The organism is Vibrio glycogenivorans (genome assembly GCF_051660965.1).
In the GTDB taxonomy this organism is placed as follows: domain Bacteria; phylum Pseudomonadota; class Gammaproteobacteria; order Enterobacterales; family Vibrionaceae; genus Vibrio.
In genome coordinates this window covers 57,672-980,417 of the sequence record NZ_JBPVIS010000001.1, presented here as the reverse complement: position 1 = coordinate 980,417, position 922,746 = coordinate 57,672, and the positions used below count along the sequence as shown (strand labels likewise).

Sequence of the window (922,746 nt, the reverse complement as noted above, 5' to 3'; positions counted from 1 at the left end):
GCGCCGTAAACATGTTGAGGCAGGGGTGCGCGAGTTGATGCAACTTGGCTCGAACACGCGTATCTCGACTATCTACGAGTGTGAGGCGGTCGGGTTTGATAGTCAGCCATTTTATAATTTGGTGGTTGGCTTAGAAACCTCACTCTCTCTTAATGAACTTACGAGTAGACTTCGCGAGATAGAGATCAAGTGGGGGCGTCCAAGCGATGCGCAGAAAAACCAAGCGCGCACCTTAGATCTGGATATCTTATTGTTTGGTGAAACCGTCGCAGAGAACCCTCAGCTTCCTCGTGATGATATTTATAAGTTTGCCTTTGTGATCCAGCCTTTGGTTGAGTTGTGTCCCGGGCGGGTTATTCCCGGTGGTGGTCAAACTGTCAAACAGTTATGGCAAGCTAGTCGTTCCCTTTTAACCCAACCACTGACCAAGGTGGCGCCTTGGTTTTCAATCCAACAATAAAAAGAGAGTACAATGACGTATTTTGAGGCATTAGTCTTAGCACTAATTCAAGGCTTAACGGAGTTCCTGCCTATTTCCAGTTCGGCTCACCTGATTCTTCCCTCTGCCCTTTTAGGCTGGGATGACCAAGGTCTTGCATTCGATGTGGCTGTGCACGTGGGCACCCTAGCGGCGGTGATGATCTATTTTAGAAAAGAGGTCGTGACCCTGTTTTCTGCTTTTGTCGGTTCTATTTTCAAGGGTGAGCGTGGCAAAGAGGTCACCTTGGCCTGGATGATCATTCTTGCCACCATTCCTGCCTGTATTTTCGGTCTACTCATGAAAGACTTCATCGAGGTGTACCTGCGCAGCGCTTGGGTGATTGCTGTGACCACTATCGTGTTTGGCTTGCTGTTGTGGTATGTCGATCGCCGTGCCCCGCAGCAGATGGATGAGTACCAAGTTGGCTGGAAGAAAGCGCTATACCTTGGCCTAGCGCAGGCTGTTGCTCTGATCCCAGGCACCTCACGCTCAGGTATCACGATTACCGCAGCCCTGCATCTTGGTTTTACCCGCGAAGCGGCAGCGCGTTTTTCATTTCTGATGTCGATCCCGATTATCCTGCTTGCGGGTGCTTACCTAAGCCTAAAGCTGGTCACCAGTGGAGAGCCGATCCACATGGGTCACCTTGGAACTGGGCTTGCGGTCTCATTTGTTAGTGCTTATTTGTGTATACACTACTTCTTGAAGCTAATATCTCGTATGGGTATGACGCCATTTGTGCTCTATCGTTTGGCACTTGGCATCGGTTTATTTACGTTCTTGATGATGGGCTAACGATATGCGCATATTGGCCTTGATGCTGCTCGTTGTTGTCGGCTGGCTACAGTATCTATTGTGGTTTGGCAAAAATGGCGTGGCAGATCTGACTAGCACACAAAATGAGCTTGCGGCTCAGCAGCAGGTGAATCAAAATCTGCGCGAGCGCAACGACGAAATGTTTGCTGAGATAGACGACTTGCGTCAAGGCCTTGATGCCATTGAGGAGCGTGCCCGGCATGAGCTAGGCATGGTCAAGGATGGCGAGACTTTCTACCGAATCATCGGTGAGGACACACAACCCTAACAAAAGGCATTCAATGCAAACCATCTACGCGATTATACCTGCCGCTGGTGTAGGGAGTCGTATGCAAGCGGACAAACCTAAGCAGTATTTGTCACTCCAAGGAAAAACCATCCTCGAACATACTGCCGAACGCTTTCTTCAGCGTGACGACATAAAACAGGTGATCATCGCCACCTCTCAAGACGATCCCTATTTCCCGCAATTACCCTTGGCGCGTCATCCAAAGGTGACACGTGTTGAGGGTGGGTCAGAGCGGGCTGATACTGTGCTCTCGGCGCTGAACTATATCGCCGAGCATGAGAGCCAGCCGTGTTGGGTGATGGTGCATGATGCCGCGCGGCCATGCCTTGTGCAGGCGGATATAGATGCGCTGAAAAAGACGGCACTTAATCACCCTGTCGGGGCGATACTGGCATCACCTGTGCGTGATACCATGAAACGCGGCAATCAAGACCACAACATTGACCGCACGGTTGAGCGTGACAACTTATGGCACGCCCTCACACCACAGATGTTTCCTGTCGATACCCTTAAAGACAGTCTTGAGCAAGCGCTAGACCAAGGTTTTCAAGTCACGGATGAGGCATCTGCGCTTGAGTTTGCAGGACAAGCGCCGGGGCTACAGCCTGGGCGTGGTGACAATATTAAAATTACTCGACCAGAGGATCTAGCACTGGCCGAGTTCTATCTAATCAAGAGTAAGGAGCCTTTATCATGAGAATAGGTCATGGTTTTGATGTGCATAAATTTGGTGGTGAAGGCCCGGTTATCATTGGTGGCGTTGCTATCCCTTACGAGCAAGGGCTGATTGCCCACTCTGATGGTGATGTCGCCTTACATGCCCTGTGTGATGCCCTGCTTGGCGCGATTGCAGCAGGGGATATTGGTCGCCATTTTCCCGATACCGATGACAAGTGGAAAGGCGCCAACAGCCGAGATTTACTTAAAGATGTGTATCAACGCGTCAAAGCGCAGGGCTACCAGTTGGGCAATGCCGATGTGACCATAATGGCGCAAGCGCCGAAGATGGCCCCGCATATCGATGACATGTGTCAGGCGATTGCCGAGGATCTCGAAACGGACGTCAGCAATATTAACGTCAAAGCCACCACGACAGAGCGACTGGGGTTCACCGGTCGCAAAGAGGGAATCGCGACGGAAGCGGTGGTTTTGCTTATTAAACAGGAGCTGTGAACGTGACTGATATTCTTGAACAATTTGCCTATGCTAATGGCAAGCCACAGGCCAAGGCGAAGATCAAGGCGCAAGCCAGTGATTTTGTCGTGGTTGAAGATCTTGGCTTTGAATTCACTGGCGATGGTGAGCACCTGATGGTGCGGATCCAGAAAACCGGTGAAAATACGGCTTTTGTGGCCAACGAACTGGCAAAAGCGTGCGGTGTTGCCTCGAAAGCGGTCAGCTGGGCAGGCCTTAAAGATCGCCACGCCGTCACCGAGCAGTGGCTAAGTGTGCACCTGCCGGGTAAACACACCCCGGACTTCAGCGCCTTCTTGGCTCAATATCCAAGCATTAAAATTTTGGCCACCGCTCGTCATAACAAAAAGTTACGCCCGGGAGATTTGGTAGGGAACCATTTTGAATTGCGCTTGACTGAAGTAACAGAGCTGGAAGAGGTACTGACTCGTTTAGAGCGGGTTAAGCAGTTTGGGGTGCCTAATTACTTTGGTGCGCAGCGTTTTGGACGTGAGGGCAATAACCTCAATGAGGCGAGACGCTGGGGGCGAGAAAACGTTCGCACTCGCAACCAGAATAAGCGCAGCCTGTATTTATCGGCGGCGCGCTCGTGGATATTCAACCGCGTGGTGTCTGCGCGTATCGAGCAAGAGTTATTTGACCAAGTTATCGAGGGCGATATCGTCACGACCGAGCAGGGCGTCTCAGCACCCGTTACATCCGAGCAATTGGGTGAATTGAATCAGGCCTTGAAGGCTGGCGAGCTGTTCGTGACCGCGCTGATGGCGGGGGACAATCAATTACCGACGCAGGCTCAGGCACTCGCCTTAGAGCAGCCAGTCGTTGATGACGAGCAAGATTTGATGGCGTTGATCCGCGGCAACCGCATGCGACAAGAGCGACGTTCAATCGCGCTGAAACCAAAAGATCTTGCCTGGCAGGTGGAATCGGACAATATCACCCTATCCTTTAGTTTAGAGGCTGGCGCGTTTGCGACGTCAATTGTTCGTGAGCTGGTGGAAGAGATCCCTGTTGAGCGAGTGTACGAGTCAAATTCATGAAGATCCTACTGAGTAATGATGACGGGGTGCATGCAGAGGGCATCCATCAATTAGCCGATGCACTGCGAGACATTGCTGATATCACCATTGTTGCCCCGGATCGCAACCGCTCGGGTGCCTCTAACTCGCTCACGCTAGAGCAGCCGTTGAGAGTGAATGAGATCGCACCACGAGTGTTTTCCGTTCAGGGGACACCAACCGATTGTGTGCATTTTGCTCTTAATGAGCTGATGAAAGACGATCTACCGGATCTGGTGCTATCGGGGATTAATCACGGTGCGAACCTCGGTGATGATGTACTGTATTCAGGTACGGTGGCTGCGGCGATGGAAGGGCATTTTCTCGGTGTTCAGTCGATTGCTTTTTCACTCGTAGGTAGTCAACACTTTGAACAAGCAGCGAAAGTCGCTCGCAGATTGGTGCAGCAGCATTTAGCCCAGCCGATCCCGACCAACCGCTTGCTCAATGTCAACATACCTGATATCAAGAGTGACAAGCTAGAGATTACCATCACCCGCTTGGGTGCAAGGCATCATGCCGAGAATATGATCAAGCAGACCGACCCTCGTGGTCATGAGATCTATTGGTTAGGCCCTCCGGGTAAAGAGCAGGATGCTGGTGAAGGAACAGACTTTCATGCGATAGAGCATGGCTATGTGTCGGTCACCCCGCTACAGGTTGACTTGACAGCCCATGAGTCGCTTCGCGCAATGAATGAGTGGTTAAAGGAAAAGAGTGAATGACGAACCCGCAAGCGGATAAATTAGTGTCGTTTTTGATTGCGAATGGCATTCGCAATCAGGCGGTGCTCAATGCCATCTATTGTTTGCCGCGTGAAAATTTTGTCTCTCAGGCGATGGTTCACCAAGCCTACGACAACAATGCCCTGCCAATTGGTCAGGGGCAGACCATTTCTCAGCCCTACATCGTGGCTAAAATGACTGAGCTTCTGGAGCTCAAATACGACAGTAAGGTGTTAGAGATTGGTACCGGTTCCGGCTATCAAACCGCAGTGCTGGCGCAGTTGGTTGAGCACGTCTATTCCGTTGAGCGTATCAAGGCACTGCAATGGGCTGCCAAGCGCCGTCTGAAGCAGTTAGACTTCTATAATGTCTCAACCAAGCATGCTGATGGCTGGCAAGGGTGGTCAGCAAAAGGCCCGTTTGATGCGATTATCGTCACCGCTGCGGCGCAAAATGTGCCGCAGGCGCTGCTCGATCAATTAGCCGACGGTGGTGTGATGGTTATCCCGGTTGGCTCTGATGAGCAGCAGTTGCTGCGCATTCGCCGAGAGGGGGGTGATTATCATTCAGAGGTGATCGAATTGGTCCGTTTTGTGCCACTAATCCCTGGGGATGTCGCCTAGTGATGGTCTCTTCTTGGCGTCGTTATCTGTTTGCTTCAATCTTGGTGCTGGGGGGATGCGCTGCGACCTCGCCTGCGCCTGTCTCAGGTTTGAGCAAATACGAAAATAGCCAGAGGGGAAGTTACCGCGGCAGTTTTTATGAGGTGCAGAAGGGAGACACTCTCTACTATATCGCCTACATTACCGATAAAGATGTTAAAGAAATTATACAAAACAACCGTTTGAAGGAGCCGTACACCATTTTTCCTGGGCAAAGATTGCGCCTTTGGGGACGCTCATATCAGGCGCCGGTGTACGGTCAAGCGCCGCAGCCCACCCAGCCAAGTGTAAGCCAAACGTCTAATAAACCAGTCGTTGCAGCCGCTCCAGTTGTTGCTAAAGCCCCGCCACCTAAGGAGAGTAATAACTCTAAAACTGTTACTCCACCCGCTAAATCTGAGCCTAAACCGCAGGTTGCGACCCCTGTGCCACAAAAGCAGGTTGATCAATCGAAATCAAAAGAGTATGTTGGGGCTAGGAGTCAACAAACTGTTAACAAAAGCAGTCAAAACTCTCAACCAGCGAACGGCAAAGTGGCCACTTGGCTGTGGCCAACAAAAGGTAGGGTAATTAAAAACTTTTCTGCAGGAAACCAAGGCAATAAAGGGATAGATATTGCTGGACAGCGAGGGCAAGCAATCGTGTCTACTGCAGATGGTAGCGTGGTTTACTCAGGCAGTGCCCTGAGAGGGTATGGCAACCTAGTTATCGTCAAGCACAATGATGATTATCTAAGCGCTTATGCTCATAATGACAAGCTACTGGTTAACGAAGGTCAAAGTATCAAAGCCGGCCAGCAAATCGCTACCATGGGTAGCTCTGGCACCGACAGTGTTCGATTACACTTTGAGATTCGTTACCAAGGAAAGTCGGTTAACCCTAAAAAATATTTGCCGTGATAACTATTTACTCTCAACCGAATTTACTCTCACCCGAGTAGATGACTTTGAACTGAGCAAACTGTGACATTTTAGGTAGTAATGTCTGTGTGCTCGCCAGGGGAGGCGCTTATGAGTATCAGTAACACAGCAGCAAAAGTTGAAGACTTCGAGTTAGATGCAGAGCTAGAGTCCACTCTAGAACAAGATGTAGAAGAATCGACACCCGAAACCGTCGGCAAAGAATCCCCTCGAGAGGAGTTTGAGGCCTCATCGAAAAGCCTAGATGCAACCCAACTGTATCTTAGTGAGATCGGCTTTTCGCCACTGCTAACTGCCGAAGAAGAGGTGTTGTACGCACGCCGAGCCCTGCGCGGTGATGAGGCAGCCCGCAAACGTATGATTGAGAGTAACCTGCGTTTGGTGGTTAAGATTTCTCGTCGTTACAGTAATCGTGGATTGGCACTGCTCGATTTGATTGAAGAGGGCAACCTTGGCCTGATCCGCGCGGTAGAGAAATTTGACCCTGAGCGTGGCTTCCGTTTCTCGACTTATGCGACTTGGTGGATCCGCCAAACCATCGAGCGCGCCCTGATGAACCAAACCCGCACTATCCGCTTACCTATTCACGTGGTCAAAGAGCTTAACGTTTACCTACGTACCGCTCGAGAGCTATCACAAAAGCTCGACCACGAGCCCACCGCTGAAGAGATTGCCAATCAATTGGACAAGCCTGTGGGTGATGTGAGCAAGATGTTGCGCCTTAACGAACGTGTCAGCTCAGTCGATACTCCGATTGGCGGTGACGGTGATAAGGCCCTACTGGATATCATTCCTGATGCGGTTCACGCCGACCCTGGTGTCTCCACTCAAGACGATGACATCAAACACTCGCTGCTTGACTGGCTTGATGAGCTTAATCCTAAACAGAAAGAGGTTTTGGCCCGCCGTTTTGGTTTACTTGGCTATGAGCCATCGACCCTTGAGGAGGTAGGCCGCGAGATCAGCCTAACCCGCGAGCGCGTTCGCCAAATCCAAGTCGAGGGACTACGACGCCTGCGCGAGATCCTCATCAAGCAGGGACTTAATATGGAAAACTTGTTCAGTTTTGATGATGAACAGTAAAAAAACAGGGGCGGGGGACGGGTTTCACTTCGTTCCGAGGTGCGAGGAGTTCACCGCTTGTGACCATCTCACCGCACCTCCTAGAACTTTACTCGGCCCCGAGCTTAAGCTCGGGGCTTAACCTACAATTCTTTTTGAAACGTGAGAATGCTTTTTGAAACGTGAGAATGCTACCACGTGACATAAACTCCTCGAACCCCGCAGGGCAAAGCCCGTACCCGCACCTCGCTCCTTTGTTTAAACTCGCCCCTTTGTTTTAAAGTAGTTGCTTCAAACGATACAAAGCTTCCAACGCCTGACGAGGAGTTAAGTCGTCAGGGTCGATCGCGGCAACGGCTTCTTCGATTTCGCTTGGCTCAGGGATTAGGCTCAGTTGAACTTCTGCTTTCGGCTCGCTGGCTTGGCTTGAAGTGTTGTTGCTTGCGCCAGTGTTTATCGACAGCTGCTCAAGTTGGGTAAGCTTTGCGCGCGCATTTTTTATCACGGTTTTTGGTACACCCGCTAATCCTGCTACGGCTAGGCCGTAGGACTTGCTCGCTGCGCCTTCTTGAACCGCGTGCATAAAGGCGATGCTGTCACCATGCTCAACTGCGTCGAGGTGTACGTTCGCTAGGGTGTCGATCTGCTCTGGTAGCTCTGTCAGCTCAAAGTAGTGGGTAGCGAACAGGGTCAGGGCGCCAATTTTCTTCGCCAGCCATTCAGCTGTTGCCCAAGCCAGAGATAAGCCGTCATAGGTGCTAGTGCCGCGCCCAATCTCATCCATCAAGACCAGGCTGCGATTGGTCGAGTTGTGCAGAATATTAGCGGTTTCGGTCATCTCAACCATAAAGGTCGAGCGGCCTGAGGCCAGATCGTCTGACGCGCCGATACGAGTGAAGATGCGATCAATCGAGCCAATCTGCGCCGCTTCAGCAGGAACAAAGGAGCCAATGTGCGCCATCAAAGCGATCAGCGCCGTTTGGCGCATGTAGGTGGACTTACCCCCCATATTTGGCCCGGTGATGATCAGCATACGGCGTGAATCATTGAGGCTAATCGGGTTGGCGATAAACGGCTCATCCATGACTTGCTCGACCACTGGATGACGGCCACCCTGAATTTGAATGCCAGGCTCTTCACTGAGCTGCGGACGGCAGTAATCAAGCGCATCGGCACGCTCAGCTAGGTTTTGCAGAATATCGAGCTGCGACAGAGCTGAGGCAAGGTTTTGCATCTGCTCAAGTTTGGGTAGTAGCAGGTCGAACAGCTCTTCCCAGAGCTTTTTCTCCAGCGCCAGTGCCTTAGACTTGGAGTTAAGGACTTTATCCTCATGCTCTTTGAGCTCTGGAATGATGTAGCGCTCAGCATTTTTTAGGGTTTGACGGCGCACGTAATGTGGTGGTACTAGATGGCTTTGACCACGGCTGACCTGAATGAAGAAGCCGTGCACATTGTTGTAGCCAACTTTTAGCGTATCAATGCCGTGACGCTCGCGCTCATCTTGCTCGAGCTTATCAAGGTACTCCGTCGCCCCATCAGCCAGATCGCGCCATTCATCGAGCTCGGCATTATAGCCTGAGGCTATTACGCCGCCATCGCGGATCACCACTGGTGGATTTTCTTTGATCGCATGCTCAAGTAGCTCGCAGGTTTCATCCATAGGCGCACTGAACTGAGCCAATTGTTTTAGGTAGGGGTGTTCAACCGCCTCTAAATGCGTTTGCAGCTCTGGAAGTTGCTGCAGCGCTTGGCGCAGGCGAGCCAAATCACGTGGTCTGGCGCTGCGCAGCGCTAGGCGGGCAAGAATACGCTCGATATCACCAATCTGCTTGAGCACGGGCTGCAGATCAGTAAACAGTGCCTGATCTTTAAACTCGCTGATGGCATCAAGACGCTGATTTAGCGTATCGAGATTGCGCATCGGTTGGTGCAGCCAGCGTTTAAGCATTCGGCTACCCATAGGCGTTGCCGTGCAATCGAGCACTTCTGCCAGGGTGTTATCAATGCCACCGGACAGGTTATGGGTGATCTCAAGGTTGCGGCGCGTGGCGGCATCCATGATCACATTATGGTCTTGGCGATCGAGGGTAAGCGAGCGGATATGCGGCAGTGCGGTGCGCTGGGTGTCTTTCACGTACTGGATCAAACAGCCGGCAGCACATAGCCCCAGGTTGGCATGTTCGACACCAAAACCAATCAGATCACGGGTGCCAAATTGCTGATTGAGCTGCTGGCGAGCAGTGTCGAGCTCAAACTCCCAGATTGGACGGCGGCGGTTACCATTGCGGCTACTCATCAAATGTACCGGCTCAAAGTCTTCCGGAAACAGCAGCTCACGTGGAGAGGTGCGCTGCAGCTCAGCGCTCATTGCCTCTTCACTCTCAGGCTCGATAAGCTGGAAGCGCCCAGAGGTCACATCAAGAGTGGCGTAACCAAAGCGACCGTTTTGATGATAAATTGCCGCAATCAGGTTATCGATACGCTCAGAGAGTAAGGCTTCATCCGTGACGGTACCTGGCGTGACAATACGCACGACTTTGCGCTCAACTGGGCCCTTGCTGGTGGCAGGGTCGCCAATCTGCTCACAGATAGCGACAGATTCACCAAGTTGAACCAGTTTAGCCAGATAGCCCTCAACCGCATGGAAGGGTACACCCGCCATTGGAATTGGTTCACCGCCAGATGAGCCACGCTTGGTCAGCGAGATATCCAGTAGTTGTGAGGCGCGCTTGGCATCATCGTAGAAAAGCTCATAAAAATCGCCCATACGGTAAAACAGCAGGATCTCGGGATTCTCTGCTTTGAGCTTGAGATACTGCTGCATCATCGGGGTGTGTTTAGGTTGTGCTTTCACTACGCTTGCCTTTGGTTCATTTTTCTCGCCGCTAAGGATACGCCAATCCTAGAACAGCGAAAAGGCTTTCTCGCTAAACTATCGACGGCCACAGTGTACATACTGAACGAGGAACTGAAGCCTTATTCGCGTCACTTTGGCCACTTGTGCTATGTTGCTTGCAACACACCTGTACACGGAGACGTCATGCCATCATTAAACGAATTAAGCGAGCAGCTGGGACAACGCTTAGCCGAGCAAGATCATGTTTTGACCAGTGCTGAATCCTGCACTGGAGGAGGAATCGCAACGGCAATCACGGATATTGCAGGCAGTTCGGCTTGGTTTGATCGCGCATTTATCACCTACAGTAATGAGGCAAAGGTTGAAATGCTGGGGGTGAGTAACCAGACATTGCGCGAACATGGGGCGGTCAGTGAGCCTGTTGTGCTTGAGATGGTTAAGGGCGCACTGCAACGTTCGAATGCCACGGTTGCTGTGTCTGTCAGTGGGATTGCTGGGCCGGGTGGTGGCAGCGAACACAAGCCGGTTGGCACGGTATGCTTCGCATTTGCCTGCCGTGATGGCTGGTTAGAGGCACAGACCTGTTATTTTGCGGGCGATCGCAGCCACGTCAGAGCGCAAGCAATCGAATATTCACTGAGTAGGATATTTGACTACCTGGATCGCAATTAAAAAGCTGCGGCAAATTTTTTTCCTATCCAGGTATGGACACTGTATGAATCAACAGTATAATAACTGACAAATAACGCAGGGTTGCAACACCCTTGTGTCGAACTAATATCGTATTCATCAGAGTAGATGAGTTTTTGGAGAAAGAGATGGACGAGAACAAACAGAAAGCGCTCGCCGCTGCGCTAGGTCAGATTGAAAAGCAATTCGGTAAAGGCTCAATCATGCGCCTAGGTGACAACCGCGCAATGGACGTTGAGACAATTTCTACTGGCTCACTCTCTCTGGATATTGCTCTTGGTGCGGGTGGCCTACCTATGGGTCGTATCGTTGAGATCTATGGTCCAGAATCTTCAGGTAAAACCACTCTAACTCTTGAGCTGATTGCTGCGGCTCAGCGCGAAGGCAAGACCTGTGCCTTTATCGATGCAGAGCACGCGCTGGATCCTGTCTATGCGAAGAAGCTGGGTGTTGATATTGATGCACTACTGGTTTCTCAGCCAGATACCGGTGAGCAGGCGCTTGAGATCTGTGACGCACTAGCACGCTCAGGTGCGATTGACGTTATGGTCGTCGACTCGGTAGCGGCACTGACACCGAAAGCGGAAATCGAAGGTGAGATGGGTGATAGCCACATGGGTCTGCAGGCTCGTATGCTGTCACAAGCGATGCGTAAGCTGACGGGTAACCTAAAGCAGTCTAACTGTATGTGTATCTTCATCAACCAAATCCGTATGAAGATCGGTGTGATGTTCGGGAACCCAGAAACCACCACAGGTGGTAACGCACTGAAGTTCTACGCTTCTGTTCGTCTTGATATCCGCCGTACTGGCTCAATCAAAGAAGGCGATGAGGTTGTTGGTAACGAAACCCGTATCAAGGTTGTGAAGAACAAGATTGCTGCGCCATTTAAGCAAGCGGAAACACAAATCATGTACGGTGCAGGTTTCAACCGTGAGGGTGAGCTGATTGACCTTGGCGTGAAGAACAAGCTAGTTGAAAAAGCGGGCGCTTGGTACAGCTACAACGGTGACAAGATTGGTCAGGGTAAAGCCAACGCATGTAAGTTTATGCGTGAGAACCCAGAGGCAGCACAGCAGCTTGATAGCAAACTGCGTGAAATGCTGCTCGTACCGGCTCAGCCTGAAGAGCCAGAAACCGGTGAAATGCCAAAAGAAGAAGAGCTATAATCTCTTCTCGACTGATTCTAGAGCCTCGCATTATGCGGGGCTTTTGCTTATCTGACGTTTACCCTATTGCTTAGTATCGACACTTATATTTATGTATCAACGCTCTACACCACCGGCGCTGTCGGTTAAAGAATCCGCCATTCAATTGCTTAGCCGCCGTGACCATGGTGAGTATGAATTGGCGCAAAAGCTCAAGCTTAAAGGCTATCCGGATGACGAAATCAGCCAAGCGATCGCTTTTTGCCTTGAGCATCGCTATCTAGATGATCTGCGCTATGCCAAAAGCCAAGTGCGCCAGCATATCTATAAGGGCCACGGGGCTCGCCGGATTAGCCAAGAGCTTAAGCAAAAACGCGTCGATGAGGATGTGATTGAGGTGGCGCTTGAGGAAGAGGGCTGTGATTGGTTTGAGCTGGCGCGCACCACGGCAGAGAAGAAGTTCGCCGGTAAAAAAGCCGAGGACCAAAAGCAATACGCCAAGCAGGTTCGTTTTCTTCAGTACCGCGGCTTTAGCTTTGAGCAGATCCAGTACGCCCTGCAAGAGCTTTAAGCCTCTAGCATCCATGCCCCGCTTGGGTATACAATACCCAAAATTTTATCTCGACTATTTTCAGGAAGAGCTGCATGTACATGAGCACAGACGAGGTTCGTAACGCGTTCCTTAAGTTCTTTGAAGGCAAAGAACACCAAATCGTAGAAAGTTCATCGTTGGTTCCGCATAACGACCCAACCCTGCTATTCACTAACGCAGGTATGAACCAGTTTAAAGATTGCTTCTTGGGCGCCGAAAAGCGTGCCTACACACGAGCAACTACGGCTCAGCGTTGTGTACGTGCTGGTGGTAAGCATAACGACCTTGAGAACGTTGGCTTTACCGCTCGTCACCATACCTTCTTCGAGATGCTGGGTAACTTCAGCTTTGGTGACTACTTCAAAGAGGACGCGATTGCGTTTGCTTGGGAGTTCCTGACAGAGGTTCTGCAACTGCCAAAAGATCGTCTATTGGTAACTGTATATGAAACCGATGACGAAGCGTTTGACATCTGGAACAAGAAGGTCGGCGTACCGGCTGACAAGATTGTTCGCATTGGTGACAAGCCAGGCGGCAAAGCTTACGAGTCAGATAACTTCTGGACTATGGGCGATACGGGTCCATGTGGTCCATGTACTGAAATCTTCTACGATCACGGTGAGCACATCTGGGGTGGCCGTCCTGGCACACCAGAAGAGGATGGCGATCGCTTTATCGAGATCTGGAACAACGTATTTATGCAGTTCAACCGTCATGCCGACGGCACGATGGAGCCACTACCTAAGCCTGCAGTAGACACAGGTATGGGTATTGAGCGTATCTCTGCCATCATGCAGGGCGTGCACTCAAACTACGAAATCGATGTATTCCAAAAGCTGATCAAAGCAGCGGCAGACACGATCGGCTATGACGACCTATCGAACCAGTCACTGCGCGTGATTGCAGACCACATCCGTTCATGTTCATTCCTTATCGTTGATGGCGTTATGCCTTCAAACGAAGGTCGTGGCTACGTGCTACGCCGTATCATTCGTCGTGCCGTTCGCCATGGTAACAAGCTGGGCGCGAAAGGCGTGTTCTTCCACAAATTGGTCGGTGTTCTGGCTGAGGTGATGGGCACCGCTGGCGATGAGCTTAAGAAGCAGCAAGCCATGGTAGAAAAAGTGCTGCGTATCGAAGAAGAGAACTTCGGTCGCACGCTCGAGCGCGGTATGGCAATCCTTAATGAAGCGCTAGATAGCCTTGACGGCAAGGTGCTGGATGGTGAGACGGTATTTAAACTGTACGACACCTACGGCTTCCCAGCGGACTTGACCAACGATGTTGCACGTGAGCGTGACTTTGCTATCGATGAAGCAGGTTTTGAGAAAGCGATGGAAGAGCAGCGTCAGCGCGCGCGTGAAGCGGGTCAATTTGGTACCGACTACAACGCGACTATCAAAGCGGATACTGAGACTGAGTTCTGTGGCTATGCAGGCACAGCAGGTCGCAGCAATGTTGCTGAGATCTTTGTTGACGGTGAGGCAGCTGAGTCACTTTCTGCAGGCGAGAAAGCGATCATCATTCTTGGTGAGACACCGTTCTACGCTGAATCTGGTGGTCAGTGTGGTGATGCTGGTGTACTGAAAACCGATTCTGGCCTGTTCCAGGTTGAAGATACACAAAAGCTAGGCAATGCGATTGCGCACCATGGCATTCTTGCTGAGGGTGTGGTTGCTAAGGGTGACGAGGTTGAGGCAACAGTCGATGCTGAGCGTCGCGCGTCTATCTCGCTAAACCACTCTGCAACTCACCTGTTGCACGCAGCGCTACGCCAAGTTCTTGGTGAGCACGTGACTCAGAAAGGCTCACTGGTTAAGCCTGAAAACTTGCGTTTTGACTTCTCGCACCTTGAGGCGGTAACGCCAGCGGAGCTGAAGGAAGTTGAGCGTTTGGTCAATGCACAAGTGCGTCGTAACCATGTGATCGAAACCAACATCATGGATATTGAAGCGGCCAAGCAGAAGGGTGCCATGGCACTGTTCGGCGAAAAATACGATGACGAAGTACGCGTTCTATCGATGGGCGAGTTCTCAACCGAATTGTGTGGTGGTATCCACGCTGACAATACCGGTGATATTGGCTTGTTTAAGATCACCTCAGAAGGCGGCATTGCTGCCGGCGTTCGTCGTATTGAAGCGGTCACTGCAGATGCGGCGCTAGATGCGATTGAAGCGGCGCAAGACAAGGTTGAGCAGAAGCTGGCTGAATCAGCTAAGAAGACCAAGTCACTTGAGAAAGAGATCCAACAACTGAAAGACAAGATGGCGGCGGCAGAGAGTGCCAACATCATGGACAAGGTGGAAGAGATCGCCGGTATCAAAGTACTGATCGCGGGTCTTGAGGGCGCAGACAGCAAAAACCTGCGCACCATGATGGATGACACCAAAAACCGTATCGGTAGCGGCGTGATCTTGATTGCTAACGTAGCGAATGACAAAGTTGGTTTGATTGCGGGCGTGACTAAAGATCTGACTGGTAAAGTCAAGGCGGGCGAGCTGGTTAACATGGTTGCTCAGCAAGTCGGTGGTAAAGGTGGCGGCCGTCCTGACATGGCTCAAGCCGGTGGTACAGACGTGGCCGCGCTTCCAGAAGCATTAAAATCTGCTAGATCTTGGCTAGAAGAGCGTTTATAACGCCTTTTATCAATAAAAATTGATTTTTTAGCTGTAACCAAGTGGTTTTCTTGGCGTATAATCCGCCACCGTTAAACCACTTGGTTTTTTTGTTTAATTTTATCGGGCGCTTGAAGAGCCGTTTGAGGATGTCGAACCGACATTACCAATCGCGTTCTCAGGCGCCTTGATACGAATGAGACGAAATGTCTCGGGAAGGTGAAGACTGGTGAAAAAATCCCTAATCGTGCAGAAGTTTGGTGGCACCTCAATGGGCTCAATTGAGCGCATTCATACCGTTGCCAAGCACATCATTCGAGCGAAAGATGATGGTAATCGAGTTGTGGCTGTGGTTTCGGCCATGTCAGGCGAAACTAACCGCTTAGTTGGGCTAGCCCAGCAAGTAGATAGCGTGCCAAACGCCAGAGAACTCGATGTGTTGCTCTCCGCAGGTGAGCAGGTGTCTATGGCACTGTTGGCGATGACATTAAATAAGCTAGGCTATAAAGCGCGTTCAATGACGGGCGGCCAAGCGAATATCATTACTGATGGGCAGCATAACGATGCCACGATAAAGCAAATTGATACTGAGAAACTTGAAGCGCTGCTTGACGATGATTACATCGTTATTGTGGCTGGGTTTCAGGGCATCAATGAAAATGGGGATATCACCACACTCGGTCGCGGTGGCTCAGACACCAGCGCGGTTGCACTGGCCAGTGCGCTGTTCGCGAACGAGTGCCAGATCTTTACCGATGTTGATGGCGTGTATAGCTGTGATCCTCGGGTGGTCAAAACAGCCCAGCGTTTGGATGTTGTTGATTTTCCTTCAATGGAAGAAATGGCACGAAAAGGCGCAAAGGTGCTACATTTACCTTCAGTACAGACTGCGTGGAAGAATCAAGTTCCTCTGCGCGTGCTGTCGACCTTTGAGCTTAATCAGGGCAGCCTGATCAAGGGTGAGAAGTGTCAGCAAGCCATCTGTGGTGTGGCGATCCAACGCGATCTGGCCCTTGTTTCTGTGCAGCCTGACGCGGTGGAATCGGTAAAAAAACACTGTCAGATGATGGGTGTGTCCGTTTGGGATGTGGTCAATGACGCCGATGTGTTGATAAAAAGTGATTGTTTAGCAAAATTGCAACAGTCTTGCGACAGTAAGCTGTTGGATAATAAACAGGTAGGCCAGCTGACCGTAGTGGGCACTATCGCTGAACAAATCGCCGAGCATGCGCTGGAGTTGCTGTCAGCCGCGCAGATTGATGTAGTTCATGTTTCTGCTGCTAATCAGTCACTTAATCTGATTATGTTACCAGATTGTGTCGACAAAGCTGCAAACATACTGCATGATTCATATATTACATCGGCGGAAGCTGTGGATTTTCATCCGAAAAAGGCGTTTCTGGGGTAATGGGCGGTTCTCCCGCCATCAATATTTGTTAAACAATAAAGCCTTATAGCTAAAGAGATGACTCAAGGAGCATAGAATGCTAATTTTGACCCGCCGTGTTGGCGAAACTCTAATGATCGGTGATGAAGTAACTGTGACTGTTTTGGGTGTTAAAGGTAACCAAGTACGTATTGGTGTTAACGCTCCAAAAGAAGTCTCGGTACACCGTGAAGAAATCTACATGCGAATTCAAGCTGAAAAAGGCAATGGCAACGTTGCTCCGAGCAGCTACTAATTTGCACCAGGAAAGTCAGCGAGAAGCTGGCTTTTTTGTTATTTACGCTCAATAAAGTCTATTTTTTGAGTGGTTTGGTTAAATTGCCAACGCTTAGACGTTTTTTTCCAAATTTTATCCATAAAGTGTTTGACTTAATTTTGGAAAATCGTAATATGTGCCTCCGCAAGACGGTGAGGTGGCCGAGAGGCTGAAGGCGCTCCCCTGCTAAGGGAGTATACGGTTTGTAGCCGTATCGAGGGTTCGAATCCCTCCTTCACCGCCATTCTTGCACCGCTTCTTTTGAAGCAACAGCGCGTCCTTAGCTCAGCTGGATAGAGTACCTGGCTACGAACCAGGCGGTCGGAGGTTCGAATCCTCCAGGACGCGCCACTTTCCTTCCTTTTGGAAGGCAAGAATCTTTTGAAGGCAAGAAGCTTTCTTTAGAAATATACGACGGTGAGGTGGCCGAGAGGCTGAAGGCGCTCCCCTGCTAAGGGAGTATACGGTTTGTAGCCGTATCGAGGGTTCGAATCCCTCCCTCACCGCCATTTATTTCACATGGAATGTTGACCTAGAGTCAATTTTTTTGTTTCAAAAGAAAATAAGTGTGACACAAATCACACTGCAGCGCGTCCTTAGCTCAGCTGGATAGAGTACCTGGCTACGAACCAGGCGGTCGGAGGTTCGAATCCTCCAGGACGCGCCACTTTTTTCGGTCTTAGACCTTGGATTGAACTACAATGTTCAGTACTAAATTTTGCGCGTCCTTAGCTCAGCTGGATAGAGTACCTGGCTACGAACCAGGCGGTCGGAGGTTCGAATCCTCCAGGACGCGCCACTCTTTAGGTCTTTAGACCTTGTATTGACTCTGTTTGTATAACTAAGTTGATACTAAACCTTGCGCGTCCTTAGCTCAGCTGGATAGAGTACCTGGCTACGAACCAGGCGGTCGGAGGTTCGAATCCTCCAGGACGCGCCACTCTTTAGGTCTTAGACCTTGTATTGACGATGTTTATATAACTAAGTTGACACTAAACCCCGTGCGTCCTTAGCTCAGCTGGATAGAGTACCTGGCTACGAACCAGGCGGTCGGAGGTTCGAATCCTCCAGGACGCGCCACTTTACAAAGCCTCGCTTCATGCGAGGCTTTTTTGTATCTGCTCGCCAGCTATCTCTCCGCAATCTAAGCCTTATTTGATGTATTTGTATCCTTTCTAAGACAAACGATTAAGTTTGGTCTGCAGGTTGCAGAACTCACTTTTCCCGCCTAAACCTTAAATACAGTCAATAGCTAAGGAAAACTAAATGTTAAGGAAGACACTGGTTGCTTACGCCCTAGGTTTGAGTTTTGCTGCCCCGATAGTTTTTGCTGAAGAGGGTGATGGATCTACAGCGCAACGGGCACAGAATGTAGTAGATGTCATTGAACGTCCAGGTGTTTTGACACCAAGAGGTAAATGGTCATTTGATACCTCATTTAGTTACTCGCAAAATTCGGCAAATCGCGTCTCTGTTGTGGGCTACACGGTTCTACCATCACTTTTGGTTGGTTTGATTGAAGTCAGTGATTCCGATCGAACAACCATGACCCTTGGTTTTACGGGCCGTTACGGGATTACTAATGCCACTGAGATTGAGGTTCGGGTTCCCTATGTGTATCGTAATGATCAGATAGATAGTCGCAGTATCAATGATGGCTCAGAGGACTCTGAGAGCTTTTCGCTTGATGGTGGAGGCATGGGGGACATTGAGTTTGCCGTGCGTCATCAGTTCAATTTTGACTCGGCACCTTACTGGGTAGGTGGGCTGAGAGTGAAGTCAGACAGTGGTCGTTCTCCCTATGAAATTGATCTTGATGATGATAACAACTTCACAGAGGCACCAACGGGATCCGGTTTTTGGAGTGTTGAACCGAACATTTCAATGATTTACCCTTCAGACCCAGCCGTCTTGTATGCAAACCTCAGCTACATCTATAACTTTGAGGATGAAAAGCGTGTCGGCGATCGTAACGACGATATTCAACTTGGGGATACCATCTCGATTGGTGGGGGCATCGGTTTTGCTGTTAACCCAAGACTCTCATTCTCGCTAGGTTTGAGCCACCGAACCATTTTCAAAAGCCAAGTTAACGGCTCTACAGCACCAGATGCGAAAGTCTTGCAATTGGACTATTTCAATTTCGGCGTCAACTACAAAATCAATGAGCGCACCTCAATCAATGTTGGCGGCCAAGCCGGTTTGACTGAAGATGCGCCCGATTTTCAACTGACCATTCGCGTCCCATTTAACATGTAGTGGATTGCTGTTGAGCTAATGAAGATGGTTGAGCAGGGCGTCATTCAGTTGTTGGTTAGCCCTGATTCTCCTAATCGTATTGTCGGCTTGAACATCAATATCCACAATGGTGTTCAGCCCTAGTATGCTGTCATCCATAGTGTTTTGAATGACATTAATAAGGTTTGCATTAAGAGTCTCTGTATTGAGTGTTGTGACAAGAGGTGCTGTTGGACTTGTATCCGACGGTGCAGCTGCAATATTGGCTGGTGTAGCGTTCGCTGGCGCTGTGGTTGCCCCCCCACTTGTGACAACACTGCCAACCGAACTATCACCCGAGTCATCGCCCAAATCATCAGTCACTGTTTGGCTAGATGGCGCAGTAATACCCTCGACAAAATTACCTTCCCCTACTTGGACAATATTTACCACGCCTTGATCGAGCAGAGGTGGCAATGGCGCTGCTGCTTGTGCTTGCTCAATCGCGTTGGTCGCAGTCAGAATACCGTTTTCTATCATAAGATTGGCTATCGAGGCGCTGTAGACAAGCTCACCATTGATCGCCGTTGTCACACTTAGACCAATATTAATCACGTAGTCATCGGCTAGTTGAAAGCCGCCGCGATACTGATCAAGCTGTTCCACTGACATGGGTTCAAACTCGTCCATGGCAATGAAACTATCAGCGCCGCTAGACTGCACCGGTAGGGCGCAGCAAAAAGTTGCTAGCATTGTGAAAGGGATCATCAGCCGATCTCCTTGTTAATATTCTCCCGTTGCCGGAAGAGTGATACTGAAAATGCCTAAAGAGTCTCTCGATACTCCGGAGCTCAAAGGCGATGCGGTGTAAACTGCAAACTGATCGTCGTTGATAAAGCCAGAACGTCCCGCGTCGGCTTCATTTTTTATAAGCAAGACAACCCCTTGATAGAACTCTTTAAAACGCTCATGTGACATGACTAGGGTGCCACGTGAGGGATCGCCAAGGATCACCGAGTGCTGGTTGATGCCTTTAATTACTACAAAGTGCATGTAGCCATCAAAGTTGACCAGGGTAATACCCGGTACGCCTACGCTCTGGATTTTTTCTAAATCGATTTGGAAGCCATCAGCGCGAAAGCCTTTCTTCTCTAAATAGGATTTCATATCCAACAAAGAGAACCCTTGTTGCTTAATCTTTTCTTTATCGCCGTACTCGTACATCGACTTAAAGATGTCTTCCTCGGTGACGGGCGAGTCGTAGTGAAATGTAAGTAATGAGGCGAGAGCGGCTGAGCCACAACTAAAGTCGTAAATCTGACGAAATACATCGCCAAAAACGATCTCTTTGTAGCTTTTCACCGGAACGGAGTAGTGCCCTCGGTTTGGCAGATATTCTAAAGAATTGGCTGATGCTGCAGCCAGCAACATCAGCCAAGTTAGTTTTTTCATAACGTTTCTTCAATTAGTTACTTGAGTGTCACGTTAACAACGGTTGCGTTCTGGATCAGAACATTATTACCGGTGTTCTGGATAACGCTTGAAATACCAGAACTGTCTGTAAACGCCCCGGAAGTAAGATAGTTATTCCCGGTTACAGTGTTTAGAGCCTCGTTACCTGCGACAAAGCCATCGATGTCTGAAGTGGCCGAGATGAGGTCAAGCTCGATCTCTACGAGCTGACCTCCTCTGGCTTCATCCATTGCTTCTAGGCTGATTTCATCAGTTAACGAGATCTCATCGGCGCTTGCAGAGAGGGCAACAACCATACCCATGATGCAAAGTGCCAGACGCATCTTACGCTCCTATCCGATTACTCATCGGTAAAAATGTTGGCGTTAGTAGCAACGTTTTGTTGGATAAGTGTGTTACCACCAGCGCTTTGAGCGACAGTTGTAATACCTGATGAACCACTTAGACCGCTTAGGTCATTGCTGTTCGCCACGTTCACACCACTACAGCAGCTACCGCCAGTGTTGTTGATACTATTACCGTGCACACTACCTAGCGCTGATGCGCTTGCTGTTACCATGTCAACATCAAGGTCAATGGTGTTGAAGCTGTCATAGTAGCTATCATCATCTGAGTGAGTCATAGTCACATCATCGTCACTGTAAGAAGTGGTGGTCGTGTCATCATCACTTGATGTGTAAGTGTACGTGTCGTCATCACTAGTTTGCGTGATGTCGTCGTCGCTTGACTTAGTCACATCGTCATCAGAGTAGGTGTACGTATCATCATCACTAGTTTGAGTAATATCATCATCACTTGACTTAGTGACATCGTCATCAGAGTAGTTTGATGTATAGGTGTCGTCATCACTAGTCATAGTGATATCGTCATCACTGGTCTTAGTCTTGGTCACGTCATCGTCAGAGTAATTGGCAACATAACTGTCGTCGTCACTGCTCTGAGTAATGTCGTCATCAGACGATGAGTAATTCGAGCTGTAGCTGTCGTCATCGCTTGATGTGGTTTTGGTCACATCGTCGTCAGATGAAGAGTAGTTCGAGCTGTAACTATCGTCGTCACTGGTGGTTGTCTTGGTCACGTCATCATCGGTGTACACAGTGTAGTCATCATCGCTAGATGAAGTTTTAGTGACATCGTCGTCAGATGAAGAGTAGGTTGAGCTGTAGCTATCATCATCAGTTGATAGGGTGTAATCATCGTCGCTCGATGTCGTCTTAGTGACATCATCGTCAGATGAAGAGTAGGTTGAGCTGTAGCTATCGTCATCGCTCGACCATGAGTAGTCATCGTCACTTGATGTCGTCTTAGTCACATCATCGTCAGACGAAGAGTACGTTGAGCTGTAGCTGTCGTCGTCTGTTGATGAGTATGTCGACGTGTCGTCATCACTTGACCAGCTGTAATCATCATCACTAGAGCTAGTCGTTGTCTTAGTCACGTCATCGTCAGTTGACGAGTAAGTGCTGCTATATGCATCGTCGTCAGATGTATACGTGGTTGTGGTTGTATCATCATCCGTTGTAGTTTCGTTGAAACTGCTGCTGTAGCTGTCATCATCAGTCGACGTTGGTGAAGCTGCTGGGGTTGTTGCTAACGCACCGCCGGCGAAGAAAATTGCTGAAATTGCAATCGCAAGGCCTGTCTTATGAAATCTCATGGTGATTACTCCGTATTCCTAGTATTCCTATTAGAAAAATTACTGCGTATACACTTTTCACTTTTCAATTTTGTTCCCGAGCCATGGGAAGCAATCGAATTATAGGTAAGCTCGCTATGTGAGCCATCTCATACTTGAGAATGGTTCTGGGCGGTTGGGTGTTACTACTTGGGCATAGGTTGCGTGGGGTAAAAAAACTCACTTTTTACAGCTGCTTATTTAGATTGGAGACACTTTGGCTGTTCCAAGTATGAAACTTGAGATGATTAAAGGCTGAATAAGTATGTATTTTCGTGGTGCAATAACAAGCTCCCAATGAGAGCTTAGTTGGTGAAGTAATACAGTTGATAAAATAATCAACATATAAAACAGAATGTTAAAATATTACAGGCATGAAGCGGTGTAGTACCTAAGCGGAAATATATTATTCATTTGGCTTAGAAGCGGAGATTTAACTTTGCTCGTGAACTCAGCCTTAACTGCTATATTTCTGATATTGAATTTCGAGAGGTTCTTGATTCTAGTGAAAGTAGTACTGAGGCAACTAGGATGCTTGGTAAATCGTCATTGAAGTGGTGGTACTATGGGAATGAAACACGTTCTTCTGTTAGCAGAGAACAACCTACAATCGAACTTAATAGAAAAGCAATTGCTCTCCATATCTAACTTGGATGTGCAGACATGCTTGCCTCAAGAGGCTATCTATCAAAGTCATAACTTACCCGTTGATTTGGTGTTAATCGACTTCAACTTTCTCCAACAGCTTGACCAACAAGAAGTCGCGCCAGACTTCGATCTGTTTGGGTGGTCGTTGATGGTGCTGAACGTACCAGATGACAAGGTGTATAAAGAGCTGCTGCGCTGGAAGTTTCTCAAAGGAATACTGATGAGCAGCGCGTCGATAAAGCACATTACCGACGGCGTGGAATACATCTTCGATGGTGGCTTGTGGTTACCACGCTCTTATCTCGAGACACTTCTCAGCACCTACCGGCACTCCGGGGTCGCGGCGGATCGTCAGCTAGACATCTTGACCAGCCGAGAGCGGCAGGTACTAGAGCTGCTTGCTTACGGCATTTCTAACCAGCAAATTGCCTCGAGATTATACTTATCCGAAAGCACGATAAAGAGCCACATCTACAAGCTGTACAAGAAGCTCGATGTGCACTCGCGTCACGATGCAATCAAAATGGTGCGCATGAATGCCGGGCTAACAGGGTCTTAGGTTCGGGGAGCGGGTTTCGCTTCGCTCCGAGGTGCGAGGAAGTTGCTACACGCGGTAAACTCCTCGCACCCCGCAGGGCTTTGCCCGTACTCGAACCTCGCACCTGTTCTTTACCGTATGCAGTACATTCCTCGCTCCTCGTAGGGCTATGCCCGTCCCCGAACCCCGCCCCTTTTTTTAGGGGTTTTTTCAGACATCCCACCTCTATCACGCTTTCTTGTGTGGCAAAAACTTAGTTATTGAATTCGCTATCATTGTTTGATATTGGTTTGTAAATCTTTTTGGTATCTTTGGTGTTGCACGGAAACTTTGTCTAAACAAAATTGACAAAACATCACCATTCGAGATAATTCTATGTCACTCTACGCTGGCGAGGATGCCTATTTGAGAGTGCTGCTGTCAGGATGACAATGAAGGGAAGTACTATGACAACTATTGGAAGCCAACTGCTGGATGCTGCGACACTCATGATGACTGGGATGGCGGTTGTGTTCATCTTTCTCACTATTCTCGTGTACCTAGTGAAGCTCATGTCCAAGCTGGTGCCAAGCGATCTGCCACCAGAGACCACTCCCGCTATCAAGCATAGCGCGACCAAATCCGCTCACACAGTCGACCCTAAAGTGGTGGCTGCGATCTCGGCTGCGATTCACCAACATCGTGCGGCCACGGCGAAATAGATTTCAAGCATTTAAATTAAAAGGAGTTAATAAGTATGTCGAAACCACTTTCGATTACTGATGTGGTGCTGCGTGACGCCCATCAATCGCTATTTGCGACGCGTATGCGCCTTGAGGATATGCTGCCAATCGCAGCCGAGCTGGATAAGGTCGGCTATTGGTCTCTCGAGACTTGGGGCGGCGCGACGTTTGACTCGTGTATCCGCTTCCTAGGTGAAGATCCTTGGGAGCGACTAAAAGCGCTCAAGCAAGCGATGCCGAACACGCCAATGCAGATGCTTCTGCGTGGCCAGAACCTGCTTGGTTACCGTCACTATGCTGATGATGTGGTTGAGAAGTTTGTTGAGCGTGCCCATGCCAATGGTATGGATGTTTTTCGTATCTTTGATGCAATGAACGATGTGCGTAACTTCCAAACCGCGGTCAAAGCAGCGGTTGATGTCGGCGCCCACGCGCAAGGCACGCTGTCATACACCACCAGCCCAGTTCACAATAGCGAGACTTGGGTTGATCTCGCCAAGCGCCTTGAGGATCTTGGTTGTCACTCACTGTGTATCAAAGACATGTCTGGTCTACTCAAGCCTTATGAGGCAGAGGAGTTGATCACTCGCATCAAGGCCTCGTGCGATGTGCCGCTAGCACTACACAGTCACGCGACAACCGGTCTATCAACGGCGACGGCAGTGAAAGCGGTGGAAGCAGGGGTCGATATCCTCGATACCGCTATCTCATCAATGAGCTGCACTTATGGCCACACGCCAACAGAAACCGTGGTCGCCATGCTGCAAGGCACAGAGCGCGATACCAACCTTAAACTTGATCAACTTGAGTCGATTGCCAGCTACTTCCGCACCGTGCGTAAGAAGTACGCTAAGTTTGAAGGTCAACTTAAAGGCGTTGATTCTCGCATCCTGATTGCCCAAGTACCGGGCGGGATGTTAACTAACATGGAAGGCCAGCTCAAAGAGCAAGGTGCAGCTGATCGTATTGACGAAGTACTTGAGGAAATCCCACGCGTACGTCAAGACCTTGGCTACATTCCGCTGGTAACTCCAACCTCACAGATCGTGGGTACTCAGGCGGTGATTAATGTCTTAACCGGTGAGCGCTACAAGTCGATCACCAAGGAAACCGCGGGTGTCCTTAAGGGTGAGTATGGCGCAGCGCCAGCAGAGGTGAACGCCGAGCTACAAGCGAAAGTGCTAGACGGCGCTGAGCCGATCACTTGTCGTCCGGCTGATTTGCTGGTGGCGGAGATGGATACTCTAACGGCCGATCTACTCGAAAAAGCCAAGCAAGAGTCTATCTCACTGGCTGACGATGCGGTTGATGATGTGCTCACTTACGCACTCTTCCCACAAGTGGGTCTGAAGTTCCTGAAAAACCGAAATAACCCAGATGCTTTCGAGCCAGCACCAACGGCAGAAGCGGCGGCTCCAGTGGCTGCGCCAGTACCAGCGGCGGGCGGTATCGAGAGCTACAGCGTGAAAGTGGATGGCCAAGTTTATGATGTTGAGGTGGGCCCACAGGGTCAGCTGAAGTCTGTAACACCAGCTGCATCGACTGCGGCCCCCGCAGCACCGACAGCTCCAGCCGCTGCTGCGACCGCGGAAGCGGTTCCTGCGCCTTTGGCTGGCAATATCTTTAAGGTAAATGTGCAAGCCGGTGCTCAAGTTGCTGAAGGCGATGTGTTGTTGATCCTCGAAGCGATGAAGATGGAGACTGAGGTTCGTGCAGCGCGTGGCGGTGTGGTGCAAGATCTTCACGTTAAAGAGGGTGACTCTGTGACGGTGGGTGCGCCACTGGTTAGCTTAGTGTAAGGAAGAATCATGGAAGGATTATTGATTCTTTGGTCAAGGACGGGCATCTCCAACTTTGAGTGGGGCCAACTGGCGATGATTGCGGTTGGCTGTGGCTTGTTGTTTTTGGCCATTCGCAAAGGGTTTGAGCCCTTACTGCTGTTGCCAATCGGCTTTGGCGCCATCCTAGCGAATATCCCCAATGCCGGTTTTACCGAACCTGGCGGGCTGTTGTACTACGTCTACTACATCGGTATAGAATCAGGTGTGTTCCCACTGCTGATCTTTATGGGTGTTGGGGCAATGACGGACTTTGGGGCGCTGATTGCTAACCCCAAAACCCTCTGGCTTGGTGCGGCGGCGCAGTTTGGTATCTTTGCTACCCTGTTTGGCGCGATCTTACTCAACTTTGTGCCTGGCATGGAGTTTAGCATGCAGGACGCGTCTTCGATTGCCATTATCGGTGGTGCAGATGGCCCAACTGCTATCTTCCTCGCGAGTAAGTTATCACCGGATCTGCTCGGCGCAATTGCGGTTGCCGCCTATAGCTACATGGCATTGGTGCCGATCATTCAGCCGCCAATCATGAAAGCACTCACCAACAAAGAAGAACGCCAGATCAAGATGGCACAGCTGCGTCATGTGAGTAAGGGCGAGAAGATCTTATTCCCACTGGCTGTGTTGGTGATGACGATCCTCTTCTTGCCATCGGCGACACCTTTAGTCGGGATGTTCTGCCTGGGTAACTTGATGCGTGAAGCTGGTGTGGTGGATCGCTTGTCAAAAACCGCCCAGAATGAGCTGATCAACATTGTGACGATCTTCTTGGGTCTAGGTGTAGGCTCTAAGTTGCAGGCAGACCAGTTCCTCAATGTTTCGACGCTGGGTATTCTGGCGCTGGGTGCCGTTGCGTTTAGTATTGGTACTGGCACTGGCGTGTTGATGGCAAAAATGCTTAACCGCTTCTCAAAAGAAGACATCAACCCTTTGATTGGTGCTGCGGGTGTCTCTGCCGTTCCGATGGCGGCGCGGGTCGTCAATAAGGTGGGCTTGGATGCCAATCCGCAAAACTTCTTGCTAATGCATGCGATGGGACCGAATGTCGCTGGTGTGCTTGGTTCTGCGGTTGCAGCGGGTATCTTATTAGCGCTGGTAGGCTAACGGTTATCGAGCAAAAACAAGTTAACCATCAGTATTTTGTCAAAGTTCGTTAACCGAGCGCACAGTGAAACAAAATTGAGATATAGTCCATGGGGTGCGCAATGCACCCCATTTTTTTGTTATTACTCGATACTTTTTCACACTAGACTCGTTTATGACCGACTTTTTCTCTACCTTGTTTTCTGATGTTGCGCTTTGGTTTTCAGACTCCGCGCTTTGGGTGCTGTTTGTTACGGGATTTTTGAGTGCGACTTTGTTACCGGGCGGTTCGGAAGCGGGCTTAATCGCGACGCTCGCGCTTGATAGCTTTAGTCCAGCCTGGATCATTACCGTTGCCACCATTGGCAATACACTTGGTGGCATGACCAACTATTTCATCGGTCTGTGGCTGCCAAATCGAACTGAGTCAGAAAAACATGGTCATAAGGCCATGGCCTACTTAAAAAAATACGGTTATTGGTCGCTTTTATTCAGCTGGCTACCGGTGATCGGCGATCCACTCTGCCTCGCAGCAGGGTGGCTTAGAATGAATATATGGCTCACAACATTGTTAGTTTTTATCGGTAAAGCAGCACGTTACTGTGTTCTCACCGCTGTTTTTTATGGATTTTTCTGAGGGGAAACTATGCGTATTCTCGACAAGCGCGCCCTATGGGTGGGCTTAGCCTCTATCGCGACGCTGGTGGGTTGCAGTCAAACAGAGCCATTGGCCGTTCCGAGCAACGATTTGCCAGCGGGTGTGACGTTATTGGATGAGTCACAGCCAGCGCTTAATAATGCCGATGTCATGATCCCTTATGCCAAGTATCAGCTTGAAAATGGTCTGACCGTCATTTTATCCCCTGATCATTCCGATCCTCTCGTGCATGTTGATGTGACCTATCACGTTGGCTCTGCGCGTGAAGAGGTGGGAAAATCGGGTTTTGCCCACTTCTTTGAGCACATGATGTTTCAAGGCAGTCAGCATGTCGGTGATCAAGAGCATTTTCGCATTGTGACTGAAGCGGGGGGCTCACTCAATGGCACCACCAACCGTGATCGCACCAACTACTATCAAACGGTGCCCTCAAATCAGTTGGAGAAAATCCTTTGGCTAGAGGCGGATCGCATGGGCTTTTTACTCGAGGCGGTCTCTCAGCGTAAGTTTGAGATCCAACGTGACACGGTTAAAAATGAGCGTGCTCAGAATTATGATAACCGTCCCTATGGCTTGATCTGGGAGCGTATGGGAGAGGCTCTGTATCCAGAAGGGCACCCGTACTCCTGGCAGACCATCGGCTACGTTGAAGATCTTGACCGTGTTGATGTGAACGATCTTAAGGCGTTTTTCTTGCGCTGGTATGGACCGAATAATGCGGTGATCACCATCGGTGGCGATATCGATAGTAAACAGACGCTAGAGTGGATCAAGAAGTACTTTGGCTCCATTCCACGTGGTCCAGAGGTTGAAAATGCCGAAAAGCAGCCGGTGAGCCTGAGTAAAAGTCGCTATATCACACTTGAAGATCGTATTCAGCAACCAATGCTGGTCGTCGGTTGGCCTACGCAATACCGCGATTCTGAGCAGCAGGTGAACCTTGATATGCTTGCCAGTGCGCTTGGCAGTGGTGCCAACAGTGAGTTCTATCAAAAGCTGGTTAAGACTCGAAAGGCGGTGGATGCTGGTGCATTTCACGATTGTGCTGAACTCGCGTGTACCTTCTATATCTACGCCATGGCGCCATCGGGTGAGCAAGGACAACTCGATGTGCTTTACCAAGAGCTGATGCAGGTGATGGATGACTTTGGCCGCAATGGTGTACAAGAGCAGCGTCTTGAGCAGATCATCGGTCAAGCGGAAGCCAGTGCCGTATTCGCTCTGCAGAGTGTGCGCGGCAAGGTAACGCGCTTGGCGTCGAATCAGACTTTTTATGACCAACCCGATCGTATTCAATTAGATCTAGACCGATTGAGAAGCGCGAATAAGCAAGATATCGATAATGCTTTCACACAGTTTATTGAGCAAAAGCCTTATGTTGCCCTGAGTGTGGTGCCGCGTGGCCAAACGGAGAGGGCGGTGAGAGAGGCTACGTTTGTGACGCCACCTCGCACACTACCTGATTATGTCAAGGTGGATGAGACCAGCCTGAATTATCGCACTGTCACTGATAACTTTGATCGCAGTGTGGTACCACCGCTCTCTGGTGCGGTGTCTGCGCAGTTGCCCAAGTTATACAGCTTTTACTTTGATAATGGTATTGAGGTGCTCAGCACAGCCAATACTGAGACGCCAACCACGGCGATACAACTGTACATTCCGGCCGGTGAGCGCCAAGTGCCGCGTGGAAAAGAGGGGCTGGCTAGTCTAACGGCCTCGATGATGCAAGAGGGTAGCCAAGATCGCTCTATTGAGGAGATAAAAGCAGAGTTGGATAAACTTGGCAGTGCGATATCGGTATCACCAAGTCGCTATTCAACAGTCGTGTCTATCTCCTCACTGACAGCCAACCTGGATAGAACGTTAGAGATCATTCAAGAGGTGCTGTACCGCCCCGCGTTTGCTGAACAAGACTTTGAGCGCCTAAAGCAGCAAATGTTAGAAGGACTGGTTTATCAGCAGCAGAAGCCAACCTGGATGGCATCACAAGCCACTCGCCAGGTGCTATATGGTGAATCGATCTTTGCCCGCTCGGGGGATGGCAGTTTTGAGTCAGTCAACAGCATAACGCTAGAAGACGTCAAACGGTTCTATCGCCGCCACTACACGCCCCATGGAACCCAAATCGTGGTGGTTTCTGACTTGCAACCTAAACAGGTAGAACGCAGCCTGGAAGGCCTAAAAAGCTGGCAGGGAGACGTCGCACCTTTGATTCAACCTGAGGTGCTTGCCCCGCTGGGGGAGCAGGCTATTTATCTCGTCGATAAACCTAATGCCCCACAGAGTATTATCCGTTTTGTTCGTCGAGGTCTGCCATACGATGCGACAGGAGAGGTTTACCGAGCCTCGTTGGCGAACTTTAACTTAGCGGGTAACTTTAATAGTCGATTAAACCTTAACTTACGTGAGGATAAGGGCTATACCTATGGTGCGAATGGATATTTTGCTGCGAATCGCGAGACCGGCGCAGTAGTTTTTAGCACTCAGGTGCGCGGGGATAGCACAATTGCGTCTATACTCGAGATTCAGAGCGAGCTGGAAAAGTACAGTCGCGAAGGAATGACGGATCAAGAGCTTGAGTTTATGCGTTTGGCGGTTGGGCAACAGGATGCGTTGAAGTACGAAACCCCATCGCAAAAAGCCAACTTGCTTAGTTCGATTTTGATTTATGGATTGGATGAGGATTACCTCAAGCAGCGTAATGAGATAGTCGATACCATCACTAAAGAAGAGCTTAATCAGTTGGCGGCAAAGTGGTTTGCGCCGCAAGATTACCAGATCATCGTTGTTGGTGAGGCTGAGCAATTGAGAGGCGATCTTGAGGCACTAAATATTCCCGTGGTCGAGCTTGAAATCCGTCACTAACATACCAATATACAGGTGAAATATGCCTTCTCTGAGTGTTATAACACTAAGCACAGAGAAGGCGGGTTCTGATTGTTGTGCTAGCAGGCTTAATGGCGCTGGCACCTCTCCAATATAAGTGAACGTGTTTTGACTAATTTTGTTGCCCGCTTGGAGCGAATTGCCGAGCACACCCAAGTATTCAATGACTACACTCGCGGTGTTGAGCGTGAGACGCTGCGCTACCAAGAAGATGGATCTTTGGCACAAAGCCCTCATCCTTCATCACTTGGTTCTTCCTACTCAAACCAATGGATCACCACTGATTTTGCTGAGTCACTGCTGGAGTTTATTACCCCGGTGAGTCACTCTGTCGATGAACTATTGGCGCAGTTAAAGGATATCCATCATTTTACTCAAACCAAGCTTGGTGATGAGTCGATGTGGCCTCTCTCGATGCCATGTTATGTTTCTGATGAACAAGATATTCAGCTGGCTCAGTACGGCAGCTCGAACTCCGGGCGAATGAAAACGCTCTACCGAGAGGGGCTTAAGCGCCGCTATGGCAGTCTGATGCAGGTGATCTCTGGTGTTCACTTTAACTTCTCTTTCCCGGATAGTTTCTGGGATGCATTGCACGGTGAGCAAAGTGAAGAGTTGCGTCAAAAGACTAAGTCTGACAGCTACTTTGCGATGATCCGTAACTACTATCGCTTTGGCTGGTTGATCCCTTATTTCTTCGGTGCATCGCCTGCGCTATGTTCCTCTTTCATTGGTGGTCGTGATACGGAGCTACCGTTTGAAAATATCAATGAGACATTGTATTTACCACACGCAACCTCATTGCGTTTGAGCGATCTTGGCTACACCAATAGTGCGCAGAGTGTGCTGAGAATCGGTTTTAATGGCTTAGATCAGTACCTGGATGGACTGAATAATGCCATCCGCACTCCTTCGGACGAGTTTGCCCAGATTGGGGTTAAAGTTGATGGTGAGTACCGTCAGCTCAATAGCAATGTGCTGCAAATTGAGAATGAGCTGTACGCACCGATCAGGCCTAAGCGTGTTGCCCAAAGCGGCGAGAAACCTTCAGAGGCACTCGCGCGTGCGGGTGTGGAATATATCGAGGTGCGTTCACTCGACGTCAACCCATTTAGCAGCGTTGGTATCAGCGACGAGCAGATTCGATTCCTAGACCTGTTCTTGACCTGGACGGCACTGACTGATTCAGCACCGATGGACGATTGTGAGCTGACCTGTTGGCGCGAGAACTGGAATAAGGTCATCACCCACGGTCGCCAGAAAGGCCTAGAGTTAACCATCGGCTGCCATGGCGAGGTTCTGACCTTGCAAGAGTGGGCTAAGCGTGTATTTATCGAGTTGCGTGAAATCGCCAAAGTGATGGATAAAGCCAAGGGTGATAATGCCTACCAAGCGGTGTGCGATAAGCTAACCAATTGGATTGATAATCCAGAGCTGACCATTTCAGGTCAACTTCTGGCAGAGATAAAGCAGCGCGGTGGCGTGGGTGAGGTGGGCCGTGAGCTCGGTCAGCGCTTTAAACAGCAGCACCTTGCACACCAGTACCTTCATTATTCACAAGCTGAGATGGAAGCGGAAGTCGAGCGCTCTATCGCGGCACAAAAACAGGTTGAGCAGCAAGACAGCCTCGACTTCGATGCGTTTCTGGAGCAGTACTTCGACTACCTAAAATAGGAACAGGGATGAAACCAAGTTGTATCGGTAAGGGATTACTCGTTTTCCTACCCGCGGTGTTACTGGTGGGGTGTGCTACACCACCACCCTCAAATCAAAACAATCTATGCGACATTTTTCGCGAGCATCCAAGTTGGTATAAAGACGCGGTTGCGATGGAGGAGAAATGGGGCACGCCAATCAATATCGCCATGGCGTTTGTTAAGCAAGAGAGCAGCTTTCGCCACGATGCGCGCCCGCCGAAAAAGTACGTCTTGGGCTTTATTCCATGGGGACGTGTCAGTAGTGCTTATGGTTATGCGCAGGCACAAGACCCTGCGTGGTCGGATTTTCAGGCTGCCACGCGCAATGGTGGCTCACGGACCAATTTTGGCGATGCCATGATGTTTATTGGCTGGTACACCCATGAGACCCGCCGTCAGCTGGGCATATCGCTGTGGGACCCGTATAATCAATATCTGGCCTACCACGAAGGGCGTGGTGGCTATCAACGCAAAACCTATCAAGCGAAGCCTTCGTTAATTACGGTTGCGAGGCGCGTTGAACAACAAGCCAAGGACTATGGGTGGCAACTTAAGCAGTGCCGCCAAGAGCTAGAAGATAAGCGCCGCCGCTGGTGGTTCTTCTAGGGGACAATGACAGGATAATCAGTGAGAGAAAAACGATGCCTTTACTAGACAGCTTTACCGTTGACCACACTCGTATGAATGCGCCAGCTGTGCGCGTTGCTAAAACCATGCAAACGCCGAAGGGCGACACCATTACTGTGTTTGATTTGCGCTTTACCGCCCCGAACAAAGACATTCTCTCTGAGCAGGGTATTCACACTCTTGAGCACCTGTATGCGGGCTTTATGCGCAATCACCTCAACGGTGACAGTGTTGAGATCATCGATATCTCACCAATGGGCTGCCGCACCGGTTTCTACATGAGCTTGATTGGCACCCCTGGTGAAGAGCAAGTGGTCGCCGCTTGGACTGCGGCAATGGAAGATGTGCTGAAAGTAGAAAGCCAGGACAAGATCCCAGAGCTCAACGAATACCAATGTGGCACCGCCGCCATGCACTCACTAGACGACGCCAAAGCCATTGCAAAAACCATCCTAGATTCAGGCATTAGCGTCAACAAAAACGACGAGCTGGCCCTTCCAGCCGCTATGCTCCAAGAGCTCAAAGTAAACTAACTTCGTTCAGGGTGCGAGGAGCGGGTTACACTTCGTTCCGAGTAGCGAGGATAACGCCACGCGCGTTTAACTCCTCGCTCTCCCGCAGTATAGCGTCTTCGATTCTCGTCTCTGCTTTTCCTCGCTCCCCGTAGCGCAGCGCCCTCGAACCCCGCCCCCTTTTTTTATGAGGCTTTTTGCTGCGCCTTAGGCGGATAGACCTTAACGAGTTTGATCTTATTCTCATCGACCTCGATGATTTCCATCAACATGCCTGATACGCGCACGCTGACTTGACTGCGTGGGATGTCTTCTAGGTGCTCGAGGATCAGACCGTTCAGGGTACGCGGGCCGTCGGTGGGTAGTGCCCACTTGAGGCCTTTGTTGATATCACGGATGTTGGCGCTGCCCTCAATCATAAAGCTGCCATCGGTTTGTGGGGTGATCTCGTCAGACAGGCTCGGTGCGATTGAGGTGGTGAACTCGCCGACGATCTCTTCAAGAATATCCTCTAGGGTAATCAGACCGACAATATCACCATACTCATCTACCACTAGACCAATGCGCTCTTTGTTTCTTTGGAACTTAAGCAGTTGAACATTAAGTGGTGTGCCCTCTGGAATAAAGTAGATCTCATCGGCTGAGCGCAGTAGGGTCTCTTTATTGAACTCATTTTTCTCGAGCATTAAGCGATACGCTTGGCGCAGGCTCAGCATGCCGACCACCTCATCGATCTGATCGCGATACAGCACGATACGTCCATGTGGAGAGTGAGTGAGCTGACGCACAATCGATTTCCAGTCATCGTTGATATCGATACCGGTGATCTCGTTACGTGGGATCATCAGGTCGTTGACCGTAACATGCTCAAGATCGAGGATCGAAACCAGCATATCTTGGTGGCGACTTGGGATCATACTCCCTGCTTCCGCGACCACAGTGCGCAGCTCATCGGTGCTGAGGTGATCCTCAACCGTGTGTGAGGCATTAAAGCCGAGTAGGCGGATAAAGCCATTGGTAATAAAGTTGACCAAGATCACCAGAGGTGAAAGCAGCTTCATCAATACCATCAGTACAATAGAGCTGGCGTAAGAGACACGCTCAGGATGAATTGCCGCGACCGTTTTTGGGGTCACTTCGGCAAACACTAACACGACTATGGTCAAGGAGCCGGTGGCAATCGCCACACCGTAGTCACCATACAGGCGCATACCGATAATGGTGGCAATCGCAGAGGCGAGGATATTGACCAGGTTATTGCCAATCAGGATCAAGCCAATCAGGCGATCGGGGCGATTGAGAAGCTTTTCAACGCGTTTGGCACCCTTGTGCCCTGATTTTGCTAAGTGTCTCAGACGGTAACGGTTGAGAGACATCATCCCTGTCTCTGAACCGGAGAAGTATCCGGATATAACAATGAGGCCGGCGAGGATGGCGAACAAAAAGCCAGTCGATATGTCGTCCAATGGTTAGGGTATCCTTTGTTTTGATTAATCTAATTTATGTTTGAGCACAGCGTGAGTGTCAAGTGAAAGTTTTTGTGCCGTTAAGACAGGATGATCTCTTTGACAAAGCGGCTGCCGAAATAGGCCAGAGTCAGTAGACCAGCCCCCACTAAGGCAAACCAGGTGACCTTTTTGCCCCGCCAGCCGCGTTGGTAGTGTCCCCACAGCACCACGACGTAAACTACCCAGGCAATCAAAGACAAAATCGCTTTGTGCGCCTTGCCTTGGGCAAACATATCGTAGACGAACCCATAGCCAGTGAGCAGGGTGGCCGTGAGGAGCACCGTACCAATGACAATGATACGAAACAGTTGACGCTCAACGAGCATTAAAGGGGGCAGGTTGGGGTTAATCGCCAGTGCCTTTTTCTGCTTCAGCTTCTCATCCAACCAAGCCAGTTGCAGCGCATACAGTGCCCCGATAGTCAGGGTCGAATAAGCGAATAGCGCCAGCGAGATATGGATTAATAGCTTGGGCGTGTGCTCAAGGTGGGTGATAAAGGCACCGGGAATAAAGGCAGAGGTCAGCAGGTTGATGATGGCAAACCCGTAAGCCACTGGAAGCAAAAACCACACCCGCATCTTGAGCATGGCGCCAGTCAGCACCACACTTATGATAAAACTGATCAAGGTAGCCACATTGAGAATGCGCAGGTTCTGGCCTGAGTCGGCTAAGATCAGGTCACCGATAAGCCACCCATGTAAAATCAGCGCCAGAACAGCACTGATAAATACTGTTTTAGACCGGATGCCCGTTTGCTGGAGCAAGCCCGGTATGATGGTGGCAATGGCTGCGCCGTAGCACAGTGCGGCAGCAACAGCGATAATTTGATCCATGGTGGTAAGACAGTTCTCTGCGTCATTGAGTAACAACACCCGCTTAAAACGGGGCGCGAATTGTCGTTATTATAACCTGCATCAATGCGTGGGGCTATCAGCAATCTGCTTGATTATTGAGTGATTTGGGTAGTGATCACCCTGCAAAGCTGTGAAGCTTGAGTTGGCTAATGTATACTCGCTGCAATGATCGCACAAAAGCGAAGAGAGAAAGATGTTTGATAATTTAACGGATCGTTTATCCAAGACGCTGAAAAACCTCAGTGGCAAAGGTCGACTGACCGAAGACAATATAAAGGACACCCTGCGTGAAGTGCGCATGGCGTTGCTTGAGGCGGACGTTGCGCTGCCGGTTGTTCGTGACTTCATCAAGCGCGTCAAAGAAGGTGCGGTAGGTGTTGAGGTTTCTAAATCTCTGACCCCTGGTCAAGAGTTCATTAAGATTGTTCAGCGTGAGCTGGAAGCGGTGATGGGGGAGTCGAATGAGGCTCTTAACCTTGCGGCGCAGCCACCGGCGGTGATCTTGATGGCGGGTTTGCAAGGTGCGGGTAAAACCACCAGTGTCGGCAAACTGTCTAAGCTACTTAAAGAGCGCGACAAGAAAAAAGTCCTAGTCGTCTCTGCTGACGTGTATCGCCCTGCGGCGATCAAGCAGCTTGAAACGCTAGCGAGTGATATTGGCGTTGATTTCTTCCCATCGACGGCGGATCAAAAGCCGATTGATATCGCTAACGCGGCTATCGATCACGCCAAGAAGAAATTCTATGACGTGCTGATCGTCGATACCGCCGGTCGCTTAGCGATCGACGAAGACATGATGGCAGAGATCAAAGATCTTCATAGCGCTATCACCCCAGTTGAGACGCTGTTTGTAGTCGATGCCATGACAGGCCAAGATGCGGCGAATACTGCCAAGGCGTTTGGCGATACGCTGCCACTCACCGGTGTGATCCTGACCAAGGTCGATGGTGATGCGCGTGGTGGTGCGGCGCTGTCGGTGCGTCATATCACAGGTAAGCCAATCAAGTTCCTTGGTGTGGGTGAGAAGACTGACGCTCTAGAGCCGTTCCACCCAGATCGTATCGCATCGCGCATTCTTGGTATGGGTGATGTGCTGTCGCTTATCGAAGATCTGCAGCGTAACGTTGACCAAGATAAAGCTGAAAAACTGGCGAAGAAGTTCAAAGAGAAGAAAGGCTTTGACCTTGAGGACTTTCGCGAGCAGCTCGGTCAGATGCAAAACATGGGCGGCATGATGGGCATGATGGATAAGCTGCCGGGCATGGGTAACCTGCCAGACAATGTCAAAGACCAAGTTGATGACAAGATGTTTAAGCAGATGGAAGCCATCATCAACTCGATGACGATGAAAGAGCGTCAGCGCCCAGAGATCATCAAAGGCTCACGTAAGAAGCGTATTGCCGCGGGTTCTGGTACCCAAGTGCAAGACGTGAACCGCCTTCTCAAGCAATTCACTCAGATGCAGAAGATGATGAAGAAGATGCAGAAGGGTGGCATGAAAGGTATGATGCGCAACATGCAAGGTATGATGGGCGGCATGGGCGGAGGCGGCGGCTTCAACCCCTTTGGTCGTTAATTGAGCATAACGCTCAATTCATCATATTTAGTTTCAAGGTGTTAGCTGACTCACAGTTTGGCCGTAGGGCGAATGTTGGTGAAAAAGTAGCTAAACACCTTGCATTGGTCGGGAATAAGAGTAAAATTCCCGAGCTTTAATTTGGCACGAGACCCCAACCTGTTCAGTTTTTTGAGCAGAATTTGGGGTTAATTTTATTTTTGAGAAAGCAAAGAGGACGACATGGTAACCATTCGTTTGGCACGTCACGGCGCTAAGAAGCGTCCATTTTATCAAATCGTAGTAGCGGACAGCCGCAATGCTGCAACTGGCCGTTTCATCGAGAAAGTTGGTTTCTTCAACCCAACTGCTAAAGGTCAAGAAGAAGGTCTACGTCTAGACCTAGATCGCGTTAACCACTGGGTTGGTCAAGGCGCATCTGTATCTGACCGCGTAGCTAAGCTAGTTAAAGACGCTCAAAAAGCGGCTTAATTGAACAGCTTAAAATCGATGGAAGGTAAAGAAACTATGAGCAAGCAAGACGAAAAAATTGTTGTAGGCAAGTTTGGTGCTACCTATGGCATTCGCGGCTGGCTTAAGGTTTTCTCTTTCACAGATGATTCTGAAAGTATTTTTGATTACGCCCCTTGGTACATTAACCAAAAGGGTAAGTGGGTCGAGTGCAAAGTAGAAAGCTGGAAGCGCCATAACAAAGGTATGGTGGCAAAGCTGGAAGGTCTAGATGTTCGTGAAGACGCGCACCTACTGACTAACTTTGAAATCGCTATTGACCCGGCAACCCTGCCTGAACTGTCAGAAGATGAATTCTACTGGCGTGAATTGTTCGGTATGCAAGTGGTGACCACAAAAGGCTACGACCTTGGTGTTGTAACCGACATGTTGGAAACCGGCTCGAACGATGTTTTGGTAGTTAAAGCCAATCTAAAAGATGCTTTTGGACAAAAGGAACGGTTAATCCCGTACCTTGAAGAGCAAGTGATCATCAAAGTTGATCGCGAAGCTCAACGGATCGAAGTTGACTGGGATCCTGGATTCTAACTCCAAGTAATAAGGCGATTGAGCATGTGGGTTGGCGTAATTAGCCTGTTTCCTGAAATGTTCCGCAGTGTTACTGACTATGGAGTAACAGGTCAAGCGGTTAAAAAAGGTCTCTTATCGATTGAGACATGGAATCCTCGCGATTTCACTCACGATAAGCATCGCACTGTCGATGACAGACCTTACGGTGGTGGACCGGGTATGCTAATGATGGTACAGCCTTTGCGCGACGCCATTCACGCTGCCAAACAGGCCGCACCGGGTAAGACGAAGGTAATCTACCTGTCACCTCAAGGTCGTAAACTCGACCAACAGGGTGTCGAAGAGCTGGCAACCAATGAGAATTTGCTTCTGATTTGTGGCCGTTATGAAGGGGTAGATGAGCGCATCATTCAATCTGAGGTTGACGAAGAATGGTCAATCGGTGATTTTGTGATGACGGGTGGTGAAATCCCCGCCATGACGTTGATTGATTCCGTGTCCAGGTTTGTACCTGATGTACTGGGAGATTTCGCGTCAGCAGAAGAGGACTCTTTTGCAAATGGTTTGTTGGATTGTCCCCATTACACGCGTCCTGAAGTGTTGGATGGACAGGAAGTACCGGCGGTACTGAAGTCTGGCAATCACAAGGACATTCGTCGCTGGCGATTAAAGCAATCGCTAGGCCGTACTTGGCTAAGAAGACCAGAGCTCCTGGAAAACCTAGCTCTGACTGACGAACAGGAACAATTGTTGGTTGAGTTCGTGAAAGAACATCGAGCTCGTTAAAGCAGCCAGCAACCTATTTAAATTAGTATCAGTTTATTCTAGGAATTTAAAAAATGAGTAACATCATCAAAGCTCTTGAGCAAGAGCAAATGAAACAAGACCTACCTACATTCGCACCTGGTGACACTGTAGTAGTTCAAGTTAAAGTAAAAGAAGGTGACCGTGAGCGTCTACAGGCGTTCGAAGGCGTTGTAATCGCAATCCGTAACCGTGGCCTTCACTCAGCATTCACAGTTCGTAAGATCTCGAACGGTGAAGGTGTTGAGCGTACGTTCCAAACTCACTCTCCAATGGTTGATAGCATTGAAGTTAAACGCCGCGGTGCAGTACGTCGTGCCAAACTGTACTACCTACGTGAGCGTTCTGGTAAGTCAGCTCGTATTAAAGAGAAACTTGCTAAGAAGTAATGCTATTAATAGCGTTCTCATAGAAACGGAGACCTTCGGGTCTCCGTTTTTTTTTTTTGCCGTTTTAGCGGCAAAAAAACAGGGGCGGGTAACGAGTACGCTACGCTTCGAGGAAATCAAGGTACGAGTAACGAGGACACTTCGTTTCGAGGAACGAGGTGTTCAGAGGTTGTGGTAATTTAATTGCCTAAAAAAGTATCATTACCATCGTTGTGACCTTACTGAGATTGTAGACACCTAGGTGCTTTTTATAATGGGAGTGCCGAATCTACTCAGTGTGACTCAATACTCGTTCCCCGTAGGGCGTTAGCCCGTCCCCGAACCTCGCTACTTAATAAGGGTCTTCCGACCACCCATCCGCATCCGACATATCCGGCGCGCCTGGAATACTGTTTTCTTCATCCGCCCATTCGCCAAAGTCGATCATCTGGCACTGCTTGCTGCAAAATGGGCGGTGAGGGCTTTGCTCGCCCCATACGACATCCTTGCCGCATTGTGGGCAAGGGACGACGGTGGTTTTCTTGGTCATAACTAACTCTGTGGTGATGGTGAACTCTTTATAAGCTTAGCTACAAACAGCCAGCTCAAAGGTAATGTTTTGGTTGACGGCTTGGCCGGTGCGAAAGTCGAGGAACTTGATCGCGAAGCGGTTCTTGTGACCTGAGATCATTGGGTAGGCGCCGTAATGGATTGGGATATTCAGGCGCAGGATATTGGCTTCCTCGGCATCGCTCTGGAAAAAGCCATTGGTCGCCAGTTGCTCGCGAAAGTGCCCGGTCTCGCGGGTGAGCTTTAGCCACAAGTGTAGGGCATCTTTTAACGGCTCTAGGCTCTTCAGCCAGCGCTGAACATCGCCTTGTTTGTTGTCATTATCGAGGTGTAACCAATGGTGCAGTGCCGGTAGGTCAAAACAGCATGCGCCACCAGGGAGATTGAAGCGCTGGCGAATGGTGCTTAAGAAGCGGTCTTCTTTGAGTGAGTGACCAAAGCGCTCAGCCGAGAGAAGGCTTGAGTGGACAATATCGATATCGGTGAGGATGGTGCGCAGGATCTCTTGATTGACCCCCTCGATATTAAGCCAACTTTTGTAGGCCTGACGCTGCTTCTCGATATCTTTCGCCAGCTCGCTTTTTAGCTGGATTTGGTCGAAGATCTCGAGCAAATCAAACAGTGAGCGAAAGAACAACAGATGCTGATCACGCATGTCTAAACACGACGAAGAGTTCAAAGTATTGAGCAAGGATTCCACTCGCAGGTAGATGCGGGTCTTTTCATTCAGTGGGTGTTCAAACTTTGATGTACTCATTCATTCGCCTTCGTTTCAACCGTGCGTTACAACTTCCCTTGCTGGCTGATTGTAGTAAGTTCGACAAACCGAGTATGCAGCTTCTCGACTTGCGGTAATAAACTGTTGGGATTGCTATTATTTTTAATGATCTCGTCGGCAATAGCCAGTCTTTCTTGTCGATTTGCTTGAGAGTTGACAATGTTAAGCGCTTGTTCACGCGAGACGCCATCGCGAGCCATGGTTCTTTGCAATTGAGTCTCTTGATCCACATCAACCACCAGCACACAATCTGCCATTGATTGCAGCCCGCCCTCCACCATCAATGGGATAACCAAGAGGACATAATCTGACTGCGCCTTGGTTATCTGATACGCCATTTCTTGGCGGATCAATGGGTGCAGGGTCTGGTCGAGCCAGGCCTTTTGCTCTGCCGAGGAAAACACTATCTCGCGCAACTGGCGACGATCCAGTGTGCCATCTGCGTGTAGGATTTTATCCCCAAATCGAGCGACAATCGCTGCCAGTCCTTGGGTATTTGGCTCAACAACTTGGCGCGCAATAATGTCGGCGTCAATGATATCGATATTAAAGTGTTGATGAAAGAGATCAGCAACGGTGGTTTTACCACTGGCGATACCGCCAGTGAGTCCAACAACAAATGGCATACAGTTACCTTGTAAGAAACGACCAGTACAGAGAGAGAATGTCATCGCCCCACAGCATAGTGATCCAACCGGCAATAGCCAGATAGGGACCAAAGGGGAAGGCTTTTTCGATGCCTTGTTTACTCAGGCGCAACTGGATCACGCCGAACACAACCCCAACCATAGAGGAGAACAAAATGATCATCGGCAGGGCTTGCCAGCCGAGCCAGGCACCCAATGCGGCGAGAAGCTTAAAGTCTCCATAGCCCATCCCTTCTTTGCCTGTCAGCAGCTTAAATGCCCAATAGAGGCTCCATAGTGATAAATAGCCCGCCATGGCGCCTATGATGCTATCGGTTAAACTGACTGGACTGATAGCAAGAAGGGAGAGTGTAATCCCACCCCACATCAGGGGCAGGGTCAGTTGGTCAGGCAGCAGCATCGTATCCAAGTCGATAAAGGTCAGTGCGATCAGGACAAAGGTCAGAGCAAGGGCGGCCAGGGTGTAGTAGCTAAAGCCCATGTGCTGAGCAACCAAGTACGCGCTCAATGCCGATAGCAGCTCTATCAGTGGGTAACGCACACTGATGCTCGCTTGGCAGTGGTGGCATCGCCCACGCAGCAGTAGCCAGCTGATCACTGGGATATTATCCACTATCCGAATGCGAGTTTGACATTTGGGACACGTCGAGTGGGGCTTGCTGAGTGTGAGCTCTTCAGTGGGTGGCGTGATCTTGTATTCAGGAAAATAGTCAGCGCACTCTCGGCGCCAGTCGAGCTCCATCATTTTCGGCAGCCGATAGATGACCACATTGAGAAAGCTGCCGACGATTAGGCCAAACACAGTGGCAAAAACCACGAACAACCACGGATGATAGATAAACACGTCCATAAATGCGCTCAAAATAAAAAGGGGGATCCACAAGTCAAATCTTCACTTGCTCTACCAAAAGCTCACTCTAGAGCCGTCACTATCCTAGCACATTCATAAGGTTAAATATGGGTAAATACATTGCCAAGATTAATCCACCAATCAGCCCGCCCAAACCTAAAATGATCACTGGCTCTATCACCTTGCCAAGGCTATCGACGCGCTCCTCAACCTCGGTTTGATATAACGATGCACAACGATTAAGCATCTCTTCAAGCTGCCCTGATTGCTCACCCACCATCACCATCTGTACCATTTGCTCCGGGATCGCGCCGCTGGTACGCATGGCTGTGTGCAGGGCTATGCCACCGCGGATGTCCAGATAGATCTGTGTGATTGCCTGATGATGATAGGCATTGCCTGAGGTTGCCGCGCTGTTTTGTATCGCGCTGACAATCGGAACCCCAGCCTTGATAGTGGTGGCAAGAGTGCGACTGAACCTAGCCATCGCTGCCTTGAGTAAGATTGAGCCTATGACAGGTGTCTTGAGTATGCCTTTCCAGGTGATGATCTGCACACGTTGGCTGCGCCTGATCCAGTGCCTTATTCCCCAGCTTGCTCCAGCAAGGGTAAGCAATAGTATGAGTGCGTACTGCTGAGTCCACTGTGATAGCTGGATCACCGACTGGGTAAACCAAGGCAGCTGACCACCAAAGCCACGTAACATCGACTCAAATTGGGGGATAACCATAGCGAGCATAAGATAGGTTACCCCCAATGCGGTGATGATGATCATCCCGGGATAGATCAGCGCCTTAGTCACCTGTGTTTTTAATTGCTTACTCCTTTCTCGATAGTCTGCCAGACTTAACATCACCTCCTCGAGCGATCCGGAGTATTCACCACTGGCGATCAAATCAATATACAAATTATCAAACAGCGTACTACTGGCACGCATCGCGCTGGAGAGTGGGGTGCCAGATTCGATAGCAGCTGCGATCTGGCTGATAATCAGGCTGACTTCTCGCTTGCGATAACTGGCGGCGATCAGTTTTAGGGCTGTCACGATCGGTACGCCCGTCTGTAACATCACCGCAAGTTGACGGGTCAGTTGGGTAATATCGGATGCGGTCGCACGATGTGAATATTGTACCCAGAAAGGCGCTCTTCGCTTGCTCAATTTAGTGGTCACAATCTGCTGGCTTTTAAGCCAATCAATCACGTCGCTCGCGCTTGAGGTTACCCGATGACCTGAGCGTGGTTTACCCATCGCATCAATGCCTTGCCAACGATAACGACTCAGGCGCATGAGCATCCTACCTTTAATAAAGAAGGGTTAGAGAAAGAGAACCCGTTGCAGCTCTTCAAAGCTGGTGAGCCCTTGACGCAGTTTATCGATGCCGGCTTGTTTGAGTGGCATCATTCCCTCAGAGATCGCAATAGATTCCAGCTCGATACTACTTGCCCCCTTAAGCAGAGCCTCGGCGAGAGAGGCCGAGAAACTCATCACCTCGTAGATACCCACGCGGCCACGGTAGCCATGAATGCACTCACTACAGCCTTGATGATTGGCTTGATAGATTCCTTCAACCTCAATGACCCCAATTGCTTCAAGACCTGGGGTAATCGATTGAGGTTGCTTGCAGTGTTGACACAGGCGACGAGCCAGTCGCTGGGCAATGAGCAGGCTCAGTGAAGAGGCAAGATTCGCCGCATTAACTCCCATATTGCCCAGGCGAGTGAGTGTTTCTGCTGCTGAGTTGGTGTGCAGGGTTGAGAGCACTAGGTGACCAGTGTGCGCTGCTTTAATCGCGATCTCGGCCGTCTCAATATCGCGGATCTCACCCACCATAATAATGTCTGGGTCTTGACGTAAAAACGCGCGCAGGGCCTCGGCGAAATCAAAGCCTATTTTGGGGCGCACTTGGACTTGATTGATCCCCTCTAGGCGTATTTCAACCGGATCCTCCGCCGTTGAGATGTTGACCATCGAGGTATTGAGGTGCTTAAGCCCAGTATACATAGACACGCTCTTACCACTACCGGTTGGGCCGGTCATGAGGATCAGGCCCTGTGGCTTCGCTAGGGCCGCGAGGTAGCGCTGCTTTTGGTCTTGGGTGTAACCGAGTTTGTTGATATCTAGGCTGGTGGCACGATTGTCGAGTAGGCGCAAGACGATCTTCTCGCCCCAGAGCGTCGGTAAGCTGGAGATACGCAAATCTATCGAAACACTCTCACTTAACCGCAATTTAAGGCGGCCATCTTGCGGCAAGCGTCGCTCAGCAATATTCAGCTGCGCCATGGCCTTGAGGCGCGCTGACAGGCGCTGGCTAAGTTGCACTGACGGCTGCTGGACTTCGGTCAAGATACCGTCGCAACGCAGCCGAATTCGATAAGTGCTCTCATAGGGCTCGAAGTGAATATCGGAGGCCTGTTTAGCCACGGCATCAAGTAACACTTGATTGATGTATTGACTGATCGGCGAGTTATCGAGCTGGGTATCATCGCTGGCATCTTGCTCTTGCTTAGTCAACTCCACCATTTCAGATAATGCCTTGTGATTGACTGGGGCTGAGGTCGTGACTTGAGTCTCGTGCACTTGCCCGAACAAATGGCGGGTCATGGTCTTAATCTCAGCGTAATTTGCCAGCACCCACTCGACCTTAAGGCCTGTCGCGAAACCAAACTCACTCTCCGCCTCCCCACAACAAGGGTCAGCCGCTGCCAAAACCAGTTTGGTGTCGTTATGGCTAACTGGGAGACACTGATAACGCATCACCAACTCTTTAAGGCCAAATGAGCAGCACAACTTAGCGACAGGAGCTTGTTGCAGCTCAACCACCTCAAGGTGAAACAAACGCTGTAGGTGGCTACACAACTGCTGAGCACTAAATATATCAAGCGCCATCAGGGCCTCAACCATGCACACCTGATGATGAGAGGCGAAGGCCAACAAGCTTTGCTCTTGCTCGCGAGTCAGCAGCTTCGCTTGGCGCAAAATAGCGCAGAGATTACTGGCCATAGCTTAACAGTTACTCGGAACGGCTTCTTCGGGAACATTGGTTGCGGTGCATTGCCAACCTTGGCCGTCGGTGCGCTTTAACGTTAGTATTCCCTCATCAGCCATGGAGCCAGAGGTAAAACTAAACTGCAGGGTATTGGTTTCAGGGATACTCACTGTCCCCAAGGTACTTGAGGCAGAGGAGATACCAATTTCGCTAAATACAGTTGCCTGATCATCGGCATCGAAATCCCCATTTTGTAGGATATAGAGCTCGGCTGGCGTGACAGTCGCATTGAGTGTCGCCAAGGCCGCTGAAGCCTCACTTTTGGTTACGTAGCCTTTATACATCGGCAGCGCAATCGCCGAAAGGGCACCAATAATCGCCACCACTATCATCAGCTCAATCAAAGTAAAACCACGGTTCTTAGATGGGGCTATTACGCCTTTTTTTAGCTGTTGCTGCATACTGACTCCGAGTAAATTAGAAGCGGAGTAGCAAGACTAGAAAAGGGATAAGACAATCGCCCGACAGAACAGATAGACCACGCGAGTCAGATTGAGCTAATGATGGTAAGAATTGAGAACCAGAGTGAGAGACTGCGAGCGATTTCACATATGAGAGTCGAGAGGCGAGAATCGAGAGGCGAGAGGTTTGACGCACGCGGTTAATACCCCGCACCTCGGAACGAAGTGAAACCCGCGCCTCGTACCCTAAAGAGAGAGGCGAGAATCAGGAGGCGAGAAAATCAACGTGCGTGGTTGACTCCTCGCACCTCGGAACGAAGTGTACCCCGCCCCTCGAACCTTTATTTCTCGAACCTTTATTGAAAGCGCATGGAGAGGTCCATCGCTTTGAGGTGTTTGGTCAGCGCGCCAACCGAAATATAGTCCACACCCGTTTCGGCAAATTCGCGGATGGTTTCTAGCGTGACATTACCTGAGTTTTCTAGTGCTGCACGCCCGGCATTGATTGCGACGGCTTCGCGCATCATGTCGGTGGTAAAGTTATCCAGCATGATGATATCGGCGCCAGCATCGATGGCCTCACGCAACTCATCAAGGCTCTCGGTTTCCACTTCCACAGGTTTGCTTGGGGCAAGCGCTTTAGCTGTCTCAATCGCTTGACGAATACCACCACAGGCAATGATGTGGTTTTCTTTGATCAGGTAAGCATCAAATACACCAATGCGGTGGTTGTAGCCACCTCCGCATGCCACGGCGTATTTCAGCGCGCTACGCAGGCCTGGGATGGTTTTACGTGTATCGAGCAGACGGCACTCTGTACCTTCTAGTTGAGCCGCATACTCTGCAGTCGTTGTCGCGCAGCCTGATAGCGTTTGAATAAAGTTCATCGCATTGCGCTCGCCAGTAAGCAGGATGCGTGCAGGTCCGGTTAGGGTGCATAGGGTTTGGTTAGGAATCACCTTGTCGCCATCTTGCACGTGCCAATCGATAGAGACCTCACCACCAAGTTGCTTAAACACCTCATCAGCCCAAGCCTGGCCACAGAAAATACCGTGCTCGCGGGTAATGATGGTGGCAACACTCACGGTATCAGCCGGGATCAGGTTTGCAGTAATGTCCACATTCACATCCAGTGTGCCACCTAAATCTTCACGCAGGGTATCGGCGACCGCTCGGTTGATCTCTTGTGGAAGTTGTTGCTTTAGGTATTCAAGGCGCTCTTGGCTATTGTGTGTGTTTTTCATTGCAAATCTTTATCGTGTGAGACTGTGCGCTGAATGATACGCCGAGCAGGCAAAAAATTCAGCAGATAAATACCGAAAATTTTTCGCGCACGGTAAACTTGGCAAGTGGAAGAGAAAGACTGAGATTGGGGAGCAAGATGATCGATAAGCAAGGCTGGTATCAAGGGGCACGCCATGTCCCCTCAAATCACTGTGACCTGCGCAGCGATGAGCAAGATATCTCGCTGTTAGTGATGCATAACATCAGTTTACCCCCGGGACAATTTGGCGGTCCCTACATTGAGCAGTTTTTTACTGGTAGGCTCGATGCTACTCAGCACCCTTTCTTCGCGCAGATAGCGGCAATGCGCGTATCTGCACACTGCCTGATACGCCGTGATGGAGAGGTTGTGCAGTTTGTCTCTTTCCTCCAGCGAGCCTGGCATGCCGGTCAGTCTTGCTTTGCTGGGCGAGAGAAATGCAATGATTACTCGATTGGCATCGAGCTCGAGGGGAGTGATTACATTGCTTATACCCAGGCACAGTATCAAGCGCTGGCCACGTTAACTCAAGCCTTGATGAGGCGCTTTCCCCAAATTGAGCCGACGCGGATCACTGGTCATCAATACATTGCACCGATGCGCAAAACCGACCCAGGGTTGGTTTTCGACTGGCGAGGGTTTCGCGCTATGTTGGGCAAACAGTCCGTGAGCAAATAATCGCTGAGCAGTGACTCGCTGCTGGGTGCAGGTTAGAGGCTATCTTGATATTCAATCAGGATCTGTTCCATCCAGGCGGCGATGCGTTCATCACTGAGTTCGTACTGTGAATCTTCATCAAGCGCGAGGCCGACAAACTGGCTGCCATCTTCAGTCAGTGCCTTCGAGGCATCAAATTGATAACCCTCAACAGGCCAATAACCAATGACCTTAGCCCCACCTAGCTTAACCTGGTCGTGAAGTAAGCCCATGGCATCAAGAAACCACTCGCCATAGCCTTCTTGATCGCCCAGACCAAACAGTGCAACGGTTTTACCGGCGAGTGAGACATCGCCAATTTGCTCCCATATCGCACTCCAATCTTCTTGGATTTCACCGAAATCCCAAGTGGAAATGCCTAAGATCAGCAGGTCATAGTCCAGCATCTGTGACAGCGGGGTATCTTTAACATTGTGCAGTTCAACCAAGTCTTCACCAAGGATAACCCGCATCTTTTCTGCGGCCATTTCGGTGTAGCAAGTGGTTGAGCCGTAAAACAAACCTATTTTCATTTATTACTTTCACGTTGTTATGATTTGACAGCATCTAAGCATACATTTTTATAGCATTCAAACCGACTCTCGCTTAACCTGTCGCTAAACGATACCCAAGTTAATCTGAGGCCTGTTACCAAGCTGATTGACTTGGCGTACAGCCAAGACGCTGATTGGAAGATTTAGCCTGACTAAGCAAAGCCGTACGTGGTGTCACAACTAAGCAATTCGGAGAACAATGTGACTGAACAAGATAGCGCTATGATGCAGGAAGAGGACTTTGCGACTGTGGAGCGATTCCTCGATGCGATGTGGATGGAGCGTGGCCTGTCAGAGAATACGCTCGCCTCTTATCGCACCGACTTAATCAAGCTCTTACAATGGATGAATGAGCGCAACTTTCGTTTAAGTTTCATTAGCTTGTCGGGATTGCAGGAGTACCAAGGTTGGCTGACGGATAAAGATTACAAGCAATCGTCCCGAGCCAGAATGATCTCGGCAATCCGGCGACTGTTTCAGTATCTACATCGTGAGAAGATGCGCAGTGACGACCCTTCCGCGCTGCTCGTCAGTCCTAAGCTGCCGTCGCGCTTACCCAAAGATTTGTCGGAAGAGCAGGTCGATGCCCTTCTCGAGGCTCCTGATCCCAATGATGCGCTAGAGTTAAGGGACAAGGCGATGCTCGAGCTGCTTTATGCGACCGGCCTGCGCGTGACAGAGTTGGTCAGTTTGACCATGGAGAACATCAGTCTGCGTCAGGGCGTGGTGCGGGTCGTGGGTAAGGGCGGTAAAGAGCGCTTGGTGCCGATGGGAGAAAATGCCGTTGATTGGATTGAAACTTTTATGGCCCAAGGCCGGTCTGAGTTGTTAGGCGAGCAGACCTCGGATGTGGTGTTTCCTAGTCGCCGAGCAAAACAGATGACGCGTCAAACGTTTTGGCATCGGATCAAACACTATGCCGTTCGCGCGCAGATTGACACGGATAAGTTGTCGCCGCACGTATTACGCCATGCATTTGCAACCCACCTGCTGAACTATGGTGCAGACTTAAGGGTCGTACAGATGCTACTAGGTCATAGCGACTTATCCACCACACAAATATACACGCACGTGGCAACAGAAAGGCTCAAGCAAATCCATCATGAGCATCACCCTCGAGCGTAATTTTGATTCAATAATTAGGAATGTAACTATGCGTTTATTACGCCCTTTATCTTTTTTATCCATCGCGCTTTTAGTGGCGGCCTGTAATGCTGAAGAATCCGTCAACGAGACTGCGTCAGCGACTCAACCTGCAGCGGTTGCCGCTGCTGATTTTGACCGCCAAGCTCTGATCGACAAGTTTACTCAATTGCGCCTGCAAGTCCTGGATGTAGTGGCGTCGGATATCGATGGCATGGTGGAAATCCAGACCAGCAGTGGCGTGCTGTTTAGCTCGCTTGATGGGGAGTTTTTTATCGCAGGCACCTTGTATGGCTATGATGCGCAAGGTAACGTTGAGGATGTGATTGCCAAGCGTCAACAGCCGCTTAATGCTGAGTTGATCGAGCAATACACCGACAGCATGATTGAGTTTAAGGCGGACAACGAGAAGCATGTGATGACTGTCTTTACCGATATCACCTGTGGCTACTGCGTGAAGTTGCATGAAGAGATGAGCGACTACAACGATCTTGGTATCACCGTACGCTATTTGGCATACCCTCGTCAGGGGCCGACCGGTCAGGTCGCTGAGCAAATGGCACAGATTTGGTGTGCAGATGACCAGCAAGCGGCGATGCGTGATGGTAAACTTACGCGCAAGTTCCCAGCCAAGACAGACAACTTCGAACAGTGTTTAGCGACAGTACAAGACAATTTTGCTCTTGGTCGCCAACTGGGTATCAACGGCACACCAGCAATGTTTACTACCAAAGGTGAACAGATTGGTGGCTACGTACCAGCCGCTGCACTGTTGCAACAACTTGAACAATGATCAACCTTGAATAAACACCGACACTGAACGATAACCGACAAAGATAAGCCCCGTACTATGATAGAGATACAACGTCGACCTGAGGTCGATATTAGCCAACTGCCAGATAACATCGATCCATTACTAAGACGTTTGTATTTGGCGCGGGGCATTGCTAGCGAGCATCAATTGGTCAAGACCGTGCAAGGTTTGCACACCTATCGAGACCTGCACGGTATCGAGCACGCGGTGGCCTTGCTGTTTGAAGCGATACGAGAAAATAAACGCATTATTGTCGTTGGTGATTTCGATGCGGATGGGGCAACCAGCAGCGCGTTGTCGGTGCTTGCATTGAGAATGCTGGGTTCAAGCAACGTTGATTATCTGGTGCCAAACCGCTTTGAGGATGGCTATGGCTTGAGCCCTGAGGTCGTTGATCAGGTGCTTGAGCTCAATGCAGACCTGATCATGACCGTTGATAATGGTGTGTCCTCGATTGAAGGGGTGCGCTACGCCAAGCAAAATGGGCTGCAGGTACTGGTCACTGACCATCACCTTCCCGGGCATGTGCTGCCTGAGGTCGATGCGATGGTTAACCCGAACCTTAACGAATGTGCGTTCCCGTCAAAGGCGCTCGCTGGGGTCGGAGTGGCTTTCTACCTGATGATGGCGTTGTGTGTGCATATGCGGCAGTCTGGTTGGTTTACCCAGCAAAATGTTGCAGAGCCCAAGTTGATGGAGCTGATTGACCTGGTTGCGCTTGGGACGGTGGCGGACGTGGTGCCGCTTGATGACAACAACCGCATCTTAGTCCATCAAGGCTTGCAGCGCATTCGTGCGGGCAAGGCGAGACCGGGTATTCAGGCATTGATTGACGTGGCCAAGCGCGATGCGCGCAAGCTGGTGGCGGCCGATTTTGGTTTTGCGCTCGGTCCACGTATCAACGCCGCTGGACGCTTGGACGATATGTCGTTTGGGGTTGAGCTTTTGATGTCGAACAACATTCATGCCGCGCGCCGAATGGCCAGTGAATTGGATGGCCTCAATCAGACCCGCAAGGAGATCGAGGCGGGAATGAAACAGGAGGCGATGGCATTTTGCGAGCGTCTTCAGTTCGGTAAAGACAGTGAACTGCCGTATGGTCTGGTGTTGTTTCAGCGCGACTGGCACCAAGGCGTGATTGGTATCTTGGCCTCTCGGATCAAAGAGCAGTTTCATCGTCCTGTGATTGCGTTTGCCGATGGTGGTGATGGGATGATCAAAGGCTCGTGTCGCTCGATCCCGGGGCTGCATATGCGTGACACGCTCGATCGCATTGATACCCAAAATCCAGGCCTGATTGTCAAATTTGGTGGCCATGCCATGGCTGCGGGTCTGACCATTGCCGAGGAAAACTATGATCAATTTGCTCAGTTGTTTGATCAGGCGGTGAAGCAGGATATCGATGAGGCCGCACTGAAAGGCATCGTACTCTCTGATGGTGAACTGCAGCCAGAGCAATATTCGATGCAGACTGCCGAGCTTATCCGCGCTGGTGGCCCTTGGGGCCAAGCGTTCCCTGAGCCGTTATTCGATGGTGAGTTTAAGGTACTGCACCAAAAGCTGGTCGGCGAAAAACACCTAAAATTGATGGTTGAGCCACTGTTTAAAGGTCATACCACAAACATTATGCTTGATGCGATTGCCTTCAATGTCGACCTGCGGCGCTGGCCTGATGCCTCAACAACGCGCGTACGTCTTGCTTATCGCCTAGATATCAACGAGTTTCGTGGTAACTCCTCGTTGCAACTCATGGTTGAGCACATCGAGCCTATCTAGTATTTCGTTATCATCTAGCCATGCACTAGTCATGCAATGTGATCTACAGCACACTTTGTGGGTCATATTGTATGACAAATCTATGAATCTCTTAGTTTCATTTGTATATTTACACACCAAGTAGCGCGTGTGTGAATACTTCATCACTCATTTTCACCTCTCTCGTGCACTTTATTAACACTCTCAAAATACATTTTTCTGATAATTTTCAACTGTCATTAATATTTTCTTAACCACCTTGCTATACGGTTGTGCGATAAATGTTATCAGGCTGTAGTCCTGGATCTCATTCCATGACCTGAATCAATTTTTCACTAGACAAGTTCAAATGTCCTGTGTTAATTTTTTGGTCAGATTCAATTGGTAATACCAATTAACCTTGATGGCAGAGATACAGGACGATGGCTTACCAAAGGATTCGACAGCCGAAGCTCTCCGATGTGATTGAGCAAGAAATAGAGCGGCTGATAGTAGAAGGCACGCTGGCTCCGGGTCAGCAGTTGCCACCCGAGCGCGAGCTTGCGAAGCAATTTGATGTATCTCGCCCATCAATCAGAGAAGCGATTCAGCGCCTTGAGGCCAAGCAGCTTCTTACCCGCCGTCAGGGTGGGGGGACATTTGTCAGTGAGTCGATTGGCAAGAGCTTTTCCAATCCACTGCTCGACTTGTTAGCAAACCATCCCGAAACACAACTGGATTTACTTGAAACACGACATGCAATGGAAGGCATTGCCGCCTATTTTGCCGCCCTGCGTGGCACCAAAGAAGACTTCCAACGCATCGAGCTTAGCCAAGTCGTGATTCAGCAAGAGCAACAAAGTGGTGATATCCGCGCCGAATCAGCGGCCGTGATGCAATTTTTGATCGCCCTGACTGAGGCCGCCCACAATGTGGTGCTGCTGCATGTGGTGCGCAGCCTTGCTCCCCTGCTCGAACAAAATATTTTACAAAATTTAGAACTATTACACCGCCGCAGCGAAGTGGTGGAGAAAGTAAGTAAACACCGAGCCAATATCGTGAAGGCGATAGTTTCGGGTCAGCCTGAGAAGGCGCGCGAAATGTCACATTCACACTTGGCTTATATCGAAGAAACGCTGCTGGATCTCAACCGTGAAGAGTCTCGTCGAGAGCGCTCTTTGCGTCGGATTCAGCGGGGAAATGAGTCGTGATTGACTCGTAACCAGTTTAAGTAGATCCAACCAACAAAAGGATAGATCGCCATGTCTGACATGAAGCATGACGTAGACGCACTAGAGACTCAAGAATGGCTACAAGCACTAGAGTCTGTAGTTCGTGAAGAGGGTGTAGAGCGTGCTCAATTCTTACTCGAGCAAGTTCTGGATAAAGCACGTTTAGATGGTGTCGATATGCCAACCGGCATCACGACCAACTACATCAACACCATCCCAGCCGACCAAGAGCCAGCTTACCCTGGCGATACCACGCTTGAACGCCGTATTCGCGCGATCATTCGCTGGAATGCAGTGATGATTGTTCTGCGTGCGTCGAAAAAAGATCTGGAACTCGGTGGTCACATGGCCTCATTCCAATCTTCAGCCGCTTTCTACGAAACATGTTTCAACCACTTCTTCCGTGCACCTAACGACAAAGACGGTGGCGATCTGGTTTACTACCAAGGTCATATCTCTCCAGGTATCTACGCGCGTGCCTTCGTTGAAGGTCGCCTAACTGCTGACCAGCTCGATAACTTCCGTCAAGAAGTCGATGGCAAGGGTATCCCTTCTTACCCGCACCCGAAATTGATGCCTGAATTCTGGCAGTTCCCAACGGTTTCTATGGGTCTTGGCCCTATCTCTGCGATCTACCAAGCCCGCTTCCTAAAATACCTCGATGGCCGTGGCTTGAAAGACACCACCGAGCAGCGGGTATACGCTTTCTTGGGTGATGGTGAGATGGATGAGCCAGAATCTCGCGGCGCTATCTCGTTCGCTGCACGTGAGAAGCTCGACAACCTATGCTTCTTAATCAACTGTAACCTGCAGCGCCTAGATGGCCCAGTAATGGGTAACGGTAAGATCATCCAAGAGCTTGAAGGCCTGTTTAAAGGTGCTGGCTGGAACGTGGTTAAGGTTATCTGGGGTCACAATTGGGATGCACTACTGGCGAAAGACACCACAGGCAAACTGCTGCAACTGATGAACGAAACAGTTGATGGCGACTACCAGACGTTTAAGTCAAAAGATGGCGCTTACGTGCGTGAGCACTTCTTTGGTAAGTACCCAGAAACTGCAGCCCTGGTTTCAGATATGACCGATGAGCAGATCTTCGACCTGCAGCGTGGTGGACACGACTCTTCGAAGCTGTACGCAGCGTACAAAAACGCAGAGCAAACCAAAGATCGTCCAACCGTTATTCTAGCCAAGACAGTCAAAGGTTACGGCATGGGTGAAGCGGCGGAAGGTAAGAACATCGCGCACCAAGTGAAGAAAATGGATATGACTCACGTACTTCACCTGCGTGATCGCCTGGGTCTGCAAGATATCCTGACCGATGAAGCGGTCAAAGAGCTACCGTATCTGACGCTAGAGGAAGGCTCAAAAGAGCACGAGTACCTGCACGCGCGCCGTCAGGCTCTGAAAGGTTACACGCCTCAGCGTCTGCCTAAGTTTACTCAAGAGTTCATCACTCCAGAAGTGGATGAGTTTAAGCCTCTTCTAGAAGAGCAGAAGCGTGATATCTCTACGACGATGGCGTTTGTTCGTGCGCTTAACGTGCTGCTGAAGAACAAAAACATTGGCGAGAACATTGTGCCAATCATCGCAGATGAAGCGCGTACCTTTGGTATGGAAGGTCTGTTCCGTCAAATCGGTATCTACAACCCACACGGTCAGAACTACACCCCACAAGATCGCGATATCGTTTCTTACTACAAAGAGGCGACCTCAGGTCAGGTACTTCAAGAGGGTATCAACGAGCTAGGCGCAATGTCATCTTGGGTTGCAGCGGCGACGTCATACTCGACCAACGACCTACCGATGATCCCATTCTACATCTACTACTCAATGTTCGGCTTCCAACGTGTTGGCGATATGGCATGGATGGCGGGTGACCAACAAGCGCGCGGCTTCCTACTGGGCGCAACCGCAGGTCGTACCACACTGAACGGTGAAGGCCTACAGCACGAAGATGGTCACTCACACATCATGGCGGGCACAGTACCTAACTGTATCTCTTACGACCCGACATTTGCTTACGAAGTGGCAGTGATCATGCAAGACGGTATTCGCCGCATGTACGGTGAAGATCAAGAAAACGTGTTCTACTACCTGACACTGATGAACGAGAACTACGCGATGCCAGCGATGCCAGAGGGCGCTGAAGAGGGCATTCGCAAGGGTATCTACAAGCTTGAGACCTACACCGGCGCGAAAGGCAAGGTTCAGCTTATGAGCTCAGGCACCATCATGAACGAAGTGCGCAAAGCGGCGCAGATCCTGAGTGATGATTACGGTATTGCTTCAGACGTTTACTCAGTGACGTCTTTCAACGAAGTGACTCGTGATGGTCAAGCGGCGGAGCGTTTCAACATGCTACACCCAGAAGCCGAGGCACAAGTGCCTTACATTGCACAAGTGATGGGCACAGAGCCTGCGATTGCGGCGACGGATTACATGAAGAACTACGCCGAGCAGGTACGTGCGTTTATCCCGGCTGAATCGTTCAAGGTACTGGGCACGGATGGCTTCGGTCGCTCAGACAGCCGTGAGAATCTACGTCGTCACTTCGAAGTCAACGCAGGTTACGTCGTGGTTGCAGCGCTGACTGAACTGGCGAAACGCGGCGAGATTGAGAAGTCTGTGATCAGTGAAGCGATCAAGAAATTCGACATCGACACTGAAAAAACAAACCCACTATACGCATAACACTGGCGCTTAATTAGAAGGAAGATTAGCAATGGCAATCGAGATTAATGTACCTGACATCGGTGCGGATGAGGTTGAAGTCACAGAGATCCTCGTTAGTGTTGGCGACAAGGTGGAAGAAGAGCAATCACTGATCACCGTTGAAGGCGATAAAGCCTCAATGGAAGTGCCAGCGTCTCAAGCGGGCATCGTTAAAGAGATCAAAGTGTCTGAGGGCGACACGGTTTCAACCGGCTCTCTGATCATGATCTTTGAACAAGAGGGCGCTGCCGCAGCGGTGCCTGCTCCAGCAGTAGAGGCGGCTCCAGCAGCAGCCCCTGCCGCGGCAGCAGAGCTAAAAGAAGTTCACGTACCAGATATTGGCGGAGATGAAGTTGAAGTGACTGAAATCATGGTCGCTGTGGGTGATAGCATCGAAGAAGAGCAGTCACTGATCACAGTGGAAGGTGACAAGGCTTCAATGGAAGTACCTGCTCCATTTGCTGGTGTGCTTAAAGAGATCAAAGTTGCGGCGGGCGACACGGTTTCAACTGGGTCACTGATCATGGTGTTTGAAACGGCTGGCTCTGGCGCGGCACCTGCCCCTGCAGCAGCGGCTCCAGCACCAGCGGCCCCGGCGGTTGCAGCGGCTCAGGATGTCAATGTACCGGACATCGGCGGTGATGAGGTTGAAGTGACTGAGATCATGGTCGCGGTGGGTGACACTATCGAGGAAGAGCAGTCTCTTATCACAGTTGAAGGCGACAAGGCCTCAATGGAAGTACCGGCACCATTTGCTGGTGCGGTGAAAGAGATCAAAGTCGCTGAAGGCGATAAGGTTTCAACTGGCTCATTGATCATGGTGTTTGAGACGGTTGGCGCAGCGCCAGCTGCTGTGGCTGCCACAGCAATGGCTGCCACAGCAGCACCGGCAGCTTCGGCCCCAGCCGCATCTGCACCCGCAGCGAAGGCAGAGTCTGCCCCAGCTGCCGCGGGTGACTTCCAAGAAAACCACGAGTACGCTCATGCCTCACCAGTAGTTCGTCGCCTAGCGCGTGAATTTGGTGTCAACCTGTCGAAGGTTAAAGGCACGGGTCGTAAGAGCCGCATCCTCAAAGAAGACGTGCAGAACTACGTCAAAGAGGCGCTTAAGCGTCTTGAATCGGGTGCAGCAGCGTCTGGTAAGGGTGATGGTAGTGCGCTTGGTCTGCTGCCTTGGCCAAAAGTGGACTTCAGCAAGTTTGGTGAGACGGAAACTCAGCCGCTGTCACGCATCAAGAAGATCTCAGGTGCCAACCTGCACCGTAACTGGGTGATGATCCCACACGTTACCCAATGGGATAACGCAGATATCACTGAGCTAGAGAAATTCCGTAAAGAGCAAAATGCGATTGAAGCGAAGAAAGACTCTGGCATGAAGATCACGCCGTTGGTGTTCATTATGAAAGCCGTGGCGAAAGCGCTTGAGGCGTTCCCTGCGTTCAACTCTTCACTATCAGAAGACGGCGAGAGCTTAATCCTGAAGAAATACGTTAACGTCGGTATCGCGGTCGATACGCCAAATGGCCTAGTGGTACCTGTGTTTAAAGACGTTAACAAGAAGGGTATCTACGAGCTTTCTGAAGAGCTAATGGCGGTATCGAAGAAGGCACGTGCTGGTAAGCTGACCGCAGCAGATATGCAAGGCGGCTGTTTCACCATCTCAAGCCTAGGTGGCATTGGCGGTACGGCATTTACGCCTATCGTTAATGCGCCAGAGGTGGGTATCCTTGGGGTATCGAAGTCTGAGATGAAACCGGTGTGGAATGGCAAAGAGTTTGAGCCGCGTCTGCAACTGCCACTGTCGCTGTCTTACGATCACCGCGTGATCGATGGAGCGGAAGGTGCACGTTTCATTAGCTTCCTAAATGGTGCTCTATCTGATATTCGTCGCTTGGTTCTGTAACCTGCGGCATACTTGAGAGGCGGCAGTCGCCGCCTCGATTAAATTAAAAAAGGCGAGAAAAGCCAAACATTTGTCGCCTAGCTCACAGGCTATGTTGATTTACTTTTCACACCATTAACATCTCGATAAACTATTGCTTGGTATGAAAAATATTTAGAACGACTCGGTCTAAAGATAACAATCAACCCTCACTAAGCCTGTTAGGGATAATGACTACAAGAGGTCAAAATGAGCAAAGAAATTAAAGCCCAAGTTGTTGTACTAGGTTCTGGTCCTGCTGGTTACTCTGCAGCGTTCCGTTGTGCCGACCTAGGTCTAGAAACGGTTCTCGTTGAGCGTTACAGCACGCTGGGTGGTGTGTGTCTCAACGTGGGCTGTATCCCATCAAAAGCATTACTGCACGTATCTAAGGTAATCGAAGAAGCTAAGGCGATGGCCGATCACGGCGTGGTCTTCGGTAAGCCGCAAACGGATATCGAAAAGATCCGCATCTGGAAAGATAAGGTGGTAGATCAGTTGACTGGCGGCCTAAATGGCATGGCCAAGATGCGTAAAGTCACTGTGGTGAATGGTTACGGCAAGTTCACCGGACCGAACACGCTTGCTGTGGAAGGCGAGGGTGAAACCACTGTAGTAAACTTTGATAATGCCATCGTTGCGGCAGGTTCGCGTCCAATTCAACTGCCATTTATCCCGCATGAAGACCCACGTATTTGGGACTCGACGGATGCACTTGAGCTACGTGAAGTACCACAGAAGCTGCTGATCATGGGCGGTGGTATCATCGGTCTTGAGATGGGTACGGTTTATCACTCTCTGGGCTCAAAAGTGGACGTGGTTGAGATGTTCGACCAGGTGATTCCTGCGGCAGACAAAGACATCGTTAAGGTCTACACCAAGCGCATCAAGGATAAGTTTAACTTGATGCTAGAGACCAAGGTGACGGCAGTTGAAGCTAAGCAAGATGGTATCTACGTGTCTATGGAAGGCAAGAAGGCACCGGCTGACGCTGAGCGTTATGATGCGGTTTTGGTTGCCATCGGTCGCGTACCTAACGGTAAGCTGCTTGATGCTGAGAAAGCGGGTCTTGAGGTTGATGAGCGTGGCTTTATCAATGTGGATAAGCAAATGCGCACTAACGTACCGCACATCTTCGCGATTGGCGATATCGTTGGTCAGCCAATGCTGGCGCACAAAGGCGTGCATGAAGGTCACGTCGCGGCTGAGGTGATCTCAGGTAAGAAGCACTACTTCGATCCGAAAGTGATCCCATCGATTGCCTACACCGAGCCTGAGGTGGCTTGGGTTGGTAAGACCGAGAAAGAAGCTAAGGCTGAGGGTATTAACTACGAGGTGGCCTCTTTCCCTTGGGCGGCATCAGGGCGTGCAATCGCTTCTGATTGCTCAGACGGTATGACTAAGCTTATCTTCGATAAAGAGAGTCATCGCGTGATTGGTGGCGCGGTTGTCGGCACCAACGGTGGTGAGCTACTAGGTGAGATTGGCCTTGCGATTGAGATGGGCTGTGATGCAGAAGATATCGCACTGACGATTCACGCTCACCCAACACTGCACGAGTCGGTAGGCTTGGCAGCGGAAGTCTTCGAAGGTTCGATCACTGATTTGCCAAATAAAAAGGCGGTTAAGCGCAAATAATTGCCTCTAGCTCCAGAAAGTAAAATGCCGCTGAAGTATTCAGCGGCATTTTTTGTTTCTATCAGCTTCAAGTTATTGGGCTGGAAAAACCCAAATCACTATTTGTAGATGCAGAGCATTCTTAGATAGTTATCGGTCAAAGTATCCAGACACTCACCTTCTTCAGCACGGTTAGCCTGCAGGAAGAGCGAGTACATCATACCGTGGAACAGGGAAGCGATATGGCGAGGTTCGTGCTCATCGCACACCTCTTGACGCTCAATCGCCGCCTTGAACATGTTCTCTAGCAGCTTAAGGTTAGTCTGATTGCTCGATAGGAACAGCGGCCACACATCACTGCGTGTTGATGCGCTCCATTCGAACCAAACTTTGAGCCAACTGCAGTCCTCTTTAACCAATTGAATGATTGAATTGGCGATGCAGTTGAGATTTTCTTTGATTGGTCTGTCTAGGTCGATGCAATCGGAAAGAAAGTTAGAATACTTGTATTCGATGAACTGAAGCACATCGTCGACTAAGTCTTCGCGAGTTGGGAAGTAATTGAAAACTGTTGCAACAGAAACATTGGCGATTTCTGCGATATCTGCGTGGCCGCCACGGCCAATCCCACGACTGGCAAACACTTCCATCGAGATCTCCATCAGCTGCTCACGACGTTTTTGTGGTGATAAGCGAGTTCTAGGTCTAGATTTAGGTTTGTCCGGTGTGCCAAATTCGGGCTTTTGAGTAGATGAGTCCATAGTATAAATACCTTGCCTAAGTAACGTTTATGCACGCCGGTTATTATTTATGTGGTATCAACGTGCGGTGCAGCGATGAGCAGCCTCCCATGAAGGGTAGAGACTCATATTATTTTTATAATTAGTCCCACTAAGTGTACTGATGCATATCTGTTGGGTCAATAACATACAAATCGGACGTGTGCTACTTAGGTAAGAATCGACGCAAAAATAACGTAGGCAGATGGTTTACTGGTGACATCGGCTATGGCATCGCCTTTGTCGATGATAGAATAGCGAAGTTTTTTCAGATAACGAGATGATTATGAAACATAAAGTAGAGATCATGATCACTGAACAAGAGGTTCAGGATCGCATTCGCGTATTAGGTAAGGAGATCACTCAACACTATCAGGGTAGTGAAGACCTGGTGTTAGTTGGCCTTTTGCGCGGCTCATTTGTGTTTATGGCTGACCTCGCGCGTGCGATTGAGCTCACCCATCAAGTCGATTTTATGACTGCGTCGAGCTACGGCAATGCAATGGAAAGCTCTCGTGATGTGAAAATTTTGAAAGACCTTGATGATGACATCAAGGGCAAAGATGTGCTCTTAGTAGAAGATATCATCGACACGGGTAATACCCTCAACAAGGTCAAAGAGATCTTGTCCTTGCGTGAGCCAAAGTCGATTCGTATTTGCACCCTGCTCGATAAGCCTTCACGTCGTGAGGTTGAGGTGCCGGTTGACTGGATCGGTTTCTCTATCCCTGACGAGTTTGTGGTTGGCGTAGGCATTGATTATGCGCAGAAATACCGTCACTTGCCTTATATTGGTCGCGTTATCCCACTCTAAGCGCACCAGTTTAGTGTTGACTAGCCCACCTTAATGGTGGGCTTTTTGATCTGTGTCTCAGGATTTGGATGCTGATTGGCGCTTTTATGGTCGTTTTTTATTAAAATCAATTGCTTGTACATTATCTTGTTATGGCCTTTTTGGTGATGTGTAAGACAAGCAAAATAACAGTTTAGGATAAGAGGAACATGGATAAAGAAGTGTGTGTAAATCCACTGGGCTTTAAAGGGCAAGGCAGAGAGTTTTTTGGTATTTGGATCGTTAATATTCTGCTTTCGATAGTGACACTAGGTATTTACTCTGCGTGGGCAAAAGTACGTACCAAGCGTTACTTTTACGGCAATACTTTTGTTGCGGGGGACAGTTTTGAGTATCACGCGACACCAATGCAGATTTTACGCGGACGCCTGATTGCTGTGGGGCTGATGATCGTGCTTTTGCTCGGAAATGTGCTTTTCCCTGTGCTAAGTGGACTACTTGTGTTGCTTTTTTATATTGCACTGCCTTGGTTGTTGTGGAGCAGTATCAGGTTTAACGCTGCGATGACCAGCTATCGCAATGTCCGCTTTGCTTTTACTGCTTCGCTCAAGGACGCCTATAAAGTGATGTTTGGTAGAGGGTTCATCGCACTACTTGCCATACTTGGTTTTATGTTTTTGATGATACTAACGGTCGAGTTTATGGCGGGCGCATTTATACCGCTAACTATCGTTGCAGTTGTTGGGAGCCCTGCACTGTATGCTTGGGTGCTGGCAGGTGTTTATCGCTATTTCGCCAATGGTTATAGCTATGGTGACTGGCGAGCTAGCGCGCAAGTAGAGAATGGGTTCTTTGTGCGAACTTTTTATAAAGTGGCGGTATTGGGCGTGATAGCGGCATTGGTGGGTGTTACTTTTGCTTATATTCCAATGTTTAACATGACTGGGAATCCCATTGTGATGGTCGCAAGCTCTTACTTGGGTACTCTGACGGTTATGATTATCCTAACCGCTTACCTAAAGGTTCGTACTCGCAACTATATATTTTCTCGTTTGGTCGTGGAGCAGAACGATAGCCAAGAGAGTCCCCTCTCAAGTTGTGATGCACAAACTCAAGAGACAGAAAGCAAATCGAATAAATTTGGGCTCGATTCTACTTTCACAGTGCCTAGTTATTGCAAACTGGTGGTGACAAACTTCCTATTGCAACTGTTTTCTCTGGGTATCGCACGCCCATGGGTCATGGTGCGTACGGCCCGCTATACCACAGAAAATACCGTGGTACTGGGCGATATGAGCCAGCTTGTTGCCAGTGACATCAATGCTCAACCCAAGTCCGCAGTAACCGATGAGGTTTCACAAGCCTTCGATGTTGACTTTGGACTAGGTTGATAATGTTGGTTAATGGAACTGCGTTCCCACCCAAATCATCGGAGCGATACGCTGCCCAATTAGATCTCGCGCAAAAAGAACAAGTTTGCATGATTGTAGATGGGGAGCGATTTATTTCTGCTAGAGAGCAGCTTAATATAAGTGCCCAAGTAGGTAATTTACCGATCCGATTTCAGCTGCCCAACGGTTGGGTATTTGTTGCTGAGCGCAGCGCTAGCCTCGACCAGTGGTTAAACGATAGCCGTCCGGGCTGGCTGGAGCGCGCCGAGTCTAACCTTGTAGCGTGGCTTGTGGCGAGCCTAGCCTGTGTTGCGTTGCTTCTCGCCAGTTATTGGTATCTGCTACCGTGGGTGACCCAGCAAGTGACTCAGGCGGTTCCCGATAGTGTTGTCGTCCAACTCGGCGAGCAAGTATTTGAAAGTCTGGACTCACACTGGCAGCCCAGTCAAATAGCACCGCAAGAACAAGACGCTATCCGCGCTCGTGTCAAAAACCATATTGATCAGTTGGGCGAACTTCGTTATCCGATTGAGTTGGAGTTTCGCGCTTCGGGGGGAGAGGCCAATGCGTTTGCGCTGCCCGGTGGCAAACTGGTGCTGCTTGATGGCTTAGTTGCAATGGCCGAGACACCAGAGCAATTAGACAGCGTGATCCTCCACGAGCTTGGTCATGTTCATCATCAGCACATGATGAACCGTGTCGTGCGCAGCAGTATCCTCTCGGTTGCGGTGGCGCTAATCACCGGAGAAAGCTCTGGGATCATCGATAACCTCACCGGCATGGGTGTGTTTTTACTTAACAGCGGCTATTCACGCGAAGCGGAAATGGAGGCAGACCACTATGCCAAGCAGGCGATGCAGCTAATATATGGAACAAGCGAGCCAATGGCTGAGATGTTTGAGCATCTATCAGAAAGTCATACTCATGATGTGCCGAAATGGTTAAGTACTCACCCGGAAATGCAACAGCGAATCGAAAAGGCGAGAAGCGAGAAACGAGAGTCGAGAAACGAGGAGTAGCCGCAACCACCTCTCGCCTCTCGTAGCAACGCGATCTCGTTTCTCGCCTCTTCCCGAAGGGAATAAAAAAAGGCAGCGGAAACGCTGCCTTTTTAGCTTTTTCAACTTTTGCGATTAAAGCGCCGCAATCGTAGTCTTTTGCTCTTCAAGCTTAGTCAGGGTCTCTTTGTAGCCCTCAAGCTTCTCACGCTCTTTGGCAACAACCGCTTCTGGTGCTTTCGCTACGAAGCCTTGGTTACCTAGCTTGCCTTCGATACGCTTGATCTCACCGTGGGTCTTCTTGATCTCACCGTCAAGACGAGCCAACTCGGCGTCTTTGTCAATCAGGCCTGCCATTGGGATCATCAGCTCAGACTTCGCTACTAGCGCGGTTGCGCAGGCTGGAGTCTCTTCGCCCGCTTCAAGAATGCGCACAGACTCAAGCTTAGCTAGAGAAACCAGCACTTGCTTGTTCGCTTCTAGGCGAGCTGCGTCTTTCTCATCAGCCGCTTTCAGCATCACCTCTAGAGGCTTACCTGGGTTGATGTCGTACTCAGCACGCAGGTTACGGATGCTAGAGATAAAGGTCTTAACCCACTCGATATCATCCAGTGCATCTTGGTTGAAGTTCGCGTCGTCGTACTGAGGCAGAGCCTGTAGCATGATGGTGTCGCCTTCAACGCCGTCAACCAGCGGCTTGATGCTTTGCCAGATAGTCTCGGTGATGTATGGGATCACTGGGTGAGCCAGGCGTAGCGTCTTTTCAAGCACAGTGATTAGCGTACGACGAGTACCGCGTTGCTGGGCTTCGTTACCTTTCCAAAGAACCGGTTTAGTCAGCTCTAGGTACCAGTCACAGAATTGGTTCCAGATGAACTCATAAATTGTGTTCGCAGCCATATCAAGACGGAAGTTATCAATGTGACCATTGAACTCTTTCGCTGCCAGCTCGAACTGAGACTCGATCCACTTGTCTGCTAGTGAGAATTCAATCTCACCTTCACCAAAGCCACAATCTTGCTCCTCGGTGTTCATCAGTACGTAGCGACTTGCGTTCCATAGCTTGTTACAGAAGTTACGGTAACCCTCAAGGCGCTTCATATCCCAGTTGATATCGCGGCCTGTCGATGCCATCGCAGCCAGGGTAAAGCGCAGTGCGTCAGTGCCGTATGGTTCAATACCGTTTTCAAACGTTTTACGCGTGTTCTTCTCAATCTTCTTCGCTAGCTGAGGCTGCATCATGTTGCCAGTGCGCTTCTCAACCAGAGACTCAAGATCGATACCGTCAATCATGTCGATTGGGTCAAGTACGTTACCCTTAGACTTCGACATCTTGTCGCCGTTCTCGTCACGGATAAGGCCGGTGACGTAAACGGTCTTAAATGGTACTTGTGGCTTGCCGTCGTCATCTTTACAGAAGTGCATGGTCATCATGATCATGCGAGCAACCCAGAAGAAGATGATGTCGAAACCGGTGACCAGCACATCTGATGGGTGGAAGGTCTTTAGATCATCCGTGTTTTCTGGCCAGCCCTGCGTGCCGAAGGTCCAAAGCGCAGAAGAGAACCAGGTATCAAGTACGTCATCGTCTTGGCGCAGAACCACAACCGGTGCTAGACCATTCTTCTCACGAACTTCTTCTTCAGTGCGGCCAACGTACACGTTACCGTCGTTGTCATACCATGCCGGGATGCGGTGACCCCACCAAAGCTGACGAGAGATACACCAGTCTTGAATGTCACGCATCCAAGAGAAGTACATGTTTTCGTATTGCTTAGGTACAAATTGGATCTCACCGTCTTCAACCGCTTTGGTCGCCGTTTCAGCAAGCGGCGCTGTACGCACGTACCATTGGTCGGTAAGCATTGGTTCGATAACCACGCCGCCACGGTCACCGTAAGGCACCGTTAGGTCGTGATCTTTGATTTCTTCTAGAAGACCTAGCTCATCAAATTCTGCCACGATCGCTTTACGCGCAGCAAAACGCTCTAGGCCTTGGTATTTTTCAGGTAGGTCAGTTGAGTAAACATCACTTGGCTCACCGTTGGTAGTGAACACTTCGGCCGCAGCGCGAATGTTCGCGTCAAAGGTCAGGATGTTGATCATCGGCAGGTTGTTACGCTTACCTACTTCGTAGTCGTTGAAATCGTGCGCAGGCGTGATCTTCACACAACCTGTGCCTTTCTCCATATCCGCGTGCTCATCGCCAACGATTGGGATGCGGCGGTTAACGATAGGCAGAACCAGCTCTTTACCGATCAGATCTTTGTAGCGTGGATCTTCAGGGTTTACAGCAACGCCAGTATCACCCAGCATGGTCTCTGGACGCGTGGTTGCAACCACGATGTAGTCTTTGCCTTCCGCTGTCTTAACGCCATCGGCTAGTGGGTAGCGGAAGTGCCACATGTGGCCTTTCTTGTCTTTGTTCTCAACTTCTAGGTCTGAGATCGCCGTGTGCAGCTTTGGATCCCAGTTAACTAGGCGCTTACCACGGTAGATAAGGTCATCTTCGTAGAGGCGCACGAACACTTCTTGTACGGCATTAGATAGGCCGTCATCCATAGTGAAACGCTCACGATCCCAGTCTACTGATGCACCAAGGCGACGAAGCTGTTTAGTAATGGTGCCACCAGACTCGCCCTTCCATTCCCAGATTTTGTCGATAAAGGCATCACGACCGTAATCGTGCTTAGTTTTGCCTTCTTCTGCTGCGATCTTGCGCTCAACAACCATTTGAGTTGCGATACCTGCGTGGTCAGTACCCACCTGCCAAAGGGTGTTCTTGCCCTTCATACGCTCAGCACGGATCAGGGTGTCCATGATCGTATCTTGGAACGCGTGGCCCATGTGTAGGCTACCAGTGACGTTCGGTGGCGGGATCATGATGCTGTATGATTCTTTCGTCGTGTCACCGTGTGGCTTAAAGTAGCCTTTTTCTTCCCAAGCCTGGTATAGGGCTTGTTCAATTGAAGTTGGGTTGTATGTCTTTTCCATAGCGCTCTTTTAATGGATACGTTGATGGTTAATGCGAAGTCAATCTTTATAAGTGAGGGATCTTGGTGAAGATCGCCTTATGTATAAGGATTGACCGTTACTGATATTCGATATCGATAGTTTGCAGCTGATAGCCGCTCTGACGGTAGATTTTATATCTTTCTCTCGCCAGTTGCTTGGCTTTTTCTTCGCAAGGGACGAAGTCTACCACTTCGGCAAACTTGTGCGCAAAGGTTGTGTTATTTTCCGCCAAATTAATTACCAATTGGCGATTCCACAAGGGCTTGACCCCAGGGTAACCAATCTCGATGCTGGTGCCGTACTTTGGTCCTTCCCCGACTAAGTTGTGGGCAATAAACTCACTCGGCTCGACCTGCCAAAAAAGCTCCGCCAGTGATTCCGCTTGCGCCTTATCATGCCCATTGATATAGACCTTAGCACCTTGCTTGGCAAAGTGCTGAGCAAGAAACACGCTGTAAGCAAGCAGGCCCGGCATTTTGGCTTGGTCACTGTCTGGCTTAATGATGTAGAAGGTCGCGGTTGCCATGGTTTGCTTGTTCCCCAAAAAGAAAAAAGGGCCTTGCGGCCCTTTTAAAAATCAGAATCTTACTCTTCTGTTTCTTGGCCACTGCGATTAAGCAGGAATTGGACAAGCATTGAGACCGGACGGCCTGTCGAGCCTTTGGCTGCGCCTGATTTCCAAGCCGTGCCTGCAATATCAATGTGGGCCCAGTTATACTTTTTGGCAAATTTAGCCAAGAAGCAGCCCGCTGTGATGGTACCCGCTGGGCGGCCACCGATGTTCTGCATATCGGCAAATGGGCTCTTGAGCTGCTCGTGGTACTCGTCCGCCATCGGCAGGCGCCACGCGCGATCGCTGGCTTGTTCTGAAGCGTTAACCAGCTCGTGCGCCAGTGGGTTGTGATTCGACAGCACGCCACTGATGTGGTGGCCAAGGGCAATCACACAAGCGCCGGTTAATGTCGCGACATCCACCACACAGTCTGGCTCAAAGCGCTCTGCGTAGGTGAGGGCATCACACAGAACCAAGCGACCCTCAGCATCGGTATTAAGCACCTCAACCGTTTGACCTGACATCGTGGTCAGGATGTCACCTGGGCGGTAAGCATTGCTGCCTGGCATGTTCTCACAGCCGGCCAGTACGCCAATTACGTTGATCGGGAGGTTGAGTTTCGCTAGTGCCTTCATCGCACCGAATACTGAAGCGGCGCCACACATGTCATACTTCATCTCATCCATGCCTTCGCCAGGCTTGAGAGAGATACCACCTGAGTCAAAGGTCAGGCCTTTACCGATCAGTACGATAGGCTTGGAGTCAGACTCTGGGCTACCTTGATACTCGATCACCGACATCATCGATTCATTCTTCGAGCCACGACCGACGGCAAGGTATGAGGTCATACCGAGTTTTTCCATCTCTTCCTCGCCAATCACTTTGGTTGTGACCGACTCATAGTCGTCGGCTAAACGACGGGCCTGAGAGGCAAGGTAAGCAGGATTGGCGATATTTGGTGGCATATTGCCGAGATCTTTCGACGCCTTAACACCAGACGAGATAGCTAAACCGTGGTTAATGGCTTTTTCACCCAGATTCAGCTCACGGCGGGTTGGCACGTTAAACACCAATTTACGCAGTGGGCGACGAGTTTCAGGCTTTTGGCTCTTAAACTGGTCAAAGGTGTACAGGCCATCTTTGGTTGCTTCGACGGCTTGACGCACTTTCCAATAGGTGTCGCGCCCTTTGACGTGCAGCTCGGTCAAGAAACACACAGCTTCCATCGAACCAGTTTCGTTGAGGGTGTTGATGGTCTTTTGAATGATCTCTTTGTATTGACGCTCACCCAACTCGCGCTCTTTGCCGCACCCAACCAGCAGAACGCGCTCTGAGAGCACACCCGGTACTTGATGCAGCAGTAGCATCTGACCCGGTTTTCCTTCTAGATCTCCGCGGCGCAGTAGTGAGCTGATGTAGCCGTCACTGATTTTATCAAGTTGCTCGGCAACTGGAGAAAGTCGGCGCGGCTCAAACACGCCAACGACGATACAGGCGCTGCGTTGCTTCTCCGGACTACCACTTTTTACACTGAACTCCATGCGTACTCCTACATCCTAAAGACAAATAGTGCTAAATGTTAGATAATGACGATTCTTTTTCACCTGCGTATTTGCTTTGGCGAAGTTGAACCTCTATTTAACATTGAGACAAAATAGATAAAATTAAAAGGTTCATCCAGAAATTATAGTTATTCGACCAAAAAAACAAGTTTTGTATAGGTAATTTCAGCGTGATTATTGTTCGATATTTGATCCGGGAAACACTGAAAAGCCAATTTGCTATCTTCTTTGTTCTGTTTTTAGTGTTTTTCAGCCAGAGTTTTATTCAAGTTTTGGCCGATGCCTCCGATGGGGATGTGCCAGCACGAATGATCCTGTCTATTGTGGGCTTAAACATGCCTGCGATGGGCTTACTGATGCTGCCACTCAGTCTGTATATCGGTATCTTGCTGACCTTTGGCCGCTTGTATGCAGAGAGTGAGATCACGGTGATGAATGCCACCGGGATCGGCAATAAGTTTCTCGTGCGGGCGTCGCTGTATCTTGCGGTGATTACCGGCACGCTTGCTGCCTTCAATGCGCTGTGGTTAGCCCCATGGGCACTGGATAAAGAGGCCAGAATGCTCGAAGAGTTTGCCGCTGAGAACAGCGTGGAGCTGCTTAAAAAAGGGCATTTCCAGCGCACTCCGGATGGCTCTTCGGTGGTGTTTATCGATGATATTCAAGGTCAGGAGCTGCAGAGTGTGTTTGTGGCTCAGCTGCGACCGAAAGACTCTATCTTACCGAGCGTGATGTTCTCTAAATCTGGCTTAGTCCAGGAGACCAGTGATGGCCGCCAAGTGATCAATATGTACGACGGAACACGCTACGAGGGCCTGCCCACGCGTGTTGACTATCAGATCACCCACTTTGAGCAGTACGCTGGCGTGATTGGTCAGCGTGAGGTCAAGCGGCGCGATCGAAAATGGGTCGCGATGCCAACGCTTGATCTGATCGAGAACCCGCATCCACGAGCGCAAGGGGAGCTCCATTGGCGTATCGCTTTGGTGGTGTGTATCCCGCTGCTGACCATGCTGGTGGTGCCGCTATCCGCGGTTAACCCACGTCAGGGGCGCTTTGCCAAAATGGGGCCGGCTATCTTGATCTACCTGGCGTACTTTTTGTCCATCAGTGCCACCAAATCTGCGATTGAGGATGGACGGATTGCTAGTGAAATTGGTATGTGGCCGATCCACTTTGCCTTGCTAATCGCGGCGATCAGTGCCAACAGTTTTGACAGTGTTTTCGCGCGTAAGATTAAAGATAGATTAAGACAGAAAAGGATAGCCAAGGCTCGTGTTTAAGTTAATAGATTGGTATATCGGTCGCACCATCATTGTCACGTCTTCGATGGTGCTGGCGACGTTTGTGGGTCTGTCAGGGATCATTAAATTCGTCGACCAAGTGCGACGCGTTGGTGATGGTAACTACGACCTATTGCAGGCCCTGTTGTACGTGCTGCTCAGCTCACTGCGTGACATTGAGATGTTTTTTCCTATGGCGGCGCTACTTGGCGCGCTGATTGGTCTAGGTGCGTTGGCAGCGAGCTCAGAGTTGGTGGTGATGCAAGCGGCAGGTGTGTCCAAGCTCAACATTGGGGTGTCGGTGTTGAAAACCGCGGTACCACTCATGATTGGTGTTACCTTGATTGGTGAGTGGGGGGCACCTCAGGCGCAGGTGATGGCGCGTGATATGCGCGCCGCGGCTCTGTCTGGTGGTAAGATCCTTTCTGTGCGTACTGGTGTGTGGGCGCGTGACGCTAATGATTTTATTTTCATTGCCAAGGTAGAGGACGAGTACCTCTATGGTGTGAATGTATGGCGCTTTGATAACCAGCGCGACTTAGAAAAAGTGATATTTACCGAGCAAGCGCAGTTTGTCGATAATAATGTCTGGCAGATGCAAGAGGCGGTGGTGACTAGCTTTAGCGATGGGGTGGAAATCTCCAAACAGCAGGTCGACAACTTCGAGTGGCGTACCTCACTTGAGCCAGATAAATTGGCGGTGGTGAACGTGAAACCTGAAGAGTTACCCATTAGTGGTTTGTGGGACTACGTCCAATATCTCGAGGCTTCTGAGCAAGATCCGTCGCGCTATCAGTTGGCACTGTGGCGTAAACTCACTCAGCCGTTCTCAATTGCGGTGATGATGTTGATGGCGCTGTCGTTTGTCTTTGGTCCGCTGCGTAGCGTGACGATGGGGGCCCGAATTTTATCTGGAGTCGTCGCCGGTTTTGCTTTCTACATATCGAGTGAATTTTTTGGGCCATTAAGCCTAGTGTACGGTTTCTCTCCGGCTATTGGCGCGATAGCACCTAGCGTGGTGTTCTTAGTGGTGGCAGTGGCACTATTGCGACGCAATCTCTAGGGCGAGTCCAAATCTCAAGTCATTTCAACAAAAAAGGAAGGCATTCGCCTTCCTTTTTTAATGATTACTTTAATATGCCGGTGTTGAGGATTTTTTCCATCGCGGCAGGGTAGTTCCTGTCGAGACTGGCATTATCTCTGCAGCGCACACCAAGGTCTTTCAGCACGCCATCGCCAATGCCGTACACCACGCCATGGATCTCGATCTCCTGTCCACGCTCCCAAGCCGATTGTAGAATCGTCGAATTACCTAGGTTGTAGACTTGCTCAGCCACGTTGATCTCACACAGCTTGTCACCCCATTGCTCACGAGGCAGCTTTTCTAGAGAAGATTTGTGGGTGCGATACAGGTCGCGGATGTGCAGCAGCCAGTTGTTGATCAACCCCAGTTGTGGGTTGTCGATCGCCGCATTAACGCCACCACAGCCGTAGTGACCACAAACGATGATGTGTTTGACTTTGAGCACGTCTACCGCGTACTGCACAACTGACAAGCAGTTGAGGTCGGTGTGAACAACTTGGTTAGCCACATTACGATGAACAAACAGTTCACCAGAGTACAACCCAGTAAGGCGCTCTGCTGGAACACGACTGTCTGAACAACCAATCCATAGAAAGCCGGGGCTCTGTCCCTCTTCAAGCTTGGTAAAATACTCTGGAGTCTCGGCCTTAATCGACTCGGACCACTTGGAGTTGTTGTCAAATAACTCTTTAATCTCAGGCATCTTGCTTGTTAACCCTTTACATAAAACTGGCCCCACTATACACAATCTCCTCAATGGCTTCCTCATTTAATCGTTTGCGTCACACTGTTCAGAGGTCTCACTAGCCACGATCAGCTCCAATTCGGTCATGTCAATATAACTAAGTCGCTGTCGAACCTTACTTTCTGTTATTGATGTTTACCGGTAATTCACCGACCATCTTTCGGGCGGGATAAGTCATTGATATCACCTCGGCATCAGATTAATAGAGATGGAGCTATGTAATGGAGATGGGGCGATTTAAGGATATGAGTCTGGGAGGCGATCTGTTCGGTGGTGTTACTACTGCGATCATTTCACTTCCCTTAGCATTAGCATTTGGTGTTGCCTCGGGAGCAGGCGCAGAGGCTGGGCTGTGGGGGGCAATCTTAGTTGGCTTGTTTGCATCGTTATTTGGTGGCTCAAGCACGCTGATTTCCGAGCCAACCGGCCCAATGACGGTGATCATGACAGCAGTATTGACTAGCATGATGGCCAAATACCCAGAGGCCGGAGTCACCATGACGTTTACCGTTGTGATGATGGCTGGGGCATTTCAGTTCTTGCTTGGCACCCTTAGACTCGGTAAATACGTTACTCTGATGCCCTACAGTGTGGTGTCCGGTTTTATGTCCGGCATTGGCGTAATCCTGATCATCATGCAGTTGGCCCCGCTGCTAGGTCATGCAGCACCGCCGGGAGGGGTAACTGGGGTGTTGTCTGCTCTTCCAGAGCTTTTAAAAACCTTAGACTTTAGCGAGCTGCTGCTCGGTTTGTTGACGCTCGCTATTTTGTTCTTTTTTCCGCAGAAATATCGTAAATACGTTCCCGCTCAGCTCGTTGCCCTGGTCGTGGTGAGTGTGTTCTCGGTGGTGATGTTTGATTCGCAGTCTATCCGCCGTATTGGGGAGATCTCAGCAGGTCTACCCTCTGTGGTTATCCCCTATATTAGCCCTGCAATGTTCACTGAGATGGTGATTGATGCTTTGGTATTAGGCACCCTTGGTTGTATTGATACCTTGCTGACAGCGGTCATTGGCGATTCGCTAACACGCAAAGAGCATAACTCGGATAAAGAGTTACGTGGACAGGGTATTGCCAATATGATCTCGGGCCTGTTTGGCGCACTACCGGGTGCCGGGGCAACCATGGGAACCGTCACCAATATTCAGGTGGGAGCACGCTCTCCTCTCTCCGGCGTGATCCGAGCGTTGGTGCTTGTTCTCGTTGTACTTGTTGCTGGGGGGCTGACAGAGCCAATCCCTATGGCGGTATTGGCGGGTATCGCCGTTTATGTTGGCTTTAATATTCTTGACTGGAGCTTTATTCAACGTGCTCACAAGGTCAGCTATCCGGCGATGGCGATAATGTACGGGGTGATGTTGCTTACGGTATTTGTCGACTTGATTGTTGCTGTGGGGCTTGGGGTGTTTATTTCTAACATCATCATTATCGAGCGCCTGAGTCGCGAACAAGCTAGGCAGGTTAAAGCGATTAGCGATGCCGATCAAGATGATGTTCCGCTGAGTGCAAGTGAGCGTGAATTACTCGATAGGGCGGCGGGGAAAGTTCTGTTTTTCTATCTGTCTGGTCCAATGATATTTAGTGTGTCGAAAGCTATCTCTCGCCAACACTCTTCTATCAGTGATTACCAGGCGATGATCCTTGATTTGACTGATGTGCCAATGATCGATGTCACCGTAGGGCTGGCACTCGAGAATGCGATCAAAGATGCACAGGATGCGTGTTGTGAGGTCTTTTTGCTCTGCCCAAATGAGCAAACGCGCCAGCAGTTAGAGAAGTTTCATGTTGTGGATTTGGTGCCAGTTGAGAATTTTTACCAGCTTAGGTACCAAGCGCTAGAGGCGGCACTGCAAAGTGTTACAGGCTATGAGCGCCCTACAGTGGTGAGTGACGTAAAACCAGAACACTAGCTGCAGCGTTGGTGAGGTAAAGGGCGCGGCACAACTACAATTTATATTTCGAAAAATATAGAAATATAAATTGTAGTTGTGATTGTTCGGCGATAGACTGTGCGCATTGCTAGCGACTGCCGTGTTTGCTAGCGCTTTCCATATAGACAATGAAGAATAGCTATGTACGCGTTAGAAATTGAAAACCTGCGTAAGACCTACGCGGGTGGCTTTGAGGCGCTAAAAGGGATCAGCCTTAAAGTGCAAAAGGGCGATTTTTACGCCCTGCTTGGCCCAAATGGAGCGGGCAAGTCGACCTCGATTGGGGTGGTGTCGTCTTTGGTCAACAAAACCTCGGGTAAGGTTAAGGTCTTTGGCTTTGATATCGATACGGATCTGGAGCTTGCTAAGCAGAACCTAGGTTTGGTACCTCAAGAGTTTAACTTTAACCAGTTTGAAACCGTTGAGCAGATCGTACTGCAGCAAGCGGGTTACTACGGTGTGCCGCGCGACGTGGCTAAGCAGCGAGCGCAAAAGTATCTGACCAAGCTGGATTTGTGGGAGAAGCGCGCTGAGCGAGCACGCAATTTGTCGGGCGGAATGAAACGCCGCTTGATGATCGCGCGCGCCTTGATGCACGAGCCGAAACTGCTGATCTTAGATGAGCCAACGGCTGGGGTTGATATCGAACTTCGCCGCTCAATGTGGGAGTTCTTGAAGGAGATTAATCAGTCTCAAGGGATCACGATTATCTTGACCACTCACTACCTTGAAGAGGCTGAGATGCTGTGTCGCAATATCGGCATCATCAACCGTGGTGAGTTGATTGAAAACACCAGCATGAAGGATCTGCTGAGTAAGCTGCACGTTGAGACCTTCATTCTTGACCTGGCTGAGGGCTCAGCTGCGCCAACCCTTAGCGGTGTCAATAGCCAACATTTCGTCAATGGCTCACTTGAGATCGAGATTGAGAAGACCCAAGGCCTCAACGATATCTTTAGCCAGCTTTCAGAGCAGGGGATTCAAGTGCTATCGATGCGCAACAAGGCCAACCGCCTTGAAGAGCTGTTTGTGACCATCGTGCGCGAGCAGTCTGGCGCTAACTCTGGCTCGGTTAAGTAAGGATTTATTATGTATCAACTGTACTGGACGGCATTTAAAAGCCTGCTGACCAAAGAGATCAATCGTTTTACCCGCATCTGGGTGCAAACCTTGGTGCCACCTGCGATCACTATGACGCTCTACTTCATCATTTTTGGTAGCCTGATTGGCTCAAGAATTGGTGAGATGGGCGGCTTTAGCTACATGGAGTACATCGTTCCTGGCCTGATTATGATGTCGGTGATCACCAACTCATACTCGAATGTCGCCTCGTCGTTCTTTAGTGCTAAGTTTCAGAAGAACATTGAAGAGCTATTGGTTGCGCCGGTGCCAAACTATGTGATCATCGCTGGCTTTGTGATGGGCGGTGTGACGCGCGGCCTGCTGGTGGGGGCGATTGTGACCTTAGTATCGCTGCTGTTTGTTGACCTTCAGGTACAAAACTGGGGCATTATTATTGCGACGGTGTTTATGACCTCGGTGGTGTTCTCGCTCGGCGGCTTGATTAACGCGGTATTTGCTAAGACCTTCGACGATATCTCGATTATCCCCACCTTTGTCCTGACGCCGCTGACCTATCTTGGCGGGGTATTCTACTCCATCAGTCTGCTGCCAGATTTTTGGCAAGGGGTGTCACAGGTCAACCCAATTGTCTACATGGTGAACGCGTTCCGCTACGGCTTCCTTGGCGTATCTGATGTCGGGATCGTGACCTCATTCGGCGTGCTGAGTGTGTTTGTTCTCGCCCTATACGGCGTGGCGCATCATTTGGTGAGTAAGGGGATTGGGCTACGCTCTTAACCGTCACAAAGCCATTATCATCAAAAAAGGTCAGCTTAAGCTGACCTTTTTACTATCTGTCACCCAAGCACTTTAGGCGCTTAGTCTACTGCAGAGTTTGATGTTTCGGCTTCCACATCGTCTTTTTCGGTTGCCAGGTCGATGGTTTGATTATCAATCAAACGCACATTGCCAAGGAAGGCCGACATCAGGATCACCGCTTGATTTGACTCTGGCGTAACCGCTTGTAGGGTGCGCGCGTCGCGAATGAAGATTTCATCTGGATTAAGACCGGCAGCACGCAGCTGATCATTGGCATCTTCAATCACAGACGCGTAATCATCACGTCCACCACGCACAGCACTGCTGATCCAGCGCATGGTGCGGGCCAAAACAGGCGCACGCTGGCGCTCATCGATGGTCAGCAGATTATTGCGTGAGCTCATCGCGAGACCATCCATCTCACGCACGGTCGCAACGCCAATAATCTCAATATCCATTGCCAAGTCTTCAACCATCTTGCGGATCACCGCTAGCTGTTGAAAGTCTTTCTCACCAAAGCATGCCACGTCAGGCTGAACAATATTGAACAACTTAGTGACCACGGTTGCCACGCCACGGAAGTGACCTGGTCTTGAGGCCCCCTCAAGCATGGTCGACAGTCCAGGGACCTCAACCGAGGTATGAGAGTCGAGCCCTTGTGGGTACATCATCTCAGGCGTTGGAGTGAACACCACCTCGACCGCTTCTGCTGATAACTTCTCAAGATCAGCGTCCATGGTACGAGGGTAGTTGGCTAAGTCGTCGGCACGGTCAAACTGCATTGGGTTGACAAAAATACTCACCACGACCACATCCGCGTGCTCGCGAGCCTTGCGTACCAGTGTTAGGTGGCCGTCGTGCAGGTTGCCCATGGTGGGAACAAACGCCACTTTACGTCCTTCACGCTTGTAAAGCTTGATCTGTTCGCGCAGTAACGCAATATCATCAAATGACTGCATGCTGGTTCCTCTAAGCTATTGTGTGCGCAGCATCCGGGAAGCTCCCTGCTTCCACTTCTTGGATGTATTTTGCAACGGCTTGGCGCATATCGCCAGTCTCTGCTAGGTAGTTCTTTGAGAACTTCGGCATATAATTGGCAGAAATGCCAAACATGTCATGCATCACTAGGATCTGACCATCGGTGCCATTACCGGCACCAATGCCAATCACAGGCACATCCAGGACCTCGGTGATGCGCGCCGCCAGATCCGCTGGGACACATTCTAGTAGGACAATTTGCGCGCCCGCTTCTTGCAGTGCAAGAGCATCACGCACCATACGGTCAGCCTTGTCTTGCTCGCGGCCCTGCACCTTGTAGCCACCAAAGATATTGACTGACTGAGGGGTGAGACCGAGGTGCGCACACACAGGGACGGCGCGCTCAGTGAGCATTTTCACGGTATCCACCAACCAGTCACCGCCCTCAAGCTTGACCATGTTGGCACCGGCACGCATCAGCTTACCTGCGCTCTCACACGCTTGCTCAGGGGTTGCGTAGCTCATAAACGGCATATCGGCCATCAGTAGGCTATTTGGGCTGCCAGCGCGCACACAGCGCGTGTGGTAGGCGATATCATCGACAGTCACGGGTAGGGTGTCGTTTTGACCCTGGAGAACCATGCCCAGAGAGTCACCGACCAATAGTACTGGCATTTCTTGGCTTTCAAAAAGTTGCGCAAAGCTCGCGTCGTAAGCGGTAGAGCTGGCAAATTTACGACCTTCGTGTTTCCACTTCATCAGGTCGTTGATATTGATTTTTTTCATGATTTTTCCTTACTAGGATCTGGCTATGATTGCCAAACATCGAGCCCGTTTTTGTCAACCTGGTTGAGAAGGTCAGAGAGCTCGCTCCCATCAGGGAGTGTTAAATTTGGTGCGATTTCTGCGAGCGGATAGAGGACAAATTCTCTCACTTTCATCCCATAATGGGGGATGGTGAGGCGCTCGGAATCTATCACCTCATTGCCGTAAAGAATCAAGTCGAGATCTAGGGTTCTTGGTCCCCAGCGTTCATCCTTACGGACACGCCCTTGCTCAAGCTCAATCGCTTGGGTGCAATCGAGCAGCTCAAGGGGCGTTAATTCGGTGCGGATCTCAGCCACCGCATTGATGTAGTCCGGCTGATCCTGAGGTCCCATCGGGGAGCTCGAGTAGAGCTGAGAGCTACAGATAAACTGAGATTTTGGCAGTGTCTTTAATGCTTCGATGGCTCGCTGTGCCTGTTCGACCGGTTGCGCCATGTTACTGCCAATGGCGATGTACACGGTGATCATGACTGCGGCTTACTCTTCTTGCTTCGGCTGCGACGGCGGCGCGGAGACTTGCCCGTCCCTTTCTCATCGAGATCGGCAACCATCGCTTGGCGCATGGTGCGCCCAGCAGTTTGGAATTTTGCCCACCAGTCAGCCAGCTGTTTGGTTTCGCCCTGTTCAATCTCGCCACGCATCTCTAAGAAGTCGAAGCCGGCGCGGAACTTGTTTAGCTCCATCAGGCGGAACGCGCGTTTGCCCGTGCGACGCGGCAGGCGCAGCTGCAGCTGCCAGATCTCGCGAATGGTGGCGGTGTGGCGACGTGGGATCGCGGTGCTGCGCACCTGCTCATCCAGCACGACATTACCCGCTTCCATGATCGCGTCGTACTCGGTCATCTTACGCGTGGCAACAAACTCATCAGCGAGCGCTTTGACTGGGTACCACAAGATGGCGGCAAACATAAACGCAGGGTTGATACGCTTACCTTCATCGTGACGCAGGTCGGTTGAGTCCAAAGACAGGTCAAGCATCTGTTCGGTCAGCGACTCGTAGTCTTCAGTGAAGTGCTCGGCCACGCGTGGGAACAGCTGCTGGAACAGGTTGTATTCACGCATCAGGTGGTAGGTCTCAAGACCAAAGCCTGACTGAAGCATCTTGAGGGACTCTTCGTACAGGCGCGCGGCTGGGATATCGCGCAGCAGCGGAGCTAAGTACTCAATCGGTTCTGCCGTGTCTTCTTCGATATCAAAGTCGAGCTTAACCGCAAAGCGGATTGCGCGCAGCATGCGCACTGGGTCTTCACGATAACGCGTCTCAGGGTCGCCAATCAGACGTACTAGCTTATCTTCCAAGTCTTCTACACCACCGGCGTAGTCATGGATGCTGTAGTCTTCGATGCTGTAGTACATCGCATTGATGCTGAAGTCACGGCGCTCGGCATCTTGGTCGATGGTGCCGTAGACGTTATCGCGCAGCAGAAGTCCGGCGTCAGACTTTTGTGAGATATTCTTGCTGGTCTCTTGGTGATGACCACGGAACGTCGCCACCTCGATAATATCGCGGCCAAACATAATGTGAGCCAGACGGAAGCGACGGCCGATTAGTCGGCAGTTACGAAACAGCGCCTTGATCTGCTCTGGCGTGGCGTTGGTTGCAATATCGAAGTCTTTCGGTTGGCCACCAAGCAGGAGATCGCGTACCCCGCCACCGACAAGAAAGGCTTGAAAACCTGCCCCATTGAGTCGGTAAAGGACTTTTAGCGCGTTATCACTGATCTGTTTGCGCGAAATATTGTGCTGCTCACGCGCAATAATATTTAGCGACAGTTCTGGATATATCATCGATGTTTGGTCGTTTATGTTCATGAAGTTTCGATATTTTGTGTGTATTTTACGGCGGCAATCTTGAATGCAGCGCACAATTTGCGGCTAATAATAGCCTAGACCGAGCCATTTGAGAATCTTGGCGTGATCTCGGTGCTCTCTGGCAGTTGGCTTACATGCCAGTGGCGCACGCCCCAAGCGATGATTTCTTCTATCGTACCGTGGCTCAATGACGGTTCGATGGCAAAGCCCAAACACGCCATGGCATCGAGCAGAGTCGCCTTGGTATCGAGCGCATCAATCGCCGGTGCATGGTTCTGTTTTGACAGTTTATTGCCATTGCTATCCAGTGCCAAAGGCAGGTGGAGATAGCTGATCACAGGCTGATTGAGCTGATGGTAGAGCGACATCTGTCGCCCGGTTGGCTCAATCAGGTCGGCACCGCGTACCACCTCGGTGACCCCTTGGTCGATATCATCGAGCACAACGGCAAGATTGTAAGCATACAAGCCATCACGACGACGGATAATGAAATCCTCAGCGGCCAGTGCGCTTGGCAGTTGGATACGGCCGTGCTTTAGGTCGTTAAACTCGGTGACTGGCTGTTGAACATGCAGTCTAACAGAGCAGTCAGTTGAGTCACTGATTTGCAACGGTCTACAGTGCCCGTCATAAAAACCACCCATGGCTTTGATTTGCTTGCGGGTGCAGCGGCAGTAGTAAGCCTCGCCTGAGTCCAACCACTTATCTATTTGTGCCTGATAGAGCCCATGACGCTGGCTCTGATACACTACCTCACCGTCCCAGCCAAGCTGATAGGCCTCGAGTGTGCGTAAGATAGAGTCAGCGGCGCCGGGCTGCTCGCGTGGTGGGTCGAGATCTTCGATTCGCACCAGCCACTGCCCCATTGAAGACTTGGCTTGAAAATAGCTGCCGAGCGCGGCAATCAAAGAACCAAAGTGCAGCGGTCCTGATGGTGAGGGCGCAAAGCGGCCGATGTAGTGACTCATGCCTTATCCTAGCCTTCTAAAACAACCTTTCTAAAAACAACAAAAGGGAGCCTAAGCTCCCTTGTGATAATCAGTCGAGACCAATTAACCCTGCATTTGACGCTCTTTGATCTCTGCAAGTGTTTTGCAGTCGATACAAAGATCAGCGGTCGGACGTGCCTCAAGACGACGGATACCGATTTCGATACCACAAGACTCACAAAAGCCGAAATCGTCTTCTTCGATTTTGGTTAGGGTCTTTTCAATCTTCTTGATTAGGCGACGTTCACGGTCGCGGTTACGTAGCTCTAGACTGAACTCCTCTTCCTGAGATGCACGGTCCACGGGATCTGGGAAGTTGGCCGCTTCGTCCTGCATATGGTGAACGGTACGGTCTACTTCTTGATGTAACTGGTCGCGCCAAGCTTTCAAAATTGCTTCAAAGTGAGCCATTTGCTCCGGTGACATATACTCTTCACCTGGCTTTTCTTGGTACGGCTCAACTCCAGCAATAGCTAGGATGCCTAGCGCTTTTTTCTTAGATTCTGGCATACAGCATCTCCTAATAACACCTAGCCAACTGTTTCCTACAGTTGGTATAAGGCGGGTATCTATAGCAGAAAGCAGCAAGTGTGGCAAACGATCCGGGACAAACTGTCTATCTATGTGAACACGATGGCATTTTTATGGCCCAGTGTGTACAAATTGTACAGCGTTTTGTAATTGGATCTCTCGCTGAGTAAGTACTGCTTTATAGCACAGTACTTCGACACCTGCTGAATGTGCTTGTTTCAACAATTGATGATATTTGGCGTCTATATGGTGGGCAGCAGCGACTTTTTCAATCCCTGAATGCAAAATAGTGAACAATAAAACTGCCCTTTGCCCTGATTGTGCGACCTCTTGCAGCTCACGCAGATGTTTTTGACCGCGTGTGGTGACCGCATCGGGGAAGTAGCCCTGCCCAGGGTCTTGTGCGTCAAGCAGAGTGACACTCTTGACCTCGATGTAGCAAGAGGGGCGCTGATTATCCTCGAGTAATATGTCAATTTTACTACTCTCTTGGCCGTATTTTACCTCAGTGCGCAGCGACTCGTAGCCCTGAAGCTCGGCGATGGTACCGTTTTGAATCGCCTCAACGGCCAGCTGGTTGGCGCGAATGGTGTTGATCGCAATCATATCGCCGTTGGGCTTTTCGGTCAGCTCCCAACTATTGGGGTATTTACGCTTGGGGTTGTCGGAGGTGGAGTACCATACGGTATCACCAGGCTCGGCGCAGCCAGTCATGGCGCCCGTGTTGGCGCAGTGGATGGTACGCACTGAGCCATCGGCAAGGGTGATGTCGGCCAAAAAGCGCTTGTAGCGCTTAATCAATGTCGCCGATTCAAGGGGAGTATCAAATTTCATAATCGGTGCTGAATTCAAAGGTGGTTGAGCATTACGCCAGCCCGGTCTTCGCAAGGTCCCGTTTTTCGCAAGGTTATAGTTCTCACAAGGTTATAGTTCTCACAAGGTCTTGGTAAGGTCTTAGCAAGAGAGCTGCATCCGTGCTGACTTAGAGTTAGAATATCGGCAAACATTACATCACAGGAATCGTGAGTTGTCACAACTACCTATCATCTCTGTTCTGCCGCAACTGCTTGAGGCGGTAAAGCAATCTGCCCAAGTGATCCTCAAAGCGGCCCCTGGTGCCGGTAAGTCCACCTACTTTCCCCTTAAGTTGCTAGAGCAGCACCAAGGCAGTGGTAAGATCATCATGCTCGAGCCTCGGCGTCTTGCGGCGAAAAGCATTGCCAGCTACCTCGCGGCGCAGTGTGGCCAGAAAGTCGGTGAGCAGATTGGCTATCGGATCCGAGGAGAGAACAAGGTCAGTCGTGATACCCGGCTTGAGATTGTCACCGAGGGGATCCTAACGCGGATGATTCAGTCGGACCCTGAGCTGACGGGTGTGGATGTGATTGTGTTCGATGAGTTTCACGAGCGCAGTCTACACGCTGATACGGCGCTGGCGCTCAGTCTTGAGATCCAGTCGGCGCTGCGTGATGACCTAACTTTAGTGGTTATGTCGGCAACGCTTGATGACGAAGCGCTGCAAACGCTCCTGCCCGATGCGCGCTATATTGAGTCGCAAGGGCGCGCTTATCCCGTCGAGCATCGCTATCGACCACTGACCGCCAATGAGCGTCTGACCAACGTGATGAGCGCTCAGATCCAGCAGTTGATGACTAACCAGTCAGGCTCGCTGTTGGCCTTTTTGCCAGGCGTCGCGGCCATTAAACAGGTGGAAAATCAGCTGCGTGAGTCCGGCCAGCTAAGCCAAGATATCGACGTGTTGCCACTTTATGGCGCCTTGGACTTCAAACAGCAGCAACAAGCGATTGCTCCCTCAAACAACGGGCGGCGCAAAGTGGTGCTGGCAACCAATATCGCGGAAACCTCGTTGACGATTGAGGGCATTCGCATGGTAGTGGACTCAGGTCAAGAGCGAGTCGCGCGCTTTGACCTCACCACTGGGATCACTCGTCTGGAAGAGGTACGTATCGCTCAATCGTCTGCACAGCAACGCAGTGGCCGCGCTGGACGGTTGGAGCCAGGTGTGTGCGTGCGCCTCTACTCCGAGACGCAGATGGCCTCGCAGCCTCTAGTGCCATCACCCGATATCCTCCACTCCGATCTAGCCCCTCTGGCGATGGAGTTGCTCAATTGGGGAACGCAAGACCCGAGTGATCTGTTGTGGCTCGATACCCCAGCACCAGCAGCAATGAATCAGGCATACGACCTATTAACATCGCTTGGGCTGATTGATGCGCAGCGGCGTCTGACCTCGATGGGTAAGCAGGCTTATCAACTGGGGCTAGAGCCTCGTTTGGCGAGTATGCTGCTGCAAGCCAAAGCTCAGTCAGCTGAGTTGCTTAATGAGGCGATTGTTGCGGCGGCGTTGACGGAAGAGCCGGAGCGTAATGTGGTTGACCTTGGCCATTCGCTGCATCGCTATCAATCGGGGCGTCACGACAGACAATCGCTGCTCAAGCGGCGTATTGACAGTCTGGCGCGTAAGCTCGACACAACAATCAACCCTAATCAGTTGACGGAGGCAGGCTTGGCGCTGGCACTGGCGCATGCTTACCCTGATCGCATCGCGCAAAAGCGTCGCCGCGATGGGCAGGAATACCGCCTCGCCAATGGACATGGCGGTCAGGTGTACGATCCCACGTTGTTTGCTGAGCCAGGGTATGTTGTGGCTGTGGATCTAATGCGCACCAGTGGCCAGGCGAGTGTGATCCAATTAGCCTGTCGCCTCGAAATGGATGAACTCGAGGCACTCGCTCCCCAGTTAATGACCGTTAGGGAACAGGTTGACTGGAGTGAGAGCAAGGGGCGTCTTGTTGCCGAGCGACGCACGTATCTAGGCAAGTTGATTATACGAACAGAAGCTCTGCCTGAGCCTGATAAGAGTCAAATGGCTCAGGCACTCCTTAGCTACGTGCAACGTAAAGGGCTTGGGGTACTCAATTGGAATAAAACGGTTGAGCAGCTTCACCAGCGGATATTATGCGCGGTGGATTGGCTGCCGGAGCAAGCATGGCCTGCTATGGATAAGCCCTCACTCATAAACGAGGTTGAGCAGTGGCTGATGCCTTATCTAAATGGTATTAATAGCGTTAAGCAGCTGGCACAAGTCGATATCCAAGCCGCCTTGCTGGCGCGCCTTGGTTGGCCACTGGATCAGCAGCTCAATGAGTGGCTACCAGAGAAAATTATTTTACCCACGGGGCGTGCTCAGTCGTTATATTATCAGCAAGGACAGGAGCCGATGCTCTCGGTGAGAATGCAGGAGATGTTTGGTGAGCCGCAATCGCCAACGGTGGCGCAGGGGCGAGTGCCGGTAGTGATTGAACTGCTATCGCCCGCACAACGACCTCTGCAGATCACCAAAGACCTAGCCGGTTTTTGGGCTGGCTCCTACAAAGAGGTGCAAAAAGAGATGAAGGGACGCTACCCCAAGCATGTGTGGCCAGATAATCCTGCTGCGCACCAAGCGACCACCAAGACCAAGCGTCAATTGGGGAAATAAAAGACGAGAATCATGAGCGAATCGAATAAAAAACCGCCTGCAAAGCGCCGCACATCGGCCGCGAAGAAAACGCCAGCCAAGGCCAAGCCCGCAAAACGGACCACTTCGCGCACCAAGCCTGTTGGTAAGCGAGGCAGCAAGCGCAACTGGCTCGGTTCATTGTGGTCTCTGTTTTGGAAGGGCTCATTGGCCTTGGTAGCCGTTTTGGCTGTGGTGGGGATCTATCTAGATACCCTAGTGCGACAAAAGTTTGAAGGGCAGTTGTTTGATTTGCCGACCGTGGTGTATGCACGCGTCTTAACCCTGACACCGGGCCAAGAGTTTGGCATTCAAGAGATGCGCAATGAGCTCGATGTGCTCAATTATCGAAAGGTCGCCACGCCGAGGTATCCCGGAGAGTACTCATCCTCATCGACACGAATCGAGCTGATACGGCGTGGCTTTGAGTTCACCGATGGCAAAGAGGGTGAGCGCCATGTGATGCTGCATTTTAACGACTCACAGTTGGAGCGCATCCAATCACTCGATCGCGGTCGTGATCTTGGCTATCTGCATATTGACCCTAAGCTGCTTGGTATGCTGGAAAATAACGTCGATGAGCAGCGACTGTATCTCAAGCGAAACCAGTTCCCGGATATTATGGTTGATGCCTTGTTAGTCACAGAAGACCGCCACTTCTATCAGCACGACGGTGTGTCTCCCATCGCCATTGTGCGGGCATTCTTGGCCAATATTAAGGCGGGGCGCACGGTGCAAGGGGGGAGTACCCTGACGCAACAATTGGCGAAAAACCTGTTTCTCTCCAGCGATCGCACCTTGTGGCGCAAGCTTCGCGAGGCGTATATCGCCATCTTACTTGACTATCGCTACGATAAAGACCAAATCCTAGAGGCGTATCTTAACGAGGTCTATATTGGTCAAAGTGGTGGCCAGGCCGTGCATGGATTTGGTCTTGCCTCTCGATTGTATTTCGGCAAACCTCTCCAAGAGCTGCGCATCGATCAATTGGCGCTGCTGGTTGGGATGGTCAAAGGGCCATCTTACTACAATCCAATTCGCTTCCCTGAGCGTGCCAGACAGCGCCGCGATTTGGTGCTGCGCCTAATGATGCAAAATCACCAGTTAACCCCGAGCGAATATGAACAGGCGGTCGGTCGATCACTGGATATTCAGGATAATCCACGCGTCGCGAGTCGCCAGCCAGCCTACTTTCAACAGGTGAATCGCGAGTTAAGCGAAAAGGTCGGCAGCGCATTTCGCTCTGGTGTTGGGCTGCGAGTCTTTACCTCGCTTGACCCGGTCTCACAAACCAAACTTGAGAAAGCAATTGCGACTAAGGTCCCTGAGCTTGAGCGCGTTGGTGGCGATGGGCTTGAGGGAGCAGCGATCGCCGTCGATCGTCAAACGGGCGAGATCCGCGCTATGGTGGGTGGCAAGCGCACCGGCTATGATGGCTTTAATCGTGCGCTCAACGCCAGTCGTCAAATTGGCTCATTGGCCAAGCCTGCGGTGTATCTCGCTGCCCTGTCCCAGCCCTCTGAGTACCAGTTATCGACCACGCTTGAGGATAAGCCTATTACCTTGCGTGGTAATCAGGGTAATGAGTGGAGCCCGAGAAACTACGATCGCCAGTTCCGTGGTGAGGTGCCGCTTTACGAGGCGTTGTCTAAGTCACTCAATGTGCCCACCGTACAGCTTGGAATGAAGCTTGGCCTGCCTAAAGTGATTGATACGTTTGAAAAGCTTGGGGTTGATCGCGATGAGATCCGTGAGGTGCCCTCGATGCTGCTTGGCTCGTTTACCCTTACGCCATATCAAGTTGCCCAGATGTACCAAACCCTGACCAATAGTGGGCGTATCGCTCCGTTGTCAGCCCTACGCTCGGTAGTGGATAACGATGGGCGGGTACTGTTTGATTCGCTGCCACGCGTCTCCAAAGCCGTGCCTGAGCAGGCGGCGTGGCTGACCACCTACGCAATGAAACATGGTGTGGTTAGTGGTACTGGTCGTTTTCTTCATTCTCAATTCGCGTGGGCGCAACTGGCGGGTAAAACCGGCACCAGTAACGATACGCGCGATAGTTGGTTTGTTGGGGTAGACGGGCGAGAAGTGACCACGGTTTGGCTGGGTAGAGATGATAACTTGCCGACCAACCTTACCGGCTCGAGTGGTGCTCTGCGTGTGTATGCTCACTATTTGGACGATCGAGTGCCACAAAGGTTGGTTTTGCCCTGGCCTCAAAAGCTCTCAACGGTTGGGTTCAGCCGTGAAAAGAACGGCGCACTAGCGTACAACTGCCGCAGTGAGTTCAAGCTGCCGGTATGGGATCCGGAGGGACGATTTAAGCAAGGTTGCGAATCGAATCCAATTGGGTGGTTGAAAGGGCTATTTTCCCGCTAGAATGTAATTTGCCATTTAATCACATACATAGGAAAGATATGTTTCGACGCCTGCTGCTCAGTTGTTCTCTGATAAGCGCTTCAAGCCTGGCTTTTGCCTCATCAAATGTGCCTGATACAACCACAGATACGGCACAAGCACGGCCGAAAATAGCCCTAGTGCTTGCCGGTGGTGGTGCAAAAGGGGCGGCCCATATTGGGGTATTGAAAGCACTTGAGGAGATGCAGATCCCGATCGACTACATCACAGGCACCAGCATGGGCGCCTTTGTCGGCGGCCTCTATTCGACAGGAATGTCGGCAGATGAAATCGAGAGCTTTATCTACAGTGTCGATTGGAATGGCGGCTATCGCGATCGAATCGAGCGCAGTGAGCGGCATATTCGCGATAAAGAGCATGAGGACAGATACACCATCAATCCACAGATGGGCATTGGCTGGGGTGAGTTTCGTGCTCGCCGCGGTATAGTTCAGGGGCAGGGCATGCTCAAACTGTTGCGAGAGACCACGGGTAACGTGGCCAAGCTTGACTCGTTTGATGAACTGGCGATCCCATATCGCTCGGTGGCAAGCGATATTGTCGAGCTAGAGCCTGTCGTGATCGATGATGGCTTTTTGGTCGATGCTATGATGGCCAGTATGTCGGTGCCTGGTGCTCTGCCGCCCTATGAGGTGGATGGGCGGCTGCTGGTGGATGGTGGCGTGACCAATAATATGCCAGTAGATGTGGCTTATGAGATGGGCGCCGATATTGTCATTGCCGTTGACATTAGCAGTGATTATAAGGACCTCGATGAGTTTACTAACTTATTCACGGTTGCTGATCAGCTCTCGAATTATATGGTACGCCGCAGTACCAAAGAGCAGAAGGCGCTGATGCGAGAAGATGATATCTTCCTGCGTCCTGAGGTGGGCGATATGCAAACCACCGAGTTTGAGCGCATGCCACATGCCTTCAATAAGGGGTATCTCATCGCTCAGGATCAACGTGAGCAGTTGCAGGCGCTGTCTGTTTCTGGTGAAGAGTTTCAGGCTTATATCGATCTTAAACAGGCAAGAAGAGCCGAGCTTGCCTTTGGTCATCAGTTGACGATAGACCAAATTGAACTCAACAATGATTCACACTTTAGTGATGAGGTGATCAATAGCCGACTTAAGATCCCGCAAGGAGAAGCGATCAGCTTTGAGCAGCTTGAGGAGAGTGTCGATAGTCTATATGCCTTAGATCGTTTTGAGCTGATCTCCTACGAGTATGAACAGCGCGATCAGGAGAACGTGCTGCAAATCGACGTGCGCGAGAAGAAGTGGGGTCCTAACTACCTGCGCTTGCGTTTCTTCCTCGAAGATGATTTTGACACCACCAGCCAGTACGCGTTGGGGGCCTCGGTCAATTTTACTGATATAAACCGTCATGGTGCTGAGCTTACCACCAGCGTAGAGATGGGGACCGATAAGCTCGCCGCAGCGAGTTTTTATAGCCCGCTAACCTCGAGTCTGAACTGGTTTACAACAGCCGATGTCACCTATACAGAGCAGCAGCGAAATATGCCGATCGATGTTGATACTGATAGTATTCCAGACCCTGGCCTTGATGCAGTTGATGACTTTGTTCCTGTCACCTATCGCTCGTTGGAAACAGAGCTTGCACTGGGTTTTCAAGGGGAGTTGTGGCGCCGTTTTAAAGCCGGTGGTCGCTATACGGTAGGTCGCACCGATTTCACTACATTAGGCTCGGCGGGAAAAGTTGAATTCGATCGGGTCGGAGCGTTTGTTAACTTTCGACTCGATACCCTCGACAGTCTCGCGCTGCCAACGCGTGGTTACTATTTCGATATAGAGTACCTGTACTCGATCGATTCACTTGAGCCACGCAGCAGCTTTGATTTTATTGAACGTGTTAAAAATGATGAGGTGCAAGAGTTCTCGGTTGAGATGATCGGGGCCCACAGCCACAAGCGCCATACCATAGTCGGTAATCTTGACTACGGCGTTGTGCATAACGCGAAGGGAGAATTTCCTGTCGTGCCGAAAGAGTTGGGTGGCTTTTTGAAGCTATCAGGTATCCCACGTAATAGCCTGATTGGCAATAACTTAGTCTATGGCAGTGTGGTGTATCGTTATCGCTGGTTTGACAACGATTTTGGTATGTTTAAATCGCCGGTTTACCTTGGTGGGTCATTAGAGTACGGGGGAGTGTGGAACGATACCGATTTAGAGTTCTACAACGCAGATCTCTACGGCGCTGGGTCTATATTTGCAGGGGTCGACTCGCCAATTGGACCGATTATGTTTGCTTATGGTCGCACCGAACAAAATAGGGATTCCGTATACCTGATCATCGGCACTTCATTTAAGTAAACGGTCAAAAAAACTGCACCTTTGCCACAACTTGCTATGTTGGTCAAGCTGATGAGATTTTAATTTTGCGTTAAATTTGCTATCTTACGTCCCACAGTTTGGCCTCTTCGACGCTGTTCATCCAAATTTTGCAGTGACCACAATCGATTTGAATGAGCCAAAGGCGATGGAGAAGCCAAGTTTTCCAAGGATGTCCACTCCTATTCTAACTATAAGGATGGACCGCAATGAGAGGAAATAGTCGTGCTTGAAGCCTACCGTAAACACGTCGCAGAGCGTGCTTCTGAAGGAGTTGTCCCTAAACCATTAGACGCTGAGCAAGTGGCGGCACTTGTTGAGTTGCTAAAGACTCCACCCGCAGGTGAAGAAGAGTTTATTCTTGACCTACTTGAGAATCGTATCCCCCCAGGTGTTGATGAAGCCGCTTATGTGAAAGCTGGGTTCCTCACTGCTGTCACTAAAGGTGAGGTCGAATCACCCCTAGTAAGCCGCGAAAAAGCCGCCAAATTACTTGGCACCATGCAGGGCGGTTACAACATTGAGCCTCTGATCAGCCTGCTCGATGACAGCGAGCTTGCGCCGATTGCCGCTGAAGCCTTGTCGCATACTCTGCTGATGTTCGATGCATTCTACGATGTTGAAGAGAAAGCCAAAGCAGGTAACGCGCTGGCTAAGCAGGTGATCCAATCTTGGGCAGATGCCGAGTGGTTCCTATCTAAGCCAGAGCTGGCAGAAAAAGTTACCCTAACCGTATTTAAAGTCACTGGTGAAACCAACACCGATGATCTCTCTCCAGCCCCTGATGCTTGGTCGCGTCCAGATATCCCGGTGCACGCTCTAGCGATGCTGAAAAACGCTCGTGAGGGCATCAACCCTGATAAGCCGGGCGAAATCGGCCCAATCCAGCAGATTGAAGAGCTGAAAACCAAGGGTCACCAACTGGTTTATGTTGGCGATGTAGTCGGTACTGGCTCATCACGTAAATCGGCGACTAACTCTGTGTTGTGGTTTATGGGTCAAGATATCCCATGCGTGCCGAATAAGCGCGGTGGCGGCTATGTCTTAGGCGGTAAGATTGCCCCGATCTTTTTCAATACCATGGAAGACGCGGGCGCGCTGCCAATCGAGGTTGACGTGACTAAGCTCAATATGGGTGATGTGATTGACGTCTACCCGTACGAAGGCAAGGTATGTAACCAAGAGACAGGCGCCGTACTGGCTGAGTTCTCCTTAAAGACGGATGTACTGATTGATGAGGTACGTGCTGGTGGTCGTATTCCACTGATCATTGGCCGTGGCTTGACCGATAAAGCGCGTCAATCGCTTGGCCTTGAGCCATCGGACGTATTCCGCAAGCCAGGTGAGGTTGCTGACTCTGGCAAAGGCTTTACACTGGCGCAAAAAATGGTCGGTAAAGCGTGTGGCGTTACTGGTATTCGCCCAGGCACTTACTGTGAGCCGAAAATGACCACCGTTGGCTCGCAAGACACCACCGGCCCTATGACCCGCGATGAGCTAAAAGATTTGGCTTGTCTTGGTTTCTCTGCTGATTTGGTGATGCAGTCGTTCTGTCACACCTCGGCCTATCCGAAACCGGTTGATGTGAATACTCACCACACCCTGCCAGATTTCATTAAGAATCGTGGCGGCGTCTCGCTACGCCCAGGTGATGGTGTTATCCACTCTTGGCTAAACCGCATGTTGCTGCCTGATACGGTAGGTACGGGCGGTGACTCGCATACTCGTTTCCCATTGGGAATTTCTTTCCCTGCTGGCTCTGGTCTTGTCGCCTTTGCGGCGGCAACGGGCGTTATGCCTTTGGATATGCCTGAGTCTATCTTGGTGCGCTTCAAAGGTGAGATGCAGCCAGGGATCACGCTACGTGACCTTGTGCATGCCATCCCTTATTACGGCATCAAGCAAGGCCTACTAACGGTAGAGAAAGCCGGTAAGATCAACGAGTTCTCGGGTCGCGTACTAGAGATTGAGGGCGTTGAGCACCTTACTGTTGAGCAAGCCTTTGAGCTATCAGATGCCTCGGCTGAGCGCTCGGCAGCGGGTTGTACCGTGAAGCTTTCACAGGCCTCTATCGAAGAGTACCTCAACTCGAACATTACCATGCTTAAGTGGATGATTGCTGAAGGCTACGGCGATCGCCGTACCATCGAGCGCCGCATCGTCGCGATGCAAGAGTGGTTGGACAAACCTGAGCTGATGGAAGCTGATAGCGATGCGGAATACGCGCACGTGATTGAGATTGATCTAGCGGAGATCAAAGAGCCAATTCTTTGTGCGCCGAATGATCCAGACGATGCACGTCTGCTATCTGAGGTGCAAGGCACCCAGATTGATGAGGTCTTTATTGGCTCGTGTATGACCAACATTGGTCACTTCCGCGCGGCAGGTAAACTGCTCGATAACTTTACCGGTCAACTCGATACACGCCTATGGGTGGCGCCGCCAACTAAGATGGACCGCGATCAGCTTACCGAAGAGGGCTACTACGGTATCTTTGGCCGCGCTGGGGTACGCATTGAAACTCCAGGCTGTTCACTGTGTATGGGTAACCAAGCTCGCGTGGCAGAGAAGTCGACGGTGATGTCTACCTCAACACGTAACTTCCCGAACCGACTCGGTACGGGCGCGAACGTGTACCTATCTTCAGCAGAGCTGGCCGCCGTCGGCGCTATCATGGGACGCATTCCTACTCTTGAAGAGTATCTAGAATACGCTCAGCAACTGGATGCAACTGCCGCCGACACGTACCGCTACCTAAACTTCCACACGATGGAGCAGTACACGAAGCGTGCTGAGGAAGTGATCTTCCAAGAACCGGCTTAAGCCCAGAGGCGAGATCGCTGCGCTGCGAGAGGCGAGAAGCGAGTGTTTTATTTCGCGCTATGAGTCTCTCGCTCCCCTGTAGGTTAACGCTTGCCCTTATTCCGAGCCCCTTTTTTGAGGGGCTCGGTCGTTTTATTTTCTGAGGACTTCTCGCCTCTCGCCTCTCGATTCTCGCCTCTTCATTTCAATGAATAAAGCGCAGCCACATTGCGCGCTGTTAGCTCAATGTTCTGTGCCGCCTCTGCTAGCGCGGTGGGGAGGTCGACGGCGGCGTTGACTACGGCGAAGACGGCGTCGATGCCGTGTCGGTGGACAACGGCGCAGTCGCTGGCTAGGCAGCCGGCGATGCCGATGACGGGGAGGTCGTATTTCTTGGCAGTGCGCGCTACGCCTATGGGGGTTTTGCCGTGGATGGTTTGGCTGTCGATGCGGCCCTCACCGGTGATCACCAAGTCGGCATCGGCGATGACCTGATCAAGGTTGACAGCATCCATGACGATGTTGATGCCTGGGCGAAGCTCAGCACCGAGTAGGCCAACTAGGGCGGCGCCGAGGCCACCAGCCGCACCTGCGCCTGGCATGTTGATGACATCGCGATTAAGTTGGGTTTTCATCAGCTCGGCGTAGTGGGCGAGGTTGCTATCAAGCTCAGCGACCATCTCTGGCGTGGCGCCTTTCTGTGGGCCGAATACCTGTGAGGCACCTTTAGGGCCACATAGCGGGTTGTCGACATCACATGCGACTTCTAGGCGAACCTGGCTCAGGCGAGGATCTAGGTCGGTTAAGTCGATGTTGGCGAGATTTGCCAACTCGCCGCCACCAAAGCCCAGTGCTTGTCCGTGCTTGTCGAGCATGCGAATACCGAGCGCTTGAGCCATCCCTAGACCACCATCATTGGTGGCGCTGCCGCCAATGCCGATAATGATATGCTCAACGCCTTTATCTAGCACCGCTTTGATCAGCTCACCGGTACCGAAGGTAGTGGTTTTAAGTGGGTTACGCTTATCAGGCTCAACCAAGTGCAAGCCTGAAGCGGCGGCCATCTCAATAATGGCCGTCTTACCATCGCCGAGCAGACCGTAAAACCCTTCGACCTCTTGACCTAAAGGACCCGTCACTGGATGGGTGATGATGCGACCACCTGTGGCATCCACCAAGGATTGGACAGTACCCTCACCCCCATCAGCCATGGGCAGTTTGATGTATTCAGCCTGCGGAAAAACCTGTCTAAACCCGGCTTCAATCGCTTGAGCAACGCCCATAGCAGTGAGACTTTCTTTGTACGAATCTGGAGCAATTACAATTTTCATTTCAATACCTTAAGACGTTAAACAAACAAACCAAATACACCAAACATCATCACAGAGACAAAGGCGATCATCAGACCCACCGCCGACTCATAAGGAATCAGCTTGAGGCGCTCGCGGATATCCATGTGCACCGCACCACCAGTGGCATGAAAGAAGCTGCCGTGTGGCATATGGTCTAGCACCGTCGCACCCGAGTGGATCATTGCAGCACCGGCCAGGGCGGGTACGCCGAGCTCGAGAATAGTGTGGCTAAACACGCTGGCAGCAACCGCTGTTCCTGCGGTGGTTGAGGCTGTCGCGAGTGACATCATCGCGCCAGAGATAGGCGCAAGCAGGAATGACGGCAAGCCAGAGGCGGTTAAAAGATCAATTAGGCCATCTTTGAGTGCTGAATTGGCGACGATGCCCGCCAGCGTACCCGTGCCCAGTAGCATGACGGCAACAGGCGCCATGCGGTTAAGACCGGCAACGGCAAAATGATTGCTGTCTTTGAAACGGCCCATTACTACTGCGCCAAGCAGGCCACCCAGTGGTAGAGCGATCAGGGGATCGACATTGATCCCTGCGATTGGACGCAGGGCCAGCAGGGCAATAGCCACCAATGGAGCGACGATCGCCGCGCCAAATGCGGGTAATTGGCTGTGGTCAACGCTAACCACTTCTGACTCAGCCACTTTGTTACCCTTGTTCACGAGGCGCTTAGCAATCACGTAAGCCAAGAACATGCCGCAAAGGCCCGGGATCACGCCAGCTGCCATGACCGAGGTCAGCGGGACATCGAACGCATCTGCAGCAGCGATGGCATTTGGGTTAGGTGACATCACGTTGCCGGCTTTGCCCCCGCCAACCATCGCTAACAGGATGGCGGTTTTTGACAAGTCTGCACGGCGGGCAATCGCCAGTGCAATCGGCGAGACGGTGATCACTGCAACATCAACAAACACGCCAACAGCGGTAAGGATCATGGTTGCTAGCGCTAAAGCGAGTAGGGCGCGAGTCTCGCCGACTTTCTTGACAATCGTTTCCGCAATCGAAGTCGCGGCGCCAGACTCAATCAGCACACCCGCTAGCACACCAGCGGCAAGGATACGCAACACGGCCGTCACAATACCTTGTGCACCACCAATCATGAGTGCAACGGTGTCGGTCAGTGATATCCCACCAACAATACCGCCAATCAGGGCACCTATGATCATGCCATAAGCGGGTGGGACTTTTTTCAGGATAAGGGCGATAGCAACAACCAGTGCTGAGAGCGCGCCAAGGGTAGAGACTTCGATCATGTTCTATTTTCCGGGTAAAGCGAGTAATGATTTTTCGCCAAATATAGGGTTAGACGCGCAGTGAGTCTTTAGTCGAGCGGACAAATAAACATCGGTTGAGAGGGGTAATATTTGTGCATTTGCACAATTTTAACGGCTCCAATGGAATAAATTGATGGCGATATAAAGCTGAATCATATCATCTATATTGTTGATATTTAATGAAGTGATCTGATTTGTCTTCTCGAGGCGATAGCGCAGGGTGTTACGGTGAATATGCAGCTTTTCACAAGTGAGAGATGAGTCGCAATTTTGCTTAAAATAAGTCTTGAGGGTCTTAATCAGCACGCCTTTGGTGTCTTGATTTTTGAGCAATAGATAAGGGGCCTCTAGCTGCTCACGTCGCCACGAGTCATCAAGCAAACTACTCATGATCACGGGTAGGCGATGATCTTGGTAGAAAAACACCTCTCCTGGTCGATTGGCCACGCTATCAAGCGTGAGTTGTGCGGTGTCATACGAGCGAGCGAGGCCCGATAAGCCGGCAAAGTGGTCGCCAAAGGCCATTTTTATCTTAAAGCTTGCCTCTTTTTTGACTCGCTTTAATAATTGATTAATCCTTTTACTCTCAGCTTGGCGAGACCATCCGTCAGCGGTGAGGCTAATTGGTTTAAGCACGACGACTTCATGATTGGACACCGATAAGATCCCAACCAGGTTGTCTCGCTCAGGGTACTCGAGCAGATGAACCAGTTGCTGAAGGTTTTCCAGCGTTGGTGCTTGATTGCCACTTGGAAGCACTTTGACGACCGCCGCAATACGTGGCTGGCTGAGATCTAGGTCGAGGCGCTGTGCAATGGCCTTGAGCTGAAGCTCATTAAGGCTGCTGCCACGGATCAGTTGCAAGACGAGTTCTTCGCGATGGCGCTTGTTCCATTCTACCTGTGACATTAAGGCGGCTTGCTCAATGATGAGCTCTGCGGTCATTTTGACCAATTCACCAAAATGATGCACCTGCTCAAGGGTACCAGAGATACCGATCGCGCCAATCACCTGTTGGTCAAACAGGATGGGTAAGTTGATCCCTGGCTTAACGCCTTTAAGCCGCTCTGCGGTGGCTTCATCAATCTCAACCACTCGAGATTCAGTGATGGCAAGCACTGCACCCTCGTGCTTCTGGTGTAGACGGATTGGATCGCTTGAGCCAATGATGCGGCCTTGGTTATCCATCACGTTGATCGCATGCGGGATAATCTTCATGGTTCGCTCGACAATCTGGCGTGCAATCAATTCGTTAAGTTGCATTAGTGGCTCCAAATAGTAAAGTTGGCGCAATCATGGCACTAGCATAGCTAGAGCAATTCGATCGTCAATCCAAACCAGTGGTACAATAGCACGTAATTCCCCACAGATAATCTCATCAAGCTCAGGTTGATTTATGGATTTTGAATTTAAAAAGAACACCTTACTCGGAACCTACACGGTTTACTGCAGCATGGGTCACGAAGCCATTGCCCAGTGGGTTGAATCTGAATTAGGCACAGATATCAGTGCTATCGACAGCTACTTGGCGCAAATCGACCAGGCTCGCGTAAATCCGTTCCAAGAGGTGCGCTCCTTAGGGCAGGGCTACAGCCTATCCATCTATGACCATGAGGTGACCATCAAGGCCCATACCGTGTCAGACGACAGTGACGCTTGGCAAGACGAGGAGCTGAGCACTTATTCCGATGAGACTGAGTCGATGTGTGGCCTGGATGATTTTGAATCCCTGCTGATCCAGTGGCGAGAGTTTATCGACTAGCTTGCACCGTTATGGTGAGTTGTTAACGCTTTGCTTCATTTTTGTGAGTCTGGCGCACCAATATGGTGCGCCTTTTTTGTGCGTGAAATCACGAATATATATTAAGTTGTTGATTTTATTGAATTTATAAAAGTTGGCACGTAGTTTGGATTAGTAGAGTCACACCAGACTTAAGATGTTTTCGGAGAGGAAGCGATGAAACTAATCAATGCGATTGTTAAACCATTTAAATTAGACGACGTGCGTGAAGCACTTGCTGATGTAGGTATCGAAGGGATGACGGTATCTGAAGTAAAAGGCTTTGGTCGTCAAAAAGGCCACACGGAGCTGTACCGTGGCGCAGAATACCAGGTGGATTTCCTACCTAAAGTAAAACTAGAAATTGCCACTCAAGCAGAGAACGTTGACCGCGTTATTGAAGCGATCACTAAGGCCGCGCACACAGGTAAAATTGGCGACGGTAAAATCTTCGTTTATGACCTAAGCCAAGCGGTTCGTATCCGTACCGGTGAAATGGACACAGAAGCATTATAACAATTCAAAGGATTGGAGAATAATTATGGAACTTTCAGTAACAGTAGCTGAATTACGTTACGCACTAGATACCTTTTTCTTCCTCATCTCAGGTGCGTTGGTGATGTGGATGGCAGCAGGCTTTGCCATGCTAGAAGCGGGTCTTGTCCGCTCTAAAAACACCACCGAAATCTTGACTAAAAACTTCTGTCTATACGCTATCGCTTGTACGATGTTCTTGCTTGTGGGTTACCACATCATGTACGTCGACAATGGTGAGGGCGGTTGGCTACCATCGATTGGCGGCCTAATCGGCGAGCAAGCAGCGGATGCTGACCACTCGCTAGAGTCAGACTTCTTCTTCCAAGTAGTGTTTGTAGCGACAGCAATGTCTGTTGTTTCAGGCGCGGTTGCTGAGCGCATGAAGCTGTGGTCTTTCCTTATCTTCGCTGTGGTACTAACGGGCTTTATCTACCCAATGGAGGGTTACTGGACTTGGGGCGGCGGTTTCCTAGCTGAAGCTGGATTTAGTGACTTCGCAGGCTCAGGTATTGTCCACATGGCGGGCGCTGCAGCGGCATTGTCTGGTGTGCTTCTACTTGGTGCTCGTAAAGGTAAATACGGTAAGAAAGGCGAAATCTTCCCAATTCCTGGTTCAAACATGCCACTTGCAACACTGGGTACGTTTATCCTTTGGCTAGGTTGGTTCGGCTTTAACGGCGGCTCTCAGCTAATGGTTTCTGATTTCGAGAACGCGACAGCGGTTGGTCAAATCTTCCTAAACACTAACGCAGCAGCAGCAGCTGGTGCAATTGCGGCGCTACTAGTCTGTAAGACGACTTGGGGCAAAGCTGACCTGACTATGATTCTTAACGGCGCGCTAGCGGGCTTGGTAGCAATCACGGCAGATCCACTATCACCATCGCCACTAGCAGCATGTAGTGTTGGTGCGGTAGCCGGTGCACTGGTTGTATTCAGCATCATCGGTCTAGACAAGATTAAGATTGACGATCCAGTGGGCGCTATCTCAGTTCACGGTGTGTGTGGCTTCTTCGGTCTAATGGTTGTGCCACTAAGCAATGCAGACACTACCTTCGGTGCTCAGCTTCTTGGTGCAGTGGTTATCTTCGGCTGGGTATTCGCGGCAAGTATGGTGGTTTGGGGTATCCTGAAAGCGACTATCGGTATCCGCGTCAGCGAAGAAGAAGAGCTAGAGGGTATGGACATGCACGACTGTGGTGTTGGTGCTTACCCAGAGTTTGTTACGGTGAAATAACCGCTAACAACAAACAAAGCTATACCAAGCAGCCCCCCACTTATAGTGGGGGGCTTTTTTTTTTGCGTAATAACTTTTTCTTTCAACATTGAAAAACGACATTGGCAATCTATACTATAAATCTAATTGATAAGTATTATCATTTGCCTGTAACTGCTCAGATAATGGATGACTAATGATGAAAAGACTGCTTACACTCACCTCGCTTGTTTCGACCTTAATTACCCCGAGCATAATGGCTGCCGAAGAGGTCAATGTGTATTCCTATCGTCAGCCCTTCTTGGTTGAGCCAATGTTTGATGAATTTACCAAGCAAACAGGAATTAAGGTTAACGTGATGTTTGCCAAGCAAGGGATGGCAGAAAAGTTGGAACAGGAGGGAGAGTATAGCCCGGCGGATGTTCTACTTACAGTCGATATCAGTCGCTTGGCAGAGCTGGCGGATAAGGAGGTTGTTCAGCCCGTTGAAAGTGAGGTCATCAGCGCTAATGTTCCCGCACAGTATCGTGATGATGAAAATGAATGGTTTGCACTGACATTGCGCACACGTAATGTGTATTCATCACGCGATCGAGTTGGCAAGCTAGGCGAAGCCTTTAATTACGCTGATCTAGCTGATCCGAAATACAAGGGGAAGATATGTACTCGCCCCGGTAAACACCCATACAACGTGTCCTTGGTGTCGGCGATGATTGCCCACCACGGCGAGGCAGAGACCAAGCAATGGTTAGAGGGGGTGAAAGCAAACCTGGCCCGCAAACCGCAAGGGAATGACCGAGCCCAAGTCAAGGCAATACGTGAGGGGCTGTGCGATGTCTCACTAGGTAACAGTTATTATCTGGGTAAAATGTACACTGATGAGGAGCAAAAGGCCTGGGCTGAGGCGGTGTATATTAATTTCCCTAACCAAGAGACCGAAGGAACACACGTCAATATCTCAGGCATGGCGATGGCGAAATACGCTCCTCACCCTGAAAACGCCCTGAAATTGATGGAGTTTTTGACCAGCGATAAAGCGCAAAAGATGTATGCAGAAGTTAATTTTGAGTATCCAGTCAAAGAGGGAGTATCTCGCTCTGAGATGGTTCAATCTTGGGGAGATTTTAAGCCAGACACTATCACTTTAGATGATATCGCTACCTATCACTCTGCCGCCGTTCGTTTACTCGATGAGGTGAAGTTTGACCTTTAGATGAGTGATCAAACTGTTGCGGTAACGAGGGGTTTGAATGGGAGTTTTTGTACTCAAAGAATGAACTCTAGGTCCCTGATGTGGAAAACCAGCAGCTTGGCTTGTGCCTTGCTGCTGGTTTTGCCTATTCTCGCCATTTTTTTCACTGCAGCAGGTGATGCGGACGATGTTTTTGCCCACTTAATGCTAACGGTGATGCCAACGTATGTCGTTAATACGCTGGTATTGGTTGGCGGAGTGATGTTTTTATCACTCCTGTTGGGTATCCCCTCCGCTTGGCTGATGGCCATGTGCCGAGTGCCAGGCGCGGGCGTATTGCAGTGGGCGCTGGTTTTACCCCTAGCAATGCCAGGTTACATCGTTGGTTATATCTTTACCGACTGGTTCGATTTTGCCGGGCCAGTACAGATTATGCTGCGCGATATGACTGGTTGGGGGCCGGGGGAATATTGGTTCCCTGATATTCGTACCTTAGCCGGGGCAACCTGGGTGTTGTCCCTAGTGTTGTATCCGTATGTCTACCTGCTGGCCCGAGCAGCCTTTATGGAGCAAAACGTCTCGCTGCTGCAGTCGGCGCGGCTTTTAAAATGCTCGACTTGGGAGAGCTTCGTGCGCATTTCACTGCCACTGGCGCGCCCTTCGATTGCCGTGGGTTTGTCACTGGTTGCGATGGAGACGATAGGTGACTTTGGTACGGTGAACTATTTCTCTGTCAGTACGTTGACTACGGCGGTTTATGATACTTGGCTTGGTTATTCAAGCCTGTCAGCTGCCGCCAAAATCTCAGCGGTCATGCTGGTGTTTGTGGTGGTGCTGCTCAGTGCCGAGCGCTATAGCCGACGTCGACAAAAGCTGTTCCAAACCACCTTTAGCAGTCATGAAGATGTTCGCTATGAGCTGCACGGCTGGAAAAAATGGCTCGCGGCGGCTTGGTGTTGGGGGCTGGTGACAATTGCGTTTATTCTGCCACTCGGCCAGTTGATCAAATACGCGATGGCCTACTTTGAGCAGAGCTGGACCAGTCAGTTTAAGGAATACGCAATCAACAGCCTGCAGGTATCCATCAGTGCCGCAGTGATCGCAACGGCGGTGGCTATCGTGGTGAACTTTAACCATCGACTCAAAGCCAGTCGCTCCAACGTGGCGGCAATGCGCTTGTCATCAATGGGTTATGCAGTGCCTGGCACAGTGCTCGCCATTGGTATTCTAGTGCCGGTGATTGCGCTTGACCACTTAGTCAACGATATCGCTCGTTGGATGGAGTGGGGCAGACCCGGGCTAATTTTCTCAGGCTCAATGTTCGCGATCGTGTTTGCCATGGTCGTGCGCTTCTCGGCGGTGGCGATTGGCAGTATTGAGAGTAGCCTAAGCAAGGTTTCTCCGTCGCTAGATATGGCGTCACGTACCATGGGCTGCGATTCAAACCGGATGCTGTGGCGTGTGCATTTGCCGTTGATCCGCCGCGGTGCATTAATTGCAGGCTTACTGGTCTTTATCGAAGCGATGAAAGAGCTCAATGCGGCGCTGTTGTTGCGCCCGTTTAACTTTGAAACGCTGGCGACCTATGTGTACAACTTTGCCTCTGATGAACAGCTTGAGTTGGCGGCGATGCCTGCTGTGCTGCTGGTGTTGGTCGGCTTGATCCCCTTGATTGTTATTAACCGCTCGCTTGAGCACTCTCACTAATTGTTTGGAGCATCGACTATGAGCTGCGCACTTTCTGTTCAAAATCTTACCTGCCAGTACGATGACCAAACCGTGTTGGATACCCTGTCGCTTGAAGTGGCGCACGGCGAGATCGTCTGCCTGCTTGGCGCGAGTGGTTGTGGTAAAACCACGCTGCTTAAGTCGATCGCTGGGCTGATCCCACTAAAATCCGGCCAGATGAGTCTCAATTGCATGCTGATCGATGATGGCGAGCACTGGATACCGCCTGAGCAGCGTAATATCGGCATGATCTTCCAAGATTATGCGTTGTTCCCGCACCTAACTGTGGCGGAGAACATTGCGTTTGGCCTGCGTGATATGGATAAATCTGCCAAACAAGCCAAGGTGAAAGAGATGCTCTCACTGGTGCATCTTGAGCCATATGGCGATCGCTACCCACACCAACTCTCTGGTGGTCAGCAACAACGCGTGGCAATCGCTCGCGCGCTGGCGTACAAGCCTGATCTGCTGCTACTCGATGAGCCGTTCTCGAACATCGATACCCAAGTGCGCCACGAGCTGATTGGTGAAATTCGTCGCCTGTTTAAAGAGCAGGGCGTGACGGCGATTTTCGTTACCCACTCGCGTGAAGAGGCGTTCGCCTTTGCCGACAAGATGGCGGTGATGAACCAGGGCGTGATCGAGCAGTATGGCACGGCGTCAGAGCTGTACTTTGAGCCTTCAAGCAAGTTCGTCGCTGACTTCCTAGGTGGAGGCAGCTACCTTAAAGCGACTCGAGTCAGTGAGGACACTTTTGAGACCAGCCTTGGCATCATTGAGGCGAAAGCACAAGACAAGATAGAGTCGGGCAGCGATTGTGAGCTACTTCTTCGTCCGCAACATATCGTGATCAACGCATCAGATGAGAGCAAGATCACCGTGCTCGAGCAGCAGTTTATGGGCGACCACTGCCGCTATGTTATCGATATCGATGACCACCGTCTTCTGGCAACCTCACCGCAGCCGCTGCAGCGTGGGCAGGCCGTCAGTGTTGAAGTGGATACGCAAGGGATTTTAGCGTACAGATAGGGGCGAGGTGCGGGGACGGGCTTTGCCCTTCGGGGAGCGAGGAGTTTATCGCGCTCGGAAAATGACTCGTGTCTCGTGCACAAAAAAGCCCAGCTAATATGCTGGGCAACAGGTTTCCACCTACAGGAACGGACTTTAAAGCGGACTATGACAAAGACAAAAATTGTTTGAATTGTGCGATGGTTTGTTCAGCGGTTTCACGGTCTGGCATTTCGGCGAAGATGCGTAGGAGGGGTTCGGTGCCGGAGAAGCGGGCGATTATCCAGCCGCCGTTGGTGAAGTAGACCTTGGCGCCATCTTCATAGCTGACCCGCTCGATTGACTGCTCGAAATTTGGCAGGGCTTTTTCGACGTAGAGCTTATCGAACAGTGCTTGCTTCTCTTCTGGCTGAAACTGGCAATCACCCTCTGCCATATAGGCGTAGCCATAGCGCTGATAGATCTCCTCCAATAGCTCAGAGAGCTTCTTGCCTGTCACTGAGAGCATCTCTACCAGCAGGCTTGAGGCAAACACGCCGTCTTTGCCCTTGATATGGCCGCGAATGGTTAGGCCCCCGGAGCTTTCACCGCCAATTAATGAGTCGTCTTGCTCCATCTGGGCACTGATGTGCTTGAAGCCTACTGGTACCTCAAAGCATTTTTCGCCGTGATCGGCAGCGATCTTATCTAATAGGTGTGTGGTGGCGAGATTACGTACCACCGAGCCAGTCCAGCCTTTGTACTTGAGCAGGTAGTAGTAGAGCAGCATTAGTACCTCATTGGGATGGATAAAATGGCCCTTTTCATCGATGATGCCGAGTCGGTCGGCATCGCCATCGGTGCCAATGCCAAGATCATAGCCTTCACTTGCGACCAGGTGTTTCAGGCGATACAGGGTCGCCGCGCTGGGTGAGGGCATCAGGCCACCAAAGCCCGGGTTCTTGCCATCATTGATCACATCGACATCACAGCGGCCGTTGATCAACACGGTCTGCAGTGCGTTTTTTGCCACTCCAAACATAGGGTCGATAAGCACTCTCAGATTGGCCGCTTTGATCGCCTCAATATCAATAAAAGCAATGATCGAATCGACGAACTCATTCATTGGGTTGATGGGTTCAATCCATCCCTGCTCGACTGCCTGCTCAAAGCCGATTGAGCGTACATCCGTTTGAGTCAGATGCTCAATCTGCTGCTCGATTTTCTGCGTGATCACCTCATCGGCATCGCGCCCGCCCTCAATAAACACCTTGATGCCGTTGTAATCGGCCGGGTTGTGTGAGGCGGTAATGCAGGCTGAATAGGCGCAGTTCATCTGCTTGGCTTTAAACATTACCACGGGCGTTGGGATAAATTTATCGATAAAGCTGACCTTAATCTGGTTCGCCGCCAGTACTTGGGCAAACCATTTACCTGCTTTGTCAGAGAGAAAGCGCCGATCATAGCCGATGACAAAGCCGCGCTCGGCCACTTGTTCATGGTTAACAATATTGGCGACGGCCTGCGCCACGAGTTCGACGTTATCGCGGGTAAACTCTTCACCAATAAACGCGCGCCAACCACCCGTTCCAAATTTAATCATGGTTATATCCTTATGTTAGAGCGGCAGGGCCGCTCTTTATTACCTAGCCAAGTGTCACGACGACTTGATTGACGCTGCCCGGCGCAAAGATAGGCACGCAACCACTGATGCTATCGCCATTGACAGTGATTGAGGCCACCCCTTTGCTCATGCATAGTGGGTTGAGCACCGTGATCTGATAGGTGGCGCCGCGCCATTGACGGGTAATGCTAAACTCCGGCCAATCGGTTGGAATACAAGGGTCAATCGTCAGGCCATCAAAGCCAGTTCGCACCCCTAAGATATAGTTGGTGACGGCATAATATGCCCAGCCCGATGTGCCTGTTAGCCAAGGGTGATTAGCTCGTCCATGGTCTTGGTGATCGCGCCCCATCACAAACTGCACATATGAGTAGGGCTCGGCGATACGCGTCTCTATCTGATCATTTTGGTTATACGGATTGAGGGCATCGTAGAACTTCATCGCGCGATCGCCGCGCCCGAGTTTCGCCTCGGCAACCCAGGCCCAAGGATTGGGGTGGGAGAAGATCGCGCCGTTCTCTTTGACCCCTTGATAGACTCGGGTCACAAAGCCGATATCGTCATTAGGTGTGGCAAAAGAGGGGGCATTAAGGTGCAGGCCATACTCACAGAAGAGGTGCTCATCCACCGCATCCATCGCTTGCTCGCCGCGCTGCTGACTAACCGCGCCAGAGACGACCGCAAGAGTGTTGGACTCGAGGTGCACGCGCCCCTCTTGCTGCTCTGCTGTCCCTATCTTGTCTCCGTTCTTAGTCAGTCCGCGGATATACCACTGCCCCTCGCTATCCCACAGATGTTTCTCACAAGCTTGCTGAACGGTTTGCGCCATTTGCGTATATTTCTCTACATCTTCGTTTCGGCCGAGGTAGCTGGCTAGCTCGATAAAGGCGTCGAGCGCCCAGTAGTGAAGGAAAGAGACCATGGCTGACTCTCCGCCACCAAGGTTTAGACAATCATTCCAGTCGGCGCGCAGACCCTTGCAGATCCCGGTTTGGCCCACATGCTCAGCCGAGAAATCGAGCGCGGCTTTCATATGCTGATACACGCTTGCCTCACCGCCATCAGCATAAGGGATCACAAGGTCGATAAAGTCCTCTTCACCGGTCTCTTTGATGTACTGACAAATCGTCGGCACTAGCCATAGATGGTCATCTGAGCAGGTGTCATCGATGCCATGGATCTTGTCTTCATCGGATGGTGTAGGGACCACGGTGGGCGATTTAGATGGACTTACATCAGCATTGTCTGGGTCAAACCAATCTGGGTCGAACAGGTGTAGGCCATAGCCCGCTCTAACCTGTCCGCGCAGCAGGTCGACGATGCGCTTGCGGGTCATCTGTGGGTTGGAGTGCGGCACTGAAATCGCATCCTGAGCGGTATCACGATAGCCAAGCCCGGTGCGACCGCCAACCTCAATAAAGGAGGCAAAGCGCGACCAGACCACACAGGTCTCGGCTTGATAGAGCGTCCAAGCGTTGATCATGGTATCAAGACCAGGGTTGGGAGAGCTGACTTGAAACTTATCGCAGCGCTCTTCCCAGTGCTGCTTGATGGCGGAAAAATCGCGGTCAACTTGCGCAGGGTCTTGATACTTCGCTCGCAGGCGCTCACCGTTGCCTTGACCGATACCAAGCACCAGTGCAAAACGAACCTCTTCACCGGGCTCTAAGGTAAATTGCTTGTGCAGCGAACCACACTGGTTATAGCAAGTTTGCGCACTGTTCGAGCACTGCCCCCGCTCAACGGCAATCGGATTGGCCTCATCGCGATAAAGACCGAGGAAGCTATCGCGCTGACCATCATACGAGTCCGGTGAGAAGCTAGAGGCGAGGTAATAAAAGCCCTCGTGTGGGTCGGTGTTGTAGTACAAGTCGTATTCGATAACGCCATCGCGATAACTGGTCCCGGCCGAGTAGAGTGACATTTGGTGGTTTTGGTTATCCGATTGGATATGACTAAATGAGAACTCAACAAAGGAGAACGCGCTGATCACTCGTGCTCGGTCAGAGGTGTTTTTGATCACCACATCCCACACCTCGGCATCTTCGCCTTTGGGTACAAATAGGGTTTTGCTAGCATGGATGCCGTTGTAGTCACACTGAAACTTGGAATAAGACAGGCCATGGCGAACCTCATAATTGGCCTCATCTAAGCTTTTGGCTACCGGTTGCCAAGAGATGCTCCAGTAATCGCCACTCTCATCATCGCGCAGGTAAACATAGTGACCGGGGCGGTCAAAGCTGGCATTGGGGCGAAACTTGGTGACCCGGTTGTACTCAGGGGAGTTGTAAAACGAGTAACCGCCCGCGTTGTGTGAGATAACCGTGCAGAACTTTTCGGTGCCGAGGTAATTGGTCCAGGGCGCCGGGACATCCGGTCTGGTGATCACATACTCGCGATGGTGATTGTCGAAGTAGCCGTATTTCATGGTTATATCCTTTTCAACTCGCTGCTTTGCAGCGTTAAATCTGAGATTGATTCGCGCCCGTGCGGGCGAATAATGTGGTCAATAAACTTGTCATCGAGTGCCTAGGGCGATTGCGACACGCCTTTCGCCTCACTTGCCTGACAGCTGATTGCAAGTAGATACCATGCGGCGTGCGGTATCCATTGTTCGCCCCAGCGCCAGTTTTGCAGAGCGTCTTCACACTGAGGTCTAGGATTAAAAGCGATATCCGTTTCGTCGCTAAAACCGGCTGTAATGCCATTACAGATCCCGCCCTTCGCGTTGAAGAAGCCTTGGCTTGGCAGGTAGTCGGGATTGTTGTAACCATGTCCATCGAGCATGCAGATATCGAATGGATTAAGCCCGACAATCCAGTCCAAGCAGCGCTGGGCGTAGGTCTTAAGCTCAAGGCTGAACCTCTGGTTGGTTAGGTGTGGGCCTGCCATCCAAGCCATTGCGGCAAGGGAGGCTAGGCGGGCGTTCTCACCTTGCCACCAATACTCGCTCTCGTTGTTGTGCGGAATAAAAAACGCATCCTGTTTGGGCTGGTCAGTGGCTTTAATATACTGGCGCGGATAGCCAAATGGGTTCGTCACCATAGTGCTGATATCGAGCTCAAACTGACACGCTTGAGTGATGGTGCGGCGCACTTTTTGCGCCAGAGTGGATTCACTATCAAGGGATAGGTATTCACACAGCGCGATTACCGGCATGCCGGCCTCACTGGCGTGATAATAGGGGCGGGAGCCATCATGGTTGGCTGACCAGAAGTGGCGAAAGCGCATGTCAGATTGTTGGCGCAGCATTAATTGCTGCGCCCATTGCTGCGCCTCTCCCAGGTAGTAATCCTTACCACTGGCTTGATACAGCGCGACGCTGGCCAGCAGCGCGCAGTACTCATCAATGATGTTCTCAGTGCCATCGTTGAGGTAGTCGCGATTGTGGTGCGTGAGGTGACGATAGCCCCGCTCAGCCGCCACGAGATAATCGTCATGGCTAAACTCGCCGCTCAGTCTCAATCGGGCTGCCAAGGCAAGGGCAGCAATCGTTACCCCACCACCTTGACGAAAAGCGGCTTGGTAATCAGCCGATTTCTCTCCCGCTTGGCCTGCGTAGCTGCAGATCTCACGTTGTTCGGTTTGCTTACTCCAGCGGTCAAAAACCGTGGTAAAGAAAAAACCGTCCGGATGCTGCATCCGCATCAGAAAGTCACAGCCGTGCAGGGCTTCGTCACACAGGCGCGAGCGCAGCATTGGGGTCAGCTCATCACGCTGCTCAAGCAGGGTCAGTGACTTGAGCATATTCCACACCACCATCGGAGTCTGCTGTGGGTTGAGGTAGTTGGCATAAGAGAGGTGGCTAAGGTATTTACTCACATCGCCACTGGCGTCATACCAGCCGCCCCGCACGTCATAGAACTCTTCACTTTTTCGTAGTGGCACTTGATGATCATTTCGCTCAAATTCACCACTGCAGCGCTGGGATTTAAAGTAGTGCAGCAGGTCGGAAAACGTGCGTCGATACAGCGGCTTTTGCTCAATACAAAACGGGTGAGAGCGGCAGTCACCATGCTGCAAATAGTAACGGCCAGGCTGACGAAAGGCAGAAAAATCAACGGTATAAAAATAGCCCTGATGCCAGTTATCACAGCGCTCACCAAGCCCTACGGTGAGCTGATGTTGCACTTGATGAGTTCGAGCGCAGTGCAGCGTCACCTGATTGGATGCGAGACTAGGCTGCTTAGCCATCAAAACCGCGTGTTTCGGCGCTGTCTCATCGTAGCCAATATGATTGACCAATAATTGCATTCCCATTCTCCTTCTCCAGGTACAACAGGGAGGGGGGAGCCTCCCAAACAGAGATTAATCTTGATACAGATAGCAGCGCACAAAGTGGTTGGCTGACAGCTGCGTCACTTCAGGCAGTTGCTCGCGGCAGCGGGCGGAGGCGTGGGTGCAGCGACCAGCAAAGGGGCAGCCAACCGATTGTGGTGTCCACAAAGGGATCTCGCCCTTGTTGCCCTCGAGCTTGTGGTGGATAGACTTGCTGGGGTCGGGGACGGCAGAAACCAAAAGTTTAGTGTAAGGGTGCTGAGGGTCATGGATGATCGCTTCCGTATCACCCCATTCCACCATATGCCCGACGTACATCACCGCCAGGTCCTCGGCGATATAGCGGGCAGTGGCGATGTCGTGAGTGATGTACAAAAGCGACATCTGCTTTTCAAACTTCATCTCCTCCATCAGATTAAGCACCCCGGCGCGAATCGAGACATCGAGCATCGAGGTCGGTTCATCGGCAAGCACCACTTCCGCGCCCACTGCGATGTTGCGCGCTAGGTTGACCCGTTGACGCTGACCACCAGAAAGCTGGTGGGGGTATTTGGCCGCGGTCTCCTTGGGCGGGATCAGCCCGACTTGCTCTAGGAGATCATACACCCGCTCCTCAAGCTCTTTTTTGTTGCCCTTGCTGACCTTTTTGTGGATCAGCAAGGGCCGAGCGATATGGTGGAAGATGGTGTGGGTTGGGTTGAGTGAGCCAAACGGGTCTTGCCAAACCATCTGCACACCTTCTCGGTAATGCATCAGGTCACGCTTGGACTGGATCGATTGGATATCGCGTCCTTTGTACTCAATCGCGCCGCTAGAGGGGGCGTACATCTTGGCGATCATTTTCGCCGTGGTAGACTTGCCCGAGCCCGACTCGCCGACCACTGAAAGACCGCGACTTTTGTACATCTTGAACGACACGTCATTGATGGCGCGCATCATAGGCTGATTGAGTGCATTGCTGTTGATTGGGAAGTCTTTGACAAGGTTTTTCCCCTCGACCAGCAGTTGTCCTAATGGTGTATTCATACTTCTCTCCTAGACTCGGGCTTGAGTAATTGGCTCGCCGTAAAGGTGGCAGTTAGATAGGCGGCCAGGCTCAATCTGGCGCAGATGGGTAGCAACGCGAGTACAAGCCTCTTGGACGCGGTCACAGCGCGCTTGGAAGCGACAGCCTGGCGGGATTTCCAGCAGATTGAGCGGGTTGCCTGGAATGCCGGCCAGCTTGGTTTTGGGCCCAGTCAGGGGGGGGAAGGAGCTACCTAGCCCTTTGGTATAGGGGTGATAAGGGCTCTCGAGGATCTGTTTTGACGGCGCGACCTCAATCAACTCACCGGAGTACATGATGCCGATGCGATCGGAGAACTCGACCATCAAAGACAGATCATGGGTGATGAACAGGATAGAGAAGCCAAACTCCTGTTTAAGCGCGTAGATCTTTTGCAGGATCTCTCGCTGTACTACTACATCGAGCGCGGTCGTCGGCTCATCCATTATGATCATCTTTGGATTGAGCGCCAGTGCAATTGCGATCACCAAGCGCTGGCGCATTCCGCCGGAGAATTGGTGCGGGTAGTCATTAAGGCGACTTGGGTGAATATCGACAATCTCCAGCAGCCCCTCTGCACGGCGCTTGGCCTGCTCTCGGGTCATGCTGGTGTGGCGCATGATCACATCGCAAAACTGCTCTTCCATGGTCAGCACCGGGTTTAGGGCGTTCATGGCGCTCTGGAACACCATCGACATCTCACTCCAGCGAAACGCCTGCATGCGCTCGTCGCTGTATTGCAGGATATCTTCTCCATTAAATAGCACCTCTCCGCCGGAGATAAACGCCGGTGGCTTATGCAGGCGCATCAGTGAAAAGGCAACAGTGGACTTACCACAGCCAGATTCGCCCGCAAGGCCAAACACCTCCCCCTGACCAATGTCAAAGCTGACGTTGTTACACGCGCGCACGTCACCGGCATCGGTAATGTAGTCCACGCAGAGGTTACGAATAGAAATCAATGGCTTGGTCATGACTACTTCTCTCCACTAAGAATGGCGGTTGGTGGGGTTGGCTCGGGAGCACGCTCGGCTTTATCGCGCTTGGCGAGCTTTTTCCAGCGTTTCATGCCCTTGTGCGAGCGCAGTTGTGGGTTGGCAATCTCATCGACCGCAAAGTTGAGCAGCGCAAGGCCAGTGACTAGCAAGGTTAGTGCGATACACGGCGCGAGTAGCTCCCACCAAGCACCAATCAGCATCGATGATGAGGTTTGCACGTTGTAGAGCATGATGCCCCAACTGATGGTGTTAGGGTCGCCAAGACCGAGGAAGGACAGCGTCGCCTCCATCATGACCGCGTACATGACTGATCCAATAAAGCTCGCACCGACAATCGAGATCAGGTTAGGCAAGATCTCGACAAAGATGATCCGCCAGGAAGACTCACCCAGCACCTCGGCCGCCTTAACAAACTCTTTTTCACGCAGGGCCAAGGTTTGTGAGCGAATAACCCGTGCGCCCCAGGCCCAGGACATAAAGCCAATCACTAGAGTAATCGTCAGCGGTCCGGCCTCGCCAATAAAGGCGGCGACGACAAACAGCAGAGGATACTGCGGGATCACCAGCATGATGTTCATCGCCGCGGTGAGCACATCATCGACCCGTCCGCCGAAATACCCGGCAGAGACGCCGATGATGGTGGCCAGGATGCACACCGTGATCCCGGCGCCAAAGCCGACCGCGAGGGAGACGCGCGCGCCATGCGCCACTTGTGACCAGACATCACGCCCCATGCGAGTGGTACCAAGCACGTGCTCTGCGTCTTTTGACATCGCCAGCGTGCGACGGTCAGTGGCGAGGTTTTCTGCCACCCAACCGTCTGGGTTATTTTGCGCAGCCTTAACCACAAAACCAGGATACTCGTGGGGCTTACCCGTGCGCTTGTCAGGCACGTGTTGGGTCAGATAGGGCGCAAACAGGGCGATAAAAATAAAGGCAGCGAGAATGATCACCCCGGTTAATGCCATTGGATTGCGCCAGATAAGTTTCGCGAAGTCTTTCATGATTATTTACCTCCCTTGCGTAGGCGAGGGTCGAGCACGACGTAAAGCATGTCGGCGACGAGGTTAAAGAACAGCATAAACAGGGTCATGATCAGCAGTTGTCCTTGCAGCACTTGGTAATCACGCGCGTTGATCGCGTTAAACAGTACCGAGCCAAGGCCTGGGTAGTTGAAGATGATCTCGATGATCAGTTGGCCCCCAATCGCCATGCCAAGGGACATTGATAGCGCGGTCACGCTGGGTAGCAGGGCATTGCGCGCGGCGTAGTTGAACACGACGCGGTTCTCACTCAGCCCCTTGCCTTTGGCCATGGTGATGTAGTCTTCGGCCAACAGGTTGATCATGTTGTTGCGCATGTTGACGAGAAAGCCGCCAATCTGAACCACTGAGGCACAGAACAGAGGCAGCACCGCGTGGTAAGCGACATCCTTGATAAACGCCCAACTGGTCCAGTCGGGCACGTTGCCGGCGGTGTAGGCGTAGCCAGTTGGAAACCATTTGAGGCCAATGGCGAAGGTAAATAGGGCCAGCATGGCGATGACCACCTGAGGAACGGCTTGCAGGATCAGCATCCCTGGGGTGACGAAAGCGTCGTATTTACTACCGCGCTTCCAAGCGGCAAAGATGCCAAGGATTGAGCCAATCGAGAAAGACAGTACCACCGCACTGCCGGCCAAAAACAGTGACCAGCCGAAGGCGCTGCTCAGCAGTTTATTCACTGATAGGGGGTAGAACTGAATCGAGGTACCCAGCTCCCAGCTGAGGATGTTCTTCATATAAGTGAAGTACTGAACTAGCAGCCCTCCATCGACAAAGCCAAGTAGCTCTTTCATTGCGGCAATCCGCTCTGGAGTGACCTGCACTGTGGTATGAGCAAACATCATGGTGACGGGATCGCCCGGCATTGCTCGTGGAATAATAAAGTTCAATGTTGCGGCTACCAAGAGCGCAATCAAATAGAAGGTTAATCGTCGTAAAAAATAGCCCATAACTCACACCTTACTTAACCAAATATCGCCTGTTTCTGGAGTCAGGCCTCCTTGGGTTTTGCTTGTCGCGAGCGAAATTGGGCGCGAGCAAACCCCTGACGCAAAGCGCCACTGAAAATACACAGGAGAGGGTTGAAAGGCGGCGCCCAAGGGACGCCGCAATACAGGGTTACTTAACTGGTTTTAGGTCCAGCACATGCAGAAGACGCTCAGGGATACCGGCCCAGATATTCGGACGGCCCTTAGGATTTTCTTCATTCCACCAGCCGGTAAAGCGCGTGGTGTTGTATTGGTACATGTAGGCGCCAGAGAGCACAGGGATGGTGACCTGATCTTGGGCGATAAGCTTTTGAATGCCATGGGCAATCTCTAACTGCTCACCCTTATCAGCCGTCTTGTAGAAACTGTCGAGCAAGCCATCAAGTTGGGCATTTTGATAGAAGTGCATCGCGAAGCGCGGCATCCCATCGCCCGATTGCAGCGCCGAGTTGTAAGCACTGTTCCAGTAAGTGTATGGGTCAGCGCCGTGGAAGTAGTTGGTGTAGGCAACATCGTAGGTGCCTTCGAGCATCGATTGGTTGTAGACCGAGAAGTCTGGCGTACGCGCTCTGGCGCGGATACCGACCTCTTGTAACTGCTCCACCGCCAGTTGGACTGTGTTGTTAAAGTCGGTCCAGCCGTTTGGTGATTGGATCAGTAGCTCAAAGCGTTTGCCCGATGGAGTCTCTACATAGCCATCATTATTGGTATCTTTAAAGCCAGCTTGCTTAAGAAGGGCCTTGGCACCGTCTTCATCGTAGTTATTGAATTTCTGATATTTCTTGTGCGTCGCTTCATCTGACCAGGTCTCAAACGCATAGCCTAGACCCGAGGCAAAGTCGTTGACCGTGCCACCGCCGTAGAAGGCGATATCAATAATGGTTTGACGGTCAAGTGCCATCGAGAAGGCGCGGCGGAAGTCGACATTGGTCAGCGCTTCGCGTTTGGCTTCATCTGGATTTTTAAAGTTGACCACGAACGCCTGCGTGCCTGCTGGTGGGTACCAATATTGATGATTTGGGCTCGCTGCTGCGTAGGTACGGTCAATATCAGGGACAAACGAGGAGCTCCAGTCCATTTCGCTATTGATGATCTTACCCAGGAACTGGTCGTTGTTGGCGATCTGCGGCACGCGCAAGCAGTCAACTTCTAGGTTGTCATTGTCCCAGTAGTTTGGATTACGACACTGAATATACAGCTGTGGGGTAAAGGTATCGACCACGGTAAAGGGACCTGAGCCAACTGGGTCCTCATTGGTGAAGGTAGCTGGGTCGTCAATCTTGCTCCACACGTGGGCTGGGACAACGGGCACCTTGGCAATTTCGTAAGGAACATTGGAGTTCGCCTCGGTTAGGCTAAAGCGCACTTGGTGCTCATTAAGCTTTTGGACACCAGTAACCCACGCGTTAATTCCGCTCTGATCGAGCTCTGGTTTGTCTTTGACCAAGTTGAATGAGAATACCACATCGTCAGCCGTGAAGGCTTGACCATCCGACCATTTGACCCCTTGGCGAATATCAAAGGTGACGGACATCAGGTCATCCGACATGGTGAAGTTCTCTGCCAGGCGAAAGACCGGCTTGTTGCCGTGCATCTCGTTAAACACCACTAGTGGTTCATACATAAAGTCGGTAGTGGTGTGCAGGTTGGTCGCCCCTAGGTAAGGGTTAAAGTTGCGCACAAAGGTGTTGTACTCTTTGGGGTGCACCGTCAACTCGCTGCGATCTGTCGCTGCGGCGAAGGCTGAAAATCCAGTGGTTGCGGTCGCGATAATCGCGGTTGCCAGAGCTGTTCTTTTTATAAGCATAGCTGTTCCTTACTATTCGCTTCTGTTTCACTATATGGAATTAAACGTGGAATAAAACGCAGCCAATTTACTGCGCATTCTAAGCTCTACCTCGTGGCTTGCTGCCTCTAAATAACCGCTAAAAAGCAGCGCCTCGAGTGGCCTGTAGACCTCAGTTAGGGTTAAGAAAACACCGATTTAACCGGATTAGCAATGTGATTTCCCGTCAAAAACGTAAAAACGACTAAACGATCCGTCAAAAACGTCAAAACCGCGCCAATAGAGCGAAATTGGCTCGCTAGAAAGGCAGTGACTTGAGTCATGTTTTTATACTGAATCGAATTCATAAGTAAGTATTCACTATCTACAAATGCTCTGTTTGTTCTGGTTGGTTTAGGGCTTGGTGTTTCATGGTGATCCAGTTCACCAGACATTTTAATAGATACTTTCTGCCGTGAAATTTATCTCGTTACTTTGTTGTGATTCGACTCTCAAATCACCAAGTTAATGGTCATTCATGGATTGTTTAGACTGAGAAATAGGGTTGAATAGCCTATTTTTTAATGATGAGAAGATGGTTATTTGATTGGATAAATTAAGTGGTGTTGGATAAGACACAAGCGGCTTAAGATGAGAGGCGAGAATTGAGAGGCGTGAAGCGAGAATATAAACACACGTGGTGAACCCCTCGCTCCCCGGAACGAAGTGAAACCCGCTCCTCGCCCCCTTTGTTTATGTAGTGATTAAGTTTTTCAGCTTGTCCCGCAAACCCTGAATATGCAGCCTCTCCGGCGTTTCCCCCGCGCCTTCATGGGCAAGAATAAACTCCAGTGAGCTCAGTACCGTACGCCAGCGTGGCGACTTAGGCAGTGTTTCCACACGCAGATACTTGTCCAACGTGCGCGTTTGCAGAGTGCTGCGGTCGAGATAGACGCGCCACAAGCCACTCTCTTCGGCAAAGCTAAACTTGCTCCTGCCCGTCGTCTCCTCCCAGTACTGCAAACCGCAATTCATCGCCTCTACCAAGGTTTCACGCATCGCCTCTTGCTGCGACTTGGCGCAGGTCTTGGCTTTTTGTGACAACTCATCAAACTCACTGCCAAGGTGCTGCAGCTGCGCAAGCTTGTCTCGATCGCCCTCAAAGGCATAGCTCGACAGTGCCTCTAGGGCGGATTCTAGGTTTTGTACTCGACTGGTGCCAAGGGTGGCACCCAAATCAAAGATATACATCCGACGAAGTCCACTGCCAGGGGCGAGGGTGAGTATCTCGCTGGCGATGGTTTGCTGGGCCTCACCGACCCGAACCTTTACCTGACCACAGAAGCGTGGCTGCTCGGGCTCAAGGTATTCGCAGTCGACAAATTCACTGATGAACGAGCGTAGCAGTTGCTCCTGAGGGCGCCTTAGCAAGCGCGCCGCGGCAAGGTTGGCATACTTTATCTTTAGGTCATCGTGCACACAGACAATTGCCTCAGGCGCACAATCCAGTTGTTCAAGCAGTCGCTGCTGGGTATCGAGCAGGTTAGCTTCCGCTTCGAGGCGCTGCTTTAGCTCTTGTTGCAACTGATGATTTTCCTCGCGGCGCAGTTCAGCGTTGCTGGCCTGCAGGTGAGCGCGGATCCGAGCGGCTAACTCAGGCTTATTAAACGGCTTAGACAGGAAGTCATTGGCACCAGATGAAAACCCTTTGATCTTGTCTTCGGCTTGATTGAGGGCGGTAAGCATAATGATTGGTAGCTCGGCGTGATCGAATCGCTCACGCAAGTGGCGGCAGACTTGATAGCCATTCATTTCGGGCATCATCACATCGAGCAAGACAAGATCGGGCTGCTGACGCTTGATCTGCTCAAGCGCCTGCTGACCATCATAGGCCGTCGTGACTTGATAGCCTTCAAGGCGAAGAAAACTCTCTAATACTCGCACATTAACCGGCTCATCATCGGCAATCAGGATCTTGGCGCCGTTTGGATTCACCGGCAATTGCCCAAGCGTCTCCTCGCCAAGCTCGATCGGCATCGGAACCTCAAAGTGAGGTTGAACGGCGGCGGTACTGGATTGCTCTATCTGGGTTTTGCTTGCCGCTGGAAGGGTAAAACTCATGGTCGTACCCAGCATAGGTTGGCTGCTGACATACAGCGCCCCATGCATCAACTCTACCAGTTGACGGCTAATGGATAACCCAAGCCCTGCTCCCTGACGGTAGCCCGCTGCCCCTTTGCCAGCTTGAATTAAGGGCTCGAAGATATGCTCAAGCTGCTCAGTAGGGATGCCTTGGCCTGTATCGACAATCTGAATGCGGATTTGATCGTCGATTTGGCTGGTGGAGATAACAATCTTCCCCTCACTGGTGTACTTAATCGCATTGCCAATCAGGTTGTATAACACCTGCTCGATACGTTGTGGGTCAGCGTAGACCCAGAGGTTTTCTTCTACTTGATTGATGATCCGAATTGGCTTGTTACCCAGCAAGTGATGGGAGAGCTCGAGGACCAGCCGAGTGGCACTGGCGATGTTGACAGCATTTGGGTGGATATCCAGACTGCCATAGCGCATCTTGTGGTAGTCGAGCAGATCATCCACCAAGTTAGTCAGGCGCTGACCACTGCTGACAATAATATCCAGTTGGTAGCGGTGTTCGGCTGAAATGGGTCCGCTGGCTCCAGCGATCAAGGCCTCGGCGATCCCAACCATGCCGTGCAAGGGGGTACGAAGCTCATGTGAGGTGGTGGCAAGAAACTCGTCTTTGAGCTTGTTGGCGATCTGCAGCTCGTCATTTTGCTTTTGGATCAGGGCAAGGTTGTCCTCGAGCGCCTGGTTTTGGTTGTTTATCAACTGGATCTTATCGCGAATAGAGCGACGCATGCGCTCAAAGCTCACCGCTAGGCGGCCAACCTCGTCTTTGCGCTCGAGATGATTAATCGCTTGTTCAAGATCGCCTGCTGAAGCTTTTTCTGCCGCCCAAGTTAATTTGAGCAGTGGCGCAGTGATAAAGTTAGATAGGTAGTGAGAGGCGACAATCACCAACACCAGCGCAATCAGCATGGTAACAACAAACACCTTTATCAGCTGATGAACGCGCGCAAAGGCTTTGCCCTCTGCAACCTCGGTGACAATGGCCCAGTGCAAACCTGCCACCTCGATGGGGGCATAAGCAGCAAGGATTTTTTGCTCGAGAGCATTGCGATAGCTGCCGACCTGTTTATCACCCAGCAGTGCGTGCTCGATAACCTCTCGGCTAAGCTCAATATCGCGACTCTCAAGCGTGATAACCCGGCTTTGATAGTCATGGCCGACCAAGAGGGTGGTGACTTTTTCGTCTTGGTTATGTGGTGCTATTAGCTCGGAGAGCGCCTGATTAGGCAGGCGGAATAGAGCGTAACTATGTAGGTAGCCCTGCTGAATAATCGGCGCGCCAAACCAAGCGTAGGTGGCGCCGTCTTGTTGGCTAAAATCAGACAGTACAATCGGGGTGGCATCTTTGTTGACATGCTGAGCCTCGCTGACCTGTTGCGTAAGTTGTGCAAAGGTTCTCCCTAAGCTATCGAGCTGAAAGGCCCCCGTTTGCAGGTTGGTCCCAAAATAGTCATGTTTATAGATGGAGTAGGTGACGTTACCCTCGAGATCGACTAGGAGAATATCGTCAAAATCGGAGCGTTCTAGCAGCTCTAGAAACCCCCAGTGGTAACGCTTGTGCAGCAGCCGGTAACGTTCTGAGCCATTAAACAGCGGTGACTGAGGGAGGATGCGCGTCTTAAGTTCATCGCCCGAGCCAGGAATATAGCGATTCTGCGCCTGCTCTCTGGCCTGTTCAATCGACAAACCTAAGCTTTGAAACGCATTGACCAAACCATAAAAGCGCCCACCACTGGCGTAAGCCAGCTCAGAACGGACAAATCCCAGTACTTCTGCCTGTCTAGCCTCAATGTAATCAATTGTTTGTTGTTTTTTTGCGTCTCGAATTGAAACCAGGTGCGAGGTGCTCTGCTCACGCAAGTCACTACTGTGTGAGTGAAGAAAGAAGAGGGCAATCCCAGTTAATGGGGTAATACTTAACACCAAAAAAGCGATCATCAAGGTGTGCTGAAGCCGCTTGAATTTTGTCTTAGAATACAACTCAAACATAAATTTGCCTATTTATCAGTTGCTTGAGGTGGAGGTGCTGTGAGTGTTATCGCTGTTTGACATCAAAAGTCAGCGACCAATCGACCATCCTTGAGGTGCGCAGCCGTTTCATCGGATAAGATCAGCATTGGGGAAAGTGCTGGTTTAACCGCTGCCGATAAACGTAAATACGCCGTTATTTTGACAAAATTAACAAGTTTTTTTTCTTAAGCAAGTAAGTCGAACGGAAAGCGTGTTGAACAGCAAAATTTTTCTAAAACAAAAATTAAAGGGTGCGGGATGAAGGGTGCGGGGTACGAGTTACACTTCGTTCCGAGGAGCGGGTAACAAGACGCGTGCGTTGAACACCTCGCCCCTCGAAGGGCTATGCCCGTACTCGATCCTCGCCCCTTCGCGCTAAGCGCGGCGGGAGCGAGTAAAAAGACGCACGCGTTGAACGCCTCGCACCTCGGAGGGCTGTGCCCGAGCTCGATCCCCGCCCCTTTGCGTTTAGCGCGGCGGGAGCGAGTAAAAAGACGCGCGCGTTGAACGCCTCGCGCCTCGAAGGGCTGTGCCCGTACTCGTTCCTCGCCCCCTCGCGCTACGCGCGGCGGGCGTGATAAATCGCGAACTTGGTGGTTTTGGCAGGGGTATCGCAGTGGCCAAAAGCGGTTTCGATAATTGGGATGTATTTTAAGAAGCTGTTGGCGACGACGAACATCTCGCCATGAGGCTTGAGGTATTTGGGTGCCTCTGCAAGCAGGGTTTCGGTGGCGCTGTAGCTGGTATCGAGACCTGAGTGAAACGGTGGGTTGGTGACTAGGTAATCCAGTCCTGCATCGATGTCGCTGAACACGTCAGAAGCAAATACATGACCTTTGAGTTTATTGGCTGCCAGTGTGGCTTGGCTTGATGCAATCGCTAAGGCACTAATATCACACATCTGAAGGTTAATTTCTGGGTTGAGTTTTGCCATCACAGCGCCAAGCACGCCTGCGCCGCAGCCAAAGTCGAGTACGCGACCTTGCAGTTTAGGCAGGTTATCGAGCAGCAAGCGGCTGCCAATATCGAACTCACCATGGCTAAACACACCCGGCAGGCTGTGGATCTCAAGTGTTTGGTCGGCGTAGGCTACAGAGTACTGCTTAAACCAATCTGCCAGATCAAACGGCTCAGGTGTCTCTGTGCATTGTCCCCAGTAGAAAGAGCAGCGGCGCGCTGAGTCATACTTAGTGATTCGCCCATAAGAGGTAAACATTTTCTCAACGCTTTTCACTCCAGAGCGGTTTTCACCCACGACAACGATCTCAGTGTCTTTACCCAGTTTGGCCATTAACATGCGCAGCAAAAACTCTGCCTCGGCTTTGGCTTTAGGCCAGTAGAGCAGCACCATATCAGCTGGGGTTTCCATGCTGAGTTCAGCAGCAAATTGGCTTTTGATCGATGGGTAATTTTGTATTTGTCGATAGTAGCCGTAGTGAGTAGTGAACACGCTGACTGACTCACAGTGTTTTTGCAGCTCGACCGGGAAAAGATCTTCAATCTCTCCCGCGACCAAGACGTGTTTACCAGCAAAATACTCAAGTTGACGCTCAGCTACCTGGCTTGGGGCAATATAAGCAGACATACAAAATCCATCAAAAGTGAAAAGGCGCGCGATTGTCTCATAACCAGGCGCCCGCTTGAAGTCGGGTTAGTTATTATCTTGGTAATCGAGGAAGCTTTTGAACTCCTCTTCGTAGATATTAAACAAGGTAATGGTGATAGCAAAAATTAGTGGGCCGTAAATTAGGCCAATCAAGCCAAACAAATGGATACCACCGAGGAGCGAAAAGAAGATCATCAGGGTATTCATTCCCGCGCTACCCTGCATAAGCAGTGGGCGCAGGATGTTATCAATTGAGCCGACAATCGCGATACTCCAGATGGCAAGGAATGCGGCCCAGCCAACCTCTCCTGTTAGGAACAGATAAGCGGTGGCTGGTATCCAGATCAGTGCCGTTCCGACTACAGGAATAAACGAGGCAAAGCCCATCATGGTGCCCCAGAATAATCCCGGAAAGCCGGCGAGCCACATACCGATACCGCCAGCAAAACCCTGCGCAATCGCAGTGAGAAATGAGCCCATTACCGCTGATTTAGAGACCTGCTCTATCTCATCGAGCAGCTTGTCTTCTTGGCTGCGTGAGAAGGGCAGGATATGGCGCATTACGCTGATGATCTTGTCGTGATCACGCAGCAAAAAGAACAATACAAACAACATCAAAAAGAACGACACCAAGAAGTTGGTCGCATCACCAAGCACTTTGGCGCTGATGCTCACCAGCCCCGTGCCGAGCGTCGAGGCAGATTGCGCGGCTCTTTGGGCAATTTGTTGTGGGTCGATATCGTCAAAAGGCAGGTAGCTGTTGACAAAGTCGAGCCCTGTCCCGACCCAAGGATGATTCAGTATTTCTTCGATCCCCCCCTGAGTCACCCATTGATAGGCATTTTGTGAAAAGCTTGAGCCTTGCTGAATAATCGCGCCAAACACAAACAGTAGGGGAATCACGATAATAAAGGTCAGCACAATGCATGACAGCAGCGCAGCAAGGTTAGGTGATTTAGGCATCTTGCGCTCAAACCACTCGTGCATCGGAAACATCAAGAGCGAGATGATAAAGGCCATCACAATAGAGTTGATATAAGGCGCAATCAACAAGTAACAGGCAATCGCAGCAGCAATCAGGGCAACGATTAAAACTCGATGACTCGAGGTGATCTTAACTTTTTCACTCATACCAGGGTCTCTACCGTGTCGGCTATGGGTTTCAGGGCTTTGTTTATAATGGATGTAAAACAGTAGGTTATCAACATAAAACAAAGGGGCGAGGAGCGGGGACGGGCGTTGCCCTACGGGGTTCGAGGAAGAGCAGAGGCGGGAATCGAGGAAATTACCGCGCGCTGCGGATTTCTCGCATATTGTTAGGGGTAGGGCTCGAGGACGGGCTTTGCCCTACGGGGTTCGAGTAAGAGCAGAGGCGAGAAGCGAGGAAATTACCGCGCGCTGCGGATTTCTCGCATATTGTTAGGGGCGGGGTTCGAGGACGGGCTTTGCCCTACGGGGAGCGAGGAAGAGCAGAGACGGGCTATGCCCTGCGGGGTACGAGGAGTCTTTCACGAGTATTGAACTCCTCGCTCCTCGGAACGAAGTGTAACCCGCTCCTCGCCCCCTAAAACCGCGTGCGGTGAGTTTATTCCGCGAGTGCAGCGAAGCAGCGATCAGCGGCATCGAGCGTGTTTTGGATTTGTTCTTCACCGTGCGCGAGAGAAGTGAAGCTGGCTTCGAATGCGGATGGGGCTAGGTAGACGCCCTCTTCTAGCATGAGGTGGAAGAAGCGCTTGAAGCGTTCGATGTCGCACTTGGTGACGTCTTCGTAGCAGGTGATCTCGGTTTGGTCGGTGAAGAAGAAGCCGAACATGCCGCCGACTTGGTTTACCAGTAGCGGGATACCGTGCTTGTCGGCGCTGGCTTTAAAGCCATCGGCTAGCTGCTTGGTGATCTCGGCTAGGCGCTCTTCGTTGCCCGCTTTACGCAGCAGAGACAGAGAGGCAAGGCCTGCAGCCATCGCGACTGGGTTACCAGATAGGGTACCTGCTTGGTAAACTGGGCCGGTTGGGGCGATGTACTGCATGACGTCTTTACGGCCACCAAAGGCGCCGACTGGCATGCCGCCGCCGATGACTTTACCTAGAGTAGTGAGGTCTGGCTTGATGTTGTAGTGTGCTTGTGCGCCGCCCAGTGCCACGCGGAAGCCTGTCATCACCTCATCAAAAATCAGCAGCGCGCCTTCTTGGTCACAGATTTCACGCAAGCCCTCGTGGAAGCCCGCGATAGGTGGAATACAGTTCATATTGCCCGCGACTGGCTCGACGATAATACAGGCGATTTCACCAGGGTTAGCACTAAATAGCTCGCGCACAGACTCAAGGTCATTAAAAGTTGCGGTCAGGGTATGTTTAGCAAAATCCGCTGGCACACCCGGTGAGCTTGGCTGGCCAAGGGTAAGTGCGCCTGAGCCGGCTTTGACAAGCAGGCTGTCGGCGTGACCATGGTAGCAGCCCTCGAACTTGATGATCTTGTCGCGACCAGTAAAACCACGCGCAAGACGAATCGCACTCATGGTGGCCTCGGTGCCCGAGCTCACCATGCGCACCTGCTCCATTGAAGGCACCAACTCACTCACTAGCTCCGCCATCTCAATCTCGGTCGCGGTTGGGGCGCCAAAACTCAGGCCACGTTGCGCCGCTTCAATCACAGCATCGCGGATCGCTGGGTGGTTGTGGCCAAGGATCATCGGACCCCAAGAGCCGACATAGTCGATGTAGGCTTTGTCATCAGCATCAAAAATCAGTGGGCCATCGGCGCGCTCAATAAAGATAGGTGAGCCCCCAACGCCATTGAAAGCGCGTACGGGTGAATTTACGCCGCCAGGAATGGTTTGCTGAGCTTTTTGATACAATTGTGCTGATTTGGTCATTCGACAATCCTCTTGTTATTTTTACGGGACCAACTGGCAAGCATTGTACCCCGTCACACATTCAAGTAACAGGTTTCCTCGGCTCATCGCGGCGTAATACTTGAATGGTTCACTCAGGTATTAGATAATCTCGCCAAACTATAAACCTAAGATCGCGTTGTTATCTCAAGTGCTTAGATACTAAGCTTATGTAAAACAACGAGATTGTCTCTATGGGAGAGTATTTGTGAGCGAAGTAAGTATTCCATTGTCGTTTTCTGAAGCGGCAGCAACACGAGTAAAAACGCTGATCGCTGAGGAAGAGAACCCAGCGCTGAAACTGCGCGTGTACATCACCGGTGGCGGTTGCAGCGGTTTCCAATACGGCTTTACCTTTGATGAGGATGTGAACGAGGGCGATACCACGATTGAAAACTGTGGTGTGACGCTTGTGGTTGACCCGATGAGCCTGCAGTACCTAGTTGGTGGTGTGGTGGATTACACCGAAGGGCTTGAAGGCTCGCGTTTCTTCGTCGATAACCCAAATGCCACCACGACCTGTGGTTGTGGTGCGTCATTTAGCGTATAACATCACTACATATAGACCTCATGTGATGTAGCAGTTGGTGTGAGCCAACTGCATCAGCTTACGTAAGTGTGAACAAGGAACTTGGTACGAAATGTACCTGTTCGCACGTAAGTTAAAAAAATAAAAAGGATTTTGTATGTCAAACCTCCCCTATGCTGGCTTGGGGAGACTAGGCTCGGCGATCACTCAGCGTCCTTGGCTAATCTCTCTTTTTCTTCTTGTCTCGCTTGGTCTGTGGCTGATGATGGGACCTGCGCAAGCAGACAATGACCCTAATCGCCAATCCGACCAACAAGTGCCGCTTGCCAAAGTGGTCTATCAAACCTTTCGTGCCGAAAACACCTTTAAGAGTATTGACCTTTATGGCCGCACTGCGCCGAATAAAGCCGCCAACCTTGGTGCTGAGTTTGCCGGGAAAATTGATCAGCTGGCGATAAAAAAAGGCGATAGAGTCAGCAAAGGTCAGGTGGTGGCCACAATAGATAAGGGTGACCTTGATATCCAGATGGCACGCGCACAAGCCATGCTCAAGGTGCGCAACAAGGAGTTCAACGCCGCGCAGTCGCTTAAAAATCGCGGCTTACAGGGTGAGGTGGCGTTTGCCACAGCAGAGGCCTCGCTAGCGGAAGCCAAGGCGATGGTCAGCGCCGTGCGTCTTGCGCTGCGTAATACCCAAGTGATCGCTCCGTTCAGCGGCATCATCGACACCTTACATATCGAGCAAGGCGACTATGTCGCGGTAGGTGACCCCATTGCCCACCTGATTGACCTCGAGAAAGTGGTGATTGAGGCGGATGTCAGTGAGCGACATGTACAAAGCCTCGAACTAGGACAAAATGCCGCTATCCGCTTTATCCAAGGCGACAGCGCAACAGGCGTAGTGCGCTATATCTCGCGCGTGTCTTCCCCTGCGACCAATACCTTCCCAATTGAAATCGAAATAGACAACCCAGAGCAGCGCATTCCAGCCGGGATTAGCTCTGAGGTGACGCTGGCGCTCAGAGAGATTATGGCGGTCAAAATTACCCCAGCGATGTTGGCGCTTGATGAGTCCGGCGACCTTGGTGTGAAAACGTTAGTCGATGAACAGGTTCACTTTGTGCCAATTCAACTAGTCAAAGCCGAGCAAGATGGAGTGTGGCTAGCAGGGCTCGGTGATGAGGTGGATATCATCACTACAGGGCAGGGTTTTGTGCGTGATGGCGATCAGGTGATCGCGACACGCGCAAACAATCAAGCAAGCCAATAGGGGGGCAGCGATGTGGTCTATCATTGATGCGGCGCTGTCGCGCTCGCGCACCATGTTAACGCTGTTGGTGCTGATCCTTATTGCGGGCACGCTCACCTATATCACGATTCCTAAAGAGTCGAGTCCAGATATTACCATCCCAATCATTTATGTTTCCGTCGGGCATCAGGGCATCTCGCCAATCGATGCCGAGCGATTGTTAGTCAGACCGATAGAGCAGGAGCTGCGCTCGATTGAGGGCGTCAAAGAGATGACCTCGACCGCCGCGGAGGGGCACGCCTCAGTGATGCTTGAATTTAGTGTCGGCGTTGATTTGGCCAAGGCAATGGCAGATGTGCGTGATGCAGTCGATCAAGCCAAGCCAAAATTACCTAGCGATAGTGATGAACCCACCGTCAATGAGGTGACTTTGGCCTCAGAAGAGCCGGTGCTGTCGGTGGTGCTCTACGGTACCGTTCCAGAGCGCACGATTGTGCAGATTGCGCGTCAACTGCGAGATCGTCTGGAGAGTTATCGTCAGATCCTTGAGGTGGATATCGCGGGGGATCGTGAGGACATCGTCGAGATCATCGTTGATCCGCTGTTGATGGAGAGCTATAACCTTGATCAGCAAAGTATCTTTAATCTGGTTGCGTTGAATAACAGGGTTGTGGCAGCGGGCTTTGTTGATACGGGTTATGGGCGCTTTTCCGTCAAAGTTCCCTCAGTGTTCTCCACCTTGCAAGACGTGCTTGAGCTTCCAGTCAAAGTGGATGGGCGCCAGGTGATCACCGTTGGTGATGTGGCCACGGTGCGCCGAGCCTTTCGTGACCCAGACTCCTTTGCGCGCATGGATGGCAAATCGGCGGTGGTGCTAGAGGTGAAAAAGCGTGCTGGCGAGAACATCATCGATACCGTTGCTCTAGTAAAGGCCGTTATGGAGGCGGCGCAGCAGCGTGAAGACTGGCCAAGTAACCTACTGGTAAAATACACCGGCGATCAATCCAAAGACGTGCAGATGATGCTCAATGATCTGCAGAACAATGTGTTATCAGCCGTGATTCTGGTGGTGATCGTGATCATCGCCATCTTGGGTGTGCGCACGGCTTTATTGGTAGGGATCTCAATTCCGGGCTCATTTTTAACTGGGTTATTAGTCCTATCGGTGTTTGGTTTGACGGTCAATATTATCGTGTTGTTTGCGCTGATTATGGCGGTTGGCATGCTGGTGGATGGGGCGATAGTGGTCACCGAGTTTGCAGACCGACGTATGCAGGAGGGCACACCTCGCAAGCAGGCGTATCGCGATGCGGCTAGGCGCATGGCATGGCCAATTACGGCATCGACCGCCACCACATTGGCTGCCTTTGCCCCCTTATTGTTTTGGCCTGATGTCACTGGTGAGTTTATGAAGTACTTACCGCTGACCTTAATTGCCACCTTGTCTGCCTCTCTAGTTATGGCGATGCTGTTTGTACCCGTGTTGGGGGGCTTGATCGGTAAGCCACAACATGTCAGTGAGGCCAACCGGATAAAAATGGTCGCCCTGCATGAAGGGGATTTCTCTAAAGCGACCGGGATAACCAAGCTCTACTATCACACCCTGGCGATCGCGATTCGCTATCCACTCAAGATCTTATTAGCTGCAATACTAATGGCTGTCGGGGTTGGGTTTGCTTACAGCAAGGCAGGGCTAGGTGCAGAGTTCTTCCCGGAAGTCGATCCGCCTCATTTTACGGTCAAGGTGCGCTCGTATGGGGACCTGTCCATCTATGAGAAAGACAGCATTATGCTAGAGATTGAGCAGGTCGTGCTTAATCACGATGAGTTCGACAGTATCTACACTCGCACCGGCGGTGATAACGAGATTGGTCAAATTCAGATCACGCCAGTCGATTGGCAGTATCGACGTTCAATTAAGACCATTATCGACGAGCTTGAGCAGCAGACTGCCAATTTTTCTGGCGTAGAGATTGAGTTTAAGTTCCCTGATGCCGGGCCACCGGTAGAGCATGATCTGGTGATTGAAATGACCTCCAGTGAGCCGTCGGTGCTCGATGGCGCCGCTAAGCAAGTGCGCGTTTGGGCCGATGGCAATGCGGCGCTGACCAATATCAGTGACTCATCGAGTAAGCCGGGCATTGATTGGCAAATTGATATCAAGCGCGATGACGCGGCTCGCTTTGCCGCCGATGCAACTCTAGTGGGTAACACAGTTCAATTTGTTACCAACGGACTTAAGATTGGTGAGTATTTGCCAGATGATGCCAGTGAAGAGGTGGATATCTTGGTGCGCTACCCTTCGAGTAAGCGAGATATCGGCCGCTTCGATGAGTTGCGAGTGAAAACGGCAACGGGCCTAGTTCCTATTACTAACTTCGCCCAAATCACCCCCGACCACAAGCAAGATACCATCACTCGAATTGATGGCGAGCGGGTGATCAATATCCAAGCGGATATGCGCGAAGGGTATAACCTAGCGCTCGAGCTACCAAAGATAGAGCAAGCGCTCAGCGCACTGCCATTACCAGCAGAAGTAGAGTTTAAGATCCGAGGTCAAAATGAGGAGCAAGAGAACTCCTCGGCCTTCCTGCAAAGTGCATTTATCGTGGCGCTCGCTGTAATGGCACTGATCCTTATCACTCAGTTCAATAGCTTCTATCAAGCGCTGCTGATCTTGAGCGCGGTGTTGTTTTCCACTGTTGGGGTGTTCGCCGGACTACTGATCTTCCAAAAACCCTTTGGTGTCATCATGTCAGGGATTGGCGTGATTGCCCTAGCGGGGATCGTGGTGAACAACAATATCGTTTTGATTGATACCTATAACCAGCTGCTCAAGCGTGGTTTAAGCAAGCATGAGGCTATCTTGCGCACCGGTGTGCAGCGTTTGCGCCCAGTATTGCTCACCACGGTCACCACCATCTTAGGCTTAATGCCGATGGTGCTGGAGATGAACGTCGATCTGATCAATCAGAAAGTAGAATTCGGCGCACCAAGCACGCAGTGGTGGTCGCAGCTCGCGACCGCCGTCGCAGGTGGGTTGGCGTTCGCGACCGTATTGACGCTGGTGCTCACCCCTTGCTTGTTGATGCTTGGGCGTGGTCAAAGTAAAGATGACAGTGCCAATCAGGATAACTCGACTCGAGAGGCATCCGTTCGCGATATTACCCAGCGGCCGCTGCAACGCCAAGATAACAAGGCAAGCTAATTAGCCACCATTAAATCGCTATAACGACTCAGTGTTGTCAGGTGGGTCGTTGCGTTAGCGATAAACTGACTCTTGGCTTGCCCTTTGAGCGAGGGAGATAGGGGCAAGTCAACCGTGCGCGGATTTTTGTGCACGCCATTGACCAAAAACTCGTAGTGCAGGTGTGGTCCAGTGACGCGGCCGGTGCCGCCTAGCGTGCCGATGGTTTGCCCCTGCTTAACCCGCTGACCAGTTTTGACACTGCGCTTGGTCAGGTGGAGGTACTTAGTCATATAGGTGCGGGTGTGGCGGATAAACACATAGTGGCCGTTGAACTTGTTGTAGCCAGACTTTTCTACTACCCCATCGCCAGCAGCCCAGATTGGGGTGCCGACGGGCGCAGCGTAGTCTGTGCCGTTGTGTGGTACCACGCGGCCCGTCACAGGGTGGCGACGTACTGGATTAAAGTTGGAGGTGACGCGGCGAAAATCCAGCGGAGCGCGCAAAAAGGCTTTTTTCATCGCCCGGCCATTTTGGTCAAAGTACTCGCCGCTGCGCTCATCAAGGATGGCGATAAAGGTTTGTCCCTGGTTGCGAAATGAGGCGGCGATGATTTGGCCGGTTGACACCACTTCTCCTTCCACCAGTTGCTCTTGATAGAGCAGTTCAAAGTGATCCCCCTTGCGAATATCCAGAGCAAAGTCGATATCCCAACTGAAGATGCCCGCGAGCGCCATGATCTGGTTGGCCGTGAGGCCGGCCGACATCCCTGCATTCCAGAAGTTGGAGTGAATGGTCGCTTGCGCGTAGTTGTACTGGGTGATGACTGGCTTTTTGGCCAGTTGCGATTCGAATCCATCCGCAGCGCGGGTAACGACAAAGGTCTCTGTCGCACTGCGTGGGCGGCGCAACTCAATCAGGTCACCATCATCATCAAACCCAAACTCAAGCGTATCGCCCGGCATGAGGCGTGAGAGTTGGCGCTCGATATCTGAGCTGGTGGAGGTTAATTGGTAGAGTAGCCGTGAAGAGAGGTTGAGACGCTTAAATAAGATAGCGGCACTCTCGCCATTGCCGACTTGGTGTTTTTGCCAATTGAGGGAGGCATCACTGGGAAGCGTGATAGTGGGGGCGAGCCTGCGCAGGTTTATTTCAACTGGATATAGCTGACCCACTTTATAGTGGTTGTCAAAATGAGCCAGCGTGTGCGGCTCGGGCAGAAAAAACGCCGCAAAGGCCATCAGTGCGAGTGATAGCCCAATCAGGATTCGGTGCAGCCAAGGCAGACGCTTAAATATTGACAATATCATCGGCGCGATTCGCTTATTGGTTGTTTTTTTGCTCTAGGATCAGTCTAACTGGTTTCAATTGTAGCGGCGATTAAAGTACACTGTCGGACTATTAAATTTTCCGAATATGTGTGGGAGCGAACAAGAATGGCGAGCATTGAAGCTGCACTGGCTGAGATTACGCGCGGTGTTGATGAACTGATTCCAGAAGAAGAACTGATTGCGAAACTAAAAGAGGGTCGTCCTCTGCGCATCAAACTGGGCGCTGATCCAACGGCACCCGACATCCACCTGGGTCACACGGTTATCCTGAACAAGCTGCGTACTTTCCAACAGCTAGGTCATGACGTGACGTTTTTGATTGGTGACTTCACCGGTATGGTGGGTGACCCAACGGGTAAGAATACCACGCGTCCACCACTGACTCGCGAAGACGTACTGCGTAACGCTGAGACGTATAAAGAGCAGGTATTCAAGATCCTAGATCCTGCCAAGACTAAGATTCAATTCAACTCTGAGTGGCTATCTGAGCTCGGTGCCGAGGGCATGATCCGCCTAGCCGCGAACCAAACGGTTGCTCGCATGCTAGAGCGTGATGACTTTAAAAAGCGCTACACCACAGGCCAGCCAATCGCTATCCACGAGTTTATGTACCCACTGCTACAAGGCTATGACTCAGTGGCAATGGAAACCGACGTTGAGCTTGGCGGTACTGACCAGAAGTTCAACCTGCTGATGGGTCGTGAGCTGCAAAAAGCACACGGTCAAAAGCCGCAGGTTATCCTGACTATGCCACTGCTGGTTGGTCTTGATGGCGTGAAGAAAATGTCGAAGTCGGCGCACAACTACATTGGTGTTAGCGAAGCGCCAAGCGAGATGTTCGGTAAGATCATGTCGATCTCTGATGATCTGATGTGGAGCTACTACGACCTACTATCATTCCGTCCTCTAGAAGAGATTGCTGAGTTTAAAGCAGGCGTTGAAGCGGGTAAAAACCCACGCGACGTAAAAGTACTGCTGGCTAAAGAGATCATCGCACGCTTCCACTCAGAAGCAGACGCAGAAGCGGCTGAGCAAGAGTTCGTTAACCGTTTTGCTAAAAACCAGATCCCAGATGAAATGGCTGAGTTCAGCTTTGAAGCTGGCCTTCCGGTAAGTAACCTGCTTAAAGAAGCGGGTCTGTGTTCATCAACATCGGAAGCGATGCGTATGGTGAAACAGGGCGCGGCGAAGATCGATGGTGAAAAAGTGGTTGATGCCAAGTTTACCCCTCAAGCGGGCACGTTTGTGTTCCAAGTCGGCAAACGTAAATTTGCGCGCATCACAATTCAATAATGCCCTCAGGGTGCAATAGTTGATGGGTGGGTCAGGATGGAAACATTTTGACCCACTTTTTTTTCCCCTGAAGGGGAGGGGCGAGATGCGAGGTCGCTTCGCTGCGAGAGGCGAGGAGTATGTCGTGTGTGTTTGCCTCCTCGAACCTCACTAGTCCCAGAACTAAAGGGGATAGCGTGAATTGTACTTAGTCATGTGAGTTTAGTTTAGCCACGATCACTAGACTCCTCGAACCCCGTAGGGCTCCGCCCGTCCCCGCACCTCGCCCCCTTTGTGCTTCCTGATATTTGAAAAATATCATGATCTGTCTCACAAATGTTGTTATACTCCGCCGCGCTGCAATCGTTGCAGTACTTTTGGAGATAACTATGAACAATACCGACCATCCTCCTAGTATGAAGGGAGAAGAATAATCCGCTTCGGTATTGGCGATCTCTGTCTCTACCTTGCGGTAGAGAATCGACTTTTCTAAAGAGCTCACTTTCTTAAAGAACTTACTTTCTCAAAGAACGAGCAGCTCTAACAACTTCTTGAAACGTTCCTCTCTTATTTTTCTCCTGTTTATCTAGATTCGAGATATTCTGCAGTCGCAGCGCGAGTGTTGCGTGGCTGTGTGTGTCTTTGATGGTCGTTACCTGTTGCCAATCGGGAGATTCGCCATGACGGTAATGAGCAATACTACTTTGGAACAAGCGCCACGTTATTCTCGTGAAGAGATCGGGGCGGCACGGAATGCATTTTTACAGTACAACCAGGATAAGCAGGTTGAGCTGTTGACTGTGATGCCAATGGAAGAGGCAGTGGCGATTTTGCACTACTGCTCACTGGGGCATGTACAAGATTTGATTAACCAACTCGATATCGATGGTCACGATAAGCTGGCGCGTCACTTTGCGCACCACTTGGGTTTGATCCACTCGGAAGTTGAGCCGGCCAACACCTATCTATCGACCTCGGTGTTTGGTCACTTTAAGCAGCGTATTGGTTGGATTGTGGCGCTGGCGCTGCTGGGTATCGTGTCGGGTTTGATTATCGCCCAATATGAAGACACCTTGAGTCAATTGGTGCTACTGGCTATCTATATGCCGGTCATCGCGGCAGCGGGTGGTAACACAGGTACTCAGGCGGCCACTCTAGTGATCAGGGCACTTGCCACCGGTGAGCTGAAAAAGCGCCAGTGGGTTGAGGTGCTGTGGAAAGAGAGTCGAGTGGCTATCTGCATTGCGGCGGTGATTGCGCTGGTGATTGTAGGCCGTATCTTAGTGTTTAGCGATAGCAGCTCAACCGGCGGCTTTGATCTCAATACCATTGCGCTAGCGATTGCGGTTGCCCTGTTTATTCAGGTGACGATTTCGACCATCTTGGGTGGTTTGCTACCGATTTTGGCGCGTGCGTTTAAGCTTGACCCCGCAGTACTGGTGAGCCCAGTACTCGCATCCATCGTTGATATTTCAGGCATGTGGATCTACTTCACCGTGGTGAACTACTTCTTGGGCATTGCCTGAGAAAACTCAACCACTTGCTGATAAAACTCAGTCTCAAATAGCGTAATTGGTGCGATGGTAGCTATACCATCGCGCTTTTTCATTGGGTGGTAATCAGCAACAAACTGAACAAATAGAGTTTGCGGCTTACCTTGCTGATCCAAACCAAACCCCGCCATATTATAAGTGCCGTATACCGAGCCACTTTTAGCAATAATGTTACCCTTCACTGGCGCCTTGCGCATGCTGCGGCGGTACTGCAAAGTCCCAGACTCACCTGCAGTAGGCATCAAGCCGATTAAGCCCAAGCTTTCTTCCTGTTGCCAAATGTAGCGTAGCACCTTAGCCATATCTTCACTTGTCAGCAGATTATTGCGCGAGAGACCAGAACCATCCGCTAAGCGAGCATGGCTTAGGTCAATGCCGCTGTGCTCAAACACCACTTGTTTGATGGCTTCTGTCCCATTAGTAAACGTGCCTGCCGTTTTATATATGGTATGACCGAGGGTTTTGGTTAGGTTATCCGCAATCAGGTTATTGGAGCTTTTGAGCATCTTGGCCAGCAGTTGATCGAGTTCGACGGAAGTATGCTGCGCAAGCGGCTGACCATATTGGAAATCGGGCTTAGCACCGACGCGGATATGCCCTTTAAAGGCGATGTTGTGTTGGATAAGCAGTTGTTCAAGCACCAGCGAGACATACTGCGCCGTGTTTTGCACCGCAAAGCGCAGGGGTAGCGGCTTATCTCTGGCCACTAGGCAGCCATCAAGGTGATAGTGGTTATTGTCATCTGGTGTGAGCTCTAGCGTGCAGTGCGTTTCTTGCTGTACTTGTGTTGACACTGTGGTTGCGCGGGTGGTGGCGATGATTGGCTGGTGCTGGGGAACAAACACCCGCGTTGAGCCGTTTTGATTGGTGTAGATCGAGGCTTGGATGCAGTTTTTATCTAGTGAGATAGCACTTGATGGCGCACTGTAGCAGACGCCAAGGATGTCCCATGGCCAGCCAACGGCGCGCTCGTAGCCATCGAACACACTGTTATCGAGCCAGATATCGCCTTCAATAGTCGTGATGCCCTGCGCTTTGGCTTGAGTTAATAAATAGTTTAGATGCTCGCGCCTAAGTAGTGGATCGCCACTAAAGCGGACAATCAGATCGTCTTGATGCTGATAAAGCTCGGTAGCGAAGCTGAAGTCTTTGGGCAGAGTAAGCTTGGCAGCAAGTGCTGTGACCAATTTAAGGGTGCTAGCAGGAGGGAATAGTTGTTGGTTGTTACCCAGTGTTTGCTTTGGGTCAGGCACACTTAATGATTCGATCTGAGTAGTGACGCGACTGCCGTAGGGGAGTGTGCTAGTGATGCCCTGAGCGTCAACGATAGTTGAAGTAAACAAAACAGCCAAGAGCAAAACTTGGCGAGAAAAATAAGCAAGCGATCGTATCATCGGAGTCGGTCCATGACGTAAGGTTAGTGCTTGTTTATCTTAGCGTGTTTTGCCAAGCGATGTGATGTTTGTGCAAAAAAATAAAGAGGCTGAGCATCAGCCCAGCCTCCTTTAACCGGAATGCTTTACTAGCTTAGAAGGTGTACTTCATACCGAAACGCAGCGTGTCTTCATCTGCGGCCTTGTTATCAATATTGTTGTATAGATAAGCAAGGTATGCGTTAACGTTGCTTGTAAAGGCATAATCACCTGTGACTTCAAAGAAATCACTTTGGTCAACGTCGTCAACTTCAGTTTTTTGGTAAGCGCCCAGAAGGGTGAAGCCGTTACCAAAGTTATAGCTTGCGGCGAATTCCATACCGTCGAATTCAGCTTCGCTTGCGCTATCGTCACCTGTTGTGTAAGTCGCTGCAACGTAAAGACCATCAAGGGTATAGCTGATACCACCGATAAAGGCCTCTGGTGATACATCTGGGCCATTGTCGCCACCCGAGTAGCCAAGACCCAATGCTAGACCCATTGGCAGAGTATAGATTGCAGCAACGCCGTAACCGTCTTCATCGTCTGCTTCACCGAGAACTAAACTCGCCTTGACTTCTAATGCGTCAAACTGGCCTGCATATAGAATGGTGTTGTTGACTTGCTCGTTACCGAAGTTGGTAAACTCTTTTTGCGCACCAGTAAACGTGGTGACATCAGACATTTGTGAGATGATAACCGCGGCAGTATCTTGGCGACCAAACGATACGGCACCGAAATCACCCTTTAAGCCAGCAAATAGATAACGTTGAGTAAATGGGTTGTCTCCATCGTCATCATCATCAGCTTCACCGATGGAGTTATCATTGCTAGAGTAGACACCTTGTTCGGCCTCGTAGAAACCGAATGCAGAAAGATTATTGCTAATTTCAGTAGAGCCACCTAAGTTGAGGCGGAAGCGGCTTTTGTTCGCCATAGTGCCGTCGATTTCTGAACCACCAGTACCTATAAAGTCACCTCGGAATTCCGCACGCCCACCAACTTTAAGCTCAGTACCATCGTTGTCATACACGGTAGCGGCGTTTGCGCCGGTAGCCACTGCAGCAGCTGCCACTGCTAATGCGATCACATTTTTTTTCATCTTATTAGTCCTAATTTATTGTCCATAAATCATTGTCGTTATTTTTGCGAAGCGAGGGTTACCTCCTCCCGCGCGAACCATCTTGTGATTAAATTTCAACCAGTTCAAGGGGGTTGTGTCACGTTTGTAGGTTTCTTATTGCGAAATTGTGATCTGTGCTGCGTAAATATTGTGCTTCGGTTGATAAATTGCTGATTAGTTCTTATGAATCAGTTACTTAATGACATATTTTTTTTAAGGGGATTATAAATTTATTGTCCAAGTCACTGATATTTCGAGGTTTAATCTTGGTTTTAGTGCGGGCAAAAAAGTGCTACAGATGAACTTTTCCATCATTTGGCTGTCCCGTTTGAGAGAGAAAGCTCAATCCTGTCGCCAAAGGGCCGTCAAAGGGCAAGGCGACTGCACAAGTCGTGATTCAACGCGCAGAATGATCAATTTAGATGATTTACAGCGCGAGTTTGTTTACACTCAACACATCATCCAAGTTCTATCCACTTCCTGATCATCTGATTGGGCGGTGTTTTTTTGTCCAAAGACATCTTTGGCATAGGGGTAAAAATAATGGAAAAGGTTCCAATGACTGTTCGTGGTGCGGATCTTCTGCGCCAAGAGCTTGATCGCCTACTTAAACTGCGCCCACAAATTTCTGAAGCAATCGCAGAAGCGCGTGAACTCGGCGACTTGAAAGAGAACGCTGAATACCACGCTGCACGTGAAGAGCAGGGGATCTGTGAAGCGCAGATCCGTGACATCGAATATAAGCTGTCTGTGGCGCAAATCATTGATGTGACGCAAATGGACAACAACGGTAAGGTTATCTTTGGTTCAACCGTTACCTTGATCGATATCGATACTGACGAAGAGAAGACTTACCAGATCGTTGGTGACGACGAGGCGGATATCAAAGCGGGTCGTATCTCAGTAAGCTCACCGATTGCTCGCGGCCTTGTGGGTAAGATGGAAGGTGATGAAGTGACGATTACCACGCCAGGTGGTGCGAAAGACTTCGAGATTGATAGCGTCGAATACCTGTAAACACAGGTTCGAGGAGCGGGGGCGGGCATAGCCCTACGGGGTTCGAGGAGTATTATGCACTCTGGTTGTCCCGTGAATAAAGCTTGCTTCGCACAACGTCTTGAAAATTTGGTACAAAAAAGGTCGCCTTGGGCGACCTTTTTTTTGCTCTGCGACTTGAGTAATTTGATTACTTGCGCGGCAGCTCGATTTTACGCTCTTCGGTTTGGCGGTACAGTACCAGTGTTTTACCGATAGTCTGTACTTTCTCGCCGCCGGTTTCACGCACGATAGCATCGATGATCAGGTTCTTTGTCTCACGGTCTTCCGATGCGACTTTTACCTTGATCAACTCGTGGTGGTTGAGAGCAATTTCAATTTCCGCTAGAACAGCCTCTGTCAGTCCATTTGCGCCAAGTAGCACAACTGGTTTTAGAGAGTGTGCTAGGCCTTTTAGATGCTGCTTTTGTTTAGTGCTTAGGTTCATTACGCGGCCAATTTTCTTTAGTCTTAGGGTTGAAAAGCGGTATTTTAACGCCATCTATGGTGGAAGACTATAATTTATTGACCCAATCCTCATTGCGCTTAAGGTTGTGGCGCCCACTTTTAGCAAATAAATAATTGGTTTTTTTACCATAATTGCATAGTTAGACTATCATGTTAGTTAATGACCCTGTCAATAACTGCGCTGCTTCTCCAACCTAGAGTGTGAGGATTGGACTGTTGATACAATCGCTCCGTTTGGTGCCTTACTGGGAATAGAATGAGTAAACAAAAGCACTCGGCCAGCTCTGGTCGCTGGTTGAAGGAACACTTCGATGACAAGTACGCGAATGAAGCACGCAAAAAGGGTTACCGTTCGCGCGCGTACTTCAAGATGGAAGAGATCCAAACAAAAGACAAGCTGCTTAAACCCGGCATGACGGTGGTGGACCTTGGCGCTGCGCCTGGGGGATGGTCACAATATGCTGCTAAAATTGTCGGTGATGCGGGACAGATCATTGCGTGTGATTTGCTGCCGATGGACCCAATAGCAGGCGTGAGTTTCCTTCAGGGCGATTTTCGTGACGATGCCGTACTTGAGGCTCTGCTAGAAAGAATCCAACCGTCGATGGTTGACGTAGTAATGTCTGATATGGCTCCCAATATTGCGGGTAACAACTCGGTCGATCAGCCCAGAGCGATGTACTTGGTAGAGTTAGCGCTGGATATGTGTCGACAAGTTCTAGCCACTAATGGTAGCTTTGTTGTTAAGGTCTTCCAGGGAGAGGGCTTTGACCAGTACGTAAAGGAAATACGTGAGATGTTTAAAACCGTTAAGGTGCGAAAACCAGATTCATCACGAGCACGTTCTCGTGAAGTATTTATTGTAGCCACCGGTTACAAAGGCTAACTATTTTGCCCTTGCTGGCGAGAGTTAACACTATAGCTACAGCCAATAAACTGTAGTACCCTACCTTTAATTACAATTAGTTATCGAGAGGCTGACACCTTGAGTGACATGGCAAAAAATTTAATTCTGTGGCTAGTAATCGCTGTCGTACTAATGACGGTTTTCCAGAGCTTTGGCCCTGGAGACGGCAATAGCAGAACAGTAGACTACACCGCGTTTGTACAGGATGTTGGCCAAGGCCAGATTCAGGAAGCAACCTTTAAAGACAGTGAAATTACCTTTACGCGTAGAGGTAATGGCACTCGCTTTGTAACTTACATGCCAGTGTATGACCAAAAACTGCTGGATGATTTGATTAACCAAAACGTGAAAGTTCAGGGCACCCCACCTGAAGAGCAAAGCCTGCTTGGCTCGATTTTCATCTCTTGGTTCCCAATGATCTTGTTGATCGGTGTGTGGATTTTCTTCATGCGTCAGATGCAAGGCGGTGGTGGCAAAGGCGCGATGTCGTTCGGTAAGAGCAAGGCGCGCATGATGAGCGAAGAGCAAATCAAAACCACCTTTAGCGACGTTGCTGGTTGTGACGAAGCGAAAGAAGACGTGAAGGAGCTGGTGGATTACCTGCGTGACCCAAGCCGTTTCCAAAAGCTGGGTGGTAAGATTCCAACCGGCGTATTGATGGTTGGTCCTCCAGGTACTGGTAAAACGTTACTTGCAAAAGCGATTGCGGGTGAAGCGAAAGTTCCATTCTTTACTATCTCAGGCTCAGACTTCGTTGAAATGTTCGTTGGTGTCGGTGCATCTCGTGTGCGTGACATGTTCGAGCAGGCGAAGAAAGCTGCACCTTGTATCATCTTTATCGATGAAATCGATGCCGTAGGTCGTCAGCGTGGCGCGGGTGTTGGTGGTGGTCACGATGAGCGTGAGCAAACCCTAAACCAAATGCTGGTTGAGATGGATGGTTTCGAGGGTAACGAAGGTATCATCGTTATCGCGGCAACCAACCGTCCTGACGTGCTTGACCCTGCACTACTGCGTCCAGGTCGTTTTGACCGTCAAGTCGTGGTTGGTCTGCCTGATGTGCGCGGACGTGAGCAAATCCTTAAAGTACACATGCGTAAAGTACCACTGGCTGGTGACGTTGAGCCATCTTTGATTGCGCGTGGTACACCGGGTTTCTCAGGTGCGGACTTAGCAAACTTAGTTAACGAAGCGGCACTGTTTGCAGCGCGCGGTAACAAGCGCAATGTCTCTATGGTCGAGTTTGAACTGGCGAAAGACAAAATCATGATGGGTGCAGAGCGCCGCTCTATGGTGATGTCAGAAGAGACCAAAGAGTCAACTGCCTACCACGAAGCGGGACACGCGATTGTCGGCCGCCTGGTGCCTGAGCATGATCCTGTGTACAAGGTGTCTATCATCCCACGCGGTCGTGCACTGGGTGTGACCATGTATCTGCCGGAGCAAGATCGTGTGAGCATGTCTCGCCAGCACCTAGAGTCGATGATCTCGAGTCTTTATGGTGGTCGTCTAGCAGAAGAGCTGATCTACGGTTCTGACAAGGTCTCAACGGGTGCTTCGAACGATATCGAGCGAGCAACTGATATTGCGCGTAAGATGGTCACTCAGTGGGGCTTCTCGGATAAACTTGGTCCACTGCTCTACGCAGAAGAAGAGGGCGAGGTTTTCCTTGGCCGCAGCGTGACCCAGACCAAGCATATGTCAGATGACACCGCTAAGCTGATTGACAACGAAATCCGTCAAATCATTGATCGCAACTACGACCGAGCGAAGCAAATCCTAGAAGACAACATGGATATCATGCACTCGATGAAAGATGCGTTGATGAAGTATGAGACCATCGATGCGGGTCAGATTGATGATCTGATGGATCGTAAAGACGACATCCGCGAGCCTGCTGGTTGGGGTGATCAAGCGAAAGCGCAGTCTGAGGCACCTGCACAAGCTGCAGAAGCGAAACCTGCTGAGCAAGCTCAGCCAGAGAGTAAGCCTGAAGCGAAGCCAACCCAAGAGCCGTCAAGCGACCAAGATGCTGACTAACGCTCATTGAGTTAACTCACAATCAAACCCCGACATGCTCGGGGTTTTTGTCTATTTAGCGATTATGTTTATTCAATCCAAACACAAAACACTCGATTTATCCTCACCCCGAGTCATGGGTATCCTCAATGTCACGCCTGATTCTTTCTCTGACGGTGGTCAATACAACTCACTAGAGTCAGCATTAGCACAAACCAAGGCAATGATTGACGCGGGTGTCAGTATCATTGATATTGGTGGCGAGTCTACTCGCCCAGGTGCACCTGATGTGATGCTTGAGGAAGAGCTGGCTCGGGTGATCCCAGCGATTAAAGCAATCCGCCAATCTTACCCAGATATTTGGATCTCCATCGATACCAGCAAGGCTGAGGTGATGCGCCAAGCACTTGAGAGTGGTGCAGACCTGATCAATGATGTTCGCGCCCTGCAAGAGCCCGGTGCGCTGGCTGTTGCTGCTGAGTATCAGGTCCCTGTATGCCTTATGCATATGCAGGGTCAGCCGCGCACTATGCAGCATAACCCGGAATATCATGATTTACTGCAGGACGTCAGCGAATTCCTGAACGAGCGCGTCGCTGCGTGTGAGCAAGCCGGTCTTGGTAAAGATAAGCTGATCTTAGACCCAGGCTTTGGCTTTGGTAAGACGCTTGAGCACAACTATCAGCTGTTAGACCAACTGGAGTGTTTCCATCAGTTGGGCCTACCTCTTTTGGCGGGGATGTCGAGAAAGTCGATGATTTTTAAGCTGCTCGATAAAGCACCGGTACAAAGCGTCAATGGCAGCGTGGTGTGCGCGACCATTGCTGCGATGAAAGGCGCGCAGATCATTCGCGTGCACGATGTTGAGGAAACGGTAGAGGCGATGAAGATTGTCACTATGCTAAAACAGGCCAGAAATTCAGAGCGTTAGACTTAAGCTTGTCGTAAGTCTGCGCCGATAATAATACACAACGATTAACAACGAAGGTTATTACTATGTCTAATACACGACGTTATTTTGGCACCGATGGTGTGCGTGGTAAGGTAGGTCAGTACCCAATCACGCCAGATTTTGTCCTAAAACTTGGCTGGGCTGCAGGTCGCGTCCTCGCCAAGCAGGGCACCAAGAAGGTCATTATTGGTAAAGATACGCGTATCTCTGGCTATATGCTGGAGTCTGCGTTGGAAGCCGGTCTTGCGGCTGCGGGTCTGAAAGCAACCTTCACCGGTCCAATGCCAACCCCTGCGGTTGCCTACCTGACCCAAACTTTCCGCGCGGAAGCGGGGATTGTGATTTCAGCCTCACACAACCCGTTTTACGACAACGGCATTAAGTTCTTCTCGGCTGAGGGCACCAAGCTACCAGACGAGGTTGAGTTGGCGATTGAGGCGGAACTCGATAAAGAGATCGAGTGTGTGGAGTCTTCACTGCTGGGTAAGGCCACACGTCTGAATGACGCGGCTGGCCGCTATATTGAATTTTGTAAGAGCACCTTCCCGCACGCCCTGAGCCTAAAAGGCCTTAAGATTGTGGTCGACTGTGCGCATGGTGCGACTTACCATATCGCTCCGTCGGTCTTCTCTGAGCTGGGTGCAGAAGTGATTGCGATGGGTGTTGAGCCAAACGGCACCAACATCAATCACGAGGTCGGAGCGACCGATGTGCGCGCTCTGCAGCAGCGTGTTGTTGCTGAGCAGGCGGACCTTGGCCTTGCCTTTGATGGGGATGGCGACCGTATCATGATGGTTGATCACCTAGGTAACAAGATTGACGGTGACCAAATTGCCTACATCATTGCCCGTGATGCGCTGCGTCGTGGTGAGCTGAAAGGCGGTGTGGTTGGCACACTGATGACCAATCTGGGTATGGAAAATGGCCTTAAACAGCTCGGTATCCCATTTGCGCGCGCCGCGGTCGGCGATCGCTACGTGATGGAGCAACTGCTTGAGCGCGGCTGGAAGATTGGTGCTGAGAACTCAGGCCACGTTATCTTGCTTGATAAGGTGACCACAGGCGATGCGATTGTGGCCGCGCTGCAGGTACTGGCCTCTGTCGTCGGCAGTCACATGACGCTTAACGAGCTGTCTCAAGGCATGACGCTATACCCTCAAGTACTGGAAAACGTCCGCTTTGCTGGTGACTCAAACCCACTCGAGGCGCAAGCAGTCCAAAGTGCCACTGAAGAGGTTGAGGCGCAACTTGGTGACAAAGGTCGAGTGTTGCTGCGCAAGTCTGGCACTGAGCCTTTGATCCGTGTAATGGTCGAGGGTGAGGATGCAGAGTTGGTACAAGCAAGCGCAACTAAGATTGCCGACGCTGTTCGAGCAAGTTGCTAATTTTTAGCTATATTCTATCGACGTTAGGCTGAAAATAGGTCTTAACGTCGATATTTTGAGCACTTGACGGCGGTATTGCACTTTTTTGTGAAATATCGCTTGTCAGGGTATGACGGTTCGGCTAGTATTGGCTCCGCCTCCAGAGAGGAGGGTGCTTGTTTGACGCTGGTGTTCATGATGAACTCAAAGCGTATTTAGCTGAACAATTTAGACATAGGTGGAAAATATGTTTCAGGTTCTACTTGTGATTTATCTGTTGGCGGCGCTTGGTGTCATTGGCCTTGTGTTGATTCAACAAGGTAAAGGCGCAGATATGGGAGCTTCTTTCGGCTCTGGTGCTTCAAACACTGTTTTTGGTGCATCGGGATCAGGTAACTTCCTAACTCGAATGACTGCATTATTTGCAACTGTATTCTTTGTGATTAGCTTGGTTCTAGGCAATATGTCAACGCATAAGCCTGAATCTAACTGGATTGACCCAACGCAAGGTCAAGTTATCCAGCAAGCTGATGACAGTGCGAATGACATCCCTGCTGAAAGCGGCGACGAAATTCCACAATAATTGAAGCTTTAATTAGCTTTGTGCCGAGATGGTGAAATTGGTAGACACGCTAGCATGAGGTGCTAGTGCCTTTGGTGTGAGGGTTCGAGTCCCTCTCTCGGCACCATTTTTTACAAACTTGTAAACTGAGTATATAATGCTCGGCAAGTCGGACGCGGGGTGGAGCAGCTTGGTAGCTCGTCGGGCTCATAACCCGAAGGTCGTCGGTTCAAATCCGGCCCCCGCAACCAAATCTTAATTGAGTGACACGCCAGTTAAGATATTGCAAGTTTGGCAGTGCGCGTCACTGCAGATTGGGTCATACTCAATCTATCAGGGTCCAGCAACAAAAAACCCCGACTTTCGGGGTTTTTTGTTATCTGAATTTTGTAAATTCGGATAATGCATGGAATTTAAATTGGGCTCTTATGCCCTTTTTTTGTTTCTGGAGTACGTCTAAATGACAGGTTTAGAGCGACAACTTACTGAAATGCTTGAAGCGCCAGTGGAAGCTTCAGGCTATGAACTGGTTGGCATCGAGTTTATTCGTGCGGGCCAACACTCAACACTGCGCATCTTTATTGACCACGAGAATGGCATCAATGTTGACGATTGCGCGGAAGTTAGCCACCAAGTGAGTGCAGTATTGGATGTTGAAGATCCTATTTCTGTCGCTTATAGCTTAGAGGTGTCTTCTCCAGGACTAGAAAGACCGCTATTTAAAGCGGCTCACTATGAACAGTTTATTGGTCACGAGGTAAATCTTGTCTTGAAGATGGCCGTGGGCAACCGCCGTAAGTGGAAAGGCACGATCCACGCTGTGGATGGCGAGACCATCACGGTAGCTGTTGAAGGACAGAATGAAGAGTTTGTTTTGAGTAACATCTCAAAAGCCAACCTTATCCCGAAATTTTAGTTCTCCTAGAGAAATTGAGCTTAAGAGGCTAGATAAATGAGCAAAGAAATTTTAGCGGTAGTTGAAGCGGTTTCTAACGAGAAAGCGGTACCTCGTGAGCGCATCTTTGAAGCGCTGGAGATCGCACTTGCGACTTCTACTAAGAAAAAATACGAAATCGAAATCGAAGTTCGCGTTGAGATCGATCGTAAAACCGGTGAATTCGAAACTTTCCGTCGTTGGGAAGTGGTTGAAGAAGTTGAAAACCCAACCCGTGAGATCTCGTTTGAAGCGGCACGCTTTGAAGATGAGAACATCGAACTGGGTGAGTTCATCGAAGATGACATCGAGTCAGTAACCTTTGACCGTATTACCACTCAAACTGCCAAGCAAGTGATCGTACAAAAAGTACGTGAAGCTGAGCGCGCGCAGATCGTTGAGCAGTTCATCGACAACGAAGGTGAACTAGTAACGGGCGTGGTTAAGAAAGTTAACCGCGACACCGTGATCCTAGACCTAGGTAACAACGCAGAAGCGGTTATCCTACGTGACGATCAACTGCCACGTGAAAACTTCCGTCCAGGTGACCGAGTACGTGGTCTACTTTACCGCGTTGCACCAGAAGCGCGTGGCTTCCAGTTGTTTATCACTCGCTCTAAGCCTGAAATGCTGGCTGAGCTATTCCGCGTTGAAGTCCCTGAGATTGGTGAAGAGCTGATTGAACTAAAAGGTGCTGCCCGCGATCCTGGTTCTCGTGCTAAAATCGCGGTGAAAACCAACGACAAGCGCATTGACCCTGTGGGTGCGTGTGTTGGTATGCGTGGTGCCCGTGTTCAAGCTGTTTCTGGCGAACTGGGTGGCGAACGTATCGATATCGTACTTTGGGATGATAACCCAGCGCAATTTGTTATCAATGCAATGGCACCAGCGGACGTGGCATCGATCATCGTCGATGAAGATGCAAACTCAATGGATATCGCGGTTGAAGCCGATAACCTTGCTCAAGCTATCGGTCGCAGCGGTCAGAACGTACGTCTAGCTTCACAACTAACGGGTTGGACGCTAAACGTAATGACGGTTGAAGACCTGCAGAAGAAGCACCAAGAAGAGTCTCAAGCGTCGATCGACAACTTTATGAAGCACCTAGACATCGAGCAAGATTTTGCTGAGATGCTGGTGGAAGAAGGTTTCTCAACACTTGAAGAAGTAGCGTACGTTCCTGTAAACGAACTGCTTGAAGTAGAAGGCCTAGACGAAGACCTCGTTGAAGAGCTACGTAGCCGTGCGAAAGATGCACTGACGACACTAGCACTTGCACAAGAAGAGTCTTTTGACGGTCTAGAGCCAGCAGACGATCTATTGGGCCTTGAAGGCCTTGAGCGCGAAATGGCGTTCAAACTAGCTGCAAAAGGTGTGGTTACTCTAGAAGATCTCGCTGACCAAGGTATTGACGATTTAGAAGGTATTGAAGGCCTAACCGAAGAGCGTGCGGGCGAGCTAATCATGGCTGCGCGTAACATCTGTTGGTTCGGCGAAGAAGCATAATTTCAGCGAGGAGGGAGCTACATGACAGAAGTCACAGTAAAGGCCTTAAGTGAAGAGATTGGTACGCCAGTTGAACGCTTAGTAGAGCAACTTGCTGATGCAGGAATGAAAAAAACGGACACGGACACTGTTTCAGAAGATGAGAAGCAACAACTGCTTACTCACCTTAAGCGTGAACACGGTGATACGTCGGGTGAAGCTCAACCAACTCGTTTGACTCTACAACGCAAAAAGCGTAGTACACTAAGTGTTAATGCTGGTGGTGGTAAGAGTAAGGATGTTCAGGTTGAAGTGCGCAAGAAGCGCACCTACGTTAAACGTAGCTCCATCGAAGATGAAGCGAAGCGCGCCGCGGAAGAAGAAGCGAAGCGCCTAGCGGAAGAAACGGCAAAACGCGAGGCTGAAGAGCTAGCCAAGCGCGAAGCTGAAGAAAAAGCAAAACGTGAAGCTGAAGAAAAAGCCAAGCGTGAAGCAGACGAAAAAGCGAAACGTGACGCAGAAGAAAAAGCCAAACGTGACGCAGAAGAGAAGGCGAAGCGCCAAGCAGTAGAATCTGCGAAGCCATCGTCGGAAGATAAATTGAAGCAAGAAGCAGCGCAAAAAGAAGCCGATGAGCTAAAACGACGTCAGGAAGAAGAAGCTCAACGTAAAGCTGAAGAGGAAAGTCAGCGCCAGCTTGAAGAAGCACGCGAAATGGCAGAGAAGAACAAAGAGCGTTGGTCTGCAGAAGAAAAGAAAAAGGGTAGTATGGAAAATACAGATTACCATGTAACAACTTCGGCCTACGCTCGTGAAGCTGAAGATGAAGCTGATCGCCGTGAAGAAGGTGGTTCTCGTCGTAAGAAGAAGAAGAAAGCAACTTCTAACGACCAGAACCGTAATGCACGTGGCGCGCGCGGTGGCCGTAAAGGCAAACTAGCGAAACCAGCAAAACCTGCTTCAATGCAGCACGGTTTTGACAAGTCAGCCACAGTAGCGAAATCTGACGTTGTTATCGGCGAGACAGTCGTTGTTTCTGAGCTTGCTAACAAGATGTCGGTTAAAGCGACAGAAGTTATCAAAGTGATGATGAAGATGGGTGCAATGGCAACCATCAACCAAGTGATTGACCAAGAAACTGCTCAACTTGTAGCGGAAGAAATGGGCCATAAGGTGATTCTGCGTAAAGAGAACGAGCTTGAAGAAGCGGTTCTATCTGATCGTGATAACGATGCAGAAGTATCACCTCGTGCACCGGTTGTTACCATCATGGGTCACGTTGACCACGGTAAGACCTCAACACTGGACTACATTCGTCGTACACACGTTGCTTCAGGCGAAGCGGGTGGTATTACCCAGCACATTGGTGCATACCACGTAGAAACGGATAACGGCATGATCACCTTCCTGGATACTCCAGGACACGCGGCCTTTACAGCAATGCGTGCTCGTGGTGCACAAGCAACGGATATCGTTGTTCTTGTGGTTGCAGCGGACGATGGCGTGATGCCACAAACGGTTGAAGCAATCCAGCACGCGAAAGCGGCAGAGGTTCCTCTAATCGTTGCGGTAAACAAGATCGATAAAGAAGATGCGAACCCAGATAACGTTAAGAACGAGCTTGCTCAGTACGACGTTATTCCTGAGGAGTGGGGCGGTGAGAACATGTTTGTTCACATCTCTGCGAAGCAGGGTACTAACATCGATGGTCTACTAGAAGCTATCCTACTTCAGTCTGAGGTTCTTGAGCTGACGGCTGTGAAAGAAGGTATGGCATCTGGCGTTGTGGTTGAGTCACGTCTTGATAAAGGCCGTGGTCCAGTGGCAACCGTACTGGTTCAATCAGGTACGCTGAACAAGGGCGACATCGTTCTTTGTGGTCAAGAATACGGCCGCGTTCGTGCAATGCGCGACGAGCTAGGTAAAGAGATCACAGAAGCCGGTCCATCTATCCCAGTTGAGATCCTAGGTCTTTCTGGTGTACCTGCATCGGGTGACGAAGCGACGGTTGTACGTGATGAGCGTAAAGCGCGTGAAGTAGCCAACTACCGTGCTGGTAAGTTCCGTGAAGTTAAGCTAGCGCGTCAGCAGAAATCTAAACTAGAGAACATGTTCTCTAACATGGCTGCAGGCGAAGTTGCTGAACTAAACGTGGTACTGAAAGCGGACGTACAGGGTTCTGTGGAAGCGATTGCAGACTCACTACTGAAACTGTCAACTGACGAAGTGAAAGTGAACATCGTTGGTTCTGGTGTTGGTGGTATCACTGAGACTGATGCCGTACTGGCTGAGGCGTCTAACGCTATCATCCTTGGCTTTAACGTTCGTGCTGATGCATCTGCTCGTCGTGCGATTGAAGCTGCAAGCGTTGATCTACGTTACTACTCAATCATCTACCAGCTAATCGACGAAGTGAAACAAGCGATGGGCGGTATGCTTGCACCAGAATTCAAGCAAGAGATCATTGGTCTTGCTGAAGTTCGTGACGTGTTCAAGTCGCCTAAACTTGGTGCAATCGCAGGTTGTATGGTTACTGAAGGTCTGATTAAGCGTAACAACCCAATTCGCGTTCTACGTGATAACGTGGTTATCTACGAAGGTGAACTTGAGTCACTACGTCGCTTTAAAGATGACGTTCAAGAAGTTAAGAACGGCTACGAGTGTGGTATCGGCGTTAAGAACTACAATGATGTTCGCGTTGGTGACCAGATCGAAGTCTTCGAGATTGTCGAAGTTAAACGTACTCTGGACTAATTGACAAAAATTACTAATGTTATCTTGTTAGATACTTAGTGATTGGTTGTTGAATACACCATGGGGGGCTGGTATTTACCATCCCCCCATTCTTGCTAATTGAGAGTAATAAAAATTTATGTCTAAAGAATTTAGCCGCACGCAGCGTGTTGCACAGCAGCTGCAAAAAGAATTGGCGTTGATCCTACAGCGCGAGGTGCGTGATTCTCGCCTTGGTATGGTGACGATTTCTGACGTTGAGGTTTCTCGTGACCTAGCATATGCCAAAGTGTTTGTGACCTTCCTGTGCGTCGGTGAGCAAACGCCTGAGTCTTGCCTAGAAGCGCTGCGTGAGCACGAAGTGCACATCCGCATGATGCTGGGTAAGCGCATCCGTCTACGCCTAACGCCTGAAGTGCGTTTCTTCTACGACAGCACCTTGGTTGACGGCATGCGCATGTCTAACCTTGTGTCTGAGATCGTCAACGAAGACAAGCGTAAGATTGAAGAAGCGGGTCGTGGCAATGATGACGAGGCTTCATCAGGAGAAGAGAGCTAATGGCACGTCGTCGTAAAGGTCGTCCAGTCAACGGGGTGATCCTACTGGATAAGCCAACGGGCATTTCATCGAACGACGCGCTGCAGAAAGTAAAGCGTATCTATTTTGCTGAAAAAGCCGGTCACACAGGCGCACTTGACCCGCTTGCGACGGGCATGCTGCCAATCTGTTTGGGTGAAGCGACCAAGTTTTCTCAGTTCCTATTGGACTCAGATAAGCGCTACCGCGTGATCGCTAAGCTTGGTGAGCGCACCAATACCTCAGACTCTGATGGTGAAGTGGTTGAGACGCGTCCTATCGATGTCGACCTGGCTAAGCTTGAAGCGTGCATCGATAAGTTCCGTGGTGAATCGGACCAAGTACCGTCAATGTTCTCGGCACTTAAGTATCAAGGTAAGCCTCTCTACGAGTACGCTCGTCAAGGTATTGAGGTTCCGCGTGAAGCGCGCAAGATCACTGTGTATGAGATCATCTTACACCGCTTTGAGGGCGATGAGGTTGAAATGGAAGTGCACTGCTCTAAGGGCACTTACATCCGCACTATCGTCGATGATCTTGGTGAGATGCTTGGCTGTGGCGCACACGTGACTATGCTGCGTCGTACTGCCGTTGCTAAGTACCCATACGAGAGCATGGTGACCCTTGAGCAACTCAACGAGCTGCTTGAGCAGGCACACCGCGAAGATAAAGCGCCACGTGAGCTGCTTGATCCTCTGCTATTACCAATGGATACCGCAGTTCAGGACTTACCTGAAGTCAACTTGGTTCCTGAGTTAGTGGATATGGTCCAACACGGTCAGCCGGTACAAGTCTTTGGCGCACCAGAGGGGCCGTTGCGTCTGACTGGTGGTGAGGGTGAGAACAAGCTGTTTGTCGGTGTGGGTGAACTCAACGACGATGGTAAGGTTGCACCTAAACGCCTGGTTGTCTACCGCGACCAATAGTTTATCGCGATCAATAGAGCCAGACTCTAATAACAAAACCCGAAGCTTGGCTTCGGGTTTTGTTTTATCGGCTAAGTAAATCCGCCTCGCTCAGTCTGCTGCGCAGCTGCTCAGCACGTTTGCGGTTGACGCCAAAATCGGAGTGTCCAACCCGTGATTCGGAGCGGACTATCAGGTTTTGACCGTCAATTTTAAGCTCTAAGTCATCGACAAAGCGCATGATCCGTGAGGTGCACTCGATGCGCAGGTAATCTGCCGCTTTATCAGCGCGCTTAGCGCCAGGAAGAGTAACAGCAACTTCTTCCACTTGTTCTAATGTCACTCCTTGTTTGAGTGTAAATGGCTCAAGAGTGAACTTTTCTCGCTCATCAATGGTCGAGACACAATTGGGCTTGTCACCACACGGCTGCGCTGTGCGATCGGTCATCTGTTCTACTCCTTGGCTGCATGCGGTCAGCGCGAGTAGACTCAGCGCTACAAAAACCGTTTTAATCATACCAGCATCCTATGGTTCTAACCCAGTTGGGTTATTGCTTGATAAAGATTAGATCTCGAGATAGTCGAGGATCCCTTCGGCGGCTTTTCTGCCCTCATCGATTGCGGTCACGACCAAGTCTGAGCCGCGCACGGCATCACCGCCAGCGAAGATTTTCGCATTGGTGGTTTGATATTGAAACTGTTGATTTTTCGGCGCTTTAATTCGGCCCCACTGATCGATCTCGACATCATACGGCTCAAGCCAAGCCATTTGGTGGGGTTGAAAGCCAAACGCCATAATCACCGCATCGGCCTCCAGCACATGCTCACTGCCCGTGACAGGTTCCGGTCGTCGGCGTCCTGCTTGGTCGGGCTCTCCTAACGCGGTTTTGACCACTCTTACGCCACTGACCTGCCCCTGCGCATCAACCTCAATGCCGACGGGTTGCAGGTTAAATAAGAAGTTCACGCCCTCTTCACGCGCATTTTTGACCTCGCGCCTTGAGCCGGGCATATTTTCTTCATCACGACGATAGGCGCAGGTCACCTTCGCCGCGCTTTGGCGTATTGAGGTGCGCACACAGTCCATCGCGGTATCACCACCCCCTAACACCACCACACGTTTTCCTGCCATATCGATAAAGGGCTTATCATGAGCCATTTCCATGACCTTGTAGGTGTTAGATACCAAAAATGGCAGGGCATCATACACGCCTTTGGCATCTTCATTATCAAGGTTTGCGCGCATATTCTTATAGGTACCCACACCAATAAACACCGCATCATACTCGTCGATAAGTTGCTGCATTGCTACGTCTTTACCGACTTCGACATTGAGGCGAAACTCAACCCCCATCTCGGTAAAGATCTTGCGCCGATGCTGCATCACGGACTTTTCAAGCTTGAATGAGGGGATGCCAAACGTGAGAAGACCACCGATCTCTGGGTAGCGGTCAAACACCACGGGTTTGACCCCATTACGCACTAAGATATCGGCTGCGGCCAGTCCTGCTGGGCCTGCGCCAATCACGGCAACTCTTTTATCGGTCCATTCCACCTTGGACATGTCGGGCTTCCAGCCCATTTCGAAGGCCTTATCGGTAATGTATTTCTCAACATTACCTATCGTCACGGCACCAAAATCCGCATTGAGTGTACACGAGCCTTCACACAGGCGGTCTTGCGGGCAGACACGACCACACACTTCAGGCAGGCTGTTGGTTTGGTGGGAAAGCTCTGCCGCCTCGATAATCCTTCCTTCATTGGCAAGCTTTAACCATTGGGGGATATAGTTGTGCACTGGGCACTTCCATTCACAATAAGGATTGCCGCAGTCCAAGCAGCGATCGGCTTGTGCGGTGGCTTGCTGCTTGGTAAACGGTTCATAAATCTCAACAAACTCAATCTTACGGATATTGAGCGGCTTTTTTGCTGGGTCAACGCGCTTAACGTCAATAAACTGATACACGTTCTGGCTCATTGCTCTTATCCTCCTTGATTACTGGGCTTGTACGCGCAGCTCAGCAGCGCTGCGACTCTGATGACCAAGTAAGGTGCGCAGGTCAGCAGCTTTAGGTTTGACTAGGTAGAAGCGTGGGATCCAGGCATCGAAGTTAGCCAGAATACTCTCCGCATGCACAGACCCGGTCTCATCAAGGTGCTCTGCAATCAGTCCGCGCAGGTGTTCTTGATGGATATACAGGTCAGACAGTGCCACGGCTTCCACCGATTCGTGATTCACTCGGCCAGTAAAATCATCGTTTTCATCCAGTACATAAGCAAAACCGCCGGTCATCCCTGCGCCAAAGTTGACCCCAGTTGCACCCAAAATAGCGATGATGCCACCGGTCATATACTCACAAGCGTTGTCCCCAGCGCCCTCTATCACCGCAATGGTGCCTGAGTTGCGCACGCCAAAGCGCTCACCGGCTGTGCCTGCTGCAAACAGCTTTCCGCCAGTCGCACCATACAAGCAGGTATTGCCGATGATCGAGGCCTGGTTACAGCGAAAAGCGGTACCTAGATGAGGCTTGATAACGATCTTACCTCCAGCCATACCCTTACCGACATAGTCATTGGCATCGCCGGTGAGATAGAGCTCTACGCCACCGGCGTTCCATACCCCGAGAGACTGGCCAGCAGTGCCATCAAGGTGAATTTTGATTGGACTCGCTGCTAATCCTTGATTGCCATAACGCTTGGCAACCTCTCCGGACAGGCGAGCGCCTACTGAGCGGTCGGTATTACGAACCTGATAAAAAAGGCTTATCGCTTGCTGATGTTCAAGCGCTGAGTAAGCATCGTCGACGATGGTTTGGTTAAGCGCGGCTTTATCGAAGGGCGCGTTTGGTTCTGTCCAGTACATCGGCTGCCCAGTTGGCGAGTGCGGCGTTTCTAAGATACCACTGAGATCAAGTTTGGTTTGCTTAGCCGTGATCCCATCGACGACCTCAAGCAAGTCGGTGCGACCAATCAGGTCGGTGAGCTTCTCAACACCGAGCATGGCTAGTAGCTCACGCACCTCGTCAGCAAGGCCGGTGAAGTAATTAACTACCATCTCAGGCAGCCCTTTAAAATACTCTTTGCGCAGGGTTTCATCTTGAGTGGCAACGCCAGTGGCGCAGTTATTAAGATGACAGATACGCAGGAACTTACAGCCCATCGCCACCATAGGCGCTGTGCCAAAGCCAAAACTCTCCGCGCCGAGAATCGCTGCCTTGACCACGTCGAGCCCCGTTTTCAGGCCACCATCAACCTGCAAACGGATCTTATGTCGCAGACCATTGCTGACCAACGCCTGCTGGGTTTCCGCAAGACCAAGCTCCCATGGGCTACCAGCGTATTTGACCGAGGTCAGTGGGCTAGCAGCGGTACCACCGTCATAACCAGATATGGTGATCAGGTCGGCATACGCCTTAGCCACACCAGTGGCAATGGTGCCCACCCCTGGCTCTGAAACCAGTTTGACGGAGACCAGTGCATTGGGGTTGACCTGCTTGAGGTCAAAGATCAGCTGGGCGAGATCCTCTATCGAGTAGATGTCGTGGTGTGGCGGCGGAGAAATCAACGTCACGCCTTGCACTGAATAGCGCAGTTTGGCGATTTCGGCGGTCACCTTGTGACCAGGGAGTTGGCCGCCCTCACCGGGTTTAGCCCCTTGTGCGACCTTAATTTGCAATACATCTGCGTTGGATAGGTAGTGTGGTGTAACACCAAAACGGCCCGAGGCTACCTGCTTGATGCGCGAGTTACGCTCTGTACCAAAGCGGCGTGGGTCCTCGCCACCTTCACCTGAGTTGGAGTAGCCACCGAGGCGGTTCATTGCGATCGCCAGCGCCTCATGAGCCTCTGGGCTGAGAGCACCAATCGACATTGCCGCCGAGTCAAAGCGCTTGCACAGCTCGCTGTTGGCTTCGATCTTATCGAGGGTGAGGGGCGTCTGGGCGGGCTTTAGCTTAAACATGTCACGCAGCATGGCAATCGGGCGCTGATTGACCTGCTTGGCAAAGCGCTGATAATCGCTCTCTTGCCCGGATTTGACGGCAGTCTGCAGCGTGCCGACCACATCGGGGTTGTAGGCATGAAACTCACCGCCATGGACGTATTTGAGTAGACCACCGTGTTCGACGGGCTTGCGTTTAGCCCATGCACGGCGCGCTAGGTTATGCAGGTCTTGCTCAAAATCAACAAAATCAGCCCCCTCGATGCGGGTCGCGACGCCATTAAAGCACAAATCAACCACGTTTTGACTAAGGCCTACCGCCTCAAATAATTGTGAGCACCGATACGAGGCGACGGTAGAGATGCCCATTTTGGACATGATCTTAAACAGCCCTTTATTGATCCCGGCTTGGTAGTTGAGCATCACCTCACGATAGCTTTTATTTAGAGCACCATTGTCGATGGCCTTACCCAGCGCTTCATAGGCGAGGTAGGGGTAGATAGCGGTCGCGCCAAAGCCGAGCAGCACGGCAAAATGGTGCGGATCACGAGCGGCTGCTGTCTCAACCACAATGTTGGCATCGCAGCGTAGGCTCGCCTCAGTAAGGCGGCGCTGCACAGCACCCACCGCCATTGCGGCAGGGATAGGCAATTTGCCTTTGACCAGGGCTCTGTCAGACAGGACCACGAGTACCGTGCCGTCACGCACCACCTGTTCCGCTTTATCACACAGCGAGATGATCGCCTCTTCGAGGGTGCTCTCTTGCGGGTCAAAGTTAATGTCTAGAATCGTATTGCGATAGTGCTCATCACCGAGCTCGAGCAGTTGCTGCATATCTGAAAACAGCAGCACCGGCGAGCTAAAGGTCACGCGGTGAGCATGGCCGTCGGTTTCGCAGAACACATTCATCTCTTGGCCAATGCTACTGGCGAGCGACATCACGTGTTTCTCGCGCAGTGGGTCGATAGGCGGATTCGTCACCTGAGCGAATTTCTGCCTAAAGTAATCGGTGATCAAGCGCTCTTTTGACGACAGCACCGCCATCGGTGTGTCATCCCCCATTGAGCCGGTGGCCTCTTGACCGAGGTCACCCAGTACGCGCACTACCTGATCCAGCTCTTCATTGGTCATGGCAAACTGCTTTTGATAGGTGCTTAGCAGGTTATCATCAAAGCTGCGGGTACCGACCTGCTCATCTGGGAGCTCAGTGAGAGGGGTTAGGGTCTGGACATTGCTTTGCATCCACTCGCGGTAGGGATGGCGCGATTTGAGATCATTGTCTATCTCAGATGAGTTCCATAACTTGGCTTCTTTGGTGTCGATAACCAACAGCTCGCCCGGTCCAACGCGCCCCTTATGAGAGACCTCATCAGGTGCATAATCCCAAATCCCAACCTCGGAGGCGAGGGTGATCAAGTTATCCTTGGTGATCACATAACGTGCTGGGCGCAGCCCGTTGCGATCAAGATTACACGCGGCGTAGCGTCCATCAGAGAGCACGATACCTGCGGGGCCATCCCATGGCTCCATGTGTTTGGAGTTAAAGTCGTAGAAGGCGCGCAGGTCTTGGTCCATGTCGGGGTGGTTTTGCCAGGCTGGTGGCACGAGCATGCGCATCGCGCGAAAGATATCCATTCCCCCGGCAAGAAACAGGTCGAGCATATTGTCTAGGCTCGAGGAGTCAGAGCCGACCTCGTTAACGAAGGGGGCGGCAGTTTGCAAGTCGGGTAGCAGCGGCGAGGCAAACTTGTAAGCACGGGCTCGTGCCCACTGGCGGTTGCCCTCTATGGTGTTGATTTCACCATTGTGCGCCAGATAGCGAAACGGCTGAGCCAGCGGCCAACGCGGCTGGGTATTGGTTGAAAAGCGCTGGTGGAATAGGCAGATAGCCGACTCCATCCGCAAATCAGCAAGGTCGAGATAAAATCTTGGCAGGTCGGCGGGCATGCATAAGCCTTTGTAAACCACCACCTGAGTCGACAGACTACAGATATAAAACTCATCATCGTCATTGATTTGTTTTTCGATTCGGCGCCGGGCAATGTACAGGCGCCGCTCGACGTCTTTCTCTCGCCATCCGGCGGGGGCTGAGATAAACACCTGCTGGATACTCGGCATCGAAGCCAGGGCGATGGGGCCAAGCACCTCTGAATTGATTGGTACTTCTCGCCAGCCCGAGATGGTCAACGTCTCTTGAGCGAGCTCTTTGTTGATAATATCGCGCGCCGACTGGGCCTTGATTGGGTCTTGACTGAGGAACACCATGCCAACGGCGTATTGCTTGGCAAGATGAAAGCCGAGCTCTTCGGCGACTAAGCGCAGATAGGTATCGGGCTTTTGTAGCAGCAAACCGCAACCATCGCCGGTTTTACCATCGGCGGCAATCCCACCCCGGTGGGTCATGCGATCCAGTGCGGATATCGCGGTGCGCACTAGCTTATGGCTGGTTTCACCCTGCATGTGCGCAATGAGGCCAAAGCCACAGTTGTCTTTCTCTAATGAAGGGTCATATAACGCCATAGCAAACTCTCCCTGTGCCATCTGCTTCCGTGTCTTATTTTTTGCTCTTGAGACAAGTTTAGCTGCCAAGCGCATTTTTGTTATTAGGCGACAAACTGCATACGTACCTTCTAGTACGACGGAGGTAGATGGATCATTCTTCAAACAAATTCACCACTTAGGGCGCTTTTGATTGTAAGTATAATGTTGCCATCTCTGGCGTGAATTTAACAAATTATATGGGCGATCTGAAAAGATCAAGCTTTAGATTGGCTGATTCGACGTGCTGCTTTAGAAAAGAGACGTAAAAAAGACCAGCCAAAATGGCTGGTCAAATTTAAAAAGGAAGGAAATTGAAAGTTACACAGACAGCATCAGCGAGTCTGCTTTTGCTTCTAGATTGGTGCCACCCATAAGGTACTCATCCACCGCACGAGCACATTCACGACCTTCATTGATACAACGCACAACCAGTGACTGACCGGTGCGCATATCACCTGCGGCAAACACACCTGCTTGGTTAGTTTGGAAGTCTTGGGTTGCGACATTGCCGCGCTCATCAAGCTTGATATCCAATTGTGCAAGCACGCCGGTTGGCTCTGGGTGTAAGAAGCCCATGGCCAAGAACGCCATATCACAAGGGATCACGCGCTCAGAGTTCGCCACCTCTTCAAAGCCCGGGCGTTCACCCGGCTTGGCGTCTTGCCACACGATGTCAGCAATACGCAGACCAGTAACTTCCCCCTGATCGTTACCGATAAACTCCTTGGTTAGGATGTTCCAGTGACGCTCACAGCCTTCCTCGTGCGAGGTAGTCGTCTTCATGATCATTGGGTATTGTGGCCATGGCATGTTTGCCGGGCGCTTCTCCGGCGGTACTGGCATGATCTCAACCTGAGTGATGCTCGCCGCTTTATGGCGGTTTGAGGTACCAACACAGTCTGAGCCAGTGTCACCACCACCAATCACCACCACATGCTTATCTTTGGCATGGATCTCTTCACCTTTCAGGTCCATGTCATTGGCACGGCGGTTGTTTTGCGCCAAGAAATCCATCGCAAAATGCACGCCTTTAAGCTCACGACCCGGTACAGGCAGATCGCGCGGCACGGTTGAGCCACCAGTCAGCAGCACCACATCAAACTCTTGACGCAGTTGCTGTGCATTAACTTCAACGCCAACGTGTTGGTTTACTTTGAACTCCACTCCGGCCTCAGCCATCAGGTCGACCTTGCGATCAATGATGTCCATACCCAGTTTAAAGTCAGGGATACCAAAGCGCAGCAGGCCTCCGACCTTCTCATCACGCTCAAACACGGTCACAGAGTGACCGGCGCTGTTAAGCTGCTCTGCCGCCGCTAGACCTGCAGGGCCCGAGCCGATGATCGCCACGGTTTTACCCGTGCGCGAGCGTGGCGTTTTTGGCTTAGCGTAGCCTTCACGATAGGCTGTTTCGACAATCGTCTTCTCGATATTACAGATGGTGATTGGGTCTTGGTTAATCCCCAAAACACACGCGCTCTCACACGGCGATGGACACACACGACCGGTAAACTCAGGGAAGTTGTTGGTCGAGCTGAGGATATTCCACGCCTCTTCCCAACTGTCACGATACACCGCATCGTTAAACTCAGGGATGATGTTACCAATCGGACAACCGCTGTGACAGAACGGCACACCACAGTCCATACAACGTGAGGCCTGAGTGTTGATCTTGTCACCAAACTCCTCGTTAAGGACAAACTCTTTGTTGTTCTCGATACGAACCTCAGGAGCGAGCTTACCTGGCAGCTCGCGACCATGTTCTAAAAATCCAGTAGGCTTACCCATTATACGGCCTCCGCTTCTGCTGCTTGCTCTTCCTGTGCCTTGCGCTTTTGCAGTACTGCTTTGTAATCGCGTGGCATGACTTTCACCATGGTCGCTAGGCTGGCTTCAAAGTTGTCTAGGAACGACTGAGCCACTTCACTTCCTGTGAATTCGACCTGCTTGGTGAGCATCTCTTTGAGTAGTTGACGATCTTCCTCTTCGATCGGGTCAAGGTCGACAAGTTCAGGGTTCAGCTTGGTTTCAAAGTCACCAGACTTGTCCCATACGTACGCGACGCCGCCGCTCATACCCGCTGCAAAGTTGCGACCTGTTGAGCCAAGGATCACCGCGACACCACCGGTCATGTATTCACAGCCGTGGTCACCCACGCCTTCAACCACAACTTTCGCGCCTGAGTTACGCACACAGAAGCGCTCGCCAGCCATACCACGGATGTAAGACTCACCCGATGTTGCGCCGTAGAAACACACGTTACCAACCACGATGTTGTCTTCAGCAACGATGGTTGATTTCGCGTCAGGGTAGAGCACCAAGGTACCGCCTGATAGGCCTTTACCCCAGTAGTCGTTCGCATCACCCTCAACCTCAAACTTGACGCCTTTCGCTAAGAAAGCACCAAACGATTGACCAGCAGAGCCGGTGAACTTAACGTTCATTGGCTGCGGCAGACCTTGGTCTTTGTAGACCTTGGAGATCTCATTCGACAGCATGGTACCTGCTGAGCGGTCCGTGTTGATGATTGGGAACTCAGCGTTGACCGCTTCACCCTTCTCAAGCGCAGGAATCGCCGCTTGAATCAACTGACGGTCAAGAACCTGCTCTAGGTTGTGGTTTTGTTCCGTCTGGTTGTAGACGCCATCTTCTTCACGCGCCTGCTCGATGTGTAGCACTGGCGTTAGGTCGAGGTTCTTGTATTTCCAGTGGTTAACGTCGTCACGAACTTTAAGTTTGTGCGATTGACCGACCATCTCATCAATGGTGCGGAAACCAAGCTCAGCCATGATCTCACGCAGACCTTCTGCAAGGTATTGGAAGAAGGTCACCACATCTTCTACGCGGCCATCAAAGCGCTCACGCAGGGTTTTGTTCTGGGTTGCGATACCAACAGGACAGGTGTTCTTATGACACTTACGCATCATGATACAGCCTTCAACTACAAGCGCTGCAGTTGCGACGCCCCATTCCTCAGCGCCAAGTAGCGTTGCGACGGCAAGGTCACGTGGCGTTTTCATCTGACCATCAGATTGCACCACGATACGGTTACGCAGGCCGTTTTTCAGCAGCGTTTGGTGCGTTTCCGCCAAACCAAGCTCCCACGGCAGACCCGTGTGGCGAATCGATGACATAGGTGAAGCACCTGTACCACCGTCAAAGCCAGCGATCAGAACTACGTCTGCTTTGGCTTTGGCAACACCCGAAGCAATCGTACCGACGCCCGCTTCCGAAACCAGTTTGACATTAACGCGACCATCGCGGTTGGCGTTCTTCAGATCAAAGATCAGCTGCGCCAAATCCTCGATCGAGTAGATATCGTGGTGTGGCGGTGGCGAAATCAGACCAACCCCTGGTGTTGAGTGACGTGTCGCACCGATCCAGTCATCGACTTTATCACCTGGCAATTGACCGCCTTCACCTGGCTTAGCGCCTTGCGCCATCTTGATCTGAATCTCATCAGAGTTAGTTAGGTAGTAAGAGGTTACCCCGAAGCGACCTGAGGCCACCTGTTTGATCGCAGAGCGCTCCCAATCACCGTTTTCTTTACGCTCGAAACGCGTTGGATCTTCACCACCTTCACCCGAGTTAGATTTCGCGCCAATGCGGTTCATCGCCACGGCTAGGGTTGAGTGCGCCTCGTACGAGATCGAACCAAATGACATTGCACCAGTCGCAAAGCGCTTAAGGATGCTCTCGATAGGCTCGACTTCCTCTAGTGGGACAGAGCCAGCTGGGTTTTTGACAAAATCAAGCTGGCTGCGCAGGGTCGCTGCGTTATCGCCTTGGTCATCGACCGCTTTGGCGTACTGCTTAAACTGAGCAAAGTCTTTGTTGCGAGTTGACTCTTGCAGCAGTGAGATGGTCTCTGGGTTGAACAGGTGTTTCTCACCACGCTGTTTCCACTGGTATACGCCGCCGACATCCAGTACTTGGACCGGGATCTCGCGAGTTGGGTAGCCGATACGATGACGAACCAGTACTTCTTTGGCGATATCGTCGATAGTCAGACCTTGAATACGCGATACGGTGCCGGTGAAGTATTTGTCGACGACAGACTTGCTGATACCCAACGCCTCGAAGATCTGCGCGCCGTGGTACGACTGCAGGGTCGAGATACCCATTTTGGAGAAGATCTTCAATAGACCGCCGTTGATGGCTTTGCGGTAGTTATCAAATAGCTCGCGGATGCTGGCTTCAGGATCAAGCTTCTTAATGCGCTGCAGCTCAACCATGCTCTCGATCACTAGGTATGGGTTAACCGCATTTGCGCCGTAACCAACCAGAGTCGCGAAGTGGTGCGTTTCACGCGCATCACCCGTCTCAACCACGATGTCACACTTAGCACGTAGACCCTTGCGGATCAGGTGGTGGTGCACAGCGCCCACCGCCAGCATCGCTGGGATGGCTGCGTGGTTTGAGTTCACTGCGCGGTCTGTCAGGATGATGATTGAATAACCATCAACCACAGCGTCTTCAGCGTATTGACAGATACGCTTTAGCGCACGCTCAAGCTTGCCTTGGTCTTCGCTCGCTTGGAACACGATATCCAGCGTTTTCGCTTGCAGGTGCTCGTTATCGATCGCACGTAGCTTCTCAAGCTCAGAGTTAGCCAGAACTGGCGACTCTAGCTCGACTTTTTGACAGTGCTCTGGCGATTCTGCCAGTAGGTTCTGATCCTTACCGAGGTAAGTATTCAGCGACATTACCATGCGCTCACGGATCGGGTCGATCGGTGGGTTGGTCACCTGGGCGAACAACTGTTTGAAGTAGTTGGATAGGTGCTGAGATTGATGCGAAAGCACCGCTAGCGGCCAGTCGGCACCCATGGCAGACAGAGGCTCTTTCGCGTCTTTCGCCATTGGGATAATGATCTCGTTGATTTCTTCAGAGCTGACGCCAAACGCCTGCTGTTTGTGCAGCAGTTTTTCCGCCGATGGTTGGCTGAACTGGTTGCTCGCATCTGGCAGCTTTTTCAGGCTCAATAGGTTTTCTTTAACCCATTTCTCGTAAGGCTGAGCGTTGGCGATGCCGTCTTTGACTTCTTCATCAGAGATGATGCGGCCTTGCTCTAGGTCAGCAACGAAGATACGGCCTGGCTGTAGACGACCACGGAACTCAACATTCTCAGGCTCAATCTCAACCACGCCAGACTCAGAGGCCATGACCAGGAAGTCATCTTTGGTCACTGTGTAGCGCGATGGGCGCAGGCCATTACGGTCAAGCGTTGCACCAACCTGTACACCGTCAGTGAAACACACCGATGCTGGGCCATCCCATGGTTCCATCACATTGGCGTGGTACTGGTAGAACGCACGACGAGTTGGGTCCATGTTTTTGTTTTCTTGCCACGCCTCAGGGATCATCATCATCAACGCATGTGGCAGGCTGCGACCAGAAAGAACTAGGAGCTCTAGTGCCATATCGAAGTTAGATGAATCCGAGCTGCCCTCTTGACAGATCGGCAATAGCATATCGATCTCAGCCTGAGTAAACAGGTCTGATTCAATGATCGCCTCACGCGCCTTCATCCAGTTCAGGTTACCGCGTACGGTGTTGATCTCACCGTTGTGGGCAATATAACGGAAAGGCTGTGCTAGGCGCCATTTCGGGAAGGTGTTAGTCGAGAAGCGCGAGTGAACCAGCGCTAGCGCCGTAACCATGGTTGGGTTTTGCAGGTCAAGGAAGTACTGCGGTACTTGCTCAGTGGTTAGCTGACCTTTATACACCAAGGTTTTGTATGACATTGAGTTGATGTAGAAGTCATCCCCAATGTTCGACACGCTCTCTAGACAGACGCGTACGGTGTAGTTACGCAGCACATATAGCTTGCGCTCAAGCTCTTCAGGTGTGATGCCAGGGCCGCCTGAGACAAACACATGCTCAAACTGAGGCTCAGTGCTAAGAGGATCGGCACCAATCATTGAGTTGTCGGTTGGCAGTACGCGATAGCCGATCACATCCAGCTCAAGGCGTTTGGCGTTGCGCTCTAAAATGTCACGACACTGTGCGCGTTTGTGCTCGTCTTTCGGGAACAGCACGACGCCCACGCCGTATTTATCGAAAGAAGGCAGCTTGATACCAAGCTTGACCGCTTCTTCGAGGAGGAATTCATGGGGTTTTTGCAGGAGTATGCCTGCGCCATCACCCGAGCATGGATCGCAGCCTTGACCGCCACGGTGCTCCATGCGAGCAAGCATATCCAATGCCTGTGTTACGACGTCATGTGATTTACGGTTCTTGAGGTGAGCAACAAAACCGATACCACAGGCGTCATGCTCCAGCTCAGGAGTATACAGACCCTGTGTATTTTGCTCTCTATCTACCATAGATACATCCTTCCAATTTAATTGCAGACGCACTCAGCCAAACGTTTGTTCCGCGCGAGGGCGCGAAATAGGGACGCTAGGTCGCTTTGTGAGGTGTCTATTCCTTTCTAATAATGATTCCCAGCCACCATGCTGGTGGCCTGATTCCATTCTGTCACTCGCAGGAAATGTGTTGCGAGAAAAACAATCCTTGGAGATATTGCGCAGTTATTTTTCACTTTATAGTGATTTATATAGGTGGGTTGCAATACCATCCGAACATTTCGTCACTTAATCTGGTGTGTCAATCTACTAGATCATCAGAAACGTGTAAGTATCCTACAATTTTGCACCACAGTTTGGCAATCGAAAACCATACTGGTGCAGAGAAAAATTGTCATAAAAATGCCGCATATCGTTTAACAGACAATTAACAACCGAGAAAGACACATAGGCCGAGGGTTTTGTTGTCCTCAACTATCCTCATTTCCCTCAACTGGTGGTATTATGCGCGACCTTCGTTAACACGGATGTAATTTACTTTCATTGAACGAAGCCAGCACGACTAACAGGTGAGATGATGCAACTACATGAACTGGTCAACACAATTGGACAAGACTTGCAGCGCCGCTACGGTGAGAAGGTCCATAAGCTAACCCTGCATGGCGGTTTTAGCTGTCCAAACCGAGACGGCACCATAGGCCGCGGTGGCTGTACCTTCTGTAATGTTGCCTCATTTGCTGATGAAGCCACTCAGCAAAAATCGATTCAGCTCCAGCTGCAAGACCGCGCCGGTGAGGTCAAGCGCGCGAAAAAGTACCTTGCGTACTTCCAAGCCTATACCAACACCTATGCTGAGGTACAAGTCCTCAAGAATATGTATGAGGAAGCGATCTCTTCTGCCGATATCGTCGGCCTATGTGTCGGTACGCGCCCGGACTGTGTGCCGGATGCCGTACTTGAGCTTCTTGCGGGTTATGTTGAGCAAGGTTATGAGATCTGGCTTGAGCTGGGTTTGCAAACCGCCAACAACGATACCCTTAAGCGCATCAATCGCGGCCACGACTTTGAGTGCTACGTTGAGATGACCCAAAAAGCGCGTGCACTAGGGATTAAGGTCTGTACCCACTTGATCGTTGGTCTACCCAAAGAGACCCATCAAGACAACATCGAGACCATGGGTAAAGTGCTAGAGGTGGGCACCGATGGTATCAAGCTTCACGGCTTACATATTGTTGAGGGCAGTACCATGGCCAAGGCCTGGCGTGCAGGGCGCCTCGATGCGCCAGAGCTTGAGACCTACGTCGAGACCGCTTCAGAGATGATCCGTATGACGCCGCCGGAAGTGGTGTTCCATCGCGTCTCTTCTTCGGCAAGACGCCCGACACTGCTTTCGCCACTGTGGTGCGAAAACCGCTGGTTGGCGATGACCGAAATTGGCCGCTCATTGGATAAGTTAGGTGCTCAGGGCAGCCTAGTCGGACAGCCATTTGTTTATCAGCCACCGGCGTAACACGAAACTTTAACGAAACCATTGAACCTGCTAGGTAGGGTGATACCCTTATTAAACTGCATTCAGGTTTGGAGTCGTTAATGAAGCAAATCAAAGGCCTTGCCCAGTTCTACGTTGACCTGTTGGTCAAGCTGGGTATCGTGCGCTTCTCTATGCTGCTCGCCATCGCCTTAGTGGCGCTGGCGGTGGTGGTTCAAGTGGGTATTACCCTCGCTTTTGAGGGAAGTGTTGATGACCTTGATATCGTCCGCTCAGTCTTCTTTGGCCTACTGGTCACGCCGTGGGCGGTGTATTTCTTATCGGTGGTAGTCGATCAACTCGAAGAGTCACGTCAGCGACTGGCCAAGATGGTCTCCAAGCTGCGTGATATGCGTAATCGTGACCAAGAGCTCAACTACCAATTGCAGCAAAATATCGCCAAGCTTAACCAACAGATTGAAGAGCGGGTCAAAGCCGAAGAAGCGCGTGAAGAGGCGATGCTCGACCTTGAGAATGAGGTTTATCATCGCGAGAAGACCCAGCTAGAGCTTGCCGAGCGTACCGCGCTGCTGCGCTCATTCATCGATACCTCACCTGACCTTATCTACTACCGCAACGCCGAAGGGCTTTTTTCTGGCTGTAACCGGGCCATGGAAGAACTGCTTGGGCGCACTGAGCGCGAATTAGTTGGACTAACACCGTGGGATGTCTACGACGAAGAGACCGCAGAAACCATTGTCACCACTGACCAGCAGGTGTTCTCCGAGAATCAATCCGTGACCTATGAGCAGTGGCTTGAGTACCCCGATGGTCGCAAGGCCTACTTTGAGCTGCGCAAGGTTCCGTTTTACAGTAAAAATGGTCGCCACCTTGGGCTGGTCGGCTTTGGGCGTGACATTACCGAGCGCAAGCGTTATGAGGAATCCCTTGAGCAGGCCAGTCGCGATAAGACCACCTTTATCTCCACCATCAGCCATGAGCTGCGTACCCCCCTCAATGGCATCGTTGGCTTGAGTCGAATGTTGCTCGATACCCAGTTGGACAAAGAGCAGCGCAAGCACCTGCAAACGATTAATGTTAGTGCGATAACCCTAGGAAACATCTTCAACGATATCATAGACATGGATAAATTTGACCGCAGCAAGCTTGAGCTGTTGCCTGCACCAGTCAATTTTGAGGATCTGGTGGTTGAGATTGAGAACATCGCCGCGCTGATGGCCGAGCAGAAAGGCCTGCGCTTTAACCTAGAGCGCTTGAGTGACTTGCCAAGCATGATCGAGGTTGATGGCACTCGCCTGCGCCAAGTGCTGTGGAATTTGATCAGTAACGCAATGAAGTTTACTAAAGAGGGCGGGGTAGTGATGAGCGTCAGTGCCGCGCTGCAGGCTGAGCGCGCCCAGATCACGATTGAGATTGAAGACACCGGGATTGGCATCCCAGAGTCCGAGCTCGAAAAGATCTTTGCTATGTACTATCAGGTCAAAAGTGGTGAACACAATCTGCACGCCGTGGGCACCGGCATTGGACTGGCGGTATCTAAGCTTCTGATCAATATGATGAACGGAGATATCACCGCCTCGAGTGAAGAGGGTTTTGGTAGTGTGTTTACCATTGACATCGATGTACCGCTGGCAGACGCTACCGCTGAGATGCAACTGGCAGAGTATCAGCAGTGCAGCCTAAACATCTTTATGGTGGAAGATATCGAGCTGAATGTCACCGTGGCGCGCTCACTGCTCGAAAGTCTTGGTCACTCGGTTAGTGTGGCAATGACGGGTGAGGAGGCGTTAAACCGTTTTGAGCCTGACGTCTATGACCTTGCCCTTTTGGATATCCAGTTGCCCGACATGACAGGCTTTGAGGTGGCGCAGCGGCTGCGTGAGCGCTACACCAATCTGCCACCTTTAGTCGCGCTGACGGCGAATGTGATTAAAGATAAGACGGAATACCTTGACCAAGGCCTCGACAACGCCATCAGTAAGCCGCTTTCGGTGAAGGCAATCTCAAAAGTGATCGGCAAGATCTGTTGTGATCAAGGCTGTGGGAATGCAACGCTGGGTAAGGCTGGCGGCGGGGACGCCCAAGCCGTTCAGGTCCCAAGTAGTGAGCCTGAGCCATCGAGCAATAAGGTCATCTCTGCTGAGAAGTACCAGCAAATGCTCGATATCGAGATGCTGACATCCTACATTGATATAGTCGGCACAGCGCCGGTGCTCGATAATGTCGCTGTGTTTGAGCAGAGTATGCCAGCGTACATTGAGATTTTAGACTCCAACATGATGGCCAAAGATAAGGCCGGAATCGTGTCGGAGGCACACAAAATCAAAGGGGCGGCGGGCTCAATCGGGCTCAAGTATATCCAAAGTGTGGCGCAAAAGGCGCAATCGCCGGACTACCCTGCCTGGTCAGAGAACATTGATGATTGGGTCAATGAGATAAAATCACAGTATGTCGCGAACATCGAGATACTCAAGCAGTGGCTGCAAGAGAGGGACGCACAATGAATCGAATGCTAGTACCCATCCTAGTGAGTATTGCTATGCTTGGCTGTCAATCGATGCCCAACTCGCCGTTTTCTAAGTCAGTTGAGTATCACTGGTCAGTCACACTCAACAGTGTATTGTGGTTCAATATGATGCCGGCACTTGGCGATACCCCAGAGTTGCGTCTTCATGGGGCGTTGACACTGATTAATATTGATGGATTCAGCGCAGCAATGGAGGTTATTGAGGTTGAACTGCATCAAAACGGAGAGAAGTATCAGATCAATGCTGAACAATACGAGCTTCGCGCCCACTCACAAAACCAATGGGAGGTAGCGTTTAACCTCCCCATCCCTCTTGATGATCGCCGACCTGTCGACGTCTTGGTGAAGGTTTCAGAGCAAGGGAAAACGTTTTGGGTGGTTGAGGAGGATGTTGGGGTTGATGTCGTCTATTAAACACAGGTTCGAGGTTCGAGGACGGGCGTTGCCCTACGAGGAGCGAGGGGCTTAACGAGCGTGAAAGACTCCTCGTAACTCGGAACGCAGTGTAACCCGCACCTCGCCCCTGCAAGCATAAAAAAAGCCACACATTTGTGCGGCTTTTTTTATGCTTGCGTCGGTTAGTCTTCCAACTCACCACAGAAACGGTAACCCTCACCGTGAATAGTGGCGATGATTTCAGGGGTGCCTGATACCGATTCGAAGTGTTTACGGATGCGACGGATGGTGACGTCTACTGTGCGATCGTGCGGCTTAAGCTCACGGCCGGTCATCTTCTTCAGTAGGTCAGCACGCGTTTGGATTTTGCCTGGGTTCTCACAGAAGTGCAGTAGGGCGCGGAACTCAGAGCGAGGAAGCTTGTAGCTCTCGCCTGCTGGGCTTACTAGTGAGCGGCTGTTGATGTCCAGCGTCCAGCCGTTGAAGCTGTACTTCTCAACCACACGCTTCTCTTCCGGCGCAGCGGCAGCGTTCATTGAACGGCTTAGCAGGTTGCGTGCACGGATAGTCAGTTCACGTGGGTTGAATGGTTTAGTGATGTAGTCATCCGCGCCAATCTCAAGGCCAAGGATCTTATCGACTTCATTATCACGACCGGTTAAGAACATAAGTGCGATGTTGGCTTGCTCGCGAAGCTCGCGCGCAAGAAGAAGGCCGTTCTTACCAGGAAGGTTGATGTCCATGATGACTAGGTTGACGCGTTGTGCTGAAAGCACTTGGTGCATCTCTTCACCATCGCTGGCTTCGAAAACAGCATATCCCTCTGCTTCAAAAATGCTCTTTAACGTGTTGCGAGTTACTTGCTCGTCTTCAACGATAAGAATCTGCGGAGTCTGCATTGGCGGTTCCTAAACTTGTAAAAATAAATGCTAAATATGAAACTCAAGCAACTGATCAACATGCGAGCTACCAATTGCTAATAATAAACCAAAGTCGTTAAAAAATCAGGGGCTTTGGCAATCCGCCATCCGTGGAGCCATTCTATTATGCAGATACAATCGCTTATACGATCATACCTACTAGATTTTGATGAGCGGATTCTATAGATTTAACAGCATTCTAACAATAGTTTGATGTTAAATTCCTGCTTTTTTTTGATTTGTGTCAATAGTAAACGGTTCAGCAATATCAATCAAAAATAGGTCAGGCTATAAAGAGTGGTAACTGATATGACCAAGCCGCTACAAAATGAGTATACGCAGGTGCGTTTCGAGCTCAGTACACAAGAGTATCAGCGTTGGCGTCATTTATCGTTTGTTATTGTGACAGCATGGAACCCTGGAAGCTTGCGCTTGTCACAACAAGAGAATGGAAAAAGAAATGCAGCGCTTGAAACAGACTTGGAGTCTGTTTTTTCACATAAGCTGTTGGTTGGTAACGAAAACTTTTCGTGGTCTGAATGGTCTTACCTGGCTAGGTTAGACATAAAAGACGGATTAAAACTGGCCAAAAAGTATCAACAAAATGCGATTTATTGGGTGGAAAATGAGCAGGTTTTCCTGGTGTATTGCCAGGATAAACAACCGATAGCGATAGGCCATCTGGGCTCTTTTTTACGCCAGAAAAGGATTCAAAATTAACTCATGGAGGATATATGCAAGATATTACACCAGATATCTGTGACCACTATTCAGAGCAGGTAAAGCTGATTGATCTGCCTCTGCAGAACTATGGGCGAAGGACTGCATTTTGGGGTGAAGTTGTAACAGTTTGTTGCTATCACGATAACTCCAAGGTGCGAGAGGTATTATCTCAACCAGGTCAAGGCAAGGTGTTGTTTGTTGACGGTAATGGTTCTTGCCAGAAAGCGTTGCTCGGCGATCAGTTGGCTATTTTGGCGATTGAGAATGGCTGGGAAGGGATCATCGTCTATGGTGCGATACGCGATGTTGCCGCATTGTCTGAGATGGATCTCGGTGTCAAAGCCCTAGCGGCCTGTCCTTTCAAGACTGAAAAACGTGGGCTTGGTAAGGTTAACGTCACCCTAACAATGCAGAATTACATGGTTCAGCCCGGTGACTATATCTATGCGGATTGGAACGGCACTCTACTATGCGATCAAGCTCTCGATCTGGATAGTGTTTTGAGTAACTAACATTATTTGGTGAGGTTTGGGGGGAGTGTTTAGAATGGCAAGCGTGTGTTAAAGGTTGAACACACCTAAAAGCGGAACCCCAAACCGAACTCAACCCCGCCTTGAAGGTCTTGATAATCAAGCGTGGCATGGATATCAAGATTTTCATTGAGGCGTAAGCGGCTGGTCAGCTCAGCTGAGAGTGTGGTTTCCGCTTCATCGTCATCAATTTGCTCGTAGTCTTTAAAGGTATGCAGCGTACCGTGAATCGATAAGCGCTCGGTGACACTATAGCCAACACCACTGAGAAGACTATTGTCCCCGTCATGAAGGCGCGCCCCAATATAGACATCAAAATTGTCAAACACACTGTAGGCGTAGCCACTGTCGATGCTCATGGTTTGATAGGCAGAGGCGCTGGTGTAGCTTGAGACAAACAGCTTGTGCGACGAGACCGCTTTTTGATTGGGTAGCTGAGGCAGATTACTGGCAGACACGCCCGTGCTGACACAGACAGTAACAATGCACAGTAATGGCATAAACTTACGCATTGTTATCCTCCTTAAAACCAGCTCCTTAGCCAGACTAGTAAAGCACAGTTTCAGCGGTGCGACTATGCAAAGCACAAATTTATCCCTCCTTTAGGTGAATTTTTCGTGCTGGCTCAAATTTTAGTCAGAATATGTTTCTATTCCGTTACTTAAGTCACGGGTAGTTGACGGGCTGCAGTGTATTTGCCTCATTTGCTTTAACTAAGTTAAGTAGGGTTAATTGATTGTTTGTGTAAATTAACGATTGACTTACCTATCAAAAATACGGTACTCATAGATACAGTTCACTGAAATATTGAAGAAATAGCTGTTATGTTTGCGCCACGCACTGTAATCACCACAACCACGATTATTACCGACATGACCACTGTTGGGGCGGGCTGCTGAACGAAATAAATTTCAAAAAAAGGCCTGTATCCCCAGCGGAACAGGCCTTTTTTTATAACCAAATTTGACCATTGGGAGTGAAGGGATGCGAGTTTTAAAATTTGGGGGCTCATCGTTAGCCGATGCTGATCGATTTTTGCGTGCAGCAGATATCATCGCCAATAATGCCCAGCAAGAAGAGGTGGCCGTGGTGCTCTCTGCGCCGGGAAAAACCACCAATAAGTTGGTTGCGGTGATCGACGCTGCGCTGGCTGGTGGTGAGGTAGATCAGCAGATCAATGATCTAGAAGCTGGGTTGTTCGAGTTGTGTGAGCAGGTACAAGCGGGCGTGGGGCAACTCGATACGCAAGGTTTTACCAGCCAAGTGAGAGACTCTATGGAGAATCTGCGTCAGTTTGTACACGGAATTGCTCTGCTGGGAATGTGCCCAGATAACGTCAATGCTCGAATTATCTCTAAGGGTGAGCGCGCCTCAGTCGAGCTGATGAAAGCTGTGTTAGAGGCCAAAGGCCAACCAGCTAGTTTGATTGACCCGGTGAAATACCTGCGTGCCCAAGGCCCTGCGCTAGAGGCAATGGTCGACGTCGAGACCTCATCGCACAACTTCTTCACTCACCCATTGCCGGTTGAGCACGTTAAGATCATGCCAGGCTTTACAGCAGGTAATGATCAAGGCGAGCTAGTGACACTGGGGCGTAACGGCTCTGACTACTCTGCTGCGGTTCTGGCTGCCTGTCTGCGCGCTGAGTGCTGCGAAATCTGGACGGATGTCGATGGGGTGTACAATTGTGACCCTCGCTTGGTCGAAGATGCACGCCTACTTAAATCGCTTAGCTATCAAGAAGCAATGGAGCTTTCTTACTTTGGCGCCTCGGTGTTGCACCCAAAAACCATCGCGCCTATCGCACAATTTCACATCCCATGCTTGATTAAGAACAGCTTTAATCCTCAAGGTGCTGGCACGCTGATCGGTCAAGACACCGGTGAGGACAACCTATCGATTAAAGGCATCACTACGCTGGATAACTTGGTGATGGTCAATGTTTCTGGTCCAGGTATGAAGGGCATGGTCGGCATGGCCAGTCGCGTCTTTGGCGCGATGTCTTCAGCAGGCGTCTCGATTGTCCTTATAACTCAGTCTTCATCGGAATACAGTATCAGCTTCTGTATTGAATCGGGCGACCGAGTGAAAGCGGAGATGGCGCTGAGTGAGCACTTTGAGCTTGAGTTAAAAGATGGCTTGCTTGAGCAGGTTGAGTTTATTGACGACCTTGCGATTGTCACTCTGGTTGGTGATGGCATGCGTACCTCACGCGGTGTTGCCTCGCAGTTCTTCTCTTCTCTAGCTGAGGTGAACGTGAATATCGTTGCGATAGCTCAAGGCTCATCTGAGCGCGCTATCTCGGCGGTGATCCCTGAAGATAAAAAATCAGAGGCGATCAAGGCGTGTCACGAAAACCTATTTAACTCGAAACATTTCCTCGATGTCTTTGTTGTTGGTGTCGGCGGCGTTGGTGGTGAGCTGGTGGATCAGATCCAGCGTCAGCAGAACAAACTGGCCGAAAAGGGAATCGTGATCCGAGTGTGTGGCCTTGCCAACAGCAAAGGGCTGCTTCTTGATGGTGACGGGCTGCCGCTTGAGAGCTGGCGCGACCGCATGCGCGATGTGTCTGAGCGATTCTCAGTGGCGAGCCTTGCCGCGCACGTGCAACGCAACCACATTATCAACCCAGTACTGGTTGACTGTACCTCGAGTGAAGAGATCGCCAACCAATACGCCGATTTCCTCGCCGCAGGCTTCCACGTGGTGACACCAAACAAGAAAGCCAACACCGCGAGCATGGCTTACTATCACCAGCTGCGTGATGTGGCGCGTAACTCTCGTCGCAAGCTGATGTATGAGACCACTGTTGGTGCAGGTCTTCCTGTGATTGAGAACTTGCAGAACCTAATCGCGGCGGGCGATGAGCTTGAGAAATTCAACGGCATCTTGTCAGGTTCACTGTCATACATCTTTGGTAAGCTTGATGAAGGCATGACGCTGAGTGAAGCGACCAATATCGCCAAAGAGAATGGCTTTACTGAACCTGATCCACGCGATGATCTATCGGGCATGGATGTCGCGCGTAAGCTTTTGATCCTGGCACGTGAAGCGGGTATGAACCTTGAGCTTGAAGACGTGGTTGTCGATCAGGCGCTGCCACCGGGCTTTGATGATTCTGGCTCAGTGGATGAGTTTATGGCGCGCCTACCACAAGCGGATGAGTACTTCCGTGAGTTGTCGGCACAAGCGGCCGAGCAGGGTAAAGTGCTGCGCTATGTGGGTGAGATCCTCGACGGTCAGTGCAAGGTTCGCATTGCATCGGTCGATGAGAATGACCCGATGTTTAAGATCAAAGACGGTGAGAATGCATTGGCGTTCTATAGTCGCTACTATCAGCCGATTCCACTGGTGCTGCGCGGTTACGGTGCGGGTACTGAGGTGACTGCAGCGGGTGTGTTCTCGGATGTGATGCGCACCCTTGGCTGGAAATTAGGAGTATAAGCATGAGTCATGGACTAGATGTTACTGTTTATGCCCCGGCATCGATTGGCAACGTGAGTGTTGGCTTTGATGTGCTAGGGGCGGCGGTGTCGCCAATGGATGGGCAGCTTTTGGGCGATTGCGTTAAGGTCACTCGGGGGGTGGAGCCATTTTCTCTGCGTTGTGTAGGACGGTTTGTCGATAAACTGCCTCAAGACCCAGAGCAAAACATTGTGTTTAACTGCTGGCAGGTGTTTGCGCGTGAGCTGGAAAAAAAGCGCATCGACCTGCTTGCGGTTGATATGACCCTTGAAAAGAACATGCCAATTGGCTCGGGTTTGGGTTCTAGTGCTTGTTCGATTGTGGCTGCGCTGGATGCACTCAACCGCTTTCATGGTCAGCCGCTCAACGAGATGGAGCTGCTTGCCCTGATGGGTGAGATGGAAGGTCAGATCTCTGGCGGCGTGCATTATGATAATGTAGCACCCTGCTATCTTGGCGGCTTACAACTGATGCTTGAAGAGCTGGGCATTATAAGCCAGTCAGTACCCTGCTTTGAGGAGTGGTACTGGGTAATGGCATACCCAGGCATCAAGGTCTCGACGGCTGAGGCACGCTCGATATTGCCATCTCAGTATCGACGCCAAGATGTCATTGCTCATGGCCGTCACCTTGCTGGCTTTATTCATGCCTGTCATTCCGGGCAAGATGAGCTGGCAGCGAAGATGATTAAAGATGTGATTGCTGAGCCGTATCGAGAAAAACTCTTGCCAGGGTTTGCCAAAGCGCGGCAATATGCAGCAAGCGCGGGTGCCTTGGCGACCGGAATATCAGGCAGTGGCCCGACTCTGTTCAGTATCTGTAAAGAGCAGGATGTGGCAGAGCGTGTGGCCAACTGGCTAGAACAAAATTATGTACAAAATGAAGAAGGATTCGTTCACATTTGCCGATTGGATCAAATGGGTTCGAGAGTGACAGGAAGCGAGCTATGAAGCTGTACAACATTAAAGAAAACGATGAACAAGTCTCTTTTGGCCAGGCGGTACGCCAGGGGCTAGGGCGCAATCAGGGACTATTTTTCCCAGCCGAGCTACCGTACTTTGACGATATTGATGCGCTGCTGGAGCAGGACTTTGTCACTCGTAGCAGCAAGATCTTATCGGCCCTGATTGGTGATGAGTTACCGGCCTCTCAAGTCGAAGCGCTCGTCGATGCGGCTTTCCAGTTCCCAGCGCCAATCAAGGCTGTGAAAGATGGCGTGTATGCCCTTGAGCTGTTCCATGGCCCGACACTGGCGTTTAAAGACTTTGGCGGCCGTTTTATGGCCCAGTCTCTAGCAGCGGTATCTGATGGCGGTAAGATCACCATCCTAACGGCCACCTCGGGCGATACAGGCGCGGCTGTAGCGCATGCCTTTTACGGCATGGAAGACATCAATGTGGTGATCTTGTATCCAAAGGGTAAGATTAGCCCGCTGCAAGAGAAGCTGTTCTGTACGCTTGGTAAAAATATTCACACTGTTGCGATTGATGGCGATTTTGATGCTTGTCAGGCGCTGGTTAAGCAGGCCTTTGATGATCAGGCGCTACGTGAAGAGATTGGTCTTAACTCCGCCAACTCTATCAATATCAGCCGCCTAATGGCGCAGATTTGCTACTACTTCGAGGCTGCCTCACAGCTGACCAAGCAGCAGCGCGAGAACTTAGTTGTATCAGTACCAAGCGGGAACTTTGGTAACCTCACCGCCGGCCTGTTGGCCAAAGCCATGGGGCTGCCAATCAAGCGCTTTATTGCTGCCACTAACGCCAACGATACCGTGCCTCGCTATCTAGAGACAGGTAACTGGGAACCAAAACCAACCGTCGCGACGACGTCAAATGCTATGGATGTCAGTCAGCCAAACAACTGGCCGCGCATCGAAGAGCTTTGCCGCGTTAAGCAGTGGGGACTTGAAACCCTAGGTAAAGGTGCGGTAAGCGATGAGCAGAGCAGTGAGTCGGTTAAAGACCTGCATCAGTTGGGTTACCTATGTGAGCCACACGGTGCGATTGCGTACCGCGTGTTGGATGAGCAATTGGCAGAAGGCGAGACCGGTCTGTTTTTGTGCACCGCACACCCGGCTAAATTTAAAGAAGTCGTCGATGAGATCCTAGCGACGGATATCGAGCTGCCAGGGCCTTTGGCGAAGCATGCTGCGATGGAGCTTCTCTCTGAAGATCTTGCCAACGATTTTGACGCACTTAAGGCGGTGCTGCGTAAAGTGCAGTAATCAATGCAAGGGGAGCTTTGCCTCCCCTCGTTTTCAGAGCCCCTTTTTTTCATAGCTCCTTGTTTAAATGGAAATCAAAGGTTTCTGAAGATAAAAAAACGGCGCTCAATGAGCGCCGTTTTTCAATTTGGATTACAGATTATAGAGACTCTGTAAAGGTACGTGCGATTACGTCACGCTGCTGCTCTGGAGTTAGAGAGTTGAAGCGTACTGCGTAACCAGATACACGGATAGTCAGCTGTGGGTACTCTTCTGGGTGCTTAACAGCGTCTTCTAGCGTTTCACGCTTAAGAACGTTCACGTTTAGGTGTTGACCACCTTCGATGCGCGCTGCTGTTTCGATAGCCACTTCGCGAGACTCGTACTCACCTAGGTCAGAAGCTGGAACAACTTGGTCCGCTTCGTAGCCAGTGTTAGCCACAACACAGCGAGCTTCGTTAGTCTCGCTATCTAGTAGCCAGATAGAGTTAAGTAGAGCGTCGTTTGCTGATTTTGTAATTTGAATGCCTTGAATCATCACTTTCTCCTAGTCCACTTAGTGGAAATATGTTGATGTTAGTTTTCAGTATTATTGTTGAGCTATGTATCTTGTAGCTGATGGAGTCTATTCTAATATTGATTTGAGTCAAAAAACAACTAAAAACCACATCTTTTTTAAGTTAATTTTTTTGTTCTATATCAATAAAACCCCGTAAAATAAGGTCTGGTAACTATATTTTAATGTTTAAAATATTTTTAAATGGACATTTTGTAGTAAATTTACTACAAAATGTCGCTGAAATTTTGCTCAAGCTCCCAAGTTACCGTGGGCTGCTTGGGTGTCATGTAAGTTTAGAGAGATCAAATGTTACAAACGAAAAATGCTGCGATGGAAGGCAAATTTGCTGGCGCGAATGTGAAATTTGTTGGCGCGCATGTGTCGGCTGCGGGCGGGGTAGAGAACGTACCTGTGCGAGCGCACCAAATTGGTGCTAATGCATTCGCCATGTTTACCAAAAATCAGCGTCAGTGGGTCGCAAAGCCATTGACCCCAGAATCGATTGAGCTGTTTCAACACAACTGTGAGCAGTATGGCTTCTCGGCGCAGCAGATCCTGCCGCACGACTCCTATTTGATTAACTTAGGCCATCCAGAGGAAGAAAAGCTCACTAAGTCGCGTGCCGCCTTTATTGATGAAATGGAGCGTTGCCAGCAGCTGGGGCTGACTCTGCTTAACTTTCACCCTGGCAGTCACCTAAAACAAATCGATGAGGAAGCGTGCCTCGATTTGATCGCGGAATCGATCAATCTTGCTCATCAAGCGGTGCCCGATGTGATAGCGGTGATTGAGAACACCGCAGGCCAAGGCTCCAACCTTGGTTGGGACTTTGCTCACCTAGCGCACATTATTGACAGGGTAGAAGATAAAAGCCGGGTCGGCGTGTGCTTAGATACCTGTCATCTGTTTGCGGCCGGCTATGATTTGAGCTCGGAGTCGGCCTGTGAGGCGACCTTCGCAGAGTTTGATCGCGTGGTTGGCATGCACTTTCTTAAGGCGATGCACCTAAATGATTCAAAGACTCCACTAGGTAGCCGAGTGGATCGCCATCATTCTTTAGGAGAGGGACATATCGGCTGGGCGTGTTTTGATTACATCTCGCGTGACCCTCGTTTTGCTGAGATGCCGCTGATCCTTGAAACCATTGACTCCGAGCGCTGGCCAGAAGAGATCATCGCTGTGCGCGAGGGGCGAACGGAATAATTTTGTGAGGTGGCTGAAAAGTTGGCACTGATTTTTCATATATAAAATGGAGCATCAATTAGTGAACCATCAACCATCGGAGATTTTGCCATGACTACTCGTTTCTCAGCCCCTCGCACTAGCTTGCACAGAGCCGTTCCTAACCGCCACGTTTCAGGAAGAGGTCACTTCCGCGTACCTCAACCGAGACGCTAATCATGAACTTGAGACATTTCCGTCCGAGACTTTTCTGTCCGAGACTTTTCTGTCCGAGACTTGCTGTCCAATGACCTAGGCTCGATAACGCGCTACAATCGACCGCTTACTTTGGTTGTAACGAGATTGAGATATGGTCACTTGGACAGAGGTCATTGACTGCGAGAAGCAGCAACCCTACTTTCAGCAAACCCTAGAATTTGTTCAGCAGCAGCGTGATGCGGGTAAAACCGTTTTTCCACCAGAGAAAGACGTCTTCAATGCCTTTCGCGCCACCGAGTTCGCTGACATCAAAGTGGTCATCTTAGGCCAAGATCCCTACCACGGTCCCAACCAAGCCCATGGCTTGTGTTTCTCAGTGCTGCCTGGCATCAAAACCCCGCCATCTTTGGTGAATATGTACAAAGAGCTCGCCTCTGATATCGATGGTTTCACTATTCCACAGCATGGCTACTTACAGAGCTGGGCTGAACAAGGCGTGTTGCTGCTCAATACCGTACTGACGGTGGAGCAGGGCAAAGCGCACTCTCATGCAAAATCAGGCTGGGAAACATTTACCGATAAAGTCATTGAGGCGATAAACCTGCACCAGTCTGGTGTGGTGTTCCTACTGTGGGGCGCTCACGCGCAGAAGAAGGGGCGTTTTATCGACCGAGACAAGCACCATGTCTTATCTGCGCCGCACCCGTCGCCGCTGTCTGCGCATCGAGGCTTCTTTGGCTGTAAGCACTTTTCTATGACAAACCAGATACTTAATTCTCAGTCAAAGGAAGAGATTGATTGGTGCCTGCCAGCGCAAGTCAGCGCGACTTAAGAGCAATTGTCTAAAGATTGAACAGGGTCAAGCTAATGTTGTCTACCTTGCTATACACTTACTAAATGTAGGTGTTAAGGAGAAACATCATGATGATCGAACGCATCAGGCGTGAGCATGGCTATATGGTGCGCCTGTTGGCCATGTTACGTCGCAAGCTGGTCTCTATCAAAGACGAGCAGACAATCAACTACAGCTTGATCCGAGAGATAGTCGCGTATCTTGCCAATCACTCGGAGAAAGTTCACCACCCGAAAGAGGATATTCTCTATCGTTACTACATTGAGCACTATGATGCCAATGGTGCGATGGCGAACCTCGAGCAGGAACACGAGCAGTTATCGGATAAGACTCATGACTTCTTAGATACGCTGGATATGATCCTGGCGGATGCGGTGATACCACAAGATGTGTTTGTTGCTCAGCTTGAAGAGTTCCTCAATCTGCAGCGCAACCACCTCGACTTCGAAGAGCAGTCAATCTTGCCTCAGATCGCCAACTCGTTTACTACCAAAGATTGGCAACGCGTTGAGGCGCTGTGGAGCACGGAAGAGAGTGATCCGGTCTTTGGTGATACCATCGCCGATGAATATATGTTGCTGGCGGATAGGGTACGCCGTGGCGAGCGAGAGTGTGTATAACCCCGCCCATGCACGTATCATGTGATAGTTAGCTAAAAAGGCACCGTATGGTGCCTTTTTAATCATTAATTAGTAATCCAGATCATCGATATCATAAGAGATATCCATCTCCATCAACTCTTTGCGTAGGCGCTGCCTATCTTTAATTGCCTCGATCTCGCGCCACTTTCTCTTGATCGGTTTTGAGCGCGATGCTTTTACTACTGGGATTTCCATATCTAGCTGGTCATCGAATTGTAAGCCTTCCATAAGCTACCTCTGACGTAGTTTCTGACAAATAGGGTCGATATTGTTGTGGCCGCTTCAGGGAGCCCCTCTAGGCGAGCCTCTCTAAGCGAGCCTCTTTAATAGTATGCATGCAGTGTGCCAAATGTGTTGTACTAACTGCATTGCAATAGTTATATCGCGACACTTGATTGCGTCTGACGCACTAGGACAAATTCATTGCGCCTACCGCCTTGCGATACTAACGATATATCATGAACATCACCAACCTAACCATGATTTATTTCTCATTTGTTGCACAGAGGTGAAGGTTTTACGACGCTTTTGGCGTCGAATTCACACTATTAGAGCTATTTGGGGCTCTTAGCGTCTCTCTGAACGCATGGCAAAGCCATCAGTCTTGGTCCTAACTGTTTAATTATTCTTCGTTTGAACGTTTGGGCCGAAAAAAATTTGATGCAACCACCTTGTTAAATGGCAGTAGAAACTTTGTGCCGCAACCGGTGGTAAGATGTTAGGGCGTTCGAGTGGAGAGTCATGCTGCGCTTAAGTGTGGCACCGGTAGTGCGTGCCTGATGGCGTCGGGCCTGGTGAGCAGCACACCCCCATTCTCCCTCTAAGTAGGTAGATAACAAGATTGAAGACGGAGTGAGATGAAAATTAAACACACATTTCGTCACGTCCATGTAGTATTAATGTAAATAGTCTGTTTGGTTTTGCTTTTGGTGTGCTTGGTTGCATATTGATTTTTGAACTGGCTCAACGCATCATCCCGCCGTCAAAATTCGACAACTACAAGTCATAATGCATGATTATGCATTAATGAACGGGTAACTCGCGCTTAAGTCATGTTTTTTTGCATGAAGATACATCGGCCGTTATCCGCAATGAGAGGTTACAGTGACAGATATCATCAATCTAATGAACGATCTCCTTTGGGGCTCGATCCTAGTTTACTTGCTCGTCGGTGTCGGTATCTACTTTACCGTTCGTCTGGGCTTTATTCAGTTCCGCCATTTCCGCCATATGTTCTCGGTGCTGCGCAATAGTCGCAAGGCCGATAAAGCGGGCATCTCTTCCTTCCAAGCTCTGTGTACCAGTCTTGCAGCACGTGTTGGTACAGGAAACATGGCCGGTGTGGCCGTGGCGTTGACCGTCGGTGGTCCTGGCGCAATCTTCTGGATGTGGTTGATTGCCATGCTGGGTATGGCGACCTCGTTCGCAGAGAGCACTCTGGCGCAGCTATACAAAACCAAAGATGAAGACGGTAACTACCGTGGTGGCCCGGCTTACTACATGGAGAAGGGCCTTGGCATGCGCTGGATGGGCGTGCTGTTCTCTGTCTTCCTGATCATCGCCTTTGGCTTGGTGTTTAACGCCGTTCAAGCTAACTCTATCGCCAGCGCGATGAACACCGCCTTTGGTTGGGATCAAGCTTACGTTGGTGTTGGTGTGGTCGTTCTATCTGCGGTAGTGATCTTTGGTGGTATCAAGCGTATTGCGCGCACAGCTGAGCTTATCGTGCCGTTGATGGCGCTGCTCTACTTGTTGCTGGCACTGTTCATTATGCTGACTAACCTAGACAAGCTGCCTGCCGTCTTGTCGTTGATCATTAAGAGCGCGTTCGGTCTGCAAGAGGCAGCCGCGGGTGGCCTAGGCTATGCCATTGCTCAAGCGATGATTAATGGTATCAAGCGTGGTCTGTTCTCGAATGAAGCAGGTATGGGCTCTGCGCCAAACGCAGCCGCTTCTGCAACGCCTTATCCGCCGCATCCTGCATCTCAAGGTTATGTTCAGATGCTTGGCGTGTTTATGGACACTATCGTGATCTGTTCAGCGACAGTGGCGATCATCTTGATGTCGGGCGAGTACTTAGGCACTGAAACAGCGGTTACGGGTATTGAGCTAACTCAGCGCGCAGTGAGCTCGCAAGTAGGTGACTGGGGCGCGGTGTTTGTCGCGGTAGCGATCTTCTTTTTCGCCTTTACCTCGATCATTGCCAACTACTCATACGCTGAGACGAACCTGATCTTCCTAGAGCATAACCACAAAGGTGGCCTAGGTCTGTTCCGTCTTGTGGTGCTTGGCATGGTCATGTTTGGTGCAGTGGCTTCACTGCCTGTGGTATGGGCGCTAGCCGATGTCTCTATGGGCTTGATGGCGATTGTTAACCTGGTGGCCATCCTATTGCTTTCAGGTATCGTGGTGAAACTGGCTAAAGACTACAACCGCCAGTTGTCTGAGGGTAAAGTGCCAACCTTTGATGCTAATGACTTCCCTGAGCTGCAGTCTCAGCTTGAAGAGGGCATCTGGGATAACAAACAGCCAAAGCAGTAAGCGATAGCTGTTGCCGATTGAAATGATTGAGAAAGCCATGCAGACAACGCATGGCTTTTTTTATAGTCTATTGGGATAAGAAAAAAGATTATAAGGAAGTGTTGTTATGCTTATCGTTGTTTCTCCAGCTAAAACGCTCGATTATGAGTCGCCACTAGCGACGGAGCGCTATACTCAACCTGAATTGATTGAGCACTCTGCTGAGCTGATCGAAGAGTGTCGTAAACTGACGCCGGCCGATGTCAGTGCGCTGATGAAGGTCAGTGACAAGATTGCAGGCCTCAACGTAGCGCGCTTTGAGCAGTGGAGCGAGAGCTTCACCCGAGACAATTCGCGCCAAGCGATCTTAGCCTTTAAAGGCGATGTCTATACTGGTTTAGAGGCGCAAACATTGGATGAGGCAGGGTTTGATTATGCCCAGCGTCACCTGCGTATGCTGTCAGGCTTGTATGGTCTACTCAAACCACTGGACTTGATGCAGCCTTATCGCTTAGAGATGGGCACCAAGCTTGCCAATGGTCGCGGGAGCAACCTGTATCAGTTTTGGGGTGAGATCATCACCAATAAGCTTAATCAGGCGGTTGCTGAGCAAGGGGATGACATCTTGGTTAACTTGGCTTCAAACGAATACTTTAAAGCGGTTAAGCCAAAACAACTGGCAGCGAAAGTGATCACGCCCGTGTTCAAAGACTGCAAAAATGGTCAGTACAAGGTGATCAGTTTTTACGCCAAAAAGGCGCGCGGCATGATGGCGCGTTATATCATCGACCATCAGGTGAACACTATCGAGGCGCTGAAGAACTTTGATGTTGCCGGCTACTATTTCGAGGCAGCAGAATCCACCGACACCGAGTTGGTGTTTAAGCGCGAAGAGCAACAATAGATGTAACAGCCAGCGGTCAAGGAGGCGATGTATGTGGAATCGGTTTAAGCAATGGTTAGCGCGTGGTATTGCACGCTACGATGTGTGGTGCCAATCACTCGGTCTCACGCCAGAGAATAAACGCAGTTGCGTTCCGTACCGCCGCGATCCTGCCTTAGATCCCAAAACGACCGGTACATCTAAGTCCAATGACGGTCAATAACAATCAGATTGAGGGAGCCAGTCTCCCTCTTTTCGACACCCATTGTCACTTTGACTTTGCGGTGTTCGAGGCGCAGTTTGACGAGCACCTTGCCCGCGCTCAACAACAAGGGGTGCAGAAAATCATGCTGCCCGCGATTGGACCGCAAAACTGGCAGCGACTCGATTCACTCAGCCAACGCCACGGTGCGATACACTGGGCGCTCGGCTATCATCCAAATTTTCTCACCACAAAACCTCTCAATCTCACCCCATCTCTTTCCAAGGCTTTCGACCAAGCAAAGCAAAAACCACTCGCAATAGGAGAATGTGGCTTAGATGGTTTGACCGATATTGATGCGCAAGTGCAACAAGAGGTACTGCAATCTCATCTCGATATTGCTAACGAGCTTGAGATGCCGGTGATCTTGCACTGCAGGAAGGCACATAACGAGCTTTTACGCACCTTGAAGCATACTCCGGTCAAAGCGGGTGGAGTGCTGCATGGCTATTCTGGCAGCTATGAGTTGGCGATGCGTTTTGTTGATAAAGGGATAAAAATTGGTGTCGGGGGTGTGATCACTTATCCGCGAGCAAACAAAACTCGCAATGCAATCAGTGCCTTGCCAAACGATTGCTTAGTGCTCGAGACCGATGCCCCTGACATGCCCCTGAATGGATTTCAGGGAAAACCTAATCACCCCAAGCGTTTGCCGCTGATCCTCAACACAGTTTGTGATCTAAAGCAAACGGATACGCAAACGATTGCCTCACAGTTTTGGCAAAACTCTCTAGAATTGTTTTCAATTTGTGAATAGTCTCGAAATTTTCTGTGTTTTAGAACTGCTCAATTAAACTTGGGTGTGATCTGTGTCACATATTTAGTTGTGCGTGTCATGAATACCCTAAAAAAGTGTGAGGGTGGCATTACTTTCTACCTAAAGTGATGAGTATAATTGCGCCGCTTTTGAGCTTCACTATCTAATCGCCTAACAAATAACCTATGAGGAAGTCATAAACTATGAGCGTGTTTATGAGCCTGGTTGGTATGGCTGTGCTACTTGGTATCGCCCTTGCACTGTCAAGCAACCGCAAAAAAATTAATCTACGAACTGTTGGTGGTGCATTCGCTATCCAATTTCTGATCGGTGCCTTCGTACTTTACGTCCCTTGGGGTCGTGAACTACTTGCTGGTTTCTCAGCAGGTGTACAAAACGTAATCGACTACGGTAAAGACGGTACTGGTTTCCTATTTGGTAGCCTAGTTAACTTCTCTGTTGACGGTATCGGCTTCATCTTTGCGTTCCAAGTACTGCCAACACTAATTTTCTTCTCTGCACTTATCTCAGTACTTTACTACGTAGGTATCATGCAGTGGGTCATCAAGGTTCTTGGTGGCGGTCTGCAAAAAGCACTAGGCACGTCTCGCGCCGAGTCTATGTCTGCAGCAGCAAACATCTTTGTTGGTCAAACTGAAGCTCCTCTAGTTGTACGTCCATTCGTACCTCGCATGACTCAATCTGAGCTATTCGCGGTAATGTGTGGCGGTCTAGCTTCTGTTGCTGGTGGTGTACTAGCGGGTTACGCATCTATGGGTGTGCCTCTAGAGTACCTAGTAGCAGCATCATTCATGGCAGCACCAGGTGGTCTACTGTTCGCTAAGATCATCATGCCTGAAACTGAGACGCCAAACGACGACCTAGACTCTGACATCGACGGCGGCGACGACAAGCCAGCTAACGTTATCGATGCAGCGGCAAGCGGCGCGTCTGTTGGTCTACAACTGGCTCTAAACGTTGGTGCAATGCTACTAGCATTCATCGGCCTAATTGCTCTTGTTAACGGCGTACTTGGCGGCGTTGGCGGTTGGTTCGGTATGCCTGAACTGACTCTAGAACTTCTTCTAGGTTGGATCTTCTCGCCTCTAGCGTTCCTAATCGGTGTGCCATGGGATGAAGCCGTACTAGCGGGTTCTTTCATTGGTCAAAAACTGGTTGTGAACGAATTCGTTGCTTACCTAAACTTCGTACCATTCGTGGGTGAAGGCGCTCAAATTGTTGAAGCGACAGGTCAAGTAATGAGTGAGAAGACAGCTGCAATCATCGCATTTGCACTATGTGGTTTTGCGAACCTTTCTTCTATCGCAATCCTACTAGGTGGTCTAGGTGGTCTAGCGCCAAACCGTCGTCACGACATCGCTCGTATGGGTGTTAAAGCCGTGGCAGCAGGTACGCTATCTAACCTAATGGCAGCAACTATTGCTGGTCTATTCCTATCTTTCTAATCGCTTAGAAGATCTGTATAGACGTTAAAAAATCGCCCCGCAGCACTTCCATGCTGCGGGGCTTTTTTAGGTGCGAGGAGCGGGTTTCACTGCGTTCCGAGGAGCGAGGAGACCCAGCGTGTGATACGCCCCTCGCTCACCTTGGCGTAGGGCTGAGCCTGTACCGGCTCTTTTACAGGTGCTAGGTGCGAGTCTCACTGCGTTCCGAGGTGCGAGGAGATCCAGCGCGTGATGTACTCCTCGTACCCCGTAGGGCAAAGCCCGTACCCGCTCCTCGCCCCTATATTTAAGGCAAACGTTTAGCCTGAAATTTTTTGAGATACAAACCGTTTGCTTTTTTCATTTGGCTACAGGGCCGCGACAAATATCTATACTCTGAGTATCGATAAACAAACAGGTAACACACATGAACGAAGTTCTCCTTGCCACCGTCGCGGGCTTTGCGGTTGGAATGCTCTTTACTGCCATTAAACTGCCAATCCCAGCGCCGCCGGTTTTATCTGGTGTGATGGGCATCGTTGGCGTCTATCTTGGCGGCCTCTCATACCAGTGGATTGTTGAGCGATTTTTTAGCTAAACAAACCAGAGATAGCGATGGGGTGTTCTTACCGCACGAGAGAAAAGTAAACGTGCCCCTAGCGGTGAAAAGGAAATCAATTGCTCAAGCGAGCGCTTGAGCAAGTCTTCAAGGAACCAAGTCCGTTCATCATTAGCAGCCAAGTTGTGCATCAGGAGTGCGCTTGGCTGAGATAATTTTGAATATTGATCGGAGATAGAAATGAGCGATTTAAAAACAGCAGCACTGCGTGCATTAAAACTAATGGATTTGACCACACTGAATGACGATGACACCGACGCTAAGGTGATTCAGTTGTGTCATGATGCAAAATCAGCAGTAGGCAACACTGCAGCAATCTGCATCTACCCTCGCTTTATTCCTATTGCGAAGAAAACTCTGCGCGAACAAGGCACGCCAGACGTTCGCATTGCCACAGTCACTAACTTCCCACACGGTAATGATGATATTGAGATTGCCGTGGCTGAGACCAAAGCCGCCGTTGCTTATGGCGCCGATGAGGTTGACGTCGTGTTCCCATACCGCGCGCTGATCGCAGGCAATGAAGAAGTCGGCTTTGAGCTAGTAAAACAGTGTAAGGCGGCTTGTGGTGATGTGCTGCTGAAAGTGATCATCGAAACGGGTGAGCTGAAAGAAGAGGCGCTCATCAAAAAAGCCTCACAAATCTGCATTGAGGCGGGTGCTGACTTTATCAAGACCTCTACCGGTAAAGTGGCAGTCAATGCAACCCCAGAGTTCGCGCGCATGATGCTCGAAGTGATCCGTGATATGGGCGTGGCTAAGACCGTAGGCTTCAAGCCAGCTGGCGGCGTACGCACCGCAGAGGATGCCGCTCAATACTTGGCGATGGCCGATGAGATCCTCGGTGATGACTGGGTAGATGCACGTCACTACCGCTTTGGCGCATCAAGCCTTCTAACCAACCTACTGAATACATTAGACGTTACCGACCAAACGGCCGATCCTTCAGCGTACTAACGCAAGGTTGCAGGGGGGCTTGCCCCTCTGCTTGAGTCTGATAGCCACGCTATAACGTGGGAGGCAATAATGTATTTACCTCAAGAGATCATTCGTAAAAAACGCGATGGCGGCATCCTAAGCGACGAAGAGATCCAATTTTTCATTCAAGGCGTCGCCGATAACAGCGTGTCAGAGGGGCAGATTGCCGCCCTAGCGATGGCGATCTGTTTCAATGAACTCTCGATGCAAGAGCGCATTGCCCTGACCTGTGCCATGCGCGATTCTGGCATGGTGATCGACTGGAGTGCTCAGCAGTTTGGTGGCCCGATTGTGGATAAACACTCCACGGGCGGTGTGGGGGATGTGACCTCGCTGATGCTCGGTCCCATGGTGGCGGCCTGTGGTGGCTTTGTGCCGATGATCTCAGGACGTGGACTTGGTCATACTGGTGGCACGCTGGATAAGCTTGAGTCGATTCCTGGCTACGACGTGACCCCGACCAATCAAGTGTTTGGTGATGTCACCAAAGAGGCGGGGGTTGCTATCATTGGCCAAACCGGCGATCTGGCCCCTGCTGATAAGCGCATCTATGCCACGCGTGATATCACGGCCACTGTTGACAACATGAGCTTGATCACCGCGTCCATCCTATCCAAGAAATTGGCCGCAGGTCTCGAGTCTTTGGTGATGGACGTCAAGGTAGGTAGCGGGGCATTTATGCCGACTTATCAAGAGTCGGAGGAACTCGCTCGCTCGATTGTTGCCGTCGCCAACGGCGCAGGGACGAAGACCACCGCCATCCTAACCGACATGAACCAAGTGCTTGCTTCATCAGCGGGTAATGCGCTTGAGGTGCGTGAGGCGGTGCGCTTTTTGACTGGCGAGTATCGCAATCCGCGCTTGTATGAAGTGACCATGACCTTGTGCGCGGAGATGTTGGTGCTAGCCAATTTGGCAATCGACACTAACGATGCGCGAGACAAGCTCAATCAGGTACTCGACAACGGTAAAGCTGCCGAGTGCTTTGGCAAGATGATCGCAGGTCTCGGTGGTCCGGCAGATTTCATTACCAACTACGAGCAGTACCTCGAAACCGCGCCAGTGGTGAAGCCTGTGTATGCCGATAAGGACGGTGTCGTCAGTGCGATGGACACCCGCGCGATCGGCATGGCGGTGGTGGCGATGGGCGGTGGCCGCCGAGTTGCCAGCGATAAGATTGACTTTGCTGTGGGCTTTGATGGTTTTATCCGTCTGGGTGAGTTCGCCGATGACAAGACGCCATTGGCCATGATCCACGCCCGTGATGAAGCGCAGTGGCAACAAGCGGCGGATACACTTAAAGCGGCGATAGAGATTGGTGGTGACTATCAAGCCACCCCAGATGTTTATCGACAAATCCGCGCAGAGGATATAGACAACGAAGAGTTGGCCTAGCCAGCTTTAAGGATGATGTTATGAAAAGAGCCTTTATTTTAGTACTCGATTCGTTTGGGATCGGCGCTGCAGCGGATGCAGACAAGTTTGGTGATGTGGGCTCAGACACCCTAGGTCATATCGCTGATGAGTGCGCGGCTGGCCGTGCAGACAGCGATGAGCGATCAGGGCGGTTGACCCTGCCGAACCTTTCCAAGCTTGGTTTGGCAATGGCGCACAAAGAATCAACTGGGCGTCTTGCACCCGGTCTGCGCGATGATATCGACGTGATTGCTGCCTATGGCCATGCCGCTGAGCTGTCATCGGGTAAAGACACGCCGTCAGGACACTGGGAGATTGCCGGTGTGCCGGTGCTGTATGACTGGGGCTACTTTACCGATAAGGAAAACAGTTTCCCCAAAGAGCTGACTGATCGCATCCTAGCCCGCGCAGGGCTGGACGGTTTTCTTGGCAATTGCCATGCCTCCGGTACGCAAGTGCTAGACGATCTAGGCGAAGAGCATATGCGCACTGGTTTGCCGATCTTCTACACCTCGGCTGACTCTGTGTTCCAGATCGCCTGCCACGAAGAGACCTTTGGTCTTGAGCGCCTGCTCGAGTTGTGCCAAATCGCACGTGAAGAGCTTGAGGGCTATAACATTGGCCGCGTGATTGCACGACCATTTATCGGTGCCGGTAAGGGCCAGTTTGAGCGCACCGGTAACCGACGCGATCTATCGGTTGAGCCGCCTTCGGCAACGGTATTGCAAAAGCTGGTGGATGAAAAGCAGGGGCAAGTCGTCTCTGTGGGTAAGATTGCTGACATCTATGCCAACTGCGGGATCACCAAGAAGGTCAAAGCAACCGGCCTGGCGGCGCTGTTTGATACGACGCTGGATGAGATTAAGCAAGCGGGCGACAACACGATTGTGTTTGCTAACTTTGTCGACTTCGACTCGCACTATGGCCATCGCCGCAACGTCAGTGGTTACGCTGGGGCACTCGAGTACTTTGACAGCCGCGTCGATGAGGTGTTGGAAATCATGCAGCCAGACGATGTGTTGATCCTCACAGCTGACCATGGCTGTGACCCAACCTGGCAAGGCACTGACCATACCCGTGAGCATATTCCAGTGCTGGTTTATGGTCATAAGGTTCCCGCGGGCTCTCTGGGCAAGCGCGAGACCTTTGCCGATATTGGTCAAACCTTGGCGAGCTACTTTGGTACGAGCCCTATGGATTACGGCAGCAACTTTTTGTGATGAACATCGCTGGGCCTTGCTCGGCAATAGACAATAATGACTTTATTACCCCAGTGGGCGTGCAAAGCGCTGAACGCCATATTTACGCTCACTTGGGTCTATAACAACAAGAGAAACAAAGGAATAAACAATGGCTACTCCTCATATTAATGCAGAAATGGGTGATTTTGCTGACGTCGTATTGATGCCAGGTGATCCACTACGCGCCAAATACATCGCAGAGACGTTTCTTGATGATGTTGTTCAGGTGTGTGATGTGCGCAATATGTATGGCTACACCGGTACGTACAAGGGTCGCAAGATCTCAGTGATGGGTCACGGTATGGGTATCCCTTCGTGCTCTATTTATGTCACGGAACTGATCAAAGACTACGGTGTGAAAAAGGTCATTCGCGTGGGTAGCTGTGGCGCTGTGCGTGATGACGTAAAACTGCGCGATGTGGTGATCGGCATGGGTGCGTGTACCGACTCTAAAGTTAACCGTATCCGCTTTAAGGATCACGACTTTGCTGCGATCGCTGACTACGACATGGTACGTAATGCCGAAAAAGCGGCGCAAGCACGTGGTATCGATGTGAAGATCGGAAACTTGTTCTCAGCCGAGCTTTTCTACACCCCAGAGCCAGAGATGTTCGACGTGATGGACAAATACGGCATCTTGGGTGTTGAGATGGAAGCGGCCGGTATCTATGGTATCGCAGCAGAGTACGGCGCTAAGGCGCTGGCTATCTGTACCGTTTCTGACCACATTAAGCGTGGCGAGCAAACCACGTCTGCTGAGCGTCAAACCACCTTCAATGAGATGATGGAGATTGCGCTTGATTCGGTATTGCTCGGTGATGAAGAGTAATCGACTCTTGCCCTAGAGGCATGGGTTTAGAAACAAAAAAACCGCCAGCTTAATGGCGGTTTTTTTATTGGTGCACTGCTTAAGGCATTAGCTGTTTGGCTTGATAGCAAAAGTTGGCAAGGACAGGTGCCAACGGATCGCGCCAAGGCGAATGATCAAAGTCGAGCTCACTCCCGCGAACAGAGCAGTGGTGGTGTCATAACCAAGCGCCAGCGCGCCGGTATGAAAGATACCACCCATGATACAGGCGGTGGCGTAGACCTCGCTACGTAGCACCATTGGGATTTCGCGCGCCAAGACATCGCGGATGATGCCGCCGCCACAACCGGTGATCACGCCCATGATGATCGCCACCATGTAGGAGTCTTGAAAGCTGAGGGCTTTCTCTACGCCGATACTGACAAAGAATGCCAGGCCAATCGCATCGCTCACAGGCAGAACCCACCAAGGCAGACGTTTCGGGCGACGCACCACCAGCATGGTGAGAATACAGGTAATGAAGATCACCCATAGATAGGTAGTATCACCAATCCAGAAAACCGGTGTAGCGCCAAGCGCCATATCGCGGATAGTACCGCCGCCAATTGCTGTAACACTCCCTAGTACGATTACGCCGAAAGGATCCATTTTCAAGCGTCCAGCCAGTAGAACCCCTGACACGGCAAACACCGCCGTGCCGAAGAGATCCACTAGATATAAAAGTAGTGAGTCCATAGTTGTGAACGTTCATTGCAGACCAAAGAAGAATGGCCGGAATTGTACTCAGTTTGACCGTGTTATAAAAGGCTTATGGCACGTGATTATCGCGCGCTTGGTCAAGGTAATGACAAACTTGCTCAGTGGCGAGCAGTGAGCGCAAGGTTGGGCGGTTCAGCCAATCGGTATTGAGTGTCCAGATATGTTGCTGTTCTATGGCGGGGATCTGTTTTTGCCAGCGCTGCCAGGTGTTCATATCAAAGCTTGCGTGACGCGAGGTAAACAGTACCTCGGGCTGCGCCACCACCACTTGCTCAATACCCACTTGAGGATACGGCGCGCTACTTGAGGCAAAGATATTCTCACCGCCACACAGGGCAAATACATCACTTGGCCAGTGAGGGTCAGAAACGGTGATCAGTGGCGCGGCACTGAGCTGGTAGAAAAAGCGAACTTTGGGCTTGTTGTGATAGCGCTGTTTAAGCTCGTTGATCCGGTCGCGCATCATCTGAGCTTGCTGCTGTCCCTCGCTTGGGTCTTCGGTGTAAAGGCTAAGTTCACTGATGATATCGGGTATCGTTTCCAAGCTCTGGCTATCGGTATACACGATCGGGTAGCCTAAGCTCTCGAGTTGCTCGAGTGGTTTGTGTGGACTGCCTCCGCGCCAAGCTAAGATAAGATCAGGCTTGAGCGCAATGACGCGCTCGAGGTTAATGGTTTTATGGTTGGCGATGCGCTCGAGTTGTTGCGCTTGAACTGGGAAATCACTGTATTCGCTAGCGGCGATAAGCTGCTCTCCCAAGCCAGCGGTATAGGCCAGTTCGGTGGCCGATGGCGCGAGCGAGATAACGCGTTTGGCAATAAACGGTGTTTCTTGTGCTGTGGCAGTAACAGCAAGCAGATACGAGGCGCAAAGTGCGAGGCCTTTCAACGCAAAACCTTTAGGCGTGAAAAGAGTGCGGTACAACATAACAAGCAAACCTCAAGTAGATAGAGTCAGTTAGAGACCCTGATTGATAGTAAGTAAAAATAGGCTGAGTAGCGCCACCCAGATCAGAGTTCGAGCGGTCATCATCTGACGTAATTGTGAAAGGTGGATCGCAGCCGGAGCGATACGCCCGCCAATCTTGGCGCGCAAGCTCTTACGGGATTCATAAATCGCCGGGCCACCAAGGGCCAATTGGTACTTTGCCGCGCTGCTAATCAATAGCCAGCTTGGGCCGGGCAGTGCCCAAGAGGTAGCTTGTTGACGAACTAGGCTCAGGTTGTGCTGGGTGTGCCCACCAATCAGGATCAGTAAGCTAAACAGGCGCAGAGGGACAACATCCAGAGCGGCAGTCAAGCGAGTACTTGCCTGGCCAAAGGGGCTATAGCTTTGACGAGAGGGAGACCACACTCGCGCAAGCTCAATCGTCAGTCGGTAAAGCATCGCGCCAATACCGCCAAGCAAACTAAACCAAAATAGCACTCCAATCACGCCACGTCCCATTGCCATCAGGTAGGTTTCTGCTCCTGCTTTACCCAGCCCAAGCATGGAGAGGCTGTCAGTCTGACGATTGACCCACGGCGCGAGCAGGGCGCGAGCGCGAAATTTGTCTTCATCCGCCATCGCTTGGGTGAGTTCGCGCACCAAGCCATCGCTGTTGCGCCAGTCTAGTGCGAGGATAAGAAGTCCGAGTTGAAACAGTTCACTTTGCCAAGAGAGGGCATTTAACGCCATCAGCAGTAGGGCGGTTGGCAATAGCATCAGTGCCATTGCCAGGCTACCGGCGAGAGCCGCTTGCTGAGGGTTTTGGCTGTTGACCTTAGCGGAGAGTAGCAGGGCAAAACGTCGCCACCACTCGATGGGGTGGCTAAGGCGAGGGATAGGAAGGGCTAGGTGTGCCAGCAGCGCGCCCCACATGATGAGCACCATGCCATTGGCGTAATACGAACCAAGAATGCCTTCCACTGAACTCCCTCTCCTTTATGATTAATGGTTTGAGTTGATTACTTAAGTAGGTCAACCATCTTAATCACCATCTCAGATGAGCTTTGCGCAGCAAGAGGCAAGAACTCTTCAAAGCTCATTGGCGATTCTTTATCCGCAACATCAGAGATGGCGCGCACAACCACGAACGGAACGTTGAACTGGTGACAAGTCTGGGCAATGGCTGCCGCTTCCATCTCTACCGCGATCACGCTTGGGAAGTGCTGGCGAATAAACGCTTGACGCTCAGCGGTGCAGACAAATGCATCACCGGTACAGATAAGGCCGCGCACCGCGTGTTTATCTTCCATTTGTGCCAGTGCTTGCTCAGCAATATCCATTAGCTTGCTGTCTGCGCTAAAGGCTGCCGGTTGACCCGCCATCTGACCGATCTCATAACCAAATGCAGTGACGTCTGCATCGTGGTGGCGCACTTCTGTTGAGATCACCACATCACCAAGGTTAAGGCTGGCGTCAAATCCGCCCGCGCTACCCGTGTTAATCACCACATCTGGTTGGTACTCATCAAGTAGAATTGACGTGCCGATCGCCGCCGCTACTTTACCAATGCCCGATTGCAGCAAAACAACCTCAACGCCATTGAGCTCACCAGAGAAGAAAGTGCAGTTGGCTTTATTTACTTGCTCAAGGTTGGTGAGTGCATTTTTAAGGATGGAAACTTCTTGTTCCATGGCACCGATGATACCGATTTTCATAACTAATTCCGTCATTTCAATGTTGCTTGAATTTGCCGCTAAGGATAGCAGAAGAGTAGGGCTCTAGGCTATGGCCGTACTCGGGCACAAGAAAAAGTCAGTTAATTGAATGATGGGTAAGTAGCCACTTTTTATGGCGTAAATGTAAGTATATCTAAGGATTTTAGTAAATCAGGCGTGTTGCATTACATTGTGTAGCACGAAAAGTGTGATCTTCGTCCATTTGTTATTTAAGTGCAGTCAAAGAGCCATAAAAGAGCAATAAAAGTGTCATTTGATCACTTTAGCCTGCCGCTGTTTTTGTATTTACCGAGAAAGTCATGAAATTAAAGTCACTCTCTGTTGCCATGCTCAGCGCACTTGCGTTGTCAGGTTGTAACTCTTCAAGCTCAGATGAGCAGCCTTCACTTCCTCTTGAGGGCATGAAAGTTGCGTTCATGCCAGATATCCATTTCCATGATGTTTATGGCGACTTTGAAGATGGTTCATTCGATGGCCTGCCAAACAGCATTACCGGTCAAGGCGCGACTATTCGCACCATGCAGTCACAGATGAAATCAACGCGTCTGTTCAACGAGAACTACTTTGCAATGATTGCTGCTCTTGATGACGTGGTTGAGCGTGGTATTAAATACGTGGCGTTGCCGGGTGATTTTAGTGATGATGGTCAGCCTGTACATATGCGCGGTCTAGTCAGCATCTTTGATGAGTACCGCAAAAAGCACGGCCTAGAGTTCTTTGCTGCTCCTGGTAACCACGATCCAAATCGTCCTTTCAGTATTCCAGCAGGTAAAAATGATTACCTAGGTGAAGAGGGCAGAGATCAGCGTATCAAGAGCCGTGGTAAAGATGAATGTAACTTTGACTATGAAGGCGATTGGACCACAGTTGATGCTGGTCATGACTTACTAACTATCTGTACGGAAGAAGTTCAAGAATGGGGATATTTGGAGATTATGGATATCCTAGGTCACCACGGCTTCTACCCACAGGAAGAGTATGTTTACTTCGAAACTCCGTTTAGCTCAGACGAAGCGCGTGAAAACTACTCGCTAGAGCTCGCACAAAAGGAAGCGGCATTCGAGCTGCGTCAATACGAGATCTGTCACGAAGGTGCAGGTGGCGAGTACAAACAAGACGATTACACCAGCTGTTCAATGGTGCCAGATTCGACTTACCTAGTTGAGCCGGTTGAGGGTTTGTGGCTGATGGCGATTGACGCGAACGTATACCGTCCGAGAGCTGATCGACCAGATAACTCAACTAATGGCGATGACTTTGAAGGCAGTAGCAATGCTGGCTACAACATGATGCTGACACACAAAATCCATGTTATTGATTGGATGACAGAGGTCACTAAGGCTGCGAAGGAGCAAGGTAAGGTACTGATGTCATTCAGTCACTTCCCTATGACTGACTTCTACAACGGCGCCTCAGAAGAGATTGAAGATATCTTTGGTGAAGGTAACTTCCAGCTGGCTCGTGAGCCAGAGGATGATACCAGTAAAGCCTTGGCAGCTACGGGTCTAAGCATCCACGTTGGCGGTCACATGCACTTCAACGATACCGGTATGAAGCAGTACACCATTGATGGTGAAACCTATACTCTGTTCAATATTCAAGCGCCTTCATTGGCGGGTTACATCCCAGCCTATAAGATCCTAGAGATCAAACCAGACAACCAGATTGAGGTTGAGACGGCAGTGATTGCAGACGTGCCACGCTTTGATGAGCTATTTGAGCACTACGCAGTCGAGGCTGACTATCTAGAGTCAATTGATTATGAAGGTCGTTGGAACCGCGATATCCTGAATGCAGAAACTTATTATGATCTAACTGACTGGCACATCATTGAACTGACGCGCCTACGTTTCCTTCCAGAAGAGTGGCCAGCTGATATCAAGGAGATGCTTTTTAACCTTGATGGCGACCAGATGCTGATCCTGTCTCAACTTGAAACGGATATCACTCTTTGTCAGATCAAAGAGATTCTGCACGAAGAATTTGACGGTCTTCCTACCTGTGTTGAGGGCTATCAGTCAGATGATGAGGTACTAGATCAGTTACAACGTGAGTGGGCTATTGCCAAAGTCAAAGCTCGTGACCTTGCCCGCAGTGCTGGTCTTACCTTAGGTCACTTTGGTTTGTGGAACGGTGAAGACCTTGCTTTAGACTTTTACCGTCTCCGCAACGCAGATGAGCTGGCTTTCCGCGACATCGACCCAGATCGCTTACCTCAGTACAAAGTACTCAGTGAAGCACTATCTGAGATGGACGCTGAAGTTACCTTTGAAGGAGCCAACCCAGATGATGCGACAATTGGTTACGCCTTCAAGGTTCGCTTTGGTACGCTATTCTACATCCTAGATCGTTTTGCGACCGGTGAAGCGAGTGACCACTTCCTTATCGACGTCGACAAAGGTGAGCTTTACGACCTGAAAACCGCCTATGATCGCGAGAGCCTATAAATCTGCTTAAGCGTTAAATAAGTTGTTGAACTCAAAGCCAGTCCTTCGTGACTGGCTTTATTAGTTGTCTAGCGCTAAATAGCGGTTGCTTAGCACACCCGCTTCGCCTATAATTCGCGCTCCTCGTGTCGGCTGAATCAGAGATTGGCGGCACAAATATTAACCTAACTCTTATTAGGAGAGAATTATGTCTCTGAATGCAGAAACTAAAGCAGCAATCGTTGCAGAATACGCACAATCTGAAGGCGACACTGGTTCACCAGAAGTACAAGTAGCACTACTAACTGCTTCTATCAACCACCTACAAGGTCACTTCAAAGCGCACAAAGGCGATCACCACAGCCGTCGTGGTCTTCTACGTATGGTTTCTCGTCGTCGTAAGCTTCTAGATTACCTAAAAGGTAAGAACCTAGAGCGTTACCAAGACCTAATCAAGCGTCTAGGCCTACGTCGCTAATCAGCGACTGCTTAGCAGTTTGTCAAAAAAGGGGCTTTATGCCCCTTTTTTGTTGGCTAAATTTAGCCAAACCCCATTTATACCGTTATACTACGCGTCAAATCCCCTCGGGGTTTCAATTAGCTCATTGCATTACAACTACTAAACGCACTCAGTCATAGAATTTAGTTTCTAGCTTCTCGTGTTCGATAGACAATCCCATATTGGGAGCTAGCAACTAAACTCTAGACTGTTTAACTTGTAATGCCTTGAGTGTCATAAACTCACTAAGATTTTCTTAGAAACTTTCTTAGAAACAAGGAATAACAATGTTTGAAAAACCAGTTGTTAAAACGTTCCAGTACGGTAACCACACTGTTACCCTAGAAACTGGCGTTATTGCACGTCAAGCGACTGCCGCCGTTATGGTAACAATGGACGATACCGCGGTATTCGTTTCTGTTGTTGGTAAAAAAGAAGCGGTAGAAGGCCAAGACTTCTTCCCACTAACGGTAAACTACCAAGAGCGTACCTACGCTGCGGGTAAAATCCCTGGTGGTTTCTTCAAGCGTGAAGGTCGCCCATCTGAAGGCGAAACGCTAACAGCGCGTCTCATCGACCGTCCAATCCGTCCACTGTTCCCAGATTCGTTCAAAAACGAAGTTCAGGTTATCGCAACAGTGGTATCGGTAAACCCAGACGTTCAGCCTGATATCGTTACTATGATTGGTACCTCAGCAGCGCTAGCAATCTCTGGTATCCCATTCAACGGTCCTATCGGTGCAGCGCGTGTTGGTCACGTTGACGGTCAGCTAGTACTGAACCCAAGCAACACAGAGCTAGAAACGTCTAAGCTTGACCTTGTGGTTGCGGGTACTGAAGGCGCTGTTCTGATGGTTGAGTCAGAAGCTGACAACCTAACTGAAGAAGAGATGCTATCTGCCGTGGTTTACGGCCACGACCAACAGCAAGTTGTGATCAACGCGATCAACGAGTTTGCTGCTGAAGTTGCCACTCCTGCTTGGGATTGGGTTGCTCCAGAAGAGAACACTGCGCTTGTAAACAAGATTGCAGAACTTGCTGAAGCTAAGCTAGTAGAAGCTTACCAAATCACTGAAAAGATGGCTCGTTACGACCGCATCCACGAGATCGCTGGTGAAGTTAACGACGTTCTTCTTGCTGAAGATCCAGAAGCAAACACTAAAGAAATCCACACTATCTTCCACGATCTAGAGAAGACAGTAGTACGTCGCAGCATCATCGCGGGTAACCCACGTATCGATGGCCGCGAAAAAGACATGGTTCGTGCGCTAGATGTACGTACTGGTGTTCTTCCACGTACACACGGCTCGTCACTATTTACTCGTGGTGAGACTCAGGCGCTAGTGACAGCGACTCTTGGTACGCAGCGCGATGCTCAAATCATCGATGAGCTAACTGGTGAGCGTAAAGATCACTTCCTACTACACTACAACTTCCCTCCATACTGTGTGGGTGAGACTGGTTTTGTAGGCTCTCCTAAGCGTCGTGAAATCGGCCACGGTAAGCTAGCTAAGCGTGGTATCGCGGCAGTAATGCCTTCTGTAGATGAGTTCCCGTACACAGTACGTGTTGTTTCAGAAATCACTGAATCAAACGGCTCATCGTCAATGGCTTCTGTATGTGGTACTTCTCTAGCACTTATGGATGCTGGTGTGCCAATCAAGTCTTCTGTTGCGGGTATCGCAATGGGTCTAGTTAAAGAAGGCGACGATTTCGTGGTTCTTTCTGACATCCTAGGCGACGAAGACCACCTAGGCGACATGGACTTTAAAGTAGCAGGTACTAACACAGGTATCACTGCGCTGCAGATGGACATCAAGATCGAAGGTATCACCAAAGAGATCATGCAAATCGCGCTTAACCAAGCGCAAGGTGCACGTAAGCACATCCTATCGGTAATGGATGAGGCTATCTCTGGTGCTCGTGAAGATATCTCTGAGTTCGCTCCGCGTATTCACACTATGAAGATCAGCGCTGAGAAGATCAAAGACGTTATCGGTAAAGGTGGCGCGGTTATCCGTCAGCTAACGGAAGAAACCGGTACAACTATCGAGATCGAAGACGACGGTACTATCAAGATTGCAGCGACCGAAGGTACTGCTGCGAAAGAAGCTATCCGCCGTATCGAAGAGATCACTGCTGAAGTTGAAGTAGGTCGTATCTACACGGGTAAAGTTGCTCGTCTAGCAGACTTCGGTGCATTCGTTACTGTTCTACCTGGTAAAGATGGTCTAGTACACATCTCACAAATCGCTGACAAGCGCGTTGAGAAAGTGTCTGACTACCTAAGCGAAGGTCAGGAAGTGAAAGTGAAAGTACTTGAGATTGACCGTCAAGGCCGTGTTCGTCTGAGCATGAAAGAAGCGGTTGAGCAGCAAGACGCACCTCAAGCAGACGCACCAAGCACTGACGCAGAGTAATTTGCGCATTGGCTAAATTAGCTGAATGCACTTAAGCGTGTTATAAAAGGGGGCAGGTATGCCCCCTTTTTTTATCCTACCCATGGACTACAGGGCAGAGGGTTACCGTTTCAGGTGGCCAACTAAGCCGGTGAATATCAGGGTATACAAGGAGTTTGTTAGTGAAATGGTTTAAATCGGCAGCGATTGGTGTTGCCCTAGCCGTATTAAGTGGCTGCAGTGCGATAGACGACTCGCCATCAAGCAGCAGTCAGTGGCTGTATCCGCCGATGGCTGTACCACTGCAGGCAAGCATGCAACAAGAGGTGCAGATCGCGAGATTGACTCAGTTGCTTCAGCGCGGCGATTTGAGTGATGACGTTCGAGCTAAGATGCTGTATGAGCGGGGCAATTACTATGACAGTGTGGGTTTACGTGACCTAGCGCGGCTGGATTTTAATCAGTCACTCGCACTTAATCCTGCCCAGCCAGAAATCTTTAATTTGCTCGGTGTGCACTACACACAAATTGCTGAATTTGATGCAGCGTATGAGGCATTTGATTCAACACTTGAGCTTGATCCTGCCAATAGCTACGCCAAGCGCAATCGCGCAATCGCACTGTATTACGGTGGGCGTATAGAGCTAGCGCTTGAAGATATTCAGGAGCACTTTGCTGAAGACCCCAAAGATGCTTTCCGAGCGCTTTGGCTCTATATCATTGAGAGTGAGCTAAACCCTGAGCAAGCACGCGCCGAGCTGACGCAACGCTATGAGCAGCGCGATGAGCAGTGGGGGTGGGTGCTGGCAGCGCTGATGCTGGATGAGGTCTCGGAAGAGCGCGTATTTCAGATTATCTACTCGACTAGCACAGATAATACCTTGCTGGCTGAGCAGTTGACCGAGGTGTATTTCTACCTAGGCAAACGCTATCAGCAGCAGGAGCGCTACGCCGACGCGATCTCCCTGTATAAGCTTGCGATGTCATTTAACGTCTATGAGTACGTTGAACACCGCTACGCCTTTTTAGAGCTTGGACGGATCTATAAGCAGCTCAGTCAAGACTGATTCCCTAGCGGGAGAATTGAGAGGCGAGAGGCGAGACCGCGTTGCTTCGAGAGGCGAGGGGCGCCCGGCGAGAAGCAACTGTGATCCCTGGCAGCGGTGTAGTGTTTGGGTTTTTTCTCGACTCTCGATTCTCGCCTCTTTTCCCCCTTGCTTTTTACTCGTGAAAGAATAATATAGTTAGCCTAACTAACTATTTGGTCGAAATCCGATGTCATTAGAAAAAGCCCTGATTGATCTGGAGCGTTACTGCGCCAAAGCGTGGCGGCAGTATGCTAAGCATGATGAGTTGTCTCAGCTGAGTTTTAATGAGTTTGATTATTTGCGGATGATCAAAGAGGCGGGGGATAACGGTGTACGTATTACCGACCTCGCTGATGAGATGTCGGTGACTAAGCCATCGGCGTCGAATATGGTGGCACGACTAGAGCGTAAGCAGCTGGTTATGCGTCGTCCCTGCCCAGAAGATGCCCGTTCAAGCCGAATCGTTGTTACACAGCAATTGCTTGAGCAGTGGGCGCTAGAGAATGTGGTCTATCGAGATATTGTCGCCAAGTTAAGTGCCAAACTTACCGACGATGAGACAAGCCAACTTATCCATCTACTGAATAAATCACTGTCCTAATTACTTGCTCGGATTTACTTGAGTACAGATTAACGACAATTTAGTTAGCTTGGCTAACTGTTACTGGAATCATTATGAAAACCTCAATTGTGCGTCAGTTTTGGCGCTATACCATCCCAACGGTTGCCGCGATGCTGGTCAATGGCCTTTATCAAGTCGTCGACGGGATATTTATTGGACAGTATGTTGGCGCAGATGGTCTAGCGGCAATCAATGTTGCCTGGCCTTTGATTGGTACCATTTTAGGCATCGGCATGCTAGTAGGGGTCGGGACTGGCGCCTTGGTCTCGATTCGCCAAGGTGAGCAAAAAATGCAGCAAGCCAAACAGCTATTGGCGACCGGCTTGTTGTTACTTGTCATGATCGCACCGATTATCGCCACGTTATTACACGTGGTTGGTGATGATTTTATCCGCCTGCAAGGTGCTGGAGGGCGGGTCTATCAGCTTGGCTGGCAATATGTCTCGGTATTAGTCTATGCGTGTATCTTCTCGCTTGGCTCAATTGCATTACCTTTTTTGCTGCGTAATGATAACAGTCCCAATATTGCTACCCTACTGATGGTGATTGGTGCAATTGCCAATATTGTGTTCGATTACCTGTTTATCGCATGGCTCGGTTGGGAGTTGCGCGGCGCCGCTTTTGCGACGGCCCTAGCACAACTGATTGTCACCGTGCTGGGAGTCGCCTATTTCTTCTCGCCACGCGCAACGCTACGGCTGAAACTTAGCGATCTAAAGGTGCAGTGGGCGAGCATTCCACAAATTGCCGCGATTGGCACCTCCAGTTTCTTTATGTATGCCTATGGCTCTATGATGGTCGCGGTGCACAATGGACTGTTCGCCAGTTATGGCAGCCCAGTGCTTATTGGTGCTTATGCTATCTTAGGCTACATCGTCACCGTCTACTATCTCACAGCAGAAGGTATTGCCAACGGTATGCAGCCCCTGGTTAGCTATAACCATGGTGCGGGCAACCAAGACAATATTCGAACTCTGCTCAAGGTGGCAATGTCGACGGCTGTGCTGCTTGGTGTGCTGTTTGTTGTGGTGCTTAACCTCTACCCATATCAGTTCGTTTCTATCTTTAACGATCAAGATCAGGCTCTGATAGATGGGGCGGTATTAGGGATTAGATTGCACATGTTTGCGCTATTCTTGGATGGCTTTCTAGTGGTTGCCGCAGCTTACTATCAAGCGATCAACAAAGGCAGCCGCGCGATGTTTGTCACCATAGGGAACATGGCAGTCCAATTGCCCTTCTTATTTATTCTGCCGCCGCTTTTAGGCGTAACCGGCATCTGGCTCGCCTTCCCAATCTCCAATATCGCGCTAAGCCTAGTCGTCTTTCTGATGTTGTATAAAGACGTCAAGCGAACGCTCTACCGATAAACACAGGTACGAGGTGCGGGGACGCTGCGCTACGAGGAGCGAGGACTCTTCACGCGCGTTAAGCTCCTCGCTCCCCGAAGGGCAACGCCCGTACTCGCACCTCGAACCTGTGTGTTATAGGTTTTTGATCTCAAGTCCCGCCAGCTGATGCCAGAAGCCATTACACTGCCTGTAGGCAATCGGTTGGGGGCTTTGGCCTTTTTCGTTGCTGCGGAACTGTTCGAGCTCGGAGAAGGTGCTTACCCCAAGTGGGCTGAGGCGCACGACATCGACCAAGCCTTGCATGCTTGGTAGGTCGTTAACCAGGTTGTAGCAGTAACCTGACTGGGTCTGGATACCATTGAGGTTGAACACCTCTTGTCCTTCTTGGCTGCGCACCTGAATACCGGTTGGGTATTTGATGCAGCAGGTCTCGCAGTCATCTTTAGAGCGGTTTTCGGCGCGAGCGGTAAAACAGCGTGCGGAGTAGGCCAGGGGTAGATAGCCATGACTGAATACCTCGACTTCGAACTGATTGCGGATCCCTAGCTCGTCACATTGCGTAAGTGTGTTACTTAGCCAATCGCGCGAGAGCTCAACCGGCATACACCAACGAGTCATACCCTGCTTGAGAAACAGCTTGAGCGTGTGGGCGTTATAGGTATTGATAGCCGGTCCCACCACAAACGGTACCTTGCTTTGGCTGGCAAGCTGGATGGCAGAGACATCATTGGCCTCAATGGCAAAGTCGCCATTATCAATGTACTTTTTCATTACATTGACCTCGCTTGGCGCTTCGAGCAGGGCCATGGTTGAGATCACCACCTGCTTACCGGTGCTTGAGAGCTCTTTGGCGATATCGAGCCAATGGTTTACCTTCATCTCACGGCGCTTGGAGCACACAGACTCACCAAGATAAACAATATCCGCTGAGCTATTTTTGGCTTGCTGATAGAAGTCTTCCACGTCCTGTTTTGGCCAGAAGTACAGCAGGGGTCCTAGGGCGTATTTCATTGAGTGTTCCTCTATTGCCATTTACGGTGGTAGGCACCAAGGGTGGTCTGTGAGCCCTCAGAGACATTAGCTAAGGCAGTGTCCCAGGCAGATTCGACGGTGTAGCCTTCAGGGTCAGCTAGGTAGCGATCAATCGCGGCGCGCCAAGTGCGAGTGACTTGCTCAACATAGGCCGGGCTACGTTGGCGTCCCTCAATCTTGACTGAGGCGACATTGGCTTTGAATAGCTCTGGTAGCATCGAGAGGGTATTGAGACTCGTAGGCTCTTCGAGAGCATGGTAATGGTTGGTATCACCAGTGAGATCAGTGGTAAAACGGCCCTTACATAGGGTCGGGTAACCAGCGTTCTCTCCAGCGGCATAGCGATCGATCAAGATATCGTTCAGGCGTGACTCCAGGCCTTGCTCGGTTTCTTGCCAACGGACAAACTTCGCCGGAGAGCACGCGCCGACGGTGTTAGGTGACTCGCCGGTCATATACGAAGACAGATAACAGCGTCCCTCAGACATGATACACAAGCTGCCGAAGGCGAAGACCTCAAGTTCGACATCAGAGGTGATATTTCGCGACAGCTGCTTGACCTGATGAATAGATAATACGCGAGGTAGTACGACGCGTTTGACATTAAAATTCTGTTGATAGAAGTCGATGGCCGCCACATTGGTGGCCGAAGCTTGCACTGAAAGATGCAGCTCAAGATGAGGGTATCGGGTTGCCGCATACTCGAGCACGGCAATATCTGCGACGATAAGAGCATCTACACCGATCTGAGCCGCCATGTCGACCGCCTGGGTCCAGCGCTCAAAACCATCAGGGTGAGCAAAGGTGTTCAGGGCAACGTGGATTTTTTTGTTGTGATCGTGAACGTATTGAACCGCTCGTTCTAACTTCTTACCAGTAAAGTTCAATCCAGCAAAGTGACGGGCATTGGTGTCATCTTTAAAGCCGATATAGACTGCATCTGCACCGCAGTCTACGGCCGTTTTTAGTGCGGGTAAGTTACCTGCAGGACATAGTAATTCCATTACACGTTGTTCTTTTTTTATTTGTGAGTAACTGGTGATTTTATGCAGAAAGCTCGAGGTTAGATTTGATATAAACCAGATTTGGCAGAGTTAATCGGTGATCAGAATGATTATCTACCCAAGCAAACTCACCCAGCGCGTAGCGATGTATCGGCGTCGACGTCTGTATCTTGATAAGCTTTGGGTTTATGCCGACCAACAGCGAGTCGAGAGGTTAGTTTTTATGTTGACGATGCTGCATAAACAACTCTTCAACATCTTGCTTCGGTTGTGGGCGATAAAAGTGAAAACCCTGAATCGAGTGGCAGCGTAAATTGGATAAAACGGTCGCTTGGTGCTGAGTTTCTACCCCCTCAGCGACGATTTTTAGTTCAAGGGATTTGCCAAGGTTGATGATATTCTCGATAACCGTAACCTGCTTGGGCAGCTTATCCATTTGCTGAATAAAGGTTCGGTCAATTTTAAGCTCATCGATTGGAAAGCGAGCCAGATAGGCCAAGGATGAGTAGCCGGTACCGAAGTCATCAATAGACAACGCAAAGCCGAGCTTTTTGATCGCGTTGAGCATTTGAATCGTGTACTCACTGTCGCTCATTACCGCACTCTCAGTCAGCTCAAAGGTAATCAAGCTCGGTGTGAGATTGGTCGACTTGAGCAGCTTTTTCATGTACTCGATCAGCTTAGGGTTAGCAAACTGCTCTGGAGAGAGGTTGATTGCCACAGGACCTGGCAAAATCCCTTGTCGGTGCCAGCGCTTGACGGTGTTGAACACCTCACGCATGACCACCATCCCCATCTGCTCAATCAATCCAGCTTTCTCTGCCACGGGGATAAAGGAACCTGGACTGATGTAACCCTCAACCGGGTGTTTCCAGCGGATCAGTGCCTCGGCGCCATTGATACTAAAGTCCTTGGCACTGACTTTGGGTTGATACCACACCTCAAGCCCGTTTTGCTGCAGCGCTTTTTGCAGCTCGATCTCGAGCCAAAGGCGCATGCGCGCCTCCTTGTTCATCTGCTCGCTAAACCTGATCAGTCGGTTTCTTCCACGAGCCTTAGCCTCATACATCGCGGTATCGGCGTTTTGCAGCAAGATACGTGCATCATTGCCATCGCCAGGGTAGACGACACTGCCGATTGAGCAGGCGAGGCGCTTGCTAAAGTGGTGCAGATCGAACGGTTGATTGATTAAGGCGATTATTCTCTCAGCCAGACTTTCAATGCGTCGATTACTCTCCTGAGAAGGCAGTAAAACCCCAAATTCATCGGCACCTAAATGCCCGAGCGTTGCTGACTCAGGTAGGACGCGCTGCAGGCGTGATGCCACCTCTTTGATCACCATATCCCCGATATGATGACCAAGCGAGTCATTGATATTTTTAAAGTTATCAATATCAAGGTAGAAAACAGTCAGAGGAGTTTCACAGCTGATGTAATACGCCAGTCGGTTACTAAACCCAAAACGATTGATAAGACCGGTCAGTGGATCAACGTTGGCTATACCTTGAGTCGATACGCCTGGGCGATGACGCTGCTCCAGATCTTGTATGACGACAATCGAGCAGTTCTGCCCGTGTGACGCAAGGGTATCGGCATAAAGCCGGACGCGCTTACAGTGCTTGTTGTCTTGATGGGTCATGCCCTCGAGGGTGCCCTGCTCTGCTTCGATAAGTTGATCTTGGCGTAACGGGTTGCCTTGCACGTCGCGCAAGTAGTCACTCAGCGTTTGACCAATAAGATCGCGATGGTGATTGCAACTCAGGATTTTGGCTGCGTTGGCGTTAGCGGAAACTATCGACTCCCCCTCGAGGATAAGCAACCCCTCGGGCAGGATATGCGAGAGGGTGAAAAACTTGTCTTCTGCTTCTTCTAACGAGCGCGCGAGGATCTGCTTTTCGGATGTATCGATCGCATGAAATAAAATGTGGTCTATCTCATCACTGCTGCTAATGGGCGAGATACAAAAGCGCAAACTCGTCTCGGCCTCGACGAGGTTCAGCGTCAGTTCGGTGTCGATGGTTTCGCCTTGAAAGGCGCGTTGATAGTATGGCTCGAACAGACGGTAGAAGTGTTCCCCGAGTACCTGAACGTCACTCATGCCAATAAGCTCATGCGGCTCTAGTCCCGATAGCTCTGTATAGCGGGCATTGACGCTGGTGTACTGATGTTCGCGGTTAAGAATCGCGAAATAGTAGGGACTCGTCGAGGTAAACTTGGAAAACCAACTTTTTAACTCTGTGGTGGGCATCAATAACAACCGATTTGTGACGTCTGCGAAAATTCCATGGTACTTGTGCACTATAACGCGCTATTGCGGCGGTGAAAAGAACTTGCCCAATGAAGGGTTTTATTGATACACAACAGGAATGATGAAATATAACTCTCATAATATGGAGAGTTATTGAGATAAATTAACGGAAAATACGCGTGATTAACAAGATTCGCACTCAATTAGTTAGAAATGCGGCTTCAATTTTGAGATCTCCGATCCACTTGTTGCCACAGGCGCTACAAAAAAAAGCGCTGCTGGAAGGACTTAAGGTTGTTTTTCAAGAAGCCTTGGAAGATGGCGATTTCGAGTTTTTAGAGCGTAAGTGGCTTAAAATTGCAATTTCCGATTTGCAAGTAAGTTGGCTGATCAGTTATCAAAATGACCAGTTGGTGGTCGCCGACAGTCCCATAGACGAAGACGTAAGCTTTAGCGGCTCTCTCAATGATTTGGTGCTTATTGCTGGGCGTAAAGAAGATCCCGATACCTTGTTTTTCCAGCGTCGCTTGTCAATTGAAGGCGATACTGAGCTTGGTCTTGAGGTTAAGAACTTGATGGATAGCATTGATTGGGACTCATTGCCAAAACCGGTGCAAGTGATGATTAATCAACTGGCTGACTTCGTACAGAAAGGCCTGCAAGGCAATCAAGATCAGAGTGAGGTCAGCAATGCTTATTAGGAGTGAAGCACCAGCCGATATGCTGGTTATCGATCAACTGCTACGTGAGTCTTTTCCAACCGAGGCAGAAGCGAAGTTGGTGCAGAGCTTGCGTGAGAATGGCCAATTTACCCTCTCGCTGGTGGCGTGTACTGATGAAGGGCAGGTGGTTGGACATTTGTTGTTTACCCCGGTTTCTATCGAGGGGCACGATGTGACATGGCAAGGATTAGCGCCGCTGTGTGTGCACCCCGATCACCAAGGCCAAGGTATCGCTCGGTTGCTGATCGATGAGGGATTTGCCACCCTACCTGAGCTTGGGTACGCTGGTGTGGTTGTATTGGGTGACCCGGCATTTTATGGCAAGTTTGGCTTTGAGGCCGCTGAGCAATCAGGTTTTGATTGTCAATGGGACGTGCCAGCAGGTGCATTTCAAATTAAGCCACTGATCGCAGGCACATTCGATGACCATTCTGGGCTTATCCATTATTGCCCAGAATTCTCTGAGCTATAGTTCTTATAGGTATGGTTCTTATTGGTATCGTTCTCTGAGTAAGAACCGATAGCTGGCGTCGGCTGGCCGTTAAAGGGTGTGGAGATATGCAGCGCCATTTGCTAGTATCTCCCACCGTTTCAACCCATCAAGTGAGAGTAATGACCAATCCGACCCCAGCCCAACGTCGTGCCGCTTATCTTACCGAAATGGGGATCACCCAGTGGGTTGTCACGCATCCGGAACGTTTGACGGGCGTGAGCATCGCTCCGCAGTCTCTCCCTGACGACTGTCGTTTATTGTTTGTTTCCTCTCAGTGCCCACAGGGCGCCTTGGCTGAGTTTCTAGAAAAAGTCCTTAAAGCGATGGGGCTGTCACTAAGTCAGGTGCAACATATTGAGCCTCAGCACTGGAGTGAGCTCGATAGCTCACAGCTTGAGTGGGTATGGTTTGCAGGTTGCGATGAGCAGCCAACAGGCGCAAAGCGCTTGCTCAGCCCTAAGCTTGAGATGATCGACGGTAACAATCAGCAGCGTCGAGCACTCTGGTCTCAGATACAATCTCAACAGTAAGTATTATGGCGAATATTTCTATCGTCGCACTAGAGCGTGCGCACCTTTCAGCGGTGAAGACCATTGAACCTCAAGCTCATAGCCACCCATGGAGTGATAAGCTACTTAGCGACCTCGACAGCCGCGGTGCCGAGCACCATGCGATGCTGGTGGGCCAAGAGTTGGTCGGGTATTTTTATGCCCAACATATCGTTGGCGAGGTGACTCTTCTCAATATTGCCATCGCACCGGCTTGGCAGGGGAAAGGCCTTGGTAGGCGCCTACTAGAAGCTTTTCTAGCCCGCTGTGAAGCGCTTAATGCCGAGAGTGCTTGGCTTGAAGTACGCGAGAGCAATCTTCGCGCATTTGAGCTCTACCAAGCTGAAGGGTTTAATGAGGTTGACCGTCGCCGCAACTACTACCCAACCGAGCGTGGCAAAGAAGACGCGATTATCATGAGTTATCTCTTCCTCTAGCTTGGTCTAAGCTGAGCCGACAGGGAAACAGTCGCTAATCTAGCGACTTTTCTGTATAATCCGCGCACAAAATTTTAAGGTAGAGAGTGGCGAAAGGCTCTCTACGCTTCACTCATGAATGACAGCAAAGGGCGTTTATGTCTTTTCAACAAGAAGTAAGCAAGCGCAGAACGTTTGCAATTATCTCTCACCCGGATGCGGGTAAAACCACCATCACCGAAAAAGTGCTTTTGTTCGGAAACGCGATCCAAAAAGCCGGTACAGTCAAAGGTCGTGGCTCTGCGCAGCACGCCAAATCTGACTGGATGGAGATGGAGAAAGAGCGTGGCATCTCGGTCACGACCTCGGTGATGCAGTTCCCATACAACGACTGTCTGGTGAACCTGCTTGATACCCCGGGACACGAAGACTTCTCAGAAGATACTTACCGTACCTTAACGGCTGTTGATTCGTGTTTGATGGTGATTGACGCAGCGAAGGGTGTCGAGGACCGTACTCGTAAGCTGATGGAAGTGACCCGTCTACGTGATACCCCGATTGTGACCTTCATGAACAAATTGGACCGTGATGTGCGCGATCCAATGGAAGTCCTTGACGAGGTTGAGAGCGAATTGGGCATGGCGTGTGCGCCAATCTCATGGCCAATTGGTTGCGGTAAAGAGTTTAAGGGTGTGTACCACATCCACCGTGATGAGACGATCTTGTACGAATCTGGCCACGGCCACGAGATTCAAGAAGTCCGTATCATCAAGGGTCTAGATAACCCTGAGCTTGATGAAAAAGTTGGCGCAGACTTGGCTGAAAGCGTGCGTGAAGAGCTTGAGTTGGTGATGGGTGCTTGTCCTGAGTTTGACCTAGAGCTATTCCTAGCCGGTGAACTGACGCCAGTCTACTTCGGTACCGCATTAGGTAACTTTGGTGTCGACCATATGCTGGATGGCCTAACCAAATGGGCTCCTGAGCCAAAAACGCGTCAAGCGGTTGAGCGTGAAGTGGAAGCGACCGAAGAGAAGTTCTCTGGCTTTGTATTCAAGATCCAAGCGAACATGGACCCGAAACACCGTGACCGCATTGCGTTTATGCGTATCGTTTCTGGTACCTACAAGCAAGGCATGAAGATGAACCACGTGCGTACGGGTAAAAACGTCAGCATCTCGGATGCCGTGACCTTTATGGCGGGTGACCGCTCACGTGCAGAAAACGCGTATGCGGGCGATATTATCGGTCTGCACAACCACGGTACGATCCAGATTGGTGATACCTTCACTCAAGGTGAAGCGCTGAAATTCTCGGGTATCCCTAACTTTGCGCCAGAACTGTTCCGTCGTATCCGCCTTAAAGATCCATTGAAGCAGAAGCAGCTGCTGAAAGGCCTAGTTCAGCTATCTGAAGAGGGTGCAGTTCAGGTTTTCCGTCCATTGCAAAACAACGATTTGATCGTTGGCGCGGTCGGTGTGCTTCAGTTTGATGTGGTTGTTGCGCGCTTGAAAGCGGAATATAACGTAGAAGCGATCTACGAGGGCGTTAACGTAGCAACTGCTCGCTGGGTCGAGTGTGGCGACGATAAGAAGCTTGAAGAGTTTAAGCGCAAGAACCAAGCGAACCTAGCGTTGGATGGTGGTGATAACCTGTCGTACATCGCACCGACAATGGTGAACCTGAACCTCGCGCAGGAGCGTTTCCCTGACGTAGAGTTCCGTGCTACTCGCGAACACTAAAACACAGGTGCGGGGTTCGGGGACGGGCTTCGCCCTTCGGGGAGCGAGGAGTTCAGTGCACGCGGCTTATTCCTCGCTACCCGGAACGAAGTGAAACTCGCTCCTCGCCCCTATCTTCTCAGGTGCGAGGTTCGGGGACGGGCTTCGCCCTGCGGGGAGCGAGTTAAAGCGAGAGGCGGGATTCGAGAGGCGAGAAGCGAGAAGCGAGGTTTTTTTCTCGCGCTGTAGATTACTCGCATCTAAGAATAAAGTGTCACTTGCTACCCAAACCTAAAAAAACGCCACTTGCGAGAGCAAGTGGCGTTTTTGTTTATCTAGTCAGAAAGAAGAGCGATACATTTATCTCACACTACGGACTCCTCTCTCCTCGGAACGAAGTGTAACCCGCTCCTCGCACCTGAAAAAAGCTTACTTTTTTTTCTTAGCGCTTTTTTTCTCTGCTTTTTTCTTATTCTTTTTCTTGAACACTGGTTTTTTGTGTTTTGGGCGTAGCTCTTTGATGTAGCGCTCTTTGATGTCTTCTTTTACGTAGCGGGCTACGCGGTCCATCATTGGCTGGTCGTGGGCTTCGACTAGCGAGATTGCGTTGCCTTTTTTGCCTGCGCGGGCGGTGCGGCCGATGCGGTGCAAGTAGACGTCAGCGGTGCGTGGCAAGTCGTAGTTGATCACGTGGCTCACATCTGGAAGATCGATTCCACGCGCGGCGACATCAGTGGCCAGAAGAACATTGACGGTACCATCGCGGAAGCGGGAAATCGCGTTGTTGCGGCGATCTTGTGGCATCTCACCTTGGATCCATGAGCATGGGATCTGGGCACTCTCAAGTTGGGCGCGCAGCTCGGCTAGGCGCTCACGGGTTTTCAGAAATACAATCGTGCGCTCAGCTTGCTCGGTGATGATCACCTTAAGCAGCGCCAGTTTGTGCTCCATATCATCCGCGCGGTGGTACCACTGAGCGATCTTTTTGCGCTCACGGCGCGATGGCTCGGCATCAACCTCAGCTGGGTTTTTCAACAGATCTGCGGTAAAGCCTTCCACACCGCGACCTTCTAGGGTTGCTGAGAACAGCAGGGTCTGCTTACGCCAGCGACACTCACCCGACAGACGATCGACAGTCGGACCGAAGCCCATATCCAGCATGCGATCCGCTTCATCAAGGATCAGCCACTCAATCGCGCGACAATCAAAGCGCTCGGCATTGATGTACTCCATCAAACGTCCTGGAGTGGCAACCACGATATCTTGAGTCGTCTTTAGGATGTCTGCATGCTCTTCGTACTGCACGCCACCAGTGATGGTAAAGATGTTCAGACGCGTGTTCTTAGCTAGTGCACGTGCTTGGTCGGCGACCTGCATGGCAAGCTCACGGGTTGGGGTGAGGATCAGCACGCGGGCAGGGCCAGACTTCTTACGTGGAAAGTCTTGTAGGTATTGCAGCGCTGGGATAACGAACGCGGCAGTTTTACCTGTGCCAGTTGGTGCGGATGCTAAAACATCACGTCCATCTAGTGCCTGTGGAATGGCCTCGGCTTGCACTTGCGTTGGGCGAGAAAAGCCCATTTCTTCAATAGCGTCAAGCAGGTTAGGGTCGAGGTCTAAATCTGCAAAGTTTTTAATCACAGTGGTTTCTCCACAAGCAGGGTCAAAGGAAAGGGCGCGTATTATATACCCAGTCTAGACAAGATGCGAGTACGAGTGATCTAGATCACTGATAAGTCAGGCGGCAAGCTTACATCTTGAGATAGAACTCGCGAGTTAAGGCGATAAAATCATCGCTGTAACGCCCATTTTTGTGAATCGTGATTTCATCCTCTTGGCAGTGTGCGGTGCCTAGGCGCTGCTCATTGGCTAGCTGCTGATCATTGTTTAGCTCAATCAGCAGGCGAGAGACGGGTTTCGCCGCGGTTGGGCGCACTCGACACAAGCGCGTCAGTTGCAGCCCAGACTTGCGGGCGAGGTCGATAAACTGCTCCCCCTCTGTTTTAGGCAAGATCAAACATGCACGACCGATTTGCGGGGTAAGCAGACGCGCAATGTGCTCTGCTAGCTCGCCATGACTGAGTGAGCCGGTGTGGCGTGCGGTGGCGCGCTGCTGATTTTGTGCCGACTCACCGGAGTTGAAATAGGGTGGATTGCAGATTATGGCATCGTAACAAGCATGGCTGTACTGCGCCAATGGCTGGTGGAAGACCTTAATGCGCGCGGACCAGGGACTGTTAGCGATATTATCTGATGAGGCCTCAAAGGCTTGCTGGTCAATATCAATCGCATCCACACTCAGTGACTCAAAACGCTGCGCGCACATCAGCGCCAGCAACCCAGTACCGGTGCCAATATCGAGTAGGCGCTCGGCATCGGCAAAGTCAGCCCAAGCCCCGAGTAGCACCCCGTCGGTACTGACGGCCATGCCCGCATGACCACCGATAATACTGAATTGCTTAAAGTGAAAGTTCTTGGTTTTGCGTGTCATTGCGCGGCTGCTACTGGGATAAAAAAGTGGTGAGATAATAGCAAATGCCTTCCTGTGGGGAAATCTCAGTAGAAAGTCATGTGTCGAACAAGCTTGGTAGTCATGAGACGCTGACGCCCAGTTAGAGAACATCGTAAGCAAAATCAACACTCTTTATTACTTAGGCGGTAAGGTGCGCTGGTGGGACTACCAGTTTTAGAAATTTCAATCTAGTGAGCAGCGATTTTTTCTGTATCTTCATCACATTTTTGAGTACACTTCCTCGGTTAAATTCTATTCTAAAATGTTGAGTAAACATGTTTGAAATCAATCCTATTAAAAACCGTCTAAAGGACGTGACTGAGCGCACGAATGTCCTTAGGGGGTATCTTTGACTATGACGCTAAGAAAGAGCGTCTAGAAGAGGTCAATGCAGAACTTGAGCAACCGGATGTGTGGAACGAGCCTGAGCGTGCACAAGCGCTAGGTAAAGAGCGCGCCTCACTGGAAGCGGTTGTTGAAACCATCGACCTCCTTGACCAGGGTGTGGAAGACGTAGACGGTCTTCTTGAGCTGGCGGTTGAGGAAGAAGACCAAGAAACCTTTGATGAAATCGAGCCAGAACTGGCTGAACTTGAAGCCAAGCTCGAGAAGCTAGAGTTCCGTCGCATGTTCTCTGGCGATCACGACAGCTCAGATTGCTACATCGACTTGCAGTCAGGCTCAGGCGGTACTGAGGCGCAAGACTGGACATCAATGATGCTGCGCATGTACTTGCGCTGGGCAGAAGCGAAGGGCTTCAAAACCGAAGTGATCGAGGTTTCTGAGGGTGAAGTAGCCGGTCTGAAAGGCGCAACTGTGCGTATTTCGGGTGAGTATGCTTATGGTTGGTTGCGTACCGAGACAGGCGTACACCGCCTAGTGCGTAAGTCGCCGTTTGACTCAAGCGGCCGTCGTCACACCTCATTTGCGTCTGCATTTATCTACCCAGAGATTGACGACAACATCCAGATCGACATCAACCCATCTGATCTGCGTATCGATGTGTACCGTGCCTCGGGCGCGGGTGGTCAGCACGTTAACACCACCGAATCGGCAGTACGTATTACCCACGTACCGACCAACACCGTGGTGCAGTGTCAGAACGACCGCTCTCAGCACAAGAACAAAGATCAGGCGATGAAGCAGTTGCGTGCGAAGTTGTTTGAGCTTGAGATTCAAAAGCAAAATGCTGAGAAGCAGGCCAACGAAGACGCCAAGTCTGACATCGGTTGGGGTAGCCAGATCCGCTCTTATGTTCTTGATGACTCGCGCATCAAAGACTTGCGTACTGGCGTTGAAAACCGTAACACTCAAGCCGTTCTTGACGGCGACCTAGACAAATTTATTGAAGCTAGCCTGAAGTCAGGTCTTTAAGCTTTTCACCGAAAAAGAGAAAACAGGATACATCGAAAATGACTGATGCTGTTAACCAAGAGAATCAACAAGAAGAAAACAAGCTGATTGCTGAGCGTCGTAGCAAGCTGGATCATATCCGCCAAAGCTGCAAAGCAAACGGCCACCCAAATGACTTCCGTCGCGAGCACCTAGCGGGCGATCTTCAGGCGGAATTCGGTGAAAAAACCAAAGAAGAGCTAGAAGAGCTAAATCACGTGGTAGCGATCGCGGGTCGTGTAATGGCTAAGCGTGGTCCATTCTTGGCGATCCAAGAGACTTCTGGTCGCATCCAAGCATACGCTGCAAAAGATGTGCAAAAAGAGCTGAAAGAGAAGTACCAGGGCCTAGATATCGGTGACATCATCGGTGTGAAAGGTGCACTGCACAAATCAGGTAAGGGTGACCTTTACGTGAACATGGAAGAGTACGAGCTGCTGACTAAAGCGCTGCGTCCACTGCCAGAGAAGTTCCACGGCCTAACAGACCAAGAGATGCGTTACCGTCAGCGTTATGTTGACCTGATTGTGAACGAAGACTCACGTCAAGCATTCATCATCCGCTCTAAGCTAGTATCAGCAATCCGTAACTTCATGAGCTCAAAAGGCTACCTAGAAGTAGAAACGCCAATGATGCACGTGATCCCAGGTGGCGCGACGGCACGCCCGTTTATCACTCATCACAACGCGCTAGATATCGACATGTACCTACGTGTTGCGCCAGAGCTATACCTTAAGCGCCTCGTTGTGGGTGGCTTTGATCGCGTATTTGAGATCAACCGTAACTTCCGTAACGAGGGTCTATCACCGCGCCACAACCCAGAATTCACCATGATGGAATTCTACCAAGCTTACGCAGACTACAAAGATCTGATGGATCTAACCGAAGAGATGCTAAGCACGGTAGCGATGGAAGTTCTTGGCTCAACCTCTATGCCTTACGGTGAAGAGACGGTAGAGTTTGGCGGCACTTACGCGCGCATGAGCATGTTTGAAGCGATCAAGCACTACAACCCAGACCACGCAGAGATCCAAGCGCTAACTGAAGCGGATCTACAAGACCGTGAGAAGATGGTTGCGATCGCGAAATCAGTCCACGTTGAAGTTGAAACCTTCTGGACCTGTGGTCAGCTTCTAGAAGAGATCTTTGGAGAAACGGCTGAGCCTCAGCTAATCCAACCAACCTTCATCACAGGCTACCCAGCGGACATCTCGCCACTGGCACGTCGCAGCGATGATAACCCATTCTTCACTGACCGCTTCGAGTTCTTTATCGGCGGTCGCGAAGTCGCGAACGGCTTCTCAGAGCTAAACGATGCAGAAGACCAAGACGCACGCTTTAAAGCTCAGGTTGACGCAAAAGATGCTGGTGACGATGAAGCAATGTACTACGATGCGGACTACATCACTGCACTAGAGCACGGCCTACCGCCAACAGCAGGTCAAGGTATTGGTATCGACCGTCTAGCGATGCTATTTACCAACACGCACACCATCCGTGACGTAATCCTGTTCCCAGCAATGCGCCCACAAGCGTCTGCTTAAGCGAAACAGTCAATTTGAATGAAAAGAGCTACCTTCGGGTGGCTCTTTTTTTAGGTGCGAGGTGCGGGTTACACTTCGTTCCGAGGTGCGAGTAGTCATCACGCGCGATAAAACCCTCGCTCCTCGAAGCGATAGCGTCCTCGCTCCTCGCTCCTCGCCGGGCTTTGCCCGTCCCTGTTTTTTAAGTTTGATTTTCTCAAATCTGTCCTACCTTAATATTTAGGTGGTTGGGCAAATTTTGTACCTAACCTAGAATGTTACAAAATGTTACTGTAGTCTTAACGTTGAAACGGAATCACGTGCTGACACGTTTGACGCATGTTTGTGGCTAGCAAATAAAAAGTGGATAGCAAATAAAAAAGAAGGAAAGGACATGGGCTCTAACTTTAAACAAGACACAATACCCGGTTCCTTAATCGTCGTTGGTGGTACCTCTGAGCCTTGGCTGAAAGTACTGGAAAACGCCGGTTGGCGCTGCACCATCAGCGGTGACTTGCGCAAGGCAGATACACTGTTTACTGAAACCGGGCCTTGTATCGGTGTCGTTGACCTAAGCCATGATGAGTTCAGTCTCAATGGCATCGCGAGCTTGGTCAGCCAGCATAAACACGTGCGTTGGCTTGCACTTATCCGCGAATCACAGATCAAGTCGGATACCATTTGCCAGTTTATCGTCAATTTCTGTATTGATTTTTTCACCACGCCGATCCCCGATGCACAACTGCTGAGCACGATAGGCCACCAATTAGGCATGCTTAAGCTTGAGACACGGGTATGGCCACACTACGGCACCAATCACGATCTTGGCTTAGTGGGTGAATCGATGCCAATGAAGCGCCTGCGTGATCAGGTTAAGCGTATAGGCCCGACCGACGTCAGCATCCTCATCTACGGTGAAAGCGGCTCAGGTAAGGAGAAGGTTGCAAGAGCCATCCACAAAACCTCTTCGCGTTCGCAGCGTGAGTTTATCTCCGTCAACTGCCGCGCCCTGTCTGAGAGCAGCCTCGAGTCAGAGCTGTTTGGCATTAATGGTGAAATCGGCTGCAAGTCGATGCTAGAGCGAGCTGATGGTGGTACGGTGCTGCTTAACGACATCCTTACCTTGCCTAAATCGCAACAACTGAATCTATTGCGGTTTTTGCAAGAGGGGACCATTGAAACTCAAGATGGGCTGAAGAAGGTGGATGTGCGCATTCTGGCAGCGAACTCGATGGATATCGAAAAAGCCCTGATCGACGGCGATTTCAACGAGGACCTCTACCACTATATCAACGTGTTGCGCATCAATGTGCCAAGCCTCAAAGAGCGCTCAGGTGATATAGCGCTGCTGGCAAAACATTTTCTTCAGGTTTATGCCAAGGATTACAACGCTCAGGCGCGAAGTTTCAGTGAGGAGTCGATCAAGTCTCTGGCTCGTTACCACTGGCCAGGCAATGTCCGCGAGCTGATGAACCTGATCAAGCGGGTGGTACTGATGTCGGAGCAACCGATGATCGAAGAGTCGCAGCTCGAGCTACCAATTCGTAATAACGGCAAGCGTAGCCTGAAGAGCATTCGTGAGCGCAGCGAGCGGGATGCTCTGATGTTGGTGCTCGAGTCGCACGATGGCCAGGTATCACAAGCGGCCAAAGAGCTGGGGGTATCAAGAGCAACCATGTACAGGCTACTGAACAAGCACAACCTGATAAGTGAAAGCTCGGTTTAGTTCATTTTGCTAATCACACTCTAACTAAGGCAGCGTAATCGCTGCCTTTTTTCATCTATGGTAAACAGCAAACCTGTGGCTAAATATAGAATAATCCACCAGTTTTTTATACTTGGGTCTGACTTATAAAGAGCTTTGTGTGTTTTTTGGTCGTAAAGTGATTTATGGGTTGTTTTAAGCGACTTGTTGCGTAAATATTAACCATGAGTCTGATGAGACTCTCAATGTATTCAGGAACTTATTTAGAGTTGGAGGTAAGCATGATTTTGATTCAAAAACATAAATTTGTCGCTAAACCTTCACTCGTGCGCGTGGGTGGCTCGATGCCGCATGTGTCTGATATCGCTCGACCTAAAGCGATGGATAAATAACGTTCCCGTAGTCTTTTTCCAGCTGCGGTTAACTGCAGCTGAGTCCCCACCCTAATTAGGATCCCTGCAGTTCTCCGCGATACATCTTTAACAGGAGAACCACAATGAACCACTCAATCTACCTAAAACTTGCCGCTTGGTGTGTACTTGCCGATCTTAAACAAGAGGAGCGAGCGTGGCGTCGTCGCGTACGCAAGAGCCGCTACGCCCTGCCTCTGCACAGCACCCACCTCCTGCGTGATATTGGTCTGGATAAAGATGGTCGTCCACTAGGCTGTGAGCAGCCACCACAAGCCGTCGCACATCGCCGTATCAGACATCTTCGGCGCATACTCCAATCTAGAATAACCACGTAACATTAGGGGGAGAGCAGGTTTGCTCTCCCCCGGTAACACGTTATGGGCAAGGATTGGAGTAGCGTACTCCGATTTGTGCGATGCCCTCTAGCAACTCCTCACAGAGGGAGATCTCGACACTGTCGATATTATCTTTCAATTGTTCCATCGAAGTCGCGCCGATGATATTAGCCGCGACAAACGGGCGCTGATTAACAAATGCCAGTGCCATCTGCGCGGGCTCTAAACCATGCTGTTTAGCCAGTTCAACATACGCTCGAGTTGCCTCAATCCCTTGTGGGGTAAAGTAGCGCACAAAGCGCTTATACAAGGTGCAGCGGGCGTTGTCTGGCCATTGGTCATTGAGGTATTTACCGCTTAAACAGCCAAAGGCGAGCGGCGAGTAGGCCAGTAGCTTGATGCCCTCATAATGACTCACCTCAGAGAGCCCAATCTCAAAGGTACGATTAAGCAGGTTATACGGATTTTGAATCGAGACCACTCGCTCCAAGCCATGCTTCTCAGCGAGCTTAAGTAATGACATCACTCCCCAAGGCGTCTCGTTAGACACCCCAATATGACGCACTTTTCCTTCTTTCACCAACTTACTCAGCGCCTCGAGTGAATCGAGAAGGGTCACCTCTTCATGTTTCTCAGGGTAGGGGTAGTTAAGCTGACCAAAGCAGTTGGTCTGACGCTGCGGCCAGTGCAACTGGTAGAGATCGATGTAGTCGGTTTGCAGTCGACGCAGGCTATCGTTGACCGCATCATTGATGTTGTTGTGATCGAGCGCCATGTTATCGCGAATATAGGGCAGATTACGTGGCCCCGCTACCTTGGTCGCGATAATGACTTTATCTCGCTTGCCCGATGCGCGCAGCCATTTGCCAATATACTCTTCCGTGGTGCCCTGAGTACTGGGCTGAGGCGGAACCGGGTACATTTCTGCGGTATCGATAAAGTTGACCCCGCGCTCAAGCGCATAATCAAGCTGCGAGTGTGCCTCGGCAAGCGTATTTTGCTCACCAAAGGTCATAGTACCAAGACAAATCTTACTCACCTCAAGCGATGAGTGGGGGAGCTGAGTATATTCCATTATAAAACCCTCCTATTTAGGTTCGAGGTACGAGGACGGGCAGAGCCCTACGAGGTACGAGGGGTCTTACGAACGTGATGGGGTTCTCGTACCCGAAACGAAGTGGAACCCGCTCCTCTAATTTGGGTGCGAGGTTCGAGGACGGGCGAAACCCTGCGAGGTGCGGGGAATCTTGTGCACATGATGAACTCCTCGTACCCCGGAACGAAGTGAAACTCGCACCTCGGAACGAAGTGAAACTTAGTCTCAACTATAAGCGAAGAAATTCGTTGAGAAAAGAATCACCTTCGATTCCCTTGACTACAATAAAAAAGATGGAGGTGTGCAATGCAAAAACGACAACTCGATAAGTGGTTGCATGGTTATCACAAAGCGACGTATCGCACTCCTAAGGTCTTTGTGATTGGCTGTGCAGACCTAGCCAAATACCAAATTGCGGTGGAATACAAACACAAACTTGAGCCTGTTACGATTGATGATGAACCTATCCGTTTTGACTCCTTGGAGTTGGTCAAAGAAGAGTTGACCCGTCTCGGTCTCGATAAGGCCTATCTGCGTCTTCATAATGCCTATGATGAGTGCGGATCGAGCTCACCAGTGGGTTACAGTGATATTGAACTATCACTGATGACTCACTAGGTTAGATGCGCTTATGAATAGTAATTGGTGAGGATCTGAGCGGTAAATTGGGTGCGCAAATAAAACCCGCGAGGGCGGGTGCGGATCACTTTACCGCTTGCACCATAGGCCTCAGTGAGTGCCCGACCGTTCGCGGCCTTAGGCCGAAGCTGCAAGACTTCGCCATGCTTAGCGGTGACTTGCTCAATCCGGCCCAGCACGATCATATCCATCAACTCCTCCCAATCTTGGCGCAGCTGCTGCTCTTCTTCAGAGCTGGGTGACCAAAGGAGCGGTGCCCCCACCTTGCGCTCAGCTAATGGGATCTCGCGCTCTCCCTCGACGGGCACCCAAAGCACGCGAGAAAGCTTATTCCGCACATGGCTGCTCTCCCAAGTCAGGCCGTGCACGCCGATAAGTGGTGCTACACAGACAAACGTTGTCTCGAGTGGTTTGCCCTGATAGCTGATGGGAATGCTTTTTAATTCAATGCCCAGTTGTTCAAAGTCTTGTTGTGGCTTGCTGCCAGCAGTCGCACCTAAGTGCCATTCTAGCAACTGACCCACCCATCCCTTATCGCGAGTGAGATCATCAGGCACTGTCATCTTGGCTTGCTGCGCAAGCTCAGCAAAAGTGACCCCGGCCATCATCCATGCGCGCTCGAGCAGCTCTTGTTCGGTTTTGGGTTCAGGTTTCATATTCTAATGGGTAAATCGTTAAATAGGTAAATAGTCAAATGGGTAACGGTGATGTTGAAGGGGACATTTTAACAGATCGCTTGGTAGGGGAAAGCAAGGATTGGACGATCTGTTTACACTCAAAAGGCTCACATTACGTCACTCTAACGGCGAATTGACCATGGTTTTACTTAACTTATCCACAGCCTGTGCTTGGCGAGTTAACTCATGTATGAATTAACAGGGGTTTAATCACGATTAACTGCTTGAAAAAATGAAAATATCCTCATTTTATATCACCCAGTGTGGATAAAAACGTGGTTGGGTGTTTTTTGTGCAAATTAAGTGAGTGATAGCACAATAGTCAATAAATACAGTGAGAAGGAAAAGTGATTAGCGTAAGGCTATGAAATATATGACTTTTAACTTGTGGTTTGGATTTGGGTGTTTACGCTTTGGTGCGGTTTTAAGCAGTTATTACATTCCATACGGTTATTTTACACATGGTTATTCACAGAAAAGGTGAATAAATGTGGGCTAGGTCGCATTCTTGTGTTGATAAGTATTGAGTGGGCTAAAATTTATCCATATCTGCCTATGGTCCGCATAAATTATGCATTTATCACATTTGTGGGTTTGCTAGTGTTGGGGATATGTGGAAAAATCACTGTCATTAAAAATTTATTTTGAGGTTGGCCAGTGATCGATGGCGATGGTTACCGCTTAAATGTGGGAATAGTGATTTGTAACAACCATGGTCAGGTATTCTGGGCTAAACGATTCGGACAACACTCATGGCAGTTCCCCCAAGGGGGAATTGATGAAGGCGAGAGCGCAGAGCAAGCCATGTACCGTGAGTTATACGAGGAAGTCGGCTTAACAAAGAAAGATGTGAAGATCGTTGCAACTAGTCGTCATTGGTTGAGATACAAGCTCCCCAAACGCCTGGTTCGATGGGATTCAAAGCCGGTCTGTATTGGCCAAAAACAGAAGTGGTTTTTGCTGAAGTTGGACTGTGATGAGTCACGGATCAATATGCAGCGAGGAAACATGCCTGAGTTTGATGGGTGGCGCTGGGTAAGCTATTGGTATCCAGTGAGACAAGTAGTATCTTTTAAACGTGATGTGTATCGACGCGCGATGAAGGAGTTTGCCTCAGCAGCCATGCCATTTCATGAGCGTAAGCAGAAGTCCAAGCGCAAGCACCGACGGGGATAAATATGCTCTCTCAGCTAAGGGACATAGTTGAACAAGTATCACGGGTTGATGATCTCCAGCAGGCATTATCAATCCTAGTAAAACAGACTTGCAGCGCGATGAGTACCGAGTGCTGCACGGTCTATCTGGCTAATGAGGAGATGGAACGCCTCGAATTGATGGCCACCCAAGGCCTGACCTTCAAGGGCGACAGTGTCCACATTCGTTTCTCTGAGGGCTTGGTGGGCATGGTTAAGCGCACCGCTGAGCCGATCAATGTCGCCGAGGCCTCCAAACACCCCAGCTATAAATTCTTCCCTGAGCTTGGTGAGCAAGTTTACCAAAGCTTCCTCGGTACCCCGATCATTCACCGTAAGAAGGTGCTTGGTGTATTGGTGGTGCAGCAAAAGCAGCCACGCTTATTTGATGAAGCGGAAGAGTCTTTTTTAGTTACCTTATCCGCCCAGCTCGCGGTATTGATCGCGCATGGTCAAACGCTTGGCCATTGGTTACCAACTCAGAATGCGCGCACACTCAAGGGTGTCCCTGCTTCGAGTGGCGTTGCAATTGGCGAGTTTTGGCTCGATAACACTCAGCCAAGCTTGGCTGAGATTGCACCGGCCTCTTCAGTGGATATCGACCAAGAGCATGAACGCCTCGCCCTCGCGATGGAAGCGGCTCAGGCCGATTTTCGTCGGATGAGAAAAAAGCTGGAGGGGGAGATCACGTCTGAGGCGAAAGGGATCTTCGACCTGTTTACTCACCTGCTCAATGACCCGATGCTAAAGCAGGATCTGAAAAAGCATATCCAGAATCACGACCGTGCGGAATGGGCGCTGCGCCAAGTGATAGACTCTTATTCAAGTCGCTTTGCCAAGATGTCCGATCCTTACCTGAAGGAGCGCGCTCAGGATTTTCGCGAGCTGGGGCAGCGATTGTTGTTTTTCCTCCACAACACTGAGCAGACGCATCAAAGTATTGATAATCCGATTATCTTGGTGGTGCAGGAGCTGACCGCGAGCCTGCTTGCCTCTGTGCCCAAAGACAAACTACTGGCCGTGGTTTCGATAGAGGGGGCGGCGAACTCTCACGCCGCGATCTTGTCGCGGGCGCTGGGTATACCCGCTGTGATGGGGCTTGAGTGTGATATCAGTCAGCTCAATGGTCTTACCGGCATCGTGGATGGCTACAGCGGTAAGCTGTTTATCTCGCCAAATCAACAGTTGTTGCACGAGTATCGTGGCCTGTTGCATGAAGAGCGAGAGCTGGCGTGTATGGTCAGCAGCCACAGCGACAAGCCAGCAGTTACCGAAGATGGGCTCGGGGTGAATATCATGCTCAATTCCGGGCTCAGCGCCGACAGCAGCATCGCGGTGAATCAAGGGGTTGATGGTGTTGGCTTGTATCGTACCGAGATCTCGTTTTTGCTTCAGCACCGCTTCCCGTCTGAAGAGGAGCAGGAGGGGCAGTACCGGGCCGTGCTCGCTGCGTATCCAAACAAGAATGTTGTAATGCGCACACTGGATATTGGTGGCGATAAGGCGTTGCCCTATTTTCCGATTGAGGAAGAGAATCCCTTCCTTGGTTGGCGAGGGATCCGTTTTACCCTCGACCACCCGGATATCTTTCTGATCCAGATGCGTGCCATGTTGCGTGCCAGTCAAAACAACGACAATCTGAGCATCTTGCTGCCCATGGTTTCAAATGTGCAAGAGCTGGATGATGCTCTTACGTTATTTGAGCAGGCGTTTGCCGAGGTGAGTGCTCTGTATCCGATCCAGCGGCCGACAATCGGTGTGATGATTGAAGTGCCTTCGATGCTGTACCTGTTGCCACATTTGGCAGAGAAGATTGATTTCGTCTCCGTTGGCACCAATGACCTGACGCAATATTTGCTTGCGGTCGATCGTAATAACAGTCGGGTATCAACCCTGTATGAAACCATGCATCCAGCGGTGCTCTCAGCTCTCAAACACATCCATGTGATCTGTGAATCTGTATCGCTCCCCGTGTGTGTGTGCGGTGAGCTCGCGGGAGATCCAATGGGGGCCTTGTTGCTGGTGGGGATGGGCTATCGCTCGTTGAGTATGAATACCTCGAATGTGGCAAAGGTGAAGTACTTGTTGTGCCACAGCAGTCAGCAAGAGTTAGAACAATTGGCGGAAACTGCCCTTAGTCAACCCTATGCACAAGCCATCTATGATATGATGCTGAGTCACTTTGAGTATAAAGAGTTTGCCGGTTTCGTTCGTGCTGGTAAGCACTAATTGTCTGTAAGGAAGCCCAGTGTCGATTGAATTCTTGCTTGTGTTGTGTCTGCTTGGTGGAGTGGTTGGCACACTAGCGGGCCTATTAGGCATCGGCGGCGGCTTGATTGTGGTGCCGGCACTCACGTTTCTTCTTCCCCTGGTCGGCGCAAGCCCTGAGTATGTGATGCAAATGGCGTTGGGCACCTCATTGGCGACCATCATTGTCACTTCGGCCTCTTCCGCCGCTAATCACCTTAAGCTTGGCAATGTTGACCTGTATGCGATTAAATGGCTGATGCCCGGAGTGGTGCTTGGTGGCTTTTTCGGGGCCTACCTGGTTGAGTTAATCGCCAGCGATTATCTACCCAAAATCTTCTCCTTGATTGTTTTTATGCTGGCTGTGCAAATGTTTGTTTCGTCAAGGAGTCAGGTGTCATATTCGATGCCCTCTAAACCCGTTACACTGACCGTTGGCTCGGTCATTGGTGTGGTATCGAGCTTGGCAGGGATTGGTGGCGGCTCGATGTCGGTACCATTTTTAAGTCGCCACGGTGTTGAGATGCGTCATGCGGTTGGCTCTTCATCGGTCTGTGGCTGTATGATTGCCATCGCCGGGATGTTGGGCTTTATCCTTAATGGGATAGGGGTTGAGGATCTGCCTCAATACAGTGTTGGTTATGTCTACCTGCCGGCACTTATTGCGATTTCATTGGTCTCAGTGTTTACCACGCGCATTGGCGCGGTGATGGCGACATCCATGCCCACAGGGCAGCTAAAGCGGGTGTTTGCCGTTTTTTTATTATTTGTAGCGGGTATCATGCTGTTTAAGTCGTGATGCTGATTGAATTTTTTTAGAGAAAATAACTATGTCTCAAGGATTTATTGACTTTCCCAATATTGATCCGGTGCTGTTTAGCATCGGCCCATTGTCTGTTCGCTGGTATGGTTTGATGTACCTGGTTGGTTTCGCCTTTGCTCTGTGGCTGGCTAATCGTCGTGCGGATAAGAAGGGCAGTGGTTGGACGCGTGAGCAGGTTTCAGACCTACTGTTTGCTGGTTTTCTCGGGGTAGTCATTGGCGGTCGCGTCGGCTATGTACTCTTCTATAACTTTGACTTGTTCATTCAAAACCCACTATACCTGTTCCAAGTCTGGACAGGGGGCATGTCATTCCATGGTGGCTTGCTGGGTGTGATTGCGGCCATGTTCTGGTACGCCAAGCGCAATGGCCGAACCTTTTTTGGTGTTGCAGACTTTATTGCTCCGTTAGTGCCGTTTGGGCTAGGTATGGGCCGCCTGGGCAACTTTATGAACAGTGAGCTGTGGGGACGCGTGACCGACGCGCCATGGGGTGTCGTATTCCCTAATGGCGGACCGTTGCCACGTCACCCGTCACAGTTGTATGAAATGGCCCTGGAAGGGGTGGTACTGTTCTTTATCCTTAACTGGTTTATTAAAAAACCACGCCCGCTTGGCTCAGTTTCGGGACTTTTCCTACTCGGTTATGGTACCTTCCGTTTCCTAGTGGAATATGTGCGAGAGCCGGATGCTCACTTAGGTCTCTTCGGTGACTTTATTTCGATGGGACAGATCTTGTCTCTACCTATGATTATTATTGGTGGACTGATGATTGCCTGGGCATACAAGCGCGGTCATTTTTCAGAGCAGCAATCGGCAAAAAAGAGTGAATCGTGAAACAGTATCTAGACTTATGTCAGCGTATCGTCGAGCAGGGCGAGTGGATTGAAAACGAACGTACAGGCAAGCGCTGCCTGACGGTCATCAACGCTGACCTCACTTATGACGTCGCGAACAATCAGTTTCCTTTGGTCACCACACGCAAGAGCTTTTGGAAAGCGGCAGTGGCAGAGCTACTTGGCTACATTCGCGGTTATGACAGTGCCGAGGATTTTCGCAAGCTGGGCACCAAAACTTGGGATGCCAACGCTAACCTAAACCAAGCATGGCTAGACAACCCTTACCGTAAAGGTGAGGACGACATGGGCCGTGTGTACGGTGTTCAAGGGCGTGCCTGGGCCAAGCCAGATGGTGGCCACATCGACCAACTGCGCAAAATAGTGGACGACTTGACCCGTGGTGTCGATGACCGCGGTGAGATCCTTAACTTCTACAACCCAGGTGAGTTCCACATGGGCTGCTTGCGCCCATGTATGTACAGCCACCACTTTTCGCTGCTGGGTGATACCCTGTACCTCAACAGCACACAGCGCTCTTGCGATGTGCCGCTGGGGCTAAACTTCAATATGGTTCAGGTGTATGTCTTCTTGGCGATCATGGCTCAGATCACTGGCAAGAAACCGGGCGTGGCGTACCACAAGATCGTCAACGCACATATCTACGAAGATCAGCTTGAGCTGATGCGTGATGTACAACTAAAGCGCGAGCCACTGGCTGCGCCGCAGTTTAAGATCAACCCAAAAATCAAATCTCTTGAAGACCTTGAAACCTGGGTAACCCTAGACGACTTCGAAGTGATTGGCTACGAGTCACACGAACCGATTAAGTATCCTTTCTCGGTATAAAAAAACGGTAGGCTTGAGGCCTACCGTTTTTTTTAGGGGCGGGGTTCGGGTTACACTTCGTTCCGAGGTGCGAGTGGTTTATCACGCGAGATGTGCCCCTCGCTCCCCGCAGGGCACCGCTCGTCCTCGAACCCCGCACCTGAGGTTATAGTCCTTTAAGCAACAAGTTCTCAGCTTTCTGCTTCGGTTTACGACGGAGTAAAACCACCATCAGCATGCCACAGACAAAACTGAGGGCGATGAGTCCGTACATGTAGCGGTCACTCTTGCGGTAGAAGTGATCCGAGATTGCTGTTACGCGGCCAGTTTCAAAGGTGATGCGTACATAGCCGATGATGACGCCATCGTTGACCACGGGCTCAACCAATTGTTGGCGACCGATACGCGCGGTGGCTAAAGGGGTATCCAAGCCAAGCGCCTCGCGAACGCTTTGCGCGTTGTCGCTGGCGGCCAGGCGCACACCCTCTGCGTCGTAGACGCTGGCATCAAATACCAAGCGATCTTGCGCCAGTTGGTTAGTCAGAGTGCGCAGGCGCTCCTGCTCGTCGTTAACGATTTCTTGGCGCGCGGACAGCGAAGCCTGAGAGATAAGAATTTTGGTCAACGTTTCAAGCTGATTCGCTTGAATACGCTCATTCTCTTTACTGATACGCAGACTGTTGACAGCAATGACTATAACCATAGTGGTAAGTAGAATTAGACCGATCACCTTGAGTGCCGTGCGAAAAGAGAACAGAGACTGGTTCATTGCCGATGCTCATGAAAATTTGGGATTGTGTCATATTGAGACTTGCGTTTATAAAAAGCAATAGGGTAAGTTTGACCAAACGGATATGGAACAAAGGACATGGAATTGTTATCTAAACTACCGATTCATCGGCACACCTCACTTCTCAAGCGCTTCCCTGAGGTAAGAAACGTCTCACAATGGGAAAAAAGCAAAGCCAATTGGCTGATTTATGGTCGCTTCCTCGCGTGTCGTCAGTTGGAAGACATCGACTTTTTTACCGGTGTATACAACCACATTGTCGACGTTTGGCAGGTAGGCCCTTATGAGGTTGCTTTGATGCGTGGTAACTTGACGCCAGAGCACAAGCAGATCCTTGATGAGCTAGAACTGGAGTATGCCTCACTCAATGATGTGCCCGACCTGTCTAAGCCAGGCCTGATTGTGTTTGATATGGACTCAACCGCGATTCAGATTGAGTGTATCGATGAGCTGGCAAAGCTCGCTGGTGTTGGGGACGAGGTGTCGGCGGTCACTGAGCGTGCCATGCAGGGGGAGCTTGATTTTGAGCAGAGCCTGCGTCAGCGTGTTGCTAAGCTGCAAGGCGCAGATGAGTCTATCTTACAAGCGGTGCGCGCTGAGCTGCCACTGATGCCTGATTTAGTTGAACTGGTGACTGCTTTGCAAAGCTTTGGCTGGAAGACTGCGATTGCCTCTGGCGGCTTTACCTATTTTTCTGACCACCTTAAGGCGATGCTCGGATTAGATTACGCGCGTTCAAATCAGTTAGAGATCGTCGACGGTAAGCTAACTGGACAAGTGCTTGGTGATGTGGTGTGTGCCCAAACCAAGGCTGATATCCTGCTTGAACTTGCCGAGCAACACGATATCGAGCTGCACAACACCATTGCGGTCGGCGATGGAGCAAATGATTTGGTGATGATGCGGGCTGCGGGGCTTGGCATCGCCTACCACGCCAAGCCTAAAGTTGAGCGCGAGGCGCAGGTCGCTGTGCGCCATCTTGGCCTCGGGGGAGTATTGTGTGTCCTTTCCGCTCAATACGCGAAACAGGGTAAACTGAGTTGGCGCACAAGATAACCTTGGATTACTCAGGATACTTGGATTATTCAGGATAAAGTGACACAAGCGCTTGGAGCTAATCGGTGATCTCCAAGCGCACCAATACCTCATCTGTAATATCCACCATCTCACTATAACCAACAATCGCTAGCATCTCGCGCTCAATGGTGCGCGCCTGAGCAAGGCTTATCGACAGCAGTTCTTCTATATCGTCACGCAACAGGTTGGTGATTGGGTTAAACACGGGCGCAGCACTGAGTCGGAAGGCATAAAAGTCGCCATGAAGCTTGGCTTTCTTGATGAAGGTTAACCGCTCTTGCAGACTATCGAATTCGCTGAGTAAGCGCGTTTGGATATGTTGGGTACGGTCATTGAGCAGTATCGCATGCACGTAAACCTCAAAATACTGTGGACCATAACCATCAATACGCTTCATTGGGCTGGCCATTAGGGTATTGGTTCTGCCTTTAAAGATCGGATCCAGCACCAACTGCTCGCCCTGCTCTAGGCGGGTAAAGGGAGTCAGGAAGCTCGGCAGAGGATAGTTGACTCCAATAGTGCGCGGTCGCAGCGTATTTTTTGGTTTGTCATAAAATATCGGGATAGTGACGATCTTATCGAGCAAGATGTTGTGAAGCCCTTCTAAGACATGATTGCTCGGCAGGGCCTCTCCACGCTGCTCCAACTTATCAAGGTTGTGCTTGATGATCCGCTCGAATACGGCCGCAATACGTCGATTGCTGTCATCCGGTTGCAGCTTTAGCTGCAGTTGTCGCCCGCCTCGACAGACACGAACGGTTTGATAAAGGACCTTATCAAGCCCTAAGTCTGTTTTGTATTGCTGCAATTGAGTAAAACTGACCACACACTCTTGCTGGGCGACCAAATTGGCCCGGCGTTCAAGCAATACGCCCAATCCGCGCTTAGAGATATCGGTGGTAAAGCCGCGCACCTGCTCCCCATCTGGGGTGGTGACCACGACCGGTGACTTGAGGGTGTAGCGTGGCTCCTTGCGACGACTGCAGGCGTCGAAGTAGAGTGAACGAATTTGATGGCCCGGTACTCTGGGGTGGCAAAACTTGCGCAAGGCCTTCCCACTCAGGGTTGACTTCTGCGTTAGTAAGTAGTCACTTGCAGTTTGCTCATCGCCAAGTTCTTGTAGGATCCCGCAATGGGTTAGCTCCTCAATTGCGGTATTTGATTGCACCAAACCAAGCTCTTGAGCATGTCGTGCCAGTTCATCTCGCTCCGCTTGCTTAAGCTCGAATATATGCAGCCTAAAGACCTTCCAACTAGGCTTGCGAGCGCCAACGCGCCAAAATAGGTGCCGCTCCTCGCGCGTCGCCTCGGGCACCATCATGGAGTAATGCAGCAACTTTCCTTGGTGTTCATGCTGGAAAGCATAGAGGATATTGTTTGATGTACTGAGGCCCTGTGGCGCCATCCTTTCCATGCGCTGCGGATGAAATAGAGAGCTTAACACCTCTTGATTGCGTTCATTTTGCCAGTATTGCCAAATCGGTTGGTTGTTCTCGGTTTGCAGCACCAGTTTGAGTTGATGCTGGCTAAAAAACACCGGAAGATTACCGGTGTGTTTGAGGAAGTTGTGCTCAAAGCCTCGTGTCCGCGCACGCAGTAACTTGTCCTGGTTATCATGGCGCAAGCGCTGCTCTGACCTGGCTAAGGTTTCGCGGATTAATTGGTTGGGGATGTCACTCTCTGATAGCTTGAGCACGCGCAGATAACGAATCGCCTCATGCTCACTGCAATCATCAATACCGACCACGCGATAACTTAAGGCCTGATTGATGTCTTTGAGCTTGGAGTTATGATTCAATTCGGTGAACACGATCTCAACAAATTCCCCCAATTTATAGTTGAACGCAGCCGGAACCTTGAGTTTGGCGCCAGAGGCAGACAAGTCGACGGTCGTCGCGTGGATTAATTGCCCACGAGATAAGGTGATTTCTATCTGTGAGCCAACCTTGAGGCGGTTTTCTTTGCGTTTTAGGTCATAGCCTAGCTGGAGCGGCTCGACTCGATATTGATACTTCGGGGCATTAGCTTGAACGGAGGAGGGCTGCTTTTGATTCATCACCCGGTAGCTGTTGTGGGTGTTGATCAGCGCTTCCCATACGCCCTCTGTATAGCGACCAAAGCGGGCGACGTTTTTGTTATAGGCATTAAAGGCCACGTCATCTAGCCAGTGATCAATGCCATCGAGAGAGAATTGGCGACACTCACCCTGGACTCGACCGCGTAAGTCGATCTTTTTGGTACAAGGCGCCATCAGCCGTTTGAGCTCCATTTTGACCAGTAACCGGGTCGACGGAGAGTATTCGCTTGCCACTTGACACAGCACTTGCTCAAAGTCTGCAGATTGGTAAGCAGGAATTAGGCGGTTAACGATGGAAAGAATTTCAGCTTGCTGCATGATTTTTTGTTAGACTTCCTATTCATCAAATCTATCGAAATGAGACCGTTAATCCGTAACGGTGCACCTTTTATGTGGCACTTCGCTAGTATCAATGAATTTCTCAAATTTATCAAATAGGTAGCTATGGCTAAGGCAAAACGCGCCTACGTGTGTAATGACTGCGGCGCAGACTTTCCGCGCTGGCAAGGGCAATGCAATGCGTGCGGCGCATGGAACACAATTGCGGAGGTGCGACTTGCCGCATCACCAACAGTGGCGCGTAACGAGCGCCTGTCGGGTTATGCTGGCGCAACCAACGATGCCCAAGTACAAACGCTGGCGGAGATCGACTTGCAGGAAGTGCCGCGTTTCAGTAGTGGCTTTAAAGAGCTCGATCGGGTGCTTGGCGGCGGTGTCGTGCCGGGTGCCGCGATATTGATTGGCGGTAACCCAGGCGCTGGTAAATCCACCTTGTTGCTGCAGACTATGTGTACCCTCGCCAGTCAAATGCCAACGCTGTATGTCACGGGCGAGGAGTCGCTCCAGCAGGTGGCACTGCGCGCTTCGCGCCTAGGCCTGCCGAAAGACAACCTGAAGATGCTCTCAGAAACTAACGTCGATCGCATCTGTCAGATCGCCGAAAAAGAGCAGCCGCGTTTGATGGTGATCGACTCGATTCAGGTGATGCATGTTGCGGATGTGCAGTCTTCGCCGGGCAGTGTGGCCCAGGTGCGTGAGGCAGCAACCGCATTGACGCGTTATGCCAAACAGAACAATGTCGCGGTATTTATTGTCGGCCACGTGACTAAAGATGGCACGTTGGCCGGTCCTAAGGTACTCGAGCACATTATCGATTGCTCAGTGCTGCTCGATGGTGGCGCCGACAGTCGTTTTCGCACCCTGCGCAGCCACAAAAACCGCTTTGGCGCGGTCAATGAGTTAGGCGTATTTGCTATGACGGGGCAAGGCCTGCGAGAGGTGAGTAACCCTTCTGCTATTTTCCTATCACGCGGAGAAGAGGAAACCTCGGGTAGCTCGGTAATGGTGGTGTGGGAAGGCACGCGTCCACTATTGGTAGAGATCCAGGCGTTGGTGGACTATTCACAACTGGCCAATCCGCGCCGTGTTGCGGTGGGTCTTGAGCAGAACCGTTTATCCTTGCTGCTGGCAGTACTGCATAAGCACGGTGGTTTACAGATGGCGGACCAAGATGTATTTGTTAACGTTGTCGGTGGCGTGAAGGTGACAGAAACCAGTGCTGACTTAGCGCTCGTCATGGCATTACTATCTAGCTTTAGAGATAGACCTTTGCCAAAAGACGTGGTGGTTTTTGGTGAGGTAGGCTTGGCCGGCGAAATCCGCCCAGTGCCTAGCGGTCAAGAGCGACTTAATGAAGCCTTTAAGCACGGCTTTAAAAAAGCCATCGTCCCTGCGGCGAATATGCCAAAGGGCGGAATTGAGGGCATGCAGATTCACGGGGTAAAGAAGCTTTCGGAGGCTATCACGGCATTTGACGAGCTTTAGTGAGCGACCCTGCCCACATATACAGTGCTAGGTGAGAGTGATAGTTGTGGAAACGCAAAATTTCACCTAGCTTTACCTACCAGAGATATGAAATGCACGGTCCCAATCGACTGTGTAACTTTTTTTTCACCCAACGGCTCGCAGGGCTATGAGTTTTAACCGAATGTGATATACTCTGCGCGCACTTTATACCTTATTAACAGAGTAAGACAATGGCAGATTTATCGAAATACAGAAACATTGGTATTTTCGCGCACGTTGATGCGGGTAAAACAACTACCACTGAGCGTATCCTGAAGCTAACAGGCCAAATCCATAAAACTGGTGAGGTTCACGATGGTGAATCTACAACTGACTTCATGGATCAGGAAGCTGAGCGTGGTATTACAATCCAGTCAGCTGCTGTAAGCTGTTTCTGGAACGGTCACCGTCTAAACGTTATCGATACTCCTGGACACGTTGACTTCACAGTAGAAGTATACCGTTCTCTTAAAGTACTTGATGGCGGTATCGGTGTATTCTGTGGTTCTGGCGGTGTTGAGCCTCAGTCAGAAACTAACTGGCGTTACGCTAACGAATCAGAAGTATCTCGTATCATCTTCGTAAACAAGCTGGACCGTATGGGTGCAGACTTCTTTAACGTTGTTGGTCAAGTTAAAAACGTACTAGCGGCTAACCCACTAGTAATGGTTCTACCAATCGGTCGCGAAGACGACTTCGTTGGTGTTGTTGACCTACTAAGCCGTAAAGCTTACGTATGGGATGACTCTGGTCTACCAGAAAACTACGAAGTTCAAGATGTTCCTGCGGACATGGTTGACGACGTAGAGCAATACCGTGAAGAGCTTATCGAGACTGCTGTAGAGCAAGACGATGACCTAATGGAAGCTTACATGGAAGGTGAAGAGCCTTCTATCGAAGACATCAAGCGTTGTATCCGTAAAGGTACACGTGACCTAGCATTCTTCCCAACATTCTGTGGTTCTGCATTTAAGAACAAGGGTGTTCAGCTAGTACTAGACGCTGTTGTAGATTACCTACCAGCGCCAACAGAAGTTGATCCTCAGCCTCTAACTGACAAAGAAACTGGTGAGCCAACTGGTGAAGTTGCAACTGTTTCTGCAGAAGAGCCACTACGTGCACTAGCGTTTAAGATCATGGACGACCGCTTCGGCGCACTAACGTTCATCCGTATCTACTCTGGTGTTATGAAGAAGGGTGACACTGTTCTTAACGCTGCTACAGGTAAAACTGAGCGTATCGGCCGTATGGTTGAGATGCAAGCAGATGAGCGTAACGAGCTAACTGAAGCACAAGCTGGTGACATCATCGCTGTAGTTGGTATGAAGAACGTTCAAACTGGTCACACTCTATGTGATCCTAAGCACGAGTGTACTCTTGAGCCAATGATCTTCCCAGAGCCAGTAATCTCAATTGCTGTATCTCCAAAAGACAAAGGTTCTACTGAGAAGATGGGTATCGCTATCGGTAAGATGGTTGCAGAAGATCCATCATTCCAGGTTGAGACTGATGAAGAGTCAGGCGAAACTATCCTGAAAGGTATGGGTGAACTTCACCTAGACATCAAGGTAGATATCCTTAAGCGTACTTACGGCGTTGAGCTAGAAGTAGGTGCTCCTCAGGTAGCTTACCGTGAAACTATCACTCAACCAGTTGAAGATAGCTACACGCACAAGAAGCAGTCTGGTGGTTCTGGTCAGTTCGCGAAAATCGACTACCGCATCAAACCAGGTGAGCCAAACTCTGGCTTCACGTTCTCTTCTTCAGTTGTTGGCGGTAACGTTCCTAAGGAATTCTGGCCTGCAGTTGAGAAAGGCTTCGAAGGCATGATGGACAACGGTGTTCTAGCTGGCTTCCCAACGCTAGACGTTGAAGTTGAGCTGTTCGACGGTGGCTTCCACGCAGTTGACTCATCAGCAATCGCTTACGAAATCGCTGCTAAAGGCGCATTCCGTCAGTCTATGCCAAAAGCTGGCGCGCAACTTCTTGAGCCAATCATGAACGTTGACGTGTTCACTCCAGAAGACAACGTTGGTGACGTAATCGGTGACCTTAACCGTCGTCGTGGTATGATCAAAGACCAGCAAGCTGGTACTACTGGTGTTCGTATTAAAGCTGACGTACCTCTATCAGAGATGTTCGGCTACATCGGTCACCTACGTACTATCACTTCTGGCCGTGGTCAGTTCTCTATGGAATTCGGTCAATACGCACCGTGTCCACAGAACGTTGCTGAGCAAGTAATCGCAGAAGTTAAAGAGCGCAACGAGAAGAAGTAATTCTTTTTAAACGCTTAATAGCTTAAAAAAAGCCCCATCGGTTTTCCGGTGGGGCTTTTTATTTTTTTGGGGCAGCGCTTTTTTTCAGGGGCGGGGTTCGGGTTACACTTCGTTCCGAGGTGCCTTCAGGGTGCGAGGTTCGAGTCACACTTCGTTCTGAGGTGCGAGTAGTCACCGCGCGTGATCAGCCCCTCGCTCCCCGTAGCGAAGCGTCCCCGGACCTCGCACCTTTATTTAAGATCTTCTTCCCATTGAACAAGCACGCCTTTCGGCCAGTCTTGACCGATCTGGTGGTATTTTTTCTCTAGCTCGTGGCGTTTTATTTTTAGGGTTGGGGTTAGGATGCCGTTGGCGATGCTCCAGGGCTCTTTGATCATTAATACACCCTTGATTTGTTCATGGGACTCGAGCTGCGCGTTCATCTTGGCGATGACCTTATGTGAGCTTGCTTCGTATCTGGCCTTATCGAAGTTAGGGAAGGCATGCGGAACGACGAGTAATACCGGGGCGGGTAGCCCTGAACCAATCAGGCATAGCATCTCGACTCGGCTGTATTCGACTAGCTTCTTCTCAATAGGCACTGGAGCCACGAACTTACCCTTGGCGGTTTTGAAGGTGTCCTTTTTACGCCCTTGAATGGTCAAGAAGCCCTCTTCATCAATGAAGCCGATATCGCCGGTATGCAACCAGCCTTGTTCATCGAATGACTCTCTGGAGGCTTGGTCGTTTTTGTAATAGCCTGAGAACAAGCCCAGTCCTTTCACCAAGATCTCTTCATCATCGGCAATTTTCAGTTCAATACCAGGCCCTGCTTGCCCCACCGAGCCTATCTTGTCAGCACGAAATGGGTAATTGAGTGTGCTATAGGCAAACGATTCGGTCATGCCCCACGCCTCCGTGATATTCAGTCCAACGCTGTGATACCACTCGAGCAGCGCAGGAGAGACAGGGGCAGAGCCGCAGCCGAGTACACGCGCCTGATCCAGCCCCAATCCATCGGCAATTTTTCGCTTGATGATGTTATTAATGAAGGGCACTTTGAGTAAGATTGCGAGTTTTTTCTGTGGCAAGGTGTCTTGAATACGTTGTTGAAACAGGGTCCAAAGCCTAGGTACCGAGATAAATAAGGTCGGTCGGTGCATTTTGACATCTTGGATAAAGGTGTCCAAGGATTCAGGGAATGCGGTGGTGACGCCACCAGCGATGGATGAGCCAAAAATGTACACACGCTCGGTGATATGGGCCAGTGGTAGGTAAGAGAAAAGTCGATCGCTCGGCTCAATTCCTATAAGAGTTTTGAGTTGCTCGACTGACCAGCTGAAGGCCCCATAAGTCAGCATCGCGCCTTTAGGCAGTCCGGATGTTCCCGAGGTGTACACTAAAGACATGACTTTATCATCATGGTGCTCTGCTCTAAGTTCACTGGGTTGATGGTTAGTGATTAGGTCGTTGAGTTGATGTTGGCATGTAGGGGCGGTGTCATAGGGTAAGGCGATGGATATCAGCTCGGCTTTACTGTCTAGGACTTGTTGCGTCTCAGCAGGGTCATCGAGCTTTCCAGCCAACACCACCTTACTCTCACTGTGAGTTATACAGTAGTCAATCGTGTCAGCGGCGGCGGTTGGAAAGATAGGGACACTGACGAAATCACCCAGCATCAGGGCAAGATCGCAAATAAACCATTCAGCACAATTTTTTGATATCAGGGCAACTCTATCACCGGGTTTCACCCCAAGCTGCTGCAGTGCAGTGACCAATCGCAATGCCTTGTCTGCAACTTCAGAGAAGGTAAACTCGACAAACTGTCGGTTAATGATCTGCTTTAGGTACACCTCATCGGGGCGCTCTTGGGCCCACTTTAGGATCAATTCGTTGGGCGGGGGAAGGGTACACGATGTTTGAATAGCGTTACTGGGCTGACTCATTATTGGCGCTCCACTTTTTATGCATGGCCATCGTTTAGTGTGATTAATTTACTGAATCGATGGATGTTAATGTAATGTTAACCGTAGCATAGGTGTGCAAAAAGTAGAAACGCAACTCAGTGATTATCTTCAGTATTGTTGTCGGTAGCCCGCTGGTGTCAGACCGGTCTTTTTCTTAAATATTCGCGAAAAATACGACACGTCTTTATATCCGCACCGATAGGCAACGGAGGCAATTTTTGACTTGCGGTCTTCTATCAGTATCTGCTTTGCCATCCCGATACGCTTTTCAACCACGTAGTCGCGAAAGCTCACCCCCATTGTTTTGCGAAACAACTTAGAAAAATAGGTTACTGAGTAATGGCACTGCTCTGCGAGGTGTTCCTCCCGTATTGCATTAGGAAGGTTGTTGTTGATAAAGCGTACTACCTTGTCGATCTCTGGCGAACTCGATGGGATGATTGTCTCTGTTGCATCCCCCGTATCAAACGCAAGATCAAGATAATCACGGTTTAAATTCGTACTAAGGTTTGCCGCCCACTTGGCAGAGTCTCTCGAGGCTGTATTGAATGCCGAGTAGATATACTTAGATCCTGAGGTGACAAGGGAGCTCACAGAGCCAGAGTGGATTAGGATGACTTTCTTATTAAGGTTTTTACACAGACGCAATGCAGACTGGAGCAACTCAAGCTGATGTTGGCCCTCGAGGTAGAAGAAGCAATAGTAGACATCAGGCTCGCTGAGTACTGAGATATCCCCGCCAAGCTCAACAAGCTGAAAATGAAACTGCAGATCATTTCTAATCGCGCTAGGAACCCCAGAGCTGCTAGCTCCCAGCCAATAACCTTTATGCAAATTGTCCATCCACTCCCCTAGAAATCAACCTCTTGTCTGTATGATATAAGGTTAGGATCGCTCAACAGGCGTGTAAACCTGAGCGGTGTCTAAGGAGTGAAAATGAACAGTTTTTAACGATTCAGGTAGTACTTTCTAATTAAACCTTGACTGAATTAAGACTGAAAATAGACAAAAAGACTTAGTCTCAACACTTGGAATAGGATTTTTATGTTGTACGGTAAAATAAAAGTTATTTATTCCTGATTAAATAATTAATAGCTATTAATATCATGAATTTATAATCTAAAAATGAGTTTCTTATATCTGGGATTATAGCGAGCGTTTCATATGAAAATATTGATGTAAGCTATTGATTTAGATCTTATACACTATTGTTTATGACAACAAAGTACCAGAAATAATCAAGAAAGTCCTAACTCCAAAGTTTATTCGCTCCTAAATTATCACTTAATCACAGCGCAACGTGCCTCGGTTGGTACGGTGCAATATTCATAAGGGAGAGAGTGATATGTTTAACCTAGTAACTAGCATTAAAACGTTTATGCAAGATGAAGAGGGCCTTTCGGTTGTGGAGTACGTGGTAGGAGCAGGCCTGCTTGTTACTGCGATTGGCGTGGTATTTGGTGAGTGGGGCACCACTTTGGATACTGAGCTAGACAACGTATTCTCATAAACATTCACTCAGCAAGGAGAAAGTAAAATGAACAACATGATTAACAATATCAAAGCGTTTATGCAGGACGAAGAAGGTCTATCAGTGGTGGAATACGTCGTTGGGGCCGGTCTTCTGGTTACTGCGATTGGTGTTGTATTTGGTGAGTGGGGTACTACGTTGGATACCGAGCTAGACAACGTATTCTCTTAGGAACAAAGCGACAGACGGAGAGAGCGACATGCGTAATTTAGCAGCAAGCATTCTGAAATTTATTCAGAATGAGCAAGGGCTCTCGGTCGTTGAGTATGTCGTCGGTGCGGGGCTATTGGTTACAGCGCTAGGGGTTGTCTTCCTTGATTGGGGAACTCTGCTAAACACCGAATTAGACGACGTATTTTCATAGACTCATTTGAGTTAAGGGAAGAGCAAGGATGCAATAGCGAGTAAGTACCACTCTGTGGGGGCAGTGCCGCGAATCTCAACGTTCACATGCCCCCCCCTCTATCCGCTCATCCTTTCGCATAGAAATGGCTACAAAGATATCTGATTTTAGAGGCGATTATTTAAAGCACTTACATAGTCGTTTGCAAAATCAACCTATCTATATGGCTTAAAAGCTTTTGGACTCTTTATCGTTATGGAAGACAGATAATGTATTTATCAATCGTATGCTGGACCCTGTGGGTGCTGATAGGCACCTTCGATGCGCGGGAAAATAGAATTCCCAACCAGCTAGTGCTTCTGCTGATTGTTGCCTCACTGACCCAGCACTGGGCTCAGACCCATGACGTAGGCAGCGTGTTGGCAGCGGCCGGCTGCGGAGTTGTGGTCTTTGCGGGAGCGCTGGTTCTGCACTTACTCAAAATGATGGCTCCAGGTGACGTCAAGCTAATGGCAGCGTTTGGCTGTTTCGTTGGCTGGACAAGCATCGGCTCTGCATTGTATTGGGTGTGTGTTGCAACAGTCGTTGTAGGGTGTTTTTACTGGGTTCAAAAGCAAGTGTTTAATCTCGCGCAGCAACGTAGCGACGTGTCATTAGCACAGCACGTCATCGGATCTGCAATCGTGAGTGCGTCACTTAAGGGACACAGCAAGAAAAAAGCACTGATGCCTTTTGCTCCCGTGGTGGTGGTTGGCCTTGCATTACATAACTACTTTATTTAGGGGGCATGGATGACAGAGGCAATTTCAGGCACAGCAGGAGCGGTAACCTTTAAGGCGGTGGATGCGCCAGTACCGGCTGTACCCACTTCGTTCAAAGAGGTGGATATCCCAAGAGTCGTTCTAGATAACCTGATGCTCAAGATACTTTCGGCATACCCTAAGTCGGACGCAATGGAGCTGACACGCGCCATTGGGCTAAATAGCCATTTAGTTGATGAGATATTGGCTGACCTCAAGCGCAAAGCATTGGTCGAGGTGTATCAAGCTGATGGCGTATCTCCTCTGCACCAGAGCTTGGGGCATGTACGTTTCGCCTTATCAGAAGCGGGTATGGCCGCAGCAGACAACTGTTTTGCTCAAGACGCTTACATCGGACCAGCGCCCGTTTCAGCAATACAGTATGAGGAGATGGTACAGGCCCAAGACGTAAGATTGAATCAGATCTCGAGAACGGCGGTCTCTAGTGCACTCAAGGACGTTTATGGAGCAGAACGTATCATTAGTCTGTTCGGGCCAGCATTAAATTCTGGCCGGGCACTACTACTTTATGGAGATGCAGGGACAGGCAAGACCTTTGTTGCGAGCAAAATCCTAGCTTCTTTGGACTCGTCAGTTTTTATTCCCTATTCCGTCTATGCCTCAGGAAACATCATTAAGGTCATGTCGACCCAGCATCATACCGTGTTGGACGATGGTTGTCATAGGGATAGTGTGGTGTTCAAAGAGCAGTTTGACCGCCGCTGGGCGCGCTGCTCGCGGCCCAATATCCAGGTGGGCGGAGAGCTGACCATGGATATGCTCGAGGTCAATCACAGCGGTCACAACCGAGTATGGTTAGCCCCTCTCCAGATGATGGCCAACAACGGCGTGTTGGTGATAGACGATTTGGGTCGTCAGGCGATGTCAGTTGAAAGGCTACTCAACCGCTGGATCATTCCGATGGAGTACTGCTTCGATCAGTTCTCATTACCTAACGGTCAGCAGATGACCATTCCATTTATTTTAACACTGGCGTTCTCGACTAACCTCGATCCCGACGTCATTGGCGACCCAGCGTTTTTACGTCGCTTGGGTTACAAGATTCAATTCAAGCCTTTAGAGCAGCATGACTACCTTGCACTATGGCAAGAGGTCGCGCAGAACAAATCGCTGACAATTGATGAAAATACAGTAACACAGCTGCTCTCGCTGCATCGCCAGCGTGGGGTTAGCTATTACCCTTGCCTACCCAAAGACTTGGTTGGTATTAGTAGTGACATTATTGCCTTTGAAGAGGTAGCGAACGTGATTACACCAGAGATCTTGGCGACAGCTTGGGAGGTCTACTTTACGGCTGAAAAAAATGAGCAAGGAGGCGCCCAATGAGCCGGAGTCAATTATTTTTAATCTTCCTACTGTCGATCGTCTTGGGATTAGCAGCGGTATTTTTTGCCAAAAAATGGATGGATAGACAAGTGCAGCCGCAAGTAGAGGTAGAGGTGGTCGAGCGTGAGCCTGTTGTGGTTGCTGCTCAGGAAATCCCAGCTGGTACAGTGATTTCAAGCCAGCACTTAACCACCCGATTGCTCGAGAAAGACTGGCGTAGTGAGGAGCAGTACCCGTCAGAGGAACAATTAATTGGTCAGATTGCTGATACCACAATTTTTGCCCAGGAAATCGTAATCAAGTCTCGCGTAGCCCGACCTGGAGAAGGGTCGACCTTAGCAGCGCTAATCCCTGAGAATAAGCGTGCGGTAACGATCCGGGTTAATGATGTAATCGGTGTGGCGGGCTTTCTTTTGCCGGGTAATAAGGTCGATGTTTTGAATACCGTGAATTACTCAAAAACATCAGCCAACACCTCAACTATTTTACGCGACATCAAAGTCCTGGCGGTCGACCAAACAGCCAAAACCGATGATAACAAACCAGTAATAGTGCGAGCTGTTACGCTTGAGGTCACCCCGATTGAAGCAGAAAAATTATTGACTGCTCAAAACAAAGGTGACATTCAGCTGGCGCTGAGAAACCCGCACGATGACTACAAGCCAGTGGCAAGAAAGCGCTATGTTGCCCCAAGCGTCACTATCATCAAGGGCACAGAATCTTCCAATGTTCGAGTAAGCAACTAAGGTGTGACACATGAATAAAATAATATCCTTGCTGTTCGCGCTGTTAGTTATGAGTAGTAGCAGCATTGCGGCGACCAGCCAAACGGGACAAACGATCACCGTTCCTCATCACAAATCGATTCAAATCAACCTTGCGGGTAAAGCGAAAAAGGTCTCGCTCGGAGATCCTGAGGTGCTTGATATTGTGATGTTAAAGTCCAACGAGCTATTCCTAATCGGTAAGAAACTTGGCTCGACTAACCTAATGGCCTGGGACAGCCAAGGGCGCTTGATTGAGTCGGTGAATATTCAGGTTACCCATGACCTAAATAGTCTCAAATCGAAACTGTTTGAGTTTTTACCTAATGAGTCTATCGAGGTACATAGCGCACAGAACCGTCTAGTCTTGAGCGGCCAAGTAACGAATCAAGCGGCAATGAGTATGGCGTTGCGCATCGCAGAAACCTACGCAGCAGGGCAAACCGCAGATGAGGAAAATGAGTCTTTAAGCACCCAAGTCGATCAGACTGGGGTCATAAACCTGATGACGATAGGCGGTGCTCAACAGGTCATGTTAGAGGTGACGATTGCAGAGGTGCAGCGCAGCTTGGTGAGACGCTTTGATGCCGATTTTAACTTTTTCCAGGACAACGGCAGTTTTTCATTTGGAGCGACCTCTGCTGGCGGCGCATTATTAGGTGGACTCGGACCAATCCTTAATCCGCCCACCATTCAAGACACGGGGCTACTTGGCTCGTTTATCGATAGCAACACATTATTTACCTTTGCACTGGATATTGCCAAGCAAAATGGTACGGCCAAGGTGCTGGCAGAACCTAACCTCACCGCGCTGAGTGGCTCTAAAGCCGAGTTTCTAGCAGGTGGAGAGTTTCCCATCCCGGTACCTGATGATGATGGTATTACTATCGAATACAAAGAGTACGGCGTTGGATTGAAATTTATCCCAACGATTCTAAGTGACCAAAAGATCAACCTTAACCTAGCGGTCGACGTCAGTGAGATTGCAAACTCTAGCTCTCTCACCCTGCAACCAGGTGGCACTAACGGTACCTATGTGATTCCTCCTATTACCCGTCGTAGCGCCTCATCGACACTCGAGCTCGCTGATGGACAGACCATAGGGATTGCAGGGCTGTTGAGTGAAAACGTTCGCGATGTGATCGATGAAATGCCCGGATTTAGTGACATTCCAGTACTTGGGCAGATGTTCAATAGCCAAGAATATATCTCTGGCGAGACGGAGTTGGTCATTTTAGTTACACCTCGCCTAGCGAAGCCCGTTGATCGCAGTCGCATTACTTTGCCAACCGACGCATTTGTTGAGCCGAATGACTTTGAGTATTACCTCCTTGGTCGCGGAGCAAATATTGATACCGAAGCAGGATCACGGTCAGCTTCGAGTACATCATCTTCTTCAGGCTCAGTAATTGAGAACTCGAAAGGTGGTACCGAAGGTTCTTTTGGACACAGTTTATAGGGTGAATCAGGATGAAACCAATCATAGTCGTATGCAGCCTATTAGGGCTACTGCTGGGGTGTGCCAACCAGGCCCCGCTCGGCAGTCACGTGGCAAAACTTCGCGCTGAGCAAACTTATAACCCCAGCGCGACCAGTGAAAATCTGGGAGTTATCCCAACCGGAAGCGGTGAGCGAATGGAAGGAGCTTACCAAGTGTATACCGGGAAACAGGATGCTGATCTGCAGGGAAGTGACAGTCAATTTGTTGACGGCTTCTCGAGCGATTAAGCAGTGGTAATCAAGGCGCACAACATGTGCGCCGGGGTTTTAGAGGTCGGAGCCACCTCAAGCCCCAAGTCGCATTTTTGAGCGTTGTGTAAGGATGAGGAGTGAGTTATGGGAGAGGCACTAAAGCTGACGACTGAGGCGGATGAGCGCCCGAGGCTGAGAACCAATCTTGTGGTTTGGGTTTTCTATATGAGTGAGTCATTTCTCAACCACATCACCACGCAACTGAAAAAGTGCGACAACATTCATTGTGATTCGGTGTCACTGATGAACGTGAGCTTGGTTGAACTATCGAAACTGGCACCACCGGACATCATTTTTGTTGAGACTGGTGAGCACTGGGCTCAGCGCGTGGTGGAGCTGCAAAACTCGGAGACCCCGATTGTACCGGAGGGCAATGAGGCGTCACTGATTGTTTTTGGTGACGAGGAGGACAATCGCTCTTTGCGCGTGGCACTTAAGCTAGGTGCGGCGGACTTCCTTTCTTCAAAGTCACACCTGATCGATTTTTTTCCCATTCTAAAGGGGGTTGCAGACGAAAAACTGAGTCGCCGCCAGATGGGGGAGTTTATTGTGTTTATCAATAGTAAAGGTGGCAGCGGCGCTTCAACCTTGGCACTGAACTCCGCGCTTGAAATTGCAGCTTATCACCCAGAGCAGGTGCTATTGCTCGATTTAGACTTGCAGTTTGGGGTGATAGAGGACTACTTGAACGTTAGTTCATCGTACAGCCTTGCCGATGCCATTGCTCAAGTGGGTGACATTGATGAAAGTTCACTCGGAGGACTGGTCACCAAGCACTCTTCAGGACTGCACGTGTTGGCTTTTGATCATGATCATAGCCATGATAACTACGAAAAAGCCCCACAACTGCGTAAGCTTCTGCCTGTTTTACGTGAGTACTATCAGTTCGTTATTGTTGACATGTCGCGTGGTATGGATCGCTTGTTTGCCAATGTACTGGCCCCTGCGACCAAAACCTATGTTGTCGCCCAGCAGAATCTCGTCTCTATCAAAAATGCCAGCCGGATGATAAAGCAGCTGTCTTACGAGTTTGGTATCCAAACCTCGCAGATTGAGGTCGTGGTCAATCGTTATGAAAAGCGCGGCGAGATAAGTATTAAGGACATGGAGGCAACAGTAAATGGTTGTGACCTGCACTTAATACCCAACGATTTTAAGGTGGCAATAGAGAGTGCTAACTTGGGCAAACCTTTGATTGACGTGAAAAGCAACAGTGCGATTTCCAAGGGAGTCAAGGAGTTTGCACACACCATGATGCCAAAACAAGATGAAAAACAGAGTTGGATTAAACGTCTGTTTACCTAAACAAAGCTAGGGGAATATTATGTTTTTCAAGAGAAAAGCGATTAACCCTGAGTTGCAGGATAAGTTAGCCACAGCGGATGTGATAGCACAAAGCACACGAGATGAGGCCACTTTAGATAAGGGTGTCGTACAGTCCCTGCCGACTCAGGCTACTCAGTCGAAACTGAGTGAGAAAGAGGTACAAGCGCAAAAAAACGCCGTTCAAAAGGTGCTTCAGCAGCAAGAGCAGGAACAAGAGATTAAGCATTTTTATCACAAGAAACTGCTTGAAACACTTGATCTTGGTTTGTTGGCCAGCCTAGAAACGGAGCGAGCGAAAAAAGACCTTCATGAGGCGACTGTACAGCTAATGGCAGCGGACCAAACTCATGTGCTCAGCGCCGAGGGCCGCAAGCGTATTATTCAACAGATCGAGGACGAGGTGTTTGGCCTTGGGCCTCTTGAGCCGCTGCTCAATGACTCAACCGTTTCTGATATTTTGGTTAACGGTCCAAAAAGTGTGTACGTGGAGCGTCATGGTAAGCTTGAGCGCACTCTCTATACCTTCTTAGATGACCGCCACTTACGTAACATTATCGACCGTATCGTCAGCCAGGTTGGCCGTCGTATCGACGAGGCCTCCCCAATGGTGGATGCTCGCCTGCTTGATGGTTCGCGTGTTAACGCCATTATTCCCCCTCTAGCCCTCGATGGTCCATCCGTCTCTATCCGCCGTTTTGCGGTTGATAAACTGACCATGGATAACCTGCTTGGCTACAACTCCCTGTCGAAAGAGATGGCGCGCTTTCTTGATGCTGCTGTTCAAGGAGAGCTCAATATCTTGATCTCTGGCGGTACCGGTTCAGGTAAAACCACAACATTGAACATTTTCTCAGGCTTTATCCCCGAGGCGGCACGCATCGTGACCATTGAAGACTCTGCAGAGCTACAACTTCAGCAGCCGCATGTGGTTCGACTTGAAACTCGCCCAGCCAACCTTGAGGGGAAAGGGGAAATCACCCAGCGTGACTTGGTCAAGAACTGTCTTCGTATGCGACCAGACAGAATTATTCTTGGTGAGGTACGTGGTGCAGAAGCCGTTGATATGCTTGCTGCTATGAACACCGGCCATGATGGCTCTTTGGCCACCATTCACGCCAATACTCCAAGGGATGCGTTGAGCCGAGTTGAAAACATGTTCTCTATGGCGGGCTGGAATATGTCCACTAAGAACCTGCGCTCGCAGATTGCTTCAGCAATCCACCTAGTCGTTCAGATGGAGCGTCAAGAGGATGGGAAGCGACGCATGGTTAGTATTTCTGAGATCAACGGTATGGAAGGCGAAATTATCACCATGTCAGAGATCTTCCGCTTTAAGCGTCAAGGTGTTGATTCTGAGGGTAATGTGATCGGTGATTATACCGCCATGGGCATCGTTCCAGATTGCCATGATCAGCTAGTAAAACGTGGCTTGGATGTGCCGTATGAACTGTTTAACGAGCGCAATTCGTAGGGGGCTGTCATGACTGAAACACAAGACGCGGGCTACTTTTTTTTCCTTCTGTTCCTTGCTGTAGTCTTTATTTCACAGGCCTTGATACTGCCTGCGGCGGGCAATAAAGTTCGCCACAAGGAACTGACTAAACGATTAAAAGCGTCTCAGACTGATTTAGATGATGAGACAACCTCTTTGCTTAACGAGCATTACCTCAAAGAGCTTACGCCACTCGATAGGAAGCTTGTCTCTTTTAAGTTTCTAGCCTCTCTTAAGAAGTCGATTGAACTCTCTGGGTTCAGCTGGAGCTTGTCATTTGTTGTGTTTGTTGGTTTGGTAGTTTCAACGTCGCTCGCTGCCGTTATGGTGATATTCAAACAGCCTATTTACATTTCGTTGGCTGCATTTGGTTTGGTTTGGGCTTGTATCCATTTCTTTTTCCAACACAAGACCAGTCAGCGATTAGCAGAGTTTGAGAATCAGCTTCCTGAGGCACTAGATATCATGCGCCGGATGTTGCAGGCGGGCCAGCCGATCAGCCAGGCGTTTGGAGAGGTGGGAAGAGAGATGCCACCCCCTCTCGGACCCGAGTTTACCAACACCTTTAACCTTCTGAACTACGGCTATGACATGCGACTGGCCATTATGCAGATGGCAGAACGTACCCCAACGGTGTCAATGTTGGCTTTCTCAAGCGCGGTGTTGTTGCAAAAAGAGACCGGTGGCAATCTGTCAGAGAACTTGGAGAAGGTAAGCCGGATCTTACGCGCACGCTTCAAGCTGGCACGAAAAATCAAGACTATCTCTGCCGAGAGCCGCTTATCTGCATGGATTTTGGTGCTTTCGCCCTTTGTACTGTTCGTTGTGATGTACCTGATGCATCCACATTATGTCGATCCTCTTTTGACTGATCCACGAGCCCCTTCACTGATTATTTATGGGGTGATTAGCTTATGCGTTGGCTCCCTGTGGATCAGAAAGATAGTGAATTTTGAGGTGTAATATGGAGACGATAATGAGTTGGCTGGAGAGTGTAACACTCAACGAGCAGACGATTTTTCTCTCGTTGACCTTAGTCTCGACGATGCTTGTAGTCTTGACTGTATCGGTCTTGCTTGTTGGAACACGTAAACCTTTGCAAGATAAGCTAGACACGCTTAAGGGTGACAATAGGTCGTTAGGTACACAGGGCAATAAACGCTTGGAAAACACACTGGAGTCATTGGCACCAATAATAGCACCGAGTAGTGGTAAAGAGCGGGAAAGTGTCAGGCATCGCCTGATGCATGCGGGGTATCACGATGCTGGAGCATTGAATATCTTCTATGCAATAAAAGGGATTGCGTTGATTGTTGGTGGTGCCATTGCAGCGATGCTGTATTTCCTGCGTCCAGAGATGTCTAATTTGGAGCTTTGGATGATAGCGAGTGTGGCTGTGGGTCTCTATTTACCGAATATTGGATTAAACCGATTGGCAGACAAGCGTCAGTCTAAAATGCGAGCTGGCGTCCCTGATGCTCTTGATTTGCTGGTGGTATGTACTGAATCTGGTCTCGGTTTTAACGCCGCTCTGCGTCGTGTTGCCGATGAGTTGGTCATATCACACCCAGATTTGGCCGATGAATTAGATACGGTATGCGTCAAAATTAAAGCTGGGTTTGAGATGTCTGATGCATTTCAGGACCTAGTCACTCGGACCGGTTTGAAGGACATATCGGGCTTAGCCTCCATGTTAGCTCATGCGACAAAAATTGGTGGCAGCTTATCGCAAACCCTACGTGAATACATTGACGATTACCGAGACCGAAGAAACCAAGAGGTGGAGGAGATAGCAGCGAAGATCCCAACCAAGATGATCTTTCCACTGCTGATGTTTATTTGGCCATGTTTCTTCATTGTCGCCGTTGGTCCGTCAATACTCACTTTGACGGCAACTTTGGGTAAGTAAAAGGATAAACTATGAAAACAATACAGATAGGATGTATGACCCTAGTCATGTTATTGGTCGGTTGTGCCAATACCAATTCAGAATCCGCCTCGTCGCTAGATACGTCTCTGTATGAAGGCAAGCCGATCGACTCAATCGCAGGAAAAATGCCGTCAACCAGTGAAGTAGAAGCTATTCAGCGTGGCGACCAAGCGTTAAGTGAAGGCAACTATGATCTTGCGCTGTATGAATATATTCGTTCGCTCTCCTTTGATGATGCGGTAATGAAAGACCAATCGCTCTATCAGATTGGCCGGATTCATCAAGCAAGAGGCAACGGGCCATTAGCTGAAAAGGCGTATTTACAAGCGGTAGAAGAAAACCCAAATAACGCGCAAGTTCTTGAACAATTAGGTGTGCTGTACACCAAATCAGGGGATGTTGTTCTGGGAGAGACCTACTTCTATCGTGCCATCAACGCAGACCAAATTCGTCAAGGCCATAATGTATCAATTAAGGTCCAGGATGAGGACAGAGGTATCCAGGTAAATGGTTTAGTGGTTGATAGACAGTCTCCTCTGAAGGCCTACTCTGGGCTTGGGGTGATTTATGATGTTGAAAAAGAGCACGACCTAGCTCAGGCATTCTATCGTAAGGCGTTGCAAATCGATCCTGCTTCAGTCAATGCTCTAATTAACACTGGGTATTCCTTCTATATGTCCGGCGACTATTCAGCGGCAAGGCGTTATACCTTGTCCGCACTGGAGAAACAGCCTGACAATGAGAAAGCCTTGAATAACCTCGCCCTTATTTATCTGGGAGATGGAGAGATCAAGCGTGCCTTGAATGTTTTCCAGCAACAGATGGACGTGGCTGAGGCGTTAAACAATGTCGGATACTTCCTTATGCTTCAGGGTAACTATGAGCAAGCTATTCCTTATTTAGAGCAGGCGATCGATAAGAAGCCGACTTATTATAAGGTTGCCAATGAGAACCTCGCGCGAGCGCTTGAGAAGGTAAGAGAGGCGAATCTAGTCGTCGCGCAAACCAACGAATAATCACTGCCCCCCGAAGGCGACTTTGGGGGGCTTTTTCTCACTACCACATCTGCACGATAGGGCCACTGGCAGAAAAGAGCGCGACCATCCAAACGATCGGCAACTTTTTGTGCTTTAGCAAGTATAGGCCGGCAATCACTAGGGCAAAATCAACTCCAGATAGGACCGCACTGGTGAAAACAGGTTGATAAAGCGCTGACAGCAGCAAGCCAACGACCGCGGCATTAACCCCTTTTAGAGCGCCCGACACCTTGGGCATGGCAGCCAAAACATCCCAGTGTTTTAACACGCCCAGCAACAGCAAGAAGCCTGGCAAAAAGACCGCTAACGTAGCCAATACTGCCCCCCAGATCGGTGCGCTTGGTAATAGGTCGTAGCCGAGATAAGTCGCAAAAGTAAACATCGGTCCTGGTACGGCTTGAGCTGCGGCGTAGCCAGTCAAAAAGGTATCGGGGCCAAGCTGTTCACCCACCAGGTTTTGTAGTAGCGGTAGGACCACATGACCGCCGCCGAAAACTAAGCTCCCCGCCTGAAAGAAGCTGTTGAATAGGCTCAACTCAGGGGTGAGCTGGGCGATAAATGGCAGACCCGCAAATAAGGCCAAGAAAAGTAGTAGGGGAGACCAACTCGCGGTAAAGCGCAACTTGTCTTTTGGCGCCTCGCCTTGCAGGGTGCGCATCCCGATGATCGCCGCGATCATTAATACAAGGATCTGAGTGGCAATACTGGGTAAGAGTAGTAAAGCGAGTGCGGTAAACACAAACAGCCCAAGCCCGACCTTGCTCTTACAAAAATTGTTATACATCCCCCAGGTTGCATCGGCAACCACCACGACGGCAAGCAATTTTAGCCCATGAATGACAGAGTCAAACCAGGTTAAGTCTGAGAGCTCGGCACTTAAGGTGGCTAAAACCAACATAATGATCACGGAAGGCAGAGTGAAGCCAACAAATGCTAGCATGCCCCCGATAAGGCCGGATTTCTTATAACCCACCGCAAAACCAACCTGGCTAGAGCCTGGGCCCGGCAAGAATTGACTGAGCGCGACTAATTGAGCGTACTCTTCGTCAGTGAGCCATCTTAGCTTTTCAACGAAGGTATTGCGAAAGTAGCCAATGTGGGCGGCGGGCCCACCAAAGCTCACCCAGCCGAGCAGAAAGAAAGTTTTAAACAGGGAAAACATTATCCAAAGTCTCTTATCAAAATTAGTCAGTGCACACCTTAAAGAATCGATTAAAATTACTCAAATTAATGCTTTTAATACATAATATGAATCAAATGGGATTTACCGATGAATCAGTTCAACTGGAAAGGCATTGACCTCAATCTGCTGGTCGCCTTTCAAGCCCTTTACCAAACGCGCAGTGTTAGCCTCGCTGCCGAGCAGTGCTTTGTCAGTCAATCGGCCATGAGTCATACCTTGCAGAGAATTCGTCAACTGTTTGCCGACCCAATGTTTGAGCGCGTGGGCACACGCATGGAGCCAACACGGCGTGCCATTGAGCTTGCGCCCAAGGTAAACACACTGCTTAGCACCATCCAGTACGAGTTTTTAGCCCAAGAGGAGTTTATTGTTGGTGCATTTAAGGGGGTGTGCAAAATAGGTTTAACGGATTATGCCGAGCAGTTGTTTGCCCCTGCTTTGTATGATGCTATCAAGTCTCAGGCGCCTCAGGCACAGGTGAGCTTTTTCAACGTCAATCGTAGCAATTACAATGAGATGGTAGAGCGTCATGAAATAGATGTCGTCATCGGCAGTATCGAGAGAGTCCACTCAAGGTATTGCTCCGAGCGGCTTTATACCGAGCAGCACTTGTGTTTGTTTGACCCCAAAACAGTGCGTTTTTCTAATCCCGTTTCGTTAGAGGAGTTTATTCAAGTAGAGCAGGCTCTAGTGAGTCCGGATGGGAACTTACATACCATGGTGGATGCTTTGCTGGCCGAGCAAGGTGTAAGTCGCCGGGTCGGTGTAAGCTCTCGTCACTTTTTGACCATACGCCGTCTGCTGCTAGGGCGAGAGTTGGTGTGCACTGTACCAAAGCGCTTTGCTGAAATGGAGATGGACAATCATGCGCTTAAAGCAGCTAAGGCGCCGATTGAAGTGGCCGACTTTGATATCCAACTGCTTTACCTCAAATCTCGCCAGCATGAAGAGCCACTAAAATGGCTAATTGAGTGTGTTCGAGCTGTGGTAAAGTAACTCACTTCCTACCAGGGTCTGCGCTGCAGTTGTACCCTAACCAGAACTGAGTTTTTATCTTTGGTTGATATTCTGGGTAGTGGCTTGCTCTCTGGTAGCCTTTGTAAGTAAGCGAGACTAGAGAAAGCAGAGCGACGGCGATCAGTATAAACCCTAAGCGGCGAGGTTTTTTTCCCGCGCTTGGTTGGGAGGGGCACAGGGCTCCCCAGAAAATAGCACAACTCAGCACGGCCAAGAGCTGACTAAGCGGAGAGTCTAGTACCCCCGAGACTAGGCTATAGGCTAGCCCCGCCAAGAGCGTTGCCCCAGCGACACGAATGCGGGTGCTGGTGGCGCGTAAGGTAACCAGCAGTGCCTTACAGCTCAATAACACATAGGATATCGCTGCCAATACCCCCCAATGAACCAGAACATTGAGAACCGAGTTGTGTGGCCGGCCAAACTTATTGCTATCACAAACAAAAGCTTCGCCTCCTAACCCCCAAAAGTTGCTCATAGACAGGGTTTCTTGCCACATTTTTAGGCGGGCAGACTCCTTGATTTCCTCTGCAGCAAATTCAAAAGTGTGGCCAAGCAGGAAGCTTGGCAGCGGGTAAAGAAAAATCTTGCTGACGATAAAGCCAGTTAATGCACTCTGCCACACAAGCTGCCACCACAGTTGGCGATTTGGTTTATCAGCGTAGATAAGCAGCAAAGACGCGCCGAGCAAGGCGAGCACCGGCCCTCGTGCATTGGTGGCGGCGATAATGGCACAGTGGAGAATGAGTAAACTACGGGTGAGAAGCGTACTTGTTCCTTGCCGCGTTTGGAGGATGACTAGGTAGGCTATTGGGATCACAAGCCAGATCTGTACCTGATTGAGAAAGCGCGGGTTAACAAAGCTTAGTATCGTTGATTGACTGACATTGAGGCCCTGGCCGAGCCGCATCCAGAAGCCAAGAGCGACACTTAGAAATAGCAAGACACTGATCCAACAAAAGTACAGCCAGACCCTTTTTCGCTCACGATAGGCGATAGGCTGAAGGGTAAACAGCAGAGCCGTTAAACCAATCAAATATAGCCAGTGCGTCACAGCGCCAAGTGGGTAGAGCGCAAACAGAGTGGCAATCAGGCTAGAAGCCAAAAACACCCCAACGAGGCTTTGTGTCGTGAGAGAGAGTGATTGCCAACTGGCGACAATAGACTGCCTAACCGAGGGCATCAGCGCTATCGCAGCGAGACTGAGACCGATCACCGCCATAGCAAAAAAACGCTTACTGTCGTACAGGAGCAAGGTCTCCTCACGGGCGATAAACGGATTGAAGGCAAAAAGCGCGATACCCATTAAGAACAGGATCAGCAGATTGGTTATCAGGGGGTGTTGCTGTCTCATACTTTCCCTACTGTTTGCCAGTAACTAGGCACAAGTGTAGGAAAGTATGAGATTTATTTCTTTAAGTGTGCGAGTTTTTAGCCTAGATGTCGCGTCACTGAGTCACGACGCACTAGGGTAGGCGTATAGCAAATTGAATCTTGATTGCTTTGATCATCGTGAGCCAAGGCCAGGGCAAGCTCGGCGGCTTTTTCTGCCATCATCGCGATAGGGTAGCGCACGGTGGTTAGCTGTGGGTATACGTAGCGGGCAATCAAGCCATCATCAAAGCCGACAATCGACAGCTGATCAGGCACGGATATGCTGTTCTCCTGAGTGATCGACAGCGCGCCTGCCGCGATATAATCGTTGTAGGCTACCACTGCAGTCATATCGAGTGATTTACTCAGCAGGGTCGTCATCGCTTGCTCTCCGCCTTCACTGTTCGGTTCACAGTACTCGATGTAAGAGCTAGGCAGTTCGATACCATTGTCTCTGAGCGCCTCTTGATAGCCTTTGATCCGCTCTTCGGCATCGTCAATCTGATGCGTTGAGGAGATACAGGCAATTTTGCTGTGGCCCTGCTTGATTAGGTGCTCGGTAGCCAGGTAGGCACCGCGATAGTTATCCAGCGAAATGCAGCGCTCAGCGATCTCAGGGATGGTGCGGTTGATCAGCACCAAGCCTTTGACTTCCTCGGCGTAGGCGATCAGCTCCTCATCGGTCAAGCCCTTGGAGTGGATCACAAGCGCATCACAGCGACTGTTGATCAGCAGTTCTATCACGCGGCGCTCACTCGCGGCGTCGTGATAACCATTACCGACTAGGATGTGCTTGTCATTTTGATGGGCAATACGATCGATGGACTTGAGCATCACACCAAAAAAGGGGTCCGAAACATCACTGACCAGCACACCAATGGTGCTCGAGCTCTTGCTAACCAGTGCTCTAGCTGTGGCATTAGGGCGGTAACCCAGCTTTTTCATCGCCGCGTTAACCACATCGATGGAGTTTTTACTCGCTTTTGGCGAGTTGTTAAGAACCCGTGAGACCGTAGCGACAGAGACACCTGCTTCTTTCGCGACATCCTTGATGGTAGCCATTGGTTCTTCTCCCTTGTGTTTTACGCATCGATTGGTGGTGGATCAAATAAGTCCTTTGTTGTAGCTATTACAACCTAAGTGTAACAACAGAGCAATAATAGAAATGAAAAAAATAGTTTATAAGATATATCGTTGATAATTATCAATTTAAAATATGGAAACGTTGACAGATAAAACATGTATATATTGTGCATGTTTTAAAGTGTAGATACACTGAGCAAAAACGCACCGCAGAGGACTCCTTTCCATGTTGAACATCACTGACCGCAAGGTTGAAGAGGGCATTACCCCGGTTTTACGACTTGGCTTTCGACCTTTTTTCTTACTGGGTAGCGTCTATGCCATAGTGGCTATCGTGTTGTGGGTATGGATGTTTCGCACTGGCGCCCCTTCGCAGCTCTCTGTTCCTCCACTATGGTGGCATGTGCACGAGATGATGTTTGGTTTTGGTATGGCGATTGTCGCTGGCTTTGTGCTGACGGCAGTGCAAAATTGGACGGGAATAGCGGGAGTTAAGTCTTATCGGCTAGGATGGCTTGTCGCCCTTTGGCTTGTGGTGCGAGTGTTATTCTGGACACCCATCCCTTTGTGGCTGGTGGCGACGATTGAGGCGGTTTTCTTAGCCCTGACGGCATTTGAAGTTGGTAGCCGAGTGTTTCAGGCTAAGGGGTGGCGTAACCTATTTTTTGTTCCCCTGTTTTTGCTTGCGATCGCAGCGAATTTTGCCAGTTATGCGACGATCAAGGGAGTCGCCCCATTTAGTGCCTCCGCGGTTTGGCAAGCGATGCTGTGGTGGTTCGCCTTGCTTCTTTCGGTAATGGGGGGGAGGGTGATCCCGTTTTTTACCGCCCGCCGGCTTGAGTTTGCTAAGCCCCAGCCATTGATTTGGCTAGAGTGGCTTAGTAATCTGCCTTTGATCGGGTTGTTTATTTTAAGCTTTTTCCCACTGAGCTATATCCAACTCGCACCTACCCTAATGCTTTCAGGTGGTCTGTTCCAGCTTGCGCGCGTGTTACGTTGGCGACCATGGTTAACCTTAAAAGAGCCGCTATTGTGGTCATTGCATCTGAGTTACTTGTGCTTACCAATTAGCTTGGTATTACGTGGCGCTTGGGACAACCCCGCCGCGCAGCATGCACTTATCCATCTGTTTGCGATTGGTACGTTTGGCGGGGTTATCTTATCGATGATTGCTCGCGTCACCATGGGACATACCGGGCGTGCCATTTACCAGGGCCCCTCGATGGGCCTGGCGTTTGCTGCCATTATCGCTGCCGCGTTGATCCGTAGCCTTGGGACGGCGTTGTACCCTGAGTTGATGTTGCGCTGGATAGAGATAAGTGCAGGCTTATGGGTGTTGGCATTTGGCCTGTTTGTGGTGAAATTTGCCAGAATGCTCTGCACCCCAAGAGTGGATGGGCATCCTGGCTAACTGGTTATTTGCGAAATAGATAGCAAAGCTTTGCGTGTTGCTGATGGATATACTGCTCAACGCTTTGCACCTGTGCAGCGGATAGCTCAAGACCGACCTTAGTGCGACGCCACAAGATATCCTCGGCATTGTAGGCCCACTCGGTGTTCATCAGGAAGTCGACCTCATGCTGATAAAGGCTGCCGCCAAAGTGCTGCCCCATGTCTTCAACTGACTTGATCCCCTCGAGAAGTCGCTTGACCTGCGAGCCATACTGCTTGGCATAGCGAGCAAGCTGAGTCTTTTCAACAAAGGGATAACGCACCTCAAGTTGCAGGGTATAGCTGTGCAGGTCGGTATCTAAGTCTCCCCCAAACAGTGGCTTAGCGCACTCAAGTGGTGGGGCGATATGACGAAAATAGGGTGTGAGTTTGTCGATGGCCGTTTGGGCCAGTTTGCGGTAGGTGGTGAGCTTACCACCAAACACCGACAGCAGTGGTGCTTCGTCCAGCTCTTGCTCCAACTCTAGCGTGTAGTCTCGACTGATCGCCTGTGGTGAGGCTTCTTCGTCATCACACAGAGGGCGCACGCCGCTAAATGACCAGACAATATCGTCACGCTCAATACCCTTGACAAAGTGCTGGCCGATGATGTCGATCAGGTAGTCAATCTCATGGTCTGAGATAGCCACATCGCGCGGATCGCCATGGTACTCTTGGTCGGTGGTGCCAATCATGGAGTACTTGTCGAGGTAAGGGATCACAAACACAATTCGCCCATCTTGGTTTTGTAAGATATAGGCTTCATCGCTGTCATAGAGCTTGGGCACCACGATATGACTACCCTTAATCAGACGAACATTGTGCGGGGATGGGTTGGTTAAATGGTGATCATAAAAGTGTTTAACCCAAGGGCCGGTGGCGTTGACGAGTGTTTTAGCATAATAGGCCTCTTTGCGCTTGGTGCGCAGGTTATCGACCCAAACTTTCCATAAGCCTTGCTCGCGCTCGGCACTCACCACGCGAGAATAGTTTTGTACCACCGCGCGGCTATCTCGAGCCGTCTGCATGTTGGCCAAAACCAGGCGCGCATCATCGACCCAACAGTCGGAATACTCAAAACCAATCCGGATATCGGGCTTGAACAAGCCGGTCTCACTCAGGTTGACCCGCTTGCTGCTGGCCAGTACCGAGTCCTCACGGCCAACCACGGGATATTTGCCGAGAGTATCATAGAGAAACAGTCCGGCACGGATCATCCATGCTGGGCGAAGAAACGGCCGATGGGGCAGGCGAAAGCGCATCGGAAAAGAGAGGTGTGGCACCTTTTTAAGCAGGATTTCCCGCTCAGCAAGCGCCTCAGCGACCAAGCGAAATTCATAGTGCTCAAGGTAGCGCAGCCCACCGTGGATCAGTTTAGAGCTTGCCGAGGAGGTCGAAGAGGCAAAGTCTGCAGCATCAAAAACACCGACTGATAAGCCGCGAGTCGCACCTTCCGCCGCAATACCGGCGCCATTAATCCCCCCGCCAATCACCAGGAGATCAAGCGGGTGGTCTGGGTGTGCATAAGGGTTGTTCAATCCATTCATTCATTATTCCCTAATCTTGTGTCATCCGAAGCCATTTTGACGGGAACGAATTAGGGCTATCGTTCGCGTAAAAACACCATGGATATGGAGACCTGGAGTCAGTATATTGAAAACGTTTTCAGGCTAACCGTGAGCAACCCAGTGTTTTGGCTTGAAGCTAAGGCTCAATGTTCATTTTTGCGAGATTGAGCCAGTGAAAACTCTCGATATTTTATTCGCTATCACCACTCTCTAACTCGGCCCAAACCCGGGCACACTTGATGGCTCGTTGCCAACCCGTGTAGCGCTGTTGACGCTTATTGTCATCAGGGTGCGGCTCAAAGCAGGTATCGATATCCGCTTTGTCTCTAAGTACATCGATATCGGGCCAAAAATCCACCGCCAGCCCCGCGAGGTAAGCCGCGCCGAGTGCCGTGACTTCGGTGATCTTGGGCCTTACCACTTTACAGTCGAGCAGATCGGCTTGGTATTGCATCAAGAAGTTGTTGGCAACCGCTCCACCGTCCACCTTGAGGGTGCTGATGGTGAGTGCCGAATCGGCTTGCATGGCACTAAGGACATCATAGGTTTGATAAGCGATGCTCTCTAATGTGGCGCGAATAATATGATTGCTGCTGGTACCGCGAGTAAGACCGACGATGGTGCCACGCGCATAGGCATCCCAATGGGGCGCACCGAGACCGGTAAAGGCAGGCACCACATAGACGCCGTTGGAGGAGTCGACCTTAGTCGCGAAGTATTCGCTGTCTTTGGCATCGGCTATGAGCTTCAACTCATCTCGCAGCCACTGGATAGCCGCCCCGCCCATAAATACCGAGCCCTCGAGCGCAAAGCAAGGTTTTCCATGGCTATCACAAGCAAGGGTAGTCAACAGCCCATTTTGTGACACCACTTTCTCTTTGCCCGTGTTCATCAACAAGAAACAGCCGGTCCCATAGGTGTTCTTGGCTTGCCCTGGTGAGACACACATCTGACCGAACAGCGCCGCTTGCTGATCGCCCGCAATACCGGCAATGGGGATGCGAGTGCCGCCCTTGCCCCCGATATTGACCTGGCCGTACAAGGACGAAGAGGGTTTGACCTCTGGCATCATGCTGGTCGGAATAGTAAAGAGCTCAAGCAATCGCGGGTCCCACTCGAGCGTGTTGATATTGAACAGCATGGTGCGTGATGCATTGGTGTAGTCGGTGGCATGCACCCGCCCTGCCGTCATTTTCCACACTAGCCAAGTATCAATGGTACCAAACAATAACTCGCCAGCTTCGGCTTGCTCTCGAGCCCCTTCGACGTTATCCAAAATCCACTGCACTTTTGAGGCAGAAAAGTAGGGGTCAAGCACCAGGCCGGTTCGCTCGCGGATCTCTGGCTCAAGTCCTTGCTTTTTCAGTGTCTGACAAATATCGGAGGTGCGCCGACACTGCCAAACAATCGCGTTATGCACGGGCTTGCCAGTATGCTTATTCCACACCACGGTCGTTTCGCGCTGATTAGTAATGCCGATCGCGGCGACCTGATCGCTGCGGATCTCCGATTTGGCCAGCGCTTCAACCAAAGTGGCGCTCTGGCTTGCCCAGATCTCCAGCGGGTCGTGTTCTACCCAACCAGCGTTAGGATAGATTTGGCTAAACTCGCGCTGTGAGGTCGCGACAATATTGGCATCATGGTCGAGAACCACGGCACGTGAGCTGGTGGTGCCCTGATCAAGAGCAACGACATAACGAGGGGTGGAGATAGCATTGACTGGCATAGGCACATCCATACTGAATTCATCATTGGGTAAAGTATGCACCGAACTGGGTCATTCTACAGGGGCAGGGGAAAAAACTGTTGCTTTAGACGAAAAAACGGCCTCATAGCGAGACCGTTTTGTGATATTCAATACGCCGTCATTGACTGCGTGAACAACCTAATTAGTTGTTTTTGTGCAGCTCGCTGTTCAGTTCAACCGCTGACTTGTTCGCTAGACACTCAATTTGACCCGTTACAGAGTTACGACGGAACAGTAGGTCAGAAACACCGGCAAGATCGCGCGCTTTAACCACTTCCACTTCGTTGCCTGAAGAGTCTAGCATGCGCACTTTAGAACCCGCAGTCACGTAAAGACCAGATTCAATCGTACAACGGTCACCCATAGGGAAGCCAAGACCTGCGTTAGCGCCAAGCAGTGAGTTCTCACCGATAGACACAACCACTTTACCGCCGCCAGAAAGCGTGCCCATGATAGACGCGCCGCCACCGATATCTGAGCCATTGCCAACCACAACGCCCGCAGAGATACGACCTTCAACCATGCTCACGCCGGTGGTACCTGCGTTGAAGTTGATAAAGCCTTCGTGCATAACCGTGGTGCCTTCGCCCACGTGCGCGCCAAGACGTACGCGAGAGGTATCTGCGATACGCACGCCCGTTGGTACTACGTAATCAACCATTTTCGGGAACTTATCCACGCAGTCAACGCTAAGTGCGCGACCTGCCAGGCGAGCTTCGATTTGACGCTCAGCCAGCTCAGGCAGATCGATTGGGCCTTCGTTAGTCCATGCAATGTTGTGCAGCAGGCCAAAGATACCGTCAAGTACTGTGCCGTGCGGCTGAACTAGGCGGTTTGAGATAAGTTGCAGCTTAAGGAAGCCCTCAGCAACGCTCTGTGGTTGCTCATCAGTCGCTAGAATAACCAGCACCAATGGCTGCGCTGAATGCGCCGCTTTTTCAGCGAAAGACGCGTTAGCCGCATCGCCATTGGCAGCAAAAGCGGTTGCTAGCTCAGCCGCAAGTTCAGCAGAGATTTCAATAGCCTGGTTACCTTGCTCGTAGCCTGCAACGCTAGCAAGTGCTTGAACAAGTTCGTCAGCAGGGTTTAGAACAGGGTTTGGGAAAAACGCTTCGATGATTTTACCGTCACGGTTTTTGGTTGCCGTACCGAAGGCTAGAGAGAAGTAAGCCATGATTGAATCTCCATGTATCAATTCGTTGTTGTATGAGCCCAGTAAAAACGTTGACCAGCACTCATCAGTTGAGAGCCATCTTAAATACACACCGACAGACTTTAAAGACCCCAAGCAAATTAAGTCCGTAAATGAATACTAAATGTCGTTTCAGTAACACAGGGGCGAGGTGCGAGTACGGGCGTTGCCCTACGGGGAGCGAGGGGTTCTATGGATGCTACTAGTCTTGAGGAGTGACGTGAAACCAAATTGTAGACCCAATATTTTGCGAAACCAGTCGAACTCCTCGTACCCCGAAGCGCAGCGTCCCCGCACCTCGCACCTGTGTTTTAAAATAAGAAAGCCCGAAGTAAACTTCGGGCTTTTATCGTTAAGACTTTACTTAAACATGCTAAAACTGATTGGCGTTGGTGCTTTTTGCACTCGTTGTTTTATAACTTCCAACCAAGGCACCAGTTGAGCGCTGGTGCGAGACCCTTACTTAGCTAGGTCTTCTGCGTGCTCAGATAGGAACGCTGCAACACCTTTTGGAGATGCGTCCATACCTGATTTACCTTCTTCCCACTGTGCAGGACATACTTCGCCGTGCTTCTGGTGGAAGTTTAGAGCGTCTACCATGCGTAGCATCTCGTCGATGTTACGGCCTAGTGGTAGGTCGTTAACGACTTGGTGACGTACAAGACCGTCTTCGTCGATTAGGAAAGAACCACGGAAAGCAACGCCCGCTTCTGGGTGCTCAACGTCGTACGCTTTACAGATTTCGTGCTTAACGTCAGCAACTAGTGGGTACTTAACTTGACCGATACCGCCATCTTCGATAGCAGTGTTACGCCATGCGTTGTGAGAGAACTGAGAATCGATTGAAACACCGATAACCTCTACACCTTTAGCTTGGAAGTCAGCTAGACGGTTATCGAAAGCGATTAGCTCTGATGGGCAAACGAAAGTGAAGTCTAGTGGGTAGAAGAAAACAACCGCTTTCTTACCTTTAGTGAACTCTGCAAAGTTGAAGTTATCAACGATTTCACCGTTACCTAGAACCGCTGCTGCAGTGAAGTCTGGGGCTTGACGACCTACTAGTACCATTTTTTTGCTCCTAAAAAATTGTTTTATTCCAAACCGTTAATTATCAGGTGTTGGTTTGGGTCTCGTTTGTACGGGACAAATACTAGTACAAAAGTTAATATAGAAAAAAGCGAATTAAATAGATTGAGTTAATCGAAAAAAGCGATAGTTAAACCTATGCCGCCTGCGATGTTAGCTCGGTTACAAATTGATGATATTTACCTGACATTCCTATGAATAAGTGGCCCAGTTTAAAGCAGATCCATTACCTGATCACCCTGCACGAAACCCGTCATTTCAGCGAGGCTGCTGAAAAGTGTTTTGTCAGTCAGTCGACGCTTAGTAAGGGGATCCAAAACCTCGAAGAGCTGATTGGCTGCCCGCTGTATGAGAAAAAAGACAAGAAGAGCCCACTGGTATTTACCCATGCTGGTGAGTTAGTGGTTGAGCATGGTCGTGAGCTTCTCGCCAAAGGGCAAGATATCGTCGAGCTTGGCTATTTATGTCAGGGTGACTCGATGCAAGGTCAGCTGCGCGTTGGGTGTATCCCAACCATTGCGCCGTTTCTACTCTGCGATCTGGTTCAAGAGGTTAATGCCCGCTATCCACAGCTGGACTTGCTGCTGCGTGAAGACACCACCACCAACTTGCTGGCGGCGCTGCGCCAAGGCTCGCTGGATGTGTTGATCTTGGCCTTGCCGGTAGATATCGACGAGATGCACAGCCGTATCGTGGGTGAAGATCCGTTTAAGATGATCATCAGTCGCAACCAAGCGGATCAGATCACCGCTCCGATCCGTTATGACGACCTGCCCAATGAGTCGGTATTCTTACTCGAAAAAGAGCACTGCTTGACCGAGCATGCTGTGTCTGCGTGCGCACTGACCGAGAAAGAGAAGATTAACCCATTTAGTGCCACTAGCTTGCATACCCTGGTACAGATGGTGGCCAACGGCCTTGGCACCACCTTTATTCCGCAGATGGCCATTGAGCACGGCTTGCTCGATAACCAAAACCTGGTCATCGTCGATCCGCCTGGGCAAGAGGCGTATCGTAAGATTGGCCTGGTATGGCGCCCAAGCTCTTCGCGCACGGCGACCTTTGATGAGTTAGCTGAGGTGGTCTCTGAGCTTCTGTAAGTTGCAGGCATAGCTTGCAAGGTCAATCGTATGCACATGTTTTTCAGGTAGGAGGCACACAATGTGCCTCTCAAATGAGTCGAGTTAGTCGCATTCAACACATTTCACCCTAGTCTCATGCCAATAATAGTTAAAATTGCCCGTTAATATGTTGCTATTTATCATCTAGGTAGAGCTTTCCACTTTCTGTGATTTTTTTATTGTGAAATTTCACAGCTTCTCTGTGGAGAAGTTTTCATAAAATTGTGAAATTTCACAGTGTTAATTTTACACCTATCACGGATACGCTCACGGCTCGTCCAACCCTCCACTGTCACAAAACCTCCCTACATTACAGTGTCTTGCCGAACGTGCTACAAATCATATCGCTGAGGTAGGTAATTCAGCAGTAGGGTTTGTGTAATTAAATTACGTAATTATTACCAAATGAGTCACCTAGGTAGGGTATTAGTTCAGACAATACAAAACTTCAAATTTAACTTTTGATTAACTTTGAAGGTTTTCCTTTTTCGCCCTTTGATATAAGGTTTTACTATGTCAAGCAAGCTAAATTAGCACCTAAGGTATGACGACTGAAAAGGGATAATAAGTGATATTTTACTCAGTAGTCGCGGTGTCGATATCGAAGGGAAAGAAAATAAAAATGTAGTTTGTAAGTTACAAATGAAATCTGACTAAGGACGACGGATCATGTTAACGCAACCGACTTCAAGCAACTCAAACAGTCATGCCCAAGATAACCCACCTATGGTTTCGCTCACACACAGCTTGAGCAGCGAGCATCAACACATCTTCCCAGAGCAAGCGCAAGTCTTCCTGTCTCAGCTGTGCGCGCGATTTGCCGGTCGAGTCGACGAGTTGCTAGCTGAGCGAGAAACGCGCCAACAGGCAATCGATAATGGCCAACTGCCAGACTTTAACCCTGACACCGCCGATATTCGCGAGGGGAGCTGGAAGATCATGGGTATCCCTGCCGACCTGCAGGACCGAAGAGTAGAGATCACCGGTCCCACGGATCGCAAGATGGTCATTAATGCCCTTAACGCCAACGTTAAGGTGTTTATGGCCGACTTTGAGGACTCGATGTCGCCGGCTTGGACCAAAGTACTCGATGGCCAAGTCAACCTACGCGATGCCGTACGCGGCGAAATCGACTATACCAACCCAGATAACGGCAAGCATTATCAACTGTGCGACGACCCGGCGGTCTTGATTTGTCGCGTGCGTGGCTTGCACTTAAAAGAAAAGCACGTTGAATTTAACGGCGCCATCATTCCCGGTGCGTTGTTTGATTTTGCTGTGTACTTCTACAACAACCACCAAGCCTTGCTAGCGAAGGGCAGTGGTCCCTACTTCTATCTGCCCAAGTTGCAGTCGCATCATGAGGCAAAATGGTGGAGCGAGGTATTCCACTTTACGGAGGATTACTTTGGCCTGGATACCGGCACGATCAAAGCCACGGTGCTGATTGAGACCTTGCCGGCCGTGTTTGAGATGGATGAGATCTTGTTCGCACTCAAAGAGCACATCGTTGGCCTCAACTGTGGGCGCTGGGATTATATCTTTAGCTACATCAAAACCCTAAAAAAATACCCTGAGCGTATCTTGCCTGACCGCCAGGTTGTCACCATGGATAAGCCTTTCCTGAATGCCTATTCGCGCTTGTTGGTGCGCACCTGTCATAAGCGCGGCGCGTTTGCGATGGGCGGCATGGCAGCATTTATCCCTGCTAAAGACCCACAGCAAAATGAGCAGGTGCTCACCAAGATCCGCAATGACAAATCACTCGAGGCCAACAATGGCCACGATGGTACATGGGTCGCCCACCCGGGCCTTGCCGACACGGCTCGAGAGATATTTGATGCCAAGCTCGGTGAGCGTACTAACCAGCTCGATGTGCTTAGGGACACCGATGATCCAATTACTGCCGAGATGCTGCTTGAGCCTTGTCAGGGCGAGCGCACGGAGCAGGGCATGCGCCACAATATTCGCGTCGCTTTGCAATACATCGAAGCTTGGATCTCAGGCAACGGGTGTGTGCCTATCTATGGCTTGATGGAGGATGCGGCCACCGCAGAGATCTCACGCGCCTCAATCTGGCAGTGGATCCAACATGGAAAATCGCTCGATAACGGGCAAGTGGTGACCAAGGCGCTGTTTGAGCAATACCTGGCAGAAGAGATAGAGGTGGTCAAGCAGGAGGTGGGTCAGGCTCGCTTTGAAAGTGGACGCTTTGCTGAAGCCGCTGCGCTGATGGCAAGACTGACCACCAGCGATGAGCTGACTAACTTCTTAACCGTCCCAGGCTATGACTACTTAGATTAATTAATCATAACTATAACCACCGCAAAGGTGACACTGAACTCGCTTTAGTTTCGTTCACGAAATCATTGGTACTGCGAGCAATAACTAACATGAAATGAAAGAGGGAACGACCATGACACTTACTCGCCGCCAACAAATTGAAGCACTAGAAAAAGATTGGGCAGAGAACCCACGCTGGAAAAACGTTAAACGCACCTATACTGCAGAAGAAGTCGTAGAGCTGCGTGGCTCTATGGTGCCGGCGAATACTATCGCCCAGCGCGGTGCCGACAAGCTTTGGTCACTGGTTAATGGCAGCGCGAAAAAGGGCTATGTTAACTGCCTTGGCGCGCTAACTGGTGGTCAAGCAGTGCAGCAAGCCAAAGCCGGCATCGAAGCGATCTACCTATCAGGCTGGCAGGTCGCCGCGGATAACAACACCGCCTCAACCATGTACCCAGACCAATCGCTCTACCCGGTTGACTCTGTGCCTTCAGTAGTGAAACGCATCAACAACTCATTCCGCCGCGCTGACCAAATCCAGTGGTCAAATGGCAAAGCGCCAGAAGATGAGGGTGGTGTAGACTACTTCTTGCCTATCGTTGCCGATGCGGAAGCGGGCTTTGGTGGCGTACTCAATGCCTATGAGCTAATGAAGTCGATGATTGATGCAGGGGCAGCCGGGGTGCACTTTGAAGACCAGCTAGCATCTGTGAAGAAATGTGGTCACATGGGCGGTAAAGTGTTGGTACCAACCCAAGAAGCGGTGCAGAAGCTAGTCGCAGCACGTTTAGCAGCAGACGTTGCGGGCACCACGACTTTGGTTATCGCACGCACCGATGCCAATGCGGCTGATTTGTTGACTTCCGACTGTGACCCTTACGATCAGGACTTTATCCAAGGTGAACGCACACCAGAGGGCTTCTACCGCGTTCGCGCAGGTATCGACCAAGCGATTGCACGTGGCTTAGCTTACGCTCCATACGCTGACCTTATCTGGTGTGAGACCGCTAAGCCATGCCTTGAAGAAGCACGTAAATTTGCTGAAGCGATCCACGCTGAGCACCCAGAGCAACTGCTGGCTTATAACTGCTCGCCATCGTTCAACTGGGAGAAAAACCTCGACGCGGAAACTATCGCTAAGTTCCAGCAAGAGCTCGCGAATATGGGCTACAAATACCAGTTCATTACACTAGCTGGTATTCATAACATGTGGTTCAACATGTTTGAACTGGCTCACGCGTATGCACAAGGCGAGGGTATGCGCCACTACGTTGAAAAAGTTCAGCGCCCTGAGTTCGAAGCGGCCGAAAAAGGCTATACCTTTGTCGCGCACCAACAAGAGGTGGGTACCGGCTACTTTGACCGTATGACCAACACGATTCAAGGTGGTAACTCTTCTGTCACGGCGTTGACTGGCTCAACCGAAGAAGACCAATTCTGATGGTAGCCGATTAATCATCGTGATCTAACAACCGCGTGGTTGGCTTACTGCCAAGCGCGCGGTTTTCTTTTATACTGCCCGTAACATGGAACGACGAGTCTAGGGCATGCTGCCGCTAATTTACCACCCCATCTATTCCCAATTACCACTGCCCGAAGGGCATCGTTATCCGATCAATAAGTATCGTTACTTGCACCGCGCCGTACAACAGCGCTGCAACGTTGATCCTCACTGGAAGGCTCAAGTGGCCTTTTTCCAACCACAAATGCTCGAGCTTGAGGTCGTCAAGCAAACCCATAGCTCGGATTATGTCGATGCGTTGGTTTCAGGAGATATTGCTGCCGCCAAGATGCGTCGAATCGGCTTTCCCTGGAGTGAGCAGTTGATCACCCGCACCCTTACCTCAGCCGCGGGCACTGTGCTAGCGATGGAGAAAGCGCTAGAAACCGGTCTGGCGATTCATTTAAGCGGCGGCTATCACCACGCGCATGCGGATTTTGGTAGTGGTTTTTGCCTGTTCAACGATTTGGTGATTGCCGCGCAGCAGGCACTAGAGCGTGATGAGATTGGCACCGTGCTGATTGTGGATAGCGATGTCCATCATGGCGACGGCACGGCTACATTGTGTGGCAATAATCCCGATATCATTAGCTTGTCTTTTCATTGTGAGAAAAATTTTCCCGCCCGTAAGCCCGCTTCGGATTTGGATGTGCCATTAGCGAGAGGGACACAAGATGATGAGTTTTTGAACAGCTTTGAGCAGGTGGTGCGGATGGCGATAAATTTGCACCAACCAGACATGATTATCTATGACGCCGGGGTGGATATTCACCAATCTGATGAGCTTGGTTATCTGTCAATCTCAGCCCAAGGCATCTTTCATCGAGACAAACTGCTGTTTGAGATCGCCGGTCAGGCAGGTTTACCGGTCGCCGCGGTGGTCGGTGGGGGCTATCGCACTAATCATGATGACCTGACGGGATTGCATTTAGGGCTGATAGAAGCGGCGCTTGCCCCATAATGTTTCTCAATAACAAACACTTGCACTGGTAGTGCGCAGGGTTTGCACCTATCTCCAACTGAATTCTTCATTTTGGTTCAACGGCGTGAATATTGCACCAAGCTGAGGCAGTGGTGGTGAGAGATAAAATACAGCTGATGAGGCTTTTTTGGGTTTATTTCTATACAAATCAATACCTTAAATTTTGGTTCTAACTCTGAGACAATCTGGCACCGTTTTTGTAACCCATTGAATGAATAACAATTCACTTTGATGGAGTATCCTCTATGAACAAGAAGTTCAACTTATCGGTAGCAGCACTGTGCACCTCTCTAACCCTTTCTTGCGGTGCGGCTTTCGCTGCAGACGACACAATTAAAGTCGGCGTTCTGCACTCGTTATCGGGCACGATGGCAATCAGTGAAACCACACTGAAAGATACCGTGTTGATGCTAGTTGATGAGCAGAACAAAAAGGGCGGCCTGCTAGGTAGAAAACTTGAAGCAGTCGTAGTTGACCCAGCGTCCAACTGGCCAATGTTTGCGGAAAAAGCCCGTGAGCTGATCGAGAAAGAGAAGGTCGACGTGGTGTTTGGTGGCTGGACGTCAGTATCGCGCAAATCGATGCTACCAGTCTTCGAAGAGCTAAACAGCATCCTTTTCTACCCAGTACAGTACGAAGGTGAAGAGTCATCGAAAAACGTCTTCTACACAGGTGCCGCGCCAAACCAGCAAGCTATCCCAGCGGTTGACTACCTAATGGAAGAGCTGGAAGTGGAGCGTTGGGTACTGGCGGGAACTGACTATGTTTACCCTCGTACGACTAACCGTATCCTTGAGTCATACCTAAAAGCCAAAGGTGTCGATGAAGCCGACATCATGATCAACTACACGCCATTTGGTCACTCAGATTGGCAATCCATCGTTTCTGACATCAAGCGCTTTGGCTCTGAGGGCAAACAGACTGCCGTTGTCTCTACCATCAATGGTGACGCGAACGTGCCGTTCTACAAAGAGCTAGGCGCGCAAGGCGTATCATCGGAAGACATTCCAGTTATCGCCTTCTCAGTTGGTGAGGAAGAGCTATCTGGTATGGACACTGAGCCTCTAGTCGGTCACCTAGCCGCTTGGAACTACTTCATGAGCGTCGATACTGACCAAAACGAAGAGTTTGTTGAAGCGTGGCACAGCTTTATCAAGAACGAAGACCGTGTAACTAACGACCCAATGGAAGCGCATTACATCGGCTTTAACATGTGGACTCAAGCGGTCACCATCGCAGGCACCACTGACTCTGAAGCGGTTCAAGATGCGATGATCGGCGTCTCGGTACCAAACCTATCAGGTGGCTACTCGACTATGATGCCTAACCACCACATCACTAAACCAGTCTTGATCGGTGAGATCCAAGACGATGGTCAGTTTGACATCGTATGGGAAACCACCGGCCTAGTCGCAGGTGATGCCTGGTCTAAATACCTTCCTGAATCGGCCAAGCTGTACTCAAGCTGGTCTAAGCCATTCTCTTGTGGCGCATTCAACATCGAAACCAAGACATGTGCGGGCGGTAACTAATCCCCTGACTGTCGACGGCGCCTCAGGCCTTGAGGCGCCGTTATTCGTGGTACCCAAGCAAAAAGAACATGGTAGGCCAAATGCCTAACCAACCAATAACAATGCTTGGTAGATGAAGGACGTAAGAAATGAAGAATGTATTAAAAATATTTCAAGCAGTGTGCTTACTGCTTGCCTCGCTGAGCGTGAGCTGGGCGGCGGTGAGCGATCAGTCAAGCTTTGAGCAAGCCTTGATTGGTAAAAACAACAGCCACAAACAGCAAGCGATTGATTGGCTGGTGGCCAACAGTGAAGCCAGTCAGGCCAAACTCATCCTCAACAGCTGGCTTAATGGCCAACTGTACTATTTTGATCAATCCTCAAGCGAGCACCATCAGGCGCTGTTTGTGATTGACGATCCGAAAACAGCGCCATTGGCACAGTTTGCTTGGAGCGAGCAAACGCTGGCGATCGAGAACAGTCGCCAATTTAAACGAGTGCGAGTTAATAACCGCTTGCGGCGTGAAATTCGTGCCGAGCTGGCTTCGCTAGGTATCAACAGCGATGAGGCGAGTGTGCGTCAGAGCGCCGTGATGGCCCTGCTAGGTACCGAGGATGATGAGCTTCTCGAGGCACTGGCGACCCGTCTAACAATTGAAGACGACAGCAAGGTTGCTGAGCTGATTGAGCTGGCCCTGGCGATAGATATCGCCAATGACGCTGAGCAAAGCGATGCTAAGCGCGTCGCGGCGCTTGATACCATCGGTGACTATAAGCTGCCGATTGTGGCGCAGACGCTCAATAAAGTTCTAGCGGCTGAACCTGCCGCCGAGGTTGAGTCTGCCGCAAACAAAGCCTTATCCCAGTATCAGCAATCCCAAAGCCTATATGCTGGTGTTGAAACCGTGTTCTTTGGCTTGAGCATGGGCTCGGTGTTAGTCCTCGCCGGGATCGGCCTTGCGATCACCTTTGGTGTGATGGGCGTGATCAATATGGCCCATGGTGAGCTGATCATGATTGGTGCCTACACCACCTATGTGATGCAGCAACTGCTGCCACAGCAAGTAGGCCTTGCATTGATCCTATCGATTCCAATGGCCTTTATCGTTTCTGGTCTGGTGGGTATCTTGATTGAGCGCAGCGTGATCCGCCACCTCTACGGCCGCCCGCTGGAAACCCTGCTCGCCACCTTTGGTATCAGTCTTATCTTGCAGCAAGCGGTGCGCTCTATCTTCTCTCCACTCAACCGCTCGGTAAGCACCCCAAACTGGATGTCAGGGGCGCTTGAGATCAACCCAATGCTGTCTCTAACCTATAACCGTCTGTACATCATCATCTTCTGTGTGATGGTGTTCTTTGGCCTTTTGATGGTACTGAAGAAAACTCCGCTAGGCTTGCAGGTTCGTGCTGTATCACAAAACCGCGCCATGGCGCGTGCGATGGGTATTCGCTCTGAGCGCGTCGATGCGATGACCTTTGGCCTCGGCTCTGGTGTAGCCGGTATCGCTGGTGTGGCGCTATCACAGTTGACCAACGTTGGGCCGAACATGGGCCAAGCGTACATCATCGACTCGTTTATGGTGGTGGTGTTTGGTGGTGTCGGCAACCTATGGGGCACGTTGGTGGCTGGTCTCAGCCTTGGCCTATTTAATAAGGTCCTTGAGCCATGGGCTGGTGCGGTTCTAGCCAAGATCTTAGTCCTGGTGTTTATCATCCTATTTATTCAAAAACGTCCACGGGGCCTGTTCCCTCAACGTGGCCGTGCGGCTGAAGGTTAAGGAGCGCATTATGCAGTCGAAATCGTTTGTTCTTTCAGCCATGCGCGGCGACCGTGGTGGGCAAATTACCCTGCTGGTTCTGCTTGCTGCTGTCATTTTTGTTCCGTTGGCCAATACGTTATTGCCGGTTGGCCACCCTCTGCACGTCGAGACCTTTACCGTCTCACTGCTGGGTAAATACCTGAGCTACGCGATGCTGGCTCTTGCCCTGGACTTGGTCTGGGGTTACCTCGGTATTCTCAGCCTTGGCCATGCGGCATTCTTTGCCATCGGTGGCTATGGCATGGGCATGTACCTGATGCGTCAAATCGGCGACCGTGGGGTCTATGGTGACCCAATCCTGCCGGACTTTATGGTGTTCCTTAACTGGGAGCAACTGCCGTGGTTCTGGCATGGCTTTGACCAGTTCTGGTTTGCAGCCTTGATGGTGGTGCTCGTACCTGGGGCACTTGCCTATGTATTTGGTTACTTAGCTTTCCGCTCACGAGTGTCCGGCGTTTACCTATCCATCATGACGCAGGCCTTGACCTACGCCTTAATGCTGGCCTTCTTCCGCAATGAGATGGGCTTTGGTGGTAATAACGGCCTAACCGACTTTAAAGATATCCTCGGCTTTAGCCTGCAAAGTGACAGCACTAAGGTTGCCCTGTTTGTGATCACTGGCGTGGCACTCATGCTTAGCTACCTTGTGTGCCGCATGGTGGTCACCTCGCGTTTGGGACGAGTGGCGCTGGCTATTCGTGATACCGAGTCACGCACCCGCTTTATGGGTTATGACGTGGATGGCATCAAGCTGTGGGTGTTTGTTTTATCGGCGGTGATCGCCGGTATTGCTGGCGCTCTGTATGTGCCTCAAGTCGGCATTATCAACCCAGGTGAGTTCACGCCAATCAACTCGATTGAGGTGGTGGTTTGGGTTGCGCTTGGCGGCCGTGCAACCTTGTTCGGTGCTATCTTCGGCGCGCTTATCATTAACTACGCCAAGAGCTGGTTTACGGTTGAGTTCCCAGAAGTATGGCTGTTTGCCCTAGGTGGCATCTTTGTTCTGTCGACCATGTACTTCCCGCAAGGGGTGATGGGCTTTATCAGCAGCAAAACTCAGCTGCTTACCAAGCTCTTCAAGCGCGATAAGAAAGCAGAGACACCAGTGAAGGAGGCCACGGCATGAGTGCATTGCAATCGGTACAGCAAATCAAGAGTAACTACCAATCCTTCACCCGACGTGATGAGGTGTTCTCTTTTCTAAGACCGGATGTGCATCCGGCGATCGATACTCGCCACAACGTACTGTTGTACGTCGAAGGGGTAAACAAGAGCTTTGATGGCTTTAAGGCGATCAATGATCTCAACCTTTATATTCGTGAGGGTGAGCTGCGCTGCATCATCGGCCCTAACGGCGCCGGCAAAACCACTATGATGGACATCATCACGGGTAAGACCAAACCTGATAGTGGTCAGGTGTGGCTAGGCTCTAACATCAACCTGCTTAAGATGAACGAAGCCGAGATCGCGAATGCGGGTATTGGACGTAAGTTTCAAAAGCCAACCGTGATCGAGTGTCTCACCGTATGGCAAAACCTTGAGCTGTCGATGGCGGGCGTGCGCTCGGTGTGGGGAACGTTCCGCGCACAGATGAGTGGCGAGCAGCGCGACAAGCTGGAGTCGGTGCTAGAGCTTATCCACCTCAAAGATGAAGCCACCAACAGCGCCGGTAACCTATCTCACGGTCAGAAGCAGTGGCTGGAGATCGGCATGTTGCTGATGCAAAACCCGAAACTGCTGCTGGTCGATGAGCCCGTTGCAGGGATGACCCACCAAGAGATGGACCGCACCTCAGAGCTGCTCAACTCGCTAGCGGGCAAGCACTCGGTGGTAGTCGTTGAGCACGATATGGACTTTGTGCGCTCGATTGCTAGCCACGTGACTGTGCTGCACCAAGGCCATGTACTGGCTGAGGGCAGTATGGATCAGGTCCAAGCCCACCCTGAAGTTAAACAAGTTTATCTCGGAGAATAGGATGTTAGAGATTCAGTCGTTAAACCAGTTTTATGGTGAGAGTCATACCCTGTGGGATCTTGATATGACCATTCCCGAGGGTAAGTGTACTGTGCTAATGGGTCGTAATGGCGTGGGTAAGACCACGCTGCTGCAATGCATCATGGGCCTGGTCAAAGTACAAAGCGGTGATATCAAACTTGGCGAGCAGTCGCTACTCAAGCTGGATGCCGAAGAGCGTCCACGACAAGGGATTGGCTATGTCCCGCAGGGAAGACAGATTTTTCCGATGCTGACGGTCCAAGAGAACCTTGAGGTGGGTCTACCGATTCGCGCCAAGGGGGATCGCAAGATCCCAGAGTTTATCTTTGAGCTCTTCCCGGTGCTGAAAGAGATGCTTCATCGCCGCGGCGGTGACCTTTCTGGTGGTCAGCAGCAGCAATTGGCGATTGGCCGTGCGCTGGTGGTTAACCCGAAACTGCTTATCCTTGATGAGCCTACCGAGGGTATCCAGCCCAATATCGTCCAAGAGATTGGCGATATTATCCGCATGCTGAACGAAAAGCTTGGCTTAACCGTGCTCTTGGTTGAGCAGAAACTGCCGTTTGCGCGTAAGGTCGGCGATCGCTTCTGTATCCTCGACCGCGGTCGCCAAGTCGCGCAAGGCGAGATTGATGAGCTGGATGAGCGCTTGATCAAGGAGTATCTAACCGTATGAGTGCAGTGCTGGAGTGTGATACGACGGCAAGCCACCAGATTGGTGGTGCAATCGAGCAGGATATTCGCGATGGGTGGAAGGCGCAGCTTGACCTGACCTTTACTCAGCGCGGCGATAAAACGGTGCTCAAGCACCGCTCTCAACGTGGACCGCTGGCGATCCAGCGGCCTCTTTATCCTGATGGCACCACCTGTCATACCTATCTACTCCACCCGCCGGGTGGAGTAGTGGGTGGCGATACCCTATCGATTAATGTCAATGTCGACCAAGGTGCCGAGGTCCTAGTGACCACGCCGGGGGCGACCAAGTTCTACCGCTCTGATAATAAATACGCGCGCCAGACCCAGGTATTGCGGGTCAAATCCGGTGCGCGGTTGGAGTGGTTCCCGCAAGAGAATATCTTTTTTCCCAACGCGCACAGTCGCTTAGACACCGAAATCCATCTAGATGCTGATGCACAATTTTGGGGCTGGGAGATGCACTGTTTTGGTCGTCCTGCACTAAATGAGGGATTTGACCAAGGACACCTAGTCGGTAAAACCGAGATATTCGTCGACCAAAAGCGAATTATCACCGAAGGATTAAATTTTATTGGTGGTGATAAGTTAATGATTAGTAAAGGTTTACTTAATTATCCATTGGTTGGAACCCTGTATATCAAAGCCAATGATATGCACTTGCTTGAGTTGGTACAGAGCTTGCTCTGTTCTAGTACAACAGGGATCCCAAAGGTCAATGGGCAGCCGGGCATCTTGCTTGGTGTGACTCAGGTTGAACAGATGTTGGTCGTGCGAGCACTCGGTCACTGGAGCGAGTCGATGATCGAACTCTTCAGTGCCGTGTGGCAACTGACTCGCGCGCACCTCACCGATACCACGCCAGACCGGCCAAGGATTTGGGCAACATAATTTCAAATAAGATGTGAGCGGTAACATGGAATTATCACCAAGAGAAAAGGATAAGTTACTGATTTTTTGTGCAGGCCTACTGGCTAAGCAGCGCAAAGACAAAGGTTTAAAACTTAATTACCCAGAGGCGATCGCCTTTATCAGCAGCGCCATCTTAGAGGGTGCTCGTGAAGGAAAAACCGTCTCCGAGCTAATGGATTATGGGCGCACCCTGCTTGGCGTCGAGGATGTTATGGAGGGGGTGCCCTCGATGATCCCGGATGTTCAAGTCGAGGCAACCTTTCCTGATGGCACCAAGTTGGTCACGGTGCACGAGCCGATAGTCTAAGGAGGCGATGATGGCAGCAAGCAAAGTAGCCGTCGGTGGCTTCGTCCCTGGCGCAATCGAAACCCCAAGCGGTGAGATAGAGATCAACCAAGGACGCGACACCTGCAAAGTGGCGGTCAAGAACCTTGGCGACCGACCGATTCAGATCGGCTCTCACTATCACTTCTATGAGGCCAACCAAGCGCTCGAGTTTGACCGCGAGCAGACTAAAGGCTTTCGTCTCAATATTCCTGCTGGCACCGCGACGCGCTTTGAGCCGGGCCAATCGCGCACGGTTGAATTGGTGCGTTACGCTGGCAAGCTCGAGGTATATGGCTTCCAGGGTAAGGTGATGGGCAAGGTGTAATCACCTGCCTAGCAGTGCAATTTCTCTAGTAAAGGCAATTGCTGTCCACAAACTTTTGTGGGCAGCAAAAACAATAACAAAGGATTGAAAATGGCGACGATATCCAGACAGGCTTACGCCGAGATGTTTGGTCCCACGCTGGGAGACCGGGTACGTCTAGCAGATACAGAGCTCTGGCTTGAGGTTGAGAAAGACTTCACCGTGTATGGCGATGAAGTGAAATTTGGCGGTGGCAAGGTGATCCGCGATGGCATGGGCCAGAGTCAGCGCCCAAGTGCAGAGACCCCTGATTTGGTGATCACCAATGCCGTGGTCTTGGATTACTGGGGCATCGTTAAGGCCGACGTGGCGATCAAAAATGGTCGCATCCAAGCGTTAGGTAAAGCGGGCAACCCAGATGTGCAGCCGGGCGTTGATATCGTGATTGGCCCAGGTACTGAGGTCCTAGCGGGCGAGGGCAATATCCTCACCGCGGGCGGTATCGACTCACACATTCACTTTATTTGTCCACAGCAGATTGAAGAGGCGCTCGCCTCTGGCGTCACCACAATGATTGGCGGCGGCACCGGGCCGAATACCGGCACTAATGCGACCACGTGTACACCGGGGCCTTGGAACATGCATCGAATGCTCGAATCGCTCGATCAGTTCCCAATGAACTTTGGCCTGCTTGGTAAGGGTAACGCCAGCCAACCTGAGGCGCTGCGTGAGCAAGTGGCCGCTGGCGCAGTCGGGCTTAAACTGCATGAAGACTGGGGTACCACACCCGCTTCTATCGATACCTGCCTAACCGTGGCGGATGAGATGGACGTGCAGGTAGCCATTCACACCGATACCCTTAATGAGTCGGGCTTTGTCGAATCGACCCTTGGCGCGATTGGCGATCGCGTGATCCACACCTATCACACCGAAGGGGCAGGTGGTGGTCATGCGCCGGATATTATTCGCGCTGCAGGTGAGGCGAATGTCCTGCCATCTTCCACCAACCCAACTCGCCCTTACACCATCAACACCGTTGATGAACACCTCGATATGCTGATGGTGTGTCACCACTTATCGCCATCGATAGCCGAAGATGTGGCGTTTGCCGAGTCGCGTATCCGCCGTGAGACGATTGCCGCTGAGGATATTCTCCACGACCTCGGGGCATTCTCGATGATCGCGTCCGATTCTCAAGCCATGGGCCGCGTGGGTGAGGTGATCACTCGCACCTGGCAAACGGCGCACAAGATGAAAGTGCAGCGCGGCAGCTTGCCGGAGGATTCTAGCTACAGCGATAACTTCCGCCTCAAGCGTTATGTCGCTAAGTACACGATTAACCCTGCCATCACCCATGGTATGGCGCACGAGATTGGCTCGATTGAGCCGGGCAAGCTTGCTGACCTAGTGCTGTGGAAACCGGCCTTCTTTGGCGTTAAGCCAAGCGTGATCCTAAAAGGCGGCATGATAGCGATGGCGCCGATGGGTGACCCGAATGCGTCCATCCCAACCCCGCAGCCCGTGCACTACCGCTCGATGTTTGGTAGCTACGGCAAGGCGAGCCAGAACACGTCAATGCTGTTTGTTTCACAGCAAGCAGCCAAAGACAACATCGCTGAGCAATTGGGTCTCAATAGTCTAATTGGCGAGGTCAGCCACTGCCGTGATATCAGCAAGTCGGATATGAAGCTCAATGACTGGATGCCGAAGATTGAGGTCGACTCGCAAACCTATCAGGTGCGCGCCGATGGTGAGCTTCTAGTATGTGAGCCAGCAGACGTCCTGCCGATGGCCCAGCGCTATTTCTTGTTTTAATTTCCTGATTAAGTTGTATAGGAGCCGATAACAACATGATTGAACTAACTCAGATCGATAGCCAAGGCAGCAATAAGGCCGATGGTTACTTGAGCCTGCCCATCGACAGCCGGATCAAGAGCCGCCTAAAGGTCACCCTCGACGATGGTCGTGAGGCTGGGCTGTTTTTACCGCGCGGACACATTCTGCGCGGCGGTGAGCAGCTGCACAGCGAGTGTGGCCTGGTGGTTGAGGTCAAGGCTGCCCCTGAGCAGGTATCGAGTGTGTATTGCGATGATGCGCATCTGTTGACCCGCGTTGCTTACCATCTTGGTAACCGTCACGTGCCACTGCAAGTTGAGGCTGGCTGGGTGCGCTATCAGCACGACCATGTGCTTGATGAGATGGTGGAAGGGTTAGGGGCTACCGTGACCTCAGAGCTACAGCCGTTTGAACCAGAGGGTGGCGCTTATGGCGGCCGCTCAGGTGGTCATCACCACCACCATTAATGCGGATAAGCATCGTTATTACGGAATAAAAATACCCCAAAAGGAATCGATTATGAAAACCAAATTTACTGCAGCTCTAGCGCTGTTAGCCACCCCTTCTCTGGCTTTAGCGCACCCAGGTCATGACCACCACTCTTTCTCTGCAGGCCTTTTGCACCCTGTGACCGGAGTGGATCACCTGATCATGCTGGTCGCTTTTGGCCTACTGGTAGCCTGCGTTGCACTCACGCGCACCAACGCAGTTAAACTGGCAGGTGCAGGCATTGCGTCATTGATGGTGGGGCTGTTTGCCGGTCAAATGCTGGGCTTTGCCGCCATGGTTGAGCCAGCAATCATCGCCTCGTTGTTTGTGGTTAGCCTTTGTCTATGGCAAGCCTTCTCTCCATCAACAGCGCGCGTTAAGCTTGCTAGCGGCGCAGCGGTAGCCATGCTGTTCTTCCACGGCTACGCTCATGGCGTTGAAGCCACCGGTAGCGTGTCTTTGTTTGCCATGGGTATGTTGCTCAGTGCGGCAGCGCTAATGGCGGCAGGGAACATGGTAGGCCAAATGCTTCGCTCTAAGTGGTTATCGCTTGGCGTTGCTTCAGCGAGCGCCGTGCTACTACTGGCAGCATAAGCCCGGAGCCTGCCAATGAATCCGCTCAGCACAAGCCCGCAGCAGCTAGCCTGCTACCGCTTGTTTCAGTTGATCAGCCCATCACTCCCGATTGGCGGCTTTACCTACTCTCAAGGGCTAGAGTACGCCGTGGAGGCCGGATGGGTGCATGACCGCGCTAGCATGGAGCAGTGGCTTGAATACATGGCGCAGTCGAGTATCGCGACCCTAGAGCTGCCAGTGCTAGAAAAGTTCTACCACGCGCTGGGCGAGCAGGATACGCACACCTTAACTCACTGGAGTGAGGTGCTGTACACCAGCCGTGAAACCAGTGAGCTGCGCGCCGAAGAGCGCCAGCGTGGCCTGGCAATGAACACCTTGCTTGGCAAATTAGATATCGATTTAAGCCTGATACAGGACTTATCCTGCCAGCCCAATCAGCTTTTAGGGCTGTGCGTCGCAGCTAGGGCGTGGTCTATCGATATCGATACCTTAAAGCAAGGCTATCTATGGAGTTGGCTTGAGAACTTAGTCACGGCTGGGGTGAAGTTGATTCCCCTTGGGCAGACTGATGGCCAGCTAGCTTTGATCAATATTACCGACAGCTTTCCTCGCGTCATCGCGAGCGCATTACAAATAGAAGAGTGGATGATTGGCAGCTTTACGCCGTCGATTGCTCTAGCCAGTGCACTGCATGAAACCCAGTACACGCGGCTATTCCGCTCATAAAAAAAGATAGGAACAGAACAGAATGGAAACTTACAAACAACCACTACGTATCGGAATTGGTGGGCCGGTGGGCTCGGGTAAAACAGCCCTGCTTGAGGTCCTGTGTAAGTCGATTCGCGATAAGCTCAATATCGCCGTGGTGACCAATGACATCTACACCCAAGAAGATGCAAAAATTCTCACTCGCGCTGAGGCGCTAGAGCCGGATCGGATCATCGGTGTCGAAACCGGTGGTTGTCCGCACACTGCGATCCGTGAAGATGCCTCGATGAATCTCGCCGCGGTTGAAGAGCTGGCGAAAAAACACAAAAACCTCGATGTGGTGTTTGTCGAAAGTGGCGGTGATAACCTCAGCGCCACCTTCAGCCCAGAGCTCGCGGATTTGACCATCTACGTGATTGACGTTGCCGAAGGCGAGAAGATCCCGCGCAAAGGAGGCCCGGGCATCACTCGCTCAGACCTTTTGGTCATCAACAAAATCGACCTCGCCCCTTACGTAGGCGCCTCTCTTGAGGTCATGGAGCAAGACACCGCCCGCATGCGCCCAACCAAGCCTTACGTCTTCACCAACCTTAAAGAAAGCCAAGGCCTAGACACCATCATCGACTTCATCGTTACCGAAGGCATGCTCACGCTTAAAGATTAGGTTCGAGGAGCGGGTTTCACTTCGTTCCGAGGTTCGGGGAGTTCATCACGTGCTGTAAACTCCTCGCACCTCGTAGGACGCAGTCCGTACTCGCGCCTCGCACCCCAGCTAGGGGCGAGGCTCGGGTTTCACTTCGTTCCGGGGTTCGAGGATTTTGTCACGTGCGTTTGACTCCTCGCACCTCGTAGGACGCAGTCCGTACCCGCACCTCGCACCCTAGCGCAAGCGTCCTCTCGCCTCTTTATTTCCCCTTAAGTTGGCGGCTTGCGCTTTGGACGCTGCGGTACATTTTCCCGAGCTGTTTGTCGTGTGCGCGCTGTTCGGCTAGGGTGGCGCCGTTGTGGCGTTGCTCGCGGAGGAGTTTGAGGTAGTTGTTGAGTCGGCGTGGCTCGAGCTCGCCGGATTCCAGGGCGGCTTGAATGGCGCAGCCTGGTTCGGTTTGGTGGGCGCAGTCACTGAAGCGACAACCACTGGCGAGCGTTTCGATATCGGCGAAGGTTTCGCTGACGCCTTGCTCGCAATCGGCCAACTGCAACTCACGCATTCCCGGTGTATCAATCAATACTGCGCCAGCAGGCAGCACGTGAATCGAGCGTGAGGTAGTGGTGTGGCGACCCTTGCTGTCATCCTCGCGGATCGAACCGGTGGCCTGTGCCTGTTGCCCCATCAGGGTATTGACCAGGGTTGACTTACCGACCCCCGATGAGCCCATAAAGGCGACGGTTTGTCCTTGCTTGCACCAAGCCTCTAAGCTTTGGACGCTATCGGTGTCTAGAGCATTGACGGCCTCGACCATCATCAGCGGGTTTAGTGCGCTGACCTGTTGCTTAAGCGTGTCGCTATCAAGACATAGGTCTGCTTTAGTCAAAACCACCACCGGCTCAACCTCAGCATCCAGTGCGAGTGCCAGATAGCGCTCAATACGACTAAGGTTAAAGTCATCGTTAAGCGAAACCACGATAAATAGGGTATCGATATTGGCGGCAATTAACTGCTCCGCTACCTTAGTGCCGGCTGCTTTACGACTAAAAAGACTACGACGATCCAAAAGCCTAACGAACTGTTGGTCTTCATCGAGGATCACCCAGTCACCGACCGTCATCGCGGGTAGGTCATGGTGGATATCCAGACGGATCTCACCCTGCTCAGAGCTGAGTACATAACCGCTGCGATGGTGGGCGATAACGCGCGCAAACACTCTGCCCTCATAGTCTTCAAGTGACAGTTGCTGCTGAAAATGCCCCTTCCATCCAAGTTGTTGGATTGACGGTGTTTGAGTATTTGTCGTGGTTTTTAAATTAATAGTTGAATGAGAAATAATCGTTTTTTGGTTCATTGCCGAATAGTCCCAGACGCGATCAGTAGATGTGAAAAAGCGCCTAAAAGTAATAACACGATTAGGGTCAAATTCGAGATGAGTTTAGACCCCGGATAGTCCGGGCTATGAAGATAAAAGTAGGGAAGTACTAGTAAGGAAAGGGTTGTGGTTTTCGTTACTTCTGCATAGCCCAGTGGTTAAAAGTCATTACAATCATTCGTGTCCTCCAATTTTCGTTCGTTAGTATGTGTGTTCAATAAACGCGGCGATTATAACGATGAAATAATCGCCTTGTCTCTATTTTTTCGCCTTGCGGCGCACTGCAAGTAAATGCGATAGCCCAAGGCCAATAGCGCGCAGATGGCCGAGGGTGCCATCAAGGCATAAAAGGCCCAGCGGCTAAACAGGTAAGCTCCAACCGCACCACCGCTGATAAAGCCGAGAGTGATCAGGCTAAACAGCAGTACACGTCGACGGTTAAATGACTCTCCGCGCAGCATAGAGCCAAGCATGATCCCCAGGTCGGTGATGATACCCGTTAGGTGCGTGGTGCGGACAATCGCGCCGCTGTAAGTGGTCACCATGGCATTTTGTAGGCCGCATGCGGCAGAGGCAGCAAAGTGGCCATAGAAGGAGTCATTCGCTAGCAGATACATTGCAATCAGCAGCAATAAGGCCTCAATCGCGAGGGCGGTATCGTAATGTCGGCCAAGCTTGACCGCCGTGCTCGGTAGTAGAACGCCGGATAGGGCGGCTCCAGCAAAAAACGCAACCACGACACCAGCGAGGTGTAAAGTCACTGAAGGGGTATGATTGAGTAGGCTGGCACCGATCAGTGTTGCCGTGCCAGATAGGTGTGATACCGATTGGTGCTCAAAGCCGAGCAGACCAATGGCATTAATACACCCTGCGACAAACGCGAGAAGAAATGCACCGTATTCGATCCATTTGGGGAGTTTTGTAATCAACCTATACCTTGCCTAACTAATGCGCCACTTATTACCCATAACCTGCCAACACAAAGTGGTTAGCCTTGATCGTGAGCGAAAAAGCGGCGCATTATATCGGCAGAATTAGGCTGCGGCTAGTGCTAGTTTGTGTAAGCGTTGCGACATCGAGGCAAGCCCGGCACCACATAGGAAAATTGCGCCGCCGATGCCACCAAAGATACAGGCATCTGACAGTGTCTCAGTCGTGCAGGCAAACAGCGAGACAATCACGCCCAGTGCCATCATTGCCCGGCCCATAAAGATACCATTAGCATGGTCAATTGGTGTCTGCTCTTGCTCACTCATTGGTGTTGCAAGTCGTTGCTCTACCTCAGGATTGTAATTGCGGTTTGGTGTCATCCAGCGTGTGGCAGCAAAGAAGCCACCCGTGAACACGATATGCGCAATCAGCGTCAAACCAATCACCAAATCAATCTGCTCGCGACCATTGAGCACGCCCGTCCAAGGCTCAAGCCAGCGCACGTCAAAGATAAAGTGCATAAAGGCAGAGACTAGCAAGCCAACGCATACCGTAGCCCAGCCAGACCATGATGGGGTGCGCAAGTTAACCAGCGCGAGGAAAGAAGGCACCGAGAGTGGCATCTGCAATAGCGCGGTAAAGATCATCATGATATCAAACAGGCTATAGCCCTCGATACGGGCAAAAATCAGCGCCACTGCGCCAGCCAAGATGCCGGTGGCAAGGGTTGAAGCTTTACCCCACAGCATCTGCTGTTGATCGCTCGCTGCCGGGTTAATCAATGATAAGTACACATTGTTGACCACGATCCCTGCATTGCGATTGAGCGCAGTGGTCATAGGTGACACTGTCGCGGCGAGCATCGCTACCATCACCAAACCGAGCAGGCCATGCGGCATGTAGTATTCGATGTAGTAGAGATAGGCGGCATTATTGGCGCCCGCCCCGAGGTTTGGATAGATTGAAGCCAAGTCGACATCCAGCGAGGCAACAAACCATGGTGGCGAGAACCACAACAGCGGTGCTAACAGAAATAAGAATCCAGCAAGCAGCGCAGAGCGAGTCGCTTCTTTTTCGTTACTGGTGATCAAAAAGCGGTAGCTGCTCAGGGCATTATTGGTGTTGAGGGTCTGCTTAAGCATCATCACCCCGGCCCACAGAACAAAGATCTGCCATACCGAGATATCATCGCCCATCACCATCTCAGGGACGGACTCTACCGGTAGGCTCACTACATGTTTTGCTGCGGTAGCGCCAACCACGACCGTGATGGTAACCAGCAGCACCAACTGGATCACATTGGTGGCAGAGACGGTCCATACCCCACCTGCAACCGCAATAAACGTCACCAGTGTGGTGATAGCAATAATCGTAATATCAATACTGATGCCAAAGGTCGCAGATAGGAAAGCCCCTAGGCCATTGAGCCAGATGGCGGCACCGACCAGGGTGATCGGAAAGCTTGACCAGGTAAAGACTTGCTCAGACAGCTTATCAAAACGCAGGCGGATCACATCCATGGCCGTTGCCACGCGCAAGCGGCGATAGCGCTTGGCAAAGTACAGCGCCGAGACAAAAAAGCCCAGCGCATTGCCCCAGAAAACAAACATAATACTCAGGCCGTCCTCAAACGCTTTCGCGGCCGCGCCGGTAAAGGTCCAAGCAGAAAACTGAGTCATAAAAGCGGTGGCACCCGCCATCCACCAAGTCATTGCGCCATTGCCCTTGATAAAGCCATCAGCGCTGCTGGCATGGCGTTTGAACGCCGAGGTTACGATAAGTAGAAACACAAAATACAGTGCTAGTACTGACCAATCGAGATGTGTCACGTGAGTTACCCAAAATGTGAGAAGAACAGGAAGGCGTTATTTTCAAAATAACGTTTTAGAAATATTGTATGACAAAATCACTCTCACATATTGAGACATCGATCACTAATGGTGGAGAAAGCACCTTTTCAGCTGTGGTGTCGCCAAAGCGCTGAACAAGGTGAGCCTGTGCGCTTTGACTATAGTTAACAGCATAATGGTGAGCGCTCGGAGGGGCTATGTTGTTTGTACTCTCGATGATTTGTATCTTTGTCTTAGGCTACTTAGCGCAGTCTACCGGGCTGTGTATGGTCAACGGAGTAAGGCGAGCAATAGAGGGCGCACCGATGTTTCTTATTGCGATCATTTTCAGTGGCACACTAGGTTGGCTATTTATGGGGGTGGGATTGTGGTTTGATAAAAGCACCGTCTTCACTGCTTATTGGCCAAGCTTTTACTCCCTGTTTGGCGGGCTTTTGTTTGGTATTGGTGCTGCGGTGAATAGTGGCTGTGGGGTGTCAACCATTAGCCGGTTAGCGCGTGGAGAGTTAGTGATGCTGGCAACCATAGCGGGTTGGGTTGTTGCTTGGATAGCACTGATCGCGACGTTACCCGATAACCTCGCTGGGCGGCCAATAACAATGCCGGGCTGGGCGCATTATGCGGTGTTGGTGGGTTTAACCATTGCTGTTTTGGTCGTGGTGTGGCGGATGACAGAAGGTCATCGCAAGTTATGGGCATCGATGCTGGGCATTGGGCTTATGGCAGGAGTGGTGTTTGTGTTTGAGCCCCATTGGACGCCGAGTGGTTTGCTCAACTCGATTAGCGCGACGCTCTGGTATCAGAGTGAGCATTCGTGGCCTAGTGGTGAACGCTTTTGGCTGATGGCCGTGTTGCTCAGTGGTATGGTCGTGGCCGCTGTGCACTCAAGTAGTTTTTCTCTGCGCTTGGCAGGTCTCAAAGCTGGACTCAAACACCTAGGGGCTGGCGTCTTGATGGGGCTGGGGGCTGTGATGGCCGGAGGTGGGAATGATACCCAACTGCTGGTCGCCATGCCGGCTCTCTCACCTGCAGGAGTTGCCAGCGTGGCGAGCATAGTGATCGGTATCTATCTAGGAATTAAGCTGATAGCGCGCGGCTAACAGCGCGCTATTAGGTCACTTTTATCGTGACCTATTCTGGTCGCTTACGGCTTTGTGCTACGGGCTTTTGGTTACGTGATAACAGGCGTTGATAGCACTGAGTTAGGCGGTAGTTTACTTGCTCCATCATATCTGCAAGCACTCGCACCACACCTTTACTCTTTAGCTTGTGCATTAGATAAAGCAGGTAGGCGTTGCCCGTTTTTGTGCTCTGGTTAATCACACCAGAAAGTTGCTCAGCAAGGCGTTGGTACACTCTGCGCTTATAGTGGCGAATATCATAGGCGTAGTCACTGGTGCTGGTGATGAGTTTTCTCACATCCACAAGAGTAACCCGCTCAGAGTTCTCACTCACAAAGCGATCAACAACCTTGTTCATCTCCTTGTGCCTCGCAACACAGCCAGGCTCAACCTTTAAAGGCGGCTCAACCTCCGCACCATTAATCAATATTAAGCGCGTGTTGGGTGCGATAACGTCCAGCAGTTGGTTGAGGTTGGTATAGAACTCCTCACCACTGATCGGGCCAATGTTGGTATGCGTTTTATAAAACTGCTCGAGCTGGGCAACCTCTCGCTCATCAATCCCCTTGGTTTTAAGCGGACGGTAATAACCCGCAAATGGTGTGATATGGCCATCCTCAGAGCGATACAGGTCTTGGGTATAGTCCATCAGCACACTGAAGATCACGTAGTCAAAGCGCGGGTCTGACAGCTGGGACTCAAAGGCTGAGCGAGGTAGGAATGGCACATTGTCACGATAGTGCGTTTTGCCCAACATAATGTAAGAGTGATCAGGATGAATGGGCATATTGCCCGAGCTAGTGTAATTAACTTCCTCTTCAATATCGCTTTTGTTGGTCAAATAGATGGTCATTTGGGTCAAATCGCAGCCACCTTTTAGTAGTATGCGCAATTGCTGAGTCTTGGCCTCTGGCTGTGATTGTACACCCTGCTTTGCATTCTCACTTAGGGCTATCCAGTCTGGGCAAAAGTCGCGGTCTAACTCACCGGATACATCACCAACAATATTGAGTTCGGGTGCTCCTAGATGATGATACAGAAATTGCTCCACACCGAGGTTGAGGATCCGACAAGAAAACACAAAGTGAACTAGCTGCTGATTCTGCTTGTTCAACGCAATAAAGCCGACTAAGCCATAATCACCATAGTTATCGGCTACCTTGACACTCAAAGTCTCAACATCGTCTGAACGTACTAGTGTCGTCAGTGCTAATTGAGAGTCACGCTGCTTGGTAAAATTGAGCTGGTTGGTGCGTGACACGAGTTCGGTGAGTCGCTCAATATCGGACTCAACACTGGGGTTGAGGTAAACATGAATGTTGGAGTCGCGCAGAAAATCCAAGTCAGTGTCGTAATGACTCTTGGCTTGATGCTTTTGCTCCAATAGTTTGTATTGGTTTAGGCGGCTGTGCTCCCGGTCATCCTTACCTTTCACGTCATACAGTGATTCTAGTTGTGGCAACTGATCTGGGTGCATGGTGTGAATCGACGGGACAACGGTCTGCACTTCTTTGAGATTCAGATGATTATCGTCAATAAACAGCACATTCACTGGGCGCAGCCCCATCGCCTCGATAGTGTCTTTGACAGCGTTTCCCTTGGCATAAAAACCAATCTTGGCGAAAACAAAATAGGACCAAACCCCTAACTCTTCGAGCTTTTGCTTGGTCTGGTCATAATGGTTTTTAGAAGAGATTGAGTTGATGATCCCACGGTCGGTCAAGCGTTTGACCAAATCAATGTTGCTCTCTATCGGCGTGATCCCTTCCTCAGAAAGCGTCCCGCTCCAGAAGGTCTCATCCAGGTCCCAAATAATGGCTTTAATCAACGTCATGTCGAACCTACCAAATTTTCTCAATCAAAGTGAATACACAGTGAAGGTGCAGCTCTGTTGGCTGACGCTTCACGGCTTGCAACGTGACGTCTCATACAAATTATTATTTTTATAGAGTGCTGCTGTTGTCTACCAGCAACGCTGACTACGCTCAGAGTCGGTGACTCAGTGCTATACCGGAGATGACTCCGGCGTAATTGCCCGCAAGATCAAGCCAGGAAAAGTCCCGCAAGTCCGAAAATAGTTGCAGCAGTTCATCACCAGTAAAGGCCACGAGGAGCACGGCGAGTGCGGGATTAAACGCATAGTTACCAAGCTTAAAGCGCCACTGAGCAAAGGCGCTATAGACAAACAGAGTAACGACACCCGTGGCGACAAAGTGCAGCACTAGGTCACCGCCTAAGCTCTGCTCAATGTAGGTAAAAAAAGGGTCGAAAAAGCCGAGGCTTTTAAACTGAGATGCGATTAAAAAAAGGGCGAAAAAAATCGCAGCAACCAGTTTAGCGCTTTTAAATTGAAGCATGAGCAGTGCCTCCATCCTTGTGAGTGCGTGCTGTCATCGCGCCGCTAAACCCTATCCGTGTTTTGCCCAGAGGCGGACGGGGGTGAATTAAAGCTTTTCAGTCGCTCTTTGATTAGTAACCAGGCAAAGGTAGTGTTGGTGACTAGATAGCGTTTCCACATACGACGGGGCTCCTGAATGACACGATAAAGCCACTCTAATCCGGCGTTTTGCATCCATAAAGGAGCTCGAGTGACCTTGCCTGCGACGACATCAAATGTGCCGCCGACTCCCATCACGAAATTAACACCAAGTTGGTCTTTCCATTGGTTGATAAAGTTCTCTTTTTTAGGCGAGGTGATCGCCACAAATAGAAGCTTGGCACCAGAGCGATGAATCTTATCAACGACGGCTTGCTCGTTATCCCAAAAATAGCCATGGTGGTACCCTGCTACCACAAGATCGGGGTGTTGCTGGCTTAAGGTTTGAGCTGTTTTCGCCACCACCTCTTCTTCGGCACCCAGTAGGAAAATCGGCAGCGAGCGAGCAGCACTCATAGCAACGAGGTTGTGAAACAGATCCACACCTGCCACACGCTCTGGGACATCATGACCACAAAAACGAGCGCCCCAAACCACACCCATGCCATCAATATTGATCAGATCGCATTCAGTCACTGATTGGGCCAGTTGAGGATCTTTTTGCATGTTGACCAGCTTTGCGACATTAACGACAACATGTTGGGTGAATGAGCCATCCAGTACCGCAGATTCAATCTGCGACACCGTTTCACCCATACTAGCGACATCCATAGGACTGTTGAGAAAGTTGATCCGTTTCACGAGAGGCTCCTTGTGATTTAATCCGGCTAAGGTATGAAAATGAGTAGTAGACCCATGCTTGCGTCCATCGAAGGTAGTCTACTGAGTTGGTCAACAATGCATGCTTTTGATAAACAAAGCGTCGGTTACGCTTTTTGTATAAAGTATCGATAGAGCGCTGACAGACCTTTTCAGCCCATAGAATGTCCTGTGGCGTGCCGCCAACTTTAACAAAGGTTAAGATAGCCTGGGCTACAGAGTGCATGTCCAAAGGGTAGCGAGACTGGTTGTAGTATTTCGCAGTGCCATCTTGTTCAAACAGGGCGCGACGATAGAAATTTAGTCCCTTTTTGATGACCACATCAAACTCGCTGATATTGAGGCTTTGTTTAATTAGGTGCAGTGCCTCAAGGTTATATCCAGTATGAAACCCATCAATAAACTGGTGATGGCTGCGACTGCCGTAGACCCATGAGCCATCGTCTTGTTGGGCACGAGCCGAGCTGCGTGCGCAGCGCAGCGCAGACTCGACCAGAGCATAATCATGGGTGATGCCTCCAGCCTTGGCCATCCATGCAGCGCCCCACAAATTGGCATTGTGGACAAATGCGGTTTCTCCAGGGATGTAAGCGACATAGCTATCATCCCCCGCCTCGACAACCAGTGACTGGGCGATAAACTGAGCAGCATCGAGTGCCGGACGCACATACTTGAGGTTATCGGTCACTTTCCCCAACTGATAGAGTGCCTGCGCGACATAAATGGTGGTAATCACGTTGGGCTTACCTTTAGGCACATAAAACGCGCGCGCATTCCAGTCAAAATGGTAGCCCCAGCAACTGTGCTGCCAAATGGTTTGGTCACAGCGCTGCTCTAACAGCCAATCACCCAGGTCAGTCGCTTGTGAGAGATAGGCCTTATCACCACTGGTGTGATAATTTTCTAACAGACCTAGAATAAACAAACCGATCCCTTTCGGATTGCGTTTTTTTGGCACACCGAGTAGGGGGCGAAAATTCACCATCGAGCGCTTATGGAACTGTGTCCATATTAATCCAAATAGGCTTCTTCGTAGGCTGGGGTGACTTTCTAAATAAGTGCTGTTTAGGCCATCAAAAGGATCGTAACCTGCAAAGTCATCTTTTATAGCATTATCAAGAATATCTTGATTTATCTTGTCTAACATTCTACCGCGTCCATTGTGTTCAAAAGTTAGCGAGTTATTTTAATTGCTCGGTCAATCGACAGGGCAATACTACATATTAGAAATAACCTGTATGACTTTGCCATTTTCAGTTCTTGGAATCTTCTCAACTTCTTTAATAATCACCTTCATCGAATCCCCAAGCTTCAGCTTGCACTTGGCGATGAGTAGCTCTTGTTGGTGGCTATCAAAGGCCTCATTGACGACGACATGTGCCTCAATGGTGTCTTCTGACTGCTGGATGATTTGCGTTGCCAGCAGTCCGTGGATTCCTTTTGATATGTGGGCAACAGATGAAACGTTATTGCCGAGCTTATCGGTGATGTAGTCACACAGCCGGCCCTCAATGTAATCAAAGCTCAGGGTAACCTTGCCACATTGGCAGGGACCTTGATTGGTGATGGTGACGAAATCTCCGGTGCGATAGCGCAAAATGGGGTAAAGATGATTTATAAAGTTGGTGCCGATGATCTCATAGCGGTTGTCGTCGACTTTTTCTAGCTCGACATAGCTGTAGTCTTCGTTAATGTGATAGCGGCCGTGTTCGCACATTCCAGCACTGGCGACACGTTCAGAGAGCCCGTACCAATCAAAAACCTTGCATCTAAAGCGCTCCTCGACGATGTGGCGCATTTCTGGGGGCAGCCATTCCGAAGAGGTGATAATCGACTTTAGCTCACCTGCATAGTATGCGTCATTAGCCTCGAGGTACTTGGCTAGAGCCATTATCGATGAGGGTGTTGCCTGGATTATTTGAGTGCCAAATTTCTCTAGTGCCTCAAGATACAAGGGGATCGATTGGTTGCTGAGATGAAACGAGGACATCAGCATCATGTTTTCAAAGTAAGAGTAACGCCAGTATGGCGGTGTCTGAGATTTGAGTGGCACAATTAGCTCTGCGCGGATCCAAGCTCGCTTGTCACCCTTGATATAACCTGCTTGACGTAGATAACGGCTGACAAAGGCCTGCTCAATCTTCACCGTGCGTAAATCTTGGTGAATGGTGATAGGTATCCCGCTGGTACCACTGGTGCAGTTTTTGATGGACACCCCTTTTTGCTTTTTGTTCACAAAAGCACCTGGGTTACTCACAATATCTTGCTTAGAGATAGTGGGGATCTGCTTTAGGATCACATAGGGGTCTGACTCACTCACAAGCAAATGACGAAACTGGCTGTAGTACTCGGTATTTTCAATTGCGTTATGTAGCGCTTCACGCAGTCGCTTCTCTTTGTAGGCATCCATAGCGTCGCGGTCGTATTCGAGATCAATGACCTTTTCTAAAATCTCATCGGTATCACTACGCTCCCTAACCAGCATTCGCAGTAATCCACGAATCGATATAAAAATGCTTTGGATATGGGGGTGACTCCAAGTGTAAAATATGGTTCTGAACATTTCAGTTTGCCTCTCAGTTCCATTTTGGCGTTTACCGCAAGTGTTATATTTTCGCCTTGATTCGTAGTTGGAACTTTAATAATGGTCACTCACTATAAAAGTGACGGTTATTATTTTCTTGATGCAATGGTCTTCCGCGAGTATAGCTATACGACTTGAACGGAAAACCGGATTATAAATTTCAAGCTTTGGTACTATTTTAATCCCTTAGGCACTGTCACGACTATAGCGAAAGCAACTCTTGATATATTTTTTCTATCTTTGGCATCACGACAGAAGGGCTAAAATTATTACAATACTTTTGATACGCCTGTTGAGATATTCGATTACGCAATGCTTCACTGGCCAACAGCGCTTTCAACGCATTGGCGAGGCCGTCCGTATCGCCGGCCTGGACCAGAAGGCCATCTTGATTGTTGGTGATGGCATCGGGAATCCCCCCAACGGTGGAGGAGATGACGGGTATTTTGGCGCACATTGCCTCGAGAATACCCATTGGAAAACCCTCTTTATAGCTGGGTAGAACGTAAATGCTCGATCTTGCCATCCAGTCACTTTTCTCTTTGCCTGCGATCCAGCCAAGAAACATCACTTGGTCGTTGATCCCGAGTTTGTCCGCGAGCTCTTGATAACCGTTAATGTCACCATCGCCCCCTAACGCAAGACGACTGGTGGGAAATTGCGGTGCAACCTGGGCGAACGCTCGCAGTAGATCCCCGGTACCTTTATAGCCACACAGACGACCAAGAAATAGGATATTAATGGTTTCGCACGGAACCGGCGGGATCTCGACCTGAGGGACCGCATTGTGGACCAAGGCGGCCTTATCTGAGTCATTAAGTAGGGTTTGTACCCATTTAAGCCATTGAGTTGAAAGGACAATGACTTTATCGGCAAGATTAAAGGTCTCGCGAATACGCGCTTGTTTTCTTGGTGGGCACTTATCAAAGAAATCTTTAAAGCCACCACCGTGCAAATGAATAATGACTCGCGCGCCCAACCACTTTCCAAGGCGCACGACCTGAGCCTTACGCATGTAGCTGCCACGAGAGGCCATATGCACGTGGATCAGGCCGATATTGTAGCGCAAGGCGTAGGCAGTAATGGTCAGTAAGCAGCGCATATGGGTCCACAGCGCTTGGAGCTTGGTCGTGTTGCGAGATGAGTGACTGGCCACATAGCGGAAGTTGTGTTTGCTGAGCAACCCCTCTTCTTGGTAGATACTGACAACCGTGGCGATGCCACCTTGACCTGTCCAGTCAGTACCCACCATAAGATTAATCGTTTGTCTCATTATAGGCCCCCGGTCCGGATCACTGAGCGAAACTTACCTGAAGCGGTGCGAGGGATCTCCTCCGTCGCTTCAAACTTGAGATTGACCAATGATCCCAGCCTAGAGCGGAGGCCTTTCTCCATCGCGGTCTCTAGCTTAACTAGATTGGTATTCTGGTGCGGTACATAACGGATGATCAATTCATCGCTCAGACGCTGCTCGATCTGGCACTCAATCAGGCCATTTAACCCTTTGAAAGCAACATCGAGACGGCCGATCCGCCGCCCATCAGCGAGGATCACATAGTCATCATTGCGGCCCAAGATCCGAGTAACAAAAGGGGCAGGGTTGCCGCACGCACAGCCGCCATCGGTACGCAGCCCCTCGACATAATCCTTGGTGTCATAGCGCAGCAGCGGCATAGCGCTGTTGTGGACGTTACTGCCGACAATCTTAGTGCCATGCTCATCCTCTACAAACTCGACAATCGAGTAATCATCTCGCACATGATAATTGCCATAGCGGCACTGCTGAAGGGTCGCCACACGTTCAGCTTGACCATAGTGGTCAAATACACTGCCAAAGACACTTTTGACCAGCTGTTGATTTTCAACCGTGAAGGTTTCACTACTGGTAAATACGCACTTCAAGTCCCAACTGGGCTGCCAGCCGATACTTTGCGCCATTTTTGCTAATGGTGTGATGGTACTTGGATAAGCCATTATCACATCTGGCTTGTAGCGTTCTAGCTCAGCCAAATAGTCGCCGAAAGTATGTTCGGATAGGTGGAAAGAGGACATCATTAGTCGTTTGGTAAAGGGCATTTTTCGCCAGTAAGGAGCCGACTTTATGTCTGGATCGCATACCTTGTCGCCACGTAGTACCGCGATTTTAGGTCGAACAGGGACATCTTGTGCCTTAAGGTGAGTCTTGACGATGTACTCTTCGAGGATCACGGATTTATAGCTACGATACACCGTCATTGGAGAATTCGTCGTGCCACTGGTGTAGCCCTTAATGAAAAAGTGGCTGTTCCGCCGCTCAGACTCTGCTCGGCTCATTAGGTCAGCCTTATCAATGATGGGCAGATTCTGAGTGCTAATTTGATATGGGGTAAAGTTCTTAAAAATCTTACCTAAATGATTACGATAGATAAAATTGGCGGCGTAGTTCTCCTTGAGTAGCCACCAAAAAAAATCTTTTGTATATACCGGCAACTGCTTAAACATTGATTTATATCCTATAAACTTGCAGTCAGTAAAATGACATCAATAAGGTTAGTCGCGCTCAGGTCCCAGTGCTAGTGCGACCACTTAAGGCCAGAGTTATTGTGCACAAGCGTAATCTTCTCGGGCCATTATGTTGTCATTAGGTTAATAATCACCTTTGGTGTTTATCTGTCTCTTATGTCGGGGTTTTAACGGGGTTATCATCCCTTCGAATGCTTGATCTCAATACTGGTTGTTGTTTGCTGAGACTTTGTGCTTGTCACATTATTCCGGTTCATTATTTGCGCTGCGTAATGGTGGTTGAGATACAGTTTTATGCCCTGAAAGCCAACAAACAACAGCATTAATAACAAGGCACGCTCGTAGCCCTGAGCCATGGTTAAAAACGCAAGACCACTGGCTAGCGCGAGCAATAGCGACGAAAAGGCATTAATCTTCATTATTGTGCTCGAACGGCCACAAACTTGCAGAACGTTTGAAAAGGGTAGGCTGAGCTGCGATACCTGCATGGCGACAAAAATCAGCAAAAATGCTAACCAGCTTTCTGGATAGACGTATTGGACCACCTGCCAAACCGTGAAAATAGCCACACTGGCAAAAGCAAGGATGCAGAAAAAGAAGGTGTAAACATTGTGCTTGTGAATACCATTGAGTCGCATATCGGGAATATGCTTGGCTGACATTGCGCGCGGGATTAAGTAGGCCACGCCCGAGATATAGAACACCTGGGTGATCTGAGGCGCAAGATCTTCACCTAACTCTCCTATCAAGACGAGGGGCACGAAACACATCAGGGAGGTGGAGAACATATTTGATGCGGCGTACTTAAAGTAGTGTGAAATTGCTTCCCGGTGACCAACCGCTGGGGCTTGGTTTGCACACTCATCCTCGGCCTTATCAATGAACAAAAGGGGCAGGAAAAACAGCAAGATTGACATGGTGAGCAATAATGGCGCGTTGTCGATGACAAAGTAGGCGCAGATGCTAAATAGTAACGTGGTGGCAAAACTGGCTTTGAGTAACGGCTTAAATGCCGCAATGTTGAGATGCTCGCGTTTGGCTACCTCATACAGCGATAAAAAAATCGTCGACAGCAATACGGCGACACAGTAGGCGGCACCGTCGTCTTTTAGGGTGAAGGCGTACGCAATCAGAAAGGCAATAACAGAGAAGATAATCGGGATCAGGTATTTCTGCTGTAAGCTGAGCTTATACTCTTTTGACATCATTATTGAGGCGATCGGTAGCCCAGTAAATGACGATAAAAAAGCCACCCAAAAGAAGCCCTGTGAGAACTCTTTTGCGACCTCATGACCTGCTAATACTGTCGCCACCAATACCACAAACAGTTTGTAGCCGCTGGGAAATGAGATCGCGAGTAGAGGGTATATTTTATTGATCATGTTGTTCTTCTTGATAAAAGTAGGCAAAGGCCAGTGCCAGTGAAATATAAAAGATATACGCTGGCAGAGGGCGCGTGATAAGCCCGTTACTAAAGGTAATGGTGAACATGAACGCCAAAATGATAAAGCGCACCCCTGACTGGGCAAACATGCGATAGAGGCAAGCGAATGTGGCCAGCACCAATCCCAGATAGATAATCCCACCCTCGACCAAAAAGGTCAGTACGTCACTGTGAGCGCCTTTTTCCTCCCACCACCATATCTCGGTGATGATCAAGTCGCTGCCGACGCCATTGCCTATCAGCCAGGCCAGTGGCTCGTTGTTACCCAGCTGCTCAACTTTCTCCATATACATCGATGTGCGCCCAGAGGTGAATAACTCGAACTCTGGCGTTGCTACGACAAAGGCGGCGATAAACAACAGCACAACCCCGAGCATGGGTAATACGGATTCGAATACGGACGACTCGCCAAAGCGCATTCGACTCGCCAGTAGCAGTCCCAAGAAAATGAGACCTGCGCCGGTTGCTGTGCGCACCCCCCAGCCCACACTGATGGTGGCAAGAATAGCAATGCCTGCCAGTGTGAGTAAGCGCAGACTAACTTGGTTGCTGATGTGCAGTACATACAGAATAAAGAACACCGACAACGCGACATAAGCGGTTGTGTGCAGTCCGCCAAAATAGGAGGGTAGCCATACCTCAAGACGGTTCCCTGAGTCAGGCAGCAATACCAAGCCCGCGATGGTCAATACCGCGATATACAAGCACAATCGCTTAGCGATGAGCGATGCGAGCGAAAAGTCCTTGCTAAAATAGGACGCGAGCATTGGGAACAGCATTAAGGGTAGATAAACCCGCAGGTGAGCCGTGACCGCACGCACTAAACTTTCATCGGTGTAGATCATGGTCGACAGACAAAAAGTCAGCCCAGAGATCAAGGCCACCGCGTAGAGAAAAGAGAAGGTCCGCAAGGTAAAAGGGATGTAGATCAAAGCACTGCATAAAATCAAGATATCAAACAACTGAGCGATGCTGTTGACGGAGGCCGTTTCGTAGACCCCCGTCGCCCAAGGTGATATCAGCAGCTTCATGCACAAGGCGAACAGTGCGATATTGACGTACACCCGCTCTATCGGGTGGACACAAGGTCTAGATAATTCCATGGGTATCAATCACAACTTTTGCGGTTAGCTGAGTCTTGTCGATGTCAGCGAACTCTTTATGATTCACTAGCGCCACAATGATGTTGGCACCCTCAATTGCCGCATCGAGTGGCATGAGCTCAACCCCAGCACGCACCAACTCTTCGGGAAGAGCGTGGATATTAGGCTCGACTACGTACATCTTGCTGCCATACTGCTGAGCAAGTTCTTTGACAATTTGTAACGCTGGGCTCTCGCGTAGGTCATCGATATCAGGTTTGTAGGTTACGCCCAGGCAAGCTATCACAGGGGTTTTAAACTCTTCAGCATGGCGAGCAACCTTGTCCACCACATAATGCGGCTTAGCATCATTAGTCAGACGCGCCTGATGGATAAGTTTCGCTTCTTCTGGGCAGCTATCGACGATGAACCACGGGTCGATCGCGATACAGTGCCCCCCAACGCCAGGACCTGGACTAAGGACATTGACGCGCGGATGGCGATTGGCCAGTCGGATTAATTCCCACACATTGATCTTGAGTTTGTCACAGATGACAGAGAGCTCGTTGGCATAAGCAATGTTGACATCACGGAACGAGTTTTCGGTGAGCTTGGACATCTCTGCAGTACGTGCATTTGTTGTGATGCAGTCACCACGAACGAAAATCTTGTACAGCTCGACCGCGCGCTGTGAACAGGCCTTGGTAAGGCCGCCGATGATGCGATCGTTAGAGACCAACTCCTGCAGGACATAGCCAGGCAATACACGTTCTGGACAGTGGGCAATATGAATATCCGCTTGGTCAGTACTATCACAAGGAAAGCACAGGTCTGGACGAGCGTCTTTTAGCCACTCGGCAACCATTTCAGTGGTCCCGACAGGTGAAGTGGACTCGACGACCACCAAATTACCTTTTTCGAGCACCGGCGCGATGGCTTTGGCTGCGGCTTCCACATAAGAGAGGTCGGGTTGCTTGTTATCGAGAATAGGGGTGGGTACGGCAATCAAAAACGCATCGCTTGGCTCTGGCGTTGTGGTGGCACGTAAATTCTCAGTCTGAACCACACTGCGTACCACGATATCCAAATCAGGTTCGACAATGTGGATCTTTCCTTGGTTGACGGTATCGACGGTGTTCGGGTTGACATCAACCCCCAGCACATTCACGCCACGCGACGCGAGCACAGCGGCAGTAGGCAGGCCGATGTAGCCCAGACCGATAACAGAAACATTTTTGAATGGCAAAGACATAATAACGCTCTCTATTCCGTGAGACAAAAGGTTGAGTAAGTGTGTTTAGCGTGCGGCGAGTACAGCGAGAATTCGCTCTGTCGCCCTACCATCCCCGTAAGGGTTGGTCGCTTGCGCCATGCTTTGATAGGCGCTAGGGTCTGTCAGCAGTTGGTCCAGAGCATGAGCAATGGTGTCAGAGTCAGTGCCCACCAGTTTGACCGTGCCTGCTTCAACGGCTTCTGGACGCTCGGTCGTATCGCGCATAACCAAGACAGGCTTACCGAGCGATGGGGCCTCCTCCTGGATACCGCCTGAGTCAGTCAAGATGATATGGGCTTGGTTCATCAGGTAGACGAACGCCAAGTACTGCTGTGGTTCAATCAAGTGCACGTTGCTGATGCCATACAACAGCGCATTGACAGGCTCTTTGACATTCGGGTTGAGATGCACCGGATAGACAATCTGACAATCGGGGTGTTTAGCTGCAGTAGTGGCGAGTGCCTGACAGATGTGCTCGATACCGGAGCCGAAGTTTTCACGCCGATGCCCCGTGACCAAGATCAGCTTTTGTTCCAGATTTAGTTGCGGGAACATTACCGCTAACGTGGCTTTAAGATCGTTATCATTTTCAATCCGATCGCGGATCATAAACAGCGCATCAATCACAGTGTTACCGGTGACGTGCACATGACTAGGGTCGATGTTTTCTGCCAAAAGATTGTCTTGTGATGTGCTTGTCGGCGCAAAGTGGTACTCGGTCAGACAGCCCGTTAACTTGCGATTCGCCTCCTCTGGCCATGGCGAGTAGATATTACCGGTACGCAAGCCCGCCTCAACATGGCCGACAGAGATATGTCGATAGTAAGCCGCCAATGAAGCTGCGAAGGTGGTGGCAGTGTCACCATGGACTAACACCACATCAGGCTGAAATTCCTCAAGTACAGCATCAAGCGCCTGAAGGATATTTGATGTCACCTGACCAAGGGTTTGCTTAGGACGCATAATATCCAGGTCATAATCAGGCGTGATTTGAAACAGATCCAGCACCTGATCGAGCATCTCGCGATGCTGTCCGGTGACGCAGACTTTGGCATCAAATCGCTTATCGTCCTTGAGCGCTTGAACCACAGGCGCCATTTTTATCGCTTCAGGTCGGGTACCAAAAACAGAAAGTACTTTCTTACTCATCGGTCTCTAAATCCATTTAATCAGTGAATGAATCAAGGTGCCACTGATGCTTCGACACGCAACACCTTGACAACGACGGCCTCAGTTACTGCCCTGAGATTTTGTGCACCGTGGCGCTTTTTTGGTAGTTGTTGCTGTAGCCATCGTAGTAGCTGTACAAATCAGAGTGCTTCTTCTCGACTTGGTTTAAGATCACGCCACCAATGTTGATGTCACAGTTGATCAGCTTAGAGATAGTTGACTTAACCAAGTTGACCTTGGTTGAGCCTGCGTGTACGACAAGCTCTACCGAGCCAGTCAAGCGAGCAATCAATAGGGCATCACTCACGGCCTGACATGGCGGTGTGTCGATCACGATCTTGTCATAGTGGTTCTGCACTGTTTCGAGCAGAGTCTCGAGCTTTTTCGAGCTAAGGAGTTCCTGCGGGTTTGGCACTAATAAGCCTGCGGGCAGTACATCCAGACCCGACTTCTCATCGCGATAGATACACTCCTCGATAGCTGTCCCTGAAACCAAGATGTTGGATACGCCAGGGTGTTTGGGGTCGAGACCAAAGCGCTCGCCAACCGATGGTGAACGCAGGTCAGTATCAATCAACAACACTTTGCCAAGGCCAGCAAGCGAGATGGCCAGGTTAAGTGAGGTCGTGGTTTTACCTTCCCCTGGGATCGCCGATGTCAGTGTGATGAGCTTACTGTGTTGTCGGTGCGCATTAAGCTGCAAAGTGGTGCGTATCGAGCGAATCGCCTCGGTATATGGGTGATGTTTGGGGTCAAAATACAGGTTAGAGTCGAGCGCTTTAGACCCAAGGCGGCGAGACTTCACCAGAGGCACTGAGCCAAGCAGGGTCAAGCCAAGTTTGCTCTCTACGTCTTCTGGCTTTTCGATCGTGTCACTGAGAGCCTCAAAGAGCAGCACCACCGACATGGAGCACAGGGCAGACATGATGGTCGCTAAGCCGACAATCAGGCTCTTATTTGGCTTAACGGGTTGCTGCGGCGCAATCGCCACGTCAGAGAAGCTGGCGTTAACGCTGTCAAATTTGCCGCTGGCATTGGTCTCTTTTTGACGAGTCAAAAAGGTATCGTAAAGCTGGCGGTTACTTTCAACTTCGCGTTTGAGGGCGTTAAACTCAGCTTCTTTGATCGTGAGTTGTTGATACTCGCGTTTCTTTTCAGCCAGCATCTGCTTGAGGCTTTGCTCTTGTTGTAAGGCGGCCTGGCGCTCTTTGTCTTGCTCAGCCAATAGTTGATTGAGTAGCGCGTTGGCACTGCGGCGTGTTGCTTGCAACTGCGCTTGTGCTTGAACCATCTTGTCGTGTTTTGGGCCGTAGCGGTTGGACAGCTCAGACACATTACGCTCAGCCTCAAATTGTGCCATGCGGATGTCACGCATTTGTGGATGGCGAGAGATCTCAGAGATAGACGATGAGTTGCGACTGCTACGCAGTTGGCTGGCGGTCGCCTCTGCAGCGATGCGTCGCTCGTTAGCCGCGGCGATACGGCTGGTGAGATCCGATAACTCGCTCGACGCCAGGCTGTCGATACCACCGATAGCGCCAAGGTCAACCAAGCCCTCTTGCTTGAGGTAATCGGTCAGGGCCTGCTCTGAGTCCTCAAGTTGCTGCTTGAGCTCGGTCAAGCGGTCACCAAGCCAGCCAGAAGCATCGTTGGTAACACTGATACGCGCCTCAAGGATTGAGTTAATGTATGCGGTGCCAATCTCGTTTGCCACTTGAGCAGCCAGTTGTGGGTCTTGCGACTCAAAACTGACGTTGACTAGCCGGGTCTGCTTGATTGGCGTAACGGTGAGGCGCTCCTTAAATCGACCCAACACGCGGTGCTCTAAACTGGTCTGCTTTTGCGCAGCAGTTGGTACTGGCTGAGCAGGTAGGTAAGGTTGAAGGAACTCGATTGAGTAAACTTTTTGCTTAACCTGGCTAATTAGGCCCGGAGACTCACCTTCACCACTGAATTCGGGCAGCGCAGAAAGGTTGAGGGTGCTAATAACGCGCTCGGCAATACGGTTGGATCTCAACACCTGATACTGCGTTTGATGGTACTCTTGCTGACTGGTATCAATACCCATAACATCTTCTACAGACACAATATTTGGCTGCTGGTTATCGATTAATAATACGCTAGTGGCTCGATACATTGGGGTGATAGAGATGGCAGCGATAACCGCGATAATGGCTGCAGTCAGCGTGATCAAAATAATCCAATTACGATATTTATTGAGTATATTTAAATACTTTTTAATATCGATAAGCTCATTTTGACGGCTAATATTTGTTTTGTTTGTATCCAACATGGTTTTTTATCCATAAATATGAGATGCACAAGTCCGTGGCTGCGTTGTACCGACAGCATGCTTATTTCTCAATGGTCATTGTTTACCATTATTTCCATGGTTTATCGTGTGTATTTGCCGTGTCCGGCGCTACGATATGATTTTAGTTTCACTGGGAGGGAATGATATGTAGTAAAAGTAAGATTCAGGCGAGTAATTAAAACTTTTGGTTTAATTTACTCAGCCCGAATTCATACTTTTTTAGCTAGGTTGTTGAGTTTTAAATAAAAGAATTAGAAGAAACTCTCATCAACAACGATGATTTCGCCTGGCTTGACTTCAGTGTCTAAGCTGACTTTCTTAGCCTTGGTACTGTTAGGTTTATTAATTGTGATACCTCGACGAGAGGCTCGGTCGGTAAAGCCACCGGCTAGCGCGATGGCTTTATCAACCGTTAGGCCTGGGCGGTACTCATATCCTCCAGGTCTTTGTACTTCACCGTTGATGTAGATATTGCGAAATGTAACGATGTTGACTCGGATTTTTGGCGCGACGAGAAATTCACCGTCTAATCCTGCGTAAATTTCCTGTTGCAGCTGCTCTGGAGTTTTTCCCTTTGCTAAAAGTTTGCCCAAGTACGGGTAGTCGAAATTACCGCTGGCCCCAATGAGCAACTGGTCTATCGATAAGTCGGGCTCATTATAAACCTCGATTTGAATCGTATCACCGGCATCCAACTGGTAGTTTTGCTCATATTCATTGGCATGTGCCCCTGCGGCATGAACGCCTATACCAGCGGCGAGAGCAATAAGTGCGAGGTGTTGTTTTAACATGGGTCTAATACTCCGTGATGTGTACTGTCCTTAAAGGGAGACATCAGCTGTGAGGTACCATATATGTTGCTGATGACCGATCCCGTCTTGCGTTGATTCTTTGTCGTTGTAGCGCCACCCTACAGAGAGGGATACCCAACGACGCAGGTCATAGGTCGCTTCGACATTCCATCGGTTGGTCTCGTCGTCACGACTGACACCGGTGTACTCCTCATCTAGGTAGGTAAAACCGGCGAGTGTTGAAAAGCGCTGGCGCCAAAAATGACGCCAAGAAACGGCATAGCGCTGTTCTTCAATAAAATCACCAAACTGGTCTGGGTCTTTGGCACGCTGTGAGGCTTCGAACTCCAAACGAGAGTGGCGTCTTGGCAGATAAGTGACGGATGCATCCCAACTTGTGCCGTCGAAGTCCTCACGGCCGCTGTCATCGAATTGTTTGTCCTGTAAACCCAAGCGCACTCGGCCTGTGGTTTTCTCAGTGACATCCCACTCAGCGCCAGCATAGTAGTACATGGTGTCGCTGCTCAAGTCGAGCCCGTCAGTTGGGGTGGATTTGTATTCGCGATCCTCTCTGAGGATATTGGCGAAAACCCTTGTCGCTGGACGCACCCTAACGTAAAAAATCCCCTCAATGTGAGTTTGGTCGTAATCTCGGAAACGCGTAAGCTCGGTAAAGTTCTGATAGCGACGGTCAGAGTAGCCCACGGTTGCCTCAACTCTTCCACGTGCGCCATCAGCGCCGTAGCCGTAGGTCAAGTCGATGTGGTTAGTGGAGTACTCTAATGGCTCACCAAAGAAATTAATGTCGCCCGGTTCACTGCCCTCGGTAATGCTGGTCCCGCGCTCTTCATGACTGAGGTTGTACTCATAATTGATGTACAGGTCGTTGCGAATGTTGATATCCCACTCGGCATCAAGAATGATCCTATGGTCGAGGTAGTTATCCTCGCTACTGCTAAAGTAAGTGCCGCTGCTCAGCACATACTCTGCGCTGTAGGTTTGCTTCCCACGCTCAGCGACCGCCCTAACAGATGGTGTGATAATGAATACACTTGAAGATATCTGATCACTGCTTCTGAGCTCGTTGGTGACGTTGTCGTTATACTGCAAGGAAGTCGATACTTGCGGGATAATGTCAATACCTAGCTCGGTGGTGTACGGCGCAGGTGATACTGCTGCCCAGCTTGGCATTGCGGCTAATCCGATGATTGCCAACTGAACTTTTGCCCCATAAACTTTTGTCCAATAAACCCTGTTTTCCTTAACGTTTTTTTTGTCCATAACCGACCCACTTTATAGTTGTTTAGTATGCGACGTCGTCGGTAAACCCCTTATGGATCGTGGCAAGGATAATTTTAAGATCCATCAAAAGTGACCAACGCTCTATATAAGCTAGGTCATACTTCACCCTACTTTCCATTTTATTTAGGGTGTCAGTTTCGCCGCGGAAGCCGTTGATTTGTGCCCAACCGGTGATCCCGGGTTTCACCTTATGACGCAGCATGTACCTCTCAACAATAGTACGATATTCCTCATTATGGGCGACGGCGTGTGGTCTAGGCCCTACTATTGACATAGTTCCTTGTAAAACGTTGAAAAACTGAGGGAGTTCATCGAGTGACGTGCGACGGATAAAAGCGCCAAAACGAGTCACTCTCGGGTCATTTTTAGTGGCTTGCTTGACGGTGTTACCGTTATCAGTACAGTTCATTGAGCGAAACTTCCAAACTTTAATCCGTTTTCCATCCAAGCCATAACGGTCTTGCTTAAAGATGACAGGTCCAGGAGAGGAGAGTTTGACACCAACCGCAACGGCCAACAAAACAGGTGAGATCAAAGTCAGTATCACAGTAGACAGGACGATATCCTCAGCGCGCTTAATAAATGCTGAAAAACCGTTGAACGGCGTGTCATAAACACTGAGCACTTGAACTTTACCGATATTGACCCAGCGTGAATACAGCAAGCGGTAATCAAAAAAGTCGGGAATCAAGTAGGTGTTAGCCGTGGTATCGGAGAAGCGCGCCAGCAGTTGTTTTATCCGATCTCGCGCATATAAGGGCATGGCGATGTAGATCTGCTGCAGCTCGCCTTGCTTGGCTCGGTCCAGGGCGTCTTCGATAGTGCCGCATAGCTCTGCGGGTAGCAACTGGTTAAGCTCAGTCTCAACGCGCTCTGGAGAGCGTTCGTCGAAAAAACCAACCAGATTGATACCTGAGTTGTCATGATGTTGTAGCTCTTTGGCTAACTCGCAGCCGCCGGTTGTGACTCCGATTATCGCCGCTCGCTGTGCATACATACCTTTTTGATATAGGTGACAAACCAGGGTTCGCACAATAAAGCGCCAACCGAGCAGCAGGCAGGGAGTGGTGAGTAACCAGACACCAATAACTACCCGCGAAAAGATGGCCCCAGTTTTGGTAAAGTAGCCCAGCATCGCGAGGATAAAGGCAGTGATAACCCAAGGGATCAAAGTGACAATAGCATGATCACGGAAAGAGATGTTTTGCCAACAGCGGTACAAATCACTGGATTCTGCCACTAGCAGGAAGCACAAAATACCAAAAGCGCCGACAATCACAAACTCAACATCGACACTGCCAGTATACAGCCTAGCTGAGATATATAAGGTTAGCCCGATAACAATCATATCGACCAATCGGTAAAAAATACCAAAACCGGGTTTGTTGGCTCGGATTTGGTTGAGACTCTCAAGATCCTGGTTTGTCTCGTTCTGTTCCATGTTGCTACCTATCAGTTATCAATTGTTCTGAGTAAATATTCTCACTACGAGAAGGGGCTTTCTAAACGCACTGAGAATATTGAGGCTGCAAATCGTGCGTTGAGACTAACAATAGTGACGCGCCCACTTTGGCACGCTACCGCCATTAGGTCTCAGCTCCTAATATGCTTAGTGTTTAATATTAATTGTCATCATCAGCTGCTTGAGTTGAACAACATGTGCCTAACTACTGTATTATTTTTAGACTGAATGTTTGTCCTAGAGTAAATACTACTTAAGTTCATGCGAGCTAAATTTTACGTCGCTATTTAGTATATTCTTGTGGTGAGGGGTTGCTTTTATTATGTAGCGTGAATTAAATGTGGTCTTAAATAGTAGACGATATTTGAGTCGCTAGAATGACCAATAGTGTCGGTTAGTGTGAATATTTGGAATGCCTGCTAAGTATTTGTCAACCTGAGTTTTTTAGTGCTCATGTAATTAGGTGTATGATTTGATGAGTTTAATGTCTTTGGTGAGGTCGTTTTGATATAAGATCCAGTTTGAAAGCAGCTATTAAATCTTTCTATGAACAGTTAATTTAGAAATCAACTATTCTATTTGCCGCAAGTATATTTGCTACAATTGTCAACCCGTCGAAAGGTTGAATTTAGTACTATTTTGCTGCTCATATATTTCAACTAAGGTTTCCATTTGAGCTAGCGTTTGTACCATAACATCATTTCTTGACCTGCGAATATCTCGAATAATTCGGTCAAGACCAAGTGCTGGGTGTTTGTTCATTGCTAGCGCGGCGATCACTTGCCCAGTACGTCCTACACCAGCTCGACAATGGATGACAGGCAGTAAGTTGTGCGATGACTTGGTGAGTGATGCCCCAAGTTTGCTGTAGTGGTCGTGCTTTTGGGTGATTTTTTCCTCGATTAAGCGGACAAGAGCACAAGTCGTTTGAGCAGAGACCGTTTCGTGGTCAAGCCAATCATAGACATGGATGACTGGTACATTGACAAAAGCTCGCGAACGGGCGATCTCGATGTTGTACAGATCGACATCAATTTCATCTGATAAACAGTGTTCGCCGATTTTTTTCACCTGAGTTTGAATTGGGCCGTAATTGCATGAGTGGGCAAAGTAGCAGGGCAGGAAGTGACTCTCGATGTCCTTATGGCTGGCGAGGACGACCAGTACGGGAGTGTAGTTATCCATCAGCATTTCAAGGTAGGGAGCCAGCTGCGAGACTGTTGGGTATTGGGTCGCGATTGCGATTTGTTGTCCGTTGGTGAAGATACGATTAGCGTTTAAATCGGGTCTGACATTAGTCTCCATATTGTGCGGAAGATTAAACCGATCACGGTCGTTGTTGTAGGCTAACTGTCTGGCCTCACCTTTAATGTCCATTAACTCGCTGGCAATGAGTATATCTGAGTTTGAAACTGCCTGTTGCATACCTACACCCATGTACTGACCCTAACAACCTATCGCGAACAGTGAAAGCTCACGCCTAGCCAGAGGTGCAAAGACTCGTTGGTGACATCCTTTTCCCTCTTTGCGTGCATTGTCCGACCATTATTCAACAGGGGACCGACGCATTTACCTACTTTAGTTTAGTGTGGTTACCTTTGCCTGAAGAATCGTAGGTTTTTCGCTTATGTATCACTAATGCTGCACCGGATGTGGTAGCCCCATTTCAACGCGAATTGCTGATAGGGGCTACCACGATTGGGGCTCGGGATTTATCTCCTTGTTGTTGGCCAAGACTAGGCATGTCGTTGGAAGATGGCTCTACTCAATCATCGACATCCAAGATGTCGAACTGGGAGAGGTACAAGGTACCTTGTGGATGGCTATAAAAACGACCTTGTGCGTTCTCACTGATGGTGAGACTGCCGTAGCTATCTGTCACCTCATAGCGAGTGCTTGGCGCAAGACCAATAAACAGTACGTCAGAGTATGTCTGGTTAGTCACTACATCGAGCTCTATCGATTGGTTGAGACCGTCTTGCTGCTTGGCAAACACAACCAAGGTGTGCTTTTCTTCATCGGCTGAGATTAAGGCGGCGTCCAACTGTTCTGATGAGAGATAAGCCGCCTCGACTTGACCGCTGCTTGAATTGCCATCAGCGATGCTCAACACGTTTAAGAAGCGATCCTCAAGATTCGCGCTGGTGGGGGATACCTCAACTCGCCAGTTGCCCGCCTCTACACGTGCTAAGTTGTAGGCGGTTGAGCTGCCACTATTTAGCCCATCGATATAGTTATATCCCACCGGCGAGCAAGCGCTGTTTCCCGCGCAGCTGCCATCATCATCAACCCAAAATCGGTAGTTGTCGCCACCGACAATCTGCAGGGGGCCTCCTGTTGGTAGCAAGGTTTGTTGGTAAAGGCTGGCGATATCATCGGGATCGACTCCAGTGTCGATACTCATCCGGACGGTATCAGGCTCAGAGACCATCACGGGCTGATTGACGCTGTGCAGTAGGTAAGTCTTTTTGTATCCAGCCTCAGTCGAGACCACAACGTCGTATACGATCACCACCGGATGACTACCTGAATGATCGCGTAGTGAGACCAGGTGGCGTTCAAATCGGTCGAGTTTGTGGCTGCTGTAGGCCTTGGTCGCATCCCCCATGGTGTAGGTATAGTCGTTGTGCTCTTCAAAATGAATAATACCGTCGATATGGCTTGCACCTCCCTCCTTTACATCTTCAAGGGTCGGGTAAGTATCCCACTGAAGGTAGCGTTGACCGCCATCGTTAGACAGTTGCCCGTGCTGATAGACGCTGCCAAAATCTTCCGTCTGGTCGTATATCAACACCGTATTGTGGGCAACGCTGCGTGTGTAGTAGTTCCACCAGTGATCGCTGGCATAGGCGCCCATCACGTTGTAACCCCCGGAATCGATCGCCAGCGGTCCCTTGTAATAGATAGTGAACGAGTTGGCATCAAGGTGATGGTGGTTGACTGAGTTGAACGAGGTGGACTTAAAAATCGTCAATGTGTTTTGGTCTGGGTCCCAGGAGTCGCGGATCACGACTAGACCTGAGTTGTAGAAGTGTCGCGCAAGCGGCAGGCTGCCCGGGTGAACTGGGCTTATCGGATAAGGGTCAGCGTACAAGATGTGCCAATAGAAGTTTGACTGATTGAACTGCTCGTACAGCCACTGGGCGTAGCCATTATCAAAAAAGGTCGACGCGACCATCATCGGTACACCCTGGAACTGACGAGAGTAGTCAGTGCCCCATGCGTCGCCGTAGTAGGGGAAGTTGTAGTAGCCAGGGTCGTAGTGGCTGTAGTTGTTGAAGTTACGAAAGCCATACAGGTAAAGATACACTTGCTCCACGTCTGCTTCTGTCAGCCAAGACTCTTCTTGAGTGGCATATTCCCAAAGCAGGTTAACATCCAGAGAGCTGTAGCTAGTGGCGTATGCCCAGGCTTTCTCGCTGCCCCCATTGCGCCCGCTCCAGGCTAGGAATGGATTGTACCCCCCCTCGAAATTGTTGATCACTGTAGCCAGCTTTGCGTAATACTGAGTTTGAAAGTCACTGCTCTCTTGGCCAACATCATTGAAGATGGCCAGCAAAGCCGTCAGTGCACACACGTTGGCTGCTCGGCTGTGGCCACCACTGAACTGAGGCACCGAGTAGTAGCTCCATTTTTCATCAATCGCGTCATACTGCTCTAAGATTGCAAGGCGTATCTGGCTTTTCTCTGTGTCAGTGAGCTGCGTGTATGCCCAGTCGTAAATCGCACCGAGAGCAAACAGCCGTCCTCTTGGGATGTCATCGCCCGATTGTGATGCAGCGACCTCAAGTAGGGCGAGTGCATAGGCATGGGCATGGATATTGGCCTGATCGGTTGGATTAAAGTTGGCCTCCATACCGTAATACATTGAGGCGTCTATAAAGTTCGCCATGCTAGTGAAAGAGCTGACCTTACTGCTCACATAGGCGTAGGGATCAGAGCCGTCAGAGACAAAATAGTTGTAGGTGCTGATCAAGCTGCTTAGGCGAGTGCGGTCGGTTTGCTTATCAGAAGAGAGGATCTGCTGGATAAGTTCACTATCGACAAAGAGATATGGGTGTTCGGTGTTGACCTTAAGTGAGCGGACACTGTTTCCGGTGGTGCCTTGGTCACTCCACACGATGGGGGCCACTGTGACGATTTCCTGATCCTCAAGCGAAGCGGCGCCATCATTATCAAACGCGATAGCACTGAATCGTTGTTCACCAACCGGCGGAACGTAATCTATTGCGTAGGGTGCACTGGTGTCCCTCTCTAACTCGTAGCCATCTAAGTAAAAGATCACGCCGGCAATGGCACCATCGGCATCATCGACATCGGCACTTATCTGCAGAGTTTGATAATGGTCAATCGCGGTGCTGCTAACGGCTAGGGTTAGCGTTGGGCGTTCATTCTCATCACACTCAAACACCTCACAGTCGTTGTCGCCACCACTGCCACCGCCGTCTCCGTCGCCGTCACCGCCACTACCGCCGTCACCGTCGCCGTCACCATCACCATCACCATCACCGCCACTACCACCTTCACCGCCGCTGCCATCCTCACAATCGCCGGCGTCATTGTAATATTGGCAATCGTCCTCACGTCCGTCGTTGCTGTCACTCTCTTCATTACACCCCGCAAGGGTGACGCACACAGCGAGGAGAGTGAGCTTTAGGACACCGGGTGACCCTTGTAAAAGCTTGGGTAAAAGTAAGTCAGATTTTGCTTCGGATTGACGTTGTGACCGCTGAACCATATCGTTACTCCTGTGCGCTGCAAGTGGGATGATAGGTAAACAGATAAACCTAGGCCTGGAACTAAGGGTAGGTCAGATTGGCCAGTGTGTCGCGAAAATGAGAGGGTGCTTTTGGTGGTTAAACTACGGGGTGGAAAAGTTAACTTAAGGGTTAGTTGGACAAGACCGAGGCAAACATTCCCCCACGCTTTGGTTGATTAGTGACTGAAAAGCAACCAAATCTTAATAACCCAAAGAATAAGATGGATAAGTGCGTCACGTCGGTTTATTCCATCTGCCTAAAGACGTGCAGCTACTTAATTGTCTCTCGAATAGGTGAGGAGTTAAGGTTATGATATTTATTAAGTTATTTCTGTCAACTTGAGGAAATAGCGACGCATTTCTCACTAATTACGACTAATAATCGTCAAAGTTTCGTTAAATATCCGCTAGGATGGTGAGCATTGGTTTTGATTATGAGTAAGCGCGACGTGAATCCAACCCCTCTTGATGTCTTAAAATCCACCTTTGGCTATGACCACTTTCGTCATCAGCAGCAAGCGATCATCGATACCCTAGTTTCCGGCCAGGATGTCCTGACTCTCATGCCAACCGGTGGCGGTAAGTCACTCTGTTATCAGATCCCTGCGATTGTGCGTCACGGGGTCGGGATTGTGGTGTCGCCACTGATTGCGCTAATGAAAGATCAGGTTGATGCCTTGCATCAGGTGGGTGTGGCCGCGGCTTATCTTAACTCTACCTTGAGCAGCTATGAGCAGCGTGAGGTGGAAGACTTACTTCGACGCGGCGAGATCCAGCTTTTGTATATCGCTCCAGAGCGATTGATGATGGAGCAAACATTGGCGCTGTTGTCTCAGTGTCATATTTCCCTGTTTGCTATCGATGAAGCGCACTGTGTTAGCCAGTGGGGGCACGATTTCAGACCTGAGTATCAACAGCTATCGGTGTTGCATCAGCGTTTTCCCGATGTGCCGCGAATTGCATTAACCGCAACGGCGGATGAGCGAACTCGAGGTGAAATCATCAGTCAGCTTGCTCTGGAGCAGGCCGAGGTGTTTGTTCACAGCTTTGATCGCAGCAATATTCGCTACCATGTCAGCGAGCCATCGAACGCAAAGAATGACCTATGGCGCTTTATCAGTGAAGAGCATCCCAACGATGCTGGGGTGGTGTATTGCTTATCGCGTAAAAAGGTCGAAGAGATAGCGCAATGGCTGGTTGATAAAGGGCGAGTCGCGCTGCCGTATCACGCGGGTCTGCCCGTTGAGCAGCGCAATCTCCACCAGCAGCGATTTTTGCGTGAGGAAGGGGTGATTATTGTTGCAACCATCGCCTTTGGCATGGGGATCGATAAGCCCGATGTGCGCTTTGTCGCCCACTTGAGCCTGCCGAAAAGTATCGAGTCCTACTATCAGGAAACCGGTCGTGCCGGGCGTGATGGTGAGCCAGCCAATGCTTGGATGGCCTACGGCATGCAGGATATGGTGATGCAGCGTCAAATGGTCGAGAACTCTGAGGGCAGTGAAGCCTATAAGCAGGTGCAGGTGCAAAAGCTCAATGCGCTGCTTGGCTACTGCGAGCTGATCACCTGTCGCCGCCAAACCTTGCTTGGGTATTTTGGCGAGACACTCGAGCGCCCTTGCGGAAACTGTGATAACTGTCTCTCACCACCACAAACCTGGGATGGCACTCAGGCGGCGCAAAAAGCCTTATCGACGGTGTATCGCTGCGATCAGCGCTTTGGCGTTACCTATCTGACCAATGTGTTACTCGGTAAAGCCGATGAGCGCATGACGCGCTTTGGTCACGATAAGGTCTCCACCTTTGGCATCGGAACGGAGCTCAACGCAAACCAATGGAAAGGGGTGTTTCGTCAGCTGATCGCGATGAACTATCTCAGGGTAGAAGGGGAGTACCACAGTCTCAAACTTACCCCGCAGTGCCGTGCGATCCTAAAGGGTGAGCAGCAAGTACAGATGCGCGAGCTAAGAAAAGCCAAGGCGAAAAAGTCTTCATCGAGCCAATCGACTGCCATAGACCTTTCCGCTTCTGATCTGAAACAGTTTGAAGCGCTCAAGGCGGTACGTTCTGACTTGGCCAAGCAGCAAAATGTGCCTGCTTATGTAATTTGCCACGATGCAAGCTTGAAAACCGTGGCGAAATTAAGACCTAAGAGTTTAATACAGCTCAGCGAGATCTCCGGCTTTGGTGAGGCTAAGATCGAGAAATATGGTGAGCAGTTGCTTGCCGTGGTTGAGCAAAAGCCGGCTGAGGTGCGCGCTCTATCTGAGACCGAGCAGAAGTCACTTGAGCTTTTCCAAGCGCACAACAGCATTGATGAGGTCGCGCAGCTAAGAGAGCTTAAGACAACCACTGTTTATAGCCACTTGAGCGCGGCGATCGAGAGTGGCGCCTGTCAGTTAGACCAACTGGTCAGTCTAAGCAATGATGAGGTTGCGAATATTGCTCAGGCTGCAGACAGGCTCAATGCACTCGAAGAGTTTAAGCTTAAACCTTTGTTTGATGAGCTGAATGAGCAATACGATTACGGCACGCTGCGCTGCGTATTGGCTCATCTCAAGCGCCTTCAGACTCAGTCATAATCGCGCAGCCAAACCTAACTGAGCGCAACGACTCGCTAAAAGTGCAATCAAACCCATAGGTAGATTCCACTTTTAGGGTTATTGGCCTATGGGTAACCCTACCGATCATTAGTGCAACCTGGGAACCTGGCAATACACCATGTTGGGCTATTGGTCGGAGTCGAGCACATCCAGCTGTGACAAGTACAGGGTGCCCTGGGAGCTGCTGTAAAAGCGCCCTTGACTGTCTTGTTTGATCGCGAGCGTGCCATAGCTGTCCGTAACTTGATAGCGAGTATGGGGCCGCAAACCGACAAACAGCACATCGGAGTAGGTCTGATTTTCTACTACATCTAGCCCAATCGATGAATTGAGATCATCTTGCTGCTTGGCAAAGACCACCAAGGTGTGCTGATCATCGCTCGCCGAGATAAGCGCCGCATCAAGCTCTGAGCCGGCAAGGTAAAGCGCATCCGCTTGACCAGAGCTCGAGCTGCCATCGGCTATTGTGAGCACGTTGAGAAAGCGGTCCTCAATGCTGTTATAGCTAGGTGTGACCTCAATGCGCCATTCTCCCGCTTCGAGCAGAGCTAATTTGTTGCCGGTGTTGTTACCCGTCCCGCGATCCTCGACATAGTTATGACTGTCCGGGGTGCAATTGCTGTTACCGGCGCAGCTGCCGTCGTCATAGACCAAAAACTCTGCGCCATCCCCGCCGACAATCGCAACCTGGCTATCGAGCGGTAGCAGGGTTTGTTGATACAGACTGGCAATATCTTCATCGTCCACGCCGGTGTCGATGGTGACGCGCACCGTGTTGGCCGCGCTGAGCTTGGTGGGCTGATTGACGCTGTGCAGCAAGTAGGTTTTGCTGTAGTCGGCATCGGTCGACTCCACCACATCGTAAACCAGCACAACGGGGTGAGAGCCGGAGTGGTTACGCAGAGAGACGAGATGACGCTGATAAAGGGCTAGCTTGTGGCTGCTGTAGGCCTCTGTTGCATCGCCCATGGTGTAGGTGTAATCACCTTGCTCCTCGTAATACACAATCCCGGTGATGTGACTGGCCCCCCCAGCTTTCACATCCTCAAGTGTCGGGTAGATATCCCATTGACGATAGCGCTGGCCGCCATCATTGGAGCGCTGTCCGTGAGTCGGGACAGAGCGAAAATCTTCGGTCTTGTCGTACACCAAAATCGTGTTGTGGGCGATACTGCGGGTGTAGTAGTTCCACCAGTGCTTGCTCGCATAGGCGCCCATGATGTTATAGCCACCAGAGTCGATCGCCAGCGGTCCTTTGTAGTAAATCGTGAAGGCGTTGCTATCAAGATGGTGGTGGTTGATCGAGTTAAACGAGGTCGACTTGAAGACGGTTAAGGTATTTTTGGCCGGATCCCAAGAGTCACGGATCACCACCTGACCTGAGTTATAGAAGTGGCGCGAGAGCGGCAGTGATGAGGGATTAACCGGGCTAATTGGGCTTGGGTCGGCGTAGAGGATATGCCAGTAGAAATTAGTCTGAGAGAGCGAGTCATAGAGCCACTGGGCATAGCCATTGTCAAAGAAGGTTGACGCAACCAGCATCGGAAAGCCCTGAAACTGGCGCGAGTAATCGGTGCCCCAACTGTCGCCGTGATATGGGAAGTTGTAGTAGCCGCCGCTGTTGTAGGCTGACCAGCCGTTTAGGTTACGAATGCCGTAGAGGTAACGATAGAACTGATCGGCATCGACCTCGGTGAGCCATGAGCTCTCATTGGTGGCGTACTCCCACATCAGATTGACATCCAGAGAGCCGTAGCTGGTGGAGTAGCTGTAGGCTTTCTCGCTACCACCGTTGCGCGATGTCCAGGCAAGGAAGGGGTTATAGCCAGACTCAAAGTTATTTACCACAATGGCGAGTAGCTCATAGTAGCGACTTTGCATGTCGCTGCTGTCTTGGCTGATGTCGTGGAATATGGCCAGCAGCGCCGCCAAGGCGGTGATGTTCGCCTTACGACTGTGCCCGCCGCTGTAGGCAGGGCTAGAGAAATAACTCCACTTTTCATCGACATAATCGGCCTGCTCTAGGATTGCTGCGCGCAAAAGGCGGCGCTCACTGCTCGAAAGCTCATCATAGGCCCAGTCATAAATCGCACCGAGCGCAAACAGCCGGCCGCGTGGTGGGCCATCGTTACCCCAAATTGCTGGGTACTCGAGCAAGGCTAAGGCAAAAGCATGAGCGTGGTTTTTGGCATTGTCGCTGGGGTTAAAATTGGCCTCCATTCCATAGTACATTGAGGCATCAATAAACTGATCCATACTGGTGAAGTTAATCACCTTGTTCTCGACCCAAGCGTAAGTGTCAGAGCCGCTTGGGGTATAATAACTACTCATCAAACTATTCAGGCGACTTCGATCGTCTGCTTTCCCAGCCGAGAGAATCTGAGTAATCAGCTCACTATCAACAAACAAGTAGGGATGCTGGGTATTCACATTCAACGAACGGACACTGTTGGGGCCGCTCTCAGCTGTCCACACCAGAGGTGCCACAGAGACGGTCTCGACATCTTCATCGGATGCTGCGCCGTCATTATCGACGGCCACGGCACTGAATACCTGCTCACCAACTGGTGGCACGTAGCTAAGGGTATAGGGCGCTTGGGTGAGGGTTTGTAGTTCATAACCATCGAGCATAAATCGCACCGCTTTGATGGCGCCGTCTGGGTCACTGGCGTCGGCTTCAATCTGCAGCTCTTGGTAGTGCTCGAGGGAGGTGCTGCTCACCGAAAGACGCAGGCTTGGTGGTTGGTTATCGTCGCAATCATCACCCACACAGCCATCGCCACCAATTGGCCCCTCATCACCGACATCGCCGGTATCGCCAGGGCCACCAACGATAGGCCCTTGGTCACCCACATCGCCAGTATCACCAGGCCCGCCAACGATAGGCCCTTGGTCACCAACATCCCCGGTATCGCCAGGACCACCAACGATAGGCCCTTGGTCACCGACATCGCCGGTATCGCCAGGCCCGCCAACGATAGGTCCTTGGTCACCGACATCGCCGGTATCGCCAGGCCCGCCAACGATAGGTCCTTGGTCACCGACATCGCCAGTATCCCCTGGACCGCCGGCGACAGGCCCCTCATCTCCTACGTCACCGGTATCCCCTTGATCGCCCACAATGCCACCACGATCGCCCTCTTCACCGACCTCACCCTCTTCACCAATAATGATGTCGTCACTGCTGCTATCACCGCCATCATCACACCCAGCGAGTGCGAGGCTGGCCACAACCAAGACTAGGCCGCAACAACGGGTGAGAGAAAAAGTGTGTTTTGTGAGCTCTGACTCAGGGTCGGTAGCGTTGTTGTTTGAGGGGGAAGTCATACTAGCTGTCCTGTTTGGCGCGGGGAACCTTGGACTAGCGTAGACTATTTTTGTCACTCTCGATGGCAGATTGAGGACCATTTAAGCTTGATACGGCTGCCGAGCCTCCCTCAACTTTTGAACCAAAGGCTTGTGTTTAGCTTGGTAGAACCGCTGTGAAATCATCACAGTGTATTGATGCAAGTGAAGACGATTACCTAGCTGAAAAAAGAAAATCTCTCTGCATCGCAGAGAGATTTTTATCAAGATTATTTAGCTTTCGAGTCCACTAGGAGAGCAGGTCAAGGAAGTCGGTGGAAAGCGGAAACAGCTTGTCCAACGGACTATCACTAATCCCCAGATGTTTGCGTAGCGCCAGGTGGAGGTGAGCCGGCGTCAACTCAACGCCGTTCTCATCAGGCTCGAGGGTTTTAGAGTTGATCTTAACCGGCTTAAGCTGACCGTTGGTGGCCCCAATCACTCGATTGCCCGGCAGCATGCGGCTCCAGACGATGGAGCTACCGACTGTCCAGTGATCCTTACCATCACTGACGTTGTAGTATGGCGTACGACCAAAATCTGAGCTGAGCAGAATCGTGGTTCGATCGGCGATGCCATGGCGTTCAAGCTCTGTAATGAGATGATTTACGGTCGCAAAATACTTCATGAGAGAGCTGTGTTGCCTTGAGTCATTACTCCCATGAGTGTCAAAGCCACCAATAGTGATAAGGGCGCTATTGGACATCCCTGAACCAAATGCGGCGGCGGCGATCTCTGCTTCCTTTAAGCTGCCAGAGGACAGATTAGAGGGCAACGCATCTAATAAAGGATTAAGCTCCCCGGCATTGGCGTGCCCCTCAAGGTATTCACTCATCGCCTGATGGTCAGCATTGGTCTGCAGTGCCGCTTGAGTCGCGGCGCTGGAAAGCTGATGCTGGGCGGCGATCTCTGCGCCAATCGTGTCGGAGAGATAGCGATTCGGATTAGCCAACTTATCCAGGATAGACACATCACTCAGTCGTGTCGCTGCCACGGTGCCTGCCGTTGTGGTGCTGCCTGAGCCAAGATAGTAAGCCAAAGGCTTAGTCTCTTTTTTCAAGGCGCCCATCAAGGCTGCGGTATCGGGCTGGCTAGTGCCACTGTCACCTGAGCGATTAAGCCGCTGGCCAACCGGGTGGGCATTGGTCCCACCATTGACGCCATTGAACACACGGATATCGGAGTAATGGTTTTGAAAGAACGCATCAATCTGATCAACGCCGGTGTAATCAGGGTCGAGTAGGGGCGCATAGCGCAGACGCCCGGCCTGACGGATGGCATCGACAGAGTACTTATTGATCACGCCACGGCTCTCGCTGTGCAGAATATCCCCCTTGGGGTCACACAGTGACGTGGTATCCCAGCCGCCGCCTGCAAGAATATTAACAAAGTAGTGATCGCTAGTTTGTGCGGCCCAAGCGAGGCTCAGCCCACCAAGTTGTAGATAGGCGCCACCCGCAATCAGTGCTTTTACGAAGTTTCTTCTTTGCATCATTTGATCCCTCGTGTTTATTCGTAGAAGAAGCGCTGGTCTTGGAGCAGGTAAGTCATTACCGCTATCCAGCTTCGGGTGTAATAGTGTGTATCAACGCCAACGTGTTCATTAATGACGATCTCATCCTCTCCACGCAGGTGCTGTGAGGCCCAGCAATCGGTATCAAGGCGATAATCGACACTACGCTCATAGACTTCACGCTGGCCAACTTGTTGGGCATAACGCAACAACTGATAGGCACGCTCGACCTGTTCATCGTTGACATCAACCTCTTCGCCATAGAAGCGCCAATGTAGGTCTGCTAATAACTGACGGACGCGCTCTTCATCGACCGTGAGCGGTCTGAAGCTAATATTATCCAGCAGTATGTTATGACCGTTAGTGGCTTTGACGAGCTGAACTTGGTGTTGACCAGCCGTGAGGTAGATTGGGTCAACGATAGCGTTGCGCCAGCGCCCGCCACCGAAGGAGCGCTCCAGCACCAATTCCTGAACAAACTCACCGTCGATCCATAGCTCTAGGTAGCGTATTGGATCGGTATTGGTTTTATAGCTGATGTTCAGCTGGTATTGATCAGCGTGAGCTAGGTTTACCTGATGGGTGACACTCTGCCCCTTACTGGTCATATACACGGAACCCGTGCCCGTGTAATGCGGGTAGCTTGACTCGACTACAGCCCCCTCAAGCTCACCCTCCTCAAGCTCAATACGCTGACGATACCCGTCAGGTGCGAGCTCGCTGAATATGCGCCGACTCTCAGGCTGTTGCGAGAACTCGAATGGCACGATTTGACAAGCAAAGTCATGAGCAAAGAAGTTTTGCACCGCTGCACTTACCCCATTGAGACGATAATCACGCTCGGTCACTGAGCTGTCATCGGTCCCGCCGTACATCAAGTTGAGTTTATCGGCGTCACGCGACAGCCACTGTGTGCCACCACGATAGCGCCACTCTCGGCCGAATAAACTGCTGACTTTACGATCCAGTAGCTCTGGGGTGAGCAAACGACGCGTGCCACCAAAGCGGTTAAAGCGCGGCGCGTACTCTGAGAGCAAGAGATCTTTTGTCAGTGCTTTGAGCTGATAGCCACCGGCAATAAAGCGCTCGGCCAGCTTGCTGATGTCCTGTTGCTGGCGCTGATAAGCACCAACCTCAGTATCGCTTGCTCCTTCAATTGGCGCACTCATCAGCTCATGACCTGTGATCGGTAAGAACAGGTGCTTAACGGTCGCACGCGCAAACCTTGGGTCTAGTGCCGCTCTCTCAGTTAACCAAGGTAGAGGTTGCGACTCATAGTAGTCAGCGCTCTCGCCATTAAATGCCAGCGGAAGCAGGGTCGATAACGGCCAGTCTTTTTCGCTCAATAACGACTTGTAGTTGATGTAGGTCTCACCAACCCAGTGCTTAAACGCAGAAGCGACCGGATCCATGACCGAGTGGCACCCAGTACATGCCGGATTGGCAAGCGTGGCATTAGCCGCCTCTAAATCGTCACTACTAGGTCGTGAACCGCCAATCGCCATAATATCGGTATCCAAAAACTTAGCGTAGAAGGTCGCCGAGCGGGCTCGGTTGATATTAGTAGCCGTGGTTGGGTAGGTGATCAAATAGGCTGGTGTTGATACCACCCCGGCATGAGGGTAGCCAAGATTGACCATTTGATAATCTTTTGGGTCCCATGGCGCCTCAGGGTAAGCCGGATCATCCAAGCTGCGGAAATAGGCCTGTCCCTGTACGCCGTAATAATGCGCCGAGAACGCATTGACCATGGTGTAATTGGCGGTGAGGATCTCATTAAACGGTAGGTTATTCTCCACCACAAAACGGATCAGGGCTAAGGCCTCACCTTGCAGCGCTGCATTGGTTTCGTTGCGTAAGTAGTTGCGTAGCGAGGTATCGCCATTGGCGTACTCTTCATACCACTCATAGTGACCGCCATTACTGCTGGCAATATTGCGGGCATAGCTGCGCACATTCGGCGTTTTACGCATGTGTAACAGATCGTTATAGATCTCCTCGATCCGGTTAAGGTAACCCTGTTCCTCGAGTAGTTGGTCAAGGATACCCTCAAGCGCACCCGCGCCGTATTGATCAACCTCGGTCAGTTCCTCGTCGGTTGGCTGACGGCTGACCAGGTTCTCGGTGAGCTTGTACAGATAGCCACGCGCCTCCCAGTGATCAACTAAATGATCGAGGCCCGTATCACTGCCTCCAACTGGTGGGTTGCCCCCACCGCCACCAATAAAGGTCGGATACATCCAGTCATACAGCTTCTGTGCACACTCAAGGTCACAAGAGCCTACCTTTCCGTACGGCATGGTCGTCGAGATTAGGTCGAGGATATCCTCACGATAGAGCGAGTCGATGATAGGTGTTGGCCCACGGCCATCAGCGCCATGGCAAGAGTTACAGTTAAGCGCCTGATAGATTTGTGCGCCATCCATGTCGGCAATCGGCGGTAGAGATCCATCACCACCATCATTATCATCGACAGAATCAAGGCCCGAGTTATCCGCCATCTGGTGAAGTGCCAGGATTTCCGCCGGACTCAGCACACGGCTATAGATACGGGTCTCATCGATTTTGCCCGAGCTACTGTTAGCATTCATTGCCAGATTAGGCAGTTCAATATCAAGGTTGTGAATACCGCTAGCGACTTTCACTCCATCTAAGTAAAGAACGGCTTGCCCACTTGATTCACGGGTATAAACAACGTGCACCCACTGGTTAAGTGGGAAGTTGCCGATAGAGAAGCGTTGTTTATCCGGATCTGGACCAATGCGGAAGGTTGTGCCCCAGAGGAAGCGGCTAAACCAGCCGTATTGAGTCTCGAACAGTTTATTTTGTTGACCAGAGGTGTTGACGGCATAGGTCCAGAAAGACACCGACATGCCATCGGTGTTCAGGTCCATCTTCTGCTCATCACTGAGGAAATAATCTTGACGGCCATTGTTTGGCAGCAAGGCCTCGCCCACCACACCTTGCGGCGTAAAGCGTTGTGACACCAGCGGCAGATGGCGCTGATGACCGGAGTGATCACGCACTTGGAATACATCTGGGCTATCGAAGTTCCAATACAGCTCAAGTGATTGATTGCTTACCGACGAGGTTGCTAAGGTATCGACCGTAATCAATTCAGACTCAGAATAGGTGACCCCACCTTGCTGGTCGAAGCTGACGATTCTGACCTCAATCTCACCGCCAAACTCAAGCTTGAGGGTAGCAGTCCGCTGATCCAAGTCCTCAAGTTTAAGCCGCTTCCAAGCGCTTGGCTCGGGTTGAAGATAGCGATAGTCAACCGCGTGTGACGCCAGTCTTGGGTAGCCATCATCAGGCATATAGTTAATGCTACCAAGCAGCGGCGCGGCAATAACCTCAATGTTTCCATCTTCTAATTGCAAGCCAACACTAACATGGTCGTTACCCGCATTTTCCATATACAGCGCTTCGAGGTAATAGAGCTCGCCCTTGATGAGGTGTTGCAATGACGATTTTTGCTCGGCAAATCTGTCCCACTGATTAAATCCGGTCGATGAGTTGCGGCCTGCTATTTTGCTCATTGAAGCTAAGCTATTACCAAAGTAGAGCTCATAATGATCATCGCCGGCGATATACAAGTGATAGTCGCCAGTGACCTCTGGAACAAAGAAACCACGCACAACGCTGGAGTAGTAGTTTCCAATCCGCTCTGCGGTCTGCATCTGCTCTAGATGCCAAGCCTCATCGGCTGGCTGACCACTTTCAAGGATCGTGCGCGCCTCTTCGAGGCTAACATCCCCCCACCACAGCTGTTGGTGAGCGCCGGTAACCGGTGCCCAGGTGAGATCGTGTCCCCCACTGGTGTAGGTAAAGCTGACTTGCAACGACGAATCGGTCGGTTGAGCAAGCGGGGAAAGGATCGCTTTTGGTGCGTCGCCATAAGCAGGCTGACCCTCTCCCGGCAGTTCAGGCGGGTTATACGCTCCCCAGCGATCGAGCCATAGTGTGCGCGCCGTTTGTTGGGCGCAGACGTCGTCGCACTGAGCTGACATTCTATCCACCGTGGCGACCAAGCCATCAAAGCCGAGCGCAAACCAACGCTCGGCATAGCTCTCCTTGTTAAGCCGGTACGAGTCTTCACCATGACAGCGCTGACAGGTTTCGGCGAGCACCACATTGCCCACTTCACTGGTTGAGCGCATCTGCCATGAGAGTTCCTGAGTGCGGCTGTTCTTATCCAGAACAACCGAGCGACTGGTTGGTGCAGGGACGGCGTCATATTGATAACCAAAGTAAATCTGGTAACTGTCAAAATTGAGCTCAAGCAGCTTAGTTTCGTTCCAGGCCATTGAGACTGTTTTGGTGGAGTCAGTCCCAACGATAGTGACCTTGGTGGTCTCTGCCTCAACGCCAAAAGGTTTGGCTGGTGCGTTCAGCGTGAGTGTCGCTTCAATTGAGGATAACTGCAGCTTGTAATCGCTGCTCGGCGCGAGTACACGGTTGCGCTGGGGCTCAAAAGTTGGTGAGAATGTACCGGATGGGAAGTCGATTTGACCAACCGTGAGCAGATTACTCTCGCTGTTGATACAGTTACCAAGTGCAAATGACCAATTCTCTTGGGAAGACCACTGCTGCGAGGAGAGTTCACAGTCGAACGACTCGCTGGTGAGTGACCCACGTTTGAGCTCAACGCGGATCGGGGTGCTGGGAGTCAGCCCATTATATTGCGATTGCAAGTGGGTGATCTCAACCATATCTAATGCATTAGAGTGGAGCTTGTAGCCATAGCTGGTATCGGGCGCCCAAATGCGGTTATCAGATTCATGCTTTGAGGTGTAGACATCGCCATTGTTATTGAAGTTGCCCGCGACAATAGTCTGACTGTTTTTGTTGATGCAGCTCGCAACCTGTTGCGCCCATGCCGCATTATTTGACCATGATGACGTCCAATGGTGACAATAAAAACTCTCGATTTCACTGCCATGTTGGGTGACCTCGACCTTATACGGCGAGCGTCTTAGCATTTCTGGATACTGATACCCAACCGAGTCGACCTCGACCCATTCGGTGTTGGCATAAGCGCCGCTGACCGTCAATATCAGCCCAATTGGGGCGAGTTTGAGCAGGGCGCCGAATTTTCTTCGGTAATTTGACATACGAATACACACTCCTTGTATAAATTGATATCAAACTAGTTACAATTTGGTGTTGTAATACGTTAATTGAATCGAAATGTAATTAATAGTGTGTCGGAGTTTAGCGAGGGAATTAATTTGTAGATGTGAGCTTTATTCATCTATAAGCATCTATTAATGATAATAATATGCTTATTTAATTTGTTTATTTTGTACATAAGGGCTATGAATTAAATAGGACTCTATGCGATATATTAGATGGTGTCTGAATTGAAATGATAACCTTTATCAATATTTGGTGGGGTGGTTCTACTATATAGTTCTGATAAATAATGTGCTTTCCTTATATAAATCTAATGGAATTTAAACTCATCTAACTAAGACTTTCCTCTCAAGTTGTTGATTTGTATGGTTTGTTCTGGGCAATTTGGTGTCTATTGGTTAGTTATTATGATGTTTTTCTCTACATGTCTGGTACGCTATTTAATGATTTTTTAGAGTTTTACTCTGTGGTTTGGTTGCTGTTTTTATGGGAGGAGATAATTAGACCTTGCTGAGGTTTGGTTATCTTGTGTATTTCTGAGTTGTTATTTTTATTGTACGCTGTGCGAATTGGCCTTAATTGAACTTTTGCTCTAATTATTTAGGGCAAATTGTTAGTGATGGTGTGAGGTTAATAAATGGAGCGGGCTAGGTTGTGGGAAAAAGGAAATAGCATTCCAATCAACTAGTCCCGATGCTGCTTAAATTGTAGTTCTACCAGTCTCTGATAAAGCTCGCATCGACTAAGCAGAGTGGCGTGATCTCCCAGATCAATCAATTGGCCTTGATCCATGACCGCTATCTGATCAGCATGTTGAATGGTTGCCAGGCGATGCGCGATGATCAAGGTGGTTCGATCGCGCATTAGCTCGTCAAGGGCTTGCTGAACATGATGTTCACTCTCGCTGTCCAGGGCGCTGGTGGCTTCATCTAACAGCAGAATATCCGGGTTGCGTAGGATCGCCCGTGCGATCGCAATCCGTTGACGTTGACCACCAGAGAGTCTCACGCCTCTATCGCCCAAAAAACTGTGATACCCCTCGGCGAGCTGCTCGATAAAGTGATGGGCGTGCGCTTTTTTAGCCGCCTCAATCACCTGCTCGTCAGTCGCCTCCGGCGTGCCATAACGAATATTGTAAAAGACATCGTTGCTAAATAGCGCCGGCTGCTGCGGCACCAGCGCCATATGCTGGCGCAGCGCTTGAGGAGATAGCTCGCGGATATCCGTGTTTCCAAGCGTGATAGCGCCCTCTTGCGGATCATAAAAGCGTTGCAGTAGCTCAAACAGGGTGGTTTTGCCCGCACCAGAGGGGCCTACGAGCGCCAGCACTTTGCCTTTTTGCGCCTTAAGAGAGAAGTGTTGAATGGCTTTATATTCAGGTCGAGTCGGGTAGTAGAACGACACGTTATCAAAGGTGACCTCGTCATGCTGGGTGAGCGTCGCTGCGTTATCGGGTGCTTGTATCGGATTGTCTATCTCTAGGATCTCAATCAAGCGCTCGGTGGCACCGGCAGCGCGCTGCAGCTCGCCGTAGATCTCAGAGAGTGTTGCCAGCGAGCTGGCCAACATCACAGCAAAAAACACAAAGGCGCCGAGATCGCCCTCGGACATATTACCCGCCAGCACGTCACTGCCGCCAACCCACAGCATGCCAGTAATAGCACTAAACACAATCACGATGACACCAGCAATCAATATAGCCCGCTGCTTTACCCGCTGACGCCCAAGTTGGTAGGCTTTTTCGACCTGAACCGAGAACGCGACTTTTTCATGCTCTTCACTATTAAAACTCTGCACGGTCTTGATGTGCTCAATCGCCTCTCCGGCGTAGCTGCCCACATCCGCCATTGAGTCTTGGCTTCGTCGCGACAGTGCTCGAACTCGCCGGCCGTAAATCAGCAGTGGCAACAGAACAAACGGCACGGCGGCTAACACCACCAGACTGAGCTTTGCATTGGTGGCAAACAGCATGATCGTGGCACCGATGCTCATCAGCACGCTGCGCAAGGCCATTGAAAAGGATGAGCTGATGATGCTCTGCAACAAGGTAGTATCGGTGGTAATGCGTGACATGATGTCGCCGCTGCCACGGGTTTCAAAATAGCTAGGGTTAAGGCTGATCACGTGATTAAACACCGCCGCGCGAATATCCGCACTGACCCGCTCACCAACAGAAGAGATAAGGTAGAAACGAAAAAAGGTGCCAAAGGCGATAGCCAATGTGACGCCAAGTAAAAACAAGATCGCGTTTTCTAGCTCATGCTGAGACTGCTGACTAAAGCCATTGTCAATCAGCAGTCGCACGCCTTGCCCAACCGATAAGGTCATCACCGCGGTAAACAGCAGCGCAATCATCGCGGCAAGCACTTGGCGGCGATAGGGGCGAATAAAGGCCACCAGCTTTAACAGTATGCCGAGGTTTTTACTGGTCTTGGGGGGCGATGAAGCTGGCTCTGACATGATGGTGACCTTTTGGTTAAGTGAGCATCGAGACCGTGATTATAGATGCACTTTCATCACAATCGTTCTGAGTGATGGGCTTTAGATAAGCGCTGACGATACTCATGTGGGGTTTCCCCCGTGAGCTTTTTAAACACGCGATTAAAGTATTGGCTGGATGAAAAGCCACAATCAAGCGCGATATCGGTAATTGACGACGAACTTGTCATCAGTGCCTGCTGGGCTTTTTTGACTCGCAAACAATGCAGGTATTGGATTGGGGACAGGTTGGTCAGCTTCTTACAATAATAGATAAAACGGGTTGATTTTAAATGGCAGTAGTTCGCCATGTCCTCGCTACTCCAATCAAGCTCAGGGACTTGCTCAAGTAACTGGATAAATAACCTCACGCTGCGCTCAGACGAGGTGAGTTGCTCATCCAATCTGGGTTGGTGCGACTTAATGCTCTGGTAGAGATTGAGCAGCAGTTCGTTAATTAGCAGCTTTAGCCGCGAGGAGGTTTCTGGTGAGCCGTAGTGGGGTAATAGCTCGCTGATCAGTTGAAAGCTGCGCACAATGGCCTGACTGCCAGACCATAGTGGTTTTTCACTGCCGCGCAGCAGCTGAGTAAAGTCATTCAACAGTGCTTTATCCAGGATGATCCAGTCTGGCCAGTTCCACACTTGATGGGGACTGCGAACCCCGACGTCAAGGATCAGCCAGTGCAGGCGGCAAGCATCGATATCTGGGTCGCCCAATTGATGAGGCTGCCAAGGGCGGGTCACCGTGACCTGATTGGCGCTGAGTTGATAGCGCTGCTGCTCGCAGCAGAAGGTGAGCTGTCCTGTCTCACATAAACAGAATTCGATCCCTTCATTACAATGCTGCGGCAAGCCAAACAGGTGGGCCTTGCGCGCATCCCAAACCCCTAGGCTACGCAGTCCAGGCAGGTCATTGTCCTTTAGCGGAGTACCAGGATAGCGGGCTCTGCCGAGCGCACTCAAGTGGATATCCCCACGCTCTGCGGCCTGTTTAAGCGGCTGGCAGGTATCTGGGTAGAGTGTTTGATTGACGCTACTAAAGGTGATTGCCTCTTCCATTAAGCTGACCCTTCGCACTATATCCGATTGAGTTGATGAGGTTTTTATTAATGCATACTCCTAATATGGACAATTTTTCAATCATAATATGTGCAAGATCGCGCAGTTCGACTCCTTTATGCTGGCAAAGACCACAAAATAAGGAGAATAACCATGAAGTTTGGATGTTTTGCTGCTGTTCAGCCCTTTGGTGTGATGGAAAATCAACTGCACGCGATCAAGGCCCTTGGTGTCGATTACGCTGATATCACCGACAACCATAATGGCGGCGCGCTTGGGGTCGAGTTTGGCTTTAATCCCTCCGTTAGTCTCGACTCCCATCCGGCGAGTCTAAGAGCGATGGCCGAGCGCGCAGGCGTGACGCTCACCAGTGTCTGTGCGCATGCCAATCTGCTCGACCCAGAAAGCCCCGAGCTTTACAGCACATATGAGGTGATTCGAGCAGTGAAACTGGCGCATTTCATGGGCATTAAGCATGTGATCACCACCGAGGGCGATGCTAAGACCGAATTTGGTAAAAATCTCACTGACGAGCAGGCGCTGTTTTTGATTGAAGAGAAGCTACATACTCCAGTGCGCTGGGCAAAAGAGTTGGGTGTAAAACTGCTGCTGGAGCCACATGGCTTTGTCACTGACAATGTCGATGCCATGGAAGAGTTACTGCATCGCTTGGGCCATAAAGACCATGTTGGGATCTGTCTAGATACCGGCAACAGTTGGCTTGGTGGCTCCAATCCGGTTGATTTTGTAAAGCGCTTTGGCAGCCGCATCGAGCATGTGCACTGGAAGGATTTAGGCGAAGAGATGATCCCGCAGCGCGGCAAGATGTTTGGCTGTGGTATGGCGCCGATAGCTATAGGCGAGGGCGTGATTGATGTTAAGGCGGTGGTCAGCGCGCTTAAACGAGTCGGTTTTGATGGCCACACCACTCTCGAAGTGTTTGGTGAGGAGAATGTGCGTAACTCCATCGAGACGTTGAAGCAGTATGTCAGTGGCTAAACCGAGTGACTTCGCAGCGCGGTGTCGGTGAATGCTGTGCTAATGAACGTCATAAAGACAAGGCTTACATTGGACAGTAAGCCTTCGTCTTTCAGTGACAATCTAATCCGTGAGTGCCATTTCTCTATCTAGTCGGCGTGCTTCCTTAGCGCGAATTTTCTGCACGTAGTCTTGATACTCTCGCTCCATCAGTTCAAGCATAGGTTGGTCAAACCCTCGCTGAGCCTTGGGGAAATACAGGGCGAATTTTGCGATGTCGAGTTTGTCGATGTCACTTTCACAATCGCTCTCGATGCCAGCACTCTCAATCAACAGAGCGATATCAGTACTGTTTAGGATCGGGCTGTCTTGATTGTATATCATCACGATTGAGCCAAAATTGGCCATGGTCGATTGGCTAGCTAATGGCGCCTCCGAAGTGAGGTAGTTGACCAGAGACTGGGTTTGGCTGTTGTTGTAAGCGTACTCCATCAGTTTATTGACGGTCCCAGAAGCGCCACTAATGCGAGGGTTTGCCTCAATCAGGCGGAAACTACCATCTGCCAGTTGGAAGACTTCGGTATGACAAAATCCATTATGGAAGCCTATCGCATCGAGCGTCTTGGCGGTAAAGCCGGTCAGTGCCTGGAGTAGGGCAGGGTCATTAATTACATCGATAGACTGGAAAAAGTACTGGTTTTTGATTCGGTACTGACAGACGCCGCAAATATAGTGCTCGCCATTGACCGTGAAAGAGTCGATGAAGTACTCCTCACCCTCAATAAATTCTTGAACGATATAGTCATCGACGGAGAAAATCTTGGTGCCTTTCGCCTTGTTAAAACCGGCAAGCAACTCATCGAGGTTATTGGCTTGAAAGACACCGATGGAGCCGTGACCGTAGCGTGGCTTAGCAAAGACAGGGTAGGCTAGGTTTTCCACTATGGCGTTATCAATGTTGTCGATATTGATCTCGACTTGCGGCACATAAGGCAGCCCTGCGGCTTTTAACGCCTCTTGCTGATTGTATTTATCGACCCGCTTGTAAAGGGTGCTTTTATCACTGGCAAACTCGGGGAGCAGCGATTCGGTCAACAGCTCAGTCAGTTCCAGTGAGTCATCAGTGCCACAGAGAATATAGTCAAACTGTTCACCACTCTGCTTGAGGGTGTTCAACATCATCCTGTCCGAGTAGCCAATGCAATCAAAAATCACATCGGCAAGGCGAACATCGAAACTGTCTCGGTAACATTCTCTACTAAAGATAACGCTGATTTGAACCTCGCTCTGATGCAATGCACCAAACAGATGCTCGACAGAGCTGTATGGGTTAACAACTAATAAGTTTTTCATTAATAAAGTCCTTTTTATTCGCCTCACTAAAATAGCTATTTAGTGATTCACAAAGTAATGACAAGGTAGGGGCAATGTCATTTTCCTTAATGCGGGTAAAGTTAATTCTGATCGCCGGCTCAACATGGTCCATTGAAGGGTAGAAGGACACACTTGGCATCACAGCGATGTGTTTTTGTAGTAGAAACCGGGCTAAGTGGAGCGAGTCGCAAGCGGGGACTTTTATCCATAAAAACATCCCTCCTTCAATTTTGTTAACCTTAAAGCGATTTGATAGCGACCGACCAAGAGTTTGCGCGGCTATTTGGTGTTTGTGTCGATACTGGTTAACAGTGGTCTCTAAATGGGCAGGGAAGCGCGGGTCTTTGAGTAGCCCTAGCAACACGCTCTGCAGCGGGACGGATGAGTGCACATCAGTAATCTGCTTGGTGGTGGTCATTGCGGCGATCATGGCTTTTGGGCCGTATAGAGCGCCCAACCTGATCCCAGGTGCCACCGTCTTGGAAAATGAGCGCAGTACAATCGAGTGACTAGGGCAGTAGTCTGATACTAAAGGTGATGCTTGACCTGAGTAGCGGATCTCTCGATAGGGAGCATCTTCAACCAACACCACATCGTGCTCGATACACAGCTTGGCAACATGCTCTCTTTGCTCTTGAGACCAGGCGAGTCCGGTTGGATTAGAAAAATCAGGGACGGCAAAAAAGAGCTTTGGGCGATGAGTAGCAAAGACAGATTGAACGGAAGATGCCCAACTGAGCGAATTGACTTCAATGATCTCAGCCCCAACCAGCCTCAAAACCTGGATTAAGCCCGGAAAACATGGGGTTTCAACAGCAACCTTGCACCCTGGCTGGAGAAAGGTGCGACAAATCAGGTCGAGTCCTTGCTGCGCGCCATTGCTGATCATCAGCGCTTGCTTAGTGTTAAGCCGATACTGTTGAGACAGATGATCGATCAGCGGCTGATAACCCGACGGTGATGAGTATTGGTAAAGGCTGCGCTCAGTCAGTAATTGGCTTGCGTGCTCATTAATCAGGTCTACGGGAAAAGAGCTCTCTGACGGTAGGCCTCCGGCTAAGTGCTTTATGTTATTATTATTGATAGATGAAAATATTTCTTCGACAAATGGGATATTCGACAGTGCTAGGTTATCAATCGGTTCCAAAATCAACCTCCTACAGGCTGATGGTAATAAAATATCAAGCGAATGAGCAACCTTATATGATGTGCCAGCAATAATGGCAGCAATCATTCACAGTGACGAATTGCTCATGGCTTATTTACAATGACTCATGTATGCAATGACACTTGCTGTTAGTCAGCTTTTGAAATCATCAGTGTCATTGGCCAGTTTAAATAGAAGCTGCCATCAATATATTCAATGCCAAGGATGGCTTGTGCAATACCGGTAGTATCTTCTATGGTTACGCCTGGCTTTGTTGAGAGTAATTGGGAAATAAACACACCAATATCGCTTTTACGATTAAATTTCCAACGCAGAGGAATATCAATAAACTCGGGTGCCTGCCAGCCGGTATTGAGACAAAGTGAGGTCGCAAACTCCTTGCTAAGGAAGCTGACCTCATGACCCGTTGTACAGGTTTGTGCGACAAACTGGTCGAAAAATTTTGCCGTGGAGCTGCCGGTAAAAATATCAAAAATCACGCAACGTGCATCATCTTTACTTTGTGCTCTGAGCTTGCTCATCACAGCAGTTTTATCTTTAACATGATGAAAAGCACCGCGACTCCAGATGAGATCTAGGCGCACGTCTTCGGGTATGATTGCATCCTCAGCGGTGGCGCAGTGGATGAGTAGGTTGTCTGCCTTGTGCTCATACAAAGGTGCAAGCTGCTCACTAGAGGGGTCTATCACCACCAGTATGCCGGTGGTTTGAATCTTATCTAGGATCGCAAAGCTAAAGAATCCGCTTCCGGCGCCCAGTTCGGCAATCGTGTTTCCCGGTTTAGGGTTGAGGTATTTTGCCATGATGTCGAGGTCTTGTTCCCACACATCGGGAAAATTGGATATCGCGGCTTTATAAGATTTAGAGCGATTTTCTTCAAACTCCACTACCATTTTACTTTCCTTGTAAACTGCTGCTGGTTAATTTAATAATCACCGACAAAAAATAGAATTTTTGGGCGGTTAAATGCCATGTGAATAGATATTATACTGAATGCTATGCGTATAATTAGGGATTGAATAATAACTCTAAAAATACCCTGACAGAAAGACTATCCACCGAATTTTGTTAGCGTTTGGTACGATGGGTATTATACAAGTGCGGTAGAGGGTGTCTATTATTTATATAAAACTTATTGCGCATGCAGTTTGGTTTAATAAGGCAAGAGTCTCTTAATGACTAAATACATTATAGAGATTGAGTGTCATATTATTAAAATAAATCTGTCAGATTATTTTTTTGCGCTTATGCTAGGCCACATCGCCAGCAAGGAATTTTCTAGCGCAATCTAAGATAATGGCTTTAACTTCAACCGCAGTCTTATTTGCCTCGAACGCATAGGCATCAAATAGTGAGATGTTGATGGTATAGGGTTGGGGAAGTTCTTTAAGGCGAAGCTCTTTAAGCCAACCAACCTGCTCATATTTTCTAGCATCCAGCCGATTGAGCGCGCTCCATCCACGACTCTCTAATAGGCTAACGATCAGGTCATTATTGCTGACAATATGCTGAAAATTCGAGTGCTTCAAAACATTCAGGTTGATCGAGTCGACGTTTTCACTCACGTATTGAATCTCTTCAGCGAGGTCTAATAGAGTGATCTCTGGTCGGCTAAATAGCGGTGAGCTTGGATGTGCATACGGCGCAAACTGGGTCACGCCCAGATGAGACACCCCAACCGCATCACCGGGAAAAGCATCGCCCTGTGCGGTGAGCAGCGCAAAATGGGCTTCGCCTTGCTCTAGCGCGCGCATACTCTCGCGGCGGTTTTTATGCAGCAGTTTAATTTTGATGCTCGGGAAGCGCTGGCTGATACAGGTCTCCAGATGAGTAAGGTAGGTCAGCGGTAAAAGTGTCTCATGAATAATGATGATCTCATTCAGCTCAGCCTCAAAGCTGGCCAATGCAACCCGCTCAAAATCTGTCATCTGCTTGGTGATGTGCTTAGCACGTGGGTAGAGCTGATCGGCGGTTGAGGTTGGCTCAAGCCTTTTTCCCACCACTGTAAATAGCGATTTGCCAATACTGTCTTCAAGCGCCATCACGTGCTCGCGAACCGTGGCGCGATCTTTACCAATCACCCGTCCCGCCGCGCTGTAGCCGGAGGTTTCATAGGCGGCCTTAAAGCTGGCTAATTGGTCGATGGTCATCATACAGGTACCTTTGGACGGAAGTTCCGTCCATTATGCAGTTGTTGTGTTATTCATGCCAGTCTTAAACTTGCCTAAATCTACCTTGGTCCCTAAATCGCGGAAAGACAGGAGTCGATGCGATGGCGGATGAAAGGAACTCTGCGCCGCTGAAGTAGAAAACACCACCTTAAAAATAACTTTCGAAATATAAACGGTTATCTTCAATGACAATGATTCAAAAAACGTGCATTGCAGCGGCATTGGCTGGCCTTATCGGATGTGCTGACGTAGCACCAGAGCAGCAAATCCAAGACGTGACCCTATTGGTTAACGCCGACATCATCACCATGAACCCAGATCAGCCTTCAGCGCAAGCGATGGCCTACAGCAACGGTCGTATCCTAGCGGTCGGTACCGAGCAAGAAGTGCGTGCAGTGGTCGGCAAGGGTGTGGCGGCGGTTGACTTGAATAATCAAACCGTTATCCCAGGTCTATTTGAGACCCATGATCATATCTTCCTCTCGAGTGCCACCTCTGTGATCACCGATGTCGCGCCTTTTACCAACCCAACACTTGCTGAGGCTATGCAGCAACTCGCTAAGGCTGAGCCGAATGACGACGGTTGGGTACAAGCCTTTGGTGCAGACCAAACCCTTTATGAAGAAGAGCGTGGGCCACATATTGATGAGCTGGACGAGCTGTTCCCTGATGTTCCTGTGGTCGTTTACCACCTGAGTGGCCACGGTGGTTTCGTTAACAGTAAAGCACTCGAGATTGCCGGTGTTGACGAGAATACGCCTGACCCACAGGGTGGCTACTTCGAGAAAGACGAGAATGGTCGCTTAACCGGTTTCTTATCAGGTCAGCCGGCGCTCTTTATGGTGACTAACTATCCAACCGCGAATGCGTACACCACCACAGTGGCTGCGCAGCAGCGCGCGGCGATGGGGATCACGACGGCATCGGATTTCAGTGTGATGAACCAAGGCATTCTGACGACTCTATCTGAGGCGACATCGCAAGAGGGCTTTGCTACCCGTATTGTGGGCGGTCTCTCTTCTGCTGCAGCGGACTTTGATCAGCTGGTGGAAGCCATTGCTGAGCACGAGAATGAGTTGTTTACCGTACCTTTCGTTAAAACCTGGACTGATGGCTCAATCCAAGGCGGCACCGGTAACCTGACAGAAGGTTACTACGATGATTCATACGGCAGCGGCGGCGCGCAAGGCACTCAAGAGTTCTTTAATCAGCAGATGCTTGATATCTATGGACATGGCTTGTGGCCAGCGTTCCACACCAATGGTGATGGCGCGACGGATATGGCGCTGAATGCGATTGAGCATGCACAGCAGAAAACCGGTAACCATGAGATCCGCCCACAGCTGATCCACGCTCAGTACACGCGCCCAGAGCAGATCGAGCGCATGGCCGAGCTGCAGACCAACCCAACCTTCTTCACCACGCACGTGTTCTACTGGGGTGACCTACATTACGAGCACACCCTTGGTGCAGAACGCGCTCAGCGTATGAGTGCGATGAAAGACGCCTATGAGGCTGGTCTTAAGCCATCCATGCACAATGACAAGCCGGTGTCTGATATCGACCCGCTGCTTAACATGCAGATTGCGGTAATGCGTGAGTCAACCTCAGGCCGCGTGATTGGCGCAGACCAAGCTATCACTCCACACCAAGCTCTGGAGTCGTACACCACCAATGCTGCCTACCAGTTTGGTATGGAAGAGGTTGCCGGTAGCCTAGAAGCAGGCAAATACGCCGACTTCGTAGTGCTAGACGCTAACCCTCTAACAGTGGCGCCTAACACTATCCGTGATATCGCAGTGCAAGGCACAGTGATGGGCGGTAACGTCACTTACTCTGCATCTAGCGAGTTTGAAGCCCTGTAATCGGCTAATCCAATAGCCAGACCTATCGCCCCCAAAGCCTTATTTTGGGGGCGATGTTATACCAATACACGGAAGTCGCTAAGGAGTCGTAATGAAACGTATTATTTCGCTTGGGCTTGCGGTATTACTTGCCAGTACTAATACCTTTGCCTGTGGTTTCCACGATGGTGCCGGCGCGCTTGATATTCCCAACTACCCTGGGATCATGTTTACCCTAGCAAGAATAAAAGCCGCTACCGATGTTGAGATGATCTCAGAGATGGAAAAGCCAGCGGCGATGCTCAACTGGCAACTTGCCCAGCAGCTAAGAGACACCATGCCAGTGGATAACATCACCTTCTATCAGGTGATTGAGGGGCATTACTCCACCATCACCAACGACCCTTACCGCTGGCTGAATGATTACTCTAGTGACACCAGACCGGCGCTTGGAGAGTTGATGATTTTGAGCGAACTCAGTGTGCTCAACGCCCTACTCGAGGGCGAGATCACGATCGATAAAGCGCTAGAAGAGATGTGGATCAAGGTCAATGGTCCTCGCGAGCAGCGGGAGGCGGTGACGCAATGGTTGCGCGACTCTTTTGTCTGAAGAGTAAGTTAGAGGCAACTTGTTTGTAGGTGCAAGAATGCTTTGCACCTTTGCTGTAATGATTACAATCTCAAAATGAATCCTATCCCCATGGCGTAGTTGTTTTTCGCTTATATGAGAGCCATGAAAAACCGACGTCGCCTTTCAGTATGTGAGCAAAATTATGGGTGTCTTGCTATTTTAACCTCTCTGTACAGCGTAACCTTGACCTGTCTGATCGCTAACACTAGCAAAATAACTATTGTGCTCGTCATTTCGACGGAATCGATAGTCAAAGTGACTTAGTTGCCTAACCTACCTAGAATTTCTGTCTAATATCGTTTAAAACTAGGCGGTTACAAGTCGGACGTTGTGTTGGATACGTGCTTAATGCGCCTTCATTCCCATGAAACAAGATCTTTATCAGCTTATATGTCCTTTGTTTGAACACAAATTTATGTAGCAACTAAATGCGCTTTTGCTGGGTAGGCATCGCACTAAATTGAACTTCGTGTCAGCGATTTTTTACAGCTGCCTTTGGAACGAATACAGGGATTTTAGATAATGATTAAATGGCCTAATTTTGACAAAGTACAGTTTGACAAAGTACCGTTTGTCAAAGCGAACTATAAGCCACTTCAAGAGGTGGTTTCTCTTGCATCAAAAGTAATACAGGTAGAGTCGAAGCCAACGCCTGACCACAAGATTGTAGTTGAAGTAGCACGTCAATCCCCTATTAACAATCACCATGTTTTTGTCGGTAAGACGGAGACACAAAATCGTCGCTTATCCATTGCGAAAAATGATCCTAAAGCGGACCATCGCTGCCTGGTTCAATTTGAGGGATTAACTGAAGAGCCACGAAGCTTATCGATTGAGGTGCCTAGACAGGGCGTTCCCGTACCAATTGTCCTGAACTTGGCCCCTGAGGTAGAACCCGTAGCTAAAGAAACGGATAAAGATGAGTGGGATACCGTCTTGACTCCGGTGATCCCGGCTTTTTCTGACCCCGCGACAAATGAGCTGTGTAATTATACCGATGGTTATATTTATGTAGTGTGGCGAGATCAGGTCTGGCGTGAGCTTGAAGTGCTTGAAGATGGCAGATTTTCTGACATCGATGTTGAATTTTATCGCGGCAAACAGCCAGCAGCCCGTGAGCAACAACGATATATTGATCTCAATCTGTGCGACCCATATACCGGAGCGACATTATCGCTCGAGCCATTTGAAGTCATTCAATCCGGTAAAGTGGTTTTTAAGGATAAGCTTAATCTCCTTGGAGAGTATCGTCTGTTTGGTCTGGTGGAACCTGAGGTCGAGGTCGTGTGCCCCTCGATGGATCTGAGGTTTACGGTCCAAACTCAAGAAGCCCCATTTCGTGGCGGCCAACAAGTTCATCGACCGGCTGAGGGAATGCCAGTATCGACGATTGTACTTCCATATAAAATCTGTGGCGTTACAGATGCGATTTATATGTACTATAGCAAGCAGCAATTATCCCTCCCTCAATTAACGGAACTAGAGTCAAATCCGTCAGAGTTAGCAACGGAACTCAGCGAGCTTTCCAGTTACAGTGACTCAAACCAGTACGATGAGGAAGGAGAAGCGGTTCGTCAGTTTAATCAGGTTTCAGACTCATCTTCAGGATGGGTCGAGAGGTTTGCCGACAAAGGTGTGGCCGCCGTACTCATTCAATCTACTGGTGATGAGATTACGTTCCGATATAGCGCTTACCCTACCGATAATGCCGATGATAGTTTTGTACTGCGTGATATCGATAATGACTGGTTTCAGCAAATATATTTGCGTGAAACCGAGTCTGACTCAGATGGCGCTAGCTTGATACGTTTTTCTGGTTGGCCAAAGGAAACAGAAAAAGTCGATTTAGTAAGAGTCAGTTATTGTGCTGGAGAGTACCAGGTGGACGACCAAGAGCGTAGCGAATCGACACAAGAGATAATGATTTATAGTCAAGTCGCTTTAAGTGAGCTGCTTGATGCCCCAAATAGTGAGAAGTAAATAATGAAAATAATAACTAGCCTAATGTTGCTCGTTTTTTTAGCGGGTTGCGGGGCAGAAGAACAAGATACCGAGAAAGAGTTTATCTTGGCCTCTATTGCGGCAAGAGAAGAGGCTGAGAAGCTTGCAAATGAGTTGGCTGAGCAGAAAAGAACCTGGGTTGATGAGTTTAATTATTTTAAAACCTTAGAAGACGGTAGCACGCCTGCGAGTATACAGCGAGCAGAGCTTTGGCCTTTGGAAGATCTGAGTGATGAGTCTTCTTATGATATGCCTCGGATACAGTTTATTTGGAATAATCAAATGCATTCAACGCATGGGGAGGATGAACAGCTGACAAAAATATGGAGTGCCAAAATAGATGGTAGTGACTTGAGGTTGGTAAGTGGTAATGGAAGCAGTTGGGGAGGAGTTACAACAGCGAGGCGCTCTCCAGATAATCGTTACGTTGCTTTTTCAAAGATTGAAAAAGTAAACGTACATTACTTGTTAGATATTGAATCTCAGAAAGTTACTAAAATTGGTCTCGGTGGTGAGCCTCGTTTTGTTTGGTCCGAAGAAAGTCGATACCTCTATTTTACAGAGAATAATAACAGAAACTATAAGTTGGAAATACAAAGTGGTGAAATTACTTTAACAGACGTTCCTGCATCTAAGTATGGTGTGGTAGTAAATGGTAAAGTTATCAATCTTAATCACTTTGGTGTATATGTGACTGATGAGGTTAGCGGTGACCTAGAGTTTAGTATTACAAATTATAATGATGAGGGTGATGTTCAGAAATATTCAATGCGAGAAAAGGGGGCAATAAGCCCGGATGGTAAGTTTGCTTGGGGCTCAAGCGGTTTGAAAAACTTCTGGTTCGATGTGGAAAATTCCATAGTAGAATCTACTGGTCAGGCAACTGATAAATTCAGTGACCTTGACCTTATTTCCCCAGATGGTAATTACATTATCAGAGGTGGTTATAACAAAAATGTCTACAGGCAAGATTTAGACGGTAAGAGAAAGCTAGTTGGTAATTTTGATTCACCAGTTATAGGGGGGAATACTCCTAGAGATTTGACTTTCTATAATACATCAGGAATGAAAGAGGAACTTTATGGTCCTAAGGTGGTTAAATGAAAAAGCTGGATTTAACTGAAAAGTATTATCTTTTTGGTGTGGCACTAAATATTGTTGACAAAAATGGTGAGCAGTGTTTTCCTAAAATTGATGATTGTATAGAATCACTTGATGGGCTTACTACGTTGCCACTTGTTTCATTAGTCACAGACCTCGACTCTGACGAGCATGTTTCAAATATTTGGGCATCAGATAAAACAGGCGTATTATGTAATTTAACAAATGATATAGTTAGCAGTGGGGCGACAATGCCCAATCAAAAAATAGATCTTGAAAGTAGTACAGATGAATTACCAGAACTGTTTCGTCACACCAAGCTTCACAAGTTGAATAAGAGTGATTATCATCTATTACATGTCCCTGTATCAATATTATCAAGTTTATTGCCTTATAGCTTTGACGATGAAGAGCTTGTCGAAAAAATTAAAGAATATTGGTCTAAAGGATCTTTGCTAACAGAAGATCTATGGGATGAACCTGGTGAAAATCCTTATAAGCACAAATTGCATACAGTCAGAAAAAATCAATTAAAAGGAAAGTACCTAGGGAAAAATCTCACAGGGCAAGAGCAGGCTTATAATGACTGGTTCGATAGCATTGAAGATGAATCTACAGAGTTAAGAGGTTTTATACTACCAGCAAATGACCTTTGTGCTGTCACATTCACGGATAAAATCTACAATCAAGCTCGTGTACGTATGTTCCGCTACGATCCTTCATATAGGCCTGATGAGACTAATGAAGAAGATAGATTGAATATAGAACTCGGTGCTCGCAATTTTCATCATATATTATCAATCACAACCGCTGCTGATATTAATTCAGGGGAAGAAGGTGATTCACCAGTAGCATTGTTAAAGTTACCACCTCATACGTTAAAAAACGGATTTTATACTTTTGAAGTGGAATTTACATATCAATCAGAAGAACTTATTCCAGAAGCGTTAAAGAGAGCAAATATACTAAGGAGGGTAGAAGAGGGGAACTATATCTTTAGTTATGAACTGAGAGAGTATATAGCTTTCGAACATCATTCGCCTTTTGGTAAGTTTGCAATGATATCAGGAGATATGATCTCCTTAGAAGAATCTTTGGTTGCTCAGTTTCCGGAATATTTAGGTGGTGTTAAACACTACTTAGAGGGTAATGGTGATTATTCCAAACAAACTGATAAATTAGGTCGAGTATTGCTTAGTCAGAAAGAAATAATTAATGCAACTCATGCCGCAGGCGAAGTTTTTTTCTCTGAGGCTCAAGAGGTTCTAAGGAGTAATCGAAATAAAAAATCAGGGGAGGAGCCAAAATTAATATCGGCGACCAATGTAGCTAAGGCTTTTGTCGGAGCTATAGATAATAAACATTTACCGCAGTCTATGGCTACGGTGCTAGATTTAGGCCATGCCACTCGAGCAGTTAGAGATGACATTTCAAGTTTTACCAATTTATATAAGCAAAGCCAAACACACCCTAAAAGATATGCAAAAACTGTCGGGTTAAATGCACTATTTAGTAGCAAGTTTATCGATGTCAACCAGTCACTAAAAGGTGTTCTAGATGCCGCGAAGACAAAGCCTGAGGGTGAGTTTGAGACTTTCGGTAAGCTAGCAGAAACCTGGTTTCAAGGCATAGTCGATGGGGCTAAAGAGGGTATCAATTTTGATGCTACTTATAACAGTATCACTGATTTATTTGCACTATTTGATCAGGCTAAACAATCCAACAGCCAAGCCCAGCGAGAGAAAAAGGCGTTTAGTGCTATAGCTGGCGATTACCTGAACCGCATCCCTGCTCTTAGTGAGGAGCGAATGGTTAATGTTGAGCTGATTAACAAGATGTACTCTGCGCTCAAAGAATCCTTAGTCTTGGTTCATCAGAGTCTCGCTAACAGCGATAGTCTTGCGATTAAAAAGGACGTCGAGCTCAACGCTACAGAGCAACAGCTGTTCCCGATGCAAGATGATGGCGGGACAGGTTTCCAGTTCCACTTTCACTTTAACTCGCGAGAAAACGAAGTTGAGGTATATCAGCCATTTTTCGATGCATTTGCAGAGCAACTAAAGCAATACGGCGATGTGCGTTTGATTATCGAGGGGCATGCGTGCCAAGTCGATAGTTCAGAGGTCAACATTCAGGTGTCTCACGAGCGAGCTGAGAATACCAAAGCTGCTTTTGGTGAAGACTTAGCGAGCCGGATTCAAACGTTCAGTAAAGGGTTTGATGAACCCATTTACATCCCTGAGCCTCAGGATATTCGCTCAGATAACCCTAATCTGATTGCGAACCGACGAGTCGTTGTTCGGGCTTATATTCCCAAATTTTCTCTAACGTTTCCAGCCAGTCGCACGGCATCAAAGGCGATGGAGAAAGCACGCTGTGACACAGTGCTTGCAACCAAAAAGCAACTGGATGATAGGGACCTTTTCGGCACTGCGCTGCTGCTGTTTACTCTAGATATGGTTCAATACATTCCTCAAGTGAGCCTGGTTGCTCGAGGTTTCTTGACGCTTCACTCTGTGCATGGGCATGCTGAAAGTGCTTATCGCAAACTCGAGCGGGAAGTGATGGAGTGGATGTATGAGGGCTATAATGGCGCGCCTATACAAGATATCGCACGCATGCTTGAAGTGCACCGATTCTTGCTTGGTGAGCTCAAGCGTGTCGAGGTCGACCTTGAGCAACAAATACAAGGCGGCACAAAACTAAAAGAATTGCTCAGTAGCGAGAACTCTCGCCTGCAAATAGTCAAACGCTACCTCAAGCGTGCTGTTGCTTTTTCAGGCCTGCTCTTATTACTTGCTGACCTAAAGAAAATCTCCTCACGAGCCAATATTGCCTTTAGGGATGTGTTGAGCACCTATAAAGTCGATGACTATATTCAACAGCTGATTTTTGATGATGCTTGGTCGGTATACTCCTTCAACAACAATGATGTCGTATCGACTTGGAAGAATTTTTGTCAGAGCCAGGACGACAGCCTCGTGGCTTATCAAGACAGTCAGAATATTGATGCTTACAAGAAGGCGAGAGCTCATCGATATTGGGGAGCGTCTTCAGACAACGAAAAGAGCTTTAAAGATACCTTTATACATAATCGTGAAGACCCACTGAATAATTTCGACAACAATTTCCCTGTGCACTGTAAGCTCAGTGATTACAGTCAAGAGGACTCAGAACTGCTTTATGATTTGTGTGAGAATTTCGCGTCTAACTTTAATTCGGTACAAGAACGTATCCTAACGCAAAGTGATATTGCCTTTGCAAGAGTCCTTATCGCGCAGCCAACCGATGAAGCAGAGTCTGAAGTTAAGTGGTATGAGTATAAAAAGTGGTGTAAGGAAGATAAATCAAACCGCCTATCCCCTTTCCATAAGGTTAAGGTTCAAGTTTGGGTCAACGAGCCGAACTCAGACAAGTTAGCTACGGGGTTGATTTTTAACCATTTGATTGGTTACCAGCTCTCGGGCATAGATATTGGCCCGGCGTTTGATGTTTTATTCAGCCCAATGGGGCCGGAAGATTTTGCCGTATGCTCAAACAGCCAAAATAAGGATGTTGATGACGAGATTCTTAAATTCTATCAAATGGCACAACAGCAGTTGGGGACAGATGAACTTCCGCGCCTTACGGCCATGCAGTTTGAGTTTAACTATTGGTTTGGTCCGTGGAATATTAATGGTATTAAACCGGTATTGTCTCAAATAACCATTGATCGAGCCTATCCGAGGGATCTGAGGGAGCTTTGGGGTCAACGTGCAGCCACGACTGTTCCCAAATATAGAGGGGAATACGAGGCCTTCGTCGACGACGGGCATTTTGATCAACGTGACCTAAAGTTTGTCGCACTGACCGCGGACAGAGATCGTCAAGACAAATATAAACAGGTGAAGGTAGCCGCCGATCTGACAGGCCATAAAGCAACCGCAGCAACAGGTGAACAGCTTGATAAAATCGGGTTGAGCTTTGTTTCCTCGTTGAACTATGGGGTCCATAGTGAAGACAGTTACGACATCAAAGTGACCTGCTCAGGTAAGCAGGAGAAAGTGCATATCAATGAGCAGATGATGCTTGACCACCAAGATTTTGTGATGACACAAAACTCCAGTCAGCAAACTTACCATCGTTTGTTCGACGGTAGCGCAACCTATGCTTATGTCGCCATCCAGCAAGGGAACCTCAAGCCTGAATCTTACATTGGTTCACAGACTATTCGTAACTTTAGTTGGAAAGAGTCCTCGAACAACAAGACTCGTCTTCAAATGGCACTCTTCGTCGATAACTTAAATGATGAGGATTATGAGGATAACTACCAGGATTGGTCGAGGGTAGATGTCGAACTATTGCTGGAATTGGTGCATGGTGCGGGCGACAAAAATAATGACTTGGGGCCGATGCTACAGGGCTCATTGGTACACTGCGGCAAGGTAGCGCACAAATCAGGTTGGCAGTGGGATAATGACGACCTTGATGTTGAGAGCCAGCGCCTGCTATCTATTGCTGAGGAAGCGACGAGGGATATCAATCTAAAGCGTCGCCGGGGAGTAGATATTGATGTTTTCGAGGCGTCCTCAACTGACAGAGAGAAAGAATTCGACGTGGTGCATCATAAGCTAGACCAAAGAAAGGAATACCATGTATTTGTCGTTGAGTTTGAGTTGGATTATGTTGCCCCTACCGGCGTTAAGCTAGATGGCTTGCGACCGTTTGGTCGTATATTGACCAGCCAGAGAAATACCTGCAAGCTCAAATTAGGTTCGTTAAAGCATAAAGGTAGCTCTATTACTTACGACTTTATCAGCCCGAAAATTGGCTTACCTAACTTGGACGTAAGTGACCAAGATATGCCATGGCGAAAACTAGAGGGGCAGTCGGCCAATAAAGTGAATTTGCTGCAAAGTCAGTATTGGCAAAGGCACGCTCAGAAAACAAAGTGTGGCGTCACTCAAGATTCGATCGTTGAGGATTGGGTAGTAAACCAAGGCACAAATGTCTATCGCCCACAGTGGCATGTAGAGTGTCGTAAGATGGTCACTAACTTGAGTAGCCTGTGTGAGGCTGAGGATAGCTAGTGAAACCTTACTCAGACTTATCTGATGTCGTTACATAACTTTGATAAGTATTGAATAGAAATGAGTCGCTGTGAGAACAGCGGCTCATTTTATTTGTGACTAGCACCGCGTAGAAACAAACCAGATTGATACTCCAAACTATCACTAACTATCAATTTGATAGTGACAATGTTGCCTAATCCTCTCAAACGGACATTTACTGCCAATGTCCACGGGCCACTTTACCGGCCAAACCTAGCTCATGCTATTGTCTCACCAAGCACTCGATTCTGGTGCAGATTTTGCTCCTGTTTTTTCACGAATAAGCCAACGCTACATGCGTATCGACAAGGAGTTATGATGGAAAAAGTAAGGCTAACCGAATACAGTCCCGGTGGCGGCTGTGGCTGTAAACTCTCACCACAGGTGCTTCAGCAAATCCTTAAAACCAATCAGGTAAGTTTTTTAGACCCCAACCTATTGGTGGGCAACGAGACAAAAGATGACGCTGCGGTTTATGATTTGCAAAATGGCACGTCAGTTGTCAGTACCACCGACTTTTTTACCCCAATCGTTGATGATGCGTTCGATTTTGGTCGAGTCGCGGCGACCAATGCGATCAGTGATATCTACGCCATGGGCGGTAAGCCGATTATGGCGATTGCGATACTTGGCTGGCCAACCGCCTCTTTGCCGCCATCGCTTGCAGCCAAAGTTATTGAGGGGGCTCGCAGCGTATGCAGTGACGCCGGGATCACGCTCGCCGGTGGACACTCAATTGATATCTCTGAACCGATTTTTGGACTCGCGGTAACGGGTGTAATAGCGACTGATAAAGTCAAAAGGAACAATCAAGCGCAAGCAGGGGACCAAATTATCCTCACCAAGCCGCTAGGTATTGGCGTATTGAGCCAAGCAGAAAAGAAGTCCTTATTACGGCCGGAGCATCGCTCGCTTGCCTTGGATACTATGTGTCGCCTCAATAGCATTGGAGAGCAACTCTCAGAGCTTGATTACGTGTCGGCAATGACTGATGTCACCGGCTTTGGCCTTTTGGGGCATCTAACGGAAATGTGTGAGGGCTCATCCTTGTTTGCTCGGGTGAACTATGACGCGGTTCCTGTGTTGTCTGGCGTCAAAGACTATATCGAGCAGGGTTGTATCCCTGGAGGCACCAAGCGTAATTTTGCCAGCTATGGAGACAAGATTAGTGCATTGTCTCCCCAGCAGCAGGCGCTGTTGTGTGATCCGCAAACCTCGGGTGGTTTGCTTGTTGCAGTCAAGCCTTCTCAGTTAACCAAGCTCGATGCTGTTTTAAAGGCATGCAATGTTGAGTACAGCGTTATTGGTGAATTATCTGACCACGCGACCAATGGTCATCTAATTAATGTGCGATGACTAATTAGGGTTGCGGTAATTGTAGTTTCAAAGACAATGATAGCGGACGGGTAAGAGCATTGCTTGCCCAACTCCCCGTAGAGTAACGTTCACCTTTAGATGTTTTTTTATCCTTTAGTAAGGATATTTAGTGATTTTCAGTGGTGGACGAAGCAACTGCGCCCTTTGAGTTACAACCTGTCGCGTAGGCAGCATGAGTGCCAATATCTTGTGGAGCAAAATAAGATATTCTTGCTCTCAATTAGCGATAAACTTGGGTAAAAATCACAACGCAGTAATGACAGCGATTAAACTTGATGACGTTTTTCTGTTGGCCGCTTAGGCTCATGAAACAATCATAACAGCGCAGGCGATTGGCATTTTTAGTCAAGTCGTCAGAGTGCGCGGTCTGAGTTAAGCAAGTGAACCAAGGTAGGGTGTAGTTACGATGATAGGACGTCTGATTGATAAGGTAGTGTTTGGCACAGCGCTGCTTATTGCGCTGCAGGTGCCACAGCTGGTGGATCATTATCAGCAATTCCTCTCAGGCCTTTATCAGTCAACTAAGTGGCAAATAGAAGGCTATCAGGCAACGGCAGATGACTATGGCTACCAAAGTGTTGAACTGATGATTGAGCATCATCTTACGAACCCCACAGCCAGCGTCAGGGCAGATGCACAGCAAAAGAGGCTAACCTTGGCACGCTATGACGAGTTGGAGGCTGGGGTAGAGCTGTTTGAGAGCGGTCATTTACTCGAGAAGTTCTTCTATCTACTTCGTCCAGCGAGATACGATCAGCTTGCTCAAACGTTGACTAATTTTACACCGGGTATCCCTTTGGGCCTTGGAGAGCTCAGTTTTGGCTTCGTGCTGGCGTTAATCCTTCATCTGATGGTTATGCTACCCATGTCTCTACTGGCAAAACGTTTATTTAAGCCTAAAAGACCTCGTTTGCAGATCTAGTGTTCATCACTGGCGACGTTACCGCCGCCAGGATGAGTATGAGCACAATAAGCATTTTCCCTATTGCTTAGTCACTGTGATTTGCTTGGTGGTGCTGTTGAAGTCTATTTTGTAGCTTGCGTAATCGCCCACTTGGTAATCACTACTTGGGTAGGCTTCTGTCCAACTGCCGCTATCGATCTTAAACCGGGCAGGCGATTCCTCACCATTAAAGCTCTGCTGAGTGGTATAGAGGCCAGAGCTTGCATCATAGCTCAGCTTAGACAATCCCCAAGCGTTTGACGTGCCGCGGAAATACCAAGCTTCATCGCCACCACCGGCCGCGCTTTGGCAGTTATCCAGCGATTGCCACTGGCCACTGCTATAACAAAGCTCGGGTGCTGACGTGCTTAAGTCGTCAGACTGGTTAGCACCTGCATTGCTAAAGATGGCATTTAGGCTTTGTACCCCTAGGCCAAAGTCATGACAGTAAACACCGTTATCTTCACGCAGTGCTACGCCTGGCCATGTTGCATTTGCCACCGATTGGTCAGCGACAACATTCCAATAGTAAAGGGTGGGCTGTGAGTGATTTTCTGCATTGTCATAGCAAACTTTGCTCGCGACAACGGGATCAGGACCACCATTATCGCCACCGTCGCCAGTAATACTAAAGCCACATCCTTGTAAAGAGTCCCACTGACCATTTGAATAACAGTGGTCTGAGCTTGCGACGAGATCGTCTGTTTTATTCGCCCCATTATCGGAGAAAATCACGTTGATACTCTCCACTGCAATGCCCAAGTCGTGACAATAGAAATCGCCATTTTTAGTCATTTGAACACCTGGCCAAGTGGCGTTGGTGACACTACCAGCCGGTGTTGCATTCCAGTAATACAAGTACGGGTTGCTCAGGCCCGCGCGGTTATCGATACAGATAGCAGTAGCGCTCACTGGGCTATCAGGGGTTGGATTGGGTCCAGGTGTCGACCCTGTGCACCCTGGGCAGACCTTAGCGCCAACGTGGATAGCGGCCGCGTCATGCTTAGCGACGGTAAAGTGCGCGTAACCAGAGGAGTCCACAGAAATAGTGGGTCCATCACAAGTGCCAGAAGATGAATCAAAGTTACCGGCAATCACATCGCAGTACTCGCCAGCTGGCATGCCCGTTTGGAAGCCTTGGTCAATGGACTTATTATCATCACGGTTAATCGCAACGAAGCCCAGCCCGCCACGGCCAAAGGCGATCTGGTTATAGCCATCATCCCACCAGTTGGTTACGCGCCAGTCCGAGGCGGTATGATTGCGAAATGCGACCATATTCGCGACACCTCGCCATTTATGCTCACAAACCCAGCTGCCACCGTCAAACCCACACGCATTACCCGAGTGCACCCCTGTTGATGGAGGACCGGCATCAAAATCGTTGTTGAAGTAGTAACCCGACATGATTTTCGGATAGCCATAGGGGTAGGCCAGGGTAAATACATTGCCAAGCATGTATAAATTGCCGAAGTCTTGATGGCTCAACACCTGGCCAGGGTTGTGACGCTCTTCATCATGGTTAGTCACAAAAGTGACCGCTTGGTCACTCGACAACCAACCGCCCCAGCTGCCAATGCCTTGCAAGTCTTTGATTCCACCATGCTTAAATTTCGGACCTATGGTGCGGGCAAAGTTAAATTCTGTCACATCCCCTATATAGGTGTATTCACCGGGTTGTACGGGCTCACCGCCTGCTCCGATAACCTCTTGAAAGATATAAGGGTTACCATTGAGTTTGCTTTTTATTGCAGCGATATCGCCAGCAGGCATGTGTTTTGCCGCGTCGATTCTAAACCCGGCAACGCCCATTCCTATTGCGTCGTTCATGTAATCGGCGATTTTTTGTCGGACATAGTCAGACCCCGTTTTTAAGTCATTAAGCCCAACCAAATCACAATTTTGTATCGACCAACGGTCGCCATAATTGATATCGTCGGTGCAATTATTAAAGTCATTACTACCAAATGGTACTTCAGGGAAATTGCGGTCCCAAGCTGCCATATGGTTAATCACCGCATCCACATAGATATCAACCCCTGCCGCTTTACAGCGTTGGACCATGCTTTGAAACTCATGTCGGCTACCACTTCTGCCTTCAAATGAATAGCTCACGGGTTGATAACGAGACCACCAAGCCGGATTATCAATACTCTTTTGAGGTGGAGAGACCTGAACCGCAGAGAAGCCTTTTGGCCCCAAAAAGGTTTCACACTCTGTTGCAATGTCATTCCACCGCCACTCAAATAGGTGAACAAATGTCGTGCGTGGTGCTTCACTAGCAAGAGCAATATTCGGTGATGTCAGCCCTGCAAGAATTAATCCCGCAGCCAGGCTTAATTTGATTTTCATTTCTATTCCTTATTTATAGATTTGAATTTAATTAAAATAAACAACCAGAAATAAGGTAGGTATAAAATTCACATCTCGTAGCACAATGTTTACTCAGGCGTGATTGATATCATACATCGTACGAAGCATAGGCTGATTATTTTAATCAAAGTCACCCTATGTATACGTAAAGTCCCCAATAATGAGGTGGCACATTACTTTAACAATCTTAACGTTATAAGGCGTTGTTATTTATAGGTTGGTTTAACAAATAGGAAAGATTCACATTTTAGTATGACTACATAAAGTGAGCAGGGCTGCAATTAATTTGTATTGGATGTGGGGTTGTAACAAATTTCATAGACATAAATCTATTGTAAGTAGTCTGTTCATATAAAAATCAGTACGTTGCAAATCAATTGCAAGTAACTTTAGGTGTGGTTGTGGATTGATTTAATAATAGATGCTGTACGGTATATTTTGTTATTTGATGGGCTTGGATAAACAGAATGGCATGTTATTAAATTGGACTAAAGTAGAGGGCTAGTAATTGTTCTAGCTCAAACCAATATTTGTGTTTTTGACATTGTTGTTAGTGAATTAGATTACGATTCTCTTTGTAAGACTAACCCAGTAATAAATGCGTGATATCTAAAAAAACCAATGCAACAAGTTTATTTAACTTACGCCAACTGTTATTTAGTGCAAGTATTGTAGTGTGTAAAATTGGTCGCTTTTTTCTTCTATGCCTACAAAGATTGACATGATTTGCATAAACTCCCTTTTTTGGTGGAATTTTAACCACCTCTTCGCGTTTACTAATATGTGTCGCATCAGGAGGGGCAAGCTTCCAGTTTGCAGGGATGTACAAAAAACAAATGTTGTGGGTTTTGCCAATTATTCTTGAGTTAACTCAGGTATAGAGCAGTTAACAAGACTCTTTGCGGAGTAGGACTCCTATGGATTATGGAAACGGCCAATATCAGGCAGGATTAAGCGTGTTTACTCGTTTATGTTCTGATTGGTTTATATGCACCTTGATTTCAGATAATAAGTGCGGCAGCGTATATTCAATGGAAGGATTAACTGATGAACAAATGGCTCACTATCACGACGATGATACTGGCAAGTTCTGCTCAGGCTGAAATTGCCGCCACCCATATTTACCATAACCATATGCCTAATTTCTGGCCCTACTATGACGTTAGCGAATATGACCAGCTTTCGGTAGGTTCACCCATTCGTTATACCTATGATGGCCAGGTGATTAACTTAAAAAATAACCCGCCGCCCAATTACTCGTTCTATATTCCCGGGAGCGGGCTACCTATGCCCCATGATGATTTAGTGGCATATTATTCCCATCATGCCAAGCGCGGGGCTTACCTCAGTTGGCCGATGGATACTGCCAAGCAAAATCGTGGCAGTCACCCTTTGAGCCAAACTCATGTCACCATGTCAGCTTCGGTGATCAATAATGTGCAGAGTTTTGCTGAGCTGAACAATCTCGATGGTTATAACCTCGGCTGGGGAAATTATTGGCGCGAGACTCAAGACAACACTAAAACGGCGAGCGGCTTTAATGCCTTAGACACCATCCATTTCAGTGGCCACCATACGATGGGGCCACTCGTGGGCAATGACTATTTCCTCAAAGATCTTATTTATCACAATGTCACTCTGGCTCAAGACTACTTTCTTGGTGACAGTTTCCGCTCATCCAAGGGGTTCTTTCCAACCGAGCTGGGCTTTTCCACCCGCATCATTCCAGTGTTGGATAAGCTGGGTATCGAGTGGTCGGTACTCGGTAATGTCCACTACTCACGCACACTGCGAGATTATCCATACCTGAATGATCCCGGTGTCGATACTATGATTTCACCGCCAAACCGAGCCGATCTGCGTAACAGCAGCGATGTCGGCAACTGGGTTTCGATTCCGATGTTTAACGAGCAACAGGTGACCCAGAATAAGTTCCCGTTTGCATCGATCCCTCACTGGGTGCAGTACGTCAACCCCAATACGGCCCAAGTGCAAAAAATCGCCGGCATTCCGGTTGAGCAGGCCAGCTCTTGGGAAGAAGGTTACCAAGGAAGTGTCACCGCTGGGGTGTTAAAGGAGTTTGAAGATGAAGCGGCGGCTCTGGGTCGTAAGCAGTACTTTGTTATCGCCCATGATGGCGATAACTCTCAGGGCCGAGCAGGGGATGGTGGCACTTGGGCGGCATCGGGCAATGTGACGTATGCGGACTCAGGAGTGGTCGGTATGGGAGTGGAGGAGTATCTGCGCGCTCATCCTATCCCGGCGGATGACATCGTTCATGTTCAGGATGGCTCGTGGATTGATACTCGTGATTCATCGGCTGACCCAACTTGGTATCACTGGCACTTGCCGATGGGCGTGTGGTCTGGGCAAATGAGTGATTTCAATAACGCTCATGGCACGGATTACATCGCGCAGCGCCAGCATATGGTCTCGCTTGAGCTTGGTTATCACTATCTCGAGCGTAACTTTGCGCTGCTCCAAGCGGCAGAGAACTATGCAAAGACCGCAGAGCAGATATGGCTAGATGATAACCCAAATCACTGGCAGCCCACGAGCGACCGAGATCGCCAGGTTACCTATGATGGCAATCAGCTGAACCCTTGGATGATGTCTTTCCCGGTAAAAGGCGACGAGAATAACAACTATGCAGGGGGCGCAAACCCTGCAGAGTTAGGTTGGTACTTCCTTATCGCCTCGATTGATTCTGGGTTTGGTTATTATGATGAGAACGTGGATGATGGCGTTAAGCCGACGATTTCGTTCAATCAATCTCTTCACTTCACCACGCCTTATGTCGATAGCAATCTAAGCAAGGATCGCACTGGCCCATCGATTTGGTGGCCACAGCGTTACCCCTACAACCCGGGCAGTGCCAACAAGAGTAAAGCGGAAGGCTGGGCGGAAGTCTATGCTGACACGACCTTTGCTATCTACACCTATGCGTTTGACGCCAGTGGCATTGACAACATTACCGTCAAGGTTCGCCCCCACACCAACAAGTGGGCTGATGCGAAAGACAAAACTTATCAGCTCTACGATCCTAAAGCGCACAGCAGCGACCCGGATGTTGACCCAGATCGAGTCGGTGAGTGGCAGAGCTTTGCGATGAAAGAGCGCGACTTGAGCGCGGATATTAATGGGGTCAGCTGGCAGCCTTCTAGTACACAGACCTTTGAGGTCGTGCCTGCTGAGCTTATTGGTAACATGTACTTCACCTATTTCAATCAGTTCCAAGACCAGCTCCTCGACTACTATATCGAGGCGACAGATAGCAAGGGTAATGTGACTCGCTCGGAGATCCAGCAGGTTTATGTGGGTACGGGTCGCTTCTCTCAGCAAGGCGGCAAGACGGTTGAAGACATCAATGGCAACATTGAAGGCGAGCACATGTTCTTCACGGCTGATGTGATCCCAGGTAATAAGCGTCCGGTAGCGGTGATCGAGCCGGGCAGCCAAACCGTTGAGCTTGGCAGTGTCATCACCTTGAGTGCGGCCTCTTCGACGGATGAAGATGGAGAGATCGTGTCTTACCATTGGAGTACCGGTGAGACTGGTGAGTCAATCACAGTGACCATCAATGAGCTAAGCAGCTATTCCGTCACGGTCACCGATGATAAAGGGGCGACCGATACCACCAGTGTGACGTTCCGCATTCTCGGCCAGTCTGTGACTAGTACGGTTTACTATCAAAACACCCAAGGCTGGGCTGAGGTTTGCTTGCACTACAGTGTTGACGGTGCACAAACTTGGACCACCGCTCCCGGGGTTAAGATGCAAGCGCTGCAAAATGGCTGGTACAGCCTGACGGTTGACCTGCTTGACCATGCTCTGGAGTTTGTCACCAATGACTGTAGTGGTCGCTGGGACAATAATGGGGGCAACAACTATAGCGTTGGTGAGGGAAGCTGGGTCATTGATTCTGGAGCGGTGACTGAAGGGCAACCTGATGGCGTCGATAATCAAAGCCCGGTGGCGGTGATCACGCCTGACAGCCACACCGTTGCCAGTGGCACACAAGTGACCTTGTCAGCAGCAGACTCTTATGACCCGGATGGTGATATTGTTAGCTATGCCTGGAGTACTGGCGATACCAGTGACAGCATCACCCTAACCATCACCAGTCAGACCGTTATCAGTGTGGTTGTGACGGACAACGAAGGGGCGAGCGCCGAAGCGCAAGTCACCATTAGCGTTGATAATCAGGACTTGGCACAAAACTTCGACCAGCTTTACTTTCGTGGTACGGCCAATGGCTGGGATGCAACAGCCATGACGTTAGTGGAAGACAATACTTGGCAATTAGAGATCTACTTTGATGGTCAAGCTGAGCAACGGTTTAAGTTTGATCTGCATGGCGACTGGAGCCAAAACTATGGCGATAATAATGGTGACGGCGTGCTAGAGCCGACAGGTGACGATATTTATACCACAGTGTCCGGTGACTACATTGTTGAAGTGAATGATCAAACCCTGGCTTATCGCCTCTCCGAGGCCGGTGCGAATCAGGCACCTAAGGCCGTCATTGATGCCTCAGCGAGCCAGGTGGATGTCGGTGCTACGGTCACTTTCAGCGCCGCAGGCTCAACAGATAGCGACGGGGTGATCAGCAGCTATCTGTGGAGTAATGGCGCGACAGGGGTAGAGACAAGCATAACGTTCAACTCTGCAGGCAGTCATGTGGTTGAGCTGAAAGTCACCGATGACGGCGGTAAAACCGCGACTGCCAGTGTGACCATCATCGTCAATGACCCGAATCAACCGCCAGCGGCGAATTTCTCACAGCTGTATTTCCGTGGCACCCCCAACAACTGGGACAGCTCTGCTTTGGTGCTGGTGGCCGACCATCTCTGGCAGTTGGAAGTCGACTTTGATGGCCAAGCCGATCAGCGCTTTAAGTTTGACGTCTATGGCGATTGGAGCCAGAACTATGGTGATAACAACGGTGACGGCTATCTAGAGCAGACGGGCAACGATATCTACACCTCAGTGTCTGGTCGCTATGTTGTTGAACTGAATGATAATGACATGAGCTATCACGTGGTGAGAGTCGATTAATTTTGGTTTTATAGGAAGATAGAAGGCCCTAAACGTGATGTTTGGGGCCTTTAGAGGACAAATATAATAGGTGCCTTTTTACTTTCATTTATTTTATTTTCTTGAAGTAATGTTCATCGCTAACGGTATTCTTAACGCAAGTTAATGCTACCAGTCATGCTGATGAGAAAATCGTTCAACTAAAAAATCAATAAGCCCTCGCAAGGCGGCTGGCATATGCTGACGTGACTGATAAACGGCCCAAATACTCATCGGTTTAGCGTGCCACTGTGGTAATACCTCAACCAAGGCGCCGCTGTGGAGCTCTTCACTGACTAGATATCTTGGCAGTCGGGCAATACCTGCGCCATGCTGAGTCGCTTTGAGCAATGCCAAGACATCGTTAGAGCGTAATCGGCCACTCACTGTTACGCTCTCACTGGTGTTGCCATCACTAAGATGCCACTGATAGGTATCAAACTGGGCAAAGAGCAAGCAGTTGTGTCGGCTTAAATCAGACAACTGTTTGGGTTTCCCAATTGTCTTTAAATAATTGGGTGAGGCACATAACACGGAGCGGCACTGGGCAATTTTTCGCGCAATTAGCCCGGGGTCAAGTTGATCAGCAATTCGGATCGCAAGGTCTACCTGATCATCAATCAAGCTGACTTTCTCAGGGACCATCATCATATCCACTGAAACCTTGGGATATAGGGAGAGGAAATCGGTAATCGCTTCGGAGAGGTGGCTAGTGGCAAACGCCGTTGTGGCCGTAACACGTAATTGACCTTGCGGAATGGTTGCTGCACTTGCAACGCAATCTTGCATTTCTTCAGAGATGGCTAACAATGAATAACACTGTTGGAGAAAATTCTCTCCTGCAGGTGTGAGTGATAAGCGCCGAGTGCTGCGCTGAAGAAGACGCACGCCCAACCAACTCTCTAGCGCGGTCACATAGCGCGTGACTTTAACTCGATTAAGTTCGAGATGTTTTGCCGCCAAGGTAAAGCTGCCTTTCTCAACGACGACAACAAATACCCGCATCGCACTCAATCTATCCATAATTTGCACACTATATGAAACAATCCTGTTCATATTAGAGCATATATCTAGACAAATATTCGAACTATATTTAACTCAAACCTACCATCTGTGCTCCGCCTGGCTCGCGTATTATTTAATCAATAGAGAGAATGCTGTTATGAAGTCGATCCTTACGATTGTTACCCATTCAAAACGTTTACCCGTACTTGAGGATGTAAGCTTACTGTTGGTTCGCATTGGAATTGGTTTGGCGATGCTGACCCATGCCATACCCAAGTTGGTCAATTACTCGGCGTTGTCACAAACCTTTTTTGACCCATTTGGTCTTGGCTCGCAGGTAAGCCTTACCATGGCAGTCTCTAGTGAGTTGATTTGCTCCCTGCTTTTGATTATCGGCCTCTTCACCCGTTTTAGTGCAGCAATGCTTCTGTTTACGATGGGTATTGCGGTATATATGGTCGGTATGGCTAAGGGGTGGGCAGGTAACGAACTCGCGACAGTGTACTGTTTTGTCTATGCCTTACTTATCGCCTTTGGTGGAGGAAAATATTCGCTAGAGCGTCGAATCGTACCATCTGAGTCTGAGGCTAGTTCGTCACAGAGTGCCAAGCTCGCCTGATGGGGCTTACACCGAGGTTTATGGATTACTATTTTAGGCTAATGAGGCTTCTAGGTTGAGTGCTTAGGAGTAGGGGCAACTAAGCGTTTTCGAAACAATGCTTTACTGCCCCTAGATATGACTATATCATTCGCGACATAGAGCCGAAAATAATCATCAGTGATGAGATTAAAATAGACGATTTAAATATCTTATCAAATAATGATTTATTGACCCTATCAAGTAAGCTGCGGCCAAGATAGGTGCCTACGAGTGAGAATAGAAACATCGCAACAATGATCGGCAGATAGGTGCTAAAGTCATCATACACTGTGTAGCTATTAATGGTGTTGGTCTTATAAAGCAAATAAAAGACCACGATTTTAAATATATGCCCCATCAGTTGGCAGTAAGACGAGGTTGCAACGATCTGACGCTTACAGCTTATATCTTGAGCTATTTTCTTACCAATCAAAGCACCATTGGCACCAAATGAAACGCTGACTGGCATAGCAAACATGCCCAGCTTCCAGTAGTTAGTGGTTTGGTTGTCGTTTTCAGTATGTTTTTTCTTGCGTAGCGTCGAAAGTATGTACAAGCCAATCGCCATCTTAAATCCATCTTCAAACCAGTCTATTGTTGCAATCAAATGATTAAACAGGAAAACAGTGACAATCGAGCTGGGTATCCCGCCAAGCACAAACAGAGCGACCTTTCTGTGTTGTACGTCTTTTCTCAGGGCAATTGCTCGAGAAATATTACTTGATAAGCCAAACCAAGAGTGCAGCGTGAGCGCGAGCAATACGTTGGACATGGTAGAGTACATGACCGCCAGCACAATAATACCACCACCCATACTGGTGATGGCCGAGATCGTGGAGGCAAGCAGTGATGCGATAACAATGACCAGGTTATCGAGTTCGAACATGATCTATTTACACCTTCTTGATATATCGAGTCTCAATTACCTTGAGCAGTGATAGGATAGCGACGGTGACACTCACCACAACCAGTGCCATCGCCATGGCAAGACTGGTATTACCCTGGTCAAACTCGCTAAAGATAAAGGTTGCCGTTGTGTCTACACCCGGTGGTTTAACCATCAGTGAGCCCACCAACTCGCGCTGGCCGATAATAAAACTCATCGTCCAACCTGCAATCACGCCCGGGAAAATCAGAGGTAAGGTAACTTTAGTTAACTGGAACCAATCAGATGCCCCTCCAACTCGTGCGGCATCTTCCAAGCTGGCGCTGATTTGCTCGGCGGCAGATTTAACGTACTGGACCGTGTAAGGTAAAAACAGCACAACATACGTTAGGACAAGCATAGCGCTGGTGTTGTATACCGGTGCCGGGTTAAGTGGTGAGTTCCAAAAGAGGATTAAGCCAAACACCACCACAATGCCGGGTACGGTGTTGGATAACAAGCTGGAAAAATCAATGACTTTGCTAAGCTTGGTTTGACCTTTTACCACAATTAGCCCATACCATATTCCCAGTACAGCACACAGAGTTGCCGCATAGAAGCTAAGCTTAATGCTGTTGGTTAAAGCGCGAAATGCCGCGCCATCTGCATCAAATACGCTGGAAAAATGCTTAAGAGTGAGGTTGCTCCAGCTCAGTCCGAGTCCGGCAAGATCAAGCAAAGCGGTCGCTGTGATAGAGAAATAGGGAATGCCAATGGATAAAAACAGCACAGCGCCAATCACCAGCCAACACAGTACTTGCTGCCAACGGCTTAACCTAATCAAGCGCGATTTGTTACCTTTGCCGCTAATGAGTTGATACTGATAGCGGTTAGAGATATGCAGCTGAGCCATCCACATCAGCATGCTGACAGTCAAAAGCACTAATGAGAGCGTGGCCGCTTTGGCAAAATCGATTGGCCAAGTGGAGGTAAAGCGGTGGATTTCGGTGGTCAGTACATAGTAGCCAATTTGTTTGCCAAGGGTTGCGGGTGTACCAAATTCAGAAATCGTCTTAACAAAGACCAGTAGTGCCCCCATGACGTAACCGGATAACACCAGAGGTAGGGTAACCCTGGTCAGCGAATAGAGCGGGGTGGCACCATAAATAACCGCCGCTTCTTCAACACTGGCATTGATGCGTAACAGACTATTTTTAATTACCAAGTACATGAATGGAAACAGTGACAAACTCATAATGAGCACCATTCCAGCCAGAGAGAAAAAGCCAGACTGGAAACCCGCTAAACCCGGTAACAGTTGCTCAAGGTAGCCTCGTGGACGCATAAAGATCATCCAGCCCATTGAATCTATGAACGGTGGCGTCATAAATGGGATGAGTACCACGATATCCAGCCATTTGTGCTTTCCCATCGAGGTTTTTGCGGTGATCCATGCCAAGGGGGCAGCGAGCAGTGTTGCAACCAGGGTCACCAATAAAGCCAACTGGATTGAGTTCCAAAGTACATTTAGGGTGTAGCTATCGACAAGTTGACGAAATAAGCTGACGAAGTGCCATTGACCTTGTTGATAAATACTATGGGCTAAAATCGTGCTAACAGGCAGTAGGATCAGCACAAGCAAACTGAGTAAAGCGAACAGTACATGTTTGGGGGGGGTCGATGGAGAAGCAAAGGCGGTCATAGAGGTTCTTAGACTAGAAGTAAAACAGTAACTGGAGAGGCACATTACCTCTCCAGTTGAGGGTATTAGCGGAACATATTGCTAAATTTCGTGGTGACAGAAGCTTGGTTGTCGAACATCCAGTTCCAGTCATAATCCAGCAACTTGATATCTGCATAGTCTGGGCGAGAAGGATGGGCTGGCACATCGCTGCGGCCAGGCAGTAGCATCTCGTCTGCGACGATCTGTTGTGCGCGCTCGCTCAATAGGTAGGAAACAAAGTCCTCAGCGGTTTGCTTGTTTTGGCTTGATTTTAGGACCATTGCCGCGCGAGGCGCAATAACGGTGCCTTCTTCTGGATAGATAACCTCAATCGGATTACCTTTGTTCTTCTCGCTGTAACCCATGTAATCAACCCCTGCGAGAACGACGGCTTTTGAACCATTGACGACTTGGTTGAGTGCAGGGCGGTTCGCACCATTCACATCTATACCGTTGTCTTGCCATGCAGAAAATAGCTGCCATGCTCTATCAGCGTCGTCAGCGATAAAACCCGAGATAAAGTCTAGTGCTGAGCCTGACTCTGTTGGGTCTGGGATCACAACCTGATCCTGCCACTCTTGTTGCGCATAACTAGTTAGTGATGCTGGCGCTTGCTCAACCAATAGTGTGTTATAGGTGATCCCCAGGGCAGAGCCAGAGTAGGCAAAGAGCTGGTTGTCGCTGTTCCAGCCCTCGCGCAGGTGCTCTGCATGCTCAGGCTCAAAGCTGTGTAGTAGGCCTTCACTTTGTAAACCCATTGCTGCTGGCCAAGAAGCCAGAATCACCGCATCGGCAACCGGGCGTGCTTGCTCTGCCTTTAAGCGACCTAAGATACGACCTGTCGTCGCTTCATACGTTGCGACTTTTTTACCTGATACTAGCTGGTAGTCGTTGATGAGTTTATCCGATAGCCCTTTAGGGCCTGCCGTGTAGACAGTGAGATCAGCGGCTGAGACAGCGCCCGTAGCCAGACCAAGAGAAAGGGCTAAGAAAGTCAGCTTTTTCATTGTATTTACCTTATGCAGGAATTGAGTAGATGTGTTCACGGTTACAGTACAGAGAGACTGGTTGGCCAGCTGTTAATGGCTGATTGGCACTGAAGTGCCACTTTTCACCACTCATATCCGCTTGAATAAGGTAGTGCTGACCGTGAAACTTGGAAGCGGTGATCACAGCATCAAACTTAAGATCATCACTGTTTTGATTCGGTTGAGAGCGAATGTGCTCCATACGAACAAAAGAAATTTGTTCACCTTGGCGGATTCGATTGTTTTTACCAATAAAGTTGGCAACAAACTCCGTTTTTGGCTGGTGGTAGATTGCTTCTGGTGTAGCAAATTGCTCAACCTTGCCATTACTAAGTAGCATCACTTTATCAGCCATCGACATCGCTTCTGACTGATCGTGAGTGACATACACCGCCGTTAGCTGATTTTCTTTTAAAACAGATACCAACAGTTGCTGAATTTGCTCTTTGAGAACAGCATCGAGGGCTGATAGAGGCTCATCGAGTAGAATTAAGGCTGGCTGGGTGACAATAGCGCGTGCAATTGAAACACGTTGCTGTTGGCCACCTGAGAGCTGGCTTGGGTAACGTTTTGCGAAAGCACCGAGTTGAACCTGCTCTAGCGCAGCATTAACACGCTGGCTAAGGTTTTTGGTTTCTTTGCGAGCTCTTAAGCCAAATGCGACATTTTCGAATACGGTTAAATGAGGCCAGAGTGCAAAGTCTTGAAACACCATACCGAGCTGCCTTTGCTGGGTAGAAAGGGCTACTTTTTTACCGTTTTGTTGACCAAAGACCAAACGATCACCAATCATAATTTCACCACTGGACGGCTGCTCTAATCCAGCAATACAGCGTAAGAGAGTGGTTTTACCACACCCTGATGGGCCAACGAGTGCAACGAGTTCTCCCTTATCTAACGACATATTAATATCGCTAAGGGCATGAACATCATCAAAGTACTTATTAATTTGGTTTAATTGCAGACTCATTAAAGCTACCTATTCGTTTTTTGCGTTAGGCTAGAATGATGATGTTGCAGTACTAAGTACTTAATATTGCAATTATGTGAAGCGCTCTTGCGAGGCGCTATTCTTAAGTGATTGTAAGGCTTACTGAATGTAACAGGGTTGTTTAGATGATCTTATGTGCAGAGTACAATAAGGCAGGGCTGAACCAACACTGGCAACAGTTGAGCTTTTGATTCAAAGGTTGAAGTCTAAAGGGCCTATAGTATGGTGGTTTGAATTGGCTTTGGGCGGGGTAATATTGATTAAAGGCACTCAAAAAAAATCCGAGTGCACAGAATACACTCGGACTTTGAGGTAGTGAGAGTCAATTTTGCGACCTTAAACGCTCTGAGCTTAGTTCAAAGCAATAAAGCTCTGCACGGCCATCTCAGACGCTTCAGGAATGTCTAGGTTTTCACCGCGGTCTTCCAGTTTCTTGATGTAGTTGATCAGCGAATCGGTGTACAACAGGCCGGTATCTTCACGACGATCTTCGTCTTCATAGACAGGAACAAACGAATCGTAGCGGTCACCACCTTGAGCGATGAAGTCGTTGGTAACAACAACATAATCACCGTCTAGCTCAATAGCATGCCATTCACCGAATGAGCCATCTTCATTCTTACGACGTGCTTCCACATTGGTGATGCGTGCACCTTTCGCTGCGTTCATATCGACATCAAAACGAAGATTGGCTGCTACAGGGAATGCACCACTTGAACTGTTTACAACCACATTATCGATGGCATCTTCGATGGTGTTGACGATCTCTTGTCCCTTCATGTCTAGATTGACTAGAAGGTTCGTAAACGGCAACACATTAAAAGCATTACCGACTGAGACGTCGCCTTTTGAGATTGTGGTGCGAACGCCGCCACTATTTTGGATAGCGATATCGGCACGGATAGACAAATCTACAAACGCTTCAGAAACCACGTTACCCATGATGCTTCCGTGTTGGTTCATGAAGTCACGCTCAGGGCTTCCTGCTGCACACTCGGCGCCCGATGAGTGGTTAGAGCCTGGTGTACGCTCATTACATAGAAGACCATCGCTAAAGCCAATGATCTCTTGCATTTTCTCTTCAACCTGCTCGGCGTAGTAAGACAGTTTTTCAGCTGTAGTTTCATCTTCAACAACTGAACTCAAAGCCTTCTCACCAGCGATGAACTGCTGGATTGTCTCTAACTCTTCTTCGGTGTGCGCGGCATCAGGGTTTTCTTCTGCATCAAAATCAGGGTGAATAAATTCATTGCCCAATAGCAAGTGAGGTGTGCCTGAACATTGAGTCACATTACCGTTCGCGTCAAAGCTGACGTTTAGCTCGCCAAGCAGCAGAGCATTTTCCCACGCTTGAACGATACACACATCGTTACCGTCTGCATTTTGCACTACGGTAGGGTATTCACCGTGAGGTGTACCAAAGCCGATTTCTGCGTGCAGATCACTGTCAGCCAGAAGTGAATGACTATCACCACCGACAATCACATCAACTCCGTTTAGCTGCTTCGCCATTGCGATGTCATTGCTGTACATGTAGTGAGTCAGAAGGACTATTTTATCGACCCCTTTTTCTTGCAGGATATCGATATAACGCTGTGAAGTTTCAACTTCATCGAAAAATTCAGTATCCGGGGATGGTGAAGAAGAAGCCTGAGTCTTGCTAGAGATGTCGATACCAATGACACCCACTCGCTGACCTGCAACATCGAAAATCTTATATGGGTCGTAGATACCATAAATAGGGTTGGTCGACGGGACTTCAATGTTCGCCGCTAGAACTTCAGTGCCACACGCGTCTTCACCGTTCTTCAGGGTATTAATAAAGTGTGCAAGCTGCTCATTACCATCATCAAACTCGTGGTTACCCAGAGCAAACGCATCAAAGCAGACCTGATTCATCATCAGCGCATCAGGCAACTCTTCTCGGAATAAGCTGTAATACATAGTGCCTGTAATAGCATCACCGGCGTGAAGGCGCAGTGTGTTACCATTTTGCAGTTCGTTAAACTTGGTCACTAAGCGTGGAAAACCACCGATCTCAACTTGAGTATCAACACCACCCAGATTCAAAGAGACAGGTCCAGTTGCATCAAGTTTAGAGTGATGATCATTAATATGAAGGATACGAAGATCCAATGTTTCTTGGTTGTCTGAGTCTGATGAGTTACACCCAACCAAGCCTAAGCTACCCAACGTAACGGCTAACGCCAATAGTTTTTTATTCATTTTGCATCCATGTATATTTTATTTCGACTATAGAGAGCCAGATCGAAAGGGCAGATTAACGAGAGAGGGTTAAACTTCCGTGTCAGTTTGATGTAAGTTCGATTATGTTGAGGATTGTTACTAGTAGACAGCCTGTTGGTTCAATGTAATTTGCTTTCTTATTGGCCACTACTGAGCTAATGGAAGGTTGACTGGTATAAATCTTTCGGATGCAGCAGAAAGGCGCGGCGACAGTTATTTTTTAGGTTGATGTGATATCAAACCAATAATAAAAGTATTAATAATAGTGGTGTCTATTTGTATTTTACTATGCGACTTTGAAACAGCGCTTTGCTGCTCCAATACCCTGCATCCGCAGAAGCCCCTTGTGACTTTGATAAAGCCGTAAGGACTTTTCGCCGCCGATCGGGCCAGTGAACTCCCTCTCAAGAGTCGTGATCAGTGACTCCCATACAGATTCACTGATTTTCAACCGAGCAAGGATAGGGAGGTGTTGCTCCGAGATAGCGCCTCGCTTGTCCTGCCGAAGAATGCGTCCACTGATGTCTACTAGAGCTAGATAGTCTTTGAGTCGAAAGGGCAGCCCTTGTGGCATGTGCTTGCGTGGGTTACCGACAAATGGAAACAAGGCCTTAGGCTGAGATGGCTTATTGACGCTCGATTGCCGCAGGCTCTCGACCCGCTTTTTAACGCTGGTATAGTTAGATTGCTCTGGGGTCTCGGCGATCTTGGCCCGCACAGGGTTTAGATCAACATAAGCCATACAAGCTGCTAAGGCTGCTTCATCAAGCAGTGCCTGCGATTTAAAGCGCCCTTCCCAAAAACGACCGGTACAACCATCTTCTTTATTGGCTTGACGAGCAATGCTCTCATTGAGGTTGCGCATAAACCAACTGATGTCATACAGCCGCTGGCGATATACTTCAACCGTTTCCATCACTGACTGCAGTGAGGCCTTGTCCAACGATTCACCATTGATAAATCGGGTGGTGAGCAAGGTGCCTATATGCAGTTGATGCCAGCGCCGTAATACCTCATGCGCATCCCAAGCCATCGCTTGCTCTTCATTGATATGCAGTACAACATGAGTATGGTTACTCATCACCGCATAAGCACAAACATCAATCGCAAAAACACCAGCAAGCTGCAACAGCCGACTCTCCACCCAACCACGGCGATGTTCATAGCTCTTACCCGAAGCCTCATCAAACCCACACAAAAAGGCACGATGAACACATCGCGACACGCAATGGTAGTAGGCGGTATCTTCAAGGCTGATTTGTTGTGAGCGTGCGGTTGGCATTTTGAAGCTCCTTTGGTGGGGTGTTGATTGAGTGTAGGAGCTTCAGGGTGATGGTGCCAATATTATGGGTGTCTTATTATTTATTCGTAAAGACATCCCCACGCGTGAATTTGCGTTCAAGTGCCAATATCATGGGTGTCTAGTTATCTTTAAAAAATCATTCATGATAGTGACAATATCATGGGTGTTTTGTTATCTACTTTTAAAAGTGAATTCTTCATTTACCACAAGTAAGAAAAACAAATAACATGAGCGACTACAGAAGTTCATCACATGTGTATTGGCGTTGCAAAGATCATATTGAGTGCCAATGCCAATGCCAATGCCGATGCCAATGCCAATAAGTGCATTGTTTCATTAAATTACATTCCAGATATGTCTGGAATACCAGATAATCTAGTCTTAGTGGTTTCTTGAGGTTTGGCTGGTACACCAATCAACACAGTATTTTCAATGCTGCTATTTTTGACAACAACAGCCCCAGCGGCAACTATATTTTTGGGGGCTATATTAACCATCGACCTAATTACACTTCCGGAACCAATAAATGATTTTTTGCCAATGGTAACGTTACCAGAAAGAGAGATACTGTTTCCGAAGTGGCAGTCATCACCAACAATACAGCCATGAGCAATCCTTGCTCCCTGAGCTATAACTACATTGTTTCCAATAGTTGTCGTCTCATTTACAGACCCCCTTCCAATTGAACAATTAGAACCAATAAGACAGTTGTTGCCAATCGAGGTGTAGCCGATTTGTGGTTGTATAACTCTGGTAGAGGATTTCTTATCCCAAGCCCATGCAATACTTCTGACGCCTATACTAGAACCACTATCAATTCTCACACCTTTACCAATAGTGGTGCCACGCATTATGGTTATATGTGAATGTAAGTGTACATCACTGTTTATTACAGAATCTTCAATGACACAAAATGGACCAATGTATACATTTTCGGCAATATATGCCTTTGGCGAAACTATTGCAGTGGGGTGAATAAATGTGCTTGTTTCCTCTCTAAAGAAAAAATTCATTAATTTATAAAATATTAGCTGAGGTTCATCAACTATAATTAGACTGTTGTCTCCCTGCGCGTCTTTTTTTGAGTTTGTTAAAACTAGTGATGTTGTTATATTCTTAGTCGCAGCGTACCCATCAACAGAGAAGTAAAACCCATTTTTATTAGAGCCACTTTGTAGACTGCAGAATTGATATTTAATATCATTTCTTATGTTTGCGCATTCAAAATCTACATTTAAATCACGTAGCGCATCCATTATCTCATAAGCAAAAAATAGATTGGGATCAAATAGGTCTTGGAATGTTTTATTACCCATAAATACCTGAAGGTTAATAGTTAGAATGTAAGTTAGAATAGCACTTTTTGTGTTTTATCTCTATGGTTTGAAGCAAAAAGATTCGCACCAATAGTTTTGACCACCGAGTTAAGTGAGTCATGTCAGATATAAGTAATTCAACATACAGGTCTTCGTATAGCGGGAAGATGTAAAGAATGGTCCTATCATAGCCACCTGCTGAAGATGTTGGTGGCCAAAATAGTGTACGAGGATGATGGTTACACAGTTCTCAAGAATGCAATCTCTGCATTTTAGTTGGAGGATAATTCTTTTGCCGATCTCTCAATATGTTCACTCCACCAGCCCATAAGCGAACGTCTGCGCTCTAAATAATCAGTTCGATTATATGCTCTACGAATAGAGTTTTTGTCTACATGCGACGAATTTGGTTGATTGATAGCTTACCTGATAGCTCTAGTACGACTTTACACTTTAAGTAGGCTGCCATGGCTGTTTTTTCAGTAACATGGCTTCTTTTGTACGTTAGATACTTATCTAGAGCATTTGTTGGTGTGAGTTTGGTTAGCTGCCTCTTAGGAGTATGGATTGCTGAAGCTATGTTAACTGAAGTAGTCGAGCACTCAGTATCAGACTGCTTACTAACTACTTGTCTGATCTCTAACTCAAGCTTTAAAGCTTCTATGATTGCCAAATCCTTGGAAGAGGTATTCAAGGATTTTTTGATCTCTCTTCTTCCATCAAAGAGCGGTCTATGTTGCTTTGAGATCTGATACCGGAACTGCCAAATACCAGATGAGAATATCTTTAGATAGCGCATTTTTAGTACCAACTTTTAGTACAAGTGGCACACGAACGAAAAATAAAGCCAAAAAAGGCGGTAAGTCAATAACTTACCGCCTTTCCAAACGTTTGGTGGAGCTGGCGGGAGTTGAACCCGCGTCCAAAAATCATTCATCATTGGTACTACATGCTTAGTCGATCTTTAAATTCACCACCCACCTGCGAACCGACACGCTAATGAATGACTAACCTGAATTAAACTTCGCCGTTCATCTCTCAGGTGGGAGAATCCGGGCTAGCGCGTTTGGGTTTGATCTCTCGTTGGTCCCCGTCTTACGTGCGGAAGCTAGGGCGAGAGAGCTCTGAGCAGGTTATTAAGCTGCTAGTGCGTAGTTTTCGTCGTTTGCGACTATTTTTTTGCGGCTTTTTACGTGGCCAACCGCCCCACGGCATGCACCTCAGACTTCAAAATTCCTGTCGAATCCTAAATCAGCCCCGAAGTGTTCCTCGCATACTACCAGAATTGTTTACCCTGTCTAGCTTTGCGAGTTTAAGTGATTAATTTTAGCGCAGTGAGCTCTTCATAACGCGCGCTTTCTCACGTGCCCAATCTTTTTCTTTCAGATCAGTACGCTTATCGTGCAGTTTCTTACCTTTGGCGACACCAATCTTCATTTTGACCCAAGACTTAGACCAGTATAGAGAGAGGGCTGCCAGTGTCATACCTTCGCGGTTGATGCGACCGAGCAGGTTGTCGAGTTCGCGGCGGCTCATTAGCAGCTTACGAACGCGGGTTGGGTTGGCGACAACGTGGGTTGACGCTTGATTAAGAGGAGTAATCGTCATGCCGCTGACAAAGGCTTCTCCATCACGCATGAAAACGTAGCTTTCCGCGATGTTGGCTTTGCCTTGGCGAAGGGCTTTTACTTCCCAGCCTTGAAGCTCTAGACCCGCTTCAATCTCATCATCGATGAAGTACTCGTGTCTCGCTTTTTTGTTTAGCGCGATAGTGTTGCTACCCGCTTTTTGTTTTGATTTTTTCTTTGCCATAATCATTGCATTATACGGTGGAGAATCGGCTTAGCATATCCCTTTATTTGCGCTCAGGCCAAATAAAAGAGAAAATGGTGAACTAGACGGTACTCAACACGTCCATGAGGAGAGTTTATGAAGCAAGTCAGTCGTTCGGCACTCGTCAGTTTTAGTGCGGATCAGATGTATGACCTAGTCAATGATGTATCAAACTATCCGGAGTTCTTACCCGGCTGCGCGGGTGCGGCGGTTTTAGAAGCCAGTGAGCAGCAGATGGTGGCGTCGGTGGATGTGGCCAAGGCGGGGATCAGTAAGACCTTTACCACCAACAACGTGCTCTCACCAGGACGCTCGATCATGATGAATCTGGTCGACGGGCCTTTTAAGTCGCTGCAGGGGGGCTGGTACTTTACTCCGCTTGATGATCAGGCGTGTAAGGTTGAGCTGAAGCTGGAGTTTGAATTTAGCAGTAAGATGATTGAGCTTGCCTTTGGCAAGGTGTTTCATGAGTTAACCAGTAACATGGTCAATGCGTTTACCAAGCGCGCAAAGCAGGTGTACGACTGTTATGAGTATTGAGTCGGAGATGATCCACGTTGAGGTGGTGTACGCACTGCCACACGAGCAGCGTGTGTTTACCCTAGTCGTTAACCGCTGCATGACCGTGGAAGAGATCATTCACCAGTCTGGCGTGCTGGAGCTCTACCCTGAGGTAGACCTAGCCAAAAACAAGGTTGGCGTGTTTAGCCGCAATGTGAAGCTCGATGCCACGGTGCGCGATCGTGACCGTATCGAGATCTATCGCCCGTTATTGGCCGACCCTAAAGAGATCCGCCGTAAGCGCGCCGAGCAAGCTAAGGCGTCGGGCAGCGCTGATCCCGTGACCGGTGGTAAGCCTAGCCCGCTGCGCAAGACTGAGCAGTCTTAGCGACAGCATGGCAACAGATAAATGAAAAAGCTCGCCGATTTGGCGAGCTTTTTTGATCTGGGATTGGGCGTGTTAGCGCAGCTCTTGGAAGAAGCTGTCGCCGATGGTGTAGTCACCATCCACTTCCACCAACGTACCGGCTTGGTCGAAGTCCACCACTAGGTTGCGTTGGATCGAGTCATTATGGCCTGGCGTGTGGTGATAGATGTAATACCACGTGTCAGGACGTCCATTCTCAATCAGCATTGGTGAGCCAAGCACAAAGCGCACCTGCTCTTTGGTCATGCCGAATCTTAGTTTGTCTACCGCTTCCTGCTCGACATAGTTACCCTGGTTGATATCGATTCGATACACCAGTTTCTCCAGTAAGGAGCAACCCGTTAACATCGTCATGGCAAGAGGGGCTGCGATCAGCCACTTCTTAAACTGCATAGGTAATTTCATTGTGTCTAGTGAATAAAACTTGGCTGATAATAAACAAGCTCGCGTCAGATGTATACCCAGCCGAGGCAAAGATGCGGGTTTCATCCCCTGCGCGCTTGGTTGCGCAGAGTATGACCCGCATCGATGTTAAGACCACAAAGACGTGGATTAGTTGCAGAATAAATAATGACTTATCACGCTGCAAGCTTAAGCGGCGATGAGTAGCTCTTTGGCATTGGCGAGTGTGCTCTCGGTGATCTCGCTGCCGCCAAGCAGTCTTGCCAGCTCGCTGACGCGCTGGTCAGTGTCGAGCACGCGCATTTGTGTCTCGGTTTTGCCTGCCTTGGTGTGTTTGGCGACAAACAGTTGCTGGTGGCCACTGCCCGCGACTTGCGGCAAGTGGGTCACACACATCACCTGGGTCGACTCACCCAGTTTGCGCAGCATTTTGCCGACTACCGCCGCAGTTGGGCCACTGATACCCACATCCACCTCATCGAAAATCAGGCTTGGGGTATCGACTTTTTGTGCAGTAATGACCTGAATCGCCAGGGAAATACGCGATAGCTCACCACCTGAGGCCACTTTAGCGATCGGCTGCATTGGCTGACCTGGGTTAGTAGAGACAACAAAGGTTACGGTATCAATGCCAAGCGGTGACGGGTGCGGGGTCTCACAACACACTTCAATGCAGAACTGGGCCTTTTCCATGCTCAGTTCGTGCATGCTTTGGGTGATCAGCTTGTTAAGCTCTTTGGCGTAGCGCACGCGGGATTTATGCAGCTTCTCAGCGCAGACTAGGAAGCGCTGATGCTTGGTTTCGACATCTTGTGCCAGCTCATCGAGCTTTTCATCAGAGCAGTCTAGGGCCTCGATCTGCTGCAGCAGATCTTGGTGATGTTGGTAAAGCTCTTCTGGCATCACGTGGTGCTTGCGCGAGATTGACATTACCTTGGAAAAGCGCTCTTCGACAAAGGCCATGCGCGCCGGGTCAACATCGATATTGTCAAGGTAAGCGCGCAGCTCGCTGTTGGCCTCTTCGATCTGGATCATCGCCTCTGCCAGCATGTTGGGCAATTCTGCCAGCTTTTCATCCATCTCAGCGAGATCAATCATCGATTGGCTGGCAGTTTGCAGGATACCGAGCGCGTTAACCTCATCGTTTTCGTAAATAAGGTCAATGGCTTGCTGACAGCTGTGTGCCAGCTCGCCGCTGTTGGATAGGCGCTTATGCTCTTGCTCAAGCTCAGCAAACTCGTTTTCGCCAATCGCCAGCTCGTTGAGCTCTTTGATTTGATACTCAAGCAGCTGTTTTTGTGCCAGGTTAGCCTGGCTGTTTTCTTTAAGCTGCTTAAGGGCATTATCCGCTTGGCGCCAGGTTTGATAGGCGTTACGGGTTGATTTGATTAGGTTATGGTGACCGGCGTATTGGTCGAGCATCGCCATCTGATAGTCAGATTTCATCAACTGATGATGGGCGTGTTGACCATGGATGTTGATCAGCATTTGGCCGAGTGATTTTAGCTGCGACAAAGGCACCGGGCTGCCATTGATAAAGGCGCGCGAGCGGCCTTCTTTGGTGATGGTGCGGCGCAGGATGCACTCATTGCCATCGAACAGGTCGTTGTCCTCCAGCCAACGGGTGGCGTGGAGGTTATTATCCAGATGAAAGGCAGCGCTGACCTCGGTTTTCTCTTCACCTTGGCGCACCATGCCGGCTTCAGCTCGCCCGCCAAGGCACAGCCCTAGGGCATCGATAGCAATAGATTTACCTGCACCGGTTTCGCCGGTAATCGTGGTCATTCCTTGAGACAGTTCAAGTTGCAATGCTTTTACGATCGCGAAGTTGTTCACACTCAAATGGGCCAGCATCTTTTCATCACCTGTATAATTGAACATACTGTATAAGAAAACAGTATATACTGTTTCTTTATACAGTAAAGGTACAGTGCAAAAAAATTTTGTGACAATGACTAAATTTAATCAGCAATAACAATAGGTTCTCGATGCCTTACAGGCAAAAAAAGGGCGTGATAACAGGGAGTGTCAATAGGGATAGGGGCCTATACGCGGCAAAAGCCAAGAAGCAAACTCGCAGGGCAACGCCCGATCTCGCCTCTCGACTCTCGCGTCTAAAAAGGGTTAAAACAGCTTACTTGACCAGCCGAGCTTGTTACGCAAAACGCGATAGTAGCTGTAATCCTTAGGGTGGATCAGCTTGAGTATATTCGGGCTGCGGTAGATATGGATCTCATCGCCAGGTGACACAGGCAAAGAGATCTGGCCGTCACAACTCACTTCTTGGGTGCCGCGATTTTCTGGCGAGACAACCAGCTTGATGCGGCGATAGCCATCCACCACCAAAGGGCGACTCGATAGGGTGTGCGGGAACATCGGCACTAGGCTTATCGCGTTCATGCTGGTGGAGAGAATAGGGCCGCCGCCGGAGAGCGAGTAGGCGGTTGAGCCGGTTGGCGTTGCGACTATCAGGCCGTCAGAACGCTGTGAAAACGCAAAGCTGTCATCGATGTAGACTTCAAATTCGATCATATGCGCGACTTGACCAGGGTGAAGCACCGCCTCATTAAACGCCGCATTTTGGCTTTTTATCTGGCCATGGCGGTGGATCTCGGTTTCGAGCAGAAAGCGGTCTTCAACGATGTATTCACCGCGCAGAACCTCGGTCAACGTGGTCTCGAAGTCATCGGGGTTGATGTCGGTGAGAAAGCCAAGGTTGCCCTTATTGACGCCGATAACGCAGATATCGAAGCGAGATAGCACCCGCGCCGCGCCCAGCATGTTGCCGTCACCGCCCACAACGATAGCCAGATCGGCACTCTCACCGAGCTCAATCAGGTTGGCAAAGTGCTCTGCGGGGATATCGGCCAAGATCTCTTCAAGGCGATCGTCAATGTACACGCGCTTGCCCTGTCCCATTAGCCAATGGTAGAGGTCGCGGTGGGTCTGTATCGCGTGTTGGTCGCGCGGTTTACCGATGATTGCAACGGTGTCAAAGGACTTATTCATGGGGTAATTTAGCCTAAGTGACGTCTGATATTGTTGTGTTTCAACAAATTACTTTACCGTCAAAATGAAAAACATGCACCTCTTGCGCTCAATAATCGCCCGTCAGCCAAGGTTCAATCGGTGATTTTTGCGAGCTGGCAGGTTTATTCGGCACTCGATTATCCATTATCCGAGGCGAAAGCCTTGAAACAGGGCTCATCATCCCCATAATAGTGGCAAGTTACCCTTATACGCGAATTTTTATGTCGTGACGCGGCGGGGCAATCGCATCCAAGGCGGCGTCATGCGTGAATCGTTGAATTCTGGAGACATCATGAGCAACGAAGAAAACAAAGTAAATGAAGAAGAGCTAAAGCAGCAGGCTGCTGAGCAGGAAGTTGAATCAGAGGTTGTTGGTAGCGACGCTGATATCGAATGGAACGAAGAGAGCGCAGAAGAGGTTGAGCTAGACGAGACCGAAGCCAAGATCGCTCAGCTAGAAGCTGCACTGCTTTCAAGCGAAGCCAAAGTACAAGAGCAAAAAGACTCAGTACTGCGCGCAAAAGCAGAAGTTGAGAACATGCGTCGCCGCACCGAGACTGAAATTGACAAAGCGCGTAAGTACGCTTTGAACAAGTTCGCTGAAGAGCTGCTACCAGTTATCGATAACCTAGAGCGCGCTATCCAAGCGGCTGACACAGAAAACGAAGCTGTGAAACCAATCCTGGAAGGTGTTGAGCTAACGCACAAGACATTCGTTGATACGGTAGCCAAGTTTGGTCTGAAAGAGATCAACCCAGAAGGCGAGAAGTTCAACCCAGAACTTCACCAAGCGATGTCTATCCAAGAAAGCCCAGACCACGAATCAAACACCGTTATGTTCGTCATGCAAAAAGGCTACGAACTCAACGGCCGCGTGGTTCGCCCTGCTATGGTTATGGTCGCGAAATAGTCACACCATTTAAGTGATTGAGAAGGAGAGAGGTTTTGCCTCTCTCTTTTTGTTTTTAGAGGCGAGAATCGAGAGGCGAGACCGCTAACGCGCGAGGGGTGGGCGCTTTGAAGTATGAGCCAGATTATTAGCTTTCATGTTCGTTTTTCTTTTGTTTTATCTAAACGAAATTTGGCACGAAAAAGCTCCAACAACTACGAAACCACCTCGCCTCTCGCCTCTCGATTCTCGCCTCTGCGGGGTTTTAACCGCTAAAATTAATTTTTTTTCGATCCAACCCTTGAAAACCCCGCTGAAGGCCTTATCTATGGTGCATACGAGAAACAAACATCTTAGTTTTTGTTTGTTATTAGGGGTTGAAACCCAATTCTCCATCCCCACATATGGGGATATAACCAAACGAAAATAGAATTTATTCGGAGATAGCCTGATGGGTAAAATCATTGGTATTGACTTAGGTACTACTAACTCTTGTGTTGCTGTTCTAGACGGTGACAAGCCACGCGTAATCGAGAACGCGGAAGGCGAGCGTACAACAGCATCAGTAATTGCATACACAGATGGTGAGACGCTGGTAGGTCAACCTGCAAAACGTCAAGCGGTTACTAACCCAACCAACACGCTATTTGCAATTAAGCGTCTAATCGGTCGTCGTTTTGAAGACGAAGAAGTACAACGCGACATCGAAATCATGCCTTTCAACATTGTGAAAGCGGACAACGGTGATGCTTGGGTTGAAGCACAAGGCCAAAAAATGGCGGCTCCTCAGGTTTCTGCTGAAGTACTGAAGAAAATGAAGAAAACTGCTGAAGACTTCCTTGGTGAGGAAGTAACTGGCGCAGTTATCACAGTACCTGCTTACTTTAACGATGCTCAGCGTCAAGCAACTAAAGATGCTGGCCGTATCGCAGGTCTAGAAGTTAAGCGTATCATCAACGAACCAACAGCGGCGGCTCTAGCATACGGTCTAGACAAGTCAGGCGGCGATCGCACTATCGCGGTTTACGACCTTGGTGGTGGTACATTCGATATCTCTATCATCGAGATCGACGAAGTTGAAGGCGAGAAGACCTTTGAAGTATTGGCGACTAACGGTGACACGCACCTTGGTGGTGAAGACTTCGATAACCGCATGATCAACTACCTAGTTGAAGAGTTCCAGAAAGAGCAAGGTATCGATCTTAAGAACGATCCTCTAGCGATGCAGCGTGTGAAAGAAGCAGCAGAAAAAGCGAAGATTGAGCTTTCTTCTACTACTCAAACTGACGTAAACCTACCTTACGTAACTGCAGACGCGACGGGTCCTAAGCACATGAACATCAAGGTGACACGTGCGAAGCTAGAATCTCTAGTTGAAGACCTAGTACAACGCTCTCTTGAGCCACTAAAAGTTGCTCTAGCAGACTCTGACCTATCAGTTAACGACATCACTGACGTTATCCTTGTAGGTGGTCAGACTCGTATGCCTATGGTTCAAGCGAAAGTGGCTGAGTTCTTCGGTAAAGAAGCGCGCCGCGACGTTAACCCTGACGAAGCAGTAGCAATGGGTGCTGCAGTTCAAGGTGGTGTACTAGCGGGTGACGTGAAAGACGTACTGCTTCTTGACGTAACTCCACTGTCTCTAGGTATCGAGACAATGGGCGGCGTAATGACTAAGCTGGTTGAGAAGAACACCACTATCCCAACCAAAGCGAACCAAGTTTTCTCTACTGCAGAAGACAACCAGAACGCGGTAACTATCCACGTTCTACAGGGTGAGCGTAAGCAAGCGACTTACAACAAGTCTCTAGGTCAATTCAACCTAGAAGGCATCCAGCCTGCTCCTCGTGGCATGCCACAAATTGAAGTGACTTTCGACCTTGATGCGGATGGTATCCTGCACGTATCTGCGAAAGACAAGTCGACTGGCAAAGAGCAGAAGATCACTATCCAAGCATCTGGTGGTCTAAGCGACGAAGACATCGAGAAAATGGTTCAAGAAGCGGAAGCGAACAAAGAAGCGGACAAGAAGTTCGAAGAGCTAGCGACTGCACGTAACCAAGCTGACCAAATGATTCACGGTACTCAGAAGCAGGTAGAAGAAGCGGGTGACGCTCTACCAGCAGAAGAGAAAGAGAAGATTGAAGCAGCAATCAAAGAGCTTGAAGAAGCGAAAGGCGGCGACGACAAAGAAGCTATCGATGCGAAAGTTCAAGCGCTAATGACAGCAGCTCAGAAGCTAATGGAAATCGCTCAGCAACAAGCTCAAGCGGCTCAAGGCGCTGAAGCAGGTGCAGAGCAGCCACAGCAAGACGACGTTGTTGATGCTGAGTTCGAAGAAGTTAAAGAAGACAAGAAGTAATTCTTGATTCATAAGTGTTAACTTTTTAATCTTGCGGGCGTTTGGGGAGACTCATACGCCCGTATGTTTGTTGATAACCTTGTCGCTCTAGCTAAACCCTTTGCCTTAATCTATTGATAACTAAGTGCAAAAGCTTTTAGCTAGAACGATACAAACACCAGACGGTGTGGGCTTTCCCACTGTTTGCAGTAACAAATTTGGTGACGAAGAACATGTCAAAACGTGATTTTTACGAAGTATTAGGCGTTGGCCGTGATGCATCAGAGCGCGATATTAAGAAGGCGTACAAGCGCCTAGCGATGAAATTCCACCCGGATCGCAACCAGGGTGATGAGTCTGCTGCTGAAAAGTTTAAAGAAGTAAAAGAAGCGTATGAGATCCTGCTTGATCCACAGAAGAAAGCAGCGTACGACCAATACGGCCATGCGGCATTTGAGCAAGGCGGTATGGGCGGCGGCGGCTTCGGTGGCGGCGGTGCTGATTTCGGTGACATCTTTGGTGATGTATTTGGTGATATCTTCGGTGGCGGCCGTGGTCGCGGTGGTCAGCAGCGTGCACAGCGTGGTGCCGATCTGCGTTACAACATGGAGCTATCGCTAGAAGAAGCGGTACGTGGCGTTTCGAAAGAGATTGAAGTGCCAACCCTAGTTCACTGTGATACCTGTGATGGCAGCGGCGCGAAGAAAGGCTCTAAGCCTGAGACGTGTGGCACCTGTCATGGTCACGGCCAAGTGCAGATGCGCCAAGGCTTCTTTGCAGTACAACAGACCTGTCCTACCTGTCACGGTAAAGGCAAGATCATTAAAGACCCTTGTAACGAGTGTCACGGTCAAGGTCGCAAGCAGAAGACTAAGACGCTTAACGTTAAGATCCCAGCGGGCGTGGATACCGGCGATCGCATCCGTCTCTCTGGCGAGGGCGAAGCGGGTGAAATGGGCGCACCAGCAGGCGATCTATATGTTCAAGTGCACGTGCGCGAGCACCACATCTTTGAGCGCGATGGCAACAACCTGTACTGTGAAGTGCCAGTGAGCTTTGCGATGGCTGCACTAGGTGGTGAGGTTGAAGTCCCAACTCTTGATGGTCGCGTGAACCTGAAAGTGCCAACCGAAACCCAAACCGGTCGCATGTTCCGTATGCGCGGTAAAGGCGTGAAAGGCGTTCGTGGCGGCGGTGTAGGCGATCTGATTGTCAAGCTAGTGGTAGAGACACCTGTGAACCTAAGTTCACGTCAAAAAGAATTGCTGAAAGAGTTTGAAGAGTCTTGTGGCGGCGATGCGGCGACTAAGCACAAGCCAAAGGCTGAGGGTTTCTTCAATGGCGTGAAGAAGTTCTTTGATGATTTGACTAGCTAATTTTAGCGTTACTCAATTCTTAAAAATGCCAGCACTCAGTGCTGGCATTTTTTTTTGTAAATTGCTTCATAGGAGCTGCAGTTGTCAGTCTTGAGATCTAGGATTTCAATGATAAGTTCGTTTTGTATGTCAGGTATGAAGGCAGCTAGAGGCGTTGCTCTGGGGAAAATATACTGTTAATCTGTACAGTGTTTTATACTAACTCTAAAGCTGTTTTTCTTGAGTATCCTTTGCTGAGGCTCGTAAAGATCCAACCCCATGACCAGAAAAATCATTCATATCGATCTTGACTGTTACTATGCGGCGGTTGAGATGAGAGACAATCCAGAGCTGCGTGATATTCCGCTGGCGATCGGCGGCTCACAAGATAGGCGTGGCGTTATCTCGACGTGTAATTATATCGCGCGCAAATTCGGTGTTCGTTCGGCCATGGCCACGGCGCATGCGCTTAAGCTGTGCCCGAACCTGACCGTGATCCCTGGTGATATGGCCAAATACAAGGCGGTATCACGCCAAATCCATGCTATTTTCTCTCGTTATACGGACTTAATTGAGCCGCTTTCTCTCGATGAGGCCTATCTTGATGTGACAGATTCGACGCTATTTCGCGGCTCCGCCACTCTGATTGCCGAGGATATCCGTAAGGCGATAGAGACAGAGCTCAACCTGACCGCCAGTGCGGGGGTGGCACCGATTAAGTTTGTCGCTAAGGTCGCATCGGATGTGAATAAGCCTAATGGAATCTGTGTTGTTTCCCCGGAGAAGTTACAGGGGTTTATTGATGATCTGCCCTTAGAGCGCATCCCAGGGGTAGGCAAAGTATCTCTCGAGAAACTTCACAAGGCGGGGCTGTATAAGTGTCGGGATGTGACCGCGCGCGGCCAGGCGGAGGTGATCCGTCAGTTTGGGCGTCTTGGCGCCTCGCTGTGGAATCGCAGCCATGGGATCGATCGCCGCTCAGTTGAGACCCATCGTGAGCGTAAGTCGGTTGGGGTTGAGCGCACCTTAGTCACCGACATTTTTGACTATCAGCAGTGCTGGACCCTGATTGAAGAGACCCTGTTTCCCGAGCTTGAGCGCCGCCTGGCACGCCACAGCGAGCACGGCGCGATCGCCAAGCAGGGTATCAAGCTCAAGTTCGCTGATTTTCAGCTCACTACGATTGAGCATCAACATAATCAGATTGATCTGCAGGACTTTAAGCCGCTGCTCAAGGAGATCCTCGAGCGTCAAAAAGGGCGAGGCATCCGCTTGATAGGTCTGAATGTGACACTCAAACCTCAGGCTGACACACAGCAACTGTCTTTGATCTAGTCTTGGGTTTAAGTAATAAGGAGAGCAGACAATGAAAGGAAAACAATGGGCGCTGCTACTGATGGTGCCAAGCTTGGCCGCAGCGCAGTGTCGAGTGGATATTAATAACGAGGTGCACATTAAGGGTGATACGCTTGAGATAGTGCAGTCGGATACACACAAGTTGGTGGTCGATGGTGACGATCAGTTAGCGGTTGAAGGGGAAATATTGCCTTTGACACCGGAGCAGCGCCAAGCTTTGAGTGATTACAAGCAGCGCCTGTCTGAGTATGGGCCGAAGGTGAAACAGCTGACTGATGATGGGTTAGCCATGGCATTAGAGGTGGTGGATGAGGTAGCGCAGGCGCTCGATGATCCCGACGCCTTTGATAACCTTAAAAGCTCGATGAGTGAGTACTTTGCAGGCTTAGAGCAGCGCTATTACAGTGAGGGTGAGTATTCACTACCTAAGGTGGAGTACGATGATTTTATCGCTCAGTGGCAGGAAGAGTTGGATAAAGCCAAAGCCCTGTTTACCAGCGAGTTCTTCAGCGATGCGTTCACGGCAATGTCGGAGAAGATGCAGCTTGAGGGCGGGATCAACCTGACTCAGATGGCTGAAGAGATGGGTGAGTTGAAAGATAAGCTTGAGGCACGACTGAAGGCGCATCGTGAGCAGTTGCGTGAGGATCAGAAGGCTTTGTGTGAAGAGCTTGAGGGGCTGAAAGAGGATGAGGAAGCCTTGCACCTTAAGATCCCGCAGTTGGAGAATTATCGCGTGTTTACGATTTAGCAGTTTGCGGGATAGAGGCGAGAGTCTTTAAACGAGAAGCGAGAGTCGAGAATCGAGAGGCGAGGGGTTTTGAGCACTTTGATAGTATAGGTGTTTAAAACCGGGCTTTTTGGTTGGAAATCGAAGATCTGACAAGGCAGAGCGGGGGCTCTGCCTTGGTTAGCTTTGGGTGATGGTTAGGCTTTGGCTGGGATGGCGGCTAGGAGGGCGACCATTTGTTGCCAGAATAGGTCGACGGTGTCGATCTTGACCTTTTCATCTGGTGAGTGTGGGAACTTGATGGTTGGGCCGAAAGAGACCATGTCCATCTCTGGGTAAGGCTTCTTAAACAGGCCGCACTCAAGACCGGCGTGGATGACCATGATATTTGGTTTGTTGCCGTAGATGTCTTGGTACATGTCACGGAAGATGGCCATGATCTGTGAGTCTGCGTCTGGCTTCCAGCCAGGGTAGGCGCCGCCGAAGGTCATCGTCGCGCCTGCCAGCTCTGCCACTGAGTTAAGTGTCCCCTCAACCTGCTCGCGACCTGAGTCAATCAATGAGCGGATCAGGCACAAGACGGTGATCTTGTCACCTTCGGTAGTGATCACACCAACGTTGAGTGACGTCTCAACCACACCCTCAATCTCGTCGCTCATACGAACCACGCCATTTGGACAGGCGTTTAGCGCGGCAACGAAGCGGGCTTGGTCAGCAACAGACAGGACTTGTTGCGTGGTTTCTAGCGTTTCATTGAAGCTGACGATGTCGGTTTCAACGCGGCCAAGCTCTTGCGATAGCAGCGCGGTGTAAGCATCAAAGCGCTCAGCCAATGGCGCTTGGTTTTCAGCAGGCAGCGCAACAGTGATAAAGGCTTCGCGTGGAATCGCGTTGCGCAGGCTGCCGCCACGGAACTCAATCAGGCGCAGGTCTAGCTCACCAGCGTGCGCAGCAAGAAAGCGTGCGATCAGCTTGTTGGCATTGCCGCGACCGGTGTGGATATCACAGCCAGAGTGGCCGCCCTTCAGGCCTTTTAGTGTTAGCTGACGCGTTACAAAGCCAGCAGGTAGCGCTTCACGTTGAATATCAAAAGTCATCGCACCGTCGATACCGCCAGCGCAGCCCATGTACACCTCACCCTCTTGCTCGGAGTCGGTGTTGAGCAGGATATCGCCCTCAAGCCAACCTGACTCAAGGCCGAAAGCACCGGTCATGCCAGCTTCTTCGTCGATAGTCAGTAGTACCTCAATTGGACCATGAGCAATATTATCCGCGTCAAGCACTGCTAGGCAGGATGCCATACCGATACCGTTATCAGCACCCAGTGTGGTGCCATCAGCGGTTAGCCATTCACCATCGATGTACGGGCGAATAGGGTCGGTCTCGAAGTTGTGCTGAGTGTCTTCATTTTTCTGCGGCACCATATCGATGTGCGCTTGCAGAACCACGCCTTTACGATCTTCCATGCCCGGTGTCGCGGGCTTTTTAATGAATACATTGCCGGTTTGGTCGCGTTTGACCTCAAGGCCTTTACCCGTTGCCCACTCAACAATGTGCTGGGCTAGCGCCTCTTCGTGCTTAGACGGGTGAGGGATCGAGCAGATAGTCGCAAAGAAAGGCCAAATCGGGTTATTGGTCTGGGTTTGAATCTGAGTGAGGAAGTCTGTCACGGTGTGCTCCTTAAAAGACTGGATAGGGGAGTGTTAGCAACCTTGGTTTTTATTCACAGCGGTACGTTGATTTGGCAGCCACGAGCCATATGGACAGCTATGAGCTGAATTAATGGTTGAATACACTGAGCTTTACTTTGGGGTTAGCATATCACTCTAGCTGTAGCTGTCCAACTCTCGCATGCACTGCCAGAGCATTGGGCAGGCTGAAAAGTGTCACTTTGTGTAATTTACTTACATAAAACAAAATTATGGCGACTTATTAAGCAAATTTACACTTTTGCGCTGAGTTTTGATTGTAATAAATTTTCAAAATGATATATTTGATCCCGTTGCTTAGGCAGCGAAAAATGCTCACAGGACGAGCCCGATTTATCGCCTCCAAGGAACCAAGAAATCAGTTGCTTTAAACGATTGATTTATAGGTGATAGCGATGAAAGGTTTATCTTTTGCAATGTTTTGGAACAACAAGGGCGTTTATTCCGCTAACTTTGCATACCCAACAAGCTTTGGATTCTAAGCTTGTTACTCGAACATCTTGTTCACCCCCGATTTTTTTAGAAATTTATTACAACCTACGTTTAGGTTGAAAGATTCTACCGCCACTCGTTTTTTTACGAGTGGCGTTTTTTTTATCCCCCTTTGGGGGAGAGTCGAGAGGCGAGATCGCGTTGCTGCGAGAGGCGAGGGGGGCCTGCGCGCGCATTCCACCAATTGTACCTACCCAACCAGTTTTGAATTTCTACCGGTGAATTCAAATATCTTGCTCCTTCCCTTTAGGGCAGACGGGAAGCGAGATCGCGGCGCTGCGAGAGACGAGAAACTCACAGCGCGCTGATAACAACCTCGCTTCTCGCCTCTCGACTCTCGCTTCTGCTCTTAAGTTGGTATTTTTATCAATGTAATCCTTTGCATTTGCGTGCTAGAGGTTTGGATATTTTCCAATGGTATGTTTTTTGCGCATTGCTTGTTTATCGAATTATTAAAATAAATAGATGAATTTAATGGTAATTATTTGTCTTTATGACTTTTGTGCGCAAATGTTTTATTGATAAATATTAAGTTTTCTTTACTTAAAATTGTTTTGGCGGTGGAATTTGCAATTTGATGACTTTATAATTCGCACAATCGTTTACGCAACCGTTTACTTTTCCGATAAAGGATAAATAAAATGCTCGAAAAGCTATTTAAACTCAGTGAAAATGGCACCAATGTGCGCACCGAGGTTATTGCAGGTATCACGACCTTCTTGACCATGGCGTACATCATTTTTGTTAACCCAGCAATCCTGGCTGACGCGGGCATGGACCGTGGTGCAGTCTTCGTGGCGACCTGTTTGGCTGCGGCGATTGGCTGTTTCATCATGGGCTTTATTGCTAACTACCCAATCGCGCAAGCGCCGGGTATGGGGCTGAACGCCTTCTTTACCTATGCGGTTGTCCTAGGTATGGGCTACACCTGGCAGGTTGCTCTGGCTGCGGTGTTTGTCTCGGGTATCCTATTTATCCTTCTTAGTGTGTTTAAGGTGCGTGAGTGGATCATCAACTCGATCCCACTGTCGCTGCGCACGGGTATCTCTGCCGGTATCGGTCTATTTTTGGCGTTTATCGCGCTAAAAAATGCCGGTATTGTGGTTGATAACCCAGCGACTCTAGTTCAATTGGGTGATATCACCTCAGTTCAATCGGCGCTGGCTGCATTTGGCTTCTTCTTGACGATTGCATTGGTGCATCGCGGCTTTAAAGGTGCGGTAATGATCGCCATCCTAGCGGTGACGCTACTGGGTATTATCGTTGGTGACGTTTCGTGGGGCGGCATTATGTCCACGCCACCAAGCATCGCACCGACCTTCATGCAGCTTGATTTCTCTGCTGTGTTTGAAGTGGGTATGATCTCGGTTGTGTTTGCGTTCTTGTTCGTTGACCTGTTCGATACGGCGGGCACCCTGGTTGGCGTGACACAAAAAGCTAACCTAATGGACAAAGATGGCAAGATCCCACGCCTAAACCGCGCACTATTGGCTGACTCTACTGCAACGTCTATCGGTGCGGTACTGGGTACCTCAAGCACCACCTCTTACATCGAGAGTGCGTCTGGTGTGGCTGCGGGCGGCCGTACTGGTCTGACGGCTGTGGTTGTGGGTGTGTTGTTCCTGCTTGCACTATTCTTCTCGCCATTGGCTGGTATGATCCCAGCTTACGCAACTGCAGGCGCACTGTTCTACGTTGCGATTCTTATGATGTCAGGTCTTGTGAGCGTTGATTGGCGCGACCTGACTGAAGCAGCACCCGTTGTGGTGACTTGCTTGCTAATGCCACTAACTTTTTCCATTGCGGAAGGTATTACGCTAGGCTTTATTTCGTACGCTGTGATCAAGACCATGAGTGGCAAAGGCCGCGATGTGTCAATCAGCGTATGGGTTATGTCGGCAATCTTCGTTGTGAAATACATCGTTGGTTAACACCACAGTAAATATTAGGTTTGAATAATGAGTAATAAATTCATCATCACTTGGGACAACATGCAGAACTACTGTCGTCAACTGGCTGAAAAGCAGATGCCAGCTGAGCAGTGGAAAGGCATTATCGGCGTAAGCCGCGGTGGTCTAGTTCCGGCTGCGATCCTAGCGCGTGAGCTGGGCATTCGTTACGTAGATACAGTGTGTATCTCAAGCTACGATCACGACCATCAGCGTGACATGAGCGTACTAAAAGCGCCTGAGCACGACGGTGAAGGTTTCCTAATCGTTGATGATTTGGTCGACAGTGGTGACACCGCGCGCAAGATCCGCGAGATGTACCCGAAAGCGAAACTCATTACGGTATGCGCTAAGCCTGCAGGTGCTGAGCTGGTTGATGAGTACATTGTTGACATTCCACAAGACACGTGGATTGAGCAGCCTTGGGATATGACTATCCAGTACATCGAGCCAATCAACCGTAAGCACAAGTAATCTTACATTGATAGTTTGAAACAAAAAGCTCTGCGTCCAGCGGAGCTTTTTTTTTGAGGAGAATGTACTATGGTTGCTAGTATTTAGATGAGTATTCTCTCCATTATGTCCAAAGATCCTCAGCAACCTGCTAGCGCGGGTGAAGAACAAAAATCCTCAACCAACAACCTTTCTGAGAAGCTGTTTACCCAGCATAAGCAAGCCAAAGAGACATCAGGCCTGACTAACTACCTGCCTAATGATCAGCAGTGGCTTGATGAGCGTCATGAGTCTGAGCAGGCGAGCTGGTATCGCAGCTTGCGCCGCATGCAGTGGATTTGGCAGGGGGTTGACCCGGTTGACTTAGAGGAAGTGTTGGCAAGGATCGCCAGTTCAACCCACTCACGCACCAACGATGATTGGTTGGATACCGTGATGGGTTATCGCTCGGGTAACTGGGCCTATGAGTGGACCAAACTTGGTGCACGCTATCAAAAACAAGCCGCTGACCTTGACGGGGAGCAGAGCGCGGATCGCTACTTTGCCGCCTCCCTGTGTTATTCCATCGCTGGCTACCCACATCTAAAAAACGACAACTTGTCGCTGCAAGCTCAGGTGCTGGCGAACACGGCGTATGACGAGGGCGCGAAAGCGACCAGTAACTATATCCGCACGATTAAGATCCCGTTTAAAAAGCGTGAGATTGAGGCGCGCCTGCACGTGCCGCACACTCAAGAGCCGTTTCCGGTTGTGGTAGTGAGCGCCGGTCTGGACTCTTTGCAGACTGACCTGTGGCGTTTGTACCGTGATTACCTGCGCCCGCGTGGGATCGGCATGGTCACTGTGGATATGCCGTCAGTAGGCAGCTCAAGCCACTGGACCCTGAGTGAAGACAGCTCAGAGATCCATAAGGCAGTGGTCGAGCACCTACCGAACCTCCCATGGGTTGCGCACAACCGTGTTGGTCTGCTCGGTTTTCGTTTTGGTGGCAATGCGATGGTGCGCTTGTCGTTCCTCGAGCAAGAGAAAGTACGTGCCTGTGTGTCTTTAGGGGCGCCAATCCACAAGGTATTATCCTCGCCAGAGAGCATCAAGGCGATGCCGAAGGTGTATCTGGATATGCTGGCGTCACGCCTGGGTAAGACCATGGTGGATATCTCTTCGCTGAGCTTTTTTATGATGAAGTGGTCGCTCAAAGTGCAAGGCATTATCAATACCCGTCGCACCAAGGTGCCGATTTTGGCCATTAGCATGGAAAACGATCCTATCTGCCCGGCTTCTGATAATCAGCTGGTGGCGATGTACAGCCTGGGTGGTAAGGCCAAGACAGTGAAATCGGCTAATATTTCTCAGGGTTATGAACAATCACTCGAAATGGCGATAAAATGGCTAGAAAATGAACTTTTGAAGTGACTTTGTTGTGAAATTGTTGAATGATAGTTAAGTAACAGGATGTTACAGACTGGCATATACAACAATAAAAGGCAGAGGAGTTCTCAATGTCTGAAGTGACAAAAGGCCCAACTCATTATCGTTTGCTTTCTACGTTTAAGGCCATTGGACCTTACCTCAGAGAGCAAGAGTGTACTAAGCAACAGTTCTTATTTGATTGTCTCGCTGCGTGTGTTGATGACGCTAAATCACCTGAAGAGCGCGAGTTCTGGGGTTGGTGGCTGACGCTCAGTGTCGAGGAAGGGAGTTTCGTCGCCAAATATCACAAAGGGCGTTACACCCTCGCAGGTGAATGGAAGGAAGAGGCGGTGCCGGCGAAGGCCGAATCCGAGGTCAGCCGTACTCAGGCAAGCTTTCACACTAAGCTGATTGAGGCGCTGGACAAGTTCTCACTTGAAGTGACGCTCGATGAAGAATCCCACGTATTTGTTTAATTGATTGTGTTGATTTAACTGAAAAAGGTGCCAATGGCACCTTTTTCTTGTTTATTGGTGGATTGATTGTTAAAACAATGAGTCCACCAATAAACAGTGATTGATGTGAATTAAACATTATGAAATCGACGCAGCAGCAACAGATTGCTGAAAACAAACAGACGATTGTCGTCAAACTGGGTACCAGTGTCCTTACCGGGGGCACACAAGCGCTGGATCGCGCTCATATGGTAGAGTTGGTTCGCCAATGCGCACAGCTGAAGCAGCAAGGCCACCAAGTGGTTTTGGTCTCTTCTGGCGCGATTGCCGCAGGTCGTGAGCACCTGAATTACCCCAAACTCCCCAATGCGATGGCAACCAAGCAACTGTTGGCTGCTGTCGGTCAGAGTCAATTGATCCAAACTTGGGAGGCCTTGTTTGGCATCTATGGCATCAAGATTGGTCAGATGCTGCTGACACGCGCCGATTTAGAGGATCGCGAGCGCTTTCTTAATGCACGTGACACCATCCAGGCGCTAGTCGAAAACGATATCGTGCCGGTGGTTAACGAAAATGATGCGGTCGCGACAACTGAGATCAAGGTCGGGGACAACGATAACCTCTCCGCTTTGGTCGGCATTCTATGCAGCGCAGACAAGCTGCTACTTCTCACTGACCAAACCGGGCTGTTTACCGCCGATCCACGCAAAGACCCGAACGCCGAACTGATCAAAGAGGTCAAGACCATTGATGCCACGCTGCGCGAGATTGCTGGTGGCAGTGGCACCAACCTGGGTACTGGCGGGATGGCTACTAAACTGCAGGCCGCCGATGTTGCCCGCCGCGCGGGCATCGAGGTGATCATCGCCGCAGGCAGTGCGCCGAATGTAGTTTTTGACGCGCTGAGTGATGAGCCGCATGGCACCCGTTTCTTGCCTTGTACCGAGGCTCTGGAGAATCGCAAGCGCTGGATCTTAGCCGGTCCCTCAGCCACTGGCGATATCGTTATCGACCAAGGGGCCGTCAAGGCACTCAGTGATACTGGCAGTAGCCTGCTGGCGAAAGGCGTCACCCGTATCAGCGGCACTTTCTCACGTGGTGATGTTGCGCAGGTGGTGAGTGCGCAGGGTGAGCTGGTTGCGAAGGGGATTGTCAGCTATTCAAGCCAAGACCTAGGTAAGTTGATTGGCAAACACAGTAAAGATTTTATCTCGATTCTTGGCTACGACTACGGTGCAGAAGTGATCCACCGTGATGATCTGGTCTTGATTCAGGAACAGTAAATTTAAGGATTACCAGTATGGATTTAACCATCATGGGCCAAGCGGCCAAACAAGCGGCCTTTGAACTGGCGACGGCATCAACCCAGCAGAAAAACCGGGCATTGGCCCTGATCGCCGATGAGCTGGAAGCCAATGAAGCGACCATCTTGGCAGCCAATGGCAAGGATATCGCACTGGGGCGCGAGGCAGGTCTCAGTGAGGCCCTGCTTGATCGTTTGCTACTAAACTCCGATCGCCTTCAGGCTATCGCTAACGATGTGCGCAATGTGATCAGCCTAAACGACCCAGTAGGCAGTGAGATCGACAGCAAGGTGCTTGAGAACGGTATGTCACTGGCCCGTCGCCGCGTGCCGCTGGGTGTGGTTGGCGTGATTTATGAAGCCAGACCCAATGTGACGATTGATATCGCGGCATTGTGCCTGAAAACCGGCAACGCAAGCATCTTGCGTGGCGGTAAAGAGACCTTCTTCTCTAATATGGAGTTGGTTAAGATCATTCAATCAGCCCTAGCCAAAGCGGAGCTGCCAGCCGCATCGGTGCAGTACATCGAAAAGCCGGATCGCGAGCTGGTTTCTCAGCTGCTCAAACTCGACGAGTATGTGGATATGATTATCCCACGTGGTGGAGCCGGCCTGCACAAGATGTGTAAAGAGAACAGCACCATTCCTGTCATCATTGGTGGGTTTGGTATCAGCCATATCTTTGTTGATGAGAGCGCCGATATTGATAAGTCGCTGCTGGTGGTTGAGAACTCAAAGGTGCAGCGTCCATCGGCGTGTAACTCGCTAGATACGCTGCTTGTGCATCAGAGTGTGGCAGCCGAGCTGCTACCAAAGCTAGCAAATAAGCTCTCTGAGCGCGTGGCGTTTGTTGCCGATGGCTCGGTGGGGGATCTATTGGCAGCAGCAAAAGATGTACGTGAGGCGCAAGCCGGAGACTTTGATACTGAGTGGTTAAGCTATACCCTTGGCGTTAAGGTGGTGCAGGATGTGCACGCGGCGATCGACCATATGCGTGAGCATAATGCCAGTCACTCGGATGCGATCATGACCAACTCGCTGCAAAATGCTGAACGGTTTATCAACTCGGTGGGCTCTGCCGCGGTGTATGTCAATGCCTCGACGCGCTTTACCGATGGCGCACAATTTGGTCTTGGCGCGGAAGTGGCGGTATCCACTCAGAAGCTGCACGCACGCGGCCCAATGGGGCTCGAAGAGCTGACCAGCTACAAGTGGGTGGGTAAAGCCGACTATCTAGCACGTAGCTAAGTCACAAACTTATCGCTTACGGCGAAATAAAGGGACCACTCGGTCCCTTTTTCTTTTCCTCGCGCGGGCAATTCCGCTACACTAGACCGGTTAATTCGGAGGTGATATGCATTGTCCTTTTTGCTCAGAAAACGATACTAAGGTGATCGATTCACGCTTAGTTGCTGATGGCCATCAAGTGCGCCGTCGCCGCCAGTGTTTGGCGTGCAGTGAGCGATTTACCACATTCGAGACCGCGGAGTTGGTGATGCCCAAAATCATCAAGACCAACGGGAATCGTGAACCTTTTAATGAAGATAAGATGGTCGGTGGGTTACAGCGTGCGCTAGAGAAGCGCCCCGTACCGGCCGATGCCGTTGAGCTGGCGATCAGCATGATTAAGTCTAAGCTGCGCGCTACCGGTGAGCGCGAAGTGCCGAGCGAAATGGTCGGAAACTTGGTGATGGAGCAGCTCAAGGAATTGGATAAGGTTGCCTACATTCGATTCGCTTCTGTGTATCGTAGTTTTGAAGATATTCGCGAGTTTGGTGAAGAGATCGCTAAGCTCGAAGATTAAGGAGCGAGGGAATGATCCCTTTTACGTCATTAGACTATGACATGATGAGCCGCGCCATCAAGCTTGCTTGGCGTGGTCGCTTCACTACCGCACCCAACCCCAATGTTGGCTGCGTGATTGTTAAAGACGGCGTGATTGTCGGTGAGGGCTATCATCAACGCGCCGGTGAGCCGCATGCCGAGGTGCATGCGATGCGCGCAGCGGGTGAGAAGGCCAAAGGGGCGACTGCCTACGTCACACTCGAGCCATGCTCTCACTTTGGCCGCACGCCACCGTGCGCTAAGGGGTTGATAGAAGCGGGTATTGCGAAGGTGGTTTGCGCCATGGCAGACCCGAACCCTCAAGTCGGGGGGCGCGGCTTTCAAATGCTCCAAGATGCCGGTGTTGAGGTGTTGGTGGGCCTTCTCGAGCATGAAGCTGAGCAAATCAATCGCGCTTTTCTCAAGCGAATGAGAACAGGTCTTCCCTTTGTACAGCTCAAGATGGCCGCCAGTCTGGATGGTCAAACCGCACTGGCCAATGGAGTCAGCCAATGGATCACCGGCAGTAAAGCGCGCCGAGATGTCCAGCGTTACCGCGCTCAGGCGGGGGCGATCCTCTCTACTAGCCAGACCGTGATTGCCGATAACGCGTCACTTAATGTGCGCGCTTCTGAGCTTGATGCCGAAACGCTGAAAACCATCGAACCACAGCCACTGCGCCAGCCACTGCGTGTGATCCTTGATCGCCAAGCCAGCCTAACCCAAGAGCTCAAACTGTTTGATGCCGAGGGTGAGTTGTTGGTATTAACCGCGCAGCACCAAGCGCTGCTGAGCGATGGACGTTTTGACCTTGAGAGGGTGTGTCGTTATCTTGCTAAAGAGCATAACATTAACCACCTGTGGGTAGAGGCGGGCGCAACCCTTGCTAGTGGCTTTATTCAGGCTGATTTGGTCGATGAGCTAATCGTCTATTTAGCGCCTAAGATTATGGGAAGTGATGGACGCGGTCTGTTTGGCGCATTAGGCCTTGAGCAGATGAGCGAGACCATTGAGCTTGATTTTAGCGACGTACGCCTAGTTGGCGACGATCTGCGCATTGTGGCGCGGCCCCGACAAGCCGGGTCAAAAACCGCATAGCCTAAACCAAACAGATAGAAGAAAGAAGCAGGATGTTTACAGGAATTATTGAAGCTGTTGGGACGCTGACAGCGATCCAGCAGAAAGGTGAAGATATCAGCATCACCGTTGAGGTGGGCAAGCTGGATATGACCGATGTCAAACTCGGTGATAGCATTGCCACCAATGGCGTGTGTTTAACCGTTACGCACCGCTCAGAGAGCAGCTACAGCGCTGATTTATCGGTTGAAACCTTAAAAAAAACCGGCTTTGTCGATTACCAAGTTGGTGGTAAGGTCAACCTAGAAAAGGCGATGCTGCCGACCACCCGCTTTGGTGGTCATATCGTCTCTGGCCACGTTGATGGCGTGGGCACAATTGTCGAGCGCACGCCTTCAGGTCGCGCGATTGACCTATGGGTTGAGATGCCTGCAGAGCTTGAAAAGTACGTCGCCGAAAAAGGCTCAATCACGGTTGATGGCATCAGCTTAACCGTTAATGACGTGCGCGATAAGGCCTTTAAGCTGACGATTATTCCACATACCTCAGACGAGACCACGATTGAAGAGTTTCAGGTCGGGCGCAAGGTCAACCTTGAGGTGGATGTGCTCGCACGCTATATGGAGCGCCTGATGAGCAAGCAGGCTAGCGAGCAACCACAATCACGCCTGACCATGGAATTCCTACAACAAAATGGCTTTGCATAAGCCAACAAACAATAAAGGGTAGATAAGATGCCGATTAGCACGCCGCAAGAAATCATTGAAGATATTCGTTTGGGTAAAATGGTTATCCTGATGGATGACGAAGACCGCGAGAATGAGGGTGACCTGATCATGGCCGCCGAGCACATTACGCCAGAATCAATTAACTTTATGGCGACGCATGGCCGTGGCTTGATCTGTCTGACCATGACTCAAGAGCGCTGTCGTCGCTTAGGCCTGCCACCGATGGTGCAAGACAACAATGCTCAGTATACCACTAACTTTACGGTTTCAATCGAGGCGGCTGAGGGCGTAACGACGGGCATTTCAGCGGCAGACCGCGCACGCACTGTGCAAGCGGCAGTGGCAAAGGACGCGAAAGCGGCGGACCTAGTTCAGCCTGGTCACATCTTCCCTCTATCAGCACAAGACGGCGGCGTACTGACGCGCGCTGGCCATACAGAAGCAGGCTGCGACCTTGCGCGCCTAGCAGGCTGCGAGCCAGCCTCTGTGATTGTTGAGATCCTCAATGACGACGGCACCATGGCGCGTCGCCCTGATCTCGAAGTATTCGCAGAGAAGCACGACATCAAGCTTGGTACGATCGCGGACTTGATTGAATATCGTAACAACACTGAAACGACCATCGAACGCGTGGCGACTTGCCGCCTGCCAACCGAGTTTGGTGAGTTTGAGCTGGTGACCTACCGCGATACTATCGATAATGAAGTGCACTACGCGATGTGTAAAGGCGACTTGACTGGCGAGCCACCATTGGTGCGCGTGCACCTACTGGATGTGTTTACCGACTTGTTGCATAGCGATCGTAATGCAGAGCGCAGTTGGTCTCTCGATCAAGCGATGCAACGCATTGGCGAAGAAGGTGGTGTTTTGGTGGTCTTGGGCCACGAAGAATCAACCGACCTGCTTATCCACCGCGTGAAGATGTTTGAAGCGCAGGATAAGGGCGAAGCACCTACCTTGGCGAAGAAGCAAGGCACTTCCCGTCGCGTGGGTGTGGGCTCACAGATTCTGGCGGATCTCGGTGTGCATGATATGCGCCTGCTATCGTCAACCAACAAGAAATACCATGCGTTAGGTGGCTTTGGCCTCAACGTGGTTGAGTACGTTTGCGAATAATCTGAAATTAAATCTGGCTGACGACGCGCGGTAATAACCAAGTGACGACTATACTAGTGTCTATTAGGTTAATTTAAGCCGTCGTCGACCGTTATCCAATCTGTATTCGCCGGACACCAATTTTCCATTAGATATGTGTCACAAATTTGTGCTAGAATCCGGCGATTCTCACTTGATGAATGTAGTTAAAGGAAGGCTTATGAAAGTGATCGAGGGTGGTTTCCCTGCACCAAAGGCAAATATTGCTATCGTTATTTCTCGTTTTAACAGCTTTATTAACGAAAGCTTACTCTCTGGTGCTATCGACACTTTAAAGCGTCATGGACAAGTTAGCGAAGACAACATTACCGTAGTTCGTTGTCCAGGTGCTGTAGAGCTACCATTGGTAGCGCAACGTGTGGCAAAAACCGGTAAATTTGACGCTATCGTATCGCTAGGTACGGTGATCCGTGGTGGTACACCACACTTTGACTATGTTTGCAGTGAATGTAACAAAGGTCTAGCTCAAGTATCTCTAGAGTACAGCCTGCCAGTGGCATTTGGCGTACTGACTGTAGATACTATTGACCAAGCCATTGAGCGCGCGGGAACCAAGGCGGGTAATAAAGGTGCAGAGGCTGCACTAAGCGCACTTGAAATGATTAACGTTCTTTCAGAAATCGATTCCTAATGGGGGCCAGTGTGAAACCAGCCGCACGTCGTAATGCACGTCAATTTGCTCTACAAGCAATTTATTCTTGGCAAATTACAAAAGAAAATATTGCTAACATCGAAGAGCAATTCTTATCAGGTGGTAAATATGAGGAAGAGGAGCACCACGCCTCTGAGCCAGCGCTGTCTGCACCTGAAACTGACGTGGCATACTTCCGTGATCTTCTGACTGGTGTCGTACTGAGTCACAACGAACTGGACAGCAAGATCCGTCCGTACACTTCTCGTCCAATGCAAGATCTAGACATGATGGAACTTGCGCTGCTACGTTTGGCTATGTACGAAATGACACGCCGTGAAGATGTGCCATTCAAAGTCGTGATCAACGAAGCCATCGAACTGGCGAAAGTGTTTGGTTCAGAAGAGAGCCACAAGTTCGTCAACGGTGTACTTGATAAAGCCGCACCGCACGTTCGTAAGAAGAAGTAATTCCTCGTTTTTGAGGTTGTAGTTGATAAAAGGCCAGTGGGTAGTTCCGCTGGCCTTTTTTATTCCTGTTGGGAAGAGTCGAGAGGCGGGATCGGGCTTTGCCCTGCGAGCGGCGAGGGGAGCGCGCTGTACTGTCTGGTGAAAAAACAGACTTCTTAAGTATTTTCAATCATCCGTATGAAAAAGGGTTGACACTGTTACGTCAATCCCCAACGCTTTTCTCGCCTCTCGCCTCTCGCCTCTCGCCTCTCGCCTCTCGCCTCTCGCCTCTCGCCTCTCGCCTCTCGCCTCTCGCCTCTCGCCTCTCGCCTCTCGCCTCTCGCCTCTCGCCTCTTTTTAATATAAGCTTTGGCGCTAATAATCTGTTTATAAAAAGGGAATGGCTGGCCAATGGCGGGTGAGTTTAACCTGATCGAAAAGTATTTTGTTGACCGTCAAGCGCGGCGCAGTGATGTGTTGTTGGCGGCGGGGGATGATTGTGCGTTGCTTGAGGTGCCTGAGGGGATGTCGATTGCGCTGAGTACTGACAGTTTGGTGGCGGGTACGCACTTTCTTGCTGATGCGCCGCCGGCTTGGGTGGCGCATAAGGCGTTGGCATCTAATCTCAGTGATCTTGCTGCGATGGGGGCGACGCCGGCTTGGGTATCGATGGCCCTGACGATGCCTGAGCCTGATGAGGCATGGCTGGCTCCATTTTGTGAGGCGTTTTTTGCCCTCGCCGATCGTTATAATTTGAAATTGATTGGCGGTGATACCACCAAAGGCCCATTGAGTATTACTCTGACGGTCCAAGGCTTTGTGCCTAAAGGTCAGGCGCTACGCCGCAGTGGCGCGCAGGTTGGCGACAGTATTTATGTCACCGGCCAACTGGGTGATAGCAAGGCGGGGCTGGATGTGATTTTAAACCCAAGCCAACAGGAGCGGCCTGAGGCGCAAGCCTTGGTTAAGCGTCATTTCCACGCCACGCCACGTATCGAGGTGGGAGAGGCCCTGCGTCCCTTTGCTAGCGCCGCAATTGATATCTCAGATGGCCTGATTTCCGATCTTGGCCACATCCTCAAGGCATCGAAGGTCGGCGCTGACATCAATGTCGATGCCTTACCGCTCTCAGCCTCGTTACTGTCATTTGTTGCTAGCCACTCGTTAGCCCGCCAATATGCGCTGACCAGTGGCGAAGAGTATGAGCTGTGCTTTACCGCCCCGCTGCAGCATCAAGCACAGTTAGATCACATTGCTGCCCAGTGCGGGGTGGCACTGACTTGTATTGGCACTATTCACACAGCGCCACAACTTACCCTTCATGCGAGTGGCGAGCCGCTCGACTGGACTATTTCTGGTTACGATCACTTTAAGGAAACACCATGACCAACCCAAAACAACACCTCTCTATGTCCAACCCATGGCATTTGCTTGCAACAGGTTTTGGTAGTGGTCTCTCCCCGGTTGTGCCAGGCACCATGGGCACACTAGCATCAATCCCGTTTTACCTATTACTGGTTCAACTGCCCCCGTGGCTGTATGTCATTATCGTGCTGGCCTCATGCTGGGTTGGGGTGACGATCTGCCAAAAAACCTCTGACGACATGGGCGTCCACGACCACGGCTCTATCGTGTGGGATGAGTTCGCTGGTTTTTGGATCACTATGCTAGTGGTACCCATGCTGTCGATTTCACCGTTCGACTGGAAATGGCTGATTGCCGGTTTCGTCCTGTTCCGCTTCTTCGACATGGTCAAGCCATGGCCAATCGGCTGGCTCGACAAGCGCATCCACGGCGGCCTCGGGATTATGGTTGATGATATTGTGGCTGGGGTGATGTCGGCGGTTGCGTTGGTTGGCGTGGGGCTTGTTTCTGGCTGGTTATAGCCTGTAGCCAGAGAGGCGAGATCGCGTTGCTGCGAGAAGCGAGAGGCGAGTGTTAGCTCGCTTTTCGAGAGCAGTTATCTTTACAACGTCATGAGCGTTTAGCTCCAGAAATTCAACGCGCGACTAACAATCTCGCCTCTCGCTTCTCGATTCTCGCCTCTGTCATTTAAGTTTTTGAAGATCCGCCTCGATCTCCGCGATCTTGCTCGAGACGACTTTTTCAAGATGGCGTAGGTCGCTGAGGATCTTTTGTTTAACGTCGACTTCGGCGATTTTTTCTGGTTTGGTGATGGTGTTGAGCTCGTCGATGATTAGGGTTAGGTTGCGGTTGATCTCGGTGACTTCTTTGTAGTGGTGGGTGCTGCTGTCGACCAGGACGTGTTTGACTTGGCGTGGGTACTTGAACTTAACGCTTTTGGCGAATAGCTCCCCTTTTTGCTTGCGAAAATAGATTTTGAGCACGTCTTTATGTGCTTCTTGACGTAGGGAATAGCGCTCGATCTGCATTGGGTCTTGAATGCCTAAACCATTGAGGTTGGGGAACATAACAGGCCTCTCTTATTTACTGGGTAGAGCATGACTGACTAGAGTTATCATCTGAACGGCTCGTAAGCATGAATATCGCAATGAACCTTTTAATAACTGTAACAGTAGAGGCCGCATCTCGACAGTGAGCTGCGGCCTCTTTTAATGAAAAACCAGTGAGTTGTGCACGAGTTCGCTATTCTGGTGCGAGCTCTGAGACACTCTTTTTCAGTGATTCTGTCAGTTGCTGCTCTTGCTCTGCATCCAGCTTGCCGCCGGTTGGACCGGTGATGATAAAGAAATCCTCCGCGCGCTCACCGATAGTGGTGATCTTAGCGGCATGGATACTGATATCCAGCTCGGAGAACGTCGCCCCGACCTTGGCGAGCAGGCCAGGGGTGTCCAAGGCGACAAACTCGACAAACGAGTGCTTTTTACTCTTGGTTGGCAAGAAGTTGACCCGCGTTTTGACCTTAAAGTGCTTAAGGTTGCGCGGTGCGCGTCTGGTGCGGATCTTGGTTGGTCTGCCGTCTTCAAGTACGTGCAATAGGTGTTTAATCACCGCCTTGTGACGCGACTCATCGATCGCCTCGCCATGCTGGTCAAGCACCATAAAGGTATCGAGAACAAAGCCATCTTTGCTGGTCATTACTTGCGCATCGTGGACGTTAAAGTTACGTCGGTCGAGCTCGGCAACCACAGTCGCGAATAGAGATTGCTGATCCTTGCTGTAGACAAACACCTCAGTGCCGCCTCGCGTTGCCTTCTTACTGATAAGGACCATTGGCTGCTCTGGGTCTTCATGGCGCAATAGGTTCATGCCGTGCCAAGCGATCTGCTTGTGGGTGTGGCGCAGGAAGTAATCGGCCTTAAAGCGCTGCCATAGCACCTCAATCTCACGAGCGGTGAAGCCCTCTTTGCGTAAAATAGCCGAGGCGAGGTGCTGGTTGTGGCGAATGCGATCGCGCACATCGACTGGGTTTTCCAGGCCACGGCGCAACGCGCGCTGAGTAGAGTAGAACAGCTCAGCGAGTAGGGTGCGTTTCCAACTGTTCCACAGCTCTGGGTTGGTGGCGCAGATATCGGCAACCGTCAGACAGACCAGAAACTCTAGATACTCTTCGTCACGGACCTTCTTAGCAAACTCGGTGATCACCTCAGGGTCATAGATATCGCGACGCTGCGCGGTAACCGACATAAGAAGGTGGTTTTGCACCAGCCAAGAGACCAGTTTAGATTCTGGTTTTGACAGGCCATGCTCAAGACAGAAGTCGTATGCTTCGACAGCACCAATCTCAGAGTGATCACCACCGCGCCCCTTACCGATATCATGGAAGATGGCGGCGAGGATGAGTAGCTCCTTCTTCTGGATACGTGGGAAGACCTCACAGCAGATAGGGTGCTTATCGCGGTTTTTCGCGTAGCTATAGCCATTAATGTGCTTGAGCAGGCGCATACTATGCTCGTCCACGGTGTAAACATGGAATAGGTCAAACTGCATCTGACCAACAATTTGGCTCCACTGTGGCAGGTAGGCAGAGAGCACTCCCAGACGGTGCATTAGGCTAAATGCCTTGTGCAGTGAGTTGGGATGGCGACACAGTGCCATAAATTTCTCGCGCGCTTCTGGCAGCTCGTGCAGGAACTTATTAAGGCGACGTCTGGCGGTGCGTAATTGACGCATGGTAGCCGGTGCCACGCCCTCGATGGTCGAGTCGTTGGCGATATGCAGGAACATATCCAAGATGGTGTCGGGGCGAGCTTGGAACAGCGCAGGCTTGCGCGCTTCAATCAATTTGCCACGACGCTGGAAATCATCACTCAATACAACTGCATCTTCGGCAACGCCGTTGTTGAGAATCGCTTGGTCGAAGATCTTCAGCAGCATCTTATTCAGTTCAGCAACCCGGCGTAGGGTGCGATAGAACTCCTTCATCATCATCTCAACACCGCGATTCCCTTCACCGACATAACCCAGGTGCTCGGCGACATTGGCTTGATGGGCGAAGGTCAGACGGTTGTCGTAGCGGCGCAGGTCGATATGCAGCGCAAAGCGCACGCGCCAGAGGAAGTCTTGGCACTCCAGCAGCTCGCGATACTCAGCATCGGTGAGAAAGCCGTAGCGGCTCATCTCCAGTAGCGAGGTCGCACCAAAGTGGCGACGGGCAATCCAGCTTAGGGTGTGGATATCACGCAGGCCACCAGGGGTCGATTTGATGTCCGGCTCTAGGTTATAGGTGGTGTCGTGATAGCGCGCATGACGCTCTTTCTGCTCTTCGAGTTTGGCTTTATAAAACACCTCACTTGGCCAGAATTGCTCTGAATGGATCTCTTGCTCAAGCAGTGAGAAGGTCTCTTCACAGCCGCACAGCAGGCGAGCTTCTTGCAGATTGGTTGCTACGGTCAGGTCATCGCGTGCAATCTCAGCACACTGAGACACGGTGCGCACCGCATGACCCACCTCAAGGCGCAAGTCCCATAACAAGGTAATAAACTCACTGACCTTAGCCTCTAAATGGTTGGGCAGGGTGAGCTTAGAGACAATCAGGATATCGATATCTGACAGTGGGTGTAGCTCAGCACGCCCATAGCCGCCAACGGCAACTAGGCTGATATGCGGCAGCTCATTAAAGCCAAAGTGTTGCCACAGCCTCTCGAGCAGGCTGTCCATATAATTGGAGCGACCGAGCACCAATTCGGTAATCGACTGGTGGTTAAAAAACTGCTGTTTTTGGTGCTCAGCAAATTGCTCGAGTTGCTGTTTGAGAGCGGTGATGGAGAGCTGCTGCTCTTCCAATGTCAAGGGTGATTGAATCGACATAGATGCATTCCGTGCAAGCAATAATAAAAGTACTTTATCAAAAGCATAGGACTGATGTTACAAAAAACTAAAGGGGCGAGGTGCGAGGACGGGCGATGCCCTACAGGAAGCGAGGAGTGTCCAGCGTGTTTGGACTCCTCGCTCCTCGGAACGGAGTGATACTCGAAGTGAAACGTCCCCGAGACTTAACTGTTGTTCATGTGGCGTGGGATGGTGTCGTCTGAACGTAGGGTTAGGACTTCACAGCCGTCTTTAGTCACCACAACCGTGTGTTCCCACTGGGCTGAGTTTTTGCCATCGCCGGTGTAGACTGTCCAGTCATCTTCGGCGTCGACGCTACAGCCGAATTTGCCGGCGTTGATCATTGGCTCGATGGTGAAGCACATGCCTTCTTTGAGGATGCGACGGTCAGCGTTTCGATAGTGGACGACTTGCGGCTCTTCGTGGAACTCATTACCGATGCCGTGGCCACAGAAGTCCTTAACGATAGAGAACTTGTTACGTGGGTTTTTCTTGTTGTTGTCTTTGATGTACTTCTCAATCGCGGTGCCGATGTCGCCAACGGTTGCGCCTGGTTTAACCTTGCGCATACCAATGTACAGCGCTTCTTGCGCAACCATACATAGGCGCTTGTCTGCTGGAGACACATCACCAACTAGGAACATCTTAGAGGTGTCGCCGTGGTAACCGGCTGGACGGGTTGATAGGTCTGCGCTCTCATCATCTGGGACGATCACTGTGATGTCGACGTTAATGATGTCGCCATTTTTCAATACCGCTGGCTTGAGCTGACCATTGCTGCCCATCTCGTCTTGTGTGGCTGGGATGCCGTGACACACGATGTGGTTGATTGAGGTACAGATTGATTTAGGGAAGCCATGGTAATCCAGAGGCGCCGAGTACGCGCCACGCTCGAGTGCGTAGTCGTGACAAATCTGGTTTAACTCTTCGGTTGTCACACCCTCTTTGATGTGTGGCTCGATCATTTCAAGAATCTCGCCTGCGAGTTTGCCCGCCAGACGCATACGTTCGATTTCTTGTTCTGTTTTGATTTTGATTGACATAAATCTTTCTCAATAAGCTGCTCGCGCAGGTTGGTTGCTGGCGACTATTCTATCAGGATAAGTCTGTACGTGTAAGTGAGAAGCGACTGCATCTCGCGTCTACCTTTACAGGATGGGTGACTTTAGCGAGATTTTACTAGCCTAAAGCGGTAAAAATATGGTATAAAGCGCGCCGGAATCATCACAGTTGTCTTCGTTATCGGCGATGCTGCGGTAGATTCTACACTTAACTTTAAATCACACACATTCCGACACATGTTCCGGGGTGCCCGCTTTTAGGCAGGGTCGGATACATGGGGGATGTGGAGGCCTAACCCCATAGAGGATTTTAAAATGGCAACTGTATCAATGCGCGATATGCTAAAAGCTGGTGTTCACTTCGGTCACCAGACTCGTTACTGGAACCCAAAAATGAAGCCATTCATCTTTGGTGCTCGTAACAAAGTTCATATCATCAACCTAGAAAAAACTGTACCTATGTTCAACGACGCTCTAGCAGAACTTGCTAAAGTTGGCGAGAAGAAAGGTAAAGTACTATTCGTAGGTACAAAACGCGCTGCATCTGAAGCTGTTAAAGAAGCTGCTATTGCAAGCAACCAATTCTACGTTAACAACCGCTGGCTTGGCGGTATGCTAACTAACTACAAAACTGTTCGTCAGTCTATCAAGCGTCTAAAAGACCTAGAAGCTCAAGCTCAAGACGGTACTTTTGAGAAGCTAACTAAGAAAGAAGCTCTAATGCGTACTCGCGAAATGGAGAAGCTAGAGAAATCTCTTGGTGGTATCAAAGATATGGGCGGCCTACCAGACGCTCTATTCGTAATCGACGCTGATCACGAGCACATCGCAGTTAAAGAAGCTAACAACCTAGGTATCCCAGTTTACGCTGTAGTTGATACTAACTCTAACCCAGACGGCGTTGACTTCGTTATCCCAGGTAACGACGATGCAATCCGTGCAGTACAGCTTTACCTAAACGCTGCTGCATCTGCGGTTACAGAAGGTCGTAACAAAGACGTAGCTCAAGCTGCTGACAAAGATGGTTTCGTAGAAGCTGAATAATAGCGGCTCACTGTTAATCTTGGTTTGCGTGAAATTATCTGTTCACATAAACTAAGTTATAGTTAGTTACAGGGGCCCCCAAGCGGCCCCTGATTTTTACCTTATTTAGAATCAACCGAGGAACAGAGAATGGCTGTAACTGCTGCTCTAGTTAAAGAACTGCGCGAACGTACTGGCGCAGGTATGATGGAATGTAAGAAAGCGCTTGTTGAAACTAACGGCGACATCGAACTAGCAATCGAAAACATGCGTAAGTCTGGCGCTGCTAAAGCTGCTAAGAAAGCAGGTAACGTAGCTGCTGAAGGCGCAATCATCATCAAAGAAGAAAACGGTGTTGCTGTTCTTCTTGAAGTTAACTGCCAAACTGACTTCGTTGCTAAAGATGCTAGCTTCACTGCTTTCGCTGAAGAAGTGGCTGCTGACGCACTTGCCACTAAAGCAACTGCTGAAGAGCTTCAAGCGAAATTCGAAGAAACTCGCGTTGCTCTAGTAGCTAAAATCGGTGAAAACATCAACATCCGTCGCGTACAATACGTTGAAGGCGAAGCTATCTCTGCTTACCGTCACGGTGAGAAGATCGGTGTTGTTGTTGCTGGTTCTGGCGACGCAGAAACTCTTAAGCACGTTGCAATGCACGTTGCTGCTTCACGTCCAGAGTTCGTTAACCCAGAAGACGTACCTGCAGACGTAGTTGAAAAAGAGAAAGCGGTTCAAGTTGAAATCGCAATGAACGAAGGCAAGCCTGCTGAGATCGCTGAGAAGATGGTTGTTGGCCGCATGAAGAAATTCACTGGCGAAATCTCTCTTACTGGTCAAGCGTTCGTAATGGAGCCTAAGAAATCTGTAGGCGAAATCCTAAAAGAGCGCGGCGCTGCTGTAACTAACTTCGTACGTCTAGAAGTTGGTGAAGGTATCGAGAAAGCGGAAGAAATGAGCTTCGCTGACGAAGTTGCTGCAGTTCAAAAAGGTTAATCCTTTCTGACTTGCTCAATGATTAGACCGTAGCCTTGGCTGCGGTCTTTTTGTGAGATGGGTTTAATCGTGATGAATTGGAATTGCGGACTTAATAGTTTCAATTCGTGACTGTTAATCAATAACTCTCTACTGGAAGGTAAACTCCATGGCTACAAACCCTAAACCAGCATATCAACGAATCCTGTTAAAACTGAGCGGCGAAGCACTTCAAGGCGACGAAGGCTTTGGTATCGATCCAACCATCCTTGATCGTATGGCTCAAGAAGTAAAAGAACTGGTTGAACTGGGTGTTCAAGTGGGTGTGGTTATCGGTGGTGGTAACCTGTTCCGTGGTGCTGGCCTTGCTGAAGCGGGCATGAACCGTGTTGTGGGTGACCATATGGGTATGCTAGCAACTGTAATGAACGGCCTGGCGATGCGCGATGCGCTGCACCGTGCTTATGTTAATGCACGCGTGATGTCTGCTATCCCACTAAAAGGTGTGTGTGACGACTACAACTGGGCAGACGCAATCAGCCAACTGCGCACTGGTCGCGTGGTGATCTTCTCTGCCGGTACTGGTAACCCATTCTTTACCACTGACTCTGCAGCGTGTCTGCGCGGCATCGAGATCGAGGCTGACGTGGTACTAAAAGCAACTAAGGTTGATGGCGTGTTTACGGCTGACCCAGTATCAAACCCAGATGCTGAACTGCTTGACCACCTTTCTTACACGCAAGTGCTAGAAAAAGAGCTGAAAGTGATGGATCTAGCGGCGTTTACCCTAGCGCGCGACCACAAAATGCCAATCCGTGTGTTCAACATGAACAAGCCAGGTGCTCTTCGCCGCGTGGTGATGGGTGAAGCGGAAGGCACACTAATTAGTGACGCAGAATAAACTCTGATAAAGAAAGGCTTGAGGAAATTCCCCCAAGCCTTTGAGTTCTGATAGAATGTCGAGATTCGGTTCTGTTAGACCTCATTCTACCGTGGCATCGGGTGCCAATGACCACCTGATAAGCGGCAAAGAAAACAATATTAAGGTGAGATTGTGATTAACGAGATCAAACAAGACGCTCAAGAGCGCATGGACAAGAGCGTTGAAGCTCTACGTAACACCCTTTCTAAAGTACGTACAGGTCGTGCACACCCAAGCCTACTAGCGGGTATCTCAGTTGAGTACTACGGTGCGCCAACGCCTCTAAACCAGGTAGCTAACGTAGTCGCAGAAGATGCACGTACGCTGGCGATCACGGTATTCGACAAAGAGCTAACGCCAAAAGTCGAAAAAGCGATCATGACGTCTGACCTAGGTCTAAACCCAATGTCTGCGGGCACGATTATCCGTGTTCCACTACCACCGCTAACAGAAGAGCGTCGTAAAGACCTAGTTAAGATTGTACGTGGTGAAGCTGAAGGTGGTCGTGTTGCTATCCGTAACATCCGTCGTGACGCAAATAACGATCTTAAAGCATTGCTAAAAGACAAAGAGATCTCAGAAGACGAAGATCGCAAAGCACAAGACGAAATCCAGAAGCTGACCGATGCGGCAGTGAAAAAGGTTGATGAAGTTCTTGCTGCAAAAGAAAAAGAGTTGATGGAAGTATAATCCCTCTTACTCTCTCCCTAAAACGCTGTGCTGTGTCACAGCGTTTCTTATTTATCTATCATCTATTTCACTTCCAATTGTAACGCTTATGCAAACTAACCAACTCGCCTCTGACAGTCTCCCACAGCATATTGCCATTATTATGGACGGCAATGGTCGTTGGGCGAAAGAGCAGGGTAAACCAAGAGTGTTTGGTCATAAGAACGGGGTAAAATCCGTGCGCAAGACCATCTCAACAGCCAGCCAACTGGGCATCAAGGCCGTGACGCTCTTCGCGTTTAGTAGTGAGAACTGGCAGCGCCCTGAAGAAGAAGTCGGCGTATTGATGGAGCTGTTTATTACCGTTCTATCAACAGAAGTCAAAAAGCTGCACCAAAATAATCTACGCTTACGTGTGATTGGCGACACGCAGCGCTTCAGTTCGCGCCTGCAAGATAAGATTGCCAAGGCACAAGCATTGACGGCAAACAACACCGGGATGGTGATCAACATTGCTGCTAACTATGGCGGCAAATGGGATATCACCCAAGCGACGCGCAAGATTGCTAAGTTGGTTGAGCAAGGCCAGGTGGCTGCAGAGGCGATCGACGAATCATTGATCACCTCGCACTTGACCATGTCAGATTTGCCTGAGGTTGATCTTTTGATCCGCACCAGTGGTGAATGTCGCATTAGTAACTTTATGCTGTGGCAGTTGGCTTACGCAGAGATGTACTTTACCCCTGTCTACTGGCCGGATTTTGGTGAGGACAATCTTATTGAGGCGGTGACCTGGTTTATCAATCGCGAGCGCCGTTTTGGTTGCACTGGTGAGCAAGTGAAAGCTCTAATGACTTCATCATAGAGTAGGACATAAAGTTTGAAGCAAAGAATAATTACTGCGTTGATACTCGCACCTCTTGTTATTTTGGGTATTTTTTTCTTACCCCTAGGTTTTTTTGTATCCGCGATTACCCTTATTACCCTCCTTGGCGCGTGGGAGTGGACCCAGTTTGTTGGTCAGCAATCACGCCCTCTTGCCCTGCTTCCGATAGTGATTGTCACGGCGCTCTCTTTTGTTGTTCTTCCTTTTGACGCGCAGAGCCTCAACTCCGTTGGTGCAGGGCACATTGCCTTGTTGGCCATCGGCAGTGTTTGGTGGTTGTTCGCTTCAGCCCTAGCACTGAGTTATCCTAAGTCGGCCAAGTTTTGGTCTGACTCGTGCCCGCTGCGACATGTGTTCGGCATGCTGACTTTACTTCCGTTCTTGTGGAGTATCGTTATGTTGCGCGCGGATAGTGTCCTTGAGCAACCCTACTACGGCGCTAAGTTGGTGCTATTCGTGTGCTTGATTGTTTGGGCAGCGGACAGCGGTGCCTACTTCGCAGGCCGTGCCTTTGGTAAGCGCAAGATGGCACCTCACGTCAGTCCTAATAAGACGATTGAGGGGCTTATCGGCGGCATTGTGACGGCATTTGTGGTGGCGCTTTTGGCAGCGAAAGGCTTTGAGCTTGAGTTCTCAAGTACTGGCAGCATGCTGATGATTACCTTGCTGACTGTGATTATTTCGGTTTTGGGTGATCTTGTGGAAAGCATGTTTAAACGAGTGGCTGGCATCAAAGACAGCAGTAACCTTATTCCCGGTCATGGTGGGATTCTAGATCGCGTCGATAGCCTCACGGCAGCGTTCCCGGTCTTTGCTTTCCTTTACTACGTATTCTAAGTCAGGCGATATCGTCTGACCCTGATTTTATCGGTTGTTTTAATGAGAAAGCTTACTATCCTTGGCGCCACAGGATCGATTGGCGCCAGCACCTTCAAAGTTATCGAAAATAATCCCGAGCTCTACTCGGTGGTGGCGATCGCCGCTGGGTCTAACCATCAGAAGATGCTTGAGCTGTGTATTAAGTGGCAGCCGCGCTATGCGGTCATGGCGGACAAACAGGCTGCACGCCTTCTCGAACAAGCTATTCACAAGCATTCGCTAGCCACTCAAGTCCTGGCCGGTGTTGAGGGTATGGTCGAGGTTGCGACGCTGTCTGAGGTGGATACCGTGATGGCGGCGATTGTCGGCGCTGCGGGTCTGGTGCCGACGCTGGCCGCGGTTAAGGCGGGTAAGCGAATCCTACTGGCGAATAAAGAAGCACTGGTGATGTCAGGGCAGGTGTTTATCGATGCTGTGCAGGCCTCGGGCGCTGAGCTGCTGCCTGTTGACAGTGAGCACAACGCGATTTTTCAGTGTTTGAATCGTGATATTCAAACGCAAATGGGACATTGCGATCTGACCGCGCATGGCGTGAGCAAGATTTTGCTCACGGGCTCGGGCGGACCTTTTCGTTACACCGACGTAGAACAACTTGAACACGTCACGCCGCAGCAAGCGATTGCTCACCCGAATTGGTCAATGGGACCCAAAATCTCGGTGGATTCTGCGACGATGATGAACAAGGGTCTTGAGTATATCGAGGCTAAGTGGTTATTTAATGCCGCACGTGAACAGCTTGAGGTGATTATTCACCCTCAATCGGTGATCCATTCGATGGTGCAGTACAACGATGGCTCGGTGCTAGCCCAGATGGGTGAGCCAGATATGGCGACCCCGATTGCTTGCGCGATGTCGTATCCGCAGCGTACCCCATCGGGTGTCGGTGCTTTGGATTTTACCACTCTTGGCCAGTTGACGTTTATGGCGCCGGATTATCAGCGCTACCCTTGCCTTAAGTTGGCGATTGACGCCTGTTATGAGGGGCAGCATGCCACGACGGCCATCAATGCAGCCAATGAGATAGCGGTTGAGGCCTTCTTGCAGGGGCAAATCCGCTTTACCGATATTGCTCGCATCAATGAGAAGGTGTTGAACAAAGCCTGTGCGATGAACCTACACTCACGCAGCTATGACTTGGAAAGCCTGATTGACCTCGATAGAATGGCTCGTACACTCGCACACGAATCGCTAAAGGAACGCTAGTTATGACCGGTATTTTATGGAATTTCGCCTCCTTCGTCATCGCGCTTGGCATTTTGGTTGCCGTACACGAATTCGGTCACTTCTGGGTGGCACGCCGCTGTGGTGTGAGGGTTGAAAAATTCTCTATCGGGTTTGGTAAGTCTATCTGGTCGCGCATTGGTAAAGATGGCACAGAGTACAGTGTCTCGATTATCCCACTCGGTGGCTACGTTAAAATGCTTGATGGCCGCGTTGATGACGTGCCGGCCAGCGAGCAACAGTTTGCTTTTGATAAGAAACCTCTCCTGCAGCGCTCCGCTATCGTAGCGGCTGGTCCTGCGTTTAACTTCGCTTTTGCTATCTTCGCTTATTGGCTGGTTTTTTTGATTGGTGTGCCTGCAGTGAAGCCGGTGGTAGGGCAAGTGACCCCTCAATCGATCGCCGCAGAAGCCGGATTGCAACCTGGCATGGAACTTATTGAAGTTTCTGGCGTCAAAACGCGAGACTGGGAATCGGTTAACATGGGGCTGATCGCACACATTGGTGATGAGCGCATGACACTGACGGTGACCACACCAGAGCGAGTCGGTAGCGCCGAGATTAAAACCCTGGATTTAACTGAGTGGCAATTTGACCCAGAGCGCGAGTCTGCATTGACGTCACTCGGCTTTCGCCCTTATACCCCGGAAATTCAGTCCGTATTGACTAACGTCGCGGAGGATGGTGCAGCGGCGAGAGCAGGTATGCAAGTGGGAGATGAAATCATTGCGATTGGCGGCATCGAGTCGCCAAGCTGGGAGCAAGTCGTAGAGGCGATTCAATCAAGTCCTGACAGCCCGATTGAGGTGTTGGTTGCGCGTGATGGTACAAACGTCAATGTTACGCTTATTCCCCATTCACGTTCTGAACGTGGGCGCGATGATGTAGGTTTTGCTGGTATTGCTCCTCAGGTCTCAGAATGGCCACAAGACTATCGCTTCGACCTGCAATATGGTGTATTTGAGTCAGTGGGCAAAGCGGTCGAAAAGACCGGGCAGGTGATCGGCTTGACGGTTACCATGCTCAAAAAACTGATTGTCGGTGATGTTGGTCTGAACAACTTAAGCGGACCGATTTCCATTGCCCAAGGGGCGGGTGCGACCGCCGACTATGGTTTAGTGTACTTTCTTGGTTTCCTCGCCCTGATTAGTATCAACCTTGGAATAATAAATTTAGTGCCATTGCCGATGCTTGACGGTGGCCATCTGCTGTTTTTTGCTGTTGAGGCGGTGACTCGCCGTCCAGTGCCAGAGAAAATTCAAGAGATGGGTTATCGCGTCGGCGGTATGATTATTTTTGCCCTAATGGCAGTGGCTATCTTTAATGATTTTGCGCGCCTGTAGATAAGGCAGTAGTGAGTAGTAAGGAATAACTAACAACTTATGGCGATGAACAAAACGCTGCTAGCAACGCTGCTTGCAACCAGCCTGTCCGCTCAAGCTTCAGAGAGCTTTGTGGTACAGGATATTCAGATCGAAGGATTGCAACGCGTAGCGCTTGGTGCGGCGCTGTTAAACATGCCTGTAAGGGTCGGAGATGAGATTGATCAACAAGACATTGCTGAGATCATTCGTTCTCTTTACGCCTCAGGTAACTTCGAAGATATCCAAGTTCTGCGTGAAAACGATGTATTGATTGCTCGTGTTACTGAGCGTCCAACGATCGCCAGTATCTCTTTCTCAGGCAACAGCGCGATTAAAGATGAGCAGTTGGAACAAAACCTTGATGCTTCAAGCGTACGTAAGGGTGAGGCGCTTGATCGCACCACGCTATCGTCGATTGAAAAGGGGCTCGAGGATTTTTATTACAGTGTCGGTAAATACAACGCTCAAGTACAAGCGGTTGTTACGCCCCTGCCACGTAACCGTGCAGACCTGAAATTTGTCTTTACTGAGGGTGTTTCGGCGAAGATCGAACAAATTAACTTCCTTGGTAACGAAGCCTTTAGTGACCAAGAGCTCCTTAATCGTTTTAACCTCAATGTGAATGTGGCTTGGTGGAACTTTCTGGCTGACGACAAGTACCAAAAGCAGGTCCTTGCCGGCGACCTTGAGGCGTTGCGTTCGTTCTATTACGACCGTGGTTATCTCAAGTTCCAGCTTGATTCAACCCAAGTCGCTATCTCTCCTGATAAGAAGGGCGTTTATATCACCCTAGGCTTGGACGAGGGCGAACCTTATACCATCGACCAAGTCAAGTTCCGCGGTGATTTGATTGGCAAACAGGCAGAATTTAACGCCTTAGTGCCATTTAAACCAGGGGATACCTACAACGGTTCTGAGGTTACGCGCCTTGAGGAAGGAATAAAGCGTATCCTTGGTGAGGCAGGCTATGCCTACCCTCAGGTAACGACCATGCCTGAGTTTGATGATGAGAATCAGCAGGTATCTCTTGTGGTGAACGTTGAGTCGGGTAACCGCATTTATGTGCGAGACATTCGCTTTACCGGCAACAACTCCACCAAAGATGAAGTGTTGCGCCGTGAGATGCGTCAAATGGAGGGCAGCTGGCTGAACTCCCAGTCGATCGAGACCGGTAAAAACCGTCTTAACCGTCTTGGCTTCTTCGAGACGGTCGATGTACAAACCGTGCGCGTGCCTGGCAGTGAGGATCAGGTTGACTTGGTGTACAACGTCAAGGAAGCCAACTCAGGTAGCATCAACTTTGGTGTCGGCTACGGTACCGAGTCGGGTGTCAGCTTCCAGGTAGGTTTGCAGCAGGATAACTTCTTGGGCACAGGTAACCGTGTCGGTGTCAGCGCGATGATGAATGACTATCAGAAGAACGTTAGCCTAGATTACCGCGACCCGTACTGGAACCTCGATGGGGTCAGCTTGGCCGGTTCAATCTTCTACAACGAGTTTGAGGCGTCTGAAGCGGGTATTATCGACTATACCAACGAAAGTTACGGTACCTCGGTGACTTGGGGTTTCCCATTTGACGAACTGAACCGTTTTGAGTTTGGTGTTGGCTATACCCACAACAACATCGGTAATGTACCGACCTATGACCAGGCGCAGCGCTTTGCGCGCAGTATCGGTCAGGGGGATCAAAACGAACTGCGTACCGATGATTTTGACGTCAACCTATCTTGGACGCGTAATAACCTCAACCGAGGCTTTTTCCCAACCGCCGGTAACCATCAGCGTGCCTTTGTCAAAGTGACTGTACCGGGCTCGGATGCGAAGTACTTTAAGGCTCAGTATGATGTCCGTCAGTACTTCCCATTGACAGAGAAGCATGATTTTTCTCTCTTGATGCGTGGTCGACTTGGCTACGGTAACGGCTATGGTACAACGGGCGACAGCGATAACATCTTGCCGTTCTACGAGAACTACTACGCGGGTGGTTTCACCACGCTGCGTGGCTTCCGTTCTAATACCGCTGGTCCACGTGCCGTGTACAGCAACTTCAACGGCTCATGTGGTAACAATGGCTGTGTTACCGCAACCGATGATTCGGTGGGTGGTAACGCGATCGCGCTGGCGAGCCTTGAGCTGATTGTACCAACGCCATTCGCCTCTGATGAGATGCGCGGTCAACTGCGCACCAGTGTCTTTGTCGATGCGGCCAGTGTGTGGGACACCGAGTTCTTCTATGACTCTACAGTGAGTGAGCGTTACTACTACGATTATTCTGACTGGACCAACTACCGTGCTTCGTACGGTGTGGCTCTGCAATGGATGTCGCCGATGGGGCCTTTGGTCTTCTCATTAGCTAAGCCGTTGAAAGACTTTGATGGCGATGATGACGAATTCTTTACTTTCACCATTGGACGCACCTTCTAAAACTCGATAGTCTGGTGACAGGCTATCGTTCGACTCCTGTGCAGCCTTTTCGGTTTTCTTGTTGCTAGGCTGCGCATCTAACCCTATTGAGGATGAAATTTTGAAATCTATGATCAAAGCGGCTGGTTTAAGCCTTGTAGTACTGAGCTCTTCTTTTTTCGCCCATGCTGCTGAGGCCGCGCAAAAGGTGGGTTACATCAACACCGCACAGGTTTTCCAAGCACTGCCACAGCGTGAGGCGGTTCTCCAGCAATTACAAAATGAGTTCAAAGACAAAGCCGATGAGCTTAAATCGATTGAAGCCAAAGCGCGCACTCAGGTTGAGAAACTGCAGCGCGATGGCGAGCTAATGAGCCAAGAGCAAATCGAGCAGGCGCGCATGGAGATCGCGCAGCTTGAAAACGAATTCCGCCTCAAGGGTCAGTCTCTTGAGCAGGCGTCTGCGCGTCGTGAAGCAGAAGAGCAGCAAAAACTGTTTATTCTAATCCAAGATGCAGTAGAGAAAGTGGCAGAGCAAGATGGCTACGATATGATCATCGACATTCAAGCCGTGTCTTACGCTAAGCCAGAATTTAACATTTCAGAAAAAGTGATTTCAGCGATCAAATAATTGATGATGACGACATTGACTCTAGAACAACTTGCCCAGATCACGGGCGGCACTCTGCACGGAGACAGCAGCGCAGTAGTGTCTCAAGTCGCGCCAATGGACAAGGCTCTGGAGGGTCAGGTGACCTTCCTTTCAAACCCAAAGTACGCCAAACACCTCACAGAATGCCAGGCAACGGTGATCATGGTTAAAGAGGCGCAGTTGGCGCTTTGTCCAGGCAATGCCTTGGTGGTGGATGATCCTTATATTGCGTTTGCTAAGGTGACTCAATCACTGGATACCACGCCTGCAGCGGCGAATCAGATTGCGCCATCAGCGGTGATTGCTGATGATGTTTTGCTTGGTGACAATGTTTCGGTGGGGGCAAATGCCGTTATCGAATCAGGGGCGGTTCTAGGTGACAATGTCGTAATTGGTGCTGGCTGTTTTATCGGCCAAGGCGCCAAGCTGGGGAGTAACACCCAGTTGTGGTCAAATGTGAGCATCTATCATCGGGTTGAGATTGGCAGCGATTGCTTGGTTCAAGCCAATACGGTGATCGGGGCGGATGGTTTCGGTTATGCCAATGATAAGGGTGAGTGGGTTAAGATCCCGCAGCTCGGCACTGTGCGTATTGGTAATCGGGTCGAAATCGGTGCCTGTACCACGATTGACCGTGGTGCCTTGGATGACACCATAATCGAGGACAATGTTATCCTTGATAACCAAATTCAAATCGCGCATAACGTGCACATCGGATATGGTACGGCGATGGCTGGTGGTACAGTAGTGGCCGGCAGTACCACGATTGGCAAATACTGTGTAATTGGCGGCGCGTCGGTGATTAATGGCCACATTAATATTGCCGATGGCGTAACCATTACCGGCATGGGTATGGTCATGCGCAGCATCGAGGAGAAGGGCATGTACTCCTCCGGTATTCCGCTGCAACCCAATCGAGAGTGGCGCAAAACCGCGACCCGTGTACACCGAATCGATGACATGAACAAACGCTTGAAGGCGGTCGAGAAAAAGCTCGAGTCTGAGTAACCGCCGTCTCGTGCCCAGTTGCTTTTTAGCGAGTGGAGTGTGCATCAGGCAAAACACTGTAAAGACTCGCATCTCGCGAGTCTTTTTCTTCGTTTCAACTATCTCTGACTCTGGATGGAGTTGGACACCTTGGCTTGGCGAGTCTTTTTGTATGCCCGTTGCTTATCGTCAGCAACCACCTGAGGGTGCGGCGTATTTATTGACTATTTTGACATTTGCCAAGTGCAGCCCCAAGGGGCTTGGGTATAATATTAAGAATTAAATTAGTAAGGATTAGGACTGTGACTACAGAAAATAAAACGATGAACATTACTGAGATTCAAGAGCTATTGCCTCATCGTTACCCGTTTTTGATGATCGACCGAGTGGTAGATTTTGAAGAAGAGAAATTCCTGAAGGCGATCAAGAACGTTTCGGTCAACGAGCCACAGTTTACTGGTCACTTTCCACAACTGCCGGTTTTTCCTGGCGTGATGATCCTAGAGGCGATGGCACAGGCGACGGGTCTTTTGGCGTTTAAATCGTTTGGCGCGCCGCAAGGTAACGAACTGTACTACTTTGCGAGTGTTGATAATGCAAAATTCCGTAAGCCAGTAACACCAGGCGATCAGTTGGTCATTGAAGTAGAATTTCTTAAAGAGCGTCGCGGCATCGCAGCCTTTAATGGCGTAGCCAAGGTAGACGGCGAGGTTGTGTGCTCAGCTGAACTAAAATGTGCACGTAGAGAGTTTTAATATGATCCATGAATCGGCTCAAATCCATCCGGCAGCAGTTGTCGAAGAGGGTGCTAAGATTGGTGCCAACACCACGGTTGGACCTTTCACCTACATCACCAAAGATGTGGTTATTGGTGAAGGCAATGAGATCATGTCGCATGTGGTGATCAAGGGACATACTACCATCGGTGATGACAACCGTATCTTCCCACAAGCGGTTATTGGTGAAGAGAACCAAGACAAGAAGTACGGTGGTGAAGACACCACGGTTGTGGTGGGCTCACGTAACGTGATTCGTGAGAGCGTACAGATCCATCGTGGCACGGTACAAGACAAGAGCACCACGGTGATCGGTGATGATAACCTGTTGTGTGTCAATGCTCACATTGCCCACGATGTGATTGTCGGTAACCACACCCATATCGGTAACAACTCCATCCTTGGCGGTCATGTGACCGTTGGCGATTACGCGGGTGTGATGGCCCTTTCGGCTATCCATCCATTTTGTAGTGTTGGCGCTTATGCCTACATTGGTGGCTGTTCTGCAGTGGTTCAGGATGTATTACCGTACGTACTGGCTCAAGGCAATCACGCGACGCCATTTGGTCTTAACTTAGTGGGGCTAAAACGTAATGGTTTTGAGCGCGCTGAGCTGCGTGCACTGCAGAACGCTTACAAAGAGATTTATCGTTCAGGTAAGTCGTTGGATGAAGCGAAAGCAGCCCTAGCAGAAATGGCACAAGAGTGGCCAGCGGTTCAGCCAATGTGTGACATGTTAGAGCAGTCTGAGCGTGGTATCATTCGTTAATCAACGCTTGCGGTGGTTAGCAAAAGATCGCCCCCGTGGCGGTCTTTTTTCATTTTAAGGAACAGAAAGTTATGGCCAGACCATTGCGGGTTGGAATAGTCGCAGGCGAGTTATCCGGGGATACGCTTGGTGAGGGCTTGATGGCTGAGATCAAGCGTGTCTATCCAGATGCAGAATTTGTCGGTATCGGCGGACCGAAGATGATCGCTCAAGGCTGTCAGTCGCTGTTTGATATGGAAGAGTTGGCGGTGATGGGGCTGGTCGAGGTGCTTGGGCGCTTGAGGCGCTTACTGCATGTCAAGGCCGAGCTGGTCAAACATTTTACCGCTAATCCACCGGATGTGTTTATCGGTATCGATGCGCCCGACTTTAATCTGCGTCTTGAGCGTGACCTTAAACATGCTGGGATCACCACGGTCCATTACGTTAGTCCCTCAGTATGGGCCTGGCGACAAAATCGCATTCATGGCATTGCCAAGGCTACCGATTTGGTGCTGGCGTTTCTGCCTTTCGAGAAGGCGTTCTATGATCGCTTCAATGTGCCTTGTGAGTTTATCGGTCATACTTTAGCTGATGCGATCCCGCTTGAATCGGATCAGCTAGCCGCGCGTCAAGAACTGGGTCTTGCCAGTGACAAGCGCTGGTTAGCGGTGTTACCAGGCAGTCGTGGGGGCGAGCTGGCAATGCTGGCTGAGCCGTTTATTGAGACATGTAAGCGCCTCCATCAGGATGATCCAACGCTTGGCTTTGTTGTGGCGCTGGTGAATGACAAGCGCCGTGCTCAGTTTGAACAGGCTTGGCAGCAAGTCGCGCCTGAGCTGGATTTTACTTTGGTCAATGATACCGCGCGCACGGTGATCACAGCCTCCGATGCCGTTATGCTTGCATCGGGCACCGTGGCGCTTGAGTGTATGCTAGTCAAAAGACCTATGGTGGTGGGTTATAAAGTGAATGCCATCACCGCCTTTTTGGCCAAGCGCATGCTTAAGACCAAATACGTCTCTTTGCCAAACATATTAGCGGATGAGCCCTTGGTGACGGAGCTGTTGCAAGAGGAGTGCAGCGTGGACAATCTCTATCGTGAGGTCAAGGCGTTGCTCGAGGGCGATAATCAGAAGGTACTAGATAAATTTACCCAGATGCATCAGTGGATTCGCAAGGGTGCAGACAAACAGGCAGCGGACGCCGTACTTAAATTAATAAATAGAGGTTAATTATGGCGGCAAGTAAAGCGTTAGAGCTCCCAGAATTTGAATACCCTGCAGGCTATCAGCTGGTTGCAGGTGTTGATGAGGTAGGCCGTGGCCCGCTGGTCGGCGATGTGGTCACCGCAGCGGTGATCCTTGACCCGAATAACCCAATTGAAGGGCTGAACGACTCAAAAAAACTCTCGGAAAAGAAGCGCCTTGCGCTGCTGCCTGAGATAAAACAGAAAGCGCTGGCATGGTCTGTAGGACGTTGCTCTCCAGAGGAGATCGACGAGCTTAATATCCTGCAAGCGACCATGGTTGCCATGCAGCGTGCGATTGCAGGCTTGTCGGTTCAACCTGACCTTGCGCTGATTGATGGCAATCGCTGCCCAGAGCTGCCGATGGCGAGTCAAGCGGTGGTCAAGGGCGATTTGCGCGTCGCAGAAATCAGTGCTGCGTCGATTATCGCTAAAGTCGTACGTGACCAAGAGATGGAAGCGCTGGATAAGCTTCACCCACAGTTTGGCTTTGCTCAGCACAAGGGCTACCCAACCAAGGCACACTTTGCCGCTATAGAGCAGCACGGGGTGATTGAGCAACATCGTAAGAGCTTTAAACCGGTTAAGCGCGCCCTTGGCCTAGAGTAGAAAAAATATGGCCAAACTGGGTGGAAATTGCAGCAGTTGGCGTGAATCAAGCATAGATATTGAATGAAATTGCGTTAGAATTTCATGAGCATCGATCCAAGATAGACAGTAACCGGACCGTTTAATGGCAGACCCAAAGTTTATACACCTTCGCATTCATAGTGACTTTTCCATGGTGGATGGAATTAACAAAGTCCCACCCTTGGTGAGTAAAGTCGCTGAGCTTGGCATGCCAGCGATGGCATTGACTGACTTCACCAACTTATGTGGGTTGGTAAAATTTTATGGCAATGCGCACGGCAAAGGTATCAAGCCGATCATCGGTGCTGACTTTGCGGTTCAGTCAGAGGAGTTTGGCGATGAGTTGACGTCACTCACGGTCCTCGCTGCCGACAACGAAGGCTACAAGAATCTCACCATCTTGATTTCAGAAGCGTACCTGCGCGGTCATGTTCAGCATAAGCCGGTGTTGGATAAGGCGTGGCTTGCCAAGTATGCGAAGGGTTTGATTTTGCTCTCTGGCGGTAAAGAGGGCGAGATCGGTCGAGCGCTGCTCAAGGGCAACCAAGCACTGGCTGCGCAATGTGCTGAGTTTTATCAGCAGCATTTTGCCGACCGCTTTTACCTTGAGCTGACGCGCACCGGTCGCGCCGATGAAGAGAGTTACCTGCACTTCGCCCTAGAGTTCGCCGAGCACCATCAGCTGCCTGTTGTTGCCACCAACGATGTGGTGTTTATCGACCAAGATTTGTTTGATGCGCATGAGATTCGCGTGGCCATCCATGATGGCTACACCTTAGATGATCCGCGTCGACCAAAAAACTACAGCCCACAACAGTACCTGCGTAGCGAGCAGGAAATGTGCGAGCTGTTTGCCGATATTCCAGAGGCGCTGGAGAACAGTGTCGAGATTGCCAAGCGTTGTAATGTCACGGTGCGCCTTGGCGAGTACTTCCTACCTGAGTTCCCAACCGAGGGCATGCTGGAAACCGACTTCTTGGTGAAAAAGTCGCAAGAGGGGCTAGAAGAGCGCCTTGAGTTTCTGTTCCCCGATCCACAGGTGCGATTGGAAAAGCGTCCTGAGTACGATGAACGCCTGGAGATTGAACTGCAGGTGATCAACCAGATGGGGTTCCCTGGTTACTTCCTGATCGTAATGGAGTTTATTCAGTGGTCTAAGGATAATGATATTCCGGTTGGCCCTGGGCGTGGCTCGGGTGCGGGCTCGTTGGTGGCTTACGCACTGAAAATTACTGACTTGGACCCACTTGAATACGACCTGCTGTTTGAGCGCTTTTTGAACCCAGAACGTGTCTCGATGCCCGATTTTGATGTCGACTTCTGTATGGATAAGCGTGATCAGGTGATTGACCACGTCGCCGAAATGTACGGTCGTGACGCGGTATCGCAGATCATCACCTTTGGTACCATGGCGGCCAAGGCGGTGATCCGTGATGTTGGCCGTGTGCTGGGTCATCCATTTGGCTTTGTCGATCGCATCTCGAAACTGATCCCACCTGATCCTGGTATGACGCTGGAAAAAGCTTTCAAGGCTGAACCGGCGCTGCCTGAGCTCTATGAGCGCGATGAGGAGGTTAAAGACCTGATTGATATGTGTCGTATTCTTGAAGGGTGCACACGTAACGCAGGTAAACACGCCGGGGGCGTGGTGATCTCACCCACCACGATCACCGATTTTGCGCCGATTTATGCCGATGCTGAGGGTCACTTCCCGGTTACTCAGTTCGATAAGAACGATGTAGAGACCGCAGGCCTGGTCAAGTTTGACTTCTTGGGCCTAAGAACCCTAACCATCATTGACTGGGCGCTCGGCCTTATCAACCCACGCCTTGAGCGAGAGGGGATTGAGCCGGTGCGGATTGAGTCGATTCCACTGGAGGATGAGGCATCGTTCCGCCTTTTGCAGAACTCGGAGACGACGGCGGTATTCCAGCTTGAATCGCGCGGGATGAAAGAGCTGATCAAGCGCCTGCAGCCAGACTGTTTTGAGGACATCATCGCACTGGTTGCGCTCTTCCGTCCTGGTCCACTTCAGTCAGGCATGGTAGATAACTTCATTGACCGTAAGCATGGTCGTGAGGCGATCTCTTACCCAGACGAAAAATGGCAGCACGAGTCGCTCAAAGAGATCCTTGACCCGACCTACGGCATCATCTTGTACCAAGAGCAGGTAATGCAGATTGCCCAGGTCCTATCTGGCTATACCTTGGGTGGTGCAGATATGCTGCGCCGTGCAATGGGTAAGAAAAAACCAGAAGAGATGGCCAAACAGCGTGCAACGTTTGAGGATGGCGCGGTTAAGAATGGCGTAGACGGCGAGTTGGCGATGAAAATCTTCGACTTGGTGGAGAAGTTCGCCGGCTACGGCTTTAACAAATCTCACTCAGCTGCTTATGCTCTGGTTTCCTATCAAACCCTGTGGCTTAAAACCCACTACCCGGCGGAGTTTATGGCGGCGGTAATGACCGCTGATATGGACAACACCGAGAAGGTGGTTGGTCTGGTGGATGAATGTTTGCGCATGAAGCTGACGGTATTGCCACCAGATATTAACTCGGGCTTATATCGCTTTAACGTCGATGAAAAAGGCGCAATTGTTTACGGTATTGGGGCGATCAAAGGGGTTGGTGAGGGGCCGATTGACGCTATCTTAGAAGCGCGAGAAAAAGACGGTCACTTTAAAGATCTGTTTGATTTCTGTGCACGGATTGATCTTAAAAAGGTCAATAAGCGCGTGATTGAGAAGCTGATCTATGCAGGCGCGCTAGACCGCTTAGGCCCGCATCGTGCCGCTTTGATGGCATCGCTGGATGACGCGGTTAAGGCGGCGGCGCAGCACCACCAAGCTGAGGCGTTTGGTCAGAGTGATATGTTTGGCGTGTTAACTGACGCGCCTGATGAGGTTGAGCACAAATACACACAAGTTCCACCATGGCCTGAAAAGGTCTGGCTTGAGGGTGAGCGTAGTACCCTAGGGCTATATTTGACCGGCCACCCAGTCAATGAGTACCTCAAAGAGCTAGGTAAGTACACCAGTTGCCGACTCAAAGATGCCACCCCAACCCGTCGCGACCAGAGCGTGACCGTAGCAGGACTGGTTATCGCCTCACGTGTGATGACCACCAAGCGCGGGACCCGTATCGGGATTATGACTCTTGATGATCGAAGTGGTCGGATGGAGGTGATGCTGTTCTCTGATGCGCTTGAAAAGTATGCTGATTTATTGGAACAAGACAAAATTTTGGTGGTTTCTGGACAGGTCAGCTTTGATGACTTCAACGGTGGACTTAAAATGTCTGCGCGCGAGGTTATGGACCTGGGGTCGGCGCGTGAGAAGTACGCCCGTGGTCTGTCCATTTCTATTAACCAATCACAGATCAATGACACATTTTTTGAGCGCTTTAGCCAGATATTAGAACCACATAGGGCCGGTACAGTGCCAGTCCATGTATACTATCAGCGGTCTGATGCACGTGCGCGTATTACCATGGGCACCCAATGGCGTGTGACCCCAAGTGATACCTTACTAGACGAATTAAAACAGCTACTTGGTAAGCACCAGGTAGAACTCGAATTTCACTAACCTCGACTGTCACGGATAACGTTGCGGTAAATCGAGTAAACAAGGATCTATAGATGAGCCTAACTTTTTTAGAATTTGAAAAGCCGATTGCAGAATTAGAAGCCAAGATTGAAGCTCTGCGTGATGTCACTCGTCACGGCGGCGAGAGCGCTGTGGACCTAGATAAAGAGATCCAACAGCTTGAAAAGAAGAGCTTAGAACTCAAGCAAAAGACTTTTAGCGACTTGACTGCTTGGCAGACAGCGCAGTTGGCTCGCCACCCACAGCGTCCCTACACGCTAGACTATATCGAGCATATCTTCACTGAGTTCGATGAGCTTGCAGGCGATCGCGCCTACGCCGACGACAAAGCGATTGTTGGCGGTATTGCACGATTAGAGGGGCGACCTGTGATGGTGATTGGGCATCAGAAGGGACGTGAAACCAAGGATAAGGTGAAACGTAACTTTGGTATGCCGAAACCAGAGGGCTACCGCAAGGCGTTGCGCTTAATGCAAATGGCTGAGCGTTTTAACATGCCGATCATTACCTTTATTGACACCGCAGGTGCTTACCCTGGGGTTGGCGCTGAAGAGCGTGGTCAATCAGAGGCGATTGCCACTAACCTGAAGGTAATGGCGGGTTTGAAAGTGCCAGTGATTTGTAACGTCGTTGGTGAAGGTGGCTCAGGCGGCGCACTGGCTATTGGTGTGGGTGATTACGTGAATATGCTGCAGTACTCGACTTATTCGGTGATCTCCCCAGAGGGTTGTGCATCGATTTTGTGGCGTGATGCAGAGAAAGCCCCTCAGGCCGCAGAGGCGATGGGACTGACCGCGCCGCGTCTGAAAGAGCTTGAGTTGATTGATAATATTATCGAGGAGCCACTTGGCGGCGCGCATCGTGATTATCCGGCGGTTGCTGAGGCGATGAAATCGCAGTTGCTTGCACAGCTGGCTGAGCTGGAGCAATTTGATAATGAGTCACTACTTGAGCGTCGCTACCAGCGCTTGATGAGCTACGGCTACTGTTAAGCACATTGTGACAGAACACAAGGGTTGGCTAAGGCCAGCCCTTTTTTTTGAATGAGATGAATAACCATGAGTAACGTTGAGGCGGTGTTTGACGCCGATATGCAGCCCCATATTCAATCGGATAGCCAGTTGCTGGTGGCACTCAGCGGTGGGCTTGATTCGGTGGTTCTATTGCATTTGTGCGCGCGGCTTGCACAGCGGCTTGGCATCCAATGTCGGGCCTTGCATGTGCATCATGGCCTGAGCGCCAATGCCGATCACTGGGCGCAGCAGTGTCAGCGTCTCTGTGCCGAGTTGGCTGTCGAGCTAACTGTTGCGCATGTGCAACTTGATACCTCTCAAGGACAGAGCATCGAACAGCTTGCTCGCGACGCTCGCTACCAGGCGCTGCGTGCTCAGGTCACGCCGCAAACCCTAGTGGTTACCGGACAGCATGGGGATGATCAGCTTGAGACCTTGTTACTGGCGCTCAAGCGCGGCAGCGGCCCGAAAGGACTGGCCTCAATGCCAAGCATGATGCCTTTTGCCAGTGGTTGGTTAGTGCGGCCCTTATTGGCCCTCTCACGTGAGGCACTGCACGATTACGCCCAGAGCCAGGCTTTGAGTTGGGTTGAGGATGAAAGCAATCAAGATGTTCGCTTTGATCGCAACTTTTTACGTCATCAAATTACGCCGATCCTTAAACAGCGATGGCCTGGAATCCTTGAGGCCAGTGCGCGTTCGGCAAGGCTGTGCGCAGAGCAAGAAGCGTTGATCGATGAGTTGCTTGGTGAGCAACTGACCGCTGACTGCAATGAATTTGGCGGCCTGATGCTTCCCCCAATCATCAATAAGAGCCGAGCGTATCAAAATCGCCTGCTGCGAATGTGGTTGGAAGCTTGTGGTGAGCGCATGCCAAGTGAGGCACAAATGGATCAGCTTTGGCATTCGGTTGCTTGTGCAGGCGTGGATGCTAACCCGGAGTTAAAGCTCTCAAAGGGCACGGTGAGGCGCTTTCAGGGGGCTCTGTATTGGGTGCAAGTCACTGCCGATGTTAGCGACTGGAGCGCTCAATTGCAGCTCGAGCAACCAGTTATGTTGCCGGATAATCTAGGTCAGCTAACGCTCGCCCGCAGTCAACTTGGGTCATTGCGCGTCCCCGATGCAACCGAGCAATGGCGCATTACCTTTGACCCTACAGGTCTGAGCGCGCATCCGCAGGAGCGTGGTCATAGCCGTAAGCTAAAGAAACTCTTTCAAGAGTATGGCGTGCCGAGTTGGCAGCGCCGCCGTACGCCGATTGTGATGTGTGATCAGACGGTCGTGGCGGTGGCGGATCTGTTTATAGATAGGCATTTTGCGGGACAAGAGTGTGAGCTGATTTGGACAAAGTAATTAAACCCTTTGTCCGTTTGAGGGAAACGTCTTACTCTGAGACTTGCTCTGTGAGTGAATCGATGTTGCCGACTACGCCCACTCAGGCGGGGGTAGCCCAGGTATGAGGCCCAAGAGCGAGGTTTGATGACAGCCTAGTTCAAATAAATCTGCAACAATGCTGCATCTTGTTGAAGCACGGGTATATAATAACCCCAACCAAAATAGGCTCAAGGGACTAAAAATGAAAAAAATTGAAGCGATCATCAAGCCATTTAAACTTGATGATGTGCGTGAAGCACTAGCGGAAGTGGGGATCACGGGGATGACTGTTTCTGAGGTAAAAGGCTTTGGACGTCAAAAAGGTCACACTGAACTCTACCGCGGTGCCGAGTACATGGTGGATTTTCTGCCTAAAGTGAAATTGGAAATCGTGGTCGGCGCTGACGTGGTTGATCAGTGTGTTGATACCATTATTGAAACGGCACAAACGGGTAAGATTGGTGATGGTAAGATCTTTGTGACTGATATCGAGCGTATCGTGCGTATCCGTACCGGTGAAGAAGACGAGGAAGCGATCTAGCCGCTGAGTCCAGTTTGTCGGCAGATAAAGCCGTTGAAAAATTGACCATTTATTATCAAAGGGAGCGCGAGCTCCCTTTTTGTTTGTGCTAGGGTTAGTTGGTTATCAATTAAGACATTAGCTTTATGGGGGACATTGGGATTTGAAAATGATGTTTTTGCTCATTGTTGGCCTTGGTATTGCCAGCATGAGTTTTGAGTTGATCTTTACCGCGGCCGCAACGCCCAAGCTTGTGGTTCTTGATGCGCCTCAAGATGGACAGCACCAGTTACAGTGTTATCAAAACAACCAACCAGTGGCGCTTGATCGAGATGGTCAGCTAGAGGTACTAGTGTGGAATATCTACAAGCAAAACCGGGCCAATTGGCAAGCGAGCCTAGAGCGCTATAGTCAAGGCAGCGATCTAGTTTTGCTGCAAGAAGCCAGCTTGACTGATGAGTTGCGTCAATGGATCAACGCCAGTGATTGGAATGGTAATGCTGTTGATGCGTTTAAGGTGTTTGATACCTCTGCAGGGGTTTTGAACCTTGCACGAGAACTGCCTTCTCGGGCTTGCGCCTATATCGAGGTCGAACCTTGGTTGCGCCTGCCAAAATCTGGCTTGTATGCGACCTACCCATTGTCGGATGGCCGTGAATTAGCGGTGGTTAATATCCACGCGATTAACTTTACCTATGGGACCCATGAGTATCGTACTCAGATAGAGCGATTGACTGCAGAGCTGGAGTCCCACCCGGGGCCGGTCATATTAGGCGGAGATTTTAATAGCTGGAGTCAGGATCGGATGGCGGTGATGCAGGAGGCTGTTGAAAGAATGGGGTTGGTGGCGGCGACGTTTACGCCAGATGCGCGCACGGAATTTATTACCGGGCTGGCGCTTGATCATATCTATTATCGCGGGTTAACCCTAGAAAGCGCAGAGGCGCCTGAAACAGACGCCTCCGATCATAACCCGTTATTGGCTCGATTCCGACTTTAACCCAACAGCAGAATATACAGCGCCCAAATGGCATAGAAAGCAACCCAAGGAAGGGTGGCAATCACCAGCGCGGGGCCGCGCTCAAGCTGAGTCCAGGTGCCGAGTGCCGCGTAGCCAAGCACAATATACCATGGCATCAGCAGAGGAAAGGCACTACTAAACTGCGCCCAGCTGTGCCCTAGTGGCAGCTTGATCAGCCCATTAAGGCTGTTGAGGTCAGCGGCATAAATCATCACATCCCCGTGCTGGAGTAGCACACTCACGTAGCTGGCAAGATCACCGAGCACAGCCGGGAAGATCATCACGCTAGCGGCGGCAAACCATTTCCAGAAACCCAGTTGTAACTGGTTATTTTTAGTCGCGAGATTAAACCACATTGCGAGCATAATGATGGTCAGGGTGCGACCAAAGACATCACTGATGATCTCGCTTGCCATTAAGGTGTTAGCATCGATTTGCGCGATCTGCTCAGGCGTCGCGTTGGGTAACTGGCTAACCAGAACCTGACGCATCGCCTCGAAGTCGGCCAAGTCGAAGTATGCGCCCCAAAACAGGAAGGGGCTCAAAATCAAGAAAATGTAAGGTTGCCAACCCCAAGCCCCGCGTTGATAAAGCGCGAGAAAGCAGGCCGATGGTGCACGGAAGATATCTAACAGCATCACCAGCGGGTTGCTTGATGGGCTCATACACTCACCTTAGTCACATCGACATACAGGGTCAGGCGCTGGCCTGGTTGGAGGTATTTCTCGCCATGAAGGTTGTTCCATTTCACCACGTCGCTGCTTCTAACTTTGAAGCGGCTAGCAATACCACTGATGGTATCGCCCGAGCGCACGTTGTACACCACAGTGCGGATAATAGCGCCTTCTTTACCGTCCTTCCAAACCACCAGATTTTGACCTACTCGCAGCGTGTCATTTGGCGCCATACCATTCCACTGGGCGAGCGAGCGGTAGGAGACCTTGTGCTGGCGTGCAATGGTCCATAGGCTCTCACCACTTTTCACAACGTGATCGATCTTATACTGACCACGTGACTGCGACTGAGTGCTACGCAGGCGGTTATTCGCGGTCAATTGATACTCTTGCTCATCTTTGACTGAATTTGGCACCATTAGGTACTGGCCGATACGGATGTTGTTGTCGCTCAGACCATTCGCCGTACGGATCACGCTGGTGGTGGTATTGTGGCGCTGAGCGATCACGCTCAGGCTATCACCAGATTGAACTTGGTAGCGTACCAGACGCACACCTTTACCACGGTTCTCATCTAGGCTCTGCTCGAACTGCGCGACAGCGCTGGTCGGTAGTAGCAGTTTGTGATGCTCTTCTGGTGCGGTTGACCATTGGTTGTAGGCTGGGTTCAGGCTTTGCAGCTGCTTAACACTGATACCTGCATACTCAGCAGCGACCGCGAGATCAAGCTGCTCTTTTGGGTCAACAAGGGTAACGACTTTTTGGTTCGGGATCGCCGGGATCTCAATGCCGTATTTTTCTTGGTTAGCGATCACGTCAGCTAACGCAAGTAGTTTCGGTACATAGCCGCTGGTCTCTTTAGGCAGATCCAAAGAGAAGAAGTCGGTTGGCTTGCCGGCATTGCGGTTTTGACGGATGGCGCTATTCAGGCGACCACCGCCGCTGTTGTAGGCTGCAATTGCGTGGCTCCAATCACCAAAGCGTCGGTGTTGTTGGGCGAGGTAATTCAAGGCTGCGTCAGTCGATGCCGCCACATCACGGCGACCGTCGTACCAGAAGTTTTGTTCCAGGCCCATTGCTTTGCCCGTTGCAGGTACAAACTGCCACAGACCTGCAGCACGACCGTGTGAGTAAGCAAACGCATCAAAAGAGCTTTCGACGATCGGCAAAAGTGCCAATTCTAGTGGCAGACCGCGCTCTTCAATCTTTTCGACGATAAGGTGCATAAACGGCTGGGCACGTTGAGAGACGGTTCTCAGGTGACTTGGGTGCTTAAGGTACCAAGTACGGTAGTAGTTAACCGTCTTATGGTCAGGGACCTCCATCTCAAATTGCATTGCCATCCGCTGCCACACGTCCTCTTGGGATTGAGGGGTAATAACAGGCTCTGGCTGCTTCTCCTCAGCGATAGCTTCAGTCTCTAAAGCATCGGTCTCATCATCTTGTGCCGATGATGGAGTGACTTCGTCACTTGAGGATGTGGACGACTCCACTGATTGGCTCACGTCGTCTTGAGGTTTTTGTTGCTTTTGTGAGTCAGAGTCAGTAGAGGGAGCGAGCTGGCAACCAACCAGAATCGTTCCCAATAGACCACTAATGAGTATTCGCATGGATACAGCCTTTTAGAAAAACGGCTGCAAATGATACTTTCGTCACTCCCTTCTAGGCAAGTGAATGATTGTCAAAATTCATTTTTCCACTCACGCAGCGCGGTAAAAACCGCCAACGGCGTACTGGTAGGTGTGCGATTTATCACAGATTTTATCACGCTGTCCTCTTCAAGGCGCAGGAAGGGATTGATGCGTTTTTCTTGCTCTATAGTGCTTGGCAGTGTTGGTCGCTCTAGCCCGCGCAGACGAATAACCTCGTCACGATAGCTTAAAAGGTGTGGGTTCTCTGGCTCAACAGCGAGGGCAAAGGCGATATTGCTTAAGGTATATTCATGGGCACAGTAGACCTCGGTTTCACCCGGCAGTTGAGCAAGCTTGTCTAAAGATTGCCACATCTGCTCCATGGTGCCCTCAAAGACTCGGCCACAGCCGGCGGAAAACAGCACATCACCACAGAACAATTTACCATCACCCACAACACCAATGTGGCCCGCGGTGTGGCCTGCAAGGTCAAGTACTAAGAAGCGCTCGCCGAACAGCTCAAATTGGTCGCCACCCTGTAAGGTCTGGGTGACGGTTGGAATCGGTTCATTGAGCGGGCCAAGAACATCAACATTGGGAAATTGGCGTACTAGCTCAGCCACACCGCCAATATGGTCGTGGTGGTGGTGGGTAATCAGGATCACTTCAAGCTCGAGCTGGTGCTTGGTGAGGTAATCGAGCACCGGCTTTGCGTCACCGGGGTCAACCACCGCGCATCCAGCTTGGCTATTTTGAATAAGCCAGATGTAATTGTCGCTAAATGCAGGTATGCTTTTGACATGTAACATAGTTGAATCTCTAGATGACATGGGTTACGGATGAAGCCAGCGCGCAGTAAAAAGGAACTGAAACAGCCCAATACTTGGGACGAACTCCAAAATGGCCAATGGGTCCTCGAGTCCGTGCAGACCAGACTCGATGAATGGTGCCCAAAATTGTTTGGCTATCACTTACTTAAACTTGGTGGTCTCAGTAGTGAGCTTGCCAGTTGTCAGTGTAATATTCAACATCAAGTTACCCTTGATCGCGAAAATCCCTTGGCAAGTGTTATCGCTGATAATTTCGAGCTGCCGTTCATCGAAAAAAGCTTTGATGCAGTGATCTTAGCCCATCAACTAGACTTTTGTGATGACCCGCATCGCTTGCTGCGTGAGATAGACAGGGTGATGATGGATGACGGCTACTTAATCCTGACCGGCTTTAACCCGCTCAGTCTCACCGGGATCTCAAGCCTAATGCCGTGGCGCAAGAGAAATCTGCCTTGGAGCGGGCGCATGTTTACGCCATCAAGGATCAAAGATTGGCTTGGCGTACTGAATTACGAAGTGATTGAGTGCGACCGGTACGCCGTGTTTCCCTACCAGTATCACCGGCCGTTTTGGACTTGGCTTGAAAATAGCCTGGGGGATTGGTGTCGGCCAATTGGCAGCTTGTATTTCATCGTCGCCCGCAAGCGCACCTGTCCGCTTAAACCGATCAAACCTCATTGGCACCTGAAGCGGCGTTTATCGCCGCTGGTGAATTACTCCAAGGTCCGCTCAGACAAGTCTTCAACATAATCTATCAAGAGCGCTATTCGTCAAGAGCGTTATTCTTCAAGAGCGCTGTTCTTCAAGAGCGTTTGGCACGACGGAGTCTATGCCTGATAACCGGTGTCGATATCGGTTGGGTTTTCGGCTGCAGTACGCGCTAGCTCATCACATATCTCGTTCTCGCGATGACCCGCATGACCTTTTACCCACCGCCAGTCCACTTGGTGGCGCTGGGTTTCCTTGTCCAGTGCTTGCCAGAGGTCTGCGTTTTTGACCGGCTTTTTATCTGCCGTCTTCCAGCCACGCTTTTTCCAGTTATGGATCCACTGAGTAATACCCTGACGCACGTATTGGCTATCGGTGGTCAAAATTACCTGGCAAGGCTCTTTGAGAGTTTGTAAGGCCACCACCGCGGCGAGCATTTCCATGCGGTTATTTGTGGTGAGGGTGTAGCCTTTAGCGAGGTTTTTCTCGGTTTGTTTATAGCGCAGGACAATGCCGTATCCGCCAGGTCCTGGATTGCCGAGGCAAGAGCCGTCTGTGAAAATTTCCACGAGTTTAGTCATGATTTGGTACTATAGTTGTCAGCGTTTACTTAGAGAGACTGGGTTGGGCGTCAAATGCCCTTTGTTTACATAGTCTGACACACAAATTGATATGAATACCAGCGACAATTCCACGACAAATTCTACCCCGCATCGAATCGTGGTTCTCGATACCGAGACCACAGGTATGAACCGTGAGGGTGGTCCTCATTATGAGGGGCACCGCATTATTGAAATCGGTGCGGTTGAGATCATTAACCGTAAATTGACCGGGCGTCACTTCCACGTCTATCTCAAGCCAGATCGAGAGATCCAACCGGATGCGGTTGAGGTTCACGGTATCACTGATGAGTTCCTGCGTGACAAGCCGGATTACCACCAGATCCACCAGGAGTTTGTCGACTTTATCTCCGGTGCTGAGCTGGTGGCGCACAACGCGCCCTTCGACGTCGGCTTTATGGATCACGAGTTCCGCCTGCTCAATCCAGGCAATCGCAGCACCGATGAGCTGTGTAAGGTCACCGATACGCTCGCGATGGCCAAACGCATGCCAAATATGCCGGCGCGTAAAAACCTCGACTCTTTGGCCAAGCACTACACCATAGATACTTCCGCCCGTGTGCTGCACGGGGCATTGCTCGATGCGGAGATCCTGGCGGATGTGTATTTGGCCATGACCGGTGGTCAGACCGCACTGCAGTTTAACGCAGGCGCGAGCGAGGGGGCCGGTGGCGGTGAAGACATTCGTCGCGTTACAGCTCGAAAAGCGCTAAAGGTTGTGCGGGCTTCTGCCGATGAACTAGATGCCCACCAAGCTAGATTGGATCTAGTTGAAAAAGGTGGTACGTGTCTTTGGCGTCAGTAGGAGAGAATATGAAAGCGGCTGTTTTTGCCTTGATTGGTCTATTTTTTAGTAGCTTAGGCCTGGCGAGCCCAACCAGCTCGGTGTCCCTGTTGGATAACCGCTTTCGTGTCGATCCCTCGATTGAACAGATCACCTTTGTCGTTTATCGCGAGGCGCAGACCCAACCTGTGGTCTTGGTGCGCCCCGATGGCCGAAAATATTACGCCTGGAAGCAAGAGGACGGTGTGCGTTGGCACAAAGAGTCCGCGATGGATATTGTCTCAATTGACAACCCAATGCCAGGGCCTTGGCAGGCGGTGGGCAAGGTATCGCAACAAAACAAAGTTCTGCTGATCTCTGAGCTTGCGCTTGAGGCGGACGTTTTGCCTGCGCGATTGTATCAGGGTGAAGAGATCAAATTCACCGCTCAGCTGACGTCCGATGGTGAGCCTGTTACAGAGCGCGACTTTCTTGAGCGAGTGAATCTCAGAGTGACCTTTACCCGTTATGTTGAGAATGAGCAAAGCCTAGACAATCTCGCAAAGCCGCTGCCAGAAGTGATTGGCGAGTTTGCTGATGATGGTCAGGGGCTGGATGAAGTCGCGGGTGATGGCAGCTTTACGGTTGCATTGCCAATTACCCCAGAGCCGGGTAAGTATCGCGCGCGTATTACCTCGGGTAATGGGGTGTTCTTGCGCGCGATAGAGCAAGAGGTGTTGGTTTATCCAAGTCCAATTGAGATGCTGCTCCAACAATCTCGTAACAATGAAGAACCACACCGCGTGATCATTGATGGTGAGAATGGGATGGTCGAGCGAGGATCGTTGGCGGTTAAGGTTGAACACCTCGATCCTGATGAAAATCTCAGCCACTTCTCTGCTAGCGCGGCGGAGGATGTAGCTCATCTCGATCTTGATATTCCCAATCTTGGCGTTATTGGTACCTACCAATGGCGTGCGGATGTTTTTGCCACTGATATGGCCACCAAGCGTCCGTTGACGTTCCGGTTTGCGCCGCGTAATTACTCAGTCACTGAGGGGATTAACCTTGATGAAATGCGCCGAGTACAGGATGCGGAACTGGAAGCTCGGCAAAAATTGCGCCAGCAGCAACTGGTGTTGGACGCTCGCGCTCAGGCGCGCCAGCGAGCCTTGCTCTGGGTGATGATCGGCAATATGGCGGTGGTAGGGTTAGGCTTGTTGATCTGGTTGGTGACCCGTCGCCTTCAGGCAAGACGCCAGCTAAAAGAAGCGATGGAGATCGATCTACCCAATTAACATTAGGTCATATGAGGCTGGCCCAAGCTTGGCAACCCTTATACCCATGCAAACCTCGCTGAAGCGGTGTCTGGAAATTACATGGGTATAGACTAGGGTTCGTGTCAAGCCTGTGAGCAGTAATGCGCAATCACGTCGCTATCACGCGACATCATTCACGCGACATCATTCACGCGACATCAATGAGGCGACGCGAACGCACACCCGTCGCCAGTGCCTTGGGATCAAACTCATCAACATTGATGGTCTCAAGGCGTGCGGCCTCAGCTTCGCGCAATAGCTGTGCCTCTTCCTGGTTAAGTATGCCATCCTTCAATCCCAGTTCAGCGACAAGGTCCAAGCCGACGAAAGCTCGGCGCTCGTTACGCGATTTACACACTTTATTAAATAGCGGCTCAGCTTTGAGGATCAGCATCAGCGCAGCATTGACTTTCCCGGCCGGGTTATCCGCGCTCGGGTCTAGGTACTGATAACGACCAAGTCGCTCGCGGGTTTGATTAGGGTGCTGGAGGAGGTGAGCCACCTTATGTTCAAGTCGATCGCTTGGTGGGCGACGCACCCGGCCAAATGGTAGCAGTATCGGGCGCAGCAGCCGACCAAATAGTGGGTTTGGCAAGTTAGCCAGCAGCTTATCAATGGCAATCTCAATTTTATGTAGGCTATCTTGGATACCCCAAGTGAGCAGTGGCAGGTCCGCCTCTGGTCTGCCCTCCATATCAAAGCGTTTCAAGCTGGCTGAGCATAGGTACATTTGACTGAGGATGTCGCCAAGTCGAGCAGAGATGCGTTCTTTGCGTTTTAATGAGCCGCCCAAGGTGAGCATAGCAATGTCTGAAAGCAAGGCTAGGTTGGCACTGTAGCGATTGAGTTGCTGATAATAGCGCTGGGTGCGATCAGAAAAAGGTGCTTCGGAGCCACGACCATCAGCAAGGCTTAACCAAAAGCTGCGCACTAGATTACTCAGCGCAAAGCCCACATGCCCCATTAAGGCGGCGTCGAACTTAGTCAATGCATCCTCTGCTTGACTGTGCGCTGCGGCCATTTCATCCAGCAAGTAAGGATGGCAACGAATGGCACCTTGGCCATAGATGATCATTGAACGGGTGAGGATGTTCGCCCCTTCGACGGTGACGCTGATGGGGGCCCCTTGATAACCGCGAGCGAGAAAGTTCGCCGGGCCAAGACAGATCCCCTTACCGCCAACAATATCCATCGCATCGATAGCGCCTTGCTGGCTACGGTGAGTACAGTGATACTTAACGATGGCCGATATCACCGACGGCTTCTGCCCAAGGTCAATCCCTGCAACGGTCAGTGTTCCCGCTGCATCCATCATATAGGCATTACCGGCCAGGCGTGCCAGTGGCGCTTCAATTCCCTCAAGGTGACCAATGGGCTGCTTGAACTGACGACGGATGCGGGCGTAGGCTCCGGTGGCAATCGCTGCGGTCTTGATCGCGCCGGTGGTGGTCGAGGGCAGGGTGATGCCGCGACCTACTGATAAGCACTCCACTAGCATTCGCCAGCCTTGGCCGGCCATTTTCGGCCCGCCGATAATAAAGTCGAGCGGGACAAACAAGTCTGTTGCGCGCGTTGGGCCGTTTTGAAACGGGATGTTGAGGGGAAAATGACGCTGACCAATCTCGACACCATTAAGATCGGTGGGGATCAACGCGCAGGTAATGCCGAGTTCGACTTGATCGCCAAGCAAGCCATCTGGGTCACGCAGTTTAAAGGCTAAGCCTAACACGGTCGCGATCGGGGCAAGGGTGATATAGCGTTTGCTCCACGTCAGTCGCATGCCAAGCACCTCTTTTCCCTGCCATTGACCATGGCAGACAATGCCGTAATCCGGGATTGAGCCAGCATCGGAGCCAGCCTCTGGGCTGGTCAAAGCAAAGCAGGGGATCTCTTGGCCGGTGGCAAGCCTTGGCAAATAGTGGTCTTTTTGTTCTCGGGTGCCATAGTGTTGCAGCAACTCCCCAGGCCCTAGTGAGTTGGGCACGCCGACGGTCGAGGCTAATACGGCCGATACGCCGCTGAGCTTTTGTAGTACTAACGATTGGGCGTAGGCTGAGAACTCCAGTCCCCCGTATTGTTTTTTGATGATCATGGCGAAGAACTTGTGCTCTTTGAGGAATTGCCAAACCTCAGGGGGCAAGTCGGCCAGTTCATGGGTGACTTCAAAGTCATTGACCATGGCGCAGACTTTATGCACTGGACCATCCAAAAAAGCCTGTTCTTCTTGAGTCAGTTTGGGGCTTGGGATTGCATTGAGTTGAGACCAGTCAGGCTTGCCCCGAAACAGCTGAGACTCCCACCAAATCGTCCCGGCATCGAGGGCTTCTTTTTCTGTTTGTGACATCGGTGGTAGCACCTGACGAAACAAGGCTAACGCTTTACGCGAACAAACTTGCCAGCGCAGTGGTGGTAGCAAGGCCAGCATCACAACGGCGAGATAGATACCCCAACTGACTGCGCCAAGTGAGCCCAAAAGCGTCATAAGCACCATCGCGATGGAAGTGATGGCGACGGTCTTGGTTAAAGGCAGGCGGTGGTAGAGCGCCACGGCGAGAGTGGTGAGGACAACAGTGATTGAGAGTATCACAAGCATACGGTTTCCTTACTGGGGCCAAGTGAGTTATTTATCGATAGTTACTGGTCTTACCAGTAACTATAGTAAACATTTTGATAACATTCTCATCAAGTACAAATAGGCCAAAAAGTGATCAGTTCCAGTTTTGTTGAAGTGTAGGGCGTCACAAGAAAGTTTGAAAAATACTCGCTAAGCCACGAAGTGGTGAAGAATTTGCTGTTTCTTTCACCGCGGCTATCGACACCACCGTTTGAATGGGTAAACTCGAAATACAAGCCAAGATGGCCAATACAAATAACCAGCAAGAGATGCCCTATGTACCAAGACTTAATCAAAAGTGAATTGACTGAAGCTGCTGATGTCCTCAACCAGTTCCTGAATGATGAGCACAACATTGCTCAGATTGAGGCTGCCGCGAAGATGATTGCCGACTCATTTAAGCAAGATGGTAAAGTGTTGTCTTGTGGTAACGGAGGCTCGCACTGTGATGCGATGCACTTTGCCGAAGAGCTGACTGGCCGTTACCGTGAAAATCGTCCGGGTTATGCAGGCATAGCGATCTCTGATCCGAGTCACCTTTCCTGTGTGAGTAACGATTTTGGCTATGATTACGTGTTCTCACGCTATGTCGAAGCTGTGGGTCGTCAGGGTGATGTGCTGTTTGGTCTATCCACCTCTGGCAACTCAGCAAACGTGTTGAAGGCCATTGAGGCGGCAAAAGCCAAAGGGATGAAGACCATTGCACTAACTGGTAAAGATGGTGGCGCAATGGCGGGGTTAGCCGATGTTGAGATCCGTGTACCACACTTTGGCTATGCCGATCGTATTCAAGAGATCCACATCAAAATTATTCATATCGTGATTCAATTGATCGAAAAAGAGATGGCGGCGTAAGCCAGAAAGCGCCCGCAAGCATTAGGAGTTGTAGGAAAAAATGTGTGAATTGCTCGGGATGAGCGCCAATGTGCCAACGGATATCTGTTTTAGTTTTACCGGTTTGATGCAGCGTGGAGGTAATACCGGGCCGCATCGTGATGGCTGGGGGATTACCTTTTACGAGGGTAAGGGCTTTCGTACTTTCAAAGACCCCAAGCCAAGCAGTCAGTCGAAGATTGCTGAGTTGGTACAAAACTACCCAATTAAGAGCTGTGCGGTGATAAGCCATATTCGTCAAGCCAACCGTGGTGGCGTCAAGCTAGAGAACACCCACCCGTTTACACGTGAGCTTTGGGGGCACTACTGGACGTTTGCTCACAATGGCCAACTGAGCGACTATCAGCACTTAGATACAGGTCGTCATCGTACAGTGGGTCAAACCGACAGTGAGCTGGCGTTTTGTTGGCTACTCAATCAGATGGAACAGCGTTTTCCTGAGCCGCCACAGAGCATGGAAGAGGTGTTTCGTTATCTCGCCACGTGTTGTGGACAGCTTCGCGACCTCGGTGTGTTCAACATGCTGCTGTCAAACGGCGAATATCTAATGACCTTCTGCACCAACCATCTCTATTGGATCACCAGGCGCGCCCCTTTCGGTGAGGCCTCGCTGATTGATGAAGAGGTGACGATCAATTTCCAAGAAGAAACCACACCCAATGATGTGGTATCCGTGATTGCTACCCAGCCATTGACCGACGACGAACACTGGCAACGCATGAAACCAGGCGAGTTCGGTTTGTTCCATTTTGGTGAACTGGTTGATAGTAATAGCGAAGATTTGATTGATGTTGAGTTTGCTGCTGCGAAGCCTGGGGATCAGTCACCGACGAAGCCGCTTTAAAAAGTTGGCGGGGAGCGAGGTGCGAGTATCGAGGAGTTTGTCGCGCGTGGTGATTTACTCGTACCTCGGAACGAAGTGAAACCCGCACCTCGAACCTAAAAAAGGCAGTGGAATCACTGCCTTTTTTGAAATTAGGGGATATCAGTCAGCAGCGTAGCCGTGAATGCCCAGTTGCTCGCCATCGAGGAAGGCTTTACCTTGGCGCATTTCCAAGCGGTCCTCTACAAACCATTTAGCGACCATAGGATAGATCTTATGCTCTTGGGTCTGGACTCGCTCGGTTAGCGTGGCGACGGTGTCTTCATCGAAGATAGGCACCTTAGCTTGCAGGATCACCGGGCCGCCATCGAGCTGCTCTGTGACAAAGTGGACACTGGTACCGTGCTCTTCATCACCGGCGTGAATAGCACGCTGGTAGGTATTAAGTCCTGGGTATTTAGGCAGCAGAGAAGGATGGATATTGATCATGCGACCTAAATAGTGGCGAACAAATTCACCACTTAGGATACGCATGTAGCCAGCCAGAATCACTAGGTCCGGCTTATACTCATCGATTTGACGCATCAACTCGGTATCGAATCCGTCACGAGTCTCAAAGGCATCAGGGTCGAGGAAGTTGGCAGCCGCGCCGGCTGCCTTTGCTCTATCTAGGGCATAAGCTGTTGCTTTGTTTGAAAAAACAGCGGTAACTTTGCCATCATTGATGTTGGTCTTGCAGGCATCAATAATCGCTTGCAAGTTAGAACCATTCCCTGAAACTAAAACAACAATACTTTTCATGCCTAGTTGATCTCGACTTGCTCTTCACCTTCTTGTGCAGAAGCAATCTCACCGATAACCCAAGCGTTTTCGCCTTCTGCTTTTAGCAGTTCAACAGCTGCATCGGCTTGGTCTTTTGGTAGGGCAACAATCAGACCCACGCCACAGTTGAATGTGCGGTACATTTCGTGCGTCTCAACGTTGCCTTTTTCTTGTAGCCATTTGAAGATGGCAGGCCACTCCCAGCTGTTGCCGTCAACCACAGCTTTAGTGCCTTGTGGAAGTACGCGAGGGATATTCTCCCAGAAGCCGCCACCAGTGATGTGTGAGATAGCATGGATATCGTGCTGCTCAATCATCTTCAGTGCCGACTTGATGTAGATTTTGGTTGGTTCTAGTAGGTGCTCACCAATGGTGCGACCTTCTAGCATCTCACCTTTGTCTGCGCCAGATACTTCCAGTACCTTACGGATCAGTGAGTAACCGTTAGAGTGTGGACCGCTAGAGCCAACAGCGATCAGTGCATCACCTGCAGCGACTTTTGAGCCATCGATAACTTGTGATTTTTCAACCACGCCAACACAGAAGCCTGCAACATCGTAGTCATCACCTTCGTACATGCCAGGCATTTCAGCGGTTTCACCACCGATCAGTGAACAACCTGCTTGGATACAGCCATCAGCGATACCGGTTACTACGTCTGCTGCGGTATCAACATCCAGTTTGCCCGTTGCGTAGTAATCTAGGAAGAATAGTGGCTCAGCACCTTGAACGATAAGGTCGTTCACACACATTGCTACCAAGTCGATACCAATCGTGTCGTGCTTGTTTAGATCAAGTGCAAGACGAAGCTTTGTGCCTACGCCGTCAGTACCCGATACCAAAACAGGCTCTTTGTATTTGGTTGGAAGCTCACAAAGAGCACCAAAGCCGCCAATGCCGCCCATGACTTCAGGACGACGAGTACGTTTTACCGCACCTTTAATACGATCAACTAATGCGTTACCCGCATCGATGTCTACACCAGCGTCTTTGTAGCTAAGAGATGTGTTATTACCACTCACGGAGAAATCCTCGGTAGTTAGTTGGATGTGAAAACGGCGCTATTCTAACAGCGCTTAAACCTAAAGAGCAAACGTTTGCGCAAAGTTTTTTCCGCCCATGGCATGATTGCAAAAAAGTCGACAAATCGCTTGTCAAAACGAAGTGAAGAAGAGGTTACTGCTCAGTGATCGATAGGTAGGAGAGTGTCAATCTCAAGCGCAAGGATTCGCTTTGTCGCGGCTTTGAAACGAATCGCTGCTGTGATGGCTAAAGTGCTTAATTCCTGCCCTTTTTTGTTGAAATCGGGTTATAATCTCAGGGTTTACTCAATTAGTCGGAGAAGAAAATGAAAGTTGTTGAAGTTAAGCACCCTCTTGTTAAACATAAAGTTGGTTTGATGCGTGAGGGGGACATCAGCACAAAGCGTTTTCGTGAGTTAGCCACAGAGGTTGGTAGCTTGCTGACCTATGAAGCAACCGCCGATTTTGAGACTGAAAAAGTCACCATTGACGGTTGGAATGGTCCGGTAGAAGTTGAGCAGATCAAGGGTAAGAAGGTCACCGTTGTGCCTATCCTGCGTGCCGGTCTGGGTATGATGGATGGTGTCCTTGAGCACATGCCAAGCGCTCGTATCAGCGTGGTGGGTATCTATCGTGACGAAGAGACGCTTGAACCCGTGCCTTACTTTAACAAGCTAGCGTCACACATCGATGAGCGTATCGCGCTGGTGGTTGACCCAATGCTCGCGACGGGTGGTTCGATGATTGCGACTATCGATCTGCTTAAAGAGAAGGGCTGTAAGCACATTAAAGTACTGGTTCTCGTTGCTGCGCCTGAAGGGATTGCAGCCCTCGAAAAAGCGCACCCAGAGGTTGAGTTGTACACAGCGGCTATCGACGAGAAATTGAATGACAAGGGCTATATTGTTCCTGGTCTTGGCGATGCGGGTGACAAGATCTTCGGCACTAAGTAAAGTCTATTGCACACTTCATTGTGTAACGAAAAAGGAGCCTGTTGGCTCCTTTTTTAATGCGACTACTTTTTAAGGCTTAGTGTACCTGGGCGGCGTGACTTGGATGGTTTACTAGCACCGTTATCACTTGGCTTAAAGTAGGTTTTGCCTTTACTTGCACCTTGACTATTGCCCGTGGAGCCGTCTCTGCGTTTTGAACTGCCTTCATTTGAGCCATGGCGACCACGCTTTGAGTTAGGCGCGTGACGAAACTCCTCAGCATTGCGACCTTTAAAGGTACGCGGCTTCTGGTTACGACGCGCCTTAGATTCTTGGTTTTCTTCTCGGCTGTCATACAGCTTAGCATCGGTCGCACGGCGGATGCGTTTGCCCTTACCATCGACCTTCGAGGCCTCTTCAGTACCAACCGAGCCTTCGCACATGGCAAGGATCTGCGCGACCTCTTGCTCGCTCATATAGCGCCATTGGCCATTGGGGATCCCATCGAGGCTGATGTTCATGATTCGTACGCGACGCAGTTTGAACACCTCGTAGCCGAGCGCCTCACACATGCGGCGGATCTGACGGTTCAGACCTTGAGTGAGCACGATACGGAACGAATATTTGGTCTCTTTGGTTACGGTGCATGGCAGGGTCACGGTATCGAGGATCTCAACGCCCGAGGACATTTTGTCGATAAACGCTTGGGTGATCGGCTTATCGACACGCACCACGTACTCTTTTTCGTGGTTGTTGCCCGCGCGCAGGATCTTATTGACGATATCACCATCATTAGTCAGGAAAATCAGACCATCGGAGGGTTTATCCAAGCGACCGATAGGAAAAATACGCTGATTCAAACCAACAAAATCGACGATGTTACCCGGTACATCACGCTCGGTGGTACAGGTAATACCGGTTGGCTTGTTAAGCGCGATGTAGATCGGGCGCTGTTTGCTGCGCACAGGTTTACCATCAATACAGACATCGTCGCCAGGGAGTACCTTGGTGCCGACCTCAGGCTTTGCGCCATTAATGGTGACACGACCCTGCTCAATCAGTTTGTCGGCTTCGCGACGAGAGCAAAAGCCCGTCTCGCTAATGTATTTATTCAGGCGCTTGGCGTTATCTTGTGACATGTTGTTGCTCCTAACGTTTCACAACGGCGGTGTTAGAGGGGACGCTCTGGCTAAGAGCGGCCCAGCTCTGAAAAATTTAGGGGCAAGAGTTTACCACCGGTGGGGCGCTTAACCTAACCGTTTTTGGTGACGCTCACGATTTTCCGTTTTCTTGTCTGCGCTTTTACGCAACAGCACATAAACCGCGCCAGTGCCACCATGAAAGCGCTGAGTGCTGTGGACACACTGAACATCTTTAATTTGTGTTAGCCAACTCGCGACATAGCTTTTCATCAGTGCAGGCGGGTTGGAGCGCTCGCCGCGCCCATGGACGATAATCACGGTGCGTATGTCCATCCGAATACATTGCTTGAGAAACTTAACCACCTCATCGCGACCCTCTTTAAGCGTACGACGATGCAGGTCAAGGCGCGCTTGGATCGGGTACTTGCCCAGACGCAGTTTGCGAAACACGCCTTCTTGGACGCCATCACGCTTAAACTCAATAATATCCTCAGGTTTGAGCATCGGGGCATGATCAAGCGACAGATATTCAGGGTCTTGCTCGGTAAGCCATTCTGCTGCCTCACGCTTAGCCAGTTGGGCATCGGTAACTTGAACGGTCTTTTTATGCTCGGCGGTATCTTGGTGAATGGGTTTGACATCGCCCATCATCTGCTGAAAAAGCAGGAGATCATCATCGTGACTCATAGCTGATAATCCATTTAAAATTCGTTTACCCGAGTATACGAAATGCGAGCCAGAATGATAATAAAAACCGGATTAGATACAGGATCTAATCCGGTGCTATGCGGTATTCATTGTGAATGTTGGCAAAGCAACTTAGTGAGGAGATTTGTCGTTCAAAACCTTGTAGATAAAGAAACCACCGTAAAAGAGCATCAAACTGAAGGCGGCGAAAATGACTAACATTGAAGCAAGTCCTATCGCGTTGCCAAACAGCAAGTCAAGCCATAGTTCCATGTTTCTCTCTCCAAGTAGCGAAGACAGCAAGTAAGTTATCGCTTTGAGTGGAATGTGTGGATGATCTAGATCAATTGTTAATGGGGTGTATATTATCAATATGGTGCAATGCGGGCCGAATCACATTTTGTTGTTTTTGTAACCAGTTGAACGGTTGGGGTGATTTTTTTATGCAAAAGGGCTTGCGCTCGCTAAGAAACTCCGTATTATACGCATCCATCCGGTGAGGCGACAACGTCACAGACGCCAAGCTCACGAACGGATAATCTCGGTGAATAGCGCAGTTTGGTAGCGCATCTGGTTTGGGACCAGAGGGTCGGGGGTTCGAATCCCTCTTCACCGACCACCTTCAGAAACCCTGCACTTGTTGCAGGGTTTCGTCGTTTCTAGAGGCGAGAAACGAGAGGCGAGAAGCGAGAACGAGGCGGCGGGTTACACTGCGTTCCGAGGAGCGGGTACACTTCGTTGCGAGGGTCTGCGCTGATAGCTTTCGACCCTCATAAAGTTTTTACAGTGCTTTAAGCTACTGATAGCCTTTTCTTGTTTCTTTAACCAAGTCGCCTAGAACTTCTCCCGTAAGAAAACCATTCTTCATATAGCACATCCCTGACAGACTTTGACTCTCTAAAAAGTGCACTTAGGGAGTAAAGCGCGCGACGATCAATCTCGCTTCTCGACTCCCGCCTCTCGATTCTAAAAAACCACTCGCTCCCCGTAGGGCGATAGCCCGTACTCGAACCTCGCCCCTTTGTTTTAAACCTCGCCCCATTTTTAGAGAAAGTTACAAGCAGCAACGCCGCTCGTTGAGCTTTGTTCGATGCTGAATCCGCGTTTTTCGAGTAGTTTGCGGACATTATCTTTGCCGATTAGGTGGAGGCTGCCTACGACGACGACATAGTTGCCGGTTTGGATGGGTTGGGATTGGCCTTCCAGTGGTGCGCGTTGGTCGAGGATATCTGCCCAGGCTTGGTTGCGCTGGTGGATAAAGGCCTGCTCTAGCTCTGGCGACATATCTGACAGCTGGGCGAAGGTATCGAGCTGCTGCTCATCGCCTTGCTGCCAGCTTTTGAGTAGGCAACTTGTGATCTGCTCTATGTGTGGGTATTCATCGAGTAGAGAAATCAGCATTTCGGCGCCGCCGTTGGGTTGGCCGCTGATCAGGTTAATTTGAAACTGTAACGATTCCAATGCGTAGATGGGGATGCTGTGCTCAATGGCTTGCTGCATAAAGTGCAGGTCAACGCCGTATTCTGGTTGGTAGCCAAGCTGGTTGAGCTGGTGCATTTGCAGGTTCATCGCCACGCTCCAAGGGGGCTGCATGAGCAGTTGTTCAAAGTTGCTGCCACTGGCTTGAGCGATGCTTTTTAGCTCTTTGAGCTGCGCTTGGCTCAGGTGGTCTTTGGCTTTATCTGTAGCGCGAGGGTAGTTCACACCTCGACTGTCTGAGGTATTGGTCTCAATGATAAGGCCGTCGGATTTAGCCAGTTTGTCGACCAGCGCAGCGGGTAGCGGGTACATGGAGGGCTTACCTACGTGTACAGAGCCAACCAAGGTATAACTGAGGTTGCCTTTGGTTGCTTGCCAGTAGAGGGGCTCGGCACAAGCGAAACCGGTGATAAAGAGTAGCAGTGCAGCGAGTGGTTGCTTTAGCATGGATCCTAGCCTTTTGATAATTGTTTAATCTCGGGGGGAGTCAACGACCTCCCCCCGATTGCCCGATTATAAGCGGCTACTGGTTACCTTCATAGCGATTGTACTCAGTCATATTGCCTTGTTGGTCAAACATGTAGACCACGTAGTCGTGCTTAATGCCGTTGTGTTCCATGCCTGGAGAGCCCAGTGGCATACCGGGAACGGCCAAGCCCTTGGCACCCTTAGGCGGGTTAGCGAGAAACGCTTGTATATCCGCTGCGGGTACGTGGCCCTCGAACACAAAACCGTCTATCTCTGCCGTATGGCAGGAAGCAAACTTAGGCTGGATTCCAAGTGATTGCTTAATGGTGAGCATGTTGTCATGCAGTTGCTCCTTGACGGTAAAGCCATTGGCTTGCATGTGCTTACTCCAGTCACCACAACAGCCGCAGTGCGGTGACTTATGATTGGTCACGCTACTCGCCAGCGCACTACTTGAGAGTAGGACTAGGGTGAGCGCAGTCATCGGATATAGGGTCATGGTGTTATCTCCTTGTGACTGACAGGGGGCGAAAAATGACGTAGCCGATTGGCATTGGTGACGACGGTGATCGACGAGAGCGCCATTGCTGTCCCAGCCACCACAGGACTGAGCAAGATGCCAAAGATGGGATAAAGGATCCCGGCGGCGACAGGAATGCCTAATGTATTGTAGACAAACGCGCCAAATAGGTTCTGCTTCATATTACGCAAGGTTGCTCGCGCGATCGCTAAGGTGGTGACCACGCTCTCGGGATTACTATTGAGTAGGGTAACCTGGGCACTCTCCATCGCGACATCACTGCCGGTCGCCATAGCGATACCCACATCGGCAGTCGCCAGCGCTGGGCCATCATTGATCCCATCGCCTATCATGGCAACTTTGCGTCCCTGCTGCTTGAGCGCTTCGATATGGGCGGCTTTTTGTTCAGGGAGCACCTCAGCGACCACGTGATCGATAGATAAGCGCTGGGCAATATCTTGTGCAACCGCTTGGTTATCTCCAGTTAACAGTACGGTGTTGATCCCGGCCGCTTTCAGCGCTGTGATGGTGGCGGTTGATTGAGGCTTTAGTGGATCAGAGAGGCATATCAGGGCTATCCCTTGTTGCTCTCTCGTGATCACAATCGCGGTTTGAGCACGATGCATGGCTTGGTCTAGCTGTGGCTTAAGTATCTCGAGATCGACGCCAAGTTCGCTGGCTGCCTTTGGCGATAGCGCGCGATAGAGATCGCCTTGGTAGTAACCACTCACTCCTTTACCGCGTTGATTGTCAAACTCACTGATTGCCTGGGGCTGAATACCTTGCTCGGCGATGTAGCTGACAATCGCTTTGGCGATTGGATGCTCGGAATGTGACTCTAGTGATGCGATAGCAGTGAGCGTGTCGGTTTCATCATTAACCAGCAATGACACCGACTCGACCTTTGGTCGTCCCTCGGTTAACGTGCCTGTTTTGTCGAAAACGACGGTATCTACTTGGGAGGCTTGCTGCAGGGCATCCGCATCCTTGATCAATATGCCGTGTTCAGAGGCTTTGCCAATACCGACTGTCACCGAGAGTGGGGTGGCGAGCCCTAGAGCACACGGACAAGCAATGATCAGTACTGAGGTGACGACGACCAAGGTGTAGCTCCATTGCGGGGCGGGGCCTGCTAATAACCAAATCGCTCCGGCTAACAACGCAATCGCGACCACAACAGGGACAAAGACGGCTGAGATGCTATCGGCTAATCTTGCTAGCTGTGGTTTACTGCTTTGCGCTTGACGCACCAGGTCAATGATCTGCGCCAGTTTGGTCTCACTGCCAATCGAGGTGGCGACGATCTCTAAGCTGCCATCTTGGTTAACGGTCCCTGCCGAGACTTTATCACCTGGCTCTTTATTGACAGGATAGGGCTCGCCAGTCAGCATAGATTCATCGACGTAAGAGGCGCCACGAACAACGTTTCCATCAACTGGGAATTGCTCGCCTGGCTTGACCCGCAGGCGCATACCGGCTGTAACCTTCTCAATAGCAATCGACTGTTCACGATTATCGATGACAAGGGTAGCCGTTTTGGCTTGTAGGCTGAGCAAGGCATTGAGCGAGGCACGGGTTTTGACTTTCGCTTTAGCCTCAATGTAGTGCCCAAGGGAGATAAGACCAATGATCATCGCGGTGGCTTCGAAATAGACGTGGCGCGCTGCATTAGGAAAGAGCTGCGGTGTGAGCACGACCAGCATCGAGAATAGCCAGGCACTGCCTGTGCCAAGGGCAACTAGGGTATCCATTGTCGCGCGGCGATGGCGAAGGCCTGCCCAAGCACCAGTGAAAAAATGTTTTCCGGCGCTGCATAGAAGCCATAAACACACTAGGCCAATCACACCCCATAGCCACTGATCTTGGCTGTTGCGGATCATCATATTGCCTCCAAGTACGCCCCACAGCATCAGGGGAGCACCAACAGCGAGTCCCTCAATCGCGCTACGTTTATGCTGGCGAACTTGGCTACCAACCAGGTCATCTAATGTTTGAGTAGGGTTACTGTTAAGTTCGCTGGCTTGATAACCCGCCTTGTTTACGGTGTGGACCAGCCTCTGCAGATCACCCTCTGCAGTTAGCCAGACTTGAGCCGATTGCTCAGCCAGATTCACCTGTACTTTTTCTACGCCTTTGACGCTGTACAAAGCTTGCTCCACCGAGCGCACGCAGCTGGCACAAGTCATACCGCTAATCAGTAAGTTGATGGGTGCCACACCCATAGGTGTGGCACCCACAGGTGCGGTGGCTTTAGATGACGTCTCACAATTTTTCGCTGGCTGTGCAAGAGATGGATCACTTGAAGGCAAAGGCTCAGGTGCACTCAAGGATGCAGGAATCACGTCAAAGGGCTGAGCTGAATAACCACAATCTGTAACTGTTGCAATGATGTCAGTTACGGGTAGTGCCGAAGCGAGTTTCAACTCAATGGTTGATACCTCGATATGAGCATTTGCCGGGCTCTCCTCAAGCGCAGCCTTAAGCTTGGCGACGCAGCGGCCACAGCTAAGCCCGGTCAGTCTGAGATGGTGTTGATAACCCAGTCGTGCATCGGTGTGTGGCGCGATAGCATCAAGCAATTGGCCAAGGCTATGGTCTGTGGCAATGATTAGCCGCTCACGGTCTAGACTAAGTACTTCAGTGTTATTGAGTGTTGCCAAACCTGTGCGAATCTTCTTTACACACCCTTGGCAACGCGCCCCTTGAACTGGCATTTGATACTGCGCCACGTGATCTTGCATACTCCCCTACCTTGTGTGGGTCAAACTAAACTTCCTTGATGGTAAACCTTACCTCAAGGGTAAGGTCAAGCCCTAAATCCAACTTTTTGCTCAGCAAAGCGTTAAGGTCACGTTGTCGAGGCTATTGTCTGAGTGCTAGAATACGCGGCAAAGTTTGGCGGACGCTAAATTCATGGCGAAGTCTATAAAAAAGGTAACTAAATCATGACGGTTAAAACTCGTTTTGCTCCTAGCCCTACCGGCTACCTTCACGTTGGTGGTGCACGCACCGCACTGTACTCTTGGTTGTATGCAAAAAACCAAGGTGGTGAATTCGTTCTTCGTATCGAGGATACCGATTTAGAGCGTAACTCTCAGGAAGCGGTAGACGCGATTCTTGAAGGTATGCAGTGGATGGGTCTTGAGTGGAATGAAGGTCCTTACTTCCAATCTAAGCGCTTTGATCGTTACAACGAGATGGTTGATAAGCTGCTTGCTGAGGACAAAGCGTACCACTGTTATGCATCAAAAGAGTTGCTCGACGAGATCCGTGCTGAGCAAGAAGCGGCTAAAGAGATGCCACGCTACGACGCCAACCATCCGAAGATTGTCGCAGCCAATGCAGCAGCGAAAGACGGCGACCCATGCGTTGTACGCTTCCGTAACCCGAAACAGGGCAGCGTGGTATTTGATGATCAGATCCGTGGTCGCATTGAGATTGGCAATGACCAACTGGATGACCTGATCATTCGCCGTACTGATGGCTCACCGACCTACAACTTTGTTGTGGTTGTGGACGACTGGGATATGGGTATTACCCATGTTGTGCGTGGCGAAGACCACATCAACAACACCCCTCGTCAGATCAACATCTACGAAGCACTAGGCGCACCAGTACCGACATTTGCTCACTGTGCAATGATCTTGGGTGATGACGGTGCGAAACTGTCGAAGCGCCACGGCGCTGTGTCAGTAATGCAATACCGCGATGAGGGCTACCTGCCTAACGCACTAAACAACTACCTAGTTCGTCTTGGCTGGTCACACGGTGACCAAGAGATCTTCTCGCAAGAAGAAATGATTAACCTATTCACTCTAGATGCGATCTCTAAATCAGCTTCGGCATTCAATACTGAAAAGCTATTGTGGCTAAACAATCACTACATCAAGACTTCAGCGCCTGAGTACGTAGCCGAGCACCTGCAATGGCACCTAGATAACCAAAACCTCAACATTGAAAACGGCCCAGCGATCACTGAGGTGATCACACTCGTGGGTGAGCGTTGCAACACCTTGGTTGAGCTGGCTGAGCAGATCCGCTACTTCTATGGAGACTTTGCTGAGTTTGAAGCAGGCGCTGCCAAGAAACACCTACGCGGTGTGGCTAAAGCGCCACTTGAGCTGGCACTTGCTAAGGTTGAGGCACTGACTGAGTGGACGACTGAGGCGATTAAGCAAGACGTGATTGCTGGCGTATGTGAAGAGCTTGAGATTGGTATGGGCAAGATCGGCATGCCACTACGTGTCGCGGTTACTGGCGGCGGTCAATCACCATCGGTAGATGCAGTGATGGCGCTCATCGGCAAAGAGCGCGTGACGGCGCGCATTAAGATGGCATTGGCCTTCATCGCCGAGCGCGAAGCCAACGCGTAATCTTTCCCTTACGGAATAAAAAAAGCCGCAGCCTCATCGCTGCGGTTTTTTTATTCCCTTTGGGAAGAGGCGAGATCGCTCTGCTGCGAGAGGCGAGAGGGGAGAGGCGAGAGGCGAGAAGCGAGGCTTTGCTTGCTTTACCTTATTCGTAATCTACTTGGTGTGCCGTGAGCTCTCAACGCAGATCCTCGTAACGAAGTGTCCCCGAACCTCGCCCCTCGAAACGCAGTGCACCTAAACCCCGCCCCTCGGAACGCAGTGTACCTTGCCAAAAGTCTCTGTTTTGAGGCACCTTGGTTGTAACACCCTAGTTTTACAGGAGAAATAATGGCTGAAAACCAGCAAGTCAAAAACCACGTTCTATACTTCCAGTGAAGCCTGTTTCATACAACAAAGAAGGAAGTAGAGAATGAAGAAAATTGCAGTGGCCATCTCCGCAGCGGTGTTGCTCTCATCGCAGTCAGCATTGGCTGAGTTCTACCTTGGCGCAAAGGCGGGTAAATCATGGCTGGATGATGCCTGCCTATCAAGCACAACAAATTGTGATGATGAAGCCAATCACTTTGGGGTATTTGTCGGTTACGATTTCCTTGACTACCTCGGCTTAGAATTTGGCTACGATAACCTAGGCGATCACACAACAACACCTGCGGGTCTGAATGACGATCTTGTTGCCGCATGGACACTAGCGCCAAAGCTTTCTTACCCTATTAACCACCTGTTCGGAGTTTATGCCAAGCTTGGCGGGGCGTATGTCGAGTATGGTGATGAGGATGATTGGTCTTATCTAGCTGCGGCTGGAGTAGAGATGAAACCTCATGAGAAGATCGCGGTGCGTCTTGAGTATCAAACCCTCACAGACATCAATAACGATATTGTGCGTGCCGAAGGCAACAGTGCCACGCTGGGCGTGCTGTATAAGTTTGGCGCGTCAGAGCCAGCGGTTGTGGCAGAGCCCGTGCCGGAGCAACTACCTGAGCCGGTGCCTGAGCCACAGGTTCAAACCATGAAGTATCGGACCGCTAAACTGGGTGAAGAGACTTTCGCCTTAAACAGCGCTGAACTTACGCTCCAGGCACAAGCTGACCTTGATAAACTGGCGGCATTTTTGACTCAGTACCCACAAGCACAGGTTGAGCTGGTGGGCCACACCGATAGCTCGGGCGCCGCCGATTACAATCAGCAGCTTTCTGAAAAACGTGCCAATGCCGTTGCCGATGCGCTGGTGGAGCGTGGTATTGAGAAAGAGCGCATCACCGCTTATGGCGTTGGAGAGTCCGATCTCGAATACGATGAAAGCACCCCAGAGGGGCGCAGTAAAAACCGCTTTGTCGAGATCATCGTCCCTGAGTTTGAGTACGAAGTCAAAAAATAATCATTTCCCTTTTGGGAAGAGGCGAGAAGCGAGATCGCTACGCTGAGAGAGTCGAGGTTCTGACCACGCGTGTTATTCTTCTCGCTTCTCGTTTCTCGCCTCTCGATTCTAGTTTTTATGCATAACATCCCCAATCTGAATCGCGCCGGCCAGCTCTGGCTGGTTGACTGTGACTTCGGCCTCTTGTTCATAGACGCGATTTACTGTGACGGTAATGTCACTTTTGCTGACCTTGTTGCGTGGTAGGCCGTTTTGGTCGATGAATGAGCTGGTATGCCATAACTGAAGTTGATCGCCGCGCTCGACACCGTGTACACGGCCAAGATCGATTGTGAGGCTATGGCCAAATTTAGCCACCACCTGCGGTAGGGTGATCTTACAAGCGAACTCCGACTCCAAATCGAGCATGATATTGCGGCTCAGACGCAGCAGCATATCGCCGTAGGTCGACGCCCAAAAGCGAGCGCTGGTGGTATCGACTTGGCTGGTGCGGGCAAATGGCCAACGAGCCACTTGACGGTAATTGCGAGTAAAAATCTCATGGCCCGTTTTGCCATCAAAGACTTGCATCTCCAGCGCAAACTGGCGATTGATCAGATCATCTTGTCGACGCTGCTCTTCAATGGTGGCCGTCAGATCTGTGATGGCTCCAGCGATAATATAGTGAGCGCCCGTATCTTCGGCGATCATCTGGGTGCGCTGTGGAAAGGCACGTCCTAACTCATAGGGTGTGGTGCCGAGCGAGACAAAGCTTGCCGATTCGTGTTGTAACTGACGACTGAGTACGTCAGAGAAGTCTTCGCCAAGTCGGTAGATTTGGCCCATCACCGCTTGCTGGCGATTATTAATATCAAAATGACTCACCAAGAAGGTTTTCTTGTATTGGTCCTGACGGCAACTGGTTGCCGTAGGATAGATATCAATTTTAGCTTTGACGCGCATGATGCCGCCTGACACACGCTGCTGCTCGACCACGATCTCACGCACCTCATGGCCTGAAAAGTTGTATTGCTTACGATTGCTCTCCAAAAGGGGAGTGAGGTTACTGATCGCGCCAATATCTCCGCCAGCAAAGCTAATCGCGTGATAGAGCGCGTCTTCAAGCGCTTCAACCTTAGCGGCATCATTGGTAGAGGTGACCGTCGCGCTTCCGGTGACTTCAAACCAGGCGGCAAATACTGGGTGAGTGAAGGTCGACAAGCACAGTAGAGAAAGCAATGTAGTAAAGTTCTTTTTCATGACAACTTCTTTTATTGGTATGGAATTTGCTTTTGCTATTGGAGAGAGTTCATCAGCAGCGGCATTAACATCAAGCAGTGGCGTTAGTAAAGCAAAGAGCGTTCCAGCTTTTCGCTGATGATATCCAAGTGACCCTCTTGGTTGCACCTTGAGTTTACTTGGGTATAAAGAACAGGAGAGAAGAGAGATGAAAAATTGGTTGTTGCTAGCGCCGGCTGTACTTTTGACAGCATGTGCCTACGCACCGATTTATAACGGTAAAGAGCCCTACAGCGGCTCACAATTTATGTTAATGGACAGCCCACGTCATACCTTGGACTTCTTTATCGAGGCGATGACGGAAGATCTTGTGCTATCGAACACCAGTGTAACTGCCCGCACGCCATTAGCGGTCACATCGTTTGTCGACCTGCAGGATATGGACACCACTAACTGGTTGGGTAATTCGGTATCTGAAGGCTTCATCCATCAGTTCCAGCGCCGTGGTTTCAAGATCGTTGATTTCAAGACGACAGGCAATATCCAAGTCACCAATCAGGGCGACTTTGCATTTAGCCGCGACTGGAAAGAACTTGCCCACGAGCAAGAGGTCAAATATGTGCTGACAGGTACCATGCTCAGACAAGAGGGCGGGGTGATCGTCAATGCACGCGTCGTCGGTATGCAGTCTCGTGTTGTTGTGGCCTCTGCACAGGCGTTTTTACCTGCTGACCGAATTGGGCGAGATCTCGATACCCTACAGTCGGTTCGTAGTCAGGATGGGGTGTTAATTCGCTCTGATCCGACGATGAACCAACCTTATACTGTCATCTTGAGACCTTAGGAGAGCGTGGTGCGCAGATTACTGATAGTTTTAGTTGCGATATTGATGGTTGGCTGTCAGCCACTGACCCCTATGTACGATGATAGTTATCTGACGGCAGTCGGTTATGCCAGCATCAGTGAGCAATCTGGTAGTGAGCTCGAAGAGAGGCAGGTGCGAGCGATGCGTGCATCCAAGATTGATGCTTATCGTGAGCTTGCTGAGCAGGTGTATGGATTGCGTGTCAGCGCTCGGGCGAGTTTGACGGACCAGAAACTTGGCACCGAAACCACATCAGGTTATGTCGATGGGGTAATACGCGGGGCTGAAGTGGTACGCAGTTATAAGGTTGGGGACAGCTATGTGACGGAGTTGCGCCTCGATGTCGAAAAAATGGATATGTTGCGCCGCTATGGCGAAGTACAAAAAGTGCCGGATCAGAGGGCACAAACCCTGTTTTAATCTTCTTCTCAAATAAAAACGGCGCCTATTATGATGATAAGCGCCGTTTTTATTTGGGTCTTTGTCTAGGCCTTAAGGCTAGTACCTAGTGTGGACAGCGTGTGGGTATGCCCTTCGGCGTTGTAGGTCATCCCAACCTTGCCTTGGCTTTTTTGCATCAAATTATTCAGGCGGTTGTAGCTCAGTTGGGCTCGGTCAAGTGCCTGGCCGTTGAGGGTATTTTCTTGCTGGCAGACCGCCATGGTTTGATTGATCTGAGCAACTAAACTGACTAGGTTTCCATCCTGCTTGAGGGTTGCAACGTCAGGGTGTTTCGCGATCCGCTCATCGGTCAGTTTAATCTGTTCAATTAGGGTCAGCTTGCCCTTTGCCAAGCGCTCTATATTAGCGGCAATACGTGAGGTAATCGCGTTGCGTTCATCGACTAACAATGCATTGAGGTCATTAGCATTCTTTAGCTGAAATTCAACTAGGCTGATCAGTGAGGCCATAGCAGTCTAACTTACTTATTTCACGAGCCGGTGGTTAGAGCCCACCAAGCTCCTGCTCAAATTTAAGCATATTGTCGGCCAGTTTCTCAGGGTCGACCGTGTATGAGCCGTTGGCAATCGCTTCTTTAATCGCGGCAACTTTGGCACTATCAAAACTTGGTGATGACGCCATTTGCGAGTGCATTGCGCCAATATCTTTACCCTGCTGACTGAGTGATACTGAGTCCTGATCACTGCTGCGCGCCGTGGTGTTTTGTGTTGAGGCTGTAGACGAGTCAGAGCGCTGCGCACCACGAGTGGTGGACGTCATGGTGTGACCCGTGCGGATGTTATCGATACCTGCCATATCAGAGCCTTATATAAATGGAAACCTATCTACCCACGGCTATCGGCGCGAGCGAGCGAAACTTTAGCAATTATTTCTACTTTTTTATTTTCGGTAACTTTTCGGTTGAGACTGACTTTTTGTTGAGACTAAAAGTGTTATCGACCGATGGCGCTAAAACTGAACCGAAACTTCACCGATTCCACTCACGCTTGCGTCAATTATACGATTGGATTTGTTATTTTTCACTCGGATTTGTTCACCAACCGAACCATCTGACAAAGCCGTACCTTTGGTGGTGATGGTCATTCCGTTGCGCTCGGCTTTGATCATCACCTCTTCATTGCGACAAACCACACACACATCACCCCGCTCAATGGTACTGCCAGCTCTAATGGTTCGCTTGACCTTTGAGCCTACGACTTGGTTAATATCCGTGAAGCCCTGACGACGTGAGCGGTTGATATCCACATAGGCAAGCGTGATATCGCCAGCGGTGATCAGGTGGCCTCGAGGCAGCCCTGCCAGCGCGGTAACCTGCGGGCCAGTGGTGACCACACGCACGGGCACATAAAGACGCCAGTTATCTTGTGGGCACTCTACTAGCACCGTCATATTAGAGCTGGTACGCGAGCTAGATGAGGATGTAACGAGCTCGGTTGGACAATCGGTGGCAAACACTCTTGAATCGATATTGCCTGCTCTGGCTTCTATGGTTCCCGTTGCCGGCGGGGTGACAGAATCGAGGACAAATTCTTGCGCAGCTTGTTGAATTAGCTCAATTTGCTCAGGTGTTGCCGCTTGAGAAAAAAAGCTAAAGAAGGAAAAAAAAATACCGATAAAAATGTAAACACAGTTAACTAATTTTCTACACATAAAGATGGTACTGACTAGTGGATATGAATAGAATATATCACTCTGCTTCATAAGGTTCGATCCTAGTCTGCAGTACAAAACCGATATTTATGTGATTTGAGATGGAGAAGAGCTTATGACCGGCGTTTTAGATACGGTTAACCAGCGCACCCAGCTAGTTGGGCAGAATCGCCTAGAGCTACTGACTTTCCGACTAATGGGAAGTCAGCGTTACGGGATTAACGTTTTTAAGGTAAAAGAGGTGCTACAGTGTCCGCAGTTGACTCGGATGCCGAATCTCAATTCATTGGTTAAGGGCATCGCCCACATTCGCGGCCAGACTATCTCAGTGATTGACTTGAGCTTAGCGATTGGCGGGCGTCCGACAACAGATATCGATAAATGTTTTGTGATCATCTCTGAGTTTAACCGTACCGTACAGGGCTTCTTAGTCTCGTCGGTCGAGCGCATTATTAATATGCACTGGGAGTCGATTCTCCCTCCGCCAGAGGGTACCGGTAAGTCAAACTACTTGACCGCGGTGACCAATATTGATGATGACTTGGTTGAGATCCTTGACCTGGAGAAGGTCCTCGCTGAAATCGTGCCAGTGAATGAGGCGATGGATGAGAATATCAGCCAAGAAATCGCTCAGGTTGAAGCCAAAGCTGACAAAGAGATCGTGCGTCGAATTCTGATCGTTGATGACTCGACGGTTGCGCGTAAGCAGGTGCAAAGGGCGATCGAATCGATTGGTTTTGAGGTGATCGCGGCCAAAGACGGCAAAGAGGCGTATCGAGTGCTACAGGAGATGTTGGAGAAAGGGCCGATCAGCGAACAGCTCTCACTGGTGATCTCCGATATTGAGATGCCGGAAATGGATGGCTACACCCTAACGGCAGAGATTCGCCGCAACCCAGACCTCAAAGATTTGTATATGATCCTGCACTCGTCGTTGAGCGGGGTGTTCAACCAAGCCATGGTTGAGCGTGTTGGCGCAAATTGTTTTATCGCTAAGTTCAATCCGGATGAATTGGGTAACGCAGTAAAGTCCGCTTTGATAGTTTAAGAGTTAAAAATGACAACAATAACCATTGGCGAGCAAGAGTATCGTGACTTTTGCCGCTTTTTAGAGGCGCAATGTGGCATCGTTCTAGGTGACAGCAAGCAGTACCTAGTGAGAAGCCGATTGAGCCCTCTGGTGACTCAGTTTCAGCTTAACTCACTGTCAGAGTTGCTCGCCATGGTCAATGCCGGACGCCATCGTGAACTCAGCATCGCCGCGGTGGATGCTATGACCACCAACGAGACCTTGTGGTTTCGCGATACTTACCCTTATGCGGTGCTGGCCGATAAACTGCTGCCAGAGATGGCAGCTAATAAACGTCCAATTAAGATCTGGTCAGCGGCGAGCTCATCGGGGCAAGAGCCTTACTCAATGGCGATGACGGTACTAGAGATGAACCAGCGCAGGCCGGGCCTGTTACCCAATGTCTCGATCACCGCGACCGATATCTCCGCTACCATGCTGGATATCTGCAAAGCGGGTGTTTACGATAACCTGGCATTGGGAAGAGGATTATCTGACGAGCGACGCAGAGCTTTCTTTGAGGAAGTCGGTGATGGGCGAATGAAAATCAATGACGTAGTGCAGCGCTTGGTGACCTTCAGGCCGCAAAACCTAATGGAAAGCTACGCTCTGCTCGGCAAGTTTGACATTATCTTCTGCCGTAATGTGTTGATCTACTTTTCACCAGAGATGAAATCTCAGGTACTGAATCAGCTTGCTGGAAGCCTCAACCCAGGTGGCTATCTGTTGCTCGGCGCATCAGAGTCTTTGACTGGACTCACTGACCGCTTTGAAATGGTTCGCTGTAACCCGGGGATCATCTACCGACTAAAATAGCGATAAAGCTGAAACTGTGCTGTGAGTCAAACATTGTTCGACTCAACAAATAGCACCTTACCCACTGGGGTTGAATCCCATTCAGCCCTCGGGTGGATACTTTTTCTTCCTGCTCCTCTTTCCTATACTCAATAAAGTCAGTCCAGTAGCGTTTTGTCGTGGCAATAGGCTTAGTGACATTCTCCTATGGGCCATCACTGGAACGCTCCTTGCTTGGATACTTGCGGCAATGGAACAGATAATTAGCACTAGTTCAATAAGTTGGTACGTATATTGCTTTTTATCTGAGACTGGCGGTCATTTTTTACGATACAGAGGACAGTATGGCTATTTCTTTCAATAACGCATTGGGTATACACCAACACACGGTCGGTGTTCGTGCGCGCAACGCTGAGGTTATCTCAACCAATATCGCACAGGCAAACACCCCAGGCTTTAAATCGAGAGGAATGGACTTTGACCGAGCGTTAAAGGCGGCAACATCGGGGGCAAGCTTCGGCGTGAATCGCACCCATGGTCGGCATATCTCTGCCTCTAGTCGTGTTCAGGGGGAAATTAAATACCGCACCCCGACCCAACCAGATACCGGAGACGGCAATACGGTGGATGTGGATCTGGAGCGTAACCTGTTTATGCAAAACCAACTCCGTCACCAAGCGTCACTGGATTTTCTCGGTAATAAGTTCAAAAACCTCACCAAAGCAATCAAGGGGGAGTAATTAGATGAGTCTATTTAATGTATTCAATGTGACAGGATCTGCAATGAGTGCGGAATCCGTTCGTCTAAATACTACCTCGAGCAACCTGGCTAACGCCAACAGTATCAGCAGCTCAGCTCAAGATACTTATAAGGCGCGCCATGCGGTGTTTGGTGCGGAGTTGAACAAGGCGCGCCATCAACGCGATCCAAATGTGCCAGTCAAGGTGCTAGGGATCGTCGAGAGCAGCAAGCCTCTGGACGCGGAATATAACCCTGACCACCCACTCGCGAACGACGAAGGGTATATCTACAAACCCAACGTCAACGTGATGGAGGAGATGGCCAATATGATTTCTGCTTCTCGTGCATACCAAACCAATGTGCAAGTCGCGGATGCCAGTAAACAAATGCTGCTGCGAACGCTGCAGATGGGTCAATAATAGGAGATAGCGTATGGCCGGAATCAATAACCTTGGTGGTCAAAGTGGCTTGTCCTATGTTGATCAGCTGAAAGCCCTACAGGAACAAAAAAAGCCAGAGCACACCACAGGTCAGCAAGACTTGAATCAAGAAGATTTCTTGTCACTACTGACCAAGCAATTGGCTCAACAGGACCCTTTTCAGCCGGTCGGCAATGACCAAATGATCGCACAGATGGCGTCATTCGCCACGGTAGATGGCATCGGCAAGATGAATGATCAGTTTGAAACGCTGAACACCTCGATGACCTCTAACCAAGCCCTGCAAGCCTCGACCTTAGTCGGTCGTGATGTGCTTGTACCTGGCGCTGCTGGTGTCAAGCAACAAGACGCTGGTATGGCTGCAATGGTTAAACTGCCACAAGCAATTGATGGTCTTATCGTTCGTATTGAGAGCGAGATGGGTCAGCTTGTCAGCACCTTTGAAGTCGGTGCTCAACCCCCAGGTGACACTCGGGTTGAGTGGGATGGCAATGATGACAGCGGCAACCCGTTACCGGCAGGCAAGTACCGCGTTCGAGCATCTGGCATGCTCAATGGTGAAAGTCGCGACTTTGAGGTGTCGACTTACGCTAATGTGAATAGCGTACTGCTAGGCAACGGTAATGGTAACGTGCTGCTAAATCTGGCCGGCTTTGAGTCGCCAGTGAACTTAGCTGAAGTACTTGAAGTTGGCAAAGCGTAGCCACTTTAACTTGATAGGAGTTTTTAAGAATGTCATACGTATCATTGAGTGGTATTTCGGCTGCTCAACTGGATCTAAACACCACCAGTAACAACATCGCCAACGCCAACACCTTTGGCTTTAAGGAGTCGCGTGCGGAGTTTGGCGATGTGTACTCGACGTCACTGTTTACCAATGGCAAGACGACCCCAGGTCAAGGTGCGCAAGCACTGAATGTTGCCCAGCAATTTCACGAAGGTTCAAGTATTTATACTAATAACCCACTTGATTTGCGTATCCAAGGTACGGGCTTTTTTGCCGTAGCCAAAGAGCGCTTTGCTCCGCAACAAAATGAGTTGACGCGTAGTGGTGCTTTTCACATCAACAAAGATAACTTTATCGTAAGTTCACGTGATGAGTACCTGCTGGGTTACGACGTCAACCGCGATACTGGTGAAGTACTGTCTTACGAGCCTAGTCCAATCCATATCCCGGGTGAATATGGTAAGCCAAAGCAGAGTGCAACGCTTGAGGTTGAACTGAACCTACCAGCGAATGCAGAGCCGAAAGATCCTAACTTTTTCGATATCGAGAACCCTGATACGTATAACCATTCTACCTCGACGACCATCGTTGACTCGATGGGACAGGGGCATAAGTTGACCACTTACTATGTGAAGGATCAAAACGCCCACAATACCTGGCAGAAGTTCTACTCTGTGACGGACCGAAGCGGTGAAAAGAAGCTGGATGTTGAAGGGGGGGATGTGACCTCTCCTGGTGGACACACGGGTCACTCAATGATCTTTAACAACGATGGTACAGTTAAGTCTGTCAACAGCGGCAACCTAGTGCAAACCGTATCACTCGGCAGTGCCGGTGTTGAGGTCAATGGTGCTGATCCATCTCAGTACTTAAACATCAAGATGCCGGATATCACCCAGTATGCATCACCGTTTGAGATCTCCAAGTTCTTTGATGACGGTGCAACTACTGGCTTTTTGACCAAAATTGACTTTGATGAGATTGGTACCATTCTTGCCACTTACTCCAACGGTGAGAACGTGACGTTGGGCCGTGTTGCCCTCGCGCGTGTACCGAATGAGCAAGGCCTGGACAAGAAAGGTGGTACTCAATGGGACACTACCGAGCAATCAGGTAAAAAAATCTGGGGTGAGTCGAACAAGGCCTCATTCGGTAGTATCAGTAATGGTACGCTCGAGCAGTCGAACATCGACATGACCCAAGAGCTGGTGGATCTGATCTCGGCCCAGCGTAACTTCCAAGCCAACTCTCGTGCGCTTGAGGTACACCATCAACTGCAGCAAAACATCCTGCAAATTCGCTAGTCGATCAATTCATTCCTATCAAAACTGAGGTCAAACGGGGGCAAATCCTGTTTGACCTGCTTGCCGCTTTGCCGCTCAGTACTGATCACTTTGCTGTCAATCTTCTTGTATTTCTTTATAAGCAACTGATTTAATTGACTTTGTAAAATTGGCACAACAATTGCTTCTTACTGGTTAGATTTGATTGTTAGGGCTGATTATATGGATCGTTCACTGTTTCTCGCGATGAGTGGCGCAAAGCAGAATATGCAGGCAATGCAGCTGCGCGCTAATAACCTGGCTAATGCCAGCACTACGGGCTTTCGTGCTGATCTTGCACAGGCGCGTTCAATGCAGGCCTATGGTGATGGTTTGCCGTCTCGCGTGTTTAGCATGACTGAGCGTCCAGGTCACAACTTCAGCCAGGGCAGTGTGGTAACCACAGGCCGTGACCTTGATGTTACTATTCAAGGCAACGGTTGGATTGCTGTTATGGATAAGACGGGCCAAGAGGGCCTAACACGTAACGGTAACCTCAGTATCAGCGAGAATGGCCTACTGACTAACAGCTCAGGTCAACTTGTGCTGGGTGATAACGACGCGCCTATCATGCTGCCGATCCCAGTCAGCAAAGTCGAGATCGGTACCGATGGCACAGTCTCTGTTGTTCCACAGGGTGCACCAGCCGATGCACTTGAGATCGTTGACCGAATCAAACTGACCAACACCAACAATCAAGACTTATTTAAAGATACCAATGGCCTATTTCGCCACAAGCAACCCAATCAAGCCTATTTCGCTGATGCCGATGTGACGCTACTTAAAGGTGCTATCGAGGGTAGTAACGTGAATGCCGTGGGTGAAATGACCAGCCTTATCGATTTACAGCGTCAGTTTGAGATGCAAGTGAAGATGATGAGCACCGCAGAAGATATGGACCGAGCATCTGACTCGCTTCTTCGTAGCAGCTAATGGAAAGGTAAGAGAAGACAATGCAACCAGCTTTATGGGTGAGTAAAACCGGTTTGGATGCCCAGCAAACCAATATCTCGACGATCTCTAACAACCTGGCGAACGCTTCTACGGTGGGTTACAAAAAGAGCCGTGCGGTGTTTGAAGACTTGTTCTATCAAAACATTAATCAGCCTGGCGGTCAGTCATCACAAAACACGGAATTGCCAAGTGGCTTGATGCTCGGTGCCGGCTCAAAAGTAGTGGCGACGCAGAAGGTTCACACACAGGGTAACACGCAGAGCACCTCAAACCCTCTGGATATGATGATCGAGGGCGATGGCTTCTTCCAGGTTTTGATGCCGGATGGCAATATCGGTTATACCCGCAGCGGACAATTTACGGTTAATGGTGAGGGGCAAGTTGTGACCTCAGGCGCGGGCTACCCTCTAGAGCCGGAGATTGTAATCCCAGGAGAGGCAATCAGCATCACGGTGGGTACCGATGGCGAGGTGTCAGTACGCGTGCGCGGTCAGCAAGACAATCAGGTACTGGGCCAGATCACCACCGTTGATTTCATAAATCCAGGTGGCCTTGAGCCGATTGGTCAAAGCTTGTATCTACCTACGGGCTCGAGTGGTGATCCACAAGAGGGGATTCCCGGATTGGACGGTTTTGGCACTGTACGCCAGTCAATGCTGGAAACGTCAAACGTGAATGTAACCGAAGAGCTGGTGAACATGATCGAAGCGCAGCGCGTTTATGAAATGAACTCTAAGGTCATCTCATCTGTCGATCAGATGATGAGCTTTGTTAACCAGCAGCTATAACGGGATAGACTGAGATGATCAGACGAGTATTACCTTGGTTTTATGTCTTGCTCATGACGGGTTGTGTGGGCATGCAGCCTATCGAGCCACCGGATAATAGCTCTGGTGTGACCGAAGTGGATGCGGTCGAGGGGGTTCCGGAGACCTCATCTGGGCTGGTGGATACGCTGCGCCAGCGTACTGATCCCGTTCAGGGTGATCCAGCTTGGGCACCAATTCATCCAAAGCATCAACCAGAGCACTACGCCGCTGAGACAGGCTCATTGTTCAATGCCAATAATCTGACTAGCATGTACGATGACAATAAGCCAAGAGGTCTGGGTGACATTATTACTGTGATGCTTGATGAGCGTACGCGAGCGGCGAAGAGCGCCGATGCCGATTTGTCGAAGAACAATGATGCCTCGATGAACCCAGTGGTGCTGGGGGGGCAAGAGCTCACCGTAGGCAATTACAATATCTCGTATGAGCTGAGTAATGACAATAACTTCAGTGGCAGTGCCGCGGCGAATCAAAGTAATAGTCTGTCGGGATCAATTACGGTTGAGGTCATTGAGGTGTTGGCCAATGGCAACTTAGTGATCCGTGGTGAGAAATGGCTGACACTCAACACGGGCGATGAGTATATTCGCCTTAGTGGTACCATCCGTCCAGATGATATTGAGTTTGATAACACTATCGCTTCAACACGAATTTCTAATGCTCGCATCCAGTACTCGGGTACGGGTACCAACCAAGATATGCAAGAGCCTGGATTCTTGGCACGATTTTTTAATGTAGCTTTGTAAGCGCTAATATAGCTTTGTAAGCTTGATTATAGCGAGGTCAATGTTGCCGCCGGCAGCAGTTAGAGTTGAATTGGTAGCGGAAATAGAATGAAGAAGTTGCTTTTGGTCATCACCAGTCTGGTATTAACCCTGTCCCAAGCTCATGCAGCGCGGATCAAGGATGTCGCCCAAGTCGCCGGCGTGCGGAGTAACCAATTGGTGGGCTATGGCCTAGTAACCGGCTTGCCAGGAACAGGTGAGTCTAACCCTTTTACCGACCAAAGCTTTAGTGCCATGCTGCAGAACTTCGGCATACAATTGCCGCCCGGCACAAGGCCAAACACCAAGAATGTCGCCGCAGTGATGGTGACCGCTGAGATCCCTGCCTTTACTAAGCAAGGGCAGACCATCGATGTGACGGTTTCCTCGATTGGTTCGGCTAAGAGCCTACGTGGCGGAACATTGATGCAAACCATGCTTAAGGGTCTTGATGGCGAAATCTATGCAGTGGCACAAGGTAACTTAGTGGTTAGTGGCTTTAGTGCTTCCGGTGCCGATGGATCCAAAGTCGTGGGCAATAACCCTGCCGCCGGCATGATCTCAAGCGGTGCGATGGTTGAGCGCGAGATCCCCTCGCCATTTAGTCGTGGCGACCACATCACCTTTAATTTGCTTCAGTCTGACTTTACTACTGCTCAGCGTATGGCAGATGCCATCAATAATTTTCTTGGGCCGGAAATGGCCAATGCGATGGACGCGACATCAGTGCGTGTCCGAGCGCCGCGAGATATCAGTCAACGCGTCGCCTTCTTATCAGCAGTCGAAAACATTGAGTTTAACCCTGCTGACGGTGCAGCAAAGATCATCGTTAACTCGCGTACTGGCACGATTGTGGTCGGTCAACATGTCCGTCTTAAGCCAGCAGCGGTGACGCACGGTGGCATGACGGTGGCGATCAAAGAAAACCTTGCTGTTAGCCAGCCGAATGCATTTTCCGGTGGCCAAACAGTGGTGGTACCTGACTCAGATATTGAAGTCAGCGAAAAGCAGGGGTCGATGTTTAACTTCCAACCAGGCTTAACCTTGGATGATTTGGTCAGTGCTGTTAATGAAGTCGGCGCTGCTCCATCGGATCTGATGGCGATTCTTCAAGCCTTAAAACAAGCTGGCGCTATCGAAGGCCAGTTGATCATTATTTAAGGTGGCTGAGCATGGTTAATAACGGCAATGATATTGGTTTTGTTCATGATATTTCAACGCTTGATCGCCTGCGTCAATCGGCCGTCGAGGGGGGAGAGCAGGGTGAGCAGCAGGCGCTAAAGGCCGCTGCCAAGCAGTTTGAGGCAATTTTTACCTCCATGCTATTCAAGTCAATGCGCGAGGCCAATGCAGGATTTGAATCTGAGCTGATGAACAGCCAAAACCAGAACTTTTACCGTCAGATGCTCGATGAGCAGATGGCATCAGAAATGAGTGCCAATGGATCTCTGGGCCTGGCGGACATGATTGTTGCTCAGCTCGGCACAGGCAATCTCGATAATTCAGAGCCTGTCGCTCCTGGTGAGAGCTTTGAGCAGTTAATCCAGCGTGTGCGTAGTGAGAAAGCGGTTTCGGGTGCTCCGTCGACTGAGCTTAGCGCTTTGACTGCTGGCAAAGAAAGCACACCAGTCAAGCTAGCGGCTTCAACCAGTACTTCTGCGCAACCAGCTCAAGCATCGGAGACCCGCACGTCGGAGACCCGAACGTCGGAGACCCGAACGTCGGAGACCCGCACCTCAGCCTCTTTTGATTCACCAGAGACGTTTGTCTCAGCGATGAAGCCTTATGCCGAGAGAGCGGCAAAACTGCTGGGTATCGACTCATCGGTATTGATCGCGCAAGCCGCACTGGAAACTGGCTGGGGTCAAAAGGTGATTCAAAATGGTCAGGGTAGCAGTAACAACTTGTTTAATATCAAGGCTGATCGAAGTTGGCAGGGTGATAAGATGGCCACGCAAACCCTAGAGTATCACCAAGGGGTGCCGGTCAAGGAGCGCGCAGCGTTTCGTGCCTATGACAGCTATCAGCAGAGCTTTGATGATTACGTCCAGTTTCTTGAGCGTAACCCACGTTACACGATGGCACTGCGCGAGCATCATGGTGACTCAGAGCAGTTTATGCAAGGTATTCACCAAGCAGGCTACGCCACTGACCCTAATTATGTTGATAAGGTAATGAGTGTAAAGCGTCGCATTGACCGAATGTAATCTTTTTTCGGGGCGAGGAGCGGGGTTCACTTCGTTCCGAGGTGCGAGTTATATCGCATGTGCGATAAGCCCCTCTCTTCCAATATAATCCTTCTGTAAATCAAAATCTCAAATAAAAGCCCTTAAAATCAATAATATAATTAATTGGCATTTATATTGCATTGTTTTGTCTAGCGGCAATTTTTGTTTAATCCCGGGGGCAATATGGCATCAGATCTCTTGAATGTAGGTTCACAAAGTGTACTTACTGCTCAGAGACAACTGAATACCACAGGTCACAATATTTCCAACGCCAATACTGAGGGTTATAGCCGCCAGTCGGTGATACAGGGAACCAATCACCCCCGTCATTTCGGTGGGCAGACCTATGGTATGGGCGTGCATGTGGAAAATGTTCGCCGCTCTTGGGATCAGTTTGCCGTCAAAGAGAAACAGATTGCCACCACCAATCATGCGGCAAAGCAGGATGCCCAGCAAAACCTGCACCTGCTATCACAATTGGTCTCGTCGGCATCCGCGCAGAAGATCCCAGAAAACCTCAATGAATGGTTTAACTCAGTCAAAACGCTAGCGGATACCCCGAATGATCTTGGTGGGCGTAAGGTTGTGATCGAGCAGGCTGGCCAGGTCGCAAACACCCTGAATGAGGTGTATGAGAACGTGCGCGTTCAGGCGAGCGACATCAATCGCAAGTTTGAGGTTGGCGTTGAGCGCATGAATCAGATTGGCACGGAAATACGCGACCTACACCGTTTGATGTCACGTACTCCCGGACCACATAACGATTTGATGGATCGTCACGAGCAGTTGGTTGAAGAGCTTTCCGAGTACACCAAAGTGACTGTTACTGGGCGCCCGAGTGGGGATGGTTTTAATGTCTTTATTGGTAATGGACATATGTTGGTCTCAGGCAATGAGTCGAGCCAGCTTAAGGTGATGGACGGCGAGCCGGATGTTCAGCAGCAGCGCCTTGCGATCGTTGAGGGGCAGGGGATCAAACCGATATCCAGTAAAGATATCGATGGCAAGCTCAGTGCTATTCTCGCGGCACGCGATGAACATATTCCTCATTTGATGGATGAAATTGGTCGGGTTGCGACCGCTTTTGCGGAAAATGTTAACCGCCTACAATCACAAGGCATTGACTTAAATGGCAATATTGGCCAAAACCTATTTACTGATATCAATGATCCGGTGGCAATCAAGTCACGGGTGATTACTCATCGCGACAGTCAAGCGGACCTTGCCGTGTATGTTGAAGACACCAGTTTGCTGCGCGCAGGAGAGTATAGCCTAGCGTATCACAACGGTCAGTATCGACTCACTGACCCTAGTGGCGTTGAGTCTCTCGTCGAGCCAAAGCAAAATCAGTTGGAGTTTGATGGACTTCGAGTCGATATTCGTCATGGACTTGAGCAGGGTGAGCAGGTGTTGATCAGGCCGACGCGTCAAGCGGCTAGTGAGATCAAGCTCGTCAGTCATGACCCAAGCGCTATCGCGGCGCAAAGCTTTACCGCCTCAACGACCCAGGCACAGGGTAACGCTAAGTTTTCGGTACTGTCGGCCGGAGATATCAAAGAGTTTGAGGTGATTATTTCACCACAGGGGAATGAATTTGCCGTGACCGATAGTCAGGGCAATTTGTTGCTTGGCCCCGAGCCATATCCCCACGCAGGACCGATGGCAATCGGCGCTACAAGCTTTTCTATTTCAGAGGGCGCATTGCCTAATGATCGCTTCAGTGTCAACCTGCATTCAGCTGAGGGTGATAATGGTAACTTGCGTAAGATGCAAGCGATTCAAACCGATAAGTCACTTGATAGTGGTGAGAGTACCCTGATTGAGGTGTACCACAATCTCAACACCGACTTGGCACTAAAAACATCCCTCGCCGACAGCGAAGCGGATATGGCAAAGCTTGAAAAACAGGCGGCCACTGAACGGGTCGCAGCGATTTCTGGGGTGAACCTCGATGAAGAGGCGGCCAATATGATGAAATTTCAGCATGCCTACATGGCGTCTTCGCGTATTATGCAGGCGGCCAATGACACCTTTAACACCATCTTGGCATTACGTTAGTAGGAGGCTTGGCAGATGATGAATCGAATTTCTAGCTTTCACAACTATCAGGCGGTGCAGAATGACATGCGTCGCCAAGAGGGTAAGATCCACCAAAACCATGCGCAGCTTGCGTCTGGTAAGCAGCTGACTAAACCCAGCGATGACCCAATGGCATCGCACTACATTCAGAGTATCAGTCAGCAGAATACCCAAATTGATCAATACCTAGAAGGGATTTCATTATCACGTAATCGGCTTAATCATGAAGAGGTGCTGCTGGATAATGCCGAGCAGTTTACCGATTCAGCCAAGCGTAATGTGATGGAAATGATCAACGGCTCGCTATCGCCACAAGATCGTGATGCCAAGGCGCTAGAGATGCGTGAGTTGATGAGTAACTTTCTCAACCTGGTTAATGTCCAAGATGAGTCAGGTAACTATATCTTTGCTGGTAATAAACCGAAAAACCAACCGTTTTTCTTGGGGGCTGATGGGCGCGTGACTTATGTCGGCGATGACCATCAGCGCAAGATGAAGATCGCAAGCAATATAGAAGTGCCGCTGAACGACCCTGGTAGCCGGGTGTTTATGCAGATCCCGAACCCTCAGGGAAACTATATCGGCAATTATCAGCTGAGTGAAGGCTCTGAGTTACTGCTTGAGCGGGCGGAGAACCGCAACAGCAGCGATAGTGCGACCTATTCAGTTGAGTTTGTCGATATGGGAGATGGTAGTTTTGGTTATCAGTTAAGCCAAAACGGCATCGCGGTCCAGCAAGATATTTATGATCCCTCGGTAGGTATTCGCTATCAGGAGCTGTCGATTCAGCTTAAGGGACAAATCAATAAAGGCGATCAAATCGCTTTGACGCGCCAAGAGACGTTTAGTGTGTTTGACTCACTACAGGATGCGATAACTCATGCATCAGGTTCGGTCTCGGATGCCTCGGTCACAGCCCAGTTGCACCAAATCACCGAGCAGCTGTCCGCGGCCTTTAACCACCTTGGTACTCAGCGCACCGAGGTCGGTACTCGGCTTAATACCTTAGATGTGCAAGAAAATCAGCATAAAGATTTTCAATTGTCATTGGCACAATCCAAGAGCTCGTTTGAAGACCTTGATTACTCTAAAGCGGTGATTGAATTTAGTGAGAATTCACGCGCACTTCAAGCGTCACAGGCGGCATTTGGTAAGACAAAGGACTTAACGCTATTTAATTATTTGTGACCCGATTCGCTATAGAGCAAGGTCTGAGAGCGCGCCTTTTGTGCTATGCCAAAAGAGCAGAGTCTCACTTTAATTGGCAATCGATGTCCATTTTGACCAAGGGGAAGGCAAGCTTATTCCGACTAAGCGGCAGTAGGCGGCACTCTTCTTTACTATTGGTTTTATTTTCGGCGCTATATCGTTGAAATATAAAGAATTAAAAATTGGCACGTAAAGTGCATTGTTTGCAGGGTAATTTAAACCACTTGTCCTAGCGTTACTACGGTGCGTTTCGCAAGTCTGAAGGTGGTCAGTGCTTGTCAATCAGGCATAGCTGATCGCTGGGTAATTACTTGCAAACTCACTCGGAGAGCAAAATTATGACCCTTACGGTGAATACCAACGTCTCGGCCATGACGGCTCAGCGTTATCTCAACAAGGCATCGAATGACCTGAATACGTCAATGGAGCGTTTGTCTTCAGGCCACAAAATAAACAGTGCCCGCGATGATGCGGCTGGCCTACAAATCTCTAACCGCCTGACTGCGCAGTCTCGCGGCTTGGATGTCGCGATGCGTAATGCAAACGACGGTATCTCAATTGCACAGACCGCAGAGGGTGCAATGAATGAGTCGACCGCGATTTTGCAACGTATGCGCGATCTTTCGCTGCAATCGGCGAATGGTACCAACACGGATTCAGAGCGTATTGCGATCAATGATGAAATTGAGGCATTGCAAGCCGAACTGAACCGTATCGCAGAAACCACCTCGTTCGGTGGTCGAAAGCTGCTCAATGGACACTTTGGTGAGGCATCATTCCAGATCGGCGCAGCCTCGGGTGAGGCAGTGATCATGGGCATGACCAGCATCCGTGCGGATGATTTTCGTATGGGTGGACAATCGTACTTTGCCAACAAAGGGGTCGATGCTGACTGGGGCGTAAGCGCAGAGAGCAATGATCTCAAGCTTGCTTTTAACGATAAGCAAGGCAACGAAGTGAATATTGATATCGTAGCGAAAGCGGGTGATGATATTGAGCAGTTGGCGACGTACATCAACGGTCAAACTGACTTTGTTCAGGCCTCAGTGTCTGAAAATGGTGAGCTCCAAGTCTTTGTTGCTGAAGCCAATATCGAGGACGGAGGCCGAGTTAAGATTTCCGGTGATTTGGGTCGTGAACTCGGTTTAAATCGTGCCGCCAAGCATGACACGACAGTCCAAGACATTGATGTACGCACGGTATCGGGCTCGCAGAATGCGGTCAGTATTATTGATTCTGCATTGAAGTATATTGATTCACAGCGTGCCGATCTTGGTGCTAAGCAAAACCGATTTAGTCACACTATCAACAACCTGGCTAATATCCAGGAGAATGTTGACGCATCAAATAGCCGAATTAAAGACACGGACTTTGCGAAGGAAACGACGCAAATGACCAAGTCGCAAATTTTGCAACAGGCAGGTACATCGATACTTGCTCAAGCAAAACAGTTGCCAAACTCTGCAGTAACGTTGCTGCAGTAGTAATAGTCGTTTACCTAATTATCCAGACGTGGATAGGTAGCGCCTATGGCAAAGTAGCTTAACAGAAGCTAGCAAAGCTCTCTCTCTCACTCCTGCTTTGGTGTGCTGAGTTGAGCTACTTATGGTCAGTCGGAAGTGTGTTCATTTCTCAAGATCTCCACACAGGCTCTGACTGCCACCAATAGCCCCGGTTCTCTCAAAGGAAAAGGGGCTTTTTCTTTTCTGCTGATCCCTTAATTCGAACACTCTCCTCATCGGTTTTTCAAACCAGAATCCCCCCTTTTTATCTTTCATCTTTAACGAATGCTCAACCGTTTGTTACTGCCCCGTACTTGCTTATCCACCTAAGCTACGTTTGAGCAACATGCACAGAAACATATTGTGGTGATTAAGTTTGGGCGAGGTACGTAAAAATTTGACGGTGATAAATGCACAGGAGCAGGATCAAAGCCAAATTGAGCTTATAGCTAGGGAGAATGAAGGAATACATGGGTTAAGCCTCGTCAAGGCCTTTAAGCAGTACTGAGAGCGCCTTTGTGATAACACTAAGTGTCTGACACCAATGACTTTAGTTGTGGGGCACTGGAGTCGGTCTAGGCGTAATAAGTTAACCAGATCAGAGGGTAGGAGAATAGAAGGAGTAAACGAAAAAAGGCCTAGCAAAAGCTAGACCTTTTCGAATGATGGTGCGGAAGGAGAGACTTGAACTCTCACACCTTGCGGCGCCAGAACCTAAATCTGGTGCGTCTACCAATTCCGCCACTTCCGCATCAATTCTGTAGTTAACGAGATGATTGGAGAATCTCGGCAACGTTGTCTACTTCTAGTATAGAAGTATTTAATAATTGTGGCAGGGCTATCTAGAGCCGAACCAGGGACAATAGATGGGGCATCAAATGTGCGTTTCTATTGAACCATATTGTAATGGCAGGGCTACCTGGATTCGAACCAGGGAATGGCGGCATCAAAAGCCGCTGCCTTACCGCTTGGCGATAGCCCTACTGATTGTTTGAGATGTCAATCACATCAAAGATGGTGCGGAAGGAGAGACTTGAACTCTCACACCTTGCGGCGCCAGAACCTAAATCTGGTGCGTCTACCAATTCCGCCACTTCCGCATCAATTTTGTAGTCATAGTCGATGATTGGTGAATCAACTAGACATTGTATAATGGCACGGCTACCTAGAGCCGAACCAGGGACAATAGATGGGGCATCAAATGTGCTCTTCTACTGAACCATGTTGTAATGGCAGGGCTACCTAGAGCCGAACCAGGCGCAATAGATGGGGCATCAAATGTGCGCTTCTATTGAACCATATTGTAATGGCAGGGCTACCTGGATTCGAACCAGGGAATGGCGGCATCAAAAGCCGCTGCCTTACCGCTTGGCGATAGCCCTACATGATTGTTTTAAGTGTCAATCCCACAGCTCTTTATTTCTAAAGAAAGAATGGTGCGGAAGGAGAGACTTGAACTCTCACACCTTGCGGCGCCAGAACCTAAATCTGGTGCGTCTACCAATTCCGCCACTTCCGCATCAATTTTGTAGTTAACGAGATGATTGGTGAATCTCGAGAACGTTTTGTACTGGCTGGGCTACCTGGATTCGAACCAGGGAATGGCGGCATCAAAAGCCGCTGCCTTACCGCTTGGCGATAGCCCAACTGATCGTTTTAAAGTGTCAATCCCACTAAAGAATGGTGCGGAAGGAGAGACTTGAACTCTCACACCTTGCGGCGCCAGAACCTAAATCTGGTGCGTCTACCAATTCCGCCACTTCCGCAACTAATTCTGTAGTTAAGCGAGTAATTGGTAAAACTCAAGCTTAACGTTGTGTTCCTTCAAAGAAGGCACCACTTTAATAGTGGCAGGGCTACCTGGATTCGAACCAGGGAATGGCGGCATCAAAAGCCGCTGCCTTACCGCTTGGCGATAGCCCTGCAGATAAGCAACGTAAACGTTACTATCAAAAGATGGTGCGGAAGGAGAGACTTGAACTCTCACACCTTGCGGCGCCAGAACCTAAATCTGGTGCGTCTACCAATTCCGCCACTTCCGCATCAATTCTATAGTTATACCGACGATTGGTAAGATCAATATAACATTGTATAAATGGTGGCTACGACGGGATTCGAACCTGTGACCCCATCATTATGAGTGATGTGCTCTAACCAGCTGAGCTACGTAGCCACTCTGAACTCTTACGAGTTTGCTCTTTATTGCTAAAGAAAGAATGGTGCGGAAGGAGAGACTTGAACTCTCACACCTTGCGGCGCCAGAACCTAAATCTGGTGCGTCTACCAATTCCGCCACTTCCGCAACTAATTCTGTAGTTAAGCGAGTAATTGGTAAAACTCAAGCTTAACGTTGTGTTCCTTCAAAGAAGGCGCCACTTTAATAGTGACAGGCTACTTAGAGCCGAACCAGGGACAATAGATGGGGCATCAACTGCGCTCTTCTACTGAACCATTTTGTAATGGCAGGGCTACCTGGATTCGAACCAGGGAATGGCGGCATCAAAAGCCGCTGCCTTACCGCTTGGCGATAGCCCTGCAGATAAGCAACGTAAACGTTACTATCAAAAGATGGTGCGGAAGGAGAGACTTGAACTCTCACACCTTGCGGCGCCAGAACCTAAATCTGGTGCGTCTACCAATTCCGCCACTTCCGCATCAATTCTATAGTTATACCGACGATTGGTAAGATCAATATAACATTGTATAAATGGTGGCTACGACGGGATTCGAACCTGTGACCCCATCATTATGAGTGATGTGCTCTAACCAGCTGAGCTACGTAGCCACTCTGAACTCTTACGAGTTGTCTCTTTATTACTAAAGAAAGAATGGTGCGGAAGGAGAGACTTGAACTCTCACACCTTGCGGCGCCAGAACCTAAATCTGGTGCGTCTACCAATTCCGCCACTTCCGCAACTAATTCTGTAGTCATATCGATAATTGGTAAAATCGATATCACATTGTATATGGCAGGACTACTTAGAGTCGAACCAGGGACAATAGATGGGGCATCAACTGTGCACTTCTACTGAACCATATTGTAATGGCAGGGCTACCTGGATTCGAACCAGGGAATGGCGGCATCAAAAGCCGCTGCCTTACCGCTTGGCGATAGCCCTACTGATTGTTTAGAGTGTCAATCACACTAAATATGGTGCGGAAGGAGAGACTTGAACTCTCACACCTTGCGGCGCCAGAACCTAAATCTGGTGCGTCTACCAATTCCGCCACTTCCGCATCAATTCTATAGTTATACCGACGATTGGTAAGATCAATATAACGTTTTGTAAATGGTGGCTACGACGGGATTCGAACCTGTGACCCCATCATTATGAGTGATGTGCTCTAACCAGCTGAGCTACGTAGCCACTCTTGAGAGCCGAAGAATATAATACAAACTTCGCTCTAGTGCCAACTCTTTTTTCAAAAAATTGCCACTCTTAAAGAATGGCAGGGCTACCTGGATTCGAACCAGGGAATGGCGGCATCAAAAGCCGCTGCCTTACCGCTTGGCGATAGCCCTGCAGATAAGCAACGATAATACGTTACTATCAAATAATGGTGCGGAAGGAGAGACTTGAACTCTCACACCTTGCGGCGCCAGAACCTAAATCTGGTGCGTCTACCAATTCCGCCACTTCCGCATCAATTGTGTAATTATACTGAAAATTGGTAACTCAATATAATGTTGTATTCTTTAGCAGAGAATGGTGGCTACGACGGGATTCGAACCTGTGACCCCATCATTATGAGTGATGTGCTCTAACCAGCTGAGCTACGTAGCCATCTCTGTTTTGCTTCAGCGCTGTATCGCTGAGAACGGGGCGGATTATGCGGATATCCCCGGCTACCGTCAATAGTTTTTTTTCGAAAAATTGGATAAATTAATTGTTCGCTCTCTTTTTGAGCAAAAGGGCGCATTTGTGATCTAAAACTGGTGATTTTATTCCGTTTACTCGTGACTTAATTGTCGTGCCGACGGGTCGCGATTCATGAGGCAACCAAGCCTACAAACAAAAACAGCCAGCATTATGCTGACTGTTTGGTGTAAATTTAATCGATGCGATTAAACGTTGAAGCGGAAGTGGATCACGTCGCCATCTTTAACGATGTAATCTTTACCTTCTAGGCGCCATTTACCGGCATCTTTTGCACCGCTTTCACCGTTGAACTGGATAAAGTCATCGTAGCCAACCACTTCTGCGCGGATAAAGCCTTTTTCGAAGTCGGTGTGGATCTTACCCGCTGATTGTGGTGCTGTCGCGCCAACAGGGATAGTCCAAGCGCGTACTTCTTTTACGCCCGCAGTGAAGTAGGTCTGAAGAGTCAGTAGGTCGTAACCAGAGCGGATCACTCGGTTCAGGCCTGGCTCTTCAATACCCATGTCTGCTAGGAACTCTTCACGGTCTTCGTCATCTAGCTCAGACAGCTCAGACTCGATTGCCGCACAAACTGGAACAACCACGTTGTTTTCTTTTTCGGCAAACTCACGTACCGCATCTAGGTACGGGTTATCTTCAAAACCATCTTCATTAACGTTAGCGATGTACATGGTAGGCTTAAGCGTTAGGAAGTTTAGGTAGCCAACAGCCGCCAGCTCTTCTTTGCTTAGCTCAACCGTACGCGCCATGCCACCTTCTGTTAGCACAGGAAGTAGCTTTTCAAGTACAGTCAGTTCAAATTTCGCGTCTTTGTCGCCGCCTTTGGCTTTTTTCGCGTTACGCTGAATCGCACGCTCACACGAGTCTAGGTCGGCCATCGCAAGCTCAAGGTTGATCACCTCGATATCTTCGATTGGGGATACCTTACCTGCTACGTGAACGATGTTCTCATTCTCAAAACAGCGGACTACGTGACCAATCGCGTCGGTTTCACGGATGTTTGCCAGGAATTTGTTACCAAGACCTTCACCACGAGATGCACCCGCAACCAGACCCGCAATGTCAACGAACTCCATCGTTGTTGGCAGGATCTTCTGTGGATTAACGATCTTTGCTAGTGCGTCTAGACGTAGATCCGGCACAGGTACCACGCCCGTGTTTGGCTCGATAGTACAGAAAGGGAAGTTAGCGGCTTCGATACCCGCTTTGGTGAGTGCGTTAAACAGAGTTGACTTACCAACGTTTGGTAGACCAACGATGCCACATTTAAAACCCATGATAGTAACCTTATTCAGCTTTGAACGTGTGTAAGCGGTTTTGTGCTTTGGTTAAGCCATCCTTGATAAGGATGTCCAAGCAACGAACGGACTCGTCGACCACAGCGTCAAGGCACTCTTGCTCTTTGGCAGGTGCCTTGCCTAACACATAACCCGATACTTTATCTTTGTGCCCAGGATGGCCAATGCCAATTCTGAGGCGGTAAAATTCTTTGTTATTGCCCAGTTTACTGATGGTGTCACGCAGGCCATTGTGACCGCCGTGACCGCCGCCTTTTTTGAATTTAGCCACACCTGGAGGAAGGTCAAGCTCGTCGTGAGCCACCATGATCTCTTCAGGCTTGATCTGATAAAACTTTGCCAGTGCAGAGATGGCTTTACCAGATAGGTTCATAAAGGTGGTCGGGATCAATAAACGAAGATCTTCACCGTTGAGCAGAATGCGACCCGTGTAACCGAAGAACTTGGCTTCGTTCTTAAGTATCACGTTGTTTGAGCGGGCAAGCTCTTCCACAACCCACGCCCCAGCGTTGTGACGTGTTTTCGCATATTCCGGTCCAGGATTCGCTAGACCAACCAGTAATTTAATCTGTTGACTCAAGGGAGGATCTCTTTGGGTATTTTAAAAGCGCCGTATGATAGCACAGAAATTGGCGAGCGTGCATTCAATCGCAAGCCGTGAGCCCAAAACGAAAAAAGCACCTCTATTGAGGTGCTTTACTAGTGCGCTTTATACCAGAGATTACTGGTTGAACATCGCTGAGATTGACTCTTCGTTGCTGATGCGACGAATCGCTTCTGCCAGCATGCGAGATAGGCTTAGTGTGGTGACTTTACCTGTCGCTGCCATCTCTTTAGATAGTGAGATAGAGTCAGTGATGATCACTTGGTCAAGAACTGAGTTCTTGATGTTGGTTGCTGCGTTACCAGAGAATACCGCGTGAGTTGCGTAAGCGAATACACGCTTAGCGCCGCGCTCTTTAAGCGCTTCAGCCGCTTTACATAGTGTACCGCCGGTATCGATCATGTCGTCAACGATCACACAATCGCGACCTTCTACGTCACCGATAAGGTTCATCACCTCAGACACGTTTGCGCGTGGACGACGCTTATCAACGATAGCAATGTCGATGTCGCCAAGTGCTTTCGCAGTTGCACGAGCACGAACAACGCCACCCAGGTCCGGAGAAACCACAACTGGGTTTTCTAGGCCACGGCTTTCCATATCCTCAAGCAGTACTGGTGTACCAAAGATATTGTCTACTGGTACGTCGAAGAAACCTTGGATTTGTTCTGCGTGCAGGTCGATAGTAAGAACGCGGTCAACGCCAACGTTTGATAGGAAATCAGCAACGACTTTAGCCGTGATTGGCACACGAGCAGAGCGAACGCGACGGTCTTGACGAGCGTAGCCGAAGTAAGGAATAACTGCTGTAATACGGCCAGCAGAAGCACGGCGCATTGCATCAATCATTACAACCAATTCCATTAGGTTGTCATTGGTTGGAGCACAAGTAGATTGGATGATGAATACATCACTACCACGAACGTTTTCGTTGATTTGCACGGCAACTTCGCCGTCAGAAAAGCGAGAAACAGTAGCGTCGCCAAGAGAGATGTATAGACGGTCAGCAATACGTTGCGCTAGATCAGGAGATGCGTTACCAGCAAATAGCTTCATATCAGGCACGGTGGAAACCTCAGAGTTGCATGCAGAATTTAAATTGTTTATTTTGTCTAAGCAGTGAAGGCATTTAAGGCCGTTTTCAGTGGCGAAATATTGCGCCCCTGGGCGACAAAAGCCGAGACATTTTCGGGCAATTTAGCAAGGACATCGCGAGCGGATTGCTCACGGTCAAACTCAGCAAAAATGCACGATCCAGTCCCCGTCAACCTAGACGGCGCGTATTGTAGCAGCCATGAAAGTTGCTTATCAACCTCTGGATAGAGCAATCTGACAATTTTTTCGCAATCGTTTTCGTATTGACAGTTCAAAAGCTTATTTAACGGGCGTTTAGGTGTGTCGCGCGTCAATTGCGGGTGGCGAAAAATATCAGCCGTGGCGATGCTCACATCCGGTCTTACCACCAAATACCAGCGCTCTTCGGGCTCAACCGCGACGATTTTTTCGCCAACACCCTCTGCAAAGGCCGCATGGCCACGCACAAAAACCGGGACGTCCGCCCCCAAGTGCAAGCCAATCTCTGCCAAGGTGTCGTCATCAAGATCGACACCCCATAATGTGTTTAATGCAACTAGGGTCGTGGCGGCATTAGACGAGCCTCCACCAATGCCTCCACCCATCGGCAGTTTCTTATTCAATTGGATATGGGCCCCCTGACTGGCATCTGTATGAGCTTTGAGCGCCATTGCCGCTTTCCAGATCAAGTTATCTTGGAGGTTCAAGCCTGGGATCTCAGGCGATATAGTCACCTCACCACTCTGGTTGGGTTCAATGATCAACTCATCGCCAAAGTCGACAAACTGAAATAGGGTTTGCAGCTCGTGGTAACCGTCGCTGCGTTGGTTGTTGATGTAGAGAAACAGGTTTAACTTAGCGGGTGATGGCCAGATAAAAGCGTTGGTCATGGATTGAGTACCCATTTGGAAATAACAATATTGAGTTTGGTCTCGTCGCTATTCATTGATAGGCGAGACGGTAGTGGAATGGTTTGACTGGCCAATGACGCATCACTGTATGCGCTGTAGTTGAGGCGCCAGCTTTGCGTGTTAAGCAGTTTATCCAGTGATTCGAGGGTGTTCTCCTCGTTAAGAATGAAGCTATCCGCGTTGGTTGGCAGACCAAGTAGCCAATCGGGCAGGGCATCCACTGGAATATTTAGTCCGGTGAGCTGCCAAATGAGTTGCTGGCCGTTGCGCCCTTCAAAGCGCTCGCCATCCATAGTGGTCAGCGTCGTGCCGTTTTGGTCACTGCGCAAGTTCAGCACCGACTGGCCAAGAAAGGTTCGCAGGTTGAGTTGACTTACGCCGTCTTCATAGCGCCAGAAGAAATTCAGTGACTGGCGTTGGTCGGGTCCGATATAGCCAAGCTTGCCACTGGCTTGGTAGCGAGAGATGGCTTGAAGCTGTTGTTGATGGGATTGCCACTCGACACTGGTTTGACTCTCAGGCAGCGAGCTACAGGCACTTAACATGGTAATAAGAACAACCAATGTGAGGGGTTTTAACGAACGAAACAGGTTCATGGGCGATAAGGTCTCAGTTCTCGATGGGCTTACGTAATCGTTGAGCAAATTCTCTTTGAGATACAACTATATCACTAAAATGGAGTGACAGATAAACCGCATAGGAAGGTAAAGCACATAAAAGCGGCGACTCCCTCTTTCCATATTCGGGGCCATCAAGTAAAATTCTCGTTTTATGTTTGTTCCCCTCATCGATAGAGAACCTTTATTTCATGACCCTGCTTGCCCTCGGCATTAACCACAACACCGCCTCTGTCGAGTTGCGTGAAAAAGTTGCTTTTGGTCCGGATAAGTTGTCTCGTGCGCTATCTGAGCTTAAGCAGGTAGAGGGAATTAACGGCGGGGTGATCCTATCGACGTGCAATCGAACCGAGCTCTATTGCGATATCGATGATCATGAAGAAAAACACTTGGCTCAATGGCTCACCGATTTTCACCAAGTCGATGCCAGTGAGTTGCGCTCGAGCCTGTATTTTCATCACGATGCAGACGCGATTGCGCATTTGATGCGCGTAGCCTGTGGTCTCGATTCATTGGTGTTGGGTGAGCCACAAATTCTTGGCCAAGTAAAGCAAGCCTTTGCCGATGCTAAGACACATCAAGCGGTAAGCACCTCGATAGAAAAATGGTTCCAGAAAGGCTTTTCGGTGGCCAAGCGCGTGCGTACGGAGACCGACATCGGTGGAGCGGCTGTGTCGGTCGCTTATGCGGCATGCACGCTGGCTAAGCACATCTTTGAATCTTTGAGTAAATCGACGGTTTTGCTAGTCGGTGCGGGTGAAACGATTGAGTTGGTGGCTAAGCATTTGGCGAGTAATGGCTGTACAAAGATGATTGTGGCCAACCGTACTCGCGAACGCGCCCTTGGGCTTGCCAGTGAATTCGGCGCTGAGGTGATTGCATTGAATGAGATCCCAGCTTACATGGCCAAGGCCGATATTGTGATCAGCTCAACCGCAAGCCCATTGCCAATCATAGGTAAAGGCATGGTTGAAACGGCACTTAAACAGCGCAAACGCCAGCCAATGCTGCTGATTGATATTGCGGTACCTCGAGATATCGAGGCCCAAGTGGCAGACTTGGCAGATGCCTACCTGTACACTGTGGATGATCTACAATCGATAGTAGATTCCAACATCGAGCAGCGCCGCGCTGAGGCAGTTGTGGCAGAAGAGATTGTCGTCGATGAGAGTGCCAGTTTTATGGAGTGGCACAGTGCCCTCAAGTCGGTGGATGGCATTCGTCGCTACCGAGATAACGCTCACGAGGTTCGCCAAGCTCTGCTTGAAAAGGGTTTGCAGGCGATAGCCGCCGGCGCAGAACCAGAGAAAGTGCTGACAGAACTGAGTAACAAACTGACCAACAAGCTGATCCATGCCCCGACCCAAGCGATGCAACAGGCGGCACAAGATGGACAGCACGACAAACTACAGATTATTCGAGAGTCTTTGGGTTTAAATTCATAAGCCTCTCTCCAGATAGAAACCAGATAAGACGAAACTATGAAAGCCTCAATTTTAGCGAAATTAGAAACACTTGTTGAACGCTACGAAGAAGTTCAACACCTGCTGGGTGACCCAGATGTGATTGGCGATCAGGATAAGTTCCGCGCTCTATCACGTGAGTACTCACAGCTAGAAGAGGTGACTCAGTGTTTCCAAGCCTTCCAAAGCGCGCAAGACGATCTTGAAGCGGCTGAGGAGATGGCGAAGGAAGACGATCAAGAGATGCGCGAGATGGCGCAAGAAGAGATCAAAGAGGCCAAAGCGGCGATTGAGCGCTTGAATGACGAGCTACAGATCCTGCTGCTGCCAAAAGATCCAAACGATGAGCGTAACTGTTTCCTAGAAATCCGCGCGGGTGCGGGTGGCGATGAGGCGGGTATCTTTGCCGGTAACCTGTTCCGCATGTACTCAAAGTTCGCTGAAAAGCAAGGCTGGCGCGTAGAAGTGATGAGCTGCAGCGAGTCAGAGCAGGGCGGCTACAAAGAGATGATTGCTAAAGTGAGCGGAGACGGTGTTTATGGCACCATGAAGTTCGAGTCAGGTGGTCACCGTGTGCAGCGTGTGCCAGAGACCGAATCACAAGGTCGCGTGCATACTTCGGCATGTACGGTTGCGATCATGCCAGAGATCCCAGAGGCAGACCTGCCTGAGATCAAGGCTGCTGACCTGAAAATCGATACCTTCCGTGCATCAGGCGCGGGTGGTCAGCACGTTAACACCACGGACTCAGCAATTCGTATTACCCACTTGCCAACTGGCACAGTAGTAGAGTGCCAGGACGAGCGTTCACAGCACAAAAACAAAGCTAAGGCGATGTCTGTGCTGGCAGCCCGTATTGTTCAGGCTGAAGAAGCGCGCCGCGCAGCTGAGGTCTCTGATACCCGTCGTAACCTACTGGGTTCGGGTGATCGCAGTGACCGTATCCGTACTTACAACTACCCACAAGGTCGCGTTTCAGACCACCGTATCAACCTAACAATCTACCGCCTCAATGAAGTGCTTGAGGGCGATCTACAAACCCTGATTGACCCAGTAGTTCAAGAGCACCAAGCTGACCAGTTGGCTGCTTTGGCTGATAACAGCTAAACGCATGTCATTGCAACGAATAGACCAAACCCAGCGAGCGGTGACCGCTCGCTTGACCGACAGCGGCAGTGAAACTGCATCGTTAGACGCTGCCTTGTTGTTGTGTCACGTGCTCGATAAACCGCGCAGCTACCTGTTGACTTGGCCTGAGAAAACGCTGAGTAGCGAGCAGCAAACTCAGCTTGAGACGCTGACTGTGCGTCGAGAGCAGGGTGAGCCGATGGCATACATCCTTGGGTATCGTGAGTTTTGGTCGCTAGAGCTTAAAGTAGCCACCTCAACCCTAATCCCTCGCCCTGATACCGAACGCTTGGTTGAGCTAGCGCTGGATAAGGCGCAGGGTATCGACGGTGATATTCTCGATCTCGGCACCGGTACGGGTGCTATCGCTCTGGCGTTAGCCTCTGAGCTGCCGCAGCGCCGAGTGGTCGGTATCGATTTTCAATCAAGTGCTTATCAGCTAGCTTGTGAAAACCGAGACCGCCTTGCCCTTCGCAATGCAGAGTTTTTACACGGCAGTTGGTACCAGCCACTTGAGAGTGGTGCCAAGTTTGCTGTCATTACCTCAAATCCACCCTACATCGATGCCAAGGATCCGCACCTAGAGCAGGGGGATGTGCGTTTTGAGCCAAAAACGGCGCTGGTGGCAGACAACCATGGCCTGGCTGACATTCGCTACATCACTGAGCACGCACGAGCCTACTTGCTCCAAGGTGGCTGGCTGCTGCTAGAGCATGGCTACGATCAGGGTGAGGCGGTACGCGCCATTTTGCACGAGTTTGGTTTTAGCTCGGTGGTGACGGAAAAAGACTTTGGTAATAACGACCGAGTGACCCTTGGTCAGTGGACGACTATTTCATAGGTGGGATTATGTACGAAGGCATAAAACAACTTCATCTGTTGACCATCGCACTCAGCGCGGCGCTTTTGACCGTGCGTTATGCAATGATGATGGCTAACTCTGGCTTAACTCAAGCCAAATTTTTTCGCGTCTTTCCCCATGTGAACGATAGCTTACTCTTGCTCACCGGTTTGATTTTGATGTTTATGACCGGCTTTACGCCACTGGCTCCGGGCGGTTTATGGTTGAGCGAGAAATTTACTTGTGTGATCGCCTACATCGCGCTGGGCTTTTTCTCACTGAAAATGGCGCGCAACAACCTGCTAAGAACATTCGCTTTCTTTGGTGCGCTGGGCTGGCTTGCGATGGCGGGTAAAGTCGCGGTGAGTAAAGTACCCATGCTTTTGGGTTGAGCCAGACTTAACGTAGTTTTAGGAACAAAATGCAACAACTGTTTGACGAAGATTTTGACGCGATTGAACTTGTCGAGGGAGCTTTGATCCTCAACCAAGCGATCAATCCAGACACCCAGGTACATTGGGCTCATGAGGAACTTAGCCGGCTGCTTAAAGAAGCGGAGTTGACGCTGGTCAATGAGCGTCACGAGCAGAGTCGTTTCGAGTCTTTGCTGCGTCTGTTTTATTCCGAGTGGGGTTTTAAGGGTGACCAAGACAGCTACTTCCACTCGAGCAATGGTTTTGTTGATCAGGTACTCGAGCGTCGATGTGGCATTCCGGTCAGCCTTGGCGCCATTCTGCTGTACATCGGTCGCAAGCTGGGGTTTCGCATGCAAGGCATTGCGTTTCCTACTCAGTTTGTCGTCCGTATCGATTGGCAGGACGGGGAGTCGCAATACCTCAACCCATTCAATGGTGAGTATGTCACGACCCATACACTGCGTGCATGGTTGGTTGGGCATGATGGCCCGCTTGCGGCGATCAAGCCAGAGGATCTTGAGGTGACGGATCATGCGACGGTGATTGGCCGCTGGTTAGCACTGCTGAAAAGTGCGTTGCTGCGTGAGGAAAACTATACGCTGGCTCTGCACTGTACCGATCTCGCGTTAACTTTTGTTCCCGATGACCCCTATGAAATTCGTGACCGTGGTTTTATTTACCAACAGTTGGAGTGTCATCAGATTGCTCTGACTGATTATCAATATTTTATCGACCAATGTCCTGAAGACCCTGCGGCTGAGTTACTCAAAACGCAAGTGAATATTATGGGTCGCAAGGAAGTTGTTCTACACTAATCGCGGTGCTAATGCCGCTTACAATAGAGAAATAACATGGAACAAAAAGTAGTTCATGTTGGTGATATTCCAGTAGCCAACGATAAGCCATTTACGCTGTTTGCCGGTATGAACGTACTTGAGTCGCGTGACCTTGCGATGCAGATCTGTGAACACTACGTAAAGGTAACAGAGAAGTTAGGTATCCCTTACGTTTTCAAAGCATCGTTCGACAAAGCCAACCGCAGCTCAGTGCATTCATACCGCGGACCTGGTCTTGAAGAAGGGATGAAGATTTTCCAAGAGCTAAAGGACACCTTTGGCGTAAAGATCATCACTGATGTTCACACCGAAGCGCAAGCCCAGCCTGTGGCTGATGTGGTTGACGTGATCCAACTGCCAGCGTTTCTTGCCCGCCAGACTGATTTGGTTGAGGCAATGGCGAAAACCGGCGCGGTGATTAATGTGAAAAAACCGCAATTCATGAGCCCGGGCCAGGTGGGGAATATCGTTGAGAAGTTTGCCGAGTGTGGCAATGAGAATGTGATCCTGTGTGAGCGTGGCGCTTGCCATGGCTACGATAACCTCGTGGTTGATATGCTGGGCTTTGGCGTGATGAAGAAGGCGTCAAACGGCAGCCCAATCATCTTTGACGTGACCCACTCGCTGCAGATGCGCGATCCGTCAGGCGCGGCTTCAGGTGGTCGTCGTGAGCAAACGGTAGAGCTGGCAAAAGCGGGCTTGGCGACCGGTATCGCGGGTCTATTTATCGAGGCGCACCCAAATCCAGATCAGGCGATGTGTGATGGACCATCGGCACTGCCACTGGATAAGCTTGAGCCTTTCCTTGCGCAAATGAAAGCGCTTGATGATCTAATCAAGGGCTTTGAGCACATCGATATTCGATAACTGCATATAAATTAATTGAAAAAGCGAGCTTCGGCTCGCTTTTTGTGTTTTATATTTAAAGCACAAAAAGCTCTAGGGGCGGGGGTCGGGGACGGGCGTTGCCCTTCGAGGAGCGAGGCGTTTAGTGGGCGTGATAGGTTATGTATTCCCAGGTCGAGGTGTGCTCCGACTATTATTTAGTGATATATGGAAAGCAGAGGGAAAATTGATGAGAAAACGATCGCTGATAAGAGTAGGTTTGCTGAGTATTTTAGCTGTGGTGCTTTTGGGTTGTGGCAGTGAGCCGGCTCAGACTTGGCAAGCGGATACTACCTATCGACTGACTATTTTGCACACCAATGATCATCATGGGCGGTTTTGGCCAAATCGCTACGGCGAGTATGGGATGGCGGCGAGGAAAACCTTGATTGATCAGCTGCGGGCGGAGATTGAGCAGCAAGGGGGGAGTGTCCTCTTGCTCTCTGGTGGGGATATTAATACCGGTGTGCCTGAGTCAGACTTGCAGGATGCCGAGCCTGATTTTAAGGGGATGAGCTTGATTGGCTATGATGCGATGGCGCTGGGCAATCACGAATTTGATAATCCCCTTGAGGTGTTGGCAAAGCAGATCGAGTGGGCCAATTTTCCCGTGCTGTCGGCCAATATTTACGACAAGCAAACGGGTGAGCGCAAGTATCAAGCCTACCAAATGTTTGACAAGCAGGGGCTGCGCATTGCCGTGATCGGTTTGACGACCGAAGACACGGCTAAGATAGCGAATCCAGAATTTATCGGCGGGATTGAGTTTCGTGATCCCAAGGTTGAGGCTAAGGCATTGATTGCTGAGTTGCAGAAGACCGAGCAACCGGACCTGATTTTTGCCGTGACACACATGGGACACTACGCCGACGGCAATCGCGGCGTTAATGCGCCTGGTGATGTTGCCTTGGCACGTTTTCTAGAGCCGGGGATGCTCGATATGATAGTGGGTGGTCACTCACAAGAGCCGGTGTGTATGGAAGGCCCGAATATGTATCAGCGCAGTTTTAAGCCTGGGGGTGCCTGTCAGCCGGATGTGCAAAATGGCACTTACATTGTTCAAGCCCATGAGTGGGGCAAATACGTAGGGCGCGCGGACTTTGAGTTTGAAAATGGCCAGCTTGCGATGGTGAGTTATGATCTTATCCCGGTCAATCTCAAGCAAAAAGTTGAGCTAAATGGCGAGTCGCAGCGCGTCTTTGTGCGCAGTGAAATTGCACCTGACCCAGAATTGGAGGCTTTTCTGCTGCCTTATCAGCAAGTGGGTGAGGCGCAACTAGGTGAAACCATAGCAATCACTAATGGCAAGTTAGTTGGCGATCGCAATGTAGTGCGCTTTGAGCAAACCAATCTCGGATATTTGATTGCTCTGGCTCATATGCAGCGCGCGAAAGCCGATTTTGGTGTGATGAACTCGGGCGGCGTGCGTGATTCAATAGAAGCCGGTGAGGTGACCTACAAGGATGTGCTGACTGTGCAGCCGTTTGGCAATATGGTTAGCTATACCGATATGTCCGGCGAGGAAGTGCGGGCGTATCTTAATCAAGTCGCAACCAAACCGGTCGATTCTGGTGCCTATGCCCAGTTTGCTGGTATCAGCATGGTGGTGGCCAATGGCGAGGTGAGTCAGGTCGAAATTGGTGGAGAGCCACTTGATCCTGAACGAATCTATCGTTTTACCGTGCCGAGCTTTAACGCAGCGGGTGGGGATGGTTACCCAGTTCTTACTGACCACTCCGGTTACGTGAATACAGGATTTGTTGATGCCGAGGTGCTGAAAGAGTATCTTGAAACCAATAGCCCAATTGATGTCGAACGCCTTGCACCAGGCAAGCGCATCATTTACCACTAATTTAACTCACAGGGAGTGTGCCCATTTGTTCGGATGCAAATGGGCGGTTGACCATGACACCAGCAATCAAACTACTTGAAAAGCGCGCTACACCACACAAGGTATTGCAGTATGAACATGACCCTAGGGTCGAGAGCTATGGCCTAGAGGCGGCAGAGGTGCTTGGCCTGCCGGCAGAGCAAGTGTTTAAAACCTTGCTGGTGGCATTGGATGGTCAGGTGAAAAACCTAGCGGTAGCGATCATTCCCGTTGATCGCAAACTGAGCCTTAAACTGGTGGCCAAAGCATTGGGTGCCAAAAAGGCCGTGATGGCCGATCCCACGGTCGCGCAGTCAGTGACCGGATACGTGGTCGGTGGAATTAGCCCACTGGGACAAAAGAAGCGCTTACCAACCGTTATCGAGCAATCTGCCCAGCCTCAGGCGCAGATTTGCGTCAGTGCAGGCAAGCGTGGCTTAGATATTCAACTGTGTCCTAAAGCGCTCGCTGGGCTAATTAGTGCTAAGTTTGCGCCAATTAGCGCCGAGTAAGCTTGCTGATAGGCAGAGACTTGCTTATCATCGTCCTCAGTCGCTCTGAAATCATAGCCAGTTACCGGTCTTATGGCCGTAGCGAGAGCAATATCGACAGCAACATTAGGATCAGTATGCGTAAAATTGCATTGTTTTTTATTAGCCTGCTCAGCTTGCCCGTTTTGGCCATGAGTCAGGTGAATCTTTATCAATCGTCGGTTGTTATTGACCCGGCGGCAGCCAATGGCGATCAACAAGCACGCGCACAGGGGCTTGAGCAGGTTATTGTGAGAGCCTCCGGTGATGCCGATGCCGCGAGTAACCCAGTGATCCAAAAGGCGCTTGGGCAGACGTCGCGTTATGTAAGACAGATCAGCTACGCCTCTCAAGGCGAGGATCAAGTCATTCGCCTCGTGTTCAGTGAGCCTGCGATACGCGAGCTGCTTGTTCAGGCAGAGCTCCCTTACTGGCCTGCAAGACGCCAGACCGTCTTGGTATGGTTAGCAGAAGACAGCCCTGAGCAGCGAGCCATTAGCTGGGAGTACGCGGATACCGAGTTTATGCGTGAGCTGAAACAGCAAGCGCGAGTTCGCGGTGTACCATTGACTTTCCCTCTTGGTGACTTTGAAGACATGACCAGTATCGAGGTGTCGGATATTTGGGGTAACTTCACCACAACGGTTGAGGCGTCGAGTCAGCGCTATCCGGTTGATGGGGTGCTGGTGGTGCGTCGTGACGCACGCAATACACGCTGGAACCACTATGCACAACAGCCGAGTGATGGGCTGCGCAACACGCAGCGTGATAGCGCCTCAAGCACCGAGGCGGCCGAGCAGATCATTGATCAGCTTGCGAGCTACTATTCACAACATAACGCGTTGCAAAGCAATGTACAAAGCGCTGGCCAAACGGTGGTGACGTTTGAGAATGTCGTCAAGGCCTCACAGCTGTTTAAACTGGAACGTGGTCTAGAGGCATTGAGCAGTGTGGCGAGTGCCAGTGTGGTGCAAGTCCAAGCGGATAGGGTGACATTTGAGGTCGATCTGCTTTCTTCACGCGGTGTATTCGAGCAATCAGTGCAAGAGGCACTTGGGAATATCGTGGCCGAGGACAGCACTGCTGAAGTGCCGCAGCCTGCCGTGCCAGTGCAAATGCCAGAGCCTGATTTGGAATCTGAGCCGTTAACCTTTGCACTCTAATTGTGTGTGATGCGAGGACTCAACCGAGTCCTCGTGTCTATGCCTTGCAATCTATACTTTGATTGCATTGCCTTAAAAATAGTAGGGCCTGAGAGCTACTTCTGCTCCATGGCGTCTTCCTTCACTCCTTTGCACCATACTTCTGCTTTTCAATCCGCTCTAATTCAGAGATCTTTTTTAATCTTTGCCCAAGCTCTCTGCCTCGCATTCGAGCATAAAGGGTATTGGCAATAAAGGCGGCAGAGACAATGACAAGCTCGACAATCGCCAGCCAACGTTCACCCTCATCGAGATAGACAATCGTCAGACTGTGAAGAAAGTACAGCATCAGGATAAAATTGGTCCAGGCGTGAGTATAGGGCTTACCAGCCAGCATCCCAGGTAAGGGTAGTAACAGTGGCGTCGCCCATAGTAAGGTTAAGGCGATTGGGCTTATCTGTGGGTTGGGAGATAGGGTCGATTGCCACACAACCACCCAGATGAGTAAAGCCAAGTGAGCGCAGAGGGCAAAATAGCGAACCCGCCGTGTGGTTGTGGTGAGGTTATCCATGTCAATATCAGCCTTTCTACTTATGATAAAACAAGATGTTACTTGAATGTAACAGCATAACATACCCCAACATATGCCGTCTTTAGTCGCTAGCTGTGGCGACACGGATTAAAAACACTGCGGCAATCGCTGCTCAACGTAATCAATGAAAGCCTTTATCTGGGTTGGAACAAATTTAGATTGCGCATACTGGGCAACGATATCACCCTGATAGTTACCACTCACGTGCCAATCAGGGAGTACCGCCACCACCTCACCTCGCTCAATATAGGGCCGGATTGCAAACTCAGGGAAGACCGAAATACCGACTCCGCGCAGCACCGACTCACGACGGATCTCAGAGTGATTGCAGGCAAAGGACCCACTGACATTCACCGCGTGCTTTTGCCAGCCGTTACTAAACTCCCACAGGCAATCACGCGGATTTTCTCCCAAGCGGATGCAGTTGTGTACCTCCAGCTGCTCTGGATGGACTGGGGTGCCATTTTCATTCAGGTAAGACTGCGCTGCCACCATCAGTAGTTGGCAATGCCCAAGCGTGCGTGAAATTAGGCCTTCGGTTGGGGAGTGAGTGATTTGAATTAGAATATCCACCTCATCACCAATGGGATCGATATAGTGATCGGCTACCTTGAGTTGCAGTTTCACTCTGGGATATTCGTTAATGAAGTCCATCACAATCGGCATCAGAACTTGCCTTGAGAGCGCCTTTGGCGCTGCCACCCGTAACGTACCTGAGACCTCGGAGCGATCGGATTGGGCAGCGTAGACGGCAAGCTTTGCAGCATCAAGCATATCTTTGCACAGAACGAACACCTCTTGTCCGATTGGGGTGAGGCGCATTTTACGCGTGGTGCGTTCAAGTAACTTTTCCGCCAGGGCCGCTTCCAAGCGCAACACGGTGCGAGAGACAGATGAAGGCGCAACCCCTAGGTGATGCGCCGCTTTAGAAAAGCTCTCTAGCTCGACCACTTTGACAAACACGGCCATCTCCGGCAGCAGAGGAATAAGTTCATTTGTGTCCACAGCGCAATTATCCTTTGCAATTTTCCAATATTGTTACTCTGAGGTTATGTATTAATACTTATATGGTCAAGAATGCATCAATTGAAGGGATGGCAAACGATGAAAAAAATAATCCACAATCTCGACCAACTTCACCAAGTTGCTGGGCAGTGTCAGCATTTACTCACACTCTTTTCTGGTGGACTAGACAGCTCATATTTACTTGAGGTGCTCAAAGATGCTCCCTGTAAGGTCACCGCGGTGGCGATTGATCTTGGGGATGCGCTTGATAAACAACAACTCACCCTGATCACTAAGCACTATAACGTTGATTTAGTGATGCTCGATGCGCGCAGCGACTTTGTCGAACATGCCCTGCTTGGCGCGATTTGGCATCAGGCGAAATACCTTAATGACTACCCTGTGTCGTCCTCTCTCTCAAGGCCGGTGATCGTCAAGCAAGCGGTACAACTCGCGAGCAAACTGGGTTGTGACGCAATCATTCATACCGCCACACAGTCACAAAATAGCCTACGTCGTCTAAATGGGGCGATAGAGCGAAGCGGCTTTAGCGGTTATTACGGCTCACCGTATGAGGGCTCACCTGTATCAAGACAAGAAAAGGCCAAGGCGCTATTTAATGCCGGCCTAGTTGGGTTCAAATCACGCACCGTGAGCTGTGACTCTAACCTGTGGTGTCGCGAGTTTGAATCTGGGCTACTCGATGACCCTGAGAACTGTCGCGTACCAGAATCGCTCTATGCGTGGTCTTGTTATCGACCTGAGTACCATCTCGACAATCACCAAGTGACCGTATCATTTTATAAGGGCTATCCGACGGCGATTAATGGTAAGCCTCAGCCGCTGCTGAGCATGATTGAATTTCTCAACCGTCATGTGGGCAGTTACCAGATTGGCCGGTATGTTGGATTTGACCATCTTGCTGGCGATGAAAAGGTGCTAGAAATCCGTGAGGCGCCCGCGGCCACCGTGTTGATGCAGGCATACAAGTTATTAGAAACCGCTTGCCTGCCAACCGATGTGCTCAGAGCCAAGCTAAGTCAAAATGATATTTGGACCCAAGAAGCGGTTGAAGGGCGGTTTGGCTCGCCCCTACAAATGGCCAGCCAAGCCTTTGTTGCCTGCACCGCTCAGTCGGTAACAGGCAGTATCACCTTTGAGCTTAGCCGTGGGCAATGCTTGCCGAGTGCGATAGTGGCGAGCCACCCTCGCTATTTGCGTGATAGGGATCTGTGGGAGCGAAATGCGGTCCATCGGGATAGCCAGCCTTCACTCGCACCATCTTCCACGCAGCATGTCGCATAGGGGTATGGCCATGAAGATCATTTCTCGCCAAGACTTTGACAGTCACAATGCCCAGCAGCTCAAAGAGCAACATTATCAGTGGATAGATAGCGACTCGATGCTTGAGCGGCTGAATGTCTCTGCTCGGGATATCAATCTGTTTCGCGGCTGCTGGGAAGAGTTGGCACTGGATGAATATATGGCCGATGGCGGGCGTTACCGCTATCGCCGATATGGACAGCTGCACAAAGCCGCAACCAGTGAGCACTTAGCACTCTTACCTCACGCCCCCTACATGCAGTCGGATGATATCAATCCGCTCAATGGTGGGGTCAAACGGCACTTTAAACCTCTGACCGATGAGTTTGTTACGTCACCCGTGCTCGAGCAGGTACTGCTGATGTTGGCCAAGCTCTACGATCAGGCGCAGGGGCAAGATTGTGCTTGGCATATTGCACTGCACCCTTATCGAATCATGTCGACCTTCACCATGCCGGGCAAGCCAACACCTGAGGGGCTGCACCGTGATGGGGTGACCTATATCGCATCGATGTTGATCCGTCGCAGTCATATTCAAGGAGGGAGCACCAAGATCACCGACAACAATCGTCAGCCGCTTAAGCGCATCACCTTGAATCGACCGCTAGAGCTGCTGGTTGCCGATGATGCGCAAACCATGCATGAGGTGAGTCCGATCGAGCCTGCACGTCCTAGCACGCCAATTGGTGTGCGGGATGTATTGGTTATCGCGTTTACCAAGCGGGAGGTCAACCATGTCCACCCTAGTTAATACCTTAAGCCGTGGCATACGCTTTCCTTTTACCGAGTTACTGCTGCTAGCTGTAGCGATTGTCTGGGGTTCGAGTTACGGCTTAACCAAGTCAGCCCTAGTGTATACATCAGTACTCGGCTTTATCGTGGTGCGCTTTAGCTTAACGAGCTTACTACTGATGCCGCTAGTAGTACGAGACTTTCGACGCGGTCGCAATCGAGATTGGCTCGCAGCACTGCCCACTGGGGGCATACTTGCGGCGATCTTTTTCTGTGAGGTTTATGGCGTTTTTCATACCAGTGCGTCGAATGCGGCTGTTTTGATCAGCCTATCCGTTATCTTTACCACGGTAGCAGAGCGCTTGATCAACCGGAAGTCCGTGGGGCAGGGGATAGTGCTGCTGGCTTTTTTAAGCGTGATTGGGGTGTTCTTGCTCACTTATCAAAGTGAGCGCAGCTGGTCGTTTAATCTGGGTGATTATTTCATCCTCGGTGCGGCGCTGCTTCGAGCCTTGATGGTGACATCCACCAAGCAATTGACCGAGGGGAAACAGGTCACCACGGTAACCTTAACGGCCTTGCAATCGGCAACGGTGGCAGCCAGCGCCTTGTTGGTTATGGCATTGAGTGGTGATTCGCTCACACTCCCCAAGAGTGGTGCTTATTGGCTGATCACCTTGTACTTAGTGGTGTTTTGTACCTTGTTTGCTTTTGCGGTGCAAAACTACGCCGTGCGTCGCACCTCGCCGACCCGAGTTTCCTTGTTGATGGGTAGCGAACCCTTGTGGGGTGCGTTATTTGCCATCTTTTGGCTTGAAGAGAGTCTGAGTTGGGTGCAGTGCTTCGGCGCTGCCCTGATCCTTGTCAGTGTGGTGGCAACCTCACTGCGCCAAGAACGATGACGTTGGCAAGCTAGGCGTCTTTGAGCCTGTAGGCTGCTTTAGCAAGTCGAGCGCCCAAGCTTTGTGCCAGTTCGCTCTCATGTGAGCTGAGCGCATGCTCATCGCCAACCGCGGTAGCGCCATAAGGCGTTCCCCCTGATTGGGTGGTGTGCAGCGCGGGCTCGCTATAGGGGATGCCCATAACCAACATACCATGATGAAACAGGGGCAGCATCATGCTTTGTAAGTTGGTTTCTTGTCCACCATGCAAGCTGCTCGATGAGGTAAACACACAAGCGGGTTTGTCGATGAGCGCACCACTGACCCACAACTGGGTGGTTTGATCCCAAAAGTGTTTGAGAGGGGCGGCCATATTGCCAAACCAGACTGGGCTGCCAAGGGCGAGACCATCACAATTGGCTAAGTCGGCCAAGTTGGCGATCGGATCTTGCGCCTCTCGAGTGCTCTCCAGCTCACTGACGGTCATGAGCAGTGCCTCACATCCGGCAACGGACTCGACACCACGAGCGATATGACGCGCAAGCAAGCGCGTCTTACCGTGTCGGCTGTAATAAAGGACCAGGATCCTAGCCATTAAACGATCTCAAGTACTTGCTCTGGTGGACGACCCAATCGAGCTTGGTCATTGTTAACCACAATTGGACGCTCAATCAGTTTTGGGTGCTCGGCCATCGCGGCAAACAGCTGATCGTCGTCGGCGAGTTTCAGCTCAAGTTGCTTGTAGATATCCTCTTTGACGCGCATCATCGCGCGCACATCATCAAGGCCAAGCTTGGCGAATAACTGGCGCAATTCACTTTGCTCTGGCGGGGTTTCAAGGTATTTGATCACTTGTGGCTCTATGCCTTGCTCCTGTAAAAGCGTCAGGGTTTGTCGGCTTTTTGAGCAGCGTGGGTTGTGATAAATGATGACTGACATAGTGGTTCCTTTGGTTATTGTTGTTGGCCCTAGCGTATGGCTATCTCAGATTGAGAAAGCGGTCGCGCTGCTCCATCAATTGGTCGATTCTGGCGTCATAGCGCGCCTGTTTAAGACTGCCTAGCTCGGCAATCTGACCTGCTTGGGTGTAGAGTTGGATGGCACGATTCCAGTTGGCTTTTAGCGCCAGAATTTCTGCTCGTGCTGCCAGCTCTTCATCGCGGTTGCCCAGTGCGTCACTGACTTCTGACAATAGGTGCCAACCGTTGACATCTTCAGGGTTGTCATGGGTATAGCGCTGCAAAATTCGCGCAGCGTCAGAGTATTGCTGGTCCTTGAGCAGCACGTTGGCATAGTTGATCGTCAGCACGTTGTTGCGCGGGGTTTGCTTGAGTGCTCGTTGTAACTTATCGATGGCCACCTTTGGCTCGCCTTTCTCGATGTAGAGATCAGAAATCGCATCCAGATAAAACAGGTTGTTCGGGTCGCCAGAGAGCAACTTAGTCAAAATTGGCTCGGCTTGGTCAAGCTTCTTGCTATCAAGATAGACCAAGGCACGACCGTACTCGAAGGCGTCAGCGAGCTTAGCATCGCTGCGGCGCTGGGTACGCTCCATCCAGTCGAGAGCAGCATCACTATTAATCCCCGCGTAGCGTGCCACTATCCGACTGCGAGCCAGATGATACTCAAGTGAGGGCATGATACGCAGTGGCGGGTATTGTTGTGCACGCTCGCGTGAATCCGTGACACGATCTTCTGGCAGTGGGTGGGTGAGCAGCATCGGTGGCGGCTTACTCGCGTAGCGGTACTCATCGGCAAGGCGGCTAAAAAACCTCGGCATCGCGTTGGCCTCAAAGCCCGCCTTTGCCATGGTGGCGAGGCCGAATCGATCGGCCTCTTTCTCATTGCTCCGAGTGTAGTTAATCTGGCTTTGCATACTGCCAGCAGCCGTGGCCGTGATCGCCGCGATACCGGCCTCAGGCGCGGCGATGGCAAGGAGCAAGGAGCCGGCAAGAGCAGCGATGGTGGCCGGGCTGCGGCGAGCTTGGTCTTCCATCGAGCGAGCAAGGTGGCGTTGGGTAACGTGCGCTATCTCGTGGGCGACGACCGAGGCCAGCTCACTCTCGGTTTTTGCATGTAGAAACAGACCGGTATGCAGGGCAACATAACCACCGAAAAAAGCGAACGCATTGATATTGCGGTCACTAATCATAAAAAAAGTAAACGGAGTTTTCACATCGTTGGCGTTGGCAACCAAGCGATGACCTAGGCTGTCTATGTATTGATTTAGCACAGGGTCATTGACGATCGGGTAGCTATTTCGCAGCATGCGCATATAGGCCTCACCGTACACCGATTCCTGTGCGATGCTCAGTGTGCCTCCGGCCGCAGTGCCGATGTTTGGCAATTCGATGGTGTCAGCGTTCACGCTGGTTGGAAAAGTCAACGCGGCACTCAAGGTGAGTGCGAGCAACGAGCGTGGACGGAAAAACGTGTTGATAGCGGTTACTCCATAACATCGGGGTTATACCCTTTGGATCTTCTACTACATTGACAACACAAATGCCAACGAGTTTCAACCGAGCGAGTGTATCATTTCTATACATTTCTTTGTACGCCAATCTCTTTTGACGGTCACAAAAAGCAGATACAATGATTGGACAATAATCTTTGTAACTTGCTGATGTCTGACAACTACCTAGATCTAACACAACAAGGTTGCCCACAAGCTTTGCTACTGTTTAAGCGTTTTTGGCTTAAATTGCCGGCAAGCTCAGTGGCGAGTGTACGCTTACAAGATGGGGCCTCGTATCGCGACATAGAACGCTACATGGTCGCTCAGTCGATTTCTTATACTCTCCATCAGTCAGGTGATGAGATTAATATCAGTCTAAAAAAGGATAAGTAATTAATGTTTGAAATGGTGCGGCGTTGGTATCGAAGACGCTTTTCTGACCCAGATGCAGTGAGCTTGGTGGCGATACTGATCTTTGGGTTTATTACTATCTACTTTTTTGGTGGCCTGATCGCACCATTGCTGGTGGCCATCGTGTTTGCTTACCTGCTTGAGTGGCCCGTTGGTCAACTGACTCGAATCGGTATGCCTCGAACGCTAAGCGTCATCCTTGTTGTGACCTCGTTCTGTGGTTTGATGCTGCTGGCCGTCTTCGGTCTCGTACCAACGGTATGGCAGCAGGTGGCCAACCTAGTCAACGATCTTCCTAAGATGTACACCGACCTACAAGTGTTTGTTGGCGATCTCCCTAAACGCTACCCAGAATTAGCCAATCTGCAGATCGTCGAAACCATCATAGATAACGGTAAGAATCAGGTGCTGGCTTTCGGTGAAACAGTGGTGAAGGGCTCTCTGGCCTCGCTAGTGAGCCTTGCAACACTGGCGGTTTACCTGGTACTGGTGCCGCTGCTGGTGTTCTTTTTGCTTAAAGACAAGCAAGAGATGCTGGCGATGCTGACTGGGATCTTGCCCAATAATCGCCGATTGGCGACTAAGGTCTGGGTGGAGATGAACGAGCAAATCTCAAACTACATTCGCGGTAAGGTGCTAGAGATCTTGATTGTCGGTGGTATCAGCTATATCACTTTTGCCCTGATGGATCTGCGTTATGCGATTCTTCTTGCGGTTGCAGTTGGCTGCTCTGTGCTGATCCCATACATTGGCGCAGCAGTGGTGACGGTACCAGTGGCGATCGTTGGTCTGTTCCAATGGGGGTTGAGCAGCGAGTTTTATTGGTTGCTGATCGCCTACGGAGTGATCCAAGCTCTGGATGGGAATGTGTTGGTGCCGGTTCTATTCTCAGAGGCCGTTAACCTACACCCAGTTGCGATCATTATCGCCGTGCTGGTGTTTGGCGGCATGTGGGGATTCTGGGGGGTGTTTTTCGCTATTCCTCTCGCAACCTTGGTTAAGGCCGTATGGAATGCCTTACCTGTTAATGATGAGCGACTTGAACCCACCGAGTCATAACGAGTGCAATAAACGCATATCGAAAAAGCAGCTCCAGTGAGAGCTGCTTTTTTTATTGCTAACAACCGTATTGCTAACGTCATAGTGAATAAACTAAAATCCCGCCTTATTTTTTCAATGTCGGCGTGCTACACCGCGACGTCATAGAGTTCACGGATCACACAGAGTACTGGCACCACTTACGTCAATTTATCACTTGATTGATCAGGGTGTTACTAGAGGAAGTCAATGAAATTTAGCCATAAAATAGTTACTGCATCATCGTTGTTGATGCTAATGACCGTGAGTGTTTTGTCCTTTCAGCAAGTGACCACCGTGCGCAGTGAAGTGCAGACGCTGGTGGAGAGCAGCTTGAATGAGCTGCTCAATGGCGCGCGAAACACGGTGGCGGCGGCAATTGAGCATAAGCGCTCGCTAGCAAAGACCACCACTGAGTCTATGGAGCTCAATCCCAATGACCCGAGCTTTATTCGCGACCTTATCGAGCGCAATGAGGTAAAGAGCGGGTTTATGGCGGCGGGGCTTGGTTATCAGAGCAATGGTCTGTTTATCGAAAATGATGATGACTGGACAGCAGATGCCAGTTATGACCCCCGTCAGCGCCCCTGGTATATCGATGCGCAAAACTCGGGTCATGAACAGGTGGTCACAGAGCCCTACATTGATGATTCGACGGATACCGTGATTATCTCCATCGCCAATGCCGTTTACGATCAGGGCCGCTTGGTTGGTGTCGGTTTTTTTGATGTCGACTTAGGTATCATGGCAGAGATTACCAACAGTACCAATTTGATGGATGCGGGGTACCTGTTTGTGGTGACAGAAACAGGAACGGTTATCGCCCACCCTGATAGTGCGATGAATGGCCAGTCAATAGAGCAGTTCCTGCCTGGAGTGACCATCGCAGAGCGCTTGGTTGAGCATGAGATTAACGGCCATCAGTACCTGGTCAATTTTGCCAAAATAGCCGGAGAGTCTTGGTATGTTGGTGCAATTATCGATGAGGACGTAGCCTTTGCTGCCGTGGATAACCTGCGCAACAACGCGGTGGTGATGGGGCTGATTGCCGTCTTGATCAGTATTGTCGCTTTGGGTGTCTTGATTAAGGTATTGATGCGCCCACTGGTTGAACTCAATCAGGCCCTTAAAGATGTCGCGTCAGGACAAGGTGACCTCACCAAGCGCTTAGAGACTAATACCGATGCAGAATTTGCTGAATTAGCACAAAGCTTCAATGCTTTTAATGCAACTCTACAGGCACAAATCATCGACTCTAAAGCCATTTCGGACCAAATTAAACAAGGTACCGAGCTGACGGTGGCCAACTCAGAGCAAGCATCGGTGGCGATGCAGGCACAACAGCAAGAATTGGAGCAGTTGGCCACGGCGATGAATGAGATGGCCGCCACGGCGAATGAAGTAGCGAATAATGCTCAGGGTGCTGCAAGCGCGGCACAGCAGGCGGATACTGCCACCAGTGAAGGCTCGGTTGTCGTCGAGCAGACCACGGTAGCGATTGACACGCTATCGGCACGTATTGAACAAGCGGTGGAGCAAGTGCATGGACTTGAGAGCGCGACAGGCAATATTGAGACGATCCTTAAGGTGATCAACGATATCGCTGACCAAACTAACCTGTTGGCCTTAAACGCGGCGATTGAAGCGGCACGTGCGGGTGAGTCTGGGCGAGGATTTGCCGTGGTAGCAGATGAAGTGCGTACTTTGGCACAACGAACCCAGCAGTCAACCACAGAGATCCGCACCATGATTGAGCAATTGCAAGCGGGTACTCGCTCGGTGTCGGTGACCATGTTGGAAAGCCGTGCTCAAGCCAATGAGACTGTTGCAAGTGCACAAGAGGCCAGCCAGGCTCTGCAGCGTATTCGTCAGTCGATTGAGCTTATTTCAGACATGAATTTGCAAATTGCCTCCGCGGCAGAAGAGCAGAGCTTAGTGGCCGAGGAAATCAATAACAATACAATGAAAATTAAAGATCTATCGACTCAAGTTGTCGACGCGGCGGCTGATGCCAATCAAGCCATGGTTGAGCAAATGAATAGTGTTGAGCGTCAACAGCAGTCGCTAAACCAGTTTGTGGTTTAAATCTATTTGACGTTTAGATAAAGGCATCGCCAGCGAAGACTGGCGGTGCCTTTATTGTTTTTACACTCGCAGAAAATACAGATTAGGAGTAATTAGGTCTATTCCAGTTGAAATAAAATCACAACATAGATGCTTTAACGTGTGCGACAAACATGCTGAGGTAATCTGATGAAGTTGTTATTGATTGTTTTATCGCTATTTCCTACCGTTGCACTTGCCCACAGCGCCGAATCCACGGCGGGTTTTCTAAGTGGAGTCGTTCACCCTATGACAGGTTGGGATCACCTGTTAGCCATGATTGCAGTGGGTGTCTTAAGCAGTCGCTATGGCGGAGCGACTATTTGGCAAGTTCCGGCTGTGTTTATTGCGTCAATGCTGGTGGGATTGTATCTGGGTGAAAGCGGCCATAGTCTCAGTCATTATGAGCCGGCCATCGCTTTGTCATTGGTCCTTTTTGGTGCCTTGATCGTCTATCGAGCAACGCCACCGTTACTGGTTATGTTACCCATTGTGCTGTTTTTTGGTGTCTTCCACGGCTACGCGCACGGAATAGAGATCAGTGGACTAATCAACCCAACCGGCTTTCGTAAAGGCTTTTTTATGGGCTCAGTGATCATTCACGTGGTGGGTGTGATGCTCGGCATGGTGCCACAGCAATACCGCCGTTATCACCAAGGTGTTATGGTTAGCGGTTACGGTTTTATTATTGCCGGTTGTATGAGTTTGATTTACGGATAATTAAGATGTTGAAACATGGAATATTTGCTGTCGCCTTTGGTTTGATAGTATGGCTGCTGCTGGACTATCAAGCGGTGGACAAAGACAGTACCTTGACTATTGGCGGACCGTTTGAGTTTACCAGCCAAGACTTGGCCAAAGATGGCTATATCTACACCCGGTTACAAGTAGCGGAGTCACTCGTCGAGGTGCAGCCCAATGGCGAGTTAGCGCCTAAGTTGGCACGCTCGTGGCAGGTTAGTGAGGATGGCTTAACTTGGCAATTTGAGCTGCGCGAGGATGTCGTGTTTCATGATGGTCAGCCACTTGATGCAGCTAGCGTGCTCAACTCGTTTGATCAGGCGCTAAAAAAGCCAGGCGTGTTACAGCAACTGCCACTCAAGCGGATGACCGCCTCGGGGCAAAGCGTTTATATTGAATTAGACCAGCCATTTCGCCCACTTCTGTCGATACTGGCGCATTTTTCAGCCGCGATCTTGTCACCTGAGTCGTTTGACCTTGATGGGAATGTGACTGATATCAAAGGGACTGGACCGTACCAGGTGGCGGTTTTGGCACCGCCACATAAGCTCAACGTGGCACGTTTTGAACACTACTATGGTCAGCAACCTCAGATAGAAGAGCTGCACTATCTAACCGGCCACCGCGCTGAGAGCCGTGCGCTACAGGCTCAAAGTGGTCAGGCGGATCTTATCTACACGCTCGACCCAGCCAGCCTGGATATGCTGCAGCGCTCAGAGGTGGTTGATGTCGTCAGTGAGTCGATCCCAAGAACGGTGGTGATCAAGCTTAACAACGAGCATCGTTTTCTTAACCACCCTGATGTGCGTCAGGCATTGAGTTTGGCTCTCGATCGGGAGGGTATCGCCTCACATATCGTTCGCGTACCAGACTCGCAGGCGTATCAACTTTTTCCACCGGCACTTAGCCACTGGCACATCGACACAGTAGAGCATCAAAGTCGTGATCTTGACTTTGCCAAGACCTTGTTAGCGGAGCAAGGGTGGCAACTCGGTGCCGATGGCATCCTGACACGTGATGGCGAGTCCTTTGCGCTGAATATGGTTACCTATGCCGATCGACCTGAGCTCACCGTGATTGCAACCGCCATTCAAGCGCAATTGAGGGAACTAGGTATCGATATCGACATCACCGTCGATAACTCGAGCGCCATCCCAAGAAGGCATCATGACGGGACATTGGAGCTGGCCTTGGTTGCGCGCAACTTTGGCACCCTTTCCGACCCTTTAGCGCTGTTACTTGAGGATACCGCTAACCACCATGGCAGTGACTGGGGACATATGAACTGGTCGTCTGCGGAGCTCAATCAGATCTTTAGTCAAATGATGTCAGCGCCAGAGAGTGAATATCCACGACTCAGCCAGCAAGCGGCCACTATTCTCGCGACGGAGATGCCGTTGATCCCCGTGACCTTCTATACCCAGCAAGTCGCGGTTAACAAGCGCATTGAAAACTTTGTCTTTGATCCGTTTGAAAATAATTATCGCGCCTCGGAGATGTATTTTGCTAAGTAAAATTCTACTGCGTCGGGCCGGCCAAGCGGGGTTGGTCGCTTGGGCGGTGGGTACGCTCACTTTTGTCCTGATGCGGCTCTTGCCGGGCGATTTTGCCTATCGTATCGCCGCTGGACGTTATGGCTATGACTATGTCAATCAAGCCGCGGCCGAGGCGGTGAGCGCTGAGCTAGGTTTAGACCGACCGGCCCTCGTTCAATATCTTGAGTGGCTACTCAATCTCATTCAATTCAATCTGGGTGATTCACTGGTCAGCGGCAACCCTGTATCGCAAGAGCTGTATCACCAGTTGGGGCACTCGCTGCAACTGGCGCTGTTTGCGACCTTTTTCTCGTTGCTGGTTGCCATCCCGTTGGGTGTGTACGCTGGGCGTCATGCAGGCTCTATGGGGGATAAGATCTCGCTGGTCTTTTCCATCATAGTCCGCGCGCAGCCTGTGTTTGTTATCGGTTTGATTTTGGTTCTGCTTTTTGCGCTTAAGTGGCGCCTATTGCCGGTCGCCGGGTTTGGCAGCAGTGAATTTGTCATTTTGCCCGCGATATCACTGGCTTTAGCCATGGCGGCGTTATCCAGTCGAATGATCCGTAATTCTACTTATGATGTGGTGAACGCGCCGTATTATCGTTTTGCTCGCTACAAGGGGTTAAGTGAGGCACAGGCATTTACCCATCACGCCCAACCGAACATCATCTTGCCGGTGCTCGCTTTCGTTGGTATTCAAGCGGTGGGATTGATTGAGGGGATAGTGATGATTGAGTCGCTGTTTTCCTGGCCCGGCATCGGGCATGCGCTTGCCCATGCCATCTTTGGCCGTGATGTGCCTATGATCCAAGGCGCGGCACTGATGATGGGGCTTATCTTCGTTGCCCTCAACACCCTGGTAGATTTAATCGGTTATGCCTTAGACCCGAGACAAAGAGAGGGCGCTCTAGCATGAAAAAGTTAGCTTTATCACAGCGAATTGGGCTGGTGATGATCTTGGGTGTGTTGGCCGTCATCGTCCTTGAGGCGGTGTTTTGGGGCAACGATCCTGCTAGGCAAAACCTAGATAAGGTGTTTGCGCTGCCAGACCTTGCCCACCCACTAGGGACTGATCAGTTTGGGCGCAGCAACCTAGCCAGGCTATCGAGCGCCCTGCAGACTTCCTTGTTAATGGCTCTGTTTTGCGTGGCGACCTCTGCAACCTTAGGTGTTGTCCTCGGCGTGCTTGCGGGTTGGTGCCGTGGCTGGGTGGATGCGGGACTGTCTTTCTTGGTTAATATCTTACTCGCGCTGCCCGGTCTTATTCTGGTGCTGCTGTTTGGTGCCTTGGTGCCGGGGTCTTTCTTTATCTTGTATGTGGCGATATCCATGGTGCTGTGGGTTGAGTACTTTCGGGTTATTCGCGCTCGAACCATGGCTTTGGTTGAGTCGCCGGAAATCGAAGCCGCGAAGCTGTATGGCTTTGGCCCAAGATACATCTTCGTTAATCACCTATGGCCGAATTTCAGAAAAGATGTGTTCACGCTAGCGTGCTTTGGTGCCGGTAACTCCATCTTGGCCCTGGCTTCGATTGGATTTGTCTATGTTGGACTCAAGCCGCCGCACGCCGAGCTGGGCTTGATGATGGTGGAGTTGTTCCCTTATTACAGTGATGCAGCTTGGGTGCTACTGCAACCATTGTGCGCTGTGGTGGTATTGGTATTGAGTTTTCATTTAATCGCGAGGGCTGAGCGTGTCTGATTTCATTGTTGAGATTGAGTCGTTAACCATTCAATCATCGAGCGCTAAAATTGTTGATGACCTCTCTTTGTCACTGCATTTGGGGGTTCCGGTGACGATTTTAGGCGAGACCGGCTCGGGGAAGAGTATCCTTGCTCAAGCGATCATGGGCGCGCTCCCTGAGGGGCTCACCTCTCAGGGCTCGGTCAAGGTGTTCGGTCGTGATGTCCAAGAACGCGAGTATATTGAATCCTTGTGGGGCAAGAAGGTGACCATGCTGCCTCAAGAGCCCTGGCTCTCTCTCGACCCCATCATGCCAATCGACAAGCAGATGGGTTTGGTTGAGACACTGGTGTGCCAGCGTGATAAGACGTCGGCGCATCAGAGGGTGAAAAAGCGACTCGCTCATCTCGGTATCGGCAAAGACGGGCATAAGGTACCGAGTCAGCTCTCAGGTGGCATGGCTCAGCGCGCGGCTTATCTGTGTGCAACAGCGGCAGGTGGTGAGATCTTGATCGCCGATGAGCCGACCAAGGGACTGGATCAGTCGCGTGCCCAGCAGGTGACTGAACTGTTGCAGCAACACAGCCAGCATAAAGCCTTGCTGACGATTACCCATGACATCGATGTCGCACGAGCGCTCAAAGGCGAGGTCATTGTGATGCGCCACGGCGTTATCGTTGAACGAGGCGACAGTGAGCAGGTGCTCAATGCACCGCAGTCGGATTACGCAAAGCAGCTCATTAGCGCCCATCAAGCGGATTACTCGCCGTTTCGAGCGCCCTCTAGCTCGCAGCCGGTTCTGCTTTCGGCGAGCAAGCTGACCAAGCAGCGAGGCGGGAAGACGCTCTTTCGCGACCTAAGCCTTTCGATCCGTGAAGGGGAAATCCTTGGTATCAGTGGGGATAGCGGTGCAGGTAAGTCAACCCTTGCTGACATCTTACTCGGATTAACCAGCGCTGACTCTGGTGAGGTGGTAAGGGATGATACGCTCGCCGTTGGCAAGGCGCTCAAGTTGTACCAAGACCCGCCTGCAGCCTTTGCTCAAACGTTAACCTTGGGCAAGCACCTAAACGATTTGTGTCAGCTGCACCAGCTCGATAGTGGACAAATCGCGCCTTTACTTGAGCAACTTAAACTCAGTGAGAGTTTATTAACTCGTAAACCTGGCCAGGTCTCTGGCGGTGAGCTGCAGCGCTTTGCTATGCTGCGCGCCCTGATCATGCAGCCGAAGCTGATCGTCGCCGATGAGCCCACCTCAAGGTTGGATCCATTAGTCGGCTATCAAACCATGACCTTGTTTCTTGAGCAGGTCACGCGAGTGGGCTGTGCTACTTTGTTGATCAGTCACGATATTGCGATGCTGAAGCAGGTGTGTCATCGGGTTATTTATATCGAAGACCTTCAGGGGTCAGAAGCACTGGGCAGCACGCAAAAGTGCCCCTTAGCGCTTGCAGCGTCATCAAATTGAGCTTCCAGTTAACGAAAACGATGAGTAAGAGAATGAGTAGGACGGATAAGGGCTGGCGAGAGTGGTTAAAGTTTGTGTTTCAAAGCGAGTAAATAGCGCTGTTATTGCTAGTGCTATTTACTCGCTAAAGGGTTATTTATGACTGAGCTATTTTAGAATCACCGAGTGGCGAATCTTAGTTGTAAATAAACAGAGTTGTGTACACATAAACTCAGACTCAATAGCATTCTGATCACTCACTATTCAGTCTCCTTAAACCACATGCCATCGTTGGCAAGGCCATTGTATAAGCTTGGGCGGCCGCTTCGTGCCACGCGACCTGTCCCAAAGCGCTTCCACGTCCAGACTTTATTTAGCTTGCGATCGTATATCACCATGTTGGTGATTCTGCCTCCGGCACTATAGCGAGCATCCTTGCCTAAAATCCGTGCAGGAATAAAGCCGTCACTCCTCGCCATTCGGGTGATGGTTTGCTCCTCGGTATCAAAAAGATAACCATAAAAAGAGTTGGACCCCACAGCGTAGCGTCCAGTTGGACTGATAGCCCGTGTTTTAAGTTCTCTATGATTGACTGGCTCACTCCGGTCATACGCTAAGTTGAATAAATGCTCATGCGTTTTATCATCACTGACTCGCACGCCGAAATCGAGCACGGTAAAGCGTTTGCCACCATAACTGGTCGATGCAGAAGCGCCTATTTTGCCGATATTCACCTCCCCACTGGCGCTGAACTCGCCGGTGTGTGAGTCCCAGCGCTGCGTCGATTGGACACCAGAGCGTCGGAAATACAGATAGCGGCTGTCTTCGGAAAAGGTTAAAGAGGGGGCACCATTAGGTGAAACAACGGTTGTTTCACCAGTTTTTAAGTCATACACTTTTTTTGAGCCGCTATTTCCAACCCACGCAATTAAGCGATTGTTAGGAGAGCGAACGATGGTTTCAATATCGCCATCATTTACATAATCCGTGATCAATCGCAGGTCGGTGCCATCCATTTTCATGCTCCAGAGCTTTAGCCCTTTTTCACTATCTGGTCCGCCATAACCACCAGCATTGGCCCAAGCAAACTGAACCCGCGGCATATCATAGGAAGACTCATCCTCTAGGTCTTCTCTAGGCCACTCTTTCGCGACGTCAATATAATATTGGGGAAAGGTCCCGTGCTGAAACTCGAGCTCGACATTATGGCCAAATTCGACATACTCGTTCTCAACATAAACGATGTAGTTGTTTTCCGAGATGTACTCACGCTCGGGGTATTTCTTGCGCAGCTGCTCAAGCGTCAGGGGGGCCTCAATTGCTGCGGTGGCCTCATTTTCCGGTTGTGGTTCTCCACAGCCGGTCAATGCTAGGGCAAGTGCTAGGGCAGCGCAGCGTGAGATACGGGGATAAGAAAGACAAAGGTGTTTCATTGTTTTTAGCCTAATAAATCTGAAATAGGGATAGTTTGATTGGGGGGAATAAGTCGCGGTACTCTCTGATTGCGTGCTAAGCCAAGCTGGGCTGCTTCGGTGTTGACTAGGGCTTGCTTATCGCTCACCACTATCTCGACAAAAAAGACAACATGATCCATGTTGTCTTTTTTAGGCGCTGCACGCCCAGCTTAGTCGATGACCACTAACGGTTTAGAATCTTATAGGCCCCCCGGCAATTTCGGCTGAGCATTTTGTGGCTGTTTAGTGATCCAGTCTCGGACATACTTTTTAGCCTTCTTCTCGTTATTGGCGAATTGCTCTTGCCAGTATATCTGCGTAGCGTTTTCCTTACCCTTGGGAACATCACGGGTTTGCATCCAAGCAAGGTCTTTGTCATAAAACGTCTTGTGTCCAGAAATCTCAAACTGCCCGTCCCAAATTGGCCGCCAAAAGTTCCCTTGAACCCAGACTTTTTCACTCACCATCACTTGATGCAGGTCGCCCAGGGTTAGGTTACACGGATGAATCACCTCTTTGTCTGTATCTTCTGCTTCAACAATACAGCCAAATGGACGCAACCCCTGAACTTTCTTACCGGTAGGCGAAACATACTCCAAGTCGATGCGCATAACATACAGTGGGTATTCGATTGACTCGATAGTGTCCTTGCTAAGTACATTGGCGTCCAATGGTATCGGCCGCTCCATCCCCTTAAGCTGTGTCTCAACCTTAGTGATAAAGTCATCTAGCGTGTCGTCTGGGAGGTCGCTCCTTAGAGAAAAATTCAAGACCGCTTTTTTTGCTTTTCCGCCCGGTGCATATTCAGAGTTATACTCTTCTACTGTGTAGAAAAAGTAGCCAGCCTTAACCATCCAACCTGTATAGTTTTGTCCGCTGGTTTTATCATTTATGAAACGATTCTCCTTTTCTACCTGCAAATTGAGCTGCATCTGGATGAAGTCAGTGGGGATTTTCATCTTGGCATAGTCATCTTCACTGGTCTCTTGACAAACCAGAGCGGTGAACAAGGAGACTTTTTGCTCTTCACTTTTGCCCCAATCGATTAACGAGGTCTCTCTGTTTTTCGCGTCTCTGTCAAACCAACAGAAATCTTTATCGACCTGAATTGCGCCGAATTGAGCGATTGGTGCTTTAAAGAAACCTGGAAGGCTGCGTCCTTCCTGTGAGGTGGTACTTTTGACGAAGTCTTCTACCAACAAGTCCGCCTCATTAATGACAACGGGCTGATCTGACACGCCATCAAACAGCGTGATAGTGTCTGGACCTGTGTCAACGAGCTCCCCATTGATGAGTTCACACTGTTTACCCAAAACGTCAGTTGAGTCTATACCGAAGTTTATCGTACCAATCTTGTTATTTTCCTGGTTGAGAAACTTCTTAAGAAATAACGATGAAGCAGATAATGATGCAATCACAGGATTAGTTAATGCCAAGACCCGCAACAGTCGCTTCGGGTTTTTTTCGTCTTTCTGGTAGCTGGCGGCACTCAGATCCAGTCGGTGCTGATTTAGGGTGAAGAAATACGGCATCGATTTGATGTCGTCACTCTGGCTCCAACGCTCAAAATTTTTGAGCAAGGTATCGGGGTAGAGTGGCTTTAAGCCCGGAATTTCATACAGACCAAACCAATAGGTGGGTTCAAATTCGACAGCCGTCAATGCGCCTAATTCCGGTTCGTCCCTAAACTGATCTGAGTAGTATTGCTCAAGCGGTTGATTGTAGTCACCCTCGCATTGAGTCATGTCAGCTAACTCCATTGGGGACAAAAGCAACTCATAAGCTGGGCCTCTGACATCAAAAGCAATGCGTTCCAGTCGGTAATCGAGAGTGGCTTTGAATATAGGCTTACTGCTTGTCGAGGCTTTTTTGGTGAGCACGACCTGTATCTTAACCCGGGTAAATGGGGTAATGCGATGAGTAGAGCCGGGCCGTAGCCAGTTCTCAAGTGGAACCCAACTGGTTTCATCATTTAGTGTTTGTTGCACCAGTAAGCGACTAAAGCCGATATCGTCTGCATTCACAGAGGGTACGTTGTTATCGAAAGTGCGAGCAAACTCTAGCAAGCCATTTTCTGTATCATCGGTATATAGCTTCGTCTGAATTGGGAAGCCTTTGTTAAAATTACCCTGAACGGCAGCATAACCTGATAAGTAACTAAAAGCTCTCAAAGCTTGATCCCAGTGATGCTCTAAATTACCACCTAAACTAAGTGGTTGTTCCATAGGTGTTTGAGAGAAAAATTTCCTAAATTTACCGACGGCAGGCCCGGCAATGTGTCCCAAGAAGGTGCTGCCTGTTGCTTGAGCTACAGAATCGACACCCGAGGCATAAGTTGCTCGATTAATCCAATTCTGAGCCAGAGTATTGTGAGTAAAGCGCGGTATCTCCCAATTGTCGTTGGTAATATAGGTCTCAATGAAATCCTCAACACGATACGATTGAATCATGCTGCGTATTCGGCTGTCGCCTGGCGACATTAGGGATAGGCGCGCTAACAACTCGACGAGAGCATTGAGTGCCAAAGCTCGCAATAGGAAGCGCTTTTGCAGCTCTTTAGCATTTTTTTCGTCAGTTAAGTGCTTAACAACATCGTCTTCACTTGTCAGTGCCTGCTGCTCTATTTTTTCATCGATCTCTCGATAGGCACTAATAATTTGTTTTTGAAGTTCGGCATGCCGCTTTAACGTATCCACATTTTTCACTCGACTCTTAAAGCTGCCATAAGCGCCTTCAAAATAGAGATCATCGAATGCATCGACCACATTGTTTGCCAACTCTGCCCCGGCTTTCATCATTAAATAAGTCGCCGCTGCGGGAGCTAAAGGCGTTATCGAGGCGACGCCCATCAGGCCATCGAAAATCGCTTGCATGCGCTTTCTTTGGTTCTCATCAAGGCCGACTTTAAAGGTCATCATATACTGACGTGATTGCTCGAGCTGGATCATACCCGAGCGGCTTGGCGGAAGACTGACAGAGTAATTTGGCACCACGAGTCTTAGCTCGACACGTCGATTTATCGAATATTCATCATGTTCATCGTATTTGAGCAGTTTTGCTGCCACATCATCCGAGGTAAGTGGGCGCCTTTTACCATGAGACGTAACGACAATTCGCTCCTCAAGCTCTTGGTCATGGTCGATGATGGCTTCCAGGATGGCCAAGGCGCGCTTCTCTGCCACAAAATCATTGGCCTCATGGTTGCCACGTTGAGCTGCGTGGCCCTCAATCAACAATTGGTAAGATGGGTTTTGGATGAGTAATTGGGCAATATTGGTACACGTCTGTTTAATATCACTGCGCAACTTATCAGAATCATTGGCGTGCTCCCAACTGTTGAACTGGAAGTAAACATGAATGGCGATCCCCTGCTTGCCCGCCACCACGTGAGCGACTTGGTTTCCCTTATCATCCACGACCATCGAACTTGAATCGAGCAGGGTCTGTGCCCAGTCTTGATAAGCATGGCGCAAGCTAATCGTCTCGACATAGCGGCCACATAAATTCTCAAAGGTGCTCTTTGCGGTTTCAAGATTATCTGAGATCTCTACGCCTTGTTTATACAACTTGCCAAATTGATAGACGCTTATCCCGGTATTCAGCAGTGGCAAAGCGTTGTTGACTCTTTTCATCGCACTGCCGCTCATCCAGCTTTGGGCTAAGCGAGCGGTGGAGCCCTTGAAGCCCGAGTCGGCAACCGTCTTGCTTATACGCTGCGCGAGTGCTCCGGCATACCGGGTGTCAACGACGTTCTTAGCGAGATAACGACGAATAAAATCGCCACCGGTTTTCACGTTTTCCGCGACAATCCGACTTCTTTTTACGGTTTTGAGGCTAGATTGCAGCGCATCATAGGCATCTTTCGAGGCCATCAAACCAAAGAGGAAGCCACCCGCTGCTCGCGTTGAGGGGGGTAACGTATCCTTATCGATATGACCCCATATCCCTTTTGCCACCGAGAACATAATCGCAGATGTTGGCTTGCGGCTGCCGTTAGCCATAAATGGGTTGCCGCCTCCTTTTGCAAAGCCTTCCAGCTCTTGCGTGGCAAATTTTTGCACCGCCGAGGCCAGCGTTAGCGTGTTGAGGCCATTGCTCTTTGCCACCTTAGCGCTTGCGTCAGAAGCGGCGCGGTAATCTTGGTAGCTTGGCATGTTGTCAGGGAATTGGTAGATCAGACACTCTTCTAATGAGATCAGATCGCCACACACCACGGCGAGCTTACTGCCACCGCTTAGGGTTTTGAAGGTTAGTTTTTCATAGAGTTCATAGCTGTAGACATTTTGTTCTTGGTTATTCCGATCTCCATCACGCTTCAAATTAGTCTCTAATTTTAGTTGACCCGAAAGAATCGACTGTGGAATCTCGGTGAGGGGTTTGTTTAACTCCAAGTACTCTAATGACCAGAACTTCACTCGCAGCAGTAGGTGACCGTCCTCTAAAACGACAGGGTCTATGGCCTCACCATCGGCGTCCTTTTCCAATACTGGAGGGAGGTTAAAGACCACGCTTGGCAGTGTCGCTTGATACAAGTCTGACTCATATTCCTCCCCCACGAATTCCGGCTTTTCAACGAACGCTCGCGCCAGCACCTGCTCCTTACTCTGGTCGGAACTGCTTAAGGTATCCACCGGTTTAACTAAGCTGACTTCCGCACCGACATAGGTATCGCTACTGAACACCACCGAGATGGCATGAATACTAGGGGCGATGATGCCTTTGAGGACCTTATTCGATGCTTTTACACCCGCGAGCCAGTCGTTGTATTTCACTTGCTCACGGGTTAGCGCACTGCCGTGCTTGGCTTCATAGGCAGGAGCCAATTGGTCAACGCTGATCTGAGCTAAGCCGAACGTCTCCGGCGGCGTTTCTTCGTCCTCTCCGTGACTATCTGTCGTAACTTTGAGTTTGCCGTACATATCGGTCAAAGTTTTTACTAGCTGATGTTCGCTATGATGAACATGTGCGAGTTGCCCAAGCAACTGAATCGGGGGAAAGAGCAGTTGATGTTGCTCATGCTCCTCGAACGGCTCCAGCCCAGCAGAATGGCGAAACAATACTGGCGCATCTAAGCTCTCGGCCTCGGTCTCAGCCTTTGGATACGCTAGTTGACACAGCTGCCCTTTTTCGTTGCTGCCCCACAGCACTGACTTCTGCTCTGCACCTTTGGCTTGGTTTATTTTCAAAATTGGTGTGAAGGGGATCGGCCTGACATTTTTTAGGTTGGTGTCTGTGGTAAAATCACCACCTAGTGGCCAAGCAGAAAAATCGTCCGACATTCCTTGTTGGTCATGCTTTTCAAAGTTGATGCCAAACAAATAAAACTCAGACTCAATAGTATTTGAATCGCTCACTAGTCAGTCTCCTTAAACCACATACCATCGTTGGCAAGGCCATTGTATAAGCTAGGGTGGCCGTGGATTGAAACACGACCTGATCCAAAGCGTCGCCAAGTCCATACTTTGTTCAGCTTGCGATCGTGGATTGTCATACTGGTTATTCGGCCTACCGCACTGTAGCGAGCGTCCTTGCCCAAAATCTGCGCATGGTAAAAGCTGCCATTCGTTCGAGTGACAGTTTGCTCCTTGGTATCAAAAAGATAGCCATAAGAAGAATTAGATCCCCAAGCATAGCGCCCCGTTGGGCTGATAGCCCGCGTTTCTAGTTTTCTATGATGGGTTGGCTCATTCCGGTCATACGCCAAGTCGAATAGACGCTCATGTGTTTTATCATCACTGACTTGCACACCATAATCGAGTACAGTAAAGCGTTTGCCGTCATAACTGATCGATGCAGAAGCGCCTATCTTGCCGATATTCACCTCCCTACTAGCGGTGATCTCGCCGGTGTGTGAGTCCCAGCGCTGCGTCGATTGGACACCAGAGCGTCGGAAATACAGATAGCGGCTGTCTTCAGAAAAAGTCAAAGAGGGAGCACCATTGGGCGAGACTAAGGTCGTTTCACCAGTTTCCAAGTTATAAACGGTTTTCGAACCGCTATTGCCACTCCATGCAATCAGGCGGTTATCCGGAGATCGGACGATGGTTTCAATATTGCCATCATTTACGTTATCAGTGATCAATCGTAGGTCGGTGCCATCCGTTTTCATGCTCCAAAGCTTTAATCCTTCTTCACTGTCTGGCCCGCCGTATCCACCTGCATTGGCCCAAGCAAACTGAAAGCGCGGCATATCATAGGAAGACTCATCCTCTAGGTCTTCTCTAGGCCACTCTTTCGCGACGTCAATATGATATTGGGGAAAGGTCCCGTATTGAAAATCGAGCTCGACACCATGGCCATAACTAACATACTCGTTCTCAACATAAACGATATAGTTATTTTCCGAGATGTACTCACGCTCAGGATATTTCTCGCGTAGCTGCTCAAGCGTCAGTGGGGCCTCAACCGCTGCTGCGGCCTCGTTGTCCTGTTGGGGTTCTCCACAGCCGGCCAATGCAAGGGCTAGGGCCAGCGCAGCGCAGCGTGAGACACGGGGATAAGAAAGAAAAAGGTGTTTCATTGTTTTAGCCTAATAAATCTGAAATATGGATATTTTGTTTAAGGGTAATCAGTTGGATTGACTCACCACCAATGGCAGGGTGTGACCCGCGTACGATATCGACCTGCTCAACCTCGGCTGGCCAACCGCTAAAGCGCAGGTGGACAAAGCCCTCATCATCGATAACAGACGAGCGAAAATACGCCTTTTGTGACCACTCATGTTCATTGTTGACTAGCATAAAAAAGTCATCCGATTGATCGACGTTGGGGCACACTTGATAGCGCAACACGATCTGATTGCCAGCTGAGCCAAGCAGGGCAGCAGCAACATTGCAGTCAACCTGACCGTTGATCATCGCCGCGCGAGGCTGGTCTTCGGCTAATTCGGGTAGCGGCAAAACACTCTCACCAGCAAAGGCTTGCTGATCGCTATACGATTGCAACTCCGTTAGAGAGACACCCATCTTTTCGCAATTGGCCTCTAGGTGTGCCACTTGGTCATCACTGAGTGGTAACGGCGAGTAATACAGATAACAATCGGTTTGTACCTCACCTTGGATTCGGTACGGGACCCAAATGTTCGCCAACGGAAAGCCGCGCACGGCGCTGTCTTTATTCGCTTGGTGCTTTAGCGGGCTTGGGAGCGTTGCGAGAGAGAGCGGTTCGTGTTCAAAATCAATAAACTCGATCTCGACTTGCTCTTCAACCAAGTTGAACACACAAGCTTGCTGGTTTAAGTCCAACTCACCAGAGTAAACCACCGCTCCCGCTTGGATGAGGTTATAGCGTTCAAAGCTGATGTTTTCACCCGGAAAGAGGAGGTGGCCATCAATATTGACGTGGCGCGTCGGTTTAGCTGGCGCATGCTGGTGCGTCACATCAAGGTCACAGAAATAGCCGTTGGGGTTGATCTCAAGCTCACGCCACAGCTGCTTATTCCAGATGACATAGATATTACCTGACTCATACGCTTTGTATTCATCGCCCTGTTTATAGAGCGGGACAATGGGCACCAAAACGTTATCCCACTCATCACGCTCAGTCCCTTTTTCAACCGGGTTAACCTCTTTGGTGAGAGGAATGATGATTGGAGTGGGGTCATCGACACAAGGGATCTCAATAAACAGCGACTTTGGCTCATCGACGAGGCCACTGAACTTTACCAAGCTGCGATGGGCGTTTTTATTATCCGCGCTTGGCACAGATAATCGGCTCACCTGCTGTTTGGTTTTACTCAAGATGAGCCTAGCAGCGTTACGTGGCCACTGGCCTGCAATCTCAACCACGATTTGGTGATCGGGACCCGGGCTAACAGATTGAGTCGGTACCGCTTTCGGTTTAGGACGATCAGCAGAGATAGGTTTATACGCCGATTGCACAAACGGCATAGCACCTGTTCGTCTGTGCAAGGCATCACTTGTAGACAAGTCTTCATCAAGCTCGTATAGGTTTGATGAATCAGAATTACGGATATAAGACAACGGACAACATCTCCAGAATTGAATTCACAGTCAACTTGGGGCCTACTCACCAAAGCAACCAAACCCAGCACAAACCAAACACTCAGATGACCATGAAAAACATAAACTAACAATCTTTCAATGTTTTACCGATAAATGGCGCGATTTTCTACCATGCAAATAGACTTCGAACGTTATGCCTACCAAATAAGTTAAATCGCACCCAAATACTAACAAATTCACTAAACCCAATCAGTAAAAGGGCAGTAAAAAGACACCCATATTATGTAAAAGGATGAAACCTGTTCTACACTCAGGACACGAGCATTCCATGGAGCTTCATCATGCCAAAAGCCCGCTCTGAGCAAGTTAGCCTCGACGATACCAGCTATTACCACTGTGTCTCTCGCTGCGTACGTCGCGCATTTCTGTGTGGTGTCGACCAATCAACAGGGAAAAATTTCGAACATCGCCGCTCTTGGGTAGAGCAAAGACTGCTGGCACTAGCAGGTGTGTTCGCGATTGATATCTGCGCTTACGCGGTGATGAGTAACCACACCCATGTGGTGCTGCACGTCAATCGAGAGCAAGCTTCAGGGTGGGATACCCGTCAGGTGCTTGAACGATGGCATAAATTACATAAAGGCACATTGCTCACCTCCCAATATCTCAAAGGGGAGGATTTAGATGAGGCGTCTTTGCAAGCTGTGATAGAAACAGCCGAGGTCTATCGATGTCGGTTGTACGACATCAGTTGGTTTATGCGCAACCTGAACGAACCGATTGCTCGCCAAGCGAATAAGGAAGATGGTTGTACAGGGCGGTTTTGGGAAGGGCGCTTCAAATCTCAAGCTTTACTTGATGAAGCAGCCGTTATTGCCTGCATGGCGTATGTCGACCTCAACCCTGTTCGTGCCAAAGTCGCGAAAACACCTGAGAAATCGGCTTTTACTAGCGTCAAGAAGCGTGCAGACACGCTTAAATCCTCACACAGCAATTCTGACTCATCAATTCAACCGGCATGTTTGTATCCGCTCGTTGGTAATGAGAGTAAAGAGACACCAGAGGGGATAACCTTTGCCCTTAAAGAGTATCTACTTCTGCTTGATGTGAGCGGACGCGTCATTCGAGAAGATAAACCAGGTGCAGTATTGCCAGTGTATCCTCCGATTCTCACAAGGCTTGGCATTGATGGGGCAGAATGGACACAGCTAGTGACATCGTTGGAAAAGGAATTTTGTGGCCCAATAGGGGCAGAGAGTGCCCTGCGGACTTTCCAGCACAATCATGGTCTGCAGCGAATGCGAGGGGTCGGTGCCGCGAAACGCTGCTTCCAATGTGCTTAGCTGCGCGAATAAATCGTCAAATTGATAGCGCATTATCCACAAAAACCTCAGCCTTGATTCATATTATTACTTATCAAGGGTTTGGTTGGTCTTTTGTTCCCTTCGTTTAAGCTTCAACTCTAACTTCCATTGACACCCAAGCATAGTAAAGCACTTCTAAGTATTCCAAGAAGTTCCTTTTAGCCCTAGTTAAGAACTATTTGTTGTCATTCAAATAATATGAGTGTCTTTTTATTGTTTTATTGCGCGAGCTAAGAACGATTTGTTGCTATTCATATATCATGGGTGTCTTTTTGTTTTTTTCGAACTGAACGCCAAATAGATAGAATTCAGACTCAATAGTATTCGAATCACTCACTATTCAGTCTCCTTAAACCACATGCCATCGTTGGCCAGGCCATTGTATAAGCTTGGACGGCCGTGGATTGAAACACGACCTGACCCAAAGCGTCTCCAAGTCCATACCTTGTTCAACTTGCGATCGTGTATTGTCATACTGGTTATTCGGCCTACTGCACTGTAGCGAGCATCCTTGCCCAAAATCTGCGCATGGTAAAAACTGCCCTCTGTCCGAGTGACGGTTTGCTCCTCAGTATCAAAAAGATAGCCATAAGAAGAATTGGACCCCCAAGCATAGCGCCCCGTAGGACTGATAGCCCGAGTTTCTAATACGGTATGATTGTCTGGCTCATTCCTGTCATACGCTAAGTTGAATAAATGCTCATGCGTTTTATCATCACTGACTCGCACTGCAAAATCGAGCACAGTAAAGCGTTTGCCACCAAAACTGATCGATGCAGAAGCGCCTATCTTGCCGATATTCACCTCCCTACTGGCGGTAATCTCGCCGGTGTGTGAATCCCAGCGCTGCGTCGATTGGACACCAGAGCGTCGGAAATACAGATAGCGGCTGTCTTCAGAAAAGGTCAAAGAGGGAGCACCATTGGGCGAGACTAAAGTCGTTTCACCGGTTTCCAAGTTATAAACGGTTTTCGAGCCGCTATTGCCACTCCATGCAATCAGGCGGTTATCCGGAGATCGGACGATGGTTTCAATATTGCCATCATTTACGTTATCAGTGATCAATCGTAGGTCGGTGCCATCCGTTTTCATGCTCCAAAGCTTTAATCCTTCTTCACTGTCTGGCCCGCCGTATCCACCTGCATTGGCCCAAGCAAACTGAAAGCGCGGCATATCATAGGAAGACTCATCCTCTAGGTCTTCTCTAGGCCATTCTTTCGCGACGTCGATATGATATTGGGGGAAGGTCCCGTATTGAAAATCGAGCTCGACACCATGGCCATAACTGACATACTCGTTCTCAACATAAATGATATAGTTATTTTCCGAGATGTACTCACGCTCGGGGTATTTCTTGCGCAGCTGCTCAAGCGTCAGTGGGGCCTCAACGGCAGTAGCGACCTCACTGTCCGGTTGTGGTTCTCCACAGCCGGCCAATGCAAGGGCTAGGGCCAGTGCAGCGCAGCGTGAGACACGGGAATAAGAAAGACAAAGGTGTTTCATTGTTTTTAGCCTAATAAATCTGAAATATGGATATTTTGTTTAAGGGTAATCAGTTGGATTGACTCACCACCAATGGCAGGGTGTGACCCGCGTACGATATCAACCTGCTCAACCTCGGCTGGCCAACCGCTAAAGCGTAGGTGGACAAAGCCCTCTTCATCGATAACAGACGAGCGAAAATACGCCTTTTGTGACCAGTCATGCTCATCGTTGACCAGCATAAAAAAGTCATCCGATTGATCGACAGTAGGACACACTTGATAGCGCAACACGATCTGATTGCCAGCTGAGCCAAGCAGGGCAGCAGCAACATTACAGTCAACCTGACCGTTGATCATCGCCGCACGGGGCTGGTCTTCGGCTAATTCGGGCAGCGGCAAAACACACTCACCGGCAAAGGCTTGCTGATCGCTATACGGCTGCAACTCCGTTAGCGAGACACCCATCTTTTCGCAATTTGCCTCTAGGTGTGCCACTTGGTCATTCCTGAGTGGTAACGGAGAGTAATACAGGTAACAATCCACTACGCAGTGTTTGCTAATTGAATTAGTGAAACTGTGATGTTGTGCGAAATGATATAACTTATGTGAGTTTGAGTTGTTATATTTAGAATACCTAATAGTTTTCAAGAAACTGGAATTTGCCTATTGAGAATCATTAGGTATAGATATGACGACTGGCTCCTTGTGGTGTTTTTCTTTTGGTCGAAAAAGAACGTCGCAGAGCCAGTGTTTTGTTTGTTGGTATTTTTATCCCAAGTTCAGGCTAAACTCGGGATTACTTGCTGTTTAGGTAGTCCAGCACCACCTCATGGTGAGTCTTAGTCTTAAACTTATTAAACACATGCTCAATAGTACCGTTCTCATCGACAAGAAAGCTCAAGCGGTGCAGACCATCATAGACCTTACCCATGAATTTTTTCTCGCCCCAAACGCCGAAGCTATCTGCAACCGCATGATCTTCATCCGAAAGTAGGGTGAAGTTCAATTCATCGCGCTCGGTAAACTTGGTCAGGCGTTTGACTGGATCGATGCTGATCCCAAGCACGACAACATTTAGGTCATCTAGCTCTGTTTTAATGTCGCGCAAGCCTTGTGCTTGGACGGTACAACCCGGGGTCATTGCCTTAGGGTAAAAATAGACAAGGACTTTTTTGCCCTTAAAGTCACCAAGTGACACGGTATTGTCATTCTGGTCTTGCAGTGAAAAAGCTGGTGCGGCGGCGCCTGCTTGAAGCGTGTTCATAGGAGTTCCTTTTTTATTGACTGCTTTTTATAAAATTCAGAGAGCCCTTTATACCAAACTGACTGCAGAAGTGATCAAACTGCTCCTGCAGCTCCATCAGATTGTAGGCTTCACCCACTGAGGCGGTGATGGCAATATGGAATTGATCAGTATCTGCGTCCGATTCGCGATGAGAGATGGTGCGGGCGCTCAGGGCGTCAAGGCCAATATTACGCTCGGCAAAGAACTGGGTAACATGCTCGGTGAGCCCAATTCGGTCCTCAGATTCAATCACTACATCTAGCTTATAGTCGGTATTGGTTTCTGTGTGCTCAGAGGTGCGTTTCATCAAGGTGATGAGGTCGAGGTCTTGACCTAGTAGCGGCAGAGTGGTCTCAACTCGGGTAATCGACGGTGAGGGGCCTGAGATCAGCATGATCAGGGTGAACTCATTGCCGAACGGGGCGATGCGGCTATCAATGATGTTGCATCCCGCTGCAGTCACATGGTGAATCAGTTGGTTACACACCCCAGGTCGGTCAGTGCCGACGGCGGTGATAACGAGGTGTTGGTTCATACTGTAATGCCATTTACTGGGTTCCTTTATGTAACGAATGGTAGCACATTCATTGTTTGGAACCATCCTACAAGTTCAAGAGTGGTTAATTTACCAACATAAATTGCGATAAGCGGCAAACAATTGCTCGGCAAGAACAATCTATCGGCGAAATTGTGAAACTATTGACTCAACTTCGCTTGTGTTTACGCTCGAAGCTACAGTAACATGCCAAGATAAACTAATTAGGGAGATAGTCATGTTTTCAGGAAGTATCGTCGCGTTAATTACCCCTTTCAATCACGATGGTGAAGTGGATTACGTTGGCTTGAAAAAGTTGGTTGAATACCACGTAGCGGCGGGCACGAAAGGCATCGTTGCAGTAGGGACAACAGGCGAGTCTGCAACACTGACTGTCGACGAACACGTCAAAGTAGTGATGAAAACGGTTGAGTTCGCTGATGGACGCCTGCCAATCATCGCTGGGACTGGTGCAAACGCCACGCACGAGGCAGTGACCTTTAGCCGCCTACTGAATAATTCAGGTATTGCGGGTTGCTTGAGTGTGACCCCGTACTACAACAAGCCGACGCAAGAGGGGCTTTATCAGCACTATAAAGCGATTGCTGAAGCCACTGATGTGCCGCAAATTCTGTACAATGTACCGGGCCGCACGGCAGTAGACCTGTTACCAGAGACTGTTGGCCGCTTGGCAGAGATAGAAAATATCGTGGCCCTTAAAGATGCCACTGGAGATTTGTCACGAATTGCAACTCATCGTGAACTTTGTGGCCAAGATTTTATCTTACTCAGTGGTGATGATGCCACGGGCTTGGATTTTGTCCGCCAAGGCGGTGATGGGGTCATCTCAGTTACCAACAATATTGCTGCTGCCGATATGGCAAAAATGTTTGATTTGGCAAAAGACGGTTTGTATGAAGAAGCTGAGGCGATCAATCAGCGCTTGATGGCACTGCACCACAAACTGTTTATTGAGTCGAGCCCGATCCCAGTCAAGTGGGCGGCACATCAGCTGGGCTTGATTGAGCGTGGCGATCTTCGTTTGCCTTTGACGCCTTTGACCGAAGCATCCAAGCCAACCGTGACCGAGGCAATGAAACAAGCCGGTCTTGTGTAACTAAGCAGCACAACCATAGTGTATTGATAGGTGCCGACGCACGTCGGCACAATCTAGGAGCGAAAATGAAATTGTCTTCTCAGCTAGTAGTCGGATCTCTAGCTGTTTTTGTTTTAGCGGCTTGCTCTAGCAGTCCGGCACAGCGTCGTCAGGCTAAAGACGACTTTGAATACCTCAAGACTCCTGAGCTGAGTCAGTGGCAGTCACCAGAAGGTGTCGAGACCGAGGTATACCCAAACTACCTAATTCCCAAGGGAGAATTTCAGGGTGAGATCGGGCGCCAGGTCGATATTCGCCCGCCGCAACAGATCTTAGAGCTGATCCCTGGCGCGCGTATCGAGCGTGGCGAGAGTGGTGAGGCGACACTATGGCTGTTGAGGGCCGATGAGATGGATCGTGTCTGGCAAACCGCTCAGACGATGCTGAATGAGCGTGATATTGCGCTTGTCAGTCAGACCGACCAACGCATCGAAACCGACTGGGTGAGCTGGATCTCGGAAGATGAAGATGTTGAGCTTGGTAGTCGCTATGAGATCAGTCGCTTTGAGGCCAACAATCGCTTTGGCTTTAAGGTGTCACTCATCGACTGGCGTGAGGATGGGAAGGAGCTTCCTGTCTCAGCAACCAATCGTGAGCGTTACAACGTGCTGATGACCAACCAAGTGACTGGACGTTACGACCAAGACTTGCGTGAAGAAGCAGAGCGCAAAGCTCAAGAGCTGGTTAAGCAGATCCCAATCTCTATGGGAACTGACCGCAGTGGCTTACCAGTGATCATCGCGCGTACGCCATACAACGTGTTATGGCAGCGCCTGCCAAGCCTACTCCCTGAGATGGGCTTTGAGATTGAAGATCGCAACCAGTCGCAAGGTCAGTTAAAAGCTCGCTATGCTGCACCGGATGATGAGTTCTGGACCGAAATCGGTGTCAAACCAATGAATCTGGACTTGGGAGTGTATACCTTCCTGTTTGGTGATCTAGGTAACCGCACCTCAATCAACGTCACCGACTCAAAAGGCAAGCCAGTCACTGAGGAATTACTCAAAGACATGGCCCCAGTGCTCGCCGCACTAGCCAACCAAGAATAAAAAAATCCCCTCTCCGGAGGGGATTTTTTTAGGGGCGGGGAGCGGGTTTCACTGCGTTCCGGGGAGCGAGGAATCTACCACGTGCCCACACTCCTCGCACCTCGTAGGGCTTCGCCCGTCCCCGCACCTCGATACTATTTTTTCAGCCTTTGTTCGTTTTTTTCATCGAGCTCGGCAAGCTTCTCTAAGTCAGACATGGTTTTTGACTTGCGCATCTGTACCTTAGAGACATGTCTTAGCGCCAGAAGATTACCGGCGATAAAGGCCATCGCAAGCAGGCTGATCACCCAAGGGTTAGTCAAAAATGCCATCTAAATCCCCTTCATTAACCGCCAATACATAGTCAGTATAGATCCGGTTAAACTCATTTGCGATCGACTCAAAGCCGAGCACAGATTGTTGGCTGATTGTCTGGTAGAGGGATTGGGGCGTAAGCTGGGCTTTTATTTTGTGCCAAGTCGCCAGATGACTGATGTGCCAAGGCTCAAATTGATAACCGCTGTGAACGCCGTCAAATGGGAAGAAAAAACCAAAGCGAGGCGCGGCTGTGCGCAGCCAGCCAAAAAAGGCTTGCTGGTCGCCGCTCAGGTATTCTTGCTGGGTAAGCTGCAGTGGCCGCTCTGCGCTGGTGGCGTTGGCGTCATACAGGTCGAAATCACTTCCCCAGTGGTGGCGGCTGGTACCAGGTAATGCTGACCAGAGCAAAACAGTCGCAATTTTATTGCGTTCACTGAGCGTAGCAAGGTCGACAGGCTGGCCATGGATGTCCAAACTCACCCGCTCGCCAGACATTTTGCTATTCCAGATCAGCTGCTGACGCTCGAAGCTTCGAAAGCCTGAAGCGATACAGAGATTCATCCCAGCCTGCTCTGCGGCGGCTTTAAGCGCCAAAAGATCGCGTGAGACCTGTGGATGGAGCATAAAAGCTTTTTGTCCAACGTTGCACTGGATAAGGTGCGAGTCATCGAGACCAACGAGCTGGCTGGGGGATAGCATCTATTTCACCAATAGGTTATCGAGTGTCTTCTGGTACATATCGGTCAACTTCTCCAGATCGGGCACACTGACGCACTCATTGACCTTATGGATAGTCGCGTTCACCGGGCCAAGCTCGACCACTTGAGCACCCATACGCGCGATAAAGCGAGCATCTGACGTGCCGCCGGTGGTCAAAAGCTCTGGCGTTTTGTGATTGACTTCTTCAACCGCATCCACAACCGCGCTCAGCAGCTCACCATGATCGGTCAAGAATGGATGACCACTCAGAGTCCACTGTAGGTCGTAGTCGAGGCCATGCGCATCGAGCGTAGAATGAACGCGGCGCTTGATTTCAACATCAGTCAGCTCAGTACTAAAGCGGAAATTGAACTGTACCGAGAACTCACCAGGAATGACATTCGAGGCTCCAGTACCAGCGGCAAGGTTCGGGATTTGGAAGCTAGTAGGCGGGAAGTAGGCATTGCCTTCATCCCACTTAGTTGCCGCCAGCTCGGCCAGTGCAGGCAGTGCTTGGTGAACCGGGTTATTGGCCAGGTGAGGGTAGGCCACGTGGCCTTGTGTTCCCTTAACGGTCAAATCGCCGGTAATCGAGCCGCGACGTCCGTTCTTGATCACATCGCCCACGTGATGTGTGCTTGACGGCTCACCGACAATACACATATCGATTGGTTCGTTGCGCTCCATCAAGGTGTCAACCACGCGAGTAGTACCGTTAATAAATGGGCCTTCTTCATCTGAGGTGATCAGAAAGCCAATTGAGCCGCGATGATCTGGGTGCTGCTCAATAAAGCGCTCGACTGCGACAATCATGCAGGCAAGCGAGCTTTTCATGTCAGCTGCGCCGCGCCCATGAAGGTAGTCTTCGATGATAGTTGGGGTAAAAGGGGGGGTGTGCCATAGCTCTTCAGGGCCGGATGGGACCACGTCGGTGTGACCAGCAAAAGCAAACAAAGGCGCCTGGGTACCGCGGCGAGCCCAGAAGTTGGTGGTGTCTTCAAACACCATGACTTCCACTTCAAAGCCCAGTGCTTTAAGGCGTTCAATCATCACCGGTTGGCAGCCCGCATCCTCTGGGGTCACGGAGCGGCGACTAATTAGGTCTTTAGCCAGGCTAATTACAGGGCTATCTGACATTTGGGTTTTCCTTAACGATTGGGCACCTTGTGTGCCCGGGTTGATACTATTAGGCGGAGTCTAGTCTTGTAGTGTAAACAGTGCTTGGTACTGCTCGGCTTTGAAGCCAAGGTGCAGTGTACCGTTCACATCCAAGATCGGGCGTTTAATCATCGCTGGCGAGTCGACCAACAACTGACCGACCGTCTCTGGTGAGAGGGCGGCTTTTTGCTCATCGGTTAACTGACGGTACGTGGTGCCACGCTTGTTGATCACCGTTTGCCAATCGAGCTGGCTACAAAAGCGTTCGATCATTGCAAGATCAACACCTTGCTTGCGGTAGTCGTGGAATTCGAAGGCGACATTATTCTCTTCTAGCCAGCGTTTGGCTTTTTTTATTGTGTCGCAGTTTGGGATACCATACATGGTAATCGACATAGTGCTTCCTACGGTTTTGAAAACTGAAGCACCGAATGTATCAATCCCAACCTTGGTGTGTCTATAGGCGCTCGGTATTTGCGTTGGCATTGCACACAACTTGACTGACGAATATTGAGAAAGGCGAGAGGCGAATATAATGCAAAATCAAACCTCAGAGAAAGAGATTGAGCAGATTGGACCATTTCAGATTTTTACCCTGATACTATCCATCTATGTACTGCTCGCCTTGCTGTTTGGCCACATATTTAATCCACAAGAAGATGTCCGTCAGGTACTGCGTGTGGCTGACACTGTGGTGTGTCTGTTCTTTTTACTCGACTTTGTGCTGCGTTTTGCCAAGGCGCCCAATAAGTGGGCTTATATGAGGTGGGGTTGGATCGACCTGCTATCGAGTATTCCGCTCTTGGACAACCTTCGTTATGGGCGTTTGGTCAGCGTGGCGCGTATCTTTCGCATCATGCGGGTGATTCGATCGGTCAAAATGCTGTTGACCTTTGTTCTGCGCTCGCGCATGCAAGGCACCTTTTCTTTGGTGGCTGCCATGTCGATTATTCTGATTGTGTTTGGTGCGGTGGGCATTTTGGAGTTCGAGCGCGATGTCGCAGGGGCGAACATCACCAATGCAATTGACGCCTTGTGGTGGGCGTTTGTGACCATGACCACGGTCGGCTATGGCGACTATTATCCTGTGACAACGGGAGGGCGGATGATTGCGACCATGTTGATGATCTCAGGAGTGGGACTGTTTGGTACCTTTACCGGATTTGTCGCAACTTGGTTTGTCGATGACGACGAGTTGCAGGGGCACACGGAGATAGCTGAAATGAAAAATGAGGTCAGTGCACTCAGAGGGCAAATTGCTCAATTACAAGCCGTTATAGAACAACAAGCTGGCAAGTAAAAACACGCAAACAGATTGCTGTATGTTATAAAATGTTTCAAATCAATAAAATGAAGCAATAAATACAACTAGTTGCATTAATTTTTTTATAAGTTAGGTAGAATCTTGATCCGAAACAAGTAATTTAGAACAAGAACACTAATAATGTTCTAGACATTTTTAGGGAGGTATTATCAATGGAACTGAGTCCTGTTTTCGCAAGACGACTTTATATTGCTTTACTAGTGGATAGCGAGGAGCGTCCAAACGTTCCAAAGCTAATTGAACTGACAGGGTGGCCACGCCGCACGATCCAAGATGTGCTTAAAGCACTACCAGGGATTGGGATTTCACTAAATTTCGTCCAGGATGGTCGTCGTCACAATGACGGTTATTACCGCTTGTCTGACTGGGGCCCTTTCGATAGCCAGTGGGTGCTGTCGAAGAAGACGGACATTGTGACGAGTATTACCGCTTAATTGCACTGTATCGTCATTTGGATTGAAAAAAGACCTGTTCCTTTGGACAGGTCTTTTTTTACATCAGGTTGATGCGAGCCTCACACGTCTATTGGCAGCGATACGCTACCCCAAAGACAGTAAAGGATGTAACAAAGTCTTGTGGTGACATCATAAACACCGTATCCGCCCCAAGTGCTAGGGCGTTGTTTCTAAGGTCGTTTACTGCGCCTCTGACCATAGTGTCGTTGGGAAAAAATAAGTAGCTGTACCAATGACCTTCACTACCAGTGACATCACCGAGCCATTGACACCCGTCGGGTGTAAACTTACTATCTAGCCGGATCTCAATCTCTTCGGCATACTGGTTAAGTTGAGCTAGCGGTGTGGTACAACCCGTCACAGCAATTGCGACTAAGTTAACGAAAAGTACTCTGAGCCTTTTGCAACGGGTCATGCTCTCATCATCCATAACAGAATAAATCCAAGCCAACTTATTACCAATAATAACCATGGCAGCTTTGAAGAGGCCGCTGGCACTGGGTGGGCGTCGACCACGGGTTGTGTGTTGAGTGTAGTCTCTTTTGTTTGCGCCACTTTGGCTTTTTGTGCCTGCTTCTTGGCTTTATCTGCTTTACGGTTGCGCTCTTTCTGTTGCTTCTTGTACTGAGCGATCCCCTTGGCAATGCCCTGTGCGATCAATTTGGTTTGCTCTTTGGTCTGACCGGGCTTTTGCGTCGCTCGGGCAATCTTAAGCGCTTCATCTTGCGCTTGTTGGGAAGGGGTATCGTTTTTATTCATTAGAAATTTCAAAGCTCGCGAGTGATAACACAATGATGTCATAATACCGCTGTCATTTTATGAAACCAATGTTTATGGAGAGGAATTTGCGCTACCCAATGGACCGCTATACCGACCACGGATACCTAAGAACACCCACCTTACTCTGGTTAGGTTGGCTTTTCCTCGCCAGAGCATGGCTGGTGTTTATCGTTGCCGGGGCCAGTTTTGATGAAGGAGGAAAGATCCTTGAATTCGTCTATCCAGACAGTCGTTTAATGATCATTGGTATGGTCATTGGGGCTCCTGCTCTCATTTTTATGTGGTTGATTGCCTTGCGGAACCAAGAGAGAAAAGTGATCAATGTGATTGTCTCCCATGCAAAACCGGTGACAATGGTAATGATTGCGTTGCAAGCGACGCAGACCTTTTACCATATTTACCTGGCTCGCGGTGCATTTAGCTGGTCACTGGGGCTTACGCTGGTTGGCCTGCTTTGGTTTGGTTTGTATCTAGTAAAAAGTCAAACCGTTAGGGATTGCCTACTGCGCAATGGCTTTGAAATTGAACGACATCAATAAATCTTCTCTTGCGCACTATATACTGGAGGCGATTGTTAGCGACATTTCACAAAAGTAATATAGTGCTTTGATCGTAAGTAATTAGATAATTTAAGTCAGACCGAAAAGGCGTTCTTGACTCAACATAAAGGAAACCCCATGTCCGAAGTTCAAACCGCGATCCTGCCTGAAGCAGGCCCTTTTGCACTTTACACTCAGCTCAAGGTTCGCTCTAACCCAGCAGAAGTACTCGCGCAATTGCAAGCGCTACCGGCTTTCGTTGCAGAGCTTAATCAGAGCCAACCTGGAGCACAGTTGACACTCTCTATCGCCTTTACTCATCAGTTTTGGTCACAGCTAGACGCATCCATGCCAAAAGAGCTGGTGGCGTTTGAGCCTCTTGGAGAAGGTGAGAACACTGCGCCTGCAACGGATGTCGATGTGCTGATCCACTGTCACTCTCAGCGCCCGGACTTACACTTCTTTGTTCTGCGCAAGTTTATCTCTATGGTGGAAGAGTCGGTTGAGATAGTCGATGAAACCAATGGCTTCCGCTACCTAGATTCGCGCGATATGACAGATTTTGTCGATGGTACCGAGAACCCAGAGGGTGCAGCTCGCCAAGATGTGGCCATCATCCCTGAGGGTGAGTTTGTCGGTGGCAGTTATGTGATGGTTCAGCGTTTTATCCATAACCTTCCAGCTTGGAACCGCCTTAACATCTCTGCGCAAGAAAAAGTGGTGGGTCGCACCAAGCCAGACTCGATTGAGCTTGAAGATGTGCCGGCGCAATCACACGTCGGTCGTGTAGACATCAAAGAGAAAGGCAAGGGCCTTAAGATCGTCCGCCACAGCTTGCCATACGGCAGCGTCAGTGGCGACCATGGTCTACTGTTTATTGCCTACTGTAATACCCTGCACAACTTCCAAGCGATGCTGAACAGCATGTACGGTGTCACGGATGGTAAAACTGACCAACTACTGCGTTTCACGCACGCGGTAACTGGCGCATACTTCTTTGCTCCATCAGCGACAATGCTTGGTGAGCTTAAACTGAAATAACCCTTCAGTTTAAGAGTCGAGAATCGAGATCGGGCTATGCCCTGCGAGAGGCGAGGGGAGTGCGTTGCATTTCCTGCTGAAAACTAAACTTTATAGGTTTTGTTGAGCTACCGGTGTGAAAAAGGGTTGACAGTGCCATGTCAACCCAGCAAATTTTCTCGCTTCTCGCTTCTCGCTTCTCGCTTCTCGCTTCTCGCTTCTCGCTTCTCGCTTCTCGCTTCTCGCTTCTCGCTTCTCGCTTCTCGCTTCTCGCTTCTCGCTTCTCGCTTCTCGCTTCTCGAAAATTCTAAAGATTCACCCACCGCCGCCGATAAAACGCTGAGCATCTGTCTTTCGTCTTTTATGGAATATTATGACCGTCACAGTGAACACCAATACGGCAGCGATGACCGCGCAGCGTCATTTGTCGAACGCAACGAGTGCGCTGAACCAATCTCTGGAGCGTTTGTCTTCGGGGAGTCGGATCAACAGTGCTAAGGATGATGCGGCAGGGCTGCAGATCTCAAATCGTCTCGAGTCGCAAATGCGTGGACTGGATGTCGCGGTGCGTAATGCTAATGATGGCATCTCAATCATGCAGACGGCAGAAGGTGCGATGCAGGAGAGCACCCATATCATCCAGCGGATGCGTGACTTGTCTTTGCAAGCGGCCAATGGCTCTAACTCAGCGGCTGAGCGCAACGCTCTGCAAGAAGAGATGAGCCAGCTTAATGATGAGTTGAATCGGATTGCTGAGACCACATCCTTTGGCGGGCGTAAGTTACTCAATGGTCAGTTTGGCAGTGCTGCATTTCAGATTGGCGCCGCGAGCGGTGAGGCGGTTGATGTCTCTCTAAAATCGATGCGCAGTGATGCCCTTGAGATGGGGGGGTTAGTGCATCGCGCGCGAGTAGCGAAAGACAGTGACTGGACGGTCAGCGCTGGGTATCAAGAGTTATCAATCGCCTATCTAGACCCTCACGGAGAGTGGCAACACTTTGTGATTGAGGCGAAAGAGGGCGATGACATAGAGCAGTTGGCCACCTATATCAATGGACAGACCGATGCGCTGAGTGCTTCGGTGGACGAGGATGGCTTTCTTCAGGTCTATATTGCGGGCAGCGAGACGTCAGGAACGATTAGCTTTGCTGGTGGTTTGGCGAGTGAGCTGCATATGGTCGCGACTGGTTATCAGGCCGTCGATGATCTGGATATCCGCTCGGTCGGCGGTGCTCAGCAGGCGGTGGCAGTATTGGACACGGCACTGCAATATATCGATAGCCATCGCGCTGAACTTGGCGCGCTGCAAAACCGCTTTGGTCATGCCATCAATAACCTCGACAATATCCACGAGAATCTCGCTGCATCTAATAGTCGCATCAAGGATACCGATTATGCCAAAGAGACGACTCAGATGGTTAAGCAGCAGATCCTGCAGCAAGTCAGTACGACGATATTGGCCCAGGCCAAACGCCAGCCAGATCTCGCGCTCACCTTGCTTAATGGTTAGCCCGAGCTTGTAAGGGCGAAAGATATCGACAGCGACTGACAGAACTTGAGTCAAAATTAGAGAAAAAATGCAATTTTGATGCTAAATGAGTGAATTTTGTCCCAACGGGATATTTTTCTTAAAAAAGTGATTTTTTTCCTAAAGGATTTTCCACCGGCGCCGTTACTAGAAGTAACTTTGAGAGAACTACTTGGTTTTCCGAGACGTCGGAAGCCGCAACAACCGGAAAATCAATTGGAGAAATCACCATGGCAGTAAATGTAAACACCAACGTCGCAGCAATGACCGCTCAACGTCACCTGAACAACGCAAACAATGCGCAGCACACATCGATGGAGCGTCTATCATCAGGCTTCAAGATCAACAGTGCTAAAGATGATGCGGCAGGTCTGCAAATCTCAAACCGCTTGAACGTACAAAGTCGCGGTCTTGATGTAGCAGTACGCAACGCGAACGACGGTATCTCTATCGCCCAAACTGCAGAAGGCGCGATGAACGAGACCACCAACATTCTACAGCGCATGCGTGACCTTTCTCTACAATCAGCAAACGGCTCAAACTCAAAGGCAGAGCGTATCGCGATTCAAGAAGAAGTAACGGCGCTAAACAATGAGCTTAACCGTATCGCAGAGACCACATCGTTCGGTGGCCAAAAGCTGATCAACGGCACCTACGGCACTCAATCGTTCCAAATCGGTGCTGATGCGGGTGAAGCGGTTATCATGGAGCTGAAAGACCTACGCTCTGACACGGCGCAAATGGGTGGCCTTTCACACGTTGCTCGTAACGAAATGGACGCTAACTGGACGGTTGGTGAGGACAAGGACCTAACCATCAGCTTTACCGACCTTGACGGCAATAAGCAAAAACTTGAGATCAATGCCAAACTTGGCGACGATGTCGAGCAGCTTGCGACCTACATCAACGGTCAAACGGACGCGGTTCAAGCATCAGTGAATGAAAACGGCGCACTGCAACTTTACGCTGGCTCAAACAATGTTGATACCTCTGAGCGTATCCAGTTTGGTGGCTCACTAGGCAAAGAGCTGCAAATGGGTCGCGCTGAAGCAGTGACAGTGAATGATATCGATGTGACTTCGGTAGGCGGTTCGCAAGAGTCAGTAGCGATTATCGATTCAGCGCTTAAATATGTCGATAGCCACCGTGCTGAGCTTGGTGCGATTCAAAACCGCTTTAACCACACTATCAACAACCTAGATAACATTAACGAAAATGTGAATGCGTCGAAGAGCCGCATCAAGGATACCGACTTTGCCCGCGAAACGACGGCGTTGACCAAGTCACAAATCCTATCGCAAGCGTCAAGCACTATCTTGGCACAAGCCAAGCAAGCGCCAAACTCAGCGCTAAGCTTGCTAGGCTAATTAGCCAGCAATCAACTCAAGAAAAAATCCAGCTTCGGCTGGATTTTTTGTGTTTAGATTAAGCGGATTTTATTGGGTGCTAAAACGCATCAAACGTTGGGTTTTACGTGCTAGTGACAATAAATTGCCCTAAAGCCAAAAAAATTAAAAAAAACCGATTTTTTTCCTAAAGCTATTGCTCTGTCCGCCGTTAAGAGATGGAGAGAAATGATATGCGTCCAAGTGAGGTGAGAGACACGAAGGCGCGTAAACCCAATGCCTAAGGAGATCGACTATGGCAATTAACGTAAATACTAACGTTGCAGCTATGACGGCTCAGCGTAACCTAAGCAATGCAGCAAACGACGTAAACCGATCAATGGAGCGCCTGTCATCTGGCTATAAAATCAATAGCGCAAAAGATGATGCAGCAGGCCTTCAGATCTCAAACCGTTTGACGTCACAAAGCCGTGGTCTGGATGTAGCAGTACGCAACGCAAATGATGGTATCTCGATTGCACAAACCGCAGAAGGTGCGATGCAAGAGTCGACTAACATCCTTCAGCGTATGCGTGACTTGTCGCTACAGTCGGCGAATGGTTCTAACTCTAAGGGCGAGCGTATCGCACTACAAGAGGAAGTGACGGCGCTAAATAACGAGCTTAACCGTATTGCAGAAACAACGTCATTTGGTGGCAACAAGCTATTGAACGGCACATACGGTCAACAATCTTTCCAAATCGGTGCCTCTTCAGGTGAAGCCGTGATCATGACCATGGGTAACATGCGTTCTGACACTGCAGAAATGGGTGGTGTTGAGATCAAGGGTAAAGATGTTGGTGCGGGTTGGACAGCGCAAGGCGGCGAGATGCTACGCATGGACTACACCGATGGTAACGGTGACGCGCAGCGCCTTGAGATCGAGATGAAAGCTGGTGATGACCTAGAGCAGGTGGCGACATACATCAATGGTCACAGCCCTGATTTGAAAGCGTCTGTGGGTGAAGACAACAAACTGCAGCTTTTTGCCGCAGAGACCGTTGTAGACACTTCAACGCTGAAAGTCGGTGGTAATCTTGCGTCAGACCTGGGTTTGAGCGTGAAGAACGCCGAGCACAAAACAGTCAATGATGTGGATATCACGACTGTGGCAGGCTCACAACAAGCCGTGGCGGTTATCGACGGTGCCCTTAAGGCCGTAGATAGTCAGCGTGCAGAGCTTGGTGCGATTCAGAACCGCTTTAACCACACAATCAATAACCTAGACAACATTAACGAAAACGTTAATGCGTCTCGTAGCCGCATCCAAGATACGGATTACGCCAAAGAGACCACAGCATTGACCAAGTCGCAGATCCTGCAGCAAGCAAGTACGTCAGTACTGGCGCAAGCTAAGCAGACACCAAATGCGGCACTGAGCTTGCTGTAAGGTTATTCGATAGGTTTCGTTTGAAGCTTATTGAGAGCTCTAACGTAGGACGCGTTAGAGGGTAATGTACAGGACGGGAGAGGTGGTATGGAATATTACTCCGGCACATCAACTACCCATCCTTACGACTCTCAAAGTGGCATTAAACTTGCTTTAAAAAACCAAGAGCCGAAACAGGTTGCCGCTCATAAAGTGGGCAGCGACAAGATTGGGGTAGCGGAATCACGCACAGATGGTGGGCCAAACGTCACGAAGACGAACTTGGCGCAACATAAGCTCAATGAGCAAGAGCGTGAGAAAGTCGTCGAGCAATTGAACGAGTTTATCTCATCCATGAACAAGAGCCTGGCCTTCAAGAAAGATGAAGACTCGGGACGGGATGTGGTGTCAATTTTCGATGTGGATACAGGTGAGCTGATCCGACAAATACCCGATGAAGAACTGTTAGAGGTACTCAGACGACTTCGACAACAGTCCAGTGGACAACGCAGCGGGTTGTTGAACGATAAAGTCTAGGTTTTTAAGGTGGTGACATGAGTTTAGGCCCAATGGGGATGAATACTGGCATGGATATTAATTCCATGGTCAGCAAGATGGTTGATGCAGAGCGAGTGCCGAAACAGCAACGCATCGACAATGAACGCGCTGACAATGAGACCAGTATTAGTGCTTATGGTCGACTCAAAGAGTCGCTGGATACGATGAAGTATCTGATGGCTGATTTTCGTCAGGAGCGCGCTTACGCTGCTCGCGCAGTGGGAAGTACGGATGACGGCTTAGTGTCGGCAACCGCGACGACGGAAGCCATCGCAGGACGATACTCTGTTGATGTGTTGCAGCTTGCGCAAGGGCACAAACTTGCCTCGGGCGTGTTTGCCGAGGATGAAGAGTTTGGGCCTGGCGAGCTGCAGATCAAACTGGGTCGTCGTAGTTTCACGTTAGACGTTAAAGAAAACAGTAAGCTCAGCGACATCGTTCGTGGCATTAATGATGAGAAGGCCAACCCTGGGGTGCGGGCTTCGGTCATTAACGATGTCGATGGGCCTCGCCTTATTCTTGCTTCCGACCAAACGGGTGAGAAGCATGCCATATCGATCGTAGTAAAGTCGCAAGGGGCCGATAGTGGTCTTAAGCAGCTGGAATACAAAACCTTAGAGCAGAGGGTTCGAGATCTTGAACAGGCCCGTGCCGCCGCTCAAGAGCTAATAAGCCCATTAAGCCCAGAGCAAAAGCTTGCCGCCCAACAGGTTGCTGATACCTTGATTGATGCCGCCAAAACGGTGGATGCGCAAGTGGCTGAAGAAACAGCCGCGGCTCAGTCTGATCCCAATGTTGCCCGTGATAGCGCTGACCTTGATAGTGCAGCTGCCGTGAAAGCGGCTGAGCAGACAAGCGTGTATCAAAGGCCACAAGACCGCATCCCTGGCTGGAGCGAGGCCGCCTCAGGCACCTTACTGGACTCGTATTATGAGCCCAAGCCGGAGCTGGATGCGAAAGCGCGCGCCAAGTCCAAGCAAGTGCCGGGTTGGAGCAATACGGCATCGGGAACGCTGACCGACTCTTATGTCACGCCGGCCGAGGCGCAAGACAAGCTCGACAAGCAGCTCGCCGCCGAGAAAGCAGCGATTGCCGCCGCGCTTGCCAGTGGAGAGATCACTGAAGAGGAAGCGAAACAGGCCGAGCGAGCCAAGCTGTCAGAGGAGGAGCGCGCGCATCTTGAAGAGGTGGATAGGGTTAACGATGAGTTGCTCGCGGCGCAACAGGCCTTTGATGCCTACAGCGGGTTGACTCAGGTGGAAGCGGCGCAAGACGCCAAGGTGATGCTTGATGGCATCGCGCAGGTCAGTAGCAGCAATAATGTGATTGAGAATGCTATCGACGGGGTCAACCTGACCCTACTTAATACCTCAGAGCCTGGTGAGCGCCCGGCTGAGGTGAGCGTGGACTATGATCGTGACCGTGTGCGCGATCAGATAGAGCAGTTTGTTCACGCTTATAATCAGTTTCATTTTGTCTCGAAAGACTTGGCCAGCGTTGACCCGGTCACAGGTCGAGCGGGGCCGCTAGCCGGGGATAGCTTGGTGCGCAGTGCAGAGAGCCGCTTGAAGGGCGTGTTTACCACACGCGTTGAGGGGGCGCCTGCTGATATGGGGACCTTGAGCTCTTTTGGTATCACCACCACGCGAGAGGGGCATCTGGAGATTAATCACCAGACCCTGAATCGCCAGCTTGAGGGCAACTTCCATCAGTTGGAGAGTTTTTTTGGTGGCAACAACGGTTTTGCACGCAAAGTTGAGGATGCAATCCATAGCCTGACCGGACCCACTGGCACGATTCGCTCGCGTGAGCACGGTATTGTCGAGCGCAACCACCGCCTGCGCGATGATCAGGCGGCGCTTGATCGGCGCATGGAGAGCTTGCAAAAGCGTACTCATGATCGCTTTGCTGCTATGCAGGATGCGACGAGCAATATGCAAGCTCAGCTGTCTGGCATGATGAATGTGTTGGGTTAGTGGATAAGGTTGATCTAGAGCGATGAGTCGTTACCAGCAAATACATGAACTCGATCAAACAATTGCCCATGTGCTGGGCAATGAGCAATATTCGACTGAAGAAATCCAGTCATTGGTCGATAAGAGAGAAACGATGCTTGAGAGTGCGCTGGCTGAGATACGGCAGCAGCCTCACCTCGCATCAAGCCACGACTGGCAGGCTCTGGTGCAAAGCACCCAAACACTGGTTAGACAGATGGAGCAGGTAACGCGTCAGGCAGGAGCTGCCTTACACCGTCACCGTCAGGGTTTGAAATCAGTTCAACAATACAAAAAGTTTTTATAGTAAGAGGATAGCCATGCGCGGTTCGTTACAGGCATACAAAAAAGTTTCGGTAGACAGTCAGCTTAGCGCGGCGTCCCCCCACAAAGTCGTCCAGATGCTCATGGCGGGTGCGATTGAGCGCTTGATCCAAGGCAAAGCAGCGATGATGCAAGGCAATATTGCGATGAAGGGCGAGCGATTAGGCAAGGCGCTAGATATCGTTATCAGTCTGCGCTCTTGCTTGTCGATGGAAGACGGTGGCGATATTGCGCGTAACTTGGATCAGCTTTATGAGTTTATGATCAGTCAGATTTCTTCGGCGAACATCGCCAATGATCCGCAACCTTTGGACGATGTTGTGGAGATCTTGCGTGAAATCAAATCTGCATGGGACCAAATCCCACATCAATACCATAATTTGACCGCCGCTGACATTGGTATGTCTTAAATTGAAGATAGCGCGATCGGGCAAACAGTTTTGCCCGGCGCCTGGCGATAAAATTGTCGATAAAACTGGTTTGTTTTGACACAAATACCAGTAAATTCCTCCGAAGAGGTCACATCCCGTGACCACTTGGTTGCCTTCTGTGCCAAATCCAATAAAATACCCACCATTCTCGCCCAATTCAGTAGAGTTCGGCGCAATTTTGATGGGTAGCATCACGGCGTCATTATTTTGACTCGTATCACCATCGTCAACTGACACAACACGACCAAGAGCTTAATATCAGCTCGCTGAGGCTGAGTTCCTTATCGGCAAAGGAATCGGCTCATAATAATTACACTTGTGTCAGTCAACCAGTTTTAAAGGCAATCGATTTATCCATGCTAGGTTTGTTAAAAATACTCGTGATTGAGGATGATGCGCAGCTGCGCACTAATCTGAGTAACATTTTTGAGTTTGTCGGCGAGCAGTGTCACGCCATTGGCTCCAGTGAGATTGAGAGTATTGATTGGACTTTGCCTTGGTCCGGTTGCGTTATCGGTTCGCTTGATGGCGGTCAGGTGCCGGTGAAGTTGAACCAGCAGCTCACTATGGCCACTCATATCCCTTTGCTTGTGGTGGGCTCACACCCGTATTCGCTTGAGCACAAGGCGCAATACGTAGGGGAGCTAGAGTACCCACTTAACTATCCCCAATTGGCGGAAGCATTGCGCCACTGTAAGGAACTTGCTGAGCGAGCTCACCCCCAGGCAGGTGTCTCTCAAGGCAATACATTATTTCGTAGCCTCGTCGGACAGAGTCAGGGAATACAGCAAGTCAGACATATGATAGGTCAGGTCGCAAGCACCGAAGCGAGCGTGTTGATTTTAGGTGAGTCTGGGACTGGTAAAGAGGTCGTAGCGCGTAACATTCACTATCATTCGCCGCGTCGAAATGGTCTGTTTGTGCCGATCAATTGCGGTGCGATCCCTGCCGACTTGCTTGAAAGTGAGCTGTTTGGCCATGAAAAGGGTGCATTTACCGGTGCGCTGACGACCCGCAAAGGGCGCTTTGAGCTAGCCGATGGCGGGACGATTTTTCTTGATGAGATCGGTGATATGCCGATGTCGATGCAGGTCAAACTGCTGCGTGTGCTCCAAGAGCGCAGTTTTGAGCGTGTTGGAGGAAATACCACCATCCAGGCCAATGTGCGCATTGTCGCGGCGACTCACCGTAACCTTGAGCAGATGATCGAGGACGGTACTTTCCGCGAAGACTTGTATTATAGACTCAACGTGTTCCCGATTGAGATGCCACCATTGCGTGAGCGTCATATGGATATTCCATTGCTGTTGCGCGAGCTAATGGCACGAATGGAAGCACAGGGCTCTGCCGCCATCTGTTTTACGCCACGAGCGATCAGTTCACTGACGCAGCATCAATGGCCGGGTAACGTGCGAGAGCTGGCAAATTTGATTGAGCGAATGGTGATCCTCTATCCCAATAGCTTGGTTGATGTTAATCATCTGCCGAAAAACTATCGTTATGGCGACACGCCTCAGTTTGAGCCTGACGTTGTTGATGAGAAGTCGATTGAAGAGCAAGAGCGTGATGCATTGGCGGATATCTTCGCCCAAGATTTTAGCTTTGAAGAGCCCGAGCCGAGCATGACGCTGCTGGAATCGCTACCGGACGAAGGGATTAATTTGAAAGAGGTGCTGGTCGAGATAGAAACCAGCATGATCAGCCAAGCCTTGGATGCACAAGGGGGCGTGGTGGCAAGAGCGGCGGATATGCTGGCCATGCGTCGTACCACCTTGGTGGAGAAAATGCGCAAGTACAATATACAGCGCTAGTCAGTTAACAATAATGCATATATAACAGCCTGAAACTTCTTTGATTCGGGCTTTTGTTCTTTTATACGGCGGCCATCATCATGCAATCGTCTGATTCATCACAACACCAGTCTCACCTTGATACACTCGAGTCTCAGGTTGAACGATATAAGCAAGTACTTGATGTCATGCCGGCAGGCGTGATCCTGCTTGATACGCATGGGGTGGTCCGTGAGGCCAACCCAGAGGCACTGCGTCTACTCGAGGTTCCTTTGGTTGGCGAGCGTTGGTTTGATGTGATCCAATCGGCCTTCGCTCCTCGCGAAGATGATGGGCATGAGATATCGCTACGCAATGGCCGTAAAGTACGCTTAGCGATATCGGCCTCTAATACCGGTCAGTTAATCTTGATCACCGATTTGACCGAGACCCGATTGCTACAGTCGCGGGTGAGTGACCTGCAAAGGCTGTCGTCTTTAGGTAAAATGGTGGCTTCCCTAGCTCATCAGGTGCGTACCCCCTTGTCGAGCGCCATGCTCTACGCGTCGAACCTTTCAGCGCCAAACCTACCGCCAGCAACCAAAGAGCGCTTTCAAACCAAACTGGTCGACCGGCTGCATGATCTTGAAAAGCAGGTCAACGATATGTTGTTGTTTGCCAAAGGTGGAGACAACAAGGTCATTCAACCCTTTACCGTTCAAGCGCTAGCGGATGAACTGCACCCTATGGTTGAGGCGGCAGTCAAAGGCAATCAGATTGACTATCACGTTGAGATAGAGGATGCGGCAACCACACTGCTGGGTAATGTTAACTCGGTCGCCTCAGCACTGAGTAACCTGGTCATGAATGCGATCCAAAATAGCGGTAAACAGAGCCAAATTGATGTTTATTTGCGCGCGGTTAATGATGAGGTGCGGATTTCGGTACAGGATAATGGGCCGGGGATAGAGAAAGAGCTGCAAGGCAAAATTATGGAGCCTTTCTTCACTACACGCTCACAGGGAACAGGCCTTGGATTGGCGGTAGTGCAGATGGTCTGCCGCGCCCACAAAGGGCGCTTAGAACTCATTTCAGAACCAGGAGATGGGGCCTGTTTTACCCTTTGCTTACCGTGCCAAGCCACGGACAATCAGTCACAACAAGCCAATGATGGAGAGAAGTAATGGCACAGAGTAAAGTCCTGATCGTTGAAGATGACGAAGGCTTGAGAGAGGCACTGGTCGACACATTGGCGTTGGCAGGGTATGAGTGGCTGGAAGCCGACAGTGCTGAGGATGCACTGGTTAAGCTGAAAGCGAATGCTGTCGATATCGTGGTCTCTGACGTTCAGATGGCGGGGATGGGCGGCCTAGCACTGCTAAAAAACATCAAGCAGCACTGGCCGAATCTGCCTGTGCTACTGATGACGGCTTACGCAAATATTGAAGACGCGGTGTCTGCGATGAAAGACGGCGCGATTGACTACATGGCCAAGCCGTTCGCACCTGAGGTGCTGCTGAATATGGTCAGCCGCTATGCCCCGGTGAAATCAGAACACGACGGTGACGCCGTGGTTGCCGATCCCAAAAGTCTTAAATTGCTGGCACTTGCCGACAGAGTCGCCAAGACGGACGCCAACGTGATGGTGCTTGGCCCAAGTGGCTCCGGTAAAGAGGTCATGTCGCGTTATATCCATAACGCATCGAATCGTAAGTCGGGTCCCTTTGTGGCGATAAACTGTGCGGCCATCCCGGATAATATGCTGGAAGCCACTTTATTTGGTTACGAAAAAGGCGCCTTCACTGGGGCGGTTCAAGCCTGTCCGGGTAAGTTTGAGCAGGCGCAGGGCGGCACCATTTTGCTCGATGAGATCAGCGAGATGGATTTGAGCCTTCAGGCCAAACTGCTGCGCGTGTTGCAAGAACGTGAAGTTGAGAGGCTCGGCAGTCGCAAGAGTATTAAGCTTGATGTGCGCGTATTAGCCACCAGTAACCGCGACCTAAAGCAGTACGTCCAAGAGGGGAATTTCCGCGAAGACCTCTACTATCGCCTCAATGTGTTCCCAATTGCCTGGCCGGCCCTGGCAGAGCGTCGTGGGGATATTAGCCCGTTGACTCAGCACTTGATAGAACGCCACTGTCAAAAACTGGGCATGGCACTGCCTATGGTCACGAGCGCAGCTCAGGATAAGTTACAAGCCTACCATTGGCCGGGTAACGTGCGCGAGCTGGATAATGTCGTACAACGTGCTTTAATCTTGGCCGATAACGGACAAATTGATGCCGGGCATATCTTGTTAGAGGGGATTGATTGGCAAGATGCTGATAGCCTTCAGAGCGTAGTCGAAAGTGGGCAACCAGAGCCGACTTTGACGGTGGCCGCAGAGGTTGCAACGCCGTCGTCGGCATCATCAAGTCTGGGCGGCGAGTTGCGCGATCAAGAGTTTTCGATCATTCTCCAGACCATGCAAGAGTGCGATGGCCGACGTAAAGATATGGCAGAAAAACTGGGTATTAGCCCACGCACATTGCGCTATAAACTAGCAAAAATGCGCGATGCGGGTATTGATATACCTAACTAATAAGTATGGTACACTAGTTGCTTGTTTGAGGAATAAGCAATAAAAACGTCAAAGAATTGGCATTCGAGGTGAAAATGCAGGTTGATAGCTTACTGAGTGAAATGAGCGTGATGCGAGCACAGGCTGGCGGCGCGACCACAGCGGTAAAGAGTGGGCAGCAAGTGGGTGCTGACTTTGGTCAGATGCTGAGTAAGGCGATCAATAATGTCAATCAATTGCAGCAGTCATCAAGTGACCTGCAGACCCGTTTTGACCGTGGTGATGAGAGCGTCTCTCTCTCTGATGTGATGATCGCGCGCAACAAATCAAGTGTTGCGTTTGATGCCACCATTCAAGTGCGCAACAAATTAGTTGAATCGTACAAAGAACTCATGAATATGCCGGTTTAATGCATTAGGAAGACGTTGTGGCTGACCCAAATCAATCAACAGATCTTGCTGTAAGCGATCCAAACTCTGCAGCCCTTGTAGCAACAGGTGCGACAGGTGAAGACGCAGTAGACCTACAAAATCCCGATATTGACGAGAAGGCCTCGTCAAAATTTGACTTGGCGATCGGTGACCTCGACCTTATCCGCCAAGTCGTACTGGTACTCTCTATTTCTATCTGTGTTGCACTTATCGTGATGGTGTTTTTCTGGGTGAAAGAGCCAGAGATGCGCCCATTGGCCTCATACGAAACTGACGAACTTATCCCTGTGCTGGACTATCTTGACCAGCAAAAACAAAACTATCGACTTGAAGGCAACACCATCTTAGTCCCTGCCTCAGACTTTAATAGTCTCAAGCTAAATATGGTGCGCGCGGGCTTAAATAATCAAAGTCACGCCGGTGATGAGATACTCATGCAGGATATGGGGTTCGGTGTTTCTCAGCGTTTGGAGCAGGAGCGACTCAAGCTCAGTCGTGAGCGCCAGTTGGCGTTGGCGATAGAAGCAATGAATCAGATCCGTCGCGCAAGGGTGCTTTTGGCGCTGCCAAAGCAGAGTGTTTTTGTTCGTCATAGTCAAGAGGCTTCAGCCTCGGTATTTTTGACTTTGCGCACCGGAGCGAACCTAAAACAAGAAGAAGTGGATTCGATTGTTGATATGGTGGCGAGTGCCGTGCCGGGTATGCGACCTAATCGCATCACGGTCACGGACCAACACGGGCGCTTACTCAGCTCAGGCTCACAAGACCCGGCCTCAGCGGCAAGGCGCAAAGAGCACGAGCTTGAGCGCAAACAAGAGCAAGCGCTACGCGAGAAGATCGACTCCGTACTGATCCCTATCCTCGGTCTTGGCAATTATACCGCTCAAGTTGATGTCGAGCTTGACTTCAGTGCCGTGGAGCAAACACGCAAGCGATTTGACCCCAACACGCCCGCGACGCGCAGTGAGTTTACCCTTGAAGATTACAACAATGGCAATGTGGTGGCCGGTGTCCCAGGTGCCCTGAGTAACCAACCCCCTGCCGATGCCTCAATCCCACAAGATGTCGCGCAAATGCGAGATGGCTCAGTGTTGGGTCAGGGCTCGGTACATCGCGAGGCAACGCGTAACTTTGAGCTTGATACCACCATTAGTCATGAGCGCCGCCAAACTGGCGTATTAAACCGCCAAACCGTTGCGGTTGCCATCAATCATCGCGCAGCGCTCGACCCAACCACTGGTGAGCTGGTTCAGGTGCCACTGACCGACAGTGAGTTGCAGTCGATCCGACAGGTCTTGATTGGTGCGATTGGCTATAGTGAAGCGCGTGGCGACTTGCTCAACGTGCTGAGCATGCAGTTTGCCACGCAAGATCTTGAGCCGTTGTCTGATGCGCCAATCTGGGATCACCCGAACTTCAACGAGTGGGTGCGTTGGCTTGCCAGTGCGCTGGTGATTATCGTCATCGTGATGGTGCTGATCCGCCCAGCGATGACCAAGCTGCTTAACCCAGTGGCTGACGAAGAGGAAGACAAGCTGTATGGTCCTGACGGCCTGCCGATTGGTGCCGATGGGGAAACGAGCTTGATCAGCAGTGATATCGATAACCAAGACCTATTTGAGTTTGGCTCGTCGATTGAGCTGCCAAACCTAAATAAAGATGAAGACGTATTGAAAGCGGTCCGCGCGCTGGTGGCGAATGAGCCAGAGCTAGCGGCGCAGGTCGTGAAGAATTGGATGCAGCACAATGGCTAATGAACTAGTAGTACCGCCTGGCGGTGAGATCGTTGATCCAACCGCGGGCTTTGATATCTCAAGCATGGGGGGTGAAGAGAAAGCCGCGATTTTGCTATTGAGCCTCAATGAGGAAGATGCCGCCGGGATCATTCGTCATCTTGAGCCAAAGCAGGTTCAACACGTGAGTAGCGCGATGGCGCGTGCCCGCGATTTGAGCCAGGCGAAGGTCAGCGCCGTGCATCGAGAGTTCCTGCAAGATATTCAGAAGTACACCAATATCGGTATGGGCAGCGAAGAGTTTATGCGTAACGCCTTGGTGGCCGCATTGGGTGAAGACAAAGCCAACAACCTGGTTGATCAAATCTTGCTCGGCGCTGGTTCTAAAGGCCTAGATTCGCTCAAATGGATGGACCCGCGTCAAGTTGCCAGCATTATTGTTAACGAGCACCCACAGATCCAAACCATTGTTTTGTCTTACCTAGAGCCGGATCAATCGGCGGAAATCTTGTCTCAGTTTGCTGAGCGCGATCGCCTCGATTTGATGATGCGAATCGCTAACCTCGAAGAAGTGCAACCGTCAGCACTGGCTGAGCTAAACGAGATCATGGAGAAACAGTTTGCCGGTCAAGCGGGTGCTCAAGCGGCTAAGATTGGTGGTCTGAAGGCCGCTGCCGAGATCATGAACTATCTCGACAACAATGTTGAAGGGGTACTGATGGATCAGATCCGTGATCAAGATGAAGATATGGCCACCCAGATTCAAGACTTGATGTTTGTGTTTGAGAACCTGATTGAGGTCGATGACCAAGGTATCCAGAAACTGCTGCGTGATGTTCCACAAGATGTTCTCCAGCGTGCACTTAAAGGCGCTGATGACGGACTGAAAGAGAAGATCTTCAACAATATGTCTAAGCGTGCAGCGAATATGATGCGCGAGGATCTCGAGGCCATGGCACCGGTTAAGGTCTCGGATGTTGAAGCGTCACAGAAAGAGATCCTTGCCATTGCTCGTCGCATGGCTGACAGCGGTGAACTGCTGCTGACCGGCGGCGCGGATGAGTTCCTGTAATCGGAGAATATGATGACAGGAGAGAGAAAACGCGGATTTTTACGCCTTGATACGGCGCAGCAAGAGCAAGCCAAACCCACCAAGTGGGGGTTGCCTGATTACAGCTCAGAAAAGCCCGGTCAAGCGAGACAAACCGCGCTCAACTACGACCCAGGTTGGGCCCCAGATTTCGGCTCAGAGCCTGAAGAGGAGCTGCTGCCACCCACTCAAGAAGAGCTTGAGCAGATCCGTCAAGCAGCCTTTCAAGAGGGCATGCTTCAGGGACAAGAAGCAGGATTTAAGCAGGGCTATGACAAGGGCAAAGAGCAAGGCTTTGAGGCCGGTCATAGTGAGGGCCTACAAGCTGGACAAGCTGAAGGGGTTGCGGCAGGACAAGAGTACATTCAGCAGAATGTTCAACACCTGATGGCGCTGGCGAATCAGTTTGCTCAGCCGCTTGAGCTGATGAATGCACAGGTCGAGAAGCAGCTTGTAGACATGGTGCTGTCAATCGCCCGCGAAGTGGTGCACGTCGAGGTTGCAACCAATCCCCAGGTGATCCTGGATACGATTAAAGAATCGGTTGAGGCACTGCCCATCCTTGGTCATGCGATCACGCTTAAATTTCATCCAGAAGATGTCGCGATCATCCAAGCGGCATACGGCCAAGAGCAACTCGATATTCGCAATTGGACATTGGTCCCTGAGCCTGCCTTGAGCCGAGGGGATGTGCAGATCGAGGCCGGTGAATCGAGTGTGAGTTATCGTATGGATGAGCGCGTGCGTAGCGCTGTACAAAAGTTTTGTGCCATCAACCGTCACCAAGTGGGTGACGTGCAAGGCGGCCACTAGTGCAGCTGCTATTTGAGCGACTGCAACGCTACCAGACCACCGGGGTATCGAGTCGTCCCGTTGCCTCTGGCAAACTGGTGCGCGTGGTAGGATTGACCCTTGAGGCCACCGGTTGTCGCGCCCCGATAGGCAGCCTCTGCCGCGTGGAAACCATGCAAGGGGAGATGGAGGCCGAGGTGGTAGGTTTTTCTGGCGATCGACTGCTGCTGATGCCAAGCGATCAGGTCACGGGTATCCTGCCTGGTGCCAAAGTAACGCCGCTCACCGCTGAGGGAGGGCTTCCGGTTGGCATGGCACTACTCGGTCGCGTGATTGACGGGGTGGGTAATCCTATTGATGGTCTTGGCCCGATCTACAGTGACAGTCGCGCTTCGTTTAATGCCCAACCAATTAACCCCCTGGCACGTAAACCAATCTCTGAGCCGCTCGATGTCGGCATTAAAGCGATCAATGGCCTATTAACGGTTGGCAAAGGCCAGCGTATCGGTCTGTTTGCCGGCTCTGGTGTCGGTAAGTCGGTGACGCTCGGCATGATGACGCGCGGAACCAGCGCTCAGGTAGTAGTGGTTGGCCTTATTGGTGAGCGTGGACGCGAGGTTAAGGAGTTTATTGACGAGATCCTCGGTGTCGAGGGGCGTCAGAGAGCCGTCGTGGTGGCAGCGCCAGCCGATGCTTCGCCTCTAATGCGCCTTAAAGGTTGCCAAACCGCGTTGACGGTTGCGGAGTATTTTCGTGACCAAGGCCTCGATGTGCTTTTATTGATGGACTCCTTGACGCGTTTTGCCCAAGCCCAGCGTGAAATCGCTCTATCGGTCGGTGAGCCGCCAGCGACCAAAGGCTACCCACCTTCGGTATTTGCCAAGTTACCCGCTTTGGTCGAGCGCGCCGGTAATGGTGACGATAATCAAGGCTCGATCACGGCGTTTTTCACGGTGCTAACCGAGGGAGACGATCTGCAAGATCCGATTGCGGATGCGTCACGAGCGATATTGGATGGCCATATTGTACTCTCGCGTGAGATGGCAGATGCAGGCCACTACCCAGCCATTGACGTCGAGAAATCGGTGAGTCGCGTTATGCCTCAGATCACCACCGATGAGCATCTGTTGATGTCCAAGGCGGTTCGTCAAGTCTTGGCCATCTGTCGCAAGAATCAGGACCTAGTCTCGATTGGTGCCTATAAACCGGGTACGGATCAAGCGATAGATAGCGCCTTTACCCTCAAGCCGCGGATTGACCAATATCTGCAACAAGCGATGAAAGAGAGTGTCCCTTACCCGATGTGCGTCAATATGCTCAGTTCAATACTTAATAACTGATTTAGGGAGTTTGGATGGATAATGCGCTGGACTTCCTACTTGAGCAAGCGAGTGATCAAGAGCAACAAGCCGTGCTGGCTCTGAATAAGGCGCGTGCTGAGCTTGAGGATTATTACCGCCAGGTAGAGCAAATCGAGAAGTACCGTTTAGATTACTGTCAGCAGTTGATCGATCGCGGCCAAGCGGGTCTGACCGCCAGCCAGTATGGTCATCTCAATCGATTTTTGACCCAGTTAGACGAAACCCTGGCTAAACAGAAACAGGCCGAGTCGCATTTTAAAGGCCAGGTGGAAGGGTGCGAGCAACACTGGTTGGAAGTGCGCAAGCAGCGGCGCTCTTATGAGTGGATGCTGGACAAAAAGCGCGAGCAACGCGAGCGTCTGGAGGCTCAGAAAGAGCAGCAGATGATGGATGAGTTTTCAACCCTGTTATATAGCCGAAAACCCCGTCAAACTTAGCTTGGAATGAATATTGCATCATTTGACGATATAGCACCCTAATGATGTGCCATTTGTTTAATTATCTGAGTATGCCGAATTGATGAAGATTGATCTTGCGACCTCCAGCGAAGTGATAAAGCCGATTGGCACCGATAGTCAGCCGATGACGAGTGAGTCGGTGGAAGAGAGTACCGCCGGTTTTTTTAATCACTTGAGCTCACTGATGTCCTCTGATGAGACCGAAACCGAGGTTGATATTGCCAATCAACCAGTGGCTGAAAAATCGATCAATGGGCAAAACTCGTTGGCTACGCAGAGTGAAGAACTCTCTCCTGCTGACGATAAAGATGCATCAAATCAGATAGATGAAATTTCTGACGCTGATAAACAACCTGAGGTCGGTAAGGCTTCTCCGCACCCGCTTAATTCGCCGAGTTTGATGAGTTCTGATGATCAAGCGCAAGAGGTGAAGGCCGCGGTGACAGAAAGTGGCGAACTGCTTGAGCGACTCAATGAATCGAGTCGAGCTCTGCAGTCAGGCAGTGAGCCGCTGGCGTCACAGCAAGAGTTGACCCAAGATGCCACTAGGGTGGCAGAGCAAGGCGGCAAAGTGTTGCCTCTTAGCGATCCCGATGCCATGGCATCCGAGTCTGAGGCAAGTCAGCCAGTAAACTCTGGAATTGAGCACACTCGTAAAGAGTCGACAGGTTTAAACAGCAGGGATGGTATGCATGCAAATGGCGCTCAGCCAATCAGGGTTGATTCGAACATTGTGGCTTCCGATGACTCTTACTCAGAATACGCACCATCCTCACAACCCGCTGCCAGTCTCAGCCAATCAGCGAGTACTGAGTCGAGCGAAGAGACACTCAGTCAGTCCGAACAGGACTTAGTGTCTGCCAAGCGAGCGATTGAGCAAGAGTTAGAACAAGACTTTGTCGCTAGAGAGCTTGAGCACTTAGACAAACCAATGGCAACGATAACCGCTGATGAGTCAGCCCAGATCAAATCATCAAGCGGTGTTTCTCATCCATCGCCGGAGCATCGAGCGATTGAATGGAGTGGAGCGCCTGGGCAGCCCCCAAGTCTAGAGACATCGGAACAGCCGATATCGGATATCAAAGGCAATGACGAGCAGCGCGGATTTGATCTCATGTCGGGTGAGATTGAGTCGCGAGCGACTCAATCTGAAGCTCAGCACATCATAGGACAGGCACCCAATGAGCGGGAGGACACTGACGATAATCTCAGTGAGATACCGCCTGCATTAGAGCAATACAGCGCGGCTAGCATGATCCCTTGGAATCGTTCTGTCCATGTTGAAGGTGTTGCGCCACCGGTGCATGGCGCTGTTGATCAGGTATCCTCGACGCCGGCTTCAGTGGCGGCAACGAAAGTCGCTGATACGACGACATTGCTCAATACACAAATGGCACAAGCTCAGGTAGCACCTGGCGTTGTGGTACCATCAGTTGCCGCACTATCGGGTTCTGAACCATCTGTTTCTGAACTATCTGTTTCTGAACAAGGGAGCGCGCTGTCAAGCGGTAACCCGCCCAATGGCGCTGTCAGCTCAGCGGTGCACCACGTAGATATTAAAGCGGCGCAAAACTCAGATTTGCTGGCATCGCTAGGGACGATGAATGGTCCGGTAATGACCGATAGCGCCTCGGCCTCGACGACTGCAACGAGTCAGGGAGCTGAATCCGCTGTAGCGGCGGCAATGGCGACGAGTGGCGTGCTAGGCACCGCGCGTGCTGAGGTCAATACAATGCAAGGGAATGTGGTCATATCCCAAGCGATGACATCTCAGGAAATGGCCGATAAGGTGAACGACCAAGTGCAACTGATGTTGTCTAAGAATTTGAAGAACATCGATATACGCCTTGATCCACCCGAGTTGGGGCGGATGCAGATTCGCATGAATATGAATGGCGACAGTACTTCGGTACACTTCACGGTGGCCAACGCTCAAGCCCGTGAGGTGCTTGACCAATCCATGCCGCGCTTGCGAGAGATGTTTGCCCAGCAAGGCATTCAATTAGCTGATACCTCCGTCTCACAGCAGAGCAGCCAACAACAAGGACGCTCTGCCGGCCAAGGCGAAGCGGGTGGTACGCAGCAGAGCAGCCCTAATGGGTTGGCAGACGAAGACAATGATGCTAGTCAAAGCATCGATTTGAACGTCACTACACAGCAAGATGGCATTAGTTACTATGCCTAAACTGAAGGCCTAAAATGACGGCTTAAACGACAACCATAAAGAGTACTCAATGGCTGAAGAACAATCGATTGAACTACGCAACAACACCCGCCGGCTAGCGATCATTATTGGCGTGGCGGCAGCCCTGCTGATTGGCTCGGCGGCGGCCGCGTTTTTCATGTTTCGTACCGATAGCACAGGGCTTGATGTGCGAAGTAACCCGCGACAGGCAGCGGCCACAACCCTTGAGCCTGTGGCTTACGTGAACATTCCTGAGCCATTTGTGTTTAATCTGCGCAGTGAGCCGCGTGATCGCATGGTGCAGATCAAGGCGCACTTGATGGTGCGAGGGCAAGAAAACGAACGCCTTGCTCGTTACCACTCTCCTTTGATTGAGAGCTCGATTATTAATACCTTTACCTCTTCGACTGAGCAGCAACTGCGCTCACAGACCGGTCGCGCTGAGCTGCGCGATCGAGCAACCGAGGACGTACAGGCGATTTTGTCTCAGACGGTCGGCACGCCAGTGGTTGAGCGTGTGCTGTTTACCGATTTTGTTATCCAGTAGGTGAAAAGTGACCGATTTATTAAGCCAAGATGAGATCGATGCACTCCTGCATGGCGTCGATGATGTTGATGACGAGGTCGATGAGCAGATTGAGATAGAGGGTGACGCCGTCAGCTTCGATTTCTCATCGCAAGATCGTATTGTCCGCGGTCGAATGCCGACCTTGGAGCTGATTAATGAGCGTTTTGCACGCCATATGCGCATCAGCTTGTTCAATATGCTGCGTAAGTCTGCAGAGGTGTCGATTAATGGCGTGCAGATGATGAAGTTTGGTGAGTATCAGAACACCCTGTATGTGCCGACCAGTCTTAATATGGTTCGCTTTAGACCACTTAAGGGCACCGCGCTGATCACCATGGAGGCGCGATTGGTGTTCATCATGGTTGAAAACTTCTTTGGCGGTGATGGGCGTTATCAAGCGCGTATCGAGGGGCGCGAGTTTACCCCAACCGAGCGACGCATTGTCCAGTTGCTGCTTAAAATCATCTTTGAGGATTACAAAGAGGCTTGGTCACCTGTGATGGGGGTTGAGTTTGAGTATCTTGACGCCGAGGTAAACCCGGCGATGGCCAACATCGTCAGTCCAACCGAGGTGGTGGTGGTCAGCTCATTCCATATCGAAGTGGACGGTGGCGGAGGTGACTTTCATGTTGTGATGCCGTACTCAATGGTCGAACCGATCCGAGAGCTACTCGATGCCGGTGTTCAGTCGGACAAGATGGAGACAGACATCCGCTGGAGCAGCGCACTGCGCGATGAGATCATGGACGTTCCGGTCAACTTCCGGGTTAATCTGCTCGAGCAAGACATCTCTTTGCGTGACTTGATGGAGTTGCAAGCCGGCGATATCATTCCGATCAGTATGCCAGAGCACGCGATCATGTTCGTCGAAGAGCTGCCGACCTACCGGGTAAAAATGGGTCGCTCGAACGAGAAAATGGCCGTACAAATTTCAGAAAAGATCAAACGTCCAGATGCGGTCAAGACCGACTTGGCGTTTTTGGGTAAGAATGTCATGTCCGAGCTCGATGATGAGTTCGGTGACGATGAATAAGGTAGTAAACAATGGAACCGACTGACGATCAAAAACTGGCCGACGAATGGGCGGCGGCTTTGGGTGAAGACCCTAAGGCAGCAGCTGGCGATACAGACGATGTATTGGCAGCCCCGCTCGATGAGCTACAAGATACCGCATCGCCAATCTCGGATGACGAACGACGCAAGCTTGACACGATCTTAGATATTCCAGTGACTATCTCCATGGAGGTAGGGCGCTCGCAGATCAGCATTCGCAACTTATTGCAGCTTAACCAAGGCTCAGTGGTTGAGCTTGAGCGGGTTGCCGGTGAGTCACTCGATGTGTTGGTGAATGGAACCTTGATCGCCCATGGTGAGGTTGTGGTAGTAAACGATAAGTTTGGTATTCGCCTTACCGATGTGATCAGTCAAACCGAACGAATTAAGAAGCTGCGTTAATGTCATTACATCGAATTGTCCTGACGCGATATATTGGTCTGTCAGGGGCCCTGTTTGCGCCCGGCGTTCTTGCCGCGCGTGAAGCGCCGACTCACTACGATCTGGCCACCACGGTAGGGTCGTTGATGCTGGTGCTCTTGGTCATCGTTGCCTTGATGATAGCACTGAAAAAGATGCGTGTTCCGTCTTTGATGGGGCACAAGGATCTGTCGGTGGTGCGCCAGATCCCAGTGGGTACCAAGGAGCGGGTGGCGATCATTCAAGCGGGTGAGGAGCAATATCTGGTTGGCATCACAGCGCAGAATATTAATTTATTGTCCAAGCTTGATCAGCCCATCATTGAAGAGAACGCACCGGACAGCAAGTTCAGCTCACAACTCTCCAAGCTGCTAAATAAGAATCCCCATGCCTAGAGCCTTGTCCTCCTCAGTTTTACTGCTCCTTTTGCTCTTGGTGAGCCCTTTGGGTCTCGCTGAGCAAGAGATCAGCATCGATCCGAGTATTGCACCAGCCGGTCAGGTCACCGTGTCAGTGATGGAAAATGAGCAAGGGGCGGCCTCACTGACCAGTAGCTCGACGCGAACGGGGGTGGGCATCCCAGCCTTCACGATGACCACCAACCCTGATGGCAGTGAAGACTACTCGATCAATTTGCAGATCCTCGCCCTAATGACCTTGCTCGGCTTCTTGCCGGCGATGGTTATCTTGATGACGTCATTTACCCGCATCGTGGTGGTGATGTCTATCCTGCGCCAAGCCATGGGTCTGCAACAAACGCCATCCAATCAGGTCATTATCGGCATCTCGCTGTTCTTGACCTTTTTCGTCATGTCACCGGTGTTAAGTCAGATCAACGACCGAGCGATCGAGCCGTATTTGAACGAGCAAGTTGATGCTCGTCAGGCATTTGACGAGGCACAGCAGCCACTGCGAGCCTTTATGCTCAAGCAAACCCGGATCAAGGATCTCGAAACCTTTGTTGGCATCTCGGGCGCCGAGGTGCAAAACCCAGAAGATGTGTCGATGGCGATCTTGATCCCGGCGTTTATTACCTCAGAGCTAAAAACCGCGTTTCAGATTGGCTTTATGCTGTTCCTGCCGTTTTTGATCATTGATTTGGTTGTCGCCTCGGTGTTGATGGCGATGGGTATGATGATGCTGTCGCCGATGATCGTTTCCTTGCCGTTTAAGCTGATGCTGTTTGTCCTAGTGGATGGCTGGAATCTGATCTTATCGACGCTTGCCGGCAGCTTTGCCCTATGATGGAGCCCACCCAATGACCCCTGAACTGTTTGTTGAGCTGTTTCGTGAGGCGCTGTGGCTAGTGTTGATGCTGGTGTGCGCGATCATTATTCCGAGTCTGTTGGTGGGTCTGATTGTGGCGATCTTCCAAGCGGCGACCTCGATCAACGAGCAGACCCTGTCGTTTCTACCGCGTTTGATTGTTACCATACTGGCATTGATGACCTTTGCCCATTGGGGCACTCAGGTGATGATGGAGTTCTTTTTTAGCCTTATCGAGCGCGTGCCGAATATCGTCTACTAGGAGTCGGCATGGAGTACCCAACCTCAGTCGTATTAGATTGGATTGCCAACTACTTTTGGCCGCTCACGCGCATCTCCTCGATGCTGATGGTGATGACGGTGACTGGGGCACGTTTTGTGCCGGCCAGAATCCGGCTCTACCTTAGCTTGGCCATCACATTAGCTGTGATGCCTGCCATCCCCGCAGTCCCAAGCGATATTGAGCTGCTGTCACTGGGCGGGTTTATCCTTCTGTTTGAGCAGATCGTGATTGGCGTGGCCATGGGCACGATTACCACCTTTATTCTGCAGACGTTTGTTTTGCTCGGGCAGATCCTCGGTATGCAGTCCAGTTTGGGCTTTGCCTCTATGGTCGACCCGGCGAATGGACAGAATACACCGGTGCTTGGCCAGCTATTTATGATGGTAGCGACCCTATTTTTTCTCGGCACAGATGGGCATCTGAAGATGATCCAGCTGGTGGTAATGAGCTTTAAAAGCTTGCCTATTGGCAGTGGGGGCATCAGCACGCTGGGGTTTGAGGAGATCGCTTCCTGGCTTGGGATCATGTTTAGGGTTGCGCTGAGTATGGCGCTGTCTGGAATTATTGCGCTGTTGACCATTAACCTCTCGTTTGGCGTCATGACTCGTGCTGCGCCGCAGCTGAATATCTTTTCACTTGGTTTTGCTTTTGCTTTGATGGTGGGGCTGTTTATTTGTTGGTACTTGCTCAGTGGTCTGCTTAATCACTATGAGCTGTTTTGGGTCGATGGGGAGCAGCAGGTATGCCGACTGATCAATATCGACTGCTAATCATCACGCTTGGAATAGGAGGCTGATTTGGCAGAATCTGACGGCCAAGAACGCACCGAAGAGGCCACCCCCCGAAGGAAACAGCAAGCCCTGGAGAAGGGACAAGTCGCCCGCTCCAAGGAGCTTGCATCGGTATCGGTTTTAATTGTTGGCTCGGTGGCCTTGATGTGGTTTGGTGAGTTTCTTGCCAGCGGCCTTGGTCAGGCGATGGCGCGCTTGTTCTCGCTTAGCCGTGAAGAGATTTATGATCTCGGTAAGTTGAGTAATATCGCCTTTAGCGCACTTGGCAACTTAATTTTGCCGTTGCTACTGATCCTCATCGTACTGTTTTGTGCCGCGCTAGCTGGCGCTGCAGGGCTGGGTGGTATTCGTTTTTCGGCAGAAGCGGCAAGACCAAAATTGTCTAAGCTTAACCCCCTGAGCGGCTTTAAGCGTATGCTGGGTAAGCAGAGCTTCGTAGAGCTGATCAAGTCGATACTTAAGGTCAGCCTTGTCGCAGGAGTGGCTTTCTTCTTGATCCAGCAGTCGCAAGCTTCATTAATGCAATTGAGTACCGACGTTTTTCCACAAAATATCTTCCACGCTCTGGATATTCTGTTGAACTTTGTTTTGCTGATCAGTTGCTCCTTGCTGGTGGTGGTGGCGATTGATATTCCTTTTCAGATTTGGCAGCACAACGAGCAGCTCAAGATGACCAAGCAAGAGGTTAAGGATGAGTTCAAAGACACCGAGGGTAAGCCTGAGGTGAAAGGACGTATTCGTATGCTTCAGCGTGAGGCGGCTCAGCGACGAATGATGGCCGATGTCCCGCAGGCGGATGTGATCGTGACTAACCCAGAGCACTTTTCCGTTGCGCTGCGTTATAAGCAGAAGACTGATAAGGCACCTGTGGTGGTGGCTAAAGGCGTGGATCATATGGCACTGAAAATCAGGGAAGTAGCTCGTGAGCACGATATCTACGTGATCCCTGCACCGCCGCTTGCTCGCGCACTTTATCACACCACTGAGCTTGAACAAGAGATCCCCGATGGGCTGTTTGCTGCTGTGGCACAGGTGCTCGCTTATGTATTCCAGCTTAAGCAATATCGCAAAGCAGGTGGACAGCGTCCGGTGCTCAAGAGCGAGAATATGCCGATCCCGCCGGACCTGCGCCACTAGCGACAAAGCTCAATTCAGAGCAGATTATTTTTCAGGAATAGAGAGCAGGACGAGTAGGGCACCGTCACCGCCAAATTCGAGCGGCGCTTGATGGAAGGCCATCACATCCGGGTGCTGCGCCAACCACAATGGCACTTTTTGTTTGAGGATGTGCTTACCGATACCGTGCTGCACGCAGGCACAACTCACGTTCTGTTTTACGCAGTAGGCTATCATTGATCCAAGCTCGCGTTTCGCTTCCATCTGGGTCATGCCGTGCATATCAAGGAACACGTCTGGAACATAGACCCCACGACGAAGGCGTTTGACCTCATATTTGGAGACATCATCGCGAGCATAGCGAGTCGGGCCCTCCTCACTGAGCAGCGGAACAAACTCATCCGAGAAATAAAACTCGGTATCGGAGGCTTCACGGGCAGTGCGAGTGACTTCTTTCTGCTTTGTGTTTCTTTTTGGTGCCTGGACTATGGTATCCTGTGCGAACTTTTTTACGCCCTTTACTTCTTCATAAAACAGCGAGAAGTCATCGTCAAAATCGGTGTCTTTGTAGCTCATGGGTAAATCTTTACTTAATTACAACTTATGAAGGGTATTGTAGCGCTTTTTGGAGGCAACTTTGGATAAGATTTTTGTAGAAGAAGCAGTATCAGAGCTTCACACGCTTCAAGACATGATTCGTTGGACGGTGAGTCGTTTCAACGCCGCGAATTTATTTTATGGTCACGGCACTGATAATGCTTGGGATGAAGCGGTTCAATTGATCCTACCAACGCTGTATTTGCCGATCGACGTGCCTCCGCATGTATTGAATTCACGCCTGACCAGCAGCGAGCGCCTGCGCATTGTTGAGCGTGTGGTTAAGCGCATCAATGAGCGCACACCAACGGCGTACCTCACCAACCGTGCTTGGTTCTGTGGTCTTGAGTTCTTCGTTGATGAGCGCGTCTTGGTGCCTCGCTCACCAATCGGTGAGCTGATCCAGGCAAGCTTTGAGCCGTGGCTGGTGGAAGAGCCAACGCGCATCATGGATATGTGTACCGGCAGTGGTTGTATCGCGATAGCGTGTGCTCACGCCTTCCCGGACGCTGAGGTGGACGCGATTGATATCTCAACCGACGCCCTGCAAGTGGCTGAGCAGAACGTGCAAGACCACGGTATGGAGCAACAGGTGTTCCCAATCCGCTCAGACTTGTTCCGCGATCTGCCAAAAGAGGCGTACAACCTGATCGTGACCAACCCACCTTACGTGGATGAAGAGGACATGAACAGTCTGCCAGATGAGTTTACCCACGAACCAGAACTTGGCCTAGCTGCGGGTAGCGATGGCCTAAAACTGGTCCGCCGCATCCTAGCTAACGCACCAGATTACCTAACCGAAAAAGGCATCTTGGTGTGCGAAGTCGGCAACTCAATGGTACACATGATGGAGCAGTACCCAGAGATCCCATTCACCTGGATCGAGTTCGAAAACGGCGGCCACGGCGTATTCATGATCACACGCGAGCAAATGCTTGAACATGCTGAGCATTTTGCTTTGTATAAAGACTAACGTCTTTAATTAAGGGGCGAGGTTCGGGTTACACTTCGTTCCGAGGAGCGAGGAGTTTCTCACGTGTATTGAACTCCTTGTCTCTCAAAAGGCTTTACTCGCAACCCGCTTCTTTGTTTAGGTGCGATTAGTTTATCAAGTGTATCAAACTACTCGCACCTCGAAGGGCAAAGCCGGTCCCCGCACCTCGCCCCCTTTTTTTCCCTTTACATCCCAAGCCAATAAAGACACTATGATTCCATTAACAACAGGATGAAGGTTGTGTTACGTGCTAGCGTGAGCAGATAGCGCCTAACCAGCGAGAGATAGAGGAAAAAATGGCAGGTAATAGCATAGGACAGCATTTTCGTGTCACCACGTTTGGTGAGAGTCATGGTATCGCATTGGGGTGTGTGGTGGATGGCTGTCCTCCAGATCTTGAGCTTACTGAGGCCGATCTTCAAATCGACTTAGATCGTCGCCGTCCCGGCACATCAAAATACACCACTCAGCGCCGCGAACCGGATCAAGTCAAAATTCTATCTGGGGTATTTGAGGGCCGAACCACAGGTACCTCGATTGGGTTGCTGATTGAAAACACTGACCAACGCTCAAAAGATTACTCTGAGATCAAGGATAAGTTCCGTCCAGGTCATGCTGATTACACCTACCATCAAAAGTATGGCAACCGCGACTATCGTGGTGGTGGTCGTTCATCGGCGCGTGAGACTGCGATGCGCGTTGCCGCCGGTGCTGTGGCGAAAAAGTACCTTAAGCAAGAGTTCGGCATCGAGATCCGCGCCTACCTATCACAGATGGGTGATGTCGCTATTGATAAAGTCGATTGGGATGAGATTGAGAACAATGCTTTTTTCTGTCCTGATGTGGATAAGGTTGAGGCATTTGATCAGCTGATCCGTGACCTGAAAAAGCAGGGCGACTCGATTGGGGCCAAGCTGCAAGTGGTTGCGACCAATGTGCCAGTAGGACTGGGCGAGCCAGTTTTTGATCGCCTAGATGCTGACATCGCGCACGCGCTAATGAGCATTAACGCCGTTAAAGGTGTTGAGATCGGCGATGGCTTTGATGTGGTTGCTCAAAAAGGCAGCGAGCACCGCGATACCCTATCTCCACAAGGTTTTGGCAGTAATCACGCTGGCGGCATTCTCGGTGGCATCTCTACTGGTCAAGATATTGTTGCGAGTATTGCACTCAAGCCAACCTCAAGCATTACGGTGCCGGGTGAGACGATCACCAAGCAGGGTGAACCGACCGAGCTTATCACTAAGGGGCGTCACGACCCATGTGTTGGTATCCGCGCTGTGCCTATTGCAGAGGCGATGCTGGCTATTGTGGTGATGGACCACCTGCTGCGCCATCGTGGTCAGAATTACGGAGTGGTTACCGAAACCCCGGTTATCTGACGGACTGTGTTCGAACAGTGTAAGCCCCTAAAGCGCATTGGCGTTTTGGGGGCTTTTTTATTTCAGCACTTGTTTATTTACAGGCCGGGACTCTAGTCGACAAGCGACTGATAAGTAAGCAATGTGACGCGAAAGATGCAACAAAATATGAATGACTGATTATTAATGTTGTATATGCAACTTACTGAATTTAGTATCTGTGCTATCTAAGTAGCAGACAAGATAACTTATGCTCAAAGGTATTTTAATGGCTTATGAAGAGGGCATCGCAACCCCGCTACTGGATGAGTCCACGTTCTTTTTGATGGGGATTGCGCATCGCTTGTTTCGAAATCAAGCGCAAGAGCAGCTGATGGAGCATCACGATATCAGCGTCGAGATGCAAAAGGCGTTAGAGATCCTCAGCTTTCATGGTGAGATGCTCCAGCAAGGATTGGCCGATAAACTAATGACTGAGCGCAGTACGGTCAAGCGCTTGGTCGACAATATGCTCAAGCGGGAGCTAGTGGCGATCAGTGCCCACCCCACCAACCAAAAGGTACGCCTGATCAAACTGACGGAGAAAGGCGTGTCAGTGCACAAGAGCGGCAACCAAATCATTACGTCCGTCCAACGCCAGTGGCTAGACCAATTGGGTGATGATAAACAGGCGCAGCTAAAAAGCGCTCTAACAACTCTAATAGAAAAAAGTTAAAACTCATTGTAGGGGCATTTATGCCCCCTTTTTTTCTGCGGAAAAGAGACGAGAGGCAAGATCGCGTTGCTACGAGAGGCGAGTTCTAATCGCGCGTGACTAACGCCTCGAACCCCGAAGGGCAAAGCCCGTCCTCGACCCTCGCACCCTAAAGAGGCTTTGCCCGCTTAAAATTGGATTGTGACTTTTAGACCTTTGGCGTTTTTCTCGTCTGTGTAATCGAGTGAGATATGGGCTTGGTGGAGCTTGGCGACGACGGCAACTAACGATAGCCCAAGACCGTGTCCTGGGGTGTGGCGGCTTTTGTCTACGCGAAATAGGCGACGAAACACTTTTTGTCGGTATTCGGGGGCGATGCCAGGGCCATTGTCGGCGACGATGAGCTGATGGTGATTGAGGGCTATAGAGATTTTTGCGTCTTCAGGGCAGTGGTGGTGGGCGTTTTCTATTAGGTTGTACACCAAGCGAAATAGAAGCGAGGGCTCGCCCATAATAGGGGTAGGGGTGAGGTTTGCCTGAATGGTTTGCCGCTTTTGCTCAAGCTGTAACTCTGCTAACTCGACGGCATCACTGACAATCCTTGCTAGGTCAAGGGTGGTGAAAGCTGAGCGGTCATGTAAGGTCTCAAGTTTACTTAACTCAAGCATGGCATTGAAGGTGCGTAGCATAGAGTCAAACTCTTGGTTGAGCTGATGGATGTGCTGCTGTTGTTGCGCCGGGTCAGCACAGCTATCCAGTTGATCGAGTCGGTTTTTTATTCTTGTCATCGGCGTTCTCAAGTCGTGGGCAATCGCGTCGGTTGCCGCTTGAATCTGACTGATTGACGACTCTATTTCATCCAGCATTTGGTTGATATACAGAGCAATATTATCCCATTCGTCTTCACGACCGCGCAGGGTAATTCGACTGCTAAATTGCCCTTGCTCTATCTGCGCGACAACGCGGTGAATCTGATTGAGTTGACGAGTAAGCTGACGGTGTACCACAAGACCCGGCAGAAACGCGATCAGCGAGGTGCATGCCATCACAATCAGGGCAGCATTGATAAAGTTTTCCTGAATTTGATGGATGTAGCTGTTGTCGGTCGCTACCAGGATTTGGTTACCGGCCACCTCAAACGTGCAGCCCTCAAGGATGGTAAAGGCATCATTTGAGTCGAGATAGACGGGAAAGCGCTTGAGCATAGGACAAGGAGTAAGAAAGCTTGGTACATGCGTTAGCGAGCCTTGCACGCGGCCCTGTGGGTCTTTAATCACGGTTAAGATGCTCTCATTTTGATACAAGGAGTCTCTTAACTGCTCTTCTAAGGGCTCGGCTGGGTTAAGTTCGTTGGCACTTTGGATCTGCTCAACGTGCTGAGCAATCAGTTGGCGTTGTGAATGGAGCAAGGGTTGAATACTTAATTGGTAGATGGCCAGCAGTGCTAGGGCAACGATTAACCACAGCATCACGGCGATACTCAGCGACAATCGCCACAGGGAGTGACGGCGCCAAAGGCGACTTATCTGACTCAAGGTTCGTGTCAGGGACAAACGATGCATCGCATTCAGTCCAACTTGATCATGCGATAGCCGGAGCCGCGCACGGTTTCAATAAGATCGGGATAGTCTGGGCGCTCAAGCTTCTTGCGTAACCTTGCAATATGCACATCAATCACATTGGTTTGCGGGTCAAAATTGTACTCCCACACGGCCTCAAAAAGCAGAGAGCGAGTGACGACCTGACCGAGATGCTGCATCAGATAGCGCAGCAGTTTGAACTCTTTGGCCTGAAGGTCAATTTTCTCCCCGGCTAAGTTGGCATGATGACTGAGTAGGTCGAGCTCAAGATGCCCATTGGCGAGCTTGTGTTCGACACTACTTTGGGGTGAGATAGGACGGCTGGCTAGGATCTCGATTCGCGCGATCAATTCAGCCAAAGCAAACGGCTTGGTTAGGTAGTCGTCACCGCCCTGTTTCAGCCCCTTCACGCGCTCATCCACGCTATCAAGGGCACTCAAGATTAACACCCGCGCACCAACATTGGCAGCGCGCAAGGTGGTTAGTACGGTTAGCCCATCGAGGTTTGGTAGCATGCGATCCAAGACAATGACATCATATTGCCCCTCGAGCGCGAGAAACAGGCCATCTTGACCATTGTCGGCTGTGTCAACTGCCCAACCTTGCTGGCGCAGCGACTGACACAGGTAGGCATTGGTTTCCTTATCGTCTTCAACGACCAGTAGCTTCATGTCCGCTCCTACTTACTGATGGCGCTGTTTTTTGAGCATTGGGATCTCTTCACCAGAGGCCACATCAACCAGCAGCTTGTGTTTTCCTGTCTCTGTTGAGGCCAGTTTCACCTCGTAGAAGATCAAGCCGTTTTTGGTTTCTAGCTCTGCTTCCACCAACTTGGCGGCGTATTTCTCTTCGAGTTTAGGTATTACACTGAGAATATCAAACTGAGCCTTGGCGACCTCTTGTATAGCAACTTGCTCATCTTTATTAATTTTACTAAATCCAAAACTACTCAAGTCGCTGGTCTTTTGCTCCAACACCGTCAGGTCATTGACTGCATAGCTGACTTTGTGATGGCTTTGTTCATCGAGATCAACCCACTCAAATTGATAGGCAACTTGCTCGTCACGGTGATCATCCAGCTCGACCTCGGTGATCACGCCATTGATCAGCTCACGAACGGCAGGCGAGAGGGACTCGATGCTGGTATTGGATGATTCAAGCGCGAGCACGTGAAAGCGCGTATCATCATCGGCGATGGTATACCCAGACATACCTAGGGTTGAGATTAGAATGGCCGTCGTCATTGGTTTCATATTTAGCGGGTTCATAGTCAATTTCCTCACGGTTAGTGAACAGTCACGAGGGCGATCAAATTGGTCAGGGCGAACAGTCCCAAACCAGCACCACCACAAATAGCAAGGGCTCTTTTTTGTCTAGCGTTCATGGTGCTCTCCTCTCGTTGATGGGATGACTATACCGAGAGCGAATAAACTCAAAGTGGAGTGAAGATGAAATAAAGTTAATCTTGTTTGTGACCCCTCTCGACGCCGCTTTACCCTTAAGGCAAAAAGAGTAAGAATAGCCAAATAATTTTTATAACACTAAGTCAGCATGAAACACCGTTATCAAGACTTGATTGATCTGTTTAACCATACCTTTTTTAACGACTTTAACACCAAGCTAGAGCTTGGGGGTGATGAGCCGATCTATCTTCCCGCTGGGCAAGGTGCCAGCTACCATCGGATTATTTTTGCCCGAGGCTTTTATGCCTCAGCATTGCATGAAATTGCCCATTGGTGTGTGGCAGGGCCACAAAGGCGCCTACTCGAGGACTTTGGCTATTGGTACGAACCTGACGGCCGCACAGCCGAGGTTCAGGCAAAATTTGAGCAGGTGGAAGTTCGCCCGCAGGCGTACGAATGGATTTTGGCTCGCAGCGCGGGGTTTGAGTTTAATGTCAGCTGTGACAATCTGCACGGCGATTTTGAGCCAGACCGACTGGGCTTTATGGCCAAAGTGCACGCTGAAGTCATCGCGATTTTAGCCCAAGGACTGCCGCCACGCGTCCTTGCCTTGTCTGAGGCACTGCGTGGGTTCTATCAAACCCCGCCGCTCAAGCCCGAACACTTTACGGTGAGCTAATTAATAGCTCTAGACACACAATTGGATAATTCAAAAGGAAACCCCGTGATCATTGATTTTGAAGAAAAGCTCTTAAACCTAATTGACCAACGCATTGAAACCGCCTCCGACGATGAACTGTTCGCCGGTGGCTACCTACGTGGCCACATCTCACTCTCAGCAGCCGATTGCGAAGAGCAAGGCATCAATGATATCGAGGTGCTAAAACAGCAAATCGAGAACAGCCTAGAAGCAGCAAAAGCGGAACTAACCCCAGCCGATCGCGTTATTGTCCAAGACTTATGGCATGAACTCGCAGCGCACGCCTGACGGCTAAGGGGGGCGAGGTTCGGGGACGGGCTTCGCCCTACGGGTAGCGAGGAAAAGCAGAGGCGAGAATCGAGAGGCGAGAGGCGAGAAATTTGCCGCGCGTGGTGTACTCCTCGCACCTCGGAACGAAGTGAAACCCGCTCCTCGAACCTAAAAAGGGAGCGAGTAAAAGCAGAAGCGAGAATCGAGAGACGAGAAATTCAACGCGCGCTGAACCCCTCGCACCTCGGAACGAAGTGATACCCGCGCCTCGAACCTGTGGTTTTAGTGGAAATTTTCGAACAAGTTGATGAAATTAATCGTGTTGTGAATTTTGTCTGGGCAGCGTAGGCTTAAGGTAAACCTGTTTAGGAGAGGAAAACAGTATGAAGATCATAGCTTTCGGTGCGTCTACTAGCTCAACATCAATTAATCGCGCACTGGCTACTTACGCGGCGAACTTGGTTGAGGGGGCGGAGGTGACCGTGCTCGATATTAGCGATTATCAAGTACCGCTATTTAGTGAAGACATGGAAAAGGAGATTGGTCAGGCTGAGGGCGCGCAGGCGTTTTTGCGTGATTTGGCGCAGGCGGATGCGTATGTGATCTCCTTTGCTGAGCACAATGCTCATCACCCAGCGGCGTATAAAAATCTGTTTGACTGGTCAACGCGTATTGACCGCGCCGTGTTCAAGGACAAACCTGCGGTTTATCTAGCCACCTCTCCGGGTCCTGGTGGCGGTCAGCTGGTGCTAGCGGCAGCGACCAACTCGGCACCTTATTTTGGCGGTAACGTCAAAGCCTCGGTTTCCTTGCCGAGCTTTTATGACAACTTCGACCTAGAGTCAGGCCAAGTCACCAACCAAGACTACGCTGAGCAAATTGCTCAAGCAATGAAGCAGTTGGTTTAACCGTTAAACAAAACCCTTGAAACAAAAAAGGATCGCACTGGGCGATCCTTTTTTTATGCTTAGCTAGTCAAGCTATTGGGTGATGGCCTTACCCTTACGCAGTTTTCGCACCCACATTCGCGCTGGATGAATGGCCTCAAGCAAGTCGACGGCGAGAGGAAGCGGGTCGCCATGAATTTGCGATGCCAATACCTCGGCCAGAAGCGGTGCAGAGCTTAGGCCACGTGAGCCCAGCCCTAGCATGCAGTAGAGGTCTGGGTAGCACGAAAGCTCAGGCGCACTGTCTTCATCGAGCTGCTGCAGATTGTGATAGTGCTGTGTCACCGACTCAAGCTGGCTGAGGTTACCCACCATTGGCAGGTGATCGCGGCTTACACAGCGGATCCCTTGGCGAGACTTATCATCACTGACATCGACGCTGAGTGGCCAACTTGCCTCAGGCAGGCATCGGATGAGCTTTTCTCGATTATCCTGCTGAGCCTGTGGGTCAAACTCGCTATCGAGATGAGTCCGGTCGTATGAGGCGCCGATGCAGTGGTGTTGATTAGCCGGATTGACCGGGGTCATATAGCCGTCGTAGCACAACACTGTATTGAGTTTGGTCAATTGCTCATTGGTCGGAATGTGGCTCACTTGACCTTTGACTTTCCCTAGTGGCAGTGATTGGGTCAGGTTCAATTGATCAAATTGCGCCCCATTGGCGACGATAACAATCTGGTGTTCAAACGTTTGCTCGCCACTGGTTAAACGCCAACCCGCTTCGCTGCGCTCAAGCGCTTTGATCTCAGTGTCAAAATGGGCGTTAAACATCGCATGTTGGGCTAACTGCGCCAGGATGCCACTAGTCATTTGTGCCGGGCTAAGCCAGCCGCCAAGTGGGTAGTGGACACTGGCCATGTTGACATCCAGCCCAAGGGTTTGATTGGTGTGAGCGGCATCTAGGGCCTGGACCAATGCATCATCGAACGGACCAGCGGCCATTTTTGACAGCTTAGTGGTTGATGCCTCGTCCCACATAAGTTGGGTAACACCACACCAGTCATGGTCAAACTCGAACTGCTCGGCCATTTGATTGACAAACTGACGAGCGTAAAGAAAACTCGGCGCAAAGATGCGCGATACCGCGTCATGCTGGCCGTTGAGCAGCGGATAGACCGCGCCTTGGCGATTACCTGAAGCCCCCTGCGCTGGCTGATTGTCCTTGCAGTATAAGGTGACCTTAGCGCCGCGGCGGGTAAGGCTTTGGGCCAGCGTTGCCGAGGCAATACCCCCGCCGATGATCGCAATATCAAGCGCTTGGCCCCCGCTGCCTGCAAGGTGAGCACTGCCTTGATAGTGATACCATGGCTTGCTGTTACCCTTTTGGGTTCGAGTAGGGAATTGGCCGGCAAGCATCTCACGCTTGGTGCCAAAGCCTTTGACTTTCTTCATCGCAAAGCCAGATTCAATCAAACCACGGCGCACAAAGCCTGCAGCGGTAAACGTGGCGCAGGTTGCCTCAGACTTGGCAAGATTGGCCATGCCATCAAACAGTTGCTGATTCCACATTTCAGGGTTTTTGCTCGGCGCAAAACCGTCCAAGAACCACGCATCGACAACGCCTTGGTCACTGGTTGGCACTAAGGGCATACAGTCTTTTATGTCGCCAAACCAGAGATCGAGCGTGATCGCGCCATCTGCCAGCACAATGCGATGACATTCGGGCACGGCGATAGGGTAATGGGCTTGGAGCTGCTCAGCGTACTTCGCCAGCTCAGGCCAGGCCTGATGGGCCTTGACTAAGTCATCGAGCTTAACTGGGAACTTTTCAAAGCTGATGAAATGTAATTCTTTTAGTGCTGATTCTGGGTGTTGCTGGCGAAATTGCTCAAAGGCTTGCCAGGTAGCGAGAAAGTTGAGGCCGGTACCAAAGCCGGTTTCTGCGACCACAAAGCGTCTTTGTTCATACGATTGCCATCTTGATGGCAGATGATTTTGCTCGATAAACACGTAGCGTGTTTCTTCCAGCCCGTTGACGTTGGAGAAGTAGACATCGTCGAATTGATCTGAGACGGGTGTTCCGGCTTCGTTCCAGTCAAGTTGTGCATTGGTGATGGATGGCATAATGTAGGGAATGCTTGACAATAATCGCCTAATTGTACTCATAACACGTCGTCTCGGCTAGGTGAGGATGCCTCGCTGGCACAAAAGTACAATCAGGACGGTTTTTGTCACGGAAAGCTGACCACTTTGGGTGGTTAACTTAGTTATTATCTAGCGGATTTAAAAAATTTTAGGATATGTTCATGAAACGAGTCGTCATCACCGGTATGGGTATTGTATCGAGTATCGGTAACAACGTTGAAGAAGTGCTTGCATCGTTGAAAGCAGGGAAGTCAGGAATCACCGCCTCTGAGCAGTTTAAGGAGCAAGGCCTGCGCTCTCAGGTATGGGGTGATCTGAAGATGAACCCGGCTGAACATATTGACCGTAAAAAGATGCGCTTTATGGGTGATGCGGCGGCATACGCCTACCTGTCGATGGAGCAGGCGATTGCGGACTCTGGCCTGACAGACGAGCAGGTTTCCAATGAGCGCACTGGTATCGTGGCGGGCTCTGGCGGCGCATCATCGCTGAACCAAGTCGCGGCGGTTGATATCTTGCGTGAGAAAGGCGTCAAGCGCGTGGGTCCTTACATGGTGCCTCGCACTATGGCGTCAACGGTATCAGCTTGTTTGGCCACGCCGTTTAAGATTCGTGGTGTTAACTACTCGATGAGTTCAGCCTGTGCAACCTCTGCACACTGTATCGGCCACGCTATGGAGCTTATCCAGCTTGGCAAACAGGACGTAGTGTTCGCCGGTGGCGGTGAAGAGCTTGATTGGTCATTAACTATGATGTTCGATGCGATGGGCGCATTGTCGACCAAGTACAACGACACCCCAGATCAGGCTTCACGTACTTACGATGCCAATCGTGATGGTTTCGTGATCTCTGGCGGCGGCGGTATGCTGGTCGTTGAGGAGCTGGAACATGCTCTAGCTCGCGGCGCGAAGATCTACGGTGAGATCGTCGGTTACGGTGCGACATCAGATGGCTATGACATGGTAGCGCCATCAGGTGAAGGCGCAATTCGCTGTATGAAGATGGCGATGCAGGACGTGGACTCGGTGGATTATGTCAACACTCATGGCACCTCAACGCCAGTCGGTGATGTGAAAGAGCTGGGCGCGATTCAGGAAGTATTTGCCGGCAACAGCCCAGCTATCTCAGCGACGAAAGCGATGACTGGCCACGCACTAGGTGCGGCAGGTGTGCACGAAGCGATCTATTCTACCCTGATGCTTGAGCACGGCTTTATTGCGCCGAGCATTAATGTTGAGCAGTTGGACGAAGCCGCACAAGGCCTGGATATTGTGACTCAGGCGCGTGAAGCAGACTTGACGACCGTGATGTCAAACAGCTTTGGTTTTGGTGGCACTAACGCCACTCTAGTGATCAAGAAATACCAAGGCTAACCTGTTTCCAGAGCGGACTAGCACTGCTAGTCGAACAGACGCGGGCACTATTCCATGGAGAGCGGAATAGACGCCTTTTGTTCTGGAAGATTGCCCGGCTAATTTAGCCGGGCTTTTTTATGGACACCAGGCGGTGAATTTTGCACAATCTCGCCAAAACCACCGATAGAAGAAGTCATTACAATGAAAATCATAGTCGATGAGAATATGCCTTACGCACAGGCGCTGTTTGAACAGCTCGGTGAGGTAGTCTTGAAACCTGGACGCGGTCTGACTGCTGATGACCTTGTCGATGTGGATGCGTTGATGATCCGCTCTGTCACTAAGGTAAACCAAGCCCTGATCAGTAAAGCCAATAAGCTCAAGTTCGTTGGCACAGCAACCGCGGGTATGGATCATGTTGACCAGGTGCTCCTTGCCGAGCGCGGTATCCACTTCACGGCAGCACCGGGTTGCAACAAAGTCGGTGTGGCCGAGTACGTGTTCAGTGTGATGATGGTACTGGCTCAGCAGCAAGGCTTTTCGGTGTTTGATAAAACCGTTGGCATTGTTGGTGCTGGGCAGGTTGGTAGCTACTTGGCTGATTGTTTGCGCGGCATTGGCATCAAGGTACTGCTTAACGATCCCCCTAAGCAAGCGATGGGTGATTCGCGCGAATTTACACCACTCGAGACCTTGTTCGAGCAGGCCGATATCATCACTCTGCATACGCCAATCACCCGTGAGGGCGAGCACCCAACACATCACCTTATTGATCAATCGGTGTTAGACAGTTTCCGTGGTGACCAGATTTTGATTAATGCTGCGCGAGGCCCGGTGGTGGACAATGACGCACTCAAGCAGCGTCTAGAGGTCAATGATGGGTTTACTGCCGCACTGGATGTGTTTGAATTTGAGCCGCAAGTAGACATGCAATTGCTACCGCTGCTAGCCTTCGCGACTCCCCATGTCGCAGGCTATGGTCTTGAGGGCAAAGCTCGTGGTACGACTATGATCTATAACTCTTTTTGTGAGTTTTTAGGCCTAGAGCAGCGCGCCGATGCGGCGCAGTTGCTGCCCACTGCACCTGTGCCGAGCGTCAAGCTAGATCGCGCTTGGGATGAAGCAACGCTGCACAATTTAACCCAAATCATCTATGATGTGCGCAAAGACGATAGCCTGTTCCGTCGTGAGATAGCCAAGCCTGGTGCCTTTGACCAAATGCGCAAGCAGTATTGGGACCGACGTGAATACAGCGCTATTACCCTAAATGGGGATGAAACGTGCAATCTTGCACCGTTGAATAAATTAGGTTTTCAAATCGAGGAAAGAAAATGAGTCAACAATTTAATGTAGCGGTTCTAGGCGCGACTGGCGCAGTGGGTGAGACCATTCTAGAGGTGCTACAAGAGCGTCAATTCCCTGTTGGTGAGATTTTTCTTCTAGCGAGTGAGCGCAGTGCCGGTAAGACGGTGCGCTTTAACGGTAAAACGGTTATCGTGCAAAACGTGGAAGAGTTTGATTGGTCTCAGGCGCACATTGGCCTGTTCTCGGCTGGTGGCGAGCTCTCTGAAAAGTGGGCACCAATCGCGGCGGATGCGGGTGTGGTGGTGATCGATAACACCTCTCACTTCCGCTACGACTACGATATTCCGCTTGTGGTGCCAGAGGTTAATCCTGAGGCGATCGCGGAGTTTCGTAACCGCAATATTATTGCCAACCCAAACTGTTCAACCATTCAGATGTTGGTCGCGCTTAAACCGATCCACGATGCAGTGGGTATCGAGCGCATTAATGTTTCGACCTATCAATCAGTATCAGGTGCGGGTAAATCAGGTATTGATGAGTTAGCTGGTCAAACAGCCAAGCTGCTTAATGGTCGCCCGGCAGAGCCTGAGCAATTCTCTCAGCAGATCGCATTCAACTGTATTCCGCAAATTGATAAGTTTATGGATAACGGCTACACCAAAGAAGAGATGAAAATGGTGTGGGAGACGCAAAAAATCTTTAATGACCCGTCGATCACGGTTAACCCGACCTGTGTTCGCGTACCCGTTTTTTATGGTCATGCTGAGGCAGTGCATTTAGAAACCAGCTCACCAATCGATGCTCAAGAGGTGGCTCAGCTGCTTGAGCAAACTGAGGGTGTTGAGGTGTTCCACGGTGAAGACTTCCCAACCCAAGTGCGTGACTCTGGTGGCAAGGACCACGTTATGGTCGGTCGTATTCGCAACGACATTAGTCACCATAGCGGTGTCAATCTGTGGGTGGTGGCTGATAACGTGCGTAAAGGCGCAGCAACTAACGCAGTACAGATTGCTGAAGTATTAATCCGCGATTACTACTAATCGCTGGTTAAGAAAACATCAAGGCTCACATTCGTGGGCCTTTTTTGTGAGTTTGATGCGGGATTCCCCGCTAAATCACTATTTTTTATTATTTTCCCTCTAGTTTTGCCCCTAGTATCCGATATATTTAATAGTTAACATTCTGCTATTGCCTTCTACTGAGCTTTCTATGCAATTTTCATCTTCACGTCTTTGGCTTCCGATCGCGATTCTATTCGGAGTCGGGATTACTCAAGTCAGCGCCGACACCATCCGTGTCAAAGGCCCTAATGGTGAGGTGCTTGCGGCACCGCAATACTCGCAGGTTATCACCCGTGAAGTCATTCCATCAGCAGAACCTTCTCAATTTTATGGCCCTGTCAGCAGCGAAGAAACGCTGTGGCAGATAGCGACGCGCTTTCGTCCCGATGCGCAGGTCTCAACTCAACAGATGTTGCTGGCGATCTATCAGCTAAACCCTAGTGCATTTGAAGCGCAGAACATCCATAAATTGATTCCTGGGAGTAGCCTAAGGATCCCATCGCCGGCTCAAGTGCAAAGTGTCACGACCGAGCAAGCGGTTCGCGTTATGAACTCACATCAAGCACGGCTGACGGCCACACCGGCAGTGACCCCAGAGCCTGTAGTAACGCCTGAGCTCATGCCAGAGCCAGCGCCGATAGTCGCTGCCCAGCCTGAGGTGATTGAGCCGCCACAAACCGCAGCGCCAACATCAGAACAAGTTGCATCGCCAGTACCGGAACCAGCAGTAGAGCCGAGTGTGTCGGCTGAGCCCACCCAGGTCAAAGCGCTAAAACAAGAGCTTGAGCTCTCTGAGAGCGAGTTGATGGCACTAGAAGAGCGCAATCACCAATTGCGGCTGATGCTTGCTGATGTGCAAAATGAACTCTCGGTATTGCGTGACGAGGTGACGGATGAGCAGCGTATACGTGGCGAAGTGGAAAAAATGCTCCAGCTTGAGCGAGAGCGCTTGGCCGAGCAGCAGCGCCTGGCACCCTCTGGGTTGGACAAGCTGGCCAACTCACCGATTTGGCTAACTCTTTTGGCAGTGATACCGGGTCTGTTGATCCTTGCTGGTGTGATTGCGCTTATCAAGCGTCGCACTCAGCCGTCGGCAGAGCCACAGCCTGACTCTACTGAACCACAGGCGCCTATGGCGGGAGCGCCACAAGTGCTCGCTTTAGATAGTGACGACGAAGAGGAAGGGTTGTTACTCGATGAAGAGTTGTTTGCCGATGCGGACTTGTATACAGGTGATCAAGACCGCGAAACAGACAAGCAACCCGATATATTTGCAGACCTTGGTGATGACGATAGCCTCGATCTGAGCCTGGATGACGACAGCATGTTCGATGTGCTGGACGGCGGTGATATTGATGAAGAGCTTGATCAACTGGCACGCAATGCCAGCAATACCACGGTAGGCACTGATGAAAAGCCGCTCGGTCTTGAGGAGATGGAGCGAGTACTGGATGACGTTGATTTAGACACCAACCTCAGTGACGACTTTGATCTCTCAGAGGACGAAGAGATTGATGTGCCGTTCATCACTGCAGATGAAGAGCCGTTATTGGGTGACACTCTTGATCAGCAGATGCTGGATGAATTGCTGCAAGACTTGACGCCAAGTACGTCTGACTCGTCTGAGCAAGCCTTGGATGATGAACTTGAACTCACCAGCGACAGTCTTGAACTGGACTCGCTTGACGACAACACAGCTCTTCTCGATGAGCTGCTTGATGAGCAGGAATTGATCGGTGTTGATCAGGAGAGCACCGATTTACTCGATGAGCTGGTTGCCTCATCAGAGCAAGATTTGGATTTGTCCGACTCGGAGCAGATGCTTGACGAGCTCCTCAGTGAAGATGACGAAAGCTGGGCCGACACGCTACTCAATGGTGATGATGCCTCCCTATCTGATGGGACTGAACTGTTCGATGAGTTGCTTGAAATTGAACAGAGTTCGGTGGATCAAACCGAGCAACCCTCAGTGGAACTTGACGCCCCATCGCGTGCACCTGAGCACGATTCTCTCGCTGAGCAGAACAGCGAACTATCAACGGAAATCGATCTACCACACTCGGTGGAGCCAGAATTATCCTTGATAGAGACGCAAGACGCTGGTTTAACCCATGAGCATGAAAATCAATTTGATGCCAATGCCAATGCCAATGCCAATGCCAATGCCAATGCAGATGCGAACGACATCCAGCCAGCAGAGGTCATTGATCTCGAGTCCGCCAATGAATTCGGCGTGCCTCAGGATGATGATTGGCTGATAGAGTCAGCGAAAGAGACTCAAGCCGAGCCAGCTGCACCGACGGATATGGAATCTACGGAGCCTGAGCTCGACTCGCTGGACACTACCCATCAGGCCCCAGAACTGACAGGTGACACCTCTTCTATTGAAGAGCAAGCTCCTGAGCCCATTGAGCTAGATAGCGCGCAAACGAGTGATGAGCTGGAGACCGCAGCGCTTGATATTGAGCCTACGCAGGACGATTTCCATTCTCTGGATGACAGCAAGCTCGCTGAATTTACACAGCAAGACACGCCTGATGACGCCGAAGAGCCGTTATCCCAGCCAATGCCACAGCCTGAGGCGCTGCAAGCTCAGACTGATGAGGCTCTTCACTTTGATGAGGAGCAGTTGCCGGAGTTTACGGAGCAGGATGCGTTAGGCAGCATTGATGAAATGCCTGAGCCTATGGCAGAGCTTGAGTCCCCGCTTGAATCTCTGCCAACAACGGATGAGCCACTGCATTTCGACGATGCACAACTGCCTCAGTTTACCGAGCAAGAAGCGCTTGGTGAGGATTGGTCGGATGACGGAGATGCGATCAGCTTCGATCAAACGCCATTACCAGAGCCCCTGTCTCACGAGATTGAAGACCTAGCTCATGCGACTGAAGAGGTGACTCATGCTTCAAAAGAGAGAGTGAATGCAGCGGATGAAGATATCTCTGCTCATGCAGAACAATCCAGTGACTTCCTCGATGACTCGTTGCAGTTGGATCCTGAACAAGCTCAAGAGCAGGATGCGCTGTTTGATCTTTTCCAGGCTGGTGATGTCTCAAGCGATGCTGCGCAACAAATCGATGAAGAGGTACTTAACGATTGGTTGAGTGAAACGGAAACAGAGCCTTCGGTGCCACTCGAATCGGCCAACTTCTCACCAGAGCAGGTGGATACGGCAGGGCTGGATATTGATTCCATGCTTGAGATGGGCGGTGAGGATTGGAATGGTTTCAAGCTTGACCAGGCTACAGGCGATATTGACGAAGCTCAGTCAGACATTCCCGCTGAGGAACAACCTGTTTGGCAACAAGACAACCCAGTTGCTGAGGCTAAACTCGAGGATGAGGACTGGTCTCAACAGCATGAGTTCAACCCAAGCGATGCACAGTTTAAGACCATCGAGCAATTGATGGCCGAAGCTGATGAGCATGCAACTGCTGATACCCAGGCGCAAGAAGAGGAACTCGATCTGAACGTCGGTCTGGATGAGTTCCCAGACGTGATTGGCGAGGTAGACTTTGCCGATGTAGATCTCGATGCCGAGGCGTCAGGAAAGATTGATCTGGCGAAAATCTACCTGGAAATGAATGATACTCAAGGCGCCATCAAGCTGCTCGAAGAGGCCATCGTTGATGGTAACGATCAAGTCCGCCGCGAAGCGAAAAACCTAATCGACGATATAAGATCTTAAAACCAGGGGCGGGGTTCGGGTACGGGCTTCGCCCTACGAGGTGCGGGGAGTTTATCGCGCGCGGTTTGCTCCTCGCGACTCGGAACGAAGTGTAACCCGCCCCTCGATCCTGCTTCTCGAACCTGCTTTTGATTCTGGAAACTTATATTGACTTGGGTATAATTCCCGATCCGGATCACAAAGCGAGATAAACATGAGAATAGCGTTAGGTATTGAATACGATGGTGCGAACTACTTTGGCTGGCAACGTCAGCGAGAGGTGATCAGTGTTCAAGCGTGCTTAGAGAAGGCCCTGAGCAAAGTAGCCAATCACCCGGTTGAGGTTCAATGTGCTGGGCGTACGGACGCTGGGGTTCATGGTACGGGGCAGGTGGTGCACTTTGATACCACGGCCAAGCGCAACATGGCGGCCTGGACGATGGGCGTTAACACCAATATGCCGAAAGATATCGCTGTGCGCTGGGCTAAAGAGGTGCCAGAAGAGTTCCATGCTCGTTTCAGTGCGACTGCGCGTCGTTACCGCTATGTGATTTTTAATTCCCCATTTCGTGGCGGCATACTCGCAAAAGGCGTGAGCCATTATCATGGTGAGCTTGATGTGGCTCTGATGCAAAAAGCCGGACAGTTCCTGCTAGGCGAGAATGACTTCACGTCATTTCGCGCCGTGCATTGTCAATCCAATAGCCCTTGGCGTAATTTGATGCACCTCAACGTGACTCGTCATGGCCAGTATGTGGTGATCGACATTAAAGCCAACGCGTTTGTCCATCACATGGTGCGCAACATCACTGGCTCACTGATCACCGTTGGCCGTGGTGAGCAGCCGCCGGAGTGGATTGAATGGCTATTGGCAGCCAAAGATCGAAAACTAGCCTCCGCAACCGCCAAAGCAGAAGGGCTTTATCTGGTGGATGTCGATTACCCCCAAGACTTCGAATTACCCCGCTTGCCAATGGGGCCACTGTTTTTGCCCGAGAATTTGAACTAGACTGACAAAACAGTGAACCATAGGCGACATTTGCTGGTGTTTAAGTAATATTATGCTAACGGCAAGTGGTTGATTCACTTGTCGCTTTAGTCATGGGTTGTAGTGAAAACAGGAAGTGTTTCATGACGTTTACGTGTCTTCGTCGGGTGAGTAAAAACCCAGCGTTCAACTGGTCGTGAAATAGGTACAACCAGTTTTTGATCCACAGTTTATCGTTAATATGCTTTAATCCTCCAGCATATTTAAAGAATTGATATCTTTTGCAAGGTTGCGAAAGAAAAGAGAAAAAAGGTCCTCCATGAGTTGGCTCGAAAAGATTTTAGACAAGACTAATATTGTTAGCTCTCGCAAAGCGTCTATCCCTGAAGGGGTTTGGACCAAGTGTACATCCTGTGAGCAGGTGCTTTATCACGCTGAGCTTGAGCGCAACCTAGAAGTATGTCCTAAGTGTGACCACCATATGCGCATGCCTGCGCGTCGTCGCTTAGAAACGTTTTTGGATGAAGGGAATCGACAAGAACTGGCAACAGAGTTGGAACCAACCGACAAGTTGAAGTTCAAGGACTCTAAGCGTTACAAAGATCGTCTTGCCGCGGCACAAAAGGCCAGTGGTGAGAAAGACGCTTTGGTGGTGATGAAGGGCGAGCTGCTTGGCTTGCCAGTGGTTGCCTGTGCGTTTGAGTTCTCGTTTATGGGTGGCTCAATGGGCTCTGTGGTTGGCGCTCGCTTTGTCAAAGCGGTTGAAGCAGCGATGGAGAACGAGTGTGGTTTGGTCTGTTTCTCTGCCAGTGGCGGTGCACGTATGCAAGAGGCACTGATGTCGCTGATGCAGATGGCAAAAACCAGCGCTGCATTGGAGCGACTGTCGGCGAAAGGGCTACCGTTTATTTCTGTGATGACCGACCCGACCATGGGTGGCGTGTCGGCAAGCTTGGCGATGCTGGGTGATATCAATATTGGCGAGCCGAATGCTCTAATTGGTTTTGCTGGCCGTCGCGTGATTGAGCAAACCGTGCGTGAAGACCTGCCAGAAGGTTTCCAGCGCAGTGAGTTCTTACTCGAGCACGGCGCGATTGATATGATCGTTGATCGACGTGAAATGCGTCAGCGTGTTGGTGGTTTGATTGCCAAGATGACCAATACTGACTCGCCTTTGGTGGTTTCTGTGGACCAAACTCCCGTAGAAGCACCTTATGAAGTACCAGAAGCAGAAGAAAAAGGGTAAAGTAGAGCTAATTCAAACCGCTATTTTGGTTGATTAGATGACCCAACAAATTGCACCACAAGCCACATCGCCTCTTTCGGTGTGGCTTGATTATTTAAATCATATCCATACCTCTGCGATCGACCTTGGTCTAGAGCGTGTCTCTCAGGTTTGCCAGCGCGCGAGCCTAACTAAACCAGCCCCAACTGTGATAACCGTTGCCGGAACCAATGGCAAGGGCTCAACCTGTGCCTTGATGGAAGCGATCCTGCTGGATGCCGGATACTCTGTCGGCGTGTATAGCTCCCCGCATCTTATTCGCTATAACGAGCGAGTAAGAATCAATGGTGTTGATCAGCCTGATGAGGCGCATACTGAGGCTTTTGCCTACATTGAACAGCAGCGTGGTGATATCAGCTTAAGCCTATTCGAGTTTGGCACCCTAGCGGCCCTTTACCAATTCAAGCAGCAGCGAGTGGATGTTGTTCTGTTAGAAGTGGGGCTTGGTGGTCGCTTGGATGCGACCAATGTTGTTGAGCATGATGTGTCAGTGATCACCAGTCTCGCGATTGACCATGTCGATTGGCTCGGTGATGACATCAATGTGATTGGCTTTGAAAAAGCAGGGATCTTTCGCAGCAGCAGACCCGCAGTGTGTGGCCAGCCGCAGGCTCCAGCAACCGTGGCCGGTCACGCTGATGATATCGGTGCTAAGCTGCATCAAGTCGGGATTCAATACGACTACGCCCTAGAACCTGGCGAGAACACCTGGTGCTGGAAGAGTGGCTCATTTGGCCTAGACGATCTGCCGGTTCCGGCACTTCCACTGGCGAACGCGGCTACTGCTCTGATGGCACTGGGTTGTGCTGAACTGGATATCAGTGATGTCAACATCGTTAAGGGCCTTGAAGCCGCTAAACTTCCGGGGCGGATGCAAAAAATCGCTGCGAATCCAGAGGTGCTCTTGGATGTGGCACACAACCCTCATTCGGCGCAGTACTTAGTCGAGCAGATCAAACAGCAATACCCAAATACGGTTATTCATACCGTGGTGGCGATGCTGCACGATAAAGACATTGCTGCCACCCTGACGCAATTGAGCGAGATCTCAGCCAATTGGTACCCCGCTTCCCTAGAGGGGCCTCGAGCGGCTAGCGCTAACGAGCTGTGCCAGCATTTACCACAAGTCATCGCCAGTTATGACAGTCCAGCGGCGGCATTCCAGGCTGCACAAGCGAAGGCACAGCCAGGTGAGCTGATTTTGGTGGTGGGCTCTTTCCATACCGTTGGCGAGGTGCTGGCATTTATTGAGCAACAAGGAGACTAAATGGTCAGTAAGTTTCAAAGCCGCTTGGTCGGTACAATTATCTTAGTGGCGGTGGGGATCATTGTCCTACCCGATGTGTTTGATGGCAAAAAGCAGCATTATACCGATGAGGTCGCCAGTATACCTATCAAACCATTAGTGGATGAAAACCCTGAGGTGTTTGAGGTGCTAGAGCCGGAAGTGGATGAGATAAAGCTGCCGGACTCACCGGTTGAGATGGTGATTGCGGATGCGCCGTCCGTCGAGCCAAGCAAGCCTGTGGTCGATGACACAGCCACGCAGCCTGTGGAGGATATTGTCGAGGTGGTCGTGAGCGAAGTGCCAGAGCGAAACCAATACCAGGACTCTGGCTGGATTATCCAGTTGGTGGCGCTGCGCAATAAAGACAACGCGATTAACATGGCAAAAGACTTACGAGATCGCGGTTATCGAGCCCATACCAAAGATGAAAATGGTCTGACTCGGGTGATTATCGGCCCTGATGTGTCAAAAACTAACCTTGAGAAACAACTGACCGAGCTGGAAGGAATTACTAGCTTAAAAGGTCAATTGCTTAAATTTAAACCACTAAACCCTTAAGAAAACGTTTGCGTCAGCGTTTTTTCTGTTAAAATGCGCGCCAACTTAATAATGAAGCTGCCATGAATACATTAGATATTGTCATTTTGAGTGTGATCGGCCTTTCGGCATTGATCAGTTTGGTTAGAGGATTCACCAAAGAGGCGCTGTCTCTGGTGGTGTGGTTTGGCGCCTTTTTTATCGCCAGTAATTACTATGCCAAACTCGCGGTCTACTTTGACAATATCCAGGATGACCTTGTGCGTAACGGCGCCGCCATTGCCGCTCTGTTTATCGCGACCCTGGTCGTTGGCGCCGTGGTTAACTACGTAATCGGACAGCTAGTGCAAAAAACCGGTCTCTCTGGAACAGATCGCGTTTTAGGCATTGTCTTTGGTGGGTTACGTGGGGTACTGATTGTATCGGCAGCGCTATTTTTTTTGGATGCGTTCACTTCGTTTCCAGAGTCAGAGTGGTGGAAAAACTCGCAACTGGTCAGTGAATTTAGACTGATCATCGCGCCGTTTTTCGAGCACTTAACTGAAACTTCAAGCTTTTTATCCGGCGCATTGTAGCGCCGTCACAGTTAAACCGAGGGTAAACACATGTGTGGTATCGTAGGAATCGTTGGGAATTCCCTGGTAAATCAGTCAATCTATGACGCTTTGACTGTTTTGCAGCACCGTGGTCAAGATGCGGCGGGAATTTGTACCATCGATAGCAATCGTTTTCGTCTACGCAAAGCCAATGGATTGGTAAAAGATGTGTTTGAAGCAAAACACATGCAGCGCTTGCAGGGAACGGTGGGTATTGGTCACGTGCGTTATCCAACGGCTGGCAGCTCAAGCGCATCTGAGGCTCAGCCTTTTTACGTCAACTCTCCATTTGGTATCTCACTGGCGCATAACGGTAACCTAACCAATGCCCATAAAGTTCGTGAGAAGCTATTCGAAAAAGACCGTCGTCACGTTAACACCACATCAGATTCAGAGGTTCTACTTAACGTACTCGCTCATGAAATTGACATGGTGAAAGGCAATGTAACCGTGGAAGACGTGTTCCGAGCGATCACCAACGTTCATCGCACAATTCGCGGTGCTTATGCGGTTGTGGCAATGATCATTGGTCATGGCCTTGTGGCGTTCCGCGATCCAAATGGTATCCGTCCACTTTGCCTTGGTAAGCGTGAGACGCAAGATGGCCGTGTTGAGTACATGGTAGCGTCTGAGTCGGTTGCACTGGATGCGGTAGGCTTTGACTTTATGCGTGATGTGGCGCCAGGTGAAGCGGTATACATTACCTTTGATGGCCAACTTCACACTCAGCAGTGTGCTGACAACCCATCACTGAACCCATGTATCTTCGAATTTGTTTACTTCGCTCGCCCAGACTCGTTTATCGATAAGATCTCGGTATACAGTGCGCGCCTTGAGATGGGTAAGAAGCTGGGTGAGCGTATCGAGCGAGATTACGCTGATCTTGATATTGATGTGGTGATCCCGATCCCTGAGACCTCATGTGATATTGCCTTGCAGATTGCTCAAGCGATTGACAAGCCATACCGCCAAGGTTTCGTTAAAAACCGCTATGTTGGCCGTACCTTTATCATGCCGGGTCAGCAACAGCGTAAAAAATCAGTTCGTCGCAAGCTCAACGCGATTCGCTCAGAGTTCAAGGGTAAGAATGTGCTGTTGGTTGATGACTCAATTGTTCGTGGCACGACCTCAGAGCAGATCATTGAGATGGCTCGTGACTCGGGTGCAAACAAGGTTTACATGGTCTCTGCTGCGCCGGAAATTCGTTTCCCTAACGTGTACGGCATCGATATGCCAAGCGCGACTGAGCTAATTGCGCATGGTCGTGATAACCAGCAGATCTGTGAGAAAATCGGTGCGGATGAGCTGATCTACCAAACCCTGGAAGATCTTGTGGCAGCGGTCGGCGCGGGTAACCCAGATGTGGCATTGTTCGAGACGTCTGTCTTCAACGGTGAGTACGTAACGGGTGATATTGATCAAGCTTACCTTGATTTCCTTGACGGTCTACGTAACGACGATGCCAAGGTACAGCGTGAGATCCAGCAAGATCTCGCAAACCTAGAGCTACATAACGAAGGCGCATAATCGCCCTCGATACAGGTTAACTCTTATAATGCCGAAGCTTTGCTTCGGCATTTTTTTATCTGGGGAAGCCTTGTATCAGGTCAGGTCCGCTTTGGCACCAGTTGTGAGACAACAAATACCGCGGTGGCTGCCAGAACGACGGAAGGTCCAGCAGGGGTATCCCAATTCCACGACATGTAGAGCCCGGTAAAGACGGCAATAACGCCAATGACCGCCGCCACTAAGGCCATTTGCTCCGGTGAATGAGATACGCGCCTTGCCGCTGCAGCCGGGATAATCAGTAGTGAGGTAATGATCAGAGCGCCGACAAACTTCATTCCCACGGCTATCACCATGCCGACCAGCAACATCAGGACAAGGCGCATTAGGTCGACGTTGACCCCCTCAACAGCGGCTAATTCCTCATTGACGGTCGAATTGAGTAAAGGGTGCCAAACCAAAGCAAGGACGACGAGCACCAATACCACGCCTGCGTAAATAAACCACAAGTCACTTGGGCTGATGGCCAAAAGGTCGCCAAAAAGATAGCTCATTAAGTCAATGCGAACATTGTCGAGAAAGCTGACTGCAACAAGTCCGAAGGAGAGTGCACTGTGAGCGAGGATACCCAATAGAGTGTCGGTTGCGATCAACCGCTGCTTTTGCAGTACCACTAACAGTGCTGCCAGTACCAGACAGCAGAAAGTGAGGGCTAAATATAGGTTGATATCCAGTAGCAAGCCGAGCGCGAGCCCCATCAGTGATGCGTGTGCTAGCGTATCGCCGAAGTAAGCCATTCTGCGCCAAACTACAAAGGATCCCAAAGGTCCGGCGATGAGGGCTACACCGAGGCCAGCCAATAGTGAGGGAAGAAGAAAGTCAATCATGGTGATGTCCGTGCTGTGGATTATGGCACTCATTGGCATCGCCAGCGACGGGATTACCTGAGAGGTCGTGATGATGCTGATGGTGATGGGTGTAAAGCGCTATACCCGAATTGCAGGTATGACCAAATAGAGCTAAGTACTTAGGATGGCGAGAAATGACCTCTGGTGCACCGGAGCAGCAGATATGGTGCTGTAAGCAGATCACGTGGTCTGTCTTTGCCATGACCAAGTGCAGGTCATGGGAGACCATTAAAATGGCACAGTTAAAACGATGACGCACGCTGTCAATAAGTTCATACAAGTCTATCTGACCTTGCACATCCACTCCTTGCGCGGGTTCATCCAGTACTAGAACGTCAGGGCGCTGCAGCAGCGCACGAGCGAGCATAACCCTCTGCGTCTCTCCGCCAGAGAGCGTAGACATCGAGTGTTTTTGCAGGTGCGCTGCGCCAACTAGCTTAAGGGCATCTTGGATCTCTTGTTGACTGGGGCGATTCGCCAGCTTTAAAAATCGTTCAACGCGCAGTGGAAGGGTCTCATTCAAAGCCAGTTTTTGCGGCACATAGCCATAACGAAGGGAGTGAGAGCTTGTGATGCTGCCAGAGGTTGGTTTAGTGATACCTAATAGTACTTTGACCAACGTCGATTTGCCCGCACCGTTTGGGCCGATTAAGGTGGTAATCTTTCCTCGTTCAAGTGAGAGAGAAACACGGTCTAATATTGTGCGTTCAGCAAAGCTCACGCTGATATCTCGAAGAGAGAGCATAGGGGTCATAGATGAAACTCATTTGCGCCTAGTAAGTGTTATAATGTAACATCATTTGTACCCCAAGTACCAACCTCAACTTGCAAAGGTCCAATATGATCAAACATATAACGTTACTGTTATTGATTGCCTTCTCTTTATCCGCACCAGCGAGGGCGATAGACATTGTCACCAGTATAAAGCCAATTCAGATGATTACTCTGGAACTTACTCAAGGTGTGACTGAGCCGGGTGTAGTGATGAATTCCACTGCATCGCCGCACGATTACGCTATGCGCCCATCGGATGCAAAAAAAATCCGTGATGCAGATGTCATCATCTGGTTTGGCCCTGAACTCGAAGCCTTCATGAGCCGAATGGTCGCAGATGATGATCGTGTGATTACTATCGGTGAGCTAGAGGGGGTAGAGTTTCGTGAATTTGCCGATATGCATGCTCATGATGGACATGATCATGGCTCCGTCGATCCACACTTTTGGCTGGGCATAAGTCAGACTGATATTATTGCCCAAGCAATAGCAAAACAGCTTGCAAAGCTGGATCCTAACAACGAGCAAAAGTATCTTGATAACTATCAGAACTTTTCCTCTCAGCTACAAACAGTCAAGCAGGAGATAGCCACAACCTTATCTCCGGTCCGTGAGCATGGCTATTTCGTTTTCCATGATGCTTATGGTTACTTTGAAGATGAGTTTGGCCTAAATCAGTTAGGTTACTTTACGGTTAGCCCAGAGAGAAAGCCGGGGGCAAAAACCTTGATCCATATCCGCACAACCTTGGCTAAAGGAGAGGCAAAATGTGTGTTTGCTGAGCCGCAATTTACCCCAGCGGTAATCAAGTCGGTGACACGTGGCACTGATGTACCGGTTGGCGTGCTTGACCCTGTGGGTTCGACTATTGAGGTCAAGTCAGGGAGTTATCTAGAGTTTACTCGTCAAATAGCTGCGAGTTTTACTGACTGTTTACTTTAATATTTCCCCGAGAGGTTTGCGGTGACTCGCAAACCTCATTGCAAAACCATTCCTTTCTGTCTTGTCCGCTGCGCTCTTGGTATAACGTTCTCTTTGAAAGCAACTTGTTGCTTATTGTTGTGTTGCTTAGTTAACTTTATATTTTATATAGCGATTTATATGAGTTTGCGCTTAGTTATTGGACGCGGGTCTTCGCGAAGTTCTGTTTTTGTTTTGCTTATCTGTGGCTGGCTCAAGGTGATACTCCCTGTGAGTGCGATGGCTTCGGAGGCGCCTCTATTCTCAGCTCTTCCGCAGCAAACCTTTGGACAGGTAATCAATGCTCAGCAGTTGTTTCTCGGTCAGGGTGGCGGCATTTGGATTCACGAGTATAGTGGTCGAGTGCGTTTGTTTGATGGTCAGCATCTTATCCCTGGTAATAAGGGGATGTTTGGCCAGCCCTTGCCTCATTTAACCTACTTTGAGGGCGTATTTTGGAGCTTTGATCGGCGCGACATTATCCGCCTACTTCCTCACCGAGAGCCACAAGCCGTCCTGACCGTGAGCGAGCCAATTCATTCGATAGGTCAGAGCCAAGATTGGTTGTGGTTTAGTGATCGCTATAATTTTTATATTTACCAACCGATTGAGAAGCGACTGACCACCTTTAGCTTGCTAGAGATCCTTGCTAGTCGTGGTCATGATCCCATCTTTATTCACGACGCACTGCAAATAGACTCCCAGTGGGTAATTGCGACGAACTGTGGCCTTTATATCACGCAAGGGTCACTGTTGAGGCATATTCGCCACTCAGGCCAACGTGACATTAAGCGGCTTCATTACTCATCACAGCGAAACGAGCTTTTCGTCGCTACAAGTAGCGGGTTAGGGCTGTTTAGCTTAGAAGGCCCAGAATTCATGGCCCAGTACTTTCCCACTCCACCTGTCAATGCGATTGCTGAGGTTAACAATCAATATTGGCTTGCGACTGACGATGGGATTTTTCGCTTCGATACTGAGCGTCAAGCCACAGCCTACTTAAAGCTAAATATGGCACCATTGGCCAGCACTCAGATTAAGGTTCACGACATAGTTAGCCTGGGGAGAGGAGAAGTTTGGATTGCTACTGACCGAGGTGTCTATTATCACAGAGAAACCGTTCGGCCGCTTGACCCCCCTCACTATCTATCGCAGTTAACTCCTGTACGGTTAGTCAACTCACAAGTGCTGGTTAATTCACAGCCAGTCGCAACCAACCAAGCGTGGGCAAAGCCAATTAGAGTTGAAAAGGGCGATAGATTAGAGATATTGATTGGTGCATTTCCCTATCGTTCTGAAGATAGCAAATACTATCGTATTGGTAATGATAAGCCATGGTTGCCACTACGTTGGAACCAGGCTATCAGCGTGGATACCAGCGCAACAGATACCGGCAAGATTGAGATCAAGCTTGTTTCTGCTTTTGGCAAGGAGCAAGCTCGCCAGTCATTATGGTTGCTTGTAGGGCGGCCATGGTATCTCAACCCGCATTTTGTGATGATGGTAGCGGGTGGGTTGATTGCCGCTGCGATTATCGTTGCTATGCGTAGATCCCGTCATAAAAAGGGGGAGGCGATTTGCTATAGACATGCGCGGTGTACCTTGGAGGATGGCGACAGCTGGATAGGAGGCCCGCAAAATAACATTGTGAGTGACGATCTAAGTTCAGCTCAGTATATTGATATGTTAAACGTACTAAAGAGTACGCCAACAGGTTTATCAATACCCCAACAACGTTGGCTAGCTAAGGTTTTGAAGTTAATTGAGGTGCAGTGCAGTGAGGCGAACTTTGGTACTGCGCAGGCAGCCAAACGGCTGTTCATTTCAGAAAGAAGCTTACAGCGTAAATTTAAGCAGATGACGGGCAGTACCATGACTGAGGCGGTGAATAAGATACGTCTTGCCAGGGCGAGCCAACTCTTGCTCGAGGGCTCATCGGTATCCGATATTGCCTATCAATGTGGATTCAATGATCCCTCTTACTTTAGTCAAAAGTTTAAACAGCAGTACGGTGTCACCCCACGACAGTTTGTATCGCGTCAGTCTCATATCGACCCATCGACACAGTGACAGCTGGTTAGCGAGTATTCAAGAATAGAAAAAGGAACGTGGCATGATCGGGGGACAATGCCACGGGTACCAAGGGCACCTTCGCATACTGCCTCGGTGATGCTTATTGGCGACCACCTCTGGCTCAGCTTTCCACAATCGCTTCAGACGATTAGGTGGAATATAGAATATAAGCCACTGAATTAATTTGTTTATTGCTCAAACGACAAGGAATGTGACGAAAGCGACAGCCTGTTAGTAGGGTGAAATTGAATTATATTTTTGAACCATTTTAGTACTCAATCACGAGTTCCATGCGCCATTATGGCGCATGGGCTCTAGCGTCTACCGAAGTCAGTTCTTGGAGATTAATCGTTGTGAGTATGAGGTTTAATAACCGATGAATAATCACTGAAACTATTGTTACTATGCGTTCATTTAAGGCCTGCCAACGACTCACTGGCGTCCTAGTCAAAATTAACGCTGCCTAGTTTAGTCAAATCCTTGTCGAATAGTACAGCTTGATAAAGATGTCCATCATCGTAACGAACAAGGTAGTTTAACGGGTCAGAGAGAAGTTGAAAGCTCATGGTGTGATGATTGAAACCATCGAGATCAAGTTGAACAAACTGATAGTCGGGGTAACGAATTAAAAACACCTGGCTTTGTGTATCAATGGCATAGCCGTAAAACAGTTTCTGTCGATTCTCCGAGACCTGGATATACTCTATTTCTTGGATACCAGCAGGAACAGTAACGGGTTTGACGTAGATCTGATCATCCGTCATACCGAGGTTATATATTTTCCCTGCATCGTCTTTAACAAAGTAGCCCCAGTCAAAAGGCTTCATATTGGTCGTCTTGCCCCACACAGACCGGATAGGAAAGCGCAGGCCGACTGCGCTCGCTTTACTATTGAGACGCATGCTCAAGCTTGGATCGGGTTTGGCGGTTTCAGCCTGGTACGCGATAAAGCGATCAGATGATGTGGTCAGAGCGACTTCAGGAAAGCGAATTGAGCCTAGGTGACTAATTGGGTTAAACAGAGGATAGAGTTGAGCTTCAATGTTGTTAAACCGGTCTGGCGCATACTGCAAACTCATGCGTGAGGTGCGGATCTGGTGCTTGTCATAGTGCTTACCCTCGACTTCGATGGGTAACTTGCCTTGGATATCCAAGTTTTTCCAATAAACAAAGGGTAATGCAGTTTCAAATTCGGCTTTATTTAATTTTGCACTTGGTGTCCCGTAGAAAAATGTGTGATTCTCGCCATTTTTTTGGTAGACGAAGTCCTGCAACAGGTTGGAGTAAAATACATAGTATTTGCTTTTATTAGCGCCATACTGTTGGTGTAAATCGACGGCTGAGACAAACAGCAAACAGCAAAAGATGACTGGTATCGCTGCCTTATAGATAGGGCCTTGGATACGACGGGTTTTAACGCTTAAAAAGCTGTCTTTCAGTGGCAACCACATCCACCCGATGACGCCGAGCCATAGCAGGTCGACGTTGGTATAGTGTTCTTTACACAGGGAAAAAGTGATTAATAGTCCAAGTGCGAGCTTGACTGCACGATAAACCCAGCGGCTTTCAATGATAGAGGCGGCAAGCCCTAGATAAAGACTGATGGCGGGTAATTGACCAAAGGTGAGGTCCTTGAGCGTAACTTCAACAATCTCAATTGGGTAGTTAGCATGGACAGTCAATAAGATGATGATTCCCAACAAGCCGTTAATTGACAGAATTAAGCCGATTCCACTGACAAGGTGAGCAACCACAACTTGTGTCAAAGGCAAGGGTAAATGGGTTAGGATTCGGACACGTTTACCCAGTGCCTCTGGGACATATTGTAGTGCAGCAATCAAACCCGCGTTAGCGATGAAGACAAGCTGTAGTGATGAGTAGGGTTTATCGCCTAAATGTGCAAATCGATACCACATCATTGACTCTGGCTCGATATTGGCAAACTGCCCGACTAAATCTAAGTAGAAATAGATGCCGATAGTGAGCGCCAATGTTGCTAAACCAAGCGAGTAGCGTGCCAGTTTGAGCCACTCTTTGTGGTAGATAGGGTTAAGGGTCATTAGTACTTTCCTACGTAGCCTAAAAATCGTTCTTCAAAGGTCATCTTTATCTCTGTTAATGGACTAGCAAGGGCTTGTTCAAGCTCTTGCTGCTCAGCAAAAGAATAAAGATAGGGCTGATTTCTCATTGACTCAGTACGATGGATAAGGTTAGTCTTGATAGGAAGGTGTTCTAAACAGAGCTGTGGATCTTGCGTGGTATAACAGCGAAACTCCTGATTAAATCGAGTCATACTGCTGTGGTAAACGGATGTGCTTCTGTCGACAATAGCGATTTGATCGACCAGTGTTTCAAGGTCATTCATCACATGTGTGGTAATGAGTACCGTTTTACTCGTACCGTCGAGGTAGTCTTTGAGGTAGTCGATAAACAAACGCCGGTAACCGGCATCAAGGCCCATGGAATAGTCATCTAAGATCAGTAGATCAGCATCTTGGGCGAGTAACAACCCGAGTATCACCTGGGATTTTTGACCAAATGATAATGTAGTTAATGGTTGATTGAGGCTGACATCCATCAGGTCGACCAGGTCCTGAAAGTAGTGGCGTTTCCAGCCAGGGTAGAAGGCTGAGAAGAAGGCCTCTACCTGAGCAATGGTCATCGAATCATAACTAATAAAGCCCTCATAGAGTAAGGCGATTCGGGCTCGCGTCTTGGGTGAAAGTTGGTTGGCAGGCTCACCAAAAATAAGGCATTGACCCTGCTGAGGTTTTAGATATCCCATCAACAGATTAATCAGCGTTGACTTACCTACTCCATTTTTTCCCAATAGGCCAAATTTGGTGCCCGGTTCTATACTGAGGTTAAGTTGTTGATAGATAGACTTACTGCCATAGCTGTGATCTAAATTAGAGATCTGAATAACTGGCTCTGACTGACTCATCTGTGCACCTACTCTGTGATATCTCGGCCATCAATGTGAACAACATGACCTTCACCACCATTAAGGACTACCGTGTACCGGCCTCTGGGTTTCTCAAAATAAACCTCTCCAAACTCGTCAAGCTTGGTTTGCATAACCACGGTCGCATTTTGCTCGATACGAAACTCAACCCCTTCGGCACTAGCACCATCACTAAAGCCACCTTCACAGATCACGTAGCCATTACCTTCATCATAACAGGACATTAGGGCTGTATGAGCGAAGCTTTGTGTGAAAGCAACGAACGAAAAAATAATGGCGAAAAAGAAACGTTTACACATAAAAATCCCCTATTCATTGCGCAAAGGGTAGGGCCTACCTTGGCTTATAAGTCCATGAAACGATAAAGCTAGCGACGAGGCTAGCTTTACTGTTTTGGCTATGTGGGCTAGCGAATTAAAGGTCCTGAGCTTCAATCCAAAGGACCGCGTCTTGCGATAGCTCTTTACCTTTGAACTCAGTGTCAGGGCCTGAGCCCAGACAAGCGAAGCCCCACTTTCCGGCAGTTGGAATACCAAATGTAAACATACCGTTATCATCGGTCATTGCGACAATTGCTGATGCAGGTGGCTCTCTGTATGTGTCTTTGCCAAAGGCATTTGCTTGAGAGTCGATATCGGTATTAATAAACTCGATTTCACACTCGACACCCGGTGCAGGCTCACCGTTGGACAGCACTTGCCCGGTGAAGGTACTGCCAGTAAACACTTGGTAAGGCTTGACCAGTGGGACGATTTCCGTTTTTAGACCAAGTGGCTCTTCCCACCCAGTTGGTAAACTGCCCTTATTGATGTAGCGTTTGGTAATTTGCTGGATATAAATATCCTCGCCTTCTTCATAGTAAGGAGCAGGAACAAGCGCGAAAATATAATCACCATTACGACGAATCTTATATTCTACCTGGTAGGCATCAGCCTTGTTATCATGCCCTGTCCAAGTAATCTTTTTCAGATCTTTCAGTAGGTCGATTTTATCTTCTTTAAATAGAACAAAAAATTCTTCTGGTTGTGCCATGTCCATAACATGACCATTATCCATTGGGTGGCCAAAAACAAGCTTCATATCAATGGTTGCTGGCTTTTCTAATTGTGATTCTGGCGTATACAACAATTGAAAGTGTGCTTGCGATGCCGCACTAAAACCGATCGCCGCGACACCTGCCATCAAAGCAAATTTATTCATTATTTACATCCCTATTAATAAACTCAAATTATTCAACGATATCCTTGCCATCTATCTCAATGATATGGCCAGGACCTGCATCAAAAACTACCTTGTAATCGACAGATGGCTTTTCGAATTCAAACTCACTGTCTTGGTTTATTTCACCGCTGATAAGCTCATTCCCATCGCTATCCACAACCAACATCTTTACTCCAGCGGCAGAGGAGCCATCGGAAAAGCCACCCTCACATAATATAGTGTTATCACCAAAGTCATAACATGAACACAAGGGGGTATGGGCCAATACCAACCCTGGCAACAATACCAGTATCAATCCACTCCATTGTATGCTCTTCATTTGATCGTCCCCTTTTCTCGATAATGAGTTGTAACTTATCTAGATTGTTACTGGCTTTATTTGTGTACAAATTTTCGTAACTGTAAAAACAAACGATAATGCCTCTCATTTTTGTATCATTTGATCTAAATCATGTAACAATGTATTTCGTAATTTATTTCTTTAATTAACCCCCGGACTGATCGCAAAATATTGTTGGGATAAGAAGGGAAGCTATGTAATGGAAAAGAAACTAAGTCAACTATCAATAGGTGGCACTGGAAAAATCATCGCACACCAATCTATTGGTGCGACCAGGCAGCGGCTACTTGATCTCGGTCTCATCCCAGATACGGAAATTAGTTTTATAAGAACAGCACCTTTGGGTGATCCGATAGAAATTAGGGTTGGGCATACGCATATCGTTGTCAGAAAGACAGAGGCAGAAACTGTTGTAATAAAAGAATACAAATAGTTTTCAAGGGGAGAATATTATAATGCAACGGAAGAAAGTCCTTCTGGCGGGGCAACAAAATGCTGGGAAATCAACAATATTTAATTTTCTGACCGGAGCAAGACAGCACGTTGCTAATTATCCGGGAGTGACAGTTGATAAGAAAGTTGGTTATTTTTCAATAGGTTCATCTAGCTATCAACTGGTGGATCTACCGGGAACCTACAGCCTGACCAGCTTCTCTCTTGAGGAGCGTGTTGCTCGTCGTGCCCTCTTAGAGGAGCAGGCTGATACGGTGCTCAATGTCATTGATGCCGCTAATCTTAGTCGCTCACTGCACCTGACTCTGCAACTGCTCGAGCTTGAGCTACCAGTGGCTGTAACACTGAATATGATGGATGTTGCTGAGCGCGAGGGCTTCAAGATTGATGCGCAAAAGCTTGAGCATGCCCTCGGCGTGCCCGTTGCACAGTGTGTTGGGCGCCTGGGTAAAGGCGTTGAGGACGTTTCTGCGATTATAGACTCGGTAAGACAGTCAAATTTCTGTGTCCCATATCCAGAATTAGAAGCGACAATTACCCAGCTGACAGCGGCGATTACACCGCAAAAGCAGGTTAAATTGCCACCGCTGCGCTGGTTGGCATTACGCCTGCTGGAGAATGATGCTGAGGCGATTTCGTTACTTAATCGGGAGCTTGATAATACTTCTTTCGATCAAATAACTGAACTTGTTAAACAGCATCAGCATCGTTTGAAGTCGACACTGTCATCGAGCGTCAGTGACTATATTGTCGCACAACGACATAAAGTGGTTGGAGAGGTTTTAGCACAAGTAGTCACCGAGCAACCAAGCCAGCAGCGTCACTCTAGTTGGACTCAAAAGCTTGATGGTGTGATCTTAAATCGTTACGCCGCGCCCTTTTTTCTGATCTTAACGGTGTTTGTTATCTATCAATGCGCGATTGTGTATGGGTATGAATTGACGAATTATTGGTGGCCTGTTCTTGCGTCACTCAGAGAGTTTATCGCAGGCATTCTCCCTGATGCTGGCTTTCTCCATGACCCTTATGTGCGCTCAATGGGGCTATGGATCGTGGACTCGGCCAATACACTGCTGAACTACATACCAATATTCATAATCTTATTTGCCTTGATCGCCATAGTCGAAGACTCAGGGTATATGGCGCGGATTGCATTTATCTCAGATCGTATCCTGCATCGATTTGGCCTGCATGGTCAGAGCACCCTACCGATGATCCTCGCTGGGGTTTTTGCTGGGGGATGCGCGGTACCTGGCGTCATGGCGACCAAGGGGATACCCGATAATCGGGCACGATTAGCGACTATCCTGACGGTGCCGTACATGAACTGCTTGGCAAAAGTGCCTTTGTATACCTTATTGCTCGGGATATTCTTCGTTGAATCAAAGTCATTGATGACTTTTTATATTGCCACTATCTCGATTATTGCCGCGCTATTAGTCTCGAAGCTGCTGACCAAAACCGTGTTGCGAAAGACTGAAACTGCCCCATTTGTGATGGAGTTGCCGCGCTATAACCTTCCTACCTTGCGTGGTGTGGCGATTCGATCGCTTGAGCGGACTTGGCTTTATGTGCGTAAGGTGGGCACTATTGTGCTTGCTGTCTCAACTGTGATTTTTGTCTTACTCCAATTCCCAGGCATCGATGCAGAGGATGAGCGCCATTTTGTTGCAGACGCCAAGGTAGCGGTGGCTAAGTTTGAACAGGCACTGGCGAAGACAGAGTACGTTGGGCGTTTTGACCAGCAGTCTATCCCTGAGTTGGTCAACTTCTATAATGATTTCAGACAAGCAAAGCTCAATGCCAAGGGCGCAGAGGCCTCAAGTAAGGTTAATGAGCGGTTTGCTCAGCGCAACGCGCAGTTTTTTGAGGTCACTGCACCACCGAAGGGGAATCAAGATGCCCGCAGTGTAAACCGAGCGCTGAGAAAGCTCTCTTCTGATCGCAAACGTATCCGACGAGAGATGCGTGAATTAAGGTTGGAAAATTCACTGCTAGGTATGTTTGGCCGCTCATTAGAGCCAGTTACCCAGTATGCCGGCTTTGATTGGAAGATTAATGTCGCCTTGTTCTCTTCTTTTGCTGCTCGTGAGAGTAGTGTAGCGACACTAGGCGTTTTATTTCAGCAAGATGAAGACAGTAATCAGAAACTCGAGCAGCGAATGGGCGAGTCGCAAGAGCTGGCAGGTCATGGCGAAATTGCTGCGGTCGCACTGATCTTATTCTTTATCCTCTATCCTCCCTGCTTAGCAACCGTCATGGTGATTCGAGTACAAACGGGGGAATACAAATGGATGCTGCTGTCGATTTTCCTTCCAACTCTGATTGGTTTTACTGTGGCGACCATGACCTACTCGTTGGGGGGGTATTTTGCTCTAAGCGGGATTGAGTTGATGTCAGTGGTGTACTTTAGCGCATTAGTAATGTTGCTGGTGCTAGGACTAAAAGACAGCTTTGTCCGCTCGAAGCAGCCCGATGAAATAGCGGTGAAAAATATATAGGAGATTGGAATATGTATACTCAACCCGATTCCTTTTGGGATATTGCTGCGGTGTTACTTTTCGCGCTAGTCGCTGGCGGGTATATCTTCTACAAGCTGTTGCGGAGCAATAATAAATGTGGCAGTGGGTGTGACTCTTGCTCGAGTAAAGGGAAAGAGTAACTTACTGGGTTGCTTACTCGCCTCCATCGCGCTTTGCTTTGGGGTAGTTATTTTACGCAAGGCTTATAAGAATGAGAGCCTATCATTCGTGGGCTCTCAGGCATAATACTTGCGTGTGTCTATCCCTGCGCTTTTCTAAACAATGAGCTCAGTGAGAGAACATTTTGCAGCCGGATAAGCATAGCTTGTTGCTCTGTCTGTGAGCGAAACTCGCCCGGAGTGTTGCCCCATATAGGGCCAGGCCAAGCAACATCGTCTTTGAAGCGAGCGATATGATGGAAATGCAACTGAGGCACCATATTCCCAAGAGCCCCTAAATTGAGTTTATCTGGGCGAAAAGTGGCCTCAAGCGCTTGGCTCACCGCTTGTGATTCGAGTAGAAATTGCTGCTGCTCCTTCATTGGCAGATGGTGAAGCTCTTTGAGGTGATTGCGTCTCGGCACTAAGATAATCCAAGGAACAGCACTGTCACGGTGGAGTAGGGCAATACACAGGGGAAAGTGGCCAATAACGCTGGTATCCGCAACAAGTTGTGGGTGCAGTTCAAAGTTCATTGTGTTCATTCCATCTTCTCTCTATTGTTCTCAGCTATAAAAAAGGTTGATGCTCTCACATCAACCTTTTTAAGTTCTTATCTCATCGAGACCAGCGCTTACATACGCTCAAGCGTTTCGATACCCAGCAATGCTAAACCTTGCTTGATGGTTTTTGCCGTCAGCGCAGCCAGTTTCAGGCGGCTCTGCTTAACCGATTCATCTTCAGCGATCAGGATTGGGCAAGCCTCGTAGAAGCTTGAGAATTGACCTGCAAGCTCGAATAGGTAGCTACACATGATGTGTGGTTGACCTTCGCGAGCCACCGCTTGTACGGCTTCTTCAAACTGCAGCAATTTCGCGATTAGGGCTTTTTCCTTCTCGTCGGTAACCTTGATCTCACCCTCTAGCGAGTCCATGGCTACGCCAGCTTTAGCAAACACAGAAGCAACACGAGTGTAGGCATACTGCATGTATGGCGCGGTGTTACCCTCAAAGGCCAGCATGTTGTCCCAATCGAACACGTAGTCGGTGGTGCGGTGCTTAGAAAGGTCGGCGTACTTCACGGCGGCCATCGCAACCGTGTTAGCAATCTTGGCTTTCTCGTTAGCATCCAGCTCTGGGTTTTTCGATTCGATTAGCTTCGCTGCGCGCTCTTCGGCTTCATCAAGCAGGTCTGCCAGACGTACAGTGCCACCAGCACGAGTCTTAAATGGTTTGCCATCTTTACCCAGCATCATACCAAACGCATGGTGCTCTAGTGATACAGACTCAGGGATATAGCCGGCTTTACGTACGATAGTCCATGCTTGCATTAGGTGCTGGTGTTGACGTGAGTCGATAAAGTACAGCACGCGATCCGCACCTAGCTGCTCATAGCGGTATTTCGCACAAGCGATGTCGGTCGTGGTGTAGAGGAAGCCACCGTCGCGTTTCTGAATGATAACACCCATCGGGTCGCCATCTTTGTTCTTATACTCGTCCAAGAACACCACTTGCGCGCCGTCATCTTCAACCGCTAGGCCTTGCGCTTTTAGATCAGCCACAATGCCTGGCAGCATGTGGTTGTACTGACTCTCACCCATCACGTTATCACGAGTCAGTGACACGTTTAGGCGGTCGTAGTTGCGCTGGTTTTGAATCATGGTGATGTCGACAAGCTTTTTCCACATTTCGCCGCAGAACTCATCGCCACCTTGCAGTTTCACCACGTAGTTACGTGCTTTCACCGCGAACTCTTCGTCTTCATCGTAGAGTTTTTTCGACTCGCGGTAGAAAGCCTCCAGATCCGACAGCTCCATAGAGACTTCACCGGACTCTTGCTGCACACGTTCTAGGTTGGCGATCAACATGCCAAACTGGGTGCCCCAGTCACCGATGTGGTTCGCACGGATCACATTGTGCCCTAGGAACTCAAGTGTGCGCACAACCGCATCACCAATGATGGTTGAGCGCAGGTGGCCCACGTGCATCTCTTTTGCCACGTTTGGTGCAGAGTAGTCTGCCACGATGGTTTGTGGTGCTTCAGCTGCGACACCTAGGCGAGAATCCGCCAGTGCGGCATCCGCCTGCTGAGCCAAAAACGCTTCATCAAGGAAGATGTTGATAAAGCCAGGGCCAGCAATTTCTACTTTGCTCGCGATACCATCTAGGTCTAGAACATCGAGCACTTTCTGAGCAAATTCTCGTGGATTGGTGCCAAGTTTCTTCGCAACACCCATCACACCGTTAGCTTGGTAGTCACCAAATTGTGGCTTTGCAGATTGGCGGACAGCAGCAGGGCTGCCTGCAGGTGCGCCAGCGGCTTCGAGAGCCTGAGATACTTTGTCATTAATAAGTGCTTGGATATTCACACGCGTTTCCTTCATTTCAAGGACGAAAGCCCAGTATAAGCAGACTGAGATTTGTAGTAGTTCACAAAAATGGCGCTAATGATAACAACTTTATCGGTTGTCATACAGAGAGGATTTAGGGAAATTTCTCGTTAGAAGCGCTATAGTGCCAAGCATTGCGTCGAATTAGAGAAAAAACCATGACCTCACTGGATACCTTACGCCTTGATCCTCGGCAAATGCTAGAGGATTTGCCTCAGTTTATGCAAAAGATTACCCAACTCGCGGAGATGCTGGATATTGATCTCAGTCCCTATCAGGCGGATCATATTGCACTGAGGATCAATGATCCCGATATTGCCGAGCAAGCGAGACTGGCATGGCGGGCGTATGGGGAGGAGATTTCATCCGCCGAGATCAATCACCGGCCAATCATCGTCAGTCGCTTCAATCAGCCCGTAACTGTTGATGCTTGGCAGATAGAGTGCCTTGAGTTGCCTTTTCCCGCCAAAGGTAAGCTATATCCACAGCAAGGGTGGGAGCACGTAGAGTTTGTCATTCCATCGGATGCTCAGACGGTGGAGGATTTCGTCAGCGAACTAGAGCGCATTGAGGGTTTTAATAATCTGCAGCGCAAGGCCGAACAGCTCGGCGCTACGCTCAAATTATCCAGCCCTAAAGGGGAGGGGGAGCGCCTTGCTAATCCTACCTTGGCGATCAAACATCAAGGCGTGTGCATCAAGCTACATCCCCACAGCCTGCGTTCGATTGTTGCTTCTGAGCAAGATTAGCCCAACTCGCAGTCTTTGGGCTTAAGCTGAAACTCGTCGATAGAGCCGATTTGGTGACCCAGCACCAGTGGCTCGCTATCTTGATGCGCGCTGCCGGTGGCGTGCATAACCAAGCGGTTGGAGGCACGGGGCTTGAGCTCGTTGACCACAAAACGGATCATATCGGCCCGTGTCAGCGATTTCAGCTCGTTAAGCACCTGCTCTTTTTGGTCAAAATCGTGATCTTTATTACCAATCGCCACCCAGAGGCGCTGACCTCGGCTGCGCATGGTCTGGTCGGGCGTTGCAATCTGATTCCACAAGCCGCGCTTACTGCTGTGCCATTGATATTCATTTAACTCAATTAGCAGCAGGTAGAAGGCATTGAGGAACTCATCAATCGAGTGCATCAGGGCGCTCGGGCCCTCTTTGGGCGATTGGACGTAAAGGACTATCCCAGGGTGTCGATTGAGGGGCATATTGCCGGTGCCTACCATGTAGCCAAGCTGCTGCTTGGTACGGATCTCGTTAAAGAATGCGGCCGACATTAGGTGGTTGGCGAGCGAGTACAGGGCAATTGAGCGCGTATCGCTATTGGGGCATTGGTAGTACACCACCACGGCAGAGTCGTCTTGACCACACTGGTGTTCACGTTGATAAGTCCCTTCGTTGCCGAGCATGATCAGCGGGCGCAGCGACTCCTTATAGGTTTGGTTTTTGACTCTCAGCGCATCTTTAATCGTCTCCCCCAGTGCCAGAGCTTCGGAGCGGGTCCAGTCGCCGTAGACAAACATTTCAACATGCAAGGTGGCAAGTAGCTGTTCGACAAACGGCGGTAACTGGTCAAGCTCTATCGATTCGAGCGCCGCGGCGAGCACTGAAGCCGGCGGGTTATTGGGCTGCAATAATCCGGTCATGGTATTGAACAGCTGGGATATGGGGCGATCTTTGGCCGCATTATTCCAACTGCGGGCCAGCAGAGTCTTAATGGTTTCAAAACGCGCTGGGTTAAAACTGCGCTCGGTAAACTTACGCAGGATCATTTTAAGCAGCTCCGGCTGCTTTTGTGAAAAGCCGGACACAGTGAGGGTGACGCCCCCCTGGTGGGTGTAGAGGTTATACCCCATTCCCGCAATCTCGGCTTGGTAGGTGTCCTCAGAGAGGGAGTCTAGGAGCATTTCGACGCATAAGCGCGTTTTTACAATATTGCTGGGTGATGAAACCGCATGTGGGCTGTCGATGGCAATATAGCTCATACCTTTTGGCACGCGATAGTGATCATCCTGCAGGTGCCACAAGGCAAAACCCTCTGCCTCTTCGATGATCTTGGGCACCTCTTCGTGTGCCTCGACCGCTTTCGGCTCTAGGTCGTAGCAGATAAACGGGTTTTGCTGAGGCAGACCGCAAGCGAACTTTGTGTCATCGGTGGCATAAAGTTGATGCTCGGCGGCGGAAATAGGGCGACTTGAATAGGGAGTAAAGTACCACTGCGCTTCTCGGTCATACTCAAGCCCTTTGGCGACTAAAGAGATTCTAGCGTTGTCGGTGGTAAAAAAGCTCAGGGCTTGTTTGATGGCCACCGAGTCATAGTCGAGCATCATGTAATCACCATAGACATAGTCATCGCTGTGATAGTGTTGCATATTGACCACCAGATGACTGGCTTTGTCTAGGGTACGGGTAGGCTCTTGAAAGCGAAAAGCCGCCTCAAGCACTGCGCGCTTCTCATCGTAGCGCCAAGCATCCAGTCCCTCACGCTCAATTAGGCGAATATACTGCATGACCGCTTGGATAATCTCGTCGACGTGCTCCAATCCGAGCTCAGTGAGGGAGCAGCCAATCGTAAACTCGCGGTAATTACTGCCACTGACGCCGCCACCAGCAGATAGGCTGACGATCCAACCGAGCTGCTTGAGCTTGATCATCAAGCTTTCCGGTCCCTCATAGCCAATCATATGCGCAATGTACGACAGCGGTTTGGTTTGATAATGGTGGTCCATGGCGGGTAGGGCGAAAGAGATGGACAATTTACGCATCTCTTTGACAGGCTCGATATTCACCCTTAACCCTATAGTCTCATTTGTGACAAAAGGTGGCTCAATTTGCTTGCTTGCCTTGGCGCTATTGGTGATAGGGCTGAAGTAGGTCTTCGCCAACCCGGTCAGTTGTTCAAGGCTCACTGGACTGATCAGCACCAGGGTCATGAGATCGGCTGAGTACTCCTGCTGATGAAATTGCATCACGACGTCACGGATGGATTGGTTATCTCGATCCTCAAGGGTATCAATACTGCCGACGGAGAACTGGCTGAAGGGGTGCTCTTGATTGATCAGCTCTTTGTGTACCTGATAGATGCGACGGCTATCATCACTGATTTTCATCTTATATTCTGAATCAACCGCGTGGCGCTCTTTGTCGGCAGCGTCAGGATTGAACAGCGGGGCGACAAAAAACTGACTAAAGCGCTCCAGGCCCGATTCAAAATGCTCGTTGCTGATGTCGAAAAAGTAGCAGGTGTGCTCGGTACCTGTCCAAGCATTATTGCTGCCGCCATGCTGGCTGATGAAGCGTTGAAAGTCTCCCACCACAGGAAATTGCTCGGTGCCTAAAAACAACATGTGTTCGAGATAATGCGCCAAACCCTGTCTGTCTTCTGGGTCGTCAAAGTGCCCAACATTAACCGCCAGTGCCGCAGCCGACTTTTGTGCATTCTCATCGCTGATTACAAGAACCCTGAGTTGATTGTCTAGGGTCAGGGCGTGGTAGTGGCTGTTATCATTAGGGCTAATGTGCACGGGAGGGCTCCGGTGGTTGTCTGGTGATTGAAGTGGTACTCCCATTACGACCTAGAATGGATAGTCTCGCGTTGCCTACTAGTATGGCGGTAAACTGGTGTTAGGTAAAATTGTTAATAAAAAAACTTGTTATGGCGTGGTAGTTTAAGCAAAGATACTTAGGTCTAAAGATGGCTTGAGTTCCGCTGATTAATGATTGATTTGTGGTAAGCAACGTATGATCAAATACCGGTAGCGTGATTTGTGTGACAATCACTGTTTGAGACAGTGACACTTGTATGTCATACCAATAAACAACACAATACACACAAGATCGTGACTGGATTGGGTATGTCCAAGCCCATCGCAATAATAGGTTAGAATAATGAAAGTAATTATTATGCGTCACGGCGAAGCCGAGATGTTCGCCGCGACAGACTCCGAGCGACAACTGACTGCCAAGGGCATCGACAAAAGTTTGGCGGCCGCCGATCAGCTTCTTGCCTTCGCCGGTCAAGAGGTCGACAAGGTACTGGTCAGTCCCTATGTGCGTGCTCAGCAAACCTGGGATACCATCAAGGATAAATTTGATGTTGGTAGCGTAGAAACATGTGACGACATCACGCCGTATGGTGATGCTGATGATGTACTCGAGTATGTGTGCGCAGTCGCAGAGCTAGAGACCTTGGAGAGTGTGATGCTGGTCTCCCACCTGCCTCTCGTCAGTTACATGACCTCAGCATTTGCTTCAGGCTCCACGCCTCCAATGTTTCTCACCTCCGGTATCGCTGTGGTTGATTTTGACTTAGCTGTGCGCCGCGGGGAGTTAACTCATCAAATCTGATCTCCGGTGATTGATGGGGGTCTAGGCGTGTCGGAAATTTGACGTTTATTTGGAATGATTTTTGCATATTTGTTACTTTTGGGCAGTTTATTTGCCATCGTATCTACGCCCACTTCCTTGAACCAACGTCAGCTTGAACCAACGTCAGTATGAAACTCACTCTCCCATTCGCCGATAAATTACCGCCTCTACCTCGTCAAGCGATCCCTGCGATAGGGGCGCCGGTCATGGTGCTTGCTACTCTGGCGATGGTGGTGCTGCCGATGCCAGCGCTGCTGCTCGACTTGGCGTTTACCTTTAACATTGCCTTAGCAATGGTGGTGCTGCTGGTGACGGTCTACACCCGAAGGCCGTTGGATTTTGCCGCTTTCCCGACAGTGCTGCTGATCGCCACTCTGCTCCGGTTGGCGCTGAACGTAGCCTCTACCCGAGTGGTATTGCTGCGTGGTCACGAGGGGCCAGGCGCGGCCGGCAATGTGATTGAGGCGTTCGGTAACGTGGTGATTGGCGGCAACTATGCCGTGGGTTTGGTGGTGTTTTTGATCCTAATGATCATCAACTTTATGGTCGTTACCAAGGGTGCTGGTCGAATTTCAGAGGTGAGCGCTCGCTTTACTCTCGATGCCTTGCCGGGTAAACAGATGGCGATTGACGCGGACCTTAATGCGGGTCTTATCGACCAAGAACAAGCCCGAACTCGACGTATGGAAGTGACCAAAGAAGCCGACTTTTATGGCTCGATGGACGGTGCGTCAAAGTTTGTTAAGGGTGATGCCATCGCCGGTATTTTGATCTTGATGCTCAATATTGTTGGTGGTCTGGTGATTGGTATGATCCAATATGACCTAGCCTTTGGCCAAGCGATTGAGATCTACACCTTGCTCACCATCGGTGATGGTCTGGTTGCCCAGATCCCATCACTATTGCTCTCGATTGGCGCCGCCATTATGGTGACGCGACAAAATACCGACGAAGACATGGGTGAGCAACTGGCATTTCAGATGTTCGATAACCCCAAGGCTTTGGCCATCACCGCCGGCATTCTTGGCGTGATGGGGATTGTGCCAGGCATGCCGCACTTTGCCTTTTTGCTACTCGCGACGATGGCGGGTGGCTGGGCATACTGGATTAATAAAAAGCACCAACGCCGCAAGGATGAACCCAAGCTTCCTGCTACTACCGACGCAGAGTCGACCACGCCGAAAGAGCTGTCATGGGATGATGTGCAGCCAGTGGATATTATTGGGCTGGAGGTTGGCTATCGATTAATCCCGCTGGTGGATCGTGACCAAGGTGGTGAGTTGCTTGAGCGGGTCAAAGGCGTGCGTAAAAAGCTGTCGCAAGACTTTGGTTTTCTCATCCCTGCGGTCCACATACGCGACAACCTGGAGCTGACGCCAAATAGCTACCGCATCACCCTGATGGGGGTTGCAGTCGGTGAGGCAGAAATTCGTCCTGACCAAGAGCTGGCGATCAACCCAGGACAAGTCTACGGTATGATTGAAGGTGAGCCCACCATCGACCCTGCTTTCGGCCTTGAGGCGGTGTGGATCCGCGGCGAACAACAAGAGCACGCTCAAGCTTTGGGCTACACCGTGGTCGACTCTTCAACGGTATTGGCGACACACCTCAGCCAGCTGTTGGTCAACAACGCTTCGCAGTTGATTGGCCATGAAGAGGTACAGAACCTGCTCGAGATGCTTGGCCGCAGCGCACCTAAGCTGGTGGAGAATTTCGTCCCAGATCAATTGCAATTGGGCGTGGTGGTTAAAGTACTGCAGAACCTGCTTAACGAGGCGATCCCAATCCGTGATATTCGCACGATCGTTCAAACGCTTTCTGAGTATTCGGTCAAGAGTCAAGAACCTGACATTCTCACTGCCGCCGTGCGCATCGCGCTCAAACGCCTAATTGTTCAAGAAATCAATGGTATAGAGCCAGAGTTGCCGGTAATTACCTTAATTCCTGAGCTGGAACAAATATTGCATCAAACGATGCAGGCATCCGGTGGTGAGTCCGCAGGCATCGAGCCGGGTCTCGCGGAGCGCTTGCAGTCGTCTCTGAGCCAGGCAACCCAAGAGCAAGAGCTGAAAGGTGAGCCAGCTGTGCTACTGACCTCAGGTGTTCTGCGCGGTACCTTGGCCAAATTTGTTAAAAATACCATTCCAACCTTGCGCGTGCTCTCATACCAAGAGATCCCGGATGAGAAGCAGATCCGCATTGTTCAGGCGGTGGGAAACTAGACCCTATTTGATTTGAGTGGTATTGACCGCTCATTGTAACTTTAAACTTACGGGTATTCCTGCCTATTAGGATTTGGAATAACACCCGGTTAGACGGAAAACCATCGTGAAAATCAAACGATTTTTCGCTAAGGACATGAGAACTGCACTCCTGCAAGTGAAAGAAGAGCTTGGGGACGATGCGGTGATCATGTCAAATAAGCGAGTGGCTGGTGGTGTGGAAATTGTTGCTGCCATCGACGCTGACCCGGTAGGCTCGGCCGGCCGCGGCCCGACCGGACGCGGCCCGACCGGACGCGCCCCGACCAAGCCTGCGGCGCGTAACGCACAAGTAAGCCCACCAACTCGTGCGACAGAGCGTCAACTCGATGAGGATCGCGTGAGCCTCCAAGGGGGTGAGAAGTCAAGCTCATCAATGACTCAGCGCTTTGCCAATATGCTCAGACACTACAAATCTGCTGACGGTGATACTGAGCTGCCCCCTGCAGAGAACGAGGATTCACTCTCTGCACTACTTAAACGTCAATCCGACAGCCAGACTCATAAAGGTGGTCAGACTCATACGCCAAGCCTAGGTCGAGCACCTATCTCACGCTTTAAAGATCAAGCACCCGATGAGCCAGCGCCAAATTTGTCCAATATGTTAAGTGACAATCGACCAGGCTCTCGTAAGCCGATGCTCGACCCCACGCGATATGAACGCGGTCGCGTTGATGAATCGGTATCGGCTGAGGAACTTGAAAATATGCGCGAAGAAATGGCGTCGATCCGCCGTCTGCTTGAGCACCAAGTTTCCGGGCTGATGTGGCAAGAAGTTGAGCGCCGTGAGCCGCTGCGAGCAATGTTGATTAAGCGTTTGACACGTATGGGGCTTTCGGAAGAGTTGGCGGACCAGCTTGCCTGCTACATCCCTGAAGATACGCCGCCACCCAAAGCATGGAAGGCATTACTCGGGTTAGTTGCTGACCAGATCCCGGCTGCCAAGAGTGATATCTTGCGCAAAGGTGGGGTGGTTGCATTGCTTGGACCAACCGGTGTGGGTAAGACTACCACTATTGCCAAACTTGCTGCGCGCGCAGCGATGGAATATGGCGCGGACAACGTTGCACTGGTGACCACAGACACCTATCGAATTGGCGCTCATGAGCAATTGGCAATCTACGGTCGCATCATGGGATGCCCTGTAAGAGTCGCTAAAGATTCAAATGAATTGGCCGATGTTATATATCAGCTGAGAAATCGTCGTTTAATACTAGTAGATACTGCAGGTATGGGGCAGCGTGATGTGCGCTTGTCTGAGCAACTTGACACCTTGATGCAAGAAAGCGGCGAGGTGATACACAGTTATTTGGTGCTACCTGCTACAGCGCAGCGCAAGGTTTTACAAGAGACGATTGACCACTTTAAACGGATCCCATTGTCCGGTTGCATTCTGACTAAACTGGACGAGTCATTGAGCTTGGGTGAGTTCATTGGCGTGGTGATAGAAAACGCGTTGCCAGTGGCGTATATCGCCAATGGGCAGCGGGTGCCTGAGGATATCGTGTTGGCTCAACCAAAATACATGGTGGCCAAGGCTAATGAGCTACTGGAGAAGTCACGAGAAAATGAACCTCACTACTGGAATAGTGATGTGGAGGCACCTTAAGGGGTAACAATTATGGTAGAGAATATGATTCAAGACCAAGCGAGTGGTCTACGTCGCCTGACCCAGCCTTCACTGACTAAGGTTATTGCTGTCACCGGTGGTAAAGGTGGTGTGGGTAAATCAAATGTTAGCCTAGGTATGGCGATCTGTATGGCGCGCCAAGGCAAAAAGGTGATGGTGCTGGACGCTGACCTTGGCTTGGCCAACGTTGATGTAATGCTCGGCCTTCGTCCTAAGCGCAACCTTGGCCATGTCCTTGCTGGCGAATGTGACCTTAAAGATGCCATCGTCGAGGGACCTCATGGGATCAAGATCATCCCGGCCACTTCAGGTACGCAAAAGATGGCGGAGCTATCTCATGCTCAACATGCTGGGCTTATCCGCGCATTCGGCAGCCTTGAAGATGAAATGGACGTGCTGATTGTCGATACCGCCGCCGGTATTTCAGACATGGTAGTGAGCTTCTCACGCGCCGCGCAAGATGTGGTTGTAGTGGTGTGTGATGAGCCGACGTCGATCACTGATGCGTACGCGCTGATTAAGCTATTAAGTAAAGAGCACCAAGTACAGAGATTTAAAGTGGTGGCGAACATGGTGCGCAGTTATCGCGAAGGACGAGAATTGTTTGCAAAGCTGACCCTGGTCACAGAGAGATTTCTTAATGTGAGCCTTGAACTAGTGGCATGCATTCCATTAGATGATAAAGTGCGACAAGCTGTTAAAAAACAAAAGATTGTTGTCGATGCATTCCCTCGTTCACCTGCGGCGCTAGCGCTGGGTTCACTGGCAGGTAAAGCGTTAGGTTGGCCACTGCCGAAAACACCAACCGGTCATCTGGAGTTTTTTGTTGAGCGCCTGTTGAACCGCTCGCAGATATCGGGAGAGCCGTTCTTTGAATAAAGCATTAACCTATGGTCACCTGGCTCATCAAAACAGCCAGAAGGTGTTCTTAGAGAAGTATTCTGCTTTGGTGAAACGGATTGCTCACCATTTGATTGGTCGCCTGCCACCGAGTGTGCAGGTCGATGATTTGATTCAAGCCGGCATGATTGGTCTGCTTGAGGCCCAGAAAAATTATGATGGGAGTAAAGGCGCTAGCTTTGAAACCTATGCCGGTATCCGGATTCGCGGTGCGATGCTCGACGATATTCGTCGAGGTGACTGGGTGCCCAGGTCGGTACACCGTAACAGTCGCGAGATCACACAAGCGATAGCGACCCTAGAAGGGCAGCTTAACCGTAACCCAACCGATATTGAGGTCGCGGAATTTCTCGAAATGTCGTTGGATCAATACCACGCTGCGCTGACGGACATCAACTGTTCGAAAATCGTGGGTATTGATGATCTGGGTGTTTCTGATGATGTCATCAACACCGCTGAAGATGATGATAACGCGCCTTTTCAAGGGGTTGCAGATGAATCTTTTCGCCATGCGTTGATAGATTCGATAAAATCGCTACCGGAACGAGAAGCTTTGGTGCTTTCGTTGTATTACGACGAAGAGCTCAATCTAAAAGAAATTGGTGAGGTGATCGGCGTGAGTGAGTCACGTGTGAGTCAAATCCTCAGTCAATCTATGCAGCGTTTACGTTCGAAACTTCGAGCGTGGACTGACAATGACGAATAAACACTGACGCTTGAATCAGTGGAGGCAATTTTGAATAAAAATATGAAGATCCTTATTGTTGATGACTTTTCAACAATGCGACGTATCGTAAAAAACCTGCTCCGAGACCTGGGTTTTAGTAACACCCAAGAAGCGGATGATGGTTTGACCGCGCTGCCAATGCTTAAGAAAGGCGATTTTGACTTTGTTGTGACCGACTGGAATATGCCGGGTATGCAGGGTATTGATTTGCTTAAGCACATTCGTTCTGATGCCGATCTTAAGCACTTGCCAGTGCTGATGATCACCGCAGAGGCAAAGCGTGAGCAGATCATTGAAGCCGCCCAAGCTGGGGTGAACGGTTACATTGTGAAGCCATTTACTGCACAGACGCTAAAAGAAAAACTCGACAAAATCTTCGAGCGCTTATAAGCGTTTGGCAATAGATAGTCACAACAATAATTGAATCAATAATCTAGGCTAGGTCAATTTAGGATGATTTCATTACAACAAGCGCAGCAGCTGGTGACACTACTGGAAAACCAGCAGCAACAAGACGCCAATACACTGCTGTTAGACATCTATCGGGCAAGTGAGAATGACATTCTAAATGAGATTGGATTACTGACCCGTGAACTGCATGACTCATTGAAGCAATTTACCCAAGACGAAAGGCTCGGGGAGATTGCCAACGACGAGATCCCAGATGCAAAGGATCGCTTAAAGTACGTTATTCAGAAAACTGAACTGGCGGCGAATACCACCATGGATGCGGTCGAGCGATGTCTACCAATGGCAGACTCACTGAATCAGCATCTAACGGAGGTCCGCCCTCAGTGGAATCGCCTGATGCATGGTCGTATTCAGTTGGCGGATTTCAAGAGTCTCTGTTATGACATTGATGCGTTGCTTACGCGTGTTGAAGGGGACAGTACAGAGGTTCGTGGTCAGTTGACCGAGATCTTGATGGCACAGGACTTTCAAGATCTAACCGGACAGACCATCCATCGGGTTATCAATTTAGTGAATGAAGTTGAGGGGCGCCTGGTGGACATCCTAACCGTCTTCAGTGCTTCAGAGGTTAAACCAGTCGAAAACAAACAACGAACAACGCTGGCTGCTGAGGGGCCTATTATTGATCCCGAGCAGCGAATGGATGCAGTTTCATCTCAAGACGAAGTCGATGACCTCCTCTCAAGTCTTGGGTTTTAGGGGTATTTTATGAGTTACGAATTAGATGAAGACATTCTACAGGATTTTTTAGTAGAAGCCGGCGAAATCCTTGAGCTACTCTCAGAGCAACTGGTAGAGCTCGAAAACAATCCCGACGACAAAGATCTGCTCAATGCCATATTTCGTGGCTTCCACACGGTAAAAGGCGGAGCAGGGTTCCTGTCTCTAACCGAGCTTGTTGACACATGTCACGGTGCAGAGAATGTCTTCGACATTTTGCGTAATGGTCAACGCACACTCACCTCCAGTCTTATGGACACCATGCTCAGCGCTTTGGATACAGTTAATCTGCAGTTTGCTGCTGTACAGAGCCAGCAACCGATGCCAGTCGCCGAACAAGCGCTACTCGATGAGCTGCATCGCCTGTCCGCACCAGAAACGCAAGACAGTGACATTGCGTCATCAGCGGCGCCAGCAGCAGTAGAGTTGCCGCAGCCGGTAATCACGCCAAGCGTGAGTGATGTCGGTCCCGTGGACGAAATCACCCAAGATGAGTTTGACCGCCTACTCGATGAGTTACATGGTAAAGGCAGTGCACCTGGTCGTCATGCTTCAGCGGTTAACGCCTCTCAAAGCAATGCGGCAGTGAGTGAATTACCAGCCTCGACACCAACTGCATGTGCTGATGTCACAGGTGATATCACAGATGATGAGTTTGAGCGCCTGTTAGATGAACTGCACGGCGCGGGCAAAGGGCCTTCGGCGGGAGAAGCGAGTGAGGAGACCACGCCAATTGTTTCGACAGAGGCAGTTGAACCATCGCCAATCCTAGCGGCAGCACAAGACGATGACCTAATGACAGACGAGGAGTTCGAAAAGCTTCTCGATGAACTGCATGGCACGGGCAAGGGCCCCTCGGTTGAAGAGCTTGAAATGGCGACCAAACCGGCAGCGGCTAACCTACAGCCATCATTATCAAGCAGTACGACCAGTTTGCCAGCTGCGCCGGTGGTTGCCGCGAAAGAGCCAACTTCGGTGTCAGCTAAGGCTGAGCCACAGCTTAAGAAGCCTCAGGCTGAGGCGACCGTGCGCGTCGATACCTCAACGCTAGACACCATCATGAATATGGTCGGAGAGCTGGTTTTAGTGCGCAATCGCTTGCTCAGTCTTGGTCTAAATAGTAACGATGAAGAGATGGCCAAAGCGGTCGCTAATCTTGACGTGGTGACTGCGGATCTTCAAGGCGCTGTGATGAAGACGCGGATGCAGCCGATCAAGAAAGTCTTTGGCCGCTTCCCTCGCGTAGTACGCGATCTGGCGCGCAACCTTAACAAAGAAATTACCCTTGAGATGCGCGGTGAAGATACGGATCTTGATAAGAACTTAGTTGAAGCGCTGGCGGATCCATTGATCCACTTGGTGCGTAACTCGGTTGATCATGGCGTCGAAATGCCTGATGTACGTGAGGCGAATGGTAAGCCACGCGCGGGTAAGGTGATCTTATCGGCGGCGCAGGAAGGGGATCATATTGAGCTGGCGATCATCGATGATGGCGGCGGTATGGATCCGAATAAACTGCGCAGCATTGCTGTCAAGCGTGGCATGATGGACGATGATGCCGCATCGCGCTTGTCGGATAAAGAGTGTTTTAACCTGATCCTGATGCCAGGCTTCTCCAGTAAAGAGCAGATCTCAGATATCTCGGGACGTGGCGTGGGAATGGATGTGGTCAAGACCGCAATCAATACCCTCAATGGCTCCATTGATATCGACTCAGAGATGGGTAAGGGGACCCGCATTACCATCAAGGTGCCTTTGACCCTAGCGATACTACCAACCCTGATGGTTGGCGTTGGGGGTAACCCATTTGCTCTGCCACTTGCGAGCGTGAATGAGATCTTCCATCTCGATCTTAGTCGCACCAACGTGGTGGACGGCCAGCTGACGATTATTGTGCGTGATAAATCGATTCCATTGTTTTACTTACAAAACTGGCTTGCTCCACATGCAGGTCAAGTCGAGTTACGTAAGGGACATGGACATGTGGTGATTGTTCAGATTGGCAGCCAACGGGTTGGCTTTGTGGTTGACACCCTGATTGGTCAAGAAGAGGTGGTGATCAAGCCATTGGATAGACTTCTGCAGGGCACTCCGGGAATGGCTGGGGCGACGATCACCAGTGATGGTCATATCGCCTTGATTCTCGATGTACCCGACCTGCTGAAGCAGTATGCGGCTGCCTCACGTATTTAGCCTTTTGGTAAGATCAAAGGAATGCAATGGCAATAAAAGTATTAGTTGTTGATGATTCGAGCTTTTTCCGTCGTCGAGTCAGTGAGATTATCAACGCATCGCCGCGCTTGGAAGTTATTGATGTCGCTGTCAATGGGCGAGAGGCCGTCGAAAAGGTTGAGCAGCTCAAGCCTGATGTGATCACGATGGACATCGAGATGCCCGTGATGGATGGGATCACTGCAGTGAAAAAAATCATGGCAGCGACGCCTACGCCGATCTTGATGTTCTCTTCTCTTACGCATGAGGGAGCAAAGGCGACATTGGATGCGCTTGATGCAGGGGCCGTGGATTTTTTACCCAAGAAGTTTGAAGACATCGCGCGCAATCGTGACGAGGCAGTAAGCCTGTTGCAGCAGCGCGTGAGTCATATCGCTTCACGGCGCAGTTTTATGCGTCGTCAAGTTGCAAGTCAAGTGCGCTCCACCACTGCGCCTTCACTGGTGCGAGCCAAAGCAGAGGCGAGGCAACCGAGTGAAAGAACACGTCACATTGAGCCCACGCCGGTGCGCAGCCGCTTCAAACGAACTGGCAAAGATTACCAGCTGACCGCGATCGGCTGCTCCACGGGTGGTCCGGTAGCCTTGCAAACCATCTTGACGCGATTGCCTGCCAATTATCCACATCCTATTGTACTGGTTCAGCATATGCCGGGAACGTTTACCAATGCGTTTGCGTCTCGTCTCAATAGCTTATGTAAGATTACCGTTAAAGAAGCCGAGGATGGAGACATCTTAAGGCCGGGCGTGGCCTATCTTGCCCCTGGGGGCAAGCAGATGATGCTGGATGGGCGCTCGAGTTCACCCCGTGTGCGGATTATCGATGGGGGCGAGCGAATGAACTATAAGCCGTGTGTCGACGTCACCTTTGGCAGTGCATCCAAGGTATTTGGCGCCAAAGTACTGTCTCTGGTATTAACGGGGATGGGGGCGGATGGCCGTGAAGGCTGTCGAATGCTTAAGTCGGCGGGTGCCACTATCTGGGCGCAAGACGAAGACAGCTGTGTCGTGTATGGTATGCCACAGGCAGTGACTAAGGTTGGGCTTTCGTCTGAGAGCCTGCCGCTTGAGCGAATCGCCGAACGAATACTGGTCGAACTGGGAATGGCGCAGAGTTGAGATGAAGATCTGGAGCGTAGCAAATCAAAAGGGAGGCGTGGGGAAAACCACGTCAACCATTACTTTAGCAGGCTTACTCGCCAAGCAAGGCAAGCGCGTGTTATTGGTGGATACCGACCCGCACGCCTCGCTGAGTTCCTATTTGGGGATCGACAGTGATGAGCTTGATTCAAGCCTGTTTGACTTGTTTCAATTGAAAACACTCAGCGAAGCGAGCGTAAAGCCGCTGATCCATTCGACGCCGGTTGACGGTATTGATCTGATTCCGGCCCATATGTCACTGGCGACCCTTGATCGCGTCATGGGCAACCGTAGCGGCATGGGATTGATCTTGAAGAAAAGCCTAATTGCCCTGCGTGAGCATTATGATCACGTCATCATCGATTGCCCTCCAATCCTTGGCGTCATGATGGTCAATGCCTTGGCGGCCAGCGATCGTATCTTGATACCGGTGCAGACCGAGTTTCTCGCGATGAAGGGGCTTGAGCGAATGATGCGTACCCTAAAGATAATGCAAAAATCGCGCAGCAAAAGTTTTGCCGTCACTATCGTGCCTACCATGTACGATAAGCGTACCAAGGCGTCGTTACAGACATTGACTCAGCTTAAAAAAGATTACCCAGAGCAGGTGTGGAATTCGGCGATACCCATAGACACTAAATTCCGTGACGCCAGCTTAAAGCACCTTCCAGTGTCCCATTTTGCACCTGGAAGCCGAGGCGTATTCGCCTATAAACAGTTACTGCTGCATCTTGAGAGGTTAATGTTTGATGAGTAACCAACCCAGCCTATCGGGTGAACAGGCATTGGACGATTACTTTACGGCACTGCTAGATGACAGTGAAATGGACGTGGACGAAGACAATGCCAGTTTGATTGACACTGTTGTCCAGCTCGATAACCTTGCTCCAGAGCCAGAGCCAGAGCCAGAGCCAGAGCCAGAGCCAGAGCCAGAGCCAGAGCCAGAGCCAGAGCCAGAGCCAGAGCCAGAGCCAGACTATCTAGCGGGATCAGATTCCTTAGCTTGGCTGGGGGATGAGCCCGAGTTAGCGGGCTCAGATCTCGGTGATGTTGAGAAACTGCTTGCCCAGCTTGAGCAGCAAAATCAGATGGTTGATCACCACTTTGAGCCGATGGCCGAAGAGGTTAGTCAAAAGGCGGATACAGAGCAGGTACTGATCTCGACAGAGGCAGAGTCGTTTTCGCCAGAGCTAGAGCCAGAGGTTGAGCTCGCGGTTCAATCGGTTGAGGCCGCGCAGCAGGCACCTGTTTGGCAGAGCACCAAGCGAGAGCAGGTGTTTCAGGTGCTGTATTTTGATGTCAATGGTATGACGTTTGCGGTGCCTCTCGACGAGCTTGGTGGCATCCACAAAATGGGCGAATTATCTCACTTGGTCGGTCGACCGGAATGGTATTTAGGTTTGAATACTACCCGTGAAAATCAGTACGATGTGGTGGATACCGCTCGTTGGGTGATGGCCGAAAAACTCGTCGATGATCACTATAAATCAGAGTACCAGTATATCGTCATGTTGGGGCAGAGCACTTGGGGGCTGGCAAGTACCGCGCTTAAAGGCACTGAAGCACTCAATCCGGACATGATAAATTGGCGTGAGACTGCGGGTAAACGCCCTTGGCTTGCGGGAATGGTTAGAGAAAAAATGTGTGCATTGGTTCATGTTGAAGAACTGATTAAGATGCTTGATGCTGGACTGGATGTCCGGGCCGTCATTCGTTAGACAGCACAACACGCTTTTAGTAGAGGATTAAGGTATGTCTCAATTAAATGAAATTGAAGTAAGAAAAGAGCAAGCCAACGATGAAGTGCTGCAATGGGTGACCTTTCAGCTTGAGGAAGAAACCTATGGCATCAATGTTATGCAGGTCCGTGAGGTACTGCGTTACACTGAAATCGCTCCTGTCCCAGGTGCACCAAGCTATGTGTTGGGTATTATTAATCTGCGTGGAAACGTGGTGACCGTAATAGATACCCGCTCACGTTTTGGCCTTGCCGGTGGTGAGGTAACGGATAACACGCGTATTATCGTGATTGAATCAGAGCGTCAAGTGATTGGTATCTTGGTTGATAGTGTTGCTGAGGTTGTGTATCTGCGCTCATCCGAAATTGATACCACGCCAAGTGTTGGTGCCGACGAAAGCTCGAAATTTATTCAAGGTGTGAGTAACCGTGAAGGTAAACTTCTGATCTTGGTTGACCTAAATAAGCTACTCTCAGATGAAGAATGGGATGAGATGGCTTACCTGTAAGCTTGGATGACCTGCGAATATGAATAAGATCGCCCAATGAATAGCGCCTTGTTTACCGCCCCGATGATAATCGGGTCGATTGCTTTTGTCTGTCTGCTGCTTGTTGTGTTGCGGATAGCGTTTGCCAGTCGTAAGCACTTTGAGCAGCTCAGTACCCAGAACCGAAAGTTGGGTAGAGAGCTCGACAAAACTTCTAAGCAGTTGCTTGAGGTACGCTCAGTGGTTGTCGGGCTTGGCCAACGTGTGACTGAGCAGCAAGATATTATTCAACATCTGCATGAACGCGTACTGGAACTTGAGCAAGCCGATACCGATGGGCGTTTGTATACCCGAGCAACTAAAATGGTTCAGCTCGGGGCCGAGCTCGATGAGTTAATCCATGAGTGTGAGTTACCCAAAGCTGAGGCTGAATTGATGATGTCACTGCAGAAAAAACTCGCCGGTCAAGAGTCGGTCCCACCTCTGGAGAGCTTACCAGAACAGCGTCTCCGGCAAGGGCAGCGCAAACTCAAACGCAAGTAATCGATTTGTAACGAAAATGAACTAATTAGATTGTGTTTTTGGGTGGATATCTTTTGTATCAACATGTTAAGGGGGCTTAGGTCCCCTTTTGTTTTTTTACATTTCTAGAGGTCACGCCGTAGATATCAGCGCCTCCTGTGCTAAGATGGTTGCTCATAAATTGTAAATAGAAAACGGATGTTAGAAGTCAATCAACTGACGGCCCTTCGTGGAGAACGAGTGCTCTTTGCCGACCTTTCTTTTTCAATCCAACCGGGAGAGTTGGTGCAGATAGAAGGCCGCAATGGCACTGGCAAGACAACTTTGCTGCGGATTATTGCTGGTCTCAGTGACAAGGAATCGGGCGTGGTCAGTTGGAATCAGCTCCCTGTTGCCGATGATCGTGAAGCGTATCATCGTGATCTGTTGTTCCTTGGTCACCAAACCGGGATCAAGCGTGAGCTGACGGCCTTTGAGAATCTCTTCTTTTATCACTCGGTCCATTCAAATCGCTCTGTCAATCGTGAAGCTCTCTATCAAGCTCTTGCCCAAGTCGGCCTAGCTGGGCGTGAAGACATTCCGGTGAGTAAACTTTCAGCAGGTCAACAGCGTCGGGTTGCTTTGGCTCGGTTATGGTTGAGTGACAAAACTCTATGGGTGTTAGATGAGCCACTGACTGCGATCGATAAACAGGGTGTAAAGGTCTTAGAGGCCCTGTTTATTCGCCATACGCAAGCGGGCGGTATTGTGCTATTGACGACCCATCAAGATATGTTTAGCGATGATCAACCGATACGCAAAATAAAGTTGGGAGCGGCATAGTGAGCACGATTTTCTTTATGGTCATTAAGCGTGAGTTGCTTATCGCCTTGCGTCGACAAGCGGACCTGTTTAATCCGTTGTGGTTCTTTATCTTAGTGATCACCCTTTTTCCACTCAGTATCGGTCCTGAGCCCAATTTGTTGGCTCGCATCTCACCCGGTATTATTTGGGTGGCTGCCTTGCTTGCGGCTTTATTATCACTTGAGCGTCTGTTTCGAGATGATTTTCAAGATGGTGCATTGGAGCAGATGATGTTATTGCCGATACCGCTAAGCCTTGCCGTGATCGCAAAAGTCGTCGCGCATTGGCTACTAACGGGCCTGCCATTGTTAATCATAAGCCCGCTATTGGGTATTCTCCTATCGCTCGATTTCAATACTTGGCTTGCCGTGGTAGGTACTTTGCTCGTCGGCACGCCAACACTGAGTTTTGTTGGGGCGATAGGCGTCGCTCTAACGGTTGGATTGCAAAAAGGCGGTGTGCTGTTAAGTCTGGTGGTGCTGCCACTGTATATACCAATTTTGATCTTTGCTACTTCGGCAATTGAATCGGCATCCATGGGTGCTACGTATAATGGCCAATTAGCCATCTTATTGGCCATGTTAGTTGCAGCACTGACGGCGACGCCTTTTGCAATCAGTGCATCGCTGCGCGTGAGCGTAAACTAATCGATTAACCAATAACCTCTTTGATAATGATGGGAGTTGCTCTTGCAGGGCTTCCATTACGCAAAGGAAAGTGAGAGTGAGATATACCAATGTGGAAATGGCTTCATCCCTACTCAAAGCCTGAGGTGACGTATCAGTTGTGCGGCAGACTGCTTCCGTGGTTTGCACTGGGAGCCTTGATTTCGTTGTCTGTTGGTACCATTTGGGGGCTTGCGTTCGCACCGGCCGACTATCAGCAGGGCGACAGCTTTCGTATTATTTACATCCATGTGCCAGCAGCCATCTGGTCGATGGGGGTTTATATGTCAATGGCGATCGCTGCTTTCATTGGTCTCGTCTGGCAACTCAAATTATCAAGCCTTGCAGCTTCGGCAATGGCCCCCATTGGCGCAGTCTATACTTTTATAGCACTGGTAACCGGAGCGGTTTGGGGTAAACCGATGTGGGGGGCATGGTGGGTGTGGGATGCAAGATTAACCTCAGAGCTGATATTGCTGTTTCTGTATCTCGGTGTTATCGCTCTTTACCATGCCTTTGATGATCAAAAAACGGCAGCAAAGGCGGCGGGGATCTTGGCGATCGTTGGTGTGATCAATCTACCTATCATTCATTTTTCAGTCGAGTGGTGGAACACCCTCCATCAAGGTGCGACGATCACTAAGTTTGCAAAGCCGTCGATTTCCAACGACATGTTGTGGCCTTTACTGCTAAACCTGTTGGGTTTTGCACTGTTTTTTGCCACAGTGACCATGATTCGTTTGCGGAATGAGATCATTGAGAGAGAAAGTCACCGTCCTTGGGTATTGGCTCTAGCAACCAAAGCATTGGACGGTAAAACGTTGGCAGTTAAAAAGTAAGGGAGAGACTATGCATTTTGAATCTTTAGGTGACTTTCTTGCTATGGGTGGCTACAGCAGCTATGTGTGGAGTGCGTTTGGTATCACTTTTGGCGCCCTAGTGGCCTTGTTGTTGATCAGTGTGCGTCGCGGCCAGCAACTTTTGAAAAACGTGAACAGCAAAATTGAGCGTCAAGCGCGCATTGATGCCGCCAAAGACCTAGAAAACACGCTTTAAGTTAGGAGAACAAATCGTGAATCCAAGACGTAAAAAACGATTAGGGGTGATCTCGGCCATTTTTGTTGGGGCGTTGCTCACGGTAGGGCTAGTGATTTATGCGTTGAATCAAAATATGGACCTTTTCTATACCCCGACAGAGTTGGTTAATGGCAAGTCTGGTGTGAAACCCGAGGTCGGCCAGCGCCTTCGCATCGGCGGCATGGTGGTTGAAGGCTCGGTATCACGTGACCCAAGCTCACTGCGTGTCTCGTTTGACTTGCATGATATCGGACCGAAAGTCACCGTTCTCTATAATGGCATTCTTCCCGACTTGTTCCGTGAGGGGCAGGGTATTGTTGCTCAAGGTGTGTTGGTTGACCCAACCACCATAGAGGCGTTTGAGGTTCTGGCCAAGCATGACGAGGAGTATATGCCGCCAGAGATTGCCGATGCGATGCAGAAAACGCACGAGCCGCTGCAATATAGCCAAGAGCAGAAGCAAGGAAATTTGTGATGATAGTCGAAGTTGGACATGTTGCACTGATCATCTCGCTTGGACTGGCACTTCTCTTAAGTGCCTTACCGGTTCTGGGTGCATCTCGCAACAACACGTTGTTGATGAACAGCGCTCGCCCCCTGTCCTGGGGGATGTTTGTGATGCTGCTCATCTCATTTATTATCCTGTGCTGGGCCTTCTATACCAATGACTTTACGGTTGAGTACGTGGCCAATAATTCCAATAGCAAGCTGCCATGGTTTTATCGTATCACTGCGGTGTGGGGAGCACATGAAGGTTCGCTGCTGTTGTGGGTGCTGATACAGGCCATCTGGACGGTGGCGGTTGCTTCGTTTAGCCGTGGTATGCCGCAGGAGTCTGTCGCGCGCGTACTGGGTGTCATGGGCATGATCACCGTTGGTTTTTTACTGTTTATCATTCTCACCTCTAATCCATTTGACCGCACCTTACCGTACTTTCCTGTCGATGGACGGGATTTGAATCCCCTATTGCAAGACCCGGGTCTGATTGTGCATCCACCCATGCTCTACATGGGCTATGTGGGCTTTTCCGTTGCGTTTGCGTTTGCCATTGCCTCGCTGATGTCTGGGCGCCTCGATACCGCTTGGGCTCGCTGGTCACGTCCTTGGACCACGGCAGCTTGGCTGTTTTTGACCGTCGGGATAGCTTTGGGATCATGGTGGGCCTATTACGAGCTGGGCTGGGGCGGCTGGTGGTTCTGGGATCCTGTCGAGAACGCCTCGTTTATGCCGTGGCTGGCAGGGACGGCTTTGATGCATTCGCTGGCCGTGACAGAAAAGCGAGGCACATTTAAGGCTTGGACGGTACTGCTCGCTATTATGGCTTTCTCACTCAGCTTATTGGGTACGTTCTTGGTCCGCTCCGGTATTTTGGTTTCGGTGCACGCCTTTGCCTCAGACCCTTCACGCGGCATGTTTATCCTCGGCTTCTTAGTGGTGGTCATTGGTGGCTCGTTGCTGCTGTTTGCGCTCAAAGGAGCCTCAGTACGCGCACGTGGTAACTTTGACCTCATTTCACGTGAAAATGCCCTATTGGCAAATAACGTTATCCTGATGGCGGCGCTGGTTGTGGTCCTTGTCGGCACCCTGCTTCCGCTAGTGCATAAGCAAATTGGCTTGGGGTCGGTTTCAATCGGTGCCCCTTTCTTCGACATGCTATTTGCCTGGCTGATGATCCCGTTCGCCTTTATTCTCGGCATTGGTCCATTGCTGCGCTGGAAGCGAGATAGCTTGAGTAAGCTATTTAAGCCGATGTTGGCATCAGGAGTGGCAGCGATTATCGTCGGTGCACTGTGCGTGGTGCTGTTTGCCGACTTCTTCAGCACCATGGCGTATATCGGCTGGATTATGGCACTGTGGATCACCTTCATGCACGGTTATGAGCTTCACCAGCGCGCCACCCACCGGCATACGTTCTGGGCAGGTGTGCAAAAACTGCAGCGCAGTCACTGGGCGATGATGTTAGGCCACATTGGGCTTGCGGTGAGTGTCATCGGGATTGCGATGGTGCAAAACTACAGTATCGAGCGTGATGTGCGCCTAGCGCCGGGTGAGCATTATCAAATTAAGGGTTACGATTTCCACTTTAAACGCTTACGAGACAATGACGGCCCCAACTATGACGGCTACATTGCAGACTTTGACATTAAGCGCGACGGGAAGTTAATCAATACCTTGTACGCAGAAAAGCGCTTCTACACCACTCAGCGTTCAATGATGACTGAAGCGGCCATCGATCGCGGTGTGACGCGCGATCTCTACGTTGCAATGGGTGAGCGTTTAGATGACAACATTTCGTGGGCGGTACGCCTATATTACAAACCGTTTGTGCGTTGGATTTGGGCCGGTGCCCTAATGATGGCGATAGGCGGTATGGTGGCGATCAGCGATCGACGCTATCGTTTTCGCAGCAAGCAGCCTGCTAAAGCCGGCAGCAAGCAGCGAGCGCAGGAGGCATAACCATGAGCAAAAAAGTTCTTTATGTCCCTCTAGTAGCGTTTCTGCTACTCGTTGGGGTGTTCTTTATTCAACTGGTTAAAAATGCGGGTGGTGATGACCCGACTAAGCTGGAGTCGGTATTAGTCGGCCAAGCGGTTCCTGAGTTCCGCCTCGAAGATCTCGAGCAAGCCGGGATGCAACATGACAGGGAGATTTTTGTAGGGCAGCCCTTGCTGCTTAACGTCTGGGCAACATGGTGTCCGACTTGTTATGCTGAGCATACATTCCTAAATCAACTTGCCGAACAAGGGGTTAAGATAGTTGGTCTGAATTATAAAGACGATCGCACTAAAGCGATTGGCTGGCTGCGCGACCTCGGTAATCCATACCTTATTAGCCTGTTTGATGGGCGAGGTATGTTAGGGCTCGATCTTGGTGTGTATGGTGCGCCAGAGACCTTCTTAATCGATGCCGAAGGCGTGATCCGTTATCGACACGTCGGTGATGTGAATGCGCGCAATTGGCAGGACAAGCTCGGCCCCATGTATCAGCAAATGTTAGTGGAGAGCGAGTTATGATCAGCCGATCCCTATTGACCTTGATGGCGACCTTGCTGCTCTCTTTCTCTGTGATGGCTTCGATTCAGGTCTACGAATTTGATGACCCCAAACAAGAGCAGCAGTTTAAGGAGCTTGGCCACACACTAAGATGCCCTAAGTGTCAAAACAACACCATTAGTGACTCAAATGCTGAGCTAGCGCAGGATCTGCGCCAGAAGGTGTATGAGATGACTAAAGAGGGTAAGTCAAAGCAGGAGATCGTCGACTATATGGTGGCGCGCTACGGTAATTTTGTTACCTACAATCCGCCACTGACCCCCGCCACCGCGATCTTGTGGCTTGGTCCGTTAGCGGTGATCATTTTCGGCATGACGATGATAGTCTATCGCAGTCGAAGAAAGCCGGCGTCAAACAGCTCCGTTAATGGGTGGGATGATAAGCGAGAGGCACGCTTGCAGGCTCTTTTGGATGACAAGGATCACGGAGAAAAGTCATGATGTTATTTTGGATCGCTTCCGCGATTCTATTGGTGTTTGCTGGATTACTCGTGGTGTTGCCGATCATTAATCGTAAGCAAAACCAAGATCAAGCACTGCGCGATCAACTCAACAAAGCCTTTTACAAGGATCGCCTAGCAGAATTGAGTGAAGAGAGTGATGAAGGTCTGGTTGAGGATCAAAAGGAGCTGATCGCGGATCTCAAGCAGTCACTCCTCGATGATATTCCGGAGCAAGATCGAGTCGCACCGAAGGGGGAGATTAACCCCTGGCTGGTATTTGGTCCATCTCTGGCGTTCCTGCTGGTGGTCACTATCGTAATGTACAACCAGTTTGGCGCCGCAAGCGAGGTGAAGAGCTGGCAAGGTGTGGCGGCAAACTTACCTGAGCTATCGAAAAAACTGATGGCACCCGAGGGGGCATCACTGACTGAGCCAGAAATGGATGAACTGACTCTCGCCCTGAGAACTCGTCTGCATTTCCAGCCTGAAGATTCAACCGGATGGTTGTTGCTCGGACGAATTGGATTGGCCAACCGAGATATAGATACCGCTATTGGCGCGATGAAACGGGCCTATCGCCTGGAGTCGGATAACGAAGATATTCAACTGGGTTATGCCCAAGCCTTGATGCTCTCACAAGACCCACTCGACCAGCAGCAGGCACGCGGTCTACTGGCGAACTTAATGCAGCAAGACTTTGTTGACTTGCGCGTGGTGTCACTGCTTGCCTTTGACGCCTTCGAGCAACAAGACTTTCCTAGCGCCATTCGCTACTGGACTATGATGCAACAGATGATTGGTTCTGAAGACCCCCGCTACGAAATGCTTGAGCGCAGTATCGAAAGTGCCAAGATCCAGATGGGGGAGAACGTGGCACCGGGTCGCACTGTGGCAGTCACGATTTCTATTGCCGAGCAAGTGCCCATCGAACCAAATGCGCAATTGATCGTATCGGTACACCCGGCTGACGGCTCACCAATGCCGGTTGCTGCCGCTCGCTATCCACTCGGTGCCTTCCCGCGTACTGTCGTGCTCGATGATGGTAATAGTATGATTGAGGGACGTAAACTCACCGACCTACAGCAACTGATAGTCCGTGTGCGTATTGACCATGATGGTAACGTGGGGACTCGAGAGGGGGATTGGTTTGGTGAAAGCGATGTTATGACGTTCGGCGAGCCAGTTGGCGTGGAGATAAACCGTCAATATTAGGTAAGCTCATTGGATTAGGGAAGTTCACTTGACTCAGTTCGGTAGATTTGGCCATGGCCTATACTTATGTTTTGGTTGTGCGTCACTGACAGTACGGTATTGGTATCACGGCAAGGCATTCAGGGAGACGATATGACAATCAGACACTCCTCATTGTTCTTCGCCCAGCTTCTAGGCTTCGTTTTTTTCGGCCTTGCAGGCTGCGCAGCGGCGCCGGAGCAGGATGGTAGCATAGCTGTGAATGATCCCCTTGAAGGGATGAACCGAGTTATGTGGAATTTCAATTATGATTATCTGGACCCGTACTTTGTCAGACCGGTATCCCTCGCATATGTCAATTACACCCCAAGACCAGTGCGCAGTGGCATCGGTAATTTCCTGTCAAATCTTGATGAGCCATCGAGTATGGTTAATAACCTGATCATGGGTAATGGCGATAAGGCGGTCACTCATCTTACCCGTTTTTTCATCAACACGACGGTGGGGCTAGGAGGCATCATTGATATCGCCAGTGCCGCGGAGATTACGGCTTATGAAGACAAGACATTTGGCGATGCCGTTGGACACTATGGGGTCGGAAATGGGCCATATGTGATGGTTCCTGGCTACGGGCCTTGGACCGCGAGAGAAACCTTTGAGCTCGTCGATAGCACTTATGTACCGCTTGCTTATCTCAATTTTTGGGCCGGACTGGGTAAGTGGGCACTGGAAGGGATGGAAACACGGGCTCAATTAGTTCAGCAAGAGGCGCTGATTGAGCGCTCACCGGACCCTTATGCCTTTACTCGAGATGCGTACCTGCAGCGGCGCGACTTTACCGCGGAAATTGAGCGCACAGCCCAAGACGAGTTTGATGAGGATGAGTTTGACGACTTGCTTGATGAATTTTAGGGAAAGCTACGAGGAGCGGGTACGGGCGATGCCCTTCGAGGTGCGAGGCGTTCAACGCACTTGATGCGTTCCTCGCTCCTCGGAACCGCTCCTCTTAAAAAAAAGTGTAACCCGCACCTCGAGACTGCTACTAGAAGCGGTAATTAGCTTGGATGCCAGCTAGCCAGACGTTGCCGGTGATTTGGCCGGTGAAGCTGCCGCCAAACCACTCTGCAAGGTCGTCGGATGGGTAACCGCGTGACTCGGTCACGTCGGCGTCTTTTGCTTTGATATAAGTTATACCGCCGTCCAGGGTCCATTGTTTGGACCATTGGTAGCTGCCCCCGAGGCTTAGCCATAAGCGATCGGTTTCTGGGATCGTTATCGTACGGTTTTTATCGGAGACGGCCGATGTGTCATAGGCGACACCAGAGCGAAGTGTTACCTTAGAGCTTGCTTGGTAGGTCGTACCAAGGGCAAAGCGATAGTTGTCTCTCCAGTTCTCTACCTTAACCATCGATGGCGTGTCGCGGTCGTCTAGATTGGCCTCGAGTTTGTCAAACGCGCTCCAGTTGGTCCAGTTGATACTTGCGTGAACTGCCCATTGTTCGCTGAGTTGATGCAAGCTCGCCAGTTCAAAAGTGGCTGGAAGGGGTAAGTCCATGGTTCCTTTTTTCTTACTACCGGCAGGTGTGAGGAATCCAATTCCTTCAGCGTGCCCCTCAAGTGTTAGGTCAACCTCGGATTTGTAAGCCATACCGATTCGGTGCATCTGGCTGATCTGCCAAGTGGCGCCTGCTTGCCAGCCCCAATCAGTGGTATCACCTTCCATATATTTAAGCGTTGTTCCGCCAATCAAACTATGGTCAGGAGCGGTTGCGCCAAAGTGACCCTCGGCAAGAATATAACGAAGACCTGCCCCAAAGCTAAACTTGGAGTTTAGTTGATAAGCGATGTTTGCGTTAAGCTCCATTGTCGTGATAGAGGCTTGATCACCAAAATGTGACGCAGCGAAATCACTTCCAAGATCTGCTTCCATACCATAATTCGTCCCGGCGGCAAGGCCAGCAAACCATTGGTTATTAAGTTGGTGGCTGAGATAAAAATTAGGTATAACCGCGCTACTTGCGAAGTCTTTGGCTTCAGCTGCAATAGATTCGCTTGGTCGAATAGGAGTGACTTCTCCCTTTGCTGTTAGGTTCGGATCAACATAGATAGCCCCGAACGAAACCTGCGTGCCTGTAAGCTGAGTGAGGAGAGCAGGATTACGCCATTGCGCGCTGGCATTGTCGGCAATCGCCGCTTCGCCCGCATAAGCGCGACCCAGCCCCGTCGCCGAATATTCGGCTAGCTGAAAGCCAGCAGCGTGCGCGTTAACTGCGGTCAGTGTATAGGTAAAAGGAAGTGAAAGAGCTAAAAGTGTCCGTGTATATTTCATTATTTGTTCGCTGAAGTGCGTTTATTGTGGCACGGAATGGTAAGGGCACAAGCGAAGAGAGAACACTTATTTTCTTTCAAAGTGTAACATTTAGTGATTTGTGCTTATTGAGCTCAATTAGGTAGTGTATATATCTAGTTGAGCTGGGTTATATTAGAATATTGGGCGTACAGATGTAGTATGGAAGAGCCGACTGGTGTGACGCGTGTACGCTGAAAAACACTCAGTGGCGAGGTGCGAGTTACACTACGTTCCGAGGAGCGAGTAATAAATCACGAGTGATAACCCCCCTCGTTCCCCGTAGGGCAAAGCCCGTCCTCGAACCCCGCCCCTTGTTTTCCGTGTCTCGATTCTAAAAAAAACCCGCACGAAGCGGGTTTTTTATTTATAGAACGATTCTAACAGATTAGAAGTTCGGCTTGGTCATTGCAGCACCGGCTTGGTTACTCGCAGCCTGGCTACCTGCGCCTTTTTGCTGATAACGTTCAGTGCGCAGTGGAGCCGCAACCACTTCGATCTCTTTGATCTCTTGTGGGCCGGCAGCTTTCGCCATTGCAGCCTGTGCGTGGCCTTTAAGGTTTGCTTTCACCTGCTTATCAGCAGTTGGAGCGGCCTTAACAGCGTCTTGCTTCGGTGCAGTTGGCTTCACTGGCGCAGTTTTTGTCTCTTGCACTGGTGCAGGCTTAGCGGCTTGTGGTTTAGATACGATCACAGGGTTAACCACTGCTGGCACGATCAAACGCTGTGGTGCATCAACAGCTGGGGCCTCAACAACAGCCGTCTTCTTAACCACTGGAGTCTCTACCACTTGCTTCTTAGCAGCCTTAGGAGCGGTTGTCTTAGCCGCAGGCGCGCGGTATACAATCACTTTACCCATCGACATCTCAGGGCAAGCTACACCGCCGATAGGAGCGGTAGATTGGTTACCCTTGCGTGACTTCTTAGCACCAGGCTTAGGCAAGTCGTATTTCGGCATCACTTTACCCATTGCCATCTCTGGAGAGGCTACACCACCTGCACGTAGGCGGAATGGGTTAGGGCGACGATCGCGACCGCGACGGCGGCGCTGACCGCTTGCACGTAGGTGGCGTGGAGAGCGGCGGTTACGACGGCCTTTCTTCTCACCATTTTGTGCATTGTCTTCTGAGGCTGCGTTGTCAGCAGATGGCTGAGCTTTAGCTTTCTCAGGCTTACGCGCCGCTTTTGCTTCTACAGACTCATCAGTTTTGGTGACTGGCTGTGCTTGTTGCTCAGCTTGATCCTTAACACGAACGCTCTTGTTCAGCTTGCGACGTTGACGACGCTCTTTGATACGATTCGCTTTTTCTTCTTTACGTGGTGATTCTGGCTTATCAGTTTGCGCGTCAGCAGCGATTTGTAGGCCTTGCTCTTCCACTTTAGAAGGCTTGTTTGACTCATCACGCTTGTTACGACGATCTTGTCTTGGCTTGCGAGATGGTTTCTTCTCCGCGCCTTTCGCCTGTGCATCTTGCTGCTCAGGTTTCTCATCGCGGGTTGGTTTACGCTTATTCTTATCGCGGTTGTCACGATTATCGCGGCCATCACGATCACGGTTGTCGCGGTTGTTACGACGACGTTGGTCGTTGCGATTACCGCGGCGCTGACGGTTGTTTGAGCGTGGTTTCTCTTCTACGACTTCTTTCTTCTCTGGCTCTTTCTCTTCAGATGAACCAAATAGGAAGCTGGTAATGGCTTTAAAGAAGCGCGATAGGCCTGAGCCTTGGCTCTCTTTCGCAGCAGCCGCGGGTTTGCTTGGCGCAGCAGGAGCTACTGGCGCTGGAGCGACCTTCTCAGGTGCAGCAAAGCCTTTTAGTACAGGCTCTTCTACCTTCTTAACTTTAGTTTCGCTTTCGCCCGCATCGCGCGCTTCAGCTTCTTTCATTGCCTCAAGCTTCTTCGGCACAAGGTAAGAAAGAATGTTTTGCTCTTCACCGTCGCGAACGCGGATAACCTCAAAGTGTGGGGTCTCCATGTCTGAGTTTGGTACGATGGTGATCTTAACTTCTTGGTTGCGCTCAATGTGATTAACAGAGCGACGTTTCTCGTTAAGCAGGTATGAGGCAATCGACACCGGTACCACTGCGAGAACTTGTGAGGTGTTGTCTTTAAGCGCTTCTTCTTCGATCAAACGCAGGACTGACAGTGCCAGTGACTCGTTGTCTCGTACTACACCGGTGCCGCTACAGCGCGGACAGATGTGGTGGCTAGCCTCTGCCAATGAAGGGCTCAAGCGCTGGCGTGACATCTCAAGCAGACCAAAGCGTGAGATACGACCAATTTGTACACGAGCGCGATCAAGGCGCACGGCATCACGCAGGCGGTTCTCAACCTCACGCTGGTGACGTACTGGTGTCATATCGATAAAGTCGATTACCACCAAACCGCCAAGGTCACGTAGACGCAACTGGCGAGCAATCTCATCAGCTGCTTCAAGGTTGGTGTTGAGTGCGGTCTCTTCTATATCACCGCCTTTAGTCGCGCGCGCTGAGTTGATATCGATCGAGGTAAGTGCTTCCGTCGGGTCGATAACAATTGAGCCGCCAGAAGGTAAGCGAACCTCGCGTTGGAACGCCGACTCGATTTGGCTTTCGATTTGGTAGTGGCTAAATAGCGGCACTTCGCCTTCGTACTTCTTAACGCGGTTAATGAAGTCAGGGCGTACCAGACGAATGTGCTCAACAGCACGCTCGTAGATAGTGTTGCTGTCGATTAGGATCTCACCGATATCACGGCGCAAGTAGTCACGGATTGCACGAACAATCACGTTACTCTCTTGGTGGATCAAAAACGGTGCAGCGTTTGAGTCAGATGCTTGCTTGATTGCGCCCCAGTGATTAAGCAGAACGTTTAGGTCCCACTCAAGCTCTTCGGCGCTCTTACCAACACCAGCGGTACGAACGATAAGGCCCATACCTTGTGGCAGCTCAAGTGTGCTCAGTGCGGCTTTCAGTTGGGTACGCTCATCGCCTTCGATGCGGCGAGAAATACCACCGGCACGAGGGTTGTTTGGCATTAGGACTAGGTAGCTACCGGCGAGTGAGACGAAGGTGGTTAGGGCTGCGCCCTTATTACCACGTTCTTCTTTTTCAACCTGGACAATGACTTCCTGACCTTCTTTGAGTACTTCTTTGATGCTAGGGCGACCTTGGTAGCTATAGCCTTCTGGGAAGTATTCGCGAGCAATTTCTTTTAGTGGGAGGAAACCGTGTCGCTCAGCGCCATAATCAACAAAAGCAGCCTCAAGACTTGGTTCAATTCGGGTGATGCGGCCTTTATAAATATTGGCTTTCTTGGATTCGTGTCCAGGACTTTCAATATCAAGGTCGAACAGTTTTTGGCCGTCGACCAGCGCAACGCGCAACTCTTCTTTTTGAGTTGCGTTAATTAACATTCTTTTCATTTAAACAATCTCGTTATCTTTTTCATTTTGTTGCTTGCTGCTTGCCCATTCGCGGCGTCAGATCCCGTGGTTACATAGTTGCAGCCTCCCGGCTGGAGGGATGCTCGTGGACGCTTCAGTTATCACCGGCCGCACAGTTGGCTGACGGGTGACCCACAATAGTGTGGAGATACTCAACACGAATGTTCCCGAGTAGAACAGCAAGCTTATCTTTGCTCAAGATTGTCTTACGCCCGATGCGGCAATCCGAGACAAAGTGTCTACTCTTTGGTTTTGCTTCTCTCATATCGCTGGGTAACTTCATTCTCTGACGAGGACTACGAATTAACCGTAAGTCGGATCGAGTCAGGAGGAGTGAAGGTCAGGATGTACTAGCTAAAGTACTGATGAGTTAGTGCAAAGGTAGTCGTAAAATGACTTCTGCACCAGTTGCAGAACTGAACTATAGCAGTGACAACAAAACTCAGCAATCTGCTTTGTTATAAACAGGCGAAAATAGCGCAAAATAATTCAATCACTGTGACCCCAAGCCTTATTCTGTCGGTGATTGGTCGTTTTGTCAGCGATCAGTGTGCAGAGATTATCCACATCCTTTGCTTGAACAACAATCTCGACCAAATTTAACCGATCTGAAATGATTAAGAAGACAAAATATGTGAATTCGACCGGTTTTGGATGGTAAACTGCCGCTAATCGTGTTTACGAACTTCCCTTGAGCAAATCTAAATGAATGAAATTAGAACGAAAGTCCAACTTATCGACATCGATGAGGATATGGCAGGTCAGAGAATTGATAACTTTCTGCGTAATCAGCTTAAAAATTTGCCAAAGAGCATGGTGTATCGAATTGTGCGCAAGGGAGAAGTGCGCGTAAACAAAAAAAGGATCAAGGCTGAGTATAAGCTGCAAGCGGGCGATGTCGTGCGCATCCCGCCAGTGACTTTGCCAGTGACGGAAGAAACCCAAGCCCCAAGCACCAAGCTCAATAAAGTCGCTGAGCTTGAGCACAACATCATCTTTGAGGATGAGCATATGCTGATCCTCAATAAGCCATCGGGCACCGCCGTTCATGGTGGCAGTGGCCTAAAATTTGGCGCGATTGAAGCGCTGCGTGCGCTGAGGCCCGATGCACGTTTTCTCGAGTTGGTGCACCGTATTGACCGAGATACTTCTGGTATCTTGCTGGTGGCAAAAAAGCGCTCGGCGCTGCGTCATCTTCAGGCGCAGTTTCGTGAGAAAACCGTCAAGAAATTCTACTTTGCGTTGGTGATGGGCAACTGGAAGCCAAGCTGCAAGGTAGTGACGGCGCCTTTGCTCAAAAATGAGGTCAACAGTATTGTGCGCGTTAATCCAAACGGTAAGCCATCGGAGACGCGGTTTAAAATCCTCGAGCAGTTTGAACACGCGACGCTGCTGCAAGCCAGCCCAATCACTGGGCGCACACACCAGATCCGTGTGCACACTCAGTATACCGGTCACCCTATTGCATGGGATGACCGCTATGGTGACCGCCGATTTGATGCTTACACCGGCAAATTCGGTTTGGACCGTCTGTTTTTGCACGCGGCCAATATTCGCTTTATCCACCCTAAAACTGAGCAGTGGATGGAGATAGACGCGCCCATGGAAACCAAGCTAGAACGCGTGCTAACAGGGTTACGTAAAAAATAGCTCGGACAAAGTAAAGGGCGCTATTGCTCACTTACGAGTCAATATCGTTTAAAGGACATCGACACCCTGATTGGCAAGCATATCGGTCAGGGTGATCAGTGGCAGACCCACGAGCGTGTTGGGATCTTTGCCCTCCAAGCGCTCAAACAAGCTGATACCCAGTCCCTCACTTTTAAAACTGCCTGCGCAATTGAGTGGCTGCTCTTTATCGACATAGCGCTCGATCTGCGCTTGGGTGAGCTTGCGGAAATGGACATGGAATGGCTCGACGGTTGTTTGGGCTTCGCCCGTCACACTATTCACTAGGCTAAGTCCGGTGTAAAAGGTGATCACTTGACCACTTTGTTCGCTCAGTTGTTCTATGGCGCGCTCACGAGTGTGCGGCTTACCGATGATTTGCCCGTTGATCACGCACACCTGATCGGAGCCGATGATCAGACGTGGTTGTGTTTCATCACCGATGCACGAGCGGGCTTTTTGCTCGGCAAGGCGGGTGACGAGCTGTTGCGGCGTCTCATTGACGAGAGGGGTTTCGTCGCAATCGGGCTGAGCGGTGAGAAAAGGCAACTCGAGCTTGGCGAGCAGAGATTGACGAAATGGCGAAGTCGATGCTAAAACAATTCGGTAATGTGTCATTTTTTAATCACTTGCTATCGAAAGGGTGAGTTGGTTAGACACAATATCGGTGATAGAATTGCAACGCTAGGAAAAGGTAAAAAAACTCTAATTTTTTTGCCTTTTCCTTTGACTAATTTTTAATTGGAAGATAATATTCGCGCCCTATGCAAAAGGTAAAAATACCGCGAACGGTTGATCCCCAAAAAACCGCTCAAAAACGACTCGATTTCGATGGCATCATCCAGGTCAGTCTTTTTAAGCGTTTAGAGGAGTCAGTCGAAGGCGTAAAACGCGACGCACACGTCAACGTGTCATTTGGGCATGATGAACAACGACTGGTTGTTATCTCTGGTAAAGCTAACATCGAAGTCGACCTTGAGTGTCAACGCTGTAATGAGGTTTTCACACATTTGTGTGAAGTCCAATTCACTTATACTCCCTATTATAGTGAGAAGAGTGAAGAGGAAGCACCGGAAGAGTACGATTTGGTAGATCTGAACGAGTACGGTGAGTTAGACCTGATTCAGTTAGTTGAAGACGAGTTCATCCTAGCATTGCCTCAAATCGCCATGCATGACGAAGCGGATTGTAGCGTTAACTCAAACAACCTGGTGTTTGGTGAGATTCCAGAAGAAATTGTGGAAGAAAAACCGAATCCATTCGATGTTTTAAAAAGTCTAAAGAAGTAATTCTCTAGACATTAGCACAGGAGTAGGGTCAATGGCCGTACAGAAAAACCGTAAAACTCGTTCTAAGCGTGGTATGCGTCGTTCACACGATGCGCTAACTACAGCTGCTCTATCTGTAGACGCGACTTCAGGTGAAACTCACCTACGTCACAATGTAACTGCTGAAGGTTACTACCGTGGCAAAAAGGTTATCAACAAGTAAGGTTGACCTTTGCAAAATATAACCGTTGCACTTGATGCAATGGGCGGAGACTTCGGTCCTCGCGTTACAGTGCCTGCCGCCGTGCAGGCACTGTCGCATTTCCCAGCGCTAAAAGTGATCCTTGTCGGTGATCATCAATCGATTTCCACCCAACTTTCTCAACTTGGCCGCAGTGAAGACGCTCAGCTGAGCATTCGTCATGCCGATCAAGTCATCTCAAACCACGAAAAACCCTCAGTCGCCCTGCGTCATTATCAACGCAGCTCAATGGCCGTGTGTCTCGACCTTGTTGCCCAGGGTAAGGCGGATGCCGTTGTCAGCGGAGGCAATACCGGTGCCTTGATGGCACTCTCGCGCTTTAAACTCAAACTACTGCCAGGCATTGAACGACCAGCACTGGTCACTGCGTTGCCAAGTATGACAGGTAAACGCACCTGGATGCTCGATTTGGGCGCCAATATCTCTTGTGATGCGGATTCCTTATTCCAGTTTGCCGTCATGGGCAGCGCTTTAGCCGAAAATAACCTCGACATGCCGCCGAGAGTTGCCCTGCTCAATATTGGTGAGGAGGAGATCAAAGGTAACGATCAGGTTAAACGTTGCTCTGAGATGCTCACCCACAGCGAAGCGATTAATTATGTCGGCTATATCGAAGGAAATCAGATCTTTAATGATGTCGCAGATGTGATAGTGTGTGATGGGTTTGTGGGTAACGTTTGTCTTAAAACCTGTGAGGGTACCGCCCAGTTGGTGGTTGACAAGCTGAAAAGTTGGACGGCGAAGGCCACAATTCGTGGTTGGTTGCTACGATGTTTACTCCCCGAACTATTTACCCAACTAAAAACACTGAACCCCGACCAGTATAACGGTGCAAGTTTGCTAGGATTGCGCGGCATTGTTATAAAAAGTCATGGAAGTGCCGATGTTACCGCGTTTGCCAATGCAATTGGTGAAGCAGTCAACGAGGTAAAACGACAAATACCGAGCCGCATCAGTGATCGTCTGGAAGCGGTATTACTCGAGAGGCATTATTAGTCTTCATGTTTAGCAAAATTTTAGGTACTGGCAGCTACCTGCCGTCTCAGGTGCGTACTAACGCAGATTTAGAGAAAATGGTAGAGACCAGTGATGAGTGGATTGTTACCCGCACGGGTATCAAAGAGCGTCGCATTGCTGCTGAGAACGAAACAGTCGCTGATATGGCGTATCTCGCGGCGGAAAATGCCATTGAGATGGCCGCCATCGACAAAAACGATATCGATATGATCATTGTCGCGACCACTAGTGGCAGTCACGCGTTCCCATCCTCGGCGTGTCAGGTGCAAGCCAAACTGGGTATCCAAGGCTGTCCGGCGTTTGATGTCGCTGCAGCGTGTTCTGGTTTTATGTACGCGCTGTCTATCGCTGACCAGCACGTCAAGACTGGCATGTGTAACAACGTATTGGTGATTGGCGCTGACGCACTGTCCAAGACGTGTGATCCAACCGACCGCTCGACCGTGATCCTGTTTGGCGATGCCGCGGGTGCTGTTGTGATTGGCGCGAGCAAAGAGCCTGGAATTTTGTCTACCCATATTAATGCAGATGGCCGCTTTGGTGATCTGCTCAGCCTTGAACACCCTGAGCATGGTGGTGATCCAGATAAGTGGTTACACATGGCAGGTAATGAGGTATTTAAAGTCGCTGTCACCCAGCTATCAAAGCTGGTTAAAGATACGCTGGCGGCCAACGATATGCACAAAACCGAGCTCGATTGGCTGGTACCTCATCAGGCGAACTACCGAATTATTTCAGCGACCGCGAAAAAGCTCGCGATGTCGCTAGACCAAGTGGTGATTACCCTCGATAAACACGGTAACACCTCGGCAGCCACGGTGCCGACGGCTCTTGATGAAGCGGTGCGTGATGGGCGCATCAAGCGTGGTCAAATGCTACTGCTAGAGGCATTTGGTGGTGGCTTCACCTGGGGCTCTGCCCTAGTGAAATTCTAACCTCTCTAATTTAGCCATTGGCAGTGTTGTGTCAGTGGCTGAGATTCAATTCTATTGCTTAAGGAAAAGAACATGAGCAAGTTTGCTATCGTATTTCCAGGTCAAGGCTCACAAGCGGTTGGTATGCTAGCCGATCTTGCTGAGCAATATGAAGTGGTCAAACAGACCTTTGCTGAGGCATCTGAAGCGCTTGGCTATGACCTATGGGCGTTGGTACAAGAAGGCCCTGCTGAAGATCTCAACCAAACCTTCCGCACCCAGCCAGCCCTTTTGGCTTCATCTGTTGCTATTTGGCGCGTATGGCAAGAGCTGGGTCTAGAGCAGCCTGCTAATCTTGCAGGTCACAGTCTAGGCGAGTACTCAGCACTGGTTTGTGCTGGCGTGATTGACTTTAAACAAGCGATCAAACTGGTTGCGCTGCGTGGTCAACTGATGCAAGAAGCGGTTCCTGCTGGAACGGGCGCTATGTACGCCATCATCGGCTTGGATGATGAAGCGATTGCCAAGGCTTGTGAAGAGGCGGCGCAAGGTGATGTCGTATCACCAGTAAACTTTAACTCGCCGGGTCAGGTTGTGATTGCGGGCAGTAAAGCAGCGGTTGAACGCGCGGGTGCGTTGTGTAAAGAAGCGGGCGCTAAGCGTGCGTTGCCGCTGCCAGTTTCTGTGCCATCACACTGTGCTTTGATGAAGCCAGCTGCTGACAAGCTAGCACTTGCACTGGAAGAGATCGATTTCAACCAGCCAGCACTGCCTGTGATCAACAACGTCGATGTGGCTGCTGAGACCGATCCGGCAAAAATCAAACAAGCCCTAGTTCGTCAGTTGTACAGCCCAGTTCGCTGGACCGAAAGTGTACAACTGATGCACGAGCAAGGCGTTGAAAAACTGCTAGAACTTGGCCCAGGCAAGGTTCTAACTGGTCTAACAAAACGAATTGTGAAAGCACTGACTGCTGCGGCAGTGAACGATGTTGCGTCGCTAGACGCAGCCAAGTAAGTGTTCAATACCATTAAGGGAAAACAACAATGATGAACCTAGAAGGCAAGGTTGCACTGGTAACCGGTGCAAGCCGCGGCATTGGCCGTGCGATCGCAGAATTGCTGGTTGAGCGCGGTGCAACCGTGATCGGTACAGCAACCTCAGAAGGCGGTGCGACTGCGATTAGTGACTATTTAGGCGACAATGGCAAAGGAATGGCACTTAACGTGACTGATGTTGAATCCGTTGAGTCGACCTTGAAAGCGATCAATGATGAGTTCGGTGCGATCGACATTCTGGTCAACAACGCGGGTATCACTCGTGACAACCTATTGATGCGCATGAAAGACTCAGAGTGGGATGACATCATCAACACCAACCTGACGCCAATCTACCGTATGTCAAAAGCAGTACTGCGCGGCATGATGAAAAAGCGTGCAGGCCGCATCATTAACGTCGGCTCGGTTGTCGGCACTATGGGGAATGCAGGTCAAGCGAACTACGCGGCGGCGAAAGCGGGCGTGATCGGCTTCACTAAATCGATGGCGCGTGAAGTAGCTTCACGTGGTGTGACGGTGAACACGGTTGCTCCAGGTTTTATCGAGACGGATATGACCAAAGCGCTTAACGATGAGCAGCGTGCGGCAACACTGGCTAACGTACCAGCGGGCCGTCTTGGTGACCCGAAAGAGATCGCATCAGCAGTGGCATTCCTTGCATCACCTGAGGCAGGCTACATAACTGGCGAAACTTTGCATGTAAATGGTGGCATGTACATGGTTTAATGCTAAAGTTGGTTGAGTTTAGACAGTAGTTGATATTATTGCGCTAAACTCCCCCAGTTTTGGTTAAGTCTTGCACATAAAATGTGCATGATATAGGTCAAAAATGAGCTGAATTTCGGTTAAAATCGCAAAAATCGTGGTTTGACCAGCAAGGACCCCCTTGCAACTTTCATTAGTTCTAATAAACTACGGAAACATCGCATTTAGGCGACATCTGTAAAGGAAAATTAAAAATGAGCAACATCGAAGAACGCGTAAAGAAAATCATTGTTGAACAGCTAGGTGTAGACGAAGCAGAAGTTAAAAACGAAGCTTCTTTTGTTGACGATCTAGGTGCGGACTCTCTAGACACTGTTGAGCTAGTTATGGCTCTTGAAGAGGAATTCGACACTGAGATTCCTGATGAAGAAGCAGAGAAAATCACTACTGTTCAAGCTGCAATCGACTACGTAAACAGCGCTCAGTAATTTACTCTCCCAGGCGGCCCTCTGGCCGCCTGTGTTTTATTTAGTCTCTTCTATTCCCTCATAGAAACATTTACACCCCGGAGAATAAGATCGTGTCCAAGCGTCGCGTCGTTGTCACTGGCATGGGTATGTTGTCACCGGTAGGCAACACTGTTGAATCTTCATGGAAGGCCCTGCTTGAAGGTCAAAGTGGCATTGTCAATATTGATCACTTTGAAACCGAAAATTTTGCTACTCGTTTTGCAGGTCTAGTTAAAGACTTTGATTGCACCGAGTACATGTCTAAGAAAGATGCTCGTAAGATGGATTTGTTTATCCAGTACGGCATCGCAGCGGGTATCCAGGCCCTTGATGATTCTGGACTAGAAGTTAACCCAGACAACGCTCACCGCGTTGGTGTGGCGATTGGCTCTGGTATCGGCGGCTTAGACCTTATCGAAGCGGCTCACACCGCTCTAACAACGAAAGGCCCACGTAAAGTGAGTCCATTCTTTGTTCCTTCAACCATCGTTAACATGGTTGCAGGTAATCTTTCTATTATGCGTGGTTTGCGCGGTCCAAACATTGCGATCGCAACGGCGTGTACAACGGGTCTTCATAACATTGGCCATGCAGCACGTATGATCGCGTATGGCGATGCCGATGCAATGGTGTGTGGTGGTTCTGAGAAGGCGTCTACGCCGCTGGGTATGGCAGGTTTTGGCGCAGCGAAAGCCTTGTCAACGCGCAATGACGAACCGCAAAAGGCGTCTCGTCCATGGGACAAGGGCCGTGATGGTTTTGTTCTTGGTGACGGCGCGGGCGTCATGGTACTCGAAGAGTACGAGCACGCAAAAGCGCGCGGCGCGAAAATCTATGCTGAGCTGGTTGGCTTTGGTATGTCAGGTGATGCTTATCACATGACCTCGCCGAGCGAAGATGGCTCAGGCGGCGCTCTGGCAATGGAAGCGGCGATGCGTGATGCCGGTATCGACGGCACCCAAATCGGTTACGTTAATGCACACGGCACCTCAACACCTCAGGGTGATGTGGCTGAGATCAAGGGCATTAAGCGTGCGCTTGGCGAAGAGGGAGCCAAGCAAGTTGTGGTTTCATCGACCAAGTCAATGACAGGCCACCTATTGGGTGCAGCAGGCTCGGTAGAAGCGATCATCACTGTGATGTCACTGGTTGATCAGAAAGTTGCACCAACCATTAACCTCGATGATCCAGAAGAGGGGCTTGATATTGATCTTGCGCCGCACACTGCGCGCGACGTTGAGATGGAATACGCGCTGTGTAACTCATTTGGTTTTGGTGGCACAAACGGCTCGCTGATCTTCAAGAAGATCTAATTCGCTTGCGTGACACTTGTTTTCTAACGGCTTGATGCTTAGCATTAAGCCGTTTTGTTTTTTGTAGCAAGAGAAGGAGTCAGCCTGTGTACTTGATCGATGGTCAAAAGACCCATGACGTTAGCGTGCGCGATCGCTCATTTCAGTATGGTGATGGGGTGTTCACGACGATTCTCACTCGTAATGGCCACCTAGTCCGCTGGCAAGATCACTTGGCACGCCTTAAGAAGGGCTTGATTCGACTTGCTATTCCTGAGCCGGACTGGCGCAACGTTGAGCTTTGGGCCTCGCAGGTAATGAGCACCGAACCGTTAGCTGGCGTGAAGCTGCATATCAGCCGTGGTCAAGGTGGGCGTGGATACAGCCCTAATGGCTGTGATACGCCGGTAGTGACGGTCAATCGATTCGCGTTTCCGGCGCACTACCACACTTGGTATCAAACCGGCGTCGAGTTGGGGATTTGTCAGCAACGTCTTGGGCTCAACCCGTTGCTTGCCGGTATCAAGCACAATAACCGTCTTGAACAGGTGTTGCTCAAAGCCGAGATTGAGCAGCAAGGATTTGTCGATGGAGTGGTGTTCGATCTCAATCAACATGTGGTCGAGACCACAATGGCGAACTTATTCTGGCGGCAAGGTGATGTACTCTACACGCCAAAAATCGAGCAGGCTGGAGTGGAAGGTGTGGCGAGAAATTTTGTCGTCAATCATGCTGAGCAATTTGGACATCAGATCAAAGTTGGTGATTTTGCCTTGCAAGATTTACTTTCTGCTGACGAAGTTTGTCTGACCAATGCGCTAATAGGCGTTGCGCCGGTGCGTAAAATCGCGCACCATGCTTTTTCTTTTGGCCCACTTGCCGAGCAACTACGCAAGAGTTATATGTCGTGTTAAAAAAACTGTTTATTTTTCTCCTTTTGGTACTGGCGATGGCTGCTGGTACGTTTTTCTATGCCCAGCAGCAACTTGAGCAGTTCCTTGCTCAACCGGTTGATATTGAAGCGCCAGAGATGCTCCCTGTACGCCGTGGCGCAAACGTTAATAGTGTAATTAATCAAGTGGTTACACAAGGCTGGGTTGAGGCATCACCGTTTAGTCGCCTAGTGCGCCATCTTGAACCCGAGCTTTTGGATATTAAGGTAGGTACTTTCTCCATCACGCCAAATATGAGTCTCAAGCAGCTTCTCGAGCTGGTTGTTTCGGGACGCGAGCACCAGTATTCGATTACGTTTGTCGAAGGTAGCCGTTTTGATGAGTGGCGTAGCCAGCTCGCGGTTGCCAAGGGCTTGGAAGTTGTCACCCAGGATATGAGCGAGGCAGATATAGCGGCAGAGCTTGGTATTGAGCGCGATAAACTCGAAGGGCTTCTTCTTGCTGAAACCTATAACTATACCCAGGGTACCAGCGATCTGGATATTTTGCGCAGAGCGAATCGCTCTTTGCAGTCACACCTTGAACGGATTTGGGCCAACAAGCAAGAGGATCTGCCACTAGCAAGCCCTTATGAGGCACTGATCTTAGCCTCGATAATTGAGAAAGAGACCTCGGTTGCTGAAGAGCGTCCTCGTGTATCTGCGGTGTTTGTCAACCGCCTAAATGTTGGCATGCGCCTTCAAACGGACCCAACCGTAATTTATGGCATGGGTGATACTTATCAAGGTCGGATTGGTCGTAAGGGATTGGATACCCCAACGCCTTACAATACGTATATTATTAACGGTCTGCCACCAACGCCGATTGCTATGGTGGGGGTTGCGTCTCTTGAAGCAGCGCTCAACCCAGAAGACAGTGATTATTTCTATTTTGTTGCCAGCGGCACGGGCGGGCATGTGTTCTCAAAAACACTTGCCGAGCATAACCGCGCGGTGCAAGCCTATTTACGTCATATAAGAAACAAGTAATGAACTCAGCAAAATTTATCGTTATCGAAGGCTTAGAAGGGGCGGGCAAAAGCACGGCCATTAATCGTGTCATAGAAACACTCAAGGCTCACGGAGTTGAAGATATCCAACAGACGCGTGAGCCAGGTGGCACTTCACTTGCAGAAGCATTGCGCACCTTAGTTAAGCAAGAGCACGATGGTGAAGAGTTAATTGACACCACTGAATTGCTGCTGATGTATGCAGCGCGTGTGCAACTGGTTGAGAATAAAATTAAGCCGGCCCTAGCCGAGGGTGCTTGGGTGGTCGGCGATCGTCACGATATGTCTTCTCAGGCTTATCAGGGCGGCGGTCGTGGCATTGCTGCGTCAACCATGACTGCACTGCGTGACATCGCGCTGAATGGCTTTAAACCTGATCTAACCTTGTATCTGGATATCGAACCCAAGCTTGGTTTAGAGCGTGCCCGCGGTCGTGGTGAGCTCGACAGGATCGAGAAGATGGATATCAGCTTTTTTGAGCGAACCCGTGAGCGCTATTTGGCGCTGGCTAATCAAGATCCTTCCGTGCTGATCGTCGATGCCAGCCAGAGCATTGCCGAGGTCGGGGCGGATATTGAACGTCAACTGACAGATTGGCTGAGCAAGGAATCTGCGTGAACACACTCTACCCATGGCTTAAACCGCTCTGGCAACAGTGGCAGCCGTCACTGAACCAGGCCAGTTTTACTCAAGCTTGCTTGCTCAGCGCGGCTAGTGGCTTGGGGGCCTCAACATTGGTCGAAGCGTTGGCCAAGACATTATTGTGCAAATCGTCTAATGATGAGGCGTGTGGTTTTTGTCATAGCTGCGATCTGTTTGATGCCGGAACGCACCCTGACTTTCACCAAGTCGCGCCACCCGAGCCAGGCAAGTCAATATCGGTTGAGCAGATCCGTCAATGCCAAGCATGGGCTCAGCAGGCCTCCCAGCTTGCCGGTCAGCGCATCATCTGGATCCGTCACGCACAAGCGATGACGGAGTCTGCATCTAATGCGCTGCTTAAGTCGCTTGAGGAGCCGAGTGCCACTTGTAGCTATGTCCTTACGGTGGAGAAAGGCAGTCAGTTGTTGCCAACGATCACCAGTCGTTGTCAGCAATGGCATATTGTCACCCCAGAGTTTAGTCAGGTGCTGTCATGGCTCGAGGATCAAGCGGACAGTCAACTCGCACCGCTGGCACTGACCTTAGCGGGGGGAGCGCCGCTGCTTGCGCAGCAACTGATCACCGATAAGACCGTGAGCGAATATCAAAAGCTGGAGGGCAGCCTGGTGAGCGCCTTGGAGCAGCCGATGTTTGGCGCATGGAATGAAGTGGCCAAGGTGGCTGCAAGTGATCATGCAATGACGCTCACCTGGTTGTGGCTTCTATTAGCGGATGCGCAGAAAGCGCAATTTGGCTTGAATACAGGGCAGCAACTGCCGGGCGCTGAACGGATTGCCAAGCTGGTGGAGCCGCAACTGCTCTATACTCAAACTCATCGGCTCAGTACACTTATCCACCAATTTAACACCCATTCTGGGCTAAACCGTGAATTACTGCTGTTAGAGTGGTTAATGGCATTTTAAGAGACACTATGTTTATCGATTCCCATTGTCATCTCGACAAACTTAATTACGACGACCTTCATCAAGACATCAGCGATGTGATTGCTAAGGCAGAACAAGCCAATGTGACCGAGCTACTCTCGGTTGGGGTGACGATGAAGTCCTTTGCCAATATGATGGCGATGATCGAGCCGTTTCCACAGGTGCATGCCTCTTGTGGCGTGCACCCACTCGATGTTGAGAGTGATTTTGACCTTGCGCAGTTTCGCGCTTTCGCCGAGAGCCCACGAGTGGTTGCGATTGGAGAGACTGGCCTCGATTACCACTACCAACCCGAGACGGCGCAGCTCCAGCAAGAGCGTTTTCGTCAGCAGGTGGATTTGGCGGTTGAGCTCAATAAACCCCTGATCATTCATACTCGTCAGGCGCGTGAAGATACGTTAGCTATCTTGCGTGAACATCAAGCCAACAAGTGCGGCGGTGTGATCCACTGCTTTACCGAGGATCTGAGCTTTGCCCAGCAGGCGATGGAACTTGGGTTTTATATCTCGATCTCCGGGATCGTCACCTTCCGACAAGCGACAGAGCTCAAAGAGGTTGTGACCGCTTTGCCACTCGATCGCCTATTGATAGAAACCGACTCCCCGTATCTTGCTCCCGTACCTCATCGCGGTAAAGAGAATCAACCTGCTTATGTTGTTGAGGTTGCTGCCTATATCGCTCAGCTAAAAGGCGTTTCGATTAGCCAAGTCGCGCAGCAAACCAGTGAAAACTTCCGTAATCTTTTTTTGAGAAGATAAATAACTCGATTATCTAAGGGCGCCTTGCGGCGCCCTTTTTTTTGCTTGTTGGTGAGAGCTTAACCGCTAAGGTGATGTGACTCGCACAAATCCTGATTTTCGTGTAGCTCGTGGTGGTGAACTTAATAATTGTATAAAAATAAGTTTGTGGCGTTTTTATTTGTAGTGTGAAATTAATCAAAAAACTATTTAAGTGTATGTATTTGTTGATAAATACTCTGTGGTTGGGGAGGTTTTAAGCCCATATTAATTGTGATCTGACTTAGACTTTATAATTAAAGTCCTGTGTTAACTAGCAAATCACGACAGGCTCAATATATATTTAGAGGCGGAAAATATAATGCACAAAAATGGTTACATTTTCACTGAGGACTAACATTAAGGCTGCGGGGGTGTGCCGTTAGGCCTCAGCAATTACAAAAACTTTATCAGGAGCATAACTATGTTTAAAAACCTTTTTGCAAACCTGCAAAAAGTCGGTAAGTCACTGATGCTACCAGTATCAGTACTGCCAGTTGCAGGTATTCTATTAGGGGTTGGTGCGGCAAACCTTGGATTCATTCCAGAGATTGTTTCACACCTAATGGAACAAGCGGGTGGTTCAGTATTTGGTCAAATGGCGCTACTGTTTGCAGTAGGTGTAGCACTTGGCTTTACTAACAACGACGGCGTAGCAGGTCTTGCTGCAATCGTTGGTTACGGCATCATGACGGCAACGCTAAGCGTTATGGCTGGCGTGATGGGCGTTGAAAGCATCGATACCGGTGTTCTAGGTGGTATCCTAGTCGGTGGTGTGGCTGCATGGTCATTCAACCGTTTCTTCAAGATCCAACTTCCAGAATACCTAGGCTTCTTCGCTGGTAAGCGTGCGGTGCCAATCATCACAGGTTTCGCTGCGATTGCACTGGGTATCGTACTATCTATCATCTGGCCACCAATTGGCGGCGCTATCTCTACCTTCTCTCACTGGGCAGCAGAGCAGAACCCACAAGTTGCATTTGGTATCTACGGTATCGTTGAGCGTTCACTGATCCCATTCGGTCTACACCACGTGTGGAACGTACCTTTCTTCTTTGAAGCGGGTCAATGTGCTAACGCAGCAGGCGAGATCAACAACGGCGTTCTTACTTGTTACCTAGTGGCTGATGATGCAACACGTGCAGCAGGTAATGGCTTCGGTCAGCTAGCGGGCGGTTACATGTTCAAGATGTTCGGTCTACCAGCAGCAGCGATCGCGATTGCGCACTCTGCTAAGCCTGAGAACCGTGCAAAAGTAATGGGTATCATGGCGTCAGCAGCACTGACTTCATTCCTAACCGGTATCACTGAGCCAATCGAATTCTCATTCCTATTCGTAGCGCCAGTACTATACGTTATCCACGCTCTACTAGCGGGTACGGCATTCTTCCTAACTAACACGTTCGGTATCGTACACGGTACATCGTTCTCACACGGTCTGATTGACTTCACTGTTCTTTCTGGCAACGCGCAGAACATGGGTATCATGGTTGGTCTAGGTCTAGTTTACGCAGCTATCTACTACGTGGTATTCCGCGCAGTTATCAAGGCAATGGATCTTAAGACTCCAGGCCGTGAAGACGAAGACGAAGCAACGGCAGGCGCAGCACAAGGCTCTGACATGGGTTCTGACCTAGTAGCAGCGTTCGGCGGCAAAGCAAACATCACAGGTCTTGACGCATGTATCACTCGCCTACGTGTTGCAGTAGCAGACACAGAAGCGGTTGACCAAGACAAGCTTAAGCAGCTAGGCGCAGCCGGTGTGGTTGTCGTAGCTGGTGGTGTACAGGCTATCTTCGGTACTAAGTCTGACAACCTAAAAACTGAAATGGATGAGTGGATTAAATCCCACTAATTTTTCCCAAATCGGTTAATAAAAAAAGAGAGGCTTAGTGCCTCTCTTTTTTATTTCCGATTTGGGAGAGGCGAGAATCGAGAGTCGAGAAGCGAGAGGTAGTCGTTGTGATTACACAGGATATTTGCGACTAGGTATGTTTACTTTAACTAGTAGAAACAAAAAGCGCCTATAAGTACGGCGCTATTTCACTAAAGCTGCCCACGAGCACCATTAACTCGATTCTCGCAGGGCGGCAGCCCGATCTCGTCTCTCGCCTCTATTACCAAGTAACATGACGTAAACAACAACGATAAAACACACCCGCAAAAAGCAACCCAAGCACAGTGCCAACAAAATGCGCGTCGATGGCGACGTTGGCGTTGATTAGGCTGGCGGTTTCGGCTGAGGGGCCGACGAGTTGCTCCCAGGCGACTTTGGCGCTGATGCCTATCACTAGCAGCCAACTGCTGCGGCGGCCATTGAGGGCCTCATCCAGTGCGTAAAAGGCGAAGACGCCGTGCAGGACGCCGGAGAGGCCGAGGTAAATTTCTACATCACCCGCGAAGTTGGTTAGGCCTATGCATCCAGATAAGGCTAACAGCAACCAAGTTAGCTGCCTTGGTGCCGGTTGGAAGATAAACGCCATTACCCAAAACGTAGCAAGGTTAATGAATAGATGATAGGTGTTGGTGTGGCTGAAGTGTCCGGTTATAATCCGCCACCATTGGCCATCCAGTATGTATTGTCGGTGCCAACTGACGTACACTTGCGTGCTGTCAAATTGCAGTGCGAGCGCAATGACGCTGACGATCATCACGACTAAGTAGGGTTTTAAACTATGTCTCACCATCAATCCCATGGTTCACGTTATTGCCAAAAATGCGGTAAGGCCAACAAAGCGTGTATCTGTGAGCATATCCTTGCCCTGAAAGCCAAAACTGAACTGATTATTCTACAGCATGATTCCGAACAAAATCATCCACTTGGTAGTGCAAGAATTCTATCTTTGTCGCTAGACAATGCACGGTTATTTATCGGTGAGGACTTTTCCGAGCATGCCGAGCTGAATCAGATGCTAGCCCAATCAGATTACCAACACTATATTTTGTACCCAGGTGAAAAAGCCCTTGCATTGAAGACACTGGCAACAAAGCCAAGTGACAAGAAGGTACGCCTTATCTTGCTCGATGGGACATGGAAAAAAGCCTACAAGATGTGGCAACTTTCAGCGAATTTGCAAGCGCTGCCGTGTGTGGCCCTGCCCAGTGATATTCGCGGTGACTATCTGATCCGCAAAGCGCCCTCTGATAATGCGCTTTCCACAGTGGAGGCGGGATATCATGCACTATCGATTTTACATCCAGAGTCCGACTTTTCGCCGCTGTTGGAAGCATTTCGTGCCATGATCCAGTTCCAAATCGACCAGATGCCTCCTGGCATATTTGAGCGCAATTATCTGCGTTCAGATGTGTGAGGAAAACAGCTGCTGGTGAAGCCTTTTCGCTCGACCATCGGTCATCGCCGCAACATAGTCACAAATGACCCTCATCTGTAAGTCTTCGCTTGGTGCGCGACGCCACAGGTTCTGCTGCTGGATCGGCAACAGCCGCTCGGGGTCGCCGCTGAGCGCCTCAAACAGCTCCATGATGATCTGTTGACCTTTGTACTCGGCGACTTGTACTTCTGGTACTTGAATGACGTACTGACTGACAAAGTGCTTGAGGATATCCAAGGCAATCGCCATCTCGCGCGTAAGCACGGCGTTGTAGCGTAACAGTGGGCTGTTAAACCCTGCCTCGACACACTCCAGCGAGATGCTGGTGAGCAGTGCATTGACCATGCCGCCAATCGCATCTTTGCGCTGATGATGTAGGCCGGAGAACAGCATCTCGCTGATGGAGTTGATATGCTGCTCAAACCATTCATCACCCGACTCAACCAGTTGCGCGGCAGCGGCCTCTTGCCATTGTTGGCGCGAGACCATGCCCAATACAATCGCATCCTCCAAGTCATGAACCCCATAGGCGATATCATCAGCAAGCTCCATAATTGAGCAATCAAGCGACTTGTAACGGGTCTTGTGATGCTGTTGCAGCGGAGCGTGGTTAGGACGAAACTGACCGAAGAGACTGCGCTCGTCGTCACCAAGTGGCTGGCACACCCATTCGAACAGCGCATGATCACAATCGTATATCCCCTTGGCTGGCGCCCAATCTTTGGCGCGTATTTGCCGTTGTGTTGTGGGGTCTCTGGGGGCTGGGCGACAGTGCGCCTGAGAGATGAGCGCTGGGTACTTGATAAGTCCGAGTAAGGTTCGACGCGAGAGGTTCATACCAAAGTGCTCAGTATAAGGCTCTAGTTGAGTCACGATGCGAAAGGTCTGCGCATTGCCCTCAAAGCCACCATAATCACGCATCATATAGTTGAGGGCATTTTCTCCACCATGCCCATAGGGGGGATGGCCAATATCATGGGCAAGACAGATGGCCTCGATCAGCGCCGCACTGGGCAGTAAATCTAGGTTATCGCTCTGCTTCTTTTTTATTTGGGCGACAATGCCTGAGCCGAGCTGCGCAGCTTCGAGGGAGTGTGTCAGCCTGGTGCGATGAAAGTCATCAACACTGCTGCCGTGAACCTGAGTTTTCGCCTGTAGACGACGAAAAGCGGCAGAGTGAAGGATCCGAGCACGATCGCGCTGAAAGGGGCTGCGATGATCATCGCGACGGATCTTGTGTTCGTCATCGTGGCGATCATTCCATTTTGCACAAATAGGCATGGGTTAATGACTTCCTTTTCCAACAGTTAGCTAGGGCTTAGGTTATCTCATCGAGCGAGAGGCTAAAGCTTGGCGCAAACACCTCTAAAAAGTAGGTCATTTCAGGTGTGCGACGCTGCTCTAGTGTCACATCAAGACGTCTTTTAGCCAGATCAAACTCATGATTACCCGCACTGATCTCTTCCAGACACTTCAGGTACGCACACAGCGTATCGGCTTGCTTGACGATCTTGGTGTCCTCTTCATGAGCCTGGTGCGATAACAAGAAGGGCGCAAAATCCTGCTGAAATTCCTCAGGGAGCATAGACAGAAGCTTATGCTCTGCCGCGGCCTCAATCTTTTTATACTCTTTGGCAATCTCTGGATTGTAGTATTTCACAGGGGTCGGTAGATCGCCGGTCAGCACCTCGCTGGTATCATGATACATACCGAGCAGGGCGATACGCTCTGGGTTAAGGCTCCCAGCAAACTTTTTGTTTTTTATCACCGCCAGCGCATGAGCGACAAAGGCAACCTGCAAGCTATGCTCAGAGACATTTTCTAGCGAGACCGAGCGCATTAGCGGCCAGCGTTGGATGAGCTTCATCCGGGCAAGGTGAGCGAAAAAATGACTGGTTTGCATACGACTTCCTTTTGACCGTCATTATCGATGTAAAAACAAAAAGACACTCAAACGAGTGTCTTTATATTTCGATTGATACGTCTATGTTAGCGTTTTATTGCGAATAAGTAGACAAGAATTTTTCAAATCGACCTATTGCCGTTTCAAGATCATCAAGGTGGGGCAGCGTCACGATGCGGAAGTGATCCGGCTTTGGCCAGTTAAACCCAGAGCCTTGAACTAAGAGAACTTTCTCTTGGATCAGGAAGTCGAGCACCATCTGCTGATCATCGTGGATCTTGTAGCGCTTGGTGTCGATTTTTGGGAACAGGTACATCGCCCCCTTGGGCTTGACGCAAGAGACTCCGGGGATCTGGTTGATCAACTCATAGGCGCGGTCGCGCTGCTCGAGCAGGCGCCCGCCTGGCAGGATCAACTCGTTGATACTTTGATAGCCACCAAGCGCAGTCTGGATCGCGTGCTGCATTGGCACGTTGGCACACAAGCGCATCGAGGCGAGCATATCTAGGCCATTGATATAGCCTTGAGCAAGGTGTTTCGGACCGGTGAAGAACATCCAGCCGCCGCGAAAACCACACACGCGATAGGCTTTAGATAGGCCGTTAAAGGTAGCAACGAGGACATCCTCGGTCAGACTTGCAACCGAGGTGTGCACCGTACCGTCATACAGCACCTTATCGTAGATTTCATCGGCAAAGATGATCAGTTTATGCTGACGCGCGATCTCAATCAGCTCGAGCAGAAAATCTCGGCTGTAGACAGCACCGGTCGGGTTGTTTGGGTTGATGATCACTAGGCCACGCGTTTTCGGCGTGATCTTGGCGCGAATATCATCAAGATCAGGGTACCAATCGGCTTGCTCATCACAGGTGTAGTGCACTGCCTTACCGCCCGATAGTGCCACGGCCGCGGTCCATAGCGGGTAATCCGGTGAAGGGACCAGCATCTCATCGCCATTATTGAGCAGAGATTGCATCGCCATCACGATCAGCTCAGACACACCATTACCGATATAGACATCCTCAACGTCCAAGCTGCGAATGCCTTTTTTCTGATAGTGTTGAACAACCGCTTTGCGCGCGGAGTATATACCTTTGGAGTCGCAGTAGCCTTGAGAGGTCGGCAGGTTTCTGATCACGTCTACCAAGATTTCATCTGGGGCGTCAAAACCAAAAGGGGCCGGGTTGCCGATATTCAGCTTAAGAATTTTATGCCCCTCTTCCTCCATTTTTTTAGCATGTTTCAATACAGGACCGCGTATATCGTAGCATACATTATCGAGTTTGCTCGACATGACGATATTTTCCATTGTTAAACCCCAAATAAATAACACTTTCTATCATTAAACCATAGAAAAATAAGGTTTGATAGAATAAAAGCCTGTAAGGCGTTATTAAATAGTCAAAAGATGGCAAAGTGCTGAATTATAACCGTAGTCGCAAGATGAGAAATGGGGAACAAATATCAGACATTTGCGCCTTAAACTGTGCACTTTTCTTGATTTGAGCCGTTGCAATCAATACATTAGCTTTCTAATGATAGAAACGATAGTTCTACAGATCTGATCGCAAAGTGTTTTATCACCATCGATCACTGAGATGAGGATACCGAATTGAACTTCGCTGCCACGATAACATCGCTGATCGAACAGATCAGTACAGCGCCAGCCGAACAGGTGCGATTTACCCAGCCCTTGGGTGATCAATTCGTGGTGGAGAGACATCAGCTGGTGGATTGGTTAGATGCTCAGCCCTTGTATCCCAAGTTTTTCTGGCAAGACCGAGAGGGTGATGAAAGCGTCGCCGCGCTCGGCCAGATGTACACCTTTCACCAACCCGCGCCAGCGTATACGATTTTGGCCCAGCATCAGCGTGTTTGGGGTGGGCGAGCGTTTTCGTCCATGAGCAAGGGAGGGCCGCGCTGCCTCTCCTCGCTGTTTTTTCTGCCGATCGTCGAGCTGACTCTGAAAGCCGGGCAGTGGTGTCTGGTTGTGAATACCAACCGCTCACGAGGCGATGCTATCTCGGCGCTGAACCGCCTAACTTTTGAAATAACCCCCAAGCCTAGCTCAGCGCCCAAAGTCTGTCGTGCCTCTCACAATCCTGAACAGGCACAATGGGATCAGCTTGTTGAGCAGGCTCTGGGGGAGATTGAGCAAAATAAGTTTAAGAAAGTGGTCCTGGCGCGTAAGTCCACGCTTGAAATGGCTCAAAAAGTGTCGGCCGCGGCGGTAATGAAGGCCAGCATCGCCAACAATCACGACAGCTTTCACTTCTTATTCGCCATGGACGCCGGGCACAGTTTTATTGGCTCGACACCGGAGCGTCTTTATCGGCGCGATGATCGAGTTCTGCTTACCGAGGCACTAGCCGGCACCATAGGTCGTGGTGTGAACCATGAGCAAGATCAGCAGTTGGCACAATGGTTGGCTCAAGATGGTAAGAACCTACAAGAAAACCAGTATGTTGTGGATGATATCGTTGAGCGGCTAACGCCATTGTCTGAGCGCATTGAGGTAGAGGAAAACGCCGAACTGATTCGATTGCGCCGCGTGCAGCACCTCAAGCGGGCGATTTATGCTCAGTTAAAGGATGAGGTTAGAGGCGATAAACTGCTCGATGCCTTGCAGCCCACGGCGGCAGTCGCCGGCTTGCCGCGTGAGCCCTCGATGCAGTTTATTGATCACAATGAGCCATTTCTACGCGGCTGGTATGCAGGCTCAGTGGGCTATTTAAGTCACGAGCGTGCCGAGTTTTGTGTTGCGATCCGCAGCGCCTTAGTAATGGATCGCACGGTGTACTTGTTTGCTGGAGCGGGCATCGTTGCCGGATCCAAGGCTGAGTACGAGTGGCAGGAGCTCGACAAAAAGCTAGCGACTCTGCTAACCCTACTAGTAGAAGAGAAAACCGAAATTAGTGGAGTGTGTCCGTGAGCCAAGAGCAAAGCCAACTTAATCGCGTCTGGAGCCATATTGTGCTCGAAGAGCTCTATCGCCACGGCGTGCGTGATGTCTGTGTTGCCCCGGGCTCTCGCTCAACGCCATTGACTCTTGAGGCCGATGCGCACCCGAACCTTCGACTCCATACCCATTTTGATGAACGCGGATTGGGCTTTTATGCCCTGGGTCTCGCCAAATCGAGTACCGTTCCAGTCGCGATTATCGTCACCTCCGGCACCGCAGTAGCTAACCTATTACCCGCCATCGTTGAATCCGGACTTACTAAAGAGCAGCTGATTGTACTCAGTGCAGATCGGCCACAGACGCTGATCGACTGCGGAGCCAATCAGGCGATCAATCAAATCGGTATCTTTTCTAGCCATGTAGCGCAAAGCATAGATTTGCCGAGTCCCAGTCGTGATTACGCTTGGCTATTAACCACGCTAGATCAAGCACTGTTTAACCAGCAGCAATCGGGAGGCAGCCTGCATATTAACTGCCCATTTCCCGAGCCACTCTATGGCGAGGTGGATTGCGAGCTGCTGCTCAAAAGCCAACCTGAGCTCGAGCACTGGTTAGCTCAAGCGACGCCGTATTGTCGCATCGACCAGCGCCATGCCGCCGCGCCGATTGATTGGGCGCTAACCCATAAGAAGGGTGTATTGATCTTAGGCCGGCTCAAAGTTGAGCAAGCTGAGCAGGCATTGCTTTTGGCTGAGCGTTTGGGGTGGCCAGTGTTGGCAGACCCACAGTCGGGCGTGAGCAGTGATTGGGCTCACTATGACCTTTGGCTACAGACAAAGAAGGGGCAAGACCTACTGCAAGGCTGTGAGTGGATTGTGCAGCTCGGTGATCGCGTGGTCTCCAAGCGCCTCAATCAATGGATTGAGCGCCAGGTACGTCAGCACCATGTGTCCTATAAACTGATAAGCGAGTCAAATCAGCGCCTTAATCCAGATCATCTCGCGCAATATCAGGTGATAACCAAGATAGATTCTTGGCTCGCCAGTCTCATAGAACACCTTAGTGATACCCAGCCAGCTTGGTGTCAAAGAGACGAGCACTGGCAAGCGCAGGTTGCTGAGCTCGTGGCGCAGCAGAGTCTGTCCGACTCACTGACCGAGCTTGGTGTCGCGCGCTGGGTAACGGAGCAGAAGTTAGCCAAATCACTGTTTATAGGCAACAGCCTGATTGTGCGCTTGGTTGATATGGTGGGGAGACCCAAGAGCAAGCAGGTCTATACCAATCGGGGCGCATCAGGTATTGATGGCCTGGTGGCAACCATGGCCGGGGTACAGGCGCACCAACAGCAGCCGATGATCATGGTGCTGGGTGATACCTCTCTGCTTCATGACCTAAACTCGCTTGCCCTATTGAAGCAACAAACTGCGCCCACACTCGTCATTGTGACCAATAATGATGGTGGAGCCATCTTTGACTTGTTACCGGTGCCCACCAAACAGAAGAGTAGCCTGTACCAGATGCCGCATGGCTTCGATTTTCAACATGCTGCATTGCAGTTTGGCCTTGAGTATAGCGCGGTCGATACGCTGTCTGAGCTAGAAAGGGTGGCTCAAGAGCATTTTAGTTGTGGACGGCCTAGTTGCGAACGGCTTAGTTGCGGACGGCCTAGTTGCGGGCGTGGTGCGCGAGTGATTGAAGTAAGCACGCCTCCGGACCAAGCTTTCTCACATATCAAACAGTTGGTGGCTAGCCTTGCTGCTCTCTAGCGATTACCGCCCGTCTCGAGCTGCACAAGACCCTGCTAAGCCCTTGCTGGTGTTTCTCCACGGCTTTCTTGGCAGTGGCGAGGATTTTGCGCAAGCTTTAAGTTATCTCACTCACTACCCCACTTTAAGCATTGATCTACCTGGGTTTGGGGCGAGCCACAAGGTAACCTGCCTCGATATCAATCACTGCCTAGAGCTTGTCAAAGCCACGATTAATCAGCATATTGAGATAAATCAGCGCGTCGTACTTGTCGGCTACTCAATGGGCGGTCGCCTGTTACTTACCGGCCTTGCTCAAGGAATCTTTGCCTCGCTGCCGCTGATCGGCGCAGTGGTAGAGGGCGCGCATTTTGGCTTGAGTGATGATCAAATGCGGGAGTCTCGCCGCAAACATGACGAGCAATGGGCACAGCGGTTTGAGCGTGAGCCCATGGAGGCGGTGCTGAAAGACTGGTATCAGCAGCCGGTTTTTGGCTCACTCTTAGAGCGGCAGAGGCAAGAGTTAATCACTATGCGCAGTCACAATGATGGCCGCTCGATTGCCGCCATGCTGCGTATTACCTCATTATCGGCGCAGGGGGATCTACGCGCGGCACTGCATCATCAAAGCGTGCCTATACACTCAATTTGTGGCGATAAAGATAGCAAATTCAAGCAGCTTGCCGAGCAGAGTGGTTTTGCTACCACTCTTATCGAGCAGGCTGGACATAATACCCATTATGAGCGTCCACAAGCTTTTGCCCGGGCGCTATGCGTAATCACTGAGTCATTGCTGCCTTGCCAGCTAAGCTCAGTCTCAAAATTTAGTTAGGAAATAACCATGGCAAAAACAGTCGGAATCAGTGAAGAAGAGTTGTATGCACCGGTCAATTGGCAAGATTGCAGCGATGCCTATGAAGATATTCAATTCCATAAGTCGGCAGATGGGATTGCTAAGATCACTATTGCCCGCCCTCAGGTTCGTAATGCGTTCCGTCCTCAAACCGTTAAAGAGATGATCAATGCACTGGCAGATGCTCGCTACGATGAGTCGGTGGGGGTGATCATCCTTACCGGTCTTGGTGAGGATGCTTTCTGCTCTGGTGGTGACCAGAAGATCCGTGGCGATTACGGCGGCTACAAAGATGATACGGGCACCCACCATTTGAATGTGCTCGACTTCCAACGCCAGATCCGTACCTGCCCGAAACCGGTGATTGCTGCTGTGGCTGGCTGGGCCGTTGGTGGCGGTCATGTATTGCATATGATGTGTGATTTGACGATTGCTGCCGAAAATGCGCAGTTTGGTCAGACTGGACCAAAAGTTGGCTCGTTTGATGGTGGCTGGGGCGCTTCCTACATGGCGCGTATCGTGGGTCAGAAAAAAGCGCGTGAGATCTGGTTCCTATGCCGCTTTTACGATGCACAGGAAGCGCTGGATATGGGATTGGTCAATACGGTTGTGCCTGTGGCTGACCTGGAAAAAGAGACAGTGCGCTGGTGCCGAGAGACGCTTCAACATAGTCCAATGGCCCTGCGCTGCCTAAAAGCGGCCCTGAACGCTGACTGTGATGGCCAAGCCGGTCTGCAAGAGCTAGCGGGCAATGCGACCATGATGTTCTATATGACTGAAGAAGGGCAAGAGGGGCGCAATGCCTTTAACGAAAAGCGCCGTCCCGACTTTAATAAGTTCCCTCGTAATCCATAAAGTCAATAAATTCAGTGCTTTAATTTGATGACCTCCATTATGTCATTCCCTTAACAAAGGCTTACATAATGGAGGTTACTTTCTATAAAACCTGTTCTAAACTTCTGCCACAACTTTCGAACCTGACCTGCCTTAGGAGTCCCCATGCGTTCAGTGAAACTCTACCTTTACCGCCTACCGATGGATAGCGGCGTGATCCTCCGTGACGAAAAACTGAGTGAGCGAGTCGGGTATGTGGTCAAGCTCAGTGATGGCCAACGTACGGGGTTAGGGGAGGTTACGCCACTGCCTGGGTTCAGTCCTGAATCGCTTGATGATGTTTATCAGCCACTGATCAGTGCGTGCCAACTTTGGCAGCAGACCGGTGAGATGCTGACTCGAGACTTACCCGCGAGTGCCGCCTTTGGTCTATCCATGGCTGAACTAGAACTTGAGGGGGCAATACCAGAGCAAGGCAACTACCAAGTCGCCCCATTGTGCACCGGTGACCCTGATGAGTTGCTGCCTGCTCTCAATCAAATCGAGGGAGACAAGGTGGCGAAGATCAAAGTTGGACTGTACGAGCCGATTCGCGACGGCATGCTGGTTAATCTGTTTCTTGAATCGATGGGCGACCTCAAGTTGCGCCTGGATGCGAACCGAGCATGGACGCTAGAGCGTGCGCTCAAGTTTGCCCAGTACATTCCACCCTCGATGCGTCGACGCATCTCATTCATCGAGGAGCCTTGCCACTCTCCTAGCGATAGCCTGACCTTTGCGATTGAAACTGGGATAGCGATTGCATGGGATGAAACCCTGCAAGAAGCGGTGCGTAGGCCAGATTTTTGCCTCGAGGACCTGACTGGAGCCAAGAGCATCGTCATCAAACCAACGCTGATTGGCTCTGTGAGCCGGTGTATTGAGCTGATCGACAAGGCCCAAAGCCTTGGTATTCGTCCCGTATTGAGCTCGAGCTTAGAATCAAGTCTTGGCTTAACTCAGATTGCCCGTTTAGCTCAGTGGAAAACCCCACAAGTGACACCGGGTCTTGATACGATTGGTCTCTTTCAGCGTCAGTTGGAGGTAGCTTGGCCTGGGTGTGAGCTAGCGATGGATTCTATCGAGCAACAAAGCCTGATTTGGCAGGTTTGATCATGCGTCTACCCTGGCATCAACATGCCGAGGATTGGCCGGATGCGCCAGCCCTAATACACCAGCATGAGGTCATAAGTTGGGCCCAGCTCTCAAGTCGAGTTGGTGCGGTCGCAAGTATGCTGGAACAGCAAGGGGTTCATCGCAGTGACGTGGTGTGCCTCTTGGGCCACAACTCGCTTGAAGCGCTGTTGGTCTACTTAGCCAATATCCAATTGGGCGCAATTAGTGCGTGGTTAATGCCTGAGCCTGGTGTGGTGACTCTTGATAAGTGCCAACAAGTTTACCGGCAAGGTGAGCCAGTTAGAATATTTTGTAGTGATAGTGACTGGCAAGTCTTGGTGCAAGAAGGCTCTAGAACCAGTGTTAGCTTACTGAATAGGATCGTTATCTCAGAGCCACTTCTTGGGAGTGACTTTGGCGAAAACCAAAGGCTAAATAACCAACTGAAAGTCTCGCCTAAGTTGCAACCCAATAGATTTAACCCACAGCAATTGGTCAGTATTGTGTTTACCTCCGGCTCGACAGGCCAGCCAAAGGCGGTGGCGCACCAATATGCTCAACATCAGGCCTCAGCAGAGGGTTTATTAGCGCAATTCGACTATACCCGCGACGATAGCTGGCTGCTTAGTTTGCCTATGTTCCACGTCTCTGGGCTAGCCATCGTGCACCGCTGGTTAACACGGGGAGCGGGATTAAAACTAGGCAGTGGTGAGCTAATCGCGGATATTGGTGGCGTGACCCACGCCTCGCTGGTACCGACGCAATTAAAACGCTTGCTCGAATCAGGACAGGATTTGGCGCTTAAGCGCGTTCTGCTCGGCGGGGCGCACATTCCACATGAGCTTGCCAAGCAAGCGCAGCAGTTGGGTATTGATACCTGGCTTGGCTATGGCATGACCGAGATGGCCTCGACGGTTACTGCAAAACGTGTCGATGGTCAGCCGGGAGTGGGTACACTGCTGGCGAATCGGGATCTCATGCTCGATGAGCAGCAGATACTGGTTAAGGGGGCGACCCTAGCTTGTGGCTATTACTCTCAGGGTGAGCTTCATCCTTTGGTGGACAAGAGCGGTTGGTTTCATACCAACGATCTTGGCCGATTTGTCGCTGGGGAGCTCAACATCGATGGTCGAGCTGACAACTGCTTTATCTCTGGTGGCGAGAACATCCACTGTGAGGAGATTGAGTTGGCGACTAATCGTCACCCTGATGTGGTTCAGTGTGTGGTTGTGCCAATCGAGGATGCCCAGTTCGGTGCCAGGCCACTGCTACTGGTAGAAACACGTACGCCGTTCGCTGCGCAGGAAATACAGGCCTTTCTCGCCCAAGAGTTAGTTAAATTTAAGGTACCTAAGCGTATCGAAGCCTTACCTAGTTCACTTTTAGGCGAGGGGATCAAGCTGTCTCGATATCAGGTCAAGCGCTGGGTGAGCAGCCACTTCACTGAACTTAAAGTTATTTTCTAGCACCTTTCGATATTTCAAACTCGCCGGCCAAGAAATTATTCTTACTGTACTCATGTTCAGTAAAGTTAGGGTAATTGGCCAGCGCGATGGTGAAATGGATTTTAATAGTAGTGATTGTGTCTGCATTGGCAGTGGCGCTTAGCAGTGAGGCGTTAGCTAAATCGCTGGCCGAGTTGGTCGCTTTTGTTGGTTTGATTGTCTTGGTGTGGCATCGTCGAGCGCACACCAAGATTAAATCCAAGTCGATGCGCTAGCGGAATTCTCCCCTCAACGCCTTGACTTTTTCAAACATCATTTGGTTTGTCGCGTCTTGTGGTGCAACCGGCTCTCCCGCTTCAACCTCAATCTTTGACCAAAAACGGCTAGGCAACCCCTTGCAGGCGCGTCCTTTATATCGACTAAAGTAACTCCCCCACATTCCTTTTAGTGCCATCGGGATCACCGGAACAGGGCTGCGGCGTAAAATAATATCCATGCCACGCATAAACTCCTGCACTTCGCCATCGTGCGAAAGTCGGCCTTCTGGGAAGATACAGACAATATGGCCTTGATTTAACGCCTGCTCCACTTCAGTGAATGCACGGCGAATAGAGCCACGTCGCTCGGCCGAAATAGGAATAACGCCAGCACGATTGAGAAAGCCGCGAATAGGCTTGAAGTTGGCATAATCTTCTTCCATAACAAAGCGGATCAAACGTGGGCAGACCGCGCTGAGCAGCAGCGCATCCATATAACTAACGTGGTTACAGACGATTAACGCACCACCCTGCTTGGGAATATGATGCAGGTTCTTATGCTTGACTCGATACATGGTATGGGTCAGAACCCAGACCAAAAATCGCACGGCAAATATGGGCTCCTTGTGGATAAGCTTAATCACCATCAACACATTTAATAGGGCAATTAACTTAAATACCCCAATTATCGTCATTTCAAGCACCGACAGCGCGAAAATACCAAGTACTGCGCTGCCAACCATAAACAGCGAGTTAATGATATTCAGTCCAGCAATTACTTGCGCGCGTTGCTTTTCATCGGCACGTTGCTGCATCAGAGCGTAAAGTGGCACGATAAACAGCCCCCCGGACGCGCCAAGCAACAATAGGTAGCTAAACAGAGGCCACAGCTCTTGGTAGCTGATAAATTCCATTAAGGTGTGAAAGCGTGGCAACTCGTTGGGAACCGCTTGGGCCATCAACCAACCAAACAGGCTAATCCCTACACTACCGATTGGCACAATACCGATATCAATCCGATTATTAGAGAGTTTGTCACAGGTTAGTGAGCCCAGTGCAATACCAATGGAGAACAACGCCAATAAGAAAGAGACGGCGGCTTCGTTACCGCGTAGGTGAATTTGGGTAAAGTTGGGAAATTGAGTCAGATAAACCGCTCCCAAGAACCAAAACCAACTGATGGCGATAACACACCAGAAAATCGTATGATCTTGGCGGATAATGGCCAGCGTTGCCTTAGTTTGGCGATAGGGCTGCCATTTAAAGCTTATGCCTGGGTCTCCAGCGGCGGCAAACGGAATACTCCGGCTTGATAGGTAACCGGCAATGGCAAACACAACGACGGCCCCTGCGGCGAGATAGCGCGCACTCTCAGCCGAGGCGATAAATCCGGCGCCAATGGTACCGAGCAATATGGCGAGAAAGGTGCCAGTCTCGACCAAAGCATTACCGGAAACCAGCTCTTCTTGCTTGAGCTGCTGAGGAAGTAGGGCGTACTTGACTGGACCAAAAAAGGCCGACTGAGTGCCCATTAAAAACAGCAGCAAGAGCAAAATCAGATAGCTTTGGGTAATAAACCCAATCGCACCAAGCAGCATAATTGAGATTTCAAACAGTTTAACCTTGCGAATGTACCAAGATTTCTCAAATTTATCGGCAAGCACACCTGCAGTCGCCGAGAAAAGAAAGAAGGGCAGGATAAACAAGCCGGCTGCTAGGTTGATAAACAGATTACTTGAAATCGGCAGTGCGGCGCTGCCAGCAAACGCGACGAAGATTAACAGGACATTTTTAAAGATATTGTCGTTAAACGCACCAAAGAACTGAGTAACAAAATAGGGCAGAAAGCGTCGCGAGCGAAGCAGCGTGGATTGGTGGTTAGCCATCAATATTCCTTATGATTGCCAACTGGCAAGATAATTTGAGAACAAATAAGAACGTCGTTGTTTACCATCGACGGGGTGTGCAGACAGAATCTTGTCTATAATACTCAATATATTATGAACCATGGTTTATAACGTCAATGCTTGTGCTGGTGGTGTTTCGTGACCTTGGTTACAGCGTTGCGCAATCTGCAATATCCTGATACATCAATTCAACATCGCAAAGTTCCAAAACTAACAGGATGACGTTACTATGATGTTGCAATCATCCATCTATCAAGGAACTGTATGAAACGTTTACTCTCTCTTATCGCACTGATCATCGTCTCTGTGTCGGTTGCCCCCTACGCGGAAGCAAAACGATTTGGTGGCGGTAAATCATTTGGTAAGAGCTTTAGAACAGCGCCGGCTCCAAAACAGCAACAGCAAAACACCAATACCCTTCGTCGCGATCAGAACCAAACACAGAACCCAGCAGCGGCTAACTCAGGGCGACGCGGTATGATGGGGGGGCTTTTAGGTGGTCTATTAGCGGGTGGCTTGCTCGCTGCGTTCTTTGGCGGCGCGTTTGAAGGCATCCAATTTATGGATATCCTGATCATCGGTTTGATTGCCTACTTTGGATTTAAGCTCATGCGTGGTTTGCTTGGCAGTCGCCAGGGCAGCATGAATCAGCATCGCTCCCAACCTGCCTTCGGTGGTCAAGCGCCACATATGGACAGACCCAATATGCAGAGCTTTGAGCAAGCGGGCAGTACAGCACAAACCAGCACTCAGGGTTTTGGTGCTCAGACAGATGTGCCACATAATTACCCTGCGGGTTTTGACCAAGCTGCATTTATTAATGGCGCTCGCGAGCACTACCGTATTTTGCAAGGTGCATGGAATCACAATGAGCTTGAAACGATCCGCGAATATGTCTCAGCCAGTCTATTTGAAGACTTAAGCGCAGAGCGAGCGAAACTGTCTGGCGAACAGCACACCGACGTTATGTACGTAGACGCGGAAATCGTGCGCGCCGATTATGACGCAAACACCGCTCAGCTGAGTCTACAGTTCACTGGTCGTTATCGTGATGCCGTTGAGGCAATTGAAGAGGATATCCAAGATATCTGGCACCTAGAACGCGATTTGACGGTTGCTAATGCCCCATGGCTGATCGTTGGTATCCAAAGCTAACACGCAAGCTGATTTAGCCTACAACGCCTGAGCAGACGCTTGGGCGTTGTGCTTTTTAGGCTACATATTAAGTACCAACCTAACCTTTCATTTCCACTTGAGTATATAGTTATAGACTCAAGTCGATATACCCAAGCTTAGCTCGAGATAAACACAGACAAGGAGTCGCCAAATGAGTGAACATAAACACGAACAACTAACGCAACAGCAGCAAGACCAACTGGATGCTGCCGTTTTTCGCCGCTTACTCGCACACCTTGACGCGAACAAGCAGGTACAAAATATTGACTTAATGATTTTGGCAGGTTTTTGCCGAAATTGTTTTAGCAAGTGGTACAAGGCTGAAGCCGATCAACTCGAACTGGACATCGATATCGATGATGCGCGCCAAAGAGTGTATGGCATGACCTATGATGAGTGGAAGACCAACCACCAACTCCCAGCCACCCCGGAGCAACTCGCGGCTTTTGAAGCCAAAAACAAGTAAGGTTCGGGGACGGGCGTTGCCCTACGAGGTGCGAGGAGTCTAGCGCGCGTGGTAGATAACTCGCTCACCTTAAGAGGGTTAGCAAGCTATTTGACCTAAGTAAGGCGCGGCATAATTCTGTGAGGAACGAGGAATCCACAACTCCTAACAGACTGCTCGCACCTCGGAACGAAGTGTAACCCGCACCTCGCAACCTATTTTTTTGGTTGTGCGTCAATGCATTGCCCGTGGACGCCTCGTCCCTCTGGCGCCATGAGGTACAGATAGAGAGGCATGATATCGAGTGGCGTTTTCAACTCTGAGGCATCCTCGGCTGGAAAGGCTTTAGCGCGCATACCTGTGCGAGTGCCACCAGGGTTTATCGCGTTGACTCTTAGGTTGGAATCACTGTATTCATCCGCTAATACTTGCATCATTCCTTCTGTGGCAAATTTAGAGATAGAATAGCTACCCCAGAATGCACGTCCTTGGTGGCCGACGGTTGAAGACGTAAATACGAGTCGGCCATCTTTACTTTTCTTTAATAGGGGTAATAGCGCCTGGGTCATCAGCATGGTGGCTTTGACGTTAGTCTGCATTACCTCATCGAACATGCTCTCTTCGATCTGATCAAAGGGGCACAGGACGCCAAGTGCGCCGGCGTTATGCAGCACCCCATCCAGTTGGCCAAATTGTCCCTCTATAGTGTCAGTCATGTCGAGGTAATTCTGTTTAGTCGCTCCCATCATATCCAAGGGGATAATGGCAGGCTGTGGGTAGCCAGCAGCTTCTATCTCATCGTAAACCGCTTCGAGTTTGTCCACTGTTCTACCAAGTAAAATGACCGTCGCACCATGTTGTGCAAAGCTAAGAGCGGCCTGTTTACCAATGCCTGCTCCTGCTCCTGTAACTAATATAACCTTGTTTTTCAATGCATAAGATGAGACTAAGTATTCCAAAATACGCTTCCCTATTACGTCGTGTAATCAGTATGAGGTAGTGAGTCCGTAAGTAACTGTTGAGGTCGGTGGCTCTCCTTTACCAGGAGGGTTGTTTTGCTTGTTGTTATCTTTAGTGAGCGACGTGATAGAATCAACCTGTTCGCCCTCGGTACAAGATAACCAAGCAAATATGAACAAAACCCCACCTTTGGGTTACTTAAGTATAATTGTCAGTTGTGTTTATTTCTTTCTGAACAGTACAATAGCCTAACAATAAAGTACAAAACAATAACCACGTTAGGCTTAATTGAAACCGGCGACATCGATTGATCACGTTTGCTCTGTTGTGAGACAGGTAATCGCTCAATCTGGTTCTAAGCTTACAACTAATCTGTTTTGTCGGTACTTGAAATATGATAGAGGGAAGAATATTGGAATTTTTGTTGGACTACGGTCTATTTTTCGCCAAAATCGCCACGATAGTGATTGCTATCGTTGTGTTATTAGTGTTAGCGAAAGCGGTTAATGGTAAGCAAAATCGAACCAAAGGTGAGTTAGAGATCACTGACCTCAGCCATTCTTATAAGCAAAACATAGAGCAACTTGAGCATCATCTTCACGATGCCGCTTTTATCAAGGCGCGAGATAAAGCCGAGAATAAAGCTGAAAAAGAAAAGAATAAGGCACGCGAAAAAGAGATTAAAAAGGCTGAAAAAGAAAAGCAGCTGGATACAAAGCGAGAACCGCATCTGTTTGTTCTTGATTTTCATGGCAGTATTGATGCCAAAGAAGTCGCATCATTACGCGAAGAAGTTACCGCAATTATCTCGGTGGCTCGAGAGGGTGATGAGGTATTACTGCGACTAGAGTCAGGTGGGGGAATGGTACATGGTTACGGATTAGCCTCCTCTCAATTGGACAGAATTAAAGCGGCTGGGTTGCCTTTGACTATTGCCGTGGATAAAGTCGCTGCAAGTGGCGGTTATATGATGGCTTGTATTGCCGACAAATTAGTTTCAGCTCCCTTTGCTATCGTTGGCTCTATTGGCGTGATTGCACAGTTGCCTAATTTTAATAAACTGCTAAAAAAGCATGATATTGAATATGAGCAACTAACTGCAGGTGAATACAAGCGCACATTGACGATGTTTGGAGAGAACACGGATAAAGCGCGAGATAAGTTTAAGCAAGAGCTAGAAGAAACCCATGACTTGTTTAAGGATTATATTCGCCAACGTCGTCCAGACCTCGACCTTGCAAGCGTTGCAACGGGTGAGCATTGGTTTGGTACCACCGCAAAAGAAAAGGGACTTGTGGACGAAATTACCACCTCTGACGATATTATTGTCGCAGCATGCAAAGACAAAACTGTGCTACAGGTTCAATATGTGCAGAAGAAAAAATTGGCTGATAAGTTGGTAGGTGTCACCGGTGAAGTGGTGGATAATGTATTGCTAAAACTTATTCAGCGCGCTCAAAAACCAATTGTATAACCGCAAGATACTAAGGGTTACCACGTGAGTTGCTACGAGCTATAGTCGCGACTCACTATTGTCGGTCCTTTGTCAGAAATTAGTAAATATTACTTATTTTGTTCATATACCAAATTGCGTGCGCAAAATACTAAAAAAGGCTCATTAATGAGCCTTTTTTCATATCAAGTGCAACTTGAAAATTTAGATTGCAAAATCTTCTAGAGACTTGCCTTCATCCAACGCAGCTTGGATAACAGATGGAGTACGGCCTTGGCCTGTCCATGTTTTCTCTTCACCGTTCGCATCTACATATTTGTATTTTGCTGGACGAGGTGCGCGTTTGGCTTTTGGCTTAGCTTTAGTCGCTTCACCAGACAACGCAGAAATTAATGCTTCAACGTCGATACCATCTTTAGAAATTTGCTCAGCAATAGCAGCTAGTTTTGCTTCTTGTTCTGCTTTTGCAGCTTGTTCTGCTTCTGCCGCGTCACGGCGTTCATCGACAACAAGGGTAAATTTTTCTAACGCTTCTTCAAGTTGCTCTAGAGTTAGTTCACGTGCGAAGGCACGAAGACTACGGATATTAAGTAGTGTTTTAGTTAGTTCCGACATGACTCTTCCCATTAATTAATTAAGTCAACATTAAATATCATATACCCAATATTAGAGTGTGACAATAATATATAGACAATATATTCGCGCATACTATAGAAAGATTAAAATTTCGCAATCTAAATCGCGCTTTTATTGTCGCAAAAGTTAGAATAATTGCTTTATTTATTGACACTAGAGAGTAAAAAATGTTCCAGCAGTAGTGAACTAATGCACTAAAACATCCTGTAGTGACTTTTCTATCTTATCGTTTGAGTGATTTTTGTACAAAATGTCTCAAAACAAACCAAACGACTAAAATAATTCCTTCTTAAACCAGAAGTAGGGAATAGCCTGCAGTTTTCACAAGAAATGTGATCTCGATCACTGTAGTGTGGTGCGTTGGGTCATCATGTTTTTGCCTCAAGTTGGTCATTGGTTAATAGAACGCTTAAGGAAGGTTTCTTATCTGTAGCACGTTGAGTGCAATAGTTAGGTGATCTGATAATTATCTTGGTAAAATGTCGGAATAATGTGTTGCAAATCAAAATTCCATAAGTAGAATGGCCTGCACCTAATGCTTGAGCATGTTAAATCTGTTGTAAACGCTTGTTTGCGAGGTGATTAATTTTAAAGCTCAAGCGGTAGAGGCGCGATAGTAGATCACTAGCGTTGGTTGGGGTGATGCCAAAGAACCAGCGTGAAAGGCTCTATCGCCGAAGTAGACTTGCTCATCAAGGCAGTTTGCTGGGGTTGTGCTCGAAAGACGCAACACTGCCATAGTCTATACTCACAAGGTATGTGGGGTAGAAATTACTATGGAGCGCTACTGTGGGGTTGGGTCAGGCTTTCGCCTACCTTTCTTATCTCTAGGCATCACTTATTGGTGCTGGTTTCACTACAGTAGATCTCTGACCACATAACTACAATGAATTTGGTTTTTGAAGATCATGAATTTAATCGATTTTGCATCGTCTCCGATGTCATTAATACCAGCCTTGGTAGCTCTCACGTTAGCGATTGTAACCCGTCGCGTTTTACTCTCTCTTGGTGTCGGTACTGTGCTTGGTGCACTGCTGCTTAACGGCTACTCTTTGTCAGCTTCTGCTGGCTACGTAGGCTCGGTAGTTTCAAGTGTATTTGTTGAAGACGGCGGCATCAACGAGTGGAATATGAGTATTGTCGGCTTCCTTGTGCTCCTTGGCATGATGACCGCATTGCTAACCCTTTCCGGTGCGACTCGTGCTTTTGCCGAGTGGGCTCAATCTCGAGTTAAGAGCAAGCGTGGCTCTAAGCTTCTAGCGGCATTTCTAGGCGTATTCATTTTTATTGACGACTATTTTAATAGCCTAGCCGTTGGCGCGATCTCTCGCCCGGTGACCGATCGCTACTACGTATCTCGCTCTAAGCTAGCTTACATTCTTGATTCAACCGCAGCACCTATGTGTGTACTGATGCCAGCTTCAAGTTGGGGTGCTTACATCATGACCATCGTCGCGGGTATTCTCGTATCGCATGGCATTACAGAGTACTCGGCAATCGGCGCGTACGTTCGTATGATCCCGATGAACTTCTACGCTGTGTTTGCGCTATTGATGGTCTTTGCCGTAGTTTGGTTCCAACTTGACGTTGGTCAAATGCGTAAGCATGAGATTGAGGCGTCACAAGGCCATGGCTTTGAGGATGACAAGTCAGCAAAAGAAGAGCTTAACGAAGACCTGGGTATTGAGCCAAGCGAGAACGGTCAAGTCTCTGACCTTATTTTGCCTATCCTTGCGCTTATCGCAGCGACGGTTGTTGCTATGCTGTACACCGGTGGTCAAGAGCTGGCGGCAGAAGGTGAGGCCTTCAGTCTCCTTGGTGCCTTTGAGAACACGGATGTGGGTCGTTCACTGATCTACGGCGGTGTGATTGGTCTGGTTGTTGCTCTAGTGACGGTTTTCAAACAAGGTATGGCTGCCATTGAAATCGGTCATGCGCTTTGGGTTGGTGCTAAGTCAATGTTTGGCGCGATCTTGATTCTTGTGTTTGCCTGGACAATCGGTTCTGTTATTGGCGATATGAACACGGGTAGCTACCTATCAACGCTGGTAGAAGGCAATATTGGTCCACAATGGCTACCAGTTATTCTATTCTTGCTGGCTGGTGTAATGGCTTTCTCAACCGGTACTTCTTGGGGTACGTTTGGCATCATGCTACCAATCGCCGGTGATATGGCAGCAGCAACGGACATCGCCCTGATGCTACCAATGCTAAGTGCTGTGCTTGGTGGTTCGGTATTTGGTGACCACTGCTCACCAATCTCGGATACAACAATTCTGTCTTCGACAGGTGCGCGTTGTAACCACATTGACCACGTGGCAACTCAGCTACCATATGCGGTATCGGTGGCTGTGATCTCAGCGGTTGGTTACATTACGCTAGGCTTTAGCTCTTCAATCGCAATCTCGTTTGTTGCGACCACAGTAGCGTTTGTTGCGGTATGCTTTGCGCTATCAGCACTGTCTAAGTCAAAAATGGCGAGCTGTGCTAAAGCTTAATCAAGCTTAAACCCTGAATGTATAAAGCCGCTCGATATTGTCGAGCGGCTTTTCTTTATGTAATGACCGGTAATTTTTACGGATTAGCGCTGATGTGCGTCTTGACGAGGCGTTGCTTGAGGTAATCGACGAATAATCGTGTCCGCGCGTGCTCGTAATCGAGTTTGGGGTAGTAAGCGTAAATGGTTTGCTCCTCGGCACTGATATTCGGCAGTAGGCGGATTAACTGACCACTCTGAACTTCTTGCTCAATCATAAACTCACTGACGATCATAATTCCCATCCCTGCCTTTCCTGCATAAAAAAGGGCTTCGGGGTTGGTGGTAGAGAAGTTACCACTGACCAGCAGACGTTTGTTGTTTGAGATCCGATATTCCCGTTCAGGACGCTCGCCCCAAATAAGCACATTATGCTGTTGGAGATCGTCAAGCGACTCGGGCTGGCCATATTTTTCAATATAGCGTGGTGCAGCATAGAGACCGACCTGGCGTTCTAAAAGGGGAGTTTGTCTCACGCTGAGTGAATTAAGTTGCTCTAGCTCACGAGAAATAAATACATCAAGGTTCATCTCGGGAATTTGACCAGGGACAGTGGTGATAAGCTGGATACGAATATCGGGATAAAGCTCGAGAAACTCGTTTAAATACTGAACAAGAAATTTGGAGCCCACCGCCACCGTCGCGCCAATTTTGAGCAAGCCCTTGGGGGATGCACTTAGTGAGCGTGTTTCATCGACCAGTGATTGCCAGCCCTCCATCGATTTTCGACTGCCATGATAAAACAACACTCCAGCCTCTGTTTGCGACAAAGAGCGGGTAGTCCTGCGCAATAGTTGAGTGCCAATCTTGTCCTCCAGCCAACTGACGCGCTTGCTCACCGCTGAGCTTGTGGTATTTAGTCGACGCGCTGCACCGTTAAAACTGCCTTCCTCGACCACCTTGATATACGTATTAACACACTCGATCCAGTCCATGGCATCTCCCTGTTATTGTTTCCTGGCTGGAATTAATTAGTTTCCATAATGCCCAATTATCACGTGTAGAACAATAATATAGACTACTGGGCATGAATAAAGATAACCCCTCATTTAATCCTACTCCGATGCTGCTTGCGATGATGATCATTGCTACTGGTCAAGTTGGAGTGAGTATTTACTTACCTTCATTACCCCTGATGAGCGATTCGCTGATGGTGAGTTCGACGGACATCCAGTTGGTGGTGACGCTATTTCTGATTGGCTTTGGTGGCTCACAACTGTTTTACGGTCCGTTATCAGACGCCATTGGCCGCCGGCCTGTGTTCTTTATTGGCCAGGGGATTTATATCTTGGGAACCCTGGTCTGTCTAACATTAGCAGACAGCTATTTAGCGCTGGTGGTGGGTCGTCTATTGCAAGGCTTGGGAGCGGGAAGCGCCTCGGTGCTCGGTCGCACCGTGCTCAGAGACAGCTACGATGGTGCCCAGTTAACCAAGGCTCTGTCTTATATATCGGTGACCGCCTCTATTATTCCTATTGTGGCTCCGGTCTTGGGAGGGTGGTTGGCCTTTGAGTTCGGTTGGCAATCTGTTTTCGCTGCTGTATTGGTTTATCTCGCTGTGATTATTGGTCTCGGCTGGCGAGTACTGCCAGAGACCTTACCGTATGCCAAAAAGCGATTTAAACCAGGCACTATGGCGGTGAATTATGCCAAGCTGATGGTCAATTGGCAGGTGATTCAAAGTGCAAGCTACAACTGGATTACTTTCTCAGGGGCCGTGGTCACGCTAAGCCTGTTGCCGTTCTTAATGCAAACTGTGCATGGTATGACGGTAGCCCAGTATGGCAGCGTGATGCTAATTCCTTCACTGGGTCTATTGGCTGGCACAATTGCCCTCAATATTTTCAACCGTCGCCTAAGCTCTCAACATTTGCTTGCCTTGGCAATGGGGATTGTGTCTATCGCGGGAGTGTGGCTGTTAGTGAGTAACCCAAGTGCTCATAGTCTGGTGATTGCGTTTACCGGTTTTGCCTTTGCTCAGGGGCTGTCTTTCCCAATCTCGATATCGCTGCTGCTCACCCCGCATAAACAACAGGCGGGTGCGGTCTCGGCTCTGTCTGGTTCGGTGCAAATGATCCTAGCAGGTCTTATGGGGGCGGTACTGGTGGAAATTTGGGTGGTTGATCAAGCTAGCCTTGGACGCTTTTACCTAGTCTGTGCTGGGTTGATGCTGTTCTTCTTGTCCTCAAGAGCACTCTATCAGTTTGTATTGGGCGGCAAAGTGAGGTTAGATGAGTGCAATAATGAGCATATCTAGTAACAAAGTGTTGCTAGAGATTTGTTAATGTAATTAGCCTAAAGAGTAAAAGTTGGTTTATTACGTGGCACAGTCGCCTAATTGTGGTTAAAATCGCGCGTTTTTTACTATACGGCGACATAAAATGAGCGTGTTAACCCTTCTTCAGGTCGGTCTGATTATTGGCGGCCTGACCTTTATCTTCATGCTGGTGCAAGCATGGCGAGCTAAGCGCCACACAGAGCAAACGACGAATGTAGTCGCTGTGGGTGCAATTGGTGCCTTTGCCAACTTCTGTGACACCTTAGGTGTCGGCAGCTTTGCGATTAAAACCGCCGGCTACAAACAGTTTAAACTCGTTGATGACAAAGACCTGCCCGGCACCTTGAATGCGCAAGCTGCGCTCGCTACTGTGGTTCAGTCGCTGATCTTCCTTACCGCAGTTGAGGTCGATATAACGACCCTCTTGAGTCTGATTGCCTCGGCTTGTGTTGGTGCGACGATTGGTGCCCGTTTGGTTGCGGGGCTTGATCGCCAAATGATCCGCTTGATTATGGGCTGTGCACTGCTTGTCGTCGCGCTACTCATGTTTGCTGGTCGCCTTGAGCTGATGCCCCTTGGTGGCACAGAGATGGGACTGTCAGGGACAAAACTAATTGTAGCCATTATCGGTAACTTTATCTTTGGCGCCCTGATGACCGTGGGGATTGGTTTGTATGCACCGTGTATGACGATGATCTATTTGCTGGGTATGAACCCGATTGCGGCATTTCCAATTATGATGGGTTCGTGTGCGTTTCTGTGTTTCTTTTCTGCAGGCAGCTTTATTCAGCGTCGAGCACTGAACACAAGAGCGGCACTCTCAGTGGCGATCACCGGTCCTATCGCTGTGCTGATCGCCGCATTGATTGTTAAGTCGTTGGATCTTGATACCCTTGCGTGGCTGGTGGCCTTTGTCGTGCTCTATACCTCAATTACCATGTTCCGTTCATGGTTAGCGGGCAAGCAAGAACTGGCTAAGGTTGCTACTGCGCAATAAGCGATTAAGCCTTAGCTGCTCGCCTTAATACAGCGAAAACAAAAAAGGGAAATGCGCTCACGCATTTCCCTTTTTTATCGCCTGACAGTTGCCAATGTGGATTAACCCTCTTTTGTCACCTTGCGCAGCAAATCATTGCGCACAATCTCGAGCGCTTTCAATGCAACCTCGGGGTCAATGTCATTACTCTCAAGTAGAAAAATTAGGTCTACAGCAAGCTTGATGTCTTCAGGCGCCTGTTCAAGGCCACTATTTGGCTGGGTCTCGGTGGTCATTATTGGTGCTTCTCGCGATATGTAATTTGTCGTTCAATTTTGAGCTTGGCGGCGCGGCAACGCTCGAGTCTCTGCTCAGCCGTGAGCAGTGCTTGCTGGGCTTGTTGCTGATAAAACGCCGGGGCAGTGTTTAATGCGCGCTGTTTGTCCAGCACCATCTCATGCAAGCGTCTTTCCCACTCCTGATGCTGTGCCAGCTCTTGATAAAGCACATTGATCGGCTTGCGAAAATAGCTCGAGTGCTTGGGCTCTTTTGAGCGAATCTTAACGGTGGAGAGCTCACGCTGAATCGCGGCGATTTGGCTGACCAAGCGCTCAGTAAGGTATTCGGCTCGCAACTGAGTGAGCAGTCCTGCCTCTTGCTCACGGCGAATAGAGTCAACGATGGAGCGAGTTTCGGCAACGCAAGGGACCAGCAATCTCGAACGGGATTGAAACAGTCGCTCGTCAAACAGCGGCAGGTGGTGTTCCCCCCTGTGTCGATCGACTTGGGCAGCTTGCTGCGCGAGTTCGTCTAACAAGGCGTCTACTTTTTCCATTTCAACCATGAAAACTACCTATGCTGATCAAAGACCGACTTAAAACCATGCGTCAATCGCCAGTTTGACGGCGAGCACGATCACAACGGTAACAAAAACGGGGCGGATAAAGGCAGCGCCAAAGCGTATCGCCGAGTGCGCACCAACGTAGGCTCCTAACATCAAGCAGACGCCCATGGTTAAGCCTAGCAGCCAGTTGATATGACCGAGAAGGGCAAAGGTGACCAGGGAGGTAAAGTTACTGGTGAAGTTCATTGCCTTGGCAAGCCCAGAGGCGAGCAAAATATTCAAGCGGTACAGCGCCATAGAGCTCACGGTCCAAAATGCACCGGTGCCGGGGCCAGCAACGCCGTCATAAAAGCCAAGGGTAAACCCTTGCAGATACTGCTTTTTGTTCACTTTAGAGCACTTTGCTGGCAACGTATTTTGATTGGCATGTTGCGACTTTGGCCACAAGGTGTAGACCGCCGTCATTAAGATCACCAAGGGCAGCGCTTTTTCTAGCCATTCAGTACTGATGGCATCAACCACCAAGGTACCGGATATTGCGCCAATTAATGTCGCGATAAAAGCCGGAATCCAAAAGCTGGGCTCGAATAAATTCTTTTTATAATAGGTAAAGGCGGCCGTCGACGAGGCAAAAGACGCAGCCAGTTTATTGGTACCCAGTGCAATATGCGGCGGCAGACCTATCGATAGCAGGGCTGGGACAGTGAGCATACCACCACCACCAGCAACCGCATCAATAAATCCCGCAACGAATGCCACCAGCGCGAGTAGGGCTAACACACTCGGTTCTAAAAATTCCATAACTTCTTTCTTATTGTTTATTTGTGTATTGTGCGCTTAAACGGAGGTAATGAGTCCAACAAAGATTTTCCGTAACGCTTTGAAACCACACGGCGATCAAGCAGGTAGACTTTACCAGAATCGGCCTCTTTGCGCAGCAGTCGCCCAACAGATTGGATCAGCTTTTTACTCGCCTCGGGCACCGCGATCTGCATAAAGGGATTCCCACCACAGCGCTCTATATACTCGGAATGCGCTTGCTCCACCGGTGAGGTTGGAACACCAAATGGTATCTTAGTAATGATCAAGTTAGTCAACTCATCACCGGGGAGGTCCAAACCCTCTGAAAAGCTGCCGGTACCAAATAGCACACTGGTTTTACCGCACTGCACTAAGGTTTTATGTTTTTTTAGAATTTCAGCCCTTGATGCATCGCCTTGAACCTGAAGTGCCCAGCCTTTTTTGGTAAACAGGGTCGCGAGCTTTTCCGCGACCTGATTCATCTGCCAGTAAGAGGAGAATAGAATCAAATTAGCCTGCTTGTCTTCAATTAACTTAGGCACAATATCTATAAGATATTCGGTAAACTGAGGCGCAGAGGGCTCATACTTCATTGCGGGGATGATAAGCTCTGCTTGATTTGGGTAGTCAAACGGTGAGGCCAGCGCCAAGAATTTAACTCCATCCTCTATGCCTTCACTAATACCGGCCTGGCGACAAAAATAGCTAAACTGATTGAGCGCCCTCAAGGTGGCAGAGGTGACCACCGCACCAATACAGCGACTCCAAATCTGCTGGTCCAGCTGCCAGCCAACCTCGAGCGGAGACACCGAGACGATAAAATCGCCCTCGCGATCCGGGTTGAGCTCAAGCCAGCGGGCAAGCGGCGCGCCTTTCTCACGTGTGGGCTCTGCCATCAAAGACCACACCTGGGCAAGATTATCACAGCGTTGAATATAAAAGCCGAGCTCTGCCAAGGCCGGCTCGGCGAGCCTTGATGCCAGCTCTCCATCTTTGACTCGCTCGGAGATAAGATCCGCTATCTTGCCAGTAGACTGCGCCAGCTTTTGCGTGCTGCTCTTCAGTGCCTTGGCCTCTTCAAACAGCCAACTCGGCAGCTCACCGTTTTCAAACCGATAGATACCCTCGTCAAAGTGAGCGGGGTCAAATTGCTTTGGCATCTGAGTTAGGGTCGGAATAATGGTCTGAATCGACTCTTGCAGGTCGTTTCTAAACCGAGCGGCGCGCTTCTCATCAGCCAAACTCGCGTATTTGGTAATGACCTGATTCAGACGCTCTAACCAAGTTGCGGCGCCTTTTAGGCTCGCCGCAGCCGATGAGTGTTCACGAGCGACATGGGGCAGGTGGTGTGCCTCGTCAAACACATAAATAGTGTTCTCTGGCTCAGGTAAGATGATGCCGCCGCCGAGATCCGCATCGGCCATCACTAGGCTGTGGTTGGCGATGATCACATCCGCCTTGTCCAAATCAGCACGCGCCTTGGAGAATGGACAGCCACGGTGCGCCGGCAGGCTGTTATTGCAGGAGTGTTTATCGCTGACAATCAGTTTCCATAGCTCATCTTTAATCGGCTTTGGCCAGCTATCACGGTCGCCATCCCACTTGCCCTCACTCAAGGCTTTATGCAAGCGAGCCAGCAGTTCGACATCTTTGGCTTTTGGCTTGCTCTCAAACAGAGCAGTTTGCCCGCCATCTTCTCCAGAGGCAACAGCAAGCTTTTCGGCGCAACAATAGCGCTGTCTCCCCTTGGCGAGAATAAATTCGAAATCGAGATCGGTAATACGGCGATAGAGGGGCAGATCCTTGTTAATCAACTGCTCTTGAAGTGCCACGGTCGCGGTTGAGATCACCACTTTGCGGTTGTTCAGCACCGCAACAGGAATAGCGCCCATTAAATAAGACAGTGACTTACCAATCCCCGTTCCGGCTTCAGCCACAATCATGCGTGTCGATTTATGGTACTCCCCGCAGAGCGATTTCGCGATCTCAGCAACCAGATAGTTTTGTGATCGGCGCGGGACAAAGTTCTCAAGCTGAGCCTGAAGGTTTTGATAGCTCGTACGAATCGATTTTTGGATGTTAGGTGTCAGCATATGGGGTCCTGTTGAGTGAACCGGCGAGTCTAGCACATTTGACTGGCTTTCAGGTAATAAACGCGAGGGTCGTGTTGTTTGGTGTTAGTGTGATCTGAGTCACAAAAATACCTAGTGGCAACGTAGTGCTAAGTCAGGATGAGGGTAATGAAAATGAAATGTCGCAAAGTAAAGATAACAAAGTTTGCAATTTTGTAATGATAGGTTAACTACTCTAATTGTCAGTAGTATGTTCTAAATTTGAGACATTTCAACTGGTTATTTAATGACCACACAAAGCTAAGGGTGAAGGAGATATAAAAAATACAAAACCATATAAGTTACTGAAATTTAGTGTAATTTATCTTTTTTGACATCCATTTGGTTTGGTTTGACATAAATATTTATCTTTTGCACTCTGCGATTAGACATTTAACGGCGCGAATATCATGCCACTAAGAGCATGAATTGGCGCTAATAAAACTAAAAAGGGAACCAGGATCGGTATCCCATACTAAGAAAAGGCAGTGGAAATTATGAAAAAAACCTTACTAGCATTAGTTGTCGCTTCAGCAGCAACTTCAGTAAATGCGGCAGAAATTTACAAAACAGATGACAGTGCGATTGAATTTTATGGTCAGTTGCGTACCGAGTTAAAGTTCAAAGATGAAGATGATCACAAGGCTGATTTGAGTTCTGGTTCATCACGTATGGGTATCGATGGTAGTCACGCCCTATCAAGCTCTGTAGATGTTCTAGGCAAGGTTGAAGTGGGTATCCGTGACAATTCTGACGTCAATGTGCGTTTGCACGAATTTGGTTTTGCCGGTGACTTTGGCACAATTAAGTTTGGTAAGCAGTGGACTCACAGTGAAGATATCTACGGGGCAGACTACTCATACTTCTTTGGCGGTTCAGCGTTTGCTTATGATGCCCTGAATGGTGCCTTGCATGATTCACAGATTAAGTACACTTATGAAGCAGACAGCTTTTGGATTAAGGGTGGCTGGGGCTTAGATGAGAATAAGAGCAACATTGCGCTCTATGAGCTCTTCGCAGGTACTAGCTTCGGTGATCTATCTCTGCATGCGGGTGGTGGTCTGAATACGGATTACGACTATCAAGAGTCAGGTCTAGAAATTGATAACCAGTATCTTGAGTTTACCGCTGAGTACAATATCGGCGATCACTTAGTAGGCTTTACATATTATCGCGGTGAACTGTCAAACGGTAATGGTCCAGAAGAAATCACCCGCAATGGTTTCGCATTAGCCGGTATCGCACAGATCACAGACAAAACGGCACTTTACGGTGGTTATGAATACACTGACTACGAGGCTGCAAAATTTGCAGCGGGTAACGCATCAGAAGACTTCTCACTGTTTTATGCTGGTGTAGAGCATAAATTTAACAGCTGGGCGCGCGTGTATGCAGAAGCGGACTACGAAGATGGCACCACGTTAGGCTACACTAACAGCGCTTCTGATTCTTCTATTGATGCGGGCGTTAGAGACGGTGAAGTTAACTTTGCAGTAGGTGCACGTTTCTACTGGTAAGCTGATAGCTGGGTCTATTTCTGACTGAGAAACTCAGTCAGAAAGCATTAAAGGTCTGCTCCTGAAAAGTGGGCAGACCTTGTTGTACCTTCACAGCTGAAAATTGAGTTGTTTCCGTTTGTGACGTGACCATGACTCAATAAAATCAAGTAAAACAGTCGTAGTCGTCTAGGGCCGTTTCGATTGCGGTTATGAGATTTTGAATATGATGATGTTGGCTAATAAACGGAGGCATGACATAAATCAGTCGCCCAAACGGGCGTATCCACACACCTTGTTCAACAAAGTGACGCTGTATTACCGCCATATTGACGCTCGAATGTGTCTCTACCACACCAATAGCCCCTAACCACCGAACATCTTTAACTTGACGGTAGACCCGGAGTTTAGGTAATAGCTCTGCAAATACCTGCTCAATGCCCGCAACTTGTTTTGTCCACTCTCCCTGCAATAGCAAGCCTAAACTTGCGCTTGCCACCGAGCACGCTAACGGGTTTGCCATAAAGGTCGGCCCATGCATAAAACATCCAGCTTCGCCGCCGCAAACGGTATCGGCGACCTCACGACTGGTCAAGCTAGCAGACAGTGTCATATAGCCTCCGGTCAGCGCTTTGCCGACACACATAATATCCGGTACAACGCCTGCGTGTTCACAAGCAAACATTTTGCCGGTACGGCCAAATCCTGTAGCGATCTCATCTAAGATCAATAACACGCCATAACGATCGCAAAGATCCCGGACGCCGCGCAGAAAACTAGGATGATAAATACGCATCCCGCCAGCCCCTTGGACGATAGGCTCAAGAATAACCGCAGCGATCTGGTGGTGATTGTCGGCGAGTTTGTGGTGAAAGTCATTGAGGTCATCAGGATCCCAATCATCACCAAAGCGGCATTCTGGTGATTGAGCAAACAGGTGCTCAGGTAAGAACCCTTTATATAGCGAGTGCATTGAGTTATCAGGGTCGGTCACTGACATCGCGGCAAAGGTGTCGCCGTGATAGCCGTGGCGCAGAGTGAGAAACTTGGGCCGAGATTGCCCTTTGGCATGCCAGTATTGCAGCGCCATTTTGAGGCTGACTTCCACTGCCACCGAGCCGGAATCGGCAAGGAAAATATGCTCAAGGTTATCTGGGGCGAGCTCTAGCAGCTTTTTGCCGACATCGATAGCGGGCTGATGAGTGATCCCACCAAACATCACGTGTGCCATGGTATCAATCTGCTGGTGCGCAGCAGCGTTGAGCACAGGGTGGTTATAACCATGGATCGCTGCCCACCATGATGACATGCCGTCGATCAGCTCGGTACCATCCTCTAAAGTTAAGTTGACGCCATCCGCGCTTACGACGGGGTAACAGGTCAGAGGTGATAGTGTTGAAGTGTAGGGATGCCAGAGGTGCTGGCGGTCAAAGGCGAGATCCATAGCCATGAATATTTCCTGATGGTTAAAAAAAGGTCTAGTGTAAACCTTGCAAAATCAAATAAGGTTGACACTAAAAAAGGTCGAGGTAGACTAACCAACAATCGGATTAAAATCAAAAGGATTCATTTTGCAAGTTCGTCACAACTGGACAGTGGAGCAAGTCCATTCGCTGTTGGCTAAGCCTTTTATGGACTTAGTTTTTGAGGCACAGCAGGTTCATCGACACTTTCAGCAGCCGAATCAGGTCCAGGTTAGTACGCTGCTTTCAATTAAAACCGGTGCGTGCCCGGAGGATTGTAAGTATTGCCCGCAAAGTGCCCGGTATACGACTGGTGTCAGTAATGAACCACTAATGCAAGTCGAAAACGTTCTCCAGGCGGCGCAGAAAGCCAAAGCCGCGGGGTCAACCCGTTTTTGTATGGGCGCAGCGTGGAAGAACCCCAAACAAAGAGATATGCCGATGCTCACCGATATGATCAAAGGGGTTAAGGCACTGGGTTTAGAGACGTGTATGACGCTTGGCATGTTAACGCCAGTTCAAGCGCAGACGCTCGCTGAGGCCGGACTCGACTACTACAATCATAATCTCGACACCTCTGCCCAGTACTACGACAAAATCATTACCACTCGCACCTATCAAGACCGATTGGACACGCTCGCCCATGTTCGCGATGCAGGCATGAAGATCTGCTCCGGCGGGATTATTGGTATGGGGGAAAGTCACGATGACCGAGCTGGATTACTGGTAGAGCTGGCGAACTTGCCCACCCAACCCGAGAGCGTGCCAATCAATATGCTGGTTAAGGTTAAAGGTACTCCGCTAGAAGAGGCTGAGGACATTGATCCTTTTGATTTCATACGCCTGATCGCAGCGGCGCGCATCATGATGCCAAAATCAGCGGTGCGGTTATCGGCAGGGCGAGAGAATATGAATCCACAGATGCAGGCACTGTGTTTTATGGCGGGGGCCAACTCTATTTTCTATGGCTGTAAGCTCCTCACTACCCCAAACCCAAGTGAGGACAAGGACTTGCAGCTGTTTGCCAAGCTTGGCATCAACCGAGAATCGGCCGTGCAAAAGCCAGATGAGATTCAAGCCAGCGAGTTGCTTGAGCGTGTTGCTGAGCGAGTGATAGCCAGACCGGGCAAAGACGATCTGTTCTACGATGCCAGTGTCTAAGTTTGAGCAGCGCATTGACCAAGCACTGCAATCGCGCAGAGAGGCAGGGCTCAGCCGTGCGTTGCAACCTGTGATTGCTGGTAATCAGAGTGAGCTAGAGTGCGATGGTCGTCGATTTTTCAATTTTTCCAGTAATGACTATCTCGGTCTCGCTCACGACCCTGAGTTACTCAAAGCCTGGCAGCAGGGGCTAAGTATCTATGGCTCAGGCAGCGCTGCATCACCTTTGGTGACGGGGTTTAGTTATGCGCATCAAAATCTCGAAGGCGCCTTGTGTGATTGGCTAGGTTATGACAGGGCGATTTTGTTTAGTAGTGGCTTTAGTGCTAACCAAGCTGTGCTGTTTAGTTTGTTGCAAGCGGGTGACCAACTACTCCAAGACAAACTCAATCACGCCTCACTTATTGAGGCAGGGAAATTGTCGCCAGCGACGATGCGTCGCTTTCGCCACAACGATATCTCTCACCTGCAATCTATGCTTACCAAAAATTGCGCCAACCTAGTCGTGACGGAGGGAGTGTTTAGCATGGATGGCGATTGTGCTCCCTTGGTGGATATTGAAGCGGCATCTGGCGACCAGGCGTGGTATATGGTTGATGATGCCCATGGTATCGGGGTGTTAGGTGAAGAAGGCCGTGGCAGTTGCAGCGCAGCGCAGGTGCATCCTGATATTTTGGTGGTGACGTTTGGCAAGGCTTTTGGGCTATCGGGGGCTGCGATATTGTGCAGCGAAATGCTCGGTGACTACCTGACCCAGTTTGCTCGTCATCACGTCTATTCGACGGCGATACCACCCGCGCAGGCCCACGCGGCGACCCATGCGATTAGCATGATTCGCTCACAGCAGTGGCGTCGAGACAAGCTTGGTGAGTTATCGGCGCTTTATCAGCAAGAGCTACAGGATCTGAACGAGTATCGCGCCACCTCTACGCCAATCAAACCCTTTGTGGTTGACTCTAGCATGCGCGCAGTGGCGACGGCTGATTATCTTCGTCAGCAAGGCATGTGGGTGACCCCAATTCGTCCGCCGACGGTTGCCCCCAATGCGGCGCGACTGCGCATCACCCTAACGGCCAACCACACAAACAAGCAAATCAAAACCTTGGCAGCAGGTCTGCGTCAAGCGATACAACAATAAGGATCCGCTTAATGGGGGTACTTTCTTCTAGCACCAATACTTTTGGTGACAAAAAGGCGATTGCTGAAGCTTTTGGCCGTGCAGCGCAAACCTATGATACTCATGCAGAGTTACAACGTGATGTGGGTCAGCGCCTAATGGCTAAGCTGCCTGCAGATATGCGGGGTATGCGGGTACTCGACCTGGGGTGCGGGACAGGGTATTTCTCGCTTCAATTGCTCAATCGCGGTGCCACTGTGGTGTGCGCTGACCTGTCAACTCATATGTTACACAGAGCGCAACTGCGGTGTACCAGCCCACGCGCCAGTTTTATTCAGGTTGATGCCGAATCTTTACCTTTTTCTGATGGTGATTTTGATGTGGTGTTTTCAAGCCTAGCCTTGCAGTGGTGTCGCGATCTCAGTGTGCCGCTCTGCCAAGCGCATCGCGTGACCAAACCCGGTGGATTGATCGTCTTTAGTACCTTGCTCGACGGAACCTTGAGTGAGCTGGAGGCCGCATGGTCGCAAGTGGACCAGCGTCAACACATTAATCAATTTATCACCTACAATCAGGTAAAAGTTGCGTTAGCTCAAGCGAGCTGCACTCATAATGCACTAGACTTGCCGACCATCGTAATGTGGTACTCATCGGCCTTAGCCGTGATGAGAGACCTAAAGGGGATTGGTGCGACCCATGTAGCTGGGCGCGGGCAGGGGCTGACGAGCCGTCAAACCCTGCGCCAAGTCGAGTCGGCTTACCAAGAGTTTAGAAGTCAGGAAGGTCTATTACCTGCAACTTATCAAGTTTGTTTAGGGGTTATACAGCATGATTGATGCTTTTTTTATCGCTGGTACAGATACTGATGTTGGCAAAACCGTCGCATCAAAAGCTATTTTGCAAGCGCTGAATGCTCAGGGGAAGCGCACCATCGGATACAAGCCTGTGGCTGCGGGTAGTGAACAGACTGAATTGGGACCACGCAACTCGGACGCTCGCCATTTGCACTCCGTTTCGACGGTTGAGGTAAGCTATGAAGACGTTAATCCTTATCCATTCCTGCTGCCAGCTTCGCCACACATCGCCTCAAAAGCAGAGAATGTCGCGATTGATTTCAGCTTGATTTCGCAAAAGCTTGAGCAACATAAGCAAAATTCGGATGTGGTGTTAGTTGAAGGGGCTGGTGGCTGGCGCGTGCCAGTGAATGACAGCGAGTCATACTCAAGCTGGGTACAGCAAGAGAAACTGCCGGTTGTTTTGGTGGTTGGTATCAAGCTCGGCTGTCTTAGCCATGCTATTTTGACGGCAGAAAGCATTATTGCCGATGGCCTTGAGATTGTCGGCTGGGTAGCGAATCGAGTCAACCCAGGTGCGGAGAATTACTCTGAGATGATCAAGTGCCTTGAGGCACGCATCCCGGCACCAAAGATGGGGGAGATCCCGTACACTCCTAACCCGAAACGCAAGAATTTGGGTAAGTACATCGATTTGACCCCGCTGCAAAAGTAGCGATCAAAAAAGCCAGAGCTTAAGACTCTGGCTTTTTTACCTGCAATAACCTGTCATCATTGCTCGCGAGCAAGTCCCATCAGTGCGAACTGTGTCTCAGCAATCTGTTGGTCTTTATCATCATTCACAGTAGGCAAACCTAGCTGTTTCTTTGCTTCATTTTCCGAAAGACCTAAGTGACAGCATAGTAGGTCAATGGCCATCTGATACTCGTTGTTTACTTGTGACATCCTATTATCCTTATATTGTTTTCCTTAAGCCTCGTTTTGCAATTTAAACCCTGCGCCATCTCAGCTCAATACGACTATGGTCTAATACTAACTGAACAATGTTGATTAATTGTTACTGTAATTGTGAGTGTTTTGACCGAGATCTCAATTTGTCATGAGCCCTTGTTGTGCTTATGTTGAGGGGCTATCGAAGAAATAGCACTGTTAACAATAAGTTACATCATCTACAAAATGTTTCAATTTAGCCCTTAACCTTGAAGTCAAAAAATTAGACTATATATAGCTTTAGAGCTTGAGATATAGCCTTAGAGCTTGAGTTTTGTCCTCAAGTGATAATCGAATCACGTTTTCCAGTGGAGAAATGAATGAAACGCGTATTACTCTTTCTAGCAACGAACCTGGCGGTGGTGCTAGTCCTAAGCGTTGTACTTAACATTGTCTATGCAGTCACCGGCATGCAGCCTGGTAGTCTTTCTGGGCTACTGATCATGGCCGCCGTGTTTGGTTTTGGTGGCGCACTTATCTCTTTGATGATGTCTAAGAGCATGGCACTGCGCTCTGTTGGGGGCATGGTGATCGAAAGTCCGCGCAACGAAACAGAGCATTGGCTACTTGAGACAGTCTCTCGTCAATCTCAGCAAGTTGGCATTGGTATGCCGACCGTCGCTATTTATGACTCTCCAGATATCAACGCATTTGCGACAGGTGCCAAGCGCGATGACTCGCTTGTTGCCGTATCGACAGGTCTGTTACACAACATGACCCGTGATGAAGCCGAGGCTGTGCTGGCGCATGAAGTGAGCCACATTTCAAATGGCGATATGGTCACCATGACCCTGATGCAGGGTGTCGTGAATACCTTTGTGATTTTCTTGTCTCGCTTTATCGCCAATATCGTTGCGTCAAGTCGTGATGATGAGGGGCAGGGTGGCACCAATATGATGGTGTATTTTGGTATCTCCATGGTGCTCGAGTTGGTGTTTGGTTTCCTGGCGAGCTTTATCACCATGTGGTACAGCCGTCATCGTGAATTTCACGCCGATGCGGGCGCCGCACAGCTTGTAGGTAAGCACAAGATGATTGCAGCATTGGAGCGACTTAAGGTGAGTCATGAGCCGCAGCTTGAGGGTTCGATGATGGCCTTTGGTATCAATGGTAAGCGCTCACTGAGTGAACTCTTGATGAGCCATCCACCGCTAGACAAGCGTATTGATGCATTGCGTCAACAGCAATACTAAGTCATCGTTTTTGAATAAAACCGAGCCAAGTGCTCGGTTTTTTGTTTTTTATACCCTAGCAAAATAAATTTGTCATTACGCCCTTAGTCAAGTTTCCGATTTTAAGGATATCTTAGGGACACAATGGAATATTTCTAGCTATTAATATCTCAAGGACATATATGGGGCAAGGGTACATATAGTGAGGTGGCGAGTGATTAATTAAATATGACGCTGACAAAAAGGTTAATACTGTTACTTTGAATGATTGGCTATTAATTTACAGGATGTCGTTCGAAAATTGACACTCTTCTAAGTTTGACTATCTAACAGACCCAAATAGTTTAGGTCATATTTTAGGTATATAAATTACACTTAAAGTCGTTGGTCGCTGTGGCAAGTATCCACATAGGAAAAAAACCTGGGTTTTTGTTAGGGCTTGTCTATGCGAGTTTTTATGCAAGTTTCTATGCCAGGTTATAGTAAGTCGGCACAAAGTGTGAGTTGAGTGGTCAGGGATGACTGGCTGGGGTGGACATCCTACAAGGGTGGGGAGGAGAAGGGCGTAGATGATTTTTTTGAATTTAATCATTAATTGCAGATCTACAAAATGTGACCTTTTATTAAAGATTGGCATATTTTACTGAGATAGTGCTGTTGTTATACCTAGGTCACAAACTGTTCTTTCTGGTTGTTATTAATATTTCTGGGCGCTTTGTAATTTGTATTTTTGCTGTACCCAAACTTGCTTTTTTATAAAGTGAACAGTAAGCGCAACAATAAAAATATTTAGAAAGAATAGGGCTAAGTTAATGGAAATTAGAATAAGTACACTGGCAAAATATACCATGCCAATGTTTGCTGCCTTCGCACTGTCAGGTTGTGGTAGTGATAATGATAAACCAGGTGGCGGCGGAGAGCCGGATGACCTGTACCCTGCCGGCGAAAATGAGGTTGTCATTTATTACAAGCGTGATGCCGATGAGGCTCGGTCAGCGAATTACGATGGCTGGGGTCTGCACCTATGGAATGGTGAGGGGTGTACCAGTACTGACCTAGAAGCCATGGGGATTGCGAGTGGTGGTACGGAATGGGAAAAACCATTTTTAGCCACGGGCATCAATAGCACCTACGGGGCTTACTATGTGCTTAAAATTAACCCTGATGCGTCTGACCCTCATGAGTGTATGAACTTCATCCTACACAACGGTGATGATAAGGCATTTGGTAGTGCTAACCAGAAGGTTGAGCTACGTAATCTAGATGATTCGCGGGGGGTATTTGGTTTCCATGGCAGCAGCCAGCTCTACTACAGCCCAATCGCTGAGCGTCCAATTTCAATTGATGGACAAAAGGCCCACTGGCTGGATGACAAAACCATTGCTTGGGAATCTGCCAGCAGCGCAGACACCATTGAGCTGCGCTACAGCCTAACCAACGATATCGTGATGGACGAAGAGACCAAAGAGGTCTCAGGCGGCACGGTTGTTGAGCTTGAGCAGGGCTCAGGGTTGAGTGACGATCTTAAGGCGCGCTTCCCACACTTATCCGATCTTGCCAGCGCAGAGATCAGTGTCGACGATGCTACTCTGCGCGAGATCCTTAAATCACAGATCGTGATGGTGGCTTACCGTGCCAATGGCCAAACCCTGGCTGCGACAGAAGTGCAAAAAGCGGGTGTGCTTGATGCGGTATTTGCCGATAAAGACGCAGGTAACGCTATCTCGGAAGAGCTCGGTGCGATTGTTGAAGGCAATGATGCGACATTCAAGCTCTGGGCACCAACCGCTCAAAGTGTTGAGTTGGTGATCTATGAAGACGACAAAACGGTCGATCAAACGGTAACTATGACGGTGGACCCGGTAACGGGCATTTGGGCCAGCGATATGCTGTCAGGCGTCGTAGGTAAGTACTATCGTTATGGTGTGACGGTTTACCACCCAACCACCAAGAGTATTTTAACGCGTTTAGTGACAGACCCTTACTCTCTGAGCCTATCAACCAACTCGACTTACTCGCAAGTTGTTGACTTGAATGACACCAGCTTGATGCCAGAAGGTTGGAGCGACCCAGATTATGAGCGTCCAACTGTGACCAAAGATGTCGACCACGTGTTGTATGAGTCGCACCTACGTGACTTTAGCTTCAGTGATAGCTTTGGTACGGCAGAGTTTAATGGTAAGTACCTTGCTCTGACAGAGCCTGAGCGTGAGTCTGTGACCCACCTACAAGCACTTAAAGATGCAGGCTTGACCTCGCTGCATATTCTTCCGGCATTTGATATCGCGACCGTCGATGAGGCGAATCAGGTCGATATCACCGACACCGTCGGTGACCTCTGCGCGGCAAACAGTAATGCGGCAGTGTGTGGTGATGTCGATTCGGCAACGGTGATCGAAGATCTGTTGGCAAGTTACGACCCATCGACTGGTGAAGCGCAATCACTGATGAATGACCTACGTGGCCTCGATAGCTTTAACTGGGGCTATGACCCATTCCATTACACGGTGCCAGAAGGCAGCTACGCCACTGACGCGGAAGGGACCCAACGTATCCTTGAGTTCCGTCAAATGGTCAAAGCGACTCACGATATGGGGCTCAAGCTGATCATGGATGTGGTGTACAACCACACCAATGCATCCGGTGACAACGACAAGTCAGTATTAGATAAGATTGTTCCGGGGTATTACCACCGCTTGAATGCCAACACAGGTGATGTAGAGCTTTCTACCTGTTGTGATAACACCGCCACCGAGCACCTGATGATGGGTAAGCTGATGGTCGACTCACTCAAAGTGTGGGCAGATGATTACCGCGTGGATGGTTTCCGCTTTGACTTGATGGGACACCAACCTAAGCCTCTGATGGTTGAGGCGCTAGAAGAGGTCCGTCAGCTTGATCCTAATACCCTGTTCTACGGCGAAGGCTGGGACTTTGGTGAGGTCGCAAACAACGCTCGCTTTGAGCAGGCAACCCAAATCAATATGGCTGGCACGGAGATTGGTACCTTCTCAGACCGTCTGCGCGATGCAGTGCGTGGAGGCAGCCCATTTGATGGTGGCGTTGACAGTAATGGTATGCACTCACTGCGCTATAACCAAGGCTTTGGTAATGCGGGTTACATCAATGATGAGGCTGCTCAGATTGACAATCGTGAGTCTGATCTGCTGCACAACCAAGACCTGATCCGCGTGGGTATGGCGGGTAACCTAGCCGACTTTGTCATTCTCGATAACGAAGGCAACACAATGCGTGGTCAAGATGTTGACTACGGCGGTGCGCCAGCGGGCTACACCAAGCACCCATCAGAAAATATCTCATATGTGTCTAAGCACGATAACCAAACCCTTTGGGATATCAATGCTTATAAGATTGCCGCAGGGACCAGCTCTGCTGAGCGTGCCCGTATGCAAACCGTCGGTCTATCGACTGTGATGTTGGGTCAAGGCATTCCGTTTATCCACATGGGCTCTGAGCTGCTTCGCTCGAAGTCAATGCAGCGTGACTCCTACGACTCCGGCGATTGGTTCAACCGTGTTAAGTTTAATGGCGATGACAACAACTGGAATGTGGGTTTGCCACGCCACGATAAAGACGGTGATAACTGGTCACTCATCCAAGTGTTGATCCAGGATTCAACGGCTAATCCAGACATCCATGATATCGAGTTGACCAAGCAGCAGTTTATGGAGCTACTGACAATACGCAGTTCAAGCGAGCTGTTCCGTCTAGAAACGGCTTCTGAGGTAATGAACCGCGTTGACTTTAGAAATGTTGGTATCGATCAAGAGCTTGGACTGATCGTAATGTCAATCGATAACGCAGGCTTCTCACTCAATGACGAATACAGCGCGATTGTAGCGGTGCTTAACTCGACCACAACGGCGCAAGAGTTTGATATTGAGGGGGCGACAGGCTTTAGCTTGCACCCGGTGCAGCAAAGCTCGGCAGACAGTATTGTTAAAGATGCATCGTTTGATGAGGAGCGCTTCACTGTCCCTGCATTGACAACGGCAGTGTTCGTTCAAACCAATGGTGATGGCCTGGCGGTTGACAACAGCAATAAGGACCTCGACTCCATTCCTCCGTATGGCAATAATCCAGTGTATGTCAAAGGTGGTATGAATGGCTGGTCTGACGATGACAAATGGCAGATGAGCTTTGTTGGCAATGGCCTGTACTCAGTCACCGGTTTCCTTGAGGTGGGCGAGTATGAGTTTAAGTTTGCAGACCCAAGCTGGAGTGCACCGAATGTCGGCTGTGACAACTCAACACAAAGCGGCACCAGCATTGACTTAGGTACCGATGGCAACTGTGTGCTTGATGTTCAAGAGGCGGGCAAATTCACCTTCACTCTCGATGCGAGCCATGTTCAAGATGAGAATATCGAGCTCCCTATGGTATCGGTTGTCGTTGCACCGGACATGCCAACCTTTGGTGACACGGATTTGTATCTACGCGGCTCTGTGACATCGTGGGATCCACTGGAAGTGGCTAAATTTAGCTATGTGGCGAATGATGTTTACCGCTTGGATATCGACCTAAGTACAGGTGATTATGAGATGAAGATTGCCGATGCAGGATGGACAGCCAGCACAAACTTCGGTGGCCTGGGCAGTGTTGTTCTTGATACCGAACTTGTCATGGAAGCGGGTGATGAGAGCGGCAATCTTTCGATTGCAGTGACGGAAAATGGTAGTTATGGCTTTACGCTGAACGCCATAGACCCGAGTGCGCCAGTGCTCACCGTTAGTAAAAACTAACCAGATGCCAATACCTTAATTGATGCAAGCCCCACTCATTCGAGTGGGGCTTTTGTTTATGTGTGATTGATCGTTCTAAATTTGACTACGGTATAAGCAGATTAAGAAAAGTTGTACAAAAAAAATCTTGTATAACTTTTTCCGTATTCTATGTTTTGTATGTTGTACAAAAAACAGACTTGTACAGTAAATGACGGCTAAGGGGCAAACGATAATGGACATCGATAGCGTAGCGGCTTTTTATCAACAGCTCGACAAGAGCAATCTGCATACCCTCCCTAATATCTACCACCAGGATGTGGTATTTGAGGACCCGGCTCATCGGATGCACGGGCTCAATTCACTTGAACAATATTTTATCTCCATGTATCGCAGTGTTAACAGCTGTCATTTTGATATTCATACCGCAGAGCAAGTGGGTGACCATGGTTACATACGCTGGTTGATGCGTTTATCCCACGCCAAACTGGCCAACGGTGAGCCGATTGAAGTTGAGGGTATCACCTACGTCGAGTTCGCCGAGGGCAAAGTGATACATCATCGTGACTACTTCGACTTGGGGGCAATGCTGTATGAGAAACTCCCTGTATTAGGGCGCTTGATCACGGCCATCAAACACAAGTTGGGGCAGTCATGAGCACGGTTCTCATTACCGGTGCAACATCCGGCATTGGCCTGCAGTTGGCGCGTGATTATCTTCAGGCGGGGTGGCGGGTTATCGCCTGTGGTCGCAATCAAGCGCAGCTTGAAAATCTAGTTTCACTAGGCAGTCAGATTTCGACCTTGTGCTTTGATGTCACTGATAAAGACCAAGTTGAGCAAGCATTCGCTGACTTGCCCGAGACGCCAAGCCTGTGGTTGTTCAATGCGGGCAATTGTGAGTACATCAACGATGGTCATGTCGACAGCGACCTCGTGCAGCGTGTTATGGATGTGAATTTCACCGGCGTAGTGCGCTGTGTCGAGGCTTGCCAAAGTCTTTTTGAGCGAGGACACCGCGTGGCGTTCGTCGGCTCAATCGCCAGTGAGGTGGCCCTGACTCGCTCAGAAGCTTATGGAGCTTCAAAGGCTGCATTGAGCTACTTTGCCCGTAGCTATCGCAATGATATCGCAGCAAAAGGTGTCAAGGTCTCACTGGTATTTCCGGGGTTCGTCAAGACCCCGCTGACCGATAAGAATGACTTCGCGATGCCAATGCTGGTTAGCGTTGAGCAGGCATCACAACGGATCCGAGAGGGTCTCGAGCAAGGGCGCGAGTACATTTACTTTCCCGCCCGCTTTACTTGGATTTTACGCGTGATAGGAGCTTTGCCTTATCGCTGGCAATCACTGATCACCGCTAAGCTGGTTGGTTCACAGGAGCAATAACAATGAAAATCGCTATTATCGGCAGTGGGATCTCGGGGTTAACGTGTGGCTACCACCTGGCTGGGGAGCACGACATCACCGTCTATGAAGCTAATGACTATATCGGCGGCCATACGGCAACCAAGCGGGTAAAGGTTCAGGGCGAACAGGTCACGGTCGACACTGGTTTTATTGTTTATAACGAGCGTACCTATCCTAATTTTATTCAGCTATTGGACGAGATTGGCGTTAAAGGCAGACCGACGAGTATGAGCTTTTCGGTGCGCAACGATGCCAATGGCCTCGAATATAACGGCCACACTCTGAGCACCTTGTTTGTGCAGCGCAGCAACTGGTTCTCACCGCGATTTTATCGTTTTATTTTTGAAATCATTCGCTTTAATCGCCTGGCGAAACAGCAGGCGCAAAGCTGTGCGCAAGACGACACCCTAGGTGATTTTCTCAGCCAGCATGGCTTTAGCGCCTTTTTTAGCGAAAACTATATCCTGCCTATGGGAGCAGCGATCTGGTCTTCGACTCTGGCGGACATGCGCGCGTTTCCTCTGCGCTTCTTTTTACGTTTCTTCCTCAATCATGGTCTGCTGGATATCGTTAACCGGCCTCAATGGTATGTCATCGAGGGAGGCTCGGATGCTTATATTGCGCCGCTGACAGAGCAGTTTAAAGACAATATCCGCCTCAACTCTCCTGTTACACGCGTGGCCAGAGATGCTGCTGGGGTTATGGTGCAAAGCAACGGCGTCGTTGAGCGTTACGACCAAGTGATCTTTGCCTGTCACAGCGACCAAGCACTGCGACTACTTGACGACCCGAGTGATGATGAGAGCAAGATCCTATCGGCGATGCGTTATCAAGCCAACGAGGTGGTGCTGCACACCGATACCAGTTTATTGCCGACCAGGCCGGCAGCGTGGGCGGCCTGGAACTACCACCTAAGTGGGGAAGAGGGGCAGGAGCAGCGTTTGCCGTCACTGACCTACAATATGAACATTCTTCAACACATCAACGCGCCCGAGACATTATGCGTCTCTCTCAATTGCTCCGATGCGCTCGACTCAGACAAAGTCATTGAAACCTACACCTACCACCATCCGGTATTTACCCGAGAGTCGATCGTGGCGGCACAAAACAAGTCACAGGTCAGCGGGATAAATCGTACCTGGTATTGCGGAGCCTACTGGCATAACGGCTTCCACGAAGATGGAGTGCGTAGTGCACTCGATGTCATTTCTGGCATAAACCGCGTCTCGCTTTCAGCCAAAGGGGCGGCGTAGGAGTCGACATGATGTATAGCCGCTTATACACAGGAGAAGTTCGTCATCGTCGTTTGGCGCCCGTTGAGCACCAACTTAGCTACTCGCTGTTTATGCCTTGTATTGACCTCGATGAAATCGAGCAGTTGCAGTCGAAGGTGTTTGGCTTTGGTCAACGCTGGTGGCATTGGGCACGTTTTAAGCGCGATGATTACCTTGGTCAAGGGCCGCTTAAAATTGCGGTACAAGATAAGGTATTCGAGCTAACCGGAGTGCGCTTGTCGGGGCGCGTAGAGGCTGTGGTGCACCTGCGCTATTTAGGGTTATTTTTTAGCCCAGTGAATTTTTATTACCTGTACGACGATACTGGGGATTGGCGTTTTATGCTCGCAGAGGTGAGCAACACCCCCTGGAACGAGCGCCACTATTACGCGCTGCCAGCGGACGAGGGCGAGGAGGGGACGAATTGGCAACACCCCAAAGCGTTCCATGTCTCGCCCTTTAACCCGATCAATCAGCAGTACATTTGGAAACTGAAGCCACTGGGTAAGCGACTGTCGATTCACTTGGAGTGTCACACTGCTGAGTGTATTAGTGCTGACAGCTCGAACTCTGACAGTTCGGCCGCAAGAAACAAGGTTTTCGATGCGACGATGGCGATGCGCCAGCAAGCATTGACATCCTCGTCGCTACTGCGTGTTTTACTGAAAACTCCCAGCCAAACCGTCAAGGTTGTGTTGGGTATTTATTGGCAAGCACTCAAGCTGTACGTCAAGCGTGCGCCACTCTACTCACACCCAAAAAAGAACGTCCGACCAGATAACAAGGAGAGCTGCCAATGATTAATGCCACCACATTAACCTTCCCAGCCAACATGACCCGCATTGATCGTAGTGCTCGTGAATGGATAGTTGGTAAGCTTGAGCGCCTGCCCAAGGGTCAGTTGACCATTGTCGAAAGCTATTTAGAGCCTCAACACGTGACTAAGGTCGGAGAGCCTCGCCCTAATGAGCCCAAAGCGACCCTAGTGATCAAAGACAGCCGTTTTTTCTCACGCCTGTTGCAAGGTGGCAGTATCGCAGCCGGGGAGGCCTATATGGAAGGCTGGTGGGACAGCAGTGATTTAACCAGCGTGATGGAACTGATGGCCGTAAACCTAGCTACGCTTGACTCACTGCGCAGCCGCACCAGTTGGCTTGGTCAAATGACGGTGCGCTTTGGTCACTGGCTCAGACGCAACACCCTTAGCCAGTCGAAAAAGAATATCCATGCTCACTATGACCTCGGCAATGATCTCTATCGCCTGTTTCTCGACAAGAATATGCTTTACTCTTCAGCGCTGTATCTCAATACCCACGACACACTGGAGATGGCTCAGAAGAATAAGATGGCGCGCTTGTGTCAGCAGCTCGCGCTGAAGAGCGACGATCACGTGCTCGAGATAGGCACCGGATGGGGGGCAATGGCCATCTTCATGGCTCAAGAATATGGCTGTAGAGTCACCACCACGACGATTTCTGAGCAGCAGTACCAATATGCCAAGGCGCAGATTGAGGCCTTAGGGTTAGAGCAGCGCATCACGCTGCTCAAACAAGATTACCGCTTGCTTGAGGGACAGTTTGATAAGGTGGTCTCAATTGAGATGATTGAGGCCGTTGGTAAAGCGTTTCTTGCTTCCTATATATCGAAGTGTCAATCGTTACTGAAAAAGGGGGGGCGCTTCGCCATTCAAGCCATCACCATCGCGGATCAGCGTTACGACAGCTACAGTCGCAACGTTGACTTTATCCAAAAGTACATTTTCCCGGGTGGGTTCCTTCCGTCGATCGCCAAGCTGGCTGAGGTGAGTAGCAAGCACAGTGATTTTGTTATCCGGGACGTGTTTGACATAGGGAGCGATTACGCCCAAACACTCAATGAGTGGCGCGCACGATTTGAACAACAGATCGATCAGGTACGTGAACAGGGCTATGACGAGCGCTTTGTTCGTATGTGGCGTTACTATCTTTGCTACTGCGAGGGTGGGTTTAAGGCCAAAAGTATCAGCACAGTGCAGATGACCTTCGAGCGCTCATGAACTGGTTACTGCGAAAACCCCTCATCACTGTCTCGATTTGGTTTCAAACCGTATGGTTTATCGCGGTACTCGGTCGAGAAAGCGGGTTGCTTGTATTGGTGTTGGGACTTGCTCTTGGGGGCTGGTTAATCAGTCGCGCTTATCAGCTGCGTCTTGAGGGTGTGTTGCTGTTTATGGCCATTGGCCTTTGCGTGGATAGCTTTAATATTTTGATCGGCCTGTTTGTGTTTGAGTCGGTGTGGATCCCTGCTTGGCTGTTGTTGCTCTGGCTTGCGTTTTCACTCTACGCATTTGTTTTGTTGCCGGGATTAAACCGTTTACCGAAACCGCTCGTAGTAATGTTTGGTGGGTTGGGTGGTTGCTTAAGTTACCTCGCCGGACTCAAGTTCGGGGCAGTGGCTACGACATTCAATATAGTGTCTTTTGTCTGTGTCCTCGCTGTTGAATGGGTATTATTGCTAGCTATTGCATCATACCTCATTGCACGATTCCCATTAGTGCAAAAGGACACTGGGGGGTGATATGAGAAACTTAATGTTATTGTTCACACTGACTTGGAGTTGCCTTAGTGTGGCTCAACCTACCGCTCTACAAACTGGTCCAGAGTGGCGATCGTGGGGTCGCGTCGGCAGCGCGGAGTTGACCTGGCTTTTTTTCGACGTATATCGCTCTGAGCTGTATACGCCAAAAGGGCAGTACCGATTGTCGCACGATGTCTCTCCCCATCCACTGGCACTCGCCATCACCTATCAGCGCGACATATCCTCTGAAAATTTACTTAAAGCCACCCAAGACCAGTGGCAGAAACTGGGTTTCTCCGAGCGAGAAATCGAGCAATGGAGCGATGAGCTTGAGGACATCTATCCCGATATTGCGACCGGCGACAGGCTCGTTTACGTCAGTAATGGTCAGCAGGGGCACTTTGAGTACCGCGCCGCCGGCAGCACCGATTGGCTTCCCATAGGGCACCTCTCTGACGAGCGGGCGAGTGATGCTTTCCTATCAATTTGGCTTTCTCCACAGACCGAGTATCCAAAGTTGCGCCGCCAACTTATTGGGCTGAACAGGGCAGGATAAGATGAAAATATTTAAGAGTGTTTTTTTGCTTCTTGCTGTTATGAGTGTGGGCTGCAGTGCGGATATTGATGACTACGAACAAACCAATCCAGACTTTGACCTCTTTGGCTTCTTTGACGGTCAAGTGAAGGCCTGGGGCATGGTGCAAGATTATTCTGACAAACAGACACGCCGTTTCGAGGTTGACATTGTTGGCGAGGTCAATGGTGAAACCTTAACCTTGGTCGAGGACTTTGTGTTCGACGATGGCGAGATCTCGCAGCGCATCTGGGTCATAACTCAGCAAGGCGTGGGTCAATATACAGGAACCGCCGACGATGTCGTCGGCGAGGCCACGGGCATCGCATCGGGAAACGCACTAAATTGGCGCTACAAGATGGATCTGGCAGTCGGCGACGATACATACCGTGTTACGTTTGATGATTGGATGTATCGTCAAGATGAGCGGAACATGTTCAATATCGCGACGATCAGTAAGTTCGGTGTTGACGTAGGCACTGTCACTTTATTTTTCACCAGACTAGACGCCGGACGATAGGAGTACCCGACGATTATGGTGTTGTATTCAGTACTCTCCAAACCGTAGAACTACTCTCTTTATTTCTCTCTCAAGCGCTGGCGTTATAAGAGGCGATCGTGCTCGTTATGCCAAAATATCTCGTTGCACCTAGCTTGGGTGTGTGACGGGCTTTGTGTTTAAGTTAATGATATTTAGATACTTTACCTATTGATAGTTAAGTGACTACTTAGTTGTATTTACAGTATGGATAGCTATAAGTAGTGAATAAATAGCCCAATGTTAGATTATTGTTGATTTTTTGGCTAAAAAAGCAGGATAAAGCACCAGTTTTGCCTAATAAAGCAGCGTAATTTATATATATCACTGGTAGTTCTGTGGTTTTAGCATATTAAATGCCAAAATTATGGCTAAGAACTGGTGTGTAATGCTACCTTGTGGGGGATCTTTGGGAATTATTGTGCGTTTGATTACATTTTTGTGGCAAATTACTCCAGTGATTGGTAATGTGTGCCCTATCTGTAGGTGATTAAGGGATTTTTAGGTCATTTATACAGCCTAAGCCCGCAGCTTATCGTTCAAGCTGGCAGCTACAGAAGTCATGGATGCAAAAATATAACTTGGAGTTTAATGCATGTATAAGAATAAAATTACTCGCGCTCTATTCTTGGGTGCGGGCCTGTCACTTGCGCTTGCTGGTTGTGGCGATAAGCCAGAAGAAAAACAAGCGGTTCAACCTGAATCTCAATCTCAAACTTCAGAATCTGGCCTAGCGGCTGTCCAAGAGCTGGTACGCGGTAACGGTACTGAGGTTGCATCTATCGACCCACACAAAACGGAAGGTGTACCAGAGTCTCACGTAATTCGTGATCTTCTGGAAGGTCTAGTAAACCAAGATGCAGACGGTAACACTATCCCTGGTGTTGCTGAGAGTTGGGAAACAGAAGACAACAAAACCTTCGTTTTCAATCTACGTAAAGATGCTAAGTGGTCAAATGGCGATCCTGTGACGGCTGAAGACTTTGTTTACAGCTTCAAGCGCGCCGTTGATCCTGCGACTGCGTCTCCTTACTCTTGGTACATCGAGTACACCACACTTGAGAATGCCAAAGAGATCATTGCTGGTGAAGCTGACAAGGAAACGCTGGGCGTACGTGCTATCGATGAGCACACGCTAGAGCTGAAGACGACTAAAGCCCTACCGTACTTTGTGGCAATGATGGGTCACACCACCATGAAGCCGGTACACCGCGCGACGGTTGAAGCACACGGCGACAACTGGACCAAGCCTGAAAACTTTGTCGGTAATGGTGCATACACGGTAAACAACTGGGTGATCAACGAGCGTATCGAGCTGGTGCGCAGTGAAACATACTGGGATAACGACAACACCACGCTAGACAAGGTGACATTCCTGCCAATTGAAAACCAAGTTGCAGAGATGAACCGTTTCCTATCGGGTGAAATCCACATCACCAATGAACTACCAATCGAGCATTTCAGCCGTTTGCAAAAAGAGCACCCTGAATCGGTATCGGTACAAGGTAACCTATGTACTTACTACTACGGCTTCAACAACGCTAAGGCACCTTTTGATGACGTGCGTGTGCGTACTGCACTGTCTTACGCCATCGACCGCGATGTAGTATCAAACATCATCATGGGTCAAGGTGAAAAACCTGCGTACTTCCTAACACCAGAGGTGACGGCAGGCTTTAACCCAGACATGCCAGCTTACGCTGACCTGTCTCAGGAAGAGCGTGTTGAAGAAGCGAAGAAGCTACTGGCTGAAGCAGGCTTTGATGCATCTAACCCACTTAAATTCAACCTGCTATACAACACCAGTGAGAACCACCGTAAAGTGGCTACGGCCATCCAGTCAATGTGGAAACAAGCACTGGGTGTTGATGCAACGCTTGAAAACCAAGAGTGGAAAACCTACCTAGATACGCGCCGTCAGGGTAACTTTGATGTGACTCGTGCTGGTTGGTGTGGTGACTACAACGAGGCCTCCTCGTTCCTAACGCTGATGCACTCGAACAACAGTTCTAACGACCCACGCTACGCTAGCGAAGAGTATGACCAGGTAATGGAAAATGCGATGCTTGCGACGAGCGATGAAGAGCGTCAAGCACTCTACCTAGAAGCCGAGAAGCTACTGGCACAAGATATGCCAATTGCTCCTATCTACCAATACGTGAAATCTCGCCTTGTGTCGCCGCAAGTTGGTGGTTTCCCAATCAACAACGCTGAAGACAAGATCTTCTCAAAAGACTTGTACCTCAAAGCGCAATAATCACGTATCACGCTAAAAAACTATAACAATAAGGGCCTGTCATGGCAGGCCCTTGATTTTCTGCTACCCGGATTTGGTAGTAGACCTTGCTAATTTACATATGTCACAGACTGGAAGAGTGAGCTTATGCTTAAATTCATCGCTAAAAGGATCTTCGAAGCGATTCCAACCATGTTGGTTTTGATCACAGTTTCTTTCTTTCTTATGCGTTTCGCGCCAGGTAATCCATTTTCTACCGAGCGCCCATTACCGCCTGAGGTAATGGCCAATATCAACGCTAAATACGGCTTGGACAAGCCGGTTATCGAACAATATTTCACTTACCTTGGCAACATTGCTCAAGGTGATTTCGGCCCTTCATTTAAATACAAAGACTTCACCGTTAATGAGTTGATTGCCAGCTCGCTACCGGTATCGGCAAAAGTCGGCTTTGCCGCGTTTATCTTCACGGTATTGATGGGGGTCAGCGTCGGCACCATTGCTGCACTGCGGCAAAATACCTGGCTCGACTATTCAATCATGGCCACCGCCATGCTCGGGGTGGTGATGCCATCCTTTGTGTTGGCACCGGTTCTAATTTATGTTTTCTCTATCAACCTTGGCTGGCTCCCAGCTGGTGGCTGGCATGATGGCTCGTTCAAGTATATGGCGCTGCCTGTACTCGGGATGTCTCTGCTTTACGTGGCGACCTTCGCCCGTATTACTCGCGGCTCAATGATTGAGACCCTTAACAGTAACTTTATCCGCACCGCGCGCGCTAAAGGTTTGAGCTACCGCTATATTATCCTTAAGCACGCCCTGCGTCCGGCCTTGTTGCCTGTGGTTTCGTACATGGGACCAGCCTTTGTCGGCATTATTACCGGCTCGGTAGTGATTGAGACCATCTTTGGCCTACCGGGGATCGGTAAGCTGTTTGTTAACGCCGCCTTTAACCGCGACTACTCGCTGGTGATGGGGGTGACCATCCTGATTGGTTTCTTGTTTATTTTGTTCAATGCGGTCGTCGATATTCTATTGGCCTACATTGATCCTAAGATTCGCTACTAGGTTGGAGTTTTAACATGTTGACGAAAAAAGAAAATTTAGATGCGATCGAGAAATTCTCAGAAAACCTAGAGATTGAGGGTCGCAGCCTTTGGCAAGATGCGCGCATTCGTTTTATGCGTAATAAGGCGGCGATGGCGAGCCTGATCATTCTGATTGTGATGACGTTGTCGGTGATCTTCTTGCCGATGATTGCCCCATTTGGCTATGCCGAGACCGATTGGTACGCGATTCACTCAGCGCCATCGCTTAAACACTGGTTTGGTACCGACGCATTGGGTCGAGACCTGTACGTACGAACGTTAGTTGGTGGTCGTGTGTCACTGATGGTAGGCATCATGGGCGCGTTGGTTGCCGTAGTGATTGGTACCTTGTACGGCGCGGCATCGGGCTTTATTGGCGGTAAAGTAGACCGCGTAATGATGCGTATTCTCGAGATCCTCTATGCAGTGCCATTTATGTTCCTAGTTATCGTACTAGTGACCATCTTTGGTCGTAATATCGTACTGATCTTTGTCGCCATCGGCGCAATCGCATGGCTGGATATGGCACGTATCGTTCGTGGTCAGACACTGAGCCTGCGCAGCAAAGAGTTTATTGAAGCGGCGCACGTGTGTGGCGTGAGCAAATGGAACATCATCACGCGTCACATCGTACCGAATGTACTGGGTATTGTGGCGGTGTACTCAACCTTGTTGATCCCAAGCATGATCTTGACCGAATCCTTCCTGTCTTTCCTTGGCCTTGGTGTGCAAGAGCCGATGACCAGTTGGGGTGCGCTACTGCAAGAGGGCGCGAACACCATGGAAGTGGCGATTTGGCAGCTGATTTTCCCAGCGCTATTTATGGTCGTGACTCTGTTCTGCTTTAACTATGTGGGTGATGGTCTGCGTGATGCGCTTGACCCGAAAGACCGTTAAGACAAGATTGAGGAAGTAACAATGAGCTTATTAGACGTTAAAGATTTGCGTGTCGAGTTTACTACTCAAGATGGTATTGTCACCGCAGTCAATGATTTGAACTTCTCACTGAATCAAGGTGAGACATTGGGTATCGTGGGTGAATCCGGCTCGGGCAAATCACAAACGGTATTCTCGATTATGGGCCTTTTGGCTAAAAACGGCATTATCTCGGGTAGTGCCAAATTTGAAGGGCGTGAGATCCTAAACCTGCCAGAGAAAGAGCTGAATAAGGTTCGTGCTGAGCAGATTGCGATGATCTTCCAAGACCCGATGACCTCGCTTAACCCTTACATGAAGGTCAGCGATCAGCTAATGGAAGTGCTGATGTTGCACAAGGGTATGGGTAAAGCCGAGGCATTTGAAGAATCGGTACGCATGCTTGAAGCGGTGAAAATCCCCGAAGCACGTAAACGTATCACTATGTATCCACACGAATTTTCTGGCGGTATGCGCCAGCGTGTGATGATCGCAATGGCGCTGTTGTGTCGCCCTAAGCTATTGATTGCTGACGAGCCGACTACTGCACTGGACGTGACGGTTCAAGCCCAGATCATGGATCTGCTTAACGAGCTGAAAACCGAGTTCAACACTGCGATCATCATGATCACCCACGATTTGGGTGTGGTCGCGGGTTCGTGTGACAAGGTACTGGTGATGTATGCCGGTCGTACCATGGAGTACGGTACGGTAGATGATATCTTCTATAACCCAAGTCACCCGTATGCTGAGGGTCTCCTTAAGGCGATCCCTCGCTTGGATACAGAAGGTGACATCCTGCCGACCATTCCAGGCAACCCACCAAACTTGTTGCGTCTGCCACCGGGCTGCCCTTATCAAGAGCGCTGTCACCGTGTGACAGATCGTTGTAAACAAGAAGCACCTATCTTGCAGCCATTTGGTCAAGACCGTCAGCGTGCATGTTTTTCTGATTGGGAGGCTTGGGCAAAATGAGCGCAGAAAAGAAACTACTACTCGATGTAAAAGATTTGAAGGTTCACTTTAGCATCGCATCAAAGTCGGCTTGGCCATGGAGCAAACCGGCAAACCTGAAAGCCGTCGATGGCGTTGGCATTCGCCTTTACGAGGGCGAGACCCTTGGCGTGGTGGGGGAGTCTGGCTGTGGTAAATCCACCTTTGCTCGCGCGATCATTGGCCTAGTTGAGGCCACCGACGGTGAGGTGGTTTGGCTTGGTCAAGATGTGACCAAGATGAAAGAGGTTGAACGCCGCGATACTCGTAAAGAGATGCAGATGATCTTCCAAGACCCGCTTGCATCACTTAACCCGCGTATGACGGTGGGTGACATTATTGCCGAGCCACTGCGCACCTTCTACCCTTCGCTATCTAAAGACGAAGTGAAGGCGCAGGTGAAAGAGATGATGGCGCGCGTAGGCTTGCTGCCAAACGTGATTAATCGCTACCCACATGAATTCTCCGGTGGTCAGTGTCAGCGCATCGGTATCGCACGTGCACTTATCTTGAAGCCGAAGATGATCATCTGTGATGAGCCCGTGTCGGCGCTCGATGTATCGATTCAGGCTCAGGTCGTCAACCTGCTAAAAGAGCTGCAAAAAGAGCTTGGGTTGTCGCTGGTGTTCATTGCACACGATCTCTCGGTGGTTAAGCACATCTCAGACCGTGTGTTGGTGATGTACTTGGGTAATGCGGTTGAGCTTGGTGAGGCCGAAGCGCTGTTCTCCGAGCCAAAGCACCCATACACCCGTGCCCTGATGTCAGCGGTGCCGATCCCTGATCCAAAAATCGAGCGCAACAAGAAGATTGAGATGCTTGAGGGCGATCTCCCGTCACCAATCAACCCACCATCAGGCTGCGTGTTCCGCACCCGCTGCCCACAAGCAACAGATGAGTGCGCCAAACGCAAACCAACCATACAAGGCAGTGACGTCCACGCAGTATCGTGCCTGCACGTTGCAGTCTAACTGATTACCGATTCAGCCTGTGACAGGCTTAAGCGCGGCACTCTTCGGAGGCCGCGCTTTTTTTTCCTTACAGGAAAAATATAGGGGCGGGGTACGAGTTACACTCCGTTCCGAGGTTCGAGGAGTCCGAGCGCGCGGTAGAATACTCGCGAACCAAAGGGCAAAGCGAACCTAACCATTTTTTGAGTGCTAACCGAGAGTGACGCTTTTTCTTGGGGTATGAGAGCTACCAACACCACCATACTCCTCGCATCTCGTAGGGCAAAGCCCGCACCCGCTCCTCGTACCTGCGGGTTTGGTCAGTTTTTTCGAATGACTTAATCGGAACTTCTAGGGCATCAATTACGTAATGGTTACTTATACTCAAGATTAGATGTGTCACAGTGGTCGTAAGGAGTAAGGTATGGGTAAGCTGGTTAATGGGGTTTGGCATGATGTGTGGTATGACACGGCCAATAGTGGCGGGAAGTTTATTCGCGAGGATGCCGGGTTTCGTAATTGGATTCGTGATGAACCCGATGCGCCGTTTACGCCAGACTCAGGGCGCTATCATTTGTACGTGTCTCTTGCTTGTCCATGGGCGCACCGTACCCTGATCTTCCGCCAGCTTAAGGGGCTTGAGCCACATATCGATATCTCGATAGTCAGCCCTGATATGCTCAGTGATGGGTGGCAGTTTCCCTGCCCAGAGCCCTTGCATAGCGCCGACTTTTTGCACCAAATATACACACGCGCTAAGCCTGACTATACCGGCAGGGTAACGGTGCCTGTATTGTGGGATACCCACACCCAAACCATTGTCAGCAATGAGTCTTCTGAGATCATTCGCATGTTCAATTCAGCCTTTAATCGCTTGACGGGAAATGACGACGATTATTATCCACAGCCGCTGCGTGAGCAGATAGACAGTTGGAACGAGTTTATCTATCCCAACATTAATAATGGCGTCTATCGCTGTGGATTCGCCACCACTCAAGCGGCTTATGAGGAAGCGTATCATCAGTTGTTTTCTGCTCTCGATCGCATCGAGCATCATCTAGGTGAGTCGCGCTATTTGGTTGGTGGGCATATCACCGTAGCAGATTGGCGATTGTTTACCACCTTGATCCGCTTTGACCCAGTTTACGTTGGTCACTTTAAGTGTAATAAGCAGCGCATTGAAGACTATGTCGCCCTTAATGGCTATATGAAAGAGCTGTATCAGTATCGTAAGGTGGCGCTCACCACCAACTTTGAGCACATCAAGCGCCACTACTATTTCAGCCATACTGGCATTAATCCGACTCAGGTTGTCCCTGTCGGACCTGAGTTAGACCTGTTATCACCCCATGGTCGAGATGCGCTTTAAATATCGTGAGACTTGTCGACAAAGCCCTAATATGCAGGCTCTTGAGCCTGCATATTGAGGTCACTCGGCTATAGGTATATACTTCGCCCCGAATTTTGGAGGGCCGAAAATGAACCGCAAGAAGAAGATTAACCAGATCTTAAAAACCAAGCAGAAGAAGCAAAATGCCAAACTGCACAAGAGCAATAAGCCAAAGTACATCTCAAAAGCCGAGCGTGAAAAGATGGCGCAAGAGCAAGTTGAGCCAACGGCTGAAGCGGTAGAGGTTACAACAACAGGTGATCCTCAATAGCCACATAGCGACAGGCTTGGTCAATCAGAGATTGAGCCGTCAATGCATGCACGCTATATACCACCACTTCGACGCCAAAGCGCTGTTTGACTCGCTCAGCTAACACGTCAAAGTCACCGTCCCCAGAGAGCAACACGATGGTATCGACGCTGCTAGCTTGCTCATAGATATCTAACGCAATACCCACATCCCAGTCCCCTTTACTGCTACCATCCATGCGCTGCGTCAGCGGTTTGAGCTTCACCTCAAAACCGATGCCACGCAAGATATGGTGGAACTGGCGCTGTTTCTCTTGTCGACTCGCAATAGCGTAGGCGTATGCACTGTCGATAGTGTAGTCAGATGAGACCTCATCCCACAGCTGATTGTAATCAAAATTGCGCGCGAAGGCTTCGCGAGTGGTGTAATAAATGTTTTGCACATCAACAAAGATGGCCGCGGTCGGTTTGGTTGCCATAATCAGCCTGCGTGAGAAAAGAGGTTAGGGTAACTCAAGGCGCTTGCTCGATAAAGCCTTGATCGCCATCCGTAACCTCGTAATAAGAAATCGTGGATTAGAAGCGAAAGGTCACCCCAAGGTTGGCTGAGAACTGATTAATCCAATCCGCTTTGTAGCGAATAATACAATCCCCGGTATCTCCGCTAGGTAAATTACACGCTGCACTCGAGCTGCTATCGACCACAGTGCCAAGCCAGCGAAATTGACCGTTGAGATACCAATTAGGTCCGATTTCACCCTCAAGACCGGTAAACAGGCTAGCCGACAAGCCAAACTCGTCATCTACCCAGCGCGCATTGGTATAGCCGCCACCAATACCAATCCCTAGATAGCTATTAAGTTTGGGCTTAAACGGGTAGTAGGCAGCGCTTTGGAAATGTAAATAGTGAGCACTAACACTCGATGCCACGCTTTCAACCTCAGTACCTTGGTAGTGGTAAAACAAGCCTATTCTTCCTGCTTTAATTGGGGTTTCGATTTGAACAGCGAAACTCTCTGAGGGTTTAAAGTCGTATTCATTGTCTTGTTCGTCGACAACTTTACCGCCCCCGGTAAAGCCAATCCAAGGCGTGATATAGACGTCGGCTGTCACTGTTGTGCTATGCACTAAAAGGATGAGAAGAAGAGGAGCGAATAAGTAGGGCTTCGCGGTGTTATTACTCATAGTGCATGCTTCCCTGTAATTAAAGAGGCTATATCTTATTTGTGAACATAACATCAGAACTGTTAATAACTTACACTGTATTATTGAACAATAAATGTTCTGCCATATATATTTAGTATGCATGTAATTTACTTAAGGGGAACAAAAATGATGGATCAAGATCTTAGAGCTGCGATCGCGATCGTTGCTGTTATCTTTACGGTATTGATTGGTTTTGGCGTGGTTGCGATCGCCAATTAAGGTTTAACCATGGGGGCCAATTTCGGCACAGTCTCCAATCTCAGTAGTGAGCTGAGTCAGGGGCGGTTTGGGCGCTACAGTCTTGGCAAGACAGCACTGATTGCCCAGGGCGGTGGTCAGAGAGGCATTTTTACCGCTGGCGTACTTGATGCCTTTCTGATGAGTGATTTCGACCCGTTTGATGAGTTTTATGGCACCTCAGCAGGGGCTGTCAACCTTTGTGCCTTTCTTAGCAGGCAGCACACCTTAGGTCGGAGGTTTTTACTCGATGTGACCACTCACGACGAGTTTTTCAGTCTCCTAGGCTTTCTCAAGCAAAATCGTTATCTGAACCTAGAGTGGGGATTTGAGCGATTAAAGCATTTTCCCCTTAAGCTAGACCTTGATCTTGCCCGCCAGGTACTGGGTGAGCGAAAGGCGTTTGCCGCTGTGACCTGTGCTAACACCCTCAAAGATCGCTACTTAAACATGCTTGGCGGTAATTGGTTTGAGGTCTTGCTTGCTACCTGCGCTATTCCGTATTTGTATAAAACGTCAGTTAGTGTACAGGGGCACGAGTTCTATGATGGTGGCGTGTCGGCAGCAATCCCTGTCCAACAAGCTTGGCGAAATAATGCCAGAATGATTGTGGTGATCCGCACCGAATCACAAGAGTTCGAGCTGGCAGAGAAACTTCACGCCCCTCAAGCCTTTCTTAAGCAATCGCCAACCGATGGTCATTGGGAGCAACAGGTGGAGCGATGGAAGCAAGCCTGGAGTGGTTTTGTTAACGATAAAGTGGGCCAAATCAAGCAGGTTCGCCGGGCGACGGACAGGCGTGCTCAGCTCAACGGTGGTCGTTGGCTATTCGGTGCCCAGGACCTTTATCGACTTAGCCATCTATTGGGCAATCGTTTTGACAGCGGTTTTGCCGACATGCTTTTGGTTCACTATCAAACTTATTCCCTGACCCAACAGTTCTTAAATAACCCCCCAGATGATTGTTTTGTTGCTCAAATTAAGCCTGCTGAGCCTCTGCGCTCGAGCGCCCTGATGAGCGATAAAGAGGACCTAATTTACGACTATCAACTGGGGTTAGACGCTGGTTATCGCTTTGTGGACATCTTTATGCGTTCAAATAAACTAGCCAGTGGGTCGGATAATTTTGCTTTAAAATGATTGGTTTGATCGTTGTTTGGTGACTAAGTTGCCGCGAACCTCCCAACCTGAATGTTGATTGCCCGCGCAAACATTACACACTGTTTGTGACTTTTATCACGCATGAGTGCTAAACTACTTCACAATTACTTCGCAAAGTAAAAAAATTGCTAGGTTATTGATTTAGGAGTTCACTATGTACACGGCTCATCCTGGGCACATTGACCACATAAAACAGATAAACGCTGGCCGTGTGTATAAGCTGATCGACCAAAGGGGGCCGATATCGCGTATCGACCTGTCCAAACAGAGTGAGCTTGCGCCAGCGAGTATCACCAAAATCACCCGCGAATTGATCGCGGCTCATCTGATCCATGAGACCACGGTACAAGAGGCGACCAGCCGTGGCCGTCCGGCGGTAGGACTGCAAGTCAATAACGAGGGTTGGCAGTTTTTATCGATGCGTCTTGGGCGAGGCTATCTGACCATCGCCCTGCATGAACTCGGTGGTGAGGTCTTAATCGATACCAAAATCGATATTCACGAGATTGACCAAGACGATGTTCTTGCTCGTCTGCTCCACGAGATAGATGAATTCTTTCAGACCTACGCAGAGCAACTCGATCGAGTCACTAGTATTGCGATCACTTTACCAGGCTCGGTTAATTCAGAGCAGGGCGTGGTACTGGATATGCCACACTACAACGTCAAAAATCTCGCGCTTGGCCCTGAGATCTACAAGGTGACGGGTCTGCCGGTGTTTATCGCCAATGACACACGCGCCTGGGCACTTGCCGAGAAGCTCTACGGTCACTCGCAAGACAATGATAACTCGGTGCTGATCTCTATCCACCATGGTTTAGGGGCCGGGATTATTGTCGATGGCCGAGTGTTGCAAGGGCGCCACGGAAACATTGGTGAACTGGGGCATATTCAGATCGATCCTGAGGGTAAGCGCTGTCATTGTGGCAATCGAGGCTGCCTTGAGACGGTCGCGAGCTCCCAAGCCATCCGGGAACAGGCGACAGAGCGAATCGCCGCGGGTGAGGCCTCTATCCTTGCACTTGAGGAGGAGATTTCGGTTGAGAGCATCTGCGCTGCCGCTGAACAGGGCGATAAACTGGCGATCGATGTGGTCGAGCAACTAGGCCAGCATCTGGGCGCCGCCGTTGCCATTGTGATCAATCTGTTTAATCCCGAAAAAATACTGATTGGCGGTGCCATCAATCAGGCAAAGGATATTCTCTATCCAGCGATACAAAAATGTATCGAGAGCCAAACGCTACCCGCGTATCACCGAGAGCTCGAGGTGGTGGAGTCACGATTCTACAAGCAAGCCACCATGCCAGGAGCGGCGCTGATCAAACAAGCACTTTATGATGGCCTGTTGCTGATGACCGTGGTTGAGGGCTAGTAACATCAAACTCATGCTCACAACGCGTCACAGCGCACTGTGTTGCAATCGGTGACTTAACACCCTTCTCTTGTTCATGTTAGATTGTCATCAGTAAATGGATGTAACCTAACAAGATTTTAAGAGAGACTTATGTCTGGAGTTCTTAATACCGTTGATCAGCGCACCAATTTGGTGGGTGAGAATCGTCTTGAGCTATTGCTCTTTCAACTCAATAGTCGCCAGTTCTTTGCGATTAATGTCTTCAAAGTCAAAGAGGTCTTGAAAGTTCCTCTGCTGACTCAACTTCCTGGCTCGCACCATAATATTAGAGGGGTGGCCTCGCTGCGTGGTGAGTCGGTGCCCGTGATTGATTTGCGAGCCGCCATTGGTTTCCCGTCGTCTATAGACTCTGGTTGTGATGAGCAAAACCTGATCATTACTGAGTACAATCGCTCAGTACAGGGTTTTCTGGTTGGCAAGGTGCGCAATATCGTCAATACGGCCTGGAGCCAAATTCAGCCGCCACCGAAAACCACTGGCCGAAATAACTACCTGACAGCCATTACTCAAGTCGAAGACAATGGCACAAACCAAATTGTCGAGATCATTGATGTTGAAAAAGTCCTCGCAGAGATAGTGGAGTACGATGCAACCATCTCAGCAGAGGTGTTGGATTTAAGCCTGACTGAGGCAATGCAAGGCCAAAAAGTATTGGTGGTGGATGATTCGGCGACCGCGCGCTCACAGGTCAAAGCGACACTATCTCAACTCGGCATCGAGATCATTGAGTGCTGTGATGGTGCACAGGCTCTAAGGCTTTTGACGCAGTGGTGTGACCAAGGCCGAGACCCGAGCCGCGAGTTACTGATGATGATAACGGACGCGGAGATGCCTGAAATGGATGGCTACAAGCTTACCCATGAAATCCGCAGTGACAAACGCATGAAGGATTTGTTTATCACCCTAAACACATCATTGAGCGGCAGCTTTAATGAGGCCATGGTGCGCAAAGTTGGTTGTAATCTATTTATCTCAAAATTCCAACCGGATCTCTTGGTTGATGCTGCGCAGCAGCGACTTCGCGATGTTTTGAAATCAGAGGCGAGAATCGAGAGGCGAGAAGCGAGTGGAGATCGTGGGGGTTACACGGGTTCTCTGTGATTATCTAGGCTGACTTAAAGCTAACAACGACTAAAGGCACCAGTACATGGTGCCTTTTTATATTGACCCAAAAATATTTCACTTCAGCACTAGTGAGGGAGTTGTTTTATCAGCGCAGCATTGACAATCTCGCCTCTCGAAGGGGGTGCTATACTTTTAATGCTGGAGTTACTCCAGCGCGTGTTTCGGTTCACTTTTTATAAGGTTTCCACTAGATGATGATACTTGCCACTTCACTGTGTATGTTGTTGATAGCGGAATGGAAACGAAAGCGCAAGGAAGCCGTAGTAGAGCGTTAAGCGCTTACTCGACTGTTAAAAGAGAGGGCAATTGCCTTCTCTTTTCTATTTTGCTGAACATCTGCGGTAAGCAAAGGGAGGCAAGATGGGGCTTATTGGCATTAATGTAATCGCTAGATCATGGGTGATTGCTGTGAAGTCAATGAAAACATTATTCATTTTTGTAATTCTCACTATTCAACTAATAAATGGAACGAAAGGTGTAACCTTTGGTAACTAAATGTAAGATGCGAGCGATTATCATTTAGATTTATTGAAGGGAACTCAATGCATTGCTCATCTTTATTTAAACGTACACCATTAGCTATCTTGATCGCCGTCAGTTGTTCCATGCCAACAATTGTCATGGCCAATGAGTCAGATAACCCTGACCTTGAGGTGATCGAAGTTTGGGGTACCACTATTTCTGACTCAAACTCTCTATTGGATGAGGATATCGCGCGAAAGCAAGCTGGTCACTTAAGTGACTTGCTTCGTGACCAACCAGGTGTCGATGTTGGTGGTTCACACACTATGAACCAAGGCATCAATATTCGAGGTGTTAGCGAACTCGACCTCAATATTACCATCGATGGCGCAAACCAAACCAACAATGTCTTCCACCATGTAGGGAACTTGCTTATCAACGCCGACATCTTGAAGGCGGTGGATATTCAGGTTGGTAACAACTCTATCTTAAACAGTGGCCTGGGTGGTGGTGTGGCGTTTGAAACCAAAAGCGCGAACGATTTGCTACGACCTGGCCAGCGTGTAGGTGCCCGAGTGAATTCAGGGTTTGCGACTAACAACTACTATCACTACTCTGGGACAGGCTTTGCTCAATTAACCGATACAGTGGATACGCTGGTTTATTACAGCGTTTTGAACAAGGATAATCCAGTTGACGGTGATGGTGTCGAGCAAATTGGCTTTGAGGGGCAAACCGATAACTACTTGGTTAAATTAGGCTGGGAGCCTAATGCTGCTAATCGCTTTGATCTCGCGTACGACAGTTACAAAGATGCTGGTGACTACAGCACCAAATCCAACATGGGTATGGATTGGCCTGGTCATGAAGATTCCATCAGCCCGAAAGAGTACATTCGCGAAACCATTACTCTAAACCACACGCTCGCCCTGACAAGCACCGATGTAAAATCGACCCTCTACTACAATGAAATGAACTACAAGAGTGAGTCGAACACTGATGATACCTATAAAGAAGGTAACACGGAAAACTATGGCTTGAAGGTACTGGCCCAGACCTCATTTGATATTGCAAGCACTTGGCATACCGCACGATATGGTTTTGAGCTCAACAGCGCAGAGTCAAAAAACATTATAGCCGGTGAGGTCAATGAGGACAGTGTCGAGAATTCAGATTTTTATGCGGTCTATTTAGAAAATGAAATGGAGCTTTTTGATGGTTTCTTCTTAACTCCGGGAGTGCGCTATAACAACTATAAAGTCGATATGGCAGCCTCGGACAAAACATTCACTGACACTATTTTTGCCTTGGCTGCACAGTACGATCTGACATCTGACTGGACGGTTCGTGCCAGTGCGACTGAGCTATTTAAGGGGCCGGGGCTTACCGGTTCATACCTTACCTCAGGCTCTGATGTTAACCCTGATTTGAAGCCAGAAACAGGTATCAACTATGAGGCCGCGATTGCTTACCAAACTAATCAGTTTGCAGGTTTAGATGCTTTTGGCACCTCTTTGACAGTGTTTAAAACTGAGCTCAACGACTACATTGATGATGTAATGACCGGTAAGGTCAGTCTGTACGATAATGCAGGTGATGCTGAGATTATAGGTATGGAGGCCGTGGTCAATGCTAGGTACAGCAATTTATCAGGGCGTTTGACCTATGCAAAGTCTGAGTCTGAGTTCACGAGCGTAGCGGATGGGTCGAGTATTGTTTTAGGCCAAGCGCTGGATGATGCTGTTGGCGATAGCATTTCATTGAATCTTAACTACGATTTCGAGAATACCGGCCTTAGCCTGGGTTGGAATAGCCGATATACCTTTGAGTTAGACTTGAAAGACCCAGGAACCGACAGAGAGGGTAATCCTACGCCTGCACGCATCAAAGACAGCTACCACGTGCATGATATCAACTTAATGTGGACGCCTGCGGGTACGCCTGATCTGACTGTAACTGCAGCCCTAGACAATATCTTTGATGAGCTGTATTACTCACATGCCTCGCACGACTTGGGTTCACCAGACTACGAGCCGGGACGTAACTTTAAATTATCGGTAGCGTACTTATTCTAGTCAGACCTACTTATAAACCAAAAAAAGGATGTATCGCGATACATCCTTTTTTATAGGTGCCAACGTAGCAAAGATGGATAAGTAGACGCTAGAGGTCCTTTGAAGCAGAGTTTCCTCACTTTGTCTCGATTTTGATTGGCAACAAAAAAGCCCAGCTTTCGCTGGGCTTACTAATTACGATTGACGCTTAAAAATTACAGCTCGTCAGTCAGCTCAATTGCTTGACCGATGTAGTTCGCTGGTGTCATCTGTTTTAGACGCACTTTTTCAGCTTCAGGGAGCTCAAGGCCGTCGATGAAGTTACGCATCGCTTCGCCGTCTACGCGCTTACCGCGAGTTAGCTCTTTTAGCTTCTCGTATGGCTTCTCGATGCCGTAGCGACGCATCACAGTTTGTACAGGCTCAGCCAGTACTTCCCAGTTTTGGTCTAGCTCAGCCAGTAGCGCTTCGCGGTTCACTTCGAGCTTGCTGATACCTTTCAGCGTTGAAGTGTAAGCGATGATCGCGTAGCCCACACCCACACCTAGGTTACGTAGAACCGTAGAGTCGGTTAGGTCACGCTGCCAGCGAGAGATAGGCAGCTTCTGTGCTAGGTGACCAAATACGGCGTTTGCCAGACCTAGGTTACCCTCTGAGTTTTCAAAGTCGATTGGGTTAACTTTGTGCGGCATGGTTGAAGAGCCGATCTCGCCAGCAATAGTCTTCTGCTTGAAGTGACCCAGTGCGATGTAGCCCCACACGTCACGATCGAAGTCGATCAGGATAGTGTTGAAGCGTGCAATCGCGTCGAACAGCTCAGCGATGTAATCGTGTGGTTCGATTTGAGTGGTGAACGGGTTCCAAGTTACGCCTAGAGATTCAGTGATGAACTCTTGCGAGAACTTATGCCAGTCTAGCTCAGGGTAAGCCGATAGGTGTGCGTTGTAGTTACCGACTGCGCCGTTGATCTTACCAAGAATTTCAACCGCTTCAATCTGCTTGTATTGACGTTCCATACGGTATGCAACGTTCGCCATCTCTTTACCCATCGTTGATGGAGATGCTGGCTGACCGTGGGTACGTGATAGTAGCGGGATATCACGGTACTCAACCGCCAATGCTTTGATAGCATCGATGATGTTCTTGATCTCTGGAAGAATTACCGTCTCGCGCGCTTCTTTAAGCATTAGCGCGTGTGAGGTGTTATTGATGTCTTCAGAGGTACAAGCAAAGTGAATAAATTCGTTTACTGCGTGCAGTTCAGGAACGCCCGCAACTTTCTCTTTCAGGAAGTACTCAACCGCTTTCACGTCGTGGTTCGTTGTGCGCTCGATCTCTTTGATGCGCGCCGCGTCTTCTTCGCTGAAGTTCGCTGCCACGTCGTCTAGGAATTGGTTTGCTTCAGCGCTAAATGCAGGTACTTCTGCGATCTCTGCAGTTGCCGCAAGCTTCTGTAGCCAACGGATTTCAACGATAGTGCGGTACTTTAGAAGGCCAAACTCACTAAAAATGCTACGCAACGCAATCGTTTTACTGCCGTAACGGCCATCTACCGGTGAAACAGCAGTCAGTGCTGACAGTTCCATGTTGTTCTCCTGAGTGTTGAGGTTAAGATAGGTTTAGTCGATCACATACGGGCGAGCAAGATTTGCGCTTGCTCAACCATTTTCTTACGACTGAAAATTAGGTGGCGGCGTTTTCCGCCCACTTGACGCCACAGTACCGCGCTGCGAATTCCTGAAAGGAGCAGGGCACGCACACGCTGCTGCGTGCCGGTCTGTTGCAAGACCGCTGGGGTGCCGGTCACTTGAATGCGAGGACCAATTGGGCTGATCACATCCAGATAGACGCTGGCGAGGTTGCTGATCATCTGCTCATCAAAGAGGTCATAATGATCGAGTTGGCGTTCAAGCATGCTTAAGCGGTCGCCCAGTTGTGCCATAGAGTCACGACGGGCATGCAGTTTACGCTCAAGCGCCATCAAACTGATGATATATCGGGTGATTTCGCTACCCGCTGGCGAGTTATCGATCCCCTTGACCAGACACTCCAGACCCAGACGCAGGTCTGACTCGCGGCCATAAACGCCAAGCGTGCTGCTTGGGTTTACATTGAGGATCGCTTTTAGGGAAGTTTCAAACGCGGCGGAGTCGCAGGTCCCATTCTTGGCCACTTCTTGGACGAGGGATACTGCTTGGCAGATGCCGGCAAAGGCAATCGTGCGGTCGTATAGATCATGTGCCACGTTTTACTTCTCCTTAAAAACTAACTAGCTAACAATCAAAAATCTCTAACCTCTATCGCCAGCCTAGCTGGCGATAGCCAAGGGTTTAGATGCGCTCTTCGATGATACCGCCACCAAGACAAACCTCGCCCTGGTAGAACACCGCTGATTGACCAGGGGTCACAGCAACTTGTGGGTCATCAAATAGCACCTTGATGGTGTTCTCATCCACAGGAACGACAGTACAAGGGATGTCGGTTTGACGATAACGCGTTTTCACTGAGCACTTGAACGGTTCTGTGATGGCGCTGCGGTCAACCCAGTGCAACTGAGATGCAACCAGGCCGTTCGATTTAAGCAGCGGGTGATCGGCGCCTTGCACTGCAATCAGTACGTTACGCTCAAGATCTTTGTCTGCTACATACCACGGCTCTTCGTTACCACCGCCGCCTTTCTGTCCACCGATGTGCAGGCCTTTACGTTGACCTAGCGTGTGGTACATCAGACCTTGGTGCTCACCAATTTCTTTACCCTCAGGCGTTTCAATTTTACCCGGTTGCGCTGGCAAATAGCGAGACAAGAAGTCTGTAAATTTGCGCTCACCGATAAAACAGATGCCGGTTGAGTCTTTCTTCTTAGCTGTGATCAAGTCTTGCTCTTCAGCAATACGGCGTACTTCTGGTTTTTCTAGATCACCGACCGGGAAGAGGCTGCGTGCCACTTGGTCGCTGCTCAGAGTATAAAGGAAGTAACTTTGATCTTTATTGCCGTCTAAGCCGCGCAGCATTTGCGGCTTTTCGCCATTCTCAGGGAATGAGCGACGCACGTAGTGACCCATTGCGATGTAGTCAGCATCGAGCACGTCGTCTGCAAAGTCCAAGAAGGCTTTGAATTTGATCTCTTTGTTACACAGAATATCTGGGTTCGGGGTACGACCTGCTTTGTATTCAGCGAGGAAGTACTCAAACACGTTGTCCCAGTACTCGGCAGCAAAGTTGATGGTGTGTAGGTGAATACCCAGCTTGTCACAGACCGCCTGAGCATCGGCAAGGTCTTCTGCAGCTGTACAGTATTCTTCATTGTCGTCTTCTTCCCAGTTCTTCATGAACAGGCCTTCTACCTGGTAACCTTGTTGCTTCAAAAGGTAGGCAGAAACAGACGAATCTACACCGCCGGACATACCGACAATTACTTTTTTATCGCTGTTAGCAGAACGGTTTTCTGACATTACTTAACACCACTAGATTTAACTGGACGGTGATTCTAACAGAAACTATTTCAGGGTGACAGTTCCGAGATCGAAATCACAATTCTCCTGTGTTTCGCCTTGTCCCTACCACTCCTTAACAGGGCCTTTTTACTCAGGCACGCGGATTGTAACTGAGTAAAATAATAAAGCAAACGTTTGCGTTAATTTGATTAATTGATGTACGTCACACAGAGGAGTAAACTGCCGTTTTTCTTCATCCAGAGCAGACCCGAAATGAAATTTCCAGGCCAGCGCAAATCAAAGCACTATTTTCCAGTTCACGCCCGTGACCCACTAGTCAGTCAATCTCAAGAAGATAAGACCATGGCGGGTACCCACATTATCGGTATTGACCAAACCTTGGTGGATATTGAAGCTAAGGTCACCACGGACCTAATTGAAAAATACGGCCTGAGTAAGGGACACTCTTTGGTGGTTGATGATCAAACCGCCGAGGCGCTGTATAACGAGTTGAAGCAATCGGGGCTGATCACCAATGAATACGCGGGCGGTACAATTGGTAATACCCTGCACAACTACTCAGTACTTGCCGATGATCGCTCGACGCTGCTCGGCGTGATGAGCCAAGACATCAAGATTGGCAGCTATGGTTACCGCTACCTGTGTAACACCTCGAGCCGAGTCGATCTTAACCACCTGCAGGGTGTCGACGGTGCGATTGGCCGCTGTTTCACCTTGATCACCGAAGAAGGTGAGCGCACGTTTGCAATCAGTGAAGGTCAGATGAACCAACTTCGCCCAGAGAGCATTCCAGAAGAGATCTTTGCCTCGGCTTCAGCACTCGTGCTTACCGCGTACCTGGTACGCTGTAAATCTGGTGACCCAATGCCAGCGGCGACGATGAAGGCGATTGAGTACGCGAAAAAGTACGATGTGCCAGTAGTGCTAACACTTGGTACCAAGTTTGTTATCCAAGATGACCCAGAGTACTGGCAAGCATTCTTGCGTGATCACGTGACGGTTGTTGCGATGAACGAAGATGAGGCTGAGGCGCTAACGGGTGAAGCCGATCCGCTAGCGGCCTCTGACAAGACCCTAGAGTGGGTTGATTTGGTGCTGTGCACTGCAGGTCCGGTTGGTCTGTTTATGGCCGGTCACACGGAAGAGGAAAGCAAGCGTGAAACCTCGCTGCCACTGCTGCCAGGTTCGATTGCAGAGTTTAACCGTTACGAGTTCAGCCGTCCGGTGGCCAAGGATCTGTGCGATAACCCAATCAAGGTTTACTCACACATTGCTCCATATATGGGTGGCCCAGAGAAGATCAAAAATACCAATGGTGCAGGCGACGCGGCATTGTCAGCATTGCTGCATGATATGGCGGCGAACAAATACCATCGCGAGAACGTGCCAAACTCAAGTAAGCATGCCCACGCATTCTTGACTTACTCGTCGTTCTCTCAGGTGTGTAAGTACTCAAACCGTGCCAGCTATGAGGTGCTAGCCCAGCACTCGCCACGCTTATCGAAAGGTCTTCCTGAGCGCGAAGATAGCCTGGAAGAGGCATACTGGGAGCGCTAAGTGCGACGGTGATTGATCAATTTGTTCGAGGGCTTGATATATTCAAGCCCTTTTTTTATTCAAATTTGGTCGCTTGAAAGTGGTTAATATAGTTGCACTAGTTAGCATTGAAAGGTCGATAAAATTTGTGAGCTCATCTGGTGGTTTCTTACGCTATATGCAAAATAGTGGCGTTTATTGGCGTTTTTATGGGTATAAATTGATATTTATATCATTTATATGCGCCTTATTAGAGCGAAAAAAAGACCGTTTGTGAAGTCATAAAAATGCAATATTGATCATTTTTTAACCTAGATCAACTGGTGGGTAAATAGGAATTATTCGTGTTAGCGGTTGTGATATAAGTTCATGCAGTTGCTTATGTGTACTAAATAAAATCATAAAGGGATTAACATGAATAAATCAGTGGTAGCAAAAGCGGTATTGCTCGGTCTTATCGCCTCACCTTCGTTTGCGACAACCATCTACGATAATGATGGCACAGAGCTTGCGGTTGGCGGTCGTGTCGAGTTTCGTGGCGACTTTATTGGTTCTGATGGTGTCAAGAACGATGGCACTATGGAAGACTTGAGCCGTGCTCGGCTCAATGTTGAGGGCAGCAGCGAGGTGACATCAGACGTCACCGCATTTGCTTTCTGGGAGGCAGAATTTACCTCAGAGGACAGTGAGCAAATCGATAACCGCTACATTTTTGCCGGTCTTGATACGCAAGTTGGTGCTTTCTCGGTTGGTCGTCAAGATACCGCTGCGGTTATTGTCAGTGATATGACTGATACCACCGAGTTTTCGGGAGTTCAACAGGCGATTACCGCTTCTAGTGATCAGCAAGACGCGGTGTTTGCTTATGCACTTGAACTGGATACGTTTAGTGTGGCTGCCAGTTTCCAGGCTAGCTCTGATGATGGTCAAGACCGATATAGTGTAGCTGGTATTTACATGACTCCATTCGGCCTTGACCTCGGTCTAGCATACTCGGCAGGTGATGTGACGCCGGATGGTGAAACTAAAGATGAGAGTGAAGACCAAGTCCTAGCGGGCCTTAGCTATACCTTCGGGGATTTGTATTTTGCAGGTTCATACTCAACGGGCAAAGTTGAGGGTGATGACTTTGACGCGTATGAACTGGTGGCGATCTATGACCTCACCGAGAAATTCACACTCGCTGCACTGTACACTTATCAAGAAGTTGACTCTACTGATGACGTTGAAGGTTTTGAGCTGGTCGGTTATTTCGATATTAATTCTAGCGCTCAGGGTTATGCGTCTTATTATGCAAACCAGATTAGTGGTCAAGAAGACACCCTACGTTTAGGTTTAAAATATAGTTTCTAATTGACCCTATGTCTTAACGTTATTGTCCTAACGTTATTGTCCTTACACAAAGCCGATGTCTTAATCGGCTTTGTGTTTTTGTCAGCAACACCTTGTGTATCAGAGACTGGTTTAATCTTCTTTCGTCGCAATCACGCGATAAGCGATTGCACCCAGCACCGCGCCAATGATGGGCGCGACCCAAAACAGCCACAACTGAGACAGTGCCCAGTCGCCTACGTAAAGGGCTACGCCAGTGCTGCGCGCAGGATTGACGGATGTGTTAGTAACCGGAATACTAATCAGGTGGATAAGAGTAAGACCGAGGCCGATCGCGATAGGGGCGAAGCCTACAGGGGCACGCTCGTCTGTTGCGCCCATAATGATTATTAGGAACATCATGGTCATGACAATCTCGCACACCAAGGCGGCCAGCATCGAGTATTGACCGGGTGAGTGCTCTCCAAATCCATTGGAGGCGAAGCCGGATGACACCACATCAAAGCCCTCTTGGCCAGAGGCGATGACATATAACACGCCGCCGGCGAGTAAACCACCGATCACTTGAAAGATGATATAAGGCACAACGTCTTTGGTCGCAAAGCGTCCGCCGCTCCATAGGCCGATAGTGACTGCTGGGTTTAGGTGACAGCCTGATATATGACCGATGGCATACGCCATGGTGACCACGGTCAGGCCGAAGGCGAGTGAGACACCAAGCAGGCCGATGCCAACATCTGGGAATGCAGCGGCAAGTACAGCGCTACCACATCCTCCAAGCACGAGCCAAAATGTTCCTATCAGTTCTGCTAGGTATTTGTTCATCGTTGAGTCCTTTTATTTGCGTGTATGAGTCCATTCTTTTTCAAACTAGCCAAGATTTAGCGGGTTAGACGAGCACGAGTTGCAAACAGGGCAAAATAATCGGATAAGTTAGAGATACCTCTCAACGCTGAGACGAGCAGTCAGGTGAGACAGAGGGCTAGGTAACCTTTTCGAGGTAGATAAGGTTATCCATTGCCTGCGCATTGGTTTTACCACAAATATCTTTGTCGGCTTTAAATTCATGACAGACACGTGGGCGTTGTGGCTGGCCAAAAATTTTGCATAGATTGTTCTCATCAAGATGCTTGCAGCGCACATTGGCGGGCTTACCCAGTGAACTGATCGACGGGGCGATACAGCAAGCGCCGCAACCCAAACGACATTCCATAATAAAAACCTCAAAGCAGGATAAATCGGGAGGGCAATTATCTTCATTTTTCTGCTTGTGGGAAGCTTTTTCCTGCGGAAAAGAGGCGAGAGGCGGGATCGCGTTGCTGCGAGAGGCGAGGGGAGATCGTTGAAGCTCTCTGCATATCATTTATTGTGCCGGTGTTGCTAGTATTAGTTTGTAGTGACGACAGAGTTGCTTGCACTTTGAGCGGTGAACGTATATATATGCAGGCCGTTTTTCAATTTGAGTAAGTAGGAACACCCCATGGCAAATTTTTGGCAGCAAAAGTCTTTAGCAGAGATGACCGATGATGAGTGGGAGTCGCTTTGTGATGGCTGTGGTAAGTGTTGCTTGCACAAATTGATGGATGAGGACACCGATGAGGTTTACTACACCAATGTAGCGTGTAGCTGGCTCAATAGTAAGACGTGTGCGTGTAAGGATTACCCGAACCGCTTTACCTCGGGTGAGGAGTGTCTAAAGCTGACTCGTGAGAAGATTGATGAGTTCCATTGGCTACCAGACACCTGCGCTTATCGCCTGCTCGCAGAGGGTAAGCCTTTGCCCGAATGGCACCCTTTGATTACCGGGTCAAAATCGGCAATGCATGCAGCTGGTGAGAGTGTACGCAATAAAGTGGTGTATGAGATTGATGTGGTGGACTGGCAAGATCACATCCAAAACTTACCTGCGGATTTTAAAAAGTAACCTCGGTTAGCGCAGCTCGTCACTTGCCGGGCTGCAATGTTCACAACTCTAGATTAGCAATCTTGCAGTCGTTAAATACCGCTTCCGCCGCCACCAGCCCCGCCATCGCCAGTCATTGGGCAGCCCTCAATCGTATCTTGATTGTAAACTCTCATATCGAATGTGGCTTCGAAACCTTCTAGCTGATAAATCCCGTCTCTGGCCACATTATCTAAGCGATACGTCACCGAGTAGAGGTCATATTCAATGGCACTGTCTTGCGTACCATTATGTGTTCCAACAAAAGATTCGTCGATGTGCTGCACTTGATCAGTATCCAGTTTCACCTTACCAATGGGCGTGAGACTCTCTAACTCTGAGTCATCAAAACTGGTGAGGCTAACATACCGGTTTAAGTCTTCAATGGATACCGTAGGCTCAAAAAACCAAATCCAAGCACTGTTGTTGAAATCGGTTGATGCAAAGTAACGAACATAGAGAATCGCGCCTTGGTCGGGATAAATCCAGCGCTGGGTCGAGCTACCTACCATGCATCCACCCCCTGACCAACGTGCTTGTGGATGACTAGTTCGTGCTGGGATTGAATAATACTTGTCTTCGATATGCAGCGGTGCGGCGGCCTCTATACGCTGTGAATCTGCTAGGGTGCGTGGTGAGGGTAAGGCTTGCACTGGATAGTCTTTACCGCTTGGGTAGTCAATTTGCATCTCTTCGCTTATCGCCGACAGTGCAAACTGTCCACTTCGGTTCTGTGCTGGGATAGAGAAAGCGACTTGGTGTTTAGCGAAGTTCGACCCTTGCGTATCTGTGAAAAAGTGCAAAAACTGATCCGCTGAGATTTCTATATCAATTGCAAAAGATTGATGATCAAGAGTCGGTTGGCTCTGTCCATTCCCCATCGTTTCTACCCAGCGAGTCAGAACATCTTGTGGTGTGCCAGCTGGAAAAATGTGCAGCGCTGCCTCAACGTCGAGTTGCAGTTCTAAGCTAGGGTCATAAACAAACCGATAATACTGGTTATCAGTAATCAGTGAGTCAACACTCAGTACCGTTTGGTTGTCGACAAAAATATAGCTAGTGCGAAATCTTTGTCCTAGATAGTAATCACGATCAACATCGTGTTGATACTGAATAACGTTGCCACTGTTAAGATCAAGCTCCCTGACAGCAGAAGCATCATCACTGTCGCACCCTGTGATGAAAAAGAGCACGATGAATCCAATGAGTCCTTTCATTGCATGACCTCTCTTGCTTGTGTATCTGCTGGTTGTTTTTTATACAGCTGCTCTAGGTTAAAGCCCGGCGGGATTTAAGGCAATAACGAACGAGCTGAAGTGGGAGCCGCTACTCACTGGAGACTCAAATCTTACTTGGATCATATGTTGCACCGTGAGTGCGGTGCTGTATCGGAAGTGCGGAGTTGTTAGTGGTTTAGTGCTTGTTTGGTAAGTAGTGTGAAGTTAGTTTAAACCGCTGACTTATATCCTAGACTGCCTGTTAATGAGTAAAGTAACCACAGGGATATTATGTCTATATTTAGTCGTCGGTTTGATGATCTATCGATCCGAAACAAAATCTTGGCATGCTTCTCGATTCCAGTCTTTTTGATCCTAGCGGTGTCGGTCGCGGTGCACAAAAATACTCAGTCGATGGTTGAAGATAATGATTGGGTGACTCATACCCATAAAGCCATTGCGCGTGCGCAGGAGTTGCTCAGCCTGATTGTTGATAAAGAGACCGGCAAGCGAGGCTTTCTGATCACCGGAGAGGAGGTGTTTCTCGAGCCTTATCATAAATCTTTGCAGCTATGGGATGAAAAAATCCAGGTGTTATCGGTACAGGTCAGTGATAACCCACCACAAGTAGAGCGACTCAAGGTGATAGATGGCTTGCACGATCGCTGGCTGTTAGAGGCTGGCCGTAATGAGATAGAGCTACGGCGTGCTGTTCGCGAAGGTCAGCAGCCAATGCAAAGTGTGATTGACCTGGTTCGTGAGCAAAATGGCAAAGCCATTGTTGATGAGATCCGCGAGCATATTGCTACTTTTATTGAAATTGAGCGCGATTTGATCGCAATCAGGATCACGAAGTCACAAATGTCGGCGAACCAAACCACGTTGGTGCTGTTTCTTGGTACCTTCTTGACTGCCGTTATCGCGCTAACTATCGCATTGTGGGCATCAAACCGAGTCAAACGTCGGATAGGATTACTGCTTGATGCGACCCTTCAGGTTACGCTTGGTCAATTAGAGCGAGGGCTTGAAACGCTCAACTCGAGTCGCCATCGGTTTGGTCGCGATGAGATTGCTCAGCTAACCAGTGGGTTAAAAGAGATGGCATCGAGTTTGGTTGAAAGTGACCACAAAATGCGTGAGTACAACGACAAACTGCGTGAGGAGAGTGAGAGAGCCGAGGCCGCAGCGCTGGCCAAATCCGAATTTCTTTCGACCATGAGCCATGAGATCCGCACGCCGATGAACGGTGTGATTGGCATGACCAATTTGCTGCTTGATACTCCCCTTGATGAGCAGCAGCAACGTATGACAGAGACAGCAAAAAACAGTGCTGAGTCGCTGCTATCGATCATCAACGATATCCTTGATTTCTCGAAAATTGAAGCGGGCAAGATTGATCTTGAGGTGATCGATTTCGATCTTGCGGAGTTGGTCGAGGATATTGGTGCAATGCTCTATTTTGCCGCTGAGCAGAAAGGGATCCATTTGATCTGTCCCGCGACCCCAATGTCAGGGCGCTGTTATCGCGGCGACCCTGGTCGTATTCGGCAGATCTTGAATAACCTAGTCAATAATGCGATCAAGTTTACTGAACAGGGGGAAGTGGCTGTTTATGTCAGCCTTGAACCGCGTGGAGATAACAACACCCTAGTGCGCTTTGAGATAAAAGATACCGGAATCGGCATCAGTGAGGAGCAGAAAAGAAAGTTATTCTCACGCTTTTCTCAGGCAGACAGCTCGACAACACGCAAGTATGGCGGGACTGGCTTGGGGTTGGCCATCAGTAAGACTCTATCGGAGATGATGGGCGGCGAAATTGGCGTTACCAGCACGATAGGGCAGGGCTCGACCTTCTGGTTTACCATTAATCTAGAGTACTCCGCTCAAGATAGTGTGGTCTATTTACCGAGTGGTAACTTAAAAGATCAACGTGTGCTAGTCGTGGATGACAACGAGACTAACCTAAACTTGATGACACAACTGCTTGAACGCTGGCAGATCCCACATACCCTTGCCTCAAGCGGTGTGCAAGCGCTTGAGAAGTTGGGACAAGCGGCAGACAAAGGCCAACCATACTCGATAGCGATACTGGATTATCAAATGCCTGAGATGGATGGTATTGGTTTGTCAAAACGAATTCGAGCTCAAGAAAATCTCAAACAGACCAAGTTAGTCATGTTCTCTTCCGTCGCCCAGCGAGGCGATGCCCAGTTGCTGCAAAGCTCCGGTTTTTCCGGCTATCTCACCAAGCCGATGCAGCAAGCAGATTTACTCAGTGTGCTTGAGAAGGTGTCAGGTTTAGATGGAAGTCATCCGCCAGCGAGTCTGGTGACCAAAGAGAGCCAGGGCACCAAAGCTCAGTTTGATGCAAGGGTGCTAATTGTCGATGACGTCACGACTAACCAGATAGTGTTGCAGTCACTGCTAACCAAGCACGGGATCAAGTCCGATAAAGCCAAAAGTGGTATCGAGGCGCTAGCGGCCTTACGCAGCCAAGTTGATTACGACTTGGTGTTTATGGACTGCTTAATGCCCGAGATGGATGGCTACGAAGCGACACGCGAAATACGCAACCGTGATAACGCCAACATACGCCACGACATTCCAGTGATTGCCATGACGGCGAATGCGATGCAGGGGGATAAGGACAAGTGTCTGGAGGCAGGAATGGATGACTATCTGACCAAGCCAATAAATAAGAAAGCGCTGGAGGAGGCGTTAAATAAGTGGCTTACCGGCAACGCGATTGACCAAGAGGGGGCCTTAAGTCTTGATGAGTAATCATGGCTTGCCTTTATGGTCAAAAGAAGTGAAAACGGCCTTTAACCAAGATGTGGACGCTAATGAAGTTTGTAATGTGCGTTGATAATGCGCATGGTAGCATAACGGCTTGTTTTTATTACTTTGGTTAAGCTTAATGAAGAGTGAAGTAAGGGTGGCATTGGCTCAATATCGTGCTGTGAAAGGGAATATCTCCGACAACGTTAAAAGGCACGAAGCGTTCTGTGCCAGTGCTGTAAGCCTAGGGGCAAACATTATTGTGTTTCCTGAGTTATCGTTAACCGGTTATGAGCTTGAGCGGTTGAATGAGTTGGCAGTAACCCCATCATCTTCGCCAGTTCAAGAGCTCTCTGACATTGCAGTTGCCAATGGCTTAACGGTTATCGCTGGCTGCCCCTTAGCAAGCGGTCAGCCAAAGCCTTATATCAGTGCGATGATTTTTCACCCGAGCGGTGAGGTTGATTACTATCGAAAGCAGTATCTACACCAGGGTGAAAGTGAATTCTGTTTGGCTGGCGATGAAAATTACAGTTTTACCATTGGCCAAATGAAGTTTGCGCTCGCGGTCTGTGCTGATTTTACCGAGCCCCGTCATTCGCTAGATGCGCAAGCCTCTCACGTCGATGTTTATCTTGTTAGTGCTCTGATTTCAAAAAATGGATTTGCCGCTGATAGTGACTTGCTATCAAGCATCGCGAGTAAGTGTAATCTGCCGGTGGTGTTATCTAATTTTGTCGGAGAGACTGGGGGTTGGAGTACAGCCGGACAATCTAGTGCTTGGGATCGAAATGGCGATAGAGTTATCCAAGGTAGCCAAAGCCAAGAGGGTATTACGATTTGTACAATCTCCAACGATAAAGTCTGCGATGGGCAATTTCAGCCATTGGAGCAAGCGAACTGCTTGCGCTAGCACAGAAGTGTCATCTTTCGTGTTAACTTCAGTCGAGCTAGGATTCTCGATGGCCTAATTTATCTCAATCAAAGCGACTATAAATTCTTCGCTATTTCGAACAGGTGATCAATAGCATTGCTTACATATTAATCGGTGTTGTGGCTGTTTTTTTCTTGTATAATCCCCGCCCAATTTTTACTCCTAATGATGCTAAAGAGGAAAAATACAATGAAGTCAGATATGTACTCGACATTTGCTAGTGAGTATGACGAGGCTATTCAAGACAATATTTACAATGCAAACTTGGAGCGACCAACGCTTCAATCAATGCTACCGCCATTGGTAAACCTCAATGTGGTCGATCTAGGCTGCGGCTCAGGGGTTTACGCTCAATACCTCCTCGCACAAGGCGCGGCGAAAGTCACTTGTATTGATTATGCCGAAGAGATGGTTCAACTGGTTGCAAAAAAGGCTGAACTCGCTGGTGTTAGTAATAGAGTCGAGGCTTATGTGCAGGACTTGTCAAAGGGCCTTCCAAATGAAACTGATGCCAGTGCTGACTTGGTGATCTCACCTCTGATGGTTCATTATCTTGGAGATCTCAACCCGCTTTTCAGTGATGTCCATCGTATCCTCAAAACTGGCGGCTCATTTGTGTTCTCTACCCATCATCCATTTGCAGATTTTGAGTGCTCCAAATCAGGAAACTACTTTGAGCGCGAGTTGGTTCAGCAAGAATGGGATACAGTGGGTAAGCCCGTGCAAGTCCAATTCTACCGCCGCTCATTAACCGAGATCACCAATGCCTTAACGCAAAATGGTCTAGCGATTACGCAAATTTCAGAGGGCGAAGTAGACGAAAAAGTGAAAGATATGGATAGTGAAACATACCACTATCTTGCCAATAATCCGAACTTCATCTTCATCAAGTGTCAGAAGATATAGGGCTGAAAAACCATATTTGGATGTGCAGATAGCGCTTGGCTGAGCAATAGAATATAAATTCGCTTGCTCAGCCTTTGGTATTGCGAGTAATTAGTGTAATTGATGTTCGCCTAACATTTCTTATCCCGTGGCCCCATTGACAATGAGCCATAGCAAACACAACAAATGGCGGTGTAGGAAGAACGATGAAATTGACAGTATCAGCACCACAAGATAGTGATCTTAATGCGATTCAGGGTTTAACGATTGAATGGGGTCATAGTGCAACTTTAGATGAAACCGAGCGATGGGTAAGCGACATTCAAAAGTCGCCTAACCATGAGATGTATTTAGCAAGGTTAAACGATGTGGTTTGTGGGTGGATTGTTGTTGAAAAACGAATATTTCTTGGAACAGGATACAAGGGCGAAATAACAGCGCTAGTTGTTGATACTCGCTTAAGACAACATGGCATAGGTAAAGTACTTGTCAACGCGGCAGAACAATGGGCCAAGTCAAATGAGCTCAAACACCTCGTTGTGCGGTCAAACATCGATAGGAATGAATCTCATCGTTTTTACTCCCGCACAGGATTCACTTTTACTAAAACAGCACACAATTATCAGAAGCTTGTAACTTAACTTTGCCTTTATCCTCTTTAACTGCGCAAAGAGGCATGAAAGAGGGGGGGGGAGGGGGCGGATATTGATTAGCTTGAGATCAGTGTTAGTCACTATGAGTTATCGAGTCCAAATCTTATTTTAGCTATAAATTAGTTCGAGTATGCACCCTAACAGAACCATATGGTAATATGCCGACAAAATTAGGTGGATGATGTTGCGGAATGTGACAGTATCTGTTTTATATGTTAGAGGTAGTTGTGGATTTACTAATAATCCTGATGGCATTGTTGCTAAACGTAATTTTTGGCTCAGTTTTTTGTGGCTAGGTATGAAGTGCTCTTCTGCCTATGCAGGTATACCCTTAAATAGTGCATACTGCAGTTATTTTGCGATAATTAAAGTATGTTTTTTCTCTTCGCTCGCGGGTTTCATTCCATACATTGGTCTCATTTTGTCTTGGGTGGCGCTATTTTATTTGTTGCAAAAAGAGACAGAAGCTGAGGCTGGAGAATTGATAATCATGGTTCTCGTGTCGAAGGTTAGTGCTTTTATCGCTATGCTATTTTTGGTCCCAGCATTGGCATAAAGTCTAGGATAGTGGTGGCCACGGTTATACTTACCAGGCAGTTATAAACGAGGGCTTGCCACGTATTTCCTGCGGGGTTAGATTACATTGACTATAGGCCCTCGAGTGTGGCTGGTGAGTATATGCACCAGTTCTATTTTTGAATTTATAGCTGCTTTTCTATCGGCAATATTCCCGCTAGCCAAGCCGAGAACCTTAACCATAAGCTCGCATCAGGTTCTGAATGCTGGGTTTCACCCGTCACGTCATTATGCCATTCGAGTTTGTGGTCATAGCCAAGCGCCAGTCGGTAGGTTTCATTGCGCAGTTTGCGCTCAAAGTCCTGATAGACAAGCTCACCAAACTCTTCGGATTCGATAAGCACGCCCATTTCCGTATTGAGATAGGCTGAACGAGGATCAAAATTAAATGAACCGACGAATAAACCTTTGCGGTCGATAAGAAAAGTTTTTGCATGCAGGCTTGTACGGGAGCTACCCAGCCAAGACGAGTTTTTTTTGAAGCTGGGGTCCACCTTGACCTCGTAGATCTTTACCCCGCCCGAGAGAAGAGGCTTTCGGTACTTTGCATACCAACCGTGGACAGCAAACACATCATTAGACGCCAGCGAATTGGTTATGATTGTTATATCAATGCCTTCTTGAGCCGCATCGATCATCGCTTGCGTTCCCTGTTTGGTTGGGACAAAGTAGGGTGAAATAAGCAGCAGCTCTTGCTCAGTTTGTGCCAATATCGCCCCAAGTTGATGCAACATCAGGTTGTTGCCGCCCGGTGAATATACCTTCGACGGAGGGTCATAAAGAACCTCTGCCTTGCCCCAGTAGAACTCTAGCGACTCATCTTTTATATGTTGGGTTAGTGGGAGGGTTTCGAGGGATTTGACGTATTCAGTGTTTGAAAATGTCTCTCTTAGGTCTCTTTCCCAGCTTGCCAACTGCTCTTGTGTCGGCTCTGGAGCGTTGGGGATGAAAAATTCAATCGGGGTAGAAGGCTTGCTGTTCCAGTAAATGTCAAATTGTAGTGCAATATCTGCAACGGCTTCGCCTAGCATGAGAAGGTCAAAGTCGCCGAAATCGACAGAAGTATCGGCACCAAAGTATTCGTCACCAATATTACGTCCACCTGTTATGACAAAAGCGCTGTCGGCGATTAGTGCCTTGTTGTGCATGCGCCGGTTTAGGCGATCAAAATCGGTAACAAAGTCAAAGGCACGGGCGCTGCGACTTTCAAACGAATTGAATAGGCGGATTTTTATGTTGGGATGATTGGCGAGTTGCGCTATTGAGTTATCGTCGCGTGATTGCCAATCATCTAATAGTAACCGGATACGTACACCTCGCTCGGCCGCTTGATAGAGGGCATAGGTCATCAAAGAACTGGTGTCGTCATCACGGTAGATGTAGTACTGCAGATCGATGCTTTGCTCAGCACTATAGATAAGTGCTAAACGAGCTAGAAGAGCCTCTTGCCCATCACCAAGGGGATAAAAGCCAGTAAGCTCTGGGTGTTTGTTGATATAGGGCAGAGCTTCACGAGCAAGCTGTGTTTGAGAGTCAAAAGGGATCGTTAAACTAGGTGTTTTTTCAGCGGCAGGCTTAGTTGCGCAGCCCAAAAGCAAAATCACACTAAAGAATAAAGCAAGGAAGCGCAATGGGGAATGCGCGCAGGTCATGCTGGGTTGAGTTAGCCTTTCATCCATAAAACGTTCCCTAATTATCTTACAAGTTGAGCTTGTCCCCTTTTTTATAGCAACTATCCACGGGGTATTGACGTATGATCACGCCTTTAAGTCAGGTGACCTATGAACAAAATTAATCGCTTTTTACTCGCTCCGTGTTGATACACATCCCTTATACCTAGAGTTGGTTAAACACTAACTCAGAACACATTTCTTTAAGTTAGCAAATACCACACCGTTGTCAGTGATCCACCTAAGCAGTTTTGAACTGTATCCTGAGTAAATTTCAATCACAAGGTCATCAAGTTGACCTTTACTAAAACGATTTTGCCCCATAACGAGTTTGGGGCGTGCAGTCGCTCAAAATACTGATGTGCGGTTTGCACTACTTTAATTTATATGTTGTAGGTGTCTGGATAGCCGGGTTCATACCAACCCATAACATTGGCGATTTAAATTTTCGTATAGTGACACGATTGCATAAAAGCCTAGATTTTCTCAGAAAAGGGCTGAACGTTTTCGCATCGGGTTTACTAGTTACGTTGGTTAAATGGAGTTTAGGTCGCTTTCTGATTGGTACATGACATTGTAAATTATATTGCGATAGATGTTTGATTTAGTTGCTTGATAACTTGCTGGAATGTAATAATTATGTTGCTCTAAGTTTGTTTTTGGTGGTAGGTTAGGTACCGATCCTAATAAGCGTTATGCACCTATGGTGTTGGAGGTTGTTTGTGTTTTACATTGGCATCGCTGTGATAATTATATCAATGGTTCAGTTTTCGGGACTGTTTATACATTCGATATCTCCGAACTTAGGTTTTGGTCATCAATTATCTCTGTCAGTAGTCTCATTGTTTGTCGGCTTGCAAATATGCTTGGCGCGCTCTAAGTGGCCGTCTGGAGAAGTACAAGTGTTATCTGGGACGTTTAGTAAGTTGTTGCTGTTTTTATACGCAGTAATTAGCTATTTCCTATTTTGGGGTGGCTATTGGGCTCAGTTCGGAAGCAGTTAATAGCACATTGTTCAAGTAGACTACTAACAGTTAGCGATTTTATTTTAGCTGGGGTCAGTTAGTACTTAACATAGCGTTATGTCTAAGGGAGAAAGAGATGCGCAAAGTGGTTGTAGAGTCCAATATTAATAACGTATTACAACATGTAAAAAGTGATTTTAGCTTTAAAAAATTTATTTCTGAACTGGATGGCTTTCCTTTCAATTGTCATGAGGAACTGTGTACAGCGATAAATGCTAAGAAAGTAGAAATAAATCACCGCTCTTTACAGATGAACGGTGTAGTTTTCTCAGCAATTTCACTTAAGAATGAGCAGTTAATAATTAAAGCACTTCTATATCTGGCGATAGGTATGGCGCTCTTAATACCAGCTGGTGCAATATTTATCTTTAATGAATTAATTTACTCAATTGCAGCAATACCTATTGTTTTGATGATGATTTTGGTCGTTAGGCGAGTTCATAATCGAGCAATAATTAAATCGATGCAAGAGTCGGAGTTAGCTGTCTGTTTTTTGTATCAATTCAGTGAAATTGTATTGTTAAATAAGGAAACTAAAGAGGCTTATCAGTTCGTACCTCCTTCTACATAACAAGGCATGGAAATGGACGCACCAAGTTTCGGCTCTTTTGGTTTGAAATGTGGTGTGTTTTGCTAGCTTGGTTGGGAGTGCCAGTTGTTTTCGGTTGGTTGATTTGGCCATTCGATAAGAGGTTTTGCCATACGCAAGATTATGCTAGATTTATCGAATTAAGTATCAACCCTAACGCGTTTCTGTCCAGAACCTTGCTGACTGGGGTTCTGGCACACTTGTGATCACCAAGCAATTCTGTCGTATCGTAACTACCAAGCGACTTTGTCGTTAAGCTAAATACCAAGGGAAAGTGACGGGCCCTAAAGGAATTTTAATCAAATACCTTTTTCATGTTCCTTCGCCAAAGGAACCATTTTGGAGATAGTTGATAACTTGCTCTACGACAGAAGGGTGATTTCTGAGCTGGTGGTGCATCAATGGTACTTGCCAATAATCATTCATACCTTCAAGTGTTGCTGAATCGACACTCACCAAGCCGTCGTTAGGTTTTGCGAATAAGTAAGAGGTTAGCCGATAGCTTTTTGTGCCAGCGATAATGCCAAAAGGGTAATCTGGTGCGGGCAGGGTTTTAGCTAGCCCATCGTCAAGGGTGACGAGTGAATTGGCGACCTCGCCAAACCAGCCTGCCCAAAATTTTTGCGTGTAATAGTCGGCGACATCACTGCCATGATGGGGCGTGCCAATAAACACTACCTGGCCAAGCCGGTGATCATCTTTAAGCGATTTATTGATGTGTAAATGGTGACGGATAATCAAGCCGCCTAGAGAGTGTCCAACGAAATGGATTGTCTGATCGCCATCAAGGCATGCTGTGATTTGACGTTCGGTATCGAGCATCAGCTGTTCAACAGTGACGCCAATCGATGAGTAGTCGAGTACGCAGGTTTGATAGCCCTCATCGATCAAGCCTTGTGCTAGGTTAGTCATAGAGTCAGCGCTTCGGCCTAGGCCGTGGACAATGACGACCTTCTCTGCGTTGGGGTTTAGCGTGGGTGAAGGGTGAGATACACACGCGACTGAAGTGAGTGATAACAGTACGATGGCAAAGGTGGCAAGCTTCATCTGAGATCCAAAAACATGCGTCGGGCTTGAGTGGATCATATTACCTTTATTGTTGCTTTGTGTCAGCGAGCGTAATGATTGCTTGGCTTGGCAGCCCACCAGCCATGGAATGGGTTTTAGGAGGTTAGCCTGTACCACAAGGCACAAGCTAACCGAGGAATGATTCAATTAGTCTTGTTCAAACTCCGCAAAGTCAGCTTTGCGGATCTTAGCGTGGATCCCTTTGGTCTTATCAACCACCTGAGAGACAGCAAAATCCGTGTTAGCACTTAAGTAGGCCAGCGCAACTTGCTCCTCTATGCCGTAGTGATTGACAAGAAACCTTACCGCTTCACGAGTTGCGTTTTGCATCGCGATGTTGAGATCCTCATCTAAACCCACTGGCATCCAAAACTCCGCCGTTTCTCCGAGTGGAGTGTCGATAAACGCTCCAGGGATCGCGTCGGAGCCTTGCTTAAGAATGGTCAGTTTAAAGGTTGCTCGAACTGACGCCTCAAGTGCCGTTAGTGCTACTTCACCATCACCTTGGTTAAAGTGACTATCGCCAGTGAAGAACATTGCGCCATCGACATTGACACGGTAATAGGCACTGGTGCCTTCAATAAGGTCTTTTACATCTAGGTTGCCGCCGAAGTATTGTGGAGCAACAGAGTGGATAGGGAACTCTTTGTCCGGTGCGACTCCCATAATGCCCATAAAGGGATTGAGTGGGAATACGATATTTTTATCACCTGAGGCAAGCTTGCCGAAGTAAGCATCGTCTTGCTTGTATATCGGAGACAAGATAGAGACGTTGCCGTAGCGCTCAGGGAACTCGGCACTTGGATTGGCCTGCGGCTGCCTTTTTGGAAACTCACCGACAAGTGCTCCTTTACCATGGCGATTAGAGATAACACCATAGGGTACGCGCGGCTCAAGCTTAACAATATCGACTTTAAGCACGTCACCAGGCTTAGCGCCTTTGATCTCAACAGGGCCAGTCACAATATGTGGACCGTCTTTAAAAAAGTCATGCTCCAAATCAGAGCCTGCGATGTCAACCGCGTCTTCTAGGACAAACTCTTTCGAGTAACCGTGTTCACCAAAGTACTTGAGTGGGTTGCGTCCCTGATCTTCTAAGATCCCTTCATGAGACACGGTATCAAACACCACAATGTCGCCCGAATTAATCGAAGCCACTGGTGGTGTCAATCGGTTGGGCAGGTAGCCCCACATAATGGTATTAGTCGTTGATGGGACATAGTGTGAGTTAGCGTAGCGGCCAGACTCGATAAAGGTGGGTTCATCATAAAGAGGCTGCAATACTTCAATGCCATCCATAGTGGCTGCTTGAACAGATAGAGAACAAGCCAACAGCGCAAATAGTGACTTTTTAGTCATTTTTACTTCCTTGGTTTTTATTGTAAAACAACCTGTTAAAGCAAATGGTATGCCGTCATTTTAAAATAGTTATTCGATAAGGGATGTGGAGGGTGCGATTGTCTAAGGGGTTGTGTTTTGTAGCAAAATAATGCATCCCTGCACTATTAGTGCGCAATTTAAATTAAGGTTTATGAAGTTAGTTAGGAATGAGCTTTTAATGTTTAGTAATATGAAAATACAGCCCCTTTACTCGAGGGGCTGTGTGAAGTTGACTTGGCCAGAAACTGCGCTGCCTCTATAACTAGGCTTGGTCGTGGGCACGCACCTCAAACATCTTCTCTGCCATCATACAAGCTTGGAACTCAACAGTTTGACCTTTTGGTTGACGATCATTGGGGAATAGAGACAAAAGTTCAGCAGCGTGCTTGTAGCTTCTTAATACTGATGATTGAAATTGCTAAGACTCTCTAACCGCCATTATTATTGTGCACTAAACACAGTCTTACCTTCTTTAATCGTCTCAACGATTTGAATATCCTTCAACGTTTGAGGGTCAGCAGTTAGAGGGTTTTGCTCGAGAATAACCATATCGGCTAACTTACCAACTTCTAGAGTACCTTTACGATCTTCTTCACGTAGCTGATACGCTGCATTAATAGTTGACGCCTTAAGTGCTTCGAGAGCCGTTAGACGCTCGTCTTCACCCCATATACGGCCACTGCGGCTGGTGCGATTTACTGCCGACCAAACCAGATCCATTTGGTTTACAGGATGTACAGGCGCGTCATGGTGGATGGTGCTAGATATGCCATGCTTGAGTGCAGAGTTGACTGGTAGTAGGCGGTGGGTTCGCTCTGGGCCAAAGATATTTTTAGCGTGGAAGTCTGCATTATAGAACGCATGCGTCATTTGGAAGGTGATCGTTGCACCTAGATCTTTTGTGCGCTTTAGTTGATCCTCTTGTATTTGCTGCACGTGGATCAACTGGGTACGACGATCCTTCCCCGGATACGCTTTTTCTGCCTTCTCTATACCATCAAGAGCAATATCAACCGCACCATCACCTAGGGCGTGAACGAAAATTGGGATGTCTGCTTCATAGTACTCAAGCACATGCTGCTCCAGTGTCGTAGGCTGCATTGCGGTGTAACCAACGTAGTCTTTCTCACCTTCAAGCTGAACATAGTATGGCTCACGCAGATACGCAGTTCGGCCAGGAGAGCCACCATCAATTGTTGCCTTGCCACCCGCGATACGGAAGTGGTTGTTATACTCCTCCGAATAGAGTGGAATAACATCTTTTACAGATGCCTCTCCTTTCATATAGGGTGCACCTGCAATATCAATATACAATGCACCATTGTCCGCTAGGCCGCTCAGCAAGGCGACAGTGTTTGGTAAAAGACCCATGTCTGTCGCCGTAGTATAGCCTGCGGCAGCATAGTCTTTTTGAGCGCTAATCATAAAGCCAACCATTAGCTGCTCTAAGTAGTTGTCCGGACGAGTTTTATCTGGGTCCAATCCCAAAGTGGATATGTAATGAACCAACGCAGGCAAGAAAGCGTACTCTTCCAGAATACCATTGGGAACTTGAGAGCCTGCTTCACGCTGGATCACACCACCTTGAGGGTTTGGCGTATTTTCATCTATGCCTAGTATCTCCAATAGCTTGCTATTAGCAACGCCTTGGTGGCCAGAAAAGTGTGCCACCAGCAGTGGTACTTCTGTTGATACTTGGTCGAGGTCATGACGAGTCGGATGGCGACCATCCTCAAGCATCACGTTGTCATAGTTCATTCCAACTAACCAGTCCTGGCTGCCTTGCGGGCGTTTTGCTAAAGCAAACCCTAGGTTACGTTGAATATCCTTGATACTTGTAACGTTGCCAGCCGGTGCAGGATCCAATGCTACAGTCGAACGCTTCAAACCAACTGCAGTCAAATGACTGTGAGAGTCAATAAAGCCAGGCAATAGGGTTTGACCATTTAAGTCGATAAGGTTTGTCTGCGCCCCCTTGTGCTCTTCAGTCACTTTTACAGTACTTCCTATTGCTACGATTTCCCCATCCTTAACGGCTAGCGCTTCGGCCGTCGGCAGCGCATCATTTAGAGTCAGGATATCACCACCAAAATAGATAGCGTCGGCATTGGCGAGGGCCAACATCGGCGAAGCTGCAAATGCCAGCAGGCTCGCGAGGAGTGTTCTTTTCATTGTATTAGACCTTAATTTAATTATTTTAGTCAGCTAGTACCACGTAATGAACTAGCTACATCGGCATTGTAATAAGCTCTCAAAAAAAGTAACGTTATCACTATCCGCTCTCACTAAACCAAAATTCACAAAATGTTACAGTTCAATCTAGAGCAAATCTCAGCCTTCGTAGCGGTTGCTAAAGCAGGATCCTTTAATCAAGCGGCAAAACAGCAGGAAAAAAGTCGTTCAACCTTGCATCAACACGTTACTAATTTGGAAGTCGACTTAAATCTGACCTTGTTCCACCGGGAAGGAAAACGTTTATATCTGACCGTCGCTGGCCAATCCTTGTTAAAGCGCGCCAATCATTTTATTTATCAAGCGGAAGCACTACAAAACTGCGCGGATAGCCTTGCAAGCAGCGACACGAACGAATTGACCGTCATTCATGATGCTGTGCTGCCAACAAGCATCATGAGTGTGGCTGATCAATGGGTCAAAGACGCCTATCCAATGGTGAATATCCACTGGTTACATCGCAGCCGGAGTGAGATGTATCGCCAATTGAAGAAAGGCGAAGCTGACATAGGCCTCGCCTTATCAGCAAAAAACAGCTTACCTATGCAAGGAGTAGAGTTCTTCAACTTAGGCTCACTAAAAATGCAAGTTTATGCTAGTAAGCAGTCTACCCTTGCGCAAAGGCAGCCTTGTTCAGTTCATGATCTCTCAAGTCATACGCGACTGTTGCTAGAAGATTATATAGATACGCCGATTTTTAGACGCTCGGAGCTAGGGGGCCAAGACAAATTGTTGAGCAACGCCGATATGCTGATATCTTTGCTGGTTCAGGATGGATGGGCGTTTCTGCCTACTCTGTTGGCCAAGCAATATGACATAGACAATAAACTCACGCCGCTGTCACTCGAAGTGACAGAATCTCCCCACTTTGAGGAGTACATCCTCTACAGCAACAGGATTGACACCGCTGGGCCAGCCTTGAGTTTACTTATTAGCAGTCTAAAGCAATTGTTTGAGACCTATCTCACGCCGCTAGATACAGGATTTGATTCCACTAGATAATAGCAGGCCTAACAAATAAGGCATTGCCATCGGTACCTCTCTTAGCTCTACAATTCCTCGCTAAATTAACACTGATGCAGTTAGGCAAAGGGTACTTTTTGATCTCTGATGATCGCTGTTTGTGCCAACCTACCATCGAGGGTGACAAGCAAAGTGCCAATCTTATCAAATCGGCCAGGCCAAAGCTTTTGGGTGTAATAATCAGCAAAGACATAGCGTGCCAATGAATAGCATCTGTCTAAGTCTCTCTTACCCTTGAAGTAGGGTTAAGATAAACAGCGTTGAATTGCTAATACCGCCTTTACCTAAAAACTCAGCTATTGAACGGAGAGAGCGTTGTCACTAGCAGTGTGGTGCTAGTGTGTTTAGAAACCGCGTTGCTTCCAAAACTGGGCTTGGTCGCGGGCACTGACCTTAAAGGTTTTTTCCGCTACGGTGCGGCCTTCGATCTCAAGCACCATGCGCCATTCTCCGAGGTTGCTCTCTAGTCCCTCACTTGGGTGGAGCAGTTGGATGGTGTCACCAAGGTAAAAATTCCAGTCGTTGCTGCGCACATAGATCTCACCATCAAACGGCTCCAGCACTTGCCCTTTCTTGTTGATGATCCCAGGGTGATAAATGCAAAAGTTCAGTAGCGTGCCCTTGGCCTTTTTGATGTTGACAATAAAGCCAAATTCAATGCCTTCATCTGCAGGGACAATCGTGGTGAACTCTTTGATTTTAGGTAGGTCTTTGGATTTTGCATCCCAATGAGAATAGATGCCATAAGAGGTCATTTCGATAACCGGGGAACGTTTAGCCACTTGCAATAAACTCCAACAATAAAGGTTCGAGGGGCGGGGACGGGCTTTGCCCTTCGAGGTGCGAGGAGTATGCGGTTGCTGAATGTTCCTCGCTTATTGGAACAATGATTGCCTGTTTGTCCTGCCCAGAATGAGAGCGCATGCTAAACCATATTGGTAAGAAAAGGAATTGGGATATTAGAGCATTGCGACCCATTGCAGCATGACGATGAGCGCGAGGACGCCAGTGGCGAGCTTCCAGAATATCAGTGGGTTGCGTTCTATCAGCGGGCTGTCTTTCAGTTCTTTCTGCAGGGTTTGGTTGGGCGTGTAGAGGTCAAGCACGAACTCCGATAGCACATCATAGCGCCTTGCTGGAATAGGGTGGGTGCCTTTTTTAAACGCAAGGTCAACCCAGGCGGGAATATCATCACGAAAGTCACTGATGGGACGATAGTGCCATTTAGTGTGCCGCGCACTTTGCAGGTTTTGATTGCTGGAGGCTTGATAGGGCAGTTCACCAGTCAGCATCTCATAGCCAATCACTGCCACAGAAAATAGGTCGGATACCGTGTCGGCCACACCCGCGTTGATGTATTCCGGCGCGATATAATTGAGTGCTCCGAGTGGGACAGAGTCGTGACGTTCGGGTTCTATCTCGTCTAAGCCTAGTGCTTTGACGGAGCCGAAGTCGATGATCTTTATTGAGTCGTTGCTGGTGACCATGATGTTCTCAGGTTTTAGATCACGATGAACCATTTCGGCACGCTGGAACACACGCAGCGCTTTGATGATCTCATCGAGCAGCAAACGTACCTGCTGTAAGCTGGGTTTGGGGTTGTCATACATCCATTGACGCAAGGTCACGCCCTCGATGTACTCACAGACTTGATAGAGAAATTGTGAGTCGGCTGGGGTGGGATACATGCGCATGATCCGCTCGCTACTGAGTTGATTGGCGACCCAGTACTCGTTAGCAAACAGTTTTAGCGTGTGGATGTCGTCACTGTCATTTTGTGACGGGGTTTTGAGCACGTAGCGCTGGTTATTGGCTTGGTTATTGACTAAGTAGACGTGGCTGCGAGTTCCTGCGTGGAGCACTTTTTCCACTGCAAAGCCTTCCAGAACATTGCCTTCTTTGAGGGCGGGGGGGATCGCGCGACTGACAATATTCTGCTGATACTCAAGCTGAGAGTGGTCAGGCAGTTGCTGGATATCTACCGCAAGGCAGGTGATGTTATCTTGGCTCTGATCTTGATAGGCGCTTTTACACAGCTGGTGGCAGAGCAGTTCGTAGTCGCCGTCAGCTTCACTTAGCATCTGTTCCATCTGGCCATGGGCGACATAATCGTGCAAGCCATCGCTGGTCATCAAGAAACGATCGCCAGGCTCAAGACTGATCGCTTGGTAGTCGACGTCGAGTGAGGAGTCCATTCCGAGCGCGCGTGTGAGGTAGGCCGTTTTACCAAAATTGATTCGCTGATGGTCTCGGGTTAATTGTTGTAACTTTTTACCCCTGAGTAAGTAGATCCGCGTATCACCAACATGAAACAGGTGGGCGGTATTGGATTTAATGATTAGGCAACTAAAGGTGGTGACCAGGCCGTTATGGGCTGGGCCATACTGAGCGCCTTGCTCAAATAGCCAAGTGTTGAGGGAGTTAAGGATCTTATTTGCCGAGTGTTTGATGCTCCAGCTGTGTGGGGTCGCATAGTAATCTTCAATAAACTGCATCACCGCGGTTTGGCTGGCTTTCTGGCTATGCTCACTGCAGCTTACTCCATCAGCGATACAGGCGACGACGCCTTTGTGTACTAGCTCGTGGTGTTTACTCGGGACATTGACTGTAAACGCATCCTGATTTTCTTGGCGACGACCGATTAGCGAGTGCCCGCCGAAGTCAAGTTGCAGCTTGGAGAGTAAAAAAGCATTCTTCGAGTTCATCGCAATCCTTGCTCTAGTTCATGGCCTTGGTTGATAGCCGTCATTAACAGCTTTGAGGGTTAAGCGAGCAAACCCAGCTCGTAAGGGCTGGGTTCACTCTTGCCAAACTTAGGCGATCAGTTGGAGACATCAATCAGCGTCACGCTGCCGTCTTCATTGACCTCGGCAATCTTGCCGTTGGGCTCTTCCATAAACAGTAGCGCACCAAAACCCACCACCGCAGTGGCAGCGATCACGTAGAAGAAGGTTTGGTAGTCGACAAACGATAGCACCGTTAGGTAGGTTACCGCGCCCACGTTACCATACGCTCCGGTCATCCCTGCGATTTGCCCGGTCATACGGCGCTTGATCAGCGGCACAGTAGCAAACACCGCACCCTCACCCGCTTGAACAAAGAACGAGCACACCATAGCGCAGACTACAGCAAGCCAAACCGGCCAGTCACTCCCCACTTGGCCCATCATAAAGTAACCCACAGCCAGACCTGCGGTTAAAAATAGCAGGGTAGATTTACGACCAAACTTATCCGAAATCCAGCCGCCGCCAGGGCGCGACATCAGGTTCATAAAGGCGTATGCCGAGGCGACCATACCGGCCAATACCGCTGATAGACCAAAGGTTTCAGAGAAGAACAAAGGTAGCATGGAGACTACGGCCAGCTCTGAGCCAAAGGTGGCAAAGTACAGCACATTGAGCACCGCGACTTGCTTGAACTTGTACTGATGAATTTCTTCAACTGGCTTGGTAAAGATGCCCTTGTTGACCTTCCAGACTTGTGACGCCTCGATAAGGTAGAGCACCACTAGACCGGCATAGATAGAGTAAACCATGGTGTCGGTGAGCATGCCGATGCCCGATGGTGACAGTTTCCATGCCAGTAGGCCAAGCACGGCATACATCGGAATTTTCATACCCAGCAGGAAGTAAAAGTCACCTTTTGAGGTCACTTCCATGGCGGTTAGGTGCTTAGGCTTGAAGTAAGTAGAGCCTTTAGGTGTATCAGAAACGTTGCGATAAAAAACAAAAGAGAACACCAAGCTCATTACGCCAGTCACAGCAATTGCGTAGCGCCAGCCCTCGTCACCACCAAACAGCAGTGCAACGGTGGGTAGGGTGAACGCTGCTGCGGCTGAACCAAAGTTACCCCAGCCACCATAGATGCCCTCAGCGGTGCCAAGCTCATTGTGCGGGAACCACTCAGAGACCAAGCGAATACCAATCACAAAGCCAGCACCGATAAAGCCAAGCAGGAAGCGCGCGATGGCGGCTTGCATAAAGGAGTCGGCAAACGCGAACATAAAACACGGAATCGAACAGATGGCGAGCAGCGCGGAATAGACTAAGCGCGGACCGAATCTGTCGGTGAACATGCCTATCAGTACCCGAGCCGGGATGGTCAGTGCAACGTTGAGAATGAGTAGGGTTTTGATCTCCTGAGTAGTAAGGCCAAGGGTCTCTTTGACCATTTGCAATAGCGGTGCGAAGTTAAACCAGACGACAAAAGTAATAAAAAACGCCATCCAGCTGAGGTGGAGTATCTTCATCTTGCCCGTAAACGAGAAGATCGAAAATTTGCTGTTTTCCATAAAATTTTCCTCTTGAGTATTTCCGTATAAATAACTGACTTAAATAAAATTATTATGTTTGGTTATGCTTGAACTTGAACCTCTCCCTCAATCACTCTGATTGAGTAAGTGGGTATCTGGATCTCTGGCTCCTCAAGGCAGGCGCCGGTGCGAAGATGAAAATGCTGCTTGTACAGTGGCGAGGCGACATAGGGCTCGCCCTCAATTGAGCCGATGATCCCGCGTGAGAGAATATTGGCCTTGCCAAGTGGGTCGAAATTGTCGATGGCATACAGGTTGCCCGAGCGCTGGCAGTGAAAAATTGCCACCTGCTTGCCGTTGACCAGTGCGCATACACCGGTATTGGGCGTCAGGTCACTGGCTTTGCATACCGAGACCCAGGTCGTTTCAGGTTTGGTTTCAGGCTTGATGGTCATCGTGTTCATGGCGGTCTCCTTAAGAATTCACTTCAACGACATCAATGTCGCCAACGGTCTGTTGCGGGGCAGGGGCGGGCAGTTTCTGCTCACGAACCGAAATAAACTTCAGTCGCTCATCGCGCTCATCACTGTTGATAAAGTGCTGGAAGCGTTTGAGTTTCTCTGGTGAATCGAGGGTGGTTTTCCACTCACACTGGTACTTGGCGATATTGTCAGCCATCTGCTGCTCAAGCTCTTCGCCCAGACCTAGTTTGTCGTCAATCACGACTTGTTTGAGGTAGTCAATGCCGCCCTCGAGGTTCTCAAGCCACACTGAGGTGCGCTGCAGGCGATCGGCGGTGCGGATATAGAACATCAACACACGGTCGATGTATTTGATCAGTGTTTCTCGGTCGAGGTCGCTGGCAAACAGGTCGGCGTGACGTGGGCGCATGCCGCCGTTACCACACACGTACAAGTTCCAGCCGTTGTCGGTGGCGATGACTCCGATGTCTTTTGATTGGGCTTCGGCGCACTCACGTGTACAGCCTGACACGGCAAATTTCAGCTTGTGCGGTGCACGTAGGCCCTTGTAGCGATTCTCGATATCGATGGCAAAACCCACACTGTCATCGACACCATAGCGACACCAGGTACTGCCGACACACGATTTCACTGTACGTACCGCTTTGCCGTAGGCGTGACCGGTTTCAAAGCCAGCATCGACCAGTTTGCGCCATATGGTCGGTAGATCATTGAGTTGTGCGCCAAACAAATCGACTCGCTGTCCACCAGTGATCTTGGTGTAAAGGTCGAACTCTTTGGCGACTTCGCCAAGCGCGATGAGTTTATCGGGTGTGATCTCTCCCCCCGCAACACGCGGCACCACCGAATAGGTGCCATCTTTTTGCATATTGCCGAGGTAGATGTCATTGGTATCCTGCAACTCCATATGTTGGTTATCGAGGATATAGTCATTCCAGAAGGAGGCGAGGATTGAGCCGACGGCGGGTTTGCATATCTCACAGCCAAGGCCCTTACCGTACTGCTCTAGCAACTGATCAAAGGTTTTGATTTGATTGATCCGCACGATATCGGTCAGCTCTTGGCGGGTGTAAGCAAAGTGCTCACATAGGTCGCTATTGACCTCAACGCCGAGAGCAAGCAATTCGCTGTCTAACACCTGCTTGGCGAGCGCGCTACAGCCACCACAGCCGGTTGAGGCATTGGTAGTCTGCTTGAGGTCTGCCATGCTTGCGCAGCCACTAGAGACAGCTTGTTTAATATCCCCTTTGGTGACGTCAAAACACGAGCAGATCACCGCACTATCAGGCAGGGCTTCGACCCCCATGGCCGCGCCGGTGTCATCCGCCGCATTAGGCAGAATGAGTACGGAAGGGTTACTCGGCAGTGGCATATCGTTTTGCTTGTATTGCAGCAGCGTGCCGTAAGCCTCGGCATCACCGACCAATACCGCGCCAACAATCTTGCTGCCATCAGCCGAGATGATCAGGCGTTTATACACCTGCTCTATTTCATCGTTGTAGGTGTAGGACTGCGCCCCCTCGGTTTTACCGTGCACCTCACCGATACTTGCCACATCAACGCCAAGCAGTTTGAGCTTGGTGCTCATATCGGCGCCAGTAAACTCACTGTCGCCCTCAGGGTTTAAGATCTGCTCAGCTGCGACCTTTGCCATCTGATAGCCAGGGGCAACCAGACCAAAGATCCGCTGTTGCCATAGGGCGCACTCACCAATCGCGTATACATCCTCAAGGTTGGTTTGGCAGTGATTGTTGACCACGATGCCACCGCGTTCACCTAGAGTGATGTCTGTCCCTTTTGCTAGCTCGTCTTGCGGGCGGATCCCGGCAGAGAAGACAATCATATCGGTCTCGATATGGCTGCCATCAGCAAAGTTCATTCGATAGCGAGCATTCTCACCGGCGACAATCTCTTGGGTGGCTTTTTCGGTGTGTACGTGCACATCGAGCGCTTCAATCTTGCGCTTAAGCAGTGCGCCGCCGCCGTCATCGAGCTGCACCGCCATCAAGCGCGGGGCAAATTCCACTACATGAGTCTCAAGGCCAAGGTTTTTGATCGCGTTTGCCGCCTCAAGACCAAGCAGCCCGCCACCAATCACCACACCTGAGCGACTGGTCTCACTCGATAGGGCAATCGCATCTAAGTCTTCGATGGTGCGATAGACGTGACAATGGGGTTGATCATTACCGGGAATAGGGGGCACAAAGGGGTATGAGCCGGTGGCGAGGATCAATTTGTCGTAGGCTTCAATCCGTCCGGACTGAGTGATCACTTGCTTGGCATCGGTATCGATTTGGCTCACCTTATCATTAATCACAAAGCGCACGCCGTTGTCCTGATAGTAAGCTTCACTAGTCAAAGACAGGTCGTCAACGGTTTTACCGGTAAAGTAGGCCGTCAGCTGTACGCGATCATAGGCAAGCCTTGGCTCTTCACTAAAGGTGATGATCTCGATATCACTGCGCTTGGCGGCGATCAGGTGGTCGATAAACTTGTGTCCGACCATTCCATTGCCGACCACGACAATTTTCTGTTTACTCATGGCTTAATTCCTTAGCTCTCAGATTTTGCTATTTTTTTCTAAAGACATAGTTTGATTTTCTTGGGTCAATTATTTGAATCAGGCGCTCAGCGGGATAGATTCTTGTTGGAGGGCGTTGGCATTGAGCGCCGTTAGCCACTCCATTTGCTGAGCTACGGAAACCACTTTGCCTATCACAATCAGAGCAGGCGATTGGATCTGATGTTGCTCTCGAAGCTGATCAAGCTGACGTAATTCCCCGGTCACCACGCGCTGTTCGTCGGTGCAGCCTTTTTCAATCAGTGCTGCTGGCGTAGTGGGGCAAAGCCCATGCTGGGTCAATTGCTCAGTCAACCAGCGTGATTTTGAAAGACCCATATAGATAACCAGGGTGTGCTCTAGGCTAGCGAGGGCATGCCAATCGAGTTTGAGATCTTTATCAGCATGCGCCGTGATGAAGGTGCACCCTTGGGTCAAACCGCGATGGGTAAGCGGAATATTGGCGTACGAGGTGCACCCAGAGGCTGCGGTGATGCCCGGTATTACGTCAACCTCGATGTGATGCTTGGTGAGGTACAGCATCTCTTCAGCACCGCGGCCAAAAACGAAGCTATCGCCCCCTTTGACGCGGCAGACACGCAGTCCTTGCTGGGCACAGTCAAGTAGGATTTGATTGATCTCTTCCTGACTCGCACTGTGGTGATGCTTGGCTTTACCGACATAGATTTGCTGTGCGAGGCTGGGAAACAGCTGACGTATCGGTTTGCTCACCAGGTTGTCATAAACAATGCAGTCGGAGAGTTGGATCGCTTTGAGCGCTTTGACGGTCAACAGGTCAGGATCACCGGGGCCCGCACCGACCAAAACCACACTACCTTTGTTTGGGATATCTTTACTCATCATGGTCATTACCTAATTCCTTGAGTAATTAATTCTTGCTGATTGGGCTCAAGCAAGCTTGGTGCCATGATGTAACTGTTGTGTTAATAATTATTTATTTAATTCAATAATAACAATTATTTATGTTTGTTTTTCAATGTTAATTTTATGGGTGTTAGTGTGAGATGGTTGATGAAAATGCTAGGAAAATGAATCTTTGTGGTGCAAATCTAATCAATCTGGTGCACTGGTAGGTTAAGTTGAGCGTAAATTACTATATTTCATCTACCACTTTAGGGTTAGTGTTATTTTAACTTGTTGATTTTATTTGGTAATAAATACTCAAGTGCTGACTGGTTGTGTTTGGTTCAAATATTGCTTGTATCTATATAAATTAAAGATGTCTATATATGCAAGGTGGTGCGCGTGACACAAAAAGAACCAGGATGGGTCAAGACAACTTGTGCGTATTGTGGGGTCGGCTGTGGTGTTGAAGCCCGCCCAACACTCTCTGGACAATTGGAGGTCAGGGGAGACAAATCTCACCCGGCCAACTACGGCAAGCTCTGCACCAAAGGGGCAGCACTGGGTGAGACGGTGATACAAGATGGACGCTTGCTAACGCCCACTCTCACCAGTCAATCAAGGCTCAACAGTAAAAATAGCAGACAAACAGTATCTTGGCCTGAGGCGACGAGTCTGGTTGCCGACCAATTTGCTAAAGCGATTGCTCAGTATGGTCCTGAGTCAGTGGCCTTTTATGTCTCGGGTCAGCTATTAACCGAAGACTATTACGTGGCGAATAAGCTTATCAAGGGCTTTATCGGCAGCGCGAATATAGACAGTAACTCTCGATTGTGTATGGCCTCATCGGTAGTTGGACACAAGCGCGCCTTTGGCTCTGACACAGTGCCTGGTTGCTATGAGGATTTGGAGTTGGCCGATCTGGTCGTGCTGGTGGGCTCGAACCTGGCTTGGTGTCATCCCGTCCTGTATCAGCGCCTTCGCGCAGCAAAACAAGCCAACTCAAAGCTCAAGATAGTGGTGATTGACCCGCGAAGAACCGCTTCCTGTGAGCTGGCGGATGTTCACTTGCCGATCAACTCAGGCAGCGATGTGGCGCTGTTTAATGGATTGCTGGCCTACCTTTATCAGCATGATCACCTCGACAATGAGTTTCTGCGTCGACACACACAGCAAGCTGAAGCTGCGTTTAAAGCTGCTTTAGGTGAGTGCAAGGTGGATGAGATCACTGGTATCCCGCCCGAGCAGCTCGAAGCCTTTTACCAACTGTTTGCCAACCACGACAAAGTGGTGACGGTGTACTCGCAGGGCGTCAATCAATCCACTAGTGGGGTGGATAAGGTCAACAGTATCATTAACTGCCACCTAGCGACTGGCCGGATCGGTCAGCCGGGCAGCGGGCCATTTTCGGTCACCGGCCAACCCAATGCCATGGGCGGGCGAGAGGTCGGCGCGCTTGCGACTATGCTGTGTGGCCACCTTGAGTTTGATCAGCCCGATCATTTGGCCATGCTCAGTGAATATTGGGCCACCGATAACCTTGTGACTCGCCCGGGCCTTAAGGCCGTGGATATGTTTGATGCAATGGCAGAGGGTAAAATCAAAGCCGTTTGGATCATGGCGACCAATCCCGCGGTGAGCTTGCCAAATTCGGACAAAGTGCGCGCAGCGCTCAAGGCTTGCCCTTTTGTGGTTGTCTCGGATTGTATTGAAGAGACAGAGACCACTAAGCTTGCTGATCTGCTGCTGCCGGTACAAGGCTGGAGTGAGAAGTCGGGCACGGTGACGAACTCGGAGCGGCGCATCTCTCGTCAGAGACGTATACTGCCAAGCCCAGGCGAGGCGAAGCCTGATTGGTGGGTGATCAGCCAGGTGGGGCAAAAGCTCGGCTTTGAGCAGGCGTTTGATTATCTGCACGAAGGTGAGATCTTTACAGAATACGCCAAGCTGACCACGCTCGGAAACCAACACTTTGAGCGTGATTTGTCACTGATTGGCTTAACCAAGCTCGACGATCAAGGCTACAGTGTACTGACGCCGCAGCAGTGGCCGGTCAAAGCGTGGCAATCTGAGCCGGTCCAGCAAAGAATGTTTAGCGATGGCCGCTTTTACACGCCAAGCGGCAAAGCTAATTTGATCCCGGTAAGTTACCGCTCTCCTGTCAGCGTGGTTGATAGCGCGTATCCGCTGCTCCTAAATACCGGCAGAACACGTGACCAATGGCATACCATGACGCGCACTGGCCTGTCAGCTCAGTTAGGGGCGTTTGATCCCGAGCCTTATGTTGCCATTCACCCTCAAACAGCGCGCGATTACCAGCTCAAAGCCGAAGGACTTGCGCGAGTCACCAGCCGCCACGGCAGCTGCCTTGCGCGGGTCAGGCTCACCACAGACCAAAAGCTTGGCGAGATCTATGTACCTATCCACTGGAATGGGGCAACGGCGAGCCAAGCCAAGCCGTGTAACTTGATTGCGCCGCACCACGATAGCCTGTCTGGTCAGCCTGAGTTTAAGCATACACCGGTGAGAGTGACGGCCTGCGCCTCACAATGTCAGGCCTTGCTGTTATCGCGACACACCCTAGCACTGGATAAAGCACACTACTGGGCGAGACAAAAGGTCGAGCGCGGCTATGCGTACCATATAGATTGCGCCGAGAACATCGAGGTGCTTGAGGGCTGGCTGAGTCAGGTGAAGCAGGGTGATGGTAAGGAGATCCGTTTCGACATGGCGGCCGATGGAGTGACGATACGCTATGCGTTCGTTCAAGCGGAGCAGGTTCAGCAGCTGTTGGTTATCCAGCGTAAGCTGACTTCCTCGCAGCGTGAGCGCTACATAACTCAATTTAATAGTGTCTTTGACGCCACGGGTGAGCGGCAGTTTATGACCAAGGGCTCAGCTTTCGATGGTGAGGACCATTCGCTGGACAAATAGTCGCCAAGCTCTCATTGTGTGGTTTTCAAGCTGCAAAAAGAAGTGCATCACTGGGCGATTGGCTGTTATGATGAATGCCAGATAGTCGGGGGGCCAGAGTTTTAGTTTGGCTGAGATCGAAATTCGAGACCCGTAGAACCTGATTCAGTTAACACTGACGTAGGGAACTATTCGTACTTTGCCAGCCTGCCAGCGATCTATTCTGGCTTGTTATTGAGCGCCGTTACTCAGGCGGTGCTTATGTGCCAAGGTTCGTTTCCTGCGGTCAGTAATCACTTACGCCGTATTAGGAGTAACGATGGCACATTCTCAAGTGACACCCAGTCAAACCACACCTATTGTCCTTACCATTGCTGGCTCAGATAGCGGCGGCGGTGCTGGCATTCAAGCGGATATTAAAGCCATCTCGGCAACGGGCAGTTTTGCCTGCTCTGCCATCACGGCGATCACTTCGCAAAACACCCAGGGCGTATCCGCCATTCTGCCTATTCCACTTGAGCATGTGGAAAGTCAGCTCGACGCTGTGTTTAGCGACCTGCATGTTGTCGCGGTGAAAATCGGTATGCTCGCCGACTCCAGTATCATCGAAACCGTGACCCGCAAGCTTGAGCAATATAAACCTCAATTCCTAGTGGTCGATCCTGTGATGGTGGCCACAAGCGGCGATCTGCTGCTTGAGCAGTCAGCGATTAGCACGCTCAAACACAAGCTTATTCCTATGGCGGACATTATCACGCCAAACTTGCCAGAGGGTGCGGCACTAACGGGTAAGCCTGTCCCTGAGTCTGAATATGACATGAATGCGATGATCGCCGACTTGCGCGCCCTTGGCGCAAAAGCGGTACTGCTTAAAGGCGGTCACTTAGAGCAAGACGAGAACAGTAACGATCTGCTGATCACCGCGGATAGCCATGAGCTAATTAGTGCCAAGCGCAGCGCTACTAAAAACACCCACGGCACTGGCTGTACCCTCTCTTCTGCAATAGCATCGTATCTAGCGCAGGGTAATGACCTGCGTAAGGCAGTGGGGCTGGGTAAGCAGTATATTACTGAGGCGATTGCTCACGCCGATGAGCTCTCCATTGGTCAAGGGCACGGACCTGTACACCACTTCTATCAAGGGCATGCCGATGTGCGCTAATGCGCTTGGTATTGAGCTGAAAAACGCCGGTCTCAGGTATCGAGACAGCAGCAGTGCAACGCTTGCGCAGCTCGACATAAGCTTTCCAGCCGGTCAGTGGAGTGTGGTGCTAGGGCGCAGTGGCAGCGGTAAGACCACCATCTTGCGCTATCTCGCTGGCCTGCTTGATGACAAGGTCGACTGGCAAGGTGAGTTGGTGACGAGCGATGCTGGGGCGCTTGATGGTCGCATTGCGTATATGGCCCAGCAAGACTTACTGCTGCCGTGGCTGAGCGTGATCGACAATGTGTGTTTGAGTCAGCGCTTTAGCCCGCCAGTGAGCGGTAACCATAACCAAGAGCAAGCATTGTCACTGCTCGAAGCGGTGGGGCTGGCGGATTACGCCGATAGTATGCCTAACCAACTGTCTGGCGGGATGCGCCAGCGTGTGGCGCTGGCGAGAACACTGATGCAAGACCGACCTGTGGTATTGATGGATGAGCCCTTCTCGGCACTCGATGCGGTCACTCGGCATAAACTGCAAACCTTGGCTGCGACGCTCTTAAAAGGTAAGACTGTGGTGTTGATCACCCACGACCCTCAAGAAGCGGTGCGCCTTGCCGAGCAGCTGTACGTGCTTCAGGGTACACCCGCCAACGCTCAATCACTTGAGGTACCAACCAGTGCTATTCCACGCGACCTAGATGCGCAGTGCGCGGCGCTGCAACAGGCGATTTTGAATCAATTGGAGCGTGATTATGAGTGATATGTCTCAATACGACACGATTTCGCGTCATGTGGAACGTAGCGAATCACGCAGCCAGCCGATTTTTCGTCTGCTAGTGAGCGCCGCGGTGATACTAGGGTTGTGGCAAGCGTCGGTGGTGGTATTTGAGCTGCCGAGCTTTATTCTGCCTGCGCCGATGCAGGTGCTGACTAAACTCATTGAGCGTTACGATGTGCTACTGATGCACTCGTGGGTGACGGGGCAAGAGATCATACTGGGTCTATTGCTTGGTTTAACCATGGGCTTGTTGTTTGCCCTGCAGATGCTGCTGTTTGAGCCGGTTAAGCGCTGGCTGTTGCCAATCTTAATCGCCAGCCAAGCGGTGCCAGTGTTTGCGATTGCGCCTATCTTGATGCTATGGCTTGGTTATGGGATCGCCTCAAAGGTCGTGATGGCCGCGATCATTATTTTCTTTCCTGTGACCACCTGCTGCTACGACGGGCTGCGCAATACCCCAACCGGTTATCTCGACTTGGCCAAAACCATGGGCGCCTCGAAATGGCAGTTACTGCGTCACATCCAGCTCCCCGCCGCGCTGCCAACACTAGCCTCCGGTGTGCGAGTCGCAGTGGTGATCGCGCCGATTGGTGCGGTCGTTGGTGAGTGGGTAGGCTCAAGCGCCGGGCTTGGTTATCTGATGCTGCAAGCCAACGCTCGGATGATCATTGATGAGATGTTTGCTGCGCTGTTTATCCTCGCGCTGCTCTCGATCAGTTTGTATTTCTTAACCGATAAACTTCTTAAAAAATTCATTCCCTGGGAAAACCAGTAAAGGATTCGACCTCAAAGGACACGTATAATGACAACGAAAAAACTACTTAGCGCGACGGCTCTGCTCACGGCACTATTATCGAGTGGCGCGATGGCAGCAGAGAAAAAGCTGACACTGATGCTGGACTGGTTTGTGAACCCCAATCACGGACCTATCGTTATCGCTCAAGAGCGCGGTTACTTTAAGCAGCAGGGACTGGAGATCGAAATTCAAGAGCCTGCAGACCCAAGCACACCGGCCAAACTTGTGGCAGCAGGTCGAGTGGACCTTGCGGTGTCTTACCAGCCGAGCTTGACGATTGATGTCGCCGCTGGTTTGCCACTAGTTCGCGCAGCGACTTTGATTGCCACGCCGCTGAATACCCTTACGGTGCTAGATAATGGTAAGCACGATACGATTGGTGATCTCAAGGGCAAAAAGATCGGTATTGCGATTGCCGGTAATGAGGATGCCACGATTGGTAAAATGCTCGCGCAAAGTGGGGTGAAATTCTCTGAAGTCGAGATCATCAATGTCGGTTGGGCGCTATCTTCTTCTCTTGCTTCAGGCAAGGTGGATGCCATCTGGGGCGGCTTGCGTAATTTTGAGATGAACCAACTCGAGCTTGAAGGCTTTAAAGCCAAGGCCTTTTTCCCAGAAGAGCATGGCGTTCCAACCTACGATGAGCTGATTTTTGTGGCTAATGCCAAGCGCTATGACGCTGACACCATCAAGGCGTTTACCAAGGCGCTCGAGCAAGCCACCACCTATATCGTCAATCACCCAGAGGCCTCTTGGAATGAGTTTGTTGCCTACTCACCAGATACGCTAGATAACGAGCTCAACCTGCGTGCTTGGAATGACACGCTAACCCGTTTTGCTCTGCGTCCGGCGGCGGTCGACCCACAGCGTTATAACGACTACGCCGAGTTTTTGTATCAGCGTGGCATCATCAAGTCGCAGCCAACTGCTGCCGATCTTCTTCCAAGCGTAAACTAGGTAAATAGCCCATGAAATATCAAGATTTAATCGATGCCTGCGAACAAGATTGGCACGCGTATATTGAGCACAGTTTTGTTCGCCAATTGGCAAAGGGCACCTTGGCGCAGCCGTGTTTTCTGCACTATCTCAAGCAAGACTTTCTGTTTCTTAAGCAGTACGCTCGCGCTTATGCGCTTGCGATGTACAAAGCACGTACACTAGCAGACATGCGCAGAGCGCTGCCAAGTGTAGAAGCCCTACTGGATACGGAAATCTCTCATCACGTGACCTATTGCGCTCAATGGGGATTGAGTGAGTCAGATCTAGAAAATGAGCCAGAGGACTTCGGCACAGTGGCGTATACCCGCTACGTGCTCGATACTGGAATGGCAGGGGATCTGGTCGACCTTTATGCGGCGCTGGCGCCTTGCTCAATTGGCTATGCAGTCATCGGTAAGATGCTCAAAGATGACCCAACAACGGTTATCGAGGGCAACCCATACGCGAGTTGGATAACCCTGTATGGCAGTGATGAGTTTCAAACCAGTGTGGCGCGTGGCGCAGAGTATTTTGACCAACTGCTTGCTGATATCGACATTGAGAGTCAGCGAGGGCAAAACCTAATCGAGATTTTTAAGACTGCGACCCGTATGGAAGTCGCATTCTGGCAGCAAGGGCTCAACATTCAATCGGCGTAGGAGAGAATCAATGCAAACGGAGCAGATAGTACAAGCACTTCATGCTGTGCGTGAACACAAACCCTTAGTCGTTAACATCACCAACTATGTGGTGATGAACAACACTGCCAATGCCTTGTTGGCGATTGGGGCATCGCCAATCATGGCCCACTCTCAGCAAGAGATGGCGGAAATGATGTCGTTCGCAGGTGCACTGGTAATTAATATTGGTACCCTCGATAGCGTTTGGACACCGCGTATGTTGTTTGCCGTTGAGCAAGCCAATGGTCACGACAAGGTGGTGGTGCTTGACCCTGTTGGCTGTGGTGCCAGTCAATTGCGCACTGAGACCTCGCGCCAAATCGCGCGCATGGCGAATCGATTGATCATTCGTGGCAATGCCTCGGAGATCATTGCTTTAGCCGGTGAGCAGGCAAAGAGTAAGGGTGTCGACGCGCTTGACAGCAGCGATGCTGCGCTAGAAGCCGGACAAGCACTTGCTGACGAATATGATGCGAGTGTGGTCATTTCAGGTGCGGTCGATTACGTGATCACCAAAGATCAGGTCGTTAAGCTTGCTAATGGTGATGCGATGATGCCTTATGTTACCGGTATGGGCTGCACGCTCACGGCATTGACCGGCGCTTTTGCCGCAGTCGGGGACGAAACTGGCTTAGCTGCGGCTGCAGTGCTTGGGGTTGCTGGTGAAATTGCAGCACAAAAATCACGCGGACCTGGCAGCCTGCAAGTAAATTTGCTCGATGAGTTGTATGCACTCGATGAGGCAACACTCAAAAGCGAGCTTAAACTTCTCTAATCGGACCGGTAGCCGCTTGCCTGAGCGGCTACCGGGCAATTAAACAATGAATCCTTATACCCTCTATTTGGTCACCGATGACCAGCAAGACTTAACCACGCTTAAGCAGGTGGTCAAACAAGCGGTCGCCGGTGGCGTTACCATGGTCCAAGTGCGCGAAAAGCATGGCGATGTCAGAGCATTTATCGCCAGAGCCCAAGCGGTCAAACAGATCCTCGCGGGAACTGGGGTGCCATTAATTATCAATGATCGCGTTGATGTCGCCCTGGCGGTAGACGCCGATGGTGTGCACCTTGGTCAGTCGGATATGCCAGCCGAACTGGCGAGACAATTGATCGGCGAGGATAAGCTCCTTGGCCTTTCAATCGAAGACGACGCGCAACTCGCTGAGGCCGACTCACTGCCGATTGATTACATCGGCTTGAGCGCAATCTACGCCACCCCCACCAAAACCAATACCAAGCACCACTGGGGTATAGAAGGCCTCTCGCGTGCACTAAAAACCACTAAGCTCCCAATCGTCGCCATCGGCGGCATCAACCACGACACAATCCCAGAGCTCGCCAAAACCGGCGTGCATGGGCTAGCTTTGGTTTCGGCGATTTGTCATGCCAGCGATCCTCGATTGGCTAGTGAAGAATTGTTGGGATTGATCGAACGGAATCGCTAGCCAGAGGCTAGAATCGAGAGGCGCGAAGCGAGGGTGTTCCGGGCACGTGATTAAGTTCTCTGTCACTCAAACCAGATCTATTTTGCTGTCGAATATATGAATACCCGCAAAAAAGATCCGAACCGGTACAAGAGTAATTACCACTATCGCTCCTCGACTCTAGCAGTGAAGCGATCTCGCCTCCCGACTCTTCCGCTAGGATCAAAAAAGCCCTCATTTAGAGGGCTTCAATAAAAAATGGGGGAGGCGAGCTTGGACTCAGCCCTTTGAGTGGCTGGGCGTTTACCGCGAGTGAAAGAACACTCGCACCCCGGAACGAAGTGTAACCCGCTCCTCGCTCCTTTTTAAGTTAGTCTACTTTATGCATCTCAGGCAGAACAAACTTGCCTTGGTAAACCTCAGGCTGAGGTTCGTACATGCGGATTTGGAGCATGAAGCCGTCTTTTGGTGCTGGTAGCCAGTTAGCTAGGCGCTTCTCATCGCTTGGCTTTTCGCTTGCGATGTAGACCGTTAGTGAACCGTCTTCGTTGTAGATCAGGTGATCACTTAGCGAGCCAACCTTGAAGCGGTCGATTTCATTCTCAACCATAAAGCGATCTTGTGCATCGTACATGGTCACAGTCCAAAAACCGCCAAGATCTTCATTGATCGCCATGTCAGCAGGGAAGGTGATCTCGTAAGCGTGCTCGCCAGTCAGCATTTCACCTTGGCTGTCTACATAACGCTTTGGATACATAGCGCGCTCTGGTGAGTTAAGACCGATTGAGTTCATGTTAACTGCAGCGCGTAGTAGGTAATCAGTACCGTAACGACCTGCATCGTATTCCCAGTTCCAGCCATTGACTGGTACACCGGTGTGGATAGCGGCATCACGTACGATGGCAAAACCATCTGCAAACGCTTGGTTTAGCGCGGCTTTACGCACATCGCTCAGCGATTCAGTACCGCCGTTGTTGATACCGATGAACTTGAAGCTATCAACCAGCTCACGGTCAGACTCAAGTGGGTTTTCTGCCAACACTTTATCAAGTGTGTCAAACCACGCCAGACCTTGTGGGAAGTTTACCGTTGGTGCACCTTCAGAAGCCAGTGGCTCAGGTTGAGGCTGAGTTTCTGGGTACTGATCGAGTGGTGTTAGACGGAACTGTTTTTGTAGCTCACGTGCGATCGCTTGATCTTCAGTATTGGTCACGCCCAAGCGGCCTGCCATCCAGATGTAACGGGTGTCTGAGTAGAAGACTGGCACGCCTTCTGGCAGTTCACCGTCGAAGCCTTTTTTGGCCAGGATAAAGTCGCCGCCGTCATTACCAACTGTTGCGTTGCTCAAGTCGACTACAGATTCGGTGTACATATCAACGATCTGTGCCATCCAGTAGCGGTTTTCTACCTCAGGTACTGTTAGCACCATAGGTTGTGCTTCAAGGTCGCCCCACATCTGTAGATATAGGGTATCGTTGTTTGGCGTGGTGTATGAACGGTCGCGGTAATCCCACAGGCGCGTGATTGGGCCAAGCTGGTTCAATGGTGCTTGGCCATTGTCGGTAGGCGCTGCCACATCTGTTTGTAGGTTAAGTGCCACTTCCATCATCACTGGTGCCCAACCATATACGGTGGCTTGGACACCTAGCGAGTAAGCGTAGTTATACTCAGCCTGTTCTCTAGGAGTGTACTCTGTCTCAGTCTGAGCGTGAGCACCATGGATTGACAGTGCGCTAGTTGCAACGCAGCCTGCCAAAAGTGCGGTAGTGCGTGCACTCTTGAATAGATTGTTCATCATAATTCCACCTTATCATTGGGGTTCGATTCAATGGTTGTATTTCATGCGAAAAGCATCTGTAAAACAATGAAGCACGGTTATTCAATGCATAAGTTTAACTTATAACTGGTTCTTTTATGGCACGCGAAGTGTGGTTTTCAGTCTTTCTCTGAGTAATTTGTGTTCTGGGTCGTGCTCTAGGCGGCGATGGTAGAGCATGTGAATGGGTACCGACTGAAATTCCATTGGCATTGGGTAGATATCAAGCCCTAACTTTGGTGCCCACTTCTCTGCAAACGAGCGAAATACAATGCCGAGATAGTCCGAGTCAGAAACCAACATCGCCATTGAGGCTTGGTTGTAGACCTCTCGTGACAGTTTGCGTTTTTTCAGTGGCTTAGAGGCTAAAAGCTCGACAAATTGATGACCGCCACGGGTGGCTTTGTAGTAGGCGTGGCGCTCACGGTAGAAGTCTTCCTCAGTGAGAACCCCGTTGCTAATGCGAGGGTGACCGCGGCGACAAATAAGGGTGACTTCCTCATGACGAATCTGCTCAATATTGAAGGCTTTGTCTTGAGTGGTGATGATGTCAATGGCGAGATCGATCTGCTGCGAGCGGATTTTTTCCAGTAACTGGCCCTGCTCAAACGGCGGCACTTTAATGTCGATATTGTCCTCATCGCTGAGCAGGTCACTCACGCCCTCAAGGCAGTAGATATTGTAGGTGTGCTCCTCGGCAAGGGCGCTATCAATAATCTGCATGCCATGTTGAAGTTTCTCAGCAAGTTCAATGGCTTTGCCTGTCGGGGCGATGCTGCGACCGTCTTTAACAAACAGCGTAGTACCAATGCTAGCCTCTAGGCGACGAATCGACATCGACACGGCTGGTTGGCTGACATCAAGGATATCAGCAGCGCGAGTAAACGAGTTTTGTTGATACACGGTCACAAAGGTGCGAACCAGGTTCATATCCAAGAGATCACCCTCCAAAAGAAATACATAATTGAGTCTTATAAGTCTAGAACGATTTTGATTGGCACGAGGGCATAGCGCAAAAGAAAAAGCGCATACCAATCACGGTACGCGCTTTGTCCTAATGGATGCTGTTCTCACTTTACCAGGAGAGGCTTGAAAGTGATGAGATGAAAAGCAAGCCAAGGACTATCGGACTCTGTAAGCGTATGCTGCTTGACGCTAAACGGATTGAAAAACAACAAGCTTAATGTTTCAAACAAGGCAGTGATATGTAGTTTGCAGAGTAAGCAACGGAGTCAAATTGGGGTAATGATCGGACTCTTGCTTACCTCGATGTGCGGATTTTTATCTGTACCCAACAGACAAATGACGACAAATCACTCGTTTACTTACGCAGTAAACGTTCTCACAAGCTCATGCTTCTGTAGCGCAGAATAGTGGATTTCAGCATGACGTATCGCACCACAAGTGCGAAACGCCAAACAAAATAAAATAATGCACGAGTAAATGTAACTAGCCGTTTCGGTTGGAGGTGTTTTAAATCGTGCTGCACTTTGGGTGCAAAATGGAATTTTTCTCTATGTTAGTGTGCGACAACTAATTCAATACACCTACATTATAGAGTTATTAGCATGAATAAATTAATGACCTCTGCTGCGGCATTAACGCTATTGGCATTTAATACAGTTGCCAGTGAAACAGAAGAAGTTCAAGACATGTCAGATCCTCTGGCAGTATTTACTCAGGTTGGTGCAGGTTACACCGACAAGGGTTTAAACATTAAGATTGGTCAAACGTTTGACACCGGTGATGTAAATACGGGCGGTATGTACGTATTTGAATTAAAAGGTGCAATGGGCGACTCACTAGGCTACCGTGATGAAGCAACCGATAGCGTAGATAGCCTGCGTTTCCGTCGTTTTGGCGTAGACTTTAGTAGCGGTCGTGGTAGTCAAATCGACTTTAACTACAGCTTTGCGAGTGACTCGGGTACAGCGTCTTACAGCTTTATTCAAGCACTTCCTGCAATGGGACCATTCCAACTGTTCCCTCTTGGTGGTGCGGGTGTCGCATTTGCTAACGATGCAGAAGACGGTTACCAAATACCAGGTACATTTGCGGTAGTGGGTACCTACGGTAAGCTGACCATTAACGATAAAATCTGGCTGAACTACAACCCAATGTGGATGACCACTCTATCTGGCTCAGACGCATTTAAAGACGGCGGCATGGAAGGTGATTCAGCGGTACTAGTGCACGAATTTGCCGCTTCTTACCAGTTTAACCCGCGCTTTAACGTGCGTTACTTCGCTAACTGGTCTGAAAATACAGACATCAAAGATGGCGAGCACCGCATCGAGTTTAACTACCAACTGTAGTCAATATCACAAACATATTGAAAGGGGCTATTGTAGCCCCTTTTTTTTTCTAGTAACGTGGAGATAGCTGCTCCACTTATAATCTAGCGATATATTGTCAGGGAAGTGGGGCTGTTTTTAGAGAATTTACAAGAACAAATAGATGTACACAGTATGAAAAAGGATTTTTTACTCGTCACAGCAGCACTTCTCAGTGGTACTGCGACAGCGGGTGGTTTACTTCATCACGAAGTTGCCACCTTTGACAGCGTTTCGTCGGCGGGGGTGGGCAATGCCACCAATCGCCATGATGCCAGCGCGATAATCACTAGCCCAGCAGGACTTACAGGGATAGAAGATTCCAGTTGGTCTTTTGGCGTGCAGTGGATGGATGTTGGTAATCGTCAGCAGGGGACGTTGAATAATGAGGACTTTGTGCTCAAAGGCTCCAATTCGACTGTGTTACCAAGTATTGCTTATGCCAAGCGGATCTCGGATGACATGGTTATTGGTTTGTCTTTTCACGCCGAAGGAGGGCTAGACCTCGACTATACTAGTCAGACGTCAGGCGCTAGATTTATTTCCAATCAATCACAAAATGCGGTCAATGTTCACCTCGGTGCGGGTTACGAACTAAACCAGGCCTTGTCTGTTGGTGGTGCTCTGATTGTACAGCATGTGATGACGTCACTGAAAGTGGATACCGATGTATCTAGCTACTCAGTTATCAAAGCCGAAGGGCATGAGGGGAATACGTCAGCGAGTTTTATGTTGTCAGCCTTTTATGACTTAGCGCCAAATACCTATATCAGTGCTAATTACAAGCATCAGGTCTCTCATAGCAATAACAGCATAACGATTAAAGGTTCGGTTGACGGTGAGCCGGATCAGCTTCCACCTCAGGATATAAGCATAACCTGGCCTAGCCAGTTAAATTTCGGTGTTGCCCAGCAACTATCAGAAAACTTAACTCTCAAGGGATTGCTAGGCGCAGAGTTTTGGTCGAACTATAGTGACCGTTATAATACCAAGGATGTCTATACGTTAGGAGCTTCACTTGGCTATCAACTCAATCGTTGGAATTTTCAGGTAGGTGCTCGATATGATACCAAGCTACTTGATGAGAAAGACATGCACCCTGAATTGGTCATTGGTGAGAATTGGTCGTTGGGCGCGGGTGCAGAGAGAGTACGTCGCAATGGTCATCGTATAGGTTTGGCTTATCAATACCGTGATTTCGGCACCCATGACGTCAGCTATACACTTGATGATACCTATGCTTTCACAGGTAAGGTGAAAAATAACAATCTGCATGTAGTGAGTTTAAGTTACACCTATTAGCCCCATTGAATTGCCACCCCAGCATTAAGCCCAAGCGCCTCGCTTGGGCTTATTCATAACTGTAAATTATATCTAACATAATTAGCAGCGATGTATGCTTGGCGGTGGATTCGCTAAGATTGGCGCTCATTTAACACAATTAGGACAGTTACTCGTGCCTATCCATCAGATATTACGATATAAGTATGGGGTAGACGATGAACTGGCTCGCCTGATCGTGGCACGCAGTAAAATGAGTGTACTAAGCAAGGGAAGCTTTCTTTATTATCAGGATGAGCGAGCCGATGTTATCGCCTTTCCTCTTGACGGCATACTAGGTTTTCACTCGATGAGTGAAGAAGGAACCGGTGTGTATTTTAATGTGATCACCCCTGGAGCGATTCTTAATGATCAGCAGATGATCTTAGGGGGGGCGATACCGACAGAAGTCAAGGCAGCAACGGATTGTAAAATCTTGTTGATGTCATTTGACGATGCTCGATTATTAATGACAAAGAGCACCAGTTTTGCTCAGATGATCAGCCACTCTCTAGCTACCAAGCAGCGATTATTTAATCAACTGTTTCTACTCAGAATGGAAAAAAGCGCGCCACTAAAGGTTGCTCGCGTGCTGCAGCTACTTAGCGAACTGATTTACGATGGTGTAGTGCCACTCAACATACAGACGCTAGCAGCAATGATGGGGATCTCGCGTAACACGGTTGGCCGTGAGATTAAGCGCATGATTAGTCAGGGTGAGTTACATAAACTTCCGGAAGGGTTTGTTTTGCCAGCTATTGAGACGGGTGTTGCCTAACTGCCAAGGATCAAAAAAGCCTCCGCATATGCGGAGGCTTTTGTATAACTGGACTCAATAAAACGATTACTTCGCTTCTTGGTCAGCCTGGATTGCCGTTAGAGCGATGGTGTAGACGATATCGTCTACAAGCGCGCCACGAGACAGATCGTTTACAGGCTTGCGCATACCTTGCAGCATTGGACCGATAGAAACTAGGTCTGCTGAACGCTGTACCGCTTTGTACGTCGTGTTACCCGTGTTTAGGTCTGGGAATACGAATACAGTCGCTTTACCTGCTACTGGAGAGTTAGGTGCTTTAGAAGCCGCTACGTTCTCCATGATTGCCGCGTCGTACTGTAGAGGACCGTCGATAACAAGATCAGGACGCTTCTCTTGAGCAAGCTTGGTGGCTTCACGTACTTTATCAACGTCTGCACCCTTACCAGATTCACCAGTAGAGTAAGAGATCATTGCAACGCGTGGGTCGATACCGAATGCCGCAGCAGAATCTGCAGATTGGATAGCGATTTCAGCAAGCTGTTCAGCTGTTGGATCTGGGTTGATCGCACAGTCACCGTAAACCAGTACTTGGTCAGGCAGTAGCATGAAGAATACAGAAGATACGATAGACGCATCAGGTGCAGTCTTAATGATCTGGAACGGAGGAACGATAGTGTTAGCCGTGGTGTGAACCGCGCCAGACACTAGACCGTCAACTTCGTCGTTCTCAAGCATCATAGTGCCCAGGAATACTGAATCTTGTAGCTTCTCACGAGCAACGACTTCAGTCATGCCTTTCTTAGCACGTAGTTCAACCAGACGAGCAACGTAGTTCTCACGAACAGCGTCAGCATCGATGATTTGAACGCCAGCGCCAAGCTCAACGCCTTGCTGTGCAGCAACGCGCTTGATCTCTTCTGGGTTACCTAGAAGCACACACTCTGCAATACCGCGCTCAGCACAGATTGCTGCCGCTTTAACCGTACGTGGCTCATCACCCTCAGGAAGAACGATACGCTTGCCAGCACGACGAGCAAATTCAGTTAGCTGGTAACGGAATGCTGGTGGGCTTAGGCGACGAGACTTCTGAGTGCCTTCAGTCATTGACTCAATCCAGTTGCCGTCGATGTGACCTGCAACGTGATCTTTGATTAGCTCGATGCGCTCTTTGTCGTCTGCAGGGACTTCAAGGCTGAAGCTCTGTAGGTTCAAAGAGGTCTGCCAAGTGTTACCTTGTGCAGTGAAGATAGGTAGACCTGAGTCGAATGCAGGCTTACACAGTGCTTCGATTTCTGCTGGGATTTCGTAGCCGCCAGTCATCAGTACCGCACCGATTTCAACGCCGTTCATTGCTGCAAGTGATGCTGCAACTAGTACGTCTGGACGGTCAGCTGAGGTCACGAGTAGTGAGCCAGGCTTGAAGTGTTCGATCATGTGCGGCAGAGAGCGTGCACAGAATGTGATGCTCTTGATACGACGAGTGTTGATGTCACCTTCGTTGATCACTTCAGCGTTAAGGTGCTTCGCCATATCGGTTGCGCGAGTCGCGATTAGGTCGATGCTCCATGGCACACAACCTAGAACACGGATAGGGCTGGTGTTGAAGATTTCCATCATCTTCATTTCGTTGTACTTGCCGCTTTCACCTTCTGCATCGTCAAAGATTTCAGATAGGTCAGGACGAGTACGACCAGCGTCATCAACAGGCGCGTTTAGCTTGTTGATGATCACGCCCGAGATGCTCTTGTTCTTAGTACCGCCGAAGTTAGAACATGCTACTTCGATGCGCTCTTTAAGTTGAGTCGGGTTATCGTTACCTGGAGTGGCAACTAGCACGATTTCAGCGCCAAGAGTTGCTGCGATTTCCGCGTTCACTTGGTTTGCGAATGGGTGCTTACGAGTTGGTACTAGACCTTCGATAAGCGTTACGTCAGCATCTTTGTTGATCTGGTTGTAACGCTCAACAACAGTTTCCAGTAGCTCATCCATGTTGTCGTTACCGATTAGGCTCTCAGTAACCGACATTGGCAATGATTCACCCACTTTTACATCGTTGTTATTGCCAACAATAGTAGAAGTAAGATCCGGCTGATCGCCGCCATTGCGAGGTTGAGCGATTGGCTTGTAGAAAGAAACTTTAACGCCTTTGCGCTCCATTGCACGAAGCACACCCATGCTAACGCCAGTTAGGCCAACGCCTGCGCTAGTAGGGATAAGCATAATAGTACGGGACATTTAAGTAGGACCTCTAACTATATGTTTGGGGGAGAACTCGCCGACACGAACCGGGGTTTGGATGGTCTTTGCGAGCCCAGATAAAATACTGGCCGACCTCACAAGGTCAGCCAGCTTAGAGTGGATTAAAGACCTGCTAGACGCGCAGTATCTTCAGCAATCACAAGCTCTTCGTTAGTTGAAACAACCATTGCAGGGATGCGGCTGTCTGCAGTTGTGATCACGCCTTCGCCGCCGAAGCGAGCTTTCAGGTTAGCTTCACCGTCAACTTCGATACCGAAGATACCTAGGCGGTTAAGCACTAGTTCACGGATTGGAGCACCGTTCTCACCGATACCGCCAGTGAAGACGATAGCGTCTAGACGACCGTCTAGAGTTGCAGTGTAACCAGCTACGTACTTAGCTAGGCGACGAGTCATTACGTCCATAGCGCGAGTTGCTGCTTCTTCTTTACCGAAGTTATCTTCGATGTAACGACAGTCAGGTGTAACTTCAGTCAGACCCATTAGGCCAGACTCTTTAGTTAGCATGTTGTTGATTTGCTCAACAGAGTAACCTAGCGCGTCGTGTAGGTGGAAGATGATCGCAGGGTCGATGTCACCAGAACGCGTGCCCATTACTAGACCTTCAAGAGGAGTTAGACCCATAGAAGTATCTACAGACTGACCGTTCTTGATTGCACATACAGAGGCACCGTTACCTAGGTGACAGTTGATGATGTTTAGCTCTTCAACTGGCTTGCCTAGACGCTCAGCAACTTCGCGAGCGATGAATAGGTGAGAAGTACCGTGCATACCGTAGCGACGGATACCGTGCTCTTTGTATAGGTTGTATGGAAGTGCGTATAGGTACGCTTCTTCAGGCATAGTCTGGTGGAACGCTGTATCGAATACTGCAGAGTTCTTCAGAGCTGGGAACGCTTTTTGAGCCGCTTTGATACCAACGATTGCCGCTGGGTTGTGAAGAGGTGCTAGAGTTGCACAGTCTTCGATACCCTTAAGTACTGCATCATCGATAAGAACAGACTGAGTGAATTTCTCGCCGCCGTGTACAACACGGTGACCGATTGCAGCAAGTTGATCTGCAAGTTCTGGCTTAGAAGCAAGAATAGTTTCAACGATAAAAGATAGCGCTTCGTCGTGAGCTGCGCCGTCACCTAGTTGTGCTTCGTGCTTGCCGTCAAGTTTCCACTTGATGCGAGCTTCTGGAAGGTGAAGACATTCTGCAAGACCGGTTAGGTGCTCGTCGCCGTTGTCAGCATCGACAATCGCGAACTTAAGAGAAGAACTACCGCAGTTTAAAACTAAAACTAGCTTAGACATGGTTGACTACCTGTAAATTGACTGAAATTTATTCAGTTAGGGTGAAAATCAATTACAAGATTAGTAGACACCCTAAAAAGTGCTACTCACCTTGGTCAGAAACCTTGAATTTCCGTATATAAGGACCAACGTACTTTATGTCGTTGGACTGCATTCCATGCAATGACTTATCAAGGTTGCCTTATGGCTAAATAAGGGCAACAATGAGAATAAGAGTCGGCATAGAATAGCGATGTTGGCGCAATATAACAAAAAAATTTGAAAAAATATTAACTCGGGTCAATTTTTTACAGGATTTGTTGATAGATTCAATTTTTCTAGCAAAAAAGGTGGTCTGAGAGCCTGGGGAGGGTGCGATGAGCAGACAAGTAGGCTTCATTCACAGCATGAAAGATGGTCAGCAGTACATGGACATTTGGCCGATGAGAAAAGAGCTTAATCCACTCTTTCCAGAGGCAAGAGTGATCAAGGCAACCAAGTTTGCTATAAAAGTCATGCCTGCCGTGGCCGCCATTGCGGTATTGACGCAAATGGCCTTTGATAATGCTTCCGCAATGCCACAGGCGATTGTGGTCGCTCTGTTTGCAATCAGTCTTCCATTACAAGGCATGTGGTGGCTAGGCAACCGAGCCAACACCCAACTGCCCCCAGCACTCGCAGCCTGGTACCGTGAGCTACACCAAAAGGTTCTAGACAGCGGCTTCGCACTAGAACCGATCAAACGTAAGCCTCGTTATAAAGAACTCGCCTCGGTTCTCAACCGCGCCTTCCGCCAATTGGATAAAACTGCGCTAGAGCGCTGGTTTTAGAAGCGAGAGTCGAGACCGCGTTGCTGCGAGAAGCGAGAGGGGTCTCGACTCTCGACTCTCGATTCCCGCCTCTTCCGTTAGGAAAAGCGAGCTATCGCCTCCCGAGCATCAACATACTCAAGCCCAAACGCGTCCGCGACCTCTTTACAAGTGACTTTTCCGTGGATTACGTTGAGACCGGCTAAGAAGCCGCTGTCGGCGAGGAGTGCTTTTTGATAGCCGTTGTTCGCTAGGTTGACTATATAGGGTAGGGTGGCGTTGTTCAGGGCAAAAGTAGAGGTTCTTGCAACGGCGCCGGGCATGTTGGCAACACAGTAGTGCACTACATCGTCGACGATATAGGTTGGTTCGGCGTGTGTGGTGGCTTTTGAGGTCTCAAAGCAGCCGCCTTGGTCGATGGCCACATCGACGATCGCCGCGCCGGCTTTCATTTTACCTAACATATCACGGGTGACCAGTTTGGGAGCTGCCGCGCCTGGGATGAGCACCGCACCAATGACTAGGTCAGCCTGCAGAACATGCTTCTCGATTGCATCGGTGGTTGAGTAGACCAGCTTGGCGCGCCCTTGAAACTCCTCGTCGAGGCGGCGAAGGGTATCGATATTGCGGTCAAGGATAGTGACGTCCGCACGCAGGCCAACCGCCATTCTCGCTGCGTTTGCGCCGACAACGCCGCCGCCTATGACCACCACTTTTGCCGGCTCAACGCCCGGTACGCCACCCAGTAATAACCCAAGACCACCCTGTGATTTTTCTAGAGTTAATGCTCCAGCTTGGATAGACATTCGCCCAGCAACCTCTGACATTGGAGCTAATAGTGGTAAGCGACCCACATTATCTGTTACAGTCTCATAGGCAATACAGACGGCTTTGCTCTTGATAAGCTCTTCAGTTTGTGGAAAATCTGGAGCAAGGTGCAAATAGGTAAATAAAATTTGCCCCTCTTTGAGCATGGTTCGCTCGCCAGTTTGAGGTTCTTTGACCTTAACGATCATATCTGCTTTGGCATACACCTCAGCAGCAGTAGGAAGAATGGATGCGCCTACAGAGATGTAATCTTCATCTGAGAACCCAATGCCAGCACCGGCTTGGGTTTCAATATAGATTTGGTGACCGTGTGCGATCAGCTCTCGCACACTCGCGGGGATCATACCGACACGGTATTCGTGATTTTTGATTTCCTTAGGTACGCCAATGATCATCCTGACTCCTCATAACATTATGGTGGTAATAACTGTTTTTGGGGTTAAATCATCGAATTTATTGCTAGTATAGTAGTACGCTAGCAAATTATGATGCTGAATATTAAGAAGTTGTAGTATAAATTTTTGCAAGGAAGTAATAAGGTGGAATAAAAAATGGCAGACAATTACAAGAAGCCGTCCAAGGATCTAGACAGAATCGACCGTAACATTCTGAACGAGTTACAAAAAGATGGTCGAATTTCGAATGTAGAGCTCTCAAAGCGCGTTGGGTTGTCACCAACGCCGTGTTTGGAGCGTGTGCGTCGCCTTGAGCGACAAGGCTACATTACCGGTTATACAGCGCTGCTGAATCCGCAGTATCTTGATGCCTCACTGTTGGTGTTCGTCGAGATCACGCTTAATCGCGGAACGCCAGACGTGTTTGACGAATTTAACAACGCGGTACAACGATTGGATGATATCCAAGAGTGTCACCTAGTTTCGGGTGACTTTGACTACCTGTTGAAAACCCGCGTATCGGACATGAGTGCGTATCGTAAACTGCTTGGTGATACCCTGCTGCGCCTACCAGGGGTCAATGACACTCGTACCTATGTGGTAATGGAAGAAGTCAAGCAAACCAACCAACTGGTCATCAAGACCCGTTAATTCTGGCAAAAATCTCGCACTACCCTGATTTTCTCATGTTATTTCATTGGGTTTTTTAAGGCATTGTGTTTAAATCTTTCTGAGCGGCATTGGCCGCTCAGTTTGTTTATCTATCCAAATAACCTCAAGACTGGGAAATTGCAAAGGGCAGCGACGCCCAAGCAAACTCGCCCGAGGGGAGTCAATATACAGGCTCATCTCCATGTCATATCAGCCTGTATCTTGATTCTGACGTCTGCATCTTGAGGTCACTTGGGTATACTGTGTTTTCCCAAAAATAAGAATCATCATGTTCATGCAGAACAAAGCAAAAACGGTCAAAACCATCATAAAAACTGGCCACTATGACCAGAACCAAAAGCTAAGCGGAATCCAGCGACTGCGTGAGGCAGGGCTGATTTTGTTGATCTTGGGTTCCGTCTTTTTGGCGATCGCACTGTTTACGTTCAATCCAGCCGACCCGTCTTGGTCCCAAACCAGTTGGGAAGCGGAAGTGCAAAATTCGGCGGGACGTATTGGTGCTTGGCTTGCTGATACGATGTTCTTTACCTTTGGCATCCTTGCTTACATCATTCCGTTTATCGTGACCATGGCTGCGTGGGTGACGTTACGTTCGCGCAGAGATGATGAAGAGATTGATTTCATTATGTGGGGGACTAAGCTCATCGGCTTGGTCACCCTGATCCTAACCAGTTGTGTCCTTGCCGATATCAACTTTGATGATATCTGGAAGTTTTCGTCCGGTGGCGTGATCGGCGATGTGTTGTCGAGTATCGCGTTGCCACTATTTAATGTTCTCGGTACGACCCTAGTCATGTTGTTTGTCTGGGGCGCCGGTTTTACGTTATTGACCGGTCTATCCTGGTTAACCATCGTTGAGTGGCTGGGAGAGCGTACGATTCTCGCTGGACAAACGCTCCTCGCCAAAATTCGTGGTGATGAGCGTCGAGTCTATCAGCCACAGTTGGAAAGCGATCAGGCTGAGCGTGAAGTGATTGATTTAAACTCGTCACCGGAAGTAGCTTTAGTCAACGCCGAGCCTCAAGAGAGCATCAGTCATGATCCGCTGTTCGCGACCCCAAGGCGCGCCTCTGAGGCAGAGGAGAGTCGTCGTTACAATATTCACATGCCAGAGAGTCAAACGCCTCAACCAGCGCCTTATCAAGCTCAGGAACCTGCGAGTCAAGCTCAAGAATTAACTACTCAAGCGCAGGAGTTCAGCGCGTTTGAAGAGGATCAGTTCGATATCGATGAGCAAGCGCCACGTAGCCAGCAACTGGAAGCGACGATTGCTGACCTTGAGCGTCAAGCCATGGCCAATGATGACCTCGCGATTGAGAGTGAGGCAGCAGAGAATGAGCCACAACCAATGGCGGTAGCGGACAGTGATGATGATATTGAGATCTTTGACTCATCGTACCAAGACAGTGTCGCGGCCTCTGAGAGTGTCTTGGATGTCGATCTTGAAGAAGAGATGATGCCAAGCTTTTCTGCGATCGATATTGATGACGAGCCGCAAAGCCCTACCCCGACATTGACAGAGGTTGATGAGGCTATTGAAGTTGCGCCACCTGAGCAGAGTATTGATTATGCTGACAGTGTAGAAGAAGTCTCTGCCGAAGATGAGGATGTGGCCGCGTTTCAGTCGATGGTCAAAGAGGCGCAGCAGAACATCGCCGCGCAGCAGAACCCATTCTTGGTCCAAGCGGAGACGAATCTGCCTAAGCCGACCGAGCCGATGCCAACGCTTGAGCTGCTTTATCATCCTGAGAAGCGTGAGAATTTCATCGATCGCGAGGCACTTGAGGGTATTGCGCGCTTGGTGGAGTCTAAGTTGGCGGATTACAAGATCCAGGCTCGTGTGGTGGATATATTCCCAGGTCCTGTGATCACCCGCTTCGAGCTGGACCTTGCCCCTGGTGTCAAGGTGAGCCGGATCTCAGGGCTCTCGATGGACTTGGCTCGTTCACTGTCTGCCATGGCAGTACGTGTGGTGGAGGTTATCCCGGGCAAGCCTTATGTGGGCCTTGAACTGCCAAACATGAGTCGCCAGACCGTTTACTTCTCTGACGTGGTTGGCAGTCAGCACTTTGTCGAAGCTAAATCACCCACCACTGTTGTGCTGGGACAAGATATCGCTGGTGAGGCGGTCATCGCCGATCTGGCCAAAATGCCTCATGTACTGGTCGCCGGTACGACGGGCTCGGGTAAATCGGTTGGGGTGAACGTGATGATCCTCAGCATGCTGTATAAAGCCACTCCTGAGGAGGTGCGCTTTATTATGATTGACCCGAAAATGCTCGAGCTTTCTGTCTATGAGGGCATTCCTCATCTACTCTCTGAAGTCGTTACTGACATGAAAGATGCCTCTAATGCCCTGCGCTGGTGTGTTGGTGAGATGGAGCGTCGCTACAAGCTTATGTCGGCATTGGGCGTACGAAATATCAAAGGCTTCAATGACAAGCTGAAGATGGCTGCCGAGGCAGGACATCCAATTCATGACCCATTGTGGCAGGCTGGCGATAGCATGGACCCTGAGCCACCACTGCTGGAGAAACTTCCTTATATCGTGGTTATCGTCGATGAGTTTGCCGACTTAATGATGGTCGTTGGTAAAAAAGTTGAGGAGTTGATTGCAAGGCTGGCACAAAAGGCGCGTGCGGCAGGTATTCACTTGATCTTGGCGACGCAGCGACCGTCGGTTGACGTGATCACCGGCCTAATCAAGGCCAACATCCCAACCCGTGTTGCTTTCACTGTTTCGACCAAGACCGACTCACGCACCATTCTTGATCAAGGGGGCGCTGAATCGCTGCTTGGGATGGGTGATATGCTTTACTTACCTCCAGGCTCAAGCCACACCATCCGCGTTCACGGGGCATTCGCTTCTGATGATGATGTGCATGCAGTCGTGAATAACTGGAAAGCACGCGGCAAGCCAAATTACATCGAAGCCATCACCAGTGGCGACCAGGGGCCAGAAGGGCTGTTACCGGGCGAGCAGCCTGAGGGTGAAGAAGAGATGGATCCCTTGTTCGATCAAGTCGTTGAGCACGTAGTGCAATCACGCCGCGGCTCAGTTTCCGGCGTTCAGCGCCGCTTCAAGATCGGCTACAACCGCGCAGCACGAATCGTCGAACAGCTAGAAGCACAAGGCATTGTCAGCGCCCCAGGACACAACGGCAACCGCGAGGTCCTCGCCCCAGCCCCAAACCGAGACGCCAACTAACAGGGTGCGGGGTTCGAGTACACTTCGTTTCGAGGAGCGAGTGGTGTCGTGCTTGATTGGAGTTTCTACGATCTCTTAGCGTTGGAGATATACGTGAGGCAAACCAACTAATGAACAAGGTACGGGGTTCGAGTACACTTCGTTTCGAGGAGCGAGTGGTGTCGTGCTTGATTGGAGTTTCTACGATCTCTTAGCGTTGGAGATATACGTGAGGCAAACCAACTAATGAACAAGGTGCGGGGTTCGAGTACACTTCGTTTCGAGGAGCGAGTGGTATCGTGCTCGTGAGAAGTTCCTGCAATCTCTTCGCGTTGGGGGAGTACACAAAGAACCCCCAGTAATAAAAAAGCAGAGCGATCAAGCTCTGCTTTTTTATTTGATGAAACAACTCAATTTTACTGACTTAGTGTGGGCGAGTGACATACCGCGCGCACTATACACCTCGCTCCTCGTAGGGCTTTGCCCGCACTCGCCCCTTGAACCTAGAGCCTCGTAGGGCTTTGCCCGCACTCGCGCCTCGAACCTAGAGCGCGAGCGAGCCGTTAGCGAAACAGGGTACGCTTGCGAGCGAATTGTGCAACAACGATAACCGCGAGTGCGACCAAGTTAAGTGAGAAGATCACGACTAACCATTGTGGCATTGAGAGCGAGAGAAATTGCCACACCACCTTGCTGCAATCACCATAGGCTTCAAACATCCACGGTGCCCATTGATTAAGGGGGGCCCAGTCTGGGAAGTTGACAAACAGGTCGCAGGTTTTGAAAGGGGATGGGTTAAATTGGTAGTCGACATGCTCTAGAGAAAGCCTTAGCCCTTGGTAGGCCGAATAGCCCCAGCCGATAAGGCCTACTGAGCGCACGAGTGAGTTCTTGGGCGCAGTCGCACCGAATAACGCGGCGATGGCGATGCCAAGCATAGCCACACGTTCGTAAATACACATCACACAAGGGGCAAGGAGCATCACGTGCTCAAAGTAGAGGGCGGTGGCTTCAAGCCCGACTACGATGGCAAAAAGAAGTAGCCAAGAGGCTCGGCTATGAGAAAAGGTTTTTAGCCCGTAGAGAAAATTCACATTCATTCCTTGTAAATAAAAAGCGCTGGGCTGCTTATTATTCGCGCCTTAAAGTGCAAGCTAGCTAAGAAAAGACATTGAAAGATAAACAGATCATAAGTACTCAGAGCTTTTTAACGTGTAAAAGTTTCGAGCGCAATCAAATTTTTATCTGCTTTTGATGTCAGCGGCTCTAACACGGCAAAAACTGTTTGTTTACTGACTTCGACACCATTGATATGTCGCCTTGCTTAATAATGAAGGCTTTTAACGGTTTGAATACAGATATCAACCTTAATTTTACATACCGCTCAGGCCATTAACCTTGGGGGCTTTGGATTGTGATTAGAGTGTTAACTCTAGCTTGATCTGTGTTGAAAGAATCTTACAACTTTGTTTTCGCATCAATCTAACTAGTGGTATGATGAGTGACTAAAGTTACACAATAAATTGGATTTAAGCTGAATGGTTATTAAGGCAAAAAGCCCTGCGGGATTTGCAGAGAAGTACATTATTGAGAGCATCTGGAATGGTCGATTCCCACCAGGCTCTATCTTACCTGCTGAGCGTGAATTGTCTGAGCTTATCGGTGTAACTCGCACGACATTGCGTGAGGTGCTGCAACGCTTGGCGCGAGATGGGTGGTTGACTATTCAGCATGGTAAGCCAACTAAGGTCAATCAGTTTATGGAGACTTCAGGCCTGCATATCCTTGATACTCTGATGACGCTAGATGCGGATAACGCCACTTCGATTGTTGAAGACCTTCTGGCAGCACGCACGAATATCAGCCCAATTTTCATGCGTTATGCATTCAAAGCAAATAAAGAGAACTCAGAGCGCACGATCACCAGTATTATTGAGTCGTGTGAAAGCCTGCTTGCAGCCGAGAGTTGGGATAGCTTTGTCGAGTCTTCACCCTATGGAGTTAAGATCAAACAGGAAGTGAAAGATGATGGCGAACGAGATGTTGAGGTTCGCCAGGCGGCACTGATCGCGCGTACCTTCAATTTCTATGATTACATGTTGTTCCAGCGCCTTGCATTCCACTCTGGCAACCAAATTTATGGACTGATCTTTAACGGCTTACGTAAACTGTACGATCGAGTTGGCAGCTACTATTTCTCCAACCCTCAGGCACGTGATTTGGCGTTGAATTTCTACAAACAACTGCTTGAGTTGTGTCAGACGGGTCAGCGTGATGAGATTGCCAATGTAGTTCGCCAGTATGGTATGGAAAGTGGTCTGATTTGGAACCAGATGAAGACGACACTACCGTCAGACTTTACCGAAGATGATGCGTAACGAAATCGAATAACAGCATTGTTAAAAATCCCCAAGGCATTAATGTCCTGGGGATTTTTTATAGACGTAGATAATTCAGTCGCGCTGAGCGCGTAACATCAGGTGTATTCAAACCTCTAAGTACACCGAACGGTTGATTGATGCTAGTTCGCGATAGGCGTTTCGGTACCACCTGCTGCTTGAAACCACTCAACCAGATGACGGCGCAGATCTTTTAGCTCATCGGGCCCAATCAGAGCCAAGCCAAGGTCTTCAGCTCGGGTAATATCGTTGTAGCGCAGTGGGCGGAAACTCACCAGCATTGCGCGGGCCTGCAATCCACCTAACAGATCTTTAAGTGACTCAAGCTTGTACAAGGTATCATCACCATCATCACGCATGCCTTTGGTTTTACACTCGATAATATGCAGCTTATTGTTAACCACTGAGGCGACATCGAGCTCATTACGCACCTCGCGTTCACCCAGTTGACGGTACACTTGCACGTTGAGTGAGCGGTCTTGAATAGTGGGCATGGTATCCTGGATTTGTTTAACGGTGCTATGGACGAGGGTTTCCAGCCACTCCCCGTTGGCAAAGCGACGCGCATCCTCACTGACAAAGGTCAACACGCCATCCTGGTATGAGGCGATATCAGCATCCACCAGGTCATCCAGCAATATGTTGAGCTCGCGATAGCCTTGTTGTTTTTCAGACAGCTCGACGTCTAAGCACTGCTCCTTACGACAAGTGGTTGCGAGGTAGTTAAGTGTCGCAAGGCCCGGGCCAAGCTCAAGTGCGTTGCTGGCCCATTTTTCACCCAGTTGATACAGCTTTTGGTCAAGCTGGGGTGGCAGTTCATAGTCATTGAACTCTGCACGCGCACCAAAAATGGTCAGGTAATCGGCAATCGTGATGTGGTCTTGCACTTGTGCGTCTTCATACCCATCAGAGTAGAGCCAGCACAGGGTGTCGCTGTTGGGTTCAACCACGAAAATTGGCCATTGGTAGGAGCGAAACACCTCATACACCGACAACAGTCGGTGACGTAATCCGCAGCTCGCATTGAGTTTGATGCTCTCACCACGCTGTTTGAGATCCTCCGCAAGCTGAGTGACAGACTGTTTAATCTGAGAAGAATTGGTCACATCAGGAATAGGGTAGAATTCGGCGCTGATGTCGCGTTTGGCCAGCACGCTCGCCAAGCGTTCAAACATCGTGTGTTGTGATTGATCGCCAATAAATACGATATGACGACCGACACTGCGATCATCAAGTAAGGGGGTAACTAGCCTGACAGGGTCTTGGTCAATAATACCAACATGGATTGCCATTTTATGTCCTCGTTATAATGCAACGGCGAGATGTGAGTGTGCTTGCATTTAAGTGTTTGCAAAATAAACAAGTTGCACTCTCAACTATCTCTATGACATATAAAGCTTAGTTGAATAAAAAACAAGGGTGATCATCACACATGACCACCCTTTAACAATGTTTTCTATCGATTGACGTCTAGTCAGCTAATTTATGAGCAATTTGACGTAAGTTTCACCTATAGCTTAAAGCGATGTACCAGTTCACCTTGGGTTTCCGCCAACTGAGTCAGGCTGCTGCTGGTATCCGTGATCTGCGACATCGCTTGATAACTCTCATCGGCGATGGCGTTGATCTCCTCGATATTCTTTGCAATGCCTGCGGTGGTCTCACTTTGCTCTCCGGCCGCTTGAGAGATGTAGGAGCTCATTTGACTAATTTGCAGAATCAGCGCTTGAACCTCTTCCATCGCCCCATTGGCATCCGAAGCTTGAGCTACGGTGCGTTCCATGTCCTGCATACAGCTCTCAATCACCTTACTGGCCGTGGTCGAGCTCGATTGCAGATTACTGATCATCGATTCGATCTCGCTGGTAGATTCGGTGGTGCGCTGAGCGAGAACGCGGACCTCATCCGCCACAACAGCAAAGCCTCGGCCTTGTTCACCGGCGCGTGCCGCCTCGATGGCTGCGTTTAGAGCCAGAAGGTTAGTCTGTTCAGCGATGTTGCGAATTACATCGAGGATTGAGCCAATCTGGCTGCTCATCTTCTGTAGTTCACCAACCGCATCGACGGAGTCGTGCAGTTGAGTCTCAAGCTGATTGATGGTTGAGATATTACTGCTCATGATCTTGCGGCCCGAGCTTGAGGCGGTTTCAACCTCTTGAACCATAGTCAAGGTGCTTTGGGCGCTGTTAGCAACCTCTTGTACTGAATGCGACATTTCTGTCATCGCCGTCGCGACACTCGCCGTTTGTGCACGTTGCACATTAAGCTTGGTTTGCGCATTCTGTGAGGTGGTTTGATTCTCGGTTGCCGTATTGGTCAAGGCATCTGAGGCGCTATTTAGGCGCTGGACAATGTCGTGCAGGCTATCTGCCAGGGTGTTGATATGGTTGCTGACACGGCTAAACTCATTGCTGTAGCCAATCTTAATTCGATTGGTCAAGTCGCCCTTGGTCAAGCTCTCGAGTGATTTGAGAATATTGGTCAATGGGGTGCGAACACTGCTGGCGATATGATAGCCGACGCCGGTGGCCAGAATCACCACCAGTGCTAATACTACTAGGCTGCGTAGGATACTCTGGTCATAGACCTCTCCAGCGTTTTGTAGCGAGTTTTGCAGTCCATCCGATGCAGCGGTGTTGAACGAGCCTAGCAGCGCCATTGCAACATCAATATCCGCACCAAGGTTAGCAATGTTGTCATACAGGGCTGCACGTGAGCGAAGGTATTGATTGTGCTGGTCAAGCACGCCACCTTTTTGGCCGATATCTTGTGAAAACGCATCAACGACAGCGCCAAAATTGCGCTTTAGGCGCGGCATCTGCTCAGCGAGTCCGTTGAATGAATCGTTAAGATGGGTGATGGCTTTCTTATTGGCGTTGATCGCTTCGGTGACGAAGGTGATATCGTTGCTCGCAAGTGCATCATTGGTGATCACCTGCGCATCACGCAATCTTAGGAAGTAGCTTTTGGCCAAAAATTTGACTGAGGCACTTTCGGCATCATCAACATACTCTTTCATGCCCACACTAAGCTCGGTGTGCTGGCGCTGAAAACGGCGTGTTGAGTCTTGCACCGCTTGATGAGCGGCAAACATCGCCACATAGTTGTCCATCGCATTTTGCGCTTCGGTAAAATAGCGCAGCTCAATTTCTTTCAGTGCCGAGATCTGGCTGGCCAACTCAGGGTGTTGCTGGCTAATTGCGCTTAACTGCGAAAAGGTAGTAACAAATTCATCCTGTGCGACCGCGAACTGCTCGCGCGCCTCTGCCATACGCTCAGGGTTGTCCGTAGTCAGGAAATCTTTGAATGACTTGTCAGCCGAGAGTAAGCGTACAGAGGTATCGTTTGACTGCGATACTAGGGGCAATGCAACGCTTGAGACTGATTGAAAGTTACTGTGGAGCTGGCTCATGCCGCTGATCATCAGGTAAGTCGAAATCACAAATAAAGTGATGATCAAGGCAAAGCCGGCATACATACGCCGTATAACCGAACCGTTCATTATAATTCTCTCCATGTGCAACAAAAAAACAGCAAAAATGTTCAAAGAACAAAAAAATAAAAATTGATAGTCCCAAACTGGCGCTATGCTGATGTTATCCCGAGCATTATTTGCCATTTTGGTCTTTTGGGTATTGTTTCCCGCCCCTAATAAAGCAGGAATGTGAGCTCGGTACAATGCACATTGTTTGACATACTTTACAAATATTTCAGTGACTGTGATTCAATGTTGATAAATGAGCCATTGGTCGGGTTTATGTTGTGCTTTAACAGCAGATCCCGCATACTTTGGCCCGATAATTTGTTTAGATTCAAGGAGTCTGCCATGGCTGACGAAACCATTTTCAGCAAGATCATTCGCAAAGAAATCCCGTCAGATATCGTCTATCAAGATGAACTCGTTACCGCGTTTCGCGACATTACGCCACGCGCTCCTGTGCACGTTTTGATCGTGCCAAATAAACTGATCCCAACCGTCAATGATATTGAGGCAGATGATGAGCTCGTGATGGGTCGCCTGTTTACCGTGGCAAAGAAGATTGCCAAGGATGAAGGGATTGCCGAAGACGGTTTTCGATTGATCATGAATTGTAATTCACACGGTGGCCAAGAAGTTTACCATATCCATATGCACCTGCTTGGCGGTCGTCCACTCGGACCACTTTTGATGAGCTAACGCGTGGCTATCTGGTTGGTAAACGATTTTTGAAAAGATTGAGTTTGAACCCCTACGCTCGCAAGGCGCTGGTTGCACTCTCTACGGTGGCTCTAGCCGCCTGTAGCAGCCTGACCCCTGGAAACCTATTCAGTCATTACTCGCTTCAGAACCAGTCAGTAAGAGCGGATGTTGCGCAGGGAAAGTATGCCTCGGCACAGAGCGCCCTAGAGGGACGTTCAGACTTGTCCATGCTGGGACAGTTTGAGCTCGGAAGGGTTGCCTTACTTAATTCTGATATCTCGGTTAGTCAGGACGCGCTGCAGCGGGCGGATCAGGAAGTCAGGGTATGGCAAGATAAGCCGACCATTTCGATTTCGGACACGCTCGCGAGTAGTGGGGCATTGGTGGTCAACGATAATATGACCGACTACAGTCCGCGTGACTATGAGCTTGGTTTTCTTCATCTTTATCTGGGACTGAACTATATTTATAACAATGATTTGGAGGGTGCACTGGTTGAGGTGCGTCGTGCCAATCAAGTTCAGGAAGCGGCAAAGCAGAAGCGTGAGCGAAGCTTGGCATCGGCCGAAAACGAGCTGGCATCTCAGGGAATACAGCCGAATTTAGGCAGCGTTTTGGCGCGCTACCCCAACGCGGGTAAAAAACTGCAAGCCGTGCAAAATGGGTACTTATTCTACCTTTCAGCTTTGCTGTATGAGACTGAGGGCGACCTCAATAGTGCCTTCGTAGACTATCGGCGCGCGTTGGCAGTGATGCCAAACAACCAAGCCATCATTGATGGTGCTCAGCGCGTTGCGAGGCGCCTAGGCATGCGCCAAGACCTTGAGCTATTAGAGAAAGAGTATGGCTCATCACCGGTGCTTGAACCGGGTCATGCGCGGGTGATTCTCATTGAAGAGCGTGGTGTTGTTGAGGCGATGAAGGGCTGGCGTCTTGATTTGCCTATCTGGGATAGTCGTAACAACGGCGCAATCTACTCAATCGCCTTGCCGTACTACACGGGTCAAACTCGCGCGTCTTGGCCGCCTGTGATGATCAATGGTTACTCATCCTCAGATGACCTGTTAGTCGATGTCGATGCAATGGCCCAGCAGGCACTGTCTGAGGAGATCGTCAGTATCATCGCTCGTCAGGCCGTGAGGGTGTGGGTGAAAGATCGATTGCGTAAAGAAGCATCGGGTAAGGATGATCTTGGCAATGCGCTGTTTAATATCTGGAATACGGTGACTGAGCAGCCTGATACCCGCACCTGGCAATCGCTGCCTCAATACGTGGTCAGTAGTGAGCTCAACGTTGAGGCGGGTGAACAGCGGGTTCAAGTTGATGGTGAGCAATATAACTTTAATGTCCAAGAAGGCCGAACCGTACTGGTTTGGGTTTCGCGTCATTCACAACAGCCAGTGATCTGGCACAAACAGTTGGGTAATTTGTAATGAAAAAGATGATTGTTGCGTGTTTGCTGGTGATCCTCACTGGCTGTAGCACACCGACTGCAGGCTTGCGGATTGACAGTAAGCAACAGAACGTGATCTTTGGGGATAATGTGTTGGGTCAACGCCTGCAGGTCAATGATATTATTGCGACTGAGGTCGATGGCCGTGTACGCGGTGTGGTCACACTGGAGAGCTTTTATAGAGGTGATCAACATATTCAGTATCGCTTCTATTGGTATGATGATCAGGGTTTAGAGGTAAACACCAAGCTTGGCCCATGGAAACAAATGGTGGTGCGAGGTGAGGAGATAGTGACTATTTCTGAGGTGTCGGTTAACCCTAACGGGCGTGAGTTCCGTGTACAGATCCGACAAGCCGATAAATAATCGCTGAGCAACCTTGGCTTAGTGAGCAAATTAGGAAAAAACGATGAAAAAAAGTGTAATAGCCCTGCTTGGCTTAGCTGTGATTTTGGGTGGCTGTTCGAACAAAGTCAGCTACGGTGATGCACAAGCGGTTGAGACGACGACGATCGATTTCGGCTCAACGGATCTTCAGACGATTGTGGGTGAGATGGTCGACAGTATGTTGCTTTCGGGCTCAGTCGCGTCGATTACTCGTGATGAGCGTCCAATCGTCTTTGTTGAGCGAATCAAGAATAAAACACCGGAGCACATTGATACAGAGTCGATCACCGACAGCATCAGTACCAAGATGCTTAACTCTGGTAAATTCCGCTTCGTCGATATGGACAGAGTTGAATCAGTTCGTGATCAGTTGAACTTCCAAAACAACGATGAGCTTGTAAACCAAAGTACCGCTATCCAGTTTGGTAAAATGGTCGGCGCGCAATACATGATGTATGGCAACCTATCGAGCATCAACAAGCGCGCAGGCAACGATAAAGACGTGTACTACAAAATGACCATGCGTCTAATGGACCTAGAAACCGGCTTGATTGAATGGGCGGACGAAACAGAAATCCGCAAACAGCAATCAAAGAGCTTCCTGGGCCTTTAAGCTAAGCATCTATCTACAATGACCACCCCGTGTGGTCATTTTTTTACCCAAAGATAATGGCTAGGCGATTCACTACTTTTATTCTCGCCTCTCTACCCGCCACTCAAAGGGCATCGCCGTCCTCGCACCTCGAACCTAAAAAGAGGGGTTAGCACATCTAATTCCCCCGTGCTCCGTGAATGATGATTTGTGATAAAGGGATCACTTTTCGCTAAACTATACATACATTTTCATTCACATTTCATTTTAAAGCCCGTCAATCGTGATAGATTGAAAGCAACCAAACGCTGAATTACCAAGTGGCGAGTCCGCGTAGTTTGGTGGCTCGCCAAGAAAAACAAGGGAATGCCTTATGATTATATATTTACATGGTTTTGACTCAACAAGCCCTGGTAACCATGAGAAAGTACTTCAGTTGCAGTTTATTGACGAAGATGTCCGCTTTATTAACTACAGCACGCTCCACCCCAAACATGATATGCAACACTTACTCAAAGAGGTGAGTAAAGTGATTGATCAATCGGGTGATAAGCAAGCGCTGATCTGCGGTGTTGGATTAGGCGCTTATTGGTCTGAGCGTATTGGTTTCTTGTGTGGGATCAAGCAGGTGATGTTTAACCCTAACCTACACCCCGAAGACAACATGCAAGGCCGCATCGATCGGCCAGAAGAATACGATGATATCGCAACGAAGTGCGTCGAAGAGTTCCGGGTTAAAAACAAAGAGCGCTGTATGGTGATCCTGTCACGCGAAGATGAAGCACAAGACAACACCAAGATCGCCGCAGAACTTGAGCCTTACTACGATATCACCTGGGACGAAACCCAAACCCACAAATTCAAAAAAATCTCCCAACACCTACAAACCATAAAAGCCTTCAAACAGGCTTAAGTTCTTGGTACCAATCACGCGCTGCGCCGCAGCGCTGTTACCTCGCTTCTCGCAGGACAAAGTCCGATCTCGCCTCTCGTTTCTGATTTCCCCGCCTCTCGCCTCTGATTTTCGGTAATTAAGTTACAAAACCGTAAAAAAAATAGTGAATCTCATCATCAATCCGCTTGCACCCTTCATCAACCCCTATATAATGAACTCAATTAACAAAAGTTGATAAATATCAATAAAAGTTGAATAAAGCATACAGTAGTGCCAATGCACCGTCCAAAGATAGGACAAAGTAAAGTCAAACTAGGCGAGCGACGTACATTCCGCTCACAGAAAGCTTAGAAAGCCAGTTTCACGTTGATAGAGCCTGTCTGTCGATGAAGTTTTGAAGTTAAAAAAATTAAGAGGAAGTGTATCGTGACTAAGATCGTTGTTGTCGGTGGGGGAGCCGGGGGGCTTGAGCTTGCCACTAAATTAGGTCGTACACTGGGTCGTAAGGGCAGCGCCAAAGTTACCCTGGTCGACCGTAAAGCGAGTCATTTATGGAAGCCTTTGTTGCACGAAGTCGCTACTGGGTCACTTGATGAGGGTGTTGATGCGCTCAGCTATCGCGCCCATGCCAAAAATCACGCTTTTGAGTTCCAGATGGGTAGCCTGGAGAGCATTGACCGCGAGCAGAAGTTTATTACCCTTAGTGAATATAAAGACGAGCATGGGGAGCTGTTAATTCCGAGCCGTAACGTTGATTACGATGTGTTAGTGCTAGCGATTGGTTCGACGTCTAATGACTTTAATACCCCTGGTGTGCGCGATAACTGTATCTTCCTGGATAGCCCAGAGCAAGCTCACCGTTTCCGCACCGAAATGAACAACGCGTTCCTTAAGTTACACGCTAACAACGGTCAAGGCTCGGTAGATATCGCCATCGTTGGTGCGGGGGCGACGGGTGTTGAGCTGTCTGCAGAATTACATAATGCTGTAAAAGAGTTACGGACTTACGGCTTTGGGGATCTTGACTCAAGCAAGCTCAATGTGAGCTTGGTGGAAGCGGGTGAGCGTATCCTACCTGCACTGCCAGCACGTATCTCATCAGCCGCGCACAGTGAGCTGACCAAGCTTGGCGTGAATGTTCGCACTGCAACTATGGTGACACAAGCCGAGGCCGATGGCCTAACTACCAAAGATGGCGATAAGATCCCAGCGGATATTATGGTTTGGGCAGCGGGGATCAAGGCACCCGACTTTGTCAAAGATATTGCTGGGCTAGAGACCAACCGAATCAATCAGCTGGTGGTTAAAGACACCCTACAGACCACGCGTGATGAAAGTATCTTTGTGATTGGCGATCTGGCTCAGTGCACCCAGGCCGACGGCTCATTCGTCCCGCCGCGCGCACAGGCGGCTCACCAGATGGCCACCCAAGCGTACAAGAATATCTTGGCGCAGATTAATGGCCGAGAACTCAAAGCATACACCTACCACGACCACGGCTCATTGGTGTCACTCAGCCGCTTCTCAACGGTGGGCAGCCTGATGGGTAACTTAACTAAAGGGTCAATGATGGTCGAGGGCCGCATCGCTCGCGTGGTGTATATCTCACTTTACCGAATGCATCAAATGGCACTACACGGCATGCTGAAAACGGGACTAATGATGCTAGTAGGGCGCATTAACCGAGTACTGCGACCAAACTTGAAGTTGCATTAATCCCGCAACTCACAGCAGAATAGCAAATGCCGCCTAGTATCAATGGGCGGCATTTTTTTTGCGTGTTATGTCTTTTCTAAAGACGACTCTTTTGCTCCTCCTATATCTTGACACCCAAAATATATGCTTTTCCCACCTATATCATGACACCCATAATTTATGGCACTTATCCCGATCCGCTCCTAAACTAAATAGGCACCCTATCAAAGGAGTATCGAGATGCCTACAGCCCGCTCGCAGCAAATCAGTTTAGAGGATACCGCTTACTATCATTGTGTTTCTCGATGTGTTCGCAGGGCTTACCTGTGTGGCGTGGATGAAGCGACAGGCAAGAGCTATGAACATCGTCGTGGCTGGGTGGAGGATAAATTGCTCCAATTAGCGGGCGTGTTTGCGATCGATGTTTGTGCGTATGCAGTAATGAGTAACCATACCCATGTGGTACTGCATGTCAACCAGCAACAGGCCTTGAGCTGGGATGCTCATGGTGTTTTAGAGCGTTGGCACCGTCTCCACAAAGGCACCATGCTTACCACACAGTTTCTTAATGGGGATTCATTGGATAAAGCCTCACTTGAGACGGTGATGGAAATGGTTGAGGTTTATCGTCAGCGCCTCTACGACATCAGTTGGTTTATGCGCCATTTGAATGAGACTATTGCACGTCAAGCGAACAAAGAAGAGGGCTGTACTGGCCGATTTTGGGAGGGGCGCTTTAGGTCTCAGGCGCTGCTTGATGAGGCGGCGTTGGTAGCATGTATGGCCTACGTGGATTTAAATCCAGTACGAGCCAAAATTGCACAGACACCGGAGCAGTCCGACTACACCAGCTTCAAAAAACGGATAAATTGCTTGCGAGGCTCGAGTGAAAGAGCACCATCACAGCCTCAGGCCTTATTCCCCTTTGCCGGAGACCCAAGTAACAAGAGCCTAGCGGGTTTGCCACTACGTTTGGATGACTACGTTGCTCTGGTGGATATCAGTGGCCGTGCCATCAGAGAGGACAAACCTGGATTTATCGCCGAAGCTCATCCCCCAATTCTGACCCGCCTAGGCATAGACGACACGGTCTGGGCGTCGCTAATTTGCTCGCTCGAGCAGGAGTTTACCGGCCCAATTGGCCGTGAGCAATCTCTGCGCCAGTATCAGTACCATCATGGATTACACCGTATGAAAGGCATTACTTCCGCAAGGCGTTGCTTTAAAGCGGCGTAATTTACTGATGAGTTTTCCATTTCACTGCAGCGAGAGTTGTGGTGAGGCGAGCTATTGTACGTAGTGATACCAAAGCGAAAAAACGAGTCGAAGTTGCGATGTATTGACTGGTTTCGGTCTTTGATTTTGGTTAGCAGTTACTCCCGATTGTGAGAGTTGAAGTTTGCTTTTATATAATGGGTGTCAAAATATTATTTTATGGGTGTCTTGATATCTATGGGTGTCTTGATGTTCTTCTAGATATTCTTTCGATGGTCGGATTGGTTGTGGCTAGGTTACCAAAAGTATACTTCTTGAATATGTTCAGCTGGTTACCATAATGAACCACATCGTATGAGCCGAACAGTGTTTCAAGGAGTTATCGGTATGGACTTAGCAAAAAAACACGCCTTGTGGCGTAAACCCATTCACCATTTAGATGCAGATTCCAGCAGTGACCATGTCCACTGGATCGAGCTGTTTTATGACCTTGCTCATGTGGTGTCCATTTTCGTATTGGGTAACTTTTTAAGCCACCATTTGGACGTGAACGGGTTCTTAATCTTTTCGGCGCTGTTTAGCGTGATTTGGTTGGCGTGGTTTGATTTAAGTCTGTTCAACTCGCTCTATGTCAGCACCGATATCCCACACCGTTATATTATGGCGATCCAAATCGTCACCATTATGGTGATGTCGTCTTCGATACTGCACATAACCGGCGGGGGATGGCGTTTTTTCGCTCTGGCTTACGCTCTTAATCGTGCCATCATTGCTTTGTTGTATTTTCGTGCCCGCAGCGTCGACAAGGTTGAGGCGTGTTTACCTTCGATCCTAGCAAAGCGCTTTGCATTTGGCGCACTGGTATTCTTTATCAGTGCCTTTTTCCCTGACCCCTATAATTATTTGGTATTTTCGTTTGGGGTTTTAAGTCTGATCAGTTTATACCTTGCTCCCAAGGTTGGCGTGATCCATAACGCTCGCTTCCTACCAAGGCTTGGGCATATGGCAGAGCGATTTGCCCTGCTATTGTTGATTGTTGCAGGAGAAGGCTTCTTTAAACTGGTGATCACGCTTGCAGATAAGGGTATCGACACCGTTGTGGGCGATGTGTTTGTTAACTATGCCTTTGGTGGTCTATCTATTTTTGTTTTGTGTTGGATCTATTTTGATTTTGTCGGCAACGGTAAGCCTAGAAACAATCAACCTAGTACCTTGATCGCTTGGGTTACCTCTCACCTAGTGTTAATGCTTTGCTGTGTGATGATTGGCGTGGCCTTATCGGCAGAGGTTAAGGTGGCCTTTGCCGAGCAATATCCTCTAAAGTATGCCGTGATTGGCTGCTTGGGTCTTGCGGGCTATCTGCTATGCCTGCTTAAGATCCAGAATGTGATCGAACTGAGAACCGCTCATCGATTTGCCACCGCCAAAGTCAGATATTTTGGCATCAGCTTGGCGCTGGTCACCTTGATCGTTGTGGCTTTTGTGCCCTCGGTTGTGGCAAATATCCTTTGGGGAACAGCACTGTTCTCGCAAATCATTATCCCGGTGCGTAGCGCGTTTAGAGTGTTAAGCAAAGAGGCCAAAGCAAGCGATATCAAGTCAAACTGAGTCTAACCGATACAATCAATTGGGAGGGGTTATGCAGCCCAAGGTGATTTCTGGCCAAGTCACGGCCTTTCAGTTAGCGGTATTAGTGCTATCTATCTTTGTTGTCACTTCATTAACGATCGAGTTAATGTTTGAAGTGCCTAAAGAAGTGATGCAGATTTTGCTCTACGTTGATAGCGTTATCTGTTTGATTTTCTTTATCGACTTTATTCAACAATACCGCGCAGCTCCCTCAAAGCGAGAGTATATGAAATGGGGCTGGCTTGACCTGATTTCATGTATCCCACTGCTGGAAATGAATCAGTTTGCGCGTGTTATCCGGGTGCTCCGTCTACTGCGTGCTATCAAGTCTGTGTCGATCATTTCTCATGCGATTAATGAAAATAGAGCCTCGACGTCACTGCATTTTATGATGGTGATATCGATTATGATGCTGATTTTTGGTTCGATATACATCCTTTACCTAGAGCAAGGTATGCCTGGTGCCAACATCCACCAAGCGAGCGACGCCCTGTGGTGGACATTTGTCACAATCACTACGGTTGGGTACGGTGATTATTATCCGGTCACGTTGGAGGGACGATTGGTGGCGATCGTCTTAATCACCACTGGCGTTGGTATGTTTGGTAGCTTTACCGCCGTACTTGCTTCATGGATCATGGATAGCTCCGGTGGTGGTAAGGCGGATAAACAACTTGCCGATGATATTCAAGCACTGCGCGAGGAGCTGAAAGCACTACGCACAGAACAGAGGTGCACAGAACAAAAGTGCACAGAACAAAAGTCGGAGCGCAGGCCTAATACCTAGCCGTGAGGTCAGTGACAAGCTGGAACTTTAGTGACTTTGCCTACGCTGTGATACGCAGCAACCCGATGATGCTCTTGGATGTATCGCGGCGGTGGTGAGAGGACCTTTATCGTGTAATCACTACCAGTGATGCCTTTGCTTGATGGACTGATCGTCACTATATCGAGGCTGGGCTCCAAGCGGGTAATAATACGGCCAATCGCAAGGCCCTCGTTGATGTGGAAGTCTCCCGCAATGTGCATAACCTGCTGTCTTGGGTTTTGCTTGAGGTGCAGAACAATACTTTCAGCCATGGTTTCATCCCAAGTAAGCTGCGCGGCGTAATGGTCTTGAGTCGCTTTGACCGGCCCGTGGTGCATTGATGCCATAAATAAGCGCTTGTATGGGTTATCACTTAGATCCAGGCGCTGTGCTACCCAGCCTCGTTCGCTGTCATCTAAAGTCTCGAGATAGTCTGGCCCTAATCGCCCTACACAACGCACGATGCGACTGGGCGCATTAGACGCTATCACCGGTTGTTGGTTGTTTTTCGCAAGCTCGACGAGGGCGCGGTAGTCTCGGGTGTAGTCAGGCCAAGCATCGCCCTTATCAATCAAAAATTGCTCACCGACTTCCCCTTGTAGATAGGCGTCAACGACGGTTTGCTTGTCTCGAGTAAACTGCTCCATGGATAGAGTGACCCGCGGGTTGTTTTCCATTAGCTGTTGATAAAGGTCAGCTTGAAACCGATGGATACCGGCATGACCATGCCACTCTCCAACAAGTACCACGTCAGCTTGCAGGATTTCTTTGGGCAGATTGGCTAATAAGATGGGCGTATTGTTCTCGTCAACCATCTGGTAGTCGAAGTGGTGACTAACCGATTGGCTAGAGATCCCCGCAGGTGATTGCGAAGAGGGAATGCAGCCGGCAACGAGCAGTGCAACGCTGACGGTGTAGCAACGACGAAATGCGATGTGAAATGAGCCGGGCTGTTGCATGCTGCCTCCATTGGACCTAATCGTCTAAAGTCTAAGAGAGGCAGTGTTGGTTATCAAACCGCTTGAACCAATCGCATATGTCGCCTGGTTACCTATCGTGTAGTGATAGAGCGTACCGGACGTTGAGTGCTACCTTTTGCGATACACTCGCAACATAAAATCTGCCTCACAGATGAAGCCTTCTTGGTCGACAAGCGTCTGGATCAGTTCAGGACTGGCTTTCCAGGCAAATGGCGTCATCTGCAACAAGTCATACGCATCGCTACCAGAAAGGTGCATCGGATAGCTGAGCTTTTCTTCCACCTCAAGCTCGAAGCCATCGATTTCCTCAGCGGTCTCATCATGTAGGCGGACATCCGAATAGATTAGTTCACGCAACTGATACAGGTGGCGCGCTGCTGGCGTAACAGTGACAATGATCCCTTGCTCTTTAGTGGTGCGAACCAGCTCCTGATGATTACAAGGGGCATAGATGCGCACGATGGCATCAAGCGCGTTGTCAGCAAACGGTAGGCGCTGACTTGAGGCAACACAGAAATTGACGCCGTGGTAACGCTTGGCAGCCTGTCTGATCATGATTTTAGAAATATCCAGACCATGCACATCAGATTGAGTCACCTTAGCGATATGCTCGGTGTAGTAACCCTCACCACAACCTATGTCAAGGATCACTGGGTTGCTGATGTGGTTCTGAGTTTGGCAAAGTGTCGCGACCCGCTCGCGCAGCGGCGCGTAGTAATCAAGGTCGAGAAAACGACGTCGCGCGTTCATCATCTCTTTATTATCGCCTGGATCTTTTGAGCGTTTGTGCTGCACTGGCATCAAGTTGACATAACCTTCTTTTGCAAGGTCAAAACTGTGGTTGTTTACGCAGCGGTAAGAGCGCTCAGTCAGGGTCAGTGGCTCTTGGCAAAGCGGGCATTGGTAGGACATGGCAATGGCACCAGTAACATTGATTATTCTGAAGTGGCGCAAGTCTAACAGGAATCAACAAGGGGCTAAAGTACTGCCTGCCCCTTGTTATTATCCGCCTAATGAACAGTCGGTGTAGACGACAGACTATCAAAGGCGAGGGTTACACTGATAGGCGGGTGACAAGCGTATGTGATTCACCAGGCTTGAGCTCGGTTCCTGCATCGAGGCTGTTTGCGTGCACCGTGGACTCAACACACAGCATGGTCTCAAAGCCATTGTCTTGCATATCCGCCATGGCTTGGGCACCCTCAGACCAAGGGTTCCAGACAACCGCACTGTTGTGTCCTTGGTTTTCGATAAGGAGAGTGCGCTTAAGCTCGGAGTCTTCAATCTTGATCACGGCCTCAGGCTGAGTATAAACGCGATCGACACTGCCGATAAGCTTGAGCGTGCCATCCGATGAACAAACCTGATTGTCAGCCAGGCTATCAATGTATTGATTCCCCAGGCCTTGAGTGTGGGCTTGATGAATATCGCCAACATTGAGGTAGCTGTGCAGTGCACCAGAAAAACGCCACGGCGTATCATCAATATTCATCACCTTGAGCGTCACCGTAAGCTGCTTGCCTACCTCGATCAGCAGCCGCGCATCGAATAGGTGCGGCCAGATGTCGTGCGTCGCCTCACTGGCAAACAGCGCGAGTTCAATCATCACGCCATGGTCATTTTCGCGGTGTTCGATTAGCTCCCATTGGCTATTGCGGGCAAAGCCGTGTGCTGGAGCATGAATGCGGCCAAACCAGGGCCAACAAATAGGGATCCCGCCACGAATAGCAGTTTGGCCATCGAATTTTGCTTGCTCGCTCATCCAGATCAGATCTTCAGCACCTTGAGGAGCATAGGAAAGCACGTGCCCACCGAAAAGTGAGATGGCCGCGCTGGCATGTGGGTGGTCGACACGAATGACCTTGATTTGGTCGAGTTGAGCGATTGAAACGCAGTCAGACAATGCGCTGACGGTAGGGAGGGTAGAGTAGTCCATGAGTCGTTTCCTTTGACAGCATGATTTGGCCATGGCCAAATCGCAGATAGCAAAAAGGCGACTCGAGAGTCGCCTTTTTTAATAATCATGTCTCAAAGACAAGTCGTAGCTAAACGCTGCTCTAATTACTTAGAGATGTGAGCGATTAGGTCTAGAACTTTGTTTGAGTAACCGATTTCGTTGTCGTACCAAGATACAACTTTAACGAACTTGTCGTTAAGTGCGATACCAGCTTTAGCATCGAATACTGAAGTGCAAACTTCACCGATGAAGTCTTGAGAAACAACTTGGTCTTCAGTGTAACCAAGAACGCCAGCCATTTCGCCTTCAGAAGCTTCTTTCATAGCTGCACAGATTTCTTCGTAAGTTGCGCCGTTCTTAAGGTTAACTGTTAGGTCAACTACAGAAACGTTAGCAGTTGGTACGCGGAAAGCCATACCAGTTAGAAGACCGTTTACTTCTGGAAGTACAACGCCTACAGCTTTAGCAGCACCAGTTGAAGAAGGGATGATGTTCTGAGAAGCACCACGGCCACCGCGCCAGTCTTTAGCAGAAGGACCGTCTACAGTTTTTTGAGTCGCAGTAGTTGCGTGAACTGTAGTCATAAGACCAGATTCGATACCGAACTTGTCGTTAAGAACTTTAGCGATAGGCGCTAGACAGTTAGTAGTACAAGAAGCGTTAGAAACGATGTCTTGGCCTGCGTAAGTGTCGAAGTTTACGCCGTTAACGAACATTGGAGTTGCGTCTTTTGAAGGACCAGTAAGAACAACTTTCTTAGCACCAGCAGTGATGTGCTGACGTGCAGTTTCGTCAGTTAGGAAGATACCAGTTGCTTCAGCTACTACGTCAACACCGATTTCGTCCCACTTAAGGTCCGCTGGGTTACGCTCAGCAGTAACACGTACAGTCTTACCGTTAACGATTAGGTTGCCGTCTTTAACTTCTACAGTACCGTTGAAACGACCGTGAGTTGAGTCGTACTTCAGCATGTATGCCATGTAATCTACGTCGATTAGGTCGTTGATACCTACTACTTCGATGTCAGCGCGCTCTACAGATGCACGGAATACGAAACGACCGATACGGCCAAAACCGTTAATACCTACTTTGATAGTCATTTTTAGTTGCTCCACAACTTTATATTTCTTGATGAAAGATAACTGGTAGTAAAATTACAAAACCAATTGAAATTCTGCAACAGATAATCGGCGCTAAGTTGCGTCATGTCAAAAATTTTTCTTCTTTTCTTGCACAATTTAACCTAAATGGTCGATTTTTATCCGTGCCACGGGTTCATTTCACCAAGTGTTTGCTTAAAATACTACAGTGACAGTTTGCCAGTTGGGCTTAGTATCATCCTCTTTAAGGTGTTAAGTATGTGCTACAGCGCGGCGATTTCGCAAGTGCACAATGAAAAAGTTGAGTCAGTGATCCCAAGGCCATAGGCCTGGTAAATAATAATACAAAAGGGCATGGAAAATCGTAATGGAAAAGATCGAGAAGTCAGACGAGCAGTGGCGTGAGCAGCTAACGGACGAGGAATTTCGAGTTTGTCGCCAGCAGGGGACTGAGGCCCCGTTTTCTGGGGTGCTGCTGCATAACCGAGAGTCAGGCGTGTATCATTGTACTTGCTGCAGCGCCGCCTTATTTGAATCAAAAAACAAATTTGATTCTGGGTGTGGGTGGCCAAGTTTCGACGCGCCAATTGAGCCAGACGCGATACGATACTTGAGTGATCACAGTCATGGAATGCAGCGAATCGAGATACGATGTGCGCGCTGTGATAGCCATTTGGGCCATGTTTTTCCCGATGGGCCTCCCACCACGGGCGAGCGCTTCTGTGTAAATTCGGTTTCGTTAGTTTTTTCCAAAACTGAAAGCTAATTGAAACTAAAGTTTCATATGAGCGGAACTCGACAGCTCAGCGGGGTGGTCAAAATTCACTCTTAGGCTTCGCTTCCAGCGCAGCTCACCGCTTATTGCCTAACGTGCAGGAGCGTTATAATCAGTCAGCGATACTGCGATTGCGGTATCGCTGCGAGTTAATCTCAGCCACAATGCTCAAACTCTGCTGGTCTAACTGTCGTTTCTGTTGTGGCGTGACATTTTGATAGAGAAATTCCAATTCACGCTCGGACGCGATCGCTACACCGAAGTGCTTTGCCACCATCGACCACAAATAGGCGAGTTCGATTTGATTAGTACGGTAATAGAGCGTGCTCAGGGTGGTAAAGATGTCACGGTTGACAGGCGTCTCCATAGAGAGCTCAATGGCACGGTGCAGCATTTGCTCAGCTTTGGCCGGGTCGCGAGTGGTGTAGAAAGTGGCCAGTGCGTACTGCAGCTCGGCAGTATCAAGCTCAGGCTCACCTTCAAGGCGTAGGAACTGACGTCGCGCCGATTCTTCACCAAGATAGATCCAAGCAAAGTACAGTGCGTGGGCAGACTGCGTATCCTTGATATTGGCAATGAGACGCTTTTGCTCTTGACGCATCGACATCATGGTTTCAAATCGAGCGGTTTTTCGATCGCGTCTGTCAATGGGCTCGATCTGCGCGGCAAGCTCGAGACAGCTTCTAAAATCGCTCACCAGTTCGTACTCACGAATTTGTTGAATATCGGTGCGAGGGGCGGGTGTTTCGGCACGATAAGCCAGCAGTCTATAGCGTGGCGCATGACATTGGCTGTCATCGATGTTGAGCTGCTGACACTCAAGCTCTGGGTTATCCCGACACAGCTGTTCTGTTTCGGTTAACTGCTCGAAGCACCCCGATAGCAGGGCAGTGCAGGCAATGAGAATGCTGGGTCTTAACAACTGAATTTTCATGCGCGTGATCAAATCCACTGATTATCTGTATTTATATTGACTACGTTAATCAGCGAGTTATTGTTTCGCTACTAACCCTGGCTTTTTGTTTTTCAAGCATGTCGCCCTGTGGCTAGATGCGGGTAAAAAGGATTATCAACATGGATGTCAATCAACTTCTTGAAGCGATCACCCCACAAGTCTATCAACGCTTAACCTATGCCATTGAGACCGGTCGTTGGCCCGAGGGGCAACCACTGACGACTGAGCAACGAGATCAGTGCATGCAGGCGGTGATGCTCTATCAATCCAAGCACAATTTGGACGCGCAACACATGACCATTGCGGCGGGGGGCGAGTTGCACCTCAAAAGCAAAGTCGAGCTTAAGCATCAATTTACTCGAACGGAGCAAGAGATCGCCAGATTCGAGATATCCAGTGCAGACAAAGCTGCCAAGGACTAGCTTTTTACTTCAGCGATAGTAAGAAAAAGGTAGCCACATTGGCTACCTTTTTTTGCAAATTTTTAGTGTCTCTGCCACAAATCTTGGCTGTTGCACATGGCTTTATACTGGCTATAAACTCATTTCACCGCGCAGCACTAATTGCATCTGCTGCTTAACCTCGTCGTAGCTCAAATCTTGACTGAGTAAGAAGTGCAGTTTAGCCAGTGCGGCTTCTGGTGTCATATCATAACCGCTGATCACACCAGCGTCGGCAAGGGCGCACCCGGTTGCGTAGCCACCCATATTGACTTTACCTGCTAGGCATTGGGTTAAATTGACCACGATGACACCGCGTTCAGAGGCTTCTTTCAAGTGACCGAGCAACTCTGGGTTTTGCGGCGCATTACCGACACCGAAGGTCAGTAAGATCATTGCATTGACGGGCTGTCTTAAGGTATTGCGGATAACCTCGTGTGATATCCCAGGGTACATGGTGATTACACCGATAGGCTGCGGGGTAATATTGTGAACGAAAAAATCACCCTGAGGCTTTTGCGCAACCTCGACACCATTGCTGACTTTAATGCTGATCCCCGCCTCAAGCAGTGCAGGCAAATTGGGTGAGGTAAAGGCATTAAAGCCGTCTGCGTGTGACTTGGTACTGCGGTTGCCACGCATTAGCTGGTTGTTAAAAAACAGCGTGACTTCATTGATTGGGTAGTTGGCAGCAATATGCAGGGCGTTAAGCAGGTTGGCCTGGCCATCTGAACGCAGCTCGGCTAGCGGGATCTGTGAGCCAGTGACAATCACAGGTTTGCCAAGGTTTTCCAGCATGAAAGACAGGGCCGAAGCGGTATAGGCCATGGTGTCTGTGCCATGGAGAATGACAAAGCCATCGTAGTTGTCGTAGTTATCACGAATATCATCCGCGATCTGCTGCCAGTCTTTTGGCGACATATCTGAGGAGTCGATCAGTGGGTCATACTCGTGAATGGTGTATTCCGGCATCTCAGGGCGATGAAACTCAGGCATACTCGCCAGTTGTTGTTCCATAAAGCCCGCAACGGGGATATAGCCTTGTTCGGACTTTTGCATGCCGATGGTGCCGCCAGTGTAGGCGATGTAGATGTGCTTTCTTGTCATAAGGCTGCTTTGGTTTTGAGAGAGAAAAAAGGACGCTAATTATATAACTCGCGTCCTATTAGTCTAGGTCAAACTCCGCTATCCCTCCTTCGAGCTGTAGAGGAGGGCTTGGAGAGGTTAAAGCAGGTTACAATTCAGACACAACGCATAGTGTCCTTTAGGGTCATTCATGCTGTTGAGCAGACTCACGTCGCTTGCTACCTGCTCAGTGATTGGGCTCAGTGCGCTAGGGAGTTGGACACCAAGGCTGTCTAACACACCAAGCGAGACTTGGTTAAACATTTCCTGCAAAAACTCTTGTAGTGGCGGTAATGGTTTACGTACCCAATCGATGTTGTAATCGTCGAGCTCGGCCAATTGTGCTGCGCTGGCAATGGCATCATCAAAATCACCCATTTGGTCGACCAGGCCGAGCTGCATTGCATCATAGCCTGTCCACACACGACCTTCGGCAATGCTGTCCATTTTGCTTGACTCTATCCCACGTCCTTCACTGACGAGGTTAGTAAAGCGATTGTAGGTGTGCTCGACACCAAGCTGAATGGCTTGTGACGCACCATCGCTAAGCCCGGTAGTGATACCAACGCCTGAAAATGGTGAGGTACCAACACCATCGGTGCTGATGCCAAGATTATTCAGACCATCCTCGAAGGTAGTGATCACGCTAAACACCCCAATCGAGCCAGTTAATGTTGTCGGCTGGGCGAGAATCTTATCGGCATTCATGCCGACCCAGTAGCCACCAGAGGCAGCTAAGCTGGACATTGAGACCACTACAGGCTTTCCAGCTTCGCGCAGAGCAAGGATTTCATTGCGGATCACCTCTGAGGCAAATGCGCTGCCTCCAGGACTATCAACTCGAAGCACCACCGCTTTGACGGATTCCGTGTTTCTGGCTTGGCGTAGCAAGGCAGCAGTAGTGTCACCACCAACACGATTACGTTGTTGGCGACCATCCATAATCGCGCCGCTGACCACCACTACGGCGATATCGTCCGCAGCGGTAGAGAAGGTATCAAACAAGGTAGTTTGATACTCGTAGTAGCTGATCGCGTTATAACTGTCATTGCCTTTGGCACCAAACACGTCTGCCATCTGCTGACGAATTTGCTGACGGGTGGCTAGTTCATCAACCAACCCCATATTAAGCGCCAGCGTAGCCATGTCACCATCCACTTCACGCATCATTTCTAGGAGCTGTTCCATTGATGGTGTCAGGCTTTGTGGTTCGATGTCGCGATTGGTCGCAACATCTTCAACGTAGGCACCCCACATTTGACTTAGCCAACGAGCCGCAGACTCTTTGGCTTCATCAGACATGTCGTCGCGGATAAAAGGCTCAATCGCAGACTTGTAGGTACCAACGCGAAATACATGAGTATTTACATCAAGTTTTTCAAGCAGTTCCTTGTAGTACAGGTTGTACGCACTGTACCCTTTGAGCATAACGCCGCCATCCGGCGCAAGAAACACCTTATCGGCATAACTGGCTAGATAGTATTGACTCTGGTTATAGATGCTGCCAACCGCGTAGATCGGCTTACCCGAGGCGCTGAACTCAGCCAGCGCTTTGGCGATGTAGCGCAGCTTAGTTAGGTTGGTTTCTGGCATTTCCTGCAATGCCAGGACGATGCCAGTGATCTGGTCATCTTCTTGAGCGTGACGAATGGTATCAACGATATCAAAAAGAACGTTTTCTCTTGGCATGTCTGCGCCAAAAAACGACCCAGTGATCGAATCCATCGGATTGATGTAAGAGCGACTTTCAACAATCGGGCCGGACAGGTTCATAATCAAAGCAGACGGTTGCTCGACCGTCGGCGTTGCGGTGACCTGATCTGCCTGTTGAAAGGTAAAAAAGACGACAGCAATCACCGCGAGGAAGAATAGGTTTAAAATCGCCACCCGAATAAAGGTGATGGTCTTCCACAAGCCTCTAAGTATTTTGCCGATGAACTTGAACAAAGTTTTCATTGTTTCTCCACAGTTAGGTTCGCATCCTGTGAGTACAGGGAGAGCAGCCCTAATCCTACGTTAACCTATGCTTTCTAACAACTTTAGTCCAAAAATGAACCTTGATGCATGTTGCATAGTTGTAAATAGATGTTTGATATTCAGATCTTCACCGCCTATTCTGGTCAGACCACAATAATAAATTGACCCATCAAGTCTTCCTTTGATCGGGTGAACATCATTACTAGGTTACGAGCGAGGTAAGTCATGTATCCCAATCTACTCCAGCCATTAGACCTTGGTTTTACTCAATTACGTAATCGAGTCTTGATGGGCTCAATGCATACCGGACTTGAAGAGCACAAACAGGGGCTCGAAAAGCTCGCTGCCTTTTACGAAGAGCGGGTAAAGGGGGGAGTGGGCTTGATTGTGACTGGAGGATTTTCGCCCAATCTGCGTGGACGCCTGCATCCGTTGAGCGCGGAATTTAGCAAGCCAAAACACGCGGCGGCACATAAGGTCATCACAGAGGCGGTGCACCGTCACCAAGGCAAGATTGCTCTGCAGCTACTCCATGCTGGGCGCTATGCGATGCATCCCTTTGCTCAAAGTGCCTCAGCGATCAAAGCGCCAATCGCCCGTTTTGCCCCAAGTGAAATGAGCCCACGGCAAATCCGCGCCACAATCGATGACTTTGCCAATAGCGCAGCACTCGCCAAGTTGGCAGATTATGATGGCATAGAAATTATGGGCTCAGAGGGCTACTTGATTAATCAGTTTCTGTGTAAGCGGACCAACATGCGTTATGACGAGTGGGGTGGCAGTTATCAAAAGCGCATGCGCTTGCCATTGGAAATCGTCAAAGCAATTCGGCGCGCGGTAGGTGACGAGTTCATTATTATCTTTCGCTTATCGATGCTCGACTTAGTCGAGCAAGGCAGCACGTTTGATGACGTTGTTGAGTTAGCACAAGAGTTAGAAAAGGTTGGCGTGACCATTTTGAATACCGGGATTGGTTGGCACGAGGCCCGGATCCCGACCATTGCCACCCAAGTACCACGGGGCGCGTTTACCTGGGTGACGGAAAAGGTAAAGCCCTATGTCTCGATACCCATTGTCACCTGTAATCGGATCAACACACCGGATGAAGCGGAGCGGATCTTAGCCTCAGGTCAGGCGGATATGGTGTCAATGGCTAGACCCTTCTTAGCTGACCCTTATTTCGTCGCGAAAGCTGAGCAGAATCAAAGCCACCTGATCAACACCTGCATCGGTTGTAATCAAGCCTGTTTGGATAATGTATTTGTCGGCAAGGCGGCCAGTTGCTTAGTCAATCCACTGGCCTGCCGCGAGTCTGAGCTCAAGGTTGAGCCAGTCACTGAGAAAAAAACCATTGCTGTCGTGGGAGCGGGCCCCGCGGGTCTTGCTTGCGCCACGACTTTGGCCGAGCGGGGGCATGTTGTTGACCTTATCGAGCGCAGTGACCGGATTGGTGGTCAATTTCGCCTAGCGATGCAGATCCCAGGTAAAGAGGAGTTTCGTGAGACAATCCGATACTTTGCTAATCGTATCGAGCAGACGGGCGTTAATCTGCTCCTTGATACTGAAGCGGATTTTGAACAGCTCAAAAAGTACGATGAGGTGGTATTTGCCACGGGTGTCCAACCTCGTAAGATTGCCTTTAATGGCCTAGAGGGCTCGGATAAAGTGGTTGATTACCAAACTCTGATTAGAGAGAAAACCTATAAGGGCGATAAGATCGCCATCATTGGCGCGGGTGGGATTGGTGTCGATGTTGCCAGTATGCTGACCGAGCCGCCTAGCCAAAGCCTCGATGATTGGCTGCAGGAGTGGGGGATTGACCGTCAGATGGAGCAGCCGGGAGGGATCTATCCGTTTCCAGAGCCGATCTGTGACAAAACGGTTTGGCTACTGCAACGACGCAAGGGCAGAGTGGGTAAGGGACCGGGTAAAACCACGGGCTGGATACATCGGCGAACACTTGAGCAGCGCGGTGTCAACCTTATCGGTGGCGTTAGCTATGAAAAGCTCGACCAACACGGACTGCATATTATGTTGGGTGGAGAGCAGAAGCTACTGGATGCGGACATGGTGGTGGTGTGTGCTGGCCAAGAATCGGTGCGGCCCTTTGAGGCGCGTTGGCAAGAGCTAAGCGAGCGCGTACATGTCATCGGTGGTGCTGATGTCGCTGGCGAGCTTGATGCTGTTCGAGCGATAAAGCAGGGGGTTGAGTTGGCGATTAAGCTATAGTGCTCTCGTCGAAGTCGTTTGCGGCGTCTTGGCGACCGACTGCTGAAAAAGCAGAAACATAACTATCTGTTGTATAATGCGTCGTTTAGTCGTTATGAGACAATATCCAGATGGGCTATGCAGTTGTGAAATTTCTTAAAGTGCAGAAAGGCCATGTGTGGCTATCTTTCTTAATGGGCAGCGCTGTAATGAGCGGCTGCCAAACCGCAGCAGATCTACCACTCACTTGCCCCCCGTCAAAAGTAGTCTCAGCAGACGAGCATCAACGCTCAAGTGATCTGGAGACACTCGCTGGGTGGGGCAAGCAGTTCGGTCATGTGCATTCAGCAACCATCATTACTGACCCAATTGATAGCAATAACCAAGTGTTACGCATAGAGTTGAGAGAAGGAGAGCAGTATCAAACCCGTAGCGGTTGGTATCATCGCGCTGAGGTCTATGAGCAGTATCGAGCGCCTTTCGACACGCCAATGCGCTATCAATTTCGAGTCTATATTCCTGATGAGTGGCAGTTTGCTGATGTGCGCGCGTTGATCGCGCAGTGGCATGCGACGCCTGACCGTCATCTCGGGGAGATCAGCCGCAGCCCTAACCTTGGCATCGAATTGCGCGATAACCGCTTCTTGATCCGCGGGCAAACTAGCCCACTTGCCGTCAATCAGCATAATAAGCAGGGGATGGTGCGCCAGCAGTACTACCTGAGTCCACCGATAGAAAAAAATCGCTGGTACGAGTTTGATATTAAAGTGACTTGGACTCATGAGCCATCGGGTTCTCTAGAGATAAATATCGATAACAATCAAGTAGTAGAATATAGCGGCGCGACCAGCTACAACGATTGCGCTGGCCCTTATTTTAAGATGGGTATTTATCGTGACGATAGTCCTAGTACATTTGTAATATATTTCGATGATTATTTTCGTACTAGAGATAACTGATTAGATATGATCAATAAATAAAATCATGGTTAGTCGGTTGGTATTGTTATCAAACCTACTCGAGAAGGCGAGCGTTATGGCACGCCGATTATGTGTAATAATATCAGTTGCTTGCTGGTTGTTGTGTTCCGTTTTATGAATGGGGAAGGTTCTTTGTTATTGTATTTGTCTAAAAAGACATCATTCCATTTAGCGTTGCGCTAATTATAATTTTATTATTAATTCGTCAGTTTAAGATTACATTAATTAACGGGTCTTTGGTGTCGTTATACCTTGAAGAAACAAAAAACAAGGAACAACACAATGAAAATAAAATTAGTCACAATGGCTATTGGCTCTTCGTTACTTGCCGGATGTAATTCCTCCTCAGAATCTGAGCCAGGCATTGCTCCAAGTATTACTGGTATTGCCATTGAGGGACAATATCAGGTTGGTAGTGAGCTTCTCGGTGATGTCTATTGTCAGGATTGTAGTAATCTGACTTATCAATGGGTAGTCGGTGAAAAGCAGCACTCGACCGAGGTAGGACTAGTTTTAACTAAAGAGCTTTATGGGAAGCCAGTTCGTCTTGAGGTGACTGCTCATAATGATGGTCTGACGGATGAAGCCTATGTGGTCAACACCCCTACAGTTGCCCTCAGCGCAACGACAAACATTAGTACTTTTGCGATGATCAAGTCAGATGGTCATACTCTGGCCTGGGGTAACTATGGCTCAGACACCACTGAGGTTGATAACCAGTTAGCGAGTGATGTCGTAGAAGTGTATGCGTCTGAGCGTGCATTTGCAGCACTCAAGTCGGATGGCAGTATGATCTCATGGGGTGTCTATAACTATGGTGGTGATAGCACAGATGTGGCTGAACAACTTGGATCGGATATCGTTGGTGCTTTTTCAACTGATTGGGCGTTTGCAGCGCTCAAGTCAGATGGCAGTCTAGTTACTTGGGGGCACGCTAACAATGGTGGTGATAGCTCTGAGGTTGCTGATGCGATTGCTGAAGGTGTGACAAATGTCTACTCGACCAGTGGCGCTTTTGCGGCAATCAATGAGCAAGGCGGTGTCGTCACTTGGGGGGGCGGAATTTACGGCGGTGACAGCACCGTGGTTGCTGAGGATATAGATAGCAATGTGACTGATATTTTCAACACTAGTCGTGCATTTGCGGCACTAAAAGAGGACGGTAGCCTAGTTACTTGGGGCGGTACTGGTTATGGCTCGGACAGTTCAAGTGTCGCGGATCAGCTTACCAGTGATGTTGTCGCAGTTTCCTCAACCAACAGTGCTTTTGCTGCACTAAAAACAGATGGCAGTGTTGTGACTTGGGGCAATGCGACTAGCGGTGGCAATAGCGACCAGGTGGCACAAGAGATTGCCAGTGATGTAAAGGCGGTAATATCCAATACCTACGCTTTTGCAGCACTTAAGGAAGACGGTAGCGTGATCACTTGGGGTAGTATTTACAACGGTGGCGATAGCGACGATGTTCAGAGCCAACTCAGCGGTGATGTCATTGAAGTGTTCTCAAACAATAATGCATTCGCAGCATTGAAAGCGGACGGTAGTCTTGTCACTTGGGGCGGTACCGGTGGTGATAGCACCGCGGTTGCTGACCAACTCAAGAGCGGAGTGATTACTGTTTACTCGACCAACAATGCGTTTGCTGCGCTAAAAGACGATGGTAGCCTTGTTACTTGGGGTAGCAGCTCGAATGGTGGCAATAGCAGCGATGTCGCTGGTGAACTTGAGGGCGGCGTGATCGAAGTATTCTCGTCAACCACTGCATTTACTGCGATTACGAACGATGGTCGCGTCGTTAGCTGGGGTATGACTTCTGGTGGTGGTGATAATACCAGTGTTGCCCACGACCTAGTACCTACTTGGGAAGAAACCGACAACAGCCTTATTGAAGAGTTTTAAATCAAAGCCTCTCTTGGCCTCTCTAGTCTATTAGGGAGGCCATTTCTATGACGTTGCTAGTGGCGCACTAGGGGAAACTCTCGTTGTGGTCAAAACATATGCCGCTATTGCTTGTGTTAAGGGTCAACGTCACCTTCAACCCCCTCGTGGGACAGATCCCCAGACAACTCAGCCTGTATCTCAGCCAAACTCTCTTGCTCAGCAGCTACTATTGCTCCTGTTTCGGCGTCGATTTCAATTTCATAGGCGGTGTCATTAAGGCGAATAAACACATCCCATTGCGTGTCAGGATGATCAAAACGGATCCCTAATACCTCGACGCCTACTTCAGCTAGGGCGGCGGTAATCGCTTCCTGTTCGCTGATAAGATCAGCCTCCTCACTGGCAAGAGCTGGAAGAGTGCCAATACTCAATACGCACCCAAGCAAAACCAAACCTTGTCTCATGTTGTCTCCCGATCGCTAGTGAAAGTCTTGTTAGTCTAGACGACAACGACAGTAACGCGAGGTCCCTCGATTACTCGAGTGCGTTTTCATTAGTCATGACTAATGACGGTCGATTGTTCATAAAAACGAAAAACTGATTTATTAAATCGCCCCATTATAAACATTGGCTGATGAGTTTAAGCTTTAGCGGTCGAAAGTTGCACCAAGCTGAGGAGCCAAACATGCATTACGAAGGTAAAATTTATCGTCCTTGGATGGAAGCCGAGAGTGTATTAATCCAAACGACTTTGGGCTGCAGTAACAACCAGTGTACGTTCTGTACCATGTTTGACGATAAGCGGTTTAAGGTGCGTGATCTGGACGATATCTTCAAAGATATTGCCGAGGCTCGAATGATCTACCCGAAAGTCGAGTCGATCTTTTTGATCGATGGTAACGTGATGGCAATGCGCACTGATAAGCTGATTGCGATCCTTGACCAGATCAAAGTGACCTTTCCAGAACTAAAACACTTAGCTTTGTACTCTGGCTTTAATGATTTCCGCCGCAAGAGCGTTGCCGAGTTGAAAGAGATCCGTTCAGCCGGTCTAACCACGGCATATTCAGGTCTCGAGTCAGGCGATCCAATCGTGCTTGAGCGCATTAAAAAAGGCATGACCCGTGAGCATGCGATCAAAGGCATGGAGATGGCGCGCGAGGCAGATATCCAGGTGCTAGCATCGTTTATCTTTGGTCTCGGAGGTCGTGAGCGCTCCAAAGAGCATGCGGTTAACACCACCAGTTTGCTTAACATTATGCGCCCCGATGCGATTGCGCCAATGGCGCTTGCAGTACAGCCAGGTAGTCAACTTGAGCGCGAGGTAGAAAACGGCGAGTTTATTCTGCCAACCCCACTGCAAATCTTGGAAGAAGAGAAGTACCTGCTGGAGAACATGGAGGACTTTCCGTGTTTCTATTGGGGCGATCACGGCAATAATATCGCCAGCATGCGCGGTGTTTGGCCAGAGGCCAGAGAGCCGTTTCTAGCCAACATCAACAAGCACATCCAACACAATCCGATGGCGAAGAAGAATGTGATTGAGACGTATGCTTGGTAGGCGGTGCTGAAAGGCGATAGTCTACAAGCTTGTAAAAGGGTTGAGTCAAATCAGCCCTTTTTTGAACCCCGCATCACCTGAAATCAAACAGCTCTTTATGAAAGGCGTGCTTGGGGAGCTTTGCTCGTAGCATTGCGCGCTTGAGCTTGTTACCCAATGGTATTGGGCCGCAATACCACACACTGCATTTTGTCACATCGTTGATGCAGCTGATAACTTCATTGCAATCTAGATGCCCTAAAACAGCGGTATTGTTTAGATGCAAACGAATGCCAGATTGCTTGGCTCTGTGGCGTAGCTCGCTGAGCAGCTCTGGATCTGCGTGTCGATAGCAGTAGAACAAATCCACCGACTTTTCCAGCCCAACTGTCTCTATCGCACTGAGAAAGGGGGCAATGCCAATCCCGGCTGCCAACCAAATATGTTGAGGCTTGTGATCGGCAAAATTAAAACCCCCATACGGCCCTTCTATTTGCGCGCTTTGCCTCAGCTTGAGCTTGTCGGCCAGAGATTGCGTGTATTCACCATTTGCCTTGATCATGAGACGTACACAATTGTCATGGCTGTGGTCCGAGGCAAGGCTAAATGGGTGAGGCTTTTCGCGGCTATGGAACCTGACTAGAGCAAATTGGCCGGGACGATGACAAAACCCGTTTTCTAACTGCTGATCCACGCTGAGCTTAATCTCAACACCATAGGCGGTTGGGGTGATCTGGGTGAGGTTAGCAGCAAAGCGTTTTGGCTTGCCATTGGCATCAAGCAAAGTGAGGATAGCCCCAATAACGGCAAGCGTGCAGGTGATGAAAAGCAATCCGCCTGAGAGGCTCAACCACAGGCTCTGTTCAAAGAACATCAGCATATGGATAAGCAGCAACAGGTAGAGATAGGGAAACAGGCTATGGGTTAATTGAAACACTCGATAAGTAAATCGTTTAGACCATGCGATCAACACCAATCCAGCTGAGAGGTAGAAGCCGTACTCACCAATCAGTTGGGCATGCTCGGCGAAAGCATCGATAAGCTTCCAAAACGGGTAGGTTTGTTCTCGGGGATCGACAAGCTGAAGCGTCATCATCAGGTCGTCACTCAAGTAAATAAGCCAATGGGTGAGGGCAGTAAAAACAGCGCAAATGCCGAGGTATTTGTGTAAGCGGTATTGCTGGTCAAGCCCTCCGAGCCAGCGCTCCAGCGGCCAGTGCTTGACTGATAAAATAATACACATCGACATCAGCAGCATGCTCGTCACGCCGGTATAGTTGACCAAGGTTGCACGCAGTTGCCAAAACATCGGCCACTGTGGTGTTGCCGGTTCGACATGCAACACACCGCTAGGGACCAAACAGGCAATTAGCACGATGAGCAGGCATCGTTGCAAAGGCAAATTCATAAGTAATCCAAACGCAGTCGTGGGCTATCGATGCAAAATACCAGTGCCTGTGTGAAAAAAATGTTCTTTATCGTGCAGCCCTTTATTGCTGAGAAGAAGGAGCATGGCGACGAATCTGTGTTCACATTTTATTGACATTGCACATGCTAGGTTTTTGAGCTCGTTAGCGAAGCAAAAAAGGAGTCGATGATGCGATATTGGTATAAAAAAGCGATGCTGGCTGCAGCTCTTGTGGGCGGGTGGGGCCTTGCCAGCGCGCAGAGTTTGGCTGCAGAGTTGGAAGTGGTGGCGACATCACCCTACCCAATGAATGGCGTGGCCATCACAAGCGAGGGTCGTACCTTTGTGTCTATGCCACAATGGACAGATAGCGCCTCTCCTTCGGTCGCGGAAGTGATGGCGGATGGTCAGGTGGTGCCTTACCCTGGCAACGAGTGGAATCAGTTTGACGGCGAGGATTCGTTAAACCGATTCAGTAATGTTAATGCGGTGCATACCGACGCTCAGGGTAACCTCTGGGTTGTCGATTACGCAGCGCCATTTTGGGGTGAAATCATTGAGGGCAGCCAAAAGCTGGTCAAAATAAACACCACAACCAATCAAGTGGAGCGCGTGTATCGCTTCGATGCAGATATCCTGCCTGTCAAAGCCAAGCTCAATGATGTACGAGTCGATGTCAAAGCGGGCACTGCCTATATCTCTGAGTTTGGTGTCGGCGCCTTGATTGTTGTTGATCTCGAGTCGGGAGAGGCACGAAGACTGCTAGACCGTCACTTTTCTGCGCGTGCCCACCCAGATGTAGTGACCTACTTTGATGGCCGTCCGTTCTCCACACATATGCTCCACCTCAATGATATTGAGCTGGGTAATAATAACGAGTATCTCTACTATCAGCCCACCGGTGGTCCTATCTTGTACCGAATCGCGACCAAATATTTATTGGATACCAGCCTAAGTGCTGACCAGCTGCAAGGTTATGTTGAGATTTATAGTCGCTCGCTCACTATCGGCGGGATCACTGCAGATGACAAGGATACCTTTTATTTGGGTAATGTTCAGGATAAGGCGATAACACTGATCCGCGCCGGTCGCATTGAGGGTGATTTAGTCAAAGACGAGCGCTTGCTGTGGCCAGATGCGATGGCGGTACACGATAAGGCGTTATACATCCCTTGCCCGCAGCTGCGCCTGCTGCCGAAATTTAACGACGGAGTCGATAAAACCCGTGGTGAGTTCACCCTGTATCGATACGCGCTATAAAAGTGATCCAGAGGGGAGATGAGGAAAGCTGATTTTCGCTTCGCAGCCCCTGTCTTTGGTATTGCTCAAAGAAAACTGCCAGTGGTAACGCTGGCAGATGTCTTCAACAATCATCAACCCCAGACCATGCCCTTGTTCAGAAGGTTTGGTATTGAATCCGCTGCCATCGTCAATGACAGTGATCTCACTCGGGGTGACTGTCATGTCCACGCCACCCGCATCGCTAGCCGCGATGGCATTACGCAGCAAATTGCCCAAAACAATCTGTAATACAGCAGGCGTGGCTGACAGTGTTGGGCCGGCCACGTAGTTGAGGGATAAGTCGATATGCTTGTGGTCTGCAAGCGCTTTGTTTGCCTCAATGATAGCCTTAAATGTTTGTTCTGAGTGGTGTTCTGCTGCACTGGGGCACTCACGCTCGTAGCGCACAATCGATAATAGTGCATCAACCATCTCTCTCATTTGCCGAGTCGCCAGGTGAATCTTATCGATTTGTCTTGCCTGTTTGTCAGTGTGCGGCAATTTAGCCAGCAGTGCGTTTGCGCCGGATAAGACCGTCAACGCACTACGAAACTCATGGCTTGAGTATCTGGCGAACGCTTGCTCACGCTTGACGCTTAAGTGCAGCTCCCTGCGATAGTGATTGAGCTTTTCGGTCAGTAATTTGAACTCTTGTGAGGCATCATCTGCAACCGTAAATACCATGTGCTCACGAGGTTCTTGCGAACTCAGTTGCTGACTTAAGCTGTTGATAGGCTTGACCAGAAAGTGTGATAGACGATGCAGGAGGAGGGCAAAGATCGACATCAGCAGTGCCACAAAACACACCACCAGAAAGCAGGCGATAAAAAGCTCAGTGCGACTGACTTCGATGCGATCGACCGCTGAGATAACGAGCAGCGGCTGCCGATTACCCTGATCAAAATAATGCCCCCGATAGACTAACAGTGAAGACTCGGCGGTCTCTACTAGGTACGGTTGTTCACTCTCCTCGAGCTGACGATAGTGCTCGGGCAACAGGTCGATGTCATTATAGGCAGAGGTTAACGTATCCAATTGGACAACGCCGTGCTCGCCGCCAATAAAGCGCTCTATCGCTGACGCTCTATCTACCACCATCCGACGCTCTGCCATTCTGTCCTCAGACCAATCCAACGCGGCGTAAAAGGTAATAAGAATAACCAGCCCAATCACGCTGGACATAATGACAAAGAACAGCGCTAGCCGGTCAGTAAGGCGCTGGGTATTTTGCAAGTTGAGCAAGGTTAGTCATCCTTTTGTAAACGAAACCCGACCTTGGGGATCGTGACCAACATGGGGAAAGCAAACGGTTTATCCAGCTGATTCCTAAGCTGATAAATATGACTTCGCAGGGCATCAGTGTTGCCTTGTTCATCGTCCCAGATGGCGCTGATCATTTCATCTCGAGTCACGATATTTGGTGCCTTTAAGCACAGCGTCTCGAGGATGGTATAGGTAGTTGGGTTGAGGTGAAGGGCTTGTCCTTGGCGCGAGGCTTGGCGGGTGCTTGGAAATACTCTGAGTTCGCCAAACTCGAGAGCGGTCTTTGCCACCGAGCCTTGATAGCGCTTGATCAGGGCATTGACTCGTGCAGCCAGTATCTCAAGATCAAACGGCTTGGTTAAGTAGTCATCGGCGCCTTGGTCGAACCCTTTGAGCATATCGTCACGGTTGTCCAGTGCGGTTAGCATTAGGACTGGGGTGTTATTACCGGCGTGGCGTAGTCGCTGACAAACCTCAAGCCCATCAAGCTTGGGCAGCATTAGGTCCAAGATGATGAGGTCAAAGTGTCCCTCACTGGCCAGCTTGAGACCGAGTTCGCCGTTGTCGGCATAGTCCAACTCGACCGCCTCGGATTCAAAGTAGTCAAATATGATTTCTGCAATTTGCCGATTGTCTTCAACCAAAAGGATGTTGTTCATCGATCTTCCTTAACGTAAACCTGAACCTGCCCAATGGGGAGGGGAGCCTTGCTTGATTCCAGTAGGTGATGATCCCTGTGAGAGAGGTTTGCCTTAAGGATAGAACAACCACGGGTGTTCACGTTTTTTACACATCGCCTGTGGTCAAATTCGTCAAACGATGGAAGGAGCAAACGATGAATACAGCAAGCAAAACACTAGTCGCATTGGCCCTTGTTGGCGCAGCAGTCGCTGGTGGGGTGAAATATTATCCAGAGATTCGCTATGGTGCGCCTGACCTTGCAAATGGGCAGACACAATATGTTGACAACTGCGCCGCCTGTCATGGCAATCGTGGGCTTGGTGATGGCCTCGTCTCTGCTTCCTTAAGCGTCAGCCCGGACAGCATCTATGATGAGTTAATCAACCCCTGGGGATTAAAGCTCGAACTGATGGGCTCGGTCTTAGACGGTGACAATGGTCAGGGAGGGATGATGCCCGCATTTCGCGGAGTATTATCAGAACAAGACATTCACGATATATTCGGTTATATCGAGAGCGTGAATGACTAATACACCCCACGACAGGAGTCTGGTTGGCGTGGTAAACGGACAAAGAGTGAACTTTTTCAGGTCAATCCATCACTTTTAGGCCTTTATTTTAGTGTGGGTATAGCAATGCCTATGTTCAAGGGCAGTCATAAACTGTAGAATCGGCACAATTTATTTTTGGCACACGCAGTAAGAGGCTTCTGATGACTACTCCAACCCAGTTCGAACTCTATGATATTCTCAAGACCTACGAGGATAACTACCAAAACGGTCCTTTCTTTAATGGTGAGATGCCTGCTCGTCCTGCGATCAAGCAAACACAAAAGGTGTTTGATTTTGAGGTGAACTCACGCCTTGGCGTACCCGCCGGTCCACTGCTAAACAGCCACTGGTGTGATGTTTACGCGCAGCTTGGCTTTGATATCCCAGTATACAAAACCGTGCGAAGTGTTGAGCGCGCCTGTCACCCAGCGCCGAACTGTATCTTCCTAGATACTGACAAGCAGTTTAACAACCTTGAGATCAACTCAGAAATCCACCCAGGTGCTCGCCCTTCTCTGGATGAGAAAATCACTATCACCAACTCTTTTGGTGTGCCATCACTGGCGCCATCGGTATGGATGAAGGACATTGAAGAGGGCAACCGCAGAATGGGTCAAGGCCAGCTAATGGTGGTATCGGTGAACGGTACGCCGGGTCTGGCTGAGCGTGATTTGGTTGAGGATTACGGCTATGTGTCTGCTATGGCAAAAGAAGCGGGCGCGAAAGTTATCGAGGTTAACTACTCTTGTCCTAACCTAGGCGGCAGCAAAGAGGGCGCTCTGTTCTCAGATCCAGAAAACTCTGCGTTGGTTTCTAAGAAGATCCGCGAGTCTATCGGTGACACGCCACTGATGATCAAACTTGGCTGGATGCCAGCTGAGCAGCTTGAGAAAGTGATTGAAGCCAACCGTCCGTATGTTGATGGCTTTGCGGCAATCAACACCATCCCACGTAAAGTTATCACCCCAGATGGCGTTGCGGCTTTACCAGGTGAAGGACGCCTATCAAGCGGTACCTGTGGTTTTGCGATTGGTGACTTGGCTGAAGAGGTGACACAAAACCTTATCAACCTGCGCACTAAGTGGAAAGATGACTTTGTTATCTGTTCAGTAGGCGGCATGATGAACGCTGAAGATCTGCACCGTCGACTAGACATGGGCGCTGACTTGGTGATGAGTGCAACAGCGGCAATGTGGGACCCGTACCTGGCGCAGAAATTCCACCAGTACAAATAAACCCCCATCTTTAACTTAGATTAACGGTTAGTTATTGAAGTGATTGGTGCTAAGTGCTTGGCACCAATCACTTATTCTCTCTATTTCCTTTCGGAACTGCGGTGAGTCAGTTACAGGATGACTGTCTTATTCCCGTAAACAAACACGTGGTCATTCAAGACCTTATTCAGTGCCTTACTCAGCACGTTTTTCTCTACATCACGTCCAGCCTGAGCCATATCTTTGGCGCTGAAGTTGTGATCGACTGGGATCACGTCTTGTTTGATGATCGGGCCTTCATCTAAGTCATTCGTCACGAAGTGCGCTGTGGCACCAATGATCTTAACGCCGCGCTCATAGGCTTGCTGATACGGTTTTGCGCCGATAAACGCTGGCAGGAAGCTGTGGTGGATATTGATGATCTTGTGGTGATACTTTTCGACAAAGCCTGGAGTTAACACGCGCATGTATTTTGCCAGCACTAGATAATCAGGTTGGTATTGCTCAATCACTTCAAGTACCGCTTTCTCATGCTCTTCACGATTGAGCCCTTCATGACTTACATGGTGATAAGGGATATCAAATTTCTCGGTCAGTGATTGGAGCGTATCGTAGTTACCCACCACGGCGGCAATGTCGATATCGAGCGAGCCATCGTAGGTCTTCATCAGGATATCACCCAAGCAATGGGCCTCTTTGGTCACCAAGATCACCACTTTTTTGCGCGATGAACCGATCAGCTTGCGATTGGCGCCATCGGGCAGTGCTTGGTCTAGGTCAGCAAGGAAGGTTTGGTCGTTAAAATAACCCTCAAGCTCAGTGCGCATAAAGAAGTGCCCACTGGTGTTATCAACAAATTCGTTGTTGTGGATGATGTTGAGTTGATGCTTGTAACAGATATTGGTGATCTTTGAGATAAGTCCCGGCGCATCACTGCAGTGGGTCAACAGGGTTTTCTTTTCCATCTATCGAGTACTTCCATGATTAATTGATATTCCTTGCGGCAGGCGCGAGTAGGCTCGCGACGTGCTGGTGGTCGGGGTCGCAGGACGCCCAGGCAGCACGGTAAGAAGAGACTTGCCGTTATTGACCCTAATAATTGATCGATTCTGGGGTGATTTTCAACCTAAGTTTCTGAGTAAATAGCACTATCTTGGTGCAAAAAGCCGCTTTGCGTGCAAGATAGTCGCCTGGTTATAGATGCTTGTAGCTAGTGATCGAGAGCGGGAAAGCTGCGATAATGTCGCCAAATTGATGACCCGATACGACCGATGATTGAAAAAACGTTTTCTGCGCAAGGTGCGCTAGGTAAAGCGATCCCCGGCTTTCAACCCAGACAGCCGCAAATAGACATGGCCAAAGCCACGCAGGAGGCGATTGCCGAGCAAAGCCAATTGGTGGTTGAAGCGGGTACCGGTACCGGTAAGACGTTTGCTTACTTAGTTCCTGCGCTGATGAGTGGTAAAAAGGTCATCATCAGTACGGGTTCAAAGAACCTCCAAGAGCAGCTCTTTCACCGCGATTTACCATTGATGGTTGAATCCTTGGGCTTTTTTGGCGCAGTCGCCCTGCTCAAAGGACGCGCAAACTACCTGTGTCTTGATCGCCTCAGCCGACAAATGGTGGAGGTGCACAATATTCAAGTCGAGAGCGATACGCTGAGCCAGCTAGTCAAAGTTCGCTCATGGGCATCCAGCACCAAGAGTGGTGACCTCGGTGAGTGTGACGATATCGCCGAAGACAGCCCGATTATTCCCACCATCACCTCCACCAATGATAACTGCTTGGGAAAAGAGTGCCCAAGCTACACCGACTGCTTTGTGCTCAAGGCGCGTAAGCGTGCGATGGACGCGGATGTCGTGGTGGTGAACCACCACCTGTTTATGGCCGACTTAGCCATCAAGGAGACCGGATTTGGTGAGCTGATCCCAGAGGCCGAGGTGTTTATCTTTGATGAGGCGCATCAGATCCCAGACATTGCCAGTCAGTACTTTGGTCAAAGTGTTTCAAGTCGCATGATCCATGAGTTAGCCAAAGATATTGAGATTGGCTATCGCACCGAAGCTAAGGATATGAAGCAGCTAAGCAAAGTCGCAGAGCAAATGCAGCAGGCCGCGATGGAGCTGCGACTGAACCTGGGCGATGCGAGCTTTCGCGGCAATTGGCGTGAAGCGGTGACATCGCCAGCTATCAGCCGCGCTATCGCAAGGCTCACCGACTCGCTCGATTTCGCGCTTGAGGTGCTCAAGCTTGCTCTAGGCCGCAGTCAAATCCTAGATGCCGCCTTTGAGCGTGCCACCACAGTGGCTAATCGCATTGAGCGTGTGTGTGATGTCTCCATCACCGGTTATAGCTACTGGTATGAGACCACGGCGCGCCATTTTGCCCTGCATATCACCCCGCTGTCGGTGGCGGATAAGTTTTATGAGCAGATTGAAGCCAAGTCTGGGGCGTGGATCTTTACCTCAGCGACCCTCGCGGTAGATGGCAGTTTTGATCACTTTTCTGAGCGTCTTGGGTTAAAGCCTCAGCGCCAGTTTTCGCTCCCAAGTCCGTTTGATTACGCTGAGCAGGCGCGCCTTTGTGTACCAAGATACTTACCAGAGCCGAACAGTCCCGGGCTGGCGAGTAAGTTAGTCCAACTATTAACGCCGGTGATTGAGCACAACCAAGGGCGCTGCTTTTTCCTCTGCACTTCCCATTCGATGATGCGTGAACTGACCGAGGGCTTTCGCGACAGTCTCGATATACCTGTACTGATGCAAGGCGAGACCACCAAGCAAAAGACACTCAATGAGTTTATGGAGCTGGGGAATGCCCTTTTGGTCGCAACCGGGGCCTTTTGGGAGGGGATTGATGTTAGGGGCGATACGTTAAGCTGTGTTATTATTGACAAATTGCCCTTTACTGCGCCGGATGATCCGCTGCTAAAGGCACGAATTGAGGATTGCCGCCTCAAAGGGGGAGACCCGTTTCGAGATGTGCAGATTCCAGACGCTGTGATCACCCTTAAACAGGGGGTCGGGCGTCTGATCAGAGACAAAAAAGATCGTGGCGCGCTTATCTTGTGTGATAACCGGATGGTCACGCGTGATTATGGGGGGATTTTTCTCTCCAGCTTGCCGCCCATTCCGAGAACGCGCGATCTTAAAATCATTACGGATTTTTTAACCGTAAAAGAACCCAATAGTTAGAGATACCCATGAGCATGAAAATACTTGCTGTAGACACCGCGACGGAAAACTGTTCAGTCGCACTGATGATTGACGACAAAATCTATAGCCGTAGTGAGGTGGCCCCGCGTGACCACACCAAAAAAGTCTTGCCGATGGTGGATGAAGTGTTAGCTGAGGCCGGCGTTGCCCTTACTGACCTCGATGCATTAGCGTTTGGCCGCGGCCCAGGTAGTTTTACCGGGGTACGTATAGGCATTGGCATTGCCCAGGGGCTTGGTTTTGGTGCAGACTTGCCAATGATTGGTATCTCAACCCTCAAAGCGATGGCGCAGGCCACTTTCCGTCGCCATGGCGTTGAGCACGCAGCCGTGGCCATCGATGCTCGTATGAGCGAGGTGTATTGGGGCCAGTTCAGCCGCATGAGCAATGGCGATTGGCAGGAAGTGATGCCAGAGTGCGTGATCCCACCGGCGGAGCTGGCTGGCGTTGTCAGTGACTCAGAGCACAATTGGTATGAGGCGGGCACCGGCTGGCAGGCATATGCTGAGCAACTTACCGGTCTGTCAATTACCCGTACTAGCAGCGACGTGCTTTACCCAGATGCGCAAGATATGGTGCTGCTGGCTAAGTATGAACTGGAAAAAGGCAACACGGTCGATGCCGAGCAGGCCAGCCCAGTTTACCTGCGTGATACCGTGGCATGGAAGAAGCTTCCAGGTCGTGAGTAAATCTCTCGCTTGGCCTCAGCCAGTTGATTGAATAAAGGATTTTTAATGGTTTCCATCGGTGGATTGCCCGTACAGTCGATACCCAATCGCAATAAGGTCGACAAGGCAAAGAACAAGCAACAGGTTCAGAAGTCACAAGACAAGGCCGCCGTTGGGCAACCAAGCAAGGTCGCCAATGCGGTATCGCACTCGATCCGACATCTTAACGAGTCGGATCTTAATCGCGCTCATATCCAATATGATTTGCCGCAGGGTCGCGGGCGCAAGGCGATGGAAGAGTACATGGATGTGATGAATCAAGCGCGCAAGGAAGAGCTGTCGAACCTGCTCGGTGTCGATATCTATATCTAACTCTCGATGCAATCTAATCACAACAAGGGACGTTCTATGTCCGACTTAACTCATGGCACATCCGATTTGCTGCAAGAGTCGGTTGTGACTCTGGAGTGGGGCAAGCTCAGTTATCGAGAGTATACACCCGCCGCCCAAATGGAATCGCCAACCACAGTGATTTTTCTCCACGGTTGGCTCGATAACGCCGCCAGCTTCAGCTCCACCATTGAACACTTGGTTAAACTTCAGCCGAATTTGCGCATAATTGCTGTCGATTTGCCCGGTCACGGGTGGTCAGACCACAAATTGCTAGGACAATACTACAACTTCCACGATTATCTACACGACATTTCACAGCTGGTGTCTAAATTGTCAGCGACAGGCTGTTGGTTCGTCGGCCATTCACTGGGGGCATTGCTGGCAGCCTGCTACTGCGCCGCATTTCCAGAACAGGTCTCAGGCTTAGTCCAAATTGAGGGCGTGCTGCCTCTCTCAGAGGAGCCAGACCAGCATGCCAAGCGAATTCGTAGTGCGATAGTCAATCGCCAGCGGATCGAGGCAAAACCGGTCAAAAGTATCGGTAACTTGCAAAGTGCAATCTCTCGGCGTAGCCAAGTGAATAGACTGGAAGAGGCTCTGATTGCACCGATTGTTGAGCGTGGCACTGTGTGCCGGCAAGATCGCTGGTATTGGCGTCATGATCGCCGTTTGATGGCGGAGTCGATCTATCGTATGACGCCAGCACACGCTGATGCAATTGCCCGCAGCATTGAGTGCCCATGGCAGATTATTTTAGGCACTGAAGGCTATCAAGCTCTCACTCGTCAGTGGATCGACTATCTTGATCAACAGCAGGTAGACACCATTGAAGGCGGGCACCACTGCCACTTGCAAGCGCCTAAGCGAGTAGCAGAAATAATTTCTGGCATAGTTAACAAATTTTAAAACGGTTGTTTAACCCCTAGGTGCTGAGCATCGATGACTATGGTGTAATAGCGCGCCTTATAATAACAACTGTACTAATAACGAGGAGTTTTAACGTGGATAAACCTTGGCTTTCTCGCTACCCAAGCGATGTACCCGAGACAATTAACCCTGACCAGTACACGTCACTGGTAGAGATGTTCGAGCAGTCTGTGCAGAAATACGCGGATCAACCTGCGTTTATGAACATGGGCTCGATCATGACATTTCGTAAGCTTGAAGAGCGCAGTCGCGCGTTTGCAGCTTACCTGCAAAATGAGCTTAAACTGAAAAAGGGTGATCGCGTCGCTCTGATGATGCCGAACCTGCTTCAGTACCCAGTCGCCCTGTTTGGTGTGCTGCGCGCAGGCATGATCGCCGTTAACGTCAACCCGCTGTACACTCCTCGTGAACTTGAACACCAGCTAAACGATGCCGATGCCAAAGCGATCGTGATCGTCTCCAATTTTGCTAATACCCTTGAGCAGGTGGTTGAGAACACGCCAATCAAACACGTGGTACTGACCAGTCTTGGTCAGATGCTGCCGCGAGCGAAAGGCACCATCGTTGACTTCGTGGTGAAGTACGTGAAAGGCATGGTACCCAAGTACAACTTGCCGGGCGCTATCTCGATGCGTAAGGCACTGCACAAAGGCCGTCGCTTGCAGTATGTTAAGCCATTCATGTCTGGTGATGATATTGCCTTCTTGCAATACACCGGCGGCACAACGGGCCTGGCGAAGGGCGCTATCCTGACCCACCGCAACATGGTTGCTAACGTGATGCAAGCCAAAGGCGCCTATGGTCCTAAGTTGTCTGAGGGGCGTGAACTGATCGTTACGGCTCTGCCGCTTTATCACGTGTTTGCCTTAACCGTAAACTGCTTACTACTACTTGAGATGGGTGGTCGTAACTTGCTGATCACTAACCCGCGTGATATTCCAGGCTTTATTAAGGAGCTCAAGCAGCATCCATTCACGGCGATCACTGGGGTAAACACCTTGTTTAACGCCCTGGTGAATAATGAAGATTTTCACGAGTTGGACTTTAGCAACTTACGCTTGGCCGTGGGTGGTGGCATGGCTGTGCAGCGTGCGGTGGCGGAAAAGTGGCAAAACACCACGGGTTGTTACCTACTTGAAGGCTATGGTCTGACTGAGTGTTCACCATTGGTGGCGGCGTATCCGCATGACCTAACTCAATACAACGGCTCGATTGGCTTGCCAGTCCCTTCCACCGAGGTGCGTATTGTTGATGATGAGGGCAACCTGCTGGCCAATACCGAAGTCGGTGAGCTGCAAGTACGTGGTCCTCAGGTAATGCAGGGTTACTGGCAGCGCCCAGAAGCGACCAAAGAAGTAATTAACCCAGAGGGCTGGCTATCTACTGGCGATATCGTCAAGTTTGATGAAGATGGCTTCTTGCATATCGTTGATCGCAAGAAAGACATGATCTTGGTCTCGGGCTTTAACGTTTACCCGAATGAGATTGAAGACGTGGTGGCCCTACACGGTAAGGTACTTGAGGTCGCAGCCATCGGCCAGCCACATGAGGTGTCGGGCGAGCTGGTGAAGATCTACGTGGTGAAGCGCGATCCAAGCTTGACTAAAGAAGAAGTGATCGCTCACTGTCGTCAACACTTGACGGGCTATAAAGTGCCGAAACTAGTTGAATTTAGAGAAGATCTGCCGAAGACCAACGTGGGTAAAATCCTGCGTCGCGTGCTTCGTGAAGAGAATGACGCTGAGTTAGCCAAAAAACAGTCCGCGTAATTCGCTGTTCAATCTGATAAAATGCCAGCCTTAATCCGCTGGCATTTTTTATTTAGCCCCAAAGAGATAGTTGAGTGAAGTACCAAATCGTAGACAGTCATCAAGCGCTGGTTGCCGTATGTGAGGCCGCGCGTCAAACCGAAACCGTGATGCTTGATACCGAGTTCGTCAGAGTTCGTTCTTATTTTCCCAAGCTAGGGCTGGTTCAGCTCTTTGATGGTGTACAACTGTCATTGATCGACCCGCTGGAAATTGATGATCTGACGCCACTTGCCGAGTTGCTACAAGATACGAGCGTGCTGAAGGTGCTGCACGCCTGCGGTGAAGACCTTGAGGTGTTTCAAAATGAGTTAGGCTGCCTGCCAGTGCCAATGATGGATACGCAGATTATGGCGGCGTTTTTAGGCCACGGGCTATCGACGGGCTTTGCGAGCTTGGTTAAGGAGTACCTCGGCGTTGAACTGGACAAGTCAGAGTCTCGTACCGATTGGACAGCGCGCCCTCTTACCCAGAAACAGCTCGATTACGCCGCAGGTGACGTGCACTATCTCTGGCCTTTGTATGCAGATTTGGCCCAAAAGCTTGAACAAACCCCATGGCAACAAGCGGCGGCGGATGAGTCAGCAAGCTTGGCACTTAAGCGGATTAAAACCATTGATAAAGACACTCTGTATCGCGATATCAAGGGCGCATGGCAGTTGAGTCCCAAGCAATTGGCCATCTTGCAGCCGCTAGCTAAGTGGCGCTATAAAGAAGCGATCAAGCGCGACCTAGCGCTTAACTTTGTATTTAAAGAAAATGAGCTTCTGGATGTCGCGATTCGCGGTATTACCTCGCTAAAAGGATTGGAGCAGTTGGGTGTTGACCCAAGAGCGATCCGCCGTCATGGCGAGCGTATCATCTCCATAGTCAAGAAAGCCCAATCGCTTTCGAAAGACAAGCATCCAAAGCCAGTCTCTCGCATCGTTGATATGCCAGGTTACAAGCAGGAATTTAAACTGCTCAAAGATGAAGTTAAAAAGGTGAGCCAAGAAGTGAGTCTTGCGACCGAGTTCCTAGCATCGAAAAAGCAACTCAACCAGTTTTTGCGCTGGGTAAAAGAACAGCAGATGGCCACCGAGAGCTTGCCTGATGTAATGAAAGGCTGGCGCGGTCAGTGTTTCGAGCAGCGCCTGGTCAAGGCGTTAGGCCGCTAGAACAAGCACGAGTAATGCGTTAGTTAACAGTTTCTTACATCGGTGCCTCACCAAGCAATCCGTGTGGTGCCAAGTTGATCTAACGCAATTTGTTATTGATAACCTTTGGTAGAGTCTCGGCAGTAAGCGACAGACTTTGTTGCGCTGTCGTTTAACAACAGCCCAGAGGAAATAATAATGAAAAATAAAATGCTCATAATGATGTCGCTATCAAGCCTGCTGTCTGCACCTGCATTGGCTGATCGCACTTTGATTGATGGAATGGATTTCGGTCCATTGGCTGATTTAGTCGGTACATGGAAATCAGTCGACACTGGAGGGGTGGACATCTCTCCAGGTCAAGAAGGCAGTGCCGTAGGCAAAGGTGGACCAGCGGTCACCCCGTTTTATGAAACCTTGACCTTTGAGGTCGCCGCAGACGCGGTGAATGCCAGTGACCAACACTTGGTCGCGCTTTACTACAAACAAGAGGTTTTTCGTAAGGAAGATAACACCAAGTTTCACGACCAGCGTGGCTACTTCATTTACGATGCCGAAAACCAGATGGTGTACAACTCCTTCTGTGTGCCGCGCACTACATGTGTAACGGCAGAGGGGCCAGCAGGACAGCAAATGACGCTAGTCGCGCCAGAGCGCGGTGTGGCCGAATCTAGTTACATGACCGAGAACGCCAAGACCACGGCGTTTACAATGAATATCAAGTTCGACGAAACCACGTTGACTTACTCACAAAGCACAGGGCTTGAGATCTACGGCAATCAATTTGCCCACACCGACTCCAGTACCCTAATTAAAGTGCAATAACCGTTTTCCCGAAATAGTCTGAATAATAGACTTTTTTTGCGCCGGCATGATGCTGGCGCTTTTTTTTCCCTGAAGGGAAGAGGCGAGAGGCGGGATCGCTGCGCTGCGAGAAGCGAGAAGTTTCAGCGATTGCTTCTCGTTTAGTACCTGTCGAATCACACTTTAACATTCGTTAATGATTTATTCCCGGAGGGAAGAGCCGAGATCGCTCTGCTGCGAGAAGCGAGTAGCTTCAGCAATCGATCCTCGCTTCTCGCCTCTCGCTTCTCGTCTCTGTGTTATTGATTTTTCTCTTCAATAAAAGAAAGATGCAGCGCAAGGTTATGCAGGATTTGCCCTGTGACGCCCCAGATAAAGTGGCGTTCGAAGCTGATCCCAAACAGTCGGTGTTCGGTGTTTTGGATGGTGAAGGTGGCGGTTCTTAGTGAGGAGCGTTTGAGCAGGTGTGTGACGGGGACCTCGATTACTTCAGCGACTTCATCTCGGTTTATCTTGAGCTGATGCTGTGGGTCGATAAAGGCTAAGATGGGTGTGACGTTAAACTGGCTGATAGTTGGCAGTGGTGGCAAGGTACCGATTGGGGTGATCAAATGACTTGGAATGCCGACCTCTTCCTCTGTCTCACGCAGCGCGGTATGGGTGGGTGAGGCATCAGTGTCATCTTGCTTGCCACCGGGAAAACTCACTTGCCCTGGGTGGTGGCGCAGATGGGTAGCGCGCTTGGTGAGCAGAATCGATAGCCCTTTGGGTCTTTCGATAAAGCCAATCAAGACCGCGGCGGGGCGAAAGTTCTCGGTGGGCAGGTGTGCAAGTCGCCCCAGTGTTTGCGGATGATAGGCTCTTTGAGGAGAGAGGTTAAAATGCGTCAACAGGGATTGGCGCGTGATAGTCATGACTCTCTCCTTGGTATCCATTAGGTGTTAGTGTGTGTTTACTATAGTACAGGCAGAATACGGCTGACTTTATCCTGGGTTTCTTGATACTCACTGAAACAGTCACTGTCGGCAACAATGCCACCCCCTGCCCATGCATATAAGTGACCGCCCTCAGCCACTAAGGTTCGGATAGTAATGCTGGTGTCCATCTGGCCATGGCGACTGATATAGCCAATACTGCCGCAGTAGGCATTACGTCGGTGTGGCTCAAGCTCTTCAATGATTTCCATCGCGCGGATCTTAGGTGCACCGGTAATTGAGCCGCCCGGGAAACAGGCGCGCAGGAGTTGACTGGCGCTGTACTGGCTGTCGAGCTCTGCGCGAATCGTGCTCACAAGGTGGTGAACAGCCGGGAAGCTTTCGATGTCAAACAGCTTAGGCACATGCACACTGCCAGGTTTAGCTACTCGACCAATATCATTGCGCAGCAAGTCGACAATCATCAGGTTTTCCGCTTGATCTTTTGCCGCATTCGCCAACTCATCTGCATTCTGCTTATCGATGGTCGGGTTTTCACTGCGCGGTCGCGTGCCCTTGATTGGCTTAGTTTCGATGGTTGAATTATCGAGCTGGATAAATCGCTCGGGAGAGACACTCAGGATTGCGCTGTCTTCCAAGCGGATAAAGGCGGAAAACGGCGCAGCATTGGTTGCCTCGAGCTTTTGATAGGCCTGCCATTCGCTCCCTTGATAAGCGGCTTGCCAGCGCTGGGCAAGGTTGATCTGGTAACAATCCCCGGACAGTAGATACTCTTGGATTGCAGCAAACTTATCCGCGTAGCTTTGCGCTGTCATGTTGGACTGCCACTCTGAGTTGCGCTTAAAGTCCTTAGCTGTCACTGACGACTGCGACTTGAGCCAATTCAAGCGAGCTTGAGGATCGGGTGCAATGAGATGGGCAGCTTCGAGCTTGTGATCAACCACCAGTGCCCAATCGTAAATCCCGACAGCCATATCAGGGGCCGATAAGTCTTGCTCCGCGATGGCTGGCATGGTCTCTACTCGGCGGCCCAGGTCATAGCCAAAATAACCCAGAGCACCGCCAACAAATGGCAGGTGAGTATCGAGCTCTAACGATGGGCAGTAGCATTCACTAAGGCGCTCCACCAAAGCAAAGGGGTCGTCGGTTGATTGCGACTCGCCGGTTGGCTCATGGATGTCACTGACTGCGCCACGCGTGGTAATGGTCGCAACCGGGGCCGCGACCAAAATGTCATAGCGACTATCGATATGCTCTTGGGAGGCTGAGCGAAGCAGCATTGCCCAGGGCAGAGCCTCAATATTGGCAAAATAGTCTGCGGCAAGCTGCGGTTGATAGTCGAGCTGGAGTAATTGTGGCGTGGCAATCGAGTGTGGCATGGAGCGGTGATCTTATTCAAAACAGTGGCGGCAATTTTTGACTATGTACTTAACAATAGCAAGCGATTGCCGCTTGCTGGTATACAAAATAATCATCTTTGTCCAAACCGCGATGATTATGTGCTCTGTGATCTAGTGACGGCTCGCCGAAGTCGCTATGATGTTGAAAACAAAATATGTCTATAGAGACTCTCTGAGACAAACACTTGAGCAAGAGGGAAGCAATGACGGTTATAAAAAAACAAGATGTGATCACAAGTGTGGCTGATGCACTCCAGTACATCTCTTACTACCATCCACTCGATTTCGTCCAAGCACTTGAGCAGGCTTATCACAAAGAGCAAAGCCAAGCAGCCAAGGACGCCATCGCCCAGATACTGATTAACTCCCGCATGTCAGCTGAGGGCCATCGTCCTATTTGTCAGGATACAGGTATCGTCACCTGTTTTGTTAATGTCGGCATGGGCGTTCAGTGGGACGACACCAGTATGACGTTGCAGGAGATGATCGACGAGGGCGTGCGCCAGGCATACACCAACCCAGATAATCCGCTGCGTGCCTCGATCCTCAAAGATCCTGCTGGCAAGCGTATTAATACCAAAGATAACACGCCAGCGGTTGTGCACCTGAACCTAGTCCCGGGTGATAAAGTTGAAGTTCAGATCGCGGCCAAAGGTGGCGGTAGTGAAAACAAAACCAAGATGGTGATGCTTAACCCATCAGACGATATTGCCGAGTGGGTAGAGAAAACCCTGCCGACCATGGGCGCGGGCTGGTGTCCACCGGGCATGCTCGGTATTGGTATCGGTGGTACCGCGGAGAAAGCTGCCGTGTTGGCGAAAGAGTCTCTGATGGAGCATATCGATATCCATGAGCTTATTGAGCGCGGTCCACAAAATGCGGAAGAAGAGTTGCGTCTGGATATCTTTAAGCGCGTTAATCGTTTGGGCATCGGCGCACAGGGCTTAGGCGGTCTAACCACAGTAGTGGATGTCAAAATCAAGACGGCGCCAACTCATGCTGCGTCAAAACCGGTGTGCATGATCCCGAACTGTGCTGCGACGCGTCACGTCCACTTTACCTTGGATGGCTCAGGGCCTGCTGAGCTGACGCCACCCAAATTGGAAGACTGGCCAGATATTACCTGGGAAGCAGGTGAAAGCACGCGCCAAGTTAACCTAGATACGCTCACCCAAGAGCAGGTTCAGGAGTGGCAAACTGGTGAGACCTTGCTGCTGTCGGGTAAAATCCTAACAGGTCGTGATGCCGCGCATAAGCGTATTCAATCGATGCTGGAAAGTGGTGAAGGCCTGCCTGAAGGGGTGGATCTTAAAGGCAAGTTTATCTACTACGTTGGCCCTGTTGATGCAGTTGGCGACGAAGTGGTTGGCCCTGCCGGCCCGACAACCTCAACACGTATGGATAAGTTTACCGATATGATGCTTGAGCAAACCGGCATTATGGGCATGATTGGTAAGGCCGAGCGCGGCGCGCAAACGGTAGAGTCAATCAAGCAGCATAAGTCTGTCTACCTGATGGCGGTCGGCGGCGCGGCTTATTTGGTTGCGAAAGCGATCAAGAAAGCCCGTGTGGTGGCGTTTGAAGACCTGGGTATGGAAGCGATCTACGAATTTGAAGTCGAAGATATGCCAGTCAGTGTGGCTGTTGACTCAAATGGTATTAACGTACACCAAATCGGTCCCGATACCTGGAAAGTCAAGATTGCAGAAGCGGAAGGGCAGGACTAACTGAAAGATCTGCGTGGTCTCCCATATTCCCCAATAGAACTTGCTAGGTCTATTGGGGTGGTCTAACTTTAATCTGTTAATGTAACCGATTGTAAAAAAGAGAAAATTAAGGGAGCAGTGCATGCCACGTTTTGTGCAGATCTTACAAATTTTGATTGCGATTGCCGTCGGTGGCTTGATCGGCTACGACCTGATCCTTCACGGCATTACAGTTTTTGAACAAAAGTACGTTCCAGTCACCTGCGCCTTGTTTGTCTTGCTTGAAATCAGCTTGTTCGTCATATACAAATTGATAGAAGACGATTAATCTGCAGTAAAAAAGCACCCAATCAGCCTCGGACCCTCCGGGGCTTTTTGCGCTAGAGGTATAGCCTAATTGATGAAAAGCCTAACCAAAGAAGTTTCCGATCTCGTCAACCGTGGTCTCGATGCCCATGTCCGGGTTGCAGTGACTGGGTTATCCACCGCAGGCAAAACGGCCTTTATCACCTCGTTGGTCAATCAATTCTTACACACTTCTACTCACGAAAATCTACCGTTACTCGATGCGGCGCGCTCTGGGCGACTGGTTGGCGCCAAACGTGTTCCGCAAACCAATCTCATGGTGCCAAGGTTTGCCTATGACGAAGCAATGGCGCAATTGACTAATAGTGAGCCAAATTGGCCAGTACCAACGCGTGATGTGAGTGAGGTACGCCTTGCGGTTAAATATCGCCCGACAAGTAGGGCGCGGAAACTGGTGTCGAAAACCGCTACCTTGTACCTTGATATAGTTGACTATCCAGGTGAATGGCTGTTGGATTTACCTTTGCTTGAACAGGATTTTTTTCAATGGAGCGAGGGGCAGTTTGCGCCTTTGTCTGGCAAGCGTGGTGAGCTAGCGACTCAATGGACTGACGGGCTTGAGCAACTGGACTTGGACGCGGCAGCTGATGAATCGCAGCTGCAGTACCTGAGTGAACAATACACAGACTATCTCCATCAGTGTAAGCAAGCCGGTTATCACTGGGTTCAGCCTGGGCGATTTGTGCTACCGGGCGACTTGAAAGGAGCGCCGGTGCTGCAGTTCTTCCCAGTTAAGATAGCAGCGGGGCATGCACCGATAAAAGGCTCCAATTTGGACATGCTAATCTCGCGCTATCGCCAATATCAAACCAATGTGGTTAAGCGTTTTTATAAAGACTATTTTTCATCTTTTGATCGTCAGGTGGTGCTGGTGGATTGCTTGTCTCCGCTAAACAAAGGTCGAGAGAGTTTTCAAGATATGCGCTTTGCGTTAGAGCAGATAATGCAAAGCTATCGTTACGGGCAATCTAACCTGTTGACACGCTTGTTTGCGCCCAAAATAGATAAAGCTCTGTTTGTTGCGACCAAAGCCGACCACATCACCCCAGAGCAACACCCCAACTTGGTGGCTCTGCTGCAAAATATGATTCACTCTGTGTGGCAGCAGGCGGCCTTTGAGCACATTGAGATGCAGTGCATGAGCATCGCCTCTATCCAGGCAACTCAGCCAGGGCATGTGTATGCCGACGGTAAGATGCAATCGGTGATCAAAGGTAGCGATATGGATGGAAAGCCATTGACCGTATTTCCGGGGAGCGTACCGAAAGCACTGCCAGGTTGCGACTTTTGGCGCAATCACCAGTTTCATTTCAGCGCATTTAGGCCACAGCCCATGATTGAGCACCAGCCGCTGAGTCATATTAGAATGGATAAGGTGATCCAATATTTGCTTGGGGACAAACTTCGATGAAAGAGCATCAGCCACGGACCATTTATAAAGACGCCCAATCGGTCGACGAGCCCGACGCTCAGCACCTATTTGAGCAAGCTAAGCACTATTCTGAGCAGGAGACTTTTGTCTTGACCGCCTCAGAGCCAGCGCAGCCACCCGTGCTCGATGAGTTTGAGGGAATTATCCGGCCGAAAAAACGTCGTCGGTGGCCAGCGATGCTTGCAGCAGGCAGTTTTGTTGGTTTGGCGGGCTGGCAACTGATTGATAACCTGGCTACGGCGATTGGGGCGGGTGATTGGCTGAGTCTCGGTTGGGCGGGCTTTGTCAGTGTGTTGGGTAGCTTTGGTCTAGCAGCCCTGACGAAAGAATGGCTAAAGCTGCGCCGTCTACGCGGGCACTTTTCCGTGCAAGAGCAAACCGAGCAACTGATCAAGGGCGATTCTGTCGGCAAGGGCGCTGAATTTTGCCAAAAGCTTGCCCAAAAGAGTGGCCTTCGTGAAGAGTACCAGCCTTATGAACGCTGGCGTAATGCGGTTAAAGCCCATCACAGTGATGCTGAGATCATCGAGATGTACGATGCGATGGTGGTGACGCAGTTAGATCGCAGAGCCGTTGAGGTGATCACTAAACACGCCACTGAATCAGCTGGCTTGGTGGCAATTAGCCCGCTCGCGACGGCGGATATGCTGTTGGTCGTGTGGCGAAACCTCAAGATGATTGATGCGCTGTCTAAGGTGTATGGCATAGAGCTAGGCTATTGGTCGCGCATTCGACTACTCAGGCTAGTGTTTGTCAACATGGCGGCCGCAGGGGCGAGTGAACTGGCGATTGACGCGTCCATGGATATGATGTCGATGGACTTGGCTGGCAAGTTATCGGTACGTGCAGGTCAAGGGCTTGGTATTGGTATCCTAACCGCGCGCCTAGGTTTAAAGTCGATAGAGTTGCTTAGGCCGACCCCATGGCAGGAGGGTAGACGAGTTACCTTGGGCAGTATTCGCAAGCAAATCATCTCGAAAGTCGCAGCATTGACTGTGAAATAACCAGATTAATCCCTTGCACGACAACAATTCTTGACGCTTAAACCGAGGTGAGCGAAACTACTGTCAACTTTTCGTGACACCGTTAATAGGATTATTTTGTGCGTCTAGAAGTCTTTTGTGAAGATCGCTTGGGTTTGACTCGTGAGCTGCTGGAGATATTGGCCAAGCGCAGTATCGACCTTCGAGGTATTGAGATTGATGTGTCGGGGATCATCTATCTCAACTGTCCTGATATCGATTTTGATACCTTCAGTGAGTTGATGACCGAGATCCGTAGGATCAACGGCGTTAAGGACGTACGCAAAATCCAGTTTATGCCAATGGAGCGGCAGAACCATGAGTTGCTGGCGGTACTAGATAGCCTACCTTCGCCGGTATTATCGGTTGATCTCAAAGGCAATATTGATACCGCTAACCACGCAGCCAATAGCTTGTTCGGCGCCGAATCAGAGAGCTTGAATGGACGCAATATCTCGCAGGCACTGCCGAGCTTTTCCTTCCAAGATTGGCTGGATGGTCAGCGCAGTCGTGTGCGGGAAAATGTCGTCCACAATGGCCTAGATTATATTCTCGAGCTGATGCCGGTATTTATCAGCGGCGATGATCGCGACCAAGCCTTGGTCAGTGCGGTGATTGCCCTAAGGCCGGTGGCAGAAGTATCGCACAACACCGATGTGTTAACCCCGTCCCAAGAGCTCGGCTTTGAGCATTTCGTCGGTATTTCTAATCGTCATAAGTCATTAATCAGTCAAGCAAAAAAGCTCGCTATGCTCGATCAACCATTGCTGATTGAGGGTGAAACTGGCACGGGGAAAGAGATGCTGGCGCGTGCTTGTCATAATCGCTCTCACCGCTCAGCTGAGCCGTTTATGGTGTTGAGCTGTGCCTCTATGCCTGACGATGTGGCAGAGACGGAATTATTTGGTAATGCACCAGGTTCATTCAATGATGATATTGGCCACAAGGGCATTTTTGAGCAAGCCGATGGCGGGACGGTGTTTCTTGATGAGATTGGTGAGATGAGCCCACACCTGCAGATCAAGCTGCTGCGCTTGATGCAAGATGGCACGTTTAGGCGAGTCGGCGAAGAGCAGGAGATGCATGTGGACGTACGTGTTATCGCCTCAACTAGGCATAATCTTGCTGAGCTCGCCGAATCAGGCAGCTTTCGTGAGGATCTGTTTTATCGTCTCAACGTTTTGACCCTGACTATCCCACCATTGCGAGAGCGCGCCAGTGATATTGGTCCGCTACTAGAGCTGTTTGTGGCCAAGCACGCCCACAATATGAACATGACCATCCCCAAATGGTCATCGGAGCTCACCAGCCAACTCGCTACTCATCACTGGCCGGGCAATATGCGCCAGCTAGACAACACCGTGTTGCGAGCCTTGACTGAATTAGAGGGTAACGAGTTGGTGGTAGATTACTTCCATCTGCCAAGTAATGAGAAACTGCCGACCTCATTTAACAGCCATCAGCTTGATGGCTCGCTCGATGACATTATGAAGAGTTACGAAGCGCAGATCCTAGAGCATCTGTTCCAGTCTTATCCGTCGAGCCGTAAGTTAGCTAAGCGCCTTGATGTTTCCCATACATCGATCGCCAATAAACTGCGCGATTACAGCATTCGTAAGCAGTAATCGCGATGGGAGAAATGTTTCGCAGGGGTGATGAGTTTATTTTGCGTACCGCTAATATTGCGGACGCACAGATGATCAGTCGCTATTTTTGTGCAAATAAACAGGCGCTTAGAGCTTGGGAGCCTGAGCGTGATGCGGAGTTTTTTACCGAGGTCGGTTGGCAAAAGAAACTGCTTAAACTGCAAGAGCTGCATCGACTTGGGCTTGGCTATTATATGCTAATTACCGATCGCGCAGATAAACAGATGCTAGGCACTGTCTCTTTTAGCAGCGTGACGAGATTTCCTGTCCACAGCTGTAATGTCGGTTATTCCTTGGCAAAGTCTGAGCAGGGCAAGGGGTTAATGACTAAGGCACTCACACTCGCGGTGCAATATATGTTTGAGATTGAAAATATGCATCGAGTTTGTGCCGCTTATATGCCACACAATAAAAAAAGTGCGGCGGTGTTAAGTCGAGTAGGTTTTGAGCGGGAGGGATTCTCTCAGCAATATATTTTAATTGATGGTCAGTGGCAGGATCATATATTGACCGCGATGATCAATCCAGATTGGAAAAAAAGAGATTAATATGTCACTAAGATTAGAAAAACAGCTCGCGCTATTAATGGAGCTCGATCAACTAAAATCTGTGTTGCGACGCACAAGAGTAAAAAGTGCCGATGGGCGATTGGAAAATAGTGCCGAGCATAGCTGGCATGTGGCATTAATGGCGCTATTGTTTGAGGAACATGCCAATCAACCGGTTGATGTGAGCCGAGTGATTAAGATGTTGCTGCTGCACGATGTGGTTGAAATCGATGCAGGTGACACTTTTGTCTATGATGCGGTTGCCTCTGAGAGCCAAGAACAGAAAGAGCTAGAGTGTGCAGAGCGATTGTTTGGTCTATTACCTGATGAGCAAGGTCAGGCACTGTTTTCTCTGTGGCAAGAGTTCGAGCAAGCTCAAACCGCGGATGCAAAATTTGCCAAAGCTCTCGATCGAATCATCCCAATGCTGCTCAACCACTATAATCAAGGTCAGAGTTGGCTTGAGCATGGCGTGCACAAAGATCAGGTCTTGACGGTCAATCGACGCATTGAAGAGGGCTCTGAGGCACTGTGGGTCAAGGCTCAACAGATTGTAGAAAATGCCGTTGCCAACGGTTGGCTGAAGGCGGATTAACGATGTCTTACATTTCAATTAATGAGTACAACAGAAAGTGGATCTTTACCCATCAATCGATGCCAGTGCCGGAATCGGATCTTGAGTTGATCAAACCGATGACACAGGCACGTGCCTCCCAGCTATGGAAAGAGCAGATCAGTGCCACCAGTCCGGATGCTGCGCGATTCAGTAGTCAAGATTGGCCTGCTAATGACAGCAATTGGCTGGAGAATATCGATTGGATGCAGGCATGGGAGGCAGAGGACGACCTAATGCCTGAGGGACTACTCGAATATATTGACTGGCAAGATGATGTCACGGTGTATTTCTGCTACGAGAAGTACAATATCATCGAGACCAAGTGGTCGATATTTAAACGCTACTGGAAAAACTTCCTGTTTTATGATGATGGGCCAATTTTAATTGGTAAGAAGCGCAGCCAAGCATTGTGGTTCCAAGAAGATGGTAGTGTAAAACTAGGCAAACGTCGCTAATCACTCAAGGGGTTATTACTTTAAGGATCTATTCTTTCTAGGATCTATTGCCTCAAGGATCTATTCTTTCTAGGAACTTTGCTTCAAGGAATTATGGCTTCATGGAATGATGGCTTCAAGAAGTGATAAGTTAATAACCCCTCTCTCAATAAGTTTTTAGGGGCATTTGTGGAATTAGTTGCACATAAACCACTATTAATTGTTGATAAAACGTGCAATTTATTCTCAGGCTGATAATATGGTCCCGGAATTAGAAATGGATTTTTTAATTGACTGGGTAGATATTGTGGAATCGCTAATATTACAGCTTAAAAAAGATTTTTACGCTCGGCTAAGCAACCTACAATCTAATGGGACGGCGAGCAATGAGTCGACTCTGTCAATCCTTACCTCCGAGGAAATTTCTGAACTTGAATCTGCTTGGGTTCAACTTAATGTTTGGAAACAACAGCAAACCTCCCACAGCGCATGATCTTCGCGCCAATTCATCGCTTCAATTTCATTACTTAATTTGTGGTTATTATCTCGTGGTAATTACTCATGCCTTTGCCTACAATTGTTATGTTATAACATGTGCTATCAATTGCATTTCTTACTCAAGAAATACAGTTCAAAGTCACTTATACTCAAGTAAGCAACTTGGCTGCAAATCTTGCTGGAACTGCACCTTGAAGTGACATGAGTAAAGGTATTTGGGTTGAACTTTTCATTTTCACCCACATATATAAGGTCGACAGCAACTCAGCGTGGATAACAAGTAAAGCCAAGAGCTTAGCAACAAGCACAGCGCGCGTTGTTTGATGAAAGAGAGAGAGATATGGCGGAAGTAAGAGCTAGAGTAAATTTTAAGGTTGGTCAGCGAAGCGACATTGCAGCTGAGCTTTTGTCGTTCAATGGTCTGAAAACCACTAAAGAGCATGTAGCGGTGATTTTCAAACAAGCTGACCAAGCCCCATCAACCCCGCCTTTAGTTAGAATGCACTCTGAATGCCTAACCGGTGACGTCTTCCACTCCTCGCGTTGTGATTGCGGTGAGCAGCTGGATGAGACCATCAATCTGATGGGGGAGAAGGGCGGTATCATTCTGTACCTACGCCAAGAGGGGCGTGGTATTGGGCTGTATAACAAGATTGACGCGTATCGCTTACAAAGCGAGGGTATGAATACTTACGAAGCGAATAACCATCTAGGTTTTGGCGACGATTTGCGTGATTTTACAGAGGCCGCGCAGATGCTCAAGGCACTAAACTTGACGCGTATTCGCTTGGTGACCAACAATCCGAAGAAAGTACGTGACTTAGAAGGGCATGGGATCGAGATTGCCGAGGTGGTACACACATCGGCGCACGTAAAGTCGGGCAACGAGGAGTATCTCAAGGCCAAAGTATCACACGGTAAACACAAACTGCCAATCTAATGCTTTAAGGCGGTATATAAGGTAGTGAAACGCATCGGTTTGTACCGATGCGTTTTTTTAGGCAACAAAAACACCAAATCGTACAAAGGAGCTTCAAGACATTTTGCGAGCAGTATCAGCTTGAGCCTCGTGACTACCGATATACCAGGGTGTTGATCTTGTTTTTACTCGCGCTAACGTTAGTGTTCTATGGGCTAAATATCTAAAATTGCAACATTTTCTTCTTCTGTTTGCCTCAATATTCATCTAATATCACCGAATTAGTCTGGATAGCTCGATGAGTCATAACCGTGTTGTTTCTAAACTTTAATACAGTTTCAAATGTGTTCTTTGCCATACTTATGTCATACACCTCACCTAGGGGATAGGACATGAAATCTTGGGTATTTTTCGCCGTGTTTGGGGCCTGCGCCTGCGCCTGTGCTGTCGCTCAGCCTTTGGACGATACTAAACACCTCAATCAAGTAGACTCAGGGCAACCTTTGTCTTCGGCAGTGGAGCTTGGCTCTGTTGACCTCTCCTCTAAAACGGTGACTGTTGAGGGGGTTACGCTGACGTTTCCCAATCAGGTTGAACGCCTAATGATGTTGGCTAAACCACTGTGGATCAATCCCGACGATCGAATGGTTTTTCAAGAGCAACTTGCTCTGGTTGCACTCTCTGGGGTCAGCCCGTTACTAGAATCGCGCTTGGAAAGCTTAGTCATCCTGGAAGAGCAGGAGAAATGGCACGCTTATGATCAGGTCGCGACCGATACGTTGCTGCTCTATGTCAGTTATGCTGAGAATATCTCAGAGTATGGGCAAACATGGTTTTATCAATCGCCAATGCGAGAGCTGAGTATCGAGCCCTCGATTACCTCTCAAGACTCTCTAGTCAGTGCTATCGAGATGAACGCATTGTCGCAGTTTATAGACTATTACCGCCCGCCACATGCCTCTAGAGAAGCTATTCGTATGGCGCTCAAAGATTTGATGGCACACTCGAATCAATGGGTCTCGCTGGTGTCAAATGATGGCCTCAAGCGTGTTGGAGACCTACTGCCCGAGCGTGAGTTAATTATTGAGCGGATAGACATGGCTGGTGTCGATACTTCGGGTATAGCCCCTGGCCTTGACTGGTATGATGAGTCACTCAAGCAAGCAATGGTCGAATTTCAACGTATCCATGGCCTAAAGCAAGATGCCATCATTGGCCCTAAGACAACCCGTTGGCTGAACGTTTCCCCCCGTTACCGCAAGACCAAACTCGCGCTTAACCTCGAGCGTGCAAGATTGTGGGACAAGGGCAACACCACGCAAGTCACTGTCAACGTCCCAAGCTTTGAGATGCAGTTCTCACATTCGGGCCAGCAACTCTTCGAGTCCAAGGTGGTGGTAGGCAAATTGCGCCGTCCGACCCCAATAATGGAAACACAGATGAAGTCGGTCGTGCTCAATCCAACCTGGAACATTCCGTGGAAAATCATGGTCGAAGATATTATTCCAAAGGCAAAACGTGACCCAAGTTACCTAGCTCGTCAGGGCATCGATATCATCGAGAGCTGGACCTCACCCCGTATTATCTCTCCCGCGACAATTAACTGGGAAACCCTACACCCACGCGCATTTCCATTCAGAATGCGCCAGCGCTCTGGTTACAACAACGCCTTGGGTCTATACAAATTTAATACACCTAACCCTCGGGCGATTTACTTACACGATACACCGAGCAAAAACTTGTTTGATCTAGACATGAGGGCATTCAGTTCTGGATGTATCCGTGTCGAGCACGCCGAGGAATTTGCAGAAGCGTTACTGGATTATCAAGGTATCGAGCGTGATAAATTACTCAACTCAAGCACCAACCGCCACATTCGTTTCAATCGACAAATTCCGGTTATGATTATTTATCAAACGGCTTGGTTGGAAGATGGTGTCGTTCACTATCGTGATGACATTTATGATCTCGATGCTCCTTACCATGAGAGCAATTCCAGGCTAATCGACGTTGCTTTAGTGGGTAAAAGCAAATCAACCCATTAACTCTACTTTTGTCAGAGCACTCGCTTAGTGCCCAAATACTCGCATATTGTCAAATCACCCACTTAGTGTCATAGTCTGTGCAAACTAAAATCGCAGACTATGACAGTGAAGGTAGCGGTATGTCTCTAAAATACCAAGTGGTTCCTGTAACCTCTTTTTCTCAAAATTGCTCAATCGTATGGTGTGACGAAACAATGAAAGGCGTCGTAATTGACCCAGGTGGTGACGTCAAGCAATTGCAAATGCTCATCGAAGAACTTGGCGTGACGGTAGAGCGCCTGGTATTGACCCACGGTCATCTTGATCATGTTGGTGGTACACAGCCTTTGGCGCGTAATTTAGAGGGTGTAACGATTGTCGGCCCCCATAAGGACGACAATTTCTGGCTACAGGGTCTTGAAGGGCAAAGCCAGATGTTTGGCTTCCCTTTAACCGAGGCCTTTGAACCGGATCAATGGCTGGATGAGGGTGACAGTGTCACGTTTGGCAATCAGTCGCTTTCAGTTATCCACACCCCGGGCCACACTCCTGGCCATATCGTGTTATTCAGTCAAGAAGCAAAGTTAGCATTTGTTGGTGATGTGCTTTTTAACGGCGGTATTGGGCGCACCGATTTCCCGAAAGGTGATTTCAATACGCTCATTTCTTCCATCAAAGAAAAACTGTGGCCACTAGGCAATGAAGTACGCTTCGTTCCCGGGCACGGTCCTGAGTCTACCTTCGGCTACGAGCGCAGAACCAATCCGTTTGTTGCTGATGAGATGCCGATGTTCTAGCGTCAATCTGCTGAGTTGTCTTGCTCTTTGACCGCCTTCTCGCTTGTACGTGGAGAGTTCGCAGCGGCGAGGTAGCGGCGCGACAGGCCAATAAAATCCTCTATTGGTCTGTCTAAGTCGCCCTGGGCGATAAAGATATCGTAGCCAAAAGCACCACGCATGTGTCGCATCCGGTTGGCCAGCGTGGCTTGCAATCCCTTGTAGTAGTGTTTTCCGTCTTGGACATGCTTAGAATCCAGGACCAAGTCCTGAAATTTCTCACGCTCTTCTCTGTGAATACCTGCATACAGTAGCGCGCGTTGCTCCATCAAAAGATCGACTGCCAGTCTGGGACATATCGAGTCGATAAATGGATGGTAGTCCTTAATCTTAATACCTATCCATGGCAGGGGCCGTTTCCAACCATCGTCATCTTCCTGACATTGGCCAATGGTCTCGATGTTATCCCAACTGAGCAACCAGCCACCCTTAACTCGATGTTGTTGAAGGTGGGTCGCAGTCAGTGTGAAGCCGTTATAAGCCTTGCGCATAATGTGATAGGTGAGTGCCACCGCAATACCACCGACCAAAAGGGAAATGAAAGCGGTGCTGATAGAAGGCGATGATATAAAAAGAAAAACCAGAGCGACGCCGATCAGCACACCGATTAACTTGATGACCATTGACTGGCTAATTTTTTCGCGATTGCTGATGTGTAGTGTTTCCATAATCTTCTTATCCAGGTTGGATCATAAGTGTAGGAAAGCGACTAAGTTTTTGCTTTAGCGCCTTACAACTTACTACTCAAAGCGGTGAAAATAGGATCAATTAACTGATTATTGATACAGTGGTTGTTAACAAATTGAGGTGACTTGGCAGCAAATCACAGCACTACCCTACAAATCGTCGCAATAATTTGGTATAAAACGCGCTATTAATTTTGACCACTGCGTATGGCAGTGTAGCGGAGATAATTGAATGAGACTTGCTCACAAGCGTAAGGTACAAGCTAAACTACAGAAACACATCAAAGCAACGGTAGCGAATGTTGCAAAAGCAAAAAAAGCAGCGCCAGCAAAACCAGTTGTCGAGAACGTTGTAGAGAAAGCAGTTGCTAAAACCAGCGTTGCAGCCAATGTTTCACTAACTCCTAAGCAACAGCAAGTATTTGATATTGTTGCTAACAATGCAGAAGGCATCAACCCTAAAGGCATTGGTCTAGCAGCAGGTCAAGAAGACGCAAAAGCAGCTTCTTGGGCAACAGGTGCTCTGAAAAAACTTCTAGAAGAAAACCTAGTCGTGAAAGAGCAGCTTGCTGGTAACAAGGTAATCTACAAGATTGCTTAATGCTAGTGGCTAATTAGTGTACAGACGGTCTCTTCGGAGGCCGTTTTTTTTGTTCCCCTATGGGGAAGAGGCGAGAGGCGGGATCGCGTTGCTGCGAGAAGCGAGAGGTGATCGTGGGGAGTGCACGATAGACGCTTTAACTGATGACTCGCTTTAATTTTCGATGAAATTAATTTTGAAACCGGCCTGCTAAACCCAATCCTTAGGGCAACAACTTCTCTCTGGCTGTTCTCATTTCTACTCTATGCTCAGTATCGCCTCATGTCCTTTCTGTAACATCCTGAACAGTTTAACAAAACAAGTAATGCATCTCTGTCATCGTTGGGTGATGGTTTGGTTAAATGAATGACTGTATAAAATAACAGTATTTTCTTGTGTTCGTATTGGTTGCTTCTATACTGTATATAACAACAGTGTGGAGGTTGCTATGTTATTAGAAAAACTTGAACGCGTGAATCGCCTTCGTAAGCAAGCCATGAATGACCCTGAGTTTCTTGCCGCGGCACAAGAACATCAGAAGGCCCTTGAGCATGAACAGACTCACTCTGAAGCAAACAAGCCGCGCTCACGCTCACGTTCAGCTCGAACGTTATCAGAAATTTATCAAGGGATTGACGTCGGCCAGCATGGCAGTACTCGTCATTAGTCGCATGGGCAAAAAGTAGTTGCTTGGAGTCGTTCCTTGAGGCTGCGATCAGCAGTGAGACCTCGAGAGCCAATCAAATGAGCGAACAGGGTAGTGTGATTAGCAGCATGACATGAGCCTGCATGGCGTTATGGAGCAGCAGAGTTAAGTGAGATTGCACAATTGTGGGGTCGCAGAGTCATGTGAGTTAGATAGTAACGACTGGTACTCGTCGTGGACTTGGTTCAGAATAGGGCATAGATTTTTGTTCAACTTAGCTTTCTGTTTTTACAGTAAATCTGCGTCTTGTTTATAAGGAACACTCGACTATGACTACCTTGGCCTCTATGCCTCGTTACCACAGGGAGTTGCTAAAAACGCTGTTTGTCGGTCGTAAGCCTAGGGCGACTGCCAGTGGCAGTTGTGATAATGACAGTAGTAGCCCGTGTCAATTGACGGTGCTATCGGCTCAGATTGATCCCAAACAACTACGTGATTACAACCGCTACTTTATGTTTGAGCAACACTCTGTTGCGCTACCCTTTTGGTTCGTGTTCTCACAGCCAGTGCAGCTTGCCCTGTTTAATCTGGAAAGCTTTCCTGTTTCCGTACTCGGCTTGGTCCACACGGGATTAACGATAGAGAAGCATCAAACTCGAGGCGCAGAAGACCAATACACGGTAGTCGCTGAAGTGACTCGGGTCGAACGACAGGAGTCAGGAACGCAGGTTGATGTCGCGATTTCGATATTCGCTGGAGACGAGTTGTGCGTATCTATGTTGAGCAATTATCTGAGCCCGAGTCGCAAAAGAAATAAGTTTCACCCTAAAGTTTCACCCAACGAGCAGGGTTATGACATGTCAGAGGCCCACCTTGTTGACTACAACATTGGCAAAGCACGCAAATATGCCAAGCTATCAGGTGACTATAATCCAATTCATATACACACCATTCTCGCAAAACTGTTTGGCTTCAAGCGACCAATTTTACACGGCATGTACTCGGTAGCCTCGCTATTTGCTTATTGCAACAAACGCAATCTTGGCAGTGACAAACAGATGCGAGTGCGCTTTAAGCGCCCGCTATTGCTACCCCAGCAAGCGTACATCGTCCAAATGGATACACGCGGCTACCTATTAAACCAAGACGGAAAATGCTGCGTCGAAATGGTCTGGTAAAGCCGCTCTCCACACCTATAAATAGGTTTGAAGAGCGCAGATTAAGTGGGCCAGAGTGGCACGCGGGCTAAAACCGCCCGAACGACTACCTCACACCTCGGAACGAAGTGTAACCCGTCCCTCGGAAAGAAGTGAAACTTACTTCGGTTTTTAGAACATAGTGAGCCCGTGAGGAAGGGCATCACCAAACATCCGCTTCGAATCACTCTGACTAAGGGCTTGAACCTGCTCGACCATGGTCAGCCAAGAGCCTGGCAACTTACTTTTTTTCAACTTCTCAATCACTTGAACTCGATAGTCATCGGCGATATCCAGCTGACGGTCACCCGTCTTGCGGCACATCATTACTGTAGCAAAACCAGCCATGGACTCTTTGCCCCAATCTTGGCTAAGCAGTTTAGGCAGCCACTGCTCAACTTGCTCTCTTGGGATCACATTGTGTTGACTACCGTACAGTGGGGTGCGCGAGGTGAGTCTGCCTACCGCCCACCAATGTGCCTGTGCGTATTGGCTGTTGGACACCGCTTTGCTAATAAACCACGACGACAGTAGCGTTTTATCCTCGACATCAAGATTCTCCAGGGAAGCCGCCAACCGAACCATAGACTCGTAACCCATCTCTTGCGCCGCTTGGGCAGATTTGGGGTTTTTCATCGCACCAGGGTGCAGGTATTTGGCTATGTCGGCAAGGATGGTCTCTTGCTGTTCTTGATTGAGTCCACCGGACACTCGGCGCCAGAACACCCACCAATCACTCCAACCTTGAGTATTTTTGAATTGAATACCTTGCTGATAGAGCGACCAAATCTGTTCAATGCGCCAAGAATCGGTGGCATCACCAAAACCTGGGCGAAGACAAAATCCAGCAAGGCGCAACCAGTTTTTTTCATGCAACTCAGAGCGTCGGCGACGCTTACGCCCAAGAGAGAGCGTATCAAACAGCTGTCTCAAGGTAATAAACTCCCACTCATCGCGCTTACCTAGGCGTTTTTCAAGGTTGCGGCTGAGGGTTTTGATTGCCTGATTGTCAGCGCTCTTCTTGTTGCCACTATAAAGGCGTGAGATCATCTCTTGGCACTCACTAAGTCGTGGGTGAGTCACGATGGATTCTTGCTGATCTTGGGCCTGATGCCGGACCTCAAACTCCAACTGCCAGCGTTGATTGTCATCGGCAGTGCTGACGCACTCGATACTCAGTGTGCCGACTTCAGTGAGCTTACACGCTAGCTGTACCTCAACCCGCTCTTTTTGGTTGGCGGCAAGTTCTGCGCCTTGGCTGTCTAGTGTTGTAATGGAGGGGGGCAATGGCGAAAAATAATCAGGGTCGATTGGGCACAGCAGTCCGTTTTGAATTTGCGCGCCGTCAGCCAGAATGTCATGGGTTGACGTCAACAAGTTAAAGCGCACCGGCTCTCCCAAGGTCAGGGCGAATCGTCGGCCACTAAGTCGTATTTCATGGCCTTCTTCTGTCCCTTTGGCCAGCAGGCATAGCGCTTTGCCCATGCTGTTTTTCTCCTGCAAATGGAGAAAGTACGAGCGCGCAGCGCCGCCACCGATTTTCAGCTGAGCACCGCGACGGGCTTTACCAAACGCAACTGCGCCGAGGGCAACTGAGAAGTCAGGATGTGGATTATCTAAAACGGTGACAGGTTGCCCTTTCCAGCTCTCAAGCAGTTTAGTAATCCGCTCGGTAACCAGTGGGCTGTTGAATACCCCGCCATTGAGCAACAAACCGACGGGTACTGCAGGCCTATCACTAGCAACTTCACTATTAGCATTCGTTGATAGTGCCGCTCGAGAAACGCTCTGGTGCTGATCGAGAAACTGTGCGATGTGTTTACTGACTGCAGGGTCGGCAACGTAAGGGAGACCAAACTCCACCACAGCGCTGCGCCTTTTGTCAGGGTGTTCGCTGATGTCAGTCAGTGGAAAAAATCCCTCGAGCGCGATTTGATGGACCTCTTGCTTGCTTAGATCGATGCTTTTTGTGCCACCAAGCAGCTTAGAGCCACTGCCTAGCATGGTGATCTTTATTTGCTCTGGCGCGCTATCGGTCAGCAATTGCTCTTTGGCTGCGCGGGTTTGTTGGATCAATTTAGTCAAACTCGATGCGTTGAGCCGCTTGGATTGGCTGAACCTTTGTTCTGCTAGGTGGGCAAGTGCCAAGTCAAGGTTATCTCCCCCTAGCATCAGGTGCTCACCAACCCCAATTCGATCGAGGGCCAGCTTTTGCTCGGTGAGACCTGCTTGAATCAAGCTAAGATCCGTTGTTCCGCCGCCCACATCACACACCAAGATCAGTGGCAATTGCGTAAGCTCTTCTGTGGCTGTGTCTTGATGGCGTGCGTACCAGTCATAGCAAACCGCTTGGGGCTCTTCGAGTAGCACTACTTGGTCAAGTCCAGCAAGTTTGGCTGCCTCAAGGGTCAGTTGGCGCGCCGCCTCATCGAAAGAAGCGGGTACTGTGACAATGACCTCTTGCGCCTCAAGCGGGTTACCTGGGTGACGGTGGTTCCAAGCTTGGCGAATATGGTTCAGATAACTGGCACTGGCAATAACCGGTGAGACTTTATCCACGTCACTGGCACCGGCCCATGGAAGAATGTCAGAGCGGCGATCGACGCCCTGGTGAGATAGCCAGCTTTTGGCACTGGCTATCTGGCGCCCTTCGACCTTGGTGCCAAGCTCACGTGCCCATTCACCAATGATCGCTGTTTGAACGTCGCCTGCGATACCTTGCTGCTCCCAAGGTAAGGTTAAATCTGCCGGAGCGACCTGCTCTTTGGCAGGATGATAGCGGAAGGAGGGCAGCAGTGGTCTTCGCGCCACTTCTCCTGCTCCGACGAGTTGGTCGATTTCAAACAGTTGAATAGGGGCGTGTTTAAGGTCGTCAGTGATCTCACAGAAAGCGACGACGGTGTTGGTGGTGCCAAGATCAATGCCAACGAGAAAACGAGCAGTTGCCATAGGTGAGCCTTTTGTTGTGGTGATTATTAGTTTTTGTTGTAGTTGTACTTAACATAGCTGGAAAAACGGCACCGTGAATGGTGCCGTTGGAGTGTTTGCTGCTACTCTTGTTCTGGTGCTGGGTCTTGCTCTGAGGCAGGGTCTTGCTGAGTGCTCTCGTCGCGTACATCAAACTCGACATGCCACTTTTGGCCATTGTCGGTCGCAATCGCTTCAAGGTACAAGGTACCAAGCTCAGTTACGCGAGAAGCGAGCGTCACCGGTACGACCTCACCCTGTTGGCGGCCGTCAGAGACAGGCAGCGTAACATGGATCTCTGGCAGCTCTTCCAGCTCATCTGGCGCCCAGTGATCTAGGTGAGTACCCGCCTGATCATCACGGCGCACGGTAGAGCCAAAGAACTGGAAATGAACTGGCTGGCCAATCACTAATCCAAACTCTTGGCTTGGTACATCGACGCCAGAGCCTTCTTCCATACCAAATGGGGCAACACACAATGCCTCTAATGGTGGCGCCATACCAGGTATCGCAGGCATCGCGCTTTCAATCCCAACATAATAGGCCGATGCGATACCGCCGCGGATACGCACACCTTGGCCACGGCGCACTGCGCCATAGTAGGAAGCGCCGCTGGCAACCGCTAAGTCGAGGTCAACCCCGGTCAAGCGCTTAGCACTTACACAGTCCGCTGCTTGCAGCCAGCCATTGATGGTTTCTTGTAGTCGGGTTGCTAACAGATCCGATTTAAGTACACCACCGTTAAATAGAATAACGCTTGGCTTAATAAAATCACTAGTTTGCTTTGGTGCTTCCATGCCAGGCATACCGGCAAATGGATTCACGTCTTGCTCTGGCGCTTCACCGCCCTGCGCGTAGGCTTGTTTAGCTAAAAACGCTGCAATGTGGCGGGTGATCCCAGCATCTTGCGCATAAGGTAGGCCCATTTGGGTTAAAGCACCGCGTCGGCTTTGCACTGGGTGCTCATCAATCGCGACTTTCGGGAAGAAACCATCGACTAAGGTCTGTTGAACTTCTTGCTGGGTCAATTCCGTCTTGAGTGTCGCACCGAGCAGCTTTGAGCCACGGCTTGGCACCACAATTGGCACAGAACTCAGTTCGGCGTCATTAAGAAGCGCCTCTTTCGCATCACGACAAGCGTGAGTCATTGCTTGCACTTGCCACGGCTGAAGATCTTTACCCTCTTGGGCGAGCTTCATCTTGAGTCGATAGGCAAGGGCAAGATCCATGTTGTCACCACCAAGCAGAATATGTTCGCCAACTGCAATGCGGTTGAGTGATAAGTTACCCTCGTCTTCAGTCACTTCTACCAAAGATAGGTCAGTGGTACCACCACCGATATCCACCACCAGCACCACGTCACCAACAGAGACTTGGTCACGCCAGCTATCGTCGCTGTTATCAATCCAGTTATACAGTGCCGCTTGAGGTTCCTCGAGCAGCGTTAGGTGGGCAAAGCCAACATTACGCGCCGCCTCAGCCGTCAAATCACGCGCAGCTGGGTCAAAAGACGCCGGAACCGTAATCGTGACATCTTGATCAGCAAGCGCATGCTCAGGGTGCGCGTGATCCCATGCTTGCTTGAGGTGATCAAGATACAGTTCAGTGGCACGCAGTGGCGAAACTTTTTCAACTTCCTCAGGGCTACCGGCGGGTAAAAATGCTTCACGGCGGTTAACCCCGCCATGACAAAGCCACGACTTGGCACTGGCAATCAGGCGGATTGGCGTTTTCGCGCCCAAGTTACGCGCGACAGCACCGACCAGCGCTGTTGGCTCCGTCGTCCAAGGCAATACACGCGACGCAGGGTCCATCTCATGTTCATGAGGTTGATACAGGAACGAGCCCAGTTGGTCGCGAGACTCGACCGTGCCAGGGGCGGTCAACTGTGGAATTGGCATTACAGCAACGCGTGCGTCTTCATCGTGGGTGTCAACAAAGGACAACACGCAGTGTGTGGTACCGAGGTCGATACCAACACTAAATTTAGGATGGTTATGCGCTTCCATTATAGTTCTACCTCCGCAGGAGCAATCACTGATGCATCGTAATTCTCAGCCAATTTTGGCAGGTTCATCGCGGATGCGCGCCAGCCCTTGTGCACAAGGGTCCCGTTGAACGGCGCCGAACCGGTCACGTTACCTGTTAGGCGGATCTCTTGAGGGTTAAAGCCCTCTTGAAGGGTAATGCGCGTTTCTTCATCTTCAGTACGTACGGGCTCTAGGGTCACGTATTCGGCAAGCACTTTTTGTCCACCAGAGTGGATCACGCGAGCGGCAGCGCCGACTTCTTCATCCGAGAAGGCACTGACATCTTCTTTAAGAAAATCAATCAAGCGAGCTTCTTGCTGCATGATAGAAAGCAACTGCATCGCAGAGTCTGTTGATGCCGTGGCCAGTTTGGACTCAACTTCGACAACCTTCTCTACTACTTTTTCAATTTCAACGACTTTTTCAACTTCAACGATCTTCTCGACTGGCTTTTCAACTTCAACAATTTTTTCTACTGGCTTCTCAACGATTTTCTCAATAGTTTTCGTTTTTCGTGACGCCGCGATAAGAAGCAAAATAACGCTCGATGCCGCTAGACCAGCGTGAAGCATATCGAACGTTTGGGGAATCATTTGTAAATCAAAATTCATAATCAATACTCTTGTTATGAGGGCGCATTTGTGCGCGGTTCTTAGACCTAATTTTCTGACGATAGTAGCATAGTCATGTAAAAAAGCGGTAAAAAAGGCAACGGCTTGGCAGGCCTCGCGGTTCGTTTGCAGCCTATTTGAGCACTTAAAGTGTCAAATCTGAGTTAATGCTGTCAGGGATTCGATATTTTTTTGCCTCTCAGGTAGACTTTGCAACGTTTTGAGCCCTGCCAACCAGAAAGAGATAGCTAATAATGAACTACAATCGCGTCGTCTGCTTTGACCTAGAGATGTGCTGTTGGAACCAAGACGGCAAGGGAACCACGGGCGAGATCATCGAGATTGGATTAGCCGAGATCGACTTGGTCAAGCAAGAGGTGGTTAAGCGAGCTCAGTACTATGTGAAGCCTGAGCAAGATGAGATTTCCCTGTTTTGTACCCAGTTAACTGGGATCACGCCGCGCAAGATTGAAAAGCAAGGCCGCCCGCTAAGTTCGGTGTTGCAATCGATGATTAAGAACTTTGGCGGTGCAAACAAAATCTACGCTTCCTGGGGGCGAGATGACCTGATCCTTGCCAAAGAGTGCCAAGACAAAGGCATCGAGCTGCCTTTTAAAGAGTTTGTTAACCTGGCAACCTTGTATCGCATACAGAACCGCCTCAAAGACAAACGCATCGGTCACAAAGCCGCCCAAGAAGCCAAAGGAATAGACTGGGAAGGACGCCAACACTCCGGCTACGTCGACGCCTACAACCTCGCTAAGCTCGCGCTCACCATGCTCTAGCGCGCTAGGAGCGCTTAGGGGGCGAGGAGCGGGTAACGCTTCGTTCCGAGGAGCGAGTAATAACTCGCACGCTACAAATTCCTCGCCCATCCTTAATATAGGGTAATGGTTAAAGAGCCCTAGTTAGTTGGCAGAGCGACTAATACTCCCCGCGCACAAAACTCCTCGCTCCTCGAAGGGCATAGCCCGTACCCGAACCTCGCCCCCTGTGTTTCAGGTCTCAGTTTGAATAATGAAGCGGGTGCAAAGTGTGCTGCATGACGCATAAAAATCCAAAGTTGGCTAAAAAACAACCTTAAAGTGACCGCTAGCACCTAACATTAGTCGCCAATACGATAGGATAATTCATAACGGCTCGATATTATGAGGGTTTACTAATGAATAGAAATTCTAAAATTGCGCTTACTTCTGCCAGTTTATGTGGTCTATTTTTAGTGCTTTTCCAACTGGATATTATGGGTTTGATGGCGATGATGGGTGCGGTGCTCACTATGCTTGTCGCGATCAGCTATGGGTTACTGGCACTGTCTGGGCGAGATGATGGCGTGTTCGATGCTTACGAAAAAAGTAAAAAAGACACGGCGAAGTCATTGCGTGATTTTTTTGATCGGCAAGATTGACGCTGGCGTTCAACAAATGAAGGGCATCCTTTAACCCTCTAACCCCTCAATGGTCTCAATCACCTCTGCGCTCGAAACTTCGTGGATCATCAGCATCAACCCAAGTAGCGCATCGGCTTTCTCAGGCACACGACATGGCTCGTGAAGGATCTGCATAACTTTCTTGCGCAGCAGCTCAATCTCGTGTTCGACAAACCCTCTTCCTTCCTCCGGCAATAAGTCTTCACTCGGAGCATGGTCAAAAACTAGATGCAATAGGCTATCATTCTCTAGATGAACATCGATAAGTCGCTCTGGGAGCCATGACTCACCAGTCACTACATCGGGGTCTGACTGCACTGGCAGTGCAGCAATTTTGTGTTTTAGATCAGATAATTTCACTTTTGCGGGATTTTATGTTCATGACGTAGTTAGAGTAGACGCGGACACGAAAAAGATGTAAAAAAAGTCGCATATAGATACCAATGCAACAATGCGAAGCCAAGGATAGGCTCTAAAGCCAACCAAGACAATATACCTAGGTTTGTTTCACACGGATTTTACGCAGGCTAAAACCGAGGTTGTTATACTCCGCCTCATTCGAATCACCACCAGAAACACATTTAGGAGCTCAATGAGACGCTCGGGATTACCTTTAACACTGGCGCTTAGTTTACTGCCCTTTACCCTTGCCACACAAGCGCATGGTGAGGAACAAGCGACTTTTTTTCAACGCGATAACACAGATCAAACCTGGGGTGTGTCGGCGCAATATCGTATCGCTACCGTGCCTTTCGCGGTCGGTGAAAAAAAAGAAACTACGAGTAGTTTTGTACCTCTGATCCATTTCGAAAATGACTATTTCTATATTGATGGATTTGACGCCGGGTACAAGGCATACAGTTTAGGGGCGTGGCGTTTTGATATTATGAGCCGTTTGCGCTTGATTGATTTGCCTGAAGATCTGCAGCATGAATATGGCAGTGCTAAGTTGGACATGGGTGCAGAGCTCACCTATCAACTCACCCAAGCGACGCACACCAAGTTGAACATTCTCTCTGATGCCGAAGGTCGCGCCCAAGCCAATTGGCAGGTAGCGACGGAGTACAGCAATCAAGATTGGTGGTTTAAGCCAAGTGTCACTCTGCGCTACAAGTCAGCGGACTTTAACTCTCATTATTACGCGGTAGAGGATTTCACCAATCAGCGTATCGGTGCTGGAGTTGATGCCAACATTGGTATTGAGGGGCGTTATCACGTCTTTTCCAACTTATATTTTATGGGCTCGACCAGCCTTACCATATTGGATCACAACGCGTATAACGCCGATGCGATTGACAGCAATGCACAGGGAGAGATCTATCTTGGCTTTGGCCTGTTCAATCAACCAGAGCGTACCAAACGTAGTGATGTCAAAGCCAAACCATACTGGCGTATTGCCCATGGCTGGGGGACGTTATCAAACCTTGGGGAAATCATTCGTTTCCAAACTGAAAAAGATGAGTTCAACAATCAAATGACCTCGATTTTCTATGGTCACCCGTTGAGCGATACCCTATTTGGTTTTCCTATTGAGATCTATCTCACCCCAGGGATAGGGCGCCACTGGTCGTCGGAGGTTCAAGGGGCGAGTACGGAATATATCGCTGCGATTAAAGCCTACTATACCTTTGAATGGCCATTTAGGTGGCGTTTTGGTGTGGCCGAGGGACTGTCTTGGGTGGATCGCACCACCTATCTAGAATATCAAGATATGATTGTTGAGAAGGATCAATATACGACTGCCAGTCGATTGCTCAACTATCTCGACTTTTCGTTTGATTTCAGCTTGGGCGACGCTTTTGATCGTCCAGAATGGAAAGACGTTTGGCTTGGCTATACCATCCACCACCGCTCAGCGATCTTCGAGGCCTCGGCGCAGTATGGCCGTATGAAAGGCGGAAGTAACTACAATATGGTCTACTTGCAGTATCATTTTTAGTCGGCTGCGTGTCACTTGTGAGTCACTATCTCTTTCTATCATCAAAACCCAGCTTTCGCTGGGTTTTGTCGTTATTACAGGAGTCAACTTGGACTGGCTTTGTGATACAATCCGCGCAATTTTATTGAGTTAGAAGATAGGTAACGCTTTGACGTCGTCACAGCCAGAAAAACAGTCTCAAACTAATCAGACTGAATCCACCCAAGCGAATAACGCTTCTTCGCTACGCAAGGCACTCAACGAGTGCATGATGCGCGACCGTTTTCGCCTGAGCAAACGCATCCAAGGTGCTAGCCGCATCAAAAAAGAAGCCTCGCGTAGCGCGGTGTTCGATGAAATCGCCTTGGATATTGCCAAGTCGATGATGGAGGCTGAGCAACGCGCCAGCTACCCAGTCAAGATAGATTATCCAGAAATCCTGCCAGTAAGCCAAAAGCGTGATGATATCGCCAAGGCGATTGAAAATCACCAGGTCGTGATTGTCGCGGGTGAGACCGGCTCGGGTAAAACGACGCAGTTGCCAAAAATTTGTGCTGAGCTTGGTCGCGGAAAATACGGTCTTATCGGTCATACTCAGCCACGCCGTCTTGCTGCGCGCTCGGTGGCCAACCGTATCGCTGAAGAGATGGAGACCAAACTCGGTGAGTTTGTGGGCTACAAGGTTCGCTTTAACGATCAGATCTCGGAAAATACTCAGATTAAGTTGATGACCGACGGTATCTTGCTGGCGGAAATTCAGCATGATCGTTTCCTGAATCAGTACGACACCATCATTATCGATGAAGCGCACGAGCGCAGTTTGAACATCGACTTTATCTTAGGTTACCTAAAAGAGCTTTTGCCTCGTCGCCCTGATCTAAAGGTAATCATCACTTCGGCCACCATTGACCCTGAGCGCTTCTCTAAGCACTTTAACGATGCGCCGATCATTGAGGTCTCTGGTCGTACTTACCCAGTAGAGCTGCGTTATCGTCCACTGAGTAGTGAAGGTGAAGCAGATCGCGACCAAATGGAAGGGATCTTCGATGCGGTTGACGAGTTGTGCGATGAAGGCTTGGGCGATATCCTGATCTTTATGAACGGTGAGCGTGAGATCCGTGACACTGCTGATGCGTTAACCAAACGCAAGCTCCGCGATACCGAGATTGTGCCTCTGTATGCCCGCTTGTCAGCTGGTGAGCAGAATAAGATCTTCCAGGCGCATACCGGTCGCCGGATTGTGCTTGCGACCAACGTTGCTGAGACCTCATTGACCGTGCCAGGGATCAAGTACGTGATTGACCCGGGTACAGCGCGGATCAGCCGTTACAGCTATCGTACCAAAGTACAGCGACTGCCGATTGAGCCGGTTTCTCAAGCCAGCGCCAACCAGCGTAAGGGTCGTTGTGGACGTGTCGAGGAGGGGATCTGTATCCGCCTCTATTCTGAGGAGGATTTTGATTCACGTCCGGAGTTTACCGACCCAGAGATCCTGCGCACCAACCTTGCATCGGTTATCTTGCAAATGACGGCGCTGGGTCTAGGCGATATTCAAGCCTTCCCATTTGTTGAGGCGCCGGATAAACGCAACATTCAAGACGGTGTGCGTCTCCTTGAAGAGCTTGGCGCAATCAATGATAACGCCAAGGATGCGAAGAAGCGTCTGACGCCGATTGGTCGTCAGCTGGCACGCTTGCCAATCGACCCGCGCCTTGCGCGAATGGTGCTTGAAGCGCCGAAAAATGGCGCGTTGAAAGAGGTGATGGTTATTGCCTCGGCACTGTCTATTCAAGATCCGCGTGAGCGCCCAAGCGATAAGCAGCAATCCTCAGATGATAAGCACCGCCGCTTCTTCCACGAAGAATCTGACTTCCTGACGTTTGTGAATCTGTGGGACTATATCCAGAAGCAGCAAAAAGCACTGACAGGCAACCAGTTCCGCAAGCAATGTAAGCAGGATTATCTTAACTACCTGCGTATCCGTGAGTGGCAGGACGTGTATTTCCAAATCCATCAATCGATGCGCGAGATGGACTTTAAGCTCAATGATGAGCCTGCGTCTTACCATGGTGTGCACAGTGCGCTACTGGTTGGTTTGCTCTCCCATGTGGGCATGAAGGATCAGGAGAAGAATGAATACCAGGGCGCGCGTAATGCCCGTTTTCATATCTTCCCAGCATCGGGTCTGTTTAAAAAACAGCCTAAATGGATCATGTCAGCGGAGCTGGTGGAAACCTCTAAGCTCTGGGGACGGATCATCGCTAAGATCCAGCCTGAGTGGATCGAGCCACTGGCCAAGCACCTGATCAAGCGCAGCTACAGTGAGCCGCACTGGTCCAAGAAACGCGCTGCCGTCATGGCCTATGAGAAGGTGATGCTTTATGGCATCCCTGTGGTGCCAAAACGCTTGGTCAACTACAGCCACATTGATACAGAGGTTAGCCGCGAGATCTTCATTCGCAGTGCGCTGGTAGAGGGTGAGTGGGAGACGAAACATGCCTTCTTCAAGCAGAACCGCAAACTACTGCAAGAGGTTGAAGAGCTCGAGCATAAGTCACGTCGCCGCGATATCTTGGTGGATGACGATGAACTGTTTGATTTCTACGATCAGCGCGTTGATACCGAGGTGGTGTCAGGTCGTCACTTTGATACTTGGTGGAAAAAGGCGTCGAAGCAAAACAGTGAACTGCTCAATTTTGAAAAAGAGATGCTGTTTAAAGGCGATGCCAGCCATGTTACCGATCTCGATTATCCAAACTTCTGGCACCAAGGTGGGCTAAAGCTCAAGCTGAGTTATCAGTTTGAACCAGGCGACGACAACGATGGTGTGACGGTGCACATTCCGCTGCCGATCTTAAACCAAATTGAGCCGGGCGGTTTCGACTGGCAGATCCCGGGTTTGCGCCATGAGTTGGTCGTGAGCTTGATTAAGTCACTGCCTAAAACGCTGCGTAAAAACTTCGTGCCCGCACCAAACTATGCCGACGCGTTCCTGTCTCGAGTGACGCCGATGGAGATGCCGCTGCTTGATGCGCTGGAGAAAGAGCTGCGCCGAATGAGTGGCGCTGAGATCTTGCGTGATGATTGGAATCTTGATCAGGTGCCGGATCACCTTAAAGTGACCTTCCGCGCGGTGGATCATCGCAACCGCAAACTCAAAGAGCATGCCGATTTGCATGAGCTTAAAGAGAGCCTGAAAGAGAAGGTTCAGCAGACCCTATCGAAAGTGGCCGATGATGATATCGAGCAGCAGGGCCTGCACACATGGAGCTTTGGTGAGTTGCCACGCGTCTATCAACAGAAGCGCGGTGGTTATGATGTGAAAGCCTATCCAGCGCTGGTGGACAACAAAGACAGTGTTGAGATCAAACTGTACGAGACCGAGCAAGAGCAGCAGCTTGCGATGCAGGCCGGTCAGCGCCGTTTGGTGCTACTCAACGTGCCGTCACCAATCAAGTATCTGCATAGCAACCTGCCCAATAAATCGAAGCTAGGCCTGTACTTTAACCCGTATGGTAAGGTGCTCGATTTGATTGATGACTGCATTGCGTGTGGTATTGATAAGCTTATCGAAGAGAAGGGCGGTATCGTCTGGGAGCCAGAGCAATTTGAGGCACTCAAAGAGCACATCCGTGCCGAGCTTGGCGATACCGTGGTGGAGATTGCCAAGCAGGTGGAAACGATTCTGACCACTGCGTTTAATATCAACAAGAAGCTCAAAGGTAAGATTGACTTTACCATGGCGTTTGCGCTGTCTGACATTAAAGCGCAGATTGAGGGGCTTATCTTCCGCGGTTTTGCCACAGAATGTGGTTGGAAGCGTCTGCCGGATATCCTTCGTTACATGAAGGCGATTGAGCGACGCATGGAGAAACTGCCGATCGATCCGAACAAAGATCGCCTGCATATGCTCAAGATCGAATCAGTGACCAATGATTACAAAGAGCTACTGAACAAGATCCCAAAAGGCATGATGGTGCCGCCAGAGGTGAAAGAGATCCGCTGGATGTTGGAAGAGCTGCGGGTGAGTTATTTTGCCCAGCAACTTGGCACGCCGTACCCTGTCTCAGATAAGCGCGTGAAGAATGCGATCGAGGCTATTTAAGTAAAGATATGCTGGTTTGATAAGCAAAAGCGTTGGGCAGGTCAATATTAGGTAGTGTTGGCATGCCTGATGCTTTAGAATTTCAACAGGATAGAGATGATTGCCACAGTTGGCATGTGATCGATTAAAGAAGGGTATTATGAAAAAAACACTTTTGGCAGTTGCACTTTTGGGAATGTCTGCATCAGCAGCAGCAAACTCTTTGGTCTATGGTGGTGTTTCTATTGGTCAGTCAGACCTAGATGGTAACACAGACACAGCATACAACATTCATGCTGGTACAAGCTTGTTTCCACTGCCATTTGTTGGAATGGAGCTAGGTTATACCGATCATGGTACACTAGCCGGTGACGATATTGACTCGTTGTACTTTGCACTACGACCAAGCATCGGCTTTGGTCCACTGAGACTGTATGGCAAAGCTGGCGCGCATAGTTGGCAAGCAGACAGTGACGACGGCTTTGACGCGATGTACGGCTTTGGCGCGGATTACCAAGTGTTTGGCCCAGTAAATGTGGGTGCTGAGTTCATGTTTTACAATGTCGGTAAAGAGGACATCAGCAACTTTGCTCTGACTGCATCGTTTAACTTCCTATAAACGATAGCGTTTATGAATTGTGTAAAAAGGGCCTTATTGTAAGGCCCTTTTTTGTATCCCAAAGTTTTTGCTAACGGCTAGCGGAATTGACTCAAATAACATCTCTGAGTACCACGAGCCCTTGGTCTGAGTGTTACGACTGTTGCTCTTCAAGTTGGGCTTCAGGCGCATGGTCTTTGATAGAGCGACAAACAGCCGCGGTAAACACAACGTCGGTGGAGCTGTTCAGCGCCGTCTCTGCAGAATCTTGGATCACCCCGATAATGAAGCCAACGGCGACGACTTGCATCGCGACATCGTTAGAGATACCGAACAGGCCACAGGCCAGTGGGATCAAGAGTAGAGAACCACCCGCGACTCCAGACGCACCGCAAGCCGACAACGCCGCCACTACGCTAAGTAGCAATGCTGTAGCGAGGTCTACCTGAATTCCCATCGTGTGTACCGCAGCTAGTGTCAGTGTGGTGATGGTAATCGCGGCACCCGCCATATTGATGGTTGCCCCAAGTGGGATTGAGACTGAATAGGTATCTTCATCGAGTTTGAGTTTTTCACACAGCGCCATATTAACCGGGATGTTGGCCGCACTCGAGCGAGTGAAGAACGCAGTGACACCACTCTCGCGCAGGCACTGAAACACCAACGGATAAGGGTTTTGCTTGGTCTTGAAAAACACAATCACAGGGTTAACAACCAGAGCAATGATCATCATCGCACCAAGAAGGACAGCCAATAGCTGGGCATAACCTGCCAGGGCGCTAAAACCAGTTGTGGCGAAGGTTGTTGAGACCAGGCCAAAAATACCTAAAGGTGCAAGACGGATAATAAAACGCACGATATGAGAAACGCTGTGGCTGAGGTCATTAAACACCGCTTTGGTCGTATCCGAGGCGTGATGCAAAGCAAGGCCTAAACCAACGCCCCAAGCAAGAATACCGATGTAGTTGGCTTCAGCTAAAGCATTGATAGGGTTATCCACGAGTTTAAACAGCAGCGTGCGCAACACTTCAGTGATCCCTTGTGGCGGTGTTGCCCCTTCAGCGCCGGTTACTAGCGTTAGGTTGGTTGGGAACATAAAGCTCAGCACTACCGCGGTCAAGGCGGCAAATAGCGTACCGATCAGATATAACACCACGATAGGGCGCATATGGGTATGTTGGTTTTTCTTCTGGTTGGCAATCGAGGCGGCGACCAAGATAAACACCAAAATAGGTGCGACGGCCTTGAGTGCGCCGACAAACAAGCTACCCAACATGCCAGCACTCTCGGCGTACGTCGGCGATATGGTTGCGAGAATAATACCGAGAACAATACCGATAAAAATTTGCAGCACAAGGTTACCTTGGCTTAATCGAGCTATTAAGTTTTTGTTTTGCATACATCTATCCTGAAAGTGTTGAAGAGCACAATCCATTGTTGTGCCTAATATCATCGTCTGCAGGTAATACAAACTGCGCAAACAATATACTCCTTCCTGTAACTAAATGTGACAATGACTAGTGTTAGATGTTGAAAACTATGACCTACAGCCGGTAATTATGCCGTGAAGTGCCTTGAGTTTAGGGTAAGTGTCTATTTTGTGAGCTGCTACTCTGTTTTTTGCGAGAAGAGCTGAACACAAATATTCTATGAAGTGACGACAATTTACGTAGTGGAGTTTGATCGATTTAATCCATCTTGACCTGTCTGTAGCTTAACCTTGGTTTGTTATCGCTGACCCTAATTAACTTCTTTGGGATGAAACATTCGTTATGTAAAGTTGTCCGAGAGTGTCGATGTTAGCTTTTTAAATTATGCGCCTTTTCGTATTCGAATCTCTAACATTTCTTATTAACCGTTTGATTATTAAATTAAATTTCATTAGAGAGGCTGCATGATAGGAGTATGAAAAAGGAGCTAAAATTTGTCTAGAAAGAGTTCAGTGGTCAAGAGAAAATATGGAAATTTCATTATTAGCGGATCATCCGCATGAAGCCCCAAAGATAGCTAAATGGTACTACGATGAGTGGGCAAGAATCGTTCCAAGTGTCACCGAAGAAATGGTGCTCGGAAAAGTCATCGAGAAATCAGTCAATCGAGAGGCCATTCCTCTATCGTTAGTTGCCCACCTAGATGACGAGCTTGTCGGCGTTCTTGAACTAAAAATTCGTGAAAATATCAACTATCCAGAATACGAAAACTGGGTTGGTGGTGTCTTCACTCATCATAGGCATAGATGTAAAGGGATTGCTCACAACCTCTTGGAATCAGCGAAAGAAAAAGCAGTAAGTCTTGGTATCAAAAAACTATATTTACAATGTGAGAGTTTCAATATCGAATTTTACTTAAATCATGATTTTAAGGTTCTACATCAGGCACAGCACCATGAAATCGAAACGACGATTATGGTCTGGGAAGCCACAAAATAACACTGACTGCAGAGAATAATTAGACACCCATAATATTGGTGGAGTTGTCGACCCTTTCCTACACTGAAGTAGTGCTCAATTCTCAGGAGAATCACGATGCCCAAAGCTCGCTCTGAACAAGTTAGTCTGGATGATACCGTCTACTACCACTGTGTTTCGCGCTGTGTGCGCAGGGCCTACTTGTGTGGCGTTGATGAGGTTACTGGCAAGAGTTATGAGCATCGGCGGGGTTGGGTTGAAGAGCGTCTGCTCAAGTTGGCGCGAGTGTTCGCCATTGATGTCTGCTCGTACGCGGTGATGAGTAACCATACCCATGTGGTGCTGCATGTTAATCAGGTGACGGCTCGGGACTGGGGTGCGAATGAGGTCTTGGAGCGTTGGCATCAATTGCACAAGGGAACATTGCTAACAACTCGCTATCTTAGTGGAGAGCAGCTCGATGATGCATCATTGAAAGCGGTTATGGATATTGTTGAGGTGTATCGCCAACGTCTGTATGACATCAGCTGGTTTATGCGTAATCTCAATGAGACCATAGCCCGTCAAGCTAACAGAGAGGAGGGGTGTACAGGTCGATTTTGGGAAGGGCGTTTTAAGTCGCAAGCGCTACTTGACGACGCTGCCTTAGTTGCCTGTATGACTTATGTCGACTTAAATCCTGTCCGCGCCCAGATAGCCCCGACCCCTGAAGAGTCTGAATATACCAGTATCAAGGCTAGGGTGGATATTCTCCAGGGTTCTGACGGCAGTGACCCGCGCCAACCTGAAGCCTTATTTCCCTTTGTTGGTGACCCAAGGCAGGAGATGCCAGAGGGACTGCCGTTCCGACTTGAAGACTACCTGTTACTGGTGGATTTAAGTGGTCGCGCCATATGCGAAGACAAGCCTGGGGCTATAGCTGAGTACCATCCGCCGATTTTGTCCAGACTAGGGATCGATGAAGCGGTGTGGGAGTCTTTGATTGTTTCGCTTGAAAAGGAATTCACCGGACCTATCGGGGGAGAAAATTCTCTGCGTCAATATCAGCGACATCACGGCATGCAGCGGATGAAAGGCGTGACTTCCGCAAGGCGTTGCTTTAAAGCCGCGTAAACCACTTTTGACCTTTCTTTTCGCTACGGTAACAGCTGTGGTAGGGAGAGGTATTGCCGATAGTGATACAAATAGCTAAAAATGGGCGAATCCTTAATTTCAACATCAGGTTTTGGTATTCGGCTTTAGTAAACCTCCACTCTGCACACATAAAAGACTGGCGTTTACGGCGATTTATCATTGGCGCCAAAATTTGTTTAGTTAAATTACTGTGGGTGTCTTAAACGATTTCCATACGCGAAGACAAGCCTGGGGCCATAGCTGAGTACCATCCGCCAATTTTGTCCAGATTAGGGATCGATGAAGCGGTGTGGGGATCTTTGATAGTTTCGCTTGAAAAGGAGTTCACCGGACCGATCGGTGGAGAAAATTCTCTGCGTCAATATCAGCGACATCACGGCTTGCAGCGGATGAAAGGCGTGACTTCCGCAAGGTGTTGCTTTAAAGCTGCATAAACCACTTTTGACCTTTCTTTTTGCTACGGTGACAGCGGTGGCGGGGAGAGGTATTGCCGATAGCGATACAAATAGCTAAAAATGGGCGAAACCGTAATTTCAACATCAGGTTTTGGTACTCGGCTTTAGTTCACTTTCACCTGACACACTTAAAAGATTGGTGTTTACGGACGATATATTGCCGGACAAATTTTTACTTAATTATATTATTTCGGGTGTCTTGTTATAATAGAGAGTAAAACGATCTTAATCGATGAATATCGATTAAGATCGATGTGTGAGGCTGTTAAGCTAAAATATAGGGCTATGACAGAATCGGTTGGTATTTAGCCCGTCACGCTTCCTTGGTAATCATATGAGGTTCTAGCATGCCTTTGCCCCATTATGTTACAAAACAACAAAAAGAGGCTGAATGGTCAGCCTCTAAGATTTAGTGAGTTATAACGAAACTCATATTAAAACCAGTTAGACTACGCTTTTTCGGCTAACTTTACATTGGACCATAATTTCAGGGTTTCTTTAAAAAATACACCGTAAAACACTGGGAACATAAAAAACATTACCAAAACATAACTCACTTTATGGGCAAATGGTAAATCTGGTTTTGTTGGTGCATCAAAGACGTTATGCCCTGTGAAAAAAAACATTAAAATTATATACAATGTAGCAACGCTACCAACGATAAAATAAAAACCAATAATAAGGTTCAGAATAAATAATACACTTTCCACAAAAACACCTATAACATAAATTATCCTTACATCATATCACATCGATATTAATGATTCAGAACCGTATTCAAGTTTTGTTACCTTAAGTCCATTATGGTAAATCGGTCATTCAGCGCTCTAAAACCACGGTTCTATGCGTTTATGCGTTCTAGATGTAGTTTTACACGTTTCAACTGGAGTCTCCTCTAAACTGGTAAACTCGACATTGTCGTTACACTAACTACCAAGGGAAAGTGACGGAACGGATTAGCGTATCTTTTAAAGTAATCAAAATCAGCTTGAGAGCTATCCTTACCTTTAATGTCCGGTAATATAGCAATAATCGCCAGTAAGCTACGCCTGTGTCATGAAGTCTATAGCGCTTGATGGGGAAGGGGGAATGCGATGCCTGATTTTATTTTGTATGGAAAACTTGGCCTTGATTCTGCGCGCAAATTGGCAGGACTGGCAGCAATTATAAGACAAAATAGCTGATCTTCGTAGCGAATTAGAACGTAAGCCACTGGCAACCAAGAGGAAGACAATCGTATGGCCACTGTCTATGTCAGCATCGGTAGTAACATTAATCGTGAGCACAACATTACACAATCTCTAAAAGCGTTGAATAAACACTTTGCGCCTTTGCAAATTTCTAGATTTTACGATTGCGAGCCGGTTGGTTTCGAAGGGGAGAACTTCTTAAACCTAGTCGTCGGATTCGAGTGTGAGCTGCCTGTTGCAGAGCTGGTGAAGATTCTCCACCAAATCGAACTCGCGAGTGGCCGCCAGCGTGAGACCAAAGCATTTGCTTCTCGTAGCATGGATATCGATATCCTTGTGTACGGCCATCAAGTAGGGACTATCGATGGTGTAGAGCTGCCGAGAGAAGACATCACAGAGTACGCTTTCGTACTTAGACCATTGGTCGATGTTGCTGCGCAAGCGCTTCATCCCACGCTAGGCATCACGTTTGAGCAAATCTGGAATGAATTCGATCAGCTGAGCCAGAAAACACAACCCATACCTTTTAAGCTCAATATTATTTAGCCGCTTTAATGGCTTTGAACAAAGTGGGTGACCTTTTTATAACTTGACCTTGGTTGATCTTTTTTTCTAACCCGCACGTAACTGCGATCACTCCCTAACGATCGGAAACAGTTATGAATCACAATGCGATTATTACTATTACCAATCTCAGACTGAGAACCTTTATCGGTTTCAACGAAGAAGAGAAAACCAAGCAGCAAGACATCATCATCAATGCAGAAATCCATTATCCGGCTAACAACCTATGCCTTGCAGATGATGTCGATAACGCGCTCAATTACAAAAATATCTGCAAGAAAATCATTCACCACGTCGAATCAGGAAGATTCCTGCTGTTAGAAAAGCTGACCAGCGATGTGCTCGGTATTTGCATCGATCATCAATGGGTGCGATACGCTCAGGTAAGAATCGACAAGCCTCATGCCCTACGTTTTGCTGACTCCGTTTCGCTCACCTTGAGCTACGAAGCAGACCACGATCACAATTCACAAGGAGCGCGCTAATGTTGACTGCCGAAGCCGAAAAAGTAAGAAAAGCCTTGCTCGCTAAGGGGCTCGAAACCCCGATGACACCGAGTGAAATGAACAGCGACCAGAAGTACAACCGCATCAAAGGACTGCTGACAGAAGTTGTTAGCACGCTTGGCCTGGATTTAACCGATGACAGTCTGGCTGAAACGCCTCACCGCATTGCTAAGATGTATGTCCATGAGATATTTTCAGGGCTCGATTACAACAACTTTCCCAAAATAAGCATCATAGAAAACAAAATGTCCGTCGATGAAATGGTCAAGGTCTCGGGCATTGATTTAACATCGACCTGCGAGCATCACTTTATTACCATCGATGGGTTAGCGCAGGTAGCTTATATCCCTGAGTCCAAGATCATTGGATTATCGAAGATAAATCGTATCGTGCGCTTCTTTGCCCAGCGCCCTCAGGTCCAAGAGCGCCTCACTCAGCAGATCCTGATTGCGATACAAACTCTGGTTGAGACCGAAAATGTCGCGGTGACGATCAAAGCCACCCACTATTGCGTGAAGTCCAGAGGGGTGATGGATACCAACTCTGAAACCTCAACCACCGCGCTTGGTGGTATTTTCAAAACCAACCCTCAAACCAGAGCTGAGTTCTTACGATGAGTGAAATCATTCTTATAACCGGTGTGGGAAAGCGGCTGGGCTTTGCACTGGCGCAGCAGCTTTTATCCGACGGCTACAAGGTGATTGGCACCTACCGTAGCGACTATCCTCACTTGCAACGATTGCGTGACTTTGGCGCCGACTTACAACACGTAGACTTTTATCAACAAGGCAGCTTAGAGGACTTTCTTCATTACGTTGGGCAAGAGTACAAGGTACTCAGGGCCATCATCCATAACGCCTCTGATTGGCAGCCGGAAAACAAGCAAAACCCCAGTGAGAATGCCTCACATATCATAAATCAGATGATGGCGGTGCATGCCAGTGTGCCCTATCTAGTCAACTTAACCCTCAAAGACCAACTGATGTCCGGCGATGAAACATCAGACATCATCCACATCAGTGACTACGTTGCAGAGAAAGGCAGCAAAAAACACATCGCTTACGCGGCTAGTAAAGCGGCACTCAACAACCTGACGCTTTCCTTTTCCGCGATGTTGGCTCCCAAGGTGAAAGTCAACACCATCTCTCCAGCCATGCTTAAATTCAATGAGCATGACGACGAGACCTATAAGGCCAAAGCCCTGCAAAAAGCGCTGATCCCAACAGAGGCGGGTTTTGAAGAGGTGATTGATGGGGTCAAATTTGTGCTAGCCAGTCAGTACATGACAGGCAGAACTCTGCACCTTGATGGCGGTAGGCATTTAAAGTAAAAACCGGACGTTGTGAAGTTAATACACGCATCTCCTGCTGCGTTTTATGCGTATAATGCCAAGTAGTTTAACCATTGCTTATGGCACACTAATTTAAAATGTTCTGGATAATCATATTACTTATAATCGCGCTGTGCGTCTTCCTGCCGGGCCTTTGGGTCAGGCATGTGATGGAGAAGTACAGACAGCCAGCTAATCGCTACCGCAGCAAGGGAAGCGGTAGTGAGCTTGCCCGCCACCTGTTGGACAGTTTCGGCTTGGGGAACGTCGAGGTAGAGGAGACCGCTACCGGTGATCACTATGATCCGGTCGCTAAAGCCGTGCGCCTGACGCCGGACAACTACTCGGGATACTCACTAACGGCAGTGACGGTGGCCGCCCATGAAGTGGGGCATGCCATTCAGGATTCACGCGGCGAGTCTTTGTTTCTGGCGCGGCAGAATCTCGTGAAGGCTGCCATGGTCGGCGAGAGAATTGCTGGAATGATGCTTGTGGCCGCACCGCTTGTCCTAATGCTAACCCGTGTGCCGCAAGCGGGCGTGATAACGATATTGATTGGCGTTTTTTCAATGGCACTCAGTACTATGGTACATCTGTTGACTCTTCCGGTTGAGTTCGATGCCAGTTATGGCAAGGCTTTGCCAATCTTAGAGAATGGTGGCTACCTGCATGATGGTGATCTGCAGCATGCCGAGAAAATTCTCAAGGCTGCGGCGCTGACCTATGTGGCGGCCTCGCTCACCAGCTTGTTAAACTTGGGGCGATGGATCGCGGTGCTTCGTAGATAGTAATAGCCCAGGGGCGTTTGATTCCTTGTGGAGTTAGGCCGCTATTGCGTTGTTTCAAGGACCACGCCAAGTGCCTGCGCTTCTGTCAGGGAAAGCTTATTGGTCACAACCGCTTGTAAAGCCGCCTCAGACATCAAAAACACTTGCCCTGTAGAGGTCGGCTCTGGTACATGGATATCGATGTTGCTATTGGTGGTGACTTGCGACCATAAATGGCTATCGACCAGATAAATGTAAGCATTTTCTGGCAGTGTAGGCTCCTGGTTTGCGATCAGTTGTAACCACCAAGTCACTCTTCGCAAGCCTTGATTACCCGGTAAGGCCTCTGGACTTACGATTTGCCTACCAAGGACGGCATGTTGGGTGGCGATCGCGACCTCAATCGAGCCTGGATAGCTTTGGGTAAATGGGTTAGAAAACTGCCCATCATAGCTGCAAGCCCACGACAGTGAGCTTGCAGTCAGGCTTGCCACTAGGGCAAGGGTCTTTTTCATCTTGTTGACCTTACGGGGTTACGATGTTAAACCAGAAATTGAACGTATCAAGCATCTCGACAAACTGCTGAAACACCTCGGGCTTGCCCTCTAATTGAATATCACCGTCTGCGATGGCCTTCTCTAAGGTCAGCTTTCCAAGCTGGATATCATCCAGGGTGGCCTTAGTTAGAGTCAGGGCAACATCGGACTCAGCAGCTTGCTTGCGGGTGTGGTTGAGGACCGAGTTTTCAACCATCAAGCTGTATTGCTCGTCAAGGTCGGTGAAATTGACATTGATAACAAAGGCTTGTCCTGCGGCTTTGTCGGGTAATATACGCACTGCAAGGTAATCAAACAACATCTCAGGTGGCATATTACGGATGATATCGGGTGAGGCGGTGTTGGTTCCGCCCGCACTCGGTGTGCCGTTACGCAGCTCAAACGCCCCCTGGAGGTAGACTGAGCGCCATGGGCCAGACTCTGCTTGATAGCCCAACTGTTCATAGCTGTCAGCAAGCAGCGCTTTACCTTTTTCACTATCGGGGTTGGCAAACACAACGTGTTTCATTACCTCTGCGACCCAGCGGTAGTTACCGGCGGCAAAGTCTTTTTGTGCCTTGTCTATGGTGGCTTGTTCACCCCCCATATACTCGACGTACTTGATGGCGGCTTCGGTAGGCGGAAGGTTGTTCAAATCAGAGGGATTACCCGAGTACCAGCCCATGTATCTTTGATAGACCGCACGACTGTTGTGGCGCAATGTGCCGTAGTAACCTCGCGTGCTCCAGTTGTATTCGAGCTCATCAGGGAACTGGATTATCTCGGATATCTCAGAGCCAATGTAGCCTTGGTTCATCAAGCGCACGGTTTGGTCGTGGGTGTATTTGTACATGTCGCGTTGTTTCTTGAAGTAATCAACGATGTTGGCTTGTCCCCATTTAGGCCAGTGGTGACTTTGGAACTTGACTTCAACCTCATCGCCCCACATCTCAATCGTCTCTTGCAGGTAGCTAGACCATTTCAGCGCATCACGGACCTGCGCGCCGCGCAGGGTGAGTATGTTGTGCATTGTGTTGGTGGTGTTTTCCGCCATCCACAAGGCTTTCTTGTCAGGGAACCAAGTATTGATCTCGGTTGGGGCCTCGGAGCCTGGCGTGTACTGGAACACCATTCGCACACCATCGACCGTCAACTCGTCGCCGGTTTGCTCGATGATGTCGGTTGGTTTGATTAATGTTGCTAAACCAGTAGAGGTTGTTTGGCCCAATCCGCCATTCACCCCGCCGAATTCATTTCTGGGTAGGAGGGCACCATACATATAAACCGCGCGACGACCCATGGCATTACCGGCAATCACGTTTTCCGATACGGCGTGCTCAGTAAATCCATGAGAGGCGATGATCCGGACATTGCCATCGAGGACGGCTTGTTCATCAACAATACCGCGTACTCCACCGAAATGGTCGATGTGGCTGTGGCTGTAAATAACCGCGACAACGGGGCGCTCACCAAGCTGTTCATTGATAAACGCCAGCGCGGCTTTGGCGGTCTCTTGTGAAATGAGTGGGTCGAGGACAATCCAGCCACTCTCACCTTGAACAAAAGTGATGTTAGAAAGGTCGTAACCTCGCACTTGGTAAATGCCCTCGGTGACCTCAAACAGTCCATTGAGCATATTTAATTGCGCATTTCGCCACAGGCTGGGGTTGACGCTATCCGGTGCACTTGCCTCAAGTGTTATGAATTTTTTGTACTCTTCGAGGTCCCAAACAACATCATCTTGATCATTGGTGATAGTGACGACACGCTGGCTAGCGATAAAGCCTTTTTGCGCATCTTCAAAGTCCTGTTGGTCATCAAATGGCAGCGTCGATAATAGCTGCTGATTGTAGGCTTTGGTGGCTTCGGTTGCAGGTTTTGGGGACTCAGCACAAACACCAGCTGAGAGGCTTGCAATCACAAATAGGGAGGTGATCTGCCTCATAGGGTTGCTCCTCGTTGATGAGTTAATTAACTGTAATATCAACTATAGATTGCTTTAGAGAGTCTGGATCACATCTGGCATAAAATAACGTTTGAAGTGATTGGGTAAGGAAGTACTGAATCGATGGCAGCCAATGAAAGGCTGCCATCAGAGGCTAAATTAGCCAAGGAAAGTAATGTAACCTTGAAGAATAATCAGGTTAACAATATCAATGAAAAACGCGCCAACAATTGGCACAACCATGAATGCCTGTGGTGACGGACCAAAGCGATTAACGATGGTACCCATATTCATTACCGCAGTTGGGGTTGCGCCCAAACCAAAGCCACAGTGGCCGCCGGAAATCACCGCCGCATCGTAGTTCTTGCCCATCACTTTGAATGTCACGTAGTAACAGAACAAGCCCAAAACCACCGATTGAACACTTAGGATTACCAAGAATGGGATCGCTAGGTCAAAGATGTTCCAAAGGCGCAGGCTCATCAGTGCCATCGCTAGGAAAAGTGACAGTGAAACGGTACCTAGCATATCGATGGTTTCAGTATCGAGTTTGCGCACTTTAGTGACTTCAAGGAAGTTGGTGATGACGACACCAATAAACAGAGCGTAAACAAAGTCTGGGATCATGAGCCAGCTAATTTCAAATCCAGAGACCCACTGCTCCACATATTTTGCACCAGTGACACAAACTAGAAGGAAGAACAGGTTTTCGACCACTTTTTTTGCCGTTACCTTGTCTTCCTCGTACTCGTTGTACGTGACCAGCTCCGGAAATTTCTCATGGGTGTGGGTACTACAGCCATACTCAGACTCAATCTTGTTTTTCTCAATCAAGCGCTGGGCAACGGGAGAGCCAATGATACCACCGATGATCAAGCCAAAGGTCGCAGAGGCCATAGCAATCTCAAGCACATTCTCGAAACCGTAAACCTCTTGGAAAGTTTGTGACCACGCCGCGCCTGTGCCATGTCCGCCAGAGAGGGTGATCGAGCCGGCAATCAACCCCATGAGTGGGTCAAGACCCAGCATTGAAGCCAGTGACACCCCGACGCCGTTTTGAATGATGATGTATACCGAAGCCACCCCCAAGAAGAGGAACACTTTCGCTCCACCTTTCATCAATTGGGTGTAGTTAGCGGCAAGACCGACCGTGGCAAAGAACATCAGCATAAAGGTGTTTTGCAATGGCAGGTCGAATTCCAGATCGACACCGTTAAAGTGCAGTCCGGTGATGATACACGCAACGATCAAACCACCGACGATGGGCTCAGGAATGTTGAATTTCTTCAGGATAGGAAGCTTGGTATTAATAAAGTGACCTAAAAATAGGACCAAGATTGCAATGAGAAATGACTCTAGTGCACCGACAGAAATTAGTTGATTCATATAACCTCTTTTTATTGTTGCTCGGTCATCCTCCTTAATGAATGAGCGTTAGTCTGATTTGTTCAACCGTCTCTCGCATTGTTTGTATGCGCCTGTAGCTAGTTTCTGCGCTTGTATGGCGATGCTTTTTTGTGCCATTTTGATGCCGCAAAAACGTAAAAAAGAGCTCAGTGAGCTCTTTTATTGCGAGAGTAAGTGTTTGTTATCAAAAACCAAAGCGCCTTATCCAATGACTATTCCGTGGAAGTTGGCACCCTGAGCGGCTGAACAAACATTTTTCCTCTGAGGCACATAGAGCACACGGTGGCGTTCGCGCCAATCCTTTGCTTATGCGTTTAAAAATAGACCAATTCAAGCGCTTTTTCTTGATTCATCTGGGTCCATCTCCTCAGAGAGCGCGGCACTATACCATATGATGACTGGTTTGACCTGCCCGAATTGTTGCTAAGTGTTTGAGGCGGTTATTGCAACATCCCAGAGTGCACCTGAGTTCCTAAGTTGGTAAGTGAGTACACACGGCCCTCTTCTTTTGTGACTAGCCCACTGTTAACCAGCTGCCTGAGGTGAAAGTTGAACTTGGTGTGGTCCTCTATTCCGACAACGCGGCAAAGATCCATAAATTTTAGTTTGCGGTGGATCTTCAATTGCTTGAGCACCGTGCGACGAATCGGGTTAGACAAAGCGCTAAAAATTAGGTCATTGTCTCGCTCAGCTAGTGGCGATTTAGGCGAGCGTTCGGCATGGACGCGTTTCAACGTCATGGACAAGGTAGGTAGATTGAATGGCTTGGTAAGAAACTCATCCGCACCTTTTTTCATCGCGTCAACCGCGACATCGACGGTTGCAAATGCTGTTGTCACCACGATGCCAATATTGGGTTGTAGCCTGCGTAGGGTGGTGAGAGCCTCAATGCCAGTCATGCCTGACATAACGACGTCAAACAGGGCAAGATCAAAGTGTTGGTTGCTGGCACAATCAAGGGCATCTTCAGCGTTGTTAAATGCTGTCACGCTAAACGACTCAAGTGTGAGCGCTTCAATAAGGACATCACGAAGTTGCTCATCGTCTTCAGCCAGTAATAATTTTAGTGTCATTGGGTAATCCTTGGCAGGCACAGTGTTACGGTCAGGCCCTGAATTTGATTTTGTTTGAGGCGGTTGGTAAGAGTGATTTCACCTTGATGCTGATGGATGATCTGCTTACACAAGGCTAGTCCCATTCCCGTCCCTTCGCCTTTGGGCTTGGTAGTGAAAAAAGGCTGAAAAGCCTTGTTAGTGACCTCTTGGCTCATGCCTTGGCCAAAGTCGGCAATCTCGACCACTGCGGTCATTTTATCTCGATACAACCGCACATCAAGTCGCTGATTATCCTGCGTTGCATCAATGGCGTTGCCAATCAGGTTCGAAAATACCTCCTCAAGCAGTCCTAGATCTCCCATTACCATGACAGATTCGTCGAGCAAACAGTTCAGTTGATAGTTTTCCAAGCGAAATTGATTGAGAGAGATCGCGGAGTGGAGGGCTTGGGCAAGGGGCAAAGCGTGTCGTTTTAGGGGGCGGTGATGAGCGAAATTGAGTACTTCTTGACTGATATCAGCGGCTCGCTCGAGGCCGAAACGGATCCGATGGAGCTGTTTGTGCAGTAAGGGTTGGTCGACAATATGGCGCTCAAGTAGGTCACAGCTCATCATCGCACTGCTAAGCGGCGTTTTGATCTCATGACTGACCGCGGAAGTCAGTTCACCAAGCTCTTTAAGTTTTTCATCTTGGAGCGCCTTGTGCAGCGTATCCTCGATTTGTTGGTGCCTTTCTGTATCGAAAATGTGCAGTGCCGACCACAAAGAGGTGAGGATAGCGATCGCGCATAATGAGCGCGCAAACAGCACCCAAAGCCCAAGCTCAACGGATAAAACCCCGGCGCAGATACCATAGAGAATCAAAAATACACCGGTAAACTTAAACGGCATTGATGCGTCATGACCATCTTCTGCCAATTGTAAGGCGTAACTGTACACTGCCATGCCAGAGAGGGCACTTGCACCAAGACCAAAGATAAGGCGGATGTGCTGCTCGGTATTGGAGAGGTAGTCTGCGAACTGTTGGCCCTGATAACGGAAAAACAGACTGGCGATAAAGCCAAACAAGGTCGCGAGGCAGGCAATTTTGACCAATCTTACTCGTCGCCAATGGGTCAGCGGTAGCATTTTCCACGCAAACGCCCCCATGGCGATAAAGGAGAGAAATAGTTTGGTTACGGTGAAAATCTCGAGGTATTTGGTCTGTCCGTATTGATCAACAAACAGCACTAAGTACAACTCAGACCACTCATGTAAGCCATGAATAAGACCGAACACACCTAGAGTGGGTAACACTGACGCGATGGCAATTTGGCTCTGACTCAGGTCTCGGAAAATGATCGCAAAGAAGATGGCGAAAAAAGCCAAACCGTAGACAAGGTAGATATTAAAAGTAAGGAAAATATTCATGGCGCTAGGATAGAGCAAGTTAGCTTGTTGTTCAATCAGCATTAAGGCCAAACGACCCTGCAATCAAAGTTGAAATTTGTGAAGTATAATTATCAAAATTCGATATGGCATATATTTGTTATTCACATAGTGGTGATTTAATAGCGTATTTAATAAAAGTGTCATAAGTGATTTTTAGTCTCCACCTTGTCGATTGGTCAGCACCGATTGGCTGTTGAATTTATTTCAATATATTAGTTTTACATGAACACTAAAACTAAATGGGCTGATGAATATTCTTCAGCCCGACTTAAACGCTAAATAATATCAATTATATCGGAGATATATTGTGAAACTTTTCAAGTTCGCTCTAGTGTCATCAGTACTGGCTACGGCTTCTTTTGCTGCACTCGCTAACACAACGATCAATGGCGCTGGTGCGACATTCCCCCACCCAATTTACGCAAAATGGGCTGAGCAATACCAGAAGGAAACGGGTGTTCAGATCAATTATCAAGCCATTGGCTCAGGTGGTGGCATTCGCCAGATCACGGCCAAAACCGTTGATTTTGGTGCCACCGATGCTCCGCGCACTATCGAGCAACTCAATGCTGAAGGCATGATCCAGTTCCCAATGGTGATGGGTGCAATAGTACCTGTGGTGAACATTCCTGGTATCAATGCGGGTGAGGTTAAGCTTACCGGTGAGCTTCTAGCAGACATCTACCTGGGTAAGATCAAAAACTGGAACGATATCGCGCTGGCTGAGATTAATGAAGGGGTTGAGCTACCAAACCAACCAATCTATGTGGTTCACCGCTCTGATGGCTCAGGCACGACCTTCAACTTCACTGAGTACCTAACTCAAGTAAGCGCAGACTGGAATGAGAGCGTGGGTATGGGGACGGATATTACCTGGCCTCGTGAAGCGACAACCATCGGCGGTAACGGCAATGCAGGCGTGGCTAATTTCGTTGAGCGTACACGTGGTGCGATTGGTTATGTTGAGTATGCGTTTGCCAAGCAAAATGACTTGGCTTACACCCAAATGTCGAACAAAGATGGCAAATTCTTGATGCCAACCATGGATACCTTTCAGGCAGCGGCAGCCAATGCGGATTGGGAAAATGCCCCAGGTTACCACCTACTGCTGAATAACCAGCCTGGCGAGTCTTGGCCAATGACGGCAGCGACCTTCATCCTTATGCATGAAGAGCAAGCCAATGCTGACAAAGCGCGCGAAATCATTCAGTTCTTTGAGTGGAGCTATACGCAAAACGAGTACGCGGTGGAGTTAGATTATATTCCAATGCCAGACGTAGTGGTTGAAATGGTTGCAGACACTTGGAAAGAAAGCCTGCAGTCAAATGGTAAGCCGATACTAAATTAATAGTATTTGTCCACCGATAAAATCGGTGCGAATAAATATTGTTCGAACACATAAATAGTTGGCCTCTACTAACGCTAAGTTAATAGAGGTCAGATTAATTATCGATATGACGACTTTGACTTTGAAAAGAAAGGTAAACGGCGATTCAATTTTTGATAAATTGAGTTTCTTTAGTGCCTTACTTATTTTTATTACCCTTACAGGAATTGTTCTCTCTCTTATTGAAGGTAGCTGGCCTGCTTTCAGAGAGTTCGGCCCTGGTTTTGTATTTACCAATGTATGGGACCCAATTGGTGGTAATTTTGGCGCTGCGGCAGCCATCTACGGCACCTTGGTCACCTCATTTATCGCTATTGTTATCGCAGCGCCGATTGCTTTGGGCACGGCTATTTTTCTTGCTGAGCTGGCACCACGCTGGCTGAGTGTGCCGGTAAGTAAAGCTATTGAGTTACTCGCAGCAGTTCCAAGCATCATTTACGGTATGTGGGGCTTATTTGTTTTCTCTCCATGGTTCTCCAATGGTTTTCAAATGTGGGCAGCAATGAATCTTGTTGATCTTCCACTGATTGGCCCATGGTTCGACGGCCCACCGATTGGAATTGGTCTGCTCACCGCTGGGATCATCTTGTCATTTATGATCTTACCCATCATGACGTCATTAACCCGTGACGCATTGACATCAATCCCAAATGTGTTGCGAGAAGCGGCCTATGGTACTGGCGCGACTCCATTTGAGGTCATAACCAAGGTATTGATCCCTAAGGTTAAGAACGCCACAGTGAGTGCGGGTATTTTGGGCTTGGGGCGTGCGCTCGGTGAAACCATGGCCGTTGCGTTTGTGATTGGCGGGGCCAGTCGCATTGAGACCTCTTTCTTTATGCCAGCGAGCTCCATCTCGTCAACGATAGCTCAGCAATTCAATGAAGCGACAGACCCGACGCATATTGCGTCTCTGATCGCGCTAGGCGTGGTGCTGTTTATCATTACCTTCTTTGTGATGGCTTTTGCCCGTCGCTTAGTCCATTCCAAGAACTAACGGTGTGTTGAGTCACTGACAATGAAATTGAGAAAGATAAAAAATTACCTATTTCTTGCCTTCTGCTCGCTCTCAGCAGCATTTGGCGTGTTTATCCTAGCGTGTATCCTGTACACCTTAATTGGCGAGGGTATCAAAGGTCTGAAATGGTCGGTATTTACTGATATCACGCCAGGACCTGGCAGTGAGGGTGGGCTAAAAAATGCCATTTATGGCAGTGTAAAGCTTACTTTGATTGGTATCGCAATAGCCGCGCCAATAGGCGTTTTGGCTGGGACTTGGTTGGCGGAAGCGGACAAAGGCAATAAGACTGCCGAAGGGCTGCGATTCCTTAACGGTATGCTGATGAGCGCGCCTTCCATTCTGGTGGGGCTGTTTGTCTATGCAATTATCGTTGTGCCATCAGGGGGCTATTCTGGTTGGGCTGGTGCGATTGCACTGGCGGTGTTGGCGCTGCCGGTGATTGTTGCCTCGACGGAAGAGATGCTGCGACTGGTTCCCTCGACCCTCAAGGAAGCGGGCAGTGGTCTAGGCGCACCCAAATGGCGCGTGATCACCAAGCTGAGCTACCGCTCTGCTGCGCCAGGCATTGTGACGGCTATTTTGTTGTCGGTCGCCCGTATTTCAGGGGAGACGGCCCCGCTGCTGTTTACGGCGTTGAACAGTAACTTTATGACCACCAATATGGCGCAGCCAATGGCGAATTTGCCAGTTACTATTTATCAGTTTGCGTCTAGCCCTTATCAGTCTTGGCAGGAGTTAGCTTGGACCGGCGCGCTACTGATCACTTCCTTTATCCTAATTATTAACGTTATGGCGACTCTGTTGCCGCAATTCATCAAAGCGAGAAGAGTATGAGCACGGCAGCGATCCACCAAATCGATCAAAGTATTATGAACACCGCGTCGAACCCAACAGGGTTAGTCGAAGTACTGGCACCTCAGCCAACACTGCGAATGGACATTCAGGGTCTTAATTTCTATTACAGTAAAGGACTCGAGCCGTCATTGAAAAATGTCTCTATGCCAATTTATAAAAACCGAGTGACGGCATTGATTGGGCCATCAGGCTGCGGCAAATCGACGTTGCTGCGCACCATGAACCGCATCTATGATTTGTATGGAGGTCAGTATGCGCAGGGTGAAATCTTGCTAGACGATGAGAGCATCTTCTCTAATACTGATGTCAACGAGTTACGCTCAAAAGTCGGGATGGTGTTTCAAAAGCCAACCCCATTCCCAATGTCAATCTATGACAACATGACCTTTGGCCTAAAAATCCAGGGTGAGTTGAGCAAAAAACAGATTGATGCCCGGATTGAATCGGCCCTAAAGCGAGCGCATTTGTGGGATGAGGTCAAAGACAAGCTGCATGCGGATGCGAATAGCCTCTCCGGTGGTCAGCAACAAAGGCTGTGTATTGCGCGCACCATTGCCCTTGAGCCAGAGGTGATCTTGATGGATGAACCGACCTCTGCGCTTGACCCGATTGCTACGGCGGCCATTGAAAGCTTGATCACTGAGTTACGCGAGAAGTACACCATCGTGATTGTGACGCACAATATGCAACAAGCAATGCGCATCTCCGACTACACAGGCTTTATGTATCTGGGTGAACTGGAAGAGTTTGGTGATACCGACCAAATCTTTAATACGCCCACCAAAGAGCGCACTCGCCACTACATATCAGGTGATTTCGGTTAACTCTCTATCGGTCTTGGGCGTTAAGTTTTGCTCAATGCGAAGGGCAATAGGCGGTAAGGCTTACTAGCCACATGCCGCCATTTAGTGTGCAAATAACAAAAGAGCGCTATCAGACATAGTCTGAGCGCTCTTTTTTATCCTTTGTGGCGAACTGTAAATCGCTTGTCTATTACTCAGTGTGACAATCAGGACAGATCTGAAGTGCGATTTCATGCTCGAAAACCGCGTTTGGGCTCGTTGCTAAAAGCTCGGCAATCTCATCAGCGACCTCTTGCTCATCCTCGGCATCAACTTGGCTAGCAAGCTCTTCCTTGTCATAGCCAAAGAAGTTCAGTAGTAAATAATCTCGCGCCTCAGTTTGGTTACAGCTGACGTTAACAGTCACATCAGGCTGAACATCTCCCTGTGCAATAATCGCATCGACTTGTTTAATCACGTCGGCCTTCATCGCTGTCGTTAACCAGCCCAGATCAGTACTGACCAGGGTTTTGTTACAGTTGAAGCATGGGAGTTGGTGGAAGTAGTATTGAAAATCGGTCATGAGCGTTATCTTCTCTAGGTGCATTACCTCGCGATTATGCCTATTTTTTCACAAAATGCTATCTAACATCCTAGCTAAGCTTGTGATGTGTTTACCCAAGTGAACTCGGCAAAGGAAGTCAACTAAGTCGGTGGCATATCTATCTTGAGGTCGAATGGATATTTGACGGTTAGCTTGTCAATAGGTTATGTCTATTAGTTGATATATTAACTAATAGTAAGATGATATTTTGCACTAATGGAATTTTTGCTTGCTAAATTAGTTGTGAAGAAAAATTATCAGAATTATTTATTTTTGATAAATATGATTACCATAATTTAAGTTGCCCTTTGAAAGGTCTTACAAATATAAGAAATACATTAACCAAAATCGACTTAATGTTAACCATGTCACAGTATATTGGTTTCCCATTTATCATAATCTGCCATGTGAGAAGAGCTCGGAGGCCTTGTAAATTATAGCGTGTCTATGACTGATAGAGGTGGATGGTGGCTTAAACCATTCCAAGCAACTCACCCAAAGAATAAGCGAATAAAATGGATTTTTGGTCTGTTATCTTAGGGTGACGGTCACTCAAACTATTATCGCCGATCGTTCTAATTCGAAAATATATTACTAATGAAATAATTGTAAAAGGGATTCAGATGTTTAATCTGCTCCCATAATATCAATTTTTCGACTGTTTACCGAATGGTTAGAAGTATGAATAAAAAACTAATAGTAAGAACCATGCAACTTATGTTTGCAATACCGGCCCTATCTGCCTGTAGCCAAAGTGTAGATTCGGTTGCTTCTCAATTTGCAGCCTCGACGGAAGGAAAGTCAGCACCGAATATTCTCTGGATTATTACTGATGACCACAGACCAGACTCTATCAGTGCATACAATGAGGTTATGTTTGGCACACAAAACAGTCCGCTTGGTTACGTTGAGTCACCCAATGCCGATCAGCTCGCAAGCGAAGGGACTCTATTTGTTAATGCTTACAGTAATTCACCGGTTTGTGGGCCTTCACGTGGCTCAATGTTATCCGGTCGTTACCCATTTAGAAATGGTCACTATGCCTTTGAGCTAACGCACCAAAATCCAGACTTTATCAAACCGACGGTGTCTGAAACGGTGCGTGATGCTGGCTATCAAACCTCAGTGTTTGGTAAAGAGGATGCGTATATCTTCAAGTGGGGACCTGGCCAGGGTTTTCATGATGCGGGTCTATTTGATTACAAGGTTCACTTTAAACATGATTTGCAGGCAAATGGTCGGGGGGATCTGTTTAGCAAGGCGGTTTACGACTTTGATGTGAGTGGTGCCTATGTGATGCAGGGCGTTTCAGAGACGGTGATCTACCCTGATGGTACTAAGAAGAGTTACTTTATCAACCGGGGCAAAAAACCGCTGACCGAGGAAGATAAAGCAGCCTATGCTGAGGTCAACGAAGAGTTCGACATCCTTCGTGCGTATACGCGCGCCAATACTAGCTTGATCCTTGGTGGTGAAAACCCAATGCCGGCGGATCAAACGGTGGATGCGTACATCGTCAAAGAATTTAAGAATTACCTAGAAAACGCTGACGCACGATTTAAGACAAGCTGGGGCAAACTGGCGCAAGGTGCAGACAGCAGCAAACCTCAATATATGCAGCTGGGCTTCCATCTGCCGCACACGCCAGTGCTGCCACCTAAGTCAATTCGTGAGCGTTTTCAACAGCACACCTATGATATCCCTGAGTACGATCGTAGCGAGACAGACTTATTACCCGAGCAGTTGAAGCGGGTACAAAAGGCCGGTGATATAGACCCAATGACCTATGATGAGAAGCAAAAAGCGATTCAAGATTACTACGCTTTTGCCGCCCACGGCGATAATCTCATCGGTGAAGCTGTTGAGGCGTTTAAAAAGTACAGTGAAGAAAACGGTCAAGAATATTTGATTATCTATACCATTGGCGATCACGGTTGGCACCTGGGTGAACAAGGCATGATGGCTAAATTTGGTCCATGGAAGCAGTCAGTGTCGAACGCAGCGATAGTGGTATCATCAGATAAGTCTCTGATCCCAGCAGGTAAGGTGTATCATGACATGATTGAATTTGTCGACTTTGCCCCAACGGTGATCTCAGCTGCAGGCGTGGATGTAAACCAAGCGGAGTTTGACTACCTTGATGGGTACAGTTTGTTCGATGTCTATCATGAAAAGCTACCGAAACGTGAATATGCGCTGGGTGAAATTAGCGTGATTTCAGGGCCAAGAGCATACTTCCATACCGATCGCTTCCGCTTTTCGATGCGTACCCGACCGTTTAACAACTGGGTTAATGAATCCCAGCTCGGAAAAGACTTGAAGTGGGCGCTTGAAACAACACCAGAAAAGGCGGAAATGACTCTCTATGATCTAGACCGAGACCCATTGGAGCAAGTGAATGTCGCGTATGATCCAGAATATGCAGCGTTGGCCGATTGGTTCAGAAATAAACTTGGCAATATTGTCCTAGGTGATGGTCGTGCTGAGGCGGATTGGTCTAAAGCGAATAGCTACCATATTAGTGACTTTGCAGCGGGTGCAGATGATAAGGTTGCCGATATACCTAAAAACCTGATCCCAGTGTTATAACTTCTACTGTGTGAGTTATTAATCTAGCACTATTAAAAAGGTCAGTTGCTTTGATGCAACTGACCTTTTGCTTAAATTACATTGTGGATCTTCAGCGCCATGGAAATCTATTAGGCTAAATGGTGCAGGAAAGAGCGATAGATTTGTCTATATACCGTCGCCAATAAAGGCTTCAAACTTCGCCGGGCTACCATTTTCATCCCCTTCGAGGAGCCAGAATACCATCCCCGCATCGGAAATATCCGCGACACCTTTTTCGTTCTCGAGCATTCGCTCATATATCCAGCGTACATTCGGGTCTTGGTGGTCACGCATCCAATACCAGACCGAGAAATCGTCGCCAGACGACCAAAGATGATTGATGTCCCACTCGGCATTTTGGTCTTGGATTTTTTTGAAATTAAGGCGATGCTCACTGAGTTCAAGTACCTCAGCCATAGTGTGGTGCTTATCACTGGTCGCAACCGGTTCTAGATCAAATTTGGCATCACCACGTCGTAAGTGGTTATCGTTATAGCCACTGTGTGACACCACATAGACGTGAGTTAGCGCATCGCTATCACCCGACTCGATGACGGTATCGACAACGCGATAGAAAAACTCAGCCGGTCCCATATGAATAAAATACAGTGGATCTGTCTCACTTGAGAGCGCGATTTGCTTGGCGAGGTGGTCGATGGCGACCTTACTGTCCTCGCTAGCATCGAAGAAGATCTGTGGATTGAAATCCCAACGTTCAATCGCACCATCTGCACCGATTTTCATGTGATTTACGAATGTAGTATGTGGCGGCGCATCGATAAAGTTGTTGTAGGAGTAATGCACTAGCTTATCTTGAAGCTTTGCCTTGGCAATCATGGCGAGTGCTGCGGGCGTGCCGCCCCAGTCATCGGGATCACCTTGTGGCCAGCGATGGAGTTTATCCGGCTGGTTATTGCCATCGGCGCTGACTGCGATTCGATGGTTATCGTATCCCCATGAAGAGGCCTCGGCACTGGTGGATACGATAACCGTGTTTGCTAGCGTTAATGCGCATAAGGTCCAAAGTTTGGATTTGATAGGTTTAGACAATCTTGCTACTACTGCCTTGTAGCCGAGTTGACAGGCTATGCTTTTGCTTTGTTTCATTATTATCCTCAGTCGAATATCCAGTCATTGATCTTTTGATTGGAAGCTGGTTTTGACGGCGCTACCAACGCCCAAGTCCAGATGTCCCTGCAGAAATAAGGGCAATTTGGTTTTATTGGTGTCATGACCTGTTGACCAATGCAACCCTAAAAGCGCTCATTTATTGGACCAATAATGACATACTCATGAAGCAAAATAAGTTAGACAGATAAACCGCGTAGAATATTGTGATCAATCTAACACTCAATTGGGTGCTACCTAGAAGGAGGATACCGTGCAGCCGGTAGTGAGTAGGGCAGATAGGGATTTAAGAGAAACCTCTATCCGAGCGAAGGGCTTTTACCATCAGCGATAAAGGGTCTATACCTAACCTTATGTGTTTTATGCAGCCGACGGTAACATGACGCTTAAAGAGATCCTTCAAATCGACAATGTTCGTTACTTCTTGATTTTTCGCAGCAGTTATTTTGCACGCTTTTATTATCCGGTTTTCACCTTACTGTACTTAGATTACGGATTAACCCTGTCACAGTTCGCCATGCTCAATGTCGTCTGGGCAGCGACCATCGTGATTTCCGAGGTGCCCTCCGGGGCTTTTGCCGATACCTTGGGGCGCAAGAAGCTGGTGGTGCTTTCGTCGTTTGCGATGTTTATTGAGATTGCCATGATAGCTTTTGTGCCAACCGGTAACCCAACACTGGTGTTTGTGGTGTTTTTTATTAATCGAGTGCTAAGTGGTTTGGCCATGTCACTGGCTAGTGGTGCGGATGAAGCCTTGGCGTACGATACGCTCAAAGAGCAGGGAAAAGAGAATGTGTGGCCACAGGTACTGCAGATCCAGCTGCGGATTGCATCGAGCGTGGGCATTTTCGTGACCCTGATCGGGGCGGCGATGTATGATGTCGATTTTATGGCAAACGTGTTTTCGCTGATTGGACTACCAGCGCCGGAGAGTACACAGGATCTGATGCGTATTCCGGTTATCGCCACTTTGCTTGTCGCGCTGGTTGCAATCTACGCCGCTTTCCACATGCAAGAGGATCAAAAGCGCTCTGATGATGAAGGTGAGCAGGCGTCGAGCACGATGGAGAGCCTCAAACTGACGATGGCGACATGTAAGTGGGTACTTTCGACGCCGTATGTGTTGTTTATTCTGCTGTACTACAGCTTGTTTGAGCACACGTCACGGATGTTTTTGACCATGAATAGCCAGTATTACCACGCGATTGATATCCCTATCCTCTATTTCGGGTTTATTGGCGCTGGGATCAGTGTGCTGCAAATCCTGCTTGCAGGTCAAAGTCGCCGTTTGGCTGAGCGCATCGCGCCTAAGCCGTTTATTGCGCTAATGGGGATTGCAACGATGGCCACCTACTACTGGATAGGTTTAGGTTGGCCGATTTATGGGGTCATTCCTGCGTTAATCTTAATCTTCATTATTATGACGATGAATATTTTTACCAGCTACCACCTCAACAAAAATACCGAGTCGCATAATCGTGCCACGGTGCTCAGCTTCAAAGGTCTGATCTTTAATTTGGGTTACGGGGTTATCGGTATGCTGTACGCGTATTATTATAAGCTGGTTTCACGCGGTTACAGTGAAGTCGAGATAGAAGAGAACTTAGCATTTTTGGCCTCACTGTCATCATTCTTCTATTACTTTACATTGCTGTTTGCCGCTATCAGCGCGTTTTTCTATTTCAAGAACAGACAGCACCCAGTGTTTTAAGTCCAAAGCTACCAAGGGATGACCGTTCCGTTGTAGTCATAACAGTGTCCACTGGCGTGTTGGTCCCATTGAGATATCAAGCCGCACAGTTTATCCGCCACCCATTGCGGGGACTTAAGCTGCCCTTCAGGTAAGTGTTTTTGGAATGGCTCAGATAGCGCTGTATCAATAGTGCCTGGATGAAAGGCCACTACACAGCACTGTGGGAGTTTTGTTTGCCACTCTATTGCAATGGTTTTTATGGCCATATTCAGGGCGGCTTTAGAGCAACGATAACTGTACCAACCTCCGCGCCGGTTATCAGAAATGCTGCCAACACGTGCAGAGAAACTGATTAATAACGTCTTGTGTTTAGCATTGAGTTGACGACGAAAATGCTTTGCAAGTAGCAGGGTTGGCAGCGCGTTATGCGCCATCGAATTTAAAAAGGCGTCAGGGTCGAGTTGGGTGATGCTCTTCTCTGGCTTTTGTTCGCTGGTGTGGAGAATGCCGACGGTATTGATGAGAATATCGACTGATGGAAACTGACTGGCTAGCTTCTCTATTTGAGCTTCATTGGTGACGTCACACTGATGCCACTGAATGCCTTTCGCACCAACAGGCGTGCTGTTGGGCGGAGCAGTGCGATGATAGGTCGCATGGACATCATAGCCCATCGAGATTAATGTGCTCGCTAGCGCCTGCCCAATACCGCCGCTTCCCCCAACGATCAATGCAATCATACGGTCAACTCCTTCATTAGTAATGCATACTACCTACGCGTACTGGAGTGAAACGTTCAGGTTTGATTGCGGGCTTTAAACCAAATATTGCAGGGCTTGCAGATCTCAAACTGTTCGGCGTCCTGGCCGACGATACGCAGCCAACTCAGAGGTTGCAGTGCCTGCCCTTTAAACTTTATTGTGCCGGAGAGTAACAGTAGCTCGACATGGGTGAAGCTCTCAAAGACTGGAAGAGACTGAAACATATCGAGACTCACTAAGCCGACTTGCTCGCTATGATGCTGGTGTAAAACGACTGGAGCGTCACTTGCGTCCAATTGAGTAAACTGCCGAACAGACTGAGTATCATCCTGATGGATTTGATTGAGTTTGACGAACAACAAGCAGCCAGGTTGGCTAAACGGCGTGTGATGGCTCCCTGGGGGGTTCCTAAGATAAGTCCCAGCAGGGTAGTCACCTTGTTCATCAGAAAAGACACCGTCGAGGACAAGGATCTCCTCTCCTTGGGGATGAAAGTGTTGACTGAAGTGGGAGTGAGGGTCATAGCGGACAATGCTAGTGACATGGCCGGACTCGGCGGCCTCCCGTTCAAGCGGCTTGCGCCACACACCGGGTAGCGGTGATGCTTGCCAGTCGACTGAACTGGTATCAATCGCGACCGACCGAGAAAAATTCATGTTGAGCATGGTGTGAGCCCTTGTGTCACTTTATTTCTCTTAGCATCGGCTGTTGCGCTGTGTTTGGCAACTATGTTGTGTTTGAAGACAATGTTGTGTTTGAAGGCAATGCTGTAATTGAGAACCGAGCTGTGATGAGCAGCGCAGGTTTAGGGCAACTTGGCTTGCTCAACTTGCGCCGGTTGTGGTGAGAACGGGTAAGTGCTCTCTACCGTACCAGGTTGGATGGGCTCTTGTGGGCCAAGAAACTTTGGCTCAGTGTTGAAGATAAACAAGTCGAGCACGGCCTTGACCCTCGCGAGTAACTCGCGCACTCGCAAGCGAAAGGATGGCAGTTCCCCTGGCGTTTGCGCGGCAAAACATGCTGCATCCATGCCGATGTTATTGGCGATGAACAGGGCGCGCTCACAGTGAAACTGCTGAGTGATGATCAGAACTCGGTTGGTGCCAAAGATTTTTTGCGCACGGATCACCGAGTCGAGCGTACGAAAGCCAGCATAATCCAAGTGGATGAAATCTTCGCTCACTCCGTGTTTAAGTAGGTCACGTTTCATCGTCCACGGCTCGTTATAGGAGCGGTGGGCATTGTCACCACTGACCAGAATATGCTTGATCTTACCAGTATCGAGTAGGGCGTAGGTCGAGTCCATTCGATATTGATAATAGAGGTTTAACGTTCGACCCAGGTATTTACTGGTGCCCAAGATCAAACCAACGTCGAACTCGGGGACTTGCTCGAGATCATGGTAGATAAAAGCTTTGTTTTTTTCGGTTATCCAGGCATCAATGCCAATAACCAAGGCGAAGGCAAGCGCTATCAGCAACAAGGTGGTATTTATAGCTTTTAGCACAGTGCCAAACATGAAATTCGAATCCTTTCCCTTAAACGTGACGATTATCTTGCGCCCACATGCCAATGATAATAAACGCCACGAGTATCGATGCAAGCATATACGGGGTTGGCATGGAAAGTAGTCCCTGTCTCAGATACGGAACGCATTTGACAATCAACAGACCGTAGCCAAAGGAGTTGATGAAAATGAAGATCAAAGTTCGTACGATGAAGTTTTGATCGCGTAGCACCTTGCGCAGAAAACGGTTGATTTCACCGCCCGCCATCACCAACAAACAGGCGATGATGGCGGTAGAGATATCATTGAGATAAGGGACAACGCGATCCCCAACAGGATTAAGAAAATCTAACATACTTACCTAAACGAAGACTTGAAAAAAACGCCTGGGCAAACAAGCCGAGGCGTTAATATGATTACAAATTAGAACGAAGTACGTTTGTACTTACGGTAAACAGGTTGCCAGAAATGCTGATCAATTGCTTGCTCGAGCGCCTCATCCGTGATCTCCAGCGCAACACCTTGCTCAATCGCCTTTTTCGCGACAGCAAAGGCAATTTTCTTCGATACCAGATGGATCTCTTCCAATGGTGGTAGCAGGGCACCTTTGCCATTTTTCGCCAGCGGCGAGCAGGTGGCTAGCGCACGGCTTGATTCCATCAGCATCTCGTCGGTGACACGATGCGCACCCACAGCCAATACGCCCAGACCGATGCCAGGGAAGATGTAGCTGTTGTTACATTGAGCGATAGGGTAGGTTTTGCCATCAATCACGACTGGAGCAAACGGGCTACCCGTTGCCACCAAGGCGTTGCCCTCTGTCCAGGTCAGAATATCGACCGGAGTGGCCTCTACGCGGCTGGTTGGGTTAGACAGTGGGAACACGATTGGACGTTCGCAGTGTTTGTGCATCTCTTGGATGATCTCTTGACTGAATAGCCCAGGTGCACCCGATACGCCAACTAGCACAGTTGGCTTAGCGTTTTTGATCACATCAAACAGCGAGAAGCCATTGTCGTCAGACTCCCAATTTGCCGTATCCGCTTTCTTTTGTACCAGGCGCTGCTGGAAGTCGAGTAGATTCGGCATACCTTCTTGAAGCAGACCCCAGCGATCGACCATAAACACCTGTGAGCGTGCTTGCTGCTCAGAGATACCCTCAGAGACCATTTGCGCCACGATGGCTTCGGCAATACCACAACCTGCGGAGCCTGCACCGAGGAAGGTGACACGCTGATCAGAGAGCTTGCTGCCAGCAGCAGAGCATGCCGCCAGTAGAGAGCCAACGGTAACCGCCGCTGTGCCTTGGATGTCGTCGTTAAAGCAGCAGATGCGGTCTTTATAACGCTCAAGCAGTGGCATGGCATTTTTCTGCGCAAAGTCCTCAAACTGAATCAAGGCATCTGGCCAGCGGCGCTGAACGGCTTGGATAAATTCTTCGACAAACGCATCATACTCTTGACCTGTGATGCGTGGGTGACGCCAGCCCATGTACATAGGGTCAGCAAGACGTTGCGGGTTGTTAGTACCCACATCCAACACGATAGGCAGGGTGTAAGCCGGGCTGATACCGCCACACGCCGTGTAGAGCGCCAGTTTACCGATTGGGATACCCATACCACCGATGCCTTGGTCACCCAGACCCAAGATGCGCTCACCATCGGTAACCACGATCACTTTGACGTTGTGGTTGGCGGCATTGTTGAGCAGATCGTCGATGCGATCACGATTCGCGTAAGAGACAAACAGGCCACGACCACGGCGATAAATGTTGGAGAAGTTTTCACATGCCGCACCTACCGTTGGGGTATAAATGATTGGCATCATCTCTGAGATGTGGTTTTGCACCAAGCGGTAAAACAAGGTCTCGTTGGTATCTTGGATGTTGCGCAGGTAGATGTGCTTATCCATATCGTTTTCGAAGTTGCAGTACTGTTGGTAAGCACGCTCAACTTGCTCTTGAATCGTCTCAGTATTCTCTGGTAGCAAGCCTTCTAAGTTAAAAGAGATACGTTCTTCGGCGGTAAAAGCACTGCCTTTATTCAACAGGGGTGTACTTAGAAGTGCAGGACCAGCATAGGGGATATAAAGCGGGCGCTTATCGTTATTCATCGGGTACCTTTCGTGGTTGTGGAGTGGGAGAACCTTAAGGTTGGTAAAGCTCGCTGTTGACAACGTCCAATGTCATCAAAAAATAGGATAAATTTTAAATATATAGATAGCGAACTGCAACCCACGTTACTGGGTTTAAGGACAAAAAAAGGTCAACTTTAAACCAAGTTGACCTGAAGGATTAATTTCGTGCTACAAACTTATGTATAAGACTTATAAAACCGCAGCTATACCTTTACACAGTGGTCCCATATTTGCTTTGGTCATCCCTGCTACGCTGATGCGCCCAGAGCCGACGATGTAGATAGCAAACTCTTGCTTAAGACGATTCACTTGCTCTTTACTCAGGCCTGAGAACGAGAACATGCCGTTTTGACGCTCGATAAAGCTAAAGTCATTGTCAACGCCCTCGGCTTTCAGAGTGGCAACAAACAGCTCGCGCATTTGCTGGATACGATCGCGCATCTCAGCCACTTCTTGTTCCCACTCGGCACGCAGATCCGCATCGTTGAGGATGTAGGTTACGACGGCACTGCCGTGCGCTGGTGGGTTAGAGTAGATAGAGCGAATAATCGCTTTGACTTGTGAGAACGCGGTGGTGGCGACGTCAGTTGATTTTGCCACCAATGTAAATGCGCCTACACGCTCATTGTACAAACCAAAGTTTTTCGAGAATGAGCTAGCAACAAGGATCTCATCGCAATGCTTAGCAAAGATACGTAGACCTGCTGCATCCTCTTCAACGCCTTTAGCAAAGCCCTGATATGCAAAATCAAACAGAGGTAGAAGCTTCTTCTCTGCGACCAATTTTGCCAAGGTTTCCCACTCTTCAGCCGTTGGATCAATACCGGTTGGGTTGTGGCAGCAGCCGTGCAGCAGCACGATATCGCCCTCGTTAGCATGGCTAAGGTCAGCGACCATGCCAGCAAAATCTTTATCTTTGGTTTCTGGGTTGTAGTAGCTGTACTGGATGGTTTCAATGCCCGCTGCGGTGAACACACCGTTGTGGTTCGCCCAAGTTGGGTTGCTGATCCAGATCTTTACATCGCCCAGTTGGCGTTTGATGAATTCACCTGCCACACGCAGTGCGCCAGTGCCACCAGGGGCTTGAGCGGTTTTTGCGCGCAGGTTGGTTACGATTTCAGAGTCGGCGCCAAACAGCAGCTTTTGCACTGCAAGGCCGTATTCCGCGGTGCCTTCAATAGTGAGGTACGATTTGGTCTTTTCTGTTTCCAGTAGTGCTGCTTCGGCTTTTTTAACCGTAGTCAGTACCGGAGTCTGACCGTCTTCGTTCTTATAGATACCGACGCCAAGGTTAATTTTCTCAGCGCGTTGGTCGTTTTTGAACTCTTCGGTTAGACCAAGGATAGGGTCTGCCGGAGCTGCGATTACTTTTTCAAACATCAGTCTCGTCCTTGTAAAGAAGATAGGTTGCTTTTTTTATACCTTTTACGTGGCGAATAAACAACATAATCCGTCGCTAAACTGTCATTTTTAATCACTTTGCATAGATAGATATTGAGGTCCGTCCAATCTGATTTGAATACCTGATAAAAATTGGGCCGATAATGCCTTAATCCTTCTAATCCTTGATGTTGTGCTCAGTTAACAAATTTGTCATCGCAAGTTGGTGCTGCATCACTAAAGCTTATGAATTTTATGACAATCCTGATTAAAACCTGATATCTCTAGTAACAAAAGGGAAGCACGGTTTTCTAAACGATTACCATCGCTGTCCCCGTACTTTGCTATGGACATAACCGCCAAAAAGAATTCCTCCCGATTTGGGTAATGGCACTTCATCCTCAGTTGCAAAGGAGCCCTTAATGACAGACAAAATATGGAATGGCCATTCGCATGGCTTTGTCGCCGATAAGCTGTCTGAAGTGGTCAAGGACAGGCAGCGCCGCCAGGAATTGATGGTTAGGGTATTGGCGATTTTTGGCATTGCTTTCTTACCGGTATTCTCGATCAAGTCCTTTTGGGTTGACCGAGACGATATGGGCTTGGTTTTGGCGGGATTTAGTGCGCTCGGTATAGTGACGCTGTACTTGCTCAGTCGCAGGCGACAGTTAGGGCTCATTGGTTTGACAATGATCATCTACTCACTGTCCATCTATTTGATTGTGTCAGGTGGGCACGCCAATACCGGGGCAATGTGGGTATACCCCCTTACAGCGATTGCTGTCTTCGTTAATCGCTTTCATCTTGGCGTTGTGATTAACGCTGCATTTTTATCTTCTGTGATCATTATTCTCTATCACGATCTGGTGATGACAGAATACTCAGACGTGTTTAAGCTGCGCTTTGTGTTGGCCTTGATGGCGCAAAGCGGTATGTGCCATATCTTGATATTTTTCCAACAGCGGGTTGATGACTATATCTTGCGCATGCATGAGGAGGACATTCATAAACTGGCCTATTTTGATTCTCTCACTCAATTGGCTAATCGAGCGGCGTTTTGTTCTGTATTGTGCCGAGCCAAACAGCGAAAAAGTAAAGTTCGTGGTGCACTGATCTATATCGATCTCGATAACTTCAAACAGATCAACGACGATTATGGGCATGATAGTGGGGATCGTTTGTTAGTCGAGTTCTCTGCTGCGCTTCGTCAACTGGTCTCGGATACGCTTACTGTGCAACCCGGTCCGTATAATATTGCCCGACTGGGCGGGGATGAGTTTGCCATTTATATTGATGATCTTAATACCAAGGGTGAGGTATATCAGCTTAGCGACAAGATTGTCGAGCTGTTTACTCGGTCTCGACTGTCGATACTTGAACAAAAACAACATAATGTCAGTGCCAGTGTTGGGGTGGTATTTATTCCGGTCAATCACACGGACTTGGAGTTGAGTCTCAAGCAGGCCGATCAGGCTATGTATCAAGCCAAGAGTGCGGGCAAGGGCGCAGTGAGAATTGCGTGTTGATAAAGGTAGGGGAGCGTAAACGGGGCTAACGACATCGCCAGCCCCGGGGTAGCTTAAGCATTAGCATTAGCATTAAGCGTTAAGCGCTTGCTCTAGGTCAGCGATAATATCGTCGATATGCTCAATGCCGACCGAAAGACGGATCATCTCAGGGTAGACGCCGGCTTGGTTTTGCTCAGCCTCACTCAACTGGCGGTGCGTGGTTGACGCAGGGTGACACGCAAGTGACTTAGCATCCCCTATGTTGACTAGGCGTTTAAAGATCTGCAGTGCATCGTAGAAACGCACTCCAGCCTCGTAGCCATCTTTAAGACCAAACGACAAAATTGCCGAGGGCTTGCCGCCCATGTATTTTTCAGCCAAAGGGAAGTGATCAGAGCTAGAAAGACCCGCGTAGCTCACCCAGCTGACTTTTTCATGTTGCTCAAGGTACTGAGCTACCTTAAGCGCGTTCTCTGTGTGGCGCTCCATACGTAGCGACAGCGTTTCAAGACCTTGCAACAGCATAAAGGCATTCATCGGTGAAAGGGCGGAACCCGTGTTGCGCAAAGGCACTGTGCGGGCACGGCCGATAAACGCCGCTGGGCCAAATGCCTCGGTGTACACTACGCCATGGTAGGACGGCTCTGGCTCGTTAAGAACTGGAAAGCGTGCTTTGTGCTCAGCCCAAGGGAACTTGCCTGAGTCGATGATCATCCCGCCAAGGCTGGTGCCGTGGCCGCCGACGTATTTGGTTAATGAGTGCACCACAATGTCAGCGCCAAACTCGATAGGCTTACACAGAGCAGGGGTGGCCACCGTGTTATCGACGATCACTGGCACGCCTTGCGCGTGGGCGAGCTCTGCCACACGTTCAAGGTCAATAATATTGCCCGCAGGGTTACCAATACTTTCGCAGTACACCGCTTTGGTGTTTTCATCGATCAGCTCAGCTAGGCTCTCTGGCTTGTCGTCTTTAGCAAAGCGCACCTCAATGCCTTGGTTAGGCAACATATGGGCAAACAGGGTGTAGGTACCACCGTACAGTTGCGGTGTTGAAACGATGTTGTCACCTGCTTTAGCGATGGTCTGAATTGCATAATTGATGGCCGCGCTACCCGCGCTGACCGCCAGGCCGGCAATTCCGCCTTCCAACGCCGCCATGCGCTTCTCCAACACATCATTGGTTGGGTTCATGATGCGTGTGTAAATATTTCCAGGCACCTCTAGATTGAACAGGTCTGCGCCGTGCTGGGCATTATCAAATTCGTAGGCCACGGTTTGATAGATAGGCGTAGCAACCGATTTTGTCGTTGGGTCGGTCTCATAGCCAAAGTGGATGGAAAGCGTTTCGTCTTTCATGGGTCTTCCTTGAGCGTTGATTTAAAACTGACTCAACATGATGCCGATAAATTGTGCAAAGTGCTGGGGTTGAGGTCACAGATAAGTGCCAAGAGGAAGGGGAGAAAAAAGAAAGCCCCGCGAGTGCGGGGCTTTGAGTATAAGCGATGATAGAGTTCAGCGATTAGTTAGGTTGGTTTGCGTAGATACAACCTTGGTATAGCGCGTCACCAGTTTCACCTGCAGTAAATGCTGGGTTTACAAACCAAGTTGAATCTTCGCCGATGTTCACTGATTTGTGGATTGATGAGCGAGCACCTGCTTCAGCGCGTAGGATACAAATTTCTTTGTCCTGAAGACGACGCCATAGCTCAGCACCTTCTTCGCTTTCGCGAGTATCAATCATGCTGCCTTGGTTGCTGATGTTGCCTTCGCTATCAACTTCACCGTACTGTTTAATGTACCAGTTGCTGTAGTCGAACTCAGAGCGGTCTAGCGTACCGTGTGCTTCAACGTACTCAGTTAGCATGTCACGTACTGCGTATACTGGCTCGTTCGTTGACTGCCATAGGTTGTCTTCTTCAGAAATCCAACCTTTCGCTAGCATGGTTGTGCCGTAGCGGTAGTCGTTAACTGCTAGCACGTACTCAGCTTCTAGGTCAAAGTCAGTACCTGCAAGTTCAGTGATAGTAATGCGCTCACCTTCCGTGATACGGTTACCTTCAGAGTCTTCTACACGACCTTGCTTGCTTAGGTCAACAACGTACTTGATGCTGCCACCAAAGATGTCGTAGTTGAATGCAGGCATATCAGGGTTGAAAGAAACCGTGATGTCACCAGGAGTGTACTCGTTGAAGTAGCTGTAAGACCACTCCATGTAATCAAGTAGTTGTTTACCCTTGATCTTAACCGCAACTAGCTCGTTGTCGTACATGTATAGGTTAGCACTGTCTTTCTTCTTGTACTCTTGACCGTCGAATAGGTTAGAGCCATCAGAGAAGATTGCAGCAGCCGATACATCAACCTTGATTGGGTTGTCGTTTGCATCTGTGCCTTTTTCTTCGATGTTCATGATTTGAATATCGTTGATTAGAGCACTTAGAGGCATATCAACTAGTTTAGCTGCGTGGATCGTGGTGTAAAGACGCAGGCCATCAGTGTTCAGTACTTGCTCTTCTTTAGTCGCTTCATCCGCACCACCGTTAAAGGTGTTAGTGAAGTTACCGTCTACTGTACCGATCAGTGTGTTAGCATCTTCAACAGAAGCATCGTGAACGTGCTGCATTTCGTTTTGTAGTGCTGCATCTTCATGAACTTCGTCCACTTTCAAGTTAGAAAGCGTCGTATCAACGATGTACCACTCACCTTTGCTGTCTTTTTCAAGCTCAATCTCAGCTTTAGCAAGTGCCCAGCCCCAGTTACCCGGTTCAATCACTTTTACTTTAGTGTGGCGGTTCTTAGTGTTGTAAAGACCTGAAAGTGCTTTGTCTTCAAACTCAGCTTCGCCTTCAACTGAGATTTCAAGCATCTCTGCAGTGTAATCTGAGTCTTTCTCAACTTGTTCGATAAAGCGTGCGTGTTCGTGACCCATGAAGATTACGTCAAACTTGTCAGCAAGCTTAGAAGCAATCTTGTGTACGCCGTCACCGTTCTCTTTACGGCCGTAGTGAAGAGCACCAATCACAACGTCTGGGTTGTGAGTCTCGATTGCTAGGTTAACTGCCGCTTCTACTGATTCGAACTCGTCTTTGAAGTCTAGGTTACGGAAGTTGTCAGGTGATGCTGCCTGCCAAATTTTAACCCATGAAGGTGTAAGACCAACAACCGCAACTTTAGCGCCGTTGAAGTCATAAATTTGGAAAGGAGGAAGGAAAGGTACTTCTTCTTTGTCTAGAGGTACTTTACAACCTGTTGCGTTCTCATCCCAGATAATGTTTGAAGAGATGATTGCGCCTTCGAAGCCCTCAAGGCTGCGGAATAGGAACTCACGCTCAAAATCGAACTCGTGGTTACCTGGAACCCAAAGGTCGTAGTTCATGAAGTTCATGGTTTCTACAACAGGGTGTAGTGGTTCGTTGTTGAATAGTTCAGCTGAGTTACCTTGAACAGTATCACCAAGGTCAATCATCAGCATGTTGTCAGCTTTAGCACGCTCTTCTTTCAACAATGTAGCGATTTTAGTGAAGCCTGCGTTCACATCTTCACCGTCTAGCGCGTAGTCGTATGCAAAGATACGGCCGTGCATATCACCGGTTGCGCCGATGGTAATGGTTTGAGTGCGTAGATCAGGGTTATCTGCTAGGACGATCACTTCGTCAGTTTTTTTGTAAGTAATACACTCATTAATCGGTGCAGTACTTGCAGGTGGACGTGGTGTGTCCGTTACTTTGTCATCGCTGCTGCTGTTACAACCAGCAACTACTAGCGCTGCTGCAATCAGCGAAAGTGGTTTTGAAAATTTGTACATTGTTTTAGCGTCTGCTTTGTGGAAAGTCGCTGCGCAATATACTCAAGAATTTCTTTTGGAAAACCTTTAATTCGATCAATCTGTAACAAAATGTGTAATTTGTAAGGGCTGAAACATTTATCGATTGCGCAATCGTTTACATGTGTTTTTTTCGTGTTGTGCTTTACATGGATGTAACCAGCTAAACGGTTGCGTAATCGTCAAAATGAGGACTTTTTGTGACGTATATCACTATGTAATGTATTTCACATGAGGAATTACACAATAGGTGTGATGTGGTGCGTGTCACATTTTGATTTATTAAATTGCTTGAGTTATCTATCTTGATGTGAGTTGGAAATGAAAAAGCCCACCAAAACTGGTGGGCTTTACAGAAACTGATAGGCTAATAAAAAGGAGTTAGCGACGGTAGATATAGCTAGCTATAGCGACAGAAAATGGCACAGTGAGGATCAGACCTATGCTACCGGCTAGGGCATGGATCATTGCGAGAGAGATCGCAGGGATATTCATAAACTGCATACTTGGCATCTGAAATCCCCAAACCATCATGATAGTGGTGAGACTACTACCTACAAAAGCTAAAACTAACGTATTGGTCATTGTTCCCAAGATATCACGACCAATCCGGATTGTAGCCCATAGACGTTCGCGCTCACTTTGATCTGGATTTGCTTCTCTTAGCTCGTGATACGACGAGACCATGGAAATAGCAACATCCATCACTGCGCCCAATGCCGAGATCATGATCGCAACGAAAAGTAGCCAGCGTATGTGGATTTGAGCCCCGCCACCCAGGTAGAGTAAGTCTTCCCCTTTGTCTAGATATAGACCATTCAGCTGAGCCATCTCACCGAAGAACTGTGCGGATATACCAGCAGCAACTACACCAGCAAGTGTCCCCAACATGGCAGCGAGTGATTTTCGATTCCAGCCCACACAGAGCAGAAAGTTAACGATAATCTTGATCGACATTAGGCCAAGTGTGACCAGCACAGGGTTGAGCCCGGCAAAAATGGCGGGGATCAATACTCCAATTAGCAAGGCGCCAGTGAAATACAGTGACACAACAGAGTTAAAGCCTTGGAAGCCGGCGAGTCCGATGATAAGGGCAATAATTATCCCTAGCATCCAATATACCGCATCGGCCCGATCGTGATTAAACGGCCAGTATATCGTGCCACTAGCGCGCTCACGCAATAGGAGGATGAACTGATCTCCCGCTGTGACATGCACATTGTGTAGGCGGCTGAGGCTATTCTCGACTTCTACCTGTTCACCCGCCTGTTCTCCCTCAAGAATGGTTACTCTCAACCGCTGACGACCCGTCACCACACTCGGGACCATAGGATCGGCATAAGTGTCCTCAACAAGCACCTCTTCGACAACGGCTTTGACAAAGGTTTGTGGGTTATAAGTTGCTGGTCTGAAGCTATCACTAACAATTGGCGACAGATAAAGAATTAGCGTTGCAATGGCAATAATTGCACATGGAAAAAGGTATCGATTCAATCTCATGGTCGAAAAATGTGGCTAGGAACTCGGGGGGCACATGATAACGATCACGAATAATAGTGCAATACCTAACCGATTATTCATCGTTGCATGTTTGTTGCATTGTTTGTGTGATCTCAGATGTATTGCACTGTTCATTTATTGGGCATTAGGAAGATAAGTGAAGGGGGCGAGGAGCTTGGGGCTAAACACAGCAGCGATATGCTCATTATTGCCAGATAACCAGTGGATGCTGACTACAAAAAACCTTTGTCGGCTCATTCCTTATGTTTTGGGTGGGTGTTTGGATAATTGAAGCAATATCACAATTTAGATTAATTACCCTGTAACGAAGGTGATGCTAGCGATTCGTTCTTTGTCATATTCGTGCTTCATGCAATTGATGATAAAAGTAAATTATTACTGTGAGTTAGACTTTGTTATCTCGATGTTTTTATTGAATATTGTTGCTTATACCAGCTAGCGTACGCATTGCGTAAACCGCACTAATAAATGAAATAAGGAAATGGAATGAAGCGCAATGCAGTAGGCATACTGGTCGTGCTCCTTGCAGGTTGTGGTAGTGATTCTGACGGTGGTCAATCTACTGTCAATGAGATCTCCCAAGATGAGTTTAAACAAGACTCGGAGATGGTCATTGATGAGAGTACTGGGCAGGCTCATAAACAGATGGCGGTAGAAGAGCAATCTGAAATCACAATTCGCTTGGACAAAGACCAAGTGTTTTCTCTAGAAAGTGGCGATGAGTATGCAGAAAAACTCGTTGTTCAAGGCAATCTAACCATCAAATAAACGGATTTATAATGAAGAAAAAAATAATCAGCTTGGCTATCGTGTCGATGTTCAGTTCGGTGGCTATAGCGAGCAATGCAGTGTTGAATGTCGAAGGTGTGATACAGATTAACGGTAATACAGTAATTGGCAGTGACGGTAAAGTGACAGCAGCAGCGCTACCAGGAGCAACTTCTACGATAGTCGATCTGAGTGATTACCAACCCAAACCTGGCGTCTATACCTATCAGTATATTCGAGATGAATTTTGGGAGTGGGATGATGATGAGGGGGATTTGATTCATTATCAAACCGTTTGCACAGAAGTGGATAATATTATTAGTGCTTATTCTGTTGAATACTCGTCGGAGTGTAAAGTTGGAGAAGAAATTACCTCAGGTTACTTCCAAACTTGGACAGACAATCAAGATGGAACAGAGACCTGGTCGTGGGAAAATACCTTAAATTCAGAATGGCCAAAGGAGACCTGGACTCAAAAAGTAGCGTTTCTCGTTGAGCCACAAAGTCAGGTGGCACTGGGTGGAACAACAGCGTATGTTCAGCAACAAGAGGTCACTGAGAGTAGTGAAGATTGGCACCGTCCCGGTGAGGTCTGGACGTATGCACGCAGTCAAACAGTAACGAACTTGATGAGTGAGTTTTCTTATGCTGGGGCGACATATTCAGATTGTATTGTCTCTTCTGTATTGAGAGGACAAAGTGAGACCAGTACCTTACGTGCTTATTGCGCAGGCATAGGGATGGTAATGGACTTTAACTCAAACGGGAATTACCACTTAGTGAGCTATGAATCGGCCAGTTCAAAACGGACTTCCAGTAAGGATACAGATGCAAACTATCTTCATCTCGCGGATAAAAATCGTGAGATTTTGGTGAGACGAAGCAAAATCATTCGATAAGATAGCAGAGTGACATATAGAACTAATTAAGGCCAGAGTACTCTGGCCTTTTTCATATCAGGTTTACGATGAAGCTGAAGCGTCCTGCTTAGCTTTTTTCTTGCGCACATTCTTATGGCGTTGATTTTTCCCTACAGGCTTATTACCACGGCGCTTGCTTGATGAACGCTGGCCATCCGCATGTTCACCCTTACTCGGTATTTTCTCGCCAGCAGTCTTTGGTTTTCTAGGTTTCTTCGGCTTTTTAGCCTTGATAGGGCGAGTATCAAGCTTGCTTTCCGGCACGGCGTTGACCGCTTTGTACTCAGGGTGCTCTTTTCTTGGTAGCAGCTTCTGGATTAGACGCTCGATAGCAAACAACTCAGCGCTATCATCATTACACACCAGTGATACCGCCTCGCCAACTGCGCCAGCGCGGCCGGTACGGCCGATACGATGCACGTAGTCTGCTGCGACGTGTGGCAGGTCGTAATTGACAACAAAGGGTAGGTGGGAAATATCGATACCACGTGCGGCGATATCGGTCGCCACCAAGGTTTGGATGTCGCCGTTTTTGAAGCCTTCTAACGCTCTAGTTCGCGCGCCTTGGCTTTTGTTGCCATGGATTGCTGCTGAGGTGATGCCTTGTTTTTCCAGGTGGAAGCTCAGGCGGTTTGCGCCATGCTTGGTTTTAGTAAATACCAGTACCTGCTTCCAGTTGTTCTCTTTGATAAGGCTGACGAGCAGTGGCGCTTTCTTGCGTTTATCTGTGGTGTAGATGGACTGAGTCACGGTCTCTGCGGTGGTATTGCGCGGGGTGACCGAGATTTCAACTGGATCGTTGACTAGGCCTTTGGCCAAATCACGGATCTCATCAGAGAAGGTGGCAGAAAATAGCAGGTTTTGACGGTTTTTCGGCAGCAGAGCCAAAATCTTCTTAATATCGCGAATAAAGCCCATATCCAACATACGATCGGCTTCGTCGAGGACTAATACCTCAAGCTGATCGAACTTAACCGCATTTTGCTGATGTAGGTCCATCAAGCGTCCTGGTGTGGCTACCAATACATCCACCCCTTTACGCATTGCCATCATTTGAGGGTTGATTTTTACACCACCAAAGACAACGGTTGAGCTGAGATTGGTGTAGCGACTGTACTTATCAGCATTATCCTGTACCTGGGCCGCCAACTCTCGGGTGGGGGTGAGCACAAGTGCTCGCACCTGATTACTGCGCACTCGCGGTCCGCTAGCAAGCCTTTCTAGGATTGGCAAAACAAAGCCCGCTGTTTTGCCTGTGCCGGTTTGCGCAGCAGCCATCACATCCTTACCTTCGATAACAGCGGGAATGGCTTGAGCCTGAATTGGCGATGGCTCAGTGTAGCCTTGCTCATCGACTGCTTTGAGTAAGGGGGCGGATAATCCGAGAGAAGAAAAGCTCATATAAGGTGCTCTTAATAGGATAGGGCAGAGTCATTAAGCATACTCTACGATAATAAAGGCTGCGTATTGTGAAGACAGTCGACTGATTATGCAAATCTAACTGATGAATTTAGAAAGAAAAATAGCCAGCGCTATGGCTGGCTATTGGATAGGGCTTGTATAAACGCTTACTGAGCAATCAAACCGTACTCTTTATCAAGTACGTCAATGATTTCTTGCTTAGGGTTAGCACTTAGCACGATAGGCTGTCCGGTAATCTTCTCGGCGATGCCAGTGTAAGTCTCAGAGATCGCCATCAAGGCATCAACTGGCAACTCATTATCGCGCGCCAGTGCTTCACGCTCAGGCATGCGCTCTTTATTCAGCAGAATATCTGGGTCCGGGAAGTGGTTAAGCAAGAACTGACGGAAGCCTTCTTTTGAATTCTCAACGATATTGCCCTTGTGGTACTCCTTGGTATCCCAGATGCGTGATGAATCAGGCGTGCCAACTTCGTCCATATAAATCAGTTTCTCAACACCCTGAGAATCAGTCACATAACCAAACTCAAACTTGGTATCAACGAAGGTCTGCTCGACTTTCTCAAGTGCATCGCTGATCACGCCAAAGCCCTCTTTAAGCAGCTTTTCATACAGCGCGATGTCGTCCGCTTTAGAGAAGTTGAAAGCGGCAAAATTGTCGACGATATTGTCGCGCGTGATATTGACATCATCTGCTTCTGGTACGCCAGGGATGCCTTTTAGGATACCCTTAGTTGAAGGGGTCATTAGCAGTTCAGGCAGCTTCTTATCTTTTTCTAGACCTTCTGGCAGTTCGATACCACAGAATTCTCGTTCACCTTTAGCGTATGAACGCCACATTGAACCTGTGATGTATTGGCGACAAATCGCCTCGATCATCACAGGCTTGGCTTTTTGCACAATCCATACAAATGGGTGAGGGATATCAAGGATGTGGCTATCTGCTAGACCATTGTCTTTAAACAGTTTAAACCAGTGATTTGAGATCGCGTTCAGCGCTGCGCCCTTACCAGGAACACCCTTTAGGCCACCTTCTGCATGCCAGATGCAATCGAAGGCTGAGATACGATCGCTGATCACCATGATCGCCAGTGGCGCGTCTTCTGCAACGTCATAGCCTTTTTCCTTAATTAGGCGACGGCTGTCGGCTTCTGTTAGCCAGTAAACAGAACGCACCTTGCCACTGTGGACCGGTTTATCAGTGCGAATTGGAAGATCATCATTAACGGCTAGAACTTGATCAGCAAGGCTCATCTAAGGCATTCCTATCGTGATTTATTTCGCTCAAGCGAAATAAGATGGTTAATCTGATACCCCAAACTCTTGATTGGGATAGTTACAACGTGGGAATAATACCAGAACCAAAATGATGTTCCAGAGAAAAAGCAAACGTTTGCCTTTTTCTCAACTGATCTTTTCCTCAACCAGCCTTTTCCTCACCAATAATATTGTTGTCTGACTCTTTTAGCAGAGAAAAAGTGAGTCAATTATCACTGCATTAGTGCACAGTTTCACCCGTTATGGAGTAGCCATTCATGTCACTAAGAAACACCAACTGACAATTAGCATCTTGAGCTAGACGGATCAGGCAGTTTTTTTCCACTTGGCTAAAGTGCCCTGAGCAGACAATAGCACTGGCATTACCAGATTGGAGTGCGCGTGTAACGACTTCGAGCTCTGAATAGCGACACGAGTTCTTTAGCTGCATGACTTTATCGACATCCACGGCATGATGAAGGCACTCGCCATAGGTCGGGCGAGGGCATTGTGCGGTAAAAAATATCCACTGGTTAGATTGAGAGGCTGGAGACAGTCGAGCAAAAACAGGCTCAGGGATGTCACGTAGCGATTGGCGAGGTTCAGCGGTGTTTGAGTGATGCTGTGGTGCTTCCAAGTGATACATAATACTGTCTCCATATACATGCTGTATGTGTATACAGTAGTACTGTTTGCATAAGAGATCAACCCCTTATATCAATGCAGTTTCAAGATTCAGTTTCTATTCGACATTACTGCGGTGCCTTCCTCGCGCTCGGTAACCCAAAATACTGACGCTGAAACGAAAAAACGCCCGAAAACCGGACGTTTATAGTTCGTTTTATCAAGCGCAGGACTCGATTCTTGCAAACGAGCCAAAAGGGCGCAAATAGAAACCAAGCCAGCTTCGCTGCGAGTTTGTTCTTCTAGCTGGCTTTTTTTAGCATGCGCTCGCGGTAGGCTTGTTCGCCTTGGTTGAAGAGTTGTACATCTAGGCGAGCCAGATCCATGCACTCCTCACAAGAGTGATGATATTTACCATCTAGGTAATTGAGCTGCTTTAATCGGCGACGTTGTTTACACCAATCACAGGTGCCATAAGTCGTGGACATAAATGTCTCCTTTTGGGGTTGAGCTGGGTGGCTTACATAGAGCCACTCTTAGTTGGTTCGAGTATGGCACTAACACAAGTGAGTTTAGCGACAACTATGTGAACAAGATGTTAAATTTAAAATATTTGAAGTCAGTATAGATTAATCAGCGACTTAACAAGGTAGATATCAACTTTATGTGCACGTTTGTGCATAATTAAGACGCAGTTGCATATCTGGATTGGGTACGGCTAATAGCGCCTGTCGAAAGGGGCACACTAAGGTGTGCCTGTACACAAGCGGCTATTTTTCAAGCATCTTAGGTGCTTGGGCACCATTGATTGGGCGGTTAACCGAGACTGTACGGCCTTTTTTTAGCCCTTTCTCGTAGTCAGCAGTGATATTTTTCATCGCTTCCTTGAGCTGCTTTTTGAAGGTCTCACGGTCAATATTTTGAAACTCTTTATCGATGTAGTCATTGATTTTGTTGGCTGACTCTTCATCAGGGGTGATCACTGGGAGCTTTTCAAGCGCCCCCTCGACCCAGCCGGAGACGAAGCTATTCACGCGACGAGTCACTTCTTGGCTTGAGGTGCCGCTGCCTGAGAAACCATTACGAAACTGCCCAGTCTGCTCGTTCATCTCTCGGTAGATGATATCAAACGCAAAGGCTGCGAAAATCGCGCGGTCGGCCTCGCCAATAAACTCAACTTTTTTAAGGCCTTTGTGGTTGAGCAGCACCGCCTCAACACCAAACTTGGTATTGATCCCGCGAATGATGCGCAGCAGCGTCGAGCTGACGTTAGCAGGCAGCAAGTGAGAAGATAAGGTCTTACCCAGCTTGATAAACTCGATATCATCCTTGTCCAGACCATACTTCAACATCAAACGGTGAGCCATTTTGATCGCATTGGCTGCTTCATTGACGTTAGCAGAATTGCCAAGCTCTAAACACTTTGCAATTTTCTTTAGGGCTTTTTGTTTACTCATGGAGACTTTACGACAGACAAAAATGAAAGCCGCTAGTCTACCTTTTTTTGTCATTAAACGGAAATATTGCCAGCAAAAACCTCAACTGCATTGGTAGTTGCTTGGCAGATATTTCGAATAAGCTTCTGATAATTAGCTTATATTCCAAGCTCATCTAGAAGGTCAGCAGATTCTTCACGCACGTTGGACGCTACAGGCATTTCAACGGATTCACTCTGCGCTTGCTCGATGATAGCGTCAGGGCAGATCTCGTCGTCGGCCTCAAACTCTTCCATCTGGATAAATTCGGTTTTATCCATTGCCAACTCAAGATAGAAGATGTTGTTCTCTTCAGTAGAGAAGGTCACTCGACGAACTTGCGGGCGGTCGAGGTTAGTGTCGACAGAGAGAATGACTTGCTTATTGATGGCCAACATTTTTGGTTGGTTTTGGGTGATATTGGTGCGCAGTTCATTACGAATTTTAACCGTAAAATCACCCACCAGTTGGTTCATCAACTCACCAAGCACGTCGCCGACATCGTCTGAGGTATGCAGTACCGCGAGATCATCTGCTGGCATACCCATGTTGATCATATATTTGCGGTAAAGTTCGAGTGCCGCTTGAGAGGTAAAGTTGATCACGACTAAGCCGGAAAAACCACCATCAAATAGGACAAAACAGCCCAGATCGGGTTTAAGTGCCGTTTTATGGATTTTTTGTACCATTGCGGAATAAGAAACATCGGATGATGTGGCAGAGGTAAAGACTTGAGAGACTGATTGGCAGAGTTTGAGGAGGATGTCTTCAGTAGTTATAACTTTGTTTTTTCGCATTTTTCCGCTCATGTTCTACGGCAATGATTGCCGCTTTTATCCATTTTTCGTCGAGTTGACGTACATATTAATGAGAAGATGCATTTTGGCATCGTAATAGTGTTTTGAACACCTTTTTAAATGTTGTAAAGTGACGGAAATCAACATTTAAATACACATGGAAGCTTGGGCCGATGTGTGCCCAAGGAGCAGGAAGCCTATGTTACCCAGACTGGATACCCAAATTGATATCGACCCGTTCGTGGCGTCGTTTCTCGAACAACTACTACAGCATGGTTTTAGTGGTGATATCGAATCCCACTATTCTAGCCGCCTTGCCGTCGCCACCGACAATAGTGTGTATCAGCAACTCCCACAGGCCGTGTTGTTTCCGCGCACGACAACGGATGTTGCGCTGATCGGCAAGCTTGGTAGTCAACCTGAGTTTGAGCGTGTGACTTTTTCTCCACGAGGCGGAGGTACGGGTACCAATGGTCAGGCATTGACCAAGGGTGTGGTGGTGGATCTTTCTCGCCATATGAACAAGGTGTTAGAGATTAATCATGAGCAAGGCTGGGTTCGGGTACAGACCGGCCTGATTAAAGATCAGCTCAACGACGCCGTTAGACCCTACGGTTTCTTTTTCTCACCAGATTTATCAACCAGCAACCGAGCAACGATCGGCGGGATGATCAACACGGATGCATCGGGTCAGGGCTCGTTGAAATACGGCAAGACGTCCGATCATGTCTTATCGCTGCAAGCCGTTTTAGCCGATGGCTCTGTGATAGAGTCTGACGCTGTGTCCGGGCTTATCCCTGACCAAGATGGCTTTGCCTACCAAGCGGTTTCTGTCACGGAGTCCGTCTGTCGAGAGTATCGCCCACAAATCGAGGCTAAGTTCCCAGCGCTCAATCGCTTTCTGACCGGTTATGATCTTAAGAATGCCCTGAATGAGCACAATGACTTTAATCTGACTCGAGTGCTGTGTGGTGCAGAGGGATCACTGGCCTTTATCACCGAAGCTAAGCTCAACCTCACCCCAATACCGAAAGCACGTACACTGGTTAACGTTAAGTACGACAGTTTTGATTCTGCGCTACGTAACGCCTCGGTTATGGTGGAAGCCAATGCATTGTCGGTTGAAACCGTTGATTCCAAAGTCCTGAATCTCGCCAAGCAGGACATTGTCTGGCATACCGTGCGCGATCTATTTACAGAGGTACCGGGGCAGGAGATGCTTGGCATCAATATGGTGGAATACGCCAGTGACAGCATCGAGGATAACCAAGCGCAGGTTGCTAAGTTGTGCGCCAAGCTTGATGAGCTGATGGAGGCGAATCAGGCTGGTATCATTGGCTATCAGATCTGCGATGATTTGGCCGGGATAAATCGCATCTACAATATGCGCAAGAAAGCCGTCGGGCTGCTTGGTGCCACTAAGGGCAAGGCCAAACCGGTGCCGTTCGCCGAGGACACCTGTGTGCCACCTGAAAACTTGGCCGATTTTATTGCCGAGTTTCGCGACCTGTTAGACAGCCAGCAGCTCTACTATGGAATGTTTGGACACGTCGATGCTGGGGTATTGCATGTGCGGCCTGCATTGGACCTGTGTGACCCGCGTCAAGAGACCTTAATGCATGAAATCTCGGATCAAGTCGTTGCGCTGGTGGCGAAATATGGCGGTTTGATGTGGGGTGAGCACGGTAAAGGGTTCCGCTCTGAGTATGGGCCTGAGTTCTTTGGCGAAGAGCTATTCACCCAATTGCGCCGCGTTAAAGCAGCGTTTGATCCACAAAACAAAATGAACCCAGGCAAGATCTGTACGCCGCTCGATAGTCAAGCTGAGCTGGTCAAGGTCAGTGACACCAAGCGAGGGTATTTCGATCGCCAGATTGACGTCAAAGTACGTGATAGCTTTAAGGCGGCAATGGAATGTAACGGAAACGGGCTGTGCTTTAACTACGATGTGGCCTCACCGATGTGTCCTTCGATGAAGGTAATGGCCGATAGACGTCATTCGCCCAAAGGACGGGCTGGTTTGGTGCGCGAATGGCTGCGTCAGCTCTCTGAGCAGGGCGTGGATATTCTCGACATCGAGCAGCGCAGCCTAAAATCATCGGTTAGCATTAAGAAAATGCTCGACCGAGTGCGCAATACCCTCAATAAACGCCATGAGTATGACTTTTCACATGAAGTGTTTGAGGCGATGAACGGGTGTCTGGCGTGTAAAGCGTGTGCCAGCCAGTGTCCAATCAAGGTTGACGTACCGAGCTTTCGCGCGCGTTTCTTAAACGCCTACTACACGCGCTATCAACGCCCGGCCAAAGACTACCTCGTGGCGAACATCGAAACCTTGCTGCCAGTGATGGGGGCGATGCCCAAGGTCACTAATGCGGTGCTGCGTCAGCCATGGGTGCAAAAGCTTACCGAGAAGTCGATTGGTTATGTGGATACACCGCTGCTATCCGAGCCCAATTTGAAGCAGCGTAATCACGCTTATCAAGAGTTTGATCTGCAAGCAATTAGCAAAACGCCTGAGAGTGTGCGCGACAACTTTGTTTTGGTGGTACAAGACCCGTTCACCAGTTATTACGATGCTGATGTTGTCGAAGACTTCTGTCTGTTGATTAGGAAATTGGGTAAGCAACCGGTTCTATTGCCGTTCAAACCTAACGGCAAAGCCCAACATATCAAGGGATTTTTGCGTCAATTTGCTAAAGGCGCGCAGGACACGGCAAGCTTCTTACAAAGCTTGTCAGACCTTGGTATTCCAATGGTGGGTGTTGACCCTGCTTTGGTGCTTTGTTACCGCGATGAGTACCAGGAGATATTAGGCAGCGAACGTGGTGACTTTGAGGTCCTAACGGCCCATGAGTGGTTGCTGCCACGACTTGAGTCGTTCAGCCAGCATATTGCTGCTGAAGAGCCTTGGTATCTGTTTGCCCACTGTACCGAGAAGACCAAGCTACCTAACGCAGAGAAAGAGTGGGGGGCAATCTTCAGTCATTTTGGTGCGGCATTGATCTCAGTTCCGGTTGGCTGTTGTGGTATGGCAGGAACGTTTGGTCATGAGCTGGATAAACTGCAAGCCTCCAAAGATATCTTTGGCCTGAGTTGGCAGGGGCAACTAGAGCGCTTACCGAAGGATCGCTGTATGGCGACCGGCTACTCTTGTCGCAGTCAAGTCAAGCGACTGGCGCATGCTAAGTTACTTCACCCGGTACAGGCATTGCTGCAACACCTGACTTAAGAGGTTCATTCTCAAAAACAATAACGCAAGCCGCTATCCGTCTGTAGCGGCTTTTCTATACTTGGAAATAACTCGTATTTAGTTAGTTATCAAAAGGCCATTGGTACCTAACGCGGTCTGTCACCGAGCATCACAGCAATGGTAGTGACCTTTGTCGTGCCAGTGACTTATTTTCTAAGGATAGAATAATGAAGCAGCAATTTTATTGGCTACCCGCCTTTTTAGGCCTTGGTTTGACTGGTCCATTTGCTCTGGCGGAGAGCGTGCCATTCGAGGCTCCACAGGCTAGGATTATTAGCGGCGAGGACGCGCCGAATAATGCCTATCCCTACATCGGCGCCCTGATAGTCAACGGTCTTAGCGCTAACCGTGGCCTGCGTTGTGGCTCGAGTTATCTTGGTGGTCGATATGTGCTTACCGCGGCCCACTGTGTCGATGATGTCAGCGCCGATCAAGTCGATGTGCTTTTTGGTGTCAACGACTTAGATAGAGAGGCCGAGGGGACTCGTGTCTCGGTGGTCAACATTTATTTGCATGAGAGCTTTAACGCCAGTCGATTGTTGAATGACATCGCAGTACTTGAGTTAGAACGCAACCTCTTACCCAGCGAGGCCACACCAACCACACTCTCCAATCAAGGCCGTCTTAATGAGCTGTATATGAATGGTGATGTGACGCTGACGGTCGCTGGGTGGGGCACCACTACCCCTGAGGGGCCTTCCGTACTACCCGATACACTACAGCAAGTCGATGTCAAGCTAGTCAGCCTCCAAGAATGTCGCAACGTGTTTGGTAGTGTGCCGGAGCAAAATTTTTGCGCTGGTACACCCACAGAAGGAGATGATAGCTGCCGCGGAGACAGCGGTGGTCCGATTGTTGTCAAGGCAACGGGCGAGCAGTTAGGCTGGGTTAGCTGGGGTGATGAACGTTGTGGACGCGTGGGTACCTACGGCGTTTATGCCGATGTTGGTTATTTTGAAGACTGGTTGTCGCGATTTCGAACCGGTCTGAGCTATACCCAAAGTGAACATCTGGGCTTCCAGAGCTTATCGTCTCTCGGTCACACCTTTGAGTTTAGTAACATTGGCAGTAGTGTGGTTGAATTTGATCAGTTTAACTTAAGTAGTGATGGCGAGGGGCAAGCGAGCATTACAGAGAATACCTGTGATACCTTTGGGTCATTGCAAGTAGGTGAGAGCTGTCAGGTCGTCGCGCGTTTTGAAATCGATACTTTAAGGCAATATCAGAATGAGTTGACGATCAATTATCAAAGCAATGGAGAAAGCTTTAGTATCGCGAGTGCAGTGAGCTACGAAGGAGTCGTGGTTGCTGAGCAAGCGCTCAAAGATTCAGTCGGGCAACTTGGCGAGCAGGTCTACGTCAACGATAACCCATGGCAGGCGATTGAAAATGGTATGCGATCGGCTTTGATTGATGATGCTGAGGAGTCAGTGGTGGTGCTTGATGGGCTGCCGATGGGCTACTTGAGCTTCGATGTTGACATTTCGAGTGAGCTAAACGTCGACGAGTTGAGCATAGATGTGAACGATTTCGAGCAATCCCTTCTCTCCGGGACGCAACAAACCAGACTTGAGCTAGACCTGCCTCGAGAGAGCAACTCAGTACGTTTTGCGTATGTTAAGGATGCAAGCGGTGCGGTAGGGGACGATCGCGCGGCTGTGACCAATATAACTTGGAGCCGAACGTCATCAAGCAGTTCTGGTTCGTCTTCGGGTGGTGGAGGCGGAGGAGGTGCCATCAACTATTGGTGGGTTATGCTCCTCGGTTTCCCGGCGCTACGCAGAATACGCGACTGGCGAAACAAAAAATAAAACAAGGGCTCCGATTTGGAGCCCTTGTTGTGTGTATTAGGGGAGCGTTTAGTCAGTTTAGAAACAGCGACTTAGGCTGCGTCGTCAACCTGAGCTAAAAACGCAGCTTTACGCTGATTAAATCGCTCGACAAGCTCATCGACAGATTCGACGCAATAGGGCTTAAGTCCGCTTGCTACCATGCGTTTTTTCCCGCGACCAATGATCTGTTGATCTTCTTTAAAGGCAAAGTTCATAGTGACCACACCGCGTTTACCCTCAACGTCGAAGGTTGCACCTGTAAACTCTACCTCAGGGTGACTGATATCGAGGCGGTCAAATTCCACTTCCATGCTCTCGTAAATCACCAAGGGGCGCTGGCAGTTGATCATCATCTGCTGCTGCTCCATCAGCGGGACCATGATATGCGGAAAATTCATCCCAGAGAACTTCACATAGCTTTTAATCACGTGCTCGATTAGATCTTGGTTGTGAGAAACCTCGCCGCTGCGCGACATGTGCAGGTACTCTTTACCTTGCTTATCGACCAGTGATGCGTCATTGTCGCCCCTATCAACAACACTGAGCTCGACCCCGTCATTCACCATACCGGCAAAGTCGAAGCGCATCTTTTGGCTGATCCCCTCTTTTTGCAGCAACACCGAAAATAGTAGATCGCCCGGCACACAAAAGCGCTTGTTGTCCTCATCGTGGATAGGGTTAAAGTCCCCAGCGACGAGCTTGGCAAAGTGACTGGCTTGCTGGCGCGTGAAGACGACATTTTGGTCTTGCGTTGAAAAATAGGGTTCTAGAAACATAATCCGTTGGTATCGTTGTTTTGTGACAGGAAGATTATAACCAGATTATTGTTTTGAATGGTCTATCCAGTAAGAGCAGGTTCGAGGGGCGAGATCGGGCTTTGCCCTGCGAGAGGCGAGGGATTTGGTGTTGGCTAGGAGTTTATACGATCCTCGGTGTGTAGTGTGGGTTGAATATTTGGCGGGAAAAAAGGAGGCTGTTGCCTCCTTTGTGTGTTTTGTTTGGGGCGTTAGTCACGCTTCCAAAGCATGTGACAGAACTTGTTCTCTGGGTCACGACTGACAAGCATACGAGCAAAGACGTCATCGAGCTTATCGTCGGCTTCATTCACCAAGCCGATACGAACCTCGGCAAAGGTCTCATCGACTTCGAAGCCCACATGAGCAACCCAATCATCGCCGGTTTCGACGATTTCGGCGGCGCCGCGGTCATCGAACTGAGCGGTGAATAGGATCACGTCCGCTGGCTCGAGGTTATCAGGGGCCATCTCTAGGAAGATGTCGTAGGCGATGTCGATCACGTCATCGTAAGAAATCAGTTCGCTCATAAGATTAAGCTCGGCTCATGTATTTGCGTTCTGCTGTGTTGATCACGATGCGATCACCAGTAGCAATGTATTCAGGCACTTGTACAGTTAAACCCGTTGGTAGGCGAGCAGGTTTAGTACGTGCTGACGCTGACGCGCCTTTAATTGAAGGGTCAGTCTCTTCAATGACCATCTCAACTGAAGATGGCAGTTCAATTGCAACCGCATTACCATCCACTAGAACGATGTGTAGACCTTGGATCTCTTCGGTGATGAACAGGAGGTCATCAGCAATGTCTTCTTCTTTGAAGGTGTATTGAGTGTAATCTTCGTTGTCCATAAAGATGTACTCGTCGCCGTCAACGTATGAGAATGCCGACGCGCGCTTGTTCATCTCGACTGTATCAACCACGTCATCAGATTTAAAACGCTCGTCGACACGTGCACCCGTGTTTAGGTCAGTACAACGAAGCTTGTAGATTTTAGCACCGCCGCGGCCACCAGGAGTGGTGACTTCGATGTCTTTAATCAGTAGGGTTTTACCGTTAGATTCGATTGCGAATCCTTTTTTAAGTTCACTTGCCCTTGGCATGGATATTACCTCTTGTTATCGATTGGCTAAGTATAACCCTGAGTATCAGCAATAGGAAAGGCTTGAACAAATAGCCGTTCTGATTCACCATTAATTACTAGTATTATTAGTCTTTTAGTTTGTTCAATGCTTGCTCAATCCCAGTTTACATTTCAACCAGAATACCAATCGGCTGTTGAAGACGCGCTGCGTTTTTTTAAGGCCGGGCTTGGGACCAACTTGCATAGCTTCTATGTCTACGGCAGCGTCGCACGCCAGCAGGCCGTCGTGGGTCGATCCAATTTGGATATTGTGGTGATTACCCATCGCCCCTTTGATGATCAGCGCACGACCTTACTCAATACTATCCAGTGGCGCTTTCAGCGTAGCTTCGGTCATATCAAGGGGCTCAATGTGAAAACGGTGTTAGCCAAAGAGGTGGTGAGTTTAGATAGCATCTTCTCTTGGGGCTTTCTGTTGCGTCAATGCTGCCAGTGTCTGTACGGTGAAAACTTGGCAGAGTGCTTTGGTGATTATGTTCCTAGTTGGGAGATTGGCAAGTTCTGGAACAATGATGTCGCCAGCTGGGTAAAGGTGTATAGGCAAAAGATAGCTCAAGCCAATACTGGGGCGGCGCAAGCACAAGCGCAGATCATGATCGCCAAAAAGTTGCTGCGCGCAAGCTATAGCCTAGTTATGCATAAACACCAGCGTTGGATCGATTCACCCACCGAATGCGGCGAGGTATTCTTGAGCTACTATCCTGACAAGCAAGTTGAAATAGAGCGGTTAGGGATACTGCTCTCTGGCAGAGTGATCCCTAAGCGGTCAGTGGTCGGGTTGTTGGATAGTTTTGGTGACTGGCTAGTTAAAGCCTATCAGCGCACCGAGTTCAAAATAGGCTAGCCTTGAGAGCAGTGCTCGGAACCAGCCTTAGAACAAACCTAACTGTGGCTCGCTGAGCTGCTTAAAGTCATAACCGACAAACGGCAAAATGGCATCGGCAACCGGTTTTAACTGCTTGTCGATGTAGTGTTGGTAGTCAATCGCGCTTTCGAGATAATCCTTGGGCTCTGGGCCATTGACGGTAATGAGGTATTCAATGCGGCCACGGTTTTGATACTGGAGCGGACGGCCGAGTTGGGCATTTTTCTCGTCGGCAATGCGAGCGGCTCTCACCTGCGGCGGAATATTCTTTTCATAATCCCCAAGCTTACGTCTCAGGCGTTTTTGATATACCAGCTGGTGGTCAAATTCGCCAGCTTGGGTGCGCTCAACCATCTCTCTGACATAGTCTGACGGGTTCTGATCGTTAAACACCATCATATACAGTGTGTGTTGAAAATCTTGGGCTAGTGGCGTCCAGTCTGAGCGTGCGCTCTCTAACCCTTTAAAGACAATTTTGGCTTTGCCTTGCTTATCGATTAGTCCAGCGTAGCGCTTCTTCGAGCCAGTTTCTGATCCACGAATGGTGGGCATTAGAAATTTTCGGTAATGGGTCTCATACTCCAGCTCGAGATAGGAGGTAACACCGAAACGCTGTTTGAGCTCGGATTGCCACCAGGCATTGATCTCTTTTACCAAGCGCTGGCCAATTGCATCGGCTTCGGGCTGCGAATAGGCATGATTGAGCGCGACAAAGGTAGAGTCGGTATCCCCATAAATCACCTGATAGCCACGCTCCTCAATCAGGCGCTTGGTGGTTTTCATGATCTCATGTCCGCGCATGGTGATACTTGAAGCGAGCCTGGTGTCGAAAAATCGGCAGCCTGAGGAGCCGAGTACGCCGTAAAAGGAGTTCATGATGATCTTTAGCGCTTGTGAGAACGCCGGCTCATTATTGCGCTTGGCGACATCGCGTGCTTGCCAAATCTGTTCCACCATCTTAGGTAAAAAGTGCCTATCACGATGAAACTGACCACCCCGAAAGCCCTCGATTGCTGTATCGGGCTGATTGCCGGTGTCGAGTTTAAGCCCCTCGATAAGCCCAAGTGGGTCAATTAAAAATGAGCGAATGATGGACGGGTATAGGCTTTTATAATCGAGCACCAATACCGAGTCATACAAATTGGGCAGGGAGTCCATCACATAGCCACCAGGTGAGGCGATCCAATTCTCGGGATGAAGGTTAGGGGCCACATAGCCAGCGCGATGCAGTTGTGGCAGGTATAAATTGGTAAACGCCGCGACAGAGCCGCCGAAGCGCTCGAGTTCTAGGCCAGTGAGCCTTGCGCGTTCGATCGCAAATTCGAGCAGGTGTGTATGAGCAAAGATGCGATTAACCAGCACGCAATCTTGCAGATTGTATTTGGCCAGTGAGGGCTTGTCGTGGCGATACATGTGATTGATCTCTTCCATGCGGTCAAACACGTTGTGGATCGCCTTTCCTTCTCCCAGTAGCTCTTGAGAGACCGACTCCAGTGACCATGAGCGGAAGTGGTAGGTAGCGCTTTTGAGCATATCGATGCCATCGATCACGACCCGGCCCGGTATTGAGATAAAGCCTTGTTGATTGTTGCCAGAGCGGAAAAACGCATTCCGTCCACTGCGACCTAGTGACAGTGTCACTTTGTTCCACTGAGCGCGCCGATCAAGCAGGCGAAAGTCAAAATCAATCACGTTCCAACCGACGATAACATCAGGGTCAAACTGCGCAAACCAGCGATTAAGCGCCAGCAGAAGGGCTTTTTCGTCTTCGACCCACTCGATAGCCGTATCGGCAGGCTCGGGTGTACCGACCATGATCACTCGGCTATCGCGCTCGCAATCAAGCCCGATGGAGTACAAAAGCCCTTTCTCCGAGCACTCGATATCGAGTGATACTACACAAAGCTCAGGCTTATAATCGCCAGCGCGACATCGAGCTTTGGTGATCCTTTGATAGCCCTGACGTTGCTGCCCTTGGCCAGTAAACTCGATACTGCCCTTGATAAACCGTTCCATGAGGTAACGTTCGGCGAGGCGGATATCAGATTCAAAGGTAGGGATATCGTGACTTTCAAGCTGCTGAGCCGCTGCTTGCGCTTGAGAAATGGTGTTGAAATAACAAGCGCACAGGGAGTCATCATCAAACGTTCGCAATGCAAGTGGTTTGATTTCGCACTCGATGCCGTGCTCCGCAAATAGCGCATTGACATCAAAACGATGTGCTTGGGTGATAAAAAACGTCGGTTTTTCACCCTTAATCTCAAGCTGCACGGGACCGTTGGCAGTAGCGAGCCACAGCTCAATAATGGTTTGATTGCCGCGATCACGGGCTTGTCGGGTTAGCACGAAGCCTTGGTTGATGTTCAATCGTATCTCAAACTACACTTAGGATATTCTCTTGGTGGATGGTATCAAAAATAATTGATCAAAAGCGATTTTTTGTCGGTATAAACAGCCCATACAAAACGAGTTTGTCGACACTTTTGCGCAGTAAAGCTTGCTAAAAAGTGCATTTAGGAGCATAGTCGATGGAAGCAAATTCTTTCCAATGGGTTTATATGGCGAACCAAACTGCCAACCATTCTTTGCGGTTAGCGGTGCCAAACCAAAGTATTAGTGTGGAGATACAAGAGTGATTAGTGTTTTCCTTGTAGATGATCACGAGCTGGTTCGCACAGGGATACGACGTATTATTGAAGACGTCCGTGGAATGAACGTAGCAGGGGAAGCTGAAAGCGGTGAGGAAGCAGCAAAATGGTGTCGCAGCAATCATGCAGACGTCATTTTGATGGATATGAACATGCCAGGAATCGGCGGTTTAGAAGCAACGAAGAAGATTCTGCGCTTCAATCCAGATGTGAAAATCATTGTTCTTACCGTTCATACGGAAAACCCGTTTCCAACTAAGGTCATGCAAGCAGGTGCTGCAGGATACTTAACCAAGGGAGCGGGGCCAGACGAAATGGTCAATGCGATCCGAGTGGTGAATAGTGGTCAACGCTACATCTCGCCAGAGATCGCCCAACAGATGGCGCTGAGTCAGTTCTCACCGGCGTCTGAAAATCCATTTGAGGATCTGTCCGAGCGAGAGCTTCAGATCATGATGATGATCACCAAAGGGCAGAAGGTGACTGATATTTCGGAGCAGCTCAATCTGAGCCCGAAAACGGTCAACAGTTATCGCTATCGACTGTTTAGCAAGCTAAACATCGGTGGTGATGTTGAGCTGACCCACCTCGCCATCCGTCACGGCATACTGGATGCTGAGACGCTGTAGTATTAAATAACGACCGCTATTCCTAGCGGTCTTTTTTGTTAAACGACCCAACCAATGCCTGATTCTCAATCCTCACCTCAAGCCAATCTGCCATTTGACTCGACTGCGTTTTTAAAAACCGTCACCAGTCAGCCGGGAGTCTATCGTATGTATAACCTGGATGCTGAGGTGATTTATGTAGGTAAGGCGAAAGATCTCAAAAAACGCTTATCGAGTTATTTTCGCGCCAAGATCGACAGCGAAAAAACCCGCGCCTTGGTCAGTCATATCGCCAAAATTGATGTAACGATTACCCATACTGAAACCGAAGCGCTGATCCTCGAACATAATTACATCAAGCAGTATCTGCCCAAGTACAACGTACTTCTTCGGGACGATAAATCCTACCCATTTATTTTCTTAAGTGGACATAAGCATCCGCGGGTCTCGATTCACCGTGGCGCGAAAAAGAAGAAGGGTGAGTACTTTGGTCCTTATCCAGATTCTGGTGCGGTGCGAGAAACCCTCCATTTGGTACAAAAAATCTTCCCAGTTCGCCAATGCGAGGATACGGTTTACAGCAATCGCACTCGGCCCTGCCTGATGTATCAAATTGGTCGCTGCGCTGGGCCCTGTGTGTCATCAGTCATCTCTACAGAGGATTATCAGGAGCTGGTCAGCGATTTGCGGCTGTTTTTGCAGGGTAAAGATCAGCAGGTGCTGAGTTTGCTGGTGGACAAAATGGAGAAAGCCAGTCTCGCGTTGCGGTTTGAGGACGCCGCGCGCTATCGCGATCAAATCCAGGCCATTCGCCGCGTGCAGGAGCAGCAGTTTGTCTCCGAGGACTCGAGTGAGGATATGGATGTGCTGGGCTTTGCAATTGAGAGCGGTGTGGCGTGCGTGCATATCTTGATGATTAGACAAGGTAAGATCCTTGGTAGTCGCAGCCATTTTCCGAAGATCCCCGCCAACACCGATCGCAGTGAGGTGTTTGATAGCTTCCTAACTCAATACTATCTTGCTCATAATGAGGCGCGCACACTACCTACTCGAGTGCTGCTAACCTCAGGTTTGAGTGATGATATTGATTCCATTTCGCAAGCGGTGAGTGAGATTGCGGGCCGCCGGGTGTACTTCCAAGTCAACCCTACGGGAACTCGTGGCCGTTATTTAAAACTGGCCAATACCAATGCACTGACGGCTATTACCACTAAGATTAATCACAAAATGACGATTAATCAGCGTTTTACCGAGCTACAAGAGGTGTTAGGCACCGAATCACTCACTCGTATGGAGTGTTTTGATATTTCCCATACCATGGGAGAGAGCACGATTGCTTCGTGCGTGGTCTTCAATCGCGAGGGGCCATTGAAGCAGGAATACCGTCGCTACAACATCACCGGGATTACCGGTGGTGATGATTATGCCGCGATGGCGCAGGCACTTGAGCGTCGTTACTCAAAGCAGCTTGATGTCGATAAAATTCCTGACGTGATTTTTATTGATGGTGGTAAAGGTCAACTGAATGCGGCGCTGGATACGATTGAAAAGTTTTGGCAAGACTGGCCAAAACGACCAAGCCTGGTGGGTATTGCCAAAGGGGTGACGCGTAAGCCGGGGTTGGAAACCTTGATCACCGATCATGGCGATGAGTTCAATCTACCCTCTGATGCGCCCGCTTTGCACCTGATGCAACACATCCGCGATGAGAGCCACAACCATGCGATCGCAGGCCATCGAGCCAAGCGTGGAAAAACTCGCCGAACCAGTGCATTAGAGGGCATCGAAGGAATTGGCCCAAAACGTCGTCAAGCGTTGCTGAAATACATGGGCGGTTTGCAAGAGTTAAAACGTGCAACTGTCGAAGAAATCGCCAAAGTGCCGGGGATCAGTCATTCTTTGGCAGAAAACATCTATCAGGCATTGAAACAATAACGAAAATCTCGCACCATAACGCGAAGTCGATAAGAGCCCAAAAAAATTATGCGTTTAAATATTCCTAACATTCTGTCTTTACTGCGACTCTTTCTGATCCCAGTATTTATTGTCGCTTTTTATCTCCCATACAGCTGGGCGCCATTTGCCGCAGCGATGATCTTTCTAGTCGCGGGGATAACAGATTGGTTAGATGGCATGTTGGCAAGAAAACTGGGCCAAACCTCACGTTTTGGCGCTTTTATCGATCCAGTTGCTGATAAGGTCTTAGTCGCTGCCGCACTTATCTTGATCACTGAGCACTACCACTCAATCTGGGTGACCATTCCTGCTGTCACCATGATTGCGCGTGAAATCATTATCTCAGCACTACGTGAGTGGATGGCCGAAATCGGCAAACGCGCCAGCGTCGCGGTCTCATGGGTGGGTAAGGTTAAAACGGTCTCACAAATTGTAGCCCTGCTGTTCCTGATCTGGCGATTCGACGAGTGGATGGTTTGGATTGGCTATGTTGGACTCTATGTCGCTACCGTCCTCACTTACTGGTCGATGTTCCAGTACTTAGCGGCAGCGAAGGATGATTTGCTGAGCGAAGAGAATATGTAAAAAAGCGAGCCTTTGAGGCTCGCTTTTTTATTCCCCTTTGGGGAAGAGGCGAGAAGCGAGATCGCGTTGCTGCGAGAGGCGCAGGGTGCCAATCTCGATTCTCGACTCTCGCTTCTCGACTCTTAAAAGTGTTTTCTTCCCCACCTACAGCACCCGCTAACTGTAGGGAAATTAAACGAAATGTGTGATTTTTATCACTTTTGATTGGATATTGTTCAAACGGATAAAAAAAACAAAAAAACGTTTGACTCGAACCGCGGTTTCCGTAAAAATGCATCCCGTACCCAAGAGGAGCGGTTAAGTTTCTCGAAGCGGTTTGAAGGCGTGTTGGCAGAGTGGCTATGCAGCGGATTGCAAATCCGTGGACCTCGGTTCGACTCCGGGACGCGCCTCCATTTGCGACACTAGCTCAGTTGGTAGAGCGCAACCTTGCCAAGGTTGAGGTCACGAGTTCGAACCTCGTGTGTCGCTCCAATTTTGTATTGGAGTGGATAATACAGCACTTCAATAATGATAGCGGTTCCCATGAGGGTCGATATCAAGGATGGTGTCAACCATCGCAAGACAGAGTTTTGCGTGCCCTGGTGGTGGAATTGGTAGACACAAGGGATTTAAAATCCCTCGACGTTCGCGTTGTGCCGGTTCAAGTCCGGCCCGGGGCACCATCTTACAAATTGGATAACAATTTGTACCAAGCATTTATGCGACACTAGCTCAGTTGGTAGAGCGCAACCTTGCCAAGGTTGAGGTCACGAGTTCGAACCTCGTGTGTCGCTCCAAATCTTCAAAAAAGCCCACTCGTTAGAGTGGGCTTTTTTTGTTTCCTTTCGCAAAGAGGCGAGATCGTTGCACTGCGAGAGTCGAGAGGCGAGGGGGCAACTATTCCGTAGAACAATTAATTTCGATTTAACCCGCTCTATTGGTGCGGTTTTAATCGAAATGACATTGGATTTCTAGACGTCTTTCGCTACTATGTACAGCTACTTGAAAAACCGGAAATCCCTTCGGGGAAACGTGGGTCAGGGCACTCCTGACTGACGGACACTACCACTTATGCCTATTTGATGATGGGTATAGGTAGATGAGGAAACGATGCAACATCTAGAAGAGATCATTGCTAATGCGGGCGCAGCAATCGACGCTGCTGAATCGCTAGTCGCACTTGATGAAGTGCGTGTTCAGTATCTAGGTAAAAAAGGTGAGCTGACGGCTCAACTTCAAAGCCTAGGTAAACTACCACCAGAAGAGCGCCGCAGTGCTGGCCAAGAGATCAACAAAGCGAAAGGCGTGGTTCAACAAGCGATTGCAGCGCGCAAAGACGCATTGCAGCGTGCTGAGCTTGAAGCGAAACTGGCAGCAGAGACGATTGACGTGACGCTACCAGGTCGCCGTATCGAGAACGGTGGTCTTCACCCTGTGACTCGCACGGTTGAGCGTATTGAACAGTTCTTTGGTGAGCTAGGCTTTAACACCGAATCGGGCCCTGAGATTGAAGATGCATTCCATAACTTTGATGCACTGAACATCGCAGAGGATCACCCAGCGCGTACTGACCACGATACCTTCTTCTTTAACCCAGACTTGATGCTGCGTACTCACACGTCAGGCGTACAGATCCGAACGATGGAAAATGGCAAACCACCATTCCGCTTCATCGCACCGGGTCGTGTATACCGTAACGACTACGACCAAACGCACACGCCAATGTTCCACCAGGTGGAAGGCATGCTGGTTGACGAGAACGTTAACTTTGCTCAGCTAAAAGGCATCCTGCACGACTTCCTATGTAACTTCTTTGAAGAAGAGGTTGAGGTACGTTTCCGTCCTTCTTACTTCCCGTTCACTGAGCCTTCGGCTGAGGTTGACGTTAAGGGTAAGAACGGTAAATGGCTTGAGGTTCTAGGCTGCGGTATGGTTCACCCGAACGTATTGCGCGCTGTCGGCATCGACCCTGAGAAATACTCTGGCTTTGCATTTGGTATGGGCGTTGAGCGTCTAACCATGCTGCGTTACGGCGTAAACGACCTACGAGCGTTCTTCGAGAACGATCTTCGTTTCCTAAAACAGTTCAAGTAATCCAGAGGGTTCATCACAATGAAATTCAGCGAATCATGGCTTCGTGAGTGGGTAAACCCGTCTGTATCAACTGACGAGCTTACGCACCAAATTACAATGGCTGGCCTTGAGGTAGACGACGTTCTGCCTGTGGCGGGCTCTTTCACTGGCGTTAAAGTCGGTCAAGTGGTTGAGTGTGGTCAACACCCAGACGCAGACAAACTGCGCGTTACAAAAGTCGATGTTGGCGCAGAAGAGCTGCTAGACATCGTCTGTGGCGCTTCTAACTGCCGCCTAGGCCTAAAAGTTGCGGTTGCAACTGTTGGCGCAGTTCTGCCAGGCGATTTCAAAATCAAGAAAGCAAAACTGCGTGGTCAGCCATCACACGGTATGCTTTGTTCATTCTCTGAGCTTGGCATCGACGTAGAATCAGATGGCATCCTAGAGCTAGCAGAAGACGCGGTTATTGGTACTGATTTCCGTGAATTCCTAGGTCTTGACGATGTGACTGTCGACGTTGACCTTACGGCTAACCGTGCTGACTGTTTCAGCATCCGTGGTCTAGCTCGCGAAGTGGGCGTACTAAACCGCGCTGACGTAACTGAGCCAGCAGTGGCAGCCGTAGCGAGTACTATCGAAGACACGGTGTCTATTGATGTGAAAGCGCCAGCAGCGTGTCCACGTTACCTAGGTCGCGTGGTGAAGAACGTTAATGTTCAAGCCGAGACGCCGCTATGGATGCAAGAGAAACTGCGTCGCTGTGGTATCCGCTCGATTGACCCTGTGGTTGATATCACCAACTACGTGCTGCTAGAGCAAGGTCAACCAATGCACGCATTCGATCTAGCGAAGATTGAAGGCGGCATCGTGGTACGTATGGCAGAGCAAGGCGAGAAGCTGACGCTGCTAGACGGCAACGAAGCTGAGCTAAACGCAGATACTTTGGTTGTGGCTGACCACAACAAAGCCCTAGCTATCGCGGGTATTTTCGGCGGTGAAGAGTCTGGCGTAACCACTGAGACTAAAGACGTGCTGCTTGAGTGTGCGTTCTTCGCACCAGACCACATCCGTGGTCGCGCACGCAGCTACGGCCTGCACACAGATTCATCAATGCGTTTCGAGCGTGGTGTGGACTTCGCACTACAAGCAAGCGCTATGGAGCGTGCAACAGAGCTTCTAATCGAAATCTGTGGTGGTGAAGTGGCGCCAGTGGTTGGCGTTGAGTCTGATGCTGACCTACCAAAAGCGAACACGGTTTCTCTGCGTCGCACTAAGCTAGATAGCCTACTAGGTCACCACATTGCCGATAGCGACGTGGTTGAGATCCTAGAGCGTTTAGGTCTAACTGTTGAAACAACCGACATGGGCTGGAGCGCAACTGCACCAACATGGCGTTTCGATATCGCGATTGAGCAAGACCTGATTGAAGAAGTGGGTCGTATCTATGGTTACGACAACATTCCAAACCAGCACCCAGTAGCTGCACTTAAGATGCACAACCATGTTGAAGCGGACCTGCCACTTAAGCGTGTGCGTAACCTGCTTGTTGATCGTGGCTACCAAGAAGCGATTACTTATAGCTTCGTTGAGCCAGAGCAGCAGAAATTGGTTGTTCCAGAAGTTGAGCCATTGATCCTGCCTTTCCCAATCTCAGTGGAAATGTCAGCGATGCGCCTAGGTCTTATCCAAGGTCTGCTTAACACGGTTGTACACAACCAGAAGCGTCAGCAGCCACGTGTTCGCTTGTTCGAATACGGCCTACGTTTCATTCCTTGTGAGTCTGCAGAAAATGGCATGCGTCAAGAGCCGATGCTAGCCGGTGTGATTGCCGGTACGCGCAGCGAAGAGCACTGGGACATCGAGACCAACACGGTTGATTTCTTTGACCTTAAAGGCGACCTAGAAGCTGTTCTAGAGCTGTCTGCAAACGAAAAAGCCTACTCGTTCGCGGCGACTAAGCACCCAGCACTTCACCCAGGTCAATCAGCGGCAATCATCGTTGATGGCAAAGAAGTGGGCGTGATTGGTACGGTTCACCCTGAGCTTGAGCGCAAGTTTGGTCTTAATGGCCGCACTATCGTGTTCGAGATCGAGTGGTCAGCAATCAACACCAAGGTGATCCCTGAAGCAGTACAGCTTTCTAAGTTCCCTGCAAACCGTCGTGACATCGCGGTTGTGGTCGATGAAGCTGTTGCATCAGGTGATATCGTCAAAGCGTGTCTAGAGCAAGGCGGCGAGTTCCTAACCGACGCTAAGCTGTTTGACGTGTACGTAGGTAAAGGCATTGAAGAAGGCAAGAAGAGCCTAGCTATCGCCCTGACTCTGCAATCGCTTGAGCGCACGCTTGAAGACGCTGACATCGCAGGTGCGGTTGATGCTATCGTTGCACACGTTTCTGAGAAGTTTGGCGCGTCACTGCGTGACTAAGCTTGACTCATAATTTAGTGACTAAGCCCAGAAGACTCTTCTGGGCTTTTTTGTAGGTACTGAAAGGGAATAAACATGATTAGTGATAATCAAGACTATTTTGAACAGCAGTTCGCAGGTCAGGAGCTCTCGGAGCAAACATTTCGCAATATCGAGTTTGAAGATTGTCAGTTTACTGACTGTGACTTTTCCACTAGCGAGTTCACTAACTGTAAATTTCTTAACTGCGACTTTTCCCGTTGTAACCTGAGCTTGGTTAAGCTGACCAACAGCTCATTATTTGGGCTTAACTTCTACGATTGTAAGCTGATTGGGGTGGATTGGACACGTGCGGCGTGGGCAACCTATCACGTTGACTTTGAGCTAGCTTTCACGCGTTGTATCCTAAATGACAGTTCTTTCTTTGGTTTGACTCTTCAAGAGCTCAAACTCGAGGAGTGTAAGTTGCATGATGTTGATTTTCGAGAGGGAGATTTTGCTCAGTCACTGATGACGTATTGTGACTTTAGCCATAGTCAGTTTATGCGCACCAACCTTGGGAGTGTTGACTTTTCTGACTCTTACAGCTTTACGATTAATGTCTTAGAAAATAATGTCCGAGAAGCGAAATTCACACGCTATGAAGCGCTAAGCTTACTTGAGGGGTTAGGTATTGAGCTTGTTGACTAACTCTTCTGGAACTTTGTTTCGAAAGAGGGAGATAGTTCAGCCGCTAAAAAGCGCTTGACACTAAATGACCTATCATAGAGTTGATTCATAGTGTTTAATGACCTCTGCACTCTCGATAGCCCTGTGGTCGGGAACGGAAAAATTTTCACTTACTTGGGGCAGTCAATTTAGCTATGGCAGTAAAATACAACGTTTTAGAGTCCAAAACGCTGTCTAGACGGGCCAGGATTTTGCTTGGAGATGAGCAGTGTTGCGAGAGTGCCCTTTTCGAACTCACGCCCTTTAGCCAGGTACTGACAGGCAAAATTAGACAGGCTATTGAGCTTCGTGATTTAGATTTGACGTGGATATTGACAAAGTTACTACTCGAATTAGATCAGCTCAATGAATACTACCGAGTAGGGGAAGTGTAGTTGATGATGGCGCGATATCTTCAAAGGGAAATACTCACATCCACCGGTTTTTATCAGTAATTAATCATAACTAACTGATTAAAACACTCTGTACACAAACTCTATGCATTAGGGCATAGTCGTCGGCACTAAAGAGCTTGCCTTTTGCAAGCCAGTCGACATGGCTAAGGGTCTCTACTGTCACATCTTTACTCTCTCTAAAGCTTATCTAGCATGTTAATGCATATAAATGGCGGTGTGGTTTTCAAGTCAACTACATTTACACAACTTTATTAGACATAACTTAACGCTATAAACGCCTGTGGATTTAGGATAGTCGCCCTAATGATTCATTTATCATTATATTTGTAACATTATGTTACAAATATAATGTGTTAATTATTAATCACTAAGTAGCTCTGTTTTTTTACAGCTTACTTACTTATCGATTGATGTTAAAAAGAATTTAATTCTCTTTGATTTTACGGACAACGAATATGATCACTTTTCCGTACAGAGTACTAGCACGTCTTTTCAGGCGGTGCTGTTGCTTTAATTATCTTGAAGAGTAAAGTTAAGCACTGTTAAATATCACCATGGGTAAAGTAAAATACCTAGCTGATAATCTGGTAAATATAGGTATTTGTAATTATATCGTACGCTATAGTATTTAATTGCGAGCTTGTATGGCAGCATAGTGCGATTAGTATGATGGTGGTTACATTTTAAAGGCTTATAGGATTAAAGGGTATGGTATTCAGTTTTGATATGGAGCTTTTGATAATCATAGTATCGTTAGTGGTGTCGTCAGCGGTGATTATGTTGGGTGAGTTGTTTGGTGGTGTAGTTATATTTATCGTCATGCTTGTTTCTGGCCTGACGTTATTTGTATAGCACTGAGTGGTGTGGCAATAGGATGGTTAAGTATGCTTTATATTATGGGGTGGTTTTAATTTCTCTCTATTTTCTATATTCCAGCGGAAGTGGTTATGAAATGGTAGAGATTCCATACTCTATTAGCGCTCAATTGGACGAGACCAACTCTCTTCAAGGTATTATCACTAATGATGACGGGATAAGAGATGATATTTACCATATGATTTTGACATCAAAAATGACAGCTCAACAAAAATTACAAGCTAAAAAAGTCGCAGGTAACCTTCAATCAGCCTTGCTAGTCAATCTTGATGATGAGAAAGCAATTAGAAATTTAGATGACGTCATGATGGAATCTCTGGGATGTTTTGCACGCACATTTGATAATCCAGCTGATGGATTTAATACATTTCAATGGCTGCAAAAGAGCATTGCAAATACGGAATCGAGGGCGAAGGCCTATTTAAATTATAACAATGCTCAAGATGGTACAGTGATTAGACTACCTATGGTTTATCATTGTGATGAGGGTAGCTAGTGAAGTATAGATTACTATTACTATCGATTTTATTTTGCTCATGTCCGGCTTTTAGTGCTCGCTGTACAGACAGTGGTTACGTGATCGGTTTTTTTAATGGTGTATGGAACTCAAAAGCTGACGCAATATACTCCACAATAGCGTTACAGAGCAAATTTGGTTCAGTTTACAATGGCGAAAGTGTACGGTATGAGGTGTTCTATAATGTTACAGGCTCATCGATAGGATCGAATCCGTTTCTAGATATAGCCGAACTATTCAGACAAAGAGCAGAAGAAATTGGCGTTGATGGCTATTACGATATCGTCGACTTGAACAAGTTAAGTGATCCAGGCGACCTGTCAAAATTTGATAACTTTCCCTATGGAGTGAAACAAGCAAAAATACTACTAGGTAGCTTTAGTGAACTGTTTGTGTCTACCGCAGTATCTTTAGTATCAAAGTTGGTTTCTCTTCCTCCTACTAATACTACTTATGAAATACATAATACTAGATTGAAAACCCTTGTGTCTCATGGGTATAAAGTCCTATTTGTGGCTCACTCTCAAGGTAATTTATACGCCAATAGCGCATATAATGTTTTACTAGATAGCAACAATATTGATAGCAATAATTTTGGTATAGTCCATGTCGCACCAGCATCAGTAGTCACTCATGGGCCACATACACGAGCAGATTTAGACTTAGTCATCAGTGGGCTCGAGAAAACGGGATTGGTGCCAAAAGCCAATGTTACAATACCTCCTTCTCATCTCAGTATTGACCCTACTGGACACTACTTTGCAACAACGTATTTAAATTCAGATTTGCAGACTTCTCATAAAGTCCTGAAAGATATTGATAGGGAAATCTCGAGGCTCGATGATTACGCCAGTCAGGCCTATCCCGGTAAGTTTTCGGTGACATTGACATGGGATAGCGCATCAGATATCGACTTGCACATTATTGAGCCAACAGGTGAACATGTACATTTTGCGAATAAGAAGGGTACATCCGGAGAGTTAGATATTGATAATAGAACTGGGTTTGGGCCGGAGCACTACTCCGCAGGGTGTGAAAATCGGGGACTAGTAAACGGTCGATATCAGATTGGTCTAAATAACTACTCCCATGCTGAGGGAAGTAAAGCGACCATTCAAGTATCTACTCATAGTCAGGCTAACCTCAAAACAAAAACCGTCGTAATGGGCGCAGAAATGGGCCAAAGCGGCACCTCTGATCCGAAGATAGTTATGAATGTTGAGGTGAGCCAGGATGTTGATGGCCAATACACTATCGACGCTTACTAAATACGTTTATTCAGTCTGTGCTGGGAGACTAACAGATGTCTAGAATTGCCATCTACATGTGTACGCCTGCAATCAATACCGTTGAAGCCGCCATGATCGCATTTGAGATAAAGTGTACCCAATGCAGCTTAACAAAACTCTTCTCTATAAATGCCTGCGCGTAATAACGGCAGAATGAGAAGAGATAGCCTGCGGTTGAGATCAGCAACAGCCTATGAGCCCAATCCGCATGGTGGATGGCAAGGTCGAGTGATGCCCACGTCTGAAGGAAAAAGACCAAGGTATAGGCGCGCAGGAAATCCCTTCCTTCAGTGAAGTTCGGATAGACAATCATCCACACCAGCACACATATCGAAATGATAAACGCAGGTATGCTTAGCTCGATGCCATTGGTGACATCATGGTAGATCAATAGCCACAGCGCAGCACTGCGGCAGAAACTGGCAATGACCATTAGGTAAAACGTTGCCGAGATGATTGCTTTGCGGCGGCGGAAAAAAATAAAGAACTCACCGGCTGTGTTGAGTAGAAATGATATCTGAATTAACCGCTGATAGGTGCTAGGCTCGGCAAAGAGCTCGATGCCAATAACGAGCAGCAGCCAGCAGCAGGCACGAATGCTCGCTAACTTGATCAATGATCTCTCGCGCTGACCATATTGGCCAAAGCAGTAAAATAGCGAAAGCGTTGCGTATAAAAATGAGATAGCCAAACCCATGAGCTTCTTGTTACATCCTTGTTTGAGGCGCTAGTTCTAGATAATCACCTTTGCGCTGAGAGTGCAAGAGCCTTATTGGCAAACGAGAAATGGTTCTCAGAGGTGTTTAACGTGCTGTAATTACTGTGAAATGTTGCCGTATAATATGTTAATTGATTGTGTGGATTGCACTGTAATGGGTCAGGTTTCTTTTCACAACGAAAAAGGCTCAGCAAATGCTGAGCCTTGAATGCTATGCCTTGGAACCATACCTTGAAACCATACCTTGAAACTAGGTACGTAAGCGACAATTAGAAGTTAGCGCTACGAGGTGTACGTGGGAATGGGATCACGTCACGAACGTTGCCCATACCAGTTACATAAGACACAAGACGCTCGAAGCCCAGACCAAAGCCTGCATGAGGTACTGTGCCGTAGCGTCGTAGGTCGCGATACCAGCTCATGTGCTCAGGGTCGATACCCATATCACGCATGCGCGCATCAAGCACGTCTAGACGCTCTTCACGTTGCGAGCCACCGATGATCTCACCGATGCCTGGTGCAAGTACGTCCATCGCCGCAACCGTCTTACCATCGTCATTCATGCGCATGTAGAAAGCTTTGATGTCTTTCGGGTAGTTCTTAACGATAACTGGTGCCTTGAAGTGCTCTTCAGCTAGGTAACGCTCGTGCTCAGACGACATATCGATGCCCCATTCAACTGGGAATTCAAATTCACGACCTGAATCTAGTAGGATCTGAATCGCGTCGGTGTAGTCCACTTGAGCAAAATCAGACGCGACAAACTGCTCTAGGCGAGTGATTGCTTGCTTGTCGATGCGCTGGGCAAAGAACTCAAGGTCATCACGACGCTCTTCTAGAACCGCTTTGAAGACATACTTAAGCATGTCTTCTGATAGCTTAGCCACGTCATCAAGGTCAGCAAACGCAACCTCTGGCTCAACCATCCAGAATTCCGCTAGGTGGCGGCTGGTGTTTGAGTTTTCTGCACGGAATGTCGGACCAAAGGTGTAAACTTTGCTTAGCGCACACGCATAAGTCTCAGCATTCAGCTGGCCAGAAACGGTTAGGAAAGTCTCTTTACCGAAGAAATCTTCGTTGTAATCGACTTTACCTTCTTCTGTGCGCGGTAGGTTTTCCATATCCAGCGTTGATACGCGGAACATCTCACCAGCGCCTTCCGCATCTGATGCTGTGATCAGAGGTGCAGATACCCAGATGTAACCTTGCTCGTGGTAGAAGCGATGGATTGCTTGAGATAGGCAGTTACGTACGCGAGCCACGGCGCCAATCACGTTGGTGCGAGGGCGAAGGTGGGCCACTTCACGTAGGTACTCAATTGAGTGGCGTGTTTTCGCCATTGGGTAAGTGTCTGCATCTTCAACCCAGCCGACAACTTTAACGCCAGTCGCTGCAAGTTCGAAGTCTTGACCTTTAGCAGGAGATTCAACAATCTTACCAGTTACTTCAACAGAGCAGCCAGTGGTTAGCTTCAGCACTTCGTCTTCGTAATTATTAAGATTACTAGGGACCACGGCCTGAATCGGGTCGAAACAAGAGCCGTCATAAATGGCAAGGAAAGAGATTCCAGCTTTGGAATCACGACGTGAACGGATCCAGCCGCGTACAGTCACTTCACTGTCGACCGCGAGCTTGCCGCCAAGTACGTCTTTAACAGGCGCGTAAGTCATGTTGATTTCATTCTCCATTGAGGGATGCATATTAACCTGATGTCTTGCTACAAAAATCACCAGTTATTGGTTGATAAATAGGCAAAATATCAAGTTAGATTAAAATTTTGAATCAAACGACCATATTACCTAGCAAATCCTCAGCTTCAAGCCCTTATTGGCTTATCTGTTAGGATTTTTTTGTCTCATCGGGTAAGAGGCGGCTTGAGTTCCGATTTAGATTTAAGAATAGCAACAAATAAACCCAATGATGAACTTGTGCATAACTCAATAGGTGCATAGAATTGCCGTTTTTGAGCGTTTCTAGGTAAAACAATGAGAACCGAACTGTACAAAGAATTTATGTTCGAAGCCGCGCACCACTTACCGAACGTCCCCGAGGGGCACAAGTGTGGTCGTCTCCATGGGCATTCGTTTTTGGTTCGCCTTTATGTCGAGGGTGAGGTCGACCCACATACTGGCTGGGTGGTCGACTTTGCAGAAATAAAAGCCGCGTTTAAGCCAATCTATGATCGTTTGGACCACTACTATCTCAATGACATAGAAGGGCTTGAAAACCCGACTAGTGAGGTACTGGCAAAGTGGATTTGGGATCAACTGAAACCCTCACTACCACTACTGAGTAAAGTGGAAATCAAGGAAACCTGTACAGCTGGTTGTATCTATAAAGGCTAACCTTCGATTTTAGTTAATTCGATTAGATCTAAAGAGCTGACTTTATTCAGCTCTTTTTTATTTGAGATAGATTCAAGATTAGAGCGTCAAGCCAAAGCCTAGGGTAAAGTTAATCGAGGTATCACTGAAGGTATGGGTTGAACCACTGTCAAAGAAATCGAAGTCAGTGCCCGCGCGTACTGATAATGCGGGTGTTAACTTATACACGAATGCTGCCCCAATACTCAGCCCCATTGTCGTTTTATGTTCATCACGGTAGGTGCCATCATAATCGGCCAAACCTATGATTGCCTGAATCCCCATGTCGTCACGTCGACCGAGCGGCGACTGCAAGCCAACCCGATAGGTATCGATATTCTCGTCGTATCTGCCAGCCGTGTAGTGGCTTTTCGAGTAATGAAGGAAAAGGTTGTCAAAATCCCCTACCTGAGAGACGCCTAGCTGTAAACCAGCACCTCGGAAAGGGCCAATTTTCAGTTCCGGTGATACGTAAAGCCCAGACGCTTGAGCGCCAAGTGGGGCCAGTGCAATTGCAAGCCATATTAGTCGATGAGTCATGACAATCCTTAAGTAGGTCAATTAAATGATAACCAAGCAGGTGAGTAAAAATAGCCGTTCAAGACTCTTAGTGTTGAGAGAGACGAGCTTTACGTTGCATACCATTTTCTGGAAAGGTCATCAGAAGTTAGGGTGCCTAATGGTAATGATGGTCGTGGGATTTGGGCTAATTAGGTTTACTTATTGATGTGAAAAGCCTGACTTATTGATTTGGTTAGATAGGCATTGTTGGAGCAGGCGTAAAAGCCAGCGCATTAATGGGGTGTGGCGGTTTTTAATATGCATGTGAGCATATACCGGAGTCACATAGGGCTTTCCGTTGACGGTAAAGTCAATCGCACGTAGGTGTGGGAAGTCTTCGATCGGAAACAGATTGGAGTGCGGCAGGTACATATCGGTATGTTGCAGCACATTTAAGATGGCCATGACCAGCTCGGAGCGAAACCCAATACTGTGCTCAACACCCAGATCAGTCAGAAACTCAGATGCAAGGGTGACGTGATCATTCCAACCGGGGGTAATGATTGAAGCTATCGGATAGCCAGCGAAGTCATGTGGAGTGGCGTGAGATTTTGTGATGGGGTGATCTCGGCGCACGATGACTCGCCCGGTGAGCTCAATCAACTTAACGGAATAGATATTTTGGTTTGATTGGGGCAGAGCATAACTGACTCCCAATAATGTCTCACCAAATAAGATTTCTTCGACCGTGTTGTTAGACCAGCTTGTCAGTTCTAGCTGCGCACTGGGGGCGGAGGCTTGGACTTGATTGAAAAGGGGGCCAGACAAACAACTTAGGGTGATCGAGGATAGGGCGATACGCAGTGTGCTATCTAGCTCAGTCGGTTTAAACGGGCGCGTGTTATTAACTGCTTGAAGCAAACTGTCCCAGTGCGGAGTGATGTTCTCGGCGAGTGATTCAGCGAAGGGTGTTGGCTCGAGTCCACCAGTAACTTTGACAAACAGCTGATCGTTAAAATGCTCTCGCATCCGTTGTAAAGCCTGGCTAATCGCTGGCTGAGAGACAAACAGACGCGCGGACGCCTTGCGCGTGTTTTTCTCTTGCATCAGCACCAAAAAGGTTTTGAGTAAGTTTAGGTCCAAGTTGCTGACGAGGTCTTTTGCCATTGGTGAGAGCCTTGCTTAATGTCTATGGAAAGTGACAGGCGTATCGCGCAGGCCGCGCCCTATGCGGTTTGCCCATAGCGTGCCCAGAATAGCTCAACGGTCTGCTCGGCAAGTTTTCGCGCGGCTTGGTCGTCGAGCGGGTCACAGATACCCATCAGTTGTGGCCAATAAGCACTGCCTTTGAGTAGGCTGTAAAGTTGCTCAGCGACAAGGGCGATTTGGGTTTCTTCTAGTGCGATGCGCTTGTGTTTGCTCTGGTATTCGAGCCACTGATAGATGACGCTTTGCTGCTTGTCGAGCGCCGCGACCTGCTGTTTGAGCTCTTCAGGCCTGAATAGATAGTGCCCAAACGCGACGCGAGAAAGTTCAATATAGGCCGGATCGCTGATCTTCTTGATCTGTTGAAAGACCAAATCAGTCAGTTGCAGTTTTAAGTCATGCTCTTGACTCAAGTCGTCCTCAGACAGAGCATCGGGATTGCTCCATAAACAAGAGAGCAGCGCCAGTACCAAGGCTTCTTTCGAAGCGAAATGGTTGTATACCGTGCGCTTTGAAACGCCCGCCATTGCAGACACCTTATCCATGCTGGTGTTAGCGACGCCAAATTCGAGGAATGACGCTCTTGCAGCCTCCAGGATCGCTTCTCGTTTTAGTTCACTGCGACTTTTTTTTGTCACCGTCATGTCATTCGTCCGTCTCATAGGTTTGCGAAGATCCATTCTACACTAGCCGGTTTACTTTTGGTATGCTTGCTTGTAAACTGACCAGTGTAGTTTACTTGTATTGACAGTGATTACTTGTTTACCTCTTGCTACTAGGAGCGAAAATTATGGCGCTAACTCAAATGTCTTGTGCAACTGCCGAAGATGCGGTTTCAGCCCAATTACCGAAAAAATTCACAAATTCGGAAATGGTGTACAAGTCGGGCCTAAAGAATCTTTACGACATTACCAAGATGTATTTGACGGCGCAGCGTGACGAGCCAGAGCCAAGCTTTGATTTACCCGTGATGTCGATGAGTCGTGAGCAAGTAGAAGCCGAGCTGCAAAATAGTGTGTTTCGCCTTGGACATTCGAGCGTGTTGTTGAAGCTTGATCAACAGTTAGTGCTGACCGATCCGGTATTCAGTGATCGTGCCTCGCCAGTGCAATGGGCCGGACCAAAGCGCTTTCATCAAGCACCGATAACCATCGATGAACTGCCCAATATCGATGTGGTAGTAATAAGCCACGATCACTACGATCATCTTGATAAATCGGCAGTCAAGCAGTTGGCAGCTAAGGTCTCGCTATTTCTCGTACCGCTTCGGGTTGGCAAACATCTACGTAACTGGGGGATTGAAGAAGATAAAATTGTCGAGTTGAACTGGTGGGAGTCGCATGTATTCAACGGCATTGAGTATACGCTCACCCCAACTCAGCACTTCTCTGGACGAACTGGTTTGGATAGAGACCACACGTTATGGGGAAGCTGGGTAATCGCCGCCGCCAGCCAGCGTGTTTTCTTTAGTGGAGATTCGGGCTATTTCTCGGGTTTTAAGCAGATTGGTGACAAGTACGGCCCGTTTGATCTGACCCTGATTGAAACCGGTGCCTACAATGAAGCATGGTCACAAATCCATATGTTCCCTGAGCAGAGTGTCCAAGCCCACCTCGATCTCAAAGGCAAGGTGATGTTCCCCATCCACAACAGCACATTCGACCTAGCCATCCACGACTGGCAAGAACCAATCAACCGCGCCCTCGAGACAGCCAACCAGCGCGGTGTAACTATGGTACTCCCACAAATGGGCGAGCAGTTGGTGATAGGAGAGGCCAAACCGTTGAGCTTCTGGTGGCAACGAAAATAGGAGCGGGGAGCGGGTATCACTTCGTTCCGAGGAGCGAGGAGTTTAATACGCGCGATTGCTCCGCAGCGCGTCTCCACTCGTCTCTCGCTTCTCGAATCTCGGCTCTATTATTCGCTGACCAAAACCCACTTCAGCGCGCCATTGAGTTCAAAGTCATTGTCGGCTTGGCACTCGAGCAGGCGGTTAGCGGTCTCGATGATAGAGCCAAGCGAGTACTTTTGTCCCTCGTAGTAGCAAACGCGCTGGCTCATCTGAGCATTATCGACGACAACGACTGGGCGATTGGCGGAGTTTCCCACCGACGCTCGGGTCACTGTTGAGTTAGCAAGGGCAGAGCCCGAACATACGCACGCGGCAATCAGCGCCAGTGTTGCTGAGCGTTTAGATCCTACCATGTTGATTTAACTCCATATTCACGTTGATATCTAGGTAACATGCTCTCGTTTCCTAGAATACCACCTTGGTGAATATAGAGAAGCTCACGACCGTGATTTGCAGCCCACCATTGTTGTAAACATCGCCACATCAGTGGATCATACAGCAGATCGAACTCAACCCGAGTCTGCTCCTCGAGCTGGCACCAGATCTCATAATCATCAGGGTTCAAACGCCCAAAATGATGCTTTTGGTCCAATTCAAGAATGGTTGGATGATCATCCTCACCGAGCTGACGAAATTGCTCGGTCAGATACTTAGCATCACCAACACAAGCACAAGTGAGTACTTCGATACCAAAAGGTTTTAGGTGTTTATGCAGATAAAATGCCGTGGTTCCGGTCCCTGAGGGAAGGGCAACGACAAATGGCTTTCTTTGGCAGCAGGTGTATTCCAAGATCTCCTGCGCTAGCTGTCTCACGCCTTCTTCTGCCAGCGGAGAGTGCCCCCCTTCGGGGATCACTAGGCAGCGCTCATTGGGCTGGCGGATCTGACGAATATACTCGGCCGGATGCAGCGCATGCTCACTCTCATTGACTGGGATGATCGTCGCATCAAGCTCAAGTGCACCACGATAATTACCGATTGGTTGTTTTTTAAGCCAATTAGGAATGTTATGCACATAATACTCTAGCGACCAACCATGGATCTTGGCGAGTCCCGCAAGAGAGTAGAGTGAATTCGCCTGAGCTGAGCCATACGAGATAATAGTATCGATATTGGCTGGCGGATTACTAAGTAAGCGACTGAATTTACGCGCCTTGTTACCACTAAAAAGGGGGTGGAGCTTGTCATCTCGCTTGAGATGAAAAGACAGACCATCAAATTGATGCAGGGTAACCGGGCTGTGTTTTAGTTTCATAGTGCTGCACAGGGGCATATCCACCCCTCAGAAAATCGGCCGCACATCATAGCGATCAACCAAAAAGATCTCAAACCCCGATCAACAAAAAGTTATTTTCACCGATAGGCGCAGCGACCACAATCAACTCGCCTCTCGAGGGGCAAAGCCCCGTCCTCGCCTCTCGACTCTTTATTTCACACCAGGAGCTTTACTAAAGTGGCTCTCAATCAGCCGTTGAGTCACCGGATGTTGTGGATGAGCAAAAATCTCTTGCGTATCACCGGCTTCAACCACCTCACCGTCGTGCATCACCATCAGTTTATCGGTGATGTGTTTGACGATGCCGATATGCTGAGACACATAGACAAACGCCACGCCCATCTCTTCTTGCAATTCAAGAAACAGGTTAATGATCTGCGAGCGCATTGCCATATCCAGACCGTTGAGGGCCTCATCAGCAATGATCACTGAGGGCTGCAGTACCAGCGCACGGGCGAGACAGACACGCTGCTTTTGACCAGCGGCCAACATTTGTGGATAAAAATAGGCGTGCTCCGGTAGTAGTCCTACTTTAAGCAAAGTCGCCTTAACACGCGCCATCCTAGCCTCTGGTGACATGCTGGTGTTACGTTTTAGCGGCCCCTCTAGGATTCGACCAATCTGAATGCGTGGATTGAGTGAAGTATTCGGGTCCTGAAAGATCATCCGAATAAGCTTGCAGCGGGTAGAGAAGTCCTTGTGGGCCAACTCTTCGCCATTAACTGAGATGGTGCCAGATGATGGCTCAACCACACCGGCAAGCATTCGAGCTAGAGTGGATTTGCCTGAGCCGTTTTGACCGATAAAGCCAATGGTTTGGCCAGCTTCTAGAGTGAAGCTGACCGGCTTCACCGCATGCTTAACGGATTTGCGGAAAAAACCGGAGCGGTTGGTGAAGTGTTTGGTTAACTCTTGAACCTCAAGCAAAGCGCTCATGCTTTCTTCTCCATTTTCTTTTCGATATTGAGCGGGAAGTGACAAGCGAACTTGTGGTCACGCAGGTGAGTTGTGCGCGGCATCTCGACACAATCGCGCTGAGCATAAGGGCAGCGCGGCCCCAGCCGACAACCGATCGGTAAGTGCTTCAATGGCGGAATAGAGCCTGGCAGTGATTGCAGCTTTTGCTTGTGTGGCACCCACTGACTAAAGTCAGGGATCGCATTGAGCAAGGCAAACGTGTAAGGGTGCTTAGGCGCTTGCGTTAAGCGCTTGGTACTGGCGGACTCAACAGATTGACCACAATACATTACCGTGATGCGATGTGCCCACTGAGTAATAGTGGATAAGTCATGGCCAATCAACAAGATTGAGGTATTTTGTAACTGGTTCATCCGGCTCAGTAAGCGCAAGATCTGCGACTGAGTGATGGGATCAAGATCGTTGGTTGGTTCATCGGCAATCAGTAGCTTAGGCTTGTTGGCAATGGCCATCGCGATCATGATTTTTTGGCACTCCCCATCCGTGAGCTGATACGGATAGCTGTCCATGACGCGCTTGTGATCCTTGATACCCACTTTGTGTAACAGGGCGACCGCTTGCTTGCGTCGCCACTGAAAGCGCTCCCACCAGCGCCCCTCAAACATACGTGAAGGGATAGACTCAATTAACTGACGACCAATACCCTCGGATGGGTCCAAACAGGTGGAGGCCTCTTGAAAGATCATTGCGACTTCGCGCGCAATCACGCGACGACGCTCACGGGGCGTCAGTTGCAAAAGGTCGATATCACCCAGGCGCATTCTATCGGCGGTCACCCGCCAGTTTTCCTTACACACGCCAACAATGGCTTTGGCGACCAAGCTTTTACCTGAGCCTGATTCACCCACCAGCCCGCGGATCTCACCCTCGGAAAGGGTTAAACTCATGCGATCAACCGCGCGCACAATCCCTTGCGGTGTTTCGATCTCTATTGTTAGGTGTCGAATATCAAGTAACGGCATTATTCAACTCCAGCGTTGAGGGCCTGGCGAACGCCATCGCCCACCAAGTTAATCAAGATTACGGTAAACATGATCGCAAGCCCTGGTAGCGTCACTGTCCAGGGGGCGATAAAAATCAGCTCTACCGAGTCACCCAAGATTGCACCCCACTCAGAACTCGGTGCCTGAGCACCAAGCCCTAAAAAGCCCAGTGCAGTGATATCTAAAATGGCCGCAGACAAAGCAAAGGTAAACTCAGCGGCAAACACTGGCAGAATATTGGGCAGGATAGAGTTACCGAGCAGGTAGAAGTGATTAGCCCCATCGAGGCGCGCGGCCATCACATACTCTTTTTCCATCTCGTTATGTACCGAGATATAGACCGAGCGGATAAAGCGCGGGATCAGTGCCAGGCCTATGGCCAGCAGAATAGTGACCTCACCAAAGCCAAGAAACGCGCAGAAAATCACTGCTAGTAGCAGAGACGGGATAGACATCACGGTATCGAGCAAGTGGTTTAGGGTACTCGAGAGCAGGCCAGAGGTCATTCCGGCAAGCACACCAATCAGTGAGCCAGCAATGGCGGCGATAACTGTAATCGCGACTGCGCCGCCAAAGGTCAGTTGTGCCCCTTTGATCAGGCGCGACAAGATATCGCGGCCGAGATCGTCGGTGCCCAAGAAGTAGTCGATGGTGCCCTCAGGGCTCCAAGAGGGCGGTAGCAGCAAAAAGCCAGACTGAGCTTGTGGGTCATGTGGCGTCAGCCAGTTGGCACCTAGGGTGATAATGCTGATAAACAGCAAGCACCATAGGCTGAACATCGCCAGGTTGTTGGCGCGGTAACTTCGCCAAAAGCGCTCAAACTGGGTTGGGATCTTCTCTTCTTGATAGATATTACTGCTTAGCATCCCATTCCTTCCTTACCAGTGGATTGATCATCGCGCCAAACAGATCTGAGAGAATATTGGCACTGAGGACAAGGGTGGCAATGACGATCACACCGGCCTGAATGGCGACAAAATCTTGATTGTTCAGTGCCTCGAGGAGCCAACGTCCGATACCTGGCCAGTTAAAAATGGTCTCAGTGATGATGGCCAGGGTCAGCATGCTCGATAGGTGCACGCCGACTTTGGGGATAATCGGTGGAATAGCATTACGTAAGACGTGCTCGGTGATGATCTCATAAGCAGAAAGACCCTTGATCCGCGCTGCACGAATGTAGTTTTTCTTCATCACCTCTGCAACTGAAGCGCGCATCAATACGATGAGCTGCATAGTAGGGGAAAGGGATAAGACTAGACCCGGTAGGATCAAGTGGTCGACCACACTTTGCAAGGCATAGGCGCGATACTCGCTCTCCATCATAAATGCATCTAAGATGGCAAAGCCGGTCACGTGTGGGATCTCATACAACAGGTCATAGCGCCCAGAAACGGGAAACCATTGCATATTCAACGACAGTACCATGATGAGTAGCAACGCAACCCAAAAGACGGGCGCAGATTGGCCCGCCATGGCTGAAAACGAAATTGAGATATCCTGCCACTTTCCCTGACGCATGCCGGCCACAGTCCCAAGTGGGATCCCAACCACAAGCGCTAAGATAAATGCCATTAGGCACAGCTCGATAGTGGCCGGAAAAACGCTAGCCAGATCTTTAGTGACCGGCACGCCAGTCTTACTCACTCCAAAATTGAGCTGAATGAGCTCACCAAGATAGCTTTGCCAACCAGACCAAAAATCAACCTGGCTCCATGGCGAGAGTGGGTCTAGGCGTAAGATACTGAAACCCACCATGGTAATGATCATCATGGTGATCACAAACAGGTTAAAGCGGCGAATGGTGTAGATAAACATTACTTGACTCGCTCCACTGCATTGAAAGGTTGGACATTAAAAGGGCTCATACGAAAACCTTGCAGCGATTGATGGTGCGCTTGAAAGTGCATGCCGTGGGCGATTGGGATCACAGGTACCTCTTGATTGAGCAGGTTCTGCACCTGACGATAGATATTGGTACGATACCTCGGCTTATCGACCTCAAGTGCCAGGTTAATCAGAAAATCAAAATCCTGATTGCACCATGAAGATTGGTTCACCCCGGATTGTTTTGCATCACAAGAGAGTAGTGGGCGTAAAAAATTGTCCGGGTCGCCCGTATCGCCAATCCAGCCGGTAAGCATTAAATCGAAGCGGCCAGCTTGGGCGGCATCATTGCGGCCGTAGCGCTCATCGGTGATGATGTTTAGCTCAACCCCAATATCGGCAAAGTTAGCTTGGATAAGTTCTGCTGTTTTTCTCGGGCTTGGGTTATAGGCTTTGGGCTCAAGTGGTACCGACATAACCAGAGTCAGTCCACTCTCGTAGCCGGCATCGCGTAGCAAGCCAAGGGCATAGTTACGATCGTAACGCACCTGAACAGTGTCTTGTTGATACGCCCAAGAATTGGGCGGTAATAGGGTGTAGGCTTGGGTGCCCGTGCCGTAATAGACTGAATCGAGGATATTTTCCCGATTGATGGCTAGGCTCAAGGCCTTGCGTACACGCGGATCGCTGAGCGCTGGGTGCTGGGTATATACCGAGATGTAGGCCACATTCATCGCAGGCTTGGTTTCGAGAACCAACTCGTCTTGCTGCTCTATCACAGGTAGCTGGCTTGAGATGGGGGAGGTCAGCACATCGCACTCTTTCCTTAGCAATTTTGCCAAGGTACCGGTGCCGCGCACTGAGATATCAAACACCACTTGCTCCATCTTAGCCGGACCATTCCAATAGCCATCGTGACGTTTGAGGCGAACCAAGTCATTGATCTGGTGCTCGTCGAGATAAAATGGACCGGTGCCAATCGGATGGCTGTCCAGTTGATGTTTGTTATCGGTGATCTCAAGTGTCCGTGCGTACTCCTCGGAGTGTATCACCGCAAATGAGGTGGCGATATTAGACAAAAACGCATTATCCGGGCGGCTCAGGCGGAAGATGACCGTGTGCGAGTCGAGGGACTCAACCGAGTCAACTAGACCGGCAAAATTGATACTACTGAACCAAGGGTAGAGTCCACCCCCGGTGTAATGAAATGGGTGCTGACTATCAATGATACGCTCGAAACTAAACACCACATCATCGGCATTGAGCGGCCGACTTGGAGTGAACCATTGGGTGGTTTGAAACTCAACATCATCACGCAGATGGAAAACGTACTCGGTGCGTTCGGCGTTGGTGCTCCAGTGAGTGGCGATATTAGCCTGCGGTTGATAGGACTCCGTGTCTAGCACCAGTAAGGTATCAAACAGCTGCGGGCTGATTGCTTCGGCAGTGATGCCGTGATCAACCAGTTGTGGATTGAAGGTTTCAGGAACCCCTTGACCACAAAACGTAAACCCATGCTGGCGGATTTTTGTGTGTTCGATCGGCTTCCCGCATCCAGCGAGTGTGCTGGCCCCAACTAGGGCGAATGTCAAACGAGTCAGTGCTTTCATAGCGCAAACAGATAAAAATGAGATAAGTGATCGATTATGCCCTAATCATTTAAGGAAAGGCTAACAAATTTGTCACCTAACCTTAGTTTTTGGTTATGACACAAACAGTTGGACTATGACTGGCTGACTTTACTTAAGCCGTGCTTTCTTACCAAGCCACGTATTTGATCATAGCTTAAACCGAGAAGGCTTGCTGCTTGTCTTTGATTAAACTGGGATTTAACCAATGCTTGCTTGACCAATTGGAGCTCTTTTTCCAACAAGTGGGCCTTCAAGTCAATGGGCAGCACGGTGTCTGTAGTGTCAGTGACAACCACTGAGTGTTCTGCGGGGTGTAGATTACTTATGGGCGCTTGATCTGATGATTCCCGATCCGACAATTGCTTAGGCGTTTCCCACGGCGAGTTAAAAGGGTCAAGTACAAGATGGGAGACCGGCTCATTCGCATTACCATGCTGATAGATGGCGCGCTCAATGACATTTTTTAGCTCGCGCACGTTACCCGGCCAGGGATAGTCAAGTAATTGGCTTTGCGCGCTGGCAGAGAAACCGGTGAAATACGCCAGTCCTAACTCATGACACATCTTGATCGCAAAATGCTCGGCGAGCTCAAAGACATCATCTTGACGAACGCGCAGCGGCGGAAGGTGAATGACATCAAAGGCGAGCCGGTCGAGTAAATCAGGGCGAAAATCACCATTTTGGCATGCCTTGGGCAGATCGGCATTGGTCGCGCAAATCAAACGTACATCAGCTGTCATGAGGCTTGAGCCACCGACTCGCTCATACTGACCATACTCAATCACGCGCAGCAGCTTCTCCTGCACCGTCAGTGGCATCGTCCCCAGCTCGTCAAGAAATAGACTGCCTCGCTCTGCACGCTCAAAGCGACCCATATGACGTTTACTCGCACCAGTAAAGGCTCCAGCTTCATGGCCAAACAGCTCAGAGTCGATCAGCCCCTCAGAGAGGGCAGAGCAGTTCATTGACACCAGAGCTTGATCCCAGCGCTTGGAAAGATAATGCAGACGCTGAGCCACCAACTCTTTGCCGGTTCCGCGCTCGCCAACGATTAACACTGGGCGATCGATGGTTGCTAGGCGTGAAACCTGATCGAGCACCGCCAAAATAGCGCTAGAACTGCCGCGGATATTAGGAAGCATAAATTAACCTTTTTGTGGTGGTTTTAGCCAATAATAGGCCAAATTAACCATGCTAGGTAGGGAGTAAGAGTCTTTTTTCTAGTTAAGTTGCTGTATTAATGAGCATAAAAAAGTTGGCATACTTCTGGCTAAATCAACAACAGGTATCCAGGTTATCTATTTAGTGACCTAGAGGGTCAACAGCAACAAAAAGGGGAACCACTATGGGCATTTTTTCACGATTCACCGACATCATTAACTCAAACATTAGTGCCTTGCTTGATAAGGCGGAAGATCCAGAAAAGATGATCCGTCTGATCATCCAAGAGATGGAAGACACCTTGGTCGAGGTGCGCAGTAATTTGGTTAAAGCGATTGCCGACAAGAAAGAGCTCAGCCGCCGGATTGAGATGGTTGAGGCGCAGGTCCGTGATTGGCAGGCCAAAGCCACCTTGGCACTGACCAAGAACCGCGAGGATCTGGCTAGAGCAGCGCTGATGGAAAAACAGAAAGTCACCGAGGTACACAAAACGTTACTCGATGAGCAGCTGCTGGTTGATGAGAACATTGATAAATTGAAAACCGAGATTGATAAGCTTGAGAGCAAAATCGTCGAGACGCGGGCCAAACAACAGGCACTGATGATCCGAGTTAAAACGGCGGTCAATCGCAAAGACGTTCAGCAACACTTGAACTCGCGTAAAACCCGCGAGACGATGGACAAGTTCGAGCAATTCTCTCGTCGTATTGATGAGCTTGAAGCAGAAGCAGACTTGCACTTAGATACTCAGTCGTCACGCGATCTCGAGCAAGAGTTTATGGAGCTTGAAGTCGAGGATGAAATTGAGAAAGAGTTGGCCAAACTCAAACAAGAATTAAACGAGAAGGAGTCAAAATAATATGAGTTCATTTTTTATCTCAGCGCCACTGGTTCTGTTTATGATCTTTGTGGCTCCTTTGTGGCTGTTTCTTCACTACCGCAGTAAAAAACACACGGCGGAGGGGCTATCGAGTGATGACCTTGAGCAGCTGCAGCAGTTATCGCATAGGGCCGATAAACTCAAGCAACGTGTTTCTTACCTAGAGCGTGTACTCGACAGTGAGACGCCGGAATGGAGGCGACGTTATGATGCGTAAAGAGCTGTACCGTGACCCGATTAACGGCAAACTGACCGGCGTGTGTGCCGGTCTAGCCAATTACTTCAACGTTGAGGTTTGGTTGGTACGAATTGTTGTGATTACCATGGCTTTACTAGGCGCTGCCTTTTTAGTGTTAGTCGCGTATGTTGCCATGTCATTGATGATAGAGAAGCAGCCAAGCGGCTTTCAATCCCACTGGGAAGAGAAAAAAGACCACACACTAAAAAGCAAAGCCTGGCAGCGCGGCACCAACCCAAGCGACCTGTTGCGCACCGTCGCACGAGACTTAGACTCCGTCGAGCAGCGAGTCACTAAGATTGAGGGTTATGTGACGTCAGACCGATTTAAGTTTGATCGGGAGTTTTCCAAACTCTAACAGAACAGGGGCGGGGAGCGAGGACGCGTTGCTTCGAGGAGCGGGTTCTCGTCACCGATCCCTATTGTTGAATCCAGATACCGAAAACGTGCTTCCTACCATATGACCCCTTGTTTGTTCGTTAATATCGATTCGTGCGTAAGACTACTCGATTCTCGAAGGGCATCGCCCGTCCCCGAACCCCGCCCCTGTTTTTATAAGTATCGGAATATCTGAGAAAAGTAACAGCCTGTTAACTAGATAATCCCCATTTGCGCGTCTATCTTTGTTGGGACAAGGATTTAAACAAAGATTGGATCGGCCATGTTGAAAAAGTATTTTTTGCTGGTGGCGAGTTGCGCGGTTGCCACCGGTTGCGGTAAAGAGTTACCCCCCGTTCCCGAGCCAGAATCTCGTCCCGTCAAGATGACGGTGGTTTCAGTGGGAAATAGTCGTTTTGAGCGCAGCTTTCCGGCGGTGTCTGAGGCAGGGGATCGCGCGGTACTGGCTTTTCGTGTGCCGGGACTGCTGATGAGTATCGATGTGCTGGCAGGGCAAGAGGTGAAAAAAGGCGATATTCTCGCTCAGCTCAACCCCGATGAATACACCCTGATTGCTAAGCAAGCGCAGGCCAATTTCAACCTGGCGAATGTGCAGTTCCAGCGCAATGCCAAGCTACGCAAAGATAAAGTGGTCTCAGAGCAAGACTATGATGAGGCCAAAGCGAATCTCAACGTTGCGCGTGCCACTCTCAATCAAGCCAAGGCCAACGTCGGCTACACTATGCTGGTCGCGCCTTATGACGGCACGATATCAATCGTTCCTGCAGAAAATCATGAATTTGTTGCCGCCCAAGAGGGGGTGATGAATATCCAGACCAACCAGCTACTCAAAATTGTGTTCCAGCTACCGGACCAATTGCTTAGTCGCTATACCCAAGGCGCGAATATTGAGTCGACGATGCGCTTTGACGCGTTTCCCGATGCTAGTTTCCCGGTGACTTTTCAGGAGATTGATACTGAGGCTGACCCTACAACAGGCTCATACAAGGTCACCATGGTGATGGAGCGCCCGGATGACATTGGCGTTTTACCGGGTATGGCGGGTAGCGTCACCCTAGTCGCGCCGCAATCATCCGCCAGCCGAGTTCCTTTGACCTCCATCGAAGAGAGTAATGGTGAAAACTACGTATGGCGCGTTAATGACAATGGCATTGTAAAGCGTATCCCAGTGGAGTTGGATGCGCGCCGTCACGTGATATCAGGCCTCAATGATGGCGATCAGATAGTGGTCTCTGGCATTGCTGGCTTAGAAGATGGGATTAAGGTTCGCCCATGGGTGAAGGAGCGAGGGTTGTAATATGAACTACACGTCTATTTGCTCAGTCTTGGCGGCCTGCGCTGTACTGGTGGGGTGTGAGCGGCCTACAGTTGAACCACGCCCGTTTGTGCCTAAGGTCTCAGTGGTTGCCGTTGGGCTTAACCAAGAGATTGATAACTTATACTTTCCTGCGGTAGCGCATGCAGCGGACCGCTCCCATTTGAGTTTTCGAGTTGCGGGTGAAGTAAGCTCCCTTGCGGTCAAGGAGGGCGACTTAGTCAAGGCGGGTGATGTGATTGCCATGATTGACCCCACCGATTACAAGATTGATGTCGATAACGCCAAGGCACGCTTTGCGGTAATCGACAGTCAAGTACGCCGCTCAAAACCTCTCGTTGCTAAGGGCCTTTTGGCTCAGTCCCAGTTTGATGAAATCGCCGCAGAGCGCCAAATTGCCAAAGCTGAACTCGATTTGGCCGAATTGCGTCTGTCTTTCACCACGCTGCGCTCACCGATGGAAGGCATTGTGTCACGCGTGTCGGTCGATCAGTTTGAGAATATTCAGGTGGGTCAGTTTATTGTCAATGTCCACAGTATTGATACCGTTGAGGTGTTGATCCAACTGCCCGACCAGCTCTATCAGAAAAAGCCCACCACAGAAATGCTCAGTCGCATCCAAGCGCAGGTTCGAGTGCCAAGTGGCAACGAATACGATGCGCGAGTCAAGGAGTTCACCACCCAACCCGACCCCGACTCTGGCACCTTTTCTGTCACGCTCTCTTTGCCGATGCCAGACAATGAGGTGATCTTGGATGGGATGGCCGTTGAGGTAACGTCCGATGCCCAGGAGACCTCGCTTAACCTCAATGCTGGCTTAAAAGTGCCGATTGAAGCGGTGTTTAATGCCGATGGTGACAGCCTAGATCGCGCTAACAAGTTTGTTTGGGTGCTAGAGGGTGATAGCGTGGCCAAACGACAGGTGGTGGTAGGCAATGCCTCGCTAAATAATCTACAGATTTTGTCTGGTCTAACCCAGGGCGAGCAGATAGTGATAGCAGGGCTATCACGACTGCGTGATGGAATGAAAGTCGATGTGATCGAACCACACAAGCAGCGGGAGGCTGGTAATGAGTGAGGAGAGTTTGCCCAAGCAGGCGATGGAAGGGGATGATCAGGTTACTGGTATAGCGGCGTATTTTATTCGCAACCGTGTGATCAGTTGGATGATCTCATTGATTTTTCTAATTGGTGGTACGGCGGCGTTTTTCGGTCTTGGCCGACTAGAGGATCCAGCGTTCACCATTAAAGATGCCATGGTGGTAACCTCGTATCCCGGAGCAACACCTCAAGAAGTCGAAGAGGAGGTGACCTATCCGATAGAGAAAGCTATCCAGCAGCTCTCTTACGTGGATGAGGTCAACTCAATCTCCAGCCGAGGTCTGTCTCAGATCACCGTCACGATGAAGAACAACTACGGACCGGATGATTTACCCCAGATCTGGGATGAGCTGCGGCGTAAGGTCAACGACTTAGCCCCACAGCTCCCCCCTGGAGTTAATGATCCCCAAGTGATTGATGATTTCGGTGACGTGTTTGGTATCTTGCTGGCCATTACCGGTGAGGGCTACTCCTACAAAGAGCTGCTCGATTATATTGATTATTTGCGGCGAGAGCTGGAGCTGGTTGAGGGAGTGAGTAAAGTTTCGGTCTCGGGCGATCAGCAAGAGCAGGTGTTTATTGAGATCTCGATGAAGAAGATGAGCACCTTGGGCCTAGCACCAGACACAGTGTTTAATTTGCTTGCTACCCAAAACATTGTCTCTGATGCGGGGGCGGTGCGGATTGGCAGCGAGTATATACGCATTCACCCTACTGGTGAGTTTAAAGACGTTGATCAACTTGGGGACTTGATCTTAACCGGTGGGGGCTCGGATGGCCTGATTTACTTGCGCGACGTTGCGGATATCAAGCGCGGTTTTGTCGAAGTGCCCTCCAACATTATCAGTTTCAACGGGAAAACCGCGCTCAACGTTGGGATCTCTTTTGCTCAAGGGGTCAACGTGGTTGAGATTGGTAAAGCGTTCGACCGCAAATTGGCCGAGCTTAAGTTTCAACAGCCGGTGGGCATTGAGATTGATAGGGTCTATAGCCAGCCAACAGAAGTTGATAAATCAGTCAGTGGTTTTGTGATCAGCTTAGCGCAAGCCGTCGGTATCGTGATCGTGGTTCTGCTGTTCTTTATGGGACTACGCTCAGGGATCTTGATTGGGCTCATCTTGCTCCTCACAGTGCTGGGCACCTTTATCTTTATGCAATACCAGGGGATTGAGCTGCAAAGGATTTCATTGGGAGCGTTGGTTATCGCGCTGGGGATGCTGGTGGATAATGCGATTGTGGTGGTGGAGGGTATTTTGATCGGCACGCAAAAAGGCCGAACTCGGCTTCAAGCCGCGACCGATATCGTGACGCAAACTAAATGGCCTTTACTAGGCGCCACCATTATTGCCGTAACGGCATTTGCGCCAATCGGTCTTTCTCAAGACGCGACAGGCGAGTACTGTGGCACATTGTTCACGGTGCTGCTTATCTCCCTGATGTTGAGTTGGTTTACTGCTATTTCTTTAACACCATTTTTTGCCGATATGTTTTTTAAAGGACAGAAAGTGCCTGAAGCGTCAGAGGATCACGACCCTTACAATGGGATGATTTTTGTGGTGTACAAAAATTTCCTCGAGTTCTGCATGCGCCGAGCTTGGGTCACCGTGATTGTGTTATTTGCGGGATTAGCTGCGAGTATCTACGGCTTCACTTTCGTTAAGCAGTCCTTTTTCCCTTCTTCGACTACACCAATGTTCCAAGTAGATATCTGGATGCCTGAGGGCACAGACATCCGCGCCACCAATGAGCAACTGCAGGCGTTAGAGGAGTGGATTGCCAGCCAAGATCACGTTGAGCACATCACCACCACAGCAGGTAAGGGTTTGCAGCGATTTATGCTGACCTACGCGCCAGAGAAAAGCTATGCCGCTTATGGTGAGATCACGACGCGTGTGGATGACTATATCAACCTGGAACCCTTGATGGTGCGTTTCAGAGAGCACGTTGAACTTAACTACCCGCAAATCAACTATAAACTCAAGCAAATCGAGTTAGGGCCCGGTGGCGGTGCTAAGATTGAAGCGCGGATCATCGGCTCTGACCCAACAGAGCTGCGCCGCATTGCAGCGCAAGTCGCCGACATTATGCATGCTGATCCGGGTGCGACCAATATTCGCCATGACTGGCGAGAGCGCACCATGGTACTAGAGCCTCAGTTCAACGAGAGTCAGGCTCGTCGTTACGGTGTCACCAAGTCGGATGTCGATGACATTCTTAATATGTCGTTCTCGGGTAAGTCGGTCGGTATCTACCGTGATGGCACCACCTTGATGCCAATAGTGGCGAGGTTGCCAGAGAACGAGCGGGTTGATATTCGCAGTGTTGAGGGGATGAAGATCTGGAGTCCGGCTCAGTCGGAATATATCCCGCTACAGCAAGTGGCACTCGGCTATGACACCTATTGGGAAGATCCCATTATTGTGCGCAAGAATCGTAAGCGTATGCTAACCGTGATGGCAGACCCTGACTTACTCGGCGAAGAGACGGCCGCGACCTTACAGGCGCGTTTGCAACCGCAAATAGAGGCGATTGAGTTACCTCCGGGTTACTCGTTCGAGTGGGGAGGTGAGTATGAGTCCTCGGGTGACGCACAAGAGTCTCTATTCACCACTATGCCGCTCGGCTATCTGTTTATGTTCTTGATCACGGTGTTCTTATTTAACACGGTCAGAGAACCAATTATTGTGTGGTGTACGGTGCCGCTGGCCCTGATTGGGGTGACGACCGGCTTACTGGTGCTCAATACCCCGTTTGGCTTTATGGCGCTGCTTGGCTTTTTGAGCCTCTCAGGCATGATCTTGAAAAACGGCATCGTCCTGCTTGATCAGATCAATATTGAGATTGAGTCAGGCAAGGAGCCGTATAGTGCGGTGGTGGATGCGGCGCTAAGTCGTGTGCGTCCTGTGTGTATGGCGGCCATCACCACAATTCTCGGCATGGTACCGCTGCTGCCAGATATCTTCTTTAAGCCAATGGCGGTGACTATCATGTTTGGGTTGGGTTTTGCGACGGTGTTGACCTTGATTGTGGTGCCGGTTCTTTATCGCTTGATGCACAAGGTTAAGGTTCCTGTAACTGCGTGATACTATGCCGGCATCGTTGGCGCAATCAAGCGCTTAGGAGTAAGTAGGACAAAATAATGAAACGATGCCAGTGGGTAGATGAGAGTAAACCGGATTATGTGGCGTATCACGATAATGAGTGGGGGCGTCCGGTAACAGACGATCTACGTTTATTTGAGTTTCTTGTGCTTGAATCGGCGCAGGCTGGACTCAGTTGGTACACGATTCTCAAGCGTCGCGAAGGCTATCGCCAAGCCTTTGCGAACTTTGACCCGAGATTGGTGTCCAAATTTGATGAGCTTAAAGTAGAACAGCTGTTGCAAGATACAGGCATTATTCGTCATCGCGGTAAGATTGAAGCGGCCATCAACAACGCCAAACTATTTCTGTTGGTGCAGGAGGAGTTTGGCAGTTTTGCTCGCTACCTATGGGGATTTGTTGATCACCAAATCGTGGATAATCGCAGTAGTGAAAACTTCCCTCCAGCCACTACCGCCCTGTCAGATACCATCGCCAAAGACTTAAAGAAGCGCGGCTTTAAATTTGTCGGCAGCACCATAGTGTACGCCTATCTTCAGGCCGTTGGTGTGGTCAATGACCACGATCTTGACTGTTTTTGTCGCTCCTAGACTTTTGCTGACAGTTTCATGGCCATAGGCTGCTTTACTTAGCTCATAATTGCGTATGATTAAGTTAGTGAAATAAAATTAAGAGGTTGCGTGATGCTAAAATCACTCAAAAAAATGTCCATCGCTACTCTGGTGACGCTGGTCGTCGCAGGTTGCGCGTCAAGTGTTGCCACCGACTACAACGCGAGTGCCAACTTCGCCAGTTATCAGACCTACCAGTTTGAGGACGCTGGTGGCGAGCCGCTAGGCCTTGATGGCCGTCGCATTCAACAGGCGGTAGATAGAGAGCTGAGTCTCAAGGGTCTCGAGCGCACAGACGACAGTAACGATCTGATGGTGCGCTTTGATATTTTAGAAGCGTCAGAGCTGCGCGCTGATGGCCCGACGTTCAGTGTTGGTGTCGGTAGCGGTAGTCGTCGCAGCGGTTTTGGTTACGGCTTTGGCGCCAGTACACCAACGCGCGTGACTGAGATTAAATACGGTAAGATTGCCGTCGACCTTGTTGATAGCGAGAGCAATGAGGTGGTGTGGCGTTCAGTGTCGCAACGTCAACTCAGAGAAACCATGAAGCCCGCCGACCGAGAAAAGTTCATCGCCGAGCAAGTCCAAAAAATGTTTGAGCAATACCCTCGATAACAAAAGGGGCGAGGAGCGGGGGCGGGCTTTGCCCTTCGGGGCGCGAGGGGTTCTGCGTTGTTGGTTAGGTGCGCAGACCTGACAACCACCACCAAACTCCTCGAAACTCGTAGCGCAGCGTACCCGCCCCTCGAACCTGTGTTTTACACTGCAGCCAGGTCTTCGAGAATTACTGCGTTGTAACGCTCTAACCCCTTTTCTAGGTCACGCAGCAAGTCTTCTACATCTTCAAGGCCGATGTGGAGGCGGATTAGGGTGCCGGAGAAATTTGGGTTGGCGATGGTGCGTAGGCTGTTAAAGCTATTTGGCTCGTTAGCTAAGATCAAGCTCTCGAAGCCGCCCCATGAGTAACCCATGCTAAAGTGTTCCATGCCATCGAGAAGGGCGGTAGTGGCTTTGCTATTTGATGTTTTGAGGACGAACGAGAACAAGCCGTTGCCGCCGGTGAAATCACGTTTAAAGAACTCGTGACCAGGACACGTCTCTAGCGCGGGGTGACGAACATGGTCTACTTCTGGGCGAGATGCCAACCACTGGGCGACTTTCAGGCTGCTTTCAGCATGCTGCTTAAGGCGTACGTCCATGGTGCGCAGGCCGCGCAGACCAAGGTAGGCATCATCTGGTGATACGCACTGTCCTAACAGATAGCTTTGCTCGCGCAGTTGGTCCCAGTATTTCTCTGACGCCACAGCCGTGCCGAGCATCACATCTGAGTGACCAACAATGTATTTGGTCGCGGCTTGGATAGAGATGTCCACGCCGTGCTCAAATGGTTTGAAGTTCACACCCGCAGCCCACGTATTGTCAAGCATAACGATAATGTCGTGCTCATGCGCAATGCTTGCTAGGGTTGGTACGTCTTGCACTTCCATGGTGATTGAACCAGGGGATTCAGTAAACAGGACCTTGGTGTTTGGCTTGATGTAGTCACGGATGCCAGCGCCCACCTCAGGTGGGTAATAGCTGGTCTCAACTCCCATCTTTTTGAGCATGACTTCACAAAAGTCGCGCGTAGGCTCGTAACAGGTATCAACCATCAAGATGTGGTCACCACTCTCAACAAAAGACAGAATCGCAGAGGTGATTGCCGCCGTGCCACAAGGGTAGAGGGCACAGCCAGCACCGCCTTCAATCTTGACCATTGCATCTTGCAGAGCGAAGTGAGTCTCGGTGCCACGGCGTCCATAGAATAATGTCTTATCAGTGCGCTTGAGTGCGGCCTGTTGCTTCTCTGCAACCGAATCAAACACAATGGTCGAAGCACGCTGAACCGGTGGGTTGACTACACCATGAGTCCATTTTTTGTCTCTTCCTGCGGTGACGAGTATAGTTTTTTTGCCTTCAGACATTGAAATTCCTTTATTCACTTGAGGTTACTTATAGTCAGCACCTTCTCATAAAACCAAAATAATGCAAGCCCTGGCTACAGAAGTGGATTGAACAGATAAAAGAACCTTTCAAGGAAGCGATGCATGATTGGGCGCTTTTGCCACTGCATCAAGTCCACTTGGTAAGATTGCTCAACGTAACTGTCTTGTAGCTGATGCATCTTTTCGGTGAACTCACGGTCTTCAATCGCAAGTGATACCTCGAAATTGAGCCATAGGCTGCGCATATCCATATTGACGGTGCCCACGATACAGAACTGATCATCCACCACGACCGATTTGGTGTGCAGTAGACCACCATCGAATTTGTGGATTTTGACCCCGGCGGCGAGCAGTTCAGTGTAAAAGGCTCGCGAGGCCCACTGCACCATGATGGAGTCATTCTTATGTGGAATGATCAGCTCGACATCAATGCCACGCTGGGCGGTCATCTTTAGTGTGTCAGTGAGATCGGCGCTGGGGACAAAATAAGGCGTGGTGATACGCACTCTTTGCCTAGCCTGGTGGATTGCCAGGGTTAAGACTTGAGAAATCAGGGTATCTGGCATCCCTGGGCCTGAGGGGACAACCTGAATTGGCAGAGGCCTCTCAGGCTCAATTAACGGGCACTCAGGAATATTCGGCATTGAGCGATCGCCCGTTTCGACTTCCCAGTCCCAACTGTGAATAGCTGAGAGCACGTTGACCGTTGGGCCACTGACGCGCACCATCATATCAATCCACTGTCCGACCCCAGAATTTTGCTTAAAATAGCGTGGGTCGACGAGATTCATGGAGCCTGTGTAGGCGATCTCATCATCAATCACAATGATTTTGCGATGCTGGCGCAAATCAAGCCGACGTAGGAACATACGCCAAGGCTTGACGCCTAGCGCTTGCTTTACCTCTATGCCAGCATCCTTCATCATTCGATACCAAGAACTGCGGAAAAAGCGCGGACTGCCAGCAGAGTCGAGCATGACTTTGATGTCGACCCCCCGTTTTTTGGCTTGAATTAGGGCACTAGCGACCGCATCCGCCATCCCGCCTGGGTGCCAGATATAAAACACCATCTTGATGGAGGTCTTGGCTTGGTGAATGTCATCAATGATCGCTTTTAAGATCACGTCAGGGTCGGTTTTCAGCTGTAGACTGTTGCCACATAGGGCTGGGATCCCCATACGGTGGTTACACAACTTATCAATTGAGGTGATATGATCATTCATTTGCTCGGGGACATGCGCCTGACATTCATTGAGCAATTTAAACCACTGCTCAAAGGGCGTGAACATCTCGCGTGTACGCTCAGCACGCTTACGACCGAGGTTGAGCTCGCCAAACATGAAGTAGGCAATCACACCGACAACCGGCACGATGTAAATGATCATCAACCAGGCGAGTGAAACACTAACGGCTCGGCGCTTGAGTACAACGCGTAAGGTGACACCGGCGACAAGAAACCAATAGATGCCAATCAGTGAAAAGGTAAAAAAACTGTAGAAAGTGCTCATGAATCCCTGCAAGCCAAAACGCGACCCTCATAATATACTCTATTCAGCCAAGATAAGAATGACTTTTACGTGCTCATTCAGCGGTATATCTATATACTCCACAACCCAGTTCGAGAGGGTTTATGTTTGATATAGTTTCTGAGACAGCGGATTTCGTTGTTATCAATAAGCATCCCAATGTATCGGTGCACAAAGATGACGGGGAGACCATGTTGGTAGAGTCCGTTGCGACCGCAATTGGGTGCCCTAAGTTATTCCTTGTCCATCGGTTGGATAAGATGACCTCTGGTCTGTTGCTGTTGGCCAAAACCAGTACGTCAGCCGCAGCACTGGCTGAGCTGTTTGCCAAGCGTAAGGTAGACAAGTTCTATCTTGCAATCGGTGATAAAAAACCCAAGAAAAAGCAGGGGTTGGTGTGTGGTGATATGAGCCGCTCAAGGCGTTCGGCGTGGAAGCTCAACACCAGTCAAGAAAACCCAGCGGTGACGCAGTTCTTTTCAAAGCCAGGCGAGCCTGGCCAGCGAGTGTTTTTGTGTAAGCCGTATACGGGCAAGACTCATCAAATACGCGTGGCACTCAAGTCCGTTGGCTCTGCGATTGTCGGTGACCCTATCTACGCGCCAAGTAGTCAGGCTGATAGAGGCTATTTGCATGCGTACAGCTTGGGGTTTGAATACCTTGGTGAGCAGCACCGCTTTTGCGTTGACCCAACTCAATATTCACTCGGTGAATTGTGGCGAGCCGAGCCAGTAAAAATCGCGATTACACAGTGGCACCAGCCATGGCAACTTCCTTGGCCAACACTCCCTCAATCCATAACAGGTTAAAATTATATGCAACAACAGAGTATCACTACTTTTATTGACGTCACCCTGCAAGCGCTGGCGAGTGCGCCTAATGAAGTGCGCCGCCTGTTTCATGGTCGCGGCAAACGATTCGAGGGGCTTGAACAAATCACCTGTGATTGGTTGGCAGGTCAGTTGGTTATCAGCCTTTTCAAAGCCGTTGATGAGGACTTTCTTTCTGAGCTACGTCGTCAGTTGTTGACCTTGTCTGAGAGTAAGGTGTGGCAAAGCCAGCAAGGGCGCTGCATCCTTGTTCAGCATCGCTACGAATCGGGTGCACCGGCAGAGGTAGTCTGGGGTGAGCTTGAGGCTAACCCAGTTGTAGAAGAGGCGGGTTTAAAATACCAACTGCACCTTGGTGCGAACCAAAACTCAGGGCTGTTTTACGATATGCGCCTTGGGCGTGAGTGGGTTGGTGCCAACGCAAAACAAGCCAACGTGTTGAATTTATTTTCTTACACTTGCGGTTTTTCCGTGGCGGCGATTGAAGGTGGCGCAGACCAGGTGGTGAATGTCGATATGGCACGCTCATCGCTTAATAAGGGGCGCGAAAACCACAAGCTTAATGGACATAACCTGCAGCAAGTGAAGTTTATGGCGCACGATATCTTTAAATCGTGGGGTAAAATCAAAAAGAGTGGGCCTTATGACTTGGTGATCATCGACCCGCCTTCGTTTCAAAAGGGCAGTTTTGCCCTGACGAAGGATTATAAGAAGATCCTTCGCCGTCTGCCGGATCTATTGACTGAGTCTGGCAAAGTGATGGCATGTGTCAACTCACCAGTGGTTGGCAGTGACTTTATTATCGAGTCGATGCAAGAAGAAGCGCCACAGATCACGTTTGTTGAGCGCCTTGAAAACCCGCCAGAATTTGCCGACATTGACCCAGAGGCAAGCCTAAAAGTGATGCTGTTTGAGCGTGAACACGCTAAATAGGTCAGGCATAGAAAACTCGCTGCAGTTGTTAAAAAAACGAAGCAGCGAGTTGTTATAAAGCGCAGTGCTAATTAGTTTACCCAATCGCGCAGGTTGAAGGTCAGGGTGTGAATACCGTTGGTCAGTGTCAGTTGCGTGTCAGTCAGAGTCACATCGCTCCATTCCATAAGCGTGTTTGCCATTGCTTGTTCGATTTCCATCTGTGCATCGGGACACATTTTCATTGTCATGCCCATCTTATCAATGCGCAGCTGATTATCTTTTAGCTCAGCCTGACCAAAGAAGTTGTTGCAGCCTGCGTAACCATTAGCCGTCATGTTTTCGCCAATCTCTAGGCGTGGGGCTTTCATATTATCGGTCAGTTCAATGTCTTGGCCATCGATCTGGGCAAGCTCCCAGTTGTGGTGCTGAAAGTCAGTAGCAGTCATTTCTTTTGTTTCCCCGTTAGATTGGCAAGCCGCTAGGAGCATAGGCAGCGTGATTGCAGTAAGTAGGCTTTTTGAACTAATCTTCATAATATAGGACTCCATTGGGGTGATAGTATCACACGGCTCGGAACTCGCATTCATCGCGAATAACCGCTAAGTAATAGATTGAATTATAAGTAATAAACGTGTCTTACTGTTAGTTTAGCGTCATAGGCGTTAAATACAGGGTAAATTTGTTGTCATCATTGCTAAGGAATAGAAGCGCTGTCATGATGAAAACCGAGGACACTAAACAGGATGGTGAACATGGAGCAGTTAGAGTTTTTTCGCATTCCCAACCCTTGCGTCGGTGTGTGTACTACCGATGAGCGTGGCTATTGCCAAGGGTGTATGCGAAAACGCGAAGAGCGTTTCCAGTGGCTCGAATTCACCCCCAAGGAGCAAAAGCACATCATCCAACTGTGCCGTCAACGCTATCGACGTAAAATCATGAAAAACCGTGCAAACCAATCCGGGCCAGAAGAGCCAACCAGCCCACAGCAATCTCTCTTTGACTAAAAGCAGGTTCGAGGTTCGAGGACGGGCGTTGCCCTACGGGGAGTGAGGGGTTCTGTGAGTGGTGTTAGTCATGAAGTACCAACAGTTTTCTTTGGATCAATAGAAAAAATATCTTGGCTTAGCCATAGCGCAGAAACGTCCAACACCAATGAAACTCCTCGATACCCGGAGCGTAGCGTCCTCGAACCTCGCCCCTAAAAACTCGCCCCTAAAACAACGAAACCCTCGTTTTTGGAGGGTTTCGTTGTTTTAACAAAATCAGATGGGATTATTTATTGCCATCCCACATATCACTAACCCAACCGCCTGCTTGCTCATCAAAGTGCAGGCCGTTGTAGCGGGAGGTATTCTCGGCGGCTTTGTCCACGTCGGGTCTTTCTTCCATCAGGTGGTGAATATAATTTGCCATCGGATCGTTTGGACGCACTCCTTGCGTTTTTAAAGCGGCTTCTTTAATTAACTGCAAACGATAAGCAGAACTCGCACGTCTCATAACCATCTCCTGAATGTTTTGGTGGACTGAAATTTAAACTTAGATGGCGGTTTTTTGACCGTCAAATGCGCTAGCACACAAAAATGACCTTAAGTTACATTTGTGTGAAAGTTAGGCGATAAATGGATGAATGTTAGATGAAATTTATTTTGTGAAATATTTATGAATCGAGAATAAGACGCCTCGGTGAAGCTGCTGAAAAACAACAAACTTTAGACCAATTGGGTATACTATGCGCCTCTCTAATCCCAAGGTAGTAGGCTTTGATGGCTATCAGTAAACATTACACAGATTTAGTGCAAACACGCCGCTCGGTACGAAAATACGATTCCAGTGCTGATTTTAACCACGATGACGTGCAGCATGCCCTAGAGTTGGCACTCATGAGCCCAAATAGCAGCAATATGCAGTTATGGCGTTTTCATCGCGTGATCGATAGTGAAAAGCGGGCACGTCTGGCTGAATATTGCATGGGTCAAAACGCCGCCAAAACGGCTAATGAGCTGGTGGTTGTCACGGTGACCCCTCAGTACTGGCAACAGCGTGCGAAGATGAACGCAGAGCAGGTTCGCCATGCCTTTGCCGGAAGAGAAGATGCCACGGCCAAGCGGGCACTCAAATACTACGAAAAGTTGATCCCTACTCTGTACAACAATGATCAGTTTGGCGTGCGTGGTTTGATACGTAAGGCGTTTACTTGGTGGATCGGGCGTAAAAAACCCATGGTCCGTGAAGTGAGTAAACAAGACTTGCGGGTCTGCTTGCACAAGAGTACGTCACTCGCCTCGATGACGTTTATGCTTGCGATGCGTGATATGGGTTATGACACCTGCGCGATGGAAGGGTTCGACTCAAAGCGGGTTAAGTCGCTGCTCAATCTGGACACCCAAGATGAGATCACCATGATTATCTCTTGCGGGGTGCGCGCTGAAGACGGCATCTATAGCGAGCGCCACCGCGTCGATAATCAAGCAGTGATCACGCGCCACTAATTCAATTGAATTGGTTGGGTAACCTCAGGTTGCGGCTCTGATGGGGCCGTAATTGAGCGTGCTAGGCGCTCAAGATAATTCATGCGATATTGCTTTTCGCACCACGATTTAGATAACCTTCGGCGGTTAAACTCGGCTCCAATTGCCGCTTTGGTTTGCGTCGTAGGGCGGCCAAAATAGAGCGTCTCACACAACTGCATGTTGCTCATGTTCTGTGGGTAAGCATAAATCACACTGCTGCGCATACCCATTTGTGCCGATTGGCTGTTTGAGCAGGCAGTAAGAAAAAGTAGGGCACCAGTGGCCAGAAGTTTGTGTTTTAGCATTGTGAGAATATCGAATAATTGACGCTGTAACCTAGTTTGGCAGTCATTCTACTACAGGAATGTGTCATTTGTTATTAGTGTCAGACCAATCTCAGCGCTAGTGCACAACAAAGTGGGTAAAAACACTTCAGCCCTAAAAATCTAGGGCTGAAGTAATTAACTCACTTTTACTCAGTGTGGAACTGCTCGCAAGCAATAATGGTATTCTCAATTAGGCTTGCCACCGTCATCGGACCCACCCCACCAGGCACTGGTGTAATAAAACTTGCGTGTTGCTTTGCAACATCATACTCAACATCACCCACCAGTGATCCGTCATCAAGACGGTTAATGCCAACATCGATCACGACTGCACCCGGTTTGATCCAGTCACCAGGGATAAAATTAGGTTTACCCACCGCTACAACCACGATATCCGCTTGGCGAACGTGATGCTCAAGGTTTTTAGTAAAACGGTGACACGTGGTGGTGGTGCTACCAGCTAATAGAAGCTCCAAGCTCATTGGACGACCGACGATGTTCGATGCACCCACCATCACGGCATGCTTGCCGCGCGTTTCAATGTTGTAACGTTCGAGTAGGGTAATAATGCCTTTTGGCGTACAAGAGCGCAGCTTAGGAATACGTTGAGCAAGTCGACCAATGTTATAAGGATGGAAGCCATCAACATCTTTTTCAGGCGTGATGCTCTCAAGCACCTTAGTGCTGTCGATGCCGGCCGGAAGCGGTAACTGAACCAAAATTCCATCGATTTCCGGATCGTGATTTAGCTGCTCAACAAGTGTGAGCAGGTCTTGCTCGCTGGTGGTGACAGGCAGGTCAAAAGATTTAGACACAAAACCCACTTCTTCGCACGCGCGGCGCTTACTACCGACGTAAACCTGTGAAGCTGGATCTTCACCGACCAACACGACCGCCAGTCCAGGCGCACGCAGTCCCGCATCCAAACGTGCCTTCACACGGGCGGCAACTTCTGAGCGAACCGTTTGAGAAATCAGTTTTCCATCAATATTTTGAGCAGACATGGCATTCCTTTCGATTATGGTCACATTTCGCGGCGTATTGTGGCAGATCTAAATGTTAAACTCTATAGGCAAACGTTTGCGTTGTGCTGAAATTAAGCAACCAAAGCAAACGTGATTTAAAAGTAAGCACTTGAATCCTAAAGTTGAATAAATCCATTGATTTACTGATTTATCGCCTTATACTACTGCCCTGTAACGCGCCCTTAGCTCAGTTGGATAGAGCACGTGCCTTCTAAGCATGTGGTCGCAGGTTCGAATCCTGCAGGGCGTGCCATATTTATGAAAGCCCCGATAACTTAATCAGTTGTCGGGGCTTTTGCGTTTTATTTATACACTAGTGATGCGAGTAGTACCATTTGAAGTTCTTGCTTAGCTTCCTCGGTTAGAAATCCCTTCCTCTATACTTATTGTAGTGATTAAGAGTTTTACTCCATCGCAGCTCTCAACGCCCTGACTAGCGGGTCAACAACATCATTGTCCGACCAGTACTCACCATGACTGAGCGGATTCCATGATGATAATAATCCCCCTGAATTGATAGCGCGATCGTTTACTATCTCAAAGTTAGGTCCAAGTTGTGCCAAAGGCCAGCCAAGTACATCGTCTGGGTCATAATAGTTATCCCAGGTGAACTGGTCGTTGGGCTTATCAAAGCACTGCCGATGTTCGAGGCCGCAAATAAATAGAGGGATATTACAACCTGTAGTGACAAGTTTTTGCAGAGTCCCCAACTTCATAAACTGCGCTTTTTCATTGTCTTCAGTGTATTGGGTTTCGAAAATTTGCTTGTTGTGGAGCGCATCCCAGATGAAGTTTGAGATCACTTGGCCACCTAGTGATTGTGCGATGATAATAAGTGGCTTGGTTTCATTTTGCTCAAGGTCAAGGTACACATGCTCAAGTTGCTTGAGTATCTCTCTTTGTACCTCTAGATACTTAACACCACTATGGCCACCGCTGTACTCGAGGGAGCCAGCATCACCGAACCCATAAAGTAGGAACTTTCTCAACTTAGTGTTATCTAGGTCGTTGTCTGTTTCGGTCGTCATCTCCCTCCAAAGCTTGTCCTGTGGTTCCTGCAAATAAGGTGCGTACTGCACGTTGTGGAAAGAGACCTTGTGCCAGTCATCACCAAGTTCGTTTTTTAGCTTTTTCTCTAATGTCGCATAGTAGTTGGGTTTGATTTTGCCCATGCCGTGTAGAGTGATTAATCCTACTTGTTTCATATTCTTCTCCTTTATTGCGCGATTCTGTGCTCTAAAAGGACAAATACTTTGATATCTCTTTTAAATGAGCTTAGTAGGCGATTTGCAATCCTATTATGGGTATTGCTCAAGCTTGCTCGTCTGCCCACGCTGGGAAACTAGCATGGGCATTTGTATGCATAATCTAGTTCACGATTGGCTATTGATGTGTGATTTCACTCACGCTTTTGGGGCCAGCGTTGGGAGGAGAATACTAGGGTTAGATGAGCTTTTGATAACACGAGTCTGTCGCAATTTAGTTTGTTACAGTTGGCATAAAAGAAAGCACTATCACAAATTAACACTCCTAAGTACTACAGCATCATAGTCAGTGTTAGTGTTTGGATGGTTATTTATATTATTGTAGTAATATATTGGTAAAGGACTGTCCAAATTATGTTTCTGATTGCATTGAGAAAAGCAGCAAGTCGTAGCCGGCCCTGGCTTCCCCATTACCTTTTTCGATTATTATTGCTCAGTGTTAGTACAGCTCTTTTAGTTGCCTGCAGCACGAAAGGGGTGACTGTGATTGGCAGCGATGAATTTGGCCAGATGATATTTAAGCAAAAACTCGATGCGAATGAACTGATTCCCGGTACAAACCCCTATCCGTTATTTGTTCAAGCTTTAGGTCCGCGCCCGATTGAAGCGCCGGATCTGTATCCCGGGGATAACCAAGCAGTGCGCCATATCCAAGTAAGTCATGATCCACAGGTGGGCAATTACTTTGAGTTTACCTTGTATCGTGACCTTGATGGTGATCGCGGTCGGCATCTTGACCGCCAGCGCAATGAAATCAAGGTCTACAACCAATCTAAGGCAGGGTTGAAGGGTTTTGAACACAGCTATTTTGTCTACGAGTGGCAATTTAAAATGCCTACAGACATGCAATTTAGTAAGCGGTTTACTCATTTGTTCCAGTTGAAGGCTGTCGGCGGTAACGACAAAAGCCCGATACTGACCTTTACTGCCAACGAGCGTCGTGAGCAACCGGGGTTTGAGATTCGACATAATCCAGAGCACGGCCACCAGGTACTTGAACGAGTGGATTGGAATACAGTTGCTGGCCACTGGCTTAATGCTCGCGTACAAACGCGATATGGCGAGCAAGGTTGGCTAAAAGTAGAAATAACACGCGCAGACACCGGCCAAAGCATTATCGAGCTTGAAAGAGAGAATATCCGGTTGTGGCGGGGAGAGCACTCGAGTCATTTTGTCCGCCCTAAGTGGGGGATCTATCGCTCATTGGTTGAAAAGCACCGATTAAATGAGCAAGACAGTGTTGGTTTTGCCAATTTTAGCATTCGTCAGTATCGGTATTAGACTCTATTGATACGAGAGTTAGTCCAAACTGAGCATCGAGGGTAGTTGTGACCGGTTGGTAGGTTTTACAAAGAAAAAAGGAGCGATAGTTCGCTCCTTTTGCTGTTATTAAGAAGTATCAGTTATTACTACACTTTAGGATCTACATGAGGTACATCGATCTTCTTATCGTCAGAGCCGGCAGCAAAGTCAGAAACGACGACTTCACCTTGTTCACCCCATTTGCCCCATTTCACCTCAACGCGTCCATTACCAAGAACAATGTTCTGGATTTTATCGCGCATTGCATCAACCACTGGTCGATAGTGAGGATCATGAGCGACGTTGTTCACTTCTTTAGGGTCAACACGAAGGTCAAATAGCATTGGCTGAATCTCTTCGAAGCCAGCAGTGAGCGCCCATTCGATATTTTCATTGTTCGGGCGGTGTCCAGGACGGATCTTCATGGCGAATTTGTAATCGTGCGTACGGATCACGGCGGTAGGGCCGGTCACCCAAGTAGGCTCGGCAATCACGTAGTCGCGAGGTTCGATTGTTTTCGCTGCAACCCGTGCCAAGTCATAACCATCGAGGTAGTCATATTTTGGCTGAGTGATGTCGATGCCAGCAGCGCTTAGGAAGGTCGGTGCCATATCAACGAACTCAGTAAAGTCAGTCACTACCTTGCCTGCAGGGAACTTGTCTTTGTCTGAAGCCGTAACAATGATCGGGTTTTGCAGGTCGATATCGTATGGGCCAAACTTGGCAATCATGCCATGCTCATTGAGGCGCCATCCGTGATCGCCACAGACGTACAGCACCATCCAAGGGCGGTTATTACTCTCTGAATACTCAACGAACGAGTCGACCGCTTTACCCACTAGATAGTCAGCGTAGGCGGCGAATGCGTAGTAGTCAGCAATCATTTGCTGCTTATCTTCGTCGCTGTAGTGATTACTTCTTTTAGCGTTGTAAAGATTCTTGATTTGCGGTGGGAAGCTATCCAACTCTTCTTGCGTAAACTCAGGTACATTGTACTTGATGCCTTGGAACTGCTTACGAAACTCTTCTGGCGGCAGAACAGGCGTGTGCGGTGCATCTAGACCGAGGTAAGCAAACAGCGGTTTGCTCGGATCTAAGCCTTGTACTCTCTGGCCATGGTTGGTTTTGTATAAGCGACCAGGGTTCTGAAGGTAGTTAACAAGCTCTTCCGTGTACCAGCCATCTTTGGTCGTGTCCTTGCCTTGAGGACTGACACCGCCAAGAACAAGTTTACCGTAGTCATACTCTTTCTTCTCACCTGGGTATTCAGTCAAGATATCGAGTGTGTCCCAGACCTCCTTGGTATCCATCATATCGGACGAGTTTCTCTTCGGCACATCGAGCATTCGGCCATCGGCCATATGGTAGCGTAGACCCACATCGCCTTTTTCTTTCCAGTGCGGTGGGCAGGTATCACACAGACCGGCGTACCAGAACTCCTTATAGCCGAGATCAACATCATAGATGGTGTCTTGAGCCTTGTATCTCAGGCCGCGTTTACCAACAGAAACGGTCTGATAGCCAGCTTCACGAGAAAGAACTTGAGTGGTGTATGGACGCCAGTGATCCATGCCGGTAGGGTCATAATACTCAAAGCCATAAATCGACGTATGGTGAGAGTAGCGACCTGTGATCATGCTGGTACGCGAGGGCGCACATGCTGGGTTTTGATTGTAGGTGTTAATAAAGGTGGTGCCGCGCTCGGCGAGTTTGTCAACGTTGGGTGACAGTACTTTGCCCAGTTCACTGTCGTTTTGGCCTAGCACCGCGCGGTTAAACGCAGCAATTGAGTCCATGCGTTGGTCGTCGGTGATAATCCACAAAATGTTGGGTTGTACATCGGCGGGCTCAAAAGTATATGCCGCACCCGCATTGCTTACACTTGTCTGGCCTTCATTAACACCACTACAGCCGGCAATAATCGCGGCTGATATTAGCGTTAAGCCAGCCACTTTTGATGCTTTTGATAGAGGAAACTCCATTTCTATTACCTTATCGTTATTGATTTCATGATCAGTGAGCTATCTGCTATACCAATTTTACGAGATGGTCGAACTCAACGTTGCTGCATTACTTAGCCGCGGATAGATCGTACCTTGATGATTGCAGTTGTTGATCACAGTTGATGATCGGTTTCTTCAATCAGATCTTGGTATTAGCGGATATTAGTCGCTACCAATTGGTGTGATACCTGGTTATTGTTGTACCAATTGTCACCAATTGGTTAACACTATATTGAGGTTTTAGCTAAATATCAGTTTTTGTGTCTAAGAATGTGGACTAAAGCCCGAATTCTTAGACAAAGTGATAGGCGTAGGTTTCCTGAGCAAGTGGTTACTGCATGCTTGTAAAGCGTGCTGCATCTATGTGTTACAAAGGTTTGGCTGGAACGTTTGGCGCTTCAACGTTATCAATCCACTCGGGATGATGGACTAAGGAAAAGGAGGTGTCGGCCAACATAAGAGAAGATAGCGTCCTTGCTAAAACTAACCAAGGGTAATTCAATTAGTATCTTTAACTCTGAATTATTTGCACAAAGAACCATCTGTATTTCTTATCGCAGTGATGCAATGCAACAAGAGTGCAATAATTGATTAAGCGATGAGAGGTGCATCTAATCATTTTATTTCTAGACTCTCTTGTTTATTGGGCCTGCATATAGTTAGTACATGTTTAGTGTTCAGTGACTGTGGTCTATGAGTAAATGCTTGGTGGGTTTGATTAGTGGAATAGTGTATGCGTACTCATATCGATTGGGGCTATTAGGACCGGCTATTCTACTCGCATCTTTAATCTTATTGTTTGCTA

At 49.6% G+C, this 922,746-nt stretch carries 784 protein-coding genes, 36 tRNA genes, 1 other RNA gene, 1 pseudogene, 2 riboswitches and 1 other annotated feature (2 of these 825 running past the window's edge); of the genes and pseudogenes, 506 read left to right on the top strand and 316 right to left on the bottom strand.

Annotated elements, in window-relative coordinates; genetic code table 11:
* From folK (ACSTTG_RS04345) to rpoS, 10 genes are all read left to right on the top strand, one after another.
* A protein-coding gene (folK, locus tag ACSTTG_RS04345) for a 2-amino-4-hydroxy-6-hydroxymethyldihydropteridine diphosphokinase (RefSeq protein WP_438473874.1) crosses the window boundary here: on the top strand, positions 1–460 show its 3' portion. It extends 38 nt beyond the left edge of the window; 460 of the gene's 498 nt are visible here — the last part of the coding sequence; its start codon lies off the left edge, out of view; it ends in the stop codon at positions 458–460.
* Positions 461–472: 12 nt separating this feature from the next.
* Complete coding sequence (locus ACSTTG_RS04340) at positions 473–1,276, top strand: undecaprenyl-diphosphate phosphatase (RefSeq protein ID WP_438473873.1); 804 nt, start codon at positions 473–475, stop codon at positions 1,274–1,276.
* A gap of 4 nt (positions 1,277–1,280) precedes the next feature.
* Complete coding sequence (gene ftsB / locus ACSTTG_RS04335) at positions 1,281–1,565, top strand: cell division protein FtsB (RefSeq protein WP_438459206.1); 285 nt, start codon at positions 1,281–1,283, stop codon at positions 1,563–1,565.
* A 13-nt stretch (positions 1,566–1,578) separates the two neighbouring features.
* Positions 1,579–2,283, top strand: a complete 705-nt coding sequence (gene ispD / locus ACSTTG_RS04330) for a 2-C-methyl-D-erythritol 4-phosphate cytidylyltransferase (RefSeq protein ID WP_438459205.1) — start codon at positions 1,579–1,581, stop codon at positions 2,281–2,283.
* Complete coding sequence (ispF, locus tag ACSTTG_RS04325) at positions 2,277–2,759, top strand: 2-C-methyl-D-erythritol 2,4-cyclodiphosphate synthase (protein ID WP_438459281.1); 483 nt, start codon at positions 2,277–2,279, stop codon at positions 2,757–2,759. The genes ispD and ispF overlap by 7 nt, the downstream gene beginning before the upstream one ends.
* Positions 2,756–3,820, top strand: a complete 1,065-nt coding sequence (gene truD, locus ACSTTG_RS04320) for a tRNA pseudouridine(13) synthase TruD (RefSeq protein WP_438473872.1) — start codon at positions 2,756–2,758, stop codon at positions 3,818–3,820. The genes ispF and truD overlap by 4 nt, the downstream gene beginning before the upstream one ends.
* Positions 3,817–4,563, top strand: coding sequence for a 5'/3'-nucleotidase SurE (gene surE, locus ACSTTG_RS04315; protein WP_438459203.1), 747 nt, complete (start codon positions 3,817–3,819; stop codon positions 4,561–4,563). Before truD ends, surE begins: the two co-directional genes overlap by 4 nt.
* Complete coding sequence (locus ACSTTG_RS04310) at positions 4,560–5,186, top strand: protein-L-isoaspartate(D-aspartate) O-methyltransferase (protein ID WP_438459202.1); 627 nt, start codon at positions 4,560–4,562, stop codon at positions 5,184–5,186. The genes surE and ACSTTG_RS04310 overlap by 4 nt, the downstream gene beginning before the upstream one ends.
* A 2-nt stretch (positions 5,187–5,188) precedes the next feature.
* The gene (locus ACSTTG_RS04305) at positions 5,189–6,124 is read left to right on the top strand and encodes a peptidoglycan DD-metalloendopeptidase family protein (protein ID WP_438473913.1); all 936 of its coding nucleotides are present in this window, start codon (positions 5,189–5,191) and stop codon (positions 6,122–6,124) included.
* 111 nt (positions 6,125–6,235) lie between these two features.
* Positions 6,236–7,228 (top strand): RNA polymerase sigma factor RpoS, encoded by a 993-nt coding sequence (gene rpoS / locus ACSTTG_RS04300; RefSeq protein ID WP_438459201.1) that lies wholly within the window; start codon positions 6,236–6,238, stop codon positions 7,226–7,228.
* 256 nt (positions 7,229–7,484) lie between these two features.
* Here rpoS and mutS read toward each other — a convergent pair whose 3' ends face one another.
* Positions 7,485–10,061 carry a DNA mismatch repair protein MutS gene (gene mutS, locus ACSTTG_RS04295; protein WP_438473871.1) on the bottom strand — a complete coding sequence of 859 codons (2,577 nt, stop codon included), beginning with the start codon at positions 10,059–10,061 and terminating at the stop codon, positions 7,485–7,487.
* A gap of 186 nt (positions 10,062–10,247) precedes the next feature.
* Here mutS and pncC point away from each other — a divergent pair, with 186 nt between their 5' ends.
* The 14 genes from pncC to ACSTTG_RS04225 all read left to right on the top strand — a co-directional run bounded on the left by pncC (position 10,248) and on the right by ACSTTG_RS04225 (position 19,071).
* Positions 10,248–10,736, top strand: a complete 489-nt coding sequence (gene pncC, locus ACSTTG_RS04290) for a nicotinamide-nucleotide amidase (protein WP_438473870.1) — start codon at positions 10,248–10,250, stop codon at positions 10,734–10,736.
* 146 nt (positions 10,737–10,882) lie between these two features.
* Entirely contained in the window at positions 10,883–11,923 is a 1,041-nt protein-coding gene (recA, locus tag ACSTTG_RS04285; protein WP_438459198.1) for a recombinase RecA, read from the top strand.
* Between the two features lie 91 nt (positions 11,924–12,014).
* Entirely contained in the window at positions 12,015–12,473 is a 459-nt protein-coding gene (gene recX, locus ACSTTG_RS04280) for a recombination regulator RecX (protein WP_438459197.1), read from the top strand.
* A gap of 74 nt (positions 12,474–12,547) precedes the next feature.
* Positions 12,548–15,130, top strand: coding sequence for an alanine--tRNA ligase (gene alaS, locus ACSTTG_RS04275; RefSeq protein ID WP_438459196.1), 2,583 nt, complete (start codon positions 12,548–12,550; stop codon positions 15,128–15,130).
* A 208-nt stretch (positions 15,131–15,338) separates the two neighbouring features.
* Entirely contained in the window at positions 15,339–16,517 is a 1,179-nt protein-coding gene (locus tag ACSTTG_RS04270; protein ID WP_438459195.1) for an aspartate kinase, read from the top strand.
* 76 nt (positions 16,518–16,593) lie between these two features.
* Positions 16,594–16,791: a carbon storage regulator CsrA gene (gene csrA, locus ACSTTG_RS04265; protein WP_164649151.1), complete on the top strand. Its 198-nt coding sequence runs from the start codon at positions 16,594–16,596 to the stop codon at positions 16,789–16,791.
* Between the two features lie 172 nt (positions 16,792–16,963).
* Positions 16,964–17,056 (top strand) — tRNA-Ser (locus ACSTTG_RS04260).
* 30 nt (positions 17,057–17,086) lie between these two features.
* Positions 17,087–17,163 (top strand) — tRNA-Arg (locus tag ACSTTG_RS04255).
* 65 nt (positions 17,164–17,228) lie between these two features.
* Positions 17,229–17,321 (top strand) — tRNA-Ser (locus ACSTTG_RS04250).
* An 81-nt stretch (positions 17,322–17,402) separates the two neighbouring features.
* Positions 17,403–17,479, top strand: a tRNA-Arg gene (locus ACSTTG_RS04245).
* A gap of 55 nt (positions 17,480–17,534) precedes the next feature.
* Positions 17,535–17,611: transfer RNA gene (locus ACSTTG_RS04240), tRNA-Arg, on the top strand.
* 64 nt (positions 17,612–17,675) lie between these two features.
* A tRNA-Arg gene (locus ACSTTG_RS04235) sits at positions 17,676–17,752 on the top strand.
* Positions 17,753–17,815: 63 nt separating this feature from the next.
* A tRNA-Arg gene (locus tag ACSTTG_RS04230) sits at positions 17,816–17,892 on the top strand.
* A gap of 186 nt (positions 17,893–18,078) precedes the next feature.
* Entirely contained in the window at positions 18,079–19,071 is a 993-nt protein-coding gene (locus ACSTTG_RS04225; RefSeq protein ID WP_438459194.1) for a transporter, read from the top strand.
* 15 nt (positions 19,072–19,086) lie between these two features.
* Here ACSTTG_RS04225 and ACSTTG_RS04220 read toward each other — a convergent pair whose 3' ends face one another.
* The 4 genes from ACSTTG_RS04220 to ACSTTG_RS04205 are packed head-to-tail and all read right to left on the bottom strand — an operon-like array spanning position 19,087 to position 22,159.
* Positions 19,087–19,797 carry a hypothetical protein gene (locus ACSTTG_RS04220; RefSeq protein ID WP_438473869.1) on the bottom strand — a complete coding sequence of 237 codons (711 nt, stop codon included), beginning with the start codon at positions 19,795–19,797 and terminating at the stop codon, positions 19,087–19,089.
* Between the two features lie 15 nt (positions 19,798–19,812).
* On the bottom strand, positions 19,813–20,481 hold the full coding sequence (locus tag ACSTTG_RS04215; RefSeq protein ID WP_438459192.1) for a C39 family peptidase: 669 nt from the start codon (positions 20,479–20,481) through the stop codon (positions 19,813–19,815).
* Between the two features lie 17 nt (positions 20,482–20,498).
* The gene (locus tag ACSTTG_RS04210; protein WP_438459191.1) at positions 20,499–20,825 is read right to left on the bottom strand and encodes a carbon storage regulator; all 327 of its coding nucleotides are present in this window, start codon (positions 20,823–20,825) and stop codon (positions 20,499–20,501) included.
* Between the two features lie 17 nt (positions 20,826–20,842).
* On the bottom strand, positions 20,843–22,159 hold the full coding sequence (locus ACSTTG_RS04205; protein ID WP_438459190.1) for a hypothetical protein: 1,317 nt from the start codon (positions 22,157–22,159) through the stop codon (positions 20,843–20,845).
* Between the two features lie 583 nt (positions 22,160–22,742).
* Between ACSTTG_RS04205 and ACSTTG_RS04200 the strand changes: the two genes are divergently transcribed.
* The 9 genes from ACSTTG_RS04200 to luxS all read left to right on the top strand — a co-directional run bounded on the left by ACSTTG_RS04200 (position 22,743) and on the right by luxS (position 33,404).
* Positions 22,743–23,384: a response regulator transcription factor gene (locus ACSTTG_RS04200; protein ID WP_438459189.1), complete on the top strand. Its 642-nt coding sequence runs from the start codon at positions 22,743–22,745 to the stop codon at positions 23,382–23,384.
* 425 nt (positions 23,385–23,809) lie between these two features.
* Positions 23,810–24,064 carry an oxaloacetate decarboxylase subunit gamma gene (locus ACSTTG_RS04195; RefSeq protein WP_438459188.1) on the top strand — a complete coding sequence of 85 codons (255 nt, stop codon included), beginning with the start codon at positions 23,810–23,812 and terminating at the stop codon, positions 24,062–24,064.
* Between the two features lie 35 nt (positions 24,065–24,099).
* Entirely contained in the window at positions 24,100–25,884 is a 1,785-nt protein-coding gene (oadA, locus tag ACSTTG_RS04190) for a sodium-extruding oxaloacetate decarboxylase subunit alpha (protein ID WP_438473868.1), read from the top strand.
* A 9-nt stretch (positions 25,885–25,893) separates the two neighbouring features.
* Positions 25,894–27,024 carry a sodium ion-translocating decarboxylase subunit beta gene (locus tag ACSTTG_RS04185; protein WP_438459186.1) on the top strand — a complete coding sequence of 377 codons (1,131 nt, stop codon included), beginning with the start codon at positions 25,894–25,896 and terminating at the stop codon, positions 27,022–27,024.
* A gap of 154 nt (positions 27,025–27,178) precedes the next feature.
* The gene (locus ACSTTG_RS04180; protein WP_438473867.1) at positions 27,179–27,640 is read left to right on the top strand and encodes a YqaA family protein; all 462 of its coding nucleotides are present in this window, start codon (positions 27,179–27,181) and stop codon (positions 27,638–27,640) included.
* Positions 27,641–27,649: 9 nt separating this feature from the next.
* Positions 27,650–30,526 (top strand): M16 family metallopeptidase, encoded by a 2,877-nt coding sequence (locus ACSTTG_RS04175; RefSeq protein ID WP_438473866.1) that lies wholly within the window; start codon positions 27,650–27,652, stop codon positions 30,524–30,526.
* Between the two features lie 129 nt (positions 30,527–30,655).
* Positions 30,656–32,221: a glutamate--cysteine ligase gene (gene gshA, locus ACSTTG_RS04170; protein WP_438473865.1), complete on the top strand. Its 1,566-nt coding sequence runs from the start codon at positions 30,656–30,658 to the stop codon at positions 32,219–32,221.
* Positions 32,222–32,229: 8 nt separating this feature from the next.
* Positions 32,230–32,850: a transglycosylase SLT domain-containing protein gene (locus ACSTTG_RS04165; RefSeq protein ID WP_438459182.1), complete on the top strand. Its 621-nt coding sequence runs from the start codon at positions 32,230–32,232 to the stop codon at positions 32,848–32,850.
* A 35-nt stretch (positions 32,851–32,885) separates the two neighbouring features.
* Positions 32,886–33,404, top strand: a complete 519-nt coding sequence (gene luxS, locus ACSTTG_RS04160) for an S-ribosylhomocysteine lyase (protein ID WP_438473864.1) — start codon at positions 32,886–32,888, stop codon at positions 33,402–33,404.
* Between the two features lie 164 nt (positions 33,405–33,568).
* Here the strand turns inward: luxS and ACSTTG_RS04155 are convergent, their stop codons facing one another.
* Together ACSTTG_RS04155 and ACSTTG_RS04150 are read right to left on the bottom strand one after the other, a co-directional pair.
* Positions 33,569–34,849 carry an HlyC/CorC family transporter gene (locus ACSTTG_RS04155; protein ID WP_438473863.1) on the bottom strand — a complete coding sequence of 427 codons (1,281 nt, stop codon included), beginning with the start codon at positions 34,847–34,849 and terminating at the stop codon, positions 33,569–33,571.
* An 80-nt stretch (positions 34,850–34,929) separates the two neighbouring features.
* Complete coding sequence (locus ACSTTG_RS04150) at positions 34,930–35,724, bottom strand: cytochrome C assembly family protein (protein ID WP_438459179.1); 795 nt, start codon at positions 35,722–35,724, stop codon at positions 34,930–34,932.
* A 214-nt stretch (positions 35,725–35,938) separates the two neighbouring features.
* Between ACSTTG_RS04150 and ffh the strand changes: the two genes are divergently transcribed.
* The 5 genes from ffh to rplS all read left to right on the top strand — a co-directional run bounded on the left by ffh (position 35,939) and on the right by rplS (position 39,534).
* Positions 35,939–37,321, top strand: a complete 1,383-nt coding sequence (gene ffh, locus ACSTTG_RS04145) for a signal recognition particle protein (protein WP_438459178.1) — start codon at positions 35,939–35,941, stop codon at positions 37,319–37,321.
* Between the two features lie 222 nt (positions 37,322–37,543).
* Positions 37,544–37,792, top strand: coding sequence for a 30S ribosomal protein S16 (gene rpsP / locus ACSTTG_RS04140; RefSeq protein ID WP_005379962.1), 249 nt, complete (start codon positions 37,544–37,546; stop codon positions 37,790–37,792).
* Positions 37,793–37,810: 18 nt separating this feature from the next.
* The gene (gene rimM, locus ACSTTG_RS04135; protein WP_438459177.1) at positions 37,811–38,359 is read left to right on the top strand and encodes a ribosome maturation factor RimM; all 549 of its coding nucleotides are present in this window, start codon (positions 37,811–37,813) and stop codon (positions 38,357–38,359) included.
* Positions 38,360–38,383: 24 nt separating this feature from the next.
* Positions 38,384–39,127 (top strand): tRNA (guanosine(37)-N1)-methyltransferase TrmD, encoded by a 744-nt coding sequence (gene trmD, locus ACSTTG_RS04130; RefSeq protein ID WP_438459176.1) that lies wholly within the window; start codon positions 38,384–38,386, stop codon positions 39,125–39,127.
* A gap of 53 nt (positions 39,128–39,180) precedes the next feature.
* Positions 39,181–39,534, top strand: a complete 354-nt coding sequence (rplS, locus tag ACSTTG_RS04125) for a 50S ribosomal protein L19 (protein ID WP_164649137.1) — start codon at positions 39,181–39,183, stop codon at positions 39,532–39,534.
* A 331-nt stretch (positions 39,535–39,865) separates the two neighbouring features.
* On the opposite strand, the gene yacG is transcribed toward rplS, so the two are convergent.
* From yacG to nadC, 8 genes are all read right to left on the bottom strand, one after another.
* Positions 39,866–40,063 (bottom strand): DNA gyrase inhibitor YacG, encoded by a 198-nt coding sequence (gene yacG, locus ACSTTG_RS04120; protein WP_438473862.1) that lies wholly within the window; start codon positions 40,061–40,063, stop codon positions 39,866–39,868.
* 36 nt (positions 40,064–40,099) lie between these two features.
* Positions 40,100–40,840: a cell division protein ZapD gene (gene zapD / locus ACSTTG_RS04115; RefSeq protein ID WP_438473861.1), complete on the bottom strand. Its 741-nt coding sequence runs from the start codon at positions 40,838–40,840 to the stop codon at positions 40,100–40,102.
* Positions 40,841–40,866: 26 nt separating this feature from the next.
* The gene (coaE, locus tag ACSTTG_RS04110) at positions 40,867–41,487 is read right to left on the bottom strand and encodes a dephospho-CoA kinase (protein ID WP_438473860.1); all 621 of its coding nucleotides are present in this window, start codon (positions 41,485–41,487) and stop codon (positions 40,867–40,869) included.
* Positions 41,488–41,491: 4 nt separating this feature from the next.
* The gene (locus ACSTTG_RS04105) at positions 41,492–42,358 is read right to left on the bottom strand and encodes a prepilin peptidase (RefSeq protein ID WP_438473859.1); all 867 of its coding nucleotides are present in this window, start codon (positions 42,356–42,358) and stop codon (positions 41,492–41,494) included.
* A gap of 79 nt (positions 42,359–42,437) precedes the next feature.
* Complete coding sequence (locus ACSTTG_RS04100; protein WP_438473912.1) at positions 42,438–43,664, bottom strand: type II secretion system F family protein; 1,227 nt, start codon at positions 43,662–43,664, stop codon at positions 42,438–42,440.
* A 9-nt stretch (positions 43,665–43,673) separates the two neighbouring features.
* Complete coding sequence (pilB, locus tag ACSTTG_RS04095; protein WP_438473858.1) at positions 43,674–45,359, bottom strand: type IV-A pilus assembly ATPase PilB; 1,686 nt, start codon at positions 45,357–45,359, stop codon at positions 43,674–43,676.
* A gap of 3 nt (positions 45,360–45,362) precedes the next feature.
* On the bottom strand, positions 45,363–45,806 hold the full coding sequence (locus ACSTTG_RS04090; protein WP_438473857.1) for a pilin: 444 nt from the start codon (positions 45,804–45,806) through the stop codon (positions 45,363–45,365).
* 356 nt (positions 45,807–46,162) lie between these two features.
* Entirely contained in the window at positions 46,163–47,050 is an 888-nt protein-coding gene (gene nadC, locus ACSTTG_RS04085; RefSeq protein ID WP_438473856.1) for a carboxylating nicotinate-nucleotide diphosphorylase, read from the bottom strand.
* A gap of 137 nt (positions 47,051–47,187) precedes the next feature.
* Here nadC and ampD point away from each other — a divergent pair, with 137 nt between their 5' ends.
* The gene (gene ampD, locus ACSTTG_RS04080) at positions 47,188–47,748 is read left to right on the top strand and encodes a 1,6-anhydro-N-acetylmuramyl-L-alanine amidase AmpD (protein WP_438459166.1); all 561 of its coding nucleotides are present in this window, start codon (positions 47,188–47,190) and stop codon (positions 47,746–47,748) included.
* Positions 47,749–47,780: 32 nt separating this feature from the next.
* Here ampD and fldB read toward each other — a convergent pair whose 3' ends face one another.
* The gene (gene fldB, locus ACSTTG_RS04075) at positions 47,781–48,299 is read right to left on the bottom strand and encodes a flavodoxin FldB (protein ID WP_438459165.1); all 519 of its coding nucleotides are present in this window, start codon (positions 48,297–48,299) and stop codon (positions 47,781–47,783) included.
* A 243-nt stretch (positions 48,300–48,542) separates the two neighbouring features.
* Between fldB and xerD the strand changes: the two genes are divergently transcribed.
* From xerD to lpdA, 7 genes are all read left to right on the top strand, one after another.
* Positions 48,543–49,445 carry a site-specific tyrosine recombinase XerD gene (gene xerD, locus ACSTTG_RS04070; protein WP_438459279.1) on the top strand — a complete coding sequence of 301 codons (903 nt, stop codon included), beginning with the start codon at positions 48,543–48,545 and terminating at the stop codon, positions 49,443–49,445.
* Between the two features lie 28 nt (positions 49,446–49,473).
* A complete protein-coding gene (locus ACSTTG_RS04065; protein WP_438473855.1) occupies positions 49,474–50,256 on the top strand; it encodes a DsbC family protein in 783 nt (260 codons plus the stop codon).
* Between the two features lie 57 nt (positions 50,257–50,313).
* Positions 50,314–52,053 carry a single-stranded-DNA-specific exonuclease RecJ gene (gene recJ / locus ACSTTG_RS04060; RefSeq protein ID WP_438473854.1) on the top strand — a complete coding sequence of 580 codons (1,740 nt, stop codon included), beginning with the start codon at positions 50,314–50,316 and terminating at the stop codon, positions 52,051–52,053.
* Positions 52,054–52,454: 401 nt separating this feature from the next.
* Complete coding sequence (gene pdhR, locus ACSTTG_RS04055) at positions 52,455–53,222, top strand: pyruvate dehydrogenase complex transcriptional repressor PdhR (RefSeq protein ID WP_438459162.1); 768 nt, start codon at positions 52,455–52,457, stop codon at positions 53,220–53,222.
* A gap of 51 nt (positions 53,223–53,273) precedes the next feature.
* Complete coding sequence (aceE, locus tag ACSTTG_RS04050) at positions 53,274–55,937, top strand: pyruvate dehydrogenase (acetyl-transferring), homodimeric type (RefSeq protein WP_438473853.1); 2,664 nt, start codon at positions 53,274–53,276, stop codon at positions 55,935–55,937.
* A 31-nt stretch (positions 55,938–55,968) separates the two neighbouring features.
* Positions 55,969–57,861 (top strand): pyruvate dehydrogenase complex dihydrolipoyllysine-residue acetyltransferase, encoded by a 1,893-nt coding sequence (gene aceF, locus ACSTTG_RS04045; RefSeq protein WP_438473852.1) that lies wholly within the window; start codon positions 55,969–55,971, stop codon positions 57,859–57,861.
* 228 nt (positions 57,862–58,089) lie between these two features.
* Positions 58,090–59,517 carry a dihydrolipoyl dehydrogenase gene (gene lpdA / locus ACSTTG_RS04040; RefSeq protein WP_438473851.1) on the top strand — a complete coding sequence of 476 codons (1,428 nt, stop codon included), beginning with the start codon at positions 58,090–58,092 and terminating at the stop codon, positions 59,515–59,517.
* A gap of 98 nt (positions 59,518–59,615) precedes the next feature.
* On the opposite strand, the gene ACSTTG_RS04035 is transcribed toward lpdA, so the two are convergent.
* Positions 59,616–60,257, bottom strand: coding sequence for a TetR family transcriptional regulator (locus ACSTTG_RS04035; protein WP_438459157.1), 642 nt, complete (start codon positions 60,255–60,257; stop codon positions 59,616–59,618).
* A 304-nt stretch (positions 60,258–60,561) separates the two neighbouring features.
* Here ACSTTG_RS04035 and hpt point away from each other — a divergent pair, with 304 nt between their 5' ends.
* The 3 genes from hpt to ACSTTG_RS04020 all read left to right on the top strand — a co-directional run bounded on the left by hpt (position 60,562) and on the right by ACSTTG_RS04020 (position 63,478).
* Positions 60,562–61,089, top strand: coding sequence for a hypoxanthine phosphoribosyltransferase (hpt, locus tag ACSTTG_RS04030; protein WP_438459156.1), 528 nt, complete (start codon positions 60,562–60,564; stop codon positions 61,087–61,089).
* A gap of 188 nt (positions 61,090–61,277) precedes the next feature.
* Complete coding sequence (locus ACSTTG_RS04025) at positions 61,278–62,459, top strand: YjgN family protein (RefSeq protein WP_438473850.1); 1,182 nt, start codon at positions 61,278–61,280, stop codon at positions 62,457–62,459.
* A 2-nt stretch (positions 62,460–62,461) separates the two neighbouring features.
* The gene (locus ACSTTG_RS04020) at positions 62,462–63,478 is read left to right on the top strand and encodes a M48 family metallopeptidase (protein WP_438473849.1); all 1,017 of its coding nucleotides are present in this window, start codon (positions 62,462–62,464) and stop codon (positions 63,476–63,478) included.
* A 114-nt stretch (positions 63,479–63,592) separates the two neighbouring features.
* Here ACSTTG_RS04020 and ACSTTG_RS04015 read toward each other — a convergent pair whose 3' ends face one another.
* The 3 genes from ACSTTG_RS04015 to pepA all read right to left on the bottom strand — a co-directional run bounded on the left by ACSTTG_RS04015 (position 63,593) and on the right by pepA (position 68,566).
* On the bottom strand, positions 63,593–66,451 hold the full coding sequence (locus ACSTTG_RS04015; protein ID WP_438459153.1) for a valine--tRNA ligase: 2,859 nt from the start codon (positions 66,449–66,451) through the stop codon (positions 63,593–63,595).
* Positions 66,452–66,548: 97 nt separating this feature from the next.
* Positions 66,549–66,998 carry a DNA polymerase III subunit chi gene (locus ACSTTG_RS04010; RefSeq protein ID WP_438473848.1) on the bottom strand — a complete coding sequence of 150 codons (450 nt, stop codon included), beginning with the start codon at positions 66,996–66,998 and terminating at the stop codon, positions 66,549–66,551.
* A gap of 59 nt (positions 66,999–67,057) precedes the next feature.
* Complete coding sequence (gene pepA / locus ACSTTG_RS04005) at positions 67,058–68,566, bottom strand: leucyl aminopeptidase (protein WP_438473847.1); 1,509 nt, start codon at positions 68,564–68,566, stop codon at positions 67,058–67,060.
* A gap of 191 nt (positions 68,567–68,757) precedes the next feature.
* On the opposite strand from pepA, the gene lptF reads away from it, so the two are divergent.
* Both lptF and lptG read left to right on the top strand, forming a co-directional pair.
* On the top strand, positions 68,758–69,870 hold the full coding sequence (gene lptF / locus ACSTTG_RS04000) for an LPS export ABC transporter permease LptF (protein ID WP_438459150.1): 1,113 nt from the start codon (positions 68,758–68,760) through the stop codon (positions 69,868–69,870).
* Positions 69,863–70,933: an LPS export ABC transporter permease LptG gene (gene lptG, locus ACSTTG_RS03995; RefSeq protein ID WP_438459149.1), complete on the top strand. Its 1,071-nt coding sequence runs from the start codon at positions 69,863–69,865 to the stop codon at positions 70,931–70,933. Before lptF ends, lptG begins: the two co-directional genes overlap by 8 nt.
* Positions 70,934–70,997: 64 nt before the next feature.
* Here the strand turns inward: lptG and can are convergent, their stop codons facing one another.
* On the bottom strand, positions 70,998–71,657 hold the full coding sequence (can, locus tag ACSTTG_RS03990) for a carbonate dehydratase (RefSeq protein ID WP_438459148.1): 660 nt from the start codon (positions 71,655–71,657) through the stop codon (positions 70,998–71,000).
* Between the two features lie 263 nt (positions 71,658–71,920).
* On the opposite strand from can, the gene ACSTTG_RS03985 reads away from it, so the two are divergent.
* The 3 genes from ACSTTG_RS03985 (at position 71,921) to ACSTTG_RS03975 (ending at position 75,490) form a co-directional block, all read left to right on the top strand.
* The gene (locus tag ACSTTG_RS03985) at positions 71,921–73,609 is read left to right on the top strand and encodes a SulP family inorganic anion transporter (RefSeq protein ID WP_438459147.1); all 1,689 of its coding nucleotides are present in this window, start codon (positions 71,921–71,923) and stop codon (positions 73,607–73,609) included.
* Between the two features lie 162 nt (positions 73,610–73,771).
* A complete protein-coding gene (locus ACSTTG_RS03980) occupies positions 73,772–74,710 on the top strand; it encodes an ABC transporter ATP-binding protein (protein ID WP_438473846.1) in 939 nt (312 codons plus the stop codon).
* 9 nt (positions 74,711–74,719) lie between these two features.
* The gene (locus ACSTTG_RS03975) at positions 74,720–75,490 is read left to right on the top strand and encodes an ABC transporter permease (RefSeq protein ID WP_438459145.1); all 771 of its coding nucleotides are present in this window, start codon (positions 74,720–74,722) and stop codon (positions 75,488–75,490) included.
* Between the two features lie 80 nt (positions 75,491–75,570).
* Here ACSTTG_RS03975 and panC read toward each other — a convergent pair whose 3' ends face one another.
* From panC to sfsA, 7 genes are all read right to left on the bottom strand, one after another.
* The gene (gene panC, locus ACSTTG_RS03970) at positions 75,571–76,470 is read right to left on the bottom strand and encodes a pantoate--beta-alanine ligase (RefSeq protein WP_438473845.1); all 900 of its coding nucleotides are present in this window, start codon (positions 76,468–76,470) and stop codon (positions 75,571–75,573) included.
* A gap of 10 nt (positions 76,471–76,480) precedes the next feature.
* Positions 76,481–77,275: a 3-methyl-2-oxobutanoate hydroxymethyltransferase gene (panB, locus tag ACSTTG_RS03965; protein WP_438459143.1), complete on the bottom strand. Its 795-nt coding sequence runs from the start codon at positions 77,273–77,275 to the stop codon at positions 76,481–76,483.
* Positions 77,276–77,298: 23 nt separating this feature from the next.
* A complete protein-coding gene (folK, locus tag ACSTTG_RS03960) occupies positions 77,299–77,784 on the bottom strand; it encodes a 2-amino-4-hydroxy-6-hydroxymethyldihydropteridine diphosphokinase (protein WP_438459142.1) in 486 nt (161 codons plus the stop codon).
* Positions 77,781–79,127 (bottom strand): polynucleotide adenylyltransferase PcnB, encoded by a 1,347-nt coding sequence (gene pcnB, locus ACSTTG_RS03955; RefSeq protein WP_438459141.1) that lies wholly within the window; start codon positions 79,125–79,127, stop codon positions 77,781–77,783. Before pcnB ends, folK (ACSTTG_RS03960) begins: the two co-directional genes overlap by 4 nt.
* 74 nt (positions 79,128–79,201) lie before the next feature.
* Positions 79,202–80,095, bottom strand: a complete 894-nt coding sequence (gene gluQRS / locus ACSTTG_RS03950) for a tRNA glutamyl-Q(34) synthetase GluQRS (protein ID WP_438473844.1) — start codon at positions 80,093–80,095, stop codon at positions 79,202–79,204.
* An 84-nt stretch (positions 80,096–80,179) separates the two neighbouring features.
* On the bottom strand, positions 80,180–80,626 hold the full coding sequence (gene dksA, locus ACSTTG_RS03945) for an RNA polymerase-binding protein DksA (RefSeq protein WP_438459139.1): 447 nt from the start codon (positions 80,624–80,626) through the stop codon (positions 80,180–80,182).
* Positions 80,627–80,758: 132 nt separating this feature from the next.
* Positions 80,759–81,481, bottom strand: a complete 723-nt coding sequence (gene sfsA / locus ACSTTG_RS03940) for a DNA/RNA nuclease SfsA (protein WP_438473843.1) — start codon at positions 81,479–81,481, stop codon at positions 80,759–80,761.
* Between the two features lie 193 nt (positions 81,482–81,674).
* Here sfsA and hrpB point away from each other — a divergent pair, with 193 nt between their 5' ends.
* The 4 genes from hrpB (at position 81,675) to acnB (ending at position 91,747) form a co-directional block, all read left to right on the top strand.
* On the top strand, positions 81,675–84,149 hold the full coding sequence (gene hrpB / locus ACSTTG_RS03935; protein ID WP_438473842.1) for an ATP-dependent helicase HrpB: 2,475 nt from the start codon (positions 81,675–81,677) through the stop codon (positions 84,147–84,149).
* 12 nt (positions 84,150–84,161) lie between these two features.
* The gene (gene mrcB, locus ACSTTG_RS03930) at positions 84,162–86,549 is read left to right on the top strand and encodes a penicillin-binding protein 1B (RefSeq protein ID WP_438459136.1); all 2,388 of its coding nucleotides are present in this window, start codon (positions 84,162–84,164) and stop codon (positions 86,547–86,549) included.
* A gap of 38 nt (positions 86,550–86,587) precedes the next feature.
* Positions 86,588–88,906, top strand: coding sequence for a patatin-like phospholipase family protein (locus tag ACSTTG_RS03925; protein WP_438473841.1), 2,319 nt, complete (start codon positions 86,588–86,590; stop codon positions 88,904–88,906).
* A 243-nt stretch (positions 88,907–89,149) separates the two neighbouring features.
* Positions 89,150–91,747 (top strand): bifunctional aconitate hydratase 2/2-methylisocitrate dehydratase, encoded by a 2,598-nt coding sequence (acnB, locus tag ACSTTG_RS03920; protein WP_438473840.1) that lies wholly within the window; start codon positions 89,150–89,152, stop codon positions 91,745–91,747.
* A gap of 179 nt (positions 91,748–91,926) precedes the next feature.
* On the opposite strand, the gene ACSTTG_RS03915 is transcribed toward acnB, so the two are convergent.
* From ACSTTG_RS03915 to ACSTTG_RS03905, 3 genes are all read right to left on the bottom strand, one after another.
* Positions 91,927–93,057, bottom strand: a complete 1,131-nt coding sequence (locus ACSTTG_RS03915) for a glycerate kinase (protein ID WP_438473839.1) — start codon at positions 93,055–93,057, stop codon at positions 91,927–91,929.
* 17 nt (positions 93,058–93,074) lie between these two features.
* Positions 93,075–94,340, bottom strand: a complete 1,266-nt coding sequence (locus ACSTTG_RS03910) for a GntP family permease (RefSeq protein ID WP_438473838.1) — start codon at positions 94,338–94,340, stop codon at positions 93,075–93,077.
* A gap of 129 nt (positions 94,341–94,469) precedes the next feature.
* Complete coding sequence (locus ACSTTG_RS03905; protein WP_438473837.1) at positions 94,470–95,624, bottom strand: sugar diacid recognition domain-containing protein; 1,155 nt, start codon at positions 95,622–95,624, stop codon at positions 94,470–94,472.
* 133 nt (positions 95,625–95,757) lie between these two features.
* Here ACSTTG_RS03905 and ACSTTG_RS03900 point away from each other — a divergent pair, with 133 nt between their 5' ends.
* The 6 genes from ACSTTG_RS03900 (at position 95,758) to ACSTTG_RS03875 (ending at position 101,840) form a co-directional block, all read left to right on the top strand.
* Complete coding sequence (locus tag ACSTTG_RS03900; protein WP_438459130.1) at positions 95,758–96,123, top strand: YacL family protein; 366 nt, start codon at positions 95,758–95,760, stop codon at positions 96,121–96,123.
* 195 nt (positions 96,124–96,318) lie between these two features.
* Positions 96,319–96,657 carry a P-II family nitrogen regulator gene (locus tag ACSTTG_RS03895; protein WP_164649095.1) on the top strand — a complete coding sequence of 113 codons (339 nt, stop codon included), beginning with the start codon at positions 96,319–96,321 and terminating at the stop codon, positions 96,655–96,657.
* 25 nt (positions 96,658–96,682) lie between these two features.
* Positions 96,683–97,912, top strand: a complete 1,230-nt coding sequence (locus tag ACSTTG_RS03890) for an ammonium transporter (RefSeq protein WP_438459129.1) — start codon at positions 96,683–96,685, stop codon at positions 97,910–97,912.
* Positions 97,913–98,090: 178 nt separating this feature from the next.
* Entirely contained in the window at positions 98,091–99,104 is a 1,014-nt protein-coding gene (locus ACSTTG_RS03885) for a Fe(3+) ABC transporter substrate-binding protein (protein WP_438459278.1), read from the top strand.
* A 60-nt stretch (positions 99,105–99,164) separates the two neighbouring features.
* A complete protein-coding gene (locus tag ACSTTG_RS03880; RefSeq protein WP_438473836.1) occupies positions 99,165–100,790 on the top strand; it encodes an ABC transporter permease in 1,626 nt (541 codons plus the stop codon).
* A gap of 18 nt (positions 100,791–100,808) precedes the next feature.
* Entirely contained in the window at positions 100,809–101,840 is a 1,032-nt protein-coding gene (locus ACSTTG_RS03875; RefSeq protein ID WP_438473835.1) for an ABC transporter ATP-binding protein, read from the top strand.
* A gap of 145 nt (positions 101,841–101,985) precedes the next feature.
* On the opposite strand, the gene ACSTTG_RS03870 is transcribed toward ACSTTG_RS03875, so the two are convergent.
* From ACSTTG_RS03870 to hemL, 13 genes are all read right to left on the bottom strand, one after another.
* Positions 101,986–103,401, bottom strand: a complete 1,416-nt coding sequence (locus tag ACSTTG_RS03870) for a phosphoglucomutase/phosphomannomutase family protein (protein ID WP_438473834.1) — start codon at positions 103,399–103,401, stop codon at positions 101,986–101,988.
* A 43-nt stretch (positions 103,402–103,444) separates the two neighbouring features.
* Positions 103,445–105,850: a glycoside hydrolase family 94 protein gene (locus tag ACSTTG_RS03865; RefSeq protein ID WP_438473833.1), complete on the bottom strand. Its 2,406-nt coding sequence runs from the start codon at positions 105,848–105,850 to the stop codon at positions 103,445–103,447.
* Positions 105,851–105,951: 101 nt separating this feature from the next.
* Positions 105,952–107,676 (bottom strand): glycoside hydrolase family 9 protein, encoded by a 1,725-nt coding sequence (locus ACSTTG_RS03860; protein WP_438473832.1) that lies wholly within the window; start codon positions 107,674–107,676, stop codon positions 105,952–105,954.
* Between the two features lie 54 nt (positions 107,677–107,730).
* Positions 107,731–108,726 (bottom strand): ABC transporter ATP-binding protein, encoded by a 996-nt coding sequence (locus ACSTTG_RS03855; RefSeq protein ID WP_438473831.1) that lies wholly within the window; start codon positions 108,724–108,726, stop codon positions 107,731–107,733.
* A 9-nt stretch (positions 108,727–108,735) separates the two neighbouring features.
* Positions 108,736–109,719, bottom strand: coding sequence for an ABC transporter ATP-binding protein (locus tag ACSTTG_RS03850; protein ID WP_438473830.1), 984 nt, complete (start codon positions 109,717–109,719; stop codon positions 108,736–108,738).
* Positions 109,720–109,721: 2 nt separating this feature from the next.
* Positions 109,722–110,747 carry an ABC transporter permease gene (locus ACSTTG_RS03845; protein WP_438473829.1) on the bottom strand — a complete coding sequence of 342 codons (1,026 nt, stop codon included), beginning with the start codon at positions 110,745–110,747 and terminating at the stop codon, positions 109,722–109,724.
* A 2-nt stretch (positions 110,748–110,749) separates the two neighbouring features.
* Complete coding sequence (locus tag ACSTTG_RS03840; RefSeq protein ID WP_438459119.1) at positions 110,750–111,736, bottom strand: ABC transporter permease; 987 nt, start codon at positions 111,734–111,736, stop codon at positions 110,750–110,752.
* 169 nt (positions 111,737–111,905) lie between these two features.
* Positions 111,906–113,582 (bottom strand): ABC transporter substrate-binding protein, encoded by a 1,677-nt coding sequence (locus ACSTTG_RS03835; RefSeq protein WP_438459118.1) that lies wholly within the window; start codon positions 113,580–113,582, stop codon positions 111,906–111,908.
* A 161-nt stretch (positions 113,583–113,743) separates the two neighbouring features.
* Entirely contained in the window at positions 113,744–113,995 is a 252-nt protein-coding gene (locus ACSTTG_RS03830; protein ID WP_438473828.1) for a hypothetical protein, read from the bottom strand.
* Positions 113,996–114,293: 298 nt separating this feature from the next.
* Positions 114,294–117,683, bottom strand: coding sequence for a response regulator (locus ACSTTG_RS03825; RefSeq protein ID WP_438473827.1), 3,390 nt, complete (start codon positions 117,681–117,683; stop codon positions 114,294–114,296).
* Positions 117,684–118,263: 580 nt separating this feature from the next.
* Complete coding sequence (gene rsmC / locus ACSTTG_RS03820; RefSeq protein WP_438473826.1) at positions 118,264–119,289, bottom strand: 16S rRNA (guanine(1207)-N(2))-methyltransferase RsmC; 1,026 nt, start codon at positions 119,287–119,289, stop codon at positions 118,264–118,266.
* A 66-nt stretch (positions 119,290–119,355) separates the two neighbouring features.
* A complete protein-coding gene (locus ACSTTG_RS03815; RefSeq protein WP_438459115.1) occupies positions 119,356–120,441 on the bottom strand; it encodes an AI-2E family transporter in 1,086 nt (361 codons plus the stop codon).
* 454 nt (positions 120,442–120,895) lie between these two features.
* Positions 120,896–122,182: a glutamate-1-semialdehyde 2,1-aminomutase gene (gene hemL / locus ACSTTG_RS03810; RefSeq protein ID WP_438473825.1), complete on the bottom strand. Its 1,287-nt coding sequence runs from the start codon at positions 122,180–122,182 to the stop codon at positions 120,896–120,898.
* Positions 122,183–122,408: 226 nt separating this feature from the next.
* Here hemL and erpA point away from each other — a divergent pair, with 226 nt between their 5' ends.
* The 3 genes from erpA to ACSTTG_RS03795 all read left to right on the top strand — a co-directional run bounded on the left by erpA (position 122,409) and on the right by ACSTTG_RS03795 (position 127,186).
* Positions 122,409–122,750, top strand: coding sequence for an iron-sulfur cluster insertion protein ErpA (erpA, locus tag ACSTTG_RS03805; RefSeq protein ID WP_438473824.1), 342 nt, complete (start codon positions 122,409–122,411; stop codon positions 122,748–122,750).
* A gap of 136 nt (positions 122,751–122,886) precedes the next feature.
* On the top strand, positions 122,887–123,999 hold the full coding sequence (locus tag ACSTTG_RS03800; RefSeq protein WP_438473823.1) for an efflux RND transporter periplasmic adaptor subunit: 1,113 nt from the start codon (positions 122,887–122,889) through the stop codon (positions 123,997–123,999).
* 10 nt (positions 124,000–124,009) lie between these two features.
* Positions 124,010–127,186, top strand: a complete 3,177-nt coding sequence (locus tag ACSTTG_RS03795; RefSeq protein ID WP_438473822.1) for an efflux RND transporter permease subunit — start codon at positions 124,010–124,012, stop codon at positions 127,184–127,186.
* Here ACSTTG_RS03795 and shyC read toward each other — a convergent pair.
* Positions 127,183–128,472: a peptidoglycan DD-endopeptidase ShyC gene (gene shyC, locus ACSTTG_RS03790; RefSeq protein WP_438473911.1), complete on the bottom strand. Its 1,290-nt coding sequence runs from the start codon at positions 128,470–128,472 to the stop codon at positions 127,183–127,185. The genes ACSTTG_RS03795 and shyC overlap by 4 nt on opposite strands.
* Before the next feature lie 129 nt (positions 128,473–128,601).
* On the opposite strand from shyC, the gene tyrS reads away from it, so the two are divergent.
* On the top strand, positions 128,602–129,789 hold the full coding sequence (gene tyrS, locus ACSTTG_RS03785) for a tyrosine--tRNA ligase (RefSeq protein WP_438473821.1): 1,188 nt from the start codon (positions 128,602–128,604) through the stop codon (positions 129,787–129,789).
* A 659-nt stretch (positions 129,790–130,448) separates the two neighbouring features.
* Positions 130,449–131,294 carry a magnesium transporter gene (locus ACSTTG_RS03780; RefSeq protein ID WP_438459109.1) on the top strand — a complete coding sequence of 282 codons (846 nt, stop codon included), beginning with the start codon at positions 130,449–130,451 and terminating at the stop codon, positions 131,292–131,294.
* Here the strand turns inward: ACSTTG_RS03780 and dacB are convergent.
* Both dacB and ACSTTG_RS03770 read right to left on the bottom strand, forming a co-directional pair.
* Positions 131,273–132,715 carry a serine-type D-Ala-D-Ala carboxypeptidase gene (dacB, locus tag ACSTTG_RS03775; protein ID WP_438473820.1) on the bottom strand — a complete coding sequence of 481 codons (1,443 nt, stop codon included), beginning with the start codon at positions 132,713–132,715 and terminating at the stop codon, positions 131,273–131,275. The two genes, ACSTTG_RS03780 and dacB, sit on opposite strands and share 22 nt — an antisense overlap.
* Positions 132,716–132,848: 133 nt before the next feature.
* Positions 132,849–133,835, bottom strand: coding sequence for a porin (locus ACSTTG_RS03770; protein ID WP_438459107.1), 987 nt, complete (start codon positions 133,833–133,835; stop codon positions 132,849–132,851).
* 564 nt (positions 133,836–134,399) lie between these two features.
* Between ACSTTG_RS03770 and greA the strand changes: the two genes are divergently transcribed.
* The gene (greA, locus tag ACSTTG_RS03765; RefSeq protein ID WP_438459106.1) at positions 134,400–134,873 is read left to right on the top strand and encodes a transcription elongation factor GreA; all 474 of its coding nucleotides are present in this window, start codon (positions 134,400–134,402) and stop codon (positions 134,871–134,873) included.
* Positions 134,874–135,042: 169 nt separating this feature from the next.
* On the opposite strand, the gene yhbY is transcribed toward greA, so the two are convergent.
* The gene (yhbY, locus tag ACSTTG_RS03760) at positions 135,043–135,339 is read right to left on the bottom strand and encodes a ribosome assembly RNA-binding protein YhbY (protein ID WP_438459105.1); all 297 of its coding nucleotides are present in this window, start codon (positions 135,337–135,339) and stop codon (positions 135,043–135,045) included.
* A 276-nt stretch (positions 135,340–135,615) separates the two neighbouring features.
* On the opposite strand from yhbY, the gene rlmE reads away from it, so the two are divergent.
* The 12 genes from rlmE (at position 135,616) to truB (ending at position 147,818) form a co-directional block, all read left to right on the top strand.
* The gene (rlmE, locus tag ACSTTG_RS03755; RefSeq protein WP_438473819.1) at positions 135,616–136,245 is read left to right on the top strand and encodes a 23S rRNA (uridine(2552)-2'-O)-methyltransferase RlmE; all 630 of its coding nucleotides are present in this window, start codon (positions 135,616–135,618) and stop codon (positions 136,243–136,245) included.
* A gap of 108 nt (positions 136,246–136,353) precedes the next feature.
* Positions 136,354–138,306, top strand: coding sequence for an ATP-dependent zinc metalloprotease FtsH (gene ftsH / locus ACSTTG_RS03750; protein ID WP_438473818.1), 1,953 nt, complete (start codon positions 136,354–136,356; stop codon positions 138,304–138,306).
* Positions 138,307–138,370: 64 nt separating this feature from the next.
* Positions 138,371–139,216 (top strand): dihydropteroate synthase, encoded by an 846-nt coding sequence (gene folP / locus ACSTTG_RS03745; protein WP_438473817.1) that lies wholly within the window; start codon positions 138,371–138,373, stop codon positions 139,214–139,216.
* A 65-nt stretch (positions 139,217–139,281) separates the two neighbouring features.
* Positions 139,282–140,622: a phosphoglucosamine mutase gene (gene glmM, locus ACSTTG_RS03740; protein ID WP_438473816.1), complete on the top strand. Its 1,341-nt coding sequence runs from the start codon at positions 139,282–139,284 to the stop codon at positions 140,620–140,622.
* Positions 140,623–140,848: 226 nt separating this feature from the next.
* Entirely contained in the window at positions 140,849–141,184 is a 336-nt protein-coding gene (gene secG, locus ACSTTG_RS03735) for a preprotein translocase subunit SecG (RefSeq protein WP_438459100.1), read from the top strand.
* Between the two features lie 22 nt (positions 141,185–141,206).
* Positions 141,207–141,290: transfer RNA gene (locus tag ACSTTG_RS03730), tRNA-Leu, on the top strand.
* Between the two features lie 47 nt (positions 141,291–141,337).
* A tRNA-Met gene (locus ACSTTG_RS03725) sits at positions 141,338–141,414 on the top strand.
* A gap of 209 nt (positions 141,415–141,623) precedes the next feature.
* A complete protein-coding gene (rimP, locus tag ACSTTG_RS03720) occupies positions 141,624–142,079 on the top strand; it encodes a ribosome maturation factor RimP (protein WP_438459099.1) in 456 nt (151 codons plus the stop codon).
* 36 nt (positions 142,080–142,115) lie between these two features.
* Positions 142,116–143,603, top strand: coding sequence for a transcription termination factor NusA (gene nusA / locus ACSTTG_RS03715; RefSeq protein WP_438459098.1), 1,488 nt, complete (start codon positions 142,116–142,118; stop codon positions 143,601–143,603).
* A gap of 21 nt (positions 143,604–143,624) precedes the next feature.
* Complete coding sequence (gene infB, locus ACSTTG_RS03710) at positions 143,625–146,336, top strand: translation initiation factor IF-2 (protein ID WP_438473815.1); 2,712 nt, start codon at positions 143,625–143,627, stop codon at positions 146,334–146,336.
* A 118-nt stretch (positions 146,337–146,454) separates the two neighbouring features.
* Positions 146,455–146,874 (top strand): 30S ribosome-binding factor RbfA, encoded by a 420-nt coding sequence (gene rbfA / locus ACSTTG_RS03705; protein ID WP_438459096.1) that lies wholly within the window; start codon positions 146,455–146,457, stop codon positions 146,872–146,874.
* On the top strand, positions 146,874–147,818 hold the full coding sequence (truB, locus tag ACSTTG_RS03700; protein WP_438473814.1) for a tRNA pseudouridine(55) synthase TruB: 945 nt from the start codon (positions 146,874–146,876) through the stop codon (positions 147,816–147,818). Before rbfA ends, truB begins: the two co-directional genes overlap by 1 nt.
* 64 nt (positions 147,819–147,882) lie before the next feature.
* On the opposite strand, the gene ACSTTG_RS03695 is transcribed toward truB, so the two are convergent.
* The 5 genes from ACSTTG_RS03695 to gltB (ACSTTG_RS03675) all read right to left on the bottom strand — a co-directional run bounded on the left by ACSTTG_RS03695 (position 147,883) and on the right by gltB (ACSTTG_RS03675) (position 160,607).
* A complete protein-coding gene (locus ACSTTG_RS03695) occupies positions 147,883–148,314 on the bottom strand; it encodes a DUF1499 domain-containing protein (protein WP_438473813.1) in 432 nt (143 codons plus the stop codon).
* Positions 148,315–148,362: 48 nt separating this feature from the next.
* The gene (locus tag ACSTTG_RS03690; RefSeq protein WP_438473812.1) at positions 148,363–149,775 is read right to left on the bottom strand and encodes an FAD-dependent oxidoreductase; all 1,413 of its coding nucleotides are present in this window, start codon (positions 149,773–149,775) and stop codon (positions 148,363–148,365) included.
* 18 nt (positions 149,776–149,793) lie between these two features.
* Positions 149,794–154,257, bottom strand: a complete 4,464-nt coding sequence (gene gltB / locus ACSTTG_RS03685) for a glutamate synthase large subunit (RefSeq protein WP_438473811.1) — start codon at positions 154,255–154,257, stop codon at positions 149,794–149,796.
* Positions 154,258–154,596: 339 nt separating this feature from the next.
* The gene (locus tag ACSTTG_RS03680) at positions 154,597–156,066 is read right to left on the bottom strand and encodes a glutamate synthase subunit beta (protein ID WP_438473810.1); all 1,470 of its coding nucleotides are present in this window, start codon (positions 156,064–156,066) and stop codon (positions 154,597–154,599) included.
* Positions 156,066–160,607, bottom strand: a complete 4,542-nt coding sequence (gltB, locus tag ACSTTG_RS03675) for a glutamate synthase large subunit (protein WP_438473809.1) — start codon at positions 160,605–160,607, stop codon at positions 156,066–156,068. Before gltB (ACSTTG_RS03675) ends, ACSTTG_RS03680 begins: the two co-directional genes overlap by 1 nt.
* Positions 160,608–161,166: 559 nt before the next feature.
* Between gltB (ACSTTG_RS03675) and mnmL the strand changes: the two genes are divergently transcribed.
* The 3 genes from mnmL (at position 161,167) to ACSTTG_RS03660 (ending at position 165,019) form a co-directional block, all read left to right on the top strand.
* The gene (mnmL, locus tag ACSTTG_RS03670) at positions 161,167–162,099 is read left to right on the top strand and encodes a tRNA modification radical SAM protein MnmL/YtqA (RefSeq protein WP_438473808.1); all 933 of its coding nucleotides are present in this window, start codon (positions 161,167–161,169) and stop codon (positions 162,097–162,099) included.
* An 80-nt stretch (positions 162,100–162,179) separates the two neighbouring features.
* Positions 162,180–164,582: an aerobic respiration two-component sensor histidine kinase ArcB gene (gene arcB / locus ACSTTG_RS03665; protein WP_438473807.1), complete on the top strand. Its 2,403-nt coding sequence runs from the start codon at positions 162,180–162,182 to the stop codon at positions 164,580–164,582.
* The gene (locus ACSTTG_RS03660) at positions 164,579–165,019 is read left to right on the top strand and encodes a hypothetical protein (RefSeq protein ID WP_438459087.1); all 441 of its coding nucleotides are present in this window, start codon (positions 164,579–164,581) and stop codon (positions 165,017–165,019) included. The genes arcB and ACSTTG_RS03660 overlap by 4 nt, the downstream gene beginning before the upstream one ends.
* Before the next feature lie 164 nt (positions 165,020–165,183).
* On the opposite strand, the gene arcA is transcribed toward ACSTTG_RS03660, so the two are convergent.
* Positions 165,184–165,900, bottom strand: coding sequence for a two-component system response regulator ArcA (gene arcA / locus ACSTTG_RS03655; RefSeq protein WP_438459086.1), 717 nt, complete (start codon positions 165,898–165,900; stop codon positions 165,184–165,186).
* A 330-nt stretch (positions 165,901–166,230) separates the two neighbouring features.
* On the opposite strand from arcA, the gene ACSTTG_RS03650 reads away from it, so the two are divergent.
* Positions 166,231–166,641, top strand: a complete 411-nt coding sequence (locus tag ACSTTG_RS03650; RefSeq protein ID WP_438473806.1) for a DUF3293 domain-containing protein — start codon at positions 166,231–166,233, stop codon at positions 166,639–166,641.
* A gap of 14 nt (positions 166,642–166,655) precedes the next feature.
* A complete protein-coding gene (locus ACSTTG_RS03645) occupies positions 166,656–167,156 on the top strand; it encodes a putative 4-hydroxy-4-methyl-2-oxoglutarate aldolase (protein ID WP_438473805.1) in 501 nt (166 codons plus the stop codon).
* Between the two features lie 65 nt (positions 167,157–167,221).
* On the opposite strand, the gene ACSTTG_RS03640 is transcribed toward ACSTTG_RS03645, so the two are convergent.
* The gene (locus tag ACSTTG_RS03640; RefSeq protein ID WP_438459083.1) at positions 167,222–167,686 is read right to left on the bottom strand and encodes a hypothetical protein; all 465 of its coding nucleotides are present in this window, start codon (positions 167,684–167,686) and stop codon (positions 167,222–167,224) included.
* 328 nt (positions 167,687–168,014) lie between these two features.
* Positions 168,015–168,128, top strand: a sequence feature (Thr leader region).
* 30 nt (positions 168,129–168,158) lie between these two features.
* Here ACSTTG_RS03640 and thrA point away from each other — a divergent pair.
* Genes thrA through thrC form a run of 3 tightly spaced genes read left to right on the top strand, consistent with a single transcriptional unit; the run spans position 168,159 to position 172,866 of the window.
* Positions 168,159–170,618 carry a bifunctional aspartate kinase/homoserine dehydrogenase I gene (gene thrA / locus ACSTTG_RS03635; RefSeq protein ID WP_438473804.1) on the top strand — a complete coding sequence of 820 codons (2,460 nt, stop codon included), beginning with the start codon at positions 168,159–168,161 and terminating at the stop codon, positions 170,616–170,618.
* Between the two features lie 2 nt (positions 170,619–170,620).
* The gene (gene thrB, locus ACSTTG_RS03630; RefSeq protein ID WP_438459081.1) at positions 170,621–171,589 is read left to right on the top strand and encodes a homoserine kinase; all 969 of its coding nucleotides are present in this window, start codon (positions 170,621–170,623) and stop codon (positions 171,587–171,589) included.
* Positions 171,586–172,866 carry a threonine synthase gene (gene thrC, locus ACSTTG_RS03625; protein ID WP_438473803.1) on the top strand — a complete coding sequence of 427 codons (1,281 nt, stop codon included), beginning with the start codon at positions 171,586–171,588 and terminating at the stop codon, positions 172,864–172,866. The genes thrB and thrC overlap by 4 nt, the downstream gene beginning before the upstream one ends.
* A 139-nt stretch (positions 172,867–173,005) precedes the next feature.
* Here the strand turns inward: thrC and grcA are convergent, their stop codons facing one another.
* Positions 173,006–173,383, bottom strand: coding sequence for an autonomous glycyl radical cofactor GrcA (gene grcA / locus ACSTTG_RS03620; RefSeq protein WP_438459079.1), 378 nt, complete (start codon positions 173,381–173,383; stop codon positions 173,006–173,008).
* Positions 173,384–173,710: 327 nt separating this feature from the next.
* Here grcA and nfo point away from each other — a divergent pair, with 327 nt between their 5' ends.
* The 3 genes from nfo to ACSTTG_RS03605 all read left to right on the top strand — a co-directional run bounded on the left by nfo (position 173,711) and on the right by ACSTTG_RS03605 (position 176,257).
* Positions 173,711–174,607: a deoxyribonuclease IV gene (gene nfo / locus ACSTTG_RS03615; protein ID WP_438473802.1), complete on the top strand. Its 897-nt coding sequence runs from the start codon at positions 173,711–173,713 to the stop codon at positions 174,605–174,607.
* Between the two features lie 328 nt (positions 174,608–174,935).
* Positions 174,936–175,616: a uracil-DNA glycosylase gene (gene ung / locus ACSTTG_RS03610; protein WP_438459077.1), complete on the top strand. Its 681-nt coding sequence runs from the start codon at positions 174,936–174,938 to the stop codon at positions 175,614–175,616.
* 89 nt (positions 175,617–175,705) lie between these two features.
* On the top strand, positions 175,706–176,257 hold the full coding sequence (locus ACSTTG_RS03605) for a hemerythrin domain-containing protein (protein ID WP_438459076.1): 552 nt from the start codon (positions 175,706–175,708) through the stop codon (positions 176,255–176,257).
* 69 nt (positions 176,258–176,326) lie between these two features.
* Here ACSTTG_RS03605 and ACSTTG_RS03600 read toward each other — a convergent pair whose 3' ends face one another.
* Positions 176,327–176,506: a DUF3545 family protein gene (locus ACSTTG_RS03600; protein ID WP_438459075.1), complete on the bottom strand. Its 180-nt coding sequence runs from the start codon at positions 176,504–176,506 to the stop codon at positions 176,327–176,329.
* An 876-nt stretch (positions 176,507–177,382) separates the two neighbouring features.
* Between ACSTTG_RS03600 and ACSTTG_RS03595 the strand changes: the two genes are divergently transcribed.
* The 10 genes from ACSTTG_RS03595 (at position 177,383) to deoD (ending at position 187,228) form a co-directional block, all read left to right on the top strand.
* On the top strand, positions 177,383–178,819 hold the full coding sequence (locus ACSTTG_RS03595) for an alanine/glycine:cation symporter family protein (RefSeq protein WP_438459074.1): 1,437 nt from the start codon (positions 177,383–177,385) through the stop codon (positions 178,817–178,819).
* 106 nt (positions 178,820–178,925) lie between these two features.
* Complete coding sequence (gene yaaA, locus ACSTTG_RS03590; RefSeq protein WP_438473801.1) at positions 178,926–179,702, top strand: peroxide stress protein YaaA; 777 nt, start codon at positions 178,926–178,928, stop codon at positions 179,700–179,702.
* Between the two features lie 31 nt (positions 179,703–179,733).
* Positions 179,734–179,904 (top strand): DUF5363 family protein, encoded by a 171-nt coding sequence (locus ACSTTG_RS03585; RefSeq protein ID WP_438473800.1) that lies wholly within the window; start codon positions 179,734–179,736, stop codon positions 179,902–179,904.
* Positions 179,891–180,700, top strand: coding sequence for a TatD family hydrolase (locus ACSTTG_RS03580; protein ID WP_438473799.1), 810 nt, complete (start codon positions 179,891–179,893; stop codon positions 180,698–180,700). Before ACSTTG_RS03585 ends, ACSTTG_RS03580 begins: the two co-directional genes overlap by 14 nt.
* Positions 180,701–180,903: 203 nt before the next feature.
* Complete coding sequence (locus ACSTTG_RS03575; RefSeq protein WP_438459071.1) at positions 180,904–182,166, top strand: NupC/NupG family nucleoside CNT transporter; 1,263 nt, start codon at positions 180,904–180,906, stop codon at positions 182,164–182,166.
* 406 nt (positions 182,167–182,572) lie between these two features.
* Positions 182,573–182,743, top strand: a complete 171-nt coding sequence (locus ACSTTG_RS03570) for a XapX domain-containing protein (RefSeq protein ID WP_438459070.1) — start codon at positions 182,573–182,575, stop codon at positions 182,741–182,743.
* A 201-nt stretch (positions 182,744–182,944) separates the two neighbouring features.
* Positions 182,945–183,721, top strand: coding sequence for a deoxyribose-phosphate aldolase (gene deoC, locus ACSTTG_RS03565; protein ID WP_438459069.1), 777 nt, complete (start codon positions 182,945–182,947; stop codon positions 183,719–183,721).
* A 69-nt stretch (positions 183,722–183,790) separates the two neighbouring features.
* A complete protein-coding gene (deoA, locus tag ACSTTG_RS03560; protein ID WP_438459068.1) occupies positions 183,791–185,137 on the top strand; it encodes a thymidine phosphorylase in 1,347 nt (448 codons plus the stop codon).
* Between the two features lie 20 nt (positions 185,138–185,157).
* Positions 185,158–186,378, top strand: a complete 1,221-nt coding sequence (locus ACSTTG_RS03555) for a phosphopentomutase (RefSeq protein ID WP_438459067.1) — start codon at positions 185,158–185,160, stop codon at positions 186,376–186,378.
* Positions 186,379–186,508: 130 nt separating this feature from the next.
* Positions 186,509–187,228 (top strand): purine-nucleoside phosphorylase, encoded by a 720-nt coding sequence (deoD, locus tag ACSTTG_RS03550; protein WP_438459066.1) that lies wholly within the window; start codon positions 186,509–186,511, stop codon positions 187,226–187,228.
* Between the two features lie 87 nt (positions 187,229–187,315).
* Here the strand turns inward: deoD and ACSTTG_RS03545 are convergent, their stop codons facing one another.
* The 4 genes from ACSTTG_RS03545 to mtnN form a co-directional block, all read right to left on the bottom strand.
* Positions 187,316–187,942 (bottom strand): TRIC cation channel family protein, encoded by a 627-nt coding sequence (locus ACSTTG_RS03545; RefSeq protein ID WP_438473798.1) that lies wholly within the window; start codon positions 187,940–187,942, stop codon positions 187,316–187,318.
* Between the two features lie 73 nt (positions 187,943–188,015).
* Positions 188,016–188,894, bottom strand: a complete 879-nt coding sequence (gene btuF, locus ACSTTG_RS03540) for a vitamin B12 ABC transporter substrate-binding protein BtuF (RefSeq protein WP_438459064.1) — start codon at positions 188,892–188,894, stop codon at positions 188,016–188,018.
* A 30-nt stretch (positions 188,895–188,924) separates the two neighbouring features.
* Positions 188,925–189,875: a cobalamin biosynthesis family protein gene (locus ACSTTG_RS03535; protein WP_438459063.1), complete on the bottom strand. Its 951-nt coding sequence runs from the start codon at positions 189,873–189,875 to the stop codon at positions 188,925–188,927.
* A gap of 38 nt (positions 189,876–189,913) precedes the next feature.
* Positions 189,914–190,609 (bottom strand): 5'-methylthioadenosine/S-adenosylhomocysteine nucleosidase, encoded by a 696-nt coding sequence (gene mtnN / locus ACSTTG_RS03530; RefSeq protein ID WP_438459062.1) that lies wholly within the window; start codon positions 190,607–190,609, stop codon positions 189,914–189,916.
* Positions 190,610–190,929: 320 nt separating this feature from the next.
* Between mtnN and ACSTTG_RS03525 the strand changes: the two genes are divergently transcribed.
* The 6 genes from ACSTTG_RS03525 to ACSTTG_RS03500 all read left to right on the top strand — a co-directional run bounded on the left by ACSTTG_RS03525 (position 190,930) and on the right by ACSTTG_RS03500 (position 199,034).
* Positions 190,930–193,077, top strand: a complete 2,148-nt coding sequence (locus ACSTTG_RS03525; protein WP_438473797.1) for a metallophosphoesterase — start codon at positions 190,930–190,932, stop codon at positions 193,075–193,077.
* 187 nt (positions 193,078–193,264) lie between these two features.
* Entirely contained in the window at positions 193,265–193,534 is a 270-nt protein-coding gene (gene rpsO / locus ACSTTG_RS03520; RefSeq protein ID WP_252019585.1) for a 30S ribosomal protein S15, read from the top strand.
* A gap of 308 nt (positions 193,535–193,842) precedes the next feature.
* Positions 193,843–195,975, top strand: a complete 2,133-nt coding sequence (pnp, locus tag ACSTTG_RS03515) for a polyribonucleotide nucleotidyltransferase (protein ID WP_438459061.1) — start codon at positions 193,843–193,845, stop codon at positions 195,973–195,975.
* A gap of 161 nt (positions 195,976–196,136) precedes the next feature.
* The gene (gene nlpI / locus ACSTTG_RS03510; RefSeq protein ID WP_438459060.1) at positions 196,137–197,021 is read left to right on the top strand and encodes a lipoprotein NlpI; all 885 of its coding nucleotides are present in this window, start codon (positions 196,137–196,139) and stop codon (positions 197,019–197,021) included.
* Between the two features lie 208 nt (positions 197,022–197,229).
* Positions 197,230–197,643: a MarR family winged helix-turn-helix transcriptional regulator gene (locus tag ACSTTG_RS03505; protein WP_438459059.1), complete on the top strand. Its 414-nt coding sequence runs from the start codon at positions 197,230–197,232 to the stop codon at positions 197,641–197,643.
* A gap of 74 nt (positions 197,644–197,717) precedes the next feature.
* Positions 197,718–199,034 carry an MATE family efflux transporter gene (locus ACSTTG_RS03500; RefSeq protein ID WP_438473796.1) on the top strand — a complete coding sequence of 439 codons (1,317 nt, stop codon included), beginning with the start codon at positions 197,718–197,720 and terminating at the stop codon, positions 199,032–199,034.
* A gap of 114 nt (positions 199,035–199,148) precedes the next feature.
* On the opposite strand, the gene ACSTTG_RS03495 is transcribed toward ACSTTG_RS03500, so the two are convergent.
* From ACSTTG_RS03495 to ACSTTG_RS03485, 3 genes are all read right to left on the bottom strand, one after another.
* Positions 199,149–200,027, bottom strand: a complete 879-nt coding sequence (locus ACSTTG_RS03495) for a U32 family peptidase (RefSeq protein ID WP_438473795.1) — start codon at positions 200,025–200,027, stop codon at positions 199,149–199,151.
* Positions 200,028–200,038: 11 nt separating this feature from the next.
* Positions 200,039–201,052: a ubiquinone anaerobic biosynthesis protein UbiU gene (ubiU, locus tag ACSTTG_RS03490; protein ID WP_438473794.1), complete on the bottom strand. Its 1,014-nt coding sequence runs from the start codon at positions 201,050–201,052 to the stop codon at positions 200,039–200,041.
* Between the two features lie 214 nt (positions 201,053–201,266).
* Positions 201,267–203,300, bottom strand: coding sequence for a putative bifunctional diguanylate cyclase/phosphodiesterase (locus ACSTTG_RS03485; protein ID WP_438473793.1), 2,034 nt, complete (start codon positions 203,298–203,300; stop codon positions 201,267–201,269).
* A gap of 179 nt (positions 203,301–203,479) precedes the next feature.
* On the opposite strand from ACSTTG_RS03485, the gene ubiT reads away from it, so the two are divergent.
* The 5 genes from ubiT (at position 203,480) to prfC (ending at position 207,218) form a co-directional block, all read left to right on the top strand.
* Complete coding sequence (ubiT, locus tag ACSTTG_RS03480; protein WP_438473792.1) at positions 203,480–204,001, top strand: ubiquinone anaerobic biosynthesis accessory factor UbiT; 522 nt, start codon at positions 203,480–203,482, stop codon at positions 203,999–204,001.
* Positions 203,991–204,494: a GNAT family N-acetyltransferase gene (locus ACSTTG_RS03475; protein WP_438459053.1), complete on the top strand. Its 504-nt coding sequence runs from the start codon at positions 203,991–203,993 to the stop codon at positions 204,492–204,494. Before ubiT ends, ACSTTG_RS03475 begins: the two co-directional genes overlap by 11 nt.
* 140 nt (positions 204,495–204,634) lie before the next feature.
* A complete protein-coding gene (locus ACSTTG_RS03470; protein WP_438459275.1) occupies positions 204,635–205,045 on the top strand; it encodes a DNA polymerase III subunit psi in 411 nt (136 codons plus the stop codon).
* Positions 205,046–205,050: 5 nt separating this feature from the next.
* Positions 205,051–205,500, top strand: coding sequence for a ribosomal protein S18-alanine N-acetyltransferase (gene rimI, locus ACSTTG_RS03465; RefSeq protein WP_438459052.1), 450 nt, complete (start codon positions 205,051–205,053; stop codon positions 205,498–205,500).
* Between the two features lie 137 nt (positions 205,501–205,637).
* On the top strand, positions 205,638–207,218 hold the full coding sequence (gene prfC, locus ACSTTG_RS03460) for a peptide chain release factor 3 (protein ID WP_438473791.1): 1,581 nt from the start codon (positions 205,638–205,640) through the stop codon (positions 207,216–207,218).
* A 408-nt stretch (positions 207,219–207,626) separates the two neighbouring features.
* Here prfC and srmB read toward each other — a convergent pair whose 3' ends face one another.
* Together srmB and ACSTTG_RS03450 are read right to left on the bottom strand one after the other, a co-directional pair.
* A complete protein-coding gene (srmB, locus tag ACSTTG_RS03455; RefSeq protein WP_438459050.1) occupies positions 207,627–208,838 on the bottom strand; it encodes an ATP-dependent RNA helicase SrmB in 1,212 nt (403 codons plus the stop codon).
* Between the two features lie 109 nt (positions 208,839–208,947).
* Positions 208,948–209,688 carry a tRNA1(Val) (adenine(37)-N6)-methyltransferase gene (locus ACSTTG_RS03450; protein WP_438473790.1) on the bottom strand — a complete coding sequence of 247 codons (741 nt, stop codon included), beginning with the start codon at positions 209,686–209,688 and terminating at the stop codon, positions 208,948–208,950.
* Between the two features lie 296 nt (positions 209,689–209,984).
* On the opposite strand from ACSTTG_RS03450, the gene prfB reads away from it, so the two are divergent.
* The 4 genes from prfB (at position 209,985) to ACSTTG_RS03430 (ending at position 215,077) form a co-directional block, all read left to right on the top strand.
* Positions 209,985–211,083 (top strand): peptide chain release factor 2 gene (gene prfB / locus ACSTTG_RS03445; RefSeq protein ID WP_438459048.1). Its coding sequence is split into 2 segments (ribosomal slippage): positions 209,985–210,059 and positions 210,061–211,083, totalling 1,098 coding nucleotides; the frame shifts between segments, so codons are not numbered across the junction.
* Between the two features lie 38 nt (positions 211,084–211,121).
* Positions 211,122–212,645 (top strand): lysine--tRNA ligase, encoded by a 1,524-nt coding sequence (gene lysS, locus ACSTTG_RS03440; protein ID WP_438459047.1) that lies wholly within the window; start codon positions 211,122–211,124, stop codon positions 212,643–212,645.
* Positions 212,646–213,018: 373 nt separating this feature from the next.
* Complete coding sequence (gene vpsR / locus ACSTTG_RS03435; RefSeq protein ID WP_438459046.1) at positions 213,019–214,350, top strand: cyclic-di-GMP-binding transcriptional regulator VpsR; 1,332 nt, start codon at positions 213,019–213,021, stop codon at positions 214,348–214,350.
* A gap of 475 nt (positions 214,351–214,825) precedes the next feature.
* Complete coding sequence (locus ACSTTG_RS03430; RefSeq protein WP_438473789.1) at positions 214,826–215,077, top strand: DUF1127 domain-containing protein; 252 nt, start codon at positions 214,826–214,828, stop codon at positions 215,075–215,077.
* Positions 215,078–215,117: 40 nt separating this feature from the next.
* On the opposite strand, the gene ACSTTG_RS03425 is transcribed toward ACSTTG_RS03430, so the two are convergent.
* Complete coding sequence (locus ACSTTG_RS03425; protein ID WP_438473788.1) at positions 215,118–216,152, bottom strand: NADP(H)-dependent aldo-keto reductase; 1,035 nt, start codon at positions 216,150–216,152, stop codon at positions 215,118–215,120.
* Between the two features lie 327 nt (positions 216,153–216,479).
* Between ACSTTG_RS03425 and ACSTTG_RS03420 the strand changes: the two genes are divergently transcribed.
* Entirely contained in the window at positions 216,480–216,791 is a 312-nt protein-coding gene (locus ACSTTG_RS03420) for a DUF6482 family protein (RefSeq protein ID WP_438459043.1), read from the top strand.
* Positions 216,792–216,802: 11 nt separating this feature from the next.
* Here ACSTTG_RS03420 and mutH read toward each other — a convergent pair whose 3' ends face one another.
* Positions 216,803–217,468: a DNA mismatch repair endonuclease MutH gene (gene mutH, locus ACSTTG_RS03415; protein ID WP_438473787.1), complete on the bottom strand. Its 666-nt coding sequence runs from the start codon at positions 217,466–217,468 to the stop codon at positions 216,803–216,805.
* Between the two features lie 678 nt (positions 217,469–218,146).
* Between mutH and rppH the strand changes: the two genes are divergently transcribed.
* Genes rppH through ACSTTG_RS03390 form a run of 5 tightly spaced genes read left to right on the top strand, consistent with a single transcriptional unit; the run spans position 218,147 to position 223,435 of the window.
* Positions 218,147–218,665 carry an RNA pyrophosphohydrolase gene (gene rppH, locus ACSTTG_RS03410; protein WP_438459041.1) on the top strand — a complete coding sequence of 173 codons (519 nt, stop codon included), beginning with the start codon at positions 218,147–218,149 and terminating at the stop codon, positions 218,663–218,665.
* Positions 218,666–218,667: 2 nt separating this feature from the next.
* Positions 218,668–220,911, top strand: a complete 2,244-nt coding sequence (ptsP, locus tag ACSTTG_RS03405) for a phosphoenolpyruvate--protein phosphotransferase (protein ID WP_438459040.1) — start codon at positions 218,668–218,670, stop codon at positions 220,909–220,911.
* A 19-nt stretch (positions 220,912–220,930) separates the two neighbouring features.
* Positions 220,931–221,728, top strand: coding sequence for a sulfite exporter TauE/SafE family protein (locus tag ACSTTG_RS03400; RefSeq protein ID WP_438459039.1), 798 nt, complete (start codon positions 220,931–220,933; stop codon positions 221,726–221,728).
* 31 nt (positions 221,729–221,759) lie between these two features.
* The gene (gene lgt / locus ACSTTG_RS03395) at positions 221,760–222,587 is read left to right on the top strand and encodes a prolipoprotein diacylglyceryl transferase (protein WP_438459038.1); all 828 of its coding nucleotides are present in this window, start codon (positions 221,760–221,762) and stop codon (positions 222,585–222,587) included.
* The gene (locus ACSTTG_RS03390; protein WP_438459037.1) at positions 222,584–223,435 is read left to right on the top strand and encodes a thymidylate synthase; all 852 of its coding nucleotides are present in this window, start codon (positions 222,584–222,586) and stop codon (positions 223,433–223,435) included. Before lgt ends, ACSTTG_RS03390 begins: the two co-directional genes overlap by 4 nt.
* Before the next feature lie 145 nt (positions 223,436–223,580).
* On the opposite strand, the gene ACSTTG_RS03385 is transcribed toward ACSTTG_RS03390, so the two are convergent.
* On the bottom strand, positions 223,581–224,183 hold the full coding sequence (locus ACSTTG_RS03385; RefSeq protein ID WP_438459036.1) for a YtjB family periplasmic protein: 603 nt from the start codon (positions 224,181–224,183) through the stop codon (positions 223,581–223,583).
* A gap of 99 nt (positions 224,184–224,282) precedes the next feature.
* Between ACSTTG_RS03385 and serB the strand changes: the two genes are divergently transcribed.
* Positions 224,283–225,260, top strand: coding sequence for a phosphoserine phosphatase (gene serB / locus ACSTTG_RS03380; protein ID WP_438473786.1), 978 nt, complete (start codon positions 224,283–224,285; stop codon positions 225,258–225,260).
* A 58-nt stretch (positions 225,261–225,318) separates the two neighbouring features.
* Here serB and ACSTTG_RS03375 read toward each other — a convergent pair whose 3' ends face one another.
* Positions 225,319–227,676, bottom strand: a complete 2,358-nt coding sequence (locus ACSTTG_RS03375) for a PilZ domain-containing protein (RefSeq protein WP_438473785.1) — start codon at positions 227,674–227,676, stop codon at positions 225,319–225,321.
* A 126-nt stretch (positions 227,677–227,802) separates the two neighbouring features.
* Here ACSTTG_RS03375 and radA point away from each other — a divergent pair, with 126 nt between their 5' ends.
* Together radA and fusA are read left to right on the top strand one after the other, a co-directional pair.
* Positions 227,803–229,182 (top strand): DNA repair protein RadA, encoded by a 1,380-nt coding sequence (gene radA, locus ACSTTG_RS03370; RefSeq protein WP_438459033.1) that lies wholly within the window; start codon positions 227,803–227,805, stop codon positions 229,180–229,182.
* Between the two features lie 212 nt (positions 229,183–229,394).
* Complete coding sequence (fusA, locus tag ACSTTG_RS03365) at positions 229,395–231,482, top strand: elongation factor G (protein WP_438459032.1); 2,088 nt, start codon at positions 229,395–229,397, stop codon at positions 231,480–231,482.
* A 230-nt stretch (positions 231,483–231,712) separates the two neighbouring features.
* On the opposite strand, the gene ACSTTG_RS03360 is transcribed toward fusA, so the two are convergent.
* Together ACSTTG_RS03360 and ACSTTG_RS03355 are read right to left on the bottom strand one after the other, a co-directional pair.
* Positions 231,713–233,407 (bottom strand): AMP-binding protein, encoded by a 1,695-nt coding sequence (locus ACSTTG_RS03360; RefSeq protein ID WP_438473784.1) that lies wholly within the window; start codon positions 233,405–233,407, stop codon positions 231,713–231,715.
* 129 nt (positions 233,408–233,536) lie between these two features.
* Positions 233,537–234,271 carry a helix-turn-helix domain-containing protein gene (locus ACSTTG_RS03355; RefSeq protein WP_438459030.1) on the bottom strand — a complete coding sequence of 245 codons (735 nt, stop codon included), beginning with the start codon at positions 234,269–234,271 and terminating at the stop codon, positions 233,537–233,539.
* 502 nt (positions 234,272–234,773) lie between these two features.
* On the opposite strand from ACSTTG_RS03355, the gene ACSTTG_RS03350 reads away from it, so the two are divergent.
* The 13 genes from ACSTTG_RS03350 (at position 234,774) to ACSTTG_RS03290 (ending at position 245,729) form a co-directional block, all read left to right on the top strand.
* Positions 234,774–234,938, top strand: coding sequence for a Flp family type IVb pilin (locus ACSTTG_RS03350; RefSeq protein WP_438459029.1), 165 nt, complete (start codon positions 234,774–234,776; stop codon positions 234,936–234,938).
* 27 nt (positions 234,939–234,965) lie between these two features.
* Positions 234,966–235,130, top strand: coding sequence for a Flp family type IVb pilin (locus ACSTTG_RS03345; protein WP_438459028.1), 165 nt, complete (start codon positions 234,966–234,968; stop codon positions 235,128–235,130).
* 28 nt (positions 235,131–235,158) lie between these two features.
* Positions 235,159–235,323: a Flp family type IVb pilin gene (locus tag ACSTTG_RS03340; RefSeq protein WP_438459027.1), complete on the top strand. Its 165-nt coding sequence runs from the start codon at positions 235,159–235,161 to the stop codon at positions 235,321–235,323.
* Positions 235,324–235,571: 248 nt separating this feature from the next.
* Entirely contained in the window at positions 235,572–236,084 is a 513-nt protein-coding gene (locus tag ACSTTG_RS03335) for an A24 family peptidase (protein WP_438459026.1), read from the top strand.
* A 9-nt stretch (positions 236,085–236,093) separates the two neighbouring features.
* On the top strand, positions 236,094–237,449 hold the full coding sequence (locus tag ACSTTG_RS03330; protein ID WP_438473783.1) for a DUF8689 domain-containing protein: 1,356 nt from the start codon (positions 236,094–236,096) through the stop codon (positions 237,447–237,449).
* Entirely contained in the window at positions 237,446–238,195 is a 750-nt protein-coding gene (gene cpaB, locus ACSTTG_RS03325) for a Flp pilus assembly protein CpaB (RefSeq protein ID WP_438473782.1), read from the top strand. Before ACSTTG_RS03330 ends, cpaB begins: the two co-directional genes overlap by 4 nt.
* 10 nt (positions 238,196–238,205) lie before the next feature.
* Entirely contained in the window at positions 238,206–239,672 is a 1,467-nt protein-coding gene (locus ACSTTG_RS03320; RefSeq protein ID WP_438473781.1) for a type II and III secretion system protein family protein, read from the top strand.
* Positions 239,673–239,683: 11 nt separating this feature from the next.
* On the top strand, positions 239,684–239,941 hold the full coding sequence (locus ACSTTG_RS03315; RefSeq protein ID WP_438459021.1) for a hypothetical protein: 258 nt from the start codon (positions 239,684–239,686) through the stop codon (positions 239,939–239,941).
* A gap of 108 nt (positions 239,942–240,049) precedes the next feature.
* Positions 240,050–241,270 (top strand): CpaE/TadZ family protein, encoded by a 1,221-nt coding sequence (locus ACSTTG_RS03310; protein ID WP_438473780.1) that lies wholly within the window; start codon positions 240,050–240,052, stop codon positions 241,268–241,270.
* Positions 241,271–241,289: 19 nt separating this feature from the next.
* Positions 241,290–242,762, top strand: coding sequence for a TadA family conjugal transfer-associated ATPase (locus ACSTTG_RS03305; protein ID WP_438473779.1), 1,473 nt, complete (start codon positions 241,290–241,292; stop codon positions 242,760–242,762).
* 9 nt (positions 242,763–242,771) lie between these two features.
* Positions 242,772–243,746, top strand: coding sequence for a type II secretion system F family protein (locus tag ACSTTG_RS03300; protein WP_438459018.1), 975 nt, complete (start codon positions 242,772–242,774; stop codon positions 243,744–243,746).
* A gap of 1 nt (position 243,747) precedes the next feature.
* Positions 243,748–244,692: a type II secretion system F family protein gene (locus ACSTTG_RS03295; protein ID WP_438459017.1), complete on the top strand. Its 945-nt coding sequence runs from the start codon at positions 243,748–243,750 to the stop codon at positions 244,690–244,692.
* 11 nt (positions 244,693–244,703) lie between these two features.
* Positions 244,704–245,729, top strand: a complete 1,026-nt coding sequence (locus tag ACSTTG_RS03290) for a tetratricopeptide repeat protein (RefSeq protein ID WP_438459016.1) — start codon at positions 244,704–244,706, stop codon at positions 245,727–245,729.
* Positions 245,730–245,769: 40 nt separating this feature from the next.
* On the opposite strand, the gene chrA is transcribed toward ACSTTG_RS03290, so the two are convergent.
* Positions 245,770–246,912 carry a chromate efflux transporter gene (chrA, locus tag ACSTTG_RS03285; protein WP_438473778.1) on the bottom strand — a complete coding sequence of 381 codons (1,143 nt, stop codon included), beginning with the start codon at positions 246,910–246,912 and terminating at the stop codon, positions 245,770–245,772.
* 108 nt (positions 246,913–247,020) lie between these two features.
* Here chrA and ACSTTG_RS03280 point away from each other — a divergent pair, with 108 nt between their 5' ends.
* A complete protein-coding gene (locus ACSTTG_RS03280; RefSeq protein ID WP_438473777.1) occupies positions 247,021–247,929 on the top strand; it encodes a LysR family transcriptional regulator in 909 nt (302 codons plus the stop codon).
* Between the two features lies 1 nt (position 247,930).
* On the opposite strand, the gene ACSTTG_RS03275 is transcribed toward ACSTTG_RS03280, so the two are convergent.
* Together ACSTTG_RS03275 and ACSTTG_RS03270 are read right to left on the bottom strand one after the other, a co-directional pair.
* Entirely contained in the window at positions 247,931–249,301 is a 1,371-nt protein-coding gene (locus tag ACSTTG_RS03275; protein ID WP_438473776.1) for an O-antigen ligase family protein, read from the bottom strand.
* 77 nt (positions 249,302–249,378) lie between these two features.
* Positions 249,379–250,383: a substrate-binding domain-containing protein gene (locus ACSTTG_RS03270; RefSeq protein WP_438459012.1), complete on the bottom strand. Its 1,005-nt coding sequence runs from the start codon at positions 250,381–250,383 to the stop codon at positions 249,379–249,381.
* Positions 250,384–250,630: 247 nt separating this feature from the next.
* Here ACSTTG_RS03270 and ACSTTG_RS03265 point away from each other — a divergent pair, with 247 nt between their 5' ends.
* Positions 250,631–251,815, top strand: a complete 1,185-nt coding sequence (locus ACSTTG_RS03265) for an NnrS family protein (RefSeq protein WP_438473775.1) — start codon at positions 250,631–250,633, stop codon at positions 251,813–251,815.
* A gap of 4 nt (positions 251,816–251,819) precedes the next feature.
* Here the strand turns inward: ACSTTG_RS03265 and glpD are convergent, their stop codons facing one another.
* From glpD to ACSTTG_RS03245, 4 genes are all read right to left on the bottom strand, one after another.
* Entirely contained in the window at positions 251,820–253,382 is a 1,563-nt protein-coding gene (gene glpD / locus ACSTTG_RS03260) for a glycerol-3-phosphate dehydrogenase (RefSeq protein WP_438459010.1), read from the bottom strand.
* A gap of 211 nt (positions 253,383–253,593) precedes the next feature.
* Entirely contained in the window at positions 253,594–255,129 is a 1,536-nt protein-coding gene (gene glpK, locus ACSTTG_RS03255) for a glycerol kinase GlpK (RefSeq protein ID WP_438473774.1), read from the bottom strand.
* 163 nt (positions 255,130–255,292) lie between these two features.
* Positions 255,293–256,324: a 2,3,4,5-tetrahydropyridine-2,6-dicarboxylate N-succinyltransferase gene (gene dapD, locus ACSTTG_RS03250; protein WP_438459008.1), complete on the bottom strand. Its 1,032-nt coding sequence runs from the start codon at positions 256,322–256,324 to the stop codon at positions 255,293–255,295.
* A gap of 477 nt (positions 256,325–256,801) precedes the next feature.
* Complete coding sequence (locus tag ACSTTG_RS03245; RefSeq protein WP_438459007.1) at positions 256,802–257,410, bottom strand: peroxiredoxin C; 609 nt, start codon at positions 257,408–257,410, stop codon at positions 256,802–256,804.
* Between the two features lie 212 nt (positions 257,411–257,622).
* On the opposite strand from ACSTTG_RS03245, the gene ACSTTG_RS03240 reads away from it, so the two are divergent.
* The 17 genes from ACSTTG_RS03240 (at position 257,623) to ureG (ending at position 275,154) form a co-directional block, all read left to right on the top strand.
* Positions 257,623–258,528, top strand: a complete 906-nt coding sequence (locus ACSTTG_RS03240) for a hydrogen peroxide-inducible genes activator (protein ID WP_438459006.1) — start codon at positions 257,623–257,625, stop codon at positions 258,526–258,528.
* Positions 258,529–259,275: 747 nt separating this feature from the next.
* Positions 259,276–260,853, top strand: coding sequence for a malate synthase A (aceB, locus tag ACSTTG_RS03235; RefSeq protein ID WP_438473910.1), 1,578 nt, complete (start codon positions 259,276–259,278; stop codon positions 260,851–260,853).
* A 112-nt stretch (positions 260,854–260,965) separates the two neighbouring features.
* Complete coding sequence (gene aceA / locus ACSTTG_RS03230; protein ID WP_438459005.1) at positions 260,966–262,276, top strand: isocitrate lyase; 1,311 nt, start codon at positions 260,966–260,968, stop codon at positions 262,274–262,276.
* A gap of 106 nt (positions 262,277–262,382) precedes the next feature.
* Positions 262,383–263,297, top strand: coding sequence for a histone deacetylase family protein (locus ACSTTG_RS03225; protein WP_438459004.1), 915 nt, complete (start codon positions 262,383–262,385; stop codon positions 263,295–263,297).
* A gap of 266 nt (positions 263,298–263,563) precedes the next feature.
* Positions 263,564–264,850, top strand: a complete 1,287-nt coding sequence (urtA, locus tag ACSTTG_RS03220) for an urea ABC transporter substrate-binding protein (protein WP_438473773.1) — start codon at positions 263,564–263,566, stop codon at positions 264,848–264,850.
* 128 nt (positions 264,851–264,978) lie between these two features.
* Positions 264,979–266,607, top strand: a complete 1,629-nt coding sequence (gene urtB / locus ACSTTG_RS03215; protein WP_438473772.1) for an urea ABC transporter permease subunit UrtB — start codon at positions 264,979–264,981, stop codon at positions 266,605–266,607.
* A 10-nt stretch (positions 266,608–266,617) separates the two neighbouring features.
* Positions 266,618–267,775: an urea ABC transporter permease subunit UrtC gene (gene urtC, locus ACSTTG_RS03210; protein WP_438473771.1), complete on the top strand. Its 1,158-nt coding sequence runs from the start codon at positions 266,618–266,620 to the stop codon at positions 267,773–267,775.
* Positions 267,772–268,623, top strand: a complete 852-nt coding sequence (urtD, locus tag ACSTTG_RS03205; protein WP_438459000.1) for an urea ABC transporter ATP-binding protein UrtD — start codon at positions 267,772–267,774, stop codon at positions 268,621–268,623. The genes urtC and urtD overlap by 4 nt, the downstream gene beginning before the upstream one ends.
* 1 nt (position 268,624) lies before the next feature.
* Positions 268,625–269,320 (top strand): urea ABC transporter ATP-binding subunit UrtE, encoded by a 696-nt coding sequence (urtE, locus tag ACSTTG_RS03200; RefSeq protein WP_438458999.1) that lies wholly within the window; start codon positions 268,625–268,627, stop codon positions 269,318–269,320.
* Entirely contained in the window at positions 269,317–270,228 is a 912-nt protein-coding gene (locus tag ACSTTG_RS03195; protein WP_438458998.1) for an urease accessory protein UreD, read from the top strand. The genes urtE and ACSTTG_RS03195 overlap by 4 nt, the downstream gene beginning before the upstream one ends.
* Before the next feature lie 25 nt (positions 270,229–270,253).
* A complete protein-coding gene (ureA, locus tag ACSTTG_RS03190; RefSeq protein ID WP_438458997.1) occupies positions 270,254–270,556 on the top strand; it encodes an urease subunit gamma in 303 nt (100 codons plus the stop codon).
* Positions 270,557–270,566: 10 nt separating this feature from the next.
* On the top strand, positions 270,567–270,902 hold the full coding sequence (locus ACSTTG_RS03185; RefSeq protein ID WP_438458996.1) for an urease subunit beta: 336 nt from the start codon (positions 270,567–270,569) through the stop codon (positions 270,900–270,902).
* Positions 270,903–270,992: 90 nt separating this feature from the next.
* Entirely contained in the window at positions 270,993–272,696 is a 1,704-nt protein-coding gene (gene ureC, locus ACSTTG_RS03180) for an urease subunit alpha (protein ID WP_438458995.1), read from the top strand.
* A 35-nt stretch (positions 272,697–272,731) separates the two neighbouring features.
* Positions 272,732–273,184: an urease accessory protein UreE gene (ureE, locus tag ACSTTG_RS03175; protein ID WP_438458994.1), complete on the top strand. Its 453-nt coding sequence runs from the start codon at positions 272,732–272,734 to the stop codon at positions 273,182–273,184.
* Between the two features lie 52 nt (positions 273,185–273,236).
* The gene (locus tag ACSTTG_RS03170) at positions 273,237–273,800 is read left to right on the top strand and encodes a HupE/UreJ family protein (RefSeq protein WP_438473770.1); all 564 of its coding nucleotides are present in this window, start codon (positions 273,237–273,239) and stop codon (positions 273,798–273,800) included.
* A gap of 15 nt (positions 273,801–273,815) precedes the next feature.
* Positions 273,816–274,508, top strand: a complete 693-nt coding sequence (locus tag ACSTTG_RS03165) for an urease accessory protein UreF (RefSeq protein WP_438473769.1) — start codon at positions 273,816–273,818, stop codon at positions 274,506–274,508.
* Between the two features lie 22 nt (positions 274,509–274,530).
* Positions 274,531–275,154 (top strand): urease accessory protein UreG, encoded by a 624-nt coding sequence (ureG, locus tag ACSTTG_RS03160; RefSeq protein ID WP_438458991.1) that lies wholly within the window; start codon positions 274,531–274,533, stop codon positions 275,152–275,154.
* A gap of 241 nt (positions 275,155–275,395) precedes the next feature.
* Here the strand turns inward: ureG and rsgA are convergent, their stop codons facing one another.
* The 3 genes from rsgA to ACSTTG_RS03145 form a co-directional block, all read right to left on the bottom strand.
* Positions 275,396–276,490: a ribosome small subunit-dependent GTPase A gene (gene rsgA, locus ACSTTG_RS03155; protein WP_438473768.1), complete on the bottom strand. Its 1,095-nt coding sequence runs from the start codon at positions 276,488–276,490 to the stop codon at positions 275,396–275,398.
* 251 nt (positions 276,491–276,741) lie between these two features.
* Positions 276,742–277,440, bottom strand: a complete 699-nt coding sequence (locus ACSTTG_RS03150) for a YoaK family protein (RefSeq protein ID WP_438473767.1) — start codon at positions 277,438–277,440, stop codon at positions 276,742–276,744.
* 105 nt (positions 277,441–277,545) lie between these two features.
* Complete coding sequence (locus ACSTTG_RS03145; protein ID WP_438473766.1) at positions 277,546–279,270, bottom strand: sodium:solute symporter family transporter; 1,725 nt, start codon at positions 279,268–279,270, stop codon at positions 277,546–277,548.
* A gap of 326 nt (positions 279,271–279,596) precedes the next feature.
* Here ACSTTG_RS03145 and ACSTTG_RS03140 point away from each other — a divergent pair, with 326 nt between their 5' ends.
* Positions 279,597–280,391 (top strand): YeeE/YedE thiosulfate transporter family protein, encoded by a 795-nt coding sequence (locus ACSTTG_RS03140; protein WP_438459273.1) that lies wholly within the window; start codon positions 279,597–279,599, stop codon positions 280,389–280,391.
* Between the two features lie 31 nt (positions 280,392–280,422).
* On the opposite strand, the gene ACSTTG_RS03135 is transcribed toward ACSTTG_RS03140, so the two are convergent.
* The 17 genes from ACSTTG_RS03135 to ACSTTG_RS03055 form a co-directional block, all read right to left on the bottom strand.
* Entirely contained in the window at positions 280,423–282,246 is a 1,824-nt protein-coding gene (locus ACSTTG_RS03135) for a hypothetical protein (protein WP_438473765.1), read from the bottom strand.
* 151 nt (positions 282,247–282,397) lie between these two features.
* Positions 282,398–282,769 (bottom strand): hypothetical protein, encoded by a 372-nt coding sequence (locus ACSTTG_RS03130; protein WP_438473764.1) that lies wholly within the window; start codon positions 282,767–282,769, stop codon positions 282,398–282,400.
* A gap of 44 nt (positions 282,770–282,813) precedes the next feature.
* Positions 282,814–283,590 (bottom strand): WecB/TagA/CpsF family glycosyltransferase, encoded by a 777-nt coding sequence (locus ACSTTG_RS03125; RefSeq protein WP_438473763.1) that lies wholly within the window; start codon positions 283,588–283,590, stop codon positions 282,814–282,816.
* The gene (locus ACSTTG_RS03120) at positions 283,547–284,755 is read right to left on the bottom strand and encodes an aspartate-semialdehyde dehydrogenase (RefSeq protein ID WP_438473762.1); all 1,209 of its coding nucleotides are present in this window, start codon (positions 284,753–284,755) and stop codon (positions 283,547–283,549) included. Before ACSTTG_RS03120 ends, ACSTTG_RS03125 begins: the two co-directional genes overlap by 44 nt.
* Positions 284,756–284,824: 69 nt before the next feature.
* On the bottom strand, positions 284,825–286,093 hold the full coding sequence (locus ACSTTG_RS03115; protein ID WP_438473761.1) for a phenylacetate--CoA ligase family protein: 1,269 nt from the start codon (positions 286,091–286,093) through the stop codon (positions 284,825–284,827).
* A 301-nt stretch (positions 286,094–286,394) separates the two neighbouring features.
* Positions 286,395–287,465: a glycosyltransferase family 4 protein gene (locus tag ACSTTG_RS03110; protein WP_438473760.1), complete on the bottom strand. Its 1,071-nt coding sequence runs from the start codon at positions 287,463–287,465 to the stop codon at positions 286,395–286,397.
* Entirely contained in the window at positions 287,465–288,673 is a 1,209-nt protein-coding gene (locus ACSTTG_RS03105; protein ID WP_438458981.1) for a phenylacetate--CoA ligase family protein, read from the bottom strand. The genes ACSTTG_RS03110 and ACSTTG_RS03105 overlap by 1 nt, the downstream gene beginning before the upstream one ends.
* 200 nt (positions 288,674–288,873) lie before the next feature.
* The gene (locus ACSTTG_RS03100; protein WP_438458980.1) at positions 288,874–290,076 is read right to left on the bottom strand and encodes a hypothetical protein; all 1,203 of its coding nucleotides are present in this window, start codon (positions 290,074–290,076) and stop codon (positions 288,874–288,876) included.
* Complete coding sequence (locus ACSTTG_RS03095; protein ID WP_438473759.1) at positions 290,066–291,241, bottom strand: O-antigen ligase family protein; 1,176 nt, start codon at positions 291,239–291,241, stop codon at positions 290,066–290,068. Before ACSTTG_RS03095 ends, ACSTTG_RS03100 begins: the two co-directional genes overlap by 11 nt.
* Entirely contained in the window at positions 291,228–292,472 is a 1,245-nt protein-coding gene (gene wecC, locus ACSTTG_RS03090; RefSeq protein ID WP_438458978.1) for a UDP-N-acetyl-D-mannosamine dehydrogenase, read from the bottom strand. Before wecC ends, ACSTTG_RS03095 begins: the two co-directional genes overlap by 14 nt.
* A 45-nt stretch (positions 292,473–292,517) precedes the next feature.
* Entirely contained in the window at positions 292,518–293,642 is a 1,125-nt protein-coding gene (wecB, locus tag ACSTTG_RS03085) for a non-hydrolyzing UDP-N-acetylglucosamine 2-epimerase (RefSeq protein WP_438473758.1), read from the bottom strand.
* Between the two features lie 85 nt (positions 293,643–293,727).
* Complete coding sequence (locus ACSTTG_RS03080) at positions 293,728–295,956, bottom strand: GumC family protein (RefSeq protein WP_438473757.1); 2,229 nt, start codon at positions 295,954–295,956, stop codon at positions 293,728–293,730.
* A 272-nt stretch (positions 295,957–296,228) separates the two neighbouring features.
* Positions 296,229–296,777 (bottom strand): polysaccharide biosynthesis/export family protein, encoded by a 549-nt coding sequence (locus ACSTTG_RS03075; protein WP_438459272.1) that lies wholly within the window; start codon positions 296,775–296,777, stop codon positions 296,229–296,231.
* Positions 296,778–296,798: 21 nt separating this feature from the next.
* Positions 296,799–298,049: an outer membrane beta-barrel protein gene (locus ACSTTG_RS03070; RefSeq protein WP_438473756.1), complete on the bottom strand. Its 1,251-nt coding sequence runs from the start codon at positions 298,047–298,049 to the stop codon at positions 296,799–296,801.
* A 22-nt stretch (positions 298,050–298,071) separates the two neighbouring features.
* Positions 298,072–299,511, bottom strand: a complete 1,440-nt coding sequence (locus ACSTTG_RS03065) for an undecaprenyl-phosphate glucose phosphotransferase (protein WP_438473755.1) — start codon at positions 299,509–299,511, stop codon at positions 298,072–298,074.
* Between the two features lie 627 nt (positions 299,512–300,138).
* The gene (locus tag ACSTTG_RS03060) at positions 300,139–300,957 is read right to left on the bottom strand and encodes a protein-tyrosine phosphatase family protein (protein ID WP_438458973.1); all 819 of its coding nucleotides are present in this window, start codon (positions 300,955–300,957) and stop codon (positions 300,139–300,141) included.
* A 340-nt stretch (positions 300,958–301,297) separates the two neighbouring features.
* Positions 301,298–304,270 (bottom strand): heparinase II/III domain-containing protein, encoded by a 2,973-nt coding sequence (locus ACSTTG_RS03055; RefSeq protein ID WP_438473754.1) that lies wholly within the window; start codon positions 304,268–304,270, stop codon positions 301,298–301,300.
* A 455-nt stretch (positions 304,271–304,725) separates the two neighbouring features.
* Between ACSTTG_RS03055 and recQ the strand changes: the two genes are divergently transcribed.
* The gene (gene recQ, locus ACSTTG_RS03050; RefSeq protein ID WP_438473753.1) at positions 304,726–306,873 is read left to right on the top strand and encodes a DNA helicase RecQ; all 2,148 of its coding nucleotides are present in this window, start codon (positions 304,726–304,728) and stop codon (positions 306,871–306,873) included.
* A gap of 147 nt (positions 306,874–307,020) precedes the next feature.
* On the opposite strand, the gene ACSTTG_RS03045 is transcribed toward recQ, so the two are convergent.
* The 5 genes from ACSTTG_RS03045 to ACSTTG_RS03025 form a co-directional block, all read right to left on the bottom strand.
* On the bottom strand, positions 307,021–310,221 hold the full coding sequence (locus tag ACSTTG_RS03045) for a heparinase II/III domain-containing protein (protein ID WP_438473752.1): 3,201 nt from the start codon (positions 310,219–310,221) through the stop codon (positions 307,021–307,023).
* 268 nt (positions 310,222–310,489) lie between these two features.
* On the bottom strand, positions 310,490–311,731 hold the full coding sequence (locus ACSTTG_RS03040; RefSeq protein ID WP_438473751.1) for a DUF1501 domain-containing protein: 1,242 nt from the start codon (positions 311,729–311,731) through the stop codon (positions 310,490–310,492).
* 17 nt (positions 311,732–311,748) lie between these two features.
* Positions 311,749–316,869 carry a LamG-like jellyroll fold domain-containing protein gene (locus tag ACSTTG_RS03035; RefSeq protein WP_438473750.1) on the bottom strand — a complete coding sequence of 1,707 codons (5,121 nt, stop codon included), beginning with the start codon at positions 316,867–316,869 and terminating at the stop codon, positions 311,749–311,751.
* 706 nt (positions 316,870–317,575) lie between these two features.
* Positions 317,576–319,351, bottom strand: coding sequence for an ABC transporter transmembrane domain-containing protein (locus tag ACSTTG_RS03030; RefSeq protein ID WP_438473749.1), 1,776 nt, complete (start codon positions 319,349–319,351; stop codon positions 317,576–317,578).
* Positions 319,352–319,407: 56 nt separating this feature from the next.
* The gene (locus tag ACSTTG_RS03025) at positions 319,408–320,430 is read right to left on the bottom strand and encodes a helix-turn-helix transcriptional regulator (RefSeq protein ID WP_438473748.1); all 1,023 of its coding nucleotides are present in this window, start codon (positions 320,428–320,430) and stop codon (positions 319,408–319,410) included.
* 153 nt (positions 320,431–320,583) lie between these two features.
* On the opposite strand from ACSTTG_RS03025, the gene ACSTTG_RS03020 reads away from it, so the two are divergent.
* Positions 320,584–321,429 (top strand): sugar phosphate isomerase/epimerase family protein, encoded by an 846-nt coding sequence (locus ACSTTG_RS03020; protein WP_438458965.1) that lies wholly within the window; start codon positions 320,584–320,586, stop codon positions 321,427–321,429.
* Between the two features lie 102 nt (positions 321,430–321,531).
* Here ACSTTG_RS03020 and ACSTTG_RS03015 read toward each other — a convergent pair whose 3' ends face one another.
* From ACSTTG_RS03015 to ACSTTG_RS03000, 4 genes are all read right to left on the bottom strand, one after another.
* Positions 321,532–322,761, bottom strand: a complete 1,230-nt coding sequence (locus tag ACSTTG_RS03015) for an ATP-grasp domain-containing protein (protein ID WP_438473747.1) — start codon at positions 322,759–322,761, stop codon at positions 321,532–321,534.
* Positions 322,739–323,929, bottom strand: a complete 1,191-nt coding sequence (locus ACSTTG_RS03010) for an aminotransferase-like domain-containing protein (RefSeq protein ID WP_438473746.1) — start codon at positions 323,927–323,929, stop codon at positions 322,739–322,741. Before ACSTTG_RS03010 ends, ACSTTG_RS03015 begins: the two co-directional genes overlap by 23 nt.
* A gap of 149 nt (positions 323,930–324,078) precedes the next feature.
* Positions 324,079–324,843, bottom strand: coding sequence for a class I SAM-dependent methyltransferase (locus ACSTTG_RS03005; RefSeq protein ID WP_438473745.1), 765 nt, complete (start codon positions 324,841–324,843; stop codon positions 324,079–324,081).
* Between the two features lie 357 nt (positions 324,844–325,200).
* The gene (locus ACSTTG_RS03000; protein WP_438473744.1) at positions 325,201–326,103 is read right to left on the bottom strand and encodes a LysR family transcriptional regulator; all 903 of its coding nucleotides are present in this window, start codon (positions 326,101–326,103) and stop codon (positions 325,201–325,203) included.
* A gap of 203 nt (positions 326,104–326,306) precedes the next feature.
* On the opposite strand from ACSTTG_RS03000, the gene ACSTTG_RS02995 reads away from it, so the two are divergent.
* The 7 genes from ACSTTG_RS02995 to ACSTTG_RS02965 all read left to right on the top strand — a co-directional run bounded on the left by ACSTTG_RS02995 (position 326,307) and on the right by ACSTTG_RS02965 (position 339,087).
* Positions 326,307–327,986: an amidohydrolase gene (locus ACSTTG_RS02995; RefSeq protein ID WP_438473743.1), complete on the top strand. Its 1,680-nt coding sequence runs from the start codon at positions 326,307–326,309 to the stop codon at positions 327,984–327,986.
* Positions 327,987–328,077: 91 nt separating this feature from the next.
* Positions 328,078–328,575, top strand: coding sequence for a hypothetical protein (locus tag ACSTTG_RS02990; protein WP_438473742.1), 498 nt, complete (start codon positions 328,078–328,080; stop codon positions 328,573–328,575).
* A gap of 543 nt (positions 328,576–329,118) precedes the next feature.
* Positions 329,119–330,576, top strand: coding sequence for a hypothetical protein (locus ACSTTG_RS02985; RefSeq protein ID WP_438473741.1), 1,458 nt, complete (start codon positions 329,119–329,121; stop codon positions 330,574–330,576).
* Positions 330,577–330,579: 3 nt separating this feature from the next.
* Positions 330,580–331,701: a TolB family protein gene (locus ACSTTG_RS02980; RefSeq protein ID WP_438458955.1), complete on the top strand. Its 1,122-nt coding sequence runs from the start codon at positions 330,580–330,582 to the stop codon at positions 331,699–331,701.
* Positions 331,698–336,767, top strand: coding sequence for an OmpA family protein (locus ACSTTG_RS02975; RefSeq protein WP_438473740.1), 5,070 nt, complete (start codon positions 331,698–331,700; stop codon positions 336,765–336,767). Before ACSTTG_RS02980 ends, ACSTTG_RS02975 begins: the two co-directional genes overlap by 4 nt.
* Before the next feature lie 336 nt (positions 336,768–337,103).
* Positions 337,104–338,144: a selenide, water dikinase SelD gene (selD, locus tag ACSTTG_RS02970; protein ID WP_438473739.1), complete on the top strand. Its 1,041-nt coding sequence runs from the start codon at positions 337,104–337,106 to the stop codon at positions 338,142–338,144.
* 427 nt (positions 338,145–338,571) lie between these two features.
* Positions 338,572–339,087 carry a DUF2937 family protein gene (locus tag ACSTTG_RS02965; protein ID WP_438458946.1) on the top strand — a complete coding sequence of 172 codons (516 nt, stop codon included), beginning with the start codon at positions 338,572–338,574 and terminating at the stop codon, positions 339,085–339,087.
* A gap of 60 nt (positions 339,088–339,147) precedes the next feature.
* Here ACSTTG_RS02965 and ACSTTG_RS02960 read toward each other — a convergent pair whose 3' ends face one another.
* Positions 339,148–341,460, bottom strand: coding sequence for a starch-binding protein (locus ACSTTG_RS02960; protein WP_438473738.1), 2,313 nt, complete (start codon positions 341,458–341,460; stop codon positions 339,148–339,150).
* 1,068 nt (positions 341,461–342,528) lie between these two features.
* Between ACSTTG_RS02960 and ACSTTG_RS02955 the strand changes: the two genes are divergently transcribed.
* Positions 342,529–346,539: a PKD domain-containing protein gene (locus ACSTTG_RS02955; RefSeq protein WP_438473737.1), complete on the top strand. Its 4,011-nt coding sequence runs from the start codon at positions 342,529–342,531 to the stop codon at positions 346,537–346,539.
* Between the two features lie 147 nt (positions 346,540–346,686).
* On the opposite strand, the gene ACSTTG_RS02950 is transcribed toward ACSTTG_RS02955, so the two are convergent.
* Positions 346,687–347,580, bottom strand: coding sequence for a LysR family transcriptional regulator (locus ACSTTG_RS02950; RefSeq protein ID WP_438458943.1), 894 nt, complete (start codon positions 347,578–347,580; stop codon positions 346,687–346,689).
* 139 nt (positions 347,581–347,719) lie between these two features.
* Here ACSTTG_RS02950 and ACSTTG_RS02945 point away from each other — a divergent pair, with 139 nt between their 5' ends.
* On the top strand, positions 347,720–348,181 hold the full coding sequence (locus tag ACSTTG_RS02945) for a DoxX family protein (protein WP_438458942.1): 462 nt from the start codon (positions 347,720–347,722) through the stop codon (positions 348,179–348,181).
* Positions 348,182–348,302: 121 nt separating this feature from the next.
* Here ACSTTG_RS02945 and ACSTTG_RS02940 read toward each other — a convergent pair whose 3' ends face one another.
* From ACSTTG_RS02940 to smpB, 10 genes are all read right to left on the bottom strand, one after another.
* Positions 348,303–349,088, bottom strand: a complete 786-nt coding sequence (locus ACSTTG_RS02940) for a TSUP family transporter (protein WP_438458941.1) — start codon at positions 349,086–349,088, stop codon at positions 348,303–348,305.
* Positions 349,089–349,095: 7 nt separating this feature from the next.
* Positions 349,096–350,769, bottom strand: coding sequence for an ABC transporter permease (locus ACSTTG_RS02935; RefSeq protein ID WP_438473736.1), 1,674 nt, complete (start codon positions 350,767–350,769; stop codon positions 349,096–349,098).
* Positions 350,770–350,834: 65 nt separating this feature from the next.
* Positions 350,835–351,797: an extracellular solute-binding protein gene (locus ACSTTG_RS02930; RefSeq protein WP_438458939.1), complete on the bottom strand. Its 963-nt coding sequence runs from the start codon at positions 351,795–351,797 to the stop codon at positions 350,835–350,837.
* A 10-nt stretch (positions 351,798–351,807) separates the two neighbouring features.
* Complete coding sequence (locus ACSTTG_RS02925) at positions 351,808–352,788, bottom strand: ABC transporter ATP-binding protein (RefSeq protein ID WP_438473735.1); 981 nt, start codon at positions 352,786–352,788, stop codon at positions 351,808–351,810.
* Positions 352,789–353,160: 372 nt separating this feature from the next.
* Positions 353,161–355,035: a 5'-nucleotidase C-terminal domain-containing protein gene (locus tag ACSTTG_RS02920; protein ID WP_438473734.1), complete on the bottom strand. Its 1,875-nt coding sequence runs from the start codon at positions 355,033–355,035 to the stop codon at positions 353,161–353,163.
* 307 nt (positions 355,036–355,342) lie between these two features.
* Positions 355,343–356,338 (bottom strand): transposase, encoded by a 996-nt coding sequence (locus tag ACSTTG_RS02915; protein WP_438473733.1) that lies wholly within the window; start codon positions 356,336–356,338, stop codon positions 355,343–355,345.
* 362 nt (positions 356,339–356,700) lie between these two features.
* Entirely contained in the window at positions 356,701–357,675 is a 975-nt protein-coding gene (locus ACSTTG_RS02910; RefSeq protein WP_438473732.1) for a DapH/DapD/GlmU-related protein, read from the bottom strand.
* Between the two features lie 391 nt (positions 357,676–358,066).
* Complete coding sequence (locus ACSTTG_RS02905) at positions 358,067–358,474, bottom strand: DUF6538 domain-containing protein (protein WP_438473731.1); 408 nt, start codon at positions 358,472–358,474, stop codon at positions 358,067–358,069.
* A gap of 93 nt (positions 358,475–358,567) precedes the next feature.
* Positions 358,568–358,934, bottom strand: a transfer-messenger RNA (tmRNA) gene (gene ssrA, locus ACSTTG_RS02900).
* A 67-nt stretch (positions 358,935–359,001) separates the two neighbouring features.
* Positions 359,002–359,487, bottom strand: a complete 486-nt coding sequence (smpB, locus tag ACSTTG_RS02895; RefSeq protein ID WP_438458928.1) for an SsrA-binding protein SmpB — start codon at positions 359,485–359,487, stop codon at positions 359,002–359,004.
* 117 nt (positions 359,488–359,604) lie between these two features.
* Between smpB and ACSTTG_RS02890 the strand changes: the two genes are divergently transcribed.
* Together ACSTTG_RS02890 and ACSTTG_RS02885 are read left to right on the top strand one after the other, a co-directional pair.
* Positions 359,605–360,048 (top strand): SRPBCC family protein, encoded by a 444-nt coding sequence (locus ACSTTG_RS02890; RefSeq protein ID WP_438473730.1) that lies wholly within the window; start codon positions 359,605–359,607, stop codon positions 360,046–360,048.
* Positions 360,038–360,397 (top strand): RnfH family protein, encoded by a 360-nt coding sequence (locus tag ACSTTG_RS02885; protein WP_438458926.1) that lies wholly within the window; start codon positions 360,038–360,040, stop codon positions 360,395–360,397. The genes ACSTTG_RS02890 and ACSTTG_RS02885 overlap by 11 nt, the downstream gene beginning before the upstream one ends.
* Before the next feature lie 72 nt (positions 360,398–360,469).
* Here ACSTTG_RS02885 and bamE read toward each other — a convergent pair whose 3' ends face one another.
* The 3 genes from bamE to nadK form a co-directional block, all read right to left on the bottom strand.
* Positions 360,470–360,829, bottom strand: coding sequence for an outer membrane protein assembly factor BamE (gene bamE, locus ACSTTG_RS02880; protein WP_438458925.1), 360 nt, complete (start codon positions 360,827–360,829; stop codon positions 360,470–360,472).
* A gap of 198 nt (positions 360,830–361,027) precedes the next feature.
* Positions 361,028–362,692: a DNA repair protein RecN gene (recN, locus tag ACSTTG_RS02875; RefSeq protein ID WP_438458924.1), complete on the bottom strand. Its 1,665-nt coding sequence runs from the start codon at positions 362,690–362,692 to the stop codon at positions 361,028–361,030.
* Positions 362,693–362,962: 270 nt separating this feature from the next.
* Positions 362,963–363,847 (bottom strand): NAD(+) kinase, encoded by an 885-nt coding sequence (gene nadK / locus ACSTTG_RS02870; protein WP_438458923.1) that lies wholly within the window; start codon positions 363,845–363,847, stop codon positions 362,963–362,965.
* A gap of 313 nt (positions 363,848–364,160) precedes the next feature.
* On the opposite strand from nadK, the gene grpE reads away from it, so the two are divergent.
* The 5 genes from grpE to ACSTTG_RS02845 all read left to right on the top strand — a co-directional run bounded on the left by grpE (position 364,161) and on the right by ACSTTG_RS02845 (position 370,560).
* Positions 364,161–364,778, top strand: coding sequence for a nucleotide exchange factor GrpE (gene grpE / locus ACSTTG_RS02865; RefSeq protein WP_438473729.1), 618 nt, complete (start codon positions 364,161–364,163; stop codon positions 364,776–364,778).
* Positions 364,779–365,208: 430 nt separating this feature from the next.
* Positions 365,209–367,119 (top strand): molecular chaperone DnaK, encoded by a 1,911-nt coding sequence (gene dnaK, locus ACSTTG_RS02860; RefSeq protein WP_438458921.1) that lies wholly within the window; start codon positions 365,209–365,211, stop codon positions 367,117–367,119.
* A 212-nt stretch (positions 367,120–367,331) separates the two neighbouring features.
* A complete protein-coding gene (dnaJ, locus tag ACSTTG_RS02855) occupies positions 367,332–368,474 on the top strand; it encodes a molecular chaperone DnaJ (protein WP_438458920.1) in 1,143 nt (380 codons plus the stop codon).
* Positions 368,475–368,732: 258 nt separating this feature from the next.
* On the top strand, positions 368,733–369,788 hold the full coding sequence (gene dinB / locus ACSTTG_RS02850) for a DNA polymerase IV (protein ID WP_438473728.1): 1,056 nt from the start codon (positions 368,733–368,735) through the stop codon (positions 369,786–369,788).
* Between the two features lie 31 nt (positions 369,789–369,819).
* Positions 369,820–370,560 (top strand): DUF2884 family protein, encoded by a 741-nt coding sequence (locus ACSTTG_RS02845; RefSeq protein WP_438473727.1) that lies wholly within the window; start codon positions 369,820–369,822, stop codon positions 370,558–370,560.
* 176 nt (positions 370,561–370,736) lie between these two features.
* Here the strand turns inward: ACSTTG_RS02845 and ACSTTG_RS02840 are convergent, their stop codons facing one another.
* Positions 370,737–372,209: an aminoacyl-histidine dipeptidase gene (locus ACSTTG_RS02840; RefSeq protein ID WP_438458917.1), complete on the bottom strand. Its 1,473-nt coding sequence runs from the start codon at positions 372,207–372,209 to the stop codon at positions 370,737–370,739.
* A gap of 434 nt (positions 372,210–372,643) precedes the next feature.
* On the opposite strand from ACSTTG_RS02840, the gene vcdP reads away from it, so the two are divergent.
* The 15 genes from vcdP (at position 372,644) to pgpA (ending at position 386,060) form a co-directional block, all read left to right on the top strand.
* Positions 372,644–372,730 (top strand): small protein VcdP, encoded by an 87-nt coding sequence (vcdP, locus tag ACSTTG_RS24235; protein WP_497583696.1) that lies wholly within the window; start codon positions 372,644–372,646, stop codon positions 372,728–372,730.
* A gap of 651 nt (positions 372,731–373,381) precedes the next feature.
* Positions 373,382–374,671, top strand: coding sequence for an NCS2 family permease (locus ACSTTG_RS02835; RefSeq protein WP_438458916.1), 1,290 nt, complete (start codon positions 373,382–373,384; stop codon positions 374,669–374,671).
* A gap of 27 nt (positions 374,672–374,698) precedes the next feature.
* Complete coding sequence (gene gpt, locus ACSTTG_RS02830; protein ID WP_438458915.1) at positions 374,699–375,163, top strand: xanthine phosphoribosyltransferase; 465 nt, start codon at positions 374,699–374,701, stop codon at positions 375,161–375,163.
* Positions 375,164–375,268: 105 nt separating this feature from the next.
* Entirely contained in the window at positions 375,269–376,555 is a 1,287-nt protein-coding gene (gene frsA, locus ACSTTG_RS02825; RefSeq protein ID WP_438473909.1) for an esterase FrsA, read from the top strand.
* 86 nt (positions 376,556–376,641) lie between these two features.
* Positions 376,642–377,028 (top strand): sigma factor-binding protein Crl, encoded by a 387-nt coding sequence (gene crl / locus ACSTTG_RS02820; protein WP_438473726.1) that lies wholly within the window; start codon positions 376,642–376,644, stop codon positions 377,026–377,028.
* A gap of 119 nt (positions 377,029–377,147) precedes the next feature.
* On the top strand, positions 377,148–378,290 hold the full coding sequence (gene proB, locus ACSTTG_RS02815) for a glutamate 5-kinase (protein WP_438473725.1): 1,143 nt from the start codon (positions 377,148–377,150) through the stop codon (positions 378,288–378,290).
* A gap of 17 nt (positions 378,291–378,307) precedes the next feature.
* Positions 378,308–379,558, top strand: a complete 1,251-nt coding sequence (locus tag ACSTTG_RS02810) for a glutamate-5-semialdehyde dehydrogenase (RefSeq protein WP_438473724.1) — start codon at positions 378,308–378,310, stop codon at positions 379,556–379,558.
* A gap of 106 nt (positions 379,559–379,664) precedes the next feature.
* On the top strand, positions 379,665–380,114 hold the full coding sequence (gene nrdR, locus ACSTTG_RS02805; RefSeq protein WP_438458911.1) for a transcriptional regulator NrdR: 450 nt from the start codon (positions 379,665–379,667) through the stop codon (positions 380,112–380,114).
* A gap of 11 nt (positions 380,115–380,125) precedes the next feature.
* Positions 380,126–381,232: a bifunctional diaminohydroxyphosphoribosylaminopyrimidine deaminase/5-amino-6-(5-phosphoribosylamino)uracil reductase RibD gene (gene ribD, locus ACSTTG_RS02800; protein ID WP_438473723.1), complete on the top strand. Its 1,107-nt coding sequence runs from the start codon at positions 380,126–380,128 to the stop codon at positions 381,230–381,232.
* 32 nt (positions 381,233–381,264) lie between these two features.
* Positions 381,265–381,918, top strand: coding sequence for a riboflavin synthase (locus ACSTTG_RS02795; RefSeq protein ID WP_438458909.1), 654 nt, complete (start codon positions 381,265–381,267; stop codon positions 381,916–381,918).
* A 27-nt stretch (positions 381,919–381,945) separates the two neighbouring features.
* Entirely contained in the window at positions 381,946–383,055 is a 1,110-nt protein-coding gene (gene ribBA, locus ACSTTG_RS02790; protein WP_438473722.1) for a bifunctional 3,4-dihydroxy-2-butanone-4-phosphate synthase/GTP cyclohydrolase II, read from the top strand.
* A 199-nt stretch (positions 383,056–383,254) separates the two neighbouring features.
* Positions 383,255–383,725 (top strand): 6,7-dimethyl-8-ribityllumazine synthase, encoded by a 471-nt coding sequence (ribH, locus tag ACSTTG_RS02785; protein ID WP_438458907.1) that lies wholly within the window; start codon positions 383,255–383,257, stop codon positions 383,723–383,725.
* Entirely contained in the window at positions 383,725–384,195 is a 471-nt protein-coding gene (nusB, locus tag ACSTTG_RS02780) for a transcription antitermination factor NusB (protein ID WP_438458906.1), read from the top strand. Before ribH ends, nusB begins: the two co-directional genes overlap by 1 nt.
* A gap of 390 nt (positions 384,196–384,585) precedes the next feature.
* Entirely contained in the window at positions 384,586–385,560 is a 975-nt protein-coding gene (gene thiL / locus ACSTTG_RS02775; RefSeq protein ID WP_438473721.1) for a thiamine-phosphate kinase, read from the top strand.
* Entirely contained in the window at positions 385,557–386,060 is a 504-nt protein-coding gene (gene pgpA / locus ACSTTG_RS02770) for a phosphatidylglycerophosphatase A (protein WP_438473720.1), read from the top strand. Before thiL ends, pgpA begins: the two co-directional genes overlap by 4 nt.
* A gap of 162 nt (positions 386,061–386,222) precedes the next feature.
* Here pgpA and ACSTTG_RS02765 read toward each other — a convergent pair whose 3' ends face one another.
* The 3 genes from ACSTTG_RS02765 to map all read right to left on the bottom strand — a co-directional run bounded on the left by ACSTTG_RS02765 (position 386,223) and on the right by map (position 390,470).
* Complete coding sequence (locus tag ACSTTG_RS02765; RefSeq protein WP_438473719.1) at positions 386,223–386,606, bottom strand: DUF3461 family protein; 384 nt, start codon at positions 386,604–386,606, stop codon at positions 386,223–386,225.
* Positions 386,607–386,781: 175 nt separating this feature from the next.
* Positions 386,782–389,406, bottom strand: coding sequence for a bifunctional uridylyltransferase/uridylyl-removing protein GlnD (gene glnD, locus ACSTTG_RS02760; RefSeq protein WP_438473718.1), 2,625 nt, complete (start codon positions 389,404–389,406; stop codon positions 386,782–386,784).
* A 185-nt stretch (positions 389,407–389,591) separates the two neighbouring features.
* A complete protein-coding gene (map, locus tag ACSTTG_RS02755; RefSeq protein WP_438473717.1) occupies positions 389,592–390,470 on the bottom strand; it encodes a type I methionyl aminopeptidase in 879 nt (292 codons plus the stop codon).
* 333 nt (positions 390,471–390,803) lie between these two features.
* Between map and rpsB the strand changes: the two genes are divergently transcribed.
* From rpsB to ACSTTG_RS02655, 20 genes are all read left to right on the top strand, one after another.
* On the top strand, positions 390,804–391,532 hold the full coding sequence (gene rpsB, locus ACSTTG_RS02750) for a 30S ribosomal protein S2 (protein ID WP_438458899.1): 729 nt from the start codon (positions 390,804–390,806) through the stop codon (positions 391,530–391,532).
* Between the two features lie 129 nt (positions 391,533–391,661).
* Positions 391,662–392,504: a translation elongation factor Ts gene (gene tsf, locus ACSTTG_RS02745; protein WP_438458898.1), complete on the top strand. Its 843-nt coding sequence runs from the start codon at positions 391,662–391,664 to the stop codon at positions 392,502–392,504.
* Between the two features lie 148 nt (positions 392,505–392,652).
* On the top strand, positions 392,653–393,384 hold the full coding sequence (gene pyrH / locus ACSTTG_RS02740) for a UMP kinase (protein WP_438458897.1): 732 nt from the start codon (positions 392,653–392,655) through the stop codon (positions 393,382–393,384).
* 153 nt (positions 393,385–393,537) lie between these two features.
* Entirely contained in the window at positions 393,538–394,095 is a 558-nt protein-coding gene (gene frr, locus ACSTTG_RS02735; protein ID WP_438458896.1) for a ribosome recycling factor, read from the top strand.
* 88 nt (positions 394,096–394,183) lie between these two features.
* On the top strand, positions 394,184–394,939 hold the full coding sequence (uppS, locus tag ACSTTG_RS02730; RefSeq protein ID WP_438458895.1) for an undecaprenyl pyrophosphate synthase: 756 nt from the start codon (positions 394,184–394,186) through the stop codon (positions 394,937–394,939).
* Positions 394,940–394,954: 15 nt separating this feature from the next.
* Positions 394,955–395,797 carry a phosphatidate cytidylyltransferase gene (locus ACSTTG_RS02725; protein ID WP_438473716.1) on the top strand — a complete coding sequence of 281 codons (843 nt, stop codon included), beginning with the start codon at positions 394,955–394,957 and terminating at the stop codon, positions 395,795–395,797.
* A 42-nt stretch (positions 395,798–395,839) separates the two neighbouring features.
* Positions 395,840–397,042, top strand: coding sequence for a 1-deoxy-D-xylulose-5-phosphate reductoisomerase (ispC, locus tag ACSTTG_RS02720; protein WP_438473715.1), 1,203 nt, complete (start codon positions 395,840–395,842; stop codon positions 397,040–397,042).
* Positions 397,043–397,044: 2 nt separating this feature from the next.
* Positions 397,045–398,403: a sigma E protease regulator RseP gene (gene rseP, locus ACSTTG_RS02715; protein ID WP_438458892.1), complete on the top strand. Its 1,359-nt coding sequence runs from the start codon at positions 397,045–397,047 to the stop codon at positions 398,401–398,403.
* Positions 398,404–398,442: 39 nt separating this feature from the next.
* Entirely contained in the window at positions 398,443–400,848 is a 2,406-nt protein-coding gene (gene bamA, locus ACSTTG_RS02710) for an outer membrane protein assembly factor BamA (RefSeq protein ID WP_438458891.1), read from the top strand.
* A gap of 100 nt (positions 400,849–400,948) precedes the next feature.
* Entirely contained in the window at positions 400,949–401,458 is a 510-nt protein-coding gene (locus ACSTTG_RS02705; RefSeq protein WP_438458890.1) for an OmpH/Skp family outer membrane protein, read from the top strand.
* A gap of 6 nt (positions 401,459–401,464) precedes the next feature.
* Positions 401,465–402,487, top strand: a complete 1,023-nt coding sequence (gene lpxD, locus ACSTTG_RS02700; protein WP_438458889.1) for a UDP-3-O-(3-hydroxymyristoyl)glucosamine N-acyltransferase — start codon at positions 401,465–401,467, stop codon at positions 402,485–402,487.
* 281 nt (positions 402,488–402,768) lie between these two features.
* Entirely contained in the window at positions 402,769–403,221 is a 453-nt protein-coding gene (gene fabZ / locus ACSTTG_RS02695) for a 3-hydroxyacyl-ACP dehydratase FabZ (protein ID WP_438458888.1), read from the top strand.
* 1 nt (position 403,222) lies between these two features.
* Positions 403,223–404,011, top strand: coding sequence for an acyl-ACP--UDP-N-acetylglucosamine O-acyltransferase (gene lpxA / locus ACSTTG_RS02690; RefSeq protein ID WP_438458887.1), 789 nt, complete (start codon positions 403,223–403,225; stop codon positions 404,009–404,011).
* 71 nt (positions 404,012–404,082) lie between these two features.
* Positions 404,083–405,225 carry a lipid-A-disaccharide synthase gene (lpxB, locus tag ACSTTG_RS02685; RefSeq protein WP_438473714.1) on the top strand — a complete coding sequence of 381 codons (1,143 nt, stop codon included), beginning with the start codon at positions 404,083–404,085 and terminating at the stop codon, positions 405,223–405,225.
* 2 nt (positions 405,226–405,227) lie between these two features.
* Positions 405,228–405,848, top strand: coding sequence for a ribonuclease HII (rnhB, locus tag ACSTTG_RS02680; protein WP_438458885.1), 621 nt, complete (start codon positions 405,228–405,230; stop codon positions 405,846–405,848).
* 124 nt (positions 405,849–405,972) lie between these two features.
* Positions 405,973–409,452 (top strand): DNA polymerase III subunit alpha, encoded by a 3,480-nt coding sequence (gene dnaE / locus ACSTTG_RS02675; RefSeq protein ID WP_438458884.1) that lies wholly within the window; start codon positions 405,973–405,975, stop codon positions 409,450–409,452.
* A 53-nt stretch (positions 409,453–409,505) separates the two neighbouring features.
* Positions 409,506–410,465, top strand: coding sequence for an acetyl-CoA carboxylase carboxyl transferase subunit alpha (accA, locus tag ACSTTG_RS02670; RefSeq protein WP_438458883.1), 960 nt, complete (start codon positions 409,506–409,508; stop codon positions 410,463–410,465).
* A 66-nt stretch (positions 410,466–410,531) separates the two neighbouring features.
* A complete protein-coding gene (gene tilS, locus ACSTTG_RS02665) occupies positions 410,532–411,839 on the top strand; it encodes a tRNA lysidine(34) synthetase TilS (protein WP_438458882.1) in 1,308 nt (435 codons plus the stop codon).
* 223 nt (positions 411,840–412,062) lie between these two features.
* Positions 412,063–412,401, top strand: coding sequence for a nitrogen regulatory protein P-II (gene glnB, locus ACSTTG_RS02660; protein WP_438458881.1), 339 nt, complete (start codon positions 412,063–412,065; stop codon positions 412,399–412,401).
* 148 nt (positions 412,402–412,549) lie between these two features.
* The gene (locus tag ACSTTG_RS02655) at positions 412,550–413,380 is read left to right on the top strand and encodes an endonuclease/exonuclease/phosphatase family protein (protein WP_438473713.1); all 831 of its coding nucleotides are present in this window, start codon (positions 412,550–412,552) and stop codon (positions 413,378–413,380) included.
* Here ACSTTG_RS02655 and ACSTTG_RS02650 read toward each other — a convergent pair.
* The 3 genes from ACSTTG_RS02650 to gloB form a co-directional block, all read right to left on the bottom strand.
* Complete coding sequence (locus ACSTTG_RS02650; RefSeq protein ID WP_438473712.1) at positions 413,377–414,066, bottom strand: YIP1 family protein; 690 nt, start codon at positions 414,064–414,066, stop codon at positions 413,377–413,379. The genes ACSTTG_RS02655 and ACSTTG_RS02650 overlap by 4 nt on opposite strands.
* Positions 414,063–415,685, bottom strand: a complete 1,623-nt coding sequence (locus ACSTTG_RS02645; protein ID WP_438473711.1) for a LysM peptidoglycan-binding domain-containing protein — start codon at positions 415,683–415,685, stop codon at positions 414,063–414,065. The genes ACSTTG_RS02650 and ACSTTG_RS02645 overlap by 4 nt, the downstream gene beginning before the upstream one ends.
* A gap of 71 nt (positions 415,686–415,756) precedes the next feature.
* The gene (gene gloB / locus ACSTTG_RS02640) at positions 415,757–416,515 is read right to left on the bottom strand and encodes a hydroxyacylglutathione hydrolase (RefSeq protein WP_438458877.1); all 759 of its coding nucleotides are present in this window, start codon (positions 416,513–416,515) and stop codon (positions 415,757–415,759) included.
* 30 nt (positions 416,516–416,545) lie between these two features.
* Between gloB and ACSTTG_RS02635 the strand changes: the two genes are divergently transcribed.
* Positions 416,546–417,286, top strand: coding sequence for a class I SAM-dependent methyltransferase (locus ACSTTG_RS02635; RefSeq protein ID WP_438458876.1), 741 nt, complete (start codon positions 416,546–416,548; stop codon positions 417,284–417,286).
* 77 nt (positions 417,287–417,363) lie between these two features.
* On the opposite strand, the gene rnhA is transcribed toward ACSTTG_RS02635, so the two are convergent.
* Entirely contained in the window at positions 417,364–417,825 is a 462-nt protein-coding gene (gene rnhA, locus ACSTTG_RS02630) for a ribonuclease HI (protein WP_438458875.1), read from the bottom strand.
* Between the two features lie 91 nt (positions 417,826–417,916).
* Here rnhA and dnaQ point away from each other — a divergent pair, with 91 nt between their 5' ends.
* Entirely contained in the window at positions 417,917–418,669 is a 753-nt protein-coding gene (dnaQ, locus tag ACSTTG_RS02625; RefSeq protein ID WP_438473710.1) for a DNA polymerase III subunit epsilon, read from the top strand.
* A gap of 8 nt (positions 418,670–418,677) precedes the next feature.
* On the top strand, positions 418,678–419,925 hold the full coding sequence (locus ACSTTG_RS02620) for a TIGR03503 family protein (RefSeq protein WP_438473709.1): 1,248 nt from the start codon (positions 418,678–418,680) through the stop codon (positions 419,923–419,925).
* Between the two features lie 169 nt (positions 419,926–420,094).
* On the opposite strand, the gene fadE is transcribed toward ACSTTG_RS02620, so the two are convergent.
* On the bottom strand, positions 420,095–422,539 hold the full coding sequence (fadE, locus tag ACSTTG_RS02615) for an acyl-CoA dehydrogenase FadE (RefSeq protein ID WP_438473707.1): 2,445 nt from the start codon (positions 422,537–422,539) through the stop codon (positions 420,095–420,097).
* A gap of 297 nt (positions 422,540–422,836) precedes the next feature.
* Between fadE and lpcA the strand changes: the two genes are divergently transcribed.
* Both lpcA and ACSTTG_RS02605 read left to right on the top strand, forming a co-directional pair.
* A complete protein-coding gene (lpcA, locus tag ACSTTG_RS02610) occupies positions 422,837–423,415 on the top strand; it encodes a D-sedoheptulose 7-phosphate isomerase (RefSeq protein ID WP_438458871.1) in 579 nt (192 codons plus the stop codon).
* 40 nt (positions 423,416–423,455) lie between these two features.
* Positions 423,456–424,298: a class II glutamine amidotransferase gene (locus ACSTTG_RS02605; RefSeq protein WP_438458870.1), complete on the top strand. Its 843-nt coding sequence runs from the start codon at positions 423,456–423,458 to the stop codon at positions 424,296–424,298.
* Positions 424,299–424,439: 141 nt separating this feature from the next.
* Here the strand turns inward: ACSTTG_RS02605 and purN are convergent, their stop codons facing one another.
* Together purN and purM are read right to left on the bottom strand one after the other, a co-directional pair.
* Positions 424,440–425,078, bottom strand: coding sequence for a phosphoribosylglycinamide formyltransferase (gene purN / locus ACSTTG_RS02600; RefSeq protein ID WP_438458869.1), 639 nt, complete (start codon positions 425,076–425,078; stop codon positions 424,440–424,442).
* A 2-nt stretch (positions 425,079–425,080) separates the two neighbouring features.
* The gene (gene purM, locus ACSTTG_RS02595; RefSeq protein ID WP_438458868.1) at positions 425,081–426,121 is read right to left on the bottom strand and encodes a phosphoribosylformylglycinamidine cyclo-ligase; all 1,041 of its coding nucleotides are present in this window, start codon (positions 426,119–426,121) and stop codon (positions 425,081–425,083) included.
* A gap of 326 nt (positions 426,122–426,447) precedes the next feature.
* Between purM and upp the strand changes: the two genes are divergently transcribed.
* Positions 426,448–427,074, top strand: coding sequence for a uracil phosphoribosyltransferase (upp, locus tag ACSTTG_RS02590; protein ID WP_438458867.1), 627 nt, complete (start codon positions 426,448–426,450; stop codon positions 427,072–427,074).
* Positions 427,075–427,136: 62 nt separating this feature from the next.
* On the opposite strand, the gene rluF is transcribed toward upp, so the two are convergent.
* The 3 genes from rluF to ACSTTG_RS02575 form a co-directional block, all read right to left on the bottom strand.
* Positions 427,137–428,192 (bottom strand): 23S rRNA pseudouridine(2604) synthase RluF, encoded by a 1,056-nt coding sequence (rluF, locus tag ACSTTG_RS02585; protein WP_438473705.1) that lies wholly within the window; start codon positions 428,190–428,192, stop codon positions 427,137–427,139.
* Between the two features lie 108 nt (positions 428,193–428,300).
* Positions 428,301–428,882, bottom strand: a complete 582-nt coding sequence (smrA, locus tag ACSTTG_RS02580; protein WP_438458865.1) for a DNA endonuclease SmrA — start codon at positions 428,880–428,882, stop codon at positions 428,301–428,303.
* A 132-nt stretch (positions 428,883–429,014) separates the two neighbouring features.
* Complete coding sequence (locus ACSTTG_RS02575) at positions 429,015–429,155, bottom strand: DUF3149 domain-containing protein (protein ID WP_438458864.1); 141 nt, start codon at positions 429,153–429,155, stop codon at positions 429,015–429,017.
* Between the two features lie 269 nt (positions 429,156–429,424).
* Here ACSTTG_RS02575 and ACSTTG_RS02570 point away from each other — a divergent pair.
* Positions 429,425–429,501, top strand: a tRNA-Pro gene (locus tag ACSTTG_RS02570).
* Between the two features lie 425 nt (positions 429,502–429,926).
* Here the strand turns inward: ACSTTG_RS02570 and ACSTTG_RS02565 are convergent.
* From ACSTTG_RS02565 to ACSTTG_RS02555, 3 genes are all read right to left on the bottom strand, one after another.
* Positions 429,927–430,808, bottom strand: coding sequence for a TraB/GumN family protein (locus ACSTTG_RS02565; protein WP_438473704.1), 882 nt, complete (start codon positions 430,806–430,808; stop codon positions 429,927–429,929).
* Between the two features lie 76 nt (positions 430,809–430,884).
* Positions 430,885–431,328 (bottom strand): DUF411 domain-containing protein, encoded by a 444-nt coding sequence (locus tag ACSTTG_RS02560; RefSeq protein WP_438473703.1) that lies wholly within the window; start codon positions 431,326–431,328, stop codon positions 430,885–430,887.
* Positions 431,325–434,090 (bottom strand): heavy metal translocating P-type ATPase, encoded by a 2,766-nt coding sequence (locus ACSTTG_RS02555; RefSeq protein ID WP_438473701.1) that lies wholly within the window; start codon positions 434,088–434,090, stop codon positions 431,325–431,327. The genes ACSTTG_RS02560 and ACSTTG_RS02555 overlap by 4 nt, the downstream gene beginning before the upstream one ends.
* A gap of 204 nt (positions 434,091–434,294) precedes the next feature.
* On the opposite strand from ACSTTG_RS02555, the gene gltX reads away from it, so the two are divergent.
* Positions 434,295–435,722, top strand: a complete 1,428-nt coding sequence (gene gltX, locus ACSTTG_RS02550) for a glutamate--tRNA ligase (protein WP_438473700.1) — start codon at positions 434,295–434,297, stop codon at positions 435,720–435,722.
* Between the two features lie 409 nt (positions 435,723–436,131).
* Complete coding sequence (locus ACSTTG_RS02545) at positions 436,132–437,097, top strand: OmpA family protein (RefSeq protein WP_438458859.1); 966 nt, start codon at positions 436,132–436,134, stop codon at positions 437,095–437,097.
* Between the two features lie 108 nt (positions 437,098–437,205).
* Here the strand turns inward: ACSTTG_RS02545 and ACSTTG_RS02540 are convergent, their stop codons facing one another.
* On the bottom strand, positions 437,206–438,336 hold the full coding sequence (locus tag ACSTTG_RS02540) for a flagella assembly protein FlgT (protein ID WP_438473699.1): 1,131 nt from the start codon (positions 438,334–438,336) through the stop codon (positions 437,206–437,208).
* A 187-nt stretch (positions 438,337–438,523) separates the two neighbouring features.
* Between ACSTTG_RS02540 and ACSTTG_RS02535 the strand changes: the two genes are divergently transcribed.
* Complete coding sequence (locus tag ACSTTG_RS02535) at positions 438,524–439,159, top strand: FlgO family outer membrane protein (protein WP_438473698.1); 636 nt, start codon at positions 438,524–438,526, stop codon at positions 439,157–439,159.
* A gap of 45 nt (positions 439,160–439,204) precedes the next feature.
* The gene (locus tag ACSTTG_RS02530; protein WP_438459270.1) at positions 439,205–439,600 is read left to right on the top strand and encodes an LPP20 family lipoprotein; all 396 of its coding nucleotides are present in this window, start codon (positions 439,205–439,207) and stop codon (positions 439,598–439,600) included.
* A gap of 65 nt (positions 439,601–439,665) precedes the next feature.
* On the opposite strand, the gene ACSTTG_RS02525 is transcribed toward ACSTTG_RS02530, so the two are convergent.
* The 3 genes from ACSTTG_RS02525 to flgA form a co-directional block, all read right to left on the bottom strand.
* Positions 439,666–440,091, bottom strand: a complete 426-nt coding sequence (locus ACSTTG_RS02525) for a flagella synthesis protein FlgN (RefSeq protein WP_438473697.1) — start codon at positions 440,089–440,091, stop codon at positions 439,666–439,668.
* A 34-nt stretch (positions 440,092–440,125) separates the two neighbouring features.
* Complete coding sequence (flgM, locus tag ACSTTG_RS02520) at positions 440,126–440,437, bottom strand: flagellar biosynthesis anti-sigma factor FlgM (RefSeq protein WP_438458855.1); 312 nt, start codon at positions 440,435–440,437, stop codon at positions 440,126–440,128.
* A 153-nt stretch (positions 440,438–440,590) separates the two neighbouring features.
* Positions 440,591–441,343: a flagellar basal body P-ring formation chaperone FlgA gene (gene flgA, locus ACSTTG_RS02515; RefSeq protein WP_438473696.1), complete on the bottom strand. Its 753-nt coding sequence runs from the start codon at positions 441,341–441,343 to the stop codon at positions 440,591–440,593.
* A 64-nt stretch (positions 441,344–441,407) separates the two neighbouring features.
* Here flgA and ACSTTG_RS02510 point away from each other — a divergent pair, with 64 nt between their 5' ends.
* The 14 genes from ACSTTG_RS02510 to ACSTTG_RS02445 all read left to right on the top strand — a co-directional run bounded on the left by ACSTTG_RS02510 (position 441,408) and on the right by ACSTTG_RS02445 (position 455,935).
* Positions 441,408–442,340, top strand: a complete 933-nt coding sequence (locus tag ACSTTG_RS02510; RefSeq protein ID WP_438458853.1) for a chemotaxis protein CheV — start codon at positions 441,408–441,410, stop codon at positions 442,338–442,340.
* 9 nt (positions 442,341–442,349) lie between these two features.
* Positions 442,350–443,177, top strand: coding sequence for a CheR family methyltransferase (locus ACSTTG_RS02505; protein ID WP_438473695.1), 828 nt, complete (start codon positions 442,350–442,352; stop codon positions 443,175–443,177).
* A gap of 323 nt (positions 443,178–443,500) precedes the next feature.
* Entirely contained in the window at positions 443,501–443,896 is a 396-nt protein-coding gene (gene flgB, locus ACSTTG_RS02500; protein WP_438458851.1) for a flagellar basal body rod protein FlgB, read from the top strand.
* A 4-nt stretch (positions 443,897–443,900) separates the two neighbouring features.
* Positions 443,901–444,317: a flagellar basal body rod protein FlgC gene (gene flgC, locus ACSTTG_RS02495; RefSeq protein ID WP_438458850.1), complete on the top strand. Its 417-nt coding sequence runs from the start codon at positions 443,901–443,903 to the stop codon at positions 444,315–444,317.
* A gap of 13 nt (positions 444,318–444,330) precedes the next feature.
* A complete protein-coding gene (locus tag ACSTTG_RS02490; RefSeq protein WP_438458849.1) occupies positions 444,331–445,041 on the top strand; it encodes a flagellar hook assembly protein FlgD in 711 nt (236 codons plus the stop codon).
* Between the two features lie 29 nt (positions 445,042–445,070).
* Positions 445,071–446,369, top strand: coding sequence for a flagellar hook protein FlgE (gene flgE, locus ACSTTG_RS02485; protein ID WP_438458848.1), 1,299 nt, complete (start codon positions 445,071–445,073; stop codon positions 446,367–446,369).
* 201 nt (positions 446,370–446,570) lie between these two features.
* Entirely contained in the window at positions 446,571–447,320 is a 750-nt protein-coding gene (locus ACSTTG_RS02480) for a flagellar basal body rod protein FlgF (RefSeq protein ID WP_438458847.1), read from the top strand.
* A gap of 20 nt (positions 447,321–447,340) precedes the next feature.
* Complete coding sequence (flgG, locus tag ACSTTG_RS02475; protein ID WP_438458846.1) at positions 447,341–448,129, top strand: flagellar basal-body rod protein FlgG; 789 nt, start codon at positions 447,341–447,343, stop codon at positions 448,127–448,129.
* Positions 448,130–448,143: 14 nt separating this feature from the next.
* Positions 448,144–448,917, top strand: a complete 774-nt coding sequence (gene flgH / locus ACSTTG_RS02470) for a flagellar basal body L-ring protein FlgH (protein WP_438458845.1) — start codon at positions 448,144–448,146, stop codon at positions 448,915–448,917.
* Positions 448,918–449,004: 87 nt separating this feature from the next.
* Positions 449,005–450,096 (top strand): flagellar basal body P-ring protein FlgI, encoded by a 1,092-nt coding sequence (locus ACSTTG_RS02465; protein ID WP_438458844.1) that lies wholly within the window; start codon positions 449,005–449,007, stop codon positions 450,094–450,096.
* A gap of 11 nt (positions 450,097–450,107) precedes the next feature.
* Positions 450,108–451,142, top strand: a complete 1,035-nt coding sequence (gene flgJ, locus ACSTTG_RS02460) for a flagellar assembly peptidoglycan hydrolase FlgJ (RefSeq protein WP_438473694.1) — start codon at positions 450,108–450,110, stop codon at positions 451,140–451,142.
* 204 nt (positions 451,143–451,346) lie between these two features.
* Positions 451,347–453,221, top strand: a complete 1,875-nt coding sequence (gene flgK / locus ACSTTG_RS02455) for a flagellar hook-associated protein FlgK (protein WP_438458842.1) — start codon at positions 451,347–451,349, stop codon at positions 453,219–453,221.
* Between the two features lie 15 nt (positions 453,222–453,236).
* Positions 453,237–454,430 (top strand): flagellar hook-associated protein FlgL, encoded by a 1,194-nt coding sequence (flgL, locus tag ACSTTG_RS02450; protein WP_438473693.1) that lies wholly within the window; start codon positions 453,237–453,239, stop codon positions 454,428–454,430.
* A 359-nt stretch (positions 454,431–454,789) separates the two neighbouring features.
* Positions 454,790–455,935: a flagellin gene (locus ACSTTG_RS02445; RefSeq protein ID WP_438458840.1), complete on the top strand. Its 1,146-nt coding sequence runs from the start codon at positions 454,790–454,792 to the stop codon at positions 455,933–455,935.
* A gap of 684 nt (positions 455,936–456,619) precedes the next feature.
* On the opposite strand, the gene ACSTTG_RS02440 is transcribed toward ACSTTG_RS02445, so the two are convergent.
* The 26 genes from ACSTTG_RS02440 to lolB all read right to left on the bottom strand — a co-directional run bounded on the left by ACSTTG_RS02440 (position 456,620) and on the right by lolB (position 464,317).
* Positions 456,620–456,704 (bottom strand) — tRNA-Leu (locus tag ACSTTG_RS02440).
* Between the two features lie 156 nt (positions 456,705–456,860).
* Positions 456,861–456,935 (bottom strand) — tRNA-Gln (locus tag ACSTTG_RS02435).
* Between the two features lie 33 nt (positions 456,936–456,968).
* Positions 456,969–457,053 (bottom strand) — tRNA-Leu (locus tag ACSTTG_RS02430).
* Between the two features lie 207 nt (positions 457,054–457,260).
* A tRNA-Gln gene (locus ACSTTG_RS02425) sits at positions 457,261–457,335 on the bottom strand.
* A gap of 52 nt (positions 457,336–457,387) precedes the next feature.
* Positions 457,388–457,472, bottom strand: a tRNA-Leu gene (locus ACSTTG_RS02420).
* 52 nt (positions 457,473–457,524) lie between these two features.
* Positions 457,525–457,599 (bottom strand) — tRNA-Gln (locus ACSTTG_RS02415).
* Positions 457,600–457,634: 35 nt separating this feature from the next.
* Positions 457,635–457,719, bottom strand: a tRNA-Leu gene (locus ACSTTG_RS02410).
* An 82-nt stretch (positions 457,720–457,801) separates the two neighbouring features.
* A tRNA-Gln gene (locus ACSTTG_RS02405) sits at positions 457,802–457,876 on the bottom strand.
* Positions 457,877–457,910: 34 nt separating this feature from the next.
* Positions 457,911–457,995 (bottom strand) — tRNA-Leu (locus tag ACSTTG_RS02400).
* A 54-nt stretch (positions 457,996–458,049) separates the two neighbouring features.
* Positions 458,050–458,126 (bottom strand) — tRNA-Met (locus tag ACSTTG_RS02395).
* Between the two features lie 44 nt (positions 458,127–458,170).
* Positions 458,171–458,255 (bottom strand) — tRNA-Leu (locus ACSTTG_RS02390).
* 158 nt (positions 458,256–458,413) lie between these two features.
* Positions 458,414–458,488: transfer RNA gene (locus tag ACSTTG_RS02385), tRNA-Gln, on the bottom strand.
* Positions 458,489–458,522: 34 nt separating this feature from the next.
* A tRNA-Leu gene (locus tag ACSTTG_RS02380) sits at positions 458,523–458,607 on the bottom strand.
* Between the two features lie 54 nt (positions 458,608–458,661).
* Positions 458,662–458,738 (bottom strand) — tRNA-Met (locus ACSTTG_RS02375).
* Between the two features lie 44 nt (positions 458,739–458,782).
* Positions 458,783–458,867: transfer RNA gene (locus tag ACSTTG_RS02370), tRNA-Leu, on the bottom strand.
* 130 nt (positions 458,868–458,997) lie between these two features.
* Positions 458,998–459,072: transfer RNA gene (locus ACSTTG_RS02365), tRNA-Gln, on the bottom strand.
* Between the two features lie 33 nt (positions 459,073–459,105).
* A tRNA-Leu gene (locus tag ACSTTG_RS02360) sits at positions 459,106–459,190 on the bottom strand.
* A 54-nt stretch (positions 459,191–459,244) separates the two neighbouring features.
* Positions 459,245–459,321: transfer RNA gene (locus ACSTTG_RS02355), tRNA-Met, on the bottom strand.
* Between the two features lie 80 nt (positions 459,322–459,401).
* Positions 459,402–459,476: transfer RNA gene (locus ACSTTG_RS02350), tRNA-Gln, on the bottom strand.
* 36 nt (positions 459,477–459,512) lie between these two features.
* Positions 459,513–459,597 (bottom strand) — tRNA-Leu (locus ACSTTG_RS02345).
* A 64-nt stretch (positions 459,598–459,661) separates the two neighbouring features.
* Positions 459,662–459,738: transfer RNA gene (locus tag ACSTTG_RS02340), tRNA-Met, on the bottom strand.
* Between the two features lie 281 nt (positions 459,739–460,019).
* A complete protein-coding gene (gene ychF / locus ACSTTG_RS02335) occupies positions 460,020–461,111 on the bottom strand; it encodes a redox-regulated ATPase YchF (protein ID WP_438461254.1) in 1,092 nt (363 codons plus the stop codon).
* Positions 461,112–461,121: 10 nt separating this feature from the next.
* A complete protein-coding gene (gene pth / locus ACSTTG_RS02330) occupies positions 461,122–461,712 on the bottom strand; it encodes an aminoacyl-tRNA hydrolase (protein WP_438461255.1) in 591 nt (196 codons plus the stop codon).
* Positions 461,713–461,853: 141 nt separating this feature from the next.
* On the bottom strand, positions 461,854–462,801 hold the full coding sequence (locus ACSTTG_RS02325; protein ID WP_438461256.1) for a ribose-phosphate pyrophosphokinase: 948 nt from the start codon (positions 462,799–462,801) through the stop codon (positions 461,854–461,856).
* A gap of 47 nt (positions 462,802–462,848) precedes the next feature.
* On the bottom strand, positions 462,849–463,700 hold the full coding sequence (ispE, locus tag ACSTTG_RS02320; RefSeq protein WP_438461257.1) for a 4-(cytidine 5'-diphospho)-2-C-methyl-D-erythritol kinase: 852 nt from the start codon (positions 463,698–463,700) through the stop codon (positions 462,849–462,851).
* Positions 463,697–464,317, bottom strand: coding sequence for a lipoprotein insertase outer membrane protein LolB (lolB, locus tag ACSTTG_RS02315; RefSeq protein WP_438461258.1), 621 nt, complete (start codon positions 464,315–464,317; stop codon positions 463,697–463,699). The genes ispE and lolB overlap by 4 nt, the downstream gene beginning before the upstream one ends.
* A 212-nt stretch (positions 464,318–464,529) precedes the next feature.
* Here lolB and hemA point away from each other — a divergent pair, with 212 nt between their 5' ends.
* From hemA to ACSTTG_RS02270, 9 genes are all read left to right on the top strand, one after another.
* Positions 464,530–465,783, top strand: coding sequence for a glutamyl-tRNA reductase (hemA, locus tag ACSTTG_RS02310; protein WP_438461259.1), 1,254 nt, complete (start codon positions 464,530–464,532; stop codon positions 465,781–465,783).
* Between the two features lie 36 nt (positions 465,784–465,819).
* Positions 465,820–466,908 (top strand): peptide chain release factor 1, encoded by a 1,089-nt coding sequence (prfA, locus tag ACSTTG_RS02305; protein ID WP_438461260.1) that lies wholly within the window; start codon positions 465,820–465,822, stop codon positions 466,906–466,908.
* A 4-nt stretch (positions 466,909–466,912) separates the two neighbouring features.
* Entirely contained in the window at positions 466,913–467,770 is an 858-nt protein-coding gene (prmC, locus tag ACSTTG_RS02300) for a peptide chain release factor N(5)-glutamine methyltransferase (RefSeq protein WP_438473692.1), read from the top strand.
* Between the two features lie 8 nt (positions 467,771–467,778).
* Positions 467,779–468,162, top strand: coding sequence for a SirB2 family protein (locus ACSTTG_RS02295; RefSeq protein WP_438461262.1), 384 nt, complete (start codon positions 467,779–467,781; stop codon positions 468,160–468,162).
* A 29-nt stretch (positions 468,163–468,191) separates the two neighbouring features.
* Positions 468,192–469,001 carry a SirB1 family protein gene (locus tag ACSTTG_RS02290; protein WP_438461263.1) on the top strand — a complete coding sequence of 270 codons (810 nt, stop codon included), beginning with the start codon at positions 468,192–468,194 and terminating at the stop codon, positions 468,999–469,001.
* Between the two features lie 36 nt (positions 469,002–469,037).
* Positions 469,038–469,889, top strand: a complete 852-nt coding sequence (kdsA, locus tag ACSTTG_RS02285; protein WP_438461264.1) for a 3-deoxy-8-phosphooctulonate synthase — start codon at positions 469,038–469,040, stop codon at positions 469,887–469,889.
* 208 nt (positions 469,890–470,097) lie between these two features.
* Positions 470,098–471,759 carry a bifunctional UDP-sugar hydrolase/5'-nucleotidase UshA gene (gene ushA, locus ACSTTG_RS02280; protein ID WP_438473691.1) on the top strand — a complete coding sequence of 554 codons (1,662 nt, stop codon included), beginning with the start codon at positions 470,098–470,100 and terminating at the stop codon, positions 471,757–471,759.
* Positions 471,760–471,812: 53 nt separating this feature from the next.
* Positions 471,813–472,289, top strand: a complete 477-nt coding sequence (ybaK, locus tag ACSTTG_RS02275; protein ID WP_438461266.1) for a Cys-tRNA(Pro) deacylase — start codon at positions 471,813–471,815, stop codon at positions 472,287–472,289.
* A 116-nt stretch (positions 472,290–472,405) separates the two neighbouring features.
* Entirely contained in the window at positions 472,406–473,470 is a 1,065-nt protein-coding gene (locus ACSTTG_RS02270; protein ID WP_438461267.1) for a DUF2066 domain-containing protein, read from the top strand.
* Between the two features lie 121 nt (positions 473,471–473,591).
* On the opposite strand, the gene ACSTTG_RS02265 is transcribed toward ACSTTG_RS02270, so the two are convergent.
* Both ACSTTG_RS02265 and ACSTTG_RS02260 read right to left on the bottom strand, forming a co-directional pair.
* The gene (locus ACSTTG_RS02265; protein ID WP_438461268.1) at positions 473,592–474,020 is read right to left on the bottom strand and encodes a DUF2069 domain-containing protein; all 429 of its coding nucleotides are present in this window, start codon (positions 474,018–474,020) and stop codon (positions 473,592–473,594) included.
* A gap of 108 nt (positions 474,021–474,128) precedes the next feature.
* On the bottom strand, positions 474,129–475,046 hold the full coding sequence (locus tag ACSTTG_RS02260) for a LysR family transcriptional regulator (RefSeq protein WP_438461269.1): 918 nt from the start codon (positions 475,044–475,046) through the stop codon (positions 474,129–474,131).
* Between the two features lie 99 nt (positions 475,047–475,145).
* Here ACSTTG_RS02260 and ACSTTG_RS02255 point away from each other — a divergent pair, with 99 nt between their 5' ends.
* From ACSTTG_RS02255 to ACSTTG_RS02245, 3 genes are read left to right on the top strand one after another with little or no spacing between them, the layout of a single operon-like run.
* Positions 475,146–476,351 carry an argininosuccinate synthase-related protein gene (locus tag ACSTTG_RS02255; protein WP_438473690.1) on the top strand — a complete coding sequence of 402 codons (1,206 nt, stop codon included), beginning with the start codon at positions 475,146–475,148 and terminating at the stop codon, positions 476,349–476,351.
* 10 nt (positions 476,352–476,361) lie between these two features.
* Positions 476,362–477,120 carry a 2OG-Fe dioxygenase family protein gene (locus tag ACSTTG_RS02250; RefSeq protein ID WP_438473688.1) on the top strand — a complete coding sequence of 253 codons (759 nt, stop codon included), beginning with the start codon at positions 476,362–476,364 and terminating at the stop codon, positions 477,118–477,120.
* Complete coding sequence (locus ACSTTG_RS02245) at positions 477,104–478,003, top strand: DMT family transporter (RefSeq protein WP_438461273.1); 900 nt, start codon at positions 477,104–477,106, stop codon at positions 478,001–478,003. Before ACSTTG_RS02250 ends, ACSTTG_RS02245 begins: the two co-directional genes overlap by 17 nt.
* A gap of 10 nt (positions 478,004–478,013) precedes the next feature.
* Here ACSTTG_RS02245 and wrbA read toward each other — a convergent pair whose 3' ends face one another.
* From wrbA to bepA, 3 genes are read right to left on the bottom strand one after another with little or no spacing between them, the layout of a single operon-like run.
* Positions 478,014–478,577: an NAD(P)H:quinone oxidoreductase gene (gene wrbA / locus ACSTTG_RS02240; RefSeq protein ID WP_438473687.1), complete on the bottom strand. Its 564-nt coding sequence runs from the start codon at positions 478,575–478,577 to the stop codon at positions 478,014–478,016.
* The gene (arsC, locus tag ACSTTG_RS02235) at positions 478,577–478,921 is read right to left on the bottom strand and encodes an arsenate reductase (glutaredoxin) (protein ID WP_438473686.1); all 345 of its coding nucleotides are present in this window, start codon (positions 478,919–478,921) and stop codon (positions 478,577–478,579) included. The genes wrbA and arsC overlap by 1 nt, the downstream gene beginning before the upstream one ends.
* A 40-nt stretch (positions 478,922–478,961) precedes the next feature.
* Entirely contained in the window at positions 478,962–480,422 is a 1,461-nt protein-coding gene (gene bepA, locus ACSTTG_RS02230) for a beta-barrel assembly-enhancing protease (protein WP_438473908.1), read from the bottom strand.
* 156 nt (positions 480,423–480,578) lie between these two features.
* Between bepA and ACSTTG_RS02225 the strand changes: the two genes are divergently transcribed.
* From ACSTTG_RS02225 to ACSTTG_RS02190, 8 genes are all read left to right on the top strand, one after another.
* On the top strand, positions 480,579–480,830 hold the full coding sequence (locus tag ACSTTG_RS02225) for a sulfurtransferase TusA family protein (RefSeq protein WP_438461276.1): 252 nt from the start codon (positions 480,579–480,581) through the stop codon (positions 480,828–480,830).
* Between the two features lie 3 nt (positions 480,831–480,833).
* Positions 480,834–481,907, top strand: a complete 1,074-nt coding sequence (locus tag ACSTTG_RS02220) for an AI-2E family transporter (protein ID WP_438461277.1) — start codon at positions 480,834–480,836, stop codon at positions 481,905–481,907.
* A 228-nt stretch (positions 481,908–482,135) separates the two neighbouring features.
* Complete coding sequence (locus ACSTTG_RS02215) at positions 482,136–484,010, top strand: methyl-accepting chemotaxis protein (protein WP_438473685.1); 1,875 nt, start codon at positions 482,136–482,138, stop codon at positions 484,008–484,010.
* A gap of 168 nt (positions 484,011–484,178) precedes the next feature.
* The gene (locus tag ACSTTG_RS02210) at positions 484,179–484,748 is read left to right on the top strand and encodes a HupE/UreJ family protein (protein ID WP_438461279.1); all 570 of its coding nucleotides are present in this window, start codon (positions 484,179–484,181) and stop codon (positions 484,746–484,748) included.
* 5 nt (positions 484,749–484,753) lie between these two features.
* Complete coding sequence (locus tag ACSTTG_RS02205; RefSeq protein ID WP_438473684.1) at positions 484,754–486,283, top strand: ABC transporter substrate-binding protein; 1,530 nt, start codon at positions 484,754–484,756, stop codon at positions 486,281–486,283.
* On the top strand, positions 486,273–487,220 hold the full coding sequence (locus ACSTTG_RS02200) for an ABC transporter permease (protein WP_438473682.1): 948 nt from the start codon (positions 486,273–486,275) through the stop codon (positions 487,218–487,220). Before ACSTTG_RS02205 ends, ACSTTG_RS02200 begins: the two co-directional genes overlap by 11 nt.
* A complete protein-coding gene (locus tag ACSTTG_RS02195) occupies positions 487,217–488,005 on the top strand; it encodes an ABC transporter permease (RefSeq protein WP_438473681.1) in 789 nt (262 codons plus the stop codon). Before ACSTTG_RS02200 ends, ACSTTG_RS02195 begins: the two co-directional genes overlap by 4 nt.
* Complete coding sequence (locus tag ACSTTG_RS02190) at positions 487,998–489,455, top strand: ABC transporter ATP-binding protein (protein ID WP_438473680.1); 1,458 nt, start codon at positions 487,998–488,000, stop codon at positions 489,453–489,455. Before ACSTTG_RS02195 ends, ACSTTG_RS02190 begins: the two co-directional genes overlap by 8 nt.
* 239 nt (positions 489,456–489,694) lie before the next feature.
* Here the strand turns inward: ACSTTG_RS02190 and ACSTTG_RS02185 are convergent, their stop codons facing one another.
* Genes ACSTTG_RS02185 through ACSTTG_RS02165 form a run of 5 tightly spaced genes read right to left on the bottom strand, consistent with a single transcriptional unit; the run spans position 489,695 to position 498,777 of the window.
* Positions 489,695–490,867 (bottom strand): TolB family protein, encoded by a 1,173-nt coding sequence (locus ACSTTG_RS02185; RefSeq protein WP_438473679.1) that lies wholly within the window; start codon positions 490,865–490,867, stop codon positions 489,695–489,697.
* 5 nt (positions 490,868–490,872) lie between these two features.
* Positions 490,873–491,028 (bottom strand): hypothetical protein, encoded by a 156-nt coding sequence (locus ACSTTG_RS02180; RefSeq protein WP_438473677.1) that lies wholly within the window; start codon positions 491,026–491,028, stop codon positions 490,873–490,875.
* 60 nt (positions 491,029–491,088) lie between these two features.
* On the bottom strand, positions 491,089–496,242 hold the full coding sequence (locus tag ACSTTG_RS02175) for an OmpA family protein (RefSeq protein WP_438473676.1): 5,154 nt from the start codon (positions 496,240–496,242) through the stop codon (positions 491,089–491,091).
* Complete coding sequence (locus ACSTTG_RS02170; protein ID WP_438473675.1) at positions 496,242–497,408, bottom strand: TolB family protein; 1,167 nt, start codon at positions 497,406–497,408, stop codon at positions 496,242–496,244. Before ACSTTG_RS02170 ends, ACSTTG_RS02175 begins: the two co-directional genes overlap by 1 nt.
* Positions 497,409–497,412: 4 nt before the next feature.
* Entirely contained in the window at positions 497,413–498,777 is a 1,365-nt protein-coding gene (locus tag ACSTTG_RS02165) for a hypothetical protein (RefSeq protein WP_438473674.1), read from the bottom strand.
* Between the two features lie 416 nt (positions 498,778–499,193).
* On the opposite strand from ACSTTG_RS02165, the gene ACSTTG_RS02160 reads away from it, so the two are divergent.
* Positions 499,194–500,195 carry a transposase gene (locus tag ACSTTG_RS02160; protein ID WP_438473673.1) on the top strand — a complete coding sequence of 334 codons (1,002 nt, stop codon included), beginning with the start codon at positions 499,194–499,196 and terminating at the stop codon, positions 500,193–500,195.
* A gap of 357 nt (positions 500,196–500,552) precedes the next feature.
* Here the strand turns inward: ACSTTG_RS02160 and ACSTTG_RS02155 are convergent, their stop codons facing one another.
* From ACSTTG_RS02155 to ACSTTG_RS02140, 4 genes are all read right to left on the bottom strand, one after another.
* A complete protein-coding gene (locus ACSTTG_RS02155; RefSeq protein ID WP_438473672.1) occupies positions 500,553–501,719 on the bottom strand; it encodes a TolB family protein in 1,167 nt (388 codons plus the stop codon).
* A 5-nt stretch (positions 501,720–501,724) separates the two neighbouring features.
* Positions 501,725–502,195 (bottom strand): hypothetical protein, encoded by a 471-nt coding sequence (locus ACSTTG_RS02150; RefSeq protein WP_438473671.1) that lies wholly within the window; start codon positions 502,193–502,195, stop codon positions 501,725–501,727.
* A 301-nt stretch (positions 502,196–502,496) separates the two neighbouring features.
* Entirely contained in the window at positions 502,497–502,964 is a 468-nt protein-coding gene (bcp, locus tag ACSTTG_RS02145; protein ID WP_438473670.1) for a thioredoxin-dependent thiol peroxidase, read from the bottom strand.
* Between the two features lie 13 nt (positions 502,965–502,977).
* The gene (locus tag ACSTTG_RS02140) at positions 502,978–503,520 is read right to left on the bottom strand and encodes a glycine cleavage system transcriptional repressor (RefSeq protein WP_438473669.1); all 543 of its coding nucleotides are present in this window, start codon (positions 503,518–503,520) and stop codon (positions 502,978–502,980) included.
* Between the two features lie 238 nt (positions 503,521–503,758).
* Here ACSTTG_RS02140 and dapA point away from each other — a divergent pair, with 238 nt between their 5' ends.
* Both dapA and bamC read left to right on the top strand, forming a co-directional pair.
* Entirely contained in the window at positions 503,759–504,637 is an 879-nt protein-coding gene (dapA, locus tag ACSTTG_RS02135) for a 4-hydroxy-tetrahydrodipicolinate synthase (RefSeq protein ID WP_438461286.1), read from the top strand.
* Between the two features lie 65 nt (positions 504,638–504,702).
* Complete coding sequence (bamC, locus tag ACSTTG_RS02130; protein ID WP_438461287.1) at positions 504,703–505,725, top strand: outer membrane protein assembly factor BamC; 1,023 nt, start codon at positions 504,703–504,705, stop codon at positions 505,723–505,725.
* A 134-nt stretch (positions 505,726–505,859) separates the two neighbouring features.
* On the opposite strand, the gene ACSTTG_RS02125 is transcribed toward bamC, so the two are convergent.
* The 4 genes from ACSTTG_RS02125 to ACSTTG_RS02110 are packed head-to-tail and all read right to left on the bottom strand — an operon-like array spanning position 505,860 to position 508,275.
* A complete protein-coding gene (locus ACSTTG_RS02125; RefSeq protein ID WP_438461288.1) occupies positions 505,860–506,036 on the bottom strand; it encodes a DUF2897 family protein in 177 nt (58 codons plus the stop codon).
* Positions 506,020–506,721 carry a M15 family metallopeptidase gene (locus tag ACSTTG_RS02120; RefSeq protein ID WP_438473668.1) on the bottom strand — a complete coding sequence of 234 codons (702 nt, stop codon included), beginning with the start codon at positions 506,719–506,721 and terminating at the stop codon, positions 506,020–506,022. Before ACSTTG_RS02120 ends, ACSTTG_RS02125 begins: the two co-directional genes overlap by 17 nt.
* Positions 506,722–507,858, bottom strand: a complete 1,137-nt coding sequence (gene dapE / locus ACSTTG_RS02115) for a succinyl-diaminopimelate desuccinylase (RefSeq protein ID WP_438461290.1) — start codon at positions 507,856–507,858, stop codon at positions 506,722–506,724.
* A 60-nt stretch (positions 507,859–507,918) separates the two neighbouring features.
* Positions 507,919–508,275 carry an ArsC family reductase gene (locus ACSTTG_RS02110; RefSeq protein ID WP_438461291.1) on the bottom strand — a complete coding sequence of 119 codons (357 nt, stop codon included), beginning with the start codon at positions 508,273–508,275 and terminating at the stop codon, positions 507,919–507,921.
* Positions 508,276–508,414: 139 nt separating this feature from the next.
* Here ACSTTG_RS02110 and ACSTTG_RS02105 point away from each other — a divergent pair, with 139 nt between their 5' ends.
* Both ACSTTG_RS02105 and ACSTTG_RS02100 read left to right on the top strand, forming a co-directional pair.
* Positions 508,415–509,179: an ion transporter gene (locus ACSTTG_RS02105; protein WP_438473667.1), complete on the top strand. Its 765-nt coding sequence runs from the start codon at positions 508,415–508,417 to the stop codon at positions 509,177–509,179.
* A gap of 176 nt (positions 509,180–509,355) precedes the next feature.
* Positions 509,356–509,637, top strand: a complete 282-nt coding sequence (locus ACSTTG_RS02100; RefSeq protein ID WP_438461293.1) for a winged helix-turn-helix domain-containing protein — start codon at positions 509,356–509,358, stop codon at positions 509,635–509,637.
* An 88-nt stretch (positions 509,638–509,725) separates the two neighbouring features.
* On the opposite strand, the gene ACSTTG_RS02095 is transcribed toward ACSTTG_RS02100, so the two are convergent.
* Together ACSTTG_RS02095 and ACSTTG_RS02090 are read right to left on the bottom strand one after the other, a co-directional pair.
* Entirely contained in the window at positions 509,726–510,073 is a 348-nt protein-coding gene (locus ACSTTG_RS02095; RefSeq protein ID WP_438473666.1) for a DUF4156 domain-containing protein, read from the bottom strand.
* Positions 510,070–510,417: a DUF2956 domain-containing protein gene (locus ACSTTG_RS02090; RefSeq protein WP_438473665.1), complete on the bottom strand. Its 348-nt coding sequence runs from the start codon at positions 510,415–510,417 to the stop codon at positions 510,070–510,072. Before ACSTTG_RS02090 ends, ACSTTG_RS02095 begins: the two co-directional genes overlap by 4 nt.
* An 86-nt stretch (positions 510,418–510,503) precedes the next feature.
* Between ACSTTG_RS02090 and ACSTTG_RS02085 the strand changes: the two genes are divergently transcribed.
* The 27 genes from ACSTTG_RS02085 (at position 510,504) to flhB (ending at position 537,483) form a co-directional block, all read left to right on the top strand.
* Complete coding sequence (locus tag ACSTTG_RS02085; protein WP_438461296.1) at positions 510,504–510,977, top strand: DUF2919 domain-containing protein; 474 nt, start codon at positions 510,504–510,506, stop codon at positions 510,975–510,977.
* 138 nt (positions 510,978–511,115) lie between these two features.
* Positions 511,116–512,018 (top strand): Dyp-type peroxidase, encoded by a 903-nt coding sequence (locus ACSTTG_RS02080; protein WP_438473664.1) that lies wholly within the window; start codon positions 511,116–511,118, stop codon positions 512,016–512,018.
* Between the two features lie 352 nt (positions 512,019–512,370).
* Positions 512,371–513,507 (top strand): flagellin, encoded by a 1,137-nt coding sequence (locus tag ACSTTG_RS02075; protein ID WP_438473663.1) that lies wholly within the window; start codon positions 512,371–512,373, stop codon positions 513,505–513,507.
* Positions 513,508–513,755: 248 nt separating this feature from the next.
* Positions 513,756–514,892 (top strand): flagellin, encoded by a 1,137-nt coding sequence (locus ACSTTG_RS02070; RefSeq protein WP_438460626.1) that lies wholly within the window; start codon positions 513,756–513,758, stop codon positions 514,890–514,892.
* 274 nt (positions 514,893–515,166) lie between these two features.
* On the top strand, positions 515,167–516,300 hold the full coding sequence (locus ACSTTG_RS02065; protein WP_438473661.1) for a flagellin: 1,134 nt from the start codon (positions 515,167–515,169) through the stop codon (positions 516,298–516,300).
* An 87-nt stretch (positions 516,301–516,387) separates the two neighbouring features.
* Positions 516,388–516,816, top strand: coding sequence for a flagellar protein FlaG (locus ACSTTG_RS02060; protein WP_438473660.1), 429 nt, complete (start codon positions 516,388–516,390; stop codon positions 516,814–516,816).
* Between the two features lie 17 nt (positions 516,817–516,833).
* Complete coding sequence (fliD, locus tag ACSTTG_RS02055; protein WP_438460629.1) at positions 516,834–518,813, top strand: flagellar filament capping protein FliD; 1,980 nt, start codon at positions 516,834–516,836, stop codon at positions 518,811–518,813.
* Positions 518,814–518,835: 22 nt separating this feature from the next.
* Positions 518,836–519,138 (top strand): flagellar protein FliT, encoded by a 303-nt coding sequence (locus tag ACSTTG_RS02050; protein WP_438460630.1) that lies wholly within the window; start codon positions 518,836–518,838, stop codon positions 519,136–519,138.
* A gap of 13 nt (positions 519,139–519,151) precedes the next feature.
* A complete protein-coding gene (fliS, locus tag ACSTTG_RS02045; protein WP_438460631.1) occupies positions 519,152–519,565 on the top strand; it encodes a flagellar export chaperone FliS in 414 nt (137 codons plus the stop codon).
* A gap of 377 nt (positions 519,566–519,942) precedes the next feature.
* Positions 519,943–521,397, top strand: coding sequence for a sigma-54 dependent transcriptional regulator (locus ACSTTG_RS02040; protein ID WP_438473659.1), 1,455 nt, complete (start codon positions 519,943–519,945; stop codon positions 521,395–521,397).
* 80 nt (positions 521,398–521,477) lie between these two features.
* Entirely contained in the window at positions 521,478–522,539 is a 1,062-nt protein-coding gene (locus tag ACSTTG_RS02035; protein ID WP_438460633.1) for a sensor histidine kinase, read from the top strand.
* Entirely contained in the window at positions 522,539–523,936 is a 1,398-nt protein-coding gene (locus ACSTTG_RS02030) for a sigma-54-dependent transcriptional regulator (protein ID WP_438460634.1), read from the top strand. Before ACSTTG_RS02035 ends, ACSTTG_RS02030 begins: the two co-directional genes overlap by 1 nt.
* A gap of 74 nt (positions 523,937–524,010) precedes the next feature.
* Entirely contained in the window at positions 524,011–524,325 is a 315-nt protein-coding gene (gene fliE / locus ACSTTG_RS02025) for a flagellar hook-basal body complex protein FliE (protein ID WP_438460784.1), read from the top strand.
* A gap of 17 nt (positions 524,326–524,342) precedes the next feature.
* Positions 524,343–526,100: a flagellar basal-body MS-ring/collar protein FliF gene (gene fliF / locus ACSTTG_RS02020; protein ID WP_438460635.1), complete on the top strand. Its 1,758-nt coding sequence runs from the start codon at positions 524,343–524,345 to the stop codon at positions 526,098–526,100.
* Positions 526,093–527,151, top strand: a complete 1,059-nt coding sequence (gene fliG, locus ACSTTG_RS02015; RefSeq protein WP_438460636.1) for a flagellar motor switch protein FliG — start codon at positions 526,093–526,095, stop codon at positions 527,149–527,151. The genes fliF and fliG overlap by 8 nt, the downstream gene beginning before the upstream one ends.
* 12 nt (positions 527,152–527,163) lie before the next feature.
* Positions 527,164–527,982, top strand: coding sequence for a flagellar assembly protein FliH (fliH, locus tag ACSTTG_RS02010; protein WP_438473658.1), 819 nt, complete (start codon positions 527,164–527,166; stop codon positions 527,980–527,982).
* Positions 527,982–529,301 carry a flagellar protein export ATPase FliI gene (fliI, locus tag ACSTTG_RS02005; protein ID WP_438473657.1) on the top strand — a complete coding sequence of 440 codons (1,320 nt, stop codon included), beginning with the start codon at positions 527,982–527,984 and terminating at the stop codon, positions 529,299–529,301. Before fliH ends, fliI begins: the two co-directional genes overlap by 1 nt.
* 14 nt (positions 529,302–529,315) lie before the next feature.
* Positions 529,316–529,759, top strand: a complete 444-nt coding sequence (fliJ, locus tag ACSTTG_RS02000) for a flagellar export protein FliJ (RefSeq protein ID WP_438460639.1) — start codon at positions 529,316–529,318, stop codon at positions 529,757–529,759.
* A gap of 82 nt (positions 529,760–529,841) precedes the next feature.
* A complete protein-coding gene (locus ACSTTG_RS01995; protein WP_438473656.1) occupies positions 529,842–531,965 on the top strand; it encodes a flagellar hook-length control protein FliK in 2,124 nt (707 codons plus the stop codon).
* Between the two features lie 49 nt (positions 531,966–532,014).
* Complete coding sequence (locus tag ACSTTG_RS01990) at positions 532,015–532,512, top strand: flagellar basal body-associated FliL family protein (RefSeq protein WP_438460641.1); 498 nt, start codon at positions 532,015–532,017, stop codon at positions 532,510–532,512.
* 7 nt (positions 532,513–532,519) lie between these two features.
* A complete protein-coding gene (gene fliM, locus ACSTTG_RS01985) occupies positions 532,520–533,566 on the top strand; it encodes a flagellar motor switch protein FliM (RefSeq protein WP_438460642.1) in 1,047 nt (348 codons plus the stop codon).
* 11 nt (positions 533,567–533,577) lie between these two features.
* Complete coding sequence (fliN, locus tag ACSTTG_RS01980) at positions 533,578–533,988, top strand: flagellar motor switch protein FliN (RefSeq protein WP_438460643.1); 411 nt, start codon at positions 533,578–533,580, stop codon at positions 533,986–533,988.
* On the top strand, positions 533,988–534,401 hold the full coding sequence (gene fliO, locus ACSTTG_RS01975) for a flagellar biosynthetic protein FliO (RefSeq protein WP_438473655.1): 414 nt from the start codon (positions 533,988–533,990) through the stop codon (positions 534,399–534,401). The genes fliN and fliO overlap by 1 nt, the downstream gene beginning before the upstream one ends.
* On the top strand, positions 534,394–535,251 hold the full coding sequence (gene fliP / locus ACSTTG_RS01970; RefSeq protein ID WP_438473654.1) for a flagellar type III secretion system pore protein FliP: 858 nt from the start codon (positions 534,394–534,396) through the stop codon (positions 535,249–535,251). Before fliO ends, fliP begins: the two co-directional genes overlap by 8 nt.
* Positions 535,252–535,264: 13 nt before the next feature.
* Positions 535,265–535,534 (top strand): flagellar biosynthesis protein FliQ, encoded by a 270-nt coding sequence (gene fliQ, locus ACSTTG_RS01965; RefSeq protein WP_438460647.1) that lies wholly within the window; start codon positions 535,265–535,267, stop codon positions 535,532–535,534.
* 8 nt (positions 535,535–535,542) lie between these two features.
* The gene (gene fliR, locus ACSTTG_RS01960) at positions 535,543–536,325 is read left to right on the top strand and encodes a flagellar biosynthetic protein FliR (RefSeq protein ID WP_438460648.1); all 783 of its coding nucleotides are present in this window, start codon (positions 535,543–535,545) and stop codon (positions 536,323–536,325) included.
* A 27-nt stretch (positions 536,326–536,352) separates the two neighbouring features.
* Positions 536,353–537,483: a flagellar biosynthesis protein FlhB gene (flhB, locus tag ACSTTG_RS01955; protein WP_438473653.1), complete on the top strand. Its 1,131-nt coding sequence runs from the start codon at positions 536,353–536,355 to the stop codon at positions 537,481–537,483.
* Positions 537,484–537,507: 24 nt separating this feature from the next.
* On the opposite strand, the gene smrB is transcribed toward flhB, so the two are convergent.
* Positions 537,508–538,038: an endonuclease SmrB gene (gene smrB / locus ACSTTG_RS01950; protein ID WP_438460650.1), complete on the bottom strand. Its 531-nt coding sequence runs from the start codon at positions 538,036–538,038 to the stop codon at positions 537,508–537,510.
* 61 nt (positions 538,039–538,099) lie between these two features.
* Here smrB and prmB point away from each other — a divergent pair, with 61 nt between their 5' ends.
* From prmB to ACSTTG_RS01935, 3 genes are all read left to right on the top strand, one after another.
* Complete coding sequence (gene prmB / locus ACSTTG_RS01945; RefSeq protein ID WP_438460651.1) at positions 538,100–539,032, top strand: 50S ribosomal protein L3 N(5)-glutamine methyltransferase; 933 nt, start codon at positions 538,100–538,102, stop codon at positions 539,030–539,032.
* Positions 539,033–539,349: 317 nt separating this feature from the next.
* A complete protein-coding gene (gene aroC, locus ACSTTG_RS01940; RefSeq protein ID WP_438473652.1) occupies positions 539,350–540,435 on the top strand; it encodes a chorismate synthase in 1,086 nt (361 codons plus the stop codon).
* Positions 540,436–540,682: 247 nt separating this feature from the next.
* Positions 540,683–541,129 (top strand): MarR family winged helix-turn-helix transcriptional regulator, encoded by a 447-nt coding sequence (locus ACSTTG_RS01935; protein ID WP_438473651.1) that lies wholly within the window; start codon positions 540,683–540,685, stop codon positions 541,127–541,129.
* 167 nt (positions 541,130–541,296) lie between these two features.
* Here ACSTTG_RS01935 and ACSTTG_RS01930 read toward each other — a convergent pair whose 3' ends face one another.
* From ACSTTG_RS01930 to ACSTTG_RS01920, 3 genes are read right to left on the bottom strand one after another with little or no spacing between them, the layout of a single operon-like run.
* Entirely contained in the window at positions 541,297–542,670 is a 1,374-nt protein-coding gene (locus ACSTTG_RS01930) for a sensor histidine kinase (RefSeq protein WP_438473650.1), read from the bottom strand.
* A gap of 5 nt (positions 542,671–542,675) precedes the next feature.
* Positions 542,676–543,359, bottom strand: coding sequence for a response regulator transcription factor (locus tag ACSTTG_RS01925; RefSeq protein WP_438473649.1), 684 nt, complete (start codon positions 543,357–543,359; stop codon positions 542,676–542,678).
* 12 nt (positions 543,360–543,371) lie between these two features.
* Positions 543,372–543,956, bottom strand: a complete 585-nt coding sequence (locus tag ACSTTG_RS01920) for a PepSY domain-containing protein (protein ID WP_438473647.1) — start codon at positions 543,954–543,956, stop codon at positions 543,372–543,374.
* 283 nt (positions 543,957–544,239) lie between these two features.
* Between ACSTTG_RS01920 and ACSTTG_RS01915 the strand changes: the two genes are divergently transcribed.
* The 3 genes from ACSTTG_RS01915 (at position 544,240) to ACSTTG_RS01905 (ending at position 545,969) form a co-directional block, all read left to right on the top strand.
* On the top strand, positions 544,240–544,770 hold the full coding sequence (locus ACSTTG_RS01915) for an elongation factor P hydroxylase (RefSeq protein ID WP_438473646.1): 531 nt from the start codon (positions 544,240–544,242) through the stop codon (positions 544,768–544,770).
* Between the two features lie 45 nt (positions 544,771–544,815).
* Entirely contained in the window at positions 544,816–545,079 is a 264-nt protein-coding gene (locus ACSTTG_RS01910) for a YfcL family protein (RefSeq protein WP_438460658.1), read from the top strand.
* Between the two features lie 365 nt (positions 545,080–545,444).
* Positions 545,445–545,969 (top strand): NADPH-dependent FMN reductase, encoded by a 525-nt coding sequence (locus tag ACSTTG_RS01905; protein ID WP_438460659.1) that lies wholly within the window; start codon positions 545,445–545,447, stop codon positions 545,967–545,969.
* 72 nt (positions 545,970–546,041) lie between these two features.
* Here ACSTTG_RS01905 and mnmC read toward each other — a convergent pair whose 3' ends face one another.
* On the bottom strand, positions 546,042–548,072 hold the full coding sequence (mnmC, locus tag ACSTTG_RS01900) for a bifunctional tRNA (5-methylaminomethyl-2-thiouridine)(34)-methyltransferase MnmC2/FAD-dependent 5-carboxymethylaminomethyl-2-thiouridine(34) oxidoreductase MnmC1 (protein ID WP_438473907.1): 2,031 nt from the start codon (positions 548,070–548,072) through the stop codon (positions 546,042–546,044).
* 182 nt (positions 548,073–548,254) lie between these two features.
* On the opposite strand from mnmC, the gene fabB reads away from it, so the two are divergent.
* The 10 genes from fabB to purF all read left to right on the top strand — a co-directional run bounded on the left by fabB (position 548,255) and on the right by purF (position 561,702).
* The gene (gene fabB, locus ACSTTG_RS01895; protein ID WP_438460660.1) at positions 548,255–549,466 is read left to right on the top strand and encodes a beta-ketoacyl-ACP synthase I; all 1,212 of its coding nucleotides are present in this window, start codon (positions 548,255–548,257) and stop codon (positions 549,464–549,466) included.
* Positions 549,467–549,649: 183 nt separating this feature from the next.
* On the top strand, positions 549,650–550,783 hold the full coding sequence (locus ACSTTG_RS01890) for a 4-phosphoerythronate dehydrogenase (protein ID WP_438473645.1): 1,134 nt from the start codon (positions 549,650–549,652) through the stop codon (positions 550,781–550,783).
* Complete coding sequence (locus ACSTTG_RS01885) at positions 550,780–551,793, top strand: aspartate-semialdehyde dehydrogenase (protein WP_438460662.1); 1,014 nt, start codon at positions 550,780–550,782, stop codon at positions 551,791–551,793. The genes ACSTTG_RS01890 and ACSTTG_RS01885 overlap by 4 nt, the downstream gene beginning before the upstream one ends.
* A 169-nt stretch (positions 551,794–551,962) precedes the next feature.
* The gene (locus ACSTTG_RS01880; RefSeq protein WP_438473644.1) at positions 551,963–555,502 is read left to right on the top strand and encodes a FimV/HubP family polar landmark protein; all 3,540 of its coding nucleotides are present in this window, start codon (positions 551,963–551,965) and stop codon (positions 555,500–555,502) included.
* Positions 555,503–555,695: 193 nt separating this feature from the next.
* Positions 555,696–556,490: a tRNA pseudouridine(38-40) synthase TruA gene (gene truA, locus ACSTTG_RS01875; protein ID WP_438460664.1), complete on the top strand. Its 795-nt coding sequence runs from the start codon at positions 555,696–555,698 to the stop codon at positions 556,488–556,490.
* A gap of 298 nt (positions 556,491–556,788) precedes the next feature.
* Complete coding sequence (gene accD / locus ACSTTG_RS01870) at positions 556,789–557,715, top strand: acetyl-CoA carboxylase, carboxyltransferase subunit beta (RefSeq protein ID WP_438460665.1); 927 nt, start codon at positions 556,789–556,791, stop codon at positions 557,713–557,715.
* Positions 557,716–557,752: 37 nt separating this feature from the next.
* The gene (gene folC, locus ACSTTG_RS01865) at positions 557,753–559,021 is read left to right on the top strand and encodes a bifunctional tetrahydrofolate synthase/dihydrofolate synthase (protein ID WP_438473643.1); all 1,269 of its coding nucleotides are present in this window, start codon (positions 557,753–557,755) and stop codon (positions 559,019–559,021) included.
* A complete protein-coding gene (locus ACSTTG_RS01860; RefSeq protein ID WP_438473642.1) occupies positions 559,022–559,600 on the top strand; it encodes an SPOR domain-containing protein in 579 nt (192 codons plus the stop codon).
* A 62-nt stretch (positions 559,601–559,662) separates the two neighbouring features.
* On the top strand, positions 559,663–560,154 hold the full coding sequence (locus ACSTTG_RS01855; RefSeq protein ID WP_438460668.1) for a CvpA family protein: 492 nt from the start codon (positions 559,663–559,665) through the stop codon (positions 560,152–560,154).
* A gap of 30 nt (positions 560,155–560,184) precedes the next feature.
* Positions 560,185–561,702: an amidophosphoribosyltransferase gene (gene purF, locus ACSTTG_RS01850; protein ID WP_438460669.1), complete on the top strand. Its 1,518-nt coding sequence runs from the start codon at positions 560,185–560,187 to the stop codon at positions 561,700–561,702.
* Between the two features lie 80 nt (positions 561,703–561,782).
* Here purF and znuB read toward each other — a convergent pair whose 3' ends face one another.
* Together znuB and znuC are read right to left on the bottom strand one after the other, a co-directional pair.
* Positions 561,783–562,568, bottom strand: a complete 786-nt coding sequence (znuB, locus tag ACSTTG_RS01845; RefSeq protein ID WP_438473906.1) for a zinc ABC transporter permease subunit ZnuB — start codon at positions 562,566–562,568, stop codon at positions 561,783–561,785.
* The gene (gene znuC / locus ACSTTG_RS01840; RefSeq protein ID WP_438460670.1) at positions 562,561–563,343 is read right to left on the bottom strand and encodes a zinc ABC transporter ATP-binding protein ZnuC; all 783 of its coding nucleotides are present in this window, start codon (positions 563,341–563,343) and stop codon (positions 562,561–562,563) included. Before znuC ends, znuB begins: the two co-directional genes overlap by 8 nt.
* An 86-nt stretch (positions 563,344–563,429) precedes the next feature.
* Between znuC and znuA the strand changes: the two genes are divergently transcribed.
* The gene (gene znuA / locus ACSTTG_RS01835; RefSeq protein WP_438473641.1) at positions 563,430–564,305 is read left to right on the top strand and encodes a zinc ABC transporter substrate-binding protein ZnuA; all 876 of its coding nucleotides are present in this window, start codon (positions 563,430–563,432) and stop codon (positions 564,303–564,305) included.
* 258 nt (positions 564,306–564,563) lie between these two features.
* Positions 564,564–566,393, top strand: a complete 1,830-nt coding sequence (locus tag ACSTTG_RS01830; protein WP_438473905.1) for a helix-turn-helix transcriptional regulator — start codon at positions 564,564–564,566, stop codon at positions 566,391–566,393.
* A 446-nt stretch (positions 566,394–566,839) separates the two neighbouring features.
* Here ACSTTG_RS01830 and ACSTTG_RS01825 read toward each other — a convergent pair whose 3' ends face one another.
* The 5 genes from ACSTTG_RS01825 to ACSTTG_RS01805 all read right to left on the bottom strand — a co-directional run bounded on the left by ACSTTG_RS01825 (position 566,840) and on the right by ACSTTG_RS01805 (position 570,901).
* On the bottom strand, positions 566,840–568,456 hold the full coding sequence (locus ACSTTG_RS01825; RefSeq protein WP_438473640.1) for a DUF4857 domain-containing protein: 1,617 nt from the start codon (positions 568,454–568,456) through the stop codon (positions 566,840–566,842).
* On the bottom strand, positions 568,456–569,340 hold the full coding sequence (locus tag ACSTTG_RS01820) for an ATP-binding cassette domain-containing protein (RefSeq protein WP_438473639.1): 885 nt from the start codon (positions 569,338–569,340) through the stop codon (positions 568,456–568,458). Before ACSTTG_RS01820 ends, ACSTTG_RS01825 begins: the two co-directional genes overlap by 1 nt.
* Positions 569,341–569,348: 8 nt before the next feature.
* Entirely contained in the window at positions 569,349–569,660 is a 312-nt protein-coding gene (locus ACSTTG_RS01815) for a hypothetical protein (protein WP_438473638.1), read from the bottom strand.
* A 115-nt stretch (positions 569,661–569,775) separates the two neighbouring features.
* Positions 569,776–570,561: a DUF4198 domain-containing protein gene (locus ACSTTG_RS01810; protein ID WP_438473637.1), complete on the bottom strand. Its 786-nt coding sequence runs from the start codon at positions 570,559–570,561 to the stop codon at positions 569,776–569,778.
* A 28-nt stretch (positions 570,562–570,589) separates the two neighbouring features.
* Complete coding sequence (locus ACSTTG_RS01805; RefSeq protein WP_438473636.1) at positions 570,590–570,901, bottom strand: hypothetical protein; 312 nt, start codon at positions 570,899–570,901, stop codon at positions 570,590–570,592.
* A gap of 220 nt (positions 570,902–571,121) precedes the next feature.
* On the opposite strand from ACSTTG_RS01805, the gene ACSTTG_RS01800 reads away from it, so the two are divergent.
* Complete coding sequence (locus ACSTTG_RS01800; RefSeq protein WP_438473635.1) at positions 571,122–571,355, top strand: FeoA family protein; 234 nt, start codon at positions 571,122–571,124, stop codon at positions 571,353–571,355.
* 22 nt (positions 571,356–571,377) lie between these two features.
* Positions 571,378–573,876, top strand: coding sequence for a ferrous iron transport protein B (feoB, locus tag ACSTTG_RS01795; RefSeq protein WP_438473634.1), 2,499 nt, complete (start codon positions 571,378–571,380; stop codon positions 573,874–573,876).
* A 280-nt stretch (positions 573,877–574,156) separates the two neighbouring features.
* Here feoB and ACSTTG_RS01790 read toward each other — a convergent pair whose 3' ends face one another.
* Both ACSTTG_RS01790 and argS read right to left on the bottom strand, forming a co-directional pair.
* Complete coding sequence (locus ACSTTG_RS01790) at positions 574,157–574,591, bottom strand: HIT family protein (RefSeq protein ID WP_438473633.1); 435 nt, start codon at positions 574,589–574,591, stop codon at positions 574,157–574,159.
* Between the two features lie 98 nt (positions 574,592–574,689).
* Positions 574,690–576,423, bottom strand: a complete 1,734-nt coding sequence (argS, locus tag ACSTTG_RS01785) for an arginine--tRNA ligase (protein WP_438473632.1) — start codon at positions 576,421–576,423, stop codon at positions 574,690–574,692.
* 179 nt (positions 576,424–576,602) lie between these two features.
* Here argS and ACSTTG_RS01780 point away from each other — a divergent pair, with 179 nt between their 5' ends.
* Complete coding sequence (locus tag ACSTTG_RS01780) at positions 576,603–577,193, top strand: VOC family protein (RefSeq protein ID WP_438473631.1); 591 nt, start codon at positions 576,603–576,605, stop codon at positions 577,191–577,193.
* On the opposite strand, the gene ACSTTG_RS01775 is transcribed toward ACSTTG_RS01780, so the two are convergent.
* Positions 577,190–579,967: an insulinase family protein gene (locus ACSTTG_RS01775; RefSeq protein ID WP_438473630.1), complete on the bottom strand. Its 2,778-nt coding sequence runs from the start codon at positions 579,965–579,967 to the stop codon at positions 577,190–577,192. The genes ACSTTG_RS01780 and ACSTTG_RS01775 overlap by 4 nt on opposite strands.
* A gap of 364 nt (positions 579,968–580,331) precedes the next feature.
* Here ACSTTG_RS01775 and sixA point away from each other — a divergent pair, with 364 nt between their 5' ends.
* The 23 genes from sixA (at position 580,332) to ACSTTG_RS01660 (ending at position 601,822) form a co-directional block, all read left to right on the top strand.
* Positions 580,332–580,790, top strand: coding sequence for a phosphohistidine phosphatase SixA (gene sixA, locus ACSTTG_RS01770; RefSeq protein WP_438473629.1), 459 nt, complete (start codon positions 580,332–580,334; stop codon positions 580,788–580,790).
* A gap of 149 nt (positions 580,791–580,939) precedes the next feature.
* A complete protein-coding gene (flhA, locus tag ACSTTG_RS01765) occupies positions 580,940–583,033 on the top strand; it encodes a flagellar biosynthesis protein FlhA (RefSeq protein ID WP_438460681.1) in 2,094 nt (697 codons plus the stop codon).
* 106 nt (positions 583,034–583,139) lie between these two features.
* Positions 583,140–584,681, top strand: a complete 1,542-nt coding sequence (gene flhF, locus ACSTTG_RS01760; RefSeq protein ID WP_438473628.1) for a flagellar biosynthesis GTPase FlhF — start codon at positions 583,140–583,142, stop codon at positions 584,679–584,681.
* A gap of 12 nt (positions 584,682–584,693) precedes the next feature.
* Positions 584,694–585,581, top strand: coding sequence for a MinD/ParA family protein (locus ACSTTG_RS01755; protein ID WP_438460683.1), 888 nt, complete (start codon positions 584,694–584,696; stop codon positions 585,579–585,581).
* Positions 585,574–586,308, top strand: a complete 735-nt coding sequence (locus ACSTTG_RS01750) for an RNA polymerase sigma factor FliA (protein WP_438460684.1) — start codon at positions 585,574–585,576, stop codon at positions 586,306–586,308. Before ACSTTG_RS01755 ends, ACSTTG_RS01750 begins: the two co-directional genes overlap by 8 nt.
* A 42-nt stretch (positions 586,309–586,350) precedes the next feature.
* Positions 586,351–586,719, top strand: a complete 369-nt coding sequence (gene cheY / locus ACSTTG_RS01745) for a chemotaxis response regulator CheY (protein ID WP_438460787.1) — start codon at positions 586,351–586,353, stop codon at positions 586,717–586,719.
* A gap of 63 nt (positions 586,720–586,782) precedes the next feature.
* On the top strand, positions 586,783–587,499 hold the full coding sequence (locus ACSTTG_RS01740; RefSeq protein ID WP_438473627.1) for a protein phosphatase CheZ: 717 nt from the start codon (positions 586,783–586,785) through the stop codon (positions 587,497–587,499).
* 9 nt (positions 587,500–587,508) lie between these two features.
* Positions 587,509–589,713 carry a chemotaxis protein CheA gene (locus ACSTTG_RS01735; RefSeq protein WP_438473626.1) on the top strand — a complete coding sequence of 735 codons (2,205 nt, stop codon included), beginning with the start codon at positions 587,509–587,511 and terminating at the stop codon, positions 589,711–589,713.
* Positions 589,714–589,739: 26 nt separating this feature from the next.
* Positions 589,740–590,870 carry a protein-glutamate methylesterase/protein-glutamine glutaminase gene (locus ACSTTG_RS01730; RefSeq protein ID WP_438473625.1) on the top strand — a complete coding sequence of 377 codons (1,131 nt, stop codon included), beginning with the start codon at positions 589,740–589,742 and terminating at the stop codon, positions 590,868–590,870.
* Between the two features lies 1 nt (position 590,871).
* A complete protein-coding gene (locus ACSTTG_RS01725) occupies positions 590,872–591,648 on the top strand; it encodes a ParA family protein (RefSeq protein WP_438460688.1) in 777 nt (258 codons plus the stop codon).
* Complete coding sequence (locus ACSTTG_RS01720; protein ID WP_438473624.1) at positions 591,641–592,609, top strand: chemotaxis protein CheW; 969 nt, start codon at positions 591,641–591,643, stop codon at positions 592,607–592,609. Before ACSTTG_RS01725 ends, ACSTTG_RS01720 begins: the two co-directional genes overlap by 8 nt.
* Before the next feature lie 34 nt (positions 592,610–592,643).
* Positions 592,644–593,138 (top strand): chemotaxis protein CheW, encoded by a 495-nt coding sequence (locus ACSTTG_RS01715; RefSeq protein WP_438460690.1) that lies wholly within the window; start codon positions 592,644–592,646, stop codon positions 593,136–593,138.
* 36 nt (positions 593,139–593,174) lie between these two features.
* Positions 593,175–593,660 carry a DUF2802 domain-containing protein gene (locus tag ACSTTG_RS01710; protein WP_438460691.1) on the top strand — a complete coding sequence of 162 codons (486 nt, stop codon included), beginning with the start codon at positions 593,175–593,177 and terminating at the stop codon, positions 593,658–593,660.
* 177 nt (positions 593,661–593,837) lie between these two features.
* Entirely contained in the window at positions 593,838–594,461 is a 624-nt protein-coding gene (gene ccmA, locus ACSTTG_RS01705; protein ID WP_438460692.1) for a cytochrome c biogenesis heme-transporting ATPase CcmA, read from the top strand.
* 17 nt (positions 594,462–594,478) lie between these two features.
* Positions 594,479–595,129 (top strand): heme exporter protein CcmB, encoded by a 651-nt coding sequence (ccmB, locus tag ACSTTG_RS01700; protein WP_438460788.1) that lies wholly within the window; start codon positions 594,479–594,481, stop codon positions 595,127–595,129.
* A gap of 89 nt (positions 595,130–595,218) precedes the next feature.
* Positions 595,219–595,986 carry a heme ABC transporter permease gene (locus tag ACSTTG_RS01695; RefSeq protein WP_438473623.1) on the top strand — a complete coding sequence of 256 codons (768 nt, stop codon included), beginning with the start codon at positions 595,219–595,221 and terminating at the stop codon, positions 595,984–595,986.
* 10 nt (positions 595,987–595,996) lie between these two features.
* Complete coding sequence (gene ccmD, locus ACSTTG_RS01690) at positions 595,997–596,203, top strand: heme exporter protein CcmD (protein ID WP_438460694.1); 207 nt, start codon at positions 595,997–595,999, stop codon at positions 596,201–596,203.
* Positions 596,204–596,219: 16 nt separating this feature from the next.
* Positions 596,220–596,699 carry a cytochrome c maturation protein CcmE gene (gene ccmE / locus ACSTTG_RS01685; protein ID WP_438460695.1) on the top strand — a complete coding sequence of 160 codons (480 nt, stop codon included), beginning with the start codon at positions 596,220–596,222 and terminating at the stop codon, positions 596,697–596,699.
* Entirely contained in the window at positions 596,699–598,681 is a 1,983-nt protein-coding gene (locus ACSTTG_RS01680; protein WP_438473622.1) for a heme lyase CcmF/NrfE family subunit, read from the top strand. Before ccmE ends, ACSTTG_RS01680 begins: the two co-directional genes overlap by 1 nt.
* A 2-nt stretch (positions 598,682–598,683) precedes the next feature.
* Positions 598,684–599,238 (top strand): DsbE family thiol:disulfide interchange protein, encoded by a 555-nt coding sequence (locus tag ACSTTG_RS01675; protein WP_438460697.1) that lies wholly within the window; start codon positions 598,684–598,686, stop codon positions 599,236–599,238.
* Positions 599,238–599,717, top strand: coding sequence for a cytochrome c-type biogenesis protein (locus ACSTTG_RS01670; RefSeq protein WP_438473904.1), 480 nt, complete (start codon positions 599,238–599,240; stop codon positions 599,715–599,717). Before ACSTTG_RS01675 ends, ACSTTG_RS01670 begins: the two co-directional genes overlap by 1 nt.
* Complete coding sequence (gene ccmI, locus ACSTTG_RS01665) at positions 599,714–600,931, top strand: c-type cytochrome biogenesis protein CcmI (protein ID WP_438460698.1); 1,218 nt, start codon at positions 599,714–599,716, stop codon at positions 600,929–600,931. The genes ACSTTG_RS01670 and ccmI overlap by 4 nt, the downstream gene beginning before the upstream one ends.
* Before the next feature lie 132 nt (positions 600,932–601,063).
* On the top strand, positions 601,064–601,822 hold the full coding sequence (locus ACSTTG_RS01660) for an MlaA family lipoprotein (RefSeq protein WP_438460699.1): 759 nt from the start codon (positions 601,064–601,066) through the stop codon (positions 601,820–601,822).
* A gap of 130 nt (positions 601,823–601,952) precedes the next feature.
* Here the strand turns inward: ACSTTG_RS01660 and ACSTTG_RS01655 are convergent, their stop codons facing one another.
* Both ACSTTG_RS01655 and rne read right to left on the bottom strand, forming a co-directional pair.
* Positions 601,953–603,239 (bottom strand): outer membrane protein transport protein, encoded by a 1,287-nt coding sequence (locus ACSTTG_RS01655; protein WP_438473621.1) that lies wholly within the window; start codon positions 603,237–603,239, stop codon positions 601,953–601,955.
* A 406-nt stretch (positions 603,240–603,645) separates the two neighbouring features.
* Positions 603,646–606,660: a ribonuclease E gene (gene rne, locus ACSTTG_RS01650; protein WP_438473620.1), complete on the bottom strand. Its 3,015-nt coding sequence runs from the start codon at positions 606,658–606,660 to the stop codon at positions 603,646–603,648.
* A gap of 726 nt (positions 606,661–607,386) precedes the next feature.
* On the opposite strand from rne, the gene rluC reads away from it, so the two are divergent.
* Positions 607,387–608,331, top strand: a complete 945-nt coding sequence (gene rluC, locus ACSTTG_RS01645; RefSeq protein WP_438473619.1) for a 23S rRNA pseudouridine(955/2504/2580) synthase RluC — start codon at positions 607,387–607,389, stop codon at positions 608,329–608,331.
* A 48-nt stretch (positions 608,332–608,379) separates the two neighbouring features.
* Here rluC and ACSTTG_RS01640 read toward each other — a convergent pair whose 3' ends face one another.
* Positions 608,380–608,967 (bottom strand): Maf family protein, encoded by a 588-nt coding sequence (locus tag ACSTTG_RS01640; RefSeq protein WP_438460703.1) that lies wholly within the window; start codon positions 608,965–608,967, stop codon positions 608,380–608,382.
* A 146-nt stretch (positions 608,968–609,113) separates the two neighbouring features.
* Here ACSTTG_RS01640 and yceD point away from each other — a divergent pair, with 146 nt between their 5' ends.
* The 14 genes from yceD to ptsG all read left to right on the top strand — a co-directional run bounded on the left by yceD (position 609,114) and on the right by ptsG (position 621,532).
* Entirely contained in the window at positions 609,114–609,638 is a 525-nt protein-coding gene (gene yceD / locus ACSTTG_RS01635; RefSeq protein ID WP_438460704.1) for a 23S rRNA accumulation protein YceD, read from the top strand.
* Positions 609,639–609,669: 31 nt separating this feature from the next.
* On the top strand, positions 609,670–609,840 hold the full coding sequence (gene rpmF / locus ACSTTG_RS01630) for a 50S ribosomal protein L32 (protein WP_014232495.1): 171 nt from the start codon (positions 609,670–609,672) through the stop codon (positions 609,838–609,840).
* A 9-nt stretch (positions 609,841–609,849) separates the two neighbouring features.
* The gene (plsX, locus tag ACSTTG_RS01625; RefSeq protein ID WP_438473618.1) at positions 609,850–610,875 is read left to right on the top strand and encodes a phosphate acyltransferase PlsX; all 1,026 of its coding nucleotides are present in this window, start codon (positions 609,850–609,852) and stop codon (positions 610,873–610,875) included.
* 5 nt (positions 610,876–610,880) lie between these two features.
* A complete protein-coding gene (locus ACSTTG_RS01620) occupies positions 610,881–611,831 on the top strand; it encodes a beta-ketoacyl-ACP synthase III (protein WP_438460706.1) in 951 nt (316 codons plus the stop codon).
* Between the two features lie 72 nt (positions 611,832–611,903).
* The gene (fabD, locus tag ACSTTG_RS01615; protein WP_438460707.1) at positions 611,904–612,827 is read left to right on the top strand and encodes an ACP S-malonyltransferase; all 924 of its coding nucleotides are present in this window, start codon (positions 611,904–611,906) and stop codon (positions 612,825–612,827) included.
* A gap of 32 nt (positions 612,828–612,859) precedes the next feature.
* Complete coding sequence (gene fabG / locus ACSTTG_RS01610; RefSeq protein ID WP_438460790.1) at positions 612,860–613,594, top strand: 3-oxoacyl-ACP reductase FabG; 735 nt, start codon at positions 612,860–612,862, stop codon at positions 613,592–613,594.
* Between the two features lie 233 nt (positions 613,595–613,827).
* On the top strand, positions 613,828–614,061 hold the full coding sequence (acpP, locus tag ACSTTG_RS01605; RefSeq protein ID WP_004406112.1) for an acyl carrier protein: 234 nt from the start codon (positions 613,828–613,830) through the stop codon (positions 614,059–614,061).
* Between the two features lie 92 nt (positions 614,062–614,153).
* A complete protein-coding gene (gene fabF / locus ACSTTG_RS01600) occupies positions 614,154–615,395 on the top strand; it encodes a beta-ketoacyl-ACP synthase II (protein WP_438460708.1) in 1,242 nt (413 codons plus the stop codon).
* 86 nt (positions 615,396–615,481) lie between these two features.
* The gene (gene pabC, locus ACSTTG_RS01595; protein WP_438460709.1) at positions 615,482–616,288 is read left to right on the top strand and encodes an aminodeoxychorismate lyase; all 807 of its coding nucleotides are present in this window, start codon (positions 615,482–615,484) and stop codon (positions 616,286–616,288) included.
* Positions 616,282–617,295 (top strand): endolytic transglycosylase MltG, encoded by a 1,014-nt coding sequence (gene mltG / locus ACSTTG_RS01590; protein WP_438473617.1) that lies wholly within the window; start codon positions 616,282–616,284, stop codon positions 617,293–617,295. Before pabC ends, mltG begins: the two co-directional genes overlap by 7 nt.
* Positions 617,295–617,933, top strand: coding sequence for a dTMP kinase (gene tmk, locus ACSTTG_RS01585; protein ID WP_438460711.1), 639 nt, complete (start codon positions 617,295–617,297; stop codon positions 617,931–617,933). Before mltG ends, tmk begins: the two co-directional genes overlap by 1 nt.
* Positions 617,930–618,880 carry a DNA polymerase III subunit delta' gene (gene holB / locus ACSTTG_RS01580; protein WP_438473616.1) on the top strand — a complete coding sequence of 317 codons (951 nt, stop codon included), beginning with the start codon at positions 617,930–617,932 and terminating at the stop codon, positions 618,878–618,880. Before tmk ends, holB begins: the two co-directional genes overlap by 4 nt.
* 8 nt (positions 618,881–618,888) lie before the next feature.
* Positions 618,889–619,659, top strand: a complete 771-nt coding sequence (locus ACSTTG_RS01575; protein ID WP_438473615.1) for a TatD family hydrolase — start codon at positions 618,889–618,891, stop codon at positions 619,657–619,659.
* A 442-nt stretch (positions 619,660–620,101) separates the two neighbouring features.
* Positions 620,102–621,532, top strand: a complete 1,431-nt coding sequence (gene ptsG / locus ACSTTG_RS01570) for a PTS glucose transporter subunit IIBC (protein WP_438473613.1) — start codon at positions 620,102–620,104, stop codon at positions 621,530–621,532.
* A 262-nt stretch (positions 621,533–621,794) separates the two neighbouring features.
* Here the strand turns inward: ptsG and rrtA are convergent, their stop codons facing one another.
* Positions 621,795–622,361, bottom strand: a complete 567-nt coding sequence (gene rrtA / locus ACSTTG_RS01565; protein WP_438473612.1) for a rhombosortase — start codon at positions 622,359–622,361, stop codon at positions 621,795–621,797.
* On the opposite strand from rrtA, the gene ACSTTG_RS01560 reads away from it, so the two are divergent.
* A complete protein-coding gene (locus ACSTTG_RS01560; protein WP_438473611.1) occupies positions 622,353–622,988 on the top strand; it encodes a tRNA-uridine aminocarboxypropyltransferase in 636 nt (211 codons plus the stop codon). The two genes, rrtA and ACSTTG_RS01560, sit on opposite strands and share 9 nt — an antisense overlap.
* Here the strand turns inward: ACSTTG_RS01560 and ACSTTG_RS01555 are convergent.
* The 3 genes from ACSTTG_RS01555 to ACSTTG_RS01545 form a co-directional block, all read right to left on the bottom strand.
* A complete protein-coding gene (locus ACSTTG_RS01555; protein WP_438473610.1) occupies positions 622,977–624,290 on the bottom strand; it encodes an anti-phage deoxyguanosine triphosphatase in 1,314 nt (437 codons plus the stop codon). The two genes, ACSTTG_RS01560 and ACSTTG_RS01555, sit on opposite strands and share 12 nt — an antisense overlap.
* A gap of 37 nt (positions 624,291–624,327) precedes the next feature.
* The gene (gene yfbR / locus ACSTTG_RS01550) at positions 624,328–624,912 is read right to left on the bottom strand and encodes a 5'-deoxynucleotidase (protein ID WP_438460718.1); all 585 of its coding nucleotides are present in this window, start codon (positions 624,910–624,912) and stop codon (positions 624,328–624,330) included.
* Between the two features lie 94 nt (positions 624,913–625,006).
* Positions 625,007–626,221 carry a pyridoxal phosphate-dependent aminotransferase gene (locus ACSTTG_RS01545; protein ID WP_438460719.1) on the bottom strand — a complete coding sequence of 405 codons (1,215 nt, stop codon included), beginning with the start codon at positions 626,219–626,221 and terminating at the stop codon, positions 625,007–625,009.
* Between the two features lie 303 nt (positions 626,222–626,524).
* Here ACSTTG_RS01545 and ACSTTG_RS01540 point away from each other — a divergent pair, with 303 nt between their 5' ends.
* From ACSTTG_RS01540 to ACSTTG_RS01510, 7 genes are all read left to right on the top strand, one after another.
* Positions 626,525–627,844 (top strand): isochorismate synthase, encoded by a 1,320-nt coding sequence (locus ACSTTG_RS01540; RefSeq protein ID WP_438473609.1) that lies wholly within the window; start codon positions 626,525–626,527, stop codon positions 627,842–627,844.
* Entirely contained in the window at positions 627,841–629,580 is a 1,740-nt protein-coding gene (gene menD / locus ACSTTG_RS01535) for a 2-succinyl-5-enolpyruvyl-6-hydroxy-3-cyclohexene-1-carboxylic-acid synthase (RefSeq protein ID WP_438473608.1), read from the top strand. The genes ACSTTG_RS01540 and menD overlap by 4 nt, the downstream gene beginning before the upstream one ends.
* Positions 629,567–630,391 carry a 2-succinyl-6-hydroxy-2,4-cyclohexadiene-1-carboxylate synthase gene (gene menH / locus ACSTTG_RS01530; protein ID WP_438460722.1) on the top strand — a complete coding sequence of 275 codons (825 nt, stop codon included), beginning with the start codon at positions 629,567–629,569 and terminating at the stop codon, positions 630,389–630,391. The genes menD and menH overlap by 14 nt, the downstream gene beginning before the upstream one ends.
* Before the next feature lie 9 nt (positions 630,392–630,400).
* Positions 630,401–631,267 (top strand): 1,4-dihydroxy-2-naphthoyl-CoA synthase, encoded by an 867-nt coding sequence (menB, locus tag ACSTTG_RS01525; RefSeq protein WP_438460723.1) that lies wholly within the window; start codon positions 630,401–630,403, stop codon positions 631,265–631,267.
* 144 nt (positions 631,268–631,411) lie between these two features.
* Entirely contained in the window at positions 631,412–632,398 is a 987-nt protein-coding gene (gene menC / locus ACSTTG_RS01520; protein WP_438473607.1) for an o-succinylbenzoate synthase, read from the top strand.
* Positions 632,399–632,400: 2 nt separating this feature from the next.
* Positions 632,401–633,867: an o-succinylbenzoate--CoA ligase gene (gene menE, locus ACSTTG_RS01515; RefSeq protein WP_438473606.1), complete on the top strand. Its 1,467-nt coding sequence runs from the start codon at positions 632,401–632,403 to the stop codon at positions 633,865–633,867.
* A 116-nt stretch (positions 633,868–633,983) separates the two neighbouring features.
* Entirely contained in the window at positions 633,984–634,121 is a 138-nt protein-coding gene (locus ACSTTG_RS01510) for a hypothetical protein (protein ID WP_438473605.1), read from the top strand.
* Here the strand turns inward: ACSTTG_RS01510 and ACSTTG_RS01505 are convergent.
* Positions 634,118–635,989: an MFS transporter gene (locus tag ACSTTG_RS01505; RefSeq protein WP_438460727.1), complete on the bottom strand. Its 1,872-nt coding sequence runs from the start codon at positions 635,987–635,989 to the stop codon at positions 634,118–634,120. The genes ACSTTG_RS01510 and ACSTTG_RS01505 overlap by 4 nt on opposite strands.
* A gap of 285 nt (positions 635,990–636,274) precedes the next feature.
* On the opposite strand from ACSTTG_RS01505, the gene ACSTTG_RS01500 reads away from it, so the two are divergent.
* Positions 636,275–637,165: a Tim44 domain-containing protein gene (locus ACSTTG_RS01500; protein WP_438473604.1), complete on the top strand. Its 891-nt coding sequence runs from the start codon at positions 636,275–636,277 to the stop codon at positions 637,163–637,165.
* Between the two features lie 172 nt (positions 637,166–637,337).
* The gene (locus ACSTTG_RS01495; protein WP_438473603.1) at positions 637,338–637,652 is read left to right on the top strand and encodes a DUF1244 domain-containing protein; all 315 of its coding nucleotides are present in this window, start codon (positions 637,338–637,340) and stop codon (positions 637,650–637,652) included.
* 194 nt (positions 637,653–637,846) lie between these two features.
* Here ACSTTG_RS01495 and ACSTTG_RS01490 read toward each other — a convergent pair whose 3' ends face one another.
* Positions 637,847–638,590, bottom strand: a complete 744-nt coding sequence (locus ACSTTG_RS01490; RefSeq protein WP_438473601.1) for a YciK family oxidoreductase — start codon at positions 638,588–638,590, stop codon at positions 637,847–637,849.
* 413 nt (positions 638,591–639,003) lie between these two features.
* Between ACSTTG_RS01490 and sohB the strand changes: the two genes are divergently transcribed.
* Positions 639,004–640,065, top strand: coding sequence for a protease SohB (sohB, locus tag ACSTTG_RS01485; protein ID WP_438460731.1), 1,062 nt, complete (start codon positions 639,004–639,006; stop codon positions 640,063–640,065).
* Between the two features lie 183 nt (positions 640,066–640,248).
* Here sohB and ACSTTG_RS01480 read toward each other — a convergent pair whose 3' ends face one another.
* Complete coding sequence (locus tag ACSTTG_RS01480; RefSeq protein ID WP_438460732.1) at positions 640,249–640,659, bottom strand: H-NS family histone-like protein; 411 nt, start codon at positions 640,657–640,659, stop codon at positions 640,249–640,251.
* A gap of 616 nt (positions 640,660–641,275) precedes the next feature.
* A riboswitch (Lysine riboswitch) is annotated at positions 641,276–641,475 on the top strand.
* A gap of 113 nt (positions 641,476–641,588) precedes the next feature.
* Between ACSTTG_RS01480 and ACSTTG_RS01475 the strand changes: the two genes are divergently transcribed.
* Positions 641,589–643,178, top strand: a complete 1,590-nt coding sequence (locus ACSTTG_RS01475; protein WP_438473600.1) for a Na+/H+ antiporter NhaC family protein — start codon at positions 641,589–641,591, stop codon at positions 643,176–643,178.
* 76 nt (positions 643,179–643,254) lie between these two features.
* On the opposite strand, the gene ACSTTG_RS01470 is transcribed toward ACSTTG_RS01475, so the two are convergent.
* Positions 643,255–644,151 (bottom strand): LysR family transcriptional regulator, encoded by an 897-nt coding sequence (locus ACSTTG_RS01470; RefSeq protein WP_438473599.1) that lies wholly within the window; start codon positions 644,149–644,151, stop codon positions 643,255–643,257.
* Positions 644,152–644,243: 92 nt separating this feature from the next.
* Here ACSTTG_RS01470 and ACSTTG_RS01465 point away from each other — a divergent pair, with 92 nt between their 5' ends.
* Both ACSTTG_RS01465 and ACSTTG_RS01460 read left to right on the top strand, forming a co-directional pair.
* Positions 644,244–645,473, top strand: coding sequence for a multidrug effflux MFS transporter (locus ACSTTG_RS01465; protein ID WP_438473598.1), 1,230 nt, complete (start codon positions 644,244–644,246; stop codon positions 645,471–645,473).
* Between the two features lie 124 nt (positions 645,474–645,597).
* Complete coding sequence (locus ACSTTG_RS01460) at positions 645,598–646,491, top strand: sulfite exporter TauE/SafE family protein (RefSeq protein ID WP_438473597.1); 894 nt, start codon at positions 645,598–645,600, stop codon at positions 646,489–646,491.
* A 101-nt stretch (positions 646,492–646,592) separates the two neighbouring features.
* On the opposite strand, the gene rsmS is transcribed toward ACSTTG_RS01460, so the two are convergent.
* The 4 genes from rsmS to dinG are packed head-to-tail and all read right to left on the bottom strand — an operon-like array spanning position 646,593 to position 650,208.
* Positions 646,593–646,766, bottom strand: a complete 174-nt coding sequence (gene rsmS, locus ACSTTG_RS01455) for a pleiotropic regulatory protein RsmS (protein ID WP_438460737.1) — start codon at positions 646,764–646,766, stop codon at positions 646,593–646,595.
* Positions 646,766–647,314, bottom strand: a complete 549-nt coding sequence (locus ACSTTG_RS01450; RefSeq protein WP_438473596.1) for a primosomal replication protein — start codon at positions 647,312–647,314, stop codon at positions 646,766–646,768. The genes rsmS and ACSTTG_RS01450 overlap by 1 nt, the downstream gene beginning before the upstream one ends.
* Positions 647,315–647,344: 30 nt before the next feature.
* Entirely contained in the window at positions 647,345–648,115 is a 771-nt protein-coding gene (locus tag ACSTTG_RS01445; protein ID WP_438460739.1) for a sulfite exporter TauE/SafE family protein, read from the bottom strand.
* A 17-nt stretch (positions 648,116–648,132) separates the two neighbouring features.
* The gene (dinG, locus tag ACSTTG_RS01440; protein WP_438473595.1) at positions 648,133–650,208 is read right to left on the bottom strand and encodes an ATP-dependent DNA helicase DinG; all 2,076 of its coding nucleotides are present in this window, start codon (positions 650,206–650,208) and stop codon (positions 648,133–648,135) included.
* Between the two features lie 515 nt (positions 650,209–650,723).
* Between dinG and ACSTTG_RS01435 the strand changes: the two genes are divergently transcribed.
* Positions 650,724–651,743, top strand: coding sequence for a porin (locus tag ACSTTG_RS01435; protein ID WP_438473594.1), 1,020 nt, complete (start codon positions 650,724–650,726; stop codon positions 651,741–651,743).
* 145 nt (positions 651,744–651,888) lie between these two features.
* Here the strand turns inward: ACSTTG_RS01435 and bioA are convergent, their stop codons facing one another.
* Positions 651,889–653,166 (bottom strand): adenosylmethionine--8-amino-7-oxononanoate transaminase, encoded by a 1,278-nt coding sequence (bioA, locus tag ACSTTG_RS01430; protein WP_438473903.1) that lies wholly within the window; start codon positions 653,164–653,166, stop codon positions 651,889–651,891.
* Positions 653,167–653,293: 127 nt separating this feature from the next.
* Between bioA and bioB the strand changes: the two genes are divergently transcribed.
* Genes bioB through bioD form a run of 4 tightly spaced genes read left to right on the top strand, consistent with a single transcriptional unit; the run spans position 653,294 to position 656,972 of the window.
* The gene (bioB, locus tag ACSTTG_RS01425; RefSeq protein ID WP_438473593.1) at positions 653,294–654,346 is read left to right on the top strand and encodes a biotin synthase BioB; all 1,053 of its coding nucleotides are present in this window, start codon (positions 653,294–653,296) and stop codon (positions 654,344–654,346) included.
* Positions 654,339–655,484, top strand: a complete 1,146-nt coding sequence (gene bioF / locus ACSTTG_RS01420; protein ID WP_438473902.1) for an 8-amino-7-oxononanoate synthase — start codon at positions 654,339–654,341, stop codon at positions 655,482–655,484. The genes bioB and bioF overlap by 8 nt, the downstream gene beginning before the upstream one ends.
* An 11-nt stretch (positions 655,485–655,495) precedes the next feature.
* Complete coding sequence (gene bioC, locus ACSTTG_RS01415; protein ID WP_438460743.1) at positions 655,496–656,299, top strand: malonyl-ACP O-methyltransferase BioC; 804 nt, start codon at positions 655,496–655,498, stop codon at positions 656,297–656,299.
* Entirely contained in the window at positions 656,292–656,972 is a 681-nt protein-coding gene (gene bioD / locus ACSTTG_RS01410) for a dethiobiotin synthase (RefSeq protein ID WP_438460744.1), read from the top strand. Before bioC ends, bioD begins: the two co-directional genes overlap by 8 nt.
* A gap of 56 nt (positions 656,973–657,028) precedes the next feature.
* Here bioD and ACSTTG_RS01405 read toward each other — a convergent pair whose 3' ends face one another.
* A complete protein-coding gene (locus ACSTTG_RS01405; protein ID WP_438460745.1) occupies positions 657,029–657,202 on the bottom strand; it encodes a hypothetical protein in 174 nt (57 codons plus the stop codon).
* A gap of 365 nt (positions 657,203–657,567) precedes the next feature.
* Here ACSTTG_RS01405 and htpX point away from each other — a divergent pair, with 365 nt between their 5' ends.
* The 17 genes from htpX to ACSTTG_RS01320 all read left to right on the top strand — a co-directional run bounded on the left by htpX (position 657,568) and on the right by ACSTTG_RS01320 (position 677,356).
* On the top strand, positions 657,568–658,440 hold the full coding sequence (gene htpX, locus ACSTTG_RS01400; RefSeq protein WP_438460746.1) for a protease HtpX: 873 nt from the start codon (positions 657,568–657,570) through the stop codon (positions 658,438–658,440).
* 791 nt (positions 658,441–659,231) lie between these two features.
* Positions 659,232–663,182 carry a pullulanase-type alpha-1,6-glucosidase gene (gene pulA, locus ACSTTG_RS01395; protein WP_438473592.1) on the top strand — a complete coding sequence of 1,317 codons (3,951 nt, stop codon included), beginning with the start codon at positions 659,232–659,234 and terminating at the stop codon, positions 663,180–663,182.
* Positions 663,183–663,396: 214 nt separating this feature from the next.
* The gene (locus ACSTTG_RS01390) at positions 663,397–663,819 is read left to right on the top strand and encodes a nuclear transport factor 2 family protein (RefSeq protein WP_438473591.1); all 423 of its coding nucleotides are present in this window, start codon (positions 663,397–663,399) and stop codon (positions 663,817–663,819) included.
* Positions 663,816–664,550 carry an SDR family NAD(P)-dependent oxidoreductase gene (locus tag ACSTTG_RS01385; protein WP_438473590.1) on the top strand — a complete coding sequence of 245 codons (735 nt, stop codon included), beginning with the start codon at positions 663,816–663,818 and terminating at the stop codon, positions 664,548–664,550. The genes ACSTTG_RS01390 and ACSTTG_RS01385 overlap by 4 nt, the downstream gene beginning before the upstream one ends.
* A 2-nt stretch (positions 664,551–664,552) precedes the next feature.
* Entirely contained in the window at positions 664,553–665,824 is a 1,272-nt protein-coding gene (locus ACSTTG_RS01380) for an NAD(P)/FAD-dependent oxidoreductase (protein WP_438473589.1), read from the top strand.
* Positions 665,825–665,835: 11 nt separating this feature from the next.
* The gene (locus ACSTTG_RS01375; RefSeq protein WP_438473901.1) at positions 665,836–666,645 is read left to right on the top strand and encodes a DUF1365 domain-containing protein; all 810 of its coding nucleotides are present in this window, start codon (positions 665,836–665,838) and stop codon (positions 666,643–666,645) included.
* Positions 666,642–667,880, top strand: a complete 1,239-nt coding sequence (locus ACSTTG_RS01370; RefSeq protein ID WP_438473588.1) for a class I SAM-dependent methyltransferase — start codon at positions 666,642–666,644, stop codon at positions 667,878–667,880. The genes ACSTTG_RS01375 and ACSTTG_RS01370 overlap by 4 nt, the downstream gene beginning before the upstream one ends.
* Complete coding sequence (locus tag ACSTTG_RS01365; RefSeq protein ID WP_438460752.1) at positions 667,877–668,401, top strand: DUF2878 domain-containing protein; 525 nt, start codon at positions 667,877–667,879, stop codon at positions 668,399–668,401. Before ACSTTG_RS01370 ends, ACSTTG_RS01365 begins: the two co-directional genes overlap by 4 nt.
* A 49-nt stretch (positions 668,402–668,450) precedes the next feature.
* Entirely contained in the window at positions 668,451–668,957 is a 507-nt protein-coding gene (locus tag ACSTTG_RS01360; RefSeq protein WP_497583685.1) for a chalcone isomerase family protein, read from the top strand.
* 1 nt (position 668,958) lies between these two features.
* Positions 668,959–669,495, top strand: a complete 537-nt coding sequence (locus ACSTTG_RS01355) for a DUF3833 domain-containing protein (RefSeq protein ID WP_438460754.1) — start codon at positions 668,959–668,961, stop codon at positions 669,493–669,495.
* A 613-nt stretch (positions 669,496–670,108) separates the two neighbouring features.
* Positions 670,109–671,770, top strand: a complete 1,662-nt coding sequence (locus tag ACSTTG_RS01350; protein WP_438473586.1) for an ABC transporter substrate-binding protein — start codon at positions 670,109–670,111, stop codon at positions 671,768–671,770.
* A 126-nt stretch (positions 671,771–671,896) separates the two neighbouring features.
* Complete coding sequence (gene oppB / locus ACSTTG_RS01345; protein ID WP_438460756.1) at positions 671,897–672,817, top strand: oligopeptide ABC transporter permease OppB; 921 nt, start codon at positions 671,897–671,899, stop codon at positions 672,815–672,817.
* Positions 672,818–672,831: 14 nt separating this feature from the next.
* Positions 672,832–673,734: an oligopeptide ABC transporter permease OppC gene (oppC, locus tag ACSTTG_RS01340; protein ID WP_438460757.1), complete on the top strand. Its 903-nt coding sequence runs from the start codon at positions 672,832–672,834 to the stop codon at positions 673,732–673,734.
* Between the two features lie 21 nt (positions 673,735–673,755).
* The gene (locus ACSTTG_RS01335; protein WP_438460758.1) at positions 673,756–674,727 is read left to right on the top strand and encodes an ABC transporter ATP-binding protein; all 972 of its coding nucleotides are present in this window, start codon (positions 673,756–673,758) and stop codon (positions 674,725–674,727) included.
* The gene (gene oppF, locus ACSTTG_RS01330) at positions 674,724–675,716 is read left to right on the top strand and encodes a murein tripeptide/oligopeptide ABC transporter ATP binding protein OppF (RefSeq protein ID WP_438460759.1); all 993 of its coding nucleotides are present in this window, start codon (positions 674,724–674,726) and stop codon (positions 675,714–675,716) included. The genes ACSTTG_RS01335 and oppF overlap by 4 nt, the downstream gene beginning before the upstream one ends.
* 403 nt (positions 675,717–676,119) lie before the next feature.
* Positions 676,120–677,064, top strand: coding sequence for a glutathione S-transferase family protein (locus ACSTTG_RS01325; protein ID WP_438473585.1), 945 nt, complete (start codon positions 676,120–676,122; stop codon positions 677,062–677,064).
* A gap of 109 nt (positions 677,065–677,173) precedes the next feature.
* On the top strand, positions 677,174–677,356 hold the full coding sequence (locus ACSTTG_RS01320) for a DUF2986 domain-containing protein (RefSeq protein ID WP_438460761.1): 183 nt from the start codon (positions 677,174–677,176) through the stop codon (positions 677,354–677,356).
* Here ACSTTG_RS01320 and ACSTTG_RS01315 read toward each other — a convergent pair.
* The gene (locus ACSTTG_RS01315; protein WP_438460763.1) at positions 677,331–677,813 is read right to left on the bottom strand and encodes a LabA-like NYN domain-containing protein; all 483 of its coding nucleotides are present in this window, start codon (positions 677,811–677,813) and stop codon (positions 677,331–677,333) included. The genes ACSTTG_RS01320 and ACSTTG_RS01315 overlap by 26 nt on opposite strands.
* 97 nt (positions 677,814–677,910) lie before the next feature.
* A complete protein-coding gene (locus ACSTTG_RS01310) occupies positions 677,911–678,519 on the bottom strand; it encodes a porin family protein (RefSeq protein ID WP_438460764.1) in 609 nt (202 codons plus the stop codon).
* A 147-nt stretch (positions 678,520–678,666) separates the two neighbouring features.
* On the opposite strand from ACSTTG_RS01310, the gene cydH reads away from it, so the two are divergent.
* From cydH to ACSTTG_RS01285, 5 genes are all read left to right on the top strand, one after another.
* Entirely contained in the window at positions 678,667–678,759 is a 93-nt protein-coding gene (gene cydH / locus ACSTTG_RS01305) for a cytochrome bd-I oxidase subunit CydH (protein ID WP_438460765.1), read from the top strand.
* A gap of 9 nt (positions 678,760–678,768) precedes the next feature.
* Entirely contained in the window at positions 678,769–679,917 is a 1,149-nt protein-coding gene (locus ACSTTG_RS01300; protein WP_438460766.1) for a patatin-like phospholipase family protein, read from the top strand.
* A gap of 175 nt (positions 679,918–680,092) precedes the next feature.
* Positions 680,093–681,310: a sugar metabolism global transcriptional regulator Mlc gene (mlc, locus tag ACSTTG_RS01295; RefSeq protein WP_438460767.1), complete on the top strand. Its 1,218-nt coding sequence runs from the start codon at positions 680,093–680,095 to the stop codon at positions 681,308–681,310.
* Positions 681,311–681,442: 132 nt separating this feature from the next.
* A complete protein-coding gene (locus ACSTTG_RS01290; RefSeq protein ID WP_438460768.1) occupies positions 681,443–682,453 on the top strand; it encodes a chemotaxis protein CheV in 1,011 nt (336 codons plus the stop codon).
* 566 nt (positions 682,454–683,019) lie between these two features.
* On the top strand, positions 683,020–685,014 hold the full coding sequence (locus ACSTTG_RS01285; protein WP_438460769.1) for a TonB-dependent receptor domain-containing protein: 1,995 nt from the start codon (positions 683,020–683,022) through the stop codon (positions 685,012–685,014).
* A 194-nt stretch (positions 685,015–685,208) separates the two neighbouring features.
* Here ACSTTG_RS01285 and purB read toward each other — a convergent pair whose 3' ends face one another.
* The 3 genes from purB to mnmA all read right to left on the bottom strand — a co-directional run bounded on the left by purB (position 685,209) and on the right by mnmA (position 688,445).
* Positions 685,209–686,579 (bottom strand): adenylosuccinate lyase, encoded by a 1,371-nt coding sequence (purB, locus tag ACSTTG_RS01280; RefSeq protein ID WP_438473584.1) that lies wholly within the window; start codon positions 686,577–686,579, stop codon positions 685,209–685,211.
* 41 nt (positions 686,580–686,620) lie between these two features.
* Positions 686,621–687,238, bottom strand: a complete 618-nt coding sequence (gene hflD / locus ACSTTG_RS01275) for a high frequency lysogenization protein HflD (protein ID WP_438473583.1) — start codon at positions 687,236–687,238, stop codon at positions 686,621–686,623.
* Between the two features lie 85 nt (positions 687,239–687,323).
* The gene (gene mnmA, locus ACSTTG_RS01270; RefSeq protein ID WP_438460773.1) at positions 687,324–688,445 is read right to left on the bottom strand and encodes a tRNA 2-thiouridine(34) synthase MnmA; all 1,122 of its coding nucleotides are present in this window, start codon (positions 688,443–688,445) and stop codon (positions 687,324–687,326) included.
* A gap of 255 nt (positions 688,446–688,700) precedes the next feature.
* Between mnmA and ACSTTG_RS01265 the strand changes: the two genes are divergently transcribed.
* Both ACSTTG_RS01265 and ACSTTG_RS01260 read left to right on the top strand, forming a co-directional pair.
* Positions 688,701–690,005 (top strand): inosine/guanosine kinase, encoded by a 1,305-nt coding sequence (locus tag ACSTTG_RS01265; RefSeq protein WP_438473582.1) that lies wholly within the window; start codon positions 688,701–688,703, stop codon positions 690,003–690,005.
* Positions 690,006–690,398: 393 nt separating this feature from the next.
* Entirely contained in the window at positions 690,399–691,337 is a 939-nt protein-coding gene (locus tag ACSTTG_RS01260) for a porin (RefSeq protein WP_438473581.1), read from the top strand.
* A 111-nt stretch (positions 691,338–691,448) separates the two neighbouring features.
* Here the strand turns inward: ACSTTG_RS01260 and aqpZ are convergent, their stop codons facing one another.
* Together aqpZ and ACSTTG_RS01250 are read right to left on the bottom strand one after the other, a co-directional pair.
* The gene (gene aqpZ / locus ACSTTG_RS01255) at positions 691,449–692,141 is read right to left on the bottom strand and encodes an aquaporin Z (protein ID WP_438460776.1); all 693 of its coding nucleotides are present in this window, start codon (positions 692,139–692,141) and stop codon (positions 691,449–691,451) included.
* Between the two features lie 157 nt (positions 692,142–692,298).
* Positions 692,299–692,529: a YkgJ family cysteine cluster protein gene (locus ACSTTG_RS01250; protein WP_438473580.1), complete on the bottom strand. Its 231-nt coding sequence runs from the start codon at positions 692,527–692,529 to the stop codon at positions 692,299–692,301.
* A gap of 267 nt (positions 692,530–692,796) precedes the next feature.
* Here ACSTTG_RS01250 and ACSTTG_RS01245 point away from each other — a divergent pair, with 267 nt between their 5' ends.
* Complete coding sequence (locus ACSTTG_RS01245; protein WP_438473579.1) at positions 692,797–693,240, top strand: YcgN family cysteine cluster protein; 444 nt, start codon at positions 692,797–692,799, stop codon at positions 693,238–693,240.
* A gap of 71 nt (positions 693,241–693,311) precedes the next feature.
* Here ACSTTG_RS01245 and ACSTTG_RS01240 read toward each other — a convergent pair whose 3' ends face one another.
* Complete coding sequence (locus ACSTTG_RS01240) at positions 693,312–694,475, bottom strand: hypothetical protein (protein ID WP_438473578.1); 1,164 nt, start codon at positions 694,473–694,475, stop codon at positions 693,312–693,314.
* A gap of 291 nt (positions 694,476–694,766) precedes the next feature.
* Here ACSTTG_RS01240 and ACSTTG_RS01235 point away from each other — a divergent pair, with 291 nt between their 5' ends.
* From ACSTTG_RS01235 to ACSTTG_RS01220, 4 genes are all read left to right on the top strand, one after another.
* A complete protein-coding gene (locus tag ACSTTG_RS01235) occupies positions 694,767–697,256 on the top strand; it encodes a hybrid sensor histidine kinase/response regulator (RefSeq protein ID WP_438473577.1) in 2,490 nt (829 codons plus the stop codon).
* A 136-nt stretch (positions 697,257–697,392) separates the two neighbouring features.
* Entirely contained in the window at positions 697,393–698,166 is a 774-nt protein-coding gene (locus ACSTTG_RS01230; protein WP_438473576.1) for a carbon-nitrogen hydrolase family protein, read from the top strand.
* Between the two features lie 210 nt (positions 698,167–698,376).
* The gene (locus ACSTTG_RS01225) at positions 698,377–699,093 is read left to right on the top strand and encodes a class I SAM-dependent methyltransferase (RefSeq protein WP_438473575.1); all 717 of its coding nucleotides are present in this window, start codon (positions 698,377–698,379) and stop codon (positions 699,091–699,093) included.
* A 185-nt stretch (positions 699,094–699,278) separates the two neighbouring features.
* Complete coding sequence (locus tag ACSTTG_RS01220) at positions 699,279–699,713, top strand: GNAT family N-acetyltransferase (RefSeq protein WP_438473573.1); 435 nt, start codon at positions 699,279–699,281, stop codon at positions 699,711–699,713.
* A gap of 713 nt (positions 699,714–700,426) precedes the next feature.
* Here the strand turns inward: ACSTTG_RS01220 and ACSTTG_RS01215 are convergent.
* On the bottom strand, positions 700,427–701,953 hold the full coding sequence (locus tag ACSTTG_RS01215) for a phospholipase D family protein (protein WP_438473900.1): 1,527 nt from the start codon (positions 701,951–701,953) through the stop codon (positions 700,427–700,429).
* Between the two features lie 1,119 nt (positions 701,954–703,072).
* Between ACSTTG_RS01215 and ACSTTG_RS01210 the strand changes: the two genes are divergently transcribed.
* Entirely contained in the window at positions 703,073–703,567 is a 495-nt protein-coding gene (locus tag ACSTTG_RS01210) for a hypothetical protein (protein WP_438473572.1), read from the top strand.
* Positions 703,568–703,897: 330 nt separating this feature from the next.
* Here the strand turns inward: ACSTTG_RS01210 and ACSTTG_RS01205 are convergent, their stop codons facing one another.
* The 3 genes from ACSTTG_RS01205 to ACSTTG_RS01195 form a co-directional block, all read right to left on the bottom strand.
* The gene (locus tag ACSTTG_RS01205; protein ID WP_438473570.1) at positions 703,898–704,632 is read right to left on the bottom strand and encodes an alpha/beta fold hydrolase; all 735 of its coding nucleotides are present in this window, start codon (positions 704,630–704,632) and stop codon (positions 703,898–703,900) included.
* A gap of 168 nt (positions 704,633–704,800) precedes the next feature.
* Complete coding sequence (locus ACSTTG_RS01200) at positions 704,801–706,012, bottom strand: acetamidase/formamidase family protein (RefSeq protein ID WP_438459930.1); 1,212 nt, start codon at positions 706,010–706,012, stop codon at positions 704,801–704,803.
* A gap of 462 nt (positions 706,013–706,474) precedes the next feature.
* On the bottom strand, positions 706,475–708,205 hold the full coding sequence (locus ACSTTG_RS01195) for an amidohydrolase (protein WP_438459931.1): 1,731 nt from the start codon (positions 708,203–708,205) through the stop codon (positions 706,475–706,477).
* Between the two features lie 132 nt (positions 708,206–708,337).
* Here ACSTTG_RS01195 and ACSTTG_RS01190 point away from each other — a divergent pair, with 132 nt between their 5' ends.
* A complete protein-coding gene (locus ACSTTG_RS01190; RefSeq protein ID WP_438473569.1) occupies positions 708,338–709,267 on the top strand; it encodes a LysR family transcriptional regulator in 930 nt (309 codons plus the stop codon).
* A 365-nt stretch (positions 709,268–709,632) separates the two neighbouring features.
* Here ACSTTG_RS01190 and ACSTTG_RS01185 read toward each other — a convergent pair whose 3' ends face one another.
* The 6 genes from ACSTTG_RS01185 to cobA form a co-directional block, all read right to left on the bottom strand.
* Positions 709,633–710,070: a DUF3859 domain-containing protein gene (locus tag ACSTTG_RS01185; RefSeq protein ID WP_438459933.1), complete on the bottom strand. Its 438-nt coding sequence runs from the start codon at positions 710,068–710,070 to the stop codon at positions 709,633–709,635.
* Between the two features lie 177 nt (positions 710,071–710,247).
* Positions 710,248–711,993, bottom strand: a complete 1,746-nt coding sequence (locus ACSTTG_RS01180) for a bifunctional protein-serine/threonine kinase/phosphatase (RefSeq protein WP_438473568.1) — start codon at positions 711,991–711,993, stop codon at positions 710,248–710,250.
* 116 nt (positions 711,994–712,109) lie between these two features.
* Positions 712,110–713,579 (bottom strand): NarK family nitrate/nitrite MFS transporter, encoded by a 1,470-nt coding sequence (locus tag ACSTTG_RS01175; RefSeq protein WP_438473567.1) that lies wholly within the window; start codon positions 713,577–713,579, stop codon positions 712,110–712,112.
* 62 nt (positions 713,580–713,641) lie between these two features.
* Entirely contained in the window at positions 713,642–713,995 is a 354-nt protein-coding gene (gene nirD, locus ACSTTG_RS01170; protein ID WP_438460188.1) for a nitrite reductase small subunit NirD, read from the bottom strand.
* A 19-nt stretch (positions 713,996–714,014) separates the two neighbouring features.
* A complete protein-coding gene (gene nirB / locus ACSTTG_RS01165) occupies positions 714,015–716,564 on the bottom strand; it encodes a nitrite reductase large subunit NirB (protein WP_438473565.1) in 2,550 nt (849 codons plus the stop codon).
* Between the two features lie 78 nt (positions 716,565–716,642).
* The gene (cobA, locus tag ACSTTG_RS01160; RefSeq protein WP_438473899.1) at positions 716,643–717,446 is read right to left on the bottom strand and encodes a uroporphyrinogen-III C-methyltransferase; all 804 of its coding nucleotides are present in this window, start codon (positions 717,444–717,446) and stop codon (positions 716,643–716,645) included.
* A gap of 402 nt (positions 717,447–717,848) precedes the next feature.
* Here cobA and ACSTTG_RS01155 point away from each other — a divergent pair, with 402 nt between their 5' ends.
* The 8 genes and pseudogenes from ACSTTG_RS01155 (at position 717,849) to thiE (ending at position 726,183) form a co-directional block, all read left to right on the top strand.
* Positions 717,849–720,380 (top strand): molybdopterin oxidoreductase family protein, encoded by a 2,532-nt coding sequence (locus tag ACSTTG_RS01155; RefSeq protein ID WP_438473564.1) that lies wholly within the window; start codon positions 717,849–717,851, stop codon positions 720,378–720,380.
* A 76-nt stretch (positions 720,381–720,456) separates the two neighbouring features.
* Positions 720,457–720,563, top strand: a riboswitch (TPP riboswitch).
* 115 nt (positions 720,564–720,678) lie between these two features.
* On the top strand, positions 720,679–721,521 hold the full coding sequence (gene thiD, locus ACSTTG_RS01150; protein WP_438473563.1) for a bifunctional hydroxymethylpyrimidine kinase/phosphomethylpyrimidine kinase: 843 nt from the start codon (positions 720,679–720,681) through the stop codon (positions 721,519–721,521).
* Positions 721,511–722,266: an ABC transporter ATP-binding protein gene (locus ACSTTG_RS01145; RefSeq protein ID WP_438459939.1), complete on the top strand. Its 756-nt coding sequence runs from the start codon at positions 721,511–721,513 to the stop codon at positions 722,264–722,266. Before thiD ends, ACSTTG_RS01145 begins: the two co-directional genes overlap by 11 nt.
* Positions 722,267–722,324: 58 nt before the next feature.
* A pseudogene (locus ACSTTG_RS01140) lies at positions 722,325–723,059 on the top strand (ABC transporter permease); the annotation flags it as partial.
* A gap of 27 nt (positions 723,060–723,086) precedes the next feature.
* Positions 723,087–724,037, top strand: a complete 951-nt coding sequence (locus ACSTTG_RS01135) for an ABC transporter substrate-binding protein (protein WP_438459940.1) — start codon at positions 723,087–723,089, stop codon at positions 724,035–724,037.
* An 11-nt stretch (positions 724,038–724,048) separates the two neighbouring features.
* Positions 724,049–724,717, top strand: a complete 669-nt coding sequence (tenA, locus tag ACSTTG_RS01130; protein ID WP_438473562.1) for a thiaminase II — start codon at positions 724,049–724,051, stop codon at positions 724,715–724,717.
* Between the two features lie 10 nt (positions 724,718–724,727).
* The gene (thiM, locus tag ACSTTG_RS01125; protein ID WP_438473561.1) at positions 724,728–725,513 is read left to right on the top strand and encodes a hydroxyethylthiazole kinase; all 786 of its coding nucleotides are present in this window, start codon (positions 724,728–724,730) and stop codon (positions 725,511–725,513) included.
* Positions 725,514–725,559: 46 nt separating this feature from the next.
* The gene (gene thiE, locus ACSTTG_RS01120) at positions 725,560–726,183 is read left to right on the top strand and encodes a thiamine phosphate synthase (RefSeq protein ID WP_438473560.1); all 624 of its coding nucleotides are present in this window, start codon (positions 725,560–725,562) and stop codon (positions 726,181–726,183) included.
* 349 nt (positions 726,184–726,532) lie between these two features.
* On the opposite strand, the gene ACSTTG_RS01115 is transcribed toward thiE, so the two are convergent.
* Positions 726,533–727,960: a DUF1254 domain-containing protein gene (locus ACSTTG_RS01115; RefSeq protein WP_438473559.1), complete on the bottom strand. Its 1,428-nt coding sequence runs from the start codon at positions 727,958–727,960 to the stop codon at positions 726,533–726,535.
* Between the two features lie 114 nt (positions 727,961–728,074).
* Positions 728,075–728,908: a LysR family transcriptional regulator gene (locus ACSTTG_RS01110; protein WP_438473558.1), complete on the bottom strand. Its 834-nt coding sequence runs from the start codon at positions 728,906–728,908 to the stop codon at positions 728,075–728,077.
* A gap of 638 nt (positions 728,909–729,546) precedes the next feature.
* On the opposite strand from ACSTTG_RS01110, the gene ACSTTG_RS01105 reads away from it, so the two are divergent.
* The 3 genes from ACSTTG_RS01105 (at position 729,547) to ACSTTG_RS01095 (ending at position 732,409) form a co-directional block, all read left to right on the top strand.
* Entirely contained in the window at positions 729,547–730,293 is a 747-nt protein-coding gene (locus ACSTTG_RS01105) for a hypothetical protein (protein WP_438473557.1), read from the top strand.
* Positions 730,294–730,446: 153 nt separating this feature from the next.
* Positions 730,447–731,613: an OmpP1/FadL family transporter gene (locus ACSTTG_RS01100; protein ID WP_438473556.1), complete on the top strand. Its 1,167-nt coding sequence runs from the start codon at positions 730,447–730,449 to the stop codon at positions 731,611–731,613.
* A 94-nt stretch (positions 731,614–731,707) separates the two neighbouring features.
* A complete protein-coding gene (locus ACSTTG_RS01095; protein WP_438473555.1) occupies positions 731,708–732,409 on the top strand; it encodes a Crp/Fnr family transcriptional regulator in 702 nt (233 codons plus the stop codon).
* A gap of 66 nt (positions 732,410–732,475) precedes the next feature.
* Here ACSTTG_RS01095 and pta read toward each other — a convergent pair whose 3' ends face one another.
* Positions 732,476–734,626 carry a phosphate acetyltransferase gene (gene pta, locus ACSTTG_RS01090; RefSeq protein WP_438459949.1) on the bottom strand — a complete coding sequence of 717 codons (2,151 nt, stop codon included), beginning with the start codon at positions 734,624–734,626 and terminating at the stop codon, positions 732,476–732,478.
* A gap of 125 nt (positions 734,627–734,751) precedes the next feature.
* Positions 734,752–735,948 carry an acetate kinase gene (locus tag ACSTTG_RS01085; protein WP_438459950.1) on the bottom strand — a complete coding sequence of 399 codons (1,197 nt, stop codon included), beginning with the start codon at positions 735,946–735,948 and terminating at the stop codon, positions 734,752–734,754.
* 356 nt (positions 735,949–736,304) lie between these two features.
* Here ACSTTG_RS01085 and yfbV point away from each other — a divergent pair, with 356 nt between their 5' ends.
* Positions 736,305–736,757 carry a terminus macrodomain insulation protein YfbV gene (gene yfbV / locus ACSTTG_RS01080; protein WP_438459951.1) on the top strand — a complete coding sequence of 151 codons (453 nt, stop codon included), beginning with the start codon at positions 736,305–736,307 and terminating at the stop codon, positions 736,755–736,757.
* 77 nt (positions 736,758–736,834) lie between these two features.
* Here the strand turns inward: yfbV and ald are convergent, their stop codons facing one another.
* A complete protein-coding gene (ald, locus tag ACSTTG_RS01075) occupies positions 736,835–737,959 on the bottom strand; it encodes an alanine dehydrogenase (protein ID WP_438473554.1) in 1,125 nt (374 codons plus the stop codon).
* 156 nt (positions 737,960–738,115) lie between these two features.
* On the opposite strand from ald, the gene lrp reads away from it, so the two are divergent.
* Positions 738,116–738,610, top strand: coding sequence for a leucine-responsive transcriptional regulator Lrp (lrp, locus tag ACSTTG_RS01070; protein WP_438459953.1), 495 nt, complete (start codon positions 738,116–738,118; stop codon positions 738,608–738,610).
* Positions 738,611–738,899: 289 nt separating this feature from the next.
* The gene (locus ACSTTG_RS01065; protein WP_438473553.1) at positions 738,900–741,839 is read left to right on the top strand and encodes a DNA translocase FtsK; all 2,940 of its coding nucleotides are present in this window, start codon (positions 738,900–738,902) and stop codon (positions 741,837–741,839) included.
* A 542-nt stretch (positions 741,840–742,381) separates the two neighbouring features.
* Here the strand turns inward: ACSTTG_RS01065 and dsbB are convergent.
* The gene (gene dsbB / locus ACSTTG_RS01060) at positions 742,382–742,918 is read right to left on the bottom strand and encodes a disulfide bond formation protein DsbB (RefSeq protein ID WP_438459955.1); all 537 of its coding nucleotides are present in this window, start codon (positions 742,916–742,918) and stop codon (positions 742,382–742,384) included.
* A gap of 438 nt (positions 742,919–743,356) precedes the next feature.
* Between dsbB and fadR the strand changes: the two genes are divergently transcribed.
* Positions 743,357–744,196, top strand: a complete 840-nt coding sequence (gene fadR, locus ACSTTG_RS01055) for a fatty acid metabolism transcriptional regulator FadR (RefSeq protein WP_438459956.1) — start codon at positions 743,357–743,359, stop codon at positions 744,194–744,196.
* A gap of 143 nt (positions 744,197–744,339) precedes the next feature.
* On the opposite strand, the gene ACSTTG_RS01050 is transcribed toward fadR, so the two are convergent.
* The gene (locus ACSTTG_RS01050; RefSeq protein ID WP_438459957.1) at positions 744,340–745,509 is read right to left on the bottom strand and encodes a DUF1887 family protein; all 1,170 of its coding nucleotides are present in this window, start codon (positions 745,507–745,509) and stop codon (positions 744,340–744,342) included.
* Positions 745,510–745,727: 218 nt separating this feature from the next.
* Entirely contained in the window at positions 745,728–747,734 is a 2,007-nt protein-coding gene (locus ACSTTG_RS01045; protein ID WP_438473552.1) for a methyl-accepting chemotaxis protein, read from the bottom strand.
* A gap of 309 nt (positions 747,735–748,043) precedes the next feature.
* Between ACSTTG_RS01045 and hinT the strand changes: the two genes are divergently transcribed.
* The 9 genes from hinT to ACSTTG_RS01000 all read left to right on the top strand — a co-directional run bounded on the left by hinT (position 748,044) and on the right by ACSTTG_RS01000 (position 757,050).
* Complete coding sequence (gene hinT, locus ACSTTG_RS01040; protein WP_438459959.1) at positions 748,044–748,394, top strand: purine nucleoside phosphoramidase; 351 nt, start codon at positions 748,044–748,046, stop codon at positions 748,392–748,394.
* A 44-nt stretch (positions 748,395–748,438) separates the two neighbouring features.
* Positions 748,439–749,830, top strand: coding sequence for a COG3014 family protein (locus tag ACSTTG_RS01035; protein WP_438473551.1), 1,392 nt, complete (start codon positions 748,439–748,441; stop codon positions 749,828–749,830).
* Complete coding sequence (locus ACSTTG_RS01030; RefSeq protein ID WP_438473550.1) at positions 749,830–750,216, top strand: YcfL family putative periplasmic lipoprotein; 387 nt, start codon at positions 749,830–749,832, stop codon at positions 750,214–750,216. The genes ACSTTG_RS01035 and ACSTTG_RS01030 overlap by 1 nt, the downstream gene beginning before the upstream one ends.
* 43 nt (positions 750,217–750,259) lie before the next feature.
* Positions 750,260–750,850 (top strand): penicillin-binding protein activator LpoB, encoded by a 591-nt coding sequence (lpoB, locus tag ACSTTG_RS01025; protein ID WP_438459962.1) that lies wholly within the window; start codon positions 750,260–750,262, stop codon positions 750,848–750,850.
* Positions 750,851–751,202: 352 nt separating this feature from the next.
* Positions 751,203–751,742 (top strand): alpha/beta hydrolase YcfP, encoded by a 540-nt coding sequence (gene ycfP / locus ACSTTG_RS01020; protein WP_438473549.1) that lies wholly within the window; start codon positions 751,203–751,205, stop codon positions 751,740–751,742.
* 408 nt (positions 751,743–752,150) lie between these two features.
* Positions 752,151–753,440, top strand: coding sequence for an NAD(P)/FAD-dependent oxidoreductase (locus tag ACSTTG_RS01015; RefSeq protein WP_438473548.1), 1,290 nt, complete (start codon positions 752,151–752,153; stop codon positions 753,438–753,440).
* Between the two features lie 219 nt (positions 753,441–753,659).
* Positions 753,660–754,655 carry a transposase gene (locus tag ACSTTG_RS01010; RefSeq protein ID WP_438473546.1) on the top strand — a complete coding sequence of 332 codons (996 nt, stop codon included), beginning with the start codon at positions 753,660–753,662 and terminating at the stop codon, positions 754,653–754,655.
* Between the two features lie 366 nt (positions 754,656–755,021).
* Entirely contained in the window at positions 755,022–756,242 is a 1,221-nt protein-coding gene (locus tag ACSTTG_RS01005) for a low temperature requirement protein A (RefSeq protein ID WP_438473544.1), read from the top strand.
* 31 nt (positions 756,243–756,273) lie between these two features.
* On the top strand, positions 756,274–757,050 hold the full coding sequence (locus ACSTTG_RS01000) for an ion transporter (protein ID WP_438459968.1): 777 nt from the start codon (positions 756,274–756,276) through the stop codon (positions 757,048–757,050).
* Between the two features lie 8 nt (positions 757,051–757,058).
* On the opposite strand, the gene ACSTTG_RS00995 is transcribed toward ACSTTG_RS01000, so the two are convergent.
* The 4 genes from ACSTTG_RS00995 to gapA all read right to left on the bottom strand — a co-directional run bounded on the left by ACSTTG_RS00995 (position 757,059) and on the right by gapA (position 761,108).
* Positions 757,059–758,030 carry a ChaN family lipoprotein gene (locus tag ACSTTG_RS00995; protein ID WP_438473543.1) on the bottom strand — a complete coding sequence of 324 codons (972 nt, stop codon included), beginning with the start codon at positions 758,028–758,030 and terminating at the stop codon, positions 757,059–757,061.
* Positions 758,031–758,159: 129 nt separating this feature from the next.
* Entirely contained in the window at positions 758,160–758,963 is an 804-nt protein-coding gene (gene rlmA, locus ACSTTG_RS00990) for a 23S rRNA (guanine(745)-N(1))-methyltransferase (RefSeq protein ID WP_438459970.1), read from the bottom strand.
* Between the two features lie 142 nt (positions 758,964–759,105).
* The gene (locus ACSTTG_RS00985; RefSeq protein ID WP_438459971.1) at positions 759,106–759,987 is read right to left on the bottom strand and encodes a D-hexose-6-phosphate mutarotase; all 882 of its coding nucleotides are present in this window, start codon (positions 759,985–759,987) and stop codon (positions 759,106–759,108) included.
* A gap of 125 nt (positions 759,988–760,112) precedes the next feature.
* Positions 760,113–761,108: a glyceraldehyde-3-phosphate dehydrogenase gene (gene gapA / locus ACSTTG_RS00980; RefSeq protein ID WP_438459972.1), complete on the bottom strand. Its 996-nt coding sequence runs from the start codon at positions 761,106–761,108 to the stop codon at positions 760,113–760,115.
* A 367-nt stretch (positions 761,109–761,475) separates the two neighbouring features.
* Here gapA and msrB point away from each other — a divergent pair, with 367 nt between their 5' ends.
* The gene (gene msrB, locus ACSTTG_RS00975) at positions 761,476–761,874 is read left to right on the top strand and encodes a peptide-methionine (R)-S-oxide reductase MsrB (protein ID WP_438473541.1); all 399 of its coding nucleotides are present in this window, start codon (positions 761,476–761,478) and stop codon (positions 761,872–761,874) included.
* Between the two features lie 121 nt (positions 761,875–761,995).
* Here the strand turns inward: msrB and ACSTTG_RS00970 are convergent, their stop codons facing one another.
* A complete protein-coding gene (locus ACSTTG_RS00970; protein WP_438473540.1) occupies positions 761,996–762,817 on the bottom strand; it encodes a DUF2989 domain-containing protein in 822 nt (273 codons plus the stop codon).
* A 140-nt stretch (positions 762,818–762,957) separates the two neighbouring features.
* On the opposite strand from ACSTTG_RS00970, the gene ACSTTG_RS00965 reads away from it, so the two are divergent.
* Positions 762,958–763,260, top strand: a complete 303-nt coding sequence (locus tag ACSTTG_RS00965; RefSeq protein WP_438473539.1) for a YeaC family protein — start codon at positions 762,958–762,960, stop codon at positions 763,258–763,260.
* Positions 763,261–763,371: 111 nt separating this feature from the next.
* Here the strand turns inward: ACSTTG_RS00965 and ansA are convergent, their stop codons facing one another.
* Positions 763,372–764,385, bottom strand: coding sequence for an asparaginase (gene ansA / locus ACSTTG_RS00960; RefSeq protein ID WP_438459976.1), 1,014 nt, complete (start codon positions 764,383–764,385; stop codon positions 763,372–763,374).
* A gap of 117 nt (positions 764,386–764,502) precedes the next feature.
* Entirely contained in the window at positions 764,503–766,359 is a 1,857-nt protein-coding gene (gene sppA / locus ACSTTG_RS00955) for a signal peptide peptidase SppA (RefSeq protein WP_438473538.1), read from the bottom strand.
* 246 nt (positions 766,360–766,605) lie between these two features.
* Here sppA and ACSTTG_RS00950 point away from each other — a divergent pair, with 246 nt between their 5' ends.
* The 3 genes from ACSTTG_RS00950 (at position 766,606) to ACSTTG_RS00940 (ending at position 771,467) form a co-directional block, all read left to right on the top strand.
* Complete coding sequence (locus tag ACSTTG_RS00950; protein WP_438473536.1) at positions 766,606–768,609, top strand: oxidoreductase; 2,004 nt, start codon at positions 766,606–766,608, stop codon at positions 768,607–768,609.
* A 125-nt stretch (positions 768,610–768,734) separates the two neighbouring features.
* Positions 768,735–769,547 (top strand): polysaccharide lyase family 20 protein, encoded by an 813-nt coding sequence (locus tag ACSTTG_RS00945; protein ID WP_438473535.1) that lies wholly within the window; start codon positions 768,735–768,737, stop codon positions 769,545–769,547.
* A 303-nt stretch (positions 769,548–769,850) separates the two neighbouring features.
* Positions 769,851–771,467 carry an RCC1 domain-containing protein gene (locus tag ACSTTG_RS00940; RefSeq protein ID WP_438473534.1) on the top strand — a complete coding sequence of 539 codons (1,617 nt, stop codon included), beginning with the start codon at positions 769,851–769,853 and terminating at the stop codon, positions 771,465–771,467.
* Positions 771,468–771,583: 116 nt separating this feature from the next.
* Here the strand turns inward: ACSTTG_RS00940 and ACSTTG_RS00935 are convergent, their stop codons facing one another.
* On the bottom strand, positions 771,584–771,913 hold the full coding sequence (locus ACSTTG_RS00935; protein ID WP_438459981.1) for a PepSY domain-containing protein: 330 nt from the start codon (positions 771,911–771,913) through the stop codon (positions 771,584–771,586).
* 221 nt (positions 771,914–772,134) lie between these two features.
* Between ACSTTG_RS00935 and ACSTTG_RS00930 the strand changes: the two genes are divergently transcribed.
* Positions 772,135–773,010, top strand: a complete 876-nt coding sequence (locus ACSTTG_RS00930; protein ID WP_438459982.1) for a radical SAM protein — start codon at positions 772,135–772,137, stop codon at positions 773,008–773,010.
* A gap of 73 nt (positions 773,011–773,083) precedes the next feature.
* On the opposite strand, the gene ACSTTG_RS00925 is transcribed toward ACSTTG_RS00930, so the two are convergent.
* On the bottom strand, positions 773,084–774,397 hold the full coding sequence (locus tag ACSTTG_RS00925; protein WP_438473533.1) for a ferredoxin reductase family protein: 1,314 nt from the start codon (positions 774,395–774,397) through the stop codon (positions 773,084–773,086).
* A gap of 189 nt (positions 774,398–774,586) precedes the next feature.
* Here ACSTTG_RS00925 and ACSTTG_RS00920 point away from each other — a divergent pair, with 189 nt between their 5' ends.
* Positions 774,587–775,657 (top strand): L-dopachrome tautomerase-related protein, encoded by a 1,071-nt coding sequence (locus tag ACSTTG_RS00920; RefSeq protein WP_438459984.1) that lies wholly within the window; start codon positions 774,587–774,589, stop codon positions 775,655–775,657.
* On the opposite strand, the gene ACSTTG_RS00915 is transcribed toward ACSTTG_RS00920, so the two are convergent.
* Both ACSTTG_RS00915 and ACSTTG_RS00910 read right to left on the bottom strand, forming a co-directional pair.
* Entirely contained in the window at positions 775,652–776,920 is a 1,269-nt protein-coding gene (locus ACSTTG_RS00915; RefSeq protein ID WP_438459985.1) for a sensor histidine kinase, read from the bottom strand. The genes ACSTTG_RS00920 and ACSTTG_RS00915 overlap by 6 nt on opposite strands.
* 2 nt (positions 776,921–776,922) lie before the next feature.
* Complete coding sequence (locus ACSTTG_RS00910) at positions 776,923–777,600, bottom strand: response regulator transcription factor (protein ID WP_438459986.1); 678 nt, start codon at positions 777,598–777,600, stop codon at positions 776,923–776,925.
* A gap of 176 nt (positions 777,601–777,776) precedes the next feature.
* Here ACSTTG_RS00910 and ACSTTG_RS00905 point away from each other — a divergent pair, with 176 nt between their 5' ends.
* Positions 777,777–778,151 carry a c-type cytochrome gene (locus ACSTTG_RS00905; protein ID WP_438473532.1) on the top strand — a complete coding sequence of 125 codons (375 nt, stop codon included), beginning with the start codon at positions 777,777–777,779 and terminating at the stop codon, positions 778,149–778,151.
* A gap of 182 nt (positions 778,152–778,333) precedes the next feature.
* Positions 778,334–779,407, top strand: a complete 1,074-nt coding sequence (locus ACSTTG_RS00900; protein WP_438459988.1) for a beta/alpha barrel domain-containing protein — start codon at positions 778,334–778,336, stop codon at positions 779,405–779,407.
* Between the two features lie 110 nt (positions 779,408–779,517).
* Here ACSTTG_RS00900 and purU read toward each other — a convergent pair whose 3' ends face one another.
* Positions 779,518–780,351: a formyltetrahydrofolate deformylase gene (purU, locus tag ACSTTG_RS00895; RefSeq protein WP_438459989.1), complete on the bottom strand. Its 834-nt coding sequence runs from the start codon at positions 780,349–780,351 to the stop codon at positions 779,518–779,520.
* 306 nt (positions 780,352–780,657) lie between these two features.
* Here purU and yoaA point away from each other — a divergent pair, with 306 nt between their 5' ends.
* The 7 genes from yoaA to ACSTTG_RS00860 all read left to right on the top strand — a co-directional run bounded on the left by yoaA (position 780,658) and on the right by ACSTTG_RS00860 (position 788,358).
* Positions 780,658–782,580, top strand: a complete 1,923-nt coding sequence (yoaA, locus tag ACSTTG_RS00890) for a DNA repair helicase YoaA (protein WP_438473531.1) — start codon at positions 780,658–780,660, stop codon at positions 782,578–782,580.
* Between the two features lie 8 nt (positions 782,581–782,588).
* Positions 782,589–783,290 carry a tRNA (adenosine(37)-N6)-threonylcarbamoyltransferase complex dimerization subunit type 1 TsaB gene (gene tsaB, locus ACSTTG_RS00885; protein WP_438459991.1) on the top strand — a complete coding sequence of 234 codons (702 nt, stop codon included), beginning with the start codon at positions 782,589–782,591 and terminating at the stop codon, positions 783,288–783,290.
* A gap of 45 nt (positions 783,291–783,335) precedes the next feature.
* Positions 783,336–783,641 carry a chromosome partitioning protein ParA gene (locus ACSTTG_RS00880; RefSeq protein ID WP_438459992.1) on the top strand — a complete coding sequence of 102 codons (306 nt, stop codon included), beginning with the start codon at positions 783,336–783,338 and terminating at the stop codon, positions 783,639–783,641.
* Positions 783,642–783,677: 36 nt separating this feature from the next.
* Positions 783,678–784,568 (top strand): alpha/beta fold hydrolase, encoded by an 891-nt coding sequence (locus ACSTTG_RS00875; protein WP_438473530.1) that lies wholly within the window; start codon positions 783,678–783,680, stop codon positions 784,566–784,568.
* A gap of 95 nt (positions 784,569–784,663) precedes the next feature.
* Positions 784,664–786,358, top strand: coding sequence for a long-chain-fatty-acid--CoA ligase FadD (gene fadD / locus ACSTTG_RS00870; RefSeq protein WP_438459994.1), 1,695 nt, complete (start codon positions 784,664–784,666; stop codon positions 786,356–786,358).
* 74 nt (positions 786,359–786,432) lie between these two features.
* A complete protein-coding gene (gene rnd, locus ACSTTG_RS00865) occupies positions 786,433–787,554 on the top strand; it encodes a ribonuclease D (protein ID WP_438459995.1) in 1,122 nt (373 codons plus the stop codon).
* A 177-nt stretch (positions 787,555–787,731) separates the two neighbouring features.
* A complete protein-coding gene (locus ACSTTG_RS00860) occupies positions 787,732–788,358 on the top strand; it encodes a heme-binding beta-barrel domain-containing protein (protein WP_438459996.1) in 627 nt (208 codons plus the stop codon).
* A gap of 278 nt (positions 788,359–788,636) precedes the next feature.
* Here ACSTTG_RS00860 and ACSTTG_RS00855 read toward each other — a convergent pair whose 3' ends face one another.
* Positions 788,637–789,251, bottom strand: a complete 615-nt coding sequence (locus tag ACSTTG_RS00855; protein ID WP_438473529.1) for a CoA pyrophosphatase — start codon at positions 789,249–789,251, stop codon at positions 788,637–788,639.
* Positions 789,252–789,292: 41 nt separating this feature from the next.
* On the bottom strand, positions 789,293–790,651 hold the full coding sequence (gene pabB, locus ACSTTG_RS00850; RefSeq protein WP_438473528.1) for an aminodeoxychorismate synthase component 1: 1,359 nt from the start codon (positions 790,649–790,651) through the stop codon (positions 789,293–789,295).
* Positions 790,652–790,875: 224 nt separating this feature from the next.
* Here pabB and ACSTTG_RS00845 point away from each other — a divergent pair, with 224 nt between their 5' ends.
* From ACSTTG_RS00845 to ACSTTG_RS00795, 11 genes are all read left to right on the top strand, one after another.
* The gene (locus ACSTTG_RS00845; protein ID WP_438459999.1) at positions 790,876–792,399 is read left to right on the top strand and encodes a fumarate hydratase; all 1,524 of its coding nucleotides are present in this window, start codon (positions 790,876–790,878) and stop codon (positions 792,397–792,399) included.
* 121 nt (positions 792,400–792,520) lie between these two features.
* Positions 792,521–792,706: a hypothetical protein gene (locus tag ACSTTG_RS00840; protein WP_438460000.1), complete on the top strand. Its 186-nt coding sequence runs from the start codon at positions 792,521–792,523 to the stop codon at positions 792,704–792,706.
* Positions 792,707–792,778: 72 nt separating this feature from the next.
* A complete protein-coding gene (locus ACSTTG_RS00835) occupies positions 792,779–794,155 on the top strand; it encodes a YcjX family GTP-binding protein (protein WP_438473527.1) in 1,377 nt (458 codons plus the stop codon).
* The gene (locus ACSTTG_RS00830; protein ID WP_438473526.1) at positions 794,152–795,180 is read left to right on the top strand and encodes a YcjF family protein; all 1,029 of its coding nucleotides are present in this window, start codon (positions 794,152–794,154) and stop codon (positions 795,178–795,180) included. Before ACSTTG_RS00835 ends, ACSTTG_RS00830 begins: the two co-directional genes overlap by 4 nt.
* Before the next feature lie 98 nt (positions 795,181–795,278).
* Positions 795,279–796,823, top strand: a complete 1,545-nt coding sequence (gene tyrR, locus ACSTTG_RS00825) for a transcriptional regulator TyrR (RefSeq protein ID WP_438460003.1) — start codon at positions 795,279–795,281, stop codon at positions 796,821–796,823.
* A gap of 5 nt (positions 796,824–796,828) precedes the next feature.
* On the top strand, positions 796,829–797,392 hold the full coding sequence (gene rimJ, locus ACSTTG_RS00820) for a ribosomal protein S5-alanine N-acetyltransferase (protein ID WP_438460004.1): 564 nt from the start codon (positions 796,829–796,831) through the stop codon (positions 797,390–797,392).
* A 1-nt stretch (position 797,393) separates the two neighbouring features.
* On the top strand, positions 797,394–797,987 hold the full coding sequence (locus ACSTTG_RS00815) for an HD domain-containing protein (RefSeq protein ID WP_438460005.1): 594 nt from the start codon (positions 797,394–797,396) through the stop codon (positions 797,985–797,987).
* Between the two features lie 2 nt (positions 797,988–797,989).
* Positions 797,990–798,463, top strand: coding sequence for a DUF2947 domain-containing protein (locus tag ACSTTG_RS00810; protein ID WP_438460006.1), 474 nt, complete (start codon positions 797,990–797,992; stop codon positions 798,461–798,463).
* An 817-nt stretch (positions 798,464–799,280) separates the two neighbouring features.
* Positions 799,281–799,880 (top strand): GTP cyclohydrolase II, encoded by a 600-nt coding sequence (locus ACSTTG_RS00805; RefSeq protein ID WP_438473525.1) that lies wholly within the window; start codon positions 799,281–799,283, stop codon positions 799,878–799,880.
* Between the two features lie 371 nt (positions 799,881–800,251).
* Positions 800,252–801,904, top strand: a complete 1,653-nt coding sequence (locus ACSTTG_RS00800) for a L,D-transpeptidase family protein (protein ID WP_438473524.1) — start codon at positions 800,252–800,254, stop codon at positions 801,902–801,904.
* Positions 801,905–802,023: 119 nt separating this feature from the next.
* Complete coding sequence (locus ACSTTG_RS00795) at positions 802,024–802,680, top strand: MBL fold metallo-hydrolase (protein ID WP_438460009.1); 657 nt, start codon at positions 802,024–802,026, stop codon at positions 802,678–802,680.
* 2 nt (positions 802,681–802,682) lie between these two features.
* Here the strand turns inward: ACSTTG_RS00795 and ACSTTG_RS00790 are convergent, their stop codons facing one another.
* Positions 802,683–803,387: a DUF2982 domain-containing protein gene (locus ACSTTG_RS00790; RefSeq protein WP_438473523.1), complete on the bottom strand. Its 705-nt coding sequence runs from the start codon at positions 803,385–803,387 to the stop codon at positions 802,683–802,685.
* Positions 803,388–803,637: 250 nt separating this feature from the next.
* Between ACSTTG_RS00790 and ACSTTG_RS00785 the strand changes: the two genes are divergently transcribed.
* From ACSTTG_RS00785 to ACSTTG_RS00775, 3 genes are all read left to right on the top strand, one after another.
* Entirely contained in the window at positions 803,638–804,006 is a 369-nt protein-coding gene (locus ACSTTG_RS00785) for a MarR family transcriptional regulator (RefSeq protein ID WP_438460011.1), read from the top strand.
* A gap of 427 nt (positions 804,007–804,433) precedes the next feature.
* Positions 804,434–804,652, top strand: a complete 219-nt coding sequence (locus ACSTTG_RS00780) for a hypothetical protein (protein ID WP_438460012.1) — start codon at positions 804,434–804,436, stop codon at positions 804,650–804,652.
* A gap of 308 nt (positions 804,653–804,960) precedes the next feature.
* Complete coding sequence (locus ACSTTG_RS00775; RefSeq protein WP_438473522.1) at positions 804,961–805,809, top strand: MaoC/PaaZ C-terminal domain-containing protein; 849 nt, start codon at positions 804,961–804,963, stop codon at positions 805,807–805,809.
* A gap of 150 nt (positions 805,810–805,959) precedes the next feature.
* Here ACSTTG_RS00775 and ACSTTG_RS00770 read toward each other — a convergent pair whose 3' ends face one another.
* From ACSTTG_RS00770 to ACSTTG_RS00760, 3 genes are all read right to left on the bottom strand, one after another.
* On the bottom strand, positions 805,960–808,776 hold the full coding sequence (locus tag ACSTTG_RS00770; protein WP_438473521.1) for an Hsp70 family protein: 2,817 nt from the start codon (positions 808,774–808,776) through the stop codon (positions 805,960–805,962).
* Between the two features lie 101 nt (positions 808,777–808,877).
* The gene (locus ACSTTG_RS00765; protein WP_438473520.1) at positions 808,878–810,803 is read right to left on the bottom strand and encodes an Hsp70 family protein; all 1,926 of its coding nucleotides are present in this window, start codon (positions 810,801–810,803) and stop codon (positions 808,878–808,880) included.
* Entirely contained in the window at positions 810,803–811,435 is a 633-nt protein-coding gene (locus ACSTTG_RS00760) for a DUF2760 domain-containing protein (protein ID WP_438473519.1), read from the bottom strand. The genes ACSTTG_RS00765 and ACSTTG_RS00760 overlap by 1 nt, the downstream gene beginning before the upstream one ends.
* Positions 811,436–811,689: 254 nt before the next feature.
* On the opposite strand from ACSTTG_RS00760, the gene ACSTTG_RS00755 reads away from it, so the two are divergent.
* Both ACSTTG_RS00755 and ACSTTG_RS00750 read left to right on the top strand, forming a co-directional pair.
* The gene (locus ACSTTG_RS00755; protein WP_438460017.1) at positions 811,690–812,220 is read left to right on the top strand and encodes a 3'-5' exonuclease; all 531 of its coding nucleotides are present in this window, start codon (positions 811,690–811,692) and stop codon (positions 812,218–812,220) included.
* 377 nt (positions 812,221–812,597) lie between these two features.
* On the top strand, positions 812,598–812,840 hold the full coding sequence (locus ACSTTG_RS00750) for a hypothetical protein (protein ID WP_438460018.1): 243 nt from the start codon (positions 812,598–812,600) through the stop codon (positions 812,838–812,840).
* A gap of 30 nt (positions 812,841–812,870) precedes the next feature.
* Here the strand turns inward: ACSTTG_RS00750 and ACSTTG_RS00745 are convergent, their stop codons facing one another.
* On the bottom strand, positions 812,871–813,221 hold the full coding sequence (locus tag ACSTTG_RS00745; RefSeq protein WP_438473518.1) for a VC1380 family protein: 351 nt from the start codon (positions 813,219–813,221) through the stop codon (positions 812,871–812,873).
* Between the two features lie 232 nt (positions 813,222–813,453).
* Between ACSTTG_RS00745 and ACSTTG_RS00740 the strand changes: the two genes are divergently transcribed.
* From ACSTTG_RS00740 to ACSTTG_RS00730, 3 genes are all read left to right on the top strand, one after another.
* Positions 813,454–814,800 carry a MipA/OmpV family protein gene (locus ACSTTG_RS00740; RefSeq protein WP_438473517.1) on the top strand — a complete coding sequence of 449 codons (1,347 nt, stop codon included), beginning with the start codon at positions 813,454–813,456 and terminating at the stop codon, positions 814,798–814,800.
* 148 nt (positions 814,801–814,948) lie between these two features.
* Complete coding sequence (gene hrpA / locus ACSTTG_RS00735) at positions 814,949–818,884, top strand: ATP-dependent RNA helicase HrpA (protein ID WP_438473516.1); 3,936 nt, start codon at positions 814,949–814,951, stop codon at positions 818,882–818,884.
* A 139-nt stretch (positions 818,885–819,023) separates the two neighbouring features.
* Positions 819,024–819,482 (top strand): outer membrane beta-barrel protein, encoded by a 459-nt coding sequence (locus ACSTTG_RS00730; protein WP_438460022.1) that lies wholly within the window; start codon positions 819,024–819,026, stop codon positions 819,480–819,482.
* A 133-nt stretch (positions 819,483–819,615) separates the two neighbouring features.
* Here the strand turns inward: ACSTTG_RS00730 and sstT are convergent, their stop codons facing one another.
* Positions 819,616–820,860 (bottom strand): serine/threonine transporter SstT, encoded by a 1,245-nt coding sequence (sstT, locus tag ACSTTG_RS00725; protein WP_438473515.1) that lies wholly within the window; start codon positions 820,858–820,860, stop codon positions 819,616–819,618.
* Between the two features lie 559 nt (positions 820,861–821,419).
* On the opposite strand from sstT, the gene ACSTTG_RS00720 reads away from it, so the two are divergent.
* The gene (locus ACSTTG_RS00720) at positions 821,420–821,890 is read left to right on the top strand and encodes a GNAT family N-acetyltransferase (RefSeq protein WP_438473514.1); all 471 of its coding nucleotides are present in this window, start codon (positions 821,420–821,422) and stop codon (positions 821,888–821,890) included.
* Positions 821,891–821,986: 96 nt separating this feature from the next.
* Positions 821,987–822,982, top strand: a complete 996-nt coding sequence (locus ACSTTG_RS00715; protein WP_438473513.1) for a transposase — start codon at positions 821,987–821,989, stop codon at positions 822,980–822,982.
* A gap of 925 nt (positions 822,983–823,907) precedes the next feature.
* Here the strand turns inward: ACSTTG_RS00715 and ACSTTG_RS00710 are convergent.
* Positions 823,908–824,168, bottom strand: coding sequence for a hypothetical protein (locus ACSTTG_RS00710; RefSeq protein ID WP_438460026.1), 261 nt, complete (start codon positions 824,166–824,168; stop codon positions 823,908–823,910).
* A 528-nt stretch (positions 824,169–824,696) separates the two neighbouring features.
* Between ACSTTG_RS00710 and folK (ACSTTG_RS00705) the strand changes: the two genes are divergently transcribed.
* The 5 genes from folK (ACSTTG_RS00705) (at position 824,697) to ACSTTG_RS00685 (ending at position 827,836) form a co-directional block, all read left to right on the top strand.
* Positions 824,697–825,194, top strand: coding sequence for a 2-amino-4-hydroxy-6-hydroxymethyldihydropteridine diphosphokinase (folK, locus tag ACSTTG_RS00705; protein ID WP_438460027.1), 498 nt, complete (start codon positions 824,697–824,699; stop codon positions 825,192–825,194).
* Between the two features lie 113 nt (positions 825,195–825,307).
* Positions 825,308–825,697 carry a dihydroneopterin triphosphate 2'-epimerase gene (gene folX, locus ACSTTG_RS00700; protein WP_438460028.1) on the top strand — a complete coding sequence of 130 codons (390 nt, stop codon included), beginning with the start codon at positions 825,308–825,310 and terminating at the stop codon, positions 825,695–825,697.
* Positions 825,697–826,335, top strand: a complete 639-nt coding sequence (gene folE / locus ACSTTG_RS00695) for a GTP cyclohydrolase I FolE (RefSeq protein ID WP_438460029.1) — start codon at positions 825,697–825,699, stop codon at positions 826,333–826,335. Before folX ends, folE begins: the two co-directional genes overlap by 1 nt.
* Positions 826,332–827,048 carry a dihydromonapterin reductase gene (gene folM / locus ACSTTG_RS00690; protein ID WP_438473512.1) on the top strand — a complete coding sequence of 239 codons (717 nt, stop codon included), beginning with the start codon at positions 826,332–826,334 and terminating at the stop codon, positions 827,046–827,048. Before folE ends, folM begins: the two co-directional genes overlap by 4 nt.
* A gap of 98 nt (positions 827,049–827,146) precedes the next feature.
* Entirely contained in the window at positions 827,147–827,836 is a 690-nt protein-coding gene (locus ACSTTG_RS00685) for a zinc metallopeptidase (RefSeq protein ID WP_438473511.1), read from the top strand.
* 41 nt (positions 827,837–827,877) lie between these two features.
* Here ACSTTG_RS00685 and ACSTTG_RS00680 read toward each other — a convergent pair whose 3' ends face one another.
* The 5 genes from ACSTTG_RS00680 to ACSTTG_RS00660 all read right to left on the bottom strand — a co-directional run bounded on the left by ACSTTG_RS00680 (position 827,878) and on the right by ACSTTG_RS00660 (position 834,209).
* Complete coding sequence (locus ACSTTG_RS00680) at positions 827,878–828,330, bottom strand: hypothetical protein (protein ID WP_438473510.1); 453 nt, start codon at positions 828,328–828,330, stop codon at positions 827,878–827,880.
* Positions 828,331–828,340: 10 nt separating this feature from the next.
* A complete protein-coding gene (locus ACSTTG_RS00675; RefSeq protein WP_438473509.1) occupies positions 828,341–830,296 on the bottom strand; it encodes an alkyl/aryl-sulfatase in 1,956 nt (651 codons plus the stop codon).
* Positions 830,297–830,455: 159 nt separating this feature from the next.
* Positions 830,456–831,682, bottom strand: a complete 1,227-nt coding sequence (gene gltS / locus ACSTTG_RS00670; protein WP_438460034.1) for a sodium/glutamate symporter — start codon at positions 831,680–831,682, stop codon at positions 830,456–830,458.
* A 461-nt stretch (positions 831,683–832,143) separates the two neighbouring features.
* Entirely contained in the window at positions 832,144–832,776 is a 633-nt protein-coding gene (locus ACSTTG_RS00665) for a response regulator (protein ID WP_438460035.1), read from the bottom strand.
* Complete coding sequence (locus ACSTTG_RS00660; protein WP_438473508.1) at positions 832,773–834,209, bottom strand: sensor histidine kinase; 1,437 nt, start codon at positions 834,207–834,209, stop codon at positions 832,773–832,775. Before ACSTTG_RS00660 ends, ACSTTG_RS00665 begins: the two co-directional genes overlap by 4 nt.
* A 286-nt stretch (positions 834,210–834,495) precedes the next feature.
* On the opposite strand from ACSTTG_RS00660, the gene pstS reads away from it, so the two are divergent.
* The 4 genes from pstS (at position 834,496) to pstB (ending at position 838,275) form a co-directional block, all read left to right on the top strand.
* Positions 834,496–835,536: a phosphate ABC transporter substrate-binding protein PstS gene (pstS, locus tag ACSTTG_RS00655; protein WP_438473507.1), complete on the top strand. Its 1,041-nt coding sequence runs from the start codon at positions 834,496–834,498 to the stop codon at positions 835,534–835,536.
* 106 nt (positions 835,537–835,642) lie between these two features.
* Positions 835,643–836,572 carry a phosphate ABC transporter permease subunit PstC gene (gene pstC, locus ACSTTG_RS00650; protein ID WP_438473506.1) on the top strand — a complete coding sequence of 310 codons (930 nt, stop codon included), beginning with the start codon at positions 835,643–835,645 and terminating at the stop codon, positions 836,570–836,572.
* 21 nt (positions 836,573–836,593) lie between these two features.
* Positions 836,594–837,430, top strand: coding sequence for a phosphate ABC transporter permease PstA (gene pstA, locus ACSTTG_RS00645; protein ID WP_438473505.1), 837 nt, complete (start codon positions 836,594–836,596; stop codon positions 837,428–837,430).
* Positions 837,431–837,465: 35 nt separating this feature from the next.
* Complete coding sequence (pstB, locus tag ACSTTG_RS00640) at positions 837,466–838,275, top strand: phosphate ABC transporter ATP-binding protein PstB (RefSeq protein ID WP_438473898.1); 810 nt, start codon at positions 837,466–837,468, stop codon at positions 838,273–838,275.
* 169 nt (positions 838,276–838,444) lie between these two features.
* On the opposite strand, the gene ACSTTG_RS00635 is transcribed toward pstB, so the two are convergent.
* A complete protein-coding gene (locus ACSTTG_RS00635) occupies positions 838,445–838,816 on the bottom strand; it encodes a hypothetical protein (RefSeq protein ID WP_438473504.1) in 372 nt (123 codons plus the stop codon).
* A 702-nt stretch (positions 838,817–839,518) separates the two neighbouring features.
* Here ACSTTG_RS00635 and ACSTTG_RS00630 point away from each other — a divergent pair.
* A complete protein-coding gene (locus ACSTTG_RS00630; protein ID WP_438473503.1) occupies positions 839,519–841,426 on the top strand; it encodes a sulfatase-like hydrolase/transferase in 1,908 nt (635 codons plus the stop codon).
* A gap of 147 nt (positions 841,427–841,573) precedes the next feature.
* On the opposite strand, the gene ACSTTG_RS00625 is transcribed toward ACSTTG_RS00630, so the two are convergent.
* Positions 841,574–842,554 (bottom strand): hypothetical protein, encoded by a 981-nt coding sequence (locus ACSTTG_RS00625; RefSeq protein WP_438473502.1) that lies wholly within the window; start codon positions 842,552–842,554, stop codon positions 841,574–841,576.
* A 400-nt stretch (positions 842,555–842,954) separates the two neighbouring features.
* Between ACSTTG_RS00625 and ACSTTG_RS00620 the strand changes: the two genes are divergently transcribed.
* Positions 842,955–844,286 (top strand): MFS transporter, encoded by a 1,332-nt coding sequence (locus ACSTTG_RS00620; RefSeq protein WP_438473501.1) that lies wholly within the window; start codon positions 842,955–842,957, stop codon positions 844,284–844,286.
* Positions 844,287–844,294: 8 nt separating this feature from the next.
* Here the strand turns inward: ACSTTG_RS00620 and ACSTTG_RS00615 are convergent, their stop codons facing one another.
* The 6 genes from ACSTTG_RS00615 to ACSTTG_RS00590 form a co-directional block, all read right to left on the bottom strand.
* A complete protein-coding gene (locus ACSTTG_RS00615) occupies positions 844,295–845,008 on the bottom strand; it encodes an SDR family NAD(P)-dependent oxidoreductase (RefSeq protein ID WP_438473500.1) in 714 nt (237 codons plus the stop codon).
* A 56-nt stretch (positions 845,009–845,064) separates the two neighbouring features.
* Positions 845,065–845,694: a cupin domain-containing protein gene (locus tag ACSTTG_RS00610; RefSeq protein ID WP_438460045.1), complete on the bottom strand. Its 630-nt coding sequence runs from the start codon at positions 845,692–845,694 to the stop codon at positions 845,065–845,067.
* Between the two features lie 140 nt (positions 845,695–845,834).
* Positions 845,835–846,548 carry a SanA/YdcF family protein gene (locus ACSTTG_RS00605; RefSeq protein ID WP_438460046.1) on the bottom strand — a complete coding sequence of 238 codons (714 nt, stop codon included), beginning with the start codon at positions 846,546–846,548 and terminating at the stop codon, positions 845,835–845,837.
* Between the two features lie 19 nt (positions 846,549–846,567).
* Positions 846,568–846,891, bottom strand: a complete 324-nt coding sequence (locus ACSTTG_RS00600; RefSeq protein WP_438460047.1) for a DUF3392 domain-containing protein — start codon at positions 846,889–846,891, stop codon at positions 846,568–846,570.
* 68 nt (positions 846,892–846,959) lie between these two features.
* On the bottom strand, positions 846,960–848,648 hold the full coding sequence (locus tag ACSTTG_RS00595) for an NAD-dependent malic enzyme (RefSeq protein WP_438460048.1): 1,689 nt from the start codon (positions 848,646–848,648) through the stop codon (positions 846,960–846,962).
* Positions 848,649–848,861: 213 nt separating this feature from the next.
* The gene (locus ACSTTG_RS00590; protein WP_438460049.1) at positions 848,862–850,052 is read right to left on the bottom strand and encodes an amino acid aminotransferase; all 1,191 of its coding nucleotides are present in this window, start codon (positions 850,050–850,052) and stop codon (positions 848,862–848,864) included.
* Between the two features lie 422 nt (positions 850,053–850,474).
* Between ACSTTG_RS00590 and ACSTTG_RS00585 the strand changes: the two genes are divergently transcribed.
* Entirely contained in the window at positions 850,475–851,578 is a 1,104-nt protein-coding gene (locus ACSTTG_RS00585) for a diguanylate cyclase domain-containing protein (RefSeq protein ID WP_438473499.1), read from the top strand.
* A 72-nt stretch (positions 851,579–851,650) separates the two neighbouring features.
* On the opposite strand, the gene ACSTTG_RS00580 is transcribed toward ACSTTG_RS00585, so the two are convergent.
* From ACSTTG_RS00580 to ACSTTG_RS00570, 3 genes are all read right to left on the bottom strand, one after another.
* Positions 851,651–852,919 (bottom strand): O-acetylhomoserine aminocarboxypropyltransferase/cysteine synthase family protein, encoded by a 1,269-nt coding sequence (locus tag ACSTTG_RS00580; RefSeq protein WP_438473498.1) that lies wholly within the window; start codon positions 852,917–852,919, stop codon positions 851,651–851,653.
* A 163-nt stretch (positions 852,920–853,082) separates the two neighbouring features.
* Positions 853,083–855,365 carry a bifunctional metallophosphatase/5'-nucleotidase gene (locus ACSTTG_RS00575; protein WP_438473497.1) on the bottom strand — a complete coding sequence of 761 codons (2,283 nt, stop codon included), beginning with the start codon at positions 855,363–855,365 and terminating at the stop codon, positions 853,083–853,085.
* Between the two features lie 399 nt (positions 855,366–855,764).
* Entirely contained in the window at positions 855,765–856,877 is a 1,113-nt protein-coding gene (locus tag ACSTTG_RS00570) for a YibE/F family protein (protein WP_438473496.1), read from the bottom strand.
* A 513-nt stretch (positions 856,878–857,390) separates the two neighbouring features.
* Between ACSTTG_RS00570 and ACSTTG_RS00565 the strand changes: the two genes are divergently transcribed.
* Together ACSTTG_RS00565 and ACSTTG_RS00560 are read left to right on the top strand one after the other, a co-directional pair.
* Complete coding sequence (locus tag ACSTTG_RS00565) at positions 857,391–857,672, top strand: hypothetical protein (protein ID WP_438460054.1); 282 nt, start codon at positions 857,391–857,393, stop codon at positions 857,670–857,672.
* Between the two features lie 11 nt (positions 857,673–857,683).
* Entirely contained in the window at positions 857,684–858,571 is an 888-nt protein-coding gene (locus ACSTTG_RS00560) for a hypothetical protein (RefSeq protein WP_438473495.1), read from the top strand.
* A gap of 63 nt (positions 858,572–858,634) precedes the next feature.
* On the opposite strand, the gene ACSTTG_RS00555 is transcribed toward ACSTTG_RS00560, so the two are convergent.
* The 6 genes from ACSTTG_RS00555 to ACSTTG_RS00530 all read right to left on the bottom strand — a co-directional run bounded on the left by ACSTTG_RS00555 (position 858,635) and on the right by ACSTTG_RS00530 (position 864,166).
* Positions 858,635–859,993: a DEAD/DEAH box helicase gene (locus ACSTTG_RS00555; RefSeq protein WP_438473494.1), complete on the bottom strand. Its 1,359-nt coding sequence runs from the start codon at positions 859,991–859,993 to the stop codon at positions 858,635–858,637.
* 167 nt (positions 859,994–860,160) lie between these two features.
* A complete protein-coding gene (locus tag ACSTTG_RS00550) occupies positions 860,161–861,267 on the bottom strand; it encodes a phosphoribosylaminoimidazolesuccinocarboxamide synthase (protein WP_438473493.1) in 1,107 nt (368 codons plus the stop codon).
* A gap of 244 nt (positions 861,268–861,511) precedes the next feature.
* The gene (locus ACSTTG_RS00545) at positions 861,512–861,916 is read right to left on the bottom strand and encodes a hypothetical protein (RefSeq protein WP_438473492.1); all 405 of its coding nucleotides are present in this window, start codon (positions 861,914–861,916) and stop codon (positions 861,512–861,514) included.
* Positions 861,917–862,196: 280 nt separating this feature from the next.
* A complete protein-coding gene (locus tag ACSTTG_RS00540) occupies positions 862,197–862,382 on the bottom strand; it encodes a hypothetical protein (RefSeq protein ID WP_438473491.1) in 186 nt (61 codons plus the stop codon).
* Between the two features lie 282 nt (positions 862,383–862,664).
* Positions 862,665–863,351 carry a DUF2786 domain-containing protein gene (locus ACSTTG_RS00535; RefSeq protein ID WP_438460060.1) on the bottom strand — a complete coding sequence of 229 codons (687 nt, stop codon included), beginning with the start codon at positions 863,349–863,351 and terminating at the stop codon, positions 862,665–862,667.
* A 137-nt stretch (positions 863,352–863,488) separates the two neighbouring features.
* Positions 863,489–864,166, bottom strand: a complete 678-nt coding sequence (locus ACSTTG_RS00530; protein WP_438460061.1) for a DUF3334 family protein — start codon at positions 864,164–864,166, stop codon at positions 863,489–863,491.
* A gap of 199 nt (positions 864,167–864,365) precedes the next feature.
* On the opposite strand from ACSTTG_RS00530, the gene ydiJ reads away from it, so the two are divergent.
* Positions 864,366–867,398 carry a D-2-hydroxyglutarate dehydrogenase YdiJ gene (gene ydiJ / locus ACSTTG_RS00525; RefSeq protein ID WP_438460062.1) on the top strand — a complete coding sequence of 1,011 codons (3,033 nt, stop codon included), beginning with the start codon at positions 864,366–864,368 and terminating at the stop codon, positions 867,396–867,398.
* Positions 867,399–867,586: 188 nt separating this feature from the next.
* A complete protein-coding gene (locus tag ACSTTG_RS00520) occupies positions 867,587–869,230 on the top strand; it encodes a S1 family peptidase (protein ID WP_438473490.1) in 1,644 nt (547 codons plus the stop codon).
* A 71-nt stretch (positions 869,231–869,301) separates the two neighbouring features.
* On the opposite strand, the gene ACSTTG_RS00515 is transcribed toward ACSTTG_RS00520, so the two are convergent.
* The 3 genes from ACSTTG_RS00515 to yeiP all read right to left on the bottom strand — a co-directional run bounded on the left by ACSTTG_RS00515 (position 869,302) and on the right by yeiP (position 871,146).
* Positions 869,302–870,027: a DUF3581 domain-containing protein gene (locus ACSTTG_RS00515; RefSeq protein ID WP_438473489.1), complete on the bottom strand. Its 726-nt coding sequence runs from the start codon at positions 870,025–870,027 to the stop codon at positions 869,302–869,304.
* A gap of 230 nt (positions 870,028–870,257) precedes the next feature.
* On the bottom strand, positions 870,258–870,575 hold the full coding sequence (locus ACSTTG_RS00510; protein WP_438460075.1) for an HI1450 family dsDNA-mimic protein: 318 nt from the start codon (positions 870,573–870,575) through the stop codon (positions 870,258–870,260).
* Positions 870,576–870,579: 4 nt separating this feature from the next.
* The gene (gene yeiP, locus ACSTTG_RS00505) at positions 870,580–871,146 is read right to left on the bottom strand and encodes an elongation factor P-like protein YeiP (RefSeq protein WP_438473488.1); all 567 of its coding nucleotides are present in this window, start codon (positions 871,144–871,146) and stop codon (positions 870,580–870,582) included.
* 126 nt (positions 871,147–871,272) lie between these two features.
* Between yeiP and ACSTTG_RS00500 the strand changes: the two genes are divergently transcribed.
* A complete protein-coding gene (locus tag ACSTTG_RS00500) occupies positions 871,273–872,031 on the top strand; it encodes a nucleotidyltransferase domain-containing protein (RefSeq protein ID WP_438473487.1) in 759 nt (252 codons plus the stop codon).
* 27 nt (positions 872,032–872,058) lie between these two features.
* On the opposite strand, the gene ACSTTG_RS00495 is transcribed toward ACSTTG_RS00500, so the two are convergent.
* A complete protein-coding gene (locus ACSTTG_RS00495) occupies positions 872,059–874,419 on the bottom strand; it encodes a DNA polymerase II (protein WP_438473486.1) in 2,361 nt (786 codons plus the stop codon).
* 265 nt (positions 874,420–874,684) lie between these two features.
* Between ACSTTG_RS00495 and uvrY the strand changes: the two genes are divergently transcribed.
* From uvrY to ACSTTG_RS00435, 12 genes are all read left to right on the top strand, one after another.
* Positions 874,685–875,329, top strand: a complete 645-nt coding sequence (gene uvrY / locus ACSTTG_RS00490) for a UvrY/SirA/GacA family response regulator transcription factor (protein WP_438460081.1) — start codon at positions 874,685–874,687, stop codon at positions 875,327–875,329.
* Between the two features lie 54 nt (positions 875,330–875,383).
* Positions 875,384–877,243: an excinuclease ABC subunit UvrC gene (gene uvrC, locus ACSTTG_RS00485; RefSeq protein WP_438460082.1), complete on the top strand. Its 1,860-nt coding sequence runs from the start codon at positions 875,384–875,386 to the stop codon at positions 877,241–877,243.
* A 48-nt stretch (positions 877,244–877,291) separates the two neighbouring features.
* A complete protein-coding gene (gene pgsA, locus ACSTTG_RS00480; protein WP_438460083.1) occupies positions 877,292–877,849 on the top strand; it encodes a CDP-diacylglycerol--glycerol-3-phosphate 3-phosphatidyltransferase in 558 nt (185 codons plus the stop codon).
* 321 nt (positions 877,850–878,170) lie between these two features.
* Positions 878,171–878,244: transfer RNA gene (locus ACSTTG_RS00475), tRNA-Cys, on the top strand.
* Positions 878,245–878,247: 3 nt separating this feature from the next.
* A tRNA-Gly gene (locus tag ACSTTG_RS00470) sits at positions 878,248–878,323 on the top strand.
* A gap of 104 nt (positions 878,324–878,427) precedes the next feature.
* Positions 878,428–878,514, top strand: a tRNA-Leu gene (locus ACSTTG_RS00465).
* A gap of 38 nt (positions 878,515–878,552) precedes the next feature.
* Positions 878,553–878,628 (top strand) — tRNA-Gly (locus ACSTTG_RS00460).
* A 313-nt stretch (positions 878,629–878,941) separates the two neighbouring features.
* Positions 878,942–879,925 (top strand): phenylalanine--tRNA ligase subunit alpha, encoded by a 984-nt coding sequence (gene pheS / locus ACSTTG_RS00455; RefSeq protein WP_438460084.1) that lies wholly within the window; start codon positions 878,942–878,944, stop codon positions 879,923–879,925.
* Positions 879,926–879,943: 18 nt separating this feature from the next.
* A complete protein-coding gene (gene pheT / locus ACSTTG_RS00450; protein WP_438473484.1) occupies positions 879,944–882,331 on the top strand; it encodes a phenylalanine--tRNA ligase subunit beta in 2,388 nt (795 codons plus the stop codon).
* A gap of 75 nt (positions 882,332–882,406) precedes the next feature.
* Positions 882,407–883,000 carry a pentapeptide repeat-containing protein gene (locus ACSTTG_RS00445; RefSeq protein ID WP_438473483.1) on the top strand — a complete coding sequence of 198 codons (594 nt, stop codon included), beginning with the start codon at positions 882,407–882,409 and terminating at the stop codon, positions 882,998–883,000.
* A 1,308-nt stretch (positions 883,001–884,308) separates the two neighbouring features.
* Positions 884,309–884,806 (top strand): hypothetical protein, encoded by a 498-nt coding sequence (locus ACSTTG_RS00440; RefSeq protein ID WP_438473482.1) that lies wholly within the window; start codon positions 884,309–884,311, stop codon positions 884,804–884,806.
* Positions 884,806–886,095, top strand: coding sequence for a YfaP family protein (locus tag ACSTTG_RS00435; protein ID WP_438473481.1), 1,290 nt, complete (start codon positions 884,806–884,808; stop codon positions 886,093–886,095). The genes ACSTTG_RS00440 and ACSTTG_RS00435 overlap by 1 nt, the downstream gene beginning before the upstream one ends.
* Before the next feature lie 52 nt (positions 886,096–886,147).
* Here the strand turns inward: ACSTTG_RS00435 and ACSTTG_RS00430 are convergent, their stop codons facing one another.
* Both ACSTTG_RS00430 and asnS read right to left on the bottom strand, forming a co-directional pair.
* The gene (locus ACSTTG_RS00430; protein WP_438473480.1) at positions 886,148–886,813 is read right to left on the bottom strand and encodes a hypothetical protein; all 666 of its coding nucleotides are present in this window, start codon (positions 886,811–886,813) and stop codon (positions 886,148–886,150) included.
* Positions 886,814–887,103: 290 nt separating this feature from the next.
* Positions 887,104–888,504 carry an asparagine--tRNA ligase gene (asnS, locus tag ACSTTG_RS00425; RefSeq protein ID WP_438460191.1) on the bottom strand — a complete coding sequence of 467 codons (1,401 nt, stop codon included), beginning with the start codon at positions 888,502–888,504 and terminating at the stop codon, positions 887,104–887,106.
* A gap of 315 nt (positions 888,505–888,819) precedes the next feature.
* Here asnS and queD point away from each other — a divergent pair, with 315 nt between their 5' ends.
* Positions 888,820–889,179, top strand: coding sequence for a 6-carboxytetrahydropterin synthase QueD (gene queD, locus ACSTTG_RS00420; protein ID WP_438460090.1), 360 nt, complete (start codon positions 888,820–888,822; stop codon positions 889,177–889,179).
* A 78-nt stretch (positions 889,180–889,257) separates the two neighbouring features.
* Here the strand turns inward: queD and ACSTTG_RS00415 are convergent, their stop codons facing one another.
* The 3 genes from ACSTTG_RS00415 to ACSTTG_RS00405 form a co-directional block, all read right to left on the bottom strand.
* Positions 889,258–889,737: a hypothetical protein gene (locus ACSTTG_RS00415; RefSeq protein WP_438460091.1), complete on the bottom strand. Its 480-nt coding sequence runs from the start codon at positions 889,735–889,737 to the stop codon at positions 889,258–889,260.
* Between the two features lie 180 nt (positions 889,738–889,917).
* Positions 889,918–890,865: a LysR family transcriptional regulator gene (locus tag ACSTTG_RS00410; protein ID WP_438473479.1), complete on the bottom strand. Its 948-nt coding sequence runs from the start codon at positions 890,863–890,865 to the stop codon at positions 889,918–889,920.
* A gap of 59 nt (positions 890,866–890,924) precedes the next feature.
* Positions 890,925–891,548, bottom strand: a complete 624-nt coding sequence (locus ACSTTG_RS00405) for a TetR/AcrR family transcriptional regulator (RefSeq protein ID WP_438473478.1) — start codon at positions 891,546–891,548, stop codon at positions 890,925–890,927.
* A gap of 146 nt (positions 891,549–891,694) precedes the next feature.
* On the opposite strand from ACSTTG_RS00405, the gene ACSTTG_RS00400 reads away from it, so the two are divergent.
* On the top strand, positions 891,695–892,714 hold the full coding sequence (locus tag ACSTTG_RS00400; RefSeq protein ID WP_438473477.1) for an MBL fold metallo-hydrolase: 1,020 nt from the start codon (positions 891,695–891,697) through the stop codon (positions 892,712–892,714).
* Positions 892,715–892,821: 107 nt separating this feature from the next.
* On the opposite strand, the gene ACSTTG_RS00395 is transcribed toward ACSTTG_RS00400, so the two are convergent.
* From ACSTTG_RS00395 to pspF, 8 genes are all read right to left on the bottom strand, one after another.
* Entirely contained in the window at positions 892,822–893,109 is a 288-nt protein-coding gene (locus ACSTTG_RS00395) for a DUF1496 domain-containing protein (RefSeq protein ID WP_438460095.1), read from the bottom strand.
* Positions 893,103–894,011 carry a 1-aminocyclopropane-1-carboxylate deaminase/D-cysteine desulfhydrase gene (locus tag ACSTTG_RS00390; protein WP_438473476.1) on the bottom strand — a complete coding sequence of 303 codons (909 nt, stop codon included), beginning with the start codon at positions 894,009–894,011 and terminating at the stop codon, positions 893,103–893,105. The genes ACSTTG_RS00395 and ACSTTG_RS00390 overlap by 7 nt, the downstream gene beginning before the upstream one ends.
* Before the next feature lie 171 nt (positions 894,012–894,182).
* On the bottom strand, positions 894,183–894,968 hold the full coding sequence (locus tag ACSTTG_RS00385; RefSeq protein ID WP_438460097.1) for a peptide ABC transporter ATP-binding protein: 786 nt from the start codon (positions 894,966–894,968) through the stop codon (positions 894,183–894,185).
* Positions 894,965–895,972 carry a peptide ABC transporter ATP-binding protein gene (locus tag ACSTTG_RS00380; RefSeq protein ID WP_438473475.1) on the bottom strand — a complete coding sequence of 336 codons (1,008 nt, stop codon included), beginning with the start codon at positions 895,970–895,972 and terminating at the stop codon, positions 894,965–894,967. The genes ACSTTG_RS00385 and ACSTTG_RS00380 overlap by 4 nt, the downstream gene beginning before the upstream one ends.
* A complete protein-coding gene (locus ACSTTG_RS00375; RefSeq protein WP_438460099.1) occupies positions 895,972–896,859 on the bottom strand; it encodes an ABC transporter permease subunit in 888 nt (295 codons plus the stop codon). Before ACSTTG_RS00375 ends, ACSTTG_RS00380 begins: the two co-directional genes overlap by 1 nt.
* Positions 896,846–897,808 carry an ABC transporter permease gene (locus tag ACSTTG_RS00370; RefSeq protein WP_438460100.1) on the bottom strand — a complete coding sequence of 321 codons (963 nt, stop codon included), beginning with the start codon at positions 897,806–897,808 and terminating at the stop codon, positions 896,846–896,848. The genes ACSTTG_RS00375 and ACSTTG_RS00370 overlap by 14 nt, the downstream gene beginning before the upstream one ends.
* Positions 897,808–899,427: an ABC transporter substrate-binding protein gene (locus tag ACSTTG_RS00365; RefSeq protein ID WP_438460101.1), complete on the bottom strand. Its 1,620-nt coding sequence runs from the start codon at positions 899,425–899,427 to the stop codon at positions 897,808–897,810. The genes ACSTTG_RS00370 and ACSTTG_RS00365 overlap by 1 nt, the downstream gene beginning before the upstream one ends.
* A gap of 113 nt (positions 899,428–899,540) precedes the next feature.
* Positions 899,541–900,590 (bottom strand): phage shock protein operon transcriptional activator, encoded by a 1,050-nt coding sequence (gene pspF / locus ACSTTG_RS00360; RefSeq protein WP_438473474.1) that lies wholly within the window; start codon positions 900,588–900,590, stop codon positions 899,541–899,543.
* Positions 900,591–900,793: 203 nt separating this feature from the next.
* Between pspF and pspA the strand changes: the two genes are divergently transcribed.
* From pspA to ACSTTG_RS00320, 8 genes are all read left to right on the top strand, one after another.
* Positions 900,794–901,468 carry a phage shock protein PspA gene (pspA, locus tag ACSTTG_RS00355; RefSeq protein ID WP_438473473.1) on the top strand — a complete coding sequence of 225 codons (675 nt, stop codon included), beginning with the start codon at positions 900,794–900,796 and terminating at the stop codon, positions 901,466–901,468.
* 1 nt (position 901,469) lies between these two features.
* Positions 901,470–901,706: an envelope stress response membrane protein PspB gene (pspB, locus tag ACSTTG_RS00350; RefSeq protein WP_438460104.1), complete on the top strand. Its 237-nt coding sequence runs from the start codon at positions 901,470–901,472 to the stop codon at positions 901,704–901,706.
* Complete coding sequence (gene pspC / locus ACSTTG_RS00345; protein ID WP_438460105.1) at positions 901,696–902,085, top strand: envelope stress response membrane protein PspC; 390 nt, start codon at positions 901,696–901,698, stop codon at positions 902,083–902,085. Before pspB ends, pspC begins: the two co-directional genes overlap by 11 nt.
* Before the next feature lie 303 nt (positions 902,086–902,388).
* On the top strand, positions 902,389–903,423 hold the full coding sequence (locus ACSTTG_RS00340) for an efflux RND transporter periplasmic adaptor subunit (RefSeq protein WP_438460106.1): 1,035 nt from the start codon (positions 902,389–902,391) through the stop codon (positions 903,421–903,423).
* Between the two features lies 1 nt (position 903,424).
* Complete coding sequence (locus tag ACSTTG_RS00335; RefSeq protein WP_438460108.1) at positions 903,425–904,519, top strand: efflux RND transporter periplasmic adaptor subunit; 1,095 nt, start codon at positions 903,425–903,427, stop codon at positions 904,517–904,519.
* A gap of 22 nt (positions 904,520–904,541) precedes the next feature.
* Positions 904,542–907,625, top strand: coding sequence for an efflux RND transporter permease subunit (locus ACSTTG_RS00330; protein ID WP_438473897.1), 3,084 nt, complete (start codon positions 904,542–904,544; stop codon positions 907,623–907,625).
* Positions 907,626–907,681: 56 nt separating this feature from the next.
* Positions 907,682–908,233, top strand: a complete 552-nt coding sequence (locus tag ACSTTG_RS00325; RefSeq protein WP_438473472.1) for a DNA-3-methyladenine glycosylase I — start codon at positions 907,682–907,684, stop codon at positions 908,231–908,233.
* A 93-nt stretch (positions 908,234–908,326) separates the two neighbouring features.
* Complete coding sequence (locus ACSTTG_RS00320; RefSeq protein ID WP_438460110.1) at positions 908,327–908,869, top strand: DUF4136 domain-containing protein; 543 nt, start codon at positions 908,327–908,329, stop codon at positions 908,867–908,869.
* A gap of 143 nt (positions 908,870–909,012) precedes the next feature.
* Here the strand turns inward: ACSTTG_RS00320 and ACSTTG_RS00315 are convergent, their stop codons facing one another.
* Both ACSTTG_RS00315 and cls read right to left on the bottom strand, forming a co-directional pair.
* Positions 909,013–910,218: a cystathionine beta-lyase gene (locus ACSTTG_RS00315; protein ID WP_438473471.1), complete on the bottom strand. Its 1,206-nt coding sequence runs from the start codon at positions 910,216–910,218 to the stop codon at positions 909,013–909,015.
* A gap of 74 nt (positions 910,219–910,292) precedes the next feature.
* Positions 910,293–911,747 carry a cardiolipin synthase gene (gene cls, locus ACSTTG_RS00310; protein ID WP_438473470.1) on the bottom strand — a complete coding sequence of 485 codons (1,455 nt, stop codon included), beginning with the start codon at positions 911,745–911,747 and terminating at the stop codon, positions 910,293–910,295.
* A 122-nt stretch (positions 911,748–911,869) separates the two neighbouring features.
* Here cls and ACSTTG_RS00305 point away from each other — a divergent pair, with 122 nt between their 5' ends.
* Together ACSTTG_RS00305 and ACSTTG_RS00300 are read left to right on the top strand one after the other, a co-directional pair.
* Entirely contained in the window at positions 911,870–912,574 is a 705-nt protein-coding gene (locus ACSTTG_RS00305) for a TIGR01621 family pseudouridine synthase (protein ID WP_438473469.1), read from the top strand.
* A gap of 6 nt (positions 912,575–912,580) precedes the next feature.
* Positions 912,581–913,528, top strand: a complete 948-nt coding sequence (locus tag ACSTTG_RS00300) for a class I SAM-dependent methyltransferase (protein WP_438460114.1) — start codon at positions 912,581–912,583, stop codon at positions 913,526–913,528.
* 71 nt (positions 913,529–913,599) lie between these two features.
* Here ACSTTG_RS00300 and ACSTTG_RS00295 read toward each other — a convergent pair whose 3' ends face one another.
* A complete protein-coding gene (locus tag ACSTTG_RS00295; protein ID WP_438460115.1) occupies positions 913,600–914,043 on the bottom strand; it encodes an META domain-containing protein in 444 nt (147 codons plus the stop codon).
* Between the two features lie 219 nt (positions 914,044–914,262).
* Between ACSTTG_RS00295 and ACSTTG_RS00290 the strand changes: the two genes are divergently transcribed.
* Positions 914,263–914,514 (top strand): DUF1289 domain-containing protein, encoded by a 252-nt coding sequence (locus ACSTTG_RS00290; RefSeq protein WP_438460116.1) that lies wholly within the window; start codon positions 914,263–914,265, stop codon positions 914,512–914,514.
* 268 nt (positions 914,515–914,782) lie between these two features.
* On the opposite strand, the gene ACSTTG_RS00285 is transcribed toward ACSTTG_RS00290, so the two are convergent.
* Positions 914,783–915,007: a hypothetical protein gene (locus ACSTTG_RS00285; RefSeq protein WP_438460117.1), complete on the bottom strand. Its 225-nt coding sequence runs from the start codon at positions 915,005–915,007 to the stop codon at positions 914,783–914,785.
* A 266-nt stretch (positions 915,008–915,273) separates the two neighbouring features.
* Between ACSTTG_RS00285 and ACSTTG_RS00280 the strand changes: the two genes are divergently transcribed.
* Positions 915,274–915,999 carry a nitroreductase family protein gene (locus ACSTTG_RS00280; RefSeq protein ID WP_438460118.1) on the top strand — a complete coding sequence of 242 codons (726 nt, stop codon included), beginning with the start codon at positions 915,274–915,276 and terminating at the stop codon, positions 915,997–915,999.
* On the opposite strand, the gene ACSTTG_RS00275 is transcribed toward ACSTTG_RS00280, so the two are convergent.
* Both ACSTTG_RS00275 and folD read right to left on the bottom strand, forming a co-directional pair.
* Positions 915,996–916,325 carry a hypothetical protein gene (locus ACSTTG_RS00275; protein ID WP_438460119.1) on the bottom strand — a complete coding sequence of 110 codons (330 nt, stop codon included), beginning with the start codon at positions 916,323–916,325 and terminating at the stop codon, positions 915,996–915,998. The two genes, ACSTTG_RS00280 and ACSTTG_RS00275, sit on opposite strands and share 4 nt — an antisense overlap.
* Positions 916,326–916,492: 167 nt before the next feature.
* A complete protein-coding gene (gene folD / locus ACSTTG_RS00270) occupies positions 916,493–917,350 on the bottom strand; it encodes a bifunctional methylenetetrahydrofolate dehydrogenase/methenyltetrahydrofolate cyclohydrolase FolD (protein ID WP_438473468.1) in 858 nt (285 codons plus the stop codon).
* A gap of 197 nt (positions 917,351–917,547) precedes the next feature.
* Here folD and ACSTTG_RS00265 point away from each other — a divergent pair.
* Positions 917,548–917,624 (top strand) — tRNA-Arg (locus tag ACSTTG_RS00265).
* A gap of 151 nt (positions 917,625–917,775) precedes the next feature.
* Here the strand turns inward: ACSTTG_RS00265 and ACSTTG_RS00260 are convergent.
* Positions 917,776–918,576, bottom strand: a complete 801-nt coding sequence (locus ACSTTG_RS00260) for a hypothetical protein (protein WP_438460133.1) — start codon at positions 918,574–918,576, stop codon at positions 917,776–917,778.
* Positions 918,577–919,119: 543 nt separating this feature from the next.
* On the opposite strand from ACSTTG_RS00260, the gene ACSTTG_RS00255 reads away from it, so the two are divergent.
* Entirely contained in the window at positions 919,120–919,917 is a 798-nt protein-coding gene (locus ACSTTG_RS00255; protein ID WP_438473467.1) for a hypothetical protein, read from the top strand.
* Between the two features lie 128 nt (positions 919,918–920,045).
* Here the strand turns inward: ACSTTG_RS00255 and ACSTTG_RS00250 are convergent, their stop codons facing one another.
* Positions 920,046–921,920, bottom strand: a complete 1,875-nt coding sequence (locus ACSTTG_RS00250; RefSeq protein ID WP_438473466.1) for a sulfatase-like hydrolase/transferase — start codon at positions 921,918–921,920, stop codon at positions 920,046–920,048.
* A 714-nt stretch (positions 921,921–922,634) separates the two neighbouring features.
* Between ACSTTG_RS00250 and lnt the strand changes: the two genes are divergently transcribed.
* Positions 922,635–922,746, top strand: partial view of an apolipoprotein N-acyltransferase gene (gene lnt / locus ACSTTG_RS00245; RefSeq protein ID WP_438473465.1) — the 5' portion only. 1,379 nt of this gene lie beyond the right edge of the window; the window shows 112 of its 1,491 coding nt (coding positions 1–112); it begins with the start codon at positions 922,635–922,637; its stop codon lies off the right edge, out of view.

What these genes read in the sequence shown, in the direction of transcription:
- ACSTTG_RS04340 (WP_438473873.1), top strand. Translation starts at nt 473, where the DNA reads ATGACGTATTTTGAGGCATTAGTCTTAGCACTAATTCAAGGCTTAACG.
- ftsB (WP_438459206.1), top strand. Translation starts at nt 1,281, where the DNA reads ATGCGCATATTGGCCTTGATGCTGCTCGTTGTTGTCGGCTGGCTACAG.
- ispD (WP_438459205.1), top strand. Translation starts at nt 1,579, where the DNA reads ATGCAAACCATCTACGCGATTATACCTGCCGCTGGTGTAGGGAGTCGT.
- surE (WP_438459203.1), top strand. Translation starts at nt 3,817, where the DNA reads ATGAAGATCCTACTGAGTAATGATGACGGGGTGCATGCAGAGGGCATC.
- ACSTTG_RS04310 (WP_438459202.1), top strand. Translation starts at nt 4,560, where the DNA reads ATGACGAACCCGCAAGCGGATAAATTAGTGTCGTTTTTGATTGCGAAT.
- ACSTTG_RS04305 (WP_438473913.1), top strand. Translation starts at nt 5,189, where the DNA reads ATGGTCTCTTCTTGGCGTCGTTATCTGTTTGCTTCAATCTTGGTGCTG.
- rpoS (WP_438459201.1), top strand. Translation starts at nt 6,236, where the DNA reads ATGAGTATCAGTAACACAGCAGCAAAAGTTGAAGACTTCGAGTTAGAT.
- pncC (WP_438473870.1), top strand. Translation starts at nt 10,248, where the DNA reads ATGCCATCATTAAACGAATTAAGCGAGCAGCTGGGACAACGCTTAGCC.
- recA (WP_438459198.1), top strand. Translation starts at nt 10,883, where the DNA reads ATGGACGAGAACAAACAGAAAGCGCTCGCCGCTGCGCTAGGTCAGATT.
- recX (WP_438459197.1), top strand. Translation starts at nt 12,015, where the DNA reads ATGTATCAACGCTCTACACCACCGGCGCTGTCGGTTAAAGAATCCGCC.
- alaS (WP_438459196.1), top strand. Translation starts at nt 12,548, where the DNA reads ATGTACATGAGCACAGACGAGGTTCGTAACGCGTTCCTTAAGTTCTTT.
- csrA (WP_164649151.1), top strand. Translation starts at nt 16,594, where the DNA reads ATGCTAATTTTGACCCGCCGTGTTGGCGAAACTCTAATGATCGGTGAT.
- ACSTTG_RS04225 (WP_438459194.1), top strand. Translation starts at nt 18,079, where the DNA reads ATGTTAAGGAAGACACTGGTTGCTTACGCCCTAGGTTTGAGTTTTGCT.
- ACSTTG_RS04220 (WP_438473869.1), bottom strand. Translation starts at nt 19,797, where the DNA reads ATGATCCCTTTCACAATGCTAGCAACTTTTTGCTGCGCCCTACCGGTG.
- ACSTTG_RS04215 (WP_438459192.1), bottom strand. Translation starts at nt 20,481, where the DNA reads ATGAAAAAACTAACTTGGCTGATGTTGCTGGCTGCAGCATCAGCCAAT.
- ACSTTG_RS04210 (WP_438459191.1), bottom strand. Translation starts at nt 20,825, where the DNA reads ATGCGTCTGGCACTTTGCATCATGGGTATGGTTGTTGCCCTCTCTGCA.
- ACSTTG_RS04205 (WP_438459190.1), bottom strand. Translation starts at nt 22,159, where the DNA reads ATGAGATTTCATAAGACAGGCCTTGCGATTGCAATTTCAGCAATTTTC.
- ACSTTG_RS04200 (WP_438459189.1), top strand. Translation starts at nt 22,743, where the DNA reads ATGGGAATGAAACACGTTCTTCTGTTAGCAGAGAACAACCTACAATCG.
- ACSTTG_RS04195 (WP_438459188.1), top strand. Translation starts at nt 23,810, where the DNA reads ATGACAACTATTGGAAGCCAACTGCTGGATGCTGCGACACTCATGATG.
- oadA (WP_438473868.1), top strand. Translation starts at nt 24,100, where the DNA reads ATGTCGAAACCACTTTCGATTACTGATGTGGTGCTGCGTGACGCCCAT.
- ACSTTG_RS04185 (WP_438459186.1), top strand. Translation starts at nt 25,894, where the DNA reads ATGGAAGGATTATTGATTCTTTGGTCAAGGACGGGCATCTCCAACTTT.
- ACSTTG_RS04180 (WP_438473867.1), top strand. Translation starts at nt 27,179, where the DNA reads ATGACCGACTTTTTCTCTACCTTGTTTTCTGATGTTGCGCTTTGGTTT.
- ACSTTG_RS04175 (WP_438473866.1), top strand. Translation starts at nt 27,650, where the DNA reads ATGCGTATTCTCGACAAGCGCGCCCTATGGGTGGGCTTAGCCTCTATC.
- ACSTTG_RS04165 (WP_438459182.1), top strand. Translation starts at nt 32,230, where the DNA reads ATGAAACCAAGTTGTATCGGTAAGGGATTACTCGTTTTCCTACCCGCG.
- luxS (WP_438473864.1), top strand. Translation starts at nt 32,886, where the DNA reads ATGCCTTTACTAGACAGCTTTACCGTTGACCACACTCGTATGAATGCG.
- ACSTTG_RS04150 (WP_438459179.1), bottom strand. Translation starts at nt 35,724, where the DNA reads ATGGATCAAATTATCGCTGTTGCTGCCGCACTGTGCTACGGCGCAGCC.
- ffh (WP_438459178.1), top strand. Translation starts at nt 35,939, where the DNA reads ATGTTTGATAATTTAACGGATCGTTTATCCAAGACGCTGAAAAACCTC.
- rpsP (WP_005379962.1), top strand. Translation starts at nt 37,544, where the DNA reads ATGGTAACCATTCGTTTGGCACGTCACGGCGCTAAGAAGCGTCCATTT.
- rimM (WP_438459177.1), top strand. Translation starts at nt 37,811, where the DNA reads ATGGAAGGTAAAGAAACTATGAGCAAGCAAGACGAAAAAATTGTTGTA.
- trmD (WP_438459176.1), top strand. Translation starts at nt 38,384, where the DNA reads ATGTGGGTTGGCGTAATTAGCCTGTTTCCTGAAATGTTCCGCAGTGTT.
- rplS (WP_164649137.1), top strand. Translation starts at nt 39,181, where the DNA reads ATGAGTAACATCATCAAAGCTCTTGAGCAAGAGCAAATGAAACAAGAC.
- yacG (WP_438473862.1), bottom strand. Translation starts at nt 40,063, where the DNA reads ATGACCAAGAAAACCACCGTCGTCCCTTGCCCACAATGCGGCAAGGAT.
- zapD (WP_438473861.1), bottom strand. Translation starts at nt 40,840, where the DNA reads ATGAGTACATCAAAGTTTGAACACCCACTGAATGAAAAGACCCGCATC.
- coaE (WP_438473860.1), bottom strand. Translation starts at nt 41,487, where the DNA reads ATGCCATTTGTTGTTGGACTCACTGGCGGTATCGCCAGTGGTAAAACC.
- ACSTTG_RS04105 (WP_438473859.1), bottom strand. Translation starts at nt 42,358, where the DNA reads ATGGACGTGTTTATCTATCATCCGTGGTTGTTCGTGGTTTTTGCCACT.
- pilB (WP_438473858.1), bottom strand. Translation starts at nt 45,359, where the DNA reads ATGGCCAGTAATCTCTGCGCTATTTTGCGCCAAGCGAAGCTGCTGACT.
- ACSTTG_RS04090 (WP_438473857.1), bottom strand. Translation starts at nt 45,806, where the DNA reads ATGCAGCAACAGCTAAAAAAAGGCGTAATAGCCCCATCTAAGAACCGT.
- nadC (WP_438473856.1), bottom strand. Translation starts at nt 47,050, where the DNA reads ATGAAAAACACACACAATAGCCAAGAGCGCCTTGAATACCTAAAGCAA.
- ampD (WP_438459166.1), top strand. Translation starts at nt 47,188, where the DNA reads ATGATCGATAAGCAAGGCTGGTATCAAGGGGCACGCCATGTCCCCTCA.
- fldB (WP_438459165.1), bottom strand. Translation starts at nt 48,299, where the DNA reads ATGAAAATAGGTTTGTTTTACGGCTCAACCACTTGCTACACCGAAATG.
- xerD (WP_438459279.1), top strand. Translation starts at nt 48,543, where the DNA reads ATGATGCAGGAAGAGGACTTTGCGACTGTGGAGCGATTCCTCGATGCG.
- ACSTTG_RS04065 (WP_438473855.1), top strand. Translation starts at nt 49,474, where the DNA reads ATGCGTTTATTACGCCCTTTATCTTTTTTATCCATCGCGCTTTTAGTG.
- recJ (WP_438473854.1), top strand. Translation starts at nt 50,314, where the DNA reads ATGATAGAGATACAACGTCGACCTGAGGTCGATATTAGCCAACTGCCA.
- pdhR (WP_438459162.1), top strand. Translation starts at nt 52,455, where the DNA reads ATGGCTTACCAAAGGATTCGACAGCCGAAGCTCTCCGATGTGATTGAG.
- aceE (WP_438473853.1), top strand. Translation starts at nt 53,274, where the DNA reads ATGTCTGACATGAAGCATGACGTAGACGCACTAGAGACTCAAGAATGG.
- aceF (WP_438473852.1), top strand. Translation starts at nt 55,969, where the DNA reads ATGGCAATCGAGATTAATGTACCTGACATCGGTGCGGATGAGGTTGAA.
- lpdA (WP_438473851.1), top strand. Translation starts at nt 58,090, where the DNA reads ATGAGCAAAGAAATTAAAGCCCAAGTTGTTGTACTAGGTTCTGGTCCT.
- ACSTTG_RS04035 (WP_438459157.1), bottom strand. Translation starts at nt 60,257, where the DNA reads ATGGACTCATCTACTCAAAAGCCCGAATTTGGCACACCGGACAAACCT.
- hpt (WP_438459156.1), top strand. Translation starts at nt 60,562, where the DNA reads ATGAAACATAAAGTAGAGATCATGATCACTGAACAAGAGGTTCAGGAT.
- ACSTTG_RS04025 (WP_438473850.1), top strand. Translation starts at nt 61,278, where the DNA reads ATGGATAAAGAAGTGTGTGTAAATCCACTGGGCTTTAAAGGGCAAGGC.
- ACSTTG_RS04020 (WP_438473849.1), top strand. Translation starts at nt 62,462, where the DNA reads ATGTTGGTTAATGGAACTGCGTTCCCACCCAAATCATCGGAGCGATAC.
- ACSTTG_RS04015 (WP_438459153.1), bottom strand. Translation starts at nt 66,451, where the DNA reads ATGGAAAAGACATACAACCCAACTTCAATTGAACAAGCCCTATACCAG.
- ACSTTG_RS04010 (WP_438473848.1), bottom strand. Translation starts at nt 66,998, where the DNA reads ATGGCAACCGCGACCTTCTACATCATTAAGCCAGACAGTGACCAAGCC.
- pepA (WP_438473847.1), bottom strand. Translation starts at nt 68,566, where the DNA reads ATGGAGTTCAGTGTAAAAAGTGGTAGTCCGGAGAAGCAACGCAGCGCC.
- can (WP_438459148.1), bottom strand. Translation starts at nt 71,657, where the DNA reads ATGCCTGAGATTAAAGAGTTATTTGACAACAACTCCAAGTGGTCCGAG.
- ACSTTG_RS03985 (WP_438459147.1), top strand. Translation starts at nt 71,921, where the DNA reads ATGGAGATGGGGCGATTTAAGGATATGAGTCTGGGAGGCGATCTGTTC.
- ACSTTG_RS03980 (WP_438473846.1), top strand. Translation starts at nt 73,772, where the DNA reads ATGTACGCGTTAGAAATTGAAAACCTGCGTAAGACCTACGCGGGTGGC.
- ACSTTG_RS03975 (WP_438459145.1), top strand. Translation starts at nt 74,720, where the DNA reads ATGTATCAACTGTACTGGACGGCATTTAAAAGCCTGCTGACCAAAGAG.
- panC (WP_438473845.1), bottom strand. Translation starts at nt 76,470, where the DNA reads ATGCAGTCATTTGATGATATTGCGTTACTGCGCGAACAGATCAAGCTT.
- panB (WP_438459143.1), bottom strand. Translation starts at nt 77,275, where the DNA reads ATGAAAAAAATCAATATCAACGACCTGATGAAGTGGAAACACGAAGGT.
- folK (WP_438459142.1), bottom strand. Translation starts at nt 77,784, where the DNA reads ATGATCACCGTGTACATCGCCATTGGCAGTAACATGGCGCAACCGGTC.
- pcnB (WP_438459141.1), bottom strand. Translation starts at nt 79,127, where the DNA reads ATGAACATAAACGACCAAACATCGATGATATATCCAGAACTGTCGCTA.
- gluQRS (WP_438473844.1), bottom strand. Translation starts at nt 80,095, where the DNA reads ATGAGTCACTACATCGGCCGCTTTGCGCCCTCACCATCAGGACCGCTG.
- dksA (WP_438459139.1), bottom strand. Translation starts at nt 80,626, where the DNA reads ATGCCAGAATCTAAGAAAAAAGCGCTAGGCATCCTAGCTATTGCTGGA.
- sfsA (WP_438473843.1), bottom strand. Translation starts at nt 81,481, where the DNA reads ATGAAATTTGATACTCCCCTTGAATCGGCGACATTGATTAAGCGCTAC.
- mrcB (WP_438459136.1), top strand. Translation starts at nt 84,162, where the DNA reads ATGAGCGAATCGAATAAAAAACCGCCTGCAAAGCGCCGCACATCGGCC.
- ACSTTG_RS03925 (WP_438473841.1), top strand. Translation starts at nt 86,588, where the DNA reads ATGTTTCGACGCCTGCTGCTCAGTTGTTCTCTGATAAGCGCTTCAAGC.
- ACSTTG_RS03915 (WP_438473839.1), bottom strand. Translation starts at nt 93,057, where the DNA reads ATGAAAATTGTAATTGCTCCAGATTCGTACAAAGAAAGTCTCACTGCT.
- ACSTTG_RS03910 (WP_438473838.1), bottom strand. Translation starts at nt 94,340, where the DNA reads ATGATCGAAGTCTCTACCCTTGGCGCGCTCTCAGCACTGGTTGTTGCT.
- ACSTTG_RS03905 (WP_438473837.1), bottom strand. Translation starts at nt 95,624, where the DNA reads ATGCAACTTAACGAATTGATTGCACGCCAGATTGTCGAGCGAACCATG.
- ACSTTG_RS03900 (WP_438459130.1), top strand. Translation starts at nt 95,758, where the DNA reads ATGGATTTTGAATTTAAAAAGAACACCTTACTCGGAACCTACACGGTT.
- ACSTTG_RS03895 (WP_164649095.1), top strand. Translation starts at nt 96,319, where the DNA reads ATGAAACTAATCAATGCGATTGTTAAACCATTTAAATTAGACGACGTG.
- ACSTTG_RS03890 (WP_438459129.1), top strand. Translation starts at nt 96,683, where the DNA reads ATGGAACTTTCAGTAACAGTAGCTGAATTACGTTACGCACTAGATACC.
- ACSTTG_RS03885 (WP_438459278.1), top strand. Translation starts at nt 98,091, where the DNA reads ATGAAAAGACTGCTTACACTCACCTCGCTTGTTTCGACCTTAATTACC.
- ACSTTG_RS03880 (WP_438473836.1), top strand. Translation starts at nt 99,165, where the DNA reads ATGAACTCTAGGTCCCTGATGTGGAAAACCAGCAGCTTGGCTTGTGCC.
- ACSTTG_RS03875 (WP_438473835.1), top strand. Translation starts at nt 100,809, where the DNA reads ATGAGCTGCGCACTTTCTGTTCAAAATCTTACCTGCCAGTACGATGAC.
- ACSTTG_RS03870 (WP_438473834.1), bottom strand. Translation starts at nt 103,401, where the DNA reads ATGATTAAATTTGGAACGGGTGGTTGGCGCGCGTTTATTGGTGAAGAG.
- ACSTTG_RS03865 (WP_438473833.1), bottom strand. Translation starts at nt 105,850, where the DNA reads ATGAAATACGGCTACTTCGACAATCACCATCGCGAGTATGTGATCACC.
- ACSTTG_RS03860 (WP_438473832.1), bottom strand. Translation starts at nt 107,676, where the DNA reads ATGCAATTATTGGTCAATCATATTGGCTACGATGAGACAGCGCCGAAA.
- ACSTTG_RS03855 (WP_438473831.1), bottom strand. Translation starts at nt 108,726, where the DNA reads ATGAATACACCATTAGGACAACTGCTGGTCGAGGGGAAAAACCTTGTC.
- ACSTTG_RS03850 (WP_438473830.1), bottom strand. Translation starts at nt 109,719, where the DNA reads ATGACCAAGCCATTGATTTCTATTCGTAACCTCTGCGTGGACTACATT.
- ACSTTG_RS03845 (WP_438473829.1), bottom strand. Translation starts at nt 110,747, where the DNA reads ATGAAAGACTTCGCGAAACTTATCTGGCGCAATCCAATGGCATTAACC.
- ACSTTG_RS03840 (WP_438459119.1), bottom strand. Translation starts at nt 111,736, where the DNA reads ATGGGCTATTTTTTACGACGATTAACCTTCTATTTGATTGCGCTCTTG.
- ACSTTG_RS03835 (WP_438459118.1), bottom strand. Translation starts at nt 113,582, where the DNA reads ATGCTTATAAAAAGAACAGCTCTGGCAACCGCGATTATCGCGACCGCA.
- ACSTTG_RS03830 (WP_438473828.1), bottom strand. Translation starts at nt 113,995, where the DNA reads ATGTCTGGTGAACTGGATCACCATGAAACACCAAGCCCTAAACCAACC.
- ACSTTG_RS03825 (WP_438473827.1), bottom strand. Translation starts at nt 117,683, where the DNA reads ATGTTTGAGTTGTATTCTAAGACAAAATTCAAGCGGCTTCAGCACACC.
- rsmC (WP_438473826.1), bottom strand. Translation starts at nt 119,289, where the DNA reads ATGTCTGCTTATATTGCCCCAAGCCAGGTAGCTGAGCGTCAACTTGAG.
- ACSTTG_RS03815 (WP_438459115.1), bottom strand. Translation starts at nt 120,441, where the DNA reads ATGAGTGAAAAAGTTAAGATCACCTCGAGTCATCGAGTTTTAATCGTT.
- hemL (WP_438473825.1), bottom strand. Translation starts at nt 122,182, where the DNA reads ATGACCAAATCAGCACAATTGTATCAAAAAGCTCAGCAAACCATTCCT.
- ACSTTG_RS03800 (WP_438473823.1), top strand. Translation starts at nt 122,887, where the DNA reads ATGTCAAACCTCCCCTATGCTGGCTTGGGGAGACTAGGCTCGGCGATC.
- ACSTTG_RS03795 (WP_438473822.1), top strand. Translation starts at nt 124,010, where the DNA reads ATGTGGTCTATCATTGATGCGGCGCTGTCGCGCTCGCGCACCATGTTA.
- tyrS (WP_438473821.1), top strand. Translation starts at nt 128,602, where the DNA reads ATGGCGAGCATTGAAGCTGCACTGGCTGAGATTACGCGCGGTGTTGAT.
- ACSTTG_RS03780 (WP_438459109.1), top strand. Translation starts at nt 130,449, where the DNA reads ATGACGGTAATGAGCAATACTACTTTGGAACAAGCGCCACGTTATTCT.
- dacB (WP_438473820.1), bottom strand. Translation starts at nt 132,715, where the DNA reads ATGATACGATCGCTTGCTTATTTTTCTCGCCAAGTTTTGCTCTTGGCT.
- ACSTTG_RS03770 (WP_438459107.1), bottom strand. Translation starts at nt 133,835, where the DNA reads ATGAAAAAAAATGTGATCGCATTAGCAGTGGCAGCTGCTGCAGTGGCT.
- greA (WP_438459106.1), top strand. Translation starts at nt 134,400, where the DNA reads ATGGAAAAGGTTCCAATGACTGTTCGTGGTGCGGATCTTCTGCGCCAA.
- yhbY (WP_438459105.1), bottom strand. Translation starts at nt 135,339, where the DNA reads ATGAACCTAAGCACTAAACAAAAGCAGCATCTAAAAGGCCTAGCACAC.
- rlmE (WP_438473819.1), top strand. Translation starts at nt 135,616, where the DNA reads ATGAGTAAACAAAAGCACTCGGCCAGCTCTGGTCGCTGGTTGAAGGAA.
- ftsH (WP_438473818.1), top strand. Translation starts at nt 136,354, where the DNA reads ATGGCAAAAAATTTAATTCTGTGGCTAGTAATCGCTGTCGTACTAATG.
- folP (WP_438473817.1), top strand. Translation starts at nt 138,371, where the DNA reads ATGTTTATTCAATCCAAACACAAAACACTCGATTTATCCTCACCCCGA.
- glmM (WP_438473816.1), top strand. Translation starts at nt 139,282, where the DNA reads ATGTCTAATACACGACGTTATTTTGGCACCGATGGTGTGCGTGGTAAG.
- secG (WP_438459100.1), top strand. Translation starts at nt 140,849, where the DNA reads ATGTTTCAGGTTCTACTTGTGATTTATCTGTTGGCGGCGCTTGGTGTC.
- rimP (WP_438459099.1), top strand. Translation starts at nt 141,624, where the DNA reads ATGACAGGTTTAGAGCGACAACTTACTGAAATGCTTGAAGCGCCAGTG.
- nusA (WP_438459098.1), top strand. Translation starts at nt 142,116, where the DNA reads ATGAGCAAAGAAATTTTAGCGGTAGTTGAAGCGGTTTCTAACGAGAAA.
- infB (WP_438473815.1), top strand. Translation starts at nt 143,625, where the DNA reads ATGACAGAAGTCACAGTAAAGGCCTTAAGTGAAGAGATTGGTACGCCA.
- rbfA (WP_438459096.1), top strand. Translation starts at nt 146,455, where the DNA reads ATGTCTAAAGAATTTAGCCGCACGCAGCGTGTTGCACAGCAGCTGCAA.
- truB (WP_438473814.1), top strand. Translation starts at nt 146,874, where the DNA reads ATGGCACGTCGTCGTAAAGGTCGTCCAGTCAACGGGGTGATCCTACTG.
- ACSTTG_RS03695 (WP_438473813.1), bottom strand. Translation starts at nt 148,314, where the DNA reads ATGATTAAAACGGTTTTTGTAGCGCTGAGTCTACTCGCGCTGACCGCA.
- ACSTTG_RS03690 (WP_438473812.1), bottom strand. Translation starts at nt 149,775, where the DNA reads ATGAGCCAGAACGTGTATCAGTTTATTGACGTTAAGCGCGTTGACCCA.
- gltB (WP_438473811.1), bottom strand. Translation starts at nt 154,257, where the DNA reads ATGGCGTTATATGACCCTTCATTAGAGAAAGACAACTGTGGCTTTGGC.
- ACSTTG_RS03680 (WP_438473810.1), bottom strand. Translation starts at nt 156,066, where the DNA reads ATGGGTAAGCCTACTGGATTTTTAGAACATGGTCGCGAGCTGCCAGGT.
- gltB (WP_438473809.1), bottom strand. Translation starts at nt 160,607, where the DNA reads ATGGTAGATAGAGAGCAAAATACACAGGGTCTGTATACTCCTGAGCTG.
- mnmL (WP_438473808.1), top strand. Translation starts at nt 161,167, where the DNA reads ATGCAACTACATGAACTGGTCAACACAATTGGACAAGACTTGCAGCGC.
- arcB (WP_438473807.1), top strand. Translation starts at nt 162,180, where the DNA reads ATGAAGCAAATCAAAGGCCTTGCCCAGTTCTACGTTGACCTGTTGGTC.
- ACSTTG_RS03660 (WP_438459087.1), top strand. Translation starts at nt 164,579, where the DNA reads ATGAATCGAATGCTAGTACCCATCCTAGTGAGTATTGCTATGCTTGGC.
- arcA (WP_438459086.1), bottom strand. Translation starts at nt 165,900, where the DNA reads ATGCAGACTCCGCAGATTCTTATCGTTGAAGACGAGCAAGTAACTCGC.
- ACSTTG_RS03650 (WP_438473806.1), top strand. Translation starts at nt 166,231, where the DNA reads ATGACCAAGCCGCTACAAAATGAGTATACGCAGGTGCGTTTCGAGCTC.
- ACSTTG_RS03645 (WP_438473805.1), top strand. Translation starts at nt 166,656, where the DNA reads ATGCAAGATATTACACCAGATATCTGTGACCACTATTCAGAGCAGGTA.
- ACSTTG_RS03640 (WP_438459083.1), bottom strand. Translation starts at nt 167,686, where the DNA reads ATGCGTAAGTTTATGCCATTACTGTGCATTGTTACTGTCTGTGTCAGC.
- thrA (WP_438473804.1), top strand. Translation starts at nt 168,159, where the DNA reads ATGCGAGTTTTAAAATTTGGGGGCTCATCGTTAGCCGATGCTGATCGA.
- thrB (WP_438459081.1), top strand. Translation starts at nt 170,621, where the DNA reads ATGAGTCATGGACTAGATGTTACTGTTTATGCCCCGGCATCGATTGGC.
- thrC (WP_438473803.1), top strand. Translation starts at nt 171,586, where the DNA reads ATGAAGCTGTACAACATTAAAGAAAACGATGAACAAGTCTCTTTTGGC.
- grcA (WP_438459079.1), bottom strand. Translation starts at nt 173,383, where the DNA reads ATGATTCAAGGCATTCAAATTACAAAATCAGCAAACGACGCTCTACTT.
- nfo (WP_438473802.1), top strand. Translation starts at nt 173,711, where the DNA reads ATGTTACAAACGAAAAATGCTGCGATGGAAGGCAAATTTGCTGGCGCG.
- ung (WP_438459077.1), top strand. Translation starts at nt 174,936, where the DNA reads ATGGTCACTTGGACAGAGGTCATTGACTGCGAGAAGCAGCAACCCTAC.
- ACSTTG_RS03605 (WP_438459076.1), top strand. Translation starts at nt 175,706, where the DNA reads ATGATGATCGAACGCATCAGGCGTGAGCATGGCTATATGGTGCGCCTG.
- ACSTTG_RS03600 (WP_438459075.1), bottom strand. Translation starts at nt 176,506, where the DNA reads ATGGAAGGCTTACAATTCGATGACCAGCTAGATATGGAAATCCCAGTA.
- yaaA (WP_438473801.1), top strand. Translation starts at nt 178,926, where the DNA reads ATGCTTATCGTTGTTTCTCCAGCTAAAACGCTCGATTATGAGTCGCCA.
- ACSTTG_RS03585 (WP_438473800.1), top strand. Translation starts at nt 179,734, where the DNA reads ATGTGGAATCGGTTTAAGCAATGGTTAGCGCGTGGTATTGCACGCTAC.
- ACSTTG_RS03580 (WP_438473799.1), top strand. Translation starts at nt 179,891, where the DNA reads ATGACGGTCAATAACAATCAGATTGAGGGAGCCAGTCTCCCTCTTTTC.
- ACSTTG_RS03575 (WP_438459071.1), top strand. Translation starts at nt 180,904, where the DNA reads ATGAGCGTGTTTATGAGCCTGGTTGGTATGGCTGTGCTACTTGGTATC.
- ACSTTG_RS03570 (WP_438459070.1), top strand. Translation starts at nt 182,573, where the DNA reads ATGAACGAAGTTCTCCTTGCCACCGTCGCGGGCTTTGCGGTTGGAATG.
- deoC (WP_438459069.1), top strand. Translation starts at nt 182,945, where the DNA reads ATGAGCGATTTAAAAACAGCAGCACTGCGTGCATTAAAACTAATGGAT.
- deoA (WP_438459068.1), top strand. Translation starts at nt 183,791, where the DNA reads ATGTATTTACCTCAAGAGATCATTCGTAAAAAACGCGATGGCGGCATC.
- ACSTTG_RS03555 (WP_438459067.1), top strand. Translation starts at nt 185,158, where the DNA reads ATGAAAAGAGCCTTTATTTTAGTACTCGATTCGTTTGGGATCGGCGCT.
- deoD (WP_438459066.1), top strand. Translation starts at nt 186,509, where the DNA reads ATGGCTACTCCTCATATTAATGCAGAAATGGGTGATTTTGCTGACGTC.
- ACSTTG_RS03545 (WP_438473798.1), bottom strand. Translation starts at nt 187,942, where the DNA reads ATGGACTCACTACTTTTATATCTAGTGGATCTCTTCGGCACGGCGGTG.
- btuF (WP_438459064.1), bottom strand. Translation starts at nt 188,894, where the DNA reads ATGTTGTACCGCACTCTTTTCACGCCTAAAGGTTTTGCGTTGAAAGGC.
- mtnN (WP_438459062.1), bottom strand. Translation starts at nt 190,609, where the DNA reads ATGAAAATCGGTATCATCGGTGCCATGGAACAAGAAGTTTCCATCCTT.
- ACSTTG_RS03525 (WP_438473797.1), top strand. Translation starts at nt 190,930, where the DNA reads ATGAAATTAAAGTCACTCTCTGTTGCCATGCTCAGCGCACTTGCGTTG.
- rpsO (WP_252019585.1), top strand. Translation starts at nt 193,265, where the DNA reads ATGTCTCTGAATGCAGAAACTAAAGCAGCAATCGTTGCAGAATACGCA.
- pnp (WP_438459061.1), top strand. Translation starts at nt 193,843, where the DNA reads ATGTTTGAAAAACCAGTTGTTAAAACGTTCCAGTACGGTAACCACACT.
- ACSTTG_RS03505 (WP_438459059.1), top strand. Translation starts at nt 197,230, where the DNA reads ATGTCATTAGAAAAAGCCCTGATTGATCTGGAGCGTTACTGCGCCAAA.
- ACSTTG_RS03500 (WP_438473796.1), top strand. Translation starts at nt 197,718, where the DNA reads ATGAAAACCTCAATTGTGCGTCAGTTTTGGCGCTATACCATCCCAACG.
- ACSTTG_RS03495 (WP_438473795.1), bottom strand. Translation starts at nt 200,027, where the DNA reads ATGAAATACGCCCTAGGACCCCTGCTGTACTTCTGGCCAAAACAGGAC.
- ubiU (WP_438473794.1), bottom strand. Translation starts at nt 201,052, where the DNA reads ATGGAATTACTATGTCCTGCAGGTAACTTACCCGCACTAAAAACGGCC.
- ACSTTG_RS03485 (WP_438473793.1), bottom strand. Translation starts at nt 203,300, where the DNA reads ATGCCCACCACAGAGTTAAAAAGTTGGTTTTCCAAGTTTACCTCGACG.
- ACSTTG_RS03475 (WP_438459053.1), top strand. Translation starts at nt 203,991, where the DNA reads ATGCTTATTAGGAGTGAAGCACCAGCCGATATGCTGGTTATCGATCAA.
- ACSTTG_RS03470 (WP_438459275.1), top strand. Translation starts at nt 204,635, where the DNA reads ATGACCAATCCGACCCCAGCCCAACGTCGTGCCGCTTATCTTACCGAA.
- rimI (WP_438459052.1), top strand. Translation starts at nt 205,051, where the DNA reads ATGGCGAATATTTCTATCGTCGCACTAGAGCGTGCGCACCTTTCAGCG.
- prfC (WP_438473791.1), top strand. Translation starts at nt 205,638, where the DNA reads ATGTCTTTTCAACAAGAAGTAAGCAAGCGCAGAACGTTTGCAATTATC.
- ACSTTG_RS03450 (WP_438473790.1), bottom strand. Translation starts at nt 209,688, where the DNA reads ATGACACGCAAAACCAAGAACTTTCACTTTAAGCAATTCAGTATTATC.
- lysS (WP_438459047.1), top strand. Translation starts at nt 211,122, where the DNA reads ATGACTGATGCTGTTAACCAAGAGAATCAACAAGAAGAAAACAAGCTG.
- vpsR (WP_438459046.1), top strand. Translation starts at nt 213,019, where the DNA reads ATGGGCTCTAACTTTAAACAAGACACAATACCCGGTTCCTTAATCGTC.
- ACSTTG_RS03430 (WP_438473789.1), top strand. Translation starts at nt 214,826, where the DNA reads ATGAACCACTCAATCTACCTAAAACTTGCCGCTTGGTGTGTACTTGCC.
- ACSTTG_RS03425 (WP_438473788.1), bottom strand. Translation starts at nt 216,152, where the DNA reads ATGGAATATACTCAGCTCCCCCACTCATCGCTTGAGGTGAGTAAGATT.
- ACSTTG_RS03420 (WP_438459043.1), top strand. Translation starts at nt 216,480, where the DNA reads ATGCAAAAACGACAACTCGATAAGTGGTTGCATGGTTATCACAAAGCG.
- mutH (WP_438473787.1), bottom strand. Translation starts at nt 217,468, where the DNA reads ATGAAACCTGAACCCAAAACCGAACAAGAGCTGCTCGAGCGCGCATGG.
- ptsP (WP_438459040.1), top strand. Translation starts at nt 218,668, where the DNA reads ATGCTCTCTCAGCTAAGGGACATAGTTGAACAAGTATCACGGGTTGAT.
- lgt (WP_438459038.1), top strand. Translation starts at nt 221,760, where the DNA reads ATGTCTCAAGGATTTATTGACTTTCCCAATATTGATCCGGTGCTGTTT.
- ACSTTG_RS03385 (WP_438459036.1), bottom strand. Translation starts at nt 224,183, where the DNA reads ATGAACCAGTCTCTGTTCTCTTTTCGCACGGCACTCAAGGTGATCGGT.
- serB (WP_438473786.1), top strand. Translation starts at nt 224,283, where the DNA reads ATGGAATTGTTATCTAAACTACCGATTCATCGGCACACCTCACTTCTC.
- ACSTTG_RS03375 (WP_438473785.1), bottom strand. Translation starts at nt 227,676, where the DNA reads ATGCAGCAAGCTGAAATTCTTTCCATCGTTAACCGCCTAATTCCTGCT.
- radA (WP_438459033.1), top strand. Translation starts at nt 227,803, where the DNA reads ATGGCTAAGGCAAAACGCGCCTACGTGTGTAATGACTGCGGCGCAGAC.
- fusA (WP_438459032.1), top strand. Translation starts at nt 229,395, where the DNA reads ATGGCAGATTTATCGAAATACAGAAACATTGGTATTTTCGCGCACGTT.
- ACSTTG_RS03360 (WP_438473784.1), bottom strand. Translation starts at nt 233,407, where the DNA reads ATGAGTCAGCCCAGTAACGCTATTCAAACATCGTGTACCCTTCCCCCG.
- ACSTTG_RS03355 (WP_438459030.1), bottom strand. Translation starts at nt 234,271, where the DNA reads ATGGACAATTTGCATAAAGGTTATTGGCTGGGAGCTAGCAGCTCTGGG.
- ACSTTG_RS03350 (WP_438459029.1), top strand. Translation starts at nt 234,774, where the DNA reads ATGTTTAACCTAGTAACTAGCATTAAAACGTTTATGCAAGATGAAGAG.
- ACSTTG_RS03345 (WP_438459028.1), top strand. Translation starts at nt 234,966, where the DNA reads ATGAACAACATGATTAACAATATCAAAGCGTTTATGCAGGACGAAGAA.
- ACSTTG_RS03340 (WP_438459027.1), top strand. Translation starts at nt 235,159, where the DNA reads ATGCGTAATTTAGCAGCAAGCATTCTGAAATTTATTCAGAATGAGCAA.
- ACSTTG_RS03335 (WP_438459026.1), top strand. Translation starts at nt 235,572, where the DNA reads ATGTATTTATCAATCGTATGCTGGACCCTGTGGGTGCTGATAGGCACC.
- ACSTTG_RS03330 (WP_438473783.1), top strand. Translation starts at nt 236,094, where the DNA reads ATGACAGAGGCAATTTCAGGCACAGCAGGAGCGGTAACCTTTAAGGCG.
- cpaB (WP_438473782.1), top strand. Translation starts at nt 237,446, where the DNA reads ATGAGCCGGAGTCAATTATTTTTAATCTTCCTACTGTCGATCGTCTTG.
- ACSTTG_RS03320 (WP_438473781.1), top strand. Translation starts at nt 238,206, where the DNA reads ATGAATAAAATAATATCCTTGCTGTTCGCGCTGTTAGTTATGAGTAGT.
- ACSTTG_RS03315 (WP_438459021.1), top strand. Translation starts at nt 239,684, where the DNA reads ATGAAACCAATCATAGTCGTATGCAGCCTATTAGGGCTACTGCTGGGG.
- ACSTTG_RS03310 (WP_438473780.1), top strand. Translation starts at nt 240,050, where the DNA reads ATGGGAGAGGCACTAAAGCTGACGACTGAGGCGGATGAGCGCCCGAGG.
- ACSTTG_RS03305 (WP_438473779.1), top strand. Translation starts at nt 241,290, where the DNA reads ATGTTTTTCAAGAGAAAAGCGATTAACCCTGAGTTGCAGGATAAGTTA.
- ACSTTG_RS03300 (WP_438459018.1), top strand. Translation starts at nt 242,772, where the DNA reads ATGACTGAAACACAAGACGCGGGCTACTTTTTTTTCCTTCTGTTCCTT.
- ACSTTG_RS03295 (WP_438459017.1), top strand. Translation starts at nt 243,748, where the DNA reads ATGGAGACGATAATGAGTTGGCTGGAGAGTGTAACACTCAACGAGCAG.
- ACSTTG_RS03290 (WP_438459016.1), top strand. Translation starts at nt 244,704, where the DNA reads ATGAAAACAATACAGATAGGATGTATGACCCTAGTCATGTTATTGGTC.
- chrA (WP_438473778.1), bottom strand. Translation starts at nt 246,912, where the DNA reads ATGTTTTCCCTGTTTAAAACTTTCTTTCTGCTCGGCTGGGTGAGCTTT.
- ACSTTG_RS03280 (WP_438473777.1), top strand. Translation starts at nt 247,021, where the DNA reads ATGAATCAGTTCAACTGGAAAGGCATTGACCTCAATCTGCTGGTCGCC.
- ACSTTG_RS03275 (WP_438473776.1), bottom strand. Translation starts at nt 249,301, where the DNA reads ATGAGACAGCAACACCCCCTGATAACCAATCTGCTGATCCTGTTCTTA.
- ACSTTG_RS03270 (WP_438459012.1), bottom strand. Translation starts at nt 250,383, where the DNA reads ATGGCTACCATCAAGGATGTCGCGAAAGAAGCAGGTGTCTCTGTCGCT.
- ACSTTG_RS03265 (WP_438473775.1), top strand. Translation starts at nt 250,631, where the DNA reads ATGTTGAACATCACTGACCGCAAGGTTGAAGAGGGCATTACCCCGGTT.
- glpD (WP_438459010.1), bottom strand. Translation starts at nt 253,382, where the DNA reads ATGAATGGATTGAACAACCCTTATGCACACCCAGACCACCCGCTTGAT.
- glpK (WP_438473774.1), bottom strand. Translation starts at nt 255,129, where the DNA reads ATGCCAGTCAATGCTATCTCCACCCCTCGTTATGTCGTTGCTCTTGAT.
- dapD (WP_438459008.1), bottom strand. Translation starts at nt 256,324, where the DNA reads ATGGCTTACTTCTCTCTAGCCTTCGGTACGGCAACCAAAAACCGTGAC.
- ACSTTG_RS03245 (WP_438459007.1), bottom strand. Translation starts at nt 257,410, where the DNA reads ATGGTACTAGTAGGTCGTCAAGCCCCAGACTTCACTGCAGCAGCGGTT.
- ACSTTG_RS03240 (WP_438459006.1), top strand. Translation starts at nt 257,623, where the DNA reads ATGAATAAGTGGCCCAGTTTAAAGCAGATCCATTACCTGATCACCCTG.
- aceB (WP_438473910.1), top strand. Translation starts at nt 259,276, where the DNA reads ATGGTTTCGCTCACACACAGCTTGAGCAGCGAGCATCAACACATCTTC.
- aceA (WP_438459005.1), top strand. Translation starts at nt 260,966, where the DNA reads ATGACACTTACTCGCCGCCAACAAATTGAAGCACTAGAAAAAGATTGG.
- ACSTTG_RS03225 (WP_438459004.1), top strand. Translation starts at nt 262,383, where the DNA reads ATGCTGCCGCTAATTTACCACCCCATCTATTCCCAATTACCACTGCCC.
- urtA (WP_438473773.1), top strand. Translation starts at nt 263,564, where the DNA reads ATGAACAAGAAGTTCAACTTATCGGTAGCAGCACTGTGCACCTCTCTA.
- urtB (WP_438473772.1), top strand. Translation starts at nt 264,979, where the DNA reads ATGAAGAATGTATTAAAAATATTTCAAGCAGTGTGCTTACTGCTTGCC.
- urtC (WP_438473771.1), top strand. Translation starts at nt 266,618, where the DNA reads ATGCAGTCGAAATCGTTTGTTCTTTCAGCCATGCGCGGCGACCGTGGT.
- urtD (WP_438459000.1), top strand. Translation starts at nt 267,772, where the DNA reads ATGAGTGCATTGCAATCGGTACAGCAAATCAAGAGTAACTACCAATCC.
- urtE (WP_438458999.1), top strand. Translation starts at nt 268,625, where the DNA reads ATGTTAGAGATTCAGTCGTTAAACCAGTTTTATGGTGAGAGTCATACC.
- ACSTTG_RS03195 (WP_438458998.1), top strand. Translation starts at nt 269,317, where the DNA reads ATGAGTGCAGTGCTGGAGTGTGATACGACGGCAAGCCACCAGATTGGT.
- ureA (WP_438458997.1), top strand. Translation starts at nt 270,254, where the DNA reads ATGGAATTATCACCAAGAGAAAAGGATAAGTTACTGATTTTTTGTGCA.
- ACSTTG_RS03185 (WP_438458996.1), top strand. Translation starts at nt 270,567, where the DNA reads ATGGCAGCAAGCAAAGTAGCCGTCGGTGGCTTCGTCCCTGGCGCAATC.
- ureC (WP_438458995.1), top strand. Translation starts at nt 270,993, where the DNA reads ATGGCGACGATATCCAGACAGGCTTACGCCGAGATGTTTGGTCCCACG.
- ureE (WP_438458994.1), top strand. Translation starts at nt 272,732, where the DNA reads ATGATTGAACTAACTCAGATCGATAGCCAAGGCAGCAATAAGGCCGAT.
- ACSTTG_RS03170 (WP_438473770.1), top strand. Translation starts at nt 273,237, where the DNA reads ATGAAAACCAAATTTACTGCAGCTCTAGCGCTGTTAGCCACCCCTTCT.
- ACSTTG_RS03165 (WP_438473769.1), top strand. Translation starts at nt 273,816, where the DNA reads ATGAATCCGCTCAGCACAAGCCCGCAGCAGCTAGCCTGCTACCGCTTG.
- ureG (WP_438458991.1), top strand. Translation starts at nt 274,531, where the DNA reads ATGGAAACTTACAAACAACCACTACGTATCGGAATTGGTGGGCCGGTG.
- rsgA (WP_438473768.1), bottom strand. Translation starts at nt 276,490, where the DNA reads ATGAACCAAAAAACGATTATTTCTCATTCAACTATTAATTTAAAAACC.
- ACSTTG_RS03140 (WP_438459273.1), top strand. Translation starts at nt 279,597, where the DNA reads ATGTTTCTTATTGCGATCATTTTCAGTGGCACACTAGGTTGGCTATTT.
- ACSTTG_RS03135 (WP_438473765.1), bottom strand. Translation starts at nt 282,246, where the DNA reads ATGACGTTGATTAAAGCCATTATTTGGGACCTGGATGAGACCTTCTGG.
- ACSTTG_RS03130 (WP_438473764.1), bottom strand. Translation starts at nt 282,769, where the DNA reads ATGCTTCAATTTAAAAGCGCTAAACTGGTTGCTGCGATTTTTTTCGCC.
- ACSTTG_RS03120 (WP_438473762.1), bottom strand. Translation starts at nt 284,755, where the DNA reads ATGTTAGACAAGATAAATCAAGATATTCTTGATAATGCTATAAAAGAT.
- ACSTTG_RS03115 (WP_438473761.1), bottom strand. Translation starts at nt 286,093, where the DNA reads ATGCTGGTTAGGGAGCGTAGTGATACCGATGAGATTTTAGAAAAGGTC.
- ACSTTG_RS03110 (WP_438473760.1), bottom strand. Translation starts at nt 287,465, where the DNA reads ATGAGACAAACGATTAATCTTATGGTGGGTACTGACTGGACAGGTCAA.
- ACSTTG_RS03105 (WP_438458981.1), bottom strand. Translation starts at nt 288,673, where the DNA reads ATGTTTAAGCAGTTGCCGGTATATACAAAAGATTTTTTTTGGTGGCTA.
- ACSTTG_RS03100 (WP_438458980.1), bottom strand. Translation starts at nt 290,076, where the DNA reads ATGATCAATAAAATATACCCTCTACTCGCGATCTCATTTCCCAGCGGC.
- ACSTTG_RS03095 (WP_438473759.1), bottom strand. Translation starts at nt 291,241, where the DNA reads ATGGAATTATCTAGACCTTGTGTCCACCCGATAGAGCGGGTGTACGTC.
- wecC (WP_438458978.1), bottom strand. Translation starts at nt 292,472, where the DNA reads ATGTCTTTGCCATTCAAAAATGTTTCTGTTATCGGTCTGGGCTACATC.
- wecB (WP_438473758.1), bottom strand. Translation starts at nt 293,642, where the DNA reads ATGAGTAAGAAAGTACTTTCTGTTTTTGGTACCCGACCTGAAGCGATA.
- ACSTTG_RS03080 (WP_438473757.1), bottom strand. Translation starts at nt 295,956, where the DNA reads ATGTTGGATACAAACAAAACAAATATTAGCCGTCAAAATGAGCTTATC.
- ACSTTG_RS03070 (WP_438473756.1), bottom strand. Translation starts at nt 298,049, where the DNA reads ATGGACAAAAAAAACGTTAAGGAAAACAGGGTTTATTGGACAAAAGTT.
- ACSTTG_RS03065 (WP_438473755.1), bottom strand. Translation starts at nt 299,511, where the DNA reads ATGGAACAGAACGAGACAAACCAGGATCTTGAGAGTCTCAACCAAATC.
- ACSTTG_RS03060 (WP_438458973.1), bottom strand. Translation starts at nt 300,957, where the DNA reads ATGCAACAGGCAGTTTCAAACTCAGATATACTCATTGCCAGCGAGTTA.
- ACSTTG_RS03055 (WP_438473754.1), bottom strand. Translation starts at nt 304,270, where the DNA reads ATGGTTCAGCGGTCACAACGTCAATCCGAAGCAAAATCTGACTTACTT.
- recQ (WP_438473753.1), top strand. Translation starts at nt 304,726, where the DNA reads ATGAGTAAGCGCGACGTGAATCCAACCCCTCTTGATGTCTTAAAATCC.
- ACSTTG_RS03045 (WP_438473752.1), bottom strand. Translation starts at nt 310,221, where the DNA reads ATGACTTCCCCCTCAAACAACAACGCTACCGACCCTGAGTCAGAGCTC.
- ACSTTG_RS03040 (WP_438473751.1), bottom strand. Translation starts at nt 311,731, where the DNA reads ATGCAAAGAAGAAACTTCGTAAAAGCACTGATTGCGGGTGGCGCCTAT.
- ACSTTG_RS03035 (WP_438473750.1), bottom strand. Translation starts at nt 316,869, where the DNA reads ATGTCAAATTACCGAAGAAAATTCGGCGCCCTGCTCAAACTCGCCCCA.
- ACSTTG_RS03030 (WP_438473749.1), bottom strand. Translation starts at nt 319,351, where the DNA reads ATGTCAGAGCCAGCTTCATCGCCCCCCAAGACCAGTAAAAACCTCGGC.
- ACSTTG_RS03025 (WP_438473748.1), bottom strand. Translation starts at nt 320,430, where the DNA reads ATGGAAGAGGCAATCACCTTTAGTAGCGTCAATCAAACACTCTACCCA.
- ACSTTG_RS03020 (WP_438458965.1), top strand. Translation starts at nt 320,584, where the DNA reads ATGAAGTTTGGATGTTTTGCTGCTGTTCAGCCCTTTGGTGTGATGGAA.
- ACSTTG_RS03015 (WP_438473747.1), bottom strand. Translation starts at nt 322,761, where the DNA reads ATGAAAAACTTATTAGTTGTTAACCCATACAGCTCTGTCGAGCATCTG.
- ACSTTG_RS03005 (WP_438473745.1), bottom strand. Translation starts at nt 324,843, where the DNA reads ATGGTAGTGGAGTTTGAAGAAAATCGCTCTAAATCTTATAAAGCCGCG.
- ACSTTG_RS03000 (WP_438473744.1), bottom strand. Translation starts at nt 326,103, where the DNA reads ATGATGACCATCGACCAATTAGCCAGCTTTAAGGCCGCCTATGAAACC.
- ACSTTG_RS02995 (WP_438473743.1), top strand. Translation starts at nt 326,307, where the DNA reads ATGACAATGATTCAAAAAACGTGCATTGCAGCGGCATTGGCTGGCCTT.
- ACSTTG_RS02990 (WP_438473742.1), top strand. Translation starts at nt 328,078, where the DNA reads ATGAAACGTATTATTTCGCTTGGGCTTGCGGTATTACTTGCCAGTACT.
- ACSTTG_RS02985 (WP_438473741.1), top strand. Translation starts at nt 329,119, where the DNA reads ATGATTAAATGGCCTAATTTTGACAAAGTACAGTTTGACAAAGTACCG.
- ACSTTG_RS02980 (WP_438458955.1), top strand. Translation starts at nt 330,580, where the DNA reads ATGAAAATAATAACTAGCCTAATGTTGCTCGTTTTTTTAGCGGGTTGC.
- ACSTTG_RS02975 (WP_438473740.1), top strand. Translation starts at nt 331,698, where the DNA reads ATGAAAAAGCTGGATTTAACTGAAAAGTATTATCTTTTTGGTGTGGCA.
- selD (WP_438473739.1), top strand. Translation starts at nt 337,104, where the DNA reads ATGATGGAAAAAGTAAGGCTAACCGAATACAGTCCCGGTGGCGGCTGT.
- ACSTTG_RS02965 (WP_438458946.1), top strand. Translation starts at nt 338,572, where the DNA reads ATGATAGGACGTCTGATTGATAAGGTAGTGTTTGGCACAGCGCTGCTT.
- ACSTTG_RS02960 (WP_438473738.1), bottom strand. Translation starts at nt 341,460, where the DNA reads ATGAAAATCAAATTAAGCCTGGCTGCGGGATTAATTCTTGCAGGGCTG.
- ACSTTG_RS02955 (WP_438473737.1), top strand. Translation starts at nt 342,529, where the DNA reads ATGAACAAATGGCTCACTATCACGACGATGATACTGGCAAGTTCTGCT.
- ACSTTG_RS02950 (WP_438458943.1), bottom strand. Translation starts at nt 347,580, where the DNA reads ATGGATAGATTGAGTGCGATGCGGGTATTTGTTGTCGTCGTTGAGAAA.
- ACSTTG_RS02945 (WP_438458942.1), top strand. Translation starts at nt 347,720, where the DNA reads ATGAAGTCGATCCTTACGATTGTTACCCATTCAAAACGTTTACCCGTA.
- ACSTTG_RS02940 (WP_438458941.1), bottom strand. Translation starts at nt 349,088, where the DNA reads ATGTTCGAACTCGATAACCTGGTCATTGTTATCGCATCACTGCTTGCC.
- ACSTTG_RS02935 (WP_438473736.1), bottom strand. Translation starts at nt 350,769, where the DNA reads ATGACCGCCTTTGCTTCTCCATCGACCCCCCCCAAACATGTACTGTTC.
- ACSTTG_RS02930 (WP_438458939.1), bottom strand. Translation starts at nt 351,797, where the DNA reads ATGAAAAAGCTGACTTTCTTAGCCCTTTCTCTTGGTCTGGCTACGGGC.
- ACSTTG_RS02925 (WP_438473735.1), bottom strand. Translation starts at nt 352,788, where the DNA reads ATGAGTCTGCAATTAAACCAAATTAATAAGTACTTTGATGATGTTCAT.
- ACSTTG_RS02920 (WP_438473734.1), bottom strand. Translation starts at nt 355,035, where the DNA reads ATGAATAAAAAACTATTGGCGTTAGCCGTTACGTTGGGTAGCTTAGGC.
- ACSTTG_RS02915 (WP_438473733.1), bottom strand. Translation starts at nt 356,338, where the DNA reads ATGCCAACCGCACGCTCACAACAAATCAGCCTTGAAGATACCGCCTAC.
- ACSTTG_RS02910 (WP_438473732.1), bottom strand. Translation starts at nt 357,675, where the DNA reads ATGGGTAATAAAACATTCCAAGACCTATTTGATCCCAATCTATTTTTT.
- ACSTTG_RS02905 (WP_438473731.1), bottom strand. Translation starts at nt 358,474, where the DNA reads ATGCGCTATCTAAAGATATTCTCATCTGGTATTTGGCAGTTCCGGTAT.
- smpB (WP_438458928.1), bottom strand. Translation starts at nt 359,487, where the DNA reads ATGGCAAAGAAAAAATCAAAACAAAAAGCGGGTAGCAACACTATCGCG.
- ACSTTG_RS02890 (WP_438473730.1), top strand. Translation starts at nt 359,605, where the DNA reads ATGAAGCAAGTCAGTCGTTCGGCACTCGTCAGTTTTAGTGCGGATCAG.
- ACSTTG_RS02885 (WP_438458926.1), top strand. Translation starts at nt 360,038, where the DNA reads ATGAGTATTGAGTCGGAGATGATCCACGTTGAGGTGGTGTACGCACTG.
- bamE (WP_438458925.1), bottom strand. Translation starts at nt 360,829, where the DNA reads ATGCAGTTTAAGAAGTGGCTGATCGCAGCCCCTCTTGCCATGACGATG.
- recN (WP_438458924.1), bottom strand. Translation starts at nt 362,692, where the DNA reads ATGCTGGCCCATTTGAGTGTGAACAACTTCGCGATCGTAAAAGCATTG.
- nadK (WP_438458923.1), bottom strand. Translation starts at nt 363,847, where the DNA reads ATGAATAAGTCCTTTGACACCGTTGCAATCATCGGTAAACCGCGCGAC.
- grpE (WP_438473729.1), top strand. Translation starts at nt 364,161, where the DNA reads ATGAGCAACGAAGAAAACAAAGTAAATGAAGAAGAGCTAAAGCAGCAG.
- dnaK (WP_438458921.1), top strand. Translation starts at nt 365,209, where the DNA reads ATGGGTAAAATCATTGGTATTGACTTAGGTACTACTAACTCTTGTGTT.
- dnaJ (WP_438458920.1), top strand. Translation starts at nt 367,332, where the DNA reads ATGTCAAAACGTGATTTTTACGAAGTATTAGGCGTTGGCCGTGATGCA.
- dinB (WP_438473728.1), top strand. Translation starts at nt 368,733, where the DNA reads ATGACCAGAAAAATCATTCATATCGATCTTGACTGTTACTATGCGGCG.
- ACSTTG_RS02845 (WP_438473727.1), top strand. Translation starts at nt 369,820, where the DNA reads ATGAAAGGAAAACAATGGGCGCTGCTACTGATGGTGCCAAGCTTGGCC.
- vcdP (WP_497583696.1), top strand. Translation starts at nt 372,644, where the DNA reads ATGAAAGGTTTATCTTTTGCAATGTTTTGGAACAACAAGGGCGTTTAT.
- ACSTTG_RS02835 (WP_438458916.1), top strand. Translation starts at nt 373,382, where the DNA reads ATGCTCGAAAAGCTATTTAAACTCAGTGAAAATGGCACCAATGTGCGC.
- gpt (WP_438458915.1), top strand. Translation starts at nt 374,699, where the DNA reads ATGAGTAATAAATTCATCATCACTTGGGACAACATGCAGAACTACTGT.
- frsA (WP_438473909.1), top strand. Translation starts at nt 375,269, where the DNA reads ATGTCCAAAGATCCTCAGCAACCTGCTAGCGCGGGTGAAGAACAAAAA.
- crl (WP_438473726.1), top strand. Translation starts at nt 376,642, where the DNA reads ATGTCTGAAGTGACAAAAGGCCCAACTCATTATCGTTTGCTTTCTACG.
- proB (WP_438473725.1), top strand. Translation starts at nt 377,148, where the DNA reads ATGAAATCGACGCAGCAGCAACAGATTGCTGAAAACAAACAGACGATT.
- ACSTTG_RS02810 (WP_438473724.1), top strand. Translation starts at nt 378,308, where the DNA reads ATGGATTTAACCATCATGGGCCAAGCGGCCAAACAAGCGGCCTTTGAA.
- nrdR (WP_438458911.1), top strand. Translation starts at nt 379,665, where the DNA reads ATGCATTGTCCTTTTTGCTCAGAAAACGATACTAAGGTGATCGATTCA.
- ribD (WP_438473723.1), top strand. Translation starts at nt 380,126, where the DNA reads ATGATCCCTTTTACGTCATTAGACTATGACATGATGAGCCGCGCCATC.
- ACSTTG_RS02795 (WP_438458909.1), top strand. Translation starts at nt 381,265, where the DNA reads ATGTTTACAGGAATTATTGAAGCTGTTGGGACGCTGACAGCGATCCAG.
- ribBA (WP_438473722.1), top strand. Translation starts at nt 381,946, where the DNA reads ATGCCGATTAGCACGCCGCAAGAAATCATTGAAGATATTCGTTTGGGT.
- ribH (WP_438458907.1), top strand. Translation starts at nt 383,255, where the DNA reads ATGAAAGTGATCGAGGGTGGTTTCCCTGCACCAAAGGCAAATATTGCT.
- nusB (WP_438458906.1), top strand. Translation starts at nt 383,725, where the DNA reads ATGGGGGCCAGTGTGAAACCAGCCGCACGTCGTAATGCACGTCAATTT.
- thiL (WP_438473721.1), top strand. Translation starts at nt 384,586, where the DNA reads ATGGCGGGTGAGTTTAACCTGATCGAAAAGTATTTTGTTGACCGTCAA.
- pgpA (WP_438473720.1), top strand. Translation starts at nt 385,557, where the DNA reads ATGACCAACCCAAAACAACACCTCTCTATGTCCAACCCATGGCATTTG.
- ACSTTG_RS02765 (WP_438473719.1), bottom strand. Translation starts at nt 386,606, where the DNA reads ATGTTCCCCAACCTCAATGGTTTAGGCATTCAAGACCCAATGCAGATC.
- glnD (WP_438473718.1), bottom strand. Translation starts at nt 389,406, where the DNA reads ATGTCGATTCAATCACCCTTGACATTGGAAGAGCAGCAGCTCTCCATC.
- map (WP_438473717.1), bottom strand. Translation starts at nt 390,470, where the DNA reads ATGTCAATCAAAATCAAAACAGAACAAGAAATCGAACGTATGCGTCTG.
- rpsB (WP_438458899.1), top strand. Translation starts at nt 390,804, where the DNA reads ATGGCAACTGTATCAATGCGCGATATGCTAAAAGCTGGTGTTCACTTC.
- tsf (WP_438458898.1), top strand. Translation starts at nt 391,662, where the DNA reads ATGGCTGTAACTGCTGCTCTAGTTAAAGAACTGCGCGAACGTACTGGC.
- pyrH (WP_438458897.1), top strand. Translation starts at nt 392,653, where the DNA reads ATGGCTACAAACCCTAAACCAGCATATCAACGAATCCTGTTAAAACTG.
- uppS (WP_438458895.1), top strand. Translation starts at nt 394,184, where the DNA reads ATGCAAACTAACCAACTCGCCTCTGACAGTCTCCCACAGCATATTGCC.
- ispC (WP_438473715.1), top strand. Translation starts at nt 395,840, where the DNA reads ATGAGAAAGCTTACTATCCTTGGCGCCACAGGATCGATTGGCGCCAGC.
- rseP (WP_438458892.1), top strand. Translation starts at nt 397,045, where the DNA reads ATGACCGGTATTTTATGGAATTTCGCCTCCTTCGTCATCGCGCTTGGC.
- bamA (WP_438458891.1), top strand. Translation starts at nt 398,443, where the DNA reads ATGGCGATGAACAAAACGCTGCTAGCAACGCTGCTTGCAACCAGCCTG.
- lpxD (WP_438458889.1), top strand. Translation starts at nt 401,465, where the DNA reads ATGACGACATTGACTCTAGAACAACTTGCCCAGATCACGGGCGGCACT.
- lpxA (WP_438458887.1), top strand. Translation starts at nt 403,223, where the DNA reads ATGATCCATGAATCGGCTCAAATCCATCCGGCAGCAGTTGTCGAAGAG.
- lpxB (WP_438473714.1), top strand. Translation starts at nt 404,083, where the DNA reads ATGGCCAGACCATTGCGGGTTGGAATAGTCGCAGGCGAGTTATCCGGG.
- rnhB (WP_438458885.1), top strand. Translation starts at nt 405,228, where the DNA reads ATGGCGGCAAGTAAAGCGTTAGAGCTCCCAGAATTTGAATACCCTGCA.
- dnaE (WP_438458884.1), top strand. Translation starts at nt 405,973, where the DNA reads ATGGCAGACCCAAAGTTTATACACCTTCGCATTCATAGTGACTTTTCC.
- accA (WP_438458883.1), top strand. Translation starts at nt 409,506, where the DNA reads ATGAGCCTAACTTTTTTAGAATTTGAAAAGCCGATTGCAGAATTAGAA.
- tilS (WP_438458882.1), top strand. Translation starts at nt 410,532, where the DNA reads ATGAGTAACGTTGAGGCGGTGTTTGACGCCGATATGCAGCCCCATATT.
- glnB (WP_438458881.1), top strand. Translation starts at nt 412,063, where the DNA reads ATGAAAAAAATTGAAGCGATCATCAAGCCATTTAAACTTGATGATGTG.
- ACSTTG_RS02655 (WP_438473713.1), top strand. Translation starts at nt 412,550, where the DNA reads ATGATGTTTTTGCTCATTGTTGGCCTTGGTATTGCCAGCATGAGTTTT.
- ACSTTG_RS02650 (WP_438473712.1), bottom strand. Translation starts at nt 414,066, where the DNA reads ATGAGCCCATCAAGCAACCCGCTGGTGATGCTGTTAGATATCTTCCGT.
- ACSTTG_RS02645 (WP_438473711.1), bottom strand. Translation starts at nt 415,685, where the DNA reads ATGCGAATACTCATTAGTGGTCTATTGGGAACGATTCTGGTTGGTTGC.
- gloB (WP_438458877.1), bottom strand. Translation starts at nt 416,515, where the DNA reads ATGTTACATGTCAAAAGCATACCTGCATTTAGCGACAATTACATCTGG.
- ACSTTG_RS02635 (WP_438458876.1), top strand. Translation starts at nt 416,546, where the DNA reads ATGAAGCCAGCGCGCAGTAAAAAGGAACTGAAACAGCCCAATACTTGG.
- rnhA (WP_438458875.1), bottom strand. Translation starts at nt 417,825, where the DNA reads ATGACTAAACTCGTGGAAATTTTCACAGACGGCTCTTGCCTCGGCAAT.
- dnaQ (WP_438473710.1), top strand. Translation starts at nt 417,917, where the DNA reads ATGAATACCAGCGACAATTCCACGACAAATTCTACCCCGCATCGAATC.
- ACSTTG_RS02620 (WP_438473709.1), top strand. Translation starts at nt 418,678, where the DNA reads ATGAAAGCGGCTGTTTTTGCCTTGATTGGTCTATTTTTTAGTAGCTTA.
- fadE (WP_438473707.1), bottom strand. Translation starts at nt 422,539, where the DNA reads ATGCTTGTGATACTCTCAATCACTGTTGTCCTCACCACTCTCGCCGTG.
- lpcA (WP_438458871.1), top strand. Translation starts at nt 422,837, where the DNA reads ATGTACCAAGACTTAATCAAAAGTGAATTGACTGAAGCTGCTGATGTC.
- ACSTTG_RS02605 (WP_438458870.1), top strand. Translation starts at nt 423,456, where the DNA reads ATGTGTGAATTGCTCGGGATGAGCGCCAATGTGCCAACGGATATCTGT.
- purN (WP_438458869.1), bottom strand. Translation starts at nt 425,078, where the DNA reads ATGAAAAGTATTGTTGTTTTAGTTTCAGGGAATGGTTCTAACTTGCAA.
- upp (WP_438458867.1), top strand. Translation starts at nt 426,448, where the DNA reads ATGAAAGTTGTTGAAGTTAAGCACCCTCTTGTTAAACATAAAGTTGGT.
- rluF (WP_438473705.1), bottom strand. Translation starts at nt 428,192, where the DNA reads ATGTCACAAGATAACGCCAAGCGCCTGAATAAATACATTAGCGAGACG.
- smrA (WP_438458865.1), bottom strand. Translation starts at nt 428,882, where the DNA reads ATGAGTCACGATGATGATCTCCTGCTTTTTCAGCAGATGATGGGCGAT.
- ACSTTG_RS02575 (WP_438458864.1), bottom strand. Translation starts at nt 429,155, where the DNA reads ATGGAACTATGGCTTGACTTGCTGTTTGGCAACGCGATAGGACTTGCT.
- ACSTTG_RS02565 (WP_438473704.1), bottom strand. Translation starts at nt 430,808, where the DNA reads ATGCTAAAGCAACCACTCGCTGCACTGCTACTCTTTATCACCGGTTTC.
- ACSTTG_RS02560 (WP_438473703.1), bottom strand. Translation starts at nt 431,328, where the DNA reads ATGACCCTATATCCGATGACTGCGCTCACCCTAGTCCTACTCTCAAGT.
- ACSTTG_RS02555 (WP_438473701.1), bottom strand. Translation starts at nt 434,090, where the DNA reads ATGCAAGATCACGTGGCGCAGTATCAAATGCCAGTTCAAGGGGCGCGT.
- gltX (WP_438473700.1), top strand. Translation starts at nt 434,295, where the DNA reads ATGACGGTTAAAACTCGTTTTGCTCCTAGCCCTACCGGCTACCTTCAC.
- ACSTTG_RS02545 (WP_438458859.1), top strand. Translation starts at nt 436,132, where the DNA reads ATGAAGAAAATTGCAGTGGCCATCTCCGCAGCGGTGTTGCTCTCATCG.
- ACSTTG_RS02540 (WP_438473699.1), bottom strand. Translation starts at nt 438,336, where the DNA reads ATGAAAAAGAACTTTACTACATTGCTTTCTCTACTGTGCTTGTCGACC.
- ACSTTG_RS02535 (WP_438473698.1), top strand. Translation starts at nt 438,524, where the DNA reads ATGAAAAATTGGTTGTTGCTAGCGCCGGCTGTACTTTTGACAGCATGT.
- ACSTTG_RS02530 (WP_438459270.1), top strand. Translation starts at nt 439,205, where the DNA reads ATGGTTGGCTGTCAGCCACTGACCCCTATGTACGATGATAGTTATCTG.
- ACSTTG_RS02525 (WP_438473697.1), bottom strand. Translation starts at nt 440,091, where the DNA reads ATGGCCTCACTGATCAGCCTAGTTGAATTTCAGCTAAAGAATGCTAAT.
- flgM (WP_438458855.1), bottom strand. Translation starts at nt 440,437, where the DNA reads ATGGCAGGTATCGATAACATCCGCACGGGTCACACCATGACGTCCACC.
- flgA (WP_438473696.1), bottom strand. Translation starts at nt 441,343, where the DNA reads ATGAAGCAGAGTGATATATTCTATTCATATCCACTAGTCAGTACCATC.
- ACSTTG_RS02510 (WP_438458853.1), top strand. Translation starts at nt 441,408, where the DNA reads ATGACCGGCGTTTTAGATACGGTTAACCAGCGCACCCAGCTAGTTGGG.
- ACSTTG_RS02505 (WP_438473695.1), top strand. Translation starts at nt 442,350, where the DNA reads ATGACAACAATAACCATTGGCGAGCAAGAGTATCGTGACTTTTGCCGC.
- flgB (WP_438458851.1), top strand. Translation starts at nt 443,501, where the DNA reads ATGGCTATTTCTTTCAATAACGCATTGGGTATACACCAACACACGGTC.
- flgC (WP_438458850.1), top strand. Translation starts at nt 443,901, where the DNA reads ATGAGTCTATTTAATGTATTCAATGTGACAGGATCTGCAATGAGTGCG.
- ACSTTG_RS02490 (WP_438458849.1), top strand. Translation starts at nt 444,331, where the DNA reads ATGGCCGGAATCAATAACCTTGGTGGTCAAAGTGGCTTGTCCTATGTT.
- flgE (WP_438458848.1), top strand. Translation starts at nt 445,071, where the DNA reads ATGTCATACGTATCATTGAGTGGTATTTCGGCTGCTCAACTGGATCTA.
- ACSTTG_RS02480 (WP_438458847.1), top strand. Translation starts at nt 446,571, where the DNA reads ATGGATCGTTCACTGTTTCTCGCGATGAGTGGCGCAAAGCAGAATATG.
- flgG (WP_438458846.1), top strand. Translation starts at nt 447,341, where the DNA reads ATGCAACCAGCTTTATGGGTGAGTAAAACCGGTTTGGATGCCCAGCAA.
- flgH (WP_438458845.1), top strand. Translation starts at nt 448,144, where the DNA reads ATGATCAGACGAGTATTACCTTGGTTTTATGTCTTGCTCATGACGGGT.
- ACSTTG_RS02465 (WP_438458844.1), top strand. Translation starts at nt 449,005, where the DNA reads ATGAAGAAGTTGCTTTTGGTCATCACCAGTCTGGTATTAACCCTGTCC.
- flgJ (WP_438473694.1), top strand. Translation starts at nt 450,108, where the DNA reads ATGGTTAATAACGGCAATGATATTGGTTTTGTTCATGATATTTCAACG.
- flgK (WP_438458842.1), top strand. Translation starts at nt 451,347, where the DNA reads ATGGCATCAGATCTCTTGAATGTAGGTTCACAAAGTGTACTTACTGCT.
- flgL (WP_438473693.1), top strand. Translation starts at nt 453,237, where the DNA reads ATGATGAATCGAATTTCTAGCTTTCACAACTATCAGGCGGTGCAGAAT.
- ACSTTG_RS02445 (WP_438458840.1), top strand. Translation starts at nt 454,790, where the DNA reads ATGACCCTTACGGTGAATACCAACGTCTCGGCCATGACGGCTCAGCGT.
- ychF (WP_438461254.1), bottom strand. Translation starts at nt 461,111, where the DNA reads ATGGGTTTTAAATGTGGCATCGTTGGTCTACCAAACGTTGGTAAGTCA.
- ispE (WP_438461257.1), bottom strand. Translation starts at nt 463,700, where the DNA reads ATGACCAACGCTTTTATCTGGCCATCACCCGCTAAGTTAAACCTGTTT.
- lolB (WP_438461258.1), bottom strand. Translation starts at nt 464,317, where the DNA reads ATGAACCTGTTTCGTTCGTTAAAACCCCTCACATTGGTTGTTCTTATT.
- hemA (WP_438461259.1), top strand. Translation starts at nt 464,530, where the DNA reads ATGACCCTGCTTGCCCTCGGCATTAACCACAACACCGCCTCTGTCGAG.
- prfA (WP_438461260.1), top strand. Translation starts at nt 465,820, where the DNA reads ATGAAAGCCTCAATTTTAGCGAAATTAGAAACACTTGTTGAACGCTAC.
- prmC (WP_438473692.1), top strand. Translation starts at nt 466,913, where the DNA reads ATGTCATTGCAACGAATAGACCAAACCCAGCGAGCGGTGACCGCTCGC.
- ACSTTG_RS02295 (WP_438461262.1), top strand. Translation starts at nt 467,779, where the DNA reads ATGTACGAAGGCATAAAACAACTTCATCTGTTGACCATCGCACTCAGC.
- ACSTTG_RS02290 (WP_438461263.1), top strand. Translation starts at nt 468,192, where the DNA reads ATGCAACAACTGTTTGACGAAGATTTTGACGCGATTGAACTTGTCGAG.
- kdsA (WP_438461264.1), top strand. Translation starts at nt 469,038, where the DNA reads ATGGAACAAAAAGTAGTTCATGTTGGTGATATTCCAGTAGCCAACGAT.
- ushA (WP_438473691.1), top strand. Translation starts at nt 470,098, where the DNA reads ATGAGAAAACGATCGCTGATAAGAGTAGGTTTGCTGAGTATTTTAGCT.
- ybaK (WP_438461266.1), top strand. Translation starts at nt 471,813, where the DNA reads ATGACACCAGCAATCAAACTACTTGAAAAGCGCGCTACACCACACAAG.
- ACSTTG_RS02270 (WP_438461267.1), top strand. Translation starts at nt 472,406, where the DNA reads ATGCGTAAAATTGCATTGTTTTTTATTAGCCTGCTCAGCTTGCCCGTT.
- ACSTTG_RS02265 (WP_438461268.1), bottom strand. Translation starts at nt 474,020, where the DNA reads ATGGATAACCTCACCACAACCACACGGCGGGTTCGCTATTTTGCCCTC.
- ACSTTG_RS02255 (WP_438473690.1), top strand. Translation starts at nt 475,146, where the DNA reads ATGAAAAAAATAATCCACAATCTCGACCAACTTCACCAAGTTGCTGGG.
- ACSTTG_RS02250 (WP_438473688.1), top strand. Translation starts at nt 476,362, where the DNA reads ATGAAGATCATTTCTCGCCAAGACTTTGACAGTCACAATGCCCAGCAG.
- ACSTTG_RS02245 (WP_438461273.1), top strand. Translation starts at nt 477,104, where the DNA reads ATGTCCACCCTAGTTAATACCTTAAGCCGTGGCATACGCTTTCCTTTT.
- wrbA (WP_438473687.1), bottom strand. Translation starts at nt 478,577, where the DNA reads ATGGCTAGGATCCTGGTCCTTTATTACAGCCGACACGGTAAGACGCGC.
- arsC (WP_438473686.1), bottom strand. Translation starts at nt 478,921, where the DNA reads ATGTCAGTCATCATTTATCACAACCCACGCTGCTCAAAAAGCCGACAA.
- ACSTTG_RS02220 (WP_438461277.1), top strand. Translation starts at nt 480,834, where the DNA reads ATGTTTGAAATGGTGCGGCGTTGGTATCGAAGACGCTTTTCTGACCCA.
- ACSTTG_RS02215 (WP_438473685.1), top strand. Translation starts at nt 482,136, where the DNA reads ATGAAATTTAGCCATAAAATAGTTACTGCATCATCGTTGTTGATGCTA.
- ACSTTG_RS02210 (WP_438461279.1), top strand. Translation starts at nt 484,179, where the DNA reads ATGAAGTTGTTATTGATTGTTTTATCGCTATTTCCTACCGTTGCACTT.
- ACSTTG_RS02205 (WP_438473684.1), top strand. Translation starts at nt 484,754, where the DNA reads ATGTTGAAACATGGAATATTTGCTGTCGCCTTTGGTTTGATAGTATGG.
- ACSTTG_RS02195 (WP_438473681.1), top strand. Translation starts at nt 487,217, where the DNA reads ATGAAAAAGTTAGCTTTATCACAGCGAATTGGGCTGGTGATGATCTTG.
- ACSTTG_RS02185 (WP_438473679.1), bottom strand. Translation starts at nt 490,867, where the DNA reads ATGAAACACCTTTGTCTTTCTTATCCCCGTATCTCACGCTGCGCTGCC.
- ACSTTG_RS02180 (WP_438473677.1), bottom strand. Translation starts at nt 491,028, where the DNA reads ATGGATCATGTTGTCTTTTTTGTCGAGATAGTGGTGAGCGATAAGCAA.
- ACSTTG_RS02170 (WP_438473675.1), bottom strand. Translation starts at nt 497,408, where the DNA reads ATGAAACACCTTTTTCTTTCTTATCCCCGTGTCTCACGCTGCGCTGCG.
- ACSTTG_RS02165 (WP_438473674.1), bottom strand. Translation starts at nt 498,777, where the DNA reads ATGCCGTTTGTGCAATCGGCGTATAAACCTATCTCTGCTGATCGTCCT.
- ACSTTG_RS02160 (WP_438473673.1), top strand. Translation starts at nt 499,194, where the DNA reads ATGCCAAAAGCCCGCTCTGAGCAAGTTAGCCTCGACGATACCAGCTAT.
- ACSTTG_RS02155 (WP_438473672.1), bottom strand. Translation starts at nt 501,719, where the DNA reads ATGAAACACCTTTGTCTTTCTTATTCCCGTGTCTCACGCTGCGCTGCA.
- bcp (WP_438473670.1), bottom strand. Translation starts at nt 502,964, where the DNA reads ATGAACACGCTTCAAGCAGGCGCCGCCGCACCAGCTTTTTCACTGCAA.
- ACSTTG_RS02140 (WP_438473669.1), bottom strand. Translation starts at nt 503,520, where the DNA reads ATGAACCAACACCTCGTTATCACCGCCGTCGGCACTGACCGACCTGGG.
- dapA (WP_438461286.1), top strand. Translation starts at nt 503,759, where the DNA reads ATGTTTTCAGGAAGTATCGTCGCGTTAATTACCCCTTTCAATCACGAT.
- bamC (WP_438461287.1), top strand. Translation starts at nt 504,703, where the DNA reads ATGAAATTGTCTTCTCAGCTAGTAGTCGGATCTCTAGCTGTTTTTGTT.
- ACSTTG_RS02125 (WP_438461288.1), bottom strand. Translation starts at nt 506,036, where the DNA reads ATGGCATTTTTGACTAACCCTTGGGTGATCAGCCTGCTTGCGATGGCC.
- ACSTTG_RS02120 (WP_438473668.1), bottom strand. Translation starts at nt 506,721, where the DNA reads ATGCTATCCCCCAGCCAGCTCGTTGGTCTCGATGACTCGCACCTTATC.
- dapE (WP_438461290.1), bottom strand. Translation starts at nt 507,858, where the DNA reads ATGTCAGATAGCCCTGTAATTAGCCTGGCTAAAGACCTAATTAGTCGC.
- ACSTTG_RS02110 (WP_438461291.1), bottom strand. Translation starts at nt 508,275, where the DNA reads ATGTCGATTACCATGTATGGTATCCCAAACTGCGACACAATAAAAAAA.
- ACSTTG_RS02105 (WP_438473667.1), top strand. Translation starts at nt 508,415, where the DNA reads ATGCAAAATCAAACCTCAGAGAAAGAGATTGAGCAGATTGGACCATTT.
- ACSTTG_RS02100 (WP_438461293.1), top strand. Translation starts at nt 509,356, where the DNA reads ATGGAACTGAGTCCTGTTTTCGCAAGACGACTTTATATTGCTTTACTA.
- ACSTTG_RS02095 (WP_438473666.1), bottom strand. Translation starts at nt 510,073, where the DNA reads ATGACCCGTTGCAAAAGGCTCAGAGTACTTTTCGTTAACTTAGTCGCA.
- ACSTTG_RS02090 (WP_438473665.1), bottom strand. Translation starts at nt 510,417, where the DNA reads ATGAATAAAAACGATACCCCTTCCCAACAAGCGCAAGATGAAGCGCTT.
- ACSTTG_RS02080 (WP_438473664.1), top strand. Translation starts at nt 511,116, where the DNA reads ATGTCCGAAGTTCAAACCGCGATCCTGCCTGAAGCAGGCCCTTTTGCA.
- ACSTTG_RS02075 (WP_438473663.1), top strand. Translation starts at nt 512,371, where the DNA reads ATGACCGTCACAGTGAACACCAATACGGCAGCGATGACCGCGCAGCGT.
- ACSTTG_RS02070 (WP_438460626.1), top strand. Translation starts at nt 513,756, where the DNA reads ATGGCAGTAAATGTAAACACCAACGTCGCAGCAATGACCGCTCAACGT.
- ACSTTG_RS02065 (WP_438473661.1), top strand. Translation starts at nt 515,167, where the DNA reads ATGGCAATTAACGTAAATACTAACGTTGCAGCTATGACGGCTCAGCGT.
- ACSTTG_RS02060 (WP_438473660.1), top strand. Translation starts at nt 516,388, where the DNA reads ATGGAATATTACTCCGGCACATCAACTACCCATCCTTACGACTCTCAA.
- fliD (WP_438460629.1), top strand. Translation starts at nt 516,834, where the DNA reads ATGAGTTTAGGCCCAATGGGGATGAATACTGGCATGGATATTAATTCC.
- ACSTTG_RS02050 (WP_438460630.1), top strand. Translation starts at nt 518,836, where the DNA reads ATGAGTCGTTACCAGCAAATACATGAACTCGATCAAACAATTGCCCAT.
- fliS (WP_438460631.1), top strand. Translation starts at nt 519,152, where the DNA reads ATGCGCGGTTCGTTACAGGCATACAAAAAAGTTTCGGTAGACAGTCAG.
- ACSTTG_RS02040 (WP_438473659.1), top strand. Translation starts at nt 519,943, where the DNA reads ATGCTAGGTTTGTTAAAAATACTCGTGATTGAGGATGATGCGCAGCTG.
- ACSTTG_RS02035 (WP_438460633.1), top strand. Translation starts at nt 521,478, where the DNA reads ATGCAATCGTCTGATTCATCACAACACCAGTCTCACCTTGATACACTC.
- ACSTTG_RS02030 (WP_438460634.1), top strand. Translation starts at nt 522,539, where the DNA reads ATGGCACAGAGTAAAGTCCTGATCGTTGAAGATGACGAAGGCTTGAGA.
- fliE (WP_438460784.1), top strand. Translation starts at nt 524,011, where the DNA reads ATGCAGGTTGATAGCTTACTGAGTGAAATGAGCGTGATGCGAGCACAG.
- fliG (WP_438460636.1), top strand. Translation starts at nt 526,093, where the DNA reads ATGGCTAATGAACTAGTAGTACCGCCTGGCGGTGAGATCGTTGATCCA.
- fliH (WP_438473658.1), top strand. Translation starts at nt 527,164, where the DNA reads ATGACAGGAGAGAGAAAACGCGGATTTTTACGCCTTGATACGGCGCAG.
- fliJ (WP_438460639.1), top strand. Translation starts at nt 529,316, where the DNA reads ATGGATAATGCGCTGGACTTCCTACTTGAGCAAGCGAGTGATCAAGAG.
- ACSTTG_RS01995 (WP_438473656.1), top strand. Translation starts at nt 529,842, where the DNA reads ATGAAGATTGATCTTGCGACCTCCAGCGAAGTGATAAAGCCGATTGGC.
- ACSTTG_RS01990 (WP_438460641.1), top strand. Translation starts at nt 532,015, where the DNA reads ATGGCTGAAGAACAATCGATTGAACTACGCAACAACACCCGCCGGCTA.
- fliN (WP_438460643.1), top strand. Translation starts at nt 533,578, where the DNA reads ATGGAACCGACTGACGATCAAAAACTGGCCGACGAATGGGCGGCGGCT.
- fliO (WP_438473655.1), top strand. Translation starts at nt 533,988, where the DNA reads ATGTCATTACATCGAATTGTCCTGACGCGATATATTGGTCTGTCAGGG.
- fliP (WP_438473654.1), top strand. Translation starts at nt 534,394, where the DNA reads ATGCCTAGAGCCTTGTCCTCCTCAGTTTTACTGCTCCTTTTGCTCTTG.
- fliQ (WP_438460647.1), top strand. Translation starts at nt 535,265, where the DNA reads ATGACCCCTGAACTGTTTGTTGAGCTGTTTCGTGAGGCGCTGTGGCTA.
- fliR (WP_438460648.1), top strand. Translation starts at nt 535,543, where the DNA reads ATGGAGTACCCAACCTCAGTCGTATTAGATTGGATTGCCAACTACTTT.
- smrB (WP_438460650.1), bottom strand. Translation starts at nt 538,038, where the DNA reads ATGAGCTACAAAGACACCGATTTTGACGATGACTTCTCGCTGTTTTAT.
- aroC (WP_438473652.1), top strand. Translation starts at nt 539,350, where the DNA reads ATGGCAGGTAATAGCATAGGACAGCATTTTCGTGTCACCACGTTTGGT.
- ACSTTG_RS01935 (WP_438473651.1), top strand. Translation starts at nt 540,683, where the DNA reads ATGGCTTATGAAGAGGGCATCGCAACCCCGCTACTGGATGAGTCCACG.
- ACSTTG_RS01930 (WP_438473650.1), bottom strand. Translation starts at nt 542,670, where the DNA reads ATGCATCGTTTGTCCCTGACACGAACCTTGAGTCAGATAAGTCGCCTT.
- ACSTTG_RS01925 (WP_438473649.1), bottom strand. Translation starts at nt 543,359, where the DNA reads ATGAAGCTACTGGTCGTTGAAGACGATAAGGAAACCAATGCCTACCTG.
- ACSTTG_RS01920 (WP_438473647.1), bottom strand. Translation starts at nt 543,956, where the DNA reads ATGAACCCGCTAAATATGAAACCAATGACGACGGCCATTCTAATCTCA.
- ACSTTG_RS01915 (WP_438473646.1), top strand. Translation starts at nt 544,240, where the DNA reads ATGAAACACCGTTATCAAGACTTGATTGATCTGTTTAACCATACCTTT.
- ACSTTG_RS01905 (WP_438460659.1), top strand. Translation starts at nt 545,445, where the DNA reads ATGAAGATCATAGCTTTCGGTGCGTCTACTAGCTCAACATCAATTAAT.
- mnmC (WP_438473907.1), bottom strand. Translation starts at nt 548,072, where the DNA reads ATGCCATCCATCACCAATGCACAACTTGACTGGAACGAAGCCGGAACA.
- fabB (WP_438460660.1), top strand. Translation starts at nt 548,255, where the DNA reads ATGAAACGAGTCGTCATCACCGGTATGGGTATTGTATCGAGTATCGGT.
- ACSTTG_RS01890 (WP_438473645.1), top strand. Translation starts at nt 549,650, where the DNA reads ATGAAAATCATAGTCGATGAGAATATGCCTTACGCACAGGCGCTGTTT.
- ACSTTG_RS01885 (WP_438460662.1), top strand. Translation starts at nt 550,780, where the DNA reads ATGAGTCAACAATTTAATGTAGCGGTTCTAGGCGCGACTGGCGCAGTG.
- ACSTTG_RS01880 (WP_438473644.1), top strand. Translation starts at nt 551,963, where the DNA reads ATGCAATTTTCATCTTCACGTCTTTGGCTTCCGATCGCGATTCTATTC.
- truA (WP_438460664.1), top strand. Translation starts at nt 555,696, where the DNA reads ATGAGAATAGCGTTAGGTATTGAATACGATGGTGCGAACTACTTTGGC.
- accD (WP_438460665.1), top strand. Translation starts at nt 556,789, where the DNA reads ATGAGTTGGCTCGAAAAGATTTTAGACAAGACTAATATTGTTAGCTCT.
- folC (WP_438473643.1), top strand. Translation starts at nt 557,753, where the DNA reads ATGACCCAACAAATTGCACCACAAGCCACATCGCCTCTTTCGGTGTGG.
- ACSTTG_RS01860 (WP_438473642.1), top strand. Translation starts at nt 559,022, where the DNA reads ATGGTCAGTAAGTTTCAAAGCCGCTTGGTCGGTACAATTATCTTAGTG.
- ACSTTG_RS01855 (WP_438460668.1), top strand. Translation starts at nt 559,663, where the DNA reads ATGAATACATTAGATATTGTCATTTTGAGTGTGATCGGCCTTTCGGCA.
- purF (WP_438460669.1), top strand. Translation starts at nt 560,185, where the DNA reads ATGTGTGGTATCGTAGGAATCGTTGGGAATTCCCTGGTAAATCAGTCA.
- znuB (WP_438473906.1), bottom strand. Translation starts at nt 562,568, where the DNA reads ATGATTGACTTTCTTCTTCCCTCACTATTGGCTGGCCTCGGTGTAGCC.
- znuC (WP_438460670.1), bottom strand. Translation starts at nt 563,343, where the DNA reads ATGACCCCTATGCTCTCTCTTCGAGATATCAGCGTGAGCTTTGCTGAA.
- znuA (WP_438473641.1), top strand. Translation starts at nt 563,430, where the DNA reads ATGATCAAACATATAACGTTACTGTTATTGATTGCCTTCTCTTTATCC.
- ACSTTG_RS01830 (WP_438473905.1), top strand. Translation starts at nt 564,564, where the DNA reads ATGGCTTCGGAGGCGCCTCTATTCTCAGCTCTTCCGCAGCAAACCTTT.
- ACSTTG_RS01825 (WP_438473640.1), bottom strand. Translation starts at nt 568,456, where the DNA reads ATGACCCTTAACCCTATCTACCACAAAGAGTGGCTCAAACTGGCACGC.
- ACSTTG_RS01820 (WP_438473639.1), bottom strand. Translation starts at nt 569,340, where the DNA reads ATGAGTCAGTCAGAGCCAGTTATTCAGATCTCTAATTTAGATCACAGC.
- ACSTTG_RS01815 (WP_438473638.1), bottom strand. Translation starts at nt 569,660, where the DNA reads ATGTGTAAACGTTTCTTTTTCGCCATTATTTTTTCGTTCGTTGCTTTC.
- ACSTTG_RS01810 (WP_438473637.1), bottom strand. Translation starts at nt 570,561, where the DNA reads ATGAATAAATTTGCTTTGATGGCAGGTGTCGCGGCGATCGGTTTTAGT.
- ACSTTG_RS01805 (WP_438473636.1), bottom strand. Translation starts at nt 570,901, where the DNA reads ATGAAGAGCATACAATGGAGTGGATTGATACTGGTATTGTTGCCAGGG.
- ACSTTG_RS01800 (WP_438473635.1), top strand. Translation starts at nt 571,122, where the DNA reads ATGGAAAAGAAACTAAGTCAACTATCAATAGGTGGCACTGGAAAAATC.
- feoB (WP_438473634.1), top strand. Translation starts at nt 571,378, where the DNA reads ATGCAACGGAAGAAAGTCCTTCTGGCGGGGCAACAAAATGCTGGGAAA.
- ACSTTG_RS01790 (WP_438473633.1), bottom strand. Translation starts at nt 574,591, where the DNA reads ATGAACTTTGAACTGCACCCACAACTTGTTGCGGATACCAGCGTTATT.
- ACSTTG_RS01780 (WP_438473631.1), top strand. Translation starts at nt 576,603, where the DNA reads ATGACCTCACTGGATACCTTACGCCTTGATCCTCGGCAAATGCTAGAG.
- sixA (WP_438473629.1), top strand. Translation starts at nt 580,332, where the DNA reads ATGAAAGTAATTATTATGCGTCACGGCGAAGCCGAGATGTTCGCCGCG.
- flhA (WP_438460681.1), top strand. Translation starts at nt 580,940, where the DNA reads ATGAAACTCACTCTCCCATTCGCCGATAAATTACCGCCTCTACCTCGT.
- ACSTTG_RS01755 (WP_438460683.1), top strand. Translation starts at nt 584,694, where the DNA reads ATGGTAGAGAATATGATTCAAGACCAAGCGAGTGGTCTACGTCGCCTG.
- cheY (WP_438460787.1), top strand. Translation starts at nt 586,351, where the DNA reads ATGAAGATCCTTATTGTTGATGACTTTTCAACAATGCGACGTATCGTA.
- ACSTTG_RS01740 (WP_438473627.1), top strand. Translation starts at nt 586,783, where the DNA reads ATGATTTCATTACAACAAGCGCAGCAGCTGGTGACACTACTGGAAAAC.
- ACSTTG_RS01735 (WP_438473626.1), top strand. Translation starts at nt 587,509, where the DNA reads ATGAGTTACGAATTAGATGAAGACATTCTACAGGATTTTTTAGTAGAA.
- ACSTTG_RS01730 (WP_438473625.1), top strand. Translation starts at nt 589,740, where the DNA reads ATGGCAATAAAAGTATTAGTTGTTGATGATTCGAGCTTTTTCCGTCGT.
- ACSTTG_RS01725 (WP_438460688.1), top strand. Translation starts at nt 590,872, where the DNA reads ATGAAGATCTGGAGCGTAGCAAATCAAAAGGGAGGCGTGGGGAAAACC.
- ACSTTG_RS01720 (WP_438473624.1), top strand. Translation starts at nt 591,641, where the DNA reads ATGAGTAACCAACCCAGCCTATCGGGTGAACAGGCATTGGACGATTAC.
- ACSTTG_RS01715 (WP_438460690.1), top strand. Translation starts at nt 592,644, where the DNA reads ATGTCTCAATTAAATGAAATTGAAGTAAGAAAAGAGCAAGCCAACGAT.
- ACSTTG_RS01710 (WP_438460691.1), top strand. Translation starts at nt 593,175, where the DNA reads ATGAATAGCGCCTTGTTTACCGCCCCGATGATAATCGGGTCGATTGCT.
- ccmA (WP_438460692.1), top strand. Translation starts at nt 593,838, where the DNA reads ATGTTAGAAGTCAATCAACTGACGGCCCTTCGTGGAGAACGAGTGCTC.
- ccmB (WP_438460788.1), top strand. Translation starts at nt 594,479, where the DNA reads ATGGTCATTAAGCGTGAGTTGCTTATCGCCTTGCGTCGACAAGCGGAC.
- ACSTTG_RS01695 (WP_438473623.1), top strand. Translation starts at nt 595,219, where the DNA reads ATGTGGAAATGGCTTCATCCCTACTCAAAGCCTGAGGTGACGTATCAG.
- ccmD (WP_438460694.1), top strand. Translation starts at nt 595,997, where the DNA reads ATGCATTTTGAATCTTTAGGTGACTTTCTTGCTATGGGTGGCTACAGC.
- ACSTTG_RS01680 (WP_438473622.1), top strand. Translation starts at nt 596,699, where the DNA reads ATGATAGTCGAAGTTGGACATGTTGCACTGATCATCTCGCTTGGACTG.
- ACSTTG_RS01675 (WP_438460697.1), top strand. Translation starts at nt 598,684, where the DNA reads ATGAGCAAAAAAGTTCTTTATGTCCCTCTAGTAGCGTTTCTGCTACTC.
- ccmI (WP_438460698.1), top strand. Translation starts at nt 599,714, where the DNA reads ATGATGTTATTTTGGATCGCTTCCGCGATTCTATTGGTGTTTGCTGGA.
- ACSTTG_RS01660 (WP_438460699.1), top strand. Translation starts at nt 601,064, where the DNA reads ATGACAATCAGACACTCCTCATTGTTCTTCGCCCAGCTTCTAGGCTTC.
- ACSTTG_RS01655 (WP_438473621.1), bottom strand. Translation starts at nt 603,239, where the DNA reads ATGAAATATACACGGACACTTTTAGCTCTTTCACTTCCTTTTACCTAT.
- rne (WP_438473620.1), bottom strand. Translation starts at nt 606,660, where the DNA reads ATGAAAAGAATGTTAATTAACGCAACTCAAAAAGAAGAGTTGCGCGTT.
- rluC (WP_438473619.1), top strand. Translation starts at nt 607,387, where the DNA reads ATGAATGAAATTAGAACGAAAGTCCAACTTATCGACATCGATGAGGAT.
- ACSTTG_RS01640 (WP_438460703.1), bottom strand. Translation starts at nt 608,967, where the DNA reads ATGACACATTACCGAATTGTTTTAGCATCGACTTCGCCATTTCGTCAA.
- yceD (WP_438460704.1), top strand. Translation starts at nt 609,114, where the DNA reads ATGCAAAAGGTAAAAATACCGCGAACGGTTGATCCCCAAAAAACCGCT.
- rpmF (WP_014232495.1), top strand. Translation starts at nt 609,670, where the DNA reads ATGGCCGTACAGAAAAACCGTAAAACTCGTTCTAAGCGTGGTATGCGT.
- ACSTTG_RS01620 (WP_438460706.1), top strand. Translation starts at nt 610,881, where the DNA reads ATGTTTAGCAAAATTTTAGGTACTGGCAGCTACCTGCCGTCTCAGGTG.
- fabD (WP_438460707.1), top strand. Translation starts at nt 611,904, where the DNA reads ATGAGCAAGTTTGCTATCGTATTTCCAGGTCAAGGCTCACAAGCGGTT.
- fabG (WP_438460790.1), top strand. Translation starts at nt 612,860, where the DNA reads ATGAACCTAGAAGGCAAGGTTGCACTGGTAACCGGTGCAAGCCGCGGC.
- acpP (WP_004406112.1), top strand. Translation starts at nt 613,828, where the DNA reads ATGAGCAACATCGAAGAACGCGTAAAGAAAATCATTGTTGAACAGCTA.
- tmk (WP_438460711.1), top strand. Translation starts at nt 617,295, where the DNA reads ATGAACTCAGCAAAATTTATCGTTATCGAAGGCTTAGAAGGGGCGGGC.
- ACSTTG_RS01575 (WP_438473615.1), top strand. Translation starts at nt 618,889, where the DNA reads ATGTTTATCGATTCCCATTGTCATCTCGACAAACTTAATTACGACGAC.
- ptsG (WP_438473613.1), top strand. Translation starts at nt 620,102, where the DNA reads ATGTTTAAAAACCTTTTTGCAAACCTGCAAAAAGTCGGTAAGTCACTG.
- ACSTTG_RS01560 (WP_438473611.1), top strand. Translation starts at nt 622,353, where the DNA reads ATGTCTCACCATCAATCCCATGGTTCACGTTATTGCCAAAAATGCGGT.
- ACSTTG_RS01555 (WP_438473610.1), bottom strand. Translation starts at nt 624,290, where the DNA reads ATGCCTATTTGTGCAAAATGGAATGATCGCCACGATGACGAACACAAG.
- yfbR (WP_438460718.1), bottom strand. Translation starts at nt 624,912, where the DNA reads ATGCAAACCAGTCATTTTTTCGCTCACCTTGCCCGGATGAAGCTCATC.
- ACSTTG_RS01545 (WP_438460719.1), bottom strand. Translation starts at nt 626,221, where the DNA reads ATGGAAAATATCGTCATGTCGAGCAAACTCGATAATGTATGCTACGAT.
- menB (WP_438460723.1), top strand. Translation starts at nt 630,401, where the DNA reads ATGGCAAAAACAGTCGGAATCAGTGAAGAAGAGTTGTATGCACCGGTC.
- menC (WP_438473607.1), top strand. Translation starts at nt 631,412, where the DNA reads ATGCGTTCAGTGAAACTCTACCTTTACCGCCTACCGATGGATAGCGGC.
- menE (WP_438473606.1), top strand. Translation starts at nt 632,401, where the DNA reads ATGCGTCTACCCTGGCATCAACATGCCGAGGATTGGCCGGATGCGCCA.
- ACSTTG_RS01505 (WP_438460727.1), bottom strand. Translation starts at nt 635,989, where the DNA reads ATGGCTAACCACCAATCCACGCTGCTTCGCTCGCGACGCTTTCTGCCC.
- ACSTTG_RS01500 (WP_438473604.1), top strand. Translation starts at nt 636,275, where the DNA reads ATGAAACGTTTACTCTCTCTTATCGCACTGATCATCGTCTCTGTGTCG.
- ACSTTG_RS01495 (WP_438473603.1), top strand. Translation starts at nt 637,338, where the DNA reads ATGAGTGAACATAAACACGAACAACTAACGCAACAGCAGCAAGACCAA.
- ACSTTG_RS01480 (WP_438460732.1), bottom strand. Translation starts at nt 640,659, where the DNA reads ATGTCGGAACTAACTAAAACACTACTTAATATCCGTAGTCTTCGTGCC.
- ACSTTG_RS01475 (WP_438473600.1), top strand. Translation starts at nt 641,589, where the DNA reads ATGAATTTAATCGATTTTGCATCGTCTCCGATGTCATTAATACCAGCC.
- ACSTTG_RS01470 (WP_438473599.1), bottom strand. Translation starts at nt 644,151, where the DNA reads ATGGACTGGATCGAGTGTGTTAATACGTATATCAAGGTGGTCGAGGAA.
- ACSTTG_RS01465 (WP_438473598.1), top strand. Translation starts at nt 644,244, where the DNA reads ATGAATAAAGATAACCCCTCATTTAATCCTACTCCGATGCTGCTTGCG.
- ACSTTG_RS01460 (WP_438473597.1), top strand. Translation starts at nt 645,598, where the DNA reads ATGAGCGTGTTAACCCTTCTTCAGGTCGGTCTGATTATTGGCGGCCTG.
- rsmS (WP_438460737.1), bottom strand. Translation starts at nt 646,766, where the DNA reads ATGACCACCGAGACCCAGCCAAATAGTGGCCTTGAACAGGCGCCTGAA.
- ACSTTG_RS01450 (WP_438473596.1), bottom strand. Translation starts at nt 647,314, where the DNA reads ATGGTTGAAATGGAAAAAGTAGACGCCTTGTTAGACGAACTCGCGCAG.
- ACSTTG_RS01445 (WP_438460739.1), bottom strand. Translation starts at nt 648,115, where the DNA reads ATGGAATTTTTAGAACCGAGTGTGTTAGCCCTACTCGCGCTGGTGGCA.
- dinG (WP_438473595.1), bottom strand. Translation starts at nt 650,208, where the DNA reads ATGCTGACACCTAACATCCAAAAATCGATTCGTACGAGCTATCAAAAC.
- ACSTTG_RS01435 (WP_438473594.1), top strand. Translation starts at nt 650,724, where the DNA reads ATGAAAAAAACCTTACTAGCATTAGTTGTCGCTTCAGCAGCAACTTCA.
- bioA (WP_438473903.1), bottom strand. Translation starts at nt 653,166, where the DNA reads ATGGATCTCGCCTTTGACCGCCAGCACCTCTGGCATCCCTACACTTCA.
- bioC (WP_438460743.1), top strand. Translation starts at nt 655,496, where the DNA reads ATGGGGGTACTTTCTTCTAGCACCAATACTTTTGGTGACAAAAAGGCG.
- bioD (WP_438460744.1), top strand. Translation starts at nt 656,292, where the DNA reads ATGATTGATGCTTTTTTTATCGCTGGTACAGATACTGATGTTGGCAAA.
- ACSTTG_RS01405 (WP_438460745.1), bottom strand. Translation starts at nt 657,202, where the DNA reads ATGTCACAAGTAAACAACGAGTATCAGATGGCCATTGACCTACTATGC.
- htpX (WP_438460746.1), top strand. Translation starts at nt 657,568, where the DNA reads ATGAAACGCGTATTACTCTTTCTAGCAACGAACCTGGCGGTGGTGCTA.
- pulA (WP_438473592.1), top strand. Translation starts at nt 659,232, where the DNA reads ATGGAAATTAGAATAAGTACACTGGCAAAATATACCATGCCAATGTTT.
- ACSTTG_RS01390 (WP_438473591.1), top strand. Translation starts at nt 663,397, where the DNA reads ATGGACATCGATAGCGTAGCGGCTTTTTATCAACAGCTCGACAAGAGC.
- ACSTTG_RS01385 (WP_438473590.1), top strand. Translation starts at nt 663,816, where the DNA reads ATGAGCACGGTTCTCATTACCGGTGCAACATCCGGCATTGGCCTGCAG.
- ACSTTG_RS01380 (WP_438473589.1), top strand. Translation starts at nt 664,553, where the DNA reads ATGAAAATCGCTATTATCGGCAGTGGGATCTCGGGGTTAACGTGTGGC.
- ACSTTG_RS01375 (WP_438473901.1), top strand. Translation starts at nt 665,836, where the DNA reads ATGTATAGCCGCTTATACACAGGAGAAGTTCGTCATCGTCGTTTGGCG.
- ACSTTG_RS01370 (WP_438473588.1), top strand. Translation starts at nt 666,642, where the DNA reads ATGATTAATGCCACCACATTAACCTTCCCAGCCAACATGACCCGCATT.
- ACSTTG_RS01365 (WP_438460752.1), top strand. Translation starts at nt 667,877, where the DNA reads ATGAACTGGTTACTGCGAAAACCCCTCATCACTGTCTCGATTTGGTTT.
- ACSTTG_RS01355 (WP_438460754.1), top strand. Translation starts at nt 668,959, where the DNA reads ATGAAAATATTTAAGAGTGTTTTTTTGCTTCTTGCTGTTATGAGTGTG.
- ACSTTG_RS01350 (WP_438473586.1), top strand. Translation starts at nt 670,109, where the DNA reads ATGTATAAGAATAAAATTACTCGCGCTCTATTCTTGGGTGCGGGCCTG.
- oppB (WP_438460756.1), top strand. Translation starts at nt 671,897, where the DNA reads ATGCTTAAATTCATCGCTAAAAGGATCTTCGAAGCGATTCCAACCATG.
- oppC (WP_438460757.1), top strand. Translation starts at nt 672,832, where the DNA reads ATGTTGACGAAAAAAGAAAATTTAGATGCGATCGAGAAATTCTCAGAA.
- ACSTTG_RS01335 (WP_438460758.1), top strand. Translation starts at nt 673,756, where the DNA reads ATGAGCTTATTAGACGTTAAAGATTTGCGTGTCGAGTTTACTACTCAA.
- oppF (WP_438460759.1), top strand. Translation starts at nt 674,724, where the DNA reads ATGAGCGCAGAAAAGAAACTACTACTCGATGTAAAAGATTTGAAGGTT.
- ACSTTG_RS01325 (WP_438473585.1), top strand. Translation starts at nt 676,120, where the DNA reads ATGGGTAAGCTGGTTAATGGGGTTTGGCATGATGTGTGGTATGACACG.
- ACSTTG_RS01320 (WP_438460761.1), top strand. Translation starts at nt 677,174, where the DNA reads ATGAACCGCAAGAAGAAGATTAACCAGATCTTAAAAACCAAGCAGAAG.
- ACSTTG_RS01315 (WP_438460763.1), bottom strand. Translation starts at nt 677,813, where the DNA reads ATGGCAACCAAACCGACCGCGGCCATCTTTGTTGATGTGCAAAACATT.
- ACSTTG_RS01310 (WP_438460764.1), bottom strand. Translation starts at nt 678,519, where the DNA reads ATGAGTAATAACACCGCGAAGCCCTACTTATTCGCTCCTCTTCTTCTC.
- cydH (WP_438460765.1), top strand. Translation starts at nt 678,667, where the DNA reads ATGATGGATCAAGATCTTAGAGCTGCGATCGCGATCGTTGCTGTTATC.
- ACSTTG_RS01300 (WP_438460766.1), top strand. Translation starts at nt 678,769, where the DNA reads ATGGGGGCCAATTTCGGCACAGTCTCCAATCTCAGTAGTGAGCTGAGT.
- mlc (WP_438460767.1), top strand. Translation starts at nt 680,093, where the DNA reads ATGTACACGGCTCATCCTGGGCACATTGACCACATAAAACAGATAAAC.
- ACSTTG_RS01290 (WP_438460768.1), top strand. Translation starts at nt 681,443, where the DNA reads ATGTCTGGAGTTCTTAATACCGTTGATCAGCGCACCAATTTGGTGGGT.
- ACSTTG_RS01285 (WP_438460769.1), top strand. Translation starts at nt 683,020, where the DNA reads ATGCATTGCTCATCTTTATTTAAACGTACACCATTAGCTATCTTGATC.
- purB (WP_438473584.1), bottom strand. Translation starts at nt 686,579, where the DNA reads ATGGAACTGTCAGCACTGACTGCTGTTTCACCGGTAGATGGCCGTTAC.
- mnmA (WP_438460773.1), bottom strand. Translation starts at nt 688,445, where the DNA reads ATGTCAGAAAACCGTTCTGCTAACAGCGATAAAAAAGTAATTGTCGGT.
- ACSTTG_RS01265 (WP_438473582.1), top strand. Translation starts at nt 688,701, where the DNA reads ATGAAATTTCCAGGCCAGCGCAAATCAAAGCACTATTTTCCAGTTCAC.
- ACSTTG_RS01260 (WP_438473581.1), top strand. Translation starts at nt 690,399, where the DNA reads ATGAATAAATCAGTGGTAGCAAAAGCGGTATTGCTCGGTCTTATCGCC.
- aqpZ (WP_438460776.1), bottom strand. Translation starts at nt 692,141, where the DNA reads ATGAACAAATACCTAGCAGAACTGATAGGAACATTTTGGCTCGTGCTT.
- ACSTTG_RS01250 (WP_438473580.1), bottom strand. Translation starts at nt 692,529, where the DNA reads ATGGAATGTCGTTTGGGTTGCGGCGCTTGCTGTATCGCCCCGTCGATC.
- ACSTTG_RS01245 (WP_438473579.1), top strand. Translation starts at nt 692,797, where the DNA reads ATGGCAAATTTTTGGCAGCAAAAGTCTTTAGCAGAGATGACCGATGAT.
- ACSTTG_RS01240 (WP_438473578.1), bottom strand. Translation starts at nt 694,475, where the DNA reads ATGAAAGGACTCATTGGATTCATCGTGCTCTTTTTCATCACAGGGTGC.
- ACSTTG_RS01235 (WP_438473577.1), top strand. Translation starts at nt 694,767, where the DNA reads ATGTCTATATTTAGTCGTCGGTTTGATGATCTATCGATCCGAAACAAA.
- ACSTTG_RS01230 (WP_438473576.1), top strand. Translation starts at nt 697,393, where the DNA reads ATGAAGAGTGAAGTAAGGGTGGCATTGGCTCAATATCGTGCTGTGAAA.
- ACSTTG_RS01225 (WP_438473575.1), top strand. Translation starts at nt 698,377, where the DNA reads ATGAAGTCAGATATGTACTCGACATTTGCTAGTGAGTATGACGAGGCT.
- ACSTTG_RS01220 (WP_438473573.1), top strand. Translation starts at nt 699,279, where the DNA reads ATGAAATTGACAGTATCAGCACCACAAGATAGTGATCTTAATGCGATT.
- ACSTTG_RS01215 (WP_438473900.1), bottom strand. Translation starts at nt 701,953, where the DNA reads ATGACCTGCGCGCATTCCCCATTGCGCTTCCTTGCTTTATTCTTTAGT.
- ACSTTG_RS01210 (WP_438473572.1), top strand. Translation starts at nt 703,073, where the DNA reads ATGCGCAAAGTGGTTGTAGAGTCCAATATTAATAACGTATTACAACAT.
- ACSTTG_RS01205 (WP_438473570.1), bottom strand. Translation starts at nt 704,632, where the DNA reads ATGAAGCTTGCCACCTTTGCCATCGTACTGTTATCACTCACTTCAGTC.
- ACSTTG_RS01200 (WP_438459930.1), bottom strand. Translation starts at nt 706,012, where the DNA reads ATGACTAAAAAGTCACTATTTGCGCTGTTGGCTTGTTCTCTATCTGTT.
- ACSTTG_RS01195 (WP_438459931.1), bottom strand. Translation starts at nt 708,205, where the DNA reads ATGAAAAGAACACTCCTCGCGAGCCTGCTGGCATTTGCAGCTTCGCCG.
- ACSTTG_RS01190 (WP_438473569.1), top strand. Translation starts at nt 708,338, where the DNA reads ATGTTACAGTTCAATCTAGAGCAAATCTCAGCCTTCGTAGCGGTTGCT.
- ACSTTG_RS01180 (WP_438473568.1), bottom strand. Translation starts at nt 711,993, where the DNA reads ATGAACTCGAAGAATGCTTTTTTACTCTCCAAGCTGCAACTTGACTTC.
- ACSTTG_RS01175 (WP_438473567.1), bottom strand. Translation starts at nt 713,579, where the DNA reads ATGGAAAACAGCAAATTTTCGATCTTCTCGTTTACGGGCAAGATGAAG.
- nirD (WP_438460188.1), bottom strand. Translation starts at nt 713,995, where the DNA reads ATGACCATCAAGCCTGAAACCAAACCTGAAACGACCTGGGTCTCGGTA.
- nirB (WP_438473565.1), bottom strand. Translation starts at nt 716,564, where the DNA reads ATGAGTAAACAGAAAATTGTCGTGGTCGGCAATGGAATGGTCGGACAC.
- cobA (WP_438473899.1), bottom strand. Translation starts at nt 717,446, where the DNA reads ATGATGAGTAAAGATATCCCAAACAAAGGTAGTGTGGTTTTGGTCGGT.
- thiD (WP_438473563.1), top strand. Translation starts at nt 720,679, where the DNA reads ATGGCACATTCTCAAGTGACACCCAGTCAAACCACACCTATTGTCCTT.
- ACSTTG_RS01145 (WP_438459939.1), top strand. Translation starts at nt 721,511, where the DNA reads ATGTGCGCTAATGCGCTTGGTATTGAGCTGAAAAACGCCGGTCTCAGG.
- ACSTTG_RS01135 (WP_438459940.1), top strand. Translation starts at nt 723,087, where the DNA reads ATGACAACGAAAAAACTACTTAGCGCGACGGCTCTGCTCACGGCACTA.
- tenA (WP_438473562.1), top strand. Translation starts at nt 724,049, where the DNA reads ATGAAATATCAAGATTTAATCGATGCCTGCGAACAAGATTGGCACGCG.
- thiM (WP_438473561.1), top strand. Translation starts at nt 724,728, where the DNA reads ATGCAAACGGAGCAGATAGTACAAGCACTTCATGCTGTGCGTGAACAC.
- thiE (WP_438473560.1), top strand. Translation starts at nt 725,560, where the DNA reads ATGAATCCTTATACCCTCTATTTGGTCACCGATGACCAGCAAGACTTA.
- ACSTTG_RS01115 (WP_438473559.1), bottom strand. Translation starts at nt 727,960, where the DNA reads ATGATGAACAATCTATTCAAGAGTGCACGCACTACCGCACTTTTGGCA.
- ACSTTG_RS01110 (WP_438473558.1), bottom strand. Translation starts at nt 728,908, where the DNA reads ATGAACCTGGTTCGCACCTTTGTGACCGTGTATCAACAAAACTCGTTT.
- ACSTTG_RS01105 (WP_438473557.1), top strand. Translation starts at nt 729,547, where the DNA reads ATGAATAAATTAATGACCTCTGCTGCGGCATTAACGCTATTGGCATTT.
- ACSTTG_RS01100 (WP_438473556.1), top strand. Translation starts at nt 730,447, where the DNA reads ATGAAAAAGGATTTTTTACTCGTCACAGCAGCACTTCTCAGTGGTACT.
- ACSTTG_RS01095 (WP_438473555.1), top strand. Translation starts at nt 731,708, where the DNA reads ATGCTTGGCGGTGGATTCGCTAAGATTGGCGCTCATTTAACACAATTA.
- pta (WP_438459949.1), bottom strand. Translation starts at nt 734,626, where the DNA reads ATGTCCCGTACTATTATGCTTATCCCTACTAGCGCAGGCGTTGGCCTA.
- ACSTTG_RS01085 (WP_438459950.1), bottom strand. Translation starts at nt 735,948, where the DNA reads ATGTCTAAGCTAGTTTTAGTTTTAAACTGCGGTAGTTCTTCTCTTAAG.
- yfbV (WP_438459951.1), top strand. Translation starts at nt 736,305, where the DNA reads ATGAGCAGACAAGTAGGCTTCATTCACAGCATGAAAGATGGTCAGCAG.
- ald (WP_438473554.1), bottom strand. Translation starts at nt 737,959, where the DNA reads ATGATCATTGGCGTACCTAAGGAAATCAAAAATCACGAATACCGTGTC.
- lrp (WP_438459953.1), top strand. Translation starts at nt 738,116, where the DNA reads ATGGCAGACAATTACAAGAAGCCGTCCAAGGATCTAGACAGAATCGAC.
- ACSTTG_RS01065 (WP_438473553.1), top strand. Translation starts at nt 738,900, where the DNA reads ATGTTCATGCAGAACAAAGCAAAAACGGTCAAAACCATCATAAAAACT.
- dsbB (WP_438459955.1), bottom strand. Translation starts at nt 742,918, where the DNA reads ATGAATGTGAATTTTCTCTACGGGCTAAAAACCTTTTCTCATAGCCGA.
- fadR (WP_438459956.1), top strand. Translation starts at nt 743,357, where the DNA reads ATGGTTATTAAGGCAAAAAGCCCTGCGGGATTTGCAGAGAAGTACATT.
- ACSTTG_RS01050 (WP_438459957.1), bottom strand. Translation starts at nt 745,509, where the DNA reads ATGGCAATCCATGTTGGTATTATTGACCAAGACCCTGTCAGGCTAGTT.
- ACSTTG_RS01045 (WP_438473552.1), bottom strand. Translation starts at nt 747,734, where the DNA reads ATGGAGAGAATTATAATGAACGGTTCGGTTATACGGCGTATGTATGCC.
- hinT (WP_438459959.1), top strand. Translation starts at nt 748,044, where the DNA reads ATGGCTGACGAAACCATTTTCAGCAAGATCATTCGCAAAGAAATCCCG.
- ACSTTG_RS01030 (WP_438473550.1), top strand. Translation starts at nt 749,830, where the DNA reads ATGAAAAAGATGATTGTTGCGTGTTTGCTGGTGATCCTCACTGGCTGT.
- lpoB (WP_438459962.1), top strand. Translation starts at nt 750,260, where the DNA reads ATGAAAAAAAGTGTAATAGCCCTGCTTGGCTTAGCTGTGATTTTGGGT.
- ycfP (WP_438473549.1), top strand. Translation starts at nt 751,203, where the DNA reads ATGATTATATATTTACATGGTTTTGACTCAACAAGCCCTGGTAACCAT.
- ACSTTG_RS01010 (WP_438473546.1), top strand. Translation starts at nt 753,660, where the DNA reads ATGCCTACAGCCCGCTCGCAGCAAATCAGTTTAGAGGATACCGCTTAC.
- ACSTTG_RS01005 (WP_438473544.1), top strand. Translation starts at nt 755,022, where the DNA reads ATGGACTTAGCAAAAAAACACGCCTTGTGGCGTAAACCCATTCACCAT.
- ACSTTG_RS01000 (WP_438459968.1), top strand. Translation starts at nt 756,274, where the DNA reads ATGCAGCCCAAGGTGATTTCTGGCCAAGTCACGGCCTTTCAGTTAGCG.
- ACSTTG_RS00995 (WP_438473543.1), bottom strand. Translation starts at nt 758,030, where the DNA reads ATGCAACAGCCCGGCTCATTTCACATCGCATTTCGTCGTTGCTACACC.
- rlmA (WP_438459970.1), bottom strand. Translation starts at nt 758,963, where the DNA reads ATGTCCTACCAATGCCCGCTTTGCCAAGAGCCACTGACCCTGACTGAG.
- ACSTTG_RS00985 (WP_438459971.1), bottom strand. Translation starts at nt 759,987, where the DNA reads ATGGACTACTCTACCCTCCCTACCGTCAGCGCATTGTCTGACTGCGTT.
- gapA (WP_438459972.1), bottom strand. Translation starts at nt 761,108, where the DNA reads ATGACTATCAAAGTAGGTATTAACGGTTTTGGCCGTATCGGTCGTTTC.
- msrB (WP_438473541.1), top strand. Translation starts at nt 761,476, where the DNA reads ATGGAAAAGATCGAGAAGTCAGACGAGCAGTGGCGTGAGCAGCTAACG.
- ACSTTG_RS00970 (WP_438473540.1), bottom strand. Translation starts at nt 762,817, where the DNA reads ATGAAAATTCAGTTGTTAAGACCCAGCATTCTCATTGCCTGCACTGCC.
- ACSTTG_RS00965 (WP_438473539.1), top strand. Translation starts at nt 762,958, where the DNA reads ATGGATGTCAATCAACTTCTTGAAGCGATCACCCCACAAGTCTATCAA.
- ansA (WP_438459976.1), bottom strand. Translation starts at nt 764,385, where the DNA reads ATGACAAGAAAGCACATCTACATCGCCTACACTGGCGGCACCATCGGC.
- sppA (WP_438473538.1), bottom strand. Translation starts at nt 766,359, where the DNA reads ATGAAAACTTTGTTCAAGTTCATCGGCAAAATACTTAGAGGCTTGTGG.
- ACSTTG_RS00950 (WP_438473536.1), top strand. Translation starts at nt 766,606, where the DNA reads ATGTATCCCAATCTACTCCAGCCATTAGACCTTGGTTTTACTCAATTA.
- ACSTTG_RS00940 (WP_438473534.1), top strand. Translation starts at nt 769,851, where the DNA reads ATGAAAATAAAATTAGTCACAATGGCTATTGGCTCTTCGTTACTTGCC.
- ACSTTG_RS00935 (WP_438459981.1), bottom strand. Translation starts at nt 771,913, where the DNA reads ATGAGACAAGGTTTGGTTTTGCTTGGGTGCGTATTGAGTATTGGCACT.
- ACSTTG_RS00930 (WP_438459982.1), top strand. Translation starts at nt 772,135, where the DNA reads ATGCATTACGAAGGTAAAATTTATCGTCCTTGGATGGAAGCCGAGAGT.
- ACSTTG_RS00925 (WP_438473533.1), bottom strand. Translation starts at nt 774,397, where the DNA reads ATGAATTTGCCTTTGCAACGATGCCTGCTCATCGTGCTAATTGCCTGT.
- ACSTTG_RS00920 (WP_438459984.1), top strand. Translation starts at nt 774,587, where the DNA reads ATGCGATATTGGTATAAAAAAGCGATGCTGGCTGCAGCTCTTGTGGGC.
- ACSTTG_RS00910 (WP_438459986.1), bottom strand. Translation starts at nt 777,600, where the DNA reads ATGAACAACATCCTTTTGGTTGAAGACAATCGGCAAATTGCAGAAATC.
- ACSTTG_RS00905 (WP_438473532.1), top strand. Translation starts at nt 777,777, where the DNA reads ATGAATACAGCAAGCAAAACACTAGTCGCATTGGCCCTTGTTGGCGCA.
- ACSTTG_RS00900 (WP_438459988.1), top strand. Translation starts at nt 778,334, where the DNA reads ATGACTACTCCAACCCAGTTCGAACTCTATGATATTCTCAAGACCTAC.
- purU (WP_438459989.1), bottom strand. Translation starts at nt 780,351, where the DNA reads ATGGAAAAGAAAACCCTGTTGACCCACTGCAGTGATGCGCCGGGACTT.
- yoaA (WP_438473531.1), top strand. Translation starts at nt 780,658, where the DNA reads ATGATTGAAAAAACGTTTTCTGCGCAAGGTGCGCTAGGTAAAGCGATC.
- tsaB (WP_438459991.1), top strand. Translation starts at nt 782,589, where the DNA reads ATGAGCATGAAAATACTTGCTGTAGACACCGCGACGGAAAACTGTTCA.
- ACSTTG_RS00880 (WP_438459992.1), top strand. Translation starts at nt 783,336, where the DNA reads ATGGTTTCCATCGGTGGATTGCCCGTACAGTCGATACCCAATCGCAAT.
- ACSTTG_RS00875 (WP_438473530.1), top strand. Translation starts at nt 783,678, where the DNA reads ATGTCCGACTTAACTCATGGCACATCCGATTTGCTGCAAGAGTCGGTT.
- ACSTTG_RS00860 (WP_438459996.1), top strand. Translation starts at nt 787,732, where the DNA reads ATGAAAAATAAAATGCTCATAATGATGTCGCTATCAAGCCTGCTGTCT.
- ACSTTG_RS00855 (WP_438473529.1), bottom strand. Translation starts at nt 789,251, where the DNA reads ATGACTATCACGCGCCAATCCCTGTTGACGCATTTTAACCTCTCTCCT.
- pabB (WP_438473528.1), bottom strand. Translation starts at nt 790,651, where the DNA reads ATGCCACACTCGATTGCCACGCCACAATTACTCCAGCTCGACTATCAA.
- ACSTTG_RS00845 (WP_438459999.1), top strand. Translation starts at nt 790,876, where the DNA reads ATGACGGTTATAAAAAAACAAGATGTGATCACAAGTGTGGCTGATGCA.
- ACSTTG_RS00840 (WP_438460000.1), top strand. Translation starts at nt 792,521, where the DNA reads ATGCCACGTTTTGTGCAGATCTTACAAATTTTGATTGCGATTGCCGTC.
- ACSTTG_RS00835 (WP_438473527.1), top strand. Translation starts at nt 792,779, where the DNA reads ATGAAAAGCCTAACCAAAGAAGTTTCCGATCTCGTCAACCGTGGTCTC.
- ACSTTG_RS00830 (WP_438473526.1), top strand. Translation starts at nt 794,152, where the DNA reads ATGAAAGAGCATCAGCCACGGACCATTTATAAAGACGCCCAATCGGTC.
- rimJ (WP_438460004.1), top strand. Translation starts at nt 796,829, where the DNA reads ATGGGAGAAATGTTTCGCAGGGGTGATGAGTTTATTTTGCGTACCGCT.
- ACSTTG_RS00815 (WP_438460005.1), top strand. Translation starts at nt 797,394, where the DNA reads ATGTCACTAAGATTAGAAAAACAGCTCGCGCTATTAATGGAGCTCGAT.
- ACSTTG_RS00810 (WP_438460006.1), top strand. Translation starts at nt 797,990, where the DNA reads ATGTCTTACATTTCAATTAATGAGTACAACAGAAAGTGGATCTTTACC.
- ACSTTG_RS00805 (WP_438473525.1), top strand. Translation starts at nt 799,281, where the DNA reads ATGGCGGAAGTAAGAGCTAGAGTAAATTTTAAGGTTGGTCAGCGAAGC.
- ACSTTG_RS00800 (WP_438473524.1), top strand. Translation starts at nt 800,252, where the DNA reads ATGAAATCTTGGGTATTTTTCGCCGTGTTTGGGGCCTGCGCCTGCGCC.
- ACSTTG_RS00795 (WP_438460009.1), top strand. Translation starts at nt 802,024, where the DNA reads ATGTCTCTAAAATACCAAGTGGTTCCTGTAACCTCTTTTTCTCAAAAT.
- ACSTTG_RS00790 (WP_438473523.1), bottom strand. Translation starts at nt 803,387, where the DNA reads ATGGAAACACTACACATCAGCAATCGCGAAAAAATTAGCCAGTCAATG.
- ACSTTG_RS00785 (WP_438460011.1), top strand. Translation starts at nt 803,638, where the DNA reads ATGAGACTTGCTCACAAGCGTAAGGTACAAGCTAAACTACAGAAACAC.
- ACSTTG_RS00780 (WP_438460012.1), top strand. Translation starts at nt 804,434, where the DNA reads ATGTTATTAGAAAAACTTGAACGCGTGAATCGCCTTCGTAAGCAAGCC.
- ACSTTG_RS00775 (WP_438473522.1), top strand. Translation starts at nt 804,961, where the DNA reads ATGACTACCTTGGCCTCTATGCCTCGTTACCACAGGGAGTTGCTAAAA.
- ACSTTG_RS00770 (WP_438473521.1), bottom strand. Translation starts at nt 808,776, where the DNA reads ATGGCAACTGCTCGTTTTCTCGTTGGCATTGATCTTGGCACCACCAAC.
- ACSTTG_RS00765 (WP_438473520.1), bottom strand. Translation starts at nt 810,803, where the DNA reads ATGGAAGCGCATAACCATCCTAAATTTAGTGTTGGTATCGACCTCGGT.
- ACSTTG_RS00760 (WP_438473519.1), bottom strand. Translation starts at nt 811,435, where the DNA reads ATGAATTTTGATTTACAAATGATTCCCCAAACGTTCGATATGCTTCAC.
- ACSTTG_RS00755 (WP_438460017.1), top strand. Translation starts at nt 811,690, where the DNA reads ATGAACTACAATCGCGTCGTCTGCTTTGACCTAGAGATGTGCTGTTGG.
- ACSTTG_RS00750 (WP_438460018.1), top strand. Translation starts at nt 812,598, where the DNA reads ATGAATAGAAATTCTAAAATTGCGCTTACTTCTGCCAGTTTATGTGGT.
- ACSTTG_RS00740 (WP_438473517.1), top strand. Translation starts at nt 813,454, where the DNA reads ATGAGACGCTCGGGATTACCTTTAACACTGGCGCTTAGTTTACTGCCC.
- ACSTTG_RS00730 (WP_438460022.1), top strand. Translation starts at nt 819,024, where the DNA reads ATGAAAAAAACACTTTTGGCAGTTGCACTTTTGGGAATGTCTGCATCA.
- sstT (WP_438473515.1), bottom strand. Translation starts at nt 820,860, where the DNA reads ATGCAAAACAAAAACTTAATAGCTCGATTAAGCCAAGGTAACCTTGTG.
- ACSTTG_RS00720 (WP_438473514.1), top strand. Translation starts at nt 821,420, where the DNA reads ATGGAAATTTCATTATTAGCGGATCATCCGCATGAAGCCCCAAAGATA.
- ACSTTG_RS00715 (WP_438473513.1), top strand. Translation starts at nt 821,987, where the DNA reads ATGCCCAAAGCTCGCTCTGAACAAGTTAGTCTGGATGATACCGTCTAC.
- folK (WP_438460027.1), top strand. Translation starts at nt 824,697, where the DNA reads ATGGCCACTGTCTATGTCAGCATCGGTAGTAACATTAATCGTGAGCAC.
- folX (WP_438460028.1), top strand. Translation starts at nt 825,308, where the DNA reads ATGAATCACAATGCGATTATTACTATTACCAATCTCAGACTGAGAACC.
- folE (WP_438460029.1), top strand. Translation starts at nt 825,697, where the DNA reads ATGTTGACTGCCGAAGCCGAAAAAGTAAGAAAAGCCTTGCTCGCTAAG.
- folM (WP_438473512.1), top strand. Translation starts at nt 826,332, where the DNA reads ATGAGTGAAATCATTCTTATAACCGGTGTGGGAAAGCGGCTGGGCTTT.
- ACSTTG_RS00685 (WP_438473511.1), top strand. Translation starts at nt 827,147, where the DNA reads ATGTTCTGGATAATCATATTACTTATAATCGCGCTGTGCGTCTTCCTG.
- ACSTTG_RS00680 (WP_438473510.1), bottom strand. Translation starts at nt 828,330, where the DNA reads ATGAAAAAGACCCTTGCCCTAGTGGCAAGCCTGACTGCAAGCTCACTG.
- ACSTTG_RS00675 (WP_438473509.1), bottom strand. Translation starts at nt 830,296, where the DNA reads ATGAGGCAGATCACCTCCCTATTTGTGATTGCAAGCCTCTCAGCTGGT.
- gltS (WP_438460034.1), bottom strand. Translation starts at nt 831,682, where the DNA reads ATGAATCAACTAATTTCTGTCGGTGCACTAGAGTCATTTCTCATTGCA.
- ACSTTG_RS00665 (WP_438460035.1), bottom strand. Translation starts at nt 832,776, where the DNA reads ATGACACTAAAATTATTACTGGCTGAAGACGATGAGCAACTTCGTGAT.
- ACSTTG_RS00660 (WP_438473508.1), bottom strand. Translation starts at nt 834,209, where the DNA reads ATGCTGATTGAACAACAAGCTAACTTGCTCTATCCTAGCGCCATGAAT.
- pstC (WP_438473506.1), top strand. Translation starts at nt 835,643, where the DNA reads ATGACGACTTTGACTTTGAAAAGAAAGGTAAACGGCGATTCAATTTTT.
- pstA (WP_438473505.1), top strand. Translation starts at nt 836,594, where the DNA reads ATGAAATTGAGAAAGATAAAAAATTACCTATTTCTTGCCTTCTGCTCG.
- pstB (WP_438473898.1), top strand. Translation starts at nt 837,466, where the DNA reads ATGAACACCGCGTCGAACCCAACAGGGTTAGTCGAAGTACTGGCACCT.
- ACSTTG_RS00635 (WP_438473504.1), bottom strand. Translation starts at nt 838,816, where the DNA reads ATGACCGATTTTCAATACTACTTCCACCAACTCCCATGCTTCAACTGT.
- ACSTTG_RS00630 (WP_438473503.1), top strand. Translation starts at nt 839,519, where the DNA reads ATGAATAAAAAACTAATAGTAAGAACCATGCAACTTATGTTTGCAATA.
- ACSTTG_RS00625 (WP_438473502.1), bottom strand. Translation starts at nt 842,554, where the DNA reads ATGAAACAAAGCAAAAGCATAGCCTGTCAACTCGGCTACAAGGCAGTA.
- ACSTTG_RS00620 (WP_438473501.1), top strand. Translation starts at nt 842,955, where the DNA reads ATGACGCTTAAAGAGATCCTTCAAATCGACAATGTTCGTTACTTCTTG.
- ACSTTG_RS00615 (WP_438473500.1), bottom strand. Translation starts at nt 845,008, where the DNA reads ATGATTGCATTGATCGTTGGGGGAAGCGGCGGTATTGGGCAGGCGCTA.
- ACSTTG_RS00610 (WP_438460045.1), bottom strand. Translation starts at nt 845,694, where the DNA reads ATGCTCAACATGAATTTTTCTCGGTCGGTCGCGATTGATACCAGTTCA.
- ACSTTG_RS00605 (WP_438460046.1), bottom strand. Translation starts at nt 846,548, where the DNA reads ATGTTTGGCACTGTGCTAAAAGCTATAAATACCACCTTGTTGCTGATA.
- ACSTTG_RS00600 (WP_438460047.1), bottom strand. Translation starts at nt 846,891, where the DNA reads ATGTTAGATTTTCTTAATCCTGTTGGGGATCGCGTTGTCCCTTATCTC.
- ACSTTG_RS00595 (WP_438460048.1), bottom strand. Translation starts at nt 848,648, where the DNA reads ATGAATAACGATAAGCGCCCGCTTTATATCCCCTATGCTGGTCCTGCA.
- ACSTTG_RS00590 (WP_438460049.1), bottom strand. Translation starts at nt 850,052, where the DNA reads ATGTTTGAAAAAGTAATCGCAGCTCCGGCAGACCCTATCCTTGGTCTA.
- ACSTTG_RS00585 (WP_438473499.1), top strand. Translation starts at nt 850,475, where the DNA reads ATGACAGACAAAATATGGAATGGCCATTCGCATGGCTTTGTCGCCGAT.
- ACSTTG_RS00580 (WP_438473498.1), bottom strand. Translation starts at nt 852,919, where the DNA reads ATGAAAGACGAAACGCTTTCCATCCACTTTGGCTATGAGACCGACCCA.
- ACSTTG_RS00575 (WP_438473497.1), bottom strand. Translation starts at nt 855,365, where the DNA reads ATGTACAAATTTTCAAAACCACTTTCGCTGATTGCAGCAGCGCTAGTA.
- ACSTTG_RS00565 (WP_438460054.1), top strand. Translation starts at nt 857,391, where the DNA reads ATGAAGCGCAATGCAGTAGGCATACTGGTCGTGCTCCTTGCAGGTTGT.
- ACSTTG_RS00560 (WP_438473495.1), top strand. Translation starts at nt 857,684, where the DNA reads ATGAAGAAAAAAATAATCAGCTTGGCTATCGTGTCGATGTTCAGTTCG.
- ACSTTG_RS00555 (WP_438473494.1), bottom strand. Translation starts at nt 859,993, where the DNA reads ATGAGCTTTTCTTCTCTCGGATTATCCGCCCCCTTACTCAAAGCAGTC.
- ACSTTG_RS00550 (WP_438473493.1), bottom strand. Translation starts at nt 861,267, where the DNA reads ATGAGCCTTGCTGATCAAGTTCTAGCCGTTAATGATGATCTTCCAATT.
- ACSTTG_RS00545 (WP_438473492.1), bottom strand. Translation starts at nt 861,916, where the DNA reads ATGTATCACTTGGAAGCACCACAGCATCACTCAAACACCGCTGAACCT.
- ACSTTG_RS00540 (WP_438473491.1), bottom strand. Translation starts at nt 862,382, where the DNA reads ATGTCCACGACTTATGGCACCTGTGATTGGTGTAAACAACGTCGCCGA.
- ACSTTG_RS00535 (WP_438460060.1), bottom strand. Translation starts at nt 863,351, where the DNA reads ATGAGTAAACAAAAAGCCCTAAAGAAAATTGCAAAGTGTTTAGAGCTT.
- ACSTTG_RS00530 (WP_438460061.1), bottom strand. Translation starts at nt 864,166, where the DNA reads ATGCGAAAAAACAAAGTTATAACTACTGAAGACATCCTCCTCAAACTC.
- ydiJ (WP_438460062.1), top strand. Translation starts at nt 864,366, where the DNA reads ATGTTACCCAGACTGGATACCCAAATTGATATCGACCCGTTCGTGGCG.
- ACSTTG_RS00520 (WP_438473490.1), top strand. Translation starts at nt 867,587, where the DNA reads ATGAAGCAGCAATTTTATTGGCTACCCGCCTTTTTAGGCCTTGGTTTG.
- ACSTTG_RS00515 (WP_438473489.1), bottom strand. Translation starts at nt 870,027, where the DNA reads ATGTTTCTAGAACCCTATTTTTCAACGCAAGACCAAAATGTCGTCTTC.
- ACSTTG_RS00510 (WP_438460075.1), bottom strand. Translation starts at nt 870,575, where the DNA reads ATGAGCGAACTGATTTCTTACGATGACGTGATCGACATCGCCTACGAC.
- yeiP (WP_438473488.1), bottom strand. Translation starts at nt 871,146, where the DNA reads ATGCCAAGGGCAAGTGAACTTAAAAAAGGATTCGCAATCGAATCTAAC.
- ACSTTG_RS00500 (WP_438473487.1), top strand. Translation starts at nt 871,273, where the DNA reads ATGCTTGCTCAATCCCAGTTTACATTTCAACCAGAATACCAATCGGCT.
- uvrC (WP_438460082.1), top strand. Translation starts at nt 875,384, where the DNA reads ATGCCTGATTCTCAATCCTCACCTCAAGCCAATCTGCCATTTGACTCG.
- pgsA (WP_438460083.1), top strand. Translation starts at nt 877,292, where the DNA reads ATGCGTTTAAATATTCCTAACATTCTGTCTTTACTGCGACTCTTTCTG.
- pheS (WP_438460084.1), top strand. Translation starts at nt 878,942, where the DNA reads ATGCAACATCTAGAAGAGATCATTGCTAATGCGGGCGCAGCAATCGAC.
- pheT (WP_438473484.1), top strand. Translation starts at nt 879,944, where the DNA reads ATGAAATTCAGCGAATCATGGCTTCGTGAGTGGGTAAACCCGTCTGTA.
- ACSTTG_RS00445 (WP_438473483.1), top strand. Translation starts at nt 882,407, where the DNA reads ATGATTAGTGATAATCAAGACTATTTTGAACAGCAGTTCGCAGGTCAG.
- ACSTTG_RS00440 (WP_438473482.1), top strand. Translation starts at nt 884,309, where the DNA reads ATGGTTAAGTATGCTTTATATTATGGGGTGGTTTTAATTTCTCTCTAT.
- ACSTTG_RS00430 (WP_438473480.1), bottom strand. Translation starts at nt 886,813, where the DNA reads ATGGGTTTGGCTATCTCATTTTTATACGCAACGCTTTCGCTATTTTAC.
- asnS (WP_438460191.1), bottom strand. Translation starts at nt 888,504, where the DNA reads ATGACTTACGCGCCTGTTAAAGACGTACTTGGCGGCAAGCTCGCGGTC.
- queD (WP_438460090.1), top strand. Translation starts at nt 888,820, where the DNA reads ATGAGAACCGAACTGTACAAAGAATTTATGTTCGAAGCCGCGCACCAC.
- ACSTTG_RS00415 (WP_438460091.1), bottom strand. Translation starts at nt 889,737, where the DNA reads ATGACTCATCGACTAATATGGCTTGCAATTGCACTGGCCCCACTTGGC.
- ACSTTG_RS00410 (WP_438473479.1), bottom strand. Translation starts at nt 890,865, where the DNA reads ATGGCAAAAGACCTCGTCAGCAACTTGGACCTAAACTTACTCAAAACC.
- ACSTTG_RS00405 (WP_438473478.1), bottom strand. Translation starts at nt 891,548, where the DNA reads ATGACGGTGACAAAAAAAAGTCGCAGTGAACTAAAACGAGAAGCGATC.
- ACSTTG_RS00400 (WP_438473477.1), top strand. Translation starts at nt 891,695, where the DNA reads ATGGCGCTAACTCAAATGTCTTGTGCAACTGCCGAAGATGCGGTTTCA.
- ACSTTG_RS00395 (WP_438460095.1), bottom strand. Translation starts at nt 893,109, where the DNA reads ATGGTAGGATCTAAACGCTCAGCAACACTGGCGCTGATTGCCGCGTGC.
- ACSTTG_RS00390 (WP_438473476.1), bottom strand. Translation starts at nt 894,011, where the DNA reads ATGAAACTAAAACACAGCCCGGTTACCCTGCATCAATTTGATGGTCTG.
- ACSTTG_RS00385 (WP_438460097.1), bottom strand. Translation starts at nt 894,968, where the DNA reads ATGAGCGCTTTGCTTGAGGTTCAAGAGTTAACCAAACACTTCACCAAC.
- ACSTTG_RS00380 (WP_438473475.1), bottom strand. Translation starts at nt 895,972, where the DNA reads ATGCCGTTACTTGATATTCGACACCTAACAATAGAGATCGAAACACCG.
- ACSTTG_RS00375 (WP_438460099.1), bottom strand. Translation starts at nt 896,859, where the DNA reads ATGCTAAGCAGTAATATCTATCAAGAAGAGAAGATCCCAACCCAGTTT.
- ACSTTG_RS00370 (WP_438460100.1), bottom strand. Translation starts at nt 897,808, where the DNA reads ATGTTTATCTACACCATTCGCCGCTTTAACCTGTTTGTGATCACCATG.
- ACSTTG_RS00365 (WP_438460101.1), bottom strand. Translation starts at nt 899,427, where the DNA reads ATGAAAGCACTGACTCGTTTGACATTCGCCCTAGTTGGGGCCAGCACA.
- pspF (WP_438473474.1), bottom strand. Translation starts at nt 900,590, where the DNA reads ATGCTTCCTAATATCCGCGGCAGTTCTAGCGCTATTTTGGCGGTGCTC.
- pspA (WP_438473473.1), top strand. Translation starts at nt 900,794, where the DNA reads ATGGGCATTTTTTCACGATTCACCGACATCATTAACTCAAACATTAGT.
- pspB (WP_438460104.1), top strand. Translation starts at nt 901,470, where the DNA reads ATGAGTTCATTTTTTATCTCAGCGCCACTGGTTCTGTTTATGATCTTT.
- pspC (WP_438460105.1), top strand. Translation starts at nt 901,696, where the DNA reads ATGATGCGTAAAGAGCTGTACCGTGACCCGATTAACGGCAAACTGACC.
- ACSTTG_RS00340 (WP_438460106.1), top strand. Translation starts at nt 902,389, where the DNA reads ATGTTGAAAAAGTATTTTTTGCTGGTGGCGAGTTGCGCGGTTGCCACC.
- ACSTTG_RS00335 (WP_438460108.1), top strand. Translation starts at nt 903,425, where the DNA reads ATGAACTACACGTCTATTTGCTCAGTCTTGGCGGCCTGCGCTGTACTG.
- ACSTTG_RS00330 (WP_438473897.1), top strand. Translation starts at nt 904,542, where the DNA reads ATGGAAGGGGATGATCAGGTTACTGGTATAGCGGCGTATTTTATTCGC.
- ACSTTG_RS00325 (WP_438473472.1), top strand. Translation starts at nt 907,682, where the DNA reads ATGAAACGATGCCAGTGGGTAGATGAGAGTAAACCGGATTATGTGGCG.
- ACSTTG_RS00320 (WP_438460110.1), top strand. Translation starts at nt 908,327, where the DNA reads ATGCTAAAATCACTCAAAAAAATGTCCATCGCTACTCTGGTGACGCTG.
- ACSTTG_RS00315 (WP_438473471.1), bottom strand. Translation starts at nt 910,218, where the DNA reads ATGTCTGAAGGCAAAAAAACTATACTCGTCACCGCAGGAAGAGACAAA.
- cls (WP_438473470.1), bottom strand. Translation starts at nt 911,747, where the DNA reads ATGAGCACTTTCTACAGTTTTTTTACCTTTTCACTGATTGGCATCTAT.
- ACSTTG_RS00305 (WP_438473469.1), top strand. Translation starts at nt 911,870, where the DNA reads ATGTTTGATATAGTTTCTGAGACAGCGGATTTCGTTGTTATCAATAAG.
- ACSTTG_RS00300 (WP_438460114.1), top strand. Translation starts at nt 912,581, where the DNA reads ATGCAACAACAGAGTATCACTACTTTTATTGACGTCACCCTGCAAGCG.
- ACSTTG_RS00295 (WP_438460115.1), bottom strand. Translation starts at nt 914,043, where the DNA reads ATGAAGATTAGTTCAAAAAGCCTACTTACTGCAATCACGCTGCCTATG.
- ACSTTG_RS00290 (WP_438460116.1), top strand. Translation starts at nt 914,263, where the DNA reads ATGGAGCAGTTAGAGTTTTTTCGCATTCCCAACCCTTGCGTCGGTGTG.
- ACSTTG_RS00285 (WP_438460117.1), bottom strand. Translation starts at nt 915,007, where the DNA reads ATGAGACGTGCGAGTTCTGCTTATCGTTTGCAGTTAATTAAAGAAGCC.
- ACSTTG_RS00280 (WP_438460118.1), top strand. Translation starts at nt 915,274, where the DNA reads ATGGCTATCAGTAAACATTACACAGATTTAGTGCAAACACGCCGCTCG.
- ACSTTG_RS00275 (WP_438460119.1), bottom strand. Translation starts at nt 916,325, where the DNA reads ATGCTAAAACACAAACTTCTGGCCACTGGTGCCCTACTTTTTCTTACT.
- folD (WP_438473468.1), bottom strand. Translation starts at nt 917,350, where the DNA reads ATGTCTGCTCAAAATATTGATGGAAAACTGATTTCTCAAACGGTTCGC.
- ACSTTG_RS00260 (WP_438460133.1), bottom strand. Translation starts at nt 918,576, where the DNA reads ATGAAACAAGTAGGATTAATCACTCTACACGGCATGGGCAAAATCAAA.
- ACSTTG_RS00250 (WP_438473466.1), bottom strand. Translation starts at nt 921,920, where the DNA reads ATGGAGTTTCCTCTATCAAAAGCATCAAAAGTGGCTGGCTTAACGCTA.